Raw genomic sequence first — 879977 nt, 5'->3', positions numbered from 1 at the left:
TCAGCCCCGAAACTGTCGAAACGGCGAGCCGGCTTGCCATGGAGGGTGCCGTTTCGCATGGCGCCAATCACTACAAGATCGAACTTGCGCCGCGCGTCGTCGCCCGCGCCATCCTGAAAGTTGGAGGTCTCGCATGACCATCATGGAACCCCGCAAACACGGCGACGCTTCCGACGGGACTGTCGGCGGTCGCCAAACACGTTTCGAAGGCAATCTGAAGGTCACCGGTGGCGCGACCTATGCGCTGGAATATCCGGTCGAAGGCCTTGTCTACGCCATTCTCGTGCAGAGCACGGTTCCGGCGGGGCGCGTCGTCAAGGTCGACAAGGAAAAGGCGCTGGCCGCCCCGGGCGTGCTGATGGTGCTGACGCCGGATGACGATATGGGCCTCCTGGTTGCCTCCGACTGGGGTGGCAATCGCCCGGAAAACCAGCCGTATTATCCGCTGCCGAAGCAGGTGCAGTACAACGGCCAGTCGGTCGCGGCCGTCGTCGCGGAAAGCCGCGAACAGGCGGTCGAGGCCGCAAAGCTGATCTGCATTACCTATGAGCGGACGACGCATGTGGCCAGCTTCGACGACCCGGCTGCCGGCGAAGGCAAGGTCATGAACAACCTAACCTCCGCGTGGGGTGATGCCGAGGCAGCACTTGCAGCCGCACCCGTCAGGATCGAAGGCGAATACCGTACACCGCGCGAATATCACGTTGCCATGGAGCCGCATGGTCTCACCGTGAAGTGGGATGGCGACCAGGTCACGGTCTGGGAACCCAGCCAGTGGTCTCACGGCATGGCGCGCAGCTATTCCGAGTGGTTCGGCATCCCTTATGAAAATGTCCGTCTGATCTCGCCGTTCATCGGCGGCGGGTTCGGCTCGAAGGGGGCGGCTCTCGCCCATGGCGCGGTGGCCGCTTTCGCGGCAAGAAAGCTCGGCCGGCCGGTCAAGCTTGCGCTCACAAGACCGCAGAATTTCACGAATTATGGCGGCCGCGCCGCGACCCGCCAGACGATTCAGCTCGGCGCGACGGAAGATGGCATCCTGCAGGCGATCGTTCATCGCGGCGCCAGCGAGACGTCCACCTATATGGACTGGCCGGAGCAGACCGGTTCGGCGACGCCGATCCTCTACAAGGTCGAGAACTTCTCGTCGCAGCATCGGGTCGTGCCGGTCAACACCGTCACACCCGGCGCGTTGCGTGGGCCGGGCAAGAACCCCAGCGCCTTCGGCATCGAAAGCGCCATGGAGGAACTGGCCTACAAGCTCGGCATGGACCCGCTCGAACTGCGGCTGAAGAACTATGCCGACCGCGACTACCAGTCGGGAAAGCCCTGGTCGACCCGCCGGCTGCGCGAGGCGCTGACCGAGGGGGCGGAAGCCTTCGGCTGGTCGAAGCGCAGCCATGAGCCGCGCTCCATGCGCGACGGCAAGACACTGATCGGCTGGGGCATCGGCTGCGGCACGTTCCCGGTCATCCAGGCCCCGAGCGAAGCGATGATCCGCATCCTCGGCAACGGCCGTGTCGAGGTGGTCAGCGGGGCGATCGACATGGGGCAGGGGACCTATACGATCCTCGCCCAGACGGCTGCCGAAGTGTTCGGCATTCCCGTCGATCAGGTCGAGGTCCATCTCGGCGATTCCCGCCTGCCGGGTTCGGCGATTGCCGGTGGCTCGATGCTGGCGGGTTCCATCCTCGGTGCCGTGCACAAGGCGGCGACCGCGGCCCGCGACGAACTGATCGGACTGGCGCTCAGCGACGAGAACTCGCCGCTACGCGATACCGGTGCCAATACGCTGACCTTCAGCGGTGGCCGCGTTGCGGTGCCCCGCGATCAAGGCCCGTCACTTACCCTGCCGGAACTGATGGCGGCGCTCGGTCGCGACGAGATCGAGATCCTGAGGAACACGCTGCCGGATGGCGCCACTGTCCAGGAGCAGCATCAGGCCTGGACGAGCATGGCAAGGGTCCAGGGGCCGACCATGGGCGAATATTCCATGCACAGCTGGTGCGCCCATTTCGCCGAGGTCAGGGTGGACGAGGATTTTGGCACCGTCCGGGTGTCCCGCATCGTCTCGGCCTTCGATTGCGGCCGTCTCTACAATCCGCGGCTGGTCGAAAGCCAGTGGCGGGGCGGCATCATCATGGGCATCGGCCAGGCGCTGCTCGAAGAGGGTCTCGTCGATCAGCGCAACGGCCGGACGGTCAACAACAACATGGGCGACTACCTGGTGCCGACCAATGCGGACGTGCCGGATATCCAGGTGATCTCGGTCGGTATTCCCGACTACGGTGCTTCGGCGCTCGGCGGCAAGGGGGTCGGTGAAGTCGGCATTGTCGGTGTCGCGCCGGCCATCGCCAACGCGGTCTTCCATGCCACCGGCAACCGGGTCCGTGACTTGCCGATCACACTCGAAAAGCTGATCTGATCGGTCCGGCGCACCCGGCTTTGGCCGGGCGCGCCTATTTTCTCTTCGGCAAGTTCGACGCGCCCAAGCTGCCGGCAAAACGTTCGGCCAGACGCTCTTTTCGAAAATGCTCGACCACGAAGTCGATGAAGACGCGGGTCTTTGCCGGCAGCAGCGTTTTATTGGCGTAGTAGATCGATATCGGCCCGATATCGGCATACCAGTCCGGCAGCAGCCGGATCAGTTCGCCGCGTTCGAAATAGGACAGGCTATCGGGCATGGCGATCATCGCGACGCCGAGGCCGAGGCCCGCGGCGCGGGCGATTGCCGCCGGGTCGTTCAGCACGATCCTGTCCGTCAGCGCCGCAGGCATCTCGTTGCCGCCCGCATTGCGCATCACCCATTGGCGGATACGGCCGGTATTGGAAGAGCGCATCTGGATGCCGTCCAGGTTTGCAAGCTCCCCCGGGTTGGCGGGGATGGGTCTGTCCTTCATGTAGCCGGGTGAGGCGACCGAAACGATATGCGCTGGGGCGAGCACCCGGGCCACCGTACCGGGGGTGAGTTCGAAGCCGCCGCCGATCGCCGCGTCATAACCTTCGGCGATCAGGTCGACCTGCCGGTTCTCGAACGTCCATTCCGGGCGGATCAGCGGGTAGCGAGCGATAAATTCCGGCAGCAGCGGAAGGATATAGTCTGTTCCGAAATGCGGGCTCATGCTGACCTTCAGCACGCCGGCCGGTTCTGCGCTTTCCGACGAGACCGCGGCAATCGCGGCCTGCAGCGCCTCGACGTGATCGCGGATCTCCGACAGAAAACGTTCGCCCGCTTCCGTCAGCGTCAGCCTTCGCGTGCTGCGCTGGAAGAGGCGGGTGCCGAGGTTTTTCTCGAGCATCGCGACATTGCGGCTGACCGCCGCGGGCGTCAGCGCCAGCCGCCTGGCCGCCGCCGAAAAGCTGCCAAGCTCGGCGCTGCGCATAAAGGATTCGAGATTGGCGAGACTTTCCATGGACGGCTTTATTCTCAAGTATTGCTTGAAGATGATTGGCATTATTACCGGCTAATCAAGCGCCAATCCAGAGACGATATTCCTGTCATCGAAACCACAAGGAGTATCGCAGATGACCATCGGAATTATCGGCGCCGGCAATATCGGCGCAGCTTTTGCCCGAGCGCTTGCCCGCAGCGGCGTGCGCGCCACCATCGCCAACAGCCGGGGCCCGGCCTCGCTCGAAGAACTGACGAGCGAACTGTCGCCGTGGATTTCAGCCGGCACGATCGAGGAAGCCGCCAGCGCCGATATCGTGCTGATTGCGGTTCCGTGGACGAAGTTGCCGGCCGCCCTTGCCGGCCTGCCCGATTGGAACGGCCGGATCGTCATCGATGCGAACAATCCGATCGAAGCGCCGCTCTACAAGCCGGCCGAACTCAATGGCCGTCTTTCCAGCGAGATCGTCGCGGATCTCGTGCCCGGCGCCCGGGTGGTGAAGGCGTTCAATCATCTGTTCGCGAAGCTGGTCGAGGCCGACCCTTCTTCCGAGGGTGGCAAGCGGGTGCAGTTCTATTCGGGCGACGACACGGCGGCAAAGACAGAGGTCGCCGCCCTGATCGAGAAGCTCGGGTTCTTCGGCATTGATCTCGGGCCGCTTGCGGTCGGGGCCAGGCTGGCGCAGTTCCCCGGCGGTCCGCTGCCTGGGCTGAACCTCGTCAATTTCGGTTGATCCTCAGTCGTCCGAATAGCGCTGCTCGGACCAGGGGTCGCCGCGCAGGTGGTAGCCGTTCTTCTCCCAGAAGCCGGCCTGGTCCCGGTCGAGGAACTCGATCCGGTTCAGCCATTTGGCGCTCTTCCAGAAATAGAGGTGCGGCACCACCAGCCGCACCGGCCCGCCATGTTCCTCGCTCAGCGGCTTGCCTTCCCACTCCGTGACGATGATCGCATCCGGCGAGGCGAAATCGGAAAGCAGCAGGTTGGTGGTATAGCCGTCGTAGCTCGTCAGCATGACGGCGACCGCCTCTTCCTGCGGATCGACGAGATCGAGGAAGTCGTGAGTCGAGACGCCTTTCCAGTTGTTGTCGTAGCGCGACCAGGTGGTGACGCAATGGATGTCGGAGCGCATCTCGGTCTGCGGCAGGGCCTGGAAGGCCGCCCAGTCCAGCGTTCGGCGGTTGTTGACGAGGCCGCGCACGTCGAGTTTCCAGCGCTCGGTCGAGACCTGCGGCTGCTGGCCGAGATCGAGCACCGGCCAGTTCTTGACCAGATGCTGGCCGGGCGGCAGGCGGTCGGTTTCCGGCCTTGTGATCCGGCCGGTGAGGAACTTGCCCTGCTCCGCCCATTTCCGTTTGGTGATGGTGAGCTTCGAATCCTCGGGCTCAATCTCGTCGGCCATATCCGGTTCTCCTTGCGTCGCCCGATAATCTGATAAACAAGAAAGGCAATCAATTGCCCCTCTCGGAAAATCCTGTTCTCGGAAAATCATGCCTGCCTTCAATCCTCTTATCGAAAAGCTCAGCCCGCCACCCGTCCCCTCCGTTGCCGCCTGGGGTCGCGCCTATGACGGATCCAGAGGTCCGCTGATCGACCTCTCTCAGGCCGTGCCCGGTTATCCGGCCCATCCGGACATGCTGCGGCTGCTCGGCGAGACCGGTTCCTCGAAAGCGTTTACCGGCTATGGGCCGATCGAGGGCGAGGCGGAACTGCGGACCGCCTATGCGGCGCATGTTTCCGAGGTTTATGGCGCGGGCATCGGCCTCAACAACATCCATATCACGTCGGGCTGCAACCAGGCCTTCGTCTGCGCGGCGATGACGGTGGCCGGGCCCGGCAATACGGTGCTGATGACCGAGCCCTTCTATTTCAACCACGAAACGACGCTGGCGATGATGGGCGTCAAGACGGCTTTCGTCGCCTGCGAGGCGGCGAACGGTTTCCTGCCAGACCTCATGGGGCTCGAAGCGGCGATCACCGGCGACGTGCGGGCGCTGGCGCTGGTCTCGCCCAACAATCCGACCGGGGCGATCTACCCGCCGTCGCTGCTCGAAGCGATCTTCAAGCTCTGCCGGGAAAAGGGCATCTGGCTGATCCTCGACGAGACCTATCGCGACTTTCTGCCTGTGGCGGGTCAGGCGCCGCATGCGCTTTTCGGCCTTGATGGCTGGGAGGACACGCTGATCAGCCTCTACAGTTTTTCGAAATCCTTCTGCATTCCCGGTCACCGGCTGGGCGCGATCACGGCAGGTCCGGTCGCGATCGAGCAGATCGCCAAGATCATGGACAATCTGCAGATCTGCGCGCCTCGCGCCGCCCAGGCGGCCGTCGCAAAGGCGCTGCCGCTTCTCGCCGACTGGCGCGAGGAAAACCGGCAGGAGATCGGCCGCCGTGCCGACGCCCTCAAGGCGGTGATGCGCGCCGTCAACGACTGGAAGCTCGACGCGATCGGCGCCTATTTCGCCTTCGTGCGGCATCCCTTCCCGGGCAGGAGTTCGGCGGAGGTGGCGGAAAAGCTGGCGAGGCAAGCCGGCATCATCTGCATTCCCGGTGCTTATTTCGGGGAACATCAGCAGGACTACCTGCGCTTCGCATTCGCCAATGCGGACGTGGCGACGATCGGGCTGCTGCAGGAACGTTTGCAGAACTTTTCCCTATCGTGACCGTCGGCGCCCGTATATAAGCGGGTGATGGTTCAAAGGGCAGGCAGCGCCGATCTTCCGCTTCACGGCGGCCGGGTTCCCCGGTGGCTTGGCGAGCGCATGACCAAGCTCGGTGCCGTGATCACCGAAGCGATCGTCATCGAATACGGTCGCGACGAGCTCTTGAGGCGGCTGGCGCATCCCTTCTGGTTCCAGTCGTTTGGCTGCGTGATGGGCATGGACTGGCATTCGTCCGGCATCACCACCAGCGTTCTCGGCGCGCTCAAGCGCGGGCTGACGCCGATGGCCGGCGAACTCGGCATCCATGTCTGCGGCGGCCGCGGAAAAAATTCGAGGCAGACGCCGGACGAACTGATCGCGATCGGCAACCGCGTCGGCATAGACGGCAGCGGCCTTGCGACGACCAGCCGGCTGGTCGCCAAGGTGGACAGCGCCGCGGTGCAGGACGGTTTCGACCTCTACCTGCACGGCTTCATCGTCACCGACGACGGCAAATGGGTGGTGGTGCAGCAGGGCATGAACGGCGACAAGCGGCAGGCGCGGCGTTACCACTGGATTTCCGAGGGGCTGAAAAGCTTCGTCGATTCCCCGCATGCGGCGATCGAAGGCAGGCAGCAGGGCGAGATCGTCAACCTTGCCGACCACCGCGCGGAAGCCTCAAGGAAAGGCCAGCTCGACCTGCTCGCGACACTCGGGCCGGACCGGATCGTCCGTGAAGTGATCGCCATAGAGCCGGCGCGCAAGACGAAGGAAACGGCGCAGCCGATGCTACCGCACCTGATTATGCCGGCGCATCACGACGTGCGCGAAGAAGACGTCAACATGAAGCGCCTGCATGGCACGCTGGCGGCCGCCGCCGATCGCGGCCCGGAGGATTTCGAGAACCTGCTGCTGATGCCGGGCGTTGGAGCGCGGACGGTCAAGGCGCTTGCGATGGTCGCCGAAGTGGTGCACGGCGCGCCCTGCCGTTTTTCCGATCCGGCGCGCTTCTCGCTCGCCCATGGCGGCAAGGATCGGCATCCCTTTCCGGTGCCGCTGAAAGTCTATGACGAAACGATCAAGGTGATGAAGTCGGCCGTCGGCAAGGCCCGGCTCGGCCGTACCGAGGAATTCGAGGCCTTGAAGCGGCTCGACGACCAGGCCCGGCAGATGGAACGGTATGTGACCGGGCCGGACTTGAAGGAGATCGTCGCGGGCGAGTTCCGCCAGTCGCACGAATGGGGCGGCCGCAGCGTGTTCGGCTGGGAGCCACCGGCTGAGGAGGAAATCGAGAACCGTCGAGGCGGATCGAAGATCACTTGAAGGGATCGTAACCGGGCATCTTGTAGATGAGGTCCGGCTGGCCCTGAATGTCGGGCACATAGACCTTGTCCGTCCAGTCGTCTTTCGGGACGTCCTGGATCGCGACGGAAATCGAGCTGTCTGCCGAACCGAGAGCGGTGATGAGCGCCTTCGTCACCTCGGCCGTCAACGCCTGCTTCTGCTCCTCGGAGCGTCCCTCGATCATTTTTACGACAACGTGGGGCATGTTGCGCTCCTTCGATGTGCAGCTTTCAAATCGGCCGGGAACGAGCATAGCCTGTCCCGCCGCCGGAGATCAATCGCCAACGCCCGGCAAGTCCGGCATGGTCGGACCATCGCTTGCCGGGAGAAAACGACCGTTAATCCCTTACGCCATCGGGGTCGTCGCGCGGTCCTTGCTGGTAGACGCGATGCGGCTCGCAAGACTGGCGATGCGCTCCATAGCGGTGGCGATCACATCTTCCGGCATGGTCAGGGAAATGCGCAGGAAGCCGGCCGCCTGGTCGCCGAAGGAGGTGCCGGGCATGACGGCGACCTTTTCCTCGCGCAGCAGTTCCCAGGCGAATTCCTCGCCGTTGAGGCCGGTGGCGGTCACGTCGAGCAGGATGAACATGCCGCCTTCCGGCGGCATCGGCTTGACGAGGTTGCTGCCGGCAAAGGCTTTTTCGACGATCTTGGCACGGCGGCGATAGTTCTCCCGCATCACATCGGCGGTGTCGAAATGCTGCGACAGCGCCATGGCGGTCATGTCGGAGATGAAGGGCTGGACGCCGAACAGCATGGTTTCGGACACCGGCAGCAGCTTTTCGCAGAACTCTTCCGGGCCGGCGGCCCAGCCGCTGCGGAAGCCGGGGGCAGCGTGAGATTTCGAGATCGACGACACGACGATGGTGCGTTCGGAAAGCGCGGGGATGTCGAAGGGCGAGGCGAAGGACGTGCCTTCGAAGATCAACTGCTCATAGACTTCGTCCGAGACAATCCAGAGGTCGTGCTTGCGGCAGACCTCGCCGATGGCGGCGATTTCCGCGGCGGTCAGTACCGCGCCGGTCGGGTTGTGCGGCGTGTTGAGGAGGAGCACGCGAGCCTCCGGCGTGATCGCCCGTTCGAGATCCTCGGCCTGCAGGTGGAATTTCTTCTCGGGGCGCAGCGGTACGGGGATCATGTGCGCGCCGGTCGAGGCGATGACGCCTTCATAGGTCGCGTAGAGCGGATCGCCGACCAGAACCCCGTCGCCGGCCTCGACGAGACCGGTCATGACGCCGTAGAGCGCGGTCTGGGTGCCGGGGAAACAGAGGAAATTGCGCTCGGTGACACCTGGCCTGCGCTTCGAATATTTCTCGACCAGTGCCTTCAGCACCGGCGGCTCGCCGCGGCCGTTGGAGTAACGGGTGCGGCCGGCATACATGGCGCGCGCCGCCTCGTCGAGCAGGGCCCTGTCGGGCTTCACATCCGGCTCGCCGATGGTGAGTTCGATGACGTCCTCGCCCGATGCCTGCATGCGGCGGGCGGTCAGGTGGAGCGCCCAGCGGCCGGAACCGAGATGGGCGAGGCGGTCGGTGATCGAGGCGTAACGCATCGGTGTTTCCTTTTATCGTTGCTCGGCCGTAAGCTCGCCGGGTTGCAGGCGCAGCAGCGCCTCCACCGAGATCAGGGCATTTTCTGCGAGTTCGTGTTCCGCAAACGTATCGGCTGCAAGCGTACCCTCCAGCCAGAGGCCGTCGACCAGCGCGTTGACCCCTATCGCATAGGTGCGGCATTGGGCAGGGCTCAGCGCTCGCTTCTCCTCGACGAAGAAGGCGGACAGCAGGGTTTCCAGCGCCTCCAGGAAAGACAGGTAGTTCTCCCGATGGATGGCGGCGAAGCTCGGGTCGATCTGGATATGGCTGATGAAGGCCGCCCAGAGCGACAGTGTGCGCGGATCGGTGACCGGCGGCGTCACATTGGCGACGATGAAGCGGCGCAGGCGCGAGCGGGCCGTCCCGCCCTCGATCGCGGCGGCAACCGCCGTCTCGGTCATGCCGGCCATCACCTTGCGGTAGGCGGCCTGCAGCATCTGGTCCTTGCCGGCGAAATAGTGACGGATCAGCCCGCCGGTGACGCCGGCGCGCGTGGCGATCTGGCGGACCGTCGCGCCCTGGATACCGGATTCGGCGATGCAGTCGAGCGTCGCGGCGATCAGGTCCTCGCGCCGCTCGGCCTCGCTTGCCCTATGGTAGGTGCGGCGGTTCACGGGGTCATCTCCTGCGGAACGGGCAGGCCGTTCTTGTCACTGCGTCAAGGCTTATTATACGCTCGAATAATTCGCGCAAGCGAATTCCTTCGTCTTCGCCTGGTCGCCCGATCAGCGCCTTCCGCCGGCGAGCCCGGTGGCGTCCGGCCGGCCGCGCAGGATCAGCATGGAGGCGGCGCCGAAGATCGGCCCGACCGCCAGGAGCACGAATGTCCAGCGCCAGCCGCCGAGCAGTTCGGCCAGATGCGGCATCAGCCAGATCATGAAAATGGTCAGCGCAAAACCCATGCCCATCTGCAGCGACAGCGCGGTGCCGATGTAGTTGCGGTCGGCAAGCTCGGTGACGGCGGCGGAGAACTGCGCCGAGTCGCCGATGATCGAAATCCCCCAGACGATCACGACAAGCGACAGCAGCCAGAACGGTCCGTCGAAGACGAAGCCGATCGTCAGCGCGCAGAGGCCGGAGACGATCATCATACCGGCGGTGGTGGCGGTGCGGCCGAAACGGTCCGAGAGCACGCCGCCGGCGAAACAGCCGAACACGCCTGAGGCGACCGCGATGAAGGTGAGCAGCGAGGCCTCGCCGCTGATCCCGCTGCCGCCCTTGTGTAGAGCTGCGGTCAGATAGGCGAGCAGCCAGGCCCACATGGCGTAGAGTTCCCACATGTGGCCGAGATAGCCGCCGTTGACGAGCAGCAGGTTGCGGTCTTTCAGCACCCGGCCGATCTGGCGCGGATCGAACAGCGCCTTTCCGAACGGGTACGGGCCCTCACGGGTGAAGAGTAGGAAAACAACGGCGCCGGCCAGCGTCGCACCGCTCGAAAACAGCACGATATAGCGCCAATCGACGGCCGACGACATGCCACGGAAGAGGTGCGGCAGCGACGATCCGGCGGTGATCGCGCCGATGACGCCGGCGAGTGCCAGGCCGCGACCGGAGATGAACCAGGTGGAGACGAGTTTCAGCGCCGGCGGATAGACGCCGGCGAGCGCAAAACCGGTGATCATGCGACAGAGAATGGCGCCGGCCGGGCCGGGTTCCAGGGCCAAGGCGGCATTGGAGAGCGCGGCGAGCAGGGCGGAGGCCGCCATCAGCCGGTTCATGCGGATGAGGTCCGGCAGGTTGAACAGGCTTGCCGCCAGCGCGCCGATCACGAAGCCGATCTGTACACCATTGGTCAGCCATGCGGCGGCGCTTTCCGACAAGGCCCAGGCGCGCTTCAGCTCCGGCGCGATGGCATTGGCCGAGAACCAGCAGGAGAAGGAGAGCACGACGGCAAGGCATAGCAGCGCCAGCATCGACCAGCGGCCTGTAGCTGGGGTCTCCGGGGTTGTCGCCATGATCTCGTCCTGCTCATTAGATGTATTTCGTTTTATGCTTGTACTCTGCGGTACACTCTCTGTCCTGCCGGGCATCTCCCCCTCACGAGGGGAGATCGGCCAGCAGCTCTCATACCCACCGTCATCCTAGGCCCTCCGTCATCCGCCGCCCTCTCGCCGTCATCCTCGGGCTTGACCCGAGGATCCAGGCCTCGGAACTGTACTCGGACCGGATCGACGCTTCCTGCACTAAAAGTGGATCCTCGGGTCAAGCCCGAGGATGACGGGAACTGAGTTTGGGGAGATGCCCGGCAGGGCAGAGGGGGTGCCGCAGAAAGCAACCCTTCCCAAAACTCACCCCGCAGCCCGATACCTCGCTCCAATATGCCGCCCCGGCAGCCGCGGCGTGCCGAACAGCTTTTCGCGGAACGCACCCTCGCGATATCCCGTTTTGTAGAGCCCGCGTTCCTGCAGGATCGGGATCACCAGTTCGATGATATCGTCAAAACACTCCGGCACGACGGTGCGCGACAGGTTGAAGCCATCGACGCCGGCCTCATCCATCCAGGCTACGAGACTGTCGGCGATCTGTTCGGCGGAGCCGATCATCGGCGCCTGGCGGCTGCCGAGCACCATCTGTTCTAGCAGCTTGCGCTTCGTCCATTGCGGCCCCGCCATGCGGGTCATCGCCTCGACATTCGAGACGATCGCCGAACTCTTGCCGGTCTCGATCGGCTCGTCGAGATCGTATTTCGCAAAATCGATGCCGAGCGATCCGGCCGCATGCACGAGCGCGCCTTCGGAACTCGCATAGGCACGATAATCCTCGAATTTTTCGCGCGCCTCCTTTTCGGTGCGGGCGGTGACGATGGTGGCGCCGACGAAGACTTTGACGTCGTCGGCGTCGCGGCCGTATTCGACCGCGCGGGCCCTGATGTCGTCGACAATGCCCTTGACGCCTTCGGTCTTCTGGCCGTTGACGAAGACGCATTCGGCATGGGTGGCGGCGAACTGCCGGCCACGGGTCGAGGAACCCGCCTGGTAGAGGACCGGCGTGCGCTGCGGCGAGGGTTCGCAGAGATGGATGGCCTCGATGCCGTATTGCTTGCCGCGATGACGGACCTTGTGGACCTTGGCCGGGTCGGCATAGACATGGTTCGCCTGGTCGAAGACGACGGCGTCGTCTTCCCAGCTTCCCTCCCACAGCCGGTACATGACCTCCATATATTCGTCGGCGAGGTCGTAGCGGTCGTCATGGGCCGCGACACCCTCCAGCCCAATCGCCTTGGCGGTGCTGTCGAGGTAACCGGTGACGATGTTCCAGCCGATCCGTCCGCCCGTCAGGTGATCGAGTGTGGACATGCGGCGGGCGAAGACGAACGGCGGCTCATGGGTCAAGTTGGCGGTGACGCCGAAGGAGAGGTGTTCGGTGACCGCGGCCATGGCCGGCACCAGCAGCAGCGGATCGTTGACCGGCACCTGCACCGCCCCTCTCAGCGCCGCCGCGTCGCTGCCGCCGAAGACGTCGTTGACGCCGAGCACGTCGGCCAGGAAGATGCCGTCGAACAGGCCCGCCTCCAGCCTCTTCGCATAGTCCGTCCAGTAGCGGAGCTGGGCATAACGGTGCGACTGGTCGCGGGGATGCGCCCACAGTCCCTGCTGGATATGGCCGACGCAGTTCATGTCGAAGGCGTTGAAACGGATTTCGCGCGTCACGATCTTCCCCTGAATTCCTTGTTGCGAACGAGCTATGTCTCTTATAGGATGTTTTTGTCTACTATAGAAGACGATCAACGAAAGGCAAGCCGCTTGCAGCAGACGGAAAACGACCCGGTCCAGGCGATCGCGGTTAGACTGAAGATCGAGCGCGAGGCGCGCGGCTGGTCGCTGGCCGAGCTTGCGGAGCGCTCGGGCGTCTCCAAGGCGATGATCAGCAAGATCGAGCGCAGCGAGGCGAGCCCGACGGCGACCGTGCTCGGCCGGCTCTCGGGCGCCTTCGGCCTGCCGCTCTCGGTGCTGCTGGCGCTTGCGGAGCGGGCGCAGGAACGGGTCGCGCTGCAGGCGGAACAGCCGGTCTGGACCGATCCGGAAACAGGTTATACGCGCCGCGCGGTCTCTCCGCCGAATTCACTCCTGGAGCTTCTGGACGTCTCGCTGCCCCCGGGCGTGCGCGTGCCCTATCCGGCATCCGCCTTCGCCTTCCAGCACCAGCAGATCTGGTTGCTTTCGGGCCGGCTCGACTTCCAGGAGGGGCCGGTGATGCACCATCTCGCCGAAGGCGATTGCCTTCTGCTCGGTCCGCCGGCCGACTGCGTCTTCTTCAATCCGGGCAGGGAAGCGGCGCGCTACGTTGTGGCGCTGACGCGGCGCTAGGCGCCGAGCCAGAATTTGATGATCAGCCCGACGGTGCCGACAGTGGCGACGCCCGCCACCCACAGGCCGACGAACCAGGCGAGCCGCTTGAAGGTTTCGCCGCCCGCCATCAGTGATAGCCTTCATGCGGATCGACCTTGCCGCGGAACACCCAGTAGGCATAGCTCGTATAGGCGAGGATCAGCGGCACCAGGATCAGCGCCCCGACCAGCAGGAAGCCGAGGCTTTCGTCGGGTGCTGCGGCATCCCAGATCGTCACGGATGTGGGCACGATATAGGGGTAGAAGCTGATGCCGATGCCGGCGTAACCGAGCACGAAAAGGCCGAGGGCTGCCAGGAACGGCCGGCTGTCGCGGTTGTTCCTGAGGCCGGTGAGCAGCAGCCAGAAGCAGCCGAGGACCAGCAGGGGCACGATGACGCTGAAGATCGCGGTCGGCCAGGAGAACCAGCGTTTCAGGTAGAGCGGTTCGAGGAATGGCGTCCAGAGGCTGAAGACGGCCATGGCGGCGAGCGTCGCGAGGGCGGCGAGATAGGAGAGGCTGCGGGCCTTGTCGCGCAGGTCGCCGGATGTCTTCATTACCAGCCAGGTAGAGCCGAGCAGCGCGTAACCGATGACGACGGCAAGGCCGGTGGCGATCGAAAACGGCGTCAGCCAGTCCCACCAGCCGCCGGAATAGGCGCGGTTTGCGACCGGGATGCCCTGCACGAGTGCGCCGAGCGCGATGCCTTGCGCCAGCGCCGCCATGAACGAGCCGCCGGCAAAGGCCCAGTTCCAGAGATATTGCGCCCGGCCGGTGCGCCAGCGATATTCGAAGGCGACGCCGCGAAAGATCAGCCCGAGCAGCATGGCGATGATCGGCGCGTAGAGCGCGGGCAGGATGGTGGCATAGGCGAGCGGAAAGACCGCCATCAATCCGCCGCCGCCGAGCACCAGCCAGGTTTCGTTGCCGTCCCAGACCGGTGCGACGCTGTTCATCATCACGTCGCGGTGGCGTTTTTCCGGAAACAGCGGAAAGAGAATCCCGACGCCGAGGTCGAAGCCGTCGAGGATGACATAGGCAAGCACCGCAAAGGCGATAACGGCCGCCCAGATGAAGGGAAGGTCAATGACCATGACGGCCTCCTGCAGGGAGCGTTGCGACATGCGGAGCCGGCGTGATGCCGGCGGTTCGGATCGGGCCTTCGCCGAGTTCGTCGCTGGGGTCGCGCGGCAGGCGGGACATCAGCCGCAGGATATAGAAGGTGCCGGCGCCGAAGACGAGGAAATAGACGATGATGAAGGCGACCAGTGACGAACCCACGGCGGCGGCCGCGATCGGCGAGACGGAGTCGGCGGTCAGCAGGTGGCCGTAGACGGTATAGGGCTGGCGGCCGACCTCGGTCGTGACCCAGCCGGCGAGCACGGCGACGAATCCCGCCGGCCCCATCACCATCGCCGCGCGGTGGAGCCATTCGGTCGTGTAAAGTCTGCCCTGCCATCGACAGTACAGGCTCCAGAGGCCAAGGCCCAGCATGGCGAAGCCGAGGCCGACCATGATGCGGAACGACCAGAACACGACCGGAACCGGCGGCTGCAATTCGCGCGGCACGGTGTCGAGGCCGGAGAGCGGCGCGTCGAGGCTGTGCTTGAGGATCAGGCTCGAAAGCCTGGGGATTTCGATCGCGTAGTCGATCCGCTGTTCCGAGTGATTGGGAATGCCGAACAGGATCAAAGGCGCGCCGTCCGGATGGCTCTGGTAATGGCCTTCCATCGCCATGACCTTGACCGGCTGGTGTTCCAGCGTGTTGAGTCCGTGCTGGTCGCCGGCAAAAATCTGGATCGGGGCGACGATCGTCAGCATCCACATCGCCATCGAGAACATGGTGCCGGCCCGCAAGGGGGCGGTGCGGCGCAGAAGATGCAGGCCGCCGACGGCGCCGACCACGAGCGCGGTGGTCAGGTAGGCGGCAAGCACCATGTGCACGAGGCGGTAGGGAAAGGACGGGTTGAAGATGACGGCCCACCAGTCGGCCGGGATGAACTGACCCTTGTCGTTCATCGCGAAACCCTGCGGCGTCTGCATCCAGGAGTTGGCGGAGAGGATCCAGGTCGCCGAGATCAGCGTGCCGACCGCGACCATCAGGGTCGCGAAGAAATGCAGGCCGGGGCCGACGCGGTTGCGGCCGAACAGCATGATGCCGAGGAAACCCGCCTCCAGGAAGAAGGCCGAAAGCACTTCGTAACCCATCAGCGGACCGATGATCGGGCCGACCTTGTCTGAGAATACGCTCCAGTTGGTGCCGAACTGGTAGGACATGACGATGCCGGAGACGACGCCCATGCCGAAGGCGAGCGCAAAAATCGTCTTCCAGAAGTCGAACAGTTCCAGGTAGACGACCTTTTTCTTCCACAGCCAAAGGCCTTCCAGCACGGCGAGATAACTCGCCAGCCCGATCGAAAACGCGGGGAAAATAATGTGGAACGAAACCGTGAAGGCGAACTGCATGCGCGCCAGAAGCGTTGCGTCGAAGGCCTCGAACATGGCGTTATCCCTTTTCTGGCAGCGGCCAAAAGCCACCCATCTCATCGGATGACAATCGGTGCGGGGCGTCAAGAGATCAATACGCGCGAATGCCGCGCGCCGCGATGCCGCGGGCCTGCGTCGTTCGCGGCTGCAAAGGAAAAAGCGCTTCCCGGTGAGGGGAAGCGCTAGTCGGGGAGGGTATTAATGACAATGCCGGCCGAGTGGAGGTCAAGCGACCGACCCGCCTTGAACCCATGACCGTGAGTTTTGTTCCACCTATCGTCTGCTTTGGCGCGGAACCTTCGGAGGGTTCCCTATTCGACACGCAGATACGGAAAGGGGAGCCGCATCATGAGCAAAGCGGTGGGACACGGAACCGAACCCCTATCCTCACGGTTGTCGGACGTCCGGCTGGTGATATCATGCAGTCGGGCTGGCATAAGAGAACCAAGTGCGGTGGCAGACGCCATCGCACCATCCTGGGAGGATGCTATGTTCGGTCTAAGCCCAACCTTTGTCGATCGCCAGGATGCCGGAAGGCAATTGGCGGAAGCCATGCAGGCGGACATGCCGCCCAATCCGATCCTGATGGCGTTGCCGCGTGGCGGCGTGCCGGTGGCCTTCGAGGTCGCCCAACGGCTCGGCCTCCCCCTCGACCTCCTCATCGTCCGCAAGATCGGCGCGCCCGGTCATCCCGAATATGGCATCGGCGCTGTCGTCGACGGGAGGGAGCCGCATGTGATCGTCGACGAGGATGCCGCCCGCCGCTTCCATGTGCCCCCCGGCTATCTTGCGGCCGAGCGTGACCACCAGCTTGCCGAAATCGAACGTCGCCACCGAATGTATTTCGGCGAGGACGAGCCGAGCGAGCATGATTACACGGGCCGGGATGTCATTCTGGTCGATGATGGTATCGCAAACGGCGTTTCGATCCGCGCAGGCATTCATGCGCTGAAAGATATGGGGGTTGCGTCGATCCGGATCGCGGTGCCGGTCGCGCCGCGTCAATTGCTGGAATCCCTGCAGGAAGAGGTGGACGACATCGTCTGCCTGTCGGCTCCGGAACGCTTGGAAGCGGTCAGCCTGCACTACGGCGACTTCAGGGAGACGACCGACCAGGACGTGGTGCGCCTTTTGAAGGAGGCTCACCGGCTCAGCCGGACGCTGAGCCATTGAGGATCAGAGTTCGACCGTTACCAGAAGCGGCAAGTGGTCGGAGGCTTTGCGGGAAAGCGGGGTCGATACGACCTGCGTCGCGATCGGGGTGACTTCGCTGGAAACGAACACATGGTCGATCCTCAGAAGCGGCAGACGGGACGGAAAGGTGGCTCGGGGCTTCACCCCGCTCAGGAGCGGCGCATCCGCCAGCTGACGCGCGACGGCCTTGTAGGTTGCGGTGAGCGGAATGGCGTTAAAATCGCCGATCAGGATTTTCGGCTTGCCCTGACAATCCGGTGCGCCCATCCATGATCCGCCGAGGATCTCGCCGATCTGGCGCATCCGATCGCCGCCCAGCAGGCCGAGATGGGTGTTGAAGACCTGCAGCCTGTGCTCGCCGACCTCGATTTCCACCCACAGGGCGCCGCGCTGTTCGCCATGCGAGGGCAGGCTCGCACCCTTGACCATTCTTGCCGGCAGGGCCGTTAGGATGGCATCGCCATACTGCTCTTCGGCGACGTTGAGCGCCGCATGGAAATGGAACTCCATCTGCAGAAGAGACGCGATCGCATGCGCCTGGTCTATCCCGCCGGTGCGGCTGCGGCCGACATCCAATTCCTGCAATCCGATGATATCCGGTTCCACGGCGGCGATGACCTCGGCCACCCGGGCGGGGTCGAGCCGGCGATCGGTACCGATGCAGCTATGCACGTTGTAGCTCAGGATTTTCAGGCGGTGCCTTGTCTTCGAGGGCTGGGGCGGGGAGGGTTCGGCCCTGGATGGCGATGTCTGATCAGTCATGGAGCGGGGAACACCTTGGTCCCGGTTTCGTTCCCATTGTTATACAGCCGTTTACGAGAGGGACCATGACCGCCAGACGCCATTTGTTCAAACTTCTGATCGGCGCCGCGATCTGCCTGGCAGTCTTCCTCGTCTATCGCAGTCTCGGTCGCTACACGCTCGACGAGATCGAGGAATCGGTCCGGTCGATCGTTGCCTTCCGGCTGGCGACCGCTTTTTTCTTCGTCATCCTTTCCTACCTCTGCCTCGGCGGCTTCGATGCGCTTGCCGTGCGATATGCCGGCAAGCCGCTTCCCTTGCGCCAGACCTCGCTCGCGTCCTTCACGGCGCTGTCGATCGGCCATAATGTCGGGCTTGCCGCGCTCAGCAGCGGCGCCGTGCGCTACCGTTTCTATACACGCTGGGGCCTGACCGGCGAGGATGTCGCCAAGGTCATCGTCTTCTGCGGAGCAACCGTATGCCTCGGTCTTGGAACGCTGGCCGGGCTGGCGCTGCTGCTCCAGCCGGGCGAGGCGGCGGACCTGCTCGGCCTCGACCGCACGGCACGGCTCGCCCTCGGTCTCGTTTGCCTGACCGGTCCTGCGGCCTATCTGCTGATCTGCGCCTTCGTACGCCGCCCCCTCGTCGTCCGCAGCTGGCGTTTCGAGCCGCCGGCGATACAGCTTGCGTTCGGCCAGATCGTCATCGGCACGCTGAATTTCGCCTGTGTCGCCGCCTCGATCCACCAGCTTCTGGCGAGCTTTACCGATGCCGGATACCTGAATGTGGCCAGCGCCTATGTCACCGCCAACATAGCCGCTCTGATCAGCCATGTGCCGGGCGGTCTCGGCGTGTTAGAGGCGACCATGCTCGGAATCCTGCCGACATCCGCTTCGATCGGAGCACTGATCGCCTTCCGCGTCCTCTATTTTTTCGTGCCGCTCGCGGTCGGCGTGCCGACGTTTCTCGTCACCGAGGCTTATTATCGTTATCGGGGCGGCAAGTACCTAGAGCAGACGGTGATGTGACAGGCGGGTGAAAAGCCGCCTGAGGCCAGCCTTGATTTCCGGGATCGGCCAGAAGGGCTGTTTCGGGTCGATGATACCCGTGCCGACCAGAGACGCCGTTTCGCCTTTCCGCGTATCGACGTCGTAGCTCCGCAGGCCGCGAGGCTTGACGTTCAGCCGATCGACGGCCGCCAGCATGGACCCGGTCTCCGCGATAATCTGCGCAACTTCCGTCGGCTGAGCGTCGAGATGTTCGGCAATCAGCTCGTCCCGGAGGGCAGTGATCGCCTGGCGGCCGGCCGGGTCGGAGGTTTCGATCGCAAGGTCCGCTTCGGTGTCCAGCCCTTCGGAGCGGTTGTTGAGATTGGAAGAGCCGACCCGCACGAACTGGTCGTCGACGATGATCAGCTTGGAATGAACGATGATCTCGTGTTCAACGGCCTTGCCATCCGCGACAACGGCAAAGAAAACCCGCAGCCGCCCATAACGATCTGCACGCTTCAGGCGACGGATCAGCCGGTTGCGGTTGTGGCCCATCATCAGCTTTTCCAGGAAGCCATGGGATTCCCGCGTGACGATCACGAGGATTTCCGGGCCATCGGCTTTTCTCAACCGTTTGGCGAGGGTACGCGCTACCCCGAAGGAGGCGAGATACTGCGTCTCGATATAGAGATGGCGTTTGGCGGCCTTCAGCGCGTCGTGAGTCAGGCGTATCGCCTCGCGGTGGCCGCGATGGCCCTTCCATTTCCACGCCTCGGTGAGCGCGAGGCCGGTGTTGCAGTCGGTCAGTGCCGGTTGCAGATCTGCCGGCCAGGGGTTTTCACCGGGCGTATCGAGCGGCGACAGGACCTCGCGGGTTGCCTTCTTCCATCGACGGCGCGCGACATCGCCGATCAGCTTTGCCGTATCGCCGGTCACGATCGTCTGTATGTCGTGGACGGGGCCGTAGGGAGTTCCGTCCGGAGCCTGGCGCAGCGGGTTGTCGATCGCGTGGCTGCGGTCGTCCCAGCGACGGGCAGTCAGGTCGATGCCGCCGAGGAAGGCGGTGCGGTCGTCGATCGCGACGATTTTCTGATGATGGCTGGCGCGCAACGGATGTTCGAAATCGAAATGCAGGAAGATGCGCGGATGGTCTTTCCAATCCATCTTGCCGAACATCCTGAGGCTCTTGCCGGAATAAACCGGCCCCATGCCCCAGACGAGGATGCGGATTTCAAGCGAGGGCTTTTCCTCGACCATCTTGCGCAGCAGTGCACCGATCGTCTCACGGTCGGGGTCGCGGGGACGAAGGACAACGTCAGGATTGAAATCCCAGCCAATGATGAAGATCGAACGCTCCGCCTGCCTCAATACCTGATCGAGCCGGCGAAAATAATCCTCGCCATCGATCAGGAAGGCCAGCCTTTCGGCCTTTGCACTACGCCAGGCATTGCGGCCGGGCCGGATGATGGGTTCGAATGAGAATCCTTTATCCCGGCTCGGGATCGATTGCGTCGTTACGTCCACCTGGCCACCTCATCATGAAATCGCAGATGAACGCGCGGCTTTTGTCCTTTGTTCCAAGGTCGTATTCTCGATTGGCCGGATGAAGTGGAAGGGACGTTATCCGATAACCGTCTGTTGAGCGGTGTTGGGTGCGATGAATCCGTTGTTGCCGTCTCCGAAGGCTTCCATTGCGACAATGAGCCCGAGGAGAATGAGCGCTGCGGCGCCCAGCAGCTTCCAGAACCCGTCCGTCGTGGGTTTCGGGCTGCTATCACCTTCGACTTGCCGGTGGTCTGCACGTGTGTGGCCATGGATGTTCATGATCGATCTACCGTCGCTTTCGCGCCGGTACCTCTTCAATTGGAGGCCAGGTTGCCGGGCGGCATATAGACTGGCGGATTGGGATTCTCGTCGGGATTGGGCAACGGTGCCTCGTCCGGCAGCCGATCCGGTTCCGGTTCGTTGATCGGCGGTTCCGGGTTCCAGATGGGCGCCGGCATAGGCGGGCGTTCACTTGGGTCGCGAGGATCGGGTATCATGGAAAACTCCCTGTTACTCATCCCACAACCGCCCCGCATGGCGATTGTTCCGCGCAATTTGACCCTAGCGGTTCGTGGAGCCGGTGCTGGTTGGGTCTGTGCCCGGAGCCGGTGCCTGCGCCCTGTCGCTTGCCGCTGGAGGCGCCGGAGCCTGTGCCGTATTATCGGACCTGCCGGTGAAATAGTAGCCGGCAGCCATCACGATGAGCACCACGACAATCCCTCCGATGATGGAATTTGCCCTCATCTCGCGTGACATGATCTTCGCCTCATGGCTCGTTAATTCGCTACTGGACAATTCGCAAACGGCGGCAATGTTCCCTGCATAAGGCAAAGAGGAACTTCGCATGCTTTCAGGGGTTGAATCCGGCTGTCTTGCTGAAACAACTGATTTGGGCAACCAATTTGCGAGGAGAAGCGAATGACCCATGCCCGAGATAATTTCCTCGCGTGGCTTCGCGCCGCGCATGCCATGGAGGAACAGGCGATCACTACGCTTTCCGCCCAATCCCGGCGGATCGAGAGCTATCCCGATCTCAAGACCCGTATCGTACGGCATCTGCGCGAGACGGAGGAACACGCCCAGGCGCTGGCGACGCTCCTCGATCATTTTTCGGCAACCGGCGGAGTGTCGGCGATCAAGGACATGGCCGCCAAACTGGCGGCCAAGGCCCAGGGCGTTGGCGGCATGTTGACCAGCGACGAGGTCGTCAAGGGAGCTATGGCAAGCTATGCCTTCGAGCACATGGAAATCGCCAGCTACCGGGTCCTGATTGCAGCGGCCGACGAACTGGATGAAACGGAAGCGAAGGCCGTCTTCGAACGCATTCTTGGCGAGGAGATCGCCATGGCCAATTGGCTGGAAGCCAATCTCGACGCCATCACCCGCGTATTCCTGATGCGTGACGAACGAGACCTGATGGCCAAGAGGTAAGCGGCGAAGCGCTGAGGAGGAGCCCAGCCGCTGCGATTGCGGCTGGCACGGATGTCAGGCTTCCAGGCGTGAGTCCGGGTCAAGATGGATGTGCAGATCTCGCGGATCGCGCACGCCCTCCTGATAGAGCTGAATGAGCTGTGTTGCGAGATTGTTTGCGGCGAGGCTGCCGCCGGCAAGTCCACGCTCGGCGCAGATCTCGTCGAACAGGCGTTGAAGAAATGCAAGTTCCGTCGGCTCGAATGTGTTGGTCAGGACTGACGCATTCATCTTTTCAGCCTCCCAAATGGTTGTGAAAGCGCTCCCTGTCTTCCAGTCGCCGGCGCCCTCCTGTCTTCAGCCGACGATGGCCAAAGACTACTACTTCTCTTCCACTTTGCAAGGGAGGAAAGCCGGGCGGTGCAGCCCCTGCAATGCTCAGGATCCCTTCTCAAGCAGTCGTGAATGTAAGTGCTTTTTCAGTCGTTAAGATGGTTCGCCTCGCGATCGTGAAACTGCTCGATCTGTATCATTTTGCTCTCCGGTCCGGGTTCCCCCGAATGCTGTGCCTTGTCGCGGTTTGACAGCACTTTGTTCTCGGGAAGGATCGCGCCCATCCGTTTTGAACCGGCTTTGGCCATGATGTCTGCCTCCTGGTTATTGTCTTTCACGCAAAAGCTGGAACCGCGCCGGAGAGTTTCTGATCGGCGAAAAATCGGATAGGAGAAATCTGAATGATCTCACTGCACAGATTTTAAGATTTCAGCCCTAGGGTCCGGGACATGAGGCACGAATTCAGCTCTGCTTTTCCAAAGGTTGCCGATACGCCAATTCCTTCGGGGACGCGGGTTCTCCAACTCGTAACCCATGACAAGATGGGTGGCGTGCGTACTCTCGTGCAGATGGTGGAGGCCGGCTTGCACGCCCGCGGTTTCGAGGTACAGACCCTGCCTCTCGACACCGGTCATGGAATGGTGCCCACGTTTCGCAATCTTGCGCGCCTCGGATGGGCCATCGTTTCCCGGAAATACGACGCGATATTCACCTATCAGGCGGCGGCCTCCGTCTTCGGCGGCTTTCTCGGCTTTCTGGGCCGGGTGCCCGTGCGCGCCGCCCATCACACCGCGGCGCCGGAGGGTATTCGCCGGCATTGGAAGGCGCTTGACTGGCTCTTCGGCTCGACGGGTATCTTCACCCATTTCGTATCGAATTCCGTCTCGACCAGCGCTTCGTTCGGCAAATGGCCCGCGGCCTATCGGCGGCGGTTCATTCTGATCCCGCACGGCGTCGATCCCATTCCGCCGGCTCGCGCAGCGGTCGACTGGCGGCAGCGTCTTTCCATTCCGCGGGATGCTCTCGTGCTGGTCGCGACCGGTCGGCTGGTGGATCAGAAGGATCACGGTGTATTGGTGGATGCGCTCCGCATGTTGCCGGACATGCACCTTATCATCGCCGGCGACGGCCCGAACCGGGAGGCGCTGGAGAACAAGGCGGGCGTTCTGGGTGTGGCGGACCGCGTCCATCTGGTTGGCTCGATCGAACGGGATGCGCTCGGCGACATCCTGACGGCCGGCAACATCTATGTATTCCCCTCGATCTGGGAAACTTTCGGTCTCGCCGGGGTGGAGGCTTCGATGGCCGGGTTGCCGGTGATCGCGTCCGACCTCCCGGTGCTGCGGGAAGTGCTTTGCATTGGCAGCGAGCGGGAGAACGCGGCCATGACGCGGTTTCATCCGGTCTGCGATGCGATCAGTCTTGCCGATGCGGTCAAGAACCTTGCTGCGAATTATCCGGATGCGCAGGTTCGCAACGATTTCGCGCGGCTGCATCGTGAGCACCACAGCCGGGAGCTCATGCTGGAGCGCTATACGAATTTCCTGCATTCCGAGAGCGGCGCCCGCTGATCCCGGTGGGACCTCGCGGCGTCTAACCGCGTCGCGGATAAAGGCGCAGAAGCAGGGAGCGGGCATCGAACAGGTTCCAGCGCAGGGCGATATAGGCGCTGACGATACCGATCAGGACGAAATTGATGGCGCTTGCAGCCGGTTCTCCCGCCAGGAGCTGGATACCCTTGCCGACGGCGGCCAGAGCTATGCCGAGAACCAGCAGCAGGCCACCGCGCGGCAGGTCGAGAGGCATGCGCAGGTTCCCGGAAGCGTAGACAAGGCAGATCAACAGCGCCGCCGCCTGCCCGAGCGTAAAGGCAATGGCGGCGCCCATTGCGGCGTATGAGGGGATCAGCAGATAGCTCAGCGTGCCGGTGACCGCCAGCATCGCGACGGAAGCGACCAGTTCCAGGTTCGTTGTCCCGCTGAAATAGATCACCTGACCGAAATAGTGGGACCGCATGACCAGAAAAGCATTGGCGACGAGCAGGATCGGCATGATCTGCGTGACGACCGGCAGATAGCTCGGAGCCAGCAGGACCGCAAAGATGACGTCGCCGAGCAGGATGAAGGACACCGTGCCGAAAATGACGATATAGGATTGGGTAATGAAGGCGCGCTTGAGGGTATTGCGTGTTTCGGCCCGGTTTCCCTCGGTATGGAGGTTCTTGGCGCTCGAAATATATCCTGCGCTGATCGCCTCAGCCAAGACCAGGAAAGTCTGCTTCATGAGGTCGAGGACGGTCCCGTAAGGCGCAACGGTGCTGGTATTGTAGAGGCCTGCCAAGAGCAGCCGGTCGATATTCATGGCGGCTGCGGAGGCGCCGAAGGCGATGGCAAGCGGCCAGCCGTAGCGCCACATCCGCCTGACGTCGCTGCCCCTGGGCCAGACGAAGCCGGATGCCCATATGGTGCGGCTGAAATGCCGGAAAACCGGCACGGAGCCCAGCGCATAACCGAGCCCCACGCCTGCCAGCAATGCGCCGGGCGTATCGAATTCGAGGACGGCGATGTAACCGAACAAAAGCGAAAAAACGGCGCGGGCGATGGTCGCGATTGCGACGAGCCGGACAAGCAGGTGGGCGCGGCTGATCTCGACGGCGACGAAATACAGGGTAAAGCAAACCACCAGCACGCTGCTGCTGACCGCAACGCCGGCAGGCAGCGTCCCCAACAGGTAGAAGAGGTATATGGCGCCGACCGCCGGCAACATGACGGCCCCCGAGACCAGCAACAGGGCACCGGCGAGCCGATCGGCTTCCTTCGGGTCGTATCGCCCGAAATGCGCGAATACGATCCACTGGACGCCCAGGCTGTAGACCATCATGCATATGGAAAACCCGACGATATACTGGCCGTATACTTCGGCGCTGGTCATGCGGGTGAAAATGGAAACCGACAGGAGATTGATGATGGCCGAGGTCGCGCGCGAGGCCAAATACACCGAGGCATGTCTATCGCTCAATTTCGTCGCCCAATGATATGCATTTGGTCAGAATTAACCGCTAACCCTCTAGGGTAGTCCGGATCGTTGCCGGAGGTGATGTAGGTCATTCCTTATCAGGAAAAAACGCAATAATCATAGGGCATGCGATGATTATGAATAGCTCTCGGATTGTTGATCCGGTCGGAGCGCGTATCTGCTTTCTCGTCCGCGGTTTTGACGGCGGCGGTGCGCAGCGCGACGCCATTCTCCTGGCAAACGAATTGCAGGCCCAGGGTTTTCCAAGCGCCATCGTCACGCTCCAGAGTTCCGGTCCCTTGCGCGGCCTTATCCGCGCCGACGTGCCTGTCGTCGATCTCGGCAATGGCCGCAAGCTGCGCCTTGCCTTTGCCCCCGCCGCATTGAGACGCCTGCTCGTTACCGGACGCCCGAAGGCGCTGGTGTCCTCCGAGGCAGCGGCGAATGTGCTGGTGGTCCTGGCCTCCCGGGGGCTTGCGCGTGAAACGCGCCCGTCGATCGTCCTGCGCGAGGTGGCAAGCCCACTGCAGGCGCGAACCGGCGATCCCTATTGGCAGAACCGGCTGGCCTACAGGCTGATCCGGCTTGCCTATCCCCGCGCCGATCTCGTGCTGACGCTGACGGCCGGCGCGCGGAACGATCTCATCGACCGTTTCGGCGTGCCGGCCGCGAAAGTCGCCAATCTCGGCACCAATGCCGTGCTGACCCCGCAGATGCGGCAGAGGATCGAGCAACTGGGCCGCGCGCCGGAACCGGGCCTCATTGTTTCGGTCGGCAGGCTCTCTCCGGAAAAGGGATACGCGACGCTGATCGAGGCGTTCGCGCAGCTCAGGCAGACGCGTGCCGCGCGGTTGACGATCGTCGGAGAAGGTGACGAGCGCGGCAACCTGGAAGCCTTGATCGAAGCCAAAGGCCTGTCGGCTGATGTCAGCCTGCCCGGACACGATCCCGACCCATTGTCGATCGTGTCGCAGGCTTCGCTTTTCGTGTCGTCATCGTCGCATGAGGGGCTGGGGAATGCGCTGATCGAGGCCATGGCCTGCGGCGTGCCTGTCGTTGCGACCGACGCACCCTACGGCCCTCGCGAAATCCTCGAAGGCGGCAGGCTTGGGCGGCTGGTGGCCGTCGGCGATGCGACTGCGTTGGCCGAGGCGATGGCCGCAACGCTCGACCAGCCGCCGGATAATGCCATCCTTCAGGCCCGCGCGGCGGAGTTCAGCGTGGAGAAATCGGCGGAGCGGTTCATCGAGCTTCTGCAAGTCGCGGGAATAGCGGGGAGTGCGGAACTTCCGGAGCCAAGGGTTGAGACAAGCGTAAGTATTTGACATTATCGTCTCAAGCTCTGGAAGATCGGATCATAGTGGGTGGGGGTAAATGGGAAAGACGAAGCTCTGGGAAATGTCCGGCTCCGAGATACTGGCGGGTGTGTCCCGCAAGATCGGGCGGCATGTCTATTTTCGCCCGCACCTGTTGAAGCTGGACGCGCCTGTCGTTGCTTTCACCTTCGACGATTTTCCTGTCTCGGTTTTCGAGAATGCGGCGCCTGCTCTTGAGGATGCCGGCATGCTCGGCACCTTCTATCTGGCGAGCGGGCTGATGCAGCGCGTCGAAAACGGCCAGTTGATCGTCGACGAGGAAATGGTCGCGGCGCTTTCGGCAAAGGGTCATGAGATCGGCGGCCACACGCATGGCCATATCAATGTCCAGAAAACGCCCCGTCACGATCTGATGGCCGATGTCAGGCGCAATGACGAGGAAATCGCCCGGATCGTCGGTTTCCAGAAGCCGGTTTCATTCGCCTATCCGTTCGGGATGATCTCGGTTCCGTCCAAGCTCGCGCTGATGAACCATTATCCGGGCCTGCGCGGCATCAAGGTCGGCACCAATTCCGGCCTCATCGATCTTGCCCATCTCAAGGCGCAGGAGCTCTACGACTGCAGCAACGACTCTGCCTCGATCGACAGGATGTTGGACGATGTCGAGCGGCGGCGCGGCTGGCTGATCTTCTATACCCATGACGTGCGCAAGGATCCGACGAATATCGGCTGCTCGCCGGCGTTCTTCTCGCACGTGGTCGATAAGGTGCGCCGTCGCGGCATCAAGGTCGAGACGGTGATTGATACGCTGAAGCGGATCGGCGTCGCCTGAAACGTCCTAGCGCCGGTCGGCCCTCAGGTCCTTGTAGACGGCCCAGAGAAAAGCCCAGGACGTGATGAAATAGCGCTTTGCCAGGCGGCGCGGTTCCGTTGCGACGCGCCAAACGAATTCCAGACCTGCCTTGCGCAGGAAGACCGGAGCCCGCGATTTGACGCCGGCGTAGAAATCGAGCCCGGCGCCGAAACCGAAGCCGTAGCAATCGGGAAGGTCCGCCCGGTGCCTGTCCATCCAGATCTCGGACTTCGGGGCGCCGATGCCGAAGAAAATATGGGTTACCCGGTTTTCCCGAAGCCGCGCCACCAATTCGCGTCCAAACGTCTCGTTCTGCTCGAAAGCCGGAGGGGCGGTGACGATGACGTGTTCGGAAAAGCCGAGGGCGCGCAGTTTTTCGTCAAGGATCGCGGCCGTGGTTTCGCTCGAGCATAAGAGCAGCGGCCGGTGAATGCCCGGCTTGAGGCGCCCGATAATCTCGGGAAACAGGTCTGCGCCGGTGATGCGACCGGGGACAGCAAGCCCGCGCAGCCGTGCATAAAGAAGGACGGGGGCTCCGTCGACGGTGGTCAGCCACGCCTTGTCATAGGCGGCCTTGAAGGCGGGGTTCCTGTTCAGCTGGACGATGTGATCGAGATTGGCGGTGACCAGCAGCCGCAGGCCTTCGCCCGCCGGTACCGGTTCGGTGACGATCGCCTCGACTATCCTGTCGGCGCCCCAGGTGGAGAACTCGATGCCGAAGACTGATGTTCGCCGCTGTTTTACGGGTGCTTGCTCGGACATTTCAGGCGTACGCTGGTCCATAGGCGGGCTCTGCCTTCCTGGAGGCTCTGATGCGGTAGCGTGCCTGGTAGCCAAGGCCGAACATGGCGACCATCATCGTGAACCAGATCGGCCCCGACCGGGCGAGGAAGATGCTTTCCAGGCAGGCGAGGAAGATCGAGAAAAGCCAGATCCTCAGAAAAAGCCGGGTGAGCGGGGTGAAATTTCTTGCGGCGTCGATCGCCGCCAGATTTTTAAGGGGAGTAGCCAAGACCCATATCACCATCAATATCAATCCCGGTATGCCGGCGTTCATGGCGGCATCGACATAGGCATTGTGGGCATCCACCGCGCGCACGGCCCAGTTCAAGGTGCGCATGTCGCTGTTGACGAGGCTTTCCGCGCCCCAGAAAGAGCCGAAGCCATAACCGGTGATCGGGCTCTGTGCAATAGCGTCGAGCGCCAGCCGCCAGATGTCGGCGCGTGCCGTATAGGTGGTGTCGATCCCGGTTGCCGCGACGATCTCCCGCAGCGGCGCAATTGTCGAGACGCCGACGGTCGCCAGGTTGAGCAGGCCGACCCCGCCGAACACGACGGGAATGCGGATCCAGCGCCAGCGCTCGAAGAAAATGCTGAGGAGGAAGATGCCGGGCAGCATCGCGGTCGAGGTCTTGGCGCCGGTTTTCAGCAGGAACAGGCAGCTCGCTGCTATGACCAGCAGTCCGATGATCCGGGACCAGGCCGACATCAGATAGATGCCAACGAAGCAGGAGAGCGCCATGACGACGCCGGTCTCGTTCTTCTGGACGTAGATTCCCTTCCAGAGCCCCGCATGCTGAGGCTCGAGAAAGTCGGTCAGCTGATGGACGGCAAGCCTTGGAAGAAAGAGCACGCCGAAATAACAAAGGCCGACGATCAGCATCACGCCGCCGCCGGCAAGCCTTGCAAACTGGCTCTCGCCTTTCGGCAGCATCAGGAATGCACTCGCGCTTATACAGACGGTGAGGGCAATCAACACGCGCCTGACGGAGCCGAGCGGATCGACCGAAAGTGCCGCGGTCACGAACAGCCAGCCGAATACGAGTGTAAGCAGCAGGCGGGGCTGGAAGATGACGCTTCGCACCCTCGGGGTCATGGAATAGACAAGCACGATCAGGAAGAGCACATAGGCGAGCAGCTGGCTCCAGAGAGCAGGCTTTGCCAGGGCAGGGTTGAGGCTGGTATCGACGAAAGGCGTCAGGGTGATCCAATAGAAGCACCCGACGCAGCAAAACAGCAGCTTGGTGCCGAAATTCCCAGAAGACGCAACTTCGTCCGTGTCTCTCGTCATCCGCCCGCCGCCGCGTCCTTCTCGGCGCGAATCGTAACAGAAACCGCCGAATCTCGCCAGCATCCATATCCCGACAGCCGCTTCTGCGAAGCTCGTCGGGAGCGGCAGATCCCGGCCCGTTCATCATAACCTCATAAATTCGGCCGATTTGCTTGACCTTCACGACGTCGGACCAGAACCTGCGCTCCTCCTGCAATCCTTGGCAGGCTTGCGGGCACCAGTGGAGATTTCGAATGCTGGGAATATTTTGTCGGCTTATCGGATATCTCATGCTGATGGCACTGGGGATTGCCGGTGCGCAGGCGCAGGACTTCGTGCTGAAGCCGTTTTCTGAAAGCCGCGCGCCTGACATCGCCGGGTTGACGGCGGCCGAGCAGAGCAAGGCGTTGGGGCGAGGTGTCAATTTCGGCGGAACGCTGGAGGCGCCGAGCGAGGGCGCCTGGGGAGGAAAGCTTTCCACGGAGCTGTTTACGGCGGTCAGGCAAGGTGGGTTCCAGACCATCCGCCTGCCGGTCCGATTCAGCAGTCATGCGGCAGTCTCGGCGCCCTACAAGCTCGATGAGGCTTTCATGAAGCGCGTCGATTTTGCGATCAACAACGCGCTGTCACGCGGGCTCAACATCATCGTCGATTTTCACCACTACCACGAGATGGATGGCGACCCGCTGGAGGCCGAGGAGGTCGGGATCGGCGTCGAGAAGAGCCGCGAGCGTTTCCTGGCAATCTGGGAACAGCTCGCTCAGCGATACCAGAGCCTTCCCAATGACAAAGTGCTGTTCGAGATCTACAACGAACCGCACGGCAAGACGGAAGAAGTCTGGAACGAATTGCTCGCCAAGGCGCTTGCGGTGATCCGCAAGACAAATCCCCACCGTTTCCTGATCGTCGATGCGGCGAACTGGGCCACAGCCTGGGGGCTCGAGAAATTGGCGATCCCGGCCGCCGACCGCCGGCTGATCGTCACCATCCACAATTACGCACCCTTCAAGTTCACGATGCAGGGCGCCAGCTGGATCGAAGGATCGAAACCCTGGCTCGGAACGTCCTGTTGTGACAAGACGCAGATCGAGGAGATCAGGACGCCGCTCGATATGGCCGTCGAATGGGGAGCCAAGAACGACAGGCCGATCTATGTCGGGGAATTCGGCTCCAACTCGCTTGCCTATTACCCCGACCGGGTGGCCTATACCCGGATCATGCGGGAAGAAATCGAGAAACGCGGGATGAGCTGGGCCTATTGGGATTTCGCGTCCCACGAATTCGGTCCCTGGGACCCGACCACCAAGTCATGGCTGCCGGAATTGCATGAGGCGCTGGTTCCGAAAAAATAGGAAGGTTCAGGCGAACTCGCGGCCCGCTTCGCGCATATGGCCGAACAGGCCGAGGGTGAGCGCCATCAGCACGCCGAAGATCGCGCCGGCAAAGGCGCCGCCGATCATCAGCAGTATCGAGCTCGGCGGCCAGCTCTTGGATTGCGGCGGCACCGGCGGCGAGATCACCCGGACATTGCTGGTATCGATCTGCTGGCGTTCGCTGATCTGGTGCGTCCGCGACAGATAGGTTTCGTAAACGGCTGCCTTGGAACGGGCATCCCGCTCCAGTTCGCGCAGGCGCACCTGGGCGTCGTTTTCGGTAAATACGGTCGAGCGCGAGGCATCGGACTTGCGGCGCAGTTCCTGAAGCGCGCTGTTTGCCTGATCGACGTCGGTCTTGGCGGATTGGAGAAGGCGGGCGGCTTCCTCGGAGATCGCCCGGTCGACGGAGGCCAGCTCCGACTGCAGGGCGACCAGCCGCGGATGCCGGTTGCCATAGACCAGCGTCATCGAACTGATCTGCTGCTGCAGGGCGCTATAGCTGGCGCGCAGGGTGACCATGGTGGCGGAATCGAACACGGCCGAATTCGCAACCCGCCTGTCGGCATAGGCCGCCTGAAGCTGCTTGTAGCGGGTATCGGCCTGGATCAGCCGCTGCTGGGCGTCGAGGACCTGGGTGTCGAGCGCACCGGAAATGCGGGTGCTGGTCAACTCGCCGGCAGTCGACTGCAGGTCGTTCTGTCGCTTGAACTGTTCGACCTTTTCCTCGGCTTCGGTCACCGAGCGGCGCAGTTCGTCGAGCCGGCTGTTGAGGCCGATCGCAAGCTGGCCGGCGCTATCCGACGATGACTTGAACAATTCCCCTTCAAAGGCCGAGACGATCGCGTTCGACAGCTTGATCGACTTGTCGACGTCTCCGGTCCACACGGACAGGACGACGACGAACGAGCCGTCGTTGCGCGTTGCGGTTATCTGCTTTTCGAGCTGGCGCAGGACGCTCAACTGCTTGTCTTCTGTTGCCGGAGGCGAGGAGATGAGGCGACGCAGCGCGTCCAGCCTTCCCGGGCGGTTGAATTCAGGGTCCTGCGTCAGGTTGAGATCGTTGATGACCTTGTTCAGCACGTTGCGCGACGTCAGGACCCGCAGCTTGCTCTCGACTTCCAGAAGCTGGGAATCGCGCTGCGGATTGGCGGAGAAGACGTCGTCGGAAACGAGGTTCAGGTTGGACGGATCGATGATGAGCTCGGTGCTGACCGTATAGCGCGGCGAGGCGATGGCGGCATAAAGCAGTGCGAGCACGGCGCCGAGGATCGCGGCGGCGATGATCCGCAGAAAGCCCTTGCGCAGCCAGCGGATGATATCGGTGAAATGGATATCCGTCAGGCTGTGAAGCTGTGCCTCGATCCGTTTTTCAAACGGAATGTCCTCATATCGCATCCGGTCGTCATCTTCCCGTTCATAGGCGGGCGGGCGACGATCATAGTCCGAACGGGGTGGATAGTCAGGTGCCGAAGAGGGATGGGGCCGAGCGCGTGCCGGAGGCCGTTCTTCGGGCTCGTCTTCTTCAAGGGTAGGGTGGTTCAGGAGGGAACCCTGGTAATCGCTGCGAGAGCGCGACGCCCGGGCCGATGCCGACCGCCGAGTATGTGGCTCCTTCGGCTCGTACATGGACTACCTCCGCCCTTCCGCCACAGCGAAAGAACCTACAATTGGACACACTCTGGCGATCATGACGAATTGACGTGAATTTTAGGTTAATTGAAGATTTTCAAAGGCTAATAGAGGTGTTGCGAATGGCAGGTGAATGATCTGCGGCCGACTTGGAAAAACCCTTGAGCCAGAGCTGGGTGGACAATATCCCGACGAAGGCCGCGTTGTCGCGGAAGCCGGAAACGGGGGTCGTGCGGCATTTCTGATGGAGTTTGGCGACGGCCCGGGGGTGGAAGAGGCCGGACGCGGCGATTGCCCGTTCGCCCAGCATCTCGCCCACATAGGCCTGCTCGCTATTGCCGGCGAAGGAACGGCTGTCCGGTGCGCGATAGGGCTGTTTCGGGCGTTTGGCGATGATGTCGGGAAGCACGTCCTTGGCGACCCGACGCAGGATGTGTTTCTCGTCGAGGCCCTTGAGTTTCATGCCGGGCGTCAGGCGGCTGGCGAATTCCACCAACCGGTGGTCGAGGAAGGGGAAACGGCCTTCGATTCCATGCGCCATGGCCATGCGGTCGCCCTGGCTCGACAGGATGTAGCCGGGCAGCAGGAAGCGGCTTTCGAGATATTGCGCCTGGTGCAGCGGATGCCAGCGTCCGAAATTTGCCGGCAGGCGCGAGGCGAGTTCCTCGGCGGCGTCGTAACTGCCGAGCGTGGCGCGCAGATCGTCGGAGTAGAAGATCTTGGCCGCCGCCGTCGAGCGGAAGCGCGGACGATGGGAGAAGAGCGGATCATCGGCCACATCGCTACCGGCGCCGAAGAAGGCGGCGAGATATTCGGCCGACTGCTGCTTCAGCCCCGGCAGATAGGGGTAGAGCTTGCGGAAAAGATGCGGCCGCATCTTCGATCCCGGCTGGCGGGCGCAGAACCGGCGCACGCGGGCCTCGCGAAAGATGTCGTAGCCGGCGAATACCTCGTCGGCGCCTTCACCGGTCAGCACGACCTTCATGCCGGCATCGCGGACAAGGCCGGAGAGCCGGTAGAGCGGGGCAGGGGCGGTGCGCAGGACCGGCCGTTCGGTGAAGCGGATCACATCCGGAAAGCTCGCGGCGATATCGGCCGAACCGCTCGCGACGGCGCGGTGATGGGTGCCAAGCGCTTCCGCCACCTGGCGCTGAAAGGCGCTTTCGTCGTGTTCGGCATCGTCGAAGGTCACCGAGAAGGTGTTGAGGCCGTTCGGCGCCATCGGGGCGGCGATTGCTGATATCAGCGAGGAGTCGAGCCCGCCGGAGAGATAGGCGCCGACCGGCACGTCGGCGCGCATGCGCAGCCGCGTCGCGTCGGTCAGCAGCGCCCGCAATTCTTCTTCCCGGGCGGACTGGTCGGCCTCGGCATGATCGCCAGCATCCGGGAAATCGAGCGCCCAATAGGGCCGGGTTTTGGTCCGGCGGTTCTGGGCGATCATCAGATGGCCTGGTTCGAGCTCGAAAATGCCCTTGAAAGCGGTGCGCGGCGGGATCGGCGCCCAGAGGGTAAAAATCTGGTCGAGCGCGACCGGATCAAGTTCGGCCTCGATGCCTGGCACCTGGAGCAGCGCCTTGATCTCCGAGGCGAAATAGAGCGTGCCTTTATGCTCGGTATAAAACAGCGGCCTGACCCCCATCCGGTCGCGCGCGAGCATCAGCCGGCGCTCGCGGTGATCCCAGATCGCGAAGGCATAGTCGCCATTGAGGCGCGAAAGGCAGGCCTCGCCATAGGTGGCGTAGAGCTGCAGCAGGACTTCCGTATCGCTGCCGGTGCGAAAGGTGATGCCGCGTGCCTTCAGTTCGTCGCGCAGTTCGACATAGTTGAAGATCTCGCCGTTGAAGACGATGGTGAAGCGGTTTTCGGCATCCGTCATCGGCTGCTGGCCGTCGGAAAGCCCGACGATCGACAGCCGCACATGCGCAAGACCTATGCCGGGAGCGGCGAGCACGCCTTGTCCGTCCGGTCCGCGATGGGCGATCGCGTCTGCCATGGACGACAGCAAGGCTTCCGGATTGCCGGAACCGTATGCCTCACCGACGAAGCCTGCAAAACCGCACATCTGTTTCCATCATGAACAGGGACAATTGCCCCCGTTCATAGATGGAAATGCTTGCCGGCCACTTCAGGTGATCGATAAAATTTTAATCGTGTCCCAAATGGGTTTCAGACAGGCTTCATGCCGAGGACGACCGTCGGCCAGAATTCCGAGACAGTCGGATGGATCGGCACCGCCCAGCGCAGCGTGTCGTAGGTGGCGCCGGCATTCATCATGTCGAGCACGCCGTGGATCGATTCATCGCCGCCGGTACCGAGGATGGCGGCGCCGAGGATCTCGTGGGTATCCGCGTCGGCCACGAACTTCATCAGGCCCTGCGTTTCGCCCTTTTCGACCGCGCGGCCGACCCTTGCCATCTCCTGCCGGCCGACCAGAACCTTGCGGCCGGACTTTTTGGCCTCCGCCTCGGTCATGCCGATGCGGCCGAGCGGCGGGTCGATATAAAGCGCGTAGCCCACCTTTCGCTCGGAGACCTTGCGGTTCTCGCCGTCGAAGAGGTTGGCGGCGATGATCTCGAAGTCGTTATAGGCGGTGTGGGTGAAGGCGCCGCGGCCGTTGCAGTCGCCCATCGCCCAGATGCCGGCGACATTGGTCGAGAGGTCGTCGCCGACCTTGATATAGCCACGCGCGTCCAGCTCGACGCCGGCCTTGTCGAGGCCGAGGTCGTCGGTGTTCGGGCGGCGGCCGACCGCCAGCAGCACGTCGGAGCCGATCACTTCCGGCGCGCCATCCGTGCAGTCGACGCCGACGGCGACGCCGTCCTCATGCTTTCGGAAACGGATGCATTCGGCGCCGGTGCGGACATGAATGCCTTCGGCTTCGAGGATTTCGCGGATCGCCTGCGAAATCTCTTCGTCCTCGCGGCCGACGAGCCGCGGGCCTTTTTCGACGACGGTGACCTCAGCGCCGAAGCGGCGGTAGATCTGCGCGAATTCCAGCCCGATATAGCTGCCGCCGACGATGACCAGATGTTTCGGTACCCGGTCCAGCATGACGATGTCGCTATTGGTCATGTAGGGCACGTCACTGATGCCGGGGAAATCCGGGATCGCGGCACGGCCGCCGACATTGAGGAAGATCTGCGGCGCGGTCAGAAGTTCGTCGCCGACGCGGATCGTGTTTTTGTCTTCGAACCGGGCGTGGCCGCGGATCAGCGTGCAGTTCGGCATGCCCTCGAGCCAGCTTTCGTTGCCATGGCGCGAGTCGAGCGTCACCTTGTGGGAACGCCGCAAGACCGTCGGCATATCGATCTTCACCGGGCTGTCGAGCACCACGCCGTAATCACCGCCTCGGCGGGCGAGATGGGCGGCATAGGCGCTGGCGACCAGCGTCTTGGTCGGCTTGCAGCCGGTATTGACGCAGGTGCCGCCGACATGTTTGCGCTCGATGATCGCAACTTTCTTGCCGGCGTCGTTGAAGCGCCCGGCGAGTGAGGGACCGGCCTGGCCGGCCCCGATGATGATCGCGTCGAAGGTTTTCATACGGCGGCCGCGACAGGCAGGGACGCGACGATGAGGTAGGCCGCGACGATGGCGACGGCGTCCTCGATGAAGGCGGCCGGCGGATCCTTGCCGAAGCTGGCGGCCAGCTTGGCGCGAACGGCGGCACCGCCATAGGTGCCGATTGCGGCACCGATGATGCCGGCGATCAGGCCAACGATCCAGCCGCCATAGGGCGTGCCGATCGCCGCACCCGTGAGCGCACCCATGATCAGGCGGGCGCCGAACTGCTGCGGCACCTTGCGGCTCGGCGTCGAGGGAAGCTGATCGGTGACCAGCTCGACGACGGCAAGGATGGTGAAGATACCGACGGCCCAGATCGTGCCCATGAAGGAGAGCCAGGAACCGGAGAGATTGAGCCAGCCGAGATAGGCGGCCCAGGCGATTGCGGCGGGTGCGGTCATGGCGCGAAGGCCGGCGACGACACCGATCAGAAGTGCGAGTATATAGACCATTAAAAACCCCTTGCGCCGCCTTGCGGCTTTCCCCATTAGCGCCTGTGATCGAAGCACGATCGGTCGTGAAGTCAAGCAGTCGGTGGAAATTATTACGGGAATACGAGGAATGCTTGTGCGATCCGATCACGCGCTCTGGCCGCTTCCAACAGCCGTAGCAGCCAGCGACCACCATGCCGGCTGCATGCGGTAAGGATTTTATGGAAATCAGCGGTGCAGCGGTTAGAATACCGTTTTCCCGTCAACCCAGGCAGGAAAAATGAGCGGAGGAACCCGGGCCTGTTGAGATATCGTATTCTTCTGCCTCTGGCCCTGCTTGCGGCGATCGGTCTGGCGCTGATCCTCAAGGGCGGCGATATCCTCGCGCGCGGCTATATCGAGGAGGCCGAAGTCCAGGCGGGCACCACGTTGCGCCTGGCGGTGTCGGCGCTCGACGGCCATCTGAAGCGGTACGAGGCGCTGCCAGCTCTGATCGCCGATCAGCAGAATATCGAGGCGGTGATCCTCGATCCGAAGAACGAGACGCTGCGGGCGACGACGAATGCCTATCTCAAGGAGATCAACGCGCTTCTGAAATCCTCCGACATCTATGTGATGACCATGGATGGCGAGACGATAGCCGCGAGCAATTATGACAGCCCGGTCAGCTTTGTCGGCGAGAATTTCACCTATCGGCCCTATTTCCAGGATGCGGCAGAGGGCCGCCAGTCGCGATTTTATGCACTCGGCACCACGTCTTTGAAGCGCGGCTACTATTTCGGCTCGCCGATCGAGATCGGCGGCGCCATCCGCGGCGTGATCGTCTTCAAGGTGGATATCGACAGCCTCGAAGCCTCCTGGGGTGGCGGCGACGACCGGATCTTCGTATCGGATCCCGAAGGCATCATCTTCATGACCGGCAGCCCGGAATGGCTTTACGCGAGCATACTGCCGCTGACGCCCGACCGGATTGCCCGCACCGAGGCGTCGCGGCGGTATGCGGACGCCAGGCTCCGGGAACTGCCGGTCAAGCGCGGCAGCTTCGCAGGGCGCAATGTCATGACCATCCGGGATGGCGGGATCGAGAAGGAATATCTCGTCGTATCGCAACCGATGCCGGATGCCGGCTGGACGGTCAACGTGCTGATGGATACGAGTTCGGTGCATACCCAGGCGAAGACCGCGGCGGTTGCGGCACTTTTGACGCTCTGCCTTGCAGGCCTGGGGCTCGCCATCGTCCTTCAACGCCGCGCGCGGCTCAACGAACGCCTGATGCTGCAGGCCGAGGCCCGCAACGAGCTCGAGCACCGCGTCGCCGAGCGCACCGCCGATCTCGCCCGTGTCAACAGCCGCATCGAGGAGGAGATCGCCGAACGGCGGCTCACCGAACAGCGGCTGCGCCAGACCCAGGCCGACCTCATCCAGGCCGGCAAGCTTGCCGGGCTCGGCCAGATGTCGGCGGCCCTGTCGCACGAACTCAACCAGCCGCTTGCCGCTGCCAAGACCTATGCGGAAACGACCGGCGTGTTGATCGATCTTGGCCGGACCGAAGACGCGCGGGACAATGTCCGGCGCATTTCGGCACTCATCGACCGCATGGCCTCGATCAGCAGGCACCTGCGCAACTTCGCCCGCAAGCCGAACGAGAAGCTCGGCGCCGTCGCCCTAGATGACGTGGTGCGCGACACGCTGGAAATCGTCGCCGCGCGCCTGAGCACGGCGGATGCGGAACTCGAGATCGAGATCGACCCAGCCATTCCCGCGGTCAAGGCAGGCGCGGTGCGCCTCCAGCAGGTTCTGGTGAATATCATCACCAACGCGGCCGATGCGGTCGAAGGCCTCGACGACCGGCGCATCACCGTCTCCGCCAGCCAGACGGACGGCAAGGTCCTGGTGTCGGTGCGCGACCGCGGGCCGGGCGTCGCGGCGGCCATTCGCGAGCGCATCTTCGATCCGTTCTTCACGACGAAAGGCGTCGGCAAGGGCCTGGGGCTCGGTCTGTCGATCTCCTACAACATCATCAAGGATTTCGGCGGCAGCCTTTCCGTCGCGGATCATCCGGAAGGCGGCGCGGTCTTCCTGATCGAACTCGACGTTGCCGACGGCAATGTTCTGGAGGCAGCCGAGTGAGCGAGCAAAGGGTTCTGCTGGTCGACGACGAGGAGGAGCTGCGCCGCTCGACGGCGCAGGCGCTGGAACTCTTCGGCCTGTCGGTCCAGACCTTTTCGAATGCCGACCATGTGCTGGAACTGACGGGCTTCGGCTTCGACGGCGTCGTCGTCAGCGATATCCGCATGCCGGGCACCGACGGGATGACGCTGCTCCAGAAGATCCGCGAGCTCGATGCGGAAATCCCGGTCATCCTGGTCACCGGCCATGGCGACGTTCAGCTTGCGGTGAAGGCCATGCGGGAAGGTGCCTACGATTTCCTCGAAAAGCCGTTCACACCGCAGCATCTCGCCGGCATTATCCGGCGGGCGCTCGACCGGCGCAGCCTGGTGCTGGAAAACCGTCGCCTCAGGGCGGTTGCCGGCAAGCGTGACGATGTCGAAGCCCGGCTGCCTGGCCGCACCCAGGTCATGGTCGATCTGCGCTACCGGATCCGCGCCATCGGCGCCACGGACGCCGATACGCTGATCATCGGCGAAACGGGCGCTGGCAAGGAAGTGGTGGCGCGGGCCCTTCACGACATCAGTTCTCGCGCCAACCGGCCGTTCATCGCCATTAATTGTGCGGCCCTCCCCGACAATCTGATCGAAAGCGAGCTTTTCGGCCATGAGGCCGGCGCCTTTCCAGGAGCGCTCAGGCCGCGCTACGGCAAGTTTGAACACGGCCGCGGCGGGACGATCCTGCTTGACGAGATCGGTTCGATGCCGGTCGACCTGCAGGCGAAATTCCTGCGCGTGCTTCAGGAACGGGTCATCACCCGGCTCGGCTCCAACGAGACCGTGCCGCTCGACGTGCGTTTCATCGCCACCAGCAAGGTGGATCTCGAAGCGGAGGTGGCGGCCGGGCGGTTCCGCGCCGACCTCTTCTATCGGCTCAACGTCGCGACCATCCATGTGCCGTCGCTGGCGCAGCGGCGGGCGGATATTCCGCTTCTGTTTCTCCAGCTGGTGCGGGAGGCGGCAGCACGTTACGGCCGCGAGGACCTGGATGTGCCGGCCGACGTGATTTCGGCTATTGCCCAGCGTGACTGGCCGGGCAATGTCCGGGAACTCCGCAACGCCGCCGACCGGCTGGTGCTCGGGCTCGATCCGAAGCCCGGCGAAACCGGGGGCGCAAAGGATGGGGCAGGGCGGCTCGCCGACAAGGTGGCAGCCTTCGAGCGCAACCTGATCGCGGGCGAGATCGCCGCGCATGGCGGCGCGTTGAGGCCGGTTTACGAATCCCTCGGCATCTCCCGCAAGACACTGTACGAAAAGATGCAGAAATACGGGCTCGACAAGAAATTGCTCGGTCCGGAGCACATGCTGCAGGATGACAGAGACGGTTGATAAAGCCGGCATGTGTGGATTTCCACCCATGCTTTCTGCGTATTGTTCCCGAATCCACCCATGCTGCGCCGCGGTACTTGCGAAAATGCTGTTTCAAGGCCCCAGCAACAATTGCCTGTGACCTGTAGCTTGCCGCAAATGGTCCTCAGGTTGGCGCGGAGGAAATTTGTGCGCCGGCTGTGCCACATTTCATCCTGGAGGAGCCCCGATGAAAATCCTGAACGCCGTTCTCGGCGCAACCGCTCTTGCGGCGCTTTCCCTTTTCTCCGCTTCCGCCAACGCCGCCGGTTATCCCGAGCGCCAGATCACCATGATCGTGCCGTTTGCGGCCGGCGGCCCGACCGATACGGTCGCGCGTCTCGTCGCCGAATCGATGTCGAAGGATCTTGGCCAGCAGGTCATCGTCGAAAACGTCGGCGGCGCCGGCGGAACGCTCGGTGCGGCTCGTGTCGCGAACGCCGAAGCGGACGGTTACACCGTTCTCCTGCATCATATCGGCATGGCGACCAGCGCCTCGCTGTACCGCAAGCTGCCCTATGACACGCTCAACGCCTTCGACTATGTCGGCCTTGTCACCGAGGTTCCGATGACGCTTCTCGCCCGCAAGGACATGCCGGCGACCGACCTCAAGGGTCTCATCGAATACGCCAAGGCCAACAAGGACAAGGTGACCGTCGCCAATGCCGGCATCGGCGCAGCCTCGCATCTGTGCGGCATGCTGTTCATGAGCGCGATCCAGACCTCGCTCGTCACCGTTCCCTACAAGGGCACCGGCCCGGCGATGACCGATCTGCTCGGCGGCCAGGTCGATATCATGTGCGACCAGACCACCAACACCACGAAGCAGATCCAGGGCGGCACGGTCAAGGCCTACGCGGTCACCTCGCCGGCACGCCTCAACGTCCTGAAGGACATCCCGACCGTCAAGGAAGCGGGCCTGCCGCAGATGGAAGTCGGTATCTGGCACGGTGTCTACACCCCGAAGGGCGCCCCGAAGGACGCGATCGACAAGCTCAACAAGGCGCTCAAGGTTGCCCTTAAGGACAAGAACGTCGCCGCCCGCTTCGCCGAACTCGGCACGGATCCCTCGCCGGACGGCGACGTCACTCCGGCTGCCCTGAAGGCCAAGCTCGAGAGCGAAATCGCCCGCTGGAAGCCGGTCATCCAGGCCGCCGGCCAGTACGCTGACTAAGGGCTCCGCCAGCGGCCGGCCCTTTTCCGGCGGTCGCAACCTTCTCCCTGTTTTGACGGGGAGAAGGGATATGCCGCACCGTTAAAGCCATCCTAGACGATGGATCGGGCACGCTCCCTCTCCCCGCATGGGGGGGAGGGTTAGGGCGGAGGGCAAATCCCTTGCCCGTGCCTCCTCCAGCCCATCGGAGACACCATGAATTCCCTGAAATTCGATACCGTCAACCTGATCTGCGGGCTGCTGCTGATCGCCACAGGCCTGTTCTTCGCCTACCAGTCGTTCGAACTCGAACTCGGTACGGCGCTGCGCATGGGGCCAGGTTATTTCCCGTTCATTCTCGCCTGCGCGCTGATCCTGTTCGGCGCGATCATCCTCGTACAGTCGATGCGGTTGGAAGGGACGCCGGTCGGAGCGCTCGCCTGGCGCGGCATGTTCTTCATCCTGCCGGCGCCGATCTTCTTCGGGCTCACCGTGCGCGGGCTCGGCTTCGTTCCGGCAATCTTCATCACCGCTCTGATCGCCGCTTTCGCCTCCAGCCGGATGAAACCGCTGCCCGCGCTCGTGCTGTCGGCAGTGCTGACGGTCTTCTCGGTCGCGGTCTTCAGCTATGGCCTCGGCCTTCCGTTCCGCCGTTTCGGGCCCTGGCTCGGTTATTGAGGTTTGAGTAATGGATCTTTTCAATAATCTCGCGCTTGGTTTCGCGACGGCGACGTCCATCGAGAACCTGTTTTTCTGCCTGATCGGCGTACTGCTCGGCACCCTGATCGGCGTGCTGCCCGGCATCGGCGCCACGGCGACGATCGCCATGCTTCTGCCGATCACCTTCCAGCTCGAACCGGTCTCGTCGCTGATCATGCTCGCCGGCATCTACTACGGCGCGCAATACGGCGGTTCGACCACGGCGATCCTGATCAACATGCCGGGCGAATCCTCGTCCGCCGTCACCGCCATCGACGGCTACCAGATGGCCCGCAAGGGCAGGGCGGGAGCCGCTCTGGCGATCGCCGCGATCGGCTCGTTCTTTGCCGGCACCGTATCGACCTTCCTCGTCGCAATCTTTGCGCCGCCGCTCACCCAGATCGCGTTGCAGTTCGGCGCGGCCGAATATTTCTCGCTGATGGTGGTCGGCCTCGTCTCCTCGATCGCGCTCGCCCATGGTTCGATCGTCAAGGCGCTGGCGATGGTGGCGCTCGGCCTGCTGCTCGGGCTCGTCGGCACCGATATCTACACCGGCACGCCGCGCTTCACGCTGGGGATCCGCGAATATGCGGACGGGCTGAACTTCGTGGCGGTCGCGGTCGGCGTCTTCGGCATCGCGGAAATCCTGCGCAACCTCGAAAACGAAAAGACCCGCTCGGTGCTGATGGCCAAGGTCAGCGAGCTCATGCCGTCACGGGAGGATTTCAAGGCGATGATCGGACCGGTCCTGCGCGGCACGGCGATCGGCTCGATCCTCGGCATCCTGCCGGGCGGCGGGGCCATCCTTGCGGCGTTTGCCTCCTACACGGTCGAAAAGAAGGTCTCGAAACATCCGGAAGAATTCGGTCACGGGGCGGTCGCAGGCGTCGCAGGTCCGGAATCGGCCAATAATGCCGGTGCGCAGACCTCCTTCATCCCGCTGCTTACCCTCGGCATTCCGGCCAACCCGGTGATGGCGCTGATGATCGGTGCGATGATCATCCAGGGCATCGTTCCTGGCCCGAACGTGGCGACCGAGCAGCCGGCCCTCTTCTGGGGCATCATCGCCTCGATGTGGATCGGCAACCTGATGCTCGTCATCCTCAACCTGCCGCTCATCGGGCTGTGGGTGAAGCTGCTGACCATCCCCTACTACGTGCTGTTCCCGATCATCATGGCCTTCTGCTCGATCGGGGTCTACAGCGTCAATTCGAACGTCTACGATCTCTATGCCGTCGCCTTCTTCGGCCTCATCGGCTACGCGCTGTTGAAGCTTCGCTGCGAACCGGCGCCGCTCTTGCTCGGCTTCGTGCTCGGGCCGCTTCTGGAAGAGAATCTCAGACGGGCGATGATCCTTTCGCGCGGCGATCCGTCCACGTTCGTCCAGCGTCCCATCAGCGCGGCCCTTCTCTTCCTCGCGGCCCTAGTCCTCGTCATCGTCTTCTTGCCGAGCGTCAAGAAGAAGCGTGAGGTCGTCTTTCAGGAAGAGGATTGAGAAGCTGCGGACAGCGCCGCGCGACAGACCGCGCGGCGCTGAAACTTTTGCATGACTTTCTGTCAAATTCTGCGAAGGGCGCTCCGGGCGGTCAAACCGTCTGGAGCGCCTGCAATTCGTGGATGGGGGCGGGGCCGGCGATCCGCTTCAGCAGCAGCTTGCCCATCAACAGGCCTGCTTCCGTGAGGTCTTCGTAGATCGTCTCCACGCGGGGGCGGACCTGGTCGAACAGGCCCGACGTCTGCTTGGCCACCAGCCTTATGTCCGTGCCAAGTTCGAGCCGGTGGTCGTAGGCGGATGCCATGACCGCAAGTGCCGACACCTCGCCGCCGCAGATATATCCGTCCGGGCGCTCCGGTTCGCCCATTCGGTGGAACAGATAGTTGCGGATATCGTCCGACTTGCTGTCGAGCGTGACGCCTCTGGCGATCTCGAAGCCGATGCCCTCCTCGCGCACCGCGGTCATGAACCCGTGCCGGAGGTGATGGGCGAAGGTGAAGCGCTCCGGCGGCAGGATGATCGAGAGCTTTCTCGCACCCGCGGCAATCAGCTTTTTGGCGGCTTGATAAGCAAAGCTGTAATTGTCGTAGTCGACGTAAGGGTGAGCCGTGGCAAGCTCGGTCCGGCCGTGACAGATGAACGGAAAATTGTTCTCCATCAGCAGCTTGACGCGTTCGTCCGCCGGCTCGGTGCGGGTGAAGACAATGCCGTCGGCCATACGGTTGCGCATGATGTGGCGCACCGGATCGATTTGCGGCGTATCGGAAAAATGCGGCGTTATGACCAGATGATAGGCCGTGCCGCGCAGGGCCTCGGTCAGCCCGTTGATCATCGAGGTGGCATAACCGAGGATTTCCTCGTGCGGATCGAGGACCAGGCTGATGACATTGGTGCGACCGGTGCGCAGGCGCTGCGCTGCCCGGTCCGGCAGGTAGCCGATATCGGCTGCCACCTTGCGGACGCGCTGACGTGTTTCGAGCGCGATCTGCGGCGCATCCGCAAGCGCGTGCGACACGGTGGTGACTGCAAGGCCGGTCAGTTCGGCGATGGTTTTCAGGGTCGGCTTCGCATCGGCGCCGGATTTTCCGGTTACTCGCTCCGACTTCGCCCGCCGACCCTTCTCCCCCAGGTCTTCCAGCGACATATTCTCTTCTCCTCCACTCTTGCGCCGAAACCGGAGCAAGCCTCACCTATATCGTTGCAAATTTTGCCGGCGTTGCCAGGAATTTTTCTCGATTCCTGAGTAAAAATTCCTCATGTGCCAATTTTGCTAGTTTTTTCCTCCTGTTAAGCAAGTTTGGCAGTGGCGGAAAAAATCCTCCGGGCGGGTTGACACCGCCTGTAATTATATCGTTATAAATCGCCATATCCGGAGAGGAGCCCGGATGCAAAGGGAGATTCTCAATGAATATTCGAATGATTGCCAAACTCGCCGCCGGTGCGGCGCTTATCGCCATGACCGCCGGTGCCGCCAAGGCCGCGGAACAGGTCGAAGTCCTGCATTGGTGGACTTCGGGTGGTGAAGCCGCAGCGCTCAACGTGCTGAAGGAAAACCTCCAGAAGCAGGGCGTCGCCTGGAAGGACATGCCGGTTGCCGGTGGTGCAGGTTCCGCTGCCATGACCGCGCTGCGTGCCCGCGTCACGGCCGGCGATCCGCCGACCGCCGTCCAGCTTCTCGGTTTCGACCTGAAGGACTGGGCCGAAATGGGCGTTGCCGCAAACCTCGACGACCTCGCCAAGAAGGAAGGCTGGGACAAGGTCATCCCGGCTGCCCTGCAGAACTTCTCGAAATATGACGGCCACTGGATCGCTGCTCCGGTGAACATCCACTCCACCAACTGGCTGTGGATCAACAAGGCGGCACTCGACAAGGCCGGCGGCAAGGTTCCGACCAATATCGCCGAACTCATCACCCTGCTCGATGCCTTCAAGGGCCAGGGCCTCACCGCTCTCGCTCATGGCGGCGTTCCGTGGCAGGACGGCACGCTCTGGGAAGCCGTCGTACTTTCGACCGGCGGCCCTGACTTCTACAAGAAGGCCGTTCTCGACCTCGATCCGGCAGCGCTTTCCGGCGACACGATGAAGAAGGTCTTCGACACGATGTCGAAGCTGCGCACCTATTTCGACCCGAACTTCTCGGGCCGCGAATGGAACCTGTCGACCGCCCTCGTCATCGAAGGCAAGGCCGGCGCCCAGGAAATGGGCGATTGGTCGAAGGGCGAGTGGCTGCGCGCCAACAAGAAGCCGGGCACCGACTTCGTCTGCATCCGCTTCCCCGGCACGCAGGGCTCGGTCCTCTTCAACGCCGACCAGTTCATGATGTTCGACGTTGGCGGCGACGCTGAAAAGGCCCAGCTCAAGATGGCGTCCGCCGTCGAAGATCCGGCCTTCCAGATCGCCTTCAACACCGTCAAGGGTTCCGTTCCCGCCCGTACCGACGTCTCGAACGAAAAGTTCGACGATTGCGGCAAGAAGGGCATGGCCGACCTCACGGAGGCTTCTTCCAAGGGCACGCTGATGGGCTCGCTCGCCCATGGTTACGCCCAGCCGGCTGCCATCAAGGAAGCCATGCTGGACGTCATCACCCAGCATCTCAACGGCCAGCTCACCACCGAAGCAGCGCTGAAGCGCCTGCCGGAAGCGGTGAAGGCTGCAAAGTGATCGCCTGATCGCGCAATTCCGATATGCGAGTGGCCGGGGACAACCCCGGCCACTTTTCAAATTCCGGCTTGCCGGTATCTCTTAGTTCTGGTGTTTGCCGGAGGTCATGATGACGACAATCGAACCGGTTCCCGTGCTTGAGCCGCAAAGACAGGGCCGCTCAGTTGCGGACGGATTGCGCAACGCGCTGCCGAAGATCGTTCTGGCGCCATCGTTCGCGGTGATCCTCGTCTTCGTCTACGGCTTCATCCTCTGGACCGTCTACCTTTCCTTCACGACCTCGCGCATCCTGCCGGTCTACAAATGGGGTGGTTTCGACGCCTATTTTCGCCTCTGGTCACAGCCGAACTGGTATGTGGCGATGCAGAACCTGGCGATCTTCGGCGTGCTCTATATCGGCATCTGCATCATCCTCGGGCTCGGCATCGCCATCCTGATGGACCAGCGGATCCGCGCCGAAGGCGTGCTGCGGCCGATCTTCCTCTATCCGATGGCGCTCTCCTTCGTGGTGACCGGCACCGCCTGGAAATGGTTCCTCAACCCCGGCCTCGGGCTTGAAAACACCATGCACAATCTCGGCTGGACGAGCTTCAAGTTCGACTGGCTGGTGAACCCCAAGATGGCGATCTACACCGTCGTCATCGCCGGCGTCTGGCAGGCGTCCGGCTTCGTGATGGCGATGTTCCTCGCCGGGCTCCGCGGCATCGACGGCGAGATCATCAAGGCCGCTCAGATCGATGGCGCCTCGAATGTCTCGATCTACCGCCGGATCATCATTCCGCTGCTGCGGCCCGTGTTCCTCTCCGCCTTCATCGTGCTCGCCCATATGGCGATCAAGTCCTACGACCTGGTCATCGCGCTGACCGGCGGCGGGCCGGGCAATGCGACCGAACTGCCGTCCACCTTCATGTATTCCTACACGTTCACCCGTAACCAGATGAATGTCGGATCGGCGAGCGCCGTGATGATGCTGATGGGCATTACCGCGATCATCGTGCCCTATCTCTATTCGGAACTGCGGGAGAGAAAGCAATGAGCGCCGCCAACGAAACCGTCAGCGCCGGCGGTGCCCGTACCGCCCGCTATTTCATCTATGCTGCGCTCGTCATCCTGGCGCTGGTCTACCTTCTGCCGCTCTATGTGATGCTAAGCACCTCCCTTAAATCGCTGGACGAAATCCGTGGCGGCGACATGCTGGCACTGCCTCGTGATCCGTCGATCGCCGCCTGGGTACGCGCCTGGGGCGAGGCCTGCATTGGGGTCAGCTGCGTCGGCATCAAGGGCTATTTCTGGAACTCCATCAAGATGGTGGTTCCGGCAGTTCTGGTGTCGACCCTGCTCGGCGCGCTCAACGGTTACGTGCTGACCAAATGGCGTTTCCCGGGCCACAAGCTGGTCTTCGGCATGATGCTGTTTGCCTGCTTCATTCCGTTCCAGGCGGTGCTGATCCCGATGGCGCGGGTGCTCGGCACGTTCGGCCTGTCGAATTCCACCGCCGGCCTTGTCATCGTCCACGTGATCTACGGCCTAGGCTTCACCACGCTGTTCTTCCGCAACTACTACGAAGCCTTTCCGGATGAACTGGTGAAGGCCGCGATGATCGATGGCGCCGGGTTCTTCCGGATCTTCTGGCGCATCCTGCTGCCGAGTTCCGGACCGATCATCGTGGTGACGATCATCTACCAGTTCACCAACATCTGGAACGACTTCCTGTTCGGCGTGTCCTTTTCATCCGGCACGTCCTCGCCGATGACGGTCGCGCTCAACAACCTCGTTGCCTCCTCCACCGGCGTCAAGGAATACAATGTCGATATGGCGGCTGCGGTCTTTGCAGCGCTTCCGACGCTGTTCGTCTATGTCGTCGCCGGACGCTATTTCGTGCGTGGCCTGATGGCCGGCGCAGTCAAGGGATAACCGCACATGAGCTTTCTTGAAATCAAGGATATTCGCAAGAAGATCGGCAATAACGAGATCCTGAAGGGCATCAATATCGAGCTCGAAAAGGGTGGCTTCCTGGTTCTCGTCGGCCCATCCGGCTGCGGCAAGTCCACTCTTCTGAATGCGATCGCCGGCCTGTTGCCGCCGTCGTCGGGTGATATCGTCATCGACGGCCAGGTGATCAACGACCTGCATCCGTCGCAGCGCGACATCGCCATGGTCTTTCAGTCCTACGCGCTCTATCCGAACATGACGGTCGAGCAGAACATCGCGTTCGCGCTCGAAATGCGCGGCGTCGAGAAGGCGCAGCGCGAGGCGGCGGTCAAGCAGGTCGCCAAGACCCTGCAGATCGAGCATCTCCTCAAGCGCCGTCCGAGCCAGCTCTCCGGCGGCCAGCGCCAGCGCGTGGCCATGGGCCGGGCGCTGGTGCGCCAGCCGCGCGTCTTCCTCTTCGACGAGCCGCTCTCCAACCTCGACGCCAAACTGCGCGTCGAGGTGCGTGCCGAAATCAAGGCGTTGCACCAGAACACCCATGCGACGATCGTCTACGTCACCCATGACCAGATCGAGGCGATGACGCTTGCCACCAAGATCGTCGTCCTCAAGGAAGGCATGGTGCAGCAGGTGGGTACGCCTGCGGAAATCTATGGCCGCCCGGCCAATCTCTTCGTCGCCGATTTCATGGGTTCGCCGGCGATGAACATGCTGAAGGGCAAGGTATCGGGCGCCAATGGCCAGCAGAGCATCTCGCTGTTTGGAAACGACGGCGTCAGGGTCGCCATGCCGCCTTCCGTGACCACCAGCCTTCCGGATGGCAAGGACGTCATCCTGGGCTTGCGTCCCGAAACGATCACGGATGCCGGCCTGGTCGATCCGCAGGCGCGCGCCACCGCACAGATCGAGGCGCAAGTGACGATGATCGAGCCGACCGGTTCCGACACCTTCGTCACCGGCAAGCTGGACGGCGCCACCTTCACCGCCCGCACCCGCTCCGACGTGCATGTCGAACTCGGCCAGAAGTTCCCGTTCGCCTTCAATCTCGACAAGGCCGTGGTCTTCGATCCGCAAACGACCAGCCGCATCGAATGAGCGGGCAGGCGGGTTCGGGCGAGGTTTTTTTCCTTATTTTAATGTAGAGATAACAACGGTTTAGGCGAAAGCGGGGAACTTTTCCCCGCGGACTCGTATTTCCTTGGAACAATTGCAGCCAAGGAGATGTCATGTCGCTGACGCGAGATTTTACGCCGTTCGATTCGCGAAACGAAGGTTTTGCACATCCGTCCCGCCGCGCTTTTCCCAAGTCCTGGGGGGCGGAATATCGGGGTGATGGCGAGGTGCTTTTCCGGATCTGGGCGCCGGACCTGGAACGCCTGCGGGTGCAGATCGCCGGCCGCAATCGAGAGATGCTGCCGGCAGGCGAGGGCTGGTTCACGCTGACGACGGACGGCATCGCGCAAGGCACACCCTATCGGTTTGTGATGCCCGACGGCGTCCTGATGCCGGACCCCGCGTCACGCGCCCAGGCCGGCGGCATCGACGGACCTTCGCTGATCGTCGATCCGACGACCTACCACTGGCACATGCCGGAGTGGAGCGGGCATGCCTGGGAAGAGGCGGTCCTCTACGAGATTCATATCGGCACATTCACTCCGGAGGGTACCTTTCGCGCCGCGACCGAGCGGCTGCGTGAGATCGCCTCGCTGGGCGTAACGATGCTTCAGATCATGCCGGTCAATCAGTTTCCCGGGGATCGCGGCTGGGGTTACGATGGCGCGTTGCCCTATGCGCCTCATCACGCCTATGGCGAACCGGACGATATGAAAGCTTTCGTCGATGCGGCGCATCGGCACGGTCTCTCTGTCATGCTCGACGTCGTCTACAATCGTTTGGGCTCGCGGGGCAGTTTGTTCGAGCCCTATGTGCCGTCCTTTTTCGATCCGGATCGGGCAACAGCCTGGGGACCGGCGATAAATTTCAGCCAGCGCCCGGTGCGTCAGTTCTTCATCGAGAATGCCCTTTACTGGCTGGAGGAACACAACCTCGACGGCTTGCGACTGGATGCGGTCGATCAGATCGATGATGACGCGTCGCAGATGCACGTCCTGTGGGAGCTGGCAAAGCGGGTTCAACGCGAAGTGACGGGCCGGCGCCGGCATCTCGTGATGGACGACCAGCGCAACATCACCCACTACGTGGAGCGCAGTCGGGCCGGCAAGGCTTCGCTTTACGATGCCGGCTGGAACCACGACATTCGCCGCGCCGCCCATGTTGTCGCAACCGGAGAGGCGCCGGCCTATGCCGGCCTCGTCGGGGAGAATCCGGTGCGCCAGCTTGCACGGGGGCTCGCGGAAGGTTTCATCGATCAGGGCGCAGCCCGGCCGGATGGCGAAGCCCGCGGCGAGCCGAGCGGTCACCTGCCGCCCGTCGCCTTCGTCAACTTCCTCCAGAACCATGACATGGCCGGCGCCCGCGGTGAGCGACTGGTCACGCTTGCCGATCCGCGAATGCTGCGGGTGCTGACGGCGATACTGATCCTGTCGCCGCAGATACCGGCCCTGTTCATGGGCGAGGACTACTGGGAGACCCAGGAATTTCGGTTCTTCGGCGAATACGAAGGAGAACTTGCCAGAACTCTCCGGGACAACCGTCTCGTCGAAGCAGCGGATTTTGGTGGCATGCCGCAGGGCGTGTCGGGACCGGAGGATATCTCCGACCCGAATGCGGCGGAGACGTTCGATATTTCCAGGCTGCGGTGGGACCGCGCTCGCGCGCCCGAAGGGCAGCTGCACCGCAACCGCCTGCGCATGCTGATCGCCAAGCGGCGCGAACATGTCGTTCCCGGACTTCTCGCCATCCCTCCTCACTCGGGCAGGGTGCTCGATACCGGCGACGGCACCATTGCCATCGACTGGAGGCTGGCGGACCGCCTGCTGCAGCTTCGTGCCAACCTGTCGGCCAACGAGCAGCCGGTGCCGCCCGTTTCCGGTACCATCATCCATGCCGAACCGGCGGAGATCGCTGCCGGCGAAACTCTTCCAGGGCTGTCCATGATCATGGCCGTTTCCGCGGATTGAACCTCCGGCTTTCCTCCCAAGAGGGGAACAATCCCGGGGAGGCGGGGTTGGGTCTGTGTCCCTGCAGAACGGGACCAAACCAGACCGAGGAGACAGACAATGGCTAGTGGAAATCATTCCCAATCGGGCGGGTATCGAAACGACCGGATGCGCGACGAGCGTGATTTCGCCCGCGAGTCCTCCAGCGATTATCGCCCGGGTGATACGGGCTACGTGCGCGGTTTCAGCGACGATCCGCGGAGGGAAGACGGAAATCGAGAGGACGGCGACCGCTCGCGCTTCTCCCGTTATGGCCGTAGCGAACAATGGGCATCCGACGACGGCGGGTTCGAGGCGGGGTATGGTGACTCGGAGCGCTCGCAGGCTTGGGCTCGCGATTCCTATCGCGGCCGCCCTTCATCCTTCAGCTACGAACCGGGCCGCAACCGCGTCAGCCAGGCTTATGGCGACCGCTATGGCTCCGATTACCGTTTCGGCGGCGAAAGCCGTTCCGGTTCGGACAACCGCTTCCGCGGTTCTGACGACTACGGCCGAAAGCGTGGCTTCATGGAGCGCGCCGGGGATGAAGTCGCCTCATGGTTCGGTGACGAAGACGCCGAACGTCGCCGGAAGATGGACGAGCATCGCGGCAAGGGGCCGAAGGGTTATCAACGCTCCGATGCCCGTATCGAGGAGGACGTCAATGATCGCCTCAGCGACGATCCGGTGCTCGACGCATCCAACATAACCGTGACGGTTCAGGGGTCCGAGGTGACCCTCGACGGTTTCGTATCGAGCCGCTGGGACAAGCGCCGCGCCGAGGATTTGGTGGACGACGTTTCCGGCGTCCGGCACGTCCAGAACAACCTGCGGGTCAACAACAGTTCAACCGATACGCTGTCGGGTTCGACCACGGTCTGACCCGGGCGGATCCATGCGTCAGGCCGCGGTCGGTGGCCTGACTTCGTTCAGGAAGGGAGGCCATCATGACCGAAGGCAATGATAGCGCCAAAATCCACAAGGATGCCGAGGGGCAGTACGCCAAGTCGAGAGCGGACGGCAAGTCAAACGGCGTCGCCAGCGCCAAACCGACGGTAATTACCGGCTCCGACGACGCCACGCGACACCGCAATCCCCCTGGCAAGAAGGGCGCGGAGAAGGATTGGGATGTGAACTTCGACGTGGCGGAGCGGCATCGCGATATCTGAGCCGCCCCCTTCCGGAAAACCATATCGCTGGCAATCAATCCTTGGCCCGGCCTCTAAAACCGGTTAGATAAGGTCCGCTAGAATATTAGCAGATGGCGGGACACGGAAATGAATAATGCCGGCAGGCGGCACAGGCACCTGCAGCTTTTCGCTATAGGGTAAAGACGCGGAATGTTTGGAATTTCGCGGTTTTTTCCAACGGCGCCTATCGGCGCCTATCTGGTCGCCCTCGCGGCTGGCGTAGCGTTGCCTTTGCTGATTTTCGTGGGTTATCTGATGACGGAGCTGGAGGCGAACGAGAGGGAGATTCTTGCAGCCGAGACGGCCGAAGACGCCCAGTTGATTGCTCGCTCGATCGACCGCGAGCTGCAGGACATGGCGACGACGCTTCGGCTGCTTGTCACTTCGCCGGAGCTTGAGGCCGGCGATTTGCGGGCTTTCCACAATCGAACCCAGAACAGCCTCCGATCCGACTCTCTCTATATTCTCGTCGTCAGTGCTGATGGGCAGCAGCGGCTGAATACCCGCGTGCCGTTCGACGCGCCGCTTGGCAAGGTTTCCAACATGCCGGCGTTCCAATCGGCTCTGAACAACGGCGTGACCGAAGTCTCCAACGTGTTTTTCGGCGCCACCAGCGGCAAGCATGTCTTCAACGTCACAATGCCCCTGCCCAAGGAGATTTCCCATTCCGGCGCCGCGATGATCATGACGCAGAATGCCGAGGACCTGCAGAAGCTCGTTTCGACGGAAGGGCTTCCCGCCGGCTGGTCGGTCGCGGTCGTCGATGGCGCCGGAAAGGTCGTGACCTCCCTCGGCGCCCATGCGCTCGGTTCCGGCACGGAGTTTCCGTCCGACATGCTGAAGCTGATGACTGGCTTCAAGGGTACGATTGAGGATATCGGCGGCAACCGGCGGCAGATGTACGGCTACGCGCAGATCACCGGCTGGACGTGGAAGGCCGTCGTCTGGGGGCCGATCGATGCGGCGCAGGCGAGCATCCTCACCACGTGGCGGCAGTTGATCGCGGGTGGCGCGATCTTCCTTGCTCTCGGCATGCTGATTGCCTGGCTCGTCGGTCGTCAGCTTCGCATCCCGATCCGGCAGATCGCCGAAATGGCCGAGCGGATCGGCAAGGGCGAGATCGTCTCTCCCGTGGAAACGAAGATCCGCGAGGCCAACCAGGTGGCAGTCGCCCTTTCGAATGCCTCCTTCGACCGCAGCGAGGCGGAAGACCGCATTCACCTCATCCTGCATGAACTGGTTCACCGGACCAAGAACATCCTGACGCTGATCCAGGCGATGATGCGCCAGCTGGCGCGCCAGGACACCACGATGGAGGAGTTCCAGAAGGCGATCAGTACCCGCCTGCAAGGCCTCGGCAAATCGATCGAGGCGCTGGCGAAGGAGCAATGGGCCGGGGTCTCGATCCGCCGCGTCATCGAAATTCACATGAGCACGTTCGCGGACGCGGCCGATCGCGTCGAGCTGCAGGGGACGGATTTTATCCTGAAGGCAGAAGCGGTCCAGAACCTTGGCCTCATCCTTCACGAGCTTGCCACCAACTCGGTGAAATACGGAGCGCTCTCCGTACCGCAGGGCAGAGTGCGCATAACCTGGAAGGATCTGGTCGACGAGAATAACGGCGAAAGCCGGCTGGAACTCGTCTGGGAAGAGAGTGACGGCCCAGCGGTCCACGAGCCTTCCCGCACCGGGTTCGGCACGACGATCATCAGGCGCCATGCGGCGGCGGCTTTCGCCGGCCAGGTCGAAGTCGATTTCCGCAGTGAGGGGCTTCGCTGGTCCTTGAATGCGCCGCGTCTGGCCTTCGAACGAGGCGAGGGCGTCGAAACTCTCAAGGACATCGCGATCTGACGGTTATCTCCGGGAGCGCCGGAACGAAGGCGCGGTCCTGGCCGTTTGGTCGGCCATGGACGCTATGCTAACCACGATCGCCATCGATCAGGATTTCCTCAAGACCATCGGCCTTACCTATGTCAGCGACGCGGAGCCCGGCATCCGCCGGCTCAGGCGCGGCAAGGGCTTTACCTACCGCCTGCCGGACGGCACCCTGCTTTCCGATCCGGAGCATCGCCTGAGGATCGTTTCGCTCGGCCTGCCGCCCGCCTACGAGAATGTCTGGATCTGCCTTGACCCGCGCGGGCACCTTCAGGCGACGGGCTACGATTCGCGCGGCCGCAAGCAGTATCGCTATCATCCCGACTGGCAGAGCTTTCGCAGCGAACGCAAATACGACCAGCTCGTCCGGTTCGGCGAGGCCCTGCCGCGGATCCGCCGCAAGGCAAAACGGGACCTGGTGCTTGGTCTCGACAAGTCGGACGCGGTGATTGCCGCATTGGTGGCCCTGATGGACGCTACCCATCTGCGCGTCGGCAACCGTCTCTACGCCAAGGAGAACAAGACCTATGGCGCGACCACGCTCTTGAAGCGCCACATGACGCTGTCCGGCGAGGCGATCATGCTGCGCTTCGTCGCCAAGGGGGGACGCCGCGTACAGCACACGCTGAAACATCCCCGCCTGCAACGCATCCTGGAAGAGATCGCCGACCTGCCGGGCCGGCAGCTGTTTTCCTGGCCGGACGAGCAGGGCGTGCCGCATCCGATCGACTCGGGCCGGCTCAATGCCTATCTTGCCAATGCGGCAGGGTTCGCCGTGTCGGCCAAGACCTTTCGCACCTGGGGCGGCAGTCTCGCCGCGCTGATGGCGGCCTGGGAAGTGGTCGAAGAGGAGGGGCGGCGTCCGAAGATCAAGGCGATGTGCAAGGCGGCGGCGGAAGCCCTGCACAACACGCCCGCCGTCTGCCGCTCGAGCTACATCCATCCGAGCATCCTGGCGCTTTCGGAGGACGTATCGCCGCTGGAAAAGCTGATGAGGGACAAGGCGGTGCTGAACGGACCCAAGGAGTTGCGTGCCAATGAACGGCGGCTCCTGGCTTTCCTGAAGGACGTCTCGTCAACTTGCGCGACGGCCGCCCGCGAGGAGGTTGCGGGCGGCCGGGACCAGGTTTGCGTTTAGTTACGCTGCCCGGCGATTGTGGCGTCCTTCCTGCACTTCCTCGACGATCTTTGCCACGAATTGCGGCAGATCTTCGGGCGAGCGCGAGGTGATGATGCCGTTATCGACCACCACGGCCTCGTCCTTCCACGACGCGCCGGCGTTGCGGATATCGGTGCGGATCGAATGATAGGACGTCGCCTTGCGTCCGCGAAGCGCATCGGCCTCCACCAACAGCCATGGACCATGGCAGATCGCCACAATCGGCTTGCCGCTTTTCACGAAGTCGCGCACGACCTTCATCGCATCGTCGTTGCCACGCAGGATATCTGGGTTGATCTGGCCGCCCGGCAGCACGAGGGCATCAAAGTCCTCCGCCTTGACGTTCTTGGCTTCCAGATCGACCGGGACGGTATCGCCCCAGTCCTTTTTATCCCAGCTTTTGATCTCGCCGGTCTTGATGGACGCTATCTTGACGTCGGCTCCGCGTTTTTTCAATTCCTCCAGCGGGACGCGCAGTTCCGATCGCTCGTAGCCGTCGGCCGCGAGGATCAGGATGTTGGCGGACTCGATGGTGGTCATGCTGGTCTCCTTTTGTTGGTAGTACCGTTGTTGGCAAAGCCGGCTTCAAAGCCGGCCGGTCGAAAGGTCCCGGCCGTTGATGGAGGCGGGGACGCTGATTTCCTCACGCGGCGACTTGGGCAAGGGAAGGACGACGGCATCAGGTACGACGACCTGCAGTTCTTCCGGATGGGCCACGGCGAAAGTTTTCTTCTGGTGAGTGCCGGTGAGCCTGGTTCTGAGCATTTGTAGAAAGTGTCTCATGATTTTCTCCCGTCGCGAATGCTGGGCGGTCGCCCGTTCACAGGGAGCAAACCCGTCGCCCAAGGATTCGTTCCATCTTTTTCACAGTTGGTTACACAAAGTTATCCGCCGGCTGGAACAAAACTCCCGATGGTGCGTTTGGTGCCGAATTTGCTGGCTTTCTTTCTGCCTCCCACCTTCTCCGCGATGCACTCGGCGTGCTGCTTTCCCTTTCTCCCCATCCGCTCTACGGTAAGGCCGAGACGTGCTGCCCGTGAGCAGCGCGAGCGGGGTTTTGGGAGGAATGGCCGGATGACGATCCGCTGGAAATATCTCGCGATCCTGGTGATCGTGGCGCCGCTTCTCGGGCTCGGGTTCGCCTGGTCCGGACTGATGAGCGTCCAGGCGAGCACCGGCCATTGGGCGGTGACCGACTGGTTCCTGCATTGGGTGATGCGCAACTCGATCCGGACCGCATCTCTTTCCATCGAAGTGCCGCCGCTCGACAACCCCGCGTTGGTGCCGCCTGCCGCCGGGCATTTCGAGACCGGCTGCGCCATCTGTCATGGCTCGCCGGTGCAGGGGCGCTCCGGCGCCGTGCTCGCCATGCTGCCTCCGCCGCCTGATCTGAAAACCGTGGTGCCGACCTGGAGCGACGCGCAGCTTTTTGAGATCGTCAAGCATGGCGTGCGCTTCACCGGCATGCCGGCCTGGCCAGCGCAGGTCCGCGACGACGAAATCTGGGACATGGTGGCATTTCTGCGCAAGCTGCCGGACATGGACGGCAATGCCTACCTGCAGGCGTCCGGCCTGCATGGGATAGGCACCGCGGGCGAAGTTTCGCCGATGCCGATCACCTGCGAAAGCTGTCATGCGGAAAAGCGGCTGGGCGCCAACAGCGTCATCCCGCGGCTCGCGGGGCAGTCGGAAACCTATCTGCTCAATAGCCTGCGTGCCTACGCACATGGTGAACGCGCGAGCGGCATCATGAAGGTCGCGGTCGGGACTTTGGCCGAAGAGGGCCTGCCGGAGCTTGCAAGCTATTACGCCAGGCAGGCGAGGCCGCAAAGGCCTTCGGTGCCGGTCGATGCGCAGCTCGTGGAAAGGGGCCGCGAGATCGCCGAAAGGGGAAGAGCGGCAGACAAAATTCCCGCCTGCCTCAGTTGCCACGAAAAGCCCGGCGGCAATCCCGCCTATCCGCGCATTTCAGGTCAAAACGCCCCTTATCTGGAGCGCCAGCTCCGCCTCTTCCATGCAGGTGTGCGAGGCGGGTCTTCCTTCAGCCACCTCATGCTCGAGGTGGCGAAAAACTTGAATGAAGAAGATTTTGCCGCTCTCGCGGCCTTCTTTGCCAGCCGCGAGAGCAGCGGGCCTTGAGTGCGAGGCCGTGAGTGCGAGGCCTCTCTCCTCCCCAGGAGCCAGGAACTAGACGGGGATGACCATCATGTAGCAGGCGGCGATCACCAGAACAAAACCTGCTGCTTCTACCCATTCTCTGACCATCGTCGCCTCCATCGCTTCGGTCGTGAATGAACGATAAAGTCGCATTGTAGTTCCACGAAATGGCCATAAACGTGGCGTGATCGCCTTAAATGTGAAACCGCACGGTTAACGGGACGTCAATTGTCGTCGGCCGCAGCCCTGGCGCGGGCAGCATCGAGGATCGAACGCACCTCTCGGGCCGCGGAATTTTCAATCGCGAATGCACCCTCCGGCAACAGGCCCGGGTCTTCCTCATTATCCTTGAACGTGGCGTCATCGCGTAACCGTCTGAGGAGCGACGTGATGGTGACTTCGCCCCCGATCATGGCGGACAAGAGCTCGATCAGCAGTTCGCGGTGAGCATTCAGGCGCCCTTCCAGTTCCTGCGGTGTCAGCGTCGACATGGTTTCCTCCTTGTCCCGTGTTTGCCTCTTCAAGGAGATAGCGGAGGTTTCGGCGCAGGGAACAATCACCGTGACCGAAAGTTGGTTCTTCGCCCAGAAACATGGAGGAAGACCATGGCGGAATTCGCCAGATCGAAAGGCAGCGACAGCGAGCGCGATGCGCGCGACCGGCTGATCCTTGCCCTTTACGCCCAGCTGAAAGCCGAACGGCAGACCCGCGAGGCGTTGGAATACGTCATTCGCAACGGTGCCTTGGCGCCCGAGGTACTGGAAGCCATCGCCGGCGACCCGATCCCGGCCGCAAGCGCCGAGGATGTCGCCGCCGTCGAGAAGGTGATCGCGCTGGATGCGCACCGCCGGCAGGCGGCGTTTCGCAAAGCCCGTGAAGAGGACCAGCCATGAAGAGTTTCGTTGTTGCGCTGGGAACCGTGGTGCTTCTGAGCGCCTGTAGCGACGGCGGCGAAAAACAGAGCGATCCGATCAACAACACGCCGCCGGCGCAATCCAACAACACGGCGGCGACGGATCGCAACCCGTCGCCGCAGACGGGAACGGGTGGCCAGAGCCCAGCGACATCGCCATCCGGAGCAACCAACACGACACCGGGCAGCCCGCCGCCGGCGGCCGGATCGGGCAATCCATAGTTTTCCTTTGCGTCCAGGGAACGAAATGTTGTGCCGCACCATTATGACGCCAGTCTTTCAATTGGGTGCGGCATGGATACGAAATCAAACCACTTTGTCATCGAGCCCGGCTCCTGGCTTAAGCTCGGGGCCAACTTTGATGGCGAGGGCGTCAACTTCGCGATTTTCTCGGCTCACGCCGAACGGGTGGAGCTTTGTCTTTATGACCCGACCGGCAAGATAGAGATCGCCAGGCTTGAGCTTCCGGAATACACCCATGAAATCTGGCACGGTTATGTGCCGGGGCTGAAGCCGGGCGCTCTCTATGGCTTCCGGGTCCACGGCCCGTACGATCCGGAAAACGGTCATCGTTTCAACCCGAACAAGCTGCTGATCGACCCCTATGCGCGGGAGTTCGCCGGCAATGTCGACTGGAACGAGGCGCATTTCGCCTATGACCTTCTGCACGAGGACAAGGATCTGACGTTCGACGAGCGCGACAGCGCGCCGTTCATGCCGAAGTGCCGGGTCATCGATCCGAACGAATTCGACTGGCAGGACCAGAACCGGCCGAACATCGCCTGGCCGGCGACGATCGTCTACGAGACCCATGTGAAGGGCTTCACCCAACTGAACCCGGGCATTCCGAAGGACCTGCGCGGCACATTCGAGGGCATGGGGCACAAGGCGTCGGTGGAGTACATCAAGAGCCTAGGGATCACCTCCGTCGAGCTGATGCCGGTTCATTATTTCCCGGACGACCAGCACCTGCTCGACAAGGGCCTGCATAATTTCTGGGGTTACAACACGCTCGGTTTCTTCGCCCCCGCTTCCCGCTATTATGGCCCGAAGGGCATCCAGGGATTTCGCGACATGGTGCGGGCGTACCACGATGCCGGCATCGAGGTCATTCTCGACGTGGTCTACAACCACACTGCGGAGGGCAACGAGCTCGGGCCGACGCTGTCGTTCAAGGGCATCGACAATTACTCCTATTACCGGACCATGCCCGACCAGCATCGCTACTACATCAACGACACCGGCACCGGGAACACCGTCAACACCTCGCATCCGCGGGTGCTGCAGCTGATCATGGATTCGCTGCGCTACTGGACCGAGAGCATGCATGTCGACGGCTTCCGCTTCGATCTCGGCACGATCCTCGGCCGCGAACCGGAGGGTTTCGACCAGCGCGGCGGGTTCTTCGACGCAATCACCCAGGATCCGGTTTTGTCGCAAGTGAAGCTGATCGGCGAGCCGTGGGATATCGGTCCCGGCGGTTATCAGGTCGGCGGTTTCCCGCCCGGCTGGGCGGAATGGAACGACAAGTACCGCGACACCGTGCGCGAATACTGGAAGGGCACCAACGTTTCGACGGACTTCGCCGCCCGCCTGCTCGGTTCCGGTGATCTCTACGACCAGCGCGGTCGTCGCCCGTGGGCGAGCGTCAACTTCATCGCCGCCCATGACGGTTTTACGCTGAACGACCTCGTTTCCTACAACGAGAAGCACAACGAGGCGAACGGCGAGGACAATAACGACGGCCACAACGACAACCGCAGCTACAACTATGGTGCCGAGGGGCCGACCGAGGACGAGGGCATCAATGCCGTGCGTGACCGGCAGAAACGCAATTTCCTCGCCACCCTGTTCTTCTCGCACGGCACCCCGATGCTGCTTGCCGGTGACGAGTTCGGCCGCAGCCAGATGGGCAACAACAACGGCTATTGCCAGGACAGCGAGATTTCCTGGGTTCACTGGGAAAACCTGCCGGAAAGCTGCGAGGAACTGCGCGAGTTCACCCGCCAGATCATCAAGCTGCGCCGGGAGCAGCCCTTGCTGCGTCGCGAGAACTGGCGCGACGGCCTGGACATCAAATGGTTCAACGCCGGCGGCGGCTTCCAGACGCCTGAACAGTGGGACGAAGGCTCGACGCTCGGCCTCTACATCGGCCGGCCCGACCTCAAGGAAGAGGAGGGGATCTGGCACGACGTGCTTCTGCTGTTCAACCCGTTCGAAGGCAATGTGCCGTTCCGCATCCCGCAGTTTGGCGAGGGCGGCTGGGTGCTGGAACTCACCACGTCCGACCTGTCCAAGCACGGCCTGGTCATTACCAAGGAAAAGGATTTCGAGCTCGAAGGCCGCAGCCTGGCGCTGTTCCGGAGGCCGTAGAACGGCTATTTTTTCCTTCCGCAAGATTATCTTCGAGCCGCGGCCTCTCCGTTGCGGCTCTCATCCAAATCCAGATGCGTATTGACAATTACGGAGCGATCCCACTGAACTGGCGCGACTTTTGTGGGGCGGAAATATTCGTTGGTGTCAGTAGATTTTCCCGAACAACTCTATGAGGCGGCGTTCATACCGGAGCTCTGGCCTTCCGTATGCGAAAGCATGGCTCGCCTGGCCGGTGCCCATTCCGCGGCCATCGCGACGCTCGACAATGATCATCAGTATCGATGGGTCTGCAGCCCCCGCATTCACAAGGCCCTGCTCGATTTCAGCACAAGCGAGATCCGCTACGAGAATATCCGGCCGGAGAGACATATTCAGTCGAGGAAATTTGCCTTCCTGCGCGATATCGATCTCATGACGGAAAGGGAAATCGAGGAGGACCCGATCTATAGGGAACGGCTAAGGCCGCTCGGGTTCGGTTGGACAGCCGGTGACGTGCTGCGGGAGCCTTCAGGACACCTCCTGATCGTGGACCTTCTTCGCGAGACTTCTGCCGGCCCGTTCCAGCCGGACGATATGGCCACCATGAATCGCCTGAAGCCGGATATAACGCGGGCCGCGTGGCTCGCATCCCGCCTGGCTTTCAAACAGGCCCGCAATACCGTCGAAACCCTCGAATTGATCGGGATGCCGGCCGCCGTCATCGGTGACAATGGCGGCGTCATGGAGGCAAATCCGCAATTCCAAGGCCTTGGCACGCAAGTCCTTATCGGCGCCGGCAACCGGATCAGGCTTTCCAGTGCGTCCGCCGAATTGCTTCTCGGGACATGCATTACGGCTGTGCGCAAGTCAGAAGTGCCCATCGTCCAAAGCATCCCCCTGCCGGCCAGAACCGAAGAGGAGACGCCGTTGATCATCAACGTCGTTCCGATCAAGAAACGGTCGCGCGACATTTTCAACAGATCGCTGGTAGTCCTGCTCGTCACAAAGGTCGGTATGAGTGAGACGCACGATCCCCATGTCCTGCAGGGCCTTTTCGACCTTACACCCGGTGAAGCACGCATCGCATGGGAGATAGGCTCAGGCGGCACGGTAGACCGCGCGGCCGAAAACCAGGCTATTTCCCGGGAAACCGTGAGAACCTACCTGAAGCGCATCATGATGAAGACCGGCGTGCGGACGCAGGCCCAGCTGGTCCTGCTTCTCAGAGGGCTTCCGTTTCTTCGGTAGCGTCTCGCTTCACTTTGAAGTTTACACTCAGAGCGTTGCCCGACGGATATCCGAGGTTGTCGAGGCAACGTGCCCGGACTTCAGCACCAGGTTGGCATAGACGGCGGCATATTGCTGGGCGCTGCGTTCCCAGGAAAATTTCGCCTTCATGCCTTGGTTCTGCAGCCGTGCCCACATTTTCGGGTCGGCATAGGCGTGCAGCGCGCGGCGAAGCGCCAGGCGCAATCCGTCGGTGGTCACCGGATGGAACTGGAAGCCGGTGGCGACGCGGGCGGACATGGCCGCATCATTGGCATCGATGATCGTTTCCGAAAGCCCGCCGGTGCGGGAGACGACCGGGACGCAGCCGTAGCGGAGCGCGTAGAGCTGGGTCAGCCCGCAGGGTTCGAAGCGGGAGGGCTGGACGATCGCGTCCGACCCGCCGTGGACCAGATGCGCCGTCGGTTCGTCGTAGCCGAAATGCACTGCCATCCGGCCCGGAAAACGCGCGGCGGTATCGGCCAGCGCCCGCTCGATCTCACGGTCGCCCTGGCCGAAGACGATCACCTGGCCGCCGTTGCGGATGATCTCGTCCGCCGTATCGGCGAACATATCAAATCCCTTCTGCCAGGTCAGCCGACTGACGGCGGAAAACACGGGACCTTCCTGGGCCGGGTTCAGCCCGAATTTCTGAAGCAGCGCGGCGCGGTTCTCGCGCTTGCGGCGCAACGTACCGACATCGTAGTTGCGTGGCAGGTGCGGGTCCGTCGAAGGGTCCCATATATCGAGGTCGATGCCGTTGACGATGCCGCGAAGGACGGAGACGCGTGCATTCAGGACGCCGTCCATGCCCATGCCGAAGCGCGGGGTGAGGATCTCGCGCGCATAGGTCGGGCTGACGGTGGTGATCGCGTCGACCGTCAGCAGGCCGCCTTTCAGGAAACTGATATCCCCGAAATATTCCATTCGGTTCATGGAATAGGCTTCCGGCGGCAGGCCGATGCTCATCAGAACGCCGGCAGGATACTGGCCCTGGAAGGCGAGGTTGTGGATGGTCAGCACGACGGGCGTCATGCAGCCGCGTTCGCGCATATAGACCGAGGTCAGCGCCGACTGCCAGTCATGGGTATGAACCAGGTCGGGAATCCAGCCCGGCAGCAATCCATCGGCGATTTCGGCCGCCGCGAGGGAAAGTGCAGCGAACCGTTTCCAGTTGTCGGGATGATCGATGCCCTCTTCATCGACATAGGGACCGCCGGGCCGGTCGTAGAGAGCGGGCGCATCGAGGATGAAAAGGCTGAGGCCTTCGACGCGGGTATGCAGAAGGGCGGCTTTTTCGCCGAGCAGGTTGTCGAAGGTGACCAGCGGCATGGCGCTCTTCAGCTGCTGCATGACCTGGGGATAACCGGGGATCAGAGAGGTCGTCTCTATGCCGAGCGGGGCGAGCGCCTTTGGCAGCGATCCGGTCACGTCTGCTAGGCCACCCGTCTTCACAAGGGGGAAGATTTCGGAGGTGACCGAAAGAATTCTCATGCCGGGAAGCCCCCGCTTTCCATAACCAGTATTGATCCCCTGTTCCGTTGCGCTCCACTCATCTCGACGGGGTTCGCCGATCGGGACGTAAGCGTTCATCATGCGTGCCTCCGCCATCTGCCGGTCTCCCCTGCAGAACGTTTTCGCCCTGGCCAACGTTCCTCCGCCGGGATGAAACCGAGACCACGTTCAGACGCAAAAGCCATTTCAATTTTCCAGGATAAACAAACCCGCGGCCGCGATGATGTCAGTCGCCGCGACCAATAACGATTGTGATGAAGCTGGGTGGCGGGTGGCGTCAGGCGCCAGCCGGAACCTTCTTGGAGCGCTTCTTCGCCGGTTGGACGGCTTCCGGCATGGCAGCGGCCGGTGCCTTGGAAGATGTCTTCGCGGGAGAAGCCTTGGCAGCGGCGGTTTTCGCTGCCGGTTTGGGTGTTGCAGCCTTCGACGCCGCTTTCGGCGGCTTCACGGCGGTGGCGGACTTGCCGCGCGATCCTGCCGCAGGCTTTTTTGAAGCGGTAGGCCCGAGCGTCGCATATTCCAGCTTGGCTCTTTCCCAATGCTCCCTATCCTTACCTGACGGATAGCCTTCCTCTTCCCACAATATGTAGGCCCGTTTTCTGATCCAGACTTCTTCGGATTCCGCCATTCTTGTCTCCATTCGCCCAAGCGCCCAAACGTGCGCGGCGCAGAAAAGTTCCCTGGTAAAAACGAAAAATCGCAACCCGGCCGAGACGTGGCCAACACTCGAAAAAAAACTTCCCCGGAGGCGGAACTTTTGGTTCCCGAATGTACTTGTGACCGCCGGGAAGGAGATACATCCAATGGGAAAGTACTGCGATATCGTCCCACACGCAACCGGTTGGGTCTACGTCATCGACGGCGTCCAGTCTGCGTCTTATTATCACACCTATGAGCTTGCCATGGAGGCCGCCAAGGCCCATGTGGCGCGCGACCGGAGCGGACGGGTCGAGATTTTTCGAAGGCAGGCGCTGAACGGCGAGATGTTGCCGATTCCGCCCGTGCCCGCCAACCCCGATCCTTCGGTCCTGAGGCGATCCTTCCCGGCTTGAGGAGGCCGGAAAGGAGGAAAAACCCGGCGGCAGCCAACCTGGCGGCGGCCGGGTTTTTTGTATGTTGAAGCCACGAAAAAGGCGCGGACGAGACCGCGCCTTCCTTAGATCGTCGGGATTGTCAGGCAGCCTTCTGGGCTGCCGTGTTGACGGCGGTCTTGGCAAGGGTCGTCAGAGCCTCATCGGTCTTGCTTTCCTCGGCAAGGGTCTGATCGAGAAGCGTCACCGCATCCCGGTGACCGAGCTGCTGAGCCCAGGCACGCAGGGTGCCGTAGCGGCTGATCTCGTAATGTTCGACCGCCTGGGCGGCGGCGAGCAGGCCGGCGTCGAGCGCCGGGGTGCCCTTGAACTCGTCGAGGATCTCCTCGCCTTCTTCGATGATGCCGTCGATCGCCGGGCAGGTCTTGCCCTGGGCCCGCTTGCCGATGATCTCGAAGACCTGCTTCAGGCGATCGATCTGGCCTTCGGTTTCTTCCTTGTGCTTTTCGAATGCCGCCTTCAGCTTGGGATCCTGAGCACCCCGCGCCATCTTCGGCAGCGCCTTCACGATCTGGCGCTCGGCGTAGTAGATGTCCTTCAGGGTTTCATGAAAAAGGTCGTCGAGGGTCTTGTTAGCCATGGGTCTCTCTCCTTGTTGGTGATGTTCTTAAGGCAGGGATTGCGAGGCACCTAACGAGCAAGTGCCTCGCAGGTTCCACGGGGATCAATGCCTTTCGGGCGCGATCCGAAGATTGTTGCGGCAGGCCGTGACCCCTTCGATCTCCAGCACGGCTTCTTCCGCCCGGGTCTTGTCGGCAAAGTGCGCGACGTAACCTTCCAGGGTCACTTCGCCATTCTCCACCGAGACCGTCATGTTGCCCGGGTCGAGAAAGGCCTCCTGCGTCAGGCGCTCGTTGACGTCCTGTACGATCAGATCGTCGGGCCGTTCGTAACCGCTCGGTCCCTTGCCGATCTGCTTTTCCCGCTCCGGTCCCTCGGCAAAGATATTGGCTTCGCCCTGAAGATAACCGCTCGGGCGGCTTTCCGCCGGGCCTTCCCACCGAGGCCACTGCGAGGTCTCGCCGGGGCGGCCGGCTTTCGGCTGCTCATTCTTCATCGGCTTTCTCCTTATCAGGGGCATGATCGCCCGCAGCGGAGTAACCCATGGTTGCCGGAAAAGTTCCGCGCGAGTTGATGGAACCGGAACGTCCGAACCGCGTTCTGGCTTCAAACTAGAAAAGTGCCTATGACGGGAGAGAGATATGCAGGACAGACTGAAGATCTATCGGCTGGTGCCGACGGCTGCGCCAGGCGATCCGAACTGGCAGAATTCGCCGGCACATGGCGAAGTGGTAGTCAGGGCAAAGACCGCCGGCGATGCGCGGCTGGTGGCGAGCCAGGCGGAACTGGATTTCATGGAAATCGATGCTTCGCCCTGCGAGGGCAATTCGACGGAAATGGCGAGCGCCTTCCGCAGCGACAAGCTTTATACGGTGATCGAGGATAGCAGCGGCCGGTTCGCGCCGAATGGGCCACGGGGCGTGATCGGTGGCGGCCGCGTGTTCATTGACAACCTGATTTCGACCCAGCTCTGACGGCTTGAGGCGGACGTATCCAAGACGGAAAGTATCAGTCTGTACGCCCGTCGATCTTTTCGTTGAGTGCCCTCTGGAGCGCGCGCGCCAAGTCCAGCAGCCGATCAGGAACCTCTTCCTTCTCGATTTCGGTCAGAAGGACCGAGACCTTGCGGTTAACCCGCCGTCCCATCCTGACGTCCTCATCCGCAACCGGAGTGTCTTGTTTCGTCATCCCGACCTCTGACGTAATCACCGCCGGCTTATCCGTTCCCGAACAATGTCCGCCCGCCATAACCTTACATTAGCTTTCCATACATCATTACGGCTAACTTCGGATATCCCGAAAAAGTCACAGAGGACAAATGAAATGAAGCGACTCCCTATCCGGGAGCCGCTTCATTTGTTCCAGAGTTTTTTTTGAAACTCAGTGCTTGGGCGGCTTCGGCGTGCCCGATGGAATGGACGTCACGGTGCTCGAGACGGGATCGCTTGCCGGAAACGTATCTTCCAGGCCCTCGTTGAGCTGCTCGTCCAGCTCCTTCTTTTCACCGCGGTCGCGAGCCGATTGCTCGACCTTCTTGTTCCGGTCGTTCTGCGCGGAGTTGGGTGTGCTCGTGGTGCTCATCTGATTTCTCCTGGCCTGTTTCATCACGAAAACGGTTTGGATCGAACCTTTGTTCCGGAACCAAGCTACGGCAGCGTGGGTTATCGGGGGGAACGAAGGAGTATCCCGTGGCGCCGCGCGTATTCTGGAAAGGTTATCTGAAGCTTTCGCTGGTCACCTGCCGCGTGACGATGACGCCGGCCGTCTCCGAAGGCGCCAAGGTGCGCTTCCACAATATCAACCGCAGGACCAACAATCGCGTTCTCAGCCAGTATGTCGATGCGCAGACCGGTGAGGCGGTCGAGGACGACGATCAGGTCAAGGGGTATCCGAAGGGCGAAGACGACTATGTTCTTCTCGAGGACGAAGAGATCGAGGATGTCGGGCTCGAAAGCACCCGTACGATCGATATAGAGACTTTCGTGCCTGCCGACTCGATCGACTGGATCTGGTACGATCGGCCGCATTACCTGGCGCCCGACGACGAGGTGAGTGCCGAGGCGTTTGCGGTGATCCGGGAGGCCATGGCAAAGAGCGGTACCGGCGGTATTGCCCGGCTCGTCATGTATCGTCGCGAGCGGGCGGTTCTGCTGCTGCCCAAGGACAAGGGGATCGTCGTGTGGACCTTGCGCTATGGCGACGAAGTCCGCGACGCCGACGAATACGCCGCCCAAGAACCGAAAGAGAAGGCTGATGCCCAGCACCTGTCGATGATGAAGAAGATCATCGACGAGCGCACCGAGGCCTGGAAGCCCTCGATGGCGGACGACCCGGTCCAGGACCGGCTGCTCGAAATCATCGCCGAGCGCAAGAAGAGCCGGAAGGCGAAGAAGAAGGTCGAGGCCAAGGTGCCTGAACGCAGCAGCAACGTGATCGACATCACCGCGGCGCTGAAGAAAAGCCTGGAGGCGGAGCGCAAGTTGCCGCGCAAGTGAGCCTCCCTTCGGCTTCTACCGTTTTTTCTTTTCCTTGAACTCGATTGGTGCTTCCGCCTTGCGGAAATCGCCCCAAGGATCCTTCGCCTGCTGGGCGATGCGGGCCGGGGCGTTGATGACCGTGAAATAGTTGGGGGCGATCGCGCCGCCGAGCTCTTCCCACTCGACAGGCATGGAGACAGGCGCGCCGGGGCGGGCGCGGGTGGAATAGGGCGCCACCGCGGTATTGCCGCGGCCGTTGCGCAGGTAGTCGATGAGGATCTTGCCGCTTCGCTTCGACTTGGTGATCGTCGAGACGTATTTGTCGGGATCGTCGCCGGCCATGCCGTCGGCCAGTGCCTTCATCGCCGCCTTCACCTGCGGCCATTCCGCCTTCGGCTTGACGGGTGCGACGACATGCAGGCCCTTGCCGCCCGAGGTCTTGACGAAGGCGACCAGCCCCATGTCCTCGAAACGCCGCTTCACTTCATGGGCCGCGGCGATGATCTCGGTCCAGGAAACGCCTTCGCCGGGGTCGAGATCGATATTGACCATGTCCGGCTTTTCCCAGTCGTCGAGGTTGGAACCCCAGGGATGGATTTCAAGGGTCGCGCCCTGGACGAGGCCGAGCAGCCCGTCGAGGTCGCGGATGGTGATGTCCTCTTCCGCCGGATCGGCAGGGTCCTTTACGAGCACGGCGTTCCTGGTCATGCCCTTCCAGCCGTGTTTCTGGAAAAACAGCTGGCTGCCGATGCCGTCGGGGCCGCGCAGAAGCGCCAGCGGGCGGTTGACGACGAAGGGGGCCATCAGCCGCCAGACTTCGGTATAATAGTCCGCGAGCCCGGCCTTGGTCACCCCGGCATCCGGCCAGTAGACCCGGTCGGGATGGGTGAGATTGATCGTCCTCGTCGGCGGCTTCGGTTGTTCCGCTGCGTTCACTGGCCCACCCTCCCGGACGATCTCCTTCGGATCCTTGTCTTCCCTCAAGCCCCGGAAGGCGGCATGGCGGATATGCGCATCCGCCGTCCAGCCGCGGAATTCCACCTCCGCCACCAGTTCGGGTTTTACGAAAACGACATCCTTCTTTTCCACCCCGGCAAGCTTTTCGTCAAACGGGCTTTCGCCCATGGAGAGTTCCTCGAGGCGTTTGAAGAGCGACTGGGCCACGGCATTCGAGTAGCCCGTGCCGACGCGGCCCGCATGCCGCAGCTTCCCCTTGTCGTAATACCCCATGACCAGCGATCCGATCGCCGTCCTTGAAACGGAGGAGGGGACAAAACCCGCGATCACGAATTCCTGTCGCGCCGAGCATTTCGACTTCACCCAGTCGCGGCCTCGGCCGGGTCTGTAGGGTGCGTCGGATATCTTTGAGATGATGCCTTCGAGGCTGAGCCGGCAGGCGTGTTTCAGGACCAGGCCGCCCTCGTCGCCGAAATGCTCGCTGTAACGCAGGGCAGGGCCGCTGCCGGTCAGCAGTGTCTCCAGCACCTCCTTGCGCTTCAGAAGCGTCGCGCCGGTGAGGTCGTAGCCGTCCAGGTGAAGAATATCGAAGGCGTAGAAGGTGAAGCGATCGTTTCGGCCCTCGCTGAGGTCCTGCTGAAGCAGCGAGAAATCCGTGGCGCCGGAACCGGCCTCGACGGCCACTTCCCCGTCGATGATCGCATCGGTCGCGGCAAGTTTTGCGAATTCAGCGATGATCTCGTCCCCGAACTTGTGCGTCCAGTCGAGGCCGGTGCGCGTCGACAGCTTTACCTTGCCATTTTCCAGACGGGCCTGCAGGCGATAGCCGTCGAGTTTGATCTCGTGGACCCAGCGTTTGCCGGAAGGGGCGCTCTTCACCAGCGTCGCAAGCTGCGGTTCGACGAAATCCGGGAGTTCGGCTTTCCGCACACCCTTGATCTTCGACGCGGTTATGTCGGATTTTTCCGGGTCAGGATCGGATTTCGCCTTCGCTTTCGGTCTGGCCGAACTCTTTGCCGCCGGTGTCTTGCGGCCCCAGATTTCGTCCAGTGTCTTGCCGGATTTCACCGAAAGCGGCATTTCGTCGAGAATGTCCTTGTCGCCCTCGGCCCGGGCGAATTCGTCGTCGCCCTTGACCAGCAGCCAGTTTTCGCGCTTTTCGCCTTGCTTTTGCGCCATGCGGATCAGGTGCCAGCGGCCTTCCAGCTTCTCGCCCTTAAGCTCGAATTCCATATGGCCTTTCTTGTAGGCCTTGTGGGGGTCGCCGATCGGCTCCCAGGTGCCGCGATCCCAGAGCATGACCGCGCCGGCGCCGTAATTGCCTTTCGGGATCATCCCCTCGAAACCGCCATAGTCGAGCGGGTGGTCTTCCACATGCACCGCAAGTCGCTTTTCGCCGGGTACGAAGCTCGGGCCGCGGGTGACCGCCCAGCTCTTCAGGACGCCGTCCATCTCCAGCCGGAAATCGTAGTGAAGGCGGGTGGCGTCGTGTTTCTGGATCGCAAAACTGTTGCCGGATGCCTTGGCCTTGCGGCGGCCCTGGATCGTTCCCTGAGGTTCGGGAGAGGCCTTGAAGTTCCGCTTCCGATTGTAGGTTTCGAGCGCCATGATCAGCTCGCCTTTCTCTGCGTGGCGGCAGTCTTACGAGATACGGTTTTCCTGGCAGTTTTCCCGGCGGGTTTCTTCGACGCGGCTTTGTTGCCGCCGCCGGCGCTCTGACGCAGCGCATCGAGCAGACTGGAGACCTTCTTCGGCTCGGGCTTCGGCTGCTTCCTGAGCTTGCGGCCTTCGATCTTCGCCTTGATCAGTTCGGCAAGTGCTGCCTCGTAACGGTCGTCGAACCTGCTCGGGTCGAATTCGCCGCGTTTGGTGTCGATGATGTGTTCCGCGAGGTCGAGCATCTCGCCCTCGATCTTGAAGCTCTTGATGTCGGAGAAAATTTCCTTCGCCGGCCGGACCTCGTAGTCGTAGTTCAGCGTGCTGGCGGTCAGGCCATTCTCGGTCGGTCGGATCAGCAGCGTCCGCAGTCGCCGGAAGAGCACGGTGCGGGCGAGCGCGGCGACATTCTTCTCCTTCAGTCCTTTGCGGATCAGCTCGAAGACCTCGGCGGAGGGTTTGTCGGCGGGCGCCAGGTAATAGGGACGATCAAGGAAGATGGTATCGACGCCGTTGCAGGGGATGAAGGTTTCGAGTTCCAGCGTCTTGTCGCTCTCGGGTACCGCGGCCTTCACCTCGTCAGGCTCCAAAAAGACGTACTGGCCGCTTGAAACTTCGTAGCCCTTGACGATGTCCTCGCTTTCGACCTGCCTGCCGGTGTCGGCGTCGACCATCTGGCGGTGGACGCGGTTGCCCGTCTCTCGATTGATGATGTGGAAACTGACGCGGTCGGATGTCGATGCGGCCGTATAAAGCGCCACAGGGCAACTCAGTTCTCCGACTTTCAGATATCCTTTCCAGTTTGCACGCGGTGCCATATCCGAACTCCCGGCAGAACTCCGTGAAAGTCCTATCAACAGGCCTGCCGACCTGTTTGTTCCCTCAGGCGAGGCGCGGTTTCCGTCACGAAGATGAACAGGGCATTCATCTTAGGGGAACCAAATACGCAAGGCATGCGTTTGCCCCCGTCATTCCAGCCATTAAGACTTCGGAGAGGTAGGCAACGGTGTCTGAATCACAGTTGAATGGTGATCCTGCACGTGCAGACATAGTAAGGCTTATTCCGGCTCTCCGCGCATTTGCCCGTACTTTCTGCCGCAATCCCAGCGATGCAGACGACCTGGTGCAGGAGACGCTGATGAAGGCGCTCGCCAATCTCGACAAGTTCGAGCCGGGCACCAAGCTGAAAAGCTGGCTTTTCACCATTATGCGCAACACCTTTTATACGCGGGTCAAGGTGCTTGGCCGCGAGGCGCCGGGGATCGAGGAGAACGTCTCCGGGGATACGCCGGTCGCGGCGAGCCAGGAGATGGCGGCAAGAGCCCGGGAGGTCCAGCGTGCGCTTCAGAAACTGCCGCCGCATTATCGAGAAGTGCTGACGCTCGTTGCGATCCTCGGGGAAAGCTACGAGGCGGCGGCGGAAATCTGCGATTGCGCGGTGGGCACGGTGAAAAGCCGGCTCAACCGGGCGCGGCATCAAATCCTGCACGAATTGGGTGAGGAAACGAACTGAGCTGCCGCATCGCGACAGCTTTGCCTTTGGAGGTCGTCATGAAATTCACATTGATTGCGGCAGCAATCGTCCTCGTGACGATCGCCCCGGTTTTCGCATTTATCTAGCTGATCAGGCCGGATCCCGGTCGAGGTCCGGGTAATGCCGGAATATGCCCGACTCGTTGAAGGCGAGCCGGCGCTTCGACGTGAGATAGGCCTCGATATTCGGGCGCTTGGCGACCGCGTCGCGCAGCTTGGCGACGTTGGGGTAGTCGCTATCGAAGTTTTTCATCGCACGCGGGAAGGCATAAACGAGGCCTTCGGCGAGCTGGAAGAGCGACAGGTCGACATAACTCAGGGCGTCGCCGACCGTATGGCCGCTCTTTGCCGGATTGGCCGTGATGATGCGCTCGAAATAGCCGATGAATTTCGGGACCCGGTGTTTCAGGAAGGCCCGGGAGCGGGCCTTGGCCTCTTCTCTCTGGTCCTCGTAATAATCGGCGGTGCTGATCGGGTGGTGCGTGTCATGCACCTCGGCCACGAAATCGGTGGTCGTCAGCTGCAGTCCATGGGCGAAGACGCGGGATTTTTCGTCCTTCGGCACCAGATCCAGCTTCGGCCCGAGATAGTTGAGGATATTGGCGACATGCGAGACGATCAGGTCGCCGTCCTTCAGGAACGGCGGCGCGAATGGCATGTCGTGTCCATGCTTGCCGCGGATATAGTCCATCATTTTTGCTGTGCCGTGATCGCCGCGGGCCACATCCACATAGTCAGCTCCGGCTTCTTCCAGCGCCAGCCGCACGAATTCGCCGCGACCCTGAAGGCCGTCCCAGTAATAAAGCTCGTAGGTCATCTTCACTCCAGAAATTCTGCAATCCCGACCGGCTTCGAACGCAGTCCGATCCCTGTTCAACCCGGCTGTCGCATGTACTGTTCCTTTAAATTTGCATTGCTGGAACACGAGTTGGAACTTTTGCACAGGGGTTGTGTTGAGGGCTCGGGGTGCCGCAAGGTTTTCGCGCTCAGGATTTTTCAGGTTGGCATAGGGTTTTGACGATGGCTATCAGGATTACCGCGGTCGTTTTTATTTTGATCGGTTTGGCTCTGGCCGTCGGCGGCGGACAACTGCTGCTGCTCGGAGGAAGCGCCTATTACATCATCTGCGGTCTCGGCTTCGTGCTGACCGGCATCCTGCTTTTCCTGAGGAGCGCCATCGCACTCAGGGTCTATGCGGTTATCGTGCTGGCCTCGCTGGCCTGGGCGATCTGGGAGGTCGGGCTCGACTGGTGGCAGCTCGGTCCGCGCGGCGGGATGATCATCCTGCTCGGCCTTTGGCTCCTGACGCCCTGGATCCGCACGCCGCTCGGCTTTTCAAGCCCGACCGGCATGCGTTACGGCGCAAGCGCCCTGCCGCTCGGTATTTCGCTGATGATCGCGATCGTCGTCGCCATAATCTCGATGTTCCTCGATCCGCTGGACCAGAGCGGCGAGCTTCCCGAACAATCCGTCGCAGCCGCTCCGCCGATGGGCGGCAACGTGCCGCCCGGCGAATGGCACCAGTATGGACGGACGCCCTTCGGGCAGCGTTACTCGCCGCTCGACCAGATCAAGGTCGACAACGTCGCCAACCTTACGGAGGTCTGGCGCTACCAGACCGGCGACGTGAAGCGGCCGGACGACGTGGGCGAGACGACCTATCAGGTGACGCCGCTCAAAGTCGGCAACTCGCTCTATCTCTGCACCCCGCACAATCTTGCGATCGCGCTGGACGCGACGACCGGCAAGGAGAAGTGGAAATACGACCCGAATTCCGGCATGAACCCCGATCGCCAGCACCAGACCTGCCGCGGCGTCAGCTACTACAAGGATGCGGCCGCTGCCGCCGGCAGCCCTTGTGCTGAACGGGTCTATCTGCCGACATCGGACGCGCGGCTGATCGCACTCGACGCTGCGAACGGCCAGGTCTGCACCTCCTTCGCCGACAACGGAACACTGCAGCTCACCAGCGGCATGCAGTATAATCCGGCCGGTTACTACTACTCGACCTCGCCACCGGCGATCGCCGGCAACAAGATCATCATCGGCGGGGCGGTCAACGACAACTATTCCACCCAGTCGCAGTCGGGCGTCATCCGCGCCTTCGACGTCAATACGGGGCAACTGATCTGGAACTGGGATTCGGGCAATCCGAGCCAGACGCAGCCCTTGCCCCCCGGCCAGACTTACACGACCAATTCGCCGAACAGCTGGTCCGTATTCAGCGTCGATGAGGAATTGGGCCTCGTCTATATCCCGCTCGGCAACCAGGTGCCCGACCAGCTCGGCATGGGCCGCAACGAGAATGTCGAGAAATATTCCTCGTCGATCGTCGCGCTCGACCTCAATACCGGCGCCGACCGGTGGGTGCGCCAGACGGTGCATCATGATCTATGGGATATGGACGTGCCGGCCCAGCCGGTCCTCCTCAACATCACCAAGACGGACAATACGGTAGTGCCGGCGCTGATCGGTCCGACCAAGCAGGGCGACATCTACGTGCTCGACCGGCGCACCGGCGAGCCGATCATCCCCATCACCGAGGAGCCGGCGCCCGGAGGCGCCATCCCGGAGGACCGTACCGCGCCGACCCAGCCTACCTCGGCCCTGTCGTTCAAGCCAAGGCCGCTCGAGGAACGGGACATGTGGGGCATCACCATGTTCGACCAGATGGTCTGCCGCATCTGGTATCATCAATACAACTATAGTGGTCGCTACACGCCGCCCTCCCTCAAGGGCACGATCGTCTATCCCGGCAATTTCGGTACGTTCAACTGGGGCAGCGTCGCCGTCGATCCGGAACGGCAGGTGATGTTCGGCATGCCGACCTATCTCGCATTCACCTCAAGGCTTGTGCCCCGGTCCGAAATCCCGCCGAAGGGCCAGGGCGAGAAGGGCAGCGAACAGGGCCTCAACCGCAATGAAGGCGCGCCTTACGGCGTCTATATGGGGCCGTTCCTCGGGCCGCTGCAGATCCCCTGCCAGGCGCCGCCATGGGGATATGTGTCGGGCGTGGATCTCAGGACCGGTGAGATCGCCTACAAGCACCGCAACGGCACGGTCTACGACATGACGCCGCTGCCTCTGCCCTTCAAGGTCGGGGTGCCGGGCATCGGCGGGCCGATGATCACCAAGGGCGGCGTGGCGTTTCTCGGCGCTGCCGTCGACAACTATCTGCGCGCCTACAACCTAACCGACGGTCGTGAACTCTGGAAGGCGCGGTTGCCGGCGGGCGGCCAGGCGACGCCGATGACCTATGCCGTGGACGACGGGCGCCAGTTCGTCGTGATGGTGGCGGGCGGGCACGGCTCCGTCGGTACCAAGCCCGGCGACTACGTGATCGCCTACGCGCTGCCGCGATAGGCAGGCTACACAGAAGTCCCGGGCGTCCGGCACCCGGGATTTTTCGTTCGCAATCGGTGTAGGGAGGTTACTTCCGGCGGATGAAACGGAGTTCGTTGCGCACGGCGCTCACTCCGGCAACGCCCAGTGCCACTTCCGCGGCCCGCGCGATCTCGCTTTCCAGTTGGACCGTCCCGCTCAGCATGACCTCGGAGCCTTGGGCGACGACAGCGACATCGCTTGCATCGATGCCGCCGGCAGAAGCCAGCGCATCGGATACAGCCCCTTCGAGTGTAGCGCTCGGCGGAAACTCCGCCTCGACCTCGGGAGGCGTCTCGTGAAAATGCTGATGCTTGAAGACCATTGTCGTACTCCGTTCTGACACGGCACGACAACGCGCGGGGAGGGCGATTGGTTCAGCGCCCGCCGGCAAGAACCGTGGCGATGATCTCCTGAAGCTGGGTCTGCGAGAAAGGTTTCGGCAATCGCGGCAGGCGGTTGTCGCCGCCGGTCGGCAATTCCGCGTAGCCGGTCGCCAGCACCACCGGCAGGCCCGGTCGCTCTTCGCGGATGGCGGCGGCCAGTTCGGAGCCGGTCATGCGGGGCATCGAATGGTCGGTGATGACCAGATCGATGTCATGGGCGCCGCTTCTCAGCTCCTTGAGGGCATCGGTCCCACTATGGGCCTCGATCACCGTATGGCCGAGATCCTCCAGCATCAGCGTCGTGTTCATCAGGACCAGTGCGTCGTCATCGACGGCGAGAATGGTCAGGCGGCCTCTGGGAGTTGCTGCGGGCGATGGCATGGTCTTCTCCGGAGACTGCGGACAGTCGTTTGCATCTGCCGCAGGCAGATAGAGCGAAACCGTGGTGCCCTTGCCCTTTTGGCTTTCGATTTCAAGTTTACCGCCCGACTGTTCGGTCAGGCCTTGCACCATAGACAATCCGAGCCCCGTTCCCTTTCCGACGCCCTTCGTCGTGAAGAAAGGTGTCGTCGCGCGGATAAGGGTCTCTTCGTCCATGCCTTCGCCGCTGTCGGCGACCGAAAGCCGAACATAACAACCGGGCTTCAGCCTGTCGGTATTCTTGTCGGCCAAATATTCCTCGGCGCTGATGACGATCGAGCCGCCGCCGGCCATCGCATCCCGGGCGTTGACGACAAGGTTCAGAAGCGCAGTCTCCAGCTGAACCGGATCGCTGGTAACATGCGGCAGGTTTTCGGCAAAGCGGGTTTCCACGGAGGCGGAGGCGCTGAGCGAGCGCTGAATGAAATCCGCCATGCCGCCCACGAGCACCGGCACGTCGATAGCCTGCATGTTCAGTTCCTGTCGCCGGGAGAACGCCAGCATCCGCTGGGTCAGTGCCGCACCCCGCTCGGCGCCCAGGATGGCATTATCCAGCAGGGGCGTCAGTGCTGGATCGTCGGGCAGGCGTTTCTTCAGAATTTCCAGGCTGCCCAGGACGGCCATCAGCAGATTATTGAAATCGTGGGCAACGCCACCGGTCAACTGGCCGATGGCCTCCATCTTCTGGGATTGGAAAAGTTCCTCGCGGGCCTGGGTGAGAGCCTTCTGTGCCTCGACTTTTTCAGTGATGTCGCGGGTGATCTTGGCGAAGCCGAGAAGCTTGCCTTCCTCGTTGCGGATCGCATCGACGATGACATGCGCCCAGAAGCGCGTGCCGTCCTTGCGCTGCCGCCAGCCTTCTCTCTCGAATCGTCCCTCGCGCCGTGCGGTTTCCAGGCTCCGGGCCGGTTCGCCGCGCTCGCGATCCTCCGGCGTATAGAATTGCGAAAAATGCTGGCCGACGATTTCGTCAGCGGTATAGCCCTTGATGCGCGCGGCACCGGAGTTCCAGTTGCTGACGCGGCCATCCGGGTCGAGCATGTAGAGAGCGTAGTCCGTGACGCCCTGGACGAGGATCTGGAATTTCTCCTCGCTCAGCCGGAGTTCCGCCTCGGCCTTTTTCCGTTCCGTCAGGTCGCGGGTTACCTTGGCGAAGCCGAGAAGCTCGCCGGAACGGCCCCAGATCGGGTCGATGATGACATGGGCCCAGAAGCGGTTGCCGTCCTTGCGGACGCGCCAGCCTTCCTTTTCGAAGCGGCCTTCGGTCACAGCGGTCCGCAAGGCGTGCTCAGGCGCACGCGCCAACCTGTCTTCGGGTGTATAGAAGCGGGAAAAATGCTGTCCGAGGATTTCCCAGGCCTCGTATCCCTTGAAGCGCTGGGCGCCTGCATTCCAGCTGACGATCTTGCCGTCCGCGTCAATCATGTAGATCGCATAGTCGGTAATGGCGTCTACGAGAAGACGATACCGCTCCTCGTCAAGCAACGAAACGTCGTAACTTTGAGGTACGCTCATAAACCGCCCTCGGCCCACAAAATTTGTGGTTTAACGCGCTGTAACAACGAACAGTTGTAACTGTGCAACAGGATCATTACTCTTCCCCGGCCCACGAAACCCGTGGTCTAACGCGATATAATGCCCAAGTCTCATTTTGGTTCCGTGTTTCCAAAATTTTCTATCTTCCGCCAGCGGCGGCAACCAGGCCCGGGTTGACGGATGACGAGTTTTCCTTTACGACTGACGAAAGATGAAAATCGTCACACGTAAAACGAAAGCCATCAGCAGTATGGATACCAACGAAAATACGCTGGATACGTCGCGGCAGGATAATATCGGCCGTATCCTCGATGCGGCGGAGCGGCTGTTCAAGCACTACGGTTATACCAAGACCAATGTCGCCGACATTGCTCGGGATCTCGGCATGTCGCCGGCCAATATCTATCGTTTCTTCTCGTCCAAGGCGGATATCCATCAGGCGCTTGCGAACCGCATGCTGGATTCCGGTTATCAGGTCGCGGTCGCCAACGCGAAACGGCCGGTGAGTGCCGCCGAGCGGTTGCGGGACCACGTCCTGCAACAGCACCGCATCACGCTCGAGACCATGCTCGACGAAAAGAAGGTGCATGAGATGGTGGTGATCGCCATCGAGCAGCAATGGCCGGTCATCGAGCAGCATCTCGAACGGATACGCCTCGTCATTGCCGATCTCATCGAGCAGGGCATCGAAGCCGGCGAGTTCCGTCAGCAGGATCACCACCTTGCAGCTGAGTGTTTCATGTCGGCAATGGTCATCCTCTGCCATCCTCAGCTCGTTGCGGACTGCCTTCTGGAAACCAGGATCGGCAAGCCAGAGGATCTCGTAGAATTCGGCCTCAAGGCCCTCAGATAATTCGCCTGCAATAGTTCTGGGCGCCCAGGGGGCGTCTTAATCGAAAAACCCGCCATCAGGAGTGCGGAGCCATGTCTTTCGTAAAGACCAAACGCCATGTTTCATTTCTGTTCAAAGGGCTTGTTGTTGCCGCGGCGTTCGGCGCGCTGACGGCCTGCTCGGAAGAGAAAAAAGCCGAAGCCCCGGAAGTCGTCCGCCCGGTCAAGGTGACCGAAGTTGCTGCCGCCGAAAACGGCCGCAGGTTTCAATATTCCGGCTCAGTCAAGGCGCGCACCGAGATGAACCTCGGCTTCCGCGTCGCCGGCAAGATCACCGAGCGGCTCGTCGATGTCGGCCAGCGTGTTCGCCCCGGTGACGTGCTCGCAAAGCTCGACGCAGTGGATTACCAGCTCGCGGTGCGCCGCGCCGAGGCGGATCTCTCATCCGCCCAGAAGCAGGTGGAAATCTCGGGCCTCGCCCGCCGCCGGGCCGAGACGCTTGTCGAAAAGAGCATTTCCTCCCAATCGCAGCTCGAGCAGGCGCAGCTGGCCAATGATCAGGCCGTTTCGCAGAAGGAATCGGCCCAGTCGGCGCTCGATCAGGCCCGCAACCAGGTTGCCTATACCGAGTTGAAGTCCGATCAGAACGGTATCGTCACCGCGGTCAGCGCCGATATCGGCCAGGTGGTCGCGTCCGGCACGCCGGTCCTCTCCGTCGCCGTCGAGGGCAGCAAGGAAGTGCAGATCGCCGTTCCGGAAATGGACGTCGCTCACTTCAAGCCCGGCAAAACGGTGAAGGCCCGCTTCTGGTCGGCCACCGATCTGGTGCTTGACGGCAAGGTTCGCGAAGTGGCCGGCAGCGCCGATGCGCAATCGCGCACTTTTGCGGTCCGCGTCAGCCTGCCCGACGACAGCCGCGTCCTGCTCGGCATGACCGCGACGATCGAAGCGGACGAAGACAATGCCGTCGCCACCTACGCCATTCCGCTTGCAGCCCTTTCCAAGAAGGATGACCAGTCCGTCGTCTGGATTGTCGATCGCGGCAAGGGCACCGTCAGTTCGCGCGCCGTCAAGGTCGCCGATTTCTCCGACGACGGCGTTCGCGTCGCCGAAGGCGTTGCCAAGGGCGACCTCGTCGTCTCGGCCGGTACCCAGTTCATGAAGGAAGACATGAAGGTCAGGCTGCCGGAAAACATCGCCTCCCGCTTCGGCAGCGTCAGCAGCCTTACCACCGCTTCGCTCGCGCCCTGATCGCCCGGCTTAAAGGATCCAAGATCATGAGTTCCTCCCATCAGGCCAATCCCCCGGAAAAGGCCCGGTTCAACCTGTCCCGCTGGGCGATCGCCCATCCGAGCATCGCCCGCTTCCTCTTCGGCCTCATCATCGTCATGGGCGCGCTCGGCGTCATGAACATGGGCCAGAAGGAAGATCCGGACTTCACCTTCCGCGTCATGGTCGTGCAGACCGTGTGGCCCGGCGCTTCCATCCAGGAGATGCAGGATCAGGTCGTCAACAAGATCGAGCGCAAGCTGCAGGAAACCCCGCATCTCGACTGGGTCAAGTCCTATACCCGCGCCGGCGTGGCGATCACCACGGTGCAGATCAAGGGCGACACCAATACCGCCGAGGTCAAAGACGCCTTCTACCAGGTCCGCAAGAAGATCGGCGATATCAATCAGGATCTGCCGGCCGGCCTGCTCGGTCCCTATTTCAACGACGAGTTCGGCGATACCTACATCACCCTCAACTCGATCAGCGGCGAAGGCTACAGCTACCCCGAGCTGAAGCAGTTCGCCATCCAGGCCCGCGACATGCTGCTCGCCACGCCCGGTGTCGAAAAGGCCGTCATTCTCGGCGACCAGCCGCAGAAGATATTCATCGACGTCTCGTCTAAGGCGCTCGCCGAACGCGGCCTCACCGTCCTCAACATCCGCGACGCGCTCTCCGGCCAGAACAATATCGACCCTGCCGGCAGCGTTCAGACTGCCGAGCGCTCGGTGCGGATTGCGGTCGAAGGTGGCGTCACGACGCCTGAAGATATCCGCGAGCTGCGCCTTCGCGCCGGCGACCAGGTGATCCGGCTCGGCGATATCGCCACCGTCACCGCCGGCCTCGAAGACCCGTATCAGCGCAAGTTCCGCTTCAATGGCCACGACAGCGTCCAGCTTGGCGTCGTCATGGCGCCCGGGTTCAAGGTGACCGATGTCGGCCACCAGGTCGAAGCGACCTATGAGCGCTTCGAACAGACGCTGCCGGTCGGTGTTTCCGTCGAGCAGGTCTCCAACCAGCCGGAAGTCGTCACCGAAGCGGTCGGCGAGTTCACCCAGGCGCTGCTGGAAGCTCTGGTCATCGTTCTCATCGTCTCGCTGATCTCGATCGGCTGGCGTTCGGGCATCGTCATCGCCATCACCATCCCGCTGGTTCTGTCTGCGACGTTCGCGATCATGTTCTACCTGGGCATCGAGCTGCAGCGCATCTCGCTCGGCGCGCTGATCATCGCGCTCGGCCTATTGGTCGACGATGCCATGATCGTCGTCGAGATGATGGAACGGAAGCTGGAGGAGGGGCTCGCACGCCTCGATGCCGCGAGCTTCGCCTATTCATCCACCGCCTTCCCGATGCTGACGGGGACGCTGATCACCACCGCCGGCTTCATCCCGGTCGGGTTCGCCGACTCCACCGCCGGCGAATACGTGCGCTCGCTGTTTTACGTGGTGGGCATCGCGCTCGTCACGTCGTGGTTCGTAGCTGTCTATTTTACCCCGTGGCTCGGCTACATGATCCTCAAGCAGCGGGCGCACGTTGGCAATCATCACGATGCCTATGACACACGCATGTACCGCGGCGTCCGACATGCGGTCGGCTGGTCCGTGCGTCACAAGGCGATCGTGCTGCTGCTTACGTTCGGCGCCTTCTTCGGCAGCCTGTGGTCCTTCCAGTTCATCCCGCAGAGCTTCTTCCCGCAGTCCTCGCGGCCGGAAATCCTCGTCGATCTGTGGCTGCCGGAAGGCACGGCGATCGAGGAGGTCGAACGCCAGGCGAAAGCGCTTGAAGACAAAATCCTGCCCGACACGGACAAGACCTTCGTCGCTACCTACATCGGCGAAGGCGCGCCCCGCTTCTTCCTGCCGCTCGACCAGCAGCTCCGCAACCCGAACTACGCGCAGCTCCTGATCATGTCCAAGGACGTCGATGCCCGCGAGCGTCTGATCGTCAAGCTCAGGGACATCCTCGCCAAGGACTTCCCGACCGTGCGCGGCAAGGTCGACCGCCTGTTCCTCGGTCCGCCGGTCGGCTGGCCGGTCCAGATGCGCGTCATCGGTCCGGATCCGTCGGAAGTTCGCCGTATCGCCGACCAGGTCAAGGAACGTTTCCAGCAGCAGCCGCTGTTCGGCGCGATCCATGACGACTGGATGGAGCCGGTGACGGGCATGAAGCTGGTGATCGACCAGGACCGCGCCCGGGCTCTCGGCATCACCTCGCAGCGTGTACGCCAGATGCTGCAGGCCGCCACCGCCGGTGCGCCGATCAGCGACTTCCGCGATGGCGAAGAAACCGTCTCGATCGTGGTTCGTGAGCCGGATGCTACCCGCAACCTGCTCTCGGCGGTCCAGTCGGTCTATGTCCCGACGGATTTCGGCGGCTTCGTGCCGGTCTCCCAGGTTGCCAAGGTCGTGCCGGTCCTCGAACAGGGCATCGAATGGCGCCGCGACCGCCTGCCGACGATCACCGTCAAGGCAACGCTGCCGGATGGCGTCGAACCGACCCAGGTGTCGATCAACCTCTACAACAGCATGGCCGACCTGCGCGCCAAGCTGCCGGCCGGCTACCAGGTCGAGATCCAGGGCGGTGCGGAGGATGCGGCGGAAAGCCAGAACTCGATCGCTGCCAAGGCACCGATCATGCTCCTGGTCATCCTCGTGCTGCTGATGGTTCAGCTGCAGCATTTCGGCAAGGCGATGCTGGTGCTGGCGACCGGTCCGCTCGGCATCATCGGCGCCGCCGGGGCGCTGCTTGTGACTGGTGCGCCTTTCGGCTTCGTGGCGATCCTCGGCGTCATCGCACTGCTCGGCATCATCATCCGCAATTCGATCATCCTCGTCGACCAGATCGACCAGGACATCGCAGCGGGGATGGAGCGGATGGAGGCGATCGTCGGTGCTGCCGTGCGTCGCTTCCGGCCGATCATGCTGACGGCGCTCACCGCCGTGCTGGCGCTGTACCCGATCTCACGCGGGGTGTTCTGGGGACCGATGGCCTACGCGATGATGGGCGGCATCCTGGTCGCGACGGTGCTGACCATCCTCGTCCTGCCGGCCGCCTATGCACTGTTCTTCGGCCGCGAGCCCAAGAAGAACAAGGATGACCGGTCGCCCGCCAATCAGGGCGACCTGTTCGAAAGCCGTGACGACCTGCCGATGGCAGCGGAGTAACGGCGAACGCCTTCCTCGGGAGCCTGGTAATTCCTGAGGAAGGCGTCCTGATTTGCCTTGACGGACTGGAAGATATAGTCCCTGACCATCCGCACCCGGGGGATCTGGCTGAGGTCGCGGTGGCACATGAGCCAGTAGCCGCGTCTCAGTTCCACCTCGTCCGGCAGCACGATCTCGAGATCAGTCCGCGTGCGGGTGATGAAGTTGGGCAGCACGCAGAGACCCAAACCGTTCAGCGTCGCGGTCAACTGCGCAAAGATGCTGGAACTCTGGAAGCGCGCCTTGATGCCCGGATGGACGTCGCCGAGATAGTCGAGTCCCGGCGCAAAGATCATGTCCTCGATATAGCCGATGAAAGGATGCGACAGCAGATCCTGCCTGCTGCGGATCGGATCGGCCTTGGACAGGTAGGATTTCGCGCCGTAGACGTTGAGGCTGTAGTCGGTGAGCTTTTCCGTCAGATAAGGCCCGTCCTTCGGCGGGTCGAGCGAGACGGCGATATCCGCTTCCTTGCGTGACAGCGACATGATCTGCTGGATCGTCACCAGTTCCAGCGAGATGTTCGGATGGCTGTCGCAGAAGCTGCGGATCTTGTCGGCGAAGAAGAAATTCGCAAAACCTTCCGGCGTACTCAGGCGCACCACGCCGCGCTGCGCCGTGGTGCCGGAGGCGACATCCGCCTGCAGCCGATCCGCCTCCATCTCGATCCGCTCCGCCGTCTCGATGAAGCGCTGGCCCATGCCGGTCAGGACATAGCCGCGCGGATTGCGCTCGAACAGCTTGACCTTGAGGGCGAATTCCAGCCGGTCTATGCGTCGGGAGACGGTCGCGTGGCTGGTACGCAATTGACGTGCCGCAGTGGACAGCTGGCCGCTGCGGGCCACGGCCAGGAAATATTGCAGATCGTCCCATGTGAAGTTCTGATTGCTGGTCAATTTGTTCCCGTCTGTTCAAAAATGCACAGATGCTGTTTGCAATTAATTACAGTGGCCTGCTTGCGTCAACGGCGGTTTTCCTGAACCATGGAATCTGGAGCAGCCGCTTTGAGGAGAGCGGCTCACCAATTTTGAACAGACCCTTCAAATTTTCCGGGCGAATTCTCTGGGAGGAGAAATTATGCACAAGACAATTCTGACATCACTTGTCACATCCCTGGCCGTAGTCCTCGCAAGCAGCGTGGCATTCGCGCAGAGTGCGTCCGACAACAAGGTCAAGATCGGCATCCTGAACGACCAGTCCGGCGTCTATTCCGAGTTCGGCGGCAAGTCGTCGGTCGAGGCGGCCAAGATGGCGGTCGAGGATTTCGGCGGCAAGGTTCTGGGGCAGCCGATCGAGATCGTCGACGCCGACCATCAGAACAAGCCGGACATCGCCTCCAACATCGCCCGCCAGTGGTACGACACGCAGCAGGTCGATGCGATCATGGAACTGACGACCTCGTCGGTTGCGCTCGCGGTGCAGGCGATCGGCAAGGAAAAGAAGAGGATCGACATCGTCACGGGCGCGGCGACTACGGACCTTACCGGCAAGGCCTGCAGCCCCTACGGCTTCCACTGGGCTTATGATACGCATGCGCTCGCGGTCGGCACCGGCGGCGCGCTGGTCAAGCAGGGCGGCGACAGCTGGTTCTTCCTCACCGCCGACTATGCCTTCGGTTATTCGCTGGAACAGCAGACCGGCGACTTCGTGAAATCCTCCGGCGGCAAGATCGTCGGCGCGGTCCGCCATCCGCTCGCCACCACCGATTTCTCGTCCTTCCTGCTGCAGGCACAGTCTTCCGGTGCCAAGGTCATCGGCCTTGCCAATGCCGGCCTCGACACGGCGAACGCCATCAAGCAGGCGGCGGAGTTCGGCATCACCGCCGGCGGCCAGCGGCTTGCGGCACTTCTCTTCACGCTCGCCGAAGTGCATGGCCTCGGCCTGCAGGCGGCGCAGGGTCTGACCCTGACCGAGGGTTATTACTGGAACCTCGATGACAAGAGCCGCGAGTTTGCGAAAAAGTTCTTCGCCCGCACCAAGAAGATGCCGAACATGGTCCATAGCGGCACCTATTCGGCGGTCACCCAATATCTGAAGGCGATCCAGAAGGCCGGCACCGACGATGCGGACGCCGTTTCCAAGGCGCTCCACGAAATGCCGGTCGACGATTTCTTCGCCCGCAACGGCACGGTCGCCAAGAACGGCCGGATGATCCACGACATGTACCTGCTGCAGGTCAAGAAGCCGGGCGAAAGCAAGGAGCCGTGGGATTATTTCAACGTGCTCGCCACCATCCCGGGCAAGGACGCCTATATGGATCCCGCCAAGAGCGGCTGCGATCTGGTGAAGTAATGGCGGTCACTGCCACAGCAAGACAGGAAGAGCCGCGGGTGGTGTTATCCGCCCGCGGCCTCTCGAAAAGCTTCGGTGCCTTCATGGCGGTCAAGAACGTCGATCTCGACGTCCGCCATGCGCGTGTCCATGCGCTGATCGGCCCGAACGGGGCCGGCAAGACGACCGTCTTCAACCTGCTCACCAAGTTCCTGCAGCCGACGGCGGGCTCGATCACGCTTCTGGGCACGGACATCACAAAAACGCCGCCGGACAGGATCGCCCGCATGGGGCTGGTCCGCTCCTTCCAGATTTCGGCGGTCTTTCCGCATCTGACGGTGCTCGACAACGTGCGCGTCGCATTGCAGCGGCCGAACGGGCTTTCGACGCAGTTCTGGCTGCCCGTCTCCTCGCTCGACCGGCTGAACGCGCGGGCCGACGAGCTGATCGAGTCGGTCGGCCTGAAGCGCGAACGCGATGCGCTCGCCGCCGACCTTTCCTATGGCCGAAAGCGGGTGCTGGAGATCGCCACCACGCTGGCGCTCGATCCCAAGGTGCTGCTGCTGGACGAACCGATGGCCGGCATGGGGCAGGAGGATATCGGCACCGTTTCCAATATCATCCGCGAGGTGGCGAAAACCCGCGCGGTGCTGATGGTCGAGCACAATCTTTCGGTCGTCGCCGACATCTGCCACCACGTGACGGTGCTCCAGCGCGGCGAGATCCTCGCCGAGGGCGACTATGCCGAGGTCAGCCAGGACCCGCGCGTCCGCACGGCCTATATGGGTACGGAGGAGGCTTGATGGCACCGCTCCTGCAGGTTTCCAACCTCAATGCCTGGTACGGCGAAAGCCATGTCCTGCACGGCGTCGACATGACGGTCGGCGAGGGCGAGACGATCACCATTCTGGGCCGCAACGGCGTCGGCAAGACGACGACGCTCAGGACCATCGTCGGCATCATCCGCGAGCGGAAAGGCGAGATACGCTTCGGGGGCAAGGATATGCTCGGCGTGCCGCTGCATCGCACGGCGCATGCCGGCATCGGTTTCGTGCCGGAGGAGCGCGGCATCTTCTCGACCTTGACCGTCGAGGAAAACCTGATGCTGCCGCCGGTCGTGGCCGAAGGCGGCATGTCGCTCGACGAGATCTACGAACTGTTCCCGAACCTTCTGGAGCGTCGCTCCAGCCCCGGCACGAAACTCTCCGGAGGCGAGCAGCAGATGCTGGCGATCGCCCGCATCCTGCGCACCGGCGTCAAGCTCCTGATACTGGACGAGCCGACCGAAGGTCTGGCGCCGGTCATCGTGCAGCGCATCGGCGAAGTGCTGAAGACGCTGAAGGAGCGCGGCATGACGGTGCTGCTGGTCGAGCAGAATTTTCGTTTCGCCAGCCGCGTCGCCGACCGGTTCTACCTGATGGACCACGGCCGGATGGTCGCGGATTTCCCGGTGGGGGAGCTGCCGCAGAAGATGGACATGCTGCATAAAGTGCTGGGGGTGTAGGGATGGACGCGATCTTGAAAAGCCAGACCCCTCCCCAACCCCTCCCCACAAGGGGGAGGGGCTTAGCCTGCCGCACCGCTGGCATTCGATATGGCGGACAGGGTGCTGCAGGTTTTCTCCCACTCTGTGGGGGAGATGGCCGGCAGGCCAGAAGGGGTCTTTCTTACTTACTTGCCCGACCCGGGAGCCTCGCCCCATGACGATGATCTTCGGCATACCGCTTCAGGCCTTTCTCGGCCAGCTCTTGATCGGCCTGATCAACGGGTCCTTCTACGCGCTGCTCAGCCTCGGCCTTGCGGTCATCTTCGGCCTGCTGCGGGTCATCAATTTCGCCCATGGTGCGCAGTACATGCTCGGCGCCTTCGCCGCGATGCTGATGCTGCAGTATTTCGGCATCAATTACTGGTTCGCGCTGATCCTCGGGCCGATCGTCGTCGGCCTGTTCGGGGCAGTCATCGAACGGACGATGCTGTCGCGGCTCTACAATCTCGATCCGCTCTACGGCCTGCTCTTCACGTTCGGCCTGGCGCTGACCATCGAGGGTACGTTCCGCTATCTCTATGGCGCGGCCGGCCAGCCCTATTCGGTGCCGGCGCAGCTTGCCGGCGGCACCAATCTCGGCTTCATGTTCCTGCCGATCTATCGCGGCTGGGTCGTCGTGGTGTCGCTGGTCGCCTGTATCGGCACCTGGCTGCTGATCGAAAAGACCAAGCTTGGGGCCTATCTTCGCGCCGCGACGGAAAATCCGGTGCTGGTGCAGGCCTTCGGGGTCAACGTGCCGGTGCTCCTGACGCTCACCTATGGGCTCGGTGCAGCGCTCGCCGCCTTTGCCGGCGTGCTGGCCGCGCCGATCTACCAGGTCTCGCCGCTGATGGGCTCGAACATCATCATCGTCGTTTTCGCGGTGGTCGTGGTTGGCGGCATGGGCTCGATCATGGGGGCCATCGTCACCGGCTACATGCTCGGTATTGCAGAGGGCCTCACCAAGGTGTTCTATCCGGAAGCGTCCAATATCGTGATCTTCGTGATCATGGCAATCGTGCTTCTACTCCGGCCAGCCGGCCTTTTCGGACGGGATGCGTGAGATGAGCGAGATGACCCAAGCCGCTGCCAAGCCGCGTATCGAGCGCTCGGCCACCGCTTCCAGGACCTATGCGATCTTCCTGATCATCGGCCTGGCGGCTCTGATCCTTGCGCCGATGTTCTTCTACCCCATCTTCCTGATGAAGCTCCTGTGCTTCGCGCTGTTTGCGTGCGCCTTCAACCTGCTGCTCGGTTATACCGGGCTCCTGTCCTTCGGCCATGCGACCTTCTTCGGCGGGGCAGCCTATTTCACCGCGCATGTCGTCAAGGAATGGGGCTTTCCGCCGGAGCTAGGCATCCTGACCGGCGTCGTCGGCGCCGCATTGCTCGGTCTGGTCATGGGGTTCTTCGCGATCCGCCGGCAGGGCATCTATTTCGCGATGATCACGCTCGCTCTGTCGCAGATGTTCTTCTTCTTCTGCCTGCAGGCGAAGTTCACCCAAGGGGAAGACGGCATCCAGTCGGTGCCGCGCGGCCATCTGTTCGGCTTCATCGATCTGAACAGCTCGACCAATATGTATTACTTCGTGCTGGGCGTGTTCCTGGTCGGCATGGTGATCATCTGGCGGTTCATCAACTCGCCCTTCGGCATGATCCTCCGGTCGATCCGCGAGAACGAGCCGCGGGCCATCTCGCTCGGCTATTCCGTGGCGCGCTACAAACTTGGCGCCTTCGTGATGTCGGCGGCGCTGGCGGGGCTTGCGGGCGGGCTGAAGGCGCTGGTCTTCCAGTTCGCGACGCTGACGGATGTCGCCTGGCAGATGTCCGGCGAAGTGATCCTGATGACGCTGCTCGGCGGTATCGGCACGCTGATCGGGCCGATCTTCGGGGCGGGCCTGGTGGTCACGCTGCAGAACTACCTGGCGACGTCGGATTTCCCGGTGACGATCATCACCGGCGTCGTCTTCATGGTCTGCGTCCTCGTTTTCCGGCGGGGCATTATCGGAGAATTCTACGCCTCCCGGCTCGGCCGGAAGCTCGGTTTCGAGCATAGACGATAAGATAGAGGGAGGGCGCAGGGATGCGGCTTGCGGGCGTGGTCCGCGAGGCGCCTTTCCCTGGAGCATGGGCATGGAAAATTACGACTACATTGTCATCGGGGCGGGCAGCGCCGGCTGCGTATTGGCCAACCGGCTGTCGAAGGATCCGGGCAACCGGGTACTGATCCTCGAAGCCGGCGGTAACGACAACTATCACTGGGTGCATATTCCGGTCGGTTACCTCTACTGCATCAACAACCCGCGTACCGACTGGTGTTTCACGACCGAGAAGGAGGACGGGCTGAACGGCCGTTCGCTCTCCTATCCGCGCGGAAAGATCCTCGGCGGCTGCTCATCGATCAACGGCATGATCTACATGCGCGGCCAGGCCTACGACTACGACATGTGGCGGCAGATGGGCTGCACCGGCTGGGGCTGGGACGACGTGCTGCCGATCTTCAAGAAAAGCCAGGATTTCTACAAGGGCGCCGACGACATGCACGGCGCGGGCGGCGAATGGCGCATCGAAAAGCAGCGCCTCCGCTGGGCGGTGCTCGACAGTTTCCAGAAGGCGGCGGAAGAGGCCGGCATTCCGATCGTCGACGACTTCAACCGGGGCAGCAACGAGGGCTCCAGCTATTTCGACGTCAACCAGCGCTCCGGCATCCGCTGGAACACGTCCAAGGCCTTCCTGCGCCCGGCAATGAAGCGGCCGAACCTGACCGTGCTCACCAAGGCGCATGTTCGAAAGCTTATCGTCGAGAACGGCGAGGTGAGGGGCGTCGAGTTCCAGCATGACGGGGTGGCGAAGCGGGCCTATGCGAAACGCGAAACCGTGCTCAGCGCCGGCGCCATCGGCACGCCGCATATCCTCGAACTTTCCGGCATCGGCCGCGGCGACGTGCTTGCCGATGCCGGCGTCGAAGTGGTCAAGGAGGTCAAGGCCGTGGGTGAAAACCTGCAGGACCATCTGCAGCTGCGCCTCGTCTACAAGGTGACCGGGGTTCCGACCCTCAACGAAAAGGCCTCCAGCTTGATCGGAAAGGCCTCGATCGGGCTGGAATATGCGCTGAAGCGCTCCGGGCCGATGTCGATGGCGCCGAGCCAGCTTGGCATCTTCACCAGGTCCGGGCCGGACAAGGAGACGCCGGACCTCGAATACCACGTGCAGCCGGTGTCGCTCGACAAGTTCGGCGAACCGGTCCACTCGTTCCCGGCGATGACGGCGAGTGTGTGCAATCTTCGGCCGGAAAGCCGCGGCTCCGTGCACCTGAAAAGCCCGGATTTCGCCGCAGCGCCGGGCATCCATCCGAATTACCTCTCCACCGCCGCCGACCGCGACGTTGCCGTCAGGTCGATCCGGATCACCCGTGAGATCGTCAGGAAACCGGCATTTGCGCGCTACCACCCGGAGGAATACAAGCCGGGCCCGTCCTACGAGACCGACGCGGACCTCGAAAGAGCGGCCGGCGATATCGGCACGACGATCTTCCATCCGGTCGGCACCGCCCGCATGGGGTCGGATCCGGATAGCGTCGTCGATCCGCGGCTGAAAATGCGTGCAGTCGGAAGGCTGCGTATCGCCGATGCCTCGATCATGCCTAATATAACCTCCGGCAATACCAATTCGCCGACGATCATGATCGCCGAGAAGGCGGCCGAGATGATCCTCGCGGACAATCGCTAGACCGGAGAAACATATGTCCGACACACTTGCCCAGAGCGACGAAGTCCTTACCGACCGTATAGGTTCGGCCGCTGTCATCAGGCTCAACCGGCCGAGGGCGCTCAACAGCCTGAACTTCGCCATGGTGCGGGCGATGAAAACGGCGCTGGAGCAATTCGCGCGGGATCCGGAAATCTCCTGTGTCATCCTGAAAGGCGAGGGGGAGCGCGGTCTTTGCGCCGGAGGGGATATCCGGGTCATCTACGAGAGCGGCAAGTCGGACGATCCTGACGTCACGCGGTTCTGGCGCGAGGAGTTCCCCGTCAACTACATGATCTCCCGCTACGAAAAGCCGTATGTGGCGCTGATGGACGGTATCGTCATGGGCGGCGGCGTCGGCGTCGCCTCGCACGGAAAACACCGGATCGTCACGGAACGTACCCGGCTTGCGATGCCTGAGACCGGCATCGGCTACGTCCCGGATGTCGGCGTCACCTGGCTGCTTCCCCGCGCGCCCGGCGAGACCGGCACATGGGTGGGGCTGACGGGCGAGGTGATCGGCGCGGCCGATGCCATCTACGCCGGTCTTGCCGACGTGAACGTTCCCTCGGAACGGCTTGGGTCTCTTGTCGAGGCGCTGGGGGAACTGAAAGGCGGCGCGTCCGACGAGCAGGTGAGGGCGGTGATCGATCGTTTCGCCGTTCTGCCGGGCGAAAGCCAGCTCGAAGCCCATCGCGCCCTGATCGACAGGGTTTTTCGCTTCGATACGGTCGAGGAGGTTGTGGAAGCCCTGAATAGAGAGGATGATGAATTCTCCATCAGGACGCGCGACATCATCGCCAGGCGCTCGCCGACCAGCCTCAAGCTCGCGCTTCGGCTCATCAGGCGCGGCCGCGAAAGTTCGAGCCTCGTCGAATGCCTGGAGCGGGAATTCACGGCCGGCGCCGAAATCCTGCGCAACCACGATTTCTACGAGGGCGTGCGCGCCGCGATCATCGACAAGGACCGCAATCCGAAATGGTCTCCGGCGACGCTGGAGGAGGTCGGGGATACGGATCTCGACCGCTATTTCGCCGCGCGGCATCCGGTGCTGTTTCCAGATCACAGACTTTAAGACAAGAAGGACGGGAGGAAGACATGACCAGGATCGCTTTCGTGGGGCTCGGCAACATGGGCGGGCCGATGGCCGCCAACCTTGTGAAAGCCGGTCATGAGGTGCGCGGCTTCGACCTGTCGGAAGCGTCGGTGAAGGCAGCCGCCGAGACGGGCGTGAAGGCGTCCGTCGCGCTGGCGGAGGCGGTGCGCGATGCGGAATGCGTCATCACCATGTTGCCGAAGGGTGGGCACGTCATCGCAGTGTGGACCGATCTCACCACGCTCATCCCTGAGGGTACTCTGGTCATCGACTGCTCGACCATCGACGTGGAAAGCGCCCGCAAGGCCCACGAACTGGCGGATGTGATGAACTGCATCTCGCTCGATGCACCCGTCTCCGGCGGCACCGGCGGGGCGGCGGCCGGCACGCTCACGTTCATGGTCGGGGGGGCGGAACAGGCATTCGCCTTGGGCAAGCCTATCCTCGAGGCGATGGGAAAGAAGATCGTCCATTGCGGCGACGCCGGCGCCGGCCAGGCTGCAAAAATCTGCAACAACATGATATTGGGCATCTCGATGATCGGCGTCTGCGAGGCATTCGGCCTGGCGGAAAAACTCGGCCTTTCGCATCAGGCGCTGTTCGACGTCGCCGCCACCTCGTCAGGCCAGTGCTGGTCGCTCACCACCTATTGCCCGGTGCCGGGTCCGGTGCCCACCTCGCCGGCGAACAACGACTACAAGCCGGGCTTTGCTGCAGCGCTGATGCTGAAGGACCTGGCGTTGTCCCAGGAGGCCGCGAAACAGTCCGGTGCGGCCACGCCGCTCGGTGCCCACGCGGCCGAACTTTATGCAGAGTTCGAAAGAACGGGGCACGGCGCGGACGATTTCTCAGCCATCATCCAGATGCTCCGGGAGAAGGCGGGCAGGAACGGTTGAGACGCGCGCGCAGTCGTGGAAGCGGCGTGGATAGACCCTTTGGCGTATGTTTCCTCCCGGCAAAGAGAGTAAAATCCGTGCGTTCCTGGCAGATCCATGCCGGGACTTGGGATGGAGGTCAGCATGGGACGCAAATTTATCGATTGCCGTGAGTTTCCGAGCGAGATGAAATGCACCGTAGCCATCTCGGCCGACAATATGGACGAACTCGTCAACGCCGCGATACTGCACGCCATTACCGTACACGGTCATCAGGATACGCCGGAGTTCCGTTCGGAAATCACCAAGGCCATCCATGAGATGGAACCGGCGCGCAGCGTTGCGTGAGGTATCCGTAATCGAGTTGCCTTAGCTTAGATGGCGCCTCCTCCTTCGATGGGGGCGCCTCTCTGGCGTTTGAGCGAAAAGCTCCGCCAAATATGGCGGAAAAGGGTCAAAATTTCTAAGGCCCTCATAAAGCAGGGTCCGCGGTTCCTCGCGGTTTGCTGGACGTACCGGTAGTTTCACCGGCACGTTCCAACACCGGAGACTTGCATGAACCGCCTCCTGATCCTCGGCACCGCACTTGTTGCGCTTTTTGTTCAGCCCGCGCTGGCCCAGTCGCCGACGAAGCTGCTCAACGCCTCCTACGACGTATCGCGCGAACTGTTCGTCGCCGAGAACGAAGCCTTCATCAAGAGCCATCCGGGCGTCAGCATTGACCAGTCGCATGCCGGCACCTCGAAGCAGGCCCGTTCAATCGCCGAGGGTCTCGAAGCAGACGTGGTGACCTTCAACCAGTCGACGGACATCGATTTCCTCGCCAGACAAGGCTTCGTTGCCAAGGACTGGACAAAGGCATTCCCGAACAACGCCTCGCCCTTCTATTCCTTCCCGTCTTTCCTGGTGCGCGCCGGCAATCCGAAGAACATCAAGGATTGGGGTGATCTCGCTCGTGCGGATGTGCACGCCGTTTTCCCCAACCCGAAGACCTCGGGCAACGCCCGCTACACCTATCTCGCCGCCTACGCCTGGGCCAAGGAAGCCTATAAGGACGACCAGGAGAAGATCGACGCCTATATCACCAAGATCTTCGACAACGTGCCGGTCTTCGATACCGGCGGCCGCGCCTCCACCACCACCTTCGTCGAGCGCGAAACCGGCGACGTGCTGATCACCTTCGAGGCCGAGACCCGCGGCATCGTCAAGCAGTACGGCGCCGACAAGGTCCAGAGCGTCATCCCGTCGGTCAGCCTGCTCGCCGAGTTCCCGGTTGCGGTGGTCGAAAAGGTTGCCAAGAAACACGGCACGGAAGCCCTCGCGAAGTCCTATCTCGACTTCCTCTACACGGAAGAAGGCCAGCGGATCGCTGCCCAGTTCGGCCATCGCGTCCAGAACGAAAAGGTCGCCGCCGAGGTCAAGGACCAGTTCCCGGCGATCCGCCTCGTCAAGGTCGATGACGTCTTCGGCGGCTGGGACAAGATCCAGAAGGAACACTTCGCCTCTGGCGGCACTCTCGACAAGCTGTACGGCAGCCGCTAAGCGCAGCCTGGACTTCAACCAAGCCTTGCCCGGCGAAGGAAAGTTCGCCGGGCTTTGCCGTGCAAAGAGGAAACGACCGCTTGAGACGCAATGTCCTGCCCGGGTTACGCCTGTCGCTGGGGGTGACGCTGTTCTATGTCGGGCTGATCGTGGTCCTGCCGCTGGCAGCTCTGGTCTTCAAGGCCGCAAGCCTCGGCCCCGAGGATTACTGGCGGATCGTCTCGTCGTCCCGGGCTCTCGCGAGCTACCGCGTCACCGTGCTTTCGGCGCTCGGCGCCACGGTCTTCAACCTGTTCTTCGGCCTGGCGCTCGCCTGGGTGCTGACGCGTTATCGGTTCCCGGGCTGGCGGATCGTCGATGCCATGGTCGATCTGCCCTTCGCGCTGCCGACGGCGGTGGCCGGCATCGCCCTGACTGCGCTTTTCACCACCAACGGCTGGTTCGGCTCGATCCTCGCCGATCTCGGTGTCAAGGTTGCCTATACGCCGCTCGGCATCATGATCGCGATGTGCTTCACCTCGTTGCCGTTCATCGTGCGCACCGTGCAGCCGGTGCTGGAAGATCTCGATCCGGCGCTGGAAGAGGCGGCGCAGTCACTCGGCGGCTCGGACTGGCAGATTTTCCGCAAGGTCATCCTGCCGCTTCTGACGCCTGCGCTGCTCGCCGGCGTGTCGCTGTCCTTCGCCCGCTCGCTGGGTGAGTTCGGCGCGATCATCTTCATCGCCGGCAACCAGCCGATGTCGACGGAGATCACCGCACTTCTCGTCTTCATCCGGCTGGAGGAATACGACTACCAGGCCGCCGCCGCCATCGCCTCGGTGCTGCTGATCGCGGCCTTCGTCATGCTCGCGCTCACCAACTGGATGCAGTCGCGGGCGCTTCGCTACACGGTGAGGGGGTGACCATGGGCGCGACCCGTACAGGCAGAAAGCCGCCGCGCGTCGGCGACCAGCCGCTCTTCCGCCGGATGCTGATCGGCATCGTCCTGTTGATCGTCGCCTTGCTGGTCGTTGCGCCGCTGGTGGTCATCGGCGTCGAGGCCTTTTCAAAGGGCTGGGCTGTCTATCGCGATACGATCATTCACCCGGATACACTGCATGCGATCGGGCTCACGGTGTTTGCGGCGATCGTCGCCGTTCCGGTCAACGCCGCCTTCGGTGTCGCAGCCGCCTGGTCGATCACCAAATTCGATTTCCCGGGCAGGCGGTTCCTGCTGGTCGTCATCGAGATCCCGTTCTCGGTCTCGCCGATCGTCGCGGGTGTCGCCTATCTCTTCGTCTACGGCCTGCAGGGCATTTTTGGTCCGATGCTGGATGAATACGGGATCAAGATCCTGTTCGCGATCCCCGGCATCATCCTCGCGTCGATGTTCGTGACCGCGCCTTTCGTCGCCCGCGAGCTGATCCCGCTGATGCAGGCGCAGGGCCGCGATCTCGAGGAAGCCGCCACCTCGCTCGGCGCGTCCGGCTGGCGCACCTTCTTCTCGGTCACGCTGCCGAACGTCAAATGGGCGCTGCTCTATGGCGTCGTCCTCTGCAACGCGCGCGTGATGGGCGAGTTCGGCGCCGTCTCGGTCGTCTCGGGCAATATCCGTGGCCAGACCAATACGCTGCCGTTGCATATCGAGCTGCTCTATCATGACTATCAGGCGACCGGCGCCTTTGCCGCCGCCTCCATCCTGGCGCTCATCGCCGTCTTCACCATCATCGCCAAGGTGACACTGGAGCGCCAGGGGGCGGGCCGGGTTCGTCGCCCAGCCCTGGTCACCAATCCCGCCGAGAAAACCCAATGAAAATCCGCCTCGAAAACGTCGTCAAAACCTTCGAGACCTTTCGCGCCGTGCGGGACGTCTCGCTCACGATCGAAAGCGGCGAACTGGTCGCGCTGCTCGGTCCTTCCGGTTCCGGCAAGACGACCATCCTGCGCATGGTCGCCGGCCTCGAATATGCCGATGGCGGCCACATCTATTTCGGCGACCAGGACGCGACGGACATCCCGGTACGCGACCGCGGCGTCGGGTTCGTCTTCCAGCACTACGCACTGTTTCCGCACATGACGGTTGCCGAGAACATCGCCTTCGGCATGAAGGTCTCCCGGGTGAAGCGCGAGAAGGCGGCCATCGAGGCGCGCGTCGCAGAGCTGCTGCGGCTCGTGCGCCTCGAAGGTCTGGGCGATCGGTTTCCGGCACAGATTTCCGGCGGCCAGCGGCAGCGCGTGGCGCTCGCCCGGGCGCTGTCGGTCGATCCCAAGGTGCTGCTGCTCGACGAGCCGTTCGGCGCCCTCGACGCCAATGTGCGCCATGACCTGCGCCGCTGGTTGCGCGAGATCCACCGCGAGCTCGGCATCACCACGATCTTCGTCACTCACGACCAGGAGGAGGCGCTGGATCTCGCCGATCGCGTCGTCATTCTCAAGGATGGCCACATCATCCAGCAGGGCACGGCGGAAGAAGTCTGCCGCAACCCGCAATCCGCCTTCGTGATGAAGTTCCTCGGCGACGCCAACGTGCTTGCGGCGGAAGTCCGCGACGGCAAGGCTTACGCGAGCGGCGCTACGATCGATGTTTTCGGCATGGCGGACGGCAAGGCGGAGCTCTATGCCCGTCCCGCCGATCTCGACTGGTCCGCGCAGGGCCCGGGCATTCCGGCCAGCATCGCTCGTGTTCTCGACCGCCCGGACGGACGGCGGGTACTGGCGACCACCGAGACCGGCGATCAGCTGGAATTCGACGTCGAGCCGGAGCGGGCGGTGAAGGCGGGCGAGGGTGGTTTTGTGACATTGCGCAGGGCTAAGGTGTTTGCGCTCTAGGCGCTCAGATCAAACGCATTTTCCGCAAGCACCTCGCCGTTGACGATCAGTTCGACCGGGTGCCGGCCCGCATAGTGCACACGGGTGGTGAAGTCGCGGATGGCGCGGCTGATCGAAAGTTCAGCCGTCTCCCCGCCGCCGAGCGTGACCTCTTTCCACTTGAATACCTTCTTCGACGTGCCGCCGCCCTTCTTCACGTAATGAACGGCATAGTCGATGACGAGCTTCTGAGGCGCCGATGCGATCGATACGAGCCTGGCCGATATCTTAACCGCGCCGCCAAGTTTCAGCGACGACGGTGTCACCGTGAAACTGTCGATCTTCACCGCGGCCTTCTCGCCGGCGCCAAAGTGGTGCAGCGCTTTGGCATCGCCTTTCTTGATCAGCGTGCGCAGCGCCTGTTTCATGATCCAGGCCGTGCGCGGGTCGTCCTTCGGCCAGTCGGAGATCCTGTCGAACACCCAGGCCGGGTGGTCCTTGGTGATGTCGTTCAGATGGTTTGCCACCGATTTGCGCACGTAGAGGCTCGGGTCGCTCCTCAGGTTATCGAGGATAGGCGCGACGGGCGAGGGGTCCGATATCAGCTCCCTCAGCTGGAACGACCAGGGCAGGCGCGGCCGGCAGCCTTCGCTCGAAAGCCGGCGAACGTGCTCGTTCTCATCGAGGGACCACGTCTCCATGACCTTCAGCGTGCGGGAGAGGTCCTTCAACAGGAAATGCCGAATGGCGAATTCCGATGAGCCAAAGCGGGTGAAGAACGCAAGGGCATCCATCGACAGGTCGAAATGGTCATGGCCGTGGAGCGCCACGTATTCCGGCAGGACCATGGAAGCGAAACCGTGATTGATGCGCGGGGCGAGCGCCCGGAGGATTTCGAGGTTCGTCGCAAAACCGCCGGGCAGTACCTCGTGATAGACGGCCGCGATCTGCCGCAGCCGCTGCATGATGCTGAGATCGTCAAGGCCGATGGAGGCGAGCGTTAGAAAGCGCTCCTCATCGAAGCCGGGATGGACGGCCCTGGTCTCTGCCGCAAAATGCCGGAGGCGATCGCGGTTGAAGATCTCTTTCAAGAGCGGTGCTGCTTCAGTCTCGGCCATGGTGCGTCATCCGATGTTCACTCTTTGTTTTGGTATTTGACTCGAATGACACGGGCAAGCGCAAAAGGAAACGCCGGCCGATGCGTCAGCACCGACCGGCGTCGAGAACTCGTTTCGAAACTGCCGGATCAGCTCATCTGGCTGACGAAACGGGTTTCGAGATAGGCTTCGGTGGCTTCCGAGCCGCCTTCCGTGCCGTAGCCCGAGTCCTTGATGCCGCCGAACGGTACTTCCGGAAGCGCAAGGCCGTTGTGGTTGATGGTCAGCATGCCGGCTTCCACCTGGCGGCTGAGCGCATGGGCGGTCCTCACCGAGCCGGTGAAGGCGTAGGAGGCGAGGCCGAAGGGCAGGCGGTTGGCCTCCGCGATCGCATCGTCGTAATGCGAGAAGCGGTTGATGATCGCGACCGGGCCGAAGGGCTCTTCGTTCATGATATTGGCCGAGGTCGGGACCTCGGCGAGAACGGTCGGCTCGAAGAAGTGGCCCTTGTTGCCGATCCGGTGGCCGCCGGTCTTCAGCTCGCCGCCATGGGTGAGGGCGTCCTGGATCAGCGCTTCCATCGCCGGGATGCGGCGCTCGTTGGCGAGCGGACCCATGCCGACGCCGTCTTCCAGGCCGTTGCCGACCTTGATCGCCTGTGCCGCCTTGACGAAACCGGCGGTGAATTTGTCGGCGATGCCGTCCTGTACGAGGAAGCGGGTCGGGGCGACGCAGACCTGGCCGGCATTGCGGAATTTCGACATGGCGGTGACTTCGATCGCCTTTTCGAGATCGGCGTCGTCGAAGATCATCACCGGCGCGTGGCCGCCGAGTTCCATCGTGGCGCGCTTCATGTGCTTGCCGGCCAGCGCCGCGAGATGCTTGCCGATCGGGGTGGAGCCGGTGAACGAGATCTTGCGGATGACCGGATGCGGGATCAGATATTCGGAAATCTCGGCCGGAATGCCGTAAACGAGGTTGATGACGCCCGCCGGCACGCCGGCATCGATGAAGGCGCGGATCAGTTCGGCCGGCGAGGCAGGGGTTTCCTCAGGCGCCTTGACGATGATCGAGCAACCGGTCGCAACGGCTGCGGAGAGCTTGCGGACCACCTGGTTGAGCGGGAAATTCCAGGGCGTGAAGGCGGCGACCGGGCCGACCGGCAGCTTGATCGCCATCTGCGAAACGCCGCTCATGCGGGCCGGGATGATCTGGCCGTAGGTGCGGCGGGCTTCTTCGGCGAACCAGTCGATCGTATCGGCGGCGCCCATGACTTCCATCTTCGACTGGGCGAGCGGCTTGCCCTGTTCGCGGGTCATGTAATAGGCGATCTGGTCGACGCGCTGACGCAGCAGGTCGGCAGCCTTGCGCATCAGCTTGGAGCGGTCGAAGGGCGAGGTGTCGCGCCAGATCCTGAAGCCCTTTTCGGCGGCTTCCAGCGCCAGGTCCAGGTCGGCCTTGCGGGCATGGGCGATCTTCCCGATCACTTCTTCCGTCGCGGGATCGGAAACGTCGATGGTTTCGCCGCCGATGGCATCGCGCCATTCGCCGTTGATGAAAAGCTTGACGTCGGGATAGCTGTGCATGGTGTCCACTTTCGTTTCAAGGCTGGAAACGCCGTTTTAAGGCTTGGGAGAAGGAGCGGGATGTGGGTCTGTGACCTAAAATAATTGACAGGAACAATCAACGTTCATATGGCGACATTCATAGGGCGCGGGATGAAATCTGGGCTACGCTCTTCCTAGAGATAGGGTGGCGTGCAGGCACTTACCACCTCGCAGCGCTCTGTTCCGACATTGCGATATCGGTGCGGCTGGCGGCTGTCGAAGAGGAAGGCATCGCCTCTCTTCAGGATGCGCGTCTGGCTGCCGACGGTCAGTTCCAGTTCGCCGGCGACCACCACTCCGCCTTCCTCGGCCTCGTGCTGCAGCATGGTTTCGCCGGTATCGGCGCCAGGCTCGTAGAACTCGTGGAAGATCTGGACGCTGTGGGATTTGGCGTCGCCGACCTGCAGCAGCGTCAAGGCGCCGGTCGAAAGCGGCGTCAGTTCATCGGCGCGGTAGAATACCTGGTCGACCGGCGGCAGCGTCAGCGCGAAGAAATCGGTCAGCGGATAGTTGATTGCTTCGAGGATCTTCTTCAGCGAGGCGACCGAAGGGCTTACCTTGTTCTTCTCGATCAACGAGACGAGGGAATGGGTGACGCCCGCCTTGACCGCCAACGCCCGCTGCGACAGCCCGTGCTGCTTGCGCACCAGACAAAGACGCTCGCCGACATTGAAGCCGCCACCGGCACCTTCCGCCGTATTCTCCATGGCGTGCATTCTTCGAAACGACCTTTTTCCATCCCTGCCCAGCCCCCCGTGAGGGGAACCCGTTTCACTGATACACCGAAGGCGGAAATTTCGCCAATGACGAAAAACGGCGTGGGGTGTGAGGGAATTCGAGATTCTTTCGACCGGATGTCGGATCGCCGAACGCAGGTACGTCATTAAGGAGTGGCCGTGACCGACGGCCTCGTCGTCAGGATTGAAAAGGAGAGCTGCAATGGCAAAGAATACGATCTGCGTATGGTACGACAAGGATGCCGAAGAGGCCGCCCGCTTCTATGCCGGGATTTTTCCGGATAGCGCCGTCGGCGCGATAATCCGCGCGCCCGGCGATTATCCGGACGGCAAGCAGGGAGACGTGCTCGTCGTGGAATTCAGGGTCGCGGGTGTTGCCTGCGTCGGGTTGAACGGCGGCCCGGTCTTCAAGCACAACGAAGCCTTTTCCTTCCAGATCTCGACCGAAGACCAGGAGGAAACCGATCGGTACTGGAATGCCATCGTCGGCAATGGCGGTCAGGAAAGCGAATGCGGCTGGTGCAAGGACAAGTGGGGCATTTCCTGGCAGATCACGCCTCGTGTTCTCCTGGAAGCCCTGGCCGTCGGCGGCGGCGAGGCGAAACGTGCCTTCGATGCGATGATGACCATGAAGAAGATCGACGTCGCGGCGATCGAGGCCGCCCGGCGGGGTTAGGGAGACATCCCCCAAAGCTGGATTGATTGCCGGCTGGCCATCTCAGCCGGCGGAAGACGCGGCCTGGATCGAGGGCCGCAAGATCAGGAAGCCGCGCTTCGACGCTGGACGAAGTCGTCGATGTTTTGAAAGGGAAGGAGAAAATCGATGGGCAGCAGTGTGAGTGACGGTCGAACGGTGGTTGAGCGGAGGTCCGAGCGCGAGTTGATCGTGACGCGCAGCTTCAATGCCCCGGTTCGCTCCGTATTCGATGCGTGGACCAGGCCCGAATTGTTCAAGCAATGGTGGGCGCCGAAATCCAGCGGCGTGCCGCTTCTTGCCTGCGAGATGGATGCTCGCACCGGCGGCGGCTATAGCGTCACGTTCGGACGTGACGCCGATAACTCCATGACCTTCTTCGGTAAATATCTCGAAGTGTCGCCACCCTCGCGCCTCGTCTGGACCAATGACGAAAGCGAAAACGGCTCCGTCACCACGGTCACATTCGAGGAAGAGGATGGCAAGACGCTGCTTGTGCTGAGCGAACTCTATCCTTCCAAGGAGGCGTGCGACGAATCCTGTGCCGGCATGGAAGGCGCGATGCCCGAACAGTTCGGGCAGCTGGATGAAACTCTCGTCACCCTGGGCGCGACCGCCTGACCCCGTGATCGCTGTCTGGCTGAAACGCGGGAATAAGAAGGCCCGGCGCGCTGGAAGCGACCGGGCCGATTTGCCGAAGAGGCCATCCGCTCTTCTCAGAAGAACGCCTGGATGCCCGTCTGGGCGCGGCCCAAAATCAGCGCGTGGACGTCGTGCGTGCCCTCGTAGGTGTTGACCGTTTCGAGGTTCTGCGAATGGCGCATGACGTGATACTCGATCTGGATGCCGTTGCCGCCGTGCATGTCGCGGGCCTGGCGGGCGATGTCGAGCGCCTTCCCGCAATTGTTGCGCTTGACGATCGAGATCATTTCCGGGGCCATCTTGTGCTGGTCCATCAGCTGGCCGACACGGAGCGAAGCCTGCAGGCCGAGGGTGATTTCGGTCTGCATGTCGGCAAGCTTCTTCTGGTAGAGCTGCATGCCGGCGAGCGGCTTGCCGAACTGCTTTCTGTCGAGGCCGTATTGGCGGGCGCGGAACCAGCAGTCTTCGGCGGCACCCATGACACCCCAGGAAATGCCGTAACGGGCGCGGTTGAGGCAGCCGAAGGGACCCTTGAGGCCCGAAACGTTCGGCAGGATCGCATCCTCGCCGACTTCGACGCTGTCCATGACGATCTCGCCGGTGATCGAGGCGCGCAGCGACAGCTTGCCGCCGATCTTAGGCGCCGACAGGCCCTTCATGCCCTTTTCGAGCACGAAGCCGCGGATCTCGTTGTTATGGGCTTCCGACTTCGCCCAGACGACGAAAACATCGGCGATCGGCGCATTGGAAATCCACATTTTCGAGCCGCGCAGGCGATAACCGCCCTCGATTTTTTCGGCGCGGGTCTTCATGCCGCCCGGATCGGAGCCGGCATCCGGCTCGGTCAGGCCGAAACAGCCGATCAGTTCGCCGGAAACGAGGCCGGGGAGATACTTCTTCTTCTGCTCGTCGGAGCCGTAGGCAAAGATCGGATAGATGACCAGCGACGACTGCACGCTCATCATCGAGCGGTAACCCGAGTCGATACGTTCGATCTCGCGGGCGACGAGGCCGTAGGCGACGTAGGAGGCGTTGGCCGCGCCGTATTCTTCCGGCAGGGTCACGCCGAGCAGGCCGGTCTGGCCCATCAGCTTGAAGAGGCCCTTGTCGGTGGTCTCGTCGAGATAGGCTTCGTTGACGCGCGGCGCGAGTTCGGACTTGGCGAAGGCGGCCGCCGCATCGCGGATCATCCGCTCCTCTTCGGTCAGTTGCTCTTCGAGAAGAAAGGGATCGTTCCAGGAAAAAGCCACGGGTCATTCCTCCGGTTTAAAGGCGGCCAATTTGAAGTTTGAAGAATTATCGCCACCCGGCGCCCGAGAGCAAGCACCGTTTACTCATCCGGCCATGATCTATAGTAATAGGCGATGGTCAGCCTTTCGCGAAAACTGCTACCCTCCACCTCCGCGCTCGCGGCCTTCGATTCCGTCGCCAGGCTCGGCAGTTTCTCAGGGGCCGCCGAAGAGCTGTCGCTGACGCAAGGGGCAATCAGCCGACAAGTTTCGGGGCTGGAGGAGCAACTGGGAATCCAGCTTTTCGACCGCACCAGCCGCGGCGTCAGCCTCACAGCCGCGGGGGCGGAATACGCCAAAGTCGTGGCGAACGCGCTGTCGCAGATCCGCTCCGCCTCATTGCAGGTCATGACCAAACGGCATAGCGACCAGTTGAACCTCGCGATCCTGCCAACCTTCGGCACCCGCTGGCTGATGCCGCGCATCCCGCAATTCGTCGCCCGGCACCCGGAGATCACGCTGAATTTCGCAACCCGCATCGGGGTCTTCGATTTCGACCGCGACGGCATCGACATGGCGATCCATATTGGGCCTATGGGTGAAAAGGGGCCGGACTGGCCGGGGGCGGAATGCACCTTCCTGATGGAGGAGATGGTAGCGCCGGTCTCATCCCCGGCATTCCTTGCCAGCCATTCGATCAAAAAGGGCGAAGACCTGTTGCGCCTGCCGCTGCTGCACATGGCCTCCCGGCCGGGGGCCTGGAACCACTGGTTCGAGAGCCTAGGCATCACCGGCACGCCGTCACAGGGCATGCGGTTCGAGCAGTTCGGCAGCGTCGCGCAGGCCTGTATCGCCGGCCTGGGTGTCGCGCTGATGCCGCTGTTCCTGATCGACTCTGAACTGGCGAGCGGCCAGATCGTCGAGGCCTTCCCGCATCAGGTGACGAGCCCCAGCGCCTATTATGCCGTCGCGCCTGTGACCAAGAGGGATTTCCGGCCGGTAGCGGCATTCCGGGCATGGCTGCTGGAGGAGGTCGGGCGGTATCGGGAGAATGTGGACGTCGTCGGGTGGTAGGGCGGAGCTGCAGGTTAAGCCCCTCCCCCTTGTGGGGAGGGGTTGGGGAGGGGATCTTCCTTGGAAAACCCCTCCCGCCTGCCGGCCACCAACCGGGGACGGGTCGCTTGCCCCGTCCCGTCCTCCGGACCCCCACAAGGGGGAGGGTTAGGAATGCCGGGCTGTCTCGCCTAAAGCTTCGGCCCTATATCCAGCCAATCAGTCGCCTCCTCGTAATCCAGCGCGATCTCCAGCACCGCCTTGTCCGCCCTTGGCCGGCCGATGATCTGGATGCCGGCGGGCAGGCCGTTTTCGCCGAAACCGGCGGGCATGGCGGCGACCGGCAGGCCGGCCATCGAGGCGGGGATGACGACTTCCATCCAGCGGTGATAGGTATCCATCGTCCGCCCGCCGATCTCTTTCGGCCAATGGGTTTCAGCATCGAAGGGGAAAACCTGGGCGGCGGGCAGGATCAGGTAGTCGTAACGGTCGAACACCGTCAGCAGATACTGATACCAGGCGCTGCGGCGTTTGGAGGCGAAATGAACCTCGCGGGCGCTCATGTCGAGCCCGCGCTCGATCTCCCAGATGATTTCCGGCTTCATCTGGGCGCGCTTGGCCGGATCGTCGTAATTGTCGCGCATGCCGCTGGCGGTGAGCCAGCTCCTGAGCGTCGTCCAGGAGCGCCAGACATCCGTCATTTCGAAGTCAGGCACGAGATTTTCTATTCTGCAGCCGATTTTTTCGAAGACCGGCAGCGTCGAGCGGCAGAGTTCCAACACGCCGGGTTCGAAGGGCAGGTAACCGCCGAGATCGCCGAGCCAGGCGATGCGGGCGCCGGAAAAATCGCGGCCTTCCTTTGGCGTCAGGTCCTCGGTCGGCAGCGACAGCGGATCGCGCGGATCGTAGCCGGCCTGCGTCGAAAGCAGGGCGGCGACATCGCGCACCGTGCGGCCCATCGGTCCGAGCACGGAAAGCTGGCCAAGGAAGTTCTCGGGCTTCAGGGAGGAGGGGACGCGGCCGAAGCTTGGGCGGAAACCGACGACATTGTTGAAGGCGGCGGGGTTGCGCAGCGAGCCCATCTGGTCACCGCCATCGGCGACCGGCAGGAGATGCGCCGAAAGCGCCGCCGCCGCGCCGCCGCTCGATCCGCCGACGGTCTTTGTGAGGTCGTAGGGGTTTCTGGTGACGCCATGCACCGGGTTGTAGCTTTGTGAGCCGAGCCCCTGTTCCGGCGTATTGGTCTTGCCGATGATGATCGCGCCGGCCGCGCGGATGCGCTCGACCATCACCTCGTCCTTGTCGGGTACGAAGTCGGCGAAGATCGGCGAGCCGTAGGTGCAGCGGATGCCCTTTACCTCGCAGAGATCCTTGATGGCGATCGGCATTCCATGCATCCAGCCGCGCGATTTGCCTGAAGCAAGCTCGGCGTCGCATTCGGCCGCCTCGGCCAGAAGCTCGCGCCGGCTGCGCAGGCTGACGATCGCGTTGATCGCCGGATTGAGCCTGTCGATCCGGTCGAGATAGGCTGTCATCACCTCGGTGCAGGAGGCCCGGCCGTCATGGATCGCCTCCGAAAGGGCCGTCGCCGAAAGCCCGGTGATCTCGTTGTCCCGCATCGCTCTTCCCTCATGATCGCTCAAGGATTTCCACTGGTCGAAGGGAAAGAGTCAAGGCAGGATGTGGGGATATTGGTCGGCCGGTAATTACAAACGACTCGACAAAGCCTTTTGATCAAAGTATGCATGCTTAAACGTTTAATCAGAGACTGCCAATGGCTTCACCCCGTCCCGGCTCCAACATGAGCGCAATCGCCGCCGCCCTTGGCGTGTCGGCTGCGACCGTGTCGAATGCGCTTTCCGGCAAGGGGCGCGTGTCTCCGGAGCTTATCGAGAGGGTGCGGGCCAAGGCGAGCGAACTCGGTTACGTGCCGAGCCTGACCGCCCGGGCGCTGCGCACCGGCCGCACCGGCGTGCTCGGTCTCGTGCTGCCTGATATCGCCAATCCGCTCTTCCCGCAGATCGCCCAGGCGATCGAGAACGCCGCCTCGAACGCAGGATACGGCGTGCTGATCGCCGACTCCCGCGGCGACATCGCGGCGCAGACGGAGGCGATCGGCCGGCTGCTGGAACGCGGCGTCGATGGCATGGTCATCGTTCCCCGGCGCGGCACGCGGATTGCCGATGTCGGCTGTCCGGTGGCCGTCATCGATACGCCCTCCACCCCCGGCAATACGGTTTCGGCCGATCACTGGGAAGGCGGCGCGCAGATGGGCCGGCATCTCGCGGCACTCGGCCATACCAAGGTCCTGCTGATCGGCACCAGCGTATCCTCGAACGTGCAGAACGACCGGGTCGGCGGGCTGAAGGCGGGTCTCGGCCCGGACGCCGAATGCGAGACGATGTGGATCGAGAAGGTCGAAGCGGTTTCGGGCGAAGGCTGCCCGCTCGGTCTCGCGGACAAGGCATCGGCCGGTTTCACGGCTTTTGCGGCGGTCTCCGATCTTTCGGCGCTTCGGGCGCTGACGGAACTGCAGCGCGCCGGCATCGGCGTGCCGGAAATGGTCAGCGTCACCGGTTTCGACGACCTCATCTGGTCGCCGGTGGTTACTCCGGCACTCACCACCGTGCGCATGGACATGGCGACGATCGCTGATCTTGCGATCGCGGCGCTGATGCGTGCCATCGAATCCGAGGGCGAAGAGAACGAGGTTCTTGCGGGCAAGGTGACCTCCGAGACCGATCGGGTCCCGATGCAGCTCGTCGTGCGCCAGTCAACGGGCGCTGCGAATTTACATGCCAAGTCAGACGTCAGAACCCCACACAAGCCGACAGCAGGAGAACTCAAATCATGAACAAGGTCATTCTCGCATCCGGCGCCGCCGTGATGTTTACCATGGGTGCCGCACAAACCCCGGCGCTCGCCCAGCAGAAGACGCTGACGATTTCCGTCTATGCGCTCGCCCAGGACGAATACAAGCAGATCGTCTACGAACCCTTCGAGAAGATCTGCGGCTGCAAGCTGGTCGTCGAGACCGGCAACAGCGTCGAGCGCCTCGCCAAGATGGAAGCCAACAAGGCCAACCCGGTGGTCGACATGGCCGTCGTCTCGATGGCCGATGCGCTGGCCGCCTCGCGTGCCGGCCTGATCGACAAGGTCGATACGTCGAAGCTCACCAATTTCGGCAAGCTCTATGACATTGCCAAGGACCCGAACAAGGACGGCATGAGCGTCGGTTACACGTTCTATGCCACCTCGATCGCCTATCGCTCCGACAAGATGAAAATCGAAAGCTGGGCGGATCTGCTGAAGCCGGAATATGCAAGCCATGTCGCGTGGCCGAACGTCACCACCAACCAGGGCCCGCCGGCGCTCTACATGCTCGGCCTTGCCCTCGCCAAGGACACGGCTGACCTCAAGGCTCCGATCGAGGCGGTCGGCGCCAAGAAGGGCGAGCTCGTCACGTTCTATGAAAAGTCCTCGCAGCTCGTGCAGCTGATGCAGCAGGAGGAAATCTGGGCAGCGCCGATTGGCCGCTTTACCTGGGCTCCCTTCACCAAGCTCGGCTTCCCGATCGCCTGGGCCACGCCGAAGGAAGGCCAGACGGGTGGCATGAACGTCATGATCCTCACCAAGGGCTCCAAGAACAAGGAGCTGGCGCTGCAGTTCATGGACTACTGGCTGTCCACCGAAGTACAGACCAAGCTCGCCGAAAAGCTGATCGACAGCCCGGCCAACAAGGACGTCAAGCTCTCCGACGCGATCGCCAACAACCTCACCTATGGCGAGGAGACCGCAAAGAGCCTGAAGCTGATCCCGTCCGCCGTCGCCCTCGACAACCGCGCCGGCTGGCTCAAGACCTGGAACGAGAAGGTGGGGCAGTAAGCCTTTCCATCTGCGGCCTGCCCCTCATCCGGCTGCCGCCACCTTCTCCCCGCTCGCGGGGAGAAGGGATATGCCGCCCCGTTTCGGCCCGCCCTTTCTTCGTCTGAGGAACGGTGGGCCTGAGCGCCCGCCGCTCGTGTCCTTCTCCCCGTTTTGACGGGGAGAAGGTGCCCGGCAGGGCGGATGAGGGGCATCTCGCCAAGACCAAAGCCGTCCGGACGGACGGCGCAGGAGAAGACCACCAATGTTCCAGAACAGGGCTGAAGCGCTGGCGCTTGCGCTGCCGGCCGCGATCTTCGCGGCGGCGGTGTTTCTCGTGCCTGTCGTGATCCTGCTGTCGGATGGATTTCGCGCGCCGGCCGGCGGCTGGACGATTTCCGCCTATACGGACTTCTTCTCCAACTCGCTGAATCAGGCCGTTTTCCTGCGCACGCTCAGGCTCGGGGCGCTGGTCACAATCACTTCGGCCGTGATCGGTTATGCCGCGGCGTTCGCGATCGTCAGCCTGGAACCCGGCGCCAAGGGCAAGGTGACCGGCCTCGTCGTGCTGCCGCTGATGATCTCGCCGGTCGCCCGCACCTATGCCTGGATCGTCATCCTTGGCCGGACCGGCATCGTCAATCAGGCTTTCCAGGCGCTCGGCATCACCGAAGCGCCGCTGCGCATCCTGTTCTCCGAGACGGCGATCTTCATCGGCCTGTTGCAGCTCTTCCTGCCGCTGATGATCATTTCGCTGATCTCGGCGCTCGAAAACATGCCGAAGGATGCGATACCGGCGGCCCGCGTGCTCGGCGCCAACTGGTTCCAGGTGTTCTGGAAAGTGGTGCTGCCGCTGACCAAGGAGGGCCTCGTGATCGGCGGCACGCTGGTGTTCACCGGATCGCTCACCGCCTATATCACCCCCGCGATCCTCGGCGGCTCCAAGGTGCTGATGCTGGAAACACTGCTCTACCAGCAGGTTTCGGTCTCCAACAATTTCGTCGCCGCAAGCGTCATCGCCTTCATCCTGATCGTCATGAGCTTTGCCGCCAACATTCTCCTGAAACGCGTCGCCACGGCACGCAACAAGCAGAGGAGCCCGCAATGACGGCGCGCAGCCTCTTCATCCCGATCACGCTCTTGCTGGTGATCGCCTTCCTGATCGGGCCGTTCCTGATCATCGTCGCCGCCTCGTTTTCGGCCGGCGAGACGCTCGCCTTCCCGCCGCAGGGCTTTTCGCTGCGCTGGATCGCGAAAGTGTTCACGGTCGAGAGTTTCCGCGCCTCGTTCGGCATGTCGCTGTTCCTCGCGGTCGGCGGCACGGCCGCCGCGCTGGTTCTGGGCATCCCGGCCTCCTATGCGCTGTCTCGCTACAAGCTGCCGGGTGCGGAAATCGTGCGCACCGTCGTTTCCGCGCCGATCATCGTGCCGGGCATCATCGTCGGCCTGGCGCTGCTGCGGTATATCGTCGTGCCCTTCCAGGTCGGCATCACGCTGGCGCTGTTCCTCGCCCATACGGCGCTGGTGCTGCCCTATGCGGTGCGGGTCGTGTCGGCCAGCCTCGACAACCTGCGCTCCGATATCGAGGAGGCGGCGGTTCTGCTCGGCTCGTCGCGAACAGGCGCCTTCTTTCGGGTGGTGATGCCGAATATCCGCGGCGGCATCATGTCGGCCTTCATCCTCGGCTTCGTCACCAGCTTCAATCAGGTACCGGTGTCGTTGTTCCTGTCGGGGCCGGGCGTGCGCACCCTGCCGGTCGATATGATCGCCTATATGGAAATCGTCTTCGATCCCTCCGTCGCAGCGCTTTCCTCGCTGCTCGCCTTCCTTTCCATCGGCATCGTCTTCATCGCCGAACGTTTCCTGGGGTTCTCCCGCTATGTCTGACGCGTCCTATCTCTCTCTCGAAAAGCTGACGCTCGCCTATGGCGATTCCGTCGCCGTCGCGAACCTCGATCTCAACATCAAGAAGGGCGAGCTGATCGCGCTGCTCGGCCCCTCCGGCTGCGGCAAGACGACGACGATGCGCGCCATCGCCGGCCTGCTGGCGGTCAAAAGCGGCCATGTCCGCCTCGACGGCGCCGACATCACCCGCGTGCCCGCCAACAAGCGCGCGGTCGGCCTGATGTTCCAGTCCTATGCGCTCTTCCCGCATCTTTCGGTCTACGAGAATGTCGCCTTCGGGCTGAAGCTCAAGGGCATGCGCGGCACCGAGCTCGATGCCAAGGTCCAGTCCGGCCTGAAATCCGTCGGCCTTTCCAATTTCGCCAACCGCAAGCCGGCCGAGCTTTCCGGCGGCCAGCAGCAGCGCGTCGCACTTGCCCGGTCGATGGTGATGGAGCCGAAAGTTCTGCTGCTCGACGAGCCGCTCTCCAATCTCGATGCCCGGCTGCGGCTGGACATGCGCACCGAACTGCAGCGCGTCCAGAAGGAGACCGGCGTGACGATGATCTTCGTCACCCACGACCAGGCCGAAGCTTTGGCGCTCGCCGACCGCATTGTGGTCATGAAGAGCGGTAAGATAGAGCAGATCGGTTCGCCGGAAGACATCTACAACCGCCCGACATCGTCCTTCGTTGCGGACTTCGTCGGGTTCGAAAACATTTTCCCGCTCGAAAACGGAAAGATGAAGACCAGCGCAGGTCTCGTCGATCTCTCGGGCAAGACCCGTTCAGCGGCGGGTCTTGCCTGGCGGCCGCGTATGGTGACCCTGGGGACAGGTCCTTTCCAGGGCACCGTGCGCGGTACATCCTTTGCCGGCGACAGCAGGGAATATCTGCTGGATACTCCGCTCGGCCCGATCAAGGCCGAGGTTGAGGCGGGCCAGCCGGCGCATGCGCTGGGCGCCGGCCTTTCCTTCGACCTGCCGGCCGAAAAGGCCGCACCGCTGTCGCGGTTCGTGTAAGGAGCGGCTGACATGGGTATCTGGATCGACACCGACATGGGGTTTGACGACATCGCCGCGATCATGGTCGCGGCGCATGCGGGGCTGGGCATCGATGGCGTTTCGCTGATCTATGGAAACGCGCCGATTGAGCATGTCCGCCGCAATGCAGCGAGCGCAGCCGCCGCTTTCGTCTGGCCGTTTCCGGTGCATGTCGGCCGCGCCGCGCCGGTGCTGGCCAGGCTGGAGACTGCGACCGGCATTCTCGGCAAGACGGGTATCCCGACCGCAGGCCTCGCCCTGCCGGAAGCTCCGGATACGTTCCATACCGACGCATTCGAAGCGCTCTGCGCCTGGCTGGAAAAAGGCAGGGGTGATGGCGAGGAAGAAGCGGGCGAGCGCCGCATCATGGCGCTCGGGCCGCTTACCAATATCGCTGCGGTGGCGCTCGCCCGGCCGGATCTTGCGGCAAAAATCACCGATCTCACCTGGATGGGTGGCGGGGTCACCGCGGGCAACCACACGGCATCCGCCGAGTTCAACGCCTTTGCCGATCCGGAAGCGCTGGCGATCGTGCTTGCCCACAAGATCCCGTTGCGGATGGTTGATCTCGATCTCTGTCGCAAGGTGCTCTGCGCGCCTGAAGACGTTGCACCGATCCGGGCCGCCGGCGGACGCAATGCGGAACTGGTCGCCGATCTGCTTGCCGGGTTCGTGGCGATCGCCACCAGCCGCGGCCGTCCGGCCATGGCGCTCTACGATGCGGTGGCGGCCGTCGCCTTCGCCTTTCCCGAACACGTCACCTGGCGCGAAGCACGCCTCGACATCGAACTTTCCGGTACGCTGACGCGGGGCCGCACCGTCATCGAGACACGCGCCGGCCGGGGCGAATTCAATGCGGCCTATGGCGTCGAGATTGACGTCGAGAAGGCGAAGGCGATCATTCTCGAGACATTGCATGCGGAGGCGAGCTGGTGAAGAACATCATCTCAAGCGTACAGGAATTCACCGAACCGGGCTTGCGTGACCGTGCCGTCACCGCCGCGCGCGGCGATGCGCCATTCGACATCCTGATATCGGGCGGCACGCTGGTCGATATGGTAACGGGCGAGCTGCGCCCAGCCGATATAGGAATCGTCGGACCGGTGATTGCCAGTGTCCACGAGGCCGGTTCCCGCTCGGATGCCGCCGAGATCATCGACGCGACGGGCGCGTTCATCTCGCCCGGCCTGATCGACACGCATATGCATATCGAAAGCTCGATGGTGACGCCGGCGACCTATGCCGGCGCCGTGCTGCCGCGCGGAGTGACGACCATCGTCTGGGATCCGCATGAATTCGGCAATGTGCATGGGACCGAAGGTGTCGCCTGGGCGCTGGAGGCGGTAAAACCGCTGCCACTGCGCGCCGTGGTGCTCGCGCCGTCCTGTGTGCCTTCCGCGCCCGGCCTCGAAATGGCCGGGGCCGATTTCGACGCGGCGACGATCGAGGAAATGCTGTTCTGGCCGAAGATCGGTGGGCTTGCGGAAGTCATGAACATGCGCGGCGTCATCGACCGCGATCCGCGCATGAGCGCCATCGTGCAGGCGGCTTTGGTGTCTGAAAAGCTGGTCTGCGGCCATGCCCGCAGTCTTGTCGGCCCGGATCTCGCGGCCTTCATGGCGTCGGGTATCACCTCCGATCATGAACTCGTCTCCGCCGCCGACCTGATGGCGAAGCTGCGGGCGGGCCTGACCATCGAGATGCGCGGTTCGCACGATCACCTGCTGCCGGAATTCGTCGAGGCGCTCAACGCGCTCGGGCGCCTGCCGCAGACGGTGACGCTCTGCACCGACGACGTGTTTCCGGACGATCTCGTCCAGGGCGGCGGTCTCGACGACGTGGTGCGCCGGCTGGTGCGCTACGGGATGAAACCGGAATGGGCGCTGCAGGCGGCGACGCTCAATGCGTCGGTTCGCATCGGCCGTCCCGACCTCGGCCTGATCGCCGCCGGCCGGCGGGCCGATATCGTGCTCTTCGAGGACCTCACAGATTTCCGCGCCCGGCATGTTTTCGCCAGCGGCACGCGGATTGCGCGGGATGGCGTCATGACGGTCGGGCTCCATGCGACCGATCCCTCTCTCCTGCAGGGCTCGGTCAAGCTCAAGCCGCTTCAGGCGGAGGATTTCAAGCTGCCCGCCGAGGGCCGCAAAGTCAGGCTTGCGACGATTGATCGTCCGCGCTTCACGAACTGGGGGCAGACGGATGCGGATGTCGTCGATGGTTACGTGGTACCCCCGGAAGGCACGACGCTGATCGCCGTGACCCACCGCCACGGCCGTGCCGACAGCCGCACCCGTCTTGGGTTCCTCACGGGCTGGGGCACGTGGAGGGGCGCTTTCGCCACCACGCTCGCCCATGACAGCCATAACCTCACCGTCTTCGGGTCCGATCCGGCCGACATGGCTGCGGCCGCCAATGCGGTGATCGAAGCCGGCGGCGGCATGGCGGTTGCAACCGGCGGCAAGCTCGAAGTCCTGTTGCCGCTGCCGCTTTCCGGCCTTGTCTCCGAAGCGCCGATGGCGGAGGTTGCCGAAGGTTTTCGAAACATCCGCGCCGTCATGGACCAGCTTGTCGACTGGCAACCGCCGTATCTGGTGTTCAAGGCCTGTTTCGGGGCGACGCTTGCCTGCAATCCCGGCCCGCACCAGACCGATCGCGGCATTGCCGATGTCGCCACCGGCAGGCTATTGGAATCGCCGATCCTCGAAATTCTCGAATAGGAAACGCGCATGCAGCCGCATGATTTCTGGCAGGACGTCCATCCGGCGGGTTCGTTCGATCGGGCCGGGCCGTTTTCCGGCTTCTTCCCCGCGACACTGGACGACGGCCGCCAGATCCGGCTGCCGATCCGGCCGCTCGCCGACGGAGAGCATGCGCTCGCCTCCCTGATCATCAACCAGGCGAGTTTCGACGTGCAGGATGCGCTTGCCGCAGACCTTGCCCCCAAGCTTGCGGCCTTCCGCCCGGAAGTGATCGTCGGCCTGCCCACTTTGGGCCTGACGCTTGCCGCCGCCGTCGCCCGTGCGCTCGGCTACACGCGCTATGTCCCGCTCGGGACCTCGCGAAAGTTCTGGTACGACGAAAGCCTCTCGGTGCCGCTTTCCTCGATCACCACGCCGGAACAGCAGAAGCGGCTTTATATCGACCCGCGCATGCTGCCGCTTGTCCAGGGTAAGCGCGTCGCGCTGATCGACGACGTGATTTCCAGCGGCACATCGATCGTTTCCGGCCTGACGCTGATGACTTCGCTCGGCATCGAGCCGGTCGTCATCGGCGCCGCCATGCTGCAATCGGAGCGCTGGCACGACAGGCTCGATGCCTTCGGCCCGGAGTGGCGCCCGCGCGTCGCCGGTGTTTTCAGAACCCCGATGCTGAAAAAAGCGGGCGAGGGGAGCTGGACGGCCTGACGCGTTTTCCGGCTTGCGAAAGAGGAGGGGCTGGCTAGGATCGGCGCATTGCTCACCTTGGAACTTTCACAAGACAATCGGGAATGGACTTCATGGAACTGGTGTTCGACGGCCATAACGACGTGCTCCTGCGGCTCTGGCGGAACATGAGGGCGGGCGGCGATCCGATTGCCGAATTCGCAAACGGCACGCCGAACGGCCATATCGACGGGCCGCGCGCCAAGGCCGGCGGTCTCGCCGGCGGTCTCTGCGCCATCTACATCCCGTCGGGCGAACTGGTTCTGAAAGAGCCGGATCACAACGGCCATTACGTCACGCCGCTGTCCGCTCCCCTCGACTACCTTCCGTCCCTGACAATCGCTCTCGAAAAAGCGTCGATCGCGCTGCGCCTCGATCGCGCCGGAGCCTGGAGGCTCTGCCGCTCGACCGCGGACATCCGCAAGGCGATGGAGGACGGCATCTTCGCCGCCGTCATGCATATGGAAGGCTGCGAGGCGATCGATCCCGATCTCGACAATCTCGAGGTCTTCTACGCCGCCGGCCTGCGTTCGCTCGGTCCGGTCTGGAGCCGCCACAACATTTTCGGCCACGGTGTGCCGTTCGCCTATCCGATGTCCCCCGATACCGGCCCCGGCCTCACCGACCACGGCTTCGAACTGATCAGGGCCTGCAACAGGCTCGGCATCCTGATCGATCTCGCCCACATCACCGAGAAGGGCTTCTGGGATGTGGCCAAGACCTCCGACCAGCCGCTGATCGCCAGCCATTCGAACGCGCATGTGCTGACGCCGGTTGCCCGCAACCTTACCGATAAGCAGCTCGATGCCGTCAAGGAAAGCGACGGCCTCGTCGGCCTCAACTATGCCGTGACCATGCTGCGCCCCGACGGCCGCGACAATGTCGCCACCCCGCTTTCGGACATGGTGCGCCATATCGACTACATGGTAGGCCGCATGGGCATCGACCATGTAGCGCTCGGCTCGGACTTCGACGGCGCCTCGATTCCGCAGGAAATACATGACGCTGCGGGCAATCAAAATCTGGTTGCGGCGCTCAGGCGAGCGGGCTACGCTGACGCAGAGCTGAAAAAGCTATGCCAGGAAAACTGGCTAAGAGTTTTGGGGAAGGCCTGGCACGAATAGGGCTTCTTTTCCAAAGGTCGAACGAACAAAAACAGGGGAATATAGAACCATGATCCATTCGCTCAACAAGAGCCTTCGGGTGCTATCCACCAGCGCGGCACTCGGGCTGCTGCTGTCTGCGGCACCCCAGGCCTTTGCCGCGACGCCGGCCGATACGCTCGTCGAAGGCTTTGCGATCGACGACATCATCACGATCGATCCGGGCGAAGCGTTCGAATTGTCGACCGCCGAAATCACGGCCAATTGCTACAGCAAGCTCGTCATGCTGGACCCGGCCGATACATCCAAGGTGATCGGCGACCTCGCCGAGAGCTGGACGACGTCCGGCGACGGCCTCACCTACACGTTCAAGCTGAAATCCGGCCTGAAATTCGCATCCGGCAATCCGATCACCGCCGCCGATGTTGCCTATTCCTTCGAGCGTGCGGTCAAGCTCGACAAATCGCCGGCCTTCCTGCTCACCCAGTTTGGCCTGACGGGCGACAATGTCGCAGACAAGGCCAAGGCCACCGACGACGCGACCTTCGTATTCACTGTCGACAAGCCCTATGCTCCGACCTTCGTGCTGAACGTGCTGACCGCCACGGTCGCTTCCGTCGTCGACAAGAAGGTCGTGATGGAACATGCAAAGAAGGTAACGCCGAATGCAGACTACAAATACGACACGGATTTCGGCAATGAATGGATGAAGACCGGCTATGCCGGCTCCGGGCCCTACAAGACGATGGCCTGGCGCGCAAACGAGGCCGTCATCATGGAGGCCAACCCCAACTACTACGGCGAAAAGCCGAAGCTGAAGCGGGTTATCTACCGCCACATGAAGGAAAGCTCGGGCCAGCGCCTGGCGCTTGAAAACGGCGATATCGACGTTGCCCGCAACCTGGAGCCGGGCGATCTCGATGCGGTGCAGAAGAAGAACGGCATCCAGCTTATTTCGGCACCCAAGGGCACGGTCTATTACTTCAGCCTCAACCAGAAGAACAAGAACCTGGCCAAGCCGGAAGTGGCTGAAGCCTTCAAGTATCTTGTCGACTACGACGCGATCGGTGCGACGCTGATTAAGGGGATCGGCGAGATCCACCAGACTTTCCTTCCCAAGGGCCAGCTCGGCGCGCTGAACGAGAATCCCTACAAGCTGGACGTCGCCAAGGCCAAGGAGTTGCTGGCAAAAGCAGGCCTCAAGGACGGCTTCACCGTGACCATGGATGTGCGCAATAACCAGCCAGTGACCGGTATTGCCGAAAGCGTGCAGCAGACGCTGGCGCAAGCCGGTATCAAGCTCGAGATCATCCCTGGCGATGGCAAGCAGACGCTGACCAAGTTCCGTGCCCGCACGCATGACATCTATATCGGCCAGTGGGGTTCGGATTATTTCGATCCGAACTCGAATGCCGAGACCTTCACGATCAACCCCGACAATTCGGACGGGGGCAAGACCAAGACGCTTGCCTGGCGCAATGCCTGGGATGTTCCGAAGGATCTCTCGGACGCCGCCAAGGGTGCGCTGCTCGAAAAGGATGCCGGCAAGCGTGCGGCCATCTACGAAGACCTGCAGCGGAAGGTTCTGGCGCAGAGCCCCTTCGTGCTGATCTTCCAGCAGACGGAAGCGGCTGGTTATTCGGCCAAGCTCAAGAACTTCAAGCTTGGCCCGAGCTTCGATACGAACTTCGTCTATACGGTGTCGAAGGAATAGCCTGAAAGGCCGCTTCCTTGACCTTGATCGATACGACATCCGCGACACGGCGCAGACGGCGCCGTGCATCGTCTACAACAATGGTATTGCTGCGGTTCATCGTGACCGCGGCCACCACATTTCTTGGCCTCCTGGCCGTCACCTTCTTTATCGGCCGCGTCGTGCCGATCGATCCGGCACTCGCTATCGTCGGCGACCGGGCGCCGGCGCATGTGGTGGAGAGGGTGCGCGAAGAGCTAGGCCTCAACCTGCCGCTCTACCAGCAGTTCTGGGTCTATCTCAAACAGGCCGTGACGGGCGATTTCGGTACCTCGGTGCTGACGACCAATCCTGTGATGGCCGATATCGCGCGGGTGTTTCCGGCAACGATCGAACTTGCCACGATCGGCACGATCATCGGCGCGTTTATCGGTGTGCCGCTCGGGGTGCTGGCGGCGGTCAAGCGAGGAAGCATCGCCGACCAGATCGTTCGCGTGATCGGCCTGATCGGTTATTCCGTGCCGATCTTCTGGCTGGGCCTGCTGTCGCTGGTGCTCTTTTATGCGCGCCTCAACTGGGTCGCCTATCCGGGCCGCATCGATATCGTCTACGAATACACGTTCACGCCGATCACCGGCTTCTACCTTCTGGATGCCATCTGGCAGGGCCAGTGGGATGTTGCCTGGGATCTGTTCCGTCACATCATCCTGCCGGGCTCGCTGCTCGGCTATTTCTCGCTCGCCTATATCAGCCGCATGACCCGCTCCTTCATGCTGAACGAACTGGCGCAGGAATATGTGGTGGCGGGGCGGGCCAAAGGCCTGTCGGAGACGCGGATCATCTGGTTCCACGCGTTGCGCAATGCGGCGGTGCCGCTGGTGACGGTCATCGCGTTGTCCTATGCGGGTCTGCTCGAGGGCTCGGTGCTGACGGAAACGATCTTTTCCTGGCCGGGGCTCGGCCTCTACATCACCAACTCGCTGCAGAATGCCGATATGAATGCGGTGCTCGGCGGTACGATTGCCATCGGCGTGGTTTTCATCAGCATCAATCTCTTCTCCGATCTTCTGTATCGGACGCTTGACCCCAGGACGCGAAACCGATGAGCCGGCCCTCAATAGCCCTGGGAGAGACCCCGAAGCCCTATAGCCGGGAATGGCTGCTGTCCGATCGGCCCGCTTCGCGCCGTCAGGCTCAACTTGGCCGGGCCTATGTGATCTGGCGCCGGTTTGCCGAAAACCGGCTTGCCCTCCTCGGCCTTGTCATCCTCATCCTCCTGCTGTTCGTCGCGGCCTTCGCCGATATGCTGGCACCCCATAATCCGGTGCAGGGAGACTTGCGTAACGCACGCCTGTTGCCCCCCGGCACGGCGGGCTATCTGCTCGGCACCGACGACCAGGGCCGCGACATTCTCTCGCGCCTCATCCATGGCTCGCGGCTGACGCTGCTCGTCGTGGTGCTGGTGGCGATCATCGCCGCGCCGATCGGTCTGATCGTCGGGACGGTCTCCGGTTATGCAGGCGGCTGGATCGATGCGGTGCTGATGCGGATCACCGATATTTTTCTTGCCTTTCCGAAACTGGTGCTGGCGCTGGCGCTGGTGGCCGCCCTCGGCCCCGGCATCGAGAATGCGATCCTGGCGATCGCGGTTACCTCCTGGCCGCCCTATGCGCGTATTGCCCGTGCCGAGACGATGACCTTCCGCAATTCGGAATTCATCTCGGCGGTGAGGCTGATGGGCGCTTCGCCCTTCCGCATCGTGCTGCGCCACGTCATGCCGCTCTGCATGTCGTCGCTGATCGTGCGTGTGACGCTCGACATGGCCGGCATCATCCTCACCGCCGCAGGCCTTGGTTTCCTCGGCCTCGGCGCCCAGCCGCCGCTTCCCGAATGGGGGGCGATGATCGCATCCGGCCGCCGCTTCATCCTCGACCAGTGGTGGGTCGCCGCCATGCCGGGTGTCGCGATCCTGATCGTCAGCCTCGGCTTCAACCTGCTCGGCGATGGGTTGCGCGATGCGCTCGATCCCAAGGAGGCGGGGCAATGACGATGTCAGGGAAACCGCTTCTGACGGTGGAGGATCTGCGCGTCACCTTTCCGACCCGCACCGGCGACGTACAGGCGGTGCGTGGCGTGTCCTTTGCGCTCGGCCGCGAGCGGCTCGGCATCGTCGGTGAATCCGGTTCCGGCAAGTCGCAGACCGGCCGCGCGATCATGGGCCTCACCCCTGGGCACGCGAAGATCACGGCCCGCAAGCTCGCCTTCGGCGACCGGGACCTGCTCACCATGCCGGCCCGCGAGCGGCGGCACCTGCGCGGCAAGCAGGTGGCGATGATCCTGCAGGACCCGAAATATTCGCTGAACCCGGTGATGACCATCGGCCGGCAGATCGTCGAGACGCTGAAGACGCATGAGCGGATCTCGACCTCGGCGGCCAGGGCCCGGGCGCTCGCGATGCTGGAGGCCGTGCAGATCAACGATCCGGAACGCGTCTTCTCGCTTTATCCGCACGAGGTGTCCGGCGGCATGGGCCAGCGGGCGATGATCGCCATGATGCTGGTCTGCGGCCCGGAACTCTTGATTGCCGACGAACCGACCTCGGCGCTCGACGTCACCGTGCAGCTCGAAGTGCTGGATATTCTCGACAAGCTGGTGGCCGACCGCGGCATGGGGCTGATCTTCATCTCCCATGACCTGCGGCTCGTCTCCTCCTTCTGCGACCGCGTCATCGTCATGTATGCCGGCCGGATCGTCGAGGAACTGCCGGCCGCCAATCTGGCCGATGCGCAGCATCCCTACACGCGCGGGCTCTTGAACTGCCTGCCGACCATCGGTTCGGACCGGCATCCGCTGCCCGTGCTCGACCGCAAGCCGGAGTGGGCGCTATGACATCGGCTCTCTCCATCCGCGACATGGTCGTCATATATGATGAGTTTGCAGCACTCGACCATGTCAGCTTCGATATCGGTACCGGCGAATCCTTCGGAATCGTCGGGGAATCCGGCTCCGGTAAATCGACCCTTTTGCGTGCGGTCTCCGGTCTTGTCTCGTTCGATCAGGGCACGCTCAGTGTCAACGGTCGCCCCTATTCCGGCCGCAAGCGCGACAAGGAGTTCTACCGCACCGTCCAGATGGTGTTCCAGGACCCCTATGGCTCGCTGCATCCGCGCCAGACGGTCGATCGGCTGCTGCTGGAACCGCTGGTCATCCACGGCTTCACCGATATCGAGACGCGTATCAACCGTGCGCTCGACGAAGTGGGCCTCGGATCAGGTTTCCGGTTCCGTTATTCGCACCAGCTGTCCGGCGGCCAGCGACAGCGTATCGCGATCGCCCGGGCGCTGATCGTGGAGCCGAAGATCCTGCTTCTCGACGAGCCGACCTCGGCGCTGGACGCCTCGATCCAGGCGGAAATCCTGAACCTGCTCGAACAGGCGCGCCGTGACCGCAACCTCACCTTCGTGATGGTCAGCCACGATCTGGGCGTCATCAGCCATATGTGCGAACGGCTGGCGGTGATGAAAAACGGCAAGGTGGTCGAGACCGTGCCGCGGAAAGCACTGGAAAGCCGCGAGTTTTCCGCCGATTATACCCGCCAACTGCTCGTCGCCAGCGAAGGTTTCCGCCGAGGCTGACGGGTGCCTTGATATTCCGCATGTCGTTATCCCGAAACCGGTCCCCGCTTTCGGGCGACATGCTTCAGCCGGCAGGATCGCATGCAGCTTCGGGCGCTTATGTATTTCGACGAACTGGTCCGCACCAATTCGATGCGGGCGGCAGCCGAGAACCTCAACGTCGCGGCGACCGCAGTCTCCCGGCAGATCGAAAATCTCGAACATTATTTCGGCACGCCGCTCGTCGAGCGCAGCAATCGCGGCATCAAGCTGACCGCTGCCGGCGAGTTGCTGGCGGCGCGGGCAGGGCGGACGCTGCGCGAACTCGAACATGTCCACCAGCTGATCGACGACCTGCAGGGCCTGCAGCGCGGCAAGGTGGTGATCTATGCCAACGGTGCGACGGTCGCCAACCTGATCGCGCCGGTGCTCGCCGAATTCAGCCTTCGTTATCCGAAGCTGCGTTTCGAGGTGGCGATCACCAGCGCCCGCGAGGCTGTGGAGGCGCTCGCCGCCGCCGAGGCCGATCTGGTCGTGACGCTGTTTGCGCCAAAGATATCCGGGGTGAAGGTGCGGCTGCGCTCCGAGATCACCTATGACGTCATCATGGCGGCCGATCATCCGTCCGCCGGCGCAAGTGAACTGGCTTTGCGCGACCTCGTCCGCATGCCGCTCGCGCTGCCGGACAAGAATTTCGGGGCACGGCAGGCCTTCGAGGAGCTGTTCACCAAGGACGGGCTGGAGCTCGATCCGGTTTTCGTCACGGGCTCGCTGGAAATGCTGAAGGAGCTGGTTTTACGTCGCGCGGCGGTGACGCTTTTGCCGGCGCTTGCGGTGCAGCGGGAAATCGATGCCGGCCAACTCGCCGCGGTGCCACTCACCGCCGGCAAGGCGGTGCGCACGCCGATCGATCTCTGCGTCGCGCCGGACCGCCAGCTCTCGTTCGCGGCGGGCAAGCTCGTCGATTTCATCGAGCGCTTCATGCGCGGTGCCGACGCCCGCAAATCCGCGCCCAAAAGAGCGTCGGCTTAAATGTGCTGGTGTAGCGTTTTCGGCTACACAGAGAACACAAAATTCTGCATTGTGTGTGCACCTGCGAAATGACACACTTTTGGCAATCGACGATCCCGCAGGTGCCGATCAGGCGGGTCTCGTTCCAAAAAAGGGGATAACGGATGGGCGGAATGACGCTTTCGGGCTCTGCTACCATATTGAAGAGTGCAGCTTTTGGCCTTGCGATGAGCACGGGCCTGCTTTTGGGCCAGACGGGCGCCGAGGCGGCGGCGAAGACCGCGATCACAGTCGGCATGGCAATCGAGCCGGCCGGGCTCGATCCGACGGTTGCCGCACCGGTTGCAATCGGCCAGGTGACCTGGCAGAACATTTTCGAAGGTCTGACGACGATCGACAAGGACGGCAAGATCAAGCCGCAGCTCGCCGAAAGCTGGCAGATCTCGCCCGACGGCCTGACCTACACGTTCAAGCTCCGCCAGGGCGTCAAGTTCCACAACGGCGTCGCCTTCGACAGTTCGGTTGCCAAGTTCTCGATCGACCGCGCCCGTGGCGCCGACTCGGTCAACCCGCAGAAGCGCTATTTCGCCTCAATCGACACGGTCGAGACGCCGGATGCCTCGACGCTTGTCCTGAAGCTCAAGCAGCCGGCCGGCAGCCTGCTCTACTGGCTCGGCTGGCCGTCCTCGACGATCGTCGAGCCGAAATCGGCCGCCGACAACAAGACGACCCCGATCGGCACCGGCCCTTTCAAGTTCGTCAGCTGGTCGAAGGGTTCCAAGGTCGATCTCGCCAAGAATGCCGACTATTGGAACAAGGCCGTCTCGCTGAAGCTCGATACCGCCGCCTTCCGCTTCATCAGCGACCCGCAGGCCCAGGCAGCGGCGCTGAAGGCCGGCGACGTCGATGCCTTCCCGGAATTTGGGGCGCCTGAACTGATCAAGTCGTTCGAGGGCGACAAGCGGCTGACGACGGTGATCGGCAATACCGAGCTCAAGGTCGTTGCCGGCATGAACAATACCCGCAAGCCGTTCAGCGACAAGAAGGTCCGCCAGGCCCTGATGATGGCCGTCGATCGCGCCACCGTCGTCGAGGGCGCATGGTCCGGTTTCGGCACGCCGATCGGCAGCCACTACACGCCCAACGACCGCGGCTACAAGGACCTGACCGGCGTCTATCCTTACGATGCCGCCAAGGCGAAGGCGCTGCTGGCCGAAGCAGGCTTCCCGAACGGCTTCACCTTCACCATCAAGGCGCCGCAGATGGCCTATGCGCAGCGCACGTCGCAGGTACTGCAGGCGATGTTTGCGGAAATCGGGGTGACGATGAACATCGAGACCACCGAATTCCCCGCAAAGTGGGTGGCCGACGTGCTGAAGGCCGCCGACTACGACATGACCATCGTCGCCCACGCGGAGCCGATGGACATCGACATCTATTCCCGCGATCCCTACTACTTCAATTACAAGAACCCGGCCTTCAACGACGTGCTGAAAAAGGTCGAGATGACCTCCGATGCCGCCGAGCAGGAAAAGCTCTACGCAGAAGCGCAGACCATCCTCGCCAATGACGTGCCGTCGCTGTTCCTGTTCGTCATGCCGAAGCTCGGCGTGTGGGACGGCAAGGTGAAGGGTCTTTGGGAAAACGAACCGATCCCCTCGAACGTGCTCACCGACGTTCATTGGGAAGAGTGAAGTCCAAACGATGAATTGGAGTAGGGTGCGCGCGGCAGCTTTCCCTTCTTTTGAGGAAGAGGGCATTCGCATATCAGAGATGAGACGGCGCGGCACCCTTAACCCTCCCCCTTGTGGGGAGGGTGGCCGGCAGGCGGGAGGGGTTTTCGCGCGCGGTGAAAAACCCCTCCCCAACCCCTCCCCACAAGGGGCAGGGGCTTACCCGCGGCGAGTTCCCTGTATACGGCAATGTTTCCGGCACGCTGCAAGCGCCGGAGAGGAGGTCTCCCGATGATCTCCATCCTCATCCGCCGAACCTTAAGTCTCGCAGTCACGCTGCTCGTCGTCTCGCTGCTGATCTTCACGGTCATGGACCTGCTGCCCGGCGATCCGGCGGCGATCATGCTCGGGACCTCGGCGAGCCCGGAGACGCTCGCGGCGCTGCAGAAACAGTTGGGCCTCGACCAGCCGCTGCCGGTGCGTTACCTCGCCTGGCTCGCCGGCGTGTTCCGGGGCGATCTCGGGCAGTCCTATACCTATGGCGTGCCGGTCGCGGGGCTGATCGGCGAACGGCTCGCCGTGACCCTGCCGCTGGCGCTGATCGCTATCTTTCTCTCGGTGACGATCGCCATTCCCCTCGGTGTCCAGGCGGCGCGCAAGCACAACGACGTCTTCGATTTCGCAGCCGGCCTGTTCTCCTATATCAGCATTGCGGTGCCGGCCTTCTGGGTCGGGCTGCTGCTGATCATCCTGTTCTCGACCATGCTTGGCTGGATGCCGGCCGGCGGATTTCCCGGCTGGGACGCGGGGCTTCTTGCTGGCCTAAAGGCGCTCCTCCTGCCGGCGGTGGCGCTCGCCTTGCCGCAGGCCGGCGTATTGACCCGCGTGGCCCGCGCCGCGGTGCTGGAAGTGATGAATGAGGATTTTGTCCGCACCGCCCGGGCCAAGGGCCTGAGCGAAGGGGTCGCTCTCTGGCGGCACGCGGTGCCGAATGCGCTGGTGCCGGTCTTCACCATGCTCGGCATGCAATTCACCTTCCTGATCGCCGGCGCGGTGCTGGTCGAGAATGTCTTCAACCTGCCCGGTCTTGGCCGGCTCGCCTATCAAGCGCTTTCCCAGCGCGATATCATCGTCATGCAGGATGTCGTGCTGTTCTTCTCCGCCCTGGTGATCCTGATGAATTTCCTGGTCGATCTCGCCTATCTGGTGGTCGATCCGCGCCTCAGGGCAGGCGCCCAATGACCAAAGCTCTACGCCGTCCGGTCTTCCTTATCGGGCTCGTCATCACGCTCGCTTTGTTTGCGGTGGCGCTGCTGTCCCTGGTCTGGACGCCGTTTCCGCCGACCAAGATGAACATCGTCCACAAGCTGAAGGCACCACTCGATTTCGGCCTCCTCGGCACCGACCAGTTCGGCCGCGACGTTGCCTCGATGCTGATGGTCGGCGCCTGGAATTCGCTGTCGACCTCCATCCTCGCCGTGCTTCTCGGCGCAAGCGTCGGCACGGCCATTGGTGTCGTCGTCGCCATGCGGCGAGGTTGGCTGGAACTCATCGTCATGCGCGGCTGCGACATCATCTTCGCGCTTCCGCCGATCCTGTCGGCGATGATGCTCGGCGCCTTCATCGGATCGGGCCGGTTCACGGCGATCATCGCCATCGGCACCTTCATGGTGCCGGTGTTCGCGCGGCTGAGCCTGGGTGCGGCCCTGCAGATCTGGACGCGGGACTATGTCACCGCCGCCGTCAGCATGGGCCGGCCAAGGTTGAAGATCACCCTCGTGCATGTGCTGCCGAACATTTCCAACCAGATCATCGTGCAGGTGACGATCCAGCTCGGCCTCGCGATCCTGACCGAAGCGGGCCTTTCCTTCCTCGGTCTCGGCATGCCGCCGCCGACGCCGACCTGGGGACGGATGCTGGCCGACGCGCAAACCTTCCTCGGCCAGGCGCCGTGGCTCGCGCTGATGCCGGGGCTGGCGATCGCGCTCGCCGTGCTTGGCCTCAACATGCTCGGCGACGGCCTGCGCGACCTCCTCGATCCCCGCGACAATTCCTGATTTCGAAACGAAGATATTGCCATGAATGACCTCTTGAAATTGACGATCCGTGACCTGCTCGATCTCTATTCGGCCAAGAAGCTCTCGCCCTCGGAATACTGGCTGGCGGTAGAGGATCGTATCGCCGCCTTCGAGCCGCATGTGCAGGCGCTCTACCTCTACGATCCGGACAGCGCGCGGGCGCAGGCCGCCGCCTCCACCGACCGATGGACGAGAGGCGCGACGCTTGGGGGCCTCGACGGCATCCCGGTGACGCTGAAGGAGCTGATCGCCACCAAGGGCCAGCCGGTGCCGCTCGGCACGGCGGCGGTCGAACTCACGCCCGCCGCCGAGGATGCGCCGATTGCCGCGCGGATGCGGGAGGACGGCGCGGTGATTTTTGCCAAGACCACCTGCCCGGATTACGGCATGCTCTCCTCCGGCCTGTCGAGCTTCCATCACCTGAGCCGCAACCCTTGGGACCTCACCCAGAACCCCGGCGGATCGAGCGCCGGCGCGTCGGCGGCCGGTGCGGCCGGTTTCGGCCCCCTGCATATCGGCACCGATATCGGCGGCTCCGTACGCCTGCCGGCCGGCTGGACCGGTTTGTTCGGCTTCAAGCCGAGCCAGGGCCGCATCCCGATCGACCCCTATTATGTCGGGCGTTGCGCCGGGCCGATGACGCGTACGGTCGAGGATGCCGCCTATTCCATGGCAACGCTGTCGCGGCCCGACTGGCGTGACGGGACCTCGCTGCCGCCGAACGATTTCGACTGGCTGGATTTCGATATCGACGTCAGGGGGCTGAAGATCGGCCTGATGCTCGACGCCGGTATCGGCCTTGCCGTCGATAAGGAGGTCCGCGATGCGGTCGTGGCCGCCGCCAGACGTTTCGAGGAGGCGGGCGCCATCGTCATTCCGGTCGAACCGGTCATGACCCGCGTCATGCTCGATGGTCTCGACAATTTCTGGCGTTCGCGGTTCTGGGGCGACATCGAGAAGATGCCGGAGGAGCGGCGGGCGCTGATCCTGCCCTATATCTATCAATGGGCGGAAGGCGGCACTTACATTTCCGGCGTCGAGGCTGTGCGCGGCTTCAACCAGACGATCGAGATGCGCAAGGCCTGCGGAAAGCTGTTCACCACCGTCGATGCGGTGATTTCGCCGACCAATCCGATCGTTTCCTATCCGGCGGAATGGGCCTCGCCGACCAACGATCCCGCCAAACCTTTCGAACATATCGGCTTTACGGTGCCGTGGAACATGTCGGAACAGCCGGCCTCGTCGATCAACTGCGGTTTCTCGAAATCCGGTATGCCGATCGGCCTGCAGATCGTCGGCCCGCGCTACGACGATCTGCTCGTGCTGAAACTCTCCAGGGCCTTCGAACAATGGACCGGCGGCATCTCCGCCTGGCCGGAGCCGCCGGGCGCCTGAGTTTCCAAACCTTTCGGGCGATTTCCGCTTCGGTGCGATCGTACCGGGGAACAATCACGCCCTTGCAGCGTTCAACGGCGGCAACGAACCGTGGAACCTGTGCCGCTCGCTCGGGAAACCCGATCCGTTTCACGTTTCCGACGCCGTTTGATTCTGCGCAAAGCCTTCCGCGGCGCGCATCCTCTAAGGTTCGCAAAACAGGAGATCGATATGCCCGCAGCCAACCCCACGACCGACTTCGCCCGCAACGGTACAGGCCAGAATTCCTCCGCCAGCAAGGATGTCGAAGCCCAGATCCAGCAGCTCCGTGACGATATCGCCGCGCTTAGCCGCAGCGTTGCCGCGGTCGGAACCGAGAAGGCCAGCGAATACAAGGGCAAGGCTCGTCGTGTTGCCAACGACGCCGCCGACGCCTCGATGCAGATGGTGGAAGCCGCCCGCGATCAGGCACTGTCGATGGAAAGGGACCTGGAACGTCAGATCCGCGCCAACCCTATCCAGGCCGTCGCCATCGCCGCCGGCGTCGGCTTCCTCTTCGCGCTGCTGACGCGCCGCTGATGATGGCAGGACTTGGTCCCCTGTTGGCTTCGCTCGCCGCGATGGATGTCGCGGCGTTCACGCGCAGGCTCAAACGAAATGCCGTTCTCTACGCTCTCGTGCTGCTTTTCCTGCTGACCGCCTATGGGTTGGTGGTGGCGGCGCTTGCAGTCTATCTCGCCAGCATATGGGGGCCACCAATGGCGTTGCTGGCAGTCGCCGGCGGCGCGCTTGTGCTGGCGTTCGTGGTGTATCTGTGTGCCGTGATCGCCAACGGTGCCGAACAGCGCCGTAAACGGGAAGCCGCAGCCGCCAACAGTTCCAAGGCGCTTATGATGACGGCAGCTCTGACGGCATTGCCGCTGCTCGTCAAATCCCGCCCGCTGCTGCTCGCTGCGGTGGTTGGCGGTCTCGGCTTCCTCGCGACCAAAACCATGGGCGCTTCGAGCCGAGATTATTCCGATCCGGCCGAGTAAAAGCGGGTCTTGTCTTACGGCTACGACAGCGGTCGCCTGCCTTGTGCGGGCGACCGTTCCGCGACCCGCCAGGGCGTCTCCGACTAAATCGGCTCCCGCGAACAATAGTAGGCTGTTTGTGGCCGCGCTGTGTCTTTTGTAAATGACGACAGGGTCACTCGATGATCTAGCCGAATTTCGTTGTCGAAATTTGGGCGGGCCTTGTTGTTGCGAATACTGGTTGTCGATCGGGAATTTCTGGTGGCCATGGAAGTGGAGACCGTGCTTGCCGAGGCGTTCTCCTGCGAAATCAAGATCGCAACGCCGCGCACATATGCAAGGGATCTGGAGGACGGCCGCTTCGACGTCGTGGTCATCGATTCGGCCCTGATCCCTCGGGAGAGCGAGGATGCCGCGCTTCGATTGAGGACCTGCGGGGCGGGACTGGTTTTCACCACGCTCAGTGTCGCGGATATGGATGGTGTGGAGGGCTGGGACGGAGTGACGGTCGTCGCCAAACCGTTCAACGACCACCACCTCGTCGAGGCCGTCAAAAACGCCGCTCGGCTGTGAGCGGCGTTTTGCGAGTTTGGGGTTTGGACTGGATCAGCTGCCGAATGCGCGCGACGTGATCGCCGCGTCGCCTGCGTCCGGGCCGTAATCGCCCTCGCCGGAGACGCCAAGCAGCTCCTGGAGTCGGGTGCGGGCGCGGGAAACACGGCTCTTGATGGTGCCGACGGCGCAGCCGCAGATCGTCGCGGCTTCCTCATAGGCGAAACCGGCAGCACCGACGAGGATGATCGCTTCGCGCTGATCGTCGGGCAGCTTGTCGAGAGCCTTGCGGAAATCCTGAAGGTCAAGCCGACCATATTGTTCCGGATGCACCGAGAACCGCTCGCTGAACAGGCCGTCGCTATCCTGCACCTCGCGTCCGCGCTTGCGCATCTGGCTGTAGAATTCGTTGCGCAGGATGGTGAACAGCCAGGCCCGCATATTGGTGCCGGCGGTGAAGCTGGTCTGGTTTGCCCAGGCTTTCATGATCGTATCCTGCACAAGGTCGTCCGCCTTGTCGTGCCGGCCCGTCAGGGATACGGCGAATGCACGCAGGTTGGGCAGCGACGCAAGAAGGTCGCGCTTGAAGCCGCGATCGTCGATCTCGTCTTCCTTGCTCATTTCGCGTTCACCGGCTTGGCATTCTTCTCCGCCTGCTCCAGGCGCTCGAGAAGATCGAGAAAACGATCCGGAATCCCTTCTTCCTGTACCGCGTCGTAGAAGTCCCGTAACTTACGGGAAATGGATGCATTCGGCGGCACCGCTCCGGGTCGGACTTCGTGGGATTGGATTTCTGTCATCTCTTCTTTTTTTCTGTTGTCGTCACTCATCACGCGGGCAGCCTGTTGCGATATCGTCGGGCAGAAGAATTCCTGGCGGCAAAAAAAGTTCCACTCTTGCGGAACTTTTTTTCAAGGCCCACGTTCATAACAGGTCAATTGCCCGCTGGGCATCGAGGGAGATTTTGTATGTCACTCACCACACGCGTTGCGTCTCACCTTCCATATCTGCGTCGGTATGCTCGCGCCGTCACCGGATCACAGACCTCGGGAGACGCCTATGTCGCTGCGGTCCTGGAAGCTTTGATCGCAGACGTTTCGATATTCCCCGAAACGTCCAAGGACCGTGTCTCGCTTTATAAACTCTTTGTTACAATTTTTGGTTCCACGAACATTGAGATTCGCCCCATCGAATCGCCGTTTGCCTGGGAGCAGCGCGCGGCAGCCAATCTCTCGATGCTGCCCTCCCAGTCCAGGCACGCCTTCTTGCTGGTCTCGGTCGAAGGGTTCAGCATCGAGGAGGCCGCCGAAGTCCTGGATGTCAGCACGGCCGAAGTGAACCGCCTGCTCGACGACGCCACCCGCGAAATCTCGCGCCAGGTGGCAACCGACATCATGATCATCGAGGACGAACCGCTGATCGCGCTCGACATCGAGCAGATGGTGCAGGATCTCGGCCACCGCGTCACGGGCATCGCCCGCACCCACAAGGAAGCGGTTTCGCTTTTCCAGTCCTCGCACCCGAAAATGGTGCTCGCTGACATCCAGCTTGCCGACGGCAGCTCCGGCATCGACGCGGTCAACGAAATACTGAAGTCGTCGAGCGTGCCGGTAATATTCATCACCGCCTTTCCGGAACGGCTTCTGACCGGCGAACGGCCGGAACCGGCCTTCCTCGTCACCAAGCCGTTCAATCCGGACATGGTGAAGGCGTTGATCAGCCAGGCGCTGTTCTTCAACGAAGCCGTCAAGGCCGCCGCTTGATCCCATCGGCGGCGGTCGGGCCGGCAGGCCGGAACAATATACAACAGATGGGCGTTCTGGCGCATCCGAAGAGGGAAACCCATGTTGTATTATGCTCTTGTCTGCCTGCTCGTGGCGATCCTCACCGGTGCGCTCGGCTTCAGCGGCATTGCGGGAACGGCAACCGGTCTCGCGCAACTGCTGTTTTTCCTGTTCCTCGCATTGCTGCTGATATCGGTGGTCGTCGGCTTGTTCAGGCGCGTTTGACGTCCTATAAAAGGCAGATAATCATGCTCATAAATGCGGGTATCTATGCGTTCAGCAGGCGCCCGGTTTTCCCAGCTAGCCCGCGGACGGAGTGAGGAATTTGATGCATCCCCTGACATGGCAGCAGGCTGGTCAGAGTGATGACAAGTTACGCGAATTTTTCATGCCGGCACTTGTGGATCTCGGTGCCAGCATCATGATCCAGGACGCCGGCCTGAATTATCTCTTCGTGACCCATCTTCCGGAGATCTGGGCTGTGGAGCATGTCCGGACCCCCACCGATATCAGCCTGTTCGGCGAGGAGGTCGGGGCAAAGCTCGCGACCCTCAAGGACGGCATGACGGAAGCCGGGCGCAAGGGCCATATCGAGATCACTATCGGCACCGAGCAGATCTACGAGTTCCGCGTCCAGACGGTGGAATTCTCCAATGGCGGCCTGCATTTCGTCACCACGATCATCGACCGTTCCGAGGAGCGTCATCGCGAGCGTCTGCTACGCGCGCTGCTGCGGGAAGTCAGCCACCGTTCCAAGAACCTGCTTGCCATCATCCAGAGCATCGCGCTGCAGACGGCACGGTATTCGGGCTCGCTGGAGCTGTTCCTGCACAAGTTCCGGGGCCGCCTCTATTCTCTTTCGCAGAGCCAGGACCTGATCACCGATTCCAGCTGGCGCGGCGCTTATTTCTTCGAACTGGTGCAGCAGCAGACGGAAAAATACCTGCCCGAAAACAAACATCTGGTGCGCGTCCACGGTGACAATATTCTTCTGACGCCGAACGCCTCGCTGCATATCGGACTGGCGCTGCATGAGCTGATCGTCAACGCGGTCAGCCACGGTTCGCTTTTGCGCAGCGGCCGGGTCATCAACGTCACCTCCACCCGCATGCATCTCAACGGGCATGACTCGCTCGAGATGATCTGGGACGAGGTGCTGGATGCCAGCCGGAGTTCCGAAGATAACGAGGACTCATTGAAGGCCCATTTCGGCAGCACGGTGCTGGAACGTGTCGTACCGGCCTCCGTCAACGGCAAGGCGCAATATGTCATCTCGAACGACCGCATCAGCTATCGGCTGGTATTCCCGCTGGAAAGCGGCGGGGATTGACAGTCAATCGGTAGCAATGCCGCCCATGACGTCTCGCGAACAGAACATCCGCGAAAAGCGCAGTCGATCGCGGCAGTAGCACTTCTGCTCAATATTCCACGCCACAAAACTGAGCTGGCCCGGTTCCGGTTGACGGAGCCGAGCCAGTTCGTCTCTTCGAGGGGGATTGAAGAGTATGTCCGAAGGCTTTGTAGGGCGGGGGACGGGGGGTCGCCTTCGAACACTGTGATAACGAACGCCCCGCAGATAAGTTCCGGGGCGTTCAAAAAAAAATTCAGTGCTTGCGAAGCCAGTCGTCGACCTCCCGGTCGGCGTCTTCCTGGGCCTTGCCGTAGCGCTCCTGGATCTTGCCCGCGAGCTGCTTGCGGTTGCCGGCAATCTTATCCAGATCGTCGCCGGTGAGCTTGCCCCACTGGGTCTGGACCTTGCCTTTGAACTGTTCCCAATTTCCTTCGACCTGATTCCAGTTCATTGCGTGTTCCTCCTGATTGCTGGCGGACGATCCCGCCAGTGGCCTAACCACGCTCCAGCCGTCCTGTTCCTGCCCCCGCCAACAAAAACGGCGGCCGAAGCCGCCGTTCTCAAGGATGTCAGTCGCGGTCAGTGTTTCAGCGCCCTCGGGTCGAGCGCATCGCGGATCGCGTCGCCCATGTAGTTGACGCTGAGGACGGTCAGCGAGATCGCCAGGCCCGGCCAGAGCACGCGCGAGGGCGTCAGCTGGAGGAAGTTGGCGCCGTCGAACAACAGCCGTCCCCAGGTCGGGAAATCCGAGGGAAAGCCGAGGCCGAGGAAACTCAGCGCCGATTCCGTGATGATCGCCGAGGCGATCCCCAATGTCGCGGAAACCATGATCGAGCTCAGCACGTTCGGCAGGATGTGCCTGAGGATGATGCGATATTCCCGCATGCCGCTCGATTTCGCCGCCAGGATGAATTCCTGGCTTTTGACGGCCAGCACGTCGCCGCGCACGATGCGGGCGGTGTGCATCCAGCTGGTGATCCCGATCACGAAGACGATCAGGATGAAGATGCCGGTTTCCGGTCCGAACGCTGCCCGCAACGTATCGCGGAACAGCATCAGGATGACGAGCAGCAGCGGCAGCAGCGGCAAGGCCAGGAACAGGTCGGTGATGCGCATCAAGGGGCCGTCCAGTTTCCGGATATAGCCGGAGACGACGCCCACCAGGGTTCCAAGGAAAAGCGCCAGCAGCATCGCCGTGATGCCGACGGCAAGCGAAATCCGGCCGCCTGCCAGCACCTGGGCCAGCATGTCCTTGCCGAGGTTGTCGGTTCCGAACGGGTGAGCCCAGGACGGCCATTGGTTCTTGTCGCGGATGTTGATGGCGTTCGGCGCGACGCGGTGGATATAGGGGCCGACAAACACCGCCAGCACGATGAACGTGAAGACGATGAGCCCAGCCACCCCGCCCCTATGGGCACGGAACTGGCGCCACATGTCGGCGAAGGCGGATCGGGTGGGGGTTGCCGCCTTGGCGGGTGGCGTGGTTGTGAGCGTCGCATCAGTCATAACGGATCCTCGGGTCAAGAATGCCGTAAAGCACGTCGGCGATGAGGTTGAAGAGCACGATCAACACCGCGAAGATGAAGGTCAGGGTCTGGACGAGCGGGATATCCGCCCCCTGGACCGCGATGATCAGCAACTGGCCGAGCCCGTTCACGCGAAAGATCTGCTCGGTGATGATGGCGCCCGAGAAGATCGTCGGGACGCCCAGCGCGATCACGGTGACGACCGGGATAAGGCTGTTGCGCAGCACGTGGATGAGCAGAACCGATTTTTCCTTGACGCCCTTGGCGCGCGCCGTACGCACGTAGTCCTGATGCAGGTTGTCCAGCATCGAGGCGCGCACGAAGCGGGTGATCTGCGACGCGTTGAAGAGCGACAGGACCGTCACCGGCAGCGCCATCTGCTTGATCTGCTGAAGGAGGCTCGAGAAGTCGTTGACGACGAGATTGGTGTCATAGACCGACGGGAACCACTGCAGATAGGAGGAGAAGATGACGACCAGCAGAACGCCGGTGAAGAAGGTCGGCACCGAGTAACCGACCATCGACAGGAAGGTGCCGATCTGGTCGAAGATCGAATATTGCTTGTAGGCGGAGATGACGCCGATCGGAACGGCGATCAGCACGCCGAACAGATAGGCGAGACCGACGACCCACAGCGTCTGGGGCAAGCGCTGGACAATCAGGTCGACGACCGGGCTTCTGGTCGCCCAGGAAAGCACCCGCATGCGGTTCCCGTCGCCGAACTGCCAACCGGTCAAGCGTTCGATGATGTTGAGCGGTTCGTTGATGAAGAACTGCTGCAGCCAGTACAGGTAGCGGAAGAAGAATGGCTGATCGAGGCCAAGCGACGCGCGGATCTGTTCGCGGACCTCCGGCGGGATCGTCAACGGCAGGTCGCCGGTCGGATCGTTGGGCGCAAGATCGAGCAGCGCGAAAATGACGAAGCTGATAATCAGCAGCGTCGGGATTGCAAAAAGCAATCGCCGCAAGGTGTATGTGAACATCAATAAGTCTCCAGACTAGCACGGAGAAGAAAATGCGGGCGCCGGGCCTGCCACAAGGGCAGGCCCGGCGATCGGCATCACTTCGTGCGCGACCAGTCGGCGACGTTCCACAGCTCGCTGTCCCAGGCGTTCATCTTCACGCCGGCGAGCTTCAGAGAGTGCGAGGAGACGCTGCCGCGGTGGACGAGCGGGATATGCGCGCCTTCCTCGGTCAGCATGTCGTTGAGCTGCTTGGCGAGCGCCGAGCGCTTGTCGAGTTCGGCGGTCTTCGAAAGCTCGCCGACCAGCTTGTCATAGGCCGGGTTGCAGTAGCGCGGGATGTTCTGTCCCTGCCAGCCGTTCGCCGGGCCTGGAACCTTGTCGCACAGCCATTCTGCCAGATACTTTTCCGGATCGGTGCCGTCGAAGTTGTTGGTGTACATTTCGACGTCGGCATAGAATTTCTGGAAAGTATCGGGGCTTGCGGGATCGCCGCCGAAGAAGACCGAGGCGCTGGCGTTACGCAGTTCGGCACCGACGCCGATCTGCGACCACATGTCCTTCACCAGTTCCTGGGTCGCCTGGCGAACCGAGTTGGTGGAGGTTGCGTAGAGGTAGGACAGCTTGACGCCGTTCTTGGCGCGGATGCCATCCGGCCCCTTCTTCCAGCCGGCATCGTCGAGCAGCTTGTTGGCGGCCGGGATGTCCTGCTTCAGGCACCAGCTGTCGTTCTTGGTGGAAGCGACGGCGGCCGGGGCGGGCACGATGTTGCAGGTCGCCTTGCCGGCGGCGCCGTAACCGGCTTCGACGATGATGCTGCGGTCGATGGCGAGCGACAGTGCGCGGCGGACCGCCGGGTCGGAGAGCGACGGATGCGGGCCGGCTTCCTTGGTGGAACGCTTTGCGCCGAGCGACGGATCGGCATTGTAGTGGTTGAGGTTGATACGCTCGACCTGGGTGCCGAAGGACGTCACCAGCTTGCCCTTGCCGGCGGCGACCATCTTGGCGAGGATTTCCGGCTCCACCTGCATGTTCCAGGCATAGTCGTATTCGCCAGTTTCGAGAACGGCCCGCGCGGCAGACGCTGCATCACCGCCGCCCTTCAGGGTGACGGACGCGAATGCGGGCTTGGCCGCATCGCGGTAGTTGGTGTTGGCGGTCAGTGTGATGACGTCGTTCGGCTTGAATTCCTTGACCACGAATGGGCCGGTGCCGATCGGGCCGAAATTGGCCGAGGTGCAGCCCGGAGCCTTGGCGCCGACGCAGTTTTCGAACTGCTTCTTCTGGATGACCGGCGACTGGGCGCCGACAAAGGCGCTGTAGGGATAAGGCTTCGGCTCGTTGAAGGTGATCTTGACCGTCTGCGGATCCGGGGCCTCGACACTCTTGACACCTTCATACTGGGCGGCCTGAGCGCAGCCGCCATCCGGCGCGATGCAGTATTTCCAGGTGAAGATGACGTCGTCGGCGGTGAAAGGCGTGCCGTCCGACCATTTGACGCCCGGCTTGATCTTCCAGGTCATGCTGAGCAGATCCTTGGCGACGCCGCCGTTCTCGATGGTCGGGATCTCGGAGACCAGCGTCGGCACCAGTGCGCCCTTCTCGTCGTAGCGCGCAAGCGGCTCGATGACCATCGAGGAAGCGTAGACTTCCTTGGTGCCGCCGGAAAGGTAGGGGTTCATCGTCGAAACCGCCTGCCAGAAGAGGATCTTCAGGTCCCCGTCCGTGCCCCGTTCGGCATGCGCGGCAGAGCCGGCGAAGGCGAGGGCGGCAACGGTGCCGGCCAGAAGAAGTTTGAGGTTTTTCATGCTGCTATTCCCCTTATCGTTCTCTTATGAGTTGTGGTTGGGCATGCCGGTCAAGCCGGCTTTTTCTGCCTTGGGACTGCGAAGTCGCCTTCCTCAACTTATTGACTTCGCAGCGTATTTCTTGTCTGTTCCTCCTCCGAAACTACCTTAAGAAGAAATTGCATGCTGCCGCTTTTGGCGAGCATGATCAAATTTTGAGCCATCTAAGCATAGGCCTATTTTGCGTTCAAGCCGGAAAATTGAAGCTTGCAAAATCGTGCCTTCGCGTCGCAATATCCGCTCCGACCAGAGTGGGAAACAGCAAAAAAACAATGAGGTCTGCGTAATGCCAGTGATCAATCGAGTTGCCGAAATGCAGGATCAGGTCGCCGAGTGGAGGCGCCATCTGCATGAGAATCCGGAGCTGCTCTACGACGTTCACGAGACCTCGAAATTCGTCGCCGAGAAGCTGAAGGCATTCGGTTGCGACGTCGTCGAGACCGGCATCGGCAGGACCGGCGTCGTCGGCATCATCAAGGGCAGCCAAGGCGACGGGCCGGTCATCGGTTTCCGCGCCGACATGGACGCGCTGCCGATCCTCGAAACCTCCGGCAAGCCATGGGCCTCCAAGACCCCCGGCAAGGCGCATTCCTGCGGCCATGACGGCCACACCGCGATGCTGCTCGGGGCGGCCCAATACCTTGCAGAGACCCGCAATTTCAAGGGTTCGGTCGCGGTCATCTTCCAGCCGGCGGAAGAGGGCGGCGCCGGCGCGCTGGCGATGATCAACGACGGCATGATGGAGAAATTCGGGATCAAGGAAGTCTACGGCATGCACAACGAGCCGCGGCTTCCGGTCGGCAGTTTCGCCACCCGTAAAGGCGGTATCATGGCCGCCGCCGACACGTTCGAGATCACCATCCACGGCCGCGGCAGCCATGCCGCCCAGCCGCACAATTCGATCGACCCGATCCTGGTTTCCTCGCATATCGTGCTGGCGCTGCAGTCTATCGTGTCTCGCGAGACCGACCCCCTGAAGTCGCTCGTCGTCACCGTCGCCTCGATCCATGGCGGCGAGGCGAGCAACGTCATCCCGGCCTATGTGAAGATGACGGGAACGGTGCGTACGCTTTTGCCGGAAACCCGCGATTTCGCCGAGAAGCGCCTGAGCGAAGTGGCGCAATCGACCGCGATCGCCCATGGCGCGACGGCCGATGTCATGTACCGCCGCGGTTATCCGGTCACCTTCAACCACGATAACGAGACAGATTTCGCGGTGGAAATTGCCGCCAAGGTCGCCGGTCCCAAGGCGGTCCAGACCGGCATGGCGCCGCATATGGGCGCGGAAGATTTTTCCTACATGCTGGAGAAGCGCCCCGGCGCCTTCATCTTCATCGGCAATGGCGATACCGCGAGCCTTCACAACGCCGCCTACGATTTCAACGACGAGGCAATTCCCTTTGGCGTCAGCTACTGGGTGACGCTTGCCGAAACCGCGCTCGCCGCCTGATCCGAAGGAGATTTCCATGCTGCTTTCCGGCACTTCCATGGAACAGGGCGGCGGTTCGGTGACCCCCGTCCTGTCAGTCCGCAATCTTTCCACCTCGTTTCGCGTGAACGACGAATGGCGCACGGTTGTGCGCAACATCTCGTTCGACGTGGCGCCGCGCGAGACGGTGGCGATCGTCGGTGAGTCGGGCTCGGGCAAGAGCGTCACCTCGCTGTCGATCATGCGGCTTCTGCCGAAGAACTCGAGCAGGATCGAGGGTCAGGTCTTCCTCAACGGCCGCGAACTGCTGTCGCTGCCGGAAGAGCAGATGCGCCGCGTGCGCGGCAACGACATCTCGATGATCTTCCAGGAGCCGATGACCTCGCTCAACCCGATTTTCCCGATCGGCAAGCAGATCGCCGAGGCGCTGACGGTCCATACCGACATCAGCAAGGCCGATGCGAGGGCGGAAGTGATCCGCCTGCTCGAAAAGGTGCGCATTCCGAACGCCTCGTCGCGGTTCGACGAATATCCGCACCAGTTTTCCGGCGGCATGCGCCAGCGCGTGATGATCGCCATGGCGCTCGCCTCCAAGCCGAAACTGCTGATCGCCGACGAACCGACCACGGCGCTCGACGTGACGATCCAGGGCCAGATCCTCGATCTCATCAAGCTCCTGCAGGAAGAGGAGGGCATGTCGGTCCTCTTCATCACCCACGACATGGGCGTCGTCGCCGAAGTCGCCGACCGCACCATCGTCATGTATCGCGGCGATGCGGTCGAGACCGGCGAGACCGGCGATATCTTTCACCGCGGCAAGCACCCCTATACACGCGCACTGCTTTCCGCCGTCCCGCGGCTTGGTTCGATGGGCGAGCGCAGGCTGCCGCTTCGCTTTCCGATCGTCGATATCAAGACCGGCGAGCAGATGCCGCTTGCCGACGTCACCGATACGGTCGCCAAGGGCAAGACGCCGATATTGGACGTCAAGGACCTGACCACCCGGTTCGACATCCATTCCGGCCTGTTCGGGCGCAAATCCGGCGCGGTGCACGCGGTCGAGAAGGTCTCCTTCGATCTGTTCGCCGGCGAGACGCTGTCGCTCGTTGGCGAATCGGGCTGCGGCAAGTCGACCACCGGCCGCTCCGTGACGCGCCTGATCACGCCGACAAGCGGCGAGGTCACCCTCGACGGCTACGAGGTGATGAAGCTCGACCAGCCGACGCTGCGCCAGATGCGCCGGTCGATCCAGATGGTCTTCCAGGACCCGTTCGCCTCACTGAACCCGCGCATGAGCGTCGGTTCCGCGGTCATGGAACCCTATGTCGAGCACAGCCTCGGCACCAAGCAACAGGCCCGCGACAAGGCCGCCAGCCTGATGGAAAAAGTCGGTCTTTCGGCCGACATGATGAAGCGTTTCCCGCACGAATTTTCCGGCGGCCAGCGCCAGCGCGTCGCCATCGCCCGTGCCCTGATGCTCGACCCCAAGATCATCGTCGCCGACGAAGCGGTCTCGGCGCTCGACGTGTCGATCAAGGCGCAGGTCTGCAATCTTCTCCTCGACCTGCAGCAGAGCCTGAACCTCGCCTTCCTGTTCATCAGCCATGACATGGCGGTGGTGGAACGCGTCAGCCACCGGGTGGCGGTGATGTATCTTGGCGAAATCGTCGAGATCGGCCCACGCGCCGCGGTCTTCGAAAACCCGCAGCATCCCTATACGAGGAAGCTGATGTCGGCCGTGCCGATCCCGGATCCGTCGCGCCGCCGGATCAAGCGCAACATGTCGACCGACGAGATCAAGAGCCCGATCCGCCCGGTCAACTATGTGCCGCCGAAGCGGGAATACCGCGAGGTTTCCGCGGGGCATGTGGTGCAGGTGGCGTAAGGCTTTCCGCCTGTCGATCAATCGCTGAATTTGCTGGTCGCCCGGATTTCTGGTATCTTTGATGTGCCTGCAATCCGGGCGATTTGCCAATCCTGGCATCGAGGAAACGGTCTTTCATGAGCCACAAGGACACGATCCGGCAGCGCACCCTTGAGGCGGCGCATCTTCAGGCGATCGAGGGTAATCCTCTCGATGCGGAACAGTTGGCGATGTTTGAAATGTTCGACCGCGAAGGATGGTCGCCGGAACGCCAGAGGGCTTATATTCTTGAGCGAGCCCGCGCCGCTGCCGCACAGCAAACGGCGGAATGACCGACGATCCTTACGTCTATCCAGGCACTGGCGTTCTGAGAAACAAGCTCGGTTTAACCGAGGCCAACAAGCTTGATTATTATGAGCGCGAAATCGTGACGATGCGGGCGCGCGAAGATATCCCGCAAGGCGCCTTCGACCTTAAACACTTGAAGGCGATCCATCGCCACCTGTTCCAGGATATCTTCGAATGGGCGGGGCAGGTGCGGACCGTCGAGATTTCCAAGGGCGAGAGCCAATTCCAGTTCCGGCAATATATCGAAACCGGAATGGCGGATGTTCACCGCCGCATCGTTAAATCCAACCTTCTGCGAGGTCTGGAGCGACCGGTATTTGCGGCCGAGGCTGCCCGGATCATCGGGGACGTGAACTACGTCCATCCCTTTCGCGAAGGAAACGGCCGCACCCAGCTGCAATATTTGAAGCAGCTTTCGGAACAGGCCGGCCATCCGCTCGACTTGACGAAGATCGACGCGGCCGGGTGGCTGGAGGCCTCGAAGGAGGCACATCGTGCCCGGTACGATGTCATGGAGCAGGTGATAAACGATGCATTGCGTCTGACGTGAAGGGAGTGGCCGTCACGAGGTTCCCTCCGGTTTATATCACAAAGCTCGCATCACTCCTGCCCGCCGTTCCAACCGTTTGACAGGCTATCCGAAACCATGGCAGCAACAGGCGGAGGAGAATTTCTGCCATGGCAAAACGATCTGATACGCAGGGGCGGCTGGACGATGCGGCGCGGGCCGGCTGGCTCTATTACGTCGCCGGGCGCACCCAGGACGAGATCGCCGCGGCCATGAGCATTTCGCGGCAGTCGGCGCAGCGGCTGGTGTCGCTCGCGGTCGCCGAACGGCTGATCAAGGTGCGGCTCGACCATCCGATCGCCGCCTGCCTGGAACTCGCCGAGGGCCTGCGCAAGAAATACGATCTCAAGCATGTCGAAGTGGTGCCGAGCGATCCCGCCGGCGTATCGAGCACCGTCGGGATCGCCGAGGCGGGAGCAGCCGAGATCGAGCGCTGGCTGAAGCGGCCGGACCCGATCGTGATTGCTGTCGGCACGGGCCGGACGCTGAAGGCCGCCGTCGACCAGCTACCGCCGATGGAATGTCCGCAGCACCGTATCGTGTCGCTGACCGGCAATATCGGGCCGGACGGATCGGCCGCCTTCTACAACGTCATCTTCTCGATGGCGGACGCCATCAAGGCGCGGCATTTTCCGATGCCGCTCCCTGTCCTCTGTTCCTCGGCGGAAGAGCGCGAAACGTTGCACGACCAGGCGCTGGTGCGCTCGACCCTCAGGCTCGGCGCGCAGGCGGACGTCACCTTTGTCGGTATCGGCGAGCTTGGGCCCGACGGGCCGCTCTGCGTGGACGGCTTCCTCGGCGAGGAGGAAATGCAAAAACTCGTCCGGGAAGGCGCGGCCGGCGAGATCTGCGGCTGGGTCTATGACAACCAGGGGCGGCTTCTCGCCAATTCCATCAACGACCGTGTCGCCAGTGTACCCATCCCCTCACGGGAGACCTCCGCGGTCATCGGGATCGCTCAGGGGCGGAAGAAACTCCAGGCCATTTCCGCCGCGCTCAAGGGCAGAATCATCAACGGCGTGATCACGGATGAGGCGACTGCAGAGCAATTGCTCTCGCTCTGAGCAAAAATTATCCGTAGCCAAATCAATAGCATGATCTGTCTGCGCTGCATTGCAGCGACGATTGGTGATTGACTTTCAGTGCCAATAAGTGGGTAATTGCTCATGAGCAAAGCGAATGCTCGTTACTCATCTTCTGGGAGGAAGATATGACATTGAAGACGATTTTGCTGGGCGCCTGCTCGGCGCTGGCGCTTGCCGGCCTTTCCACCGCGGCTTCGGCTGAAACTCTCACCATCGCGACGGTCAACAACGGCGACATGGTCCGCATGCAGGGCCTGACCTCCGAGTTCACCAAGGCGAACCCGGATATCCAGATCAACTGGGTGACGCTCGAAGAAAACGTGCTGCGCGAGCGTGTCACCACCGACATCGCCACCAAGGGCGGCCAGTACGACATCCTGACGATCGGCAATTACGAAGTGCCGATCTGGGCCAAGCAGGGCTGGCTGCTCGAGCTCAACAAGCTCGGCGACAAATACGACACCAACGACATCCTGCCGGCGATCAAGGGCGGCCTGACGGTCAACGGCAAGCTCTATGCCGCACCGTTCTACGGCGAGTCGGCGATGATCATGTATCGCAAGGACCTGTTCGAGAAGGCCGGCCTGAAGATGCCGGAAAACCCGACCTGGGAATTCATCGGCGATGCGGCTCGCAAGATCACCGACCGCAAGGCTGACGTCAACGGCATCTGCCTGCGCGGCAAGGCCGGCTGGGGCGAGAACATGGCCTTCATCACCGCGCTCACCAACTCGTTTGGCGGCCGCTGGTTCGACGAGAAGTGGAACCCGCAGTTCGACCAGCCGGAATGGAAGGCCGCCCTGCAGTTCTATGTCGACCTGATGAAGGATGCCGGTCCGGCCGGCGCCTCCTCGAACGGCTTCAACGAAAACCTGACGCTGTTCCAGCAGGGCAAGTGCGGCATGTGGATGGACGCCACGGTTGCTGCGTCCTTCGTCTCCAACCCGAAGGATTCCAAGGTTGCCGACAAGGTGGGTTACGCGCTCTTCCCGGTGAAGGGCGAGATGAAGAACCATGGCAACTGGCTGTGGTCCTGGAACCTGGCTGTTCCGAACTCCTCCAAGAAGGCGGACTCGGCGCAGAAATTCATCTCCTGGGCAACCAGCAAGGAATATACCCAGCTCGTCGCTTCCAAGGAAGGCTGGGCCAACGTTCCTCCGGGCACCCGCACCTCGCTCTATAACAACGAGGAATACAAGAAGGCCGCCGCCTTCGCGGTTCCGACGCTTGCCGCGATGAACGCCGCCGACATCACCAAGCCGACCGTCAAGCCGGTGCCCTACACCGGCGGCCAGTTCGTGGCGATCCCTGAATTCCAGGCGATCGGCACCAATGTCGGCCAGCTGTTCTCGGCGGTCGTCGCCGGCCAGTCCACGGTCGCCGACGCGCTTGCCCAGGCCCAGACCGCGACCTCGCGCGATATGAAGCGCGCCGGTTATCCGAAGTAAGCCTCCCGAGGTTGCGCCGGTAGATGGTGAGTGCCCCTCATCCGCCTGCCGGCACCTTCTCCCCGTTTTGACGGGGAGAAGGGACATGCCGCTCCGGTAACGGTTCCCCTCGCCCCGCTTGCGGGGAGAGGGTGCGCCGAGCAAAGCGGAGGCGGGGTGAGGGGCCTACGGTTCCGCGGTCTCATGGCATATCCAAAAGCGTAAGAGCCGCATCAAGGCGGACAACAGGGAGGGCGTCGATATGGCAACGCAAAACACCAAGACGTTGGCGCGCCTGATGATGGCGCCCTCCGTTCTGCTTCTTCTGGTCTGGATGATCGTGCCACTGGCGATGACGCTGTGGTTCTCGTTCCAGAACTACAATCTGCTCGATCCGTCCAATGTCAGCTTCACGGGTCTGTTCAACTATCAGTTCTTCTATACCGACCCCGCCTTCTTCCAGTCGATCTGGAACACGCTGGTCATCGTCGGCGGGGTGCTGCTGATCACCGTCATCGGCGGCATCGCCATCGCGCTGCTGCTCGACCAGCCGATCTTCGGGCAGGGGATCGTGCGCATCCTGGTCATCTCGCCGTTCTTCGTGATGCCGCCGGTCGCGGCGCTGATCTGGAAGAACATGATCATGCATCCGGGCTACGGGGTGCTGGCGGACATCAACAAGTTTTTCGGGCTGCAGCCGGTCGACTGGTTCGCGCGTTATCCGCTGTTTTCGATCGTCGTCATCGTCGCCTGGCAATGGCTGCCGTTCGCGACGCTCATCCTGCTGACCGCGCTGCAGTCGCTGGACGGCGAGCAGAAGGAAGCGGCGGAGATGGACGGCGCCAATTTCCTCAACCGGTTCGTCTACCTGGTGCTGCCGCATCTGGCGCGTTCGATCACGGTCGTCATCCTCATCCAGACGATCTTCCTGCTCGGCGTCTATGCGGAAATCCTGGTCACCACCAATGGCGGCCCCGGTTACGCTTCCACCAACCTCGCCTTCCTGATCTACCGCACGGCGCTTCTCGGCTACGACGTCGGCGGCGCCTCGGCGGGCGGCATCATCGCAGTCGTGCTCGCCAATATCGTCGCCTTCTTCCTGATGCGCGCCGTCGGCAAGAACCTGGACCGGTAGGAGAAGATCATGGCCCGTTCCGTCACCACAAGACACAAGGTCACCGCCACCGCCGCCGCCTGGATCGTCGCGCTGATCATCTTCTTCCCGATCCTCTATACGCTGATCACCAGCATCAAGACCGAGCCGGAAGCGATTGCGGGGTTCAGCCTCTGGCCGTCCGGCACGTTCGAGAATTACATCACCGTCCAAACGCAGCGCGACTACCTGAAGCCGTTCATGAACTCGGTGATCCTGTCGGTCGGCTCCACCATCCTGGCGCTGATCATCGCCATCCCGTCCGCCTGGGCCATGGCGTTTTCGCCGACCCGGCGGACCAAGGACATCCTGATGTGGATGCTGTCGACCAAGATGATGCCGGCGGTCGCGGTTCTGGTGCCGATCTACCTGCTGTTCCGCGATTTCGGCCTGCTCGACAGCCGCATCGGCCTCACCGTCATGCTGACGCTGATCAACCTGCCGATCGTGGTCTGGATGCTCTACACCTACTTCCGCGAAATCCCGGGCGAGATCCTGGAAGCGTCGCGGATGGACGGGGCAGGCCTGTGGCAGGAGATCGTCTATGTGCTGACGCCGATGGCGGTGCCGGGCATCGCCTCGACTTTGCTCCTTAACATCATCCTCGCCTGGAACGAGTCCTTCTGGACCATCCGGCTGTCGACCACCAATGCGGCGCCGCTGACGGCCTTCATCGCCTCCTTCTCCAGTCCGCAAGGCCTGTTCTGGGCAAAGCTCTCGGCCGCCTCGACCATGGCCATCGCGCCGATCCTCATTCTCGGCTGGTTCTCACAGAAACAACTCGTTCGCGGCCTCACGTTTGGCGCGGTTAAGTAAGGAAAACGGACATGGGCAGCATCACGCTCCAAAAAGTGTCGAAAGTGTTCGGCGAGGCGAAGGTCATTCCTTCGATCGATCTCGAAATCAATGACGGCGAATTCGTCGTCTTCGTCGGCCCGTCCGGCTGCGGCAAGTCCACGCTGCTGCGGCTGATCGCTGGGCTGGAGGACGTGTCCGGCGGCCATATCCTGATCGACGGCAAGGATGTCACGGACGCCGCACCTGCGGCACGCGGGCTTGCCATGGTCTTCCAGTCCTACGCGCTCTATCCGCATATGAGCGTCAGGAAGAACATCGCCTTTCCGCTGAAGATGGCGAAGATGGAGCAGTCGGCGATCGACAAGAAGGTGACGGACGCCGCCCGCGTGCTGAACCTCACCGATTATCTGGAGCGCCGCCCCTCGCAGCTTTCCGGCGGCCAGCGCCAGCGTGTCGCGATCGGCCGCGCCATCGTGCGCGAACCCTCGGCTTTCCTGTTCGACGAGCCGCTCTCCAACCTCGACGCCGCACTGCGCGGCACGATGCGGCTGGAGATCAGCGACCTGCACCATCAGTTGAAGACGACGATGGTCTACGTCACACATGACCAGGTCGAGGCGATGACCATGGCCGACAAGATCGTCGTCCTCAACCGCGGCAACATCGAGCAGGTCGGTTCGCCGCTCGAACTCTACAAGACGCCGCGCAACCTGTTCGTCGCCGGCTTCATCGGCTCACCGCACATGAACTTCGTCACCGGCGCCTATGCGCAATCGAAGAGCGCCAAGACCGCCGGTATCCGGCCGGAGCATCTGATCCTTTCGAAGGACAGCGGCTTGTGGACCGGCACGGTGAAGGTCGCCGAACATCTCGGTGCCGATACGTTCCTGCATCTCGATGTCGATGGCATCGGCCAGGTCACCGCCCGTGCAGGCGGCGAGTTCGGCGCCCAATACGGCGACCGGGTTTACCTCACGCCCGACGAAGCCAAGCTGCATCGGTTCGACGACAAGGGCATCGCCCTTCGCGCCTGAGCGCAAGACTGGAGTAGAGACAATGACTGTGAAGCTTTCGCTGGCGAGCTTGAATGACGCTGCGGCCACCGCCGCCGTGCCGGCCTATGATCCCAAGGGCCTGACCGCCGGCATCCTGCATTTCGGCGTCGGCAATTTCCACCGCGCCCATCAGGCGATCTATCTCGACGACCTGTTCAACACCGGCAGGGCGCATGACTGGGCGATCATCGGCGCCGGGGTGATGCCGTCCGACGGGGCCATGCGCGACAAATTGAAGGCCCAGGATTTTCTGACCACCGTCGTCGAGCAGGACAACAACAGGACCGCCGCCCGCATCACAGCGCCGATGATCGACATCATCGCTCCCGGCGATGTCGCGACCCTGATCGAGACGCTCGCCGACCCGAACATCCGCATCGTCTCGATGACGATCACCGAGGGCGGCTATTTCATCGATGCCTCGGGCGCCTTCAACCCGGCCCATCCGGCAATCGCCGAGGACGGCCGCAATCCGGCGAACCCCAAGACCGTCTTCGGCCTCATCCTCGCCGGCCTCAAGGAGCGCAAGGCGAGGGGGATCACCCCCTTCACCATCATGTCCTGCGATAACATTCCCGGAAACGGCGAAGTCACCGAGAACGCCGTCATCGGGCTCGCCAAGCTTTCCGACCCCGAGTTCGCCCACTGGATCCACCAGAACGTCGCGTTCCCCAACTCGATGGTCGATCGGATCACGCCCGCCACCGGCCAACGCGAGATCGACATCCTCAGACAAGATTTCGGCATCGACGACAACTGGCCGGTGTTCTGCGAGGAATTCAAGCAGTGGGTGATGGAGGACAAGTTCCCCGCCGGCCGTCCGCGGCTGGAAGAGGTCGGCGTCCAGTTCGTGGCCGATGTGGCGCCCTACGAGCTGATGAAGATCCGCATCCTCAACGGCGGCCATGCGGCCATCGCCTATCCGGCCGCGCTTCTCGACATTCATTTTGTGCACGAGGCGATGGAGCACAAGCTGATCCGGGGCTTTCTGGAAAAACTGGAAAAGGACGAGATCATTCCGGTCATCCCGCCGGTGCCGAACACCAATCTCATCGATTATTACAAGCTGATCGAGCGGCGGTTCTCCAACCCGAAGATCGGCGACACGATCCCGCGGCTGGCGCAGGACGGCTCCAACCGCCAGCCGAAATTCATCCTGCCCTCGACTGCCGACCGGCTCGCCAAGGGGCAGGACATTATCGGTCTGTCGCTGGTCTCGGCGCTGTGGTGCCGCTATTTCGCGGGTACGTCCGACAGCGGCAAGGAGATCGTCTTCAACGACGCGAGCGCCGACCGCCTGAACGCCGCGGCGCTGAAAGCCAAGGATAATCCGGATGCTTTCCTTGCGCTTGGCGACATTTTTGGAGACGTTGCGAAATCCGAGCTGTTCCGCACCCGCTTCGCGCATGCGCTGAAGACGCTCTGGGCCGAGGGGACGGCAAGGACGCTCGAGCTTTATCTCGGCGGCAAGCTCGCCAAATAGCAGGTGGCCAACAGAGGGTGAGCATCGTGCAACATTCGGCGGGACCACTGGTGATCTTCGATTGCGACGGGGTCCTCGTCGACAGCGAGCCGGTATCGGTGCGCGTTCTGGTCGATGCGCTACGCCGCAAGGGGGTCGAGATGGATGCGGCGGAAGCCTATAGCCGCTTTCTCGGCCGCAGCCTCGGCACCGTGACCAAGACGATGCGGGAGGAATTCGGCGTCGAGGCGGACAACACCTTTCTCGAAGACATGCGCCGAGATCTCTATGCCCGTTTCCGCGCCGAACTGCAGCCGATGCCGGGCATTGCCGACGCCCTTGATGCCCTTGATTTCCGCCGTTGCGTGGCCTCCTCCAGCCAGCCGGAGCGCATCCGCCTCTCGCTATCGCTGACCGGCCTCATCGACAAACTGGAGCCGAACATCTTTTCCGCCACGATGGTGGAAAAGGGCAAGCCGGCCCCGGATCTCTTCCTGCACGCGGCAAGTGAAATGGGCGCCGATCCCAAAAACTGCATCGTCATCGAGGACAGTCCCGCCGGCATCCAGGCGGGCCACAGCGCCGGCATGGCGGTATTCGCTTTCGTCGGCGGTTCGCATGCCTCCGTTCCCGGCTACCGGGAGCGGATCGATGCGCTTTTACCGGAAGTCGTGTTTGACGCGATGCCGGATTTGATCCACCTTGTCCGGAAACATATAGAGGGTCGCAACGGCCCCGTTCCGCAGGCGGCGCTTTAGGTGCAATCTTCGGAATACGTGAGCGACCACAAGGGACAGGAAACAGAGCCGGATGCGTGATCACCTCGTTGCGGTCGATATCGGCACGGGCAGCGCCCGCGCCGGCGTCTTTGATCGCAACGGGCGCCTGCTCGCCAAGGCCAAGCATCCAATCATGATGTTCCGTCCCAGGCAAAATCACGCCGAACACGATTCCGAGGATATCTGGGCCGCCACCTGCCTTTCCGTGAAGGTGGCGATGACGGAGGCCGGCATCGCTGCAGACCGCATCGCCGCGATTGGTTTCGACGCAACCTGCTCGCTCGTCGCGCGCGACCGCGAGGGCCAGCCGCTCACGGTTTCCACGACCGGCAAGGCCAATCAGGATACGATTGTCTGGCTCGACCACCGGGCGATCAAGCAGGCCGACCAGCTTTCGGCCACCGGCCACAAGGTGCTGGAATTTTCCGGCGGTTCGCTGTCGCCCGAGATGGAGATGCCGAAGCTGATGTGGCTGAAACAGCAGCTGCCGCAGACCTGGGCGAGGGCGGGCTATTTCTTCGATCTCGCCGATTTCCTCACCTGGAAGGCAACCGGCTCGCCCGCCCGCTCGCGCTGCACGCTGACCGCCAAGTGGAACTATCTCGCCCACGAAAACCCCGGCTGGAGCGCCGACTACCTGGCGCTGGCCGGCCTCGGGGACCTGCTCGAAAAGGGCGGTCTGCCGGACGAGACGGTCGGGGTCGGCATGAGCATGGGCAGCCTCGGTCGTCAGGCGGCCGAAGAACTCGGCCTCGACACGCAAGTGCAGGTAGCTCCCGGCATGATCGACGCCTATGCCGGCGCGTTTGGGGTCCTCGGGGGGGTGTCGGGTGGCGCGTCGGGGGGCTCCAAACTCGAAAGCAGCGTGGCGCTGATCGGCGGCACCTCGAGCTGCATCGTCGCCTTCACCAGGGATCCCAAGCCCGGCCGCAGCCTGTGGGGTCCCTATTACGAGGCGATCCTGCCCGGTCACTGGCTGGTCGAAGGCGGACAGTCGGCGGCGGGTGCGCTGCTCGACCATATCGTGCTGATGCACGCGGCCGGCGGCGAACCGACGGCAGAGCTGCACGGCCGCATCATCGCCCGCGTCGGTGAGCTGCGCGACGAGACCGAGGGCGATATTGCCCCCGGCCTCCACGTCCTGCCGGATTTCCACGGCAACCGCTCGCCGCTCGCCGATCCGCACGCGACCGGTGTCATCAGCGGCCTTACCCTCGACACCTCGTTCGACGGTCTCTGCCGCCTCTACTGGCGCACCTGCGTTTCGATCGCGCTCGGGATCAGGCACATTCTCGATGCGCTCTCGGACTACGGGTACCGCTTCGAAACCCTGCACGTCACCGGCGGCCACGTGAACAACCCGCTTCTGATCGAACTTTATGCCGATGTCACCGGCCGCAGGGTGGTGATCCCCGATAACCGCGATGCGGTCCTGCTCGGGACGGCAATGGCGGCCGCGTTTGCCGGCGGGGTGCATGGCTCGCTGTTCGAAGCGGGGCGGGCGATGGATAGCGGCGGAACCGAGCGGCGGCCCGATCCGGCGCGGGCCGAGCAGTACGGGCGGGATTACCGGCGGTTCCTGGCGATGGTCAGGCACCGGGAGGAATTGCGGGGGATGGAGTAGGCGCCTGCGCGGTATCGCAAAGCCGGATGCTTCGACGGCCGCTCCGGCGCATTTCGGCCACCGCCACCGGCGGCGAACAACCTCCCGTCTAATAGTTCTCCAGCAGGTGCGGCGCGTCCGGAGACCCGAAACGGGGCTGCACGCCGAGCAGGGGTGCCGATCGGCCGATAATCTCCTTGATCATCGGGGCGGCAGTGGATGTCGCAGTTCGTCCGCCGTGCTCGCCCGTCTGCGGAGCGTCGATGATCGACAGGACAATGTATTTGGGTTTGTCCATGGGAAAGGCGGCGACGAAGGCGTTGAAATTGATGTCCTTGGCGTAACGTCCGTTGATCACCTTGTCGGCCGTGCCCGTCTTTCCGCCGACGTGAAAACCTTCGACCTGCGCGCCGCGTCCCGAGCCCTTCACGCCGTTCCAGGTGAAAAGGTAGCGCATGTCGGCGCCGGTGCTCGGCTTTATCACCCGGCGGGAAATCAGCGCGGCCTCTTCCCGTGAACGGGGAAGAAAGGTGGGAGGAACCAGGGTTCCGCCGTTGATCAGCGCAGCGGCGGCAACCGCGGTCTGCAGCGGCGTGGTTGCGACCCCGTGGCCGAACGAGATGGTGACCGAGTTGATCTTCTTCCATGTCCTCGGCTGGATCGGCGTTGCCACGCCCGGCATCTCGGTTTCCATCCTGGAGAGAAGCCCGAGCTTGGCGAGGAACTGCTGATGGCCCTCGATCCCAACCCGGTCCGCAACCGCCGCGGTGCCGATATTGGATGAATACTGAAAGACTTCGGGAATGGAGAGCGGCCTGTTCTTGCCGTGAAAATCCTTGATGGTAAACCCGCCCATGCGGATCGGCCGGGACGCGTCGATGACGGAGTTCAGGGTGATCTTGCCTTCGTCCAGCCCCATCGCCAGCGTGAAGCTCTTGAAGGTCGAGCCCATCTCGAACGTGGCGTTGCTCATCCGGTTGAACCAGCCCTTTTCATAGTCCTTGTCGATGCTGCCGTCCGGCAGCGTCCGGGATGGTTCGTTGAGGTCGTAGTCGGGCACCGATGCCATCGCCAGGACCTCGCCGGTATCGACATCGAGAATGACGGCTCCCGCAGCCTCCGCCTTATAGGCCGCCATCGCATTGGCAACGACCTGGCGGACGATGTTCTGGACGCGCAGATCGATGGACAGCCGGACGGGCTCAAGCGGGGCGCCGCCGGTCAGCCCGGCCAGGCGAAGATCGCCAAGGCCCTGCTGGTCCAGGTAACGCTCCATTCCAGCAAGGCCCTGATTGTCGATATTCACATGGCCGACGACGTGGGAGGCGGTCACGCCACCTGGATAGAACCGGCGTTTTTCCGGTCTGAAGCCGATGCCGGGAATGCCGAGGGCCAGGATATCCGCCTCCTGTTTCGGGGTGAGCTGCCGCTTCAGCCATTGGAAGGCGGTCTGCGATTTCAGTTTCTTGTGGGTTTCGCTCCAGTCGAGGTTGGGGATGACGAAGGCAAGCTTCTCGACGACTTCGTCCGCATCGACGATCCTGCGCGGGTCGGCGTAGAGCGAGGTCATGTTGAGGTCGGTGGCCAGCAGCGCGCCGTTGCGATCGACGATGTCCGGCCTCGAGGGGACCGGGTTGCTGCCGATCATTCCCGTCACGGCCGGTTCGGCAAGGCCGTATTGGGCAAGGCGGGCGCCGATGACGACATAGACCGCAAGAAACCCCGCGATCAGGATTGCGAGCCGTTGTCTTGCTTCCTTCCTGCGGCTTGCGCGCGTACCCAGGAAGGTCGCATTTTTCCCGACGACATTGCTCTTGACGACGAAATGTCCACGGCTTCTGAGCCGGACGACAAAAGAGATCATTCCGAACAAATCCAAAAAATATGTCAGCCGAAGGCGAAGCTCGAGCGGTCGGTGGGCCGTTGAGCCGGTGGGCCGCTGGCTGCAACCTGCACGCGGCTGGTCCGGAAGCCAACAGCAGAGGTCGGGGGCGGGGCGACATGTTTAAAGTTGCATTAATATACAATTAAAGTTGTATTCGATGGCTTGATGGAATGTTAACCGACGCTTGTCGGGCGGTGACGTGCCATGGTCATCCATCGGTCTGCGCCGGTTCGACGTATCGTGCGGCGACTGACGTGATCGGCGGGCTGATGCTCGACGCATCCTTCGACGGACTCTCTTGAGCCCGCGTGATTATCACGTCTTTTCAGGCGTTGACTTTGCTGCCCTGATAAGTTGTATTTTGATCCTGAGTGCACGGTCGGGAACTATATCGGGGGATTCATGTTCTTGCGGAACTATGTCAGTAAAGGCATACGGAAACTGTGCCCTATAGCCTCCTCAATCCTCCTGAGTATGACATGTTGCTTGAATGTCTGTCTTGCGCAGGAGGCGGTTCCGGTTGCCGGCAGCCTGCAGTCCAGTTCCACTCTGGAGCGCATCCTGGGGTTCAACGAGCGCTCGAAAACCTTTTCCAGCAAAAGAAACGAACGAAGCCAGATCATCAGGTCGATAGAGATCCTGAAATCGGAAGTTGCGGAAAACAATAACAGAATTGCGAAAATTGACGAGGAGCAGGCTAAGAGCCAAGTCATTTCCGCACGTTCCCAGACATCGGATGATGTCGTTCTCGATCTGAACGAAAAGATACGCAAGGCACAGTACGATCTGGAAAACACACAAGTAGAAATGGAACGCTATAAATCTCAGCTGGAAGCCGAGTTGAATGCTCTGGTCAAAAACGCGGAGACCAGCCTGCTCAGCGCCGACGACTTGACGCAGAAGAGGAAGCTTGAGGTAAGAATTCAATATTTGCCGCAAGAAGCCGAGATGCAGATCAAAAAAGCCCAATTTGAACTGAAAAATCTCGAGGCGCGGAAGCAGGAGTTTTCCGAGTACCAGAAAAAAGAAAAGGAATATTACGATAAATTGATAAGCGACGATATCAAACAGAGGCAGTCGCTGTCCGAAGAAAGAAACACACTCGTTCAAAAAGGTATAAATTTCAAGGATAACATTAGAAAGCTCGAAGACAGGCAGGACGTATTAAATAACGAAATAAACGATCTTATCGATATCGGTGATGCTGAGTCGTCTTTCCGATTGAGTATCAGCACGATGTTCGCGTTCCTGGTGTTCGTCGTCATCATCGGGTTCTTCCTGATCATAAGGAAGAAGGACAATGTTGTTTTCGAGATCTTCTCAAAAGACTCCGGGATACAATTCATAACGCTTTTTTCGATCGTCATCGCCATCATTCTTTTCGGTATAACCGGCGTGCTGGAAGGAAAGGAACTTGCCGCGTTATTGGCCGGATTGTCGGGATATATTCTCGGGCGCGGAGCCAATGTTCCGACCGCGCCGAACGGGGGTGCCCAGCCGGCACCGGCATCCATTCCCGCGCCGACCCCGGCGCCAGCCCCATAGCGTCGGTGCAGCCACTATCACGGTCGGTCGGGTGCAGTTGTACCGCGAGAATTGCGGCATTCCCATTTGCGATTGCTCTGCGTGCCGGTAGGAGGCCTCTCCGCGTCCGCCCATTCGGCGAATTTCCGCCTCAAGCGGACGCGTGGGGACCGGGATGCTTGCTCACCCGCCCCCTCAATCCTACATGTCTCCCGCCAACCTGGAGACGCCGATGATTTTCGACGCCGCGAGACTTTCGCTCGCCAACCTCTTCGCACCGGAGACCCGCTCCGTGTTCTGGAAGACATTGGGCCTCACCGCCCTCGTGCTGATCGGCATCTGGTTCGCGCTTCGGGAAATCTTCATCCTCTACGCCTGGCCATGGTTCGCGGCCTTCTTCCCCGACCTGCCGGATTGGGCTGGCTGGCTTACATTGTTTGCAGCGATTTTCGCGGGCATCGGGCTGGCATTGGCGCTCGCGCTTTTGATCGCGCCGATCACGGCTTTGATCGCCGGCCTCTTCCTCGACAATGTCGCGGAAGTGTTGGAAAAGCGGGACTATCTGAACGATCCTCCGGGCAGGGCGATGCCGCTCGCGCAGGCGATCATCGGCTCGATCCAGTTCCTCGGCGTCGTCATCGTCGGCAATATCATCGCGCTCTTCCTGCTGTTCATCCCCGGCATCAACCTGATCGCCTTCTTCCTGGTGAACGGCTACCTGCTCGGCCGGGAATTCTTCGAGTTCGCCGCGATGCGGTTCAGGACGCCGGCGGAAGCGCGCGCCTTCCGCTCGAAACACTCCTCGACCGTGTTCATGGCGGGCCTGCTGATCGCCTGTTTCCTGGCGATCCCGATCGTCAACCTGCTGACGCCGCTGTTTGCCGCCGGCCTGATGGTGCATCTCCACAAGGCGGTCTCTAAGCGCGATCCCGGCTTCAGGCTTTAGGCAGGCAGGACGCGTCGTACATCGCGGCGAATTCGGCACTCGGCGGGATCGCTGTGATGATGTCGATCAATACGCCGTTCGGGTCGGAGGTGATGAAATGCCGCTGGCCGAAATCCTCGTCACGCAGGTCGCGACGGATCGGCAGGCCGGCCGCCTTCAGGCGCGCGTAGACCGCGTCGACATCCTCCACCTCGAAGTTCAGCAGCAGGCCGGACACTTTTGCACGTCCTGCCTCCGAGATCGTTTCGTGGTCGCCGTCGAGGATCGCGAGCGTCACATGCTCGCTCTCCGTCGATTGCAGATGCACGTACCAGTCGGCGCAAAACAGCGCCTCGAAGCCGAAATGCTCCGTGTAGAAGGCCGCCGTCCCGGCGACGTCGTCGGTCATGATCACGGGGTAGTAGCTCGTCGCCTTCATGGCTTTCGATCCTTCCAGATATTTGATACATTCAGTCTGTATGTTTATATAAATACATTCTGCCTGTATGTAAATGGAGGTATTCCGATGGCACGCACCAATCGCGAACGCACGGATGCGACCCGCACCGCATTGCTGGATGCCGCCCGGGGGCTTTTTGTCGAGAAGGGATATGCGGAGGCCGCAACGCCCGAGATCGTCGCGGCCGCCAAGGTCACCCGCGGTGCGCTCTATCATCATTTCACGGACAAACGAGCCTTGTTCTGGGCGGTGATCGAGCGCGAGGCAAACGAGGTCGCGGCGGATATCGAGGCGCGCTCGGCAGATGCCTCCTCGGCCCGGGATGCCCTGCTGCGGGGCGCGTCCGCCTATTTCGACGCGATGGCAGCGCCGGGGCGAACACGGCTGCTGCTGCACGAGGCGCCGGCCCAGATGGCGATCGATAGCGGGGAGGGCGAGGATCCGGCCGAAGCGGGCCTCAAGGTAGGGCTTTCCCACCTGTTGGCCGGGTCGAAGGCGCTTGCGCTTCTCGATCCTCTGACGGTGCTGATCTCGGCCGCCTTTGAGCGGGCGGCGATCGCCATCGATTGCGGTGGCAGGCGCGAGGACTACGAGGCGGCGATCGCGACCTTACTCGACGGCCTCGCCGATTAGCTGCTGCGGCAGTTCGACAAGCGGCGCCGGCACGTCGACGGTCTTTTCCGGCGAGCGGCAGAGATCGGCGATGACGCAGCGCTCGCATTCCGGTTTTCGCGCCTTGCAGCAATAACGGCCGTGCAGGATCAGCCAGTGGTGGGCGTGGAAGAGATATTGGTCGGGGATCACCTTCAACAGGTTCTCCTCCACCTCGTCGGGTGTCTTGCCCGGCGCCATCAGCAGCCGGTTGGCGATGCGGAAGACATGCGTATCGACCGCCAGCGTCGGCACGCCGAAGGCCATGGACATCACCACATTCGCCGTCTTGCGGCCGACGCCCGGCAGGCGGATCAGCTCTTCGCGGGTCTTCGGCACTTCGGAACCGAACTCGTCGATCAGCATGCGACAGAGGGCGATGACGTTCTTGGCCTTGTTGCGATAGAGCCCGATCGTCTTGATATATTGTGTGACGCCCTCTTCGCCGAGTGCCAGCATCTTTTCCGGCGTGTCGGCGATCCTGAACAGCGCCCTCGTTGCCTTGTTGACGCCGGCATCCGTCGCCTGCGCCGACAACGCCACCGCCACGACCAGCGTGAACGGGTTGACGTGCTCCAGTTCGCCCTTCGGCTCCGGCCGCTGCACCGAGAAACGGCGAAAGATCTCTTCCATTTCCGCTTTGGAATAGGCGGATTTGAACCGCTTGACCTTGGGTGCGGCCTTGGCCGCCCCCTGGCGCTCGGTCGCGTGATTTGACTTTTGCGGAGTGCTGGTTTTGGATTTGATCTTTGGAGTCGCCATATGCCTGTATAGGCATCCCGCAGGAGGGAAATCAACGTGGACGTTTCCGAGGATCAGCCTGTTTTCGCGGCCGAACTGACGCCCTACCGTTCGCTTGGCAAGACGGGTTTTCGCGTCGTTCTGATGCTGTCGGGTGCGATCTGCCTCCTCTATGGCGGCTTTTTCCTGGTCACCGGTGCCTACCCGATTGGCTTCTTCTTCGGGCTGGATTTTCTTGGCCTCTATATCGCGCTGAAGATGAGCTACCGCGCGGGCCGCGCGCGCGAGGAAGTGACTGTCTCGCGCAGCAACCTGTCGATCCGGAAATTCTCCCCGGCGGGACGCATGGTGGAGCATCGCTTCAACCCGTTCTGGGCGCGTTTCAACATCCGCCGCCACGAGGAATTCGGCATCACGTCGATGTCTGTGACGGGCGAGGGGCGCGGCACCGATATCGGCTCCTTCCTCAATCCGGACGACCGCGAGAGTTTCGCCAAGGCCTTCAGGCGTGCGCTCGCAACCGTCAGGCAAAGGATCTGAACCGGCCGAAAAACCTGCAGCGGGCAAGAAACGGGTGGTTTCGGCGCGTCTGAAGATGCATCTAAGCAGCATATCAGTCGCACAGCGATTTTTTGCGCGCCCCCGGTTCCATCGGCATGCGGCGCTCCCAAGGAGACAAGCCATGAACGCTTTCGCTCAGATCGATTCGCCGCCCATCGACGTGACGCCGGATGGCTCCGATTACGAAACCGTCCGTCGCGTCATCGAGATGATCACGCTCGACTATCGCGACCAGCCGTCGCTGGAGGCGATCGCGTCCGAACTCGGGCAGTCGCCGACACAGCTCCAGAAGGTGTTCACCCGCTGGGCCGGCCTTTCCCCCAAGGCCTTCCTCCAGGCCGTTACCCTCGACCATGCCAAGCGCCTGCTCGGCAAGGAGGAACTGCCGCTGCTCGAAGCCTCCTACGAACTCGGGCTTTCCGGTCCCGGCCGCCTTCACGACCTGTTCGTCACCCACGAGGCGATGTCGCCCGGCGAATGGAAGGCGCGCGGCGGCGGACTGACGATCCGCTACGGTTTTCACGCGTCGCCGTTCGGCCAGGCGCTGGTCATGGCGACGGATCGCGGTCTCTCGGGCCTCGCCTTTGCCGATCTCGGCTGCGAGCAGGCGGCGCTCGACGACATGATGCGCCGCTGGCCGAATGCCGAATACGTGGCCGACCAGGAGATGACGGCGCCCTATGTCGGCCGCATCTTCGACCGTGCGAACTGGTCCTGCGACCGGCCGCTCAAGGTGGTGCTGATCGGCACCGACTTCCAGGTGCGCGTCTGGCAGAGCCTGTTGAAGATCCCGTTCGGCAAGGCCGTCACCTATTCCGACGTCGCGAACGACATCGGCCAGCCTACCGCCAGCCGGGCGGTGGGCGCCGCGGTCGGGGCGAACCCGATCTCGTTCGTGGTGCCGTGTCACCGTGCGCTCGGCAAGAGCGGGGCACTGACCGGGTATCACTGGGGGCTGACGCGCAAGCGGGCGATTTTGGGGTGGGAAGCGGGGAATGCTTGATGAAAACTGCCCCGGCTACGGGGCAGTGGAAAATCTGTCCGTCGTCGCTTTCCGGGGCTGATTATCTTGAGCGGCAACGGCCGGTGCGGGTGGTTTCCTTGTCGCCGTCATCGTAGGCGATACCGATCTTGTCGCCGGCGAGCGAGGCGATCTTTCCCGAATACCACTTGCCCTGGCCCTGGAAATTGCATTCGACCTTCATGCCGATCGCCCAGTTGTAAGGCCGAACCTTGGCGAGCGCCACTGTTTCACGGTCTCCGTCGTCGTAGCGGATGGTGATCTTTCCGCCCTCGGCTTTCTCGATCACTCCCGGGAACCAATACCCGGCATTCTTGTAGTTGCCGAGCACCCAGTCGCCAGCCGTTTGCGCATGCGCTGCAGCCGAGCCGGCAACGAGAAAAACGGTTGCTGCAAGCATAGTATACTTGTTCATACTGCCCCTCTGGGAATTGCTCCCGATCGTTTTCCTCATCGTGAGCGTAACGACCGGCGAGATATATCCAGGGATACATGAACGGCCACTAAATATAAGCCCATCCTGCAGCGAAAATCTGCAGGTAAAGTTGGCGATGCTTTATTCGTCAGGCGATTTCGGTGGCGCCCAACCTCAAAAGCTCGCGCGCTGCCGTCTCGTCGGTAATCAGCGTATGGCACCCGATCCTTCGAATGGTCGCCCGGATCGCCACAGCCCGATGCGCACCGCCTGACGACAGCACGATGTGCCTGGCCTGCCTCAGCGTATCGAGATCCACCGACATCACGCGCTCGTTCAGCTTATGATCCACCGAGCGACCGTCCTCGTCCAGAAAATTGAACATCGTGTCGCAGACGCAGCCGGCCGCGATCAGCCGGTCGAGTTCCGCCTTGGAGATGAAGCCTTCCGACAACGAGGTGGAATGCGGGCCGATGTCGCCGCAGCTCACCACCGCCAGATCGAGGTTCTCGGCAAGGTCGTAGATGGCCTTCAGCCCGCATTCCTCGATCAGCGCCCGCTTGGTCTTGACCGAATCGACCAGCAGCGGCGCCAGGAACATGTAACATTCGGCGCCGAGCTGGCCGGCGAAACGCCAGGTGTAGTCGATCGGATTGGTCTGGTGCACCGCGACGATGCCGCCGAGCAGCGACACGACCTTGCAGTTTTCCCGCCTCGGAGGCCGAAAGCTGCCGAGCGAGGCGGTCATGGTGCGGCCCCAGCCGACCCCGATCGTCATGTCGTCCTGCACCACTTCGGAGAGGAACTGCCCGAGTGCCAGGCCGACCGAGCTTGCGAGCGCCGCAGCGCTTCCGTCGCGCGGCGCCGGCACGACAACGGCCTCGTCGAGCCCGTAAGCTTTCTCCAGTCTGATCGCCAGCTCGACGCAGGTGTCGATGCCCTCGCTGATCCAGATCTGCACCTCGGAGCGCTTCATCGCCTCGTCGAGCAGGCGGATCACCGTCGAGCGGCTCAGACCCAGCCGTTCGGCGACATCTTTTTGCGTCAATCCCTGGTTATAATAAAGCCACGCCGCGCGCAGCCGCATGGAGGCGGCTTCGGAATAGGCGGTGTGGGTCTCGCGTCTGAGCCTGGCCAACGGGCCTCCGGGAGGATGGTGGAGAAGCAAACCGATATTTGTTCCAACTGACACATATGTCAATTCCGAAGGACAAATGTCTTGACTTTTTAACCACCCGCGGGGGATAGTCCTGGCAACGCGCCGAAGGAGCCACATCGCGCGACAGGCGTTTAGTTCTCCATATCGAGGAATATACGGATGACGTCTAAACTAGAGCAACTTCGTTCCATGACCACGGTCGTTGCCGATACCGGCGACATCGAGGCGGTCGCCCGCCTGAAGCCCGTGGATTGCACCACCAACCCGACCATCGTTCTGAAGGCGCTCGGGACGCCCGTCTTCGCCGACAAGGTCCAGGAAGCAATCGCCTGGGGCCGCAAGCAGTCGGGCAATCCCGATGCTGTCGTGTCCGCCGTGGCCGACCGCCTGGCGATCACCGTCGGCGCCTCGCTTTCCGAACTGGTGCCCGGCCGCGTGTCGACCGAAGTCGATGCCGACCTTTCCTTCGACACCGAAGCATCGATCGCCAAGGCCCGCCAGATCATCGCCGCCTACAAGGAGCGCGGCATCGAGCGGGACCGTATCCTGATCAAGCTCGCCTCCACCTGGGAAGGCATCCGCGCCGCCGAAGTGCTCCAGAAGGAAGGCATCGACTGCAACCTGACGCTTCTCTTCTCCCAGGCCCAGGCAATCGCCTGCGCCGAAGCGAAAGTGTTCCTGATCTCGCCCTTCGTCGGCCGCATTCTCGATTGGTACAAGAAGTCGACCGGCCAGGACTACACGGCCGAGACCGATCCGGGCGTCGTCTCCGTCCGCGCCATCTACAATTATTACAAGGCGAACGGCATCAAGACGATCGTCATGGGCGCCTCGTTCCGCAATGCGGGTGAAATCGAAGCCCTGGCCGGCTGCGACCGCCTGACGATCAGCCCGGCCCTGCTCGACGAGCTCGACAAGGACAACGGCAAGCTGGAGCGCAAGCTCATGCCGGAAACCTTCAAAGCCGAGCCGCTGCAATCGCTCGACGAGAAGTCCTTCCGCTGGATGATGAACGAAGACGCTATGGCCACCGAAAAGCTCTCGGAAGGCATCCGCGCGTTCGCCAAGGACCTCACTTCGCTGCGCCAGATGGTCAAGAAGGAACTGACGCTGGCTGCCGCCTGATACCAAGTTCCACCGCCTGCATAAACAAAGGCTCGTCTCGCGACGGGCCTTTTGTCTTGGCGGGCGCTAGGTCCGCGGCAGTGTCGGGTCAGGCCGGCTTCCTGCTGATGAACAAGCCAGTTTCCTTTTCCATATCGAGGACGCCGTTGCCGCGCTCGAACGCGGCGGCGATGGCGGCCCGGAATGCCTCCAGCTGAGCTTCACCGGCGCCATCTCCGGGCGGATAGGAGGTCAGCGCCAGGAACACGTCCTCCGGCTCTGTGATCCGCATTCGGGCGGGATGCTGTGTGAAGGCGACATCGCCGAACCTCTCACGCATCAGCGCCTCTGCCTTGTCGTATCCGAACACCGCCGCGCTTGGATCGAACGGCTCGCTGCCGAACACGGTGGTGAGTTCGTAGAGCCCGCGCATGTTGCCGGCGCCGTTGGTGGTGACGGCGAGCGAGCCACCCGGCTTCAGCACCCGAAACATTTCCGCGATGCCGGCTGCCGGATCGGACAGATGGTAGAGCATGTGCATGGCGATGACGGTATCGAAGCTATTGTCCTCGAAGGGCAGGGAGGCGGCTTCCGCCTGAAGGCCCGTTACCGATCCGAAGGGCAAGGGCGTGCAGCGCGAAACGGCCTCTTCCACCATTCCGGAAGACTGATCGGCAAGCGTGAGGTCGAGATTCCCAGGAATATCGTTGATGACGGCGGCCCAGAACCAGGCAGGGCCGCAGCCGACGTCCAGGACGCGGTCACCCTCCCGGAGAGGCAGTTGCCGCGCAACCCAGGGAAACCAGCCGGTTTCAGCGATCGTGTATTCCCTGTTGAGGCGTCCGCGGGCCGCCAGCTTGCGGCTGTCGGCATATTGGATGGCATTGCCCGAGGTGATCGACGACATGGTGCCTCCCGCGGCGAATGCGGCTCGCCCTGCGCATCCGATATCATATCCGGCAAGTTTTGCAGTTTTGCAATCGGCAGGCTGGGCCTCCGGCGGCCGGTGCCGGCCGCCGGAGAGGGGTCGTGTGATCAGGCCGGCTGCGGTACCAGCTTGGCGGTACCCGGCTTGCGCAGGAGCAGGACGGAAACCGCGGCGATCATGCACATCACGCCGGCGATCTGCAGGGCCGGCATATAGGTGTTGAAATCGCTCTTGAGGAACCCGGCACCGAAGGCCGCGGTGGCTGCACCGATCTGATGGCCGGCAAACACCCAGCCGAAGATCAGCCCGGCCCGTTCGCGGCCGAATTCGGCGGCAGCGAGCTTCACGGTCGGCGGTACGGTCGCCACCCAGTCGAGGCCGTAGAAGATCGCGAAGACCGACAGCTCGACGAAGCTGAAGCCGGAAAGGGAGAGGTAGACCAGCGACAGGCCACGCAGGCCGTAGAACCAGAACAGCAGCCAGCGATTGTCATAGCGGTCCGACAGCCAGCCGGCGAAGATGGTGCCGAAGAAATCGAAGATGCCGATTACCGCAAGCGTGCTGGCGGCGGTGACCGCAGCCATGCCGAAGTCGCCGCAGATCGAGATCCAGTGGGTCTGGATAAGCCCGTTTGTCGAGAGGCCGCAGACGAAAAACGTGCCGAACAGGACCCAGAAGGTGCCGCTTTTCGAGGCGTGGTACAGCGCGCCGATCGGCGAATAGAGCGTCGCCAGGAACTTGTGGTCCTGCTTCGGCGCCGCCGTCACCGCGGTTTCGCCATAGGCGGGGAGGCCGACATCGGATGGATAGTCACGCATCAGAAGCAGGACCAGCAGCATCGCGGCAGAAATGACGACGACCGTGAAGGTGAGCGCGGTGCGCCAGCCGTAGGCTTCCGTCATGGCGGCGAGCAGCGGCAGGAAGACGAGCTGGCCCGTGGCGTTGCTGGCGGTCATCAGGCCGACGACGAGGCCGCGGCTCTTGGAAAACCAGCGGGTAGCGACCGTCGCGCCAAGAACCAGCGCCGTCATGCCGGTGCCAACGCCGATCACCACGCCCCAGAGCGCAACGAGCTGCCAGACCTGCGTCATGAACAACGACAGGACAATTCCGCTCATGATCAGCGCCAGGGCAAAGGCGACGACCTGACGGACGCCGAAATGGTTCATGAACGCGGCGGCGAATGGTCCGAGCAGGCCGAAAAGCACCAGGCGCACGGCCATGGCGGAAGAGATGTCGGCGATATCCCAGCCGAACTCCTGATGCAGCGGCTGGATCATCACGCCGGCCGAGCCCATGGCGCCGGCGGTCGCCAGCATGGTGAGGAATGTGGTGACGGCGACCACCCATCCATAGTGCAGGTTCCTGGCCGCCATCCATTGGGCGGCGCGATTGGAGATCATGGTCTGTCCCTTTCCTAGTCGTTGCCGCACCGGCAGCATGATTCTCGGGTATATGCCCGCTTTTGAATAAAAATCAGAGAGCTGCCAGCAGCTCCTGCAATTGTCTGGTTTTATCGGCCCCGAGCCGGGCCTCGATCTCGTCCTGCACGCCGTCCCACAGAGGAGCGCCCTGTTTCAGGATCGCCGCACCCTTCGGCGCAACGGTCAGCATTGCCTCGCGCTGGTCTTCGCCATGGCCGATCGCCACCAGGCCCATGCGTTCCAGCACCTTGGTATTGCGGCCGACCGTCGAACGATCCAGTTCCACTTGGGAAGCGAGATCGGTGAGCGAGATCGGCGCCAGCCGGTTGATGTTGCGCAGCAGGCTGAACTGGCCGATGTTGACGCCAAGCGGCGCCAGCGCCTCGTCATAATAGGACGAGACCTTCCGGGAGGCTTTGCGCAGCAGAATGCAGTGGCAGGTATCGTTCGGCATGGAGCGGGTATATACCCGCGGTTCGATTTGCGCAAGAGGGCTGCATCAAAGGAGGTGCGTTCCGGAATGAAGCACGCCGGCTGCGAGAAACATCTCCGGAGGGCGAAAAGAACCTCCCGGCTTAAAGCTTCCTCAACAAGAATAGGCGACTATCCCGGCACTATTCCATCCTGTTGTTCTGCGTAGAAATGGAGTTGACCATGCCGGAGTTCGGCAAGTGAAGGGTCTGAAGTTCCGGTTTTCCAAGAAGCTCGTCTTCATCCTCATGGGCAGCATCGTCGTGCTCGGCGGTGGCAGTGGCGCGGCAGCGGTGCTCATCGGCACGGACAAGATCCTCGGCCCCTCCTATCTGGAGATCAACGGGCTCGAATGTACCGCGCTCGAAACGGTCAAGATCAAGCGGGACCAGCGTTACTGGATCCGCAAATATGTGGTGAGCAACGAAGCCGGTGACGGACTGGCGCGCATCCGCACCGCGTTGCGCGTCGCCAAGGCGGTCCAGGAAAAGGAAAAGGCCGACCTCGTCCAGGTGGCGATGATCGACAAGGCGGGTCCCCGCGACCGTGCCCAGATGCGCGGCCGCACGATCGGCGCCCAGGTCGTCTATATCCCGGATCCCAAAAAGGCGCCCGAGGGAACCGACGTCCAGCCCTATTCGGCATACTATCTCGAGGGCACCGCCAATGCGAACGGTGAATATTACGGCATGCGCGTCGACCTGCCGCTCGAGGATGTCGAGGCGCTTACAGCCCGGCTGACCGATCATGCCGATTGCATCAGCCCGGTCGTCGCCACGCCGGAAGGCGAGCATGGTGCTTCCAAGAGCCATGGCGAGAAGCCGAAGGCCGGCGGACATGATGCGCCGAGCGGCCATGGCGAACCTGCCGGCCACGGTGCACCCGCCGCCGATGCCCACGGCGCTCCGGCGGACGCCCATGGCGCTCCCGCCGAAGGCCACGGCGACGAGGTGGCCGCCAAGGAAAGCGGCGGTTTCTTCAGTTCCGTCACCGGCATGATCTTCGGCTCCAAGCCGGAAGCGTCGGCTGAGGCAGCCCATACGCCTGAGGGGAACGCCGCCGCCGTTCCGGCCGATGCGCATGCCGCGCCAGATAAGCCAGGCAAGCCGGTGGCCGCACAGAGCAAGGCGCCGGACACGCAGGGCAAGACCGCCGCTGCAAAAGGCCATGGCGATCAGAAGCCTGCTGCCGCCACGCAGGTCGCCTCCGCAGAGCCGAAAAAGGAAGAGGGCGGTTTCCTCTCGTCGATCTTGGGCATGTTCTCCGGTGGCAGCGAAGAGAAGCCCGCCGCGACGCCCGCCAAGGCTGCCGCACAGGAACCGGCGCCCGAGCCCCGCACGTCCGCTGAAGGCGGCAAGCGCTGGTCGAAATCGACCGGTGACGATGCCAAGCGCTCCGAGGAGGTGGCCATCGAAGCGGCTCCGCCAAAGACCGACGGCTCTACCGATGCCGATGCGGCAGGTGCCGCGTGGCTCGCCAAGATGCGCGGCCAGTCGGCTCCGGCTTCGGCTCCGGCGCCCGCCAAGCCCGCCCAGGCGGCTTCGGCCTCCGACGCCAAGAGCCCGGCTGCGAAGGCCACGCACTGAACGGCGTAACGCAGGGCCGGCGATCCGGCCTTGCGCTCCCTGTCAAGCAGGCTAGAATTCCATCCGTCGAAAAGGACCTGAAACGGCAGAGGTAGGCCCGTTTCCTTCCTCATGGGAAGCTCCGTACCGCCATCCGGCGGACCCGCGGCAAGCAACCGGCGCAGAGTGCTGGCGGCTTGGCGCGCCTTTTTGAAGCGTTCCTTCCCGCCATGCATCTGCGCCTTCCCAAACGAAGGAGACCGCAATGCCCATCATCCGCGCCAATACCGGCATCATCACCCAGATCAATGTCTTTACCGTGCCCGAAGGCGGGCAGGAGGCGTTGATCGCCTATCTCGGCGAGGCCGCGAACGTGGCAAGCGACGTGCCGGGCTGGCTTTCCGTCAGCCTGCACAAAAGCCTCGACGGGACAAGGGTGGTCAACTACGCCCAGTGTGAAGACATGGAGGCGATGGGGAGGGTCTTCCAACTGCTCAATACTGCCGGCATGATCGACGGCAACAAGGCCTATGGCGAGGCAAGCCCGGGGCTTTATGAAGTGGTGTTCACGCTGGAGCGGTGATGGGGGTAAGGGGGAGTGGGGCGGGCGAGTGTCCCCTCACTTGCGATTTCTAACACTTAGCTAAAGTTAAGATGTTGAAATCGCTATCTCTCCCGCGAGGGGAGAGATAAAAGCGGCGCTCTCCCCTCGCGGGAGAGGTTAAAAAATCATGATCTTAGTTTCAGCTAAGTCATAGATTTTGTTGGTGAGGAGGAACCAATCCCATCCGCCGTCATCCTCGGGCTCGACCCGAGGATCCAGCATCCGCAGTGCCCAGCCGGTGGATCCTCGGGTCAAGCCCGAGGATGACGCCAGATAGGTAGCGGCGAACCGCCATCAATCCGCCTTCGCCCGCCGTGCCGGGAACAGGATGACGTCGCGGATCGACGGAGAATCCGTCAGCAGCATGACGAGGCGGTCGACGCCGATGCCCAAGCCGCCTGCCGGCGGCATGCCCTGGTCGATGGCGTCCAGGAATTCGTCGTCGAGCTGCTTTTCCTTCTCGCCGCGCGCATGCGCCTGTTCGAGCTGTTCGACCATCCGCTTGCGCTGTTCTTCCGGGTCGTTCAACTCGGAAAACGCATTGCCCAGTTCCCAGGCGTTGCAATAGGTCTCGAAACGTTCGACGAGGCGTGGTTCGCCCGGCACTTCCTTGGCGAAGGGCGAGATGTCCTTCGGGAAATGCGTCACGTGGCTCGGCTGGATCAGCGTGCCCTCGACCTTTTCCTCGAAGATGAAGGCGAGGCATTCGCCCCAGGTCCAGTCCTTCTCGACCGCGAAACCGGCGGCCTTGGCGGCGGTGCGGGCTTCCTCGTCGGTCTTCATGGCGAGGAAGTCGATGCCGGTCGCTTCCTTGACGGCGTCGGGCATCGGCACGCGCTTGAACGGGCCCTTGAAGGACAGTTCCTTGTCTTGGAACTTCACTTCGGTGGTGCCGTGGATGGTCATGGCGAGCGTCGAGAACAGGCGCTCGACAAGGTCCATGATGTCCTCGTAGTCGGCATAGGCCCAGTAGCACTCCATCATCGTGAATTCTGGATTGTGCCTTGTGGAAACGCCTTCGTTGCGGAAGTTGCGGTTGATCTCGAACACCTTGTCGGTCAGGCCCGAAACCAGCGTCCGCTTCAAGAACAGTTCCGGCGCGATACGCAGGTACATGTCGAGCTTCAGGGTGTTGTGATGCGTCTTAAACGGCTCGGCGGTGGCGCCGCCATAGACCGAATGCAGCATCGGCGTCTCGACTTCCATGAAACCGTCGTTTTCCATGAAACGGCGGATGCCGGAGACGATGCGCGAGCGCTGCTGGAAGCGGAGCTTGGACTCCTCGTTGGTCATGATGTCGAGATGGCGCTTGCGGTAGCGCAGTTCGACATCCGACAGGCCGTGCCACTTTTCCGGCATCGGCAGCAGCGACTTGGTCAGCATGGTGATCGACTGCGCGTTGATCGTCAGCTCGCCGCGCTTGGTGCGGCGCACGACGCCGGTGACGCCGATGATGTCGCCGATATCGACCATCGGCAGCAGGTCGCGGGCTTCCTGCGGCGTGGTGTCCTTGTGGGAGAAGATCTGTACCTTGCCCGAGGCGTCATGGATGTCCATGAACATGCCGGAATTGCGCGAGGAATAGACCCGGCCGGCGACGGTGACGATATCCTGCGTCTCGACGTCCGCCTCGAGGTTCTTGTATTTCTCGGCCAGTTCCGCATTGCTCATGGTGCGGTGGAAATGCGCCGGATAGACGTCGCCGATCTTTTCGCGAAGGATGGCGAGCTTCTGGGCGCGCACCTGCGTGGCGTCGGAGGAGAGGGCGGTTTCGGTCGTGTTGTTGTCGGTCATCGTGTTTCGCCTTTAAGGGCAGGTGTTTGGTTTTCCAGTTGCGGCGGCTCGGTCTGGCCTTCCGCAACTCCACATTCGTCATCCTCGGGCTTGACCCGAGGATCCACTCTTTTTGCCGGCCGCTACTTTTCGTCCAAACTTTTCGGGCTTGGCATGGATCCTCGGGTCAAGCCCGAGGATGACGAGCGAGACGGCCACGACACCCAAAAAGGGCGTCGCCATGCCTTTACTTTCCGTCGCCCACCATGGACGCGACCACCGTCGCCGCGATCTTCAGCCGCTGGCGCACGACCGAGCGGCCGAGCAGGGCCATCGAGTCGAACAGCGGCAGCGAGCGCGAGGAGCCGGACATGGCGATGAAGAGCGGCGGGGTGACGACGCGCAGTTTCTTGCCCAGCTTGTCGGCGATGGCACGCAGTTCGCCGTCGATCGATTCGACATTGAACTCGATCATCTTCTCGAAATCGGCCTGAACCGTATTGATGATTTCCAGCGTTTCGGCCGGGCTGGTCTTCAGGCCGGCGAACGAGGCCGGCGTCAGGCCGACATCGGAGGACAGCAGGAAGCCGGCCAGGTTCGGCAGTTCGCCGAGCTTGGAAATGCGGCTCTGCGAATGTTTCAGGCCTTCGGTTAGGCGGCTGTTCTCCATTGCCCATTCGAGCACACGGGAAACGAATTCATCCGGCGACAGCTTTTCGCGCAGCCAGCGGCCGTTCAGCCAGTCGAGCTTCTGGATGTCGAAGATCGCGCCGGCCTTCGAAAGGTTTTCCGGATCGAACTTTTCCGTCAGCTCGTCCATGGTCAGCATCTCTTCGCCTTCGGCGATCTGGATGAAGAACAGGCCGAGGAAATTCATCAGCGCTTCCGGCAGGTAGCCGAGCGCGGAATAATAAGAGATCGAGGTCGGGTTCTTGCGCTTCGACAGTTTTGACTTGTCGGCGTTCCTCATCAGCGAGAGGTGCATGAAGACCGGCTGTTCCCACTCGAAATAACGGTAGAGCAGGATGTGCTTCGGCACCGAGGCCAGCCATTCCTCGCCGCGGGCGACATGGGTGATCTTCATCAGATGGTCGTCGATGACGTTAGCCATATGATAGGTCGGCATGCCGTCGCCCTTGATCAGCACCTGCATGTCGACCGAATCCCACGGAATCGACACATCGCCATAGACGCCGTCGTGGAAATCGCAGGAGCCTTCGGTCGGGATCTTCATGCGGATGACCGAGGCTTCTCCCGATGCCATCCGGTTGGTGACTTCTTCAGCGGTATAGCTCAGGCAGAGACCGTCGTATTTCGGCGGCTTGCCGGCGGCGCGCTGGCCTTCGCGCATCTGCTCCAGCCGCTCGGGCGTGCAGAAGCAGCGGAAGGCATGGCCCTTGTCGAGCAGCTGCTGCGCATAGGGCTGGTACATGTCCTTGCGGTCGGACTGGCGGTAGGGACCATAAGGTCCGCCGACATCCGGGCCTTCCGCCCAGGTCAGGCCCGTCCAGCGCAGCGCGTCAAGAACCTTCTCCTCGAATTCCCGCGTCGAGCGCGTCGCATCGGTATCCTCGATGCGCAGGATGAATTCGCCGCCGTGTTTCTTGGCGAAGAGATAGTTGAACAGCGCGATATAGGCGGTGCCGACATGCGGCTCGCCGGTCGGCGAGGGGGCGATGCGGACGCGGGGCTTCGTGGCGATCATGAAAATGCTCTGTCTCGAGGCGCGCGAATGGGCGCCAAGCCTGTTTTTGAAATGCGGATTGGCGCAGGCTTAGGCCATATTCAGCCGCGAGCGTCAAGGTTTTTGGCCCTGAACCCTTACCTTACCGGCCAGACATAGAGCAGTGCCGGCACGCTGACGAGGATGATCAGGAAGGAAAGCGGCAGGCCGAGCCTCGGATAGTCGGAAAACTTGTAGCCGCCGGGGCCGAAGACCAGCGTGTTGCACTGGTGGCCGACCGGGGTGAGGAAATCGCAGCCGGCGCCGATCGCCACCGCCATCAGAAAAGCTTCCGGCCGGAAGCCGAGATTGGTGGCGAAGCTTGCGGCGATCGGCCCCATGACGAGGACCGTCGCGGCATTGTTGAGAAACGGCGTCACCGCCATGGCGGTGACGAGGATCAGCCCCAAGGCACCCCAGGCGGGAAGCGTCGCCGCCACCTGGCCGAGCCAACCGGCGATCAGTTCGCTGCCGCCGGTGGTCCTGAGCGAATCCGAAACCGGGATCAGGGCGGCCAGCATGACGAGGATCGGCCCATCGACCGATTTGTAGAAGTCGTTGAGCGGGATCGCGCGGAAGACGACCATGCCGAGGGCGGCTGTGAAGAAGGCGACCGGCACCGGTGCGATACCGACTGCCGTCGCGGCCATGGCGAGCGCCAGAATGACCAGCGGAACGAAGGCGCGGCGCTGCGTCCCGAGCAGGATCTCGCGCTGGGCGAGCGGCAGCAGCGAAAAATCCTGGAGCACGGCGGGCAGGTTCTTGCGGCTGCCCTGCAGCACCAGCACGTCGCCCGCCATCAGCGTCAAGTCGCCCAGCCGCTCCTTCAGCCGCTCGCCGTGCCGGCTGATCGCCAGAAGATTGATGCCGCGTGTATAGGATAGCGCCAGCTCCTTGGCGGACAGCCCCTTCAGGGGCGATTCCCCGGTGATGATCGCCTCGACCGAGATTACGTCCGCCTGGGCCTGGCCGGTTCCCTTCAGTGGCTTGCCGGAGAGCTTGAGCTTGCCCGCCGAAACGATCCGATCCAGCGCGGCCGACGGGCCTTCCAGCAGGACGGCATCGCCTTCGCGCAAGACGAGATCCGGGAAGGGGGACATGCGGGTCGCTCCGCGCAGCACGGCGGTGGCCAGCACCTCGCCGTCGCCGTGCTTCAGGAGATCGCCGATCGATTTTTCGACGAGCGTGGAATCGGACGTCACGGAGACTTCCGACGTGTAGTTCTTGATCTCCACCGCCTCTTCGATCGAGTTGTTCTCCCGGGTGCGGCTCGGCACCAGCCAATGGAAGAACAGCAGGAAGGTGATGCCGACGACGGTGAGGGTCGCCCCCATCGGCGTGAAGTCGAACATCGTGAAGGAGGTGCCGGTCAGCTCTTCGCGCAGTCGCGAAACGACGATATTGGGCGAGGTGCCGATCTGGGTCATCAACCCGCCAAGCAGGGCCGCGAACGCCATCGGCATCAGATATTTGGACGGCGAGACGCCGGATTTCCTCGAAAACTGGAAGGCGACCGGCATCATGATCGCCAGCGCCCCGATATTCTTGATGAAGGCGGAAAGCAGCGCAACGACGATCATCAAAAGCGCCAGCTGGGTGTGCAGCGTGTTGAGGTTCGGGAAGAACTTCTTGATGGCGCTATCGACGACGCCCGAGCGCGCCACGCCGGCGCTGACCACCAGGGCGCTGCCGACGATGATGACGATATCGTCGGAAAAGCCGGAAAACGCTTTGCCGACCGGCACGACGCCGAGCGCGACCGCCAGGACAAGCGCACAGCAGGCGACCACGTCGTAACGGAAGCGATCCCAGATAAAGACCGCCATCATGATGGCGATGACGGAAAACGCGAGGATCTGCTGAGTGGTCATGCCGCCCTTGATATCGAGAGGACCGGCGGAAGGATGACCGCCGGCAGACGACTAAGGTGGCGCTGTTGCGCCGCCCGGTCAATGCTGGGATGCGTTCAAAGTTCCGGCGCGCCTTGAGCGATAGGGGACGCCTGTCCACTGGACAACGACGGCCGCTTCGCTAGGGTGTCGCGGCAAAGCGACCGAATTGTTTCGAATGGAGATTTTTCGATGAATGATGTTTTGAACGTGCCGGTGAAGCTGGCCGACGGGCGGGAAACCACGCTTTCGGAATACAAGGGCAAGGTGATGCTGGTCGTCAACGTCGCCTCGAAATGCGGCCTGACCAAGCAGTATGAAGGCCTCGAAAAGCTCTACGAAGACAAGCGCAACGACGGCTTCGTGATCACCGCCTTCCCGGCTAACAATTTCAAGGGCCAGGAGCCAGGCACGGATGCCGAGATCGTCGAATTCTGCCAGCTCACCTATGACGTGAAGTTCCCGATCTTCTCGAAGATCTCCGTCAAGGGCGACGACCAGCACCCGCTCTACCAGGGCTTGACCGGCTCCGGCGTGCCGACGACCGGCGACGGCCCGATGAAGGAAAAGCTGCGCGGCTTCGGCATGGAGATCGAGGACGGCGAGATCGTCTGGAACTTCGAGAAATTCCTGATCGGCCGCGACGGCGAGATCAAGGCCCGCTTTGCGCCTGATGTCGATGCGCAGGACAGCCGGCTGGTCGAGGCGGTCGAGCGGGAACTGGCGAAGGGGTGAGGTGAGCCGACCTCACGCACGGAGGTCTCCCTTGATGGATTATCTCAAATGGGCTATATAGCGTAAATGAGATGGGAAGTTGAAACCCATCAAGCTGTCGACGGCGAAATCGAGGCGTTACCTTCCGGCCTTCAGGCGCGCCTCCTTCGTCTTTTGGAAGCCATCGAGAATGTTGGTCTCGAGAATTTGCGAGAGCCGCATGTCAAGCATCTCGAAGGCAAGCTTTGGGAACTCCGCGCCAAGGCGTCCGAAGGTATTGCCCGCGGCATCTATGTGACGGTGACCGGACGCAAGGTCGTGGTGCTGCATGTCTTCCTGAAGAAATCGCAGAAAACTCCGCCGCGAGCACTCGAAATAGCAAGGCAGCGCATGAAGGAGGTAAAACCATGACGAAGATCGCAGACCTCAAGAAGCAGCTGATGAAAAATCCCGAATTCCGCGAGGAATACGAGAAGGCGGACGCCGAATTCCGGCTTATCGAAGAGTTGGTGCGTGCCCGAACCAAGGCGAACCTGTCTCAGGCAGAGCTTGCCAAACGGATCGGCACCACACAGTCTGCCATTGCCAGGCTGGAGGGTGGCGGAGTTTCGCCTTCGCTGTCGACGCTTCGGCGGTATGCGGAGGCCACGGGATCGAAGCTGGAGATCAATCTGGTCTCTCATTGAAAACGCATGTGACCCGATATGCAAAAGGGCGCCGCGAGGCGCCCTTTCCACATCCGGATCAGTGCAGCGTCTGTCCGCCGGCCTTCTTCCGCTTGCGGGCGTTCCTCGCCACCATGTTGAGCACCTCGACGCCGGCGGAAAAGGCCATGGCGGCGTAGATGTAGCCCTTGGGCACATGCACGCCAAAACCTTCGACGATCAGGGTGCCGCCGATCATCAGCAGGAAGGCGAGCGCCAGCATGACGATGGTCGGGTTCTTTTCGATGAAGTTGGCGAGTGGCGTGGCGGCGAGCAGCATGACGGTGACGGCGGCGAGCACGGCGACTACCATGATCGGCAGATGCGGGGTCATGCCGACGGCGGTGATGATCGAGTCGATCGAGAAGACGAGGTCGAGCAGCAGGATCTGGCCGATCGCCGAGGCGAAGCTCATCTTGACCACATCCTTGCCGGCTCCGACGAGGTCTTCCTTGTGATCGTCGACGTCGACGGAGTGATGGATTTCCTTGGTCGCCTTGTAGACGAGGAAAAGGCCCCCGGCGATCAGGATCAGGTCCTTCCAGGAGAAGCCGTGGCCGAAGGCCTCGAAGATCGGGTTGGTGAGCTGAACGATCCAGGCGACGGTGCCGAGCAGGGCGAGACGCATGACGAGCGCCAAGCCGATGCCGATCTTGCGGGCGCGCTCGCGATTTTCCGGCGGCAGCTTGTTGGTGAGGATCGAGATGAAGATCAGGTTGTCGATGCCGAGCACGACCTCCATGACGACGAGGGTGACGAGCGCCACCCAGGCGGCCGGATCCTGAACCAGCGTGACGATATCCTGCATCAACATTCCTCTCTCTCAATCGCAAGGCGTAATTGCCGCCACGATTTAAGGACTGGAGACGCAAAGACAAGAGGAGGTTGCGCTACAACCTCCTGAAATCAGGCGTGTTCTCTGGTTTTTGTGGTCACGGAAGCGTTATGAACCCCGTATGCCGCCATAAACACCCGCATTGCACCCGTCACGACGCGGTCGATCTCGCTGAACGGCGGGACGTCGTCGAGGTCGCCGAAGAGGCGGAGCTTGAAGAATGTGCCGCTCGCCATGTCGATGAACTGACGGGCCGCAAGATCCGTGTCCTCCACCTTGAGATTGCCAAGCGCGACGTGCCGTTCGATGAAATCCTCGAGCACGGTGCGCACGTTCTGGGATGGCGAATTGAAGAAATGCCGGCAGAGGCTCGGCAGGCGATCGACGACGCCGATCACCGTACGCATTGCCTCGATCACCGGGGACGCGGTGATATGCGTCGCAAACCCCATGCCGAAACGGTAGAGGCCATCTTCGACTTCCTCACTGCCGGCGAGAATGTCGCGCATACGCAGCGTAATCCGTTCGCGCTCACGTGCCACCATCGCGCCGAACAGGTCTTCCTTGTTCTGGAAGTAGACGTAGATCGTCCCCTTCGAAACGCCTGCCTCGCGGGTAATGTCGTTCATGCTCGCCGCGTCGAAACCGAGCTTCATAAACACGCGCTTGGCGCCGTCGATGATCTGTTCCCGTTTCGCCGGATCCTCGCCCGCCGCGAAACGTGCGGCGGGAACCGGATCGGATCTTTCCAGTTTCCTTGTCTGCCTGGCCATTTCGATGCCCTTTTTTAACCTTTTCGAACCGAGCGGTTCGATTGCTCTTGATATGTGTCATCGATGGGTCTATGTCAAGCTCGCTGAACCGATCGGTTCGATGAAATAAGACGCTCCCAAGACGGTAGATAGAAGATGACGTCCTCTCAGAATTCCGGCGCATTGCGCGCCGTGACGGCGGAAAATGCTGGTCCTTCCGAGGCCGAAGCCCGAAAGGGCTCGCCAGCTGCTGAACACCCCGTGGCTGCCGAGGCGATTGCGGCTCCGGCTGCCGTCAAGGTGCCTGAAAAGAAGAAGCGTCGCGGTCTGCTGTTGCCTATCATCGCGCTTGCCCTCCTCGGTGGCGCTGGCTGGTATGGTTACAACTGGTGGATCGACGGTCGGTTCCTGGTTTCCACCGACGATGCCTATGTGGAAGGCAATATCGCCGTCATCTCGCCGAAGGTCTCGGGTTACGTCGCCAGGGTCAACGTGGTCGAGAACCAGTCCGTCAAGGCAGGCGATCCGCTCGTGACACTCGACGACGGCGACTATCAGCTGGCGCTGCGCAAGGCGCAGGCCGCGATCGAATCCGCCAATCTCGCGGTCTCCCGTATCGATGCGCAGATCGTCGGCGGCGAAGCGGCGCTGAAACAGGCCCAAGCCCAGCAGGGTGCCCTCGAGGCCGCCGTTCGCGGCGCCGAGATTACCCAGAAGCGTGCAACCAGCCTGCAGCAAAGCGCAGTCGGCACCGCCGCCTCGCTCGACAGCGCCCAGATCGCACTCGAACAGGCCCGCGCCAATCTCGTCGCCGGCCAGGCTGCGGTCGCCTCGGCGCAGGCCAATATCGGCCTCCTGCATGCGCAGCGCGATGAAGCGGTCAATACGATCCATACCCAGGAACTCGCTCGCGACCAGGCACAGCGCGACCTGAATTTCACGGTCCTGAAGGCGCCCTATGACGGCGTCATCGGCAATCTCTCGGTCCAGACCGGCGATCTGGTCTCGATCGGCAAGCGGCTCGCGTCTCTGGTGCCGCTGACCGAGCTCTATATCGAGGCGAATTTCAAGGAAACCCAGCTCGGCCACCTGCAGCCGGGTTCCAAGGTCCGCGTGCATGTGGACGCCTACGAGGATCACAACATCACGGGCACGGTCGTGTCGATCGCGCCAGCTTCGGGTGCCGTCTTCTCGATGCTGCCGCCGGAAAACGCGACCGGCAACTTCACCAAGGTCGTGCAGCGCGTTCCGGTTCGCATCTCGATCCCCAAGGAAGACCTCGAACGCCAGCACCTTCGCGCCGGCTTGAGCGTCGTCGTCGATGTGGATACCCGCACCGCCCCCGGAATCAGCGCCGTCGCTGCCAAGTAAAGAAACCAAGGAGAGCGGCCATGGCAGGAGCAACGGCCACGGCGGGTTCACCCCCTATGGCGATGCCGGCCGACCAGCCGATGGACAGACGCAAGCTCATCGCCTTCTTCGCGATGGTTTTCGGCATGTTCATGTCGATCCTCGACATCCAGATCGTCTCGGCCTCACTGGCGGAAATTCAGGCCGGCCTGTCCGCCGGCTCGGATGAAATCGCCTGGGTGCAGACCTCCTACCTGATCGCCGAAGTGATCATGATCCCGCTGTCGGGCACGCTTGCCCGCATCGTGTCGACGCGCATCCTGTTCTCCGTGTGCGCGGCGGGCTTCACGCTGGCCAGCATCCTGTGCGCCACTGCCACGAGTATCGACGAGATGATCGTCTATCGTGCCATCCAGGGCTTTATCGGCGGCGGCATGATCCCTTCGGTCTTCGCGGCGGCCTTCACCATCTTCCCGCCTTCGAAACGCAGCATCGTGTCGCCGATCATCGGCCTCGTCGCGACGCTTGCCCCGACGATCGGTCCGACGGTGGGCGGTTATCTTTCCAATTCGTTCTCCTGGCATTGGCTGTTCCTGGTCAACGTCATCCCCGGCATCATCGTCACTGCCGTCACCTTCACGCTGATCGATTTCGACAAGCCGCAGCTGCAATTGATGAAGAAGTTCGACTGGTGGGGGCTCGCCTCCATGGCCGTCTTCCTCGGCGCGCTGGAATACGTGCTCGAAGAGGGCAACAACAAGGACTGGTTCAGCGACGACAAGATCGTCATCGGCAGCGTCTTCATCGTCATCGGCGCCGTGGTGTTCTTCTGGCGCGCCTTCAAGGTCGAGTTCCCGATCGTCGATCTCAGGGCGTTCGGCAACGCCAATTTCGCCTTCGGCTCGCTGTTCTCCTTCATCATGGGCGTTGGGCTCTACGGGCTGACCTATCTCTATCCGCTCTATCTCGGTCGCATCCGCCACTATGATTCACTGATGATCGGGGAGACGATGTTCGTTTCCGGCATCGCCATGTTCGTCTCGGCGCCGCTCGTCGGACGGCTGTCGAACAGTGTCGATCTGCGCATCCTGATGGCGGTCGGTTTCGGCTCGTTTGCGGCAGGTACCTGGCTGATGACCGGCATCACGGCCGATTGGGACTTCTACGAATTGCTGCTGCCGCAGATCCTGCGCGGGTTCGGGATGATGATGTGCATGGTGCCGATCAGCAACATCGCGCTCGGCACGCTCGCGCCGCAACGTATCCAGGGTGCGTCGGGCCTCTTCAACCTGACCCGAAACCTCGGTGGCGCCGTCGGTCTCGCGGTCATCAATACCGCGCTGACCCAGCGTTCGGACGAGCACTACGCCCGGCTTTCCGAACACGTCAACTACGGCAATCCGGCTGCGATGAACTGGCTCGACAGCGTCGGCGCCAACTACAATTCTTTCGGCCTCGACGGCAGTACCGTGGCGCTCCAGAAGCTCTCCGGCATCATCACCCAGCAGGCCACGCTGCTTTCCTTCATGGATGTGTTCTTCGTCCTGACGGGACTGTTCGGCAGCCTGATCTTCTTCGTCTTCCTGATCGCCAAGCCAGGCCGCCCCGCCGGCGCCGGTGGCGGCGGGCACTGATTCCAAAATTCCACCGCCGGGAAGGGGGCCGCCACGCAAGTGACGGCCTTTTTCTTTAGCCTCCAGCCTTGCGTGAAACACGTACCTCAAATTTTGATTTACGTACCTCAGAATTTGCGCTAACACGGTCCGCGGAGGAGTTCATGAAGCCCACAGTCCACGACATCGCGAAGATCGCCGGCGTCAGCCTCGCCACCGTCGACCGGGTCCTCAACGGCCGGCCGGGCGTGCGTTCCGTCACCCGCGGCAAGGTCGAGGATGCGATCACCTCGCTCGGTTACGTGCGCGATCTCGCCGCCGCCAATCTTGCCAAGAGCCGGACCTATTCCTTCGTCTTCATCCTGCCGGCCAACGACAACTCCTTCATGATCGGCCTGCATGAGGAAGTCCGCGGCGCGGTTGTCCGCTCCAGCGCCGAACGCACCGTTATCCGCATCATCGACGTGCCGCCTTTCGATCCGGGCGCGCTGGTTGCCGTGCTTGAAACCTTGCTTGCCGAAAGGCCGGCCGGGGTCGCCTTCGTCGCGATCGACGCGCCGGAAGTCCGCGCCGTCGCCCGCCGTCTCACCGAGGCCGGCATCCCGATCGTAACTCTCGTATCGGACCTGCCGGATTCCTCCCGCGACCATTATGCGGGTATCGACAATATCGCTGCCGGCCGCACGGCGGGCAGCCTGATGGGGCGGTTCCTCAGCGGCCGCGAGTCGACCGTCGCCGTGCTTGCCGGATCGATGCTGGTGCGCGACCATCGCGAGCGGCTCGAAGGTTTTTCGACCGCCATCGCCCAGGCCTATCCGAACGTCCATATCCTGCCCGTCCTCGAAGGACGTGACGATCCGGGGCTTTCCGAGACGATGGTCGCGGAGGCGCTGCGCCGCAATGCCGACATCGCCGGCATCTACAGTCTCGGTGCCGGCAACCGCGGCCTTATCCGCGCGCTGCAGAAGGCGCACGGACCCCGCCGGCCGCTCGTCATCGCTCACGAGCTCACCGCCTCGACCCGCGCAGCGCTTTCGGACGGGGTCATCGACGCGGTTCTGAACCAGGATGCGGGCCACGAAGTCAGAAGCGCCATCCGCGTGCTGAAAGCCAAGGCCGACGGCCTGCCGGTGCTCGCCGCCCAGGAACGCATCCGCATCGACATTTTTCTGAAAGACAACCTGCCCTGAGAGCAGAATAGGGAGTAGCACCATGTATCTCGGTCTCGATCTCGGCACTTCGGGCGTCAAGGCTATGCTGATCGACGGCGATCAGAAGATCGTCGGTTCGGCGAGCGGCTCGCTCGACGTCTCGCGCCCGCATTCCGGCTGGTCGGAGCAGGATCCGGCCCACTGGATCCGTGCCACCGAAGAGGCCGTCGCCGGGCTCAAGGCGAAGTTCCCGAAGGAGCTTTCCGCCGTGAAGGGCATCGGCCTTTCCGGCCAGATGCACGGCGCGACGCTGCTGGATGCCGAAGACAAGGTGCTGCGCCCGTGCATCCTCTGGAACGACACGCGCTCCCATGTGGAAGCCGCAGCCCTCGATGCGAACCCGATCTTCCGCAAGCTCACCGGCAATATCGTCTTCCCGGGCTTCACTGCGCCGAAACTCGTCTGGGTCGCGAAGAACGAGCCCGACATCTTCGCGAAGGTCGCCAAGGTCCTGTTGCCCAAGGATTATCTGCGCCTCTGGCTGACCGGCGAGCACATGTCCGAAATGTCGGATTCGGCCGGCACGTCCTGGCTCGATACCGGCGCCCGCAAATGGTCGTCCGAATTGCTCGCCGCCACCGGTCTTTCCGAGCGTCAGATGCCGTCGCTGGTCGAGGGTACCGAACAGGCCGGCAAGCTGCGCGGCGAACTTTCCCACAAATGGGGGATGGGCGAGGGCGTCGTGATCGCCGGCGGGGCAGGCGACAATGCGGCATCCGCCTGCGGCATGGGCACGGTCGCGGAGGGCAATGCCTTCGTGTCGCTCGGCACGTCCGGCGTGCTGTTTGCCGCCAACGCCTCCTACCTGCCGAAGCCGGAAAGCGCCGTGCATGCCTTCTGCCACGCGCTGCCGAAAACCTGGCACCAGATGGGCGTCATCCTGTCGGCGACCGACGCGCTCAACTGGTATTCGCATATCGCGGCCAAGACCGCCGCCGAACTCACCCAGGAACTCGGCGATACGCTGAAGGCCCCGTCCGGCGTTACCTTCCTGCCTTACCTTTCCGGCGAGCGCACGCCGCACAATGATGCCGCGATCCGCGGCGCCTTCATCGGCCTGGAACACGAAAGCAGCCGCGCGGTGCTGACCCAGTCGGTGCTCGAAGGCGTCACCTTCGCCATCAGGGACAATCTCGAAGCCCTGAAATCCGCCGGCACCTCGATTTCCCGCGTCACCGCGATCGGCGGCGGCTCGCGCTCGCGCTACTGGCTGCAGTCGATCGCCACCTCGCTCGGCGTGCCGGTCGACATCCCGGCCGACGGCGATTTCGGCGCGGCCTTCGGTGCCGCCCGGCTCGGCCTGATCGCTGCGACAGGCGCCGATCCGGTTGCGGTCTGCTCGGCGCCGAGGACGGAGGAGACGATCGAGCCTGTCTCGGCGCTCTCGGGGGCTTACGAGAACGCATATGCCCGTTACCGGGCGCTCTATCCGGCGATCAAGTCGCTGGCGCATTGAACATACGCACGTTCGGGAGATGCGTTGAAAGACCCCTCCCCAACCCCTCCCCACAAGGGGGAGGGGCTTCATTGCCCCGAATTCCGCTTTCCCGATTGGGCAGGGCGGTGCCACCAGCGTTCTCCCCCCTTGTGGGGGAGATGCCGGCAGGCAGAAGGGGATCTTTGGCGCTCTCAAATACTCGATAGGAGAAACACCCCATGAGCACAGGCTTTTTCGGAGACATCCAGAAAATCAAATACGAAGGCCCGGACAGCACCAATCCGCTGGCCTTCCGCCACTACAACCCGGATGAGATCGTCGCGGGCAAGCGCATGGAGGATCATCTCCGCTTTGCCGTCGCCTATTGGCATACCTTCACCTGGCCGGGCGGCGATCCCTTCGGCGGCCAGACCTTCCAGCGCCCGTGGTTCTCGGACACGATGCAGGCTGCGAAGATGAAGGCCGACGTCGCCTTCGAATTCTTCCAGCTGCTCGGCGCACCCTTCTACTGCTTCCACGACGCCGACGTGCGTCCGGAAGGCAATAACTTTGCCGAGAACACCAAGAACCTCAACGAGATCGTCGATTATTTCGAAAAGAAGCAGGCCGAGACCGGCGTCAAGCTGCTTTGGGGCACGGCGAACCTGTTCTCCAACCGCCGCTATATGTCTGGCGCCGCCACCAATCCGGATCCGGACGTCTTTGCGTTCGCAGCAGCAACGGTAAAAACCTGCCTCGACGCAACCAAGCGCCTCGGCGGTACCAATTACGTGCTCTGGGGCGGCCGCGAAGGCTACGAGACGCTGCTCAACACCGACCTGTCCCGCGAGCTGGACCAGATGGGCCGCTTCCTCAACCTGGTGGTCGAATACAAGTACAAGATCGGCTTTGAAGGCACGATCCTGATCGAGCCGAAGCCGCAGGAGCCCACCAAGCACCAGTATGATTACGACGTCTCGACCGTCTACGCCTTCCTGCAGAAGAACGGCCTCGAGAAGGAAGTGAAGGTCAATATCGAGCAGGGCCACGCGATCCTCGCCGGCCATTCGTTCGAACACGAAATCGCCATGGCGAACGCCTTCGGCATTTTCGGTTCGATCGACATGAACCGCAACGACATGCAGTCCGGCTGGGATACCGACCAGTTCCCCAACAACGTGCCGGAAATGGCGCTCGCCTATTACCATGTGCTGGCCGGCGGCGGCTTCCAGAACGGCGGCACCAATTTCGATGCCAAACTGCGCCGCCAGTCGCTCGATCCGGAGGACCTCTTGATCGGCCATATCGGCGGCATGGATTGCTGCGCCCGCGGCATCAAGGCGGCGGCGAAGATGCTCGACGACGGCGCGCTCAAGGCTCCGCTCGATGCCCGCTACGAGAAGTGGGACAGCCCGGAATACCAGAAGATGCTGCGCGGCGAATACAAGCTCGACGACATCGCCTCCTGGGTCGAAAAGCAGAACATCAACCCGGAACCGAAGTCCGGCCGCCAGGAATACCTGGAAAACGTCGTCAATCGCTACGTTTGATAAGGCTCGCGTCCGCCCCTCACCCTAACCCTCTCCCCGCTTGCGGGGAGAGGGGACGTGCCCCGAGCACGGTCAAGAGGGGGGTAAGGCGTTGCGGTATATGTCCTTCTCCCCGTTCCGACGGGGAGAAGGTGGCGGCAGCCGGATGAGGGGCTGACGCTGCCATCGGAGAAGGCAACAACGCGATAACGACAACCGGCAGGAGGTTCGCGCAAAGTGGCCACACGTTCCCGTGCGAGCAGGGGAAATCTGCTTTACGTACCTCAGAATCTGGGCTAGCGTTCTCATCGGGAGGAGCTTGGGTGCAGATTATCATATACAGGCGTGCTGTCGGTAACGCAGCGGTCCGCTGTCGGGCCGTGCGTTGTTCTATGGCCACGGGTGGCGCGCGATGAGTTTTGCGGACACCAGCCCCGCCGTCCCGCTCTTCGAAGCGACCGGCCTTTCAAAGACATTCGGCGTCGTCGAGGTGCTGAAGGACATCAATATCAATGTCCGTGCCGGCGAGGTTCACGCCATCATCGGTGAAAACGGCGCCGGCAAGTCGACGCTGATGAAGATCATTGCCGGCAATCAGCCGCCGACCCGCGGCGAGATGAGAATAGACGGGGAGACCGTCAGTTTTTCCGGCCCGGTCGATGCGGAACATCGCGGCATCGTGCTGGTGCACCAGGAAATCCTGCTGGCTCCGGACCTGACCGTCGCCCAGAACATCTATCTCGGCCGCGAACTGCACAAGGGCGTCTTCATCGACGACCGCGCCATGAACGAGGGCGCCGCAAAAGCGATCCGCGGGCTCGGCAGCGACATCGACCCGAACACGATCGTCAGCCGCCTGTCGATCGCCCAGCGCCAGCTGGTGCAGATCGCCCGCGTTCTGCTGGTGCCGCACCGGATCGTCATCTTCGACGAGCCGACCGCGTCGCTGACGCCGCACGAGACCGAGGCGCTGCTGAAAGTCATCCGGCAGATCCGCGCCAAGGGTGTCGGGGTGCTCTACATTTCCCACCGCCTGCCGGAGGTGAAGGAGATCGCCGACCGGGTGACGGTGCTGCGCGACGGAAAGCTCGTCGCCAGCCATGACGTCAGCGAACTCCAGCCCGCCGACATGGCGAGGCTGATGGTCGGCCGCGACGTCGCGAAACTCTACCCGGATCGCCACGCGGCCGCCGCGCGTGAAACCGTGCTCGAAGTCGAGCATCTCAACGTCCCCGGTTTTGCGCAGGATGCCTCGTTCCAGCTGAGGAAAGGCGAGATCCTCGGTTTTGCCGGTCTCGTCGGAGCCGGCCGCACCGAATTGATGGAGGGCATGGTCGGCCTTCGCCCCAGCCGCGGCACGGTCCGCCATCTCGGCAAGCCGGTCAATTTCCGGGATGCGCATGCGAGCCTCAAGGCCGGCATCGTCTATCTTTCCGAAGACCGCAAGGGCAAGGGCCTGCTGCTCACCAAGGACCTGATCGTCAACCTGACGCTCGCCTCGCTCGGCAAGTTCATCGGCGCCCTGCAGATCGACCGCAAGCGCGAGAGTGCGGCGCTGGACAAGGCGATCCGCGATTTCGACATTCGTACCGGCCGCAAGGACATCCTCGCGGGCCAGCTTTCCGGGGGCAACCAGCAGAAACTGCTGCTCGCCAAGATGATGCTGCTCGATCCGTCGATCGTCATCATCGACGAGCCGACGCGCGGCATCGATATCGGCAACAAGGAACAGATCTACAAATTCATCGCCAATCTGGCAGAGGAGGGGCGTTCGATCATCGTCGTCTCCTCCGAAATGCCGGAACTGATCGGCATCTGCGATCGCATCCTGGTCATGCGCTCCGGCCGGATCGTTGGCGAAGTGACGGGGGACCACATGAACGAAAACGAGATCGTCGTGCTCGCCACGGGCGTCACCAAAGGGGAGGCCGCGTGATGGCGAATGTCGCGACCGAAACGGCCAAGGCGCCGAAGACCTCCAAGGACTGGGACATGGCGGCGGTGGCCCCGTTCATCGCCCTTGCCCTCCTTCTGGTGCTGGGTTATTTCGCCAACCCGAACTTCATGACGACCGCCAACCTTTTGAACGTCGTCACCCGTAGCTCCTTCATTGCAGTCATCGCGCTCGGCGCCACCTATGTGATCACCGCGGGCGGACTCGACCTTTCGGTCGGCGCCATGCTCGCCTTCGTCGCCAGCCTGATGATCCTGTTCCTCAACTCGGGGACGATCGCCGATCCGTCCATGGCGCTTGTCGCCGGCATGGCGCTGGCGATTGCGATTGGCGCGGTCTGCGGGCTCGCCAACGGCCTGATCACCACGATCGGCCGGATCGAGCCGTTCATCGCCACGCTCGGCACGATGGGCATTTATCGCGGCCTCACCACATGGCTCAGCCAGGGCGGCGCCATCACCGTGCGCGACCGCGATATTCTGGCGCTTTACCGGCCGGTCTATTCCGGCTCGTTCGTCGGCGTGCCGATCCCGATCATCGTCATCTTCGTCACCGCAGCCATCGCCGCCTTCGTGCTTTACCGTACCCGCTACGGCCGGCATGTCACGGCGGTCGGCTCCAACGAGGACGTGGCGCGCTATTCCGGTATTTCGATCAACCGGGTGCGCACCGTCACCTACGTCATCCAGGGGCTCTGCGTCGCGGTTGCGGTGCTGCTCTACGTGCCGCGCCTCGGCTCCACATCGGCGACGACCGGCAGCTTCTGGGAATTGCAGGCGATCACCGCCGTGGTCGTCGGCGGCACGGCGCTCCGGGGAGGGGTCGGCCGTATCTGGGGCACGATCTGCGGCGCCTTCATTCTGGAAATCGTCGGCAACATCATGCTGCTGTCCAATTTCGTCAGCGAATACCTGATCGGCGCCATCCAGGGAGCGATCATCATCATCGCCATGCTGGTTCAAAGGTCGCTGATGCGGAAATGAGGAGATTGACCGGGCTGATGGGTCGCGTCCGGTCTTCAAATAAAGGACCCTGATATTGTGGGAGAGAGAAACAATGCGCAGACAAATTTTGGGACTGGCCGTGGCGTCGCTGGCGCTTCTCGCCGGCACGGCATTCGCCCAGGACAAGAAGGTGACGATCGGCGTTTCCATTCCGGCTGCCGACCATGGCTGGACCGCCGGCGTCGTATTCCATGCGGAACGCGTCGCCAAGCTCCTGATGAAGGAACATCCGGGGCTCAACGTCATCGTCAAGACCTCGCCGGATGCGGCAAGCCAGGCCAACGCCGTGCAGGATCTCGCGGTCCAGGGCCTCGACGCGCTGGTCATCCTGCCGTCCGACCCGGATCCGCTTGTCAACGCCATCCAGCAGGTCAAGGACAAGGGCACGTTCGTGGCGCTCGTCGACCGCGCGCCTTCGGTCAACGACAGCACCATCCGTGACCTCTATGTCGCCGGTAACAACCCGGCGCTCGGCCAGGTCGCCGGTGAGTACATCAAGAAGACCACGCCGGAAGCCCAGGTCGTGGTCATCCGCGGTCTGCCGATCCCGATCGACCAGCAGCGCCAGGACGGCTTCGACAAGGGCATTGCCGGCTCCAAGGTGAAGGTCCTCGATCGCCAGTTCGGCAACTGGAGCCGCGACGACGCGTTCAAGGTCATGCAGGACTACCTTACCAAGTACCCGAAGATCGACGTGGTCTGGTGCCAGGACGACGACATGGCCGTCGGCGTTCTCGAAGCCATCGCCCAGGCCAAGCGCACCGACATCAAGTATGTCGTCGGCGGCGCGGGCTCCAAGGACATGGTCAAGAAGGTCATGGACGGCGACAAGATGATCCCGGTCGATGTTCTCTATCCGCCGGCAATGGTGGCGACCGCCATGGAACTCACCGCCGGCAATTTCTACGACAAGGTTCCGGTCAGCGGCACCTACATCCTTGACGCCACGCTGGTGACGAAGGACAACGCCAAGAACTTCTACTTCCCGGATTCGCCGTTCTGATCAGCAATAACGCGGCGCCCGTTTTTCGCGGGCGCCGCCCGCCCCAATCACCCTCACCCCTGTGCTTGTCACAGGGATCCAGCGCACCCAAGTCCTTGGGTGCCAAAGACTCTTTTCACGGCGCGGATGCGCCGTGGCTGGATTCCTGTGACAAACACAGGAATGAGGGGTGAGGGTTGTTCCCGACCAACTGCATGTAGCCGAAGAGGAAACATCATGAAGACGATCAAGGGCCCGGCCATCTTTCTCGGCCAGTTCGCGGGCGATGCGGCGCCGTTCAACACCTGGGACGGGATCACCAAATGGGCGGCCGACAAGGGTTATCTCGGCGTGCAGGTGCCGACCTGGGCCGGCCAGCTCATCGATCTGAAAAAGGCCGCCTCCTCCAAGGATTATTGCGACGAATTTGCCGGCGTGGCGCGGGCGAACGGCGTCGAGGTGACGGAGCTTTCGACCCACCTGCAGGGCCAGCTCGTCGCCGTGCACCCGGCCTATGACGAGGGGTTCGATGGTTTCGCCGCACCCGAAGTGCGCGGCAATCCGAAGGCACGCCAGGCCTGGGCCGTCGAGCAGGTGAAGATGGCGATCACGGCCTCGAAGCATCTCGGCATCAAGGCGCATGCGACCTTTTCCGGCGCGCTTGCCTGGCCCTACATGTATCCGTGGCCGCAGCGCCCGGCCGGCCTCGTCGAGACCGCCTTCGATGAACTCGCCAGGCGCTGGACGCCGATCCTCGACCATGCCGATTCCTGCGGCGTCGACGTCTGTTACGAAATCCATCCGGGCGAGGACCTGCATGACGGCGTCACCTTCGAGATGTTCCTGGAGCGGGTGAAGAACCATCCGCGCGCCAACATGCTCTACGACCCGTCGCACTATGTGCTGCAATGCCTCGACTATCTCGACAACATCGACATCTACAAGGACCGGATCAAGATGTTCCACGTCAAGGACGCGGAATTCAATCCGACCGGCCGGCAGGGCGTCTATGGCGGCTACCAGGGCTGGGTTGGCCGCGCCGGCCGCTTCCGCTCGCCCGGCGACGGCCAGGTCGATTTCGGCTCGATCTTCTCGAAGATGGCCGCCAACGATTTCGACGGCTGGGCCGTGGTCGAATGGGAATGCGCGCTGAAGAATTCCGAGGACGGAGCCCGCGAAGGCGCCGAATTCGTCAAGGCACACATCATCCGCGTTACCGACAAGGCGTTCGACGACTTTGCGTCGGGCGGTACCGACGAGGCGGCGAACCGGCGGATGCTGGGACTCTAGGCCCGGCGTCGGCTGCGCGGATGCCGCCCCTCACCCTCTCCCCGCGGGCGGGGAGAGGGGACTTGCCACGTGCAACGCTGGAGAGGGACGGAAACGTCGCGGCACCCGTCCTTCTCCCCGTCAGAGCGGGGAGAAGGTGCCCGGCAGGGCGGATGAGGGGCATCCCACACGGAGATGAGCTTGAGATACCTAACAAGTTGGGTTATGGATGCATGGTCACCGTCTTGCGGCAGCACGGCCTGCGGTTCGTCATCTATACTGCGGACCATGAGCCCCCTCATGTGCATGTCTATGGCGACGGGGAAGCGCGGATCGATATCGAGACACTGAAGGTCATGACCCAGGGCGGGATGTCCGACCGAGACGTTCGCCGAGCTGCCGAGGTGATCGAGGCCAACCGGCAGTTATTCCGGGAGACGTGGAGAAAATACCATGGTTGAGATCACGGATGCCGAACTCACCCAGGCAAAACGGCGGTGGGATACGGAGCGGGCGCAAAGGCCCGTGCCAGTCTCCGTTCGTTTCGACGCGCCTTCGGGCCGCATCGTTGTTGAGTTCATCAACGGGGCCGCTTTCATGGTCCCCGCCCGTTCGCTGGAAGGCCTAACGGAGGCAGCGGATGAGCAACTGGCCGAAGTCGAGCTGCTCGGGGAAACCGGCCTGCATTGGGAAAGCCTCGATGTGGACTATTCGATTTCAGGTCTCATGAGTGGCGTCTTCGGCAGCCGAACCTTCATGGAAGCACAACGCCGCGGCGGACAATCCAAGTCGCCGGCAAAGATTGCCGCAAGCCGCGCCAACGGCGCCAAGGGCGGCCGGCCGCGCAAAGTCATCAAGGGTTCCTGACTGCCAGGCAGCCCCATCTACATTCAATTTTCTAGGAGAAAATATCATGGCAATTGAAGGCAAGGACGAACAGGCGCGGGAGCCGCGCATCCGGCTCGGCATGGTCGGCGGCGGGGCGGGCGCGTTCATCGGGGCGGTGCATCGCATGGCGGCGAGACTGGACGACCAGTTCGACCTGGTGGCCGGCGCGCTCTCGTCGACGCCGGAAAAGGCGATCGCTTCGGGCCGCGATCTCGGGCTGGATCCTTCTCGCACCTACGGCTCCTACAAGGAGATGGCGATCCGCGAGGCGCGTCTGAAGGACGGCATCGAGGCGGTGTCGATCGTCACGCCGAACCATGTGCATTACGAGGCGGCCAAGGAGTTTCTGAAGCGCGGCATTCACGTCATCTGCGACAAGCCGCTGACTTCCAACCTCGCCGATGCGAAGAAGCTGAAGAAGGCGGCCGACGAGAGCGATGCGCTGTTCATCCTCACCCACAATTACACCGGATACCCGATGGTGCGGCAGGCCCGTGAAATGATCGCCAACGGCGATCTCGGAAAGATCCGCGTCGTACAGGTCGAATATCCGCAGGACTGGCTGACCGAGGCCGTCGAGCAGACCGGTGCCAAGCAGGCCGTCTGGCGCACCGATCCGGCCCAGTCGGGCGCTGGCGGTTCGACCGGCGATATCGGCACGCACGCCTATAACCTCGCCGCCTTCGTCACCGGGCTGACGCTCGAAAGTCTTGCGGCCGATCTCGACAGTTTCGTCGAAGGCCGCCGGCTCGACGACAACGCGCATGTGATGCTGCGCTACGAGGGCGGCGCCAAGGGCATGCTCTGGTGCAGCCAGGTGGCGCCCGGCCATGAGAACGGTCTGAAGATCCGCGTCTACGGCACCAAGGGCGGCATCGAATGGGTGCAGGCGGATCCGAACTATCTGTGGTTCACGCCGTTCGGCGAGCCGAAGCGGCTGATCACCCGCAACGGCGCCGGGTCCGGTGCCGCGGCGGGCCGCGTCAGCCGCATCCCGTCCGGTCATCCGGAAGGTTATCTCGAAGCCTTCGCGACCATCTACACGGAAGCCGCCCGCGCCATCAACGCCGTCAAGAAGGGAGGAGCGATCGACAAGGCGGTGATCTATCCGACGGTGGATGACGGGGTGAAGGGGGTCGCGTTCGTCGAAGCCTGCGTCGCGTCTTCGAAGAAGAACGGGGCGTGGGTGAAGCTTTAGGCGCCTTACGTCTCAGGCCAAAATATCGCCCACCAGCGCGCCGGCCGGGATGTGCCACGCCCGGCTGATCTTCCTGATCTGGTCGAGATTGATCTCGCGCCGGCCGTTCAGCAGGTCGGCGGCGCGGGATTTCGAACCGACGATCTCGATCAGGTCGGCGCGCGTGTAGTTGTTGGCCTCCATGACTGATTTCAGCACCTCGACTGGAGAGGCCTGCGGAATAGGATAATGCTTGGCCTCGTATTCCTCGATCAGCAGTACGAGCGCATCGAAATGGGCGGCTTCGATCGTCCCGGCTTCCGGTTCATTTTCGAAATAGGGCCGCACGGATTTCAACGCGGCCTCGTATTCCGTCTCATCGATCAGGGTCCGTACAGAATCGATATCCATTTCGTCAGGCCTTCAAAAGTTCTGCCACGTCGATGCGATCATATTCGGCGTGGGTTCCGACAAACAGGATGAAGACCCGTTGGGTTCGGAAGCCGATCAGCGCAACCACGCAATACTTGTTGCCACCGACATCAAAAACGATCTTTCCGCCGGAGACATAATCCGCTGAATTGAACGTCGCCTTCACGTCAGCGAAATTACTCCAGGCAGCGTTCGAAACGGTCGTATACCAGTCCGTCATTGCCGCCTCGGCGATTGCCCGTGGTCCCTTCGGCAGCCGCTGGCAGAATTTCACGATGGTCGACTTCGCTATGACACGCATCGCACTTTTGTACATCATGTTCCCAATTTGGAAACAAGGCTGGCGTCAAGTGCGAAGTCGCTCAAGCCTGCTCGAAGGGCAGGCTGCGGCCCTGCAACGTTTCAGAATTCCCACATAAGCCTGTACAACCGCGCGCCGCTTGGTTAAACCGCCGCGAAAGATGGTCCTGCAGGCCACGTGCAACCAGAAGGGCGGCATCCGATGAGCAATTCCCAGACCCGCAATCCCAAAACGCCCGATCCCAAGAAGTTTGCGGCCGGGTTCCCCGGTGATTTCCTGTTCGGCGTTGCGACAGCGTCCTATCAGATCGAAGGTTCGACCAAGGCAGATGGGCGGAAACCCTCCATCTGGGATGCGTTTTCCAACATGCCGGGCCGGGTCTATCAGGCACATAACGGCGACGTCGCCTGCGATCATTACAATCGCTGGGAGCAGGATCTCGATCTCATCCAGGAAATGGGTGTCGAAGCCTATCGTTTCTCGATCGCCTGGCCGCGCATCATTCCGGAAGGCACCGGCCGGATCAACGAGCAAGGGCTGGATTTCTACGACCGGCTGATCGACGGCTGCAAGGCGCGCGGCATCAAGACCTATGCGACGCTCTATCACTGGGACCTGCCGCTTTCGCTGATGGGTGACGGCGGCTGGGCGGCGCGTTCGACGGCCTACGCCTTCCAACGATATGCCAAGGTGGTGATGGCGCGGCTTGGCGACCGGCTCGATGCGGTGGCGACCTTCAACGAACCCTGGTGCATCGTCTGGCTTTCGCATCTCTACGGCATCCATGCGCCGGGCGAGAAGAACATGCAGGCGGCGCTTCATGCCATGCACCACGTCAATCTCGCCCACGGCCTCGGCGTCGAGGCGATCCGGCACGTGACGCCGAATGTGCCGGTCGGTACCGTCATCAACGCCGCGTCGATCATCGCCGGCTCCGACAGCCCGGCCGATCTCGCAGCCGCCGAGCGCGCTCATCAGTTCCACAACGGCGCCTTCTTCGATCCGGTGTTCAAGGGCGAATATCCTCAAGCATTTCTGGAAGCGCTCGGGGATCGGATGCCGGTCGTCGAGGAAGGAGATCTCAAGATCATCAGCCAGAAGCTCGACTGGTGGGGGCTCAACTACTACAAGCCCGACCGCGTCCATGCCGATGCCGAACGTAAAGGCGATTTCCCCTGGACGGTCGAGGCCAAGCCCGCCAGCGACGTCAAGACGGATATCGGCTGGGAAGTCTATGCGCCGGGGCTGAAGCTGCTGGTCGAGGATCTCTACCGCCGCTACGAGCTGCCGGATTGCTACATCACCGAGAACGGCGCCTGCTACAACATGGAGCCCGTGGGCGGCGAGGTGGATGATCAGCCGCGTCTGGACTATTATGTCGAGCACCTCTCCGTGGTCGCCGATCTGATCAAGGACGGCTATCCGATGAAGGGGTATTTCGCCTGGAGCCTGATGGACAATTTCGAGTGGGCGGAGGGCTACCGGATGCGGTTCGGCCTCGTGCACGTCAACTACGAGACCCAGGAACGGACGATCAAGAAAAGCGGCAAGTGGTATCGCGAACTGGCGGCGCAATTCCCGAGGGGCAACCACAAGTCCGGATAAATTCGAAGATCCTTTTTTAAGGGATGCTGTGATACCGATCGCATCTTTCTTGCTGGAGATGATGCGATGGCTGGTTGTGCGGGATGCCGCGATGGGGAAGGTTTCGAAATCCCGTTTTCCATGGCTTTCCAGCCGATCGTCGATCTGCGAACCGGCAAGGTCTTTGCCCAGGAGGCCCTGGTTCGCGGGCTGGGCGGCGAGGGGGCCATGTCGGTCCTGTCGCAGGTAACCGAGCATAACCGCTATGCCTTCGATCAGCAGTGCCGCGTGAAGGCCATCCAGCTCGCGGCGCGACTGGGCGCCGGTTCCCCGGATACCAAGCTTTCCATCAATTTCATGCCGAACGCCGTCTACGAGCCGCGGGCCTGTATCCGGTTGACGCTTGCGACCGCCATGCAGGCGGGTTTTCCGCTGGATCGCATCATCTTCGAGTTTACCGAGGGCGAGCAGGTGGATGTGAAACATCTCCTGAATATTCTGCGCACCTACAAGGACATGGGCTTCAAGACGGCGATCGACGATTTCGGCGCCGGTTATTCCGGGCTCAACCTGCTTTCACAATTCCAGCCGGATATCGTCAAGCTCGACATGGAACTGATCCGGGGTATCGATGCCGATCCCGCCAAGCGCGTGGTCGTCAAGCATACCCTCGCCATGCTGGCCGAATTCGGGGTCGTCGCCGTCTGCGAAGGGGTGGAAACCCAAGATGAACTCAAGGTCCTGCGCGATCTGGGCGTGTCGCTGGTGCAGGGCTACATCTTCAGCCGGCCGGCGTTCGAAAGCTTTGCGAGCCCGGAGATAAAATTCGCGTCGTGACGCGGGTTGCTGCCTGTTTCCGCCCGAATATTTTCCATCCCGGACAAAATCTGGAAATTCCTTTCTCGGCTCCGCCACGCCGCGATGCAATAAGAGCACCGGATGCCGTCGTGTGGCGGCTGCGTGTGGACGAGACATGGGCAGACTATTATATCGGCGTGTGAGCCGTCGAATGTGTGACTGATCAGCGGCATGTCCCCTTGTGTCACCGTTGCGCCGGCCGGCGCCGATAAATGAGTTTCCCGATGTCTGCAAACTTTCAACTCCTGTCCCAGGCGCAGAATGGCGCCGCGTCGATACCGCCCGAACGCCCCCAGTCTTTGCCGGCGCCCATGGTCACGTTCGAAGCGGTGACCAAGCGTTTTGGCGATGCCGGCGACCAGAACCAATTCATCGCTCTTGACGGGGTGGACCTTTCCGTGGCCCGCGGCGCCATCACCGGCATTATCGGCCGCTCCGGGGCCGGCAAGTCGACGCTGATCCGGCTCGTCAACGGGCTGGAAAAGGCCACCTCCGGCCGCGTCGTCGTCGATGGCGTCGAGGTGGGCGGTCTCTCCGAGACCGGACTTCGCGATCTGCGTCGTCAGGTCGGCATGATCTTCCAGCACTTCAATCTTCTCTCCTCGCGCACCGCCTTCGACAACGTCGCTCTGCCGCTGGAGATCGCCGGCCTCGACCGCGCGGCAATCAGGGCCAAGGTCGCGCCGCTTCTCGATCTGGTCGGCCTCGGCGACAAGTCGGACCGTTATCCGGCGGAGCTTTCCGGCGGCCAGAAGCAGCGCATCGGCATTGCCCGGGCGCTCGCCACGTCGCCGAAACTGCTGCTCTCCGACGAGGCGACGTCGGCGCTCGACCCGGAAACGACGCAGTCGATCCTGGCCCTGCTGAAGCGCATCAATGCCGAACTTGGCCTCACCGTGCTTTTGATCACCCACGAGATGGAGGTGGTGAAGACCATTGCCTCGGATGTCGCGGTGATCGATCGCGGCAGGATCGTCGAGGCGGGCCGCACATTCGATGTCTTCACCGGCGCCAAGCACGAGACCACCCGCTCGCTGCTCTCGGCCGCGCTCGGCACCAACCTGCCGGACTGGATCCGTTCGAACCTCAAGGCGCAGCCGTCCGCCGGCGACCGCATGCTGGTGCGGCTGATCTTCTTCGGGGCGACCGCCTTCCAGCCGCTGACCGCCCGACTGGTCACCGAGCTCGGCGCCGACGTCAACATCCTCGCCGGCACGATCGAGGAGATCGCAGGCGAGCCCTACGGTTCCCTGGTGGTCGCCTATCCGGCCGATCCCGCTGTGACGGAGCGCGCCGAACGCTTCTATGCCGCAACCGGTCTTTCCACGGAGGTGCTCGGTTATGTCGCCTGACATGCTCTTCAACCTGCTCCTGAAAGCGCTCGGTCAGACTCTGCAGATGGTCGCGGCCGCCGGCATCATCGGCGCGCTCATCGGCCTGCCGATCGGCGTGTTCCTGGCCACCAGCGGCAAGGGCGAGCTTTTCCCCGCACCGGTCTCGAACCGCATCATCGGCGCGATCGTAAACGCCGCTCGCTCGACGCCGTTCATCATCCTGGTGGTGGCGATCATCCCGTTCACGCGTCTCGTCACCGGCACCTCGATCGGCACCTATGCGGCGATCGTGCCGCTGACGGTCGCGACTATTCCTTTCGTTGCCCGGCTTGCGGAAGCGGCGATCCGGGAGGTGGACAAGGGCCTGATCGAGGCCGCCCGCGCCATGGGTGCGACGCCGATGCAGATCGTCTTCAAGGTCCTGCTCGCCGAAGCCAAGCCCGGCCTGACGCTGGCGCTGACGCTGACCCTCGTCAGTCTCATCGGCTATTCGGCCATGGTCGGTGCGGTCGGCGGCGGCGGGCTTGGCGATCTCGGCATCCGCTACGGCTACCAGCGCTTCATGCCGGACGTGATGCTGGCCGTCGTCGTGGTGCTGATCGTGCTGGTCCAGGCGATCCAGAGCGCCGGCGACGCGCTCGCCCGTCGCTTCGACAAGCGCAACCGCAAGACCTGAAACATCAATTCCCCAAAAACCAGCCTCCCAAGACTGGTGCATATAATCGAACCCAAGGAGACACTCATGAAGAAGCTCATCATCGCGGCGGCGCTCGCCGCCTTCGCCGCCGCCCCGGCGCTTGCCGAGGACATCAAGATCGGCGTCACGCCGGGCCCGCATGCCCAGATCATGGAAAAGGTGAAGGAAGTTGCGGCCACCAAGGGCCTCAACATCCAGATCCTCGAATTCTCCGACTACGTCGTGCCGAACCAGGCGCTGGCGGATGGCGAGCTCAACGCCAATTCGTTCCAGCACCAGCCCTATCTCGACAACCAGGTCAAGGATCGCAAGTTCGACCTCGTCAGCGTCGCTCAGACCGTCAACTTCCCGATGGGCGTCTATTCCAAGAAGGTGAAGAGCCTCGCCGACCTGAAGCCGGGCGCCACCGTCGCCATTCCGAACGATCCGACCAATGGCGGCCGCGCGCTGCTGATCCTTGCCGACCAGGGCCTGATCAAGGTCGATGCCGCCAAGGGCCTGAAGATCGGTCCGGCCGACGTCACCGAGAACCCGAAGAAGATCGAGTTCGCCGAGCTCGACGCCGCCCAGCTGCCGCGCTCGCTCGACGATGTCGACGCCTCGGTCATCAACACCAACTACGCGTTGGAAGCCGGCCTCAATCCGAAGACCGATCCGATCGCTCGCGAAGGCGAAAAGGCCCCTTACATCAACGTGATCGCCGTCAAGGCCAAGGACAAGGATGCGGCCTGGGTGAAGACCCTCGTCGAGGCCTATCACAGCGCCCCGGTGAAGGATTTCGTCAACACCCAGTTCAAGGGCGCCGTCATCGCGGCCTGGTAATATCGAATTTTCGGAAATTCTTTGAGGCCGGCGCTCAACTGTGAGCGCCGGCCTTCTTCTTTTAACGCTATCTGAAGGAATACCCGCGAAAGATGTAGGACTTCATGAGGTCTTCGATGCGGCTTCTTCCGTCTCGCTTTCGCCGCTCTGCAACACTTGGTCGTCGCTCCGCCGTGACGTCGATGCTGCTTGCCTTCGCGGTGGTCGTGGTGCTGGTGACGATCTTCATCCTCACCGCGCTCGACCGCATCACCGACTATGCCAACCGTCTCGACGACGAGCGCTCGCGCGAGACGACCTCGGGCGCGATCCAAACGTTCCAGGAACAGCTGCACGCGACGCTGAACGACTACGCGGCGTGGGACGACGCTGCCCAGTTCGTCTATGCCGGCGATGATGCCTGGGTCGTCAGCAACTACGGCGAGATGACCGCCAACAGCGACCTTTTCGACGTGGCGCTGGTTATGGATACCAACCGCGCCGTGCTGATGGCCTATCAGGATGGCGCTCCCGTCGCCTGGTCGCCGCGGGATTATTTCGACACTTCGTTCTGGACGCTGTTCGACAAGGCAAGCAGCGCCGGCGCTGAAACCGTGCCGGAGGCGGTGGGTTTCGTGGATACCAAAAGCGGCGTCGCGGCCGTCGGCGTGGCGCTCATCCGCCAGAAGTCCGGCGAACTCGATCAGCCTGTCGGGGGGCGGCGGTTCCTGATCTTTGCCCGGCATCTCGACGAGAAGAAGATCCTGAAGCTTTCGGAAACCTATGTCATCGGGGGGCTTCGTTTTGCCGGTGCCGGCGATGCGGTCCCCAACATGGTGGAGATCCGCAATATTCACGGCAAGGCGCTGCAGCGGCTTGTCTGGAATTCGCGCACGCCCGGCAATACCGCATATCTGCAGGTCCGGCCGCTCGTTTATTGCGCGCTCGCCATGGTCGGCCTGTTCTTCCTCCTCCTCTTCGTCAGCGGCAGCAATACGCTCAACCGGCTGACCGCGGACGAGGCGGCGGCGCGGCATCTGGCCATGAGCGACCGGCTGAGTGGGCTGCTCAACCGCGCCGGCTTCTTCGCTGCGCTCGATGCCCTGGTGCAGCAGAGCCGCCGCGACAACAACGACGTGGCGCTGCTCTATCTCGATCTCGACGGTTTCAAGGAGGTCAACGACGCCTATGGCCACGGCACTGGAGACAAGTTGATCCGCGGCGTCGCGGCCGGTCTCAAGACGCTGGTCGGAGAGACGGCGATCCTTGCCCGGGTCGGTGGCGACGAGTTCGCCATCGCACTCGCTACCACGGATATCGGCCGCATGGTGGAGACGCTGAGCGACCGTATTCTCGGCTTCTTCGGCGAACCCTTCGTGATCGGCGAAAGGGTCGCGACCATCGGCACCTGTATCGGCGTCGCCGTCTCGCCGCGGGGCAGGGTGGCCGGCGAGGAACTGGTGCGGCGTTCCGACATGGCCATGTATCACGCCAAGGAAACCGGGCGTGGGCGAACCGAATATTATCGGCCGGAAATGGATGCCGAGCGCGAAGAGCGCAACATGCTGGAAATCGACCTGAGGATCGCCATCGAGCGCCGCGAGGTCGATGTCGTCTACCAGCCGGTCGTCGATGCCAGGACATGGCGCATCATCGGCGTCGAGGCGCTGGCGCGCTGGCACCGCGCCGGTTACGGGCTTGTATCTCCCGACGTCTTCATCCCGATCGCCGAATCGACCGGCCTTATCGACCAGCTCGGCCTGTTCGTGCTGCACCGGGCGTGCGAGACGCTGACCCTGTGGCCCGAGCTCAAGCTCGCGGTCAACATCTCCCCCGGCCAGTTCCGCGATCCGGCGTTCGCGGTGCACGTCGCTTCGGTGTTCCGCAAGACCGGCGCCGATCCTTCCCGCATCACGCTCGAAATGACCGAGGGTTATTTCATCCAGAACCCGGAACGCGCGCGCGCCGCTCTTGCGAAACTGAAGCAGCTCGGCGTCAGGATCGCGCTCGACGATTTCGGCGCCGGCTTTTCGAGCGTCGGTTATCTGCGCCAGTTCGGTTTCGACCGGATGAAGATCGACAAGTCGCTGGTGCACGCGCTGGAAGAGGGCGGCCGCGCCGTCGATCTTTTGCAGGCGACCGTGGCGCTCGCCCGTTCGCTGGAAATTCCGGTCACCGCCGAGGGCGTCGAGACCGAGGCGCAGGCTTTGCAACTGAGGATTACCGGCTGCGACGAGCTGCAGGGCTATCTGTTTGGCAAGCCGATGTCATCGCAGGAGATAGACATCATCTACCGCGGCAATCGCCTGCCGGGCGGGATGAGCGGGGCGGCGTAACTCCATACGCTTCACGCGGGCCACTGCGTTCTGAGGTATGGATCCTCGGGTCAAGCCCGAGGATGACGACCGAAAGGTGGTGCTACGGGGCACCAGAAGAGACCTCACCGAATTACCGCTACACCGCGGCTGGACGATTGTCGCCAGCGGTCCCGCACATTCCGTCATCCTCGGGCTTGACCCGAGGATCCAACTTCCCGGCAGAACAGGGCCGACAGGCTTCATGCCGCGCTCCTGGATTTGCATACGTAGCGTATATTGGCATATGAGCGCATACGAGGCGTATGTCAACGCGCCCGTATGATGAAGCCAAGGCCGGATACCTAAGCCGAAGCCATTCCCATGGCATCACGATACTGCGGAAACCGACCTTTCAAAAAGGAATGTAACAATGAGCCCACGCGAGGCAATCTTCCCCGCCGGTCGGCACGCCCTCTACGAGCAGCACCGGTATTCGGCGGCCATCCGTTCGGGAGACCTTCTGTTCGTTTCCGGCCAGGTCGGCAGCCGGGCGGACGGATCACCGGAGCCTGACTTCGAACGGCAGGTGCAACTGGCGTTCGACAATCTGGCGGCGCTTCTGGAAGCGGCCGGCTGCACGTTTCGGGACGTCATCGACGTCACGAGTTTCCATACGGACCCGCAGTCTCAATTCGAGACCATGATGGCGGTGCGGGAAAAGGTGATCGGCGAGCCGCCCTATCCGACCTGGACGGCGGTCGGGGTCAACTGGCTCGCTGGTTTCGATTTCGAAATCAAGGTGATCGCGCGGATACCGCAGGTGGCTTGAAGCAGCGACGATCCGCTCGCGCCAGCCCGTCTGGCGCGGGCGAGCCTCACCCGCCGATATGCTTCACGCCGCGTTTCCTGGCGAGCGCGATCTGGTGCTGCCGTTCCCGGTAGCGGTCGCGGTCTTCCTCGGTGCGGCTCGGGTAGCAGGTGGAGCAGGAGACGCCTTCCTCGTAATAGGGAGAGGTCACCTCTTCGGCGGTGATCGGGCTGCGGCAGGCGTGGCAGAGCTTGTGGTTGCCTTCCTTCAGGCCATGCTCCACCGAGACACGTTCGTCGAAGACGAAACAGGCGCCCTCCCAGAGGCTTTCCTCCTGCGGCACCTCTTCAAGATATTTGAGGATGCCGCCCTTGAGGTGGAAGACCTCGTCAAAACCCTGTTCCTTCATGAAGGCGGTCGCCTTCTCGCAGCGGATGCCACCGGTGCAGTACATGGCGATCTTCGGCTTGTTGTGCAGGCCGGTATTGTTCTTCACCCAGTCAGGAAACTCGCGGAATGTCTTGGTCTGCGGATCGACCGCGCCCTTGAAGATGCCGATCGCCGTCTCATAGTCGTTGCGGGTGTCGATGACGATCGTTTCCGGATCGGAGATCAGCGCGTTCCAGTCCTTCGGATCGACATAGGTGCCGACGATGCGTTTGGGGTCGATATCCTCGACGCCCATGGTGACGATCTCCTTCTTCGGCCGCACCTTCATGCGCAGGAAGGGCATCTTTGACGCACGGCTTTCCTTGTGCTCGAGGCCAGCGAATTCCGGCTGGGCGCGCAGATAGGCGAGAAGGCCGGCGATTGCCGCGTCGGAGCCGGCAACCGTACCGTTGATACCCTCCCGGGCGATCAGCAGCGTGCCCTTGATGCCGTTTTCGTCGCAGAAGGCCTGCAGCGGCTCGCGAAAGCTCTCAAAGCGGTCGAAACGCGCGAAATGATAGAGCGCGGCGACAAGCCAGGCGCCCGTCGCTTCCGGGCGGGTTTGAAGGATGTTTTCGGTCATGGCGCTGAAATACAGCGTCAGGACACACTGCGCAACGCGGTTTCTTTCTCCTGCGCGTCGTGTGCCCTGTGCAGCTTTGCCGCACGGCGCTCCTTGCGCGGCGTGGTCGCCGCCTTTTCCCACAGCAGCGCGATCAGCCCGCTTTCCGTCTCGGCGCTGTCGGCGAACACCGCATGCGCCGCTTCCAGCGCTTCGTGCCGCAGCGCCTGCTGGCGGGTGATGATGGCGCCGAGCACCCGAGCCAGCGTGTCGCTGTCGCCGAACAGTTCGGGGCTTTCGTTGACCAGCCCGGTCAGCACCGAAAGATCGTGTTCGTGGCCGAGCAGATCGACCAGCGCCTTGGCCTGCAGCTGCTTGGCGAGCATGGCGGAAGGCCAGACGCCGCCGAGCAGCGACAGGTGCATCCAGTAGGTCTGGCCGCATTTGCGCAGCTCGTGATAGGTCTCGGCATCGCCGTGTTCCTCGCAGCCGGCCAGTGCGCCGAGCGCCTTTTCGCGCTGTTTCTTCCAGGCCCTGGCGAGCCGTTTGACGGTCTTGCGCGGATCGTCGTCGAGATCGAGGTCATCGAGGGCCGCGATTGCGGCGCGGCAGGTGTCGGCGGCGGCCGCCATCCTGGCCGGCAGGTCGTGTTCCTCCGAAGCGATCCGGTCTCGCCTCTCGGTCATCGCTTTGGAGGCGGTGGTCAGGGCGGAAAGTTCCTCGGGCGAGCCCGCATGGCCGGCGAGGTAGTCGACCGTCTCGACGAGCGCGGTGGCGTCCCGCACGGCCGACAGCGTCTGCGCCATGTCGCGGATGCGGCTGTTCTCGCGGGCACGGAATTCCTTGGCGTCGGGTTGGATCAGCCGGTAGAGGGCGCGCACCCGCTTGAAGCGTTTTCGCGCGTCGTGCACTGCTTCATGTGGCCCGTCCGGCTGTTCCTCCAGCAGGAGGATGGCCTTGGAAAGCTGGCTTTCCGCGACCGAGCGAAACTCGTCGGTGAAGGATTTAGCGGGCCGCAGACGGTACGCCATGACACAATTCTCCGCTCAAATCTTCCGTCGCCATCACCATGTTGGAATACCGCCAGTCGCCGGTGATCTCCCGGCCGATCCAGTCGGGAATGTCGGGCAGGGCGCCCTCGTCCTCGACTTCGACCTCGGCCACGATCAGCCCCTTATAGGCTCCGTCATAGACATCGACCTCCCAGGTGTAACCTCCGTGCTCGACCTCGTGCCGGGTCTTTTCGAGCACGACGCCGATGGCATTCTGCGCCATCTCTTCGGCATCGGCCAAGGGGATTTCGTATTCGAATTCGTCGCGGGCGATGAGGTGTTCGCCGATCTTGATGGTGAGCTTGGCGCGCTTGCCGTCGATGATCCGCACCCGCACCGAACGGTCGTCGCCGGATGCGACATAGGCCTGCAGGAAATCGGAGGATGACGAGACCTCCGAGCGCCAGCCGTCGCTTTTCACCAGAAATTTCCGTTCGATTTCCTTGGCCATGCTCCCCCGCCGCCTCGGGAATTTCCACAATTGTCACAACCTAGTGCAAACTCCGCATTCCGCAAACCCGTTAGACGAAGGCGCCCTGTTTTTTCTCGACAATGACGGGCTTGAGAGGTATCTCGACGTCAAAGCTTTCAATCGTTTTAGCGGAGACCGCACCATGACGGGCAAGACCGAAAAGCTGCTTTCCATCCTGAAACTGCAGCCGGTGGTGCCGGTGCTGATCGTCGATGACGCCAAGTCGGCGGTGGGTCTGGCGCGGGCGCTGGTCGCCGGCGGCCTGAAGGCGATCGAGATCACCATGCGCACCCCCGCCGCCCTCGATGCGGTGAAGGCTGTGGCCGCCGAAGTCGAAGGCGCCAATGTCGGCGCCGGCACCATCCTCAACGCCCGCGACTACGAGGCGGCCGTCAAGGCGGGTTCGACCTTCATCGTCTCCCCCGGCGTGACGCCCGGCGTGCTTTCGGCTGCCAAGGATTCGCCCGTGCCGCTTCTGCCGGGTGCCGCGACTGCCAGCGAAGTGATGACGCTGCGCGAAGCGGGTTATGGGGTGCTGAAGTTCTTCCCCGCCGAACAGGCCGGCGGCGCCGCCTACCTGAAGGCGCTGTCCTCGCCGCTCGCCGGCACGCTGTTCTGCCCGACCGGCGGCATTTCGCTGAAGAACGCCAACGACTACCTGTCGCTGCCGAACGTCATCTGCGTCGGCGGCTCGTGGGTCGCGCCAAAGGATCTGGTTTCCGCAGGCGACTGGGCCGGCATCACCAAGCTCGCTTCGGAAGCGGCGGCACTGAAGGCCTAAAGTCCGCGACACCAGGCCGCCGCAACCGGCCTTTGCAATTTCATGGTCGAATGCCTATCTCTCCCCGGAAACACAACAGGGAGATGTGCGATGTTCGACGCGAAAAAACTTCTCGACCAATTTCTGGGCTCGCAGATTCCGGGCATGTCGGGAGGAAGCGTGAAAGACCGGGCAGGGCAGGCGACCCAGCTCGCCAAGAACAATCCGCTCGCTACCGGCGCGATCCTCGCCGCCGTCCTCGGCACCAAGACCGGCCGTAACATTGCCGGTAATGTGGCAGCGGTCGGCGGTATCGCTGCGATCGCCGGCCTCGGCTATCTCGCCTACAAGAACTATCAGTCCGGCAAGTCGCCCGAAGCCGTGCCGCAGCCGGCACCTCAGACGGAAAAGCCGCTGCTGACGCCGCCCACGGATTCACCGTTCCACCCGCAGTCTCCCGCTCTCACCAATGATTTCGCGCTGACGCTGGTGCGGGCAATGATCGCCGCCGCCAAGGCCGACGGGCATATCGACGCCGGCGAGCGCGCCAACATCATGGACAAGGTGCATGCGGTCGATCTCGGCGCCGAGGCGGAAGCCTTCATCGAGAACGAACTCGCAAATCCTGTCGATATCGACGATCTCGTCACAGCTGCCCGCACTGAAGAACAGAAGGTCGAGATCTACGCCGCCTCGCGCCTGACCATTGATCCGGACACCCGCGCCGAGCGCGGTTATCTCGACCTGCTGGCGGGCCGTCTCGGCTTGAACGATGCGCTGATCGAGCATATCGACGCGACAGTCTCGGCGGCGAAGGTGAGGGTCTGAGACCTCGGGCGGTTTGGTCACCGCAGCGGGCTCGTCACCTCGCACCGTGCGGGAGGGGGCAACGTACTCCCTGCCACCCGTTGCCTTTCCCCCGCCGCTGGCCTAAGCCTCAGCCACGATAGAAGAGGCTGATATGCGCGATCTGAAAAACTACAAAGTGGCCGCCCCCGCTCCGGTCACGCTCAAGGGCCGGTTCGTGACGCTCGAACCCTATGACCGGGAGACCCATCTCCAGGCATTGTGGGACGGTCTCGGGGGCGCCGAGGGCATCAATCCGCTTCTCAAATATTTCCCGAACGACGATTTCACCGATGTGAACGGCTTCGGCGACTGGCTGGAAAACGCCCGCGTCCATTCCAGCTTCGTGACGCTCGTCTCGCGCGACAATGCGACCGGCAAGGTCGTGGGCATGGCGAGCTACATGCGGCCGGACCCGAAGAACGGCGTCATCGAGGTCGGCTCGGTCGCGCACGGCGCCGACATGAAGCGCTCGCCGCTATCGACCGAAGTGCATTACCTGATGGCCAGGCACGTGTTCGAGGGGCTCGACTACCGCCGCTACGAATGGAAATGCCACAACGAGAACGAGCCGAGCAAGGCGGCCGCCCGCCGCTACGGTTTTACCTTCGAAGGTGTCTTCCGCCAGCACGTCATCTCCAAGGGCGCCAATCGCGACACCGCCTGGTTCTCGATGATCGACGTCGAATGGCCGCTCCTGAAGGCCGCGTTCGAAGCATGGCTTTCGCCCGACAATTTCGAGGCGGACGGCGCGCAGAAGCGACGGCTGGAAGATATCCGCGCCGAGCTCGCCAAAGGAGCGGTGGCATGACGCCCGAAGCAAAGTCGCAGGCGGTCGCCGCCGCGGTCATTCTCCTCGGCGTCGGACTGGTGATCTATTTCCTGCCGACCATCGTCATGTGGTTCGCCCAGTTTTCCCCGGTGCTCGCCGTCGTCGTCGGGTCGCTGCTGCTGCTCGGTTTCTTTGCGATCTTCTGGCTGCGGGCGCGCTATCAGCGCAATCGGGGTCGCTGACCGCTACTCCCGCGCCATCCGGCCGCAGTCCTAAGGCGTAGCCGCCTAGCCGGAAAGCCGGATTGCGCCTTGTCGCCGCCCCTGTAAGTTGCCCTCGGAGCCTAGTTTATAGGTCCTTGGGGCACTGCGATGGCGGCGGGCGAAATCAGGTCGATGACGGGCATTCGCGGAGCGGCGGCCGTGTTCGTGATGATCTACCATTTCGAGCTCGACCGGATTCCGTCGAACGGGGCGCTCTCCACCTTCCTCAATCACGGATACCTGTCCGTCGATCTGTTCTTCATCTTGAGCGGCTTCGTCATGGCGCATGTCTACGGGCCGTTATTCCTGTCCGGTGCGTTCCGGTTCGGGGATTTCCTGTGGCATCGCATCGCCCGGATTTATCCGCTCTACCTCGCCGTGACGCTGGCGTTCATCGCGCTCGCCTTCGTCAAATCCTTCCAGCTGGATATCGGGCCGGAGGTCTTTCTCTCGAATGTCCTGATGCTGCAGGCGCTCGGCAACTGGCCGAGCATCGACCCACCCGCATGGTCGGTCAGCGCCGAAATGATCGCTTACCTGCTGTTTCCCGTGATCGGCCTTTTGTGCCTGAAATCGAGCCGGACGGCGGCGGCGCTTCTCGGGGGCGGAGCGATCCTGTCGATCTTCATCCTGACGCTTGCGGCCTCCCGCCACTATATCGGTTCCAGCATCGCCCAGGGCCTGCTCGACCTGATCGCCGCGCCCTTCACGCTGATCCGCTGTCTTGCGGGCTTCACCCTCGGCCAGCTCGTCTGGCGTGTGCACAACAACACGGCCGCGGCGTCCTTTGCCGCGCGCACGTCGGTGCAGATCTGCGTGGCGGCGCTGGCGATACTGACGCTGACCTTCCACGATTCGGATTTCCCGGCGTATCTGCTGATCATCTCGCTGATCTTCTGTCTCAGCACCGACCGGGGCATGTTCTCGGGTTTCTTCGCCTCCCGCCCCTTGCATTTCCTCGGCGACATTTCCTTTGCCGTCTATCTCACCCATTACCGGGCGCTAGGCGTCTGGGGCATGATCGAGGGCAGGCTCGGCAATACCGATTTCGTCACCCGCAACGTGGTAGCAACCGTAGCGACCAGCATGGTGGTGATAGCCGTGTCCTGGCTGCTGCACGTCGCGATCGAGCGGCCCTGCCGGCAATTGATGCGCAAGGGCAGCGCGGCCTTCGCAAGGAGGCCTGCGGTTTGACTGACCGGCGTCAGGCCTGCAGTGCCGCGCCGAGCAGCGAAAGGCCGACCAGCAGGACGAACAGCGCGCCGCCGATCTCGATCGCATGGGTGATCCGCCGTCCCGTCCTCGAGCCGGGGCCGGCAAAACGGACGGCAAGGTCCTTGGCGGTGACGGCGAGCGTCGCAAGGATGGTGACCGTGATCGCCGTGCCGATCGACATGGCGAGGACCGACAGAACGCCGCCGAGATAGAGGCCGTTCAAAAGCGCAAAACTCATCACCAGGATCGCCCCGGAACAGGGGCGCAGGCCGACCGCAATGATAGCCGACCAGGCTTCGTGCAGGCGGAAATCCTTCGACTTCAGCATCGCCGGATCGGGCATGTGGCTGACGCCGCAGGTCTCGCAATAATCGCCTGTGCCCTGGTAGTCGTGGTCGTCGATCTCGACCGCCTGGAAATTGAGCCCGGTCGGGCCGCGCCCGTTGCCGGCTGGGGCGGCGACCGGCATGCTGACGACGCGCATCCGGAGCGCCCGGATCTTCTTCACCAGCAGCCAGGCGCCGAAGAGGGCGACCATGGCGAAGCTGGCGATCTCCATCGCCTGGGTCGCCGCCGTCATGGTGATGCCCGAGCCGCGCAGCACGAGATAGGCCGCACCCACGAGCAGCACCGCCACCACGCCCTGCAGCAACGCCGATATGAACGAGATGACGACGCCGCGCCGGAGTTCGATCTCGTTGGCGATCATGTAGGAGGAGATCACCGCCTTGCCATGGCCGGGGCCGGCGGCATGGAAGACGCCATAGGCGAACGACAGCCCGATCAGGCCGGACAAGGCCCAGGGGTCCTCGCGCATCGCCTTCAGCGAACCGGTCAGCGCCCGGTAGAAGGACTGCTGGTAAAAATTGATCCAGGCGAAAAACGGACCGAGCGGCCCGCCGACCGAAAAGGAGGGCTCGGCCGAACCGACGCCGAGCGGCGATTGCGCGTGCGCCGGCCCCGCCATCACCATGCCTGCTGCCGCAACGATGAGAAGGGCAGCGACCACGACCGAAGGGGAGAAGGCACGGCGCATCTTCAGCATGTCAGCTCCAGTCGGGTAGCGAAGAGTTTCGACATGTCGGTGCCGGTCGGATCGTTGAAGAAGGCGTCGGTCAGCGACGTGCTGTTCTGCGAGATCACCTCGTCGGGATCGGGCCGCACCACCTTGTGCTGGCAATGCGAAAAACCGTCGCCCTTGACGATCAGGTCGCCATCGGTCGGGAAGTCGATCGAGGTGTACATCGAGGGGTCGTAGACACCGAAGGTCAACCGGCCCTTGAGCGGCACCGGCTTTTCGGGCTTGACCGCAAACAGGACCAGGAGCTGGTTGCCGTCGAGCGAGACGTGGATTACATCCGGCTTCTGCACCCCGACATTGGCGCCGTTCACCGTGATCGTCGTGAAATAGTGGTAGTCGCCGAGCGACTTGCGCATCACCTCGCCGAGCGCCGCGAGTTCCTTGGCGTCGAGCTTCAGGTCGGTGTTCTTGTCGAAATCGAGCAGCACGCTCGAGGAGAAGACCTCGTCGAACCGCCAGACATTGTGCAGTTCCGCGACATTGCCGTCGGTGCCGGCCACCACTTCGAGCCGGGCCTCGGCGAAGATGTGCGGATGGGCGAGTGCGGGCAGGGGAATACAGGCCGCCGCCAGCGCGGCAATGGTCAAGACTCGATATCGCATCCGCCTTATGGCTCCCGGTTCGTCCGCCCCTTGCAGTGCAGCGCAAATGAGACGGAATTTCGACTCGAACGGGGGCCAAGTCTAGTGCCTGGTCAGATTTTCCAGATGCTCCATGCGCTTGCGGAACTGGCTTTCGAAATCCCAGCCCTTGGCGAACAGAAGCGCGTTTTCGCCGCGCTCCAGAATCGACGGACGATCCCTGTCGAGGCCCGCGATCCGCTCGGCCATGGCATTGATATCGCCAAGCGGGGCGACCCAGCCGGCTTTCGATTCGGCCATCAGCGCCGACCACATCCTGTTGTCGTAACCGGTGATCGGAACGCCACAGCCCATCGTCTCGATATAGGTGCAGGAGGGATCCGACTGCCTGTGGCAGCTGAGGAAGATATCGGCACGGTTGCGCGTCAGCGGCACGAGCTCCCGCTCGAAATCCACCGGGTCTCTGAGAAAGACGCAGTCCTGAAGCCAGTGCTTGTGGATGTCCGCGGCGATCTCGCCGGAAAGGCTTCCTTCGCCGTAGATGGTCAGCGTGAAATCCACGCCGCGTTCGTTGAGTAGCCTGGCGATCGGAACGAGGTCCTGCGAGCCCTTCATCGGTTCGAGCCGGCCGGAATGGATGAGCCGCAACGGTTCGCCGCCCAGGAGATGCCGTTTTCGCGCGCTCATTTCCTCCGGTGTCGCGAACATCGCCGGTTTCATCCGGTTGTCGAGATAGAGGATCTGGCTGCCGCCCATGTTGTGGTAGGCGGTGTGGGCGGGATAACCATTGGCCTGGATGCCGCGGGCGGCGCGGAAGGCGCGCTTGCGCTTGTATTCCTGCATCACCGTCCAGGCCATGCCGTATATCTTGCGCGGCAGGCTTCGGGTGTCGTCGAGGGAAATGATCTGCAGCCGGGTCTGGTGGGTGTATTCGATCGAATACACTACGGCGCTCTTCGCCTGCCGGATCACCGCCGGTGGCAACAGGTCCAGATAGGAATCGCCCGACAGCAGCGCGAGGTCGAAATCGGCGAGATGATCCGCCGAGACCCGTTCTTCGGGCTCCAGAAGCCGCACCCGGAAATTCAGGTCGCCGATCTCGTAGCGACCGCCGAAGGGTATGTCGGTCGCGCCGCGCCGGATGAAACAGGTGACCGGTCCCGACCAGTGCTGCACATGCAGCGCCATGCCGGAGACGAATTTCTTGTCGAGCACCAGCGTACCGCTCCCGGCCTCGATCACCGGGGCCGATACGAACATCGCCAGGCTTTTCTGCATGGGTATCGATCCTCCGCGGTGTCGAGGCTTCTGCACGCTCGACCCACTATGCTGATCGACGACAAGCTCGATCAAGCCGGCCAATAGGTCGACTTGTCGCGGAGACATTACCTCGTTCGCGGTAGGGGCGCGGCCCCTCAATGCTGGCGGCGGAACCAGGCGGAGAGGAAATCGACGAAGCTTCTCACTTTCGCCGGCAGGTAGCGACGATGCGGATAGACCGCATATATGCCGCGGTCCTTGGCGATATAGTCATCGAACAGCGTCACCAGCTCGCCCGACTGGATCGAGGCATTGGCGATGAAATCCGGGATGATCGCCACGCCCAAGCCCGCTCGCGCCGCGCGCAATGTCGCCTGCGGGCTGTTGATTTCGACCGGGCCGCTGACGGCGACCGAGATGGTCGAGCCGTCCTTGTCGGTGAAGCGCACATTGTTGTGCCAGCGGGAATTGGTGTCGATGATGAAGGGGACGCGGTTCAGGTCCTGCGGATGTTGCAGCGGGCCGTATCTCGCGACGAAATCGGCGGTCGCCACCGTATAGACGCGGAAATCCGAAAGCTTTCGGGCGATCAGCCCGGAATCCTCGAGCTTGGTGATTCGAATCGCGAGGTCGAAATTTTCCTCGATCAGATCGACGAACCGGTCCTCGGCGACGATTTCCAGCGACACTTCCGTATGGCTCTTGGCGAAATCGATCAGCGACTGGCCGACTTCCGCATCGACGAAGGTGCGGGGCACGGAAACCCGCAGCCGGCCCTTCAGGTCGGCATTGTTCTCGCGCACCAGGTCGGCGAGGTTGTCGATCTCCTTCAGGATGTCGGCGGCGGTCCGGTAATAGGTATGGCCGGCCTCGGTCATCGAGAACTGGCGAGTCGTGCGGTTGAGCAGCAGCGCGCCGAGATCGTCCTCCAGCTCGCGGACGTATTTGGAAAGCAGCGCCTTCGATCGCCCGGTCCGTCGGGCGGCGGCCGAAAAGCCTTCCGCTTCAACCACATCGATGAAGGCCCGCATGCGTGTCAGTGTGTCCAAATGTCGCCCCTTTTGGTCTGGTCGATCCTAGTTGGGATTTTGCACGAAGTTGTGCAATGCGAAATTCGATGATGGGCAAAAAAAACTCTTGATTATGACCGCGAATATTCTTATCTCCCGGTCAGCCCAAAGTCGCACGTGCCCGTGGGTGTCCGCCGACCCTCTATTTGGTGAGGTCATCGGTAAGGTACCTGGAACTAACCCCTCCAGTCGCTATTCCGGCCATCCGGGAAATGCGAGGACATCTGAAGCAACGACGGTGCGGGCCTTTTTGTTCTCTCCCTGCTTTCCATCAGCGGGGGTTACTGAAGAGGCACACCATCATTGCCGGAAGTGCGGTAGGGACCTCCCTCCAATCCATGGCAGACAAAGCCGGATCATTGTTCGTGGCAGAACGTTGATCCACTTATCGCGCGTTTGAGCGTGTCAAGGAACCGGTGTCTCCACCGACCGGTCCTGGCGCATTCTCATCCGTCCTTTGTCCTCCGGTTCACAGCCGGAGCTTTGAGATTTGAAGGGACTGACCATGACCACTGCTCGTATCCGCGACTTCATCAAGACCCAGCGTCCCGAAGGACCGTTTCTTGTCGTCGATCTCGACGTCGTGCGCGATAATTTCAACGCCTTCCGTCATGCACTGCCGGACAGCGCGATCTATTATGCGGTCAAGGCCAACCCGGAACCGGCAATCCTGAAGCTGCTCGCTTCGATGGGTTCCAACTTCGACTGCGCCTCGGTCGCCGAGATCCAGATGGCCCTCGATGCCGGCGCTTCCGCCGACCGCATCTCCTTCGGCAACACGATCAAGAAGGAACGCGACATCGCTCGCGCCTTCGCGCTCGGCGTTGGCCTTTATGCCGTCGACAGCCATGAGGAAGTCGAGAAGATTTCCCGCGCTGCTCCCGGCTCGAAGGTGTTCTGCCGCGTGCTGACCGATGGCGAAGGCGCCGAATGGCCGCTGTCGCGCAAGTTCGGCTGCGTGCCGCAGATGGCCGTCGACGTGCTCGTCTACGCGCACCAGATGGGCCTCGAGTCCTACGGCGTGTCCTTCCATGTCGGTTCGCAGATGACCAAGGTCGATGCCTGGGATGCGGCTCTTGCCGATGCCAAGCGCGTCTTCGGCCAGCTCGCCAAACAGGGCATCGTGTTGCAGATGGTCAACATGGGCGGTGGTTTCCCGACCAAGTACCTGCGCGACGTGCCGTCTGCCGAAGCATACGGCAAGGCGATCTTCGCTTCGCTGCGCAAGCATTTCGGCAACAACCTGCCGAAGACGATCATCGAGCCGGGTCGCGGCATGGTCGGTAATGCGGGCGTCATCAAGGCTGAAGTCGTGCTGGTGTCGAAGAAGTCGGACAATGACAATCACCGATGGGTCTTCCTCGACATCGGCAAGTTCGGCGGTCTCGCTGAAACCATGGACGAGGCCATCCGTTACCCGATCCGCACCGAGCGGGACGGCGACGAGATGGAGCCCTGCGTGCTCGCCGGCCCGACCTGCGACAGCGCCGACGTGATGTACGAGAAGAACATGTATCCGCTGCCCGTGACGCTCACGATCGGCGACGAGGTTCTGATCGAAGGCACCGGCGCGTATACGACGACCTACTCGGCCGTCGCCTTCAACGGTTTCGACCCCCTGAAGGCCTACGTCATCTAAGGGCGGATTTCCGCTCCCGAAGGCGTATCACTGCCGCCGGCCCCGTAACCAGCCGGGGCGGCAAATTCACAATTCCTCTTCATCGCCGCTGATAACGGTATTGGGTACGGGAGGCCAAGATGGCCGCTGTTCTTGATTCTGTACGCGCATTCTTTGCGCCGAATTCCACTTTCACCATCGACGCCGAAACGCCGGCCGACGTGGTCGCCCGCGAAACCCTGCTCGACCGCGCCATGGGCCCGGATCGTAGGCTGAAGTCGTCGGAAAAGATCCGCCGCAACCGAGTACCGGCCGAAGGCCTTGCCATCGTTGCCCGCGACGGCGCCGGCCACGTGATCGGCACCGTACGTCTGTGGAACGTCGAAGCCGGCATCGCGCCCGAAGGTCAGCCGCTCGACGCGCTGCTGCTCGGTCCGCTTGCGGTCGATTCCGCCCAGGAAGGGCGGGGCATCGGCGCCGCCCTGATGCGCGCGGCGATCGCCGAGGCCCACAAGCGCGGCCACGGCGCGATCCTGCTGGTCGGTGACGCGGCCTATTACGAGCGGTTCGGCTTCTTCGCCGACAAGACCCGGCATCTCGTCATGCCCGGCCCCTTCGAGCGCTCTCGTTTCCTGGCGCTCGAACTCAAGGCCGGCTGGCTGGAAGGTGCCGCCGGCATGATCGTCGCCAACGGGCGCAAGCTGGCCTGACAAAGGTCGAGTTTCGACTGAAGGCATTCAGCACTCAAGGCCTCGCGCCCCGACGATCTGCCCAAACCCCGCCTCCCTTTGGAACGCCCAAGGGGAGGCGGGGTTTTTCGTGCGACAAATTCTCCCTTTCGACGCGCAACCGCGTATCCGCCGGCAGCGGTTGATCCTGATCAATCCGACTCCTGACGCCCGCTCCTAAGCCTCTCCCTGCAAGATCAATACGCAATCAAGGAGAGTTCACATGAACACGAGCGGGGCACGGCATCTGAGATGGATCGCAGGCGCGGGGGCGGCTTTTTTCGCATTCGGGGCGGCTGCGGCGGATCTGACGCCGGCACCGGTCGCCCCGGTGGCGCAGGAGGCCGCAACCGGCCAAAGCCCCTGGCAGATCCGCGTGCGCGGCCTGGGCGTCATCACTGAGGATCGCGGTTCGGTCAACGGGGTTGCGGGTTCGGACCTGTCCTATTCCGACTCGGTCATCCCCGAGCTCGATATCAGCTACTTCTTCACCGACAACATCGCCGCCGAACTGGTCCTCGGCACGACCTATGCGAACATCAAGGAAGACGGTGCCGTCGGCGTGCCGGTCGGCCGCGCCTGGCTTCTGCCGCCGACGCTGACGCTGCAGTACCATTTTACCGATTTCGGCGCCTTCAAGCCGTATGTCGGTGCCGGCGTCAATTATTCGCTCTTCTACAATCAGTCGAACAAGCCGGGCTTCCACAATCTCGACGTCGACAACCATGTCGGCGCCGCCCTGCAGGTCGGTTTCGACTACATGATCGACCAGCACTGGGGCGTGAACTTCGACGTCAAGAAGATCTTCCTCGAAACCAAGTGGAAGGCCGATCACGACGTGCTTGGGCCGCTGAGCGGCAAGGCGAAGATCAATCCCTGGCTGATCGGGACAGGCGTTACCTACCGCTTCTAGAAAAATAACAAGGGCGGCAGGGGGCAGGGCCGGCGCCAGCCAGGTGGCGCCGGCCTTTGTTTTTGGTTTTCAACGCATGCGGAGCGGCGGTGCCGCCGTCGATGACGAATACGTCGTCGTTACGCACTCGCCCGGCGGGAGGGCCGGCGAGTGCGTGAGCGCGCGATTTTTCAATCGCTGTCCTTGGCGCGATAGGAATCCGGGATGACGAATATCTCGTCGGCGCGGCCGTAGCCGCCATCCTTGACCTCCTCGATCAGCACCATGGTGTGGGGCCGTGCGGCCTCGCTCATGTATTCGACCAGCATCTCGGTGGTGCGGTGGACGATCTCCTGTTTCTGGGCTCTGCTGAGGGCGGCTTCGGGCGTCTTGATGTTCACGAATGGCATTGTTCTATCCTTTGGTTTTGGTGTCTCAGATCATGCCGCCATTGGCGCGCAGCACCTGGCCGTTGACCCAGCCGCCGTCCGGGCCGGCGAGGAAGGAGACAACGGCGGCGATGTCCTGCGGCTGGCCGAGCCGGCCGAGCGGGATGGTTTTGACGATGTTCGAGACCAGTTCGTCGGTCTTGCCGGTCATGAACAGCTCGGTTTCGACTGGGCCGGGAGCGACCGCGTTGACGGTGATCTTGCGTCGGCCGAGTTCCTTCGAGGCGACGTGGGTCAGCGCTTCGACGGCGGCCTTGGTCGCGGCATAACCGCCATAGGCCGGACCGTAGGCGCCGACGACGCTGGAGGAGAAGTTGACGATGCGGCCGCCGTCGCGCAGCCGCCGGCCTGCTTCGCGAATGCCTCGGAACGTGCCGGTCAGGTTGATGGCAAGCAGTGTTTCGAAGGCTTCGTCATCCATCTCTGCGAGCGGCGCAAGCCGCATCACGCCGGCATTGTTGACGAGGATGTCGGCACCGCCGAAAGCCTGTTCCGCGGCGTCGAACAGGGTTGCGGCGGCTGACGGGCTGCCGACATCCGCCTGGACCGCGACCGCCTTGCCGCCGCCTGCTTGAATTTGTGCAACGACCTCGTCGGCGGCCTGCCGGCTGTTCGCATAGTTCACGACGACGGCGATGCCGTCCTCAGCGAGGCGGAGCGCGATGGCTCTGCCGATACCCTTCGAAGCGCCGGTAACGATCGCGACGCGCTGTGCGTTGGTGGTCATGGGATCTCTCCTTGGTTGGTAGGCAGGAGATACTGCTGACACCGGACAAGAACAATTGCCTGTGAATTGACATAACAATTCGTCTGTGGTGAACAAATCTATGGATCGCCTCGACCGCATGCAGCTCTTTGTCCGGATTGTCGAACGACGCAGCTTTTCCGCTGCCGCCGCCGATCTCGGCCTTGCCCGCTCGACCGTCACCGAGGCCGTCAAGCAGCTCGAGGAGGCGATCGGCACGCGGCTCCTGGAGCGAACGACGCGCTGTGTCACTCCGACGCTCGACGGCCGGGCCTTCTACGAGCGTTGTCTTGCCATCCTGGCGGAGGTCGATGAGGCGGAGAACATCTTTCGGGATGCCCAGCCACGCGGACTGCTCAGGGTCGATGCGCACGGGTTCCTGACCCGTACGTTCCTCTTGCCCCGCCTTCAAGAATTCCTCGACCGCTATCCCCTCCTCGACCTGCAGATCGGCCAGGGCGACCGGCTGGTGGATCTCGTTCGCGAAGGCGTGGATTGCGTCATCCGGGCAGGCGAGATCGACGACAGCGGGCTGATCATGCGCCGGCTCGGGACGATCACGGAGATCACCTGTGCCAGCCGGACCTATGTCGAGAAACATGGCGTGCCGAGATCACCCGATGCGCTGGACGGGCATTTCGCGATCGGCTTCCTCTCGTCGCGCACCGGCCAGATCATGCCGCTCGAATTCACGGTCGGGGGGGAGGTTCGCTACGTCACCCTTCCAAGCCGGCTGACGGTCAACAATTCGGACACGATGGTCGATCTCGCCCGCCGCGGCTTCGGGCTGATGCAGGCGCCGCGCTATCGTCTGCAGCGGGATATCGACGAGGGCGTCCTCGTCGAAGTGCTTGCCGATTTTCCGCCGCCACCGACGCCGCTTTCAGCGCTCTATCCACAGAACCGCCAGCTCTCGCCGCGGGTGCGCGTCTTCCTCGACTGGATCGTCAAGGTGTTCGCCGAAGCGGGGCTTTGAAGCTCGCTGGACCATATTTCGAATGAAGGGAAACTGTCTTACGGCCGATAGATCGCCTGGAGCCTGGCCAGGTCGGCGATCTTCAGCTCGACCGGGTCCATGTCGTCGCGCGAAGGCTTGAACCAGGCGGCCGCCTCCTGGATATGCCGCCCATAGGGTTCCGGATACATGCTCAGCCCCATCACCCACTGGCGGACGATTTCGCGGTCCATGCGGCCCGATGCATAGCGGTCGTGCATGGTCCTGGCAGATGTGGTGAGGTCTTCGACCTTCTTCATCAGTGCACCGCGGGGTTGGGCTCGGGTTCGCCGAAGAAGGAGCGGATGCCGTCGCGCTCGACGGTCGCCAGGAATTCGTCGAACGCTTCGCGGTCGGTCGGAAACGGCTCTTCCCAGGTGGTGACGTCATCCTCTTCGGTGATGACTTCGAGCGTCCAGTCGCCCTGGGTGCCGGCAGGGCGGTAGATATCGACCAGCACGGTAATGCCGTCGTCGGTGAATTCGCCGGCGAGTTCGGAATGTTCAGTCTTGGGTGCCTTGGCCATGTCGTATCCGATCGTATAAACGGCTGTCCGGCGCTGCAGGCCCGGTCCCGCGGCGGGAATCGGGCAGGCAACGATTAAGACGGTCGGGATGGTCCAATACACTGCTTTCTCCTGTCGCTCCACTGGTGGTGATGGTTGGGGCCGCAGGAATGTGGAGGTTGCTTGAAACCGGCTGCGTGGAGCACCTCCTCCTTGTGGGCCCCTTGTGGGATTGCCGCACCCCCATCCATCCTCACACTGCATCATCTCTGCGTGAAACCGGCCTTTCCGCGATGGTCTCGACCGGCTTGGGGTCCTAGCTTCGGTGCATGATCACACGCCGCACGACCCTCCTCTCCCTGCCATTCGTCTTGACCGCGACCCGCAGCCTTGCGCAGGGCGCACCGGTGCCGCAGCCGCCCGTGACGCTTGCCACCGTGCTTGGCGGTGCGGCGGAACTGGAGCCGCTCAAGGTCGTGCTTGTGGCCCGCAATGGCGAAATAATCGCCGAACGGGCGTTCAACGGTCACTCGCTGGACGCTTCGACCAATATCAAGTCGGCCTCGAAATCGATCGTCTCGGCCCTGACAGGCATCGCCATCGACCGCCGGCTGCTCGAAGGTCCCGACCAGACGATCGCGCCGATCCTGAAGGCCGACCTGCCGGCAAATCCGGATCCGCGCATCCACGCGATCACCATCGGCAACCTGCTCTCGATGCAGGCGGGCCTTGGGCGGCTGTCGGGGCCGAACTATGGCCGCTGGGTGGCAAGCCGCAACTGGGTGCGGTTCGCGCTGGCCCAGCCGTTCGACGACGATCCCGGCGGCTCGATGCTCTATTCCACCGCCTCCAGCCACCTGCTTTCGGCGATCCTCACCAAGGTGGGCGGCAAATCGACCCTGGCGCTGGCGCGCGAATGGCTGGCACCGGTCGAGGGTTTCCGGATCGGCTCCTGGGAACGGGACCGCCAGGGCATCTATCTTGGCGGTAACCAGATGGCGATGACCGCCCGCTCGCTTCTGGCTTTCGGCGAACTCTATCGCAATGGCGGCAGGACGAAGGACGGCCGGGAGATCGTCTCGAAGGACTGGATCGACCAGTCCTGGACGCCGCACACCAATTCGCGCTTTTCCGGCGATGGTTACGGATACGGCTGGTTCCTGCGCAATATCGGCGGGGAAGAGGTCAAGTTCGGCTGGGGTTATGGCGGGCAGATGCTTTACATCGTACCGTCGCTCGGCCTCACCGTGGTGATGACGTCTGACGAGAACGGTCCCTCGGCCCGCAACGGCTATCGCGACGACCTGCACAGCCTGCTCGCCGAAATCATCGGAGCCATCCGCGCCGTGTGAAGCCGATTTGCTTAAACTTGAGTGACCGGACACACCGAATCGTAACCGTCTGACACTAGGATCCCCCGCGTCGCCAAGGGGGTTTTCATGCTGGATCTGCGGACGATCTATATCGTCTCTGCCGTGACCTGCTCGGTCCTGGGCGTCGTCCAGATGATCGCCTATTCCAGCGGCCGGTTCGAACGCTGGCTGTTCTGGTGGAGCGCCAGCGGCATCGTCATTGGAGCCGGCCTGCTCAGCATCGGGCTGCGAAACGTGTTGCCGGACGTCGTCTCGATCCTGATCGGCAACAACCTGATTCTTGTCGGCTACCTGTTGCTGATCGTCTCCGTCCGGCTTTTCGGCGGTCGCCCGGCCCGCTGGGGTCGGAGCTGGCTGATCCTTGCCATTCTTTCGACGCCGTTGATCCTCCTGTGGCGGGACGATGCCAGCGCCGCGCAGCGCATCGCCATGTTCTCGCTGGTCTGCGCGCTCGGCGATCTAATGGTGATGCTGGAGGGCGTTCGCCTCGCACGGCAGGAAAGACTGCGTTCGGCATGGCTCGTCGCGGCGATCTATGTGCCAACTGCCGCCATCTTCGCGGCACGCACCGTCCTTGCCGTCACAGGCTGGATCGGCGAAGGCGGCCTGTTTGCCGCCGGCAACGGCGCCGATGCCTGGCTGGGGCTCTGGGCGGCACCTTTCCTGGCGCTGCGAAGCATCGTCATCAATCTGATGGCGGCCGAACGGGCGGGAAACAGACTAAGCTACCTGGCAGACCGCGACGCCCTGACCGGCGTGCTCAATCGCGGCGGGCTGATGCGTTCCTATGCCGGTCTGGAGGCGGGGCCGGTCGCACTAATGCTTGTCGATGTCGATCGCTTCAAGCTGCTCAACGATACGCATGGACACGCGGTCGGCGACGAGGTGCTGCGGAGGTTCACCTCTTCGGCGTCCCAGCACCTGCGCAGCCGCGATCTCTTCGCGCGACAGGGCGGGGACGAATTCGTGATCGTCCTCAAAGGAAGCCCGGTCGAAAAGGCCGTCGAGACTGCCCAGAAGATCCGCGCCGCCTTTGCCGCTTCCCTCGCCGAAATGGAGGGCCTTGTCGTTCAACCGACACTCAGCATCGGCGTGGCGACCGAGATATGCGGCCCCGGCGACCTCGAGGCCCTGCTGCAGCGAGCCGACCAGGCGCTTTATGCCCGCAAGCGCAACGGCCGCGACGGCATCGATACGTTCGAGGAAGACCGCCATGCGGCGTGAAGGCGGGGATGATTTCGCAGCGGAGAAGCGAAATTCCCTTTTGGTTTGAAGCAATTTGCCGTCGAAATGTTTCCGCGCCATCCCCGCCTGCGAAGGCGCGGTTATATTGGTTGCGTCACAGGGCAGGGGCCGGGTCGCGAACCGGGTCGCATCCCACGGAGAGCATCCGGCGTCCGGTGATGGTCGTCACGGTCGGGAAGGCGTCGTCAGGGCGCTGACCGCCGGAAGGGACCGGGTTTCGGAAGCCAGACCCTTCCAGACCAGCCTTCCGGACAATACCGGGGCGATCGGGCAGGCAACACAGCCTGACACCCATACCACTTCATAGAAGCGGCCTGCCCACCCCGCATGGACCAGGCCGCGGCGGAGACTTCTCCGCCGCGGCTATTCGTGCTGCGAGATTTCAGGCTGCGATATCGATGACGCCGCAATCGCCGGCATCGGAAGCGAAGGCAACGAGCTTGCCACTGGCACTCCAGCTCAATCCGGTGATGCCGCCCTTGCCGGGCCGGCGCAACAGGGCCTCCTTTGCGTCGGCGAGCCTTACGCCGAGGATCATGCCGTCGATGAAGCCGATGGCGAGCACTTCCTCGGCAGGGTGGAAAGCCACAGAGGTGACCATGATATTAGCGCGGGTGCCGAGTTCCTGCGGCGCCTTGCCCATCGGGCCGTCCTTGGCCGAAAACGGCCAGACGATTGCCGCCGGCGCGCCCGACGAGGCGAGCCACTTGCCCTTCGGCGACCAGGACAGCGACTTCACCTTGGCCGGATAACCGGTCATCCGCATATGGCGGTTTTCACCCGGCTTGCCGTCCAGCTTCCAGCCGTGCAGCGCATTTTCCTGCATGGTGGTCACCAGAAAACGTCCGTCCGGCGAGAAGGTGACGGCGTTGTGGGCGCCCTTCCATTCGAGATCGACCGGCGGCGCGTTGGTGCCGACCCAGTGCAGCGACACGCCATTGTAGCGAGCCGCCGCGATCCTGAGGCCCTTGCCCGCAAACGCGAGGCCTTCGACACTGCGCTCCTCGGGAAACTCCTTCAGCGTACCGTCGTTCAGCTTCACGAAGCTCGACTTGCCGTAAGCATAGGCGACCGCATTCTGCGGCCCGCCCGCGACGACGCTGATCCACTTGCGCGGCGCTTCGGCGACGAGCGTCGCCTCGCCATCGCTGCCGATGCGCATCACCTTGCCATCCTCGCCGCCGGTCAGCAGCGTGGCACTGAACGGATCGCGGATGCAGGTGAGCAGTCCCTGATGGGCCTCGGTCACTTTCTCTCCGCCATCCAGGCGGTGGATCGTTCCGGCGGCGGTGGCAAAGAACGGGACGTCGCCGAGGAAATGCGCGGCGACGACATGGCCTTCGAGATCAAGCGGTGCGACAGTCGGCATCAGGCAGCAACGGCCTCGCAAGCCCTAAAGCTCTTCTCGATCTTGTCGACATCGAGGTCGCGGCCGATGAAGACGAGGCGCGATTCGCGCTTCTCGCCGTCCTTCCACGGGCGCTGGTGGTCGCCCTCGACGATCATGTGGACGCCCTGCACGACGTAACGTTCCTGGTCGCCCTTGAAGGCGATGATGCCCTTGAGGCGTAGGATGCTCGGGCCGTCCGTCTGGGTGATCTTCTGGATCCAGGGGAAGAACCGTTCCGGGTTCATCTCGCCGCCGCGCAAAGAGATCGACTTCACCGTCACGTCATGGATCGGCGACATCTCGCCGTGGTGATGATGGTGGTGATCGTGGCCGTGATGATCGTGATCATGGTCATGCGCATGATGGTCGTGGTCATGATGATGGTGGTCATGCCCATGGTCATGGTCGCAATCGGGGCCGCAGACATGGTCGTCATGGCCGTGGTCCAGGAAGTGCGGATCGTTTTCGAGGGCGCGTTCCAGGTTGAAGGCGCCCTGGTCGAGCACGCGGGCGAGATCGACGCCGGAGCGGCTGGTCTTGTAGACGCGGGCGGTCGGGTTGATGGCGCGAACCACGTCCTCGATGATCGCCAGTTCTTCCGGCGAAACGAGGTCGGTCTTGTTGATGACGACGACGTCGGCGAAGGCGATCTGGTCTTCAGCCTCGCGGCTGTCCTTGAGGCGCAGCGGCAGGTGCTTGGCGTCGACGAGGGCGACGACGGCGTCGAGCTCGGTCTTGGCGCGCACGTCGTCATCCATGAAGAAGGTCTGGGCGACCGGCACCGGATCGGCAAGGCCAGTGGTCTCGACGATGATGCCGTCGAAGCGGCCCGGGCGGCGCATCAGTCCCTCGACGACGCGGATCAGGTCGCCGCGCACCGTGCAGCAGACGCAGCCGTTGTTCATTTCATAGATTTCTTCGTCCGACTCGACGATCAGGTCGTTGTCGATGCCGATCTCGCCGAACTCGTTGACGATGACCGCGTATTTCTTGCCGTGGCTTTCGGAGAGGATACGGTTGAGGAGCGTCGTCTTGCCGGCACCGAGATAACCGGTGAGCACGGTGACGGGAACGGGCTTGACGGTGGCTGTTTCGGTCATGAAAACCTCGAGGACTTGAGAGCGCACGATCGGCGCGGAAGCTTTGTTCGTCTCATATAAGGGCAAGCCGGGACGAGTTCAAAGGGTTTGTATGTTATAAGATCACATCGGAATTGCGGCTGGCGCCAGGCATGGCTGCTACCCCGGCGGTGGCGGTTGTGGGGGAGCCTGGGCGGCTTGATCCTCACGGCCTCGTTTCGGCGTCCGTCTGGCGCAGAAGCTGGTCGAGCGTCAGAAGCGGCTGCTCCGTCACCTTGGCATAGGCATAGTGAAAGCAGTCAAAATTGCTGAGATATCGGCGCCCAATCCCGTGCCTCTCGGCGACTGCGACTGCATAATTCAGAAGCTGCCGAGGCGATCCGGCCTCGCGAATCTCAATGCCCCGCGCATCCAGCCATTCAACGATAGCGCCTTCCGCTTCCCGATAAAGGCAATCCAGCTGATCCGGGCGCGACAGGACGATGATCGCTTCCCAAGCAGCCAATGGTGAAGTGAAAGGCGACTTTGCCTGTAGAAGCGCCGTTTCGTAGGCTTCCGCAGTCTCCTCGCCAGCCATCATCGCGACGATCGCGCAGGCATCGACGAACATCAGCGGTCATCCCCGATCTGGTGATCGAGATCGTGATAGGCGTCGAGCGGTACAGGCTGCCTGTCCGCCTTGAAGGCAAGGCCGCGTTGCGTGAGAATTCTCGTTGCGGTCTCGCGAGGTGTTTCCTGGCGGATACGTTTGTCGATGGTTTCCTTCAATGCGGAAATCACCGCGTCGGTGATGGTCGTTCCGTCGATACGGGCCAGTTCACGGGCCAATGCATCGGCCTCTTCGTTTCGGATATTCAGCGTCATCCGCGGCTACCTCAAGCGTGTAGCCTAATATCGCACACTGCGTAGCTTCTTCCTACTTCAATGTTCGGAGATCAAACCGTGCCACATCCTCCAGCAGCTCGATAATCCCCTTTACAGCATGCGCGACCAGCAGTTCACCCCGTTCGGCGGCTGCCGCCGCCGCGTTGCCGGCGACGCCCGTGGGGTTGAGGTCGGACATCTTCCAGCCGAAGGCATGCGGGCCGTAGGCACGCAGATGCCTGAAGTCGCGGCAAAAATCCGATTGGCGGGACGGGAAGTTCCCGGCCCTGGCCATATCGACCCTGTCCGGATGGAGCGCCAGCATGACCGAGGTCTCGATGTCTCCGCCGTGGATGTCGATCGCCTTCTCCTCCGGTGCGATCCAGCCGGCGGGCTGCCCGAAACGGGTCCAGCTTGTCGCGACGACCAGCATGCCGAAGCGTATCCGTGCCTCGGTCGCGACGATGGTCATGAGCGGCGAATTGCCGCCATGGGCGTTGAGCAGCACCAGTTTGCCGATGCCCCTGGCATGAAGATCGCCCGCAAGCCCGAGCCAGCGGTAAACGGCCTCGTCGAAGGCAAGCGTCTTCGTACCGGTGACATCCATATGCTCTATCGAATAACCAACGGGCTCGGTGGGCAGGAATGTCACCGGCAGGCTGGCCGGCAGGGCAGGGATGAGGCGCGCGACGAGGCCTTCGGCGATCAGCGTGTCGGTCTCGAAGGGCAGATGCGGGCCGTGCTGTTCGTGGGCGCCGAGCGGCAGGACGGCGATCCAGTCTCGCCTTTCTGTGGACGCAAGTGTCGTATCATTGTCATGATAGCGTGGCGAAGGGTGCGACATCTGGCGGTGGTTTCCCGGTTTCGATATGGGTAGCGCGCTACAGATATAACGGCTACTTCTTTAGGGCAAAACGGGCGGAGCGAATGAGTAAGAAGAAGGGCGACAAAAAAGCCAAGTCCGGCAAGAAGAAGGAAATGGAAGGCCTTTCGGCCACCGACCTTGCTCCGGCGATCACCCAGGCCGCCCGCTCCATGCGCACCGCACTCAGCCGCAGCCTCGGCGAAAGCGGGCTTTATGCAGGCCAGGACGGCGTCATCCTGATCCTTGCAGAAGAGGACGGCATGACCCCCGGCCAGCTGGCGATACGACTCGGTGTCAAGGCCCCGACCATGACCCGCACGATCGGCCGCATGGAAGCCCAGGGGTTTCTGGAACGCCGCGCCGACGGCACGGACGGGCGTCTTACCAAGGTGCACCTGACGGAAACCGGATTGCAGACCGTCGAGCAGATCGGCCGTTCGGTCTCCGAGTGCGGTTCGATCGCCGCAAAAGGCCTCTCCGACAAGGAGATCCGCACCCTCCTCAAGCTCCTGAAAACCATCGAGCAAAATCTCCAGTCCGGGGCCTCGGACGACGGGGACTGATTTCCCTTTGAAATTTTCGCCGTCACAGGATTGTCGCACCGAATTAAATTGTTTATTTAAAGTTTAATTCGAGCGTCGGATAGCGATGCCGGCCATTGCGGGTGGGGGAAATGGCGCAAAAGATCAAGTTGTCGACGATCGGCGAGAGCCTTGGTCTTTCAACTGCGACGATATCGCTCGCGCTGCGCGACAGCCCGCTCGTGGCGGCCGATACCCGGGAAAAGATCAAGGAACAGGCGAGAGCGCTCGGCTATATCTACAATCGCCGCGCTGCCAGCCTCAGAACCTCCCGCTCGGGGATCATTGGCGTCGTGGTGCACGACATCATGAACCCGTTCTACGGTGAAATCCTGAAAGCGATCGAAAGCGAACTCGACCGCAGCCGCCATACCTTCATCCTTTCCAACCACTACGATTCGGTCGAAAAACAGCGCACCTTCATCGAAACGCTGCTGCAGCTCGGCGGTGACGGGGTGATCATGTCGCCGGCGATCGGCACGCCGATCGAGGATATGCGGCTCGCCGAGGAGAACGGCATGCCGGCCATCCTGGTTGCCCGCTCGATGGAAGGCGTCGAACTGCCGACCTATCGCGGCGACGACAGCTACGGCATTTCGCTTGCGACCAACCACCTGATCGGCCTCGGGCATCGGGTGATCGCCATGATCGGCGGCACGGACCAGACATCGACCGGCCGCGACCGCTACCAGGGCTACGTCAACGCCCTGCGCAAGGCGGGTATCGAAGTCGATCCGAACCTGCGCATCCCCGGTCCCCGTTCGAAGCAGGGCGGGTTCGAGGCGGCGGTGCATTTCCTCTCCCTGCCGCAGAAGCCGACAGCCGCGGTGTGCTGGAACGATCTGGTGGCGATCGGCCTGATGAACGGCATCGCCCGCGCCGGGCTGATGCCCGGCCACGATATCTCCGTCACCGGTTACGACGATCTGGAAGAAGCCTCGATCGCGACGCCGGCACTCACCACGGTCTGGAACGGCCAGACCGAAGTCGGCCGGCTTGCGGCGCGCGCCCTGCTCGACCGCCTTGCCGGCAGCCACGAGCCGGACGGCATCCACCTGATCAAGCCGGAAATGCGCATCCGCCAGTCGACCGGCGTGCACCGGCCGCGAGCCTAAGGTTCAAAGCTGCAAGGTTCGGAGCGTCAGGCGCCCCATTGGTCGCATCAAGCGGCGACATTCGTCAGCGCCTTGCGGGCCGCATAGGCGCGTACCGCATCGCCGAAGGCCTGGAAGAGCGCGCGTGACGGCGCATCGGTCTCCGCCCAATATTCCGGATGCCATTGCACGCCGACGGCGAAGTTCTTCGCGTCGATGACCGAAACCGCCTCGACCGTGCCGTCTTCTGCGGTCGCTTCGACCTTCAGCCGCGGGGCGGTTTCGGCGATCGCCTGGCGATGCAGCGAGTTCACCTGGACCTCGCCCGTCAGGCCGAGATAGTTGGCGATGCAGGAGCCTTCCTGGATGAAGACCGGCTGGCGGATCGCATACATGCCGTCGCGCTCCTTCACATCCGGTTTGCGGTGGTCCCAGATGCCCGGCTGGTCCTGAATTTCGCTGGCGAGCGTGCCGCCCAATGCCACGTTCAGTTCCTGGATGCCGCGGCAGATGGCGAGCAGGGGAATGCCGCGGTCGATCGCCCGCCGGATCAGCGGCAGCGAGGTCGCGTCGCGGGCGGGATCGAAGGGCCCGTCGCCGGCCGTCGCCTCCCTGCCGTAGAGCGAGGGGTGGACGTTGGTCGCCGATCCTGAAACCAGCACGCCGTCGACACGGTCGAGGATGGCATCGGTCTCGTTGCCTTCTTCGAAAGCCGGGACGATGAAGGTCATCACATCCGCCACCTTCAGCGCCGCCTGAACGTACTGGTTCGGCGAGGCATGCCAGATCGCTCCGTCCAGTTCGCGGATATCGGCGGGCAGGGCGACGATCGGTTTCGGCATCAGGCTCTCCAACGAAACATGCTGTGCGTCTCCGTTCGTTGTGCCGCCGGAGACCGCCTCAAGTCAAGTTCGAGGCTGCGTTCTCCGTTCTGATGTTGCCCAAAGATTGAGCATTGCCGCTTTGAAATATCTTGTGAATCCCGTTTGAGCAGGGCGATACGAAAGTCTAAGGACAAAAGACGTTCCCGCGTTAAGGAATATTAGCTGCGGCGCTTGCAACCCATAGGCCAAAATGTTTACCTCGCCGAGGATCGGGGGAATGGGAACAAGATAATCCCTACGATTTGTCTTACTGGGAGGTATTTCATGGATCGTCGTTCATTCTTTAAGAAGGCTGCCGTCACCGGCGCCGGCGCAACTGCCGCTACGGTGCTCGCCGCACCGGCCATCGCGCAGTCGAGCCCGAAAATAAACTGGCGTCTGACGTCTTCATTCCCGAAGTCGCTGGACACCATCTATGGCGGCGCGGAAGACATCGCCAAGCATGTCGCCGCCGCAACCGATGGCAATTTCACCATTCAGACCTATGCGGCCGGGGAAGTCGTTCCGGGCCTGCAGGCCGCCGATGCCGTGAGCGCCGGCACCGTGGACATGTGCCACACCTGCTCCTACTACTATGTCGGCAAGGATCCGACCTTCGCCATCGGAACGGCAATCCCGTTCAGCATGAATGCCCGCCTGACGAACTCCTGGTTCTATGAAGGCAACGGCAACAAGCTGCTTAACGAGTTTTACGCCAAGCACAACCTTTACGGCATGATCGCCGGCAATACCGGCGCTCAGATGGGCGGCTGGTTCCGCAAGGAGATCAATACGGTCGATGACTTCAAGGGCGTCAAGATGCGTATTGCCGGTCTCGCCGGCCGCGTCGTCGAGAAACTTGGCGTCGTGCCGCAGCAGATCGCCGGCGGCGACATCTACCCGGCACTGGAAAAGGGCACGATCGACGCAGCGGAATGGGTCGGCCCTTATGACGACCATAAGCTCGGCTTCTACAAGGTCGCAAAATACTACTATTACCCGGCGTTCTGGGAAGGCGGCCCGGTGATCCACGCCTTCGTCAATCTCGACAAGTGGAACAACCTGCCGAAGCACTACCAGGCCACGCTTGCCGACGCCTGCGCCTTCGCCAATACCAGCATGATGGCGAAGTACGACATGAAGAACCCGCTTGCGGTCAAGCAGCTCGTCGGCGAGGGCACGATCCTTCGGCCCTTCAGCCAGGAGATTCTCGAGGCTTGCTACAAGGCGGCACTCGAGGTCTACAAGGACATCTCGTCCACCAACGAATCCTTCAAAAAGATCTACGAGGATCAGGTCGCCTTCAAGAAGGAGGGGTATCTGTGGATGCAGCTCTCCGAATATACCTACGACACCTTCATGATGATCCAGCAGCGCAACGGCAAGCTCTGATCGCCAGCCGGAAAACAGCCTCGAAATGGAAAGACCCGGATCGCAAGATCCGGGTCTTTCTCGTTTCTGGCCTCGCCAACGTTGGCAATGACAAACGAAAGGGCCTCGGTGCCCGGTGAACCGACCCCTGAAAATGGATGTCCATATTTCAGGGGGTCAGTTCAATGCCGGGCTTTCCGTGGGGCGAACGGGTCAGGGATTGATCTTCGGCGGCTGGCTCAGGTCCGGCGCGGCATTGGCCGGCGGGCTGTTTGCCGGGCCTGGCTGAGCGCCGCCCTGCGGCGCCGCGGGTGCGGGGCCTCCGAGATTGAGCGGAGGCAATCCGAATGCGGGTGCCTGGGGGGCGTTGCCGGTGCCCGACGGCTTCGGGCCGCCTCCGAAGTCAAGCGGCGGGAGGCCGAGCGACGGCGCGGACGATCCCGCTCCACCCGTTCCGCCGAGCGGCGGTAACGTCAGCTGCTGAGAGCCGCCCTGTCCGAAACCGGGAATTTCGATCTTGACGTCATTCGGGTTCACCGTCGGGTGATCGCTCTTGTAGACCATGACGAGTCCCGGGAAGGCGATCACAATCAGGATCATCACGAACTGGATGACGATGTAGGGGAAGACGCCCTTATAGATTTCGGTCGTCTTGACGCCTGCCATCGATCGTCCGGTCACCTTGTCGACCCAGGTTCCCGACGGTGCGATCGATCGCAGGAAGAAGAGCGAGAAGCCGAAGGGTGGCGTCAGGAACGAGGTCTGCAGATTGATGCCGAGGATGATGCCGAACCAGATGAGGTCGATGCCGAGCTTGTCGGCCACCGGCGCGAGGAGGGGCACCATGATGAAGGCGATCTCGAAGAAATCGAGGAAGCAGCCGAGGATGAAGATGATGATCGTCACGACGATCAGGAAGCCATACTCTCCCCCCGGCAGCGCCAGCAGCAGTTCCTCGATCCAGACATTGCCGTTGATTCCGTAGAATGTCAGGCCGAAGACGCGTGCTCCGATCAGGATCATCATCACGAAAGCGGAAAGCTTGGTCGTCGAATCGAGCGCGCTCTTCAACGAGCTGAAGGTGAGCCTTCTCTTGGCCAGCGCCAGGATGAGAGCGCCGGTCGCACCCATCGCCCCGCCCTCGGTCGGCGTCGCGATGCCGAGGAAGATGGTGCCGAGCACCAGGAAGATCAGCGCCAGCGGAGGGATGAGAACGATGATGACCTGTTCGGCGAGCCGCGAGATCAGTTTTTTCTCGAGCTTTCCGTTGACGATCGCTACGAGGTAGGCAATCCCGACGGCAAACGCCATCGCGGCGACCAGCCGCCATTCCGGGCTCTGGATTCCCGTAAAGAGGACGTAGAGGCCGAAATAGTACAGACCTACGGAAATGGCGACCATGACGATCAGCGACATGACGCCGTTGCCGAGCGTGCGTGCCTCCATCGGCAAGGTCGGCGCCCATTCCGGCTTGATGATGGTGACCGCGAAGACATAGACGCAATAGGTGGCGATGATCAGCAGGGCCGGATAAAGCGCGCCGACATACATGTCGCCCACCGACCGGCCGAGCTGGTCGGCCATGACGATCAGTACCAGCGAGGGCGGCACGATCTGGGCGAGGGTGCCGGAGGCGGCAATCGTCCCGGCGACGAAGGGCCTGTTATAGCCGTAACGCAGCATGATCGGCATCGAGATCAGGCCCATCGCCATGACGGAGGCTGCAACCACGCCTGTGGTGGCGCCAAGCAGAGCGCCGACGAGGATCACCGCATAGGCCAGTCCGCCGCGAATGGGGCCGAACAATTGGCCGATCGTGTCGAGCAGGTCCTCGGCCATGCGGGAACGCTCCAGAATGATCCCCATGAAGGTGAAGAACGGGATCGACAACAGCGTGTCGTTGTACATGATCCCGTAGATTCGCTCCGGGTGGCTCTGGAGCAGCGGCCAGAAGAGCTGGATCTGCGGCGAAATATGGGAAAGCTCGACGCCGATGACGAAGAAGGCAAGGCCGCCGGCCGCAAGCGTGAAGGCGACCGGATAACCGAGCAGAAGCATCATCATCACGCTCGTGAACATGATGAGCGGCAGGTTGTGGGCAATAAAATCGATCATTTCAGACCTCGGATGCGGCGGGCGGCATGGTGCCGGCGGTGTCTTCGCGCGGATCCTGGATCCGGCCGGTCACTACCGCAAAGCGCTTGATGATTTCCGAAACAGCCTGAAGCAGAAGCAGAGTAAAACCGAGCAGTACCATGAATTTGGCCGGCCAGATGATCAGGCCGCCGGCATTGGACGAAATCTCGCCGGAAAAATAGGAACGCCAGAACCAGGGCCATGCCAGCCAGGCCATCAGGCTGGCGAAGGGCAGCAGGAAGATGACGTGCAGCACGAGATCAATGATGTCCCGGGTCTTTTTGGTCCAGGTGGACGACAGGATATCGATGCGGACATGCTCGTTCTGGAGCAGCGCATAGGCAGCCGCCAGCATGAACACGGTGCCGAAAAGATACCACTGGACCTCCAGCCAGGCGTTTGACGATATGTCGAACGCCTTTCGCGACACGGCATTGCCGGCGCTGATCAGAACCGCTGCCAGCAGCAGCCATGAAACCGATTTGCCAATGACCGTCGTTACGGCATCGACGAGCCGACTTAACGTGAGCAGTGCACCCATTTTCCCCTCCTCCGAAGCCTTATTGATTAGGTTGTTGGCCTCTGGATCGATCTTAGAATAGCATATCGCGAAAAGCCAATATCAGGCTTGCCGCCAGCGCCGCGACGTCTATGTGCTGGCTGAATAAAAAGCAATTGAACGGTTGCTGAAAAGGACGGAAACTATGGGCTTCTGGGTCTTTTTTTGGAGTTGTGTGGGGATTTTGACGACGGATCTTGGACGAAAGTCTTAGCCATGTCGGGCCTGCCCCGGGACCATCCTGCGCCGCGTCGAGTCACCACCAGTCAAAATTTAGCTACCCTGTTGGCAATTTGTTCAGCAAACTCTCAAGAACCCCCCAATGAAAGGGGGGGCTGAGGCCCGCGGACAAGCAATTTTTAAAGGGTTTCCCGCAGTGTCGAACGGAAGACAAGGGATGAACCCGATGAAAGAGACAGAAGCGAAGACGCTCTCGACGGATGTGTATCTGTCGTTCGTCACGTCGCTATTTGGAAATCGCGGCACGTTATGGACCGGCGTGGTCGTTCACGTCCTGTGGTGCCTGCTCGTTTTCCATTACAGCGGTGCGCATTTCTATCTCCTGTTTGCCGGCGGCTTTGCGGCGGTCTTTGCCTATCGCATGTACTGGTTCCAGCGGTTCGACAAGGTCGACAAGGCGTCGCTGACCTATGACGGCATCGCCGCCTGGGAGCAGCAATACGTGATCGGCGCGTTCCTCGCTGCCTTTCTGCTCGGCATCGCCAGCGGCTACGCCCTGCTCGTGCTGGAAAACCCGTTCGTCGGCTTCACCTGCATCGCCATGACACTCGGCTCGATGATGTCGATCGTCGGCCGCAACTACGGCTCGCGCATCGCCGTTGATCTCCAGACGCTCGGCTGCTGCGGTCCGATCCTGATCGCCTGCCTGTTCACCGAGGATCTGCACCTGGCGCTGATGTCGCTGCTGCTCATCCCGTTCGGCCTCACCACAAGGTCGATGGCCAACGGCGTGCGCGAATTCCTTTATGAAAACGTCATCGCGTCGCGGAAGATGGCGATCATCGCCGGCCGCTTCGATATCGCCTTGAAGACGATTTCCCATGGCCTGGTCATGCTCGACGGCGAAGGCAAGATCCAGGTGATCAACCGTCGCGCCCGCGATCTGCTCGGCCTCGACAAGAAGAGCGATCTCAAGGACCGCGATTTCGCCGCCGTTCTCTGCGAGGACGCGGAAAACGCGCCCGAGGCCATCCTGCGGCAGCTTTCCAAGCTCGCCGACGGTTCGCTCGAACGCGCGCTCTTCAAGTTCAAGGACGAGCGCCATCTCGAATTCTCGGTCAGCCCGCGTTCCGATGGCGGTGTGGTGCTGATCTTCGAAGACGTCACAGCCCGTCTCGCGGCCGAGGAAAAGGTGCTGCACATGGTGCGGTTCGACGCCTTGACCGGCCTTCCGAACCGCGGCCACTTCGCGGACCTTGCGACCAGGAAGCTGAAGCGCCGCGGCGAGGCGCTCGCGGCGCTCGCCATGTTCGACGTCGACGGGTTCAAGCATGTCAACGACCTGCGGGGGCATGTGGTCGGCGACCGATTGCTCGCGGCGATCGCGGCAAGGCTTTCCGCGCTGAAGAGCGACGGCCTGCTGGCGGGCCGTCTGGTCGGCGACGAGTTCGTCGTTTTGCTGACCGGCGGCGACGACAGTTGCGAACTGGAGCGCCAGATCCGCCGCATCCACGCCGAGATACAGGGCGACTATTACGTCGACGGGCTCCGCCTTCCGGTTTCGATGAACAGCGGCTGCGTTATCCTGCCGTCGCAGGACTTCGACATGGAAAACTGGCAGATCAAGGCGGACCTTGCCCTCAACCATGCGAAATCGACCGGCAACGGCACGCTGACGGTGTTCCTGTCTGAAATGGACGCCCAGTATATCGACGAGCAGAAGCTCCGCGTCGATCTTCGCCAGGCGATCGAGAACCAGGGTCTGCATGTCGTCTATCAGCCGATGTATCGTCCCGATGGCTCGGGCATCGAATGCAGCGAGGCGCTGGTGCGCTGGCGCCATCCGGAGCGCGGCATGGTGGGGCCGAACGTCTTCATCCCGATGGCCGAGGATATGGGGCTCGTCTCGCATATCACTCATCTGGTACTCGACCAGGCCTGCCGCGACTGCGCGACCTGGCCGGAGCCGATGGCCGTCTCCGTCAACCTGTCGATCCAGGACCTGCGCAACGACGACATCGTCGGTTATGTGGCGGATGTGCTGAAGCGCTATTCGCTCGATCCGTCGCGGCTGCATCTCGAAGTCACCGAAAGCTGCTTCATGGACGAGCCGGTGGCCGTCAGCGCCATTCTCAACCAGTTCCGCGTGACCGGCGTGACGATCGCGATCGACGATTTCGGCACCGGATTCTCGAGCCTCAGCTATCTCGACTCCCTGCCGCTCGACGTGGTCAAGATCGACCGGGCGTTCATCCGCAATATCGCCGAGGACCAGCGCAAGCTGAAGCTCCTGCGCGGCATCGTGCACCTGTCGCGCGAACTCGGCCTCAAGATCGTCGTCGAAGGCGTGGAGACCAAGGAGCAGCTTGCGTTGGTCAACCGCCACCGGTTCTCCGACCTGGTCCAGGGCTACGTGTTTTCCATGCCGGTCGCTTCCGAAAAGATCATCGAACTGGCCGCCGAGGCCACTCCCGCGGCCAAGCTTTCGTCGATCCGGCGTGGTGCCAAAAACGCACAGGCCTCGCCTCTTCGTGCCGCGGCGCGCTAAATCCTGCTTGAAATTGGAACGTGTTAACGGTTTTGGGGCGTTACGAAACGCCCGTTAACCGTTTGTTAACCATAACATTTAGAATTTTATTCAATTCGCGGTCCATTCATTGCGGGCTATGGGTCTTTTAGGGTTAATCCATGGTTAAAGCTCATGGAACAAACCCCAATGCCCCTAGGTCAAACCTTTTCTGACGGAAACTTTTCAGCCAAGCTTCTCTCCACTCTCGACCATGTCGAATACCGGAGGATCGAGAGCAACGAGGATTTCGAGGATATCGCCCGGCTGCGATACAGGGCCTACAAGACCCATAACGTGCTGCCGGTCGCGGCGACCAAGCTCATCGACGAGATCGATTTCGACAAGAATGCGCATGTCTTCGGGGTCTATTACGACGAGGAGCTGGTCAGCACGATCCGCCTCCACCACGTCACGCCGGAACACAGGGTCTGCCAATCCATCAGTATTTTCCCCGAGGCCGTGAATGGCCTCCTGGATGCCGGGATGACGTTGATCGACTCGGCGCGTTTCGCGATCGCCCCGGAATATGCCAGCGAACTCTCGGCCATGCCCTACCTCACGGTGCGGCTGACGCCGGTCGCGGCAATCTATTTCGACGCGGACCGCGTGCTGCAGCCGATCCGCCCGGCGCATGCGGCATTTTATCGCCGGTTCTTCTACGCCCAGCCGGTGGTGCCGCCGCGGCGCATCCCGACATATGATTTCGATCTGATGCTGCTTGCCTCGCAGACGCGCGAACTGCGCTCGAAGATGATGAAGCGTTTCCCGGCCTTCCAGTCGGAGGCCTATGAGCGCCGCATGCTGTTTGCGCGCTCCTCGAATTTCGACACCGCCCCGCTCACCATCCTGCCGACGGCCCGCATCGCCGGCCGGCCGAATTCTCCCGAGATGTCCTATCTGACCTGAACGACCGTTGCCCGGGCGTACCGGAAGCCATTGTGGCGGCATTGCGCTTTCCCATGGCTTTGTGTAAGGCCTGAAGTGACCTCCATCGTGCCGAACGAGGCATGATTCCGGATGTCGCCAAGGGTTTTCCCGCAGGCGCCGACGCTTCGATCGAGCGGGCAGCGTGCGGCTGATGAAGGAGACGGGACTGATGGACAATCACCAGAGCGGGCCGGTGGAAACGGGTGCTTCGATGGATTATGCGGAACACGACAGGACCTACAACGCCTTCATCGCCGCTGCGAAATGGGGCACGATGGTCGTCGTCATCCTGATGATCGCCATGGCTGCCGGTTTCTTCGGCGGAGCAGGCTTCATCGGCAGCCTTCTCGTCTTCATCATTCTCAACATCGCCGGCGTTTTCCTGCTGCGTTGATCCGGGTCGGCCCATCGGGCGACCGGCCTTGAGGCGGGGTGGAGCATTTCGCCCGCCTTGCGATATCGACTGGGAGGAGACAGTCTTTGCCGAAGATCGTATTTGTGTGCCGTGAAGGTTCCGACGAACCGCGTGTCGCCGCGTCGCCCGAGAGCGTCAAGCGGTTGACAGGGCTAGGTCTCACGGTCGTGGTCGAGAGCGGCGCGGGCCTTGCCTCCGGCGTTCCCGACAAGGATTTCGAAGCCACGGGCGCCCGCATCGCCGGTCCCGGAGATCTCGGATCGGCCGATATCATCCTGAGGGTCAACCGGCCGACCGCAGCCGAGATGGCGTCCTACAGGAGCGGCGCTGTGGTTTTCGCCGTCATGGACCCCTATGGCAACGAGGCGGCGCTTGCGGACATGGCGAAAGCCGGGCTCACCACCTTTGCCATGGAACTGATGCCGCGCATCACCCGCGCCCAGTCGATGGACGTGCTGTCCTCGCAGGCGAACCTTGCCGGATACCGCGCCGTCATCGACGCATCCCATGAATACGGCCGCGCCATGCCGATGATGATGACCGCCGCCGGCACCGTTCCTGCCGCGAAAGTATTCGTCATGGGCGCCGGCGTCGCCGGCCTGCAGGCGATCGCCACCGCCCGCCGTCTCGGTGCCGTGGTCTCGGCGACCGACGTTCGCCCCGCCGCCAAGGAACAGGTCGCCTCGCTCGGTGCCAAGTTCATCGCGGTCGAGGACGAGGAATTCAAGGCGGCCGAAACGGCCGCCGGTTATGCCAAGCCGATGTCGGCCGAATATCAGGCCAAGCAGGCGGCTCTGGTCGCCGACCATATCGCCAAACAGGACATCGTCATCACCACGGCCCTCATTCCCGGCCGCCCGGCACCAAAGCTGGTGTCGCGCGCCATGCTGGCCTCGATGAAGCCGGGTTCGGTGGCCGTCGACCTCGCGGTCGAGCGCGGCGGCAATATCGAAGGCTCGGAAAAGGGCAAGGTTACCGATGTCGAGGGCGTCACGGTGATCGGTTACGCCAACGTCGCCGGCCGTATCGCCGCTTCCGCGTCGGCGCTTTATGCCCGCAACCTGTTCGCCTTCATCGAGACCATGGTCGACAAGGGCACCAAGGAATTTGCCGTCAATCCCGACGACGAGCTCGTCAAGGCGACCATGCTGACCAATGGCGGCCAGGTCGTGCATCCCAACTTCGCGGCCACCGCGGCCACGCTTGTCGGCGGAGCGCCGGTTACCACCCCTGTCGCAACGGCCGACCCGGTCGCGACCCCGGCGGAGGAGCCTGCCGGTTCCAAACCGGCTCGTGCCCGCAAGAAACTTGCCGCCGCAGAGGCCGACACGGCCGGAGATGCCACAGTCGAGGAGAAGCTCTGATGGCCAGTGATTCCATGAACAAGGCGCTGGAGCAGCTCGACCAGGCCGTGACCGCCGTGATGAGCGCCGCCGCCCAGGCGCCGGAAGCGGCAAGTGCCGCAACCGGGGGGGCGATCGATCCCTTCGTCTTCCGCCTGGCGATCTTCGTGCTGTCGATCTTCGTCGGCTACTACGTCGTCTGGTCCGTGACGCCGGCGCTGCATACGCCGCTGATGGCGGTTACCAACGCGATCTCCTCGGTCATCGTCGTCGGCGCGCTGCTTGCGGTCGGCGTATCGGCGAGCGGCTTTGCGACCGGCTTCGGTTTCGTGGCGCTGGTGCTCGTCTCCGTGAACATCTTTGGCGGCTTCCTGGTGACCAGCCGGATGCTCGCCATGTACAAGAAAAAAGATCGCTGAGGGTTCTGAAAACATGTCGCAGAGCTTTGCAGCCTTCCTCTATCTCGTGTCCGGCGTGCTGTTCATCATGGCGCTCCGGGGTCTTTCCCACCCGACCACCAGCCGCAAGGGCAATGTCTACGGCATGGTCGGCATGGGTATCGCCATCGTCACCACGCTGCTGCTTGCCACGCCCACATTCGGCGGCTTCATCCTGATCGTGCTGGCGCTCAGCATCGGCGGCGGGGCAGGGGCCTATATCGCCCGCACCATTCCGATGACGGCGATGCCGCAGCTCGTCGCCGGTTTCCATTCGCTGGTCGGTTTTGCCGCGGTGATGGTGGCGGCCGCAGCGCTCTATGCGCCGGATTCCTTCGGCATCGGCGCGATCGGCCATATCCATGGCCAGGCGCTGATCGAACTGGCGCTCGGGGCGGCGATCGGCGCGATCACCTTCACCGGTTCCGTCATCGCCTTCCTGAAGCTCGACGGGCGGATGTCCGGCAAGCCGATCATGCTGCCCTACCGGCACTTCATCAATATCGGCCTCCTGGTTCTCATCGTCGTTTTCATCTTCGGCTTGGTGCAGACCGAAAGCCATTTCGATTTCTGGCTGGTCGTCGTGCTGGCGCTGGCGCTCGGCGTGCTGCTGATCGTGCCGATCGGCGGCGCCGACATGCCGGTCGTCGTGTCGATGCTGAACTCCTATTCCGGCTGGGCCGCCGCCGGCATCGGCTTCACGCTCGGCAACCTGGCGCTGATCATCACGGGCGCGCTGGTCGGATCGTCCGGTGCGATCCTTTCCTACATCATGTGCAAGGGCATGAACCGCTCCTTCATCTCGGTCATTCTGGGCGGCTTCGGCGGCGAGACGGCTGCCGCCGGCGCTGACGACGGCGTTCAGCGGACCGTCAAGCAGGGTTCCGCCGACGACGCGGCGTTCCTGATGCAGAACGCCGAGAAGGTGATCATCGTGCCGGGTTACGGCATGGCCGTCGCACAGGCGCAGCATGCCCTGCGTGAGCTTGCCGATACGCTGAAAAGCCATGGCGTCGAGGTCAAATATGCGATCCATCCGGTCGCCGGCCGCATGCCGGGCCATATGAACGTGCTGCTCGCCGAAGCCAACGTGCCCTATGACGAGGTCTTCGAACTCGAAGACATCAACGCCGAATTCGCGCAGGCCGACGTCGCCTACGTCATCGGCGCCAACGACGTCACCAACCCTGCGGCCCGCGACGACAAGACCTCGCCGATCTACGGCATGCCGATCCTCGACGTCGACAAGGCCAAGACCTGCCTGTTCGTCAAGCGCTCGCTCGGTTCGGGCTATGCCGGCATCGACAACACGCTGTTCTACAAGGACGGCACGATGATGCTGCTCGGCGACGCCAAGAAGATGACCGAGGACATCGTCAAGGCGATGAAGCACTGACTAGTGACTGGAAGCCCGGCAGTGCCGGGCTTTTTTGTGAAGACGGATTGTGCGAGATTGGAAGGGAGCAGGAGGCCAAGATGGCAGACATAACGGTATCTCTTCCAGACGCAGCGAAGGACTGGATCGAAGATCAGGTTCGCAATGGCAGATTTGCGAACGCGGGTGAGTTCGTCAGCGAACTTGTGATGCGTGAACGCATCCATCAAGGCGAGGAGCTTTCACTGGATGAGATGCGCCAGCTCGTGACGGCCTCGCGCGAAAGCGGAACAAGCCCGCGCAGCGTCGAAGAAATCTTCGCGGAGGCGGAGAAAGTGGTGGCTCGTCGGAAGGCTAAGCGTGTCTGAATACACGCTGACGCGTCGGGCGGATAAGGATCTGCTCGATATTTTCGTGTTTGGCCTGGAAACGTTTGGCCGCCTCCAGGCGCTGAAATATACCGATGAATTTCGGCATTGCTTTGGACTTCTCGCTGAAAATCCCGGGATGGGACGTCCTTTTGCTTCGCTTGGCGCGGGAGTTCGCCGGCAATGAGGATCAAAGTCACGTCATCCTCTACGAAATAACCGACTTTGGGATTCGCGTACTTGGGGTCGTTCACAAGCGCAATGCACGTCGATTGACGGCCCACTGATGGCTTTTTGTTAAGCCGGACCGCGTGACATTGGAAGCGAGCAGGAAGCTAGAATGGCGAGGATTTACGATCGGAACTGGGCTTGCGAAGAGCAGTCGCAACGGGAATCGCAACGGCCTGCCTCTCAAGCTGTTCGTGAACAGGCCTTGAGACAATTGGAAAAATTCCGTGGCCGGCTTCCTGACGATTTTGTCTTCGACCGGGATGACGCGAATTGCCGGTAATTTTTCGAGCATGACCATCCCCACCAGGCACCCTTACGATTTCGATCCCACCTACGGCATGGGGCTGAAACAGCTTCAGGCCGTGGTGCCGCCGCAGGCGCCGGATGGGTTCGATACGTTCTGGAAGGATCGCTACCGGCGGGCGATGACCGTGGACCCGGAGCCGGGCCTCAGGAAGAGCGGGATCGACCATCCGAAATGGCATGTCTTCGACATCGCCTACATGTCGACCGGCCGGTTTCCGATCGGCGGCTGGCTGCTTTTACCGCGGCAGGGGGAGATCAGGCGCGGCCTGGTCGTCGGCCATGGATATGGGGGGCGCGACGCGCCGGATCTCGACATTCCGGTCGAGGAGACCGCCGTCCTTTTTCCCTGTTTCCGCGGCATGTCGCGCAGCACCCGTCCGCCGATCTCGCCCGACGCCCATTGGCATGTGCTGCACGACATCGACAAGCCGGACCGCTACATCATCGGCGGTTGCGTCGATGACCTGTGGATCGCGGTCAGCATGCTGGTCGCCCTTTATCCCTGGCTGTCCGGCCATATCGGTTATAGCGGCATCAGCTTCGGCGGCGGGATCGGCGGTCTTGCCGTCCCCTTCGACAACCGCATCGACCGAGGGCATCTGTCGCTGCCGACCTTCGGGCACCAGGAGTTGCGGCTGAAGCTGAAAAGCATCGGCAGCGCGGCTTCCGTCCAGGCCTATCAGGCGAAATACGGCAATGCCTTGAAGACGCTGCGCCTGCATGATTCGGCGGTGGCGGCGAGCCGCATTGCGGTGCCGATGCTGATGAGCGTGGCGCTGTTCGATCCTGCGGTCGCGCCGCCCTGTCAGTTCGCGGTGGCCAACGCACTCCCGAAATCAAAATTTAACGAAAACTTCATCCTCGATGCCGGACATTTCGACTATCCTGAATGTGCGTCGCAAGAAGCGGCCCTTCGCGACAGGGTCGGACAGTTCTTCAAGGTGTCATGAACCGCGAATATCTGCGCTGGTACAGCCAGCGGCTCCATCGAGACATGGAACTCCTGGTGTTCGGCCATGCCGGCGCCAAGGTGCTGATGTTCCCGACCCGGGAAGGACGTTTCTGGGAATATGAAGAGCTTGGCGTCGTCGCGAGCCTTGCCGACAAGATCCGGGCCGGCCAGCTACAGCTCTATTGCGTCGACGGGCTGGCGGCCGAGACCTTCTACGACAGCCGGCAGCATCCCTCGGTGCGGATCCGCCGGCACGCCGCCTTCGAGGATTATATCCTCAACGAGGTCCTGCCGCTGATGGCCAACCGGAACGGACATGACTGCACGATCGTGCAGGGTTGCAGCCTCGGGGCCTTCCAGGCGGCCAGCATCGTTTTTCGTCACCCGCACCTGTTCCGCAAGCTCGTCGCGTTTTCGGGGCGTTACGACCTGACGCTGAAGGTCGAGGCATTCGGCGACCTGCTGGATGGCTACTACGACGATGCCGTCTATTTCCACACTCCGTCGCATTTCCTGCCCGGCATCGGCAGCGGGTGGCAGCTTGAAAGGCTGCGGCAGGTGGAGATCGTGCTGACGATCGGCGACGCCGACCCGTTTCTCGACAACAACCAGCATCTCAGCCGGGTTCTGTCCGAAAAAGGTGTAGGGCACCACATGCATGTCTGGAACGGTCGCGCCCACCGGGCAGGCGCCTGGCGCAAGATGGCGGCGCTTTATATCTGAGGCCGGGCGGAAATCAGCTCGGCCGACAGGCGGGGATATCAGCTGCTGGCGCGGGTGCGGGATGCGCCGTCCTGGGCCGGCTTGTAGTTCGGGTCGAGACGCATGGCGTGCGAATAGGACTTGTAGGCACGCGCCTTGTCGCCGCGGCGCTCATAGACCAGGGCCTGGTTCGCCCAGGATTCGGCGAGCTTGTCGTTGAGCTCGATCGCCCGGTTGAAGTCGGCAAACGCGTTGTCGTCGTCGTTCAGGGCGACGTAGGAAATGCCCCGGCCGTTATAGGGTTCCGGCGAATTCGCCGACAGCGAGATGGCTTTCGAGAAGTCTTCGATCGCCTGGGCGTGCTGGCCGCGCAGCTGATAGATCAGGCCGCGGTTGTGCCAGGCGCGGCCATCGGTGGTCTCGAGCTGGATCGCCTTGTTGAAGTCGTTGAAGGCTTCGTTGGTGCGACCGGCCTGGCGATAGATATTGCCGCGGCCGATATAGGCGACGTCGTAGTTCGGATTGATCTGGAGCGAGCGGTTGTAGTCGTTCGCCGCTTCGACGGGCTTGCCCATGTTGCGGTAGACCAGCGCCCGGTTGGCATAGGCCTGGTAGAACTGCGGATTGAGCTGGATGGCGCGATTGAAGTCTTCCAGGGCCCGCGAAAACTCGCCGGCGCGTCCATAGGCCGTACCACGGACGTTGTAGCCTTCCGGATCCTGCGGGCTGGAACTGATGACGGAAGACAGCGAGGCGATATTTTCCTGCGACCCCTGGGCGCGATCGACGGTGATCATGTCGGTCGAGGTGGTGGTCGAGCAGCCGGCGAGCGCCAGAAGGGCAATCAGCCCGGCTGGCAAAGCTGTTTTGCGACGGACGGAAGAAACATGGTTCAAGAGGCCGGAAATTTCGGTTCCACGAAAGAGAACGGGATTTTTGGCGGCCATCAGGCGCATTTCCTCATGTCGGGGCAAAGGCATTGGAAGTCTCGGACCAAATCAAAAGAGCGGCGGCGCCCATGTCGCCACCGCCCTGAAAGCACATGAAAACGTCCAAAAAACGGCCGATCAACGAGCCGGACGTGCTGGAACCGTGCGAGCCGGAGCTGCAATCAGGCCTTCGCGCTGCATGCGCTTGCGGGCCAGCTTGCGAACGCGACGAACAGCCTCTGCCTTTTCACGGGCACGCTTCTGCGACGGCTTCTCGTAATAATCGCGCATCTTCATTTCACGGAAAATGCCTTCGCGCTGCATCTTCTTCTTGAGAGCGCGGAGCGCCTGGTCGACGTTGTTGTCGCGGACTAGTACCTGCACGTGAATCCCGTTCCTTTGGTTTGTTGCTCGCCTGGATCGGTACGATTCGAGGCGAAAGAATAACGTCCGCTCGGCCTGAAGCCGTGCGATTGATGACGGCAGATAGCAGAAGAGATGGGTGAAGTCCAGACGCATTAAGCTTGATTGCGCCAATTCGGCGGCCTTTTGCGGGAGATGCAGGTGTGAAAGCCCGCCGCGGTGCGTGATCGGAATGCCGGCCGATCCGGAAGCAAGCGATCCGATGGTGATCAGGGCCGGTTTTGCCAGCCCTCGGCCGGGCGCCGGAGCTTCCGACACCGCGGTCGGGTATCGTCTAACTGGCGGACGATCTTGCCCGTGTCGATGGAGAAGGCGAATGCGTCGCAATAGAGCCATTGCGACGCATATTGATTTGCGATGGGTATGGCACTACCCAAATGCCGGCCCCCGCGATCGGGGCTGACGATCCGAGGAGTTCGAGGCGAGATGCGCAAATATTCGGTTTTCGCCGTGGCCCGCGAGGCGATGCGTGCCCACAAGGGCTGGGAAGCGCAATGGTCCTCGCCGGAGCCGCGCAGCGCATACGACGTGATCATCGTCGGAGCCGGCGGGCATGGCCTGGGGGCCGCCTATTACCTTGCCAAGGAGCACGGCATCACCAATGTCGCGGTGATCGAAAAGGGCTGGCTCGGCGGCGGCAATACCGGCCGCAACACGACGATCATCCGCTCCAACTATCTCTACGAAGAGAGCATGGACATCTATGAGCATTCGCTGAAGCTCTGGGAGGGGCTGAGCCAGGATCTCAACTACAATGTCATGTACTCGCCGCGCGGCGTGATGATGCTGTCGCACAACACCCACGACATGCAGAGCTTCAAGCGGCATATCAACGCCAACCGGCTCTACGGCATCGACAACGAATGGCTGACGCCGGAGCAGGCCAAGGCCTATGTGCCGGTTCTCGATATTGCCAAGACGGCGCGTTACCCGATCAACGGCGCGGCGCTGCAGCGGCGCGGCGGCACCGCCCGCCACGATGCGGTCGCCTGGGGTTATGCGCGCGCAGCGTCCGACCGCGGCGTGCACATCATCCAGAACTGCGAAGTGACCGGCATCCGGCGTGGGCCGAACGGCGAGGTCCTGGGCGTCGAGACGAGCAAGGGCTTCATCGGGGCGAAGAAGATCGGCGTTTCGGCCGCCGGGCATTCGTCCGTGGTGATGGAGATGGCGGGCGTGCGCGTGCCGCTGCATTCAACTCCGCTGCAGGCGCTGGTCTCGGAACCGCTCAAGCCGATCTTCCCCTGCGTCGTCATGTCGAACACGGTGCATGCCTATATCTCGCAGTCGGACAAGGGCGAACTCGTCATCGGTGCCGGAACCGACCAGTACAATTCCTATTCCCAGACGGGCGGGCTGCAGATCATCACCCACACGCTCGACGCGATCTGCGAACTTTTCCCGATGTTCCGGCGGGTGAAGATGATGCGCCAGTGGGGCGGCATCACCGACAATACGCCGGACCGCTCGCCGATCCAGGGCGTGACACCGGTGCCGGGCCTGTTCGTCAATTGCGGCTGGGGAACCGGCGGCTTCAAGGCGACACCGGGTTCGGCCAATCTTTTCGCGCATCTGATCGCCAGGGGCGAACCGCACCGGCTGGCTTCGGGGCTGACGCTCGACCGGTTCCGCACCGGGCGGCTGATCGACGAGGCGGCAGCGGCTGCGGTGGCGCATTGAGGGGGCGGGGGATGATTGATACCAATTGTTGCCTTCGTGGGCAGGATTTTCGCAATTGGGACGACGGGCGGCGCGGCATGCCTAACCCTCCCCCTTGTGGGGAGGGTGGCCGGCAGGCGGGAGGGGTTTTGCGTGGAGCGAAGACCCCTCCCCAACCCCTCCCCACAAGGGGGAGGGGCTCCACGCGCCTTCGCTCGCCTTCATCCTTCCAACGCCGGAGCCCCGCATGCTGCTGATCCATTGCCCCTATTGCGAGGAAGATCGCTCCGAGCTCGAGTTCCGCTGGGCCGGCGAGGCGCATATTGCGCGGCCGGAGAATATCGCAGCGATTTCCGACGAGGAATTCGCGGAATATTTCTTTCTGCGCAACAACGAAAAAGGCCTCACCTATGAACGCTGGCGGCATATCCATGGCTGCGGCCGGTTCTTCAACGCGGCGCGCGACACGGTGAGCGACCGATTCCTGACGACCTACAAGGCGGGAATGCCGAAACAGGCGCTGCCGGAAACGGGTGCGTCCGAAAAGACCGTCGAGACCTATGAAGCAACCGAGGGAGACGCACGATGAGCGCATCCTCCAATTCCGGCGCCTTCCGCATCAAGGGTGCGGGCCGGCTGACGCCCGCCCGCACGGCGCGCTTCACTTTCGACGGCAAGAGTTTTACCGCGCTGGAGGGTGATACGGTGGCCTCGGCGCTTCTGGCGCATGGCGTGCATCTCGTTGGCCGCTCGTTCAAATATCATCGGCCGCGCGGCATTCTCTCCGCCGGGGCGGAAGAGCCGAATGCGCTGATCGACGTCTCGCGCGATGCGGCGCGGCGTCAGCCGAACGTGCGGGCGACCGTGCAGGAAGTGTTCGACGGCGCCAAGATCGCCTCGCAGAATCGCTGGCCGTCGCTGAAATTCGATGTCGGGGCGATCAACAATCTGTTCTCGCCGTTCTTTGCAGCCGGTTTCTACTACAAGACCTTCATGTGGCCGCGGGAAGCCTGGGTGAAGATCTACGAACCCTTCATCCGCCGTGCGGCCGGCCTCGGCGTCGCGCCGACGGAAGAAGATCCGGATCACTATGCAAACCGCTATGCCCATTGCGACGTGCTGATCGCCGGCGCCGGCGTTGCCGGCCTGACGGCGGCGCTTTCTGCGGCGGCGACGGGGCAAAGCGTTTTCCTCGTCGATGAACAGCCGGAAGTCGGCGGCGCGCTGCACTACGATGCCGCGACCACGATCGACGGGCAGGACGGTTACGACTGGGCGCAGGCGGCGGCCGCGAAGCTCAAGGCGATGCCGAACGTGACGGTGCTGACCCGCACGACGGTGTTCGGTTATTACAATCACGGTTTCCTCGGCCTCGTGGAACGGGTGACCGACCATGTCGCGAAGCCTGGCAAGGATCTGCCGCGCGAACGGCTGTGGCAGGTGCGGGCGAAAAAGGTGGTGCTGGCGACCGGCTCCATCGAGCGGCACATGGTGTTTGCCAACAATGACCGGCCCGGCATCATGCTGGCGTCTGCGGCACGCACCTTCCTCAACCATCACGGTGTCGCGGTCGGCAGGCATGTCGGCGTCTATACGGCACACGATTCGGCCTATGAGGCGGCCTTCGACCTGAAGCGGGCCGGCGTCTCGATCGCGGCGATCGTCGACAGTCGCGCGGATCCCAGCGAGGCGCTGCTGGCGGAAGCCCGGGCGCTCGGCATCTCGGTGCTGAGCGGCCATGCGGTGACCGATACCGGCGGGCGACTGCGGGTCTCGTCGATGACCGTGGCGCGCAATGGCGGCGGCGATGCCCGCAAGATCGCGGTCGATGCGCTGATCGTTTCGGCCGGCTGGACGCCTTCGGTGCATCTCTTCTCGCAGTCGCGCGGGAAATTGCGGTTCGACGATGTCAACCAGCGTTTCCTGCCGGATATCTATGCGCAGGATTGTGTTTCGGTCGGAGGCTGCAACGGTACCGACGACCTGGCCGAACTGATCGACGAGGCGATTGCGGCAGGCGGCGGTTCTTTGGCGCTTGCGGGTGAAAACCGGTTCGCATGGACGGGCGGCATGATCGGCGCCGCGGAAGGAGCAGGGCCGGATACGACGGTGAAGGCCTTCGTCGATTTCCAGCATGACGTGACCGCCAAGGACATCCGCCTTGCGGTGCGTGAAGGCATGCATTCGATCGAGCATATCAAGCGCTTCACCACCAACGGCATGGCGTCCGACCAGGGCAAGCTTTCCAACATGCACGGGCTCGCCATCGCCGCCGAAATGCTCGACCGGCCGATCCCGAAGGTGGGGCTGACGACGTTCCGCGCGCCCTATACGCCGGTCACCTACGGCACGCTGGTCGGCCATTCGCGCGGGGAACTTTTCGATCCGGCGCGCAAGACGCCGATGCATGCGCTCGAAGCCGCAGAAGGCGCCGAGTTCGAGGATGTCGGCAACTGGAAGCGCGCCTGGTATTATCCGAAGCGCGGCGAGGATATGCTGGCCGCCGTCAATCGCGAGTGCCGCACGGTGCGCGAGGTGGCGGGCGTGTTCAACGGTTCGACGCTCGGCAAGATCGAGGTGGTCGGGCCGGACGCCGCGGAGTTCCTCAACCTCCTCTATACGAATGCGTGGGGCAGCCTGAAGCCCGGCAAGAGCCGCTACGGCATCATGACCCGCGAGGACGGTTTCGTTTATGACGATGGCGTCGTCGGGCGGCTTGCCGAAGACCGCTTCCATGTGACGACCACGACCGGCGGCGCGCCGCGCGTGCTGCATCATATGGAGGACTATCTGCAGACGGAATTCCCGCATCTTCGGGTGTGGCTGACCTCGACCACCGAGCAATGGGCGGTCATCGCCGTGCAGGGGCCGAAGGCGCGCGAGATCATCCAGCCGTTCGTCGAGGGTGTGGATATTTCCAACGAGGCCTTCCCGCATATGAGCGTGGCGGAATGTTCTGTCATGGGCGTGCCGGCGCGGCTGTTCCGTGTCTCGTTCACCGGTGAGCTCGGTTACGAAATCAACGTGCCGGCGGATTACGGCCCGGCTGTCTGGAAGGCGATCTGGGAGCGGGCCGAGCCCATGGGCGGCTGCCTTTATGGCACCGAGACCATGCACGTGCTGCGCGCCGAAAAGGGCTATATCATCGTCGGCCAGGATACCGACGGCACGGTGACGCCGCAAGATGCGGGGCTCGGCTGGGCGGTGTCTTCGAAGAAGCCGGATTTTGTCGGCATTCGCGGGCTGAAGCGTCCGGACCTGGTGCGTGAAAACCGCAAGCAGCTCGTCGGGCTGCTCACCAAGGACCCGGCTGTGGTGCTGGAGGAAGGCGGCCAGATCGTCGCCGATCCGAACCAGGCCAAGCCGATGACCATGCTCGGCCATGTGACGTCGGCCTACTGGTCGGAAAATTGCGGCCGCTCGATCGCGCTGGCGCTGGTTGCCGGCGGAAGGGCGCGGATCGGCGAGACGCTCCATGTGCCGCTGAAGGACAGGACGATCGAGGTGGAAGTGACCGACATGATATTCTTCGACAAGGATGGAGGCCGCATCAATGGTTGATTCCGGTTCAGATATCGCCGCCCGAACGCTTCCGCTTGCCGGATTCCATGGCGGCTCGTGGGCGGTCCGCCTCGAAACGGCCCCCCCCGCCGAGCGTATCTCGCTGCGTGTCCGAGCCGAGGATGTCGCAGCCCTTTCCGGCGCGCTGGGTGTCGATCTGCCCGTGAAGCCGAAGACCTCGGCTTATGCCAATGGCCGCACGGCGCTCTGGCTCGGCCCTGACGAATGGCTGGTGATCGCGGAAGAAAATGGCGGACTGATGCAGGCCGCCAGGAATTCAGGCGCGCTGCATTCGGCAGCCGACGTCTCCCACCGCAACACGGCGATCCTCGTTTCCGGCCCCGGCGCCGCGGCTGCAATCAATGCAGGCTGCCCGCAGGATCTGTCGCTGAAGGCTTTCCCGGTCGGAGCCTGCTCGCGGACCGTTCTCGGCAAGATCGAGATCGTGCTGTTGAGGACGGCGCAAGACGCCTTCCGGGTGGAGGTCTGGCGGTCGTTTTCGGACTACGCCTTCGGACTTCTGGCCGAGGGCGCCCAGGACGCTTCGGTATAAGACAATCGCCTAACTTGACTTGCGCGGCAGGAACCGCACTCTCCCATCAGACGGGGAGGATGTGATGGGACAATTTACACTGATGGCGTTTGTCGTCGCGGCGGCCGTGATCGGCGGGGCGATTGCGGCAAGGCTTGCCGGTATCGAGATCTGGAAGGGTGCGCTGGTCGGGGCCTGTGCATCGATCGCCGGAGTGATCGCCTCTTTTGTGCCGGGGGTCGATCGCAACCTCTCGATCCCTATCGCCGGCCTGATCGCGGCCGGCATTTCCGGCGCGGCTGTCGGCCTGACGCCGACCCGCACCGCCCACATCGCGATCGGCGCGGCTCTGCCGCCGCTCATCGGTTTCGTGCTGATGGAAATGGGGGCTTAGGCAGCGCGGATCACTCGCCGGGCTGGCGTTTCTTGTGCCTGCGGTCCAGATCCCATTCATGCAGGCGCATGGCGATGTAAGCGATCAGGACGATGACCGCCGGCAAAACCACGGAATAATAAAACCAGAAGTCCATCAGGCCAATCTCCTGAGTATTGAAGACTGCAAGGTTATAGACATATCCGTCTGCCCGATCTCGGCCGGGTTCAGTCGCTCAAATCTCCCAGCCCTTCCATTTCACCCAGCGGCCATGCGGATCGACGCGGGCGAGCTCGCGGGTCTCGCCGGTCGGCCAGATCTGGAGGCTGAGCGACGCGCTGTTCGGGTTGTCGTCCATTTCCATCTGCAGGCGGGCAAGCGGGGCTTCGGCGGTGGCGCGCTCGCCGGCTTCGGCGATGATCGATTCGCCCAGCATGCGGGCTGCCGGCGGCAGGTATTGCCACGCGATCGAATGGAAGACGACATGCACGGTGCCGGGCTGCAGCGTCTTCAGGCGTTCGTCGCGCAGCCAGGCCAGCGCATCGCCCTTTTCAACCGGCGCCTTGTGCTGCCTGGCGATATCGAGAGCGGCGCGGGTGCGGACCACGCGGTCGGTCTGGTCGGCCCAGAGATAGGATAGAAGCCGCAGGCTGTCTTGCGGCGAGTGCGGGTCGAGGGGATTGAGATCGCAGCCGGCGCGGTCCCGCACGGTGATTGCAGCCCGAGGCGGTGGCGGACCTTCCCAATCCGGCGTGAGCTCTACGGGAGAGGAGGGGTCGCCCCAGAGAAAGCCGCCGAGATCGTAACGATAGCGGTCCCAGTTGAGGTTGAGGCCCATGCTGGCGCCAAATTCCGAAAGGATCAGGGGCTTGCCCAGCAGTTCGGCCACGGTGAGAAAACCGGCAAGCAGCGCGCTGGAGCGGCGCACCTCGTTGGTCTGCGGCGCGAAATCCAGCCGTTCCAGAATGAAGGTCTCGTGCGTCTCGAGAGCTTGAAGGATCGCCGCCCAAAGCGCATCGTCGGTGACGTTATTCGGCGGATAGGCCGCCTTGAGGTTATCGTCCTTGCCGTCGATGACCAAAGCATGCAAGGCACCGGCGAGGCGGGTCGGCACGATATCGCCGCGGGTGCTCGGATCGCCTTCCCAGCTCAGGATGCGCCGGCCGACCGCGGTGGAGCGGTCGAGACGCGCCAGCATCAGCCTGCCGAGGCGGCTGGTGAACGGTGAGCCCAGAAGTTCGCCGGCGACCACCTGCTCCCTGAACGCCTGCCTGATTTCGTTTTCGGACGCCATGACGGGTCACACTCCTTCCGGTCGGTCCTTCGGATCGAACTGGACGATGGTGATCCAGATGGCCGTGAGCGCCGGTTTCTTCTCGTTCTCGATCTCGATCGAGATGTCGTAGGTGGTCATCAGCATGCCGGCGCCGCGGAAGCGGGTTTCGGCCAGCGTGAAATGTCCGCGGATGCGGCTGCCGCTCCTGACCGGCGACATGAAGCGGATGCGGTCGAAACCGTAATTGATGCCCATCGTCTGTTCGCGAATCCTCGGCACGCAGTCGAAGTTCATGGCGGACAGCAGCGACAGCGTCAGGAAACCGTGGGCGATGGTGCCGCCGAAAGGGCTTTCGGCAAGTGCCCGCTCCGGATCGACATGGATGAACTGGTGGTCGTGGGTGGCCTTGGCGAAGAGGTCGATCATCGGCTGATCCACCGTGAGCCAATCCGATACGCCGACCTCCGTGCCAACCAAACCTTCGACCTCGGTTAGCGAAATTTCACGCATGCGACCTCACTGATTTCTTCCGGAAAGCTGGCGTACTCCCGGGCGGAACCGCCTGGCACTTTCCCGGAACCGTTCTGATGGCTGGCGGACTTTACAGGGTTTGCCTCGGTTGGCGAGCGATTTTTGCAGCGCATCATTCCTCGATGCAGAAACGCACCGAGCGGGCGGGAAGCACCTGATTCCACAGCTCGCGGGAGGCGAAATGTTTCCATCCCCAGCCGGGAAGCGCGAAGCTGGCCTGCTCGTGGCCGCGGTTGAAGAGGATGGCGATGCGGGTGTCCCTGCCGGTCTGTCGGTCGAGCGTTTTCAACACCATGCCGAGCACTGGATTGTCGGGATTTTCCCAGTCGCCGACCTCCATGGGCTTTCCGGAGGCGGACAGCCATTCGACATCGCCGTTGCCGGCGAACAAGGACGTCTCCGAAAAGACCGCGAAGCGCTTTCGAAGCGCGGCGAGCATGGCGGTGTGTTCGATCAGCGCCTTGTCGATGCCGCTCCAGTTGAACCAGGTGATGGCATTGTCCTGGCAATAGGCATTGTTGTTGCCGCGCTGGCTGCGTCCGGCTTCGTCGCCCATCGTCAGCATGACGGTGCCGCGGCTGGCGAACAGGGTGGAGATGAGGGCCGCGACATCGCGGCGGCGGTTCTCCTTGACGGCCGGATCGTCGGTTTCGCCTTCGACGCCATTGTTCCAGGAAAAATTCTCGCCATGGCCGTCGCGGTTTTCTTCGCCGTTCGCTTCGTTGTGCTTGTGCTCGTTGGAGACGAGATCCATCAGCGTGAAGCCGTCATGGGCGGCGAGGAAGTTGACGCTTCGCGTGCGGCCGGATTTCTCGAAGATGTCGGATGAGCCCGCAAGCCGTGTTGCGAGCGCGCCGGTCGTCCACTGGTCGCCGCGCCAGTAGCGGCGCATGTCGTCGCGGGCGCGGTCGTTCCATTCGAGGAAGGGTTCCGGGAAATTGCCGAGCTGATAGCCGCCGGGGCCGATGTCCCAGGGTTCGGCGATCAGGATGCGGTCCTTCAGCGCCTCGTCCGATATCATCGCCTTCAGGGTCTCGCCCTTGGCGTCGAAACCTTCGGCGGTGCGGCCGATGACGGGGGCGAGGTCGAAGCGGAAGCCGTCGATGCCGGCATGCACGACGAAATGCCGGAGCGTGTCGATGATCAGCCGGCGAACGTAAGGGTGATCGCAGGCGACCGTGTTGCCGGTGCCGGTATCGTTGACGAGGTGGCCGGGCTCGCCGGGCACGTGGCGATAGTAGCAGCGGTTGTCGAGGCCGCGCATGGACAGCGTAGCGCCAAACCGGTCGCTTTCGCCGGTGTGGTTGAAGACGAGATCGAGGATGGTGCCGATTCCGGCCTGGTGCAGCGTCGCGACGGTCTCCCGCAGTTCCCTGATGCCGCCGGGGCAGAGGCGCGGATCGAGCGCCATGAAGGCGACCGGATTGTAGCCCCAGCCGTTGGTGAGGCCGAGTGGAGGAAGGTGGCGTTCGTCGATCCAGGCGGTGATCGGCATCAGCTCGATCGCATCGACGCCGATCTTCTTGAGGTGCGCGATGATCGAGGGATGGGCGAGGGCTGACACCGTACCGCGCTGTTTCTCGGGGATCGCCGGGTGCAGCATGGTGAAGGGCTTGACCGCGACCTCGTAGACGAAGCCGCCTGGCGGCAGGATCGGCCGGCCGATCTTGGCGAGCGGGTCTCTGGTGACGACCGTCTTCGGCACGAGATCGGCGGTGTCGACGCCGAACATCGAGAGACGGGCGTCGTGTTTGAAGGGGCGGTCGAGTTCGCGGGCATAGGGGTCGACGAGCAGTTTCGACGAGTCGAACCAGGAGCCGTTGTCTGGATCGTAGGCGCCCCAGGCGCGGTAGCCGTAACGGGTGCCGGGGCCGAGCGCGGGGAGGGAGATGCGATGGATATCGTCGCGGCCGCGCACCAGGCGGTGGCGGGCGGTTTCCCGCTTTCCGTCAGCGTCGAAGAGGCAGAACTCGATACGTTCGGCATGGTGCGACCAGACTGCGAAATCGGCGCCGTCTGTGGTCAGGGTGACGCCGAGCTTCAGGTCAGAAGGTCTGGCCAATGGTGTTACCCCCCGTTTGTCCTGCCGTGCCTCTCCCCCTTGGGGGCGATGCTATCGCATTTGGGAAGTGGGGCGGCGCGGCATCCCGAACCCTCCCCCTTGTGGGGAGGGTGGCCGGCAGGCGGGAGGGGTTTTTATGCTGGATGAAGACCCCTCCCCAACCCCTCCCCACAAGGGGGAGGGGCTCCACGCCGCCTCGCATCTCCATATGCGATCGCTCCCCCCTTGAGGGGGAGATGCCCGGCAGGGCAGAGGGGGGTGAAAACATCCGCGGCGTCCCGAGTCTGGCGTTTAAGCCCTCACGTAATCACAGTCGGCTTGTCGCGGCCTGTCCTCTTGCGCAGGTCGGAGATTTCGTCGGCCACGGCGATCAGGTCGGCCAGCGCCTGCTGCGTGTCGATCCCATGCTTGGCGGGATCCGGCTCGTAGCGCTCGACATAGACGCGGATCGTGGCGCCCGACGTGCCGGTGCCGGAGAGGCGGAAGACGACGCGGGAGCCGCCGTCGAAGAGGATGCGGATGCCCTGGTTCTTCGAGACCGAACCGTCGATCGGGTCGTGATAGGCGAAGTCGTCGGCGGTCGCGACCTTCAGCGCGCCGAAGGACTGGCCGGGCAGCGAGGCAAGCTTGTCACGGAGCGCGGTGATCAGCAGGTTGGCGGCGTCCGAATCGACCTCTTCGTAGTCGTGGCGGGAATAGTAGTTGCGGCCGTATTCGGCCCAGTGCGACTTGACGATCTCCTCGACGCTCTCGTTGCGGGCGGCCATGATGTTCAGCCAGAAGAGCACGGCCCAGAGGCCGTCCTTTTCGCGCACGTGGTCGGAGCCGGTGCCGAAGCTCTCTTCGCCGCAGACGGTCGCCTTGCCGGCGTCGAGCAGGTTGCCGAAGAATTTCCAGCCGGTCGGGGTTTCGTACATGCCGATGCCGAGCTTTTCGGCGACGCGGTCGGCGGCGGCGCTGGTCGGCATGGAACGGGCGATGCCGGCGATGCCGCGGGCGTAACCTGGCGCGACGGTGGCGTTGGCGGCGATGATCGCCAGGCTGTCGGACGGAGTGACGAACATGCCCTTGCCGACGATCATGTTGCGGTCGCCGTCGCCGTCGGAGGCGGCGCCGAAATGCGGGCCGTCCTTGCTCATGACGTCGTCATAGAGTTCCTTGGCGTGGACGAGGTTCGGGTCCGGATGGTGACCACCGAAATCCGGCAGCGGCACCGCGTTGCGCACCGAGCCTTCCGGGGCGCCGAGGCGTTTTTCGAGAATTTCGGTGGCGTAGGGGCCGGTAACGGCGCCCATCGAGTCGATGACCACGTTGACGCCGCTGGCGATCAGCGCGCGGATCGACGGGAAGTCGAAGAGCTGTTCCATCAGCTCGGCATAGTCGGCGACCGGATCGATCACCTCGACCGCCATGCCGGCGACGTCGAAGGAGCCGATCGCGTCGAGATCGAGATCGGCAACCTCGGCGATCTTATAGGTATCGATGACCTTGGAGCGGGCGAAGATCGCGTCGGTGATCTTTTCCGGGGCCGGGCCGCCATTGCCGATATTGTACTTGATGCCGAAATCCTCGGTCGGGCCACCGGGATTGTGGCTGGCCGAGAGGATGATGCCGCCGAAGGCCCTGTACTTGCGGATGATGTTGGAGGCGGCGGGCGTCGAGAGGATGCCGCCCTGGCCGACCATGACCTTGCCGAAGCCGGCGGCCGCGGCCATCTTGATCGCCTTCTGGATGACCTCGCGGTTGTAGTAGCGGCCGTCGCCGCCGATCACCAGCGTCCCGCCCTCGAAGCCTTCGAGGCTGTCGAAGATCGACTGGATGAAGTTTTCCGCGTAGTTCGGTTGCGCGAAGACCGGGACCTTCTTGCGCAGACCGGACGTGCCCGGCTTCTGATCCTGAAAGGGTGTCGTCGAAACGGTGTTGATCATGGTCATGATCCTTTTTTGGCAATGAGGGATTTGTAGAGCTCGGCGTAAAGCCCGGCGCTCTTGTCCCAGGAAACATCGGATTTCATGCCCTGCTTCTGGATCTGCGTCCAGACTTTCGGCTGATGGAAGAGACGGACTGCGCGGCGAAGCGCGCGGCGCAGGTTGTCGGTGGTGACAGGGCCGAAGGAGACGCCGGTGGCGGCCTTGGCGGCGATTGCGGCGTGGCTGGCGTCGATGACGGTATCGTTCAGGCCGCCGGTGCGGGCAACGACCGGGATGCAGCCATAGCGCAGGCCATAGAGCTGGGTGAGGCCGCAGGGCTCGAAACGCGAGGGGATGACGATCGCGTCGCAGCCCGCCTGCATCAGGTGGGAGAGCGGCTCGTCATAGATGGAGAGGACGGCGACCTTGCCGGGATGGCGTCTGGCGGCGGCATGGAAGGCGTTTTCGAGCGCCCGGTCGCCGGAGCCGAGCACGGCGAGCCTTCCGCCCATGGCGACGAGATCGTCGAGCGTTTCGGAGAGAAGGTCCATGCCTTTCTGCCAGGTGAGCCGCGAGATGACACAGAACAGCGGTCCGGGCTCCTGGTCGAGGCCGAAGCGCTCGGCGACCGCCTGCTTGTTGTCGGCGCGGGTCTTCAGTGTCGCCGCATTGTAGTGGGTCTTGACGGCGGGGTCGGTCGCCGGGTCCCAGATGTCGGCGTCGATGCCGTTGACGATGCCGTGCAGATCGCCCTGGCGGATGGTCAGCAGGCCTTCGAGACCCATGCCGAATTCGGGGGTGAGGATTTCCTCGGCATAGGAGGGGCTGACGGTCGAGATCGCCCAGCTCGTCTGCAGGCCGGCCTTGAGATAACCGACGCCGCCGAAATATTCGACGCCCTCGATGCCGAAGGCGTGGGCCGGCAGTTCGAGATAGGGGAAGATGTCGGCGCCGTACTGGCCCTGGAAGGCGATGTTGTGGATGGTGATCAGCGTCGGGACTTCGCGTTCGGCGGAATAGCGCATATAGGCCGGCACCATCGCCGCCTGCCAGTCGTGCACATGGACGATATCCGGCTTCCAGCCCGCGTCGCCATCCGCCATCGCCCCCTGTGCGATCATTGCACCGGCCTTGGAAAGGGCCGCGAATCGTCGCCAGTTGTCGAAGTGATCCTTGCCGGTGGCATCGACGTAGGGTCCGCCGGGGCGGTCGAAGAAGACGGGCGAATCAAGGATGAGCAGATCGAGGCCCTGATGCTCGACTTCGAGCACGTCGGCCCTGGCGCCGAGCAGGTTCTCGAAGCTGATGACGAGCCTTGCGTCCTTGACGGCCCGCATCACAGCCGGATAGCCCGGCATCAGCGTCTTGACCGAAACGCCATGGCCTTTGAGCGCGAGCGGCAGCGCGCCGGCCACATCGGCCAGCCCGCCGGTCTTCACGAGCGGATAGACTTCGGACGCGACCGAAAGCACTTGCATAATGCGTTACAGATCCAGTTTGTCGATCATCGTCTGGGTAATCAGGCAGATGCCGTTTTCGGTGCGGCGGAAACGCTTCGCATCGATTTCGGGATCCTCGCCGACCACCAGGCCTTCGGGAATGGTTACACCGTGATCGATGACGACATTGCGAAGCTGCGCGTGTCTTCCGATCCTGACATTCGGCAGCACGACCGCGCCCTCCAGGCGGGAATAGGAATTGGCGCGCACCCCGGTGAACAGCAGGCTGCGATTGAGTGACGAACCGGAGATGATGCAGTCGCCCGACACGACCGAGGAGGTGGCCGAGCCCCGGCGGTTTTCGTCGTCATGGACGAATTTCGCCGGCGGGGTGATTTCGGCATAGGTCCAGATCGGCCAGGACTTGTCGTAGATATCGAGGCCCGGAACGATTTCCGTCAGGTCGATATTGGCCTGCCAGTAGGCATCCACCGTGCCGGCGTCGCGCCAGTAGGGTTCGCGTTCGAAATCGGAGCGGACGCAGCTGTCGGCGAAACGATGGGCGACGGCTTTGCCGTGCTCGACGATATAGGGAATGATGTCCTTGCCGAAATCGCGGCTGGAGCCGGGCGTTTCGGCGTCGCGCTTCAGGACGTCCATCAGGAACTTGGTGTGGAAGACGTAGATGCCCATCGAGGCGAGCGCGAAATCCGGATTGCCGGGAATGCCGGGCGGATCGGCGGGCTTTTCGACGAAGGCGATGATCTCGTCCCTCTCGTTGACGTGCATGACGCCGAAGCCGGTGGCTTCGATGCGCGGCACTTCGAGGCAGCCGACGGTGACCTGGGCGCCACTGTCCACATGCTGCTGCAGCATGTATTCGTAGTCCATCTTGTAGACGTGGTCGCCGGCGAGGATGACCATGTATTCGGGCGCATAGGCCTCGATGATGTCGATGTTCTGGAAGACGGCGTCGGCGGTGCCTTCATACCATTGCGTCTCGGAGACGCGCTGGGAGGCGGGGAGGATGTCGAAGCTCTCGTTGCGCTCCGGGCGGAAGAAGTTCCAGCCGCGCTGCATGTGGCGGATCAGCGAATGCGCCTTGTACTGCGTCGCCACGCCGATGCGGCGGATGCCGGAATTCAGCGCGTTCGACAGTGCAAAATCGATGATGCGTGCCTTGCCCCCGAAATAGACGGCCGGCTTGGCGCGCCGGTCGGTCAGTTCCTTCAATCGGCTACCGCGCCCCCCGGCCAACACATAGGCCATCGCATCGCGTGACAGGGGTTGGATTCTTTTCTCAATCATTTGTCCCTCCCAATTATAGGCCTATGCTTGTTCCAGCTCGAGCATGATCGTCGCGAGCGGCGGCAGCGTGACTTCGGCCTGAACGGTTCCTCCCGCGTTCACTGCCTGAACGCGACCACCATTGCCTTTGCCGCTGCCGCCGTAGATCTCGGCGTCGGTATTCAGGATTTCCCGCCATCTGCCTTCGGTTGGCAAGGGGATACGGAAATTTTCACGGTATACGGGTGTAAAATTGCTGATCACCGCCACCGGCTTTTCTCCGGGCGACATGCGCAGCCAGGCATAGACCGAATTTTCCGCGTCGTCGGCGATCAGCCAGCGGAAGCCTTCGCCCTCGCAGTCACGGGCATGCAGCGCGGGTTTGGAGCGGTAACAGAAGTTGAGATCCCGCACCAGGCGGCGCATGCCCTCGTGCGGATGATACTGGAGCAAGTTCCAGTCGAGCGAACGGGCCTCGCTCCACTCGCTCCACTGGGCGAATTCCTGGCCCATGAACAGCAGCTTCTTGCCGGGATAACCCCACATGAAACCGTAATAGGCCCGCAGGTTTGCGAATTTCTGCCAGTCGTCGCCGGCCATCTTGGCGATCAGCGAGCCTTTGCCGTGCACCACTTCGTCGTGGGACAGCGGCAGGACGAAATTCTCCGAATAGGCATAGAGCAAGCCGAAGGTGAGCTCGTGGTGGTGATGCTTGCGGTGGATGGGCTCACGCTGCAGGTAGCTCAGCGTGTCGTGCATGAAGCCCATGTTCCACTTGAAGCCGAAACCGAGGCCGCCTTCGTGGACGGGCTGCGAGACCTTCGGCCAGGACGTGCTCTCCTCGGCGATCGTCATCACACCCGGATGCGCGCCGTAGGAAAGCGAGTTCATCTTCTGCAGGAAACGCACCGCTTCGAGGTTCTCGCGCCCGCCATATTCGTTCGGCACCCATTCGCCCTCCTTCCTCGAATAGTCGAGATAGAGCATGGAGGCGACGGCATCGACGCGCAGGCCGTCGAGATGGAATTTTTCCGACCAGTAGAGCGCGTTGTTGACGAGGTAGGAGAGGACTTCGTTGCGGCCGAAATTGTAGATCGCCGTGTTCCAGTCGGGGTGAAAACCCTGGCGCGGATCGGCATGTTCGTAAAGCGCCGTGCCGTCGAAAAAACGCAGGCCATGGGCGTCGGTCGGGAAATGGGCGGGCACCCAGTCGAGGATGACGCCGATGCCGACCTTGTGGCAGCCGTTGACGAAACGGGCGAAACCCTCCGGCTCGCCGAACCTCGCGGTCGGGGCGAAAAGCCCGGTCGTCTGGTAACCCCAGGACGGATCGAAGGGATGTTCGGTGATCGGCAGGAATTCGATATGGGTGAAGCCCATGTCGGTGCAATAGGGGATCAGTTCGGCGGCGAGTTCGTCCCAGGAGAGGAAGGAACCGTCCGGCTTCTTGCGCCAGGAGCCGGCATGCACTTCGTATATGGTGATCGGCTGGCGGCGATGGTCGGCCTTTTCCCAGAATTCCCGATGGGCCGCGTCGTCCCATTTCTGGGAGAGTTCCGGCGCGGTGACCGAGGCGGTGTCGGGGCGCATTTCGGCGCGGCGGGCGTAAGGGTCGGCCTTCAGCGGCAGGAGCTTGCCGTTCTTGCCGACGATCTCGAACTTGTAGGCGGAGCCGGCCCTGACATCGGGCGCGAAGATTTCCCAGATGCCGGTATCGACCCGCAGCCGCATGACGTGCCGACGGCCGTCCCAGCCGTTGAAGTCGCCGACGACGGACACCCGCTTGGCGTTCGGCGCCCAGACGGCGAAATGGAAACCCTCGACGCCCTCGTGTTTCAGGGCGTGGGCACCCATCTTGTCGAACAGGCGCAGATGCGAGCCCTCACGGACGAAATAGTCGTCCATGGGCCCGAGCACCGGGCCGAACGTATAGGGGTCGGTGACCGCCCACTCGTCATCACCGCGGCGGGCACGGTAACGGATCGGTTGCAGCTGGGTAGCGTTGACGAGACCTTCGAAATATCCGGCCTCGTGACGGCGCGTCAGTTCACCGAGTTCGGCGCCGCCGAGCGTCAAAGCGGTGACGGCCTCGGCACCCGGAACGAAGCAACGGACCCTGAAACCGTCCCCGAGCTTGTGAAGCCCGAGGACGGCGAAGGGATTGGTATGCCTGCCTTCCAAAATCGCCTCGATCTCGGATAACGGAATCTCCCCAGGAGCTCTTCCGTCATCGACGCGCGGCGATTTTTTCATCAGGCTCTCCAGATTTCCGACGCATACTGACGAATAGTTCTGTCCGAGGAGAACCATCCCATCCGGGCGGTATTGCGAATTGTCTTCGAATACCAGGATTTAGGGTCGGACCAGATTTGGTCAACGTTACGCTGGGCTTCCGCGTAAGCGTCGAAATCGGCGGCGACCATGAACCAGTCATGATTGTAGATGCCGTCGATCAGGGCGGTGAAGCGCGAGCGGTCGTCCGGAGAAAAGACGCCAGACGCGATCGCATTGAGCGCCTGGGCGAGTTCGCGCGACTTCTCGATGATGGCGCGCGGCTGATGGCCTTCCTCGCGGACCTTGGCGACCTCGTCGGCGGTCATGCCGAAGATGACGATATTCTCCTCGCCGACATGGTCGCGCATCTCGACATTCGCACCGTCGAGCGTGCCGATGGTCAGCGCGCCGTTCAATGCGAACTTCATGTTGCCGGTGCCAGATGCTTCCATGCCGGCGGTCGAAATCTGCTCGGAAAGATCGGCGGCCGGAACGATGATCTCGGCGAGCGAGACGTTGTAGTTCGGCACGAAGACGACCTTGAGCAGGCCGCGGACGGCCGGGTCGTTGTTGATGACGCGCGCCACGTCATTGGCGAGCTTGATGATCAGCTTGGCGTTGTGATAGCTCGGCGCCGCCTTGCCGGCGAACAGTTTTACGCGCGGGACCCAGTCGAGTTCCGGATGCGAGCGGATCTGGTCGTAGAGGGCAACGGCCTCGATGATGTTGAGAAGCTGGCGCTTGTATTCGTGGATGCGCTTGATCTGGATGTCGAACAACGCCGACGGATCGATGCGGATGCCCATGCGGCTGCCGACAAGATTGGCGAGCTGCACCTTGTTGGCCCGCTTGACGGCGGCGAACTTCTCCTGGAAGGCCTTGTCGTCGGCATGGGCGTTGAGGCCCTGCAAGGCGTCCGTATTGTCGAGGAACTCGTCGCCGATCGCTTCCTGGATCAGCGAGGTGAGGCCCTGGTTGCATTGCATCAGCCAGCGGCGCGGGGTGATGCCGTTGGTCTTGTTGTTGATGCGGGCCGGATACATCGTGTGCAGGTCGGCGAAGACCGTGACCTTCATCAGGTCCGTATGCAGGGCCGAGACGCCGTTGACCGAATGGGAGCCGACAAAGGCAAGGTTGCCCATGCGGACGCGACGATCGCCGCTTTCGTCGATCAGCGAGATCGCGCGGATCTGGGTGTCGGAGAAGCTCTTCTGTTTGCGTGCCTCGATCAGGATGAGCGCGTTGATCGCATAGACGATCTGCATGTGGCGCGGCAGAAGGCGCTCGAACAGCGGCACCGGCCAGGTTTCCAGCGCTTCCGGCAAAAGCGTGTGGTTGGTGTAGGAGAAGGTCTGGCGGGTGACCGACCAGGCCTGCTCGAAATCCATGCCGTGGATGTCGGTGAGCAGGCGCATCAGCTCGGCGATCGATACGGCCGGGTGGGTATCGTTGAGCTGGATCGCGACCTTCTCGTGCAGGTTCGTGAAGTCCGGATATTGCTGCAGGTGGCGGCGCAGGATGTCCTGCAGCGAGGCCGACGAGAAGAAGAATTCCTGGCGCAGGCGCAGTTCCTGGCCGGCCGGGTTGGCGTCGGCCGGATAAAGGACGCGGGTCAGGCTTTCCGCCTTGTTGCTTTCGCGCAGCGCGCCAATATGGTCGCCGGCGTTGAAGGCGTCCAATAGAATCGGGTCGATCGGCTGGGCCGACCAGAGGCGCAGCGTGTTGACGCGTTTTCCGCGCCAGCCGACCGCCGGCGTGTCATAGGCCATGGCGATGACGCGTTCGGCCGGCTTCCAGACGTAGCGCGGCGTCTCATCGTAACCGCCGACGGTTTCGACCGTGCCGCCGTAACCGATCTCGTAGGAGCTTTCGCGGCGTTCGAATTCCCACGGGTTGCCGTGGGCGAGCCAGCTCTCCGGAAGCTCGACCTGCCAGCCGTCGGCCATCTGCTGGCGGAACAGGCCGTGGACGTAGCGGATGCCATAACCATAGGCCGGGATATCGACGGTCGCCATGCTCTCCATGAAACAGGCGGCGAGACGGCCGAGGCCGCCGTTGCCGAGCGCGGCGTCCGGCTCCAGAACCGCGATCACGTCGATATCGACGCCGAGCGAAGACAGCGCGTCGCGGATTTCCTGCATCAGGCCCATGTTGCTCACCGCATCGCGCATCAGCCGGCCGATCAGGAATTCGAGCGACAGATAATAGACGCGCTTGCCGCCGGTCCGATAGACCTTGCGGGTCGATTCCATCCAGGTATCGATGATGCGGTCGCGCACCACCAGGATGGTGGCGGTCAGCCAGTCGTGGGGCTTCGCCACCTTCGCATCCTTGCCGATACGGTAGGTCAGGCGCTCGATGATCTCTTCCGCCATGATTTCAGGACGGGAGCTGCGGGGGGCCGGTTGAGGAATTTCGACCGGAGAAGACGTGTTGTTCATATGTCGCCAACTTTCTGGGGGAGCGGGAGGAAGGGCGTCCGATTCAGTCCATCTGGCAAGATGTATAGAGACAGTTTATGCACCGTTATGACACTGCGCAATGACCGATTTATCTTTGCGTGTATCGCTTGGACGAGACCAACGAAAAACGCCCCGCCGGTTGGGGCGGGGCGTCTTGTCGGGCTGTCCGGAGGCAGGTTCAATTGGTCAGGCGGGTTCCGGTCTGGGCGGCCTTGCGGGCGATCTCCCCGAAGCTCTCGACCAGCGTCGTCATGTCGGTCGGCTCGTAATAATATTCGGGGCCGCTGGCGCAGTAGTTCAGCAGCTTCTTGCCCTTGTCCGGCGCCATGAAGGCGATCGTGTAGATCTTGATGCCCGTTGACATTTCCTCTTCCGTGAGCTGCTGTCCGTTCTTCAGCTTCAGCTTTGCAGCCTCCGTGAGGCCGTCGCTTTTCGCGTTCAGGCAGATGTCGCGAACTTTGGTATCGATCGTCGAATTCCAGGTCCCGCTGTTGCCGGTCATCTCGCCGTCGGTCATAAAGACGATGAAGCGATCGAAATTGGAGTTGTCCTTGCCGTCATGGGCGGTCTTTTCGGTGGTGTTGGCTTTCTTCAACGCATTCAGCGCATTGGTCAGCGCGCCGCTGGCGTCGGTGCCGCCCGAGGGTGGCTCCGGCAGCTTATTGACATAGCTATCCACCAGGGAAGTGCCCCACTGGATGCTCTGCTGCGCTTTCGTCTGGTCGTCGTAGGAATCGGCGCCGACGCGGATCAGCACATGGTTCGGATCGGCTTTTTCGAGTTCGGCGAACATGACGCCGGCGGCGGCCTTCAGCGACTCCATTTTTGTCAGATAGTTGGCCACATCCTTGTAGCAGATCTTGTTGTAGTTCTTGCCGCACAAATAGGATTGCTGTTTGGTCGGCTGGGCAGAATTGATCGTCGTCGTATCGTCCGCCATCGAGCCGGATTCGTCGAGCGCCAGGTACATGGAGAGGGCATTGCCTTCGCGGCCGCTCGCAGAGACGCTTTCGACGCTGACGCGCATGGTCTGGAAGCCGAGAAGCGAGGTCAGGCCGCTGAGCGGCACGTCGTAGCTCGACTTCATACGGACCTCGTAGCTGGCAGCCGTGGTGGAATTGCCTGAGGTGGTTGCCAATGTCTGGGTATTCGCTCTGAACTTGGCCTCCTCCGCAGCCAGCGCCTCGGCGGAGAGGCCGGAATTTTTGAGCGCCTCTATGTTCTGGGCGATATACATGTCGGTGCCGAGCTTCTGGGCTTCCGCCGCAGTCATGGTGCCCTTGGCGGCCATTGCGGACGCAGCGGCGAGCGTGGCGCTGTCTGCCAGCGCCTGGAGCTGATTCTTTTGATCCATCGCCTGCGTCAGATCGACCGCGACGCCGCCGACTGCCAGCAGGACGGGAAGCATGGCAGCCGTCATGATACCGAAATTACCGGCGCGGTCCTTCGCCAGCCGCGCAAAGATTGTGTGCTTCATCATTAGCCCCTGGAGTTCAATTCATTTGAACATCCGTGGTGTAATTCCTGGCGGGTATAGGAAGGCCTAAACCATTCGCTGCAATTTTACGGAATGCCAAGAATCAGCGCCAAAACGGAGCGGGATGTCACGATTTCAGCGGAATGACGTCCACCGCCTGCACGGCGTTCTGGTTTCCGTAACCTTTGAGCATGCCGATGACCGGCGCGACGTCGGAATAGTCGCGGCCATAACCGACGACGATATGGTCGCTGCCGGCCGGAATGTTGTTGGTCGGGTCGAGTTCGACATAACCCATGGTCTCGCCGCACCAGACCCGCACCCAGGCATGCATGGCGTCGGCACCCTCGAGACGTTCCTTGCCCGGCGGCGGAATGGTGCGCAGGAAGCCGCTGACATAACCGGCCGGAATGCCAAGGCTGCGGAGCGCCACGATCATGATATGGGCGAAATCCTGGCACACGCCACGCTTCAGCCGGAAGGCCTCCTTCGGCGTCGTATCGACCTCGGTCGCCTTGGCGTCGTAGGTGAAGTCCTTGTGGATACGGGCGCAGATGCCAAGCGCGATCTCCCGCACGGTCTGGCCGGGTTTGACGATCTCGCGGGCATAGGCGGCGATCACCGGCTCTTCCGCGAGCCGCGGGCTTGCGCCCGTCAGGTGATGCGGCGAGGCGGCATCGACCGACCAGAAATCCGCCAGTTCGTCGGTGAGCGTCGCCAGTTCGGGCGACAGGTCCGCCGTCATCGAGGTGGCCTCCACCATGACGCGGGCCTGCATGCGGATGTCGAGCTTTTCGTGCGGCGCGCGCAGCAGCACGGATGTCGCCTGCTGGCCGAAGAAATCGATGAAGGTGGTGCGCTCATCGGCATGCGGGCCGACGGTGATCGAGCCGGCAATCAGCCGCTGCCGGTCGGGCAGGGACAGCGGCAGGAGGCGGATCACGTGGCGGGCGCCCGAGGCCGGCACGTCGTAGGTGTAACCCATGTGGAGGGAGAGATCGTAAAGCATCAGCTGAAATAAGTCTGGCCGAGGATATCGGACAGCTTCTCCATCTCCAGTTCGATTTTCTGGTAGGTATCGTCGTTCATGGCCTCCGGCGTCATGACCGCAAGGCCGGAATGCAGCCGCATCGCCTCGCGGTAGAAGGGCGACATCTGGCCGTTGACGAAGGCGTTCGGCAATTGCTCCACCTCGGTGCGGATTTCGTTCAGCTGGAAGAGGATCGAGCGCGGGTTCAAGGGGTCGAGCGCCAGGAGGTCGGCGACCGTCAGCCTCGCCGTGTTGACGTTGTAGCGGCGGCGGTGGGTCATGACGCTGTCGCCGATCTCAAGCAGCATGTCGAGCGAGCCGTCCGGCGCGTCGGGGCCCGACATGTGACCGAGCAGCCGGGTCATGTGCATGCCGCGCTCCAGGTGGCGGCCGATCGAAAGGAAACGCCAGCCGGTGAAACGGTACATGTTTTCATGCACCAGACCGGCAAAGCCGGCGAGCTTGCGCAGCAGCACGGTCATGGCATGCGAAGCATCGTCGCCCGCATGCACGGTTTCGTGGAAGCGGCGGGCGGTCTTGGCAAGGTCGGTCAGAGCCAGCCAGCCGTCCGGCGAGAAACGGTCCCGGATGTTGCTCGCCGAATAGATGGCGCTGTCGATGTTGCGCAACAGCGATGCCGGCACCGCCTTGGTCATCTCGACGTCGATGCCCTTCAGGTAGCGGGTGACATCGGCAAGAAGCGGTGCGTTCGGATCGGCGGATTCGGCATAGCGCAGATGCCAGGCGCGCAGAATGCGCAGGGCGCCTTCGGCCCGCTCGATATACCGGCCGAGCCAGTAGAGATTGTCGGCGGCGCGGCTCGGCAGGCTGCCGGGCATGTTGCGGGTGAAACTTTCCTCGGGCGGCAGGAGCGTCGCCCTGGCGACCGGCTTGTCGCTGACGATCCAGACGTCGGCGGCGGCCCCGCCCGACTGCATGGCGATCGCCGCCACGTCGTCGCCGGCGCCGATGCGGGCAAAGCCGCCCGGCATGATCTGCCAGCCGTGTTCGGTGCGGGCGGCGAACACGCGCAGCGACATCGGCCGCGGCGTGAGCTTGCCGTTGACGTAGGCGGGCGTGGTCGAAAGGGTCACGACCTCCTGGCCGACCAGTTTGGCGCCTTCGGTCGCCAGCCAGTCGCCGACGGTGTCCCTCGCCGTCTTGCGCAGCGACGAGCCGAGCACCGATTGGCCGTTGTCGTCGAAAAAGGGCAGCCGTGAATAGGCCGGCCCGATGACCATGCGCTCGATGTTCTTGGCGACGTGCTCGCGTTCCTTTTTCTGCCCGCACCACCAGGTGGCGATCGAGGGCATGATCAGGTCCTCGCCGATCAGCCGCCGACAGACGGTCGGCGCGAATGCCAGCAGCGCGCGGGTTTCGAGGATGCCGGAGCCGAGCGCGTTGACGAAGGTGAGCGCGCCCGAACGGAGCGCCTGGACCATGCCGGGGGTGCCGATATGGGAGTGCTGGTTCAGTTCGAGCGGATCGGCGTAGGCCGCGTCGAGGCGGCGCCAGAGCACGCCGACGGGCTTGAGGCCGGCCACGGTGCGGACCATGACGCGGTCGCCCACCACCGTCAGGTCCTCGCCCTCAAGAAGCATGAAACCGAGATAGCGGGCGATATAGGCGTGCTCGAAATAGGTCTCGTTGGCGGGGCCGGGCGAAAGGACCGCGATTCGGTCCTCCGGGTTCTGCTTGTGGGATTGCAGCGCATCGCGGAAGGCGCCGAAGAAGGAGGCGAGGCGGTGAACATGCGATTCGGCGTAGATATCCGAAAAGGCGCGGGTTGTGGCGACGCGGTTTTCCAGCGCAAAACCGGCGCCCGACGGCGCCTGGGTGCGGTCGGCGAGGACCCACCAGTTGCCGTCCGGGCCGCGGCCGATCTCGAACGAACAGAAATGCAGGTAATGGCCGCCGACCGGCCTGACGCCGACCAGCGGGCGGAGGAATTCGGCGTTTCCGGCAATCAGCGCCGGCGGCAGGAAACCCTCCTGCACCAGCTTGTTGTCGCCATATATATCAGCGATCAGCGCTTCCAGAAGATCGGCGCGCTGGGTCAGGCCCTTGCAGACCGTTTCCCATTCCTTGCCGTCGATGAGGACCGGCACGTGGCTGATCGGCCAGTTGCGCTCGCCGCCGCTGCCTTGAGCGCCGTAGGTGCGGTAGAAGACGCCCGCGTCGCGCAGGTAGCGGTCGGCACGGGCGAAACGCTCGCGGCGCTCGTGCTCGGTCATGCGGCCGAGATGGGAGATCAGGTTGCGCCAGACCGGCCGGATTTGCCCCTTCGCGTCGAGCATCTCGTCGGCGACGCCCGGGAGTGCGGCATAACCGAGGAGGGGATCGCCAGCGATCCCCTCTTTTGCCTTGCGTTCGGTTGCCGGTGCCTTGGACATCGACTTCTTCAGACTCCTTGCGGCCGGCGCAGATCGAGCGTCAGCGGAAATTCGGGCGAAGGCGTTTCGGCCAGCAGCGTATAGCCGCCCGCCGTATGCCCCCACGGCTCGAACCGGGCAAGCCGGCGTGCTTCCGCCTCGTTGCCGTTGACCGGGAAGGTGTCATAGCTACGCCCGCCCGGATGGGCAACGTGATAGATGCAGCCGCCGATCGAACGGCCGGACCATGTATCATATATGTCGAACGTGAGCGGCGTATTAACCGGCAGGACCGGGTGCAGGCCGGCGGCCGGCTGCCAGGCCTTGAAGCGGACGCCGGCAACCGCAACGCCCGACGTGCCGGTGCCCTTGAGCGGTACGGCGCGGCCGTTGCAGGCGACGGTATAGCGGGACGGGTTGGTGGTCTCGAGCCGGACCTGGAGGCGCTCGACCGACGAATCGACGTAACGCACGGTGCCGCCGATCGCCCCCTGCTCGCCCATCACGTGCCAGGGTTCGAGTGCCTGGCGGAGTTCGAGCCTGGAGCCTTCGTATTCGACCTCACCGAAGAAGGGGAAGCGGAATTCGAGCTGCGCCTCGAACCATTCGGGGCGAAGGTCGAAGCCGTTTTCGCGCAGGTCCTGCAGCACGTCCATGAAGTCGGCCCAGACGAAATGCGGCAGCATGAAGCGGTCGGCGAGCGCCGTGCCCCAGCGTACGAAGCGGCCCTGCAGCGGGTTCTTCCAGAACCTGGCGATCAGCGCCCGGACCAGCAATTGCTGGGCAAGCGACATGCGGGCGTTCGGCGGCATCTCGAAGCCGCGGAACTCGACGAGGCCGAGGCGGCCGGTCGGGCCGTCCGGCGAAAACAGCTTGTCGATGCAGATTTCCGAGCGGTGGGTATTGCCGGTGACGTCGGTCAGGAGGTTGCGGAACAGGCGATCGACCAGCCACGGCAGCGGGGCCACGCCCTGGCCTGGGGGCGGAACCTGGGAGAGCGCGATCTCCAGTTCGTACATCGAATCGTGACGGGCCTCGTCGATGCGCGGCGCCTGGGAGGTCGGGCCGATGAACAGGCCGGAGAAGAGATAGGAGAGCGAGGGGTGGCGCTGCCAGTGCAGGACCAGACTCTTCAACAGGTCGGGGCGACGCAGGAACGGGCTGTCGTTGGGATTGGCGCCGCCGACCACGACGTGGTTGCCGCCGCCGGTGCCGGTATGGCGGCCGTCGATCATGAACTTGTCGGCGCCGAGACGGCTCTGGCGTGCCTCCTCGTAGATCGCCGTGGTGGTCGCGACCGTCTCCTTCCAGCTGGCGGCCGGATGGATGTTGACCTCGATGACGCCCGGATCGGGCGCGACGCGGATGACGTTGATGCGCTCGTCATGCGGCGGCGCATAACCTTCGATATGGACGGGAAGGCCGATGGCGGCGGCGGCGTTTTCGGCCGCGGCGATCAGTTCGAGATAGTCCTCGATCCTTTCGACCGGCGGCATGAACACGCATAGCCTTCCGTCGCGCGGTTCCACGGAGATCGCGGTACGCACCGCACCGCCGATCTCGCCGATGGTCTGCTCGACGCGGCCGGGATTGGCCGCATCGCCCGCCTTGAAGGAGGATTCCGGCATGGCGCGGCCGGCCGGGACGATCGTCTCTGGCAGCGGCTTTCGCGGGATCGACGGGTCGGCCTCGTGGATATAGGGAAACTGCGACGGCGGAACATAGGGGAGCGTTCCGAGCGGCAGGCGGTAACCGACCGGGCTGTCGCCGGGGACGAGGAAGATGCGGCCGCGGCGGGTGCGCCATTTCTCGCTGACCCAGCGCCTCGCGCCGGAGCTTCCCGTGGCCTGGGCATTCCAGGCCTGGACGGGAAGAATATAACCGCTCGGGCGGGTCAGGCCGCGTTCGAAGACGCGGGCGATGCGGTTGCGCTCCTCGGGATCCTTGAGCTTGGAATTGGAGGGATCGACGTTTTCCGGCAGGCTGCCTTCGCGGATGATCCACTCGGCGGGGTCCTCGTAGGCGGGGACGACCATCTCGGGCGCGATGCCGAGCTCGCCGGCGAGCGCCGTCAGGAGTTTCTCCGCATCATCCTCGCCGACGCCGTAGCTCTGGCCTTCCTCGGCGACGAGGTCCGGATTGCTCCAGATCGGCCGTTCGTCCTTGCGCCAGTAGAGCGAGAAGGTCCAGCGCGGCAGGCTTTCGCCCGGATACCACTTGCCCTGGCCGTAATGCAGGAAACCGCCCGGCGCGAAACGCTCGCGCAGCCTGCGGATCAGGATATCGGCCTTTTCGCGTTTGGTCGGGCCGACGGCATCGGTGTTCCATTCGCCGGATTCGAAATCGTCGATCGACACGAAGGTCGGTTCGCCGCCCATCGTGAGCCGCACGTCCTGTGCCTTGAGGACGCGATCGACCTGGTCGCCGAGCTTGTCGAGCGCATCCCAGGATTCGTCCGAAAAAGGCTTGGTGATGCGGGGATGTTCGGCGACGCGGTTGACCTTCATGTCGAAAGCGAAGGACGTTTGCGCCTCGCCGAAATAACCGCCGGAGATCGGGGCGGCGTTGCGGAAATGCGGGGTGGCGGCAAGCGGGATATGGCTTTCGCCGGTCAGCAGGCCCGACGTAGGGTCGAGGCCGACCCAACCGGCGCCGGGCAGATAGACCTCGCACCAGGCATGCAGGTCAGTGAAATCGACCTCGGTGCCGGAGGGGCCGTCGAGTGCCTTGAGGTCCGGCGTCAGCTGGATGAGGTAACCGGAGACGAAGCGGGCCGCGAGGCCGAGATGGCGCAGGATCTGGACGAGCAGCCAGCTGGTGTCGCGGCAGGAGCCCATGGCCGAGGTCAGCGTCTGCTCCGGCGTCTGCACGCCGGGTTCCATGCGGATGACATAGCCGATCGCCTGCTGCAGGCGGGCGTTGATGCCAACCACCATGTCGACCGTCGGCTGGCCGGGGGACATGTCGAAGCTCTTCAGGTAATCGACCAGTGCCGGTTCCGGGGGCTCCGGCGTCATGTAGATCGACAGGTCCTCGACCAGTTCCGGCGGGTAAGAGAACGGCCAGTTCGTCGCTTCTTCTTCGACGAAGAAGTCGAAGGGATTGTAGACCGTCATGTCGGCGACGAGATCGACCTCGATCTTGAACTCGGTGACCGGGTCGGGAAAGACGAATCGGGCAAGGTAATTGCCGTAGGGGTCCTGCTGCAGGTTCACGAAGTGGTTGGAGGGCGTCACCTTCAGCGAATGGCTGAGCACCTTGGTGCGCGAATGGGCGGCCGGTTTGAGGCGGATGATCTGCGGTCCTAGCCGGACGGGCTTGTCGTACATGTAATGGGTAAGGTGATAGATACTCGCCTTGATCGACATACTGCCCCTTTGGCTACCCCTTGCCGGCCTTTACGCTGGCCGATCGATGATCGTTGCAAGGATTTTGTGCGCTGCACGTAAATAATGCAAGGCGGAATCCGAGCTTGTCGCATGTGGCATCCCCGTTGAAAGACGCAGGTTTTACAGCTTCAATCCAAAGTTCGGCGGAAACGGCGGACCGCGATCAGCATGGCGACGGCCATCAGGCCGGCGAGCGCCAGCGTGTCATAGGCCAGGGTCTCGATGCTGGCGCCCTTCAGCATCACCGCGCGGACGATTCGGATATAGTGGGTGAGCGGCAGCGCCTCGCCGATCCACTGCGCCCAGTCGGGCATGCCGGCGAAGGGGAACATGAAGCCGGAGAGGAGGATGTTCGGCAGGAAGAACATCATCGCCATCTGCATGGCCTGGAGCTGGTTGGCGGCGACCGTCGAGAACGTATAGCCAATCGACAGGTTGGTGACGACGAAGAGCGAGGTCGCGGCGGCGAGCGACAGCGGATCGCCGAGGATCGGCACGCGGAAAACGAGGATGCCGACGCCGATGATGACCAGCGCCTGGATGAGGCCGATCAGCACATAGGGAGCGATCTTGCCGAACATGATTTCCAAGGGCTTGATCGGCATGGAAAGCAGGTTCTCCATCGTGCCGCGCTCGACCTCGCGGGTGACGGAGAGGGCGGTGAAGATCAAGAGCGTCATCGTCAGGATCGTGCCGAGCAGGCCGGGGACGATGTTGAGCGTCGAGGAGCCGGCCGGATTGTAGCGGCGGTGCTGGATGATCTGGAAGGCGGGCTTTACCGGCTCGGCGAAGGCGACCTCCCGGTCGTTTTCGAGCGCGGTCGAGACGACGCCGGAGAGCGCGCCGAGCGCGGAGCTTGCGGCGACCGGGTCGGTGGCGTCGGCGGCGACCAGCAGCGAGGGCGAATCGCCGCGGCGCAGCGATCTTTCGAAACCTTCGGGGATTTCGACGACGAACAGCGCCTCGCCGGATTGCAACAGGGCATCCATGTCCTCGGCACGGGTGACTACGGTCTTCACCTCGAAGAAATCGGTATTTTTCAGCGCCGCGAGGATGGAGCGGCCGACATCGCTGTTTTCGCGCATCAGCACCGCGGTCGGCAGATTGTGCGGCGTGGTGTTGATCGCAAAGCCGAACAGGAAAAGCTGCATGATCGGCAGCATGACCATGGTCGCGAGCGTGATGCGGTCGCGGGTCATCTGGATGAATTCCTTGACCGTCATCGCCCAGAAGCGGCCGAAGGAGCCGCCATTGCCGTTGCCATTGGTATCGCCAGGCGCGGTGGTCATTGGAAATTGTCCTCCGAGCGGCGCATCAGGTCGATGAAGGCGTCTTCGAGCGTCGGTTCGCCCTTTTCCCATTTGAGGCCCGGCCTGTCGCGGTAAGGGGCGATCGCCTTTTCCAGCGTTTCGGCATCGCGGCCGGCGACGTGCAGGCTGGTGCCGAAGGGCGCGATCATGTCGATGCCGGGCCGGTTTTCGAGGTCGGCCTGGAGATGGTGCACGTCCGGGCCGGAGACGGTGAAGGTGACAAGGCCGGTGCCGGCGATCACTTCCTCCACCGTGCCTTCGGCGAGTAGCTTGCCGTAGGCGATATAGGCGATCTCGTGACAGCGCTCGGCCTCGTCCATGTAATGGGTGGAGACCAGAACCGAGAGGCCGTCGGCGGCAAGCGCGTGGATCTCGTTCCAGAAATCGCGCCGCGCCTTCGGATCGACGCCGGCGGTCGGTTCGTCGAGGAGGAGAAGTGCCGGTTCGGGCAGGATGCAGGCGCCGAGCGCGAGGCGCTGTTTCCAGCCGCCGGAAAGCTCGCCGGCCAGCTGCTTCTCGCGGCCCTTGAGGCCGAGGCGTTCGATCGCCGCGCTCGCCTTGCCGCGGGCGTCGGAGAGGCCGTAGACGCGGGCGACGAATTCGAGGTTCTCGCGGATCGACAGGTCCTGGTAGAGCGAGAATTTCTGGGTCATGTAGCCGACCCGGCGGCGGATGCGGTCGCTTTCGGTGAGGATGTCGAAGCCGAGGCAGGTGCCGTCGCCGCTGTCGGGCGTCAGCAGGCCGCAGAGCATGCGGATGGTGGTGGTCTTGCCGGAGCCGTTGGGGCCGAGAAAGCCGTGGATGCGGCCCTTCTTCACCGACATGGAGACGTCATCGACCACCTTGCGGCCGCCAAAGCTCTTGGTGAGGTGGTGGACGTCGATCACCGTTTCGGGTGCATCGAGCTGGTAGGTTTCGCCGGTCATCGCCGTGGTCCGGGCAGGACATCGACCGGCTGGCCGGGCCGGAGCGACTTGGGGTCGGCCGGGACGGCCTCGACGCGGTAGACGAGTTTTGCGCGCTCTTCGAGGCTGTAGATTTCCGGCGGCGTGTATTCCGCGTTTTTGGCGATGAAGCTGATCTTGGCGTCGGACGGCCGGCAGGCGTCGCAGGTGACGCGGAGCGGCTGGCCGGGCGACAATCCGGCGATCTCGGTTTCAGGCACGAAGAAACGGATACGGACGTTTTCGGGCGGCAGAAGCGCCACGATCGGACGGCCTGCGGGGACGACTTCGCCGCTTCTATAGTAGATCGTCTCGACGCTGCCGGCGGCCGGTGCCGAAACCGAGCGGCGGGCCTGCGCTGCCTGCGCCGAAGCGAGATCGGCCTCGGCGGCAGCGACGGATTCTTCTGCCTGGCGCAGCGTCTCGTCGCGAGCGGGGAGTGCGGCAAGCACGATCTGGCTGCGAACATTGTCGAGCGCTGCCCGGTTGGCGGCTTCGGTGGCGGTCGCGGTATCGAGATTGGCGCGGGTCGCAGTGCCGCGCTCGACGAGGACGCGGGTGCGGTCGAGATCCTGTTCGGCAAGCTCCAGCCGGGCGGTGGCCTCCCGTTCGGAGGCGCGCAGTACGTCGATCTCTTCGGGGCGTTTCTGGGAGGCCTGCGCCAGATCCAGTTCGGCCCTCGAGCGCGCAAGCGACGCGCGGGCCGCGGCGACGGCGGCCTCTTCGCTCAAGGAGTCCAGTCTGAACAGCGGCGTTCCGGCTTCGATCGCCTGGCCTTCGGCGACATTGATCCCGGTCAGGCGGCCGGTGGTTTCGGTGCCGATGAACAGCGTGTCGGCCTCGACCCAGCCCTGATAGGGGCGCGGTGCACGGTCGGCGAAAATGAAAGGCAAGGCGGCGAGGGCGGCGCCCGCGAGAACAAGGATGGCAAGGATTCGCTTCATTTCGCGGCTCCCTCCGGCACGAAAAGGGTATCGAGGAAGGTGTCGAAGAGCTTTTGCGTGTCGAGATGTTCGTAGGCTTCGAACAGCGTCGTCCAGATGATCGACAGCAACGCGGGCGACATGACGATCTGCGGCAGCTCGGCCAGCGCCGGATTGCGCAGTTCGCCGCGGTCGGCGGCACGGGCGAGCAGGATGCGCAACACGCCGAGCCCCTTGGAGATGATCTCGCGGTGATAGAATTCGGTGACGCCCGGAAACATCGGGCCCTCGGCGAGGATCAGCCGCAACAGGTGGCGGCGCTCGGTCTCCAGCACCTCGCGCTTGAAGAGCGTGTAGAACATCGAGATGGCGAAGCGCGGCGGGATCGCCTCGTTGGCCGCCAGCCCGTCGATCTGGCCGAGGATCGGCGAGGCGATGCCGGAGACGAGTTCGGTGAACAGCGCCTCCTTGTCCGGGAAGTGCAGGTAGACGGTGCCCTTGGCGATGCCGGCGCGTGCCGCGACATCCTCCATGCGGGTTGCGGCAAAACCGCGCTCCGAAAAGCAGGCGAAGGCGGCTGCCAGGATTTCGGCCCGGCGCTGCTGCGGATCGCGTTTTTCCCTTTTTCTCTCGGCCATCGTGCATTCTCAATTATGACTGACTGGTCGGTCAGTAACATTCTGTTATAAAAATTGCAAGCGGTTTTGGGACGCGTGGAGGCTGGTGGGGGCAGTCCGTAGAATCCCTCCCTCTTGTGGGGGAGGGTTGGGGACGCCACTCCCACTTTACATCCCTGATGCGATTGTCCTGCCGTATCAACGGGGTAGGGAATGCCGCGCACTCCCCGGATCATCCCTGCTGCGGGCTCCGCGGAGACGAGTTGCTCAATTTTGGTGGGGGGAGGGTGAGGAATTGCGATTGCGTCATCATATAGGGGGAGCCGATCCCCTCGAAGCTGCATAAGCCGCAAACGCATGCTAAGTTGGGGGTGACGAGGGTGATTGCAGGAGTCGCAGTAGATGTCGCAGAATACCGAAGGCGTAGCACCGGCCTTCGAACTTCCCCTGGGGGGCCAACTCCGCATGATGGGCAAGGCCTTCTGGAATGCGCCGGTGCGCAATCGCGTCCTGGTCCTGACGGTCGCGCTGCTCGTCGTCATCTTCGCAACGACCTATGCGACATACCGGCTGAACGAGTGGAACGGGCCGTTCTACGACGCGCTGGAACGCCGCGACATGCCTGAATTCCTGAACCAGCTCGTCGTCTTCGGCGTCATCGCCTTGTCGCTGACGCTGCTCAACGTCGTGCAGCAGTGGCTCAATCAGATCACCGCCATGCGGATGCGCGAGGGGCTGGCGCGCGATCTCGCCGATGTCTGGCTCAAACCCGGCCGGGCGCTCAAGCTCGTCGGCGCAGGCTCGATCGCCGCCAACCCCGACCAGCGGCTGCACGAGGACACCCGCATCCTGGCGGAAAACACCACGGCGCTGGCGATCGGGCTCGTCAACTCGACGATCCTGCTCGGGAGCTTCATCGGCGTGCTCTGGGCGATCTCGTCCGATTTCGTCTTTCGTTTCGGCGACCACGCCATTTCTATCCCCGGCTATATGGTGTGGACGACGATCCTCTATGCGCTTCTGGGCTCGGTGCTCAGCAACGTGGTCGGCAACCTGCTGCCCCGCCTCAACGCCGAGCGTTACGCCCGCGAGGCGGACCTGCGCGCGGCCCTGGTCCGCGCCAACGAGAACCTGAAGCCGATCACGCTCGCACGCGGCGAGGCAAGCGAGCGCGACCGGGTGCATTTCGCGATCGACGGCGTGCTGGGCATGCTGCGCAAGCTCGCCTGGGCGCTCGCCAATCTCACCTGGGTGTCGGCGGGGTTCGGCTGGCTGGCGCTGGTGGCGCCGATCATCATCGCGTCGCCGATGTATTTCTCCGGCGATCTTTCCTTCGGCGGACTGATGATGGCGGTCGGCGCCTTCAACCAGGTCAACCAGGCGCTTCGCTGGTATGTCGTCAATTTCAGCGTCATCGCCGACTGGCGGGCGACGCTGAACCGTGTCTCGTCCTTCCGCAATGCGCTGCTCGCCATGGATACGCCGGCCAAGGAGGGCGAGGTGATAGTCTATCGCGAGGCGCGCCAGGGAGAGGGCATCAGCGTTTGCGGCGTCACGGTCTATGGCGCGCCCGAGCAGGGCGAGGCTGGACACGGGGTGCGCGTCGTCGAAGGCGACTGCGCCATCAAGCCGGGCGAGCGGGTGATGATCAATGGCGATCCGGGCGCCGACCGGCATCTGTTCTTCCAGGCACTGGCCGGCATCTGGCCCTGGGGGCGCGGCGAGATCGGCCTGCCGCCGATGAGCAGCATGATCCTGATGCCGCAGGACGGATACCTGCCGACGGCGACGCTGCGCGAGGTGATGACCTATCCGGCCGGGCTGAGCGACATCGACGACAAGGCGTTGGCCGGTGCCCTCGAAAAGGTCGGGCTCGGCCGTCTCGTTCGTCGGCTGGACGAGGTGGAGCGCTGGGACCGGCAGCTCGACAAGGACGAGGAGGCGGCGCTGTCGATCGCCAACGCGGTGCTGCGCAAGCCGGACTGGCTGATCATGGACGACGTGCTGGAAGGACTGGAGCCGGAGACCCAGGAACGGTTGTTGGGGGTGCTCAGCCGTCTCGAGGGCGTGACGCTCATCTATATCGGCCGTTCGGAAGAGTTCCGGAAGAAGTTCTCGCCGCGGCTATTCCACCTGTCGCCGCTCCATGCGAATGCCGAAAAGAAGAAGGAAGAGGCGTGACATGGGCAGGCACATGATGCCGACCAAGACCGGCCAATGCGTCGTCTGCGGCCGTACTTTTCCGCTTTCGAAAATGCACCAGGCCGGGCACCTGCGGCCGAATCTCCTGGCAATGGTCGCCGAAGAGTTCGAGGACTGCACGACCGATAGCTATATCTGCGACGAGGATCTCGGCCGCTACCGTCGCCGCTACGTGGAAAAGCTGCTCGACGAGGAGCGCGGCGAGCTTTCGGATCTCGACAGGCGTGTGCTCGACAGTTTCGAGAAGGGGGCCTCCACGGTGCAGACGAGCGCCACCGACCTGCTCGAGCGCAATCCGACCTTCGGCGAGAGGGTCGCCGACAAGGTCGCCACCTTCGGCGGCTCATGGACGTTCATCCTGAGTTTCCTCGGCGTGCTGGTCGTCTGGATGGGGATCAACGTCGCCGGCCTGTTCGCCCAGCCTTTCGACCCCTATCCGTTCATCCTGCTCAACCTGGTGCTTTCCTGCCTTGCCGCGCTGCAGGCGCCGGTCATCATGATGAGCCAGCGGCGGCAGGAGCAGAAGGACCGGCTGCGCTCCGAGAACGACTACATGATCAACCTGCGCGCCGAGCTCGAAATCCGCCAGCTCCACGAAAAGATCGACCACCAAATGGCGCATCAATGGGAGCGGCTGGCAGAAATGCAGCAGATCCAGATCGAGCTTCTGGAACGGCGCGGCGGCGGGCGGGGTCCGAACTAGGCCCCTCTGGCCCAAGAGGACGTTGTGATCGCAGCGGCAATTTTTGCGGAACTCCCCGGCTTTTTGAATGTCCGCTCCACCCATTCTTAAAGGGCTGCGTGCTAAACGGGTTTTCGCCGCTGGTTGAAGCATCTGCGGTCCCCACTCTCTCAGGATTCACAGATGAAAAAAGCTCTCCTCATTGCCATGCTCGTTATGGCCGCTCCGATGCTGGCCGAGGCAAAAACGCTCAAGTTCCCGAGCGACGCTCCGATCGCCAGCATCAAGATCCCCGACAGCTGGAGCCCGAAGGAAACCGACACCGGCGTCGATGCCACGTCGAGCGACGATGCCGTCTATCTCTCCGCCGATGTCGCGGAGCTGAAGTCGATGGACAAGACCGTTTCGGAGGCCATCGACTTCCTGAAGGAGGTTGGCGTCACCGTCGATCCCAAGACGCTGAAGGAAACTCCGGTCGAGGAGTTCAACGGAATGCAGATGACCACCCTCGACTGGGACGGCAAGGACGAGGACGGTCCGGTAAGCGTCGGGCTGGCACTCATTCAGACGTCGCCGACCAAGGGCCTCGTCGTCACCTATTGGGGAAGCAAGGGCGACGAGGAGAAGCACCAGAAGGAACTGGTCGACATCCTGATGTCGATCAAGCCGATCGTAAACTAATAGCAGTTGCGGCGGCGGTTCTGTCCGCCGCCGCTTCAGGCTCAGGGCTCGACGAGTGCCCGGCAGGTAACTCCCGTCCGTCAGCCGATGAAGTCGCTGATGATGCGGGCGATCTCTTCGGGCATTTCGAGCTGCAGCATGTGGCCGCTCGGGACTTCCGTCGATTGCCAGGACGGATCGGCGCCGACCTTGGCGTAGATGCCGGAAAAGATCGCCGACTGGTCGATGTTCGCCGAAACATAGAGCCTTTTCGTGACCTTCCGATAGTCGCCCGACAGCTTGATCTTCTGGATCATCGTCGCGAACGGCTGCGGCGAGCGGCTGGTCATGTAGTGGCGCAGCTGTTCCGGCACGCGGGTGGCATGACGGGAAGGGGGCGGCACGGCGACGCCGCCATGTTCGCCGGCCATCGCGAGGTTGGCCATCGCCACGTCCGGCCCGAGCAGGTCGAGCGCTGACTGGCCGTCTTCCGGCAGGAAAGCGTCGAGATAGGTCAGCGTGCGGATGCGCGAGGCGAACTTATCGGCGACACCCGTAATCACCATGCCGCCATAGGAATGGCCGACGAGGTCGAATTCCTCCAGGCCTTCCGCTTCGATGAGGCCGCAGACATCGGCGATATGGGTATCGAGGTTGATCGCGCCGGAAAACAGATGGGCGCGTTCGCCGAGCCCGGTGAGGCTCGGAACGAAGACCTGGTGGCCCATGCCGCGCAGAATATCGGCGACCGGCGTCCAGCTCGCGCTCGATCCCCAGGCTCCCTGCACCAATACGATCCTGCGGCCCGCCATATTCTCCCCCCTTGATGCCAGCACCGAGCCGGATGTTTTCATCGCGCGACGGCGCCGTCAATGCGACAGGTGAGGGGACAAAGGATAGGTATCAGCGCCACATGCCGCGCATGCGGGCGGTGACGTCAATGCGGACCTGGTGGCGGGCCTGGCGTTCGGCGTCGGACATCGGCGCGACGACCGGCCAGGCGGCGGTTTCGAAGAATTGCAGCAAGGTCGCCGGGATGAAGCGGGTGCGGGCGGCATAGACGTGGCGGTCGCCCTGCGAGGCCTGTCCGTGGACGAAGAAACGCTGCGGCGTCATCAGGTGCAGGTGGTCCTTCGCCCTCGTCATAGCGACATAGAGGAGGCGGCGTTCCTCTTCGATCTCCGCGGTCGAGCCGACGCCGAGGTCCGACGGGATGCAGCCGTCGACGCAGTTCAAGAGGAAGACCGAGCGCCATTCCTGGCCCTTCGACGAATGGATTGTCGAGAGGATGAGGTAGTCTTCGTCGAGCAGCGGCGTGCCGGATTCGGCGCTGGTCGCATCCGGCGGGTCGAGGGTCAGTTCGGTGAGAAACCGCTCGCGGGACGTATAGCCGGAGGCGATCTGTTCGAGTTGCAGCAGGTCGGCCTTGCGGGTTTCGGCATCCTCGTGGATGCGGGTAAGATGCGGCTCGTACCATTGGCGGGCAAGGCCGATTTCGGAGGGCCAGCCTTCGCCCTTGCGGACGGCGGCGAGCATCTCGACGAAGGCGGGCCAGTCGGCACCGGAGCGCGGCGGGGCAGGGATTTCCTGCAGCGCTGCGAGCGGTTCCGGATCGGCGGCGATCGCGTCGAGGATCTTGCCGGCCGTCTGCGGGCCGATGCCGGGGATGAGCTGCATCAGCCGGAAACCGGCGACGCGGTCGCGCGGGTTCTGGGCGAAACGCAGCGCGGCCAGCATGTCCTTGACATGGGCGCTGTCCAGAAACTTCAGGCCGCCGAATTTCACGAAGGGGATGTTGCGGCGGGTGAGCTCGACTTCGAGCGGGCCGGAATGATGCGAGGAGCGGAACAGCACGGCTTGTTGTTTCAGCGTCATGCCGGTTTCGCGGTTTTCGAGGATCTTTTCGACGATGTAGTTGGCCTGCTCGGTCTCGTCCTTGACGGCGACGAGGCGGGGGCGTTCCTCCGACTGGCGCTCGGTCCAGAGGTTCTTGGTAAAACGCTCGCGGGCGAGATCGATGACGCCGTTGGCGGCCGCGAGGATCGTGCTGGTCGAGCGGTAGTTGCGGTCGAGCGTGACGATGTTCGCCGGCGGATCGAAGGTGTTCGGGAAATCGAGGATGTTGCGGATCGTCGCGGCCCGGAAGGAATAGATCGACTGGGCGTCGTCGCCGACGACGGTCAGCCCAATGCCGCCGGGCTTCATCGCCATCAGGATCGACGATTGCAGGCGGTTGGTATCCTGGTATTCGTCGACCAGCACGTGATCGAAACGGCCGCCGACATCCCCGGCAATCGCCGGTTCGCTCATCATCTGCGCCCAGTAGAGCAGGAGGTCGTCGTAATCCAGCACGTTCTGGGCCTGCTTGGCCTCGACATAGGAGGCGAACAGTTCGCGCAGCTGCGGCTCCCAGGCGGAGCACCACGGAAAATGCTGTTTCAGCACCTCGTCAAGCGGCGTTTCGGAATTCACGGCGCGGGAATAGATCTGCAGGCAGGTGCCCTTGGTCGGGAAGCGGTTCTCGGTCTTCGAGAAGCCGAGTTCGTGGCGCACCAGGTTCATCAGGTCGGCGGAATCTTCCCGGTCGTGGATGGTGAAGTCGTGGTCGAGGCCGATCTGGTCGGCGTAAAGGCGCAGGAGCCGCGCGCCGATGCCGTGGAATGTGCCGGCCCAGGCGAGCGCATCGGTCATGATGCCGGCATTGGCTCCGATGACCTGCGCGCAGATGCGCTCGACGCGGCGTGCCATTTCCGAAGCCGCGCGGCGGGAAAAGGTCATCAGCAGGATACGGCGCGGATCGGCGCCCGAGACGATCAGGTGCGCGACGCGATGGGCGAGCGTGTTGGTCTTGCCGGAACCGGCGCCGGCGATGACCAGCAAAGGCCCGGCCGGACCGCCCTCGGGCACGTCCGAGCCGTGCTCGACCGCACGCCGTTGTGCATCATTCAGCTTTTCCAGATAAGCAACAGCCATGCCCGTTCCCGATGTGTTCGAATTAGCCATAGCTGATTCGTGCGCCTGCGCCTGCCTCCACCGGCCCGGCGTTTTTCCATCGGCATCACGGACTTGGGAACAGGCCTTAACTTGACCAAGTAAATCCTGTTTGTCTAAGAGAACCGGGTCAAATTTTGGAGGCGATCTTGAAAACTTCATTCAGCTTGGCCGCGGGCGTTGCCCTGGCCTTTTCCGTTCTTTCCCTTTCCTCGCCGGCTTCGGCGCAGGTGGCCGACAGCCTCACCATCTACAATGCCCAGCACGAAGGGCTGACCAAGGAATGGGCGAAGGCCTTCACGGAAGAGACCGGCATCGCCGTCACCATCCGCCAGGGCAGCGATCTCGAAATCGCCAACCAGATCGTCCAGGAGGGCGCAAACTCGCCGGCCGACGTGTTCCTCACCGAAAATTCGCCGGCCATGGTGCTGGTAGACGGCAAGGGCCTGTTTGCGCCGATCGACAAGGCGACGCTCGACCAGGTTCTGCCGGGTTTCCATCCGGCCAACGGCAACTGGGTCGGCATCGCCGCCCGCTCGACCGTTTTTACCTATGACAAGACCAAGCTGACCGAAGACAAGCTGCCGAAGTCGATGCTCGACCTTGCCAAGCCGGAATGGAAGGGCCGCTGGACGGCATCTCCGTCGGGCGCCGATTTCCAGGCGATCGTCGGTGCGCTGCTGCAGCTCAAGGGCGAAGAAGCGACCGCCGCCTGGCTGAAGGGCATGAAGGAAAATGCAACCCCGATCCGCGGCAATTCGACGGCCATGAAGGCGGTCAATGCCGGCCAGTTCGAAGGCGCGCTGATCTACCACTACTACTATTTCGGCGACGTGGCGAAGACCGGCGAGAACACCAAGAACATCGGCATGCATTATTTCAAGAACCAGGATCCGGGTGCCTTCGTGTCGATCTCGGGCGGCGGCATCCTCGCCTCGTCGAAGCACAAGGAACAGGCGCAGGCCTTCCTGAAGTGGGTCACCGGCAAGGGCGGGCAGAAGATCCTGCGCGACGGCAACTCCTTTGAATACGCCGTCGGCAAGGGCGAGGCCTCGAACAAGATGCTGACCCCGATCGCCGACTTGGCGGCCCCGAAGGTCGAACCCTCGACACTCAACAACGCCAAGGTCACCGACATGATGACCGCCGCCGGCCTGCTCTGAAAAGCGGCCGATAACAGTTGCAAGGAGACATCGCAGGGCGTACCTGCGATGTCTCGTATTTTCGGACCGGCAATGACTTCCACCACAGAGACCAGGATCACGATCGCGCCGCGACCCCGCCTGCCGGCGGCATCGTCCTGGACGTTGACGATCGCCGTCGTGGTGGCTTTGCTGGCGCTTTTGCCGCTCGGCTTCGTGTTATGGGCAGCGGTCGTGACCGGCTGGGACATGGCTTCGCAGCTGATCTTCCGTTCGCGTGTCGGCGAACTGCTGGCCAATACCATCCTGCTCGTCGTCCTCACCATCCCGATCTGCGCGGTGCTCGGAGTGGCGCTCGCCTGGCTGACGGAGCGCAGCGACCTGCCGGGGGCGCGGTTCTGGTCGTGGCTCTGCGTCACGCCGCTTGCCGTGCCCGCCTTCGTGCATTCCTATGCATGGATCGGGCTATGGCCCGGTTTCAACGGCCTCGCAGCCGGGGTGGCGATCTCGGTCGTCGCCTATTTCCCGTTTCTCTATCTCCCCCTTTCGGCCGCCTTCCGGCTGCTCGATCCGGCGCTGGAAGACCAGGCTGCCTCGCTGGGGCTGGCGCCCTTCGCGGTCTTCCGGCGCGTCGTGCTGCCGCAGCTCAGGCTTGCACTTTGCGGCGGCGCCCTGCTGATCGGCCTGCATCTGCTGGCCGAATACGGGCTGTTTGCGATGATCCGCTTCGACACGTTCACGACCGCGATCATCGACCAGTTCCAATCGACCTATAACGGCGTCGCCGCCTATATGCTGGCGCTGGTGCTGGTGCTCTGCTGTTTCGTGCTGCTCGGCCTCGAAGCCTCGCTGCGTGGCCGCAGCCGGTATGCGCGGCTCGGGTCCGGCGTCGCGCGCCGGCCGAAGATCGCTCGGCTCGGCAAGTGGAAATACGTCGCTCTCCTCCTGCCTGCGGTGACGGCCGCGTTTGCGCTCGGCATTCCGGTGCTGACCCTCGGTCGCTGGCTGATCGCCGGCGGCGCCGACGTCTGGCGCCTCGACGAGGTCGGGCTGGCGCTGTGGCAGACGCTGGTCATCTGCCTGATCGGCGGGCTTGCAACGACGGCAGCCGCCGTGCCGATCGCCTGGCTCTCCGTGCGCCGGCCGACCCCCTCCAGCCGGTTCCTCGAAGGCTGCTATTATCTCGCAAGCTCGATGCCGGGCGTCGTCGTGGCGCTGGCGCTGGTGACGATCACCGTGCGGGTCATGCTGCCGCTCTACCAGAGCGTCGCGACCATCGTGCTTGCCTATGTGGTGATGTTCTTGCCGCGGGCGCTGGTGAGCCTGCGCGCCAGCATCGCGCAGGTGCCGGTCGAGATCGAACAGGCGGCGGCAAGCCTCGGGCGCTCGCCGGGCAATGCGCTGCTCGCGACCACGATCCGGCTCGCGGCGCCGGGAGCGGCTGCGGGCGTGGCGCTTTCGTCGCTCGGCATCATGAACGAATTGACCGCCACCCAGATGCTGGCGCCGAACGGCACGCGCACACTCGCCATGGCCTTCTGGGCGCTGACCGGCGAGATCGACTATGCGGGTGCGGCGCCCTATGCGGTGCTGATGGTCGCCTTCTCGCTGCCGCTCACCTTTCTTCTCCACCACCAATCGAAAAAGATCGCCGGGCGATGACGTTTCTTACCCTGACCTCCCTGCGCAAACAGTATGGCTCCGTCGCTGCCCTCGACGGCATCGATCTTTCGGTGACCGCAGGCAGCCGCACGGCGATCGTCGGGCCTTCCGGCTGCGGCAAGACCACGCTTCTGCGCCTGGTCGCCGGCTTCGATGCGCCGGATGAGGGGCGCATCGTGTTCGCCGGCCTGCAGCTTGCCGACGCCCGCTCCCAGGTGCCGGCGCACAAGCGCGGCATCGGTATCGTGGCGCAGGACGGCTGCCTGTTTCCGCATCTGACGATCCGGCAGAATATCGGTTTCGGGCTGGAGGCGGAGGCCTCGGTGAAGAACGCCCGCATCGCCCAGCTGATGGACATGGTGGGGCTCGATGCGGCCATGCTCGCCCGCAAGCCGGATCAGCTCTCAGGCGGCCAGCAGCAGCGCGTAGCGCTTGCGAGAGCCTTGGCGCGCAAGCCGAGGCTGATGCTGCTGGACGAGCCCTTCTCGGCGCTGGATACCGGCCTCAGGGCCGCGACCCGCAAAGCGGTGACCGACGTGCTGACCGCGGCCGGCATCACCACGCTTTTGGTGACGCACGACCAGGGCGAGGCGCTTGCCTTCGCCGATCAGGTGGCGGTGATGCGGGCGGGAAAATTCGCGCAGGTGGGGAGCCCGCGCGAGGTCTATTCGCGGCCGGTCGATGCGGCGACGGCGGCCTTTCTCGGCGAGGCGATCGTGCTGCCCGCCGATGTCGCGGACGGGCGGGCTCAAAGCCCCCTTGGGGTCCTGCCGGTCGATGACATCGCCTATCGCGGCAAGGCCGAGATCATGCTGCGGCCGGAGCAGATTACCGTTGCGCATGCCCGCCGCGACAGCGGCGACGAGGGCGCTTCGGGAACGATCGCCGAGATGAACTTCTGCGGCCCGACCTCGGATGTGCGGATCACGCTCGGCGGAGGTCAGCAGGGCTTCTCCTTCCGGCTCGACATTCCGAGCCGCGAGGCACTGTCTACCGGTGACCGGGTGGCGATCGGCGTGGCGGGGACGGCGCATCTCTTCCGGTAGACCGATATTCTGACCGCAGGGCTTTCTGACCAAAGGGTCAGGGCTGTCGGGAACCCTGGAACATTTCTTCGCGTTATCGGACCATCAACGTGAAGGAAAAAAAATCCATGCTGAAATGGGCTCTCATCTTCCTGGTCATCTCGCTGATTTCCGGTTTTCTCGGTTTTTCGGGCATTTCCGCAGCGACGGCCTCGATTGCGAAGATTCTCTTCTTCATCTTCCTCGTCATCTTTCTGGTTTTCGTGGTGCTCGCGTTTGCTGCCGGCAATGCGATTCTCTGATTTCCGGGCGTGAAGCGCGAGGAACCGGCCGAATCAGGTCACCCGAAACAAAAAAGCCCCGCCGAAGGTCGGGCGGGGCAAATTGGGGAAAATCCGCATCAATGACGCGGTGGGTCGCATTTGGCATATTCCATGTCGTGTTGCGAGGCGGGTTCCGGCCGATTCGGTACGCTCCCGTGAAAAAAGAAGCCGATCTCGACATAGTGGGGACCGCCGCCGACGCGAACCGTCAGGGGCGCGACGGATGTTTCTGGGCGAAGACCAGCAGCTTCCAGCTTACGGGACCGAGGACCGTATGCTCGTGATGGATATGGGGGATGGCGGCGTCCTTGTGGACGACGATCTCGTCGCCGCAGGTCCGACAGCGGTAGATACCGGCATTCGGCACCTTCTGCCCCGGCATCCACTCCTTCTCGAAAGCCGGCGCGGCGGCCTGGACGAGATGCTCCGAATTCTTGAACTGCGCCATGCTGAACCTCCATGATGTCGTAACATCATAACAAGCGCAGATGACCAAATTGCCAGTGAGGCTGGTGAAGAATTCTGGACGCCGGTGTGCCGTTTCGGGACGGACAGATTAAACGGAGGGCCTGAAACGAAGAAATCCGCCGAAGCGGATTTCTCAACGTTTTGAACTGGATGGTGGGCGTGACAGGGATTGAACCTGTGACCCCTACGATGTCAACGTAGTGCTCTCCCGCTGAGCTACACGCCCATCCGTGGCGGCGCATAGACCATAGACTGGTCGGGCCGTCAACAGGTTTTTGCCATGAAATGCGAAGGTTTTTTGAAGGCCTTGCAGATCAGGGCTTTCGGCGGCTTTAGGCCGCCAGAAGCTTGTTCACTTCGTCCACCAGATCGCGCAGGTGGAAGGGCTTCGACAGGACCTTGGCATCCTTCGGAGCCTTGGAATCGGAATTCAGCGCAACGGCCGCGAAGCCGGTGATGAACATCACCTTGAGGTCCGGGTCGAGTTCGGTCGCCCGGCGGGCGAGCTCGATCCCGTCCATTTCCGGCATGACGATGTCGGTCAGGAGCAGCGAGAAGGGCTCTTCGCGCAGGCGGTCGTAGGCGCTCGCGCCGTTGTCGAAGGACGCGACCTTGTAGCCCGCCTTTTCAAGCGCCTTCACCAGGAAACGACGCATGTCGTTATCGTCTTCGGCGAGAAGGATTTTCTGAATCATCTCCAGGACCGTTATCCAATGCAAATTTTTAGAGTTGTCGGTATCTCTTACACTGCCAACGCGCGGTAAACATCCGTTTAATGGGGGTGCAAGAGGATTTGGTAGGGTATAGATAGTATGGACTTCGCCTCGGGCAACTGGCAACATGAGTTCCTGAACAAGTTCGTGACATGGTAAAGGCAGGATGGATTGCAACGCGGGTGATTTTGAACATTTCGAAGTGAGGGAGCCCGCCACGCAGACTATCCCCTTCGTTTTCAATTCGCCTCACAGCGGCAGCTTCTACCCGCCTGAATTTCTCGCCGAGAGCGGCCTCGATTCACTCTCCATCCGCCGCTCGGCCGACCACTATGTCGACGAGCTTTTTGCCGATGCGCCGGAACTCGGTGCGCCGTTGCTCCTCGCCCATTTCCCGCGCGCCTATCTCGACGTCAACCGCGAGCCCTATGAACTCGATCCGCGGATGTTCGACGGGCCCTTGCCGCCTTTCGTCAACATCGGCTCGATGCGGGTCGCAGGCGGGCTGGGGACGATCCCGCGCATCGTTGCGGAAAACATGGAAATCTATCGCCGCCGGCTGCCGGTCAACGAGGCGATGTCGCGCATCGAGACAATCTACAAGCCCTACCACGCCTGCCTTCGCAAGCTGATCGCCCGCACCCATGCGCGCTTCGGGCTCGCTATCCTGATCGACTGCCACTCGATGCCGGGCAATATCCGGCTTTCCGGTTCGGACGTGCGGCCCGACTTCATCATCGGCGACCGCTACGGCACCAGCGCGTCTGCCGAACTCTCTCGGGCGGCGATGCAGTTCCTCGACGGCATGGGTTTCTCGGCCGTGCGCAACAAGCCCTATGCCGGCGGCTTCATTACCGAGCATTACGGGCGGCCGGTGCGCGGCCTGCATGCCCTGCAGATCGAGATCAACCGGGCGCTCTACGTGGACGAGATGACGCTTGCCAGGCGGCCGGAGTTCCCGGTGGTCGCGGCAGCGCTTTCTACCTTCATGCGGCAGATGGCGGATTTCGTCGTCGACTTTTCCGGCGACAGCGCGCTGGCGGCCGAATAACAGCCCTTGAGTTTTCCACAGGTTTGCACGTTCGCCGGCGGGTTGGCGGGCTCGCCAGCTTGGTCGCGGGCAAAAAAAACCGCGCTTGTGGGCGCGGCTAAGTCTAGGGAGGAAACACCCAAGGAGGGTATTTACAGTCAAAGACTGTGCATTGAAGCTACGAGTGCGCTGCACAAATGTCAAGCATGTTTTTCAGATGCTTAAATATGCGCCATTTGTAGGCAGATTGCCGAGATTTGCGGCAGAGAAAGATCATTTTTTGATTTTCTCGGCATTCCTCGTGAAAGCGGTTCCAAGGTCGCGGCGCGTGTTTTAGAAGAAGTCTTCATTCCAACAGCGGATTTTCCCCATGCTTCCCGATCGCGATTTCTTCCATGCGCTTGCCGACGCCGCCAAGGCCGAGACGCTGCCGCGTTTCCGGACCGGACTTTCCGTGGTCAACAAGGAGCAGGGCGGGTTCGACCCGGTGACCGAGGGTGATCGCGCCGCAGAAACCGCGATCCGGGCGCTGATTACCGAGACGTTTCCGCAGCACGGCATTCTTGGCGAGGAGCACGGCAATGTCGGCCTCGACCGCGAACATGTCTGGGTGATCGATCCGATCGACGGTACGCGCGCCTTCATTTCCGGCCTGCCGGTCTGGGGGACGCTGATCGGCTTCCAGTCGAACGGCCGCGCTTCGATGGGATTGATGGACCAGCCGTTCATCGGCGAGCGGTATTTCGCCGATGGCAGGAACGCCTGGTATCTTGGCCCGGACGGGGAACGGCAGATTTCGGTGCGCGACTGCGGCAGCCTTGCCGACGCAACCCTGTTCACCACCTCGCCGCATATCTTCGGGGGCGACGACCTGGCGAAATACCGCTCGGTCGAGGAAAAGGTGCGGCTGTTCCGCTACGGCTGCGACTGCTACGCCTATGTGCTGCTCGCCTCGGGACATATCGACATCGTCGTCGAGAACAACCTGAAGCCTTATGACGTCGGCGCGCTGATCCCGATCATCGAGCAGGCGGGCGGCATCATCACCACCTGGGACGGCGGGCGGCCGGAGAACGGCGGCAACATCCTTGCGGCCGGCAGCAAGGCCGTGCATGCGCAAGCGATGAAGCTGCTTTCCGGCCAATAGGTCACCGGCTCAAGCCGCGGTTTCGGAGAGGCCGAAGCCGCCATCCTGGCCGGGCATGAAGGCCTCGATCGCCGCCAGCCCCTGGGCGCGGTAGATATCCCTGTCGTGGAAAAGCTCGTGGCGCGCGCCATTGATGGTGATGAGCTGGCCGGCGCGGAAATTGCGCGACAGCTCCTCCTGCGCCGCATAGGGGACGATGGCGTCGAGGACGGGCGCGAGGATCAGGGTCGGGATGGTGATTTTCGTCAGATGCGACTGGGAGGAGACCCGGCGCGCCGCCTTGAACGTCTCGTGCAGCCAGCGCGCGGTCGGCGGGCCGATCGTCAGCTCCGGATGGGCGGCGCCGATCTCCATGTTGCGGACAAAGCGCTTCGGGTCCGAGGTCAGCGGATTGCCTTCGAAGGCGCGGTTGCTGCGGTCGGTCCCCATCGAGGCGCCGCCGAAGCCGGTCCAGCTTGCCAGCCCGGCCAGCGAGCGGATCAGTCCCTCCGGCACGCCCTGGCCCGAAAGCGCGATATAGGGCGCGGCGAGTGCCATCCGGTTGATGCGGTTCGAAAGCCGCGGAGCAGCCGAGAGCGCGATCAGGGCGCCGGTCGAGTGGGCGACCAGGAAGAAGGGCAGGCGGGCATCCGGCAGGACAATATGTTCGAGGAAGATTTCGAGATCCCGCTCGTAGTCGGAAAAGCGTCGGACATGACCCTTGCGCGGATTTTTCTTCAGCCGTTGCGAGCCGCCCTGGCCGCGCAGGTCGAATGTCGCGACCCACAGGCCCATGGCGTTGAAATCGCGGATCGTCTCGAAGTATTTTTCGATGGACTCGTTGCGGCCCTGCAAAAGCACGATGGTGCCGATCGCCGGCGACATCCCGGAGCGAAACAGGCCGTAGCGCAACCGGGTGCCGCGATGCCCGGTGAAATAGCCGGCCGTGTAGTTGGCCGGGGCAGGATTGCCGGGCGTCGGATGGAGAATGTCGTCGATGGATTCTGGCGCTTCGGTCATGCCCGAAAGAGTCGGGCAGCGGCGGCGGGACGTCAAGGGAAAAGCGCAGTGAGTGGCATTCAATAGGGCGTCGGGCAATAGGGCGTCGGGGTGGTTTCGGAGAAATCGGAGGCTTGCACTCCGCCGGTCAAACATGTGTATTCAACCGCATTTACAGATTTCCGGATATTTGTCGGTCGGCCTGAGCGCGAGATGGTGCGTGAGGAGGCGCGATCGACGTCAGCCGAAGGATCATGAGGGAGAGAAGCCGATGTATTACGCAATCCTTGCCTATCACCAGGAGGGAGTGGTCGAATCCTGGACAAAGGAGGAAGACGAGGCCCTGATGGTCGATCTGCTGCAGATCAACGACCGCCTGGTTGCGCAAAAGTCCCTGGGCCCGGCCGCACGGCTCGGCCCGACCGACGGCGCCGTGACCCTGCGCGGCAAGGGCGAGGGCATGGTGATCGATGGTCCGTTTGCCGAGACCAAGGAACAGCTGCTCGGCTTCTACGTGGTGGATTTCCCGACCATCGACGGAGCTATCGCCGCGGCGCGGGAGCTTCGTCGTGCCAATCCGACGGCGGTCTACGAGATCAGGCCGATCCTGCTCTACGTGCCGGGTGCGTCACTGGAGACGCGGGACGAGGGCTGAAGGCTCTTTTTCGGGAAAGGGCCAGCAAAAAGAAGCCGGAATCGCGAGTCTAGGGATACCCATCGATTCCGGCAATTGATGACCGAAGCGAAGGGACGAATGGAGCTTCGGTCGAGAGAGACAGTCTGCCTTCCACGGTCTGTTCTATCAAAACCATCCTGAACCGGCCCGAAACGGGCTGTTCATGTCAGGTTCACGCGTAAAACCGCGCCCTGAACCGGGGTCTTGAAGCCGCGAAAACCAATCCCCATCTGAACTCTGCGGGCGCCACAAAGGGTCCGCAGAACGGGACCGCATCGCCAATGAAGGGATGCGGGAACCCAGATGAAAACCGCAACGTCGCTTCCCAAGGAGGACCTCATGCGTCACGTCGATTTTTCTCCCCTCTATCGTTCCACCGTCGGTTTCGACCGCCTTTTCAACCTGCTCGACAGCCGCGGTCCGGCCGACCAGACCCCGAGCTATCCGCCCTACAATATCGAGCGGACCGGCGATAACACCTACCGCATCACCATGGCTGTTGCCGGTTTCGACGAAAAGGAACTGAGCCTCGAAGCCCATGCGAACGTGCTGACCGTGAAGGGTGAAAAGAGCGAGGACGAAACCGCTGCCGACCAGAGCGAATACCTCTATCGCGGCATCGCCAAGCGCGCCTTCGAGCGCCGCTTCCAGCTCGCCGATCATGTCGAAGTGCAGTCCGCTTCGCTGAAGAACGGCCTGCTCCATATCGACCTGCTCCGGAACATTCCGGAAGCCATGAAACCCCGTCGCATCGCGATTGCCGCCGACGCAGTCGCTCCGAAGACGATCGAGGCTCAGGTCACCCCGCAGCAGGTCAACTAACCCGCTGCCGGGTTACCGGCGATATAGTCGAGCAAGCCCAATGCGGCCCTTCCTCTTGGGGGAAGGGCCGTTTTTCGTTTTGGGGGTTCATTGACCGGCGGGGCTTATGTCCTTATTGTATCGACAATGTTTCTACATGGAAGAGGCTCATGCGCGTCACCGTAAAGAAATGGGGCAACAGCGCCTCCGTGCGCATCCCCGCCGCCGTCATGGAAGCTGCGCAGCTGCAGATCGATACGGTGGTGGACGTGTCGGAGGAAAACGGACGGATCATCATCGAACCGGTGCGGGATGCGGAATTCGATCTTGACCAGCTCATTGCCGGAATGGCTCCCGATAATCTGCATGAGGAAGCTGATTTTGGAGCGCCTGTCGGCAAGGAAGCCCTATGACGGTCGCTTCCTATGTTCCCGACGCCGGTGATGTCGTCTGGCTGGAATTTTCTCCGCAGGCGGGACATGAGCAGGCCGGGCGCCGGCCCGCCGTCGTGTTGAGCCCTCAAAGCTACAATCGCTTCGGCTTGATGCTGTGCTGCCCGATGACCACCAAGCGGAAGGGATATCCTTTCGAGGTGGCGATCGGCGACGACGGAGACAGCACGGTCCTTGCCGATCAGGTGAAGAGCCTCGACTGGAAGGCGCGCAATGCGCGACGGAAGGGCAAGATTTCGGCCGCGGAACTTGCCGAGATAAGGGCAAAGGCAACGGCGCTGATCGGCAAACGCTGACCGGCGCCCGTCTCATTTATGCCGCAGCCGGGGCCGCAACCGTATCCTCCTTCACCTTCAGGCGGTTGGCATATTTCTGGGCAATGACGGCGCAGGCCATCAGCTGGATCTGGTGGAAGAGCATCAGCGGCAGGACGATGGCGCCGATCGAGGCGGACTGGCCGGCGAAGATGGCGTTGGCCATCGGCACGCCGCTTGCCAGCGACTTCTTCGAGCCGGCGAAGGTGATGGTGATCTCGTCCTCCTTGTTGAAGCCGAGCGCCCGGCTCCCGAACATGGCGATGCACAGTACGACCGCCAGAAGCGCCATGTCGACCAGGATGACGACGCCGATATCGAGCGCCGAGAAGGTGTGCCAGAGGCCTTCCATCACCGCTTCCGAAAAGGCGAGGTAGACGACCATCAGGATCGAGCCGCGATCGACCGGGGCGAGGATCTTCTTCTTCGAGCGGATCCAGTTGCCGATCCAGGGCTGCAGGATCTGGCCGACGACGAAGGGTGCGAGAAGCTGCAGCAGGATGCTTTCCAGCGCATCCCAGGAGAAGCCGGCATCGCCGGCAGTCGAGAGCAGGACGCCGGCAAGCAGCGGCGTCAGGAACATGCCGAAGATGTTGGAGCCGGAGGCGGCGCAGATCGCCGCCGGCACGTTGCCGCCGGCGATCGAGGTGAAGGCGATCGAGGACTGCACCGTCGAGGGCAGCACGCAGAGGAAGAGGATGCCGGCATAGAGCGGCGGCGCCAGGATATCCTCGGGAATGAAGCCGATCATCAGCCCGAGGATCGGGAAGATCGCGAATGTCGTCAGCAGGATCGTCAGGTGCAGGCGCCAGTGCAGGATACCCGCCACCACGACATCGCGCGACAGGCGCGCGCCATGCAGGAAGAACAGGAGGCCGATGGCGATGTCGGTCGCGACGTTGAACCAGTCGGCATAGACGCCGTGGATCGGCAGGACCGAGGCGAGGATGACGGTGCAGACGAGAAGGACCGTGAAGCGGTCCGGCAGAAAACGGCTCATGGGCGGATTCCTCGGATTTGAGGATTTACCTCTCCCTTATCATGAAGCAGGATGCAAACACTAACAGTTATCACAATATCGGATAGCCATGCTGAACCTTCATCATCTGAACAGTTTCGTCATGCTGCAGCAGACCGGCAGTTTTACCGAAGCGGCGGCGCGTCTGCGCATCGGCCAGTCCACGGTGACCCAGCATATCCAGCGGCTGGAAAAGTCGCTCGGGCGGCAGCTGGTGTTTCGCGATACGCATCAGGTGAAGCTGACGGCGGAGGGCGAGGCGCTGCTTGGTTATGCGCGCGGCATGCTGGATATGAACGGCAAGGTAGCTTCGCTGTTCGGCGAAAGCCGGTTGCGTGGGCGCCTCAGGCTCGGGGTTTCGGAAGACGTGGTGGCGAGCCGGCTGACTTCGATCCTCGAGGATTTCATCCGGCTCTATCCGCTGGTCGATCTGGAACTGACGGTGGCGCTCTCGGCGGTGCTTTACCAGATGCAGGATATCGGCGATCTCGACCTGGTGCTTGCCAAGCGGCATATCGGCGAGACGCATGGGCGGCTGCTCTATCGCGAGCCGCTGGTCTGGCTGGCGCGGGACCCAGACCATGTGCTGTCACGCGGCGATGCGCTACCGCTGATCGCCTTTCCGCCGCCGAGCATTACCAGGCGGGTGGCGCAGGAGGCGCTCGACCGGGAAAAGGTGGCGTGGCGGATCGTCTGCACCTGCGGCAGCCTCAGCGGGCTGACGGCGGCAGCAAGGGCGGGCATGGGCGTGCTCGTCCAGCCGCGCAGCATGGCGCCGGCCGGCCTGAAGGAGATCCCGGGGGATCGGCTACCAGTGCTGGAAGACGTGGAATTCGTGCTGGTCCCGCGGCGCGGCGCCGATGTTGCGCTCACGGAGGCGCTTTCAAGCCTGATCGTGGCGCAGATCGCGCCGCAGAATTTGGGGTGACGGTTGGAGGGAGAGGCGCTTGGCTCGCGGGGCAGGGCAAGCGAGGCAGCGTGGAGCCCCTCCCCCTTGTGGGGAGGGGTTGGGGAGGGGACTTTGCTCCGCATTAAAACCCCTCCCCACAAGGGGGAGGGTTAGAGATGCCGAACCGCCTCGTCCCCTAGGCGATAGCGCTGCCCCAATTGGGAGATCGAATCGTGGCGCCGTTCAGCCCGCCTTGCAGATCGACAGGAACTGGTCGATATCCTCTTCGGTGGTGGCGAACGAGGTGACGAGGCGGATCAGGGTTTCGTCGTCCCTGACCGGTTCCGGCATGTTGGTCGGTACCGGCCAGCCGTAGAATTTGGCGCCCTTGGCTTCGGCGGCTTCGGCAGAAGCCTTGTTCAGTACGGCGAAGACCTCGTTGGAGGTCGTGTCCCACGCAAGCCTGGTGCTGTTCAGCGAGCCGATGCCGGCGCGCAGCCGGTCGGCCATGCTGTTGGCGTGGCTTGCCATGCTGAGCCACAGGCCGTCCTGCAGATAGGCGTCGAACTGTGCCGAGATGAAGCGGGTCTTCGAAAAGAGCTGGGCGGCGCGCTTGCGGATGAAGGCGAAGTCGCGGGCAAGATCCTTGTTAAAGAAGACGATCGCTTCCGCGCACCAGCAGCCGTTCTTGGTGCCGCCGAACGAGAGGATGTCGATGCCGCGCTTCCAGGTCATTTCGGCCGGCGAGACGTCGAGGGAGACCAGTGCGTTGGCGAAACGGGCGCCGTCCATATGCACCGGCAGGCCGTTCGCCCTGGCGATGCCGGTAAGCGCGTCGATCTCGTCGAGCGTGTAGATGGTGCCTGTTTCGGTCGCCTGGGTGAGGGTGACGGCGGCGGCGCGGCCGTGATGCAGCGAATCCTGCGGGAAGCCGGCGATGCGGGCGCTGAGCTTTTCCGGGTCCATCTTGCCGTCCTCGCCTTCGACGGGGACCATGCGCATGCCGGAAAAGAAATCGGGCGCGCCGCACTCGTCCTCGATGACGTGCGCTTCCGTATGGGAAAAGGCGACGCCGCCGGCCCGCGCGATGCTGGCGAGCGACAGCGAATTGGCAGCCGTGCCGGTGGAAACGAAATAGACGGAAACGTCGCGCTCGAAGATCTCGTTGAACCGGGCCTCGACCGCCTTGTCGAGGTCGCTATTGCCATAGGCGGCGGCAAACCGGGTCGACTCTGTGGAGAGGCGTTCATTGATCGAGGGATGGGCGCCTGCCCAATTGTCGGAAGCGAAAAACATCTTGAAAAATCACCCTGGAAGCTTTGTCTGGAAGGTGAGGGGAGATTAATCGTTTTGGACCGGTAATCAATCGGGAGGGCTGATTGCCGGGCTCAAACGGTTAGGTCAGCAAGCAACACACTTTAAAACTGCTGCTATTGTAATTAAATTTCGACATCTACGGCGTTTGACGTAATCTTCTGTCGCCAAACGTGGGAGATTTTTAACAACCGCTCTTGTCGGCGTGTCACTTTTATGGCATAGATTTTGAGAATTAGGACAGAAATGCTGTCCTAATTTCGGGAAACGAAACGTTAATCCGCTCGTCTTTCCCGCTGACGTTCACGCCGATCCGGGTTATGTTGCGCTGCGAAGCTGCAACTGATGCTGGAGCGGCGCCATCGCATGAAGCATGGGATGAGGCTTGGGCCTGTCATCCCCAAGAGATAATTGAGAGCCACTTTGCCGGCTGCCGAAGGCGGCCAACAGGAGGAATGACGATGACGAAGACCATCTCCGAGATATCAGGCGTTAAAGCTCCGATGTCCGCCGAGGCGAAAGCTCGCATTCCGTTTGTCCCGACCGGCATTCCGGCCGCGCAGGGTCTCTATGACCCGCGCAACGAGCACGATGCCTGCGGCGTCGGCTTCATTGCTCATATGAAGGGTAAGAAGTCGCACCAGATCGTCAAGGACGGCCTGTTCATCCTCGAAAACCTGACGCATCGCGGTGCGGTCGGCGCCGACCCGCTGATGGGCGACGGCGCGGGCATCCTGGTACAGATCCCCGACCGTTTCTTCCGCGAGGAGATGGCGGCGCAGGGCGTCACCCTGCCGAAGGCCGGCGAATATGCCGTCGGCCATATCTTCATGCCGCGCAAGGCCGACGAGATCGAGCATTACAAGAAGGTGATCCAGGATGTCATCGCGGAAGAGGGGCAGCAATTCCTTGGCTTCCGCGACGTGCCGGTCGACAACTCGTCGCTGTCGAAGGCGCCGGACATCGCCGCCACCGAGCCGCATCACGTCCAGGTCTTCATCGGCGCCGGCAAGGATGCCGCGACCAACCACGATTTCGAACGCAAGCTGTTCCTGATCCGCAAGGTGATCTCCAACCGCATCTACGACGCATTCGGCGGCGTCGACATGGGCTTCTATCCCGTCTCGCTGTCGTCCTCGACGATCGTCTACAAGGGCATGTTCCTGGCCTATCAGGTCGGCGCCTATTACAAGGACCTCTCCGACCCGCGGTTCGAGACGGCGGTGGCGCTGGTGCACCAGCGTTTCTCGACCAACACCTTCCCGTCCTGGAAGCTCGCGCACCCTTATCGCATGGTCGCCCATAACGGCGAGATCAACACGCTGCGCGGTAACGTCAACTGGATGGCGGCCCGCCAGGCGTCGGTCTCCTCGCCGCTGTTCGGCGAGGACATTTCCAAGCTCTGGCCGATCTCCTACGAGGGCCAGTCGGACACGGCCTGTTTCGACAACGCGCTCGAATTCCTCGTGCGCGGCGGTTATTCCATGGCGCATGCCGTCATGATGCTGATCCCGGAAGCCTGGGCCGGCAACCAGTCGATGGCGCCGGAACGCAAGGCCTTCTACGAATACCATGCGGCCCTGATGGAGCCGTGGGACGGCCCGGCGGCAGTCGCATTCACGGATGGGCGCCAGATCGGCGCAACGCTCGACCGCAACGGCCTGCGTCCGGCCCGCTACATGGTGACCGACGACGACCGCATCATCATGGCGTCGGAATCCGGCGTTCTGCCGGTGCCGGAAGAGAGCATCATCAAGAAGTGGCGCCTGCAGCCCGGCAAGATGCTGCTGATCGACATGGAAAAGGGTCAGATCATCTCGGATGACGAACTGAAGTCCGAGCTCGCGACCAAGCATCCCTATGGCAAGTGGCTGGACAAGACCCAGCTCATCCTCGAAGACCTGAAGCCGGTGGAACCGCGGGCGCTGCGCCGCGACGTGTCGCTGCTCGACCGCCAGCAGGCCTTCGGCTACACGTCCGAAGACACCAAGATCCTGATGTCGCCGATGGCGACGACGGGCCAGGAAGCCGTCGGCTCGATGGGCACCGACACGCCGATCTCGGCAATGTCCGAAAAGTCGAAGCTGCTCTACACCTATTTCAAGCAGAACTTCGCGCAGGTCACCAACCCGCCGATCGATCCGATCCGCGAGGAACTGGTGATGAGCCTGGTGTCGTTCATCGGCCCGCGTCCGAACATTCTCGACCACGAGGGTGCGGCGAACGCCAAGCGGCTGGAAGTGCGCCAGCCGATCCTGACCAATGGCGATCTCGAAAAGATCCGCTCGATCGGCCACACCGAAGATCGCTTCGACACCAAGACGCTCGATTTCACCTATGACATCGAGCGTGGCGCCGAAGGCATGCCGGAAATGCTCGACCGTCTCTGCGAGCGGGCGGAAGCGGCGGTCAAGGGCGGCTACAACATCATCGTGCTGTCCGACCGCCAGATCGGCCCGGACCGGATCGCCATCCCGGCGCTGCTGGCGACGGCGGCCGTACACCATCACCTGATCCGCAAGGGCCTGCGCACCTCGGTCGGCCTCGTCGTCGAGAGCGGCGAGCCGCGCGAGATCCATCATTTCTGCTGTCTCGCCGGTTACGGCGCCGAGGCGATCAACCCCTATCTCGCCTTCGACACGCTGACCGACATGCATGCGCGCGGCGAATTCCCCAAGGAAGTCGACGCCCAGGAAATCGTCTACCGCTATATCAAGGCGGTCGGTAAGGGCATCCTCAAGGTCATGTCCAAGATGGGCATCTCGACCTACCAGTCCTATTGCGGCGCACAGATTTTTGATGCGATCGGCCTGTCTTCGGCTCTGGTGGAGAAGTATTTCTTCGGCACGGCTTCGAACATCGAGGGCGTCGGCCTGGAAGAGATCGCCCAGGAAACGGTTTCCCGGCACCATGCCGCCTTCGGCAAGGACCCGGTCCTTGCCTCGACGCTCGATATCGGCGGCGAATACGCGTACCGCATGCGCGGCGAAAGCCACGCCTGGACGCCTGATGTGGTGGCGACCCTGCAGCATGCCGTGCGTGGCAACAGCCAGGACCGCTACCGCGAGTTCGCCGAGATGGTGAACGAAAGCGCGGTTCGCATGAACACGATCCGCGGCCTGTTCAAGATCAAGTCCGCCGAGGCGATCGGTCGCAAGCCGGTTTCGATCGACGACGTGGAGCCGGCGGTCGATATCGTCAAGCGGTTCTCGACCGGCGCGATGTCGTTCGGCTCGATTTCCCGCGAGGCGCATACGACGCTCGCCATCGCCATGAACCGGATCGGCGGCAAGTCGAACACCGGCGAGGGCGGCGAGGAGAGTGACCGCTACATGCCGCTTCCGGACGGCAGCCAGAACCCGGAACGCTCGGCGATCAAGCAGGTCGCGTCCGGCCGCTTCGGCGTGACGACCGAATACCTGGTCAATGCCGATATGCTTCAGATCAAGGTGGCGCAGGGTGCAAAGCCCGGCGAAGGCGGCCAGCTGCCCGGCCACAAGGTGGATGCGACGGTCGCCAAGACCCGGCATTCGACCCCGGGCGTCGGCCTCATCTCGCCGCCGCCGCACCATGACATCTATTCGATCGAAGACCTGGCGCAGCTGATCTACGACCTGAAGAACGTCAACCCGACCTCGGACATTTCCGTCAAGCTCGTCTCGGAAGTGGGCGTCGGCACGGTCGCCGCGGGCGTCGCCAAGGCGCGTGCCGACCATATCACGGTCGCGGGCTTCGATGGCGGCACCGGCGCTTCGCCGCTGACCTCGCTGAAGCATGCCGGCAGCCCCTGGGAAATCGGCCTTGCCGAAACCCAGCAGACGCTGGTGCTCAACGGTCTTCGTTCGCGCATCGCCCTGCAGGTCGATGGCGGCCTGAAGACAGGCCGCGACGTCATCATCGGCGCGCTGCTCGGTGCCGACGAATTCGGCTTCGCGACGGCTCCGGTCATCGCCGCCGGCTGCATCATGATGCGCAAGTGCCATCTCAACACCTGTCCGGTCGGCGTCGCCACTCAGGACCCGGTCCTGCGTAAGCGCTTCAAGGGCACGCCCGAGCATGTCATCAACTACTTCTTCTTCGTCGCCGAAGAAGTGCGCGAGATCCTGGCGTCGCTCGGCTTCACCCGCTTCGACGAGATCATCGGCATGGTCGAGCTTCTGGAAAAGGACGAGATGATCGCCCACTGGAAGTCCAAGGGTCTCGATTTCTCGAAGATCTTCCACAAGGTCGAGGCTCCGAAGGAAGCGACATACTGGACGCAGCGCCAGAAGCATCCGATCGACGACATTCTCGACCGCAAGCTGATCGAGAAGTCGCAGGCAGCGCTTGAGAACAAGGAACCAGTGGTCTTCGAAGTACCGATCAGGAACGTCGACCGCTCCGCCGGCGCGATGCTCTCGGGTGCGCTCGCCAAGCGCTGGCGCCACAAGGGGCTCAAGGACGACACGATCCATGTGACGCTGCGCGGCACCGCCGGTCAGTCGTTCGGGGCGTTCCTCGCGCACGGCATCACCTTCGATCTGGTCGGCGACGGCAACGACTATGTCGGCAAGGGTCTTTCGGGCGGCCGCATCATCGTGCGCCCCCCGGAAAACTCCAGGATCGTTGCGGAAAACTCGATCATCGTCGGCAACACGGTTCTCTACGGCGCGATCACCGGCGAGTGCTATTTCCGCGGCGTGGCCGGCGAACGTTTCGCCGTCCGTAACTCGGGTGCCATCGCAGTCGTCGAGGGCGTCGGCGACCACGGCTGCGAATACATGACCGGCGGCATCGTCGTCGTGCTCGGCGAAACGGGACGCAACTTTGCGGCCGGCATGTCCGGCGGCGTCGCCTATGTGCTGGACGAGGAAGGCACGTTCGCCAAGCGCTGCAACATGGCGATGGTCGAACTCGAGCCGGTTCCGGAAGAGGACGACATGCTGGAGAAGCTGCACCATCACGGCGGCGACCTCATGCACAAGGGACGCGTCGACGTCTCCGAGGACATGACGCGCCACGACGAGGAGCGGCTCTACCAGCTGATCTCAAACCACCTTCACTACACCGGCTCGACGCGCGCCAAGGAAATCCTCGACCGCTGGAGCGAATACCGGCCGAAATTCCGCAAGGTCATGCCGGTGGAATATCGCCGTGCACTGGTGGAGATGGAACGGATGCGGATGGGTGTCGCTGCGGAATAAGCTTTCGCGCGGGTCTTAGGTTTTAACCGGCTGCGGGAGCGGCAGGACGGATTGAAGGTGTAAAACATGGGCAAGGTAACAGGTTTCCTGGAAATCGACCGGCAGGTGGGCAAGTATCAGCCGGCCTCCGACCGCATCCGCCATTTCCGCGAATTCACCATTCCGATGTCGGATGCGGAAGTGACCAAGCAGGCGGCGCGCTGCATGGACTGTGGCATTCCCTATTGCCATGGCCCGACCGGCTGTCCGGTTCACAACCAGATCCCGGACTGGAACGACCTCGTCTACAACAACAAGTGGGAGGAGGCGATCCGCAACCTCCATTCCACCAACAACTTCCCGGAATTCACCGGCCGCGTCTGCCCCGCTCCCTGCGAGGAGGCCTGCACGCTGAACCTCGAGGATGCGCCGGTCGCGATCAAGACGGTCGAGCAGGCGATTGCCGACAAGGCCTATGAGCTTGGCTTCATCGCGCCGCAGCCGGCGACCATCCATACAGGCAGACGAGTGGCGATCATCGGTTCCGGCCCCGCCGGCCTGGCCGCCGCCCAGCAGCTTGGCCGCGCCGGCCACGAAGTGCATGTCTATGAACGCGAATCCAAGGCCGGCGGCCTGTTGCGCTACGGCATCCCGGACTTCAAGATGGAGAAGAATTTCATCGACCGCCGGGTGGAGCAGATCACCGGCGAGGGCGTCACCTTCCATTACGGCGCCAATATCGGCGTCGATATCCCGGTCGAGAAGCTTCTCGCCGAACATGACGCCGTGCTCTATTGCGGCGGTTCGGAAACCCCGCGCCCGGCCGGCATCCCCGGCGTCGAGCTGCATGGCGTCTATGACGCGATGCCTTACCTCGTACAGCAGAACCGTCGTCTTGGCCGTGAGAACATCGAGAGTGTTGCCTGGGCGGCCGATCCGATCCTGGCCGGCGCCAAGCATGTGGTCGTCGTCGGCGGTGGCGATACGGCGTCGGACTGCGTCGGCACGGCTTTCCGCCAGGGCGCCGTCAAGGTGACCCAGCTCGACATCCGCCCGCAGCCGCCCGAGAAGGAAGACAAGCTTGCCGTCTGGCCGTTCTGGGCGACCAAGATGCGCACCTCGTCTTCGCAGGCCGAAGGTGCGGTGCGCGAATTCCAGGTGGCGACACTCGAATTCGTGGGCGAAGACGGCCAGCTCACCGGCGTGCGCTGCTGCGAAGTCGACGAAAGCCGCAAGCCGATCGCCGGCACGGATTTCATCATCAAGGCCGACCTCGCCTTCATCGCCATCGGCTTTTCCGGTCCGCTGACGGATGGGGTGCTGAACGAACTCGAAGGCAAGCTGACGCTCAACGTCGACCGCCGCGGCTCGACCAACGTCGTCGCCAACGACAAGGACTACAAGACCTCGATCGACAAGTTCTGGACCGCCGGCGACGTACGCCGCGGCCAGTCGCTGGTCGTCTGGGCGATCCGCGAAGGCCGCCAGGCGGCACGCGCCATCGACGAAGCGCTGATGGGAAGCTCGGTGCTGCCACGGTAAGTGGCGGGAATGTCGCTGGGCAGACGATTGATGTGAGCCGGTGCGGCAAGCTCCTCTAATCTCCCCCACAAGGGGGGAGATTGGATGTGGCGCGGTTTCGCTCCCTCTCCGACATCGTGCGTGACCCGTCCCTCGCTAGTGCGTATCGCTAACGTGTCGCCGCGCTCACGGCTGGGACCCGATAATCGTCGATCCGCCCGGCCGGAGCCGGGGCGAGTTCGCCGCGCTTGACCAGTTTGTCGCGCGGCGTTTCGACGAGGACTGAGGGGAGTGGGCCCGCACCGAGAAGGTCCTTGCCGCCGTCGAGTTCGGGGTCGGAGAGGCTGATCGGGTGGGTCGGCACGGCCTGGCCGGGCGAGGCCGGAAGCGTCGACAGCGCCGGCAGGTTGGAGCCGTCGAGCTTGACCACATCGGGGCTTGCCATTTCGCCGAGATGCCGGCGGGCCAGTTTTTCCACGTAGAAGGCGAGCTTCTGCTTGCCGGCCTTGGTGAAGGTGATGCCGTCGGAACCGCGCAGGCGCACCTGCTGGCCGTTGACGTCCGAACCGGTGATGACGAACTTGCCGTCCTCGTCAACGAACCCTTCCCAGATATCGACGAATTCGCCGCCGGCTTTTTCCGTCTGGCTGCGGTAGATGGCATTGAGCGTCACGGCGTCGGCGGTCGCCACCGGCGACTGGAAGGAGGGCAGGCCGACCCAGAGGAGCGGCAGCTTGCGGGAGGCGACGATGCCGACGAGTTCCGTCACCCGCCGCTCGTATTCCTTGAACCAGGCGTCGCTTCGGAATTTTTCCTTGGTGCTGCCGATCGTCATCTGCTGGCGGTCGTTGGCTCCGAGCATGATCACCACGACGGCGGGTTTGACCTCGTCGAGCATGGCGGGAAGCTCGCCGGCCCAATCGAAATGATCCTCGCGGACGAGACCGGAGGAGCCGTCGCTGCGTTCGGTGATCGCAACGCCGGGGGCGGTTGCAAACGCCGTTTCCAGCTCGCTGCCGATGCCGCCGGCCATGAAGTCGCCGACCACCAGGACCTGTTTGGCATTGTCGAGCTTGGCGACCGGTTCAGGCGCCGGCGGCACGATCGGCTGCACCGGGCGGGGGGCAGCGGCCCGTCCCGTGCTGCGGCGCGGCCGCGGCTTCATCTCTATGATCGAGCCGTCGCGCTCGTAACGGCGGCGGCCATAGGGCGCGGGCCGTTCATAGCGGTCCTCACGCTCGTAACGCGGGCCGCCGAACAGGTAGTCGAAGAGGTTGCGGCGCGGGAGAGGCTCCTGGGCGGCAGCCGGCAGCGACCCGGCCAGCAGCGCGAGCAGTACCGCGAGGAGGAGAAGGCCCAGGCGCACCCATCCCCCGTGGCGCCGGCCCTTATTCCGTCGAGGCCCGTTTCGCCAGGCACCGTTCTCAACGGTCTCGGTTTGCCCGGATGTATGCAAAGCTTTCATGCCTCCGCCTCCCCGCACACCTTGCGGGAAACTCCCTCAGACGATGTGCTTCGACAGGCCTTCTTGTCAACGCAAAGCTTCGAGAAGCGACTTCGAAGGCTCGCCGTTCTGCTGCATGCCGAGGCGCTTCTGGATCGCCGAGATCGCCGCCTTGGAGCCGGAGCCGAAATTGCCGTCGACTTCGCCGTCGTAATACCCGAGTTGCTTCATGCGGTTCTGCAGCTCGAACTTCTGCTTGATGTCGAGCGTGCCTTCGGGGCGCGGCCAGCTCTGCTGGATGCCGCCGAAACCGGCGATTTCGTCTGCAAGCAAGCCGACCGCCAGCGCGTAGCTGTCGGCGGCGTTGTATTTCTTGACCGTGAAGAAATTGCCGAGCATCAGGAAGGCCGGGCCGTTTTCGCCGGCCATCAGCTTCAGGGTCGCCCGGTCGGTGCCGCGCGGAAAACCCTTGCCGTTCGGGCGGGCGAAACCGAGCTTCGCCCATTCGCCGAGGGTTTTCGTCTGGCCCTCGTGGCGGGCGCCGTTGGCCGGCAGCACTGTTTCATATCCCCAGGTCTTGCCGCTCTGCCAGCCGTTCTTGGCAAGCAGGTTGGCGGAGGTGGCGAGCGCGTCCGGGACCGAATGCCAGATATCGCGCTTGCCGTTGCCGTCCGCATCGATGGCATAGAGGAGGTAGCTGGTGGGGATGAACTGGGTATGGCCCATGGCGCCGGCCCAGGAGCCGGTGAGCTGCTTCGGGGTGATGTCGCCCGACTGCAGGATCTTCAGCGCCGCGATCAGCTGGGTGCGGGCGAACCTGGCGCGCTTGGGGTCGCCCCAGGCGAGCGTCGCTAAGGCCTGCGGCACGTGGTGCAGGCGATCGGGATTTTCGAGTGCGGCACCGTAGTTGGATTCCATCGACCAGATGGCGAGCAGGATGTTCTTGTCGACCCCGAAATGACGTTCCAGGGAAGCGAGCGTCGAGCCGTGTCTGGCGGCCATCTCGCGGCCGATCTTGACGGTATAGGGGTTGACGCGGCTGTCGAGGTAATCCCAGATCTTCGACTTGAACTCGGGCTGATAGTTGGCCTTTTCCAGCACATCCTGATCCGGTTCGCTGACGCCTGCGAAAGCTCTCTCATAGGTGGAGCGGGTGATACCGCTTTTGGCTGCGGTGTCGTAGAATTTAGCGATCCACGTCTTGAAACCGGCGTCTGCCTGAGCATCTATCGGCATGGCCGCGGCGGCGAGGCCGGCGACCAGGGAGAAGGCAAACCCACGGAGCAAGTTGGTACGAAACGTCTTCATCGGCAGTCGAGTCCATTCTTCTTTTACCAAGCCTTGCGGCAAGAGTGGCATGCGGCTTAACGATGTAATAACAGAATTGGGTCAACAAATTCTTTACCATAGAAACCCGACCCGCGGCAGTCTTTGCGAAACGGTAGCAATTCGTCATTAGATGCCAAGAATCGAATATTCGCACAATGACGTGCTTTCAGGAGGCATGAGTGGCACAACAACAAAAGATCCGTAAGGCAGTGTTTCCGGTAGCAGGTCTGGGCACGCGCTTCCTGCCCGCCACCAAGGCGGTGCCGAAGGAAATGCTGACCGTGGTCGATAAGCCGGTCATCCAGTATGTGGTGGATGAGGCGGCGGAAGCCGGGATCGAGCATTTCGTCTTCGTGACGGGTCGCGGCAAAGGGGTCATCGAGGACTATTTCGACATCCAGTACGAGCTGGAACAGATGCTGCGCGAGCGCAACAAGAATGCCGAGCTGACGCTGCTCGCCGGCCTTCTGCCGGTTGCCGGCACCGCGAGCTTCACCCGCCAGCAGGTGCCGCTCGGGCTTGGCCACGCGGTCTGGTGCGCCCGCGATATCGTCGGCAACGAGCCGTTCGCGGTCCTGCTTCCCGACATGATCATGGCCGGCGGCAAGGGCTGCCTCAAGGGCATGGTCGATCTTTATGCCGAGAGCGGCGGCAACGTCGTCGCGGTGCAGGAATGCGATCCGGAACAGGCCCATAAATACGGCATCGTCGGCATCGGCGCGCCGGTTGGCGAAGGTTTCAAGATCACCCAGATGGTCGAGAAGCCGGCCAAGGGTACGGCGCCCTCCAACCTCTATATCAACGGCCGCTACATCCTGCAGCCGGAGATCTTCAAGATCCTCGAAACCCAGGAACGCGGCGCCGGCAACGAGATCCAGCTGACCGACGGCATGCTGGCGCTCCTGAAATCGCAGGAATTCGCGGCCTATCCCTTCAAGGGCGAGACGTTCGACTGCGGCGCCAAGGACGGCTTCATCCTGGCCAACCTCGCCTTCGCCCTGCAGCGTGCCGACATCCGCCCGGCAATCGAAGGGCCGATGAAGGCGCTGCTCGCCTCGCTGAAGTAAACCTCTTCGCCCGGCCATTTGCCGGTTCGCACGTCACGCAAACCCCTCATGGTCCTGCTATGAGGGGTTTTGTTTTTCACGGGTGCCGATTGCCATGACCCTCTCTGCAAATCGCGATTTTCTGGAATTTCATGACCTGCCGGCGGATGCGGTGCTGGCAATCCTCGAACGTGCCGGGGAGCTTGGCGAAGCGTGGCGGGAGCGGAGGATGCCGCAAAGCCTCGAAGGGCTGCGGGTCGCCCTGATCGTCGATGATGGCGGCTGGCGCAATACGACGGCCCTCGACCTCGGGATCCAGGCGATGGGCGGCATCTGCGTGCACGCGCCGGTCAGCCTCGGTGGGCGGGAGGCGATCGCCGATCTGGCGGGTTACCTCGACAACTGGTTCGACATGATCGTCATCCGGACGCCTGAACTGGCCTCGCTCCAGGAGCTGGCGGCACATGCCCGAGCGCCTGTCATCAACGCCCGGACGCGATCGAACCATCCTTGCGAGACGCTCGGCGACCTCGCCTATGTCAGAGCCAAGAGGGGCGGCATCGAGGGGCTGAAGATCGTCGGCGTGGCCCCGGATGCCAATATTCTCCGATCGTGGGTGGAGGCGTCGATCTCGATGCCGATCGAGGTGGTGCAGGTCTATCCGGGCGACTGGCACGTCAGCGACCCGGCGCTCCTTAACCCCAGTTTCCGGCTGAGCACGGATATGCGCGAGCTTGAGGATGCGGATGTCATCTTCACGGATAGCTGGCCAAGCGGGGTGCCGGAAGGTGACGTCGCGGGCTATCGCATATCGACCGAGGTTCTTGATCGCTGCCGCCCTGACGCGATCTTCATTCCTTGCCCACCGGTGGCTCGCGGCCAGGAAGTGACCGCGGATGCGATGGCGCATCCTGCCTGCCAGAGTGTGTCGGCGAAGGCCTTCCTGCTGCATGCGCAGAACGCGCTGATGGAATGGATTGTCGCGAAAGCGGAAATCAGCGCTTCAAGGTGAGGCCGACGCCGGCGCGGACGATCTTGTCGTTGGTGCCGCCGCCGCCCGCCTGTTCGTATTCGACGTCGCCGGTCAGGTCGAGATAACGGTTGATCGCCCAGGTGAGGCCGGCGCCGCCGATCCAGACCGTTTCGTCGCTCGGGCCGCCGCTCGGGAAATCGCGCAGCATCGTGCTGCCGGTCAGGCGGGCGATGAGGTTGTCGCGCATTTCATGCGTCAGCGCCGCCGTCGCCTGGTATTCCACCCAGCCGCTCTCTCCGGGCGTGGTCGAATCCTGCACCGTGGTGCGCAGGCCGAGATCGACATTGGTGCCGCGCTGCGGCGACCAGGTGGCGCTGCCATTGAAGGTGACCGCGCCGACCGATTTCAGGCGGTCGTCCTCGTAATCGACGACTTCGTAACCGGTGCCGATTTCGCCGCGCAGTTTTTCGCCGAGATCGAATTCGACACCCGTGCGCGCCGCATAGCTCTGCGACGAACGGGCATAACCGGAATTGTCGCGCCTGAGATCGTAGAACGTGTGGCCGGTCGCGACTTCCACATAAGGGACGAGCGCCGGCGACAGTTCGTAGCCGAGCCGCAGGCGGCCGTCGATGCCAGTCCTGTTGCGGTCTCTCGTGCTGACGATCGTGCCGTCGGACAGCTTTGCATCCGTATAGCTGGCGCGAGACAGATCGAGTGCGGCGGTGCCGCGGACCTTGCCGAAATCGCGCTGCACGGAGGCGCCGCCGGTGAATTCGTGGACGCCCGGCTGGGTCGATGCGCCGCCGAGCGCGTTCGGATCGTAGTCGTCCTCGCGTGAGAACCGGTAACCGCCGGTGATATGGGCGACCGTATCGTTGGAGAGGTCGAGCCGCAGGTCAGCATTGATGTTCGCTTCCGGCTGCTCGCCTTGGCTGCTGCTGCCGAGGTTACGCTCCAGCGTGCCTTCACCGGTGACCGTCAACGAATGGCGCGACCAGTCGGACGTCAACGTGCCGCGGATCGCCGTCGACAGGTAGTCGCGGCGGATCTTGGTGCCGTTCGAGCGGCGGGTCTCGGTGTCGATGCTCTGGTTGATCGACGGGCGGAGCAGGAAGCTGCCCATCCGGATACCGGTCGGATCACCCGGCTCGCGCGGCTGTTCCTGGGTTTCGACAGGTTCCGCGCCGCGGTCGAGCGGCTCTTCGCGCGGCTGGTTCAGGTCGTCCTCGTAGGGAGGCTCCTGATTGGCCGCCTGGTTGCGGGCCGGCGTGGTGCCGGTCGCGAGGTTCGGATCGTCGGTATTCTGATCATCCGCGCCATTGGCGGCGCTGGTCGCCGGCTGGGCCGAGGTGCTGCCTCTCAATGCCGTATTGGATGCCGGCGAAGCGGTGCCAGTGACTGACGGAAGGGTGCCATTCTGCGGCGGAAAAGGGCTGCGGGTCTGGGCCATTGCCGGGGAGAACGGCGCTGCGGATACAAGCGCCGAACAGGCCAGCAGAAGGCCGAGTGCCGTCCGGCGCCTCTGGCGCGTCCCGCCTGTCGTGGTTGTGATCTTCATGAGGCCTGCCCGGGCAATCGCAAATGCTTACCCAAACGTAAAGCCATGTGGTTAACGTTTGGTTGCGACACCATGACGGCGGTGAACTTAGTCGCTACGTGCCAAGCCGATGGACTTGACGGGTGAAAAGGGTTAAGGCTTGCCCATGATCAAGAGAGCTTTGCAACTGGTCGAGAACGACCTCGTCGATTCCGCCTTGAGGACGATTTCCTTCGGAAAACAAGGGCTTAATGCGCTGGAGCTGGCGCTTCAGAACGGCCTTGGCGATGCCTTCCGCAAGGCCGCGGAACTGATCGGCGACATCGATGGCAGGGTCGTCGTGACCGGCATCGGCAAGAGCGGACATATCGGCCGCAAGATCGCCGCCAGCCTCGCTTCGACCGGCACGCCCTCCTTCTTCGTGCATCCCGTCGAAGCCAATCACGGCGATCTCGGCATGATCGGGTCGGGCGACGTGGTGCTGGCTCTGTCCTGGAGCGGCGAGACCGCCGAGCTGCAGGGCATCGTTTCCTTCACCCGCCGCTTCTCCATTCCGCTGATCGCCATGACGTCGGGCGAGATTTCGACGCTGGCCCGCGAGGCCGATGTCGTTCTGCTGCTGCCCAAGGAACAGGAGGCCTGCCCGCACGGGCTGGCGCCGACCACGTCGACGCTGATGCAGCTTGCCATGGGCGATGCGCTTGCCGTTGCGCTGCTCGAAGCACGCGGTTTCTCGGCAACCGATTTCCGTGTCTACCATCCGGGCGGCAAGCTCGGTGCGATGCTCAGCCATGTCGGCGATTTGATGCATACCGGCGACCGCATGCCTCTGGTCAGGAAGGGCGTGCTCATGCTGGAGGCGATCCAGGAACTGTCGCGCAAGCGCTTCGGCTGCGTCGGCGTCATCGATGAGGATGGCAGCCTCTGCGGCTTCATCAGCGATGGCGATATTTCCCGGCATCTTCATCTCGATCTGCGGGAAACGCGGGTCGATGATGTGATGACGCAGAACCCGAAGACCGTCAGCAAGGAAACGCTCGCCACGAAGGCCATGGCGCTGCTCAACAAGCACAGCATCGGTGCGCTGCTCGTCGTCGACGAGGAGCGCAAGCCGATCGGCATCGTCCACTTCCACGACCTGCTGCGCGTCGGGGTGGCCTGACATCCAGCCACGTTCCGAGCTGCTTCGGGCCGGAAGGACTAAGCCGCTTCGACTTTAAGGTCGCGGCCGCTTGCCGCCACCACCTTCACCTGCGTGCCGGCCGGCAGGTCAGGCCCCATCACCGACCACCACGTATCGTCGAGCCGGATACGGCCGCGCCCCTCAGCGATCGGTTCGTGGAGAGTTGCGGTGCGGCCGACCAGGCTTTCGCCACGGCGGTTGAGATTGGGCTCGTCACTCGCCTGGTTGCGGCTGGAATAGAAACGGCGGCCGGCCAGGGCGAAGACGCCGGAAAGCACCGCGAAGAGCAGGAGCTGGACGTGCCAGCTCCAGAAGGCCGCGTCCCAGAGCGCCAGAGACAGTGCGCCGATGACGATCGCGGCAGCGCCGATCCAGATCAGGAAAACGCCCGGTGCGGCAAGTTCTGCCGCCAGGAGCACCACACCCAATATCCACCAGCTCCAGGGACCGAGATTGACCACAGCGTCATGCAGCATGGCTCAGGTCTCTGAGGAATTCGGGTTGAACGGATTGAGGACCGGCGTGGTGCGCGGTCCGGGCTGGGGACGCGGGCCGGCCGGCGGGCGCGGCGGTGCGGCAGGCCCGGAGCCATCGCCGAAAACCTCCTTGGCGATGGCGCCGATGCCGCCGAGCGAACCGATGATCGACGAGGCCTCCAGCGGCATCAGCACGATCTTGGAATTCGGCGCCTTGCCGATCGCCACCAGCGCTTCCGTGTATTTCTGGGCCACGAAGTAGTTGATCGCCTGCACGTCGCCGGCGGCAATCGCCTGCGAGACGGACTGGGTCGCCTTGGCCTCGGCTTCCGCCAGGCGTTCGCGGGCTTCGGCCTCGCGGAATGCGGCTTCGCGCTTGCCCTCGGCTTCGAGGACCGCCGCCTGCTTGGCGCCCTCGGCGCGCAGGATCTGGGCGCTGCGCGAACCTTCGGCCTCGAGGATCTGGGCGCGCTTCTCGCGCTCGGCCTTCATCTGCCGTCCCATCGATTCGACGAGGTCGGCGGGCGGCTGGATGTCCTTGATCTCGACGCGGGTGACCTTGATGCCCCAGGGGCCGACGGCCTCATCGACAACGCGCAGCAGGCGCTCGTTGATGACTTCGCGGTTGGAGAGCAGCTCGTCGAGATCCATCGAGCCCATGACCGAGCGGATGTTGGTCATGGTGAGGTTCTGGATGGCGTTCTGCAGGTTGGAAATCTGGTAGGCTGCCTGGGCCGGATTGAGCACCTGATAGAAGGCGACGGCATCGGCGGAGACGCTGGCATTGTCCTTGGTGATGACTTCCTGGGTCGGGATGTCGAGCACCTGTTCCATGACGTTCATGCGCACGCCGATGCGCTCGATGAACGGCGTCAGGATGTTGAGGCCGGGCTCCAGCGTGCGTGTGTAGCGGCCGAAGCGCTCCACGGTGTAGCGATACCCCTGCGGTACGGTCTTGATCCCGGCGAACAGGACCAGGATGATCAGCACCACGACGCCGATCACGACGATATCGAAGCCACCCAGGCCGCCCAAGTTCATGACATTACTCCCTCTTGGCGCATCCGCGCCTGATCCTCGACGTGATTGAGTTAGCACGTTCTTTACATGGAAGAAATGACAGCTGGCCCTCTGTCTATGCGCGCGGGTTATTCACAAGGACGCGTCGTCGGTCTAGGAAGCGGGTTCCATACCGGTCGCAGCCTACCCGGTCAAAACAAGGATGAAAGCCCATGAAAACCATCGTCGTCTGCTCCGGCGGACTGGACTCCGTCTCGCTCGCCCACAGGATTGCCGCCGAACAGGAACTGATCGGCCTGATTTCCTTCGACTACGGCCAGCGGCACCGCAAGGAACTCGATTTCGCCGCGGCCTGCGCCGCGCGGCTCGGGGTCTTCCACGAGGTCATCGACATGCGCGGGATCGGCAGCAAGCTCACCGGCTCGGCCCTGACCGACGATGTGGACGTACCGGACGGCCACTATGCCGAGGAGACGATGCGGGTAACGGTGGTGCCGAACCGCAACGCGATCATGCTGTCGGTCGCCTTCGGGGTGGCGGCGGCGCGAAATGCCGATGCGGTGGCGATCGCCGTGCATGGCGGCGACCATTTCATCTATCCCGACTGCCGGCCGGGTTTCATCGAAGCGTTCCAGGTCATGCAGGATCAGGCGCTGGACGGCTACGCTTCGGTTCGGCTGCTTTCGCCTTATGTGAACGGCTCGAAGGCGGATATCGTCACGGACGGCGCCCGGCATGAAACGCCGTTCGGCGAGACCTGGTCCTGCTACAAGGGCGGCGACCGCCATTGCGGCCGCTGCGGCACCTGCGTCGAGCGGCGCGAGGCTTTCCACATCGCCGGTATCGAGGATCCGACCGAGTATGGAGACCCGGATTTCTGGAAGGCGGCGACGGCGGGCTTCAAGGCCACCGAAGTGCGGTAGGACCTGCTTTTACGCCCAGCCCTGCAGTTCGCGGCGCACGACCCTTTCCAGCACGGTCATGCCCCCCGGGCTGTCGTTCAGGCAGGGGACATGTGCGAATTTTTCGCCGCCATGATGCAGGAAGATCTCGCCCGCTTCACCGGCGATCTCTTCGAGCGTCTCCAGACAGTCGGAAACGAAGCCGGGGTTCATCACCGCGATGCGTTTCACGCCGTCATGAGCGAGTTTCTCGACCGTCTTGTCGGTATAGGGCTGCAGCCATTCCTCCGGTCCGAAACGGGACTGGAAGGTGATCATGAAATTCTTGTCGGTGAGGCCGAGCGCCTCCTTCAGGAGCCGGGCGGTCTTCTGGCAATGGCAGTAATAGGGGTCGCCCGCCTTGAAGTAGGATTGCGGGATGCCGTGGAAGGAGGCGATCAGCATTTCCGGCTCCCAGTCGAGCGCCGCGTATTTCGCCCTGACGGAGTCAGCCAGCGCCTCGATATAGGCCGGCTCGTCGTGATAGGGCGGCACGGTGCGTATTGCCGGCTGCCAGCGCAGCTTCATCAGGTGCTCGAACGCCTTGTCGTTGACGGTCGCGGTGGTTGAGGCCGCATATTGCGGATAGAGCGGGAAGAGGACGATCTTCTCGCAGCCCTTTTCCTTCAGCGCGTCGATGCGTTCGGCGATCGACGGCTTGCCGTAGCGCATCGCCCAGTCGACCACGACGTTCGGCAGGTCCTTCAGCCGCTCGGCCATCAGCTCGCCTTGGGCGCGGGTGTAGGTGCGCAGATAGCTTTCGTTGCGATCCTTGTTCCAGATCGCCTCATAGGCCTTGCCGACCTTTTGCGGCCGCTTGTTGAGCACGATGCCGTAAAGGATCGGATACCAGTAGAGCCGCGACCACTCGATGACCCGCTTGTCGGACAGAAACTCGGCCAGGTAGCGCCGCATCGGCCAGTAGTCCGTGCCGTCGGGCGTGCCGAGATTGACGAGCAGCACGCCGACCTTGCCGAAAGCGACCTTCGGATGATCGGAGGGCATGTGGGCGGAATGGGAGGTCATGCGGATACTCTCGGTTGAGCGATAGGCGGGCGCTTTATGCGCCGAATTATTTAGAAAGAAAAACCGGCCCGGGAAACCCCGAGCCGGCCTTTGAAGCGGGACAAATTGTCCCTGCGGGCGATGCCCGTGGCTTATTTCGCCGGCAGTTCCAGCTCGGCGCCGACCTGGATGACGTTCGGATGGCGCAGCGAGTTGAGCTTGGCGATCTCGGTCCACTTCTCGCCGTCGCCATAGGTGGCTTCCGCGATCTTCCAGAGCGAGTCACCCTTGGCGACCGTGTATTTGGTCGGACCGGCCGGCTTGGCGGCGGCTGCGGGAGCCGGGGTCGCCGGCGCTGCCGCCATCGTGTTCGGGGCCGGAGCAGCAGGCGCTGCGGGCTTCGGAGCGGCCGGTGCCGCTGCCATTGTGTTCGGTGCAGGGGCTGCGGGTGCTGCCGGAGCCGCTGCCGTGGGGGCGGGAGCGGCAGGTGCCGGGGCTGCAGGAGCCGCAGCGGTCGGCGCCGGCGTCGCTGCCGGGGCGGGAGCAGCAGGAGCGGCAGCCGTCGGAGCCGGTGCCGGAGGAGCGGCCGGCGCAGGCTTTGCCGGCGGCGTATAGCTTGCCGGGGTCAGGTCGGTGATGCGGCCGTCCGTATAGGGCTTGTAGGGGTTATGGGCCGCCAGATAGTCGGCGACGGCGTTTTCGAGATTCGGACCGTAGTCGTAGGCATTCTGGGAATTGGTCGCGAAGATCTTGAAGCCGTCACCGCCGCCGCGAACGTAGTTGTTGGTCACGACGCCGTAGGTCTTGGCCGGATCGATCGGCACGAAGTTTGCGCCTTCCTTGACCTGAACGTCGCTGACACGGCTGCCGACCGGCTTGGCCTTGTCGAAAGAAAATTTCATGCCCGCCACCTGCGGGAAGCGGCCTGCACCGTCGTCGATCTGGCTGACGCCGTTTTCGAGAGCGGCGACGAGATCGGCTCCCTTGATCTGGAAGGTGGCTATCGTGTTCTGGAAGGGCAGCACGGTCAGCACTTCACCCATGGAGACTTCGCCGGCGTCGATCGAGGCGCGCAGGCCCCCACCGTTCTGGATGGAGATGGTGATCCCCTGGTCCTTGACGCGGTCGAGCTGCGCATCGGCGACGAGGTTGCCCATCGAGCATTCCTTGGCGCGGCAGACGCGGCGGTCGCCGTCGATGACGGCGTCAGAGGCGCCGACGATCTTCTTCTTCAGGTCTTCGATCGGCTTCTTCAGCTCCGCGACGCGGGCGAGGAAAGCCGGGTCCGGGGTGATCGACTTGTCCATGAGGATCGGCTCGCCCTCGGCCGACTTCACGACGCCGTTGTCGTCGAAGACGATTTTGATGTCGCCGAGATATTTCGAATACTGGTATGCCTGCACGACCGGCACCTTGTACCCGCCCGGATTGTCCGACCAGGTCGGATACGGGCCTTCGGCGCCCTTGGCCACGTTCGACAGCAGCGTGTGGGTGTGGCCGCCGACGACGACGTCGACATCCGGGATCTTGGCGATCATCGCGAGGTCGCGCGGATAACCGACATGGGTCAGCGCGATGATCTTGTCGACGCCCTGAGCCTTCAGGCCCTGGACGGCTTCGGTGATCTTGGCGACATCGTCGGCAATCGTGATGTTCGGGCCGGGATTGGCGATTTCGGGGGTGTCGTTGGTGACGGCGCCGACGATGCCGATCTTCTGGCCGCCGACGGTCAGCACCAGCGACGGCTTGATGCGGTTGCCGATCTTGGCGGCGGCGCTCGGCACGACGTTGGCGGTGACGACCGGGAACTGGATCTTGTCGAGGAAGGTGGCGAGCACGTCGTCGCTGTCGTCGAATTCATGGTTGCCGACGGTCATGGCGTCGAACTTCATGGCGTTCAGCGCTTCGGCTTCGGCGGCACCCTTATAGGTCGTGTAGAAGAGAGAGCCCTGGAAGTTGTCCCCGCCATTGAGGAGAATGACGTTCTTGTTCTCAGCCTTCAGCGCGTCGCGGGTCTGGTTGATCGCGGTCAGGAGGCGGGCAGCGCCGCCGAAGCAGACGCCCTTGCCTTCATCCTCGGCCGAGCAGGTGGAATCGGTCGCGTTGATGGATTCGAGACGCGAATGGAAGTCGTTGATGTGCAGGATATTGAGCTCGAAATCGGCAAATGCCGCGCCGCTCGAAAGAGCCATGACCGAAGCGGTCAACAGCCCGAGCCCCAATGTCTTCTTCATCTGATCTCTCCTCTTTCTATTTCGGCGGCTATGCCGCCCTTTTATCTGTTCTAGTTTTTGAATGTGACAGCCGTTCCGGCGGGCATGTTTTCATCAACCGATGGTGGGTTCAAGGGAAATGTGACAAATATGACAGTGCGCTACCGGGCCACTTACAGTTTGTCTTCGTTCGGGAATCGCGCCACGGGCGGCTGAGTATTGATTTTCCGGCCGCCCCTGATTATCTTGACCATATATGGTCATTTCAAGCGAGGCCGACGATGTCTACGATCAGTGTGGCCGACGCAAAGGCCGGTTTCGCCAGTCTCGTGGACGACGCGGCGAACGGGGAATTCGTGACGATTACCCGCCACGGAAAACCGGCGGCCGTGCTTGTTTCGGTCGAGGCGGCCGAGGCGGCGAAAAAGGCTCTGGATAGGCCTCGGCCCAATTTCGGAGACTTCCTTTTGACATTTCCCGGCGGTGTCGAGCTTGAGCGGAAACCGTCGAAACTGCGCGATGTCGATCTGTGAGCGGCTATCTGCTCGATACGAATATCATCAGCAAGATTGCGCCGGACCGGACGGTGCCTTCAGATCAGGTGCGGGCGTGGTTCCATGAACAGGGTGAGGCTGGTGCGCTCTTCCTCTCGGCCATTACCATTGCCGAAATCGAAAAGGGGATGCGGTCGCTTCACAGGCGTGGCGGGATCGCGAGAGCGCAGCGTCTTTCGGCTTGGCTGGATTTCATCTCCGACAGTTTCGGCGATCGGATATTGCCGATGGATCCGGTAGTCGCGCGGATTGCGGGGGCGCTGGAAGACGAGGCGGAGAGCAATGGCCGGAGCCCGGACCTCAGCGATATCATCATTGCCGCGACGGCACGGGCCTATGGGCTTACCATCGTCACGGAAAACATCCGGCATTTTGGGCCGCTTGATGTGCTCGTCGATCTCCCTGCCGCCTTTCGGCAAAAAACAAACCCGCAATAGCCGGATCGCGATCATAGGTAGCCTGTAAAATGCGAAAACCCCGCCGGGGCGGGGTCGCGATGATCGGGATGCGGATGTGTCGATTCAGCTGCGGCGGGCGAGCGAGAACTGGGCGCCGCTATCCTGCGTGCAGTTGAGCTGGTTAACGGTGACCAGCGAGCAGTTGACGCGCGACTGGGTCTTGCGCACCAGCGAGGTCATGTTGATCTCGACCAGCGTCGGCGACAGGCTGGTATAGGTGCCGGAGGCGAGCAGCGTGTTGCTGTCGCTGGAGCGGGTGTTGAACGTGCCGGCCTGGAACGAGGAGACGATGCCGTTCGGATCGACCCAGGTGCCTTCGACGCCCTGCGGCTGCACGACCGCCATCTGTTGCGGCGGAGGAGAGGAAACGCAGGCGGTCAGGCCGGCTGCGGCGATGAGCGCAAAGCTCACTTTGAATTTCATGATCTGTCTCCCGCGATTCGGTCCGGCTTCGGTTGGCAAACCTTGCCGCCATCGCCCTATGTAACGCAAGATGTGGCCTTGAAAAGGCAGAAGCTTTCAACATGCAAAAAACCGCCTGCGGCAAGGCAGGCGGTTGAATCCACTTGTATCGGCAGCTTCAAACTCTTCCCTCATTCCTGTGCTTGTCACAGGAATCCAGCCACGGCGCGTCTGCGCCGTGAGAAGAGTCTTTCGCGCGCAAGGACTTGCGCGCGCTGGATCCCTGTCACAAGGACAGGGATGAGGAAGGCAAGGTCAGCGAACCAGGATGTTCTTGAACTGCCACGGATCCTTGGTGTCGATGTCTTCCGGGAAGAGGCCCGGGCGGCCGTCGAGCGGGGTCCAGTCGGTATAGTGGCCTTCGACCGGGCCGAGATAGGGCAGCTGCACTTCGAGGCAGCGCTTGTAGTCGATCTCGTCGGCTTCGACGATGCCGGCGGTCGGGTTTTCGAGCGCCCAGACCATGCCGGAGAGAACCGCCGAGGTGACCTGCAGGCCGGTTGCGTTCTGGTAAGGCGCGATGCGGCGGGTTTCTTCCAGCGACAGGCGCGAACCGAACCAGTAGGCGTTCTTCTCGTGGCCGTAGAGCAGCACGCCGAGTTCGTCGATGCCGTCCTCCAGCTCGTCCTCGTCGAGAACGTGATGGACCGGCTGCGGGGTGCCGCCATTGCCGAACATTTCATGCAGCGACAGAACCGCGTCATTGGCCGGATGGTAGGCGTAGTGGCAGGTCGGGCGGAAGGTCACTTCGCCGTCCTTGTCGCGCACCGTGAAATAGTCGGCGATCGAGATCGATTCGTTGTGGGTGACGAGGAAGCCGTACTGCGGGCCAGGCGTCGGGCACCAGGAGCGGACGCGGGTGTTGGCGCCCGGCTGTTCGAGGTAGATGGCGGCCTTGTTGCCCTTCTTGTGCTTCTTGCCGTTCTTCGGCATCCATTCCTCATGGGTGCCCCAGCCGAGTTCGGCCGGCTGCATGCCTTCGGAAATGAAGCCTTCGACCGACCAGGTGTTCCAGAAGACGTTGAGCGGCTTCGGGTGCTTGGTACGCTGGGTGTCGCGCTCGGCGATGTGGACGCCCTTGACGCCGAGCTTCTTCATCAGCTTGGCCCAGCCTTCGCGGTCGTGCTGATCCGGCTCGTCGAACTTCAGGCCGGTGTCGTTGGCGAGGTTGACCAGCGCCTGCTTGACGAACCAGGAAACCATGCCCGGATTGGCACCACAGGTGGACACGGCGGTGGCGCCGCCCGGGTTCTTGGCCTTTTCCTTGCGAACGGTTTCGCGCAGCGCATAATTGGTGCGGTCGGCGTTCTTCATGTTCTTGTCGAAATAGAAGCCGAGCCAGGGTTCGACGACCGTGTCGATGTAGAGAACGTCCAGCTTGCGGCAGAGCTTCATCAGGTCGAGCGAGCCGGTATCGACCGACAGGTTGACGCAGAAGCCCTGGCCCTTGCCTTCGGTCAGGAGGGGCTTAAGGAGATCCTTGTAGTTCTCCTTGGTCACATATTCCTTGATGTGACGGACGCCGTGCTTCTTCAGGATCTCCATGTCGGAGGGTTCTTCGCGCGGGTCGATGACGACCATCCGGCTCTTGTCGAACTTGAAATGGCGTTCGATCAGCGGCAGCGTGCCGCGGCCGATCGAGCCGAAACCGATCATCACGATCGGACCGGTGATTTCGCCATAAACCGGATGGGTAGTCTCTGACATGTCTTTCTCCTTGATCGCGGCCTTCTCGGGCCGCTGCCCCGCTTGATCGGCAGTGGATGGGAATTAAATGCTGCACTTGGGCAATTCGCGGCGCTCTAGATCATAAAACTTCGTCACAATAAAGAGCCTGTCGATTTTCGGGGGATGAATCGGCGGCGTTATTCGGTTCGGTGAACTCGTCACAGGACGTGTAGGCAAGTTTCACGACAGCGGACTTTATGCTACATACGGGGAAAATCGGAGGCATATGGTTCATGACGTCGCATGTGGTTTCGCTTCGCATCTCGGGCGAAATGAAGGAACGGCTCGACCGGCTGTCCTCCGCTACCAATCGGTCCGCGACGGCGCTCGCCGAGGAGGCGCTCGAAGACTATCTTTCACAGCACGAGTTGGAGCTCGAGGCCCTCGACGTCGCTGCCGAGCGTGCCGACAAGGGCGATTTCGTTTCGCATGAAGCCGTGGCCAGCTGGCTGAAGAGCTGGGGCACGGCGAACGAAGGTGCGGCACCCAAGCCGGACATCGTCAAGACCCGTCGATGAGGCTGATATGGGCCGAGGCGGCGCTCGCCGATCTGGTGCATCTTCGCACCTACATCGCCGAGCATAATCCCCAGGCAGCAAACGAGATGGCGGCGAGATTGCTCGACATCGCGGAACTGCTGATCGTGCATCCTCAAGCGGGCTTGCAGACGGCAAAACTTGGCTTGCGTCGCCTCGTTGTGCCGCAATCAGTCTATTCCCTGATCTATCGCATCGTCGACGAGGATATCGAAATCATCGAAGTGTTCGATGGCCGGCGGTATAAACCCCGCACAAATCTGGCGGATTAGTCACGCCGTCGCCGTGCCCTGGTGGAAAACCATGCGCCATCTCCCGTCGGCGTCCAGCCGCCAGATGGAGCTGCGGTTGGTGAAGAGCTTGCTGCCGTCGTCGTCGATGCGGGTGCCGCGATAGGTGGCGAGGGCGATCGTGTCGCTCAGCATCTCGGCGCTGAAGTCCGAGATCGAAGTGTTGTTCGGGCCGGTCTCGGCGACGAGGCGGGTGACGATGTCGTCGAACGTGTAGGCGAGGCCGGAGCGGCCGAATTCGCGGAATTCGGGGGCCAGCAGTTCGCGCAGCTTTTGCTCGGAGCCTCGGACCTCGCGGCTCTGCAAAGCGAGTTCGAGTGCAAGCAGGTGATCGGCGAGGGGGCTGGCGGCGGACATTTACCGGCCAGCTCTGGCCATTTTTGCAGGGCGGGCGGCAGGGCGAGGGGCTTCCGCCGGCATTTCCGATCGGGCTGCCTGGCTGACGAGTTCGGCGGCGATCAGGCCGCGCAGCGAATTGCCGACGAAGAAGCGGCGGTTTTCGAGGTCGGCGAGGCGGAGGACCTGGCTTTTGGCCTTGCCCTCGCGGATCAGGTCGGCGCGCAGGATGCCAGGCAGGAGGCCGCTCGACAGCGCCGGAGTGAGCAGCGAGCCGTCCTTGGCCTCGACGAAGACGTTGGTGATCGTGCCTTCGCAGACCTCGCCGCGCTCGTTGAGGAGAATCACTTCATCGGCCTCTTCGGGCGTGAATTCGGCGCGCGCGGCCTCGTAGAGTTCACGGCGGGACGTCTTGTGGCGATAGGTCGGGTCGTCGGAAGGAAGCACGGTCTTCGCCACCCGCACCCGCCACACTGTCTCGGCGGCGAGCGGCACGAAGGGCGTCGTGGTGATCTCTATCTTGCCGCGATAGGTCATCACGAGGCGGACGCGCAGCGGTGTCTCGCCGCCGGCGGTCGCCGCCTGAAGCTGTTTCAGCGTATCGGCCGGCGGCTGGCGAAAACCCAGCGCATCCGCCGACCGGCTGAGCCGGCGCAAATGCTGGTCCACCCGGAGCAGGCCGTTGCCCGGTTCCCAGCGCATTGTTTCGATCAGCGAGAAATCCATTGGTCGCCCACCGCAAAGCGTGCCTTCAACAGGCACTCGTCATACTCGGCCTCGGCCTTCGAGTCGAAGACGATGCCGCCGCCGACATTGAAGACGGCTTTTTCGTCATTGAAAAGCGTGATCGTGCGGATGGCCACCGAAAAACGCATCGGGCCGGCCGGATCGCACCAGCCGATGGCGCCGCAATAGACGTCGCGCGGTTCCCTTTCGAGATCGGCAAGGATGCGCATGGCCCACATTTTCGGCGCCCCGGTGATCGAGCCGCAGGGGAAGAGCGCCGCAAGGATGTCCGGAAAGCCGATCCCGGGGAGGAGCCTCGCCCGGACATGGCTCACCATCTGGTGCACCGTCGGATAGGTTTCGATCTCGAACAGTTTCGGAACCGAGAGCGTGCCGACCTCGCTGATGACGGAAATGTCGTTGCGCAGGAGATCGACGATCATGCGGTTTTCGGCCAGCGTCTTTTCGTCGGCAAGCATTTCGGCGATGATCGCCTCATCCTCTTCAACCGTCGCGCCGCGCGGGGCGGTGCCCTTCATCGGATGGGTTTCGATGTAACCATCCTCATCCACCGCGAAAAACAGCTCCGGCGAACGCGACAGGACGAGCGGGCCGCCCAGATCGACGAATGCACCGTAGCGTACCGGCTGGCGGGCGACGAGGGACCAGAAGGCGGAAAGCGGATCGCCATGCCAGCTTGCGGTGACCGGTATGGTCAGGTTCGCCTGGTAGCAGTCGCCATTGCGCAGGTGCTGGTGGAGGCGGCCGAACCGTTCCTCGTAGGTCGCGAAATCCCAGCCGGCCCGTGGGTCGCTGAGGAACGACCCCGCGGAGGAGCCATCCTCGACGACGGCGCCGGTGGGCTCGGCGAGCGGATGTTCATTGCCAGAGGGTTTGTCAAATACGCCCATGGCGATCAGGGGCGTCGGCCGATTGTCGACGATCAGCCGCCGGAGCTTGTCCTCGAAGACGTAGCCGGTTTCGTAGGAAATATAGCCCGCCAGCCAGTGGCCGGCGAGGCGCGCCTCTTCGAGGCGCCGAAGTGCCGGCAGCACTTCGGCGGCAGTCCGCGCCGTGACGATCTCCCTCGGCCGGTCGAAGACGAGGCTCCGGCCGGCGGGGTCGTCCCGAAAGAGCGCGAAGGGGGTGGCGTTTGTCATTTCATTCTGAATTCCAATTGCCCATCGTGGGCGCTGCTTGCCCCTCATCCGCCTGCCGGCACCTTCTCCCCGTAAACGGGGCGAAGGAGATTCGCGGCAAGCTATCCGTCTTTCTCATACGTTGGCCAAGGCACGTCCCCTCTCCCCGTCACAACGGGGAGAGGGTTAGGGTGAGGGGCAGCTTCAGCCGGCAGGGCGGGGGGAGCGTTAGACCTTATCCCCGATCCAGAGCCTCCAGTTCGTCGATCAGGCCTTCGATCATCGACAGGCCCTTCGACCAGAAGGACGGATCGGTGGCGTCGAGGCCGAAGGGCTTCAACAGCTCCGAGTGATGCTTGGTGCCGCCGGCCTTCAGGAGTTCGAAATACTTCTGCTGGAAGCCCGGCGCGGCTTGACTGTAGACCGCGTAGAGCGAGTTCACCAGGCAGTCGCCGAATGCATAGGCATACACATAGAAAGGCGAATGGATGAAGTGGGGGATATAGGTCCACCAGCTTTCATAACCCTCCGAGATCCTGATCGCGGGCCCAAGGCTTTCGCCCTGGACGGAGAGCCACAGCTCGCCGATCTGCTCGGCGGTCAGTTCGCCCTCCTTGCGGGCCGTGTGGACCTTGCGCTCGAACTGGTAGAAGGCGATCTGTCGCACGACCGTGTTGATCATGTCCTCGACCTTCTGGGCGAGCATGGCCTTGCGTTCGCGTTTGTCGGTGGTCTTTTCCAGCAACGCGCGGAAGGTCAGCATCTCGCCGAAGACGGAGGCGGTTTCGGCAAGCGTCAGCGGCGTCTGGCACATCAGCGCGCCCTGGTCGCCGGCCAGAACCTGGTGCACACCGTGGCCGAGTTCATGAGCGAGCGTCATCACGTCGCGCGGCTTGCCCATGTAATTGACGAGCACGTAGGGGTGGGCCGACGGCACGGTCGGATGCGCGAAGGCACCCGGCGCCTTGCCGGGACGGACCGGCGCGTCGATCCATTCCTCGTCGAAGAAGCGGCCGGCGATCTCGGCCATTTCGGGCGCGAAGCCGCGATAGGCGTTGAGCACGGTATCCTTCGCCTGTTCCCATGAGATCAGCGCGTTCGGGGTTTCCGGCAGCGGCGCGTTGCGGTCCCAGAAATTCAGCTGCTCCATGCCGAGCCATTTCGCCTTCATCGCGTAATAGCGGTGCGAGAGGCGCGGATAGGCTTGCCTGACGGCTTCGGCGAGCGCATCGACGACTTCGCGTTCGACGCGGTTGGCGAGATGGCGACTGTCGGCGATGTCCTCGAACCCGCGCCAGCGGTCGGAGATTTCCTTGTCCTTGGCGAGCGTGTTTGTGATCAGGGTGAAGACGCGCAGGTTGTCGCCGAAGGTCTTCGACAGCGCGGCTGCGGCCTTGGCGCGGATCTCGGGCTCAGGCTCCTGCAGCATGTTGAGGGTGACTTCGAGCGGCAGTTGCTCGCCGTCGATCTCGAAGCGGAGTTCGGCCATGGTCTCGTCGAAGAGACGGTTGAAGGCGGCAGCCGACGTCATCGACTTTTCGAGGAAGAGCTGTTCCAGCTTGTCGTCGAGCTGGAAGGGCTTGTCTTTCCTGAGATCGACGAGCCAGGGGCGGTAGTGGCCGGCGGCCGGGTCGCGGTCCATGCACGCGTCGATCACTGCGTCGTCGATGCGGTTGAGTTCCAGCGCGAAGAACAGCAGGTGCGCGGAGAGATCGGTCAGCTTCGCCTGCACGTCGCCGTAGAATTTGCCGTTGGCCGGGCTCGACGTATCGGAGAAATAGGTGAGGCCGGCAAACGAGCCGATCTTGCCGAGCAGGTCGTCGAGCGCCTCGTATTCCTTGAGCGCTTCGCCGATGCCGCCGGCGCCGGTCCTGGTCGCGGCCTCGGCAAGCCTGCCCTTCCACTTTTCCTCGAAGGCGATCGACAGCGTGGCTGCCTTTTCCATGTCGGCCGTGAACGCGGGCGCATCCTTGGCCTCATAGAGATCCGAGAGCTTCCAGACCGGCAGGAGGCCGAGCGCCGGGTTGGAGGCCGCAGCGCCTGCGGCGGGTGCGGCCGGAATTTCGGGGAGGGCGGGTGCGGACATTCTCATCGCTTTTTCCTTCTCAACCTGTTGCGCCTGTTTTCCTTGCCGGCCGTTAAAATGCAAGCTTTTCTCAAAAGGGGATGTTCAAGGCTTTCTGACACAACCAGCGGGATAACAGCCTAAAAGGGCCATGATGACCATTGCTGGGAGCCGAGCATGATTGCGCAAATCCTCGTTGTCGATGACGATCCTATTCAGCGTCGCCTGTTGAAGAATGCGGTTGAACGTTACGGCCATGCCGCCCATCTTGCCGAGAACGGCCTTGCGGCGCTGGAGTTCCTGAAGCGCACCGCGACCGACATCAATGTCATCGTGCTCGACCTGATGATGCCGGAAATGGATGGCCTCAGCTTTCTGGCGGCAATCCGCGAACTCGGCATCGAAACGCCGGTCATCGTCCAGACGGGACAGGGCAGCATCGAATACGTGGTGCAGGCGATGCGCGCCGGCGCCTTCGATTTCGTCGTCAAGCCGGTATCGCCGGAACGGATCGGCACTTCGATCAGCAATGCACTGAAGCTCGACCAGAAGGAATCGAAGTCCCGCGCCGGTCGCCGCCATCGCCCCGGCGCCGTCGGCTTCGGCGATATCATTTCGGCCAGCCCGGACATGCTGCGCGTCATCGATCTTGCCCAGCGTGCCGCCCATTCCAACATTCCGGTGGTGCTCGAAGGTGAATCCGGCGTCGGCAAGGAAATGATCGCCCGCGCCATCCAGTCGAACAGCGACCGGGCCGGCAAGCCGTTCATCACCGTCAATTGCGGCGCAATCCCGCACAATCTGGTCGAGAGCATCCTCTTCGGTCACGAGAAGGGCGCCTTCACCGGCGCCTCGGAGAAACACACCGGCAAGTTCGTGGAGGCCGACGGCGGCACGTTGTTCCTCGACGAGATCGGCGAACTGCCGCTTGACGTGCAGGTGAAGCTCTTGCGCGCCGTGCAGCAGGGCGAGGTAGAGACCGTCGGCGCTTCCAAGGTCCAGAAGGTCAATGTCCGGCTGATCTCGGCCACCAACAAGGACCTGATCGAGGAGGTCCGGGCCGGCCGTTTCCGCGAGGACCTCTATTACCGCCTCAACGTCTTCCCGATCACCATTCCGGCGCTGCGCCGCCGCAAGGAAGACATTCCGCATCTCGCCCGCGTCTTTGCCGAGCGGTTCTCGACCGAGCAGAAGCTCAACAGGACGCTGTCGGTCGGCGCCGGAGCGCTGGCGCTTCTGACGGCCTACGACTGGCCGGGCAATATCCGCCAGCTCGAAAACGCCGTCTTCCGCGCCGTGGTGCTTGCCGAGGGCACCGAGCTTACCGAAGACGATTTTCCGCAGATCGCGGCACAGATTCCGGAATTCAGGCAGGCGGAACTGACGGCGACCGCCGTCATGCCCGCCCCGGGCGTGTTGTCCGACCATGCCATGCGCGAGGCGCTCGCCGATTCGCCGGTATTTGCCAACAGCGACAAGGCGCGGGCCGCCAGGCCGGATGCGAAGGCGATGCTCGCCGCCGCTTATCCCCAGGAAAACGTCATCGTCAGCACCGACGAAACCGGCGAAGTGAGGAAGCTTGCGGATGTCGAGGAAGAGCTGATCCGCTTTGCCCTGAAGTTCTATCGCGGCCAGATGAGCCAGGTCGCCCGTAAACTCGGGATCGGACGCTCGACGCTTTATCGTAAACTCAAGGATTACGGCATCGATCCTGACGATCCGCTGAAGGAAGCCGCGTAATTACTGCCTCGTAATCGCTAATGTATTAGCTTGTGTTAACCTTCGCGCAAGGATGTCCTGTCAACGTCTGTCAATCTCGCATTAGTCAATTGTTGACTATACGTGAGAAGGTTGTACATGTGTGGCACATTTGCCATCGTGTCACCGCAATTGACAGTCATTTGAGGCAACGTGGGACGTTGTCGACAGGACGGGGATCGTTTTGCCGGATCAGTATGCAAAAGAAGCGCCTTCGGGTGAGAAGAGGCGCGGCGGCAGAGCTGGGCTTTTTGTCAGTCTGAGCCGGCGCGTGATCGCCGTGACCCTGCTGGTGTTGATGGCGCTGCCCGTGCTTTCGGTCTCCGCAAGCCGTGCAGCCGCCCAGGAAAAGAGCCTGAAACTCTATTTCGTCCATACCGGCGAGAAGGCCGTCATCACCTTCAAGCGGAACGGCAAGTTCGATCCGAAGGGCCTCGCCCAGATCAACCAGTTCCTGCGCGACTGGCGCCGCAACGAACCGGCCAGGATGGACCCGCGGCTCTTCGATCTCGTCTGGGAAGTCTATCGCCGTTCCGGCGCCTCAGATTACATCCACGTGGTTTCCGCCTATCGTTCTCCGACCACCAACAACATGCTGCGCACCCGCTCGCGCACTACCGGTGTCGCCAAGAACAGCCAGCACATGCTCGGCAAGGCCATGGACTTCTACATTCCCGGTGTGAAGCTTGCGACGCTGCGCGGGCTTGCCATGCAGATGCAGGTCGGCGGCGTCGGCTATTATCCGACCTCCGGTTCGCCTTTCGTGCATCTCGATGTCGGCGGCGTGCGCGCCTGGCCGCGGATGACGCGCCAGGAACTGGTGCAGATCTTCCCGAACGGCAACACGATCCATCTTCCCGCCGATGGCAAGCCGCTCCCCGGTTATGAGACGGCGATGGCCGACTACAAGCGGCGCGTCGGCAGCGATTCGATCCAGATCGCCAGCACCGCCGGTGGCGGCATCCGCGGCGACGGCTCCGAACGCAAGCGGCAGCCTAACCTGCTGGCATTCCTGTTCGGCGGCGGCGGTGCCGACGAGGAGGAGGACAACGAGGAAAGCGCTGCTCCGGCCGTGGCGCGGCGTGCGGCTCCGGCCGCAAAGCCTGCCGCGGACGACGAGGGCGAAGCGCCTGTCGCGGTTGCCTCGGCTTCGCCTTTGACCGGCCAGATGCAGAACCAGGCCCAGGTTCCGGCACAGGCACAGATGGTTTCAGCGCCGGTACCGCTTTCGCGTCCGGCCTTCCGGTCGGACAGCGGCGGGCTTGCCACGGCGCTCTATTCTCCGGCGCGTAACCCGGCCCAGGAGGCACTCGCCCTGCAGGCGTCGGCTCCCGCCCAGCCCGGCGCGGAAACCTTTGCCGATCTTTCCGCCTACAATATCCCGGTTCCGACGCTGCTTGGACCGCGTGGCTTCAAGGGCGACGCAGAAAGCGGCGTGATGACCGCGTCCGTCGGCCCGATGCCGGCGCCGGAGGAAATCGCGTCGGTACCGCTTCCCGGCCAGCGTCCGGGCATGGCCTCTGCCGCTCCGGCCACTGCCACCGCCAAGGCTGAGGAACAGCAGGAACTGACGCCGGCTCTCGTTGCGGCGCTTGCCCAGAGCGTCGAGCCGCGCCCGGCGCCAATACCCTCCATGCCGGTTGCGACGGCCCAGCCGGCGCCTGTCCAGTCTGCTCTGGTCCAGCCTGCCCCGGCCCAACCTGCGCCGGCAATGGCGGCGGCTCCTACGCCCGTCCAGAAGCCGGTCGAAACGGCGTCGGCTTCTCCGAAGGTCATCCACTCCAGCAAGAACGTCCAGTTCGGCGACGGTTTCGACGCGCCGCGCAGCCCGGTATCGGCCTCGGCAAACGCGCTTCCGACTCCCGGCAAGGGCGGTCGTCCGAATGGTTCCGCGCCGCAGACGGCAAACGGCGGCGGGCTGACGGGCGACGTGCTGGCGAAATGGGCTCTCAACAACAATCGTGCCAACGCCGCCGCCTCGATGAAGGCACCGCGCGTCGTCAGCCGGACCCTGAACAACGAATATTCGGCAGGTTATTCCGGCGGCGGTTTCAAGCCGGTCTCCGCGACGGTGGCGATCGACCCGAACCGGTTCAGCGGCCCGAACAACTGATCGCCGGGCTGATCGAAGGTCATAAAAAACCCGCCGGAATGGCGGGTTTTTTCATGGCTCCGGTTTCGGAGAAAGATCAGGCAGCGTCCTGGTCGGCAGGGGCCTCGATCATGCCGAGCGCCTGGAGATAGGTATCGAGGATCAGATCCTCTTCCATGCGCTCCTGGTCGTCCTTCTTGCGCAGGGCGATGACCTTTTTCATGATCTTCGTGTCGTAACCCATGCCCTTGGCTTCGCCGTAGACATCCTTGATGTCGTCGGCGATGGTCTTCTTTTCTTCTTCCAGTCGTTCGATGCGCTCGATAAATGCGCGAAGCTGGTCGCGGGCGACGCCATGAGCATCAGACATCGGGGCCTCCTGATCGTGTGGATTTCATTGAATGGTCGTCAACTGCCGAAAAGCCGCCGCGAGGTCAAGCCCAATCGGCAAATCGATCAGCCATGGGCTGGCTTGTTCACGTCGAATGCGGCTTTTTGTGCATCCGAGGCTTCAGCCTGGTGCAGATTTTTCCAGTCCTCGTAAGGCATGCCGTAGACGATCTCGCGGGATGCCTCCTTGGAGAGATCGACGCCGGCGTCGTTGGCGGCATCGCGATACCAGTTCGACAGGCAGTTGCGGCAGAAGCCGGCGAGGTTCATCAGGTCGATGTTCTGCACGTCGGCGCGCTCGCGCAGGTGCCGGACGAGACGGCGAAAGGCGGCGGCCTCGAATTCGGTCTGCTGTTCCTTCGTAAGGTCGGTCGGGGCGAGTTCGCTCATGGAGCACCTCCTGGTGTCGCGTCAGACCGGATAGGGGCCGGTCCGCGAGGGAAAGATCCGGTATTCGTGCAATGTGGGGTCGGCGTTGAGCGTCTTGAAGACCGGTGCCAGCCTTTGTGCCCAGGCGGCAATGCCAGCCTCGTCGCCGATCAGGTCCTGGCGGACTTCCAGCAGAGCGTGGGCGATGCCTGATATCATGCAATGCCGGTACATGGTGTCGCCTTTCAGCGCACCGTCATAGGGCTCGTTGTCGCCGACGACGATGTCTCCAGGCTCGGCGAGCAGTTTCAGGAAAGGTGTCACCGCGCGGTCGTCGCTGTCCCAGAGCACGGCCGCATGCCAGGGGCGGGCGACGCCCTTCCAGAACGGCGTGAAGGAATGCAGCGACAGGACGAGCGGCGCGCGGCCCGAGGCGCCCGATCTGGCGATGGTGCGCTCGACGGCGCGGTGATAGGGCCGGTGATAGGTATCGAGGCGGAAATCCCACTCATCCTGGGTGATCGGATGGTTGCCGGGAATGATCGCCCCGTCGGAGATCTTCATGATCAGCGTCGGATCGTCCTCGCCGCGGTTCGGGTCGATCAGCAAGCGGGAGAAACAGCCGAGCACGGCCGGCACGTTCAGCATCGCCGCCAGCCGGCGCGTCAGGCCCTCGATGCCGATATCGAAGGCGATATGGCGATGGAAGGCGCTCTCCGGCAGGCCGAGGCTGCCATAGGATTCGGGCAGGCGGTTCATGGCATGGTCGGCGAGCAGCACCATGCCGCTGTCATAATCGCCTTCTATGATCTCGAAAGGAATGAAGTCCTGCATCGCCGTCGGAAATGAGATGGTTTCGAAAGGTCGGTCGGGAGACGGGTGTTGATGGCATGGAGAAAGCCGCGACGCAAGCCGTGCCGGCGCGACGATCAGCCTGGATTGAGCGTATGAGGAAGACTAATCGATTAGAGTTACGTTGACTTTCCGACTCCGCCGCGCGAAGAAAGTGCTTCACGAATAACCATGGAGTCCTGACGGAAACCGTGTCGAAAAAATCCCCCAAAGCCACTCTTCGCTCTCTCGTTTCCGCCCCGGCGCTCGCCGCCATGGTCGCCACCGGTATTCCGCTGTTGGCGGCGACCGCCGCGCATGCGGATTTCCGCGTCTGCAACGCCACGCAGAACCTCGTCGGGGTGGCGATCGGCTATCGCGCCAAGGAGGGCTGGACGACGGAAGGCTGGTGGCAGGTTCCGGCCTCCACCTGCGCGACGCTGATCGAAGGCGAGTTGCAGTCGCGCTATTATTATCTTTACGCCGAGGACGCGGCCCGTGGCGGCCGCTGGACCGGCAATGTGAACATGTGCGTCGCGGAGAACGAGTTCAAAGTCGTCGGCGTCAATGACTGTTTTGCCCGTGGCTTCCAGCGCATGGGCTTCAAGGAATATGATACGGGCCGTCAGGGAAGCTGGATGGTCCAGCTTTCGGATACGCCTGGCACACAAGAAGGCCACAACTGATGAGGCGCAACCGCAAAGTAAAGATCCTCGCTACCCTCGGACCTGCTTCGTCCGAAGAGGCGATGATCCAGAAGCTGCATGAAGCGGGGGCTGATCTCTTCCGCATCAACATGAGCCACGCGAGCCACGACCTGATGCGCACGCTGATCAAGCGCATCCGCGCCGTCGAGGAGCGCAGCGGCCGGCCAATCGGCATTCTGGCCGACCTCCAGGGTCCGAAGCTGCGCGTCGGCAAGTTCGCGGCCGGCAAGGTGACGCTCACTCCAGGACAGACCTTCACGCTCGACAATCGCGACGAACCCGGTGACGAGACCCGCGTGTTCCTGCCGCATCCGGAAATCCTGGAAGCGGTGAAAGTGGGCCACCGCCTGCTGATCGACGATGGCAAGCTGGCGCTGAAGGCCGAGAAGGCCGACGGCAAGAGCATCGTCTGCAAGGTGGTCGCCGGCACCAGCATTTCCGACCGCAAGGGCGTCAGCCTGCCCGATACGCTGCTCGGCGTCGGCGCGTTGACCGAAAAGGACCGCGTCGACCTCGACGCGGTGCTCGCCACCGACGATGTCGACTGGGTGGCGCTGTCCTTCGTGCAGCGTCCCGACGACCTTGCCGAGGTGCGCAAGATCGCCCGCGGCCGCGTCGGCATCATGTCGAAGATCGAGAAGCCCCAGGCGCTGGAGCGCATCGACGAGATCATCGAGCTTTCCGATGCCGTCATGGTGGCCCGCGGCGATCTCGGTGTCGAAATGCCGATCGAGGCCGTTCCGGGCATCCAGAAGCAGCTGACGCGCTTGTGTCGGCGTGCCGGCAAGCCGGTCGTCGTCGCAACCCAGATGCTGGAATCGATGATCACCGCGCCGGTTCCGACCCGCGCCGAAGTGTCGGACGTGTCGATCGCGGTTTTCGAAGGCGCCGACGCGATCATGCTGTCGGCCGAATCGGCCTCCGGCCAATATCCGGTCGAGGCGGTGTCGATGATGGCGTCGATCGCCAGCACGGTCGAACAGGACCCGCTTTATCCAAGCATCATCTACGCCCAGCGCGCGACGCCGGAGGCAACCGGTGCGGACGCAATCTCGCTTGCCGCCCGCCAGATCGCCGAAACCTTGAAGCTGGCGGCGATCGTCACCTATACCTCGTCGGGCACGACGGGCCTGCGCGCATCCCGCGAACGTCCGGAGGTGCCGATCATCGCGCTGTCGCCGATCGTCCAGACGGCCCGTCGCCTTTCGGTCGGTTGGGGCATGCATTGCGTCGTCACCAGTGACGCGACCGACCTCGACGACATGGTCAACCGTGCCTGCCGCATCGTCGTGTCGGAAGGTTTCGGCAAGCCCGGCGACCGGATCATCATCTCGGCCGGCGTGCCGCTTGGCACACCCGGCGCCACCAACATGCTGCGCATCGCCTATATCGGCTCGGACGGCCAGAGCGGCATCTGAGGCAAGGCCAATGGACAAACGAAAACCGCCGGGGATTTCCGGCGGTTTTTTATTGCGCGCAATTGAAGGCGTAGGGCGTCGTCAGACGGTGATGCTGACGGCCGGCATGGCGGAGACCGTGCCGCTCAGCGCGTTGACGGAGGCGTCGAGGGTCTGGGTGCCGGGCACGGTGGCGGTGCTGTTTTCCTCGCGCAGCCTGCGGGCCGCCTCTTCCAGCAGCGCCTTGATCTGGCGGGCGACGGTGCTGAATTCCATCGCGGTCTTGATGTCGCCGAGAGACAGTTTAGGCGCCTCCCGCGGAGCCTCGTCCATCTCGTCGAGATAGGCCTGCTCGGCATGGGAGACCGGCTTGTCGTCAGCCAAGGGCTCATCCGCCGGTTCGTCGTCGGCAGCGTCCGCGGCCGCAGCCTGCTCGCCCGTATCAAGGATCGAATCCGTCGTCTCGGCTGCGGACGGAGCGTTGACCGGGACGAAGGGCATGGCACCGCCAGCACCTCCGGCCAGCGCCTCGGTGAATTCGCGAGCGGCTGCAGCGACGACCGCGCCAAGCTGTGCCGCCTGCCGGGCGACCACTTCCGGATCGAAACCCCAGCGGCGCATGAACTCGAGCTGCTGCTTGGCATCCTCGAGCTTCTGCCTGGCATTGGCCTTGGCCTGTTCTTCGGCTTCGTCCGTCGCCTTGTTCAGCGATGTCAGGCCGTGGACGAGGCGGTCGTAGGCTTTGTCCGCGGGACTGGATGGATCGGACGATGCCCGTGCGGCATCGGTCGAGGTCGATGCGCTATCCTGCCTCGCGGAGCGTGCCGAATAGTCTCTGCCGATGCTGCCGATTTCCATCTCTTCTCTCCGATTCCATTTTCTCGGAGGTTGGGATGGGCAGCTTGCTTCGGGCTGGCGTCGTCCGAGCAAGGCTCAGGTTTTCTCAATCGAAAGATCCATTTCGGGGGGTGTGTCTGCCGCCGCCGGCGCGAGCCGCCCCTCAGCGATACGGGCCGCCGCCTTCAGGTCGCGGGGGAGGCCGGCCAGTTTCTCGATCGCCGCGATCGCGACGTCGGTGGCCACGTAATCCGGCTTGTGGCCGAGATTGCGGATGGAGACGAGTTCGGACCCGGCGATATCGCGGGCGAGGCCGAGCGAATGGATCTCCTCTGCGACGATTGCGTCGCTGTCGCCGGTGATGATCACCGTCGGCGCGGTTATCTCCCGGTATCGCGGCGCGACGCGCGTCACGTAGCCGTTGAGATTGGCGACGTCGATCGCATTGCTGCGGAACGATTGGGGGCGGAGCACGAGGTACGGTGCGCCATCGGCAAGGTAGGTCTCGGGGCAGGGGTTGGGGTGAAAGACCGAACGTGTCGCCGTGTTCATCACCAGGAGGCCCGCCGGCAGGGCGAGGAGATGGCTGAACAGCCGGCCGATCACCGGGCGGGCGGTGAGATTGTAGTACCAGTCGATCCGGCCGGGCCAGGGATGGGTAGCGGGCGCCAGGAACAGCAGGCCGGCGGTCTTTTCCGGATGGTAAAGGCCGAAGCTCGCGGCAATCGCGCCGCCGAAGGAATGGCCGGCGATAATCGCTCTGTCGATGCCGCGCTTTTCCATCAGGCTGGCGATCGCCGCCGCCTGGCCGTCGGGAAAACCGTTCTCGGGACCTCCGCGCTCGGAATAACCGTGGCCCGGCCGATCGACGAAAAGCATTTCGGCACGGCCTTCGAGCGCCTTGCGGAAGGCTGCTTCCTGGTCGCGGAAATTGCCGCTGGCGCCATGGATAAAGACGATCGCCGGCAGGTCGGCGCCCTCAGGCCTGGGCACATGCAGCGAGTTCATCGAAAAACCGCCGACATCGGTCAGCTCGCCGGTATTCGGGAACGCGGCCTCGATCGTCTTCGCCTTCCAGGTGGTGAAGCAGAACGCGGCGGCGACGATGCCGGCAATGGCAAGGGGCAGGATCATCATGAACGGGCTGCCGGAAGGCTCAGGTCCGGTTGCCGGCAAGCTTTTCGGAAAGCTTGGTGACGGCTTCCTGGGCGTCGCGGTCGGCGGGGTAGACGGCGAGATAGTCCTGCCATGCCTTCAGCGCCAGTTCGTCCTTGCCGGCTTCCGACAGGATGCCGGCCATGCCGGCCAGCGCTCCGAAATGGCGCGGCTCGCGCTTCAGCACCTCGGCGATGTCGGCCATGGATTTGCGGGGATTGCCCATCGTGTAATGCAGCGTCGCGCGGCGGTTCCAGCCTTCCGCAAAGGCGGGATCGAGCACGGTCACCTGATCGAGGAAATCGAGTGCCGCGGCATTGCGCTTTTCCTTGATGGCGGTCGCAGACCACTCCATCAGCAGGTCGACGGTGGCGCTGCCCGAATCGTTCAGGTCGGCGATGATCTGGCTGGCGATGCCGCGCGCCTTTTCGGGATTGCGCTCGCGCTTCAAGGCATCGAACAACGCATCCACGGGCTTGCCCGGTTTCTGCGCGACGGCCGGGATGACCGGGGCGGCGGCAGGTGGGGCTGAGGGCGGCTTGGGCGTCGCTGTCTGAGCGAGAGCGGGCGAAGCGGCAAGGCCCGCGGCGAGAATCAGGATACTGAAACGAAAATAGCGCATGCGGACAAAGTAATCCGCCTGCGCCGAAGGTCAAACCCGATTTGTCGTGTTACCGACAATTTGATCGGCTGCGGCCGAGACCGGAACCGAATGCCCGTATCAGCCCTGACGAGCCTTGAAGCGCGGGTTCTGCTTGTTGATGATGTAAACGCGGCCCTTGCGGCGAACCAGACGGTTATCGCGGTGACGAGCCTTCAGCGCCTTAAGCGAGTTCTTGATCTTCATTTTCCTGGTCCAGCAGTCTGTGGGCTTAGAGCCGCATGTCTATCAATCAAAAGCGCGCCGCCAAGATTCTTCGAGGGGCGCGCTCTCAGTTGGGCGTGCAGATAACCCGAGCCAATCTGCATGTCAACCTTGTGACGACGTTTTCAGGCCCTTCAATTCGGTCACATGGCCCATTTTCCGGCCCGGTCGGGATTCCGTCTTGCCGTAGAGATGGACCAGAACCTGATCGCGGGAAAGCCAGGCGGGCACGTCCAGAATGTCGTCGCCGATCAGGTTGGTCATCACGCAGTCGGAATGGCGGAGAGGGTTGCCGAGGGCCAGCCCGGCGACGGCGCGGATATGCTGCTCGAACTGCGAGACGACGCAGGCGGCTTCCGTCCAATGGCCGGAATTGTGGACGCGCGGGGCGATTTCATTGGCGATCAGCGTCCCGTCCGCCATCACGAAGAACTCCATGCCGATGACGCCGACATAATCGAGCGCGGCGAGAAGCTTCTCGGCCGATTCGCGGGCGGTCTTCGCCGTCGTCGCGGAGATCCTGGCGGGCAGGGTGGAGGTGTGGAGAATCCCGTTCCTGTGGACATTCTCGGCCGGATCGTAGCAGGCGACCGTGCCGTCCTTGGCGCGGGCGGCGATGATCGAGACCTCGCGTTCGAAGGGCACGAAGCTTTCGAGAATCAGCGGCACGCCGCCGAGCGCGTCATAGGCGCCGGCGGGCTTGTCCGCGGCGGAGCGGAAGACACGCTGGCCCTTGCCGTCATAACCCATGCGGCGGGTCTTCAGCACGCCTTGGCCGCCGAAATCGGCAAGCGCCGTTTCGAGGTCGGACTGGCTGTCGACGGCATGGAACCTGGCGGTCTCGATGCCGCAGGAATTCAGGAAGCGCTTTTCGGTCAGCCGGTCCTGCGACATGTCGAGGGCCCTGGCCGGCGGATGGACCGGCACGGAGCGCTCGAGCATCTCGGCGGCGGCGACCGGCACGTTCTCGAATTCGTAGGTGACGACGTCGCAGCGGCTGGCGAGCTCGGCAAGCGCTGCCGGATCGTCATAGGCTGCGGTGATCTGGGCGTTGGCGACCTGGGCTGCCGGACAATCGGCCTGCGGTTCGAGCACGATCGTGCGGAAGTTCAGCCGGGCCGCGGCCATGGCCAGCATGCGGCCAAGCTGGCCGCCGCCGATAATGCCGATCGTGTGGACGGTCATGGAGCCTCGTCGATTGGGTATTCGGCAACGGCCGCACTCTGGCGGGCGCGCCATTCGTCGAGCCGGTCGGCGATCTCGTCATCGTTGAGGGCGAGAACGGCGGCCGCAAGCAAGGCGGCGTTGATGGCGCCGGCCCGGCCGATCGCAAGCGTGCCGACCGGAATGCCGGCCGGCATCTGGACGATCGACAGCAGGCTGTCCTGGCCGGACAGCGCCTTCGACTGGACCGGCACGCCGAAGACCGGAAGCGGGGTCATGGCGGCGGTCATGCCGGGCAAGTGGGCCGCACCGCCGGCACCGGCGATGATCACCTGGAAACCTTCGGCACGGGCGCCCTTGGCAAATTGCATCATTCGCTCCGGCGTGCGATGCGCTGAAATGATACGGGCCTCATAGCCGATATCGAGCGCCTCCAGCGTGTCGGCGGCGTTCTTCATGGTCTCCCAGTCGGACTGGCTGCCCATGATGATGGCGACGGCAGGTCTTTCAGACATGGCGGAACCCTTACGCGATGATGTCCGGAACAATCTGATCTTCGAGCTGAGTCATCTTGTCTTTCAGCGACAGTTTCTTCTTTTTCATGCGCTGCACGCGAAGGGCGTCGCAGCCGACCTGGATCATGGCGTTGATGGCGGCGTCGTAATCCTCGTGTTCCTGTCGAAGTTTCGCAAGCACCAGCCGGACATCCGCCTGTTCCTGATCTGCCATATTCCAGTCCCCATTCTCACGCCCGGCATTTCAGCGGTCGCCGGCATTCTCCGCAAGCCTCTACCACCAAACCGCGTTAACGGGAAGTTAGACAAGGTCACGAATTTGCCCACTTCAAACCATGATTTCACCTTCGACAAACCCGGCCGATCGTGTCACACTTCCTTCGTAAACCTGAAGCCTCGGCATTAGGGAATGCCGTGGTAGGTACCAAGGAAGGAACATGCCACATGACCGTCCAGGCTCATATCGCATCGCTTGAAAAGAAGCACGGCGCTTTGGAGGAGGAGCTCCAGGCAATTCTCGCGTCACCCTCCGCCGACGATCGTGAAATAGCCGAACTCAAGCGGCGCAAGCTGCGCATCAAGGACCAAATGCAGCGCCTAAAGGCAACCACGCGTCATTAGTTCCTCAGTAGGAGACCCCGCCGCTCGCCCGGTTTTTCATCAGTCAGAGGCGAATAATAAAAGCGGCAAACCAATAATCCAGAAATAACAATGACAAGGTTCTGGTCGTGGTGAAGGGAGCAACAACTCCCCCGGTTTAAAAGCCGGTCGTCACGACCAGAACTGATCCAGCCACAGGTTCAGCCTGTCGAAGCCCTTGCTGTTGACGGAATAGATGCGCCGCGTGCCTTCCGCCGTCACATTCACCAGGTTACAATCCAGAAGAGCCTTCAAATGCTGCGATACCGCGGGCCGGCTGATCGGCAGGCCCTGCGCAAGTTCGTTTACGGTTTTCGGAGCGCGCCGCAATTCCTCCAGCAGATACCGCCGGTTAGGATCAGCTATGGCTGCAAAGGGGTCAACGGTTGTCATGCGTTGAACTTACGGTAAACGCTCGGTAACGGCAAGATTTATTGTGCATCGCAACAATATACGCCGGCTTATTTTGCGTTGCTTTTTTAGCGAGGCCGGGCTTGCTTTGCCCGGTCAGAACGACAGGCCGTCCCAAAGCAGCTTCAATCCCGCACAAAACGCCAGACCGTAAGTCATCGGATAGAAGGTTTCGGCCTTCAGGTGCTTGACGATGGCCGCGCCGATCATGGTCGCGACCAGGGCCGCCGGCAGAAGGGTTGCGGATATGGTCAGGTTTTCCGCGTTGAGCGCGCCGAGGAAGAAATAGGGGATGACCTTGACCGCATTGACGATCGCGAAGAAGCGGATGCTGGCCCCGGTATAGGATTTCGGGTCGAGCCGCATCGGCAGGACGTAGATCTGGAAGGGTGGTCCGCCGGCATGGGCGACGAAGCTCGCGTAACCGGAAAGGGCACCCCAGAACGTGGCGGCAGCCGGGCGGTGCGGCAGGGGAGCCCCCGGCCGGCCGGAGCGCGGACCGTAGACCTGCCAGAAATAGCGGACGGTAAACAGGATCGTCGCCGCCGCGATGACGAGGCGCAGCGCATTGTCCGAGACATAGGCGGATGTCGCCCAGCCGAGCGCGATGCCGATGACGCCGCCGGGCAGGATCATCAGCAGCGTCTTGCGATCGTTGAAATTCCGCCAGGACCACAATGCGACGATGTCCATGACGATCAGGATCGGCAGGAAGATCGCCGCCGCCTTGACCGGATCGACGGCGAGCGACATCAGCGGCACGCCGAGCAGCCCGATGGCGCCGCCGATGCCCCCCTTCGAGAGGCCGACAAGCAGAACTGCGGGGATGGCGAAGGTGAAGAACGCGAGGCTGAGCGTATCGGGCATGAAGACTCGGGCGGCGATGAGGGAATGGTTGATCCGGCAGGCGGTCCGGTCTATCGAATTTGCGGACAGAAAACGAGTGCGGATTTTCGCAAGCCGATATCCGCCGAACGGGAAGAAACATGACCGGACAGGAAGACCGCTGCCGCCTCGTGCTGATCGTGCCGCATTATGATGATGCCGATCAGCAGGCCAAGGATCTCGAAGCAGCGCTTGCCGGCGGCGACGTCGCTTCGGTGATCGTGCCGCAACACGGCCTTGACGACCAGGCGTTCCAGAAGCGCGCGGAGGCACTGGTCGAACTGATCCAGGCGGCAGGCGCCGCGGCGCTGATTTCCGGCGACAGCCGGGTGGCCGGCCGCATCAAGGCGGATGGCCTGCATCTCGGCGGCAACCTGACCGAGCTGGGGGAAACGATCGAGAAGTTCGTGCCGAAGATGATCGTCGGTACAGGCGGGGCGGCCGACCGGCACCAGGCGCTGGCGATCGGCGAATTCCGCCCCGACTACATCTTCTTCGGCAAGCTCGACGGCGACATCAAGCCCGAAGCACATCCGAAAAACCTGGCGCTCGGCGAATGGTGGGCCTCGATGATCGAGATCCCCTGCATCGTCATGGGCGGCACAGATCCGTCGTCGGCGCTTGCCGTCGCGGAGACCGGGGCGGAGTTCGTGGCGTTCAGGGGAGCGGTCTTTTCCAGCCCTCAGGGCCCCGGTGCCGCGGTCGCCGAAGTCAACGCAATTCTGGACGAAAAAGCGCCACGGTTTGAGGCTTGATGGAGCGCATGCCGTCGAACCGCCTTTCCCGCGTGATTCTGAAAGGGCTGCTGGCGACATTCGTCGCGTCGGCAGCAATGCCTTGCCTTGCGCTGGCGCAGGCGAATTCCAAGGCGGTGACGCGGCCGGTGGAGCCGGATTTTCAGCCGATGAAAAAAGGCCGGGTCGAGATCCAGCCGGTTCCCGGTTCTGCAAAGGGAACCAGGGAGCCCGAGGGCCAGCCGGACGGCATCGTTCCCTCCGGCGGCGTCGAGCTTTACCAGCGAATGGGTGCGGCACTGCCGCCGGCGCCGGCGGAAAAAGCCTATACCGGCACCGTGGACGATGCCTATGGGGCATACCAGCGCGGAATGTATGTCACGGCGCTCGACAAGGCACTGACCCGGGCCGGGGCCGGCGATGCGGCGGCGCAGACGCTGGTCGCGGAAATGATGACCAAGGGGCTCGGCATCAAGCGCGACGCCAAGACCGCGGCATTCTGGTATCAGAAGGCGGCGGAGGGCGGTGATCCGGCCGCCATGTTCCAATACGCGCTCTTGCTGATGACCGGGCGCGACGTCCCCCGCGACAAGCCGAAGGCCGACGATTTCATGCGCAGGGCAGCGGAAGCCGGCAATGCTTCGGCGCAGTTCAACTGGGCGCAGATCGTGGTCTCCGAAAATCCGGGCGACAAGGGCCTGCATCTGGCACTGCCCTTCTACGAAAAATCCGCACGGCAGGGCGTGGCCGACAGCCAATATGCGGTGGCGCAGCTCTATGTGACGCTGAAGGACCTGCCGGCGGACAAGAAGGCGCGGGCCCGCGAATGGCTGGAGCGCGCCGCCGACGCCGGGTTCGACACCGCACAGCTCGACATGGGCCTCTGGCTGGTCAACGGCGTCGCGGGAGACCGGGACTACGAAAAGGGTTTCGAGTGGCTGCGGATCGCCGCCCATCGCGGCAATGTGGTGGCCCAGAACAAGCTCGCCCATCTCTATGTCAACGCGCTCGGCACCCGGCCCAATCCGGTCGAGGCGGCAAAATGGTACGTGCTGTCACGTCGCGCCGGCCTTCAGGACCCGGAACTCGAGGATTTCTATCTCGGGATCAACGAGGATCAGCAGCGCCGGGCGATCGACGCGGCAAACAAGTTCCGGCGGGGGTGAGGCGCGACGGCCTGCCGTCAAAACGCTCCAGTGGAGCGTTTCGAGCGCCGAACGCGCTGAGCCAGGGCGAAGCGCCGGGAGACGGTGCGGCAAACTCCCTCACTTTACCGGCAGGCCGGTCCGTTAGCCCGCCGACAACGCATGCCCGACGATCAACGCGTGACCTCCGGCCAGCACGGCAATCACGAAGAGCCAGAGCGCCGTATAAAGAACCGGTCTATCGGCAGCCTTGCCGCCGAAGCGCTGTGTGAATGCGAAGATCACGGTCGAGACGAGCGCGGCGGCCGGAATAATCGACAGCGCGAAAGGCGCCGGCGCATAACGGTTTGGCGTGCCGTCGAGGCCGAAATGCACGGCGAGCTCGGCGCCCGGCGTTATCATGAACCAGGCCGCGAGCGACGCCGCGGCCATGGTGGCGAGCAGCGCGAGGCTCAAAGTCAGCGGCAGCGTTGCATTCATTCCGCATTCCCCCTTGATCCATCTGGAGCATCGAATACCTATTTTAGAGACGCGGCCGGCGGCTGCAATGCGGGCATTCCGGCGGACGGCTTGAATTTCGCGCTGTTTTATGGTCTTGAAGCCGCCAATCACAAAATCGCTCATAAAACGCCGTCCCGTCCAGACGACAAGTCGGGACAACCCCAAGGATTTCCCGCATGGCCCGCTCCGCCCTTCTCAACGTCATGGTTCAGGCTGCCCTCAAGGCAGGCAAGTCGCTTTCGCGAGATTTCGGCGAGGTGCAGAACCTGCAGGTTTCGGTGAAGGGCCCGAGCGATTTCGTCTCCCAGGCAGATCTGAAGGCGGAAAAGATCGTCCGCGACGAACTGATGAAGGCGCGCCCGACCTATGGTTTCGTCGGTGAGGAAAGCGAGGAGCTGAAGGGCACCGACGGTGCACATCGCTGGATCGTCGATCCGCTCGACGGCACCACCAACTTCCTGCACGGCATTCCGCAGTTCGCAGTCTCCATCGCGCTCGAGCGCAATGGTGAAGTGGTCGCCGGCGTCGTCTTCAACCCGGCGACGGACGAGCTGTTCACCGCCGAAAAGGGCGGTGGCGCCTTCATGAACGACCGCCGCATCCGGGTTGCCGCACGCCGCGTGCTGTCCGACTGTGTGATCGGCTGCGGCATGCCGCATCTCGGCCGCGGCAATCACGGCAAGTTCCTCGTCGAACTGCGGCACGTGATGGGTGAAGTCGCCGGCATGCGGCGGTTTGGCGCGGCCGCGCTCGACCTTGCCTATGTCGCCGCCGGCCGGCTCGACGGCTTCTGGGAAACAGACCTGATGCCCTGGGACATGGCCGCCGGCCTGATCCTCATCCGCGAGGCGGGCGGCTTCGTCAGCGACATGAAGGGCACGACCGACATCTTCGGCAGCGGCAATGTCGTTGCCGGCAACGAGCTCATTCAGAAGGCACTGATCGAAGTCGTCAACCGGCCCATTCCAACCCGTTGACCGACCCGCTGAGGCATTTTTGCGCCACCGCCCGGCTTAGCGCTCAAGTACTGGATAGCTGACTGTTTTCCTAAGCTTCTGCACTTCAATTCGTCGCAATTTTCAACTAGCCTCCGGCGCGGCAGACTACCGGAGGCGAAGCATATTATGGCGAATGCGACAGTGGACGATTTGGACGCGTCTGAAACGGGCCGCGGCGGTTATGCCTACAAACTTTCCAATCCGGCCTCGTTCTTGTGGACGATGCTGATCTTCCTGATCATCGTCGGTTTCGTCGCTTCCATCCTCTATCGCCAGGCTGCGCACGCCTTCCAGACCAATCCGGGCCTGAACGGCCTCATTCTCGGCGTTCTTCTGATCGGCGTGATTCTGGTTTTCAACCAGGTGATCGCCCTGATGCCGGAAGTGCGCTGGTTCAATTCCTTCCGCGCCGCCGGCAGCGCCGACAAGGTCGGCCGCGAACCGCGCCTGCTGGCGCCGATGCGCACCCTGATCGGCAGTCGCCGCAAGATGGCGCTGTCGACCAATGCCTTCCGTTCCATCCTCGATACGATCGGCACGCGCCTCGACGAATCACGCGACACGTCGCGCTATCTCATCGGCCTGCTCGTCTTTCTCGGCCTGCTCGGCACGTTCTGGGGCTTGATCCAGACCATCGGCTCGATCAGCAACGTGATCGGGGCGCTCGACCCGAGTTCCGGCAGTTCCAACGACGTGCTCGCCGCCATCAAGAGCGGCCTTGCCCAGCCGCTCGCCGGCATGGGCACGGCGTTCTCCTCCTCCCTGCTCGGCCTTTCCGGTTCGCTGATCCTTGGCTTCCTCGACCTTCAGGCGGGCCGCGCCCAGAACCGCTTCTATACGGAACTCGAGAACTGGCTGTCTTCGGTGACCGACCTCGGATCGGACATGCCGCCGGCCGTCGCCGAAACCCTCGCGAGCGGTTCCGCGGAGGATTTGAGGGCGCTGACAGAGCAGCTGCGCGCGCTCGCCTCCGCCCAAGGCAAGGCACCGGTCGACGGCCACCAGAACGAGCGGTCGCTATCGGCCATGGCCAATCTCGCCGAAGGCATCCAGGGCCTGGTCAAGAACATGCGCAACGAACAGCAGATGCTGCGCGACTGGATCGAGGCACAGCAGGAAGAATCAAAGGCTCTGCGCCGCACGCTCGACCGGCTCTCCGACAAGATCGGGGGGAAGTAAGCAATGGCGCTCGGCAAGAACCGCCGTCGCGAGCGGGGTGTCGACTATTGGCCGGGTTTCGTGGATGCGCTGTCCACGCTGCTGCTCGCCATCATGTTCCTGCTGACCGTCTTCGTGCTCGCGCAGTTCCTGCTCAGCCGCGAAATCACCGGCCGCGACGAGGTGCTGAACCGGCTGAACAGCCAGATCGCCGAACTGACGGAGCTGCTTGCGCTCGAAAAGGGCAATACGCAGGATGTCGAGGATCAGCTCGCCAATCTTCAATCCTCGCTCGCGACGGCAGAAGCTGACCGCTCGCGCTTGCAGCAACTGCTGAGCCAGGGGAGCGGCAGCAGCAGTGCCGCCAACGCCCGCATCGGCGACCTTACCAACCAGCTCAATCAGGAACAGCAGCTGAGCGCCCGCGCCGCGAGCCAGGTCGAGCTGCTCAACCAGCAGATCTCCGCGCTGCGTGCCCAGATCGCCGCCATCGAAGAGGCGCTGCAGGCCTCGGAAGCCAAGGACGCTTCCTCGCAGGCGCAGATCTCCGATCTCGGCCGGCGCCTCAACGTGGCGCTGGCGCAGCGCGTCCAGGAGCTGAACCGTTACCGCTCCGACTTCTTCGGCCGGCTGCGGGAGATCCTCTCGGACCGCGAGAACATCCGCATCGTCGGCGACCGTTTCGTGTTCCAGTCGGAAGTGCTCTTCCCGGTTGGGGGCAATGAACTCGACCCGGCCGGCCGGGTGGAGATGGACAAGCTTGCGGCGGCGCTGCTCGATCTCGCCAAGGAAATCCCGGCCGAGATCAACTGGGTGCTGCGCGTCGACGGCCACACCGACAATTCGCCGCTTTCCGGCTCCGGCCGTTACCGCGACAACTGGGAGCTTTCCTCGGCCCGCGCGACCTCGGTGGTCAAATACCTGATCTCCAAGGGCGTGCCGGCCAACCGCCTTGTCGCGGCCGGCTTCGGCGAATTCCAGCCGATCGCGCAGGGGGATACGCCGGACGCCCGTTCCCAGAACCGCCGCATCGAGCTGAAGCTCACAGAGCGGTAGGCCAGGCATTGTCCGTATTCATAGAAGGCCGTTGAGCCCAGGCGGCGGGGAAGAACCGAGTGATGGCCGAAGACAAGCCGGATATGAGCGCCATTCTGAAGGCGGTCGCCGAAAGCCCGAAACGCGACAACAGCGTCTACCACAAGGCGATCGCCGAGGCGCGCCAGGCCTTCGAAGACGCCGAGACAGCGCTGGGCGGGCCGGTCGAGGTGCGCACCAAGAGCAAGATGAAGCGCAACGGCGACTACGTGGTGAAGTGGACGTTCAGGCGCTTGGGGTAGGCGTATCGGCCGCGATGGAATGGGCGGTCGATGTGAAGCCCAGCCGGGACAGGCCGCGACGAACCTCGGGCGCGTTCATGAACAGCCGCCACAGCAGGCCGGACCGATAGTTCTCGATCATCGCGATGATCGGGCCCTGGTCGATCGCCAGATATGTGCCGGCCACCCAATCGGTTTTCGGCGCGAAGGCATCGACGAAGCCGAATGCGCCGAGCAGTTTGCCATTGCCATAATGAAGCAAGGCGTGCATGGCGCTTTCCGCCTCGGCGGGCAGGAAGGGGAAGCTCGACAGGGCTGCGGTCGGCGCGATGACACCGCGATCATAGGTCGGCGAATGGGCACCGTAACCCTGCGGTCCATCGGATGCGCTGAGGCCCCAGACCCCGGCGTCGGCATAGTCGGGCACGGTCATGCAATAGTCGTGGTTGATGCGCGTATGCGCCATGGCCTGGTCATGGTAGTTGCCGCAATAGCGGTCGCTCAGGCCCCGTGGATCCAGCGCGCAGAACGAATAATGCGAGATGAAAAGCGGGCCGCCATAGGGCTCGCCCAGCGGAAGCCTGGTTCCGAGATAGGTCTCGCCGTTCAGCATGGCGCCCGACCGCGCCCAGCCTGCATGGTAGCTTTCCGGCCTGATCGGATGGGTGTCGGAACCGGCCGCCAGGACATAGCAGGACAAGGCCTCGTTCCAGCCGCGGATCGGCAGGTTCATGGCCCAGTTGTAGTTCGGGCTCCAGTGCCAATAGAGAGCGTCATCCTTGCCGCGGGTGAACCAGTTCCATTCCACCTCATCGAACAATCGGGTGATGTCCGCCCGCAGTTTCTCTTCCCGGGCGGTCTCTCCGGCGAAATATTCGCGCGCGCAGATCAGTCCCTGCATCAGCAGCGTCGTTTCGACGAGGTCGCCACCGTCGTCGCGTCCGGAGAAGCGGATGACGTCGCTCGTTGCTCCGTCGATGAAATGCGCGAACGCCCCGTGGAAGGTTGGTGAATGCCTCAAGCGGTCGATGATCGTCGATATGCGCGCCAGCGCCTGCGAAGGGGTGATCCACTGGCGTTCGGAGGCGACGATGATGGCAAGGACCCCAAAGCCGACGCCGCTGACCGACACCATATTCGGGGAAGGCGCGCCCGAGACGAAGCATTTGTCGAATGGCAGCCCCGATTCGGGATGGGCTCCATCCCAGAAGAACCGAAAGGTCCGGGACTGTATCTTGTCCAGGCAATCATCGAGGGACAGGCTGGGCGGCAGTTGACTGAAATTCATGGACCTCGGGCTTCTGGCGGCAATGGTATCTGCGATACTAGCAGGTCTGCGGTAGGTAGGCACTCGGCGCGCCCGGTTCACGTCCAGTTTAGACCCGAGCGAAACACGTTGGCGTGAAGGATCACAGTGCGGTCGCGCTCTGCCGTTCGATGTCGTGGAACTGCAGCCGTGCAAGCTTGGCATAGAGGCCGCCGTCAGCGATCAGGCTCTGGTGGGTGCCTTCCTCGACGATCCGCCCGTCTTCCAGCACGAGGATGCGGTCGGCCTTCAGCACGGTTGCCAGCCGATGGGCGATGACCAGCGTGGTGCGGTTCTTCATCAATCCGTCGAGCGCCTTCTGGACCAGCGTCTCGCTTTCCGCATCGAGCGCCGAGGTCGCTTCGTCGAGCAGCAGGACCGGGGCGTCCTTCAGGATGGCGCGGGCAATCGCGATGCGCTGGCGCTGGCCGCCGGAAAGCGTGATGCCGCGCTCGCCAGCCATGGTGTCGTAGCCGTTGTCGAGCTTCGAGATGAACTCGTCGGCCTGGGCGGCGATCGCCGCGGCGCGGACTGCCTCGCGGCTGGCATCGGGAGCGCTGAAGGCGATGTTGTCGTGGATCGTGGCGGCGAAGATGGTCACGTCCTGGGGGACGATCGCCATGCGGGAGCGCAGGTCGGCAAGCCCCGCACGGCGCAGGTCGATGCCGTCGAGTTTCACCGAACCGGCGGAGGGATCGTAGAAGCGCAAGAGCAGCGAGAAGATCGTGCTCTTGCCGGCGCCGGAGGGGCCGACAATCGCCACCGTCTCGCCGGACTTCACCTTGAACGACAGCGAATTCAGCGTGATCGCGCTGACCCGGGCGGGATAGGCGAAGGAGACCGTCTCGAACTCCACCTCGCCACGCGGCGGGGCGGGGAGCGCCACGGGGTTTTCGGCGTCGCGAATGGCCGGGACTTCGTGCAGCAGTTCGGTCAGCCGCTCGGCGGCGCCGCCGGCGGCGGAAAGCTCGCCCCAGACTTCCGAGAGCTGGCCGAGCGAACTCGCCGCAATCACCGAATAAAGCACGAACTGGCCGAGCGTGCCGGCGGTCATAGTGCCGGCCAGCACGCTCTGGGCGCCGTACCACAGCACGCCGACGATGCTGCCGAAAACGAGGAGGATACCGAAACCGGTCAAAAGAGCGCGGGCCTTGATGGCGGCGCGGGCGGCGTCATAGGCGCTTTCCACCGTGCTGCCGTAGCGGCCGTTGGCGGTTTTTTCGCCGCCGAAGGCCTGGACGGTGCGGGTGGCGCCGATCACTTCCGAGGCGAAGGCCGAGGTCTGGGCCAGCGTATCCTGGGCGGCGCGGGAGCGTTTCCTGACCGAGCGGCCGAAACCGACCAGGGGAAAGACGATCAGCGGTATGGCGCCGAGCACCAGCGCGGAGAGCCGCGGGCTGGTATAGATCATCATGCCCATCGCGCCGAGACAGAGGATGGTGTTGCGCAGAGCCTGGGAGGCGGCGGAGCCGAAGGCAGACTTGATCTGGGTCGTGTCGGCGGTCAGCCGCGAGACGATCTCGCCCGACTGGTTGACGTCGAAGAAGGACGGCGACAGCGACGTCACATGCGAGAACACCTCGCGGCGCAGGTCGGCCACGACCCGCTCGCCGATGGTGATGACGTAGTAGTAGCGCATGGCGCTGGCGACGGCGAGCAAGGAGGCCAACGCCAGCAGCATGCCGAAATAATTGTTGATGAAATGGCCATCCGAGGAGGCAAAGCCATGATCGACCATGCGGCGCACGGCAAGCGGCAGAGCAAGCGTGGTCGCGGCGGCGAGGACAAGGAATACGATCGCCGCGGCGACCATCGAACGATAACGGGCAAGATAGGGAAGGAGCCTTGCGAGCGGTCTTAAGGCTTTGCCTCTCGGCTGGGTTTCTCGGGCGTCTGCCACGTCATCTCCATAGGCTCGAAAGGCGCATTTCTCGGCCTTACGGGTACTTGTACTTCCGGCGACCTTCCTGTATAGGCTCCGCATCGAATTGGGAAGCCGTGACCAGACCGGTCTGCGGCTTCATTTATTAAAGAGGCCTCTCGCTCGCAATTGCGACAAATGGACCTCGCAGAGCAGGAATATCGACATGAAGGCTGGCATCCATCCGCAATACCACGTGATCAAGGTGGTCATGACCGACGGCACCGAATACGAAACCCGCTCGACCTGGGGTTCGGAAGGCGCGACCATGAACCTGGAAATCGACCCCAACTCGCATCCGGCCTGGACCGGCGGCAACCAGCAGATGCTGGACCGCGGCGGCCGCGTTTCCAAGTTCAACAAGCGTTTCGGCGGCCTCGGCCTCTAATACGCTTATTGGCACAAGAGTTACGAAGAGCCTGGCGGTAGCCGGGCTTTTTTCGTTTTGCGGTGTTTGACGGGGAGGAGCCGTTGAAAGAGCAATGCGATATTCCGGCCGCATCCCGGCGGATCATGATCATGGGAAACGGCGGGTCCGGCAAGACCTGGCTGGCGCTAAGGCTGGCAGAGGCGCTTGGCCTGCCGCTCGTTCACCTCGACGACGTGCATTGGGAACCGGGCCGCTACGGAATTGCACGCGACAGGGCGGTTGTGCACGGGGATGTCCGGACGATAGCAGCGGGCGAGGCCTGGCTGCTCGAGGGCATCTATGGTCTCTACGTCGATATCGCCCTGCCGAGGACGACGATGTTGGTCTGGCTCGATCTGAGCGAGGAGGAATGCGTGGCGAATACCATGCGCCGCGGCATTCAGGGCGGCGAGAGCCAGGAGTCCTTCGACGGGCTGGTCAAATGGGTGTCGGAATACAGAACCCGAAAGAACAATTGGAATTCGTTCGACGCTCATCTGAAGCTCTATGAAAGCTTCTCGGGCCAGAAGGTCCGGCTGAGGAGCCGGACCGAGATCGGCGCGTATGTGGAAAAGCTTTTTCAGGCATGAAAAGGCCGGCGCAGCGTCTGCACCGGCTGTGATTGAAAAACCTTGACGGCGATCAGTTGCCGAAGGCGGTGCGCAGCAGGTTGAGCTGGGCGCGGACGCTGTTTTCGTTGTCCGGCAGCACGGCAGGGTCGGCCGGGCGGTAGATCTCGCGGTCGAGAATGGCGACCCGGTTCTGGAGGCGCAGCGAACGTTCGACGAGGTCGCGGAAACCTTCCGGCAGATCGAGCCAGCCCGGGGCATTGCGGTCGACATTGAAACCGTCGAGGCGGACCTTGCTCTTTTCAGACATGACCTGTTCGCGGCTCATCTCGCCATTGTTGACGGCGCGCTGCAGAAGCAGCCAGGAGGCCATCTGCATGAGGCGGGTGGTCAGCCGCATGGACTCGGCCGCGTAAAGAACCGATGCCATGCGCGGCAGAACCTTCGAAGCGGCGCGGCCCGTACCGTCGAGGTAGCTCGCGGTCTCCTCGACCAGCGACATACCTTCGGAGTAGAGCGCCTTGAACTGCGAAGACGCAGCGGCACGGCCTGCAAAACTTACGGTATTCAATCCCTGTTCGGACATCGAAATCATCCTGCTCAACGCAATCACATTCAGGCAATGACAACGGCGGATAAAAGTTCCCATGCCGTTCTGACTGACTTGAAGATGATACTTATAATGGAAATCCGCAAGACGTTTCTTAAGGAAAGGTTAATACCCACAAGAAGTGGTAAACAGCGGCTATGTTCCTGAAATGAGACGCATTTGGACCGCCAATACAGCAGGTTTCCTCTGCGGCAAAGCCGGCTGAAATTGCGGCCGTTGCGGTATCCACGGCAGAAAACGGGAATCGGGTCGGAGCGGCCATAAAAAGAAGAGCCGCGGAAAGGCGGCTCTCAAGGTAAAACAGGGAGAAATCAGACCATTCGCCGAATGGTGAAACTGTCTGAGTCCAGGAAACCTGAACGTCCCTATATTCTGCGTTAATGATTAATATAGTCTTAAATATAAGCAGAAATACTTAGGGTTCCCGTCGGACGCCGACGTTCAGGAACGGAACAGACTGTCGGCCGCACGCCGGCCCGCAGCCTTTGTCTCCTTCTCGGCCTCGATCCGGGTGATCTCCTGCCTCAGCAGATCGATTCGCGATTCGAGCTCGTCGATCGAGAGCATGGAGAGGTCGCAGCCGAGTTCGTGGGTCTTCGGTTTCTTCGGCCGTTCGTCATCGAGAAAGCTCATGATGCCTCCTTTCCGGCATTGGTTTCTGGCCTGGCATTATCCGGCGCCGGGGCGTTGCTCCGGGCGCGCGGGTCGAGCGACAGGCTCTCGGGCGTGGCAAGCGGCGAGGTCGAAGCCGCTGCGGTCGTGTAGGCGTCTCGCTCGGCGATGGGAACCGGCGCTCGCTGGCGGCTGCGGATGATAGCATAGGCGGCCACAAGAAGATGGGCGCCGGCGGTCACCGCAAACAGCGCATGCGGGCCGGCCCAGGTCATCACCGGACCGCCGAGCGTCGGGCCGATGATCGTGCCGATGCCGTAGAGCAGAAGCAGCCCGCCGGAGACCTTCACGAAGTCCTCAGGGGCTGCGAAGTCGTTGGCGTGGGCGACGGCGATCGGATAGAGCGCGTTGGCGGCCGCGCCGTAGATCGCCACCAGCACGACGATCTCATAGGTGCCGGACGGCCGGATCGCGAGGATCGCCAGGCCCGCGAGGGCTGCCGCGGCCGAAAGGCCGGCAAGCACATGACGGCGGTCCATCCTGTCAGACAGCCGGCCCGCCGGAAACTGCATGATAGCGCCGGCGAAGAGCGTGATGCTGACCATCGCCGCCACCGCTCCCTGGTCGAGTCCGGCGCGCGTGCCGAAGACCGCGCCGAGCGTGCCATAGGCGCCATTGGCGACGCCGATCAGGAGGATGCCGATGCAGGAGATCGGGGAATTGCGGAAGAGGCCGCGCAGATCCAGGCGCGCCCGCTTCAGAGGCTGCGGCGAAGCGGCCTTGGACAAAGTCGTCGGCAGCGCGGCGAGGCTGTAGAAAATGCCGCAGATCATGAACAGCGTCGGCGTCGCGATATCCGCGAACGGCACCATCAACTGGCCGCCGACGACACCGAAAAGGGTGATCGAGATATAGAAGGAAAAGATCGTGCCGCGGCTCTCGCTCGTGGCGCGCTCGTTCAGCCAGCTTTCGATGATCATCGAGGTGCCGGCGGTGCAGAAGCCGGTGATGGCGCGTAAGACCAGCCAGGTGTTCTGATCGACCATCAGGCCGGTCAAGAGCACGTTCAGGCAGATCAGCGACAGGAAGCCGGAAAAGGCGCGGACATGGCCGATGCGGCGCACCACGTTCGGCGCCACGAAGCAGCCGATGACGAAGCCGGAGGCCCAGGTGGTGCCGAGCAGGCCGAGCACTTCGTTGGAATAACCTTCCTGCGCGCCCCGCACCGGCAGAAGCAGGCTCTGCAGGCCGTTGCCGAGGAAGAGGAGAAGCGTACCGCAAAGGAGGGCGAGGATTGGAAGAAGGTTTCGTCTCATCTTTGCTACAGTCAGCTCTTTGCGCGAATGCGATCAATCACGGCTCCGCCTGCAAGCATTGTTGCATGCGGGTGAACCGGGCGTTAACGAAAGCGAAGCGGATTACCAATTCCCCGAATCCCCTCCACATCTATCTGTGGTGGAGCTCAAAAATGTCCAGCCTGTGGCGGGTAAGATCGGCAACACCAAATGACAAAAACAATCGCGGTTCTTCTGATCCTCGCCATGCTTGTGCAGATCATCAAGCCGTTCAATCTTCCGGGCTTGAGGCGCAGGGGCGATTTCTGGAAGATTGCCGTCGTCGCCTTCGCGATCTGGAGCGTCGCGCTGATCCTGCGCGAACTCACCACTCTCTAGACGTCGATCGAGCCCCGCATGACCGGTACGCAGCGGCCGGTAATTGCGACATCGGTGACGGTGCCGCCCGCCTTGACCACGTCGAGCTCGATTATGCTGCGGCGACCCATCTCGACGCCCTGTTCGATCGTCACATGCGCCTGGGCATTCTCCTCCGGCGCACGGGTCACCAGCAAGGCGGAGAGTGCGGCCGATGCGCTGCCGGTTGCCGGATCCTCCATGACATTGTCGAGCGGCGCGAACATGCGGGCGCGGATGGCGAACGGGTTTTCCGGGCTGCGGACATACAGAAAGACAGGGAAGTCCAGGCCGGCGCCCGCGTGTCTTGCCGCTGCCTCGCGGAAGAGGGTGATGTTCGGCCGGGCGGCGGCGAGTGGTTCGAGACCATCGAGCTCGGCGATCGCAAAGGCGAGGCCGACGGAGGCGAAGACCGGCTTATGGCCGGTGGTGCGGATGTGCTTCGTATCGATCGAAACGCAACCGGCGATCAATCCGGGCTCGATCTCGACGCCGATCTCCAGCGGGCGCGGTGCGCGGATCGTGGCGCCAATCACTTCGGCCGCTTCCCGCAAGAGCTTGATCTCCACGAGGCCGGCGATTTCCTCGAAACGAAGCGTGTCTCCGACCGGCCTGCCGAACAGGTCGGCGCGCTGGCCGAGCACATAGGCGGTGCCGACATTCGGGTGGCCCGCAAAGGGGATTTCCATGGTCGGCGTGAAGATGCGCACCCGGGCACTGTTTTGCGGGTTTTCCGGCGGCAGCACGAAGGTGCTTTCGGCATAGCCGAATTCGATTGCGATCTGCTGCATCTGCCGGTCGGTCAGCCCGCGCGCATCCGGCACGACAGCGAGCGGATTGCCGGCGAAACGCTCGGTCGTGAAGACATCGACGGTGACGAAATCGGCGGTCGGCATGGGCGGCACTCCAGGATTGGAACAGCTGTTTACCGCGCGGCGGCGAAGCCTGCCAACCAATGTTTGTGATGCTGAGCATCAGCAAAACAAAAGGCCGCTCCGTTGCCGGGGCGGCCTTCTTCCTCCTCCTTGAAAAGGCGCTCCTCAAGCGGCCTTTTCGAGATCCTTTTCCAGCTTCCCTTGGCGGCGGGCGTGTTCATCCCGGCGTGGTGCGGAAAGGCGCGCGGCCGGTGGAGACATGCTCCACGACCGATAACGGCATCGCCTCAGGATTTGTTGACGCTCGCGGCGTAGATCTGATCGATCGTTGCGCCCAGGCTCGCGTCGAACTCTGCGTCGCTCATCGTGACGCGCAGGTTTTCCGCGAGAGCGCGCGAGAAACTGGCGATCATGCCATGGTTATGGCTGAGCTTTTCGCAGGCGTCCGCGGTGCTGTAGCCGCCGGAAAGGGCGACGACGCGGATGACCGACTTGTGGGCGACCAGCGGAGCGTAGAAATCGGCGACCGTCGGGATCGTCAGCTTGAGCATGACCGTCTCGCCTGCGGGAAGCTTGTCGAGCTGCTGCGCGATCTCGTCGCGCAGGATCGCTTCGGCCTCTTTCTTCGTCGGGCTCTTGATGGAGACTTCCGGCTCGATGATCGGCATGAGGCCCTGGCCGATGATCTGACGCGCGACCTCGAACTGCTGCTTGACGACGGCAGCGATGCCGGCCTTGTCGGCATGGGCGATCACCGACCGCATCTTGGTCCCGAATATCCCCTTTTCGCGACCGCGGATCAGTAGAGCGTCCAGTTCGGGCATCGACTTCATCGTCTGGACGCCGTTTTCCTCGGCATTCAGGCCCTTGTCGACCTTGAGAAAGGGGACGACGCCGCGTTTGTGCCAGAGATAGGACGGAACGGCCTCGCCTTCGACGTCGCCGTCCATGGTCCGCTCGAACAGGATGGCGCCGATAACCTTGTCGCCCGTAAAGGCGGGTGCGCTCATGATGCGGACGCGCATGGCATGCACGAGGCGGAACATCTCGTCGTCGCCCTGATAGTCGGTCTCGGAGACGCCATAAAGACGCAACGCTCCAGGTGTTGAACCGCCGCTCTGGTCCAGCGCGGCGATAAATCCGGGCGCGGAACTCATCTTGTTCAACATCTTGGCGTCCACCATACTACACTCCTGTTCCTCAGTTGGCGCGAAAACGCGCTCATCTCCCTAAGTCGTCATTCGCCGATAACAGAAGTTATTTTAAAGGGAAATCCACCCTTAAGCTATTGAAACGTTTGAATTCATTTCAATCGTTTAAAACATCTAAAATATTTTAAACCCGTTAACTTCAGAGCGCGCCGCCCTATATGCGCGCGCTCTGATTCCGAAAGATGACAGATCAGGCCGTCTTGATCAGCACCGAGACGCCGGGCAGTTCCTTGCCTTCCATCCATTCCAGGAATGCGCCGCCGGCGGTCGAGACGTAGGAGAAGTCGTCGGCGGCACCGGCATGGTTGAGGGCTGCGACCGTATCGCCACCGCCGGCAACCGAGGTGAGCTTGCCGGCCCTGGTCTGTTCTGCCGCGTGTTTTGCGGCAGCGACGGTCGCCTTGTCGAAGGGTTCGATCTCGAAGGCGCCGAGCGGGCCGTTCCAGACGAGCGTCGAGGCCCTGGAGATCCAATCGTTGACGGCTGCGACCGACTTCGGTCCGACGTCGAGCATCATGGCGTCGGCCGGGATGGCGTTGATATCCACCACCTCGTTGGCGGCACCCGCCTTGAATTCGCGGGCGACGACGCCGTCGACCGGCAGCACGATGGCGCAATTGGACGCTTGCGCTTCCGCCATGATCTTGCGCGCGGTGTCGGCCAGGTCGTGCTCGCAGAGCGACTTGCCGACATTGATGCCTTGAGCGGCGATGAAGGTGTTGGCCATGCCGCCGCCGATCACCAGCGCATCGACCTTTTTGACGAGGTTCTGCAGCAGGTCGATCTTGGTCGATACCTTGGCGCCGCCGACGATGGCGACGACCGGGCGGGCCGGGTTGCCGAGGCCCTTTTCGAGCGCTTCGAGCTCCTCCTGCATGGTGCGGCCGGCATAGGCGGGCAGGTGGTGCGCCAGGCCTTCCGTCGAGGCATGGGCGCGATGGGCGGCGGAGAAGGCGTCGTTGACGAAGATGTCGCCGTTCTTGGCAAGCGCCTCGGTGAAGCCCGGGTCGTTCTTTTCCTCGCCCTTGTGGAAACGGGTGTTTTCGAGAAGCAGGATATCGCCGTTCTTCATGCCCGAGATCGCCTGTTCGGCTTCCGGACCGATGCAGTCGGAGGCGAACAGGATCTTCTGGCCGAGCACCTGGTTGACGGAAGAGACGATCAGCGACAGCGACATGTCGGCGACCGGCTCACCCTTCGGGCGGCCGAAATGGGCGAGCAGGATGACCTTGGCGCCCTTCTTCGCAAGTTCCAGGATGGTCGGCGCGACGCGCTCGATGCGGGTCGCGTCGGTGACCTTGCCGTCGGCGACGGGGACGTTGAGATCGACGCGCACGAGCACGCGCTTGGCTGCGATATCGGTGAGGTCGTCAAGGGTTTTGAAGGCCGGCATGATGCTAATCCAGTTACTCGGGAAATGTGCAGCGGACCATACTATGCCTGACCGGCGACGCAAGACGATTGGTCGCAACCATGTCCATTCCGTAAGCCGCCGACAGGCTGCACCGTCATTCTACTGCGATACCGCCGCGGGTGGAGGAGTTGTCTGGGCTGCTGCCGATCATGCCACGCAAAGGCTGCGGAGAGGATGGCTGCCGTTCCGGCTGCGCCCTATACCGGACCTTCCGGCGGCACGGTGCCCGGTTTTACCGGCACGTGCTTGCCGCGATATTTGCGGACCAGATCGCGGATGCGGTGGGCGATCTCGCGCATGTTGATGAAGATTGGCAGGTTGGTCGCCGGCTCCACCGGTTCCAGCGAAATGCCGATGCTGCGGATATGTTCGTGCTCGTCGAGTTCGCGCACGATCAGGATGATCGAGCCGAAGCGGATGCGGTCGGCATAATCGGCGCGGCCGCCGAGCCTGGAGGTCACCAGGTCGCCGACGGTCATGTTCTGCTCGTTGGCCGAAAGCAGGCCGGGGCCGTAGGCCGCATCGAGTTCCTTGGCCGGGCGCGTCGGCGAAATGGCAAACGCGCCAAAGAATTCCGCATCGTCCTCGTCGACGGGAACCTGGCTTGCGAAGATGCGGTCGAGCAGTTTCGAATAGGCGGGCGAGATGAACAGGTAGACCTGGTCGTTCTCCTTCAGCCGGCCGGCATATTGGTAACGCATGCTGCGGCCGTCGCGGATGACCAGCGAGGGCATCGCCCAGCGGGGGATGCGCTCGCCCTGCAGGATCGGGCTGTCCTTCATGACGCGGTAGGAGATCAGCTCGTGATGGGCGGTCCCGGGCAGGTCGAGCTCGATCTTGTCGACGGCGCCGATGCGCGGCGGAATGATCAGGCCGAGCTTGTGGGCGACGGGCTTGATCGTCCAGCCCTGGACGAGCAGCGAGACCAGCACGATGATGAAGGTGATGTTGAAAAACAGCTGCCCGTTTTCGACGCCGCTCAGGATCGGCATGATCGAAAGCAGGATGGAGACGGCGCCGCGCAGGCCGACCCAGGCGAGGAAGCTGGTCTCCTGCTGGGTGAAATCGTAGGGGAGAAGGCTCAGCCACACCGCGATCGGCCGGGCGACGAAGATCAGGAAGAGCGCGAGCCCGATCGCCGGCAGAAGGATGGCCGGGAATTGCGACGGCGTGGCGAGCAGGCCGAGCACCAGGAACATGATGATCTGTGCAAGCCAGGTCAGCCCCTCGTTGAAGCGGACGATCTGGGACTTGGCGAACATCTTGCGATTGCCGGAATAGATGCCGGCGACATAGACCGCCAGGAAGCCGCTGCCGCCCATGGCGCCGGTGAAGGAAAAGACCAGCAGCGCCAGCGTCAGCACGAAGATCGGCGCCAGGCCGCGATCGGAGGTGAAGCGGTTCAGCACCCAGACGATCATCATGCCGCCGAACAGGCCGCAGATGACGCCGAGCCCCATTTCCTCGACGAACAGGAACAGGAAATGCAGGTCGAGGCCGGAAAACCCCTGGCCGGTCGCCAAGAGTTCGGCGAGCGCGATCGTCAGGAAGATCGCCATCGGGTCGTTGGTGCCGGATTCGACCTCCAGCGTCGAGCGCACCTTGTCGCGGATGTTGATGCCGCTGACGCGCAAAAGGAAGAAGACGGCGGCCGCATCCGTGGAGGCGACGATCGAGCCGAGCAGCAGGCCTTCGAGCCAGTTGAAGCCGAGGAGGATGGACGCCGCCAAGGCGACGATGCCGGCGGTCAAAAGCACTCCGACCGAGGCGAGCGTGACCGCCGGGGCGGCGGCAATGCGAAACGAATGGATGGGAGTCATGAAGCCGGAATCGAAGAGCACGATCGCCAGCGCCAGATATCCCAGCATGAAGGTGAAGGAATAGTTTTCGAAATTTATGCCGAGGCCATCGACCCCGGCGAGCAGGCCGATCGACAGGAAGACCAGCAGGAGGGGCGCGCCGAAGCGGAAGGCGAGGAGGCTCGAAAGCGCAGCCGCCAGCACCAGGACCGTGCCGACCAGCAGGACGATGTAAAAAGCCTCCACCTAAAAGTCCCTTCCTTCACACCTCTCGCCGACACCATCCCCGTTCGCAGCCCCGGAAACCGGAACTGTGCCACGCCGCACCGCGGCCATGCCAGAATGGGGCAGATGCCGGCCGAAGGCCAGCGAATCGACGGATCGATTAGGCGGGAACAATTCCGGCAAGAGAAGGGCAGGGGAGAGCCAAGAGAGGGGCGGGGGATAAAAAAGACCGACTCGTGCCTTGGTGCCGATGGCTTTTCAAAGATCGGAGAGCCCACACGAATGCGGAACCTCAGTTAAGTTTAGTAATGTGGCTCCGCATTCGCGTGGCCTTCGGCGTCTTGTCGGGGCTTCCGGCCCCTACAGGTGATCACCTCGCCTCGCTGCGTGGCTTCGTTCGCGGCTTCCTTTCGGGAAACCTTGCCACTTGCACGGCTCAACCGAACCCGGCCCGGCGGCCAGGGGGAGGCTTGATAGGGTTCGGGTTGCCCCTGGCCCCATGGCTTTCACCTCTTCCACCATCCCCGCACGTTACGGTTAGGGTGGAAGCGCCGGCCCCGCCTGCCCGCGAACGTCTCGCGAAACACTCCGGTGGTGGGAGCGAGGAGATTGTAGGCGTGGGTTGGAGGGGTGTGGATGACGGTGGGTGAAAAAATGTGGTGGCCGGTCGTAGTACAGAATTTTGATTTGTATCCTCGGAAGCGAAGGTCACCCGTGACCCCTCTCGGTTCAAAGCGGACTTTAGATGCATCGAGGGTGGCGGGGAAGCTGCGCCACTAAGCAATCAGCCTTACATGCTGTCAAAGATCAACCGCCGCGCCGTTCAATCGGCATAAGCGTGATCTCGCGTTTGAACAAGTTGTTTATGACGGCAGGTCCCAAGAACAATTGTCTTTGCAAAACCTGTTTGCCATTTAGAATAACAGCGATTTCTGAAAATTCTGCAGCGTCGAGGCGAATGATGAATTCGACAAGTAAAGGCGACAGTCTGGAGGATGCGTTCCATCAATATCTTCTTGATCAGCAAGATCATGGAGAGCTCGTGTTTGGAGCCTATCCGCCAGAAAACTGCAAAATTTTTAGGAAGAAGGAATATTACTGTCGTGAACGCGAGGCGAATGTTGAATTCGATATCGCTTTAGAGCTGTATCGAACAGGAAGAGACACTCCTCACCTTTATGTCATTTTCGAGTGCAAAAACCATGATGCGAGCATCTCAGAAATCTACGTAAACGATTTTTCATCAAAAATTGGTCGCATATTTCCGCATGCGGTCAAGGGCATTATCGTCGTTACTTCAAGGTTGCAGTCTGGAGCCGAGAAGGTTGCCAGAAACGCTCGAATGGGTATCGTCAAGTACGATGAGCATGGCTTGGAGATCATCGCCGATCGTCGAGGGGCGTGCGTTGAGCATGGTTTTGTCCGCTCTCAAATCTTCCGAAGTGATAATCCTACCAAGTCGCTGAAGTTTTCGGCCTATCACGATGGAAATTATTTTGGGACGATCGACGATCTCTTAACAAACCTCGATCCTGAGCTGACCAGCCACGTTCGACACCAAAATGAGAGCGGGAGTCTATCGGTACCTTTTCTTTCGATAGAGCAAATAAAAGACTCTGCTGCGAGAGTGCTCGAACTCGCCAATTACGAGGCCGGGGCGGTGGATCTCTCAAAGATTTGCCGGAGCCTATCCATTGATCTGCAGTTCGCCGATCAAGCTATATTTGACGCGGACGGTGTCTCCATCTTGGGATCGGCAAACTTCGGGCGAAAAACGATACAGATAAATTCGCACACACATGAAACGCGAGAGCGCTTTACGATCGGCCACGAAATTGGCCATTTCTGCTTAGACCATGAACGATATTTGCGTTCCGAGACGATAATCGAGCGCGATCTTTTCATCACGCGCGACCAGGGCAACAGCTTTAATTACGAGCGCCTAGAATATCAGGCAAATGCCTTCTCTGCGGAGCTTATCTTGCCAGATGCTGCTTTCCTGCGGAAGACAGCGCATTTCCGCCGCGATCTAGACATGAGAGATCGAGGGCATGGATACATATTTGTCGATGACCAGCCCTGTAATTACGTCCTCTACGAGGAATTACTGTCGCGCCTGTCGACCTACTTTGAGGTTTCGAAACAGGCTATTGAAGTCAAGTTTAAAAAGGCGAAACTGCTCACCGATAAGAGAAGGCGAAACGAGGCTTCTCCCATGTCTCGGGTGATTTCCGATTTGACATCATCTCGAAGGTCTTGACGTGAATTGTCTGGACTAATTTAGGCCCGACACACCACCACCCCCACAAACAAAAACCCCCTCCCTTGCGGGAGGAGGTCCATATCCTGCCGATGCCACCCGAAGGCGGCCTCTGTAATCCTCAGATCAGCTTCGAGAACGCAACGGCCGTGTCGGCCATGCGGTTCGAGAAACCCCATTCGTTGTCGTACCAGGTGAGGATGCGCACGAAATTGCCTTCGAGCACCTTGGTCTGGTCGATCGCGAAGATCGAGGAATGGCTGTCGTGGTTGAAGTCGCGGGAAACGAGCGGTTCTTCGGTGTAGCCGAGGATGCCCTTCAGCGCGCCGTTGGAGGCGGCCTTGATGGCTTCGTTGACTTCGGCGACCGTGGTCGTCTTCTTGGCGACGAACTTGAAGTCGACGACCGAGACGTTCGGGGTCGGCACGCGGATCGAGGTGCCGTCGAGCTTGCCCTTCAGGTGCGGCAGGACGAGGCCGACGGCCTTGGCGGCGCCGGTCGAGGTCGGGATCATCGACAGGGCTGCGGCGCGGGCGCGGTACAGGTCCTTGTGCATCGTGTCGAGGGTCGGCTGGTCGCCCGTGTAGGAGTGGATCGTGGTCATGAAGCCATGATCGATGCCGATCGCGTCGTCGAGGACCTTGACCACCGGAACCAGGCAGTTGGTGGTGCAAGAGGCGTTGGAGATGACCAGGTGTTCGCGGGTCAGCTTGTCGTGGTTGACGCCGAAGACGACGGTCAAGTCGGCGCCGTCGGCAGGCGCCGAGACGATGACGCGCTTGGCGCCGGCGGTCAGGTGCAGGGCTGCCTTGTCGCGGGCGGTGAAGATGCCGGTGCATTCGAGCGCGATATCGACGCCGAGTTCGCCATGCGGCAGGGTCGCCGGATCCTTGATCGCGGTCACCTTGATCGGCTTGCCGCCGCCGACCGCGATCGTGTCGCCCTCGACCTTCACGTCGGCCGGGAACTTGCCGTGGATGGAATCGTAGCGGAGCAGGTGGGCATTGGTCTCGACCGGGCCGAGGTCGTTGATGGCGACGACTTCGATGTCGGTGCGGCCGGATTCGACGATTGCGCGCAGGACGTTGCGGCCGATGCGGCCAAAGCCGTTGATGGCAACTTTTACAGTCATGTCATTCTCCCGAAAATGTGCGGTCTGTCTTGGCGGGGCGCGCCGGACGCGCCCCTTTCATGGTCGGTCTTGGCTCAGGCGAGCTGTTTTTCAGCTGCGGCAACAACCGCTTCCGCGGTGATGCCGAAGTGCTTGAAGAGGTCCTTGGCCGGGCCCGAGGCGCCGAAGGACTTCATGCCGATGAAGGTGCCCTGCGGGCCGATGAAGTGGTCCCAGCCTTCGCGCACGGCCGCTTCGACGGCGATCTTGACCGGCGAATTGCCGATGACCGCGGTCTGGTAGGATTCCGGCTGGTCGAAGAAGAGTTCGACGCAGGGGACGGAAACGACGCGGGTCGCGATGCCCTTGCCGTCGAGCACGCCTTGCGCCTTCAGCGCCAGTTCGACTTCCGAGCCGGAGGCGAAGATCGTCACCTTGGCGTCGGCCGCCGAGACGAGCTCGTAGGCGCCCTGGGCGCAGAGGTTCTTCTCTTCATAGGTCTTGCGGGCCGGCGTCAGGTTCTGGCGGGTGAGCGCCAGGCCCGACGGGCGGTGCTTTTCCTTGAGCGCCAGCTGCCAGCATTCCGCCGTCTCGGTCTCGTCGGCCGGGCGGAACATCAGCAGGTTCGGAATGGCGCGAAGTGCGGCGATCTGTTCGACCGGCTGATGGGTCGGGCCGTCTTCGCCGACGCCGATCGAATCATGCGTCCAGACGTGCACGACGCGGATGCCCATCAGGGCCGCGAGGCGGACGGACGGACGGCAGTAATCCGAGAAGATCAGGAAGCCGCCGGAATAGGGGATCAGGCCGCCGTGCAGCGCGATGCCGTTCATGGCTGCCGCCATGCCGTGCTCGCGGATGCCCCAGTGCATGTAGCGGCCGGAAAAATCGGTCGGGGTGATCGACTTCATCTGGCTGGTCTTGGTGTTGTTCGACGGCGTCAGGTCGGCCGAGCCGCCGAGCGTCTCGATGACGATGCCGTTGATGACTTCGAGCGCATCCTCGGAGGCCTTGCGGGTGGCGACCGTCGGGTTGTTCTCGGCGATCTTCTTCTTGAAGGCGTCGATGGCGCTGTCGAAATTGCCCGGCAGGTCGCCGGCGAAACGGCGCACGAATTCGGCCTTCTTGGCGGTTTCGGTTGCAGCGAGGCGCTCTTCCCAGTCCTTGCGGGTCTTGGTCGAGCGCAGGCCGGCAAGGCGCCAGGCATCGAGAACGTCGGCCGGAACGGTGAAGGCTTCCGCCTCCCAGTTCAGCGCCTTGCGGGCGGCGGCGATTTCCTCGGCGCCAAGCGGCGAACCATGGACCTTGTGGGTGCCCTGCTTGTTGGGGGCGCCGAAGCCGATGATGGTTTTGGCCGCGATGAAGGTCGGGCGGTCGGATTTCTGGGCGGCTTCGATCGCGGCCGAGATCTGCTCGACGTCGTGGCCGTCGATCTCTATCGTGTTCCAGTGCGCGGACTTGAAGCGCATCACCTGGTCGGTCGAGTCCGACAGCGAGACGGCGCCGTCGATGGTGATCGAGTTGTTGTCCCAGAAGAGCACGAGCTTGTTGAGCTTCAGGTGGCCGGCAAGCGCGATCGCTTCCTGGCTGATGCCTTCCATCAGGCAGCCGTCGCCGCACAGCGCGTAGGTGAAGTGGTTCTGCAGGTCGGAGCCGAATTCCTCTTCCAGCTTGCGTTCGGCGATCGCCATGCCGACGGCATTGGCGATGCCCTGGCCGAGCGGGCCGGTGGTGGTCTCGATGCCCGAGGCATGGCCGTATTCCGGGTGGCCGGCGGTCTTGGAACCGAGCTGGCGGAACTGCTTCAAATCCTCCATCGTCATGTCCTCGTAGCCGGTGAGGAACAGCAGCGAATAAAGAAGCATGGAACCGTGGCCGGCCGACAGCACGAAACGGTCGCGGTCCGGCCAGAGCGGGTTCTTCGGGTCGAACTTCAGATAACGGGTGAACAGCACGGTCGCGATGTCGGCGGCGCCCATCGGCAGGCCGGGATGGCCGGAATTGGCCTTCTCTACAGCATCCATGGCAAGGAATCGGATCGCGTTCGCCATCCGGTTATGTTTGTCGAGAGAGGTCATGGCTAATCCGCTTTTTACGGGTGTCGGTCACGGTCCGCGTGGGACCACTTGAAGGGCGGCCCGGGGACCACCTGAGAGCGGCTGATCCTTAGCAGGTGCAACGCGCAAGTCAACAAAAGCACCGCCCTTACGAGGGGGTGATGACGAACTTTCCTGCAGCCTGCCTGAATTGTAAGCAGCAGGTGGGCAGCCTGTGTCGAGCGGCAGAAACATAGGTGACGATCCACAGTTAGGACACGTCGGAAGGACCTGGATTGATTGACCGGCTTGCGGGCGGTGAATAGTCTTCGGCCCTTGTTGGAGACGCCGGTCGTATCGATTCGGCGCATTTCGCGTATCGACAGGAAGCTTCGCATGCCGTCGGAAAAGACGATCGACATGGTGATTTCGGAACTCAGGGCGGCGATCGGCGGTCTGGAGAGCGCCGTCGATGCGCGCATCGAGCGCCAGCGCGAAACCCAGGACGTGGAAGGCGAGGTCCGCCGCGTGCACGCGGACCGGGCACGGCTGGCGCAGGAACTCGACCAGTCGCAATTTCGCGCCAATCGGCTGGAAGAAGTCAACCGGGAAGTCTCCCGGCGCCTGGTGACGGCGATGGAAACCATCCGCGCCGTGCTCGACCGCTGATGCAGGATCAAAAGGGAACGCCATGGCCCAGGTAACGGTGATGATCGACGGCAAGGCCTATCGCATGGCCTGCGAGGAAGGGCAGGAAGACCACCTGACCGAACTCGCCGACCGGTTCGACCGTTATGTCAGGCATCTCAAAGGCCAGTTCGGCGAGATCGGCGATCTGCGCATCACCGTCATGGCCGGCATCATGATCATGGACGAGCTTGCGGAGATGACCCGCAAGCTCGGCCTGCTCGAGGCGGAGGTCGCGTCGCTCAAGTCCAACCGCGACGGGGCGCTCGAAACCCAGCAGCGCAACGAGCAGCAGGTGGTATCGGCGCTCGGCGAACTCGCCTCCCGGCTCGATGGACTGACCGCTAAGCTCAACGGCCGGATGCCGGCCCAGGTGAACTGATCCAAAGTCGATAATAAAGGTTTTCCGCCACTGGTGCGGGCCGGCAATCGCACATATATTGCCGACGCGGTCTGCGCCTCACGACAGGAACCACAATCCCTGGGGCCATACTCGATCCAAAGGGAGCTGTCCCTGGCCAGGCCCGTGGGCTTGGACACACGGCGCCCACCTACGTTTGTAGGCACCCAGGATCGTAAACATCCATCGGTTGCCGTGGATCGCACCTCATCCTGCTCCGATTTCAGGCGTTTCCCCGACCGACCGGTTTCGCGCGGGCGGGTATATTTAATGAAACTCTAATTTATTTACCATGCCGCGGACTTGGCGCCGTGGGATCGCCGTTTGGGCGAGGCCCTTAATCCTCTTTTCAATCGACGGGCTTATGTTCCCGACATGCGCATCAACGAGATCACCAACTGGGCCTATGGCGTCACGGTCGTCCTGACCGTGCTGTCGGGTACTGCGTTCATGCTGTCGGCAAGGAGCGCCACCCAGGAGCGGATCGCCGTTGAGGAGCATCTTTCCCTCGATGAGCTTTCCGAGGGACTGGCGCTTGGCGCGGAGGTGCGCACGGATGAAGCCCGGCTTTACGTGATGCGTGGCGAGGACCGCCATCTCCAGGCGTTCCGGCGCAGGGAGGCCGAGGAGCAGGGGCTCGAACAGGCGATCAAGGGCATAAAGGCGCTCGGTGCCTCGGATGTCGAGCTGGCCGCGCTGGTCGAGGTCGCGCAGGATGCCGACGCTCTCGACCAGGTCGAGGAGGCGGCGGTCGCCGCCTACCGGAACGGCGACCGGGCCGGGGCGCAGGAGGCATTGTTCGGTCCCGAGCACGACCGCCTTCAGACCGGGCTCATCGAAGCCGTCACCCGCTTCCGCCAGCTGGTAAAGGCGCGCACCGAGGCTGCGGTCGTGCTTGCGCAGTCGCGCAGCGACTGGTGGGGTTTGGCGGCAAAGACGATGCTCGCCGTCACCGCGGCGCTTTTCCTCGGCGTCCTCTATTTCGTGCTCAAGCGCCGCGTCGCCATGCCGCTCACCCGCATGACCGGCATCGTCACGCGGCTCGCCCGGCAGGACTACGCCGTGGAAGTTCCGCTCGACCGTCGGCGGGACGAGATCGGCGAAATGAACCAGGCGATCCACATTTTTCGCGAAAACGGGCTGGAGCGCGATCGTCTCGACGCGGAACGGCGGGCCGACCAGCTGACCAAGGATCTCATTCTGCAGATGATGCACCGCCTGCAGGCCTGCCAGGCGCAGGGCGAGCTGGCGGATGTCGTCTCGCGCTTTGCGCCGCAGATATTCCCAAATCTCGCGGGCCAGCTCCATGTGCTGAACGACAGCCGGACGATGCTTGTCGAGATCGGCTCCTGGCTCGGCCCGAAGCTTTCGGCCGCGACCTTTCCGACCAGCGCTTGCTGGGGGTTGCGCCGCGGGCGGCCGCACCTGAGCAATCACGGCCATGGCGACATCCCTTGCCAGCATCTCGGTGAAAGCGACGTCGCCGGGCTCTGCATCCCTCTGACTGCGCAGGGCGATACGATCGGCCTTCTTTATTTCGAAGAGCGCCCCGACCACGAAATGGCGGCGGAAAGCTCCCGTCTCTATCTCGAACTGATCGCCGAGAATATCGGCCTTGCGGTCGCCAACCTGCAGCTCCGCGACCGGTTGACGAACCTTGCCGTGCGAGATGCGCTGACCGGCCTGTTCAACCGCCGCTGCCTCGACGAGACGCTGGCCCGTTATGCGCGCGACCAGGCCAGCCGGCCGCTCGCCTGCCTGATGATGGATATCGACCGGTTCAAGCGCTTCAACGACGAGTTCGGGCATGATTCGGGCGACATCGTCATGCAGTACGTGGCGCAGATGATGCTCGATGCCGTCGGCGAGGCAGGGACCTGCTATCGCTTCGGCGGCGAAGAGTTCACGATACTCCTGCCGGATGCGACTGAAACAGCGGCCTTCGGGCTCGCCGAACGGGTGAGGCAGAAGATCGCTACCACGCCGCTTTCGCATGGCGGTCGCATCCTCGGCCTCGTCTCCGTTTCGATCGGGGTTGCAGGCTCGCCCGCCGGGGGGGTGATATCGACGCTTGTCACTCGGGCGGACGCCGCCCTGCTGGAGGCCAAGGCCGGCGGTCGGAACCAGACCGTGCTTGCAGGCGCGGCGAAGCTTGCGGATCAGGGCAGCCGCAGCTCGGCTTGAATCCGGATCGGCGATAGAATGCCGCGGCGGCCAATATCCACTTCTGATCGGCCCATTCTTCAGCCTTTGCTTGACAACGGACGCCGCAGCGACAAGTTCTTGCCTCGCGTCCACTCGCCTCCCGTTCTCCTCGGCCGGTAATCCATGCCCTTTTCGAATTCCACCTTTGCCCGATCCTCGCTGCTGATGCTTGTGGTCGGGGCTGCTGTCCTCGTGGCGATCGTGCTGTCGTCATTTTTTCTCGCCCGCACGACGCAGGCCTATTTCCAGGACGTGGTGAAGCTGCGCGAGCTTCGAAGCGCCGCCTCCGATTTGCAGCTTTTCCTGCGCGCGGCCGAATCCGGCCAGCGAGGTTTCGTGCTGACGCAGGATCCTGAATTCCTGAAACCCTATACGAGCGCGAGTGCCGGCATCCCGCGATCGCGTGAGCGGCTGAAGACAGCCGCCGCCAATCTGGGCGAGGAGCAGGTCGCGTTTGCCGAACTCGATCCGCTGATCGACGACAAGCTCGCTGAAATGCAATCGACCGTGGAGATGGTGCAGAAGGGGAATGCGGTCGGAGCGATCGAAGTCATCCGGGGCGCCTATGGCCGGCAGCTGATGGAGGGCATCACCGCTATCCTCGGCAAGCTGATCCGCGACATGGACGGGCGGATCCAGACCGGGATCGGCGACCTCAACGATTCCGCTTCGGCGCTGCAATGGATCACCAATGGCGGCGGCCTGATGATCATCCTCGTCATCGGCGGCGCGATCGTGATCGTCAAGCAGCATGTCCACGAGCTTCAGCGTGCGCGGCTGGAGGTCGAGGAGCTCAATGCCGGGCTCGAGGAGCGCGTCAACGAGCGCTCCGAGGATCTGATCCAGGCCAATCGCGAGATCCAGCGTTACGCCTATATTGTCTCGCATGACCTGCGCGCGCCGCTGGTCAACATCATGGGTTTCACCAGCGAACTCGAAGCGACGCTGAAATCGATCAGCACCTATGTGCTGGCCGACGGGACGCCGCTTTCGGAAGCGGACGTGGCCGACGCCCGTGTCGCCGTCGAGCAGGATCTGCCGGAGGCCATCGCCTTCATCCGTTCATCCACCAAGAAAATGGACGGACTGATCAACGCGATCCTGAAGATTTCCCGCGACGGGCGGCGCGAACTGAAACCGGAGCGGATCGATCTCGGGGAACTGCTGGAAGCGACAGCCGCAAGCGTCTATCACCAGGTCAGCGAGGCGGGCGGCGAGGTGAATATATCGGTCGGCCAGGCCCGCGGCCTTATTACCGACCGATTTTCGATGGAACAGATTTTCGGCAACCTGTTTGACAACGCCGTCAAGTACAAGCATCCGGAGCGGCCTTTGACCCTTTCCGTCAAGGCAATGCCGATCGGCCGCGCTGCGATGCGAATAGAGGTTGCAGACAATGGCCGGGGCATCGCTCCGGAGGATCACGAGAGAGTTTTCGAGCTTTTCCGCCGCTCGGGCGTTCAGGACCAGCAAGGCGAGGGTATCGGCCTTGCGCATGTGCGTTCATTAGTCAGAAATTTAGGCGGGGAGATTACGGTCACGTCCACATTGGGCGGCGGGACGACGTTCGTCATCCGGCTGCCCACGGATTTGTCCCACTATGTCAGGAGTAACGGGTCATGAAGGCTGCCGGTAAAGAAGTCACCATCGTGATGATCGAGGACGATGAAGGCCATGCGCGCCTGATCGAGAAGAACGTCCGGCGCGCCGGCGTCAACAACGAGATCGTTCCGTTCACGAACGGTAATGCGGCTCTCGACTTCATCCTCGGCGCGGATCGGTCCGGAAACTCGAACCAGGATCGTCATCTGCTGATCCTTCTCGATCTCAACCTCCCGGATATGTCGGGTATTGACATCCTGGAGAAGGTGAAGTCCAACCCACATTCGAAGCGTCTGCCGGTGGTCATCCTCACGACCACGGACGATGAGCGGGAGATCCAGCGCTGCTACGATCTCGGTGCCAACGTCTACATTACCAAGCCGGTGGACTATGACAATTTTGCGCATGCCATCCGACAGCTCGGGCTGTTCTTTGCCGTGATGCAGATACCCGGACAATAACGAGACGCGATGCCGCAAACCATACTCTATGTCGATGACGACCTTGCGCTTGCCAGATTGGCGGAACGCCATTTCGGGCGGGCCGGCTATAAGGTTGTCCATGCGGTCAATGCGGCATCGGCAATGGAGGCGGTCGAAAAAGGCGGTATCGATGCTATCGTCCTCGATCACTATCTGAAGACCGAAACCGGGCTCGACATCCTCCACAAGCTCAAGGACCAGGGCTCGGCCATCCCGGTGATCTATGTCACCGGTTCCAGCGACGCGACGATCGCCATCGATGCGCTGAAGAGCGGTGCTTCCGACTACGTCATCAAGACGGTCGGCGAGGAGTTCTGGCCGTTGATGGAAAGCGCGATCGCGCAAGGGATCGCCAATGCCGAACTGCGGCGCGCCAAGGAAAAGGCCGAGCAGGAGATCCGCCTCGGCAAGGAACGCGCCGAGGTACTGCTCGCCGAGGTGAACCACCGGGTCGCCAACAGCCTGGCGCTGGTCGCGGCCCTCATCCGCCTGCAGGCATCGAGCAGCAAGAACGAGGACGTGAAGGCAGCGCTTTCCGAGACGCAGGCCCGCATCAGCGCCATCGCCGGCATGCATCGCAGCCTCTACACGTCGGACGACGTGCGGCATGTGGAGATGGACAAATATCTCGGCACGCTGGTGCGCGAGGTGCAGGGCTCCGTCAACGACGACCAGGGACCGTCGATCCGCCTCGACGCCGAACCGTTGTCGCTGACCTCGGACCGCGCAGTCTCTGTCGGAATGATCGTCACGGAACTGCTCACCAACGCGCTGAAATACGCCTATCCGGCCGGTGCCGAGGGCGAAGTGCGGGTGCTCCTCAAACGCCAGGACGAGGGCAGCGCACTTCTCGCCGTCGAGGACGACGGGATCGGCTGGCGCGAGGGCGATACGCCGAAGGGCACAGGGCTCGGCAGCCGTATCGTCAAGTCGATGGCCGCGACGCTTGGCTCGGCGATCCACTACGTGCCTTCTCCTTCCGGGACCCGCGCCGAACTGACGGTCAGCCTTCAGTAGGCGATGCACCAGGGACCGCGCCGTCTCTGCCACGATCCAAGCCCTTCATTTTGTTCCAACCATTGCAATGCCCGCATGGCGACCCTATGATTTCCGGGTGCGCGTGAAGGTGCATAGTTCCGAGAACCGGTCCCGGTTTTCCGAACTGTGCGCGAAACATTGCGGCAAAGCGCCTTTGGCGCGGCCGCATGGATGCGGGCCGTTCGTTAGGCGCGGCACATTCGTTCCGCGGGCAGGCATATTGTTCCAATCAAAGAGCTTCTCTTGTTAACCGAAATACTCATCGTCATTGCCCTCACCGTCCTGAACGGTGTCCTCGCGATGTCGGAACTTGCCGTCGTCTCCTCGCGTCCGGTGCGGCTGCGGATCATGGCCGAACAAGGCAACCGCGGCGCGGCAACCGCCATCCGGCTTGCGGAAGATCCCGGCCGCTTCCTCTCCTCGGTCCAGATCGGCATCACCCTCGTCGGCGTGCTGTCGGGCGCCTTCTCGGGCGCCACGCTGGGTGCGCGGCTGACCGCCTGGCTCGAAATGCAGGGCATGGCCGAAAATCTTGCCGACTGGCTCGGCGTCGGCACCGTCGTCGTCATCATCACCTACCTGTCGCTGATCGTCGGCGAACTGGTGCCGAAGCAGATCGCGCTGCGCGCGCCGGAGGCAGTTGCCGCCCGTGTCGCTCCGGCGATGAAACTGCTGGCCACGATCGGCGCGCCGATCGTCTGGTTCCTCGATATTTCCGGCCGGCTGGTGCTGACCCTGCTCGGCCAGAGGGGCGAGCAGGGCGATCGGGTCACCGACGAGGAAATCCGTACAGTGCTTGCCGAGGCCCAGAGCGCCGGCGTGATCGAGACGGAAGAATCGGCAATGATCTCCGGCGTCATGCGGCTTGCCGACCGCACCGCGCGCGGCCTGATGACGCCGCGCCGCGATGTCGAGGTCATCGATATCGAAGACAATTCGGACGAGATCCGCGAGCAGCTGCGCGCCACGCAACGCTCCCGCCTGCCGATCCGCAACGGCAGTTCGGACGAGATCATGGGCACGCTGTTCGTCAAGGACGCCTATGACTTCATCGCCGGCGGAAAGACGCTCGATATCCGCGGCATCATGCGCGAGGCGCCCGTCGTCTCGGACCTGACCGGCGCGCTCGACGTCATCCAGGCGCTTCGCCGGGCGCCCGCACACATGGTGCTGGTCTATGACGAATATGGCCATTTCGAAGGCATCATCACTTCGGGCGACATCCTCGAGGCGATTACCGGCGTCTTCCAGGAGGAAGAGGACGAAGAACCTGCGATCGTTGCGCGCGATGACGGTTCGTTCCTGATCGCCGGCTGGATGCCTGTCGACGAATTCGCCGACCAGATGGGCTTTTCGCTCGGGGACGACCCGGGCTACGAGACTGTCGCGGGCTTCGTGCTCGACGAGATGAAGCGCCTGCCGGAACTCGGTGAAAGTTTCACCAAGAACGGCTGGACCTTCGAGGTCATCGATCTCGACGGCCGCCGCATCGACAAGCTTCTGGTCAAGCGGTCGGACAAGGCATGATAAACGTCTCGAAGACCAAAGCGGAGCTTCGCGCCGGGCGGCTTGCCGCGCGGGACGCGATTCCACCGGTCGAGCGTATCGAGAAGAGCCTTGCCATCGCGTCGCATGGGGTAGAGGCAATCGATCTCGACGCCGGCGCGATCGTTTCGGGTTTCCTGCCGATCCGCTCGGAAGTCGATGTGCGGCCGCTTATGGCGCATCTGCGAGATCGCAGCGCGCGGCTCTGCGTGCCGGTCATCCTCGACAAGAAGACGATCATCTTCCGCGAACTGGTGCGCGGCGCCGAACTGGTGGCGGGTGTGTTCGGCACGTTCGGGCCGGGGCCGGAAGCAGCCGAACTCGAGCCGCAGGTGATGCTGGTGCCGCTGTCGGCCTACGATGCGGCGGGGCACCGGATCGGTTATGGCGGCGGGTATTACGACCGGGCGATCCACCGCCTGCAGCAAAAAGGCCTGAACCCGAAGCTGATCGGGATTGCCTTCGACTGCCAGGAAGTGGCATCAGTTCCCGTTGAACCTCATGATATCAGACTAGACGCTGTCCTGACGGAGAGCGGTTACCGGTCCTTCGAAGATATGGGCCGCGCACAGATTGGATAAGTATGCGCCTTTTGTTCCTGGGTGACATGGTGGGCAAGACCGGCCGCGTGGCGGTCTGGGAAAAGCTGCCGGGCCTCGTCGCCGACCTGAAGCTCGATTTCGTCATCGTCAACGGCGAGAATGCCGCCGGCGGCTTCGGCATTACCGAGGACATCTTTCTGGAGACGATCAATGCCGGCGCCGACGTGGTGACGACCGGCAACCATGTCTGGGACCAGAAGGAGGCGGTGGCTTTCGCCGGCCGACACGAGCAGTTCCTGCGGCCCGCCAATTATCCCGCCGGCACGCCGGGCAAGGGATCGGGCATTTACTACGCCCGCAACGGCGCGCGCATCCTGGTCGCCAACATCATGGGCCGGGTGTTCATGCATCCCGAACTCGACGACCCGTTCAAGAGCGCCGAGGCGATCCTTGCCGCTGCACCCTTGAAGGAACAGGCGGACGCGATCATCTTCGACTTCCATGCGGAAGCGACCAGCGAGAAGCAGTGCTTCGGGCATTTCGTCGATGGCCGCGCCAGCCTCGTCGTCGGCACTCACACACATGTCCCAACCGCCGACTGCCAGATCCTCAACGGCGGCACCGGCTACATGTCGGATGCCGGCATGTGCGGCGACTACGACAGTTCGCTCGGCATGGACAAGGAAGAACCGCTCAACCGCTTCATCTCGAAAATGCCGAAGGGCCGTTTCGAGGCGGCGAGCGGACCCGCAACCATCTGCGGCCTCGGCATCGAGATTTCCGATACGACAGGGTTGGCGGAGAAGATCGAGCCGCTGAGGATGGGGCCGCGGCTTGCTGAAACCATACCGTCGTTCTGGCGGTGAGGCTTTAGCATCACCGACGGCGGTTGCTGCGCTTCGTGCCGTCGTAGAAACCAGGTGGCTTCTTCGCGACCCAATTCACGAATTTGGTGATCTCGGAATGGTCGAGAAGCGCCTCGATCGTCGAGTATGACTTTTCGAGCTCCGCCTCCGTGAACAGTGCGTGGATTTGCCTGTGGCAGATACGGTGGAGAAATTGCGTGGCGCGCCCGCCTCGGCTCTTGGGGACAAGATGGTGTTCATCGCGCTGATCCTCGGGGATCAGCCGGCCGCAAAGGGGGCATATTTCAGGCTCGGGCTGCTGATACCACGAGACGACGTCCTGCTTTTGCTTTCTCATCGTCCTTTACTGGCCATCCACTTCTCGAATTCTGCGGTCGTCCTCACGGCATTATCCAATACCGCCTCATAGACAAGCGCGCTCGGGGCCGGCTTGCCGCCCTTTGGCGCGTTGGTGGCAAGTTCGGCCTTGATGACGAGGATCGTTTCCCGAACCTCGTCGGTCAAGCGGGGCAGAAGCGTCTTGAGGTGTCTGAGGTCCGGCTGGCGGTCAGGTTCGTCGATGAACCAGATGTCGAAATTCCAGTCCTCGCCCTTTTCCGTCCCGTAGGTGAGGCCAAGATAGAGGCCGTCGGGGTAGTTCTGCGGTTCGGCGTTCCAGAAGCCGCTGTCGTTGCGATAGCGCAGGGCGCCGGCGCGGCTGTCGAGCATCAGTTCGGCGGCGATCTCGGCGACGGTTTTGCGGGTGGCGGGGTCGAGCCTCTGGCAGATGACGGTGATGTCGATGTCGCGGCGGACCATCAGGCCGAGCGCGGAGCTTCCGACCCGGACCGGATTGCCGGCGGTGCTCAGCAGGGTGTCGAGATCCAGGACGCCGATGATCACATCGGCCTCGGCCTGCAGTTCCGCCTGCTTCTCCAGAATGCCCGACATGGCCCTCTCCGTCCGCTGAGAAGGGTTACGTCCGGCATCGCAGGGCCGGCGTCAAGCTTCGGCAAGACATGCGCTTTGACATTTGCCCTGCAAATAAGTAGGAACGGCGCAAGTTCGGCTGCGAGTGTTGCGGCCACAGCGCCTTGCGCGCGACAATCCGAAAGACAGATTTAGATGACCGACTACAACGGCGCCGTTCCGGCGATCGCCAAGGCATTGGCGAAACGGGGCTATGTTACGCTGACCCCCGTCCAGAAATCCATGCTCGACCCGGCTCTCACCTTTTCCGATGCGCTGGTCTCGGCGCAGACCGGCTCGGGCAAGACCGTCGCCTTCGGCCTTGCGATTGCACCGACCCTGCTCGGCGACGCGGAGAAGTTCGGCCCGGCGCGGCAGCCTCTGGCGCTCGTCATCGCCCCGACCCGCGAATTGGCGATGCAGGTCACCCGCGAGCTGGAATGGCTCTACGAGATGACCGGCGCGGTCATCACCAGCTGCGTCGGCGGCATGGATATCCGCAGCGAACGGCGTGCGCTGGAGCGCGGCGCCCACATCGTCGTCGGCACGCCCGGCCGTCTCTGCGACCATATCCGCCGCAACGCGCTCGACATGTCGGAGCTCAAGGTCGCCGTGCTCGACGAGGCGGACGAGATGCTCGATCTCGGCTTCCGCGAAGACCTGGAATTCATCCTGGAATCGGCGCCGGACGACCGCCGCACCCTTATGTTCTCGGCAACCGTGCCGGCGGCGATCGCCAAGCTCGCCAAGAGCTATCAGCGCGACGCGGTCCGCATCGCGACCTCGGCCGAAGAAAAGCAGCATGTCGATATCGAATATCGCGCGCTCGCCGTCGCTTCCGCCGACCGTGAAAACGCGATCATCAACGTGCTCCGGTATTACGAAGCCACCAATGCGATCGTGTTCTGCTCGACCCGTGCGGCCGTCAACCACCTGACGGCGCGGTTCAACAACCGCAATTTCTCGGTCGTGGCGCTCTCCGGCGAACTGACCCAGAACGAACGCACCCACGCGCTGCAGGCGATGCGCGACGGACGTGCCCGCGTCTGCATCGCCACCGACGTCGCCGCCCGCGGTATCGATCTGCCGGGTCTCGACCTCGTCATCCATGCCGACCTGCCGAGCAATCCGGAAACGCTGCTCCACCGCAGCGGTCGTACCGGCCGCGCCGGCCGCAAGGGCATCAGCGCGCTGATCGTGCCGGTCAATGCCCGTCGCAAGGCCGAGCGACTGCTCGGCGGCGCCGGCATTTCCGCCACCTGGGCCCGTCCGCCGTCTGCCGAAGAGGTGATGCGCCGCGACGACGAGCGTCTGCTGGCCGATCCGATCTTTGCCGAAAAGCCGCGCGAGGAAGAACAGGATCTGATCGCAAAGCTGGTCGAGAGCCATGGCGCGGAAAAGCTGGCTTCCGCCTTCGTCAATCTCTACCGCACCAAATATTCGGCACCCGAGGACCTGATCGAGATTTCGGTGCAGCAGGATGCGCGCAAGCCGCGCGAGCGGGCTGGCGAGCAGGGCGATTTCCCGATGACCCCGCGCCCGTCGCGAGACGAGTTCGGCCCGGCTGTGTGGTTCTCGCTGTCGGTCGGCCGCAAGCAGAATGCCGAGCCGCGCTGGCTGATCCCGATGCTCTGCCGCAACGGCAACGTCACCAAGCGCGAGATCGGTGCGATCAAGATGCAGCAGGAGGAAACGTTCGTCGAGATCGCCGCCGATCACGCCGACGCCTTCATGCAGGCGGTCGGCAAGGAGAAGGCGCTGGAGCGCGGCATCCGCGTCACCCGGCTGAACGGCGCCCCGGACCTCAGCCGTCCCGCACCGGCCAAGCCCTATGCCAAAAAGTCCTACGAAGACCGTCCGAAGGAGCCTCACGGCGACGACTGGGCGAAGGGCAAGCCGAGGAAGAACGCGTCCAACGCGACCGGTCCGGGTGGCCCCAGGGCGGTCGAACCGCGTGGCGAGGGAAAGCCTTTCAACAAGGATTCCAAACCCTTCAACAAGGATGCCAAGCCATTCCGCAAGGAGGGCCAGCCCTTCAAGAAAGACGACAAGCCTTTCAAGAAGAAGGACAAGCCGAAACTGGCCAACAGCAGCAATTTCGAGCGCCGGAAGTAGTCTGGAAGGTGAGCGCGGTATCGGGCGAGCCCAATGCCGCCAAGTCCCGCGTCCCCCTCGACGTCATCCTTGGGCTTGTCCCAGGGATCTGGTGCGCCTCGATAAAGTCTGGCGGCGGATGCTCGGCACAGGGCCGAGCATGGCGAATGGGGTGGGTGACGGGCCCCAGAAGGGCGGCGCGAAGCCGCCCCCCTTTGTCGTTCAGAGAGTTTCTTCGAACAGGGTCAGCAAGCGCTTGAAGTGTCGTTCGGAACCGCTCTTGTCGTAGACATTGTGGTCCGGCACCGTCCAGCCATGCGCCATGCCGACATAGTTCTCGACCGCATGATCGACGCCGCCGACGCGAAAGGCTTCGGCGAAGCGGGCGGACTGTTCAGGCGGAAAACTGTTGTCTATGCCGGCGACGCCAACATAGATGCGTGCCTTGATCCTGTCGGCCAGCCGATGGGGGCTGTCTTCGGCCTCGCTTGCGAGATTGCCGCCGTGGAAGCTCGCCGCCGCCTTGATGCGTTCCGGATAGTGAGCCGCCGCGGTGATTGCGCGTGCGCCGCCCATGCAGTACCCGACCGTTCCGATCGCGCCAGTGATGCCTTCGGCCTCCAGCGCTGCGATGAAAGCAGCGCCGTCCTGCGCCGTCAGTTCCTGGGTGGCTGCCTGCATCATCGCCCTGATCCGGGTCTTGGAGGCTTCCTCGCTGAAGGCTGTCTTCGCGTTGAACGGACCATATTCGCCGGAGCGGTAATAGAGATCGGGAACCAGCACGATGTAACCGGCATCGGCAATCCGCTGGCCCATCCAGTGGAGCGCTTCGCGCGGGCCGAAGGCGTCCATGTAGAGGATGACGCCCTTGGTCGTCGCCGCGCCGTTTTCCGGCTTGACGACGGCAGCCTTGGCCGTTCCGTCCCGGGTCTCGATTGCGATGTCGTGCTTCATGGAAAATCCTTTTGCGCTTCCGATCCGGCTGCTGGCGGGCGCTGCCGATAGTTTTCAATAATCAATTCCCTGACCTCGACCAATGACAGAATTGTGAGACGGGCCACGGCGATTGCGGCTGGACCGGTCTTTCGCGTTGCCGCATGTTTTCGCCGGGAATGAGCATGAACGCAGTTCTTTGGGATCAGCATGATGCTACGGGCTCTCGCACTCGGTCTTTCCGGCCTCCTCCTGTCCGCCTTTGCCGCGTTCGCGCAGGATGGCCTGCCTATCAGCCAGTGCCAGGCGATCGCCCAGAAGCTGCCCGGCGTCACCTTCGCGAGCTTCAACCCCTCGGGCTTGCAGTTCGCCCAGGCGAACAAGTCCTTGACCATGGCCGAGCGGGAGGAAGTGAAGATCACCTTTGTCGGCCATTCGACCTATTTTATCGAGACGCCGGAGGGGATCGGCATCGCCACCGACTATAGCGGCGCCTATCGGCCGTCGCGCCTGCCGGACGTGGCAACGATGAACAAGGCGCATACCACCCATTTTACGCTCAACCCCGATCCCGGCATCAAGCATGTGCTGCACGGCTGGAGCGACGTGCCGGGTGAGAAGGTCCAGCACAGGCTGATGCTGGGGGATGTCTATATCCGCAACGTCATGTCGGACATTCGCAACTGGGGCGGCGGGATCGAGGAAAACGGCAATTCGATCTTCATCTTCGAAGTCGCCGGCCTCTGCATCGGTCATCTCGGCCACCTGCATTTCGAGCTGAACGAGGCGCAATATACCGAGATCGGCCGCCTCGACATCCTGATGGTGCCGGTCGATGGCGGCCTGACGATGGGTGCGGACAGCATGAGCCGGGTGGTGCAGCGGTTGCGCTCATCGCTGATCCTGCCGATGCATCGCTGGGGGCCGCCGCTCGACAATTTCATCGCCATGTTCGACGCGAAGTTCGACATAGCCTATGCCAGGGAGCCGACCATCCGGGTCTCGATGCGCAGCCTGCCGAAAAAGCCGACGATTTTGGTGCCGCAGGGGCTTTGACCCCTGCGGCCTGATGATCCGGGTCTAGTGGAACTGCGGGAAGGCGAGGTGCTGCTTGACGCCGACATCCGGCATCTTCTCGTCCTTCAGGTTGGCCTTGGCGATCTCCCAGCCGAATTTCAGCGTGCTGTCGGTGGAGGCCCAGATTTCCGCGTCCTCGACCCGGAAGGCGAGTAGGGTCAGAAGTGGGTCCTCCTTGCCGTGCTCGAACCAGGCCGAGGTCACGGCGCTCCAGTATTCGTCGATCTTGGCGCGGTCGTTGCGGACTTCCAGCGTGCCGGACAGGCAGGCGTGGTAATCATGGTTCTTGCCGACGACGCAGAAATGGGCACGGCTGCCGGCGCGGATGGCGCGCACCAGATCGGTGTCGGCCTTGGTGAAGAACCAGATCGTGCTCGATTTGGGATCGGCATTCGGCGCCATCGGCTGGAAATGCATGTGCGCCCCCTCGATGCCGAGCATGCCGGCATGGATTTTGCTGATCTCGTCCCAGAGCTGGCGTTCGGGCGCTTCGCGGGCTTCGGTAAGGCTTGCCATGGATTGTCTCCTTTGCGGTTGGTCTGGGTGACAAACGGCAAGGCCCTGGCTTTGTTCCTGGTCTTGTTCGGCGGTGCAGCGTCAGGAAAAGCCCCGCCTTGAACTGGAATGCCCTTGAACGGCTTGGGCTTCGAAATTATAAGGCGCCATTCCAGAACGAGTTCCAGAACAAGCTAAAGTGTCAGGGGTGCCATGGCTGGCCATTCACAGTTCAAAAACATCATGCACCGCAAGGGCAAGCAGGATTCGATCCGGTCGAAGATGTTTTCCAAGCTTGCGCGCGAAATCACCGTCGCTGCCAAGACGGGTCTGCCTGACCCGACCATGAACGCGGCACTGCGGCTGGCGATCCAGAACGCCAAGGCGCAGTCGATGCCAAAGGACAATATCGACCGGGCGATCAAGAAGGCTGCCGGCGCGGACGCGGAAAACTATGATTCCGTCCGTTACGAGGGTTACGGCCCGGGCGGCACCGCCGTCATCGTCGAGGCGCTGACCGACAACCGCAACCGCACGGCCTCCAACGTCCGCTCGATCTTCACCAAGGCGGGCGGCGTACTCGGCGAAACCGGATCGGTTTCCTTCTCCTTCGATCACGTCGGCGAAATCACCTACAAGGCGAGCGTCGGCGATGCGGACAAGGTGATGGAAGCGGCGATCGAGGCCGGCGCCGACGACGTGACCACCGACGAGGAAGGCCACACGATCATCTGCGCCTTCGAAAGCCTCGGCGAAGTGTCGAAGGCGCTCGAAGCAACGCTCGGCCAGGCCGAGACCGTCAAGGTGATCTGGCGGCCGCAGAACACGATCGAGGTGGACGAGGAGAAGGCTCAGTCGCTGCTGAAGCTGATCGACAACCTGGAAGACGACGACGACGTGCAGAGCGTCTATTCGAACTTCGAGGTTTCCGAAGAGGTCATGGCCAAGCTTTCGGCCTGAGATCGATCCTGCCCCTCACCCTAGCCCTCTCCCCGCAAGCGGGGCGAGGGGACGTGCCCCGCGAGACCTCGGATGAGGGGGGAATGGCGCGGCATATGTCCTTCTCCCCGCGAGCGGGGAGAAGGTGCCGGCAGGCGGATGAGGGGCGCCAATCGGCCGCCTTCAGGCCTTCACCTTTTCCATCATCGGCAGCGTCGCGAACAGTTCGACCGAGCGCAGCCGTGCATCGACATCGTGGATCGGCATCGAGACGATCAGTTCGTCGGCGCCGGTTTCCTCCAGGAATTCCCTGAGCTTTGCCTCGACGGTTGCGACGGAGCCGACCGCTGCGTAACGCAGCGTGTGCTCGACGTTCATCTTTTCCATCGGCGTCCAGAAACCTTCCATGCTGTCGACGGGCTTCGGGAAGCGGGTGCGGACGTTCTTGCGAAGGTTGACGAACTGCTGCTGCGACGAGGTGAAATGGCGCTCAGCCTCGGCATCCGTTTCCGCCGCGACGCCCATGACGCCGACCATCATGTACGGTTTGTCGAGCTGGAGGGACGGCTGGAAACGGTCGCGGTAGATCGAGATCGCTTCCATCAGCATGTCAGGCGCGAAATGCGAGGCAAACGCATAGGGCAGGCCGAGGGCGGCCGCGAGATGGGCGCTGTAGACGCTCGATCCGAGCAGCCAGATCGGCACATGCGAATCCATGCCCGGGGTGGCGAGCAGGCCCTGGTCCTTTTCGGGCGTGCCGAGCAGGCGCTGCAGTTCGAGAATGTCGTGCGGAAAACTCTCGGCGCCGGCATCGAGATTGCGGCGCAGCGCGCTTGCGGTGCGCATGTCGGTCCCCGGCGCCCGGCCGAGGCCGAGATCGACGCGGCCTGGCAGCAGCGCTTCCAGCGTGCCGAACTGTTCGGCAATGACGAGCGGCGAATGGTTGGGCAGCATGATGCCGCCTGAGCCGACGCGGATGGTCTTGGTGGCGGCGCCGACATGGCCGATGACGATCGCGGTTGCGGCGCTGGCAATGCCCGGCATGCCGTGGTGCTCGGCGAGCCAGACGCGTTTGTAGCCCTGCTCCTCTGCCTTGATCGCCAGGCGGCGGGACTGGTCGAGCGCATCGCTGACGGAATAACCTTCACCGACGGGTGAAAGGTCAAGAATGGAAAACGGGATCATCGGAACGTCCTGAAGGCGGAATATGACAGGGTGTTCCACTTATCTAGGCAGTCCCGTCCAGAAATACGACCCTGCGGCCAACGGAAAAACAAACGCCGGATAGGTCCGGGCGTGTGGCCCCTCCGGCTTCACGACTTGACAAGGCGCAGGTGCGAGCCGGGTTTCGCGGGTTTGAGGCTTTCCGGGACCGTCACCCCTCCCGCGTTGAGGATCGTGATGGGCGTGAATCGCCCTGCATGATGGTCGATCGCGCCGATATCCCGGTTCATGCGGCCGAGCTTTGCCGTCAGCGCATCCAGGGCGCCGACCTGGTCGCGGCCCGCCTTGGTAAGCGTCATCATCGTGGTCCTGACGGCTGCGACCGTTTCGATCTCCTTGCCGGAGCTTGCCGCAAGTGCCGCGACGTGAGCGTGCAAGGCATCCGCGTAGATCGTCATCGCATCCAGTTCTCCGCCCGCCTTTTCAACAGACCTGCCGCCGAGTTCGGCCGCTTCCGCCGACCTTCGGGACAGGCCGGAGATCTCCTTGGCCGCCTCGGCGGCCCGCTCGGCAAGCCCGCGGATTTCCTCGGCCACGGTCTTGAAGCCGGCCTCGGCGTCACCCGGACGGGCCGCTTCGATGCCGGCGTTGAGCGCCAGCATATTGGCCTGGAAGGCGATCTCGCGGATTGTCGCCGTGGCGGGCTCGATCTCGAGCGATGCCTTGCGGATGGCCTCCATCGCCACCGTTGCGGCTTGCATCATCTCCTTCGGCGGACGCATGTCGAGCCGGGCGTTGTTGGCGATTTCGGCCGCGTGCCGGGCCTGTATCTTTCGCTCCCTCAGCGTTTCGGCCAGCTTCCCGACATCCGCGGCCGCCTTGGCGATGGTTGCCGTCAGCCGGCCCCCGGCCTCTGCGGTTCTGGTGATTTCGTCGCGAGCCTCGGAGCAGTCAGTGTGAAGGCCGTGGGCGCAGCTGCCGATCATTCCGAGCACGTCTTCCAGAATGGTCAGGGCATGGTTGAAATCCGCCCGCAGGCCCTCGTATCTTTCGGGAAACGGCATCTCGATCCGGACGGTGAGATCGCCGACCGCGAGCCGCCGCAGGCCGCCGTCGAGAGCTTCGACCACCGTCCTCAGGCCCTGTGCCTCATCTGCGGCCGCCTCAAGGTCGCCCATGCGGGCGTCCGCCGCGTCCGTCTCCTGCCGCTCAAGCGCTTCTTCGTCCTCGACGAGGCGGGTGAGATGATTGCGGCAAAGCTGCTCCAGCGCCCGGGAGATCGAGCCGATCTCATCGGTGCGCCCCAGATGTTCACGGGGCACACCCGTGTTGCCGGCGGCGATCTCAGAAGCAGTCCCGGCGATGTCTCGCAGCGGATTGATGAGCGTGCCGGCAAGGGAGATCGTGACGAGGGTCAGGATGATCAGCGATGCAGCGATGCCGAACGTCTCGAAGAGCGTCAGCTCGTCGGCAATATAAAGGAAGAGCCCCGCGAAAATCCCGTTCTGTGCCAGAACAAGCCCGATCACCTTCAGGGACAGGGAATGACGTCTGCCTATCATGGGCCGTCTCCTCACATTGCGTCCAAGCCGCGATCTGCAACGCACGAGGGGCAAAGGCGTTGCCAAACGGTACGCTGAAACGAGGCGAACCTTCCCGACATGGTTAGTCAAAGGTTAACGGAGGTTCGGGCTCGTTTTCGGTTTGTTCACATTCTCGTGGCACTGATCAGGGCATCAGGATAGGGTATGGGCATGACAGGCACGATTCGCATCATCGGCATCGATCCGGGGCTTCGGCGCACCGGCTGGGGTATCATCGAGACGCTCGGCAACAGCCTGCGCTTCGTCGCCTCCGGCACCGTGACCTCCGATGGTGACATGGACCTCGCCTCCCGCCTCTGCCAGTTGCATGACGGGCTGGCGGAAGTGGTGCATGCCTACCAGCCGCACGAGGCGGCCGTCGAGCAGACTTTCGTCAACAAGGACGCGGTCGCCACTCTCAAGCTTGGCCAGGCAAGGGGCGTGGTCATGCTGGTGCCGGCGCGGGCCGGGCTGCCGGTTGCTGAATACGCGCCGAACGCCGTCAAGAAATCGGTGATCGGGGTCGGCCACGGCGAAAAGCAGCAGATTCACATGATGCTGAAAATCCTGATGCCGAAGGCGGAGTTCAAGGGCAATGACGCCGCCGACGCGCTGGCGATTGCCATCTGCCACGCCCATAACCGGGGTGGCCATCGCATGCGAGCCGCCTTGGCCGGCTAGTTTGTTCTTGACTTGTTCTGGTTGAGCGGATTAGTAATACCGCAGAGGTATTACCATGCGCGTCACCGAAAAAGGCCAGGTTACGATCCCCAAGGAAATCCGCGACCGATTGAAGATCGGGCCGGGGTCGGAGGTGGATTTCGTGGTTGATGAAGACGGCGTAAGGCTGGTCAGGCTCGATGACGGCAGACAGGACTTCAAGAGCTTCGAGGAATGGGCGGACAGCGTCAAGGGCACCTGGGATCTCGGCGGCATGACGGCCGACGAATATATCGATTGGCTTCGGGGCCCGCGCGATGACCTCGACCGTCGTTGATACCAATGTCCTCATCGACATGCTCGGGCCTGCCTCGCCATCCCGGACATGGTCGCACGCCGCGCTGAAACGATGCGCGGAAGAGGGCGAGCTCATCCTTAATCCAGTCATCTGGTCGGAACTGGCTGCATCGCCGCTCAGCGAGCTCGAGATTACCCTGGCATTCGGCTGGCTCGGCATGAAGCGGGAGCCCCTGTCCTATGGCGCTGCGTTCCAGGCGGGCAAGGCGCATTTCTCATACCGCAGGGCCGGTGGGCTGCGGGAACGAACGCTTCCCGATTTCCTGATCGGCGCCCATGCGCTGGTGCGGTCGCATCGTCTGCTGACCCGCGATGCGGCCCGGTACCGCGCCTATTTTCCTGCGCTCGACATCATCTCCCCCGAAACCCATCCCTGACGGACATCCTTCATGATCGGCAAGCTCAAAGGCACTATCGACGAAATCGGCGACGACTACGTGCTCGTCGATGTGCATGGCGTCTGTTACGAGGTGTTCTGTTCGTCGCGCACGCTGTCGAGGATGGGTTCGGTCGGCGAGGCGGTCGTATTGTTCATCGAGACCTATGTGCGTGAGGACCAGTTCAAGCTTTTCGGCTTCCTGACGGCGCTGGAGCGGGAATGGTTCAACCTGCTGCAAAGCGTGCAGGGCGTCGGCGCCAAGGTGGCGCTCGCCGTGCTCTCCACCCTGACGCCGTCCGAGCTCGCCAATGCGATCGCGCTGCAGGACAAGACGACAGTCTCGCGTGCGCCAGGCGTCGGGCCGAAGGTGGCGGTGCGTATAGTCACCGAACTCAAGAACAAGGCGCCTGCCTTCGCCGGCGAGGCCTCGGTCAATATCGGCCTGAAGCAGGAACTGGGCGAGGGCGTGGCCGCGGCACCGGTCGCCGATGCGGTCTCGGCGCTCACCAATCTGGGTTATTCGCGCGATCAGGCTGCGAACGCGGTCGCGGCGGCGCTCAAGAATGGCGGCGAGGGCGGCGACAGCGCCAAGCTCATCCGGCTGGGGCTGAAGGAACTGGCTCGGTGATTCCTTGCTTTTTCCTTGTTCCTTACTATAGTGAAAAGTAAGGAATGGAGGTGCTCATGGGTTATGGTGCGAAATTGACCTCCAAAGGTCAGACGACGATTCCAATCGAAGTCAGGAAATATCTCAATCTTAATCCGGGCGATCAGATGGATTTCATCATCGAGAATGGTGAAGTCAAATTGAGAGCCAAGACGCGGAGCATCATGGAGTTTGCCGGTATTCTCGGCCATGCGCCCAATGGCGTTCGGTTGACCATCGACGAACTGGATGACGCTGTTGCGCAAGCGGCGGCCGATGATGATCGGAGGATCATGCGTGATTGGAATCGATACGAACGTACTTCTCAGATTCCTGATGACGGACGATCTGAAACAATACGAAAGCGCCGTTGAGTTCTTCCGCTCCAGATCGGCTGAAGATCCAGCCTATATCTCGCTCTTCGTTTTTGCCGAAGCATGCTGGGTCATGCGGAAGAGCTATGGCTACAAGAACCAAGAGATTGCGTCGCTCTTTCGAGGGCTGATGGAAAGTCGAGAGCTTGTCTTCGAAGATTCTGATTTTATAGAAAGCATGTTCGTGGCCGATGGTTTCGGCAAGTTTGATATTGCAGACTATCTGATCGCAGAATTTGCAAAGAGAGTTGGTTGCTCAAGCATGGTAACCTTCGACAAAACCGCTGCCCGATACGTCCCCGGAATGGAACTTCTCGCATGAGTGAACCCGCCCGCCTGATAACGCCGGAAAAGCGGGGCGAAGACCTGGATACGACGCTGCGCCCGCAGTCGCTGGACGAATTCACCGGCCAGGCGGAGGCGCGCGCCAACCTGAAGGTGTTCATCGAGGCGGCGAAGAACCGCGGCGAGGCGCTGGACCACGTTCTGTTCGTCGGCCCGCCCGGCCTCGGCAAGACGACGCTGGCGCAGATCATGGCCAAGGAGCTCGGGGTCAATTTCCGCTCCACTTCAGGCCCGGTGATCGCCAAGGCGGGCGATCTTGCGGCCCTGCTCACCAATCTCGAAGAGCGCGACGTGCTCTTCATCGACGAAATCCACAGGCTCAATCCGGCGGTCGAGGAAATCCTCTATCCGGCGATGGAGGATTTCCAGCTCGACCTGATCATCGGCGAAGGCCCGGCGGCGCGGTCGGTGAAGATCGACCTGTCGAAGTTTACGCTGGTTGCTGCGACGACCCGTCTTGGCCTGCTCACCACGCCGCTGCGCGACCGCTTCGGCATTCCGGTGCGGCTGGCCTTCTATACGGTCGAGGAACTGGAACTGATCGTGCGGCGCGGCGCGCGGTTGATGGGCCTGCCGATGACCGATGACGGCGCCCGCGAGATTGCAAGACGCGCCCGCGGCACGCCGCGCATCGCAGGGCGGCTGTTGCGCCGGGTGCGCGATTTCGCCGAGGTGGCGAGGGCCGAGGCGGTGACGAGGGAGATCGCCGACGAGGCGCTGACCCGGCTTCTGGTCGACAACATGGGTCTCGACCAGCTCGACAAACGCTACCTCAACATGATCGCCGTCAATTTCGGCGGTGGGCCGGTCGGGATCGAGACGATCGCCGCCGGCCTGTCGGAACCGCGCGATGCGATCGAGGACATCATCGAACCCTACATGATCCAGCAGGGGTTCATCCAGCGCACGCCCCGAGGCCGCGTTTTGACCGCAAACGCATGGAAACATCTGGGAATGCAGCCGCCGAAGGATCTCGAGGCAGCGCAGTTCCGGATGTTTACCGAGGATGACTGAGTGCTCACAAGGCGGACTTTGCTCAAGGCCTTTGCCGGAGGAGTTGCGACCTTGTTCGCTCTGGCCGCCTATCCTTTCGTGGAGGTGATGGCACGACCGCGGCTGACGCAATATGCCGTTACGCCCAGGCGATGGACGCCGGGATTGAAGCTGCGTGTTGTCGTCCTGGCGGATATCCACGCCTGCGAGCCCTGGATGAGCCTCGACCGGATCGGGTCGATCTGTTCGGCGGCCAATGCGCTGAACGGGGATGTCGTCCTGCTGCTCGGCGATTACGTATCGGGAATGAACCTGCTGACCGAGCATATCCCGTTGGCGGATTGGTCGCGGGTGTTCTCGGTGCTGAAGGCGCCGCTCGGCGTTCATGCAGTGCTCGGCAATCATGACCATTGGGAGGATCTTCGCTTCCAGAGAGATCCCCTCGCTGAGAACATCGCGGCGGCTGCACTGAGGGCCGTTGGAATACCGACCTACATCAACGAGGCCGTCAGGCTGGAGAAAGACGGCCACCCGTTCTGGCTGGCGGGTCTCGGCGACCAGATGGCTCTGCGCCCCGGCAAAGACTTCAAGCGGATGAGGATGAGGGGCATCGACGATCTTCCGGGAACGCTCGCGCAGATTAACGATGACGCGCCGGTGCTGCTCATGGCACATGAGCCGGACATATTTCCGCAGGTAAGCGAGAGGGTCAGTCTGACACTTTCGGGTCATACCCATGGTGGCCAGATTAATATTCTGGGCTGGCAGCCCGCCGCTGCATCGAAGGGCTCTCGGCGCTATCCGGCGGGACATTATCGTGAGGGGGAGCGTGATCTCATCGTGTCCCGGGGCCTCGGCTGTTCCATCCTGCCGGTGAGAGTGGGCTCGAGGCCGGAAATCGTCGTAATCGAACTGGGGTAAACCGCATGCCAGGCCGCACTCGCATCCGTATCAAGACCAAGAGCAAGCGTATCTTCCAGATGCGGATTGCCGGGCTTGGGTTCCGGGACGGCTACGTGCTGGTGCATCGCGCCGTGGACGAGGCCTTCTGGACCTTTCCAGGCGGGCGGGCGGAGATTGGGGAGACGTCGGAAGAGACGCTCAAACGCGAGATGGTCGAGGAAATCGGCGTCGAGGTGGCGGTCCGTCGGCTGCTCTGGTCGGTCGAGAATTTCTTCCATTACGAAGACCGCGACTGGCATGAACTCGGTTATTACTATCTGATGGACATCCCGGAGACGTTTCCCTTCCATCCGACGGATATCGTCCATCGGATCAAGGACGAACATGACCTGGAATTCAAATGGGTACCGGCGACGACCGAGGCGCTGAGGCTGCTCGATATCCCGCCCTACTTCATCGCCGAGGAGATCGAGAACCTGCCGGCAAGCCCGCGGCACCTCGTCTGGCGCGACGGCGATCTCGACCTGAAAACCTGACTCCATCTCCTTCCGCCTCCGGTCCGGGCCGATAGGCCGCCACGGGCATCCGGCTGCCAACGCACGATGGATCGAGCGTTCCCTCCGCCTGCATTCGGGCGGGAACATCTGCGCGCCGCTTGCCGTTTCTCCCCCGAAAGGAGAACGCCATGCAGAAGATCGAGATCGGAAACGAGGTCGCGTGGACCTGGGGGCGATCCGAGGCCAGGGGCAGGGTCACCCGGAAATTCACCAGCGATGTGGAGCGCAGGATCAAGGGCAAGACGATCAGGCGCAGGGCGGATGCCGACGAGCCTGCGTTCCTCATCCGCCAGCAAGACGGTGACCGCGTTCTCAAAAGCCAGTCCGAGCTGAGGAAGACCCATGGATAGCGAGATCCCCAATCACATTCCGCCCGCCGAAGTGGCGGAGGCGGCAGAGAAAGGTTTGAAGCTCCGCTCCCAGCACCGCCGGGGCGGCACGATGGTCGGCGTGGCCAGAGCCCGGGACCTCAAGAACCGGAAGTCGATTTCGGAAAAGACGGTGCGGCGGATGGTGAGCTATTTCTCGCGCCACAAGGCGGACAAGCGGGCCGAGAATTTTGGCGACGACGACAATCCGTCGACCGGGTATATCGCCTGGCTGCTCTGGGGTGGCGATGCGGGCCAGAAATGGGCCGAGGAGCACAAGAAGGCGATCGAAAAGGCAAAGAACGAGGCAAAGATGCGGCGCTTCACGCAGTCGCATTGAGAGCGGCTGCAAGCTCCGCAATCGTCTGCCGCAGAAGCGGCGCGCCGCCCGGCCGCCAGCCGAGCGCCTTCAACTTGTCCGTCGACATCACGTTGACGGTGCTGCGATCCGCCGGCGGCGGCAGATTGCCACGGGGGCCGGCCAGATAGCCGAGGATTTCGGTCGTGTCGGTCAGGATATCCGATGCATTGAAGACCTGGCCGGCGATCCTGCCGGTCTCCGTTTCCAACATGAGGCGAACGGCGGCGGCGACGTCGCGGCCGTGGATTTCCGTTCCCGCCCGGGAGGCAATCGGCCGGCCGGCCAGGAAGTCGGTGAAGAGAGCGTCCCATTTGCCGGGGCGCAGATTGCCGTAGACGCCGGTGAGCCGGAGAGACGAGGTGGCAAAGCCGGGGGCCGAGAGTTCCGCCAATGCTCCCTCGGCCCAGAGCTTGATCTCGCCGTAGAGGCCGTCCGGCTTCAAGGCCAGATCTTCGTCGAGCACCGTTCCGGCCGGTTGTCCGTCATAGACGGCCCTGCTCGACAGGAAGATCACCCGGCGGGTGCCGGCCTTCTTGGCGGTCTCGAACAGCTTTACAGTGCCATCGAGGTTCAGCCGGCGGAATCGATCGGGATCGTCGCCCTCGCCACCGCGGTATTTTCCCGGCAGGTGGTCGAAGGCGGCATGGACGAAGAAATAGGCGTCGTCGAAGGCCTCGATCTGGTCGAGGGCGGGATCGAGCGAAAGGGGGACGAACTGCACGGGCCGGGTAAAGAAGCCGGGCGCCGGCGGCCTCTGGCCTCCGACAATGACCGGATACCCGGCATCAAGCAGACCTTCGACGATGTAGCGGCCAACCATGCCCGTTCCGCCGGATACCAACACCTTCATGGCGTCTCTCCCGGTTTCGGCAGGGAGGAGAGGGCGGGGATTTCGCGATTCTCGTAAAATGCCTGCCAGAGGTCGATCAACGGCCGCAGCCGGTCCGCCTTCGGATGATCCTTTTCCCACGGTTTTTCGTACTGATAGTGCAGCACGCCGATGCTCTCCCAGTCCCAGAGATCGGGCATGTTGAACCAGACATATTGCAGCATGTTCGTGAATACCGGCAGGCCGTGCCAGTCGGGAAAGAAGGTCTCCAGAAACGTCTGGTCGGTTCGCCGCCAGAAGGCGTTCGGCTGATCGAGCGCCGCAAGCATCCTGTCAAAGGTCCCCGCGGAAGGCTTGGCGACGAAGACACCCGAATTCAGGCGGTGGAAGTCCGAGAGGCTTTCGTAGACGTTGGGGGCGGCGGAGAATTCCGGATAAGAAAACAATTTGTCGATAGGTTTCAGCACCAGCGCATCGGCGTCGATGAAGACGCAGGTTTCGTAGTCGGCGAGTTGCCAGAGGCGGAGCTTGCAGAAATTGTCGAGCGGCGTGTGGAAATCCGGCTTGCGGCCTTTGGTGAAGGGGGCGGCGCCATGCAGGTTTTTTCGGGCATGCCGTTCATTGAAGGCGTCGGAGAGGGGCAGGTGTTCGACCTCGACCAGCCGGCAGCCAAGGGCTTCGAGCGGGCCGAGGGCAGGGGGCTCGACCCCGCCGGTATGGAGGACGACGATATCGGCGCCCGTGCCGGTACGGCGGATGGAACGGGCCAGCGCGGTGGCGCCCATCGCGTAGTCGGCATTGGTGACGAGCGTGACGAAGGCGTTGGTCATAAGGCGGGGCGGCTCCCATACGCTTCCTCATTCCTGTACTTGTCACAGGAATCGAGTGCGCCCAAGTCCTTGGGCGCGAGAGATGCACTTGATGCGGATGAAGAGCCTTTCACGGCGCGGACGCGCCGCGGCTGGATTCCTGTGACAAGCATAGGAATGAGGGAGGATGGGGTGACCCGCGGCATTCCCGTCGCGCTCACGACACAGACTTTAACCTCACGCCCTCCGGGTCATGTTCCACCTTCGCCGCAATGTCCCTGGTCCAGGCGGAGACGGCGGGAACGCGTGATCTATCAACGCGGTAGGCGTATTTCTTCGCGACATCGACGATCTCGCCGAGCAAGCCTTCGCCGAGCGTGGTCGGTTCGAGGCCGAGGTCCAGGAATTTCTCGTTCTTCACCACCAGTTCGTTTTCCGGCGCTTCCTTGCGCGGATTGGGCAGCCAGGCGATCCTCGAACCGGTCATTTCCGAGATCATTTCGGCGAGATCGCGCACCCGATGGGTTTCCGTCATCTGGTTGAAGATCTCGACACGGCTGGCGCGGGCGGGCGGATTGCTCAGTGCGATCTCGATGCAACGCACCGAATCCTGGATGTGGATGAAGGCGCGCGTCTGGCCACCGGTGCCGTGGACGGTGAGCGGATAACCGATGGCCGCCTGGATGAGAAAACGATTCAAGACCGTCCCGTAATCCCCGTCATAGTCGAATCTATTGATCAATTGCGGGTGCCGGCGGGTCTGTTCGGTATGGGTGCCCCAGACGATGCCCTGGTGCAGGTCGGTGATCCGCAATCCGTCGTTCTTCGCGTAGAACTGGAAGAGCTGCTGATCGAGGCATTTTGTCATGTGGTAGATCGAGCCGGGATTGCTCGGATAGAGGATTTCCTGCGAGACGGTGCGGCCGTCGGCCGTTTCGATGCCGACTGGCAGATATCCTTCCGGGATCGCCGCGCCGACCGTCGAATATCCGTAGACGCCCATCGTGCCGAGATGCACGAGATGCGCGTCGAGATCGAGTTCGACCAATGCATTCAAGAGGTTGTGGGTGGCGTTTACATTGTTGCTGACGGTGTAGTTCTTGTGCCGGTCGCTTTTCATCGAATAGGGCGCGGCCCGCTGCTCGGCGAAATGGATGATGGCGTCGGGGCGGTGTTTTGCCAGCCAGCCCTTCAGGAGTTCATAATCCTTGGCGAGGTCGATCAGGTGGAAATGGATGCGGCGGCCGGTTTCGGCATGCCAGATGCGGGTGCGTTCCTGGATACTGTCCATCGGCGTCAGCGACTGGACGCCGAGCTCGGTATCGATCCAGCGGCGGGAGAGGTTGTCGAGGATATGGATCTCGTGGCCGGCGTCGGACAGGTGAAGCGATGTCGGCCACCCGACGAAACCGTCGCCGCCCAGGACTGCAATCTTCATGAGTTGGTCTCCGCTGGTTTTCGACTTATTTCCTGATAGGGAGGATATGTGACAGGACGTCAAAACTGGGGCGGCATTGCGCGCCTATCCAGTGGAGGCTTGAGAATTTCCAGGGCAAGACCATGAAGGAATACAATTTTTTGTTATCGGGCGAGTTGATGGAAGGCGGCCATCGGCTGGCCCAGCGCGTCTATTACGAAGACACGGATTTTTCCGGCCTCGTCTATCACGCCCGCTACCTGCATTTCCTGGAGCGTGGCCGCACCGATTACCTGCGCTGCCTCGGCTGCGAGCAGAGCGCGCTGCTTTCCGCCGACGAGGAGGGCCTGGTCTTCGTCGTCCACCGGATGGAGATCGACTTCAAGCAGCCGGCCCGCATGGACGATATCCTGATCATCCAGACGATCACCGAAAAAGCGGGTGGCGCGAAAATGGTGCTCAACCAGGAAATCCGCCGCGGCGACACGCTGCTGATCGCCGCGAAAGTGGTGATCGCTGTCATCAACAGGCACGGGCGTCCGCGCCGGCTGCCGGAGAGCGTGGCGGAAAAGTTTCTCGGGCGCCCGGCGGAGCAGGTCAACCCGGTTTAAGGCGGGACCTACGGACCCCCGCAGGCATGCTGCGAATCAGCCATCGCCCAGCTCTGGCCGGTGCGGGCATTGGTGACGAAATATTCGCGGCCCCGGTCGTCGCCTGCCGGGCAGCGTTTGGGAATGGAAATCAGGCACATGGTCACCTTGTCGCCGGGCTTGGAGGCGATCAGCGCCTCTTCGCGGGCGTAGGAGACCTGGTAGCCCTCATTGGCATATTCGATGCCGGTCCCGGCATCGTAATCCTCGTCCTTGATCGGATCCTGGCCCACCCGCGGATGGACCGCGGTGACGTTGGTGACGGAGCATTGGCCGATCTTCCCCGGCAATGCGGGGGAGGGCTTGGCCCGCCCGCCGGCGATCGTGCTGGCGGTGATGTCGGCGGGAATGCTCTTAGGCCCGCCGAGCTCTCCAAGGATCGCGATATAGGTGCTCAGAACGCAGGATCGGTCGGAGCCGCAGGTTGACCGGTCGCTTGTGAAATCCCGCAGAGCCTGACGAATCTCGGCCTTTTTCTCCCGTTCAGCCTTTTCCTGGACCCGCGGAAGCAGCGTGTCCAGCGCCGAAAGGAGGGGGTCGTTGCAGACGATCCGTTCATCGGGCGAGGGGACGCCCTTGCAATCGACCGAGGCGGCATAGCCCGGCGCCGCGATCAACATCGTCAAGGCTATCATCACTGCGCGCCACATGGTGTGTCCCCGGGAATCCGATTCTCGCAGTGTCATAACCCGTGAATGAGAAAAAACTAAGTTGGAAGTCGTCGGCTTTCCTTGTTCCAACTTCAAGTGATCTGGGAACTGCCGATTGCAAGGCTCGCCTAAACCTTTCGTTAACGATAATGGTGTCTTACTGAGACATGAGGAATTTGTGCAACGCACGCCTTCCTTTGACCAAAATTGAAAGCGAGAAGCCAAGCTTGAAGCTCAGGGTATCTTGGGGTTAGGGCTAAGCGCATCCGGCGATCAAAGACATACTCGCGAGAGCGCTTTTGAACCGCCCGGTCCTTAAAGCCGGGCGTTTGGATTCGGGGATAGTAGATGGAACAGGTAGGTTTGGCGGCAGCGGCGAGCGAAGTGAGCCTCTGGTCGCTGTTCATGCAGGCCGGTCTGGTCGTCAAGCTGGTGATGGTCGGCCTCATCGGCGCATCGGTCTGGACCTGGGCGATCGTGATCGACAAATATATCAGCTTCGGCAAGGCCAAGCGCCAGTTCGACCAGTTCGAGCAGGTGTTCTGGTCCGGTCAGTCGCTCGAGGAACTTTACCGTACCCTGTCGGAGCGGACCAACACCGGTCTTGCTGCGATCTTCGTCGCGGCCATGCGCGAGTGGAAGAAGAGCTTCGAGCGCGGCGCGCGCTCGCCGATCGGCCTGCAGATGCGTATCGACCGGGCGATGGACGTCACCATGTCGCGCGAGGCGGAGACCTATGAGGCGCGCCTCGGTTCGCTGGCGACGATCGGTTCGGCCGGTCCGTTCATCGGTCTTTTCGGTACCGTCGTCGGCATCATGACCTCGTTCCAGGCGATCGCCGGTTCGAAGTCCACCAATCTCGCGGTCGTCGCACCCGGCATCGCCGAAGCGCTGCTCGCCACCGCGATCGGCCTGGTCGCCGCTATCCCGGCGGTCATTGCCTACAACAAGTTCACCGCCGATGCGGGCAAGCTTTCGGGCCGCATGGAAGGTTTCGCGGACGAGTTTTCCGCCATCCTGTCGCGCCAGATCGACGAGAAGCTGCAGCCGCGCCAGGCGGCGCAGTAACAGCCTATCGGGCTCAAGGAGTAACGTCTCATGGGTATGTCGGCCGGAGGAGCAAAATCGGGTGGCGGTCGTCGCAGGCGCGGCGGACGTCGCGGCGGTGCGATCAGCGAAATCAACGTGACGCCGCTCGTCGACGTCATGCTCGTGCTGCTCATCATCTTCATGGTGGCCGCCCCGATGATGACCGTCGGCGTGCCGATCGACCTGCCGGAAACGCAGGCGAAGGCTATGAACGCCGATACCCAGCCGATCACCGTCTCGGTCAATCCGAAGGGCGAAATCTATCTGCAGGAAACGCCGATCGCCCTCGAGGAGATCGTGCCGAAGCTCCAGGCCATCGCCACCACAGGCTATAACGAGCGTATCTACGTGCGCGGCGATACGACCGCGGCCTACGGTGTCGTCATGAAGGTCATGGCCCGCATCTCTTCTGCCGGGTACAAGAATATCGGCCTCGTGACCCTGCAGGAACAGGAGAAGTGATCGCGGCGCCATGAAGGTCAGTCTCGGCACATCGCTGGTCCTACACTCGCTGGTACTCGGCTTGGCGCTCGTCTCGCTGAGCGCGCCCGCGTCTTTCGACGTGGCCGAGGTAGACGCGCTTCCCGTCGATATCGTCTCCGTGGAATCGATCACCCAGACCCAGCAGGGCGACAAGAAGGCGCCTGCCAGCCAGAAGCCTTCGCCGAAGGAAACCAAGAACCAGAAGATCGTCGAGAACGCCCAGAACGCCGGCGAGAACGACATCGACCTGAAGACACCTCCGACGCCGACCATCAAGCCCACGCCGACCGAAACGACGGCGGCTCCGAAGCCCGTGGAACGGCCGACCCCCACTCCGACGCCGGAACAGAACCAGGTCAAGGACATCGTCAAGGAAGAGACGGCGCCGAAGCCGACGGAGATGGCCGCCCTGCCGCAGCCCAAGCCGGAAATCGTGCCGCCGAAGCCAGAACCCACTCCGCCGAAGCCCGAGCCTACGCCGCCGAAGCCGGAGGCCGCCAAGCCGACGCCGGTGCCGCTGCAGAGCGAGAACACGTCCGAGACGGGCGAATTGCCGCAAGCGGTTCCGACGCCGGTTTCGAAGCCGCAGCCGCCGAAGCCCGAACCGCCGAAGGAACAGGCCAAGCCCGTCGAGAAACCGGCTGAAAAGCCGGCCGAGACGAAGCCGGATACGGCCAAGCCGACCGAGACTGCCAAGACCGACAACAAGGCGACCGCCTCGGTCAAACCGTCCGACAAGAAGGAAGGCAAGCAGCAGGAAACCGCCAAGTCGTCGTCCTCGATGGCGAGCGATTTCAACGCCGACCAGATCGCAGCCCTCTTGAACAAGCAGGAGGCATCCGGTGGCGGTGCCAAGCGTTCCACCCAGGTGGCCGCCCGGGGCGATACCAAGACCATCGGCGTCGGCCTGAGCTCCAGCGAGATCGACAACGTCAAGGGTCAGATCCAGGGCAATTGGGCGCTCGTCGGCGGCTTGACCGGCGTCTCGGAAGTTCGTGTGAAGATCCGGGTGCAGCTTGATCAGTCCGGCAATATCGTCGGCGACCCCGAAGTGACCGCCACCGGCGGTCCGGAAGGAACCCGGCGTGCGGTCGAGGGCAGCACGCGCCGCGCCCTGATGAAATCCGCTCCGCTCAAGAATTTGCCCGTCGCCAAGTATGAGGGCGAAAAAGGTTGGAACGTTTTGGTGCTGAACTTCGATCCGTCGGAGTTCGCATTGTGAGCCGGCAGGTATGGAACCGATGACACGGAACCTGCCCCGAAACTCCCGTGTGAAGCTGAAAGGCTTGTGTAAATGATCAAGAGTTCTTTTTTCCGCGCCGTAATGGTGGCCGCGGGGATGTTGACGGCCTTCATGGCCGCCACCCCGGCCAATGCTGTCGTTGAGATCAACATCAACAAGGGTAATATTCAGCCGCTGCCGATCGCAGTGACGGATTTCCAGTCGAACAACGATCTCGGTGCGCAGATTTCCCAGGTGATCGCCGCCGACCTGCAGCGTTCCGGGCTTTTCGCGCCGATCAACAAACAGGCCTTCATCGAAAAGATCTCCGATCCCAACAAGGCGCCGCGCTTCGAGGACTGGAAGGTCATCAATGCGCAGGCCCTGGTGACGGGCCGCATTACCCGCGAGAACGACGGACGCCTGCGCGCCGAGTTCCGCCTGTGGGATACGTTCGCCGGCAGCCAGATGACCGGCCAGCAGTTCTTCACCCAGCCGGAGAACTGGCGCCGGGTCGCCCATATCATCGCCGATGCGATCTACAAGCAGATCACCGGTGAGAACGGTTATTTCGACACCCGTGTCGTATTCGTCTCCGAAAGCGGTCCGAAGACCGCCCGCCAGCGCCAGCTGGCGATCATGGACCAGGACGGCTTCAACGTCCGCATGCTGACCAATACCAAGGATATCGTGCTGACGCCGCGCTTCTCGCCGAGCCGGCAGGAAGTCACCTACATGTCGTTCGAGGGCAACCAGCCGCGGGTCTACCTGCTGCAGCTCGAGACCGGGCAGCGCGAAGTGGTCGGCAATTTCCCGGGCATGACGTTCTCGCCGCGCTTCTCTCCGGACGGCCAGAAGGTGATCATGAGCCTTCAGCAGGAAGGCAATTCCAACATTTATACGATGGACCTGCGCTCGCGCACCACGACGCGGCTCACCTCCACGGCCGCGATCGACACGTCACCTTCCTATGCGCCGGACGGCGGGCGTATCGCGTTTGAAAGCGACCGCGGCGGCCGCCCGCAGATCTACGTGATGAATGCCGACGGTTCCGGCCAGACCCGCATCTCCTTCGGCGACGGCTCCTATTCGACGCCGGTCTGGTCGCCGCGCGGCGATCTGATCGCCTTCACCAAGCAGTCGGGCGGCAAGTTCTCCATCGGCGTCATGAAGCCGGACGGCTCGGGCGAGCGCATCCTCACGACCGGCTTCCACAACGAGGGTCCGACCTGGGCGCCGAACGGCCGCGTGCTGATGTTCTTCCGTCAGAATGCCGGGGCCGGCGGCCCGCAGCTCTATTCCATCGACCTGACCGGCTATAACGAACTCCAGGTCAAGACGCCGTCCTATGGTTCGGACCCGGCGTGGTCGCCGCTGCTTGAATAGCGATTGGGGCAAAAGAGGCGGTTTTGCGCCTCTTTCCCGCCTTAATCTGCTGAAAATGAACGAAAAGGGACGTCGGGAATATTTTGTTAACCATAAGAATTTGATCATGGTTAACCGAACCCGGTTAGAATCTGGAAACTCTGAAATACTGATCAAGGAGAGACCGGCCATGAGCCGCATCGATACTTCGGCCATGAGCCGCATGCAGATCCTCGCCCGCAATCCTGCCGTCATCGCACTGACGCTGGCACTTGCGCTCGCCGGCTGCGCCAACAAGAAGAACCTGCCGAACAATGCCGGTGAACTCGGCCTCAACGGCGCCGGCGCGGCAACGCCCGGCTCGACCCAGGACTTCACCGTCAATGTCGGCGACCGCATCTTCTTCGATACCGACAGCACCTCGATCCGCGCCGACGCCCAGCAGACGCTCGACCGTCAGGCGCAGTGGCTGGCCCGCTATCCGAACTACGCGATCACCGTCGAAGGCCATGCCGACGAACGTGGCACGCGCGAGTACAATCTGGCGCTCGGCGCGCGTCGTGCCGCCGCCGCCAAGGAATATCTCGCCTCGCGCGGTGTGCCGGCGAATCGTATGAAGACCATCTCCTACGGCAAGGAACGCCCGGTTGCCGTCTGCGACGACATCTCCTGCTGGTCGCAGAACCGTCGCGCGGTTACCGTCCTCGGCGGCGCCGGCATGTGATCCGAGCAACAGCTCGGGAATAAAAGGCGGTCTTCGGGCCGCCTTTTTGTTTTTTCCATAGTTTGGCCCTGTTTTCCGGGATTTTTGACAAGGAGCTCGGTTGCTTTTTGCCGGCAGTTGGAAAAATCTCCTCTCGCGCCAATCCGGCGCAGACTAAAGAGCAGGACGGACAAAGATGAAGAAACTTGTCTTGGCAGCAATGCTGGGGCTGATGGCGACGAGCGCCCCGGCCGGGGCTTTGTCGCTGCCGAAACTCTTCCCGGGCAGCAATCAGCCTGCTGCAGACCAGCCGCGGGAAACCACTCCGCCCCCGGTCATTCTGGCGCAGAGCAACGAGGCCGTCCGTATCCAGCAGCTCCAGGAAGAGGTCCGCCAGTTGAACGGCCGGATCGAGGAAATGAGTTTTCAGCTGCTGCAGATGCAGGAGCAATTGCGCAAGACGCAGGAAGACAACGAATTCCGCTTCCAGGACCTGGAAAAGAAGAAGCGCACCGAAGTGGACGACGCGGCCGGGAAACCGGCCGTGGCGTCCAACCGGGCTCCCGCCGCCCAGCCGCCATTGCCGCAGGCGACCGCTCCAGCCCAGTCCTCCGACGATGTCGCACGGATCATCGAATCCCCGACCGGCCAGGGTGCAGGCGGGGCGACCGCACCGGGCCGCGCGCCGCCTCCGACGACGCTCGGTTCGATGGATCTCGACCAGAACGGCAATCCGCGTGGCGCAAGCCGCAACGACCGGGCCAACAATGCCGCCGGGCTTCCGGGCGTCGAGACCGGCCCGCAGGTTCCGCCCAAGACGCCGCCGGGGCCCACGGGCAGAACCGATCCGCAGCAGACCGCGTCGCTCGGCAGCGAGAACGATGCCTACCAGACCGCCTACAACCATGTCCTGGCCGGCGACTATCCGCTCGCCGAAAAAGAATTCAACGGTTATCTGGCCGCGTTTCCGAAGGGCGCCAAGGTGGCGGATGCGAGCTTCTGGCTCGGCGAATCCCAATATTCTCAGGGAAAATACAACGACGCCGCCAAGACCTTCCTCAATGCGCACCAGACCTACGGCAAATCGCCCAAGGCGCCGGAAATGCTGCTGAAGCTCGGCATGTCGCTTGCCGCACTCGACAATACAGACACGGCCTGCGCAACCCTCAAGGAAGTCACCCGGCGTTATCCGAGCGCGCCCAAGGCCGTGCTTGCCAAGGTCGGCAGCGAACAGAAGCGTCTCGCCTGCTGATCCGCGGCGTCGTTGTCTGGTGACCGCGGGGCCGGAAATCCTGTCGCCTGAACAGGCGGCCGAGCGGCTGATTGCCGATATCGCCAGACCCGCGCGGCTTCTCGTGGCAATTTCCGGGGGCAGCGATTCCTGCGGGCTGCTGATCGCCCTTTCCAAATTTAATCCTGCCGGTTCCGGCCTGTCGCTTTTCGCTGCGACGGTCGATCATGCGCTGAGGCCCGAATCCGCTGACGAGGCGCGTGCTGTCGCAGCCCTTTGCGCCAAACTCGGCATTCCCCATTTCATCCGCCGGTGGGAGGGGGAAAAGCCCCGGACCGGCGTTTCCGCCGCCGCCCGCGAGGCACGCTACCGGCTGCTGATTGACGTCGCCGACGAGATTGACGCAACGGCGATCGTCACCGGCCACACGCTTGACGATCAGGCCGAAACGATTGCGATGCGCGCCGCCCGCGGCGAGGGCGAGGAGAATTCCGGCCTCGCCGGCATGGCGCAGGCGGTGCTTCTCGACCGCCGCCGCTGGCTGCTCAGGCCATTTCTTGCGACGCGGCGATCCGATATCCGCGCTTTCCTGACGAAAGAAGGGCTGGGCTGGATCGATGACCCCAGCAATGTCGATCCGCATTACGAGCGGGTGAGGATCCGCGGGCGGCTGGCGCAGGAAAGCCCGTTCGATGCCGCCGCCCAGGCCGCGGCCGCCACGCGGCGCACCGCGCTTTCCGACGAGGCGGCGCGGCTTCTACGGAAGCATGTGACGATCGCCCAAGGTGTTTTGGCGCATATCGATCCCGTGGGGTTGCAGGGTGATGCGGCAGTGCGGCGTCATGCGCTGTCGTTGCTTGCGGCGGTGCTCGGGGGCAGGGCGCATGCGCTCGGCAGCGACAGCATGGACCGGGTGATGGCCTTTCTCGACGGCGGGCTGCCGGGCCGTATCACCGCCGGCCGGGTGATCTTCGACCGGCGCCGCGAGGGGCTTTATCTCGTCCGCGAAAACCGCGGCATACTGCCGCTGCACATTCCCCCGGGCAATACGGCGATCTGGGACGGTCGCTACCGCATCACGAACGCCGGCCCGGACGACATCATCGTCAGCCCGACCGCTCCGGATCGCGACGAGGCGCTGGCGCTGTTTCCCGGCGTGCCGCCCGCGATCGCCATGCGAGCCGTTGCGGCAATGCCTTTCATCGAAGCCAATGCTCTCCTTTCGACGGAGGATCGCCAAAACAAAGGAATGGCCGAACGAAGTACCGTTCGCCCGCTGCTTGCGCCTTTCGACCGTTTTTTGCCGCAGTTCGAGCTTAGATTTGGCGTCGAGTTAGCGGTTTTGCTCGGATGCGACGTTTTCCCCCGGCTGCCAGTTAAGGATTCCTCACGGAAAAGGTAGGCGGCGGCTCCGGTTCGCCTTGGCAAGGACTTGCCGCAACCCTATGTTATGCGGCAAGCAAGGCGGCCGCCTCAAGAAGCTGGCCGTCGCAGTCCGGGGAGTTCAATGAACCCAAACTTTCGTAATATCGCCCTCTGGGTCATCATAGCCCTCCTGCTGGTCGCGTTGTTCAGCATGTTCCAGACGGCACCGTCACAGACCAGCTCGCGCGAGGTCCCCTATTCGCAGTTCCTGCGGGATGTGGATTCCGGCCGCGTGCGGGATGTGGTCGTCACGGGCAACAGGGTGCTCGGCACCTACACGGAAAACGGCGCGGGATTTCAGACCTATTCGCCCGTCATCGACGACTCGTTGATGGATCGGCTGCAGGCCAAGAACGTCACCATCGTCGCCCGCCCGGAAACGGATGGATCCTCGGGTTTCCTCAGCTATCTCGGCACGCTTTTGCCGATGCTGCTCATCCTCGGCGTCTGGCTGTTCTTCATGCGGCAGATGCAGGGCGGTTCGCGCGGCGCGATGGGCTTCGGCAAGTCCAAGGCCAAGCTTCTCACCGAGGCGCATGGCCGCGTGACGTTTGAAGACGTCGCCGGCGTCGACGAAGCCAAGCAGGATCTGGAAGAAATCGTCGAATTCCTGCGCGACCCGCAGAAGTTCCAGCGTCTCGGCGGCAAGATCCCGCGCGGCGTGCTGCTGGTCGGCCCTCCCGGCACGGGTAAGACCCTTCTGGCGCGTTCCGTCGCCGGCGAAGCCAACGTGCCGTTCTTCACAATTTCCGGTTCCGACTTCGTCGAAATGTTCGTCGGCGTCGGTGCAAGCCGCGTGCGCGACATGTTCGAGCAGGCGAAGAAGAATGCGCCCTGCATCATCTTCATCGACGAAATCGACGCGGTCGGCCGTCATCGTGGCGCCGGTCTCGGCGGCGGTAACGACGAACGCGAACAGACCCTCAACCAGCTCCTTGTCGAGATGGACGGTTTCGAAGCCAATGAGGGCATCATCCTGATCGCCGCGACCAACCGTCCGGACGTCCTCGACCCGGCATTGCTGCGTCCCGGCCGTTTCGACCGCCAGGTGGTCGTGCCGAACCCGGATATCGTCGGCCGCGAGCGCATCCTCAAGGTCCATGCCCGCAACGTGCCCTTGGCGCCGAATGTCGACCTCAAGGTTCTCGCCCGCGGGACTCCCGGTTTCTCCGGTGCCGACCTGATGAACCTCGTCAACGAAGCCGCCCTGATGGCCGCGCGCCGCAACAAGCGCATGGTTACCATGAGCGAGTTCGAGGACGCCAAGGACAAGATCATGATGGGCGCCGAGCGTCGCTCGTCGGCGATGACCGAGGCCGAAAAGAAGCTCACCGCCTATCACGAGGCCGGCCATGCGATCACGGCGCTGAAAGTGCCCGTTGCCGATCCGCTGCACAAGGCGACGATCATTCCGCGCGGCCGCGCGCTCGGGATGGTCATGCAGCTGCCGGAAGGCGACCGCTATTCGATGAGCTACAAGTGGATGGTCTCGCGTCTCGTCATCATGATGGGCGGCCGCATCGCGGAAGAGCTGACCTTCGGCAAGGAGAACATCACGTCCGGTGCCTCTTCGGATATCGAGCAGGCCACCAAGCTTGCCCGCGCCATGGTCACCCAGTGGGGCTTTTCCGACGAGCTCGGCCAGGTCGCCTATGGTGAGAACCAGCAGGAAGTCTTCCTCGGCCACTCCGTCTCGCAGTCGAAGAACGTTTCCGAGGCGACGGCCCAGAAGATCGACAACGAAGTGCGCCGCCTGATCGATGAGGCCTATACCGAGGCCCGCAGGATCCTGACCGAAAACCACGACGAGTTCGTGGCGATCGCCGAGGGCCTGCTCGAATACGAAACGTTGTCGGGCGAGGAGATCAAGGCGCTGATCAAGGGCCAGAAGCCGTCGCGCGATCTCGGCGACGATGCACCTCCGACGCGCGGTTCGGCGGTTCCCTCGGCCGGGTCCAAGAAGGACGAGCCGAAGGGCGGAGAACCGGAAGCCGGTCTGGAGCCGCAGCCGCACTGATCGTTCGTCGATTGAAATTCAAAAGCCGCCGCGGAGCAATCCGCGGCGGCTTTTGCTTTGAAGGTTTTATTATCAGTAACGGGATATAATCGATTTTGACGCTAATTTATGTGCTTGTGCCTTTTAATTATGGCATGAGCCAAGCTTCAGGCCGGTTTTGCCGTCTAACATAGTGCGGGGTTCGATCCCCCGTTTGAGGCCGCGACGTTCAGGCGCGATGACGAAGGAGCTTATATGACACGCCGCTATTTTGGCACCGATGGCATTCGCGGACAGTCCAACATCCATCCGATGACGCCGGATCTGGCGATGCGCGTCGGCATTGCCGTCGGCACGATCTTCCGCAACGGCAATCACCGCCACCGGGTGGTGATCGGCAAGGATACGCGCCTCTCGGGCTACATGCTGGAAAACGCCATGGTGGCGGGCTTTACCGCCGCCGGCCTCGACGTCTTCCTGCTCGGGCCGATCCCGACGCCGGCCGTCGCCATGCTCACCCGGTCGCTGCGCGCCGATGTCGGCGTGATGATCTCCGCCTCGCACAATCCTTACGAGGACAACGGCATCAAGCTGTTCGGCCCGGATGGCTACAAGCTCTCCGACGAGCTGGAGATGCGCATCGAGGACCTGCTCGACAGCGACCTGCATTCGCAGCTCGCCAAGTCCGGCGATATCGGCCGGGCGAAGCGCGTCGAGGGCGACATCTACCGCTACATCGAACACGTGAAGCGTACGTTGCCGCGCGACGTTACCCTGCACGGATTGCGCGTCGCGATCGATTGCGCCAATGGCGCGGCCTACAAGGTGGCTCCGCTGGCGCTGTGGGAACTCGGCGCGGAAGTGGTGATGATCGGCAACGAGCCCAACGGCACCAACATCAATCTCGACTGCGGCTCGACCAGCCCGGAAGCGCTGCAGAAGAAGGTGCATGAAGTGCGTGCCGATATCGGCATCGCGCTCGACGGCGACGCGGACCGCGTCATCATCGTCGACGAACGCGGCGAGATCGTCGATGGCGACCAGCTGATGGCCGTGATCGCCGAGAGCTGGGCCGAGGACCAGAAGCTGAAAGGCGGCGGCATCGTCGCGACCGTGATGTCCAATCTCGGCCTGGAACGTTTCCTCAACGGCAAGGGCCTCGATCTTGCCCGCACCAAGGTTGGCGACCGCTATGTCGTCGAGCACATGCGCAATAACGATTTCAACGTCGGCGGCGAACAGTCCGGCCATATCGTGCTTTCCGATTTCGGCACGACGGGCGACGGCCTCGTCGCCGGCCTGCAGGTCCTGGCGCGGGCAAAGCGGCTCGGGCGGCCGGTCAGCGAGGTCTGCCGCCGTTTCGATCCCGTGCCGCAGCTTCTGAAGAATGTCCGTTTCCAGGGCGGTAAGCCGCTGGAGGACAATGTCGTGCGCCAGGCGATTGCCGATGCGGAAGCCGAGCTTGCCGCCAAGGGCCGCCTGGTCATCCGGCCGTCCGGCACCGAGCCGCTGATCCGGGTGATGGCGGAAGGCGACGACCGGGGACAGATCGAGCGCATCGTCGATGGATTGGTCGGCGTTATCGCCAATGTCCGCAACGCGGCCTGACGGCTTGGGCTGAATGAAAAAGGCCACCCACGGTTTCCGCGGGTGGCCTCTGTTCTTATGGGGAATTCATCCCGTTGCTGCCGACTTAGAACTCTTCCCAATCCTGCTTTGCGGCAGCGGCGCCGCCCTGGAACGACTGCGCGACTTTGGCGACCATTCCGCGGGCCGGCGATGCCGTCGGACGGCTGCTGCCGGATGCGAGGGCGGGCGAGCCTCGGTGTGACGGGGTTCCCGATGCGGCAGTGCCACCGATATGGAATTGCGACAGAAGCTGGAACAGGCCTTCCGCGTCACGGGCAAGACTGTGCGCCGCTGCGGTGGTTTCCTCGACCATGGCCGCGTTCTGCTGCGTTCCCTGGTCCATCGTGTTGACCGAGGTGTTGATCTCCTTGAGGCCGGTCGACTGTTCCTTTGAAGCGTCCACAATGGCCTCGACATTGCCATTGACCTGCTGGACCTGGACGACGATCTCCTGCAGGGCCTTGCCCGTTTCCCCGACCAGCGCGACGCCGCTCTTCACGTGGTCGTTGGAGGTATGGATCAGTTCCTTGATCTCCTTTGCAGCCTTGGCGGAACGCTGAGCGAGTTCCCGCACTTCCTGCGCCACAACCGCAAAGCCTTTGCCGGCCTCGCCGGCGCGGGCGGCCTCGACGCCGGCGTTGAGCGCCAGCAGGTTGGTCTGGAAAGCGATTTCGTCGATGACTCCGATGATGTTGCCGATCTCGACGGCAGACGAATCGATCTTGCCCATCGCCTCGACGGCATCACGGACGACCCGGCCGGAACGCTCGGCGTTTTCCTTGGTCATGCGCACCAGGTTGCCAGCCTCCTGAGCCCGGTGGCTGGAGTCGGAGACCGTCGTGGTGATCTCTTCCAGGGCCGCCGCGGTTTCTTCGACGGAGGCCGCCTGCTGCTCGGTGCGTTTGGCGAGGTCGTCGGACGCCGAGCGGATTTCCTGGGCGCCGGCCGCGATTGCACTCGCATTTGCGGCAACCTTCTGCATCGCTTCGCGTAGTTTCGCCACCGCGGCGTTGTAGTCGGCCCGCAATTGGTCGAGCGAGGGAGTGAAGGGCGTGTTGATCTCCCGGGTCAGATCGCCGTTTGCCAGAGCCTGCAGAGCATCGGCGAGCTGGCGGACCGCCTGGCTCGTCTGTTCGGCCAGTGCGCCACGCTCGGTCGCTTCCTGTTCAAGCCTGTGGCGCTCTCCTACAGCCCGTTTCGCCTCGGCCTCCGCCTCGCGTTCCGCCTTGACGGAGATGGCGTCCCTCAGGGCCGCCACGGCGCGGGCCAGCATGCCGATCTCATCGCCGCGCGCCTCGATCGTCCGGTCGCCTTCGAGATTGCCCGCAGCCATGGCTTTCAGCGATTGCTGCAGCTTGGAGAGCGGTGCGATGATCGAGCGGGCCGTGACGAAGGCGGCAGCGATCGAAAGCAGCGCAGCTATGCCGAGGGCGGCCAGCGCAAGATTTCTAAAGCCGCTCGCCGCGTTGCGGACATCGCCGCCGATCGACTTGTTGAGCGCTTCCTGATGGTCGATGAATTTGTTGATCGCGCCAAGCCAGGAGACGAAGAGCGGACGGGCCTGTTCCAGCAGGATCTTGCGCGCCGCCTCGCCATCGCCCTTTTGCTGCAGCGAAATGATCTGGGCGACCAGCGGATTGGTCTTCGCCTGAATGTCGGCGATCTCGGCCAATATCGTCTTTTCCCGATCCGTTGCACCGGCAGGGGAGCCGACCATTTCCGCCATGCGTTTCTCGTTTTCCGCATAGGAGGCGGCGAGCTTGGCGATGAGCGCTTCCGCTTCCTTGCGCTCGGTCTCGGACGTGACGAGCGTCACATCGCGGATCGCAATCGCCCGGTCGTGCACGCTGCCGCGATAGTTGATGGCATAACGTTGCTTGACGCTGTTGACGTCATTCACGGTTGCGAGGTTGTTGTCGATCGTCTTGACCTCGCTTGTGGAATAGAAGGTCAGGCCGATCATCAGGAGAAGCAAGAAGCCGAAGCCGACAGCCAGTCGGAATGCTATGCCGAATGTTTTGACATTGCTCATGGACAGTTCTTTCTTTTACGGCGCCCTGCGCCGCAGCTATACGCGGTCAATCTTCTCCGGAAGAGCAATATGACAAACCCATCGCAGTATTTCGCCGATCGGGTTGCTTGTTGCGGACAGGATATTGGCGGATTGGCTATATCGGCAATCTAAGCACCGAGTTCAGAATGCGCTCGGTGCTCAAATGTACTCCCCAGTCGTTCGGCCCTATCGATTCCCCAGTGTTTCCGCCCCTCGGAATGTACTAAAAATAGCTATCTATAGTTTATAAAGAATTAATTGTTTATTCGAAGCTTAAATTACCAATTGCCAACTATTTTTCGACTGGAGCAAGCGGGGCAATAGTCGGTGGGACCCCAGGGATATGATTGGTCTCTGCCGGTGGGGGAAAAGAAGGGGGGCGCCAAATACGGGTGCCTTTGCGCAAGGCTCGGGGTATGCCGTTACTTGTAGAATTGCCTGCCGTTTTAGGAAAACGCGCGGTAAACAAGCATGGTTAAGCGAGACTTAACCTTTGTCGGTCATCATCCACAGCGGATCAACCCGTTGGCTGCCCGCTTTGCATGCCATACGCGATACGAGCTTGGAGATGAACCCATGAGAAAGTTGCTGGCCAGCGCGTTTGCGCTGACACTGACGGTGAGCGCCGCCAATTCCGCCGATCTCTACCAGCCGCAGCCGGAGCCCTATCAGGATGCGCCGGAAGTGACCGTTCAGGAGGCGACCGGCTGGTACCTTCGCGGTGACGTCGGTTATTCCTTCAAGAAGTCGCGCGGCACCGATTTTTATCAGGGTACCGGCGCACCCGGCGTGGCGCTGGCGGAATTCGACCGTTCCGATCTGCGTGATGCCTTCACGCTCGGGGGCGGTGTCGGTTACCAGATCAACAGCTACCTGCGCACCGACGTCACGCTCGACTACATGTTCAACAGCAAGTTCCGTGGTTCTACCCATGGGAGCTGCGGCTCTGGTCCAGCTTGCACGTCAACGGACCTGGCCTCCATGCACGCCTATTCGCTGCTGGCCAACGCCTATGTCGATCTCGGCACCTATGGCTACTTCACGCCTTATGTCGGTGGCGGTATCGGCGGCACCTACGTGAAGTGGTCGAACCTGCGCAACACATCCTGCGACGACGCCGGCGGCGGTTGCGACGCGGAAGTGAGCCATGGCGGCGAAAAGAGCTGGCGCTTCACCTACGCGCTGATGGCCGGCGCGTCGATCGACGTCACCTGCAACGTCAAGGCCGATGTCGGCTATCGCTTCCGCCATGTCACGGGCGGCGACATGTTCGGTCTCGCATCGGGCGGCGGCCCGGGCAAGGACAAGGGCTTCTATTCGCATGAAGCGCGCGTCGGTGCCCGCTACATCTTCGGCGGCTGCGACACGCCGCCGGCCTACGAGCCCCCGCCGCAGCCGATCGTCTACAAGTAAGCTTCTGCCATCTCCAAGCGAAAGCCGCCTCCGGGCGGCTTTTTGCGTTGGGCGCGACAAAGATGCGGCAGAAATTTATCCGTCGGCGACATTACCCGCTTGACTGTGAAGGCGCTCAGGCATAACCACAGCGGCGGGACACCTCTCCCCAACGAGAGGCCATCTATCTGGAAGGATAGCCATATGGCAAACGCCGCAAAGCCGGACCTGCGTCCGAACAACACCCATTTTTCTTCTGGCCCTTGCTCGAAGCGCCCCGGTTGGTCGCTCGAAGCGCTTTCCGATGCTCCGCTCGGTCGTTCGCACCGCGCCAAGGTCGGTAAGGCGAAGCTGAAGCAGGCCATCGACCTCACCCGCGAGATTCTGAACGTGCCGGCGGATTACCGCATCGGCATCGTGCCGGCTTCCGATACTGGCGCCGTCGAAATGGCGCTCTGGTCGCTGCTCGGCGAGCGCGGCGTCGACATGCTGTCCTGGGAAAGCTTTGGCGCCGGCTGGGTCACCGACGTCGTCAAGCAGCTGAAGCTCAAGGACGTCCGCAAGATCGAAGCCGGTTACGGCCTGCTTCCGGACCTTTCCACGGTCGATTTCGACCGCGACGTGGTCTTCACCTGGAACGGCACCACTTCGGGCGTTCGCGTTCCGAACGCCGATTTCATCCCGGCAGACCGCAAGGGCCTGACGATCTGCGACGCTACTTCGGCCGCTTTCGCGCAGGACATGGACTTCGCCAAGCTCGACGTCGTTACCTTCTCCTGGCAGAAGGTCCTGGGCGGCGAGGGCGGCCATGGCATGCTGATCCTTTCCCCGCGCGCCGTCGAACGCCTGCAGACCTACGTCCCGGCCTGGCCGCTGCCGAAAATCTTCCGCCTGACGTCGGGCGGCAAGCTGATTGAAGGCATCTTTGTCGGCGAGACGATCAACACGCCGTCGATGCTTTGCGTCGAGGACTATATCGATGCGCTCAACTGGGCGAAGTCGGTCGGCAGCCTCGAAGGCCTGATCGCCCGTGCCGATGCCAATGCAAAGGTCATCCACGATTTCGTGGCCGCCAATGCCTGGATCGACAACCTCGCCGTCGATCCGGCGACGCGCTCCAACACCTCCGTCTGCCTGAAGATCGCCGACGCCGATGTTGCCGCTCTCGCTGCCGACGCACAGGAAGCCTTTGCCAAGGGCATGGTGTCGATCCTCGAAAAGGAAGGCGTCGCGCTCGACATCGGTGCCTATCGCGATGCGCCCTCCGGCCTTCGCATCTGGGCCGGCGCCACGATCGAGGAAGCCGACATGAAGGCTCTGATGCCCTGGCTCACCTACGCTTTCGAAACGCAGAAGGCTGCGCTTTCCAAGGCCGCCGCTTAAAGCAAGTCGCGTATCGGTTCCGCCGACATTGGCGGAGCCCATTCCCTCATTCACGACAGAAACTTTTTCAGGAGGCCCACTGATGGCACCTCGCGTTCTCGTATCCGACGAACTGTCGGAAACCGCCGTCCAGATCTTTCGCGATCGCGGCGTCGAAGTCGATTTCCAGCCGAAGCTCGGCAAGGACAAGGAAAAGCTCGCCGAGATCATCGGCAACTATGACGGCCTCGCGATCCGTTCCGCCACCAAGGCGACCGAAAAGCTGATCGCCGCGGCGACCAATCTCAAGGTCATCGGCCGCGCCGGCATCGGCGTCGACAATGTCGATATCCCGGCCGCCTCGCGCCGCGGCATCATCGTCATGAACACGCCGTTCGGCAACTCGATCACCACGGCCGAACATGCCATCGCCCTGATGTTCGCCGTCGCCCGCCAGCTTCCGGCAGCCGATAGCTCGACCCAGGCCGGCAAGTGGGAAAAGTCGCGCTTCATGGGCGTCGAGATCACCGGCAAGATCCTTGGGGTCATCGGCGCCGGCAATATCGGCGGCATCGTCTGCAAGAAGGCGATCGGCATCGGCATGCATGTTCTCGCCTATGACCCCTTCCTGTCGGCCGAGCGCGCCGAGGAAATGGGCGTCACCAAGGTCGAGCTCGACGAGCTGCTGGCCCAGGCCGATTTCATCACCCTGCATGTACCGATGACCGACAAGACCCGCGGCATCCTCGGCAAGGAGGCGCTCGCCAAGACCAAGCCCGGCGTGCGCATCATCAACTGCGCCCGCGGCGGCCTGGTCGATGAGGCAGCACTTGCCGAAGCCATCAAGTCCGGCCACGTGGCCGGCGCCGGTTTCGACGTGTTCGAAGTCGAACCCGCCACCGAAAGCCCGCTGTTCGGCCTCGAAAACGTCGTCTGCACCCCGCATCTCGGCGCGTCCACCACCGAAGCGCAGGAAAACGTCGCACTTCAGGTGGCCGAGCAGATGTCGGACTACCTGGTCAAGGGCGCGGTTTCGAACGCCATCAACATGCCGTCGATCACCGCCGAGGAAGCGCCGCGCCTGAAGCCGTTCATCCGGCTGGCGGACGTGCTCGGCGCCTTTGTCGGCCAGGTCACCGAGGATGCGATCAAGGAAATCGAAATCCTCTATGACGGCTCGACCGCCGGCATGAACACCAAGGCGCTGACCAGCGCGCTGCTTGCCGGCCTCATCCGCAGCCAGGTCTCCGACGTCAACATGGTTTCGGCGCCGATCATGATCAAGGAAAAGGGCATCATCCTGTCCGAAGCCAAGCGTGACAAGTCGGGCGTCTTCGACGGCTATATCAAGCTGACGGTCACCACCGACACCATGACCCGCTCGGTTGCCGGCACTGTCTTCTCGGACGGCAAGCCGCGCTTCATCCAGATCAAGGGCATCAACCTCGACGCGGATGTCGGGACCAACATGGTCTACATCGCCAATACCGACGTTCCCGGCATGATCGGCTTCATCGGCATGACGCTCGGCAATGCCGGCGTCAACATCGCCAACTTCCATCTCGGCCGCGACAAGGAAGGCGGCGACGCCATCGCTCTCCTTTACGTCGACGGTCCGGTTCCGGCCGACGTGCTGGCGAAACTGACCGCCAACCCGGCAATCCGCCAGGCCAAGCCGCTGGCGTTCAACGTCGAGTGAAGTCACCAAAGCTGCTCATGGCCCTTATGGTCGTAAGGAGTTCCTGAACGACGTGAAGGCCTCCGGTGAAGATCGCCGGAGGCCTTCGTCATTTTATCCGTCCGGCATATCCCGCAGGTCGGAAAGCTCGATGCCATGGGTGTCGAACCACCATTCCGGGCTCATGCCGGGATGTTTATCCCGCAGGCGCAGATATCTCGTCCGAAGGCGGTCCTGACGGGCGACCTCCTCGACGAAGAAGGGATGATCGAGCGCGCCGCCCATCCGGTGCAGCCGGCGGAGCAGCTTGCGCAGCGCATAACCCTGCTCCTTGTTGCCCGGACGATAACCGCTTTCGATGATCGTCATGATCGCATTGCCGAGCGTCTCCATGGCATCCTCCGGCGGTGTGCCGTTGATGAGCATGTCGAGACGATCGGCGCCGAAACCGACGTCGATGCAGGTTCCAAGCGGATTGACGATGTTACCGATCTCCACCCCGTCCTTGTAGAACTCGGTGCCGTATCCGGTGATGCTGCCATCGCTCCATGTGCATTCGGGGTCCGGGACGATCGGAATACGTCCGCGGTAAAGCGGCGTCCATTCGGCCAGGCGGTCCGGATGAATGGTGACGTGGTCCGGCGTCAGCCCCAGCGTCTGCAGGAACTCGAGCCAGAAATCGATGGCATCGCCAACGCTCATCTCCCGGAAGGAGAAGAGGCCAAGCATGGTGAAGTGAAGGAAGTGGGTTCCATCTCCGATTTCATCGAGGTCGCCCAGGCGCAGGCATGCCTGGCTGTTTGCGACGGTTCCCTGATGGGATGGATCGGAGAAGAGGGCTTTGTACTGCTGCATGCCCGCGCTGCAGAAGAGCGTGGTGGCGTCATGCGGCCTTACGGATTGGATGTTCGTGAAGTCGATGCCCTTTGAAAGGCAGAAGTCTCGATAGTGCCGGATCAGGCGTCCCGCGGTGACATAGGCAACCTCCTTTGCGTTTCGTGTGCCTCTCCGGAAGGTAACGGCATTCCGTGCGCGGCGCAATCTGGTCTGCGGAGACATCTTCCGGCGCCGAGAGCCCGCGCCGGGATGTCACAGGCTGATATCACGAATATCCTCTTTTGGTTGTATTTATGGCGCTTGGCTCCCGCTTCAAACTCCATTATCTACTTCGACGGGAAAAAGTGAGGATGGGCCTAAAATCCTAAAGGCCGCCTCTCTATATAGACAGGGAATACCGCGCTTGAGCGGTTTATGAGGAGAAAACGATGTTATCGAACCTTCGGCGTTTCAAGAACCTGTTCGCGATCATGGCGATCGGAATGGCGGTTTCCTTGACCGCCGTGGATATGGCTGAGGCGCGTCGCGCCAGCGGCGGTTTCGGCAGCCGCGGCACGCGCACCTACTCGGCTCCGGCGACTACCAATACCGCGCCCACGGCTCCGACAGGCATCAACCGGTCGATGACGCCCAATACGCAGCAGAACGCCACGACGCCGCAGAACGGTCTTGGCCAGCAGGCGGCGCAGCAGCCCCGCCGCGGTCTCTTCGGTGGCATGTTCGGCGGCCTGCTCGGCGGTCTCGCCCTCGGAGGCCTGATCGGCATGCTGATGGGCACTGGTTTCGGTGGCATGGCGGGCATGCTCGGCATGTTGCTGCAGATCGCGCTGATCGGTGGTCTCGCCATGCTGGCTTTCCGTTGGTTCGCCCGCCGTCAGCAGACGGCCGGCGGTCCGGCAGGGGGCATGAACGCCGGTTTCGGCCAGCCGCGCAACGCCTATGACGCGCCGAGCCAGAATACCTCGTCCTTCCAGATCCCGAAGATCGGGTCGCTGGGCGGCGGTGGTCAGGGTGGTTTTGGCGGCGGCTCCACCAATGCCGCTCCGCGTCAGGCCGGACCCGAGACCGACGAGATCGGCATCACCAACCGGGACCTCGACCAGTTCGAGAAGCTGCTGACCAATGTCCAGTCCGCCTATGGCGACGAGGACTATGCGAAGCTGCGCAGCCTCACCACGCCGGAAGCGATGTCCTATCTCGCCGAGGAACTCGGGGAAAACGCCACCAACGGCGTCAAGAACGAGGTGAAGGACGTCAAGCTGCTGCAGGGCGATCTTTCGGAAGCCTGGCGCGAAAACGGGCAGGACTATGCGACCGTCGCGATGCGCTACTCGAGCGTCGATTACATGAAGGACCGCAATACCGGCGCAGTCGCCGAAGGCGACCCGAACGCGGTGACCGAGACCGTCGAAGTCTGGACCTTCGTGCGCAAGCCCGCCAACGACTGGAAGCTTTCGGCCATCCAGGCGGCGGCCTAACCTCGAAGCAGCGCGATGGTCTTTTCGTCGCGCTCGTCATCAAAGAACTGCGAAAGGGCTTGGCCGAAAGGCGAGCCCTTTTTGCTGACCGCTTCGAACAGCGTCATCGAACTCTTGAATTTCATGTCGTCGGGAGAGCCCAGGATCGCGTGCGCTGAAAGGCCAGAGTGGGAGAGCATCGCCCCGGTGCATTCGATGAGCCGGGGGCCCAGCAGGGGATGTTCCAGATAGGCTGTCGCCTCCGCCTTCGAGCCGATCGCGAAACGCTGGGACATGATCGAAAAACCGAGCCCGGCCACCTGGGGGAAGATGTACCACATCCAGTGGGAACGCTTCTTGCCATCGCGTAGCTCGGCGATGACGCGCTCATAGACAGGCGCCTGCGCATCGACAAAGCGCATGAGGTCGAATTGCATTGTCTCTCCGTCCCGATCGCCCTGTAGCCACAAATCACCCCACGCCCAGAAGGCTCCCAAATCATGAAAATTTTGCGGCTACTCTTTTCGATGCCGGGTCGCAGCTTGGCCAGGGGATCGCGGAACGTTCCGTTCAGCAATTCAGGCGACCGTCGCGGCGCGAAAATTCGTCTTGATGTTTTACAAGGCAAGCCTGAACATGGACAGCTCGGTGTGGAAATTTCGGCCGGATCACTATCTCGATGAACGAAGCAAGCCCGATATGCGCCGTGCTTATCCATGTCGCGGACGTCGCGCAGGCGCTGGACTGGTACCAAGCCGCATTCCCGCACGCCGTTAGGCGAAATCTCGAAGCGTTCGATTTTCAGTTTCTCGATGTCGGCGGGATCTGCCTCGAGATCGTGCCCGCTGACGAGAAGGTTGGGATGGGCGCCAGCGGATCGGTGGTCTATTGGCAGGTCGATGATTTCGACGCGGCGCTCGACCATGTCGTCGCCATCGGCGCGATGCTCTACCGGGGACCGATCCACATCCAGAACGGCCTGCGCATGTGCCAGGTTCGCGATCCATGGGGAAACTGCATCGGTCTGCGGGGCTGAGGCTTTGACCGTTTCTTCATGGGCCCCGCCTAGAATAAGTCGTCGGAGCGCGGAGACCGGGCGATGGTACTGAACTGGGCAATCTTCCTCGGCGGCATCGGATACCTGACCTATGCTGAGCCGATTCGCGCTCCTCCTTGCGCAGAGGCTCAATCCTTTCTATATCCCACAACAATTGTCTCCGACGGCCGATCCCGCCGCAGGCCCTGAATATGCCGCCCTCCCATCATGGACCGGCGGCTTGAGATACCGAGAGAGTTACCCGTGAATACGCTGGATTTTGACAAGAGGCCGGAAGACACACGTGTTGTCGTTGCCATGTCGGGGGGAGTGGATTCCTCCGTCGTCGCAGGCCTGCTCAAACGCCAGGGTTACGACGTGCTCGGCATCACGCTGCAGCTCTACGACCATGGCGCGGCCGTGCACCGCGCCGGCTCGTGCTGCGCCGGGCAGGATATCGACGACGCGCGCCGCGTTTCCGAAACGCTCGGCATTCCTCATTACGTGCTCGACTACGAAAAGCGGTTCCGGGAAACGGTGATCAACCCGTTCGCGGAAGCCTATGCGATGGGCGAAACGCCGGTCCCCTGCGTCGCCTGCAACCAGACGGTCAAGTTCGCCGATCTGCTGGCGACCGCCAGGGACCTTGGCGCGGACGCGCTGGCGACCGGCCACTATATCCGCTCCTCCGCCAATCCATCGCCGGGCAACCCGAACCGCCGCGCGCTGTTCCGCCCGATCGACAGCGATCGCGACCAGAGCTGGTTCCTGTTCGCGACGACCCAGGAGCAGATCGACTACCTGCGCTTCCCGCTCGGCGGCATGTCGAAGGCGCAGGTGCGCGAGCTTGCCGAAGAGATGGGCCTCGTGGTCGCCAAGAAGGCCGACAGCCAGGACATCTGTTTCGTGCCGCAGGGCAAATATGCCGACATCATCGCCAAGGTGAAGCCGAATGCCGCCCTGGCGGGTGATATCGTGCATATGGACGGGCGTGTGCTCGGCCGCCACGAGGGCATCGTCCACTATACGATCGGCCAGCGCCGCGGCATCGGCATCGCCACCGGCGAGCCGCTCTACGTCGTTTACCTCGACGCCCGTTCGCGGCGGGTGATCGTCGGCCCGAAGGAAGCGCTTGATACCCACCGTGTCTATCTGCGCGACGTCAACTGGATCGGCGACGGTCTCCTCAGCGAGGATGCAAAGGGCGGGTTTGCCTGTTTCGCCAAGGTGCGCTCGACGCGCCCGCCGACGCCGGCGACGCTCCATTGCGACAACCAGGGCGTCTACGTGGATCTGGCGATCGGCGAGGCCGGTGTCGCGCCGGGCCAGGCCTGCGTGCTCTATTCGGCCGAAGGTGCGGATGCGCGCGTTTATGGCGGCGGTTTCATCGAGCGTTCCGAGCGGGCGGCCGAGGCCGAAACCGCGCTGAAGGCCCTGCTTTCGGCGCCGGTCGCGGCTTGAACCCGGCACTTGCCGCGGCCCATGAAATTGCCGCCGGTTTTTGCCCAAACCCTGCTTGACACTTTGGTGACGGGGGACTTATAAGCCGCACGACCAAAGCGGAACCGGCCACGCCGGAACTTCCGCAGTCCCTGTGGCGGGGTAGCTCAGTTGGTGAGAGCGCAGGATTCATAACCCTGAGGTCGGCAGTTCAATTCTGCCTCCCGCTACCAATTTTACATCTCCCCATCCCCTCGGTGGTTTCTTAGGCGCGTCTTCTCCGCCTAGGAACGGCTCCAGCCAATTCTCTACTGTAATCGAGAGCACGCCGTTCTCGTCCCTGCCTACCGTGATCGATTTAATGATCTCCCGGATGAGGCGGGGCAGCTCGCCCATGTCGTCTAGCATGTTCAAGGCAAGCTCCAGCTTAGGGCGGTAGCCGATAAGCTTTTCCGCGAAGCGCTTCACCGCTGCCGGATGCACGAGAATGGCTTTTGTCTGGGGGAGGGTGCAAAGCTCCTCGTTCAACCGGTCCCGTTCATCTCCCTGCGCCTTCATCCTTGCGGAAAGCGTATTCGGATCACCGAGGTTTTTCAGGATCAAGTCGAGCAAACGTTCATTGTCTTTCTCGATCTCGCTTAACCGCGCTTCGATTTCTTTCCGGCGACGGCCTTCCTGTAAAGCTTCCTCGTTCCGCTTCTCCAAATAGGCCTTTGCGTAGGTATGGATTTGCGTAGGGGTGGCAAGCTCGCGAGTGAGGCTATCAATCACCAAGGCCTCCACGTCGGTGATGTAAAAGCTCTTGGGGTCGGGACATGCACCACTGTTAGTGTGCGCAGAGCATTTTAAACGAGGTTTCCCCGACTTATCCGCGCCATTGATGGCCATGCCTGAACCGCATGACGCGCACTTCAACAAACCGGACAGGAGGCGCTGAGGGCGGCGCTGCTTGCTGATGTCATCGCGCTTGACCGAACGGGCAGCTAGTTGAGCCTGTACGGCGTCAAATAGTTCATCATGGATGATCCGCAATTCTGGAGCAGCCACCGACAGCCATTCATCGCGGGGATTTGACCGACTTACTCGCCTGCCGGTGAGAGGGTCCTTAATCATCCGGTTCTTGTTCCAGACGATACGGCCAACGTAGATGGGATTGCGTAACAGGCCGGAACCGCGTTCGTCGGCACCGATGATAGCGGATGGCGACCAAAGCTTTCCCCGGGGCGGCTTCACGTGCTGACTGTTAAGTCGTTTGCAGATTGCCCGTGGCGAGGTACCCGCTTCATATGCCGTGAAGATGTAGCGCGCGATCTCCGCTTCTTCCTCCACGATGACGGGTTTTCCACGGTTGCCCGGATCGGGACGGTAGCCGTAAGCTCGCCCGCCTGCGGTCAGGCCTTGTTTGACGAGGCCGGTCATTCCGCGCCGGACCTTATGCACGTTGTCTTCCCGGAATAGTTGGGCGAAGATCGATCTCATACCAACGCTAAGCGTGTTGGCCTCGCCTTCGTGTACTGTTACGATCTTGATGCCAAGGAACTGCATCTGCTTATAGATGCCTGCCATGTCTTCCATGTCACGGGAAAGGCGGTCCAAGGCCTCCACAATGATGACTTCAAATCGGCCCGCCCGAGCATCTTGGAGCATCTTCTGGATGCCATCGCGACCATGAAGCGAGGCACCGGATTTGGCCTTGTCATGGTAGGCTTCGACGATCTTGAAACCTTCGCGTTGGGCAAACGTCTTGCATAGGTCGATTTGATCTTCGCAGGAGCGTTCGTTTTGCAGGTCGGTCGAGAACCGGGAATAGATTGCTGCCTTACTCATGTAATGTCCCTCTGCGCTGGTTAGGCGGCTTGCTTTTGGGCTTCGGCGCGCTGCGCGGCCTTCATCATGGAAAGAATTTCCCCGTTCAGGCTGCGGTCGTTGTTTTCGGCGCGCGAGGCCAGCCACTGCTTGAGTTCTTCCGGGAGGCGGATTTTCAGATCGCAGGTTTTCATAACTTACTCCATGGGTTAAAATATTACCCATGAAGGGGTACTTCTTTTCCATCTTGCCGTCAACCCCGCAGCGGGGTAGTTATTGACCCCATGACGCGAAACCCACCTGATATGAAAATCCGACTTTCCGCCGAATTGCGTAGACAAGTCGAGGCGGCGGCTAAGTCAAATAACCGCACACTCAACTCAGAGATTGTATCTCGGCTGGAGGCCTCGTTTAGGACCGTAGTCGCAGGTGATAAGATGGAAGCTTCCACGACATCGGATGTAGAAATCGGTCAGCTTCTCCAGCGGATCAAATGGCTAGAAGAACGGATGTCGGTCGTGGAAGAGCAACGGTTCTAAAATGTATAGCCGAGCCGCGCTGTTAGTATCCTTGGTAATGGCGAGTGCGTGCGGGTGTCTGGCGCTCGCAGGGTTTTGGTTTCCAAGCTTGCCGCTTTCGCGTTTAACCAACAGTGCCAGTGCGCTATTGGGTTTAGCTTCTATTTTTCAGCTAAAGGAAAGCGGCTGGTTCGACCGCGCAATGGAAATCTACAGTGATGACGAAAAGTTTCCCGGGGGACCGCCATCTTATTTTATGAGGCGCTACTATAAGGTGGACCACCCAGATCAACCTATCCGCAGCGCAATCCGGATAGCACTGTTTCACAATTCACAGACCGGCGGATATTTTGCGGTAGCGAGCCTAGTACTAGCGCTCATCGGAGCTTGGCTTTAGCTCCTCAGATGAACAACGTGTGGAAGAGCTGGAAGCCAAGGTCGCAACCTTGCTCGAAAAGAAGTAAATACGAAACAGTTGCGTTTTTTGAAATCAATTTCACTGAGGCAAGATGAAATACGTATCACCGTCCGTGAAGGAAACGGCTTTCAACTGTCCGCACTGTGGAGCACTCGCAAAGCAGTTTTGGTCAAGCTTGTACGCGAAGCATAATACCGAGAAATCGCCGCTTCCACTGCTTCTTGAGAAAGACGCTCAAAACGATTTTCTTGAAATAGGGGACCCGGAGCAACGAGAGGAAACAGTTAGAATTTTCAAATTGCTGGCTAAGCGCCTCCCTTTCATGGAGCCGTCCGAAGGAACGTTGTACGGTGATAAAGAGATTTACAATTGTTTTGTGTCGCGTTGCTTTAATTGCAACGATATAGCGATTTGGATTGGTGACAGTCTCGTATACCCGGGAACGGGCGAGGCTCCGGAACCCAATGCTGATCTTCCCAGCGAGATCGGTCGGGATTACCGCGAAGCAAGTTCTATACTCCACCTGTCGCCAAGGGGAGCGGCCGCGCTTATGCGGTTAGCGATCCAGAAACTTTGCAAGCATCTTGGGCAACCGGGCCAAAACATTAACGCCGATATCAAGGCCCTCGTATCCGCTGGACTTGATGTCAGGGTCCAAAAGGCGTTGGACGCCGTGCGGGTGATCGGGAACAGCGCCGTTCATCCCGGTAGCATAGACATAAGCGACGACAGACCCACGGCAGAAAGTCTGTTCCGACTAATCAATCTCATCGCGGACAAGATGATCTCAGAGCCAAAGCATGTTGATGAAGTGTACGCTATGCTGCCGCCTGGGGCGTTGAAACAGATCGAAGAACGCGACAAGGGCAAATCGTGATGTCAGATGCATCTACCTTCAACGCGTTGGTAGAGTTAGCTGATAGGTACTGCGGGCCGATTGGTGTCGGCAAAGACCTGATCATTTCTCTTTTTGAAGAGCAATCAGACTGGGCATTCATCATCCAAATCGATGCTCTCAATGAGACGGCATGCCGGGATATTATTTCCCGCCTGCTATCCTTGGGTGGCCTCGAACCCGCCAAAGAGGAGGACATTTCCTCCTTCGTCTCGGGAATGAGTTATCAAGGTCGTACATCAGTCATACGGCTACTGAAGATGACCGGCATTCCGCCTGAACACACCGATTTTGTGGATACGGTGCGGACCGTCCGAAACACCTTTGCGCACGATATCAGATCGGTTTCCCGAAGCCTCATGGACATCATAGGCGAGAGAAACGATAAAAGCCGCGTTCTCAAAATATTGTCGTATATCGAACAGTACGACGAGGAAGCGGTTGCCGAGATGTTCGCAAAAGACCCGGCGCTGCTTCGCTTCGTCATTCTCCAGCAGTGCCTGACCTTTCTATATCTGATCCACATCAATCTTCGTGATCGGGAGGAAGGCGCCGAGATGGCAGGCGTGGACTAGCGGTTCTCCGGTTCGATGCTATCGCTTCCCGTACCCAGATAGCAGCCCGCCCGGGCGCATCTGGCCGATTGTCCAATCCGTCATCTGCTGATCAATCGCCTTGCTGACTTCCTTCGCCATGTTCTTCGCGTGGGCATCATCTTTGGCAGGGTCACCACTGGAACCGCTGGCCTGAACATTGATCTGTGGCGCGAACACATTGGTCAGTGAACCGCCGGATCGGGACTTGGCGTTGCCCACCAACCCCCCATCGACCATGGCCGGGGCATGACCGGAGTTAATGGCCTCCAGCACGGCGCGGTGCTTGTCAGCGGCTCGGGCATTCACCACGAACTCCCCATCCGAAAGCATGGTCGGGATGCTGTCGCTGGTCGAGGTGCCGGGACCACGGATACCGCCACCGCCTGCCATGTGAGGTAGCATGGAGGTGGAGACGAGGCCACCCTTTGCCCTGAACAGGAAGCCCAACAAGCCACCGAATAGGCCGCCGCCAGAACTACCGCCACCGCCGAGCGGACCTTCGCCTAGCAGGGCAGCTTGGAGGGCGACCTTTATTAGCTGCTGTCCCAACTGTGCCAGCGCCTGTTCCGCCGTCGTGGTGCCTGTGAGAATGCCGGTCAGGGCGTCAACGGCGGTGTTTCCCAGCATCTGGCTGAACTGTGCCGCCTCCTCCTGCGTCTGGGCAAAACGGGTGGTCGCCTGTTCGGCCTGCGCCATGCCCTGCGCAAGCTGCTGGATTTCGGCGCGCTGTTGCGGCGTGACGCTGATGCCCTGCCGCTGGGCATCGTTGAGCATCTGTTGCTCATAGCGATAGGCGGCAGCGGCCTGCCCCGTCATGGTCAGGGCCTGCTGTTCGGTCTGCTGAGCTTGGGTGAAGCTTTGGGCATCCGAGATGATGGACTTGTAGGCGTCGGACTGTTGAATGAGGGCATTTGTCTGGGTCTGGATTTCCTGTGCCCGGGCCTGCCCCCGTGCGTCCGCATCCTCGATATGCCAGTTCTCATTCGACAGCGGAAAGGACAGACCATAGGCCCCCGCATTCTGATGAACCCAATTGCGTGCGGCATCGGAACCATACCCCAGGTCGGCGGCATTGCCCTTGTTGTGCTGGCTGTTACCGGGAGGGGCCACCCACTTCCGAGCGGCCTCCGGTGAACCGTATTTCCGCAATGCCTCTAGCCACAGCTCTTGCTGGCGTTCCGGCGACCGATACCCGGAATTGATGGAAACACTGCCCCTGAGGTCGTCCGGCATGCTGGCGAGCATCGTGGCAAGCTTCTGCTGGAAAGCGGACTGCATTCCGGTGACGTGCTGCGCATTCTTTCCCGATGCCAGAACATTGGAGAGATACTTCGTCGGGTCATCCGTCGCGGATTTGATATTCAGCGAGGACAGCGCTTTCCCGCGAAGCTCATTCGCCATGTAGACATCGCTCATCGTGCGGGCGTTGTTGAGAGCGGCCTTATAGGTGTCCTCGATCCGAGCCTTTGCGTCCAGCAGAGCAAGGTTGTCAGCGAGGCCGGGGATTTCCATCTTCAAGGCACGGATTGCATCGGCAAAGGTATTCAAGCCCTTCGCCCCAGAGGCGGCGGAGCTACCGGTGCTGTTCAGCGCGCCGTAGAGGTTTTCGAGCGATGGGGTGGTGGCCTTGGCATCCTCCCCGGTCTGATAGATGAAATTGTCCTTCAAGCCGTTGCGGCGGTCGAGGATGTCGCGAAGCTTCATCGCTTCGTTGGTCAGGTCCTCGATAAGCTGCTTCTGGCGATCAATGTTCAGGTCAACGGCAACATCCCCCGGGAAAGCCGTCTTCTCTAGGCCAAGGTCGTCCAGCCGCGCTTTGGCTTCGTTCAGCCCGTCGTTGCGTAGCGGCAATCTCGGTGAGATTCAGCGTCAATCAGGATGAGACTCGCGCCGGGGTGTGACGGAGTGAGGGCGTAGCCCGATCGTAGTCATACCCCGGCGTGGCGCAGATTTCGGCGTCTCAAGATCGCGGTCGGTTCGGTACATTTGCGGTTTTCTGGATTGGAGAACCAGTTTGTGCCGGGTCGCCATGTAACCGATCATCAGATGAGACTCTTCATGAAGTACCGACAAACACATTCCGTAGAGGTCGCCGCGGCAAAAGCGTCGATCAGCCGGGCTACGGCCTACCGTCTCGACAAGGAGACGCAGCTCCCATCTCAGAGCAAGGCGCCCCGCGGTCGTCGCCGCCCCGATCCTCTGGAGCCGATATTCGAGACAGAAGTCATCCCGCTCCTGAAGACCGCACCCGGCATCCGTGCTGTCGCTGTCTACAACGAGATGCTGCGCCGACATCCAGAGCTTTCTGAAGGTATCCGCCGTACGCTTGAGCGACGCATTCGGTCGTGGCGTGCTGTCCATGGCGAAGCGCAGGAGGTCATCTTCCGCCAGATGCACGAGCCAGGCCGGCTGGGCCTTTCGGATTTTACCGATGCCAGCGGTCTTGGTGTGACGGTCGCCGGCCAGCCACTTGATCACCTGTTCTATCACTTCCGGCTTGTCTGGTCGGGCTTCGAACATGCCCATGTCATTCTCGGCGGGGAGAGCTTTGTCGCTTTAGCCGAAGGGCTTCAAAATGCCCTGTGGTCCGTGGGCGGTACGCCGCTCTATCATCGGAGCGACAGCCTGTCGGCGGCATTCCGCAACCTCGACGCCGATGCCAAGGTCGATCTCACCCACCGATACGATCAGCTTTGCTCCCATTATCGAATGACGCCGACGCGCAACAACAAAGGCGTCGCGCATGAGAATGGCTCGATCGAAAGCTCCCACGGCCATCTCAAGAACGCTGTTCATGATGCCCTGCTGATGCGGGGGACCAAGGAATTCGACGATCTCAGTTCTTACCGCGCCTTTGTCGACGAGATCGTCAGCCGTCGCAACGCTGCCCATGGCAAACGCATTGATGCAGAACGATCCCATCTGCAGGCGCTGCCCGAGCGCAGGACCACGGACTTCGAAGAGATTGTCGTCACGGTGTCTCGGACGGGCGGCTTCACCTTGCGCAAGGTCTTCTACACCGTGCCATCCCGCCTGATCGGCCACAGGCTACGAGTTCGCCTGTTCGACGATCGGCTGGATGTCTTTGTCGGCGGCACGCATCTGATGACGTTGCGCCGCGGACGCGGCCAGCCCGACGGGCGGCACGATCAGGTCGTCAACTACCACCACGTCATCCATTCCCTGCGCAAAAAGCCGATGGCGCTCCGCGGCCTCGTTTATCGCGACAAGCTCTTCCCGCGTCAGGAATACCGCAAGGCCTTCGAAGCCCTCATCGAACATCTTCCCGACAAGCAGGCTTGCAAGATCACCGTTGAGCTTCTGGCATTGGCGCATGACCGCGGTTGCGAGCGTGAGCTTGCCGAAGAATTGGCCAGGACACTCGATGCCGGCGATTTACCGGATCTGGTCGCCATGCGAACGCTCTTCGGCCCGGATCCAGCCAAGCTGCCGACAGTCCATGTGCAACTCGCATCGCTCAACGGTTATGAGGCCTTGATCGGGACGGGAGAAGCCGCATGAAGAACGCCCACATCATCGATGAAGCACGCCTCGGCATCATGCTCAACGAGCTCCGGCTGCCGACGATCAAAACGCTGTGGCCGCAATTTGCCGAGCAGGCGGACCGGGAAGGATGGCCAGCAGCTCGCTTCCTGTCGGCTATTGCTGAGCACGAGCTGGCAGAGCGTGCCAATCGCAGGATTGAACGGCATCTCGCCGAAGCGCACCTGCCGCCCGGAAAGACCTTGGACAGCTTCGCCTTCGACGCTGTACCCATGATCTCGAAGGCGCAGGTCATGGCAATTACCGCCGGCGACAGTTGGCTCGCCAAAGGAGCCAACATCCTCATGTTCGGTCCCCCCGGCGGAGGAAAGAGCCATCTCGCCGCCGCTATCGGCCTGGCCCTGATCGAGAACGGATGGCGGGTCCTGTTCACCCGGACCACCGATCTCGTCCAGAAGCTCCAGGTCGCTCGTCGGGAACTGCAGCTCGAATCCGCCATCGACAAACTCAACAAGTACGACCTGCTCATCCTCGATGATCTCGCCTACGTGACCAAGGATCAGGCGGAAACGAGCGTGCTGTTCGAGCTGATATCGGCACGATACGAGCATAGATCGATCCTGATCACCGCAAACCAGCCATTTGGGGAGTGGAACCGGGTCTTTCCCGATCCTGCCATGACGCTCGCAGCGGTTGATCGGCTCGTACACCATGCGACGATCTTCGAGATGAACGTCGAGAGTTACCGCCGCAGAACCGCACTGGAGGAAAAGCGCCAGCGAGGCCGACCGGCCTCGTTTGCGACAATCAGGACCTCAACGCTGTCTGTCGCGGAGCGGCAATCAGAAAACGACGAAGAACTTGTCAGCGGCAATCAGCATGATAACTTGACCCCGACCGCGACCTAAGAATCTCATCCAGATTGTCGCAAGCGTCTCATCCTGATCGCCGCGCTATACGTCGTAGACGCCGACAAGCCGGTCCTGCACGTTGCGGGTCGATTGCTCATCGATCTTGTTGAACCGGTCAAGCACGTCATCAGCGGCACCGACAAGGCCAAGGATAGCCTGCTTAGTGTAGGTGGATATGGTGGTGCCGATAGCGTTGAACTTCCTGTCCAGCTCGTCAGCCCGGGCAATCACCTCATCGTCCATGACTGCGCCAAGGTCGTGGGCTTCCTGAATGAGCTTGCGCATGCCATCCGCGCCACGGTCGATCAGCTCCACGAACCGTTCGCCCCCGGTCCCGCCGAATAACTCATCTGCGATACGGATTTGCGCGGCTTTGTCCAACTGTTGGAGCTTGGCAACAATTTCGATAAGGAGCGCCGAAGGGTCTTTCAGCTTGCGCTTCAGGTCCTCGGCACCGAAGCCAAGGCGCTGGAACGCTTCCGCTGCCGAACCACCACCCGTGACGATGAATTCATCGGCGCGAAGGGAAAGCTCTTTCATGCCATCGGTGAGAGCGTCCACGGGAATGCGGGATTGCCCCGCAACATAGGATAGCTCTTGGAATGCCCTCGCGGACAAGCCTGCGCGCTTAGCCTCGCTGCCGATATTGGCGATACCCTTCGTGATGTCGCCGACACGGGACAAGATGCCTTCTAGCGCACCGACAGACAAGCCGGTGACGAGACCAGCGATGCCACCCTTAAGGCCAGCCAAGGCGACGTTGACGCCCTGCGAGGCCTTCGACATGGACTGTTCAAGGGCATCGGCAGAACGCTTTGCCTGTCGCTCGATAGCTTGGAAGTTCTGGCTGGACGTTCGGTTTGCCCGTTGGAAGTTGCGCTCGAAATCGCGGATGCGAGCTTCCAAGGAGACGACGAGCTGTTCGGTATCGGTCGGCATGGGTGTCTCCTTAGAAGATCAGCAGGCCTTCGGCCCGTTCGTCGCTGTCATAGATTGATCGGTTATCCTCACCGAGAGAGGCACGGCCCACGGCCATGGCGGCGGCAACGGCACCGTCTATGCGGTCGCGGCTCTTGCCTTTGTGAAAAGCCTTGTTCCCCGCCTTGTCGGTCTCGACTGCAATATTGTCGAAGTTCCACCGGAGGACGGGGTGCCCGCCATGTCGGAAGCGTCCGGCGATGATGGCGCGTTCCAGTTCCTTGATGGCGGGGGCCATGGTAATCCAGCCCTGCCGCATCTCGATTGCCGGATAACCGTCATCGGCAAGGTTGCTCATCATGTTGCGGCCTAGATGCGGGTCGAATGCGATCTCCCGAACGTCAAAGCGCCTGCACAGCTCCCGGATGGCGTCTTCCACGACACGGAAATCCACGACGTTGCCGGACGTGGGTTCGATGAAACCCTCGTCAGCCCATTGCGGATAAGGCACGCCATCACGGTCGGCTTTGCGAAAAAGATTGTCGCGGGGACAGAAGAACCACGGGTGGACGAAATACCCATCGTGTCCGTCACGCCACGCGGCGACGATCACCGTCAGGTCGGAATTGCTGGACAGGTCCACAGCCAGCCAGCAGGGTTCGTGCTCCAGCTCCTCAAGATCGAAGGCAGCGGCACCCTTGTCATAGATCGGCATATCCACGAACGGGTCGGACGAATGCCCCAGCCAGATATTAAGGTGTAGCTGTCGGAACGCTTCGCGGTCGGCGGGTCGTTCGGCGGCTTCCCGGGCAAGCTGGCGAAGGCCGTTCAGGTCGGGGTAACCGTGAACCAAACCGGGATTGCAGGCTTTCCATACTTCCTCATCCTGCCAATCGGCATCGGCTGGCGTTTCGAACAGGATAGGCAGGGTGGCAGGGTCATGGACTTTCCCGGCGGCGACCTTGCGAGCATAGTCGATCACCTCGAAAGCGATGTTTTCCTGTCCCCGTCCTGCCGTGGTGATCACGATGCAAAGCGAGTTCGGCACCTTCACGAGGCCGGTGCGGATGACATCCCAGAGGTCACGCTTCTTCCAAGCGTGGATTTCGTCAACGAGCGCAAAGACCGGGGTTCGACCATGCTGGGTTCCCGCATCGTTAGAGAGGCTTTCGAGAAAGGTGCCACCGGGGAACTGTATCTGATTTTTGTATTCGAGGAGCTTGATGGTCCGTCCCTCTTCGAACCGCCGATTTGCCTGCCCTTTATTCCAGAGGTCGTCCGATCCGGCGCGGATGATGCTTTCTGCTTCCTTGAGCGCAAGCTTGGCCTGTTTCCGGTCAGCGGCGGCGGTCAGCACTTCGCCCCCCGGAACCGCTTCTGGTCCCATGGTGTGGAGGAGCGCAAGAGCTGCACCTAGAGCGGTCTTGCGGTTGCCACGGGGCAGCATGATCGTGACCTGCTTGATTATCCGGTGGCCGTTCTCATCACATGGGCCATACACAGAGCGCACTATGCGCTCCTGCCACGGGTCAAGCTGAAACGCCTGTCCCGGCGCTGAGGATTTCGGATGCTTCAGGCTGCGAAGGAAATCGACAGCTCGCTGGCCATATCCGAACGGATCGGGGATGTCGGCAAACGGATTTGCAATCAATTTCACTTTCTTCTTTTTTAATACGAGCTTGTGGCCCATGGTCAGGCTCCTACCGCCACGCACCGGAGGTCCAAGCCCTCACGGCGGCCAAGCTCTTTGATCTCCTTCACGTCGTAAGCCTGTCCCTGATAGGTGATACGATCCGAAGGAGTGAGGTCGTCGCGGTAACGAACGCGGAAAATGACGGCCATCTCAGACGAGGAGCCGAAGGAACGCATGAACTCCTCGGTGCTTTGCTGCACGAGCTGGGCGCGGACGGTCGCGACATCGTTCCAGCCTTCGGTCTCGGTGCCGTAGTCGTCCACGGTCAAGCCGCTGCGCTGAATGGTGATGGTCTTATCTAGCTTCCCGGCTCTCATGCTGCCTCCACGACGTTGGCGGTCAGGCTGATAACCCCATGCGAATGGGTGCCGTTGGGGTCGCGCAGGAACCGGCTGGAGGTCACATAAAGGTCGGCTACATGGAGGCCGGTGGCTGTCCAGTTCGCATCTTTCAGGGCGTCACGGATGGCACCCGCCACCTGCTTGGAGAATGCGAGGCCGGTTTCCTTCTGCCAGATATGCAGGTCCACGAACACGTCATGGCGAGCGCGAGCAATATCACCGCCCGGGACGGTCTGGCTTTCCCCTATGAGGATGCACGGGAAGACGGCAGGGAGGCCATTTCGGTCCACGATGTTGGCGGCAGGAACGAGGCTGGTCACTGCCGTGGCGGCCACGAGACGGACGCGGATGGCTTTCTGGAGTTCGAGGCTGGGTTCCATCACTTGGCCTCCTTCACGGCTTTGCGGATGGCCCGCTTGATCCGGTTGGCGAGGGTCTTCCGCTTCAATCGGAATGCAGGCCAAAAGAACGGCTGTGCGGCAGCTTCGGCAGTCCCGTGCTCCACGAGATGGGCATAACGAACGTCGGTGTTCCCCGCCGTCACGATCACCTGATTTTCACGCGCCACGGTGCTACCCCCGGGCTGGCTGTATGGCGGGGTGCTCTCCCCGGGCGTGGTGACATGGATGCTGTCTTTCAGCGCCCCCGTATCCTCCGGGGCCAAGAGACGCATGCTCACGGACAGGTCACGGCCTGCGGTGATGAGAGCCGGGGTCACCGACTGCTTGACGTTCCGGGGGATGGCCTCAAGTCGCCGCGAAAGGCGCTGTGTCTGTTTGCTCAAAACACATACTCCCGATGAGCGGCGATGAGCTGCCAGACGCCGAACGGGATTTCCTCGGCAGCGATGCCCACGAGCGAGGCTTCCCGGTTCTCATAGAAATGGCCCGTGAGCTGGAGGATGGCTTCGCGAACATCGTCGGGGACGTTCTCGGAACCTTCGAAGCCCGATGCCAGGGTGAACCCCAACAGCTTTTCGATATGCGCTTCGGCAGCGTCAATTTTGCCCTGAATGAGCGCATCATCCGCCTCTTCCGTGATGTTCAGATGTGCCTTGGCGGTCGCCAGTGAAACGGTGCTCATCGGCTTTTCTCCAAATTCGGTTGCAAATCGTGCACGTGCCACCTGCCGCCGGTATCCTTGGCACTATGGGAAGTTTGGATGTACCCCGGGGTATCCGAATGGAAGGCGGCGCTGATACGCTGGATGAGCTGTCGGTTGCGGATACGACGGAAGCCGTTGATGAGCCTCCTGAGCACTTGCGTGTTCGAGGGGGTGGACATTCTCCCCGCCGCTATCGCAGCCTCCACGCTTCCCAGACGGTAAATCCGTGTCGTGAGAGCAGCCTTGGTGATGCCGAGCTGTTCAGCCCACTGTTCACGGGTGAGGCTAACGCCACCGTATTCGTGCAGCTTGGGCTTAACGCCTCGGGGAAGCCGCTCCCTCTGCTCGTTCCTCTGCTTCCTGCGACGAGGTGCTGGGGTAACTGCTGCACTTGGCCGGTCTAGCCATTGTTCAAGGGCTTCCCGCATCCGTGCCCTACGATCAGTCAAAAGCGCATAGGCGCGTTGCCGAATGGCCAAGCATTCCGCCGCGAACTCCTGCTGATCGATGAGACGAGCCTGTTCTGATGGGGTCATGGCTGGCGCTTCTCCATGGATTGCATGGGGCCATCGTGGCAGGGCTGGCATGCAGGCACCCATTTGGTGCGGTCCCAGAAGATGGCCTTGTTTCCCCGATGCGGGGTGGAGTGATGCACAACAGTGGCAGGCGCACCGCAACGGGCGCATCGTGGGTGCTTGGCTAGGAAACCAGCACGGGCTTCCCGCCACTTGCTATCGTAACCGCGTTGTGGGGCAGTCGGGCGCTTTGCATCATGACGAGCCTTGCGCTCCCGATCCCGCGCAATGGAGTGCTCGCAGCGTTGACCGCTGGGAATGACACAGCCGCATGCTCGAATGGAGGGAGCGCGATAAGGCATTCACCTCCCCTTCACGCCTATGTCGAAAACCTCACTCCGCGCATGGTCACGGGCGCTGTGCGGGTTGGTGACCATGGCTGCCCAATCGCTTTTCATGCTGCCTCCTTGACGGTGCCGAAGGTGGTGAAGACGCTGCGGAACTTCTCCTCCAATGGCCGTTCGTCCGTTGGCTGATCTCTGCCCCCGCCGTAGATGGCCTTGAGCATGTCCAAGCGGCCTTCATAGGCGAGGACGATTTCAGCCGGGGTCGCATCAAGGGCGACTTCCGGGGGCCATCCCAGCCAGCCGGCGGCGATACGGTAGAGGCCAATGAGGTGGTCACGAAAAGGAACGCTTTTCGCCGGCTTGCCCACAGGGAGGGCCTTTGGTGCGTCGTGGGGGTCAACGCCCGCGCATGCCATAACGTATCGCAGTAGGGCCGGCTTAAGGCGGTCGAGATCGTCAAGGATGCGGTTAGGCAGGAAGTCGAGGTCGGTATGATCTTGAATGACTTCCACGGCAGCTGTCAGGCTACCGTCCATGATGTCACGGGTGAGCTGCTGGAACGATCCGGGGCGGCGCTCCAGACGGATGGCGCAGCGAAGAGAAGGCCGCAACGTGACGGCCTCCTTTGCGATGATGACAGTGATTTCGTCAGCCAGCCTCATCGACCTGAACTCCGTTAGGAGGCCGATGCCGGGACTTCGATAATCGCCCCGCTGATGGCGAGCGAGAACGTCGTCTGAACGATGCTGTCAGCGTCGTTGAAGCTGTTCTTGCGGCTGGCGACGATGGCGTTGAAGTAGAAAATCGAGTTCTTCGGGCTGGCCCCGGCGCTCGGCTTGTCGTTCAGTTCCACCTTGAAATTGTAGCCGGCAGTTGCCTGTTCGGCAGCAACAAGGGCCTGATAGCCTTCGTCGCTACTGTCGCGGGCAACCACGAGTTCCATCGTGCCGTTGTCGCGGCTGCCCTTGGCCTTCTTCACATAGTCCTGATCGACCAGTTTGGCCGTGACGATCTCGGCTTCGGACCCGGCTTCGCCAACATCCATGATGTTGGTGATTTCGGTCCAGTCGTCGCCCGAATAGGCGGTGGAGGTGGCGAATGAAGCCGTGGTTCCGATGGATACCTTGGTCTTCGCGGTGGTCGTGATACCCATCTGGGTTTCCTTTCAACGATGATGATGTCAGGGGACGACGGGCGGCGGCATCACCGCCCGCTGGCTGTTCAAGTCCATCCGTAGAAGGTGCCGGTGGTGCCCGTAGCGAGGACGCGGACGACGTAGAACGGCAGTATCTGACCAGTGGCTAAGCCATACGGAAGGTCATTGCCTGTCTCGTCACGGACGACGATGGTGCCGGCGGATTGGCACCAGATGGCACGGGCGGCTGTCGGCAGGTCGTCGGTATCACTCGGCTCGATAAGCCAGTGCTGATACCCGCCATCCACATTTGTCCGGGCCATCCCTTCCGGTGCTTGGCTCATGTCAGGCCACCGGTTCGTGACGGGCATTGCCCTTGATAAGGATGACGGCAATCGGGGTGCCGGTGCCGTGGGTGCCGCTGAAGTCAGCCAGCAGCTTGAGGTAACGGCGGTTGCCGATGTATCCGACCTTCGTAATCGTCGGATCGGCATGAGCGGCCTTAAGGGCATAGACGATGCCGCCCGTGTCCACCGTATCCACGCCCTGCACGTCGGCGCCGGTCACGGCGTCATAGGTCGTGTCATCGTCGCTGTGGGTCAGCTTGAATTCGACCTTGTTCGTGCCGTTGAAGGTGATGCCACCTGTGCCCACGTGGATGGCCAGCATGGCGCTGTCGAAGCCAGCGAGGTCAATCGTTGCGGGCGTATTGTCGGTGGCGAGGATGGCGGGCGTGATGACGTTGACCAGCCCGATATGGGAGATGATGTCGCGCATGAGATTATTCTCCTGTTTCGTTTCGGGTGAGGTCGGCGCTTAGGACGTTGCCATCTTGAGCTTCTTGATGGCAGCGGGCTGCACGACGCCACCGCCAACCCAGCGCGTGCCGTGCATGCGGGTGATGGCGCGGGTGGCCTGTGTGTACGGGTCGGACAGGACGCCGAGTGCCTGACGGTCCACAATGCGATAAGCGGTTGAAATATCGCCAAAGGCCACGGGAAATGCGTTGGCGGCCACGTCGGGCATGTCGATGGCCTCGGCTACCGGACGGCCAAGCAGGGTTTCCGGCTGGCCTGCCTGAAATGCTGGCTGCCAGAGGAAATTGCCCTGCCCATCTTTGAGCTTGCGGATCGTCGCCAGCGACGTGCCGTTCAGCAGCCAGACGCCCCGGTTCCGGTACTGTGCCGGGAGCGAGTACATCAGACCGATGAGCGCATCAGCGGACAGGTTTGTGGCATGGCCGTTGGCGAAATACGGGACGGCAGCGGAGGTGAGGATGCCTTCCGGCTGCTTGAAGCCGTCACCCAGCACGAACGCGGTGCTTTCCTTCTTGCCGAAGTCTTCCGCGAAGGCGAGACGAACTTCCGCTTCGGCGGTGCCGTCGCTGCCCATGAGGAGCGAGTTCGAGATATCGACGTAGGTGGTCAGGCGCTTGGCCACGATTTCCGTCTGACCAAAGGTGACCGTGCTTTCCTCGGCTTCCTCGATCTCGCCTTCCCATTTGGCGTTGGTGATGCCGGTCCGCTTCGGATACTTCACCGATGGTGCTGTGGTCTGGCGAACCGTCGCGTACTGGCGAATAGGCGAGAACTCGGTGATCTCGCGGATCATCTCCGACGACACTTCAGCGGGTGCCAGGTATCCGGCCTGCTGGTCGTTGGCGACGGTCAGCGCCCGGAGTTCGGCTTCGCTGGTCTGGTTGCCCCGGCGCAAGTAATTGAGGAAGGCGCGGCGTTCAGTGGCGGCGGCCTCGTCGGTCTGTTCCTGCTGCTGGGTGCCGGGACGATTGAGGCGCGTTTCCATCGCAGCGAGGCGTTCGGTCAGCGTGCGAACTTCGGTTTGGTGGGCCGTATGCCGTTCTTCGGCGGCAGCCCGCATTTCCTCGACTGCTGCGGTGGCGGCGGCAAGAGGATCGTCTTCCCGTGTTTCGAGGGGTGCCGCGCTGCGGGTCTCGATTTTCATATGCTTCGTCATCTTCAATCCTTTCGAAGCGTTTCGATGGTGCGCGACACCGCGCGGGTGAAGGTGGATAGGTCCGGGGTGCTGGCGCGAACGGATGTGATCCCGCTGCCGGGAACGCTGGGGAAGGCCACGATGCTGATCTCGTGCAAGAGTGCCTGCATGATGCGGCGGATGCCGTTGGACCGGCGTTCGTCCTTGACGGTGCGGAAGCCGATGGACAGGCCCTTGATGTCGCCCGCCTGCAATAGCGAACGCACCTCAAGAGCCTTGGCGACGGCAAGGTTGAGCTTGCCCTTGGCGGTCAGGCCATCGGCGCGAACCTGAAAGGATGACCACGAGCCGATGACATTCGAAGGGTCATGCGCCCAAAGCATCGGGACGGAACGACCCTCCAGTCCATGGAAGGCATCAGGGGCGAACTCGGTGCGGTAGGTGTCCACGGTATTGAACCGAACGGCTACGCCTTCGATCTCGCCAGTATCGCTCGCAGACGTAAATCGAGTTTCGAAGTCGAAAGTGTCACCCGTCCTTGCTTCGCGGGTGTCGAGTGAAATTGATTTCACAAGCTCATGCGTCATCGGTCGTCACCTTTGGGAACATCAGGGCCTCAAGAACGGGGAGAGCGACGGCGTACAGCTCGGTGACCGCCATTCGCGGGACGTATGCCGCCACGAGTGCGTCGGCTTCCTCTGGGTCAATGCCGCCGCCGATCAGGCCAAGGCGGATAACTTCGGTGAGTTCGTTGAACCGGAAGTCCCCAGCGAAGAAGCGGCGGGACAGGCCACCGATCCCGGCACCTGTCTTGCGTTCCAGCTCCAACACGAGGTCGGGCGTCAAAGTGAACGCCTTCTCGCCGTCACCGAAGAATTGGCGATGTTCAGGCATCGGCCTTCGTCTCCTCGGTTTTGGGTGACGCAGACTTGCCGCTGGTCGTGAAAGGATTTTCGAGCCTGTCCCCGTCCGGCATGGCGGGGAGGTTTTCGAGGCGGCGGGCTTCGTTGGCGGTCATGACGCCTGCCGAACGGAAATGGCTGATCGCGGTGGCTCGCTCGCTGGCATTGCCCTGCAAAAGGCCGTCCACGACGAACTCAATGCTGATCTGCGCGGCGCGGTCTTCCTCGGTCAGCAGAACCCGGCGATAGGCAGCTTCCCAACCGCGTATCCATGGCATCAGCGAAAACGTGACAAGCTGGCGGTTGGCCTCGGTAATGTTGGACCATGTGGCCCGGGAGAAGTCGGCCAAGAATGTCGGGGGCACGTTGAAGGCGCGTGCGATCTCGACAATCTGGAAAGCCCGCATCTCTGCGAACTGTGCGTCTACGGACGTGAATGCCAGTGGGGTGAAGGTGCCCCCTTCTTCGAGGACAGCCGTGCCCCCGCTGGCTGCGCCGGATGTTGCGGCCTGCCATGAGGCCTTAATGCGTTTGGCGACTTCGGCACCAAGCTTCTGAGGGAAGGACAGGATGCCGCTAGGGCGGCCACCGGAGGCCATCAGCTTGGCCATGTACTGTTCGGCAGCGATGCAAAGGGCGATGGCTTCGCGGGCAGTCTTGACCGGTGCTTGGCCGGTGATGCCGTTCAGAGAGGCGAGCGGACGAACATGCAGAACGTCACGGAAGCTGTAGAGTTTTTCCGTGGTGTTCTCGCGATAACGATAAACAGGCTCCCCTGTGCGCTCATCGATTTCGACAGTCACGGCTGTGGGGGTCAGGCGGATGAATTCGACCACGCGTTTGTCGGTGCCGCGATTGGCATAGGCAAACCCGCCACCCTGCAATAGCGCATCGATGGTGAGCTGAGACCGAAGCGCCCCGGCGCTCGTCCAGTCGTTGGCATCGCGATGGACAAGGGGATGGACGGGATGGTCGGGAGCTGGTTCCCTGCCGCCGTTATCCGCTGGCTGATACGCCTTGCAGGGAAGCGTGCCGAGTACCCCGGCGATCAACTCGATTGCGGTACGGACGGCAGGGACTGAGAGTGCGGCAAGAGGAGTAACCGCAACTCCAGAGGTGGCCGGTGCTGCCCCGAATAGTTCCAGCAACCATGGTTCAGGGTCAGCGAGCGAACGCTGTTCCTGCACGGATTGAACTGCTGTTTCTTTCCTGAAAGGCCACATCCGACACGACACCGAGAGCAAGTTGCTGTGGTGCCTGCCGATGTTCTACGGCTCGAATTGCGCTAGGCGCGTCCCGCCATGGAGGAGCGGTTATTGAGGCAGGGCGAAATTAGCCTATTGGGGCATGTCGGTCAACGTGGCCGGATTTGGTCCCAGAATGCGTTTCGGTGATCTGATACAACTTTAAGCGTCATATGAACTGCCGATTAAACTCAGCGACGTTAGACTGCCGCTATGAGCAACTTCGCCGTTATCGTCGTCGCGTCATCTGCCGTCGTGTTTCTGGCGACGGGCGGGTATACCCTCGTTCCCCGCGAACTGTGGGACCCCGCCTGTAACATCAAGGGAAATGTCTCGATTGTGTCAAGGGAGCGCATCTACCACGTCCCCGGCCAATGGGATTACGTTTCCACCAACATCCGACGCGACTATGGCGAACGCTGGTTCTGCACAGAAGACGATGCTCGTGAGGCCGGTTGGCGGAAAGCGGGCCGATAGGCGTGGTCACGGGGAGATTTGAGCAGGCTTGCGGTCCCATGGTCGGTAACCGGCTTTCTCGCGCTCGCTGTTAACGTCCTCCAAGCAAAGCCCCATAATGGTGTGCTTCAAAATCGAAGCCGGGGGCACTCTCCAGTCAGCGGTCGTCGTTCGGTAGTGTTCGTTGACGAGTTCTACGAGCATCTTGCCGTCAACCTTTTGCTCACGCACGCACTTGTTGATCCCTGTTCTCTGCGGGGCCATCCAAGGTGGCTCGCCGGGAGTTGAGGTCCGGCTCCACCCGTCCATAACACCGGCGAGATAGGCTGCTTGCTCGATAGGTGGGATTTCTTTCCAAGCCGAATAATTCTGGAGGTAATTAGCATTCGCGGCGGTCGAAACAGACACAGAAAAAATCAGCGTGAACTTCGCAATTGATCGGATCACAGAGAACATCCCATTGAGGTTGTCGAATAATATCGAATGGTCAAAGCAATGCCAGAGGGTCCGCGATGTCGTCGGTGTTCTTGTTTACGATCAGATAGCCATGGCGCATTTTGAACGGCGTTGGCGCTGCGGCACCTAGGGGCTTTGGGGGTGAGGAGGCATCTTCGGGGTGACCCGAAGGGTTACCTACTTTCTTCCCGAAATCTTTCTTGGAATTAACGGGAGAATGGGCAAGGGTCTTTAGGCCCGCGCCTTTATGTTTATTTTTATGTTCATCTTTAGAAAGAGAAGAATTCTCTTTCTTATGGTCCCCCATTTTTGAGGGGGGGTGCCCCTCATTTTTGAGGGGGGGTGCCCCTAAGTTCTGAGGGGCGGTTACCGTCGATTTGAGGCCGTAATTCTTTGGCCGTTCGAACGTTCGCCCCGTGCCTTCTTCAACAAATTTGATGAGCTTATCGGTCGGGCGAACGTGCTGGATTTTGGCACCGTACCGATGGCCATCCTTTATGAAGCGCTCGAACGCAGCGGTTTCAATCCAGCCCTCTTTCCGAAGCAGAGTGACGTACCGCTCGAACGTTTTCAGCTCTGCGCCGATCTCTCGGGTCCATTCCAGCCGGGATTTGTAAATCCAGAACTTCCCCGCCTCCTGCCTCTTGGCGCTAGGCCACCACCTAAGCAGCCTGCTTAGAAATAGGATCGCCTTTGCGGGGCGCACTATCTCAGACAGCACTTCCTCGGTGGACCTAAAGACGGCCTTCTTGCTGGTCTCGGCCTTCATTGTTTCGTTCCCGAAATGAAATTGATTGCATCATTTGGGAGCCGTGCTATCTTCTCACTATTCCTCTGTGAGCTTAGCGGCTCCGACATCGAAAGCCCCGGTTCGTTGCTGGCCGGGGCTTTTCTTTTATGCGGAGCGACGTGATCGTTGTACGATGCAGGCGGCTGCTGCCTGATAGCGCCATATGGGGCTGTACTGTTTGCTACGGTCTCCCGCTACCATTCAATCCCATCCGTATTGCGCAGCTTCGTCTTGTCAGTTGAGCGGGGCGACGGCTGCATCCGGAACGCCATGCCCGGACTTTTCGAGCATCCGCTTTCGCCATGCATTGGGAGCAATTCCGTAAAGACGGCGGAAGCTGTTGGTGAGATGTGCCTGGTCCGTCATGCCGCATTCCAGGGCGATCCGGCAGAGGGGTTCGTCCGTGCGGGTCATCATCCGGCAGGCCATTTCCATGCGCCTGCGGGTGACGTATTTGTGCGGCGTCTCGCCAAGGCTTGCCTTGAAGGCCCGCTGAAAATGGCCGCAGCTCACGTTGCAGAGACCGGCCAGGGCCTCGACGCGGATCGTCGAGCGGAGATACATATCGACATAGGTCTGCACATTGCGCATTTGCCACGGGGCAAGGCCGCCGATGGCGATCTGGCGGAGGTTGAGATCCGGTCCGGATTGGTCGAGACATGGCGGGACCTGCCCGGCGGCAAGTCCTTCGAGGTCGATCTCCGACGTCCGAAATCTTGAAACGTCGGTGCGCTTTGCCAAACGGCTGGCAGACGGTGCCTTCGCGGGCTGTGGGAACTGCATCCTAACTCTCCCCATTCCTGGCGTCGATGATCGAAGTCTAACGCGGAGGCGGCCCGTGGGACTATTGGACATGGGGACTGGTCCCCCTATCCAAAGGTATGACCGATACGTCCAAAAATGGTCTGCCCACCTTCCGAAGCCTGTGTCTGCCTCCCGGCCACATCAAGAAAACTCCGGAAGGATGATTCCGCGGTGCGGACCGCTGACAAACCCATCGATGTCCGGCGGGTTTCGGTTTTGGGAGGGACGGCAAACGGCTGGAGGCGTGACGATGGCTGCGGCCTCCGGGAGTGACATTCTCGGGATGGCGCCCGCCGGCTGCATCCGCGGAAAGGCTAGGCTCTCGAGGATATTGCAACGAGCAAAAGGCAACTGCCGCGATCCCGGTTACGGGGAAACGCTTCCTTCGTTGGCTGCCCAGGGGGGCAACTCTTGCATGCGGCGGGGCCGCGCGCCGTTTGCCGGCCTTGCCGACACGCGGATGTCCGATGGAGACGATCCGGCTGCGCCATTGCTACCCTCGGATGATCTCCTCATACGCCATCGCGGCCTGCAGCAGTGTTTCGTCGCAATTGGCATTGGCCGACAGGAGGAAGCCGACCGGCATGTCGGCGTCGCCGGTGCCGCAGGGAATGGAGACGCCGCACCAGTCGAGGAAGTTACCGAAGCCGGTATTGCGCAACGTCTTGCCGTTGGTGGCAAAAAACAGCTCGTCGTCCTTTTCGAGCGGCGCGATGGGCGGCGCCACATGGGCGACCGATGGCATGGCGACGAAACGGTCGCCGATCAGCGCCTCTGTTGCGGCGATCATCCGGGCGCGGTCCTCGACGATGGCGATATAGTCGGACAGGCTGGTCTTTTCGCCGAGGCGCGTGCGTGCCACTACCCGGTGGTCCATTTCCGCGGCATCCGGTCCCGCCAGTTTCTCCCGATGCAGGGCGAAGGCTTCGGCGGTCACCATCGGACCGTATTTGACCATCAGTTTCGGAAGTTCGTCGAAGGTCGGGAAGGCGAGGCGGGTGATCTTGGCTCCGGCCTTTGCAAGCCGCTCGATCGCCGCTTCGAAGGCGGCCACCACCCCCGGCTCGGCGCCGTCGAGGACGATGTTGGTCGGGATGACGATATCGAGCGGTTGTGTCGGTTGGCGTGCCGTCCGGGGGGCTGCAAGCCCGCGCATCGCGGCGTCCACCCAGACCGCGTCCTGCACCGTGCGGCAGAGCGGTCCGAGCGAGTCGAGGCTCGTCGCCAGCGGATAGACGCCGTTCATCGCGTAGCGGCCGCGGGTCGCCTTGTAACCGACGATGCCGTTGAAACCGGCCGGGATGCGGATCGAGCCGCCCGTATCGGTGCCCATCGCGACCGGCACGAGGCCGGCCGCCACCGCGACGCCGGAACCGGAAGAGGAGCCGCCGGGAATGCGCGGCGCATCCTTGCCATGCGGATTGTGCGGCGTGCCGTAATGCGGGTTGATGCCGATGCCGGAAAAGGCGAATTCGCTCATGTTGGTGCGGCCGACCGCCACCATGCCGGCCTGTTTCAGCAGGTCGACGATCGCTGCGTCCTTCGCAGCGGGGGCTGCCTTCTTCAGTACCTTCGAGCCGGCGGTGGTCGGCAGCCCCTCGATGTCGAAGAGGTCCTTCCAGGCAATCGGAATGCCATCGAGCAGGCCGAGCGAGCGGCCTTCCTTCAAGCGCTTCGAGGATGCCTGGGCTTCCGCCAGGGCGCGATCCTCAAGAAGCGAGACGAACACGGCCTTGTCCGGATAGGCCCTGATGCCCGACAGCACCGATTCAGTAACTTCGACGGGATCGGCCTTGCCGATCTGGATGAGCGCGGAAAGCTCGGCGATCGACATCGCTCCAAAGGATTTCGTCACGGCAATCATTCTCCTCGTTCCGTTACTGGCGGGCGACAGATGTATCGGATATTTTGGCGATGGGTAGAGGATTTATCGGCTCGGCTTGTGGCATGGAACTTCCCGCATATCCGCGAAGTTCAGTGAGTCCACCGCGTCAGCGGGACATCGGGAAGGATCAGCCCATGAGAAACATCATCGCAATCGCCGGTCTCGTGATCGCGCTTGCCGGCTGCAGCACGGACGGCGGCGGGACGACCGGAGCCATCGATATCGGGCCGGGCATCCGGCCGATCCCCGGCAGCATAACCTATCGAGGCCAGCCGCGTACCAAGCTCACCAAGTCGCCGATCGGCAGCGTCGTTCCGCACGAGTTCCGCAACGAACTCGGCCAGCGGGTCGAGGAAAACTACATCATCCAGCCGGACCGCAGCCTCAAGCTGGTCAGCCGGCGGGTCTATCGCGATCCGTTCGGGTTCGACGATTGATGGACTTCAATCCGCGACGGCCGCCCACGCACGCTCGGTGGCGACCGGTTCGTCGGTGGTGATCTGATCCGGCTTCAGCGCCATCAGGGCCGAAAAGCTGTGGGCTTCGGCCTCATCGAAACCGGCGTCCGGGTTCTTGAGGTTGAAGGTCCAGGCATCGACGAGCCTGCCGGCATCGTGGCAGAGGCCGATCAGGTCGAGTCCGTCTCTTGCGGCCTGCAGCACCAGCTGCCAGGCAAGATAGATGGTGTCCGGCTCGGTCGGGCCGGCAATATCGTCGCGCAGTTCCGCTTCGACGGCCTTGAGGCCCTGACCGCGATAGATCTCCACGAGCTTGCCGGTCGGGTCGATGCCGCGCTTGAGGCCCGGCAGCCTCTGCTTGATGGCGACGACAAGATCGAGATCGGCGGCGCTGACGATGATCGAGGAGCCGGCACTGCCGAAATAGTCGGCGAGATGATCCACCCCGCGTGCGCCGATCGCCTTGAGGTTGTCCTTCACGTCGAATTGCAGCAGGGCGTCCGGGTGAGCTGTTCGAAGCATTGTCGCGAGATCTTCGCTGAGGATCGGCGGATGGCCGCCCTGCAAAACCGTCAGCCCGCGGATGGCTTCCGGCAAAGTTTCCCGGATGAGGCCGTGGCCGGTGGTTTCGCCTTCGAGTTCTTCGTCGTGCAGCACGACGAAGCCGCCGTCGGCGCGAACCCGCAGGTCGAGTTCGGTCGATGCTCCAAGACGAAAACCCTCCATCATGACGCCGGCGGAAAACAGCGGATCCTTCAGGCTGCGGCGCAGGCGATGCCACTTCAGCCGGGTGAAACGGCCCTGATGGGCGATGCCGAGGCCTGAAAATACTGAGCTCATGAAATTCCGTCTAAGGTGAAGCGCCGATTCGATCGACGACAGACTATTGTTTCGGAGCTGCCTGCCATAGATCGATGACAGAAGTTTCGTGCCGAGCTTCAAAAACGAATTGCCGCCCGTCAGTGAACCGCTTGTTATAGAGGTCTGCGGACAAGTATCCGAAAACAAATTTTGTCTCCTGTCACGAAAGGCAGATTTCCATGTCCCATGACGCAAACTGGGCGCCTCTTCCTCCCACCAGTACCGGCCTGCGCGGCCGTTGCCCGCGTTGCGGCCAGGGACATCTGTTCAAGGGTTTCCTGTCGATGCGGCCGAGTTGCGAGGTTTGCGGCCTCGATTATTCCTTCGCCGATCCGGGCGATGGGCCCGCGTTCTTTGTCATGTGTTTCGGCTGCATTCCGAGCATTGCGCTTGCCGTGTGGATCGAAACCAGTTTCCAGCCGCCATTCTGGGTGCATCTGCTGATTTCGCTTCCTTTCCTGCTTCTGACGTGTCTCGCGCCGATGCGGCCGCTGAAGGGCTGGCTGGTGGCGAGCCAGTATTTCTACAAGGCCGGGCCTGGCAAGGTCGACAAGGGCGCATCATCGCCCGATGACGGCCAGAACGGAGGCTGACCGGCCAGCAGGGTTTCGAGACTTGCGATAAAACCGGCCCGGATGATGAGGAACAATCTTCTCCGCAAACCATTCGACAGGTGACAATTCAAGGAGCCTGCAATGTCCGATGCCGATGAATTTGAAATGGAAGCGCACCGAAGGGCACTCGCCGTGGAAGGGGCGATGCTCATGCTGATCGACGGCCTCACCGCCCGGGGCACGATTTCCGCAGACGAGGCGGAGGATATGTTGCGGATCCTGTCGAAGAGCTCGGATTTCTCGGCGGCCCGTGCCGCAAGCTCGCTCCGGATCGTCAACCAGCTGAAACGCCTGCGGCGCGGCGACGGTGCAATTACCCCCGGGGCGTGAATCGGCGAAGAATCCGCCAACGGTGCGGGAGGCGTGTTGCGAGACGCCTTCGCTTTTTTGATCGGGAACATCCCCAGTCGGGGTCAGTTGGGGGCGATCATTCACCAGTTCGACAACAAGGAATATCCCATGGCCCAGTATCCCACTCCGCCGTTTCCCGAACAGCAGCAGCCGATGCCGGGCTTTACCGGACGCATGGATCCGGTGCCGGATCACGGCGAGCTCTCCTACCGCGGCTCCGGTCGATTGGCCGGCAAGAAAGCGGTGATCACCGGCGGCGACAGCGGCATCGGCCGGGCTGTGGCGATCGCATATGCGCGCGAGGGCGCCGATCTGTTGATCTCCTATCTGGACGAAGACGAAGATGCGGAGGATACCAAGCGACTCGTCGAGGAGGCCGGGCGCAAGGCGGTGCTGGTGCCGGGCGACATCAAGACCGCGGCGCATTGCCGGGCGATCATCGACCGGGCCGTCCGGGAGTACGGCGGCATCGATATACTCGTCAACAACGCCGCCCATCAGGCCACGTTTTCCGACATTGCAGACATCAGCGACGAGGAATGGGAACTGACCTTCCAGGTCAATATCCATGCGATGTTCTATCTCACCAAGGCAGCGGTTCCTCACATGAAGCCGGGCAGCGCCATCATCAATACCGCCTCGATCAATTCCGACAGTCCGAGCCCGACGCTGCTCGCCTATGCGACCACCAAGGGCGCGATCCAGAATTTCACGGCGGGGCTGGCGCAGCTTCTCGCCGAAAAAGGTATACGCGCGAACACGGTTGCGCCGGGGCCGATCTGGACGCCGCTCATCCCTTCCACCATGCCGGAGGACCGGGTGAAGAACTTCGGCAAGCAGGTCCCCATGAAACGTCCGGGCCAGCCGGTCGAGCTCGCGACCGCCTATGTGATGCTGGCCGATCCGCTCTCCAGCTACGTTTCCGGCGCGACGATCGCCGTCACCGGCGGCAAGCCAATCCTGTAGCTCCGCTCCCTCCCAACGAAAACGGCGGCGGCGTGGCTCACGCCGCCGTCTCTGTCGGGAGAGATGCCTTTGTCTCAGGTGCGGCGGCCGACTTCGCGCGCCAGATCCTCGAAACAGAATTTCGTACCTTGTTCGCTGGCTTCGTTTGCCAGAAGCAGGAGCCGGATCGGAAAGGCGATCGCCTTCTGATGGGACGTGGAGACCGCAAGCGGCTTGTCGTCGGCAAGCACGGTGCGTTCGGCCGCCTGCAGGGCGCCCTGGATTTCCGAGTGGGAAACGACGCCTTTTTCGACCAGGAGCCGGTTGATCGCGGCGACCGCGAGATAGAGGCCTTCGAGCTGGGGATTGGCAGTGTTCATGTCTCGGTCCTTTGCGTGGAAGACGGAACGGAAGTGGCGGCATTTTCGTCGATCAGCCGGGCGCCGCGCTGCTGGGTCAGGTAACGCCAGATCCATTGCACGCTGACGAGCAGGCGCTTTTCGAAATTGACGAGCAGGTAGACATGGACGAGCGCCCAGAGAAACCAAGCGAGGCGGCCCTTCAGCGTCCACTTGCCGAAGTCGAAGATCGCCGCATCGCGGCCGATGACGGCCGTATTGCCGCGGTTCCGGAAGCGGAACGGCTCGGCCGGCTTGCCGTCGAGCAGGTTCGCCCGCAGCGCCTTGCCGAGATATTGGCCCTGCTGCTTGGCGACCTGGGCGAGGGCCGGCAGCGGCTTGCCGTCTTCGGCGAGACCCAGTGCCGTATCCCCGATCGCAAAAATATCGGGAAAGCCGGTGATGGAGAGGTCCGGTTCGACGGGAATGCGGCCGCCTGCCTTGCCTTCGATGCCCAGCCATCTGGCCGAGGGCGCCGCTTTGACGCCTGCACCCCAGATGACGCAGCTGGTGCGGAAACGCTGCGAGCCGGCGATCACCTCGTCCTTGGTGACGGATTCGACGGATAGACCGGTCATCACCTCGACGCCGGCTTTTTCCAGCGCCTTCATGGCGTATTGGGTGAGGTTGTCCGGGAAGGCGGCGAGGATTTTCGGGCCGGCCTCGATGAGGATGACCCGCATGTGATCCGGCTCCAGCTTGCGGAAGTCGCGGGCGATCATGAAATGGCCGAGCTCCGCGATGGCGCCTGCCATTTCGACACCGGTCGGGCCGCCGCCGATGATGATACTGGTGAGGAGGGCCTTCTTCTCTTCCGGATCATGGGAAAGCTCGGCCTTCTCGAACGCCAGCAGCAGGCGCTGGCGGATCAGCCGCGCCTCGTGGATGGTCTTCAGGCCCGGCGCCCAGGCACGCCAGTCGTCATGGCCGAAATAATTGTAATCGGACCCGGTGGCGATGACGAGGCGGTCGTAAGGGACGGACGTGCCGTTGTCGAGGATGACGGTCCTTGCTGCCGCATCCACGCCGGTGACCTCCGCCAGCATGACATTGATGTTCTTGAAGCGTCCGAGCGTCCGGCGGATCGGTTCCGATATGTCGGCGGGAGACAGTGCGGCGGTCGCGACCTGATAAAGGAGCGGCTGGAAAAGATTGTGGTTGCGCCGGTCGATGACGGTCACATCGATGGCGCTGTTGCCGAGCGCGCCGGCCGTCGCGAGCCCGCCAAAACCGGCGCCGACGATGACGACCCGCGGCAGTTTGGTTTCTCCCGTCGTGCCGTTCTGGAAAGTCTTGCCGGTCATATCGCCCCACCCGATTGACGGAGCAAAGCTCCGCTTGACGCCTGTTCAACACACGCCGGACACCTTTGTTCCGAACGTGTTTCACCGGAACCTTTTACGCCTGTCGCCGTTCAATTTCACGACATCAATAGGAGAACGTCATGAACAGCATCGTTTGGTTGGTCGGCGCGGTCGTCATCGTCATCGCCGTTCTGAATCTCGTCGGATTTGCTTAATTTATTGAATGAATCCAATCGGAAGCCTGGCTTTCATCTGCATCGAACTGAAAGGAGACAGTCATGAACAGCATCGTATGGCTCGTTGGAGCCGTCGTCATCGTTCTCGCCGTTCTGTCCTTCATCGGCATAGGCTGATCGGTGAGACGAAAAGCTGGAGGATATCGACAAGGCGCCGTCCCGCAAGGGTCGGCGCCTTGTCTTTGCGTGGTCATTTCGGCGTGGCGGCTGCTTATTCGGCAAGCAGCAGCGCGAAGGGGTGATCGACGAACACCGAGTTGACGGCGATGCGATCCTTGGGGTCGATGGCCTTGCCGGTGCAGACATCGCGATAGCGGCGGTGTCCCAGCCGTTCGGGCAGAGCTATCTCCGTTTCCGCCCAGCGCTCGGACCGGGACGGCGCAAGGCCCGCATGGAGCGCGCTGAACACAAGACGCGGGGCAACGACGATGAAGGCGTCGTCCATGTCGGCGCGGGCGAAGGCGATGACGTTGTCGGCGCGCTTGCCCGAGGCCCTGAGGGGCTGATATTCTCCCCGCCGAAACAGCGTGGGCGCCTCCTGGCGAACGCGCAGCAGGGTGGCGATGACATGCTGTTTCAGCCGGCCGCTCTGCCATTCCTCCTCGGCGCTGGAGGCGAGTTTTTCCTTCTCCATCAGCCGTTGCTGCAGCACGCCGAAATCCGGCTCGCGACGGTTGTCCGGGTCCACGAGGCTAAGGTCGAGGCCTTCACTTCCCTGGTAGATATCGGGGACACCCGGCGCCGTCAGCTTGATGATCGTCTGGGTGACGCTGTTCACCAGGCCGGCGCGGATGAAGGGGTTCAGGGTATCTGTGAAGTCCGCCAGGAAGGCCTGGTTGCCGGGGGAGAGGAGTGCGCTGGCGTAGTCGCGAACCGCCTTCTCGTAGGTTTCATTGCCATCGCTCCAGTTGGTGCGCAGCTTGGCCTCTCGCAGTGCCTTTTCGACATAGCCGAGGAAGCGCGTCTCCAGCGCTTCAAGGCCCTTCGCATCTTCCGGGTGGAGATCGTTCGGCCATGCACCGGCGAGCGCCTGGTAGAGCATCCATTCGACCGCCGGTTCCGGGGCGGGGCCGTCTTCGAGCACCTGAACGGCTTGGCTGTTGATTCCGCGCCAGCGGTCCACGGCTTCGGCCCAGAGTTCCGGCGCCTCGGTGATCGCATAAAGCCGGGCGCGGGCATCCTCGCCGCGCTTGGTGTCGTGGGTGGAGGTGCCCGAAAGCGCATCTGGCTGCCTTTCCAGCCGCGTCTGCATTTCCGCATGAAAGCGATCAAGCGAGAAGGTTCGGGGCAGGGGTTCGGCTCCGACCTCGTTCAGCGCCAGCGCCATGTGATGTCGGAAGAACAGCGTATCCTCCACCGATTTTGCCATCAGCGGACCGGTGAGCTGCTGGAAACGGGTGCGGAAGATCGAAGCCTGAGCTGCCGCCGCCTGCTCGACATCGCCGATCAGGATGCGTTCGAGGAAGGCGAGCGCCGCGTCGTCCGGCGGGTTCGGGCCGTTGCGCACCTTGCCGAGAACCGTCGTAAGCATCTCCCGGCCTTCAGGCGGGAGGCCCTGCCGGGTGCCATAGGTGCGGTAGACCGGGAAGGCGACGAGGAGTTCCCGCAGCGCCGACCTTACCGCCGCCGCCGATAGCGCGGACATGCGGTCCTCCACCAACTGGATCTGCATGGCCAGATCGAGCAGCGTCGAGACCTCACCGGCGAAATTGTTGTCGGCCATCAGCAACTTTGCGGCGCGCAGTTCAGCTTCCATGTCGACCGGGTGGCCGGTGATCTTTTCATAGGCGCTGCGCAGTTCGTCCAGCTTGCCGCCGTCAACAAAGGCATCGCTGACGGCTGCGATAAATTCGTAACCGGTCGTGCCGGAGATCGGCCAGTCCGTCGGGATCTGCTCGCCCTCGCCAACGATCTTCTCGACGGTGATGTAGCAATCCGGTCCGGCCTCGTGCCGCAGGCGTTCGAGATATCCCTTCGGGTCGGCGAGGCCATCGACATGATCGACGCGCAGACCGTCCACCTTGCCGCTATGGACGAGTTCGAGGATCAGCCGGTGGGTGTCGTCGAAGACGATGCCGTCCTCGACACGCATGCCGGCAAGCCCGGTTATCTCGAAGAAACGGCGATAGGAAAGTTCACGCGGCGCATCCCGCCAGGACATCAGGCGGTAGGGTTGCCGGTCATGCAATCCGCCGATCGCGGCGGGTTCGGTGATGTTCAGCACGTCCGCTTCACGGTCGGCATAACTCGCCGGCGTCAGCGGGTAGAAGGTGTCGTAATAGGCCAGGGCCGGCTTGCCGCTCTTCGGATCGGCCTTGATGGAGATCTCTCCGGCTTCCAGCACTTTTTCGAACGTGTCGCCCAGGAAGGGCAAAGTCAGGCGCCTGGTCCAGTCGATATCGAAATGGCGGGCGTATCTGCTCTTCTCGCCGTGCTCGACGACATCGCGCCACCAGGGATTTTCAAGCGACGCGGCCATGTGGTTGGGGACGATGTCGAGGATCAGGCCAAGGCCCCCGGCTTTCAACGCCTTCACCATCCGCTCGAAACCGTCGCGGCCGCCGATCGCGGGGTCGATCTCGTTGGCGTCGGTGACGTCATAGCCGTGGGTGGAGCCGGTCGTGGCGGCGAAGATCGGCGAGGCGTACAGGTGGCTGATGCCGAGCCGCTTCAGATAGGGCACCAGGCCGCCGGCGCGGTCGAAGGTCATGCCGTTGCGGAACTGGATGCGGTAGGTGGCGGTCGGGATCATCATGCGGCATCTCCCGCAGCTTTAAACCGGACGAGTATCGAGTTGGGCGGCAGGTCCCTGGCCGGTTCGGGCCATGCAAAGATCACCTTGCCGGGCATATCCGGAAGCGGCTGAGACGTCCTGCCGATGTTTAGCGCCATCGAAAGTGTGCCTCCCTCAAAAGTCCATGAAACGGCGAGTAAACCCTTGTCCGTCTTCACCACCTTGCCGGAGCGACCGCCCGCTGACCCGAGCAGGGGGACAACGACCTCCCTGCGCAATTTCAGGAGCGCCCTGGTGAATCCCAGCCAATCGTTGCCGTCCGCCGATTCCAGCTTCTTCCAATCGAGCCTGCTCACATCGAACGTTTTTTTCGCATTCGGATCGGGGACGGTCTCGCCCTCGTGGCCTGCATGGCCCTCGAATTCCTTGCGCCGTCCCTCCCGCACTGCTTTCGCGAGATCGCCGTGGAAATCGGTGAAGAACAGGAAGGGATTGGTCTCGCCATACTCCTCGCCCATGAAAAGGAGCGGGATATGCGGCGAGAGAAGAAGCATGGCGAGTAGCGCCTTCACCTTGTCGGGGCCGGCGAGCTCGATCAGTCTTTCCCCTTGCGCCCGATTGCCGACCTGGTCGTGATTCTGGATGAAGTCGACGAAGGCGACCGGCGGCTGGTCGAGGCTGGGCACGCCGCGCTTTTTACCGGTCTGCGCCGAAACCTCGCCCTGATAGGCGAAACCTTCCGCCAGCGCCCGCGCGACGAGCTTTTCGGGCTCCTTGGCGAAGTCCTTGTAATAGGCATGCGTCTCCCCGGTCGCAAACACATGGGCGGCGTTGTGCAGGTCGTCGTTCCACTCGGCGGTGAACAGCGGGGCGTTGCCGTCCTCGTCGCGGGGATGCAGGAAGGTGACGTTGCGGCTGTCCTCGGTCGTCAGATGGATAGCCCGCTCGGGGATCTCGGCGCGGATGCGTTTGGCGATCTCGATCAGCACGTGTTTTTCGGATGGGTCGTCGATCTGGTCGATGGCGTCGAAGCGGAGCCCGTCGAGGTGGAATTCCTCCAGCCAGTAGAGCGCGCATTCGACGATATATTGCCGGACCGGCTCGACGTCGTAGGCTATCGCGGCACCCCAGGGCGTCATCTTCTCCTGGTGAAAGAAGGTGGGCGCCAGCAGCGGCAGATAATTGCCCTCCGGGCCGAAATGATTGAGGACGATATCGAGCACCACCGTCAGCCCATGGCCATGGGCGGCATCGACGAAGGCCTTGAAATCCTCGGGAGAGCCATAGGCGGCATGCGGCGCATAAAGGAGCACGCCGTCATAACCCCAGCCGCGGTTTCCGCCGAAATGCGCGACCGGCATGACCTCGATCATGGTGACGCCGAGTTCGGCGAGATAGGGCAGTTTTTCGATTGCAGCCTTGAACGTGCCTTCATCGGTGAACGTGCCGATATGGAGTTCGTAGACGACGGTCTCTTCCCAGGGCCGGCCCGTCCATTCGGGATGCTGCCACGTATAGCTGGTCGGATCGATCACCAGCGACGGGCCATTGACGCTGTCCTTCTGGCCGCGCGAGGCAGGATCGGGGACGACCATGCCGTCCGCAACGACGTAATTGTATTCGGCGCCGGGGGCGACGCCGGTGGCCAGCAGCTCGAACCAGCCGTCGTCGGAGCGGCTCATCTCGGTGTCTTCGCCGTCCAGTCTCAGTATCACCGTTTCCTGGCCTGGTGCCCAGAGCCGGAACCGCACCTCGCCGGCAGCGACATATTCGGCGCCCCATGTCTTTGGAAACGCACGAAACTCGGTAACGGCATTCAATTCCGACATGCTGGCCAGCCCCTGGTTGAGAGAGACCGGCAAACGGTCGAAGAGGCTTCGAGTTCCATTGTGGGGCATAGGCGCAATAAAATTGCGCGCGGGGGTAACAAATAACAAGTTCAAAGGAGTAGCCGCCGGACGGGTTCGGTCCTAATTTAGCACTCAAGCAGGCGGTTTCGGGGAGGAGATCAGTGCATGCTGACTGAGGAAGAGGAGCTCATCCGCTCGACTGCCGCGGAGTTTTCGCGGGAGGTCTTGAAGCCCGGTGCCGCGGCGCGCGACAAGTCGCACACGATCGAACCGGAGGTGCTGAGACAGCTCGGCGAACTCGGTTTCCTCGGCATGCGGACGGCGGAAGAATGGGGCGGCGTCGGCTGCTCCTATGTCGCCTATGCGAGCGCGCTGATGGAGATCGCCGCCGGCGACGGTGCGGTCTCGACGCTGGTCAGCGTCCATAATTCGCCGGTCTGTTCGCTCCTCGACATGCACGCTTCCGACGACCAGAAGGAACGGTTTCTGAGGCCGCTCGCAGAAGGTCGCCATATCGGCGCATTTGCGCTGACCGAGGCCGATACCGGTTCGGACGCAGCCGCGATCCGCACCCGCGCCACCCGAGACGGCAGCGACTATGTCATCAACGGCTCGAAGATGTTCATCACCTCGGGCAAGATCGCCGGCACGGTGATCATCTTTGCCGTCACGGATCCGGGCGCCGGCAAGCGCGGCATCTCCGCCTTTGTCACCGCCACGGATCTTCCCGGCTTCTCGATCTCCAAGATCGAGGACAAGCTGGGGCAGAAGGCATCGGATACCGCGGCGCTGATGTTCGACAATCTGCGCATTCCCGAAAGCCAGCGGATCGGCGCCGAAGGGGCGGGGCTGAAGATCGCACTGTCCGGGCTGGAAGCGGGCCGCATCGGCATCGCCGCCCAATGCGTCGGCATGGCGCAGGCCGCCTTCGAGGTGGCGCTCACCTACGCCAAGGAGCGCAAGACTTTTGGAAAGCTGCTGCTCGATCACCAGGCTATCGCCTTCCGGCTGGCGGATGCGAAGACCCAGATCGAGGCGGCGCGGCAACTGGTCCTCCATGCGGCACGCCTGAAGGATCGCGGCGAGCCGTGCCTCGACGAGGCCTGCATGGCAAAGCTGTTCGCCTCCGAGATGGCGGAAAAGGTCTGTTCGGCGGCGATCCAGACGCTCGGCGGCTACGGTTACATTTCCGATTTCCCGGTCGAGCGCATCTATCGCGATGTCCGGGTCTGCCAGATCTATGAGGGCACGTCCGACATCCAGAAGATCATTATCGCCCGCGGGCTGGCGAACTGAGGAGGGCGGCATGCGGATCGAAGGCGGAAATTTCCTCGTCACCGGTGTGGCATCGGGCCTCGGGCTTGCTACAGCTAAAATGCTTGTCGAAGCCGGTGGTTGCGTTGCTTTGCTCGACCTTGACGAGACGAGCGGTCAGGCGCGGGCGAGCGAACTCGGCAAGGGCGCGATCTTTGTGAAGACGGATGTGCGCAGCGGCGAGGCGGTCGAGAATGCGGTCGCCAGGGCGGAATCTGCCAATGGCCCTCTGCGTGGCGCGATCTGCTGCGCCGGCATCGCGCCCTCGGAAAAAGTGCTCGGCAAGCAAGGCGTCCATGCGCTCGAAAGTTTCGCCCGCGCGCTGGAGATCAACACGATCGGCACGTTCAACGTGATCCGGCTGGCGGCGCAGGCGATCACCAGGGCGGAGCCGAACGAGGAGGGCGAGCGTGGCGTGCTGGTCGCGACAGCCTCGGTCGCCGCCTATGACGGGCAGATCGGGCAGGCGGCCTATTCCGCGTCGAAGGCGGCGGTGGCTGGCATGACGCTGCCGATCGCCCGCGAGCTTGCCCGCGACGGCATCCGCATGATGACGATCGCGCCCGGCATATTCGAGACGCCGATGATGGCGGGATTTTCCGACGAGGTGCGCGCCTCGTTGGCCAAATCGGTGCCGTTTCCGCCGCGGCTCGGACGGCCGGCGGAGTTCGCGCGGCTGGTTCGCGACATCATCGAAAACCCGATGCTGAACGGCGAAGTGATCCGCCTCGACGGAGCGCTCCGGATGGCGCCGCGTTGAACGACAGATCTTGATCGGTTCTTTGGGAGGAGAAACGAATGACGGACGGACAGAGACTGAGCCTGCATGTGCCTGAGCCGGAAGTGCGGCCGGGCGGCAAGCCGGATTTCTCCAATGTGCCGATCCCGAAGGCCGGCTCGGTGCGGCAGCCGGAGGTGGATGTCGATCCGAAGGAGATCCGCGACCTCGCCTATTCGATCATCCGCGTGCTCGACCGCGAGGGCGAGGCGGTCGGCCCCTGGGCCGGGTCGCTGACCAGCGAAGAGTTGATGGAGGGCCTCAAGCACATGATGCTGTTGCGAGTCTTCGACCAACGTATGCTGATGGCGCAGCGGCAGGGCAAGACCTCGTTCTACATGCAGCATCTCGGCGAGGAGGCAGTCTCCTGCGCCTTCCGCAAGGCGCTCCTCCCGGGCGACATGAACTTTCCGACCTACCGCCAGGCCGGCCTGCTGATCGCCGGCGGCTATCCGATGGTCGAGATGATGAACCAGATCTATTCCAACGATGCCGATCCCCTGAAGGGGCGGCAATTGCCGATCATGTATTCGGCAAGGGACTATGGTTTCTTCACGATCTCGGGCAATCTCGCCACGCAATATGTGCAGGCTGTCGGCTGGGCCATGGCGTCTGCGATCAAGAACGATACGAAGATCGCGGCTGCCTGGATCGGCGACGGATCGACGGCGGAGTCGGACTTTCATTCGGCGCTGGTCTTTGCCTCCACCTACCGGGCGCCAGTCGTCCTCAACGTCGTCAACAACCAGTGGGCAATCTCGACCTTCCAGGGCGTCGCGCGGGGCGGCTCGGGCACCTTTGCCGCCCGCGGCCTCGGTTACGGCCTGCCTTCGCTGCGCGTCGATGGCAACGATTATCTCGCCGTGCATGCGGTCGCCAAATGGGCGGCGGATCGGGCACGGCGCAATATCGGCCCGACGCTGGTCGAATATGTCACCTATCGCGTCGGAGCGCATTCCACCTCCGACGATCCGTCCGCCTATCGCCCCAAGGAAGAATCGGAGGCCTGGCCGCTCGGCGATCCCGTCATCCGGCTGAAGAACCACCTGATCCGCATCGGCAGCTGGAGCGAGGAGCGCCACAAACAGATGGAGGCGGAGATCCGCGACACGGTGGTCGCCGCGCAGAAGGAGGCGGAGCGCCACGGGACGCTGCATTCCGGCGGCCGGCCGTCGATGCGCGACATGTTCGAGGGCGTCTATGCGGAAATGCCGCCGCATCTGAAGCGGCAGCGGCAGCAGGCGGGGGTGTGAGGATGAACATCTTTGTTTTCAAAAGACCCCTCCCCAACCCCTCCCCACAAGGGGGAGGGGCTAACCCGGGCTCGCCATCGCTGGATGTTACGCGGGACAGTGCCGCGAGTCTTCTCCCCCCTTGTGGGGGAGATGGCCGGCAGGCCAGAAGGGGTCTTGCTTTCTCTTATCTCAACGCCAGCCGCTTCATGGAGGCCCGCCCATGCCGCGCATGACGATGATCGAGGCGATCCGAAGCGCCATGGATGTCTCCATGGAACGCGACGGCGATGTGGTCGTGTTCGGCGAGGATGTCGGCTATTTCGGCGGCGTCTTCCGGGGCACCCAGGGGCTGCAGCAGAAATACGGCAAGACGCGCTGTTTCGACGCGCCGATCAACGAATCCGGCATCGTCGGTGCCGCGATCGGCATGGCGGCCTATGGGCTCAAACCCTGCGTCGAGATCCAGTTCGCCGATTACATGTATCCCGCCTATGACCAGCTCACCCAGGAAGCGGCGCGGCTGCGTTATCGCTCCAACGGCGATTTCACCTGCGGGATCACGGTGCGGATGCCGACCGGCGGCGGCATTTTTGGCGGGCAGACGCATAGCCAGAGCCCGGAGGCGCTGTTCACCCATGTCTGCGGGTTGCAGGTGGTGGTGCCGTCCAATCCCTATGACGCGAAGGGCCTGCTGATCGCCTCGATCGAGAACCCGGACCCGGTGATCTTTCTCGAACCGAAGCGGCTCTACAATGGCCCGTTCGACGGCCATCACGACCGGCCGGTGACGTCCTGGGCCGGCCATCCGCTCGGCGAGGTGCCGGCCGAGCACTATGTCGTGCCGCTCGGCAAGGCGGTGGTGCGGCGGCCCGGCGCGGCGGTCACCGTGCTCGCCTATGGCACGATGGTGCATGTGGCCGAAGCGACGGCGCAGGAGACCGGCATCGATGCCGAGGTGATCGACCTGCGCACCCTGATGCCGCTCGATCTCGACACCATCGTCACCTCGGTGAAGAAGACGGGTCGCTGCCTGGTGGTGCACGAGGCGACGCTGACTTCCGGTTTCGGCGCGGAACTGGCGGCGTTGGTGCAGGAGCATTGCTTCTACCATCTCGAAGCGCCGGTCATCCGGGTAGCGGGCTGGGACACACCTTATCCGCATGCGCAGGAATGGGATTATTTTCCGGGGCCGGCCCGTGTCGGACGGGCGCTGCGCGACATGATGGAGGCCTGAGACATGGCGGAAAAACTCATCAAGCTGCCGGACGTCGGCGAAGGCGTCGCGGAAGCCGAACTGGTCGAATGGCACGTGAATGTCGGCGATCTGGTTCGTGAAGACATGGTGCTAGCGGCCGTGATGACCGGCAAGGCGACCGTCGAGATCCCGTCGCCCGTCGAGGGCGAGGTGACCTTCCGGCACGGCGAGATCGGCGATGTGATTGCTACCGGCACCGTCATCCTCAAGATCAGGGTCGCGGGCGAGGGTGCCGACGGCGACGAGGAGCCTGAGGTCGAGGACGGCCACAACGGGGAAGAGCTACCGCTCAAGTCGGTTGTTCCGCCCGTCGCAGCCGCCGAACCGGCATCTGAGAAAGAGGTTGAACCTGTTAAACCAAAAGCTGAGGTTCCCGCGTCACCGCCCGCCGCCAAAGCGCCGCCAAGGGCCGCTGGCGCACCCCGCCCCGAAGGGGAGAAACCGCTGGCGCCGCCGGCCGTCCGCCTTCGGGCCAGGGAAGCGGGGATAGATCTCCGCCAGGTCTCGGGCACGGGGCCGGCTGGCCGCATTACCCACGAGGATCTGGATGCGTTCCTGAACAGCCAGGGCGGCGGAGGGACGACCGCAGCAACCGGGCTGCAGCCGAACAAGGCGGTGCAGGAGGTCAAGGTGGTCGGCCTGCGCCGCCGCATCGCCGAGAAGATGGCGCTGTCGAAATCCCGCATCCCCCACATCACCTATGTGGAGGAAGTCGATATGACCGCGCTCGAAGAGCTGCGGACCCGCATGAACGGCACCCAGAAGCCCGGCCGGCCGAAGCTGACCATCCTGCCCTTCCTGATGCGGGCGATGGTGAAGGCTGTCGGTGAGCAGCCGGGCGTCAACGCGCTTTACGACGATGAGGCCGGCATCATCCGCCAATATGGCGGCGTCCATATCGGCATTGCGGCGCAGACCCCTTCGGGGCTCGTCGTGCCGGTGGTGAGGCATGCCGAGGCGCGCGACATCTTCGACTGCGCCCGGGAAGTGGCGCGCTTAAGCGATGCCGCCAGGAACGGCACGGCCTTGCGCGAGGAACTGTCCGGCTCGACGATCACCATCAGTTCGCTCGGCGCGATGGGCGGCATCGTTTCGACGCCGGTCATCAACCATCCGGAAGTGGCGATCATCGGCGTCAACAAGCTCGCAATCCGGCCGCATTGGGACGGGACGCAGTTCGTGCCGCGCAAGATGATGAACCTTTCCTCCAGCTTCGATCACCGGGTGATCGACGGCTGGGACGCCGCGACATTCGTGCAGCGCCTGAGGGCGCTGATGGAAACACCGGCGCTTATCTTCGTCGAGGAGTGAGGTGAGAGAAGAACAATGAAAGAGATCACCTGCAAGCTTCTCGTCATCGGGGCCGGTCCGGGGGGCTATGTCTGCGCCATTCGGGCCGGCCAGCTGGGGGTGGATACGGTCATCGTCGAAATGGCGAAGCCGGGTGGCACCTGCCTCAATATCGGGTGCATTCCCTCCAAGGCGATCATCCACGCGGCCGACGATTTTACCAAGACCGTCGCGATGGCGGCGGGCAGGAATGCCATGGGCATCAAAGCCGATAACCCGGCCATCGACCTTGCAAAAACGATGGCCTGGAAGGACGGCATTACCGGCCGGCTGACCCTCCGTGTCGCGGGCCTGCTGAAGAAGGCCGGCGTCAAGATCGTCGTCGGGCGGGCGAAATTCCGGGACGGCAAGACGGTCGCCGTGGAGACCGAGACGGGCGAACAGGTCATCCGCGCCGAAAACATCGTCATCGCCACGGGTTCGGCGCCGGTGGAATTGCCGATGCTGCCGTTCGGGGGCAAGGTCGTCTCGTCTACCGGGGCGCTATCTCTGACGGAAGTGCCGGAGAGGCTGGCGGTGGTCGGCGCCGGTTATATCGGCCTTGAACTCGGCATCGCCTTTGCCAAGCTCGGATCGAAGGTGACGATCGTCGAGACGCTCGATCGCATCCTGCCGCTCTACGATACGCAGCTCACCCAGCCGGTCGCCAAGCGGCTGGCGGCCTTGGGTGTCGAGGTTCTGCTCGGCACCAAGGTGAAAGGCCTCTCTTCGAATGGCGAGGCACTATTGGCCGAGACCGGTTCCGGCGAGGAAAGGCGCATCGCCGCCGACAGGATCCTCGTGACCGTAGGCCGCAAGCCGGTCATCGACGGCTGGGGACGCGAGGAGCTGGAACTCGACATGGACGGCCGGTTCTTGCGGATCGACGAGCAATGCCGCACCTCGATGCGCGGCATCCATGCGGTCGGCGACGTGACCGGCGAGCCGATGCTGGCGCACCGGGCGATGGCGCAGGGCGAGATAGTGGCGGAGATCGTCTCCGGCAAGCGGCGCTCCTGGGACAAACGCGCCATTCCCGCCGTCTGCTTCACCGATCCGGAGATCGTGTCGGTCGGCATGTCGCCGGACGAGGCGAAGGCGGCGGGCCGCGAGATCAAGATCGGCCAGTTCCCGTTTTCCGCCAACGGCCGGGCGATGACGTTGTCGGCGGAAGAGGGGTTCGTGCGGGTCGTGGCGCGGGCCGACAATCACCTGGTGCTCGGTATCCAAGGTGTCGGGGCGGGCATATCCGAACTTTCGGCGGCATTTGCTCTCGCGATCGAGATGGGGGCGCGGCTGGAGGATATTGCGGGGACGATCCATGCGCATCCGACGCAGTCGGAGGCGTTTGCAGAGGCGGCCTTGAAGGCGCTGGGGCATGCGCTGCATATGTGAGCTGCTGGTGACCGGTTGAGTGCTTTGTCGAAGCAAGTCACGATCGCCTGTTTTCAGGCCGGCGCAGGATCACGGCTCTGGTTGATCTCACGCCTTCATGAGATACGCTCTGTTCCGGCCTGATGAAACGAAAGAGCAATCGCAATGAAATGCCTACGTATTTATGCAACTCCGGACGGCGAATCTCATTTTGGCGAAGTGGAGTTGCCGACGACCAAAAGGTCGGTACATCCCGATGCCTTGCCGTTCGACGTCACGGCCAGTTATCCGGCGTCCCGCGTTCGCCTCACCCACATTCCGGCAGGCATGAGGGAGGTTGCCTGGCATAGAGTTCCGGAACCGGTTTTGACGGTGAGGCTGGATGGTTCGGTTGAATACGAGACGAGCGACGGCCAGGTTCGCCACGTTCAGGCGGGCAGCTTCGTATTGGTGGAAGACACCCACGGAAAAGGCCATCTATCACGCCATTCCCCCGAGGCGCAAACCGTCATTTGGATCTCATTGCCGAACGGTCTTGATTTGCCAGCTGGATAGTCGGTTATGGCACGCCTCTGGCGACGCCGATTGACAGTCCCTTCATGGTTTGAGGCCACATGATCGCCTCATGTGCTATGGCATTCATTCCCGAAGTCCGGGCTTTTCCAATTTCCACCCTCACAACTCCAGCAGCGCATAGGGTTTCCCCGTCGGCTTCTCGATATGCGACGCGACATTGTAGACCGGCGCACCGCCCGGCGTCCTGCCCTCGTAAGTGCCGCGATGCGCGTGGCCATGGACGACGGCTTTGACCGGAAAGCGGTCGATGGTTTCCGCCAGTCGCGAAGAACCAAGGAACGGGTAGATCTCCTCCGGCTCTCCGGCCACCGTCTCGCGGATCGGCGCGTAGTGGAGCACAACCATGGCCCGCTCCGAGCGCACCTGCCGCAGCGCGTTTTCCAGCCGCATGGTTTCCTCGACGCTTTCGGTCACCATCGCCTTGATCGCCGGTTCGCCGAAGGAGCCGAGCATGTGGCGGCCGAAGCCGCCGGCGAAACCCTTGGCGCCGGCAAAACCGACGCCGTTGATCTCGACCGCCTGGCCTTCCAGCAGATGGATGCCGGCTTCCTTCAGGATATGGGTGACTTCCTCGACGCAGCCGCACTCGTAATCGTGGTTGCCGAGCACGCCGACGATCGGGATAGAGCAGGCGCGCAGGTCGGCAGCCAGGATTTCCGCTTCCTTGACCTTGCCGAGGTCGGTGAGGTCGCCGGTCAGGACGAGGATGTCGGCAGCCTGGGAAATCTCGGTGAACAGCTCCTTGTAGGATGCCGTGCCGTGTTCCTTGACATGCAGGTCGCCCATGGCGGCGATCTTCAGCTTGCCGTTCGCCTTTCCCGGCTCGGCTTTTTTCGGTTCGCTCCTTGCGTCGGTCGCCTTGCTCACGCCAAGCCTCCTTCAGCCATTTCCTCTTCGACGCCGTCGCGAAGGTCGCCTTCACCGCCGACGTCGGCAAACCCCCACTCCTTAACGTCGATCTCGAAATCCACGCGGCTGAACATGCGGCCACGGCAGATCTTCATCTGCGGCAGCGGCAGCTCGCGCTGCGCCTTCAGGCGGTCGAGCAGTTCGTCCAGCAGCCAGTCCGGCACCTTGTCGCGCTCGGTCGGGTAGATCCAGCGGAAATTCAGGAGGTGGATCAGCAGCACTTCCCAGTGCACTTCCATATGGTTCAAGAGCCGCTCCCAGTCGATCTGCTCGTGGGCGCGCAGGATCATGTGGACGATGTCGCCGCCGTCATAGCGGTGGCGCAGCTGCACGAAGCATTTCGACCAGATGAGCTCGGTTGGGGCTATGATGCGCACCTTGTGGCCGTTCATCTCGATCTGGCGGGCGTTTTCGAACCAGGCGTCGCTGATCGGCATGGTGCCGTTCGAGGCGGCAAAGATCACGTCGAAGAAATGCCGGCCCTTCTTCACCTTGCCGAGCCAGCGGTCGTCCTCGACCTCGATCTGATAACCCTTGTCCTTGAAATGGGCGAGGATGCGGGCATAGTCGCCTGCCTTGCAGAAGATATCGAGATCCTTGGTCTGGCGGGTAATGCCCGTGTAGGCACTGATGGCAAACGTACCTGCCAACAAAAACGGTATATGGCATTTCACCAGGTCCTCGACCGCCTCGGCGACAAAGGCTTCCGAATCCGCGTCGGCAAGCGTCGGCGCAGCCTTTACTGTCATCCCCGGCATGGTATCGACCGGATGAGTGGCCTTCTCCCTCGGCAGGTTTTGCGCGCCATTCGCTTCGGCATTCATCGAGGATCTCCAAATCTTCAACTCGCGCAGGGGAACACCCGGGCATGCCCGGAGGTTCCGTTTCGAATTGTTTCCGGGATGTGGAGAGGGTGTCAGCGCTCGGGGTTATCGGCATTGGCCAGGGGGCTGGGACGGCCATCCGGCTGGTCCACATCTTCCCGCTGGTCGAGGTCTTCGAGATCGGTTTCCACCAGGTAGGTATCTCCGGCACCGAGACGGGAGGCTTCCTTGATCGCCTGCTGGCTGGTCATGTCCATCTGCGTGTGAAGCGCATCTTCGGCGCGCTTCCGGCCATCCGTTTCAAATCGTTCGGATTGCTCGTCAGTATCGATCTTGCGTTTGGTGTCCATGGGGATGTTCCTTTCATCAAGTTTCGCGCCGGTCGCGGGCGACGTCCACTCCGTCCAGAACACCCCGGTGGCGGAGAGGTTCCGCCGGCAGGGAACCAAGCGGGACCGTGCCGTGTTGAGTGAAAAGTATGACAGGAGGCAGATATGCCAGCGAAATCCAAGGCACAGCAGAAGGCGGCCGGCGCCGCACTTGCCGCAAAACGCGGCGATATGAAGAAGAGCGAGCTCAAGGGCGCTTCGAAGGGCATGGAGAAGTCCATGAGCGAAAAACAGCTCGAGGATTTCGCCTCGACCAAGCGCAAGGGCAAGCCGGATCACGTCGCCCACTGACGGTACCGGTTGCCGTGGTGCCCCGATCGGGCTGCCGGTCCGAGACCGGAACTTCCCGGAAACACGGGCGTTCTTCCGAGCGCCCGTCTTTTCGTGGAACCCGCCTGTTCGTGGAGGAAGAAGCCATGCCGCCTGAAGAACTCGATGCAACGCTGACCGCCCTGCCGCTGAGGATCGGCGTCTATATTCCCGACGATTTGATGGAGGACTGGTTTGCACCCGGTACGGGCATGAAGCCGGTCAGCGAGGCGGCCTTGAAGGCGGCAGAGGCCTATGGCCGCCGCTTCGAGTGCGAGTTCAAATATTATCCCGAGCGGATGGAGGGCGTCTTCTGGAAATGGGTGCCGGCCCTCTAGGCCGTTTGGCACCCCACGAGGCTCGACAGCCGAGGAAGCGCGCCGCGCCGCTAAGGATCGCTCTCTCCTTCGAGAAGGGAAAGCGACCGGTCCGCCTATGGGCGCGGCGGCGCCTCATTCAATGACAATCACCTTCAGGGCGGCATTTGGCTGAACGACGCAGCCAACCCACTCCGCGAGCCCTGTCATGACGCAGAAAATGCAGCGGAAAACGAAAGGTTCCACCTAGAGGTGATTCGAACGGTTATTTTTCGCCCGAATCACCAAAACTCACAGAAACGCCGATGCTCAGGCGACGTAGCTGTCGCGCAGGGCCTCGAACTTCTGAAGCTGTTCTGCGATCAGTTCGCGTGCGGCATCCCGCTTGACGAAGACCTTGAACATCGCGGAACCCTTGGCGTTCATGAACCATACCGAGCAGGAACGGCGGCCGTGGAAAGCACGATCGACGAAGGTCACCGAGGCGCAATTGTCCTTCTTGATGTGACCACCGATCGGGCTGTCGCCGTGGATGTTGAACCAGCCATGGCCTTCAGACCCCATCGGCAGGCTGCCTTCGGCCTCCAGCACGATGTCTTCGGTATGGACGATGAACAGGACTTCGCCCCAGGTGCTCATCTCGGCCCAGATATCCGCGAACTTCTCCTTGTCGGCGATGACCGCCGCGCCCTTCGGAAGGATTTCGAGGATCTCGGCGGGCGTCACATCGGCGTTGGCGGCGATCGCCTCGACGACGCCGTCGGGCTTTTCCGCAAGGGCGGCGAGAGCCCGTTCGCGACGGTCCGGCTTGATTTCGGAAACGGCGTTCATCCGGGACCTCAGGCGGCAGCGTCGGCGCGCACGCCGTTCTTGTCTTCGTGGATGATCACTTCGAAACCTTCGAAATGCGGGCCGGAGAGATATTCAACCTTGGCGCGGTTGTTGCCGGCGTTGGCATGGGCGGCGCGGAACTGTTCCGACTTCGTCCAGGCCTGGAAGTCCTCGAAGGTTTCCCAGACGGTATGGGATGCGTAGAGGGTGTGATCTTCCGCCTTCGGGCCCTTGAGCATGTGGAATTCGATATAACCCGGCAGCTCGGCGAGGCGACCCTGGCGGCCGCGCCAGATGGCTTCGAACGCTTCTTCGTAGCCCGGCACGACGCGGAAACGGTTCATGGCGATGTACATGGATAGACCCTCACTTAAAGTTTCACTTTCGGCTCAAGATATCTGCGGCCGGTCCCCTTGAAAAGCCTAAAAAACTTGCGTAGTCAACTCAAGTTATCGCCGCCGGCCAGGCGGATTTGGGGCATTTGGGGCCTCGGCTTGGGTACAAGGAGCAGAGTATCATGGGGTCTTCCTTCAGCGCGAGGGGGCTTTTCGCAGCCGTCCTCCTGGGCACCGGTCTCGTCGCGGGCGTCGCTGCGGCATCCGACAAGGGCAACACGGAGGCCAAGCGGATCGTCTCCATCGGCGGCACGATCACCGAGATACTTTACGCTCTCGGAGCCGAGGATAGGATCGTAGCACGGGACTCGACGAGCTTCTATCCGGATGCGGCCAATTCCAAGCCCGATGTCGGTTATATGCGCGCCCTGTCCGCGGAAGGCATTCTCGGCCAGAAGCCCGATCTGATCCTGATGGAGGAGGGTTCGGGTCCGCCGCCGGTCCTCGAAATCCTCAAGGCCAGCGAAGTGCCGATGGTGGTCATTCCCACGCCGCCGAAGGTGGATGCGATCGGCAGGAAGATCCGGGACGTGGGCGCGGCCGTCGGGCTGCCCGACAAGGCCGAGGCGCTCGCAGCAAGGACCGAGGACGGGCTGAAGAAGCTCGCCGCCGACGTTGCCAAGATCCCCGGTCCGAAAAAGAAGGTTCTGTTCGTGCTTTCGCTTGCCAATAACCGCGTCATGGCGGGCGGCGGCGATACGGAAGCGGGCGCGGTGATCGAAATGGCCGGCGGTATCAATGCCGCGCCGACGATCAACGGCTACAAGCCGCTTGCCGACGAAGCCGTCATCGCCGCGAAGCCGGATGTTGTGCTTTCCATGTCTCGCGGCGACCACACGATCACACCGGAACAGGTTTTTGCGATACCGTCGATGCAGACGACGCCGGCTGCGGCCAACAAGGCGCTGGTCAGTATGGACGGCCTGCTGCTGCTCGGTTTCGGGCCGCGCACGCCGGACGCCGCCCGCACGCTCGCCGCGCAGATCTATCCCGGAGCGATCAACTGATGATGAAGGCGCTGGCGATGCCCTTCCGACCGGCGGATGATGGAGACCGGACGCGCCAGGGCGTTCTCGTGCTCCTTCTGCTGGGGGGCATGTTGTTTGCGGCCTGCTTGCTTTCGCTGGGCATCGGCCCGACGGGCGTCGGCCTGCGCGATCTCTGGACCTATGCGACCGGCAACAGCGCCAGCCTTTCGACCCAGGAACGGGTGATCCTCGAGGCGGTCCGCCTGCCGCGCACAGCGCTCGGCCTTCTGGTCGGAGCCGGGCTCGCCGTCTCTGGCGCGATGATGCAGGGCCTGTTCCGCAATCCGCTTGCCGATCCCGGCATCGTCGGCGTCACCTCCGGCGCGGGGCTTGCCGCGGTTGCGGCAATCGTACTCGGCAACGGCATTCTGGCGCCTGTCGCCATGGTGCTCGGCAACCAGTTCCTGCCGTTGATGGCCTTTTTCGGCGGCCTGTTCAACACCTGGGCGCTCTATATCATCGCCACCCGCGACGGGCGGACGTCGACGACGACGCTGATCCTGTCGGGCATCGCGATCGGCGCGCTTTCGGCGGCGCTGATGGGCCTGATGATCGTCATGGCCGACGACCGGCAGCTGCGAGATATCACTTTCTGGAACCTCGGCTCGCTGGGCGGCGCCACGTTCGGCCGCGTGTTGTCCATCCTGCCCTTCGTCGGCGCGGTGATGGTCATCATGCCCTTCGTGGCGCGCGGGCTCGATGCACTGGTGCTCGGTGACGCGGCCGCCTTCCACATGGGCATCCCGGTGCAGCGGCTGAAGAAGATCGTCATCGTCGCGGTCGCCGCTGCCTGCGGCTCGACCGTCGCGGTCGCCGGCTCGATCGGTTTCGTCGGCATCGTCGTGCCGCACCTGCTGCGCCTTGTCATGGGGCCGTCGCACCGCTTCCTGCTGCCGGGCTCGGCGCTCGGCGGCGGCGCGCTGCTGCTGGTTGCCGACAGCGTCGCGCGAACCGTGGCCGCTCCGGCAGAACTGCCGATCGGCGTCATCACGGCACTGTTCGGCGCTCCGGTCTTCCTTTTTCTGCTGCTGGGTAAAAACGGCATCACCATGCGGGACACGCCATGATTTCCGCCGAACACGTCACCGTCACCCGCTCGGGCCGCAAACTGCTCGACGATGTCGGTCTCGACCTCGAACCGGGCAAGTTCACCGTCGTCATCGGCCCGAACGGTGCCGGAAAATCGACGCTGATGAAGGTGATCTCCGGCGAGATGAAACCGGATATGGGTTTCGTTGCCTATCACGGCACCAGCGTCGAACTCTGCCAGCCGGTCGAACTCGCTAGGCGCCGGGCGGTGCTGCCGCAGGCCACGCAGCTCGCTTTCCCCTTCACCGCGCTTGAAATCGTGCGCATGGGGGCGGTGGCGCAAGGAGCGCTCAATCCGACGGAGCAGGCTCGCCAGGCGCTGTCTCGCGTCGGACTTCGCGGGTTCGAAAGCCGGCCCTATCCGTCTTTGTCGGGTGGCGAGCAGCAGCGGGTGCAGTTTGCCCGCGCGCTTGCGCAGGTGCCGCAGCCGGTCGCGGACGGCGTGCCCCGGGCCCTGTTTCTCGACGAGCCGACCGCCAGCCTCGATCTCGGTCACCAGATCTCGGTGCTGGAGATCGCCCGCGACTTCGCCAATGCCGGTGGTATCGTGCTTGCCATCCTGCACGACCTCAATCTTGCGGCTGAATTCGCCGACCATCTCGTGGTGCTGAACCGCGGCCGCGTGGTGGCGGAGGGCGCCTGCACGGAGACGGTCAACGACGAGATCATCGCCAGCGTCTACGGCATTGCCGGCGCCGTCGGCCGGCTGCCGGCGGTCCACATTCCCTACGTCCTGCCGCAATCGCGGCACCGTTGAACGCGGTCAGGTATCGGGCCGGGTAACAATGAAGGTCGCCGATCCGAGCATGACGGCGGCTACCAGCACCGCCCGCCACAGCGGCGGCGAGGTGCCGACCCAGAAGACCGCATAACTCACCGCCATCAGCGAAATGGCGGCGATCTTCGCCTTCCTGGCGATTGCACCCTTTTCCCGCCAGTTGCGCAGCGACGGCCCGAATTTCGGGTGCTCGAGCAGCCATGCCTCCAGCCGCGGCGAGGAGCGCGCGAAACAGGCGACCGCCAGAAGCAGGAACGGCGTGGTGGGCAGGACAGGCAGGAAAGCCCCGACAATGCCGATTGCTACGAACAGCCATCCGAGGGCGAGAAAGAGGAGACGCATGCGACGACCTATGGATATCCTGAGGAGGATAGACAAGTTCGGAAGCGGCGTCTCCACCCAAATTTCTCGTGGTCGAGCGCCCTTCCCATTTAGGCGCCGCCGGTTATAGTGCGGCCGGCTTCAATAACCGCAGGGGAAATGATGTCGCTAAAGAAAGTGCTCGTGGTCGGCGGGGCCGGCTATATCGGTTCCCATACGTGTCTGGTGCTCGCCGAGCGGGGCTATGAACCGATCGTCTTCGACAATCTCTCCAACGGGCATGCGGAGTTCGTCCGCTGGGGCGCCCTGGAGCAGGGCGATATCCGCGACCGCGCCCGGCTCGACGAAGTGTTTGCCAAGCACAAGCCCGATGCCGTGCTGCATTTCGCGGCGCTGATCGAGGTGGGTGAATCGGTCAAGAACCCGGTCGCCTTCTACGACAACAATGTCATCGGCGCGCTGACGCTGCTGTCGGCGGCGATCGATGCGGGTGTGAAGGCTTTCGTATTCTCCTCCACCTGCGCGACTTACGGCCTGCCGGACCGCGTGCCGATGGACGAGACGCACAAACAGGCGCCGATCAACCCCTATGGCCGCACCAAGTTCATCATCGAACAGGCGCTGAAGGACTACGGCACCTACAAGGACCTGAAGTCGGTCATGCTGCGTTATTTCAACGCCGCCGGCGCCGATTTCGAGGGCCGGATCGGCGAATGGCACACGCCGGAAACCCACGCCATTCCGCTCGCCATCGAGGCGGCGCTCGGCCGCCGCCAGGGTTTCAAGGTGTTCGGTGACGATTACGACACCCGCGACGGCACCTGCGTGCGCGATTATATCCACGTGCTCGACCTCGCCGACGCGCATGTGCGGGCGGTCGATTACCTTCTCTCCGGCGGCGAGACGATCGAACTCAATCTCGGCACCGGCACGGGCACGACCGTGAAGGAACTGCTGGGGGCGATTTCGGAGGTTTCCGGAAAACCCTTCCCCGTGGAATATGTCGGGCGGCGCGAGGGCGATTCCACCTCGCTGGTCGCCAACAACGACAAGGCGCGGGCGGTGCTCGGCTGGGAGCCGAAATACAGCCTGAACGATATCATCCGTTCGGCCTGGGATTGGCATTCCCGCTCCAACCATCACGTGATGTGAGGAAGGACATGGCGGAAGGCGAGGTCAAGCTCGAGGAAAGCTGGAGGCACGCGCTCGGGCCGGAATTCTCCAATCCCTATATGGGCGAGCTCAAGCGCTTTCTCGTTGCCGAAAAGGAAGCCGGCAAGCGCATCTTTCCCAAAGGCTCGGAGTATTTTCGCGCGCTCGACCTGACCCCGCTCGACGAGGTGAAGGTGGTGATCCTCGGCCAGGATCCGTATCACGGCTTCGGCCAGGCGCACGGCCTTTGCTTTTCCGTCAAGCCGGGCGTGCGCATCCCGCCGTCGCTGGTCAACATCTACAAGGAGATGGAGACGGATCTCGGTATTCCGCCGGCCAAACATGGCTTCCTGGAACACTGGGCGGAGCAGGGCGTGCTTTTGCTCAACAGCGTGCTGACCGTCGAGGAGAGCCAGGCGGCCTCGCACCAGGGCAAGGGCTGGGAGCGCTTTACCGATGCGGTCATCCGCACCGTCAATGACGAGTGCGATGGCGTCGTCTTCATCCTTTGGGGCTCCTACGCCCAGAAGAAGGCAGCCTTCGTCGATCAACAGCGCCATCTGGTGCTGAAATCGGCGCATCCGTCGCCGCTGTCGGCCCATAACGGCTTTCTTGGCTCGCGGCCATTCTCGAAGGCGAATGCCTACCTGCAGTCGATCGGCAAGGATCCGGTCGATTGGCGCCTGCCAGAACAAGTTTGATTCTGTGAACGATTAACTATTTGTCGTCTACGCAGAGTGAACAATGCGTTCGGATCGTCGCGTCTATCCAATTGGCGGTCGTTCCACCATTTTAACTCCAGAAAGCAGGCCGCACGGGCGGCCTCGGAAAGGGGTTTAAAATGCTCGACCAGATCAAAGGGCTGCACCACGTCACCTCGATGGCTGCCAGCGCCAGCACCAACAACAAGTTCTTCACCGATACGCTCGGCCTTCGCCGGGTCAAGAAGACCGTCAACTTCGACGCTCCGGATGTCTATCATCTCTACTATGGCGACGAAGTCGGTTCTCCCGGCTCGGTGATGACCTACTTCCCGTTTCCGCATATCGCTCGCGGCCGTCAGGGTACCGGCGAAGTGGGGACGACGCTCTTCTCGGTTCCTGAAGGTTCGTTCGGTTTCTGGACCGACCGGCTGACGAAAGCCGGCGCCGAAGGCATCAAGGCCGATACCGCATTCGGTGAAAACCGTCTGCATTTCGCCGGTCCCGATGGCGACGGGTTCGCGCTCGTCGAAGTCAAAGACGACGCCCGCAAGCAGTTCGTCGGCAACGGCATATCCGAAGACCATGCGATCCGCGGCTTCCATTCCGCCTCGCTCCGGCTTCGCGATGAAGGGGCCACCGCAGAACTTCTGAAATATATGGGTTACCAGCAGGTCGATAACCAGGACGGCGTGCTGCGGCTTGCCATGCCCGGCGGCAACGGTGCCGATGTCATCGATATCGAAACCATGCCGAACATCGCCCGCGCCAATCTGGGTGCCGGCTCGGTCCACCACATCGCCTTTGCCGTCGAGAACCGCGCAAAGCAGCTCGAAGTCCGCAAGGCGCTGATGGATACCGGTTACCAGGTCACTCCGGTGATCGACCGCGACTACTTCTGGGCGATCTATTTCCGCACGCCGGGCGGCGTGCTGTTCGAAATCGCCACCAACGAACCCGGCTTCGACCGCGACGAGGATACCGCCCATCTCGGCGAAGCCCTGAAGCTGCCCGCACAGCACGCCCATCTGCGGGCAACGCTCGAACAGCATCTCGAACCGCTGGACGCCTAGTCAAGCACCGCGTCCAAGGAGACTATCATGAGTTACGACAGTTATGTGCACCGGGCGCGCCCCGGTGCATCCGGAGCGCCGATCCTGTTCGTCTTTCACGGCACCGGCGGCGATGAAAACCAGTTCTTCGATTTTGGCGGTCGGCTGTTGCCGGGCGCCACGGTGATTTCGCCGCGCGGCGACATTTCCGAACATGGTGCGGCGCGCTTCTTCAGGCGCAAGGCGGAAGGCGTCTACGATTGCGAGGATCTTGCCCGGGCGACCGAGCGGATGAGCGAATTCGTCGCCGCCAACCGTGAACGCTACGGTTCCTCGACCGTGCTCGGCCTCGGTTTCTCGAACGGCGCGAACATTCTCGCCAATATCATGATCGAGAAGCCCGGCCTGTTCGATGCGGGTGTGCTGATGCATCCGCTGATCCCGTTCACGCCGAAGGACCGCAAGGTCGAAGACAGGGCCCGTGTCCTGATCACGGCCGGTCAGCACGACCCGATCAGTTCCGTCGAGCGGACCAGCGCCCTTGCCGACTATTTCCGGCGGCAGGGCGACGCGGTGACATTGGAGTGGCACGGCGGCGGGCACGAGATCCGTCCCAACGAGATCGAAGCCGCCAAGACGTTCCTGGCGCCCCATGGCGCTTGAACGCGACAATGAAGACGTCCGGCGTCAGGCTTGTGAAGGCTGACGCCGGGCTCACTTTTGGGGACCTCCGCTACCAGCGGGCCGTTGCCTTGCCGAACACGTTTTGGAGAGTGGGCTTTTTCTCGTCGTCGACCGCCTCTTCGCTCTCGTCGGTTTTGCCCTCTTCCTCCTTGAAATACTTGGCGACGGTCTGCATGTGCCACTGCATCAGCTCATAGCAGTATGTCACTTCCCGTTCGCCCGCCGACCAATAGGCATTCGGCTCGCCACATTCGGCGGCCGTCAGCTTGATGCCGTCGTCCAGCTTGTAGAGCCCCGACAGAAGCTCGGCTAGGATATCCAGAACCTTCGCCGTCTTCGTCAGGTCGGCGTAGTCCTCGAGCTCCTTGCTGTTCGGCTTCTTGTAGGTGATCGTAAATTTGTTGTTCTGTCCGTCGGTCCGCAGATGCGGTTTCAGGACGCCGAACCAGCTGTCATGGGCTTTCAGATATTCGCCGACGCACTGCCTGCGGCGTTCCGCCGGAAATTCGAGGTTGTCGGCCGATTCCTTGAACTTCTCCGCATCCTTGCCGACCATCATGCAGACCATGCTGAAGGCGCGCTGGCGGTCGAGCGCGTGGACGTCCCACAGGGCCAGTTCCTCTTCGGCCGCCTCGCTGGCCTCTGCGGAAAATGTCCAGCCATCGACGGAATCGGTGAGCGCCGTATCGAAGACTTCATCGTCGGCCTCCAGTAGGAGCAGCGTGGAGAGCGTGTCCACCGCATCCTCCTCACGGCCAAGAACCGGCAGGTTGAATTCCGAAACCAGCATGTGTCCGGCTTCGTGGAACAGGAAGAACAGGGCATTGCCGAATGCGAACTCGACGCTGTCCTCGACCTGCTGCTTGGAAAGACCCTCGAGGTCGTCGGTGAGGGCCGTCGCCCCTGCGCCGGACATCGGCAGCGCAAGGATCCCGAGAAGGGCGAGAGGGAGAAGGCTGCGTCGCATCAGGCCTGCCTGCTTTCTGAAGTTCGGGTTGATCTGAAGCGTCCATGGCCCAGCGCTGCGGAAATTCCCTGGATCGCCGCGAGGTCGATCTATTCCATAACATCGAGCTTTTAAGTTCGGATGAAGCGGTATTGTTGCTGATATGTTTCGACGGGCCTTGCGAACACTTGCGGCTTGTCGAGATTCCCTGGCCTGCAAGGGCGGACGTCGGCCGCGTGTGGCGATGAAACATGCTTCCGCAGGTCGTCGTTGCGACGCATCCGGCGGGCTTGCGAGGGAGGTGGCTATGGCCGATAGTGTCTGTCATCCCCTCGACCCGCGCGGAGGTTTCCCATGAGCAACCATTTGAAATTCTTCATCGACGGCGCCTGGGTGGAGCCGGCCATTCCGGTCGCGCTCGACGTCATCGATCCATCCACCGAAGAGGCCTATACGCGGATCGCGCTCGGCTCCGTGGCCGATATGGACAAGGCCGTCGCAGCCGCCAAAGGTGCTTTTCCGGCATTCTCGCAATGGTCGAAGGAGGAGCGGCTGGCGCTGCTCCGCCGTATCCTTGTCGAATATGAAAAGCGTTACGAGGATATCGCGCAAGCCGTATCCCAGGAAATGGGTGCGCCGATCGGCTTTGCCCGCGACGCGCAGGCCGCCGCCGGGCAGGGGCATCTCAAGGCGACCATCGAGGCGCTCGAAGCCTACGAATTCACCGAGGCCCGCGGCACGACCATGGTGGTCAAGGAGCCAATCGGCGTCTGCGCTCTGATCACGCCATGGAACTGGCCGCTCAACCAGATCGTCTGCAAGGTGGCGCCGGCGATCGCCGCCGGTTGCACCATGGTGTTGAAACCGTCCGAGATCGCGCCGATCAGCGGCATCGTCTTTGCGGAAGTGATGGAGGCGGCGGGTACGCCGAAGGGCGTCTTCAACCTCGTCAACGGCACCGGGCCGGACGTCGGGCAGGTGATGGCCGGCCACCCGGACGTCGACATGGTGTCCTTCACGGGCTCTACCCGCGCCGGGGTGATCGTCGCCAAGACCGCCGCCGATACGGTGAAGCGCGTGGCACAGGAGCTTGGCGGCAAATCGCCCAACATCATCCTGGCAGACGCCGAATTCGAAAAGGCGGTGGCGGAGGGCGTGACCGCCTGCTTCGCCAATTCCGGCCAGTCCTGCGACGCGCCGACCCGGATGCTGGTGCCGGCCAGGCGTCACGACGAGGCGCTTCAAGTTGCCAGGGCCGCGGCCGAAAAACTGAAGACCGGCGATCCGCGCGCCGATGGTACGGATCTCGGCCCGGTTGTCAGCAAGGTGCAGTTCGACAAGATCCAGCGGCTGATCGAGGCCGGCATCGCCGAAGGCGCGACGCTCGTCACCGGCGGTCCCGGCCGGCCGGAAAGCCTCAATCGCGGCTATTACATCCGCCCGACCGTGTTCGGAAACGTCACCAACGACATGACCATCGCCCGCGAAGAGATCTTCGGGCCGGTCCTGTCGATCCTTTCTTACGAGACGGAAGAGCAGGCGATCGAGATCGCCAACGACACGCCCTATGGGCTTGCGGCCTATGTCCAGTCCGGGGACCTTGCCCATGCCCGCAAGGTTGCGGCGCGGCTGCGGGCCGGCTCGGTGTTCATCAATTATCCCGAATGGGATCTCTTCGCGCCCTTCGGCGGCTTCAAGCAATCCGGCAACGGCCGCGAGTACGCCGACTGGGCCATTCACGACTTCCTCGAAATCAAGGGCATCGTCGGTTATGGCATTTAAGACATTCAATCCAACCTCCGTCCGCAAGCCGTTCGGCGGCTATAATCACGGTTTGCTCGTCCCTCCGGGGGCAAGCCTGCTGGTGACCTCCGGCCAGCTCGGCATCTCGCCGGAAGACAGGATCCCGCCGGATGTGGCGGGCCAGGCCGAACTCTGCTTCAAGGCGATCGGCGCCATCCTCGAAGAGGCGGGCATGACCTATTCGGACGTCATCCGCATTTCCGGCTTCGTCACCAGCCGCGAGGACTTTCCCGCCTACATGGCGGTGCGGGACCGCTATACGCTCGAGCCGAAACCGGTCTCGACGCTGATCGTCGTCGGCGGCTTTACCCGTGCCGAATTCCTGGTCGAAGTGGAAGTCACGGCGGCGAAGGTGTTTTGAAGCAACGCCGAATAAAGATGCCTCTCCCGCGCGACACGTGTCGGGGAGGGGCCGACGGTATTCAGTCTTTATTGATCACGTAGTTGTTTTGTTGCGGCGAGGGCTGTCGAAGTTGTGATTTGCGGAGAATATCGCGCTTCGGTCTAAATATTCCTTGAGCTGACTGGGTTATCGTTTGCTCCAGGGTTTTTATTGGGGGTTTTCATGCATCGTATCGTAATGGGTGCCGTAGCATTTCTGTGTGCGCAGTTTCTCGCGCCCGCTGCCTTTTCCGCAAGCCTTGTTGCCAGCGTCAGCCTGTCGTCGCAGACCATGACCGTCGAGCAGGACGGTGTCGTCGTCTATGAATGGAAGGTCTCGACCGCTCGTCCCGGCTATTCGACGCCGACGGGAAGCTGGGGGGCCAAGTGGCTGTCCCGGGACCACCGTTCGCGCAAATACGATGACGCGCCGATGCCGTTTGCGGTGTTCTACAACGGCGGTTATGCCGTCCATGCGACCTTCGAGACGAAGCGGCTCGGCCGACCTGCCTCGCATGGCTGCATCCGCCTGCATCCTGACAATGCAGCGACGTTCTTCTCGCTCGCCAGCCGGCATGGACTGTCGAACACACGCATCGTCGTCAGCCGCTAAGCGGCCTACATGACGTCCTTGCTGAGCCGCAGCTGGCCTTCGATGAGAAGGCCTATCCGGCCGCGGCCGAGGCGGGCCAGACGGATCGGCAGCCGCTTCTCGTCAAGCCGTCGGCGGAGAAGCAGCAACCGCGTTTCCAGATTGTCCTTGAAGTCAGGCAGTTTCAGCGCCGCGTCGAGCCGGATTTCGCGGTTGGTGAATTCCAGCCGGCCGCTTTCCTTGTGCTGTTCGAGCATCGAGGCGAGCAGCCTGCCTGCGACCCCCTTGATGACGTAGTCGCCATCGACGAAAACGCTGTCATCGAAGCGATGGTGGACAACCTGAACCGTCTTTTCGGACGTCGGCGGCTGGATCCGGACCGGCCGTTGCGGTTCGGTTTCAAGCGACAGCTTCTCGCTCAGGGCCAACGCCATGGCTGCCTGGCTGGCAATCATCGCAAGGGCCGCCTCGTCTTCGCCGGTGAAAGCGATGCGGTCGCGGCTTTCGAGGAAAAGCACGCCGCGCACCACGCCCGCGGCGATCAGCGGCACGGCGATCTGGCTCATCGCATCCGGCATGCCGGGGAGCGGGATCGCCCGCGTCCGGTTTTCGTCCGCGGAGGAATCGCGGACGGCAGCGCCGAAGCGGCGGATGCGGCTCATGTCGCTCAACTTGACGAGACGCCCGCCTGCGGCAGCCGCGCCGATCACGCCTTCGTCGAATGGAATATCCGAGCCGATGCCGGACGGGACATAGCCCATGCTGCCGATGGTGATGAGCTGGTTGCGCTCTTCATAGAGTTGCAGCAACAAGCCGTGCTCGAAGCCGAACTCCGTGCGCAGGCCCTCCAGCATGGCGTCGATGATGCCGTCCGCGTCCGCCTCCGCGGCGATCGCCTCCGCAATCCTGGCGGCTGCGGCCAGGCGGTTCCGTTTCGGTCTTCGGGTTTCGGCGGTCTGAACCTGGGAGGGGATCGCCGCGATACTTGTGACGCGGAAGACGTCGAGATTGCGCAGCTTCATGATACCCGCCATGCCGACCTGGGCGCTGCTTGCGTCGATCTGCATCGCCATCTGCGCAAACAGCGGCCCCGCCTCCAGGGTGTGCGCGAAGACCAGTTCCAGCCGGTATTGTGCCGAATTGCGTGCATCGACCAGAAGCAGCATCGCATGCGGGTTCAGGCGGATGTTGGCTGCGGTCTTGGCGAAGAACTGGTTGGAGAGCGCTACATGCCGATCGTCGATCATGGCGACATGCGAGAGATAGGAAATGTTCGGCAGGCCGTCGGCATCCGCCGTCGAGATGATCGACGGGATCACCCCTTCGAAACAGGCTTCCAGATCGGCCAAGGTCAAGTCACCGGAGATCGGCGTCATGGGGTCGTGCTCCAGATCCGCTCCCCGGCACGCGCGCCGGGCGTCTGAACGAAGACGGAGGCGACGCGCATCGTGATCAGCATCGGGTCGCGGTTCGACAGCACCGGCATGATCAGCTCCGGCAACATGCCGAGTCTCATCTGGGTCGAAACGATCGCGACGATGTATTGGGAAGAGCGGTCCACCTCGTGCGGTTCCGCCGGCCGTATGGTGGCCTGTCCTTTCAGCTGATAGGAGACGTAGTCCGATGGGCGGGCAAAAGTGACGGCAATTCTCCCGTTTTCGCGCAGATTGGCGACGGTTTCGGGCCATTGCCAGGCTGAGGTCACGAGATTGATCGTATCGCTTCCGGTGGACGCCCATGCGCCCATGGCTCGGCCGATCTCCGGCCGGCGGGCGGAGTTCGAACTGCCGATAATCTGCATCACCGGGCTTTCTATGAAGCCTGCGATCTCGTCCCCGAACATCGAGCGTTCCCCCTTGGACAGGTTCATAGCGCAGTTAGGCAGGTTTTAGGATTCCCGCGACCCAACTTAATGAGCTTTTAGGAAACGACATTCTCGGAACTGGCTAAAGCGCTCCCATCGAACAAGGAGCAAGCTGATGTCTACTGAAAATTATCTCGAAATGCCTGAAAATACGGTCGCCGTGATCGGCGCCGGTCCTGCCGGCCTGGTCGCCGCGCGCTTCCTCATCGCCCGCGGGCTGGTCCCGGTCATCTTCGAGGCTTCGTCCCGCCTCGGCGGTCAATGGAATTCCGCTTCGGCCGCCAGCGCCATCTGGCCCGGCATGCGCACCAATACCAGCCGCGTCATGACCGCCTTTTCCGATCTCGACCACGCCACTGAAAGCGCCGTTTATCTGCGGCAAGAGGAGATGCTCGACTACCTGGAACGATATGCCTTCACCTTCGGCCTGCTGCCGCATCTGAGACTGAAGACGCGGGTCGAGCGGCTGGAGCGGGCTGGCAATGGCTGGCTGATCCGTTCGGCCGAAGACGGGGAGGAGCGTTCCGAAGTCTTCCAGCGGGTGGTCGTCGCGACCGGACGGCAGAACGTGCCCGACCTGCCCGCCGTACAGGGTCTCGAGGGTTTTGCCGGAGCTCTCGGCGCCGCCCACACCGCCCAATATAACGGTCCGGAGCGTTATCGCGGGCGCAAGGTGCTTATTGCCGGCTGCTCGATCAGTGCGTTGGAGATCGCCTCCGATCTCGCCCTTGCCGGCTCGGCCCAGGTGATCTCCACCAGCCGTCGGCAACGCTACATCCTGCCCAAGATCATCGCCGGGGTGCCCACCGATCACGCAATGTTCAATCGGGCTGCGGTGCTGATGGAAAGCGTGTTGCCGCCGGACATGCTGGCCGAAGGGCTGACCAGGAAGGTCCTGCAGGTGGCCGGTTCTCCCGACCAGTTCGGCGCGCGGAAGCCGGAAGGCAATGCTTTTGCGGCGGGCATCTCCCAGTCGCAGGGTTTTCTGCCGGCGGTGGCGGAGGGCCGCATCGCGGTGAAGCCCTGGATCGAGCGGGTCGACGGCCACACCGTCTGGTTCCGTGACGGGACGAGCGCCAATGTCGACGCCATCCTGTTCGGTACGGGTTACCGCCTGTGGATGCCCTGGCTTTCGGAGGATATCGTCCGGGCGATCCGGCTCGATGGTTACGGCGCCGATCTTCACGATCATACCTTTCACCCGGACCTGCCGGGGCTCGCCTTCCTCGGCCTGCTCGAACTGGTCGGACCGACCTTCCCGGTTCTCGAATTGCAGGCGCGCTGGGTGGCCCAGTGCTTCGGAAACAAGCAGCCGCTCCCAACGCGGGCGACGATGCTTGCCGGGGTTGACCGCAGCCGCGCCACGCGCTCAGGCCCGCTCAGCCTGCCGATGCATGTGGCGGCGCTCGTCTTCGCCCGCAATGCCGGTGTGGAGCCGGACCTGGCAAGCTGGCCGGACCTCGAACGGGCGCTGCTCTTCGGGGCGCTCTCGCCGATCTCCTTCCGTCTGCAAGGGCCGGATGCCCTGCCGCACGCACCGGCGAAGACAGCGGTTGCGGCGGCTGCCTTCGGGGCGATCACGGCCAACGATTTCACCGCCGAGGAAGAGAGCATCCGCCAACTCCTCAAGCTCCGCCCGGTTCCGACGGCGGCTTGAACACTTCAACCATCGATTCATGTTCTTCAACAAGAAAGGCTATGCTTATGAAATGCCTATATGTTCTCGCGCTCTCGGCGCTGTTGACCACGCCTGCCTTCCCCCAGAGCAAGCCGGCGCCGGCACCTTCCGGCACCTATGTGTCCGACCCTGCCCATTCGAGCGTCATCTGGAAAATCGGTCATTTCGGGCTGTCGAACTATACGGCCCGTTTCACCCAGATGAGCGCGGAGCTCCTCTGGGATGCGAAGAACCCGGCAGCTTCGAAGGTGTCGGCCAGTATCGATCCGACCTCGGTGCGCACCGACTTCCCGTTTCCCGACGTCGAGGATTTTGACAGGAAGATCGGCAGCGACGGGAACTTTCTGGCGGCCCAGCCGATCAGTTTCGTATCGACCGAGGTCAAGGTGACGGACGAGAACAAGGGGCAGGTGACCGGCGACCTCACCTTTCGCGGCCAGACTCGTCGAGCGACGTTCGACGTCACGTTCAACGGCTCGATGGCCGAACACCCGATGGAGAAGGCGCCGAAGCTCGGCTTTTCCGCCATTGCCAGGATCAGACGCAGCGAATGGGGCCTCACCCTTTATGTGCCGGCGGTCAGCGACGAGGTGACGATCCTGATCGAGACGGAACTCGCGCCTGCAAAGAAGGCGACGAATTGATCCGAGAAGACGGCGGCGTCGGCAACCGGCGCCGTCTCGTCAATAACCGCAGCTTCTGAGCTGCGCTTCGTATTTGGCGGCCATTCCGGCGGATTTCTGCGCGGTCTGTTTGACGCCGTTGCCGAACTGGCCGCGCGCGTAGCCGGCCTGGCCCGTGTAGTAGGCGAGGTAGAGGTTGTAGCTGTCGCTCAGCGGTATGCCGTTCTTGAGATGGCTCTGGTTGTGATACCAGCCGACGAAATGGATGGCATCGCCGAAATCGGTGCGGCTGGCGTTCCAGCGGCCGGTATCCTTCTTGTAGGTCAGCCACGTACCGTCGAGCGCCTGGGCGTAACCATAGGCCGTCGAGGGGCGTGTCCACGGGATGAAGCCGAGCAGTTTGGTGCGCGGCGGCCGGGCATAGGGCTGGAAGCCGGATTCCACATAGATGGTCGCCATCAGGATCGGCACCGGCACGCCGAACTCCCGCTCGGCCTTCTTGGCGTCACGCGCCCAGTTGTTGAATAGCCCATCACGCTGCTCGAAGATCGCGCAGGCATTGGTCACCCGGCTCGGCGCAGACGCGCAGGCAGACAGGGACAGCGTCAGGAGGGCGATGAAAAACGCAATACGCATCGCTTAATCTCTCGGTTTCCAGAGATTAATAACCGGTAAAATTTAAGGAAAAGTTTAGCGGCCGGGGTGAGATGTCGGTGACGCTGAATAAGCGCGCCCGGCAAGCAGGTTGCGTACGATGACGCCGAGCGCGGTGGTCGCCGCGATGCCTTCGAGCCCGAGCCCGATTGCCGGCGCGACGAGGCCAAGCAGACCGAATATGAGAAGCGCATACCGGGCGAAGCCGATACAGACGAAACGGTCGCGCACGAACCAGAGGCTTGCGAAATAGATCGCGACCGGGATCGCCACCGCATAATCGCCGACGACAAGCGGGACTTCCGCATGGTGTGTGACGATATCGACAAGCGCGGCAAAGCCCGCCCCGACCGCGGCCCCGGAGGCGAAGATGAAGAAGTGGCCATAACCCCATTGCAGCGCGCGACTGAGTTTATGGCTGCCAAGGTGTTCCTGCCGGGAAAAATAAGCCCACCAGAGCGCAAAAACGATGACCAGCGCCGAAAGGGCGGTATGGACAAGCATGAAGTTGAATTCGCCGGCAAACTGGCGGAGCGCGAGGGAGCCCGCGAGCAAGGTCTCGCCAAGCACGATGATGTTCAGGAGGCCATAACGTTCCATGATGTGGTGCCGGTGCCACGGCGTGTTGCCGCTGAGCGGCTCGGCAATTGCCGGGACGGCGAGTTCAAGCAGGGCGCCGAGAACCCACAGCGCCAGGCCGAGGCCGCTCGATACCGACAGCGCCATCACGTAGACCACCCAGTAGATTTGCACCAGGAAGATACCGACGGCATAAGCGACGTTCGTCCTGCGGCGGGCGGGATCGTGGTATGCGGCGCGCAGCCAGAGCAGCACCATGGCGAGACGCATGACGACATAGCCAAAAACGACCATGGTAAGGTCCGCAGGCGCCTTAAACAGGAACTGGATGCCGGCCGCCATGGTCAGCGATCCGCCCATCAGGATCATCGTCAGGAGCCGGTACACGACGTCGTCATTGTCGTAGGCCGACGAAAACCAGGTGAAGTTCATCCAGGCCCACCAGATGCAAAAGAAAGCAATCAGGAAGGTAACGACACCTTCGCCCGCATGGTTTTCCGCAATCGCATGGTGCAGGCCGGCCGCCGCAGACGCGATCGCGATCACCGACACGAGGTCGAACAGCAGTTCGAGCGGGGTTGCGGCCCGATGATGTTCGTCCGGATCCCGGGGATGCAGGGGCCGCAGGATGCTGGCGAGTGGTGAAACCTGGTTCGTCATCGTCTGCCGTGTTCCTGAACATGAAGATTCGCGATGTGGGGAAATAGCGCAAAAAAGCGGCTTCAAGTAAAGGGTGTGGGCGGTGTAGCGATGATTGGAGCTTTCGGAGGATGCGTGGGGTTCTTGAGACGGAAAGGCTGACCTTACGGGAGATCACCAAGGCCGATCTGCCGATTTTGCATCGCATCCTTGGCGATGCCGAGAGCATGCGCTTCTATCCGCGCGCCAAGAGTTTCGAAGAGACCGAAACGTGGTTCGAAAAGCTTGCCTTCCGGAGTTATGAGCAAAACGGCTTCGGTCTCTGGGGTGTCGTGGAAAAAGTGACCGGCGAGTTGGTTGGCGATTGCGGTATTTCCCTTCAGCCGACGCCGAAGGGCCTGGAGCCGGAGATCGGATATCATCTCCGGCGCGAATGGCTCGGTCGCGGTTATGCCGTTGAAGCGGCCGCCGCGTGCCGTGATCTTGGCCTCGGTCGCCTCGGTTTCACGCGGATCGTCTCGATCGTCAGCCCGGAAAATATTCCGTCGCTCCGGGTTGCGGCGAGAATCCATCAGCGATGGGAAACCTATCGGACGGTGACGGCGGCCGGGAAGGAGGTGGATCGGTTCCTGTTCATATCCGAGCGCGGCGTTGGTGAGCCGACCGGTTCCGTGTCGAACGCCGAGACCCGCGCGGCAATGGTGGAGGCCGACGCCCTGCTATTGACGCGCCGCCGCGAGATGGGGAGCTAGAACCGCTCCATCTCCCGCTTCACCTTGTCCAGAAACGCCGCACGCGTCTGCGGCGTGCAGTTGTTCATGTCGTAATGGGCCAGAAATTTCACCGGCCTTGCCGGGTTGGTCTGCACCCGCAGCACCCGTTTCGACAATTTGCGCGGCGGGTCGCCGGCGAGGAAGGCGCGCCAGCGGGTGGCGCCGTAGGTGGTCACCACCGCCACCTTGTCGATATGCAGTTTTCGCGTCAGCTTGCCGTCCTTCAGCTCGAAGGTGATGCCCGGCAGCCAGACGCGGTCGAAATAACCCTTCAGCATCGCCGGCCAGCCGAAATTCCAGACTGGGGTGACGATCACCAGCCCTTCGGCCGCCTGCAGGCGGTCGACATAGGGTTTCACCAGCGACAGGTTGTTGGGATAGTCGTGATAGGTCATCCGGTCATGGCGGGACATGACCGGATCGAAACCTTCGGCATAGAGGTTGCAGTCATCCACGTCATGGCCGGCCCTGGTCAGGCTTTCGCGCGCCTGCTTGTATAACGCGGCGCCAAAACTCTCCTCGACCGGATGCGAATGGATGAGCAGGACCCGCATCAGCCACCCGCTGCGGCAAGGCCCGGGAAGAGATAGTTCTTGCCGGCCGAAAAATCGAAGTCGGGATTGTCCCAGGCGATCATCTTGCCGGGATTGAGAAGACCCTTCGGATCGGTCTCCTTCTTGAAGGCGAGCTGCACGACGTCCGTCTGCTTCATGCCGCCTTCCTCCAGCGTGTAGCGGTGCGGGTTGAAGATCGGGCAGCCGTTGTCGCGGTGGATCTGCATGATCTCCTCCAGCCGCTCCCTGGTCGTATAACGGACGAGGGGAAGTCCGGAGCATTGCATGCGGCCGTCGAACTTGATGAATTCCAGATGGCCCGGCACTTCGTCGCCGAAGATCTTCGTCATCTTCTCGACCTTGGCCACATGGTCCGGGCCCGGATACTGGACCTGCAGATAGGTGAAGCCGGGATCGACCTTCAGGGCGCGCAGGGTCGTGTGGTTCCACGCCAGCTCGTAGGCATGTGGGATGCCCTTCATGCTTTCGACCTTGTCGGAGCGGAACAGGATCTCGCCCTTCTGGCGCTCGGCAAAGGCGGTGAAGGCATCTATCGAGTGGGGCGCCACCATCAGCACGACGATCGACTGGCTGCGGTCGCGCAAGAACGGCTTGTGGCGGGGGAAATAGTCGTAGGGAATGGGGGCTGCGATCGGGGCGATTTCCTTGATCAGCAGGCCGTTCTTGTGGGCGAGCGCATCGCCGAAGCGCACGGCGTCCATGAAGTCGTCGTAACCGACCAGCACGTCCACCCAGTCATAGGCGGGCGCCAGCGGCATCTCGACCTCGACGATGATGCCGTTTGTGCCGTAGGCATGGGTCACCTTCTGGAGGTCCCAGGCGGTGAGGTCGAGGACGCGCGGTTCGGCCTCCATGGTGACGACGCGCAGGCGCAGGATGTTGCCGAGGTCGCGCAGGCCGCCCCAGTGGATCGAGCCGACGCCGCCGGAGCCGCCGGCGACGAAGCCGCCGATCGTCGCCGTCTGGGCGGTGGAGGGGTGGAAGCGCAGTTCCTGGCCGGAATGGGCTTTTGTCTGGCGGTCCAGTTCGGCGATCACGATGCCCGGTTCGGCGATGACGCGGCCCGGATGGATTTCCTTGACCTTGTTCATGTTGATGAGGTTGAGCACGATGCCGCCGGACAGCGGCATGGCCTGGCCGTAATTGCCGGTGCCGGCGCCGCGCGGGGTGACCGGCACGCCATGCGCATAGGCGACCTTCAGCACCCGGATCACCTCTTCCTCGCTTTTCGGCGAGACGACGAGATCGGCGGTGACGCTTTCGAGCTCTTCCTTGAGGATCGGTGAATACCAGTAGAAATCGCGGCTCTTCTGGCGCACCAGCGCCGGATTGTCCTCGATCGCGAGGCCTTCGAGTTCTTTCTTGATCTGTGCGTAGTCCGGCATGTTCACTTGTCCAAAATCGGGTCCAGGTCACGGTAATCCGGCAGGCGACGGTCGATGCCCATGCCATTCCGCATCACGATGCGGTCGGCCTGCGGACGGGAAAGGAATTCGCTCCAGCGCCGGGCGCTGAACAGTACGAGGTCGGCTGGCCCACCTTCGGCGATGACGCCGATATCCGGCCGGCCGAGGATTTCGGCGGGCGTCGAGGTGACGACGCGGGCGGAGGTATCAAGTGGGTGGTCGAGATGCAGGATGCGGACCGCCTCGCGAAACACTTCGACCGGGTCCATGTCGCCATAGGCGTAGAACGGATCGCGGGTATTGTCGGAGGAGACCGCGGTCTTCACGCCCGCGGCGGCCAGCTCGTGGAACAGCGTGACGCCGCGCCAGCGGGGCGTGCGACCGGCATGGCGGTCCTGCAGGTACATGTTGCACATCGGCAGCGACACGACCGAGATTTCAGCTCTGGCGACCTTGTCGATCACGCGCTTTGCGGTCTCGTCGTCCTGCCGCGCCAGCGAGCAGCAATGGCCGACCGTGACCGAACCTTCGAAACGGTTGCGGATTGTCGCCTCGGCGATCTGTTCCAGCGTGAGAACCTGTTTGTCTTCCGTCTCGTCCACATGCAGGTCGATGTCGAGGCCGTTATCGGCCGCGGCCTTGAAGAGCGTATCGAGGATCCGCTCGAAATCCGGCAGGATGCGGGTGGCGCCGCCGAGCAGCCCGCCATAACGCTTCGTCGTCGCGACGATGCCGCCGAAGATGCTTTCGTCGAGCACGCATTCGAGTGGCAGCAGGGCGACCGCCTGGAGCGCGATCCGGTCCTTCCATTCGGCGCGGAGCTCGTCGAACAGCGGGAAGGAGATATCCGGCTGCGGCGGGATCGAGTCGAGATGGGTGCGAATGAGTTTCGTGCCGTAGGCATAGGCGCTTTTCAGTGAAAATTCGAAGCGGGCGCGGATATCTTCAGCCGACCAGTTGGCGATCCGGTCCTCGCGCACGTTCATCAACGCGCCTTCGAACGTGCCGTCCGGGTTGGGGCGGCGGTCCCAGAAATGTCCCTTGTCGAGATGGGTATGCATGTCGGCAAAGCAGGGCCAGACCATGCCGCCTCGCATGTCGGCGGTGACCAGATCGGCGGGTGCCGAGCCTGCCGGCAGGATCGCTTCGATCTTCCCGTCCGCGATGACCAGATCGGCGGAGACGAGACCGTCTTTGGCGACGGAGGGTAGGTCTTTGACGAGAACCGCCGGCAGCGTGGCATTGGCGAGCGCGAAACGGCGAGCGTCGGGAAGCGTCATGAAGGCAGTCATCAGTTTTCTCTTTTCAGGCTGCTTTCATGCCAGCGATGCAGGAAGAACCAGGAAATGAACGAGGTGATCGCAAAGATCACCACGCCGAGCAGCGACAACAGGACCAGGGCCGCAAACAGGCGCGGAATGTTGAGGCGATATTGGGATTCGAGCAGGCGGAAGGCAAGGCCGGAACCGGCGCCCGCCGAGCCTGCCGCGAATTCCGCGACCACGGCCGCAATCAGCGCAAGGCCGCCGCCGATCCTCAGCCCCGTCATGAAATAGGGCAGCGAGGAGGGGAGCTTCAGGTAAAGCAGCGTCTGCCAGCGCGAGGCGCCGTAGAGGTCGTAGAGGTTGAGCAGGTTGTGATCGACGCTCTTCAGGCCCTGCACCATGTTCGACAGGATCGGGAAAAAGGCGACGAGGAAGGCGCAGATCAGCAGCGCCACCTGCGTCGTCGGGGCGTAGATGAGGATCAGCGGTGCGATCGCCACGATCGGGGTGACCTGCAGGATGACGGTGATCGGGTAGAAGGCGGTCTCGATCCATTTCGACTGGACGAGGAAGATGGCGATGCCGACGCCGCCGATCAGCGCCAGGGCCAGCGCCTGCATGGTGATCTGGGTCGTCACCCACAGGGCGGGGGAGAGCGTGCCCCAGTCGTTATAGAGCGAGTTGGCGACGGCGAGCGGTCCCGGCAGGATGTATTGCGGGATGCTGTTGACGGTGATGATGAACTGCCAGAGGAGGACGAGGCAGATCACAACGCAGATCGGGATCAGGGTACGCAGTAACGTTTCGCGGTTGCGGGCGAAAAAGCCGGATTTCGGCGGGACGACGGCGGGTGCGTTGTCGGTCATCAGTGTTCCTCCCCGCCGATCGCTTCGAGAAGCATGTTCGAGACCTTTTCGCAGGCCTGGCGGTAGTCTTCGGACGTGCGGTAGTGAGCGTCGCGGCTCATGCTCGTTTTCAGCGGGAAATCCGCATGCACCCGGCCGGGACGGGCCTTCATCACAACGATGCGGTTCGAGAGATAGGCGGATTCGAAGACGGAATGGGTGACGAAGATCACCGTGATGCCCGTCTCGCGCCACAGCCTGAGCACGTCGTCGTTGAGTTTCTGGCGGGTGATTTCATCGAGCGCCGCGAACGGCTCGTCCATCAAAAGCAGTTTCGGCTTGGTGACCAGCGCGCGGGCGATCGAGACGCGCATCTTCATGCCGCCGGAGAGTTCGCGCGGATAGGCATCGGCGAAATCCTGCAGACCGACCGTTGCCAGCGTCGTCATGATTTCGTCGCGGGCGGCGGATTTGGAAACGCCGCGCAGTTTCAGCGGCAGGTAGACGTTGCCGAACACCGTCTGCCACGGCATCAGCGTCGGCTCCTGGAAAACGAAGGAAATGTCGCCTTCCGGCAGGCCCTTCGAATTGATGCGGGAGCTTGGCCAGTCGATCGTGCCGGTCGAGACGTCGCCGAGGCCGGCGATGATGCGCAGCGCGGTCGACTTGCCGCAACCGGAAGGGCCGAGCAGGCTGACGAACTCACCGCCCTCGACCGTCAGCGACATGTCGGAGAGCGCCAGCGTGCCGCTCGAGAACATTTTCGAGACGGAGCGCATGACGACCAGCGGTCGTCTGCGGGCGTCGCCGGGCGCAGGCATCAGCGGGGCTTGGGATGTGGTCATTACGGGCCCTGAAATGGAAGTGCCGAGGATCGCCCCTCATCCGGCTGCCGCCACCTTCTCCCCGCTTGCGGGGAGAAGGTATATGCCGCGCCGGCTTCCTTCATGCCGCAGCGGTTGCTTGCGGCACTTCCCCTCTCCCCGCGAGCGGGGAGAGGGTTAGGGTGAGGGGCAAAGGGAGAAGCTCAGATCACATTACTTCTTCAGCGCCATGCCGACGCCCTTGCAGACGAACTTGGTCGAATAGGCCTTCTTGTAGTCGAGGTCGGCCGGCTGAACACCGATCGAGACCATGGACTCGAAGAACTTCTTGTAGCGCTCGTCGGTGATGCAGCCGATGCCCTTGGTCTCGGCGTCGCCCGAAACCACGATGCCGTATTCCTTCATCTTGGCGATGGAATAGGCGATCTGGCCATCCGTCATTTCCGGATTGTCCTTCTTGATCAGATCGTTGGCGGCTTTGTTGTCACCATAGAGGTAAGTGTACCAGCCTTCGAGCGAAGCATCGACGAAACGCTGTACGACATCCGGCTTTTTGTCGATCATCGGCTGCGTGGTGGTGATCATCGTCGAATAGGGGCCGTAGCCGGCATCGGCGATCAGGAACACTTTCGGGGTCCAGCCGGCCTGCTTGCCGATCTCATAGGGTTCGGAGGTCAGGTAGCCCTGCTGGGCCGAGGCCTTGTCGGCGATGAAAGGAGCCGGGTTGAACGTGTAGGGCTTGAACTGTTCGTCCTTGAAGCCTTTGAAGTTCTTCTTCATCCACTCGAAATAGGTGGTGTAGCCTTCCTTGGCCATGAAGATGGTCTTCATCTTGGCGAGGTCCGCGAAGGTCTCGACACCCGCGTCGGGATGAGCGAGCAGGACCTGCGGGTCCTTCTGGAAGATCGATGCGACGCTGACCAGCGGAATGCCCTGCTTGACGGCATCCATGTCGCCGAGCGGACCGCCCATGTAGAAATCCACCTTGCCGGCGATCAGCAGCGCGCGGTTGGCGGCATTCGGCCCGCCCTGGACGATCTTCACCTTCAGGCCATGCTTTTCGTAGGTGCCGTCGGCGACAGCCTGATAGAAGCCGCCATGCTCGGCCTGGGCAAGCCAGTTGGTGCCGTAGGAGACTTCATCGAGGGCTGCTGCAGGCTGGGCGGCAAGTGCCATAGCCGAAAGGCCAACGGCAGCCAGAAAATTCTTCATCATCAATGATTTGGACATGTCGCTTTGTTCCCCTGTTAAACCGTGCGGCATCGTGAGAGCAGCTTGTGATGGACATTTGTACGGTTGCGTTGCTCTTTGAAAAGCATCAAATTTCGTCCGCATTGATGCCTTTAGGGCAGCGGTCGAATTTTAATCTGCTAAATTGTGGTGCATGATCAAAAAAGATGCAACGAGGGTTGGGGTAAAATGCTGCATTCGCGAAAGCTTCAATATATCGACGAGATCGCCCGCTGCGGATCGATCCGCAAGGCGGCTGCGCGGCTGAATGTTGCGTCGTCGGCGATCAACCGGCAGATTCTGGCCCTCGAGGAGGAGTTCGGGGCGCCACTCTTCGAGCGGATGCCGCGCGGGCTGAAGCTGACGGCAGCCGGCGAGCTCTGTATCGAGCATATCCGAGACGTGCTGAAGACCTACGAACGGATGGAGGCACGCATCCGCGGCCTCAAGATGCCTCAGGCCGGCAAGGTGACGCTGGTTTCGACCGTCGGGCTTGCGGCGGGACCGCTGCCGGACATCATCGCCCGTTTCGTGGCACAGCATCCGCGCGTGCGGGTGCATCTGCGCAATGACGGGCCGTCGAACACGATGCAGCCGGTCATCACCGGCGAGGTCGATTTCGGGCTCGGCTTCAACATCCCGGCGACGCCCGGCATCCGCACGCTCGCTAATTTCGACATACCGATCGGGGTGGTGATGCCGCCCGGGCATCGGCTGGCGGCGGAAGAGGGGCCGGTCGATCTTGCGGATGTCGTGCAGGAGCCGCTGGTGCTCGCCCAGTCAGGCACCAGCCTGCGCAACGTCATCAACCTTGCGCTCTCGCCGCTGTCGGTCGCGGTAGAGCCGCTGGTGGAAAGCAATGCCTCGGAAATGCTGAAGAAGCTGGTCAAGGCCGGCACGGGGCTGACGCTGCTCAATCCGCTCGACGTGCTGCCGGAATGCCGACGGGGCGAGCTGATCTTCCGGCCGATCGTCAATCCACATGCGCGCCACCAGCCGATGAAGCTTTTCGCCCGGGCGCGAACGACGCTCGATACGGCGACCAGCCTGTTCGTGGAGTTCCTTTTGGCCGAACTTGCGGCGATGGTCGCAGAACTGCAGGCCAAAGGGCATCTGCCGCCCCAGCCGCATGGCCGGGACGCGCAGCGCGACGAGGGTTAGCGGGAATAGAGTTCCTCAAGCGGGAAGGCTTCGAATTCCCGCAACATCTCGATGAAGCCGGCGACCTGATGGCGGCAGATGGTTGCGCCCTTTTCGGCGGTGCCCTTCGAGGCATCGCCGACGACGCCGTCGGGGTTCAGGTCGTGCGCCAGCCAGGACAGCACATGAGGCGGAGCGGGCTGCATGTATTTCGAGCGGCTTTCCGCCTTGGAGACGAAGTTCCGGGCCTTGTCCATCCGCACCAGTTCAGGGCGGAAATGCAGCATCAGCGAGGTTTCGACTTCGCCGCCATGGATCCCGTATTTCTGCTCGTGCTCGCTGATCAGGCCGGGCGGATGGCCGAAGCGGCCCCACTGGGTGCCGATCACCGCCATCTTGTAACGGACGCGCAGCTCGCGACCGACAATGCTCATGATATCGACATTGCCGCCATGCGAGTTGACGAAGACGAGCTTGCGGATGCCGGCTTCAGCCACCTTGGCACCGATCGCGGTCCAGGCAGGGATGAGGATTTCCGGGCCGAAGGACAGCGAGCCGGGGCCATAGACATGCTCGTTCGCCTTGCCGATCTCCTGTGTGGGGAGCACGAGAAAATCGAGGTCGTCCGGGCGTTGCACCTTCAACTCGGCCAGCATGCCGTTGGCGATCGCCACGTCGGTCGCGATCGGCAGGTGCGGACCGTGCTGTTCGGTCGAGGCGATCGGCAGGATGGCGATGGTCTTGTCAGGGGAAAGGCCGGCGAAATCGAGTGTGTTGAGTTCGTTCCAGTAAAATGGCTTGCCCATGCTGTCCTGCCTTTCTGCGTCCGGTTTTCGAGGGTTAGGAGATCGGGCACGTCTCGAAAAGCATCAATTTCCGCCTGCGCCGCTGCCTTTTTGAGTGCGCACCGGATGCCCCTGCGTGTCAATTCGGGAAAAAAGCTGATTTCGCTAAAATTGCATCCATCGGTTTAAGCGCCCCGAAATGCCGTTCGGATAGGGTGGGCCATCCAAGAAACGGCATCCAAGCCGTCCGAAGAACAGGGTGCAGAGCCATGATCAAGAAGCTCATCATTTCCGCCATCGTCCTGACGGCACTTATCGTCGGCAAGGAATCCCGCGCAGCCGGCGTCGGCGGTTTTGCCCGCGTGCTGTCCGAAAACGCGGCCATGACGACGCGATGATCGACATGCCCCGCGATCAGGTGCGCCGCCGGACCGGCGGGCGTGGTATGATCATTCCGACCAGTCATCTTATCTGATCCCGGAGCGGCTCTCCTCGCTCCCGTCCGTTGCAGCACGACGGACCGGCCCGTCGCCCTCATACGGGGGAGGCGGGCTTTCGCCGTTCGGGGGATGTGATGCTCAAGTTGCGGAAACGATTCCAGAGGCTTGCGGAACGCGTTGTATTTAATCGAATATTTAATGTTTTATACGAGGTTGTATTATCTCTCCCGTCCAAATCGAGAGAGGCTGCCGGGTGGTCAAGCGATTGTTCGAATTGCTGATTGCCCGCAAACCGAGCGGCGAGTGTTTTAACTAAGGAGTGATGCAGGTGCGGATTTCAATCAAGCATACTTTGATACTGGCTTTTGTCGTTTTGAGCCTGGGCATACTGGGTCTGATGGGCAGAATGCTGTCTCAGGAGATCGACCGCTACCAGAATTCCACACGGCTCTCGGAACTGGCGCAACTCGACGAAGCGCTGTTCAATGCGCTGATCGGGCTGCGCGGCGAACGCGGCGGCATATCCTCGGCCATCAAGCTGGAGCCTGCCGAGGTGGGGTCCAGCCGCAAGAACATGGATACCGGCCGGCAGTCGATGGATAAAGCCTTCTCGGAGGTGAAGACCCTGACGGCCGAAGTCGAACCGGCAAGCCTGCGCAATGCAATCTCTCCGGTTCTCACCGCCTACACGCAGTGGGCCGGTTATCGTGCAAGTGTCGACACCGCGCTCACGCAGGCGGTCAAGGACCGCGATCCGGCGCTCGGCAAAGCCGTGCTCGGACTTGCCGATACGATGCTGGCCGATCTCGAAAAGGCCGCAAATCAGGCCGAGGCCACCATCAATGCGCGCGGACCCGGGATGATTATGTTCACCCAGATACGCTCGCTTGCCTGGACGGCGCGCACGCAGCTCGGCACCGCCAATTCCACCTTCGTCAATGCCCTGATCGCCAAACAGCCGCTTGCCGCGGACAAGCTGACGGAAATTGCCGTTCAGGATGCGCGCGTGGCAACCGCATGGGATGTGATTACCCAGCTCTCCAACGCGGAGACGACCCCGGAGAAGATCAAGGCGCTCCACCGGACAGCGCAAACGACCTATTTCGCCGGGCCGTATGCCGAGCAGCGCAATGCTGCCCTCAAGGCATTCCAAGCCGGCAAGCCATTCGACATGGCGGTCGACGACTGGCGCAAGCCCGCCGCGCCGGCACAGTCCTCGGTCGCCGATATGGCCTCCGCCTCGCTCAACGAGATGACGAGGCTGACGGCGGAAGAGGCTGCTTCCGCAAAACAATCCATCATCATCTACAGTGTTGCGACCGTTCTTGCTTTTGTGCTTTCGCTTCTCGGCATCTACACGGTCATCGTGCGGATCGCCAATCCGATTGACCGGTTGACGGGTGTGATGCGCACGCTCGCCGGCGGTGAGCTTTCGGTCGAGATCCCGGGTGCTGCCCGCACTGACGAGATCGGCGACATGGCACGCGCGGTGGAAATCTTCCGCGAGGCTGCGCAGCAGAACCGCCAACTCGAGGCGGATGCCGAACACTCCCGCAAGGCCGCCGAGGCGGAGCGCGCCGAATTCCAGCGCCGGGCAGAGTCCGAAGCCGAAGAGCGGCTGACCCAGGCCACATCGCAACTCGCCCATGGTCTGCAGCGCCTTGCGGCCGGCGATCTGCTGTGTGAGATCGATAAGGAGTTCTCCGAGCAGTTCGAATCCCTGCGCCATGACTTCAACAGCTCGGTCCGTCAGCTGCGGACGGCGCTCGAAGGCGTGAACCGGACCGCCCAAAGCGTTCGCAGCGGCAGCGACGAAATCTCGTCCGCTTCCGACCAGCTTTCGAAGCGGACGGAACAGCAGGCTGCGTCGCTGGAAGAGACGGCGGCAGCGTTGGAAGAGGTCACGACCAATGTGAAGCAGACCTCCGAAAGGGCGAGCGAAGCACGCGAGATCGTTCGCGATGCGAGCTCCCGCGCGCAGAACTCCAGCACCGTCGTTTCCAATGCGGTCAACGCGATGCAGAAGATCGAGATGGCGTCGAACCAGATCAGCCAGATCATCGGCGTCATCGACGAGATCGCGTTCCAGACCAACCTGCTTGCCCTCAACGCAGGCGTGGAAGCCGCCCGCGCAGGCGAGGCCGGCAAGGGATTTGCAGTCGTTGCCCAGGAAGTCCGCGAACTGGCGCAGCGCTCGGCCAAGGCCGCCAAGGAGATCAAGACGCTGATCGGCAATTCCGAAGCCGCCGTCAATCAGGGCGTGGTTCTCGTCAACGATACCGGCGACGGCCTCAGGGAGATCGCCAACCTCGTGGCCGCGGTCAACCAGCATATGGAGGCGATCGCGATCGCCGCGAACGAGCAGGCGGTAGGTCTCTCGGAAATCAACACGTCCGTGAACCACATGGACCAGATGACCCAGCAGAATGCCGCCATGGTCGAGGAAATGAATGCGGCCGGCGCTTCCCTGGCGCAGGAAAGCGGACGCCTTTCGGAACTGCTGGCGCGTTTCGACTTGAGCCGAAACAACGTCCGCGATCAGCGCTCGTTCGCCTCCGGGCGACTGGCGATGGCCAGCTGAGGACGCATCGTACCGGCCGTCCCGCCTCCATGGCAAACAGCGGGATTTCAACGGTCCAGGATTTCAGAACCGCCGGCTCGTTCGCATGGGCCGGCGGTTTCCGTTTCAGGGGGGCCTGTCAGTGTACGCGGGGTTTTCCCCATTCGGCGATGGCGATGCCGCCAAGCGCCAGTGCCAGTGCCGCGACATGGAAGAGCTGCAGGCTTTCACCGATGATGGCGACCGAGAGCAGTGTTCCGAACACCGGCACGAGGTTGATGAAAAGCCCGGCCCGGTTGGCGCCGATCTCCTCGACGCCCTTGATGTAAAGCACCTGAGCGATCAGCGAGGCGAAGATCGCCGTATAGAACACCACGATCCAGCCTTCCGTATCAGGCCAGATCAGGCGATCGGCCGAGTATTCCCAGAATGCCAGGGGCAGCGAGAAGACCATCGCGAAGAATGCGGGGACGGCCATCAGCGTCCGCCAGTCTATAGCCGGGCGCCATCTGAGCGCCACCGTGTAGATCGCATAGGCAACGATGGCGATCATCATGATCGCATCGCCGGAATTGACGGTGAGCGTCACCAGGGCGCTCAGGTCGCCGTGCACGGCGGTGAGGACGCCGCCGAGAAGCGTCAGGGTGAAGCCGAGGATCTGGGCCCAGGACACCTTCATCCGGAACAGGACGAAGTTGATGACGAAGATCAGCATCGGGATGACCGCCTGCTCGACCGTCACGTTGATCGCCGTCGTGTAGTTCACGGCAGTATAGAGCGCGGCGTTGAACACGACATAACCGACGACGCCGAGGAAAAGGAGAATCGGCAGGTTTTTCCTGACGACCGGCCAGTCCTTGACGAGCTGCGGCACGGAGATGGCGAAGATGATGGCGACGGCGAGGAACCAGCGCCAGAAGGTCAGCATCATCGGGCTGACATGGCCGACGGCGAGCTTGCCCGCTACCGCATTGCCGCCCCAGGCCAGGGTTGCAATGACGAGCGAGAGATAGGCCTTTTTATGCAAGATGGTCTCCGGCGCCGGAATATGACGCGATTTCAGGGATAACGGGCGGGAAATAGCGTGCGATCCACGCTTTTGTCACGTAAAAACCAAGGCCGAGTGACAAACAGGTCGCTTTCCATCGGCCGAGGCTTTATAGATGCGGCCGTTTGCAATGCCTCTGAACGGTTTCCATCCGTCGAAGGCAGTGCATGCAAAATCAAATTGGCGCATCGACCGTATATCAATATTGATCTACGGAAGGTGTGCGTGTGGTCGCGTGGGGCTTTGCCCGCAATACAGGAAACGCAGATGACGAATGTAGTCGTGGTTGGTTCGCAATGGGGTGACGAAGGCAAGGGCAAGATTGTCGATTGGCTTTCCGAACGCGCCGATATCGTGGTGCGTTTCCAGGGCGGTCACAATGCCGGCCATACGCTCGTCATCGATGGCATTAGCTACAAGCTTTCGCTGCTGCCCTCGGGCATCGTCCGTCCCGGCAAGATCGCGGTGATCGGCAATGGCGTGGTGCTCGACCCGCATGCGCTCCTGGCGGAAATCGAAAAGCTGGGTGCACAGGGCGTCAAGGTCACGCCGGAGAACCTGCGCGTCGCCGATAACGCCACGTTGATTCTGTCGCTGCACCGCGAGCTCGACGGCATGCGCGAAGACGCCGCCTCCAACAGCGGCACCAAGATCGGCACCACCCGCCGCGGCATCGGCCCGGCCTATGAGGACAAGGTCGGCCGCCGTGCCATCCGCGTCATGGACCTCGCCGATCTGGAAACGTTGCCGGGCAAGGTGGATCGTATCCTCACCCATCACAACGCACTGCGCCGCGGTCTCGGAGAAAAGGAAGTCTCGCACGAGGCGATCATGCAGGAACTGACCTCGATCGCCGACCGCGTATTGCCCTTCCGCGAGACCGTCTGGGAACTGCTCGACAAGCAGCGCCGCAAGGGCGCGCGCATCCTGTTCGAAGGCGCGCAAGGGTCCCTGCTCGATATCGACCACGGCACCTATCCGTTCGTCACCTCGTCCAACACTGTCGCGGGCCAGGCCTCGGCGGGCTCCGGCATGGGCCCGGGCGCGCTCGGTTATATCCTCGGCATCACCAAGGCCTATACGACCCGCGTCGGCGAAGGCCCGTTCCCGACCGAGCTAAAGGACGAGATCGGTCAGTTCCTCGGCGAGAAGGGCCATGAATTCGGCACGGTCACGGGCCGCAAGCGCCGCTGCGGCTGGTTCGACGCGGCGCTCGTGCGCCAGTCGGTCGCCACCAACGGCATTACCGGGATCGCGCTTACCAAGCTCGACGTGCTCGACGGCCTCGACGAGTTGAAGATCTGCGTCGGCTACATGCTAGACGGTCAGCAGATCGACCACCTTCCGGCAAGCCAGGGCGCCCAGGCTCGCGTCGAGCCGATCTATGTCACCCTCGAGGGTTGGAAGGAATCGACGGTCGGGGCGCGTTCCTGGGCGGATCTGCCGGCCCAGGCTATCAAGTATGTCCGCCAGGTGGAGGAATTGATTGGCGCGCCGGTTGCCCTACTTTCCACCAGCCCGGAGCGGGACGACACCATACTTGTGACCGACCCGTTTGAAGATTAAAGTCAAGAATTGATTACCATTCGGCCGGCCTTCGGGCCGGCTTACATGAGAAAGTGCTGATGGCTGATTTTGTAGCGGTGATCCGCCGCGCCGTTGACGGTCTGGCGAACAATACGCCGGAGATGCGCGCGAAGGTTTATGAAAAGGCTCGTGGCGCCGTGCAGCGGCAACTCGAGAACATGAAGCCGCGTCCGCCCGAAGACATGCTGCGGCGGCAGCTCGACAAGCTGGAAGCCGCCATTGTCGATGTCGAGAGCGAGCATGCCGAAGCACTGGAACCCATAGCCGACGGCGCAGACGCCCAGCCGATCGAGGAGGCTCCCCCGGCCGAGCGCGATGTCGCAGAGCAGCCGGCGGAGCAGGTCTCCGCAGACCAGGACGACCAGCAGTCCGCTGCCGAACCGGCTCAGACGCCGGAAGCCCATGAGCCGGCAGAGACGCCGGTGGTATCCGAATCAGCGCCCCTCGTTCGCACAGAACGGCCGGTCTTTTACGAAGACGGTTATGAAGAGCCGGTGCCGGCCGAGCCGGAGCCGGTCGCGCAAGAGCCGGCCGAAGTGGAGCCTGCCGAAGTGGAGCCTGCGGTCTCCGAGCCGGCCGTCCTCCATGAGGAGGAAGAGGTAACGGCGGCCCCCGATCAGCAGGAGCCCGCCGCCCAGCAATATGGTGACTGGCGCGACGACGTGCCGTCGGAAGAGACGCCATTCGAACCGGCACCCTCCGATCATTCCGAACAGGCGCCCGAGCCTCCGCACGCTTTCGACGAGAGTACGATCGAATTCCCGACAGCGGCACCCCTGCCGGCCTCGGAACCGGTCGTGCCGGAGCCGGTCGATGCCGAATCGGTCGAGCCCGTCGAGAGCGAAACGGCCGAGGATGATTTCCCATATCCGACGCGCGGAGAGCAGACCGTCCAGCAGGTCGCTCCCGAATTCGCGCAGGAGTGGCGCGACGAACCGCATCCTTTCGAAGGACAGCATCCCGTCGAGGAGCCGTTCGAGGCCGAACATCCGGTCGAGGCTTATCAGCCGCCGGAGCCCCCCTCTGCGATCGAGCCGTCCAAGCCGGCAGATGAAGAGGATTGGGGCTGGGAGGTGCCGGCGCGGGCCGAGCCTGCGACGCGGAGCCAGGAGGCGGTCGCGGCCGCAGCGTGGAACGATGTGCCGGAACTGGTGACGGCCGGTCCTGTCGTACCGATCGATCATGGGTACGGCGGCACGGCCACTCCGGTCGATGCCCATTTCGATGCGGAGACTCATGTGGCGGTCGATACGGTCCGCATGCCTTCTGCCGCCGATCTCCCGGAACTCGCGCAGCCCGGCGCAGCGGTCGCTGCAGGAGCGGCAGCGGCTGCCGCCGCCGATCCCTTCGCCGAATATCTCGATCAGCCACAGTCCAAAAGCGCCGGTCCCGCGCCGGCGAAACCGGCTGACAGTGATCCGTGGGGTGATCTCGAGGAGCTGATAGGCTTCAACAAGGATGCTCCGTCCTCTTCGGGCGGCGGCGCGCGCAGCACGCTCCATACCGATGCGGATGCGGACGACCTGATGCATGCGCCGGCCAGGCCTTATCGGGTCACGCCGGTGCGCAAGCGCAACTATGCCGGCATCGTGCTGGCGATCGTCGGCCTGGCGCTCGTCGGCGGCGGCGGTTATGCGATCTGGATGAACCGTGACTCGCTGAACGACATGGTCGACGGCCTGATCCAGTCGAGCCTGCCCGGCGGCCAGACGGCGCAGCAGGCACCGGCGCCCGCCGCGCCGCAGCCCAATCGCGCGCCTTCGACGCCTTCCGCTCCGGGGACGCCGCCGCAGAACGGTGCCGGCAACACGCCCGCACCGGCGGCGCCGCGAACGGCGGACGGATCGACGGCCGGGACCAAATTCACACAGCGGCTGATGGCCGACGGCAGCGAGGTCGACGAGGGGCCGGGCCTCACCGCCGGCCTGGCGCAGAATGCAGAGGGTCAGTCGGTATCGCAGCTCAACGCTCCGCCCGCCAATCCTGCGGCGCAGCCGGCGCCCACTCCGAGCGCGCCGGCTGCTGCTCCGCCCGCTCCGAACGGCAGTGCCAATGCGGCACCGGCTCAAACGCCGCCGGCCACGCCGGCTCCGAATGCCGCCACCCCGCCGTCGGCCGCTCCGGCGGTCGCGGGCGAAAAGATGTTCCTTTACGAGGAGCGGATCGGCCAGACCGCGCCGACGGCCATCGACGGCTCGGTCTCCTGGTCGCTGCAGCGCGAGGCCGGCGCCAATGGCCGGCAGGAGCCGGTCGTCCAGGGCCGCATCAACGTGCCGGGCAGGGGCCTGACCGCGCTGATGACCTTCAAGCGCAATACCGACCCATCGCTGCCGGCAAGCCACCTGGTCGAGATCGTCTTCGCCGTGCCGCCCGATTTCGAAGGCGGCGCGATCGAAAGCGTGCAGCGCATCGCCATGAAGTCGAGCGAGCAGGATCGCGGCAACGCGCTGATCGCGGTGCCCGCCAAGATCACCGACGATTTCCACATGATCGCGCTCAACGATTTCCCGGATGCCCGCACGACCAACCTGGAACTGCTGCGGACCCGCAACTGGATCGACATCCCGATCGCCTATCGCAACGGCCGCCGCGCGCTCCTGACCCTTCAGAAAGGCCCGGACGGCGAACGCGCCTTCAACGAGGCGATCCGCGAATGGGGCACGCTCGGGGCGACCGCCAGCGGGCAGTAAGATCGGGCCGTGTCGCGAACCCGGGGTTCGCGACACTCCTGCCTGAGGCCTATAGGGACCTGTCTGCGCGCGCCAGTCCGTGTTCGACCAGGCGGTCGATGATCTCGGAATAGCTGACGCCGCTCACTCCCATAAGCTTGGAGTACATGCTGATGCTGGTGAAACCGGGGATCGTGTTGAGTTCGTTGACGAGGATCTGCATATCCGGCGTGACGAAGAAGTCGGCGCGCGCCATGCCGTCGCAGCCGAGCGCGCGAAACGCCGTCCTGGCAATGGCGCGGATTTCATCCTCGACCTGCTTGGGTAACTCTGCCGGTACTTTCAGCACAGCCCCGTCGCCGTCGATGTACTTGGCGTCATAAGTGTAGAAGCCATGGCTTTCGGCGGGGATGATTTCCCCGGTTCTGGACACGAAGAGCTCGCCCTCGGGATCCTCCAGCACGGCGCACTCGATCTCGCGGCCACGAATGAACTCCTCGGCCAGCAGCTTGCGATCGTGGCGGAAGCCTTCGGAAAGCGCTGCCTGATAGTCCGCCCTGGTCGAGACCTTGCTGACCCCCACCGAGGATCCCTGGCGGGCCGGCTTGATGAAGATGGGGAGACCGAGCGCCTGCTCGAGTTCCTCGAAGCTTGGCGCCGCCCCGTTATGGATCGTGACCGATCGTGCCGCGGGGACGCCCGCTTCGTTGAACAATCGCTTGGCGATATCCTTGTCGAGGGCGTTCGCCGAGCCGGGGATGCCGCAGCCTGCTAGCGGTACGCATGCCACCTCGGCCAGTCCCTGAACCGCTCCGTCTTCGCCATGAAGGCCATGCAGGACGGGAAAGACGATGTCGATCCTCGGCAGTTCATAGGGAGAAGCATCCTTGGGCGACGCAATTACCCGCCCCTTTCCTCCGGGAATGAAGCAGAGCTCTGTGCCGCTCGCAGGTTTTGCGAGCGCACCGTCCTTGAAAGCGCTGAGCAGCCACCGTCCCGCGTGCGTGACGAAAACCGGGACGGCATCGTATTTTTCCGGATCCAGCGCATTCATGACGTTGGTGGCGGAAAGCACCGATACGTCATGTTCCGCCGAACGCCCACCAAACAAAACGCAAATCCGTAATTTGTTCGAAATATCGGCCATGAATATCCTTCCAATGGGACTGTCGCAGACCGCGGGTATCGGCGGGTTCTGCATCGGATATCTGCGAGGCAAAATCGGGATATTTTGCGACGGTTGAAGCGTCCGGAATGTTTCAGGGAGATATTTGGCACTGCAGGAGGCCCACCAAGCGTGGCCCCTGTCGTGACGCCAAAAAAAGGGGCCGCCGAAGCAGCCCCTTTTTGATGTCGGCGCGGAGCCGGATTTATGCGTCGACGACGCGCAGGGCGTTCGCCTGGGCGAGCGCTTCCTTCTGGACCGCTTCCTGCACCTTTTCGAAGGCGCGGACTTCGATCTGGCGGACGCGTTCGCGGCTGATGTCGAACTCGGCCGAAAGCTCTTCCAGCGTTACCGGATCGTCGGCAAGACGACGGGCCTCGAAGATGCGGCGTTCGCGGTCGTTCAGAACGCTCAGCGCCTTGGCGAGCATGCGGCGGCGCGTATCGAGCTCGTCCTGCTCGATGAGCACGGCTTCCTGGCTTTCGTGGTCGTCCACCAGCCAATCCTGCCACTGGCCGGCTTCGCCTTCGGCGGCACGGATCGGCGCGTTCAGCGAAGCGTCGCCCGAAAGGCGGCGGTTCATGGAAACCACTTCCTCCTCGGAGACGTTCAGCTTTGTGGCGATTTCGGCCACCTGGTCGGGCTTCAGATCACCTTCGTCGATCGCCTGGATCTTGCCCTTCAACCGGCGCAGGTTGAAGAACAGGCGTTTCTGGTTGGCGGTGGTGCCCATCTTCACGAGCGACCAGGAGCGCAGGATATATTCCTGGATCGACGCCTTGATCCACCACATGGCATAGGTTGCCAGGCGGAAACCACGCTCCGGATCGAACTTCTTGACGGCCTGCATCAGGCCGACGTTACCCTCGGACACGACTTCGCCGATCGGCAGGCCGTAACCGCGGTAACCCATGGCGATCTTCGCCACGAGACGCAGATGGCTGGTGACCAGCTTGTGGGCCGCATCCCGGTCGGCATGTTCGGCATACCGTTTCGCCAGCATGTATTCCTGCTGCGGTTCCAGCATGGGAAACTTGCGGATCTCGTCGAGATAGCGGTTGAGGCCGGCTTCGCCGGCAGTAATGGAAGGCAGAGTATTGCGGGCCATAAAGCACCCCTTTCCGATCTATGTATCGGCTCCCTTTTTGATCTAGCTGTGCATGCTGAAGGCGAGCCAAGCGGCGCGGATCATTCTCGACCCCGCACCGACCCAAGTGACAGATAAGTACGGCAGAACAGTGATTCAAGCCATCACAGAAGCGTTATATCATTACAATATCGTAATATACGCCGCCGTTGATTTCAGCGATAGGCGCGTTCCGAAAAGGCCCGCATGCCCGAGCGTACCATCAGTTCATACATCATGCGACGGCTGATCGGATTGTGCAACCGTGCCACTTTCGACCCGAGGAATTCGGTTTCCACATGGTCGAAGGCGAAGAGATCCGGAGCCTCGGCGATCACGTTCAGATAGAATTCGTGGAACTCGTTGCGGCAGACATAGGTCTTGTACTTGGTCATGCAGAAGGTCGAGAACATATGCTTGTGCTCCCGCAGGAAGTCCGCGACCCCGACGGTCACTTCCGGCCAGGCCGGGTTGAACGTGTCGTCGAAGGCGATGACGCCGTGGTCGGCGAGTGTCTCCGTCGCAAGCCGGCTGTCCGACGCGATGTGCTGCAGCGTATGGCCGCCGTCGATGCTGAAGAAACGGGTGCGGCCGACCTTACCGGTAATCTCGTCGGCCTGCATCCGGGTACTGTCGCCCTTGATGACCAACTCCTCGTCCACGGCCAAGCCCAACCGCTGGCCATTTGCTATGAACCGGGCATATTGCGTCGATGCGGCGTCCGACGTCTGGCCGAGATCAAAGAGATCGATCGCCAGGATGCTGTCGCCGGCGCTGATCTTTTTCAGAAGAAAATAGGAGCGTCCGTAAAAGACGCCGATCTCGGCGATGCCGCCTTCCAGCCCGCTATTCTTCTGCGCCTGCAATAGAGACAGGAACACCAGCGCATCGGGAGGATCGATATATCCCTCGATCGTCTGCAGGTCACGAAAGATGAACTTCCGGAGCCCTGTGTCCATATCTTGCGCGCCCCTCAGTATCTGTCCGACTTCTGAAATGCACCGCGAGCGATGCATGGGTTATACCGGAGGTTGATCTTGGCGATGCCGCTCCTTCATTTGCATTGCAGCAATAGGTGGAAATAGAGCAAAACTTTGACGATGCTTTGACTTGCTGGCAGCCGAAATAATTCCGATCATGACTCGGAATTATTTCGGCATGTCTTTGGTTTCCTGTTTTCTACACGATTTCAAAGGCATTTGCGTTCCAGTCGATGGGCGTTGCTGCGGCGGTAACGGCTGACATCGCCATAGGCCTGACTGCGCGAGACGCCGATATCCTTCAACTGCTCATCGTTCAGTCCGAGCAGCGCCAGCCGGTTGCGGCGCTGGCGAAGTTTTGCGGCAATGACCGCGAACACGCGGTGCAAGAGCGAAGGCTGGATGGCTGGTGCATCGTCCGTCGCCAGCCGGTGGTGCTCCGCTAGAGGCGGCAGTTCAAAGACAAGGTGGTAGCGTTCCGATGCGCGGTCAAAGACCGCCCGGTTCTCGTTCTTCATGATTTTTCTCCTGAAAGGATGCCGGCCGATCCGCGGCCGTTGTTGAGTGTTCAGGAGGCGGGCGGCTGCCGCCCGCCTCGATGTTGGGCGTTTACTTGCCGGCCGATTGCGCCGTGCGGGTCGCGGTTTCCGCTTCCCGCAGTGCTTCGGCGCATTCCTCGCAGCAGACCTCGACCGTCTTGCCGCCGATCTTCACCGCGATCCGGGTCGCATCGAGTTCGCAGTCGCAGGCGGCGCAGGTATTCTCTTTCATGGTGGCATCTCCCGATGTGTGCGTTACGAGAGAAGAAAAGCATTTTGGCAGGGGCTTCCGCTGTCAGAATCTTTAGCGACTTTGCCCCTGGTGATTTACCGGGGGCTATCTCAAGCCCGCAAATCTCTGGAACTCCGCCGGCGTGCGGCCATAGGCCTGGCGGAAGGCGGAGGAGAAGTGGCTGTGGCTCGAAAAGCCGAGCTCGAGGCCAAGCTCGGTCAGGTCGTCATAGCTGCCGAGCAGGTCGAGTGCCCGGGCCAGCCGCAGGCGAAGCTGGTAGCGGTAGAGCGGCGTGCCCTCCACCTGTTGGAAGACCTGGGTCAGGTAGACCGGCGAAACGCCGGCTTCCCTGGCGATCTCGGCGAGCGTCCAGCGGCGCGCGAGATCGGAGGAGAGGGCGAGCTTGGCGCGGTCCACCAATTTCTGGCGCCCCGTGCTGGCAGTCGCCGCGCGGGCGGTCCTGACGCCCACGGAGCGGCGCACCAGCGTCATCGCGAGCGTCTCCGCCTCCAGCGTCTCGGCGGTGCCGCGGATCAGGCTGTGGCGCAGCAGCGCCACCAGTGCCTGAGCGCGGGCGTCGATCCTGAGGCGCTGCCTGTTGAAGACGAAGCGTGATCCCTTCGGATTGCGGTGCTCGGCCGGGACCAGTTCCTCCAGCATCGCTTCGGGCACGTCCATGCTCAGGCAGGAATCGCCGCCTTCGATCGGGTGGCTGATCTGATAGGCCTCGTCGCAGTTGAAGAACAGCACCTGGTTGGCCTCGGCGACGGTGTCGTCACTGCCGACATGGCGCATGAAGACGCCGCGATACGGGAAGACGAGGGTCGTCGCATGGGAGCATTCCTCGCCGCTGCGGTGCCGGCATTCGCCGCCGCACACGACGTCACGGACCTTGATCAGGTCCGTATCGAGGAGCTTTCTGACGGCGAGCTGGCTCATGGAGAACCTTGGGGTGCCTCTGAAGTATCGTGGAGTTATATACTCCCCGACAATAGCTCAGGCCACCCGTTTCATGCCTTCAGGGCTTCGATCAGCTCCGCCATGTCGTCGGGCATCGGCGCTTCGAATTCCATTACCTCGCCGGTGCGGGGGTGTTCGAAGGCGAGCAAGAAGGCATGCAGCGCCTGGCGCGGAAAGCGGTTGACGACACTTTTGGCAAAGTCCGGCAGCAGGTTCGCCTTGGTCTTGAAGCCGGCGGAATAATCCTGGTCGCCGATCAGCGGGTGGCCGATATGGGCCATGTGGACGCGGATCTGGTGGGTACGGCCGGTTTCCAGCCGGCATTCGATCAGCGCGGCGAGTGCCGTCGCATCCGGCTTTTCGTGGAAACGTTCGATCACCTGGTAATGGGTGATGGCTTCGCGGGCGTCGCTGCTGTCTTCCTTCTGCACGGCGCGCTTGGTGCGGTCGCCGGCGCGGCCGAGCGGCGCGTCGATCGTGCCCTTCAGCCCGCGCGGACGGCCCCAGACGACCGCCTGATAGGCGCGCTCCAGCGGGCCGGAACGGCCATGGTCGGCGAACTGGTCGGCGAGGTGGCGGTGGGCGATATCGTTCTTGGCGGCGACCATGACGCCGCTCGTATCCTTGTCGAGCCGGTGGACGATGCCGGGGCGCTTGACGCCGCCGATGCCGGAAAGGCTGGCGCCGCAATGATAGATCAGCGCGTTCACCAGCGTGCCGGTCCAGTTGCCGGCGCCGGGATGCACGACGAGGCCGGCGGGCTTGGCGATGACGATCAGGTCGTCGTCCTCATAGAGCACTTCGAGCGGGATATCCTCGCCCTTCGGCTCGGGATCCTCCGGTTCGGGAAGGTCGATCTCGACGGTGTCGCCGGCGGCGATCTTCTTCTTCGGCTCGGTGATGACCTTGCCGTTGAGGCTGACGGCGCCCTGTTCGATCAGCGCCTTGATGCGGTTTCGCGAAAACTCGCCGTCCAGTACCGAAGTCAGCCAGGCATCCAGCCGCCCTTCGGCCTCGTCGGAGGCGGTGAGGACTTTCCTTGGGCGCCCGGCTTCTTTAAAGGGATCGTTCATTCAATCATTCCGATAACATTCGGCAGAAACAAGGACGTCCCATGCCCCAACCCGAGATCGAGGAACAGGAAGAGCCGCTTGATCCGGCAATGGAGAGAATCCGCCGGAAAATGGTGCTTCTGATACTCGTTTCGGGCGGGATCTTGTTCGTCTGCTTTATGGCGGTCCTTGGCGCCATTGTCTACAAGGTCTCGCAGCGGCCTGCCACGCCCGCGACTGTCGCCTCGACGGGCGGGTTCTCCGTGCCGGCAGGCCAGCCGCTTGCGGCCACCGCGGAACTGCCCGCCGGCTTCGTCGTGCAGGGCGTATCGCTCTCCGGCAGCCAGATCCTGTTCTACGGCCTGCTGACCGGTGACCAGAAGGTATTGATCTACGATATCGCCGCCGGCCGCATCGTTGCCGATGTGACGGTCGCGATACCGCAATAATGGCACCGATCCGCATCGATGACGCGGACGATCCGCGGATCGCCGAGTTCCGGTCGATCCGCGAGCGGGATTTGACGGGCCGCGAAGGGCGGTTCATCGCGGAAGGAACCGTGGTGCTCAGGATGCTTGCCGCCGCGCATGGTTCGGGCGGCGATTTCCTGACCGAGAAGATCCTGCTGCTTGAAAACCGGGTTGCCGGGCTTGCGGAAATCCTCAGCTGTTTTCCGGCGGATGTTCCCGTCTACGTGGCCTCGGCTGCGGTGCTCGATCAGATCGCCGGCTTCCACCTGCATCGCGGCGTGCTGGCGCTCGGCCGCCGCCGGCAGGAGAGGACTGCCTCCGAACTGGTCGCCACGCTGCCCGAAAAGGCGCTTGTCGTCGCAGCCTTCGGCATTTCCAATCACGACAATATCGGCTCGATCTTCCGAAACGCCGCCGCCTTCGGCGCGGATGCGGTGCTGCTCGACCAGAGTTGCTGCGATCCGCTCTACCGCAAGGCGCTGCGGGTCTCGGTCGGGGCGGTGCTGTCGGTGCCCTATGCGCGGCACGGCACGATGTCCGATATCCTGGCTGTGCTGATGGAGAACGGTTTTGCCGTCTGGGGGCTTTCGCCTACGGGTTCCGTGGAAATTCGCGATGTGCCGCCCTCCGGCCGCATGGTACTGATCACCGGCACGGAAGGCGAGGGACTACCCGCACAGGTCCTTGCCCGCATCCAATCGGCGCGGATCGCCCAGGCACCTGGCCTCGACAGCCTCAACGCGGCGACAGCGACCGGCATTGCGCTCTACGAGATCGCAATGGCCCAAGGGCGCCTCTAGAGATTTCAGTTGTTCGCGTCCTGCGTGGTCGCGAGCGTCTTCTTCGACTTCGCGGCGAGGCTTTCCCGGTTGCTGTTTGCGGACTTGCCGGACAGGATCTTGTGGATCGGCGAGGCCGAACCTTCGGACGCAGCCGTCATCGCCACCATGCTGGCGGCGATCGAGGCGAGCTCCTGGCGGATCGCGTCGTCGCTGCCGCTACCCTCCTGCAGGCGTTCGGAGAGCGCCGTTGCCCTGTTGCGGGCGTCTTCAGCCATCCGGGCCACCGCCGGATCGACGTCCGGCTGTCCGGCAATCCGGGCTTGTCTGGGAGGCGGAGCATGCGGAATTTCGCGCAGGTTGATGTCCTCCGGAGTGATCTTCTTCTTCGGCGTTGCTTTTATCACGGGGCGCAGAGCCGCCGAATCGCGAAGGGCGCGACTGGAATCCCGCGCTTCGGCGCTGGCGCCTTTCAGCTTGTCCCGCAGGCGGGCGATCTCGGCAAGCCGGCGTTCCAGCGCCGTCTCCCTGTCCGCACGGTCGGCGATTTCCTTGGCGAGCTTGTCCTCGAGCCGCTGGACGCGATGCTCTTCCTGGGCAAGCCGTGCCTCGGCGTCCTTGGCGCGGGCCGTCTGCTGCCGGACATCGTTGCGCAGCGTATCGCGTTCGTCGCGCAAGGCGGTGACCCGGAATTTCAGGTTTTCGACCTCGGTGTCGCGGGTGGAAAGATCGATCCGGAAATTGTCGGCCTCGGCGATCATCAGCAGCTGGCGTTGCTGCAGCTTCTCGATCTCCAGATCCTTGGCAGCGACCGTTTCCTCGGCGGTTTCGAGCGCCGCCTTCAACTGCTGGATATAGCTGTCCTCCTGGCGCAGGCGCGAACGGGCGTCGGCCGCCTCGACATCCATCGTGTCGATCTGGGCGCGCAGGTCGGTGATCTCGGAGACAAGCTGCTTGGCCTCCTCGGCAAGGCTGTCGCTCCTGATCTGCAGCGCGACGGCCTTGTCTCTTTCCTGGATGAGTTCCTGCTTGGTGCGGGCATTCTCGGCCGCATAGACGGCGCGTGCCATGTCGCGCTGGGCGCGGACTTCCTGTGGACTGATCGGCAGCGTCGCCTTGATGCGGTTTTCGGTGTAGCGGACGATGCGATTGTGGACCGCCGGGGCAATCAGCATCACCGCAAGTGCTGCGCTCAGGAAACCCAAGCCGAACAGAAGAGCAAATTGGATCACGATGCGGCCGTTTCGCGGTCTGGATGGGAATGCGCAGGCTGTTTAAGCATGGTCACATTCAACCGGCAAGCGCCCTTCTGGCAGAAGGCCGGATTACCGGCCGCTGTGGTGAAAAACATCAAATCCCCTCCGTTTTGTGGAGAGGACAATGGCAAATTTCAGAAAGGGTTCCAGGTCGGCGACTGGGTCAGCTTCAGATAACCGACATTGATGCCGAGGCGAGCACCGAGGCCGGTGCGAATCGGCACGAGAATCATATTGTTGTTGCGCAGCACCGTCATGCCGACGCCGGCGACCACGAAGGCGGAGCCCGACACGCCGCCGAATCGGGCATAAAGGCTGTTCACCGAGGGCAGGTCGTAGACCAGCATCATCGCGCGGGTGCCCTGGCCGCCGTAGTCGATGCCGAGCGAGGGGCCCTGCCAGAAGACCGGATGCTGGCCAGCGTTCTTCGTATAAAGTTCGCCCTCGCCATAGGTCAGGCCGGCGATGAACGCGCCCGAGCCTTCCTGGCCGAGAATATAGCCGTTCGGCAGGCCGTATTGCGAAAAGGCGTTCTCCACGACCTTGGCGAGGCCACCGCTGGTGGAGCCGAAGAAGCCGTGGCCGGCATCGACGATTTCCTGGGCGGAATATTGGTTGGAGCCCTGCTGGGCGGATGCCGGGCCTGCGAAGACCGCCACGGCTGCGATCACGGCAAACACCGTCGCAGCAAAGCGGGCGAGGGCGGAAGGGGTGTGGATGCGCATTGTCAGATCCATGATTGTATCATCCAGGGGCACGCCTTTTGCGTCATGCTTAAGGCTCGGCCATTTTGGGGCCATGATCTTAATAATCGGTTTACCAAATATGGTGTCATTATGACCAGGAACATTGCTCCACCCTCGCGCAACCTTCAGATGGCAAGGCGAATACCGGGGGGGGCATTCCCAAACAGGAGACCTACATGCCGAAGAATCCGAATCTTACCCTCGCCGGGCCAGATCTCGCGGCACTTCTGTGCAGCCGCGTCTGTCATGACGTGATCTCCCCGGTCGGCGCGATCAACAACGGCCTTGAGCTTCTCGACGAAGGTGCCGCCGACAGCGACGCGCTCGACCTCATCCGCACCTCGGCGCTCAATGCATCGGTGCGCCTCAAGTTCGCGCGACTAGCCTTCGGTGCTTCCGGCTCGGTCGGCGCCTCGATCGATACGGGCGAGGCCGAGAAGGCCGCCAAGGATTTCGCCATCGCCGAAAAGAAGACCGAGGTCACCTGGAACGGCCCGCGGGCGATCATCGCCAAGAACCGGGTCAAGCTGCTCCTCAACCTTTTCCTCGTCGCCTATGCCGGCATTCCCCGCGGCGGCTCGGTCGACGTGACGCTGGAAAATCCGGAGTACGACGCGAAATTCATCCTCACCATCAAGGGACGGATGATGCGCGTGCCAGCCAAGTTCGTCGAGATCGCCAGCGGTACGCTCGAAGAGCCGATCGATGCCCATTCGATCCAGCCCTATTACACGGTGCTGCTCGCCGAAGAGTCCGGCATGGAACTGAGCCACGTGGTTTCGGAAGACAAGATCGTCTTCATCGCCGAGACCGTGGCCGCTTGAAACGATCTGTGGTTGTTTGGTGCCCGAGGGTAACCATTCATTAGCGCCATCCCCCTAATGATAGATGCTCGGAACCAGAGCGGGTTCAGCGTCAGGGGGACATGATGCAGCGTTTAATGATTGCCGACGGATCGGACATCGTGCGCACGGTCGGCAAGCGAATCCTGTCGGAACTGGGCTTCCTCGTGGTCGAGGCCGGCACCGCGCGCGAGGCCTCGATGCGCTGCAATGCCGAGCTTCCCAATTTCCTGATCGTCGATGCGGCGCTGGAAGGCGCGCTCGAACTCATAGGCAACATCCGGGCGATGCCGAACGGCAAGAGTGTGCGCATCTTCTATTGCGTCATCGAAGCGGACCTGAAGAAGATGATGGCCGGCAAGCGCGCCGGTGCGGACGATTTCCTGCTGAAGCCCTTTGATCGCAAGATCCTGACTTCGGTCTTCTCGGCTCTGGCGCAGGCGGCCTGATTCTCAAAGCTGCTGCATCCGCTCGACAAGTGGTGGCCCGCCCCGCCGCCGCCTTTCCTTTACCGTGACGTTTCGTTTTGGGTCCGCAGGCCGGTCAAAACAAAACGTCCGCCTGGCTGGCCAGGCGGACGTTTTCGATAAGGGGATTCTCAGGCGGCAGCTCAGGCGGTTTCGGCGTAATCCGCTTCCGGTTCGCGCAACACGTAGCCGCGGCCCCAGACGGTTTCGATATAGTTTGCGCCGCCGGCGGCATTTGCGAGCTTCTTGCGCAGCTTGCAGATGAAGACGTCGATGATCTTCAGTTCAGGTTCGTCCATGCCGCCGTAAAGGTGGTTCAGGAACATTTCCTTGGTGAGCGTGGTACCCTTGCGGAGCGAGAGGAGTTCCAGCATCTGGTATTCCTTGCCCGTCAGGTGAACGCGCTGGCCGCCGACTTCGACGGTCTTGGCGTCGAGATTGACGATCAGTTCGCCGGTAACGATGATCGACTGGGCATGACCCTTGGAACGGCGGACGATCGCGTGGATGCGAGCGACCAGTTCATCCTTGTGGAAGGGCTTGGTCATGTAGTCGTCGGCACCGAAACCGAGACCACGAACCTTGTCTTCGATGCCGGCCATGCCGGACAGGATGAGGATCGGTGTTTTGACCTTCGAAAGCCTCAGGGTGCGAAGCACTTCATAGCCCGACATGTCGGGCAGGTTGAGGTCGAGGAGAATGATATCATAGTCGTAGAGCTTGCCGAGATCGACGCCTTCCTCTCCGAGGTCGGTCGTATAAACGTTGAAGCTCTCCGATTTCAGCATTAGCTCGATGCTCTGGGCAGTCGCGCTGTCATCTTCGATGAGTAGAACCCGCATATTTTTCCCCTTTACCGCCGCGTAAGGTATCTTTGCCCCCTTACTCGATACGGATCCAGACTGAGCCTGATTTGGAAGCTGCCACTAAATGGTTAACAAATTATGATTTAACCTGGCAAGGTTCATCATTTCGTTAAGCAAAATTAGTAGCAACCTGTTTTCCCTTCAAGTTTGGCCATCACCAGGATTGAATCCGCGGATGAGGAAATTCCGCTAAGTGATTCATTCGACTCATACATTGTCGCGGCCAATTTAGGCCCTGGCATTTACCGACCCTTAAACGATCCGGTTTATCATTAATGATGCCCGTAAACGAAAGGTTAACGCGACGCCTAATTTATTAACGCCGCGAGAATTTTTTGATCCGGAGTGTACCAATCCGGATACACGGGCCTGGGTCTCGCTATCCACGGAGTATTGCGTATGAAGTCGCGTGACAGCATGGTTCGCCTGAAAAGCTTTCAGGTTACCGAAAAGCGCCGTCAACTGCAGCAATTGCAGATGATGATGGCCGAATTCGAGAGAATGTCTAAAGAACTCGAGCATCAGATCACTCTGGAAGAGAAGAAATCCGGGATTACCGACCGGAATCACTTCGCTTATCCGACCTTCGCGAAGGCCGCCCGCCAGCGCGCGGACAATCTTCAGGTCTCGATTCGCGAACTGAAGGTCCAGGAGGAGAGCGCGGAACTGGCGCTCGAGGAAGCGGAAGCCGAATTTGCCAAGGCTTCGGCGCTCGAAGAGCGCGATGGCGGAATGCGCGCCCGGGCTTAACAAAGTCGGGCGGCATCAACGACGGAAATGCCATAATCTGGGGCGGTGCCGCGGCGCCAGGCCCATTTGCGTTTTTTGGTTCTCGTTAACGTTCGTGATTCGGGCTTGCCCCTTAACGAAGAATGTCCTGCCAGTCGGGGTGGCGTTCCACCTGGGCCTTGAAGAACGGGCAGAGCGGAATGATCTTCCAGCCGCCCTTGCGGGCTTCTTCGACCGCATGCAATGCCAAGGCCTGGCCGACCCCTTTGCCGCGAAGCTCGTCGGGAACGCCGGTATGATCGACGATGATCAGTTCCGGCGACGCGCGCGAATAGGTCATTTCGGCAAAGTGACCTTCGACTTCGGCCACATAACGACCGCCCGACCGGTTTTCTTCCAGAGTAATGTTCATGATTGTTCCGCTTTCGTCCGTTTGCGGATGGTGTAATACGGAGCAGACCGAAGGGAAATAGCCTGGTCGGTCGCCCAAGGGTGACACATCGTCAACGGAGAAAGCGATGAACTTGCTGCGGCCGCTTCTTCTTGCGCTGGCCGCGATCTTTCTGGCGCTCGGGCTCTTTTTGCCGATCATCCGTTTCGAGCGGCTCTATTTTTTCAGCGAGACGCCGTCCCTGCTGGAGCTCGTCGCGGCGCTTTTCCGGGAGGGGGATGTGGCACTGTCGCTGGTGGTCGGCCTGTTTTCGATCGTCTTTCCGATCGTCAAGCTGGCGGGGCTGACGGTGCAGTTCTCCGGACGGGCGGCGGAGGCGGGATTTTTCCGCCGCGCGATGCCGCATCTTTCGAAGTGGTCGATGATGGACGTGATGCTGGTGGCGATCGTCGTCTTTGCCGCGAAGAGCAGCGGCCTGGCTGTTGCGGTCTCACAGCCGGGCCTCTGGTTCTACGCCGCCTCGGCCATCATCGCCGGGGTGCTGCCGTCGCTGTCCCGGATCGGATCCGGGCAGACTTGAGCCGTATTCAGAAACCGAAAGGTGCCGTTGCGTTCGTGGCAGCGGCACCTTTTGTTTTCTGGTGCGGGGCTGGCCCCCGCGAATTCGGGGTCAGTGACGATATTGCTGGATGCGCGTGGTGCGCAGGCCGGCCAGGCCATGATCGTTGATGGAGGACTGCCAGGAGAGGAATTCCTCGACGGTAAGCGTATAACGCTCGCAGGCTTCTTCCAAGCTCAACAGGCCGCCGCGAACCGCGGCTACCACCTCTGCCTTTCGCCGGATGACCCAGCGGCGCGTATTGGCCGGCGGCAGGTCGGCGATCGTCAAGGGGCTGCCATCGGGGCCGATGACATATTTTACTCGGGGACGTATCAATTCGGTCATTGAACTCTCTACACAACGCAAGACCACGTCGGTGAGCCTAGCCGCCCAGTTTTAATATTTGACTAAACAGGCCGTAGCATTTGTTCCAACTATGGCAACAATCGCGCCGCGCGTCCCCGGACAGGACGAAAAAGGGCTACTTGTACCGTAAAAGGCGGTGTTTCGGCGATTTGTCGGCCGATTGAAAGCTGCTGATCAGAAGCCTTTCCCGCCACGAAACTCCGCGAGCAGGGTGCCGATCATGATACGCAGGTCGAGCAGAATAGAGAAATTGTCGATGTAATGGAGGTCGCACGCGATACGGGCGCGCGCCTTGCCCGGGCGATCCGTCGGTCCGCGAAGACCGCGCATCTGTGCCAGACCGGTCATGCCCGGCCGCATCGAATGGCGGCGATGATAATCCGAAACCAGGCTCTCGTAAGGGATGCCGGCGGCCAGCATGTCGATCGCGTGACAGCGCGGGCCGACCAACGACATGTCGCCCTTCAGGACATTCAGGAGTTGCGGCAGTTCATCGATATTCGCCTTGCGGATAAAGCTGCCGACGCGGGTGATGCGGGCGTCGTTCTGGACGGTCTGCGCAATCCCTCTTGCATCGCCGAGATCGGTGCGCATCGAACGAAACTTGTAGACCCGGAACCTGCGGCTCTCCTTGCCCCAGCGCATCTGGGTGAAGAGGGCCGGCCCGTCGCTGTCGATGCGAATCGCCAGCGCGACGAGCAGCATCAGAGGCAGGAGCAGGATCAGTGCCGCAAGCGATACGCCGATGTCGATCGCCCGCTTTGCGACGAGCTGCGTTCGAAGGCTGTCGCCGGATCTACGGGGTAGATGCGAATGCCGGTCGAGGATTGACGAAGGCTCGATGTACCGCCCGCCGCTCGACCCGTCGGCGGTGTCGTCATGCAGATCGTGAACACTCAAACCGGCCACCCCACCCCATACCCGAAGCCCTGAGGGCGACGGCAGCTCTTAATAGAATACCTCCAGTCGCGAGTCATCACCCAAGTTAACCGTCCGTTAAGAATGAATAGAGTTTTAGAAATCGCTGTTATGACAACATCGCCAAGGACAACTCCGTTTTTCCGGCGCCCAACTCCAGTTGCGCCGTTCCCGAATGCCCGAGGGTCAGGTAATCCCCGGCGGAGAAGGAAAAAATTCCCGTTGCGGACTGTATTTGTGCTCCACCGGCTGCGCCGTTCAACAGAACAAGTGTCTCCGTTGCATTGAGCATCAGGCTGGTCGCATGGCCGGACGAGGAAAGGATCGCGAGATTGAGGGCGACGAGGTACAGGCCGTCGGCCGGCACCACGACCCGGTTGCCGCCGCCGCCGACCGCAACGCCCAGCGAAAGGCCGCCGCGATCGAGGGCAAGCGTGGTGAAGCCGCTCTGCTGGCCGGCGGTTGGGGTGAAACTCGTGCCGGTGCGGTAAGCGCGGCCGGCCGGCTGGTTGGGTTGCGAGACACGGCCGGTGGGCGAGATCGACAGCCCGGTCTTCCAGGTCGTCCCGTCGCTGACCTTGACGGAGAACTCGGTATTCCCGGCGAGGCCCATTTCCGCATAACCGGTCCAGTTCGACTGGAAGAGCAGCGAGGCGGTTTCGGCGGAGGCGGCCTTGTTGACCTTGATCTGGTGGCCGTTGCCGGCGTGGTTGAACAGGCTTGCCGGCGAGGCGAGTGTGAGGCGGTTCGTGCTGTCGGGCGTCGCATTGATGCCGAGTTCTTCGAGGCGGCCCGTGGCGGGCAGGGGAATGTCCTGCCAGAGCGCGCCGGAAAACACCTTGAGCTTTTCGGGGGCGGCGAACCAGGCGCGCCAGCCGATACGCGGGACCAGAAATGCCCAATAGCCGTCCTGCCAGGAAGCGACACGTCCCGTCTTGCCGGCCCAGGCGCCGGTCGGGGCGGCCGCGACCAGATAACAGGCGCCCTCCGCCGGCGCGCCTGGCGGGTTTGCGAGTTCCGCCAGGATGGTGAGATGCACCAGCGCGTCAAGCCGCAGCAGCGCCTCGTTGTGGGTCACGTGTTTCTGCGCCTGCGAAGGCAGGATGAAGGGCATGTCGAGGTTTGCGGTCGTATCGGCCATGGTTGTCTCCGTTCGGTCGATCGCGAGTCTAAGGCCGATGACGCAGGCGGGGAGGCGGAAGCAGCCAAGCCTTTGAAAACCCTGAAACGACCCTCGGGAAACATGCTCGCTTCGACGCTCCGTGCCTTTGGCGCAACGCCTGGGCGTTTCGTCGCATGCAGGCCCTTCGATGTCCTGATTGCGCTTGTCCTTTGTCTCGCATATGCGAATGTGAGCGCGGCGAGAGACAGGGAAAAGCATGCGTTATTCGGCCTATTCGATCTTCAAGGAAGCGCTCTCCGGCAACCGGATGTGGAAGCCCGCCTGGCGCGAACCGCAGCCGAAGCCGCATTACGACGTGATCATCGTCGGCGGCGGCGGGCATGGTCTGGCGACCGCCTATTACCTTGCCAAGGAATTCGGCATCACCAACGTCGCGGTGCTGGAAAAGGGCTATCTCGGCTCGGGCAATGTCGGGCGCAACACGACGATCATCCGCTCCAACTACCTGCTCGAAGGCAACAACCCGTTCTACGAATTTTCGCTGAAGCTCTGGGAAGGGCTGGAGCGGGATTTCAACTACAATGCCATGGTCTCGCAGCGCGGCATGCTCAACCTCTTCCATTCCGACGGCCAGCGCGACGCCTATGCCCGCAAGGGCAACGGCATGCGCATCCATGGCGTCGATGCCGAACTGCTCGACCGCGAACAGGTGCGCCGGAAAGCGCCCTATCTGAATTTCGACCACGCCCGGTTCCCGATCATGGGCGCTCTCTACCAGAAGCGCGCCGGCACGGTGCGGCATGACGCGGTCGCCTGGGGTTACGGCCGAGGTGCCGATGCACGCGGCGTCGACCTGATCCAGCATTGCGAGGTGACCGGCATCCGCCGCGAAAACGGGCTGGTGGTCGGCGTCGAAACGACCAGGGGGTTTATCGGCTGCAACAAGCTGGCGCTCGCGGCTGCCGGCAATACGACCACCGTCGGGCGGATGGCCGATCTCGAATTGCCGATCGAAACGCATGTGCTGCAGGCCTTCGTCTCGGAAGGGCTGAAACCGGTGGTCGACCACGTGATCACCTATGGCGCCGGGCATTTCTACATATCGCAGTCGGACAAGGGCGGGCTGGTGTTCGGCGCCGAGATCGACTTCTATTCATCCTACGCGCAGCGCGGCAACCTGCAGACCGTCGAGCACACGATGGAGGAGGGGGTGTCGCTAATCCCCGGCCTGTCGCGTGCCAAGGTGCTGAGAAGCTGGGGCGGGGTGATGGACATGTCGATGGACGGATCGCCGATCATCGACCGCACGCCGGTCGACAATCTCTATCTCAACTGCGGCTGGTGCTACGGCGGCTTCAAGGCGACGCCGGCCTCCGGTTTCTGTTTTGCCCACCTGATCGCCAAAAACGAGACGCATCACGTCTCCCGCTTCATGCGGCTCGACCGGTTCGAGCGCGGCTACACGATCGACGAAGCGGGCCGCGGCCCCCAGCCGAACCTCCACTGAGATCCCATCATGGCAAGCCTGATCACCTGTCCGCATTGCGGCACCAGACCCAAGGAAGAGTTTTCGATCCGCGGCGCCGCCGCGCCGAAACGCCCTGCGCCGACCGCCAGGGACGAGGCCTGGCATGTTTATGTCTATGTCCGTGACAATCCGAAAGGGCGATACCAGGAGTACTGGCATCATGTTGCCGGCTGCCGCCGCTTTCTGGTGGTCGAGCGCGACAACCTCACGCATGAGGTTTTCGGTGTGACCGACGCTGCGGAATTCGAGCGGGCGGGGGCTGCCGAATGACTTCCTATCGTCTCGGATCCGGCGGCGCGGTCAATCGCGGCCAGTCGCTCAGCTTCACTTTCGATGGCCGCAGCTACAAGGGTTTCGAAGGCGACACGCTCGCCTCGGCGCTGCTGGCCAACGACCAGATGCTGATGGCCCGCAGCTTCAAATATCACCGCCCGCGCGGGGTGGTGACGGCAGGCTCCGCGGAGCCGAATGCGCTGATGACGATCGGCTCAGGCGCGCGGGCCGAGCCGAACGCCCGGGCGACGGTGACCGAACTCTACAACGGTCTTGCCGCCGCAAGCCAGAACCGCTGGCCGTCGCTGAAACATGATTTCGGTGCGGTGAACGACCTGTTTTCACCTTTCCTCGGCGCCGGCTTCTACTACAAGACCTTCATGTGGCCGGGCGTGCTTTGGGAAAAGCTCTACGAGCCGCTGATCCGCCGCGTCGCCGGCCTCGGCAAGGTCACCATGCAGGCGGATACCGACCGTTACGAAAAGTCCTGGGCGCATTGCGACCTGCTGGTGATCGGCGCGGGGCCGACGGGGCTGATGGCGGCGCTTGCTGCCGGGCGGGCGGGGGGCCGGGTCATTCTGGCCGACGAGGGGTTCAGGTTCGGCGGTTCGCTGCTGTCGGAAAGCGTTTCGGTCGGCGGTCAGCCGGCTGCGGAATTCGCGGCCGAGATCGTCGAGGAGCTGGCGTCGCTGCCGAATGTCACCCTGATGCCGCGCACCACCGTGTTCGGCTGGTATGACGACATGGTGTTCGGCGCCGTCGAGAGGGTGCAGAAACACGTCGCCGCTCCATCGCCCGACCTGCCGATGGAGCGGCTGTGGCGCATCGTTGCGAAACGGGCGATCCTCGCCACCGGGGCGGAGGAGCGGCCGCTCGTCTTCGGCGGCAACGACAAGCCGGGCGTGATGACGGCAGGGGCCGTGCGCACCTATCTCAACCGCTACGGCGTCGCGGTCGGCGGCAGGGTCGCGGTCTTCACCAATGGCGGCTCCGGGTACCGCACAGCCGCCGATCTCGCAGCGCAGGGCATCGACGTCACCGCGATCATCGACGCCCGGCCGCAATCGGCCGATCCGGTGCCGGAAAGCATTCGGGTCATCCGCAACGGCGCGGTGATCGCTACGAAGGGCAAGCACCGGATCGAAGGGCTGATCGCCGAACGCTCCGGCTTCGAGGAGGTGATCGGCTGCGATGCGCTGGCGATGTCCGGCGGCTGGTCGCCGATCGTGCACCTGATGTGCCAGCGTGGCGCTAAGCCGGTCTGGTCGGACGAGAAACAGGCGTTCCTGGCGCCCGACGTGGGCGGTGCCTTCACCGCCGCGGGTTCGGCCGCCGGCCATGCGTCGCTTGGCGAATGCCTGAAGGACGGCGCTGCCAAGGCGCATGCGGCGCTCGACGCGCTGGGCCGGTTGGTCGGCTCGCTGGAGGCGCCCGAGGTCGAGGGCGAATACGATCCCTCCTTCGCGCCGCTCTGGTATGTGCCGGGAGCGCGGGACAAGGCTTTCGTCGATTTCCAGAATGATGTGCATGTCGGCGATCTCGGCCTCGCCCAGCGCGAGGGTTTTCGCCATATCGAGCACACCAAGCGTTACACGACCGCCGGCATGGCGACCGACCAGGGCAAGCTTGGCAATGTCAACACTGCCGGCATCGTCGCCGGCATGCGCGGCGTGTCGCCGGCCGAGATCGGCACCACCACCTTCCGGCCGTTCTACACGCCGGTCTCCTTCGGTGCCCTCGCCGGCACGGCGCGGGCCGAACGTGCAGCCCCGGTACGCACCTCGCCGCTGCATGGCTGGGCGAGGAAGAATGGCGCGACCTTCGTCGAATCGGGTCTCTGGTACCGCTCCGCCTGGTTCCCCGGGGAGGGTGAAAAGACCTGGCGGGAGAGTGTCGATCGCGAGGTCCTGAACGTCCGCGCCAATGCCGGGCTCTGTGATATCTCGACGCTCGGCAAGATCGAGATTTTCGGACAGGGCGCGGCGGAATTCCTCGACCGCATCTATTCCAACGGCTTTCTCAAGCTGCCGGTCGGACGGGCGCGCTACGGGCTGATGCTGCGCGAGGACGGCATCGTCTTCGACGACGGCACCGCGAGCCGGCTGTCCGAGAACCACTATGTGATGACTACGACAACGGCCTATGCCGCCGAGGTGCTGGCGCATCTCGAATTCTCGGCCCAGACCTTCTGGCCGGAGCTTGACGTGCGCTTGGTCTCCTCCACGGATCAATGGGCGCAGATGTCGCTCGCCGGGCCGAAGGCGCGGATCATCATGAGCCGGGTCGTGCAGGAGGATATTTCCGATTCCGCCTTCCCGTTTCTCGCCGCCCGGGACGTCACGCTTCGCGGCGGGCTGAAGGCGCGGCTCTTCCGCATCTCGTTTTCGGGCGAGCTCGCCTACGAGCTTGCGGTTCCGGCCGGTTACGCCGAGGCGGTTGCCGACTCCATCATGGATGCGGGTCGCGAGGAGGGTATCTGCGCCTATGGGGTCGAGGCTTTGAACGTGCTGCGCATCGAGAAGGGACATGTCACCCACAACGAGCTCGACGGCCGCACCACCCCGGACGACGTCGGGCTCGGCCGGATGATGGCGATGCAGAAGCCGGATTTCATCGGCAGGCGGCTCTCGACACGATTCGGGCTGACGGCGGCCGACCGGCTGCAACTCGTCGGCCTGAAGCCGATCGAGGCCGACAAGGAGATCAACGCCGGTGCGCATCTGCTCAAAGACGGCGCGAAGCCCTCGATGGCGAACGATCAGGGTTTCGTCTCGTCGGCCTGTTTTTCGCCGACGCTCGGGCATTTCATTGCGCTCGGCATGCTCAAATCCGGCCGCGAGCGGATCGGCGAACGGGTCATGGTCTGGGACGGGTTGCGCGGCTCGGAAGTGCCCGGCGAAGTCTGCCCGCCGGTCTTCGTCGATCCCGAAAACCGCAAACTGCATCTCTGAGGGCTGCCGAATGTCGATCAATCTTCTCCACCGGCATGTTCTCGACGATCATATTTCCGGCTTCAAGGCGGATCCCAACCCGAACCATCTCTCCATCGTTCGCCGGCCGGTGATCTTCTCGATCCTCGCGCATGCCGGGCAGGAGGCAGCCGTCGCCGAGGCCTTGTGGAATGCCGAGGATGTGGCGCCGCGCTTCTGCAGTCCTTCCGAATGGCTCGCCGTATCGCAGACGCTCGGGGCCGAGACGGTCGCCGGCAGGCTGTCCGGGATCGCGGGCGCTTCCTTCGTCGATCAGAGCGACGGTCGCGTGCTCATGGAAATCTCCGGTCCGGCCGTGCGAACGATTCTCGCAAAATGCGTGGCGGTCGACCTGCATGCCGAGGTCTTCGAGGAGGGCCGTTCCGCCGCGATGTCGTGTTGCCATGTGGACGCGAATGTTGCCCGCACCGGGGCCGACACGTTCGAGATCATCGTGCCGCGCTCGCTTGCCGGATCCGTTTTCGAGGAGCTGATGGAAATGGGCCGCGAGCATACACTGACCCGCGGCTTTGCGGACTGAGAGTTGCGCTTGCCCGGAGGTGTCGGATATCGATTTCACGTCAAGCGTGGGTCGATCTTTAATTTCGAAAAGCGGGGCGTTTGGCTAATTTTTCGTCAGAAGTTGCCGGTTTTGTGGAATTTCTGATCTTTGTGTCGCCAGATTGTTGAGAAGTGCCGCGATTTTGTCGATCTCTCGGCTTTTTGTCTTCACATTCCTTACGAAAACGTTATGGAATGCGCCAAAGAACGTAAGAACCCGCAAGGGGCAAATAAACGAGATGTGACCCTTCCGGGATCGCATCCAGGGGAAAATATATGGAGTATTTTATCCAGCAGCTCATCAATGGGCTGACTCTTGGGTCCATCTATGGCCTGGTGGCAATCGGCTATACGATGGTTTACGGCATCATCGGCATGATCAACTTCGCCCATGGCGATATTTTCATGCTCGGCGGTTTTGCCGCTCTCATCGTCTTCCTGATCGCAACCTCCTTCTTCGCCGGTATTCCGGTGGCGTTGCTGCTGCTCCTGATGCTGCTTGTCGGCATGCTGATGACAGGGTTGTGGAACTGGACGATCGAGCGGGTCGCCTATCGGCCATTGCGCGGTTCATTCCGGCTTGCTCCGCTGATCACCGCAATCGGTATGTCGATCGTGCTGTCCAACTTCATCCAGGTGACGCAGGGGCCGCGCAACAAGCCGATCCCGCCGATGGTGACCGACGTCTTCCATCTCGGAGCCATCACCATCTCGCTGAAGCAGGTGCTCATCGTCGTCATCACCGCGGTGCTGCTGTTCGCCTTCTGGTACATCGTCAACAAGACGCCGCTCGGGCGCGCCCAGCGGGCGACCGAACAGGACCGCAAGATGGCGGCGCTGCTCGGCGTAGACGTCGACCGGACGATCTCGATCACCTTCATCATGGGTGCGGCACTCGCGGCCGTCGCCGGCGGCATGTACCTGATGTATTACGGTGTCGCCTCGTTCAACGACGGCTTTATCCCGGGGGTCAAGGCGTTCACGGCCGCGGTTCTCGGCGGTATCGGTTCGCTGCCGGGAGCGGTTCTCGGAGGGCTTCTGATCGGTCTCATCGAGTCGCTGTGGTCGGCCTATTTCTCCATCGCCTACAAGGACGTCGCCACATTTGCCATCCTTGCTTTCGTGCTGATCTTCAAGCCGACCGGCATTCTCGGCCGGCCGGAAGTGGAGAAGGTGTAACATGACAGCTGCAACCGAAACCGGACATCCGAACGTGCTTGCCAAGGCGGTGCGGGAAGGGCTGTTCGCCGGCGTCATCTCCTTCTTCATGTTCCTGCTGTTCGTCGGCATCGAGACCTATCAGGACATCAACAACGCGCTGGTCTGGCGCACCCGCTGGGGTCTGCTGGCGATCTTCGTGGCTGTTGCGGCGGTTGGCCGCTTCCTCACCGTCGGCTTCATCAAGCCGCATCTCGACCAGCGCAAGCTTGCCAAGGCGAAGAGCGGCGTTCTCGAAATTTCCGAGAGCAAGAGCTTCTTCCACCGGCACTTCCTGAAGATCGCGCTGATCTTCCTGCTGGTCTATCCGTTCCTGTCGCTGCTCATCGTCGGCAAGCAGGGATCGCTGAAATATGTCGATAATTTCGGCATCCAGATCCTCATCTACGTGATGCTCGCCTGGGGCCTGAACATCGTCGTCGGCCTCGCCGGCCTGCTCGACCTCGGTTATGTCGCCTTCTATGCGGTCGGCGCCTATTCCTACGCGCTGCTGTCCTCGTATTTCGGCTTCTCCTTCTGGCTGCTCCTGCCGATGTCGGGAATTCTGGCGGCGCTCTGGGGCATTATCCTCGGTTTCCCGGTGCTGCGTCTGAGGGGCGACTATCTCGCCATCGTGACGCTCGCTTTCGGGGAAATCATCCGCCTCGTGCTGATCAACTGGACCGATGTGACCAAGGGAACCTTCGGGATCTCGGGCATCGCCAAGGCGTCGTTCTTCGGCATCTGGTCCTTCGATACCGGCACGGCCAACAACTTCGTCAAGGCATGGGGCCTGTCGGCCTCCTCGGTCTACTACAAGGTCTTCCTGTTCTACGTCATCCTGGCGCTCTGCATGCTGACCGCCTACGTCACCATCCGTCTGCGGCGCATGCCGATCGGCCGGGCCTGGGAAGCGCTGCGCGAGGACGAGATCGCCTGCCGTTCGCTCGGCATCAATACCGTCACCACCAAGCTGACCGCCTTTGCGACCGGCGCGATGTTCGGCGGTTTCGCCGGGGCGTTCTTCGCAACCCGCCAGGGTTTCGTGTCGCCGGAAAGCTTCGTCTTCCTGGAATCGGCCGTGATCCTGGCGATGGTCGTTCTCGGCGGCATGGGATCGCTCACCGGCATCGCGCTTGCCGCGGTGGTGATGGTCGGCGGCACCGAAGTGCTGCGCGAAATGTCCTTCCTCAAGGCCGTGTTCGGACCGGACTTCACGCCTGAACTCTACCGCATGCTGCTGTTCGGCCTGGCGATGATCATCGTCATGCTGTTCAAGCCGCGCGGCTTCGTCGGATCGCGGGAACCGACGGCCTTCCTCAAGGAGCGCAGGGCGGTTTCCGGAAGCTTTACCAAGGAGGGCCACGGCTGATGGCTCTCGGAACGACGACGATGACGAATGGCATGACTGGCGATACGATCCTCAAGGTCGAGCATCTGTCGATGAAGTTCGGTGGCCTGATGGCCATCAACGACCTGTCGCTGGAAGTACGGCGCGGCGAAATCACCGCGCTGATCGGCCCCAACGGCGCCGGCAAGACCACGGTGTTCAACTGCATTACCGGTTTCTACAAGCCGACCATGGGCATGCTGACCCTGCAGCGCAGGGACGGCAAGGAATACCTGCTGGAACGCCTGCGCGACTTCGAGATCCCCAAGGTGGCGGGCGTCGCCCGCACGTTCCAGAACATCCGCCTGTTCTCGGGCCTGACGGTTCTCGAAAACCTGCTGGTCGCACAGCACAACGCGCTGATGAAGGCCTCGGGCTATACCATCCTCGGTCTGCTGGGCCTGCCGGCCTATGGCAGGGCGGTGGATGAGTCCATCGAGAAGGCGAAATACTGGCTCGACAAGGCCGATCTGACCGATCGTGCCGACGATCCCGCCGGCGACCTTCCCTACGGTGCCCAGCGGCGGCTCGAAATCGCCCGCGCGATGTGCACCAATCCGGAACTGCTGTGCCTCGACGAGCCGGCGGCCGGCCTCAACCCGCGCGAATCGGCAGCCCTCAACACGCTGCTGCATCAGATCCGCGACGAAGGCGTGTCGATCCTGCTGATCGAGCACGACATGTCGGTGGTCATGGAGATTTCCGACCATGTCGTGGTGCTGGAATACGGCCAGAAGATATCCGACGGCTCGCCGGACCATGTGAAGAACGACCCACGGGTGATCGCCGCTTATCTCGGCGTCGAGGATGACGAGGTGGAAGAGGTGATTGCGGTAGAACTCGAGGGAGGCAATCACTGATGGCGGCCGAAAACCTTCTGAAAGTCCAGGCTGTCGAGACCTATTACGGCAATATCCGTGCACTCGCGGGCGTCGATGTCGAAGTCAACAGGGGCGAGATCGTCAGCCTGATCGGCGCCAACGGTGCCGGCAAATCGACGCTGATGATGACCATCTGCGGTGCCCCGCAGGCCCGCGCCGGCTCGATCATCTTCGACGGCGAGGATATCACCAAGCTGCCGACGCATCTGATCGCGCGGCGCCGCATCGCCCAGTCTCCCGAAGGCCGGCGCATCTTTCCGCGCATGACCGTTTACGAGAACCTGCAGATGGGCGCCGGCCTCGACAACCTCAAATATTTCAGCGAGGACGTCGAGAAAATCTTCACGCTCTTCCCGCGCCTCAAGGAACGCCAGAGCCAGCGCGGTGGCACGCTTTCGGGCGGCGAACAGCAGATGCTGTCGATCGGACGCGCGCTGATGGCGCGGCCGAAGCTGCTCTTGCTGGACGAGCCTTCGCTGGGCTTGGCGCCGCTGATCGTCAAGGGCATTTTCGAAGCGATCAAGAAGCTGAACCAGGAAGAGGGGCTTACCGTCTTCCTGGTCGAGCAGAACGCGTTTGCGGCATTGAAACTCTCCGACCGCGGCTATGTGATGGTCAACGGCAAGGTGACGATGTCCGGTTCCGGAAAAGAGCTTCTCGCCAATCCGGAAGTGCGCGCCGCCTATCTTGAAGGTGGACGGCATTGATCGCGCTGGTTGTACTTGTGGCGGCTAGAGGAATTTAGGATGCAGGGACTGTTTTTCGAAAGCGACAGCGGCGTGCGGTACCTCTTGCGTTTCCTGGTGCTGATCATCGGTTTCTGGACGGCCTGGCGGTCGGGCAAGGCCGCCGCCGAGGGCTGGAACGGCTATCTCACGGTGGTGGTCTATACTCTGCTGCTCGGCGTGGCGATGCGTTTTCTGCACTATGCGCTGTTCCAGGGGCCGTTCATCAGCCCATTCTACTACATCCTCGACGTGGCCATCCTGCTCGCCTTTTCGAGCGCCGGATTCCGCATTCGCCGGACGCGCCAGATGGTGCAGAATTACTATTGGCTCTACGAGCCGACTTCGGCTTTTTCCTTCAAGAAGAAAGATTGACAGCCGCACTTTTCTGTCCTCAGATTGGCGCGGGTTGAAATCATAAGTAACCTAGAGTGGAACATTTCCGGCGCAGTGATGGTGGGTATTGCGCCCGGTTTCGAAAAATCAGCTCACCTAAAAAATTGGGAGTAACTCGATGAAGAAGTCTCTTCTTTCCGCGGTTGCGCTGACGGCCATGGTCGCCTTCAGCGGTAGCGCATGGGCCGACATCATTATTGGCGTCGGCGGTCCGCTCACGGGTCCGAACGCCGCCTTCGGTGCACAGCTCCAGAAGGGTGCCGAACAGGCTGCAGCCGATATCAACGCCGCCGGCGGCATCAACGGCGAAAAGATCAAGATCGTCCTCGGCGACGACGTGTCGGACCCCAAGCAGGGCATCTCGGTTGCCAACAAGTTTGCGTCCGACGGCGTCAAGTACGTGGTCGGCCACTTCAACTCGGGCGTTTCCATCCCGGCTTCCAAGGAAGTCTATGCCGAGAACGGCATGCTGGAAATCACCCCGGCCGCGACCAACCCGGTCTTCACCGAGCGTGGCCTGTGGAACGTCTTCCGTACCTGCGGTCGTGACGACCAGCAGGGCGGCGTTGCCGGCGCTTACCTCGCCGACAAGTTCAAGACCGCCAAGATCGCCATTATCGACGACAAGACGCCTTACGGCCAGGGCCTTGCCGAAGAGACCAAGAAGGCGATGAATGCCAAGGGCGTCAAGGAAGTCATCCGCGAAGGCGTCAACGTCGGCGACAAGGACTTCTCGGCCCTCATCTCCAAGATGAAGGAAGCCGGCGTCTCGATCATCTACTGGGGCGGCCTCCACACCGAAGCCGGCCTGATCATCCGCCAGGCAAAGGACCAGGGCCTCAAGGCTAAGCTCGTTTCGGGTGACGGCATCGTCTCCAACGAACTGGCCTCGATCGCCGGCGACGCCGTCGAAGGCACGCTCAACACCTTCGGCCCGGACCCGACGCTGAACCCGGCCAACAAGGACCTGGTTGCCAAGTTCAAGGCAGCCGGCTTCAACCCTGAAGCCTACACGCTTTATTCGTACGCGGCCGTTCAGGTCATCGCTGCCGGCATCAAGGCAACCGGCAAGGCCGACGACGCCGAAGCCGTTGCCAAGACGCTGCATGAAAAGGGTCCGTTCAAGACCGTTCTCGGCGACATGGCCTTCGACGCCAAGGGCGACCCGAAGATCCCGGGCTATATCATGTACGAATGGAAGAAGGGTCCGGACGGCAAGTACAGCTACTTCCCGCAGGGCTGAGCCGCACTCGGCCTAGCCGTATTCCAGAAGGGAGCCCGGTCAAAAGCCGGGCTTCTTTGCGTTTGGGGAGTGGAGGAAGGGCGGTGGGGATTGCCGCCGTTTCAACACGAGGAACGGGCGGGAAAGACGTTCCGCTGCGGGGCGGGCTGCCCAGCGCCACGGTATTCGTGGCGCTTCTTACTTGTGAGACGTTTTTTGCGTTTCTTTGATTGATTTCTCGTTAGGATAGAATATTGCTTTCAAAAATCTCAGCTGGGGGTAGATGATGAGAGATATGATTACCGCTGTCGCGCTTGCTGTGGTTGTTATCGGGGCAAGCGGACTGGCAGAGGCTTCCGACAGTTTCAAACGGGAGACCCTATCCAGGACGGTCATGAGCGGTGTTCGTACAAAGCTGGGCCAGCACTGGCATATCAACAACGATTGCAGTTTGGCTGACGTACCGGTTGCCCGTATTGTCGAAGCACCCAAACACGGACGCCTTGAAATCGTCCGCCAACCGGTTTTCCCGACCTCGTCAGGAAAGCTTGAGCGATGCCGGACCGTTAAAGTTATGGGCTTGGTTGCTTATTATACTGCGAAAGCAGGATATGTCGGAGAGGACAGGTTCGTGCTGAGGGCTCCCTATGGCGATGGGAAAATAGCAGATACTACGATGACTGTTACGGTGCTGAAGTAGTAAAGATAACTACAAGCCTCCACGACGTCAGCTTAGGACACTAGAGAACGCCGTCTTACTATCGGCTCACATCTCGTGAAGCACATGCGCGGCCTTGACCGCTGCCGAGGCGCGATTTTCGACGCCGAGCTTCACGTAGATCTGTTCCAGATGCTTGTTCACCGTTCGGGCCGAGAGGCCGAGGATGTCGCCGATGTCGCGGTTCGACTTGCCCTTGGCGATCCACAGCAGCACTTCGGATTCACGGTTGGTCAGCGGAAAGTGCTGGCGCAGCACTTCGTCGTCGGGGCGTTTGTTGGCGGCGGTCAGGCGGAACAGATGCTCGTCGGCGCCGATCGCGCCGAGGAAGGAGAACTGCAGGCTGGCCTGGCCGTTCTGGACGAGTGCGAAGGCGGCGTCGCGGGCAAAACCCGGCTTGTCGCGCTCGGCCATCCAGGCGGAGATGCGGCGGGAGACGATGTCGAGCCCGTCGTCGCTGTTGGTCGCCGCATTGATCAGCCTTGTCGCCTGCGGCGTCGACCAGTGGATCGCGCCGCTTGCCTTGACCGCCAGCAGGTGGCGGCCGGCGGCGTCGAGCGCCACGCGGGCGCTCTGGGCCGAGCGGGCATTGGAGAGATGGACGCGGATGCGGGCGTGCAGTTCGTCGATATTGATCGGCTTGGTGAGGTAATCGACGCCGCCGGAATCGAGCGCGTTGACGACGTGTTCGGTCTCGGTGAGGCCGGTCATGAAGATGACCGGCACCTGGGCGACGGCACCGTTGGTCTTGAGCTTCCGGCAGGTCTCGAAACCGTCCATGCCGGGCATCACCGCGTCGAGCAGGATGAGGTCGGGCGTGATCCGCTCGACGATGTTCAGCGCCGACTGGCCGGTGGTGGCGATCAGCACCGAGAAGCCGGATTTTTCCAGCGCCTCGGTGAGGAAGCCCAGCGCTTCGGGGCTGTCGTCCACGAGCAGGACGATATCGCGCGGCAGAGCAGTTTCAGCCATCACTCGTCCTTTCTGCCTCAAGGCGGCTCAGGAATTTCATATAACCGGCAAGATCGAAGGCCTGCACGTAAGCGCCGAGTTCTTCCGTGAAGGGGCGGTGTTCCTCCTCCCGGGCGAGATCGGCAAGTTTTGCTTCGATACCGCGCACGTAGCCGATTTCGCCGAGCCGCAAAAGGTCCTGGACATGGTTCGTCCCCGGACTTTTGATCGGCTTTTTCGGGCCGACCACGGCCGGCAGCAAGGTTTCGTTCTCATAGACCCAGACGAGTCCGAGATGGGCGGCGAGCTTGTCGGCAAGGCGGCGGATATCGACCGGCTTGGCGATCGCGTCATTATGGCCCTCGTCGCCGGAATGTGCCGCAACCCCGTCGCCGATATTGGCCGAGAGCATGACGATCGGCGCCACTTGGCCGATCTCGCGCAGCTTGCCGACGAGCTGCCAACCGCTCATGCCGGGCATGGAGATGTCGACCAGGAACAGGTCCGGCGTCACGCCCTCGATCAGCGTCAGGCAGTCCGGGCCGCTGTTTGCCGTCAGCACGACGAAATCCATCGGCGAAAGCACTTCGCGCATCAGGTCGCGATGGTCCTCGTTGTCATCGACGACGACGATGGTGCGGCGTGGGCCGGTATAGGAGACGATCTTCTTTTCCGCCGCCGGCGCGGTGTTCGGTCGCTCGATGGCGGACAGCATCAGCCGCACCTTGAAGATCGAACCTTCGCCCTTGGTGCTGGCGACCGCGATCTCGCCGCCGAGCGTATTGGTCAGAAGCTGGGTGATGGTGAGGCCGAGACCGAGACCGGGCATCGGCCTGATGCTTTCCGCCTCGCCGCGCTGGAAGGGTTCGTAGATGCGGCCGAGATCCTTCTCCGCGATGCCGCGGCCGGTATCGGAAATCGTGAAGGTGGCGACCTGGCTGCGATAGGCGACCTCGAAGCGCACCTTGCCCTCGTCGGTGAACTTGATCGCATTCGACAGCAGGTTGACGAGGATCTGGCGCAGACGCTTTTCGTCGGTGCGGACATATTGCGGCAACGCCACGGCGCGCTCGTGCTCGAAGGTCAGGCCCTTGGCCTGCGCCTGCAGGCCGAACATCTCGACGATCTGGCCCAGGAAATCCTGGATGTTGATCTCGTTGGAATAGACCTGCAGCCGGCCCGCCTCGATTTTGGAAATGTCGAGCAGCCCGTCGATCAGCCCGGAAAGATGGTCGGCGGAGCGCTTGATGACCTTGATCGCCGACTGTCGTGGGGCGGGAATGGTTTCGTCGCGCTCGAGGATCTGCGCGTAGCCGAGCACGGCGTTGAGCGGCGTGCGCAGCTCGTGGGAGAGGCCGACGACGTAGCGGCTCTTGGCGCGGTTGGCGGCCTCGGCCGTTTCCTTGGCATCCTGCAATGCCGCGTCGGTCTTCTTGTGGGCAGCGATTTCCTTGAGCAGCAGGGTATTCTGACGGGAGGATTCCTCTTCCGCCACCACCCGGCTGTCATGGGCGAGCACGTAGAACCAGGAGACGATGCCGGCGATGATCGCAAACACGAAAAAGACGATCAGAACCGTGCCGAGGATCACCTCGGAATTGACGGGTGTCGCCTGGCTGACCTGATAGGCGATCATCGCGAGGATCGCGCCGATTGCCGAGATCGACAGCACCGCCGTCGTCGCGTAGCGCCCGAGGCGGGTCGTCAGCCGGGTGATGACGCTGTCCGGCAGGAAGGAGCGGGCGACGGCCCCGACTTGGGTGTTCAGCCGCGCATGCGGCTTGCACATATCGTGGCAGCGGCTGTCGAGCGAGCAGCAGAGCGAGCAGATCGGCGCCGCATAGGCGGGACACCAGGCCATGTCCTCGTGCTCGAAGGGATGTTCGCAGATCGAGCAGGTGATCGAACCGACGCTTTTCCAGCTCTGGCGCGGTTTTCGGGCGAGATAGAATTTACCCCTGGTGGCAAAGGCGAGCGCCGGCGACAGGAGGAAGGCGATCAGCGTTACATAGGTGGCGAGCGAGGCCATCAAGGGACCGAACAGGCCAAAATGAGCTGCCAGCGCCACCGCCGCCGAGCCGAACATCGAGCCCAGGCCTACCGGGTTGATGTCGTAGAGATGGGCGCGCTTGAACTCGATGCCTTCGGGTGACAGGCCGAGCGGCTTGTTGATCATGAGATCGGCCGAGATCGTGCAGAGCCAGGCCATGGCGATGATCGAGAAGATGCCGAGCGTCGCTTCGAGCAGCCGGTAGATGCCGAGCTCCATCAGGAGCAGCGCGATCACCACGTTGAACACCAGCCAGACGACGCGGCCGGGGTGGCTGTGGGTCAGCCGTGAGAAGAAGTTCGACCAGGCGAGCGAACCCGCATAGGCGTTCATCACGTTGATCTTCAGCTGCGAGACCACCACGAAGGCCGCCATCAGCAGCAGGGCTGCGGTGTCGTTCGGGATCATGTAGCCGAAGGCGGCGAAATACATGTGCGCGGGGTCGGCCGCCTCACGGATCGGCACGGCGGTCGAAAGCGTCAGCACCGCCAGGAACGAGCCCGCCAGAAGCTTGGGCACGCCGACCACCACCCATCCGGGGCCGGCGAGAAAAACCGCGAGCCGGTGCCGCCACTTGCGCAGGCCCTCGGGCGGCAGGAAGCGCAGGAAGTCGACCTGCTCGCCGATCTGCGGCATCAGCGCCAGGATCACGGCGGAAGCCGCGCCGAACTCGACGAGATTGAAGGGCGCCGGGCCGCCGACCTCGGCGTTCGAATGGCCGATGCCGGCAAAGGCGCGCCAGAGATCGAACTTCTCCCAATCCATGAAGGCGATGAACACGAAGGGGAGGATATTGAGGACGATCCAGAACGGCTGGGTGATCAGCTGGAAACGGGAGATCAGCTGCACGCCGTAGATGACCAGCGGGATCACCACCACGGCGCTGATGATATAACCGATCCAGGGTGGGATGCCGAAGGCGAGGTCCAGCGCGCCGGTCATGATCGAGGCCTCGATCGCAAACAGCATGAAGGTGAAGCTCGCATAGATCAGCGAGGTGATGGTCGAGCCAATGTAGCCGAAGCTGGCGCCGCGAGTCAGCAGATCGATATCGACGCCGTGGCGGATGGCATAGCGGCTGATCGGCCAGCCGATCACCAGCATGGCGATGGCGGCCGCGACGATTGCGAAAAATGCGTTGGTGGTGCCGTAGGAGAGGGTGATCGTGCCGCCGATCGCCTCGAGCGCCAGGAAGGAGATCGCTCCGATCGCCGTCTGGGAGATGCGGCTCGAGGAAAACCGGCGGGCGCTCTTGGCGGTGAAACGGAGCGCGTAGTCCTCCAGCGTCTGGTTGGCGACCCAACGATTGTATTCACGTCGAACGGGAATGATGCGTTGCCGCGCTGCCATGCCTAATTTCTAGCACCTTTTGAAGGAAGACCGTCAATTGTGCACTTTCGGCTGTGGCGCTACGTTTTGCAAGCATAGTATGATGCGGTGCGGTAAATCCCCACCGCATCATGGAGCCCGATCACATGGTGCGGGTCGGGCGCACGACGATCTCGTTGGTATCCACATCCGCTGGCTGGTCGATGACATGCAGGATAGCGCGGCCGATCGCATCGGGGGTGATCGCGATGCTGCGATAGGTCTTCATCGCGTCCGCCGCGACCGGATCGGTGATCGTGCCGGCAAGCTCGGATTCCACCACGCCCGGATAGACGCAGGTGACGCGGATCCTGTCGTTCTCCTGGCGCAGGCCATCGGAGATTGCCCGCACTGCATATTTCGTGGCGCAATAGACCGCGGCGGTCGGCACGACGCCGAGGCCGCCGATCGAGGAAATGTTGATCACCTGGCCGAATCCCTGGCCGTTCATGATCGGCAGCACGGCGGCAATGCCGTAGAGCACGCCGCGGATGTTGACGTCGATCATCCGGTCCCATTCCTCCACCTTGAGCGACGACATCAAGGACAGCGGCATCAGGCCGGCATTGTTGACGATCACGTCGATGCGGCCGAACTCGGCCAGTGCGAATTCCGCGAACGCCTGGAAATCCTGCCGGTCGGTGACGTCGAGCCGGCGGATACGGACGGTGCCACCGGCCGCGGCGATCTCTTCGGCCAGTACTTCCAGCCGATCGGTGCGGCGTGCGCCGAGCACGATCTTCGCCCCGGCGGCGGCGAGAATGCGCGCCGTGCCTTCGCCGATGCCGCTGCTGGCGCCGCTGATAAGAACCACCTTTTCAGTGATGTGAGTCATGTTGCTGATCCTTTGTGGGAGCAGCGGCGGCATGCCGCTGCTCGCGAGGGATCTATGCGACGGATGCGCGGCCGACCGATATCAAGGTCCTCCGCAGTTCTTGCACGATTGTCCAAGCCTGCACTTCACAGCGGCAACGGGGCCGAGCGCTGCTATTTCAGCAGCGGCCAGAGTGTCGCGACCAGCAACAACGCCATGACGATGTTGAACCATTTGAGCCGCACCGGATCGGACAGGAACCGCCGCAGCGCCACGCCGAAGCCGGCCCAGACGGCGACGCTCGGCAGGTTGACGACGGCGACGACCAACGTGATCAGCACCACCGAGACGAACGGGTTCTCGGCGCTGGCATAGGCGGCCATGGCCGTTAGCGCTGCGACCCAGGCCTTCGGGTTTACCCATTGGAAAGCGGCGGATTCGAGGAAGGTGAGGGGACGGGCGGCGCTCGCATCATCGCTGGAGACGGAGCGGGACATGGCTATCCGCCAGGCAAGAGTGAGCAGGTAGCTGCCGCCGGCGATCTTCAATGCCAGCGCAAGCGGCGGATAGGCGATCAGCAGCGCGCCGAGACCGAAACCGACCGCCAGCAGCACCGATGAAAGGCCGATGGTGATGCCGAGGATCTGCGGCACGGTGCGCCGGAAACCGAAATTGGTGCCCGAGGCGAGCAGCATGAAATTGCTTGGACCCGGCGATACGGAACCGACAAGCGAGAAGAGAACGATGGCAAGGATGGTATCGTAGGTCATGGCAATGCGCTCCCCGCGCGGGGAGGCTGTCACCCGGCGTTGCTTCGGATCAGGTTTGTCGAGTTCGTTCAGAGATGGCGGATGTTGAGCTTGCCGCCCCATTTGCTGTTCAGGTAGTCGCAGACAAGCCGGCGATGGCAATGATGCGGCGTGTCCTCGGAGCAAAGCAGGCAGGAGCCGTCGAAGGCTTCAGGTTTCAGGTGACTTTCCACCTGACGTTCCGCCATCAGACCCATGAAATCGTTCTGGAAAACATTCCAGTCGCCTTTCTGCTTCTTGAAGGCGGTCATGATCTCCTCGGTCGGCGCCAGCAGCGGTTCATGCGCATAACCGGCGCCGCAGATCGTCTTCAGAAAGAAGGCGAGGTCGTCGGATTTGGCAAAACCGGCAAGCTGTGAGGTGTTGTGGAGGCGCACGTCCAGGATCCGCTTGACGCCAGCCGCCTTGATGCGGCCGAAGAAATCCTCGGCCGTCGTCTTGGTGAAGCCGATCGTGGTGACGTCCATGCTCATGCGCCTCTTCTTATCGCAACGGGGTCGGTCAGGCGACGTTTTTCAGGCCGAGCACGTCGATCTTTTCGATAGAAGGCGGTTCTGACAGAAGTTCCGGCGCATTGGCCATCAGGGCCTTTGCGATCGGGCCGGTGAGGTGCGCCTGGCGGCCGGCCTCGTCGTTGAAGGCGTCGAAAATGCCGAACGTCTTCGGCCCCAATTGCAGGGCAAACCAGATCGGCGTGGTGGCCTCGTCCTCAGCCATCGAAAGGCCTGCGGCGAGGAATTCCTTCAGCGCCGCTTCCTTGCCGGGCTTGGCTTGAAGGCGGACGAACAGTGCGACCTTGACCATTGTTTCTCTCCTTTTCCGGAACGACATGGTGGCCTGACAATCTGCCACGCAGGTTCGCTTGCCTATTGTCAATATTGACATTATTGATAGTGTTCTTGCCATGAAATTGCAGCTCCTCGCCCTCGATCCCGTCTTCGATACCGGCCTGTCGACCATGCTCGACGTATTCACCATGGCGAACGAGCTGGCGGTCATGCTGTCACTCGATGTGCCGAGATTCGAGGTGTCGGTGATCGGCGTGCGCAGGCAGGTGAAGACGGCGCACGGGCTTGCCGTGCCGATCTCCGGAAGCTTCGATCCGAAGGCCGGCGGCTGGCTGGTCGTGCCGGCGATCGCCTGCAAGATGCCGGACGTGCTGGTGCCGGCCCTCGACCGTGCAGATATCCGCGATGCGGGGGCGGTGCTGCGCGAGGCGAAGGCTGCGGGCATGAACATCGCCGCTGCCTGCGTCGGCACGTTCGTGCTTGCCGAATCCGGTCTTCTCGACGGGGAGAAATCGACGACGAGCTGGTGGCTCGCGCCGCTTTTCCGCCAGCGTTATCCGTCCGTGCAGCTGGAAGACGGGCGCATGCTGGTAAAATCCGGTTCGCTGGTGACGGCGGGTGCCGCGCTCGGCCACATGGACATGGCACTCTGGCTGGTGCGGCAGGTCAGCCCCGAGCTTGCCGGACTCGTGGCTCGCTATCTGATCGTCGATAACAGGCCGTCCCAGTCGGCTTACGTGATCACCGACCATCTTTCGCATGCAGATCCGCTGGTGCAGCGCTTTGAGCGCTGGGCTCGGGACCGGCTTTCCGAAGGCTTTTCGCTCGATGACGCCGCCGGTGCCGTGGGCGCCAGCAAGCGGACTTTGGCGCGGCGCATGCAGCAGGTGCTCGGCAAGACGCCGCTTTCCTATTTCCAGGATCTGAGGGTGGAGCGCGCCGTGCATCTCCTGAAGACGAGCGACAAGAGCCCGGACGAGATCGCAACGCTGGTCGGTTATGCAGACGGCGTCACGCTTCGGGCCTTGTTGCGGCAGAAGACCGGGCGGGGCGTGCGCGAGGTGAGGGCGGGAGGATAGGTCAGACCTCCTTGCGCTTCAGAAGATAATCCAGGCCGCCGACCCGGTACCAGCGATAGGCATAGGCATCGAGCAGGAGCGTATGCCTGCCATTCGCCTCCGCCTTGCTGTTGCCGCCGTCGGCGATGTCGATCAGCTTCTCGCCATGGTCGCCGAGACCCACGGAGAACTCCACCTCGACCGGCGTCGAATGCAGGTTGTGGACGACCAGCACGGAATTGTCGCGCCAGTCGTAGCGCAGTGCCAGCACACCCGGGTCGCTGGTCTTCAGCGGCACGCATTCGCCCCAGCCGATTTCCGGCGCTTCCTTGCGCATCCGGATCAGCCGTTCCATCCAGTTCAGCATCGAATTGGGATCGCGCCGCTGGTGGGCAACGTTCAGGTGCTCGAAGCCGAACGGCCCGCCGCTGATCACCGGCAGGACCGGCTTGTCGTTCTTGGTGAAGCCGCCATGCGGCTCGGTCGACCATTGCATCGGCGTGCGGGCGCAGTTGCGCTCCGGCAGCGACAGGTCGTCGCCCATGCCGATCTCGTCGCCGTAGCGGATGACCGGCGTGCCGGGCAGCGAGAACATCAGGCTGTAGGCAAGCTCCAGCCGGCGGCGGTCGCCCTGCAGCATTGGTGCCAGCCGCCGGCGGATGCCGCGGTCGTAGAGCTGCATATTCTTGTCCGGCCCGAATTCCGAAAACACCTTCTGGCGCTGTTTCTCGGTCAGGCGACCAAGATCGAGTTCATCGTGATTACGCAGGAACAGGCCCCATTGGGCGGTAGCGGGGCGCTCGTAGGTATCGTTGATCGCTTTTACGAGCGGCCGGCTGTCGGCAGACGCGAGGGCATAGAACAGCGCCTGGTTGACGTGAAAGTTGAACATCATCTGCATCCGGTCGCCGTCCTCGCCGAAATAGGCGAGGTTTTCCTTCGGCACGACATTGGCTTCGGCAAGGATGATGCTGTCGCCGAGCCGCCATTGCAGGAACTCGCGAAAAGTCCGGAGCATGTCGAACTGCTCCTTCGGCTTCGTCACCTCGGCCCCCTTCTCGGCGATCACGAAAGGCACCGCATCCATGCGGAAGCCGGACACGCCGAGCTGGATCCAGAAGCCCATGATCTTGAGGATTTCCGCCTGCACATGCGGATTGGAAGTATTGAGGTCCGGCTGGAACTCGTAGAAGCGGTGGAAATAATACTGCTTGGCCTGCTTGTCATGGGTCCAGGTGGTCTTCTGGACGCCCGGAAACACCATGCCTTCATCGGCGTTGGCCGGTTTCTTGTCGGACCAGACATACCAGTCGCGATAGGGGGATTTCGGATCGCTGCGGGCGTCCTGGAACCAGGGATGTTCGTTGGACGTGTGATTGACGACGAGGTCGATCAGCACCCGGATTCCACGCTGTTTGGCGCCATGGGTGAATTCGACGAAATCGCCGAGCGTGCCGTAACGGGGATCGACATTGTAGTAGTCGGAGACGTCGTAACCGTCGTCGCGACCGGGCGAGGTCTGGAACGGCATCAGCCAGATGGCGCTGACGCCAAGGCCCGAGAGATAATCCAGCCTGCGCTGCAAACCCTGGAAATCCCCGATCCCGTCGCCATTGGCATCCATGAAGGTCTCGACGGAGAGGCAATAGACGACGGCGTTCTTGTACCAGAGGTCATTGATCACGGGCTTGAACTCCTCGGGCGATTGGCGGGTGTGGGGAGGCAAGTGCGCGACGCGGGGAAATGTTCCCTCCGGGGAACGAATTCGAAACGCGGGAACGGTCACAGGCCCCGTCGCAAGGCGCGGGGATGACGCTGTTATTCGATTAGGAGCAGGCCGCGCTTCTTGTCTCCATCGAGCGTGTCCATGGCCGAAAACAACCGTTCCCGCCCGACAAGCCAGGGCTCGTAGTCCTCGTTGACATCAAGGACGAGCACCAGGTCCTCGGCTTCCAGATATCCTCCGATCGGAGAATGGTGACCGGCGCCTGCCCCAAAGATCTTTTCACGCGTGAAATTGACGATGTAGCGGCGGCCCGGGTCGTTCGCGTGCTTCATATGCTCGCGGAATTCGTCGGCGGTCAGGTCGCGGAGAACCGAAACCTTCCGCTCGGTTTTCATTCGGGCGAGCCCGGCAAGTTCATCCAGCGTCAGGCCGATGATGCAGAACCCCGTCCAGCACATCCCGGTCCCGTCCAGAACCTCGGCCTCGGTGGTTTCCTCCTCGCCAACCGAGCGAAACGTATTGGCGATGCTTGCGGGGCCACATCGCGAGCCATTCGATTGCCAGGTGACCTTGCGGCCAAAGGTTGCCGCCACAGGCAGTGTCCAGGCCCGCTCCATCAGTTGGGGAGAGCGGATCACGGACGACTGTATCGCTTCCGGCGGAACTTTTGTCTGGCCGACCACGACAAATGCCGCTCCGGCCATCAGGCTGGCAGCGGCGATCATGCCGAAAAACAGACCGCGCTTCATCGTCCGGTCCTTGAAGCCAAGGATGATCCCGAAGAATGCTCCAAGGGGGCGGGAACATCAATATCGCAGACAAGCCGCAACAGCTCCGTCAAAGGCGAGATTGGGCCGACCGATCGCTGCGGATCGGATGCCAGATCGAAACGTCGCGAGGCCCGGCGAGGAGACCGGCAAGGGCCGCGTGCCATGCCTCGCGATAGGGGCGCTGCAACTGCACGTCCAATACGTCCTGATGATCCTCCCAGGTTTCGTAGAGCATCATGTGGTTCTCGTTGTCGGGATCGGCATGCAGCACCGCATTGTGGAACATCGGTTCGTGCCGCATCGCATCGAGCACGCCGTTCAGAAGAAGCATGAAACGGTCGCGCTGGCCTGGGAGGATATCGAAACGGATGACATAGGTGACGGGCATGGCTGGATCCTTTCGCGCCGTGAAAAGCTGCTTATCGGGATAAATGCCATAGGCCGCCGGGTCGATTACCTCGGAGGTCATATATCGCGTGCAATGCGCCCTTGCCGCCCGGCTGAAGATCCGCTTACTGGAAGAGGGAGAGGATGTTTCGGGCGTCCGAATTGGCGATCGAAAGCGACTGGATCGCCAGTTGCTGCTGGACCTGCAATGCTTTGAGCCTGCTCGACGCCTCGGTCATGTTGGCATCGACGAGGCGTCCTATGCCTTTGTCGAGACTGTCCGTCAGACGGGCTCCAAATGCTTCCTGCATCTCGATCCTCGACTTGAGCGAGCCGAGATAGGCGCCGGCCGATATGACCTTCTGCTGCATCTCGTCCAGAACCAGGGTAATCGTCGGAAAATCGATGTGTTGATCGGTGACGTCGATATCGAGAATATCGATACCCTCAGGCGGCAGCGTCCGGGTGTGGACAGGCTGCTGAATGGTGATCAGCTCTGCGGCGAGCGGAGGGGTGGCCCGAAAGAAGATAATCGGCGTGCCACCCTGGGCCGAAAGCAGGGTGTCGGAGGGGTCCTTGTTGAGAAACGTTGCCTGCAGCAGGACCTTGGTCCAGTCGGCCGTGCTTTCGATATCTCCATCGAAGCCGTATCCCGGTTGGCCTCCGAGTGCCTGATCGACGACACTCTTGGTGATGACGAACGTGTCCTGGAACGTGCCGACCGAAAAGGGGACAGTGATGACGTCGAATTTCGTAATCGTGAAGGGCTGGTCGAATACCGGGCCTGGCACGTCGCCATAACCCGAAGTCGAAAATCCCATCAGCCCGCCGATCGTGCCGAGGCCATAACCCAGATCCGGATCGGGTTCCTTCTGCAGAATTCCGCCGCCGCCATTCTTGAACAGTGCGAGTTTCGACAGATCGACGTCGATGGTCTCGAGGGAGACGGCTCCATCCTCGCCGCGGTTGAACGACGACAGCACAGTCGTCTTTTCGCCGGCTTGGCTGGCCTGGCCCTGCATGTCCGACTGCAACCAGTTCTGACCGGCGAAGGTCGCTGAGCTGGATATCGAGACGATCTGCTGCTTCAACTGCTCCAGTTCTTCCTGGATCTTCTTCCTGTCTATCCCGTCCTGCTGGGCGGCCACGACCTTGGCCATGAACGCCGCCAGGATATCGGCGGTCGCAACCATGCCTTCGTAGGCCGTATCGACTTTTGCGGCTCCGAGGCCAAGGGCGTCCTGCACGACCGAAAGGGCACCGCTGTCCGATCGCATGGTTGTGGCGATCGACCAGTAGGCGGCATTGTCGGAGGCCTGCTCGATACGCAAGCCGGTCGCGGCCTGCCGCTGCGCGCCGGAAACCTCGCTGTCGAGGGACCGGAGTATCTGGAGCGCGGAAGTAGCTCCGGTATTTGTGAGGATGCTACTCATACTATCTTTACACCGGAAACAACTCCTCACGCTACGTAAGCGCCTTCTTATACAAACCAAGTATGGTTAATATATCATGAGGATGCCCGATATGAGCCTCGCCGGTGCTGTTTGGCCCGAAGACGCCGGCTGGGCGCCGGGTCTTCCCCCACGACACCTTCTTCCCCCTTCTCCCCCACGGATACGTCATTCGACGTATACGGTTTTGCGATGCAGCAACCGATAGTCGCTTAAGCAACGGTTAAGTCTTCGTTGCGGACGAACGAGAAGAGGGGTTCGAACCAATGACATTGAGATCCAAACTGGGTGGCGCGCTGCTCGCCGCCGTGATGTCGACGACTGCGCTGCAGGGTGCTTTCGCCGCTGACGACACCATCAAGATCGGTGTTCTGCACTCGCTTTCGGGCACCATGGCCATCTCTGAGACCACCCTCAAGGATGTCATGCTGATGCTTGTCGCCGAGCAGAACAAGAAGGGCGGCGTGCTGGGCAAGAAGCTCGAAGCCGTCGTCGTCGATCCGGCCTCCGACTGGCCGCTGTTCGCCGAGAAGGCCCGCCAGCTGATTTCCCAGGACAAGGTTGCCGCCGTGTTCGGCTGCTGGACCTCGTCTTCGCGCAAGTCGGTCCTGCCGGTCTTCGAAGAGCTGAACTCGATCCTGTTCTATCCGGTGCAGTACGAGGGTGAAGAATCCTCGCGCAACATCTTCTACACGGGTGCTGCCCCGAACCAGCAGGCCATCCCGGCCGTCGACTATCTGGCCAAGGAAGAAGGCGTCAAGCGCTGGGTTCTGGCCGGCACCGACTACGTCTATCCGCAGACGACCAACAAGATCCTCAAGGCCTACCTGATGTCGAAGGGCGTTGCCGAATCCGACATCATGGTCAACTACACGCCGTTCGGTCATTCCGACTGGCAGACGATCGTCTCCGACATCAAGAAGTTCGGCTCTGCCGGCAAGAAGACCGCCGTTGTCTCGACCATCAACGGCGACGCCAACGTTCCGTTCTACAAGGAACTTGGCAACCAGGGCATCAAGGCTGAAGACATTCCGGTCGTCGCCTTCTCGGTCGGCGAAGAAGAGCTTGCCGGTCTCGACACCAAGCCGCTCGTCGGCCACCTGGCTGCCTGGAACTACTTCCAGTCCGTCGATGCCGATGTGAATGCCGAGTTCATCAAGGAATGGAAGGCGTTCACCAAGAACGACAAGCGCGTCACCAACGACCCGATGGAAGCCGCCTATATCGGCTTCAACGCCTGGGTGAAGGCTGTCGAGGCCGCCGGCACCACCAATACCGACGCCGTGCTGGATTCGATCATCGGCGTCTCCGTTCCGAACCTGTCGGGTGGCACGTCCACCGTCATGCCGAACCACCACATCACCAAGCCGGTGCTGATCGGTGAAATCCAGGCTGACGGCCAGTTCGACATCGTTCAGGAAACTGCGCCCGTGGTCGGCGACGAGTGGTCCGATTACCTGCCGGACTCCAAGAACCTGATCTCCGATTGGCGCAAGCCGATGTCCTGCGGCAACTTCAACGTTGCTTCCGGCAAGTGCGGCGGCAAGGGCAGCTGATCCGATTGCCTCTCGATGTTCATCGACATCATCGCGGGCGGCGTCCAGTCGCCCGCGATCTCGCAAGGGGGTTCCAATGACGAGCAAAGTTCCTTTCCGCGTTCTGCAGAGCCTTGGTCTTCTGCTCTGCCTGATGTTTTCCTTCGCCGCGCCGTCCCATGCGCAATCGAGCGCCGGGACTGATCCGAAGCCGCTGTTCGATCAGCTTGCCAAAGCCGATTTCGCCGAAGCCGAGAAGTTGATCGGCCAGCTCGCCGCCACCGGCGATGCCCGGCTCGTGCCGGCGCTGAATGCCTTTTCCGAAGGCGACCTCTATTTCCGTAAGTCCGACAACCTGGTGTTCATCGGCAAGGCGGCCGGCTCCAATTATGAGCTGATCGACCCGGTGACGGGCGCTTCGGCCGGACAGGCCGCCAAGAACGCCGTCACCAAGATCAAGATCAACAACAGCCTGCGCCGCGTCATCCGTTCCGCGATGGGCGGGCTGACGCTGATGAGCCCGGATCGCGGCGTGCGGCTGCAGGCGGCCGATGCCGTGCTGCGCTCCCCAAGCGCCGAAAACCTCGAGCTTCTCGAAACCGCGATCTCCAAGGAAAAGGACGGCGAGGTCAAGGCCCGCATGGAAGAGGCGCGGGCCGTCTCGCTGCTCTCCTCAGACCGTTCCGTCGATGAAAAGCGGGCCGCTATCCAGACGATCAAGAACTATGGCGGCCGCAACGCGATCGGCATCCTGATGGGCGCATCCGCCTCGCTCGATCCGAGCCTCAAGGGCGATGTCAATGCGGCGATCGCCAGCATCGAAAGCGGCCAGCGGCTGTGGGACATGGCCCAGAATGTCTGGTACGGCCTGTCGCTCGGCTCGGTCCTGCTGCTGGCGGCGATCGGGCTTGCGATCACCTTCGGCGTCATGGGCATCATCAACATGGCGCATGGCGAAATGGTCATGCTCGGCGCCTACTCCACCTTCGTGGTGCAGCAGATGATCCGCGACAATGCGCCCGGCCTGTTCGACTGGTCGCTGGCGATTGCCCTTCCGGTCGCCTTCCTCGTCACCGGCGCGGTCGGCCTGGTCATCGAACGCGGCGTCATCCGCTTCCTCTACGGACGGCCGCTCGAAACGCTGCTCGCCACCTGGGGCGTGTCGCTGATCCTGCAGCAGACCATTCGTTCGATCTTCGGGCCGACCAACCAGGAAGTCGGCAATCCCTCCTGGATGTCCGGTTCGTTCCCGGTCGGCGGCATGACGATCACCTGGAACCGCATGTGGATCATCGCCTTTTCGCTGTCGATCTTCGTGGCGCTCCTGGTGGTGATGAAAAAGTCCTCCTTCGGCCTCAACATGCGCGCCGTCACCCAGAACCGCCGCATGGCCTCGTCGATGGGCATCAGGACGCCCTGGGTCGATGCCTTCACCTTCGCGCTCGGCTCCGGCATTGCCGGGATTGCCGGCGTGGCGCTCTCGCAGATCGACAACGTCTCGCCGAACCTCGGCCAGAGCTACATCATCGACAGTTTCATGGTCGTGGTGTTCGGGGGCGTCGGCAATCTGTGGGGCACGCTGGTCGGCGCGCTGTCGCTCGGGGTGCTCAACAAGTTCCTGGAACCTTCGGTCGGCGCCGTGCTCGGCAAGATCCTGGTTCTGGTGCTGATCATCCTCTTCATCCAGAAACGTCCGCGCGGTCTCTTCGCGCTCAAGGGAAGGGCGGTGGAAGCATGATTTCCGGCTTTGTCTTCCGCGCCCTCGAAGGCCGTATCGTCGCAGCTGTCGGCATCCTTCTCGCCATCGGCATCCTGGTGCCGGCGCTCAATCTCCTGACCCCGCCCGACAGCGCGCTTCACATCCCGACCTATGCGATGTCGCTGTTCGGCAAATATCTCTGCTATGCGCTGCTGGCGCTGGCGCTCGATCTCGTCTGGGGCTATTGCGGCATCCTCTCGCTCGGCCACGGCGCCTTCTTCGCGCTCGGCGGTTATGCGATGGGCATGTACCTGATGCGCCAGATCGGCCCCCGCGGCGTCTACGGCAACCCGATCCTGCCGGACTTCATGGTGTTCCTGAACTACAAGGAACTGCCTTGGTTCTGGCACGGCTTCGACTGGTTCATCTTCGCCATGGCGATGGTGATCGTCGTGCCCGGCCTGCTCGCCTTCATCTTCGGCTGGTTCGCCTTCCGCTCCCGCGTCAACGGCGTCTACCTGTCGATCATCACCCAGGCGATGACCTATGCGCTGCTGCTTGCCTTCTTCCGCAACGACATGGGTTTCGGCGGCAATAACGGCCTCACCGACTTCAAGGACATCCTCGGCTTCTCCGTCCAGGCGGACGGCACGCGTGCGGTTCTGTTCTTCATGTCGGCACTGATGCTGTCGCTCTGCCTGGTACTCGCCTCCGCCATCGTCCGCTCGAAGTTCGGCAAGGTGCTGGTCGGGGTGCGCGATGCGGAAAGCCGGGTGCGCTTCCTCGGCTTCCGGGTCGAGAACATCAAGCTCTTCACCTTCGTTGTGTCCGCCATGATGGCGGGGATCGCCGGCGCGCTGTTCGTGCCGCAGGTGGGCATCATCAATCCGGGCGAATTCGCGCCGGCCAACTCGATCGAAGTCGTCGTCTGGACGGCGGTCGGCGGGCGCGGGACGCTGATCGGCCCGATTATCGGCGCGATTCTGGTCAATGGCGGCAAGAGCTTCTTTACCGGCGCCTTCCCGGAAATCTGGCTGTTCGCGCTCGGCGGCCTGTTCATCGCCGTGACGCTGTTCCTGCCGAAGGGCATCGTCGGAACGATCCAGCACGGCTACCGGGCGCGCAAGGCATTGCAGGCCGCCGCCGAAGCCGAAAAGGGCCGGGGCGATAGCGGGACGGTGGCGCAGGCCGCCCAGGCGGCGGAATAGGTGATCGGAGAAACCCATGAACACGATTGCTGAAACAAGAACGAAAAGCCTGCTCTATCTCGAGAACGTCTCCGTCTCCTTCGATGGGTTCAAGGCGATCAATTCGCTGTCCTTCGTGGTGGAGCCGGGCGAGCTTCGGGCGATCATCGGCCCGAACGGTGCCGGCAAGACGACGATGATGGACATCATCACCGGCAAGACCCGGCCAGACAGCGGTACGGTTCTGTTCGAGGATACGATCGACCTTACCAAGAAGGACGAGGCCGATATCGCCCAGCTCGGCATCGGCCGCAAGTTCCAGAAGCCGACGGTGTTCGAAAGCCACACGGTCTGGGACAATCTGGAACTGGCGCTCAACCGCGACCGCGGCGTCTTCGCAACATTGTTCTACCGGCTGACGCCGGAGGACAGGGCGCGCATTCAGGAAATCCTCGACACCATCCGCCTGACCCATCGCAAGGACGAGCTCGCCGCCAACCTTTCCCACGGCCAGAAACAGTGGCTGGAGATCGGCATGCTGCTTGCCCAGGAACCGAAGCTGCTTCTGGTCGACGAGCCGGTCGCCGGCATGACGGATGCGGAAACGGCCGAGACGGCGGTGCTGCTGCGGGAAATCGCCAAGACCCGTTCGGTCGTGGTCGTCGAGCACGACATGGGCTTCATCCGCGACCTCGGCGTCAAGGTGACCTGCCTTGCGGAAGGGTCGGTGCTCGCCGAAGGGTCGATCGACTTTGTTTCGAACGATCCGAAGGTGATCGAGAATTATCTGGGGCGGTGAGCTTGTGGTCTGTCCCTCACCCTAACCTCTCCCCGCTTGCGGGGAGAGGGGACCTGCCCGACCTGAAGCTTGAGGGGAGCGGCGAGGTCGCGACGTGTATCCTTTTCCCCGCAGGCGGGGAGAAGGTGCCGGCAGGCGGATGAGGGGCAGACGCAAGGGCAAGCAACAATGGAAACAAGAGAACTGCCATGCTGACAGTCAACAACGTCAATCTTCACTACGGCGCCGCACAGGCGCTGCGCGGCGTCTCGATAAATGCGGACATGGGCAAGATCACTTGCGTGCTGGGGCGGAACGGCGTGGGGAAGAGTTCTCTTCTCCGCGCCGTCACCGGCCAGCATCCGGTCAGCGCCGGCACGATCAGCTTCCAGGGCGAGGTGCTGAACGGGCTCGCGCCCTATAACCGCGCCAAGCACGGCATCGGCTACGTGCCGCAGGGCCGGGAAATCTTCCCGCTGCTCACCGTCCAGGAAAACCTCGAAAGCGGTTATGCGCCGCTTGCCCGCAAGGACAAGTTCATTCCCGACGAGATCTTCTCGCTGTTTCCGGTGTTGAAATCGATGCTCGGCCGGCGCGGTGGCGACCTGTCAGGCGGCCAGCAGCAGCAATTGGCGATCGGCCGCGCGATGGTCACCCGTCCGAAGATCCTGGTGCTCGACGAACCGACCGAAGGCATCCAGCCGTCTATTATCAAGGATATCGGCCGGGCGATCCGCTACCTGCGCGATTCAACCGGCATGGCCATTCTGCTGGTGGAGCAGTATCTCGATTTCTGCCGGGAACTGGCCGACCAGGTCTATATCATGGATCGTGGCGAGATTGTGCACGAGGGGGCGGCCGAGACCTTGGATACGGCAGAAGCAAGGCGGCATCTGACCGTGTGAGACCAGTATTTTTACCGGTGAATGTTTGTATCGCGTTGCAGCACTTCGTGCGTTTCAATGCCGTCTAATATATGTTAGCAAACCCCGTAGGTTTTCAGGGCATTCCGCAATATTGTTGACAACCCCCGCACCCCATGATGAGGCGCTGATGGTCTTTGTACGCGTTGCCGGTATCTTCTCTCGTTCCGCTCTTACGCGCATGATGGCTGTAGGAGCTGTTTTTTTGGGCGCCACGACCCTCTTGGGGTCGACTGGCAGCGCTCTTGCCGCAGGCTGCGGCCAGCCGATGGAAGCGGGCCGCCACCGGATCGCCATCGACACAGACGGCATCGCCCGTTCGGCTACCTATTTCATTCCCTCGTCCTATACCGGCAAGGACAAGGTTCCGCTGGTTTTCGATTTCCATGGTAGCCACAGCAATCCTGAAGGGCAGCTGAACAGAAGCTCCTGGGACAAGGTGGCAGAGAAAAACGGCTTCATCGTTTTGGCCCTGCAGGGCAGCCTGCCGGGAAGCTCCGCAGGCACCTATGCGTGGAACGTGCCCTTCGTCACCGTGCAGCAGGGCGGTCTCGACGAGATCGCATATATCAAACAGGCCCTGAACACCGCAAAGCAGCAATTCTGCGTCGATCCCACCCGCATCTATGCCTCGGGTTATTCGGGCGGCGGCCGCATGTTGTCGGCCTATCTTTGCTCCGGCCATGACGATTTCGCAGCTGCCGGCTTCGTGCATTCGCTGCGGGCCGGACGTCCGGTCGAGACCGACGGCAAATGGGGTCCGGATGCGCAAGGCTGCAATCCGGCCCGGCCCATCTCGATCATGGCGTTTGCCGGCGTGAAGGATACCGCCAATCCTTACGCGGGCGGTGGCCGCGCCTATTGGCAATACGGCTTCAAGACAGCGATCCAGCGCTGGACGGAACTCGACGGCTGCAAGGGCAATGGTGACACAAAGACGGTCGATGGCGTGACCTTCAGTCTCTACGGAACCTGCAAGAACGGTGCACGCGTCGCATCCTACGTCTTCGCCAACGGCACGCATGACTGGCCGAAGCCCGTCGCCGCTACCGAAGCCGTGATTGCCGCCGCCAAGGATGGTGCCGCGAGCGTCACCAAGGTGGCTGCGGTCACCGTTGCCAAACCGGCATTCGACGCCAATGTTGATCCGGCTTCGCGGATGTGGGAGTTTTTCGGCAAGGCCGACAGCACCGACGTCATCGCCACCGCAGCACCCGGCAAGACCGGTTCCGCGGCCAAGTCTGGCACGGGCGTTGCATCGGGCTGCGGAACCGTAGCCGATCTTCAGGGGACGACGTGCAACAGCAACCAGCCGATCGATATGCGCCGCAGCGGGCAAGGGGTGCAGGACGCCTTGTAACCAAGGCTTTCGGCGGGCGGACACGGCTTTCCGAATTCTACCAGGAGGGCTGCGCAAAAATTCGCCTTCCGGAAACCTTTTCGCCTGAAATGGAGGCGATTTTAATCAATACGTCGGGGGGGCTGACGGGCGGCGACGTGATCGAATGGTCCGTCGCCGCTGCCGCTTCCACCAGACTGTCGGTTACCACCCAGGCGAACGAGAAGATCTACAAGGCCGCCTCGGGCACCGCCTCCGTCTCGACCCATGTCACCGTCGGCGAGGACGCCTCGGTTCACTGGCTTCCCCAGGAAACCATCCTTTTCGACCAGTCCTCGCTAAGCCGCCGGCTCGACGTCGATCTCTCCGAAACCTCCGAATTCCTGGCCGTCGAAGCGGTCCTGCTCGGCCGCAAGGCGATGGGCGAGGCGGTCGCGCACGGTTTCTTCCGTGACCGCTGGCGGGTGCGTCGCTCCGGTCAGCTGATCCATGCGGAAGAGATGAAGTTCGAGGGCGAGATCGAACGGCTTTCCCAGGCTGCCGCCGTACTTTCCGGCCAGGTCGCCTTTGCGACGCTGTTTTACACCGGCCCGCTGGCAGAGGTGCTTTTTCCCAAACTCCGGCAATGTCTTGACGGCACGTCCGGCGGCGCAGGCCTGTGGACCGGCGGAGCCAGCCACTGGAATGGCAAGCTGATCGCGCGGCTGGTGGCACCGACGGGGTACGAGTTGAGAAAAATCCTGACACCGGCAATTTCCGTATTGCGTAACGGCGCGCCAGTGCCGAAAGTCTGGAACATCTGACCTTACTGCGGGAACCCCATGAATCTGACGCCCAGAGAAAAAGACAAACTGCTGATTTCCATGGCGGCGATCGTCGCCCGCCGCCGGCTGGAACGCGGGGTCAAGCTCAACTATCCGGAAGCGATTGCTCTTATCACCGACTACGTGGTGGAAGGCGCGCGCGACGGCCGTTCGGTCGCCGACCTGATGGAGGCCGGCGCGCATGTCGTCACCCGCGACCAGGTGATGGAAGGCATTGCCGAGATGATCCACGATGTGCAGGTGGAGGCGACTTTTCCGGACGGGACCAAGCTCGTCACCGTGCACGAACCGATCCGCTGAGGAGGCGGCCGATGCTGGAACTGCGCCCCAATTGCGAATGCTGCGACAAGGACCTCTTGCCCGATAGCCGCGAAGCGATGATCTGCACTTTCGAGTGCACGTTCTGCGCCGCTTGCGCGACCGAAGTGCTGAAGGGGATCTGCCCGAACTGCGCCGGCGAACTGGTGCGCCGGCCGGTGCGTCCCGCAGCCGCACTTGCCCGCCATCCGGCATCCACCAAACGTGTTCTGAAGGCCGAGGGCTGCGCGCCCAAGGCGGCTTGAAGGAGAATGCCATGATTCCTGGTGAAGTGATTGCCGCAGAAGGCGAAATCGAGCTCAATACCGGTGCTCCGACCGTGACCGTCGAGGTCTCCAATACCGGCGACCGGCCGGTGCAGGTTGGCAGCCATTACCATTTCTTCGAGACCAATAACGGCCTTGCCTTCGACCGCGACAAGGCGCGCGGCATGCGGCTCGATATCCCGGCCGGGACGGCGGTGCGTTTCGAGCCCGGCCAGACCCGTTCGGTGACGCTGATCCCGCTGTCGGGCAAGCGCGAAGTCTACGGGTTCCAGCAGAAGATCATGGGTGCGCTTTGAAGCCCATCCCCGCCTTTTCCGCTGCTTTCCTGGCGCTTGCCGCCTTGCCGGCGGCGGCCCAGGAGCCGAAGGCCAATTGCAAGAACCCGCAAACGCAGATGGAGATGAACATCTGCTCGCAGCGTGACTACGAGGCGGCCGACAAGGCTCTCAACGCCCAGTACCAGACAACCCGAAAGGGAATGAAGGCGTGGGATGCGGATGCTTCGGCGGACCTGAAAGGCGCCGAGGATGCGCTCGTCAAGGCCCAGCGCGCGTGGGTCGCCTATCGCGACGCCCAATGCATCTCCTCCGGCTTCCAGGCGCATGGTGGGTCGATGGAGCCGATGCTGATATCGGGATGCCAGGCGGACCTGACGCGCAAGCGCACCGCCGAGTTGAAGGAGTTGACCGAGGCGATGGGGAACTGATGCGACACATGCCGAGCGAGACGTCCGATGAATAGCGAACACATTGTTTATATCCCTCGTCGCGCCAAGATTATCATAACAGTTCTTGCCGTCTTCATCTTCCTGCTTTCGGTATCTGTCGTCCTGTTTTCGCTGCTAACTGGTGTCGATGCGGGCCTCGTGACGACCGCTTTGACACTTGCACAGACATGTGCGGCAGGGCTCAGCGTCATCGCACTGATCTTCTATACGAAATTCAGTGTCGGCGTGGCGTTTCTCAAGGAGCGTACGGCAAGCTACCTGGTGCAGGAAATCCCCGAGGCGTTGCGGATTGTTGATTGCGACGAGGATGATTTCCGGGAACTGGATGCGTCCTATTCAGCGAAACCTGTGTCATCCAGGACAAGGATCCTCATCAAGTACGATGACGGTAACCATTATTGCCAATATCGCGTCCTTGCCTACGGCCTCGACCAGCGGCTTTACGTTCAGGTGAACGTCCGAAGAATGGTGGTTTCCTATTTTCTCGCCATCGGCTCGATGGATGACGAGGAGATCCACAGGCGCCTGGAATATGTCGTCAAAGCCGCAGAAACAGCAGGCTACACTTACAAATACGAGCAGGTCCATGACAGTGCCGACAGAAGCGTGACTGTCCAATTGCGGCTGTTCCGTTCACTGCCCGATGAATTCCTTATGAATGCCGGAGAGCGTCTGTATATCGCCAACGATTTGGCAAGCATGACGCGCGCGCTCATAAGGGCGCTGCCAGAGAAAGTCGTCGAAATACCCCCGCCGCCGGCGGACGCGATCAAAGTCGCATAAACACAGCAACCGTTGTCCGTATTGGAGTCTATCCCATGCCCCACAAGATGTCCCGCGCCGCCTATGCCAGCATGTTCGGCCCGACCACGGGCGACAGGGTGCGGCTTGCCGATACCGAGCTGTTCATCGAGGTGGAGAAGGATTTCACCACCTATGGCGAAGAGGTGAAGTTCGGCGGCGGCAAGGTCATTCGCGACGGCATGGGGCAGAGCCAGGCGACGCGCGCCGAAGGTGCGGTCGACACGGTGATCACCAATGCGCTGATCGTCGATCATTCCGGCATCTACAAGGCCGATGTGGGCCTGAAGGACGGCCGTATCCACGCGATCGGCAAGGCCGGCAATCCGGACACGCAGCCGGGCGTGACGATCATCGTCGGTCCGTCCACCGAGGCGATTGCCGGTGAGGGCAAGATCCTGACGGCTGGCGGCATGGATGCGCATATCCATTTCATCTGCCCACAGCAGATCGAGGAGGCGCTGATGAGCGGCGTCACGACCATGCTCGGCGGCGGTTCGGGCCCGGCGCATGGCACGCTTGCGACGACCTGCACCGGCGCGTGGCATATCGAGCGGATGATCGAGAGTTTCGACGCCTTCCCGATGAATCTCGCGCTTGCCGGCAAGGGCAACGCCTCACTTCCCGCGCCGCTGGAAGAGATGATCCTCGCCGGCGCCTCGAGCCTGAAGCTGCACGAGGACTGGGGCACGACGCCGGCCGCGATCGACAACTGCCTGACGGTCGCCGACGCCTTCGACGTGCAGGTGATGATCCACACCGATACGCTGAACGAAAGCGGCTTCGTCGAGGATACGGTCGCCGCCATCCGCGGCCGCACCATCCACGCCTTCCACACGGAAGGGGCCGGCGGCGGCCACGCGCCCGATATCATCAAGGTCTGCGGCAATCCGAACGTCATCCCATCCTCGACCAACCCGACCCGGCCCTACACGATCAATACGCTCGCCGAACATCTCGACATGCTGATGGTCTGCCATCACCTGTCGCCGTCGATCCCCGAAGACATCGCCTTTGCCGAAAGCCGCATCCGCAAGGAAACGATCGCGGCCGAAGACATCCTTCACGATCTCGGCGCCTTCTCGATCATTTCTTCCGACAGCCAGGCCATGGGCCGGGTCGGGGAAGTGGCGATCCGCACCTGGCAGACCGCCGACAAGATGAAGCGCCAGCGCGGCAGCCTGAAGGAAGAGACCGGCAATAACGACAATTTCCGCGTCAAGCGCTATATCGCCAAATACACGATCAACCCGGCGATTGCGCACGGCGTTTCCCACGAGATCGGGTCGGTGGAAGTCGGCAAGCGGGCGGACCTCGTGCTCTGGAATCCGGCCTTTTTCGGTGTGAAGCCGGAAATGGTGCTGCTCGGCGGATCGATCGCGGCCGCTCCGATGGGCGATCCGAACGCCTCGATCCCGACGCCGCAGCCGATGCATTACCGGCCGATGTTCGCAGCCTATGGCAAGCTCAGGACCAATTCTTCCGTCACCTTCGTCAGCCAGGCCTCGCTCGATGCCGGCCTGACGCAACGCCTCGGCGTCGCCAAGAAACTGGTGGCGGTCAGGAACACCCGCGGCGGCATTTCGAAAGCCTCGATGATCCACAATTCGCTGACCCCGTATGTGGAGGTCGATCCGGAGACCTATGAGGTGCGGGCCGACGGCGAACTCCTGACCTGCGAGCCGGCGACCGTGCTGCCGATGGCGCAGCGCTATTTCCTGTTCTGAGGCGCTGGCACCTCGGAGCCCCTGGATGAAAACGCTCTTTCGCCGGCTGCTTGTCGCGGTGCTGCTCGTGGTTTTCGCGGTCGCTGCCGGGACGTTCGTCCCGCGGCCGCTGTTTGTGCCGAGCCGGGCAGCGGAGATTGGGCAAAGGCGTATCCTTGTGCTCTCCAACCCGATCCACACGGATATCGCCATTCCACTTTCCGCAGACACCCGCGGCGCCTTCGGCTTCCTGGGGCATTCTGGTGTTCCGGTGTCCGATCCGGGGGCGGAATGGCTGGTGATCGGCTGGGGCGGCCGGGCCTTTTATCTCGAAACGCCGACCTGGGGCGACCTGAAACCGCTGCCGGTTTTCCGGGCACTGACGATCGACAGTTCGGTCATGCATGTGGATCTCGCCGGCGGCATCGACGAAAGCCATCCGACGGTCACCACACTCGACCTGGGGCCTGCGGAATTCCAGCGGCTCACGGATTTCATCCAGACGAGTTTCGTGCACCAGGCGGGCGAGGTGGCGGTGGTGCCGGATGCGGCCTATGGCAATTCTGACCGGTTCTTCGAGGCGCACGGCTATTTCAACGCGTTCGTCGGCTGCAACACCTGGACTGCCGCGGCACTTCGCGCGGCCGGATTGCGCACCGGGCTCTGGAATCCGCTGCCGCAGACGCTTACGCTATCTCTCAAGCTTTTCAATTGACCGGAGTATCCATGCAGCACATCCACTCCTATCACCCCGCCGGCGTGGTGACCGATCCGCCGGTCGATATCGTCACCCTGCCGCATGATCTGCGGCATCTGCGCCGCAAGCTGCTGCACCTCTCGAATGGCGAGATGGTGATGCTCGACCTCAAGGAGGCGGTGCTTTTCCATCATGGCGACCGGCTGGTGCTCGACAACGGCGACACGATCGAGGTGCAGGCCGCTCCCGAAAAGCTGTTCGAGATCAAGGCGCGCGATACGCTGCACCTGATCGAGCTCGCCTGGCATCTCGGCAACCGGCATCTGGCGGCGCAGATCGAGGAGGGGCGTATCCTCATCCTGCGCGACCATGTGATCCGGGCGATGCTGGAGGGGCTTGGCGCTATGGTGACCGAGGTCGAGGAAGGATTCCAGCCGGCCCGCGGCGCCTATCATTCGCATGGCGGCCATTCCCACGGTCACGACCATCACGGACATTGAGCGCCTGTGAGCGAAAACGTCGATACCAAAGCGCTTCTGAGGCTGATGGCCTGGCTCTCGCCGGCCTTCCCGATCGGCGGTTTCGCCTATTCGGGCGGGCTGGAGCGGGCTGTCCACGATGGCCTGGTCAAGGACGCGGCGGGTCTCGGCGCCTGGCTGTCGAGCCTGCTGCGGCATGGTTCCTTGTGGAACGACGCCGTGCTGTTCGGTGAAGCCTGGCGGCGGTTCGGGGACGAGGCTGGTTTGAAGGACATCGCGGAACTGGGGCTGGCGCTTGCCGGCTCCGCTGAGCGTTATACGGAGACCTTGTCGCTCGGCAAGGCATTCGCCGCGGCGGCATCCGCCTGGCCGCATCCGGTCCTTGACCATCTTCCGCCGGCCGTGCCGTTCCCGGTCGCCGTCGGCGCGGTTGCGGCGGCACATGGCGTAGCGGCAGCATCGGCGTTGGCCGCCTATCTGCATGCCGCCGTCTCGCAATCGGTCTCGGCGGGCATAAGGCTCGGGGTCTCGGGCCAGACCGAGGGCGTTGGCATTCTCGCCGATATCGAGGACCTTGTCACCGAAATGGCGGAGAAGGCAAGCCGGGCGAGGCTCGACGATCTCGGTGGGGCGGCGGTGCAGGCGGAAATTGCCTCTCTCCGGCACGAAACGCAGCATTCGCGGCTTTTCCGCTCCTGAAAGCAGGCCTAAGCTGAGACCTGAAATAGTGAAAGGACGACACATGAAATCGGCAAACGGACCCTTGCGCGTCGGCATCGGCGGTCCCGTCGGCTCGGGCAAGACGGCGCTGACCGAAAAGCTCTGCAAGGCGATGCGGCAAGATTATTCCGTCGCGGTCGTCACCAACGACATCTACACCAAGGAAGACGCGGAGGCGCTGGTGCGTTGCCAGGCTCTGTCTTCCGACCGCATCGTCGGCGTCGAGACAGGCGGCTGCCCGCATACCGCCATTCGCGAGGATGCGACCATCAATCTGCAGGCGATCGCGGGGCTGAACGAGCGCTTCCCGGAGCTCGACGTGGTGTTCATCGAATCGGGCGGCGACAATCTCGCGGCGACCTTTTCGCCGGATCTCGCCGACATCACCATCTATGTGATCTCCACCTGCCAGGGTGAGGAAATCCCCCGTAAGGGCGGTCCGGGCATTACCCGCTCCGACCTCCTGATCATCAACAAGAAGGATCTCGCTCCTTACGTCGATGTCGATCTCGACGTGATGGACCGCGATGCATACCGCATGCGCGAAGCCAAGCCGCATCTCTTCACCGACCTGAAGCGCGGTGACGGCGTGGACCATGTGGTCCGGTTCCTGAAGGAGCAGGGTGGTCTCTAAAAAGATTTAAGGCCGGTGGCCCCCGAAGCTACCGGCCTTGTTTGCATGCCGCGGTTCTCGCCGCCCGCGTCGCAGCATGCATCCAAAGAGAGCCCGGGCCCGCCCGCCCGATCCCGCTTTCCCTCGAATGTCAGATTTCGCGCAGGGCCTGCACGTCGCCGATCTGGATCACTCGCCCGCGCACCGTTACCCCGGTTCGCCGGAGAGTGGAGAATGCGCGGGAAAGAGCCTCGGGAGCCAATCCCAGCATGCCTGCAAGCAGGTTCTTCTGGAAAGGCAGGCGAATGGAAGCCGGACCGCCATCCACCGGACACCGCGTCAGGATATAATTCGCCACCCGCTGCGGCGCTGTATGCAACCTGTCGTTGGCGACGCAGTCCATCGTGGTGATCAGATGTTTCGACAGCGAGGTGATCACCGCCTTGGCGATATCCCGCTCCTGTTCCGCCAGATCCCGCACCGCCTGCATGTCGAAGCGTGCAAGTGTCGTAGATTCGGCCGTCTGGGCGTGATGGCGGTACTTGGTGCCCCCATAGAGAAGACATTCGGCGAACGTGTCCCCCGGGCTGCAGATACGGATATCCGCCTCGCGGCCGTCGCGATTGAGCTGGTAGAGGCGCACGTAACCGCTGAGAACACAGTAGAAAGAGTCTGCATCTTCGCCTTCGCGAAAGATCGACTTGCGGTTCGTCAGGCTGATGACACTCATGGTCGACATCATCCGCACGAGCGAATTGCCGGTCAGGCTGGTCAGGAAAGGCGCCTTCATCAGGACGGCCCGGTCCCTGTTGTTGAGCTTGAGATTGCTGTTCATCATATCTGCCGTCTCTTCCATAACCTGAACCGCCGCGCATTCCCGATGTTGCTAAAATAACAGGTTCATGAAATCTGGTTTTGACATCGATCAAATCTGTGAATTTTTTCTGCAATCTGCGCGAGCTGCCCTATTCCAACGAAAAACGCCGGGTCCAGAGGCCCGGCGTTGTCGAAATACAGTTCGGAGACGGGTGTTATTCGGCAGCCAGCGGGGGCAGGCGCAGCACCTTGCTGCTGGCCTGGGCGCCGGGAGAACGATCGTCGTTGGCGCTGGTCTGCCGTTCCATCTGGTTGAGGCGTTCTTCCAGGGATGCGATCGACTGGGCGTTCTTGCGCGCCTCCTGGCTGAGCTCCTCGTTGGAAAGACCGAAGTCTTCCTGCTCCTTCTTGCCGACCATGCGGCCGAAGATCTTGCCGAGCAGGCGCGACAGGTCGTCCATGATCAGGAAGAAGGACGGCACGACGAGAAGCGAGAGCACCGTCGAAACGATGATGCCGCCGATCACCGCGATCGCCATCGGCGCACGGAAGGATCCGCCTTCGCCGACGCCGAGCGCCGAGGGCAGCATGCCCGCCGACATGGCGATCGACGTCATGATGATCGGACGGGCGCGCTTGCGGCCGGCCTCCACCATGGCATGGACCCGTTCCAGACCGTGACGCTTCATTTCGATCGCGAAGTCCACCAGAAGGATGGCGTTTTTCGTGACGATGCCCATCAGCATCAGGATGCCGATCAGGACCGGCATCGACAGCGCGTTCTGGGTGATGATCAGCGCCACCGCCACGCCGCCGATCGCAAGCGGCAGCGAGAACAGGATGGTGAAGGGCTGGATGACGTCCTTGAAAAGCAGGATCAGCACCACGAGCACCAGCATCAGGCCCATCAGCATCGCATTGCCGAAACTCTGCTGCATTTCTGCCTGCACCTTGGCATCGCCGCTCTCGGCCAGACGAACCGTCTTCGGCAGCTCGGTCTCGCCAACGATGCGCTTGAACTCGGCCGATGCGGTATCGAGCGCCGTGCCGAACGGCACGTCGGAGCCGATCGCCACGACACGGTTGCGGTCGTTGCGCTTGATCGAGCTCGGGCCCTCCGAATAATCGATGTCGGCGACGCTGTAGAGCGGCACGCTGGCACCGGCCGCGGTCTTGATCTTCAAGGCGCGGATGGAGGCGAGATCGCGGCGGACGTCGAGCGAGGCCTGGACGCGGATCGGGATCTGGCGGTCGTCGAGCGAGATCTTGGCAAGGTTGGCATCGACATCGCCGATCGTCGCGACGCGCACGGTCTGGGCGATCTGCTGCGGTGTGATGCCGAGGCGCGAAGCCTCCGCCATGCGCGGCCGGATCTGCAGTTCCGGACGGGGCAGGGCGCCTTCCGAAGAGACGTTGAAAAGGATCGGCGAGGCGCGCAGCTTCGATTCCAGCATGCTGACGGCTTCGTTCAGGTCCGCCTCGTTGGTGGAGAGGAAGTTGAACGACAGGTCACGCTCGGCGCGGTCGTTGACCTTGGAGATCCGCACGTCCGGAATGGATTGGACGGCGGCGAAAATGTCCTTTTCGACATCCCATTGCGGCCGCGTGCGGCCATTTTCCTTGATCTTCGGGACGACGTCGCGGATCAGCGGGATCGAACCCAAGCCCTTGTTGACCAGGGTCTTGACCAGTGAATGGTCGATGTTCTGCAGGATGACGCGCACGGTTGCGCGGCGCAGTTCGAGGTCGCCTTTCGGCGAAGCTCCGCCGAGGATGAAGACGCTCTCGACACCATCGATATGGCGAACCGCATCATAGATGACGTCCGTGCTTGCAGCCGTCTCGTCGAGCGTCGCATTTGGCGGCAGCTCCACCGAGAGAACGACGCGCGAAGAATCGTCCGGCGGCAGGAAGCTGCCGGGGACCTGCGAGAGCAGCATCACCGAGCCGATCAGGAAACCGATCGCGGCGAGCATCGTCGTATAGCGCCAGTACCAGCGGCGGGTCGTGCCGGTGACAAGGCGCGTATAGGCTTTCATGATCCAGCCGTCATTGTCGTGATGGTCGTCCATCCCGTCTTCGGGGCTCATCAGATAGGCGGCCATCAGCGGCGTGATCAGTCGCGCCACCGCGAGCGAGAAGAACACCGAGAAGGCGACCGTCAGGCCGAACTGGATGAAGTATTGACCCGGTACGCCCGGCATGAACGAGACCGGCACGAAGACGGCGATGATCGTGAAGCTGGTCGCGATGACGGCGAGACCGATTTCGTCCGCCGCCTCGAGCGCTGCTCGATAGGGCGTCTTGCCCATCTTGATATGCCGCGCGATGTTCTCGATCTCGACGATCGCGTCGTCGACGAGAATACCGGTCGCGAGTGTCAGCGCCAGGAAGCTGACGAGGTTCAGCGAGAACCCCATCAGGTCCATGATCCAGAAGGTCGGGATCGCCGACAGTGGCAGGGCAACCGCTGCGATCAGCGTCGCGCGCCAGTTCCTCAGGAACAGGAACACCACGATGACGGCGAGGATCGAGCCCTCCACCAGGGTATGGAGAGCCGCCTCGTAATTGCCGTAGGTGAAGTAGACCGAGTCATCGACCATTTCGATCGCGACGTTCGGATTGCCCTTGCGCACTTCATCGAGGCTGGCGGCGACGGTTTCGGCGACCGAGACTTCGCTGGCCCCCTTGGCGCGGAACACGGCGAAGGTGACCGACGGCGTGCCGTTGAAGCGCGAGAAGGATTTCGGCTCCTCGTAGGTATCGGTGACGTTGCCGAGTTCCGTCAGCTTGACGAACTGGCCGTTCGGCAGCGTGATCGTCGTGTCGGCAAGCTGGGCGACGCTGCGGGCATCGCCGAGCGTGCGGATCGTCTGTTCGTTGCCGGCCACCTGGCCGCGGCCCGAACCGAGATCGACGTTGGTGCCGCGCAGCTGGGTGCTGACATCGGCCGCGGTAATCCCATAGGCGTCGAGCTTGGCGGGGTTCAGCGACACCCGGACTTCGCGGTCGGAACCGCCGTAACGGTCGATACGGCCGATGCCGGGCTGGCCCTGCAGGGCGCGCTTGACCGTGTCATCGACGAACCAGGAGAGCTCTTCGAGCGTCATGTTTGGCGAGGATACGGCGAATGTCTGGATCGCCTGGCCCTCGACATCGACCTTGGTGACGACCGGTTCTTCGATGCCGGCGGGCAGGTCGCTACGGATCTTGTCGATCGCGTCCTTGGTGTCCTGCACAGCCTCGGCGGTCGGCTTTTCGATGCGGAAGACGACGACCGTCTGTGACTGGCCGTCTGTCACCGTCGACTGGATTTCGTCGATGCCGCTGATCGAGGCGACAGCGTCCTCGATCTCCTTGGTCACCTGCATTTCCAGTTCGGCGGGAGCGGCGCCGCTCTGGGCCACGGTGATCGATACGACGGGGACGTCGATATTCGGGAAACGGGTGATCGGCAGCGCGTAGAACGACTGGATGCCGACGACAAGCAAAAGGGCAAAACCGAGCATCGGCGCTATCGGATTGCGGATCGACCAGGCGGAGAAGTTCATGCGGCTCAACCTCAGTTCGCGATGGCGGCGGGTTCGGCCGGGACCGGGGCGATCTTGTCGCCGTCCCGGACGAAGGCGCCGGCCTTCGCAACGACAATGTCACCGGCGTCAAGACCGCTGACGACCTGCACGAAACCGCCATCCTGAATGCCGGTCTCGATCTTCACCTGCTTGACCACATTGTCCTCGACCTTGCGGGCGGTGGAACCGTTCCGGCCGGTGGTGACGGCCGAGAGCGGCAACGCCAGGGCATTGGTCTCGGTAATAACGATCTCGGCGCTGCCATACATGCCCGCGCGGGCGCCGCTCTCGTCGTCGATGACGATATGCACGGCGCCGAGGCGGGTGACCGCATCGACAGTCGGGGAGACGAGCCGCACCTTGCCCTCGATCTTCACCTTGCCGCCGGCGACCGTGACGAGCGCCTTCTGGCCGGCCTTGATCTTCTGGATATCGGTCTCGGAAAGATCCGCGACGAGCTCGATCGCGCCGTCCTTGATGATCGTGAAGAGCGGGCTGCCGGTGCCGCTGGCGATCGCGCCGACCTTGGCATTGCGCACCGAGATCACGCCGGCCACCGGGGTCTTGACGCCGGTGCGGGCGAGTTTCAGATCGATATCGTCGATCTGCGCATCGACGACCTTGATGTCGGATTCACCGACCGTCACGGCCTGTTTGGCGGCATTCAGCCGCGCCTGAGCGACCTCGACGGCCGCGGATGCCTGTTCGAGCTGCGACACCGTGCCGGTGCCGCTCTGGCTGAGCTTCTGGAGGCGATCGCGCTGGCGGATCGTATCGGCGACATTGGCCTGGGCCTCGATCACCTGCGCCTGATATTGCGCGACGGCAGCCTGGGCCTTCGCCTTGTTGGCCTGGAGCTGGCTCTTCTGGAGAAGCAGCGCGTCTTCGTTCAGCGTGGCGAGCACGCTGTCCGCCTTCACCTCGTCGCCGACATCGGCATTCAGCGCCTTGATCGACAGGGCATCGACGAGCGGCTGGACATAGACTTCCTCGACAGGCCTGATGGTGCCGGTCGCGATGACGCGATCGACCATCGGCTTTTCGACCGCTTCCGTCACAATGATCGAGGGCAGCTTGATTTCCGTCTGTGCCGGGGCCGGCGTGGCCGGTTCTTGCGCAAATGCGGGACCGGCCTGCTGCGTCAGGATTGTGGCATAGGTGGCGCCTGCAATCAATGCGAGCTTAAGAGCCGGGATGCCTGCAGACTTAGTGAACTTGCGAAACATGCGACTACTTTCAAACTGAAGTAAGGGGCAAACATTCCGCTGGGAACCGCTCCGGTCACGTCGCGCCCCCTCAGCGCGCGGTAACCCGGATCAAGGTGGTAACCGCACAAAACGGTTACAAGACCAGCAACGGAAGATTCATCAACGCTGCACTTTTACGTGTTTGCGTTGCACAAATCAATCCGTTGCCGTTATAGGATGAATGAGTTTTAGTTATGATCTACATTAGAAAAATTTCAAAAACGCGCAACTAAAGAGCTGCGCGTTCTCTTTGATCGGGCAACGGGCGATTATTATTTCAATGCCGCGTCGGTAATCTCGCTCGTATAGGCGCCTTCCGGCTTCTTGGTGATGATCTTCTGGTCGAGCAGCGCCTTGACCGTGCGGTCGTAGGTCGCGGTGTCGAGCTTGCCGGTGCCGGTGCCGATCAGCTTGGCGACTTCGCCCATCATCCGTTTCTGGTGGTTCTCGTCCTGGCCGCCATTGTCCATGACGATTTCAGCGGCTTCGCCCGGGTTGGCGATCGCGTATTTCCAGCCCTTCATCGAGGCGCGGACGAACTTCACCATGGTCTCCTTGAACTTCGGGTCCTTGAGCTTGGTATCCATCACGTAGAGGCCGTCCTCGAGCAGGTCGTTGCCCATGGCGGAGAAGTTGAAGACGGTGAGCTGGTCCGGCTTGAAGCCGGCGTCGATCGCCTGCCAGTATTCGTTGTAGGTCATGACCGAGATGCAGTCCGCCTGCTTCTGGATGAGCGGCTGCACGTCAAAACTCTGCTTCAGGACGGTGACGCCGTCCTTGCCGCCGTCGGTCTTGAGGCCGAGCTTGTTCATCCAGGCAAAGAACGGGTATTCGTTGCCGAAGAACCAGACGCCGAGCGTGCGGCCCTTGAAGTCGGCTTCAGTCTTCACCGGGCCGTCCTTGGGGCAGATCATCTGCAGGCCGGATTTCTGGTAGGGCTGGGCGATGTTGATCAGCGGCACGCCCTTTTCGCGGGCGACCAGCGCACCGCCCATCCAGTCGACGATCACGTCGGCGCCGCCGCCGGCGATCACCTGTTCGGGGGCGATATCGGGGCCGCCCGGCTTGATCGTCACGTCGAGGCCTTCTTCCTTGTAGAAGCCCTTGTCCTTGGCGACGAAGTAGCCGCCGAACTGGCCTTGCGCCACCCACTTCAGCTGCAGGGTCACCTTGTCGGCGGCCATCGCCGCCTGGGCGGCTGCGAGCGACATGGCGCCCGCCATCAGCGCAACGAGAATTTTTCTCATGTTTTTTATCCTTCCCTCTGAGGTTTGCCGGCTCCGCCGAAACGGGCCGGATTTCAGCGCCTAACCACCGCGGTTAGACGGATGCCAGAACGTCGTCGCTCTTTCGCCAAGCGCCACGACACCATAAAAAACCGAACCGATGAGCGCTGCAACAGCGATTTCGGCCCAGACCATGTCGACATTCATGCGGCCGATCTCGGTCGAGATGCGGAACCCCATGCCGACGATCGGCGTGCCGAAGAATTCCGCGACGATCGCGCCGATCAGCGCCAGCGTCGAGTTGATCTTCAGCGCATTGAATATGAAGGGCATTGCGGCCGGCAGGCTCAGCTTTATTAGCGTCTGCCAGTAGTCCGACGCATAGGAGCGCATCAGGTCGCGTTCCATGGAGCCCGAGGCACCGAGCCCTGCCACCGTGTTCACCAGCATCGGGAAGAAGGTCATGATGATCACGACAGCCGCTTTGGACTGCCAGTCGAACCCGAACCACATGACCATGATCGGCGCGACCCCGATGATCGGCAGCGCCGACATGAGATTGCCGATCGGCAGCAGCCCGCGGCGGAGGAAGGCGATGCGGTCGGCGAGGATCGCGACGACGAAGCCGGAGGCGCAGCCGACCACATAACCGAACAGCACCGCCTTGAAGATCGTCTGCTGCACGTCGGCCCAGAGGATCGGCACGGAACCGGCGAGCCTTGCGCCGATCGAGGACGGCGGCGGCAGGATGATGAAGGGAATGCCGGCACCGCGCGTCGCCGCCTCCCAGAGGATCAGGATCCAGGCGCCGAAGATCGCGGGAATGAGGAGGCGGAGGAACGTGTCGCCGGACTTGGATTTTGGGCGGATGCCGGAGAGCACCGTGACGCAGCGCCAGGCCAGCAGCCATGAGGCCGCGAGCATCAGGAAAAAGGAAAGCGTCGCCTTGCCCTCGTTGCCTGCGATGCCCGCAAGCAGCAGCCAGACGGCCAGATGGGTCGCCACGAACAGGATCGCTGCGAGAAAGGACGGGGAGAGTGCTGTGAACGAGACCAGCGCCGCGCCGGCAACTATCAGGAAGACCAGGACGACGGTGCCAGTGCTGAAAGGCGAGGGGGCATCCGCAGCCATCAGCGGCAGGGAGGTGAGGGCCGCGAGGCAGAGGATCAGGGCAAGGGTGCCCTGCCAGGAGCGGAGGACGAGGGTCATGCCGGCCTCCCGCCCATGGAGCGATCAACGATGTTGGCGATGATGCCGACAATGGTGACCAGAAGTGCGGCAAGCACCGAGCCGGCGATCAGTGCCGCCCAGATATCGATCGTCTGGCTGTAATAGGCCGCGGCCAGCAGTTTCGAGCCGATGCCGGCGACGGCTCCGGTCGGCAGCTCGCCGACGATCGCGCCGACGAGGCTTGCGGCGATCGCCACCTTCATCGAGGTGAACAGGAAGGGGATCGAGGCCGGGACCCTCAGTTTCCAGAAGGTCTGGGCGCCGCTGGCATAATAGGTGCGCATCAGGTCGAGCTGGATGATTTCCGGCGAGCGCAGGCCCTTTACCATGCCGACGGCGACCGGGAAGAAGGAGAGATAGGTGGAAATCAGCGCCTTGGGGAGGAGGCCGGTGATGTTGACCGCGCCGAGCACGACGATCACCATCGGCGCGACCGCGAGGATCGGAACGGTCTGCGAGGCGATGATCCACGGCATCAGGCTGCGGTCGAGCGCCTTCAGATGCACGATGCCGACCGCGATCAGGATGCCGGTCAGCGTGCCCATGGTGAAGCCGAGGACAGTCGAGGAGAGCGTCACCCAGGCATGGTAGACGAGGCTGCGGTTGGACGTGACGCTGCGCAGGAACGTGTTTTCGAAGACGTTGCTGACGACCTGATGCGGTGCCGGCAAAATCGGCTTCGGCTGCGCCATCGTCTTGCCGATGAATTCCATGGTCGTCGAGGTGACGTCGGCACGCCGGTCGAGATCGCGCTGGAAGGGGGCATTCATGAAATAGGCGGCGACGTACCAGACGGCGACGATGGCGACGAGGATGGTGAGGACGGGGACGATGCGTTGCGCGAGGGTGTCGGGTTTCATGCGAGATCCCTCTTCAGAAAAGGCGTGACGCGGGTCTCGATGGTGGTGAAGACGTAGTCGGGTCCATCAAGAACCTGGTCATTGTCGAACCTCAGGACGGTGAAGCCCTGGTCTTTTAAGAAGGCATCTCTCTTTACATCATGCTGGCGGCCATGATTGGTTTCGTGGCTGTCGCCATCCACTTCCACGACAATACGCGCTGCAAGCCACGCGAAATCGGCAATGTAAGGCCCGATCGGCGTTTCGCGCCGGAAGCGTGCTCCATAAGGCCGGAAATCGCGAAGCAGGTCCCACATCGCGGATTCGGCTTTGGTAAGCTCCCGGCGGAGCGTTCTGGCGCGTGTTCTGGTTTGGGGAGCGATGTTGGAGTGGGGCATTCAGATTGCTCCTCGAACATCAAGAAGAAAGACCCCGCCCCAACCCCTCCCCACAAGGGGGAGGGGCTTAATCTGCGGCGGCCTTCTCATTCTCTTTCCAACGGTGCGGCTTGAAGGAGCGCTGTTGTTGGGTGGGGCGGGGCGGCGCGGTAAGTCCCTCCCCCTTGTGGGGAGGGGTTGGGGAGGGGACTTGCCTCCGCACTCCGGACGATCGGCTCCCCGCCTCCGCAAAACTTCACTCCTCATAACTATGCCCCGCCCTCAACCCCTCGCGCACCCTGTGTGCAATCTCCAGGAACTCCGGCGTCTCGCGGATTTCAAGCGGCCGTTCCTTCGGCAAGGTCGATTCGATGACGTCCGTCACCCGGCCGGGCCGCGGCGACATGACGACGATGCGGGTGGAGAGATAGACCGCCTCCGGGATGGAGTGGGTGACGAAACAGATGGTCTTTTCGGTCCGGGCCCAGAGTTTCAGAAGCTGCTCGTTCAGGTGGTCGCGGACGATCTCGTCGAGCGCGCCGAAGGGTTCGTCCATCAGCAACAGATCGGCGTCGAAGGCGAGCGCGCGGGCGATCGAGGCACGCTGCTGCATGCCGCCGGACAACTGCCAGGGATATCTCTTGCCGAAGCCGGAGAGGTTGACGAGATCGAGGGTGCGCTCGATGCGGGCTTTGCGATCCACTGAGGAATAGCCCATGATCTCGAGCGGCAGGGCGATGTTCTTCTCGATCGTCCGCCACGGATAAAGCGCCGGCGCCTGGAAGACGTAACCGTAGGAACGCGATTTGCGTGCCTCTTCCGGCGTCATGCCGTTGACGGTGATCTCGCCGGCGGTTGCCTTTTCGAGATCGGCGATGACCCGCAGGAAGGTGGTCTTGCCGCAACCGGACGGGCCGATGAAGGAGACGAAATCGCCCTTGTTCACCGTGAGGTCGACGTTCGACAGCGCATGGACCGGCCCGTCGCTGGTTTCGAAGGTAAGGCCGAGCTTTTTGGCTGTAACGACGGAGGATGGAGCATTGTTCATCGGCATTTGGGCATGGGTCCGAGTTTGGTACCGTCCGGGAAGCTGACGGTGTAGCCTTTGGCGGATTTGGTCAACGTGGCGGAGTCTTCCGGTCCGATTTCCCCTTCGGCATCACATTGTGCCTTGATGGTGAAACCGTTCGCCGTCTTTTTGGGCGGGCCCTTGAATTCACAAGCGGAAACGGAGGTCGTCACGCCTTCGTCATTGAGCAGCAGGAAGTCGTCGGCGCCAGACGATTCGCCGGTCCTGGCGTAGATGCAGCCTTCCTTGCTGCCATAGGCGCCGTCGAGGAAGGTCGCGGCCCTGGCGGGAAGGGCAGCCGACATTGCGGCAAGCACCGCAGACGCAAAGCGGATCGTAGTCAGTGACATTTCTCGAAAGGCCCCCATTCAAGTCCGTATGCGAAGCCTACAGTATAGAGATCGCCGTTGCGCAGGATATCGATCATTGCGGTGTTCGGGCGCTCTCGCTTTTCGTCTGCCTCGGCTCCCACTCTCGAAACCTCGTGATATGCTGTCGGCAGATCCCGTTCGACGGAGGAGACTGGGTATGGACAGTGCATCAAAACCTACCTGCCGTGTCGTGAAGCCCGGCGCTGCCTATGCCGGCAAGCAGGGTTTGAGCTATTTCGAGGGGATTGCGGCGGAAACGGTTGGCTCCAAGGGCATCTGCATGCACCTCCTCACCATTCCGCCGGGCGCACGAGCCAAAGCCCATCTGCACGAAACCCATGAGACGGCGATCTACGTGCTCTCCGGCTCCGCCGTCACCTGGTACGGCGACCGGCTGGAGGAATGCGCCGAACTCTCGGCCGGCGAGATGATGTACATCCCCGCCGGCGTGCCGCACCTGCCGGCCAACATTTCGGACGCGCCCTGTTCGGCGGTGATCGCCCGCACCGACCCGAACGAACAGGAAAGCGTCGTGCTTTTGCCGGAACTGGACGGGCTGGTTAAGGGGTAGCGGCAGGCCGGAAATCTCCCCCTCAAGGGGGGAGATCGATATGCCGCACCAGTTTCGCCAATTACCGAACGAATTCGAATTGGTTCCGGCAGGCTCCAGCTTTTGTTGAGAGCGAGGTCTCGCTACTATCCGATCTCCCCCCTTGAGGGGGAGATGCCCGGCAGGGCAGAGGGGGGGATTTTCTGGAGACATCGTTTCCCGTTCAAACCCCACTGGCCGGAATGCCCGTGCGCTCCACCTTGCGCGGCGAGGTCAGTTCCTTCCAGGTCGACAGTGCCTTGTTGACCGCCTGGAACGGTTCGCGCTTGACGAACTGGCCGTGGCCCTCCTGCGTCTTGACCGCTCCGTCCTCGATTGCCACCACGCCGCGGGTCAGGGTGTAGCGCGGCAGGCCGGTCACTTCCTTGCCCTCGAAGACGTTGTAGTCGATCGCCGACTGCTGGCTCTTCGCGGTAATGGTCTTCGAACGCTTCGGGTCCCAGACGACGATATCGGCGTCGGCACCGACCAGGATCGCGCCCTTGCGCGGATAGACGTTGAGGATCTTGGCGATGTTGGTGGAGGTGACGGCCACGAACTCGTTCATGGTGATGCGGCCGGTTGCGACACCGTAGGTCCAGAGCATCGGCAGGCGGTCTTCGAGGCCGCCGGTGCCGTTCGGGATCTTGCGGAAATCGCCGACGCCGGTGCGCTTCTGTTCGGTCGTGAACGCGCAGTGGTCGGTTGCCACCACCTGCAGCGAACCGGAGGCAAGGCCCGCCCACAGACTGTCCTGATGCTGTTTGCTGCGGAAGGGCGGGCTCATCACGCGGCGGGCCGAGTGATCCCAGTCCTTGCTGAAATATTCGCTTTCGTCGAGCGTCAGGTGCTGGATCAGCGGCTCGCCATAAACGCGCATGCCGTTCTGGCGAGCGCGGCGGATCGCTTCGTGTGCCTGTTCGCAGGAGGTGTGCACGACATAGAGCGGCACGCCCGCCATGTCGGCGATGATGATGGCGCGGTTGGTGGCTTCGCCCTCGACGGAGGCAGGCCTCGAATAGGCATGCGCCTCGGGGCCGTTATTGCCCTCGTCCATCAGTTTGGCCTGCATGGCGGCGACGACATCGCCGTTTTCGGCATGCACGAGCGGCAGGGCCCCAAGCTCGGCGCAACGTTGGAAGGAGGCGAACATCTCGTCGTCGTTCACCATCAGCGCGCCCTTGTAGGCCATGAAATGCTTGAAGGTGTTGATGCCGTGATGGGAAACGACCGCCTTCATCTCGTTGAAGACCTGCTCGCCCCACCAGGTGACCGACATGTGGAAGGAATAGTCGCAATTGGCGCGGGTCGCCTTGTTGTCCCAGCGCTTCAGCGCGTCGAGCAGCGACTGGCCGGGCTCGGGAAGGCAGAAATCGACGACCATGGTCGTGCCCCCGGCAAGTGCTGCCCGCGTGCCGCTCTCGAAATCGTCGGCGGAATAGGTGCCCATGAACGGCATTTCGAGATGCACATGCGGATCGATGCCGCCCGGCATGACGTAACAGCCGGCCGCATCCAGCGTGGTGTCGCCGGAAAGGTTCGGGCCGATCTCGATGATCTTGCCGCCATCGATCTTCACGTCCGCCTTGTAGGTCAGGTCGGCGGTGACGATGGTTCCACCCTTGATGACTGTGGTCATTGTTGTTCCCTTTGTTATTTCGCGTCCCGTGCGGGGACAATGGTGTGCGTCAGCCCGGTGACATGGACCAGTGCGACTTCAATCCGGCTCAGGTCGCTATCAGCCAGCCGGCCGATGCGCTGGCCGATGACCTCTTTTCTGACCGGCGTTATCTTCTCGACCATGACCTGAGACAGATGCTGAAGACCATTCTCGGAAGTAGGCGCTATGATCGGGCGAAGAAGTGGTGCTTCAAGCAGATGCGTCGTCTGAGGACATGCCAGAGCCGTGGTGTAGGTCACGAGAAACTCATCAGCCTGAAGAATGACGGCTGGTCGAGGTTTGCCGAGTTCACCGGGAAAAACCGCAAGCACGACATCTCCTCGGCCCAACTTCACGGTTTGTCCCAATCGGTTGGACCAACGGCTTCGATCCAGTCCTCAATGTCTTCCTTGGCGTCGGCTTCGGCGATCCGGCGCATTTCTTCCTCCGCTTGTCTGCGGAAGGCTTCGCTGGTGAGATCCGGCACCCAGATCTCGATCGGCCGATATCCCTGGCGGATCAGTTCGGCCCGTTCTTCGGGTGATATTTCCCTCGGTCGTCCCATTGTCCGTTTCCTGTCTCAAGGTGGCGGTTGCAATGCTACTCCACAATCTCCGCCGTCTCCAGCACGGCATGGAACAGCACGTCGGCTCCCGCCGCCGCCCATTCCCTGGAAATCTCCTCGGCCTCGTTGTGGCTGAGCCCGCCGACGCAGGGACACATGATCATCGTCGCTGGCGCCACCTTGGCGGCCCAGCAGGCGTCGTGGCCGGCGCCGGAGATGATGTTCATGTGGCTGTAGCCGAGCTTTTCGGCCGCTTCGCGGACACGGCCGACTAGGACCGGATCGAAGGTCACCGGGTCGAAATGGCCGACCGCCTCGACAGAACAGCCGACGCCGAGCGGTTCGCAGATTTCGGCGGCCTGTTTCTCGATCGTCGCCCGCATGCGGTCGAGCTTTTCCTGGGAGGGGGTGCGGATATCGACGGTGAAGACCACCTTGCCCGGCAGCACGTTGCGGGAGTTGGGCGAAAAGAACACCTGGCCGACGCCGCCGACGGCGCCCGGCTGTTCGGACATCGCCACCGCCTGCACCATTTCGAGGATGCGGCCGAAGGCAAGGCCGGCATTGACGCGCAGGTTCATCGGCGTCGAACCGGTATGCGCCTCGCGGCCGGTCAGCGTGAATTCCAGCCACCACAGGCCCTGACAGTGGGTGACGACGCCGATCTGCTTGTTCTCGGCCTCGAGGATCGGCCCCTGTTCGATATGATATTCGAAATAGGCATGCATCTTCCGGGCGCCGACCTCTTCGTCGCCGAGCCAGCCGATGCGTTTCAGCTCGTCGCCATAGGTCTTGCCGTCCGGGTCCTTGCGGCCATAGGCGTAGTCGATCGAATGCACGCCGGCGAACACGCCCGACGCCAGCATGGCCGGCGCGAAGCGCGCGCCTTCCTCGTTCGCCCAGTTGGTGACGACGATCGGATGCTTCGTCCTGATCCCGAGGTCGTTCATGGTGCGCACCACTTCCAGCGCACCGAGCACGCCGAGAACACCGTCATATTTGCCGCCGGTTGGCTGGGTGTCGAGATGGCTGCCGACATAGACCGGCAACGCATCGGGATCGGTGCCGGCGCGAGTGGCGAACATCGTGCCCATCCTATCGACGCCCACCGTCATTCCTTCCGCCTCGCACCACCGCTTGAAGAGGTGGCGGCCTTCGCCGTCAGCATCCGTCAGTGTCTGGCGGTTGTTGCCGCCGGCAATGCCGGGGCCGATCTTCGCCATATCCATGAGCATGTCCCAGAGACGGTCGCCGTTGACGCGCAAGTTCTCGCCGGGTGCTGCCACCATTTTTCAGTCCTCGCCTGTTTCACGTCCACCCCTTACGGGCGGCATGTCTTTCGTTCCCGCTGGTCCTTCGCGAGCCGGCTTTGAAAAAGCCATGCCAAGATCGGCATTGCGTTTATTCCGCTTGTCGCCGATAATTTGACCGCTTGGTAAAACATTACAATTTCCTCGGCTCCACTCAAGACGAAAATCACGAAAAATCCAGAGGAATTTCGAAAGCGCCGGATGGACGCGGAAGAGGGCAAGGACAGGCATGGCCATCCCAAGGGCGGCGAAGACGCAGAGACGCACCCGCATCCAGGAGGAGAAGGAGGAGCGCATCCTCGAAGCGGCGCTCGACGTGTTTTCCCAGAACGGTTTCCGCGGCGCCACGATCGACCAGATCGCCGAGGCGGCCGGCATGTCGAAACCCAATCTGCTCTATTATTTCCGCACCAAGGAGGCCATTCACCGCCATCTCATCGACCGGGTCCTGTTCACCTGGCTGGAGCCGCTGCGGGCGTTCAACGCCGAGGGCAATCCTGAATCCGAGATCCGTTCCTATATCCGCCGCAAGCTCGAAATGGCCCGCGATTTCCCGCGCGAGAGCCGGCTGTTCGCCAACGAAGTGCTGCAGGGCGCGCCGCATATCGAGGACGAGCTGAAAGGCCCGCTGAAGGCACTGGTCGATGAAAAGGCGGAGGTGATCCGCGCCTGGGCGCGGTCCGGCAAGATCGCCAAATGCGACCCCTACCACCTGATCTTCTCGATCTGGTCAACGACGCAGCATTATGCCGACTTCGATGTGCAGGTGCGCGCCGTGCTCGGCCAGAATTATGCGGGCGAGGGCCGTTTCGAGGATGCGGCGCGGTTCCTGGAGCAGCTCTTCATCGACGGGCTGCGGGCGCGCAACGCGTGATTATCATCGGATGACCTGAACGAAAAAACGCCGGCGCGGAGGCCGGCGTCTTCTAGTTTACCGATTGCCGAGCCTGGTGTCAGGCAGCGGCGGAAGCCTTGTTGGTCGGGACTTCTGCGATCGTCTTCAGAACCTGGGAAGCGATCTGGTAGGGGTCGCCCTGGGAGTTCGGACGGCGGTCTTCCAGATAGCCCTTGTAGTCGTTCTTGACGAACGAGTGCGGCACGCGGATCGAAGCACCGCGGTCGGCGACGCCGTAGGAGAACTTGTTCCACGGAGCCGTTTCGTGCTTGCCGGTCAGGCGCTTGTCGTTGTCCGGGCCGTAAACGGCGATATGGTCCATCAGGTTCTTGTCGAAGGCAGCCATCAGCGCTTCGAAATAGTCCTTGCCGCCGACTTCGCGCATGTACTTGGTCGAGAAGTTGCAATGCATGCCCGAGCCGTTCCAGTCGGTGTCGCCGAGCGGCTTGCAGTGATATTCGATATCGATGCCGTACTTTTCAGTCAGGCGCTGCAGCAGGTAGCGTGCCATCCAGATCTGGTCGGCGGCCTTCTTGGAGCCCTTGCCGAAAACCTGGAATTCCCACTGGCCCTTGGCCACTTCGGCGTTGATGCCTTCGTGGTTGATACCGGCTGCGAGGCAGAGGTCGAGATGCTCTTCGACGATTTCGCGCGCGACGTCGCCAACGTTCGAGTAGCCGACGCCGGTGTAATACGGGCCCTGCGGAGCCGGGTAACCCTGTTCCGGGAAGCCGAGCGGGCGGCCGTTCTGGTAGAAGAAGTATTCCTGCTCGAAGCCGAACCACGCATCCTCGTCATCGAGAATGGTCGCGCGGGCGTTGGTGGAATGCGGCGTGACGCCATCCGGCATCATGACTTCGCACATGACCAGCGCACCGTTGGTGCGGGCCGGATCGGGATAAAGCGCAACCGGCTTCAGCACGCAATCGGACGAGCGGCCTTCGGCCTGCATGGTCGACGAACCGTCGAAGCCCCACAGCGGCAGCTGGTCGAGCGTCGGGAAGGTGTCGAATTCCTTGATCTGCGTCTTGCCACGCAGGTTCGGTACCGGGGTGTACCCGTCGAGCCAGATGTACTCGAGCTTATACTTGGTCATATTTTATCTCTCAGGCCGTGACGTTCATGGTTGAGCCATCCGAGGAAGCGGTATCGCGACGATGCCGCGCCTCCGGGGTACACGAGAGAACGCATTTCCCGTGCCAGTTTGGAGCCGGGGAACGGTTTTGGGTTAAAAAAGTGTGAATGAAGGCGCGTCGCGAGGGTCCCGACTGGGAGCAAAAGCCCGGTAGATGAGGACACTCTCATGAAATCCGCGGGTTTTGAAGGTTCTGTGATGATTGCCCGGAACCGAGGTCGCTTGGCATACGTTTTCCCCGCAGCGTGTCCCTCTGAGCAAAATAGATCGCCGGAACCTCGTTACCGCTAAATTAGCGCCTAGCGCGAGTCGCGGAAATGATGTAAAATAGTGCAATAAGCACAAAAAATGTGCAGATTTGTGCTCTGTGGGTGTTTGAATGCACTTTTGAAGTTAGGAGACGATCGGATGACAATTCACATCCATCGTGAGTCGGCAACCATATACCAGTTCCCGGTCCGCCCGAGGCGGCGACTGGAGGACGGCCGGACCGTGCCGACCGGAATCCATGAGGTAGCCTTGAGCGTGGTCGATACCAATTGCTGGTATCATGATGAAGCGGTGCGGGATTCCGAGGTGAAGACCGACCAGCCGAAGCCCTGCTGACCCATGGATGACGAAAAGGCCGCGCCATTTCTGACGCGGCCCCTGTTTCTTCGATCTGTTGTTCCTCAGAATGCGAACAGCTTCAGCATCGCGTAGCCGAAAACCGCGATGAACAGCCAGCCGAACGCGCCGAGCGCCAGCGGCCGCCAGCCTTCCGCCTTGAGTTTGCGGATATCGGTCTGGAGGCCCATCGCGGCGAGCGCCATGGAGAGCAGGAATCTCGTCACCGTCACAAGCGTCTGACTGACCCCGGCCGGAATGGCGACCGCGCTGTTGACCAGCATCATCCCGATAAAACCTAGCACGAACCACGGCATGGGTGCCGAAGCCCTCGATGCGCCTTCACCGCCGGAGCGCATGGCGAGCGCCAGCGTCATGATCAGCGGCGCCAGCATGACGACGCGGGCGAGCTTGGAGATGGTGCCGAACTGCCCGGCGACATCGCCGCCCTGGAAGGCGGCGGCAACCACCTGGGCAACTTCATGGATGGTCGAGCCGGTCCATAGCCCGTAACCGCGTGCATCAAGCCCGAGCGGGGCGGCGAGCAGCGGGTAGGCGAGCATCGACAGCGAGCCGAACAGCGTCACGCAGGCGACCGCATAGGCCACATGTTCCTGCTTGCCGCGCACCACCGTATTGGCGGCGATGACGGCGGAAGCGCCGCAGACCGAGGTGCCGGCGGCGATCAGGTCGGTGAGCGAGCTATCGACGCCCATCGCCCGGCCGACCACGCGGATCGCCACGAAGGTCGTCGCGAGCGTCAGCGCCACCATGGCAAGACCGGCGCCGCCGAGCGAGAGGATCTGGCCCGCCGTTACCTGCAGGCCGAGCAGCACGATGCCGAAACGCAGGATGCGCTTCAAGGAAAAGCCGATGCCGGGTTCGACGGCCGCCGGAACGGCCCCCAGATTGCGGATCAGCATGCCGAAAACGATCGACAGGATGAGCGGGCTCAGCGCCATCCATCCGGTCAGGTTGCGGACGGTGAGGGCGGTGGCGGCGATCGCGGCGGTCAGAAGAAGTCCCGGAAGAAGCCGGGCGAGGGGCAGCCACTGGGGCGAGGAGAGGAGGGAGCGCTGTTCCGCAGTTGGCTGGATCGGCTTCATGATTTTTCCGCGAGTCTCTGAATTCGTCGAAAACCATTCTCCCTTTTGCAAAAACACAAATCCAATTGATAAGTTTTCTGATATCGTTCGCTAAAAGCGAATGGTTTTGGATGATGACCCTCGATCAGCTTCGAATTTTTCTGGAGGTGGCTTCCCGCGAACACGTGACGCGCGCGGCGGAAGCGTTGAACCTGACGCAGTCGGCGGTCAGTGCCGCGATCTCGGCGCTGGAGGCGCGCCACGCGGTGATCCTCTTCAACCGGGTCGGGCGGCGGATTGAGTTGACGGAAGCCGGAAAGCTCTTCGTGCCGGAGGCCCGCGCGGTGCTCGAGCGGGCACAGACGGCCGAACATATGCTCGCCGATCTCGGCGGTTCGGCCTCAGGCATCCTGCGCGTCCATGCCAGCCAGACGGTGGCGAGCTACTGGCTGCCGGCCCGGCTGGTCAGCTATCACGAGCGGTTTCCGCGCGTCGATGTCAGGCTGACCGTCGGCAATACCCAGAGCGCTGCCGACGCGGTGCTGACCGGGGCGGCGGAACTCGCAGTCGTCGAGGGCGAGGTATATTTGACCGGCCTCAAGCGCCGCAAGGTCGCGGAGGACCGGCTGGTCCTGGTGGTCGGCAGCCGCCACCCCTGGGCCGACGGGCGAAAGATCCGCTCGAGCGATCTTCTCGAAACCAACTGGATCATGCGCGAACTGGGGTCGGGCACGCGCTCGGCCTTCGAGGCGCAGCTCACCAATCTCGGCATCGAGCCGCAATCGCTGTCCGTCGTGCTTGAGATGCCGTCGAACGAGGCGGCGATGGCGGCGGTCGAGGCGGGCCTGAGCGCTACGGTGATTTCCAGCCGCGCCGCCTCATCCCATTCCTTTTCCGGCCGGCTCCACGTCGCCGATTTCCCGATGCCGCTACGGCAGTTCTCGGCGCTTTTTCACGCCGAGCGTCATGTCACCCGGGCGCTGCGCGCCATGCTCGACCTGTTGAACGAGCCTGCAGACGACGACGGTCGCTGATCGCTTCCCGGGAAAAACCGATAGACGGCCAGTAAACATTTCCTCGCGTTTCTGTGAACGATAAAATTTAAGTCGTTCATTTTTGTTGAACGGTACGTCCGCAACTTGCTGTCTATCGGCGAGGAGGAACTTGCACCATCTTCACCATCAGAAGCGCGGCAACGAGCTTCGAAGGACAAGATCAGACACGAAGAGAGGGGCTTCGAGAAAACTCGGCTCCGACACATGCAAGGAACAAGACAATGACCAGAATTTCTTCCGCTATCGCCGCTGCCCTGATTGCTTCGGCTTCGTTCGGTTCAGCCGCTCTCGCCGAAGGCGACTATTACCAGGGCGTCCAGAAGAACGCTCCGGCTGCCTCTGCCTCTGTCACTGTCGATCACATCAGCACCGGCAGCATCGGCCAGAACGACAAGCTCCAGGCCGACGTCAACAGCGGCGACTATTTCGACGGCGCCCAGCGCCCGAACTAAAAAATCGTTCGAGGCCTGAAACCGAAATCCATCCGGCTCCGTATTCCATGCAGAACGTAACGCAGACCGGACCAAAACCAACAAACTCAAAAGGACGACGACAATGACCAAGATCACTTCCGCAATCGCCGCAGCTTTCATCGCTTCGGTCTCCTTCGCCGGTGCAGCTCTCGCTGACGAAGGCGACTATTTCCAGGGCGCTTCCAAGGCTTCCTCCATGGTCGATCACATGCAGACAGGAAGCATCGCCAAGGACCAGCAGAACGCCCACCAGATCCCGGCTTCGGTCGGTCGCGGCGATTATTATGAAGGCGCAAACCGCCCGAACTAACCGCAGCTCATTCAAGACACCGAACAATCATCCGCAGGCCAGGTCGCAAACTCAAAGCCGCGGAACACTCTGAAGGGACTACAACAATGACCAGGATTTCTTCCGCTATCGCCGCCGCCCTCATCGCTTCGGCTTCCTTTGCATCCGTCGCTCTCGCCGACGGCGACTATTACGAAGGCGCATCCAAGGCTTCCGCCACGATCGACCAGGTCCAGACCGGCAGCATCGGCCAGAAGACCGACGCCCAGACGGCCGGCGTCCAGGCCGACGTCAACAGCGGCGATTATTTCGATGGCGCAAACCGCCCGAACTGATCTCCGCGCAGCGCAGACGAAGAAGGTCCGGTAACACCCGGGCCTCTTTGTTTTTAAGGGGTTCAAGAGCCTGGTTTCGCGGGGAGGGAGGCGCAAAGCCGCATGGCCGAAGTCGCCGGGCCTTTCGGGAAATGTCGCAGCATGTTTTGGAGTGTGCTATAGTTCCTCGACCGAAAGAAGTCTTTGGAGGCAAGAGCCATGGAGAGACTGCTTTTTAGGAATATGCGCCCGCTTTACGGTTGGCTTTTCGTCGTCGGCTGGTTCGCCATTCTCATCCTGATGACCTTTGTTTTCTTCCGCAATGGCGGCGTGGCGGAGGAGCCGTTCAGGGCTCTCATCCTCGCCTTTTTCTGGGGGCTGGGAGGGTGGCTGGCATCCGGATCCTTTGCCCGGCCGATCGTCTCGGTCCGGCAGGATAACGACGGCAGCTTGATCGTCACCCGTCGCTGGCTCTGGACCCATGACGAGGAGCGTATCGATCCCGGCCGCCTGCCGGCTCCGACCATCGAGGTGGAAAGCGACGGCGAGGGCGGCATGCACTATCGCTGCCTCTTGAAGACGCCGGAACATGGATCGGTGGAATTCAGCGAATACCCCAAGCTGGACAAGGCGGCCCTCGCCCGCGACCGCATGGCGTCGCTGATCAGAAGCGCCCGAACGAGAACGCCGAGAAACACTCCGCCTCTTTCCGGCTCGCGCTAGGCCGCCCGGTTCCAAGGCATGCGCTGGAGCAAGAGGGCGAGGCCGCACCAGCCGCTGAAGCCCGCAAAGGCCAGCATGAAGCCAAAGAATCCGGCCAGTGCAAAGGCAGGCGTCAGGCCGAGAAAGCCGAGAGCCACGCACAGCAGCACGAGGCTGCCGACGATCATCTGCACCTGACGGAAGATCGACGGCCCACCCTGGCCCGCTGCTGGTCCGACGACGGGCAGGCCTGCCTGTTTCCATGCGGTGATCCCGCCTTCGAGATTGTAGGTCTCGTGAGCGGGCAGGATATTTTCGAGTTCACGGCAGGCCTGTTCGCCGCGTCCGCCCTTCAGGCAATGCACGACGATCCTGCGGTTTTCCGGAATCGTCAGGACCTGTCGCAGGTCGGCGATGGAACCGAGAGGCAGCGAGGCGGCGGCGGCGATATGCTCTGCCCGGAATTCCTCCGGCTCGCGCACGTCGATCAGGATCGCATCGCCTGCGGCCAGCCATTCGGCCGCCTGCGTCGCGGATACGGTTCTCTTGGTTTCGGTCGTCATTTCATTTGCCTTTGCAGAAATGCTGATAGAGCACGCCCATCAGCTCGCTGACGGCCGGATGGACGATGAAATAGAAAAGCGTTCGGTGTTCCCGCCGGAAGTCGACGATGCCTTCCTCCTTCAGCTTGGCCAGATGCTGCGACATCGATGTCGGGGCAATTCCCGTTGCCGCTATGAGCTCGGAGACGCTGCTTTCCCCTTCTGCCAAAGCGCAGAGAACCAGCAGCCGATGGGTATTGGCCAATCCCTTGAGAAAGTTCGCTACTTCCTCGGCCTTCACGGGCATTTCGTCGGTCAGATCCATGTGGTCCCTTTACAATTCATATTTTTCTTATATCATAAAAATGTGAATTGTAAAGGGACCACAAGAGGCCGGAATGACGAAAGACTATCGCCAGATCACCAGGGACATATCCACATATACCGCCGAAATGCGGAAGCTGACGCCCGACGCGATGCAGGGATTTTACGCTCTGTCGAAGGGGGCAGGCGCCGATGGGGCGCTGGACAGGAAGACGAAGGAACTGATTGCGCTTGCGATCGGCATCACTCAGCGGTGCGATGGCTGTATCGGCTTCCATACAAAGGCGTTGCACGGACTTGACGCCACCCGGCAGGAGATCGCCGAAGTGGCGGCGATGGGCGCCTATATGGGCGGTGGTCCGGCGCTGATGTATGCCGCCGATGCGTTGCGCGCCTGGGATCAGTTTTCAGAAGCAGTGTGAAAGGGGAGGGCGGTCCCGTGCCGCCCTCCTGTCTCGGTGTGATTTATTCCGCGGCCTGTCTCGCCATCGGGTTGTTGGGATGCTGGGTCCAGTTGGCGTAGGTCGGATCGACCACCTTGCCGGTGCGCTTGTCGAGTTCGCCGGCCGGCAGGGTTTCCATGGTGATGCAGTTTTCGACCGGGCAGACGTTGACGCAGAGATTGCAGCCGACGCATTCCTCTTCCATCACCTCGAAATGGCGTACGCCATCGACCATCGAGGTGATCGCCTGGTGGGAGGTATCCTCGCAGGCGATGTGGCAGCGGCCGCACTTGATGCAGGCGTCCTGGTCGATATGCGCCTTGGCGATGTAGTTGAGGTTCAAATACTGCCAGTCGGTGACGTTGGGGACCGCGCGACAGATAACATCATCAAGCGAGCGGTGGCCTTTCTCGTCCATCCAGTCGGAAAGACCGGTGATCATCTCCTCGACGATCTTGAAGCCGTAGGTCATCGCCGCGGTGCAGACCTGTACGTTGCCGGCCCCGAGCGCCAGGAACTCGGCGGCATCGCGCCAGGTGGTGACGCCGCCGATGCCGGAGATCGGCAGGCCGTAGGTTTCCGGATCGCGGGCGATCTCGGCGACCATGTTGAGCGCGATCGGCTTGACCGCCGGGCCGCAATAACCGCCATGGCTGCCCTTGCCGCCGACCGAGGGGTTGGGCGAGAAGCTGTCGAGATCGACCGAGACGATCGACGAGATCGTGTTGATCAGCGACACCGCATCAGTGCCGCCGCGCTTGGCGGCGCGGGCGGGATGGCGGATGTCAGTGATATTGGGCGTCAGCTTGGTGATGACCGGCATGCGGGTGTACTGCTTGCACCAGCGCACCACCATTTCGATATATTCCGGCACCTGGCCGACCGCGGAACCCATGCCGCGCTCGGACATGCCGTGCGGACAGCCGAAATTGAGCTCGATGCCGTCGACTTCGGTTTCTTCGACCAGCGGCAGGATCGCCTTCCAGGCCTGTTCCTCGCATGGGACCATGATCGAGGCGACGATCGCCCGGTCCGGCCAGTTCTTCTTCACTTCCTTCATTTCGCGAAGGTTGGTGTAGAGGTCGCGGTCGGTGATCAGCTCGATATTGTTCAAGCCCAGCAGGCGGCGGTCGGCGCCCCAGATGGCGCCGTAGCGCGGGCCGTTGACGTTGACGACCGGCGGGCCTTCCTCGCCGAGCGTCTTCCAGACCACGCCGCCCCAGCCGGCCTTGAAGGCGCGCTCGACATTGTAGGCCTTGTCGGTCGGCGGCGCGGACGCCAGCCAGAACGGGTTCGGGGATTTGATGCCGACGAAATTGTTGCGGATATCAGCCATTGTCCTGGTCTCCCCTCAAGCCACTGCGGTTGCCGGCTGCGCTGCGGCAGCCAGGGCTTTTGCGATGCTTTCCGCGGCGTCACGCCCCTGCGCGACGGCCGACACGGTCAGGTCCTCGCCTGACCCGATGCAGTCGCCGCCGGCCCAGACGCCCTCGATCGAGGTGCGGCCTTCGGGATCGACCACGATCTTGCCCTTTTCGAACTGCAGCGCGCCGAGGCCCGAGGCGGAGAAGGTCTGGCCGATCGCCTTGAAGATCTGGTCGGCGGCGATGACGCCGGTCTCGCCGGTGCCGATCAGCTTGCCGTCGCGGATCGCGGTATATTCCACCTCGATGCCGGCGACATGAGCGCCATTGGGGCCGTCCTTGCCGATGATCGATTTCGGCGCCAGCCAATGGCGGATGATGACGCCGTTGGCGGTCGCCAGATCCTGCTCGTAGGGCGAGGCGTTCATGTTGTCCTTGCCGCGGCGATAGCAGATCGTCACCTCTTCGGCACCGAGCAGCTTTGACTGGATCGCGGCGTCGATGGCGGTCATGCCGCCGCCGAGGACGACGACGCGCCGGCCGATCGGCAGCACGCTCTTGTCCTTCGCCTGGCGAAGGGCGGCGATGAAATCCACCGCGTCCTCGACGCCCGCCAGGTCCTCGCCTTCGATGCCAAGGCCGTTGACGCCGGCAAGGCCCATGCCGAGGAAAACGGCGTCGTATTTGGCGGAGAGGTCGGACAGCGAGAAGTCGCGGCCGAGTGCCTGGCCGTTGACGATCTCGATGCCGCCGATCGCGGTGACGTAATCCACTTCGCGGGCGGCAAAATCGTCCACCGCCTTGTAGGTGGCGATGCCGTATTCGTTGAGGCCGCCGGCCTTTTCGCGGGCTTCGAGGATGGTGACCGAATGGCCGTGCATGGCAAGCCGATGGGCGGCGGCAAGGCCGGCCGGACCGGCGCCGACCACCGCGACCGTCTTCCCGGTCGGAGCCTTGCGGCTATAGAACTGCCTACCCTGTTCCATGGCGATGTCGGTGGAATAACGCTGCAGCTTGCCGATCTCGACCGGCTTGTCTTCCGCGGTGTTGCGTACGCAGGCCTGTTCGCAGAGCGTCTCGGTGGGACAGACGCGGGCGCACATGCCGCCGAGGATATTCTGGTCGAATATGGTCTTCGCCGAGCCGATCGGATTTCCCGTCGATATCTGCCGGATGAACAGCGGGATATCGATGGAGGTGGGACAGGCCGTCATGCACGGCGCGTCGTAGCAGAAATAACAGCGATCGGCGGCGACCAGCGCCTCGTGCCGGTCGAGACGCGGGTGGAGATCGGCGAAATTCGCCTCATAGTCGGCGGCGGCGAGGCGGCCAGCCTCGATCCCGGCCTTTTGACCGTTTCCCAGTCGTTCCATCCTAAGTTCCCTCTTTTATGGATTTTGGACAACTATTGGGCAAAAGGTACCACAGCGTAAAAATTTATCAAACGGTAAATTTTTGAAAATGGCGAGACCGTATCAGGGTGCCCGATATATCATGATAAAAAGAGTCCACTTTAATCTTTACTCTGAAAATCAACTTTAATATGGTGCCGGCCATCGAGGAACCGAAGCGTGAGCAGAATCGGCGGCGAGGGGCATATGGCCAAGAAGCAGAAACAGAAGAACGGCAATTCCGGCGCGGAGGCGAAGAGCGCCGAAACGCGGGGACCGGCGGTGACCGACGTCCGCAGCTTTCTCTATGTCGGCGGCCGTGACTGTCAGGTGGCGCACCTGAGGGAGATCGCCAGCAATTTCGGCGCCGAACTGATCCACCACGACGGCGGACTTCGCGAGGCGGTCTCCCGCATCGACACGGTGCTGCCGTCGGTCGACTGCGTCTTCTGCCCCATCGACTGTATCAGCCACGATGCGTGCCTGAGGGTGAAGACCGGCTGCAAGAAGTTCGGTGTCGCCTTCGTGCCGCTGCGCAACGGCTCCAAATCCAGTCTGGAGCGGGCGCTCCAGACCATGAAGGAACGCAATGATGAACGAAGAACGTCGTGACACCGGCCTTTTCATCGGCCTGCACAAGCTCGCCGCCCAGAATGGCGACGGGCTGGTGCCGGAACTCTACGCGCTGCTGACGGCCCGCGCCGAGGCGGCTGCGGATATGGCCAATGTGGTGGCGCTGCCGAAGACTGAACGGCAGCGCTCGGCGGATGTTGCCGAAGTAAGCGCAAAGGTCCTGGCTTTTAGGCGATAGGCCAACTCCCTCTGGCCATTTCCCTACAAGGAACAAGACAATTGCGTATGGGACACGAGGCGGTGCGGCATTCGTAACCCTCCCCCTTGTGGGGAGGGTGGCCGGCAGGCGGGAGGGGTTTTGATCCGGAGCGAAGACCCCTCCCCACAAGGGGGAGGGGCTCCACGCACCGCCCCAAATCCCATATAGCCTTCCGTTGTGGAGAAGATAACCGCCACGCCAAAGGGAGGCCTAAACCTCCCGAACCCTGAAAAACGCGCCCGCCGCCACCACCAGCCAGCCCAGCATCATGCCTGTCCCGCCGACCGGTGCGGCCATCGGAAACAGCCGGTCGCCGAGATAATGGCGTGACACCAGATCGCCGGCGAAAATGATCGTGCCGAGACCGAGCACCAAGGCGGCAAGCGTCGCCGTGCGGAAATGCCGGTGGCCGAGATAGAGCCCTAGCAGGACCGGCGCATGCGCCAGGCACATGGTCGAGGCGGAGCCGAGGAAGACCGTGTCGCCCCCGTGGCTTGCCGCCGCTGCCAGAGCGACGCCAGCAGCGCCCATCAGTCCGCTCACAAACAGAATCAACGGCCGCAATTTATGGAGTCTTTCCAAAGGCCTATTCCTTGTTCTGCATATGGAAGGCCAGCCGTTCGATCGGCGGCCAGATGATCTCGCGCAGTTTCGGGTTTTCGATTGTCTCATCCATGGCGCGGCGGAAGCAGAGCATCCATTCGTCACGTTCCAGCGGACCGATCGCCGCGCCGAAATGGCGCGAACGCAGCCGCGGGTGGCCATGTTTTTCCACATAGACAGGCGGGCCGCCGAGGTAACCGGTCAGATAGTCGTAGAGCTTTTCCTCGCTGCCTTCGAGGCTCGGCGGGTGGACGGCGCGGCAGCGGGCTGCTTCCGGCAGGGTATCCATCAGCTCGTAGAAGCGCTTCACCAGCGCCCGCACCGTCGCGTCGCCGCCGATCGCCTCGTAAAGTGTGATGGTTTCGTCCGCCATGCCCGTTCGGCCCGCCTGTCTGATCGTTACAAACGGTGTTACCGATCGATACCCGGGCGGGCAAGCGCTAAGGCGTCGCAGATCAGGAGCCGCCGGCGTCTCAAGCACCCAGCAGGCGTTCGGGATCAATTCGTCGACGGGGCGGTCATTCCGACCCCGCATCCACCTCTTTCGCGTCGGGCTCGGGCAGCGAGCCGGCGCCGGGCGTCTTTTCCCTGTCGATCAGATGTTCCTCGGCATGCGGCCCCGCCGGTGGGTGTTTGGCCGTTTTCACGGGCCTTTGCCTGTGCTCGATAACTTCCTGTGCAGTCCGCTCGTCAGCCATCCTGATCCTCCGACATTGGGGTTTCGGAAACCAACGTCGAGGGAGGAGAGGAGTTCCGATATGCGGGGCCCGAGAGCCCGCCGACTCGCAATGCGGCGCGCTCCATCCTCAAAAAGATAAGGCGGAACCGGGGAGAGCCCCGGTTCCGTTGCCACACCCTTCTTCAGCGGCGGACCAAAAAGGGCGGGCGCAATCGTCCTGGGTTCACACCACCTTCATGGCGCCGGGGCCGGGCGTGGCGCCCGGCGGCACCTTGCCGAGGATGATCATGCCGAGCACTTCGTCCTTGGTGACGTCCTCGGTGCGGGCATGGCCGACCACCTTGCCGTTCTTCATCACGAAGACGCGGTCGGCGAGGTCGAAGACGTCGTGGATGTCGTGGCTGATCAGGAAGATGCCGATGCCTTCGCGCTTCAACTGCTTGATGAGATCGCCCACCTGCGCGGTCTCCTGCGGCCCGAGCGCTGCCGTCGGCTCGTCCATGATCAGGATGCGGGCGTCGAACAGGATGGCGCGGGCGATCGCCACCGATTGCCGCTGGCCGCCGGACAGCGCCTTCACCGGTTCCTTGAAGCGCTTGAAGTTGGGGTTCAGGCGGCCCATCACCTCGCGGGTGCTGGCCTCCATCGCGACGTCGTCGAGCGTGCCCCATTTGGTCTGCAGCTCGCGGCCGAGATAGAGATTTGCGGCGGCATCGACGTTGTCGGCGACCGCAAGTGTCTGGTAGATCGTCTCGATGCCGTATTTCTTGGCGTCGCGCGGGTTGCGGATGTCGGCGGTCTCGCCGTTGATCATGATGTCGCCGTTGTCGCGCTTGTAGGCGCCCGACAGGACCTTGATCAGCGTCGATTTGCCGGCGCCGTTATGGCCGAGCAGTGCCACGACCTCGCCGGGGAAAAGATCGACCGAGGCATTCTCGACAGCGTGGATCCCGCCGAAGGAGATGGAAATGTTCTTCATTTCCACGAGCGGAGTGGTTTGTTCCGTCACGATGAAAACTCCTGTTACTTGGCGCGAGAGCGATAGACGGTGTCGAGCCAGACGGCGGTGACCAGCACCATGCCGACGACGATGCGCTGGAACGGCGAGTCGATGCCGAGCAGCACCATGCCGGACTGAAGCGACTGCATGACGAGCGCGCCGAGCATGGCGCCGGCGATCGACCCCATGCCGCCGGCAAGCGAGGTGCCGCCGATAACGGCTGCGGCGATGGTATAGAGTTCGTCCAGCTCCCCTTGCGCATTGGTGGCGGCGTTGAGGCGGGCGGTGGAAATCGCCGCGGCGATGGCGCAGAGCATGCCCATCAGCGCGAAGATCTTGACCGTCACCCAGCGGGTCTTGATGCCGGCGAGTTCGGCTGCCTCCGGATTGCCGCCGATCGCGAAGACGTAACGGCCGAAGCGCAGGCGGGTGGCGATGAAGGTCATGACGATGCCGACGGCGATCGCCATCAGGACGGGGATGGCGATCCCCTGCGAGATCAGCAACCCGCCTTCCGGCCAGGCGATGTTGTTGGCCTCGGCGTAGCGGCGGGCGATGGCGATCGGCCAGTAATAGTCGTTGGCGATATAAACCGCGCCAAGCACGACGACGCAGCCGAGCGCGACCAGCACGTATTCGGCCCAGATCGGCCGGCGCGGGAAGGAAAAGCGCTTGCGCTGGCGGCGCGCGTTGATGATCGCCCCGATGATGGCGAGACAGGCGACGATGCCGACGATCCAGCTCCAGGTGGCGCCGATCGAGCCTTCCGTGCCGCCGCCCATCAGGCGGAAGTTGACGTCCATCGGCGCGACCGTCTGGCCGCTCGTCACGAACCAGGTGGCGCCGCGCCAGATGAGCAGGCCGCCCAGCGTGACGATGAACGAGGGCACCCCGAGAAAGGCGATGATGACGCCGTGCATTGTGCCGATCAGCGCGCCGACGACCAGTCCGCCGGCCAGCGCTATGATCCAGATGGCCGGGTGGTTGAAGCCGAACAGTTCCGGCAGAAGCCGGGCCTGCAGCACGCCCATGATCATGCCGGTGAAGCCGAGGATCGAGCCGACCGAAAGGTCGATGTTGCGGGTGACGATGACGAGCACCATGCCCGTCGCCATGACGGCGACCGAGGCGGTCTGCACCGAGAGGTTCCAGAGGTTGCGCGGCGTCAGGAAAAGGCCGCCCGTCAGGATGTGGAACCCAACCCAGATGATCAGCAGCGCGCCAATCATGCCGAGCATGCGCGTGTCGATCTCGGTCGCGCGGAAGAAGCGGGCAACGACGCTGCCTTCTGCCTTTCCCGCCGCTGTCGATGTTTTTGAATTCGTTGTGGACTGTATCGTCTCGGCCATGTTCGCCGTTCCCCACTTTAGCGAGACGCAGCGGCCCGAAGATGTCGAGCCGGATCGCGCCTGCGCGACGTTCAGCCGCCGGGTAGCCCGCCGGGGTACCTTTATGCGGCCGCGCCATCTTACGCCGAAAACCGACGCCGCGGCAGAAGTGCTGCGGCGTCGGTGAGTTTATCGTCTGTGCACGGCCATGTGTTACTTGCAGGCAGCCACTGCGCCAGCCTTGACGCCCTGGCAGGCTTCAGCCTTGCTGATCCAGCCCGCCTCGATGACGACGTTGAGGTTGTCCTTGGTGATTGCCTGCGGCTTCAGGAAGACCGACTGCATCTTCACCTTCTTCGGACCGCCTTCGAAGGTCTGGACGCCCTTGATCTCGGTCAGCTTCTTGCCGCCGGCAAGCGCCAGAGCGATTTCAGCGGCGTTCTTGCCGAGTTCTCGGCTGTCCTTCCAGACGGAAACCGTCTGGGTGCCGAGCGCCACGCGGTTCAGGGCCGCCTTGTCGGCGTCCTGGCCGGAGACCGGAACGGAACCGGCAAGACCCTGGGCATCGAGTGCCGCGATCGCGCCGCCGGCAGTGCCGTCGTTGGATGCGACGACAGCATCGACCTTGTTGTTGTTCTTGGTCAGGAACTGTTCCATGTTCTTCTGGGCATTTTCCGGCTTCCAGCCGTCGGTATAGGCTTCGCCGACATTCTTGATCTTGCCGCCGTCGATCGCAGCCTTCAGCACTTCCATCTGGCCGGCGAACAGGAAGTCCGCGTTCGGATCGGAGGACGAGCCCTTGATGAAGACGTAGTTGCCTTCAGGCTTTGCCTTGAAGACGCCCTGCGCCTGCAGGCGGCCGACTTCCTTGTTGTCGAAGGTGATGTAGAAGGCGGCCGGGTTTTCGATCAGGCGGTCGTAACCGACGACCGGGATGCCTTCGGCTGCAGCCTTTTCGACGGCCGGGCCGATGGCGCTCGAATCCTGCGCCAGAACGATCAGGGCATTGGCGCCCTGCGAGATCAGCGACTCGACGTCGGTGAGCTGCTTTGCGGCGGACGACTGGGCATCAGCGGAAATATACTTGGCGCCGGCAGCTTCGAGTGCCTTCTTGATGGCGGCCTCGTCGGTCTTCCAACGCTCTTCCTGGAAGTTCGACCAGGAAACGCCGACGACGAGATTGGCCGCCATGGTGGCGGAATGCATGGAAACGAGGATGGCCGCGCCAGCCATCAGCTTTACGAATGATCTCATAATGTCCTCCCGAGTGACGGCGGATGGGCGCTAGCCTCCGTGCTCTCCCCCCGCCAGATAATCTGCCGGAGAAAGCATTCAGCTTTTTTCTCGACAGTCGAGAAATTAGATGTCAGAGATTCCGAGAGCTGTCAATCGGCACTTGTGGAGGGGAAGGCACTGCCGTATCGACAGACGGAGTGAGGGAGGCGGAGTGAGGGAGGCTGCAGGCGGAATGCTGGCGAAATCGAGCACGGAACTGGTCCGGCAGCAGAACAGCGCGCTCGTGCTGTCTGCGCTGCGTCGCCACGGCCGGCTCGCGCATACGGAGATCTCGGATGCGACCGGGCTGGCGTCGGCCACCATCTCCTCGATCACCGCTGATCTCGAACGCGCCCGCATCATCGAAAAGAGCGAGCAGCAGGCGACCGTCGGTCGCGGCCGGCCGCGCGTTCTGTTCAGCCAGCGGCGCAATTGCGGCTACCTCATCACCGTCATCATCTCGTCGGACCTGATCCAATATTCGCTGGTCGATTACGCCGGCACGCTGCTCGACCGGTTCAGCGAACCGCGCGGCGAGGGCGGTACGGCGGCTTTCCTGGCCGTCATCTCGGCGGGGCTGGAACGGGCCGCCGAACGCTCCCGCATCGACCGCGGCAGCGTTCTGCTCGTATCGGTCAGCAGCAAGGGGCTGGCGCATCCGACAGAACCGGTGCTCGTCTGGTCGCCGGTCTTCGGGTCGCACCCCGTCGATTTCGCCGCGGCCCTGAAAGACGGTTGGCAGGCCAAGGTCATCCTCAACAACGAGACGCTGCTGGTGGCCGGCGCGCTGCTTGAGCGGGAAGTGAAGACGCAAGGGGGAGGCGAGCCGGTTCTGGCCGCGCTCTCGCTCGGCCACAGTATCGGGCTCGGGATCGCGCGCCGCGTCGCCGGCGGTGTTCCGGAAATCTCGGCACCCAATTTCGGACACATGCTGCATATGCCGAACGGCGGCCTTTGTCGCTGCGGCGCGCGTGGCTGCGTCGAGGCCTATGCCGGTTTCTACGCCATCCTGCGCGCCGCCTTCGAGGTGCCGGTGGATACGATCCCGGCCAAATTCGTGCCGGTCGCCGAAATCGACAAGATCGCCGCTCGCGCCCGGCAGGGCAATCGGATGGCGCAGCTTGCGTTCCGCAATGCGGGCGCGGCGTTGGGCTATGGCCTGTCGCGGCTTCTCAGCCTGCATGGCCATATGCCGGTGTTCATCACCGGTCCCGGCACCCGCTATCAGGACCTGCTGCAGGCGGGTATCGAGGAAGGGCTGGCGCAGACGCATGTGGTGCGGCTCGGCGGCATGCCGGGACTGACCGTCGTGCCGGACGAGCCTTCGCTGGTATTCGAGGGCCATCTCAACCTTGCATTTTCGATCGTAGACCAGGATATCATCGGATCACGCCAGAACATGCAGGCCGCCGGCGAATGACGGTTGGCGACGACAGGGCGGGAGTGAGACCATGATCGATCCGAACCATCCCTTCTACGCGCCGCTCTGGCGCCGGGTGCTGATTCCCGCCGTTTGCGCCGTCTGGGCGATATTCGAACTGGTCGCCGGCGAGCCTTTCTGGGCGATCATCGTCGGCGCCTTGGGCGCCTACGCCGCCTACAAGCTGTTCATCGAGAAGAGAAAGCCGCCGGTCGAGAAGCCAGCCGACGAGCAGCCGGACCAGGATTTGTCCTAGCGCCAAAACAGGCCCTTGATCGCGGTATCGATCAGGAAGTTGGCCGTCTTCATGCGGGTATTGGCATTCTCCCGGAATTCCGGCGCGACGCCGTCGGGATGGTTGGCCTTGGCGAAATGCCGGCGCTTTTCGGCAAGCGTCGCCTCCGTGTCGGCAGCGGTGATGGCAAGCTCGGCGGCGATTTCCTCGGTCGTCAGCCGCAGCAGGTGGGCGGGAATGACCGGTGCCGGAGGCAGTTCTTCCGGTTCCGGAGGCGACGGCTGCCGCTCCAGTTCGATCTCGGTCACCTCGGGAAGAAAGGCGAAATAGGCTTCGGTCCCCATGGCTGCTACCGCCGGACCGTCATTCGTCGGCGCAACGAAACCCATGTCGAGCCCCTGGATGCGGAAGCCCGCGCCGGTCTCTTCGGCATCGCCCTCGTCGTGCTCCTGCCTCAGCCGTGTCAGCACCGACTGGAAAACCGATTGCCCAAACAGCATGCGCCACCTCTTTTATCGGCGGGACTAGAGCATGCGGAGATGGCGTCGAGCTTGCGGGCGCGCTCCTCTTCTTCCCGTTGCGGAGAAAGAGAACTCTACTTTGCTATCCTGAGTTTTCGGCAGGTAAAGGGCGTGCCAAATTGGTTGTGCAGGAGATGCCGCATGTCGGAAAAACAGACGATAGAGAAGGGCCTTTTGGGCTTCTTGAGAGGCACGCCCCTCCGCTATGACGATCCGTTTGAACCCGCGATCGATCCGACGGAATGGGAAGCCATCAGGGAGACTGCAGGACTTCCTCTGCGCGAAAGTTATGTTTCGGCAGGAGTACTCTTCACGCTTGGCTCTGCCCCTGTCCCTGCCCATTCTGGCTCTGCGTCTGCCCTGCCGCCACAGTCAGGGAAACCTTGAGGTTTTCGCCGGCCGGGCCGAGGCGCATGCCGGAGACGGGCGCGCAGTCGCGGTAGCAGAGGCCGGAAGCGATCCGCACATAGCTGTCGTTGGGGCAGATGTTATTGGAGGCGTCGAAGCCGACCCAGCCGAGGCCCGGCAGGTGGACTTCCGCCCAGGCGTGGGTCGCGGCCTGTTCGGTCGTACCTTCCATCAGCAGGTAACCGGAAATGTAGCGCGCCGGGATATCGAGCAGGCGGGCAGCCGTGATGAATATATGCGTGTGGTCCTGACAGACGCCGGTCTTTGCCTCCAGCGCCTGCTCGGCAGTCGTCTCGGTGCCGGTCGCACCGGGCACATAGGCGACGGTCTCGTGGATCGTTTCCATCAAGGCATGCATCTTGGCGAGCTCGCTATCGCCCTTGAGGCTCTTGGCGAGTTCGCGGATGAACTTGCCCGGCTTTGTCAGCGCCGTCTCGCGCAGGAACAGCCAGAGCGGGCAGAAACCCTGGTGCGGGCCGAAGACGCCGGCGCGATCGTCGGTCTCCACCTCGCCGGAGGCGGTGATGCGGATCGTATGCTCGGTGCCTTCGATCGAGACGAGTTCGACCCGGTTGCCGTACTGGTCGGCATAGCCGGCCTCGATCTTGGCGCCATCGACGCTGACGGCCCAGTTGAGCACCTTCTGGCCGGGGCCGTCGATCGGCGTCAGCCTGAGGCGCTGCAGCGAATAGGGCACCGGCTCGTCATAGAGATATTCGGTCGTGTGGGAGATCTTCAGCCGCATGTGCGGTAAATCCTGTGCCTGTTGGGCCTATTGGTAAAAGCGGTAGCCTTCGGAGATTTCGGCGCTGAGCTGGTTGTTGCGGCTGACGAAATCCTCCAGGAATTCATGCAGACCCTGGTCCATGATGTCGGAAATCGAGCCGCGCTTCAGCGTCGAATGGATCGCCGCCGCCGTCTCGTGGGCCTTCAACTGCTCCCCATAGGTTTCCCCAAGGTAGCCGAGATTGCTGGTGATCTTCTCGTAACAGTAAGCCAGAGACCGCGGCATCTGCACTTTCAGGATCAGGAAATCGGCGATGTTGGCGGATTGGTATTCCCCGTCATAGACCCAGCCGTAGGAACGGTGGGCCGAGACCGAGCGCAGGATCGATTCCCATTGGTAATTGTCGAGCTTCGACCCGACCTGGCTGATTGCCGGCAACAGCACATAATATTTCACGTCGAGAATGCGGCTGGTATTGTCGGCGCGTTCGATGAAAGTGCCGATGCGCGAGAAATTGTAGAGGTCGTTTCGCAGCATGGAGCCATGGAAGGCGCCGCGGATCAGGCCGCAGCGGTGCTTGATGACATCGATCAGCTCCGGCAGGTCGGTCTGCTTCAGCTTGCGGGCGAGCCGGGCCTTCAGGTCGATCCAGCATTCGTTGGTCGCCTCCCAGGTTTCGCGGGTCAGCGCGGTACGCACCATGCGGGCGTTGTTGCGCCCGAACTCGATGCAGGACATGACACTCGACGGGTTCGACGTGTCGCGCAGCAGATAGTCGATCGCGTCCGCCGCCGTCAGCTCGGCGTGCACCTCCGAGTAGGCTTCGCGCACGCCGGCGCTTTCGAGCACGCCATGCCAGTCCTCGTCGGAGGAGCCGGCGCGGGTGAGCGAGACGCGCAGGCCGGCATCGACGAGACGGGCGATATTCTCCGCCCGCTCGATGTAGCGGAACATCCAGTAGAGGCCGTTTGCAGTTCTTCCGAGCATGTATCTACGACCTCAATCTTCCAGTACCCAGGTATCCTTGGTGCCGCCGCCCTGGCTGGAATTGACCACCAGCGACCCCTGTTTCAGGGCCACGCGGGTCAGGCCGCCAGGGATGATCTTCACCTTGTCGGAAACGAGCACATAGGGGCGCAGGTCGACGTGGCGGGGGGCGATCCCCTTGTTGACGAAGATCGGCACGGTGGACAGCGCCAGCGTCGGCTGGGCGATGTAGTTGTCGGGTCTGGCCGCCAGCTTCTCGGCGAAGTCGGTGCGCTCCTTCTTGCTCGCCGTCGGGCCGACCAGCATGCCGTAGCCGCCCGACCCGTGCACTTCCTTGACGACCAGTTCCTCGATGTGCTCCAGCACGTATTTGAGGCTGTCGGGTTCGGAACAGCGCCAGGTCGGCACGTTTTCGAGCATCGCCTTGCGGCCCGTATAGAACTCGACGATCTCGGGCATGTAGGAATAGATCGCCTTGTCGTCGCAGATGCCGGTGCCGGGCGCATTGGCGATGGTGATGTTGCCGGCCCGGTAGACGTCCATGATCCCGGGAATGCCGAGCGCCGAATCGGCGCGAAAGGTCATCGGATCGAGGAAGTCGTCGTCGACGCGGCGGTACAGCACGTCGATCGCCTCGTAGCCGCGGGTGGTGCGCATCTTGACGCGGCCGTCGATGACGCGCAGGTCGCCGCCTTCGACGAGCTCGACCCCCATCTGGTCGGCGAGGAAAGAGTGTTCGTAATAGGCGGAGTTGAAGATGCCGGGGGTCAGCACCGCGACCCGCGGCTTGCCCTTGCAGCCCGGAGGGGCGAGCGAGGCGAGCGACTGGCGCAGCAGCCTCGGATAGTCCTCGACGCGCTGCACCTTGTTCTGCGCAAACAGTTCCGGGAACATCTGCATCATAGTTTCCCGGTTTTCCAGCATGTAGGAAACACCGGACGGCGTGCGGGCGTTGTCCTCCAGCACGTAGAACTGGTCCTCGCCGGTGCGCACGATGTCGGTGCCGACGATATGGGTGTAGACGCCGCCGGGCGGCTTGAAGCCGATCATCTCGGGAAGGAAGGTGACGTTCCTCTCGATCAGCGCACGGGGAATGCGGCCGGCCTTGATGATCTCCTGCTTGTGGTAGATGTCGTCGAGGAAAGCGTTGAGCGCCAGGACCCGCTGCTCGATGCCTTGCGCAAGCTTGCGCCATTCGCGAGCCGAGATGATGCGGGGAATGATGTCGAAGGGGATGAGCTTTTCGGAACTGTCTGCGTGTCCATAGACCGCGAATGTGATGCCGGTCTTCCTGAATATGTTTTCCGCGTCTTGTGTCTTGCGGATCAGGTGCGCAGCGTCCTGACTGGCATACCATTCGTGGTAGGTCTTGTATGGCGGTCGCGGAAGGTTTTCCGCAGTCAACATTTCATCAAATGCCAAAGGCGCATTCCCCTTTTTTGGCCATAAGAATACAACGGTGCAGGCAATGCAAGAACTGTGCGCAATTCGCGGAAAAGAATTCCGCGCGTAAAAAAACACGGGCTCCATGCTCCACCTACCAGTAAATGCGGTGATTCTGGCACTCGGCAAGCATCCTACTTTAGGACGAGGCGAATAAGCCTCCTGCCTTGAAAAACATCATCTGCCCCAACGGCTGTGCAAGCATTGTTCAAGCGTTGCTCATCGCAATCATCAGTTTTTCTGCTTTGACGATGAAACGGGGTGGGAATAAGCAGGCGGCTTCCATGAAAACGGCCGCTGCCGAATCTCCGCCGGACATCCCCATCATGCTCGACCGCCTGGCTCCGGCCCTCTTCGTCTTCCTCTGGTCCACGGGCTGGATCGTCGCGAAATATGCGGCGGTGCACGCCGATCCCCTGACGTTTCTGGCCGGACGACACGCGCTTGCCGCCGCGGCGTTTTTCATCGTCTGCCTGATCACCCGGGCAAAATGGCCGAAGAGCCGTACCCAGATCGGCCATGCGATGTTCTCGGGCGTTTTCCTGCACGGGCTTTATCTCGCCGGCGTGTGGTATGCGATCGGGCAGGGCGTGCCGGCCGGTCTTTCCGGCATCATCGCCGGCCTGCAGCCGCTCCTGACCGCCATGGTCGCGCCGCTTTTCCTCGGCGAGCGCCTCAAGCCGCTGCAGAAGATCGGCCTGGCGCTCGGTTTTGCCGGCATCCTGATCGCGATCTCGCCGCAGCTTCTCGACGTCTTCGAACGCGGCCTGGCGGGGCTGGCGGTTCCGGTGCTGATCAATCTCGTCTCCATGACGTCGGTCACCTACGGCACGCTCTATCAGAAGCGGCACCTGCAGGAGGGAGACCTCTTCTCGATCGCCACGCTGCAATTCGTCGGCGCCCTGATCGTCACGATCCCGCTGGCGCTCGCCCTTGAAAATCTGCGCTTCGACTGGACGCATGAGGCGATCTTCGCCATGGCCTGGTCTGTCCTCGGCCTGTCCATGGGCGCCGTCGGCCTGCTGCTCTACCTCATCCGCCGCGGCCAGGTGTCTCGCGCCGCCTCGCTGATCTACCTCATGCCGCCCGTCGTGGCGATCGAAGCCGCGATCCTCTTCGGCGAGCCGCTGACCCTGCCGATGATCGTCGGCACCGCGATCGTGGTGGCGGGGGTGTATATGGTGAACCGGAAGGGAAGTGCAGAAAGGGATCTGCGTTAGAGGGGAGCGGGCTTGGCCGTTCAGAGCAGATATATCAAAACCGTTATCATCGACACGAGCGCTATCAGCAGAGCAAGGTTGAGAAGCTCCATACGGAACGCCGCTTTGCGAGAAATGACGGTGTAAATATCCTTCTGCCGCTCCGCGAACTCACGATCGTAGTTTCTGTAGCCGATGCGCCTATTCGGCATCGTGGCTCCGACCAGACCGCAGGCACCCAGAAGCAGGAAGACGATCAGGTATGTCATCGCGAACTCCTCCTGCTGCACATTAGCACCGGGCGCCAATGAAAAAAACGGCGAAGGTGACGTGACACTTCGAGACATTCATCGATCCTGTCCCTCGCATCCTTGCGGCACGGGGAGGGGAAATGTCGTCCTGACCAAAAACCAGACAAAAAAAGAGGCCGCAAAGGCGGCCTCTGGTGATGTTTTCGGATACTCTACAGGGCTTTACGCCGGACGGCGCTTGCGGCCCTGCTGACCGCCGTTGCGGTTGTCGTTGCCAAACTTGACCGGGCCGCGGTTGTCGCCGTTCGCCGGGCGGGCCTGGCCGCCGTTATGCGCCTTGCGCTGGGCGCCCGGTTCATGGGCGCCGTGTGCCGCGTGAGCGGCCGGAGCGCTGTTGCCCTTGCGGTGTTCGGTGCGGGCCGGACGGGCTTCGCCATTTTGGGGGCCGAACTGCTTCTTGGCCGGGCGGAAATCCGACGTGGTCGTCAGGTCGTTGTCGGCTTCGAGGCGCGGAGCGTCCTCGCCGCGGCGCTGGCCGCGGAAATCGTCGTTGCGACGGTTGTCGCGCTGCGGGCGGTCACCCTGGGGGCGGGCCGGACGCTGGGGGCGTTCTGCGCCTTCGGCACCTTCGGCGGCGAAGAACGGCTTGCGGGCCGGACGTTCGCGGCGCTCGGGACGGCCTTCGCCGTTGCCGCGTGCCTGGCCGTTGCCGCCACGGCCGCGGTTTGCGCCCGCGCCGCCACGGTTGTTGCCGCCGCCGCCGCGCGCCTGGCGGCCGCCTTCGGGGCGTTCGCCGGATGCGGTGGTGATCTCGATGTTCATCAGGCGCTCGATGTCGCGCAGCAGGCGCGCTTCGTCGGGAGCACAGAAGGCAATCGCGATGCCGTCACGGCCGGCGCGCGCGGTGCGGCCGATGCGGTGGACGTAGGCGTCCGGCACTTCCGGGAGATCGTAGTTGAAGACGTGGGTGACGCCGGGAATGTCGATGCCGCGGGCAGCGACGTCGGTTGCGACCAGAACGCGGATCTCGTTGTCACGGAAGGCCTTGAGGGCGCGTTCGCGCTGGCCCTGGCTCTTATTGCCGTGGATCGAGGCGACCTTGAAGCCGACATGCTCCAGATGCTTGGAGAGCTTCTCGGCACCATGCTTGGTGCGCAGGAAGACCATGGCGCGGCCGGTCGGGTTTTCCTCGAGCGACTTCTTCAGGAGGTCCGTCTTGTCGTTCTTGCCGACCACGAAATGGACGAACTGTTCGACCTTGTCGGCGGCCTTGCCCGGAGGGGTGACGGAGACCTGGACCGGATCCTTGAGGAAGTCGGAAGCAAGATCGGCGATCGCCTTCGGCATGGTGGCCGAAAAGAGCAGGGTCTGGCGCTTGTTCGGCACCATCTTGGAAATCTTGCGCAGATCGTGGATGAAGCCGAGATCGAGCATCTGGTCGGCTTCGTCGAGAACGAGATAACGCACGGCGGTCAGGCCGATGGCACGGCGGGCGATCAGATCGAGCAGGCGGCCCGGGGTCGCGACGAGAATGTCGGTGCCCTTCTCGAGCTGCAGCTGCTGCTTGTTGATCGAAGCGCCGCCGACGACGGCATTGATCTTCATCGGCGTACCGCGCACGTAGCTCTTCAGGCTGGTGGCGATCTGGTTGACCAGTTCGCGGGTCGGGGCGAGGATGAGCGTGCGGGTGGTGCGGTTGTCAGGACGCTTCGGGTCCTTGGCAAGCATTTCGATGATCGGCAGGCCGAAGGCTGCCGTCTTGCCTGTGCCCGTCTGGGCAAGGCCGATCATGTCACGGCCTTCGAGAAGCTGGGGGATCGCCTGGGCCTGGATCGGGGTCGGCGTTTCGTAACCGAGCGCAAACAGAGTGGCTACGGTCTGCTTGGACAGACCAAGCTCGTGGAAATTCGTCAAGTCGAATACCTTTTCGGGGCGCCAAAAGCGTATCGCCGAACTGGCACCATGCCGTCCGGTCTGCCTTTGGCGTCAAGAACCCCGCGTGAAGTGGGAACTTGCAAGTTGGAAATTGCTCTCCAGCGCTTAAACCCTCCGGAATCGAGGGCGATCTATCTGTGCGCCTTGTTCCTTCTTCGCGGTGTCCTTAATGACGCGGGGCCAACTCACGCGGCGGCCGGAAGGTGAAAGCTGAAGCGCATTTGGTGGTTTTCCGGGCAAAAGTCAAGCAGATGTTTCGCAATCGCGAAATGGCGCGGCCTGCCCGCTGCCGCCATTGCGGCGCTCGCAACGCCTTCGCCAAACAAAAGAGCCTGCTTCCGCCGGCGGCGGAAACAGGCTCTTGGCAGCGCTCAACCTTGCGGATCAGCGCGAGCAGACTTCGACGCGATAGGGTTCGCCGTAGCGGTTGCGACGCCATTCGAGTTCGCAGACCGGCGGGTAGTCGCGGTAGTAGGCGCGGCGGTAATAAACGGGCGGCGGGGGCGGGGGAGCATAGTCGTATTCCGGCTCCACATATTCGGGCTCGGCATAGGCCGGCCGCTGCGATCCGGCAACGATCGCGCCGCCGATGATGCCGCCGGCAAGGCCAGCAGCCACGCCCGGCCAGACGTTCCGATGGTGGCGGTCGCGGGCTTCGGCCGCCGGAGCTGTCACCGTCAGGGCGCCCGCTACGGACAGCGCGACAAGGCCGAGTGATATCGTCTTTTTCAGTGCCGACATGTTTTTTCCTTTCCCTTTTTGTCCTCAAGGGGTGTGAAAATCGTCGCGCGCAAAGGCGGCGGATTGATGAAGATGATTTCGCGATAGTCTGAACGGACGTTCAGCTTGATGCTGCCTTCGGTTGAGTGCCGGCAGGGCTGAGCAATCGCCAATGGGGATCATGGCGAGAACATGGCGCCAAGATGGAGAAGTCTTGGCGCAAGCGAACAGGCCTAATTTAGTATTTTGTTGCCGATTGCGCCGCGACCTCTTCATCCGAGCCGATGGCCAGTGATAGCGGAATTCGATCTGGAGTTGTGTTTTTTGTCGCATCGGAATGCCCCCGATTGACAAATGCCAGAAACGATAAGTCGTACCGTTTCAACAACACCATATTAACACTCGCTATGGTGTTATCAGTCGATCGGGAGACAAACGAATCGAGCCGGATATCGGCCGGCACGAAGGAGCGGGGGAAGGTGGACACGGAAAGCGAACTCTTGAAAACGGCGTGCGAGCGGATCACAGATCTCGCCGAACCCGCCTTCATCAAGGACAGCGCCCTTATCTACGTGGCGGTGAACGCCGCTTATGCGCGCCTTTTCGGCATGCATCCGAGCGAATTTGCCGGCAATACCAGCCGCGGCCTTGCAGGCGCGCCGGAAGATGCCGACCGCAAGGAAAAGGAATGCCGGGCGATCGTATTCGGCACCGACGAGACGGCCCTCTGCTTCGACCGCTCGGGCGTCGTCCGCCATGAGATCCATATCGAGCGTTTCCTGACGGAGGACGACCACACTTATCTTTTTGGCACGTTTGCAGCCGTGCCCGGTATTGGTGCCGTTTTCGAACCGAAGGACGTTGTCCCGCTTGCCGGCGCCTCGATCGCCGGTGCAAAGCCCGTCGCGCCGTTTTCCCCGTTCAACAACGCGCTTCTCGACGATGCCCTCGACATGCTCGAAATGGGCATCGGCATCTACGACAAGCACAACGTCCTGCTCTACTGCAATTCCCAGCTCATCAACCACTTTGCGTCGATCTCGATCGATATCCAGCCGGGGATCACCCTCAACGATATCCTCGGATTTGCCTACGACCGCCGCCAGCGCGTGTCGCCGGCGAGTTTCGGCCCCAATGTGCCGAGCAAGGACGCATGGATCGCCGAGCGGATGAAGCCGTTCGAGCTTCCCTATTCCGAAAGCACCGACCAGCTTTCCGACGGGCGCTGGCTACGGAGCATCAACAAACGCCTCGAAAACGGCCTGCTAATCGCCATCCGCCACGACGTTACCGAATTCAAGGAGCAGGAAATGCTCCTGCGCACCCATGTCTCGGAATCCGACCTGTTTCGCGCCGTCCTCGAAGACCTGCCGGTGCCGGTGTTCGTGCGTAACAGCGACCGCCAGCTGACCTATGCCAATGCCGCCTACGAGGCGATGCTCGGCAAGCCCAGAAGCCATTTTCTCGGCAAGACCGAAATCGAGATGTTCCCCGACGCGGCCGATCGTTTCCGGATCGAGAACGATCGGGTGATGACAGGCGAGGATATCGAGAAATCGGAAGAGATCACCTTTCCCGACGGATCGGTCGTCCCGGTCATCACGCATCTGCGCCGGGTGACCACCGGTGACGGCGCACACAATCTCGTCGGTTCGCGAATGGACGTCTCGCGCATCAAGGAGGCGCAGAACAAGGCCGAGAAGGTCGGCAAGGATCTGCAGACGATCCTCCACACCATGCCGGTCGGCGTGGCGATCCTCGACGAACAGTTCGTGTTCGAATACGCGAACCCGGCCTTCTATTCCTTCTGGGACGCCGGGGAGCAGTTCGATCTGCCCGGGCGTGCCTACAGGGACTTTCTCAAGGTCAATTTCGACCACGGCATCTATAGCGGCTCGACGCGCAGCTTCGAGGAAATCTACCAGGAGCGCATCGCCGCGCTGACCGATGGCCAGGAGCGGCCACCGATCGAGGTGAAGAGCCGCACCGGTCTGGTGATCGTCATTTCCGGCACCCGGCTTTCCGGCGGCAAGATCCTCCTCAGCTACATGGACATCACGGCCGTCCGCAAGCGCGAGCAGGAGATCCAGGAAGCCCGCGCGGCGCTCGAAACCCACGGCGCGCTGATGCGCGACGCGACGAGCGCGATGTCGCAGGGCCTGCTCATCCTGCATGACGGGGAGATCATCTTCTCCAACGACGCGCTGCCGGCCATGCTCGACATGCCGGCCGAGATGGTGCGCGCCGGAGGCCTGTGGCGCGATCTCTTCCGCCATTGCGTCGAGCGCGGCGATCTCGGCACGCCCGAGGAGGCGGCAGCGACCCTCCAGGCTTGGGAAGACAATGTCGCAGCCGGCAAGCCGGTGTTTGCCGCTTTCCGCGTCGAGGGCGCCAAGTGGATCCATGTCGAGGCGAAGCTCACCGGCAGCGACCACTGGCTGGCGGTGTTCACCGACGTCACCGAGATGAAGAGCCGCGAGGAGGAACTGACCCGCCTCCTGCAGCGCGCCGAGGCCGCCGACCGGGCGAAGTCGGAATTCCTCGCCAATATGAGCCATGAGATCCGCACGCCGATGAACGGCGTGCTCGGGATGGCCGAACTGCTCGCCAAGTCCAATCTCGACACCCGCCAGAAGACGTTCATCGACATCATCGTCAAGTCGGGTAATGCGCTCCTGACGATCATCAACGATATCCTCGACTTCTCCAAGATCGACGCCGGCCAGATGAAGCTGCGCAAGGCGCCGTTCGATCCGGTCGAGGCGATCGAGGACGTGGCGACGCTCTTGTCCTCGTCAGCCGCCGAGAAGGATATCGAGCTCATCGTGCGTGGCGACGCCTCGATCCGCGAGACGGTGATGGGGGATGCGGGGCGGTTCCGCCAGATCATCACCAACCTCGTTGGCAATGCGGTGAAATTCACCGAAAAGGGGCATGTCTTCATCGATCTGAGGTCGGAGGCGAAAGGCCCCGGCGAGATGATGCTGTCGATCCGCATCGAGGATACCGGGCTCGGCATTCCGGAAGAGAAGCTGAAATCCGTCTTCGAGAAATTCTCGCAGGTCGATACGTCCTCGACGCGGCGTCACGAAGGCACCGGCCTCGGGCTGGCGATCACCGCGGGCCTCACCGAGCTGTTCGGCGGCTATATCGACGTGGCGAGCGAAGTCGGACGCGGTTCCGTCTTCACCGTCCACCTGCCGTTCCAGGTGGTCAGCGAACGCAATGTGCTGACGGCCTTGCCGATCAACACCAGCGGCGCCCGCATCCTCGTCGTCGACGACAATGCCGTCAACCGCCGGATCCTCACCGAGCAGCTAACCATGTGGGGCTTCGATACGGTCGCAGCCGAAAGCGGCGCCGAGGGTCTGGCGATCCTGGGAGAAGCCGCGCGTATCGGCGTCACGGTCGACGCGATCGTGCTCGACTACCACATGCCGGAGATGAACGGGCTCGATTTCGCAAAATACCTCAGGCGCGACGTGCGCTTCGACGGCACAGGCGTGGTTTTCCTGACATCCATGGACATGGCAGGCGACGACAGCATGTTCGCCGCCCTCAACGTGCAGGCCCATCTGATGAAACCGGCGCGCGCCAATCTGCTGCGCAGCACGATCATCGACGTGGTCCGTTCGATCCGCACCAAGCGCAAGGCGCTCGAGGCTGCCCAGGCGGCAAGCCGGCCACAGCCGCAGCCTGCCGTGCCGGCCGTGGCGCCGGTCGCAGTCGTCGCACAGGCGAGCTCGACCCCGGTGATCGTCCAGCCGCCGGCGGCCCCGGTCTCGACGCCGCCGATGCAGGCCGCGCCGACGCTCGACGTGCTGGTTGCCGAAGACAACGAGGTCAACCAGATCGTCTTCACCCAGATCCTGCAGACCACCGGCTGGCTGTTCCAGATCGTCAAGAACGGTGCGGAAGCGGTCGAGGCGTGGAAGCAGCATGATCCGGCGGTGATCATCATGGACGTCTCGATGCCGGTCATGAACGGGCATCAGGCGACCCAGAAGATCCGCGAGCTCGAACAGGAGACGGGCACCCATACGCCGATCATCGGCGTCACGGCGCATGCGCTCGAGAGCGACCGCGAACTCTGCTTCCAGGTCGGAATGGACGATTACCTCTCCAAGCCGATCAGTCCCGAAGCGCTGGAGGCCAAGGTCCGCAACTGGCTCGGCGGTGCGATCGTGACTTCCGTTTCGAACTGAGCCGGAATTCTCCGGCTCGCTTTGATGGGAGTAGTCGCCTTTCCGGCGGCGCCGAGCTCCGTCGGCGGCAGAACCGCAGTCCCGGCCGATGTGGCGACGAGACGCGGCCAGGCCGGTCAATATCGCCTTTCCCGCCCCGCCACCCGCGCGGTGCCGGCAACCGCGGGTGCAGGCATCGCGTCGGTAATCCTCATCCGCACCCGGCCCGTTGTCGGGTGAAAGTTGATCCAACGGGCCAGATCGTCGCCAAGGCTTGTATCGACGAGCTTGATGCCCTCCTCCAGCAGAAACCGCCTGGCGAATGCGGAATTGAGGGACCCCGGATCGTAGCCGCTCGACTTTCGGGTGCGGCCGCCAAAGAGCTTTGCCCTGAGATTTCGGCGTTCGGCACCGGAAGCATAAAGATCGTCGACCAGCGTGCGCATGGCCAGGTCGCCGTAACGTTCCGGGTGTTCGGCGATCTCCAGCCCGCCGCTCGTCGGCAGGATGAAATGGTTCATTCCCCCGACGTTGGCGACGGGATCGTAGATGCACGCCGAGACGCAGGAGCCGAGAACGGTCATCAGTACCGTATCGGGATCGGCAGAGACCGCATACTGACCGCCAAGGACATGAATATGGTGGGGGTCCGTGAAGTTCATCTAATGCTCCAATCCCGTGCATTCGGCGAATATCCTCGCGCGGAAGTATGAAGACGCTACGCGAACCGGAAGGCCCAACAATGAATGGCGAGAAATACTGGCCGGCACGTATTTCGTAATTCGAGGGGTTGTCCGCGCTTGATCTGGAGCGGCATGGGCGCTTTTCGCCGATGTGGAGGGACGATTGTCCCGCTGTCGATTGGGCAGGATCGAGACCCCGCACGACAGCCGCGGTTTCGGTACAGCCCGCTGGAGACCGTCCCGGTCGATTACGTCACAAGGGCCCTTCTGGCAAAAGAGGTTTTTCCGTTCAGGGACCATTAATCACGGCATGTGCATTGTTCGGGAATATCGAGCCTTTTGCCGCCGCTTGCAGGCGCTGCTCGGTGGAAACGGAGACGCTTGCGATGAAGAAGATAATTGTCTCGGCGCTGATCCTGGCCGCCACCTGCACCAGCTTGGTGATGCCGGCCGGCGAAGCCGCGGCCCAGCAGTGGGACAGACACTATGATCGACACGACCGATATGACCGATACGATCGTCGAAGCCCTCCACCTCCGCCGCGCAGGCATCGTGACAATACCGGTGCGGTGATCGCCGGCGGCCTGGCGGCGGGCGTCATCGGCGGCCTGATCGGCGGCGCTCTCGCCAATGACGGCGGACCGCGCTACATCGACCCGCCACCGCCGCCACGGCCGCGCTGCTGGTACGAGGACCGCCGGGTCCGCAACGCCTATGACGGCGGCTGGCACATGGAAAGCCTGCGCGTCTGCCAGTAGGCGGAACATGAGAGATGATCGAGGTGCAGCCGGTCTTCGGGCCGGCTGTCTTTTGTCCGGACGATCCGATCAGGGCGCCGGCTTGATGCCGCACAGCATTTCGCGCTTGCCCGCAAAACCCGGCCGCCGCTCCACCATGAAGCCGGCCGCCTGGAGGTTTCGCCGCACGAAGCCGGCGGCGGCATAGGTGCCGAACGTGCCGCCGGGCAGGGTCTTGCCGTGGATCGCCTGCATGATCTCAAGCGACCACATGTCGGGATTGCGCGACGGCGCAAAACCGTCGAGGAACCAGGCGTCGAAATCCGCCTCGGCCGCTGCGACCCCTTCGAGCGCCGGGCCGCAGACGACCGTCAGGCTGGTCTGGGGGTCGGCCTCGATGACGATATGTCCGGCGGGTGCGTCCGGCCAGGCTTCGGCCAGCGCCCGCCGCTCCGCGTCGATCTCCGGCCAGCGGGCAAGCGCCCGGTCGATCTCGTCGCGTTGCATCGGGTAAAGTTCGAACGAGGTGAAATGAAGCTTCGCGCCTGCGGGGCGGGCAAGCTTCCACTGCCGCCAGGTCTCGCAGAAGTTCAATCCCGTGCCGAAACCGAGTTCGCCGATCCGGAAAGCCCGGTGCCTTTCCCAGCGCTCCGGCAGGCCGTTGCCGGCCAGGAACGTATGGCCGCATTCCAGCCGGCCGTCGGTGCGGCAATAAAAGTGATCGCCAAACTTTTGCGAATAGGGCATATCGCCGTCATGCCAGTCTAGGGTCTGGCTTTGGGTCGCACGAATTTCAGGATCACGGTCGCTCATGGGACATGCGGATAATCCTGCCGGCTCCGGCGGTCAATCTCATGCCCTCCCATCGTCTGCCGATCTCGTCATCCTTGGTGGCGGCATCATGGGGTTGTGGGCGGCGGTCAAGGCAGAGCGCCTCGGTATCAGAACCCTGCTTGTCGATGCGGGACCGCTGGGACAGGGGGCGAGCGGCGGTCTGCTCGGCGCCCTGATGCCGCATATGCCCGACAAGTGGAACGACAAGAAGCAGTTCCAGTTCGATGCCCTTCTTTCGCTGGAAGACGAGATCGCCGAACTCGAAGCTGAGACCGGCATGGTCTGCGGCTACCGCCGCTCCGGCCGGCTGATCCCGCTGCCGAAGCCGCACTTACGGAAGATCGCGCTCGGACACTCGGCCGACGCGGAAGCCTGCTGGCGGCGCGCCGACCGCCGGTTTCACTGGCATGTGCTCGACCGCCCCCCGCAGAAAGGGTGGCCGGATGCGGCCTTCGCGGCTTCCGGACTGGTACACGACACGTTTGCAGCCCGGGTTTCACCGCGCAGCCTCGTTTCGGCGCTCGTCGCCTTCCTTCGGTCGGCCAGCAATGTGCAGGTCGTCGAGGGCATCGAGGCCGAGGCGATCGACCCGGTATCGAATAGAATTATATTCCTGGGCGGCGAAAGCGTCACCTTCGGCCACTGTATCGTCTCGGCCGGCCACGGGTCCTTCGCGTTGCTTGAAGGCATCTCGCCGCCGCTGAAGCGGCCGATCGGCCAGCCGGTCAAGGGGCAGGCGGCCCTTCTGAAAGCCGATATCGATCCCGCCCTGCCGGTGATCTTCCTGAACGGCCTTTATGTGGTCGCCCATGAGGGCGGTCACGTGGCGGTCGGCAGCACCAGTGAGGATGTGTTCGACGACCCGTCCTCGACCGATTCCCAGCTCGATGACCTCGTCTTGCGCGCCCGGGCGCTGGTGCCGGCCTTGGCCGAGGCGCCGGTCATCGAGCGCTGGGCGGGATTGCGGCCAAAGGCGATCGACCGCGATCCGATGGTCGGCGCGCATCCGGATCATGCCCGGGTGATCGCGCTCACAGGTGGTTTCAAGGTGAGTTTCGGGATCGCCCACAAATTGGCCGATGCGGCCCTCAACGCCGTGAACGGCCGGGAAATGCGGCTTCCATCGTCATTCACGCTCGCCAGTCATCTCGCTGTCGCCTCGCGTTAAACGCGAACTTTCGATTCCTCGCGTCGTTATTCTGTCACGCAAATCACTTAACCCCCTCGGCAGGGATTGTTGAGCAATGCGTAAAACACGGGGTTGCTGAAAAAGGACGTTCAGAAGGTGACGCATGCGCTATGCCATCTATTTCACACCTCCGGCGCATGATCCGCTGACGCTTGCCGCGGCCCAGTGGCTCGGTCGCAACGCCTTTTCAGGCGATGCGATGGAGCCGCCGGCAATCCGCGGCATCGGCATCCACGATATCGCCTTCAACACCGCCCTGCCGCGTCGCCACGGCTTCCATGCGACGCTGAAGGCGCCGTTCCGGCTGGCGCCCGATGTCACCGAATCGATGCTGCTGCGCCACCTGATGCGCTTTGCCGGCACCCACAGCCCGTTCGAACTGCCAAAACTCGAGGTTGTCCGGCTCGGCAATTTCTTCGGCCTTGCGCCGGTCGTTCCGTGTGATGCCGTCCGGTTTCTCGCCGCTTCCGTCGTCCAGGAGTTCGACAATTTCCGCACGCCGCTGACCGAGGCGGAACTCGAGCGCAGCGATCCGGGTGACCTCTCGGCGCCACAATTCGCCAATCTGTATCGCTGGGGCCATCCTTACGTGATGGACGAGTTCCGGTTCCACATGACGCTGACCGGCCCGCTGTCGCCGGTCGAGATGCCGCGCTTCGATCTTGCGCTGCGCGATTATTTCGAGCCCTACCTGAAAAAACCGGTCGAAATCGCCAATCTGGCGCTGTTCATCGAGGAAGAGCCGGGGGCGCCCTTCCAGGTGCATTCGCTGCATCCGATGGGACGGGTGGCGGCCCGGAGGATCGCCTGAAGGGCTCAAGGCCGTCACTTTTGTTCAAGAGGCCGGCGCCGAAACCTGCTATATCGGCGCGATGCAGAATGTCTCCCAGGAACAGGCAGCCGATTACATGCCGCTCGCCCAGGCGGAAACCACCCGCTTCTGGCGCGACAGCCGTTTCGGGGGCATGGAATGCCTGTCCGCGACATTCCTCACCCATGAATTCGCGCCGCATGCGCATGACACGTTCAGCATCGGCGCCATCGAACGCGGCGCCCAGATCGCGACGATCCGTGGCCTGCGCGAAAGTTCGGGGCCGGGCGATCTCTATCTCATCAATCCCGGCGAGACCCACGACGGTGCGCCCGCCGAGGGCGGTTATCGCTACCGGATGATCTATCCCGACATGGCGCTGTTTCGCGAAATCCTCGAAGACGTTACCGGCAAATCCTTCCAGGGCACGCCGGCCTTCGGCAAGCAGATCCTTCACGACCAGGCGCTTGCCGACGCCTTTCACGCGGCGCACCGGACACTGGAGGAGGGTTCGGGCGCGCTCGAAACCAGTCAGGCGATGTTTCTGGTGCTCGACGCGATGTTCCGCCGCCACGGCAGCTCGATCATCGTGCCGGCCGATACCGCGGAGCGCACCGCCGTGCGCCAGGCCCGCGACTACCTGATCGAAAATTTCGCCTCCGATGTGGGGCTGGAAGAGTTGGCAACGGTCGCGGGTCTCAGCCGCGCGCATCTCATCCGCGCCTTCCGCAAGGAATTCCACATCACCCCGCATTCCTTCCTGACCGATATCCGCATCCGCGCGGCGCGGCGGCACTTGAGGGAGGGCGGCCAGCCGGCCGAGATCGCGCTCGAATGCGGTTTTGCCGACCAGGCGCATTTCACCCGCCACTTCAAGGCCCGCACCGGGCTGACGCCGGGGCAGTACCGGGCGCGCTGATCACTTTCGTTCAAGACGGGTATCTGCTTGATCTATAAGACCTCCGCCGCAGTCGGAGGTCTTTTGACGTGAATAGCAAAATAGGATTTCATGAGTTTCTGGGCGGCATGCGGGCGATCTCGCCGCTGATCGCCGCCGTCATCCCGATCGGCCTCGTTTTCGGGGCGGTTGCGGCCACTAAGGGCCTGTCGCCGGCGGAAACGGCCCTGATGAGCGCGCTGGTCTTTGCCGGAGGCTCGCAATTCGTGGCGATGGATATCTGGACCCATCCGGCCTCCTGGACCGGCGTCGGTTTCGCAGCCCTCTTGGTCAACATCCGCCACGTGCTGATGAGCGCCTCGCTCGGCACCAGGATGGGCGGCTTCAGCCAGCCGGCGCGTTATCTCTCGATGCTGTTCCTCGCCGACGAGATCTGGGCGATGGCCGAGTTCCGGGCCAAGGTGGCAAAGCTCACGCCCGCCTGGTTCGCCGGCCTCGTTGCGCCCTTCTACCTCGCCTGGGTGTTTTCGGGACTTGCCGGTGCCGCCCTCGGCGCCTTTCTCGGCGACCCGGTGGTGCTCGGGCTCGATTTCGCTTTTCCGGCGGTCTTCATCGTCCTGGTCATGGGCTTCTGGAAAGGGCCGGAAACCGGGGCCGTGCTGCTGGCGAGCGGTGCCGCCGCCGTCGCCACCCAGCATTTCGTGCCCGGCGTCTGGTATATCGCCGCCGGCGCCGTCGCCGGGCTGGCAGCCGCGATGCTCACCGGCAAGACCCGGGACGTGGAGGTGACGCCATGACCATCGATCTCACGACACTCGTCGCCATCCTCGCCATGGCCGCCGCCACCGTGCTCACCCGGTTGAGCGGCCTCGTCCTCATCCGCCACGTCTCGCTCGAGGGCAGCCGCCGTAAGGCGATCGAATCGATCCCGCCCGCCGTGCTGATGGCCGTCGTCGCACCGACCGCGTTTGCCACCGGGATTGCCGAAACCTTGGCCTGCGCGGTGACTGCTTTTGCGGCACTTCGCCTGCCGATGCTCGTTTCCGTGGCACTCGGGGTCGCCTGCGTCGCGATCCTTCGGGCGCTCGGCCTGTAGCGGACGTTTCCATCTCGACAGGGCCGGAAAGGGTGCGCTACCGTCCGGGCTCATTCGTCGAAGGTGACCCATGCAGGCAAAAGACTATCCGCGCGAACTCGTCGGCTACGGCCGCTTCACTCCCGATCCGAAATGGCCGGGCGGCGCCCATGTCGCCGTGCAGTTCGTGATCAATTACGAGGAGGGCGGCGAAAGCTCGATCATGGACGGGGACCCGGCCTCGGAAAACCTGCTGTCGGAAATCGTCGGCGCCGCACCCTGGCCGGGTCAGCGCAACCTCAACATGGAATCGATCTACGAATACGGCTCGCGCGCCGGCTTCTGGCGGCTGTGGCGGATGTTCACCGACCTCAAGGTGCAGACCACCGTCTATGGCGTGACGCTTGCCATGGCTCGCAACCTGGAAGCCGTCGCCGCCATGAAGGAAGCCGGCTGGGAGATCGCCAGCCACGGCTATCGCTGGCTCGAATACAAGGATTTCCCGGAGGCGAAGGAGCGCGAGCACATTCTCGAAGCCGTGCGCCTGCATACCGAACTGGTCGGCGAGCGGCCCTACGGCATGTACCAGGGCAAGCCTTCCGACAACACGCTGAAACTGGTGATGGAGGAGGGCGGTTTTCTTTATTCCTCCGACAGTTACGCGGACGATCTGCCCTATTGGGTCAAGGGCCTCGACCAGAAACCCTTCCTGATCGTCCCCTATACGCTCGAAACCAACGACATGCGGTTTGCGACGCCGCAGGGGTTCAACACCGGCGATCAGTTCTTCACCTACCTCAAGGATGCCTTCGACGTGCTCTACCAGGAAGGCAGGGAAGGCGCTCCGAAGATGATGTCGGTCGGCCTGCACTGCCGCCTCGTCGGTCGCCCCGGCCGCGCCGCGGCGCTGAAGCGCTTCATCGAATATGTGCTCAGCCACGACAAGGTCTGGATTCCGCAGCGCATCGAGATCGCCAGGCATTGGCACGAACACCACAAGCCGGCGGGCACGCCATGACCGCCCGCGGGGATTTCGTTGCGATGTTCGGCGGTGTGTTCGAGCACTCGCCGTTCATCGCCGAACGCGCCTATGACGCCGGGCTGATGCTGGTGCCGCTGACGGCAAAGAGCGTACATGATGCGCTGACCTCGATCTTCCGCAAGGCAAGCCGCGAGGAACGGCTCGGCGTGCTGCGCGCCCATCCGGATCTTGCGGGCAAGCTGGCGATTGCCGGCGAATTGACCGAGGACAGCAAAAAGGAACAGACCGGTGCCGGCCTCGACCGCCTGAGCGCTGCCGAACATGCACGGTTCACCGAACTCAACACTGCCTATACGGAAAAATTCGGCTTTCCCTTCATCATCGCGGTCAAGGGGATGACCAAGGACGACATTCTCGCCGCCTTCGAGGAGCGTATCGACAACAGCGACGAGGAGGAATTCGCGACCGCCGCCGCGCAGGTGGAACGAATCGCGCTCCTGCGCCTGCAATCGCTGCTGCCGGGACATTGAGCCTTGGACGCTGCTTTCCTCCATCCTCTCCGTCGCTTATATTGACCGCATCAGGAGTGACGCCGCCATGAGACCGTCGGAAGTGCTGGAGAAGAACCGGGAGGCGATCCGTGAAGCGACAAAACGCTTCCACGCGGCGAACCCGCGCGTCTTCGGCTCCGTTGCGCGTGGCGAAGACGGTCCCGACAGCGATATCGACATCGTTGTCGATGCGCTTCCCGGCATCACCCTTTTTGATCTCGGCGGGCTGCAGGACACGCTCGAAACGCTGCTTCAGGTCAAGGTCGATCTCGTCACGTCAGGAGGCATCCGCAATTCGATGCGCGAGCGGATACTGTCGGAAGCAGCGCCCATATGAGTTCGGATCGGCTGAGGGAATATCTCGACCAGATGCATTCCGCCGCGCTGCAGGCCTGCGATTTCGTGGCCGGCATGGAGCAGGAGGCCTTTCTTGCCGATGTCCGCACGCAGATGGCGGTTGGCATGGCCTTGATCCTGATCGGCGAAAGTGCCGCCCGGATCATGACGAGCCATCCCGACTTCCCCGTCGATCATCCGGAGATTCCCTGGTCGAAGATAAAGGGCATGCGCAATTTCGTCGTCCATGACTATTACGAACTGGAGCTTCCCATCGTTCTGCATACGGTGAGAACCTCCCTCCCGGCGCTTGTTGCCGAGCTCGACTCCCTGCGCAACTGGCGTGCCCAAGGCGAATGATTGAAAGCGAATGACGTGACCGAATATCTTGAAATCCTGCCCCTCACCAAACAGGCCTTCGCCCCGTTCGGCGATGTCATCGAAGCCGATCCGGCGACCATGCGGCTGATCAACGGTGGAACGACCGAGCGTTATCATGCGCTCGCCGAGCCGGTGGTGATCGGCGAGCCCGAGCGGCTGATCTTCAGCATTTTCCGCAGCAAGCCGCGGCAGTTTCCTTACGCGATCACCATGATGGAGCGGCATCCCTTCGCCAGCCAGAGCTTTTCGCCGATCTCGGGACAGCCGTTCCTGATCGCGGTTTCGCATGACGAGGACGGCCGGCCGGGCAAGCCGCAGGTCTTCCTCGTGCAGCCGCACCAGGGCGTCAACTATTTCCCCAAGGCCTGGCATCATCCGCTGATGGCGATCGGCGTCGTCAGCGACTTCCTGGTGGTGGACCGGGACAATACATCCGCAAACTACGAGGAGGTGTTCTTCGACACCCCGTACCTGATCTCGGAGCCCCGCCTTTGACCGGTCTCACCACCCACGTGCTCGACACCGCCAGCGGCAAGCCCGCCGAGGGACTGTCGATCGATCTTTACCGGCTGACCGGCGACACGCGCGAAAAGCTCAAGACCGTCGTCACCAATAGCGACGGCCGCGTTGATGGCGGGCCGATCCTGATCGGCGAGACGTTTCTTGCCGGCGAATACGAGCTGGTTTTCCGCGCCGGCGACTACCTGCGCGCCCGCGGCGTCGTACTTACCGAGCCGGCCTTTCTCGATGTGATCCCGATCCGCTTCGGCATTTCCGATACGACGGCGCATTACCATGTGCCGCTGCTGCTCTCGCCCTACGGTTATTCCACCTATCGGGGGAGCTGATGCGCTTTGCCGCGATCGCCGACATCCACGGGAATTGCGCAGCGCTCGAAGCGGTGCTCGCGGATATCCATGTGCAGGGCATTACCGAGATCGTCAATCTTGGCGATTGCCTCAGCGGTCCGCTGGAAGCCGGGCGAACCGCCGACCTGCTGATCCTGCTCGATACGATGGCGACGCTGACGGTGCGGGGCAATCACGACCGCTATCTGATCGAGAACCCGGCGGATGCGATGCCCTCATGGGAGGTGCATGCCTTTTCGCAATTGGCGCCGCGTCATCTGCAATGGCTGCGCAAGCTGCCGTTCAGCGCCGTCTATCGGGACGAGGCCTATCTCTGCCATGCGACGCCGCAATCGGACAATGTCTACTGGCTGGAGAGCGTGTCGAGCGAAGGCCATGTCTTCCTGAAGCCTCTGGAAGAGATCGAGGCGCTAGCGCAAGGCATCGCGCAGCCGCTGATCCTGTGCGGCCACAGCCATGTTCCGCGGGCGGTGCAGCTCTCCGACGGCCGGCTGATCGTCAATCCCGGCAGCGTCGGCTGCCCGGCCTATGACGACGACACGCCCTATTTCCACAAGGTCGAGACCGGCCACACGATGGCGTCCTACGCGATCCTGGAAAAGACCTCCGCCGGCTGGATACCGCAGTTCCGCAACGTGCCCTACGACCATCTGGCGATGTCGCGCCTCACGGCCGAAAACGGCCGTGCCGACTGGGCAGTCGCGCTCGCCACGGGAAGGGCGGGATAGGCAAGAGTTGATTTTCGAAGGCCAAGGCGATCGGCAGACGCTCATCATCCTCCAGTGCCGTTTCCGCCACTGAGCGCGCCTCCTCGAAACCTTTCGGCAATCCTTCCCTCCGATACTTCTTTCCGATTCGACAGGAGAGATCGTCATGGCTCAAACGCGCGGCAAATCCGGTTCCCGGCGCAAGAGTTCGTCCAAGCGGTCGTCGAGCTCCGGTTCCTCGCTCTGGCCCTGGCTGGGGGCGCTGGTGCTGGTGGCCGGCGGCATCGCGCTTTACGAGAATTCCGCAGAGGCCAGGCGTTTCGTCGCCGGCCTGACTTCGGGCAAACCGGTCCAGGCGGCCGCAAGGCCGGTGCCGGCAAGACCCGTCCAGGCAAGCTCCGGGCCGTCGCACCGGCCGGTGACGCCCAGACCCGCGGTCGCTCCCGACCAGAGCCACACCGCCGCGATCATCCCGCCGGCGCCGATCGGCAAGCCCGCCCTCGAGCAGATCCAGAAGGCTGCCGAACCGTCGAAGAGCATCGAGAACCTTGCCGGCGCCTATGAGGCGAAATTCTATCTCTGCGGATCCGCCAAGCAGGACGACTGCGTCACCGCCGCCGACCGTTTCGTGTTTCATGGCCAGAAGATCCGGCTGGTCGGCATCGAAGTGCCCGACATCAAGAAACCGCGTTGCGAGGCGGAACGGATCAAGGCGAGCGATGCGGAACTGCGGGTGCGCGCCTTCCTCGATTCGGGGCCGTTCGAACTGGTCACCTGGCAGGGGAACGAGGACGAGGTCGAAGGCCACAAGTTGCGCGAAGTGACGCGCAACGGCCGCTCGCTCGCAGATGTCCTCGTCAACGAGGGCCTGGCGAAACGGCCGGGTGCGGGCAAGGGCGGCTGGTGCTGATATCGCGGCAACCGCCCTCAGCGTTGAGAGGCGGGCTGTGAAAAGTCAGAGTTTTCTAAAGAATCAGAAAAAACCTAGTGAAGCCGATGATCCTGCTTGGCTCACTCTCGCCTCGATGTCGTCCTTGCCCTTTCATGCGCGGCGTTGCTGACTTCTCAGCCACTGGGTTTTATCCGCCAGCCAAAAATCCAGCGGGAAGGGAAGGTCGTCCACCTTGTCGCTCACCGTTTGACCGACCTGCCCGCCGAGCTTGCGAGCATTGGTCAACCTGACGGTGTCTTTTCACTGCCCCATGGCCGGGGCGAAGAATTCCATCACGGTGGCCTGACGCCAGACCCGGGAGGCATGCTCAAGATCCGGGATTTCTTCAACGTATACGTTTCATGCGGCGCTTACGGCGATGTAATCTAAAATTCGCGATTTAATATAGACAACGTATACGTTTTCTCCTATTCATTCTCTCGGATGTTCGGGAGGACCCCATGACTTTTGAAAATGACAACGCCCAGTCCCAGACCCTGAAGGCGGTCCTTGGCCTGCGTGGTTTGATAGTTGACGGCGAAGTTGTTGCGGGTGAACGGGTTACCGAGCCCTTCATCTCCGAGCGTTTCGGAGTATCGCGTACACCGGCTCGGCTCGCCCTCAACCAAATGGCCGACGAAGGGTTGCTGGAGCGGACGGCGTCGAACCGCTTTACGGTCAAAACGTATACGGAAGCCGATATCTATCAGGCCATCGAAATTCGAGGAACGCTTGAAGGCCTCGCGGCTCGCTTCGCGGCGGAAGGCAACGCAACGCCGGGCGTCATTTCGGAAATGTATTCCTGCGTCATTCAGCTCGATGATGTCGTCGATAACCTCAGCGACAATGTCGATCAGGATGACTACGTCCGGCTGAACGACCGATTTCACGAACTGCTTGTCGAGGCGTCTGGAAGCCAGATGGTCGAGAGGTCTCTGGAAAAGATCAAATCGCTCCCGTTCGCAGCCGCAAACGCCTTCGTGAAATCTCTGAGCCTGGATAAGCCGTCGGTGCAGCGTGTGCTGCTCGTCGCTCAGGAGCAGCATCGGGCCATTGTCGACTGCATCAAGCTCGGCAAGGGCGCGCGAGCCCAGGCGCTGGCGCTCGAACATTCATTCTGCGCTGCCCGGTACCTCCAGATTCTCAGAGCATTCAAGCAGAAGATTCCATGGGCGAGCGACGAGCCGGAAGTCGGCGAAGACTTCCGGCCAACGGGTGCAGTCCATCATCTCAAGGGAGGCAATCCATGAACATGCACGATCTCCGCCGCACTCCGCCCGGCTATTTTACATCGCGCTGGGGTCAGCCCGAGTACACCGACTGGCAGGATGAAAGTCTCTCTTGGAAAGAGACTTGCTACATCGGTGATTGGTCGTTCCTCTGGGAACGCCGCTTCAAGGGACCTGACGTTCTGAAGCTGTTTTCCGACGTTTCCGTCAACAGTTTCGAAAAGTTCGCGATCAACCAGTCGAAGCACGTCATCCATACGACTGAGGCCGGAAAGATCATTGCCGAAGGTGTTGCAACGCGGCTCAGCGACGATGAAGTCATGCTTTTCGGCCGTGGCACCTTCTGGGTGGACTACAAGCTCCGCCATGGAAACTACAAGGTCATCTCAAAGCCAGACGACTGGTTCAATTTCCAGGTTTCCGGCCCGACCGCGATCCATGTGGTGGAGAAGGCGTGCGGCCAGAGCCTCCGTGACGTCAAGTTTATGCACAACGGGCGCATCAAAATCGCTGGCTGCGATGTTCTGGCTCTGCGCCAGGGTATGGCTGGAGAGATTGGCTACGAACTCCAGGGCGATATCGCAAAGAGCCAGGAGGTCTATCAGGCCATCATGGAGGCGGGAGAAGAGTTCGGTATACGCCAACTCGGCGGTCGGACGGCGTTTATCAACCACCTTGAAGCCTGCTTCCCAACCATCGTCACGGACTACCTCCCGGCGATTTTTGGGGAGGATATGAAGGACTACCTGGCGGAGTTCAAATCCGCGATGCCAGCCTTCGCTTCCACGTTCAACGTTGCAGGCAGCTTTGAAGGCAGTGACATTTCAGACTGGTATCGCAATCCCATCGAACTCGGTTGGGGTAAGCGAGTGGTGCTGGATCACGACTTCATTGGCCGTGAAGCTCTGGAGGCAGAACTCGCCGATCCGAAGCGAACCATCCGGACCCTCGTGTGGAATGCCGAAGATGTCGCTGATGTCCATGCCTCTCTTTTCAGGGAAGGGCCGTCCTACGACTTCATGGAAATGCCCCGAGACCAACGTGGCTTCATGTACGCGGACAAGGTGCTGCGGGATGGGCAGCTTGTGGGCGTGACGACTTCTCGCGGCTACAGCTACTCTTTCCGCAAGATGTTGTCACTGTGCGTCATCGATGTCGAACATGCCGAACCGGGAACCGAAGTCACTGTCGTCTGGGGTAATCCCGGTCATCCGCAGAAGCATATCCGCGCAACGATAGCTCCTGCGCCGTACAAACAGGACAACCGCCGGGCAGACGTCAAGGCGGTCTGACAACGCAGCAAACGAATTGGAGACTGGAGCCGACGTCCGCACGGACGTCGGAAGGGAAACCTGTATCCTTGGGAGCCAGGTCAAACGGAGGAGGAATGAACATGAAATCAAGGACATTGATCGGTGCGCTGACTGCTGCCGTCGTCATGGCGGGATCGGCTCTGGCAGCCGACCCGGTGAAGGTCGGCATTATCGGGCCATTTAGCGGTGGCTTCGCCGGATCGTTCGGCGAGCCTTTCCGGCAAGGGGTCGAGACCTATGTTGCCCGGCACGGCGATCCCATGCCGGGCGTCAAGCTCGAACTGATCTGGCGCGACCTGCCTGGCACCGATCCGGCAGCCGCAAAAGCAAAAACGCTGGAACTCGTCACGAAGGATAAGGCCCAGTACATAGGGGGCTTCGTATTTACCCCGAACGCCCTGGCTGCCGCTCCCGTTTCGGAGCAGGGTAAGGTGCCGATTGTCATCTTCAACGCGTCCGCTTCGTCGGTAGTGTCGAAATCCAGATACTTCGTGCGGACATCGAATACCCTTCCGCAGGTGACTGTGCCGACGGCCAAGAACGCTCTGGACAAGGGATATAAGTCTGTCATCACGGTCGTCTCCGACTACAGCCCAGGCATTGACGCCGAAACGGCATTCACGAAGACCTTCACAGAAGGCGGTGGAAAGGTTCTGGAATCCATCCGGATGCCGCTCACTACGACGGATTTCAGCGCCTACCTGCAGAATATCGCGCTCAAGAAGCCGGACGCCTTGTTCGTCTTCCTGCCTTACGGCCCGCCGACCTACGCTTTTGTGCGTGGTTACCGGGACAACGGCCTCGACAAGGCCGGGATCGCGTTCATCGGCACATCGGAAACACAGGAGTCCGATCTCCAGACGCTCGGCGACGCCGCGGTCGGCCTGGAAACCGGATATTTCTACTCCGCTGCGCACGACTCTGCAGAAAACAAGGCTTTCGTCGCAAAGCTGAAGGAGCTTTACCCGAAAGCTGAAGCTAACCCGGCAACCGTCTCGGCCTACGACGGAATGCACGCGATCTATGAAATGATCCGGGCTACAGGCGGTAAGCCTGACGCTGACAAAGCAATTGCGGCTGTTGCCGGAAAGTCCTGGGAAAGCCCGCGTGGGCCGATCTCGATTGACGCGACGACCCGCGACATCGTCCAGAACGTCTACATTCGCAAGGTCGAGAAGGGTGCCGACGGCCGCCTTCTCAACAAGGAAATCAAGACCTTCGAAAAGCAGCCGGACTACGGCGTAGTGAAGTGACGCCATTGCCTGCACCATAACCTCTCGGTGCAGGCATCCCTTGCGTGATTTCGCTGCCCAGTTTGTTGGCTGCCTCGTCATTTTGTTTCCCTGAGGGAATGACATGCAACTCATTTCAAGCATCGCGCTCGATGCGCTCGCCTATGGCATGGTACTGTTCGTGATTTCCATCGGGCTTTCGGTGACGATGGGCCTGATGCGCGTCGTAAACCTGGCGCACGGCGCGTTCGCGATGATCGGCGGTTATCTTGCCTCTTATGCAGCTCGCGATCTGGGCCTTGGCTATGCAGCCGGAATCCTGATCGCAGTCGTCGGCACGATCGTCATAGCGATGCCAATTGAGCGCTTTCTCTACAGGCGCATCTATGGCTCCCCGGAACTCACCCAGGTTTTGATGACCATCGGCATAACATTTTGCATTATCGGGATCGCGAATTTCGTGTTTGGTCCGACACTCAAGACAATTCCACTTCCGGAAGCGTTGCGTGGGTCTGTCGATCTAGGCTTCCGCTCGATAGCCGCGCACCGCGTGTTCGCAATAGTTTGCGGATTGATTGTTGCGGGCGGCCTCTGGTTCCTGATCGAGCGAACGGCCTTTGGCATCAAGATCAGAGCTGCGGTCGACAATGCAGCTATGGCGGCGGCGCTCGGCGTCCGTACCCAGGTAATCTACGCGGTAAGCTTCGCCTTGGCCGTCGGTCTGGCCGCGCTCGGTGGGATCCTTGGAGCAGAGCTGCTTCCCGTCGAGCCCTATTACGCGCTCAGGTATATGGTGACCTTTCTGGTCGTCGTCTCCGTCGGCGGAGCGGGGTCCATATCCGGAGCACTGCTTGCCTGCCTGCTGCTCGGTGCCATCGATACCACAGGCCGATACCTGGCACCGGAATACGGTGAATTCTTCTTCTATCTCGCCGTCATCATCATCGTGACGCTTTTCCCACGCGGCCTGGCCGGAAGGCTGAAATAATGGCGGTTTCCATGATCGAAAATCGAGCTACAGCTCGGCCGGTGCGCAGCGGCATCGACGCCGCAGGGCTTGTCGGCGGGCTGTCCATCGTCGTGGTCGGGGTAGTTGGCTACTATCTTTTCCCGGACAATCTGGCGTTATTGACCCGCATCATTGCGATGGGTCTGCTGGTGCTTTCGCTTGACCTGATCACCGGCTATAGCGGCGTCGCAACGCTCGGCCATTCGGCGTTGTTCGGCGCTGGCGCATATGGCGCAGGTATTGCGGCGGCCCACATGGGGGTCGGTGAGCCACTGACGTTGACGCTGATCGGTGCTGTCGCCGGAGCGATTGCCGGTCTCGCGTCGGGACTGGTAATTCTGCGTGCCCATGGTCTGGCGCAACTCGTACTGTCCATCGCCGTCGTGCATCTGTTTCACGAGGCCGCCAACAAGGCGTCGGCATGGACCGGCGGGAGCGACGGGCTTTCCGGCATCATGCCGCGGGCTGTTCTCGGCATCTTTGAATTCGACCTCTGGGGAACGACCGCCTATTTCTACGGGCTGGTTCTGTTGATCGTCGTGTTCGGCGTCCTGAGGTTCCTGGTCAGGTCACCTTTCGGGATGCTGGCCCGAGGCGTGAAGGAAGACCCCATACGCATCAGTGCCATGGGGGCGTCGGTCAATTCGGTCCTGCTTCGGATGTATGTCATCTCCGGTGCCGTGGCGGGCATAGGCGGTGCTCTTTCGGCTATCTCCACCCAGGTCGTCGGCCTCGACAGCTTCTCATTTACCCTGTCGGCTGAGGCTCTGGTGATGCTGGTTCTGGGTGGCACGGGCTCTCTGTTGGGCGGGCTGGTGGGAACCGTTGTCTTCATGCTGTTCGAAGAAACGGTCTCGGCTCTCAACCCCTTCCATTGGTTGACAATCGTCGGGGTTTTGCTGATCGCGGTTGTGCTATTTGCTCCGAAAGGGTTCTACGGTTCCGCTGTCGTTGCTGCCGCACGGCTGAAGAGGGCACGCCGATGAGCGCCGTATTCCAGGTCAAAGACCTCAAAAAGCACTTCGGCGGCCTCGCGGTTACGAACAACGTGTCGTTGTCACTCGCCCCAGGAGATCGGCTGGCGCTGATCGGCCCGAACGGGGCTGGAAAGACAACGTTCGTCAACCTGGTCACCGGGGTGCTCAAGCCGGACTCAGGCCAGGTTCTCCTGGGTGGTGCTGATGTGACGCCGCTGAAGGCCGCCGACAGAGTCCGCCGGGGCCTGATCCGATCATTTCAGGTGACGAGGCTATTTCCGGACATGACGCCGGAGGAACATGTCGCGTTGGCGATCCTTCAGCGTGATGGACAGTCGGGCAGGATGTTTGGCCACTATTCCAGCAGGTCCCGCGTCATGGATGAAGGGGGCACGATCCTGCGCCAGCTCGGACTTCATGATCTCGCGCATCTCAAGGTCCGCGAGATCGCCTATGGGCAGCAGCGGTTGCTTGAACTGGCGCTGGCTGTCGCGCTGCGTCCGAAAGTCCTGCTTCTCGACGAACCAGCAGCCGGTGTCCCGCAGTCGGAGACAGCGTTGATAGAAGAAGCGCTTGACCGGCTGTCGCCGGACCTCGCGGTGCTGATGATTGAGCATGACATGGACCTGGTCTTCAGGTTCGCAAAGCGGGTGATCGTTCTGGCGGCGGGGACCGTCATCTTCGACGGATCACCAAAGGATGTGACGCAGGACCGCCGCGTTCGGGAAGCCTATCTTGGGAGTTATGCAGATGCCAGCAACGTGGCTTGAGGTCAGCAACCTCTGCGCCGGTTACGGCCCGACGCGCGTGATCGAGGACGTGTCATTCAAGGTCGCGCCAGGTTCTCGCCTGGCGGTTCTGGGCCGCAATGGTATGGGGAAGACAAGTCTCTTTGCGACACTCGCGGGCCAAACGCGGCGCTTCACGGGCGAGATCAATATCGGCGGGCACGACATTTCCTCGAAGTCGTCGTCCGACCGCGCCCACCTGGGATTGGGATACGTGCCTCAAACCCGAGACATTTTCCCGACATTGACAGTCGAAGAAAACCTGTTCGTCGGTCTGAAGCGCAGGCCAAGATCAGCAATTTCCGAAGCATATGACATGTTTCCTCGTTTGAAGGAGCGCCGGAAAAATCTCGGCAACCAGCTGTCTGGCGGCGAGCAACAGATGCTTTCGACCGCCCGCAGCATCCTGGGTGAGCCGACCGTCCTTCTCCTTGATGAACCGCTTGAAGGGCTTGCGCCCGTCATCTGCGAGGAGTTGATGGCGGCATTTCATGGCCTCGCCCAATCGGGACAGATGACGATTCTGCTCGTCGAGCAGCGCATTCAAAGTGCCCTCGACTTCGCTGAAGAGGTGATCGTCCTGGATCGCGGCCGAATAGCCTGGAAAGGCAAGCCGAAAGCTTTGGCCGACGATCAAGCGGCGGTCGAGCGCCTTCTCGGCGTCGGCGGCCTCCACTGACAATTCCACCGCGTAGCATCTGGGTAGAAACCATGAAAAACCTCGTTCTGACCGTCTCCTGCCGTTCGACCAGGGGCATCGTCGCCGCAATCTCCGGATACCTTTCGGAGCACGGCTGCAACATCATCGACTCCTCGCAATTCGACGACCTGGAAACCGGTCGGTTCTTCATGCGCGTCAGTTTCGTGTCGGAGGAGGGGGTCGAGATGCCAGCTCTTTTGACCAGCTTCAAACACGTGGGCGAAAAGTTTGGCATGGAGTGGAGGATCACGAACGGCGAGGAGCGCATGAAAGTTATGCTCATGGTCTCGCGCTTTGGCCATTGCCTGAACGACTTGCTGTATCGGTGGAAGATCGGTGCTCTCCCCATCGACATTGTCGGCGTGATTTCGAACCACTTCGACTATCAAAAGCTTGTGGTCAATCACGACATCCCATTCCACCCTATCCCGGTGACAAAGGCCAACAAGCCCGAAGCCGAAGCCCGGATCATGGCGCTTGTGAGGGAGACCGGCACGGAGCTGATCGTCCTGGCCCGCTACATGCAGATTCTCTCCGACGAGATGTGCCAGCAGATGTCCGGCCGGATTATCAATATCCACCATTCCTTTCTGCCCAGCTTCAGGGGAGCCAATCCCTATAAGCAAGCGTATTCACGCGGTGTGAAGCTGATTGGTGCGACGGCACACTACGTCACTGCCGATCTCGACGAGGGCCCAATCATCGAGCAGGACACTGTTCGTATCACGCACGCCCAGTCGCCGGATGACTACGTTTCGCTTGGCCGGGACGTTGAGGCGCAGGTCTTGGCCCGGGCAATCCACGCGCACATCCATCGTCGAACATTCATCAACGGAAACCGCACGGTGGTCTTCCCGCCGAGCCCGGGAAGCTACGCATCCGAGCGAATGGGCTGATCATGGTGACGATCATCGATGGAAAAGCGACAGCTGTGTCAGTCCTCTCCTCTCATCAGCTTGAGAAGCGGGCGGTGATAGGTCATCGTTTCTAAAAAAGGTCAATTGAATCAATTGATAGAATCAGAACGTCCCCGCGGAGCGGTGCATGTTGCCTTGTTATATTAGGCGCACTTTCCGCCGCTCATCTAGGTTGCAAGCACAAAAAAGCCCCGACAGGCGCCTGCCGGGGCAAATTCTGGAGTCGATTTTCGGATCGCTAAGCGCTCGCTGCTTTAATCACCTCGACAGCCTCTTTTCGATAGAACGTGGCGGCGCGACGCTTACCTAATGCCCAAGCTGCGGTGATGCCTGCCTGATCTAGTTTCCGCCGTAGGTCGCAAGGACGGATCCATCCTTTGGCGAGGTCGGCGAGGCACGCGTGTTTTTCGAAAAAAGCGTCGTAGGATTCCTGTGTGATGATTTCGTAGTTGTGGCGATTGTGGATGCCTTGACGCGCTGAGCCATCGAAAATCTTGCAGGATCTGGATCCTCCTTAGCGCCTCGAGTGCTAAGGACCAACAGTAGCGCGCCCGCTCATCTCTGGGTGACTCGACGACCGTCACGCTACGGCAGCGGACCATCGATTGATCAGTTAACGGTCTGCGGCTGTCAGGCATGACTCTCGTACCCAAATCACAGCGCGCATTCAGTGGCCCTCGACGGCACCGCGGATATGAGATCGGGCTACTCCGATGTCGTGAAGGGTTCGATCATCGAGACCCTCGAGCTCTCGGACTGCGCGTCGTAGCTCTGCATAACTTCTTAGTCTTTCTCGGAGCTTCACTATATCTCTCCATAGTTCACCGATGCCCAAACTATAGGCTCGTCACCGCTCACAATGTATGCATTTGCCTTCAACGCAGGCATGTCGCCAAATCATGGCTACCTCGGCCAAGGTCTCTTGAGCGTGCACTCGCCATAAGGAAACCCTATAGCGGCAGAAAGGAGTTGTGTTGGCCAAACCCGGCCGCATGAACCTACTGTGACATCTGGCTCAGCATGAAGCTGCCCAATAAGAACCGCCAAAGCGGCAAATGCCGGCATAAAGCCGACGAGATCATCCGAAACACGGAGCGGGAACATGACACATCAATTCAATCGCAGAATGCTTTGCATCTCCACGGCGATCCTCGCGATCGCCGGATCAGTTCCTTTCACTGCCACGGTGCAGGCAGCCGACACGATCAAGCTCGGGATCGTCGCGCCGATGAGCGGACCGAATGCCCGCTACGGCGGTTTCTCGCTGCGAGGCGCTGAGCTTGCGGTGAAAGACATCAACGATGTCGGCGGCGTCAACGGCATGAAGATCCAGCTCTTCAACGCGGACAGCCAGGGCACGCCGGTTGAAGGGGTCTCGGCGACCCGCCGCCTGATCGACCAGGAAGGTGTCGACTTCATCATCGGCGACGTTTCGAGCTCGGTAACCCTCGCCATGCAGCCTGTCGCGGAAGACGCTGAGGTGCTCCTCCTGAACGCCGCATCTTCGAACCCAAAGATCACCTACCAGGCAGGTGTCGGCGGCTTCAAATGGACCTACCGCAACTACCCGACGGACGAAAACCGTGCGCTCGTCGTCGCCAAATATGCCGCTGAGCAGCGAGGCTTCACCAAGTTCGCAGTTCTTTCGGTAGACAGCGACTACGGCCGCTCGGCCATTACCTTCACGAAGAAGTACCTTCCGGAATTCAAGGGGCAGATCCTCAGCGAGGATTACTACAAGGAAGGCGAAGTCGATTTCCGCAGCGTTCTCGCCAAGATCCGCGACAACGGTGCGCAGGCGATCATCTACTACGGTCTTGCCGACACGACGCCGATCCTCGCCCGTCAGATGGTCGAACTCGGCATCGCGGGAAAAGTCACCCTCATCGGCAACGGCGAGTTCAATACCGAGAAGACCATCAAATCGGCTCCGACCGCCTTGGAAGGCGCAGTTGAAGCCGCTGCATGGTTGCCGCAGTTCGACTCACCGGCCAGCAAGGCCTTCGTCGAGAAGTTCACGACGACCTACAAGGAAGCTCCGAACAACCATGCCTATGTCCACTGGGACACGGTCAACCTGCTCGCCGCCGCGATCAAGCAGGCCGGCAGCGCCGACAAGACCAAGGTCCGCGACGCCCTTTCGAAGATCAAGTACAAGAGCCCCGTCGGCGACGTCACCTTCGACGATCACAACCAGGCTCGCCTGCCGATGATCCTTCTGCAGATCGAGAAGGGTGTTCCGAGCATCAAGGGTGCATACTCGGCAGACATCCAGTACCCTGCCAAGTAATTCGCTGGGAGGAGTACGTCCATGCTCTCGACCGTTCTCGAACAAGTCGTCAATGGGATCGTGACGGGTTCCGTCTACGCGATCGTCGCCGTCGGAATGACGATGATCTTCGGCGTGCTGCGAGCCATCAACTTCGCTCACGGCGAATATTACATGCTCGGGACGTTCGGCGCCTGGTTCGCCATCGACTATCTCGGCCTTTCCTATGAGGCTTCGATCGTCGTGGGCGTTCTCGCGACGATGGTGGTCGCCTACGTCGTCGGGCAGCTCGTCATGCGTCGGATGGTCGGCGCTCCGGCGGAGTCGGGGGTGCTCGCCACCCTTGGCATCGCCCTCATCCTGCAGAACACTGTGATATTTGTCTTCGGGGGAGGCTACAAGTTCTTCTCCGGAGGCTATATCGAGCCTATCTCGATCTTCGGCTTCAGCCTGGCACAGCAGCGCATTCTCATCCTCGTGGTCTGCCTTGTCGTCTTCGTCGGCCTCGAACTGATGGTCACCTACAGCCGTCTCGGCATGGCCATGCGCGCGGTTTCCCAGAACGTGGAATGCTGCGAAGTGGTTGGCATCGACGTGCCGCAGGTCGTGCTCCGGACATTCATTCTCGGTGCCGCCCTGGCCGCTCTCTCGGGTGTCCTGACCGCGCCCGTCAACGTCAGCGTCTATGGCGGAATGGGCGAGCTGATCACGTTCAAGACACTGCCGATCATCATCATGGGCGGACTTGGCAACGTGCGCGGGACGTTCTTCGCCGCGATGATCCTGGGGATCGCCGAGAGCCTCGTCGCCACCTATGTGGGCCTGCAGTTCCGCGACACCGTCGGCTTCGCGACCCTCATTCTCGTGCTGATGTGGCGTCCGCATGGCCTCTTTTCGACGCAGGCGCGCTTCTAAAGCAGCTCCAGCCGAACCTTCTCGAACGTCTGAGGACTCGACATGTCTCTCACAGAAACCGTCCCGCAGGCCCGGAGACGAGATCTCCGAATCCCGCTCGCCGTCGTCCTGATCGTCGTAGCGCTTGCTGCTCCCTACATCGGAAGCCGCTATGTGACCCACTCCCTGATTATTGCTCTCATATTCATGCTGCCGGCCCATGGGCTCAATCTTCTCGTCGGCTACACGGGCCTCCTGTCGCTCGCACAGGCCGCATTCTTCGGGATCGGCGCCTATACGGCGGGCCTGCTAGCCGTCACCTACGGGACCCCGTTCTACGTCAATCTCATCGCCGCCGCCCTGGTATCCGGTGCCACCGCACTTCCACTCGGAATTCCGGCCCTGCGTCTCCGCTCGACATCATTCGTCATGTGCACGCTGGGGTTTGTCATCATCGGCCAGGCGATCGCGAAGAACTGGGTCTCGGTCACCCGGGGAGACATGGGGCTTTCGAGCATTCCTAAACCGTATTTCGAACTCGGACCGCTTTCCTTCACCGTTTCCGGTACGACCAATTTCTACTATCTCGCCTTGGCGGTCGGCGTGCTGGCCACCCTGGCGGTGTGGGCGATCGTAAGATCTCCTGCGGGGCGGAACATGGTGGCGATCCGCGAAAACGAGACCCTTGCCGAATCCCTCGGTGTTCCCACCTGGCATTATAAGCTGATCGTGTTCATGATCAGCGCGATGTTCGCAGGCGTCGGCGGCTGCCTCTACGCCCACTATCTCACGGTCGTCAGCCCCCTGACCTTCCAGATGTACTACTCCACAACGATGCTGATCATCGTGCTGGGTGGCGGCGCTGGAATGATCTCAGGCACTGTCTTCGGCAGCCTGTTGTTCGTCGGCTTAACAGAGGCGTTGCGTGTCGCTCCAGAGGTCCGGATGATCGCCTACGGCGCCTGCCTTCTCGTTCTGGTCTTCTGGTTCAAACAAGGCTTCGCCCCACTCATCAACCGCTTCTGGAACGCGATCGGAGGTGTGAAATGAATGCTCATCTTCCGCTCCTGGAGATCCGGAACCTCAGCAAGTCCTACGGCGCGGTCAAAGCCGTGAACGATGTCAGTATCCATATCGACAGAGGTGAGATCGCCGGACTGATCGGGCCGAACGGGTCCGGCAAGTCGACGTTCTTCGACTGCAGCACAGGGCTTGCACGTCCGGACACCGGCACCGTCATTCTCGACGGAGAGGACATCACCGGGTGGTCCCTGAACCGGATCGCCCGGGAAGGCCGCATGTTGCGGTCGTTTCAGAAGACCGTGACGTTCAAATCCCTCGACGCCGAAGAGAACCTGGTCATCGCAGGCCAGATGTTCACATTTCCCTCCATCGCCGCGACGTTCGGTCTCGGAAAGCTTTCCAGGAGCCGCATCGAGGGGTTGCGCGAGAGGGCGCGCGAACTGATCAAGATGGCAGGCCTCTGGGATGTCCGGCATCAGCCAGCAGGCAACCTTTCCGGCGGACAGCAAAAGCTGATCCAGTTCGCCTCCATGCTGATGCCCGAGCCGAAGCTCATCCTGCTGGACGAGCCGATGGCGGGTATCAATCCGAAGATCATTGAGCGGGTGGTGGACACGATCCTCTATGCGAACAAGTCGCTGGGCGTCAGCTTCCTGGTGATCGAGCACAATATCGATGTGGTGACCAGCATCTGCCAGCGTGTCGTCGTTCTCGACCAGGGAAGCAAGCTCGTCGAGGGCCTGGCGCATGACATCATTCAGGACCAGCGCGTGAGGGAGGCCTATCTTGGAGGCTAAGACAAACCTTTTGATCCGCGACCTGCGGGCAGGCTATGGCAATCTGGACATCCTCAACGGCGTCGATCTCGACGTGCCCGGGGGTCAGTTCGTGGCTCTCATGGGTCCGAACGGCGCAGGCAAGTCGACACTGCTGAAGACGCTCTATGGCATGACCACCATCAAGGGCGGCAACATCGATTGGCGCGGCAAGAACATCGCCGGACAAAAGTCGAGGGCGATCCTGAGCGAGGGGATCTCGTTCGTACCGCAGGGCCGCTGCAACTTCCCCGTCATGAGCGTCGACGAGAATCTTCAGATGGCGGCCTATACGCTCCGCGATGCGAAAGTCAAAGCCGACCGCGACTACGTCTACGACCTGTTCCCGATCCTGAAGAAACGACGCGCCACGCTGGCTGGCAACATGTCCGGCGGCGAGCAGCAACTGCTTGAGGTCGCCATGGCCGTCCTGCAGCGACCGAAGGTCCTTCTGGTCGACGAGCCGTCGGTCGGACTCTCGCCCGCAGCGATCGGCATCGTGTTCGACGAACTGCTCCGACTCCATGCCAACGGGATGACGATCCTGCTGGTCGAGCAGAATACCAAGAAAGCTATGGAGGTCGCACAGCGCGCGGTCATCCTGAGGCTAGGCAAAGTCATCTGGGACGGGTTGCCGAAGGACATCACCCATGACGAACTCGGCGAGCTCTTCCTGACCGGGAAGATGCGCGGCGAGACCGAAGCGGTCCACTGACGGTCGAATATCACTCCATATAAACGAGGAAGTCCAATGAGCACTTTCGTGCCCGCATCGCGCGTGTCCAGAATCAAGGTTTCTCCGAGCACCGCGGCTTCCGCCCGTGCACGGGAACTGAAAGCGGCAGGCCGCGACATCGTCGATCTTACGGTCGGCGAGCCGGACTTCGACACGCCCGAGAACGTCAAGGCGGCGGCCCACGCTGCGATCGACCGGGGCGAAACGAAGTATACGGCGGTCAACGGCACGCCCGCGCTCCGCAAGGCGATTATCGGCGACTTCCGGCGCCGCCTTGGCCTCACCTATTCCGACAACGAGATCTGCGTCGGCGGCGGCGCGAAGCAGATACTGTTCCTTGCACTGATGGCAAGCGTCGAGAACGACGCAGAAGTCATCATCCCGGCACCCTACTGGGTCTCGTATCCCGATATGGTCATCGCCAATGAAGGCAAGCCTGTCATCGTGCAGTGCCCTCAGGAGACCGGCTTCAAGCTCACGCCGGAAGCCCTGGAGAAGGCGATCACGCCCAAGACGCTGTGGCTCATTCTCAATTCGCCTTCCAATCCAACGGGAGCGGCATACAGCAGGAGCGAGCTCGAGGAGCTTGGTAAGGTGCTGCTGCGTCATCCGCAGGTCTTCGTTCTTTCCGACGACATCTACGACCAGGTCTGGTTCAAGGACGAACCGATGACCACTCTGGCCGCTGTCGTCCCGGAGCTGAAGGATCGCGTACTTCTGACCAATGGCGTGTCGAAGTCCTACGCGATGACCGGATGGCGCATCGGCTACGCTGCCGGTCCCGCACCTCTGATCGCCGCGATCAACAAGCTTCAGTCGCAGATGTCGTCCTGCCCGTCCTCGGTCAGCCAGGCGGCTGCCGCCTTCGCGCTTGCCAATGACCAGACCTTCATCATCGACAGCGTCAAGGTCTACAAGGACCGCCGGGACTACGCCTGCGCCAGGCTGAACGCCGTTCCGGGCCTGTCGTGTCTGGTTCCGGATGGCGCGTTCTATCTCTATCCGAACTGCAGCGGCGTCATTGGCAAGAAGACGCTGGACGGGAAGGTCATCGAGAACGACCTCGACTTCGTTCTCTATCTTCTGGACGGCGTCGGCGTGGCTGCACTCCAGGGAGAAGCATATGGATTGTCTCCCTACTTCCGCCTTTCATTCGCAACGTCCATGGAGGCCATCACGGATGCCTGCGACAGGATCGAAAAGGCGGTGAAGGCGCTGACCTAAAAAGAAGCTTCCGGCGGGAGGGGTTGCTAAGCCGTTCCCGCTGGTCTTAGGTTTCGGCCAAAAGGCACTGGAACCACGGGCATGAGCGTCGATTTCAAGAAACTCAAGAGTTTCGTCAAGATCATCGACACGGGAAGCGTCTCCCGTGCGGCGAGTATTCTTCGCGTCGCCCAGCCAGCGCTCTCGCAGCAGATCGCTTCTCTTGAGCAGCACTTCAAGCACCAGCTCCTCATTCGCAGCAATGTCGGCATAACCCCGACGGAAGCCGGGCTCATCCTGTATCGCCACGCGCAGATCATGCTGAAGCAGATCGACCAGGCATCGGTCGAGATCGACCAGTCCGCGAAATCTGTCGCCGGACGCGTGTCCATCGGACTTGCAACGTATTCCTCCTCCAGCTCGCTCTCCCTGCCACTGCTCAAGGAGATGAGAGCCAGATATCCGCAGATCATCGTTCATATCAACGACAGCTTCGGCCATATCCTGAGCGAGCTGATCATGACGGGCAAGATGGACATGGCGCTGATCTACACGTCGAATCCCATCAAGGGCGTGTCGCTCCAGCCGTTGTTTCGTGAGGAGATGTTTTTGGTTTCACCGGCAGATCTGGTGTTGCCGGGCGAACCCGGTGAACCACTGCCGCTATCGGCTCTGGATGGTGCCCCTCTTCTCCTTCCGAGCAAAACCCATTTCCTCAGACGCCTTATCGATGAGGGCATGAGCCGCGCGAGATCCGAACCTGACGTGGTTGCAGAGATCGAGTCCGTGCCTGCACTCGGCGCTGCCGTGCTCGACGGACTAGGATCCACGATCCTGCCAGGATCGGTCGTGACCGACGCGCCGACCTTTGCGGGAGCCCAGATCCGCCGTCTGACGACACCCGTGATCGACGCCACCGTTTCGCTGTGTGTTTCGGATCATCTGCCTCTCTCCGAGCCTGCACTCGCGGCACGTTCCGTGTTGCTGGACATCGTGGGGAAGCTGATCAGCAGCAGCCAGCCGGGCATCCGCCCTACCTGATTTTGCCATAAGCAAACTCTATGGCGGCAGACCGTAGTTGTGTTGGCCAACACGAACCACCGTCGCCTAACCTCATGACAGATAGAGGGGTCGAACCAGTCGGCCTCGGCCATGGCGCTTAGCCGCCGTGCAAGTCGCATCGAGGGAAATATGACAAAACTGGCTTTCGACACTGGCGGTACGTTCACCGACTTCGCGCTTCTCGACGACAAAGGTGATCTGCATCTCCACAAGGTTCTCAGCACTCCCAGGAATCCGGCCGAAGCTGTTGTCCAGGGCGTGTCCGAACTTCTCGAGAAGTTTGCCGATGTGATCTCGATCGAAAACCTCCAGGTACTCGGTGCGACGACGGTGGTCACCAACGCCGTGTTGGAGCGCAAGGGCGTCGAGACCGGCTTCGTCACCACGGACGGTTTTCAGGACATGCTCCGGATCCGGAACGAGGGACGCTACGACCTCTATGATCTGAACATCAAGTATCCGGATCCGCTCGTCACGCGTTCGAACAGCTACGGTGCCCGGGAGCGCATCGCCGCCGATGGCTCCGTCATGACGGAACTCAAGGAGGAGACCGTCCGCGAGATCGCCGGGCGCCTGAAAGAAAAGGGCATCCGTTCCGTCGCTGTCTGCCTTCTGCATGCATACAAGTATCCCCAGCACGAGCAGCGCGTCGCCGCTCTCATCCGCGAAGAAGATCCGGACATCTTCGTCTCGCTCTCTTCCGAAGTCTGCCCGGAGATGCGCGAGTTCGATCGCGCTTCGACGACTGTGGTCAACGCCTATACCCGCCCACAAATGGCCGGGCACGTTGCTCATCTTCAGCGCGAATTCGCGGCCAGAGGTATCGACCGCCAGGTTCTCTGGATGACATCGTCCGGCGGTCTCGTGCCGAGCCGCCGCGCCGCGGAGCTTCCTGTCCGTCTTATCGAATCCGGCCCGGCCGCTGGCGCCGTCGCCGCGGCCGAGTTCGGACGCACAGCGGGCGAAGACAGCGTCCTGTCGTTCGACATGGGCGGCACGACCGCCAAGCTCTGCCTGATCCCGAACGGCGAGCCGAACGTTGGCACCGATCTCGAGGTCGCCCATTACCAGCGTTTTCGCAAGGGCTCCGGGTTCCCGCTCAAGATCCAGTCGATCCAGATGATCGAGATCGGTGCCGGCGGTGGGTCGATCGCCGCCAAGAACCCGCTGGGCCTTCTCGACGTTGGCCCGCATTCGGCAGGAGCCATGCCGGGTCCGGCCGCGTACCAGCGCGGCGGGACGCAGCCGACCGTGACGGACGCCGACATCCTGCTCGGCTACATGGGCACGGAATCCTTCGTCGGCGGTTCGTTCAAGGTGTCGAAGGACGCGGCCCGCGAGGCGATGACCAAGCTCGCGGACTCGCTCGATGTATCCGTTGAGCGTTGCGCATGGGGAATCCACGACCTCGTCAACGAATCCATGAGCAAGGCAGCCGCGATGCATGCGACTGACCTTGGCGTTGATCCCCGGTCGCTGCCGATGGTGGCCTTCGGTGGTGCGGGCCCGGTTCACGCCTACGGTATTGCCCGCAAGCTCGGGATCTCACGGATCATCTGCCCGACAGGGGCCGGGGTGAGCTCGGCGATCGGCCTGCTCATCGCCCCGGTGGCGGTGGACCTTTCGGCAAGCCACCCGATGGCGGTCGATGCATGGGATGTCGATCCTATGAACCGTCTGCTCGACGACCTGGCGGCGCAGGGCGCGGAAGTCGTGTCGGCCGCCGGCGTGCCGAAGGAAACGATCACCAACCGCTACACCGTCGACATGCGCCATGTTGGTCAGGGTCATGAGATCACGATCGTCCTCCCGGATCGCAGCCTGCCGAAGGAGGAATTCCTCGAGGAGCTGAAGAACGCATTCTTCAAGCTGTACCGCGAGCTGTTCGATCGCACGGTCGCCGCTCCCCTCGAAGTCATCACCTGGAGACTGCGGGCCAGCGGCGAGAAGGACCAGGTCACCCGTCCGCACGAGACCGTCGTCGCCGATGCCAGAAAGGGCAGTCGTCAGGTCTTCTTCCAGGAGATCGGCACCTTCACCGACACCGCCGTCTACGATCATTACATGCTGCCCGTCGGCCATGAGGTCAAGGGACCGGCGATCGTCGAGCAGCGCGAATCGACCGCCGTCGTCGGTCCGAGCGGCGTTTTCCACGTGGATGCCCATGGCAACCTCGTGATCAACCTTCACTAAGGGGTACCCAGATGTCGAAACCCGCCACGGACTTCAACGACCCGATCAACCTGCAGGTCATGTGGAACCGCCTTATCTTCATCGCGGACCAGGCCGACAACGTACTCGGAAAGACGGCCTTTTCGCCGATCGTCCGCGAGAACCACGACTATGTCACTGTTCTCCTCGACGCGAAGGGCAGAGCACTTGCCCAGTGCACCTGGTCAATCCCCGTCTTCATCACTTCCCTTCCGGCTGCGGCACAGGGCTACTTCCTGCCGAAGTTTCCGGCCGATAAGCTTGTGGAGGGCGACGTGCTCGCCACGAATGATCCCGAAATCGGCACGGGCCACCTTCCGGACGTGACGATGATCACGCCGATCTTCAAGAAAGGTAAGGTCGTCGCCTATGCGGGCTCCATCGCCCATCTGCCGGACATCGGCGGCGCGCCGCTTCACTCTGAAGCAAGCGACATCTTCGCCGAAGGCATTCGCTTCCCGATCGTGAAGCTGCTGAAGGCTGGCGTCCCGAACGAGGATGTATTCGACATCATCGCAGCCTCCGTGCGCCTTCCCACCGAAGTGCGGGGCGACCTCGAGTCGATGATCGCCGCCAACAACGTCATGGGCCGGGAGTTGGTGAAGTTCCTCGACGAATACGGCCTCGACGATGTCGAAGGTCTGGCCACGGCCATCCATTCCCGTTCCGAGGCGCAGACGCGCAAGGCGATCAGGGAATGGCCGAACGGCATCTACAGCGCGGAAGTGCTGCTGGACGGCTACGATGTCGATGTCACGCTGAAGGCATCGGTCGTCGTCAGGGATGACTCCATCCATGTCGACTATACCGGCACCTCAGATCAGGTCCTGCATTCGATCAACTGCCGGACGAACTATCGCTACGCCCATTCCGTCTACGCGCTGAAGTGCCTGCTCGATCCGGAAACCCCGAACAACGAAGGCTGCATCGTGCCGATCACGGACGAGGCTCCGCTGGGCTCCATCCTCAATCCGCAGCAGTGGACGGCGGGCAACTCGCGCAATCTCATAGGGCACGTTATTCCGTCGTTGATCTTCAAGGCGCTGGAAAGAGTCGTTCCGGACAAGGTCATGGGCGACAGCGGCGGTGCTCCGATCTGGGCTGCCAACTGCGTCGGTCAGCGCAATGACGGCTCGCAGTACGGCTCCGTTCAGAACTTCCATGGCGGGCAGGGTGCTCGCGCCGAATTCGACGGTCTCGATACGCTCAGCTTCCCGTCGAACTGCAAGGTGACGGCCATCGAGATGTTCGAAGTCGCCGTTCCTGTCCTGACCGAGCGCAAGGAACTGATCGCCGACTCGGGCGGTGCTGGAAAGCATCGCGGCGGTCTCGGGCAGCGGGTCACCCTGCGCAATCTCGGCAAGAACCCGATGAGCATCTACCTTGCATCGGAACGCGTCCGCCACCCGTGCTTCGGCGTCGTCGAGGGCCAGAGCGGCACCGCTGGCAAGGTCATGAAGGAAGGCGAACCGCATTTCCCGAAGGGCAAGGTGACGCTGAAGACTGGCGAGCGCCTCGAGGTCGAGACCCCCGGTGGCGGCGGGTGGGGCCGGGCGGCAGAACGCTCCCGCGAACTCATCGAGCAGGATCTTCAGGAGAGCCTGATTTCGCCGAAGGCGGCCAAGGACGTTTACGGCTATTCTGGCCGGGTCGCAGTGGCCGCGGAATAGGGGGACGACATGGGACTTCTGGATGGAAAGATCGCGCTGGTGACCGGCGCAGGATCGGGGATCGGTCGTGAGACCGCTCTCCTGCTGGCGAAGGACGGCGCAACCGTCGTCCTCACCGGTCGCCGCCTCGAACCGTTGCGCGAGGTCGCGTCGCTGATCGAGAAGGCGAAGGGTAAAGCGTTCGCCCGGGTTCTCGACATCGAATCCCGCGGCTCGATCTTCGAGACCGTGAAATGGGTCAAGGATGGCATCGGTGCGGTCGATATTCTGGTGAACAATGCAGGTAGCGCCAGCAAGGTGCTCAACGCGCGCTTCCTCAGCGAGGAGGAGTGGAACTCCACGATCAACGTCAACCTGACAGCGGTGTTCAATCTCACCCAGGCCGTGCTGCCGGAGATGATCGCCATGGGCGAGGGCACGATCATTACCGTGTCGTCGCTCGCCGTCGTCAATCCGAACCTTCTGGGTGGCGCGGCCTATGGCGCGGCCAAGGCGGGCGTGAAGAACTTCATGACCTTCGTTCACAACACCTACCGCAACCAGGGCATCCGGGCGACGACGATCCTACCGGGCGAGACGAACACGCCGATCATGGACAATCGCGCGCGACCGCCCCTGGACGCCGAGCGGGCCGTCATGATGGATCCTCACGACGTCGCTCGGGCGATCCACCTTTGCGCCAGCCTGAACAGGAGCGCGGTCATTCCCGAGCTCCACATCTGCCCGACGTTCATGCGGGACACCTCGGCGGATATCGAAGTTGCCCGCTGGGTCGGTGCGCCTGCCGACACGCCGGACATTCCAAAGAAATAAAATCGGGAGGACATCATGAACGGAGCGAAGTTGCGCTCGCGGCTTTTAGCCGGCGAGGCGATCACCATGTACAACACACATCATGCGTCCTCCGGTCTGGCGGGACGCCTGATCGAACTTGGCGCGGACTCGGTCTTCGTCGACTGCGAGCACGGCACCTGGAGCTTCGAGGACGTGCGCAGCACCGGACAGATCGTCCGCTCGGTCGGCGGCGCGGAGATCGTCCGACCCCACTCCCACGAGCGGCCGCTGATCATCCGATATCTCAATGCTGGAGCCGACGGCATCATGGTTCCCATGATCGACACGGCCGAACAGGCCCGCGCTGTCGTGGATGCGGTCCGATACGCGCTCCCCTCCGACTACGATAAACGCCTCGTCGTTGCCATGATCGAGACGGTGGATGCGATCGACAATCTCGACGAGATGCTGACAGTCGAAGGCATCGACGTGTTCTTCATCGGTCCTGGCGACCTGTCGCAAAACATGGGCTACCCGCCTGCGCCGCCGTTCGGCGAGCCGCGCCCCGCCGCCGTCATGGAGAAGGTTGCCGTGGCCGTCGACAAGATCCGTGCGGCAGGTAGGATCCCGGGGACTCTCGCCACTGCCGAAGAGCTGCCACACTGGCTGGAGAAGGGCGTCCAGTTCTTCTACATCCACACGGATCCTTTCCTGCGCCGCGGAATCGCGGGCATCAAACAGACGCTGGCGCGGTAGGGGACTCGAATGGCTTATCCACTTTTCGATCTGACAGGATCCAGAGCCCTGGTAACGGGATCGTCACAGGGTATCGGCTTTGCGCTTGCCAGAGGCCTCGCGGAACACGGAGCTTCCATCGTTCTGAACGGCCGTGACAGGGCCAGGCTCGAGATCGCTGCGGGACAGCTCAAGGAAACTGGTGCGACGGTTTCGGTATCTGACTTCGACGTTACGGAAGCCGAAGCGGTGAAGCGCGGGGTCGATGCGATCGAGGCCGAAGTCGGTGCGATCGACATCCTGGTCAACAATGCCGGGATGCAGTTCCGCAGCCCGCTCGAGGATTTCCCCATCGACCGCTGGGAGCAGTTGCTGAAGACCAACGTCTCCAGTGTCTTTTACGTCGGCCAGGCGGTGGCCCGACACATGATCGGCCGCGGCCGCGGCAAGATCATCAACATCGCCTCTGTTCAAAGCGAACTCGCCCGTCCCGGAATCGCTCCCTATACGGCGACGAAAGGCGCGGTGAAGAATCTGACCCGCGGCATGTGCACGGACTGGGCCAAGCACGGCCTGCAGATCAACGCTCTGGCACCCGGCTATTTCAAGACGCCGCTCAATCAGGCGCTGGTCGATAGCGCGGAATTCTCATCCTGGCTGGAAAAACGCACCCCGGCGGCCCGCTGGGGCAATGTCGAGGAACTGGTCGGTGCGGCCGTCTTCCTTTCCGGCAAGGCTTCCTCCTTCGTGAACGGACACACGCTCTATGTCGACGGCGGCATCACGACCTCTCTCTAGCGGAACCGGCCATGCCGGCCCCCTGGTCGTCATGGGTGTTTCCGGCTGCGGCAAGACATCCGTTGGCAAGATGCTCGCCTCCGGCCTCGGATACCGGTTCATCGAGGGCGACAGCCGTCATCCGGCAGCCAATGTCGAGAAGATGCAGAGCGGCATTCCGCTTTGCGACGACGATCGATGGCCGTGGCTGGAGACGCTGGGCACCGAACTGGCGGAAGACGAAAGCACGGTCATTTCCTGTTCGGCGCTGAAGCGTTCCTACCGCGATCTGTTGCGGAAGAAGGCGGGCCAGCCGATGACCTTCGTCTTCCTGCAGGGAGACCGGATGCTGCTGGCTGCACGCATGGCCGCCCGCAAGCACGAATACATGCCGCTGTCGCTTCTCGACAGCCAACTTGCGACGCTCGAGCTACCGACAGCAGAGCCCGACGTCGTGACCGTCGACATCAACCAGTCGCTTGAATCCATCGTCTCGATGGCAATGACGCTGCTGGCGGCCCGCCAGAGGCGCTCGAACTGAAACTTGGAGGAAACATGAGCAAGCCCGACATTCTTCTGATCGGCCCTTATCCCGAGTGGGATCTCGTCGAGCTAGAGGCGCAATACAATGTCCTGAAGCTGTACGACGCGTCCGATCGCAATGCCTTCGTGAGCGAACATGCCGCCGAAATCCGCGCCATCGCCACGCGCGGGGAGCTGGGCGCTTCCGCCGATCTTATCGCTGCATTGCCGAAGCTCGAAGTCATTTCTGTCTACGGCGTCGGTTACGACGCGGTCAATCTGGATGCTGCCCGCGCTCGCGGCATCCGCGTGACCAATACGCCGGACGTGCTGACCAATGACGTGGCCGATCTCGGCGTGGCAATGATGCTCGTCCAGTCCCGCGGCATGATCGGAGCAGAGACATGGGTGAGGGACGGAAGCTGGGGGACAAAGGGTCTTTATCCGCTGAAGCGCCGCGTCTGGGGACGCAAGGCCGGCGTGCTCGGCCTCGGTCGCATCGGCTTCGAAGTGGCCAAACGCCTCAAGGGCTTCGACATGGACATCGCCTATAACGACGTGTCGGAAAAGCCCTATGCAGAAGGCATGACCTTCATCGCCGATCCGGTCGAGCTTGCCCGGCGTTCCGACTTCCTGTTCGTGACGCTGGCCGCGTCCGCGGCAACTCGTCATATCGTCTCGAAAGAAGTGATCGAAGCGCTAGGCCCCGAAGGCATGCTCATCAACATCTCGCGGGCCTCCAACATCGACGAGGATGCGCTGCTGGCCGCGCTCGAAGCAAAGACGATCGGATCGGCCGCGCTCGACGTGTTTGAGGGCGAACCCCAGCTCAACCCGCGCTTCCTGGCCCTGGACAACGTGCTTGTCCAGCCGCATCACGCGTCCGGCACGATCGAAACCCGCAAGGCCATGGGCAAGCTGGTGCGCGACAATCTCGCCGCCCATTTTGCCGGCGCTGCCCTGCCGACACCCGTCATCTGAGGATACGCCCATGAAAGCCGTCGTCATCCATGCCGCCAAGGATCTGCGCATAGAGGAATGGGAGGTCGAGGCGCTCGGCCCCGGACAGGTGGAGGTCGCCATCGAGGCCGGCGGCATCTGCGGTTCCGACCTGCATTATTACAATCACGGCGGCTTCGGCATGGTGCGCATTCGCGAGCCAATGATCCTCGGCCACGAGGTTGCAGGAACGATCAAGGCACTGGGATCTGGTGTTTCCGGGCTGGCAGTGGGCAACCGCGTGGCCGTGTCGCCGAGCCGTCCCTGCAATGCCTGCGACTACTGCTTGAAGGGCCAGCAGAACCATTGCCTGAACATGCGCTTCTACGGCAGCGCCATGCCCATGCCGCACATCCAGGGCGCATTCCGTCAGCGGCTGGTCGCGGAACAATGGCAGTGCCACAGGATCGCGGATGGCGTGTCGATCCATGAAGCAGCGATGGCGGAACCCTTCGCCGTCACGCTGCACGCCATCGTCCGCGCAGGCGGCCTCGCCGACAAGCGCGTTCTCATCACAGGCTGCGGCCCGATCGGTGCACTCGCAATCATCGCGGCGCGGGCACATGGGGCAAAGGAGATCATCGCCACCGACGTGATAAACCCCGTACTCGAGACGGCGCTCCAGGTTGGTGCCGACCGGGTCATCAACGTCGCCCGCAATCCGGAGCTCCTATCCGCCTACGCTGCCAATAAGGGATACTTCGACGTCCAGTTCGAGGCGTCTGGCAATCAGAGCGCCCTGCGCGCGGGTCTTGAGGTCTTGAAGCCACGCGGGGTTCTCGTCCAGCTCGGGCTCGGCGGAGACGTTTCCATTCCGCAGAACATGGTCGTCTCGAAGGAGATCGAGATGAAAGGCACTTTCCGCTTCCATGAGGAGTTCGGCCTCGCCGTCGATCTCATCGGCAAGCGGCGCGTTGATCTGAAGCCCCTGCTCACCGGCTCTTTCCCGATCGAAGAGGCGGTAAATGCGTTCGAGGTGGCGGGCGACAGGACAAGGTCGATGAAGGTCCAACTAACGTTCTGATAGAGCCGCCTTGCTTCTCCAGGTCGGCTAAGGGGCCGATGGGAAGTCTCTCATTGCGCAACGTTTCAGATCGTCTGCCTCGTTCTCGCAGAGCCACACCGATACGGCTGGCTTGAAGTCGCGCAGTGCGGCCGCCAATCGTTGCTCCGCGAGTACGCAATCTTCACTCCCGCAATCGTCGAGGATGAGCCCAGGAGTTAGCTGGACGCCGGCATTGACGCGCTGGAATTCCGCTGCCTGACGTAACGAACGACTCAGCGCACGTTCCCACAGGTAGACCGGTTCAATTGCGAACAGGTGCGTAGCGCTGACGCAGTCGATCGGTTCGGTTCCGAGGCTGATTCCTTTCGCGATGTCTTTACACCGGGTTTCTCGAGCTGAAACACGTCTGTCCTCTGCGCGTCCCAGGCCCATAAGAGGCGATTGTTTCACGTCGTGAGGTGCTTCGAATGGTGGGCGCACTCCGTACTTGTCTGAATACTCAAACTCGCAGCTCTCAGGGGTTCTAGTCTTGGGGTAACCATCGTCTGGGGGACCTGCGTCCAAGAGCGCGATGTTGACGAAGGCGGTTCCTCCGGCGGCGACTTCGATGTCATTCATGATCTTTCTCTGGGTAGAGAGATCGAAGAAGTAGAAGTTGCCTCCTTTTTCTCCGTCTCCCGAACCAGTCGAACATTTGAAACGAGAGCGTACTGTCGCAGGTGACGCGCCGTTGTTGATCAACGCAGCACGATAGAACGGTATGGCGATATCGACTCTCTCGCCTTGGGTCGCTATTGGCACATCGTCGAGACCGACGTTGATGTAGTCCGGCGTCAGCAGTTTGAATTCCAAACTGGCTCCATCTTGCCCTAATAGCCAGAGGATGTTGAGTACGGCCGGTCTAGCTAGCGCGGCGATTGCGGCGATCACTGCCGCGGGAAACCCGACCCAGTCCTTCAGAAATCGGGCGACACTAGCTATGCGTTCCCGCGTCTTCTCGCGTGGCGTCCTGACATGAATGTCACATCGACAAACCGGGCAAACGATGGCCCTCCATGGGATTTCGCTGCAGCATTTAGGACATTTCACGAGGCTGTCTCGATCTAGCGGGTCTGCCGGCATCTGATCCCTCACGAGTTGCGGAAGATAAGCACATCTCAGGGTTGTTTACAATGGGTGGTGCTCGGTTGGCAGTCTGACTTCTATAACAGAAGAGCTTCCGATCAGGAGAAAGTCACCTGGCCGTTTGTGGCGTCAGATCCCTTTCGTATGACACCAATCACGACCTCGTCGGATCTTTTACGATTACTCAGAAGCCGGCTGAGTGCGACGAGAGGGGACGGCGATCTTGCCGATATGGATGCCATCGTCGATCAATTGACAGATGAGGCTCTGCCGCTCCATCTTCTTCCGCGATAACTGGAGATGACGACGTGGATCCCGGGATAATCAAGCGCGTTCAAGAGACCAGCAGCGCAAGTCGGCAGGCGATCGCCGACTGCCTCGTGGAAACGATCATCGATGCCAGCCTCCGGCAAACCAGGTGCGGTTCAAACTGCTGTTGCTACTCCGTGGTTTCTCCAGGCCCCCTTCGCGCGAAGCGCTAGAAAACATGGGTTTTGAACTGAGTGACTCATTTAAGGGGGCAATATGCCCCCCAAAACCTGGGAAAAGTGACTCATCGCCGCAGGCTTCTCATCAGCTCTCAGAACGGCATGTTGGCGAGGATGTTGCGGTCGATATGCTGGATATCGCGCTTGCCGCACAGCGCCATGGTGATGTCGAGTTCCTTGCGGATGATTTCGAGCGTCGCGGTAACGCCTTCCTTGCCCATGGCGCCGAGGCCGTAGAGGAAGGGGCGACCGATATGGGTGCCGCGGGCGCCGAGCGCCACGGCCTTCAGCACGTCCTGGCCTGAGCGGATGCCGCCATCCACATGCACTTCGATCCGGTCGCCCACCGCTTCGACGATCCTCGGCAGCATGCTGATCGAGGAGGGAGCGCCGTCGAGCTGCCGGCCGCCGTGGTTGGAGACGATGATCGCATCCGCGCCGGTATCGGCGGCGGCGCGGGCATCCTCCTCGTCGAGTATGCCCTTGATGATCATCCTGCCGCCCCAGAGATCCTTGATCCAGCGGATGTCATCCCAGGAAAGCCGCGGATCGAACTGTTCCGCCGTCCAGGCGCCGAGCGAGGAGAGGTCGGACACATTGCTCGCATGGCCGACGATATTGCCGAAACCGCGTCGCTTGGTCCCAAGCATTTCCAGGCACCACCTCGGGCGCGTGGCGAGCTGCAGGGCGGCGCTCAGCGTCGGCTTCGGCGGGGCGGCGAGGCCGTTGCGCAGGTCCTTGTGCCGCTGACCGAGGATCTGCAGGTCGGCGGTGACGACCAGCGCCGAACATTTCGCCGCCTTGGCGCGGCCGATCAGCCGCTCGACGAAGCCGCGGTCCTTCATCACGTAGAGCTGGAACCAGAAGGGTTTGGTGGTCACCGAGGCGACGTCCTCGATCGAGCAGATGCTCATGGTCGAGAGCGTGAAGGGCACGCCGAATTCTTCCGCCGCCTTGGCGGCGAGCATCTCGCCGTCGGCATGCTGCATGCCGGTCATACCGGTCGGGGCAAGCGCCACGGGCATGGCCGCCTTTTCGCCGATCATCGTGGTTTCTAGCGTGCGGTTGGTCATGTCGACCAGAACGCGCTGGCGCAGCTTGATCCTGGAAAAGTCCTCCTCGTTCGCCCGGTAGGTGCCCTCGGTCCAGGCGCCGCTATCGGCATAATCGAAGAACATCTTTGGCACCCGACGGCGGGCAAGGTTTTTCAGGTCTGCGATGGTCAGCGGCTTGGACATCGATATTTTTCCTCCGGATGCTAGGCAGACGAGTAGCATATCTTCGCGGCTCCGCCAGAGGAATGTCGAGCGATATCGCGCGCTGTTTCGCCTCAGTTTATCTTCCGGGCGCGTGGTTCTGCGCGATATCGCCTGCCGTCACTCGGGGATAAGCAGCAGGCTGCCGGCTGCGCGGCCGCTTTCCAGGAATTCCTGCGCCCTGGCCGCCTCTTCAAGCGGATATTCCGCCGCGATTGCCGCGGTGATGCCGCTCTCCATCGCGGCAATCGCTGCTTTCGCCGCCTCGCGATAATTGGCCTGGTCGATGGTGAAGGCAAGGATGCTGGGATGCGACAGGGCCTTGCCCGGCCTTAGCTGGTCGACGCTGATCGGCGGGATCGGGCCGGCCGCCTGGCCTATGGTCACAGCGGTGCCGAACGGTCGGACGCTGTCGATCGTCTTGGCAAGCACGGAACCGCCAATTCCGTCATAGGCGACATCGACGCCGCGTCCGTTCGTCCGGGACTTGACCTCCCCCACCAGATCCGCATCCCGTCCGACGATCAAGTGATCGGCGCCGTAGCTGCGGGCCAGTTCCGCCTTTTCCTGCGAGCTTACGGTTCCGATCACCGTCGCTCCGAGTTCCCTGGCCCATTTGACCAGGATCGCGCCGAGACCGCCTGCGGCTGCGTGAACCAGGACGGTGGTGCCGGCGCCGACAGGATAAGTCTTGGAAAGCAGCATATAGGCCGTCATCGCTTTCAGCAGCGAGGAAGCCGCCGTCGCGGCGTCGATCTGCGGCGGAAGAAGGATGGCCCGCTGCGCCGCCAGCGTCCGGCGCGTTGCGTAGGCTCCGATCGGGGCGCCGCAATAGGCAATCCGTTCGCCGACCTTCAGGTCGGCGACGGCGGAGCCGACGGCTTCCACCGTGCCGGCCGCCTCGACACCGATCACGGCGGGATAGGATGGCAGCGCGTAGATCCCCTTGCGGTGATAGATATCGACGAAATTCATGCCGATCGCATCGTGCCGCACGACAATTTCGTCCTCCTTGGGCGTCAGCTGAGGCTGTTCCAGGATCTGCAGGTTTTCCAACCCGCCGGGGGAGGTCAGGCTCACCAGGATATTCGCCATCGTCATTCTCCATGTTTGAGGCGGGGTCAGGATGAGCCTTTGCTTGTTGTTTGAAAATTCCCTATTCGTGGACAATCGATGGGAAAAAATTGACAATGCTCGACTGGGAAAACCTCCGCTACTTTCTGGCGCTCTCGAACAGCGGAACATTGCTCGGCGCCGCCCGGGCACTCAGCGTGGAACACGCGACCGTCAGCCGCCGCGTGGCGCTTCTGGAGCAGCAGTTGCAGGCCAGATTGGTCGATCGCCGCGGCCGGAAGATCACATTGACTGTCGAGGGCGAACGCGTCGCCGAACTAGCGCGGCGGATGGAGGAACAGGCTCTCGCCACCGATCAGGCCAGGCTCAAGCAGGACCGGCTGGCCGGCACGGTGCGCATCAGCGCACCTCCGGCACTTTCGGACTTTCTGTTGCCGGAGCCGATCGCCATGCTTCGCCGGCGTCACCCCGAGATCGAGATCGTCGTTGCCGGCGAAAAGCGCTATGCTTCCCTCAACCGTCGGGAGGCCGACATTGCGGTTCGTCTGGCCCGCCCCGAACAGGGGGATCTTACCGTCATGCGGATCGGCAGCGTTCGGTTCGATTTCTATGCGTCGCCGTCCTATCTTGCCGAGACGCCGCAAGAGGAATGGAGCTTCATTTCTTACGGCGAGGACATGGACACGTCCCCGCAGCATCGGCGGCTTCTCGATATCGCGGGAGGACGGCGTGTCGGCCTGAGGGCCTCGACGCTGGAATTCCAGCGCGCAATGGCCCGGGCGGGCGGCGGGGTCGCCATCCTGCCCGACTTCTTCATCAGCGCCGGCGACGGGCTGGCCCTTGCGCTGGTGGAGGAGGAACCGGTGACGCGCGACATCTGGCTCGTCGTTCACTCGGATATCCGCGACGTTCCGATTGTCCGGGCTGTCATGGACGCGATCAAGGAGGGGGCCCGGCGGCGGGCGGGCGGTTAGGTCCTGACCTGGCTCGCGTCGAGCGCGCCCTTCATCGCCTTGCCCGCCACATAGGTCTCGACCACGGCGCGGTCGTCGCCCATGGTCTGCAGCAGGAACAGTTCTTCCGGCAGTGTCTTCACCGTTTCCATCCGCAACCGCATGGCCGGTGTCGATGCCGCGTTCAGCACCACGAGGTCGGCGGCGGTGCCGGGTTCGAGCGTGCCGATATCGTCCGCCATCGACAGCGCCTCGGCATTGCCTCTGGTCATCAGGTAGAAGCTCTCGAGCGGGTTGAGGCGCTCGCCGAGCAACTGCTGAATCTTGTAGGCCTCGTCCATGGTGCGCAGCATCGAATAGCTGGAGCCGCCGCCGATATCGGTGGCGACCGCCACTCTGACGGGCTTGTCACGCCGCATCAGCGATTTCATCGGGAACAGGCCGGAGCCGAGGAAGAGGTTGGAGGTCGGGCAGTGGACGGCGACGGCACCCGCTTCCGACAGCGCATCCGCCTCGCGCTCCGAGAGATGGATCGCATGGCCGAGCAGCGTCTTTTTTCCGAGCAGTCCGTAGCGGGCGTAGATGTCCGTATAGTCCGTCGCCTCCGGATAGAGCTCCATGGTGTAGCGGATCTCCTCGTGGTTTTCGGAGAGATGCGTCTGGATATGCAGGTCGGGAAACTCCTGCGCCAGCGCCTGGGCCGCCTTCATCTGGCCGGGCGTCGAGGTGATCGCGAAGCGCGGCGTGATGGCGACGTGGTTGCGGCCCTTGCCGTGCCAGTCGGCGATCACGGCGCGCGTCTCGTCATAACCCATTTCGGGCGTATCGAGCAGGCCTTGCGGCGCGTTGCGGTCCATCATCACCTTGCCGCCGACCATGCACATGCCGCGCTTCAGGGCCTCCGCAAAGAAGGCGTCGGCCGAGGTCTTGTGAACGGAGCAATAGGCGGCCGCGGTCGTGGTGCCGTGGCGCAGCAGTTCGTCGTAGAAATGCGTGGCGATGCGGGCGGCGTGGGCGCTTTCGACGAACCGGCATTCCTCCGGGAAGGTATAGGTGTTCAGCCATTCGAGCAGGTTGGCGGCATAGGAGGCGATCACCTGCATCTGCGGGAAATGCAGGTGCATGTCGATGAAGCCGGGCAGGATCAGGTGCGGCCGGTGGTCGACTTCCTCGACGCCCTCGGGCGCGATCGCCTTCACCGTTCCATAGCTGCCGGCAACCGAAATCCGGCCGTCCTCGACCAGGAGCGCGCCGTCGCTCTCATACGCATAGCTCTCCGTGTCGGTCAGGGCGTGCGGAGCGCGCTTGAAGGAGAGCAGCCGTCCGCGGATCAGCGTTTGGGTCATTGGGATATCGCGCTTTCGTACCATGCCGCCAGCAGCTTGCGCTCTTCCGGCGAGATGGCAGTGACATTGCCCGGCGGCATCGCGTGGCTGCGGCCGGCCTGGATATAGATTTCCCGCGCATGCGCGGCAATTTCGGCATCCGTCTCCAGTTTGACGGATTTGGGGGTAAAGTTGACGCCTTCGTAAACGGGTTCAGCCGCATGACACATGGAACAGCGCGCCTGCACGACGTCCTTCGCTGCGCCGAAATGGCTGTTGGCGGCGAATTTCTGGGCGATGGGGGTCATCGAGGTCTCCGTCTCGCCGGTCAGCACCTTCGGCACGGTCGAGAGCCACATGATGACGATGAACAGCAGCACCGTTACCAGCCAGGTCCAGGTCGGACGGCCCTTGCGGGCATGGGTGGTGTTGAACCAGTGCCTGATCGTCACGCCCATCAGGAAGACCAGGGCGGCGATCACCCAGTTGAAATGGGTCGCAAATGCCAGCGGGTAGTGGTTCGACAGCATGAAGAAGATGACGGGCAGCGTCAGGTAGTTGTTGTGCAGCGAACGCTGCTTGGCGACCATGCCGTATTTCGGATCCGGCGTGCGCCCGGCGATCAGGTCCGCCACCACGATCTTCTGGTTGGGAATGATGATGAAGAAGACGTTGGCCGACATGATCGTCGCGGTGAAGGCGCCGAGATGCAGGAATGCCGCCCGGCCGGAAAATACCTGCGTATAACCCCAGGCCATGGCGATCAGCACCAGGAAGAGCAGCGCCATCAGGCCCCAGGTATTGCGTCCAAGCGGCGACTTGCAGAGCAGGTCGTAGATGATCCAGCCGATCGACAGCGACGCAAGCGACAGGCCGATCGCCTGCCACGGGGCGAGATCCATCACCGTCCGGTCGATCAGGAACAGGTCGGCGCCGCCGTAATAGACGACGCAGAGCATCAGGAAGCCGGAAATCCAGGAGAAATAGCTCTCGTATTTGAACCAGGTCAGATGCTGGGGCATTTCGGCCGGCGCCACGAGGTATTTCTGCACGTGGTAAAAGCCGCCGCCATGCACCTGCCATTCCTCGCCGTAGACACCGGCCGGCAGGTTGGGGCGCTTGGTCAGCCCGAGGTCCAGCGCGATGAAATAGAAGGACGAGCCGATCCAGGCGATCCCGGTAATGACATGGAACCAGCGAGCGGCGAAACTCAGCCACTCCCAGGCAACGGCGTATTCGTACATTCGGTCTTCCCCTTTTTGCCCCCCGACTCGTCACTCTGGGGAAAAAAACGGGCCAAGGGAAGAGGGGGGCCTGGAACACTTTTTGTTCCGTAAGGGAACCGGGACCATTCACTTCGAGTTCACTCGCGATCCCCCGGATTGCAAATAGTAGGAGGTGCTTACTTGTGCATCGCAATAAATGGGGGTTAGTCCGCTCATGCGACTCGCGTAGTGTGACAATTGTAAGTCAGCCGGCAAAAGGCCTGGTAATGTGTGCGGTTCGAGCCGGTGGTGGGGGCATTCATCAACGGAGACTAAGCTCATGCGTGGTATTCTGACAGGTGTGATGATTGCATACGCGTCGTTTGTCCAGGTCGGTCCGGCCGGTGCCCACGAGGCGCACAGCGCGACCGGGGTGACCTGGAAATATGACGGTTTCTGCTGCAACGGCGACAACCATACCGGCGACTGCCAGATGATCTCGACCAGGAACGTCAAGATCATCGACGGCGGTTACGAGATCATCTTGGGGCCGGGCGACCACCGGCTGATCACCCGCCCGCACGATTTCAAACTGCCGCAGAGCCAGGCGAGGCGGAGCCAGGACGAGGAATACCATCTTTGCCTCTATCCGACGGAAGATACGCTGCGCTGTTTCTACGCGCCCGACATGAGCTATTAGGCTCGGCAAAGCAGCCAGATGCGGAATGGTGAGGCGGTTTTCCGTCCAGCAAAGCGGCGGATAGAAAACTGACTGCTAGTCCCGGAAAGTCGGCATGGTTTTCCGCATGAAATCGCGGAAGGCCCGGATTTTCTTCGAGTTTCGGCGCGCTTCCGGATAGACGAGCCAATAGTCGCTTCCGTCATAGCCGAGAATGTCGAAAGGCTGGACCAGCCGCCCCAGGGCGACGTCGTCCGTATAAAATTCCGGCTGCAGGATTCCGACCCCCTGGCCGGCAATCGCGGCTGCCGCCTCGAAGGCCTGCGCGCCCATCCGGCTCACCGGGCGGCCGGTGAGGTCGACATCCGGCAGGCCGGCGGCGGCAAACCAGAACGGCCACCACGGATCGCCGGCATCGATGATCCTGAGCTTCAGGATATCGTCCGGCGTCCTCACCCCGCCGATCGTGGCGGCCAGATCCGGGCTCAGCATCGGCGTGAAATGATTGCGCATCAGAAAATGCCGGCGCAGGCCCGGCCATTCGCCTTTGCCGCTGCGGATCGCGATATCGGCCTCTGCGCGCGAAAAATCGATCATTTCCTGCGAAGTCTCCAGCCGCACCGCGATGCCCGGATTTTCGAGCTGGAAAGTGCCGAGATGGCGCGCCAGCCAGCGTGAGGCGAAAGTCGCCGTCGAATGGATGGTCAGCGTCCCCTCCGACGCGTCATGCATGCTGGAGAGCGCGTCACCGATGATCGCGAAAGCCTCGCTGATTTTGGGCGCCAGCCGCTCGCCGGCCTCGGTCAGCGAAACCTGCCGCGGCCGGCGCAGGAAAAGCTGCTCGCCGGTCATGTCCTCCAGCAGCTTGATCTGGTAGCTCACCGCCGTCTGGGTGAGCCCTAGTTCCTTGCCAGCCCTAGTGAAACTCATCAGCCGGGCGGCGCATTCGAACACCCGAAGCGCATTCAGGGGGAACTGTTTCGACATCTTCATGAATAAGTTCTCTTGATCCATACAGACGGGAATTCGATTGGATTACCGCGACTTCGCAGCGCACATTACCTCTACAACGAACCTACGGAAACGGGTTTATCCCGTTGGAGGTCAACAATGTTTTCGATAACCCATATGCATTTCGGCCGGCTTCTGCCGCATGTCTCTCTGGCTGAATTGTTCAATCGCTTGCTCTTGAAGCATCAAAACAGTGTCGATATGGAAGAGATGCCGGAAAGCTGGCAGCGCGATATCGGCATGCTCGACGGACGGGACCGGCGCGGTGCTCCGGAAGAAGGCTCCTTCCGAACGGCCCGGATGATCTATACTCAACGAAGCCTGTAGGCGATGCGAAGAGCGTCAGGCCAACGGCGGGGCGAGCTGGCCCGGCGCCAGTGCCAGTTCACGGGCTACGGCCGCCTGGATCCAGGCGGCGAAGGCCTTGACCTTGGCCGCATTCTTGCGCGCGGGCGGATAACAAAGCCAATAGGTCTTGGTATCGCTGAGGGCGAGATCGAAAGGCTGGACGAGGCGACCCGAGGCAAGTTCGGCCTTGAACAGGAAGGGGCTGAGCATGGCGACGCCATGGCCGGCAATTGCGGCATTCGCTTCCAGGTCCAGCGCCCCATATGCGTCGAGCTGCATCTGCCTGATACCGATCGGATCGAGGCCGGCGGCTTGGAACCAGTCGTTCCACAGCCCCTTGCCGTTCGAAATCCACGGCGGCTTCATCAGGTCGGCGGGCGTCTCGATGCCGCCGACGCTTTCGGCGAGTTGCGGATTGAGCATGGGCGCATAGGTTAGGCGAAATATCGGATGGCAGATCAAGCCGTCCCAAGGCTTTGCCCCAATGCGGATCGCTACATCGGTCGGTTGCGGATATTCCCCGTCGTGGGTACCGCTGCGCACGAGCCGCACGGCAATATGCGGATGTTCGAGCTGAAATTCGCCAATATGCCGTGCCAGCCAATGAGACGCAAAGGTTGGCGGGGAGTGGATTTCCAATGTCTCCTCCGTCGTGCCGCGCGCTTCCTGCACCGCTTCAGACAAAAGGGAAAAAGCCTCGGCCACTTTCGGCAGGAGATTTCGGCCAGTTTCCGTCAATTGCAGCGCCCGCGGCTTGCGGATGAACACCGCGTCACCGAGATAGTCTTCCAGCAGCTTGATCTGGTAGCTGACGGCGGTTTGGGTCATGCCCAGCTCTTCCGCCGCGCGGGTGAAATTTTCGAGGCGGGCGACCACCTCGAAGACCCTGAGCGCATTCAGCGGAAAACGGCGAGACAGTTTCATCGATAAGCTCTCTTTATCGTGGCCTACCGTAATTGAATTGGAAATCGCCTGCAATCCGGCGCATTCATCCTTTCACGCAAGCAATGTTATTTATGGATGTGGAGCAAATCATGCTGTCCGCAAGCGCCGATGCCTTGCCTTTGAAACCCTCCCGTCCGATTCTGGCGTGGCGGCAGCTCCGCCGGTTTCTCCGCAGGCTCCTGCGGCCCGGTAGCCGGCATATTCCGGCGCTGCCGGAGGACCTGCGCAGTGATCTCGCGCTCCCGGAAGCCGGGCCGCGTAGCCGCGAGGCGGCATTCTGGGATGGGAAACGGCGCTCAGGCGGTCGGGACCTGCCGCTTTGAGGGCTGCTCCTGCCTTGCCGCGTACGTTTCCAGCAATTCGGCGGCGACGAGGGCCGCGATCACGGCCGGGCGCTTGTCCCTGACCGCCGTGCCGCCGATCGGCAGCACGAGACGGGACAGCAAGTTATCACCGCCGCCGTCATTGTCCCCCTCGCGCTTCAGCCAGTTGGCGAAGGTGGCGCGTTTGGTCCGTGAGCCGATCATGCCGACATAGGCAAGGTCGCTTCTCGCCAGCGCCCGTTGGGCGATCAGGAAATCCAGCGCATGGTCGTGGGTGAGGATGATCGCCGCGCCGCCTGGCGGAATTTTCTCGACGAAGGCTTCCGGCATCGCGGTCAGGCGTTTTTCCGTTTCGGCCGGCAGGTCTTCCAGTGCCTCGGCGCGGGTCTCGACGACGGTCACCGCGAAGGGCAGGGGAACCAGCGCCCTTGCCAGCGCCTGGCCGACATGACCCGACCCGAACAGCGTCACCGCCGGTCGGTCGTCCTGCTCGTCGCGCAGGCGTTTTTCCAGCGTCTCCGCCAGCGCCGTGGTCAGCGGCCGGAAGGCAAGCCGGGTATGGCCGCCGCAGCACTGGCCGATCTCCGGCCCGAGCGGAATGTTCATCACCGCCTCGCCGCCGCCCGACAGCATCGCCCGGGCATTGTCGATCGCCATATATTCGAACTGCCCGCCGCCGATCGTTCCCCAGATCGCCGTGGTCGCGACCAGCATGAAGGTGCCGGCTTCACGGGGGGTGGAGCCTTTCGCCTCGCGGATTTCGACGAGGACCAGGTGCGGGTGGCTGGTGATAAAAGCAGTCAGGGAGAGGTCGCGCATTGGATACCCCCCTCTGTCCTGCCGGACATCTCCCCCTCAAGGGGGGAGATCGGCAAGAGGCGCTGCATTGCCCAGCTATCAGCCCTATCGGTGCCCCATGCCATTGAGAGGGAGTGGGAGCTGGCCACATCCGATCTCCCCCCTTGAGGGGGAGATGCCCGGCAGGGCAGAGGGGGGTAGCAACATCTACGCAAAGCGCTCGATCCCGATAATCCGCAGAAGGTGCATGCACACATCGTCGATATGGCGGTACACTTCGTCATTGGTGAACCTTACCATCTGCCAGCCAAGCAAGGCCAGTTTGTCATCCCTTGCCGCATCCCGGCGGATATTGGGGTCGAACGAATGGCTCGCACCATCAACCTCGATAATCAACTTGTGCTCCGGGCAGGCAAAATCGACGAGATAACCGGCGATCGGCATCTGCCGCCGGAAGCCGATTCCCATCAGGCGATGAGCGCGGACCGCATTCCAGAATTTCAGCTCCGCTTCGGTCAACGCCCGGCGCATGGTCTGGGCGTTATTCCGATTGGCGTCGCGGACATGGAATTGCGGCATGCGCGCTCCATCACATCGCCTTCAGCCGCTCCACCGCCATCAGCACCCGTTCCGGTGTCGCCGGCGCGTCGAGCTTGGGGCAGGCCGCATAATCGGCGACGCTCGCCACCGCCATCGACAGTGCCTCGAGCACCGAGATCGCCAGCATGAAGGGCGGTTCGCCGACGGCCTTGGAGCGGCCGATGGTCGGTTCGGCATTCTCGGCCCATTCGGCGAGCTTGACGTTAAAAATCTTTGGCCGGTCGGAGGCGAGCGGGATCTTGTAGGTGGAGGGCGCGTGGGTGCGCAGGCGCCCCTTGGCGTCCCACCACAATTCCTCGGTGGTCAGCCAGCCCATCCCTTGCACGAATGCGCCTTCCACCTGGCCGATGTCGATCGCCGGGTTGAGCGACTTGCCGACGTCATGGAGGATGTCGGTGCGGTCGACCAGGTATTCGCCGGTCAGCGTGTCGATCGAGACTTCGGAAACCGCAGCGCCATAGGCGAAATAATAGAACGGCCGGCCGCGGCCCGCCTTGCGGTCCCAGTGGATGCGCGGCGTCTTGTAGAAGCCGGCTGCGGAGAGTTGCACGCGGTCGTAATAGGCGGCGCGGATGAAGGTGTCGAAGGGCACGATCTCGCCGCCGATGCGCAGCCGGTTGGGCAGGAACTCGACCTTGTCGCGGCCGACCTTCCATTGCCGCATGGCAAACTCGATCAGCCGTTCCTTGATCTGGCGGGCGGCGTCATAGGCGGCCATGCCGTTCAGGTCGGTGCCGGAGGAGGCGGCGGTGGCGGATGTGTTCGGCACCTTGCCGGTGGTCGTCGCGGTGATCTTCACCCGGTCGATATCGACCTGGAACGTATCGGCCACCACCTGCGCCACCTTGGTATAGAGGCCCTGGCCCATTTCGGTGCCGCCGTGGTTCAGGTGGATCGAGCCGTCATTGTAGATATGCACCAGGGCACCGGCCTGGTTGTAGGCGGTCATGGTGAAGGAGATGCCGAACTTCACCGGTGTCAGCGCGATGCCCTTGCGGATCACCGGGCTATGCGAGTTGAACTCCAGGATCGCCTGCCGGCGGGCCTGATACTCGGAGGAAGCCTCCAGCTCATCGACGATGCGGGCGATGATATTGTCCTCGACGTCCTGGTGATAGGGCGTCATCGTCCGGTTCGAACCGCGCTGGCCATAAAAATTCAGCTTGCGGATTTCGAGCGGATCCTTGCCGACCGCATAGGCGATCTCCTCGATGATCCGCTCCCCGCCGAGCATGCCCTGCGGCCCGCCGAAACCGCGAAAGGCGGTGTTGGAGACGGTGTGGGTCTTCAGCGGCTGCGAGGTCAGGCGCACATGCGGATAGAAATAGCTGGAATCGGCGTGAAAGAGCGCGCGGTCGGTGACCGGGCCGGAGAGGTCGGCGGAAAAACCGCAGCGTGCCGCATAGGTGGCATCGACCGCATGAATGCGGCCTTGCTCGTCGAAGGCGACGTCGTAGTCGACCCGGAAATCGTGCCGCTTGCCGGTTACGACCATGTCCTCGTCGCGGTCGGGGCGGAATTTCACCGCCCGCTTCAGCTTCCTGGCGGCGACGGCCGCAAGCGCCGCGAACTGGTTCCCTTGCGTTTCCTTGCCGCCGAAACCGCCGCCCATGCGCCGCGTCTGGACGGTTACCGCATTGTTGGCGACGCCCAGCACATGCGCCACCATGTGCTGAATTTCGCTCGGATGCTGGGTGGAGGACCAGACGATGATCTCGTCGTCCTCGCCGGGGATGGCGAGCGCGATATGGCTTTCCAGGTAAAAATGCTCCTGGCCGCCGATATACATGTGGTTCTGGACGCGCAGCGGCGCCTTGTCGATCTCGGTTTCCGGCTCGCCGCGCTTCAGCGTCATCGGCTCGACGACGTAAGGCGCGTCGTTCTCGCGGGCGCTGTCGATATCGGTCCAGTGGGGCAGGTCGCGATATTCGATCTGCGCGAGTTTCGCGGCCCGGCGGGCCTGGTCGCGGGTTTCGGCGATGACGGCGAAGATGATCTGGCCGTGGAACTGCACGTTGGTGGTGGCGAGCAGCGGCTCGTCGTGCTGGCCGGTCGAGGCGACGTCGTTGAAGCCCGGAATGTCTTCCGCCGTGATCACCCAGACGACCCCGGGAGCGCTCTTGACCGCCGAAAGGTCGATCGAGACGATTTCCGCATGCGCCCGGTCGGCAAGCCCCAGGCCGCCGTGCAGCGTACCTGCGGGTTCGGGAATATCGTCGATATATTCGGCGGTTCCGGTGACGTGCTTATGTGCTGAATCATGTTTCAGCGAGGTATGCATCGGGCCGTTGATGATCGGCTTGTTGTCGAACGTGGTCTTGTCCATCAGCGGAGGCCTCCAATCCGGAGGCTGCCCCTCATCCGGCTGCCGCCACCTTCTCCCCGTAGGGACGGGGAGAAGGACGCAAGCCGCATCGGCATCGCCTCAATCGCTGACGGTGAGCAGGGCACGTCCCCTCGCCCCGCAAGCGGGGAGAGGGTTAGGGTGAGGGGCCGGTTCACGGTGTTTACCATTTTCACGCTTCCTCCAGTTCGAACCGGCGGAGTTCCGCGGGCGCTCCGGCGGTTTCCAGGAAGAAGCGGGTGAGCAGGTTCCTGGCCGTCAGGCTGCGGTACTCGGCCGTCGCCCGCCAGTCGGTGAGCGGCTGGTAATCCTCGCCGAACGCGTCGCGCACCGCCGAGACGGTGCCCCAGTTCCACTCCTGCCCGAGAAGCGCATCCTCGACGTGTCTGGCCCGTTTCGGGGTCGCCGCCATGCCGCCGAAGGCGATGCGGATGTTTTCGACCTTGCCGTCGGCATCGAGCGTCAGGTGGAAGGCGCCGCAGAGCGCGGAAATATCCTCGTCGCGGCGCTTGGAGATCTTGTAGACGGCGAAATGGCTGCCTTCGGCCGGGCGCGGCACGAAAACCTTCTCGACGAATTCGGTCGGCAACCGGTCCTGCTTGCCGTAGCTCAGGAAATAATCCTCGAGCGCGATCGTGCGGCGGCCGGAATGGGAGCGCAGCGTCAGTTCGGCGCCGAGCGCGATCAGGGGCGGCGGGGTGTCGCCGATCGGCGAGCCGTTGGCGATATTGCCGCCGATCGTGCCCATGTTGCGCACCTGCTGGCCGCCGATCCGGTCGATCAGCCGGCCGAGCGGCGGAATTTCGTCGGAGAGGACGTCGAAAGCCTGAGTGTAGCTGACGCCCGCGCCGATGGTGATGCCGGTCTCGTCTGATGTAATCGACTGCAGTTCGGTGAGGTGGTTGATGAAGATCACCGGGTTCAGGAGCCGCATCTGCTTGGTCACCCAAAGGCCGACATCGGTCGCGCCGGCGACGATGGTCGCCTCCGGTTCGTCGGCAAGGATATCGGCAAAGGCGGCGACCGAGGCCGGCACGATCGAGCGGGCGCCATCCCTGGTGATGGTGATCGTGTCGTTGCCGGAATGGATGCCCCAGAGTTTTGCCATGATCTGGATGCGGTCGCTCTCCAGCGGATCGAAGAGCGAGCTTGGCCGGTTGATGGAGATGTGCTCGGCCGCCTTGACGATCGGCTCGTAGCCGGTGCAGCGACAGAGATTGCCCTGCAGCGCGCTTTCGATATCGGCGCGCGTCGGCGTGCCGTTCGAGAGCCACAGGCCGTAGAGCGACATCACGAATCCGGGGGTGCAGAAGCCGCATTGCGAGCCGTGGAAATCGACCATCGCCTGCTGCACGGGGTGCAGCGCGCCGTCACGGCCGGCCAGGTGCTCGACGGTCACCACATGGGTGCCGTGCAGAGACCCTAAGAACCGGATGCAGGCGTTGACGCTTTCGTAGCGCAGGCCATGGTCCGTCAACCGCCCGATCAGCACCGTGCAGGCGCCGCAGTCACCTTCCGCACAGCCTTCCTTGGTACCTGTCAGCCGCCGCCTCAGGCGAAGATAGTCGAGAAGGGTTTCCGTCGGACCGAAATCTCCAAGGGTGACCTCATCTCCATTCACGATGAAGCGGATGGCTTCGCTCATGTCTCTCCTTCGTCCGCCGTTGCCGGCTCCATATTACGGGTGCCCCCTGACTGCCTTGCCAGGTTGGCGGAAGTATCTCCATCCTCATTCCTGTGCTTGTCACAGGAATCCAGTGACCCGACGTCTGTCGGGTCGGAGACCCTTTTCAACCCAAGGACTTGGGCTGGCTGGATTCCTGTGACAAGCACCGGAATGAGGAGGGTATTCTATTGCGCGGTCCAGCCGCCGTCTATCGAGATATGCGTCCCGGTAATGCTTCTCGCCGCATCGCTCGCCAGATAGATCGCCGCCTGCGCGACCTCGTCGATCGAGACGAATTCCTTGGTCGCCTGCAATTTCAGCATCACCTCGGTCTTCACCTGGTCCTCGGTAATGCCGCGCTCGCGGGCGGTATCCGGGATCTGCTTTTCGACCAGTGGCGTCAGCACGTAGCCCGGGCATATCGCATTCACGGTAATCCCGAATTCCGCAAGTTCCAAGGCCGCCGTTTTGGTTAGTCCCAAAATACCATGTTTGGCAGCCACATAGGCGGATTTGAACGGCGAGGCGACCAGCGCGTGGGCGGACGCCACGTTGATGATGCGACCCTTGCCCGCGGCTTTCATCAACGGGATCGTATGGCGCATGGTGTGGAAGGCCGACGTCAGCAGGATGGCGATCAGCTGATCCCACTTTTCCGGCGGAAAATCCTCGATCTTCGCCACATGCTGGATGCCGGCATTGTTGACAAGAACATCGACCGTGCCGAAGTTCTTCACCGCGGTGGCGATCAGGTCCTCGATCTCGGCGGGCCTGGTCATGTCGGCATTGTGGTAGAGCACCTTGCCGTCGCCGAGCGCATCGAGTTCCCTGTGGGTCGCCTCGATCGCCTCCGCCGGCCCGAAGCCGTTGATGACGACATTAGCGCCCTCGGCCGCAAACGCCTTTGCAACACCGAGCCCGATGCCGCTGGTGGAGCCGGTGACGACGACGGTTCTGCTCATGCCCAAATCTCCCTGCGATGGGCGGCGTTCTTGTGCGCCGCAACGATCACGGCAGGTTATGCGCAAATTCCGCGGGATGGCAATTATTCTCTTTCTTGTCTTTCAACGGGATTGTGCATATATTTGCACGAAATTGGAGCCGCCGCGTGGAAACCAATACCGCAAAAGTCAGGCGGCGCCTCGAGAAAGACGGCTGGTATCTCGATAGGCACGGCGCCGGCCACGACATTTACCGGCATCCGGAGATTGAAGGCATCGTCACCGTGCCGCGGCATGCCAAGCTGTCGTCGATGGTGGCGCGCTCGATCGCGAAGAAGGCCGGATGGCCGGATTGATGAGAAAGGGAATTCTATGGATCGCTACCCCGCCTTGATCGATGGAGAAGCCGGCGCCTATGGCGTCACGTTTCCGGATATCGATGGCATCGTGGCCATGGGTGCAACCCTGGATCAGGCGATGTTGAATGCGGAAGAGGCGTTGCGTGACTATGCAATCGAGGCCGAAAAAGACCAGGTTGCCGTGGAGGGTCCGAGTGCGCCGGAGGATGTTGAGGTGCCGGAGGGATGTACGCTGGTCAGCGTGCCCCTGATCCGGCTCAGCGGTCGCTCGGTGCGTGCGAATATGATGCTGGACGAGGACGTTCTGGCTTTCATCGACCAGGAGGCGCGTCGCCGGTCGATGACTCGCACTTCCTATGTCGCCTGGATGACCCGCCGTATCGCCCAAATGGGGGGATGACCTTCCATTTCTGTTTGACACTCCTTTGCCGCATCTGCTCAAACCGTCCCGGCGCATTGCATGAACGGGGAGGAGCGGCATGGCGGGCTATGTTCTGGCGATCGATCAGGGGACGACATCGACGCGGGCGATCGTCTTTGACGGCGAAATGAAGATCGCCGGCATCGGCCAGAAGGAATTCACCCAGATTTTTCCGAAATCCGGCTGGGTGGAGCATGATCCGGAGGAGATCTGGGAGACCGTTCTCTGGGCCGTCAAGCAGGCACTCAACGAAGCCAAGCTCAAGGCGTCCGATATCGCCGCGATCGGCATCACCAACCAGCGCGAGACGGTGGTCGTCTGGGAGCGCGACAGCGGCAAACCGATCCACAATGCCATCGTCTGGCAGGACCGCCGCACGGCCAGCTATTGCGAGAAGCTGAAGCGGCAGGATCTCGAAAAGCTGTTCACCCGCCGCACCGGCCTGCTGCTCGACCCTTATTTTTCCGGCACCAAGCTTTCCTGGATGCTCGCCAATGTGAAGGGCGCGCGGGCGAGGGCGGCCAAGGGCGAGCTCTGCTTCGGAACGATCGACACGTTCCTGATCTGGCGCCTGACCGGCGGCAAAAGCTTCGTCACCGATGCGACCAATGCCTCCCGCACGCTGATCTACAATATCGCCGAAAACCGCTGGGACGAAGACCTGCTGGAGATCCTGCGCATCCCCGCCGCGATGCTGCCGGAGGTCAAGGATTGCGCCGACGAGTTCGGCATCACCGACGAGAGCCTGTTCGGCGCGGCGATCCCGATATTGGGTGTGGCCGGCGACCAGCAGGCCGCGACGATCGGCCAGGCCTGTTTCGAACCGGGCATGATGAAATCCACCTACGGCACCGGCTGCTTCGCGGTGCTCAACACCGGCGCCGACATGGTGCGCTCGAAGAACCGGCTGCTCACCACCATCGCCTACCGCTTGAACGGCGAGACGACCTATGCGCTGGAGGGGTCGATCTTCATCGCCGGCGCCGCCGTGCAATGGCTGCGCGACGGGCTCGGCATCATCGAAAGAGCCTCCCAGACCGGGGAGCTGGCGGAAGAAGCCGATCCCCAGCAGGAGGTTTATTTGGTTCCTGCCTTTACCGGGCTCGGCGCGCCCTATTGGGATGCGGAGGCACGCGGCGCGATGTTCGGCCTGACCCGCGCGACCGGTCCTGCGGAAATCTGCCGTGCTGCGCTGGAGGCGGTCTGCTACCAGACCCGCGACCTCTACGACGCGATGCAGAAGGACTGGCGCAATGCGAACGGCAGCACCGTGCTGCGTGTCGACGGCGGCATGGTCGCCTCCGACTGGACGATGCAGCGGCTCGCGGATCTGATCGACGCGCCGGTCGACCGGCCGACCATCCTCGAGACGACGGCGCTCGGGGCGGCCTGGCTTGCCGGCTCCAAGGCAGGGGTGTGGCCGGACCAAAAGGCGTTCGCGAAAAGCTGGGCCAGGCAGCGGCGATTCGAGCCGCAGATGGACGAAAAGACCCGTATTTTCAAGCTTCGCGGCTGGAAGGATGCCGTCAGGAGAACGCTGACAAATGCGTAAGTCCTTATTTTCGATTAACCATTTATCGAAAATTCGAATCAAATGCGAATCGCGTCATTTTCGCACCATGTTCGTTGCCATATCCTCGCCGGCGACTTAGAGAGGGTGGGCATGTTTAGAATTCCGCAAATTTTGGCTTTCCTGTTGGTGCTCGGCGCCTCTCTGGCGATCAGCCGCGTTCCGGCCGAGGCCGGCTACGCGCATTTCATCTATGATGTGAAGAGCGGCAAGGTTCTGGCGTCGGAAAATGCCGACGACATCAACCATCCGGCATCGCTCACCAAGATGATGACGCTCTACATGACCTTCGAGGCGCTGCGCGAAGGCCGCCTCAAGTGGGACCAGGACATTCCCATGACGCCGAATGCGGCGTCCAAGATCCCCTCCAAGCTCGGCGTGCCTGCCGGCCGGACGATCAGCGTGCGCGAGGCCGTCAACGGCATGATCGTGCGCTCGGCCAATGATGCTGCGGCGACGATGGGCGATTATCTCGGCGGTTCGGAAGACCGTTTCGGGGAGATGATGACCAGGAAGGCACGAGCGCTCGGCATGAGCCGCACCGTGTTCCGCAATGCGTCCGGCCTGCCGGACGCCAGTCAGGTCACGACAGCGCGGGACATGGCCCAGCTGGCCCTTGCGCTGATCCGCGACTTTCCCCGGGAATACCAGCTGTTCTCAGCCAGGAACATGGAGTTCCGCGGCAAGCGTCTGCGCGGCCACAACAACCTCATGTACCGCTATCCCGGTATGGACGGCGTCAAGACCGGCTTCACCAACGCTTCCGGCTACAATATCGCCAGCGCCGTCACCGTCGACGGCCGGCGAGTGATCGGCGTGGTCATGGGCGGCAAGACGGCCCGCAAGCGCGACGACCAGATGGCAGCGCTTCTCGACCGGTATGTGGCGGGCAACAATGCGGCGTCCGGCGGCCTCATCGCCTTCGAGGCGCAGAAGCGGCCGGCCGAGGGCACGATGCCGCTCGCCTTTGCGACGCCTTCGCCGCGCAAGGAAATCACGCTCGGCGTTACGCCGAAAGCGGCGCTCGCCAATCTCTATGCAACGCCCCGGGCCGCCGTTCCGAACACCGCGCCAACCCCGACCGCGCCAGCCCGGACCGCGTCGTCTCAGACAGCGGCGCCCCAGCAGCCGGCGGGCTCGGTCTGGCGCATCCAGATTGCCGCAGCGGCCAGCCGCGATCAGGCATCCGCGCTGCTCGAAAAGGCAATGCCGCTGCTGGTTCAAGGATATGGCCCCGTGGCGCCGAGCGTCGAAAGTTATGCCGACGGGGCCAAGGAGGTCTTCCGCGCGCGCTTCGTCGGTTTTGCCGATGGCGACGCTGCCACGCGGGCCTGCTCGGCCCTGCAGGCCAAGTCGATCAACTGCTTCGTGGTGCGCTGAACCCGCCTATTGGACGGTTTCGCCCGGATAGACGCCCCAGAGCGAGGACTGGCTGACATAGCCGCGCAGCCGCTCTTTCTGGAGAACGGTCCGGCACCAGGTGCCGTCGCAGTTGATCAGGTCGAGGCGGACTTCCGGCAGAAGCCTGGCGATGACGCGGGCGCTTTTGGAGGGAGCCGAGCGGAGCGGTATCGGCTGTTGCAGCCAGGGGCCGATGACGGCGGTTCGCTTGCTCGATATCAGTGGCGCGAACATCCATCCGGTCGTGCCGTCGGCGTCCCTGACCCGCCGCCAGTTGCCGTATTCCTGGATTATCTCGAGCGGCAGCCCCTGCGCAGTGTAGACCCATATCGTGGCGAAGTCGGTTGACGGTCCTACCCGCAGATAGGCGGTCCTCGCTTTCAGCGACACGAAGCGCGGGATGGGAAGCTCTGTTTCCCGGCCTTTCTTCCAGTCTTCGTCGAAGGCAGGCTTTGCCTGAAGGGGCTGGCCCATCGCCACGGGCGACAGGAAGACCAGCGCCACGAGGGCCGTTGCAGCAAGAGACCTGATCTTCATTGACCCGCCGAAGTTTACACCCGCCGAACCGGCGTACAACGTAAGGCCGGCCGGGTCCATAGGCCGTGGTGACGGTTGCCGGAAGGTTAATGTCTCCCGGCAATCGGCGCTAAGGTGTTCACGAAGGCTTGAGTTCGGGCCTTATTTGACCGGCGCATTCATCGCCCAGGCGACGCCGAAGGGATCGCGGACCTGGCCGTAGCGGTCGCCCCAGAACATCACCTGCAGCTCCGTCTCGACCGTCATGCCGGCATCGAGCGCGCGTTTCCACCAGAAATCGATATCCTCGACCGGCAGCATCATGGTGAAGGCCTGCGGCTTTTCGAGCGGATGGCCGTAGTCCGGATAGGGGTCGCAGAGCATCACCGAACTGCCGTTGATATAGAGGTGGATGTGCATCGTGCGGCCCTGCTCGTCCACCGGATGAAAGGACTCGATCTCGGCGCCGAGGGCCTTTTTGTAATACTCGGCGGCCTTCATCGCACCATCGACCTGAAGATAGGCGACCACGCCGCCGCGGACAGGCGAAGCCGCCTGCTTGTCGTTTGTCTGGGCATTCGTATTCATGACTTTCCCTCCTGTTCGGATCGTTCTCGTCCATGGCGGACAATGCAAGGACGAAGGAGGGGAGGCGATGCCGACAGGAGGGCTATAAAAAATCAATCCCGTCCCGTAAATCCCTTCACCAGGCCCTCATAGGCTTCCATGGGCGGAAAGTGCTCGTAGGAATGCACGGCCGGCGTCGTCGCCCACGGCAGCTTTTCGGACGTGTAGGTCTCGATGAAGGGCACGAACCATTTGGGGTCGTCGAGCATGGTGGGGCGCAGGTTGACGAACCAGTCCATGCCTTCCGGCCTGGTGAACATCCAGCTCTTGCAATGCGGACAGTGGTAGTGGTGGGCGGCGTCGCCATGCAGGCCGCCGATCATCGGTTCGCCCGCGGTCACCTCGAACCCTTGAGAGGGGATCGCGGCGGAGAGCGAGAAGGCGCTGGCGCTCATCTTCTGGCATCCGGTGCAGTGGCAGGCCATGGTCAGGATCGGCGGCGCGCCGATCTTCAGGCGCACCTGCCCGCAGCGGCATCCGCCTTGCATAGGGAGATCTGGCATGGGGAGAGTAGGCTTGGGCATTTTTACCTCCATCTCCCCATGAACTAGGGCCGCTGCGGTATTTGATCAGGCCGGACGCTTGGGAATATCCAGGCCGCGCTGCACGGCGGGCCTTGCGAGGCCGCGTTCGAGCCATTGCGGCACGCGCTTCAGCTGGTCGTATTCGACCAGTTCGCCGGCGCCGTAGAAGCCGATCAGGTTGCGCACCCAGCCGAGCATCGCGATGTCGGCGATCGAATATTCGTCGCCCATGATCCAGTCGCGGCCTTCGAGCCGGGTTTCGATGACGCGGATGATGCGGTGCGATTCCTTGGCGTAGCGGTCGCGCGGGCGCTTGTCCTCGATGTCCTTGCCGGCGAACTTATGGAAGAAACCGAGCTGGCCGAACATCGGCCCGAGGCCGCCCATCTGGAACATCACCCACTGAATCGTCTCGTAGCGGGTGGCCGGATCGGACGACAGCAGCTTGCCGGTCTTTTCGGCAAGATAGATCAGGATCGCGCCACTCTCGAACAGCGCCAGCGGCTTGTCGCCGGGGCCATGCGGATCGAGGATCGCCGGGATCTTGCCGTTCGGGTTGAGCGACAGGTATTCCGGCCCCCAGGTCTCGTCGGCGCCGATATTGATGAAATGCGGCTCGTAGGGCAGGCCGATTTCTTCGAGCATGATCGACACTTTCACGCCGTTCGGCGTCGGCGTCGAATAGAGTTGCAGCACGTCCGGGTTTTCGGCGGGCCATTTGGACGTGATCGGGAAGGTGGAAAGGTCGGCCATATAGGGGGTCCTTAGGAGGCAGAGTTTTTGTTCCCGCGGAATATAGCCACCGGCGCGCGATGCGCCAGTGGCGATCTCATCGAAGTCAGCGGGCGCTGGCCGGGAAAGCCGGCAGCTTGGCGACGTCGCCGGCGTCATGCTGGATGATCAGTTTTGCGTTGAGCTGTTTTGCGATCCCGTTCATGCGCTCAATCGAGGCGAGGCTTTCGGCCCGGTCGATGTTGAAGGGCGGGACGCCGTTGTTTCCGATCTGCTCCTCGAAATGCACCACGTCGCCGGAGAGCAGCACCGGTCCGCTCTGCGGCAGTTTGACGAGCAGAGCCGTCTCGCCCCTGGTGTGGCCGGGCATGGCCAGCATCATCACCGAACCGTCGCCGAACACGTCGCGGTCGCCCGAGACCGGGTCGATCTTCGCCTTGCCGTCCATCCAGGGCTGGACCAGCGCCGGCACGACGCCGAAGGGCAGGGGATTTTCGTGCAGGCTTTCCCAGTCGCCGGCACCGATCATCAGCGTCGCCTTGGCGAAGGTCGCCGCCTGGCCGAGATGGTCGAAGTGGTTGTGGCTGATGCCGACGAGACCGATCCGGTCCGGCTTGATGCCGATCTTTTCGAGCTGCGTCGGGATATCGACTGTAAGAGACGGGGCGAGCGGCTGGGTCAGGTCCGGCGCCTTGCCGATCAGGGCGGCCGGCAGGCCGGTGTCCCAGAGCAGGTAGTCGGCGCCATGGCGGATCACGTAGCAGCTGTCGGTCAGGGTGCGGCTTTCCCCGGCATAGTTGAACGTGTCGGAAAAGACCGACAGGTCCTTGACCGCGACAGAGCCGCAATCGAGCCGCCAGAGTTCGAGATCGGCTGCGGCCTGGGCAGGGCTCGAAAGCGCGAACAGAGCCGCACCGGCGGCGAGAAGGGAGGTGCCCAGGGCGGAGAGAGTGGAAAGCGTAGCGAAGGTCTTCATCAAAAGTCTCCTCGGTTGAAGCCCGCGCCTTCTGCCCGCTTTCGAAATCCGGGAGGGCCGGATTTTTGCCGACTTGAGCCCGAAACGCTCACCAGGGATATTTTTCGTTTGGTTTCCTGCGCTATAGTGCGGCGATGAACCTGATCGTCACCCGGACCCTTCCTGATCTTTCCCGCCGTCTGCTCGACCGCCTGAGGCCCGTCGCGGCCGGCAAGCTCAAGCCCGGCATGCATGCCTATGCCGAGCAGTTGTTCATTTATTGCTGTTTCGACCGCGAGAAGGTGAAGGCACTGGAGCTGGACTGCCCGATGATCTGCATTGTGCTCCACGGCCAGAAGGAAATCTGGCTTGGCGACCGGGTGCAGGTCTTTCCGTCCGGGTCGGTATTTGTCCTGCCCGGCGGCGTGCCGATGGATGCCGTCAACATACCGGACGAGACGAACGGCCTGTATGTGGCGCTGCGGCTCGATGTGCCCGCCTTGCCGGAGGGGATACCGCCGCTTTCGGCGGCCGAGCGCCTGAAAGGCAGCGAGGCAGGCAGTTTCGGCCTGCCGCTCAGCGAGGATCTGGTGGAGGCGCTCTGCCATGCGGCAACCACGATTGCCGATGGAGCGATTGGCGAGACGATCAAGCGGTTGCGCATGACGGAGGTGCTGGCGCTGCTGCGGCCGCTGCCGGAAGCGCGGGTGCTGTTCCGTCAGAGCCTTTCCGAGGAGATCGCCTGGCTGATCGCCACCGCACCCTCCGAACCCTGGAACGTTGCCGACGTCGCGGCCGAACTCGGCATCGGCGCCTCGACGCTGCGGCGCCGCCTGTCCCTGGAGGGAGGCTCGTTCCGGGCCATCCTGCGCCGGGAAAGGCTGAAGGCGGGGCAGAACGCCATCTCCTCGGGCGCTTCGAGCATCGCGGCGGCGGAGGCGGCCGGTTATGCGTCGCGGTCGCATTTCTCCCGCCGTTTCCGCGAGACGTTCGGCACCAGCCCGACCGGCCGGCGCTGATCCGACAAAAAATTGCTGCGTCCTGTCGGGTGAGCCGCTAATCCTTCGTCTTCATCAGGAGAAGGAGCCACGCATGCTTTACGCCATCCTTTGCTACGCCCATGAGGAAACCGTCTTCGCCTGGTCCAGGCAAGAGGAGGAAGCCGTCATGGCAAAGCTCATCGAGGTACAGACGCCTTATGCTGAGGCCGGCAAGCTCGGCCCGGTCGGCCGGCTGATGCCGACGACCGCCGCCACCACCGTGCGCAAGGGCAAGGACGAACCCTTGGTGCTCGACGGGCCGTTTGCGGAAACCAAGGAAGTGCTGCTCGGTTTCTACACGCTCGAAGTCGAGACGCTGGAAGAGGCGGTCGCCTTCTCGAAGCAGCTTTCGGCGGCCAATCCCGGCTCCAGTTCCTATGAGATCCGGCCTTTCCTCGTCTTCCGTCCCGGCGACATCAAGAATAGCGAGACCAAGACATGACAGACATTGCCTGGATCGAGCTTGCCCTGACGGCGGCCCGGCCGCAGGCGCTCGGTGCGCTCCTCCGTTATTTCCGCGATCTCGACACCGCGGAAGAGGCTTTTCAGGAGGCGTGCCTGCGCGCCATCCGGACCTGGCCGGACAAGGGGCCGCCGCGCGACCCGACCGCCTGGCTGATCTTCGTCGGCCGCAACAGCGGCATCGACGTGGTCCGCAAGCGTTCCAGGAATGATCCGCTGCCGGAGGAGGAGGCCTTCTCCGACCTGTCCGACGCCGAGACGGATATCGCCGACCGGCTCGACAATTCCAACTACCGCGACGACATCCTGCGGCTGATGTTCATCTGCTGCCATCCGGACCTGCCGGCGACCCAGCAGATCGCGCTGGCGCTCCGGATCGTCTCGGGCCTCAGCGTCGCGCAGATCGCCCGGGCCTTCCTGGTCGGCGACAGCGCCATGGAACAGCGCATCACCCGCGCCAAGGCGCGTGTCGCGAAAGCCGGCGTGCCGTTCGAGACGCCGGGGCCAGCGGAACGGGCCGAGCGCCTCGGCATCGTCTCGGCGATGATCTATCTCGTCTTCAACGAAGGCTATTCCGCCGGCATCACCAATCCCGACAGCGCAGCCTTCTGCGACGAGGCGATCCGGCTTGGCCGGCTGCTGCTGCGCATCTTCCCGGCCGAGCCGGAGATCATGGGCCTCACGGCGCTGATGCTGCTGCAGCATTCGCGCGCCGGCACGCGCATCGACAAGGACGGGCAGATCGTGCTGCTCGAGGACCAAGACCGCAGCCGCTGGGACAGCAGGCTGATCAACGAGGCGCTGGCGCTGCTCGACAAGGCGATCCGCCACCGCAAGCCCGGCCCCTATCAGGTCCAGGCGGCGATCTCGGCGCTGCATGCGCGAGCGCCGACGCCAAAGGACACGGACTGGCAGGAAATCACCATGCTCTACGGCCTGCTGGAGCGCATCCAGCCGTCGCCGGTGGTGACGCTCAACAAGGCCGTCGCGGTCTCGAAACTCGAGGGGCCGGAGGCGGCGCTCGCGATGATCGCGCCGCTCGCCGAAAAGCTCGACGGCTATTTCTATTTCCATGGGGTCAAGGGCGGGCTGATGATGCAGGCTGGCCACCGGCACGAAGCCCGCGAGGCCTTCGACCGGGCGATCGCGCTTGCCAACTCGCCGGCCGAATGCGCCCATATCCGCCAGCAGATCGACAAGCTCTGCGCGGTCACGCCGCCGGCTGTGTAGCGGCTAGGTTGCTCGCATATGGGGCTGCCCCTCATCCGGCTGCCGCCACCTTCTCCCCGCTTGCGGGGAGAAGGACGCAAGCCGCGCCGTCTCCATGCCCTAAATGGCCTCGCGAGGCACGTCCCCTCTCCCCGCAAGCGGGGAGAGGGTTAGGGTGAGGGGCAGTCCCGCACGCGAACGCCCCTGCTACCGCCGCGGGGGCCGAAGCGTCATCTCGACGGAAATCACGTCGCCCGCGGTAAGGCCGGTCTTTTTCCGCACGGCGTCCTTCAGCGGCAGGAGATAGGTGTCGTCCTTCGGAAACAGCGAGGTGTAGAACGAAACGCCGCCGATCGTCGCATCGACCGGGATCACGCCCCAGCCATAGGTGAGAAGCTTCGACAGTCGTTTGATCTCCTCGGCGTGGTCCGGGGGAAGCGGCGCGAAGAAGAAGGGCGAGGGCCCGCGCCAGTGGATGATTTCGGCCTCGAAACTGAATTGGGTCACAGATCCTCTCCCGGTGCCTGTCGTTTCGCCCTCGACCTATGTGCCGCAGGCCTTGAAAAATTTCCACGGCGCTTGTCGGATTTCATTCTGGCCACACGTCCTGGGTTCAGCATCGGATGAGATGTTTTTTAAAACCTGGAGGGAGACCGACAATGACCGCCAATACCGCCAAATACGCATTGCAGATCGTTCGCGAAATGGCCGTTCCGGCCGACAAGCTCTACAAGGCCTGGACGACGCCGGAACGGATGGGCGAATGGTTCTGCCCCAAGCCCTGGAAGGTGACCGAAGCACGGCTGGACGTGCGGCCCGGCGGTTCCTGCTTTTTCCTGATGGAAGGACCGGACGGCGAGAAGATCCCCAATTACGGCATCTACCTGGAAGTCGTGCCGAACAGGAAGCTCGTCACGACCGACGCCTATACCAGCGCCTGGGTGCCGTCAGAAAAACCGTTCATGACCGCTGTCGTCGAATTCGAAGACCTCGGCGACGGCCGCACGCGATATACCGCGACTGCCTATCACTGGACCGAGGAGGACATGCAGGCCCACGAACAGATGGGCTTCACGGTGGGCTGGGGCATCGTCGCCGACCAACTCGAAGAGATCGCCAAGACGTTCTAACGCATGAACCGCCGCCCGGGTCAGGCTCGGGCGGCTTCATGTTCGCTTCGAGGCGCTTTCGAAATCGATTCAAAAGCCTGTTGGAAGTCTTTGAATATGGATTCGAATCCCGATTGTTCCGGGGTCCGTGCCGCTGGTTCATTGGGCTTGCGGGATCAGCGCTTCCGGTATCGTCAGGCTCGAATAGACGCGGTTGCGGCCGTTCTTTTTCGCCATGTAGAGAAGCTGGTCGGCGGCGTTGAGCTGGTTGCCGAACGTCTCGCGTTCCTCCATTTCCATGACGCCGATCGAGATCGTCACCGAAATGCTCTTCTCATGCAGCGGAATGTTGGTGGCCTGGATGTTGGCGCGTACCTGTTCGCAGAACGAATGAGCCTGGAAGGCGTTGGTTTCCTTCATGTAGATCGCGAACTCCTCGCCGCCGAGGCGGGCGGCGAGATACCGCCTGTCGGCGGTCATCTCGCTCAGGATGCCGGCAAGCCGCTTCAGTACCTGGTCGCCGGCCTCGTGGCCGTAGGTGTCGTTGACCGACTTGAAATGGTCGATGTCGAGGATCGCGACCGCGTCGTTTGCCGGTGCGGGTTGCAGGAGCGGGTTCTTCTCGAAGAAGAAGCGGCGGTTTGCCAGGCCCGTCAGATGGTCCCGCTCCGCCAGGTAACGCAGCCGCTTCAGCTGGGTCAGCGTCTCGACATTGTTGTCGATGCGGCATTGCAGCTCTTCCGGAACGAAGGGACGGTAGATGAAATCCGACGCGCCGGCCTTCAGGAAGCTTGCGGAAAGGCCGCGGTCGGACGAAGACGAAACCCCGATGATGCGCAGTTCGTCCGAAGGCCGGGTTGCGCGAATGCGTCTCGTCAGCTCGTGCCCGTCCATGTCGGGCATGTTGTAGTCGGTGATGACCAGTTCGATCGACGGGTTGTCGGCGAGCATGTCCAGCGCCTCCTTGCCGGAAAGCGCCTCGAGGACACGGAAGTTCTGCCGCTGCATGATCTCGACCAGACCGGAGCGGGCCCATCTCGCGTCATCGACGACGAGAACGGAAAAGGCGCTGTTGGTCAGGATGCGGTTCACGGTCTTGACCACCGTATCGACCGTCCGGTTGTCGCTCTTGACGATATAGTCGATGATCTTCCGCTCGGTGTAGCGGATGGTGCTCTCCGTCTCGGAGGTCGCCGTGAAGACGATCGTCGGAACCGCGTATTCGGCAAGCAGGGCAAGGATCTCGCCGTTCGGCGCATCAGGCAGGTTGAGGCCCGTCAGGGCCAGGGTGAACTTCTGCCCCGCCAGCAGCGTGCGGGCCTGCTCCAGGCTCGCACAGCAGAAGGTCCTGCCGGCTGTCTCCCGCTCGAGACGTTGCCGCAGCAAGGTCGAAAGGGCAGCGGAATCCTCGATGATAAGGATGTCATTTGATGATTGCAGGTTCGGAACGCCCAGGCCCGGCCGATTTCCGTTGCTGTCATCCATTTGATTTGCCTAAACTATTGTTCCCGTTGGCCGGGAAGATTATTCCGGATGGATTACCATTTTGTTATATTCTAAACCTATATTTGTGCCCGAAATCTCGTAGTCCCGTGTCGGTTGCCAAATCAGGGTGCCGGCGATGGCTGTCGCCCGCACCTATCCATTCCATCGAACGATCCCTTCGAAAGAATAGAGTTTGCGTCGGACACGCCCGATAACTATCTGACGGGCATCAACGAATGGATTTTTCAAAGATGGAACTCGGACTTCACACGTTTGGCGATGTCGATGCCGCAGCACCGGACAAGGGCGCGGAAGGTGCCAGGCGGATCAGGGATCTGCTGGAAGAGATCGCGCTTGCCGATCAGGTGGGGCTCGACGTGTTCGGCCTCGGCGAACATCATCGCCCGGACTATGTGATCTCGTCGCCTTCGACGGTGCTTGCGGCCGCTGCCGCGATCACCCAAAACATCCGGCTGACCAGCGCCGTCTCGGTGCTCTCGTCTGACGATCCGGTGCGGGTTTTCCAGCAGTTTTCCACCGTCGATCTGATTTCGAACGGTAGAGCCGAGATCATGGCGGGCCGCGGCTCGTTCATCGAGTCCTATCCGCTGTTAGGCTACGACCTCGGCGACTACGACGAGCTGTTCACCGAAAAGCTCGACCTGCTGCTCGCCATCCGCGACCAGGAGATCGTCACCTGGCAGGGGGAGAAGCGCGCGCCGATCAACGGCCGTGGCGTCTATCCGCGCCCGCTGCAGAAGGAGCTGCCGATCTGGATCGCCGTCGGCGGCACGCCGCAATCGGTGGCGCGGGCAGGGGCCATGGGCCTGCCGCTCGCGGTCGCCATCATCGGTGGCGAATATCCGCGTTTCGCGCCGTTCTTCAACCTCTACCGCGAGGCCGCCCGCCGCGCCGGCCAGGATCCGGCCAGGCTGAAGACCAGCATCAACGTGCACGGTTTCATCGCCGACACGACGCAGGCCGCGGCCGAGCAGTTCTACGGTCCGCAGGCCGAGGTGATGAACCGCATCGGCCGCGAGCGCGGCTGGGGACCGACCAACCGGGCGCATTTCGACGAGGCGCGCTCGAAGCTCGGCAATCTCTTCCTCGGCGAGCCGGAACTGGTGGCCGAAAAGATCATCGCCGCCCACCAGGTGTTCGGCATGGACCGGTTCCTGCTGCAGATGGCGATCGGCCCGATGCCGCACGACCAGGTGATGCGCGGCATCGAGCTCTACGGCACGAAAGTCGCGCCGATTGTCAGAAAAGAGCTCGGGTCGTCAGAAAAGAATTGACGGGCCCGGCCGATGGCGCGAAACCGGCCGCCTGATCAAGTTGGGACCTAAAGCAGACCATGGTTATCTCCACCGAAGACGAACTGGCCAGGCTGAAGGATATCGGCAGGCTTTGCGCGCAGGCGATGGAGATGATGGCGAAGGCGCTGGAGCCGGGCATCACCACCCGCGAGCTCGACGCGATCGGCCGCAAGTTCCTCGAAGAGAACGGCGCGCAGTCGGCGCCGGAGACCTGCTACCAGTTTCCGGGCGCCACCTGCATCAGCGTCAACGAGGAAGTCGCCCACGGCATTCCGGGCGACCGGGTGATCCAGGCGGGCGACCTCGTCAACATCGACGTGTCGGCGGTCAAGGATGGCTTCTTCGGCGATACCGGCGCGTCCTACGCGGTGCCGCCGGTCAGCAGAGAGATCGAGAAGCTTTGCCGCGACGGCCGCCGGGCGCTTTGGACCGGGCTGCAGCAGGTCAAGGCCGGCAAGCCGCTTTCCGGCATCGGCAATGCGATCGGCACCTTCGCCAAGAAGAACCGCTATACGCTGATCACCAACCTTTCGAGCCACGGCATCGGGCTGACGCTGCATGACGAGCCGAAGGAAATCCCGACCTGGCCGGACAGGCACGAGACGCGCTCGATGGAAGACGGGCTGGTCTTCACCGTCGAGCCGTTCCTGTCGCTCGGCGCCAACTGGGCCGAGGACGGCGGCAACGGCGATCCATGGACGCTTTACAGCGATCCCAAGGCACCCACCGTGCAATACGAGCACACGATCGTCGCGACCCGCAACGGGCCGCTGATCCTGACACTCGCGGATTGAGCGAAGACCTCCGCCGTCACGGCAGACCACCGCATCCCGGCGGATAGGTCAGTTGTGTTTGTTGCCCGGCACGGCATCGACCTGACGATAGAAGGCATCGGTACGCTCGGTCTGCAGGTTTCCAAGCATCTGGCGCGTATGGACGCGTGCCGCGCTCTGCAGCAATTGCGCAAAAGCGGCGTAACCGACGGCGTCGGCCTGGCGAAGCTGGGTGATCAACGGATCGACGAGTACTTCGGAAAGGGTCAGGTCATGTTCCATGCGCATGCCTCCGCGCCCCGATGGCGATGCGTCAGAGATTGGCTTGCTTTCATGTCAGCAGCAAGACGATTTCGGTCATGCGCTGCACCAAATCGTCGCGGCATATGCGCGATCGCTTGTGTACCGGTCCATCATTCCGGTGCATCGCTGCGATGAAAATTCCTCATTTGCCGCGATCGGGCGCGGCTGCGATAACCGTGCCATGCTGCAGATCAATACGAACTACTCGCACCGCCCCCTGCTGATCGGTTTCGCCGGCTCCATAGCGATGGCGGCGGCGATGGGTTTCGGGCGTTTCTTCTACACGCCGATCCTGCCCGGGATGATGACCGGCATTCCGCTTTCGGCGGCCGATGCCGGGTATATCGCGGCCGGCAATTTCGCCGGCTATCTCGCCGGCGCCATCCTGTCGGCTTATGGCTGGGCGGCCGGGCGCGAGCGCAAGGTGGCGCTTTTCGGGCTTCTGGCGACCGCGATCCTGCTCGCCGCCATGGCCGCGACGGATTCGGTCTTCGCCTTCACCATCATCCGCTTTCTCGCCGGCCTTGCGAGCGCGCTTGCGATGATCTTCACCTCGTCGATCGTGCTGCCCTATGCGGTGGGCCGCGACAACGTCAACGCCCTGCATTTCGGCGGCGTCGGGCTCGGCATCGCCCTTTCCTCCGCACTGGTCTTTGCCGTCAATGCGATGGCCGGCGCCAAATGGCTCGGTTGGGCGCCTGGCTGGCGGGTGAACTGGCTCGCCGGTGCGGCGATCGTGTTTCTCGTGCTCGCCGTCGTCGCCTGGATCCTGCCGAAACAGGCGATCGGAACCGGCTCGGCGGTCGAGCCGCCGCTTAAATGGCGCAGGCCACTCGTGCTGCTCACCGCTTCCTACGGCCTGTTCGGCTTCGGCTACGTGATCACGGCGACCTTCCTCGTCACCATCGCGCGGATGGGGAATGCGGGTCCGATCGTCGAATTCCTCGCGTGGTTCCTGACCGGTTCGGCGGCTGCCGTCTCGCTCATCCTCTGGCGGCCGGTGGTCAACAGCTTCGGGCTTGCCAAGGCCTATGCCGCGGCGCTTGCCCTGCAAATGGTCGGCGTGCTCGGTTCGGTCGTGCTGCCGCCGACATCAGGCGCGCTTGTCGGCGGGCTGCTGCTCGGCGTCACTTTCATGGTGATCACCGCCTACGGCCTGCAGATCGGCCGGAAGCTTTCGCCGGAGAGCCCGCGCCGGGCGCTCGCCTGCGCCACCGCCGCCTTCGGTACCGGCCAGATCATCGGCCCGCTCGTGGCCGGCTGGATCGCCGAAGCAAGCGGCGGCAGTTTTGTCGCGCCGACGCTGATTGCGGCGGCGGCGCTCGTCGTCTGCGTCCTGCTCGCGCTGCCGGTTGCGCGCAGCGCCTTCGAATAATCCCACGGTTACAATTATGTAACCAAGGAACGCGGCCATTGCCGCCCTCTTGGAACTGCCTTAGTTTTCGGCTCAATAGTCGTTCCGACATCCCGCCGACTCGAACTCAGGAAAGCCCAAGCTCCGTGTTCCACTCCTTCTTTCCCCGGCCCAAACCGTTCGCGATTTCAGGCGTCGTCTGGGCCATTGTTACCATCCTGGCCTGGTATTTCATCTTCGACGGCCTTGGCGCGTCACTTGGATATGTGATGCCGGAGCGAGAACCCTACGATCTTTCGTACTTCCTGGTGCCGGCCAACCTTTGGTTCTACGCATATTTCGCGGTCTGCCTTGCGCTTTTTGGTGGTGTCTGGACCGTGATCGCCAAGGATCATCCCTGGAAACGCTGGTCGATCTGGGGATCGCTGCTGATCATCGCGGTGACCTATTTCGGAGTGCAGGTCTCGGTGGTGATCAACAACTGGCGGCGGCCGTTCGGCGACCTGCTGCAGAATGCGCTTTCCAAGCAGCCGGGGATTACCGCCTGGAACTTCTACGATCTCCAGATCGTCTTCGCCCAGATCGTCTTCCTCAGCATGGCCGTCTCGATCCTGACGGACTTCTTCACCAGCCACTACATCTTCCGCTGGCGCACGGCGATGAACGACTTCTACATGTCGAAGTGGGAAAAGCTGCGCCATATCGAAGGCGCGTCCCAGCGTGTCCAGGAAGATACGATGCGGTTTTCGGCAACGCTCGAGGGGCTCGGCATCAACCTGATCAATGCGGTGATGACGCTGGTCGTCTTCCTGCCGATCCTGTTTGCACTGTCGGGCTACGTTTCCGAACTGCCGCTGATCGGGGAAGTACCGCATGCGCTATTCTGGCTGGCGATCTTCTGGTCGGCCTTCGGCACGATCCTTCTGGCGACCGTCGGGGTCAAGCTGCCGGGGCTGAATTTCCGCAACCAGCGCGTGGAGGCGGCCTACCGCAAGGAACTGGTGTATGGCGAGGACCATGCCGACCGCGCCCAGCCGGCGACCGTCAAGGAGCTCTACAGCAATGTGCGGAAGAACTATTTCCGCATGTATTTCCACTATCTCTATTTTAACGTGGCGCGTTATTTCTACATCCAGGCCGATGCGGTGTTCCTGCTGCTGATGCTGGTGCCGACGATCGTCGCGGGCAAGATCACCTATGGTATCTACCAGCAGATCGCCACCGCCTTCGGCCAGGTCAGCAACTCGTTCCAGTATCTGGTCAACTCCTGGACGACGATCATCGAACTGCTCTCCATCCACAAGCGCCTCAAGGCCTTCGAAGCGGCCATCGACGATCAGCCGCTGCCGACCATCGACCAGCATTACCTGGAGCGGGAAGCCGAAGCCGGCGAACTTGCGGCCGACAAGCCCTATTGATCTGGATAGCAGGTTCCAGGACAGCACCTTTGGCCGCGCCGGACGTCTTGTCCGGCGCGGTTCTGGTTCAGGGATGGGGCAGGCGGGTATTTCAGTATATCGGGTATTCAGGCTTTCCGCCTGTCCCGGCCGTTCCTGCGGCTTTCCGGGAGTTGTCAGTTCCCGTTCCACCACGTTCGACAGCCATCACCGGAAACCGGGGTCCGAAAACCCTTGGAGGAAGATGCCGGTTCGCGAACCCGGTTTCCCATCCGATGACGGGGTGATTATGTGGCGGGTTCGGGAGGCGGGGATGAGAGGGGACGTGGATCAGGGTAAGGGGTTGATGAGATTGGGGTGTTTTTTGCGGGTGACGAAAATCGTCCCCGCTCGGATACCCATGGACCCCAAGGGATTGCCTCATGTGGAGCTTGTCCCTCATCCGGCTGCCGCCACCTTCTCCCTGTTCTGACGGGGAGAAGGGATATGCCGCGCCCTCTCTGTTTTTCTCTGGAGTCCGGTGGGGCAAGTCCCCTCTCCCCGCAAGCGGGGAGAGGGTTAGGGTGAGGGGCTATCGCCGCATGTGAAAAGCCATCAGGATCAAAGCCCAGACGCCATTCGCGGTTTTTCCCGCTCGCGGATCAGCCTGATCGCCTGCGAATAACTCACGCAGGCAACGTCCTCCTTGGCGCAGACCTCCGTCACCAGCCGCTCCATCGCCCGCCAATAGGCGCCGCCGTTCATTTCGACGAAGTGCAGGCCGATCTGCAGGGGAATGCGGTCGCCGTCGTATTCTCGGTCGAAGGCGGCCTTGAAGGCGGAATAGGCGCGTTCCTCGAATTCGGCGGAGCTGCTCGGATTGTCGATGCCACCGGAATGGCGGATGAAGAGGTTGTAGTCCATGGCGATGATCGGCCGATCGGAGGGACCTTCCGGGATGAGCGGCAGCCCGAAGCGGACGAGGCCGCCCTTTTCCTCCGGCATGGCGGGTCCCTTGGTGACGAGGCTGGCGTCATAGCGGATGCCGGCCCGCCTTTCGGCTTCGACCAGGCCGGGGCTGGTCGAGAAATAGGGAGCGCGGAAGCCGGCGATCCCGGTCGCGACGAACTCCTTCCAGCCGGCCGGCTCCTCCGATCCGGCGCCGGTCGCCTTCCACGCGTTGGTCAGCACATCGCGGAAGGTGTTGAACTCTGCGGTCCAATCGGCTGCCGTCCAGTCCTTGCCGTCGAAATGGCCGCAGGTATGGCTGGAAATGTCGTGGCCTTCGAGATGCGCCTGCCAGACGTGGCCGAGCCTTTCGCGGGCCTCGGCAGCGGTTTGGGCAAAGCCGATATTCGACTTTCCCGGCTTCTCGTTCGGCCCCTGGTAGCTTCTGGAATTGGCGCGTTCGATCACCAGCGTGCAGGAGAGGAAATAGGTGAAATGGGCACCGGAGCGCCTGGCGAGATCGCGGCTGCGCTGCCAGAGATTGTTGGCACCGGCGCCGTCGAAGGAGACCATCACCAGCTGTTTCGGCTTGTCGGCGGCATCTGCCGCGACGGGGGCAGCGAGGAGACAGAGGGCGAGGGGAAGGGCAAGCGGACGCATCGGGCACCTGAATCATGGCGAAGGGCAGCCGGCTTTGTGGCCGCTGAATAAGGCAAAGCTTTGAGCGGATAGGTTTAAGTGTGGATTCCTGCGAAAGCCGCGAACGCGCTTTCTTGGCGCGTGTTTTCGGTCCTGCATTTGTCGCCTTTGCTAAACCGGCGCCCACTTTTGCGCGAGAGGAGTTAAGGGGGGCCTTACATCTCCGGGAAAATAGGCTAGAAGGCGCTTTTCCGCATGATGGGCCGGTTGGGCCGGAGACTTTGATGGCGCAGGACGACGACAGTTTTATTCGCGAAGTGAACGAGGAACTTCGCTCCGATCAGTTCAGGGGTGCATGGCAGCGTTACGGCAGGATCGTGATCGCGGTCGCCGTGCTGATCGTCGTCGGTACGGCCGCCTATCGTGGTTACGAATACTGGGACACGCATAATTCCTCGCAGTCCGGCGACCGTTTCCTGGCGGCGCTGAAGCTTGCCTCGGAAAACAAGAACGACGAGGCGCTGGCAGCCTTCGAAGCGCTCGAAAAGGACGGCACCGGCGCTTATCCCGTGCTCGCCAAGCTGCGCGCCGGTTCGGTGCAGCAGTCGAAGGGCGATGCAGCCGGGGCGATCGCCACGTTCTCGGCGGTCGGCAAGGACAATGCAGCGCCGCAGGCGATGCGCGACCTCGCCAGGATGCGCGCCGCATGGCTGCTGATCGACAACGGCACCTATGAACAGGTGGCCGCCGAAGTGCAGCCGATGGCGGTGCCCGCCAATCCGCTTGCCAATTCCGCCCGCGAGGCGCTTGGTCTTGCCGCCTACAAGGCCGGCAACTTCGCGCAGGCCAAGGAATGGTTCCAGCAGATTGCCAATGACGCCTCCGCGCCGCGCAACGTCGCCAACCGCGCGCAGATCATGCTCGACAACATCGCCTCTTCAGGCAAGGCGCCCTGACGGTTTTCGCCCAGGGCTTTAAGGATACAGAATGAGCTTCACCGTCGCCATCGTCGGACGCCCGAACGTCGGCAAGTCCACGCTTTTCAATCGCCTGGTTGGGAAGAAGCTGGCGCTTGTCGACGACACGCCGGGCGTCACCCGCGACCGCCGTCCGGGCGACGCGAAGCTCATCGACCTGAAATTCACGATCATCGATACCGCCGGTCTCGAAGAGGCGGGACCCGAGACGCTCGAAGGCCGCATGCGCGCCCAGACCGAGGCCGCGGTCGACGATGCCGACCTGACGTTGTTCGTGGTCGATGCCAAATCCGGCCTGACGCCGCTCGACAAGACTTTTGGCGAGTTGCTGCGCCGCAGCGGCAAGCCGGTGGTTCTGGTCGCCAACAAGTCGGAAGCGCGTGGTTCCGACGCCGGTTTCTACGACGCCTATACGCTGGGCCTGGGCGAACCGGTGCCGATCTCGGCCGAGCACGGCCAGGGCATGATCGACCTGCGGGACGCGATCGTCGAGGCGCTCGGCGAGGAGCGGGCGTTTCCGGAAGACGATGACGAGGCGCAGACGAATATCGACGTCCGGGATTCCGATTTCGCCGACGAGGGCGAGGACGAGGCCGAGCCGGAATACGACGAGACCAAGCCGCTGCGCGTCGCCATCATCGGCCGTCCGAATGCCGGCAAGTCGACGCTGATCAACCGCTTCCTCGGCGAGGACCGGCTGTTGACCGGGCCGGAAGCCGGCATTACCCGCGACAGCATTTCCGTCGAGTGGGAATGGCGTGGCCGCACCATCAAGATGTTCGACACCGCCGGCATGCGCAGGAAGGCACGCGTCCAGGAAAAGCTCGAAAAGCTGTCGGTGGCGGATTCGCTCAGGTCGATCCGGTTTGCCGAAACGGTGGTGATCGTTTTCGACGCGACCATTCCGTTCGAAAAGCAGGACCTGCAGCTCGTCGACCTGGTGTTGCGCGAAGGCCGCGCCGCGGTGCTCGCCTTCAACAAGTGGGATCTCGTCGAGGATACGCAGGCGCTGCTGGCCGACCTGCGCGAAAAGACCGAGCGGCTTCTGCCGCAGGCGCGGGGGCTTCGCGCCGTGCCGATTTCCGGCCAGACGGGCTATGGGCTCGACAAGCTGATGCAGAACATCATCGACACGGACAAGGTGTGGAACAAGCGCATCTCGACCGCGCGCCTCAACCGCTGGCTCGACGGCGTTCAGACCCAGCATCCGCCACCGGCCGTCTCCGGCCGCCGCCTGAAGCTCAAGTACATGACCCAGGTGAAAGCCCGCCCGCCGGCCTTCATGGTGTCCTGCACCAGGCCGGACGCGCTGCCGGAAAGTTATGTGCGCTATCTGATCAACGGCTTGCGCGCCGATTTCGATATTCCGGGCGTGCCGATCCGCATGCATTTCAAGGCGGGTGAAAACCCGTTCGAGGGACGCAAGAAGAAGCGGTAGTTTTTCAGGCTGGTCGTTCGGCTGCTTGCCTGGAGCTGCCCCTCATCCGGCTGCCGGCACCTTCTCCCCGCTTGCGGGGCGAAGGGATATGCCGCGCCGTTTTCGTCACTCTCATCGTAGTAAATGGAGGCCTGCTCTCAATTCTCGTTCGGGAACCGGGAGCGTGCGTCTTGCGTCCTTCTCCCCGTCAGAACGGGGAGAAGGTGGCAGCAGCCGGATGAGGGGCAGGCCTGGCTCCGGTACTAAACCGTCGAAGGCCGAATTCCGCCGCGCGGTGCCGGCAGTTTCGGCTGCCCCTGGGCGATCATCACATTGTTCAGGAACTGCTTCGACGCCGCTTCCCAGGTGAACTTGCGGGCAAGCGCCTGGGCGTTTTCGCGTGAGCAGTGGAGTGCGGCAAGGCAGGCCTCGCGAAGATCCTCGTCGAGCGCGCCGGCGCCGGAACCTTCCTCGATGATGTCGATCGGGCCGGTGACCGGATAGGCGGCGACCGGCACGCCGCTCGCGAGCGCCTCCAGGATCGTGTTGCCGAACGTGTCGGTCTTCGACGGAAAGACGAAGACGTCGGCCTGGGCATAGGCGCGGGCGAGGTCGTCGCCGGTCTTCATGCCGGTGAACAGCACGTTGGGGTAGCGCTTCTGCAGGTCTGATCGAGCCGGGCCGTCGCCGACGACGACCTTTGAGCCGGGCAGGTCCAGGTCGAGGAAGGCGGGCAGGTTCTTTTCCACCGCGACGCGGCCGACGGTCATGAAGATCGGGCGCGGCAGGTCGAAGGGCCGCTCGTCGAGATCCATCGGATGGAACATGGTCTGGTCGATGCCGCGGCTCCAGCGCAGCAGGTTCTTGAGGCCGAGCTTCGACAGTTCGCGCTCGAGGCTGGCGGTCGCCACCATGCAGCCATTGCCGGCATTGTGGAACCAGCGCACGAAGCCATGCAGCCAGCGGACCGGGATGGGAAAGCGCGCCGACACGTATTCCGGAAAGCGGGTGTGGTAGCTGGTCGAGAAGGGGATGTCGTTCTTGAGGCACCAGCGGCGTGCGAGCAGTCCGAGCGGGCCTTCGGTGGCGATGTGAACGGCGGTCGGCATCGACGCCCGGATGGCGCTGGCGATCTGCCAGTAGGTGGTGACCGAAAGGCGGATTTCCGGGTAGGTGGGGCAGGGAACGCTGGTGAAATCCTGGGGCGTCACCATCGTCACTTCGACGCCCATCCGGGCGAGTTCCCGATTGGTATTCTCGATCGAACGGACGACGCCGTTCACCTGAGGATACCAGGCATCCGTCACGATGGTGATTCTTGTCATGGAAGGCCGAACCCGGTTGCCGATCCGCCGACGACTCGCGTGCAACGGAGCGTTTTCGGCCTTCTATCGGGAAAGTTTGTTACAGGCTGATGAAGGGGGCATGTCGGGGGCAGTCCAGCGAGAATTGCCGCAGGCTGCGGAAAGTGATATCCAATCTCTTTGAAGGAGATATCTCGAATGCCGCTTTTCGTTCGCGACGAAGAAATCGCCGACATGACGGTGGAGCTGCAGGGGCTTTTGAAGGCCCCGACCAAGACCGAGGCATTGCGCCAGGCCCTGCGTCATGAACTGGAGCGAGTGAGGGCGACGGTGCCGGTCAAGGAACGGCTGGCGAGGGCGCGGGCCCTGGCCGACGCCTTGGGGCCTTCCGATCCGGGTTTCAACCAGAAGGCATTCGCTGACGATCTCTGGGATGATCTTTGATGTTCATCGACGCCTCGGTCATCGTTGCCATCCTGAAACCGGAAGAGGATGCCGACGAGCAAATGCGGCGGCTCGATGATGCAGGAGGACCGTTCTACGTCTCCCCGCTTGTCAGGATGGAGGCCAGTCTGTCGTTGGCTCGGGCCAAGGCGGAGGCTTTAGGTAAGGATAAACGGCCGACAATGGAGATGGTCAAGGGCGCCGGCGATGCTGTCGATGAATTCATAAGCGCACTTGCGGCGGAAGATATCGCGATCTCATCCGAGATCGGCATTGCGGCACGCGAAGTTGCCATCCGGTACGGCAAAATCGTCGGCCACAAGGCCAAGCTCAATCTTGGCGACTGTTTCACCTATGCCTGCGCCGCGAGCAGAGGACAGAGGATCGCTTACAAGGGCGAGGATTTCATTCACACCGATATGGCGTGAGAGTGCAGGACTCTCGACCTTCGAGCTACGCAACGTGCGGGAATCGAGGCGGCTCGGGGGGGGGGGCGGCGGCGTCTCGGCTCCCCTATCCCTTCAGTCTGAACACGTCCGGTGGGGTTTCACCCCGGCAGCAGCGCCGGGCTGATCAGCGCGCCGTGGTGGCCGATGACGACCGACGCGACCGAGGCCCCGTAGGCGGCCGCCTGCGCCGGCGGGGTGCCGCGGACGAGGCGGGAGAGGAAGGCGCCGTTGAAACTGTCGCCGGCGCTCGTCGTATCGACGAGCTGTGCGGCCTTCACGGAGGGGACGTGGACAGGCGCTGCCCCGCCGAAACTCAGTGTCACGCCATCGGCGCCGTTCTTGACCACGACGTTCTCGACGCCGAGCGCATGGTAGCGGGCGATGGTGTCTGCGACGGTTGCGTCACCGAAATGGGTGGTCTCGTCGTCGAAGCTCGGCAGCACGAGGGAGGCGGCACGGGCGCCGGCCTCGATCGTCTTCAGCATATACTCCCTGTTCGGCCAGAGGCGGGGGCGGATGTTCGGGTCGAAGGCGACCGTCTTGCCGGAAGCCTTGGCGCGGCGCAGTTCCGACAGCAGCGTCTCGACCGCTTCGGCGCTAAGGATGCCGAGCGTGATGCCGGAGAAATAGAGGATGTCGGCGGCTTCGATGGCCTGGCGGAGGTGGTCGGCGTCGTCGGCGAGCTTTTTGGCGGCGGCGGTGTCGCGCCAGTAGCTGAAGGTGCGTTCGCCGTTCTTCAGCGTGATCAGGTAGAGGCCGGGCGTCTTGCCTTCGATGCGGCGGATGAAGCTCGTGCCAATGCCGGCATCTTTCATCATCGACAGCATTTCCGTCGACAGCGGATCGTCGCCGACCGCGGTGAAATAATCCACCGACCATTCGGCAGGCAGGCAGGCGCGCGCATACCAGGCGGTGTTGAACGTATCGCCGGCAAAGCCCTTGCGCAGCAGGCCTTCGCCCGCCTGCGACAGCTCCACCATGCACTCGCCGATCGAAAGAAGTTTTCCGCCCAATTGTTATCCCTCCCGTATCTTGAAACTCGCTTAGGCCGAAGTTTCAGCCGTGGCAAGAGAGTGGTTCGCGAACTTCGCGGAGCCTTGCTTATGCGTTGTCTTTTGAACGGGGGGCACTAGGTTGGGTTGGAACATTTGGGAAAGGAGAGTCGGAAGATGGCGACACAGGCGATGAAGGCAGTCGATGCAAACTGGTGGCGCGGCGCGGTGATCTACCAGATCTATCCGCGCTCCTTTCAGGACACGAGCGGCGACGGGATCGGCGACATCAAGGGCATCACCGCGCGCCTGCCGCACGTCGCCTCGCTCGGCGTCGATGCGATCTGGCTTTCGCCCTTCTTCACCTCGCCGATGGCCGACATGGGCTATGACGTTTCCGACTACTGCAATGTCGACCCGATGTTCGGCGCGCTCGCCGATTTCGACGAGATGATGGTGGAGGCCGAGCGCCTGGGGCTGAAGGTGATCATCGACCAAGTGATTTCCCACACCTCCGACCGGCATCCGTGGTTCGTCGAAAGCCGCTCCAGCCGCACCAATCCGAAGGCCGACTGGTATGTCTGGGCCGATCCGAAACCGGACGGCACGGCGCCGACCAACTGGCTGTCGATCTTCGGCGGGCCGGGCTGGGAATGGGACGGCGTGCGCAAGCAATATTACATGCACAACTTCCTGATCGCCCAGCCGGACCTCAACTTCCACAATCCCGACGTCCAGAACGCCATGCTGGATACGGTGCGTTTCTGGCTCGATCGCGGCGTGCACGGTTTCCGGCTCGATACGGTCAACTACTATTTCCACGACAAGCAGCTGCGCAACAATCCGCCGATGGTCTATGACACCGACGGGGCCGGCATGGAGACGGATACCAATCCCTATTCGATGCAGAACCATCTCTACGACAAGACGCAGCCGGAAAATATCGGCTTCCTGAAGCGGCTGAGGGCGCTGCTCGACAGTTACGAGGGGCGTGCGACGGTCGGCGAAGTCGGCGACGGGCCGCGTTCGCTCTCCACGCTGGCGCTCTACACGACCGGCAATGACAAGCTGCACATGTGCTACACCTTCGATTTCCTGGGTCCGGCCTTCGATGCCGCCTATATCCGCAAGGTGATGACGACGGTGGCGGACACCGTCAGCAACGGCTGGGTGTGCTGGGCGTTTTCCAACCATGATGTCGTCCGCCACGTGACCCGTTTCGCCGAGTCCCCGGCGGAGCAGGATCGGGTCGCGAAACTGTCGATCACGCTGCTTTCGGTGCTGCGCGGCTCGATCTGCCTCTATCAGGGCGAGGAACTGGGGCTAACCGAGGCGGAGCTCTCCTTCGAGGATCTGCGCGATCCCTACGGCATCCGCTTCTGGCCGGCCTTCAAGGGCCGCGACGGGTGCCGCACGCCGATGGCCTGGGAAGCGGGCGAGCCGCATGCGGGCTTCACCACCGGTTCGAAAACCTGGCTTCCGGTGCCGGGCGAACATGCAAGCCGGGCCGTGGATGTGCAGGAGGCGCTTCCGGAGTCGGTCTTGAACCATTACCGGGCGGCGCTCGCCTTCCGCAAGGCGCATCCGCCGCTGATCGATGGCGACATGACCTTCCTCGACACCAACCAGGACCTGCTCGCCTTCGTGCGCGAAAAGGGCGGCGAGAAGCTGCTGTTCGTCTTCAACCTGACCCGCGAGCCGCAGGGTTTCACCCTGCCGAAACGGTTCGGCGAAAGCCTGCCGGTCAACCTGCCGGGCTTCATGTCGCGGCTCGAAAAGGGCGTGGTGAAGCTCGACGCCCTCGACGTGTTCTGCGCCCGGGTGTGAAGGCCTTTACGTCGGCGGCATGTTCTCGAATTTCGGCAGGGCCGGATCGAGATGGTCCCAGGCGTGGCCGGCGGCGTGCCAGGTCACGAATTGCGGCTTGTACCGGCTCGGATCGTCGAGGCTGCCGGCGCGGATGACGAAGTAATCCGGGTGGGCGGGGAATGTCATGTAGACGGGCGAACCGCAGGTGGGGCAGAAGGCCCGCCTTTTGACGGTTCCGCCGTCGCCGGTCGCTTCCCAATGGGTCGCCTTGCCCTCGACCTTGACGGCGGTGCTTGCGAAGGTGAGGTGGGAGGCGTGGCCGGTGCCGCTTTCGCGCTGGCACTGGCGGCACTGGCAGTCGAGCATGACCGCCGGTTCGGCGGAGATTTCATAACGAAGTGCGCCGCAGGCGCATCCGCCCGTAAAGGGGGTGCTCATGTCTTGTCTCCATGGGATGGTCCAACCGCGGGCGGAAGGTGTTCGGCTGAAACCTCCGCCCCTGGTCCGGGGCTTGCCTGGATCATGGGGCGAAGGCGGCGACGGGGCTTCAGGCAGGGATGAGACGGTCGTATTCTTCCTTGAGGCGGCTCCAGCCTTCCCAGAACGATTCCGGTTCGGCGCCGGTCGCCCGGGCAACCAGGATGTCGAGGTGGATGTGCCAGCCGGCGCCGACCATGACCATGTTGCGGCGATCGGAGATCCGCCGGTGGGTGACGGTGAGCAGGATTTCGCTGTCGGCCGGCTGAAGCTCGAAGCTGACCTCGCCGCGCGGCGGCCAGGAAAAAACGAGGCGATGCGGAGGCTCGAACGCGATCACCTCGCTCTGCATGCTGTGTTCGGCGGGAAAGCCCTCGGGCCTGCCTTCCGACGAGCCGGACAGTTCGTCGTTGCGCCAGGTGAGTTCGAATGAGGTGCCCGCCTGCGCCGGTATGACACCCGACGCGAGCCACTGGCGGCGCAGATCGCTGTCGGTGAGATAGGCCCAGATCCTTTCGATCGGCCCGGGCAATCGACGCTGGATGGTGAAGGCGAAAGGTTCGGCCACAGCGCCGTATTTGTTCAACGATGTCATGTCGTTCATCGGTCTTCTCCCGTTTCAGGTTCAGTTTCGGATTTCTGCTGGGCAGGGGATTTCAGCGGGTTCTCCCGGAGTTCGTCCCGGGCGCTCTTTTGCGCATCCTCCTCCCTGAGAAGGCGTTCCAGAATATCGAGCCTGCTGGTCCAGAAGCGCTCATAGAAGGTGAGCCACTCATGGGCTGTCGCCAGCGGCCCGGGTTCGAGGCGGCAGAGATGGGTGCGGCCTTGGATCTCACGGCGGATCAGTCCGGCGCCTTCCAGCACCTTGATGTGTTTCGATGCCGCCGCGAGCGACATGTCGTGTGGCTCGGCCAGCTGGCTGACCGTGCGCTCGCCCTGCGCCAGCTCGCGGAGCATGCGGCGGCGCGTGCCGTCGCTGAGGGCGTGGAAAACCGTGTCGATCGGATGTGCTTGTAATTCAACCATGTGGTTGAATATGTGCGCACGGCATTTTATTGTCAACCGATCGGTTGAATAATTTTGCGGAGAGAGGATCTCGCGGATTAGGCTTCGGCGTAGCGGGCGGGTTCGCTTCTGAGCCGGGTGATATCCTGGATGGGCGGAGCGCCGAACAGGCGGCGGTATTCGCGGCTGAACTGCGAGGGGCTGTCGTATCCGACCTGATGGGCGGCGGTCGCGGCGTCCATGGCATTGCCGAGGATGAGGCGCCGGGCTTCCTGCAGGCGCAGTTGCTTCTGGTATTGCAGCGGGCTCATCGCCGTCACCTCGCGAAAGTGCTGGTGCAGCGAGGACGTGCTCATCCGCGCTTCGACCGCGACCTGTTCGATCGAGAAGGGGGCGGAAAAGTTCTGGCGGATCCAGGAAATTGCCCGGTTGACCTGCTGCAGCCGGTTTTCGGGTGCCAGGATCTGGCGGATCATCTCGGCCTGATCGCCGCGCAGCAGGCGGAACATCAGTTCGCGCTCGATCAGCGGCGCGAGATAGGCGATCTCGTCCGGCTTATCGACAAGCTGGGTGAGGCGGAGCGCGGCGTCCAGGAATTCCGGGGTTGTGTGGCTGAGGCCGATGCATTTTTTGCGCATGGTCGGGACACCTGACGCGGCGGGCATGTCTACCAGCATTTCGCTGAGGAGCTTCAGGTCGAGATCAAGGCGCAGGCAGAGATAGGGCTCTTCATGCGTTGCCTCGATGACCTGGCCGGTGACGGGCATGTCGACCGAGACGACCAGATACTGGCCTGGGCTATAACGAAAGATCTCGTCGGCCAGCATGACCTGCTTGGCCCCTTGCGCGATGATGCAGACCGCGGGCTCGTGGAGAACGTGCAGCGGCTCGGTCGGCTTCGACACGCGGATCACCGACAGACGTGGGATCGCGGTTTCGAATACGCCATCACCTTCGGTGTTTTGTGCAATCAGCCGGGCAAGTTGCTCGAGTTTTTCCATCCTGGCCTCGTCTGGCGATGGGAGTGCCTTGAAATGCGGCACTCCTGCGGTTTGATGTAGGCGTCATATGGTGGCGCTGCCGGCCATTTCAATTGAGCTTCGGAGGATTGTGCAATCATGCCGGAGGACTGGTCTACCGCTCGATCCCCGCTTTCCATCATATTCTGCTTGTCCGATCGAACCAGCCCGGACGCAGACGGAGATGGTGATGAGCAACTTGCAGCGCTTACTTGAAAGCCCCTTCCATTGGGCCGCCGATTTTGCCGGCGTCTTTCTCAAACGCTCCCGCGGCACGCAGCGCAGCCGCCGCGAACGGGTGGCGAGGAGGGAATATCTCAATGGCTGACCGATATCTTCGCGCGTCCCTGGCGTTTGCCGCCTTCACCTTCGTCGCGACATTCACCGTGTTCGCGCACGAGATCAATGACCAGGAGAAAACCATGACCGAACATCCCTATGCCGGAATGTGGGTGACCGAGGACAACCACATCCGCCACGAGCTTCTGCCGAACGGCCGCTACGTGGAAGCGCGCGGCACCCGTGAAAAGGCCTATGAAGGCCGTTACTGGGTGACCGGCGACCACATCGACTACAAGGACGACACCGGCTTCACCGCCGACGGCGATTTCCGCGACGGCGTGCTTTACCATGCGGGGATGGTGTTGAGGAGAAGGTGAGGGGAGGTTACCCCCACTCAAAGCGACCTTGTTTTTCCCGCACGAAATTCAGTCAGGGCATCCTCTGCGAGACGGTCGACTTGCTTTCCGCATCGTCTATCTTGATCTGGCGATCCCAGCGTTCAGCCTGAAACCCCTCGAACCAGAGTGAGAAAGCCTCGAACTCTTGTCGGTCCAGATGAGTAACGGCTTTCTCTATCTGCTGCAGTTTTGTCACGAACGATTCCCCTAAGGAGTTAAGCCGCAGGGCGTTTCACCGTCCTGTCGCCGCGTCCTTCCAGAAGGCCGGCGATGGAGATGTCTTCGTCGAGATCGTCCCAGTGAATGCCACCCGGGCTCAGTTCGAATTTTTCGCGATCGGCCGGTTTCGCAAGGAGGAGACGCGGAAACCAGGCAAGCGGCACGCCCAATGTGCGGCCGTCGTTGAGCGAGACCCACATGGTGTCGTCGTCGAATTTCACCTCAGTTGCCGAAATGCTCATGCCATGCCCGCTTGATCAGAGAACGATTGTCGATGACGAGCCGGATAATAGCAGACAGGTCACGGCTGTTGAAGCCGTCGCTTTCGGCCACGCCGATAGTCGGCTCCAACCAGATCTTCGCATTCGCGCCGCCGCCTCGGACATGGATATGAAGAGGCTCACGCGGGTCGCCTTCGTTGGAGTAGAAAAAGAATCTCAGGTTTCTCGAGCGGAAGACAACTGGCATCAACGCCTCCGTTTGTAACTCTATCTTCCCGCTTTAGAGCTCGAATGGTTGTCGCTAACGAATGGCTCTGACACCTCACCCGATCAGCGCAAACTTGTCCACATCCACCATGCCCTTGTCCGAAATCTTCAAATGCGGGATGACCGGCAGCGGCAGGAAGGCGACCTGGAGGAAGGGTTCCTGGAGGGTCGTGCCGAGCGCGTAGGCGGCCTGGCGGAGGTGGTGGAGGGTGTCGCGGACGGTCTCGTAGGGTTCTAGGCTCATCAGGCCGGCGATGGGCAATGCGATTTCGCCGGTGACCTTGCCATCCTCGACCACCACGAAGCCGCCGTGGATTTCGCCGAGCCGATTGGCGGCCATCGCCATGTCGTCCTCGCTGACGCCGACGACGCAGATATTGTGGCTGTCGTGCCCGACGGTCGAGGCGATGGCGCCCTTCTTCAATCCGAAACCCTGGACGAAACCGTTGGCATGGTTGCCGTTCCTCCCATGCCGCTCGATGACCGCGACCTTGATGATGTCGCGGGCAAGATCGAGGCCGGTCTGGTTGCCGGTCGCGGGCAGGAGGTATCGTCGGTGTTCGGTGATGATCTTTCCGGGCATCACGCCGATGACGGGCGTTTCGCCCTCGGTCACCGGCACGCCGAAATGCATCGCCTGGACGGAACGCGCCTTGACGCTGTCGAGACCGACGGGGGCGACGGGTTTGCGGCTGGCGAAGAGTTCGTCCGTGACTTTGCGGCCGGCGGAGAAGACCGTCTCGGCCTTGCAGTTTTCGAGACTGTCGATGACGACGAGATCGGCGCGCCAGCCGGGGGCGACGAGGCCGCGGTCGCGTAGGCCGAACGCTTTTGCAGCGGAAATCGAGGCGGCGCGGTAGACGGCGAGCGGCTCGACGCCGTTGGCGATCGCGGTGCGGATCATATAGTCGAGATGGCCCTGCTCGGCGATGTCGAGCGGGTTGCGGTCGTCGGTGCAAAGGGCGAGATAGGGCGACAGCCGCTCGGTGAGGAGCGGCATCAGCGCGTGCAGGTCCTTCGAGACCGAGCCTTCGCGCACCAGGATATGCATGCCCTTGCGGATCTTTTCGAGCGCCTCTTCGGCGGTGGTGCATTCGTGTTCGGTGCGGATGCCGGCCGCGAGGTAGCCGTTCAGATCATTGCCGCGCAGCAGCGGCGCGTGCCCGTCGATATGGTCGCCGTAGAAGGCGTCGAGCTTGGCGAGGCAGATCGGGTCCTTATAAATGACGCCGGGGAAGTTCATGAATTCGGCAAGGCCGATGACCTTCGGATGGTCCCGGAAAGGCAGCAGCTTTTCGATCGGCAGATCGGCGCCTGCCGTCTCCAGATGGGTGGCCGGCACGCAGGAGGAGAGCTGGACGCGGATGTCCATGATCGTTTCGAGCGAGGAATCCAGGAAAAATTGGATGCCCTCGATGCCGAGCACGTTGGCGATCTCGTGCGGATCGCAGATCGCGGTGGTGACGCCGTAAGGCAGGACGCAGCGGTCGAACTCGTGCGGCGTCACCAGCGAGCTCTCGATGTGCAGATGCGTGTCGATGAAGCCCGGCACGACGATCCTGCCGGAAATGTCGATTTCGGTCTTGCCGGCATAGGTCCCGCAGGTGCCGACGATGCGGTCGCCGCAGATGGCGATGTCGGAGGCGACGAGTTCGCCGGTGACGAGATCGAAGAACTTTCCGCCCTTCAGCACGATATCTGCGGGCTCGCGGCCGGTGCCCTGGTCGATGAGGGTTTCGAGGCGGGTGGTCATGGCGGTCTCCTCGCGCTGAATCGGTCGCCTAACCTAACCGCTCGACGAGGAAACGGGGAGAGGCGATCGATGCGGGCGGGACATCATGCGATATCCGCGCGGACATTGCCGCCGCAGAGGATGGTGGCGACGGTTCGGCCTTTAAGGTTCGCGCCGTTTTCCAGAAGCCCCGCAATGCCGGCGGCCCCGGCCTCCTCGACAACCAGACCGTAATGGACGCGGCAGAAATCCCGCGCCTGGCGGATCGCCGCCTCGCTGGCTTCCCAGATGTCGTCAACGGTCGCTCTCATGCAGTCCAGCGCGTAGGGAACACACTCGCGAACCGCGATGCCATCCGCTGCGGTCGCTGCGGTTTGGGTGGAGACGAGCCGGCCGGTTTCGTGGGATTGCTTCATGGCGGGCGCATTGGCGGCGACCACGCCGATGACCTTGCAGCTCGGTGCGCTGGCACGGATCCAGGCGCCGATCCCGGTCAGAAGCGCGCCATTGCCAAGCGGCACGAGGATGGCGTCGAGTTCGATGGCTTGCCGGGAGAGGCGCTCGGTGATCTCCAGCGCGATCGTGCCGGCGCCTTCGGCGATGGTGCGAAGTGCGCCGTCTTCAACGAAGGGGCAGCCATTCGCTTGCGCATAGGCACGCGCGGCCGCCTTGGCGGCGTCGAAATCGGAGCCTTCCAGCCGCACTTCGGCGCCGAGCCGGCGCATGGCCTCGACCTTGCCGGGATTGGCCGTGGTGGCGGAAAAGATCACCACCTTGCGTCCGCGCGCCCGGCCGGCATAAGCGAGCCCCTGGCCGAAATTGCCGGCGGAGGCGGAGACGACGGGATGATCGCCGGCCGGTTCGTTCTGCATCCACCAGTCGGTGCCGCGTCCCTTGAAGGAGCGGATCGGATTGAGCGTCTCCACTTTCGCCAAAAGGCGGAGGCCGAGAGCCGCATTGGCCGTCTGCTGCTCGATCAGCGGGCTGTTGGTGAAGACGGGATCGATGCTTTTCGAAGCGGCGAGAATACCGTCGGCGGAAGGGTGTGGCTGGTTCTGTGTCATGGCGTTAAGATGCCAACGAAAAACCGGCAGGATTCCCGAAGTTATGCTTCTGAACGGGAATATTCCCCGGAATTTGTTTTGTAGCCGGGAAATCCTCTCATGGCCTTGACGAAAGCGGATCGTGAAATCCTCAAGCTGATGCAGCAGGATGCGACCATCACCCTGAACGAGCTTGCCGAGCGCGTGGGCCTGTCGCCGTCCTCGGCGCAGCGGCGTCTGCAGAAGCTTCGCGAGGACAAGGTGATCCTGCGGGACGTTTCGATCGTCGATCCCAAAAAGGTCGGCACGGCCGTTTCCATGCTGGTCGAGGTGGAGCTGGAGCGCGACCGGCCGGAGCTCATGCCGCCTTTCCTGCGCTGGCTGGCGGATACGCCGGAGGTGCAGGAGGCCTGGGGTACGTCCGGCCGAGGCGATTTCACGCTGGTGATCCTCGTCCAGTCCGTCGAGCATTTCGACGTGCTGGCGGACCGGATGATGGAGATGAACCCGAATATCCGCAAGTTCACGACGAGCGTCGTGCTGAAGACGCTGAAGCGAACGCTGGCTGTGCATGTGGAGTGAGGAGGCGACGTTAAGTCTGCAAACCGATATCGATTGCTTGGCGTTGATCTGTCGGAATAGGGTGGCGCCATGAGAGCCCAAGACCTGTACGGCCCGATCATCGTTTTCGATGCGCAATGCATTCTCTGTTCGGCCAATGCCCAGTTCGTGTTGCGTCACGATCGGGCGCGGCGGTTTCGTCTCGCCTCGATGCAGAACGAAACGGGAGCTGCGCTCTATCGCCGCTTCGGCATCGATCCGGCCAATCCGGAAACGCTGATCGTGGTGCGGGGCGACGAGGCGCTGCGCGACAGTGATGCTGTGCTGGCGATCTATGCCGGGCTTGGCTGGCCCTGGAAGGTGCTTTCCGTTTTGAGGTTGGTGCCGCCTTTCCTGCGTAATCCGCTTTATCTCTGGTTTGCCCGCAACCGCTATCGCATTTTCGGGCGGCGCGAGACCTGCTGGGTTCCGCCGGCGGATTACGCAGATCGCGTGCTGTGAAAACGGTCATCGTTCTCGGCGGATACGGCGGCTTCGGCGCGCGGCTTTCGCTGCGGCTCGCCGCTGATGGTTGGATGGTGATGGTTGCCGGCCGGAACGGCCAGGCTGCCAAGCGATTTGCAGAGGATTTACCGAATGCGATGCCGCTCGTGGCGGATCGGAACCGAGATCTGACGCCGATTCTCGAGGAGTATCGGCCTTTTCTACTCATCGATGCAGCCGGGCCGTTTCAGGCCAGTGGCTATCAGGTGGCGCAGGCGTGTATCGCCTGCGGGCTCCATTACATCGATCTGGCCGATGCACGGGATTTCGTCAGCGGCATTTCGGTGCTGGACGAGACGGCGCGTGCGCGCGGCGTCGTGGCGATGGCCGGCGCTTCCAGCGTGCCTGCCATGTCCGGTGCCGTTATCGATGAACTGGCGCAAGACATGGAGGAGGTGCACTCCGTCGAAATATCGATCAGCGCCTCGAACCGTGCGACGGCAGGCTCGTCTGTCGCGGCGGCGATCCTCAGCTATGTGGGAAAGCCCGTGCGGCTCTGGCAGGGCCGGCGCTGGCGGCAGGAGACCGGTTGGCATCGGTTGAAGCGCATACACTACCGCATCCGCGGCAAGATGCCCATTTCGAGGCTGGTAGCGCTGTCGGACGTGCCGGATCACGATCTTGTACCGGCAAGGGTGCCGGGCCGACCTGCAGCCATCTTCCGTGCCGGGCCGGAGTTTTCGTTTCAATTGTTGACGCTCTGGATTCTCAGTTGGCCGGTGAAATGGGGATGGGTCGCGTCGCTCAGGCCGCTTTCCCGCTGGCTGCTGCCGCTGCAGAAGCTCAGCATGCAATTCGGCACGGATCGTTCGGCAATGGCGATCGAGGTCAAGGGTTCACTTGGCGGTGCGTTTGAGAACCGGCGCTGGACGTTGATCGCCGAAGACGGCTGCGGGCCGGAAATCCCGACGATGGCGGCGCAGTTGATCGCGAATGCGACAGCGGAGGGGACTGTGGCTCCCGGTGCCCGGCCGGCGGTGGGAGAGCTGTCATTGGCAGCGTTCACCCCGCAATTCGAGCGGCTTGCGATCTGCCGGGAGATCGAGAGCAACCCCTATCTGCCGCTCTATCTGCGGATAATGGGCGAGGAGTTTCATAAGCTGCCGGGGCCGGTGCGTGAAATGCATAACGTCTTCGGAGATGCGGGTGCGGCGGGCACCGCCATTGTGGAGCGCGGGCGGTCACTCCCGGCGCGGCTCGTCGCGGCCATCATGCGTTTCCCGCCGGAAGGGGAGCATGCGCTGCATGTCGCCTTCTCGGAAAACCACGGTGTCGAACGCTGGACGCGTGATTTCGGCGGGCATGTTTTCAGCAGCGAACTCAGCCAGCGCGGGCGGTATGTCTGCGAGCGTTTCGGGCCGATGCGATTTTACTTCGCTCTGTCTTCGGACGTTTCCGGGCTGACGATGGTGATGCGTGGATGGTCGATCTTTTCGGTTCCGATGCCGCTGCGTCTTGCGCCGAAAAGCGAGGCGAGGGAATGGGCGGAGGGTGGCGCGTTCTGCTTCGACGTGCCGATCGCGCTGCCGCTGATTGGCAAGGTTGTTCATTATCGGGGCCGGCTTCGACGCATCTAGGCGCGTTCGCCAAAAAACGAACGGGCGCCCGAAGGCGCCCGCGAACCATGCGATTTGAGGGATGTCACTCGGCGGCGACGATCTTGCCGTCTTCCCACTTGAACAGGGAAAAACTCTGCGAGGTGAGGTCGCCGGTCTTGCCATAGGTGAGCTTGCCGATGGCGGTGGCGATCGGTTCGCCGGACTTCAGCGCCGCGGCGACCGCTTCCGTATCCTCGGCGCTCTTTGCCTTTTCGATGCCGGCCTTGATCACTTCGACGGCGGCATAGGCGTTCAGCGTGAAGGCTTCGGCGGGGATCTTGCGGGCGGCGAGCGCTTCGGCGGCGGCCTTGGAGTCGGGGTTCTTGGTCGCGTCCGCGGCGTTGGTGAAGACCGTGCCGGCCGCGGCCTTGGTGCCGATGTTCCAGAACTCGCTGTTCGACAGGCCGTCGCCGCCGATGATCGTCGCCTTGACGCCGAGATCGGCGAGCTGGCGCGCCAGCAGGCCGCCTTCCGGATGGTAACCGCCGAAATAGATGACTTCGACATTCTGCGACTTCAGGCGGGTCGTCAGCGCGCTGAAATCCTTGTCGCCCGGGGTGACGGCGTCGTCGAGCACTTCCTTGACGCCGCCGGCATTCAGCGCCGCCTTGAAGGCGTCGGCGAGGCCTTTGCCATAGGCGCCCTTGTCGTTGATGATCGCGACTTTCCTGTCCTTGAACTTCTTCAGGACGTAGTCGGCGGCGACCACGGCCTGTTGGTCGTCGCGGCCGCAGGTGCGGAACACGTTGGTGAGGCCGCGGGTGGTGAGTGCCGGCGTGGTCGCGGTCGGGGTGACCATCAGCACGCCGTTTTCGGCAAGTGCATCGGAAGCCGGCATGGCGACACCCGATGTCACCGGGCCGACTACGAAGCGGATGCCTTCGCCGACCAGCTGGTTGGCGGCGGAAACGCCCTGCTTGGGCTCTGCGGCATCGTCGGCGGTCTTCAGCACGACCTTCTCACCGAGAATGCCGCCCTTCTTGTTGATCTCGGCAATGGCGGTTTCGGCGCCGTTCTTGACCTGGTCGCCATAGGCCGCAACAGGGCCGGTGAGCGGGGCGATCAGACCGATGACGATATCGGCATGGGCAAGCGGTGCGAAAGTCAGGGAGGCGAGCGCGGTTGCGCCCAGAAGCGTCTTGAGGTTCATCTTGGTCTCCTTGGGTGGGGGCCTGCGGCCCCGCGGTGAACGCCGCACCCCTGCCTTCCGTCTTCGATGTCGCGTCGGGCGCGTTCGTGCCAAGGACGGGAAGGCGATGCGGTCGATACCGTGCCGAGCCATTTTTGGCTTTCGGCGACCGGCAGCCAATTTTCTATGAATTTCACCGGGATTGCGCAAGAAGATAACAAAATGGCTGTCGATTTCGTGATTTTCACCAAGGAATGCGCGAAAAATGCCGGAGGTTGCCCAGATTTCGCGATCCTGGCGAAGCTAGGGCTTGCGCTCCAGGTCGCCGACAAAGGCGCGGACCTTGTGGTTGAAGGCCTGGAATTCCTTCGGCGTCATGCCAGACCGTTCGATCAGCGTGTCGCCGAGGCATTTGCTCTTCGCGATCAGGGCGCGGCCGGCATCGGTCAGCCAGACATGCACCTGGCGCTCGTCGGTCTTGCTGCGGCGGCGCTCCAGAAGGCCTGCCTGCTCGAGCCGTTTCACGGGCGGGGTGATGGTGCTCGATTCCAGGCCCAGCCTGTCGGCGATCATGCCGATCGTCGAGCCGTCCTGTTCGCCGAGCACGCTCAGGACGAGGTATTGCGGATAGGTGATGCCCATGTCGTCGAGCATCGGCTTGTAGGCGCGATTGATGGCGATACTGGCCGTATAGAGCGAAAAGCAGAGCTGCTCGTCGAGCGGCGGCAGGGGGGAGGCGGGCATGGTTGCTCCGGTGCTGTTCCAGGTTCGTGGGCGATGTATAGCATAATTTTGTTATCGCGATAAATATTTTTGTAGACAAGATCGGAAGGTGTCGCTATCGATATGTTTATCGCGATAACAAATATCGAGGTATGTAAATCGCGATGATCCGAAGGGTGTGGTTCAAAGGAACGACACGCAACGGTATTATGAAAGTCTGGCCGGCCCATTTTACCGCCGCGCCGGCCATTCATCCCGCAGTCATTGAAAAATCAGTTTCGAAAGGACAAGAGAACCATGACCAGCAATTTCATCACCACCAAGGACGGCACGCAGATATTTTACAAGGACTGGGGGTCGAAGGATGCCCAGCCGGTCGTCTTCCATCACGGCTGGCCGCTCTCGGCTGACGACTGGGACGCCCAGATGCTGTTTTTCCTGCACCAGGGTTTTCGCGTCATCGCCCATGACCGCCGTGGCCATGGCCGCTCCAGCCAGACCGAAACCGGCAACGAGATGAATACCTATGCCGCCGACGTGGCGGAGCTTGCCGCTCATCTCGACCTGAAGAACGCCATCCATGTCGGCCATTCGACCGGCGGCGGCGAAGTTGCCCGATACGTTGCCCAGTATGGCGGCGGCGGCCGGGTGGCCAAGGCCGTGCTGATGGGCGCGGTGCCGCCGATCATGCTGAAGACGGAAAACAATCCGGGCGGACTGCCGATCGAGGTCTTCGACGGTTTTCGCGCAGCGCTCGCGGCCAACCGGGCGCAGTTCTTCCGCGACGTGCCGGCCGGCCCGTTCTATGGCTTCAACCGGGAAGGCGCGTCCGTCTCGGAAGGCGTCATCGCCAATTGGTGGCGGCAGGGCATGATGGGCGGCACCAAGGCACACTACGACTGCATCAAGGCGTTTTCGGAAACCGACTTCACCGAGGACCTGAAGGCGATCGACGTGCCGGTTCTGGTCATGCATGGCGACGACGACCAGATCGTCCCGATCGCCGACTCGGCGCTGCTTGCGGTCAAGCTGCTCAAGAAGGGTACGCTGAAGGTCTATGAAGGTTTTCCGCACGGCATGGCGACGACCCATGCGGACGTGATCAACGCGGACCTGCTGGCCTTCTTCAAGGGCTGAGGTTTAAGCTTATGAGATCGCCGTCCGCCGGGGTGCCGGCGGGTGGCGGTGCGATAACCTCTCGCTCCTCATCGCTGTGCTTGTCACAGGGATCCAGCAGCATCGCGTCTGCGATGCGGAAGAGTCCGTTCAGCCCAAGGACTTGGGCTGAACGGATTCCTGTGACAAGCACAGGAATGAGGGAAGATAAAAAGGCGGCTCCCGGGCCGCCTTTTCCGTTTGCGCAGTCTCGCCTCAGATATTGCTCGTCAAAATCTCGCGCAATTTCCCGAAGATCTCGTCGATATGGTGCTTTTCGACGATCAGCGGCGGGGACATGGCGATGGTGTCGCCGGTGGTGCGGATCAGCAGGCCGTTTTCATAAGCCTTCAGGAAGGCGGTGAAGGCGCGTTTGGTGGGTTCGCCGGCGATCGGGTCGAGTTCGATCGCGCCGATCAGGCCGAGGTTTCTGATGTCGATGACGTTGGGCAGGTCCTTGAGCGAATGCAGGCCTTCCTCCCAATAGGGGGCGATGTCGCGGGCGCGGTCGAACAGGCCTTCTTCCTTGTAGGTTTCGAGCGTCGCAAGGCCGGCGGCAGAGGCGATCGGGTTGCCGGAATAGGTATAGCCGTGCATGAACTCGATCATGTGTTCCGGGCCGGTCATGAACGCGTCGTGGATCTCGGAGGTGACGAACACCGCGCCCATCGGGATCACGCCGTTGGTCAAGCCCTTGGCTGTGGTGATGATGTCCGGCTTGACGTCGAAATACTGGGCGGCGAACGGAGCGCCGAGGCGACCGAAACCGGTGATGACTTCGTCGAAGATCAGAAGGATGCCGTGCTTGGTGCAGATCTCGCGCAGTTTCTGCAGGTAGCCCTTCGGCGGGATCAGCACGCCGGTGGAACCGGCGACCGGCTCGACGATGACGGCGGCGACCGTCGAGGCGTCATGCAGGGTGACGATGCGCTCAAGTTCGGTGGCAAGGTCGCCGCCATGTTCCGGCTCGCCCTTGGTGAAGGCGTTCTTGCCCGGCAGGTGGGTGTGGGGCAGGTGGTCGACGCCGGTCAGCAGCGTGCCGAACATCTTTCGGTTGGAGACGATGCCGCCGACCGAGATGCCGCCGAAATTGACGCCGTGATAACCGCGCTCGCGGCCGATCAGGCGGAAACGCGAGCCGTTGCCCTTCACGCGGTGGTAGGCGAGCGCCACTTTCAGCGCCGTTTCGACCGATTCCGAGCCGGAATTGGTGTAGAGGACGTGGTTCATGCCTTCAGGCGCGATATCGACCAGGCGGTTGGCGAGTTCGAAAGCCTTGGGGTGGCCAAGCTGGAAGGCGGGCGCATAATCCAGTTCGCCGGCCTGTTCGCGGATCGCCTCGGTGATCTTCGGACGGCAGTGGCCGGCATTGACGCACCAGAGTCCGGCGGTGGCGTCGAGCACCTGTCGGCCGTCATGGGTCGTGTAATGCATATCCTTGGCGGCGACGAAAAGGCGGGGCTCCTGCTTGAACTGGCGGTTTGCGGTAAACGGCATCCAGAACGCCCGCAGGTCGTTGGGCGTGGTATTCAGGCGGTTGGACATGACATTCTCCATGGCCATTCGGTTTCTTCGGGTGGCCATTTCCCGGTCGGCGTCATTGCACCAAGTTTTGACTGCATGGTCAAATTATCAGCGGGATCAGGGGCGTCAACCGCCTTCGGAGCGAAGGCGGCCCCGAATCTAGCGTCCCGGCGAAAACGGTCCGGAGCGGCTTGCCGGTTGAAGCGGTTACGTCCGGACGGGCGGTCCGGTCGTTGGGTTTCCAACAGAGGCTCAGGATTTCAATACGGTTTCCGCCGGTTGTGGAATTTGATTGCGTCTCTCTGGTCTTTTGGAGAAAGCTTCCAATATCGCCTTAAACGTCAATTTCGAGACCCCTCATTGGCCGATCCCGATCTCAACGAAGACATGCATATCGAGCGACTGGAAGCGCTCGATGCCTATAACATCATGGACACCGAGCCGGAGCCGGAGTTCGACGATATCGTGCTTGTCGCTTCCACGCTCTGCGGCACGCCCGTGGCGCTCGTCAGCCTGGTCGAGAGGGAGCGGCAGTGGTTCAAGGCGCGCGTCGGGTTCGAGGCATGCGATACGCCGATCGAGCAGTCGGTCTGCGCCCATGCGCTCGGCAGTTCCGACGTGCTCGTCATTCCCGATCTGCAGCTCGATCCGCGCACAAGCGCCAATACGCTCGTCACCGGCGAGCCGCATATCCGCTTCTATGCCGGCGCGCCGCTGATCACGCCTGACGAAGTGGTCATCGGCACGCTCTGCGTCATCGATGTCGAGCCGCGGCCGCAGGGTCTGGAGGAGGGGCAGAAGGCCGCGCTTCAGGCGCTTGCCCGGCAGGTCATCACGCTTCTCGAAATGCGGCGCATCTCGCAGCGCAAGGACGATCTGTTCCGGCGCCAGAAGTCGATCAGCGCCAATATCCGGTCCAGCGTCAACGCGAGCCTCGCCGCCCAGGAGGCGGGCAGGATCGGCACGTTCGAAATCGACATCGCCACCTCGACGATGCGTGTCTCGCGGGAGTTCTGCCGCATCTTCCACCTGCCCATCGCGGAGACCTATCCCCCCCGAGTGATCGAAGACATGGTGCTGCCGCAGGACCATGGCCTGAAGTCAAGCGATGCGACCAGACGGGAGGGGAGTGCGCCGCTCGACGTCGAATACCGCATTCGCGTGCCGGGATACGGACTGCGCTGGATCGCCCGCAATGCCAGCTTCCGCCATGACGAGGCGGGTCGGCCGGTCAAGATGATCGGTACGGTCAGGGACGTGACCGCTGCCAAGCGGGAAGCCGCGCGGGTGCAGGCCCTGCTCGATGTCGGCGACCGGCTGCGCGACCTCAGCGACATGGAATCGATGGCGATCGCCGCCGGCGACCTGATGGCCAAGGCACTCGATGCGACGCGCGCCGGTTTCGGCATCGTCAACGCGACCGACGAGACGGTGACCGTGCCGCCCGAATGGTGCGCGCCCGGCGTCAAGAGCCTTGCCGGACGGCACCGTTTCCGGGACTACGGCTCGTTCATCGACGACCTGAAGCGCGGCGAAGCCGTTGTCGTCGCCGATGTCGCCACCGATCCGCGCACCAGCGACCACGCGCCGGCGCTTCTGGCGCTTGGCATCCGCGTGCTCGTCAACGTGCCGATCTTCGAGCTCGGGCGTTTCGGGCTCGTCGCCTTCATTCACCACGACCAGCCCTATCCCTGGGTCGAGGAGGAAATTTCCTTCGTCCGCAGCTTCGGCAACCGGATCCAGATCGCGATGTCGCGGGTTCAGGCCGAACTGGAGCAGGAGATGCTCAGCAGGGAGATGAGCCATCGTCTCAAGAACACGCTGTCGATGGTGCAGGCGATCGCGACCCAGACGCTCCGCCCGGTGGCGGAGCGGGACCTTGTGCTGGCGTTCGAAAAACGCCTGCATGCGCTGAGCACCGCCCACGATATCCTGTTCGAGCAGAACTGGACGAGTGCCTCGGTCTATGCGGTCGTGGACCGGACGATGAATGGGATCGGCGTTCGTGACCGGATCGACGCGCAAGGCCCCAACGTGCGATTCGGGCCGAAAGGCTCGCTTTCGCTTTCCCTGCTCCTGCACGAGCTGACGACGAATGCGGTGAAATACGGGGCGCTCTCCAACGATACCGGGCGGGTGGCGATCGACTGGCGCATCGACGGCACGGGCGACGGCGCGATCTTCCATCTGTCCTGGCGGGAGACCGGCGGGCCTCCTCCGCGCGAGCCGGAGCGCCAGGGTTTCGGCTCCAAGCTTATTCGCATGGGTTTGATCGGAACCGGTGGTGTCCTCGTCAGTTATGATCATCCGGGGTTCAGCGCTGAGATGACGGCTGTGCTCCTTCAGCTAGCACAGACGGACTGACCGGATGGGACGATCCACACCGCCAAGAAAACAGGTTGTCCTCGTGGTCGAGGACGAACCCCTTTTGCGCATGATGGCCATGGACCTGGTGGAGGAGGCGGGGTTCCAGGCGGTCGAGGCAGCCGATGCCGACGAGGCGGTCACGATCCTGGAGACACGCACCGATATCCGCATCGTCTTCACCGATATAGACATGCCCGGCAGCATGAACGGCATGAAGCTGGCGGCCGCCGTGCGTGACCGTTGGCCGCCGATCGAGATCATCATCGTGTCGGGGCAGGTCCGTCTGAGTGAGGGCGATCTGCCGGAGCGCAGCGTGTTCTTTTCCAAACCCTACGATTGGCAGAAGGTGACCGCGACGCTGCATCGCATGGCCGGGCACTGACAGTTCGATGCCTGGACCCCGCGCATGCGCGCTGGATACAGGGTCGGCGGCCCGGCGTGGAAATACCCCAGCTCCCGGCCATCATGGCGGGGGCTGGGGCAGGCAGCGAGACGTCATGTCAGCGCTGTCATTCTCAAGCAGCTGCGGACTTCTTCTGCGCCGGAGTGCAGTAGATCTCTTCCAAGGTGTCGAGGACCTTGATGACCGATTCCGACGAGCTGGAGTAATAGATGGTCTGCGCGTCGCGGCGGGTCTTTACCAGCTTCTGGGCCCGCAGCTTGGAAAGGTGTTGGGACAGTGCCGATTGGCTGAGGCCCACTTGCGACGCAAGGGCACCCACGGCGACCTCACCCTTGACCAGGCAGCACAGGATCATCAACCGCTTCGGGTTGGCCATTGCAGACAGCAGGCCTGCGGCTGCGTTGGAATGCTCAGAAAGTGCCATCGTATCCATACGTTTTAAATTCCCCTCGTATTCCAAAGCGGCCCCCCGCTCCAAAATTCGGCCCATCGTCTTATGGGTGAAAATTAACAAGGAGCAAAAGGGATTGTATATCCCTAAATTTCAGGTAACCCCATTATGTATTTTAGCGATCTCAAAAACATAATCAAGAACGGCTTGAGGAGACTCAGCGAGCACCTTGAATTCGTGCCTGAGTTGAAAATCCCCTGCGACAAGGTCGATTCCGGCCCGATCCACGCCTCCGAAGCGCCATTTTTTCCCGTTTTCCGTGCCGAGACGGGCGGCAATTTTTTCGGCCTGCTCCCTCATATTTTTTAACTTTTCTTGCAGGTCCAGCCATTCCGCTGTGATTCCCGGCTCGGGAATCATCAGGTCCGATCCGGCCAGCATGTATGCAAGGCCGAATCCTCCATTCAAGGAGGCTGCCTGCGGAGTGATTCGGAAGAAGCGGAAATCACCGAAATCTGCATACAATTCGGCCTTGGGATGGCGATCCAGAAAACGCCGGCGTATGCGCGCATGTTCGGGCGTGTCGCGGCCGATGCTCTCCGCGAGGCACTGGACGGTGATCCGCGGATGGGCGAGCGGATCGCCCTTGCCGGGTTCGCCGGCCAGAAGCGAGCAGCGCGGATCGGCAACCAGGCCCTTCGTGTGGCCGGAGAGGCCCGAGACCAGGATGACCGGCACGCCATCGACATCGGTGGCGGTGAGCGCGCGGCTGGCGGAGGGGAAGCCGGTCTCCGGATCGAGGACCGCCAGCGCCATGTAACGCGCACCCCGCACCAGCGTGCGGGCAAGCCGGCGGGCCTCGTCATCGGTATCGCGCAGCACCTGCGGCTTGTCCGTCTGCTGTTCGTCGGCCAATTCCGTCGATCTCCCGTTCGTCCGCCGGGCAGGCGGCCGCATTCAGCCGTCGGCATACCATCCCGTGCGGCGAAACGAAAGGTGACTTTATGGCTCCGCTTATTGGGCGTCGCGGCGGCGATGGCGGGTCAGGCCGGCAATCACGTCATCGGACGAAATGCTGCCGACGATCGCGCCGTTGTCGACGACCCCGATGGCGCCCGGCTGACGCGACAGCGCATCGAGGATATCGACGAGCGGCGTCGTCGGCAGCGCGGTGGCGGAGACGGCCGTGGCACCCGCCACAGGGCCTACCCCGGTGCGCATCACATCGCCGGCGGTCAGCATGCTGATCGGGTTGAGGTGCTGCACGAAATCGGCGACGTACTGGTCGGCGGGCGCACGGACGATCTCCTGCGGCGTGCCGCACTGGATGATGTGCCCGCCCTCCATGATGGCGATGCGGTTGCCGATCCGGAAGGCTTCGTCGAGATCGTGGCTGACGAAGAGGATGGTCTTCTTCAGCCGCCGCTGGAACTCGAGAAGCTCGTCCTGTAGCCGGGTGCGGATCAGCGGGTCGAGCGCCGAGAACGGCTCGTCCATGAGCAGGATCGGCGCGCCGGTCGCAAAGGCGCGGGCCAGGCCGACGCGCTGCTGCATGCCGCCGGAGAGTTCGCCGACCTTGCGGCTCGCCCATTTCGCCAGGTTGACCAGTTCGAGCTGTTCGTTGACCAGCCTGGTCCGTTCGGCGTCCGGAACGCCCGCAAGCTCCAGGCCGAAGCCGACATTTTCGGAGACCGTACGCCAGGGGAGAAGGCCGAACTGCTGGAACACCATCGAGACCGTGTGCATGCGCAGATCCCGCAGCACTTTGGGGCTCGATTTGTAGGGATCGACCGGACCCGAGGGGGTTGCGACGCTGACATTGCCGCGCACGACCGGGGCGAGCCCGTTGACGGCGCGCAGCAGCGTCGACTTGCCCGAGCCGGACAGGCCCATCAGCACGAGGATCTCGCCCTCGTGAATGGTGAGCGAGGCGTTGGCGACGCCCATAACGATGCCGGTGGCAGCGCTGATCTCGTCGCGGGTCTTTCCCTGGTCGACCATGGCGAGCGCCCGTTCCGGCTTGTCGCCGAAGACGATGTCGACATTGTCGAAAACTACGCAGTCAGTCATTGGCCGTCTCCCGTCGATGTGCGGAACATGCGGTCGAGGATGATCGCCAGGATGACGATGCACAGGCCCGAATCGAAGCCGCGGGCGACGTTTACGGTATTCAGCGCCCGCAGCACCGGCACGCCGAGGCCGTTGGCGCCGACCAGCGCGGCGATGACCACCATCGACAGCGACAGCATGATCGTCTGGGTAAGGCCGGCCATGATCTGCGGCATGGCATAGGGCAGTTCCACCTTGCGCAGGATCTGCGACGGGGTGGCGCCGAAGGCGACGGCCGCTTCCCGCAGCGAGCTCGGGGTCGAGACGATGCCGAGGCGGGTGAGGCGGATCGGTGCCGGGATCGCGAAGATGACGGTGGCGATCAGGCCCGGAACCATGCCGAGACCGAAAAGGATCAGCGCCGGGATGAGATAGACGAAGCTCGGCAGCGTCTGCATCAGGTCGAGGACCGGCCGCATGGCTTCGTAGAACCATTGGCGGCGGGCGGCGGCGATGCCGAGCGGCACGCCGACCACCATGCTGACGGCGGTGGATGCCAGCACCAGCGCCAGCGTTTCGGTGGTTTCCTTCCAGTAGCCCTGGTTGAAGATCAGGAGCAGGCCGAAGAAGGTGAACGCCGCGAGCACCGGGCACCGGCGCAGCCAAAAGGACAGCCCGGTCATCGCGGCCATGACGATCAGCGGATGCGGCGTCGCCAGACACCACAAAAGGCCGTTGATCACTCCGAGGAGAACGGAAGAAAGCCAGTCGAAGAACCAGTCGGCATTCGCCGTCAACCAGTCAACGACCGCCTTCGCCCAGGAACCTATAGGTATTCGATGATCTGCGATCCAATCCACGAGAAAACTGCCGTCCATAGGGAGAGAAAGGGCGGGCTCCGGGGCAGGCGATCCGCCGCCCCGAAAACATTTTCAGGACTGTTAGAGACCGAGTGCCTTCTTGACGGCGGCGAGGCCGTCCTTGCCGTCATAGGTGGTGACGCCGGCAACCCAAGGCTCGATGACCTTCGGATTGGCCTTCAGCCAGACCTTGGCAGCGTCGTCGGCATCCTCGCCGTCGTTGAGGATCTTGCCCATGATGGTGTTTTCCATGTCGAGCGAGAACTTCACGTTCTTGAGGAGCTTGCCGAGGTTCGGGCACTGGGCGACAAAACCGCCGCGCGCCACGGTGTAGACGGTCGCGCCGCCGTAGTTCGGACCGAAGACGGTGTCGTCGCCGCCGGCGAGATAGGTGATCTCATGGGCGACGTTCATCGGGTGCGGTGCCCAGGCGAGGAAGACGACCGGCTTGCCTTCCTTGTCGGCGCGGGTGACCTGGGTCAGCATGCCCTGCTCGGAGGACTCGACGACCTCGAAGCCCTTGAGGCCGAACGTATTGGCTTCGATCAGCGACACGATCATGCCGTTGCCTTCGTTGCCCGGCTCGATGCCGTAGACCTTGCCGTCGAGTTCCTTCTTGTGGGTGGCGATGTCCTTGAAGTCCTTGATGCCGAGCTTGGCGCCGGCGGCATTGGTGCCGAGCGTGTACTTGGCGCCTTCGAGGTTGACGGCGATGCTCTCGATTGACTTGTCGTCGAGATAGGGCTGGATTGCGCCCTGCTGGGCCGGCATCCAGTTGCCGAGGAAGAGGTCGATATCCTTGTTCTTCATGGAAGAATAGGTGACCGGAACACCGAGGGTCTTGACGTCGGCCTTGTAGCCGAGCGCTTCGAGGACATGGATGAAGGATGCGTTGGTCGAGGCCAGGTCCGTCCAGCCGACGTCCGAAATCCGGACGGTCTTGCAGGCTTCAGGTTCGGCGGCGGATGCGGTGCCGACGATCGCCAGGATCGATGCGGCGGCGGCGAGCGTGGTCTTCAGTGAGGTAGTCATGCGCATGGGCTGCTCCCGTTTTTTTGGTTCCCGCCATTATCAATATATGCTGCGACGAGGCAAGCGCGCGCATTCGCGGCGGAGAATGGGGTGCATTTGCGACATTTGTGACTTTCTCGCGCAGCGTTGCGCAGTCTACAGTTTCCTGTGGTTTTCGGCAAAGACGGCTTTTCCCGAATCCCGATCGCGATCAGAAGGCAGGTATGGCCAAGCTCTATTTCCATTACGCCACCATGAACGCCGGCAAGTCGACGATGCTTCTGCAGGCATCCTATAACTACCGCGAGCGCGGCATGCGCACCGCGATCTTCACCGCATCGCTGGACGACCGCGCCGGCCAGGGCCGGGTCGCCTCGCGGATCGGGCTCTCCTCCGACGCCATTCCCTTCGGGCCGTCCGACGACCTGTTCACGGGCATCGAGGCGATGCACGGGGAGGAGCCGATCGCCTGCGTGTTCGTCGACGAGGCCCAGTTCCTGTCGCCCGAACAGGTCTGGCAGCTTGCGCGGATTTCCGACCGGGTCGGCATCCCGGTGATGACCTACGGCTTGCGGACGGATTTCCAGGGCAAGCTGTTTCCCGGTTCGCTGGAACTGCTCGCGATCGCCGACGAGCTGCGCGAAGTGCGCACCATCTGCCATTGCGGGCGCAAGGCGACCATGGTGGTGAGGCTCGACGACGACGGCAGGCTGGTGCGCGAAGGCGCCCAGGTCGATGTCGGCGGCAACGAGAAATACGTCTCGCTCTGCCGGCGGCATTGGGAAGATCAGATGCGTTGCGAGTGATGTTCGGAATTTAACGCCTCGTTCATCGTGTGGAACGGAAGATGGCGGCGACCCGGCGAAATTGATGCTGGTCAAAGTCTGCGACCTAAAACATATCTAGGGATCACATCCGAAACGCCCCGGTTCGACGGGGCGGTGGTTCCCAGCAGGAGTTCCCCCGCATGCGCAAGACCACGAAAACCTTTACCCTTGCCACCAGCCTCGCGCTGTTCTCGCTGCCGGCCTTCAGCGCCGAGATCGAGGTCAAGATGCTCAACAAGGGCAGCGACGGCGAGGCCATGGTGTTCGAGCCGGCGGCGGTGAAGGTGCTGCCGGGCGATACGGTCAAGTTCGTGCCGGTCGACAAGGGGCATGACGTGGTTTCGATGCCGGGCCTGGTGCCGGAAGGGGTTGCCGAGATCAAGGGCAGGATCAGCCAGGAAGTGTCCTTCACAGCCGAGAAGCCCGGTGCCTACGTCTTCAAGTGCACGCCGCATTTCGGCATGGGCATGGTCGCGGTGATCGTCGTCGGCGACGCGCCGGCCAATCTCGACGCGGTGAAGAGCGCCAAGATGCCGAAGAAGGCGAAGGACCGCCTCGACGCCGAGATCGCCAAGCTCGGTCTCTGACCTTTCCGGGATTTTTCCGCAAATGCCGCCTGCGGCCCGCATGGTCCGGGACGCTGAGGCACATGTGAAATTATACGGCCGGCCAAGCCGTCGGCCGCACAAGCCCAAGTTTCGGTTTCGCCGGGGACTGCGCGGGCAGCCCTGACATCACGGGCAATCCTGAGGCCAGGGCCTGTCTCCGGCACATGTGTGCGGAACCGCATATGTCCAATACGGATCAGACACGCACTTCGAAGATCATGTTGAAGGGCGTTTCGCTCGCCCGACGGAAGTGCGAATAGCCGGCGTCAAGCGCCACCTTGCGAAGCTTCATTTCGCCAGCCTGCGCTCCAAGCCCGAGGCCTACTTCCTGAGCCATGGAAGCCGGAGTGCAGATCATGGCCGAGGCGCCGTAGTAGACGCGTCCGACGGGATTGAGATTGTCCTTCAGGCTGTCATGCGCGAAGGGTTCGACGATCATCCAGGTGCCATCCTTTGCCATCGTCTCGCGGATATGGCGGCCGGCGCCGATCGGATCGCCCATATCGTGCAGGCAGTCGAACATCGCGACGAGATCGTATCCGCCGGCGGGGAACTCCTTCGCCGAAGCCTGGCGGAACGTCACCCGGTCGCCGACACCGGCTTCCTGCGCCGCACGCTTTGCGCGCTCGATGGAAGGCGCGTGATAGTCGAACCCGTGGAAATGCGATTTCGGAAAGGCCTTGGCCATGAGGATCGTCGAGGCGCCATGGCCGCAGCCGACGTCGGCAACTTCCGCCCCGCGTTCCAGCTTTTCCCGCACGCCCTGGAGGGCGGGAATCCACTCATCGACCAGATGACTGTTGTAGCCGGGCCGGAAGAAGCGCTCCGTGCCGCGGAAGAGGCAGTTGCTGTGTTCATGCCACCCGAGCCCGCGGCCCGTGCGAAAGGCCTCTTCCACCTTCGGCTCATCCATCCACATCGACTGCACGATTTCGAAGGCGCCAGCGAAAAAAGCAGGACTGTCCTCGACGGAAAAAACGAGCACCTGCTCGGGCGTCATGCCGAACTTGTTCGTCTTTTCATCGAACGTGACATAGTCGGCGGCCGCCATGGCGGCGAGCCATTCGCGCACGTTGCGTTCGCTGAGGCCCGTCGTTTCCGCAATCTCCATCGACGATCGCGGCCGTCCGTCCATCATCGCGCGAAACAGGCCGAGGTGGTCACCCAGTACGACGAGAACGCCGGATACCCCGGCCCCGAGATCGCCTACGAGGCGACCGACAAGTGCCTCGACCTTCTGCATATCAGCTTTCTGCATAGCTTCCTGCATAGCATCCTCCCTAGATGCGCCAGCCCACCCGATAGATCGACCCGCGGCAGATTCTACGCTGAGGCGGCAGCCGGTCAATGATGCATTCGGGCTAGGCAAGCGATCAGAAGACTTAAGTCCGCCGCGCCGTGCTCCTTGCCGGATTTCGACAATCGCAACCGGACATTTTCCGATTTTTCCTGGCAACTGGGCCGGGACGGCGTGGCATAATTCTGCGACGGCGTTATCTTCTGCCGCGACGGCGGGAGAATGCGCGTGGCGGTACTTAAGAATTTCGACGGCGAGATCGAGCGGATCGGCGGCGTGCTGGCTGCGATGCGAGACGCGCTGGGCCCAGCCTGCATCCTGCTTGCCGAGACGGCGAGAGGTCTTATCCTGCCGGATGAAGAGAGCCTGGCGGCAGAGGCCGCGCGGCTCGCGGCCGAGATGCCGGAACGGCAGGCGATCGAGGCGGTGATCGCCCGGCTGGTCGCCGACCTGGCCGCCGAGATCGACGTTTCTGCTCGGGACTTCGACAATCGCGACCTGCCGACGCGGCTCGAAACGCTGATCGGCTATATATCCGGGGCCGCCAAGCACCGCCGCCAGCAGGCGCGCTGGCGAAGCCCCGCGCCGCTCAACCGGCTGGCTGAACTCCTGCGGCGTGCCGATCTGCTCGCGGGCCTGGTCAGGTCAGAGCGGGACTTCCTGATTGGACGGCGCAGGGAGAGCGAGGGCGATCTGGTCACCCTCATCGACCACCGGCCGGAGATCATCGAAAAGCTGCGCGGCGAGGACGGTACCGCCATGACCGGCCTTGACGTGGTCGGCCGTACCGAACCCGCAATCAAGGTCTTCCAGGATTTCGTTGCCGGCCTCAACGCCCGGGTGGGAACCTGCAACACCCTTCTGCACAAGCTGGTCACCGATACGGAAAACCTCCTCGTCCTCTACCGGATGGTCGCCGATGCCAGCCGGCAGGGCGATGCCGGCCTGAAGCCCGAACTTTTTCCGCATCTGGCCCCCGAGGTCGAGCGCTACTCGACCGACATGCTGACATTGCACGGCCTCGACCATCGTCGATCCCGCGCCGACCAGGCGTTTGCCGAACGATTTCCTGCGGAGGCCTCGGGGGAGGCGGCCGAAGCCGAGAGCGCAACGAGCGGCTTTAGACTGCCGACCATTTTCGGCTTCAAGCTCATCCGTTCCCGATAGGGCGCCGCCGAGGATCGGCTACGCGGCCGCCTCACCGGTTGCGGCGAAACGTTGCGCCCCCGTTGTGCTTGTGGCGCCGAGCACATATGTGTGAGCCAAGCCAAATCGGATGCACCCCGCCTCACAAGGAGACAGCGATGCTCGACCGGATTACCGCCTTCTTTCAAGGGATCGGCCAGGCCGTCGGGCGAGGCATTGGGCTGTTGATCGCCTGGTTCGTCTGGCCGTTCATGGCCGCACATGGGTGGTACCGCCAGCGCCACTGGATGGTAAAGGGGCCTATCCTCGCCTTCCTGGTGCTGATGTTTGGGCTCTACGGCTATTTCTTTTGGCAGACGCAGGTCTGGACCAATTTCAATCCGAATTTCGTCGATAGTTACCGCTGGTCGGAGCGCACCGTGCCGGCCGGCCAGGAACTCCCCGCAACGGCTCCTGCAAGCGCCAATGCGACAGCTCCGGCGACCGGGGCGAGACAGTGCCAGTCGTCGGCGATCGTCGATGCGGCGGCCGATCTCACCGACATGAACGTCAACCAGAATGCCTGGATTTCCTCGATGCTGCTCTACCGGCTGGGGTTCTTCGGCATCGACTGGGATCACACCCCGTTTCTCGACAACAAGGCCTCGTTCCAGCGCGGCGTCAACCAGGCGGTGCGGCGCACCTCGACGGAGCTCGTCGATTCGCTTGGACGCGTGCGCGGAACGTCGAGCATCAACAACAATCTCCAGGATGCCCGCGGCAACCTGCAGTTCGACGAATATTCCTGGTATTTCGGGCTCAGCCCCTTTGGACCCAAGACCCCGACCCCGAGCTATTATCGCGCGGCGATCGGCAAGCTGAAGGCCTTCAATGCCGATCTGACTGCCTGCAACGCGACGTTCGACAGCCGCGCCGACAACCTGATCCAGTTCATCGACCGCATCGCCAACGACCTCGGCGGCACGTCGGCGATCCTGCGCGAGCGTTCCGAGAACTACAATGCCGGTTGGTTCGATACGCGTGCCGACGACCGCTTCTGGTTCGCCTACGGCCAGCTCTACGGCTATTATGCGGTGCTTTCGGCGGCAGGCGCGGATTTCTCCCAGGTGATCCGCGAGCGCAATATCGGGCCGCTCTGGACCGATACGCTGTCGCAGTTCAAGTCGGCCCTGCGCATTCAGCCGGCGATCATCTCCAACGGCCGCGAGGATGGCTGGATCATGCCGAGCCATTTGGCGGTGATGGGCTTCTATATCCTGAGGGTCCGCTCGAACCTCGTGGAAGTGCGCTCGGTGCTCGACCGGTAGGCCGGCGGCACCGGTCAGTCTTTCGGGAGATCCGGATCGTCGAGAAAGAACGTCACGCCGGGACGTTCGGCAAAAAACTCGTAGGTCATGCCGACAACCTCGCCGCCCGTGCCTGGCTTGTCGCGGAATTTGCCGACACTACGGACGTATTTGTAGTGCTCGTCATCGGCTTTGACGCGGTAGATGTTGTGGTAGGTCAGGCGTTCGCCGCTGGCGCGCTCGAAGGTTTCCATCAGTTGCGGCATATCGTCGGGATGGATACGGGCCGTGATGGCGACCATGTTCATGGGACCGTCCGTCGGCTCCAGCCCCAGGATGCGACAGACATCCTTCGTCGCGAAGAAGTGGCCGGTGTCCAGATCGATCCGCCAATAACCGTAGAAACGAAAGGCCGAGGCGAGTTCAACCACCTCGTCTGCAGAGAGTCCCACTTCCCGGTACTGAGTATTGACGCGTTTTTCGGTGTGTTCGACCCAAGACGTCAATCGTCTTCTCCCATAGGCCGGGAGATAATGCCCCAGCCTTACACTATGAGTCTCAATCTCAATGCCTTAGCTACCAACTGAGTGCGGTTGACGCAATCCAGTTTCTTTATTGCATTAGTCATATATGCGTTAACGGTATGGTCCGAGAGGGAAAGAATCCGGCCGATCTCGGAGGATGTCTTGCCCTGGGCCGTCCAGCGGACGACCTCCAGCTCGCGGGTGGTCAGCGGGCCGGCGGTGCCGGTCTTGTCACTGCGGCGGATCTTGTCGAAGACATCGAAGGCATGCAGCACGATCATGCCGATCTCGTTGAGCTCCACCTGGCTCAGCCGGTGCCGGATGCCGTCGAAGCGCAGCATGAAGCGGCCGCCATCGATCGAATGCACCGCCATCGCGACGCTTGTGATGAGGTCGTAGCGGCGCTGCAATTCGTCCATCTCGACCGGAACCGGGAAGCCGCGCACGCTTTCCGGATCGTCGATCGACCAGCAATATGGAAGAGCGGATTTCGAGATGATCGGCGCGATCGGACAAAGCTTCAGAAGGCGGCGGCGGTCGAATTCCTGGGCGTAGCTTGCGGGCAGCGTCGTCTCGACGATCATCCGCGACAAAAGCGTCTCATCCGCTCTGGTGGCGGCGAAAAGCGTGATGTGGCGAAACCCGAACTCGTGGGCAACGCGCTTCAGAGCGGCAAATATTTCCACTCGCGAATCCGCGGCGGAAATTTCGCTGTTCAGAATCGATTGCCGTTCGAGAGTGATCATGCGGGCGAGGCTGACAGATGGTTTATGTGATGGTTAAGAAATATATCAATCGATTTGAATAGCCAGCGAAATTTCGTGCGCTGCAGCAGAAACCGGCCCCATTTCCGATACAGGCTCACTTTATTTCCATGAATTCATGGAGTTACGGGCTCAAGATTTATACGGGGATATATCCGGTACCCTTGATTTCCTCCATGACGGCGTAGGTGTGGGTTTCCCTGACCCCCGGAAGCGGCAGAATCACCTCCGAGAGAAACTGCCGGTAGGCCTCCATTCCGGCGACCCGAGCCTTCACCAGGTAGTCGAAGCCGCCCGCCACCATGTGGCACTCCATCACGTCGTCGCTGCGCTTTACCGCGGCGGCAAATGCATCGAAAACGTCGGGGGTGGTGCGGTCGAGTTTGACCTGCACGAAGACGAGCAGACTGCGCCCGAGCTTTTCCGGCGAGAGCAAAGCGCTATAACCGGTGATGTAACCCTCGCGGGTCAGCCGCTTGACGCGTTCGGCGGTCGCCGTGGGTGAAAGCGAGACGCGATCGGCGAGTTCGAGATTGCTCAGGCGCCCCTCTTTCTGGAGCGCGCGGAGGATTTTTCGGTCGAGACGGTCGATGTCTTTCATGTTTCTCTTAATTTTCCAGAAATGGCAGCTAGATACACTATTAATGTCATAAAAATCCGATGAAATCACCAGGGAATTCCCGCTATGGAGAGAATGAAACGGAGATGCGTATGAGCCAGATTCTGACCGAGACCTTCATTCCCTTCCATGCGCCCTATGCCGGCGACGACGACCGGCTGATCCGGCAGTTCGCAGCCCGCACCAGCTTCACGTCTTCGCAGGATGCGGCGATCGACCAGCGGGCCCGCCGCATGATCAACGCCATCCGCGACGGCTCCGGCAAGGTCGGCGGCGTCGAGGATTTCTTGCGCGAATACGGGCTTTCGACCCGCGAGGGGCTGGCGCTGATGGTGCTTGCCGAGGCGCTGTTGCGGGTGCCGGATGCGCTGACCCAGGACCGGCTGATCGAGGACAAGCTGCGCGAGGGAGGATGGAGCACCCATGAAGCTTCCGGCGAGAGCTGGTTCGTGTCCGCGTCCGCCTGGGCGCTCGCTGTCTCGGCCCGCGTCATCGGCCCCGGCGAGACGCCGGAAGGCATCCTGCGCGGCCTCGTCAAGCGTGTCGGCCTGCCGACCGTGCGCAGCGCCACCAAGCAGGCGATGCGGTTCCTCGGCCACCATTTCGTGCTCGGCGAGACGATGAAGGACGCGCTGGTGCGCGCCGCCAAGAGCGAGGAGAAGGGCTACCGCCATTCCTTCGACATGCTGGGCGAGGGCGCCCGCACGGCGGAAGACGCCAAGCGTTATTTCCGTTCGTATGCCGACGCGATCCAGTCGATCGGCGCGCATATGAAGAAGCACGGCAAGGGCCGCCAGTTGCCCGACCGGATGGGGATTTCGGTCAAGCTCTCGGCGCTGCATCCGCGCTACCTCGCCACCCACCACGACCGGGTGATGGCGGAACTGGTTCCGGACCTGCTTGACCTCGCCCGGATGGCGAGGGAGCATCAGCTCAATTTCACCGTCGATGCGGAAGAGGCAGACCGGCTGGAACTGTCGCTCGACGTGATCGCCGCCGTGTTCTCCGACCCGTCGCTTTCCGGCTGGGACGGGTTCGGTCTGGCGATCCAGGCCTATCAGAAGCGGGCTCCGGCAGTCATCGACTACATCGACCAGCTTTGCGCGACGCATGGCCGGCGGATGATGGTGCGGCTCGTCAAGGGCGCCTATTGGGATACCGAGGTGAAGCGGGCGCAGGAGCGGGGGATCGAGGATTATCCGGTCTGGACCCGCAAGCCGGCGACGGACCTTGCCTATCTCGCCTGTGCGCAGCAGCTTCTGGCCAAGCGGGCGCGGATCTTTCCGCAATTTGCCACCCATAACGCGCTGACCGTCTCGACCATCCTGGAGCTCGCCGGCCCCGACCGCACGGGCTTCGAATTCCAGCGGCTGCACGGCATGGGTGAGGCGCTATACGACGACCTGCTCGACAGCAACGACCGGATCGCCTGCCGCATCTATGCGCCGGTCGGCGGGTATCGCGACCTGCTCGCCTATCTGGTCCGCCGGCTTCTCGAAAACGGCGCCAACTCTTCCTTCGTGGCGGTTGCCGGCGACAAACAGGTGCCGGTCGAAAAGCTGCTCGAACGGCCGTCGGCGCGGCTCGGCCTCGACGACGGGATCAGCGCGCGGCACAAGCAGATCCCGCTGCCTTCCGACATCTACGGCCGTCGCAAGAACAGCGCCGGTTTCGAATTCGGCCACCGGGTCGAGCTCGAACGGCTGATGGCGAGCGTTTCCAAGCCGTGGGGCGAGGTGAAGGCCGGGCCGCTGGTGGCGGGCGTGACTTCCAAGGCGCAGGAGAAGCCTGTGCGGTCTCCTTCCGACCGGACAAGGATCGTCGGTACCGTGCGTGACGCGACGCCCGCCGACGTGGATGCCGCGTTTACCGCCGCCGGCAAGGCATTTCGCGCGTGGTCCCGCCAGCCGGTGGAAATCCGCGCCGCCTGCCTCGAGCGGATGGCCGGACTGATGGAGGAAAACCGCGACCGGCTGCTGGCGCTTCTGGCCGCCGAGGCCGGCAAGACGCTGGACGACGGGATCGCCGAAATCCGCGAGGCGGTGGATTTCTGCCGCTACTACGCCGACAAGGGCCGGGAACTCTTCGCCATGCCGAGCCTGATGCCGGGACCGACCGGCGAGGACAATCGCCATTTTTGGCGCGGCCGCGGCGTGTTCGGCTGCATTTCGCCCTGGAATTTCCCGCTGGCGATCTTCCTCGGGCAGATTTCGGCGGCCCTGGTGACCGGCAATACGGTGGTTGCCAAGCCCGCTCCGCAGACGCCGCTGATCGCCCATGAGGCGATCCGGCTGTTCCACCAGGCCGGCGTACCTGCCGAGGTCCTGGCGCTGGTGCCGGGCGGACCCGATGTCGGTGCGGCGATCACGGCGCATCCAAAACTCGCAGGCATCGCCTTCACGGGCTCCACGAAGACGGCACACGCGATCAACCGGGCGCTGGCCGCCAAGGACGGGCCGATCGTGCCGCTGATCGCCGAGACCGGTGGCATCAACGCGATGATCGTCGATGCGACGGCGCTTTCGGAACAGGTTGCGGACGACGTGGTCGTCTCGGCCTTCCGCTCCGCCGGCCAGCGCTGCTCGGCGCTGCGCCTGCTGTTCCTGCAGGAGGATGTCGCCGACGGCATGCTGAAGATGATCGAGGGGGCTGCGGCCGAGCTCAATCTCGGCGATCCGGCAAAGCAGAATACCGATGTCGGGCCGATCATCGACGAGAACCAGAGACAAATGCTGGCCGACCACGTCGCGGACATGCGGGCGAAAAGGCAGAAGATACGTTACGCCGGGGGTGCGCCGCAGACCGGCAATTTCTTCGCGCCTCACATCATCGAGCTCGACAGCGCAGCCGTGCTGACCAAGGAAGTGTTCGGCCCGGTTCTGCATGTGGTGCGCTTCAAGGCCAAGGAGTTCGACAAGGTACTTTCCGCGATCGACGCCACCGGTTACGGCCTGACGCTCGGCATTCACAGCCGCATCGAGGCGACCATCCGCAAGGTGACAGAGGCGCTCGACACCGGCAATGTCTATGTCAACCGCAACATGATCGGCGCCGTGGTCGGCACCCAGCCCTTCGGCGGCTCCGGCCTTTCCGGCACCGGTTTCAAGGCGGGCGGCCCGGCCTACCTGATGCGGTTCGCCGAGGAGCAGGTGATCTCCGTCAACACCGCGGCCGCCGGCGGCAACGCCAGCTTGATCGCGATCGGGGAGGGGTGAGGAACGGTCCGGCGCAGCCGGAGCAATCGATCCAGTGAATCGATTGCAGTGACGAACGCGCTGAGCCCTAGCGAAGCGCCGGCAGGGCGCGACGGCCTGCCGGCAAAACGCTCTCGCGGGAGCGTTTTGAGCGCCGAACGCGCTGAGCGAGAGCGAAGCGCCGGCGGTGGCGTTTAGGGCCAGACGCAGCAGGGGATTTTCCAGATTTGTCCCGAAGGTGCCGCGACTAAAAGAACCAGCAGGGCTCGGAGCGATCCGGGCCCTGCTGCATTCCGTCCTGTTGTATTTTTGCCATGGAACAGAGCTCGCATAAATATGATCATTCGAGTCATGTTTTAATAATTGACAATAATACTCATGTTTTCTAATGGCATGAATAAGGCATTTTTTGCCTCCCGCCACATTCTTGCCAGAATTGAAAAGGGCCGCCGCCTTTCCGGTGCGTTCGCGCGCGCCGACGGTTTCGTGTGCCCTGTTTGAAAGGATAGTCATGGTCACGCGACGTCTGCGCTCCACCCTCGCCACCTGCACCGCGCTCGCGCTGCTTTCCCTCGCTCATGGGGCCTCGGCCCAGCAGGCGACGCAGCCGCCGGCGGATACGACGCTGAAGCCGATCGTGCTGAAGGGGAAGAGGGTGAAGGCGGGGGACCCAGCTGCCAACACGCCGCTTGCAAGCACGACGACGGCGGAAGACATCCGCAAAAAGGATATCGGCAACTTGCAGAACCTCGGCAACACCACCGAACCGGGGGTGGATTTCGTCGAATCGAAGCCCGGCAAAGTCGGCGGCCTGTTCGTTCGCGGCCTTGGCGGCCCGCGCGTCGTGACCCTGATCGACAATATCCCGGTTCCCTACATGGAGAACTTCGCCCGCTCGGGCAGTTTCTCTGCCACGACGGGGATCAGCGACGGCAGCAACAGCTTCGATTTCTCAGCTCTTTCCGGCGTGGACGTACTGCGTGGCGCCGATTCGAGCCGGGTTGGCTCCGGCACGCTTGGCGGTGCTTTGGTGCTACGCACGCTGGAACCCGAGGATTTGATCCCCGAAGGTCGCAGTTGGGGCGGCGTGGCCAAGCTGACCTACGACAGCGAGGATAACAGCTTTGGCGGTTCCGTTGCGGTCGCCAAGAAGATCGAGAACACCTCCGTGCTGTTCCAAGGCGGTTACAAGAAGGGGCACGAGCGAGAAAACCAGGGCTCAGACGGCAATATCGGCGTCAATCGCACCGAGCCCAACCCGATGGATTTCGACCAGAACAACCTGATGTTCAAGCTTCGGCAGGATATCGAGGGTGGCCACCGCGTCGGCCTCACGGCGGAACGATTCGATCTCCAGAGCGATACGGATCTCAGGACCATCCAAGGCACTGGAGGTACACCGTTCACGCCGGGTGACTATGACGGCAATGACGATACGCGGCGCGAGCGTGTGTCGATCGACTACGACTACGAGGCGCCGCACGCCGACGGCCTGATCGACGCTGCATCCTTGACGCTATATTGGCAGCGACTCACCAAAGGCGCGGGTTCAGAGGGCAGCAACAGTGCCGGATATTATCTGCGTGACAACGGCATGGTGGAGAGTTCCTTTGGGCTTTCTGGCAACGGCTATTCGCAGTTCGAGGCGGGCGGCCTCGATCATCAGGTTAATTTTGGCGGTAGCCTGCAATATTTCAACACCCAGCAGTATATTGCTGGCGCACCAAGCGGTTCGGCGGTCAACAAGTCGGACATGCCCGATATCGAGGGAACGCGCTTCGGCTTCTATCTCGACGACCGGATAGAGTTCGGGGGCAGCGGCTTTGCGGTGACGCCAGGGCTGCGTTTTGACTGGTTCGACTACGACCCCCAGTCCACCCCCCGGTTCACCGGCACGATGCCTGAGGGCAAGGACGGTTTCCGGGTCTCGCCCAAGCTGCTGGCCACCTATCAGGTAACACCGGCAATCGAGCTGTTCGCCCAGTGGTCGATGGCCTACCGGGCGCCGACCATCAACGAACTCTTCCTCAATTTCGGCGGCACCGGCTATAGCGTGCTCGGCAATTCCAACCTGAAGCCCGAGACCGGCCACGGCTTCGAGCTGGGCGCCAACTACCAGAGCGGCGATCTTTCGGGCAAGCTGACCGTGTTCCATAACCGCTATTCGAACTTTATCGAGTTCTATGGTGCGTTCCCGACCTTCAGCTACAGGAATATCAGCAAGGTCCAGATCTCCGGCGTCGAAATCAAGGCGCGCAAGGATTTCGCCAACGGTTTCTATGTGCACGGCTCGCTTGCTTATGCCTATGGCGAGGACAAGGAGACGGGAGAGGTTCTGCGCTCGGTGGCGCCGCTCAAATCGATCCTTGGCGTCGGTTACGAACAGGAGACCTGGGGCGTGGACCTGACGACTATCCTAGCCGCCGCGGCGTTCAAGGACGGGGGCCAGACCCCGGCCACCGGCGGCGCGCCATACCAAACTTTTGACGCGCCCGGTTACGGCATAGTCAACCTGGCCGGCTGGTGGGAGCCGGAGCAGACAAAGGGGCTGCGCATCCAGGCGGGCATCTACAACATCTTCGACAAAACTTACTACAACGCGCTGACGACCCGCGACGTCAGCACGACGTCGACATCGACGAGCAACCAGCCCCCGGCCTTCTATTCCGAACCCGGCAGAACCTTCAAACTCTCGCTCACCCAGCGGTTCTGATCCTAAACATCGGCGGGGGCGCCTGGGGAGGGTGGTGCGGGAAATCGCGCCGCCCTTTTTTTTGCCCGGGAGAAGTTGTGGCTGCCGCTCATACCGCTATTCCCACATTGCTCTTCCCTCGCTAATCATAGTCAAACAGCCATATTGGCCTGACAAAACGGGGAGCGGGGAACGCATGGCAGAGGTCGGATCCGACATCGAAATCGCCCGGGCCGCGAAAAAGAAGCCGATCGTCGAGATCGGCGCCAGGCTCGGGGTTCCCGTCGAAGCGCTTGCTCCTTACGGTCATGATAAAGCGAAGGTCGGGGCGGAGTTCATCGCATCGCTTTCCGAGCGGCCTGACGGCAAGCTGATCCTGGTGACGGCGATCAACCCGACGCCGGCGGGCGAGGGGAAGACGACCACCACGGTGGGCTTGGGCGACGGGTTGAACCGGATCGGCAAGAAGGCGGTGATCTGCGTGCGGGAACCCTCGCTCGGTCCCTGTTTCGGGGTCAAGGGCGGGGCGGCCGGCGGCGGGTATGCGCAGGTCGTGCCGATGGAAGACATCAACCTGCATTTCACCGGCGATTTCCACGCCATCACCTCTGCCCACAACCTTCTGTCGACGATGATCGACAACCATATCTACTGGGGCAATGCCGAGAATATCGATATCCGCCGGATCAGCTGGCGGCGGGTGATGGACATGAACGACCGGGCGCTGCGCCAGACGGTGGTCTCGCTCGGCGGCGTCGCCAACGGTTTTCCGCGCGAGAGCGGTTTCGATATCACCGTCGCCTCGGAAGTGATGGCGATCCTGTGCCTGGCGACCGATCTCAAGGATCTCGAAAGGCGGCTCGGCGATATCGTCATCGGCTACCGGTTCGACCGCTCGCCGGTTTTCGCGCGCGACCTCAAGGCCGACAGGGCGATGACGGTTCTGCTGAAGGACGCCATGCAGCCGAACCTGGTGCAGACGCTCGAAAACAATCCCGCCTTCGTGCATGGCGGGCCGTTCGCCAATATCGCGCATGGCTGCAATTCGGTGATCGCCACCCGCACGGCGCTGAAGCTCGGCGACTACGTGGTGACGGAAGCGGGTTTCGGGGCCGATCTCGGCGCCGAGAAATTCTTCGACATCAAGTGCCGCAAGGCGGGGCTGAAGCCGGATGCGGCGGTCATCGTCGCCACCGTCCGGGCGCTGAAGATGAACGGCGGGGTGAGAAAAGAGGATCTCGGCCGCGAGAATGTCGAGGCTTTGAAGCGCGGCGCAGCCAATCTCGGCCGCCACATCGCCAATGTGCGGAAATTCGGCGTGCCGGTCGTCGTCGCGATCAACCATTTCACCTCTGATACGGAAGACGAGATCGCCGCCGTCAAGGACTATGCGGCGCGCCACGGCGCGGACGGCATCGTCTGCCGGCACTGGGCGGAGGGGGCGGCCGGCATCGAGGAGCTGGCGCTCAAGGTGGTCGAGCTTGCCGAGGGCGGCCAGGCGAAATTCCAGCCGCTCTATCCCGATCACCTGCCGCTTCTCGAAAAGATCGAGATCATCGCCTCGAAAATCTACCACGCCGGCGAAGTCACCACCGACCGGGGCGTGCGCGACCAGCTGAAAGCCTGGGAGGAGCAGGGTTACGGCGACCTGCCTATCTGCATCGCCAAGACGCAATATTCCTTCTCGACCGACCCCGCCCTGCGCGGCGCGCCTGAAGGCCATGTGGTGCATGTGCGCGAAGTGCGCCTTTCCGCGGGCGCCGGCTTCGTGGTCGCCATCACCGGCGAGATCATGACCATGCCCGGCCTGCCGCGCGTGCCTTCGGCGGAGCGGATATTTCTGAACGAGGACGGGTTCGTCGAGGGGCTGTTCTGAGGTTTCCGACTCAGCCCGCTATTTGCGCCGCGCTTTCTATGCCCGCAGCTTGGCAAGCTGGGGGCTGACGATCGCAACGAAGATGGTGGGATCGCCGAGAGCCCGTGCCGAGAGCATCGCCCCGTGAACCGAGGCCATCAGGATCTGCGCTTCTTCTTCCGGCAGGTTGCTGAATTGAAACTTGCCCTGGTCCGCACCCGCTTTCAATACGGATGTCAGCCATCCCGCCAGGTTGCGGAAATGAGCCCGGACGCGCGACGCGACGGCCTCGGGCAGCATCTGCATCTCTCCGGCGAGCATCGCGCAGACGCAGAAGGATTGCGAGGCATCGAGAATGCACTTCTGCCAGTAGTCCAGATAGGCTTCCAGCTGCGCTGCGGGGTCGGGGATCTGCTGGCTGAGAGACTTCAAGCCTCCCTGGGCTTGTTGCGTGTAACGGTCGACCACGACGGCGACCAGTTCGGCCTTGGTGGGAAAGTGGTGGTGTATGCTTGCCTTCCGGATGCCGATCGCATCCGAGATGTCGGCATAACTGAAGCCGTTATAGCCGCCCGCCACAACCAGCGCCTGAGCCTTTTCCAGTATCTTTTCCGAGGTCGTTGATTCCATACCGTGGGCCTACCTCCTGGTAGGAAGGCTGTCAAGCCGGCCGTCGTTACGCTCCATTCCAAACATTTCTGTGCGATCAATTGACTTTCGAAGCTTACCTTCCTACTAGTAGGTAGTCAAACAAGGAGACTATCATGCAAACTCAAACCTCACCCCAGCCGCAGTGGTTGCGATCCTACTATTTCACACGCGCGCTCTTTTCCCTCGCCTGGATCGCCGCAGCCATTCTGTCTGGCGGTCATTCAGCGCTGGTCTCGGCATTGCTCGTGATCTATCCGGCGTGGGACGCGGTTGCCAACCTAGTCGATGCCCGATCGAACGGCGGTCTGAAGGCGAATTCCTCGCAGGCGCTGAACGTCGCCGTCAGCACGGTCACGACCGTGGCCGTGATCCTGGCGGCGATAAATGATATGCACGCGGTCCTGGCCGTCTTCGGTGTCTGGGCAATTCTGTCGGGTCTGTTGCAACTCTTTACCGGCGTGCGGCGGTGGCGGTCGTATGGCGCGCAATGGGTGATGATCCTGAGCGGCGCACAGTCGACCTTGGCTGGCGGGTTCATGATCACGCAGTCCCTTGCAGCCGTTCCGCCGACGATCCTCGACATTGTTCCATATGCGGGCTTTGGCGCATTCTATTTCCTGCTTTCGGCAATCTGGCTGACTGTCGGGATCTCCCGAAAGGCAAACGCGAAAGGTTAGCCGCACCTGCTTCGGGGGCAAGGGATGAGACCCGGCACGCGACAGAACCTGGGGCATCGACTACCGGCAATACCGATAGCCATCCTTCCGCTCCAGCACATCCAGGTGCAGATGGTTCTGGTGGGCGGCGTCGCTGCCCGGTGAGAGGACGGTGGTGAAGTGCAGGCAGGCGCCGGCGGTTGCCGTGCGCTGGAACGCGCCTTCCATGGTGGAATCCTCGGTCCTCGGTTTCATCTCCATCTTCTCGCCGTTGTCGAGCTTGAAGGCGGCGACGTCGAAGGCGTTGCCTCGGGCGTGTTCGGAAATCTTGCCCGTCGAGGCGCTGTTGCGCAGGCGGCAGGCATAGGTGGAGCCGGGCACGAGACCGGTGATCCTCCGGCCCGGCATGGCGATGTTGAGCGCCGGCTGCACCGTATCCTTCAGCCAATGGGCCATCGAGACCGCGGTCTTGCAGCGCATCGTGGCGCCGCCGAGCGAGACGCCGGGCAGGACTTCGGCAACGTCGATCGGGCTCTCGATGCCGCAGCCGCCGCCCTCGTCGATCGGGTCGGTCGGCTCGAATTTCGCGCCGAGCGAAGTAAGGTCGGCAAGGCAGGCCTTCAGCTCCTCGGGGTCTTCCTTGACGAGCGGCGGCGGAGGCGGCGGTGGCGGTGCCTCGGCCTTCTGCTCGTCCGGCTGCTTGCCGTCGGGCTTGGGTTCCGCCTTGTCGGTCTCTTCCGGCTTGGCCGCATCCTGTCCGGGAACCGCCGCCTGGTCGGGTTTGTCTTTCGGCTGCGCATCGGCAGCCGTATTGTCCGGCTTTGGCATCGGCTTGGGAACTTCGGCCGCATGTGCGGGTTCCGACGCGGTGCCGGGCTGCTCGACAACCGCAGGGCTTTGGGGCGGGTTCTGCGGATTTTCGCTCGGCCTGTTCTGCGCCACGGGCGGTGGTGCCTCGGGCCTTGGAGCCTCCTGGGCGACGAGCTTTTCGGCCACGCGGTCTGCCTCCCGAGGTGCCTCAGCCGACTTCTGTGCCTCGCCGGCCGGTTTCGGGATCGGCAGGGGAACAGTTGCCAAGGCGGGTGGTTGGGGCACTGCGCCACGTGCCTGAGATCGCGGGGACGCGCGGCGGCGGGGCGTGCGCTCACGCGATCCGTCCTGCAGAAGCCGGGTGAGGAAATTCACTTCCACGACATCGGGCACGACGCCCGCCGGGACGCCGGAGTGTTGCGCCGGCGGTATCGGTCTTTCGGGCGGCAAGCCGGCTCCGATCACCAAAGGCAGGCCGGCCAGAATTGCGATCCATGAATGCTGCATGCCGTATCCTTCTCGGCTGCGTTTCTTCGATCCTTGAGGGACGATAAACGCCGCTCCCCGGTTTTGGTCGCATCGGAGCGCCAGAATTCTGTTTGCCGGTCGTGGAAATTCGCTTGCACGGTTTAAAAACCCCAGCTAACAATTCGGCCCATGATGAACTCGATGAACATCGCTAACTGGTGGCCGGCTCGCTCAACGCGGCCTTGACCAGTCATGTCCATCGACAAGACCACAAGCCGCCCGGAACCCGAGGCGGCTTTTTTGTTATCCGCCGCAGGGACCCGGGCAGAGACATTGGAGAGGCAGGACAATGGTAACGATCATTCGGGATGACGGTTCGGAAGTCTACGAGACGAGGGGCGGGATTGCAGTGAGCCGGCAGCGGCGCGCGGCACCTTATGCGGATGCGATCTCCTCCTATGTCGACAAGCTCGACGAACGGCGCGGCGCGGTGTTCTCCTCCAATTACGAATATCCCGGCCGTTATACCCGCTGGGACACGGCGATCGCCGATCCGCCGCTTGGGATCTCCTCGAATGGCCGTAAAGTGTGGATCGAGGCCTACAACGGCCGCGGCGAGGTGCTGCTCGGTTTCGTCGCGGACAAGCTGAAGACGGTAGCCGACCTGACGCTCGGGGAGCGCACGGACCGCCGCCTCGATCTTACCGTCAACGAACCGACCCGCGTATTCACCGAGGAAGAGCGCTCGAAAATGCCGACGGTGTTTTCCGTGCTGCGGGCGATCGTCGACCTGTTCCATTCGGAAGCGGATTCGGCAATCGGCCTGTTCGGCGCCTTCGGTTACGACTTGGCCTTCCAGTTCGACGCGATCAAGCTTTCGATGCAGCGGCCGGAGGACCAGCGCGACATGGTTCTGTTCCTGCCCGACGAGATCCTCGTCGTCGATCATCATGCCGCCAAGGCCTGGATCGACCGCTACGATTTTTCCAAGGATGGCGTGACGACGGAAGGCAGGGACCAGGAGATCGCGCCTGATCCGTTCCAGCGCACCGACACCATTCCGCCGAAGGGCGACCACCGGCCGGGCGAATATGCGAACCTCGTCACCAAGGCGAAGGAAAGCTTTCGCCGTGGCGACCTGTTCGAGGTGGTGCCGGGCCAGAAGTTCATGGAGCGCTGCGACAGCAAACCTTCGGAAATCTCCAACCGGCTGAAGGCGATCAACCCGTCGCCCTATTCCTTCTTCATCAATCTCGGCCACCAGGAATATCTGGTCGGCGCCTCGCCGGAGATGTTCGTACGCGTATCGGGCCGGCGCATCGAAACCTGCCCGATCTCGGGCACGATCAAGCGCGGCGAGGACCCGATCGCCGACTCGGAGCAGATCCTCAAGTTGCTGAACTCGAAGAAGGACGAGTCCGAACTCACCATGTGCTCGGATGTCGACCGCAACGACAAAAGCCGCGTCTGCGAGCCGGGCTCGGTGAAGGTGATCGGCCGCCGGCAGATCGAGATGTATTCGCGGCTGATCCACACGGTCGACCATATCGAAGGCCGGCTGCGGCCGGACATGGACGCGTTCGACGGCTTCCTCAGCCACGCCTGGGCCGTCACCGTCACCGGCGCGCCGAAACTGTGGGCGATGCGGTTCATCGAGAACCACGAAAAAAGCCCGCGCGCCTGGTATGGCGGGGCGATCGGCATGGTCGGTTTCAATGGCGACATGAATACCGGCCTGACGCTGCGCACCATCCGCATCAAGGACGGCATTGCCGAAGTGCGCGCCGGCGCGACGCTGCTCAACGACAGCGACCCGAACGAGGAAGAGGCCGAAACCGAATTGAAGGCGTCCGCCATGCTGACAGCAATCCGTGATGCAAGGGCGGGCAATGCCGCCAAGGTCGGCCGCGACGTGGCGCGGGTGGGGCAGGACGTCAAGATACTGCTGGTCGATCACGAGGACAGTTTCGTCCATACGCTTGCCAATTATTTCCGACAGACCGGCGCCACCGTTTCGACCGTGCGCACCCCGGTGCCGGAAGAGGTGTTCGACCGTTTCGATCCGGATCTCGTCGTGCTGTCGCCCGGTCCCGGCAACCCGAAGGATTTCGACTGCAAGGCGACGATCAAGCTGGCGCGGTCAAAGGGCCTGCCGATCTTCGGCGTCTGCCTCGGGCTGCAGGCGCTTGCCGAAGCCTATGGCGGCGAGCTCCGGCATCTGGCGGTGCCGATGCACGGCAAGCCGTCGCGCATCCGGGTGCTGGAGCCGGGCATCGTGTTCTCGGGGCTTGCGAAGGAAGTGACCGTCGGGCGTTATCACTCGATCTTCGCCGACCCGAAGACGCTGCATCCGGATTTCATGATCACGGCCGAAAGCGAGGACGGTACGATCATGGGTATCGAGCATGTCAAGGAGCCGGTGGCGGCGGTGCAGTTCCACCCGGAATCGATCATGACGCTCGGCGGAGATGCCGGCATGCGGATGATCGAGAACGTCGTGGCGCATCTGTCACGGCGGGCAAAGACCCAGGCGGCTTGACGTGTTGCCGGACACCATCCTGATCGAATCCATCCGTGAGGAGCATATCGAGAGCTTTCACAAGGCGCTCGACACGGTTTCGCGGGAACGGAAGTACCTGACCTTCCTGGAGGCGCCGCCGCTGGAAGGCGTGCGGTCCTTCGTGCTCGACATGATCGAGAACGCCCATCCGCAGGTCGTTGCCGTTGTCGATGCGCAGGTGGTCGGCTGGTGCGACATCCGCCGGCATCCGCAGCCGATCCATGCCCATTGTGGCACGCTCGGCATGGGCATCATCCCCGGCTACCGCGACAAGGGGCTGGGGACGAGGTTGATCCGCGCCGCAGTCGGGCAGGCCCGTGAACGCGGCTTCCACCGCGTCGAACTGCATGTGCATGCCGACAACCTGCGCGCCGTCGCCCTTTATGAAAAGGTCGGCTTCGTGCGCGAGGGCGTGGCGCGCGATGCGGTGAAAATAGACGGGCGGTATATCGACAGCATCGGGATGGCGGTGGTTTTCGGGTAGGCCATCAACTGAGCCGCCCGCGAGCGCGATGTCATTCGACGAAGCGGTGTCGTGCCGGTCCGTTTCTGACAACCGGCCCTTTGACAAACCCGCCCATCTGAGCCATATGCAGGCCGTCCGAAACCGCCGGAGCGATCCATGTCGCTCCGGCGGTTTCGCCGTTTTGGACGTCCGGTCCTGCAAATCATTCGCACGCGCAAAAAGGAAGACATGGTGGCGAGGGAAGTCAAAATCGTCGAGCGGCTGGCATTCTGGGGAATGCCGCTGTCGCTCGGCGTCATGTCCTTGAAGATGCTGGCCTGGTGGGTGACGGGATCCGTCGCGCTGCTGTCCGACGGGCTGGAATCCTTTGTCAACGTCGCAGCTGCCTTCATTGCCTATTTCGTGATCCGTTATGCCCAGCGGCCTGCCGATCACGACCACCAGTTCGGCCATCACAAGGCGGAATACATGTCGGCGGTGGTCGAAGGCGGGCTGATCATCGTTGCGGCGTTCCTGATCATCAGCGAGGCCTGGGACGGGCTGTTCGCGCCGAAACTTCCGGATGCGCCGGTGCTCGGCCTTGCGATCAACGCGCTTGCCGCCGTCATCAACGGTCTCTGGGCAACGACGCTGATCCGGGTCGGCAGGGCGCATTATTCGCCGGCGATGACGGCCGACGGCCAGCACATCATGTCCGATGTGGTGACCTCTGCGGGTGTGTTCGTCGGCCTCATCCTCGCCTTTGCGACGGGATACGGGATCCTCGACCCGGTGCTCGCCATCTTGGTCGCGATCAACATCCTCTGGCAGGGCTACAAGATGATCGCGCATTCCATCGGCGGGCTGATGGACCGGGCGCTGGAGCCGGACGAGGAGGCGGCGGTGCGCGAGGCAATCGCCATCCATTCGGTCGGCGCGCTCGGCGTGCACGACCTGAAATCGCGCCGGGCAGGGGCAGCCGCCTTCATCGACTTCCATCTGGTCGTGCCGGCCGGGATGAGCGTCGAAGAGGCGCATTCGATCTGCGACCGCTTGGAAGATGCGATCAAAGAGATTATTGCGGGCGCCACATTGGCGATCCATGTGGAGCCGGAAAGCGAAAACCCACATGGACAGAAGGTCGAATTCGAAGGAACAGGCAAATGACGATGACGGATGTCAGCGGGCTCTCGCAGCTCGGATCTCACGTGGAAGCCCCGCAGAGCCCGGAAACCGCGGTTCTCGAAAAGGTGCCGAACGGCAACCAGGGCACCGATTACGTGGTGCGCTTCACGGCGCCGGAGTTCACCTCGCTCTGCCCGATGACCGGCCAGCCGGATTTCGCACATATCGTCATCGACTATATCCCGGACGGGTTCCTGGTGGAATCGAAGTCGCTGAAGCTGTTCCTGCATTCGTTCAGGAACCACGGTGCGTTTCATGAGGACTGCTCGATCTACATCGCCAAGCGGATTGTCGATCTGCTCCAGCCGAAATGGCTCAGGATCGGCGCCTACTGGTATCCGCGCGGCGGCATTCCGATCGACGTGTTCTGGCAGACGGGCGATGCCCCGGCCGGCGTTTGGCTGCCGGAGCAAGGCGTGGCGACGTATCGCGGGCGTGGGTGAGGAACCGTCCGGCGAAGCCGGGGCAATCGATCCAGCGAATCGATTGCAGTGACGAACGCGCTGAGCCTAAGCGAAGCGCCGGGCTTTGATTCCACCGCTTCCAAGCCCAGTGCGGCGCGATTGACATTGACCTTGGAGTGCGTCCGCCGCCCTCTGGCCTGCCGGCCATCTCCCCCACGGGTGGGGAGATCGGCTGGGGGCTTGCTCACCGATTTTAAATCTAGCGTCTCGTTCTGCGCGCCTTCCAGCCGCACCGACGTTTGTCAGGAAACGATGGTCGCGCCGCTTGTGATCTCCCCCCTTGAGGGGAAGATGCCCGGCAGGGCAGAAGGGGGCCGCAGCCCTCCAAGCTAAGAGATTAGGCCCCCAGACAACGTCCAGCGAGGGAAATGGCTCTACGCTTAAGCCACCCCGCTCACACATCCATCGAATCGTCGCTGCCCAGATCGCTGTTGTCGAAATCCGCCTGGTCGTCGGAAAAATCGTCGTCGGTGTAATCGGCCTGCTGCCAGCCGGCGTTCGAGCCGGAATTGTCGGCCGCGTCATTGGTATTGGCGGCGGTGCTTTTGTCATCCGCGGCCTGGCGGATGGCGTCGTCGCCGAAATAGTTGTTGTTGATGACTGTTTCCTCGGCCGGGGCGTTACCGCCGCCGAACGGGTTCGCACCGGCGAGCGGCGAGCCCCAGCCGAGCGAGTTCATGTGGCTGCCGAAGATGCCGGAGAGCGAATTGGCGAGCAGCATGCCGCCCGCGACGCCGGCTGCGGTCCCCAAAGCGCCGCGCAGGAAGCCGCCGCCGGCTGACGGAACAGAGGACTGGCCGCTCCAGGGGGCGGCGGAGGGTGGGGGCGCGCGGTAACCGTCGTCATAATCACTGCCGGTCCGGTAGCTCTGACGTGGGGCGCTCCCCCACGGGCCCGACTGGGGACCGGTTTGGACAGCGGGGCGGGGAGCCGGCATCGGCTGCTGCGGCTGACCGGTGCCGAAGATCGAGCTCAGGAACCCGCCGCCCTGTTCGGCGCGGTGATGGTCGCTGGTTTCCGCTTCGAGCTGGCGGACGTGCTCTTCCAGTTCCTTGATGTGGTTGGCCGCGGCTTCCAGACCCTTTTCCTGCACGATGACGGCCTGGGCCAGATAGTAGGCGGCGTAGGGCTGCTCGCGGGTCGCCAGGTCGATCAGGGTTTCGGCGTCGCGATCGCGCGGCGTGGCGGCGGCAGTGCGGATGCGATCGAAAAGGGCGGTGAGAAGCTGGCGTTCTTCCGGTGACATGTTTGCCTCCTTGCAGGCGTTTGCCGTGGACAGGAAGGTAGGCAGGGATTCCGGCATTTCAAAGCCGGAATCTCTTACATTTCGGTAATCTTGGCTCGTTACCGGGGGATCAGCCGAAGATCAGCGAGACGCCGAGAAGCGCCGTCGCGCCGCCGAGGATACGGGCGATATAGGGGCTGAAACGGGCGATGCCGAGGCCGAGCGCGATGCCGGCGGCATGCAGGAGGGCGGTGGCGATCATGAAGCCGATGCCGAACTGCAGGGCGCCTGCCGTGCCGAGCTCGCCGCCATGGGCGTGGCCGTGGAACAGCGCAAAAACGCCGACGACGGCGGCAGCCGCCGAAACCGGCAGTTTCACCGCCGTTGCGACCAGCAGGCCCAGCCCGATCACCGAGGCGAGGATCGCCGGCTCGACGAAGGGGAGGCCGATGCCGCCGAGCGCGAGCAGGAAGCCTGCCGCCATCGTGCCGACGAAGGCCGCGGGGACGATCCAGAGCGCATTGCGGTTGCTGCCGGTTGCGATCTGCGCCGCCCAGAGACCGACGGCGACCATGACCAGGATATGGTCGGCGCCGAACAGCGGATGCGAGAAACCGGCCAGCAGCGAGCCATGCTCGTCCGGGTTCAGATGGGCGAAGGCGGGTGCGGCGGCGGCGGCCAGAATGGCGGCGGCGAGCGAAAGGCGTTTCAGCATTTGGGTCCCCTGAAATTATGCAGATGCGGAATGGCATCGGAGGATAGGCAAGCGCCCGATGGCTGTCCATCGGCAATTGCCGCGGCAGGAGGCTGTGTACTACGTCGTTCACCTTAGTCCGTGGAAGGTGCCGTCTTAGACTCTGAGCTCCATTGTTTTACGGCGGCGAACACATTATGTCCGGTATATGAATCTGATGCAGGAGACATTCAGCGTGCTCGACGACGAAGACGACAAGGACGACAAGACCAAGGAACTGCCGCTCGGCAAGGAAACGGAAGCGAATCTTTTCAAGTCGCGTTCGATCTTCATCTATGGAACGATCACCCAGGAACTGGCGCAGAAGGTCAATACGCAGCTTGTGGCGCTTGCCGCCGCCAGCGACGAAGACATCCGCGTCTATGTGAGCTCGCCCGGCGGCCACGTGGAATCGGGCGATTCGATCCATGACATGGTCAAGTTCATCAAGCCGAAGGTTTGGATGATCGGTACGGGCTGGGTCGCATCGGCCGGCGCGCTGATCTACGTGTCCGCTCCCAAGGAACGCCGCATCTGCTTGCCGAACACCCGCTTCCTGCTTCATCAACCGTCCGGCGGCACCCGCGGCATGGCGTCCGATATCGAGATCCAGGCCCGTGAAATCATCAAGATGAACGAGCGGCTCAACCGGATCTTTGCGGAAGCAACCGGCCAGTCGGTCGAGAAGATCGCCAAGGACACCGATCGCGACTACTGGCTATCGGCCGAGGAAGCTAAGGCTTATGGCCTGGTTTCCAAGATCGTGACGTCGCAGAGCGAAATCTGATCGCTCGCCGCCATTGGAAATGAAAAGGCCCCGCCGGCGAATGTTGGCGGGGCTTTTTGCTGCGTGCCGGCTCGCATTGCCGCAGAGAAGCGCCTGCCGGGCGGCTGGCAGCTTTTCCGGCTTGCGGTTCAGGCGACCTGCGGACGCCAGGCGACGACGCCTTCCGTGCGGGCCCGGACGTCGGGCGCGGCAAGGCAGGTTGCGACGGCTTCGTAGCCGGGCGCTCCGGGGATGGGCGCCACGCGGCTCGGCGGGCTGTGGTTGGCCGGGCAAAGGATGATCGCCTCGTCCTGTCCAATGGCGCCGAGATCGAGGATCGCCGAGGATCGGGTCATGATGAAGAGCGGGCGGGCGCCTGGTCCGCGATTGCGCAGATAGGCGGCGAGCGCTTCCTGCGATGCCTGGTCGAGACCCTGTTCGATCATGTCGATGACCGGAATGTCGGTTCCGTCCGTTTCCAGCGCGACGAGGAGGGCGGTGAGGGCAGGCGTTTGCGCCGCTCCTTCGTCGAGAAGCCAGGAAAGCGCCCGGTCGACGCGAGCCTTCAGAGCCGGGTCGGTTTCCATCCTTGCCTTTGCGGCGGCGTCGTCGGTCCGTTCGAGACCCACGAAGACCCCGTCCGGAAGGTGTTCGGCAATGGCCTTTGCGAACCGCGTCTTGCCGCTGCCGAGCGGGCCGATGATGTAGTTGAGCGGCCTGATATCCCTGAGTTCGAAGCGCTCGCCGCCCCAGGGCCAGGGAAGGTCGAACGCCGCGACGACCTCGGCCGCCGGTCGCGTCAGTCGCATCAACTCGTGCATTCCGGGCGGCTCGCCGCCGGCAAGGCCCGCGCGCAGAGCGCGGACTTTTTCGACCGTCCCGGCGATCCGGCGGGCCTCCGTTTCAAGTTTCGCCTGATGGGCGGCAAGCGCGGGGGCAAGCTCCTGCGCCTCGCCTTTCAGCACCCGCGCCACCTGCGCGAGGCTGAGGCCAAGGGCTCGCAATGCGGCGATCTCGCCGGCGCGGGCCATTTCGACCGGGCCGTAGGTCCGCCATCCGGCCGCGGTGCGGACCGGGGCGATCAGGCCGCGCTGTTCGTAGAGGCGCAGCGCCTTGGGGGATATGCCGAGCCGTTCGGCGGCATCGGACGGGTTCAGGTAGCGTGCGGAAGAACTCAAGGAATCACCTCGTTGGTTGTTGACCGCTCCTCCTATCGAGGCAGCCCCAGGGGCCGGGTCAACAGCTGTCTTGCGAGGTTCGGATTTTTTTTCGAGGGGGTGCGCTCAGTCGGCCAGCGCCGCCGACGGGGCGAAGCGCGTATGGTCACCAGCCCGCCAGCCGGTCGCAAAAGTGATGAACTCGTTGGCCGGCATAGGCTTTGCGAAAACGTATCCCTGAAGGGTCTGGCAGCCGAGGTTGCGCAGGATGTCCACATGCGCGGTGGTCTCCACGCCTTCGGCGACGATCTCGATCCCCTGGGAGCGGCCGATCTCGATGATCGAGGCGACCAGACGGCGCTGTGAGCCGGCGGCTTCGAGCGGTGCGATCAGCTTGCGGTCGATCTTCAGCCGCTTGGGCCCGAGTTCGAGAAGGCTGACGATCGACGCGTGGCCGGTGCCGAAGTCGTCGATCTCGATATCGATTCCCATCGCCTTGAGATCGAGGATGGCGGACCTCAGCTCCTTGTCCTGATCTTCGAAGGAGATCGATTCGAGAAGCTCGAACGATAGGGTCCCGGGGATGATCGGCAGTTCGGCCAGCCGCTTGAACAGCCTTTCGTCCTTCAGGCGCTGAGCCGAGATGTTGACGGAAAGATGCGGGATATCGAGCCCGAGCGCACTCCATCTCGCCGACTGGAAGAGCGCCTTTTCGAGAATGATGGCATCGATATCGGCCGCCCGGTGGAGGCTCTCGGCGATTGCCAGGAAATTGTCCGGCGACAGCAGTCCGCGTTGGGGATGCTGCCAGCGCGCCAGCGCCTCGACGCCGACGATGGCGAGCGAATGCGCATCGAACTGAGGCTGGAAAAACGGGATGATCTGGTCGCCTTCGAGCGCGCTCAGGAAGTCGTCGGACATGCGCTTGCGCAGCACGGCTGCGGAGCGAAGCTCCTTGGAGAACACCTCGACGCGGTTGCGGCCGCGTTTCTTGGCCTCATAGAGCGCGATGTCGGCGTTGATCAGCAATTGGCTCAATTCCTCGCCCGTATCGGTCTGGCAGGCGATGCCGGCGCTGCAGCCGATGCGACATTCGTGTCCGCCGATATCGATGGGGCGGGCAAGGGTGTTGACGATCGACTGGGCAAGGTATTCGGCGCGACGCTGCGGTTGCGCTCCCCCGGTCACGACCACGAATTCGTCACCGCCGATGCGCGAGGCGAACTCGTCGTGGTCGATCAGTTCGAGCAGACGGGACGTGGCGGCCTTCAACACGGCATCGCCGGCCGCGTGACCGAGCGTGTCGTTGACTTCCTTGAAGCGGTCGAGATCGATGTGGATGAATGCCAGGCGGTGACCTGCGGCCTGGTTCTCTCCGGCCGTCATGAATTGGTCGAGGAAGCGCCGGTTCGGCAGTCCCGTCAAGGCGTCGTGCAGCGACTGATGTTCGAGCGTGCGCCTTGCGGAACGCAATTCGTCGTTCTGCAGTTCGGCTCTGGCCTGCGCCAGCCGCAGTTCGGAATTCAGCGTAACGTCCCTGGTGACGTCCCAATTGGCGCCGACCACCCGCTTGACGCCACTCGCGGTTCGGTAGGTCGCGCCGTGCGCGCGGATGTGGCGGACCTGGCCACTGCCGGACAAGACGCGGAACTCGGTGCGATAGCCCGTTTCGTTCTTGATCGCGTTGCGGAAATTCGCTTCGGCAGCTTCCGCGTCGTCGGGATGCAACGCATCGCGCCAGTCCGCGAATTCGAGGGCATGCCTGTCCGGCGGCGCGTCGTAGAGCTCACGCATGCGCGGGTCCCAGATCAGCGTGTCGGTCGAAGGTTCATATTCCCAGACCCCGACGCCCGAGGCCTGGAGCGCCAGTTCGAGGCGCTGGGACAGCGTTTCCAGCTGTTCCTCGCGTTGCTGCAGGGTAATGATATTGCCGTGACGCTGTTTCATCAACATCCCTGCCCAGATGAGCGGGGCGGCAATGCAGAAGGCGATCAGAAGGGCGGTGATCCGGAAGCTGAACATGTCCGGCGGCAAGCCTTGCCATCCGTCTTTCGGGACAGCGGCGAGGTACCAGGTGTCGTAACCAAGGTCGATCCTCGATTTGACGGGGTCCTGAGAGAATATCGCCAGGTTGCCGAGGAAGATATCGGCTTCGGCGGGAATGGGCCGTTGCGAAATCGCGATGTCGAGTGTCTGGCGCTGAGTATTGACGTTGCTGTCCGCATAAAGCCGATCGAGATCGATGACAGCCGAAACGACGCCCCAGAACCGGCCGTTTGCAAGCGAGAACACCGGATAGCGGGCGATCAGCCCCTGGCCGCCCTGCACCAGGTTGACCGGCCCGGTGATGACGAGCGTCCGCCGCTCGACGGCTCTCATCACGGCATCCCTCTGCAGTTCGTTGGTGCGGTAGTCGAGGCCGAGGCTCTTCTTGTTCGGCTCCTCCGGATAGACCAGGCTGATCACCAGATCCTTGGCGCCGGCGACATTGCGCATCTGCGAGGGAACGCTGAAAATCCGTTCCGAAAGCGCCGTGAATTGCGGTTGGTTGATGTTCGGGTTAGCGGCAATCGCGGCGACCAGCCCGTAGATCAGGTTGACGTTGCCGTGGATATTGGTCTCGAGGCTCGCCGCCACCCTGGCGAGCTGCTCGGCTGCCTTTACCTGCTCCGCCACATGATACTGCTCGCGTTTTTCGATATCGGCGCGAACCACCCCGACCAGCAGACCGGCGACGGCAAGTATGGCCGGGAAAAAATAACCGAGGCCAAAAAACTGAAGACGAGACGATTTCGATTTCGAGAGTAATAGCAGCGAGGTCATGGAGATTTCCGATGGTGTTCCCCACAGTGGCCGACAAAATTTAAGATTGTCTAATTTACCGGAGTGCCAGTTACGCAATCGCGTGCCAAACAGGCGTAAAATCCCGTTCGTACGGGAATGGGCCGCCGGCATGCCTATGCGGGGCTGATCCGGTTCCTGCCGGCACGCTTGGAAAGGTAGAGGCCGTCGTCGGCGCGTTTCAGAATGTCCTCGGACGACGCATCCGCCGATAGAAATTCGCTCAAGCCGCCGCTGATCGTCGCGTGATGGCCAAGCGTGTCCCGCACCTCGGAAGCGACGCGCTGGCGCAACCGGTTGGCGATCACGATGCCATGTTCCTGCCGGGTGGCGGGCATGACCACGACGAACTCGTCGCCGCCGAGACGGGCGAGAAAGTCGGTCTTACGCAATTCAAGGCGGCAGACGTCGGCGATCGCTTTCAGAACCGCATCGCCCACCGCATGGCCGAAATCGTCGTTGACGGTCTTGAAGTGGTCGATGTCGAACATGAACACCGATGTCGGGATATGCTCGTCGCGAAAAAGCTCGAACTTCAGGGCGAGCACGTCCATCAGCTTCCGGCGGTTGAAGAAGCCGGTCAGCGCATCGGTCTCGCTCTGATGGCGCAACTGGTTCTCGACGGCGTTCTTCTCGGTGATGTTGCTGGCCACCCAGACGATCGCATCCTCGCCATCGACCTCGAAATCAAGAGCCTGCAGGCGCCCCTCGAACCAGATCGGATGGTCGGGGCCGTCATTCTCCAACCCCTTCACGTCGCTGCCGGCGAGACTGTATTCGATAATGTGCAGGGCACGCGAGGCGAGTGCCTTTTCGATTTCCCGCACGAAGCGATGCGCCTTCTCGAAGACCAGGACGTCGTAGACGCTCTTGCCGACGAGATTGCTGCCGTCATGATAATAGCGGGTGTCCTTGCCGCCGAAGAGCGCGGCATAACGGCCGCTGCGCGTGAGGACGAAGCAGGGATCCGGGAGCGCCGACAGAATGAAATAGAGCTGATCGCGGGAAAAGGTGGTCCCCTGTCCGCTCTCGATTTCTGGCGCAAGGTGAGCTGCCGTCATTGCGTTTCCCGGGCGTTGATGCAATCCGGGCTGCATGACCGGACCGACCGGAAGCAACGGGCGCACAGTTCGGAGACTAACGCCAAACTCCTTCCAAATTATCAACAGATGCGAATATTCGCATGCACGAACCAAAGAACGGGGCGGGCGGGCGGCAAAGGCAATGGGCCGGCCGCCGCCGTTGCTTTCCCATTCGGCCGTACCCTTTTGCCGCAAACGCACCTTGCCTTTGCCGGCGGGCCCATGTTCGATTGCGGACTTTGAAATTCACGAGTCCCCGCCCGCATGTTCAAGGATTTTTCCGTTTCGGCCCTGATGATGGGGCTGCTCACCGCGTTTGTCGGGTTCGTCAGCTCGTTTGCAGTGATCATGCAGGGGCTGCAGGCGATGGGCGCGACCGCGCCGGAAATCGCCTCGGCGCTTCTGGCGCAATCGATCTCCATGGGCGTCCTGGCGATCGTGTTCTCGAGCTGGTACCGGATGCCGATCAGCATTGCCTGGTCGACGCCGGGTGCGGCGCTTTTGTCCGGCATCAGCGTGATCGAAGGCGGCTTTCCGGCGGTCGTCGGCGCATTCGTGGTCTGCGGCGTGCTGATCATCCTCTCCGGCCTGTTCCGGCCGCTCAGCCGGGCGATCCGGTTGATCCCGGCGCCGCTTGCCAATGCCATGCTTGCCGGCATCCTCCTGAGCCTCTGCCTCGCGCCGGTGAAGGCCGTCGCGTTCAATGCGGCACTCGGCCTGCCGATCGTGCTGACCTGGATGGTGGTGGTCTCGCGGTGGCGGCTGTGGGCGGTGCCGGCCTCGCTCGGCGCGCTGGTCCTGGTGCTGATCTTCGGAGTCGACCTTGCCCCGGACGCGATGGCGCAGATCGGCGCGGCGATCCATCCGGACCTGACCTTCGTCACGCCGGTCTTCACCCTGCACGGGGCGATCTCGGTGGCGCTGCCGCTGTTCATCGTCACAATGGCATCCCAGAACATTCCCGGCATGGCGATCCTGAAGGTGCATCACTACGAACCGCCGCCGGGCGTGATGTTTGCCGGCACCGGCATCTTTTCGATCCTCGGCGGGCTTGTCGGCGGCGTGCCGGTCAACATGGCGGCGATCACGGCGGCGATGTGCGCCAGCGAGGATGCCCATCCGGATCCCGCCCGGCGATACTGGGCCGCCATCGTCGCCGGCTTCGGCTACATCGTGTTCGGCCTGATCGCCGGCGGCATCATCGCCTTCGTGTCGCTGGCGCCGCCGATCCTGTTGCAGGCGGTCGCGGGCCTCGGCCTGATCGGCGCCTTTGCCAACGCGGCCTTTGCTGCCTATCGCGAGCCGGAGACGCGGGAAGCCGCGGCGATCACCTTCCTGGTGACGGCGTCGGGCCTCGCCTTTGCGGGGATTTCCGGGGCCTTCTGGGGCCTCGTGGCCGGCGGCGTGATGATGGTGCTGCAGCGAGCGGTGAAGCGCCGGGCTTGAACGAGGAGAGCATGCCGATCGTTCACCACGTCCAGAACGGCGAGACCTGCTTTTCGAGAACGGTCTGCCGGCGGCCGGACAGGACGGGCAGGAAATCGAACCCGGTGTCTTCCTCGATCGCATCGATCGTCGTGCGAAACTCGTCCGCCGCATAGGCGGTCTTGCAACGCGCCTCGTTCTTGAAGCGGAAGGCCATGGCCCGCTGCTCCTGCACGGCATAGACGATCTTGAAGAATGCCGTCGGGATCGCCACCGAACCTGTCGGGACAGCGGATGCCTCGGCCGGTTTCACTTCGGCGGCAGACGATGCCGGAGGGGCCGGCTGTCCGGTGGTCGGAGATTGAGAAGGGATGGTTGCGGGTGCGGTCGGCGGAGCCACCTTCGCCACCTTGGCCTGACGTTCGGCCTTGACGTCGTCAACCGTCTTCAACGGGCCGGAGAAGATCGGGCCGGTGAACACGATGAGACGGGGGCGGGTGGGCAGGAGATTGCGGATCGCTGTTTCCAGTTCGCGCCAGATCCCCTGGTTGAAACAGGCGCCGACCTGCGGTCCCATGTTGGAGAGGACGAAGGTCTCGTCCATCAGATCCTGTCTTGCGGAAAAATCTCCCGCCGGCGCCTGATGGCCGCGATCGTAGCCGCTGTGCTTGTAGTGCGACAGCAGCGCGGAATACCCTTCGGGCAGGGTTTTATCCACGAAGAAATCATCGCTGCGCTCCGCGCCGCTGCCGACTTCCTCGGGGACGATATCCTCGGCAACCCAGTCCGGCACCTTGGTGACCCCATTGAACCGCAATGCGAAGCCGCCGAGATGGCAGCGATAGAGGAACGGCGGATTGGGAACCGGTGGCATGCTGCGGTTCTGGAACGTGTATTCGTGCTCATCGGCCCCATCCGTGCCGGACGGCATCCCTACGGGATCGAATATCGAAGCGCAGGCCTGAAGGTCTGCCGGCAGCGCTTCGCCCGCCTGCGCATTGCCCGCCGAGGCGGCAAGCAAGCCTGCCGCGGCGGCAAGCCGGATCGCGGCCGTCAACCCGTTTGAAATCCCAAATACGCTGCGCATCAGGCTCTCCCGTTGCTTCGTCAGCCGGTCGGTCTCGTGGTCCGCGGTTTCTCAGGGCCAGCCGGCGGCTGGGGTTGGGCGGGAGCCGCGGGCGGTGTCGGCTTCTGGCCGCTGATCACCTTTCCAAGCACATAGGTCCCGCTGCTGATGCCGATCAGCGCAAGGGTTCCTTCAGGTATGTCGATGAGTGTCCCGGTTTCGAGCGAAAGCACGAGATAGAGCCCGGCGACGACGAAGGTGAAGACAAGCATCTGGAAGCGGCTGAGGCTCGCCTTCGGCACCTCGTCCGGCGGGGCGCCGGCCTGCGGCGATTCGCTGAGGAGGTGGTTCAGGTTGATGTCATTTTTCCAGATGGCCCGGATGACGGTGAAGGCCAGCGCGAGGACGATGATGCTGACGACGATGGCGACGAGGCGTGAAATGAATTGCGGATCGAATATGGACATGGTCACTTCCCTTGGATCATTTCCTTGGCCGAAAAATCTTGCCGAAAATGTAGAGAAAATTGCTGCCGCCGAGGGCCATCGCCGCTTCCTGGGGGATTGGTGGAAGCCCTCCATCGACGACTCCCGATTTCAACCCATAGGAGAAGTAGGCAAGTGCACCGGTGATGGTCCCGATCAGCATGACGACCCGCTCCGGATCGTTCGGTTGATCCTTGCCATTTGCCAGCATTCCACTCATGTTGATACTGCCGTCCAGCAGTTTCAGGAGCGTGACGAAGGCAAAAGCCGACAGCGCTGCGACCAGGGCAATGGTCGCGACGGACGAAAAGCCAGCCATGGAATATTCCCCCATAGGTTGACTGACCTTAGATCAGGTCGGTGGCCTGTCAAGTGGAATTCTGATCCGAGTTCGCGCATTTCGAGCGGTGAGGGGGGCTTTTTCTTGTCGGCGAGGTGGGCTTGCCGTTGCGAGATCCAGCGGCTATAAGCGCCTCATGACCATGACAGGCGCAATCATGTCCGACCGTTCGTCTACCCGCCGCACCGCGGCCGGGACGACGGTATTTGCGCTTTCCTCGCTTCTTAGCCTCGACCTTACGCGCGGTTGCCGGGTCCGTTGAGGAGCGCCCGGCGGCCGACAAGCCCGCCCGGCATAAGAGCTCCTCTCACGAACATTCAAGACTTGAGCACAAAAGACCGCTAGAGGTCCGCATCGACGACGGCAATTCCCCTGACGGATGCCGAGCGACGCGTGAAGCGAGAAGAGACGACGACAATGGACGCCAAGACCCATTCCCCGAAAGCCGGCCAGAAATCCGGCATGCCCGACGCGGCCGTGAAATACCGCGCTTACCCGAGCATCAACATTCCCGACCGCACCTGGCCCTCGAAAACCATCACCAAGGCGCCGATCTGGTGTTCGGTCGACCTGCGCGACGGCAACCAGTCTCTGGTCAACCCGATGGGCCATGACCGCAAGGCCCGCATGTTCAAGATGCTGCTCGACATGGGCTTCAAGGAAATCGAGATCGGTTTCCCGTCGGCCTCGCAGACCGATTTCGACTTCGCCCGCTGGTGCGTGGAAGAGGGCGGCGTGCCGGAAGACGTTTCGATGCAGGTGCTCGTCCAGTGCCGGCCGGAGCTGATCACCCGCACCTTCGAATCGCTGGAAGGCGCCCACAGGCCGATCATCCATTTCTACAATTCGACCAGCGAGCTGCAGCGCCGCGTGGTGTTCGCCAAGGACGTCGCCGGCATCAAGCAGATTGCCGTGGATGCGGCGAAGATGATCACCGACATGGCGGCGAAGGCCGGCGGTGGTTTTCGCTTCCAGTATTCGCCGGAAAGCTTTACAGGCACCGAGCTGGAAGTGGCGCTGGAAATCTGCAATGCGGTCACCGAGGTGATCAGGCCGACCGCCGAGGACAAGCTGATCCTCAACCTGCCCTCGACGGTCGAGATGGCGACCCCGAACGTCTATGCCGACCAGATCGAATGGATGTGCCGCAATCTCGACAACCGCGAAAACATCATCATCTCGCTGCACCCCCATAACGACCGCGGTACCGGCATCGCCGCGACCGAACTCGGCCTGATGGCGGGTGCGGACCGTGTCGAGGGCACGCTGTTCGGCAATGGCGAGCGCACCGGCAATGTCGATGTGGTGACGCTGGCGCTCAACATGTACACGCAAGGGGTCGATCCGGAACTGGATTGCTCCGATATCGAGCGGATCAAGGCGGTCTACGAATATTCCAACCAGATGGTCATTCCCGAGCGCCATCCTTATGTCGGCGAACTGGTCTACACCGCCTTTTCCGGCTCGCACCAGGATGCGATCAACAAGGGCATGAAGGCGATCAAGGTCGCCAACCATCCGGTCTGGGAAGTGCCCTACCTGCCGATCGACCCGCGCGATGTCGGCCGGTCCTACGAGGCGATCATCCGCATCAACTCGCAGTCGGGCAAGGGCGGCATCGCCTATATCCTGGCCGAGGATTACGGCCTGAACCTGCCGCGCAACCTGCAGGTCGAGTTCCGCGAGGAGATCCAGAAGATCACCGACGAAGAAGGCGTGGAGCTTCCCGCCAAGCGCATCTATGAAAGCTTCATTGAGCGCTACGTGGAGCAACCCGGCGGACGGCTGAAATTCGTCGATCACCACACCTTTCCGGCCGGGGTCGACCACAAGGGCGTCCGCGTCGTCGCAGCGGAGATCACCGACGGCGGTGAGACGAAGCGGATCGAAGGCAAGGGCACGGGGCCGATCGACGGCTTCATCAACGCGCTGTCGACCTATCTCGGCATAGAGCTCTCGGTCGCCGACTATTCCGAACACTCGCTGCAGCATGGTTCGAACGCATCCGCCATCGCCTATGTGGAGATGGAGCACCCGAACGGAAAACTCTTCGGCGCCGGCATCAACAAGAACATCGTTGCGGCCTCGCTCGAAGCGATCGTTTCGGCGGCGAACAGGGTGCTGGCTGCCAAGGGGTGAGACGGGGAGCCTGGATCAGTCGCGGGCCTCGGATGGGCCGCTTGAAATGGCGGCCCCAGCGATCTCTCTGCAACCGCATAGCTTAACCTCGATCCTGACAACAAGGATGTGGGTGCCGCTTGCGTCGCCTGCGTCACAATCCATTCCATGAGCGCGCCTGCCTAAACTTCTACTAAACAGAAGATTGCGAGCATTCTTGCAGGCAGGTTCCTTAAGGACCACTCAGGCGGAGCATGACCATAAAACCCGAAGAGGAATATCGCGAAGTAGTTGAATGGCGCCGCGATCTGCATGCCCATCCGGAACTTCTTTACGAGGTTCATAGGACAGCCTCGTTCGTCTCGGCAAAGCTCAAGGAATTCGGGTGCGATGAGATCGTAACCGAGATCGGCCGGACTGGCGTCGTCGGTCTCATTCACGGCCAGAAACGGACAAGTGGCAAAGTCATTGGCTTGAGGGCCGATATGGATGCTTTGCCAATCGAGGAAATGACGGGCGTGCCCTGGGCTTCGAAAACCCAGGGAAAGATGCATGCCTGTGGTCACGACGGTCACACCGCCATGTTGCTTGGCGCCGCGCAGCAGCTGGCGCGGACGCGTCATTTCGACGGGATTGCCGCCGTCATCTTCCAGCCCGCCGAGGAAGGCGGCGGTGGCGCAAAGGCGATGATCGACGATGGCTTGATATCTCGGTTCCGAATCGCTGAAATCTATGCCTTGCATACCGAGCCTGGCCTCCCAATCGGCCATTTTGCCACGGCCAGCGGGCCAATCGCGGCATCCGCTGACGGGTTTCGCATTCACGTTGAAGGCAAGGGCGCGCATGGTGCGTCACCGCATGTCAGCATCGATCCGCTGGTCGTAGGCTCAAACATCATCCTAGCGTTCCAGACGATCGTGTCCCGGAATGTCCATCCAATGAAATGTGCGGTCGTAACCGTAGGTGCTTTGAATGGCGGCAAGGCCGGTAACATCATCCCACAGTCGGCCGAGCTACGCGGCACGACAAGGACTTTTGACCCGTCCCTGCGTGATCTCATCGAGGCACGCGTGATCACTATCGCCGAGAAGGTCGCAGAAGCATACGGAGCGAAAGCCAGCGTGGCCTACAAGCGAATGTATCCGCCGACCGTGAACCACGTTCGTGAGACACTCTTTGCAGTCAACGTGGCGAAAGCTCTGGTTGGAGAAACGAATGTGAGTGCGGAGCTGGCACCACTCATGGGATCGGAGGACTTCTCGTTCATGCTTGAGGAGCGCCCGGGAAACATCATGCTCATCGGCAATGGCGATACAGCGTCCGTGCACGATCCACGTTACGACTTCAACGATGCCGCGATCCCGTACGGTATAGCGTATTTCAAATCTTTAATAGAAAGCGGAATGCCGTTGTAGGGTCTGGAGAAAACCGGGGCCACGCGGGCCGCCCTAAATCAACCCCGCCGCCTTCGCTGCGATGTCATCCAGATCGGCTGCCGAGGAGGGGCCGATGATCATGTAGGTGGCAAGCGGCGTGACCCAGGAGACGAGGCCGGTGTCGTTGCGGATTTCCTCGATCGAGCGGTTGCCCTCGGGCCGGGTCTTGGTGAACGAGATGGCGATCACGTCGCCGTCTCCTTCGCCGTCGGTGCGGCGGTAGAGAAGCTGGCCGACCGGCCCGCCGCCGGCGGCAAACAGGCGGGCGCCCTGGAAGGTCAGGCCGCTGTCGCTGAGATCGGGGATCCGAAAACCGACGCCGGTATTGGTGGTCAGCCATTCGAGGATATCGGCGGGCCTTTCGGCCGGAATTTCTGCGAGGTGATTGGTCTGGCGCGCATAGAGCCGGTAATGGGCGATGATATCGTCCAGCCAGTCGCGGCTGCTGGCGCCGGGCATGGAAATCATCGAAAACTGCGGCACCGCGGGGTTGCCGCCGATCATATAGCCGATGCCGCCGCCGAGCACGAAAAACAGGGCGCAGGCCGCGACCGCCTGCAGGCCGGACGGCTTGAATGAAAGGTTCGGGCGGGGCCCCTGCGGCAGTCGTATGGCCCGGCGCGGCAGCGGCGCATTCTTGATGGTGCGTACCAGATCGAGCGGCACCGGTTCCTTCAGCATGTCGTCAAACGCGCGCCGGCCGAGATCGGCGCCGCGCTTCAGTGCATCGTGCAGGGACCGGGCCTGCGGGTCGTTGACCAGAAGTTCCTCGACGTCATGCCTGGCATCGTCGCCGGTTTGCCCATCGATATAGGCGGAAAGCCGCAGTTCGAGCGGCGAGGGCTGGGGGATGTTCATCCTCACGCTCTCCGCTCGCTCGTCTCGGCGGCGGCCGCCGCCAGGCTGAGACGTGCGGTGCAAAGGCGGACGGCAAAGAGATCCGGCTGGATGCCGAGGATTGCGGCGGCCTCCGCATGGGCGAAACCTTCGACATCGGCGAGCAGGAAAACGCTCGCCAGCCCGTCCGGCAGGCAAGCAAGAGCGTCCTTCTTGGAAGGGCGGGAACTTCCGGCCGTGGAAGCGTCGGCGACGTTGCCCTCGGTGCGCCGGCGTTTCTTGGCTTCATCGACGAAAGTGCTGCGGATCATGCTGAAAAGCCAGCTTTCCAGCCGGCCTTCGCCCTTCCAGTGATGGCTTTTCTGGATCGCCCTGCCGGCCGCTTCACGCACCAGATCATCGGCCTCGCCAGCAGTTCCGGCCAGCGTCAGCGCGAAACGGCGCAGGCGAGGCAGGAGCGCTACGAGGTCGCGCCGGATGTCGGTCGATGGGCTCGGTTGGGTCATGTATAGCGGCGGCTTACCTGTGATCTGCTGTCGTAAGTGGAACGAACTCATAGCTATGACGGGATTGTGGCGATTCCGCAACAATCACGCCATTGATTCTACAACATTCTCGCGACCTGCGGAATCGACATCGTCGCCGGCTCTTCACCGTAGAGAAGCCGGCTGTTGTCGAGCGTAACGCCGTCGCCCCGTTCGGTGAGGCCATAACGGTCGCAAAGAAGGTTCCAGGCGCCGGGCTCACCGGAAAGCGTGAAGAGATTGTAGGCGGCGCGCGGCTTGTGTCCGCCCGGTCCCTGGGAGGCCGAAGCGATGCCCACCACCGGCACGTTGCCGGTATGGCTTCGCAGCCAGTAGAGCGTGTTGAGATGTGTATGCCCGTGCAGCACCAGTTCCGCGCCGCCGGTGGAGATCGCCGCGGCGAAACGGCGGATGCCGAGCATGCGCTTGTGCGAGGATGCGGCGCCGCGGATCGGTGGATGATGGATCAGCACCACCCGGAAGAGGCCTTCGTCTCCTGCCTTCTTCAGCAGGTTGACCGTCTCGCGGGCCTGCCGCGAGCCGTAATAACCCGATGCCGAAAAGGGCAAAGTGGCATTGGAAGTCGAGCAGCCGATGATGGCGAGCGGGCCACGCCGGCGCATTGTCGGGAAGATATGGTCCTCCTCCGGCCAGTCTGCCGGGTCGTCGTCGCTCTTGATGAAGGGGTACCACTCGTTGACCGACTTGTCGTGCGCTCCGGGCACATAGGCGTCGTGGTTGCCGGGCACGACGGTCGTGTCATAGGGGTCGCCGATGGTGCGCAGCCATTCGCCGGCAAGCCGTGTCTCGATCTTGGTCGCGAGGTTGACGAGATCACCGGTGATGAAGAGCTGGTCCGGTTCGCGTGTCTTCAAATCGCTCAAAAGCAGGTCGAGCGTATTGACGAAAAGGTGCTTGCGCCGATTGCGGTGCCAGTTCACAAACCCGGTGATCCGCTTCGAGAAAAGCTCACGAAGCGAGAGTTTTGGAAGCGGCCCCAGATGGATGTCGGAAATATGCGCGAATTTGAACATGGCGCACACATAACGCATGAGCGAAGAAATCGTTATCGATTTTCTGGACGCTCCCGGAGTTATGAATGAGCGGCGAAGGGGTGCCGGAAATCCGCGGCTTGCGCACCCGGATCGTCGTCTGGCTGCTGCACCGCGTCTTCAAGCTGACGCGCGGCATGACGCTCGGGGTGCGCGCCGCCTGCTTCGACGGCGAGGGCCGCATCTTCCTCGTCCGCCACACCTATGTGCCCGGCTGGTACATGCCGGGTGGCGGCGTGGAGCGCGGGGAGACGGCGCTCGACGCGCTGCGCAAGGAGCTGCGCGAGGAGGGAAACCTCGAGATCCGCGGCGAGATCGAGCTTTTCCACGCCTACTACAACCGCAATGTCAGCAAGCGGGACCACGTGCTGCTCTATCGGGTTACGGTGGAACAGACCGCGCCGCGTTTGCCGGACCGGGAGATTGCCGAGAGCGGGTTCTTTGCGCTCGGTGCGCTGCCGCAGGATACGACCGCGGCGACGTTGCGGCGGCTGCGGGAACTGGGCGGGGAGGCGGAGAGGGCGGATTACTGGTGAGGGCGCGTGTTGAGGCGGCGAGCAAGGGCTGCCCCTCATCCGCCTGCCGGCACCTTCTCCCCGTTCTGACGGGGAGAAGGGCAGATGCCGCCCCGTTTTGCCCCAACCTCAAGCTTTGGTTTGGGGCAGCGAGCTTGCCGCTCGGGTCCTTCGCCCCGCTTGCGGGGAGAAGGTGCCGGCAGGCGGATGAGGGGCGGAGATGCCGCACCATCTCCCGGGGAAAACCTCACGCCGCCCGCTTCATCTTCTCCCGCCCATGCTGCGCATCGAGATCCACCACCGGGCCGACGGGGACGATGCCGGTCGGGTTGATGGTCCTGTGGCTCTCATAATAGTGGTGCTTGATGTGGAACAGGTTGCAGGTCTCGGCGACCCCCGGTTGCTGATAGAGATCAGCGAGATAGCCTGACAGGTTCGGGTAGTCCGCGATGCGGCGGATGTTGCACTTGAAGTGGCCGACATAGACTGGATCGAAGCGCAAGAGCGTGGTGAACAGGCGCCAGTCGGCTTCGGTCGTGGTATCGCCGAAAAGGTAACGGCTGGATGAGAGGCGCTTTTCCAGCATGTCGAGCGTTTCGAACAGCCGGGTGACGGCGCCCTCGTAAGCTTCCTGGGCGGTCGCGAAACCGGCCTTGTAGACGCCGTTGTTGACCGTGTCGTAGATGATGGCGTTGAGGTCGTCGATCTCGCCGCGCAGTGCCTGCGGATAAAAATCCGCCGTCGAGCCGGTCAGGCCGTCGAAGGCGCTGTTCATCATGCGGATGATTTCCGAACTCTCGTTCGAGACGATCGTGTTCTCCAGCTTGTCCCACAGGACGGGCACGGTGACGCGGCCGGAATAGTTCGGGTCCGCCTTCAGATAGATCTGGTACAGATAGTCCGAGCCGAACAGGTCGTCGCCGGTGGCGCCGTCGCGTTTCCTGAATTCCCAGCCGTTTTCCAGCATCAGGTAATCGACGACCGAAACGGAGATCAGGTCTTCGAGCTTCTTCAGCTTGCGGAAGATCAGCGTCCGGTGCGCCCAGGGACAGGCATAGGAAACATAGAGATGGTAGCGCCCGGCCTCAGCCTTGAAGCCTTGCCTGCCCGAGGGGCCGGCGGAACCGTCCGCGGTCACCCAGTTGCGGAACTGCGATTCGGCCCGCTTGAAATGACCCTTGTTTTCCTTGGTGTCGTACCAGACGTCCTGCCATTTTCCCTCGACGAGCCTGCCCATGGTGATCTCCTTCGTGTTCGTTGCCGCAATAGATACGGCAGCCCCACCGGATTGCGAGCCGGGATTTTATGAACGCTGTGTTTTTGCATTGGACGATCAGAAATTTTCCTGCTACTTCGCTTTCCGAAATTTGGAGAACCTTTTTCCATGACCGAAGTACGGGCACTGCGACGACGCTGATCATCGACCAAGACGCTTACACGCGTCATCGAGATCCCTTGTCCTGTCCGCTCTCAATCTACGGCTTCGGTCCTTCATGTCTCAGCACGACCTCTACAAGCACGAACTCGTTTATCTCACGGAAGATGCGTCCCATGATGAGGTCATCGAACTCATCAATGCGGAAGCTTTCGGCCCCGGGCGCCATACCCGCGCCGCCGCCCGCATCCGCGAGCAGGGGCCGCATGACCGGATGCTCTCCTTCATCTGCGCCGACGACGGCGAAACGATCGCCTCGGTCCGGATGACGCCGGTTTATGCCGGTTCGGTGAAGGGCCACCTGCTCGGGCCGCTTGCGGTCCGGCCGTCGCACAAGAACCAGGGCATCGGCCGGGAACTGGTGCGGATCGCCATCGAAGCGGCGAGGCGCCAGGGTTCGGAAGCCGTCATTCTGGTCGGCGATCCGCCCTATTACGGCCCGCTCGGGTTTGAGAAGGTCGCCTATGGCGCGCTGGAATTCCCAGGCCCTGTCGATCCCGGCCGGGTTCTGGTCGTGCCGATCGCGGCCGACGCGCATGCGCGGCTCAAAGGCGTCATCGGCTGGCGCGAATAGGCCATTTCCTTTAAGCAGATGATGGATCGGTCGGCGAAGAGCCGGCCGGGCGATTCGTCGAGGCGAGGGACCGGGCGCATGACAGCAATCACCATGGACGAGGCGCTCGACCGCGCCGGAGCGGGAACCTATCAGCGGCGGCTGATGGGCGTTTTCGGTCTCGTCTGGACGGCCGACGCGATGCAGGTTCTGGCGGTCGGTTTCACTGCCGCCTCGATCGCGGCGACCTTCGGCCTCACCGTGCCGCAGGCGCTGCAGACCGGCACCGCCTTCTTCCTCGGCATGCTGCTCGGCGCGCTCGGTTTCGGCAGGCTCGCCGACCGGATCGGCCGGCGGCGGGTGCTGATCGTTACCGTTGCCTGCGATGCGGTGTTCGGGACGCTCTCCATCTTCGCCCCGGATTTCACCATCCTGCTTCTCCTGCGCTTCCTGACCGGCGCTGCCGTCGGCGGCACGCTGCCGGTCGACTATGCGATGATGGCGGAATTCCTGCCCGCCAGGAACCGCGGCCGCTGGCTGGTCCTGCTCGAAGGCTTCTGGGCGATCGGAACGCTGATCGTGGCGCTTGCCGCCTGGGCCGCAAGCCTCGCCGGTGTCGCGGATGCCTGGCGTTATATCTTCGCGGTCACCGCCATTCCGGCCATCGCCGGCATAGGCCTGCGTTTCCTGGTGCCGGAATCGCCGCTTTATCTGATGCGCTCGGGCCGCAACGAGGAGGCGAGGGCGATCGTCGATCGGATGCTTGTGGTCAACGGTCATCCGCAGCTCGGGGCAGGCACCAGCCTTGTCCCGCCGCCGCCGGTCAAGGCGACCGGCATTTTCTCGGGCGAGTTGCGCCAGCGCAGCATCATGATCCTGGCGATCTGGTTCCTAGTCTCGGTTTCCTATTACGGCGTCTTCACCTGGATGCCGGCCAGGCTGGCTGGCGAGGGCTTCGGTTTCGTACGCGGCTACGGCTTTCTGGTTCTGGTCGCACTTGCCCAGATCCCGGGTTATGCGCTTGCCGCCTATGGCGTGGAGAAATGGGGTCGCAAACCGACGCTGATCGGTTTTTGTCTGCTCTCGGCGCTCGGCTGCCTGAAGTTTGTCGTTGCACCGAGTGCCTTCCTGGTCGGAGCGGCGCTGCTGATCATGAGCTTTGCGCTGCTCGGCACCTGGGGTGCGCTTTACGCCTATACACCGGAACTCTATCCGACCGCGTCGCGCGCGACCGGCATGGGTGCTGCCGGCGCCATGGCGCGCCTCGGCGGCCTGCTCGCGCCATCGCTGGTCGGTTATGTCGTGGTGCAGGGCCTCGGCCTGACGATCGGTATCTTTGCCGGCCTGCTGGTGATCGCGGCGATCGCCGCCACGATGATCAATGCGGAAACGCGCCAGGTCTCCCTGGCTTAAGCTCAGAACCGCTTTTGCAGCCACGTCACCGAATGGCCTCCTTCGAGGCCATTCAACGTGCCGATCTCGGTATAACCCTGCTTGAGATAGAGCTTGAGTGCGGCGGGATTCATCGTGTCGATATAGGCGCCGACCGCGCCCCGGGCTTTGGCTTCGGCCTCGGCAATGTCGAGCATGCGGGCGGCAAGGCCGCGGCCGCGCAGCTCGTCGGGGATGTACAGCATCGACACATAGAGCCAGCCGCGGCCGGTATAGCCGGTCAGTCCGCCGATGAGATTGCCGCCCTCGTCCCGCAGCGGCACTGCCAGTTCCTGCCGGTTACTCGGGCCGAAGGCCATGACGTTGTGGGTCCTCAGCCGTTCGAGGATAAAGTCCTCCTCGTCGGCGCTCATGCCCTCGGTCAGTGTCAGGTCGATATCCATGCGGCGATTCTTCGTCCCCATTTTCGGAGCGAACGGATAAGCTACAGAGCTTTCCTGAGGAAGGTGCGGGTGCGGCCCTTCGGAAAATCGGGAAGTTCGCCAAAGATCTCGTAGCCCTGGCGCATATAGGCGTTGCGGGCGACCGGGCTGAAGGTGTCGATCCAGGCGCCGTGGCAGCCGCGGGCGCGGGCTTCCTCCTCGGCTTGGGCCAGCAACCTGCCGGCCATGCCTTCACCCCGCAACGCGTCGGGGATGAACAGCCACTGGGTGAAGAGCCAGCCCCAGGCCGTATAGCCGGAAAGCCCGCCGATCACCTTGTCCTCGGCGTCGCGGATCAGCACGGCGAGCGGCTTGCGCTCGGAGGGGCCGACATCCGCGTCGTTGAAGGCTGTCAGTCCTTCGCCGATCACGGCCAGTTCTTCGGGCGCGGGCGAGGCGGTTACGTCAAGCTCAAGCTGCGTCATGCCTCAGCGACCCTCGCGCCACCACATCGCCGCGACTGCGAAGAGCAGGGCGGAGAGGCCGGCGAAACCGGCAAACAGCGGCAGCGTGTTGATGCCGCGCAGCACCGTCTCGTCGGTCATGCGGATGACCATGCGGTCGGGATCGTTGACGCGCACTTCGCCGCGCACCGGCAGGATATCCGGCAGCGAGATACCGTCTCCGGATGCGACGCGGGTGACGAGGCCGCGGGTCTTGTCTGCATAGGGTTTCAGCGTCGCTTCGGTCGAGATCATCGCCTTGAATTCCGGGGCATCGACGGTCCCGACATGCACGAGCGTCGAGAACTGGCCGTTGGTGACCTCGAACAGGCCGGTCTCTTCCATGCGGCGTTCCAGCCGGTACTGGCCGGGGCCGGCTGACGTCATCGGCACGGTCTCGGTGCGGCCGGACGGGTATTTTATCGTCGCCGGGCCAGGATCGTCGCCGATCGTCTGGCGGGTCGCTTCCAGCGTGCGGCCGACGGCGCGGGCGGTCAGCGCTTCTTCCTCAAGTTCCGGCTCCTTCATCAGCCAGTGGGCGATGCGGCGATAGAGCGAGACGTGCGGGCCGCCGCCTTCGAAACCGCGGGCCCAGAGCCAGCCCTGGTCGGAGAGCAGCATGGCGACTCGGCCTTCGCCCTGGCGGTTGAGCACGAGCAGCGGCCGGTCGCCGTCGCCTTCCATGACGGTCTGGCCCTGCGGCGTATCGACATCGATGGTGCGGAACCAGCGGCCCCAGGCAGGCGGGTTGGCATTGGAACCGTCGAGGCCGCGGGTCACGGGATGCTTTTCGCCCTCCGGCGAGAGGTGGGGATAGAAGGCGGCGCTGTGGACCTCGCCGGTCGGCGCGGCCGGCAGGACCTGTTCGAGCGGCGTCGAGGCGATCGAATCCTCGCCGGCATGCTCGGGGCCTGCGGCGATCAACAGCGCGCCGCCGTTGTTCACGTACTGGGCGATGTAATCGTAATAGAGGATCGGCAGCACGCCGCGGTGCTTGTAGCGGTCGAAGATGATCAGGTCGAAATCCTTGATCTTCTCGACGAACAGTTCGCGGGTGGGGAAGGCGATCAGCGACAGTTCGTTGATCGGCGTGCCATCCTGCTTTTCCGGTGGGCGCAGGATGGTGAAGTGGACGAGATCGACGGAGGCGTCGGACTTCAAAAGGTTGCGCCAGGCACGCTCGCCGGCATGCGGCTCGCCGGAGACGAGCAGGACGCGCAAATTCTGGCGGATGCCGTCGATGACATGGACGGCGCGATTGTTGGCGGTCGTCACCTCACCGGGAAGCTCGGCGACCGAAAATTCCATGACATTGTTGCCGCCGCGCGGAACCGTGAAGGAGAACGGCGTCTCCTGGCCGGGCGTGGCGCGCAGCGTCGCGGTCTGCTGGCCGTTCATGCGCACGGTGACCTGGGCGGGGCCGCCGCCGGTGCGGCCATCGTCGAAGACCCGAAGCGTCAGTTCCTGCTCCTCGCCGACAATGCCGAAGCGGGGAGCGCGGACGACCTCGACACGGCGGTCGAACTCGCCCGGCTTGCCGGTGATCAGCCCGTGGACGGGGGCGTTGAAGCCGAGGTCCTGGTTGATGCCGGGCAGGTCGTGGATCTGGCCGTCGGTGAGGAAAACCGCGCCGCCGATACGAGCCGGCGGCACATCGGAGATCGCCGAACGCAAGGCGGTGAAAAGTTTGGTGGAGGGCGTATCGGAATCGCCGTCGTCATCGACCTCGACAATGCGTGTCTCGATGCGCGGGTAGCGGGAGAAACGGTCCTGGAGTCTGGCAAGCGCCTCGTCGGTCTGTTCCTTGCGCTCGGCGGTCTCCTGGCTCTGGGAACGATCGACGATGATTGGCACCACGGTCGAAAGCTGGTCGCGATCCTCCTGCAGCAGCGTCGGGTTGGCGAGCGCAAGCAGAAGGGCGGCGAGCGCCAGCGTACGCAAAGCGGCGCCACGGATGCCGCGCCAGAAGCCGAGGCCGGCGAGGATCAGCGCGAAAACACCGAGGGCGGCAAGGATCGGCCAGGAGAAGAACGGTGCGAATTCGATGGTCATGAGGGCTTCCCTTCATGGGCCAGAAGCATTGCGCGAGGTTCGCCCCTCACCCCGCCTCCGCTTCGCTCGGCGCACCCTCTCCCCGCAGGCGGGGCGAGGGGGAACGGCGACGGTGCGGCATATCCCTTCTCCCCGCGTGCGGGGAGAAGGTGGCGGCAGCCGGATGAGGGGCTAAGGACCATGGCGACTATCCCCTCACTGCCCAAGCCGCTCAAGCAGCGCCGGGACATGCACCTGGTCGGCTTTGTAGTTGCCGGTCAGCATGTACATCATGATGTTGACGCCGGAACGGTAGGCGTATTCGCGCTGCATCTCGTCCGGGGGCACGGTCGGCAGAACCGGCCCGCCCTGACTGTCGACTGCCCAGGCGCCGGCGAAGTCGTTGCCGGTGATCAGCAGCGGAGTGACGCCGTCGCCGCTGGAGGAGAGCTGGGCGCCGGTATTCTTGGCTTCCTGCCGTGCCTCGACCCAGAGCGGGCCGCCGGTATAGCGGCCGGGGAAATTGGTGAGCAGGTAGAAGGAGCGGGTCAGCACGTGGTCGGTCGGCGTCGGCTCCAGCGGCGGGATGTCGATATTGGCCAGGATCGCCTGCAGGCGCTCGCCATTCGGCGTGGTGCCGCCGCCGTCGAGCGACGAATACTGGTCGCGAGTATCAAAGAGGACAGTGCCGCCGTTGCGCATATAGGCGTCGATCCGGGAGATTGCCGCCTGGCTGGGCATCGGGGCGGTCGCGGAGATCGGCCAGTAGATGATCGGATAGAAGGAGAGCTCGTCCTTGGTGATGTCGAGGCCGACCGGGGCGCCGGGTTCCAGCGTCGTGCGATAGGTCAGGAATTGACTCAAACCTTCGAGGCCCTGTTCGGAAATCCGATCGACATCCTGTTCGCCGGTCGTGACATAGGCGAGGTGGGTGGTATCGAGCCGTTCCAGGATCTGCTCGTCGCCGGGCTTGGCGCCGGCCCCGGGCGCCATTTCCTGCGCCTGCGATTGGCCCGGCATGAAGACGAAGAGGCCGAAGGCGAGGGCGGCGATCACCGCCGCGGCATTGCCGGCTGTCCGGCGACGGCCAGGAACACGGAAGAAGGCGCCGTTCATGAACAGCACCACGAGGCTGTCGAGGATCAGCATTGCAAAGGCGGCGGCGAAAAGGGCGGGGCGGAGCGACACGGCTTGCCCGCCCGCAAGGCCTTCGCGCACCAGCGGCCGGCCGGCGGTGGTCGGATCGAAGCGGGCGATCACGGTTTTGGGCGCCAGCAGGTTGACGGCGGTAAAACCGTCCTCGGTGCCGTAGAGGCCTGGCGGGTGGTCGAAGCTCGCGACCGGCACCTGGTTGGCGGCAATCGCGATCGGCCGCGCCGTTCCGGTCTCCGTGGTGAGGATCCCGTCGGCGGTGAGCAGCCGGTAGGGAGCCAGCGTCGCAGCGGTAGCGTCAGTCGCCCCTCCGGACGATGCGGCACCGCCGGCGCGGGCGAGCTGCACGAGGCGGCGGAGCATTTCGACGAAATTGCCCGACAGCGGCAGGTTGGACCAGGTCGCCTCGGCGCTCGTATGGAAGAGCACGATGCGGCCGGCCTCGACCTCCTTTTCGGTGACAAGAGGTGTGCCGTCGGCAAGGCTTGCCCAGGTGCGCTCGGCAAGATCCGGCGTCGGTTCGGCGAGAACCTGGCGGGTGACGGTGATGTCGGCGGCGCGCGGCATGCCGGCGAAGGGTCCGAAGCTCGGGAAATCGGCAAGCGACTGCGGCTCCGACCAGGACATGGCGCCGCCGAGCGCGCGTTCGCCCTGGCGCAGGATGACCGGCACCAGCGGATCATCTGCGGGGGCCGCGGCAAGCCGCGGTCCGGCAAAGCGGATCAGCGTGCCGCCCTGGGCGATCCATCGCTGCAGCGGCGCATAGGTTTCGGAGGGCAGGCGGCCGACATCGGCGAGGATGATGGCGGACGGGTTGCCCTGCAGGATCTGCGGAATGGCGACCGCAAGATCGGCGGTGTTCGGCTGGATGACATCCGCATAGGGCAGGAGCGCGCGGCTGATGTAGTAGAGCGGCTGCAGAAGCGGCTGGAAATCGCTGCCGCTTTCACCGGCGAGAAGTGCGACGCGGCGGCGCTTGAAGCCGTCATCGAGGAGATGTGCTGCGCCGGCGGTGGCCAGCCCATCGATGCTCAGCCGCGCGAAATCGTTGCGCAGTTCGAACGGCGAGGTGATCTCGGCGGTGGCGGTCGCTGCACCCGCATCGAAGCGGAGCGCGCCGGAGGCGAGCGCGCGCCCCTGGGCGTCCAGCGCATTGACGTTCAATTGCTGCGCCGAGGCGGTCGAAAGACGCGTTGCCGTCACCGACATGGCGGCGGCGTTGTTCACGGCGTCGGTCAGGGCCACGGCGCTGTGGCCGTCGCCTTCGATCAGACGCATTTCGGCGGGCGAGAGGGCTGCGAACGTCGACATGGCTTCGTTGTCGCCCGCCGCCGTCATGCCGTCGGAAAGGATGGCGAGCGTGCCCGGGCGGGTGCCTCTCATGGCTTCGCTCACGGCCTGGGCGGCGCGGGCGCGATCCGGAACCAGCGGCTTCGGGCTGGCGGCCGTCAGCTTGTCGCGGGCAGCGGCTGGCGTGCCGGGAACGGCCTCATGGCTGGCGTCGGCTGTGAAGGTGATCGAGACCGGCACGTCGGCGCCTTCGGCATCGTCGATCAGGAGGTTGGCGGTCTGGACGCGGCGCTCCCAGTCGGCAGCGGTCGCCCAGCCGTTATCGACGACGACAACCAGCGGGCCGTTGGCATTCAGCGAATTGACGCGCGGATTCATCACCGGGTCGGCGATCGCCAGGATCACGGCAGCGGCGAGAAGCATGCGCAGCAGCGTCAGCCACCAGGGGCTCTTCGACGGGGTTTCCTCGCGCTTCAGGACCGTTGCCAGGATCCGCAGCGGTGGGAAGACTTCCGCCTTCGGGCGCGGCGGTGTGAGCCTGAGCAGCCACCAGATGACCGGCAGCGCGATAAGGCCGAAGAGAATGGCGGGATTTGCGAAAATGAGCGCGCTCATGACCTGCCTCCGCCCGGCTTTTGCGCCGGCAGGCCTGAGAGATAACCATGCACGGCGACCAGCGCCTCGGAGGCCAGGTGATCGGTCCGATGGAAGACAAAACTCCAGCCGAGACGGCGCAGCGATTCGCCCAGCGCATCGCGACGGGCGAAATAGGCGCGCTGGTAATCCTCGCGGATCATCTCGGCGCGGCCGGAGACGAGCTTTTCGCCGGTTTCCGGATCGGTGAATTCGGTGCGGCCGGTATAGGGGAATGTCTCCTCGGCCGGATCGGCGATCTCGACCACATGGCCGCGCAGGCCGCGGCGGCCGAGCGGGGTGATGCGGTCCATCACCCGGTCGGCGTCGTCGAGGAAATCGCCGATCAGCACGATGTCGCTATGGCCGCGGATCATCGCGGTATCCGGCAGGCCGGTGGTCAGCGGCGCGTGCATGATCGAGGCCGCCAGCCGCTCGGCGGCGTTGCGGGCCGATACCGGTTCCATGATGCCCGGGCAGCCGATCCGTTCGCCGGAGCGGGCGAGAATCTCGGCCAGCGCCAGCATCAGCACCAGCGCGCGGCTTTCCTTGGAGGCGATCGCGAGCGTCGACTTGTACATCATCGACGGCGACATGTCGGCCCAGAGCCAGACGGTGTGGGCAGCTTCCCATTCGCGTTCGCGCACATAGGTATGGTCGTCGCGGGCGGAGCGGCGCCAGTCGATGCGCGACAGGCTTTCACCTTCGGCATAGGGCCGGAACTGCCAGAAATTTTCGCCGATGCCGCGCTTGCGGCGTCCATGCCAGCCGGCGATCACGGTGTTGGCGATGCGCTTGGCTTCCACCATGCAGTCCGGCACCAGCGTCGCGCGGGCCTGGGCTCGAGAGAGGAGTTCGCTACTCGGTGTCTGCTCTACGATCTGGCCAATGGTGGATGCCACGCATTATCCTTTCTAGCCGGCGGACTTAGCCGCGGGCCTGCTTCACCAGACCGGCGATGACGTCGCGGACCGACATGCCTTCGGCGCGCGCCGCAAACGTCAGCGCCATGCGGTGTTCGAGCACCGGTTCGGCAAGCGCATAGACGTCGTCGAGCGACGGAGCGAGGCGGCCTTCGTAAAGGGCGCGGGCGCGGGCCGTCAGCATCAGCGACTGGCCGGCGCGCGGGCCGGGACCCCAGGCGACGTGCTTGTCGGTATGGGCATTGCCATGGCCGGGCCGGGCGGAGCGCACCAGCGACAGGATCGCATCGACCACCTTGTCGCTGACCGGCATCTGGCGGATCAGCACCTGGATTTCCTGAAGACGGGCAGCGTCGATGACGCCGCGCGCCTTGGATTCCGAAAGGCCGGTGGTTTCGAGCAGGATCTGCCGCTCGGCGGCCAGTTCCGGATAAAGCACGTCGACCTGCAGCAGGAAGCGGTCGAGCTGCGCTTCGGGCAGCGGATAGGTGCCTTCCTGCTCCAGCGGGTTCTGGGTCGCGAGCACGTGAAAGGGGGCGGGCAGATCGTAACGCTGGCCGGCGACCGTGATGTGATATTCCTGCATGGACTGCAGCAGCGCCGACTGGGTGCGCGGCGAGGCGCGGTTGATTTCGTCGGCCATCAGCAGCTGGGCGAAGACCGGGCCCTTGATGAAGCGGAAGGAGCGGCGGCCGGCATCGTCCGTATCCATGACTTCGGAGCCGAGAATATCCGAAGGCATCAGGTCGGGGGTGAACTGGATGCGGTTGGCGCCGAGGCCGAGCACGGTGCCGAGCGTGGTGACGAGCTTGGTCTTGGCAAGGCCGGGGACGCCGACCAGCAGCGCGTGACCGCCGGAGAGAACCGCCAGCAGCGTGTTTTCGACCACCTTTTCCTGGCCGAAGATCACTTTGGCGATCTCGGTGCGGATGGCGGCGATGTCGGAAAGGGCCATTTCGGCGGCGGCGATGATGGCTTTCTCATCGAGGACGGTATCGGTGGAATTCATCAGGCCCATGTCGCTCTCCATCATCCAGAACCGGCTGGCATCCAGAACCGGCAGGCACTCAGAAACCGGCTGGCTTTCCAAGGCCGGACTTATTCATGTCCCGGCGTCGAATCGCTGCATCGCAGCATCCGGCTTATCCCATCAAACTTATTCCCCGAAACATGGCTGACAAGCACGTATCGAATGACTATCTCGTGAGGAACAAATGCTGTGGTGAATGCTTACGGACGAACCGGGACTGAAAGATGGCAGCGCAAACGATAAATTCGGCACCCGATGCCGCAGGGCTTGCGGCCCTGATTTCACGCGCTTCCGAGCAAACCGGCGACGGAAAGCGCGGTTTGCCGCCTGTCGAGCGATGGAATCCACCCTTTTGCGGCGATATCGATATGGAAATCCGTGCCGACGGTACCTGGTTCTACATGGGCACGCCGATCGGCCGCGCACCGCTGGTGCGGCTGTTTTCGACGGTGCTGCGCAGGGATGAAGACGGCCGGACCTATCTCGTAACACCTGTGGAAAAGGTCGGCATCCGGGTCGTGGACGCACCTTTTCTGGCGGTCGAGATGCAGGTGACGCAGCGTGAAGGCCGACCGGTCCTCACGTTCAGGACAAATGTCGGTGATGTGGTCGAGGCGGGGGCGGAGCACCCCTTGCGCTTCGAGATATCAGGCGAAAACCGCGAGCTGAAACCCTATGTCCTGGTACGCGGCCGGCTGGAGGCGCTGGTCTCGCGGGCTGTCATGTACGATCTCGTGGAACTCGGCGAGGCGATCGTGATAGACGGGGTTTCGATGTTCTCCGTTCGCTCCGGAACGGAGGTCTTTCCCGTGATGCCCGAGGCCGAACTGGACGCCTTATCGCAATGAGTGACTTTCCCCTTTTTTCGGCCGGCGATTTCCGCCGCCGGGCACTGAACCAGAATGGCGGGCCCATCGACCACGCCTGGCGCGATCATGGCGACCACCTGCTCAATCCGACGCTGGTCGATTTCGCCGCGGGGCTGAAGCTGAAGGATGCGGCCGTGCTGGTGCCCGTTGTCGATGACGGCGACGAGGCGAAGGTGATCCTGACGCAGCGGACATCGACGATGCGCCAGCACTCGGGACAGATCGCCTTTCCGGGCGGCGGCATTGACCCGGAGGACCGGTCGCCGGAACAGGCGGCGCTGCGGGAGGCGGAAGAAGAGATCGGCCTCGACCGCGCCTTCGTCGAAACCCTGTCGCGGCTGCCGACCTATTACGCGGCGACCGGGTTCCGCATCACGCCGGTGCTCTCGGTGGTCAGGCGCGGTTTCGAGATCACGCCCAACCCGACCGAGGTGGACGAGGTCTTCGAAGTGCCGCTGTCCTTCCTGATGAATGAGGCGAACCACCAGCGCGGCAGCCGCGAATGGGATGGCACGGAGCGGCATTTCTACGTGATGCCCTACGAGGAACGAAACATCTGGGGCATTACCGCGGGCATTCTGCGCACGCTCTATGAAAGGCTTTATGCATGACCAGTGTAGCCGACGAGGCCTGGTTCAAAGATCCGGCGCTGCAGCGCATCCTGACCTTGCTGAATGCCGATGGCGGCGAGGCGCGCGTGGCGGGCGGCGCGGTGCGCAATGCGCTGATGGGGCTTCCCGTCGCCGATGTCGATGTCGCCACCACGCTACGTCCGGAAAAGGTGGTCGAGCGGGCGGTGACGGCCGGTATCAGGGCCGTGCCGACCGGCATCGAGCACGGCACGGTGACGCTGGTCATCGACGGCCATGGTTTCGAAGTCACGACGTTGCGTCGCGATATGGAGACCGACGGCCGGCGCGCCAAGGTCGCCTTCGGCACTGACTGGCAGGCGGATGCGGAACGGCGGGACCTGACGATCAACGCGCTTTATGCTGACGGTCAAGGCGAAGTGATCGACCTTGTGAACGGACTGCCGGATATCGAGACGCGCACGGTCCGCTTCATCGGCGAGGCGGCGGAGCGGATCGCCGAGGACTACCTGCGCATCCTGCGCTTCTTCCGCTTCTTTGCCCATTACGGGTCCGGCCGGCCGGATGCGGATGGCCTGAGGGCCTGCGCCCGGGCCAAGGATAGGCTTTCGACCCTGTCGGCCGAGCGCATCTGGGCCGAAACCAAGAAATTGCTGTCCGCCCTCGATCCCTCCCGGGCGCTGCTCTGGATGCGGCAGGCGGGGGTGCTCACCGAAGTCCTGCCCGAGACGGAAAAGTGGGGTATCGACGGTATCCACGGCCTCGTAGCGGCTGAAAAGTCGCTCGGCTGGACGCCCGACCCGCTTCTGAGGCTGGCGGCGATCGTGCCGCCGGATGCGGAGCGGCTGGATGGGCTCGCGAAGCGGCTCAGGATGTCGAACGCGGAAGCTGCCAGGCTTGCCGCCTGGGCAAATGCGCCGGTGCCGCCCGACGAGGTGACGGATGTCGGCTTCGACCGGCTGCTTTACCGCCATGGCGCGGAGGGGCTGGTCATGCGGCTGAGGCTGGCTCTGGCCTCTGCGCGAACTGCGGCCGAGGGCGATCCCGCGGCGATGCGCAAGTCCGCGCGGCTGTCGGTGCTGCTGAAGAGGGCTGAGAACTACAAGAAGCCGGTCTTTCCGCTCGGCGGTGGCGATATCGTCGCCGCGGGCGTGCCGGCCGGCAAGCGGGTCGGAGAAATTCTGAAGGAGCTGGAAGACTTCTGGGTGGAGCGCAATTTCGCCCTGGACCGGGCGGCGCTGACCGCCCGGCTGGAGGATATGATCCGCAGCTCGCTTTGACATCAGGCGGCCTGTCGCGGCGACGCCGGGCGCGAGCGCTCTATGCAGGGCGGCCGACCGCCTCGATACTCAGGCCGCGGCCGCGCCGTTTTCGTCGCGAATGCGCGCCTTGATGTTCTCGACCATGGTTTCGCGGATTATCTCTTCCCCGTGCACCATGCGCAGATGGTCCACGGCGCGGCGGACGACCTCGGCGTCCTCGTCGGCACGGGTATGCCACTGGCAACCGGGCACGAGGGTCCCGCATTCGAACAGTCGCATGACATTTCCTCCTGTTGACGTTGGAATGGAGGCGGCGGACATCTCCTCACATCTGCCGGCCCCATTCCGATAACTCGGAAGCTACGACGACCGTTCCCGACGCTTACTCGGAAAGCGCCCAGGCGTGGAAGACGGAAGCCTGTTCATTACCCCGTTCCCGGGCCGGTTCGTCATTGGCGGCCGAGGTGGCGACCGACTTGCCGGCAAACTGGCGCTTCACCTGGTCTACATAAAAGGAATGGGGAAGTTCACCGCCGGTTCTCGCGCGCATTTCCGTCGCGAGCCGGTCGATCATTTCAGCAGTATCAAGGGAACGGGCATCCTTGTCCTCAGACGCTTCCGGCATAGGCATGCTATTCGGTGCCATCATGGCGATCCTCCTCCGCTACAACCGAGGGGACGCTACCACCATCGCATCGATTCCGATATCGCATTTGTTAAGGATGAGATATTGGGGCCTGTTTTTCCCCGAAATCGTTAATTTTATGGTGTTTGATCTAAGGCCACCTTACAACCGGAGGCAGTGACGAGAGGATGGACTCGACGTTGCCGCCGGTCTTCAACCCGAAAATGGTGCCACGGTCGTAGAGCAGGTTGAACTCGACATAACGGCCGCGGCGGATCAGCTGCTCGTCGCGATCATGTTCCGTCCACGGCCTGTTGAAGTTGGCCCGGACGATTTTCGGATAGACGAGATTGAAGGCCCGGCCGACATCCTGGACGAAGGCGAAATCCGCATCCCAGCCGCCCTTTTCTTCGACCGGATGCAGCCAGTCGAAGAAAATACCGCCGATGCCGCGCGCTTCGTTTCGGTGCTTCAGATAAAAATACTCGTCGCACCATGCCTTGTAGCGATCGTAGTCGGCGACCGCCTCGTGGCGCTTGCAGGTGATTTCCATGACCCGGTGGAAGAGGGTGCTGTCGGGATCCGTCTGGGTGCGCCTGCGGTCGAGAACCGGGGTGAGGTCGGCGCCGCCGCCGAACCACTGGCTCGACGTCACCACCATGCGGGTGTTCATGTGCACGGTCGGCACGTTGGGATTGACCGGATGGGCGATCAGCGAGATGCCCGACGCCCAGAAGCGCGGGTCTTCTTCCGCACCCGGCATCTGGCTGCGGAAATCGGCGGAAAACTCGCCATGGACGGTCGAGGTGTGGACGCCGACCTTCTCGAAGACGCGGCCTTCCATCATCGACATCCTGCCGCCGCCGCCGGCCCCGCCGTCGCGCAGCCAGTCCTTAGGCTTGAAGCGGCCGGGCTCCTGATCGGAGAGGGGGCCGGTCAGCTCGTTCTCGAGGCCTTCCAGCGAGGCGCAGATCGTGTCGCGCAGGCTCTCGAACCAGGCGCGCGCCGCGGCCTTCTTGTCTTCGATGTCCTCGGGCAGCCCCTTGGGCAGTACCGGCCGTTCCATGTCGTTATCCTCTCGCCATCCCCTTGGCGTGATTCGCATTTTTCCGATCGGGGATTAGCAGTTCTGGCTTTCGCGAACCATTCCATCGGTTGTCGCAGGTGGAAAATGAGACTCGCAAAGCGTGTCGCCCGGCACTATCTTTACCGCATAAACCGGTGCTGATCAGAGGCTTTCATGGCAAAGTTCACACCCCCGCCGCTCGACGGGCTGAAACGCAGGATCGATCGCCACCGGCAGGAAAAGGCCGGCGAGCGACAGGGCATGTTCGTACGGCAGACCTTCCAGCTCTCGCGGGAAGAAGCGCGCGAGAAAGCGCGCGAATGGTTTCATGAATTTCCCAAGGCCGCGTACTGGACCGAAGTGGAAAGCTGGCGCCAGCTCGAAGGCGACCGGATCGAATTCACCATGCGCAGGCTGCCGACGGCGGACTGATCCGATCCGTCACTTCGGATCCTCATAGGTGTAGAGCGCGCACATCTCGTCGCTGCTCCTTGGCGGATTTCTTCCCGTAAACACGGCGATCGCCGACATGCCGCTTCCGGACGCCCAGTTCGCCACATAGGTCACGTTGCCCGATCCGCAGAGCTGGTTGCCGTTTTCGAGTTCCGGATCGGCCGGTTCCGCGACGCGGTAGACCGAAGCCGGCACCTTCCTGCCATTGACGCGGAAATTGTCGGCGACGAGATCGGAGAACTCGAGGGTTTCCTCGTTCTCGAAGGTGATGCTGAAATCGTCCAGCCATACATCGCCGGTAACGCTCATCGCCGTCTTGCTGACCGCGGTATAGTGTTCGGCCTCCTGGGCGTGAACGGACGAAACCATCAGGACAAGGGTGGCAACAGTCATGGGGCGGCAAAGCAGATTGCGCATCTTGGTCCTTGAGGCTTGGGGCTGGGAAGTACGAAGCTCGATTGCGGAAACTTATGCGATCGCCGATGTTTGGCCCATGGGCTTCGACCGGTCTGGCATGTGTTTTTCAAAAGATGCTAAACGGGCGGGAGACGGGTGATCCGCCTGATGCCGATCCCGCTCAGGCGGCATCCTCCGCCTTGACGAGAACCGGCGTGAGTTCGAGGCCGAGCGCTTTCATCACCTTCAGGACCGTGGCGAATTCCGGGTTTCCTTCACCACTCAGGGCCTTGTACAAGGCCGCGCGGCTCATGCCAACATCGCGGGCGAGTTTGCTCATGTTCTGGGCCCTCGCGACGATGCCGAGGCACTTGGCGATGAAGGCGGGGTCGCCGTCTTCGAATGCGGCGGTCATGAATTCCTGGATATCCTCATCGCTGTTCAGATGTTCCGCGATGTCGAACCGCCGTACTTCCAAAGCCATCGGTTATTCCTTCCATTCCTTGGCGAGGCGTTTCGCCTCGGCGATGTCCTTGGTCTGGCTGCTTTTGTCGCCACCGCAAAGCAGCAGGACAACAATGTCGCCTCTTCGGCTGAAGTAGATGCGATATCCCGGGCCATAATGGATCCGCATCTCGCTTACGCCTTCTCCAACCGGTTTGACGTCACCCAGGTTGCCGTCTTCAGCGCGGGCGATGCGACCGAAAATCCTGGTCACGGCGTGCCTGTCTCGCAGATCATCTACCCAATCATCAAAAACCTTGGTCGAATATATCGTAAACATTGCGAACTGTACTCTATGGAGTGCATTTTTGCAATCAACTTAAGCTAAGCCTATCCGTGCAATCAGTCGCGATTCTCAACTTCTTCAGCTTCCAGCAAGATCGGCCCCGCGCCCTTTTCGCCGAGCATGTCGAGCGGGTTCCTGAGCGGGCAGTCCTGCATAGACAGGCAGCCGCAGCCGATGCAGCCGGTCAGGTGGTCGCGCAGCGCCGTGAGGCTGGCGATGCGGGCGTCGAGCTGGCGTTTCCAGGTTTCCGAAAGGCGCTGCCAGTCCTTTGCCGTCAACGGCCGGTCGTGCGGCAGGACGGAGAGCGCCTCGGCGATATCGGCAAGCGGTATGCCGGTCTTCTGGGCAACCTTGATGACCGCCACCCGGCGCAGCACGACGCGAGGATAACGGCGTTGGTTGCCGCGGTTGCGGCGGCTCTGGATCAAGCCCTTGGTCTCGTAGAAATGCAGGGTGGAGACCGCCACGCCACTGCGTTCGGCGACTTCCCCCACCGTCAGTTCAAGCTCAAGCCGCGCACCCGGGTTTTTCTTCAATGTCACTATTGACCTCAATATTGCTTGAGGTTTTATACCAGAGGCTCCCGGAAAGAAAACCGGAGCCTATTCAATAAGACGAAAATCGTTCTGCCGCAGCGCCTCGCCGGCAATCATCGCTGCCGACATGGCGACGTTGATGGAGCGCTGGCCTTGGACCATCGGTATCAGGATGCGGCCGTCGGCGGCCTCATGCACGTGGTCGGGCACGCCGGCGCTTTCGCGGCCGAAGAGGAGGATATCGTCCGGTTGGAATTCGAAGCGGGTATAGGGCAGGGCGGCCTTGGTGGAAGCAAGCACGACGCGCCGGCCGTTCGCCCTGCGCCACTCGTCGAAGCGCTGCCAGTTGACATGGCGGGCGAGCGTGACGCTGTCCAGATAGTCCATGCCGGAGCGTTTCAGGTTCCGGTCGGAAATGTCGAAGCCGGCGGGCTCGATGATATCGACCGACAGGCCGAGGCAGGCGGCAAGCCGGAGGATCGTGCCGGTATTGCCGGGAATATCCGGCTGGTAGAGGGCGATGCGAAGGTCAGAGGAAATGTCGCTCATATGCCGTCCTTACGGGAAACCGGTCTCCGATCTCAAGCCCTTTCGATACACGGCAGGGCTGTTACGAGCAGGCAACAGAAAAGCCCCGAGTGGTTGCCCGCGCCGATTTGCTCTTTCCAATTTGCGCCCGAAAGGTTAGAAGGCTTGCGTAACTCAACGCCTACTCAAGGAGGCCTACATGGATATGACCGTGCTTTCGCGCCTCCACAGCCGAATTATTATCTTTCTGGCCTAGGCGTTCCGCGGTTTCTCGCAAACTTTTCTTTCCTGATCCGTTACGAGGCCGACTTCCGGCCTCGATATCCTAAGTTTTCGTCGCTCGATTCCGGCCGCCTTGCGTGCGGAGCCGGAGCGGCAGTCCGATTTACGGAGCTTTTCATGTTCTCGTGGTTCGAACGGCGCGTTGATCCCTATCCGGACGAAGCGCCCGCACTACCGCCTTCGGGCCTTGCGGCCTTCCTGTGGCACTATACCAAGCCGGTCTGGCCTTGGGTCGTCATCATGTCGACCTGCACGATGCTGATTGCCGTCGGCGAGGTGGCGCTGTTCCAGTTCCTCGGCGATATCGTCGACTGGCTGACCAATGCCGATCGGACGACCTTCCTCGATCGGGAAGGGCCGAAGCTGTTCTTCATGGCTTTCGTGGTGCTGGTTGGCCTGCCGCTGGTGGCGACGCTCAATTCGCTGATCATGCACCAGATCCTGATGGGCAATTTCCCGATGATCGCCCGCTGGCAGATGCACCGCTTCCTGCTGCGGCACTCGATGACGTTCTTCGCCAACGAGTTCGCCGGGCGCGTCTCGACCAAGGTGATGCAGACTTCGCTCGCGATCCGCGAAACGGTGATGAAGGTGCTCGATGTGTTCGTCTACGTCTTCACCTATTTCATCTCGATGATCGCCGTCGTAGCGGCGGCGGACCTGCGGCTGGCCGTTCCGCTCGTCCTGTGGATCGTCTTCTACTCGATCACGGTCGCCTATTACGTGCCGCGCCTGAGAAAAATCTCGGCGGAACAGGCGGATGCGCGCTCGATGATGACCGGCCGCGTGGTGGACAGCTATACGAACATCGCCACCGTCAAGCTGTTTTCGCATGCGGGCAGGGAAGAGACCTATGCGCGCGACGCCATGGATATCTTCCTGAAGACCGTGCATGCGCAGATGCGCAAGGTGACCGCCTTCCAGGTGCTGGTCTACTTCTACAACTGTGCGGCGCTGTTTGCCGTCGGCGCGCTGTCGATCTGGTTCTGGCTGGACAGCGCCATCTCGATCGGTGCGATCGCGATCGCCATCGGCCTTGCGATGCGCATCAACGGCATGTCGCAATGGGTGATGTGGGAAGTCTCGGCGCTGTTCGAAAACATCGGCACCGTCTATGACGGGATGTCGATGATGACCAAGGCGCATGACGTGGTGGACCGGAAGAGCGCTTCGGCGCTGACCGCGAAGAAGGGCCATATCCGCTACGACAACGTCCACTTTCACTATGGCAAGGGCAAGGGCGTCATCGAAGGCCTGACGCTCGATATCCCGGCCGGTCAGAAGATCGGTCTGGTCGGTCGCTCCGGCGCCGGCAAGACGACGCTGATGAACCTGCTGTTGCGCTTCTACGATCTGGAAGGCGGCCGCATCACCATCGACGGCCAGGACATCGCCGGCGTGACGCAGGACAGCCTGCGTTCGCTGATCGGCGTCGTCACCCAGGATACCTCGCTGCTGCACCGGTCGATCCGCGACAACATCGCGTACGGCAAGCCGGATGCGACCGACGCGGATATCATCGAGGCGGCGAAGCGGGCGAATGCCTGGGACTTCATCGACGGGCTCGCCGACATGCAGGGACGAAAAGGTCTCGACGCGCATGTGGGCGAACGCGGCGTGAAACTGTCGGGCGGCCAGCGTCAGCGCATCGCGATCGCCCGCGTCTTCCTGAAGGACGCGCCGATCCTGGTGCTTGACGAGGCGACCTCGGCGCTCGATTCGGAAGTCGAAGCTGCGATCCAGGAGAACCTGTTCTCGCTGATGCAGGGCAAGACGGTGATCGCAATTGCTCACCGGCTGTCGACGCTGACCGAAATGGACCGGCTGATCGTGCTCGACCGCGGCCGGATCATCGAGGCCGGCACCCATCGCGAACTCGTGGCATCAGGCGGCATCTATGCCGACCTCTGGAACCGCCAGTCCGGCGGCTTCATCGGCCATGACGACGTCATCGAGGAAGAGGCGGCGGAGTAGTCTCCGCCGCCGACTTTGAACCAACCCGAAAGTTGCGCATCAATCTTCGGGCCGGTTGATTGCCTGGGAGTTTGCATCTTGCATGCCATTTTCCCTGCGGGGGAGGGGTCTTAACAATTCCCAATAGATAAGATACTCTTGCGCGGGCGAATGAAGGTCAAGTGCGTCATGGCTACGATTACTATTTCTCTTCCCGATACACTGAAGGACTTCGTCGAAATCCAGATGGCGACGAAAGGCTACGGCAACGTCAGCGAATATTTCCGTACTCTCTTGCGAGACGCGCAACAGAAAGAGAATGACGAACGCCTCAGAGTTTTGTTGCTGGAAGGGCTTAGCTCCGGAGAAGGGCATGCAGCCACGCCTGAGTTCTGGAGCGATCTCAAGGCAGAGGCGGCGATCCTTCTCGACAAGAAAACGAAGAAGTCTTCGTCTTGATAGTCATCATCAAACCGGCGGCTAGATCCGACATCTTGCGGCAGGTCGATTATTATGGGGACATCGGTCTGCAAGATATCGGGAAGAGGTTCGTCTTTTCCGTTCAGTCATCGATCGATGCCCTCACAAGAACACCTCTCGGCGGCTCGCCACGACACTTCACCGACGAGGAACTTCTGGGTCTAAGATCTTGGCCGGTAAAGTCTTTTGAGGCATTCCGCATCTATTACATTCCACAGGACGATCGGTTGATCGTATTGCGTGTTCTTCATGGGCGGCGGGATGTGGAGGGAATATTCGACGAGGGCTCCGAAGCCGATCATTAAGAAAATGTAAGCCGCCGCCCGGCCGCTTTTGCTTTGCCGCCGATCAGAATCCGCCTATATCCGGGGGCATGTTGAAACCGGTCTTCCGCATCTTCGAGAGCTTTATCAAGCCGTTTGCGAGGCGGGACGACCTGAAGCCACCCGCCGGCCTTGTGGGCTTCATCTGGTTCTATGTCCGCCAGGCAAAACTTCCCTTCTTCGCCATGCTGGTGCTCGGCGGGCTTGCGGCCGGCGTTGAGGCGGCAATGTTCTGGTATGTCGGCCGGCTGGTCGATATTCTCGACACGACCAAACCCGCCGACGGCTGGTCGGGACTGCTTGCCAACCACGGTACCGAACTGGTCATCATGGCGCTGGTGGTAGGTATCGGTCGCTTCCTGGTCGGTTTCCTGACGGCGCTCGTCGATCAGCAGATCATCACGCCCGGTTTCTACAATCTGGTGCGCTGGCAGTCCTACATCCACGTGTCGCGCCAGTCGCTCTCCTTCTTCCAGAACGATTTTTCCGGCCGCATCGTCACGAAGGTCTGGTCGGCCGGCCAGGCAACCGGCGACGTGCTGACCTCCTTCATGGAAAGCGTCTGGTTCGTCGGCATCTATTCGGTCTCGACCATCGCGCTGGTCGCGGGGCTCGACTGGCGTCTGGCGGTCGTCGTCGTCGCGTGGCTTTCGATCTTCGCGTTGCTCGCCAGATATTACGTGCCGCGTATTCGCGAACACTCCAAAGCCTCCGCCGAGGCTGGGTCGATGATCAGCGGCCGCATGGTCGATGCCTATTCCAACATCCAGACGCTTCGGCTGTTCGGCCGCGACGAGGCGAACGACCGCTACATGCTCTCCGGTTTCGAGAGTTTTCAGGACACGATCATCGCGTTTACGCGGCTGCTCACCAGCGTGCGGGCCTCGATGGCCTTCCTCTCCGGCACGATGATCGTCACCATGGCGGCGATGAGCGTGCATCTGTGGCTCTCCGGCCTGATCTCGTCCGGCGCGGTTGCCTTCACCATGGCGCTGATGCTGCGGCTGAATTTCCTGCTCGGCCGGCTAATGACGCAGCTGAACGGCATCATGCGCAATATCGGCACGATCCAGAACTCGGCCGAGCTGATCTCGCAGCCGATCGGGCTGGTGGATACACCGAACGCGACGCAGCTGGTGGTGAAGCGCCCGGAAATCCGCTTCGAGAATGTCAGTTTCCACTACGGCAAGACGAAGGGCGTCATCGACAACCTGTCGCTCACGATCCGGCCGGGCGAAAAACTCGGCATCGTCGGGCGTTCGGGCGCCGGCAAGTCGACGCTCGTCAACCTGCTCCTGCGGTTCTACGATCTCGAAGGCGGACGTATCCTGATCGACGGGCAGGACATTGCCAGGGCGACACAGGAATCGCTGCGCGCCCAGATCGGCATGGTGACACAGGATACGTCGCTGCTGCACCGGTCTATCCGCGACAATATCCTTTTCGGCCGGCCGGATGCGACCGAGGCGCAGCTCGTCGAGGCGGCGCGCAAGGCGGAGGCTGACACGTTCATCGCAGCACTTGAGGACCAGCGCGGCCGCAAGGGGTTTGACGCACATGTGGGCGAGCGCGGCGTCAAGCTTTCCGGCGGCCAGCGCCAGCGCGTGGCGATCGCGCGGGTGATGATAAAGGATGCGCCGATCCTGGTGCTCGACGAGGCAACCTCGGCACTCGATTCGGAGGTGGAGGCGGCGATCCAGTCGAACCTGGAGCGGCTGATGCAGGGCAAGACCGTGCTCGCCATCGCCCACCGGCTGTCGACCATCGCAGCCCTCGATCGCCTGATCGTCATGGACAAGGGCCGGATCATCGAGGACGGCACGCACAACGAACTGATTGCGCGGGGAGGGCTCTATTCGGAGCTCTGGGCACGGCAGTCGGGCGGTTTTCTCGCCGCGGACGCTGCCCAATAGCGCTCCGGTTCACTCTCCAGTAATGGCGATCTCGGCGATCAGCCCGTAGTGGTTGGAGCCGTGCGCCTGGGAAATGCGGGTCAGCGACTTTATCTTGAGCGGCGCCCGCGCATAGACATGATCGATCGGCAGGCCGAACGCGCCCGCCCGGATCGGCCAGGTGGCGGGTTCGAAGCCGGCCGTCGCCAGGTCGGTATTGCGGAGGAACCGGCGCATGTTCGGCGCCAGGCTTGAGGCGTTGAAATCGCCGGAGAGCAGCAGCGGGCCGGTTGTCTCGCTGATTGCGAGAGCGGCTCGGTTCAGTTCCACCGAGTGGAAATTGTCGAAATAAGGCTTGGTCGTGTGCATGCCGACGAAGTTGATCGTTCGGCCGCCGACGGTCACCTTGGCAAGGATAAAGCGGTCCGGAAAGATCTCGCTGAGCGATTGGACCGTGGGCGCTTCGATCGGCACCTTGGATAGCATGAGCTGGTCGCAATCCTCGATCAGCAGGCCGCAGCCGACCCGGTAGGGATAGGTTTTCGCCAGCTCGTCCATGTAGACCCGAAGCGGGGCTGCCTCCATGATGTTGACAAGGTCTGCGCCGGAAGAGCGGATCGTTTCGACGATGTCTTCCGCATTGGCGAAATTGTCGTTGAGGATGTTGAAGGACATCAGCCGGAAGGTCTGTGCATTTGCCTCTGCGGGCGTCATCGGCACGGCGAATTCGCGGCTCATCAGCACCGCGTGGCCGACAAAGAGAAGTGAGGCGGCGAAAAGCAGCCAGACCAGGAAGTGCCGCTTGACGACAAGTGCCACGACCATGGCCGCCACGCAGCCGAGTGCCGCATGCAGTTGCAGGCTGTAAAGCGTTCCCAGGATCCAGTGAGGGTGTATGTAACGCGTCCCGATCGCCATCAGCACAAGCGACACGATGACGCAGATGGCAACCGATAGTGTTTGTCTCATTCGGGTATGTCCGGGACGGCCGCCTTCTGTCGTGGGCTTGGCCTAACATGAGGCCTGATTTGTTGCAATGCGGTGCGCGGCAGGGCGGTTAACGGGAAGTGCGCCATCCCCGCCGTTTCCTTTGAAAAACGCCTGGTTTTCTCCGGCCGGAGAGGCCATTGCAGGCCATGTTTTGCAGGCCTGTGCTCTGCCTGTCACGCTCGTCCGGAACCCTCCGGGTTTTCCGGCGACAAACTGGTCGGCACCCCTTGCCAAGGCTGGACATATTTTGCGATCAAGCATAGAACGCGCCGGATTGCTGGGGAATCTATGGTCGAATTGTGTTCAACTGAGATTCGCCGGGACGGGGGCAGAGCGGTTTCCGCGAAATTGCGTGAGAAGGATGATTGAGCCGTGAGCGAGCACGACACACATAGCGAAACACTGGGCGAGCCTACTCGTCGTGATTTCCTTTACCTGACGACCGGTATGGCCGGCGCCGTCGGCGCTGTTTCCGTGGCATGGCCCTTCATCGACCAGATGCGTCCGGACGCTTCGACGCTGGCGCTTGCGTCCATCGAAGTCAACGTTGCGGCTCTCCAGCCGGGCATGTCGCTGACGGTCAAGTGGCGCGGCAAGCCGGTGTTCATCCGCAACCGTACGCCTGAAGAAATCAAGGCCGCCGCCGACGTGCCGATGGCTGAGCTCAAGGACCCGGTGGCGCGCAACGCCAACCTGCCGGCCGATGCGAAGGCAACCGGTGTCGATCGCTCGGGCGGCGCCGGCAAGGAGAACTGGATCGTGATGATCGGCTCCTGCACCCATCTCGGTTGCGTGCCGCTCGGCCAGTCCGGCGAATACAATGGATGGTTCTGTCCGTGCCACGGGTCGGTCTACGATACGGCCGGCCGTATCCGTAAAGGTCCGGCTCCGGAGAACCTCGCCATTCCGACTTTCAGTTTTAAGTCCGATACAGTTATCCAGATCGGGTGAGGGGATACATACTTATGAGCGGTCATTCCACATACCAGCCATCGACCGGCATCGAGAAGTGGATCGATTCGCGGCTTCCGCTGCCGCGCATGATCCATGACAGCTTCATCTCCTACCCCGTTCCCCGCAATCTGAACTATGCCTACACCTTCGGCGCCATGCTGTCGGTGATGCTGATCGTCCAGATCCTCACCGGCGTCGTGCTTGCCATGCACTATGTCGCATCGACCGGTGCTGCCTTCGACAGCGTCGAAAAGATCATGCGCGACGTCAACCATGGCTGGCTGCTGCGCTACATGCATGCCAACGGCGCGTCGTTCTTCTTCGTCGCCGTCTATCTCCACATCGCCCGCGGCCTCTACTACGGCTCCTACAAGGCGCCCCGCGAAATCCTCTGGATCCTCGGCGTGGTGATCTATCTGCTGATGATGGCGACCGGCTTCATGGGCTACGTCCTGCCCTGGGGTCAGATGTCCTTCTGGGGCGCGACCGTCATCACCGGCTTCTTCTCGGCCTTCCCGCTGGTCGGCGAATGGATTCAACAATTCCTGCTCGGTGGCTTTGCCGTCGATCAGCCAACGCTGAACCGCTTCTTCTCGCTGCATTACCTGCTGCCCTTCATGATCGCCGGCGTCGTCATCCTGCACATCTGGGCCCTGCACGTTACCGGCCAGACCAACCCGACCGGCGTCGAAGTGAAGACCAAGACCGACACCGTCGCATTTACGCCCTATGCGACGATGAAGGATGCGCTCGGCGTCTCCGTCTTCCTGATCGTCTATGCCTGGTTTGTCTTCTACATGCCGAACTTCCTCGGCCATCCGGACAACTACATTCCGGCTGACGCCCTGAAGACGCCTGCTCACATCGTTCCGGAATGGTATTACCTGCCGTTCTACGCGATGCTGCGCGCCATCACCTTCAACGTCGGCCCGATCGACTCCAAGCTCGGCGGCGTGCTGGTGATGTTCGGCTCGATCATCATCCTGTTCTTCCTGCCCTGGCTCGACACGTCGAAGGTTCGCTCGGCCGTCTACCGTCCCTGGTACAAGCTGTTCTTCTGGCTGTTCGTCGCCAATGCCATCATGCTTGGCTGGCTCGGTTCCCAGCCTGCCGAAGGCGTGTTCACGCTCATGTCGCAGTTCGGCACCGTCTACTACTTCGGCTTCTTCCTGGTGATCATGCCGCTGCTCGGCCTGTTCGAAACGCCAAGGCGCATTCCGAACTCCATCACGGAAGCGGTTCTTGAAAAAAAGAACGGCAAATCCGCCGAAGCCCGCGCCTGACGCCTGCGACCGAGAGGGATTAGAATTATGAAAAAGCTTGTTACAAGCCTCGTCTCGCTGGCCTTCCTGGCGGGAATGGGCGTTGCCTCGGCCGTGGCGCAGGAAAATCATGCCGCGGCGCCGGCTGCCGAACATTCGGAAACGCCGCATTTTCCGATCAGCCATCCCCATGAAACCGAATGGAGCTTTGCGGGTCCGTTCGGCCACTATGACAAGGGCCAGCTGCAGCGCGGCCTGAAGGTCTACACGGAAGTCTGTTCCGCCTGCCATTCGATGCGTCTCGTCTCCTTCCGCACGCTGGAAGGCCTCGGTTATTCGGAAGCCCAGGTTAAGGCGTTCGCCGCCAACTACAAGGTTCAGGACGGCCCGAACGACGAGGGCGAAATGTTCGAACGCGCCGCCGTGCCGTCCGACTACTTCCCGTCGCCGTTCGCAAATGCCCAGGCTGCCGCTGCAGCCAACAACGGCGCGGCTCCTCCGGACATGTCGCTGCTCGCCAAGGCGCGCGGCGTGACCCGCGGTTTCCCGCAGTTCATCTTCGACATGTTCACTCAGTACCAGTCAGGCGGACCGGATTACATCCATTCGCTACTGACCGGTTACCAGCAGCCGCCGGCTGGCGTCGAGGTTGCTCCGGGCACTCATTACAATCCGTATTTCGCCAGCGCCGCCGCGCTCGCCATGGCTCCGCCGCTGAGCGCCGACCAGGTGACCTATGACGACGGCACGCCGCAGACGGTCGATCAGTATGCCAAGGATATCTCGGCCTTCCTGATGTGGGCTGCCGAGCCTCATCTCGAAGAGCGCAAGCGCACCGGTTTCATGGTGATGATCTTCCTGGTGATCTTCACCGGTCTGATCTACCTGACCAAGAAGTCGGTCTACGCCAGCAAGGAACACTGAGGCTTTACCTCGTGATTGCGAAAAGGCGGCCTCCGGGTCGCCTTTTTTGTTGGGAGGGCGGGCTTCAGTTGATAGGCTCGGTCTTCGTTCCTGCCGCCAATCGTTTGGGTCACATGTCTTTCAAAACCGATCTCTCCGCCGCCATCCGCTCCATCCCGGATTATCCGAAGCCCGGCATCATCTTCCGCGACATCACCACGCTGCTTGGCGACGCCGCGGCCTTCGGGCAGGCGGTGGATGAGCTGGTGCGGCCCTATGCAAGCCTTGGCGTCGACAAGATCGCCGGCATCGAGGCGCGGGGCTTCATCCTCGGCGGAGCGCTGGCGCACCAGTTGAAGGCCGGATTCGTGCCGATCCGCAAGAAGGGCAAGCTTCCGCACCAGACCGTGCGGATGGCCTACAGCCTCGAATATGGCACCGACGAGATGGAGATCCATGTGGATGCGGTGAAGGTTGGCCAGAAGGTGATCCTGACCGACGACCTGATTGCGACAGGCGGCACGGCGGAAGGTGCGGTGAAGCTGCTCAGGCAGCTCGGTGCCGAGATCGTCTCCGCCTGCTTTGTCATCGACCTGCCGGATCTCGGCGGCCGCCGGAAGCTCGAGGAGCTCGGCGTCGAGGTCAGGACGCTGGTGGAGTTTTCAGGTCACTGAGAGGGGCCGCCTCTCTCTCCACCCTCATTCTGTGACAAGCACAGGAATGAGGGTAGTAAGGACACTCCGCCAGCATCCATCCCTCACGCGAATTCCAGCACAGTGCCTTCATAGCGCATCACCACCTCGCCATGCTGGTTCACGCCGTCACAGACGGTCATGTTGATGAACGTGCCGGGACGCGAGGCGAGCGACCGGCTTTCGGTTAGCGTAACCGAATAGGTGACGCTGTCGCCGGCATAGACCGGCTTCAGCCATTGCAGCTTCCGGAAGCCGGCAGAGGGCCCGAGCTTCGGGGCGGTGATGCCCTCGCTTTCGAGACGCGCGACCTCGGCTTTCCAGTAGGCGATATAGGTCTTCATCCAGCCGGCGCAGGTGTGCCAGCCGGAGGCGCAGAGAGCCCCGAATACGTAGTTCTTCGCCGCTTCGGCATCCACGTGAAAGGGCTGCGGATCGAATTTCTTCGCGTAGCGGACGATGTCCTCGGCGGTGAAGAGAAGCGTGCCGGTGATCACCCTGGTGCCCGGCGGGCGGAGTTCGGCCAGCCTCATGCCGCGTTCTCCTCGGCGTTGCGCAGCCGCATCATGATCGGGTTCTCGCCGCGCATGACGATTTCACCGCGCTGGTTTTCCACCTCGTGCAGGAATTTCACGATGCCTATGCCGGGCCGGGAACGCAGCGTGCGGGATTCCAGCACGGTCGAGCGGCCGGACAGCGTGTCGCCGGCCAGAACCGGCTTCTTCCATTCCATGAACTCGATGCCGGGCGAACCCTCCGATGACGAGGCCGAGAGCCAGCCGTCGAACATCATGCGCATGAACATGCTCGCCGTATGCCAGCCGGAGGCAGACAGGCCGCCAAGGATGCTCGCCTTGCCGGCCGCTTCGTCAAGGTGCATGGGCTGCGGATCGAATTCGGCGGCGAATTCGACGATCTCGTCTGCCGTCACCGATTTGGAAGCGAGCGGGAAAACCCGCCCGGTCGAAAAGTCCTCGAAATAATATTCGGCTCGCGTCATGTGGCCTCCCGTCCGCACGATCAGGTATTGAAGCGGAAGTGGATGACGTCGCCATCCTGGACGACATATTCCTTACCTTCGTCGCGGCCCTTGCCAGCTTCCTTAGCGCCGACTTCGCCCTTGTAGGTGATGTAGTCGTCATAGGAGATGGTGAAGGCGCGGATGAAGCCGCGTTCGAAATCGGTATGGATGACGCCGGCGGCAGCCGGTGCCTTGGTGCCGCGCACGATCGTCCAGGCGCGGGTTTCCTTCGGGCCGACGGTGAAATAGGTGATCAGGTCGAGGAGGTGGTAACCGGCGCGGATCAACCGGTCGAGGCCGGCTTCCTCAAGGCCAAGCGCCGACAGGAATTCCTTGGACTCTTCCTCGGGAAGCTGCGCCACTTCGGACTCGATCGCGGCCGAGATGATCACGCATTCGGCGCCCTGTTCCCTGGCCATGGCGGCGACGGCCTCAGTGTGTTCGTTGCCGGTCGAGGCATCGGCTTCCGCGACGTTGCAGACATAAAGGACCGGGTGCGAGGTCAGAAGGTTGAGGCCCTTCAGGATCTCGATCTCTTCGGGCGCCAGCGTCTTCAAAAGCAGGCGCGCCGGCTTGCCGTCGTTGAGGAGCTTGATCACCGCATCCATGACCGGCAGCTGCGCCAGGGAATCCTTGTCCTTGCTGGCGGCGCGCTTGCGGGTCTGCTCGACGCGGCGCTCCAGGCTTTCGAGGTCGGCGAGCATCAGCTCGGTCTCGATCGTGTCGGCATCGCCGACCGGGTTGATGCGGCCCTCGACATGGGTGATGTCGTCGTCCTCGAAACAGCGCAGGACGTGGACGACCGCATCGACTTCGCGGATATTGGCGAGGAACTTGTTGCCGAGACCTTCACCCTTCGAGGCGCCCCGCACCAGGCCGGCGATATCGACGAAGGAGATGCGCGTCGGGATGATTTCCTTGGAACCGGCGATCGCCGCCAGCTTCTGCATGCGCGGATCGGGGACCGCGACTTCGCCGGTGTTCGGCTCGATCGTGCAGAATGGATAGTTGGCCGCCTGCGCCGCCGCCGTCTTGGTGAGCGCATTGAAGAGAGTGGACTTGCCGACATTCGGCAGGCCCACGATACCGCATTTGAAACCCATGGGTCCGGACCCTGTATTGGAAGAAATTTCGTTGCTGTGGCTATGGGGGAAAGTGCCGGGGCGGTCAAGGCTCTGCTGTTAGGCAGTCCTTGTACGTAAGGCATATTTGCCTTACTTTAAGTCGATGGAGAATGGCCATGGTTAGATTGAAAGTCACCGCGAAAGGACAGGTTACCCTGAAAAAGGAAGTTCTTGATCACCTCGGGATCAAGCCGGGGGACGAGATTGATGTCGATCTGATCCCCGAAAAAGGAGCCCGTCTTCGGAGCGTTCCGAGCGGGAATATCGAGGACTTCTTTAACAGCTTTGGAAATCCTCACAATATTCATGCGACATTGGAAGAAATCCAGGACGCCATAGAGGCTGGTTGGGCCGGAGAAGTGCGGTTCGACGATGATCCCTGATACGAATGTCATTGTCCGCGCCTGGGCCGGAGATGACGAAGCGCAAACATTTGAGGCGCGTCGTCATATCAGAGAAGCGGAAGCGCTCTTCATCTCAACCGTCGCATTGTGTGAATTCGTTTGGGTGGCTCGTCGGATTTACCGAAGCAAACGACCAGAGATCGCCCAGGCCATCAGACTTCTGGTTGCCGATAAGCGTGCCGTCGTCGATCGCGCTGTGGTGGCCGCGGGACTTGCCTTCCTGGATGCTGGAGGAGATTTCGCCGATGGCGTGATCGAATTCGAAGGTCGCAAGCTCGGTGGCAATATGTTTGTGACATTCGATAAGCGGGCGGCTTCAATTGTCCGGGCACAAGGTAGACGCGCCACTCTTATCGACGCTAACTGACCCACATTCCACACGATCCGTCGCTTGAAAAAACTCGGTTGCGGTGCGATATAGCAGGCATGTTCTCCCGATAGGATTGCATCGTCAGGAGAGGCCGATGGCCGAAGATACCACCGTAAAACCGAAGACGAAAACCAAGCTGGAGCGGCCGAAGCTCTACAAGGTGCTGCTCGTCAACGACGACTATACGCCTCGTGAATTCGTCACCATGGTGCTCAAAGCCGTGTTCCGGATGAGCGAGGAGACCGGCTACCGGGTGATGCTGACGGCGCACCGGATGGGCCTGGCGGTGGTCGTCGTCTGTACCAGGGACATTGCCGAGACAAAGGCGAAGGAAGCCATCGATCTCGCCAAGGAGGCGGGTTTTCCGCTGATGTTCATCACCGAGCCCGAGGAATAGGATTACTTCCTCTTTTTCCCTGCCTTGACCCCGAGCGCCTCGGCGCTGATCCAGAAGACTGCATCCTGCGATTCCGCCGTTTCCAGCCACAGGAAATCGAGGTCGGGGAATTCCTCTTCGAGGATTTCGCGGCCCGAGCCGATTTCGCAGATCATTCCGCCATCGGCATTGAGATGCGCCGGTGCTTCCGCCAGCAGCCGGCGGACGAGGTCGAGCCCATCGACGCCGCCGTCGAAGGCCATGGCCGGTTCCGAGCGAAACTCTGCCGGAAAACCGTCCATCGCCTCGTGGTCCACATAGGGCGGATTGGTGATGATCAGGTCGTACTTCTTTCCTCCGAGCGGCGCAAAGAGATCGCCGTTGAAAAGCGTGAGCTGGTCTTCAACGGCGTGTTCCGCAACGTTGAGTTTGGCCACTTCCAGTGCGTCAGGGGAGAGGTCCACCGCGTCGATGGCCGCATTCGGGAAGAATTTCGCGGCAAGGATCGCCAGGCAGCCGGAACCGGTGCAGATGTCGACGGCGCTTTCGACGCTCAGCGGATCGGGCAGGAAGGTGGAGCCGTTTTCGCTGAGATATTCGCTGAACAGGATTTCGCCGATATGGGAGCGGGGCACGATAACCCGTTCGTCGACAAGGAAGCGGACGCCCTGGATATAGGCGTGGCCGGTCAGGTAGGACGTCGGCTTGCGGGTCGTCACGCGCGCGTCGATCCGCTCGGCCAGCAGCTTGCGTTCCGAAGGCAGCAGGCGCGCGTCGAGAAACGGATCGAGCACGTCGATCGGCAGGTCGAGGCTATCGAGGATCAGGAAGGCGGCGTCGTCGCCTGCGGTCGTCGTGCCGTGGCCGTAGCTGAGGTTCGCGGCATTGAAGCGGGAAATCGCGTAGCGCCAGTAGTCGCGAAGGGTGACGAGTTCGCCGGTGATGTCATCCATGTTCGAAGTTTTGGTCATTTCGCGCTTCTGGTCCTGATCTTGCATTCTTGAGGGCGGCTGCATCATTCGCCCTTGCCGCCGAACATCTTCTTCAGCATCTCGGCCATCGGGCCTGATGTCGGCAGGTTCGGCTTGCCGCCGCCGCGGGCCTGATGGATATGCGATTGCCCGGCCGGCTTGGCGGTGGGCTTCTTCTCCGGCTTCGGCTTGTCCTCGTCCGGCTTGGCGCCGACGGCGAGCGCCAGCTTGTTCATCAGCTGCGAATCCTCTCCCTTCACCAGCATCTCGGCATTGTCGGCGATGGCGTCGAGGAGAGGGGAGAGCCAGGTCTGGTCGATCTTGGCGAAATCGCCGAGCACATGGTTGTGCACCAGTTCCTTGGCGCCCGGATGGCCGATGCCGAGGCGAAGCCTGCGGTATTCCCGGCCGCAATGGGCGTCGAGCGACTTGACGCCGTTATGGCCACCGTGGCCGCCGCCAGTCTTGATGCGCGCCTTGGCCGCCGGCAGATCGAGTTCGTCATAGATGGCGATGATGTTTTCCGGGCCGAGCTTGTAGAAACGCATGGCCTCACCGACCGCCTCGCCGGAGAGGTTCATGAAGGTCTGCGGCTTGATCAGCAGAACCTTTTCGCCGGCAAGCTCGCCTTCCGAGATCAGCGCCTTGAACTTCTTGGACCACGGCGAAAAGCCGGGACGGCGCTGGATCGCGTCCACTGCCATGAAGCCGATATTGTGGCGGTTGCCCGCATATTGGGAACCGGGATTGCCGAGACCGGCGATGATGAGCATGGAGACATCCATCCTTGACTGCTGGCTTTCACCACCGCGAAACGCCGCCAAAGTCAACCGGTTTCGATGCGTGCGCCACTATTGGGGCTCCTCGATGCCGTAGCGCTTGAGAATTGCCTTCTGGACGCCGTCCCTGATGAGGCGGTCGAGACCTGCCTGCATCCTGGCGATCAGGTCGTCGGGCACATCCGGATTGCAGGCAATGCCGAGATGCTGTTCGGAGAACAGGACGACCTTTTCGATCGGCGTGCCGTCCCCCTTCAGCTTCTGGTAGACGCCTTCCGACATGGGCATCATGTCGATACGGTCCTGCAGCAGCTTTCTGAGCGTCGTGTCGACATCGGCGCTGAGATCGATCTTCGGGAAACCGAAGCTCTTCAGAAGCCCCTCGGTATAGTCGGCGCGATGGGTGCCGACCGTATACTGCTTGGCCTCGTCCAGGGTGGTGGCCGTGATTTTAGCGCCGGCATGGCGGACGAGGATGTTGCGGTCGATGAACAGCGGCACGACCCATTTGAAACGCGGCTCGCGATCCGGCGTGCGGGCGGCGGCGAAGACGCAGTGCATCGATTGCGTCTCTGCCGTGGCGATGGCGCGTGCCCAGGGCATGATCTCCAGCGTATAAGGCGTGCCCGCGTCACGCATGATGATCTCGACCTGGTCGATGCCGACGCCCCGGTAGTTGCCGCCCGGCTCCTGGTAGCTGAAGGGCGGGTAGGACTCCGTCGAAAAGGCGACGGGTTGCTGGGCATGGGCGCCTGCCGCGAGGCTGAGGCTGGCAAGAAGCGGCGCTGCGATTTTCATCTGTCCACCTTCCAAACGCACATGTTGTCATTTCTGACCCGGCATCCGGTCCGGAGGTGAGAACTTGTCAGCTCGCCATGGACTCGATTTCGGCCTGCCGGGCGGAGAGGGCCGAGAGCAAATCGGAAATTTCGCGGGGCTTCGAGAAGAGATAGCCCTGGGCATAGTCGATGCCCATTTGCCGCAGCAACGAGCGCTGTTCTTCCGTCTCGACGCCTTCGGCGACGACCTTGCAATTCATCTTGTGAGAAATAGCACTTATGCCTTCGACAAGCATCCTGTTCTTACTGCCTATGTCGCCGGTCTGTTCGGTCAGCGAACGGATGAAGGACTGGTCGATCTTGACGATATCGACCGGGAACCGGCTCATGTAGCTCAGCGACGAATAACCGGTGCCGAAATCGTCGAGCGCGATGCGGCAGCCGAAGCGATGGATCTCGTTGAGGATGGTGCGGATCTCGGGATTGTCGTGCATCAGCACGGCTTCGGTGATTTCCACCACCAGGCGCGACGGATCGATGCCGTAGCGGCCGAGCAGGCCGGCAAGGCGGGCCGGCAGGCCGGGCTCGAACTGCAGCGGCGAGAAGTTGACCGCGACATAGGTCTCGCCCATGCCGGGCAGGCGGGAGACACGGGCGAGGTTCGCCATCGCGTCTTCCAGGATGAGATTGCCGATCTGGCCGATCGAGCCGGTCTCCTCGGCGACGCAGATGATGCCGGCCGGCGACATCAGCCCCTTGCGGGGATGGCGCATGCGCATGAGGGCCTCGAAGCCCGACGGAATGCCGGTCTCGATATCGACGATCGGCTGGAAATGCGCCTCGAACCAGCTTGCGGCGATGGCGACCTCGATGTCGCTCTCGATCTCGGCCCGTTCCCGCGTCTGGTCGAGAATGGCGGGATCGTAGACCTGCGCGCCGTTCTTGCCGTCGCGTTTGCGGGCGTACATGGCCATGTCCGACTTCTGCAGCAGTTCGGCGGCGCTGGCGGCATGGCTCGGATAGAAGGCAAGACCGATACTGGCGCTCAGGCGCACGCCGGTGCCATGGGCCCGGAACGGGACCTCGAACATATCGACGATCTTCTGGCTGAGTTCGGTCGCGCGTCGTTCGGCACCATCCCCGGTGATCAGGATGGCGAATTCGTCGCCGCCGAGGCGCGAGGCGATATCGCCGTCGCCGAGCATCGGCTTCGTCCGTTCGACGAACTGGCAGAGCACGGCGTCGCCGGCGGCATGGCCGAGATTGTCGTTGATCGCTTTGAAGCGGTCGAGATCGACGAACAGGCAGGCGACCTCGGTGCGCGCCTTGTCGGCCTCGGCGATCTTCTGGTCGAGCGCCGCCTCGAAGCCCTGGCGGTTCAGGAGCCCGGTCAGGTGGTCGGAAATCGCCTGCTGGCGGTTGCGCAGTTCCGATTGCCTGAGTTCCGTGACATCGGTCATGACGCTCAGCGAACCGGGAATGCTGCCGCCCGCCGTGCCAAGCTCGGTCTCGACGATCAGCACGTCCATCAGGCGGCCGTCGGCGCACAGGAACCGGACCGTGACTTCGATCGCCGGGCCTGATTTTGCCTGCTGCTTGCGCCTTGCATAGAGCTGGCGGTCCGCAGGTGCGACAAGTTCGAAAAAGGGATGGCCGATGACGTCGTCACGGCGATATCCGGTCGCGAGCAGCCAATAATCGCTGACGGCGGCGATCTGGTCGCCCGCAGTCAGCGAAAACAGCATGGCCGGCGTCAGGTTGTAGATTTCCGTGGTCTGCTGATGCGCACGCTTCAGTTCGCGCTCTTCGCGCTCCAGCAGCGTCTGCATCTCGTTGAAGCTCTTCGCCAGCCGCCCCATCTCGTCGTTCGAGCGCCAGTCGACATGGTGGCGCGAACCGAGCCTGCGGGTTGCCTCGATGGCAGCGGTCAGGCGCATCAGCGGCTTGATGACCATGACGCGATTGCCAAGGATGGCGGCGCCGAAGACCGTCAGGATGGTGATGATGAAGATGGAGATGAAGGCCATTTCCATCTGGTGCAGGGCGGAGAACCAGCCGAGCTTCGGCACGTAGACGGTAATGCTGCCGACATTGCGGGTGCCCTGCTGCGACTTGTAGAAGACCGGCTCGGAGATCGCCTGCAGGCCGCGGAAATCGGCCGGATTGACATCGACTTCGGAAATATTGAGCTTGCCGGTATTGTCGCTGATCTGCACGCCGTTGATGGCGGGATCGGCTATCAGCATCGAGGCGACCTGATGGATGCTGTCGGCGTCGAGATCCCAGAGCGGCTTGCCGAGCGCCTGGGAATTGGTCACCAGCACGACGTTGACATGTTCGCTGAGGTTCTCGGCGGCCTGCTGGGAGGAGAGCGCCAGAAACAGCGTGAACAGCGGAGCGACGACGACCAGAAGGGCGCCCGAAATAATCGCAATAAAACGACTCTCAACGGAATGAGTCATCCGTCTTCCCCGCATTCATCGTCTGGCTGGCGCCGGACTTTTCCCGTCATGCTGAAGTAGCGTTCATCGTTTCACCTATTCATTAAACTTCACTGAAACGACAGTGCCAAGATTCGAACGAATTACGGAAGCAGGGTTACGAAATTGTATTCAATCGACAATAAAAAACCCGCTTTCGCAAGAAAGCGGGTCCCATTTCAAGAATTTCGGCCGTGGTTACTCGGCAGAAGCCGGTTCTTCCTCGGCAACGCCTGCAGCCGGGGCGACGATCGTCGCGATGGTGAAGTCGCGGTCGGAGATGACCGGACGAACGCCAGCCGGCAGCTTGACGGCGGAGATGTGGAGGCTGTCGCCGATCTTCGCGCCCGTCAGATCGACGGTCAGGAATTCCGGAATGTCGTTGGCCGGGCAAAGCAGCTCGACTTCGTGACGGACGATGTTGAGAACGCCGCCGATCTTGATGCCCGGGGACTTCTCTTCGTTGACGAAGTGAACCGGAACTTCAACGGAAACTTCCGTGTTGCCCGAGACGCGCAGAAAATCCACGTGCATGGTGAAGTCGCGGACCGGATCGAGCTGATAGTCCTTCGGTAGGACCTGGATCTTCTCGCCGTTGACTTCGATCGTGGCAACCGTGGTCATGAAACCGCCGGCATGGATGCGCTTCGTCACTTCGTTGGTCGACAGAGCGATCGCGAGGGGGGACTGCTTGTCACCATAGATGACAGCAGGAATGAAACCGTTGCGGCGAAGTTCACGGGAGGACCCCTTACCTACCCGTTCGCGCGCCTCGGCCTTGAGCTCGTAAGATGCGTGGCTCATGGCATATCCTTTCGAGGTTGTTTGGAGAGTTTTTCGGCGGTGAAGCTCACCACGTCAAACTGAAGGGCACCATCCGATGCGCTTCATCCGCGTTGCCTCCAAGGGTGTCTACGCGGACCGGCGCGCTATAATACAACAAAGCGGAATGTGCAAGCTTTTCGGCCTGAAAACAAAGGGCTTACGCTTGACTTCGGCGGCCCGTCTTCCAATTTGGTGCCCGTTGAACGAGGGAAGGGCTTGATTCATGAAACGGACTTTGATCGCGGCCAGCGTTATGGCTGCGTCCAGCGTATACCCGGTTGCCGCTGCTGAGATCAACGACAAGGGCGCCCGGACCCTCAGGGAAAGCCTCGTCTACTTCCTGCCGGATTCGGTCAAGTCCACCGGGTTCCTGACCGTGAAGCCGGCTGGCGAGCGCTACGAGATCAGCTATGATTTCGACAAGCTCCTCAAGTCCGTCAAGAAGAAGGACTTCACTGTTTACGGCCTGAAGCCGTATTCGGTCTTCGCCGCGCCCCTCGATAACGGCCAGTGGAAGTTCCACGGCGACAGCGACATGAATTTCACCGTCAAGGGCAAGATGCCCGACGGCAAGGCGACGAACCTCAACTATTCCGTCACCGACATGGTGTTCTCCGGCATTTTCGATCCGGCGATCAGTTACTTCCGCTCGGGCGAGGTGACGTCAGGCCCGATCCGCATGGTCTCGAAGAGCGGCAAGGAAGAGGTCGAGGCGAGTTTCGCGAGCACGAACTATTCGCTCTCATCCTCGCCGAGTGCCGCTGCCGGGAGCACGGATTTCACCGGCAAGGGGTCTTTCTCGCGTTTCTACGAACGGATTGCGATGCCGGAAACGCCGCTGGTGCAGATCCGCGCCGAAAGCCTCGATTTCGACGTCAGTGTTCAGGGCGTGGTGGCCGAAAAGCTCCGCAATCTTGTCGCTTTCGTGCTGGAACTCGTCAACGACGAAAAGCCCTCGCAGGCCGAGATCGCAAAACTGAAGGATCTCGTCCGCGGGGCGATGCCGTTCTTCACGGCGCTGTCGGAAAAGATCACCTTCAACCAGTTCACCGTGGCGAGCCCGATCGGCGATTTCGGCGTCCACAAGCTCGACTACATGTTCACTATGAGCGAGCCCGCCGCGGCAACCCGGATCGGCTTCGGTGCCCGCGTCGAGAACATATCGACGCCGGACGGCATCATCCCGCCGCTCTACGCCCAGCTGGTGCCCGACATGGCGGAGATGGAGGTCGGGGTGGCCGACCTCAACTTCCAGCGCTTCGTCGATACCTTGATGGAAATGGACTTTTCAAAGCCGGGTCCGCTGCCCGATGAGGAGGGCGAGCGCCTCGGCAAGGCCTTCCTCGACGACGGCCAGCTGACAGTCGATTTCCCGCGGGTCGCGGCAAAATCCGCGCTCTACGATGTCGAAGCCTCCGGCAACGTCAAGGGTAATCCGGAGGAGAAGGATCGCTATACGCTCGAAACCTCGATCCTTGCCCGCGATATCGACAGGTTGATCCAGTATTTCCAGACGGCCGCCAAGAGCGATCCGGAGTTCAACCAGGTTTCGTTCGCGATGATGATGGCGAAGGGCATGGCGAAGACGGAACCGGACGGCCGCCTGCGCTGGGACATCAAGTTCGAGGACGGCAAGACCTTCAGCGTCAACGGGCAGCCGATTCAATGATCTGACGACGTGTCTACGGCTTCTTGAGGCGGCTTCGCGTTTGCCAGTCAGCCGCCGTTTACCATCCAAAGGAACGTTTCGAACATGTTTCAATGCTAAAACTTCTCAACCAAACCAGTTGAAAAGTAACAGGCTTTCATGTTCCGCGTTTTCTCCTGCATCTTCGTCGAGCACGACCTTCGTTATATCGCCTGCGCAGTCTTGATCTGCATGACAGGATCCTTCCTGACCATCCGGCTTTTTTCCCGTGCTCGCAGAGGGAGCGGGATCGAGAAGGTCATCTGGCTTTTCCTTGCGGGCTTCATGGGGGGATCGACCACCTGGACGACGCACTTTCTGGCCATGCTCGGTTATCTCTCGGGTGGGCAGGCGGGATATGAACCGGCTCAAACGCTTTTGTCGTTCGTGATCGCGGTGGTGGCCGCCACGGTCGGTCTCGGCATTGCGATTTATGGCGGCCGCTCCGTGCTCGTCGAGGCCGGCGGCATGGTCATGGGGCTCGGTATCGCTGCGATGCATTATACCGGCATGGCCGCCTACGAGGTGCCGGGCGTCATCGGCTGGGATCGCTCCTACGTGATCGCCTCGCTGATCCTTGCGGGCCTGTTCGGCGCCCTGACGACCAATCGCGTCCTGCGCCCGGTGACGCGCTTCTGCCAATACGGTTCCGTGCTGGCAATGATCCTGGCGATCGCCACGACCCATTTCACCGCCATGGGCGCGATGGATGTCATTCTCGACCCTCGCGCCATGTTGCAGAACGCGGTCGTTCCGCCGGTCGTCCTCGGCTTCGGCGTGCTGTCGCAGATGCTGATCCTGCTGGCGCTGACGGCGGCCACCTACCTGATCGATGCGCGTACCACCCAGGCCGCCGTCGAGCAGTATCGCCACCTTTCCCTGCACGACGCGCTGACCGGCCTTGCCAATCGCGCCGCCTTCAACGAGCAGCTCGCCGATATCGCGGCGCGCCCGGCGGACCTCGCCGTTCGCATCGCGGTGCTTTCCTTCGATCTCAACCGCTTCAAGGAGGTCAACGACGTCCACGGCCATGCGGCCGGCGACGAGGTGTTGCGGGCGATCGGCGGCCGGCTTGCCGAGGCGGCCGGCGAGGGCGAGTTCATCGCCCGGGTCGGCGGCGACGAGTTCGTCGCGCTGAAGCATATGTACTACAAGCGCTCGGACGCGATGGCGCTTGCCAATCGGCTGCTTGCCGAAATCTGCAAGCCGATCGAATGGAACGGGAATACGCTGACGGTCGGCTCGAGTGTCGGGATTGCGCTCTATCCCGGAGAGGCAAAGACGGTCGATGATCTCGTGGCGCAGGCGGATGTCGCCATGTACCGCGCCAAGCAATCCGGCGACAACGTGATCTGCTTCTACGACTCCTCGATGGACCAGGCGGCCCGCGAACGCAACGCGCTTGCCATGGACATGCGCTCGGGGCTGGTGGCAGGGCAGTTCGAACTCTATTACCAGCTGCAGAACGATACGTTTTCGGGAGAGGTGGTCGGTTTCGAGGTCCTTCTGCGCTGGAACCATCCGGTGCGGGGCCTGGTCTCTCCCGGCGAATTCATCCCGATCGCGGAGCGCACCGGCTTCATCGTCGAACTCGGCGATTGGGTTCTGCGGAGCGCCTGCGCGGAGGCGGCGAGCTGGAAAAAGCCGTTCGGCATCGCCGTCAACGTCGCCGCCCAGCAGCTTGCCGATCCGAAATTTCCGACCAGGGTTCGCGATATCCTCAGCGAGACAGGGCTCAGTGCCGGCCGGCTAGAGCTGGAGATCACCGAATCCGGCATCATCGCCGACCATCAGCGGGCGCTTCAGACCGTTCGCCACCTGAAGAGCCTCGGCGTCAAGATCGCCATGGACGACTATGGCACCGGCTATTCGTCGCTTTCGACGCTGATGTCCTTCCCTTTCGACAAGATCAAGATCGACCGGACTTTCGTCGACGGGCTTTCCCGCAACGAACAGTCGGCGGCGATCGTGCGCTCGACGCTGATCCTTGCCTCGAGCCTCCACATCCCGGTGCTCGCGGAAGGGGTGGAGACCGATGCGCATATCGCTTTCCTGCGCAAGGAAGGCTGCATGCAGGTCCAGGGTTACCTTTTCGGCAAGCCCGGTCCGCGGGCCGGGATCGAGCATATCGTCAATGGCGAGGCCGAGGACGAGATTACTCCACCGGCCGCCAAGGTCGCCTGACCTCGGCGTCAGCGCCGGGGTTCGCCGCCCGGCGCATAGACCGTCTTCTGCTCGAAACGGAACTTGTGGCCGCACTGGCTGCAGCGGATCATGTATTTGCGGGGATCGGTCGAGGCGAATTCTGTCAGGAAGCCCTTCGGCAGCTCATCGATGCGAAAATCGCGATTGCCCTGCCGCCTGTCGTCGGTCTCGGAAACCTCGGCAAAGCCGACATTGCCGCACTGGGAACATTCGAGCTTTCGGGAATAGCGGTCGCGTGCGGCCATGCTTGTCTCCTTCTTCGGGGGCCTTCTAGCCGAAGCGCCGGCACAAAGCAAAACGCCGGAACCATGGTTCCGGCGTTTTCCATCGAGGATTTACCGTTGCTTGAAGCCGGCCGCCTAGCGGCGGCATTCGCCGGACGCAACGACGCCAAAGCCGGCATTGGCCGCCTCGCAGGCATTCGGGAACGTCTGGGTACGCCCACCCTGCTGGCCGCAAACGGGACGGTATTCGCGCGTGCAGAAACGGGGTTCCTCAGGCCTTCCGGGACGGCCGGGGCGATCAGGACGATCAGGACGGCCAGGCTGGTTCCAGTCCGGGCGATCCGGCCGGTCTGGACGATCGGGTCTGCCGGGTTGGTTCCAGTCGGGCCGATCCGGCCTCTGCGGGCGATCCCAGTCTGGACGGTCCGGCCTGCCGGGGCGATCGGGAGTTCCGGGACGATCCCAATCGGGGCGATCAGGCCTCTGGGGACGGTTCCAGTCCGGCCGGGGCCGTTGCGGCGGGTAATAGCCGCCGGGCCCGCTGCCGCTATCGACGCATGCCGACAGCAGCAGCGGTATCAGAAGGAAAATGGCCAGTCTCTTCGACGGGCCGATAAAGGAAAACATTGCGACTCACCCCTTGTTGCATTCGCGGGGGGACTCTAGCCAAATACTTGTGGCAGAAGAAGCTCAGTCGAAGAGGCTGGAGACGGAGGATTCCATCGCGGTGCGATTGATGGCTTCGCCGAGCAGGTTGGCGGTGGAGATGACCCGGATGTTGTGGGCCGACTGAACCGCGGTGGTCGGCTGGATCGAATCGGTGATCACCAGTTCCTTGAGCTTGGAGGCGGCGATCCGGGCGACCGCGCCGCCCGAGAGCACGCCATGGGTGATATAGGCCGTGACGCTGGTGGCGCCGTTCTTCAGAAGCGCCTCGGCTGCATTGCAGAGCGTGCCGCCGGAATCGACGATGTCGTCGATCAGCAGGCAGTCCTTGCCGTCGACCTCGCCGATGACGTTCATCACCTCGGACTCGCCGGCGCGCTCGCGGCGCTTGTCGACGATGGCGAGCTGACAGTCGATGCGCTTGGCAAGCGCACGCGCACGAACCACGCCGCCGACGTCGGGCGAGACGACCATGACGTTGTTGAGGTCGTAATGTTCTTTCACGTCACGGGCGAGAACCGGCACCGCGAAGAGATTGTCGGTGGGGATATCGAAAAATCCCTGGATCTGCCCGGCATGCAGGTCGAGCGTCAGCACGCGGTCGGCGCCGGCCTCGGTGATCAGGTTGGCGACGAGCTTTGCCGAGATCGGCGTGCGCGGACCGGCCTTGCGATCCTGTCGGGCGTACCCGAAATAGGGGAGCACGGCGGTGATGCGCTTGGCCGACGACCGACGGAAGGCGTCGATCATGATCAGCAGTTCCATCAGGTGGTCGTTGGTCGGGAAGGACGTGGACTGGATGATGAAGACATCTTCACCGCGCACGTTTTCCTGAATTTCAACGAAGATTTCCTGGTCTGCAAATCGCCTTACACTGGCTTTTCCGACTGGAACATTAAGATAGCTGCAGATCCCGTCGGCAAGGTGCCGGTTCGAATTGCCTGCGAAAACCTTCATTGCGGTCCGCCTGTTTTGAAGCTGGATGCGGGCCTTTTACCGCCGCGGCCTTCGAATGCAAGTGCGTTTCGCACCCGCTCACTCTTTTTTATGAAGAAACTGTGACCCGTGGCTTTTGAGGTTCAGTAAAGGATCGCTCTTGCGGACCGCTCAGCCTTGGGATTGGCGCCACGCCACGTAGTCCTGGATCGTCCTGGCGGCGATGGTCTCCATGGTCGAGGCCGGTACCGAAGCCCAGGGATCCTGGCCGCTGCCGGGCACGCTTTCCTGGCCCTGCATGCGGTGCAGCCGGGCGCCGGAACCGTCGAGGATATCCCAGACATAGACGATGGTGACCTTGCCGCCGTCGGAAAAGGCGGAGAAGTAACCTTTCAGGATATGCTCGGTGCTGTTGTCGCTCGACGGACGGATCGTCAGCCCGTTGGCGCGGGCCTGGGCGCCGAGCTGGCGGGACAGCGGCGTCACCGCCTGCACCGGGGCGCCGATGATCGGCAGGAAACGGACCGTCGGGCCGGATGCGGGCGGCAGCGAGGCGCTCTGCTGCTGACGGGATTGTTGCTGGGGTGGAGCGGTCGGCTGCATGATCTGCTGCTGGTCCTGGCTCCCCTGTCCCTGCCATTGCGGCGGGGCGCCGGAGGAGGAGGGCGAGACGGCGCTGCCGGATTCCAGCGCCCGCGCCTGGGCTTCGAGCGTGTTCTGGGGGGCGGAGCGATAGCCGCCGCTGTAGGTTTCCGGCTGCGCCGAGCTCGCCATGCGGTCGGTTTCGGCCTGGGTCACCGGTGATGAGGCCCTCGCGCCGCCGCCGCCGACGTTCGCCTGCGGGGTCAGTGCTTCCGTCGTATTGCAGGAGGCAAGCACGACCGCCAGCAGGGCAGCGGACAACAGTGTTCCGGAAAGCCGCATGCCCGTCTCCTGCCTCAGATTCCTCGGCCGGAGCTTAGGGTTGGGCTTCCCAACCTGTCAATCGCCTGATTTTCGCGGCGTTCAGCGCTGAATGAGCTCCAGGGTGTGGCGGGAAAGCGGCTGCGGATCGCCTTCGGTCGTCAGGTAGGTGTGGCCGAGGGTCATGGCGGCGCCGCTGTCGGAATCCATGATGATCATGTGCACGAACAGCGTCATGTCCGGCAGAATCTCCTGCGGATTGCCGAAGTGGAACATCTGGTGCTCCATCCAGGAGGGCGAGAAACGCGCCCCGAGCGAATACCCGCAGGCGTTGAGGCGGTGGCGCGACAGGCCGCGCTCGTCGAGAATGCGGGCATGGGTGTCGAAGACGTCGCCGAAGGTCTGGCCGGGCCGCAGGACCTCCTCGATCGCCGTGATGGTTTCCAGACAGGCCTTGTGAAGCTCGCGGTGGCGAGGCGACGGTTCACCGACGATGACCGTGCGCATCATCGCCGCGTGGTAATGCGCGGCCGTGCCGGCCCATTCGAGCGTCAGCTGGTCGGTCGCGTCGAGCTTGCGGCGGCCGGCCTTGTAGCGGCAGAGCAGCGCGTCGACGCCGGAGCCGATGATGAATTCGTTGGCCGGGTAGTCTCCGCCACCGAGAAAGACGGCACCTTGCATGGCGGCGAGGATTTCCGCCTCGTCGCCGCCTGCCTTGATCAGCGGCAGCGCCGCATCGAGCGCGTCGTCGGCAAGCTCGGCGGCACGGCGGACAAAGGCGATTTCGGCCGGGCTTTTGACGAGGCGCAACGTGCTGACCAGGTAGGAGGCATCGCTGATCTGGCCGAAGGTGGCGAGCTGGTTGTCGATGAGCCGGGCGACGCGGCCGGTCATGCCGTGGGTATCGTATTCGACGCCGATCCTGGCGCCGAGCAGGTCCATGTCGCTCAACAGGTTCTTGAGGTCGAGCGTCGGATCGGCATTCACCCGGTCTACCCAGACGCTGATGTTCTCGACGATCGAGGTGTGGCGGGCCTGGCGCAGGTCGGCGGAGCGGGTGAGCAGCGTCATCGAGCCATCGACCTTGACGATCAGCGTCTGGAAGAAGCAATAGCCGAACGTGTCGTAGCCGGTCAGCCAGTACATGCTTTCCTGCGCGAAGATCAAAAGCGCATCCAGCTTGTCGGCGCGCATCTTCTCCGTCAGCCGCGTCAGCCGGTCGGCGTATTCGCTCCTCTCGAAATGCAGTGCCATATCAATTCTCCCGAAGTGCGATTGCTGAAATCTGACGGCCGTAATCCGGCTCCTTGGCATGGGTGGTGCGGCGGTAGGAATAGAACCGTTCCGCATCCGGATAGGTATCGAGGCCGAGGCTTTCGGCCCGCACCCCTGATGCCCTCAACCGGCTGACGGTCAGCGACGGCAGGTCGAACATGGAATGCCCCGCCTTCGATGACGGTGTGAAGAAAGCTTCGTAGGATGGATCGTGGCTCAGGAACCGTTCGACGAATTCCGGGCCGACCTCGTAACTCGCCGGACCGATCGAGGGGCCGAGCACAGCGGTGATGTTTTCGCGCGTCGCGCCCAGCGAAAGCATCGCCTCGATCGTGTTCTCCAGCACGCCGGTCAGCGCTCCCTTCCAGCCGGCATGGGCGGCGCCGATCACGCCGTTTTCGCCGTCCGCAAACAGGATCGGGCCGCAATCGGCCGCAAGCACGCCGAGCGCCACGCCCGGCGCGCTCGTCACCATCGCATCGACCTTCGGCCGTTCGCCGGCATAGGTCTCGTCGATGACGAAGACGTCGGGGGAATGGACCTGGTGCACGGTCGCGAGTTTTTCGAGCGGCAGGCCGAACCAGGCAGCAACGCGGGCGCGGTTCTCGGTGACCCTCTCGCGGTCGTCGTCCGAGCCGATACCGACGTTGAGGCCGGCATAGAGGCCTTGCGAAACGCCGCCCTTGCGGGTGAAGAAACCATGGCGGATACGGGCGCCGGCCCTGTCGTTCAACAGGGGGCTCTCGATCGGCTCCGGCAAGGGTCTGTCCTGCATCGGGGGTTTCTATCCTGTTGATTTGACGGGGTTTTGTGCGGGCTCTTCGAAATACGCCCGCTGCTTCGATCTAGGGCGAGAGTGGCGCAAGAAAAGGGCGGATGTCAATCGGTTGATGAATTGACGGCCGCTGTTTACTCCACCGACCGGAACGGCATCAGCTTCAATGCCGGGCTCGATACGGCGATGACTTTGAAGAGTTCGCCCATCTTGCCGGCACCTTCTCCGGCAAGCCGGTCGACGGCGGCGGCGATCAGGCGCTGCTCGGTTGGCTCCTTGTCCTTGGCAAGCGCGGTCGCCCGCTCGGCAAGGCCGAGGCCGAACAGGAAGTCGCCCTGGTGCAGGCCGCCGTTCAGGTGAACGCCCGTGGAGACGGCGATGCGCGCGAGGTCCTCGAAATCGACATGGCTGGTCAGATCCGCTTCGCCGGGATGAGCGAGCGGCGGATCATAGTCATGCTGGCGGACCGCCTGCAGCGTATCGCCGAAACCGGTGACCAGATGGCCGTAGTCGATGATCAAAGCCGTGCCGCCGAAGGTCCGCAAGCGTTCGCACAGTGTGAGCATCACCGCCTGTCGGGCCGGCGACAGTTCGAAGATGGTGCCGTCGGGAATGCCGGCGACGGGCGAGGGCAGCTGCTGCGGATCGAGCGTCGCCACGCCGGCGGCAAAGCCGAGTTCGTCCTCGGCGGTCAGGCCGACGAGGCGTTCGCGAAAACCGGTCGGCGTCTTGACGAACTGGCGGATCGGGATCGCGTCGAACAACTCGTTGGCGGCGATCAGCGTAAAACCTTCGGGAATGTCCTCGAAACTGTCGTGCCAGGAGATCTTGGTGGAGAAGGCCTCGAGCGTGATGCGCTGGACGCCGCGCAGGCGTTCGCTGGTCTCGACCAGGTGCACGTGCAAGTCTTCGAAAAACCGCGGCGCGATGCGTTTGATCACCCGCAGCATGTCGGCCATCATCGTGCCGCGGCCAGGACCGATCTCCACCAGCCTGACGCCCGTGGGCGCGCCGTGCTGCTGCCAGGCATGCACCATGAAGACGCCGATCATCTCGCCGAACAACTGGCTGATCTCCGGCGCGGTGATGAAATCACCGTGACGGCCGAAAGGCTCGCGGGTGCGATAATAACCGTAGTCCGGGTCGGCGAGGCACAGCGCGAAATAGTCGGTGACGCTGATCGGGCCGGTGGTCCGGATCAGCGTCTTGATCTTTTCGGTGAGGGGGGTGCTCAACGGGCGCGCCTCCCCTCAGGCCTTCGCCGCGGACGTTACCGCCGCGCGGGCACGGACAATGGCCCAGAGGCCGGCGGCGATCATCGGCAGCGACAGGATCATGCCCATGGTCAGCCAGTTGGTGCCGAGCAGGTAACCCAGTTGCGCATCCGGCTCGCGGAAGAATTCCACGAAGATGCGGCATAGGGCGTAGCCGATGACGAATGCGCCGGCGATGGTCCCCGGGACCTTCAGCGCCTTGAACCGGAAGATCATCAGCGCCAGCACCAGCACGAGCACGATGCCTTCGAGGCCGGCTTCATAGAGCTGGCTCGGGTGGCGCGAGAACGGACCGCCGGTCGGGAAAACGACGGCCCAGGGCGCGTTGCTGAGGCGCCCCCACAGTTCGCCGTTGATGAAATTGGCGATGCGGCCGAAGAACAGGCCGAAGGGCACGACCGCCGCGACCGTATCGAACATGCTCCAGACGGGAATGGCATTGCGGCGGGCGAAGATGATCATCGCGATCGTCGCGCCGATGAAGCCGCCGTGGAAGGACATGCCGCCGTTCCAGATCTCGATCGCGCGGATGGGGTTCGCGACCACTGCCCCCATGTCGTAGAACAGGATATAGCCGATGCGGCCGCCCAGCACGATACCCGCCGCGACCCAGACGAGGAAGTCGTCGAGCTGGGCGGCCGTGATCGGCGACTGGCCGTCTCTCCACAACGAGCCGTTCGCCGCCAGCCGGCGCGCATAAAACCAGCCGAGCATGATGCCGGCGACATAGGCGAGCCCATACCAATGGACGGCCAGCGGGCCGATGGAGAAGGCCACCGGATCGATATTGGGGAACGGCATCAGAGCGAAAAGATGAAGCGCTTCGTACAAATTACAGGGTTCCCACCTATTGGCATTTCGCGGAACATGGCGGTGCGGCCATCCACGGTCAAGGTGAATCTAAGCGAGTGCTCATGCGAACGGTGGATGATGCTTGCAAGCGGGCCGCACAGGCCCTACTTGATCCCTATGGACATTCGCCGGCCCGGATTGCCGGCCAGACGATATGGGAGTTCAGGACCATGGCAACCGGCACAAACCGCATTCTCGACGACTTCGCGCGGCTGATGACCGATGCCGCCGGTGCCGCCCAGGGGGTGCGCAAGGAAGTCGAAACGGCATTTCATGCCCAGGCCGAACGGTTTCTCAACAATATGGACGTGGTCAAGCGCGAGGAATTCGAGGCGGTCCGCGAAATGGCAGCCCGCGCCCGCGACGAGAACGAAGCGCTGAAGGCGCGGATCGAAGCGCTGGAAGCAAAGCTTTCGGGGCAGTGATCCGCGTTTCCCGGGGATGACCTTTGTCTCTCCCGTAGGATATGGCGCTCGGCTTTTTAGCTAAGGTGCTGTTTTCCTTCCTCTCCCCAAGGTGAGAGGAACATTTCTTACCGGAATGTCTTCCCCGCCCTTTTGACCCATGCCTACAATCCCCCCGCTTCCGTCGCCGGAGTGTTTCGCGAGACGTTCGCGGGCAGGCGGGGGCCGGCGCCCTCATTCGATACGTAACGTGCGGGGAAGGTGAGGGAGGTGAAAGCCATGGCGGTGTTGTCTTCAGATGAAGCCGCCTATCAAGCCTCCCCCTGGCCGCCGGGCCGGGTTCGGTTGAGCCGTCCAAGTGGCAAGCCCGTCCCGAAAGGAGGGGCGTGAACGAAGCCACGCAGCGGGGCGAGGTGATCACCTGTAGGGGCCGGAAGCCCCGAAAAGACGCCGAAGGCCACGCGAATGCGGAGCCACTTAATTAAAATCCATTTGAGGTTCCGCATTCGTGTGGGCTCTCCGATCGCACCGTGCCGAGCAGATTTTCGGTGCGGGCGCAGGTGTTGAAACCAAAAAAATGATGCCCTGTGGACACATTCAAAAAAGCCAGTGTCCAGAGTCGCTTATGACTCCGTTCTGATCTCCGTTGCGAACAAGTTTGGAGTTTTGCCCATGTAAAAACCGAGGGAGGGGCTGGCAGCCGGACTCCGTCTAGGTACACTGATTTTAAAGGATGATTCGAAACGGCTTGGTAAGCTCCAGACAGGGTGACTGCGTTATTCTGGAAGCGTCGGACGATCATCGACAGTGTTGTTCCCGGTTAATTGTTCGCGTGTTTTGGCGTTTTACCGCACGAATTCGCATTCATCCCGGTCAAGAAGGTGCCGCATGACGCTTATGGAAATGGAAATCGAACGCCAGTCGAATCCGGTCGATATGATCGAATTCGTCGCTGCCTCGAACGATTGGACGTTCGAACGGTCGGGTGAAGATGAAATCGCCATGACCGTGGAAGGCCGTTGGACGGACTACCATGTTTCCTTCTCCTGGATGGAGGAGTTCGAGGCGCTGCATCTGGCCTGCGCTTTCGACATCAAGATCCCCGACGCCCGGGTCAACGAGGTCATCCGCCTGCTGAGCCACGTCAACGGCCAGGTGCTGATGGGCCATTTCGACGTATGGCGCCAGGAAGACGTGGTCATCTTCCGGCAGTCGCTGCTGTTGGCCGGCGGTGCCGAGCCCAACAACCAGCAGGTCGAAGTGCTGCTTTCGAGCGCGCTCGAAGCCTGCGAATCCTATTATCAGGCGTTCCAGTTTGTCGTATGGTCCGGCATGGAGGCGAAGGCCGCCATGGAAGCCGTTCTGTTCGAAACCGTGGGCGAATGCTGATGGCCTTGGGTCATTTGGGATCCATCATCCTGATCGGCGCCGGCAATATGGGCGGCGCCATGCTGTCGGGCTGGCTGAAGAAGGGCGTGCCCGGCGCGTACGTGACGGTGATCGACCCGTCGCCTTCGGACGCCATGAAGACGATGATCTCGGAAGCCGGCGCGCGTCATTCTCCGTCGGTGCCCGACGGCGCTTCCGCCGACATCCTGTTTCTTGCCGTCAAGCCGCAGCTCATGGATGCGGTTCTGCCGTCTTTGAAGTCTGTCGTCGGGCCCGGCACGGCGGTTGTTTCGGTCGCGGCCGGCAAGACGCTCGCCTATCTCGAAAAGCATCTCGGCCAGGCGGCGATGGTGCGTGCCATGCCGAATACGCCGGCGATGATCGGCCGCGGTGTCACCGGCGCCTATGCCAATCCCAAGGTCACCGATGCCCAGCGCGAAGCGGTGCAATCCCTTCTCAAGGTCAGCGGGCCGGTGGAATGGGTTTCAAGCGAAGCGGATATCGATGCCGTGACCGCCGTTTCGGGCAGCGGGCCGGCCTATGTCTTCTATCTCGTGGAGTGCATGGCGGAAGCTGGCCGCAAAGCCGGCCTGCCGGCGGACCTCGCCATGCGGCTTGCCCGGGAAACTGTCTCGGGGGCTGGTGAGCTCCTCCACCAGTCTCCGGACGACGCTTCCAGGCTTCGCCAGAACGTCACCTCGCCGAACGGCACGACCGCTGCGGCACTCGCCGTGCTGATGGCCGACGACGGCATGCAGCCACTGTTCGACAAGGCGATCGCCGCCGCGCGCGACAGAGCCGAAGAACTTGGTGCCTGAGTGAGTTCGAATGGCTGAAGACATCACCTATGGCGACTTCGAAAAGGTCGATATCCGCGTCGGCACGATCATCGAGGTCGAGGCTTTTCCGGAAGCCCGCAAGCCGGCCTTCAAGCTGAAGATCGATTTCGGACCCGAGATCGGCATCAGGAAATCGTCGGCGCAGATCACCGTGCATTATACGCCGGAAACGCTTGTCGGCCGGCAGGTGCTCGGCGTCGTCAATTTTCCGCCGCGGCAGATCGGGCCGTTCCGCTCGGAAGTCCTGACCCTCGGCTTCGAGGACGCAGACGGCGCGATCGTGCTTGCCGCCGTCGAGCAACCGGTGCCGAACGGCCGGAAGCTGATGTGACCAAGCGCTGAGGCGCGGTGCAGGCCGTCAGTGGATATCGCGGCTTCCGACATCGGTGAGGCTGAACGACCGGAATTCGACTTCGAAGCCTTCGCGTTGCGGCGAGCAGAAGGTGATGCCGACCGAAAGTTCGGCGAGCTCGGGCGGGAAGAAAGCGAGCCGCGCCATGCGCCAGTCCGGCTGCACGTCGGTGCGGTACTGGACGAAGAGGGCGTCGCCCATGCGGGTGACGCGGACGGAGATTTCCTCGAAATCGTCGGTCAGGCGGAAGGCGGACCAGTCCGAATGGCCGTTGGTTATCACCACGCTGAAATGCGGGGCGCCGTCGGTGAATTCGATGCCGCATTTCATCCAGTGTTTTTCGTCGTGACGGACCATCAGGCCGGCCTGGTCGTAGAGTGCCTCGTAGCGGCCGACGAAAGACGTTTCGGCCGTGAAGTCGCCATTTCGCGTCCGATGGAGGAAGTGGCCGCTGTCGCGGTGAAAGCCGTAATAGGTGCCCTGCCAGAAATCGGTCTCCAAGCCGGAGCGGGCGATCAGGCTGCCGTTCTCCTCACGGCTTTCCGGTCGCGGGTTCAGCCAGGTCATGTGGGAAACGTCGATCGGCATCGGATCCTCGAAAGAATGATCAGGCGGGGACGCGCACGACGGCGCGCAGGCCGCCGCGGGGGCTGTCGGCGAGGGTGACGTTGCCGCCATGGGCGCGGGCGATATCGCGGGCGATCGCGAGGCCGAGGCCGGTGCCGGACGCATTGAGGTTGCGCGCCTCGTCTAGCCGGTAGAACGGCTTGAAGACGTCCTCGCGAGATTGCGGCGGAATGCCTGGACCGTCGTCGTCCAGCGTCAGCGTCAGCCACTTGGCGCTATGGCGTGCATCCACATGGAGCGTCCTGGCGTAGCGCTCGCTGTTGGACACAAGGTTGCCGACAAGCCGGGCGAAGGCATTCGGCCGCACCGCGATCTCGTCCTCGCCGTCGATCTCGTAGGTCATGGTCTTGCCGTGCAGCGCAAATTCCGTCCGGAGCTTTCCAAGCAGTTCGCTCAACCGCAGTTCGCCGAAATCTTCTTCCGCTTCGCCCTTGGCGAAGGCGAGATAGCCTTCCAGCATCGACTGCATGTCATCGACGTCCTGGCTCATGCCCGCCAGTTCCGGCTTGTTGCCGGCGAGCGCCAGCTGCAGCTTGAAGCGGGTGAGGATGGTCCTCAAGTCGTGGCTGATGCCGGCGAGCATGGCGGTGCGCTGTTCCATCTGCCGCTCGATGCGCTCGCGCATCTGGATGAAGGCAAGGCCGGCGCGGCGGATTTCATCAGCGCCGCGGGGGGCGAAACCGTCGGTCTTCTGCCCCTTGCCGAAGCTTTCGGCGGCGCGCGCGAGCGTCAGGATCGGCCGGATCTGGCCGCGCAGGAAAAGGATGGAGATGATCACCAGAACGAAGGCCGCCCCGATCATCCAGACGAGGAAGATATGGGTGTTCGAGGCATAGGTGGAGCCGCGCCGGACGAAGACGCGCAGCACCCTGGTATCGAACTTGATGCGGATCTCGACAAGCCGGCTGTCTCCGATCGTGTCGATCCAGAAGGGCATCTGGATCTGGCGGGTGATCTGGTCGGCGAGGATGTCGTCAAGGATCTCGAAGAACGGGCGCGAACGGGGCGGCGGCAGCTGGCCGTTTTCCTCGACCGCGATGGTGAGGTTCAAAGCGTCGCTGGCGATGCGGCTGATGGCATCATAATTGCTGTCCTGCGGATAGGCCTGGATCACCTCGATGATGCCGGCGATGTCGCGCACCGTGCTTTCCGAAAGGCGTTCGGTCACCATGCGCCAGTGTCGTTCCATGAAGACGGAGGCGACGATGCCCTGCAGCAGCAGCATCGGCAGGATGACGATCAGAAGCGAGCGGGTGTAGAGGCCGGTCGGCAGGCGGCGGCGCAGCCAGCGGGTCATCGGGCGCCAGCCCGGCAAAGTCAGCCGGTCTATGTCGCGCTTCAGAGGGTCGAAAAGTGCCATCCTGCCTTCAGCCTGTGCCGGTCTCTCCCGGCTAATCGATACTCAGCCTGTATCCGATGCCGCGCACCGTCTGGAGATAGACGGGGTTGGCCGGATCCTCCTCGATCTTACGCCGCAAACGATTGATCTGCACGTCGATCGTGCGCTCGCCGACCTCCGCATCGTCGCCGATCAGTTCGTGGCGGGGAATGGTGTCGCCGGCGCGCAGCGCAAACAGCAGCATGATCTCCTGTTCGCGGTCGGTCAGCCGGATGGTCTCGGCGGCCTTGCGCAGCTCCTTGCGCGGAATCGAGAAGGTGAATGGGCCGAACATGATCTGCTCGATCTTCGGCGTATCGGGCGAGGTGCTGCGGCGCAGGATGTTGTTGATGCGCAGCACCAGTTCGCGCGGATCGAACGGTTTCGAGAGATAGTCGTCGGCGCCGGCTTCGAGGCCGGCGATGCGCGATTCCGATTCGGCGCGGGCCGTCAGCAGGATCACCGGGACCGTCTTGTTCCGGTAAAGCGACTGGGTGAGCGAAATGCCGGATTCGCCGGGCATCATCACGTCGAGAATGATCAGATCGAAATGCAGTCCTTCGAGCTTGCGGCGGGCTTCGGCGGCGTCGCCCGCGACAGTGATGCGAAAACCCTGTTCCATCAGGTAGCGGTTCAGAAGATCGCGGATACGCGTGTCGTCATCGACCACGAGAAGATGGGGCGCATCGTCGGAAGGGGGCAGTGTCGTCATCTCAAAGGTCCCACTTAGTCCATGTCGCTGTCGATAGGCTCGAGGCTTTCGTCGCGGCCGCGCATGCGGCGCAGGAATTCCTTGACCGAGGCCCGCGTGTCCGGAGTCAGCTCCTCCATGGCGCGAGCGATACGGCGCGATTGCGGCTCGGAAAGGGCGAGCGCCAGTTCACGGCCTGCAAGGGTCGGATAGAGCCTGCGCTGGCGACGATCCTTGGCGCCGGCCATCTGGCGAATATAACCCGATTCGATCAATTGCTTGAGGACGCGCGCGAGGCTCTGCTTGGTGATCTGCAGCGTGTCGAGAAGGTCGGTGACCATCATGCCCGGCTGGCGGGAGACGAAATAGACGACGCGGTGGTGGGCGCGGCCCATGCCGATCTTGGCGAGGATCGCATCCGGATCGGACACGAAATCGCGGTAGGCGAAGAAAAGCAGTTCGATGGTCTCGAAGTCAATCTGGGCTTCGTCGACTGCCGGCATTGCCGGCATGACCTTCTTGACGGCTTTTCCCGTCGATGCGCGCGACACTCGCGTTTCCTTTCCCTTTGCGGCTGCTTGCCCGAGGGTCCGAAGATCTTGGGGCCGAAGCTCTTGTTGCTGATCTCGCACTCTAACCTGACGCACGCCATAAAGCGCGAACAGGCTGAACAATCAACAGCATTTGTTGGGGAAAGCGGGGGGCTGCGAGCCACCGTATAAGGGCGCTGCCGAACAGCGCCCTTATCGATGGAGTTCAATCGTAGATGTGGACGATACGGCGCGTGCCGGGATCGACGAGAACCTGGCGGTCGTTGACCACGACGTAATCGTAGTCGTAGTCCGGCACTTGCTGAATCACGACCCCGGGCGGCAGCGTCGCGCCGATCGCCACTTCATTGCGGACATAGACCGGCTGGACCGGGTGCTCATCGATATAGCTGATGACGGTTTCCGGCGGTTCGATGGCCTCGACCGCACCGACCGGGCCGAGCAGGATATCGCCCGGAGCCGGAACAGGGGCCGGAGGAGCGACGCTCGCCGTGGTCTCATAGGTGACGGACGGCACCTCGTACTGAGTGCGGTATTCCTGTACCGCCACCGCAGAGCCGTTGTGGAGGATGGTGAGGTATTCCGCATAGACCCAGCCGCGCATGCCGTTGACGTCGATGCGGCACCATTTGCTGCCCTGCAGGCAGCCGTCCATCATCGCCGGGCTGCCGCGGGTGGCCATCCCGATCTCCGGATAGTTCTGGCCTGGACCGGAGCGGACGGTGATGTCCGAGGCGGTCGTCGTGGTCATCTGCGCCTCAGCGGGCAGGGCGAGTGCCGAAAGGACGGCGCCGAGGCCCAACCATGTCAGGTTCCGCCACTTCAATTCCGGGCATTTCAACCAAGTCGTCATGGTTTTTCTCCTCATGTTGACTGGCGGGGTAACACCCGCATCCCCCGGTGGTTCCGCCGAATGCGGGTGGATTCTGCAAGCTGTGGCGGGGGTGCCACAGATATAAAAGGGAACGGAACCTTTATGCCGCCAGCACATTCACCCCGCCATAAGCACCGGAGAGATCCTATGACGAGCCCGACCATGACCAGCCAGACCTTTGCCGCACTGCCCCCAATGACGATGGAAACATCGAACCCGGTCAATCCGCTCAAAAGCGTGCTGGTGATGGTTTTTGCGCTGAAGATCGTGGTTGCGGCCTTCCTGATCGCCACCGTCTCGCTCGCGCCGCCGGTTTCTGCCGGCCTGCCTTACACGACCGTTGCCTCGAATTGATCTTTTCGGCTGAAATGCCCGCCGTTTATCGATATACCGCGGCAAGCATCATCGTTCAGGCCGAGGCATCATGGGCAAGTTACAGGCCGGTATCATCCCGGTTACGCCGTTCCAGCAGAACTGCACGATCCTCTTCGACGAGGAAACCAAGCAGGGCGTTGTCGTCGATCCGGGCGGCGACGTGCCGACCATTCTCAAAGTGGTCGAGGAAAACGGCATCGCGCTGAAGGAAATATGGCTGACCCACGGGCATATCGACCACGCCGGCGGTGCCGATGAACTGCGCGAGGCTCTCGGCATCCAGGTGGTGGGGCCGCATGAAGCGGACTTGCCACTGCTGCAGCGCCTGGAGACGCAGGCGGAAAAATTCGGGGTCAAGATGGAGGTGCGCAACGTCTTGCCGGACCGCTGGCTCAACGAAGGAGACACGGTTTCGTTCGGCGAGCATGTCTTCGAGATTTTCCATTGCCCCGGCCACGCGCCGGGCCACGTGATCTACTACAACCGCGCCCAGGGTTTTGCGCATCTCGGCGACGTGCTGTTCAACGGTTCGATCGGGCGCACGGACCTTCCGGGGGGAGATCACGATACGCTGCTCGCTTCGATCCGCGACAAGGTGCTGCCGCTCGGCGACGAGGTCGGGTTCATCTGCGGCCATGGACCAGGAAGCCGGATCGGCGACGAACGACGCACCAACCCGTTCCTCCGCGGTCTCTGAGGTCGAAACCGCGACAGCTTATGATCAAAAAAAACCCGGCATCTCTGCCGGGCTTCAACTCGAAACAGTAAGCCTCGAAAGGCTTAACCGGCGATCTGCAGATTGACGGCCTTGGGGCCTTTGCCGCGACGATCCGGTTCCGTGTCGAAGCTTACTTTCTGGTTTTCAGACAATCCGGACAGGCCGGAAGCCTGTACGGCAGAGATATGGACAAAGATATCGGCGCCACCATTGTCAGGCTTGATAAAGCCGAAGCCTTTGTCGGTATTGAAGAATTTTACAGTGCCAGTTTCGGCCATGCAGCAGGTCCTTTTCTCTCTGTCCGTGTTCAGCGGCGGACAGCATCACAGTGTAGCCCCGAAGGGCGGCGGCAGGCAGCTTTAAGAAAGGGTCCCTGTCTTTACCGCGATGACCGGCAGGAATTGCTTTGAAATCTCCGCCCCCGGCCTACCGCCCGAAGTCTTGGCGCCTTCGGAGCGCGTCATTATAGGTCTTCCCATGCTCGTAAATTGCCCGAACATGCACAGAGTGCTGTGTTTATCGAAAATTGGCAAGAAAAAGTTTTTTGAACTGTTGCCACAATGAGAAATTGTAAATCGTCAGAACGCCTGAAAATGCGGGCTTTGCGGCATTGCCGATGCCTTGTGAACGCAAATCCATCGCCGGCAATGCTTCCTTAACCCTCTTCTGTGCCGATTTGGCGCAAATGCCGCGAAAAGAAAAAAATTCGTCGTATGTGGGTTTCGCAGCGCGTCGGGATGTCTACATCGCGCCCGCCGGGCTGCAGGGCAGGGGGGCGCCCAGCGAAAGATTGCCGTTTTCGCGTATTATTCGCCGCTGGATTGCCGCCGGCCGAAGGTGCGGGCGGGCTTGGCGAATGTCGGCTTGGCGACGACGGGAGGAAGAACCGCTGCGGCTGGCCGGGCGATGCCGAGCGTGATTTCGCTGCCGGGCGCCTGGAGCGGCGCGAGGTCGAGAAGGCTTTCCGGGAAGCTCTCGTTGAATGTCGTCGGCGCGAGTTCGGGCCGAGCCAGGGCGTAACCCTGCATCAGCGGCACGCCGAGTTCTTCGCAGAGATCCACCTGCCACAATTCCTCGAGCCCTTCGAAGATCGGCTCGATATCATCGTCGAGCATCTGCCGGACGATGACGCGCAGCAGCGCGTAACCGGCGGAGTTGTCAAGGAAGTCACGGACCCATGCGGCCTCGAATTTCACATAGTCCGGCTTGATGCGCTTCAGCCGCTCGAGATCGGAATCGCGGGCGCCATAGTCGTCGATGGCGATGCGGAAGCCGATCGCCTGCATATGCTCGGTGAAGGCGACGACGGTATCGTCGGCAGCGCCGGACCTTTCGGAGATTTCGCAGACGATCCGATCCGGGGCGAGGCCGGCCTCGTGGCTGGCGACCTTGATGCGATCCACTTCCTGGCGCATTTCCTGGGGCGTGCGGAAGAGGCCGGGATGGAACTTGACGAAGATCCCGGCGCGGGACCGGTTGAGCCGGCCGGTGTTCAGGATGTGAATGGTGCGCAGGATACTGTCGACATCAGCCATGTCGATCGGTGAAACGAGCGGAAAAAACTCGGCCGGCGAGACCGGTTCGTTATCGCGGGAGGCGCGCAGCAGGCCCTCGAAAGCTTCGATTTCAAGGCCGGTTTCCGGGCCTGAGCGAAAGATCGGCTGCAGCGCGGATTGCAGCAGGAAGGGGCCGTAGACGGTGGAGAACGACCCATTGTCGCTGCGAACCAGATTGGCGAAGATGCTTCTTGGCGTCATGCCCGTGCCCGTCGATTTCCGTTATCCACCCCTCCTGATTGTAGCAGCCAAGGGTTACGCGGCTGTAAACAAGGTTTTGAAGGTTTTAATCAGCTTCTTTCATGGCTCACATTCAAGCTTTGTGCTTGAAACGGCGTCATAGTTTAGACATAGAGCGTACGGGCGGTTTTCGGCGCGCGATGCCGCCGTGTTCAACAGCTCTTCAGGACGAAGATTATGGCCTTTCTTGCCGACGCCCTTTCCCGCGTAAAGCCCTCCGCCACCATCGCCGTTTCCCAGAAAGCCCGCGACCTCAAAGCAAAGGGCCGCGACGTGATCGGGCTTGGCGCCGGCGAGCCGGACTTCGACACGCCGGAAAACATCAAGAAAGCCGCCATCGACGCGATCAATCGCGGCGAAACCAAATATCCGCCGGTTTCCGGCATCCCGCAGCTTCGCGAGGCGATCGCCAAGAAATTCAAGCGCGAGAACAATCTCGACTACACGCCGGCCCAGACGATCGTCGGCACCGGCGGAAAGCAGATTCTTTTCAACGCCTTCATGGCGACCTTGAACCCGGGCGATGAAGTTATCATCACCGCGCCCTACTGGGTTTCCTATCCGGAGATGGTCGCCATCTGCGGCGGTACCTCCGTCATCATCAAGGCCAGCCAGGAAAACAATTTCAAGGTGACCGCGGCCGATCTCGAAAAGGCGATCACGCCGAAGACCAAGTGGTTCCTGTTCAACTCGCCGTCCAACCCGTCGGGCGCTGCCTATACCCATGACGAGCTGAAGGCACTGACCGACGTGCTCGTGAGGCACGAGCATGTCTGGGTTTTGACCGACGACATGTACGAGCACCTGACCTATGGCGACTTCAAGTTCGTCTCGCCGGCCGAAGTGGAGCCGAAACTCTACAACCGCACGCTGACGATGAACGGCGTTTCCAAGGCCTATGCGATGACCGGCTGGCGTATCGGTTATGCGGCCGGCCCGCTCGAACTGATCAAGGCGATGGACATGATCCAGGGCCAGCAGACGTCAGGCGCCTGCACGATCGCCCAGTGGGCCTCGGTCGAGGCGCTCAACGGCCCGCAGGATTTCATCCCGGCCAACAAGAAGATCTTCGAAGCCCGCCGTGACCTTGTGGTCTCGATGCTCAACCAGGCGAAGGGCATCGTTTGCCCGTCTCCGGAAGGCGCCTTCTACGTCTACCCGTCCTGTGCCGGCCTGATCGGCAAGACCGCGCCGTCGGGCAAGGTCATGGAGACGGACGAGGATTTCGTCACCGAGCTTCTCGAGACGGAGGGTGTGGCCGTCGTCCACGGTTCCGCCTTCGGCCTCGGTCCGAACTTCCGCATTTCCTATGCGGCTTCGGAAGAACAGCTCGAAGAGGCCTGCAAGCGCATCCAGCGCTTCTGCGCCAGCTGCAAGTAAGCAGACTGCGATCTTGAAAAGAGAGCCCGCCGGCGACGGCGGGCTCTCCTGCGTTCTGGCGGGCGTTGACCAAGGAGGCGGCCGGACATACATTTCCTCCATGAAAACCGTTTCTCTCCGCGAAGCTCAGGACCGGCTCGACGAACTTGCCCAGGATGTGGAGCAGGGCGAGACCGTCACCGTGACACGGGATGGCAAGCCGGTGTTTGATATCGTGCCGCATGTCGAGGCGCCGAAGCCGGTCGAGAAGAAGGGCGGTATAGATCTGGATGCGATGCAGGCCTATCTGCATGCCCGGGGTATCACCAATCCCGTTCCCTATATTGCGGATGATTTCGATGATCCACTGCCGGAAGATTTCCTGCTGAGGCCCTTGCCTTGACGAAACGGTGTCTTCTCGACACTCACATCATCCTCGCTATATTAAGGGCCGACACGCGCCTACGTTTTCCCAACATAAGCAAGCTGGTCAGTGCCGCGGATTTTTCCGGTTTCGCCAGCGTCGCCAGCCTCTGGGAGATCGCCATCAAGTCCCGCCTCGGCAAGCTTGATCCGGGCGTCCCGCTTGAAGACATGCGGATGGTCCTGGAAGGAGGAGGGCTCACCATCCTACCCATCGAGATCCCGCATGTCGTCACCGCTGCCGAGCCGGAGCCGGAAACGCGCGATCCGTTCGATCGTCTCCTGTTGGCGCAATGCCAAGTCGAGGGGCTGCAACTGGTGACCATCGACCGGGCGCTTGTCGGGCACCGGCTGGCGTTCAAATTCTAGGCGCGGCGGCGGTGCAAAACGCCGCCTTGCCCGAATTGCCCATCAGCTCTTCGTCAGCCGCAGGATCGTCGATTCCCCGCCGCCGCGCTGTTCGGTGACGGCGTAGACGGCGCCGTCGGGGCCGACCTTGACGTCGCGGATGCGGGCGCCGAGTGGTACGCGCTCCTCATAGGCGACCTTGTCGCCATCCATGTGGACGACCACGATGCCCTGGGCGACGAGGCCGCCGATCAGGAAGGAGTTCTTCCATTCGGGGATGGCTGCGCCGTCATAATAGGCCATGCCGGACGGCGCGATGACCGGGTCCCAGAAGTAGACAGGCTGCTCGGTCTCCTTCATGGCGGTGATACCCTTGCCGATCGGACGGCCACTATAGTCGATACCGTAGGTGACTTCCGGCCAGCCGTAATTCTTGCCGCCCTCCGGACGGTTCAACTCGTCGCCGCCGCGCGGGCCGTGTTCGACGGTCCAGAGGCGGCCCTGCCCGTCGAGGGTGGCGGACTGCAGATTGCGGTGGCCGAGCGACCAGATTTCCGGCCGGGCGCCCTGCCGGTCGATGAACGGATTGTCGGGCAGCGCCTTGCCGTTCATGTCGATGCGGAAGATTTTCCCGAGGCCGCTTGAGAGATCCTGGGCCTGGACGCGCGGCTGCGGGTCGGACCGCTCGCCGACGGTCACGTAGAGTTCCCGGTTCGCACCGAAGACGAGGCGCGAGCCGAAATGTTTGTTGCCGTCATAGCTCGGCATCTGGCGGAAGATGATTTCGAGGTTTTCCAGTCTGCCGCCGCCGCGGTCGTCGGGGACGAGTTTGGCCGAGGCGACCGAAGTACCGTTGCCGTCGTCACGCTGTTCGGAGAAGGAAAAGAAGATCGTGCTGGAGGTCGCGAAATCGGGGGCGAGCGCCACGTCGAGCAGACCGCCCTGGCCTCCGGAGAGCACTTTCGGCACGCCCTCGATTTTCGGTCCGGCTTCGCCTTCCTCGGAGATGATATGCATGGCGCCCTGCTTGGCGGTCACCAGCATGCGGCCGTCGGGCAGGAATTCCATCGCCCAGAGATGCGGCAGGCCGTCGGCGACCACTTCGTGGGTGATCTTCGGCATCCGGGCGGGCTGCGGGGCGCGCGTCTGGTTGGCAAAGGCCGGTTTCTGGTCCGGGGCGTTCGGCGCCTTGGTTTCCGCGGGCTGGCCGGCATTTTGCGCAAGAGCGGCGCCGGCAGCCAACGCGATGGAGAGGGCAGAACCGGTCAGGAGAAGACTGAGGCGTTTCATCATGAATTCCCTTTAGATGCGGCGGATGGACCGCCGAGGCCTGAAACGACACTCCCCCACGCGGTGAAAGAGTATCGACAAGGGCCTTCATCTAGGGCGTTCGTCGGCAAAGGACCCGACACGTCTCATTCAAGATTAGTTTATTGCCGCGTCAGGACTAAAAAGCCCGCCAAAAAGGGGCGGGCTTCCGGCATCGGAATGCGTGGCTGATCAGCCGGCACGATGACGCTGATCAGTCGGCGAGATCAGCCGGAACCTTGCCGCCGTTTTCGGCGAGCTTCTTCATCAGCGCCTTGTGGAGCCAGACGTTCATCGTTGCGGAGTCGTTGGTATCGCCCGTGTAATGCAGTTCGGCGGCCAGTTCCTTGCGGGCGGCCAGGCTGGAATCGAGGTCGAGCGCCTTCATCAGGTCGACGATCGACTTGCGCCAATCGAGCTTCTGGCCGCTTTTCTTGACGGCGGCGTCGAGGATCGGGGTGATATCAACCGGGGCGGATGAGGAGGCTGCGGCCGAAGGAGCAGGCGTGGGGCTTGCCATCGGTGCGGCGGAAGCGGAAACCGGGGCCGCCGGTTTTAGTGGTTCGGCGGGCGCCGCTTCGGCGTCGCTGCCCCAAATCGCGCTCTTGATCTTGTCGAAGATACCCATTGTCGTCGTCTCCCTGGGGTTAAATCCGAATAGGAAACTAATCCAAAACAGTAATTCCTCAAGTAGCGGCCGCGGGTTATTCCGCCCGCGGCCGATTTATCTCGGATCAGGCCGTGCCCCAGATGGCTTCGGCCGTCTTGACGACGAGTTCGAGCTTGCGCTTCTGGTCGTCCTCGGTGATCGAGTTGCCTTCCTCGGTCGAGGCGAAACCGCATTGCGGCGCGATGCCGAGCTGGTCGATATCGACGAACTTGGAGGCTTCGTCGAAGTGACGACGCAACGAATCGAGGCTTTCCAGTTCACCGGTCTTGGTGGTGATGAAGCCCGGATAGACGCGCTGCTTCGAACCCTTCTGGAGCAGGGAGAGCGGCTGCAGGCCGCCGGAGCGCTCGGTGTCGTATTCCATGAAGAACATGTCGACGCCGGTCTTGTTGAAGATCGCGTCGGCCGCCGCATCGTAGCCGCCTTCGGCAGCCCAGGTGGAGCGGAAGTTGCCGCGGCACATATGCATGCCGATCAGCATGTCCTTCGGCCGGTCCTTGATCGCTTCATGCATGGTTTCGGCATATTTCTGGATCAGCCAGTCCGGATCGTAGCCTTCCTCGCGCTTCATGGCGCGCTGCTTCTCGTCGCCGAGATAGGCGAAGTAGATGTCGTCCATCTGCAGGTAGCGGCAGCCGGCTTCGTAGAACTTCTGAACGGCCTTGGCATAGGTGCGGGCGAGAGCGGCGAAAAGCGCTTCCTGATCCTGATATTCCGGATAGGTCACGTCGGCGCGGGCGGTGCGGTAATGGGCGACGCTCGGGCCGGGGATGGAGATCTTCGGCGTCACCTTGGTGTTGGCGGCGAGGAACTTGAAGTGTTCCAGATGCGGGTGATCGTCCGGGAAGTCGAGCTTGCCGTTGATGGTCGGGAAGGTCGGCGGCAGCTTGACGCCATGGAAGGTGACGCCTTTGTGGGCCTCGCGGGTGACGAATTCCATGCCGTCGAGCAGGCCGAGGAAGTCGTAATGCCAGAAGTGGCGACGGGCTTCGCCATCGGTGACGACCTTGAGGCCGACGCTTTCCTGCAGCCTGACGAGTTCCCTGATGCCTTCGTCTTCGACTGCCTTCAGCTCTTCGGCGGAAATGCTTTTGTCTTCATAGAACTTCTTGCGGGCGTCCTTGACGGAGGCCGGACGCAGCAGCGAACCGACGTGGTCGGCTCTGTAGGGAGGTGTGGACATTTGAAATCTCCTTCATGCGCAACACGGTGGTCGCGCCCATTGCTGGACGACCGGCTGGCAAGCCGGCCTTCGCTGCGGCGGACACGACCATATTTCAGACATTGATTCAACCTCTTCCCGATCCGATTCCGTTCTCTCGTGCAAGCCTTTGATGCGGAATCTTTTTTGCTTAGAGGCCCAGCGCCGTCAGCATCACGAAGGTGGTGAAAAGGACGAAATGGGTCATGCCCTCGATGGCGTTGGTCTGGCCGTCGTTGAGGTTGATGGCAGCGACGACGAGGGTGATGGCGACCATCACCGTCTGCACCGGCGTCATCGCCATGACGAAGGGCTGGCCGCTGTAGAGCGCGATGCTTTCCATCACCGGCACGGTGAGGATGACGGTCGAGAGCGAGGCGCCCATGGCGATGTTGACGACGGACTGCATGCGGTTGCGGAGTGCCGCGCGCAATGCGGTCAGGATTTCCGGTGCCGCTGAAATCGCCGCGACCACGACCGCCGTCAATGTCACCGGCGCTCCGCTACCCTCAAGGCCGGCATTCATGAAGGCGGACATGAATTCGGCGAGGAAGCCGATGATCAGGACGCCGACAAGAATGACGCCGATGGAGATCGCCGCGGATTCGTGCTCGGCTTCGTGTTGCGGTGTCCGGCCGCCTGTTGCCGCCTGGGTGCGCGGATAGGTGTAGCTGAAGAAATAGCTGTGCGGGCCGACCTGCATCTTCAGGAAGACCGCATAGAGCGCGATCATCGCGCAGATCGTGAAGGCGGAATAATAGTGCCAGCGGTCGCCGGGGATGAATTCCGGGACGATCATGGAAATGCCCATGGCCGTCAGGATCATCACGCTGTAAGTGCGGCTGGAATCGTCGTTATAGGGCTGCTCGCCGTGGCGCAGGCCACCGAGCAGGGCAGCGAGGCCGAGGATGCCGTTGATGTCCAGCATGACCGCCGCGTAGATCGTGTCGCGAACCAGGGTGGGAGAGCTGGTATTGCCCATCATGATGGCGAGGATCAGCACCTCGACCGCCACCGCCGAAAGCGTCAGGATCATCGTGCCATAGGGATCGCCGACCTTGCGGGCGAGCACCTCTGCATGGTGGGCGACACGGGTCGAGGCGAGAATGATGATGCCGATCAGGACGGCGGCCGCGATCAGCGAAGCGGTCTGGCCGGCCTCCAGCACGGAATGTTCGACGGAATAAGCGATGACGCCTGCGGCCAGCGCGATGATGAGAGATCTTTCCTGCTTCAGCAGGGACAACAAACCCACATTACACTCCTGACCTTGGCCGATGACAATCTAACGCGGCAACCTGCGGCATCAAGCAAGGTTCCGTTTTCGCCCCGAGGATTTGCGGTCGGCGGCCTTTGATGCCATAATTTATGATGTGATTTGCGATGTGGCTTGGAACTTCGTGGCACCTTTTCAATTTTTCACCGCGGTGCCGCGACAGGATAAGGATCCGAATGGATCGAGGCAGCCGTGAAAGACAGGAGGGAGTATGACCAAGGTTACCTATAAAGTCGTGCCGCATGACGGCGGCTGGGCCTATCGCCAGGGCGACGTCTATTCGGAAACCTTTCCCAGCCATTCCGACGCCTTGCAGGCGGCGCGCATCGTTGCGGCCGAGCAGCAGGTCGGCGGGGACCCGGAAGAGATCAGCTGGCAGGACGAAAAGGGCATCTGGCACACCGAATACAGCGAGGGTGGAGACCGGCCCGAGGCCGAGGTCATGGATGGCGAGGAGGGGTCGACCACCCACTAGATGCGTGAGCCGCGGACATAGTCCAGCATGCCTTTGACGAGCGCGTCGAAGGTGACACGCCAGCGTGGAGACGATTTCAGGTTTTCATGCATGGCAATCCAGGTATCCAGCGGCAGTCCGAAAACATCGGGCAGCACCCGGACCAGATCCGGATCGCGTCTGGCAATGCCGACCTGGCAGATGCCGATGCCGACAGCGCCGCGGATCGCCGCCAGTTGCGCGAGATTGTTGTCCGCCCGGTAGCTCCATCGGATATTTTCGATATCGGGAAAGGCCGGAGACGTCATCCGGATACGGTCGGCAGCGGCGCGAACGAAGGCGGTGCGACGATCGAAGCCGATCAGCCGGTGGGTCGCCAGGTCATCGGGATCCTGCGGATAACCATGCCGATCCAGATAACGGCGATGGGCGAACAGGCCCAGCGGGATCTCGCCGATGTGGCGGGTGACGAGCGCATCCTGGGCCGGGCTTGTCATGCGCACGGCGATATCCGACTCGCGCCTTAAAAGGTCCTCCAGCGAATCCGAGAGTGACAGTTCCAGTTCCAGCCCGGGATGTTCGTCCTGGAGAGCCGCGAGGATGGCTGGGAGGATCTCGACGCCGATCACCTCGCTGGCGCTGATCCTCACCGTTCCCTTGACCGCGCCGATCTCCCTCGAGGCCAGCCGCTGCATGGCGGCGGTCGTGTTGGCGAGGTTTTCCGCATAGGGTTGCATCGCCAGCGCCGGCTCGGTCGGCAGCAGGCCCTGCTGCGAGCGGGTGAAGAGCTGGTAGCCGACGGCTTGTTCCAGCGCGTCGATATGACGCCCGACGGTCGGCTGGGTCAGGCCGAGTTCGCGCGCGGCGGCAGACAGCGAGCCGAGCCGCAGGACGGCGAGGAAGGTTCGGTAGAAGTCCCAGCTGATGTCATTCATTTTTGTATGGATGCCAAAAGTATTCTGTCAATTCCGTATATGGATGAAAGGCGCGATAGTCCAGCCATCGAAACCAGCCGGAAGGACTATCCGCAATGTCTGAGCACTCCACTTCAAAACCTGTCGCCCTGGTTCTCGGCGCTACCGGCGGGATCGGCGGCCATGTGGCGCGGGGCCTTGCTGCCCGCGGCTGGGCCGTCCGCGCCCTCAACCGGAAGGCGGGGGAGGCGGCGAAACGGGAACCTCGCTTCCACTGGCTCCAGGGCGACGCGATGAATGTCGCCGATGTTCGCCGTGCGGCGCAGGATGCCAGGCTGATCGTCCATGCGGTCAACCCGCCGGGCTACAAGGACTGGGAAAAGCTGGTCCTGCCGATGCTCGACAACACCATCGCGGCGGCCCGCGCGGTCGGCGCCCGTATCCTGCTGCCCGGCACGGTCTATAACTACGGGCCGGACGCCTTTCCCGAGATCACCGAGGAAAGCCCGCAGAACCCTGTGACGCGCAAGGGCGCGATCCGGGTCGAACTGGAGCGGCGGCTCGAGGTTGCGTCGAGCGAGGGCGTGTCGGTGGTGATCGTGCGGGCAGGTGACTATTTTGGCCCGGGTGCGGCCAATAGCTGGTTCGCGCAAGGGCTGGTGAAGCCCGGCAAGCCGATCAGGTCGGTCAGCCGGCCGAATGCCGGGGGGGTCGGCCATCAATGGGCCTATCTGCCGGATGTCGCCGAAACCATGCTGCGGCTGATCGACAGGGAAGCCGAGCTGCCGCGTTTCGCGCGCTTCCAGATGCGCGGTTTCTGGGACCGGGACGGCAGCGAGATGATCGCAGCGATTGGCCGGACCATCGGGAGCCGGGTCAAGGTGAAGGCATTTCCGTGGTGGCTGCTGAAGCTCGGCTCGCCCTTCGTGCCAATCTTCCGGGAGCTCGGCGAGATGCGCTACCTCTGGAAGGTGCCGGTGCGGATGGGCAATGACAAGCTGCTCGCCTTCCTCGGCGAGGAGCCTTCGACGCCGATCGATGACGCAGTTCGCACGACGCTTGTCGATCTCTGCTGTATGGAACCGAAAACAGCCGGGGCCGCAAAGCCGGCGGCGCTTGCGGCCTGAGCCATGTTCTTGAAAGGAAGGGGCCGCTTTCTGGCGACCCCTTCCGAAGTTCGATCAGGCGACTGCTTCGAGCGCCGGGTAGTCGGTATATCCCTTGGCGCCGCCGCCGTAGAAGGTGGACTTGTCGGCCTCGTTGAGGGGCGCATTGTCCCTGAAGCGCTGTACGAGATCCGGGTTGGCGAGGAAGAGCTTGCCGAAGGCGACCGCATCGGCATAACCGCTTTCGACGGCCCTGGAGGCGCTTTCGCGATCGTAGCCGTTGTTGACGAGCCAGCCGCCCTTGCCGCCGGCCTTGCGGTAGATATTCTTGAGTTCCTGGTAGTCGAAGGGCTTGTCGCCCTGGAAGAAGGCGCGGTCGCCGCCGGTCGCGCCTTCGATCACGTGGATGAAGGAGAGGCCGCGTGGGCCGAGCTGCTCGACCACATAGTTGAAGATAGCCTGCGGATCCGGGTCGCTGACGCCATTGGCGGGTGTTACCGGCGACAGGCGGATGCCGACGCGACCGGCACCGATTTCCGTGGTCACCGCATCGACGACTTCGAGCAGGAAGCGGGCGCGGTTTTCGATCGAGCCGCCGTATTCGTCGGTCCGCTGGTTGGCGCCCGACTTTAGGAACTGGTCGATCAGGTAGCCGTTGGCGCCGTGGATTTCGATGCCGTCGAAGCCGGCGTCAATCGCGGCGCGGGCGCCCTTGGCGAAATCAGCGACGATGCCGGCGATTTCTGAGTTTTCGAGCGCGCGGGGATCGGAGGTATCGGCGAAGGCGCCGCTGCCATCCGGATTGATGATGTAGGTCTTGCCGCCGGCAGGAATGGCCGAAGGGGCGACCGGAGCTGCGCCATTCGGCTGCAGGGAGACGTGCGAGACGCGGCCGACATGCCAGATCTGGGTGACGATCTTGCCGCCCCTGCGGTGAACGGCTTCGGTCACCTTCTTCCAGCCTTCGATCGCCTGCGGCAGATAAAGGCCCGGAACATCCGCATAACCCTGGCCCTGCTGGCTGACCGGCGTACCTTCGGTGATGATCAGGCCGGCGGTGGCGCGCTGTTCGTAATAGGTGACGTTGAGGTTGTTGGGGATCGCTTGTGGCGAGCGGTTGCGGGTCAGGGGAGCCATGACGATGCGGTTCGAAAGTTCGATATCGCCGAACCTGGTCGGATCAAAAATGCTGGCCATTGGAAATTCCTTATGCGGTTGGGAGGAGGCGGCCCGGATCTAGAGGGTCGATCGGAGCTCGTTCAGGAAGGCCGCGATGGTGTTCTCGTCGCGGTGGTAGAATGCCCATTGGCCAACGCGGTCGATTTTCACCAGGCCGGCCTTTTCAAGCGTCGAAAGATGCGCCGAGACCGTGGATTGGGAGAGGCCGCAGCGTTTTTCGAACTGGCTGGCGCAGATGCCCATTGCGAGCGGGTGCGCCTGATCGGAGAAATGGCGTTCCGGCTCCTTCATCCATTCCAGGAATTCGACCCGGGCCGGATGCGCCAGCGCTTTGAGAATTTCCGTCTTGTCCATCGTCGGGATCCAATATCGGAGTTTACCGATATATAGATCGTTCAAATCCGATTTAAAGGAGGCGGTTTGCGGAGAAACGAATGATTGTAAAAAAATGGGCCGCCGGATCGCTCCGAGGCCCAATAATTGTGAAGGTCAAAACCTCCAGAGGGGAACAGCCGGCACAGACGACAGAGACGTCGCCGAAGCGCGCCAGCTCAACCCAATATGGGGAGGCGGGTTTCGCTCGACAAGGGCATGGATGGGATATTGAACAGAAGTTTTGACGCGAAGCGTCACGGTGACACCCGGCGGACGGGTCGGGACGGAATTCCGGGCAAAAAAAGAGGGCCACTGGATCGCTCCAGGGCCCTATAAGTGTGAAGGTCAAAAAACCTCCAGAGGGGAACAGCTGCTGCGGCGGAACTGGGAGGAAAAGCCGCCATGTGCATCAGCTGTGTGCGATATGGTGGTTTTTTGTGCAGTGAACAATAGCCTTTTGTGCAGGCCAGCCATGCGCAGGTCGCAATGCTTTAATTTGATGCGCTCGGTGGTTACATATCAGGCGGCCGCAGAACCGCGAAAACCCTGTGATTTCCGGGCTTTTTCGGGTGGCTCCAGCCCAGGGAGCATGCCGTCAGAAGCTCCAGTTGCGGGCCTTGCCGACCACGAAATCGCGAAAGACTTTGAGCTTCGCGGCGTTCTTCATTTCATCCGGATAGCAGAAATAGGTGTCGAACGACGGGATGTCGGCATTGACTGCCAGCTGAATCAGCCCCGGGTCGCGGCCGACGATGTAATCCGGCAGGCAGGCGATGCCTATCCCGAGCAGGCAGGCGCGCTTGATCGAGGTCTGGCTGTTGATCTGCAGATGCGGCGTGCGGGTATTGTCCGACGACCGGCCGGCATATTCCAGCCAGTTGACGTCGAGCAGGTAGTTCGGCGCCGGTTCACCGAAGGTGATGATGCGGTGATTGTCGAGATCCTCGACCGACTGCGGCTCGCCATAGCGGTTGATATAGGAGGGGGCCGCATAGACATGCATGTGCACGGTGAAGAGCTTGCGCTGGATGAGGTCGGACTGCACCGGCTGGCGAAGACGGATGGCGCAGTCCGCATGGCGCATGTTGACGTCCACCTCCTCGTTGTCGAGGATCAGCTGGATCGACATTTCCGGATAGAGCTGCAGGAATTCCTGCACCTTGTCGGTAAGCCAGCCCTGGCCGAGGCCGACGGTCGTCGTCACGCGCAGCTTGCCGGACGGCTTCTCCGTCGTTTCGGTGAGCTGCATCTTCACCGTCTCGAGCTTCAAGAGCACGTCGTGGGCGGTGCGGTAGAGCAGTTCGCCCTGTTCGGTGAGGATCAGGCCGCGCGCGTGGCGATGGAAGAGTTTGACCCCGACATCCTGCTCCAGCGCGCTGACCTGGCGGCTGATCGCCGACTGGGAAAGATGCAGCTTGTCGGCCGCATGGGTGAAGGACCCAGCCTCCGCCGCCGCGTGGAAAATGCGCAGTTTATCCCAGTCGAGCGGCACACCCATCGTTCATCGTCACTCCGCGGCTATGGCAACCGGCTGGATGCCGGAGAGGTAACGTTCGGCTTCGAGCGCTGCCATGCAGCCCATGCCGGCGGCGGTGATCGCCTGGCGGAAAGTGTCGTCCGTCACGTCGCCGGCGGCAAACACGCCGGGCACGTCGGTGGCGGTCGAATCCGGCGCCGTCCAGAGATATCCATTCGGCTTCATCTTCAATTTGCCCTTGAAGAGTTCGGTCGCCGGCGCATGGCCGATCGCCACGAAGACGCCATGGATGGGGAAATCGGTGACCGCACCCGTCTGGGTATTGCGCAGCTTGACACCCTCGACGGAGGGCGGCATCGGCGCCTTGGCGGGCTTGCCGGTGATCTCGGCGATTTCGGTGTTCCACAGCACATTGACATTCGGGCGCTGGAAAAGGCGTTCCTGCAGGATTTTTTCCGAGCGGAACGAATCACGGCGATGCACGACCGTCACCGACTTGGCGATATTCGACAGGTAGAGCGCTTCCTCGACCGCGGAATTGCCGCCGCCGACCACGATCACATCCTTGTTGCGATAGAAGAAGCCGTCGCAGGTGGCGCAGGCGGAGACGCCGAAACCCTGGAAATGCTGCTCGCTCTCGATGCCGAGCCATTTGGCCTTGGCGCCGGTCGAGATGATGATCGTCTCGGCGGTCCAGACGGCTCCCGAATCGGTGCGCACCGTGAAGGGCCGGTGGTTGAGCTCGACTTCGGTAACGAGGTCGTTGACGATTTCGGCGCCCACATGGGTCGCCTGTTTCAGCATCTGCTCCATCAGCCAGGGACCCTGGATCGGATCGCCGAAGCCCGGATAGTTTTCGACATCCGTGGTGATCATCAGCTGGCCGCCCTGTTCCATGCCGGCGATCAGCACCGGTTTCAGCATGGCGCGCGCAGCATAGATGGCGGCCGTATAGCCGGCCGGGCCGGAGCCGATGATCAGGACCTCGGTATGACGGGAGGACATGGATAATTTCCTTTCAAAGACCGGTCGACGTTTCGCTGCCCCTCATATAGGTGGTCGATGTCCGGTCTGCCGCTTTAGAAGCGCCATGTAAGATTGATCCATGCAGCAATGCAAGGGCAGCCTTGCGCTAACAACAGATCAGTTGGCATGGAAACGCCGCCCGCCCGGCGCGACGACATATTCTTGCTTAAAATTCCCCTTGCGATAAAAGCACTGCAGAATGAAGGGGACCTCCGTGCTTCGCGCCGATCTTGATGCCATCGACCTAAAAATCCTCAGGGAATTGCAGCGCGACGGGCGCATGACCAATGTCGAGCTCGCCGAACGCGTCGGCATTTCGGCGCCGCCCTGCCTGCGCCGCGTGCGCAAGCTGGAAGAAGCCGGGATCATCGAGGGCTATCACGCGCTTCTCAACGCCCCGAAGCTCGGCGTCGATCTCGTCGCCTTCTGTATGGTCGGGCTGAAGCGGCAGTCGGATGCCGACCTCAAGGCGTTTGCGGCAAAGGTCCAGCAATGGCCGATGGTGCGCGAGGCCTGGATGGTCAACGGCGACAGCGATTTCCTGCTGCGCTGCGCGGCCCAGAACCTCACCGTCTTCCAGGATTTCGTCATCGAGGTGCTGACCGCCGACCAGCATGTGGACACGGTGCGTACCATGCTGACCATCCGTCAGGTGAAGCAGCTGGGGCTGGTCGAGATCTGAAGCTCGCCGACGTCGGCAGGCCTTTCGTCATTTGCTCCCGGCAGGGCGGAACCGCTTCTTGTGGATGAAGGCGATCAGCTTGTCTTCCATCAGGCGACGCTGCTTGGCGAGCGCGTAGAACCATTTCCGCTTGTTGGTTTTTCTGGCGCGGCCGGAGCTGGCCAGGATTTCGCTTGCCGCATCCGTCGTGGTGACGGGAGAGGGCCAGAAGGAATAACCGTGGCCGGTGCGGGTCAGCCAGTGGCGGAAATAATTGTCGACCGGCGCGAACATTTTTCGGTGTTCCTGAAGGAACAGCCGGGCGCCTTCGCGCGACCAGACGATGGCGCTTGTTGTCATCGGGAAATAGTGGGCGGCGACCAGTTCGCAATCGTGCCCGCCGATCTCGTAGCGGGAAAGCGGGGTGGCGATCTTGAGCTTGTTGTTGCCGATATTGATCAGCCGCCAGTCGGGATCGGCCTTTTCGAGATCGGGAAGGGCTGTCTTGAGCAGTTCGACCGGGTTGCAGAGCGGCAGCGCGTCGTCTTCCAGCACCAGCGCATAACGGGCGCCGGACTTCAAAAAATGTTCGGCGACCTTCAGGTGGCTGCGGTAACAGCCGATTTCGCCGCCGACGAGGGTGCGGCCCATATAGCTTTCGGCGCGCTCGGCGTCGTAGTCCGGAATCGTCGCGAGGTCGAATTTGCGGCCATCGACGGCGGAGATCCGCTCGAACGCGATGCCATAGCTCGAAAGCCGGTCGCTGATGGTCTGCAGGCGGTCATTGCTGCCATCCAGATTGATGACATAGGTCTCAAGCGATTGCATTTTACCCTTTTCCGGCAAGCAGGCGCGGCGGCTTTTTGCCCGCCATGGCCGCTTCCGTCGCCGGTAGACTTGTGATGGTCGAAGCTTTTCGAACGTTGCTATATCGCGGCCGGGCGGGTTTTGGAACAAGCGTCGTTCTGGTCCCGATAACATCGCCCCTGGGCAACTGCCGAAGAGGGAAGGTGCCGTATCCGGGGCAGGTCCCGTGTTTGAGACAGCCGTTTTCGTCTCCTTTGCGCAGGTTTTTCAACCGTAACATGGCGGCGGCGCTTCCTTCGGATGCCGATTTCGGTATACAGCGGCGTAAACAAAACGGCAGGACGACGATTTATGCGGGTTCATCAGTATATTTTCGGCAAGGACGGCGGGGCGGAGAAGTTCTTCGTGCATCTGGTCGGGGCTCTCGATCGCCGCGGCGTCGAGCAGACGGTCGTGATGCGCTGGAACCGCCGCTGGAAGCCGGATGTCGAGGCCCATGCCAAGGTGATCGAGAGCAATTTCCGCAACCTGTCGATCGATCGCATCCTGTTGCCGATGAAGGTGCTCTCCATCGCAAAGCGTGACAAGGCCGACGCGATCATTTCCTGGTCCACCCGTGGCGCCCGCCTGATGCCGGACTACAAGGGCGGTATCAAGCTGTCGCGCCTCGGCGACTATCCGACCCATCTCGGCTATTTCAAGAATTCCGACATTCTCGTCTGCAACACGCCGGGCATTGCCGATCATGTGCGCAACGATCTCGGCTGGACCCGCGGCGTCGAGGTGATTTCGAACTTCACCGATACGTCGGTCGTGGCGCCCGTCTCCCGCTCGGTTGCCAATACGCCGGACGGCGTGCCGCTCGTCATGACGATGGCGCGCTTCGTCAAGCGCAAGCGGATCCATCTGCTGATCGAGGCGATGACGGCCGTGCCGGAAGCCTATCTGTGGATCGCCGGCGAGGGCGAGGAACAGGAGGCACTGGAGGCGGTGGTGCGCGAGCACAAGCTCGAGAACCGGGTGCGGTTCCTCGGCTGGCAGAAGGATGCGCGGCCTTATGTCGCCGCCGCCGACATGTTCATCATGCCGTCCAGCCACGAGCCGCTCGGCAACGTGATTTTCGAAGCCTGGGCACAGAGCAAGCCGGTGATTTCCTCGCGTTCGGAAGGTCCGTCCTGGTTCATGCAGGACGGCGAAAACGGCCTGCTCGTCGATATCGACGACACGGCAGGATTTGCACGCGCCATCAACCAGGTGATCGCCGACCGCCAGTTGGCGGCAAGTCTTGGCGAGGGCGGCAGGGCGACGCTGGTCGGGCAGTTTTCGGAAGAGGCGGTGGCGGGCGCCTATATCGACCTGTTCAAGCGGAAGCCGTGATCCGGTAGATATTGCCGAGCAGCTTTGCTTCGCCCTCGATGCTGAAGTTTTCCAGCGCGTGGGCGCGCGAGCGGATCGAGGCGGCCTTGCGGCGGGCCTCGTCATCCATGAAGGCGGCTGCCGCCTCTGCCATCGCATCGACGTTGTCGCGGGCGATGATCAGGCCGGTTTCCTCTTCGCCCGTCACCAGCAGTTCCGGGAAGGCGCCGACATCGGTGGCGATCACCGGGACGGCGGTCGCCATGGCTTCCAGCGGCGTTAGCCCGAAACCTTCCCAGCGTTGCGGGGCGATGAAAAGGTCGAGCGCGCGATACCATTCGTTGATATCGGTATGTTCGCCGACGAACAGGATGCGGTCGGCAAGCCCGGCAGCGGCAACCTTCTTCTTCAACCCGTCTTCGAATTCTACATGCGGGCCGGTGGCGCGGCCGGCGACGATCGCCGACCAGCCCTTGCGCTCGGCAAGCACCCGGATCATCGTATCGACGAAGAGATCGGTGCCCTTCTGGCGGCGCACGCGGCCGAAGCAGCCGACGATCTTCTGTGCGGGATCGAGGCCCTTGGCGCGCTTGGCTTCCGCCTTGTCGGAAGGCGGCGAGAAGCGGACGGTGTCGATGCCGTGCAGGACGACGGTATTCTTGACGGTGAGATAGTCTGCCGTCTTGCCGCTGGTGGCGATGACGCCGTCCATCTTCGAGACCAGCCATTTCGTCCAGCCGGTATGATGGCGTTGGGAGGCCGAGGTGAAGACGATCTTCAGCGGCATGCGCAGCACGTCGCGCATGAAAATCGCCGGCAGCATCTCGATATTGCGGCGCGCATGCCAGATCCGGAACCGTTTTCCGCGCGGCGGGGTCCACAGGCGGAAGAGGTCGCGATAGCGGATGTGCGGCAGGTCGGCGGGCAGGCCGGGGCCGAGCGCCGCAACCTTCTGGCCAAGCGATCTCTGGACGGGCACGAGCTGGATGATCGTCGACGTGACGCCGGAGAGGCGCCGCTTGAAATTCGGCGCGATCACTTCGACGTCACGGATATCGATGATGGCGGGGTCGCCTTGTTTGCCCACGGGCGTGTCAGCCCCAGGAAATGGCGAGGATTTCGTAGGCCTTGGAACCGCCGGGAGCGACAACTTCGATGGAGTCGCCCTTTTCCTTGCCGATCATCGCACGCGCGATCGGCGAAGAGATGGAGATACGGCCAGCCTTCACATCGGCTTCCTGGTCGCCGACGATCTGATAGACCTTCTCTTCCTCCGTATCCTCGTCGATGAGCTTCACGGTGGCGCCGAACTTGATCTTGGAGCCGGACATCTTGGACAGATCGATGACTTCGGCGCGGGCGGTCAGGTCTTCGAGTTCCGTGATCCGGCCTTCGTTGTGGCTCTGAGCCTCCTTGGCAGCATGGTACTCGGCGTTTTCCGAAAGGTCGCCATGGGCGCGGGCTTCCGCGATTGCCTCGATGATACGGGGACGCTCCTCCTGCTGGCGCCAGCGCAGCTCCTCCTGCAGCTTGGAAAAACCGCTCTGCGTCATCGGTACCTTTTCAACCATTTTCTTGTCCTTCAGGCGCATGCCCGCGGATGCCGCGGACACAAAAAGAAACAGGTTCCGGAGCAAAACTTCGGAACCATCGCAAAATCAGAATGTAGGTCATCATAACAGAATTTCGACAGCGAGTGCTAGGAATTTCGAAACCTTGTCGTGTGCCCCTCCGCCGCCATGTGCTTTCAAGCGCTGCCGCTTGTCAATGACTTGACGGGAATAAAAAGAACATTTAGTGAACATGCTAATGAAGAAGTCGCTGAAAGAACGCCTGGCGATCCTTTCGGATGCCGCCAAATACGATGCTTCCTGTGCCTCCAGCGGAACCGTGAAACGGGACTCGTCCGCGACAGGCGGGCTCGGTTCGACGGAAGGTTCGGGCATCTGCCACGCCTATGCGCCGGATGGACGATGCATATCGCTTTTGAAGATACTGCTCACTAATTTCTGCATCTACGACTGCGCCTATTGCATCAACCGGTCCTCTAGCAATGTGGAGCGGGCTCGCTTCACGCCGGAAGAGGTGGTCTGGCTGACGCTGGAATTCTATCGCCGTAACTATATCGAAGGCCTGTTCCTCTCCTCCGGTATCATTCGCTCTTCCGATCACACGATGGAGGAGATGGTGCGGATCGCCAGGGAACTCCGGACCACGCATAATTTCCGCGGCTATATCCACCTGAAGAGCATCCCGGAGGCATCCGCGCATCTGATCGAGGAGGCGGGGCTTTATGCCGACCGGCTGTCGATCAATATCGAGCTGCCGACGGATACCGGCATCAGCCGGTTCGCGCCGGAAAAGCGGCCGGAAAACATCCGCCGTTCGATGGGAAACCTGCGGCTGAAGATCGAGGAAATGGCCGAACCTACGCTGCAGACGAAACGGAAGAAGACGTTCGCGCCGGCCGGGCAGAGCACGCAGATGATCGTCGGTGCAGATGGCGCCAATGATGCGACCATTCTCGGCACCAGCGCCAGGCTCTACGGCAGCTATGGGCTGAAGCGGGTCTATTATTCGGCTTTCAGCCCGATCCCGGATTCGTCGAAGAACCTGCCGCTGATCAAGCCGCCGCTGATGCGCGAGCACCGTCTCTACCAGGCCGACTGGCTCTATCGGTTCTACGGATTCGAGATCGGCGAGATTACCGCGACGCAGGGAGACGGCATGCTCGACCTCGATCTGGACCCGAAGCTCGCCTGGGCGCTCGGCCATCGCGAGCGGTTTCCGGTGGACGTCAACCGGGCGGAGAGGGAGATGCTGCTCCGGGTGCCGGGTTTCGGCACCAAGACGGTGAAGGGCATCCTGTCGTCGCGGCGTTTCCGGCGGCTGCGGCTCGACGATCTGAAGCGGCTCGGCGTATCGCTGAGGAAGGTGCAGCCGTTCATCACGGCGGAGGGATGGACGCCGCACCGGCTGGTCGACAGGACCGATTTGAGGGCAATGTTCGAGCCGAAACCGGAACAGTTGTCGCTGTTATGAGGTACCGTTTTTCGCTGCGGGGCAGGGGGGATCTGACCGAGTGGCGCGATGCCGCCCGAGCTTTCCTGATGGCCGGAATCGTGCCTGACATCATCGAATGGCGGACGATGGACGATGCCGACGGCCTGTTCGGTTTCGACGAGAACCACCTGCCGCCGCCGCATCCAGACTGCGGTCCGATGACGGTGCAGCCGGCCTTCATCCGGCTGGCGCAGGCGGTGCTCTGTCATTCCGACCCGACGCGGTTTGCGCTGCTTTACCGCATGCTGTTCCGGATGGTGCATGGCGGGGTGATCCACGGCCGGCACCTGCTGCGGATGACGACCGATCCGGACGTGGCCGCGGCGAGCCGCATGGCGAAATCGGTCGGGCGCGACTATCACAAGATGACCGCCTTCGTGCGCTTCAAGGAACTGCCGCTGGCGGAAGGTTTCGCCGGCCGGCGGCGGTTCATTTCGTGGTTCGAGCCGGATCATTTCATCATCGCCCGCGTGGCGCCGTTCTTTCAGCGGCGCTTCACCGACATGGACTGGCTGATCGCCACACCGAAGGGTTCGGCATCCTGGGACGGCGAGACTTTGCGCACGACCGACGAGCCGGCGGAAAAGCCCGACCTGCGCGACGAGACGGATGAGTTGTGGCGTACCTACTACGCTTCCATCTTCAACCCGGCCCGGCTGAAGGTGAAGATGATGACCACGGAAATGCCGAAAAAATACTGGAGGAACCTGCCGGAGGCGGAGCTCATTCCGGGCCTGATCGCCAACGCCGAGGCCAGCGTCCTCGAGATGGCGCGCAAGGCGGCGAGCGAACCCTTGCCCTTCCATCACAGGATCCAGCAAGCGGCCGCGAAGGCGCCGGTGGAGCCCATGGCGGCGGCGGGCACGCTTGCGGCGCTGAAGCAGGAGGCGCGGCATTGTACGCGCTGCGACATCCATTGCCTGGCGACCCAGACGGTGTTCGGCGAAGGACCGCCGGACGCGCGGGTGATGTTCGTCGGCGAGCAGCCGGGCGACCAGGAGGATCTGGCGGGAAAACCTTTCGTCGGGCCGGCGGGAAAACTGTTCAACGACGTGATCGGCGAGATCGGCATCGACCGGAGGTCGCTCTATATCACCAATGCGGTGAAGCATTTCAAATACGAGCCGCGCGGCAAGCGGCGCATCCACCAGAAGCCCAACATGGGCGAGGTGCGGCAATGCCGCTGGTGGCTGACGCGGGAGCTGGAGCTGATCAAGCCGAAACTGGTGGTGGCGATGGGGGCGACGGCGCTGTTTGCACTGACCGACATGCGCCAGAAGCTCGAGGACGTCAGGGGCGAGCCGATCGCTCTGGAAGAGGGACGCACGCTCTTCGTGACAGTCCATCCGTCCTATCTGTTGCGCATTCCCGATGAGGGCAGGAAGGCGGAGGAACTCGCCCGGTTCAGGCAGGACATGAGCCGGATCAAACGCTTGGCGGCGTGAACTGAGAGACTGATTCAGGACGTTACGGGACGAAGGTCGGCGGATTCGGAAGGTTGGGCGGATCGTAGTCGCCGGCGCTCTTGCGGGTCGCCACCGATTCATGCACCAGGGCGTTTTGCGGGATCAGGCGCGGATCGACGCAGGGGATGTAGTAGCCCTTCGCTGCATGGCGTTTTCGCCACGAGGTTTTCGGAACCTTGCGCGGGATGCATTCCAGGACACGCCATGCCCAGTTCATGGAATCATGTAGCGGGGCGTGCCGATCCAGCGGAACGTAGTCGTTCTTTTCCCCTTCACCGAGGACGATCTTGTCGATGACATCGTCCTTGTAGTGGAGACCTGTCGGCCGGGTCTCGCGGATCATCCAGTCCAAAGGAATCTTGATCTGGCCGCTTTCCTTTTCGGGGAAGCCCCCGCCGACGTCGCAGTGGAACCCTGAGAACCACACTTCCTTGGCATTCTGGGGTCCCTTTGGCGCAGCGAACGGGTTGCCGCGATAGACCTGGCCGGGTGTCCACAGTTCGGGCCTGAACATGGTGCGCCTCTCGTCGATCGCGAGAGCGTGGCGTACCCATTCGACGCTGGCATTGGTGTGGGTGAAGGGGTGGGTTTTAAACTGTAGGCGGCCGCGGCCGGTCTCGATCATCGATGCAACCGTATCGAACAGCCCGAGCAGCTTTATCGGCGGCCGGTCGTTGTCGAGCATCCGTTCATAGAGGCGCATGCCGGCAAACGGCGAGGCCTCGCCTTCCCCGGCCGCCGGGGATTGCGGGATGTCCTTGTAGGTTCTGTAGGCGTAGTCGAGGAGATTGAGATAAAGCGGCGAGATCAGCCCGAACGCATGGATGAAGCCCGCCAGCACCCTGGCGGTGTAGGCGCCGCGGCTGAAGCCGAACAGGTATATGCGGTCGCGGTCCGGGTGGCGGCCGTTCTCGACCGGGCCGCAGTCATAGTTTTCGACAAGGAAGCGATAGGCTTCCTTGACGTTGTGGTCGAGGCCCCAGCCTGTCGCAAGGCCCAGCACTTCGCTCGCATTCCGGGCGCTCGAAGACCAATGTTCGTCGGCACCGAATGTGCCGACGCCGGGATCGTAATACACGATCTGCCGATCCGATCGCTCCAGCGTTCCGAACAGGCGAAGGATATTGGTGCGGCTGGCCTTGATTTCGTTGGACGTGCCGTCCAGCAAAATGACGATATTCTTGCTCATGGATCATTCCCCCGAGTGCCCGTGGACACGGTAGCATTCGAGGGATTGAAATTCAACCTATGGTCGATATCGACAACCCGGACCGTCCCCGGTCCGTTTGATCAGAAATAGCTCTGCAACGGGCGGACTTCGAGATTGCCGGCTTTCAGCGCCTTGATCGCCATGGCGGCCGCCTCGGCGCCGGCCATGGTGGTGTAATAAGGCACTTTCTGCATCAGCGTCGCGCGGCGCAGCGATTTGGAGTCCGAGATCGCCTTGTTGCCGTCCGTCGTGTTGATGACGAGCTGGACCTGGCGGTTGCGGATCGCATCCTCGATATGCGGGCGGCCTTCCAGCACCTTGTTGATGCGGGTGGAGGTGATGCCCTGTTCGGCGAGGAAGCGCGCCGTGCCGCCGGTCGCCAGAACCTTGAAGCCGATTTCGGTGAGGATGCGGATCGCCGGCAGTACGCGGGCCTTGTCCTCGTCGCGCACGGAGACAAAAACCGTTCCGTTGCGCGGCAGTTCGACACTGGCGCCGAGCTGCGACTTGGCAAATGCCAGCGCGAAATCCGTATCGAGACCGATGACTTCGCCGGTCGAGCGCATTTCAGGGCCGAGCAATGTATCGACGCCCGGGAATTTCGCGAACGGGAAGACGGCTTCCTTGACGGCGATATGTGTGAGGTTGCGCGGATCGGGCTTGGTGCCGTAGGCGGCGAAGGTCGCGTCAAGCTTCTCACCGGCCATGACGCGAGCGGCGATCTTGGCGATCGGCGCTCCGATGGTCTTGGCGACGAAGGGGACCGTGCGCGAGGCGCGGGGATTGACCTCCAGCACGTAGATCGCGCCGTCCTTGATGGCGAACTGGACGTTCATCAGGCCAACGACGTGGAGGGCCTTGGCCATTGCCTTCGATTGGCGTTCCAGCTCGTCGAGCATTTCCGGCGAGAGCGTGCGCGGCGGCAGCGAGCAGGCGCTGTCGCCCGAATGGATGCCGGCTTCCTCGATATGCTCCATGATGCCGGCGACATAGACGTCGGTGCCGTCGCAGAGGCAATCGACATCAACCTCGATGGCATTGGTCAGGTAGCTGTCGAACAGAAGCGGGTTCTTGCCGAGCAGGGTGTTGATCTGGCCGGTCTTGTCGTTCGGGTAACGCTGCTTGATGTCTTCCGGCACGAGGCCCGGCACGGTGTCGAGCAGGTAGGTCTGCAACATCGATTCCGAATGGATGATCTGCATGGCGCGGCCGCCGAGCACGTAGGACGGGCGAACGACCAGCGGGAAGCCGATTTCCGAGGCAACAAGGCGGGCCTGTTCGACCGAATAGGCGATGCCGTTGTTCGGCTGGTTGAGGTCGAGCTTCATCAGCAGCTTCTGGAAGCGGTCACGGTCTTCGGCAAGGTCGATCATGTCGGGCGCGGTGCCGAGGATCGGGATGCCGTTCTTTTCGAGCGCTTCGGCGAGCTTCAGCGGGGTCTGGCCGCCGAACTGGACGATGACGCCGACCACTTCGCCCTTTTCCTGCTCGGCGCGCAGGATCTCGATGACGTCTTCCGCCGTCAGCGGTTCGAAATAGAGGCGGTCGGACGTGTCGTAGTCGGTCGAGACAGTTTCCGGGTTGCAGTTGATCATGATCGCTTCATAGCCGGCATCCTTCAGCGCGAAGGCGGCGTGGCAGCAGCAATAGTCGAACTCGATGCCCTGGCCGATGCGGTTCGGACCGCCGCCGAGGATGACGACCTTCTTGGCAGCGGAGACTTCCGCTTCCGAGCGCAGCGAACCGACGAACGGCGTCTCGTAGGTCGAGTACATGTAGGCGGTCGGCGACGCGAATTCGGCGGCGCAGGTGTCGATGCGCTTGAAGACCGGGCGGACGTTGAGCGAGTTGCGCAGCTCGGCGACTTCCTTCGGGCGCTTGCCCGTCAGGCTGGCGAGGCGGGCGTCGGAGAAGCCCATGGCCTTCAGCATGCGCAGGTTTTCGGCATCGTTCGGCAGGCCGTGCTCGCGGATGCGGGCCTCCATGTCCGTGATGCCTTTAAGCTGGGCGATGAACCACGGGTCGATCTTGCAGGCCTCGTGGACTTCGGCTTCGGTCAAGCCAAGCCGCAGCGCCTGGGCGACCATGCGCAGCCGGTCGGGCGTCGGGGTGCCGATCGCGGCGCGGATGGCGTTCCTGGAGTTCTCGCCGTCTTCGAGGCCCGGGATCTCGATCTCGTCGAGGCCGGTCAGGCCGGTTTCGAGGCCGCGCAGCGCCTTCTGCAGCGATTCCGCGAAGGTGCGGCCGATCGCCATGACTTCGCCGACGGACTTCATCGCCGTCGTCAGCACCGGCGAGGCGCCCGGGAACTTCTCGAAGGCGAAACGCGGGATCTTGGTGACGACGTAGTCGATCGACGGTTCGAACGATGCCGGCGTCGCACCGCCGGTGATGTCGTTGTCGAGTTCGTCGAGCGTGTAGCCGATCGCGAGCTTGGCCGCGACCTTGGCGATCGGGAAGCCGGTGGCCTTCGATGCGAGCGCCGAGGAGCGCGAGACGCGCGGGTTCATCTCGATGACGACCAGGCGGCCGTCCTTGGGATTGACGGCGAACTGCACGTTCGAACCGCCGGTCTCGACGCCGATCTCGCGCAGCACCGCGATCGAGGCGTTGCGCATCATCTGGTATTCCTTGTCGGTCAGCGTCAGCGCCGGCGCGACGGTGATCGAATCGCCCGTGTGGACGCCCATCGGGTCGATGTTCTCGATCGAGCAGATGATGATGCAGTTGTCCGCCTTGTCGCGGATCACCTCCATCTCGTATTCCTTCCAGCCGAGCACCGACTCCTCGATCAGCACTTCGGTGGTCGGCGAGGCATCGAGGCCGCCGCCGACGATCTCGAAGAATTCCGAGCGGTTGTAGGCGATGCCGCCGCCGGTGCCGCCCATGGTGAAGGAGGGGCGGATGATGGCGGGCAGGCCAACCACGTCGATCGCCTGGGCGGCGATCGCCATGGCGTGGCTGATATAACGCTGCTTGCGGTCGGTCTCGCCGAGGTTCCACTGGTTTTCGAGCGCGTCGAGCGCCTTGTCGAGATCGGCACCCGTCAGGCTCTCCTTGACCCGGTTGCGCTCGATCTCGTGCGTCTTGCGGTCGGCATCCTTGATGTCGGTGGCGTTGGCCAGCATCGACTTCGGGGTTTCGAGCCCGATGCGGGACATCGCCTCGCGGAAGAGGGCGCGGTCCTCGGCCATGTCGATGGCGGCGGGCTTGGCGCCGATCATCTCGACATTGTAGCGGTCGAGCACGCCCATGCGCTTCAGGGAGAGGGCGGTATTGAGCGCCGTCTGGCCGCCCATGGTCGGCAGCAGCGCGTCCGGGCGTTCCTTGGCAATGATCTTGGCGACGACTTCCGGGGTGATCGGCTCGACATAGGTCGCGTCGGCGAGGCCCGGGTCGGTCATGATCGTCGCCGGGTTGGAATTGACCAGGATGACCCGGTACCCTTCTTCCTTCAGAGCCTTGCAGGCCTGGGTGCCGGAATAGTCGAACTCGCATGCCTGGCCGATGACGATCGGACCCGCGCCGATGATAAGGATCGATTTCAAATCTTGGCGCTTGGGCATGGGTATCTTTCCGCTTTTTTCCTGCGCGAAAAACCGGCACGGCGTGGAATACCACCGGTCGGGTCGCGCGCGCATGTCTTTTCAGGCTAGACGCGGCTTATAGGCAAATGTTGTTGGGAACGGAACCCCATAAATCGCCCAATCGACAGGAAATGTCCGGCGCGGCTTGCCAACCAAGCCGCCCTTTCGACCGGTTCAGCGCCGGCGTCCTGGCGGCAATGCTCGTCATGTTGGTCACGGCCTAGCGGAAAAGGCCGTCGAAGCGGGCACGCACGGAATCGGCATGGGTGCGGCTCACCGGGATCTCGGTGCCGTCCTTCATGATCAGCAGAAGCTTGCCGCCTTCCCGCTTCAAGCCCTCGACATGGGCATCCGCGACCCAGTGGGAGCGGTGCACCTGCAGCCCCGGCGTGGCCCCGAGCTCCTTCAGGGCGTCGGCGAAACGCAGCAGGACCAGTTCGCGACCGCGGCTGGTGACGACCTCGGTATAGTGGTCCTCGACGGAAAGCCGCAGGAGCGCGCCGCGGTTCTTGGGATTCAGGCGGGCGAGGATTTGGGGTTCGGATGAGGTGGACGTCGGGGGCGCTGAGGCAAGAGGCAGCGGCGCGGAAACCTCGGCGATCTGCCGGTGCATGGCCATATAGGTCATAAGACAGAAGAGGGCGCAGAGCGGCAGGGCGAGCAGCGCCCGATGGAGGCCGGTCTCCATCTCGGTCCAGCGGCCGAAGAAGGCGTAGTCGATGACGCCGAGTGCGAAACCGATCGGAAGGGCTGCGACCAGCGAGCCGATCATCATGCGGGCGAGCGTGCGGTTGAGGTGGTTGCGCAACAGGATTTCGGCCATGATCGCCAGGGAAATGGCGATGGTCCAGGTGACGGCGTGGACGATCAGCCAGTAGCCGAGCCGGATGCCGGGCGTCATCCGCTCCAGCGTGCCGTAGGGACCGCTGACGACGAAGAGCAGGACGACGAGCGAGAAGGTCGCCCAGAAGCGCCAGGAGCGGGTGAAGAGCTGCAATTCACGAAGCGTGGAGCTCAAAAACGGGTGATTCACGAAGTTTGTCCGTCGTCTGCGCCATTCCGGTTGAGGGTGAGCCAGTCATGGCGGAAACAGGCGCCGAGTTCAATCGTCTCGCCTCCAATCGCGCGATGACTTCGACAGGTGCTTGCCATGAACCCCCAACCGCTTCTCGACGCCCCGCTCGCCGTGCAGATCCATGTCGCGGCGGTCCTGCCAGCCGCCGTGCTCGGCGCCTACATCCTCGTCAACCGCAAGGGCACGCCGGCACACCGGCTGCTCGGCAAGATCTGGATGGTGCTGATGGTGATCACATCGCTCTCCAGTTTCTTCATCCACGAGATCGATCTTTTCCACGGTTTCAGCCCGATCCATCTCCTGTCGATCTCCGTGCTGGTCGGGGCGTGGCGGGCCGTCACCGCCGCGCGTGCCAAAAATATCAGGGCGCACAAGGCGGCCGTCATCGGCATGTATTTCGGCGGCATCGTCATCGCCGGCCTGTTCACGCTGATCCCGGGGCGGATCATGAATGCCGTCGTCTTTTCCGGCGGCCCGAGCTGGATCCTGATCGTGACGCTGCTCGGCATTGCCGGAACGCTGTGTCTGCAACGGCGGCTGGTGACGCGCCAGTCTTGATCATTACATCAAGAATTTCCTCAAAAGCGTACCGTTCGGCGCCTTGCTGTCATGGACAGGCCCGGCTTACGGGGCTAGAGCTGCGCCTAAGAAACTTGCAGCAACGGCCATCCGCGATGACGACCGCTTGCGCGGAGGAAATTCAATGGCCGATGCAACATCCAAACCCGTCGCTGCTGCCGGCGCCGAAGCGACGATCCTGCCGATCATCCTGGCGGTCAGCTTCTGCCACATGATCAACGACATCATGCAGTCGATGATCTCGGCGATCTATCCGATGCTGAAGACGGATTATGCGCTGGACTTCTGGCAGATCGGCATCCTGACGCTCGCCTTCCAGTGCACGGCCTCGCTGCTGCAGCCGGTGATCGGCATCATCACCGACAAGAAACCTTTCCCCTATTCGCTGCCGGTCGGCATGGGCTCGACCTTCATCGGCCTGTTCATGCTGGCGAACGCGCATTCTTATGTGATGCTGGTCATTTCCGCGTCTCTGATCGGCATCGGTTCGGCCGTGTTCCATCCGGAATCGTCGCGTGTCGCCCGGCTGGCATCGGGCGGCCGTTACGGGATGGCGCAGTCGGTCTTCCAGGTCGGCGGTAATTTCGGCCAGTCGATCGGCCCGCTGCTCGCAGCCTTCATCATCGTGCCGAACGGGCAGGGCAGCGTTGCCTGGGTCTCGGTCGGCGCGCTTCTCGGCATCGTCATCCTCACGGGCGTGGCGCGCTGGTACAAGGCACATATGCTGGCCAACCAGGGTCGCAAGCGGGTGCTGAAGGCCCATAACCTTTCAAGGCGCACGGTCATAGCCGCCCTCATCGTGCTGACCATCCTGACATTCTCGAAGAATGCCTACATGGCCTCGATCAGCAGCTATTATACCTTCTTCGTCATCGAACGCTTCCAGGTCACGGTGCAGCAGTCGCAGGTCATGCTGTTCATCTTCCTCGGCGCCGTTGCGCTCGGCACGGTGATCGGCGGACTGGTCGGCGACAGGTTCGGCTCCAAGGTGGTGATCTGGTTCTCGATCCTCGGCGTGCTGCCCTTCACGCTCGCCATGCCCTATGCCAACCTGCCGGTGACGATCGCGCTCTCGGGCATCATCGGTTTCATCATGGCCTCGTCCTTCCCGGCGATCGTGGTGATGGCGCAGGAACTGGTGCCGGGCCGGGTCGGCATGATCGCCGGCATCTTCTTCGGGATCGCCTTCGGCATCGGCGGCATCGCGGCGGCCGTACTCGGCGTCTTCGCAGACAAATACGGCATCACCTTCGTCTACAATGTCTGCGCCTTCCTGCCGGTGCTCGGCCTGCTGACGGTTTTCCTGCCGGGGAAAAGAGCCCTGCGGGTCGCCTGACGACGAATCTTCGGCTAAGTGTTGCGGGACGGATCGCTTTTGCATCCGTGAGCGTTATATCGGCCGAAGGTATGGTCGAACAGGAGGGCACGACATGGAATGGAAAGGGCGGCGGCAATCCGACAATGTCGAGGACCAGCGTGGCGCTTCCATGGGCGGCAGCCCGATGGGCCGGGGCGGTTTCCGCATACCGGTCGGCGGTGGTGGCCGACGCGGCGGCGGGCTCGGCATCGGCGGCATCATTGTCATCCTGATCATCTGCTGGATCACCGGCATCAACCCGCTTTCGCTGCTCTCCGGCGAGCTCGGCATGGACGGTTCTGGCTTCGAGCAGCAGCAGACGACCCGGGGCACGCCCGCCAACGATGAGACGACGGCTTTCGTGCGCACCGTGCTTGCCGAGACGGAAGATACCTGGAACGGCATATTCCAGGCCAACGGCCAGCAATACCAGGAGCCGGTGCTGGTGCTGTTCTCCGGCCAGGTGAACTCCGCCTGCGGATTTGCGTCTTCCGCGACCGGGCCGTTCTATTGTCCCGGCGACCACAAGCTCTATCTCGATACGAACTTCTTCAAGGAGCTCGAGCAGCGCTTCGACGCGGCCGGCGATTTTGCCGAGGCCTACGTGATCGCCCACGAAGTCGGCCATCACGTGCAGAACCTCACCGGCATCCTGCCGAAATTCAACCAGGCCCGCCAGCGGATGAGCGAGGCGGATGCCAACCGGATGTCGGTGCGCGTCGAGCTGCAGGCCGACTGCTTTGCCGGCGTCTGGGGCAAGTTCACCCAGCAGAAGGGCATTCTCGACAGCGGCGATCTCGAAGAGGCGCTGAACGCCGCCCAGCAGATCGGCGACGATACGCTGCAGAAGCGCAGCCAGGGTTACGTCGTGCCGGAAAGCTTCAACCACGGGACTTCGGCGCAACGTGCGCGCTGGTTCAAGCGCGGGTTCGATACCGGCGACATGAAGGCCTGCGATACGTTTTCGGGGAATGTCTGAGGTTTGTGGGTCCTCGGGTTTAACCCGAGGATGACGACGGTGAGGGTGGAGGCAGGATACCCCCTCAGGAGCCAAATTACTTATACATCCCTTCGCGCAGGTTGATGCCGTATTCCACATAGGCCTTCATGGCGCAGAGCATCTGGGACCAGCCCTGGCAGTTGCCGTAGGAGGCTGAAAGGCCGCCGGGCGTTTCCCGCCAGCCTTCTTCGGCGATCGTGACCAGTGTGCGGTTACCGTCGAGGGGCTCGAAGGTCATGGTGACGGTCGTCTTGTAGTTGGCGGGGACGACGTTTTCCGGCCCTTGTTCGGCGGCATTGCCTTCCGTCGCATCCCAGCGCAGCACGATCTTCCTGTTGTTCTCCACCTCGACGACCTCGACCGGAAAGGCGCCCGGAAAGTCGTGAAAGTCCCAGGTGACCGTGGCTCCGGGTTCGAGCCGACCCTTGGCGCCGCCTGTCGTAAAATAGCCGGACAGTTTTTTCGGGTCGGCGACGGCTTCGAACACTTCCTCGACCGGTTTTGAAATTCGGCCGGATACCTTGAATTTCAGTTCCATGATCTTTCTCCCTTGTTTCTCCCTCTATAATGTTATAAAAATATAACATGTCAAGCGGCGAAAAAAACGACCTTATTTTCAAGGCCCTGGCGGCTCCGGTTCGCAGGGAGATTCTGGACGAACTGAAGGATCGGCCGCAGACGACGGGCGATCTCTGCGCCCGCTTTCCGAACCTCGACCGCTGTACGGTCATGCAGCATCTGAAGGTTCTGGAGGGCGCCGACCTCGTGCTGGTGAAGCGTGAGGGCAGGGAGCGTTGGAACCACCTCAATCCGCTGCCGATCAAGGCTATCCACGACCGCTGGATCGGCGCCTATGCGGCGCGGGCGGTCGACATGCTCGACCGGATGAAGCGGGATCTGGAAGATTAGCGGATCATGAGCGCGGTGCCGTAAAGCCCGAGCGCGAAAACGGTGTGGGCGGCGAAGTTGAGGAGACGCACCTTGTTCGGCTTCGGCGTTTTCGAAGCGGCCCAGCCGAGACCGAGGCCCGGCTGCATCAGAAACCAGCCGGCGCCGATGGTGACGATGCCGAAGATCCAGGCAGGAATGAAGGTCGGGGCGGCGAACCAGTTCGGCCCCATGATCAAGGCGAGGATCACCCCGTAGAGAAGGCCGACGGCATAATGGCCGGCCCAGCCGAGCGCCAACTCATGTTCGTAGGGTTCGGCCGCCGCGATGCTGTCGTGAAAGACCTTTGCGCGGCGCAGGTGCCAGAACCAGCGACCGGCGGGCGCCCAGTTGGCCTTGGGCTGGGCGAAGACCTTGTTCAGGACGATCGCCCAGAGATCCATCAGGATGGTTGCGCCGAGGCCGATGAGAATGCCGCGCAGGATAAGTTCGATCATGGGTGAGGTCTGCCGGAGAGAGGGAGGTCACCTGCAATCTCTATGGGCTCCGGTTGGGGCTGTCGAGATCTTCTCGCCTTCCAGCCCCGGGAAACCTCCGGTCGCGGGAGGGTGCCGGACACCGGGATCGCCGAAACGGCTGAACGATCGGCGGCGGCTGTGCCTTTCATCAAAAACTTTGAAATGTTCACGTATTGTTTCGGTTTTCTTTTGCCGTTATGTAAGCACCCGGCGAGCTGATCGTCTTTCCAGAAAACACCATTGCTAGAGAGACATTTCATGCTCGACCCGAAATTTGTGCGCCGCGGCCTTTTCCTGGTCTTCATGATCCTTTTCCTCGATGTCATCGGGATCGCGATCATCATGCCCGTGCTGCCGGCCTTCCTGCGCGAACTGACGGGTGACGACCTGAGTGCGGCGGCGGTCGATGGTGGCTGGCTGCTGCTCATCTATTCCGCCATGCAGTTCCTTTTTGCGCCGCTGCTCGGCAACCTCAGCGACCGTTTCGGCCGTCGGCCGATCCTGCTGGCTTCGGTCCTCACCTTCGCGCTCGACAACCTGATCTGCGCGGCCGCCACCAGTTTCTGGATGCTGTTCGTCGGGCGCGTGCTCGCCGGCATTTCCGGCGGTAGTTTCGCCACCTGCTCGGCCTACATTGCCGACATCAGCAATGACGAGAACCGCGCCAAGAACTTTGGCCTGATCGGCATCGCCTTCGGCGTCGGTTTCACGGTCGGGCCGGTGATCGGCGGGCTGCTCGGGGAACTCGGGCCGCGCGTACCGTTCCTGGGGGCAGGTCTGCTGTCGCTCGCCAATTTCATTGCTTCCTGGTTCCTCTTGCCGGAGACGCTCGACAAGGCGAACCGCCGCAAGTTCGAACTGAAGCGCGCCAACCCGCTCGGGGCGTTGCGTCAGATGCGCCACTATCCGGGCATCGGCTGGGTTATGCTGGTGATGTTCCTCTACTGGCTGGCGCATGCGGTCTATCCGTCGGTCTGGTCCTTCGTGTCGGCCTATCGCTACGGTTGGAGCGAGGGGCAGATCGGCCTTTCGCTCGGACTGTTCGGCATCTGTGCCGCATTTGTGATGGGGTTCATCCTGCCGAAACTGGTGCCGGTGCTCGGCGAATGGAGGACCTCGGTGCTCGGGCTCTGTTTCTCCTGCCTCGGCCTTGCCGGTTATGCCTTCGCGTGGCAGGGGTGGGTCGTCTATGCCGTCATCCTAGTCACGACGATCGAGAACGTCGCCGACCCGGCCCTTCGCAGCATCGCCTCGGCGAAGGTGCCGCCGTCGGCCCAAGGGGAGCTGCAGGGCGCGATGACGAGCCTCACCAGCCTGACGACGATCGTCGGCCCGGCGATCTTCACGCAGCTGTTCAGCGCGTTTACCGGTGGGAATGCAACAATGGAGTTCGCGGGGGCGCCATACATGATGGCGGCGATTTTCATGGCCTGTGCCATTTTGGTGTTTTTAGCCCGGATTTCACGAAGAACGGCTGGGGTTCCGGTCTCAGCCGAGCTTAAACATCAGATTTCTTGAAGAGACGTCCAAAAATTCTGCTGAATCGCCTGTAAGTGTTGCCGCATGCTTGATGCTCCTCTATAGGCTGCACCTGCGCCGCTCACCAGTTTCTGGAAGCGGCTTTTTTCGTCTGAGGAGGAGTGTCATGTCGAGCCTTTCCAACACCATGGCAATGACGACGACGGACAATTCCTGGTCTGCGCATATGCGCGCGACGTTTGCGCTCGGCGTCCCCTTCGTCGGCGCACAGCTCGCCCAGATGGCGATCAACACCACCGACGTCATCATGGTCGGATGGCTCGGCACGACCGAACTTGCGGCCGTGGTTCTCGGAAGCCAGATGTTCTTCATCGTCTTCATCTTCGGCTCGGGATTTGCCGGCGCCGTCGTGCCGATGGTCGCCCAGGCGCTCGGCCGTGGCGACGAGGCCTCGGTGCGCCGCTCCGTGCGCATGGGCATGTGGGTGGTGATCGCCTACGGTATCCTCACCGCTCCGCTTCTATGGTTCTCGCAGCCGATCCTGATCGGACTTGGCCAGGATCCGGAGATCGCCGGAATGGCGCAGGGTTACCTGCGCGTCATCCAATGGGGCATCTTTCCGAACCTGATCCTCATGGCGATGCGGGCGTTCCTGAGCGGTCTCGAGCGCGGCGGCATCATCCTCTATGTGACGCTTGGCATGTTCGTCACCAATGCGGTGATGAACTACGCCTTCATCTTCGGCAATTTCGGTGCCCCCGCCTGGGGGCTCGAAGGGGCCGCGTTCGCTTCGATGTTGTCCGCAACTGTCGGCTGCCTTTTGTCTATCGCCTATATTGAAGCGAAGAGAGAAACGCGTGCCTACGAGCTTTTCGTCCGCTTCTGGCGAGCGGACTGGATTGCGTTCCGGGAGGTCATCGGCCTCGGGTTGCCGATCAGCTTCACCATCCTTGCCGAGACCAGCCTGTTTGCCGCGGCTTCGCTGCTGATGGGGATGATCGGCAAGGTGGAACTCGCTGCGCACGGCATCGCGTTGCAGCTTGCCGCGATCGCCTTCATGATCCCGCTTGGTCTCTCCCAGGTCGCGACCGTGCGCATCGGGCTTGCCTATGGGCGAGGGGACCATCTCGGGGTCCGGCGGGCGGCCATGTCGATCTTGCTGATCAGCATCTGCTTCACTTTGACCGGGAGCGTGCTCTTCGCGCTCTTCCCGCATGAACTCGGTTCGCTCTTCGTGGACATCCGCAAGCCCGATACGCAGATGCTGCTCGGGCTTGCCGCGCCGCTCGTGGTGATCGGCGGGGCGTTCCAGGTGGTCGACGGTCTGCAGGCCGTCGGCGTCGGCCTGTTGCGCGGGCTCAAGGATACGCGGGTGCCGATGGTGCTGGCGCTGATCGCCTACTGGCCGATCGGCTTTTCCTGCGCCTGGATCTTCGCCTTCCCGCTCGGGTTCGGTGGCGAAGGTGTCTGGTTCGGCTTCGTCACCGGCCTTGCGGCCGCCGCGGTTCTGCTTTGCGGCCGGTTCTTCCTGCTGGTGAAACGTCAGGCCAAAACAACCCACTGAGCTTCAATGGGCAGTCTGTGTCGGTCAGGCCGGCAGGAGTTCTTGTAAAACCGCGCTGTGGTAGAAGCCGATATCGGTCTCTACTCCGAGACGCCGGCTCAGTGCCTGCCTGTCGATTCCCGCCTCCTCATCCGATTTCGCGACTGCGGCGATGACCGGCTGAAGGACGTGCTCGCCTTCGAACTGGAGGATGGAGAGGATGTTGAAGAGCGCGGAGCCCGAATGCTGTTCCAGGATCAGGTCGTCGACGAAGCCCGGTTGGGTACGGATCACTTCATGCGTCCTGCGGACCAGCGCCATGAATTCCTGGCGCCCTTCGATCGGCACTGCAAACCTGTTGACGCGAAAGATGCGTCGCTTCTGTATTTCGCTCATATGAAAAACCCCTGCTCGATCTTGAACAGGGGTGTTTATGAGACCTCAACCAAAGTTGAGGTCAATAGCCGGTTGCCAAATTTTTCGAAGCGTCGAAATCAGCGTTCCGCGAGGGCAGGTTCGCCCTTCTTCTCGCGCACCATGTTGATGAAGCGGCGGAAGAGGTAGTGACTGTCCTGTGGGCCGGGCGAGGCTTCCGGGTGGTGCTGCACCGAGAAGACCTGCTTGCCGGTGACGCGAAGACCGCAATTGCTTCCGTCGAAGAGCGAAATGTGAGTCTCCTCAACGCCTTGCGGCAGAGACTTCGAATCGACCGCGAAGCCGTGGTTCATCGAGACGATCTCGACCTTGCCGGTGGTGTGGTCCTTGACCGGATGGTTTGCGCCGTGGTGGCCCTGGTGCATCTTCTCGGTCTTCGCCCCGAGCGCCAGCCCGAGCATCTGATGGCCAAGGCAGATGCCGAAGGTCGGGATGTCGGTCTTGATGACATCCCTGATGACCGGCACGGCGTATTCGCCGGTTGCGGCCGGGTCCCCGGGGCCGTTCGACAGGAAGATGCCGTCCGGCTTCAGCGCCATGATGTCCTCGGAGGAGGTCTGGGCCGGCACCACGGTCACCTTGCAGTCGAGGCCGGCGAACAGGCGCAGGATGTTGCGCTTGACGCCGTAATCGACGCAGACGATGTGATATTTCGCGTCTTCGGGCTGCAGTTCGCCGTAACCTTCGTTCCAGACCCAGGACTTCTGGCTCCACTGCGACGACTGGCCGGAGGTTGCTTCCCTGGCGAGGTCGAGGCCTTCGAGGCCACTCCAGGCGCGGGCTTCGGCCTTCAGCGCCTCGATGTCGAAGACGCCGTTCGGGTCATGGGCGATGACGGCGTTCGGAGCGCCGTTCTGGCGGATCCAGGCGGTCAGCGCGCGGGTGTCGATGCCCGAGAGGCCGATGATGCCGCGAGCCTTCAGCCAGCCGTCGAGATCCTTGGCGGCGCGGTAGTTGGAGGGCTCGGTAATGTCGGCCTTGAAGATCGTGCCGACCGCGCCGCGCCTTGCCGCTGGCGTCAGGTCCTCGACGTCTTCCTCGTTGGTGCCGATATTGCCGATATGCGGGAAGGTGAAGGTGACGATCTGGCCGAGATAGGAGGGGTCGGTCAGGATCTCCTGGTAACCGGTCAGCGCGGTGTTGAACACCACTTCGGCCGGCACCTTGCCGGTCGCGCCGATGCCGGTTCCTTCGATCACGGTGCCGTCGGCCAGAACGAGCAATGCGGTGGGCTTTTTGATTGTCCAGGGGGCGGTCGCGGTCATATCCATCCTTCTGCCTCGCCGGTCCCGTCCCTTGAAGAGACAGGCTGCGAGGGCCATCTATGGTCGTGAGAGACGGGCGCGCGGAAATCCCGGCGCAAGCCCAAACCTCTAAATCTCGTGCAGGTGCCGGAAAATAGACAAAGCGGGCGAGGTGGTCAATCTCGCCGCTCAAGAATTCCACGAGGATTATAGCCCATGGGATTCAACGGTTTGGGTGATTTGATTTGATCGACCCGGACCTGTCGTCTATGACAACGGTGTGAATGCCAAGGAAAAGCCACAATTCACCATGCCTGCGGCCGGCTTTTTCCCAAGGAGAAAAAAAGATGATGCGCGACAAGCTTTCCGATGCGCTCAAGGAATCCATGAAGGCCAAGGACACCCGCCGGCTTTCGACCGTGCGGCTGATCCAGACCGCGATCAAGGATCGCGACATCGCCAATCGTGGTCTCGGCAAGGATCCGGTCAGCGATGACGACATCCTGCAGATCCTTCAGAAGATGGTGAAGCAGCGCGAGGAATCGGCAAAAATCTACCAGGATGCCGGACGCGCCGAACTTGCGACGCAGGAGCGTGATGAAATCGAGGTCATCAAGGGCTTCATGCCGGAGCAGCTTTCCGAAGAGAAAGTCCGCGAATTCTGCCAGGCCGCAATCAGCGAGACCAGCGCGCAGGGTCTGCGGGACATGGGCAAAGTCATGGGCGTGCTGAAGGAAAAGCACCCGGGCCAGATGGATTTCGCCAAGGCTTCGGGCCTGGTGAAAGAGTTGTTGAAGTAAGCTGCCGTTTCGAGACCGGCAAATTAAAGGCGGGAATCCGGTCACGGGACTCCATAATCTCGACTGCCTGTTTCCGCCTTTAAATTTGCCGGATATTCGAAGCAGGAGGCGTCATTTCTTGTGGCTCTTCTGTTCGCGCATGTAGTGCCTAAGCACCGCGTTGATGCGGGTCTGATAACCCTTGCCGGTGGACTTGAAGAAATCGATGACGTCCTCATCCACGCGGAGGGAGATCGACTTCTTGGACTTCGGCACAACGAGCATGGCCTTGGACCAGTCGATATCCTTGAACTCCGCCCAATCGGGATCGTCCGCGATCGCGCGGTCGATTTCCTCGTCGGTCATTGCCTTGACGCGGGCCCAATCGGTCTGGCTTTTTTCGCCCCGTGCACGCTTCAGGCGAAGCTCATCGAGGGTAACGGTCGTCATAGAGTCTTTGCTCATTCTTCCTGGCCGCCCGTGCTGAGATGATCCGGCACTTTTCGCCTCTCATCGTGTAAACCACTGCTATTAGGCGTTTTGTATCGGGACAAATCGCAAGTATGCGGATTTCTCCATTTCGATCCGAGGGAAATTCGAGGCGCGGCTCCTGGAGAGCGAATACCGCATCTTCGAAATCGATCCGATGCTTTTCAAGATTGGTTCTACGCTTGTCTTCATCCCACTCGAAGATGGAGAGCGACTCTTGCTCATGATTCATCGCGGTACCTTAAAGACTTCAGTTGCCTTCAGGCACGTGATGCGCCACCTGTATAGGCAATATGTAGATACAGGGTGCGAATTCGTCAAGCCTGTGAATAGCGGGCAGCGTTTCCCTTAGCGGTGGCGTTCCTACCGGCCAGCGCTTATATGGAGGCTGGCCCCCGAGAGGTAGAGATGCGCTTTTCCAACAGTTTCCTCGACGAGATCCGTGATCGCGTGCCGATATCGGCCGTTGTCGGCCGTCGGGTGACGTGGGATCGCAAGAAGACCAACGTGTCGCGCGGCGACTATTGGGCCTGCTGCCCTTTCCACGGCGAGAAGAGCCCGAGCTTCCATTGCGAAGACCGCAAGGGCCGATACCACTGCTTCGGCTGTGGCGTCACGGGCGACCATTTCCGCTTTCTCACCGAACTCGAGGGACAGAATTTCCCCGAAGCCGTGCAGACGGTCGCGGACATGGCCGGCATCGCCATGCCGCAGCCGGACCCGCAGGCCGAGAAGCGTGAGAAGGAGCGCACGACGCTGCTCGACGTCATGGAACTGGCAACGCAGTTCTTCCAGGACCAGCTCCAGAGCGCCGTCGGTGCCAAGGCGCGCGCCTATCTGCGCGACCGCGGGTTGACGGGCCGCACCATCGAGACCTTTCGCCTGGGCTACGCGCCGGAAAGCCGCAATGCTTTAAAGGAACATCTGGCGGCCAAGGGCGTGCCCAAAGACCAGATCGAGGCCTGCGGCCTCGTCGTGCACGGGGAGGGGATCGCCGTCTCCTACGACCGTTTTCGCGACCGCGTGATGTTCCCGATCCTGTCGTCGCGGGAAAAGGTGATCGCGTTCGGCGGCCGCGCCATGGCGCCGGACGCTCCGGCGAAATATCTGAACTCCAATGAGACCGAGCTCTTCCACAAGGGGCAGGTGCTCTACAATTTCGCCCGCGCCCGGCGCGCCGCGCAAGCCGGTCCCGGGAAGAGCGAAGGCGGGACGATCATCGCCGTCGAAGGTTACATGGATGTCATCGCGCTGCATCAGGCCGGCGTCGAGAATGCCGTGGCGCCGCTCGGCACCGCGCTGACCGAAAACCAGCTCGAGCTTCTCTGGCGGATGACCCCGCAGCCGGTGCTCTGCTTCGATGGCGACGGTGCGGGCCTGAGGGCCGCAAGCCGTGCCGCCGATCTGGCGCTTCCATTCCTGAAACCCGGAAGGTCGGTGCGTTTCGCGCTTTTGCCCGACGGCAAGGATCCGGACGATCTCGTCAAGCACGAAGGCCGCGCGCCGTTCGACAAGGTTCTCAACGATGCAAAGCCGCTGGTCGAGATGATCTGGCAGCGCGAGGCGGCGTCGGCAAGTTTCGATACGCCGGAAAAACGCGCCGAGCTCGAGGCGCGGCTGAAGCAGATCGTTTCCGTCATCGCCGACGAAAACGTGCGTCGCCACTACCAGCAGGCCATCCGCGACCGGCTGAACAGCTTTTTCGCGCCGGCGCCGCGCGGCGGCGGCGACCGGCGCCAGAATTTTCAGCGCGGCGCTGGCGGCGGCAGGCCGGGACAGGGTGGCCCGCCACAGGGACCGCGGGCCGCGGGAAGGGCCGCCGGGGTTTCCGACCGGCTTGCGCGCTCCGGCCTCGTGCGCGGCTACCGCGACCTGCCGGCGCTGCGCGAAGGCGTGCTGGCGCTGACCATCGTCAACCATCCCCAGCTTCTGCTGGAGGAATATGACGAGATCGCCGCGATCGATTTCGAGAACCGCGACCTGCAGCGCTTTTGGTCGGCGATGCTGCCGGCCGCCGCGACAGCGGGGCCTAACCTTTCGCGCGAATACCTGATGCAGCGGCTTGCCGGCGAGGGGTTCGACGTGATGCTGAAATCCCTCGACCAGCAGGTGCGCAACGCGCGGCTCTGGACTGCGACCGAGATCGCCGCGCTGGAAGACGCGCGCGAAGGCTATCGGCAGGCGCTGTCGCTGCACAAGCGCACAAAGGCGCTCAGGCTCCAGAAGATCGAGCTGGAACGGGAGATCGCCGAGACGACGGAAGCAGGCGACGCCGGCGAGATCGAGCCGCTGTTGCGCGCGCTGTCCGAAGTCCAGCTCGAAATCCTGCGGATGGAAAACCAGGAGGCGATCATCGACGGGTTCGGGGTGCTCTCGGGCCGGGTGAAGGGGGCCGCCGTCAGCCACGGCTGAGGGATGCGCAGCTTGAAATTCTCGCCGTTGCCGAACGATGACGGGGCCCCATTGTATCGGCGTTGAGTGGGCTTAAAGGGGGAGCCTGAAGCGAACGCCGCGCCAATTGCGGTGTCTCACCGTTCAGTGCGGCAACGATGCCGAACGGCGCGGAGATGGCGGCGATCAATCCGAGATGCGTGCCGGAAATCGACATTGCCACGCTGATGGTAACCCAGTATGACGGTGCTTCCCGGGAGGGAATATGCCCGACGAAAAGCATAGGCCTTTATGTCTACGCAAACCCTTGTCTTTCAGGGCTTACCGCCTACATATCGGTTAAATCTGGTGAGCGTACCCCTATTAGAGCCCCTCAAAAGGCATATTTTCGACTTTTCCTGGGTATGACCCCTGGAAAGGCTTGACGGGGCGTTAATTTGTGGGAATCACCATTTCAAGGCAAATAGGCGGAGTGGGTCAATAGCACCGAACATGACCGGTGATCCTCTTGTAGGACGGTCCTGAGTGAAAAACGGCCGCCGAATGGTAATCGGGAATTAAAGGTCATTCCGTTACGTGTTGGACAGTGATTCGCGACTAAGGCGGTCAACCCCGTCTTCAGCCGGTGGCCACGAAGCGCGGCGAAAGTAGCGTTCAGGGAAAGCGACTAAATACATGGCAACAAAAGTCAAAGAAAACGAAGAAGCAGAGAACGAACGCGAGGGCTCGCACGACGGTCCGCTTCTCGACCTTTCTGACGACGCCGTCAAGAAGATGATCAAAGCCGCAAAGAAGCGCGGCTATGTCACCATGGACGAGTTGAACTCGGTCCTGCCGTCGGAGGAAGTCACCTCCGAGCAGATCGAAGACACGATGGCGATGCTGTCGGACATGGGCATCAATGTCGTCGAAGACGAAGAGGCGGAAGAAACCGCCGCCAGTGACGACGACGCCGACGGCGACAGCGACGACAATGAGAGCGAAGGCGGCGAAATCGCCACCACCTCCAGCACCGCGCTCGCGACTGCGAAGAAGAAAGAGCCGACCGACCGTACCGACGACCCGGTGCGCATGTATCTGCGCGAAATGGGCTCCGTCGAGCTTCTGTCGCGCGAAGGCGAAATTGCGATCGCCAAGCGCATCGAGGCCGGCCGCGAAACGATGATCGCCGGGCTCTGCGAAAGCCCGCTGACCTTCCAGGCGCTGATCATCTGGCGTGACGAACTGAACGAAGGCACGACCCTGCTTCGCGAGATCATCGATCTCGAAACGACCTATTCCGGTCCTGAAGCCAAGGCTGCGCCGCAGTTCCAGAGCCCGGAAAAGATCGAGGCCGACCGCAAGGCCGCCGAGGAGAAGGAAAAGACCCGCAAGGCCCGCTTCTCCGCTGCCAATGACGACGACATCACGGCTGTCGGCGGCGATGGCATGAACCTCGAGGAGGAGGAAGAGGACGACGACGAGTCGAGCCTTTCTCTCGCCGCGATGGAAGCCGAGCTGCGTCCCCAGGTCATGGAGACGCTCGACACGATCGCCGACACATACAAGAAGCTGCGCAAGCTGCAGGACCAGCAGGTCGAGCAGCGTCTCGCGGCGACCGGTACGCTGTCGTCTGCCCAGGAGCGCCGCTACAAGGAGCTCAAGGACGAGCTGATCACGGCGGTCAAATCGCTGTCGCTCAACCAGAATCGCGTCGATTCCCTGGTCGAGCAGCTCTACGACATTTCCAAGCGCCTGATGCAGAACGAAGGCCGCCTGTTGCGCCTCGCCGAATCCTACGGCGTCAAGCGCGACAGCTTCCTTGAGCAGTACCAGGGTGCCGAGCTCGATCCGAACTGGATGAAGTCGATCGCCAATCTGGCCGCTCGCGGCTGGAAGGAATTCGCGCGCGCCGAGAACACGACGATCCGCGATATCCGCCAGGAGATCCAGAACCTGGCGACGGAAACCGGCATCTCGATCGCCGAATTCCGCCGGATCGTGTCGATGGTGCAGAAGGGCGAACGCGAAGCGCGCATCGCCAAGAAGGAAATGGTCGAAGCGAACCTTCGCCTCGTCATCTCGATCGCCAAGAAGTACACGAACCGCGGCCTGCAGTTCCTCGACCTCATTCAGGAAGGCAATATCGGCCTGATGAAGGCGGTCGACAAGTTCGAATACCGCCGCGGTTACAAGTTCTCGACCTATGCCACATGGTGGATCCGGCAGGCGATCACCCGTTCGATCGCCGACCAGGCCCGCACGATCCGTATTCCGGTGCACATGATCGAGACGATCAACAAGATCGTCCGCACATCGCGCCAGATGCTGCACGAGATCGGCCGCGAGCCGACCCCGGAAGAACTGGCCGAAAAGCTCGCCATGCCGCTCGAAAAGGTCCGCAAGGTCCTGAAGATCGCCAAGGAACCGATCTCGCTCGAAACCCCGGTGGGCGACGAAGAGGATTCGCATCTCGGCGATTTCATCGAGGACAAGAACGCGCTTCTGCCGATCGATGCGGCCATCCAGGCGAACCTGCGCGAGACCACGACCCGCGTTCTCGCCTCGCTGACGCCGCGTGAAGAGCGCGTGCTGCGCATGCGCTTCGGCATCGGCATGAACACCGACCATACGCTCGAAGAAGTCGGCCAGCAGTTCTCGGTCACCCGCGAACGTATCCGCCAGATCGAGGCGAAGGCGCTGCGCAAGCTGAAGCACCCGAGCCGCAGCCGCAAGCTGCGCAGCTTCCTGGACAGCTGAGCGGTTTCAGATATGAAACATGCAAAACCCGGCCCGCGAAAGCAGGCCGGGTTTTCTGTTTTGGTGATCAGGCTGGCCGGATGATGGACTGCACGATCCGCCGCGTCACCGGCAGAGCTCCCAGTAGGGTCGGGTATGCGATGAGCCAGGAGACCAGCCATGCGGACATCCAACTCGGCAGAAATTCGGGAGCAAAGCCGAGGTTCTTGAGTGTCGCGACACCTGATACGACAAAAGTCATCAGGATGGATAGAATGAACGGCATGAGAAGAGCGGCATAACGTGCGGGGAGGCGTGTAAGCTTCATGGTGAAGACTTTCCTGATGAGGATCGTCGATCGATATCGAGCATATGCATCCGATCAAAATCGTCAGTACCGACGATCCGGGGTTGGGATGCGTTGCTTCACGTTAGACGCTTACGGCTGAGTTCAGATCCAGCGACCGCTTCAATAGCGAAAAGCAGGACATCTTGCAATATCGGGCGGTCGCCGAAACTCGGCACTCGTTTTCAATGCCCGACCGAGCTCGAAAACACGTTGACGACCACGACGCCGGAGATGATCAGGCCGAGGCCGATGATGGCGGCGGTGTCGAGCGTCTGGCGGAACAGCACAAGGCCGACGGCCGAGATCAGCACGATGCCGAGGCCGCTCCAGATCGCGTAGGCGATGCCGACCGGCAGCGTGCGCAAGGCGATCGACAGGAGATAGAAGGCGGCCGCATAACACAGCCCCATCAGGATGGTCGGAAACGCCCGGGTGAACTGCTGGCTCTGCTGCAGGAAGGTCGTGCCGATGACTTCCAGCACGATTGCGGCGGCGAGAGAGCCGTAGGTGAGGAGGGCTGGGTTCATTGTCGTTACTCTTGTTTCGTGAGGCTTTGGAGATGGTCGCGGAGTTTGGCGAGTTCCTCCGCCGGCAGACCGTCCGCCTCCATGAGGTTGGCGAGCCAGATGCCGTCCGCTGCGTAACGTGCGAGCTTGAAGGCCGGATGACTGTCGGTTTCAGCGTGGCGTTCGAGCCGTTCGCGCATCCATTCCGACCAGAGCTGCCTCAGCCGCGGATCGGTCATGCAGGAGATCGACAGCGCCGCCCAGGGGCTTTCGGCCCCATCACGGGTCACCTGAAAAAAGGCGTCGATATAGGCGCGCGTGAACCGGCCGCGATCGGCATCGTCCTCGCTCATCAGCCGGTCGATCTCCACGTCGAGCTTGCCGAGCAGGTCTTCGAAGACCGCTTCGATCAGGGCCTGCTTGCTGGGGAAGTGGTGCAGCAGGCCGCCCTTGGTGACCAAGGCCGCATCGGCCACTGCCTGCAGGGTGAGGCTGCCGAGACCTTCGTCCACGGCGCACCGCGCCGCATGATCCAGAAGGGATCGCCGCACCTGTTCGGGCTGTTTTTCGCGTCTGTGAGCTTTTGACATGGATAAACATACCATGTGGTCGGTTTGTTTGCAACGGCGACTACATCCGAATCCCGTGGGAGAGGGGCGGCAGCGCAACTCGCTGCCGGAAAGCTGGATTTTGCTATGTTTTGATCACTCGGGGACTCGATCCGGGCGGCTTTCCATCTTACATCCGCTGCGATGACGGATTTATCTGGAAAGCCGCGCGGCGACATAAGATGGGGCATTCCTGCCTCCATCCTTGTGCATGTCGTGTTCGTGGCGGCGCTGTTCCTCCACCTGCCGGTCGATCAGTCCGAGCCGGAGAAGGAAGAGAGCGTACAGGTCGAGATCGTTCCTCCGCCGGAAGAGCCGGAGAAGAAACCGGAAGAGGCGAAGCCCGAGGAAAACAAGGCCGAAGAAAAGAAACCAGCCGAAGAGGCGAAGCCGGAGGAGAAGAAACCTCCGGAACCTGTAAAACAGGAAGAGGCCAAGAAGGTGGAGCCGTCTCCGCCTCCTCCGCCGCCTGAGCCGCCGAAGCAGGAGGAGGCCAAGGCGCAGGAGCCGCCGCCGGCACCCAAGGAAAAAACCGCCGAGCCGTCGGCCGCCGCCGAACAGGCCAAGGGGCAGCCCTTGCCGGTTCTGCGCCCTGTCTTCGAATTCGGCGAGAAGGACACCGGGCCGAAAAAATCCGAAACCGGCAATGCATCGAAGGAAACGACCAGCCCGCCTGCCGAGAGCAAGGCGGATGCGGAGGCCGTCGAACCGGTGAAACAGGCAAAGGAAGCGCCTGCCGTCGTGGAGGCACCACCGGCCAATCCGGTGCCCGACAATATCCAACTGCCGGAGGTCGGCATTGCGGCAGCCAACGGATTGCGGAACGGTCCGGTCGCCGGGGTTTCGCCGGATGCGGCCAAGACCGAAATCGTGACGGCGCCGCCGGCCGCGTCGCCCAAGAGCGATCCTTCCAAGACACCGACGGCAGGCAAGCCGGTTGAGCTGACGAAGGCAAAGACGCTGTTTTCACAGAGCGAGACGGATGATCCTGTTGCTACGACGGCGATGGGCAGCATTCCACGGGGCGTTCGCGCGGGCCAGCTTTGTGCAACGGAACTCAGCTTTCAGCTGTGGCGCGCGTCTCCGCCCTATCCGGCGGACCGGGTACGTTCCTACCGGCTATCCAGCGGATCGGTTTTGGAAGTCAAGCGCAGTGAGTTTCGGGCGAATGCGCAATGGTATGACCTCAGTTTTCGCTGCGAATTGAACGAGGACGCCACCAAGGTAATCTCCTTCGCCTTTGAGATCGGTGCGCCGGTGCCGCGAAGCGAGTGGCGCAAGCGCGGCTTTCCGGATTTGTGATCGGCCGATCTGCGAATATGACTTAGGTAGGGGATCACCCTTGGTTGACCGGCAGATTGCTGCGACTATGTTTCACCCACTTTCCGATGGGGGCCTGCGATGAAAGCCATGTTCTACGAAGCCTTTGAAAAGGCACCCGAAATCCGCAATCTTCCCGACCCGGAGCCGAGTTTCGGTGGCGTCGTGGTCAAGGTCGGCGCGAGTGGGCTCTGCCGCAGCGACTGGCATGGCTGGATGGGGCACGACCCGGATATCCGCCTGCCGCATGTGCCGGGCCACGAGCTTGCCGGCAAGGTGGTGGCCACCGGCAAGGGCGTCATGCGCTTCAAGATCGGCGACCGGGTGACGGTGCCGTTCGTTTCCGGTTGCGGCCATTGTTCCGAATGCCATTCCGGCAACCAGCAGGTCTGCCCCAACCAGTTCCAGCCGGGTTTCACCCATTGGGGCTCGTTCGCCGAATATGTGGCGATCGACTATGCCGACACCAACCTCGTGCACCTGCCCGAAGAGATCGACGATGCGACGGCGGCGAGCCTCGGCTGCCGGTTCGCGACCTCCTTCCGCGCGGTTGCCGACCAGGCCCGCACCGGCCCGGGCGACTGGGTTGCCGTGCATGGCTGCGGAGGCGTCGGCCTGTCGGCGATCATGATCGCTACCGCGCTTGGAGCCAACGCCATCGGCATCGATCTTTCCGAAGACAAGCTGGCGTTTGCCCGTCAATGCGGTGCGGTCGCAACCATCAATGCGAGCACGGTTGCCGATGTGGTGGAGGCGGTTCGCGAGATCACCAAGGGTGGCGCCCACGTATCGATCGATGCGCTCGGCCACCCGGTCACCTGTTTCAACTCGATCAAGAATCTCCGCCGCCGTGGCCGGCATGTGCAGGTCGGGCTGATGCTCGGCGAACATGCCACGCCCTCGATCCCGATGGCGCAGGTGATCGGCCACGAGCTGGAGATCTACGGCAGCCACGGCATGCAGGCCTGGCGCTACGATGCGATGCTGGCCATGCTGAAGGCCGGCAGGATGAAGCCGCAGCAGCTGATCGCCAAGCGGATCACCCTCGAAGAAGCGGTGCCGGGCCTGATGACGCTCGACAAATCCGAAACGCCGGGAATCAGCGTGATCACAACGTTCTGACCGGTGTCCCCCGGATTGTTCGCCGTCGATGGCCGGAGCATTCCGCTGCGGCCGCTTGGTGGCGGTTCGGGGCGCCCTATATCGAGGGCATGCGTCGAACCCGAAAGGACGAGCCATGAACGTCAGGGCACAGAAAATTCCAGGACCGGATCATCCGATCACCGTTGCGCACAATCCGGCGCGGGTGGTGGTGAAGCTCGGTGGCCAGGTGATCGCTGACAGCGTCAATTCGCTCACCTTGCGCGAGTCCTCCTATCCGCCGGTCCACTATATCCCCCGCAAGGACGTTGATATGTCGCTCCTCGAGCGGACAGACCACCAGAGCTATTGCCCGTATAAGGGAGAGGCCTCCTATTTCAGCATTCCGGCTGGCGGCGACCGTTCGAAAAATGCCGTCTGGTCCTACGAGAACCCCTACGAAGCCGTCTCCGGGATCAAGGAGCATGTCGCCTTCTATCCCGACCGGGTCGATTCCATCGAGGAGTTCGGCGCGCCTGAAGCGGGTCAGTTCTGACAGGCGGATGGGCGACCGAGGCTACGCTTGCCGTCCTTCGGAGCTTTGCGGGTGAAAACCCTGGAGGGCGAAGAAAACCCGGTGCACTTGTCGGCCCCTAACCGAAATGTGGAATTCTATAGTAGATACTGTTGTTGCATCCCATTATGGGATGGGTGTCTCGGGCGGTTTGTCTTGCTGGAGATATTTTCGTCGATGTCGCGGATCGTGATTCTCGGTAATGCAGGTGGTGGAAAATCCACTCTCGCTCGCAAACTTGGCGAGAAGCGAGGTCTTCGGCATGTCGAAATTGACCGCCTTCTTTGGCAAGAGGGTTGGCTTCTAACGCCGCCTGATGTCTATGCACTCAAGCATGAGCAAATCATTTCTGAAGATGCCTGGGTGATCGACGGGCTCGGAAGCCTGGACTCGATCCCGGCGCGCCTTGCGCGAGCAACGGAAATCATCCTCATCGATATGCCGCTATGGATGCATTTCTGGCTCGCAGCAGAACGGCAGATGGCCTGGATGTCTGGGAAATTCGAACATGCCCCAGGCGGTATTTCTGCTATGCCCCCCACGCGCGAGCTTTTTCGCACGATTTGGGATGTCGATCAGGGTTGGATGCCCACTCTTCGAGAGCTTTGCACAGAGGCGAAAGTCCAAGGCAAGCCGCTGGTGCAACTTCGCAGCGTGGAAGAACTGAATGCATTCGGAAATGCTATCTGATCCGGACACACGGCACTTTTCGAGGAATCCTTGAGTTTCGCGACAGATATTTTGCGGCGGAGAGTATTCTACATTTAGGTTAGGGACCGGGGTCCCCTTGTCGGCTTTGCTTTCCCTCCCACGTCCTTGGGGTGTTGACGCAACAAGGAGGGAAATCATGCCCTATGTCGATGGATTTATTCTGGCCGTGCCCAAGGCCAATCTCGAACGCTACAAGGACATGGCGCGCCTTGCCGGTGCGGTGTGGATGGAGAATGGTGCGCTATCCTACGTGGAATGCGTTGCAGACGACGTGCCCTATGGGGAACTGACCTCTTTTCCGCGGGCGGTGCAGGCCAAGGAGGACGAGATCGTCATCTTCTCCTGGATCACCTATGAAAGCCGGGCCCGCCGGGACGAGATCAATGCCAGGGTGATGAAGGACCCGCGGTTTTCCGGAGACGAGTGGACGCAGGTCTTCGACGGCAAACGGATGATCTTCGGCGGCTTCGAGCCCTTCCTGACATTGTAGCCGGCCGATGATAGGAGTGCCGTCTCCCTGCCGGTGCTTCTATCCTTGCCGCCGGCGCTTTTGTCGATGAGGACCCCATGCCCCAGACCGTGATCTCGATTTCCACAAGCGGCCAGGGGCTTTATGAATTCACCGAAGCGGCGCAGGATTTTTTGCGCCGCCTGCAGGTGGGCGAGGGGCTGCTGACGGTGTTCGTGCGTCATACGTCCTGCTCGCTGATCATCCAGGAAAATGCGGATCCGGATGTCCGCCGCGACCTGAAGACCTTCTTCTCCCGTCTGGTGCCGCCCACCACCGATCCTGGCATGGGCTGGGTCACCCACACTACCGAAGGCCCCGACGACATGCCGGCGCATATCAAGGCGGCGCTGACCGCCGTCTCGCTCGGCATTCCCGTCAGGGACGGACGGTTGATGCTCGGCACCTGGCAGGGCATCTACCTCTTCGAACATCGCGATCACCCGCATGTCCGCCAGGTCGTGCTGCATCTTTCGCCATGATCTTCCGGCCGTGAGCGGGACATGAATACCGGCTGAATGGCAAGTTAGGATCTTGTTCAGACCCGCCGGGCTAGGGTCGCGCCAATCGCTCGGAAAGGCGAGAGGAACAACCCTTGGGGCCGCAGGACCTGGCCCGGATTTCGGAGAAATATCCTATGACCAGCATGATCGTTAAAGCCGGTGCGGCCGCCCTCATCGCACTTGCCGGCCTTTCCGCGACCGCCCCGACGGCTGCTGCCGCCGGCCCGGAATTCGCCATCCAGGTACAGTATCGCGACCGTGATGGCGATTGGCGTCCGGATCGCGGCGGTGACCGCGACTGGCGTCCGGATCGCGGCCCGCGCGGTTGCTCGCCCTGGCTGGCTGAAGAAAAGGCAAGCCGGATGGGCCTGCGCCGCGCCCGCGTCGTGGATGCCGGCCGCCGCGTCGTGATCGTTGCCGGCTTCGGCCGCCGCGGCCCCGACCGCATCCTGTTCGCCAACGAGCGCGGCTGCCCGGTCATTCGCCGCTAGGCTTCATCTCAAAGAACCCTTCCGTCTCCATCGCCCGTTGACGGAGGACAAGCGCCCCTGCCAGGTCTCACCGACCTGGCGGGGGTGTTTGTTTTTACGTTACTGCTCAAGAGCAAACGTGACGTTGACGGTCACCGTATAGGTGTTTTCGCCGCCGGCGACGGGAACCGCTTCGGCGGCCATGTCCTTGGCCATCGCCATGCGCATCATCTGCTGCGGCACGGGGCGCATCGAGTTCTCGCTGATTTCCAGGATCCGGCCGAGCTTGACGCCTGCCGCTTCCGTCAGCGTCCTTGCCTTGGCGAGCGCCTCGGCGACCGCCTTCTTGCGCGCCTCGGTCATCACCTCGTCGGGCTTGTCGTTGGTGAAGGCGATCTGGCCGCCCTGGTTGACGCCGAGCTTCACCGAACGATCGATGAGGCCGCCGAGTTTCTGGAGATCGCGGACCTTGAGGGTGAGCGTGTTGGAGACCTCATAACCGATCACCTGCGGCGGCTCGACGACGCCTTCCTTCGGTTCGGGCTGGCGGTATTGCGGATAGATCGAAAAATTGCTGGTCTGAATATCGCGGTCGGCGATGCCGTCGCTCCTTATCGCCGAAAGCACGTCCTTCATGGCGGCGCTGCTGGCTGAAAGCGCCGCTTCCGCCGTCTTGCCGTTGCGAACCACCGAGAGCGTCAGGATGGCCATATCGGGCGCCACGGAGGCCTGGCCCTCGCCGAGCACATTGATGACCGGCTCGCGGGGACGGATATCCTGGGCCAGAACCTGGCCCGAGGAAGAGACGGCGACCGCACCAGCAAATGCGGCTGCAAGGACGATACGTGACGACGAAAGCGCAACGCGCATGGATGTTCTCCGATCTGCCGGAGCGGAGGGAATGCTTTTCCCGGACCCGCCCGTAATGTTCCATCTGCCGCGCGAACGCGCCGAAACGGGAATCGGCTCGGCCTGTTCGCGCCAGACGAGCCTACCTGCCGGTTGATTGTGAAGCTATTGCGGCAACGGCTTGTAGCATCTCGTGAATTGCGTTAGAGCGGACCTCCAGGTGAAGGCGGACCATTGCGCCCCACTTCTGCCGGATCGGCGGGCCTGTAGCTCAATGGTTAGAGCCGGCGGCTCATAACCGCTTGGTTGGGGGTTCGAGTCCCTCCGGGCCCACCAGTTTTTCTTTGTTTTCAATCAGTTACTTAGGTGGTTATCCAAGGTGGTTAGACACCCGGTTAGCCCTTCGGTTTTTTCGTCTGATATCGCTTCGTGACTTTTGTCATAGCGTCACGCGCGAGCCGCTCTTGCTCGGCGGCTCTGCTGTAAAGTTCGGCATGCTCAATATCGTCATGCCCAAGTGTTTCCATAAGCTGGCGCGTGGTCGCTCCAGTTTCGGCGAGCATTTTCCCCAGACTTTTTCTAAGCCCGTGCATCGTGCATCCCTTGGGCAGATCGGCGCTATGGGTCCAGTCGGCCATTCTGCCCGTAAGCGATTTTTCCGAGAACGATTGGCCGTATTGGGTCAGAAGGACCGTTTCCGTGTCACGCGCGAGCGGAGCCAACGCCTCCCGAAGCATGGGAGTTATCGGGAGCACCAGCGTCTTGTCGCCCTTCTTCGTCACCAGTGTGACGGTGCCTTTGCGGAAATCGAACCATTCCCACCTCAGGCGCGCGACGTCCGATCGGCGGTTCCCAAGCCACAGCGCGAGCGCATATGCGGTGCGCGGGGTGGACCCGATTGGCCACCGTGCCTCGAACATCTCCCGCTCCGAATCAGTCCAGGCTCTCCAGCCTTTGTACTCGGGCCGATAGCTGAGCTTCCAGGTGGGGTCGGTTTCGATCCATTCCTCATCCAAGGCAACAAGGATCATCTTCCGGATCGTCACCAGGAGATGCTTCGCCTTGTGAGGCGTGGCGCTGAAATGGGAGAGGATATCTTTGACGTGGCGGCGCTTGAGATCCTTGACGGGAACATCGCCCCATAGCTCGGGATAGCCTTCAACAATCGGGAGTTCGAGGAATTCCTCGGCAAGCCGGACATTTTTCGCCTTGGTGGCAGGGTCGTGGGCGATCCAATCGGGACTGCGCTTCACCTTCGTCCACGCTGCGCGAAATGTCCCCGGCGCGGCAGCCCCCGGCATCTTCACGACTTCCGCGGTTCTCGGCTTCCTTCCCTCGATCGCAGCCTGATACGCCTCTTCGAACTCGGTATCGCCTGGTTCACCTTTGAGGGATATCGTCACTTTCCCACGGCGGTACCGCCAGCGGGTTTTCCCGTGACGGTCCTGAAAGTGTGACAGGTAGGGGCGTTTTTCTTCTTCCATCAGGCATTGTTAGGCATGAAGCCCGCGCCGTGACAAGATCTCGTCGATCATGTTTCCGCCGTCCGACGGCAGATCCGAGAAAGCGGCATCAAGCGCTATGCGGTCCCAGACAACCCGGCCGTCGATCTTGCGCGGCTTCGGCATCCGCTTGTCAGCAACCATCTCGTCGAACTTCGTGGTGCCGACGCCGACATATCTGGCGGCTTCCTCGCGTGACATGCCTCGAGGTGGATATGCGAGTGCGTCAGACAGCTTCGCCATCAATCCCCGCTTTCCCCGTTATCCACAGGCTGGCTGTCCACAGGGGCGTCTCTCGTCTCCCTGCTGTTGGGGGTGGAGGGGGTATCGGCATTCGGTTGGGGCGGGTGCTCATAGAGTGGCGCAAGCTTATGACCGTCCGCCTGCCATCTCTCGGCTTGAGCCTTTATATCGGTGGTCCACCTTAACCCACCGGGGACCTTGGGTATGGTCGCCCATGCCACGGGCTCAACATGTGCAGCCGTGTCTGGATCGTAGACCCGATAGCCGATGACCTGGCGCGTCTCCATGTCCACAAGGATTGCGGCCGGCGACGGTATATCGCGAACGATGTATGGCCCATCCCGGTTGATGAATTCGACAAAGCCGCCTTCATCGTGCCGGTACTGGATTGGCGGTGTCTCCCCGCTCTGTGCTTGGGAGGCGATTGCGGCGTTGATCGCCTCGACGAAAGCTGGACCTGGGCCGAGCTTACCGCCGTGGCGCGAATGCCATGCAGCCCAAGCCGCCGCGATCATTTCTGGTGTGACGGTCATCGGATGATCTCCCCGGTACGCGTGTCGACGACGTCACCGTTCATCTTTTTCTTGAAGGGGCCTTTGGCCAGTGCCGACTTCGGCTTGATGACGCCACTGTGCTTATCTCGCTGCCGGTCGGACTTCCTGATCTGACGGATGTCGCCGCGCGTCTTGAATTTGTTGCAGGTGACGCAGATCGCCCGGCAGTTCTCTAGGCTGTTGTCGCCTCCCAATTGATCCGGGACATCATGGTCAAAGATCACTCCGACGGTGAGGCTGCAGTTGCAGCGCTGGCCTTCATTGAGACCGTACCGCGGGCCGGATGCCTCGCATTTCTGCTCGGATCGTTTCAGGGCGTCGCGCCGGGTCTCGCGGGTGAATTCGGTACGGCTCATCGCTCACTCCATCATCTGACGTTTGCAGGGGCCGTCGCACCAGAACCGGAGATGGTTCTTGCGCCCAGCGAGGCGCGCGTGGAGCATGCCGTCGCACTTTGGGCACTTCACGCGGGCGGAGGTGACGCCCTTCTCGATCATCCGGGCCTTCATCTTCATGCCGTCCGTGATGGTGGACAGGATCGAGGCTTTGTCGAAGGACCCGCTCATCTCGCCCTCCGCTTTTCCTGCCGCTGCCAAGCGATCTCCTTGGCCGCGTAGTCCTCCGCCTTCTGCGTCAGCACCATGAGGGGCTTTGTGGAGTATGCGGCATATCCGTGCTGGATGAGGTAGAATTCGGCGTCCGCGTCGAATGTGGCGATCGGTCGGCCGGTAGCGGCGGCGCGCATGATGAGGGTGTGGGCGCGGGCCAGCATCAGTAGTCCCTCATGTTCGACATGGCCAACTGGATGTCCGCCGCCAGCTGCTGGTCTGCGGCCTCCGCAAACAGCCGGGAGTAGTTCCAAGTGGTGTCCCGAAAAATGCGGCCGTCGATGTCATCATTGAAGCACGACAGGATATCGGTCTGGATGGCCGCATCTTCCGGCGTGGTAACGGTGAAGCGGCCCAATGCGTCCGAGACGCGATAGTAGCCCTCCGACCAGTCGCCGCGCGTCTGGCTCATGGCAACTGCCAGATCGAGGCGCTGGTCCTTCTGGCGAAGTGCGTCGAGGACGTCATCCCATTCGACGGTTTCGGCGAGCCCGTAGCGAAGGATGATCTCAGCAAGCTTCAGATCGTTTCGCCGCCGCTCCAAGGCCGCGGCAGCTTCCCGGTCCTGCTCTGCCTTTCGCTTTGCATCCTCCTGCTCAGCTTCTTCGGCATACTTGTCATAGACGGCCTTGAGGCGGTCGTAGGTCTGGGTCGCGTGTTCAAAGCTGTCACTGGTCCGCACGTTCCGCTGAAGGTCGCCCAGGTACCCGGCATCCTTGCGAATGCTCTTCGGGAACCGGGACCGGCTTTTCAGATCCGGCTCGCTGTAGGTGTCGGGGATGCCGGCTTCCTTCATGACGGCGACAACGCGCTCCCGGATGGCCTTGTTGGCCTCCAGCTTCGGAAGATTGCGTTCGTGGGCCTCTACGTCCTTCTTCCGCGCCGCCTCAAGCTGCGAGAGCGCGTAAGCGGCGATCTGCTTCGTGGTCTGCTTTTGCCAACTGCTCAGGCTGCCGGAATAGCTCTGCGGGTTCGACATGCACTTTCCGACATGGCCGCAGATTTCGATTTCGTCAGCCATCGCTCAATTCCTTCTCTTCCATGCCGGCAATGCCAGCGACGAACTTGCGAAGCGTCTCCCGGTCGATCTCCTGCGTCACGCGCGCCTTGCACTGGCGGTAGATCGAACCGGCTTTGTCTTTCGTTGCCTGCGGCGTGTCGGTGGGGCATAGATCGGCCACTGCGAGCCGCTGGTTGTTGAGGAGCTGCAGATCGGAGTCGGTGTCGCCGGTGACGTGCGCAGCGGCCCAGAGCATGCGGGCGGCCGTTTTCAGCCACTCCGAATCGGAAAGGGTGGAGGAGGTGAGCGGCGGATCGCCCACCTCCTCGGCTGGCGACATGGGGGCGGGGTCACCAGCTTCCGGCGGGGACGGGGAATTCTCGCCGGAATCGGGTTGATCGGGTTCTTTCGGATCCTTGAACACGACGCCATGCTCGGCGCCGAATGCATAGATGAGCTCGATCAGGTTGCTCATCTCCTCGATCGTCAGCGTGGACGTGTGCATGCCGAGCGGGACATAGGTGCCGCGGTCGATGCCCGGCACGACGCGAGCGTGTCGCAGCGAAGCCGTGAACATGTCCTTCCAGTCGTCCGGATCGAGGAATTGGCCATGCCATTCAACCTGCTTCGCGACCTCGCCTAGCATGGCGTGGAGCTTCGCGTTCTGCTCGGTTGAGCGGCTTTTCTTCCGGAAGGTGACGACGGTACCGGGTTCCACGTTGCGCGCCCATGTCGCGATGCGCTGGCGGTCATCGGGTCCATTGATAACGACGGTCTGACGCGTGCTCATGGACTACTCCGCACTCGCGGCAGAAATCTGGGCCAGACGTCGGTCCTTGATCTTCTGTGCGATATCGAGATTGACGTCTTCACCGTCGAACGTGGCGCCAGGATCGAACCCGGTCCAGACTTCCTCGATCGTCGCCTCATCCATCGCGCCGGCGAGCGCTGTTTCCAGTTCTTCGAAATACCCGGCAGCGTCGAATTCGCCTTCTTCCGGCACCTGCTCCGTCGGCTCGTTCTCGATCACCTCTGCTGGCGGTTCAGGCGGGGCGGGTGGCTTCGGCGGCACGGGAGGCTGTCGCGGGGTTATGTCCCGCATCTCCTCCGCGTCGGCGATCTCGCGCGCCTCGTATTCGTCCCGGATGCCGCCGAGCACGTCGCCGAACAATTCGCGAAGGCAGTAACCAGCGGCTCGCCAAGCAAGCATGCGCTGCGGGAAGCGGAACCATGGGCTGTCGTTCGGCTGGTCGTTCTTCCAGATCTTCTGGCCGTTCTCCCAGACCTGTTTTCTGATCAGGGCGTCCGACTGCCACAGGCCGGCGCGCACGGCGTCCGCCTGGCTGAACTCGACACGCTTGTCCTCGCTGGTGTCATTGCGTTTAGCTTCGCACCAGCCGACCATCTCGCCGTCGCGCATCTCGCAGCCGGTACGAAGGTAGGCCACCTTGCCAGACTGGCGCACCACATTGATCAGGCCATCGCCATACAGCGCAGGGCGCCCATTGATCACGGTGAAACTGCGCAGCGCGACCATCGGCTTAAGTCCGAGTTCAGCGCCGGACATGATTGCGACCGCAACGGCGCTGGCTGCCTCGTCGCCGGTCTTCTTGCCGACCAGCGCCGCTGGCGCCAGCCCGGCCGACACTACGGCCCGCGAGATGCGGAACGTCTCTTCGAAGGTCTGCGGCACGATAGCCATGACGTTGCCGCCGCCAGCGAGCGCGGGTGGACGGAATTCTTGTGTGACGGGCGCGTTCATCAGAAATCCCACTCCGATTTTGCTGCGACAGGCGCGGGCTCCGCCGGAGCCGGATCAGCACGGCGCAGGATCAGCTTCGAAGCCATTTCGGATTCGGTCTTGATCTCGACGACCTCGACTTCCGTCTCGCCGCGCTTGGTCTCGACCACGACCTTGTCGCCGGGAGCGAGCTCCAGCCCGTGCGGTATCAGGTAGTCATAGGTCTTCTGGTCGTCGCCCTTTTGCCACTTGAACTTGATGGCGGCGACGGCGAGGGCGGGGGTAAGCAAATCGGTCATGGTCGTCTCCTATCGATCGACGTCGTCGAAAATTGATCGGTTGCCATTGGCATCAAGCATGGTCCCGTCCCACGAGAACATCGGTCGGCCGTTGGGGTGAGAAAGCCCGCGATGCTCCGCCGGGCGCTGATCTACCGGCTTGCCATCGAGGAACGTCAGATCGGACGGAGTGCAGGCCTGAGAGGTGCTGCCGGAGAATCGGACGAAGACGTTCACGCTGTTCGCGCTGGTGACCTCGCCTTGTTCGGGTTCGGCGCCGGGATGACCGGCGCGATACACGACCTGGCGCCCGGCTATGTCGGAACGGTTGACCATCAGCGTACCGCCGCGCGTTCGGTTGTCGTGACACCAGGAATATTGGTCCGGCCGGCATCGAGCGCGCGTTGAGCGAGCTTGCGAAGCAGGTCCTGGCATTCCCCATGGTTGGACATGTAGACAGCGAGGGCCGGCCAGTCGGTGACCTGATCGACGACGACCTTGACGCTCACGGACGCTGCTTTGCCGTAAGTGGCGCGGATCTGGCCCACTGGTTCGGCAGGAGGAGCTACCGGCTGCGTCTCGACCTTCGGGGCGTCGATCACCTCGACCTCGCCTTGCTGCTCACGAGCGGCCTGTTCTGCGGCGAGACGGGCCTGTTCGGCCTTCCGCTCATCCTCGCGCCGGCGGCGCAGCTTTTCCGTCTCCCATGCGTCGAGCGAGGCCTTGACGGAGTTGGCGCCTTCCTTGGCCGACTTGACCAGTGGCATCCAATGCTTGTCGATCGCCTTGCCGGCTTCGAGGTGCGGACGCTTGAGTTCGTCGCGCTTCTTATCGGCGTCGCCGGAAAGCTCGTTCAGGCGATTGCGAAGGGACTGCGCCTTCGAAGCCGTGGCGTCATCGGCGATCGTCTTGTAGGCATCAAGCCCCTTGAGCGCCGCCTCGATCTGGTCCTTGAGCTTCTCGGTCTCATCAACCTCGCCCGAATTGTCGCCAATCGTCGGCTCCGGAGGCTTCACTTGGGCCGCGACGGTCGCGTCATCATCCGGCCAGCCCTTGCCGTCGACAGCGGCTTGATAGGCCTCGTAGGTCACAGGGTGGCGGCAGCAGCTTGTCCAGATGGACTCGGCCTTGGCTTCTCGGCCGGCGCGGTACGCGAGCCAGTTGCCTTCCTCGTCCTTCCAGATCGCGACCGGCTCGAACGGCTTGTCCTTGCCGTACCGGACGCGGAAATACCCCTGCTGCGGGTCACTGTCGTGGACGGGCAGATCCTTGCTGCCGATCTTGGACGGGTCGGCCAACGCCGCGCGCCACCAGGCCCAAACATCTACGATCTTGAGCGCAAGCGCGCCGATGGACTGCTCAGTCATGGCTAAACCTTTCTGGAGATTTCCCGCTGCTCCATCTGGCGCAGCTCTTGAACGGTGAGGATTGTGACGGCGCTGAACGCGAACGCCGCGACGAGAGCAAGCTGGATGCGGATGCACGGGCGGAACGCGAGGACATGATCCGCTGAGGCTTTCGAGGTGTGGCCGAGGTCAGTTTTCACCGGACGCCTCCTTCTCAAGCCCTCTGGCGATGGCGCCGATTTCGACGGCGGCTTTCGCGGCGATCGCCGGAAGGATGGCCCGCAGGCTTTCGAGCCGCGCCGATATCTCGCGAAGCTTTTCGTCTCGCTCGGCGATGCCTCGGGTCTGGAAGCGCGATACCATTTCGGCACGGATCGCCTTTGCGACCTCTACGTCTTCCGGTTTCGCTTCCCGCGCATAACTGCCGTCGCGGGCCGATATGCTGATGGCTTCCACACGACGAGCCCAGGTTCCTGGGATCTGCCGGACCTTCGTCAAAGCGCCATAGTCGCCGTCGTCGGTAAGCGAGGTGATCGCCGAAACGATATTGGCCAGTTCGTTGAGAGCGTCCCGCATTTACGCGCCCTCCCGCTCAGAGGCGTTGAGGGCTTCCCGCGCGATTGCCTCGTAACCTGGCCGGCCGTTATCGTAGAAATTCCGGTCGTAGCCGAGGATATCGGACAGTGCAGACCGAAGCTTCGAGATGACCGCATCCCTGTCGGAGATCAGTGCCTTGTGGGCTTCGAAGGAATTGACTGCGGTCGAGATTGGGCCGTCTGCCTCGGCAGGGGATAAGACGCCAACCGGGTCTCCGCAGTTCTCCCACTTGAAATAATCGCCACTCCATACTTGCCTCTGCCAGCGGCCGGGCTTTCCCATCTGGCGCGCGCCGTCCGGCTTGTACTTGGCCCAGCGGTAAGCAATTCGTTCGATGGATTCGAGGACGAAGGTTGAGCCGTCTTTCGGGTAGGTCTCGGTCACTCGCGTTCCTCCCCGCTCTGGCGGTTGTCGGAGGGGGTGGCTTTGACATGGTAGCCGTGGCCGTTGGCGACGTTCCATTTACGAGCTCGGTTGATAGTCATCTTCCGATCGATCTGCGCTGCCATGTCGGCATCGAACCGATGAACGAGGCGGTAGAGGACGATCACAACGTCCGCGACCTCTTCGATAGCTTCGCGGTCGTTATCGTCGACTGCGAGCTTCATGATCAGTTCGGCCATCTCCTGGTTAGCTCTGGCGGCTACGGAAATGTTGCTGCCGGCTTCACCGAAGGTTTCGGAGATCCATTCGTTGATGGTGGTTTGCGTCTCGACCGCCCCCACACAAACCTCCCCAGCATCAAGACGGGAGAGGGCGGCGCGGAGACGCGCGAGTTCGTTTTGCGCCCACTGAGGCAAGGAACGCTCGGCAAGAACTTCCATCTGCGCCATGTCTTCGTCCGTCGGGTTGACGAGCGAGAAGCCGGCGCCAATTTCAAGATCAGCCTCAGCCTTCGCGCGCCGTTCGAACCACTCCTTGGTGATGCTAAGATTGCCGCGCGTCTTCATCTCCTCAGACATCTACGCCTCCCTGATTGTCGGATACGGGGGTAGTGGTGGCCTTGGGTGCACCGAGCAGCGGAAAATCCATCTCGCCGTTTACAAACCTGCAGTACTGAGGCTGGCGATAGAGGCGAGGGCCGTAGTGCGACAGCCCCTCGGTCAGGAGATAATTGATCTCGCTACCGTTCTGGGTGTTTACCGCATTCCACTGCCACTTCTTGCGGCCCTCAAAGCCTTCTGCCTCAATGGGCTCCGACGTGATGCGAGCCTCAAGGTTCATGCCTCCTTCGCACTCGTAGATGATGTCTCCCACTTGGAGGCTCATGATTTCTTCGTCTCGAATGGAGCTCATCTCTCAAGCCTCCTGTCTTGCGTCTGGCAGAGAAGCGGTGGTCCATTTTGCTTCGTAAGCTGCGATGAATTCAGCATCGAACGATGAGCGCCAACCGCAGCCGCACTGAAACTGCCTGCCGATATAGTGGGTGCGAGGCATATGGAGCCGGCATTCGACATTGCCGCAATAAGGCGTGTATCCCTTGCGGTTCATGAGATTTTCCCGAACGATGCTCATTCTGAGGCTCCATTGCTTGGCACGAGGGAAGCTCCATAGCCGGGAGGGCAGACCGCCGGTTTGTGCCAAGCCTTGTCGAAATCGGCCATGGCCTCGGCGGGCGTCGATCCGGTTCCGACCACGCCAGTCGGCAGATCTCCATAGATCGCCAGCCATGCGTTGCCGTCTTGGATCAACGTCGGCCGCATCAGGACGTGCGGCAGGCATCGCATGATTTCGGTGTTGAACTGCGAGTTCAAAACGCTTTGTTCGGATGCGTAGCTCATTCTGCAGCTCCATGGTTGTGCACGAGAGAAGCGCCCTTAACCGGAGCGATGCGATCGGACGACACTGGCAGATACGACGGGAACCGACGCTTCATGAGCAAGTCGAACCGGCCGTCGAAGGCCTTGTCCTGGCGGTGGCGACGGAGCTTGAAAACGATCTCCGTCATCTTGCCGGCGACGAATTCGTGCCGGGTGCGGTCCATGAGCCGTGTGTAGGCGGAGACCGCGATGTCGATATCGGATGCTGAGCGCATGGTGGTCCTCACTCGGCTGCGATGGAGAAATGGGATGGAGCCGGGAATGGGAAGCGGTCGAACACGCCCTTCCATTCCAGAGCCTTGCGCTGCTCGGCCGTGTAGCCGACGAGCTGATCGCGGTAGGGTGTCGGTGCAAGTTCGTCGAACAGCGGCCCGGTGCAGCCGAGGGATAGCCCAGCCTCGCGAAGCTCATGGCAGCGGCGGATACGATCCGAGTACCGGCGAGCCCAGCCGCTTGCGTCCTTGCCGGCCAGATGCAGACGGCGGACCTTGAATATCGCCTCGTCCAGATCGGAGAGGTTGATGCGCAGCGCGCCGGAGACGAGCGGGGAGGTGTTCATTGGGCACCTGCCGACTGGTTCGAACGAAGGCGGTCGTAGACCGTGCGGGCCATCGCGCTGGCGATCACATCGCCTTTACCTTCACGGGTGCGATGAGTGCGGCCCGTGTGGTCGTTGTAGCCGGGGACGAAATGGTCACTGGAGCGGTCAAAGAGGGCGGTGAACAGCCTGGCGTCGTCTTCCAAAATGGCTGCGGCGCTTTCCTCGACCGACTTGCCGGCGATGAAATGCGGGAGCATCCGCTTCACGAAGACCAGTTCTGCGTCTGTCAGTTCCTGTGTCATGCTCGGATCCCCATCCAAAACTTCGCGGGCACTCGGTACTGAGCCCGCTGGCGCCTCCGGTTTCTTCGTCCCCTGGGGGAGATCATTCCGTCGGCTGATGAGGGGAACATCGCAGACAACACGGATCGTGTCAACATGTTTCGTGTTGCGGCCATGAAAATAAAACATGCGCCATGTTGCGCAACATCGAATCAGGGCGTAGAAAAAGAAAAGCCCGCCGCGAGGTTCGAACTCGGGCGGGCTGTTGGAGACGGTTTGACCCTGGGAAGTTTTCCCGTCGCCAAATAACGATGCAGTTATACCATTACGTGCGCTTCGTTAAAAGCAAAAACCTCCCAACGGGTTCCCGAACCTTCAAAAATCGGAGCTTACGCGAAGGGATGCCGCGATTTTTCGGGCCAAACTTCGTAGGGAAGGCATGAGACAGGACACGCGGCCTTCTAGACGGGCCTACCGCTCCGCAAGGGTGGGATAAACGACGCAAGTGGTGAGGTTACGGCTTTCGGGCCGGGATCAGCCGGGAGTGCAGGCCCCTCAAAGATACCCCCGGGAGCTTCCGGGTCTCTAGCCTGGTCGATAAAGCGCAGTTGGTCTGACAGCTCTGGTTACGAATAAGACGAGAAGGCGAGGTCTAACCTCACCCCCCGTCTATGATGATGCTTTACCTACTCTTTAGGCCGAAGGTGCATCTCGATCAGTTCGCGAGCTGCAATGAACGCCGGGTTCTCTTCATCGCCTTGGCCATACTCCAACGCCATCAACGCTGATTCGTAGATCTCCCGAACTTCCGCATCGCGCAGGACGCCCTTCCTGATCAGGTGTGAAACGAGCTCAGCCAGAATGGCGGAGGTGGAAAGGGCTACAGCGCCGGCCGAAAGGACTTCGGTTTTAAGGCTCATGCGTTTCCAGCCATTGCGATGTAATGGACTGAGTGCACTTGATTGGAAGGGAAGCGCAGTTCCTTTTCAGGGTTGAACTGCGACAGAACGAGTTCGGCGGCATTGTGCCGGATGAATTTCTTCACATAGGCCAGCAGGGGCCCATTCTCCTCAACCCTGATCTGGGCAATGACATAGTCGCCCTTCTTCACCCGGCGAAGAGGATCGACGAAGCAGACTTCACCATCCTCGTAGCGCGGCGACATCGAATCGCCCGAGACCTGAACCGCGTAAGCTCCCGAAACATCCGAAAGGATCGGCGGGGCCATCGTTTCATACAGGACGCTACCATTCATCTCGAACTCGCCATCTACGCCACCAACCGCGCGGCCGTAGACTTTAATCAACCTGCCGCGTCCGACTAATTTAGCGCCGACGATCGCATTCGGCGAATCATTTTGGTTGGCTGCAGGTGGAGCCATGTTCTCCTCGCCCATAAGCCAGAGCGGATCGACGTCGAATTTCCTTGCGTAGAGCTTTGCCTCGTCCAGGTTGAAGTCGTTCTGCCCGTTCTCATGGGCACGGTAAGTCGATGCAGCGAGCCCCAAAGAGGCCGCGGCTTCGGAAGCAAACTTGAACTTTGTTTCGCGCGCCTGGCGCAATCGAGCGTGTTTTTCAGACATGCGGGCAACATAATTGCTGTCGCAACACGATGCATGTTGACAACACGACATGATGCATGTCATGAAGGGGCATGAGCACCGAACCCAACATGGCACCCATCAACGAGATGTCCGACGTGTTCGTCATCTTCAAGAACACTGAACTGGCCGAAGCGCTGAACGTCGGCCCGTCCACCGTATCCGAAATGAAGCGCCGCAAGAATATCCCGCCGGAGTACTGGCCAGATCTTATCCCGGCTGCTCGGGCCAAGGGTCGTTCGGACCTGACCTTCGAGCGCATGTCGGAATTGGCGGCGCTGCGGGCCAAGCGCGGAGTTTCCGCATGAGAAAGCTTCCGCCAGATGAAAAGGTTTTTGATCTCCGTTCTGGCGGCATGACCGTGAAGGAGATCGCCGAGCGGTACGATGTGGTCGTGGACATGGTCTACAACGCGCTCCGCCGCCACAAGGGCAAGCCGACGCACGGCGACCAGTTCAAGACCGTCAACGCCGACAGCCGCTTCACGCGGACCAGCGCGCAAGCGGTCGAGCACCGGGATACCGGCGAGAATGTCGGGTCCACGCGCCCGGTCAGCGTCGGCAGAATTCAACGCACCAGCCTTCGGGAATGTGGCGACCTGCTGCGCGAGTGGGGTGTGGAGAGGGGGATGGCATGAGCAAAACGTTGTTCCCCATTGTCCAGCTCGGCGCGGAAGTGAAGATCGGGAAGATCGGCGGTCACATCGGCCGGTTCGAGATTATCCCGATTTCGAAGCTCCTTGTGGACTCGACCTATCAGCGCGCGATCTCCCAAGGGTCTGTCAAAAACATCCGCAGGATCTGCGAGGGGTTCGATTGGGCGAAATTCCTGCCCGTCATCGTGACCCAGGACGGCGAATCGTTCTCGATCGTCGATGGCCAGCATCGCACGACGGCAGCAGCCACGATCGGCATTGAAGCGGTGCCTTGCTACGTTCTCTCCTGCACCGCGTCCGAGGCTGCGGCTGCGTTCGCTGCGATCAACGGCAACGTCACTCCGGTTCAGCCGATCGACCTGTGGTTCGCCGAGCTGGCGGCCAAGAAGCCGTCGGCCGTCTCCCTCCAGCGTGTCCTTGACGCGTCGGGTGTAAAGGTCACCAGAAAGAAGGAAGGGTTTCTGGCGGGTGAAACCCGGTCGATCACCGTCCTGCAACGCGCTCTTGATTTCTATGGAAGCGCCATTCTGACCACGATCCTCCAGTGCATCGTGGAGACGTCTGACGGCAACCCCGGCATGCTCTTCGGCGCCATGATCAATGGGGTAGGGCGTGCGATCCGGACGAAGCCGGAAGTCTTGGCCGACCCGGCAAAGCTCTTTGACGTCTTCGACGAAATCAATCTGTCGGAACTTCTCTACAGCGCGAAAATCGAAAGCGCTCGGTCTGGCAACCCGGTCCAGTTCATCATCACCCGCCAGATCAACGCAGCGATCAAGAACGGATCGCCACGGGAGGTTGCTCATGCAGCTTGAGTGTGCGTGCCCGGTCTGCGGGCAAGAAATTTCCGATCTTCCGGTCACCATTCTCCCAGAGCGCGGGATGGTTGTCGCCAACGGCAAGTTTGCCGTGTTGACCGGCAGCGAGAGCTTGCTGTTGCAGCGCCTGGCTGAGGTCTTCCCTCGCGTCCTGACGAAGGAAGCCGCGCTGGAGTGGATGTACCAGTTTGCGGCGGAAGGTGAAGAGCCTGAGATCAAGATCATCGACGTGTACATCTGCAAGGCTCGCAAGAAGCTGGAGCCGATCGGCGTCCGCATCGATACCGTCTGGGGGAAAGGGTACGCCCTCGCCCTTGATCGCAAACCCGTGATCGTGAGGGAAGCGGCATGACCTGGAATTTCGATATCGCCAGTGCGCCGCGCGGCAGGGGAGTCACCACCACCGTCACCGTGGACGGCAAGGACCGCACGAAGCGCGAACACCACGTCGATCCGGTCTGGCTGGCGACGGCGTCTGGCAAGGTCCATCGCTCGTATTGGGTACCGCAGACACGGAGCATGCGCGGACACTGGTCTGGCTTTAACCCCGATAGCGTTGAGCCTATCGCCTGGCAGCATTTCGTCGTCCCGGAGCATCCCGGCAACTCGGTGATCGTTCATCGGCATACCGAGATCAACCTTCCGATCATCGAAGACGCTGGAGGTGGCTTGTGACCCCGATCCTCGCACCAAATTCCATAGACGCGGCGGCACAGCGGGCCATCGAGCATCGCACCGGCCACGACCGCAAGCAGGTATCCAGACCTCGGAGGGCAGCATGAGCAGCGGTCTCATCATCGGACTTACAGCCTGGGCACTCATTTCCATTCCCCTCGGTGTCTTGCTCGGCAAGATGATCAAGGACGTCTCCCGCGACGACGACGCCCATAGCGGGCAGGTCGCTTTCATTTCCAAAAAGCAGAGCAAGGCGCGCACGCCGGCAAGCTAGTCGCGCCGCTCTCTCAACATCGGATCTCGGTTTCGGCCGGGGTTCACTTTCACTCCCTTCAAGCCCGTGCGGCCATGGATGCAACTTAGCAAACATGGCGGACTCGAATGGAAAACCTCAGCCCTCAACAGACAATTAGAAAAACCGAAAACAAGGCGAATTCGATGAGTAGCGTAGACGTTTTCAGCCCAGATATTGCCGCGCGGTATGCGCGAAAAATGATTGAACGAGAGACCCGTGGCAACGGGGACCAGATGAACGCGCTCGAACGGGTAGGGCGCCGCTGCGGCATGACCGCCCGCACATTGCGCCGCCTGGTCAACGGCGAGACGAGGGACCCGGGCATTGCCGTCTTCGGCAGGATCCGCGCCGCCTATCTCGACTATTGCGCCCGCCAGATAGCCGAGCTGCAGGCTGAAATCGCAGCAGAAAAAGCAAGGTTCGGTGATGAGCATTTGGGCAATCTGGAAGCTGAAACGGAGCTTCTCGCAAGCAAAATCCGCTCGGCAAGAAAAGGAAGACCGTGATGACAGCAGGCAGCAACACGAAGCTATCGGACGCGGAACGGCAGAAGCTATTCGCCTACCACTTCCGTCGGGAACTGGCGGCGGAAACCAAGCGGCGGGAAGCAGCTGCCGAGAAGACGGCAAACCGTAAGGTCGCCAAGGCTGCCGACCCGACCTTCTCCGGTCAGAAGTTTGACCACTACCTCAAGGCCCACTTCGGCGAAGACGACCAGAAGCCAGTTGATCGCCTGAAGTCGGACCGCGAAAACCTCGAATGGCTCGGTCTCATCCCGTCGACCAGCGGCGGCGATCTGCTGGCCCAGGTCGATCGGGTCGACAAAGAACAACTGATCCAGGCCAAAGGCTACAAAGCCGGCCTGCTGAACCTTGATCGTCGGTCCGGCTACGACGCCGGCAGCGCTGACGACAAGCTGTGGCTGGCCTCATATGACGCCGGCAAGACCGAATACGAGACCGAGATCCCCGACATCATGGCGCGCATCGAGGCGGCGGCGTCGAAGGAGGAACCACCTTCTGATGGTGATGACCCATTCGCCAGCGCCGACGACCCCGCCCACTGAGTTCCTCCAGGCGGCCATCCTCCTCCCGGCCGCCCAACTAGACGCGCGAATGCGTCACTCTCTCTCCCGGTGAAGCAATGAACGTTCAAACGAAAATCCAGAGCTTTACGTGCCCCTGTTGCCGAGGGTTCATCGGCGAAGCCGCTCCGATCGAAATGGTCGTGGACAGCCTTGGCCACCCGATGTTCGTCACGCTCCTGAATGAGCTTTCGAAGAAGGTAGGTCGCAATGTCCGCCGCCAGGTCCTGCTTGATGCTTGCTATGCCGATGATGAGGACGGCGGCCCTGACGATGCTCCTCGCGCCTTCCGAGCCAACCTTTCGAAGCTGCGCAAGGCCATCAAGGATTTCGGGTGGACGGTTGAGTGCGTCGGCGGCCGCGGGCGAGGGAACTACGGCGGCGCGTTCTACCGCCTCATCCCGACGGAGGCGCGCCAATGAAAATCCTATCCTTCGACACGAGCAAGTCAGCCGGCTGGGCCTTCTTCGACACCAGCAAGCACATCTCGTCCATCAAGTGCGACGTGCTGGAATTCCCCGCCAAGGCATCTATCGAATACTGCGCCGATCAGATGGGGCTCAAGGTCGCCAAGCTGATCAAGGAGTTCCGGCCCGACTTCGTCATCATGGAAACCGCGCTCAAGATGAGCCCCGGCGGCACGATGGCGACGGTGGTCTCGTGCATGCTGCACGGTGCGGTGCTTTCCACGGTGGCGAACTTCGGCATCCCGTGGGGCACTATCTCATCCGCAACCTGGCGCTCGATGTTCTACGGCAAGGGCTTCAAGCCGCCGCAGAAGATTACGAAGCTTGCCAAGCCCGATAAAAAAGGCAGGTGGGAGAAGGTCGAGAACCTCTGGAAAGAGGCGATCGTCACCCAATGCGAGCGCGAGGGCATCATTCTCCCGACCAAGAAGACCGTGGCCCACAACGCAGGCGAGGCGGCGGCCATAGCGGTCTGCTGGCGCGGTGCTGAGATACATGCCGGGCGATACCGACCCGCGTTCCAAGGCTTTCTACAGCAGCGCAATGAGCGCCAAGGAGCGGCGGCATGAACGCTTACGATGACTTCCTTGCCAAGAAGCGCCTCTTCGATCTTCCGACCGGGATAACCGGCACAGTGGAGTTGCCGGACTTCTTCAAGCCGCACCAGCGCGACATCACCCATTGGGCCCTTCGCCGTGGCCGCGCCGCAATCTTCGCCGGTACAGGCCTCGGCAAAACGCTGATGGAGTTGGTATGGGCTAAGCAAGTGGCGCGCGAGACGCGCCGTCCCGTGCTTATCCTGGCGCCGCTGGCGGTCAGCCTGCAGCACAGCCGGGAGGCCACCAAATTCGGGATGTCCGCATCGGTGGTCACGCATCAGTCTGGCGATGCGATCGACATTACCAATTACCAGAAGATCGACCATTTCGAGATGGAAGGGTTCGGGGGTATCGCGCTGGATGAGAGCTCGATCCTCAAGAGCACCGAAGGCAAGTACCGGACCAAGCTTATCCAGGATTGCGCCAACGTCCCGTTCCGTCTCGCCGCAACGGCCACGCCGGCGCCGAACGATTTCATGGAACTTGGCAACCACGCAGAGTTCCTGGGCGTGATGTCGTACACCGACATGCTCGCCACGTTCTTCACCCACGACGGCGGCGACACCCAGAAATGGCGGCTTAAAGGCCACGCCGAGACCGAGTTCTGGAAGTGGATGGCATCATGGGCCGTCATGCTGCGCAAGCCGTCGGACCTCGGATATGACAATGCGGGATATGACCTGCCGCCACTCCGCTACACATCGCACCAGGTGCAAGTCGAGTATGCGCCAAGCATGGAAACCGGCCTCTTGTTTCCGATGGAGGCCCGAACGTTGCAAGAACGCATTGCCGCCCGTCGGGACAGCGTCAGCGATCGGGTGAGGCTTGCCGCATCCATCACGCCGACCGATCGACCTTTCGTCTGGTGGTGCAACATGAACGGCGAGGCCGAGGGTTTGGCGAAGGCTATCCATGGCGCCGTGAACCTCACCGGCTCCGATCTCGATGACGTGAAAGAGCGGAAGATGGTGGACTTCTCCGAAGGCCGTATCCGCGTCTTGATCACGAAGCCGTCGATCGCCGGATTCGGTATGAATTGGCAGCACTGCGCCGACACCGGATTTGTCGGGCTCAATGACAGTTTTGAGCAGGTCTATCAGGCCGTCCGCCGGTTCTGGCGCTTCGGACAGGCCAAACCCGTCAACGTCCACTTCATCGCATCCGAGATGGAGGGCGCGGTCGTCTCCAATCTTCGCCGAAAGGAAGCCGACGCCGAGCGCATGGCCGCCGCGATGGTCATGCACATGGCCGACCTATCCAGCCAGCAGGTGCGCGGGATGGTGCGCGATCGGCCCGACTACAATCCTCAAATCGAAATGACGGTACCGGCATGGCTGACGGGAGAAGCGGCATGAACATCAAGGCAGTCGAACAAGTCGTCACTGACCGATATGCAATCTACCAGGGCGATAGCTGCGAGCTCATCCGCGGCATTCCCACCGACACCATTCATTTCGGCATCCACTCGCCACCGTTCGAAGGGCTCTACAAGTTCAGCAACTTCGACAGAGACATATCCAACAACGACACGGACGGGTTCTGGACGCACTACCAGTTCCTAATCCAGGAGCTTCTCCGGGTCACCATGCCCGGCCGCATCCATGCCGTTCATTGCATGCAGCTCCCCACCAGCAAGATCAGGCACGGCCATATCGGCATGCGCGACTTTCGCGGGGAGATCGTCCGGGCCTATGAGGACGCCGGTTGGATCTTCCATTCGGAAGTCTGCATCTGGAAAGACCCGGTCGTCGCACAACAGCGGACCAAATCCATCCGGCTGCTTCATAAGCAGATCACGAAAGACAGCACAATCAGCGGGCAGGGCCTTGCCGATTACATGCTGATGTTCCGCAAGCCTGGCGACAACCCTGAGCCCGTCGACGGCATGTTCGATCGATATGTCGGATACGGAAATGAGCCATCCAGCATCAGTAGCCGGGTCGCCACCGGCAAATCACCGGCCGACGCCGAGAAGTGGTTTTCCATCGAAGTCTGGCAGCGCTACGCCTCGCCGGTCTGGATGGACATCAACCAGACCAGGACGCTGCAATACCGCGCCGGGCGCGATGAGAAGGACGAACAGCATATATCTCCGCTGCAGCTTGACGTGATCGAGCGGTGCATCGAGCTTTGGAGCAATCCCGGCGACGTGGTGCTGACGCCTTTCCTCGGCATAGGTAGCGAGGTTTACGGCGCGGTGGCGGCTGGCCGTAAGGGCGTCGGCTTCGAGCTCAAGCCGTCCTACTTCCGCCAGGCCGTCCGCAACATTGCGGAACTGGATGAGGCGAAGACCGTCAACTTGTTCGCGATGGACGGCGCAGCATGAACGCCAATTACCGCGACCCACTTCCATCCAACATCGAAGCCGAGCAGGCGATCCTTGGCGCGATCCTGATCAACAACGACGCTCTGGCGGCGGTCCCGACCACGTTCGCCATGGAGCACTTCCACGAGCGCCTGCACCAGAACATCTATGACGCGATCCTCCGGGGCCGGGCCGTCGGCAAGGGAATGAACCCGGTCACCGTCCGCTCCTTCATGGCGCCGGAAGCCGCGAACGAGCGGGTAGGGGACATGACGGTCTCGCAATACCTCGCCCGTCTCGTCTCCGAGGCCGTCAGCATTCGGAACGTCGCGGACTTCGCGGACGCGATCACCGGATATTACCATCGGCGCCAGGCCATGAGCATCGGGGACGATGCCCACGACGCCGGCATCAAGGCCGAGGACGAGCTCCAGTTCATCGACCGCATCAAGGAATGCCGGGACAGGCTGACGGCGATCGTCGCCTCGATCGAGAGCCGGAACGATCCGCAGGAGACCTTTGCCGATGCTATCGACGACACGCTCGACCGGACATCTGACGCCCTGCGCGGGATGAGCCCGGTCGGCATAGATCCCGGCATCCCGGAAATCACGACACTGACCGGCCCATGGCAGAAGAAGCAGCTCATCATCATCGGCGGGGGCGTCAAGCAGGGCAAGAGCGCACTCGCCATGCAGTGCATGTTCAACATCGCCGAGAAGTCCCCTGTAGGGCTCAACAGCGGCGAAATGAGCCGGATGCAGATCATCATGAGGGAGAAGGCGCGGCGCACCGGAATATCCTCCACGCGCCAGCAGCGCGGGTCTGTGAGCGATAACGAGGTCGAAGAGCTATTGCGGGCCGGCGAGGAGATGAAGCGCCTCCGGCACGTTGATATCGACTGCCGGCGCCTGACGCTCGACCAGATCGACCAGAAGATCGCCCGGCTCATCGGAGAGCAGGGAATCGAAGCTTTCTTTCTCGACCACATCGGCAAGATCCAGTGGACCGGCAAGATGGAATACGAGGATGAATTCAAGCAAGGCCAACGCGCGACGTCGATCCTGAAGGACTTCGCCCAGAAGCACGACATTCCGATCATCGCGCTCACCCACCTGAAGAAATCGACGTTCCAGGATTATCAGGGTCGCAGCTTCAAGGAACGCCTCAGCGCGGCGATGAACCGGCGCCCGACCTACCGCGACCTCGTCGGGAACATGGACAAGGACGCCGACCAAGTGCTGATCGTGTTCCAGGCCCGCCCGATCGTCGCCGGCATGGAGCCTGCCGAAAACTCCGACGACTATCCGGTCTGGGAAGACGCCATGAACCGGGTCACCGGCAAGGCGGACATCATCCTATCGCTGTCGCGCGAAAGCGAGTTTCCGCGGCGCAAGGAGATCGCCTGGGAGGGGAAGTCCACGTCCTACGGACCCGGATTTAAGCAGGCCATGAATGCAAAGGAACTTTTCTAGATGACGCGCAAGATCAAAGTTGCCGACCTTCTCTGCGGTGCCGGCGGCTCGTCGGCGGGCGCCAAGCGCGCGCTGGAGGAGATGGGTCTCGAAATGGATCTGGTCTGCGTCAACCATTGGCCGACAGCCATTGATACGCACGAGCGGAATTTCCCGGAAGCCCGGCACTACATCCAGGACATCGCTACCGTCCGCCCGCACCTCCTCGTGCCGGAAGGATATCTTGACCTGCTGATGGCGTCTCCGACCTGCACGCATCATTCCGTAGCGCGCGGCGGCAAGCCGACCAGCGACCAGCAGCGGAGCGACCCCTGGCACATCATCACCTGGCTGACAGAGCTGCGGGTGAAGCGGATTATCATCGAAAACGTCTGGGAGTTCTGCGGGTGGGGTCCGGTCAACATGAAGACCGGCCGCCCGATCCCATCCAGGAAAGGCGAATACTTCCACGCCTGGACCGAAACGCTGCGGCGCCTCGGTTTCGAACTGGAGTGGCGCAAGCTAAACGCCGCCGACTATGGGGACGCGACCACCCGCCAGCGGTTCATCCTCATGGGCCGTTCCGACGGCCGCAAGATCCACTGGCCCATGCCGACGCACAAGAAGCGGGACGAGGTGAACGCCGACTTGTTCGCCACCGCCAAGCCATGGCGCCCGGCGCGCGAGATCATTGATTGGCAGATCAAGGGCCGGTCGATCTTCAACCGCAAGAAGCCGCTGGCGCCGAAGACCTTGGCCCGGATCTATGCCGGTGCCCAGAAGTTCGGCTGGCCGGAACCGTATCTTGTCATCCTCCGCAACCACATGTCTGCCCAGGGGATGGATCAGCCGCTCCCGACGATCGCAGCACGCGGGACGCACATTGCGCTTGCTGAGCCGGTGATCGTTAATCTGAAAGGCCAATCCACGGCGTCGAGCCAGAATGAGCCACTACCGACGCAGACGGCCCACGCTGGCCACCTCTACACCGCTGAGCCCATCATCATGAACGGTCGCAAGGGCAACAAGGCCGAAGGCGTTTCGGAAGGTCTTGTCCCCACGCTCGACACTAAGGGTGGCGTCTGGCTGGCCGAGCCTATGGTTCTGTCGCAGCATACCAGCGGCGCGGCCCGGTCTACCGAGGACCCGCTGCCGACCATCACGACCGGGGGTGCGGCGAATGAGGAACGGCCTGGTTGCGCCCGTCCCATGCTGGTGACAGTTGCCCATGGCAACGATGCACGCGAGCGCGATCCTAACTGGCGCCGGTCCCATGACATCGAGAACCCGCTCGGCGCCATCCACGGCGATGGCGGCTCCTATGCGGTGATAGAGCCGTTCGTGCTCTCGCAGGCGTCAGGAGGCTCTCCTCGTGGCGTGAGCGAACCTATCCCGACCCAGACGACTGGTGGCAACGGCGCTGCGCACGCGCTCATCTCTCCATACTACGGCTCTGGTTCTGGCGAGACCTGCAATCATGTCGACGATGCGCTGCCGACGATCACCAGCAAAGGCCGTTTCGGCATGGTGGTTCCGGTCACCAATTCGAACGGCGGCGCGATAGCGCGCAACATCGATGTGGATCCCTTGCCGACGATGACCACGGCCAAGGGCGGCGAGTTTGCCGCCGTGCTGCCGATCACCCACGCTGGCGGCCTGAACCGCGTCAACGGCATGCATGAGCCTCTGCCGACGATCACGGGAGCAAACCGTGGGGAAATGGCCATGATCGAGGCTGGCCCGCACTACGACATCCTCTTCCGCATGCTGGAGCCGCATGAGCTGGCTGCCGCAATGGGCTTCAACACCGACGAGGCGACCTATGAGTTCGCCGGCACCAAGACTGAGAAAATTAAGCAGATCGGCAACGCGGTGTCCGTCGCGAAGATGAAGGCGTGCGTCGGCGCGATCATGGCGGACGCGGCGCCGAAGAAGAAACCAGTTCCAGACATGGATTACCTGGAGGCAGCCGAATGAACCACATCGCCGCATATCCCGTCCCGGTCCCCGGCGGCTTCAAGGCCATGGTCCGCCTATCCCATAAGGCTCAGCCCTGGCCGATCATGGAAGGCGACCGCCCCGCGATCTACCCGACATGGGACGCGGCCAAGATCGCCGCCCAGGAGCATGTGATCGACCACATCAACGGCACCATGCGCCGCGACGGCGAGACCATTGCCGTCAGCAAGGCGGAGGCGGTGTTCAACGGTCTCAAGCCCTTTATCCGTCAGAGGGGAAGCAACAGGCGCACCGAAGTCGATCGGAGGGAGAGGGCATGACGGAACTCTTCAAGCTCGTCGCTCAAGAGGAAAAGAAAGCACCTCGCACTCGGCGCGGCGGTTGGTCGTGGGGGCCCGTCGAGAGCGCTAAGCTCCGCGTGTTGTCCATGGGGGCAGGGGTTCAGTCCACCACGCTTGCCCTTATGGCGGCACATGGTGAAATCGGCCCGATGCCTGATTGTGCAATCTTCGCCGATACCGATGCGGAGCCGGCCGGCGTCTACGAGCAAGTCGAATGGCTTTCCTCCGGGAACGTTCTGCCGTTCCCTATCCACACGGTTGCCGCTGGCAGCCTGAAAAAAGAGATCGAGGAGGCCGCCGCAGGTTTCAACGGCATGTCTGCCCGGCCCCCTTTCTTTGTGAAGTCGGCGAAGGGTAGGCTTGGGCAAGTCAACCGGCAGTGCACCCAGGATTACAAGATTGACCCGATCCGTAAGAAGCAACGGGAGCTTCTGGGGTTCAGACCGCGCCAGCGCATTCCTGATGCCCAGGTAGAAGTCTGGATCGGCATCAGTACCGACGAGGTCGTTCGGGCCGGCGCGTCATGGGAGAACTGGTCAACGAACCGCTATCCGCTGCTCGAACAGCGTATGTCTCGCCGCGATTGCGAGGCTTGGTTGACGAACCACGGCTATCCCGTGCCGATGAAGAGCGCTTGCACCTTCTGCCCATACCGATCGGATTTTGAATGGCGGTTGCTTCGCGATCGTGACCCGCAGGCTTTCGCCGACGCCGTTGCCATCGATGACCTAATCCGCGGCATGCACAAGCACGGCAAGATCCGCGGCGAACTCTTCATTCATCGTTCCGGCCGACCGCTTTCCGAGATCGACCTATCGACCGCTGAAGAGCGAGGGCAGGGCAATATGCTCTCAATGTGCGAAGGAGCTTGCGGAGTATGACAGCCCACATCCAGCCATCCACATACGAATCCCGCGTCATCTCTCGCGCCAAGGCCGCGAGAGCCGCATGCTACGGCAAGCCGAAGGTGGTGAACATCGCCCCGGCTCTCCGCCTGCCGCCCAGCGAGCCACACGAGCTCGACGAGGGCAGAACCTTCCTCACCCCCGTGGACTTCATCCGCTCCCGCTGCGCCTTGCGCTCCATCACCTTCGAGCAGATCACCGTGCATGACCGGACGGCCGCCATCGTGTCGGTCCGGAACCTGATCATCCGCGAGACCAACCGCCGCTATCCCGACATGTCGATCGCGCAGCTGGCGAAATACTTCCGCAGAAACCACGCCACGATCCTGCACGCCCTCGGCCGACTCCCTGAGAAGGCCAAGCGGGTGATGCATTCTGCCGATCGGGACCGCATAGCCCGCGAGCTTTATGACCAGGGCCTCTCGATCGTTGCAATAGCCAAGGAATTGGGCGTGGTGGAAAGCACCGTGAGGGGCATCAGGAAGCGGCACGGGTGGGAGGCGAGGGCCGAATGACACCAGCCGGCGCCCACCGCTGCGATATCTACAAGGTCGCGCGCCAGTGCGGCGTGAAGCTGTTCGACGGCTCCAAGCACAGCCCGACCAGCCGGAAGGCGTTCGAGTGCTACTGCAAGCCCACGGTGCGCGATATCGGCCGGGACCATGGCGAGGATCACCTTCGCCTCGTCTTCATGCTGATGACCGGCACCAGGGCGAATGCGGCGGAGCTGTTCGCCGACATGATCAAGGCAGTGTCGGCGCTCCTGATCGAGAACCCGGATCTGGTGAAGCTGCCGACGCTCACCAAGGACTTCGATGCGATCGACCTCGGCAGCCTGCGCCGCAAGATAAAGGCCATGCGGATGCCGGTCGAGAATTGGAAGGCGCTGTATGTGCTGATCTCGGTGCGCTTCTACAGGCCCATCCAGGGCGATCTTTTGGACATGATAGGAGAAGCGGCATGAACATGGCAGTGTTTCAGGACTGGACCTATGAGCAGGTGCGGGCGCGGATCGTGGAGGCTGCCGAGACGCTTCTCGCCACTCCGGCATCCCTCGGGCCTCGCATGGCCGGCGGCGCTATGGGTGACGTCGTCCGGGAGATCGGAGAGAGCTATGGCTATGGCACCACCACCTACCGCCGCGTCCTCGCCCCTGGCGCTCTATCCCGCATGGAGGAGGTCTGGGTCTGGATAAACACCTACCTCACCGAGACCGATCGAAAGCTGGTCTACGATTACAGCTTCATCAAAACCCGGAAAGGCATGTATCTTGAGCGGTATCTCGAACGAAACGACATGGTGCGCCGAACTTTCGAACGCAAGATTAATCGGTGCTGTCAAACAATTGCATTAGCTCTCAACCGTAAGCATTTGGTTCGGTTTGATAATCCCATAGACGGCGTGTCGCAAATCAGCGTAGAAGACACGTCATCAACGGTATCGTCCAAGAAGTGCGCCACACACTGGATCGCACCGGACGGCAAGCCGCATATCGACCCTGATCTTCCCTCGGAAAGAACACTCGATCACCGGGCGATCCGGGCGCGGCATAGCGATCGAAATCGGAGCCTCGGAGCGAGGTAGAATAACCAGCCGCGGGACCATATTGGCGCGGTCGCAGCGGGAATGCTGCCCTAATCGGGAAGGCGGGCATAGTTCGTGAAGGTTGGGGTGACCCGGCCGTTCCTTCCTGACGAACGGTAGCCTTCGGGCCGGTCAAGCAAGTGGCCGCGCTGGTGCACACAGCGGCCAGACCGTGGCGAGCGATATCGCTGGAGCCGTTCAACCAATCGTTCGGGAGCGCGTTGCGCGTGGGGCTTCGGCCACCCCGGCGTCCACCTCAGAGGGCCAACAGGCTCCCGTAGCTCAGCTGGATAGAGCGCGCAGGCCATGGCTTGCATAGGTCGTCGGTTCAAATCCGGCCGGGAGCCTGCCTCTGGGGCATTTGATCCAAATACGGGAAAATCCCGTGATTGGCCGAATATGCCAGCGATATCAGCTATGTACGATTTGACCGTGTTTTGATCCCGTCGCCACAAGCGGCGGGTTTCCCATGGAGAGAGCGATGAGCAAGGGCGGAGAAAAGCTGATCGAGGCTGCTCAGTCTGGGATTGGCGATGTTCACTTCCAGAACCCGTTCACAGGCAAGATGGAGCGCTATGTCAGCGAGCGCACGTACATGACGTCGATGCTCCGTTCTGCCGCAGAGCGCATCAACGAGCTTCAGGACGAGGTCGACCGCATCAAGGCTCACCTGGTCATCGACTGACCGCCCCCTAACCACCACCATAAAGGCGAGAGCATGACAGCGCTCGAAACCATTTTCCAGATGCAGCGACCCGTCAGCACCGGCTGGTTTAGCCACCTGTGCCGCTTCGAGGCCGTCGTCTGGGTGTGCGTGGTGGCGGCAGCAAAGCTCGGCATGAATTTCAATGATGGGCGCTATCCCACGTTTCGCGTCGCCTAACCAGTTTTCAACCCAGCGAAAGGAAAGAGCATGACCACGAAGGTAACCGTCGAAGCGAACCATGGCTGGCCGGTCGATGTCTCTGCTCATCATCCGAAGACGGGCGACAAGATCGAAAGCCAGGGCGGCCGGGTGCCGGCGAACGAGACGCGGGTCTTCTACATCCATTCGAGCCAGGATCTTCGCATCCACGAGGTGCAGCCCGACGAGATCGAAAAGCCAGAGCCTGATCGAGCGGCGTAGCGCTCCCGCATACCTGAAATGGAGCCGGGCTTTGCGGCCCGGTTCTTTCACCAAATGCAGAAAACAAATTCCCGAAGTGTCGCCTTTAACCGGGTCTATACCGACACATCAGGAATGGTTTTGCTCAATATCTGAGACCCTTGCAGAAAGACATGTAAAATCAATGGCCCTATCTGTTGAGAACAAGCCATGACTTTCGAGCCAGGGAAAAGCGGCAACCCAGGAGGCCGCCCGAAGTCCAAACCGTTCAAGGAAGCTCTCCTCATGGAGGCTCTCGCGGCCGAGCGTGGAGAGAAGTGCTACGCCAAGAAGGGCTCCCTCCGCTGGAACGCACGCCAGCTGCTCAACAAGGGCGAGGTGCCGGCCATCAAGGAAATCGCTGATCGTCTCGACGGCAAGGTCACGCAGGGCATCAGCGGCCCGAACGGAGGACCTATCCAAACCGTTGATCTGACGAACATGACGGAAGACCAGCTGAATGCACTCGAATCCATCTTCGGCCCGCTTGCCACCGCCAGCGGTGATGATGAGGGCGATACGGGAGGAGAGGGCGAGGAGGGCGGCTGAGGCCGAACGGCAGAGAGTAGCCAAGGATGCGGAGCGCATACGGGCGCGCTGCCAGACGCTGGAAGGCTTCATAACCGAGTTCTGGGATGTCCTGGAGCCGAAGAAGAACCTGAAGTTCGGCTGGGCTCTCCGGGCGATGTGCAAGCATCTCGAGGCGGTGACCGAGGGACGCATCCAGTTCCTGATGATGACCGTGCCGCCTGGCATGATGAAATCGCTCGTGCTGGTCTTCTGGACCGCATGGGAGTGGGGGCCATGCGAGCGGCCTGACATTCAGGTGCTTGCCACCTCATACAGCCAGCCGAACGTGCTGCGCGACAACATGAAACTCCGCCGTCTGGTGGAGAGCGAGAAGTTTCAGGCGCTGTGGTCGCTGAAGCTGCGAGACGACCAGAACGCCAAAGGGAAATTCGAGAACACCGGCAGCGGGTTCAGCGAGGCCCGCCCGTTCAGTTCGATGACCGGCGGTCGTGGCGATCGGGTGAAGATCGACGACCCGCATTCGACCGAGACGGCAGAAAGCGACACGGAAAGGCAGACAGCGGTCCGCATCTTCCGTGAGGGCATCTCCGACCGATTGAACGATGTGACGACGTCGGCGATCGTCATCATCATGCAGCGCCTTCATGAGCAGGACGTGGCCGGGGTCGCGCTGGAACTCGACATCGGGTTCGTGCACCTCAATCTGCCGATGGAGTTCGAGCCGGACCGGGCGTGCCGGACCTATGTCGATAATGAGCTGTTCTTCGAGGACCCCCGCACTGAGGAGGGGGAGCTTCTCTTTCCCGAGAGGTTCCCTGATGAAGAGATCGAGCGGCTCAAGAAGGCCAAAGGGTCCTATGCCTATTCGGGGCAGTACCAGCAGCGGCCGGCGCCACGTTCTGGCGGTATGTTCCAGCGTGGTGACTTTGAGGTCGTCGATGCTGTGCCGGCCGGCGCCAAGCGGGTGAGGGCATGGGACTTTGCGGCCACACAACCGAAGCCTGGACGGAAGCCGGACTGGACCGTCGGGCTGAAGATGGCCTACCACGCCGGCACCTTCTACGTGGAGGACGTGCGGCGCGATCAGTGGTCGGCGGCCGATGTCGAGAAGAACCTGAAGAACACCGCATCTCAGGATGGCCTGACGGTCACGGTGCGGATGCCCCAGGATCCAGGCGCGGCCGGCAAGGCTGATGCCGAGACGAAGATCAAGCTGCTGGCTGGCTACAAGGTGAAGACCGTGCAGCCTACCGGCGACAAGGCCACACGCGCCACACCGGCCTCTGCCCAGGCGGAAGCCGGCAATGTGAAGCTCGTCCGCGGGCCTTGGAATGAAGCGTTTCTGGACGAGGTCTCCTCTTTCCCGAACGCCCCACATGATGACCAGGTGGACGCCTTCGCCGATGCTCTGAATGAGCTCGCGCTGGGCTCCTCCTATACCCTCGCAAACGTTGGATGACGCAATGGCCTGCAGCTCGTGTGAACAGCGCCGGAAGATGCTGGCCGAGGCGAGGAAGCAGGCGGGGCTGAAAGGCGTGGTGAAAGCCATCCCCACCGTAATCCGCGACGTCGTGAAGAACCCGCCGAACATCAGAGGCAAGCGCAATGGGTGATGTAATCCCGCTCCGTCAGATGAATGACAGCCTTCGGTCTGTCGTCGCTGGCCTGGGCGATCCCCTGCGCGACAAGATGGCCATGACCACCTATGGCCTGACGTTCATCGACGATCTTCAGCTTGCGGCCATCTACAAGTCCAACTGGCTCGGTCGGAAGATCGTCGATGTGCCAGCCATGGATTCCATCCGCAAGGGCAGGGATTGGCAGGCTGATCAGGATCAGATTGAACTGATCGAGGCGGAAGAGAAGCGCCTTGACTTTTGGCGCAAGCTGCTCGACGTGAAGGTCAAGGCTCGGCTGTGGGGCGGCGCTGCGCTGTTCATCGGCACGGGTGAGCAGAACCTGATGGAGCCGCTCAACGTCGATCGCATGGGCAAGGGAGGCATCAAGTACCTGACGGTGCTCTCGCGCCGGGATGTGACCGCCGGCCCGATCGAACAGGATGTGCTGTCCGAATTCCACGGCAAGCCGTCCTATTACGAGGTCACCGGAGCGTCGGGCGCGGCAATGGTTCGCATCCATCCGTCTCGCATGGCCATCTTCGTCGGCGCCCCGCACGGTGACGCCCTTCTCGACGTCGGTCTCAACCAGGGCTGGGGAGACAGCATGCTCGAGGCCGTCTATTCGGCCATGAAGAACGCGGATGCCACGGCGGCCAACATCGCATCCCTGGTGTTCGAGGCGAACGTCGATGTGTTCCGCATCCCGGATTTCATGGCGAGCCTTTCGGACCCGACATACCAGACGCGGTTGATCGATCGCTTCACGCTGGCCTCCATGGCCAAGGGCATCAACAAGGCGCTGATCCTCGACAAGGATGAGGAGTACGACCGCAAGACGATAGCATTCGCCACCCTGCCGGAGGTCATGCAGAGCTTTCTGCAGATGGCAGCGGGTGCGGCCGACATCCCGGTCACTCGCCTTCTGGGGCAATCCCCGGCCGGCATGAGCGCCACCGGCGAATCCGATATGCTGAACTATTACGACCGGATCAACTCCATCCAGACGCTGGAGATGGGCCCGGCGCTGTATCGGCTGGATGAATGCCTTATCCGCTCGGCGCTCGGCACGCGGCCGAAGGAGATCTATTACAGTTGGTCCCCGCTCAAGCAGATGAGCGAGAAGGAAATCGCAGAGATCGGCAAGATGACGGCCGAAACGGTGCAGATTGTCTCGACTGCCGGCATCTACACGCCGGAGGAGCTTCGCAAGGTCACCACCAACGCCTTTGTCGAGCTTGGGGCGTTCCCGGGCATCGACCAAGCAGTGGCGGATACGGATGCGGCCGGCGGCTTTGATCTGGGCGAGACGGAGACCGAAGAGGAGGAAGACACGTCTCCTGCTCAGCGCCAGCAGACGGCCGATGCAGCGCCGCGAACACTCTACCTGCGCCGGGATGTGCTGAACGTCTCCGAAATCAAGGCATGGGCCAAGGCTCAGGGCTTCGACACGGTGCAGGACGGGCTGCACGTCACCATCATCCACACCCGCAGCCAACTCGACTGGATCAAGGTGGGTGAGGACTATTGGGGTGAGAACGGCAAGATCACGATCGCCGAGGGTGGCCCACGCCTGATGGAGCGGTTCGGAGAGGCCATCGTGCTCCAGTTCGCATCCTCGCGCCTCACCTGGCGCCATGAAGACATCAAGCGGATGGGCGCTGAGACGGACTATCCGGAATACCAGCCTCATATCACCATCACCTGGGCGATGCCGGAGGGCATGGATCTGTCCAAGGTCGATCCCTACCGCGGCAAGATCGAGCTCGGGCCGGAAGTGTTCGAGGAAGTGAACGACGACTGGAAATCGAAGGTCTCTGAAGCCTGATGCTCCGCTATTCGCTGTCCAAGCTTGGCCGGCAGGCGGGGCGCAAGAATGGAACGAAAGCCGAACTGCCGGTAATCGAGGGCAGGCTTGGAACAGAGAAGGCCTATTACGCCGCGCTGCGCTCCATGCTGGCCCAGATGGCCACTGAGACGCGGGAGAGCGTCATCCCGCCATACGAGGCGGAGCTTACGGCCAAGCGCGCACAGCGGGCCTACACGGGCGATGCGGACCAGTCATGGTTCTCTCGCATCAAGGCGCTGACGGTCGCGTTGCAGCGGGTGGCGTCGGATACGGTCAACCGTCTCCTCACACTCGAGGCTCAGCGCCACACCGAACAGTTCATGGCGACGGCAAAGAAGGCCATCGGCATCGATCTCCGGTCTGTCGTACAGCAGGAAGACCTTGCGGAGTATCTGGTCGAGGCGGCGGGGCGGAATACCTCGTTGCTCACCGGCCTGGCCGACGACACGATCAAGCGGATCGAGCAGACGGTCTACAACAACTCGATCGCCGGCAACTCGGTGACGACGCTGCGCAAGGCTCTGCAGGAAGACTTCGGGATATCGGATCGGCGGGCAAAGCTGATCGCGAGGGACCAGACGGCCAAGCTGAACAGCGATCTGAACCGCCGACGGCAGGAACAGGCTGGGGTGACGACATATAGCTGGCTGACCAGCCGCGACGAGAGAGTCCGCGAGCGCCACCGAAAGCTTGAGGGCAAGGTTTACAAGTGGGGTGAGGCGACCGGCGCGGAGGGTGGTCTTCCACCTGGGCAGCCCATCAATTGCCGGTGTGTGGCCAGAGGGATTGTCGAGTTCTAGTCCGGCAAGAACTTCTTGAGGTCTTCCGGGACATCGACCGGCTCGGCCTCAATGTCATCCGGCCCCAGATAAACGATCTCGGTCGTCTCGACGGCTCGCTTGAGCGCTCTGACTTCCATAGCCAGCGCTTTGATCTCGACGCTCTGGTCAAGGATCAACTGGCGCAAGGCTCGGAACTGCTCGTCGGTCATGCCGGCGATGTAACCGCATCAAAGGGACCATGTCCATGCAATTCACTGACAGGTTGACGCTCGACGGGGCTATCCGTCGGACGGCTGACGGCTATGGCGTTGTTTCGGCCAAGGTCGCCCGTGGTGGCAACGTTCAGCTTTATCTCGGCTCAGAGGTAGGCGTGAAGGACAAAGCCACCGTGCGGGTCTACCGGCCGGAAAGCGAGGTGTTCAAGAAGGACGCCATCGCAAGCTATGCCGGCGTCCCGGTAACGATCAACCATCCGAAAAGCGGCGTATCGGCCGACACTTGGAAGGACTTGGCAGTCGGCGAGGTCGGAGACGACGTGCTTCGCGACGGCGAATTCGTCCGCGTCCCGATGATGCTTAGGGACGCCAAGGCCATCAAGGCTGTCGAGGACGGCAAGCGCGAGCTCTCCATGGGCTACAGCGCAGAGATCACCTTTGCCGACGGGGTGACGCCCTCCGGCGAAACCTTCGACGCCATCATGTCGGATTTCAAGATGAACCACGTTGCGATCGTCGATCAGGCGCGCGGCGGGGCAGAGCTTCGCATCGGTGACGGTGCGGATAAGTGGGGCGCCAGTCCCGTCAACTCCCAGACAGCAGATGAAAGGACAAGCCCCATGGCTGATGCTCTGCGTAAGATGCTGGTCGATGGCTTGCAGGTCGAAACGACCGATGCAGGCGCAGCGGCCATCGAAAAACTGCTCGGTGACAAGCGGACCCTTGAAACCAAGATCGCCGACGCGATCAAGGATCATGCCGCTTCCATCGCGGCCAAGGACGAGGAAATCGGCACCCTCAAGGCCGAAAACCAGAAGCTGAAGGATGCCGCTCCGAAGCCGGCCGATCTCGACAAGCTGGTCGCCGACCGCGCCGCCCTGGTTACCACGATTAAGGCGATCGACAGCAAGATCGAAGTGTCAGGCGTCTCCGACAACGATCTGCGCCGCGCCGCGGTCAAGTCCAAGCTCGGCGACGAGATGGCCAAGGACGCCTCCGACGCGGAAATCACCGGCATGTTTAAGGCGATCGCCAAGGACGTGAAGGCGGCCGACCCGTTCGCTGATGCCCTCAAGGGTGGCGTCAAGCCTGCTGATGCCACCAATTCCAACGCCGCTCATTCCGCCATGGTCAGTGACATGTCCACGGCATGGATGAACCAGAACAAGGGAGCCGCATAATGCCTGCTGTTCAGACCACTTACGCTGCCCAGCACACTCGCTGGGTCGAGGGCATGGTCCTCAACATGGAGCCGAACGACATCGTCACCCGCCTTGCGGAAGACGTCGAGGGCATCGGCTTCGGCAAGGTGTGCGTTCAGGGCACCGCCGACAACCAGGTCGTCGACTCCGAAGCGACGGTCAAATTCTGCGGTATCGCCGTGCTAGACACGACCCGGCCCACCGGCAAGTACGAGCAGTATGACAATGTCGCCGTCATGAAGAAGGGCGTCATCGTCGTCTCGGCTTCCGAAGCCGTCGCGGTCGGCGATCCCGTCTACTACACCCCGGCGACCGGCGTCCTTTCCAAGACGTCGACCTCCAACACCCTCATCGCGAACGCGCAGTGGGACACCAGCACCGCAGGTGCCGGACTCGCTGCCCTTCGTCTCGGCTAACAGGAGCGCTCCACAATGAACGCACACATCATGCAGGACGCTCAGCAGGTCGCGATGAGCTTTCTCATCCGGCAGGCCTCGCTGATCGAGCCTACCGTCTACGCGATCCGGTATCAGGACATCCAGTATGCCCAGCTGATTCCGGTCGACACCTCGGCGCCGGAATGGATCCAGTCCGTCACCTACTTCTCCATGGACGGCGTCGGCAAGGCCGAATGGTTCCACGGCGCTGCCCAGGACGTCCCCAAGGTCGAATTGACCCGCGAGAAGTTCGAAACCAGCGTCAGCATGGCGGCGATCGGCTACGGGTACAACATCGAAGAGCTCGGCACCGCCCAGCTGCTCGGGATGAACCTGACCGCCGACAAGGCTTCGCTCGCTCGTCGGATCGCCGAAGAGAAGATCGACAGCGTTGCCTTCGGGGGCGATGCCAGCAAGGGCCTCACCGGCCTGGTCAACGCATCGACGCCGACGGCCACCACCGCGCCGGCAGATGGTACGGGCTCGGCCACGACCTTCGCCAGCAAGACGCCGGATCAGATCCTCCGGGACGTCAACGGCCAGCTGACGGGCATCTTCACCGGCACGCTCGGTGCGGAGATCGCGGATACGATCCTGTTCCCGTATTCGGTACTGCTGGATCTCTCCACCCGCCGGATCGATGCTGTCAACCAGACGACCATTCTCGAATGGATCGAACGGAACAACATCTACACCCGCACCACGGGCCAGCCGCTGACCATCCGCGGCGTGTTCGGCTACCTCGACACGGCCGGCGCCTCCAGCACCAAGCGCATGGTGGCCTACCGCCGTTCGCCCGAGGTGCTGAAAATGCACCTGCCCATGCCTTTCCGGTTCCTGCCGGCATGGCAGACCGGACCGGTTCGGTTCGACGTTCCGGGCCTCTTCCGCATCGGCGGGGTCGATATCCGTCGGCCGAAGTCGGTCCGCTACCTCGATGGCATCTAAGGAGGATCTGTCATGAAGATCACCAACACTCAGCCCGGCCCGCGCGGCGTCAACACCATCAACGGCCCGGTTCTTGTCGATCCGGGCCAGACTGTCGAGGCCGAGGTCTATGAGCGCGAGCAGCAGCACATCGAGGCTGCAGGCTGGTTCAAGGTCTCCGGCGGCTACACGGCCAATCCTCCTGAGAAGAGTGAAGCCTCCGGCAAGACTTCGGGCTCGGACAGTTCGGCTGAACTCGACGAGCTCAAGAAGCAGCTAGCAGCGAAGGACGCCGAACTCGAAAGGCTCAAGGCCGACAAGCAGCCGACCGAGCGTGACGAGCTCAAGAAGCAGGCCGACGAGTTGGGGCTTGACTACCCGGGCAACATCTCGAACGCCAAGCTGAAAGAGCTGATCGACGCCAAGCTCGCAGAGCCGTCGGCCGGTCAGTAACCAACCAGGCTCGGCGGGCGACTGCCGGGTCTTCCCACTCCATGGAGGTCGAGCCTGATGGCCTATACACCGCCGACCGTCGAGAAGTTCAAGATCAGATATCCCGAGTTCGAACCCGTCTCAGATGCTCTGGTCCAGATGGTGCTTGACGAGGCGATCGCCGCAGTCGGTGACACGTGGGTGGATCGCGACAGGGCAAAAGCCCAGATGCTGCTTGCCGCGCACGAACTGGCGATGGCCGGGGAACCGGCGCGCACCACCTCCGGTCAGAATTCAGGAGCCACCACTGGCGCTGTCAAGCGACGGAAGGTCGGCGACGTCGAGGTCGAGTTTGCCGGAACTTCCGGATCGTCTGGTTCAGGCGGCGGCATTGCATCTATGTACGGATCGACAACCTACGGGCAGCAGTACCTTGCGCTGCTTCGCCTCAATTTCGCAGGAGCGATAGCGGTATGACCGTCTTCAAGATCAAGAACCCGAGCCACAGCAAGCATCCCATCCACACCGTGGACGGCGTCCGGCATATCGGCGCGCGGTTGACCCGCGAGTTTGACCTTTCCGGCCCCGGTGAAAAGCTGGTGCGGGCCTCCGAAGTGCTTCAGCTCATCGAGCCCGCGAGCCAGAAGGCTCGGAAATCCACACAGCGGGCCGCAGACGCAGAAACCGATAGCGAGGCCTCCGATGTTCACGGCGAAGGTGATACGGCGTCAGCGGGTGGATCTGAAGAAGGTGGCGGCGGGGCTCAAGGGTCCCTCTAAGGTCAAGGTCGGATTCCCTGCGGGGGAGGCCGACGCCGACAACATCCAGAAAGCTGTCTGGAACGAATTCGGAACGAGGGGCGGGGCGTCCGGAGGTGGCTGGGGCGGTCCCATCCCTGAGCGCCCATTCATGCGGAATGCCATCCGGGATAACCAGGCTAGTTATCGCGACGGGATGAAAAACTCCGCGGCGAAGCTGCTGCGGGGCGAAACCGGCCTCCGAACAGTGCTTTCCAAGCTCGGTATCAAGGCGCAGGGCGACATTCAGGCCGAGATCACCTCCCTGTCGAACCCGCCGAACAGCCCCGTGACGATCGCTCTTAAAGGTTCAAGCAATCCCCTGATCGACAGTGGCGAGATGCGCGGCGCCGTCACATGGAAGGTAGACGAATGATCGACGTGGCCGTGGCAATTGATGGTGAGGCGGTGAACGTCACCCGCACCAGGGCAGCCGCCGGCGCTTACAATGACGATGGCGAGTGGGTTCCTGGCTCGCCAGATGCCGCCACCATTCGCGCCGCTATCCAGCCCGCCAGCGGCAACCAACTCATGGATGTCCCCGAGGGCATGCGGACAGAGGCGCGGTGGCTACTGTGGTCGCGCTCGGAGGTCAAGGTGGACGACATGATCACGTCGGGAGGTGTCTCTTACCGCGTCATGCATCTCTGGCCTCGGGCGGATGGCGGTTTCTATCGCGCTGCAATCGGAAGGCTTGATCCGTGACCAATGATGAAGTCTGGAGTGCCGTCGTCCGCTGGGTAAGGGCCAAGACCGGCAAGACCACCATCAAGTCGCACGAGGGCGGTCCGGCGCCGACCGGGCAGTATGTGGTGGTCAACTTCACTGGCAGCACTGAGTTGCATAACCGACCGATGGACATCGAATACGCCGGCACCACCACGATCACGGCCACACCGGTGATCGAAATGGAGTGGAGGTTCTCGGTTCATGCCTATGGGGCAGACCCGACGGACATCCTACGGCCGGTCGTATCGGCTCACAAGCTTTCGCAGGTGATGGAGCCTCTCTTCCCGGCCCTGACCGTGCATGAAATCTCCCAGATCCGGAACGTGCCGGACTGGATCAACAATGCCTGGCAGCCCCGGGCGCAGATGGACCTGATCGTCCACGGCATCATCCGCGACAGCGTCGGCGAAGTGGACGCCATCGAAGAATACGGCATCGAGATCGTTCGAGCCGAAGACTGAGCCCTTACAACGAAAGGAAATCGCCATGGCGGTGATCCCGTACAACCGGGTCGTCGACGTCTCCCTGACGCGCAACGACGCCTTCCCGAGCCGCCGCGGTTTCGGGACGCAGCTCATCATCACGACCGAATCGGTATCCGGAAAGGTTGACACAACCACCAGGACCAAGCTCTACGCTTCGATCGAAGAGGTTGTCGCCGATTGGGCCACCACGACCAGCGCCTACAAGGCCGCCCTGTCCGCCTTCTCGCAGAACCCTCGACCGACGCAGATCAAGATCGGCCATGTGCTGGACGACAGCACCATGACGACCGCTGAACTGGCCGCCCAGCTTGATCTGCTCGAGGCCTATGACAACGACTGGTATTTCCTGACCATCGCTGCCAATCTTCGCGATGTCGCGGCAACTGCGGCAATCCTGACGTGGACGCAGGCCCGCAACAAGCTTGCTATCGTTGATAGCAATGACGAAGAGACCACCGACCCCGCCGACACGACCTCTTTGGCTGCCGCCAACAAGGGAAATTTCGACCGTGCGGGCGTATTCTTCCACTCCAACACTGCCCTGTACCCAGCGGCATCGCTCGCGGGCTACATGCAGACCCGCGATTTTGATGATGCGGGTACTGCCTACACCGCGGCCTTCAAGAACCTCCCCGGGATCGCGGCCGACAACATCAGCTCAGCGGATCTGACGGCAGTAACCGGCTTTACGCCTGGCGAAGGCCAGTCAGAAAGCGCCGGTCATATGGCGAACGCCTATATCGACATCGGCGGACGGAACTTCACGGTTTACGGCTCGACGCTGACTGCGAACGTCTTCCTGGACGAGATCCACGCCACGGACTGGATCATCGCGCGTACCGAAGAGGAAGCGCTCGGCATCATGCTCAACAATGCCCGCATCCCCTTCGACGATGGCGGCATGCAGATGCTCGCCGGTTCCGTCCGGACGGTCATGCAGGTGGCCGGTCGAGCAGGGCTCATTGCCATGGACATCAACCAGGAAACCGGGGAATACGAGGCCGCCGTGGAAATCACCGTCCCGTCGGTCTTCTCTGTCCCGGAAAGCCAGCGCAAGGCCCGTATCGCCCCGGCGATCCAGTGCCGGTTCCGGTACGCAGGCGCGGTCCACTACACCACCATCCGCTACCAGATGGCGTTCTGAAGGAGATAATCGATGGCTATTTCTTCTGCTTATTCCTTCACCAACGTCTCGGCTACGGTCGATGGACGGCAGGTGCAGGGACCATGGGACGGCGATGACGCGCTCGTCGTCACTCCCGGCGCCGATCGAGGCACAGGGCTTGTCGGGGCCGACGGTTCCGGCATCTTTTCGATCTCGGCTGACAAGTCGGCAACCATCAGCGTCAAGCTGATGCACACCAGCCCGACCCACCGGCTTCTTGTCCAGAAGATGAAGCGCCAGCAGGCACTTGGCGCCGCAGCTTCGTCCTTTCCCTTCCAGTTCATCGACACGGTGTCTGGTGAGGGCGGGTCGGCGGACAAATGCTTCATCATGACCGCGCCAGCCGACAGCAAGGGCAAGAACGCCACCGTCCGCGAATGGGTGCTGTGGGCGGTCGAATATAACCCGGAGGTGCCGAATGGCTGAGGCCAAAATCAAGGGGATGGAGATCAAGGTCGATCGTCCCCTCGCAACTGAGGCTCTGAAGCTTCATGCTCGTCTGATGAAGGCTGCCGGCGGTCTCGCCGAAAAGCTGCCTAGCATCCTCGCCAGTCGCCGGCCGGGCGTGTCGGAAGAGGATAAGGCCAAGGCGGAGGCTGAAGCGCTCACCGCCATCACCGGCATCTTCAATTCGGTCTCTCCGGACGAATATGCCCGGCTCGTCGGCGACATCGTCGGGTTGGCGAAGATCAAAGGGCCTTCCGGCCAATATGATCAGGCGGATCTGGACGGGGACTTCTCCGCCAACCTCGGCGCTATCATCCCCGTGGCGGTCTTCGTTTTGAAAGAGGTCTTCGGGGATTTTTTCTCCGGCGCCCTGGCGAGTGGCAGCCGCGGAACGACGGCAAAGGGCTAAACGATCGCGAGGTCGCCAAGATCGCGCCGAACCTCAATATGTGGCTGTGGCGGCCGGTCCTGGCCGAACCGCCCATCTACACCCAATCTGACCTTCGGCACTGGATCACGTTGCAGGATGTCCTTGACGCTCATGAAGCGCTCGACCTGAAAGGGGCGATGCAGGAGAGGGCGGTCAGGGAGTAAGTCCGCGCTTTTCGGCAAGCCCTGTCAGCAGAGAGCAATGGGCGCGCCGTTCGGTGTCGCTCATGTCCCTGATGATCTGCTGCTGTATGGGGCGGGCGTTCGAGAAGTGCATCAGGGCGGTGGGATCGAGTTTCGCCACGGTCCCCTTCATGAAAGCATCGAGCTTCTTGTCATCGAGCTTGAGCTTGCAGGCGTCTGCACCGCCGACGATCTGGGCCGCCTCATTGGCCGCCATGAAGTCGTTGGCGCTGAACTGTGCATGCGCCGCGGTGGCTCCCGCCATCACACTGAGAAGCACCAGAGTTTTGATCATCCGTCATCCTCGCTATTCGCGTGGAATGTGGCGGTGTTCGGAGAGGATTGCAATCCATGATCGTTGACGAACTGGTTGCCGTCCTCGGCTATGATGTGCGCGGTGAGGGCGAGCTACGCAAGTTCAATGCCGGGCTCGACAACGCCCAGCGTAAGGCCAGCGCGTTCGCCGCGAGCCTCATCCGCATCGGCGCGGTGGCAGGGGCGGCGGCGGCTGCAGGCATCGCGGCCCTGGGGCGGTCCGTCATCTCGACGTCGGCACAGTTCGAAGGCTATGCCGCCACCCTGGAGACTATCGAGGGAAGCAGCGAGAAGGCCCAGAAGTCCCTCGACTGGATCTCGGAATTCGCGAAGAAGACCCCATTCGAGGTGGCCGAGCTCACCGAAGCGTTCGTCCGGCTTCGCGCCTATGGCATGGACCCGACTTCGGGCCTGATGGAATCCCTTGGTGATGCATCGAGCGCCATGGGAAAGTCGCTCATGTCCGCGGTCGAAATGGTCGCCGATGCTTCCACGGGCGAATTCGAGCGGCTGAAGGAATTCGGCATCCGTGCCGAGCAGGCCGGGGATAAGGTCACCTTCAAGTGGAGCCAAAACGGTAAGGACCTGACGAAGACCGTCAAGAAGTCCGGTGCTGAAATCACCAAGTTCATCCAGGAGCAGTTCGGCCAGCGCTTCAATGGAGCGATGATCCGGCAGTCAAAGACCTGGAACGGCATGATGTCGAACCTCGGCGACAGCTGGGTCGATTTCCAGCGCCGCATTGGGGACTCGGGCTTCTTCCAGATCGTCAAGAACAAGCTTGGCGACCTGATCGACTTCATGGGCCGGATGGATGCCGACGGGTATCTCGACCGCTGGGCAACCTCGATCGGCCAGGCCATGGCGAAGACGCTCGACACCGCGATCTACTTCGGTGATCGGATGCGGCGGCATCTCAAGTTCCTGTCGGAGTTCTTCACGATCAACCCGACGGTATTCGCGGCCATCGCAACGGGCCTCGGTCTGATCGCAGCGGTGAAATTCCCCTTCATATCGTCGCTGCTGATCATCGAAGACCTGCTCTCGTGGGCCGAAGGCGGCGAAAGCGTCATCCGGAATTTTGCGAAGGCGCTGTCCGAACTGACCGGCATTGATGCAAAGTCGCTTGAGACGATCCTCGCCACCCTTGCGGGCGCCACGGCACTTGCTGCGGCTGCGGCAAGCCTCGGGCTATTCACGGCCGCCCTTAACCCGCTGACGGGTGCCCTGCTGGCGTTTGCGGCCGCGTTTGCCGGTGCAAAGGCTGGTCTCGACTATCTGGGCGTCGTGAAGGGCGATCTGGACAAGAAGGTTTCCGGCATCGTCGCGGTACCGAACCCGGCCGATCAGCCGGGCTATGTCGAAAGCGGCGGCTACGATGAAAACGGCAAGTTCATCTACATGGACGGGCCTTCCCGCCGCGTCGATCGCCCTGCAGAGAACCCTCAAGCCGGCTTTACCCAGGACGCTCTCGACTACAAGACCCTGCTAGAGAACCTGGAAGGCAACCGCATCCGCATGGAACAGTCGGGTGCGGCCAATGCCGTCGTGAACGACAACAAGCAGGACAATCGGCAGACCACGATCAACACCACCGTCAACCAGACCGTTCAGCAGGCCACGCAAGCGCCTGGTGCAGCGGCCAACGCGACGGCCGGCGCGGTCTCCGGGGCTGCGCAGAGCAATCTGCCACCCACGCGCACCGTCCAATCTGGGGCTTTCTGATGTCGGTTATCCTGTTTTCGACCGCCATCGGCCCGGTACCGATCGATTGCGTCATCTCCGAGCGCCCGACTGCCGAGCTGGAGATCACCGAAATCCCGATCGAGACCGGCGCCAAGATCACCGACCATGCGGTGGTCATGCCCAAGCGGGTGACGCTAGACATCGCCAATGAGGCGGCGGCCGCTTCATACAATGCCCTGGTGGCGTTTCAGGAAAGCCGGGTGCCGTTCACGCTGGTAACTGGCCTGGCGGTCTTCCCGAACATGCTCGTGAAGCGGATCGACGCCGAGCGGGACGCCATGTTCTCGAAGGTGCTCCGGGCGAAGGTTGATCTTCAGGAGATCATTATCGTGGGCACCGCCTACGCGGCTGACCCGGATGGCGACAGCGGCAGTGGAGAGCGAGGCAAGGCCGGCGGCCAGAAGAGCACCCGGGCCGCGCCACCGACGTCAGGGAAGGCCGGAGACGCCGCCACCGCCAACCGGGCAAGCCAGACGGTGCAGCGTGGCGATGCCGCGTTCTCGTCTGCGGGCCCTCGCGATCAATCGGTGTTGAGCTCCATGTTCGGGTCAAGCTCGACGCCTTCACCCGTTACCATGCCGAGCGGACCGCAATGAACGTCTTTCGGATCACCGACCACGCCGACCAGCAGTTCGGCACGATCATCAACGGCCGGCGGGTGACCGTTCGGCTCCGCTATAACCAGTCGAATGACCGCTGGAGCTTCGACCTCTCGATCGATGACCAGCCCGTTCTGCACGGCCGCCGGATCGTCACGGGTATCGACCTGCTGGCGCCCTTCAATCTGGGGCTCGGATTGATCGTTGCCGCCACAGTCACGCCCGGCGCGGCTCCGGATCGGGCCGCTTTGCCCGCTGGAGAGGTGCGGGTCTATCATCTGACCGATGCTGAGGCCGAGGCTCTGGCTGCCTGATGGATCAATATCTACGGAAGGTCAGAGCCACGTTCAACGGTGGGTTCATCGTCAACCCGGGCAGTTCGACCCTGGATCAGATCCGCATCGAGTTTTCAATCAGCAAGGGCATATCGAGTGCGCAGAACACTGCGGACATCACGATATTCAACCTTGAAGAAAGCCACCGGAATTCGATCGGCAAGGAGTTCGACAACATCACGCTCGAGGCGGGCTACATCCCACCGGGCGGCGACGGGAACGTTGGCATCATCTTCAAGGGCGCGGTTCGCGACGTGGAGCACCGGCGGGAAGGCCCGAACATCCTGACGACCATCTCTTGCGGCGATGGCGATCGGGCACTTCGCCGGGCAACGATCTCGAAGAGCTTTCCGGCGGGTACGCCGGTCAAGGACGTCGTCGAGGAAGTTTACAAGCAGATGGAGAAGGAAGGCGTCAGCCGCGGGGAATGGAAATTTCCCGAAGACATGCAGCCGACGTTCAAGCGACCCTATGCGGTATGCGGTTCCTGCACGCGAGAACTCGACACCATCGGGCGCGGCAAGGGCTTCTACTGGTCCAGCCAGAACGAGACGATCGAGATCGTGCCTGGCAACGGGTTCGTGGGCTCCGTTGCACTCATCACACCGGAGACGGGCATGATCGGCACGCCAGCCATCACCGACAACGGGGTGAGGGTGTCCGCGCTTCTGAACCCCGAGATCCGGCCGAACCGCCGGGTGCAGGTGAAAAGCCAAACGCTGGAAATGAACGCCGCCGATGGGATGTATCGGGTTTCCGAGGTGAATTTCTCCGGCAACAACATGGACGGCGAGTTCAAGGTCGATGTGAGCGGCGAGGCGATCCAGTCCGGCAAGGTCGATGAGGGGAAGAAGTAGATGCCAGGATACGTCGGCAAGCGGACCAACGCGGCGCAGGATGCCGTCGGCAAGTTCGCCGAGGACGAGCGCGATGCGATGTGGGGTCCAATCCCCGGCGTGACTGTCTCCGCCTGGAACGGCCGCACGGTCGATGTCAGGCCGCTCTATAAGCCGCGCCATAACGGGGTGCCTGTCGATATGCCGGTCCTGTTTGAGGTCCCGCTTGACCAGCCGATTTCAGGCAATGCCGGGATCACCATCCCCGTGCCTGTCGGGACACCGGTTATGCTGAGCCCCCAGATGCGGGCGCTGGATGAATTCGAAGAGGGAGGCGATGCGGCTCCCTACGACGCCCGGGCCTTTCACCTCTCGACCATGCGGGCCTCGCTCAGCGGCGGTGAAAGCCTTTCGCAGAACATTCCGAACATCGATCTGGAGAACACCCATATCCGGTTCGATGCCCAGGGTAACTTCGGCCTCAAGGGCAGCCCGGACGGCAAGATGAACTTGGTCGGCTCAGAGGGCGATGTCTACGAGCTGATCACGGAAGCGATCGACGCCACGCGGAACGGCTTCGAACTCCTCTCGACCGAGCCGGAACTGATCCACACGCCGGAATACGGTGACATCGCGGATCAGCTACAGGTGATCGTCAACAAGCTACAGGCGATGCAATTATGAGCGTTCGTTTCGGTCTCGCGATCGATCAGGCCAGCAATGACCTGTATCTGGCCGCTGACGGCAATCTCGCGGTGGTGACTGATGCACTGGCCGTCGGGCAGCACGCTCGCCAGCGGCTTCAGACGTTCGCCGGAGAGTGGTTCCTCGACACGACCTGCGGCGTTCCGTGGCTCGATGACATCCTCGGCCGCTCCTATGACCCGGCACTCGCGGAATCAGTGGTGAAGGCCGAGCTGCTGGGAACCGATGGGGTGGAAGAGATCACATCCTTCTCCGTCTCGTTCGATCGCGCCACCCGCGGGCTCGTGATCCGGTCGGTCAACGTCACAACCATGTTTGATGAGGAGGTCCAGATCTGATGACCGACTATGGCGTCCTCCCGACAGGCTTCTCCCGGAAGCCGTTGACAACCATCCTCGCCGAGATCGAGGCGGCGCTGATCACCGAGTTCGGGCCCGGCGTGATCCAGACGCCTCAGTCACCGCTTGGCCAGATCAACGGCCTGATGTCGGAGATCATCGCGAAGGAATGGGAGATGGCAGAGGACATCTATCAGTCCTACGATCCGGACCAGGCCGAAGGCATCCGGCTCGACACCCTGGGCAGTCTCCGCCTGCTTGGGCGGGGCACGGCGACCGATGAGCAGTTCCGTCTGGCAATCACCAACGCCGGACAGGCGCGCATCGACCTTCAGGACATCACCAGGGCCATCAGCGCGCTTCCCGGCGTCACCTACAGCCACGTCTGGGTGAACGACACCGGCGAAGTCGATGAGAATGGCATGCCGCCGGGTTCCATCTGTGTTGCCGTGACGGGCGGTGATGGCGAGGACATCGCTCAGGCAATCCGGCAGTACATCGTCCCGGGTGTTACCGTCTTCGGGACCGAGATCGTCGAGAGCGTGATCGACGGCTTTTGCCGGTCCTTTCGCATCCTTCGCCCGATCGAGGTCCCCGTCGAGCTCACCATCACTGTGCGCACCCGCCGCGATGCCCTCGGCTGCCCGCCGCCGGCAGCTTCCGCCATCAAGGCCGCCTTCCTCTCGGCAATCTTCCTCTTGAACGGGGAGAACGTCTCCTATTACCGCGTCCGCTCGGTGATCGAGAGCATGTTTTCGAATGTCGAGGTTGTCTCGATCGAGGGCGAGCGTGATGGGCTGCCCCAGGCCGAGAACCAGGATGTGGACATCGCCTTCATCGAGCGCGCGTCTCTCGCCTCGGCCGACGTCACCGTGACGGTGGCCTAAATGGCTTGCGTTGATACAGAGGAACTAGTCGAGGCCGGGATAAACCGGGTCCTGACGCAGTATCGAGAAAGCCCGAAGCTTCTCCACATGATCCGCACCTACATGCGGAAGGTGGCCGAGGTCCACGCGGCGATCTGCGACCTACCAAGCTATTTCGATCTGCGGACAGCGGTCGGTGATCAGCTTACGCTTGTGGGCAAGCGGATGGGCTTTCCTCGCTGCCACTGCGTTTGCGATGTGCAGCCGGTCTACGGCTTTGCATGCGAAGGTGTCCCCACCGTCCGCCCGATCATCGGCCCTTGCGAGGTCGGGTCGTGGGATGGGTGCGGCGAAGACGGCATTTCCGAAATCTGCATCGACGATGACGAGATGTACCGGAAGCTGCTGGTTGCCCGGTCCTACCAGATGCAGTCGATGTATAGCCTCGCGGATCTCACCGCGGCGCTGCAAACGATCTATGGGGAGCAGGCCGCTGTTCTGGACTCTGGTCATGGGCGGGTTGTCCTTGCGCCGTTCCGCGCCCTGACGGAGGCGGAAACATCGATCCTGCAGATCGTGCCCCGTGTTCTCCCCATCGCTCCGGGGATCGTCTCCCGCTGGCACTTTGGCACCTTTGTTGTGGCAGGGTTCGGAGAAGGGTGGGGCGGCCCTTGTGAAGATTGGGAGATGGACGGGCTCCCGATCGCGACAGAATCCGGCGACATCTTGGTCACCGAGGACGGCGAGGAAATCTGGACCGGCCCGCTTACCCGGGGCGGGGATTTGATGTGCGAGATTGATCTAAAACCCTATTCCTGCTGACAAGGACATCCTGAAATGGCCGACTTCTCCCCAGCCTGGGCTCACGATGGTGAGCGCCGGGTGCCGACTGCTGACGAAATCGAAACGGGCTTCGGCTGTGGCCCGTTCAGCCTCCCGCTCTGGAACTGGATGTTCTATGCGATCTGGTCCGAAGTAGGCGAGGTCATCACCCATGCCGGGCTGACCCCCGACAATGGCGACATGACGCAGCTGCGCCAAGCCATCCAGGAAATGATCGATGCCGCGACAGGTGGCGGCGATACATCGTCCTACCTGACCCTGCTGCAAGCCTCCTCGCGCCTCCCGATCTTCCCCGAAGTCCAGACCGTCACGGGCCACTTTACAGTCGTGTCACCAGGAACAGGTCAGGTTCGCGTGCCAGCGGGCGTTACGTTCCAGCATCGGGGCATCTCGCCCTATACGACGGTCCAGACCGATTTCGCGACCGACGCCAGCAAGACCTATCATCTGCGCTGGAACAAGACAGATGGCTTGACGCTCAAGGATCTGGCATCTGGGACCTATAACCCCGGCACGCTGCCCGAGACCGACGCCAGCTTCGACAGCACCTATGACAATATGCTCGTGGCCCGGGTGATCACCAATTCGAGCAACGTGCCAACGATTACCAACCTGGCCAACAAGATCGACCTATTCACAATGCAGGAAGACAGCGGCGCCGGCACGATCGTCACCGGGCCGGGGACGTCTGGCAATGACTGCGTTCAGTATGAGAAGTCATTCACACTCAATTGGGCGAGGACGCCTGTCATTCTTCCCTCTGGCTACGCTGGCCAATCTGGGGTTGGCGGTTCGGTTCCTGTCATCTCCGGATGGGCCAACCGGATAATGACGCAATCCGCGAGCCGGTACACCATCGCGGCAACGGTACAGAGCGACTATGCCGCAGCGGTGACACACAATCCCATCGGCGGCGTGAAAATCATGGCGAGGGCTTGATTGCATGGCTACCACGATTGAAGATCTTCCTCCGACAGCCATCCCAAGCCGAGAGCATGTCGTTCCGGCGATGAAAGACGGTATAACGGTCGGCATCACCGTCGCCCAAATGATGGGCCTGATCGATCCAGACGACGTGACGACCGGCATAGCAGCAGCCACGTCGGACAACACGTTCGCGGACACAGACCAGTTCGTGTACCTCGACGGCGGTGTCCTTAAGATCGGCACCTTCAGCGGCCTCATCAGCAGCCTTTTCGCCACCGGCCGGACGATTTCCAATGCACAGTTCGCAGCGGCATCGTTCAAACTCTTTAATGCCGCAGGCACGCCACGCGCGTTGCAGATCGTCACCACCGCGCTTACGGCCGATCGCACGGCTACGATGCCAGACCGCAACGTCAATCTGGGCAATGTGCCGCTGAGTGGAAGGTTCAAGAGTTCGCAACAGACGGTGACGCTGGGCGGGTCACTGACAATTCCGCACGGCCTTGGAGCGACCCCGGACATCAGTTCTATCTACGCCAGCGTAGTGAACACGTCCGGAGGAACGGCGAATGGTTACGCCGCAGGAATAGAGTTGCGCACCAAGACCGACAATGTCGGGACAGTAAGCGGCGCCGGCATCGAAGTGTGGGCGGACGCGACAAACATCTATGCCCGCATAGGTAACGCCGCGTTGGCGACGACTGTTAACGGCGGCACAGGCGCGGGCAACGAAAGCTTCTCGGTCGCCAATTGGAAAGTGTGCTTGGGCTGCCAACTTTAAATGAGGAGACATGTGAATGGCTACGCAACTTGATTTCTCACCTCTGCACCAGAGGTTCTTTGCCGTCCGGGAGGAAAGCCCAGGCATGTGGACATCGACGGTGAGTTATTCTCCGCTGGAGATCCAAGAGGTCTACACCAATGTCATGACCGGGATGTACGCCTATGCCATCCCGGACAATATCGTTGAGACCACGCCCGCCCGCGCGTCGTGGGATCTCTGGGATGTGGCGAACCAGGTCTGGATCGAGCGGGAATACCCGGAGAACTGGAACGGCCTAGTTGCCGGAGACCAATCATCCTAGCCGAGTGTGATCAGCCTCTGGCAAAACCAGGGGCCGTTCCTGCCTCACGGATCATCCTCATCCCGTCGTCCATGGTAATCTTCGGATCCGGAAGGCTTGCGGATGTCTCCGGGAAATACATCGGCCTGAACGATCCCTTCGCCGGGTCGATGATCACGCGGCCGCCCTTGCCGAAAGCCTCGTAGGCGGCGTTCGCGATGTCGCTTACGGTGACCGACTGTGGATTGGTGAAGTTCACGATGCCGGTTAATTCCAGGTCGTTGGCGGCAATCATCGCGGCGGCGGCTTCCTGGACGTGCAGGTAATTGCGGGGTGCGCCGTCCGCAGGAGGCATGGTCGTATCAACGCCGCTGGCAGCGTTCGTTACGATCACGCCGATCCACGGCTGATGGGCTTTGCACATGCCCTCCGTGTCGTAAAGCTGGGCGAGGCGGACACTGCAGAAGCGAAACATGCGTTTCGTCATCGCCCACGTGAAATAAAGTTCCGCAATACCCTTGGTCATTCCGTAGGATGATTGTCCGTCAGGCGTGACGGACGGGTCCGAAAGGACAGAGCCGGCGTAGATCAGGGTAGATGCGCCCAGGGATGTGGTCAGCGTCGTCACGGCCTGCGCGCTATCCCCGTTCGAGGCCATGTTGAGAACTACCCCTTGCTCGGAGTCATCGCCGAACGCGCAGGCGCAGTGATATACAACGTCCGCGGTGAGACCTCGCGTATCCGGCGCGCCTTCGGTCAGATCAAAGCGAATGTCGTCGTCCGAATGGCGGCCGATCGTGATGACGGTAATACCCGCGCTCTTGAGTTGCTTGGATAGCCCTCTACCGAGCATCGACCGTGGGCCAATGATTGCCGCCTTCATAAATCTCTCCAATTTCTTCTCGATCCCACTCAACGCGAGATTGGTGTCCGCACTTTAACCAGCGCCACCGAACAAGGAAGCCCATGTTCTGGAAAATTCTTCGGCTCGCACCGTTATCGGTCGCGATCTTCCTGCCGGCTGCCTTGCTGCTGTGGCTGGCAACGCTGCTCGCATTCATCTTCTCGCCGCTGATCGCCGCGGTCTCGATCGCCACTGGCAAGAACACCATC

At 62.4% G+C, this 879977-nt stretch carries 915 protein-coding genes, 4 tRNA genes, 1 other RNA gene and 3 pseudogenes (2 of these 923 only partly in view); 505 read left to right on the top strand and 418 right to left on the bottom strand.

All coding sequences use genetic code 11. From position 1 onward, the window contains the following. Window positions 1-137, top strand: the end of a protein-coding gene (locus ACSQ8R_RS15800) for an FAD binding domain-containing protein (RefSeq protein ID WP_436254253.1). It extends 847 nt beyond the left edge of the window; the window shows 137 of its 984 coding nt (coding positions 848-984); its start codon lies beyond the left edge, outside the window; the stop codon is at window positions 135-137. After that, window positions 134-2422: a xanthine dehydrogenase family protein molybdopterin-binding subunit gene (locus tag ACSQ8R_RS15795; RefSeq protein ID WP_436254252.1), complete on the top strand. Its 2289-nt coding sequence runs from the start codon at window positions 134-136 to the stop codon at window positions 2420-2422. The genes ACSQ8R_RS15800 and ACSQ8R_RS15795 overlap by 4 nt, the downstream gene beginning before the upstream one ends. A gap of 34 nt (window positions 2423-2456) precedes the next feature. Here the strand turns inward: ACSQ8R_RS15795 and ACSQ8R_RS15790 are convergent, their stop codons facing one another. Then, the gene (locus ACSQ8R_RS15790; RefSeq protein ID WP_436254251.1) at window positions 2457-3410 is read right to left on the bottom strand and encodes a LysR substrate-binding domain-containing protein; all 954 of its coding nucleotides are present in this window, start codon (window positions 3408-3410) and stop codon (window positions 2457-2459) included. Between the two features lie 82 nt (window positions 3411-3492). Here ACSQ8R_RS15790 and ACSQ8R_RS15785 point away from each other — a divergent pair, with 82 nt between their 5' ends. Further along, window positions 3493-4122 carry an NADPH-dependent F420 reductase gene (locus ACSQ8R_RS15785; protein WP_436255491.1) on the top strand — a complete coding sequence of 210 codons (630 nt, stop codon included), beginning with the start codon at window positions 3493-3495 and terminating at the stop codon, window positions 4120-4122. Between the two features lie 3 nt (window positions 4123-4125). Here ACSQ8R_RS15785 and ACSQ8R_RS15780 read toward each other — a convergent pair whose 3' ends face one another. Continuing rightward, window positions 4126-4788 (bottom strand): sulfite oxidase-like oxidoreductase, encoded by a 663-nt coding sequence (locus ACSQ8R_RS15780; RefSeq protein WP_436254250.1) that lies wholly within the window; start codon window positions 4786-4788, stop codon window positions 4126-4128. 88 nt (window positions 4789-4876) lie between these two features. Between ACSQ8R_RS15780 and ACSQ8R_RS15775 the strand changes: the two genes are divergently transcribed. Next, entirely contained in the window at window positions 4877-6049 is a 1173-nt protein-coding gene (locus tag ACSQ8R_RS15775) for an aminotransferase (RefSeq protein WP_436254249.1), read from the top strand. 27 nt (window positions 6050-6076) lie between these two features. After that, complete coding sequence (locus ACSQ8R_RS15770) at window positions 6077-7351, top strand: DUF763 domain-containing protein (RefSeq protein WP_436254248.1); 1275 nt, start codon at window positions 6077-6079, stop codon at window positions 7349-7351. Here ACSQ8R_RS15770 and ACSQ8R_RS15765 read toward each other — a convergent pair. From ACSQ8R_RS15765 to ACSQ8R_RS15745, 5 genes are all read right to left on the bottom strand, one after another. Next, on the bottom strand, window positions 7344-7577 hold the full coding sequence (locus ACSQ8R_RS15765; protein ID WP_436254247.1) for a tautomerase family protein: 234 nt from the start codon (window positions 7575-7577) through the stop codon (window positions 7344-7346). The two genes, ACSQ8R_RS15770 and ACSQ8R_RS15765, sit on opposite strands and share 8 nt — an antisense overlap. A gap of 141 nt (window positions 7578-7718) precedes the next feature. After that, a complete protein-coding gene (locus ACSQ8R_RS15760; protein ID WP_436254246.1) occupies window positions 7719-8927 on the bottom strand; it encodes a pyridoxal phosphate-dependent aminotransferase in 1209 nt (402 codons plus the stop codon). 12 nt (window positions 8928-8939) lie between these two features. Beyond that, entirely contained in the window at window positions 8940-9581 is a 642-nt protein-coding gene (locus ACSQ8R_RS15755; RefSeq protein WP_436254245.1) for a TetR family transcriptional regulator C-terminal domain-containing protein, read from the bottom strand. 111 nt (window positions 9582-9692) lie between these two features. Beyond that, window positions 9693-10922, bottom strand: a complete 1230-nt coding sequence (locus tag ACSQ8R_RS15750; protein WP_436254244.1) for an MFS transporter — start codon at window positions 10920-10922, stop codon at window positions 9693-9695. Window positions 10923-11255: 333 nt separating this feature from the next. Next, entirely contained in the window at window positions 11256-12617 is a 1362-nt protein-coding gene (locus tag ACSQ8R_RS15745) for an LLM class flavin-dependent oxidoreductase (protein WP_436254243.1), read from the bottom strand. Window positions 12618-12710: 93 nt separating this feature from the next. Between ACSQ8R_RS15745 and ACSQ8R_RS15740 the strand changes: the two genes are divergently transcribed. Next, complete coding sequence (locus ACSQ8R_RS15740; protein ID WP_436254242.1) at window positions 12711-13274, top strand: helix-turn-helix domain-containing protein; 564 nt, start codon at window positions 12711-12713, stop codon at window positions 13272-13274. Between the two features lie 109 nt (window positions 13275-13383). Here ACSQ8R_RS15740 and cydB read toward each other — a convergent pair whose 3' ends face one another. Next, window positions 13384-14388: a cytochrome d ubiquinol oxidase subunit II gene (cydB, locus tag ACSQ8R_RS15735; RefSeq protein WP_436254241.1), complete on the bottom strand. Its 1005-nt coding sequence runs from the start codon at window positions 14386-14388 to the stop codon at window positions 13384-13386. Further along, the gene (locus tag ACSQ8R_RS15730; RefSeq protein ID WP_436254240.1) at window positions 14378-15796 is read right to left on the bottom strand and encodes a cytochrome ubiquinol oxidase subunit I; all 1419 of its coding nucleotides are present in this window, start codon (window positions 15794-15796) and stop codon (window positions 14378-14380) included. Before ACSQ8R_RS15730 ends, cydB begins: the two co-directional genes overlap by 11 nt. Window positions 15797-16270: 474 nt before the next feature. Here ACSQ8R_RS15730 and ACSQ8R_RS15725 point away from each other — a divergent pair, with 474 nt between their 5' ends. Continuing rightward, window positions 16271-16954, top strand: coding sequence for a phosphoribosyltransferase (locus tag ACSQ8R_RS15725; RefSeq protein ID WP_436254239.1), 684 nt, complete (start codon window positions 16271-16273; stop codon window positions 16952-16954). Between the two features lie 3 nt (window positions 16955-16957). On the opposite strand, the gene ACSQ8R_RS15720 is transcribed toward ACSQ8R_RS15725, so the two are convergent. Then, window positions 16958-17737 carry an endonuclease/exonuclease/phosphatase family protein gene (locus ACSQ8R_RS15720; protein ID WP_436254238.1) on the bottom strand — a complete coding sequence of 260 codons (780 nt, stop codon included), beginning with the start codon at window positions 17735-17737 and terminating at the stop codon, window positions 16958-16960. Window positions 17738-17802: 65 nt separating this feature from the next. On the opposite strand from ACSQ8R_RS15720, the gene ACSQ8R_RS15715 reads away from it, so the two are divergent. Then, window positions 17803-18744 carry a UPF0104 family protein gene (locus tag ACSQ8R_RS15715; RefSeq protein ID WP_436254237.1) on the top strand — a complete coding sequence of 314 codons (942 nt, stop codon included), beginning with the start codon at window positions 17803-17805 and terminating at the stop codon, window positions 18742-18744. Here the strand turns inward: ACSQ8R_RS15715 and ACSQ8R_RS15710 are convergent. From ACSQ8R_RS15710 to ACSQ8R_RS15695, 4 genes are all read right to left on the bottom strand, one after another. Next, window positions 18724-20229: a phospholipase D-like domain-containing protein gene (locus tag ACSQ8R_RS15710; protein ID WP_436254236.1), complete on the bottom strand. Its 1506-nt coding sequence runs from the start codon at window positions 20227-20229 to the stop codon at window positions 18724-18726. The genes ACSQ8R_RS15715 and ACSQ8R_RS15710 overlap by 21 nt on opposite strands. A gap of 96 nt (window positions 20230-20325) precedes the next feature. Further along, window positions 20326-20529: a hypothetical protein gene (locus ACSQ8R_RS15705; RefSeq protein WP_436254235.1), complete on the bottom strand. Its 204-nt coding sequence runs from the start codon at window positions 20527-20529 to the stop codon at window positions 20326-20328. A 35-nt stretch (window positions 20530-20564) separates the two neighbouring features. Further along, the gene (locus tag ACSQ8R_RS15700; protein ID WP_436254234.1) at window positions 20565-20747 is read right to left on the bottom strand and encodes a hypothetical protein; all 183 of its coding nucleotides are present in this window, start codon (window positions 20745-20747) and stop codon (window positions 20565-20567) included. A gap of 64 nt (window positions 20748-20811) precedes the next feature. Beyond that, window positions 20812-21006, bottom strand: a complete 195-nt coding sequence (locus ACSQ8R_RS15695; RefSeq protein ID WP_436254233.1) for a hypothetical protein — start codon at window positions 21004-21006, stop codon at window positions 20812-20814. A gap of 162 nt (window positions 21007-21168) precedes the next feature. Between ACSQ8R_RS15695 and ACSQ8R_RS15690 the strand changes: the two genes are divergently transcribed. Next, window positions 21169-21681, top strand: coding sequence for a ferritin-like domain-containing protein (locus ACSQ8R_RS15690; RefSeq protein ID WP_436254232.1), 513 nt, complete (start codon window positions 21169-21171; stop codon window positions 21679-21681). 54 nt (window positions 21682-21735) lie between these two features. Here ACSQ8R_RS15690 and ACSQ8R_RS15685 read toward each other — a convergent pair whose 3' ends face one another. Beyond that, complete coding sequence (locus ACSQ8R_RS15685; protein WP_436254231.1) at window positions 21736-21951, bottom strand: hypothetical protein; 216 nt, start codon at window positions 21949-21951, stop codon at window positions 21736-21738. Window positions 21952-22139: 188 nt separating this feature from the next. After that, window positions 22140-22301, bottom strand: coding sequence for a hypothetical protein (locus ACSQ8R_RS15680; protein WP_436254230.1), 162 nt, complete (start codon window positions 22299-22301; stop codon window positions 22140-22142). Between the two features lie 243 nt (window positions 22302-22544). On the opposite strand from ACSQ8R_RS15680, the gene ACSQ8R_RS15675 reads away from it, so the two are divergent. Further along, the gene (locus ACSQ8R_RS15675; RefSeq protein WP_436254229.1) at window positions 22545-23564 is read left to right on the top strand and encodes a glycosyltransferase family 4 protein; all 1020 of its coding nucleotides are present in this window, start codon (window positions 22545-22547) and stop codon (window positions 23562-23564) included. Between the two features lie 22 nt (window positions 23565-23586). Here the strand turns inward: ACSQ8R_RS15675 and ACSQ8R_RS15670 are convergent, their stop codons facing one another. Beyond that, window positions 23587-25011 carry a lipopolysaccharide biosynthesis protein gene (locus ACSQ8R_RS15670; RefSeq protein WP_436254228.1) on the bottom strand — a complete coding sequence of 475 codons (1425 nt, stop codon included), beginning with the start codon at window positions 25009-25011 and terminating at the stop codon, window positions 23587-23589. Window positions 25012-25145: 134 nt separating this feature from the next. On the opposite strand from ACSQ8R_RS15670, the gene ACSQ8R_RS15665 reads away from it, so the two are divergent. After that, window positions 25146-26333, top strand: a complete 1188-nt coding sequence (locus ACSQ8R_RS15665) for a glycosyltransferase (RefSeq protein WP_436254227.1) — start codon at window positions 25146-25148, stop codon at window positions 26331-26333. Between the two features lie 49 nt (window positions 26334-26382). Continuing rightward, window positions 26383-27156 carry a polysaccharide deacetylase family protein gene (locus ACSQ8R_RS15660; RefSeq protein ID WP_436254226.1) on the top strand — a complete coding sequence of 258 codons (774 nt, stop codon included), beginning with the start codon at window positions 26383-26385 and terminating at the stop codon, window positions 27154-27156. 6 nt (window positions 27157-27162) lie between these two features. On the opposite strand, the gene ACSQ8R_RS15655 is transcribed toward ACSQ8R_RS15660, so the two are convergent. Next, on the bottom strand, window positions 27163-27960 hold the full coding sequence (locus ACSQ8R_RS15655; RefSeq protein WP_436254225.1) for a WecB/TagA/CpsF family glycosyltransferase: 798 nt from the start codon (window positions 27958-27960) through the stop codon (window positions 27163-27165). After that, window positions 27941-29248, bottom strand: coding sequence for an O-antigen ligase family protein (locus tag ACSQ8R_RS15650; RefSeq protein WP_436254224.1), 1308 nt, complete (start codon window positions 29246-29248; stop codon window positions 27941-27943). Before ACSQ8R_RS15650 ends, ACSQ8R_RS15655 begins: the two co-directional genes overlap by 20 nt. Window positions 29249-29481: 233 nt before the next feature. On the opposite strand from ACSQ8R_RS15650, the gene ACSQ8R_RS15645 reads away from it, so the two are divergent. Next, a complete protein-coding gene (locus ACSQ8R_RS15645; RefSeq protein WP_436254223.1) occupies window positions 29482-30579 on the top strand; it encodes a glycoside hydrolase family 5 protein in 1098 nt (365 codons plus the stop codon). A gap of 6 nt (window positions 30580-30585) precedes the next feature. On the opposite strand, the gene ACSQ8R_RS15640 is transcribed toward ACSQ8R_RS15645, so the two are convergent. The 4 genes from ACSQ8R_RS15640 to ACSQ8R_RS15625 all read right to left on the bottom strand — a co-directional run bounded on the left by ACSQ8R_RS15640 (window position 30586) and on the right by ACSQ8R_RS15625 (window position 36245). Next, a complete protein-coding gene (locus ACSQ8R_RS15640) occupies window positions 30586-31998 on the bottom strand; it encodes a GumC family protein (RefSeq protein WP_436254222.1) in 1413 nt (470 codons plus the stop codon). Window positions 31999-32329: 331 nt separating this feature from the next. Then, a complete protein-coding gene (gene asnB / locus ACSQ8R_RS15635) occupies window positions 32330-34294 on the bottom strand; it encodes an asparagine synthase (glutamine-hydrolyzing) (RefSeq protein WP_436254221.1) in 1965 nt (654 codons plus the stop codon). A 104-nt stretch (window positions 34295-34398) separates the two neighbouring features. Beyond that, complete coding sequence (locus ACSQ8R_RS15630; RefSeq protein ID WP_436254220.1) at window positions 34399-35772, bottom strand: FAD-containing oxidoreductase; 1374 nt, start codon at window positions 35770-35772, stop codon at window positions 34399-34401. Then, entirely contained in the window at window positions 35769-36245 is a 477-nt protein-coding gene (locus tag ACSQ8R_RS15625) for a DUF4126 family protein (protein WP_436254219.1), read from the bottom strand. Before ACSQ8R_RS15625 ends, ACSQ8R_RS15630 begins: the two co-directional genes overlap by 4 nt. Window positions 36246-36527: 282 nt before the next feature. Here ACSQ8R_RS15625 and ACSQ8R_RS15620 point away from each other — a divergent pair, with 282 nt between their 5' ends. The 5 genes from ACSQ8R_RS15620 to ACSQ8R_RS15600 all read left to right on the top strand — a co-directional run bounded on the left by ACSQ8R_RS15620 (window position 36528) and on the right by ACSQ8R_RS15600 (window position 43086). Continuing rightward, window positions 36528-38354, top strand: coding sequence for a sensor histidine kinase (locus tag ACSQ8R_RS15620; RefSeq protein ID WP_436254218.1), 1827 nt, complete (start codon window positions 36528-36530; stop codon window positions 38352-38354). After that, window positions 38351-39721 carry a sigma-54-dependent transcriptional regulator gene (locus ACSQ8R_RS15615; RefSeq protein WP_436254217.1) on the top strand — a complete coding sequence of 457 codons (1371 nt, stop codon included), beginning with the start codon at window positions 38351-38353 and terminating at the stop codon, window positions 39719-39721. The genes ACSQ8R_RS15620 and ACSQ8R_RS15615 overlap by 4 nt, the downstream gene beginning before the upstream one ends. A gap of 208 nt (window positions 39722-39929) precedes the next feature. Further along, window positions 39930-40913 carry a tripartite tricarboxylate transporter substrate-binding protein gene (locus tag ACSQ8R_RS15610; protein ID WP_436254216.1) on the top strand — a complete coding sequence of 328 codons (984 nt, stop codon included), beginning with the start codon at window positions 39930-39932 and terminating at the stop codon, window positions 40911-40913. Between the two features lie 195 nt (window positions 40914-41108). Beyond that, on the top strand, window positions 41109-41570 hold the full coding sequence (locus ACSQ8R_RS15605; RefSeq protein WP_436254215.1) for a tripartite tricarboxylate transporter TctB family protein: 462 nt from the start codon (window positions 41109-41111) through the stop codon (window positions 41568-41570). Between the two features lie 10 nt (window positions 41571-41580). Further along, window positions 41581-43086 carry a tripartite tricarboxylate transporter permease gene (locus tag ACSQ8R_RS15600; RefSeq protein ID WP_436254214.1) on the top strand — a complete coding sequence of 502 codons (1506 nt, stop codon included), beginning with the start codon at window positions 41581-41583 and terminating at the stop codon, window positions 43084-43086. Between the two features lie 91 nt (window positions 43087-43177). Here the strand turns inward: ACSQ8R_RS15600 and ACSQ8R_RS15595 are convergent, their stop codons facing one another. Further along, complete coding sequence (locus tag ACSQ8R_RS15595) at window positions 43178-44230, bottom strand: LacI family transcriptional regulator (protein WP_436254213.1); 1053 nt, start codon at window positions 44228-44230, stop codon at window positions 43178-43180. Between the two features lie 266 nt (window positions 44231-44496). Here ACSQ8R_RS15595 and ACSQ8R_RS15590 point away from each other — a divergent pair, with 266 nt between their 5' ends. From ACSQ8R_RS15590 to ACSQ8R_RS15550, 9 genes are all read left to right on the top strand, one after another. Continuing rightward, window positions 44497-45747: an ABC transporter substrate-binding protein gene (locus tag ACSQ8R_RS15590; RefSeq protein ID WP_436255490.1), complete on the top strand. Its 1251-nt coding sequence runs from the start codon at window positions 44497-44499 to the stop codon at window positions 45745-45747. A 106-nt stretch (window positions 45748-45853) separates the two neighbouring features. Further along, entirely contained in the window at window positions 45854-46783 is a 930-nt protein-coding gene (locus ACSQ8R_RS15585; RefSeq protein WP_436254212.1) for a carbohydrate ABC transporter permease, read from the top strand. Further along, window positions 46780-47661, top strand: a complete 882-nt coding sequence (locus ACSQ8R_RS15580; protein WP_436254211.1) for a carbohydrate ABC transporter permease — start codon at window positions 46780-46782, stop codon at window positions 47659-47661. The genes ACSQ8R_RS15585 and ACSQ8R_RS15580 overlap by 4 nt, the downstream gene beginning before the upstream one ends. Before the next feature lie 6 nt (window positions 47662-47667). Further along, window positions 47668-48774 (top strand): ABC transporter ATP-binding protein, encoded by a 1107-nt coding sequence (locus ACSQ8R_RS15575; RefSeq protein WP_436254210.1) that lies wholly within the window; start codon window positions 47668-47670, stop codon window positions 48772-48774. 131 nt (window positions 48775-48905) lie between these two features. Continuing rightward, on the top strand, window positions 48906-50759 hold the full coding sequence (gene treZ / locus ACSQ8R_RS15570) for a malto-oligosyltrehalose trehalohydrolase (RefSeq protein WP_436254209.1): 1854 nt from the start codon (window positions 48906-48908) through the stop codon (window positions 50757-50759). Between the two features lie 99 nt (window positions 50760-50858). Beyond that, window positions 50859-51659 carry a BON domain-containing protein gene (locus ACSQ8R_RS15565; protein ID WP_436254208.1) on the top strand — a complete coding sequence of 267 codons (801 nt, stop codon included), beginning with the start codon at window positions 50859-50861 and terminating at the stop codon, window positions 51657-51659. A 65-nt stretch (window positions 51660-51724) separates the two neighbouring features. After that, the gene (locus ACSQ8R_RS15560; RefSeq protein WP_436254207.1) at window positions 51725-51946 is read left to right on the top strand and encodes a hypothetical protein; all 222 of its coding nucleotides are present in this window, start codon (window positions 51725-51727) and stop codon (window positions 51944-51946) included. A gap of 171 nt (window positions 51947-52117) precedes the next feature. After that, window positions 52118-53818 carry an HWE histidine kinase domain-containing protein gene (locus tag ACSQ8R_RS15555; protein ID WP_436254206.1) on the top strand — a complete coding sequence of 567 codons (1701 nt, stop codon included), beginning with the start codon at window positions 52118-52120 and terminating at the stop codon, window positions 53816-53818. A gap of 82 nt (window positions 53819-53900) precedes the next feature. Continuing rightward, a complete protein-coding gene (locus ACSQ8R_RS15550) occupies window positions 53901-54980 on the top strand; it encodes a DNA topoisomerase IB (RefSeq protein ID WP_436255489.1) in 1080 nt (359 codons plus the stop codon). On the opposite strand, the gene ACSQ8R_RS15545 is transcribed toward ACSQ8R_RS15550, so the two are convergent. Both ACSQ8R_RS15545 and ACSQ8R_RS15540 read right to left on the bottom strand, forming a co-directional pair. Further along, window positions 54981-55541 carry a type 1 glutamine amidotransferase domain-containing protein gene (locus ACSQ8R_RS15545; protein ID WP_436254205.1) on the bottom strand — a complete coding sequence of 187 codons (561 nt, stop codon included), beginning with the start codon at window positions 55539-55541 and terminating at the stop codon, window positions 54981-54983. Between the two features lie 45 nt (window positions 55542-55586). Next, window positions 55587-55784, bottom strand: coding sequence for a hypothetical protein (locus ACSQ8R_RS15540; RefSeq protein WP_436254204.1), 198 nt, complete (start codon window positions 55782-55784; stop codon window positions 55587-55589). 291 nt (window positions 55785-56075) lie between these two features. Between ACSQ8R_RS15540 and ACSQ8R_RS15535 the strand changes: the two genes are divergently transcribed. Then, window positions 56076-57140 carry a c-type cytochrome gene (locus tag ACSQ8R_RS15535; protein WP_436254203.1) on the top strand — a complete coding sequence of 355 codons (1065 nt, stop codon included), beginning with the start codon at window positions 56076-56078 and terminating at the stop codon, window positions 57138-57140. A gap of 48 nt (window positions 57141-57188) precedes the next feature. Here ACSQ8R_RS15535 and ACSQ8R_RS15530 read toward each other — a convergent pair whose 3' ends face one another. After that, window positions 57189-57311, bottom strand: a complete 123-nt coding sequence (locus ACSQ8R_RS15530; RefSeq protein ID WP_436254202.1) for a hypothetical protein — start codon at window positions 57309-57311, stop codon at window positions 57189-57191. 71 nt (window positions 57312-57382) lie between these two features. Next, on the bottom strand, window positions 57383-57649 hold the full coding sequence (locus ACSQ8R_RS15525; RefSeq protein WP_436254201.1) for a hypothetical protein: 267 nt from the start codon (window positions 57647-57649) through the stop codon (window positions 57383-57385). 114 nt (window positions 57650-57763) lie between these two features. Here ACSQ8R_RS15525 and ACSQ8R_RS15520 point away from each other — a divergent pair, with 114 nt between their 5' ends. The 4 genes from ACSQ8R_RS15520 to ACSQ8R_RS15505 all read left to right on the top strand — a co-directional run bounded on the left by ACSQ8R_RS15520 (window position 57764) and on the right by ACSQ8R_RS15505 (window position 61674). Continuing rightward, on the top strand, window positions 57764-58051 hold the full coding sequence (locus ACSQ8R_RS15520; protein ID WP_436254200.1) for a hypothetical protein: 288 nt from the start codon (window positions 57764-57766) through the stop codon (window positions 58049-58051). After that, the gene (locus ACSQ8R_RS15515; RefSeq protein WP_436254199.1) at window positions 58048-58293 is read left to right on the top strand and encodes a hypothetical protein; all 246 of its coding nucleotides are present in this window, start codon (window positions 58048-58050) and stop codon (window positions 58291-58293) included. Before ACSQ8R_RS15520 ends, ACSQ8R_RS15515 begins: the two co-directional genes overlap by 4 nt. Window positions 58294-58365: 72 nt before the next feature. After that, window positions 58366-60444 carry a glycogen debranching protein GlgX gene (glgX, locus tag ACSQ8R_RS15510; RefSeq protein WP_436254198.1) on the top strand — a complete coding sequence of 693 codons (2079 nt, stop codon included), beginning with the start codon at window positions 58366-58368 and terminating at the stop codon, window positions 60442-60444. Window positions 60445-60663: 219 nt separating this feature from the next. Next, a complete protein-coding gene (locus ACSQ8R_RS15505) occupies window positions 60664-61674 on the top strand; it encodes a helix-turn-helix transcriptional regulator (RefSeq protein ID WP_436254197.1) in 1011 nt (336 codons plus the stop codon). Window positions 61675-61701: 27 nt separating this feature from the next. On the opposite strand, the gene glgA (ACSQ8R_RS15500) is transcribed toward ACSQ8R_RS15505, so the two are convergent. Both glgA (ACSQ8R_RS15500) and ACSQ8R_RS15495 read right to left on the bottom strand, forming a co-directional pair. Continuing rightward, window positions 61702-63186, bottom strand: coding sequence for a glycogen synthase GlgA (gene glgA, locus ACSQ8R_RS15500; protein ID WP_436255488.1), 1485 nt, complete (start codon window positions 63184-63186; stop codon window positions 61702-61704). Window positions 63187-63484: 298 nt separating this feature from the next. Next, the gene (locus ACSQ8R_RS15495; protein WP_436254196.1) at window positions 63485-63835 is read right to left on the bottom strand and encodes a DUF2934 domain-containing protein; all 351 of its coding nucleotides are present in this window, start codon (window positions 63833-63835) and stop codon (window positions 63485-63487) included. A 175-nt stretch (window positions 63836-64010) separates the two neighbouring features. On the opposite strand from ACSQ8R_RS15495, the gene ACSQ8R_RS15490 reads away from it, so the two are divergent. Further along, on the top strand, window positions 64011-64259 hold the full coding sequence (locus tag ACSQ8R_RS15490) for a hypothetical protein (RefSeq protein ID WP_436254195.1): 249 nt from the start codon (window positions 64011-64013) through the stop codon (window positions 64257-64259). A 121-nt stretch (window positions 64260-64380) separates the two neighbouring features. Here ACSQ8R_RS15490 and ACSQ8R_RS15485 read toward each other — a convergent pair whose 3' ends face one another. Further along, window positions 64381-64878, bottom strand: coding sequence for a ferritin-like domain-containing protein (locus tag ACSQ8R_RS15485; protein ID WP_436254194.1), 498 nt, complete (start codon window positions 64876-64878; stop codon window positions 64381-64383). A gap of 84 nt (window positions 64879-64962) precedes the next feature. Further along, window positions 64963-65355 carry a BON domain-containing protein gene (locus tag ACSQ8R_RS15480; RefSeq protein ID WP_436254193.1) on the bottom strand — a complete coding sequence of 131 codons (393 nt, stop codon included), beginning with the start codon at window positions 65353-65355 and terminating at the stop codon, window positions 64963-64965. 145 nt (window positions 65356-65500) lie between these two features. Between ACSQ8R_RS15480 and ACSQ8R_RS15475 the strand changes: the two genes are divergently transcribed. Next, window positions 65501-65833 (top strand): hypothetical protein, encoded by a 333-nt coding sequence (locus tag ACSQ8R_RS15475; protein ID WP_436254192.1) that lies wholly within the window; start codon window positions 65501-65503, stop codon window positions 65831-65833. A gap of 34 nt (window positions 65834-65867) precedes the next feature. On the opposite strand, the gene ACSQ8R_RS15470 is transcribed toward ACSQ8R_RS15475, so the two are convergent. Continuing rightward, window positions 65868-66047, bottom strand: a complete 180-nt coding sequence (locus tag ACSQ8R_RS15470) for a hypothetical protein (RefSeq protein WP_436254191.1) — start codon at window positions 66045-66047, stop codon at window positions 65868-65870. A gap of 192 nt (window positions 66048-66239) precedes the next feature. Continuing rightward, window positions 66240-66440 carry a hypothetical protein gene (locus tag ACSQ8R_RS15465; protein ID WP_436254190.1) on the bottom strand — a complete coding sequence of 67 codons (201 nt, stop codon included), beginning with the start codon at window positions 66438-66440 and terminating at the stop codon, window positions 66240-66242. 107 nt (window positions 66441-66547) lie between these two features. On the opposite strand from ACSQ8R_RS15465, the gene ACSQ8R_RS15460 reads away from it, so the two are divergent. Beyond that, window positions 66548-67354 (top strand): Ku protein, encoded by an 807-nt coding sequence (locus ACSQ8R_RS15460; RefSeq protein WP_436254189.1) that lies wholly within the window; start codon window positions 66548-66550, stop codon window positions 67352-67354. 15 nt (window positions 67355-67369) lie between these two features. Here ACSQ8R_RS15460 and ligD read toward each other — a convergent pair whose 3' ends face one another. Both ligD and ACSQ8R_RS15450 read right to left on the bottom strand, forming a co-directional pair. After that, complete coding sequence (gene ligD / locus ACSQ8R_RS15455) at window positions 67370-69901, bottom strand: DNA ligase D (RefSeq protein WP_436254188.1); 2532 nt, start codon at window positions 69899-69901, stop codon at window positions 67370-67372. A 2-nt stretch (window positions 69902-69903) separates the two neighbouring features. Beyond that, on the bottom strand, window positions 69904-70767 hold the full coding sequence (locus ACSQ8R_RS15450) for a Ku protein (protein ID WP_436254187.1): 864 nt from the start codon (window positions 70765-70767) through the stop codon (window positions 69904-69906). Between the two features lie 203 nt (window positions 70768-70970). On the opposite strand from ACSQ8R_RS15450, the gene ACSQ8R_RS15445 reads away from it, so the two are divergent. Continuing rightward, complete coding sequence (locus ACSQ8R_RS15445; protein WP_436255487.1) at window positions 70971-71462, top strand: sigma-70 family RNA polymerase sigma factor; 492 nt, start codon at window positions 70971-70973, stop codon at window positions 71460-71462. A gap of 111 nt (window positions 71463-71573) precedes the next feature. On the opposite strand, the gene ACSQ8R_RS15440 is transcribed toward ACSQ8R_RS15445, so the two are convergent. Next, on the bottom strand, window positions 71574-72299 hold the full coding sequence (locus tag ACSQ8R_RS15440; RefSeq protein ID WP_436254186.1) for a glutathione S-transferase: 726 nt from the start codon (window positions 72297-72299) through the stop codon (window positions 71574-71576). A 203-nt stretch (window positions 72300-72502) separates the two neighbouring features. Between ACSQ8R_RS15440 and ACSQ8R_RS15435 the strand changes: the two genes are divergently transcribed. Beyond that, on the top strand, window positions 72503-74845 hold the full coding sequence (locus ACSQ8R_RS15435; protein WP_436254185.1) for a glucose/quinate/shikimate family membrane-bound PQQ-dependent dehydrogenase: 2343 nt from the start codon (window positions 72503-72505) through the stop codon (window positions 74843-74845). Window positions 74846-74912: 67 nt separating this feature from the next. Here ACSQ8R_RS15435 and ACSQ8R_RS15430 read toward each other — a convergent pair whose 3' ends face one another. Continuing rightward, on the bottom strand, window positions 74913-75188 hold the full coding sequence (locus ACSQ8R_RS15430) for a BON domain-containing protein (protein ID WP_436254184.1): 276 nt from the start codon (window positions 75186-75188) through the stop codon (window positions 74913-74915). 52 nt (window positions 75189-75240) lie between these two features. Beyond that, window positions 75241-77184 (bottom strand): PAS domain S-box protein, encoded by a 1944-nt coding sequence (locus ACSQ8R_RS15425; RefSeq protein WP_436254183.1) that lies wholly within the window; start codon window positions 77182-77184, stop codon window positions 75241-75243. 271 nt (window positions 77185-77455) lie between these two features. Between ACSQ8R_RS15425 and ACSQ8R_RS15420 the strand changes: the two genes are divergently transcribed. The 3 genes from ACSQ8R_RS15420 (at window position 77456) to ACSQ8R_RS15410 (ending at window position 82469) form a co-directional block, all read left to right on the top strand. Beyond that, a complete protein-coding gene (locus tag ACSQ8R_RS15420; RefSeq protein ID WP_436254182.1) occupies window positions 77456-78058 on the top strand; it encodes a TetR family transcriptional regulator in 603 nt (200 codons plus the stop codon). A 71-nt stretch (window positions 78059-78129) separates the two neighbouring features. After that, window positions 78130-79287: an efflux RND transporter periplasmic adaptor subunit gene (locus ACSQ8R_RS15415; RefSeq protein WP_436254181.1), complete on the top strand. Its 1158-nt coding sequence runs from the start codon at window positions 78130-78132 to the stop codon at window positions 79285-79287. Between the two features lie 26 nt (window positions 79288-79313). Next, a complete protein-coding gene (locus tag ACSQ8R_RS15410; protein ID WP_436254180.1) occupies window positions 79314-82469 on the top strand; it encodes an efflux RND transporter permease subunit in 3156 nt (1051 codons plus the stop codon). Here ACSQ8R_RS15410 and ACSQ8R_RS15405 read toward each other — a convergent pair. Further along, entirely contained in the window at window positions 82418-83404 is a 987-nt protein-coding gene (locus ACSQ8R_RS15405; RefSeq protein WP_436254179.1) for a LysR family transcriptional regulator, read from the bottom strand. The two genes, ACSQ8R_RS15410 and ACSQ8R_RS15405, sit on opposite strands and share 52 nt — an antisense overlap. Before the next feature lie 181 nt (window positions 83405-83585). Here ACSQ8R_RS15405 and ACSQ8R_RS15400 point away from each other — a divergent pair, with 181 nt between their 5' ends. The 13 genes from ACSQ8R_RS15400 to ACSQ8R_RS15340 all read left to right on the top strand — a co-directional run bounded on the left by ACSQ8R_RS15400 (window position 83586) and on the right by ACSQ8R_RS15340 (window position 96372). Continuing rightward, complete coding sequence (locus ACSQ8R_RS15400; RefSeq protein WP_436254178.1) at window positions 83586-84800, top strand: ABC transporter substrate-binding protein; 1215 nt, start codon at window positions 83586-83588, stop codon at window positions 84798-84800. Next, a complete protein-coding gene (locus ACSQ8R_RS15395) occupies window positions 84800-85582 on the top strand; it encodes an ABC transporter ATP-binding protein (protein ID WP_436254177.1) in 783 nt (260 codons plus the stop codon). Before ACSQ8R_RS15400 ends, ACSQ8R_RS15395 begins: the two co-directional genes overlap by 1 nt. Beyond that, entirely contained in the window at window positions 85582-86283 is a 702-nt protein-coding gene (locus ACSQ8R_RS15390; protein ID WP_436254176.1) for an ABC transporter ATP-binding protein, read from the top strand. Before ACSQ8R_RS15395 ends, ACSQ8R_RS15390 begins: the two co-directional genes overlap by 1 nt. 196 nt (window positions 86284-86479) lie before the next feature. Further along, window positions 86480-87367, top strand: coding sequence for a branched-chain amino acid ABC transporter permease (locus ACSQ8R_RS15385; RefSeq protein WP_436254175.1), 888 nt, complete (start codon window positions 86480-86482; stop codon window positions 87365-87367). A gap of 10 nt (window positions 87368-87377) precedes the next feature. Then, window positions 87378-88367, top strand: coding sequence for a branched-chain amino acid ABC transporter permease (locus ACSQ8R_RS15380; protein WP_436255486.1), 990 nt, complete (start codon window positions 87378-87380; stop codon window positions 88365-88367). Between the two features lie 70 nt (window positions 88368-88437). Next, window positions 88438-90033: a GMC family oxidoreductase gene (locus ACSQ8R_RS15375; protein ID WP_436254174.1), complete on the top strand. Its 1596-nt coding sequence runs from the start codon at window positions 88438-88440 to the stop codon at window positions 90031-90033. 13 nt (window positions 90034-90046) lie between these two features. Beyond that, window positions 90047-91126, top strand: a complete 1080-nt coding sequence (locus ACSQ8R_RS15370; RefSeq protein ID WP_436254173.1) for an enoyl-CoA hydratase/isomerase family protein — start codon at window positions 90047-90049, stop codon at window positions 91124-91126. A gap of 23 nt (window positions 91127-91149) precedes the next feature. Beyond that, window positions 91150-92043, top strand: a complete 894-nt coding sequence (gene mmsB, locus ACSQ8R_RS15365; protein ID WP_436254172.1) for a 3-hydroxyisobutyrate dehydrogenase — start codon at window positions 91150-91152, stop codon at window positions 92041-92043. A 123-nt stretch (window positions 92044-92166) separates the two neighbouring features. Beyond that, complete coding sequence (locus tag ACSQ8R_RS15360; protein ID WP_436254171.1) at window positions 92167-92370, top strand: DUF1059 domain-containing protein; 204 nt, start codon at window positions 92167-92169, stop codon at window positions 92368-92370. Between the two features lie 207 nt (window positions 92371-92577). Continuing rightward, a complete protein-coding gene (gene cysP / locus ACSQ8R_RS15355; RefSeq protein ID WP_436254170.1) occupies window positions 92578-93564 on the top strand; it encodes a thiosulfate ABC transporter substrate-binding protein CysP in 987 nt (328 codons plus the stop codon). An 80-nt stretch (window positions 93565-93644) separates the two neighbouring features. Further along, complete coding sequence (gene cysT, locus ACSQ8R_RS15350) at window positions 93645-94466, top strand: sulfate ABC transporter permease subunit CysT (RefSeq protein WP_436254169.1); 822 nt, start codon at window positions 93645-93647, stop codon at window positions 94464-94466. Window positions 94467-94468: 2 nt separating this feature from the next. Further along, window positions 94469-95356: a sulfate ABC transporter permease subunit CysW gene (gene cysW / locus ACSQ8R_RS15345; RefSeq protein ID WP_436254168.1), complete on the top strand. Its 888-nt coding sequence runs from the start codon at window positions 94469-94471 to the stop codon at window positions 95354-95356. Next, window positions 95353-96372 (top strand): sulfate/molybdate ABC transporter ATP-binding protein, encoded by a 1020-nt coding sequence (locus ACSQ8R_RS15340; protein WP_436254167.1) that lies wholly within the window; start codon window positions 95353-95355, stop codon window positions 96370-96372. Before cysW ends, ACSQ8R_RS15340 begins: the two co-directional genes overlap by 4 nt. Here ACSQ8R_RS15340 and ACSQ8R_RS15335 read toward each other — a convergent pair. The 3 genes from ACSQ8R_RS15335 to ACSQ8R_RS15325 all read right to left on the bottom strand — a co-directional run bounded on the left by ACSQ8R_RS15335 (window position 96369) and on the right by ACSQ8R_RS15325 (window position 99771). Beyond that, window positions 96369-97469: a DNA alkylation repair protein gene (locus ACSQ8R_RS15335; RefSeq protein WP_436254166.1), complete on the bottom strand. Its 1101-nt coding sequence runs from the start codon at window positions 97467-97469 to the stop codon at window positions 96369-96371. The two genes, ACSQ8R_RS15340 and ACSQ8R_RS15335, sit on opposite strands and share 4 nt — an antisense overlap. A gap of 128 nt (window positions 97470-97597) precedes the next feature. Continuing rightward, window positions 97598-99034: an NAD-dependent succinate-semialdehyde dehydrogenase gene (locus tag ACSQ8R_RS15330; RefSeq protein WP_436254165.1), complete on the bottom strand. Its 1437-nt coding sequence runs from the start codon at window positions 99032-99034 to the stop codon at window positions 97598-97600. Between the two features lie 155 nt (window positions 99035-99189). Then, window positions 99190-99771 carry a cupin domain-containing protein gene (locus tag ACSQ8R_RS15325; protein ID WP_436254164.1) on the bottom strand — a complete coding sequence of 194 codons (582 nt, stop codon included), beginning with the start codon at window positions 99769-99771 and terminating at the stop codon, window positions 99190-99192. A gap of 223 nt (window positions 99772-99994) precedes the next feature. On the opposite strand from ACSQ8R_RS15325, the gene ACSQ8R_RS15320 reads away from it, so the two are divergent. Together ACSQ8R_RS15320 and ACSQ8R_RS15315 are read left to right on the top strand one after the other, a co-directional pair. Continuing rightward, window positions 99995-100468, top strand: coding sequence for a VOC family protein (locus ACSQ8R_RS15320; RefSeq protein ID WP_436254163.1), 474 nt, complete (start codon window positions 99995-99997; stop codon window positions 100466-100468). A 147-nt stretch (window positions 100469-100615) separates the two neighbouring features. Then, a complete protein-coding gene (locus ACSQ8R_RS15315) occupies window positions 100616-101107 on the top strand; it encodes an SRPBCC family protein (RefSeq protein ID WP_436254162.1) in 492 nt (163 codons plus the stop codon). A gap of 95 nt (window positions 101108-101202) precedes the next feature. Here ACSQ8R_RS15315 and ACSQ8R_RS15310 read toward each other — a convergent pair whose 3' ends face one another. Then, window positions 101203-102378: an acyl-CoA dehydrogenase gene (locus ACSQ8R_RS15310; protein WP_436254161.1), complete on the bottom strand. Its 1176-nt coding sequence runs from the start codon at window positions 102376-102378 to the stop codon at window positions 101203-101205. A gap of 114 nt (window positions 102379-102492) precedes the next feature. On the opposite strand from ACSQ8R_RS15310, the gene ACSQ8R_RS15305 reads away from it, so the two are divergent. Next, entirely contained in the window at window positions 102493-103431 is a 939-nt protein-coding gene (locus tag ACSQ8R_RS15305) for a LysR family transcriptional regulator (RefSeq protein ID WP_436254160.1), read from the top strand. Window positions 103432-103601: 170 nt separating this feature from the next. Here the strand turns inward: ACSQ8R_RS15305 and ACSQ8R_RS15300 are convergent, their stop codons facing one another. Further along, the gene (locus ACSQ8R_RS15300) at window positions 103602-105029 is read right to left on the bottom strand and encodes an amidase (RefSeq protein WP_436254159.1); all 1428 of its coding nucleotides are present in this window, start codon (window positions 105027-105029) and stop codon (window positions 103602-103604) included. A gap of 155 nt (window positions 105030-105184) precedes the next feature. On the opposite strand from ACSQ8R_RS15300, the gene ACSQ8R_RS15295 reads away from it, so the two are divergent. From ACSQ8R_RS15295 to ACSQ8R_RS15190, 22 genes are all read left to right on the top strand, one after another. Further along, window positions 105185-106264 (top strand): LacI family DNA-binding transcriptional regulator, encoded by a 1080-nt coding sequence (locus tag ACSQ8R_RS15295; protein ID WP_436254158.1) that lies wholly within the window; start codon window positions 105185-105187, stop codon window positions 106262-106264. Then, window positions 106261-107295 carry an ABC transporter substrate-binding protein gene (locus tag ACSQ8R_RS15290; protein ID WP_436254157.1) on the top strand — a complete coding sequence of 345 codons (1035 nt, stop codon included), beginning with the start codon at window positions 106261-106263 and terminating at the stop codon, window positions 107293-107295. The genes ACSQ8R_RS15295 and ACSQ8R_RS15290 overlap by 4 nt, the downstream gene beginning before the upstream one ends. 244 nt (window positions 107296-107539) lie before the next feature. Beyond that, window positions 107540-108382, top strand: coding sequence for an ABC transporter permease (locus tag ACSQ8R_RS15285; RefSeq protein ID WP_436254156.1), 843 nt, complete (start codon window positions 107540-107542; stop codon window positions 108380-108382). Beyond that, on the top strand, window positions 108379-109161 hold the full coding sequence (locus ACSQ8R_RS15280) for an ABC transporter permease (RefSeq protein WP_436254155.1): 783 nt from the start codon (window positions 108379-108381) through the stop codon (window positions 109159-109161). Before ACSQ8R_RS15285 ends, ACSQ8R_RS15280 begins: the two co-directional genes overlap by 4 nt. Further along, a complete protein-coding gene (locus tag ACSQ8R_RS15275) occupies window positions 109154-110179 on the top strand; it encodes an ABC transporter ATP-binding protein (RefSeq protein ID WP_436254154.1) in 1026 nt (341 codons plus the stop codon). Before ACSQ8R_RS15280 ends, ACSQ8R_RS15275 begins: the two co-directional genes overlap by 8 nt. A gap of 12 nt (window positions 110180-110191) precedes the next feature. After that, window positions 110192-111136, top strand: coding sequence for a nucleoside hydrolase (locus ACSQ8R_RS15270; protein ID WP_436254153.1), 945 nt, complete (start codon window positions 110192-110194; stop codon window positions 111134-111136). After that, window positions 111133-112920, top strand: coding sequence for an adenine deaminase (locus tag ACSQ8R_RS15265; RefSeq protein WP_436254152.1), 1788 nt, complete (start codon window positions 111133-111135; stop codon window positions 112918-112920). Before ACSQ8R_RS15270 ends, ACSQ8R_RS15265 begins: the two co-directional genes overlap by 4 nt. Before the next feature lie 9 nt (window positions 112921-112929). Next, the gene (locus ACSQ8R_RS15260; protein WP_436254151.1) at window positions 112930-113607 is read left to right on the top strand and encodes a phosphoribosyltransferase; all 678 of its coding nucleotides are present in this window, start codon (window positions 112930-112932) and stop codon (window positions 113605-113607) included. A 92-nt stretch (window positions 113608-113699) separates the two neighbouring features. Next, entirely contained in the window at window positions 113700-114749 is a 1050-nt protein-coding gene (locus ACSQ8R_RS15255; protein WP_436255485.1) for a dipeptidase, read from the top strand. A gap of 49 nt (window positions 114750-114798) precedes the next feature. Continuing rightward, window positions 114799-116442, top strand: a complete 1644-nt coding sequence (locus ACSQ8R_RS15250) for an ABC transporter substrate-binding protein (protein ID WP_436254150.1) — start codon at window positions 114799-114801, stop codon at window positions 116440-116442. An 80-nt stretch (window positions 116443-116522) separates the two neighbouring features. Next, window positions 116523-117527, top strand: a complete 1005-nt coding sequence (locus tag ACSQ8R_RS15245; RefSeq protein ID WP_436254149.1) for an ABC transporter permease — start codon at window positions 116523-116525, stop codon at window positions 117525-117527. Then, window positions 117524-118468: an ABC transporter permease gene (locus ACSQ8R_RS15240; RefSeq protein WP_436254148.1), complete on the top strand. Its 945-nt coding sequence runs from the start codon at window positions 117524-117526 to the stop codon at window positions 118466-118468. Before ACSQ8R_RS15245 ends, ACSQ8R_RS15240 begins: the two co-directional genes overlap by 4 nt. 2 nt (window positions 118469-118470) lie before the next feature. After that, entirely contained in the window at window positions 118471-119310 is an 840-nt protein-coding gene (locus ACSQ8R_RS15235) for an ABC transporter ATP-binding protein (RefSeq protein WP_436255484.1), read from the top strand. Beyond that, window positions 119307-120056 (top strand): ABC transporter ATP-binding protein, encoded by a 750-nt coding sequence (locus ACSQ8R_RS15230; RefSeq protein WP_436254147.1) that lies wholly within the window; start codon window positions 119307-119309, stop codon window positions 120054-120056. Before ACSQ8R_RS15235 ends, ACSQ8R_RS15230 begins: the two co-directional genes overlap by 4 nt. 81 nt (window positions 120057-120137) lie before the next feature. Beyond that, window positions 120138-121067: a LysR family transcriptional regulator gene (locus tag ACSQ8R_RS15225; protein ID WP_436254146.1), complete on the top strand. Its 930-nt coding sequence runs from the start codon at window positions 120138-120140 to the stop codon at window positions 121065-121067. Window positions 121068-121219: 152 nt separating this feature from the next. Continuing rightward, entirely contained in the window at window positions 121220-122740 is a 1521-nt protein-coding gene (locus ACSQ8R_RS15220) for an ABC transporter substrate-binding protein (RefSeq protein ID WP_436254145.1), read from the top strand. Between the two features lie 270 nt (window positions 122741-123010). Then, window positions 123011-123961: an ABC transporter permease gene (locus ACSQ8R_RS15215; protein ID WP_436254144.1), complete on the top strand. Its 951-nt coding sequence runs from the start codon at window positions 123011-123013 to the stop codon at window positions 123959-123961. After that, window positions 123958-124776, top strand: a complete 819-nt coding sequence (locus ACSQ8R_RS15210; RefSeq protein ID WP_436254143.1) for an ABC transporter permease — start codon at window positions 123958-123960, stop codon at window positions 124774-124776. Before ACSQ8R_RS15215 ends, ACSQ8R_RS15210 begins: the two co-directional genes overlap by 4 nt. A gap of 21 nt (window positions 124777-124797) precedes the next feature. After that, the gene (locus ACSQ8R_RS15205) at window positions 124798-126192 is read left to right on the top strand and encodes an amidase (protein WP_436254142.1); all 1395 of its coding nucleotides are present in this window, start codon (window positions 124798-124800) and stop codon (window positions 126190-126192) included. 210 nt (window positions 126193-126402) lie between these two features. Further along, complete coding sequence (locus ACSQ8R_RS15200; RefSeq protein ID WP_436254141.1) at window positions 126403-126750, top strand: DUF883 family protein; 348 nt, start codon at window positions 126403-126405, stop codon at window positions 126748-126750. Next, entirely contained in the window at window positions 126750-127205 is a 456-nt protein-coding gene (locus ACSQ8R_RS15195; RefSeq protein WP_436254140.1) for a hypothetical protein, read from the top strand. Before ACSQ8R_RS15200 ends, ACSQ8R_RS15195 begins: the two co-directional genes overlap by 1 nt. 240 nt (window positions 127206-127445) lie before the next feature. Beyond that, window positions 127446-127757, top strand: coding sequence for a hypothetical protein (locus tag ACSQ8R_RS15190; protein ID WP_436254139.1), 312 nt, complete (start codon window positions 127446-127448; stop codon window positions 127755-127757). Between the two features lie 33 nt (window positions 127758-127790). Here the strand turns inward: ACSQ8R_RS15190 and ACSQ8R_RS15185 are convergent, their stop codons facing one another. Further along, window positions 127791-128357 carry an RNA polymerase sigma factor gene (locus ACSQ8R_RS15185; protein WP_436254138.1) on the bottom strand — a complete coding sequence of 189 codons (567 nt, stop codon included), beginning with the start codon at window positions 128355-128357 and terminating at the stop codon, window positions 127791-127793. Next, window positions 128354-128536: a NepR family anti-sigma factor gene (locus tag ACSQ8R_RS15180; protein WP_210009995.1), complete on the bottom strand. Its 183-nt coding sequence runs from the start codon at window positions 128534-128536 to the stop codon at window positions 128354-128356. The genes ACSQ8R_RS15185 and ACSQ8R_RS15180 overlap by 4 nt, the downstream gene beginning before the upstream one ends. 168 nt (window positions 128537-128704) lie before the next feature. On the opposite strand from ACSQ8R_RS15180, the gene ACSQ8R_RS15175 reads away from it, so the two are divergent. From ACSQ8R_RS15175 to ACSQ8R_RS15165, 3 genes are all read left to right on the top strand, one after another. Next, window positions 128705-129499 (top strand): response regulator, encoded by a 795-nt coding sequence (locus tag ACSQ8R_RS15175; RefSeq protein WP_436254137.1) that lies wholly within the window; start codon window positions 128705-128707, stop codon window positions 129497-129499. 81 nt (window positions 129500-129580) lie between these two features. Further along, window positions 129581-129745, top strand: a complete 165-nt coding sequence (locus ACSQ8R_RS15170) for a DUF1328 domain-containing protein (RefSeq protein ID WP_436254136.1) — start codon at window positions 129581-129583, stop codon at window positions 129743-129745. A gap of 163 nt (window positions 129746-129908) precedes the next feature. Continuing rightward, complete coding sequence (locus tag ACSQ8R_RS15165; protein ID WP_436254135.1) at window positions 129909-130850, top strand: sensor histidine kinase; 942 nt, start codon at window positions 129909-129911, stop codon at window positions 130848-130850. Window positions 130851-131124: 274 nt separating this feature from the next. On the opposite strand, the gene ACSQ8R_RS15160 is transcribed toward ACSQ8R_RS15165, so the two are convergent. The 4 genes from ACSQ8R_RS15160 to ACSQ8R_RS15145 form a co-directional block, all read right to left on the bottom strand. Then, entirely contained in the window at window positions 131125-131322 is a 198-nt protein-coding gene (locus tag ACSQ8R_RS15160) for a CsbD family protein (RefSeq protein ID WP_436254134.1), read from the bottom strand. Window positions 131323-131450: 128 nt separating this feature from the next. After that, window positions 131451-132377 (bottom strand): ABC transporter permease, encoded by a 927-nt coding sequence (locus tag ACSQ8R_RS15155; RefSeq protein ID WP_436254133.1) that lies wholly within the window; start codon window positions 132375-132377, stop codon window positions 131451-131453. Then, entirely contained in the window at window positions 132370-133380 is a 1011-nt protein-coding gene (locus ACSQ8R_RS15150) for an ABC transporter permease (RefSeq protein WP_436254132.1), read from the bottom strand. Before ACSQ8R_RS15150 ends, ACSQ8R_RS15155 begins: the two co-directional genes overlap by 8 nt. Before the next feature lie 77 nt (window positions 133381-133457). After that, on the bottom strand, window positions 133458-135167 hold the full coding sequence (locus ACSQ8R_RS15145; protein WP_436254131.1) for a peptide ABC transporter substrate-binding protein: 1710 nt from the start codon (window positions 135165-135167) through the stop codon (window positions 133458-133460). Window positions 135168-135492: 325 nt separating this feature from the next. Here ACSQ8R_RS15145 and ACSQ8R_RS15140 point away from each other — a divergent pair, with 325 nt between their 5' ends. The 12 genes from ACSQ8R_RS15140 (at window position 135493) to ACSQ8R_RS15085 (ending at window position 148798) form a co-directional block, all read left to right on the top strand. Further along, complete coding sequence (locus ACSQ8R_RS15140; protein ID WP_436254130.1) at window positions 135493-136656, top strand: M20 aminoacylase family protein; 1164 nt, start codon at window positions 135493-135495, stop codon at window positions 136654-136656. 16 nt (window positions 136657-136672) lie between these two features. After that, a complete protein-coding gene (locus ACSQ8R_RS15135) occupies window positions 136673-138520 on the top strand; it encodes an ABC transporter ATP-binding protein (protein WP_436254129.1) in 1848 nt (615 codons plus the stop codon). 116 nt (window positions 138521-138636) lie between these two features. Continuing rightward, entirely contained in the window at window positions 138637-138831 is a 195-nt protein-coding gene (locus tag ACSQ8R_RS15130; RefSeq protein ID WP_436254128.1) for a hypothetical protein, read from the top strand. Beyond that, complete coding sequence (locus ACSQ8R_RS15125; RefSeq protein ID WP_436254127.1) at window positions 138828-139397, top strand: Fic/DOC family protein; 570 nt, start codon at window positions 138828-138830, stop codon at window positions 139395-139397. The genes ACSQ8R_RS15130 and ACSQ8R_RS15125 overlap by 4 nt, the downstream gene beginning before the upstream one ends. 128 nt (window positions 139398-139525) lie before the next feature. Continuing rightward, window positions 139526-140479, top strand: a complete 954-nt coding sequence (locus ACSQ8R_RS15120; protein ID WP_436254126.1) for a sugar-binding transcriptional regulator — start codon at window positions 139526-139528, stop codon at window positions 140477-140479. A 146-nt stretch (window positions 140480-140625) separates the two neighbouring features. Next, entirely contained in the window at window positions 140626-141948 is a 1323-nt protein-coding gene (locus ACSQ8R_RS15115) for an ABC transporter substrate-binding protein (protein WP_436254125.1), read from the top strand. A gap of 241 nt (window positions 141949-142189) precedes the next feature. Then, on the top strand, window positions 142190-143062 hold the full coding sequence (locus tag ACSQ8R_RS15110) for a carbohydrate ABC transporter permease (RefSeq protein WP_436254124.1): 873 nt from the start codon (window positions 142190-142192) through the stop codon (window positions 143060-143062). A gap of 9 nt (window positions 143063-143071) precedes the next feature. Next, entirely contained in the window at window positions 143072-143896 is an 825-nt protein-coding gene (locus tag ACSQ8R_RS15105; protein WP_436254123.1) for a carbohydrate ABC transporter permease, read from the top strand. An 11-nt stretch (window positions 143897-143907) separates the two neighbouring features. After that, a complete protein-coding gene (locus tag ACSQ8R_RS15100; protein ID WP_436254122.1) occupies window positions 143908-144912 on the top strand; it encodes an ABC transporter ATP-binding protein in 1005 nt (334 codons plus the stop codon). 22 nt (window positions 144913-144934) lie between these two features. Beyond that, window positions 144935-146416: a mannitol dehydrogenase family protein gene (locus ACSQ8R_RS15095; protein WP_436254121.1), complete on the top strand. Its 1482-nt coding sequence runs from the start codon at window positions 144935-144937 to the stop codon at window positions 146414-146416. Between the two features lie 26 nt (window positions 146417-146442). Continuing rightward, window positions 146443-147153 carry an HAD family hydrolase gene (locus tag ACSQ8R_RS15090; RefSeq protein WP_436255483.1) on the top strand — a complete coding sequence of 237 codons (711 nt, stop codon included), beginning with the start codon at window positions 146443-146445 and terminating at the stop codon, window positions 147151-147153. A 52-nt stretch (window positions 147154-147205) separates the two neighbouring features. Beyond that, window positions 147206-148798 carry an FGGY-family carbohydrate kinase gene (locus ACSQ8R_RS15085; RefSeq protein ID WP_436254120.1) on the top strand — a complete coding sequence of 531 codons (1593 nt, stop codon included), beginning with the start codon at window positions 147206-147208 and terminating at the stop codon, window positions 148796-148798. Between the two features lie 88 nt (window positions 148799-148886). On the opposite strand, the gene ACSQ8R_RS15080 is transcribed toward ACSQ8R_RS15085, so the two are convergent. After that, entirely contained in the window at window positions 148887-150641 is a 1755-nt protein-coding gene (locus ACSQ8R_RS15080; protein ID WP_436254119.1) for a peptidoglycan D,D-transpeptidase FtsI family protein, read from the bottom strand. Window positions 150642-151148: 507 nt separating this feature from the next. On the opposite strand from ACSQ8R_RS15080, the gene ACSQ8R_RS15075 reads away from it, so the two are divergent. Together ACSQ8R_RS15075 and ACSQ8R_RS15070 are read left to right on the top strand one after the other, a co-directional pair. Beyond that, window positions 151149-152207, top strand: a complete 1059-nt coding sequence (locus ACSQ8R_RS15075; RefSeq protein WP_436254118.1) for a hypothetical protein — start codon at window positions 151149-151151, stop codon at window positions 152205-152207. Between the two features lie 211 nt (window positions 152208-152418). Further along, window positions 152419-153132: a sulfate transporter family protein gene (locus tag ACSQ8R_RS15070; protein ID WP_436254117.1), complete on the top strand. Its 714-nt coding sequence runs from the start codon at window positions 152419-152421 to the stop codon at window positions 153130-153132. Here ACSQ8R_RS15070 and ACSQ8R_RS15065 read toward each other — a convergent pair. Next, window positions 153122-153550: a VOC family protein gene (locus ACSQ8R_RS15065; RefSeq protein ID WP_436254116.1), complete on the bottom strand. Its 429-nt coding sequence runs from the start codon at window positions 153548-153550 to the stop codon at window positions 153122-153124. The genes ACSQ8R_RS15070 and ACSQ8R_RS15065 overlap by 11 nt on opposite strands. Window positions 153551-153637: 87 nt before the next feature. Here ACSQ8R_RS15065 and ACSQ8R_RS15060 point away from each other — a divergent pair, with 87 nt between their 5' ends. Then, a complete protein-coding gene (locus tag ACSQ8R_RS15060) occupies window positions 153638-154204 on the top strand; it encodes a TetR/AcrR family transcriptional regulator (RefSeq protein WP_436254115.1) in 567 nt (188 codons plus the stop codon). Here ACSQ8R_RS15060 and nth read toward each other — a convergent pair. Next, window positions 154181-154984 (bottom strand): endonuclease III, encoded by an 804-nt coding sequence (gene nth / locus ACSQ8R_RS15055; RefSeq protein ID WP_436254114.1) that lies wholly within the window; start codon window positions 154982-154984, stop codon window positions 154181-154183. The two genes, ACSQ8R_RS15060 and nth, sit on opposite strands and share 24 nt — an antisense overlap. Window positions 154985-155020: 36 nt before the next feature. Here nth and ACSQ8R_RS15050 point away from each other — a divergent pair, with 36 nt between their 5' ends. Together ACSQ8R_RS15050 and ACSQ8R_RS15045 are read left to right on the top strand one after the other, a co-directional pair. Next, on the top strand, window positions 155021-155503 hold the full coding sequence (locus ACSQ8R_RS15050; RefSeq protein WP_436254113.1) for a DUF2244 domain-containing protein: 483 nt from the start codon (window positions 155021-155023) through the stop codon (window positions 155501-155503). A 142-nt stretch (window positions 155504-155645) separates the two neighbouring features. Beyond that, window positions 155646-156527, top strand: coding sequence for a methylated-DNA--[protein]-cysteine S-methyltransferase (locus ACSQ8R_RS15045; protein WP_436254112.1), 882 nt, complete (start codon window positions 155646-155648; stop codon window positions 156525-156527). 61 nt (window positions 156528-156588) lie between these two features. On the opposite strand, the gene ACSQ8R_RS15040 is transcribed toward ACSQ8R_RS15045, so the two are convergent. After that, on the bottom strand, window positions 156589-156960 hold the full coding sequence (locus ACSQ8R_RS15040; protein ID WP_436254111.1) for a tudor domain-containing protein: 372 nt from the start codon (window positions 156958-156960) through the stop codon (window positions 156589-156591). A 148-nt stretch (window positions 156961-157108) separates the two neighbouring features. After that, complete coding sequence (locus ACSQ8R_RS15035) at window positions 157109-158047, bottom strand: sugar-binding transcriptional regulator (protein ID WP_436255482.1); 939 nt, start codon at window positions 158045-158047, stop codon at window positions 157109-157111. A gap of 231 nt (window positions 158048-158278) precedes the next feature. On the opposite strand from ACSQ8R_RS15035, the gene tal reads away from it, so the two are divergent. Next, entirely contained in the window at window positions 158279-159244 is a 966-nt protein-coding gene (gene tal / locus ACSQ8R_RS15030; RefSeq protein ID WP_436254110.1) for a transaldolase, read from the top strand. 88 nt (window positions 159245-159332) lie between these two features. Here the strand turns inward: tal and ACSQ8R_RS15025 are convergent, their stop codons facing one another. The 3 genes from ACSQ8R_RS15025 to ACSQ8R_RS15015 form a co-directional block, all read right to left on the bottom strand. Further along, window positions 159333-160130, bottom strand: coding sequence for a class I SAM-dependent methyltransferase (locus ACSQ8R_RS15025; protein ID WP_436254109.1), 798 nt, complete (start codon window positions 160128-160130; stop codon window positions 159333-159335). Between the two features lie 128 nt (window positions 160131-160258). Beyond that, window positions 160259-161554 carry an MFS transporter gene (locus ACSQ8R_RS15020; protein ID WP_436254108.1) on the bottom strand — a complete coding sequence of 432 codons (1296 nt, stop codon included), beginning with the start codon at window positions 161552-161554 and terminating at the stop codon, window positions 160259-160261. A gap of 73 nt (window positions 161555-161627) precedes the next feature. Further along, window positions 161628-162029 carry a MarR family winged helix-turn-helix transcriptional regulator gene (locus tag ACSQ8R_RS15015; RefSeq protein ID WP_436254107.1) on the bottom strand — a complete coding sequence of 134 codons (402 nt, stop codon included), beginning with the start codon at window positions 162027-162029 and terminating at the stop codon, window positions 161628-161630. A 217-nt stretch (window positions 162030-162246) separates the two neighbouring features. Here ACSQ8R_RS15015 and ACSQ8R_RS15010 point away from each other — a divergent pair, with 217 nt between their 5' ends. Beyond that, a complete protein-coding gene (locus ACSQ8R_RS15010; RefSeq protein WP_436254106.1) occupies window positions 162247-163632 on the top strand; it encodes a hypothetical protein in 1386 nt (461 codons plus the stop codon). Window positions 163633-163876: 244 nt separating this feature from the next. Further along, entirely contained in the window at window positions 163877-164194 is a 318-nt protein-coding gene (locus ACSQ8R_RS15005) for an antibiotic biosynthesis monooxygenase family protein (protein WP_436254105.1), read from the top strand. A gap of 315 nt (window positions 164195-164509) precedes the next feature. On the opposite strand, the gene lysS is transcribed toward ACSQ8R_RS15005, so the two are convergent. The 3 genes from lysS to ACSQ8R_RS14990 all read right to left on the bottom strand — a co-directional run bounded on the left by lysS (window position 164510) and on the right by ACSQ8R_RS14990 (window position 169582). Then, window positions 164510-166009, bottom strand: a complete 1500-nt coding sequence (gene lysS / locus ACSQ8R_RS15000; protein ID WP_436254104.1) for a lysine--tRNA ligase — start codon at window positions 166007-166009, stop codon at window positions 164510-164512. Between the two features lie 226 nt (window positions 166010-166235). After that, the gene (gltX, locus tag ACSQ8R_RS14995) at window positions 166236-167693 is read right to left on the bottom strand and encodes a glutamate--tRNA ligase (RefSeq protein ID WP_436254103.1); all 1458 of its coding nucleotides are present in this window, start codon (window positions 167691-167693) and stop codon (window positions 166236-166238) included. Window positions 167694-167809: 116 nt separating this feature from the next. Beyond that, window positions 167810-169582: an SLC13 family permease gene (locus ACSQ8R_RS14990; protein ID WP_436254102.1), complete on the bottom strand. Its 1773-nt coding sequence runs from the start codon at window positions 169580-169582 to the stop codon at window positions 167810-167812. A 210-nt stretch (window positions 169583-169792) separates the two neighbouring features. Between ACSQ8R_RS14990 and ACSQ8R_RS14985 the strand changes: the two genes are divergently transcribed. From ACSQ8R_RS14985 to ACSQ8R_RS14975, 3 genes are all read left to right on the top strand, one after another. Next, entirely contained in the window at window positions 169793-170335 is a 543-nt protein-coding gene (locus ACSQ8R_RS14985) for a glutathione peroxidase (RefSeq protein WP_436254101.1), read from the top strand. A 66-nt stretch (window positions 170336-170401) separates the two neighbouring features. Next, window positions 170402-170725, top strand: a complete 324-nt coding sequence (locus ACSQ8R_RS14980) for a type II toxin-antitoxin system RelE/ParE family toxin (protein WP_436254100.1) — start codon at window positions 170402-170404, stop codon at window positions 170723-170725. Further along, entirely contained in the window at window positions 170722-171000 is a 279-nt protein-coding gene (locus ACSQ8R_RS14975; RefSeq protein WP_436254099.1) for a helix-turn-helix domain-containing protein, read from the top strand. Before ACSQ8R_RS14980 ends, ACSQ8R_RS14975 begins: the two co-directional genes overlap by 4 nt. A 58-nt stretch (window positions 171001-171058) precedes the next feature. On the opposite strand, the gene ACSQ8R_RS14970 is transcribed toward ACSQ8R_RS14975, so the two are convergent. Together ACSQ8R_RS14970 and ACSQ8R_RS14965 are read right to left on the bottom strand one after the other, a co-directional pair. Beyond that, window positions 171059-171826, bottom strand: a complete 768-nt coding sequence (locus ACSQ8R_RS14970; RefSeq protein WP_436254098.1) for a TerC family protein — start codon at window positions 171824-171826, stop codon at window positions 171059-171061. Between the two features lie 98 nt (window positions 171827-171924). Continuing rightward, the gene (locus ACSQ8R_RS14965) at window positions 171925-172626 is read right to left on the bottom strand and encodes a TetR/AcrR family transcriptional regulator (RefSeq protein ID WP_436254097.1); all 702 of its coding nucleotides are present in this window, start codon (window positions 172624-172626) and stop codon (window positions 171925-171927) included. 135 nt (window positions 172627-172761) lie between these two features. On the opposite strand from ACSQ8R_RS14965, the gene ACSQ8R_RS14960 reads away from it, so the two are divergent. From ACSQ8R_RS14960 to ACSQ8R_RS14905, 12 genes are all read left to right on the top strand, one after another. Next, a complete protein-coding gene (locus ACSQ8R_RS14960; protein ID WP_436254096.1) occupies window positions 172762-173976 on the top strand; it encodes an HlyD family secretion protein in 1215 nt (404 codons plus the stop codon). Between the two features lie 20 nt (window positions 173977-173996). Continuing rightward, window positions 173997-175589 carry a DHA2 family efflux MFS transporter permease subunit gene (locus ACSQ8R_RS14955; protein WP_436254095.1) on the top strand — a complete coding sequence of 531 codons (1593 nt, stop codon included), beginning with the start codon at window positions 173997-173999 and terminating at the stop codon, window positions 175587-175589. 143 nt (window positions 175590-175732) lie between these two features. After that, window positions 175733-176758 (top strand): LacI family DNA-binding transcriptional regulator, encoded by a 1026-nt coding sequence (locus tag ACSQ8R_RS14950; protein WP_436254094.1) that lies wholly within the window; start codon window positions 175733-175735, stop codon window positions 176756-176758. Between the two features lie 22 nt (window positions 176759-176780). Continuing rightward, window positions 176781-178235: a xylulokinase gene (xylB, locus tag ACSQ8R_RS14945; protein WP_436254093.1), complete on the top strand. Its 1455-nt coding sequence runs from the start codon at window positions 176781-176783 to the stop codon at window positions 178233-178235. 200 nt (window positions 178236-178435) lie between these two features. After that, the gene (gene xylA, locus ACSQ8R_RS14940; RefSeq protein WP_436254092.1) at window positions 178436-179746 is read left to right on the top strand and encodes a xylose isomerase; all 1311 of its coding nucleotides are present in this window, start codon (window positions 178436-178438) and stop codon (window positions 179744-179746) included. A gap of 391 nt (window positions 179747-180137) precedes the next feature. Next, window positions 180138-181661 carry a sugar ABC transporter ATP-binding protein gene (locus ACSQ8R_RS14935; RefSeq protein ID WP_436254091.1) on the top strand — a complete coding sequence of 508 codons (1524 nt, stop codon included), beginning with the start codon at window positions 180138-180140 and terminating at the stop codon, window positions 181659-181661. Beyond that, the gene (locus tag ACSQ8R_RS14930) at window positions 181661-182662 is read left to right on the top strand and encodes an ABC transporter permease (protein ID WP_436254090.1); all 1002 of its coding nucleotides are present in this window, start codon (window positions 181661-181663) and stop codon (window positions 182660-182662) included. Before ACSQ8R_RS14935 ends, ACSQ8R_RS14930 begins: the two co-directional genes overlap by 1 nt. Window positions 182663-182735: 73 nt before the next feature. Then, window positions 182736-183686, top strand: a complete 951-nt coding sequence (locus ACSQ8R_RS14925) for a substrate-binding domain-containing protein (protein WP_436254089.1) — start codon at window positions 182736-182738, stop codon at window positions 183684-183686. 216 nt (window positions 183687-183902) lie between these two features. Further along, entirely contained in the window at window positions 183903-184955 is a 1053-nt protein-coding gene (locus ACSQ8R_RS14920) for a sugar phosphate isomerase/epimerase family protein (protein WP_436254088.1), read from the top strand. 212 nt (window positions 184956-185167) lie between these two features. After that, window positions 185168-185395, top strand: coding sequence for a DUF4160 domain-containing protein (locus tag ACSQ8R_RS14915; protein ID WP_436254087.1), 228 nt, complete (start codon window positions 185168-185170; stop codon window positions 185393-185395). Next, window positions 185388-185801 (top strand): DUF2442 domain-containing protein, encoded by a 414-nt coding sequence (locus ACSQ8R_RS14910; protein ID WP_436254086.1) that lies wholly within the window; start codon window positions 185388-185390, stop codon window positions 185799-185801. Before ACSQ8R_RS14915 ends, ACSQ8R_RS14910 begins: the two co-directional genes overlap by 8 nt. Before the next feature lie 46 nt (window positions 185802-185847). Next, on the top strand, window positions 185848-187020 hold the full coding sequence (locus ACSQ8R_RS14905) for a Gfo/Idh/MocA family protein (protein ID WP_436254085.1): 1173 nt from the start codon (window positions 185848-185850) through the stop codon (window positions 187018-187020). Window positions 187021-187032: 12 nt separating this feature from the next. On the opposite strand, the gene ACSQ8R_RS14900 is transcribed toward ACSQ8R_RS14905, so the two are convergent. Both ACSQ8R_RS14900 and ACSQ8R_RS14895 read right to left on the bottom strand, forming a co-directional pair. Next, on the bottom strand, window positions 187033-187410 hold the full coding sequence (locus ACSQ8R_RS14900; protein ID WP_436254084.1) for a helix-turn-helix domain-containing protein: 378 nt from the start codon (window positions 187408-187410) through the stop codon (window positions 187033-187035). A 4-nt stretch (window positions 187411-187414) separates the two neighbouring features. Then, window positions 187415-187732, bottom strand: coding sequence for a type II toxin-antitoxin system HigB family toxin (locus tag ACSQ8R_RS14895; protein WP_436254083.1), 318 nt, complete (start codon window positions 187730-187732; stop codon window positions 187415-187417). Window positions 187733-187933: 201 nt separating this feature from the next. Between ACSQ8R_RS14895 and ACSQ8R_RS14890 the strand changes: the two genes are divergently transcribed. From ACSQ8R_RS14890 to ACSQ8R_RS14860, 7 genes are all read left to right on the top strand, one after another. After that, window positions 187934-189337, top strand: coding sequence for a GH1 family beta-glucosidase (locus ACSQ8R_RS14890; protein ID WP_436254082.1), 1404 nt, complete (start codon window positions 187934-187936; stop codon window positions 189335-189337). A 66-nt stretch (window positions 189338-189403) separates the two neighbouring features. Further along, window positions 189404-190153 (top strand): EAL domain-containing protein, encoded by a 750-nt coding sequence (locus ACSQ8R_RS14885; protein WP_436254081.1) that lies wholly within the window; start codon window positions 189404-189406, stop codon window positions 190151-190153. A gap of 332 nt (window positions 190154-190485) precedes the next feature. Continuing rightward, complete coding sequence (locus ACSQ8R_RS14880) at window positions 190486-191526, top strand: methionine ABC transporter ATP-binding protein (RefSeq protein WP_436255481.1); 1041 nt, start codon at window positions 190486-190488, stop codon at window positions 191524-191526. Next, a complete protein-coding gene (locus tag ACSQ8R_RS14875) occupies window positions 191516-192184 on the top strand; it encodes a methionine ABC transporter permease (protein WP_436254080.1) in 669 nt (222 codons plus the stop codon). Before ACSQ8R_RS14880 ends, ACSQ8R_RS14875 begins: the two co-directional genes overlap by 11 nt. Window positions 192185-192250: 66 nt before the next feature. After that, window positions 192251-193027, top strand: coding sequence for a MetQ/NlpA family ABC transporter substrate-binding protein (locus ACSQ8R_RS14870; RefSeq protein WP_436254079.1), 777 nt, complete (start codon window positions 192251-192253; stop codon window positions 193025-193027). A 116-nt stretch (window positions 193028-193143) separates the two neighbouring features. Then, window positions 193144-195342 carry a bifunctional diguanylate cyclase/phosphodiesterase gene (locus tag ACSQ8R_RS14865; protein ID WP_436254078.1) on the top strand — a complete coding sequence of 733 codons (2199 nt, stop codon included), beginning with the start codon at window positions 193144-193146 and terminating at the stop codon, window positions 195340-195342. Window positions 195343-195733: 391 nt separating this feature from the next. Beyond that, entirely contained in the window at window positions 195734-196132 is a 399-nt protein-coding gene (locus ACSQ8R_RS14860) for a RidA family protein (RefSeq protein WP_436254077.1), read from the top strand. A 46-nt stretch (window positions 196133-196178) separates the two neighbouring features. Here ACSQ8R_RS14860 and trhO read toward each other — a convergent pair whose 3' ends face one another. From trhO to ACSQ8R_RS14845, 3 genes are read right to left on the bottom strand one after another with little or no spacing between them, the layout of a single operon-like run. After that, a complete protein-coding gene (gene trhO / locus ACSQ8R_RS14855; RefSeq protein WP_436254076.1) occupies window positions 196179-197123 on the bottom strand; it encodes an oxygen-dependent tRNA uridine(34) hydroxylase TrhO in 945 nt (314 codons plus the stop codon). Between the two features lie 17 nt (window positions 197124-197140). After that, window positions 197141-198133: a CHAD domain-containing protein gene (locus ACSQ8R_RS14850; protein ID WP_436254075.1), complete on the bottom strand. Its 993-nt coding sequence runs from the start codon at window positions 198131-198133 to the stop codon at window positions 197141-197143. Beyond that, complete coding sequence (locus ACSQ8R_RS14845) at window positions 198108-198605, bottom strand: CYTH domain-containing protein (protein ID WP_436254074.1); 498 nt, start codon at window positions 198603-198605, stop codon at window positions 198108-198110. Before ACSQ8R_RS14845 ends, ACSQ8R_RS14850 begins: the two co-directional genes overlap by 26 nt. 163 nt (window positions 198606-198768) lie before the next feature. On the opposite strand from ACSQ8R_RS14845, the gene ACSQ8R_RS14840 reads away from it, so the two are divergent. The 5 genes from ACSQ8R_RS14840 (at window position 198769) to ACSQ8R_RS14820 (ending at window position 202461) form a co-directional block, all read left to right on the top strand. Beyond that, window positions 198769-199407 carry a 2-dehydro-3-deoxy-phosphogluconate aldolase gene (locus ACSQ8R_RS14840; RefSeq protein WP_436254073.1) on the top strand — a complete coding sequence of 213 codons (639 nt, stop codon included), beginning with the start codon at window positions 198769-198771 and terminating at the stop codon, window positions 199405-199407. 90 nt (window positions 199408-199497) lie between these two features. Next, window positions 199498-200214 carry a tellurite resistance TerB family protein gene (locus ACSQ8R_RS14835; protein ID WP_436254072.1) on the top strand — a complete coding sequence of 239 codons (717 nt, stop codon included), beginning with the start codon at window positions 199498-199500 and terminating at the stop codon, window positions 200212-200214. 133 nt (window positions 200215-200347) lie between these two features. After that, window positions 200348-201043, top strand: a complete 696-nt coding sequence (locus tag ACSQ8R_RS14830; RefSeq protein ID WP_436254071.1) for a GNAT family N-acetyltransferase — start codon at window positions 200348-200350, stop codon at window positions 201041-201043. Then, complete coding sequence (locus ACSQ8R_RS14825; RefSeq protein ID WP_436254070.1) at window positions 201040-201246, top strand: hypothetical protein; 207 nt, start codon at window positions 201040-201042, stop codon at window positions 201244-201246. The genes ACSQ8R_RS14830 and ACSQ8R_RS14825 overlap by 4 nt, the downstream gene beginning before the upstream one ends. 153 nt (window positions 201247-201399) lie before the next feature. Then, the gene (locus tag ACSQ8R_RS14820) at window positions 201400-202461 is read left to right on the top strand and encodes an acyltransferase family protein (protein WP_436254069.1); all 1062 of its coding nucleotides are present in this window, start codon (window positions 201400-201402) and stop codon (window positions 202459-202461) included. Window positions 202462-202471: 10 nt separating this feature from the next. Here ACSQ8R_RS14820 and ACSQ8R_RS14815 read toward each other — a convergent pair whose 3' ends face one another. The 4 genes from ACSQ8R_RS14815 to ACSQ8R_RS14800 all read right to left on the bottom strand — a co-directional run bounded on the left by ACSQ8R_RS14815 (window position 202472) and on the right by ACSQ8R_RS14800 (window position 206453). Continuing rightward, window positions 202472-203518, bottom strand: coding sequence for a nickel/cobalt transporter (locus ACSQ8R_RS14815; protein WP_436255480.1), 1047 nt, complete (start codon window positions 203516-203518; stop codon window positions 202472-202474). A 2-nt stretch (window positions 203519-203520) separates the two neighbouring features. Beyond that, window positions 203521-204165 (bottom strand): DUF1007 family protein, encoded by a 645-nt coding sequence (locus ACSQ8R_RS14810; protein WP_436254068.1) that lies wholly within the window; start codon window positions 204163-204165, stop codon window positions 203521-203523. An 81-nt stretch (window positions 204166-204246) separates the two neighbouring features. Then, complete coding sequence (locus tag ACSQ8R_RS14805; protein ID WP_436254067.1) at window positions 204247-205422, bottom strand: glycosyltransferase; 1176 nt, start codon at window positions 205420-205422, stop codon at window positions 204247-204249. Between the two features lie 137 nt (window positions 205423-205559). After that, on the bottom strand, window positions 205560-206453 hold the full coding sequence (locus ACSQ8R_RS14800; RefSeq protein ID WP_436254066.1) for a LysR family transcriptional regulator: 894 nt from the start codon (window positions 206451-206453) through the stop codon (window positions 205560-205562). A 526-nt stretch (window positions 206454-206979) separates the two neighbouring features. On the opposite strand from ACSQ8R_RS14800, the gene odc2 reads away from it, so the two are divergent. The 3 genes from odc2 (at window position 206980) to ACSQ8R_RS14785 (ending at window position 209733) form a co-directional block, all read left to right on the top strand. After that, entirely contained in the window at window positions 206980-208113 is a 1134-nt protein-coding gene (odc2, locus tag ACSQ8R_RS14795) for an ornithine/lysine decarboxylase (protein ID WP_436254065.1), read from the top strand. 119 nt (window positions 208114-208232) lie between these two features. Next, window positions 208233-208802, top strand: coding sequence for a GNAT family N-acetyltransferase (locus tag ACSQ8R_RS14790; RefSeq protein WP_436254064.1), 570 nt, complete (start codon window positions 208233-208235; stop codon window positions 208800-208802). A 241-nt stretch (window positions 208803-209043) separates the two neighbouring features. Then, window positions 209044-209733, top strand: a complete 690-nt coding sequence (locus ACSQ8R_RS14785; RefSeq protein ID WP_436254063.1) for an OmpW/AlkL family protein — start codon at window positions 209044-209046, stop codon at window positions 209731-209733. 170 nt (window positions 209734-209903) lie between these two features. On the opposite strand, the gene ACSQ8R_RS14780 is transcribed toward ACSQ8R_RS14785, so the two are convergent. Together ACSQ8R_RS14780 and ACSQ8R_RS14775 are read right to left on the bottom strand one after the other, a co-directional pair. Beyond that, window positions 209904-210122: a tautomerase family protein gene (locus ACSQ8R_RS14780; RefSeq protein WP_436254062.1), complete on the bottom strand. Its 219-nt coding sequence runs from the start codon at window positions 210120-210122 to the stop codon at window positions 209904-209906. Window positions 210123-210147: 25 nt separating this feature from the next. Further along, window positions 210148-210888 (bottom strand): SDR family oxidoreductase, encoded by a 741-nt coding sequence (locus tag ACSQ8R_RS14775; RefSeq protein WP_436254061.1) that lies wholly within the window; start codon window positions 210886-210888, stop codon window positions 210148-210150. Window positions 210889-210988: 100 nt separating this feature from the next. Here ACSQ8R_RS14775 and ACSQ8R_RS14770 point away from each other — a divergent pair, with 100 nt between their 5' ends. After that, on the top strand, window positions 210989-211882 hold the full coding sequence (locus ACSQ8R_RS14770; RefSeq protein ID WP_436254060.1) for a LysR family transcriptional regulator: 894 nt from the start codon (window positions 210989-210991) through the stop codon (window positions 211880-211882). A gap of 38 nt (window positions 211883-211920) precedes the next feature. Here the strand turns inward: ACSQ8R_RS14770 and ACSQ8R_RS14765 are convergent, their stop codons facing one another. Beyond that, window positions 211921-212160, bottom strand: a complete 240-nt coding sequence (locus ACSQ8R_RS14765) for a hypothetical protein (protein ID WP_436254059.1) — start codon at window positions 212158-212160, stop codon at window positions 211921-211923. After that, window positions 212160-212426: a hypothetical protein gene (locus ACSQ8R_RS14760; RefSeq protein ID WP_037077316.1), complete on the bottom strand. Its 267-nt coding sequence runs from the start codon at window positions 212424-212426 to the stop codon at window positions 212160-212162. Before ACSQ8R_RS14760 ends, ACSQ8R_RS14765 begins: the two co-directional genes overlap by 1 nt. 308 nt (window positions 212427-212734) lie before the next feature. On the opposite strand from ACSQ8R_RS14760, the gene ACSQ8R_RS14755 reads away from it, so the two are divergent. Both ACSQ8R_RS14755 and ACSQ8R_RS14750 read left to right on the top strand, forming a co-directional pair. Then, window positions 212735-213757, top strand: a complete 1023-nt coding sequence (locus ACSQ8R_RS14755; RefSeq protein ID WP_436254058.1) for a serine hydrolase domain-containing protein — start codon at window positions 212735-212737, stop codon at window positions 213755-213757. 87 nt (window positions 213758-213844) lie between these two features. After that, the gene (locus ACSQ8R_RS14750) at window positions 213845-215002 is read left to right on the top strand and encodes a GGDEF domain-containing protein (RefSeq protein WP_436254057.1); all 1158 of its coding nucleotides are present in this window, start codon (window positions 213845-213847) and stop codon (window positions 215000-215002) included. 403 nt (window positions 215003-215405) lie between these two features. Here ACSQ8R_RS14750 and ACSQ8R_RS14745 read toward each other — a convergent pair whose 3' ends face one another. The 5 genes from ACSQ8R_RS14745 to ACSQ8R_RS14725 all read right to left on the bottom strand — a co-directional run bounded on the left by ACSQ8R_RS14745 (window position 215406) and on the right by ACSQ8R_RS14725 (window position 219200). After that, window positions 215406-216392 (bottom strand): WD40 repeat domain-containing protein, encoded by a 987-nt coding sequence (locus ACSQ8R_RS14745; RefSeq protein WP_436254056.1) that lies wholly within the window; start codon window positions 216390-216392, stop codon window positions 215406-215408. After that, complete coding sequence (locus ACSQ8R_RS14740; RefSeq protein WP_436254055.1) at window positions 216392-217513, bottom strand: CobW family GTP-binding protein; 1122 nt, start codon at window positions 217511-217513, stop codon at window positions 216392-216394. Before ACSQ8R_RS14740 ends, ACSQ8R_RS14745 begins: the two co-directional genes overlap by 1 nt. 184 nt (window positions 217514-217697) lie before the next feature. Then, window positions 217698-218102 (bottom strand): type II toxin-antitoxin system VapC family toxin, encoded by a 405-nt coding sequence (locus ACSQ8R_RS14735; protein WP_436254054.1) that lies wholly within the window; start codon window positions 218100-218102, stop codon window positions 217698-217700. Continuing rightward, window positions 218102-218356 carry a type II toxin-antitoxin system VapB family antitoxin gene (locus ACSQ8R_RS14730; RefSeq protein WP_436254053.1) on the bottom strand — a complete coding sequence of 85 codons (255 nt, stop codon included), beginning with the start codon at window positions 218354-218356 and terminating at the stop codon, window positions 218102-218104. Before ACSQ8R_RS14730 ends, ACSQ8R_RS14735 begins: the two co-directional genes overlap by 1 nt. A 52-nt stretch (window positions 218357-218408) precedes the next feature. Next, a complete protein-coding gene (locus ACSQ8R_RS14725; protein ID WP_436254052.1) occupies window positions 218409-219200 on the bottom strand; it encodes a creatininase family protein in 792 nt (263 codons plus the stop codon). A gap of 83 nt (window positions 219201-219283) precedes the next feature. Between ACSQ8R_RS14725 and ACSQ8R_RS14720 the strand changes: the two genes are divergently transcribed. Further along, the gene (locus ACSQ8R_RS14720) at window positions 219284-219784 is read left to right on the top strand and encodes a MarR family winged helix-turn-helix transcriptional regulator (RefSeq protein ID WP_436254051.1); all 501 of its coding nucleotides are present in this window, start codon (window positions 219284-219286) and stop codon (window positions 219782-219784) included. Between the two features lie 110 nt (window positions 219785-219894). Then, window positions 219895-220917, top strand: coding sequence for a LacI family DNA-binding transcriptional regulator (locus ACSQ8R_RS14715; RefSeq protein WP_007756725.1), 1023 nt, complete (start codon window positions 219895-219897; stop codon window positions 220915-220917). 47 nt (window positions 220918-220964) lie between these two features. Here the strand turns inward: ACSQ8R_RS14715 and ACSQ8R_RS14710 are convergent, their stop codons facing one another. Further along, on the bottom strand, window positions 220965-221738 hold the full coding sequence (locus ACSQ8R_RS14710) for a gamma-glutamyl-gamma-aminobutyrate hydrolase family protein (protein ID WP_436254050.1): 774 nt from the start codon (window positions 221736-221738) through the stop codon (window positions 220965-220967). A 306-nt stretch (window positions 221739-222044) separates the two neighbouring features. Here ACSQ8R_RS14710 and ACSQ8R_RS14705 point away from each other — a divergent pair, with 306 nt between their 5' ends. Then, the gene (locus ACSQ8R_RS14705; protein WP_436254049.1) at window positions 222045-223151 is read left to right on the top strand and encodes a TRAP transporter substrate-binding protein; all 1107 of its coding nucleotides are present in this window, start codon (window positions 222045-222047) and stop codon (window positions 223149-223151) included. A gap of 192 nt (window positions 223152-223343) precedes the next feature. Here ACSQ8R_RS14705 and ACSQ8R_RS14700 read toward each other — a convergent pair whose 3' ends face one another. Together ACSQ8R_RS14700 and ACSQ8R_RS14695 are read right to left on the bottom strand one after the other, a co-directional pair. Further along, window positions 223344-225245, bottom strand: coding sequence for a TRAP transporter large permease subunit (locus ACSQ8R_RS14700; RefSeq protein WP_436254048.1), 1902 nt, complete (start codon window positions 225243-225245; stop codon window positions 223344-223346). A 1-nt stretch (window position 225246) separates the two neighbouring features. Then, a complete protein-coding gene (locus ACSQ8R_RS14695) occupies window positions 225247-225807 on the bottom strand; it encodes a TRAP transporter small permease subunit (RefSeq protein WP_436254047.1) in 561 nt (186 codons plus the stop codon). Window positions 225808-226231: 424 nt separating this feature from the next. Here ACSQ8R_RS14695 and ACSQ8R_RS14690 point away from each other — a divergent pair, with 424 nt between their 5' ends. The 10 genes from ACSQ8R_RS14690 to ACSQ8R_RS14645 all read left to right on the top strand — a co-directional run bounded on the left by ACSQ8R_RS14690 (window position 226232) and on the right by ACSQ8R_RS14645 (window position 235651). Continuing rightward, window positions 226232-228553 carry a putative bifunctional diguanylate cyclase/phosphodiesterase gene (locus tag ACSQ8R_RS14690; RefSeq protein ID WP_436254046.1) on the top strand — a complete coding sequence of 774 codons (2322 nt, stop codon included), beginning with the start codon at window positions 226232-226234 and terminating at the stop codon, window positions 228551-228553. A gap of 168 nt (window positions 228554-228721) precedes the next feature. Further along, on the top strand, window positions 228722-229480 hold the full coding sequence (locus tag ACSQ8R_RS14685) for an N-acyl amino acid synthase FeeM domain-containing protein (protein ID WP_436254045.1): 759 nt from the start codon (window positions 228722-228724) through the stop codon (window positions 229478-229480). Between the two features lie 190 nt (window positions 229481-229670). Beyond that, the gene (locus ACSQ8R_RS14680) at window positions 229671-229895 is read left to right on the top strand and encodes an aa3-type cytochrome c oxidase subunit IV (protein WP_436254044.1); all 225 of its coding nucleotides are present in this window, start codon (window positions 229671-229673) and stop codon (window positions 229893-229895) included. Between the two features lie 86 nt (window positions 229896-229981). After that, entirely contained in the window at window positions 229982-231280 is a 1299-nt protein-coding gene (locus tag ACSQ8R_RS14675; RefSeq protein WP_436254043.1) for a Re/Si-specific NAD(P)(+) transhydrogenase subunit alpha, read from the top strand. Beyond that, window positions 231280-231678 carry a proton-translocating transhydrogenase family protein gene (locus ACSQ8R_RS14670; RefSeq protein ID WP_436254042.1) on the top strand — a complete coding sequence of 133 codons (399 nt, stop codon included), beginning with the start codon at window positions 231280-231282 and terminating at the stop codon, window positions 231676-231678. Before ACSQ8R_RS14675 ends, ACSQ8R_RS14670 begins: the two co-directional genes overlap by 1 nt. 13 nt (window positions 231679-231691) lie before the next feature. Continuing rightward, window positions 231692-233092 carry an NAD(P)(+) transhydrogenase (Re/Si-specific) subunit beta gene (locus tag ACSQ8R_RS14665; RefSeq protein WP_436254041.1) on the top strand — a complete coding sequence of 467 codons (1401 nt, stop codon included), beginning with the start codon at window positions 231692-231694 and terminating at the stop codon, window positions 233090-233092. Window positions 233093-233172: 80 nt separating this feature from the next. Continuing rightward, a complete protein-coding gene (locus ACSQ8R_RS14660; RefSeq protein WP_436254040.1) occupies window positions 233173-233439 on the top strand; it encodes a ribbon-helix-helix domain-containing protein in 267 nt (88 codons plus the stop codon). Next, window positions 233432-233626, top strand: coding sequence for a type II toxin-antitoxin system RelE/ParE family toxin (locus ACSQ8R_RS14655; RefSeq protein ID WP_436254039.1), 195 nt, complete (start codon window positions 233432-233434; stop codon window positions 233624-233626). The genes ACSQ8R_RS14660 and ACSQ8R_RS14655 overlap by 8 nt, the downstream gene beginning before the upstream one ends. A gap of 334 nt (window positions 233627-233960) precedes the next feature. Beyond that, a complete protein-coding gene (locus ACSQ8R_RS14650) occupies window positions 233961-234926 on the top strand; it encodes an acetylxylan esterase (protein WP_436255479.1) in 966 nt (321 codons plus the stop codon). Further along, a complete protein-coding gene (locus tag ACSQ8R_RS14645) occupies window positions 234923-235651 on the top strand; it encodes an esterase family protein (protein WP_436254038.1) in 729 nt (242 codons plus the stop codon). The genes ACSQ8R_RS14650 and ACSQ8R_RS14645 overlap by 4 nt, the downstream gene beginning before the upstream one ends. Window positions 235652-235689: 38 nt before the next feature. Here the strand turns inward: ACSQ8R_RS14645 and ACSQ8R_RS14640 are convergent, their stop codons facing one another. Next, window positions 235690-236577 (bottom strand): tetratricopeptide repeat protein, encoded by an 888-nt coding sequence (locus tag ACSQ8R_RS14640; RefSeq protein WP_436254037.1) that lies wholly within the window; start codon window positions 236575-236577, stop codon window positions 235690-235692. A 120-nt stretch (window positions 236578-236697) separates the two neighbouring features. Continuing rightward, window positions 236698-236943: a 30S ribosomal protein S21 gene (gene rpsU, locus ACSQ8R_RS14635; protein ID WP_037077280.1), complete on the bottom strand. Its 246-nt coding sequence runs from the start codon at window positions 236941-236943 to the stop codon at window positions 236698-236700. A gap of 465 nt (window positions 236944-237408) precedes the next feature. Between rpsU and ACSQ8R_RS14630 the strand changes: the two genes are divergently transcribed. The 5 genes from ACSQ8R_RS14630 to ACSQ8R_RS14610 all read left to right on the top strand — a co-directional run bounded on the left by ACSQ8R_RS14630 (window position 237409) and on the right by ACSQ8R_RS14610 (window position 243128). Beyond that, window positions 237409-238662, top strand: a complete 1254-nt coding sequence (locus ACSQ8R_RS14630; RefSeq protein WP_436254036.1) for a sarcosine oxidase subunit beta family protein — start codon at window positions 237409-237411, stop codon at window positions 238660-238662. Window positions 238663-238888: 226 nt separating this feature from the next. Then, entirely contained in the window at window positions 238889-239230 is a 342-nt protein-coding gene (locus tag ACSQ8R_RS14625) for a sarcosine oxidase subunit delta (RefSeq protein ID WP_436254035.1), read from the top strand. Then, on the top strand, window positions 239227-242202 hold the full coding sequence (locus tag ACSQ8R_RS14620; RefSeq protein WP_436254034.1) for a sarcosine oxidase subunit alpha: 2976 nt from the start codon (window positions 239227-239229) through the stop codon (window positions 242200-242202). The genes ACSQ8R_RS14625 and ACSQ8R_RS14620 overlap by 4 nt, the downstream gene beginning before the upstream one ends. Beyond that, complete coding sequence (locus ACSQ8R_RS14615) at window positions 242195-242755, top strand: sarcosine oxidase subunit gamma (RefSeq protein ID WP_436254033.1); 561 nt, start codon at window positions 242195-242197, stop codon at window positions 242753-242755. The genes ACSQ8R_RS14620 and ACSQ8R_RS14615 overlap by 8 nt, the downstream gene beginning before the upstream one ends. A 64-nt stretch (window positions 242756-242819) precedes the next feature. Beyond that, window positions 242820-243128, top strand: coding sequence for a hypothetical protein (locus tag ACSQ8R_RS14610; RefSeq protein ID WP_436254032.1), 309 nt, complete (start codon window positions 242820-242822; stop codon window positions 243126-243128). Window positions 243129-243138: 10 nt separating this feature from the next. Here the strand turns inward: ACSQ8R_RS14610 and ACSQ8R_RS14605 are convergent, their stop codons facing one another. The 17 genes from ACSQ8R_RS14605 to ACSQ8R_RS14525 form a co-directional block, all read right to left on the bottom strand. Next, window positions 243139-243264 carry a hypothetical protein gene (locus ACSQ8R_RS14605; RefSeq protein WP_436254031.1) on the bottom strand — a complete coding sequence of 42 codons (126 nt, stop codon included), beginning with the start codon at window positions 243262-243264 and terminating at the stop codon, window positions 243139-243141. Between the two features lie 78 nt (window positions 243265-243342). Continuing rightward, window positions 243343-244401 carry a DUF2332 domain-containing protein gene (locus ACSQ8R_RS14600; RefSeq protein WP_436254030.1) on the bottom strand — a complete coding sequence of 353 codons (1059 nt, stop codon included), beginning with the start codon at window positions 244399-244401 and terminating at the stop codon, window positions 243343-243345. A gap of 6 nt (window positions 244402-244407) precedes the next feature. After that, complete coding sequence (locus ACSQ8R_RS14595; RefSeq protein ID WP_436254029.1) at window positions 244408-244893, bottom strand: MaoC family dehydratase; 486 nt, start codon at window positions 244891-244893, stop codon at window positions 244408-244410. Between the two features lie 133 nt (window positions 244894-245026). Next, the gene (gene glgX, locus ACSQ8R_RS14590) at window positions 245027-246976 is read right to left on the bottom strand and encodes a glycogen debranching protein GlgX (RefSeq protein WP_436254028.1); all 1950 of its coding nucleotides are present in this window, start codon (window positions 246974-246976) and stop codon (window positions 245027-245029) included. Between the two features lie 299 nt (window positions 246977-247275). Continuing rightward, the gene (locus ACSQ8R_RS14585) at window positions 247276-248904 is read right to left on the bottom strand and encodes an alpha-D-glucose phosphate-specific phosphoglucomutase (protein ID WP_436255478.1); all 1629 of its coding nucleotides are present in this window, start codon (window positions 248902-248904) and stop codon (window positions 247276-247278) included. Between the two features lie 2 nt (window positions 248905-248906). Further along, complete coding sequence (gene glgA, locus ACSQ8R_RS14580; protein ID WP_436254027.1) at window positions 248907-250364, bottom strand: glycogen synthase GlgA; 1458 nt, start codon at window positions 250362-250364, stop codon at window positions 248907-248909. A 6-nt stretch (window positions 250365-250370) separates the two neighbouring features. Beyond that, window positions 250371-251633, bottom strand: coding sequence for a glucose-1-phosphate adenylyltransferase (gene glgC, locus ACSQ8R_RS14575; protein ID WP_436254026.1), 1263 nt, complete (start codon window positions 251631-251633; stop codon window positions 250371-250373). A 21-nt stretch (window positions 251634-251654) separates the two neighbouring features. Beyond that, window positions 251655-253865 carry a 1,4-alpha-glucan branching protein GlgB gene (glgB, locus tag ACSQ8R_RS14570; RefSeq protein WP_436254025.1) on the bottom strand — a complete coding sequence of 737 codons (2211 nt, stop codon included), beginning with the start codon at window positions 253863-253865 and terminating at the stop codon, window positions 251655-251657. Continuing rightward, on the bottom strand, window positions 253865-256327 hold the full coding sequence (locus ACSQ8R_RS14565; RefSeq protein WP_436254024.1) for a glycogen/starch/alpha-glucan phosphorylase: 2463 nt from the start codon (window positions 256325-256327) through the stop codon (window positions 253865-253867). Before ACSQ8R_RS14565 ends, glgB begins: the two co-directional genes overlap by 1 nt. 199 nt (window positions 256328-256526) lie before the next feature. Next, a complete protein-coding gene (locus ACSQ8R_RS14560; protein WP_436254023.1) occupies window positions 256527-257828 on the bottom strand; it encodes a pilus assembly protein TadG-related protein in 1302 nt (433 codons plus the stop codon). Window positions 257829-257952: 124 nt separating this feature from the next. Next, the gene (locus ACSQ8R_RS14555) at window positions 257953-258834 is read right to left on the bottom strand and encodes a transglutaminase family protein (RefSeq protein ID WP_436254022.1); all 882 of its coding nucleotides are present in this window, start codon (window positions 258832-258834) and stop codon (window positions 257953-257955) included. Then, window positions 258834-261248: a circularly permuted type 2 ATP-grasp protein gene (locus tag ACSQ8R_RS14550; protein WP_436254021.1), complete on the bottom strand. Its 2415-nt coding sequence runs from the start codon at window positions 261246-261248 to the stop codon at window positions 258834-258836. Before ACSQ8R_RS14550 ends, ACSQ8R_RS14555 begins: the two co-directional genes overlap by 1 nt. 8 nt (window positions 261249-261256) lie before the next feature. Further along, window positions 261257-264595 carry a DUF2126 domain-containing protein gene (locus ACSQ8R_RS14545; RefSeq protein WP_436254020.1) on the bottom strand — a complete coding sequence of 1113 codons (3339 nt, stop codon included), beginning with the start codon at window positions 264593-264595 and terminating at the stop codon, window positions 261257-261259. A 149-nt stretch (window positions 264596-264744) separates the two neighbouring features. After that, on the bottom strand, window positions 264745-265905 hold the full coding sequence (locus tag ACSQ8R_RS14540) for an ABC transporter permease (RefSeq protein ID WP_436254019.1): 1161 nt from the start codon (window positions 265903-265905) through the stop codon (window positions 264745-264747). Then, on the bottom strand, window positions 265902-266852 hold the full coding sequence (locus ACSQ8R_RS14535) for an ABC transporter ATP-binding protein (protein WP_436254018.1): 951 nt from the start codon (window positions 266850-266852) through the stop codon (window positions 265902-265904). Before ACSQ8R_RS14535 ends, ACSQ8R_RS14540 begins: the two co-directional genes overlap by 4 nt. Then, complete coding sequence (locus ACSQ8R_RS14530; RefSeq protein ID WP_436254017.1) at window positions 266849-267814, bottom strand: HlyD family secretion protein; 966 nt, start codon at window positions 267812-267814, stop codon at window positions 266849-266851. Before ACSQ8R_RS14530 ends, ACSQ8R_RS14535 begins: the two co-directional genes overlap by 4 nt. Then, window positions 267811-268431, bottom strand: a complete 621-nt coding sequence (locus ACSQ8R_RS14525; RefSeq protein WP_436254016.1) for a TetR/AcrR family transcriptional regulator — start codon at window positions 268429-268431, stop codon at window positions 267811-267813. Before ACSQ8R_RS14525 ends, ACSQ8R_RS14530 begins: the two co-directional genes overlap by 4 nt. A 381-nt stretch (window positions 268432-268812) precedes the next feature. Between ACSQ8R_RS14525 and ACSQ8R_RS14520 the strand changes: the two genes are divergently transcribed. The 3 genes from ACSQ8R_RS14520 (at window position 268813) to ACSQ8R_RS14510 (ending at window position 271975) form a co-directional block, all read left to right on the top strand. Beyond that, a complete protein-coding gene (locus ACSQ8R_RS14520; RefSeq protein ID WP_436254015.1) occupies window positions 268813-270591 on the top strand; it encodes an ABC transporter ATP-binding protein/permease in 1779 nt (592 codons plus the stop codon). A gap of 1 nt (window position 270592) precedes the next feature. Next, window positions 270593-271315 (top strand): DUF1003 domain-containing protein, encoded by a 723-nt coding sequence (locus tag ACSQ8R_RS14515; RefSeq protein WP_436254014.1) that lies wholly within the window; start codon window positions 270593-270595, stop codon window positions 271313-271315. Between the two features lie 162 nt (window positions 271316-271477). Then, the gene (locus tag ACSQ8R_RS14510; RefSeq protein WP_436254013.1) at window positions 271478-271975 is read left to right on the top strand and encodes a histidine kinase; all 498 of its coding nucleotides are present in this window, start codon (window positions 271478-271480) and stop codon (window positions 271973-271975) included. 80 nt (window positions 271976-272055) lie between these two features. On the opposite strand, the gene ACSQ8R_RS14505 is transcribed toward ACSQ8R_RS14510, so the two are convergent. After that, window positions 272056-272766, bottom strand: coding sequence for an alpha/beta fold hydrolase (locus tag ACSQ8R_RS14505; protein ID WP_436254012.1), 711 nt, complete (start codon window positions 272764-272766; stop codon window positions 272056-272058). 91 nt (window positions 272767-272857) lie between these two features. After that, complete coding sequence (locus ACSQ8R_RS14500; protein WP_436254011.1) at window positions 272858-274927, bottom strand: ATP-dependent helicase; 2070 nt, start codon at window positions 274925-274927, stop codon at window positions 272858-272860. 167 nt (window positions 274928-275094) lie between these two features. On the opposite strand from ACSQ8R_RS14500, the gene ACSQ8R_RS14495 reads away from it, so the two are divergent. From ACSQ8R_RS14495 to ACSQ8R_RS14480, 4 genes are all read left to right on the top strand, one after another. Beyond that, entirely contained in the window at window positions 275095-276108 is a 1014-nt protein-coding gene (locus tag ACSQ8R_RS14495) for an iron ABC transporter substrate-binding protein (protein WP_436254010.1), read from the top strand. A gap of 72 nt (window positions 276109-276180) precedes the next feature. Beyond that, window positions 276181-277749 carry an ABC transporter permease gene (locus tag ACSQ8R_RS14490; RefSeq protein ID WP_436254009.1) on the top strand — a complete coding sequence of 523 codons (1569 nt, stop codon included), beginning with the start codon at window positions 276181-276183 and terminating at the stop codon, window positions 277747-277749. After that, complete coding sequence (locus tag ACSQ8R_RS14485) at window positions 277746-278795, top strand: ABC transporter ATP-binding protein (protein ID WP_436254008.1); 1050 nt, start codon at window positions 277746-277748, stop codon at window positions 278793-278795. Before ACSQ8R_RS14490 ends, ACSQ8R_RS14485 begins: the two co-directional genes overlap by 4 nt. A gap of 107 nt (window positions 278796-278902) precedes the next feature. Further along, window positions 278903-279076: a DUF1328 domain-containing protein gene (locus tag ACSQ8R_RS14480; protein ID WP_436254007.1), complete on the top strand. Its 174-nt coding sequence runs from the start codon at window positions 278903-278905 to the stop codon at window positions 279074-279076. Window positions 279077-279305: 229 nt separating this feature from the next. Here the strand turns inward: ACSQ8R_RS14480 and ACSQ8R_RS14475 are convergent, their stop codons facing one another. The 3 genes from ACSQ8R_RS14475 to cpdR1 form a co-directional block, all read right to left on the bottom strand. Further along, window positions 279306-279545 carry a hypothetical protein gene (locus ACSQ8R_RS14475; RefSeq protein ID WP_436254006.1) on the bottom strand — a complete coding sequence of 80 codons (240 nt, stop codon included), beginning with the start codon at window positions 279543-279545 and terminating at the stop codon, window positions 279306-279308. Between the two features lie 171 nt (window positions 279546-279716). Beyond that, window positions 279717-279791, bottom strand: a tRNA-Val gene (locus ACSQ8R_RS14470). A gap of 106 nt (window positions 279792-279897) precedes the next feature. After that, window positions 279898-280260 carry a response regulator CpdR1 gene (cpdR1, locus tag ACSQ8R_RS14465; protein WP_037077221.1) on the bottom strand — a complete coding sequence of 121 codons (363 nt, stop codon included), beginning with the start codon at window positions 280258-280260 and terminating at the stop codon, window positions 279898-279900. Between the two features lie 184 nt (window positions 280261-280444). Here cpdR1 and ACSQ8R_RS14460 point away from each other — a divergent pair, with 184 nt between their 5' ends. Both ACSQ8R_RS14460 and hisN read left to right on the top strand, forming a co-directional pair. Next, window positions 280445-281329 (top strand): N-formylglutamate amidohydrolase, encoded by an 885-nt coding sequence (locus tag ACSQ8R_RS14460; RefSeq protein ID WP_436254005.1) that lies wholly within the window; start codon window positions 280445-280447, stop codon window positions 281327-281329. A gap of 349 nt (window positions 281330-281678) precedes the next feature. Beyond that, window positions 281679-282455, top strand: a complete 777-nt coding sequence (gene hisN / locus ACSQ8R_RS14455; RefSeq protein WP_436254004.1) for a histidinol-phosphatase — start codon at window positions 281679-281681, stop codon at window positions 282453-282455. A gap of 9 nt (window positions 282456-282464) precedes the next feature. On the opposite strand, the gene ACSQ8R_RS14450 is transcribed toward hisN, so the two are convergent. Continuing rightward, a complete protein-coding gene (locus ACSQ8R_RS14450; protein WP_436255477.1) occupies window positions 282465-283433 on the bottom strand; it encodes an alpha/beta fold hydrolase in 969 nt (322 codons plus the stop codon). A gap of 271 nt (window positions 283434-283704) precedes the next feature. Between ACSQ8R_RS14450 and ACSQ8R_RS14445 the strand changes: the two genes are divergently transcribed. From ACSQ8R_RS14445 to mazF, 4 genes are all read left to right on the top strand, one after another. Beyond that, window positions 283705-284088, top strand: a complete 384-nt coding sequence (locus ACSQ8R_RS14445; RefSeq protein ID WP_436254003.1) for a YciI family protein — start codon at window positions 283705-283707, stop codon at window positions 284086-284088. Between the two features lie 360 nt (window positions 284089-284448). Beyond that, window positions 284449-284931, top strand: coding sequence for an Hsp20 family protein (locus ACSQ8R_RS14440; protein WP_436254002.1), 483 nt, complete (start codon window positions 284449-284451; stop codon window positions 284929-284931). A 149-nt stretch (window positions 284932-285080) separates the two neighbouring features. Next, a complete protein-coding gene (locus tag ACSQ8R_RS14435) occupies window positions 285081-285323 on the top strand; it encodes an AbrB/MazE/SpoVT family DNA-binding domain-containing protein (protein WP_436254001.1) in 243 nt (80 codons plus the stop codon). After that, window positions 285320-285658, top strand: coding sequence for an endoribonuclease MazF (gene mazF / locus ACSQ8R_RS14430; RefSeq protein WP_436254000.1), 339 nt, complete (start codon window positions 285320-285322; stop codon window positions 285656-285658). Before ACSQ8R_RS14435 ends, mazF begins: the two co-directional genes overlap by 4 nt. 16 nt (window positions 285659-285674) lie before the next feature. On the opposite strand, the gene ACSQ8R_RS14425 is transcribed toward mazF, so the two are convergent. After that, window positions 285675-286676 carry a bile acid:sodium symporter family protein gene (locus tag ACSQ8R_RS14425; protein ID WP_436253999.1) on the bottom strand — a complete coding sequence of 334 codons (1002 nt, stop codon included), beginning with the start codon at window positions 286674-286676 and terminating at the stop codon, window positions 285675-285677. An 88-nt stretch (window positions 286677-286764) separates the two neighbouring features. Here ACSQ8R_RS14425 and ACSQ8R_RS14420 point away from each other — a divergent pair, with 88 nt between their 5' ends. Continuing rightward, window positions 286765-287622, top strand: a complete 858-nt coding sequence (locus tag ACSQ8R_RS14420) for a LysR family transcriptional regulator (RefSeq protein ID WP_436253998.1) — start codon at window positions 286765-286767, stop codon at window positions 287620-287622. 204 nt (window positions 287623-287826) lie between these two features. Here ACSQ8R_RS14420 and ACSQ8R_RS14415 read toward each other — a convergent pair whose 3' ends face one another. Beyond that, window positions 287827-288879: a threonine aldolase family protein gene (locus ACSQ8R_RS14415; protein ID WP_436253997.1), complete on the bottom strand. Its 1053-nt coding sequence runs from the start codon at window positions 288877-288879 to the stop codon at window positions 287827-287829. Window positions 288880-289400: 521 nt separating this feature from the next. Here ACSQ8R_RS14415 and gltB point away from each other — a divergent pair. Continuing rightward, complete coding sequence (gene gltB / locus ACSQ8R_RS14410; protein ID WP_436255476.1) at window positions 289401-294080, top strand: glutamate synthase large subunit; 4680 nt, start codon at window positions 289401-289403, stop codon at window positions 294078-294080. Window positions 294081-294146: 66 nt separating this feature from the next. Next, the gene (locus ACSQ8R_RS14405; RefSeq protein ID WP_436253996.1) at window positions 294147-295601 is read left to right on the top strand and encodes a glutamate synthase subunit beta; all 1455 of its coding nucleotides are present in this window, start codon (window positions 294147-294149) and stop codon (window positions 295599-295601) included. 148 nt (window positions 295602-295749) lie between these two features. Here ACSQ8R_RS14405 and ACSQ8R_RS14400 read toward each other — a convergent pair whose 3' ends face one another. Then, on the bottom strand, window positions 295750-297045 hold the full coding sequence (locus tag ACSQ8R_RS14400; RefSeq protein WP_436253995.1) for an SGNH/GDSL hydrolase family protein: 1296 nt from the start codon (window positions 297043-297045) through the stop codon (window positions 295750-295752). A gap of 66 nt (window positions 297046-297111) precedes the next feature. After that, complete coding sequence (locus ACSQ8R_RS14395; protein ID WP_436253994.1) at window positions 297112-298332, bottom strand: lytic murein transglycosylase; 1221 nt, start codon at window positions 298330-298332, stop codon at window positions 297112-297114. Window positions 298333-298532: 200 nt separating this feature from the next. On the opposite strand from ACSQ8R_RS14395, the gene galU reads away from it, so the two are divergent. Both galU and ACSQ8R_RS14385 read left to right on the top strand, forming a co-directional pair. Continuing rightward, a complete protein-coding gene (galU, locus tag ACSQ8R_RS14390) occupies window positions 298533-299420 on the top strand; it encodes a UTP--glucose-1-phosphate uridylyltransferase GalU (RefSeq protein ID WP_436253993.1) in 888 nt (295 codons plus the stop codon). Window positions 299421-299514: 94 nt separating this feature from the next. Further along, window positions 299515-300411, top strand: a complete 897-nt coding sequence (locus tag ACSQ8R_RS14385) for an ornithine carbamoyltransferase (protein ID WP_436253992.1) — start codon at window positions 299515-299517, stop codon at window positions 300409-300411. Here ACSQ8R_RS14385 and ACSQ8R_RS14380 read toward each other — a convergent pair. Further along, window positions 300395-301933: an outer membrane beta-barrel protein gene (locus ACSQ8R_RS14380; RefSeq protein WP_436253991.1), complete on the bottom strand. Its 1539-nt coding sequence runs from the start codon at window positions 301931-301933 to the stop codon at window positions 300395-300397. The genes ACSQ8R_RS14385 and ACSQ8R_RS14380 overlap by 17 nt on opposite strands. A 145-nt stretch (window positions 301934-302078) precedes the next feature. Between ACSQ8R_RS14380 and ACSQ8R_RS14375 the strand changes: the two genes are divergently transcribed. Further along, complete coding sequence (locus ACSQ8R_RS14375) at window positions 302079-303074, top strand: KpsF/GutQ family sugar-phosphate isomerase (RefSeq protein ID WP_436253990.1); 996 nt, start codon at window positions 302079-302081, stop codon at window positions 303072-303074. Window positions 303075-303112: 38 nt separating this feature from the next. Here ACSQ8R_RS14375 and ACSQ8R_RS14370 read toward each other — a convergent pair whose 3' ends face one another. Together ACSQ8R_RS14370 and ACSQ8R_RS14365 are read right to left on the bottom strand one after the other, a co-directional pair. After that, the gene (locus ACSQ8R_RS14370; RefSeq protein ID WP_436253989.1) at window positions 303113-303571 is read right to left on the bottom strand and encodes an NfeD family protein; all 459 of its coding nucleotides are present in this window, start codon (window positions 303569-303571) and stop codon (window positions 303113-303115) included. Between the two features lie 3 nt (window positions 303572-303574). Continuing rightward, window positions 303575-304612: an SPFH domain-containing protein gene (locus ACSQ8R_RS14365; RefSeq protein ID WP_436253988.1), complete on the bottom strand. Its 1038-nt coding sequence runs from the start codon at window positions 304610-304612 to the stop codon at window positions 303575-303577. 191 nt (window positions 304613-304803) lie between these two features. On the opposite strand from ACSQ8R_RS14365, the gene queC reads away from it, so the two are divergent. Then, window positions 304804-305514 carry a 7-cyano-7-deazaguanine synthase QueC gene (gene queC / locus ACSQ8R_RS14360; protein WP_436253987.1) on the top strand — a complete coding sequence of 237 codons (711 nt, stop codon included), beginning with the start codon at window positions 304804-304806 and terminating at the stop codon, window positions 305512-305514. A gap of 9 nt (window positions 305515-305523) precedes the next feature. Here queC and hemH read toward each other — a convergent pair whose 3' ends face one another. Beyond that, window positions 305524-306558 carry a ferrochelatase gene (gene hemH, locus ACSQ8R_RS14355; RefSeq protein ID WP_436253986.1) on the bottom strand — a complete coding sequence of 345 codons (1035 nt, stop codon included), beginning with the start codon at window positions 306556-306558 and terminating at the stop codon, window positions 305524-305526. 131 nt (window positions 306559-306689) lie between these two features. Further along, window positions 306690-308771 carry a 5'-nucleotidase C-terminal domain-containing protein gene (locus ACSQ8R_RS14350; protein ID WP_436253985.1) on the bottom strand — a complete coding sequence of 694 codons (2082 nt, stop codon included), beginning with the start codon at window positions 308769-308771 and terminating at the stop codon, window positions 306690-306692. A 260-nt stretch (window positions 308772-309031) separates the two neighbouring features. On the opposite strand from ACSQ8R_RS14350, the gene ACSQ8R_RS14345 reads away from it, so the two are divergent. After that, window positions 309032-309283, top strand: a complete 252-nt coding sequence (locus ACSQ8R_RS14345) for a type II toxin-antitoxin system Phd/YefM family antitoxin (protein WP_436255475.1) — start codon at window positions 309032-309034, stop codon at window positions 309281-309283. Continuing rightward, a complete protein-coding gene (locus ACSQ8R_RS14340; RefSeq protein WP_436253984.1) occupies window positions 309280-309741 on the top strand; it encodes a type II toxin-antitoxin system VapC family toxin in 462 nt (153 codons plus the stop codon). Before ACSQ8R_RS14345 ends, ACSQ8R_RS14340 begins: the two co-directional genes overlap by 4 nt. An 84-nt stretch (window positions 309742-309825) precedes the next feature. Here the strand turns inward: ACSQ8R_RS14340 and omp10 are convergent, their stop codons facing one another. Both omp10 and ACSQ8R_RS14330 read right to left on the bottom strand, forming a co-directional pair. Beyond that, complete coding sequence (gene omp10 / locus ACSQ8R_RS14335; RefSeq protein ID WP_436253983.1) at window positions 309826-310185, bottom strand: outer membrane lipoprotein Omp10; 360 nt, start codon at window positions 310183-310185, stop codon at window positions 309826-309828. A 294-nt stretch (window positions 310186-310479) separates the two neighbouring features. Then, window positions 310480-311931, bottom strand: a complete 1452-nt coding sequence (locus tag ACSQ8R_RS14330) for a homospermidine synthase (RefSeq protein ID WP_436253982.1) — start codon at window positions 311929-311931, stop codon at window positions 310480-310482. Between the two features lie 254 nt (window positions 311932-312185). Here ACSQ8R_RS14330 and ACSQ8R_RS14325 point away from each other — a divergent pair, with 254 nt between their 5' ends. Both ACSQ8R_RS14325 and ACSQ8R_RS14320 read left to right on the top strand, forming a co-directional pair. Then, on the top strand, window positions 312186-312470 hold the full coding sequence (locus ACSQ8R_RS14325; protein ID WP_436253981.1) for a CopG family ribbon-helix-helix protein: 285 nt from the start codon (window positions 312186-312188) through the stop codon (window positions 312468-312470). Continuing rightward, on the top strand, window positions 312467-312760 hold the full coding sequence (locus tag ACSQ8R_RS14320) for a type II toxin-antitoxin system RelE/ParE family toxin (RefSeq protein ID WP_436253980.1): 294 nt from the start codon (window positions 312467-312469) through the stop codon (window positions 312758-312760). The genes ACSQ8R_RS14325 and ACSQ8R_RS14320 overlap by 4 nt, the downstream gene beginning before the upstream one ends. On the opposite strand, the gene ACSQ8R_RS14315 is transcribed toward ACSQ8R_RS14320, so the two are convergent. The 4 genes from ACSQ8R_RS14315 to ACSQ8R_RS14300 all read right to left on the bottom strand — a co-directional run bounded on the left by ACSQ8R_RS14315 (window position 312761) and on the right by ACSQ8R_RS14300 (window position 317071). Further along, window positions 312761-313135, bottom strand: a complete 375-nt coding sequence (locus ACSQ8R_RS14315; protein WP_436253979.1) for a DUF4440 domain-containing protein — start codon at window positions 313133-313135, stop codon at window positions 312761-312763. After that, window positions 313136-313840, bottom strand: a complete 705-nt coding sequence (locus ACSQ8R_RS14310) for an aminotransferase class IV family protein (protein ID WP_436253978.1) — start codon at window positions 313838-313840, stop codon at window positions 313136-313138. Continuing rightward, complete coding sequence (locus ACSQ8R_RS14305; protein ID WP_436253977.1) at window positions 313825-315000, bottom strand: aminodeoxychorismate synthase component I; 1176 nt, start codon at window positions 314998-315000, stop codon at window positions 313825-313827. Before ACSQ8R_RS14305 ends, ACSQ8R_RS14310 begins: the two co-directional genes overlap by 16 nt. 214 nt (window positions 315001-315214) lie before the next feature. Further along, complete coding sequence (locus tag ACSQ8R_RS14300; RefSeq protein WP_436253976.1) at window positions 315215-317071, bottom strand: M3 family oligoendopeptidase; 1857 nt, start codon at window positions 317069-317071, stop codon at window positions 315215-315217. 150 nt (window positions 317072-317221) lie between these two features. Between ACSQ8R_RS14300 and ACSQ8R_RS14295 the strand changes: the two are divergent. From ACSQ8R_RS14295 to ACSQ8R_RS14285, 3 genes and pseudogenes are all read left to right on the top strand, one after another. Further along, a pseudogene (locus ACSQ8R_RS14295) lies at window positions 317222-318410 on the top strand (sigma-54-dependent transcriptional regulator); the annotation flags it as partial. 170 nt (window positions 318411-318580) lie between these two features. Next, window positions 318581-318784, top strand: a pseudogene (locus tag ACSQ8R_RS14290) (helix-turn-helix domain-containing protein); the annotation flags it as partial. 289 nt (window positions 318785-319073) lie between these two features. Continuing rightward, entirely contained in the window at window positions 319074-320915 is a 1842-nt protein-coding gene (locus ACSQ8R_RS14285; protein WP_436253975.1) for a DUF882 domain-containing protein, read from the top strand. A gap of 76 nt (window positions 320916-320991) precedes the next feature. On the opposite strand, the gene ACSQ8R_RS14280 is transcribed toward ACSQ8R_RS14285, so the two are convergent. The 3 genes from ACSQ8R_RS14280 to ACSQ8R_RS14270 form a co-directional block, all read right to left on the bottom strand. After that, window positions 320992-321264: a DUF2312 domain-containing protein gene (locus ACSQ8R_RS14280; protein WP_007752220.1), complete on the bottom strand. Its 273-nt coding sequence runs from the start codon at window positions 321262-321264 to the stop codon at window positions 320992-320994. Window positions 321265-321350: 86 nt separating this feature from the next. Further along, entirely contained in the window at window positions 321351-321674 is a 324-nt protein-coding gene (locus tag ACSQ8R_RS14275; protein ID WP_436253974.1) for a DUF1244 domain-containing protein, read from the bottom strand. 21 nt (window positions 321675-321695) lie between these two features. Further along, window positions 321696-322487 carry an N-formylglutamate amidohydrolase gene (locus ACSQ8R_RS14270; RefSeq protein WP_436253973.1) on the bottom strand — a complete coding sequence of 264 codons (792 nt, stop codon included), beginning with the start codon at window positions 322485-322487 and terminating at the stop codon, window positions 321696-321698. Between the two features lie 299 nt (window positions 322488-322786). On the opposite strand from ACSQ8R_RS14270, the pseudogene ACSQ8R_RS14265 reads away from it, so the two are divergent. Further along, window positions 322787-323170: pseudogene (locus ACSQ8R_RS14265) on the top strand (DUF1036 domain-containing protein); the annotation flags it as partial. Continuing rightward, complete coding sequence (gene pyk, locus ACSQ8R_RS14260) at window positions 323170-324609, top strand: pyruvate kinase (RefSeq protein WP_436253972.1); 1440 nt, start codon at window positions 323170-323172, stop codon at window positions 324607-324609. The pseudogene ACSQ8R_RS14265 and the gene pyk, both read left to right, overlap by 1 nt. Before the next feature lie 81 nt (window positions 324610-324690). Here the strand turns inward: pyk and ACSQ8R_RS14255 are convergent, their stop codons facing one another. The 7 genes from ACSQ8R_RS14255 to ACSQ8R_RS14225 form a co-directional block, all read right to left on the bottom strand. Further along, entirely contained in the window at window positions 324691-325446 is a 756-nt protein-coding gene (locus ACSQ8R_RS14255; protein WP_436253971.1) for a hypothetical protein, read from the bottom strand. 75 nt (window positions 325447-325521) lie between these two features. Then, window positions 325522-326562 carry an alpha/beta fold hydrolase gene (locus ACSQ8R_RS14250; protein WP_436253970.1) on the bottom strand — a complete coding sequence of 347 codons (1041 nt, stop codon included), beginning with the start codon at window positions 326560-326562 and terminating at the stop codon, window positions 325522-325524. A 19-nt stretch (window positions 326563-326581) separates the two neighbouring features. Then, a complete protein-coding gene (locus ACSQ8R_RS14245; RefSeq protein ID WP_436253969.1) occupies window positions 326582-327202 on the bottom strand; it encodes a hypothetical protein in 621 nt (206 codons plus the stop codon). A gap of 99 nt (window positions 327203-327301) precedes the next feature. After that, the gene (ykgO, locus tag ACSQ8R_RS14240) at window positions 327302-327427 is read right to left on the bottom strand and encodes a type B 50S ribosomal protein L36 (protein ID WP_003497670.1); all 126 of its coding nucleotides are present in this window, start codon (window positions 327425-327427) and stop codon (window positions 327302-327304) included. A 123-nt stretch (window positions 327428-327550) separates the two neighbouring features. Then, window positions 327551-328630 carry a 5-(carboxyamino)imidazole ribonucleotide synthase gene (locus tag ACSQ8R_RS14235; RefSeq protein WP_436253968.1) on the bottom strand — a complete coding sequence of 360 codons (1080 nt, stop codon included), beginning with the start codon at window positions 328628-328630 and terminating at the stop codon, window positions 327551-327553. Continuing rightward, the gene (gene purE / locus ACSQ8R_RS14230) at window positions 328627-329124 is read right to left on the bottom strand and encodes a 5-(carboxyamino)imidazole ribonucleotide mutase (protein ID WP_436253967.1); all 498 of its coding nucleotides are present in this window, start codon (window positions 329122-329124) and stop codon (window positions 328627-328629) included. The genes ACSQ8R_RS14235 and purE overlap by 4 nt, the downstream gene beginning before the upstream one ends. Window positions 329125-329134: 10 nt before the next feature. Then, window positions 329135-329338, bottom strand: coding sequence for a YdcH family protein (locus ACSQ8R_RS14225; RefSeq protein WP_037077103.1), 204 nt, complete (start codon window positions 329336-329338; stop codon window positions 329135-329137). A 230-nt stretch (window positions 329339-329568) separates the two neighbouring features. Here ACSQ8R_RS14225 and ACSQ8R_RS14220 point away from each other — a divergent pair, with 230 nt between their 5' ends. Further along, window positions 329569-329745, top strand: coding sequence for a YdcH family protein (locus tag ACSQ8R_RS14220; protein WP_007757839.1), 177 nt, complete (start codon window positions 329569-329571; stop codon window positions 329743-329745). 150 nt (window positions 329746-329895) lie between these two features. On the opposite strand, the gene ACSQ8R_RS14215 is transcribed toward ACSQ8R_RS14220, so the two are convergent. Further along, entirely contained in the window at window positions 329896-330156 is a 261-nt protein-coding gene (locus ACSQ8R_RS14215) for an ArsR/SmtB family transcription factor (RefSeq protein WP_436253966.1), read from the bottom strand. Between the two features lie 114 nt (window positions 330157-330270). Further along, on the bottom strand, window positions 330271-331041 hold the full coding sequence (locus ACSQ8R_RS14210) for a sulfite exporter TauE/SafE family protein (protein ID WP_436253965.1): 771 nt from the start codon (window positions 331039-331041) through the stop codon (window positions 330271-330273). Window positions 331042-331160: 119 nt separating this feature from the next. On the opposite strand from ACSQ8R_RS14210, the gene ACSQ8R_RS14205 reads away from it, so the two are divergent. Both ACSQ8R_RS14205 and ACSQ8R_RS14200 read left to right on the top strand, forming a co-directional pair. Then, window positions 331161-331814 (top strand): thiamine phosphate synthase, encoded by a 654-nt coding sequence (locus tag ACSQ8R_RS14205; RefSeq protein ID WP_436253964.1) that lies wholly within the window; start codon window positions 331161-331163, stop codon window positions 331812-331814. Beyond that, window positions 331814-332959, top strand: coding sequence for a tetratricopeptide repeat protein (locus ACSQ8R_RS14200; protein WP_436253963.1), 1146 nt, complete (start codon window positions 331814-331816; stop codon window positions 332957-332959). Before ACSQ8R_RS14205 ends, ACSQ8R_RS14200 begins: the two co-directional genes overlap by 1 nt. 123 nt (window positions 332960-333082) lie before the next feature. Here ACSQ8R_RS14200 and ACSQ8R_RS14195 read toward each other — a convergent pair whose 3' ends face one another. Continuing rightward, complete coding sequence (locus tag ACSQ8R_RS14195) at window positions 333083-333418, bottom strand: hypothetical protein (protein WP_436253962.1); 336 nt, start codon at window positions 333416-333418, stop codon at window positions 333083-333085. Window positions 333419-333615: 197 nt separating this feature from the next. Here ACSQ8R_RS14195 and ACSQ8R_RS14190 point away from each other — a divergent pair, with 197 nt between their 5' ends. The 4 genes from ACSQ8R_RS14190 to ACSQ8R_RS14175 all read left to right on the top strand — a co-directional run bounded on the left by ACSQ8R_RS14190 (window position 333616) and on the right by ACSQ8R_RS14175 (window position 336932). Continuing rightward, window positions 333616-334416, top strand: coding sequence for an inositol monophosphatase family protein (locus tag ACSQ8R_RS14190; RefSeq protein ID WP_436253961.1), 801 nt, complete (start codon window positions 333616-333618; stop codon window positions 334414-334416). Between the two features lie 147 nt (window positions 334417-334563). Further along, on the top strand, window positions 334564-335616 hold the full coding sequence (locus tag ACSQ8R_RS14185) for a flagellar motor protein MotA (protein WP_436253960.1): 1053 nt from the start codon (window positions 334564-334566) through the stop codon (window positions 335614-335616). Window positions 335617-335619: 3 nt separating this feature from the next. Next, window positions 335620-336651: a peptidoglycan -binding protein gene (locus tag ACSQ8R_RS14180; RefSeq protein ID WP_436253959.1), complete on the top strand. Its 1032-nt coding sequence runs from the start codon at window positions 335620-335622 to the stop codon at window positions 336649-336651. Between the two features lie 62 nt (window positions 336652-336713). Continuing rightward, complete coding sequence (locus ACSQ8R_RS14175; protein WP_436253958.1) at window positions 336714-336932, top strand: hypothetical protein; 219 nt, start codon at window positions 336714-336716, stop codon at window positions 336930-336932. Here ACSQ8R_RS14175 and ACSQ8R_RS14170 read toward each other — a convergent pair. Beyond that, window positions 336916-338199 (bottom strand): glucoamylase family protein, encoded by a 1284-nt coding sequence (locus ACSQ8R_RS14170; protein ID WP_436253957.1) that lies wholly within the window; start codon window positions 338197-338199, stop codon window positions 336916-336918. The genes ACSQ8R_RS14175 and ACSQ8R_RS14170 overlap by 17 nt on opposite strands. A 121-nt stretch (window positions 338200-338320) precedes the next feature. After that, window positions 338321-340117 carry an ABC transporter transmembrane domain-containing protein gene (locus ACSQ8R_RS14165; RefSeq protein WP_436253956.1) on the bottom strand — a complete coding sequence of 599 codons (1797 nt, stop codon included), beginning with the start codon at window positions 340115-340117 and terminating at the stop codon, window positions 338321-338323. 187 nt (window positions 340118-340304) lie between these two features. Here ACSQ8R_RS14165 and rpmE point away from each other — a divergent pair, with 187 nt between their 5' ends. Together rpmE and ACSQ8R_RS14155 are read left to right on the top strand one after the other, a co-directional pair. Beyond that, the gene (gene rpmE, locus ACSQ8R_RS14160) at window positions 340305-340526 is read left to right on the top strand and encodes a 50S ribosomal protein L31 (protein ID WP_038589408.1); all 222 of its coding nucleotides are present in this window, start codon (window positions 340305-340307) and stop codon (window positions 340524-340526) included. Window positions 340527-340651: 125 nt separating this feature from the next. After that, window positions 340652-341137, top strand: coding sequence for an AAA family ATPase (locus tag ACSQ8R_RS14155; protein ID WP_436255474.1), 486 nt, complete (start codon window positions 340652-340654; stop codon window positions 341135-341137). A gap of 52 nt (window positions 341138-341189) precedes the next feature. Here the strand turns inward: ACSQ8R_RS14155 and rcdA are convergent, their stop codons facing one another. The 3 genes from rcdA to ACSQ8R_RS14140 form a co-directional block, all read right to left on the bottom strand. Further along, window positions 341190-341702, bottom strand: a complete 513-nt coding sequence (gene rcdA, locus ACSQ8R_RS14150; protein ID WP_037077074.1) for a protease adaptor protein RcdA — start codon at window positions 341700-341702, stop codon at window positions 341190-341192. A 465-nt stretch (window positions 341703-342167) separates the two neighbouring features. After that, a complete protein-coding gene (locus ACSQ8R_RS14145) occupies window positions 342168-342359 on the bottom strand; it encodes a DUF1192 domain-containing protein (RefSeq protein ID WP_436253955.1) in 192 nt (63 codons plus the stop codon). Further along, the gene (locus ACSQ8R_RS14140) at window positions 342356-343654 is read right to left on the bottom strand and encodes an MFS transporter (protein WP_436253954.1); all 1299 of its coding nucleotides are present in this window, start codon (window positions 343652-343654) and stop codon (window positions 342356-342358) included. Before ACSQ8R_RS14140 ends, ACSQ8R_RS14145 begins: the two co-directional genes overlap by 4 nt. A 189-nt stretch (window positions 343655-343843) precedes the next feature. Between ACSQ8R_RS14140 and ACSQ8R_RS14135 the strand changes: the two genes are divergently transcribed. After that, a complete protein-coding gene (locus ACSQ8R_RS14135; RefSeq protein ID WP_436253953.1) occupies window positions 343844-344011 on the top strand; it encodes a hypothetical protein in 168 nt (55 codons plus the stop codon). Here the strand turns inward: ACSQ8R_RS14135 and ACSQ8R_RS14130 are convergent. From ACSQ8R_RS14130 to ACSQ8R_RS14110, 5 genes are all read right to left on the bottom strand, one after another. Continuing rightward, on the bottom strand, window positions 344008-344925 hold the full coding sequence (locus ACSQ8R_RS14130) for a PhzF family phenazine biosynthesis protein (protein ID WP_436253952.1): 918 nt from the start codon (window positions 344923-344925) through the stop codon (window positions 344008-344010). The two genes, ACSQ8R_RS14135 and ACSQ8R_RS14130, sit on opposite strands and share 4 nt — an antisense overlap. 29 nt (window positions 344926-344954) lie before the next feature. Further along, window positions 344955-345125, bottom strand: coding sequence for a hypothetical protein (locus ACSQ8R_RS14125; protein WP_436253951.1), 171 nt, complete (start codon window positions 345123-345125; stop codon window positions 344955-344957). Window positions 345126-345191: 66 nt separating this feature from the next. Further along, window positions 345192-346088: a fructose bisphosphate aldolase gene (locus ACSQ8R_RS14120; RefSeq protein ID WP_436253950.1), complete on the bottom strand. Its 897-nt coding sequence runs from the start codon at window positions 346086-346088 to the stop codon at window positions 345192-345194. A gap of 217 nt (window positions 346089-346305) precedes the next feature. Continuing rightward, complete coding sequence (locus ACSQ8R_RS14115; RefSeq protein WP_436253949.1) at window positions 346306-347508, bottom strand: phosphoglycerate kinase; 1203 nt, start codon at window positions 347506-347508, stop codon at window positions 346306-346308. Window positions 347509-347726: 218 nt separating this feature from the next. Beyond that, entirely contained in the window at window positions 347727-349574 is a 1848-nt protein-coding gene (locus tag ACSQ8R_RS14110) for a potassium/proton antiporter (RefSeq protein ID WP_436253948.1), read from the bottom strand. Between the two features lie 940 nt (window positions 349575-350514). Between ACSQ8R_RS14110 and ACSQ8R_RS14105 the strand changes: the two genes are divergently transcribed. Next, complete coding sequence (locus ACSQ8R_RS14105) at window positions 350515-351813, top strand: ImmA/IrrE family metallo-endopeptidase (RefSeq protein ID WP_436255473.1); 1299 nt, start codon at window positions 350515-350517, stop codon at window positions 351811-351813. A 121-nt stretch (window positions 351814-351934) separates the two neighbouring features. Here ACSQ8R_RS14105 and gap read toward each other — a convergent pair whose 3' ends face one another. Then, window positions 351935-352945 (bottom strand): type I glyceraldehyde-3-phosphate dehydrogenase, encoded by a 1011-nt coding sequence (gap, locus tag ACSQ8R_RS14100; protein WP_436253947.1) that lies wholly within the window; start codon window positions 352943-352945, stop codon window positions 351935-351937. A 74-nt stretch (window positions 352946-353019) separates the two neighbouring features. Beyond that, entirely contained in the window at window positions 353020-355002 is a 1983-nt protein-coding gene (tkt, locus tag ACSQ8R_RS14095; RefSeq protein WP_436253946.1) for a transketolase, read from the bottom strand. Between the two features lie 354 nt (window positions 355003-355356). On the opposite strand from tkt, the gene ACSQ8R_RS14090 reads away from it, so the two are divergent. The 10 genes from ACSQ8R_RS14090 to ACSQ8R_RS14045 all read left to right on the top strand — a co-directional run bounded on the left by ACSQ8R_RS14090 (window position 355357) and on the right by ACSQ8R_RS14045 (window position 364327). Then, window positions 355357-355629, top strand: a complete 273-nt coding sequence (locus ACSQ8R_RS14090; RefSeq protein ID WP_038589375.1) for a DUF4164 domain-containing protein — start codon at window positions 355357-355359, stop codon at window positions 355627-355629. A gap of 22 nt (window positions 355630-355651) precedes the next feature. Further along, the gene (locus tag ACSQ8R_RS14085; protein ID WP_436253945.1) at window positions 355652-356029 is read left to right on the top strand and encodes a cell division protein ZapA; all 378 of its coding nucleotides are present in this window, start codon (window positions 355652-355654) and stop codon (window positions 356027-356029) included. A gap of 65 nt (window positions 356030-356094) precedes the next feature. Next, window positions 356095-356253: non-coding RNA, 6S RNA (gene ssrS / locus ACSQ8R_RS14080), on the top strand. Between the two features lie 169 nt (window positions 356254-356422). Continuing rightward, window positions 356423-358231 (top strand): diguanylate cyclase, encoded by a 1809-nt coding sequence (locus ACSQ8R_RS14075; protein ID WP_436253944.1) that lies wholly within the window; start codon window positions 356423-356425, stop codon window positions 358229-358231. Window positions 358232-358375: 144 nt separating this feature from the next. Beyond that, window positions 358376-359875 (top strand): sensor histidine kinase, encoded by a 1500-nt coding sequence (locus ACSQ8R_RS14070; RefSeq protein WP_436253943.1) that lies wholly within the window; start codon window positions 358376-358378, stop codon window positions 359873-359875. Further along, window positions 359872-360315 (top strand): response regulator, encoded by a 444-nt coding sequence (locus ACSQ8R_RS14065; protein ID WP_046607842.1) that lies wholly within the window; start codon window positions 359872-359874, stop codon window positions 360313-360315. The genes ACSQ8R_RS14070 and ACSQ8R_RS14065 overlap by 4 nt, the downstream gene beginning before the upstream one ends. Window positions 360316-360324: 9 nt before the next feature. Next, entirely contained in the window at window positions 360325-361353 is a 1029-nt protein-coding gene (locus tag ACSQ8R_RS14060; RefSeq protein WP_436253942.1) for a sensor histidine kinase, read from the top strand. Window positions 361354-361617: 264 nt separating this feature from the next. Beyond that, window positions 361618-362901: a hemolysin family protein gene (locus tag ACSQ8R_RS14055; RefSeq protein WP_436253941.1), complete on the top strand. Its 1284-nt coding sequence runs from the start codon at window positions 361618-361620 to the stop codon at window positions 362899-362901. Beyond that, window positions 362898-363500 (top strand): 5-formyltetrahydrofolate cyclo-ligase, encoded by a 603-nt coding sequence (locus ACSQ8R_RS14050; RefSeq protein WP_436253940.1) that lies wholly within the window; start codon window positions 362898-362900, stop codon window positions 363498-363500. Before ACSQ8R_RS14055 ends, ACSQ8R_RS14050 begins: the two co-directional genes overlap by 4 nt. 2 nt (window positions 363501-363502) lie before the next feature. Next, window positions 363503-364327, top strand: coding sequence for a TIGR00282 family metallophosphoesterase (locus ACSQ8R_RS14045; protein ID WP_436253939.1), 825 nt, complete (start codon window positions 363503-363505; stop codon window positions 364325-364327). 10 nt (window positions 364328-364337) lie between these two features. Here ACSQ8R_RS14045 and ACSQ8R_RS14040 read toward each other — a convergent pair whose 3' ends face one another. After that, complete coding sequence (locus tag ACSQ8R_RS14040; RefSeq protein ID WP_436253938.1) at window positions 364338-364664, bottom strand: HNH endonuclease; 327 nt, start codon at window positions 364662-364664, stop codon at window positions 364338-364340. After that, window positions 364661-365257: a hypothetical protein gene (locus ACSQ8R_RS14035; protein ID WP_436253937.1), complete on the bottom strand. Its 597-nt coding sequence runs from the start codon at window positions 365255-365257 to the stop codon at window positions 364661-364663. Before ACSQ8R_RS14035 ends, ACSQ8R_RS14040 begins: the two co-directional genes overlap by 4 nt. A 174-nt stretch (window positions 365258-365431) precedes the next feature. Here ACSQ8R_RS14035 and ACSQ8R_RS14030 point away from each other — a divergent pair, with 174 nt between their 5' ends. Beyond that, entirely contained in the window at window positions 365432-367390 is a 1959-nt protein-coding gene (locus ACSQ8R_RS14030; protein WP_436253936.1) for a DEAD/DEAH box helicase, read from the top strand. 201 nt (window positions 367391-367591) lie between these two features. Here ACSQ8R_RS14030 and ACSQ8R_RS14025 read toward each other — a convergent pair whose 3' ends face one another. After that, complete coding sequence (locus tag ACSQ8R_RS14025; protein ID WP_436253935.1) at window positions 367592-368323, bottom strand: dienelactone hydrolase family protein; 732 nt, start codon at window positions 368321-368323, stop codon at window positions 367592-367594. Window positions 368324-368512: 189 nt separating this feature from the next. On the opposite strand from ACSQ8R_RS14025, the gene ACSQ8R_RS14020 reads away from it, so the two are divergent. Continuing rightward, the gene (locus ACSQ8R_RS14020; RefSeq protein WP_436253934.1) at window positions 368513-369358 is read left to right on the top strand and encodes an MBL fold metallo-hydrolase; all 846 of its coding nucleotides are present in this window, start codon (window positions 368513-368515) and stop codon (window positions 369356-369358) included. Window positions 369359-369382: 24 nt separating this feature from the next. Here ACSQ8R_RS14020 and ACSQ8R_RS14015 read toward each other — a convergent pair whose 3' ends face one another. Then, window positions 369383-369895, bottom strand: a complete 513-nt coding sequence (locus tag ACSQ8R_RS14015; RefSeq protein WP_436253933.1) for a pyridoxamine 5'-phosphate oxidase family protein — start codon at window positions 369893-369895, stop codon at window positions 369383-369385. Between the two features lie 192 nt (window positions 369896-370087). Here ACSQ8R_RS14015 and ACSQ8R_RS14010 point away from each other — a divergent pair, with 192 nt between their 5' ends. Beyond that, entirely contained in the window at window positions 370088-370834 is a 747-nt protein-coding gene (locus tag ACSQ8R_RS14010) for a YebC/PmpR family DNA-binding transcriptional regulator (protein ID WP_436253932.1), read from the top strand. Window positions 370835-370996: 162 nt separating this feature from the next. Here the strand turns inward: ACSQ8R_RS14010 and ACSQ8R_RS14005 are convergent, their stop codons facing one another. Together ACSQ8R_RS14005 and ACSQ8R_RS14000 are read right to left on the bottom strand one after the other, a co-directional pair. Next, entirely contained in the window at window positions 370997-371998 is a 1002-nt protein-coding gene (locus ACSQ8R_RS14005; RefSeq protein WP_436253931.1) for an LLM class flavin-dependent oxidoreductase, read from the bottom strand. 128 nt (window positions 371999-372126) lie between these two features. Beyond that, the gene (locus ACSQ8R_RS14000; RefSeq protein ID WP_436253930.1) at window positions 372127-373539 is read right to left on the bottom strand and encodes a methyl-accepting chemotaxis protein; all 1413 of its coding nucleotides are present in this window, start codon (window positions 373537-373539) and stop codon (window positions 372127-372129) included. Window positions 373540-373731: 192 nt separating this feature from the next. On the opposite strand from ACSQ8R_RS14000, the gene ruvC reads away from it, so the two are divergent. The 11 genes from ruvC to ACSQ8R_RS13945 all read left to right on the top strand — a co-directional run bounded on the left by ruvC (window position 373732) and on the right by ACSQ8R_RS13945 (window position 379482). Then, window positions 373732-374241: a crossover junction endodeoxyribonuclease RuvC gene (gene ruvC, locus ACSQ8R_RS13995; protein ID WP_436253929.1), complete on the top strand. Its 510-nt coding sequence runs from the start codon at window positions 373732-373734 to the stop codon at window positions 374239-374241. 55 nt (window positions 374242-374296) lie between these two features. Continuing rightward, on the top strand, window positions 374297-374557 hold the full coding sequence (locus tag ACSQ8R_RS13990) for an AbrB/MazE/SpoVT family DNA-binding domain-containing protein (protein ID WP_436253928.1): 261 nt from the start codon (window positions 374297-374299) through the stop codon (window positions 374555-374557). Further along, window positions 374538-374954 (top strand): type II toxin-antitoxin system VapC family toxin, encoded by a 417-nt coding sequence (locus tag ACSQ8R_RS13985; RefSeq protein WP_436253927.1) that lies wholly within the window; start codon window positions 374538-374540, stop codon window positions 374952-374954. Before ACSQ8R_RS13990 ends, ACSQ8R_RS13985 begins: the two co-directional genes overlap by 20 nt. A gap of 12 nt (window positions 374955-374966) precedes the next feature. Continuing rightward, the gene (gene ruvA / locus ACSQ8R_RS13980; RefSeq protein ID WP_436253926.1) at window positions 374967-375584 is read left to right on the top strand and encodes a Holliday junction branch migration protein RuvA; all 618 of its coding nucleotides are present in this window, start codon (window positions 374967-374969) and stop codon (window positions 375582-375584) included. 56 nt (window positions 375585-375640) lie between these two features. Then, on the top strand, window positions 375641-375976 hold the full coding sequence (locus tag ACSQ8R_RS13975) for an AbrB/MazE/SpoVT family DNA-binding domain-containing protein (protein ID WP_436253925.1): 336 nt from the start codon (window positions 375641-375643) through the stop codon (window positions 375974-375976). Next, on the top strand, window positions 375939-376298 hold the full coding sequence (locus ACSQ8R_RS13970) for a PIN domain-containing protein (RefSeq protein WP_436253924.1): 360 nt from the start codon (window positions 375939-375941) through the stop codon (window positions 376296-376298). Before ACSQ8R_RS13975 ends, ACSQ8R_RS13970 begins: the two co-directional genes overlap by 38 nt. Continuing rightward, on the top strand, window positions 376295-377335 hold the full coding sequence (ruvB, locus tag ACSQ8R_RS13965) for a Holliday junction branch migration DNA helicase RuvB (protein ID WP_345924349.1): 1041 nt from the start codon (window positions 376295-376297) through the stop codon (window positions 377333-377335). The genes ACSQ8R_RS13970 and ruvB overlap by 4 nt, the downstream gene beginning before the upstream one ends. Beyond that, complete coding sequence (locus ACSQ8R_RS13960; RefSeq protein ID WP_436253923.1) at window positions 377336-378235, top strand: metallophosphoesterase; 900 nt, start codon at window positions 377336-377338, stop codon at window positions 378233-378235. It begins immediately after the preceding gene. A gap of 5 nt (window positions 378236-378240) precedes the next feature. After that, entirely contained in the window at window positions 378241-378753 is a 513-nt protein-coding gene (locus tag ACSQ8R_RS13955) for an NUDIX hydrolase (RefSeq protein ID WP_436253922.1), read from the top strand. A gap of 149 nt (window positions 378754-378902) precedes the next feature. Then, the gene (locus ACSQ8R_RS13950) at window positions 378903-379124 is read left to right on the top strand and encodes a DUF2945 domain-containing protein (protein ID WP_436253921.1); all 222 of its coding nucleotides are present in this window, start codon (window positions 378903-378905) and stop codon (window positions 379122-379124) included. Next, window positions 379117-379482 carry a hypothetical protein gene (locus ACSQ8R_RS13945; protein WP_436253920.1) on the top strand — a complete coding sequence of 122 codons (366 nt, stop codon included), beginning with the start codon at window positions 379117-379119 and terminating at the stop codon, window positions 379480-379482. The genes ACSQ8R_RS13950 and ACSQ8R_RS13945 overlap by 8 nt, the downstream gene beginning before the upstream one ends. Here ACSQ8R_RS13945 and ACSQ8R_RS13940 read toward each other — a convergent pair. The 3 genes from ACSQ8R_RS13940 to ACSQ8R_RS13930 form a co-directional block, all read right to left on the bottom strand. Further along, entirely contained in the window at window positions 379466-380353 is an 888-nt protein-coding gene (locus tag ACSQ8R_RS13940; protein WP_436253919.1) for an NAD-dependent epimerase/dehydratase family protein, read from the bottom strand. The two genes, ACSQ8R_RS13945 and ACSQ8R_RS13940, sit on opposite strands and share 17 nt — an antisense overlap. Beyond that, window positions 380350-381162 (bottom strand): glycosyltransferase, encoded by an 813-nt coding sequence (locus ACSQ8R_RS13935; protein WP_436253918.1) that lies wholly within the window; start codon window positions 381160-381162, stop codon window positions 380350-380352. Before ACSQ8R_RS13935 ends, ACSQ8R_RS13940 begins: the two co-directional genes overlap by 4 nt. Before the next feature lie 196 nt (window positions 381163-381358). Further along, window positions 381359-382579, bottom strand: a complete 1221-nt coding sequence (locus ACSQ8R_RS13930) for an NAD-dependent epimerase/dehydratase family protein (protein ID WP_436253917.1) — start codon at window positions 382577-382579, stop codon at window positions 381359-381361. A 122-nt stretch (window positions 382580-382701) separates the two neighbouring features. On the opposite strand from ACSQ8R_RS13930, the gene ybgC reads away from it, so the two are divergent. Then, on the top strand, window positions 382702-383169 hold the full coding sequence (gene ybgC, locus ACSQ8R_RS13925; protein ID WP_436253916.1) for a tol-pal system-associated acyl-CoA thioesterase: 468 nt from the start codon (window positions 382702-382704) through the stop codon (window positions 383167-383169). Window positions 383170-383177: 8 nt separating this feature from the next. Here the strand turns inward: ybgC and ACSQ8R_RS13920 are convergent, their stop codons facing one another. Beyond that, a complete protein-coding gene (locus ACSQ8R_RS13920) occupies window positions 383178-383843 on the bottom strand; it encodes a lysozyme inhibitor LprI family protein (protein ID WP_436253915.1) in 666 nt (221 codons plus the stop codon). A 363-nt stretch (window positions 383844-384206) separates the two neighbouring features. Here ACSQ8R_RS13920 and tolQ point away from each other — a divergent pair, with 363 nt between their 5' ends. From tolQ to glmM, 9 genes are all read left to right on the top strand, one after another. After that, on the top strand, window positions 384207-384926 hold the full coding sequence (gene tolQ, locus ACSQ8R_RS13915; protein ID WP_436253914.1) for a protein TolQ: 720 nt from the start codon (window positions 384207-384209) through the stop codon (window positions 384924-384926). A gap of 30 nt (window positions 384927-384956) precedes the next feature. Then, on the top strand, window positions 384957-385409 hold the full coding sequence (gene tolR / locus ACSQ8R_RS13910) for a protein TolR (RefSeq protein WP_436253913.1): 453 nt from the start codon (window positions 384957-384959) through the stop codon (window positions 385407-385409). Window positions 385410-385419: 10 nt separating this feature from the next. Next, window positions 385420-386652 (top strand): hypothetical protein, encoded by a 1233-nt coding sequence (locus ACSQ8R_RS13905; RefSeq protein WP_436253912.1) that lies wholly within the window; start codon window positions 385420-385422, stop codon window positions 386650-386652. A 72-nt stretch (window positions 386653-386724) separates the two neighbouring features. Next, window positions 386725-388038, top strand: coding sequence for a Tol-Pal system beta propeller repeat protein TolB (gene tolB / locus ACSQ8R_RS13900; RefSeq protein WP_436253911.1), 1314 nt, complete (start codon window positions 386725-386727; stop codon window positions 388036-388038). Between the two features lie 169 nt (window positions 388039-388207). Further along, window positions 388208-388741 carry a peptidoglycan-associated lipoprotein Pal gene (pal, locus tag ACSQ8R_RS13895; protein ID WP_046632108.1) on the top strand — a complete coding sequence of 178 codons (534 nt, stop codon included), beginning with the start codon at window positions 388208-388210 and terminating at the stop codon, window positions 388739-388741. 175 nt (window positions 388742-388916) lie between these two features. Continuing rightward, window positions 388917-389972 carry a tol-pal system protein YbgF gene (ybgF, locus tag ACSQ8R_RS13890; RefSeq protein ID WP_436253910.1) on the top strand — a complete coding sequence of 352 codons (1056 nt, stop codon included), beginning with the start codon at window positions 388917-388919 and terminating at the stop codon, window positions 389970-389972. A 19-nt stretch (window positions 389973-389991) separates the two neighbouring features. Then, a complete protein-coding gene (gene tilS, locus ACSQ8R_RS13885) occupies window positions 389992-391353 on the top strand; it encodes a tRNA lysidine(34) synthetase TilS (RefSeq protein ID WP_436253909.1) in 1362 nt (453 codons plus the stop codon). A gap of 105 nt (window positions 391354-391458) precedes the next feature. Continuing rightward, window positions 391459-393393 (top strand): ATP-dependent zinc metalloprotease FtsH, encoded by a 1935-nt coding sequence (gene ftsH / locus ACSQ8R_RS13880; RefSeq protein WP_436253908.1) that lies wholly within the window; start codon window positions 391459-391461, stop codon window positions 393391-393393. A 234-nt stretch (window positions 393394-393627) separates the two neighbouring features. Then, window positions 393628-394980 (top strand): phosphoglucosamine mutase, encoded by a 1353-nt coding sequence (glmM, locus tag ACSQ8R_RS13875; protein ID WP_436253907.1) that lies wholly within the window; start codon window positions 393628-393630, stop codon window positions 394978-394980. Between the two features lie 85 nt (window positions 394981-395065). On the opposite strand, the gene ACSQ8R_RS13870 is transcribed toward glmM, so the two are convergent. Next, complete coding sequence (locus ACSQ8R_RS13870; protein ID WP_436253906.1) at window positions 395066-397033, bottom strand: HAMP domain-containing methyl-accepting chemotaxis protein; 1968 nt, start codon at window positions 397031-397033, stop codon at window positions 395066-395068. Between the two features lie 597 nt (window positions 397034-397630). On the opposite strand from ACSQ8R_RS13870, the gene ACSQ8R_RS13865 reads away from it, so the two are divergent. From ACSQ8R_RS13865 to serA, 3 genes are all read left to right on the top strand, one after another. Continuing rightward, entirely contained in the window at window positions 397631-398467 is an 837-nt protein-coding gene (locus ACSQ8R_RS13865) for an outer membrane protein (RefSeq protein ID WP_436253905.1), read from the top strand. 183 nt (window positions 398468-398650) lie between these two features. Further along, entirely contained in the window at window positions 398651-399829 is a 1179-nt protein-coding gene (locus tag ACSQ8R_RS13860; protein WP_436253904.1) for a phosphoserine transaminase, read from the top strand. Between the two features lie 82 nt (window positions 399830-399911). Next, complete coding sequence (gene serA / locus ACSQ8R_RS13855) at window positions 399912-401507, top strand: phosphoglycerate dehydrogenase (protein ID WP_436253903.1); 1596 nt, start codon at window positions 399912-399914, stop codon at window positions 401505-401507. Window positions 401508-401600: 93 nt separating this feature from the next. On the opposite strand, the gene ACSQ8R_RS13850 is transcribed toward serA, so the two are convergent. Further along, a complete protein-coding gene (locus tag ACSQ8R_RS13850; RefSeq protein ID WP_436253902.1) occupies window positions 401601-402545 on the bottom strand; it encodes an alanine--tRNA ligase-related protein in 945 nt (314 codons plus the stop codon). A 206-nt stretch (window positions 402546-402751) separates the two neighbouring features. On the opposite strand from ACSQ8R_RS13850, the gene ACSQ8R_RS13845 reads away from it, so the two are divergent. Continuing rightward, a complete protein-coding gene (locus ACSQ8R_RS13845) occupies window positions 402752-403801 on the top strand; it encodes a Tim44 domain-containing protein (RefSeq protein ID WP_436253901.1) in 1050 nt (349 codons plus the stop codon). Here the strand turns inward: ACSQ8R_RS13845 and ACSQ8R_RS13840 are convergent. Next, the gene (locus ACSQ8R_RS13840) at window positions 403798-404217 is read right to left on the bottom strand and encodes a DUF1810 domain-containing protein (protein ID WP_436253900.1); all 420 of its coding nucleotides are present in this window, start codon (window positions 404215-404217) and stop codon (window positions 403798-403800) included. The two genes, ACSQ8R_RS13845 and ACSQ8R_RS13840, sit on opposite strands and share 4 nt — an antisense overlap. Before the next feature lie 242 nt (window positions 404218-404459). Between ACSQ8R_RS13840 and ACSQ8R_RS13835 the strand changes: the two genes are divergently transcribed. From ACSQ8R_RS13835 to ACSQ8R_RS13825, 3 genes are all read left to right on the top strand, one after another. Continuing rightward, on the top strand, window positions 404460-404816 hold the full coding sequence (locus ACSQ8R_RS13835; RefSeq protein WP_436253899.1) for a VOC family protein: 357 nt from the start codon (window positions 404460-404462) through the stop codon (window positions 404814-404816). Window positions 404817-405080: 264 nt separating this feature from the next. Beyond that, a complete protein-coding gene (gene mnmA / locus ACSQ8R_RS13830) occupies window positions 405081-406277 on the top strand; it encodes a tRNA 2-thiouridine(34) synthase MnmA (protein WP_436253898.1) in 1197 nt (398 codons plus the stop codon). Window positions 406278-406412: 135 nt separating this feature from the next. Continuing rightward, window positions 406413-406489, top strand: a tRNA-Met gene (locus ACSQ8R_RS13825). Here ACSQ8R_RS13825 and ACSQ8R_RS13820 read toward each other — a convergent pair. Both ACSQ8R_RS13820 and ACSQ8R_RS13815 read right to left on the bottom strand, forming a co-directional pair. After that, entirely contained in the window at window positions 406446-408083 is a 1638-nt protein-coding gene (locus tag ACSQ8R_RS13820) for a recombinase family protein (protein WP_436255472.1), read from the bottom strand. The two genes, ACSQ8R_RS13825 and ACSQ8R_RS13820, sit on opposite strands and share 44 nt — an antisense overlap. A gap of 20 nt (window positions 408084-408103) precedes the next feature. Continuing rightward, complete coding sequence (locus ACSQ8R_RS13815; RefSeq protein ID WP_436253897.1) at window positions 408104-408256, bottom strand: Arc family DNA-binding protein; 153 nt, start codon at window positions 408254-408256, stop codon at window positions 408104-408106. A 90-nt stretch (window positions 408257-408346) separates the two neighbouring features. On the opposite strand from ACSQ8R_RS13815, the gene ACSQ8R_RS13810 reads away from it, so the two are divergent. The 3 genes from ACSQ8R_RS13810 (at window position 408347) to ACSQ8R_RS13800 (ending at window position 410468) form a co-directional block, all read left to right on the top strand. Further along, complete coding sequence (locus ACSQ8R_RS13810) at window positions 408347-408601, top strand: Arc family DNA-binding protein (RefSeq protein WP_436253896.1); 255 nt, start codon at window positions 408347-408349, stop codon at window positions 408599-408601. A 488-nt stretch (window positions 408602-409089) separates the two neighbouring features. Beyond that, window positions 409090-409875, top strand: coding sequence for a DUF4145 domain-containing protein (locus ACSQ8R_RS13805; RefSeq protein ID WP_436253895.1), 786 nt, complete (start codon window positions 409090-409092; stop codon window positions 409873-409875). Then, window positions 409875-410468, top strand: coding sequence for a hypothetical protein (locus ACSQ8R_RS13800; protein ID WP_436253894.1), 594 nt, complete (start codon window positions 409875-409877; stop codon window positions 410466-410468). Before ACSQ8R_RS13805 ends, ACSQ8R_RS13800 begins: the two co-directional genes overlap by 1 nt. Window positions 410469-410486: 18 nt before the next feature. Here the strand turns inward: ACSQ8R_RS13800 and ACSQ8R_RS13795 are convergent, their stop codons facing one another. Then, window positions 410487-412340: a M15 family metallopeptidase gene (locus ACSQ8R_RS13795; protein WP_436253893.1), complete on the bottom strand. Its 1854-nt coding sequence runs from the start codon at window positions 412338-412340 to the stop codon at window positions 410487-410489. A gap of 165 nt (window positions 412341-412505) precedes the next feature. Between ACSQ8R_RS13795 and istA the strand changes: the two genes are divergently transcribed. Both istA and istB read left to right on the top strand, forming a co-directional pair. Next, window positions 412506-414011, top strand: a complete 1506-nt coding sequence (gene istA / locus ACSQ8R_RS13790; RefSeq protein WP_436253892.1) for an IS21 family transposase — start codon at window positions 412506-412508, stop codon at window positions 414009-414011. Further along, window positions 414008-414901, top strand: coding sequence for an IS21-like element ISRel5 family helper ATPase IstB (istB, locus tag ACSQ8R_RS13785; RefSeq protein WP_436253891.1), 894 nt, complete (start codon window positions 414008-414010; stop codon window positions 414899-414901). Before istA ends, istB begins: the two co-directional genes overlap by 4 nt. A gap of 45 nt (window positions 414902-414946) precedes the next feature. Here istB and ACSQ8R_RS13780 read toward each other — a convergent pair whose 3' ends face one another. From ACSQ8R_RS13780 to ACSQ8R_RS13710, 15 genes are all read right to left on the bottom strand, one after another. Then, on the bottom strand, window positions 414947-415843 hold the full coding sequence (locus ACSQ8R_RS13780) for a phage tail tape measure protein (protein WP_436253890.1): 897 nt from the start codon (window positions 415841-415843) through the stop codon (window positions 414947-414949). A gap of 10 nt (window positions 415844-415853) precedes the next feature. Further along, a complete protein-coding gene (locus tag ACSQ8R_RS13775; protein ID WP_436253889.1) occupies window positions 415854-417512 on the bottom strand; it encodes a terminase large subunit in 1659 nt (552 codons plus the stop codon). 2 nt (window positions 417513-417514) lie between these two features. Continuing rightward, window positions 417515-417832 carry a phage head closure protein gene (locus ACSQ8R_RS13770; RefSeq protein ID WP_436253888.1) on the bottom strand — a complete coding sequence of 106 codons (318 nt, stop codon included), beginning with the start codon at window positions 417830-417832 and terminating at the stop codon, window positions 417515-417517. After that, complete coding sequence (locus ACSQ8R_RS13765; RefSeq protein WP_436253887.1) at window positions 417829-418236, bottom strand: DUF3168 domain-containing protein; 408 nt, start codon at window positions 418234-418236, stop codon at window positions 417829-417831. Before ACSQ8R_RS13765 ends, ACSQ8R_RS13770 begins: the two co-directional genes overlap by 4 nt. Further along, a complete protein-coding gene (locus ACSQ8R_RS13760) occupies window positions 418236-418640 on the bottom strand; it encodes an HK97-gp10 family putative phage morphogenesis protein (RefSeq protein WP_436253886.1) in 405 nt (134 codons plus the stop codon). Before ACSQ8R_RS13760 ends, ACSQ8R_RS13765 begins: the two co-directional genes overlap by 1 nt. Further along, entirely contained in the window at window positions 418637-418939 is a 303-nt protein-coding gene (locus ACSQ8R_RS13755; protein ID WP_436253885.1) for a head-tail connector protein, read from the bottom strand. The genes ACSQ8R_RS13760 and ACSQ8R_RS13755 overlap by 4 nt, the downstream gene beginning before the upstream one ends. Further along, entirely contained in the window at window positions 418936-419496 is a 561-nt protein-coding gene (locus ACSQ8R_RS13750) for a hypothetical protein (RefSeq protein WP_436253884.1), read from the bottom strand. The genes ACSQ8R_RS13755 and ACSQ8R_RS13750 overlap by 4 nt, the downstream gene beginning before the upstream one ends. A 433-nt stretch (window positions 419497-419929) precedes the next feature. Beyond that, window positions 419930-420484: a hypothetical protein gene (locus ACSQ8R_RS13745; protein WP_436253883.1), complete on the bottom strand. Its 555-nt coding sequence runs from the start codon at window positions 420482-420484 to the stop codon at window positions 419930-419932. A 14-nt stretch (window positions 420485-420498) separates the two neighbouring features. Then, a complete protein-coding gene (locus ACSQ8R_RS13740) occupies window positions 420499-420975 on the bottom strand; it encodes a phage tail tube protein (protein WP_436253882.1) in 477 nt (158 codons plus the stop codon). Window positions 420976-421043: 68 nt separating this feature from the next. Further along, window positions 421044-421301: a spike base protein, RCAP_Rcc01079 family gene (locus ACSQ8R_RS13735; protein ID WP_436253881.1), complete on the bottom strand. Its 258-nt coding sequence runs from the start codon at window positions 421299-421301 to the stop codon at window positions 421044-421046. Window position 421302: 1 nt separating this feature from the next. Continuing rightward, window positions 421303-421734 (bottom strand): hypothetical protein, encoded by a 432-nt coding sequence (locus ACSQ8R_RS13730; protein ID WP_436253880.1) that lies wholly within the window; start codon window positions 421732-421734, stop codon window positions 421303-421305. Window positions 421735-421773: 39 nt separating this feature from the next. After that, window positions 421774-422931, bottom strand: a complete 1158-nt coding sequence (locus ACSQ8R_RS13725) for a phage major capsid protein (RefSeq protein WP_436253879.1) — start codon at window positions 422929-422931, stop codon at window positions 421774-421776. Between the two features lie 2 nt (window positions 422932-422933). Then, window positions 422934-423497, bottom strand: coding sequence for an HK97 family phage prohead protease (locus ACSQ8R_RS13720; protein ID WP_436253878.1), 564 nt, complete (start codon window positions 423495-423497; stop codon window positions 422934-422936). Continuing rightward, the gene (locus tag ACSQ8R_RS13715; RefSeq protein ID WP_436253877.1) at window positions 423487-423804 is read right to left on the bottom strand and encodes a gene transfer agent family protein; all 318 of its coding nucleotides are present in this window, start codon (window positions 423802-423804) and stop codon (window positions 423487-423489) included. Before ACSQ8R_RS13715 ends, ACSQ8R_RS13720 begins: the two co-directional genes overlap by 11 nt. Beyond that, on the bottom strand, window positions 423797-424960 hold the full coding sequence (locus tag ACSQ8R_RS13710) for a phage portal protein (RefSeq protein WP_436253876.1): 1164 nt from the start codon (window positions 424958-424960) through the stop codon (window positions 423797-423799). Before ACSQ8R_RS13710 ends, ACSQ8R_RS13715 begins: the two co-directional genes overlap by 8 nt. 309 nt (window positions 424961-425269) lie before the next feature. Here ACSQ8R_RS13710 and ACSQ8R_RS13705 point away from each other — a divergent pair, with 309 nt between their 5' ends. Continuing rightward, a complete protein-coding gene (locus tag ACSQ8R_RS13705) occupies window positions 425270-425533 on the top strand; it encodes a sunset domain-containing protein (RefSeq protein ID WP_436253875.1) in 264 nt (87 codons plus the stop codon). A 6-nt stretch (window positions 425534-425539) separates the two neighbouring features. Here the strand turns inward: ACSQ8R_RS13705 and ACSQ8R_RS13700 are convergent, their stop codons facing one another. The 4 genes from ACSQ8R_RS13700 to ACSQ8R_RS13685 all read right to left on the bottom strand — a co-directional run bounded on the left by ACSQ8R_RS13700 (window position 425540) and on the right by ACSQ8R_RS13685 (window position 429417). Further along, on the bottom strand, window positions 425540-425959 hold the full coding sequence (locus ACSQ8R_RS13700; RefSeq protein WP_436253874.1) for a hypothetical protein: 420 nt from the start codon (window positions 425957-425959) through the stop codon (window positions 425540-425542). Window positions 425960-425999: 40 nt separating this feature from the next. Continuing rightward, window positions 426000-426737 carry a hypothetical protein gene (locus ACSQ8R_RS13695; protein ID WP_436253873.1) on the bottom strand — a complete coding sequence of 246 codons (738 nt, stop codon included), beginning with the start codon at window positions 426735-426737 and terminating at the stop codon, window positions 426000-426002. 255 nt (window positions 426738-426992) lie between these two features. Then, window positions 426993-427541, bottom strand: coding sequence for a helix-turn-helix domain-containing protein (locus tag ACSQ8R_RS13690; protein WP_436253872.1), 549 nt, complete (start codon window positions 427539-427541; stop codon window positions 426993-426995). A gap of 514 nt (window positions 427542-428055) precedes the next feature. Then, window positions 428056-429417, bottom strand: a complete 1362-nt coding sequence (locus ACSQ8R_RS13685) for an amidase (protein WP_436253871.1) — start codon at window positions 429415-429417, stop codon at window positions 428056-428058. 164 nt (window positions 429418-429581) lie between these two features. Here ACSQ8R_RS13685 and ACSQ8R_RS13680 point away from each other — a divergent pair, with 164 nt between their 5' ends. Then, complete coding sequence (locus tag ACSQ8R_RS13680; protein WP_436253870.1) at window positions 429582-429884, top strand: hypothetical protein; 303 nt, start codon at window positions 429582-429584, stop codon at window positions 429882-429884. 6 nt (window positions 429885-429890) lie between these two features. Here ACSQ8R_RS13680 and ACSQ8R_RS13675 read toward each other — a convergent pair whose 3' ends face one another. Next, window positions 429891-430745, bottom strand: coding sequence for a glycerophosphodiester phosphodiesterase (locus ACSQ8R_RS13675; protein ID WP_436253869.1), 855 nt, complete (start codon window positions 430743-430745; stop codon window positions 429891-429893). A 200-nt stretch (window positions 430746-430945) separates the two neighbouring features. On the opposite strand from ACSQ8R_RS13675, the gene ACSQ8R_RS13670 reads away from it, so the two are divergent. The 3 genes from ACSQ8R_RS13670 (at window position 430946) to ACSQ8R_RS13660 (ending at window position 432697) form a co-directional block, all read left to right on the top strand. Next, window positions 430946-431359 (top strand): DUF983 domain-containing protein, encoded by a 414-nt coding sequence (locus ACSQ8R_RS13670; RefSeq protein WP_436253868.1) that lies wholly within the window; start codon window positions 430946-430948, stop codon window positions 431357-431359. Window positions 431360-431461: 102 nt separating this feature from the next. Continuing rightward, a complete protein-coding gene (locus tag ACSQ8R_RS13665) occupies window positions 431462-431710 on the top strand; it encodes a hypothetical protein (RefSeq protein ID WP_436253867.1) in 249 nt (82 codons plus the stop codon). 129 nt (window positions 431711-431839) lie between these two features. After that, the gene (locus ACSQ8R_RS13660) at window positions 431840-432697 is read left to right on the top strand and encodes an SDR family oxidoreductase (protein ID WP_436253866.1); all 858 of its coding nucleotides are present in this window, start codon (window positions 431840-431842) and stop codon (window positions 432695-432697) included. Between the two features lie 74 nt (window positions 432698-432771). Here the strand turns inward: ACSQ8R_RS13660 and ACSQ8R_RS13655 are convergent, their stop codons facing one another. The 4 genes from ACSQ8R_RS13655 to treZ (ACSQ8R_RS13640) all read right to left on the bottom strand — a co-directional run bounded on the left by ACSQ8R_RS13655 (window position 432772) and on the right by treZ (ACSQ8R_RS13640) (window position 439177). Then, on the bottom strand, window positions 432772-433056 hold the full coding sequence (locus tag ACSQ8R_RS13655) for a hypothetical protein (protein ID WP_345924447.1): 285 nt from the start codon (window positions 433054-433056) through the stop codon (window positions 432772-432774). Next, window positions 433053-434378, bottom strand: a complete 1326-nt coding sequence (locus tag ACSQ8R_RS13650; RefSeq protein ID WP_436253865.1) for an NAD(P)/FAD-dependent oxidoreductase — start codon at window positions 434376-434378, stop codon at window positions 433053-433055. Before ACSQ8R_RS13650 ends, ACSQ8R_RS13655 begins: the two co-directional genes overlap by 4 nt. Before the next feature lie 447 nt (window positions 434379-434825). Next, on the bottom strand, window positions 434826-437369 hold the full coding sequence (treY, locus tag ACSQ8R_RS13645; protein WP_436253864.1) for a malto-oligosyltrehalose synthase: 2544 nt from the start codon (window positions 437367-437369) through the stop codon (window positions 434826-434828). Beyond that, a complete protein-coding gene (gene treZ / locus ACSQ8R_RS13640; protein WP_436253863.1) occupies window positions 437366-439177 on the bottom strand; it encodes a malto-oligosyltrehalose trehalohydrolase in 1812 nt (603 codons plus the stop codon). Before treZ (ACSQ8R_RS13640) ends, treY begins: the two co-directional genes overlap by 4 nt. A 186-nt stretch (window positions 439178-439363) precedes the next feature. Between treZ (ACSQ8R_RS13640) and ACSQ8R_RS13635 the strand changes: the two genes are divergently transcribed. The 7 genes from ACSQ8R_RS13635 to ACSQ8R_RS13605 all read left to right on the top strand — a co-directional run bounded on the left by ACSQ8R_RS13635 (window position 439364) and on the right by ACSQ8R_RS13605 (window position 447038). Continuing rightward, the gene (locus ACSQ8R_RS13635) at window positions 439364-440494 is read left to right on the top strand and encodes an acyl-CoA dehydrogenase family protein (RefSeq protein WP_436253862.1); all 1131 of its coding nucleotides are present in this window, start codon (window positions 439364-439366) and stop codon (window positions 440492-440494) included. Window positions 440495-440504: 10 nt separating this feature from the next. Next, on the top strand, window positions 440505-441272 hold the full coding sequence (locus ACSQ8R_RS13630; RefSeq protein ID WP_436253861.1) for an SDR family NAD(P)-dependent oxidoreductase: 768 nt from the start codon (window positions 440505-440507) through the stop codon (window positions 441270-441272). Window positions 441273-441310: 38 nt separating this feature from the next. Next, complete coding sequence (locus ACSQ8R_RS13625; RefSeq protein ID WP_436253860.1) at window positions 441311-442543, top strand: 3-methyl-2-oxobutanoate dehydrogenase (2-methylpropanoyl-transferring) subunit alpha; 1233 nt, start codon at window positions 441311-441313, stop codon at window positions 442541-442543. 202 nt (window positions 442544-442745) lie between these two features. Further along, the gene (locus ACSQ8R_RS13620) at window positions 442746-443759 is read left to right on the top strand and encodes an alpha-ketoacid dehydrogenase subunit beta (RefSeq protein ID WP_436253859.1); all 1014 of its coding nucleotides are present in this window, start codon (window positions 442746-442748) and stop codon (window positions 443757-443759) included. 3 nt (window positions 443760-443762) lie between these two features. Continuing rightward, a complete protein-coding gene (locus ACSQ8R_RS13615; protein WP_436253858.1) occupies window positions 443763-445091 on the top strand; it encodes a dihydrolipoamide acetyltransferase family protein in 1329 nt (442 codons plus the stop codon). A gap of 15 nt (window positions 445092-445106) precedes the next feature. Continuing rightward, window positions 445107-446504 carry a dihydrolipoyl dehydrogenase gene (gene lpdA, locus ACSQ8R_RS13610; RefSeq protein ID WP_436253857.1) on the top strand — a complete coding sequence of 466 codons (1398 nt, stop codon included), beginning with the start codon at window positions 445107-445109 and terminating at the stop codon, window positions 446502-446504. A 144-nt stretch (window positions 446505-446648) separates the two neighbouring features. After that, complete coding sequence (locus ACSQ8R_RS13605; protein WP_436253856.1) at window positions 446649-447038, top strand: hypothetical protein; 390 nt, start codon at window positions 446649-446651, stop codon at window positions 447036-447038. A gap of 120 nt (window positions 447039-447158) precedes the next feature. Here the strand turns inward: ACSQ8R_RS13605 and ACSQ8R_RS13600 are convergent, their stop codons facing one another. The 3 genes from ACSQ8R_RS13600 to ACSQ8R_RS13590 all read right to left on the bottom strand — a co-directional run bounded on the left by ACSQ8R_RS13600 (window position 447159) and on the right by ACSQ8R_RS13590 (window position 449142). Beyond that, window positions 447159-447860 (bottom strand): metallophosphoesterase family protein, encoded by a 702-nt coding sequence (locus ACSQ8R_RS13600; RefSeq protein WP_436255471.1) that lies wholly within the window; start codon window positions 447858-447860, stop codon window positions 447159-447161. Window positions 447861-447922: 62 nt separating this feature from the next. Then, on the bottom strand, window positions 447923-448726 hold the full coding sequence (locus ACSQ8R_RS13595) for a nucleotidyltransferase family protein (RefSeq protein WP_436255470.1): 804 nt from the start codon (window positions 448724-448726) through the stop codon (window positions 447923-447925). 158 nt (window positions 448727-448884) lie between these two features. Further along, window positions 448885-449142 (bottom strand): hypothetical protein, encoded by a 258-nt coding sequence (locus tag ACSQ8R_RS13590; protein ID WP_436253855.1) that lies wholly within the window; start codon window positions 449140-449142, stop codon window positions 448885-448887. 144 nt (window positions 449143-449286) lie between these two features. Between ACSQ8R_RS13590 and ACSQ8R_RS13585 the strand changes: the two genes are divergently transcribed. Together ACSQ8R_RS13585 and ACSQ8R_RS13580 are read left to right on the top strand one after the other, a co-directional pair. Continuing rightward, window positions 449287-449472, top strand: a complete 186-nt coding sequence (locus ACSQ8R_RS13585; protein WP_436253854.1) for a DUF3008 family protein — start codon at window positions 449287-449289, stop codon at window positions 449470-449472. A 125-nt stretch (window positions 449473-449597) separates the two neighbouring features. Beyond that, the gene (locus tag ACSQ8R_RS13580; protein ID WP_037076914.1) at window positions 449598-449828 is read left to right on the top strand and encodes a hypothetical protein; all 231 of its coding nucleotides are present in this window, start codon (window positions 449598-449600) and stop codon (window positions 449826-449828) included. Window positions 449829-450116: 288 nt separating this feature from the next. Here the strand turns inward: ACSQ8R_RS13580 and hutX are convergent, their stop codons facing one another. Together hutX and ACSQ8R_RS13570 are read right to left on the bottom strand one after the other, a co-directional pair. Further along, on the bottom strand, window positions 450117-450638 hold the full coding sequence (hutX, locus tag ACSQ8R_RS13575; RefSeq protein ID WP_345924476.1) for a heme utilization cystosolic carrier protein HutX: 522 nt from the start codon (window positions 450636-450638) through the stop codon (window positions 450117-450119). Window positions 450639-450646: 8 nt separating this feature from the next. Continuing rightward, window positions 450647-450994: an antibiotic biosynthesis monooxygenase family protein gene (locus ACSQ8R_RS13570; RefSeq protein ID WP_345924478.1), complete on the bottom strand. Its 348-nt coding sequence runs from the start codon at window positions 450992-450994 to the stop codon at window positions 450647-450649. 161 nt (window positions 450995-451155) lie between these two features. On the opposite strand from ACSQ8R_RS13570, the gene ACSQ8R_RS13565 reads away from it, so the two are divergent. Genes ACSQ8R_RS13565 through ACSQ8R_RS13555 form a run of 3 tightly spaced genes read left to right on the top strand, consistent with a single transcriptional unit; the run spans window position 451156 to window position 453907 of the window. After that, a complete protein-coding gene (locus tag ACSQ8R_RS13565) occupies window positions 451156-452040 on the top strand; it encodes a heme/hemin ABC transporter substrate-binding protein (RefSeq protein WP_436253853.1) in 885 nt (294 codons plus the stop codon). Then, complete coding sequence (locus tag ACSQ8R_RS13560) at window positions 452040-453128, top strand: FecCD family ABC transporter permease (RefSeq protein ID WP_436253852.1); 1089 nt, start codon at window positions 452040-452042, stop codon at window positions 453126-453128. The genes ACSQ8R_RS13565 and ACSQ8R_RS13560 overlap by 1 nt, the downstream gene beginning before the upstream one ends. Beyond that, window positions 453125-453907: a heme ABC transporter ATP-binding protein gene (locus ACSQ8R_RS13555; RefSeq protein ID WP_436253851.1), complete on the top strand. Its 783-nt coding sequence runs from the start codon at window positions 453125-453127 to the stop codon at window positions 453905-453907. The genes ACSQ8R_RS13560 and ACSQ8R_RS13555 overlap by 4 nt, the downstream gene beginning before the upstream one ends. Before the next feature lie 6 nt (window positions 453908-453913). Here ACSQ8R_RS13555 and ACSQ8R_RS13550 read toward each other — a convergent pair whose 3' ends face one another. Further along, window positions 453914-454270, bottom strand: coding sequence for a YbaN family protein (locus ACSQ8R_RS13550; RefSeq protein WP_436253850.1), 357 nt, complete (start codon window positions 454268-454270; stop codon window positions 453914-453916). Window positions 454271-454411: 141 nt separating this feature from the next. On the opposite strand from ACSQ8R_RS13550, the gene galE reads away from it, so the two are divergent. The 4 genes from galE (at window position 454412) to ACSQ8R_RS13530 (ending at window position 457817) form a co-directional block, all read left to right on the top strand. Then, the gene (gene galE / locus ACSQ8R_RS13545; RefSeq protein ID WP_436255469.1) at window positions 454412-455401 is read left to right on the top strand and encodes a UDP-glucose 4-epimerase GalE; all 990 of its coding nucleotides are present in this window, start codon (window positions 454412-454414) and stop codon (window positions 455399-455401) included. A gap of 8 nt (window positions 455402-455409) precedes the next feature. After that, the gene (gene ung, locus ACSQ8R_RS13540) at window positions 455410-456102 is read left to right on the top strand and encodes a uracil-DNA glycosylase (protein ID WP_436253849.1); all 693 of its coding nucleotides are present in this window, start codon (window positions 455410-455412) and stop codon (window positions 456100-456102) included. 140 nt (window positions 456103-456242) lie between these two features. Beyond that, window positions 456243-457175 (top strand): ring-cleaving dioxygenase, encoded by a 933-nt coding sequence (locus ACSQ8R_RS13535; protein ID WP_436253848.1) that lies wholly within the window; start codon window positions 456243-456245, stop codon window positions 457173-457175. A 27-nt stretch (window positions 457176-457202) separates the two neighbouring features. Beyond that, the gene (locus ACSQ8R_RS13530; protein WP_436253847.1) at window positions 457203-457817 is read left to right on the top strand and encodes an alpha/beta hydrolase; all 615 of its coding nucleotides are present in this window, start codon (window positions 457203-457205) and stop codon (window positions 457815-457817) included. Between the two features lie 70 nt (window positions 457818-457887). Here ACSQ8R_RS13530 and ACSQ8R_RS13525 read toward each other — a convergent pair whose 3' ends face one another. Next, window positions 457888-458805, bottom strand: a complete 918-nt coding sequence (locus ACSQ8R_RS13525; RefSeq protein WP_436253846.1) for a DUF4344 domain-containing metallopeptidase — start codon at window positions 458803-458805, stop codon at window positions 457888-457890. A 333-nt stretch (window positions 458806-459138) separates the two neighbouring features. Between ACSQ8R_RS13525 and ACSQ8R_RS13520 the strand changes: the two genes are divergently transcribed. The 3 genes from ACSQ8R_RS13520 (at window position 459139) to ACSQ8R_RS13510 (ending at window position 461581) form a co-directional block, all read left to right on the top strand. Further along, on the top strand, window positions 459139-460566 hold the full coding sequence (locus ACSQ8R_RS13520) for an aldehyde dehydrogenase family protein (protein WP_436253845.1): 1428 nt from the start codon (window positions 459139-459141) through the stop codon (window positions 460564-460566). Continuing rightward, window positions 460556-460948 (top strand): RidA family protein, encoded by a 393-nt coding sequence (locus ACSQ8R_RS13515; protein WP_436253844.1) that lies wholly within the window; start codon window positions 460556-460558, stop codon window positions 460946-460948. Before ACSQ8R_RS13520 ends, ACSQ8R_RS13515 begins: the two co-directional genes overlap by 11 nt. Before the next feature lie 204 nt (window positions 460949-461152). Continuing rightward, window positions 461153-461581, top strand: a complete 429-nt coding sequence (locus ACSQ8R_RS13510) for a L,D-transpeptidase (protein ID WP_436253843.1) — start codon at window positions 461153-461155, stop codon at window positions 461579-461581. Window positions 461582-461586: 5 nt separating this feature from the next. Here ACSQ8R_RS13510 and ACSQ8R_RS13505 read toward each other — a convergent pair whose 3' ends face one another. After that, complete coding sequence (locus tag ACSQ8R_RS13505) at window positions 461587-462936, bottom strand: GAF domain-containing protein (protein WP_436253842.1); 1350 nt, start codon at window positions 462934-462936, stop codon at window positions 461587-461589. After that, the gene (locus ACSQ8R_RS13500; protein WP_436253841.1) at window positions 462933-463403 is read right to left on the bottom strand and encodes a pyridoxamine 5'-phosphate oxidase family protein; all 471 of its coding nucleotides are present in this window, start codon (window positions 463401-463403) and stop codon (window positions 462933-462935) included. The genes ACSQ8R_RS13505 and ACSQ8R_RS13500 overlap by 4 nt, the downstream gene beginning before the upstream one ends. A gap of 136 nt (window positions 463404-463539) precedes the next feature. Here ACSQ8R_RS13500 and ACSQ8R_RS13495 point away from each other — a divergent pair, with 136 nt between their 5' ends. Both ACSQ8R_RS13495 and ACSQ8R_RS13490 read left to right on the top strand, forming a co-directional pair. Beyond that, window positions 463540-465081 (top strand): flavin-containing monooxygenase, encoded by a 1542-nt coding sequence (locus tag ACSQ8R_RS13495; RefSeq protein ID WP_436253840.1) that lies wholly within the window; start codon window positions 463540-463542, stop codon window positions 465079-465081. A gap of 47 nt (window positions 465082-465128) precedes the next feature. Continuing rightward, the gene (locus ACSQ8R_RS13490; RefSeq protein ID WP_436253839.1) at window positions 465129-465746 is read left to right on the top strand and encodes a YceI family protein; all 618 of its coding nucleotides are present in this window, start codon (window positions 465129-465131) and stop codon (window positions 465744-465746) included. A gap of 39 nt (window positions 465747-465785) precedes the next feature. Here the strand turns inward: ACSQ8R_RS13490 and ACSQ8R_RS13485 are convergent, their stop codons facing one another. Next, a complete protein-coding gene (locus ACSQ8R_RS13485) occupies window positions 465786-466361 on the bottom strand; it encodes a transglycosylase SLT domain-containing protein (RefSeq protein WP_436253838.1) in 576 nt (191 codons plus the stop codon). Window positions 466362-466415: 54 nt separating this feature from the next. Further along, entirely contained in the window at window positions 466416-467618 is a 1203-nt protein-coding gene (locus tag ACSQ8R_RS13480) for a low temperature requirement protein A (protein WP_436253837.1), read from the bottom strand. 110 nt (window positions 467619-467728) lie between these two features. On the opposite strand from ACSQ8R_RS13480, the gene ACSQ8R_RS13475 reads away from it, so the two are divergent. Further along, window positions 467729-468349, top strand: coding sequence for a GNAT family N-acetyltransferase (locus ACSQ8R_RS13475; RefSeq protein ID WP_436253836.1), 621 nt, complete (start codon window positions 467729-467731; stop codon window positions 468347-468349). Here ACSQ8R_RS13475 and ACSQ8R_RS13470 read toward each other — a convergent pair. From ACSQ8R_RS13470 to ACSQ8R_RS13445, 6 genes are all read right to left on the bottom strand, one after another. Beyond that, window positions 468346-468924, bottom strand: coding sequence for an NAD(P)H-dependent oxidoreductase (locus tag ACSQ8R_RS13470; protein WP_436253835.1), 579 nt, complete (start codon window positions 468922-468924; stop codon window positions 468346-468348). The two genes, ACSQ8R_RS13475 and ACSQ8R_RS13470, sit on opposite strands and share 4 nt — an antisense overlap. Further along, entirely contained in the window at window positions 468924-470330 is a 1407-nt protein-coding gene (locus ACSQ8R_RS13465; RefSeq protein WP_436253834.1) for an FAD-binding oxidoreductase, read from the bottom strand. The genes ACSQ8R_RS13470 and ACSQ8R_RS13465 overlap by 1 nt, the downstream gene beginning before the upstream one ends. 2 nt (window positions 470331-470332) lie before the next feature. Next, window positions 470333-471643, bottom strand: coding sequence for a cytosine deaminase (locus ACSQ8R_RS13460; protein WP_436253833.1), 1311 nt, complete (start codon window positions 471641-471643; stop codon window positions 470333-470335). Beyond that, window positions 471643-472482 carry an ABC transporter permease gene (locus ACSQ8R_RS13455; RefSeq protein WP_436253832.1) on the bottom strand — a complete coding sequence of 280 codons (840 nt, stop codon included), beginning with the start codon at window positions 472480-472482 and terminating at the stop codon, window positions 471643-471645. The genes ACSQ8R_RS13460 and ACSQ8R_RS13455 overlap by 1 nt, the downstream gene beginning before the upstream one ends. Continuing rightward, window positions 472482-473306 carry an ABC transporter ATP-binding protein gene (locus ACSQ8R_RS13450; protein ID WP_436253831.1) on the bottom strand — a complete coding sequence of 275 codons (825 nt, stop codon included), beginning with the start codon at window positions 473304-473306 and terminating at the stop codon, window positions 472482-472484. Before ACSQ8R_RS13450 ends, ACSQ8R_RS13455 begins: the two co-directional genes overlap by 1 nt. Window positions 473307-473498: 192 nt before the next feature. Then, window positions 473499-474515: an ABC transporter substrate-binding protein gene (locus ACSQ8R_RS13445; RefSeq protein ID WP_436253830.1), complete on the bottom strand. Its 1017-nt coding sequence runs from the start codon at window positions 474513-474515 to the stop codon at window positions 473499-473501. A gap of 189 nt (window positions 474516-474704) precedes the next feature. Here ACSQ8R_RS13445 and ACSQ8R_RS13440 point away from each other — a divergent pair, with 189 nt between their 5' ends. After that, complete coding sequence (locus ACSQ8R_RS13440) at window positions 474705-475676, top strand: LysR family transcriptional regulator (protein WP_436253829.1); 972 nt, start codon at window positions 474705-474707, stop codon at window positions 475674-475676. Here the strand turns inward: ACSQ8R_RS13440 and ACSQ8R_RS13435 are convergent. Beyond that, a complete protein-coding gene (locus tag ACSQ8R_RS13435) occupies window positions 475673-476461 on the bottom strand; it encodes a creatininase family protein (RefSeq protein WP_436253828.1) in 789 nt (262 codons plus the stop codon). The genes ACSQ8R_RS13440 and ACSQ8R_RS13435 overlap by 4 nt on opposite strands. A gap of 248 nt (window positions 476462-476709) precedes the next feature. Here ACSQ8R_RS13435 and ACSQ8R_RS13430 point away from each other — a divergent pair, with 248 nt between their 5' ends. Further along, window positions 476710-476838, top strand: coding sequence for a hypothetical protein (locus ACSQ8R_RS13430; RefSeq protein ID WP_436253827.1), 129 nt, complete (start codon window positions 476710-476712; stop codon window positions 476836-476838). 448 nt (window positions 476839-477286) lie between these two features. Then, window positions 477287-479461: a methyl-accepting chemotaxis protein gene (locus ACSQ8R_RS13425; RefSeq protein WP_436253826.1), complete on the top strand. Its 2175-nt coding sequence runs from the start codon at window positions 477287-477289 to the stop codon at window positions 479459-479461. Between the two features lie 118 nt (window positions 479462-479579). On the opposite strand, the gene ACSQ8R_RS13420 is transcribed toward ACSQ8R_RS13425, so the two are convergent. Then, on the bottom strand, window positions 479580-480467 hold the full coding sequence (locus ACSQ8R_RS13420) for a DMT family transporter (protein ID WP_436253825.1): 888 nt from the start codon (window positions 480465-480467) through the stop codon (window positions 479580-479582). A 288-nt stretch (window positions 480468-480755) separates the two neighbouring features. Between ACSQ8R_RS13420 and ACSQ8R_RS13415 the strand changes: the two genes are divergently transcribed. Together ACSQ8R_RS13415 and ACSQ8R_RS13410 are read left to right on the top strand one after the other, a co-directional pair. Beyond that, window positions 480756-482054, top strand: coding sequence for an adenylosuccinate synthase (locus tag ACSQ8R_RS13415; RefSeq protein WP_436253824.1), 1299 nt, complete (start codon window positions 480756-480758; stop codon window positions 482052-482054). Window positions 482055-482113: 59 nt separating this feature from the next. Further along, the gene (locus tag ACSQ8R_RS13410; RefSeq protein ID WP_436253823.1) at window positions 482114-484765 is read left to right on the top strand and encodes a hypothetical protein; all 2652 of its coding nucleotides are present in this window, start codon (window positions 482114-482116) and stop codon (window positions 484763-484765) included. Between the two features lie 49 nt (window positions 484766-484814). Here the strand turns inward: ACSQ8R_RS13410 and ACSQ8R_RS13405 are convergent, their stop codons facing one another. The 7 genes from ACSQ8R_RS13405 to ACSQ8R_RS13375 all read right to left on the bottom strand — a co-directional run bounded on the left by ACSQ8R_RS13405 (window position 484815) and on the right by ACSQ8R_RS13375 (window position 490819). Continuing rightward, window positions 484815-485891, bottom strand: a complete 1077-nt coding sequence (locus ACSQ8R_RS13405) for a D-alanine--D-alanine ligase family protein (RefSeq protein ID WP_436253822.1) — start codon at window positions 485889-485891, stop codon at window positions 484815-484817. A gap of 223 nt (window positions 485892-486114) precedes the next feature. Continuing rightward, window positions 486115-487017 carry an RNA polymerase sigma factor RpoH gene (rpoH, locus tag ACSQ8R_RS13400; protein WP_436253821.1) on the bottom strand — a complete coding sequence of 301 codons (903 nt, stop codon included), beginning with the start codon at window positions 487015-487017 and terminating at the stop codon, window positions 486115-486117. Window positions 487018-487211: 194 nt separating this feature from the next. Next, on the bottom strand, window positions 487212-487994 hold the full coding sequence (locus ACSQ8R_RS13395) for a class I SAM-dependent methyltransferase (RefSeq protein ID WP_436253820.1): 783 nt from the start codon (window positions 487992-487994) through the stop codon (window positions 487212-487214). 230 nt (window positions 487995-488224) lie between these two features. Then, the gene (locus ACSQ8R_RS13390) at window positions 488225-488533 is read right to left on the bottom strand and encodes a DUF1127 domain-containing protein (protein WP_436253818.1); all 309 of its coding nucleotides are present in this window, start codon (window positions 488531-488533) and stop codon (window positions 488225-488227) included. A 91-nt stretch (window positions 488534-488624) separates the two neighbouring features. Further along, a complete protein-coding gene (locus tag ACSQ8R_RS13385; protein WP_436253817.1) occupies window positions 488625-488786 on the bottom strand; it encodes a hypothetical protein in 162 nt (53 codons plus the stop codon). 105 nt (window positions 488787-488891) lie between these two features. Next, on the bottom strand, window positions 488892-489725 hold the full coding sequence (locus ACSQ8R_RS13380; RefSeq protein WP_436253815.1) for a helix-turn-helix transcriptional regulator: 834 nt from the start codon (window positions 489723-489725) through the stop codon (window positions 488892-488894). Window positions 489726-489796: 71 nt separating this feature from the next. Beyond that, window positions 489797-490819 carry an RluA family pseudouridine synthase gene (locus ACSQ8R_RS13375; protein WP_436253814.1) on the bottom strand — a complete coding sequence of 341 codons (1023 nt, stop codon included), beginning with the start codon at window positions 490817-490819 and terminating at the stop codon, window positions 489797-489799. Window positions 490820-490860: 41 nt separating this feature from the next. Here ACSQ8R_RS13375 and ACSQ8R_RS13370 point away from each other — a divergent pair, with 41 nt between their 5' ends. Together ACSQ8R_RS13370 and ACSQ8R_RS13365 are read left to right on the top strand one after the other, a co-directional pair. Beyond that, a complete protein-coding gene (locus tag ACSQ8R_RS13370) occupies window positions 490861-491247 on the top strand; it encodes a hypothetical protein (protein WP_436253813.1) in 387 nt (128 codons plus the stop codon). Then, window positions 491247-492068, top strand: coding sequence for a TrmH family RNA methyltransferase (locus ACSQ8R_RS13365; protein ID WP_436253812.1), 822 nt, complete (start codon window positions 491247-491249; stop codon window positions 492066-492068). Before ACSQ8R_RS13370 ends, ACSQ8R_RS13365 begins: the two co-directional genes overlap by 1 nt. 5 nt (window positions 492069-492073) lie before the next feature. Here ACSQ8R_RS13365 and ACSQ8R_RS13360 read toward each other — a convergent pair whose 3' ends face one another. Together ACSQ8R_RS13360 and ACSQ8R_RS13355 are read right to left on the bottom strand one after the other, a co-directional pair. Further along, window positions 492074-493279 carry a hypothetical protein gene (locus tag ACSQ8R_RS13360; protein WP_436253810.1) on the bottom strand — a complete coding sequence of 402 codons (1206 nt, stop codon included), beginning with the start codon at window positions 493277-493279 and terminating at the stop codon, window positions 492074-492076. Window positions 493280-493437: 158 nt separating this feature from the next. After that, entirely contained in the window at window positions 493438-494040 is a 603-nt protein-coding gene (locus tag ACSQ8R_RS13355) for a DUF1134 domain-containing protein (protein WP_370649327.1), read from the bottom strand. Between the two features lie 185 nt (window positions 494041-494225). Here ACSQ8R_RS13355 and chpT point away from each other — a divergent pair, with 185 nt between their 5' ends. Both chpT and ACSQ8R_RS13345 read left to right on the top strand, forming a co-directional pair. Next, window positions 494226-494873 (top strand): histidine phosphotransferase ChpT, encoded by a 648-nt coding sequence (chpT, locus tag ACSQ8R_RS13350; protein ID WP_210008658.1) that lies wholly within the window; start codon window positions 494226-494228, stop codon window positions 494871-494873. A gap of 104 nt (window positions 494874-494977) precedes the next feature. Next, complete coding sequence (locus ACSQ8R_RS13345) at window positions 494978-495340, top strand: response regulator (RefSeq protein WP_436255468.1); 363 nt, start codon at window positions 494978-494980, stop codon at window positions 495338-495340. Window positions 495341-495501: 161 nt separating this feature from the next. On the opposite strand, the gene ctrA is transcribed toward ACSQ8R_RS13345, so the two are convergent. Next, window positions 495502-496200 (bottom strand): response regulator transcription factor CtrA, encoded by a 699-nt coding sequence (gene ctrA, locus ACSQ8R_RS13340; RefSeq protein WP_110120843.1) that lies wholly within the window; start codon window positions 496198-496200, stop codon window positions 495502-495504. Window positions 496201-496623: 423 nt separating this feature from the next. Here ctrA and ACSQ8R_RS13335 point away from each other — a divergent pair, with 423 nt between their 5' ends. Then, a complete protein-coding gene (locus ACSQ8R_RS13335; RefSeq protein WP_046603647.1) occupies window positions 496624-496974 on the top strand; it encodes a hypothetical protein in 351 nt (116 codons plus the stop codon). A 112-nt stretch (window positions 496975-497086) separates the two neighbouring features. Here the strand turns inward: ACSQ8R_RS13335 and ACSQ8R_RS13330 are convergent, their stop codons facing one another. Next, window positions 497087-497365 carry a GNAT family N-acetyltransferase gene (locus ACSQ8R_RS13330; RefSeq protein ID WP_436253809.1) on the bottom strand — a complete coding sequence of 93 codons (279 nt, stop codon included), beginning with the start codon at window positions 497363-497365 and terminating at the stop codon, window positions 497087-497089. Between the two features lie 106 nt (window positions 497366-497471). Between ACSQ8R_RS13330 and ACSQ8R_RS13325 the strand changes: the two genes are divergently transcribed. Continuing rightward, on the top strand, window positions 497472-497924 hold the full coding sequence (locus ACSQ8R_RS13325; RefSeq protein WP_436253808.1) for a paraquat-inducible protein A: 453 nt from the start codon (window positions 497472-497474) through the stop codon (window positions 497922-497924). A gap of 90 nt (window positions 497925-498014) precedes the next feature. Here the strand turns inward: ACSQ8R_RS13325 and sciP are convergent, their stop codons facing one another. The 3 genes from sciP to ACSQ8R_RS13310 all read right to left on the bottom strand — a co-directional run bounded on the left by sciP (window position 498015) and on the right by ACSQ8R_RS13310 (window position 500370). After that, entirely contained in the window at window positions 498015-498290 is a 276-nt protein-coding gene (sciP, locus tag ACSQ8R_RS13320; protein WP_007769470.1) for a CtrA inhibitor SciP, read from the bottom strand. A gap of 195 nt (window positions 498291-498485) precedes the next feature. After that, window positions 498486-499154 (bottom strand): sugar transferase, encoded by a 669-nt coding sequence (locus tag ACSQ8R_RS13315; protein WP_436255467.1) that lies wholly within the window; start codon window positions 499152-499154, stop codon window positions 498486-498488. A 184-nt stretch (window positions 499155-499338) separates the two neighbouring features. Beyond that, window positions 499339-500370 carry a DUF2793 domain-containing protein gene (locus ACSQ8R_RS13310; protein ID WP_436253806.1) on the bottom strand — a complete coding sequence of 344 codons (1032 nt, stop codon included), beginning with the start codon at window positions 500368-500370 and terminating at the stop codon, window positions 499339-499341. Window positions 500371-500608: 238 nt separating this feature from the next. On the opposite strand from ACSQ8R_RS13310, the gene ACSQ8R_RS13305 reads away from it, so the two are divergent. From ACSQ8R_RS13305 to ACSQ8R_RS13255, 11 genes are all read left to right on the top strand, one after another. After that, entirely contained in the window at window positions 500609-501859 is a 1251-nt protein-coding gene (locus ACSQ8R_RS13305) for a sarcosine oxidase subunit beta family protein (protein WP_436253805.1), read from the top strand. A gap of 9 nt (window positions 501860-501868) precedes the next feature. Continuing rightward, complete coding sequence (locus tag ACSQ8R_RS13300) at window positions 501869-502150, top strand: sarcosine oxidase subunit delta (protein ID WP_436253804.1); 282 nt, start codon at window positions 501869-501871, stop codon at window positions 502148-502150. Further along, the gene (locus tag ACSQ8R_RS13295; RefSeq protein ID WP_436253803.1) at window positions 502147-505104 is read left to right on the top strand and encodes a sarcosine oxidase subunit alpha family protein; all 2958 of its coding nucleotides are present in this window, start codon (window positions 502147-502149) and stop codon (window positions 505102-505104) included. Before ACSQ8R_RS13300 ends, ACSQ8R_RS13295 begins: the two co-directional genes overlap by 4 nt. A 10-nt stretch (window positions 505105-505114) precedes the next feature. Then, window positions 505115-505663: a sarcosine oxidase subunit gamma gene (locus ACSQ8R_RS13290; protein ID WP_436253802.1), complete on the top strand. Its 549-nt coding sequence runs from the start codon at window positions 505115-505117 to the stop codon at window positions 505661-505663. A 296-nt stretch (window positions 505664-505959) separates the two neighbouring features. Continuing rightward, window positions 505960-506862, top strand: a complete 903-nt coding sequence (locus ACSQ8R_RS13285; RefSeq protein ID WP_436253801.1) for a branched-chain amino acid ABC transporter permease — start codon at window positions 505960-505962, stop codon at window positions 506860-506862. 1 nt (window position 506863) lies between these two features. Beyond that, window positions 506864-508252, top strand: a complete 1389-nt coding sequence (gene livM, locus ACSQ8R_RS13280) for a high-affinity branched-chain amino acid ABC transporter permease LivM (RefSeq protein ID WP_436253800.1) — start codon at window positions 506864-506866, stop codon at window positions 508250-508252. Further along, complete coding sequence (locus tag ACSQ8R_RS13275; protein WP_436253799.1) at window positions 508252-509130, top strand: ABC transporter ATP-binding protein; 879 nt, start codon at window positions 508252-508254, stop codon at window positions 509128-509130. Before livM ends, ACSQ8R_RS13275 begins: the two co-directional genes overlap by 1 nt. After that, on the top strand, window positions 509130-509858 hold the full coding sequence (locus ACSQ8R_RS13270; RefSeq protein WP_436253798.1) for an ABC transporter ATP-binding protein: 729 nt from the start codon (window positions 509130-509132) through the stop codon (window positions 509856-509858). The genes ACSQ8R_RS13275 and ACSQ8R_RS13270 overlap by 1 nt, the downstream gene beginning before the upstream one ends. 39 nt (window positions 509859-509897) lie before the next feature. Then, window positions 509898-510251 (top strand): DUF6867 family protein, encoded by a 354-nt coding sequence (locus ACSQ8R_RS13265; protein WP_436253797.1) that lies wholly within the window; start codon window positions 509898-509900, stop codon window positions 510249-510251. A gap of 139 nt (window positions 510252-510390) precedes the next feature. After that, complete coding sequence (locus ACSQ8R_RS13260; protein ID WP_436253796.1) at window positions 510391-511515, top strand: branched-chain amino acid ABC transporter substrate-binding protein; 1125 nt, start codon at window positions 510391-510393, stop codon at window positions 511513-511515. A 274-nt stretch (window positions 511516-511789) separates the two neighbouring features. Further along, window positions 511790-512194 (top strand): hypothetical protein, encoded by a 405-nt coding sequence (locus tag ACSQ8R_RS13255; protein ID WP_436253795.1) that lies wholly within the window; start codon window positions 511790-511792, stop codon window positions 512192-512194. Between the two features lie 66 nt (window positions 512195-512260). Here the strand turns inward: ACSQ8R_RS13255 and ACSQ8R_RS13250 are convergent, their stop codons facing one another. The 6 genes from ACSQ8R_RS13250 to ACSQ8R_RS13225 form a co-directional block, all read right to left on the bottom strand. Continuing rightward, entirely contained in the window at window positions 512261-513184 is a 924-nt protein-coding gene (locus tag ACSQ8R_RS13250; RefSeq protein WP_436253794.1) for a response regulator, read from the bottom strand. Then, complete coding sequence (locus ACSQ8R_RS13245) at window positions 513177-516563, bottom strand: hybrid sensor histidine kinase/response regulator (RefSeq protein ID WP_436253793.1); 3387 nt, start codon at window positions 516561-516563, stop codon at window positions 513177-513179. The genes ACSQ8R_RS13250 and ACSQ8R_RS13245 overlap by 8 nt, the downstream gene beginning before the upstream one ends. 121 nt (window positions 516564-516684) lie before the next feature. After that, the gene (locus ACSQ8R_RS13240) at window positions 516685-517416 is read right to left on the bottom strand and encodes an SDR family oxidoreductase (RefSeq protein WP_436253792.1); all 732 of its coding nucleotides are present in this window, start codon (window positions 517414-517416) and stop codon (window positions 516685-516687) included. Between the two features lie 152 nt (window positions 517417-517568). Then, window positions 517569-518165, bottom strand: coding sequence for a LysE family translocator (locus ACSQ8R_RS13235; RefSeq protein ID WP_436253791.1), 597 nt, complete (start codon window positions 518163-518165; stop codon window positions 517569-517571). Between the two features lie 68 nt (window positions 518166-518233). Beyond that, window positions 518234-518677: a DUF488 domain-containing protein gene (locus tag ACSQ8R_RS13230; RefSeq protein ID WP_436253790.1), complete on the bottom strand. Its 444-nt coding sequence runs from the start codon at window positions 518675-518677 to the stop codon at window positions 518234-518236. A 28-nt stretch (window positions 518678-518705) separates the two neighbouring features. Further along, window positions 518706-519008, bottom strand: a complete 303-nt coding sequence (locus ACSQ8R_RS13225) for a putative quinol monooxygenase (protein WP_436253789.1) — start codon at window positions 519006-519008, stop codon at window positions 518706-518708. Between the two features lie 100 nt (window positions 519009-519108). Here ACSQ8R_RS13225 and ACSQ8R_RS13220 point away from each other — a divergent pair, with 100 nt between their 5' ends. Further along, window positions 519109-520071, top strand: a complete 963-nt coding sequence (locus ACSQ8R_RS13220; protein ID WP_436253787.1) for a GlxA family transcriptional regulator — start codon at window positions 519109-519111, stop codon at window positions 520069-520071. 1 nt (window position 520072) lies between these two features. Here ACSQ8R_RS13220 and ACSQ8R_RS13215 read toward each other — a convergent pair whose 3' ends face one another. The 4 genes from ACSQ8R_RS13215 to ACSQ8R_RS13200 form a co-directional block, all read right to left on the bottom strand. Beyond that, entirely contained in the window at window positions 520073-521734 is a 1662-nt protein-coding gene (locus tag ACSQ8R_RS13215) for an alpha-amylase family protein (protein ID WP_436253786.1), read from the bottom strand. Window positions 521735-521868: 134 nt separating this feature from the next. Continuing rightward, a complete protein-coding gene (locus ACSQ8R_RS13210) occupies window positions 521869-522525 on the bottom strand; it encodes a phytochelatin synthase family protein (protein WP_436253785.1) in 657 nt (218 codons plus the stop codon). 88 nt (window positions 522526-522613) lie between these two features. Next, entirely contained in the window at window positions 522614-522934 is a 321-nt protein-coding gene (locus ACSQ8R_RS13205) for a putative quinol monooxygenase (RefSeq protein ID WP_436255466.1), read from the bottom strand. Window positions 522935-523058: 124 nt separating this feature from the next. Further along, window positions 523059-524366, bottom strand: a complete 1308-nt coding sequence (locus tag ACSQ8R_RS13200) for a flagellin (protein WP_436253784.1) — start codon at window positions 524364-524366, stop codon at window positions 523059-523061. A gap of 284 nt (window positions 524367-524650) precedes the next feature. On the opposite strand from ACSQ8R_RS13200, the gene urtA reads away from it, so the two are divergent. The 17 genes from urtA (at window position 524651) to ureG (ending at window position 539017) form a co-directional block, all read left to right on the top strand. Next, on the top strand, window positions 524651-525940 hold the full coding sequence (urtA, locus tag ACSQ8R_RS13195) for an urea ABC transporter substrate-binding protein (protein WP_436253783.1): 1290 nt from the start codon (window positions 524651-524653) through the stop codon (window positions 525938-525940). Between the two features lie 133 nt (window positions 525941-526073). After that, complete coding sequence (gene urtB / locus ACSQ8R_RS13190) at window positions 526074-527657, top strand: urea ABC transporter permease subunit UrtB (protein WP_436255465.1); 1584 nt, start codon at window positions 526074-526076, stop codon at window positions 527655-527657. Next, on the top strand, window positions 527654-528826 hold the full coding sequence (gene urtC / locus ACSQ8R_RS13185) for an urea ABC transporter permease subunit UrtC (RefSeq protein WP_436253782.1): 1173 nt from the start codon (window positions 527654-527656) through the stop codon (window positions 528824-528826). Before urtB ends, urtC begins: the two co-directional genes overlap by 4 nt. Before the next feature lie 16 nt (window positions 528827-528842). Then, window positions 528843-529604 carry an urea ABC transporter ATP-binding protein UrtD gene (gene urtD / locus ACSQ8R_RS13180; RefSeq protein WP_436253781.1) on the top strand — a complete coding sequence of 254 codons (762 nt, stop codon included), beginning with the start codon at window positions 528843-528845 and terminating at the stop codon, window positions 529602-529604. Window positions 529605-529792: 188 nt separating this feature from the next. Then, entirely contained in the window at window positions 529793-530488 is a 696-nt protein-coding gene (gene urtE, locus ACSQ8R_RS13175; protein ID WP_436253780.1) for an urea ABC transporter ATP-binding subunit UrtE, read from the top strand. Window positions 530489-530711: 223 nt separating this feature from the next. After that, window positions 530712-531866 (top strand): alpha/beta hydrolase family esterase, encoded by a 1155-nt coding sequence (locus ACSQ8R_RS13170; protein ID WP_436253779.1) that lies wholly within the window; start codon window positions 530712-530714, stop codon window positions 531864-531866. Then, entirely contained in the window at window positions 531803-532648 is an 846-nt protein-coding gene (locus ACSQ8R_RS13165; protein WP_436253778.1) for an urease accessory protein UreD, read from the top strand. The genes ACSQ8R_RS13170 and ACSQ8R_RS13165 overlap by 64 nt, the downstream gene beginning before the upstream one ends. A gap of 18 nt (window positions 532649-532666) precedes the next feature. Then, window positions 532667-532969 carry an urease subunit gamma gene (locus tag ACSQ8R_RS13160; protein ID WP_007773806.1) on the top strand — a complete coding sequence of 101 codons (303 nt, stop codon included), beginning with the start codon at window positions 532667-532669 and terminating at the stop codon, window positions 532967-532969. A gap of 11 nt (window positions 532970-532980) precedes the next feature. Then, window positions 532981-533232 carry a DUF1272 domain-containing protein gene (locus tag ACSQ8R_RS13155; protein WP_436253777.1) on the top strand — a complete coding sequence of 84 codons (252 nt, stop codon included), beginning with the start codon at window positions 532981-532983 and terminating at the stop codon, window positions 533230-533232. An 11-nt stretch (window positions 533233-533243) separates the two neighbouring features. Beyond that, window positions 533244-533549 (top strand): urease subunit beta, encoded by a 306-nt coding sequence (locus ACSQ8R_RS13150; RefSeq protein ID WP_436253776.1) that lies wholly within the window; start codon window positions 533244-533246, stop codon window positions 533547-533549. Then, the gene (locus ACSQ8R_RS13145; RefSeq protein ID WP_436253775.1) at window positions 533546-533959 is read left to right on the top strand and encodes a lysozyme inhibitor LprI family protein; all 414 of its coding nucleotides are present in this window, start codon (window positions 533546-533548) and stop codon (window positions 533957-533959) included. Before ACSQ8R_RS13150 ends, ACSQ8R_RS13145 begins: the two co-directional genes overlap by 4 nt. A 27-nt stretch (window positions 533960-533986) precedes the next feature. After that, window positions 533987-534763: a hypothetical protein gene (locus ACSQ8R_RS13140; RefSeq protein WP_436253774.1), complete on the top strand. Its 777-nt coding sequence runs from the start codon at window positions 533987-533989 to the stop codon at window positions 534761-534763. A 35-nt stretch (window positions 534764-534798) separates the two neighbouring features. After that, window positions 534799-536508, top strand: coding sequence for an urease subunit alpha (gene ureC, locus ACSQ8R_RS13135; protein WP_436253772.1), 1710 nt, complete (start codon window positions 534799-534801; stop codon window positions 536506-536508). 25 nt (window positions 536509-536533) lie between these two features. Further along, window positions 536534-537202: a TIGR02117 family protein gene (locus ACSQ8R_RS13130; protein WP_436253771.1), complete on the top strand. Its 669-nt coding sequence runs from the start codon at window positions 536534-536536 to the stop codon at window positions 537200-537202. Between the two features lie 11 nt (window positions 537203-537213). Continuing rightward, the gene (ureE, locus tag ACSQ8R_RS13125; RefSeq protein ID WP_436253770.1) at window positions 537214-537684 is read left to right on the top strand and encodes an urease accessory protein UreE; all 471 of its coding nucleotides are present in this window, start codon (window positions 537214-537216) and stop codon (window positions 537682-537684) included. A gap of 6 nt (window positions 537685-537690) precedes the next feature. After that, window positions 537691-538362, top strand: coding sequence for an urease accessory protein UreF (locus tag ACSQ8R_RS13120; RefSeq protein WP_436253769.1), 672 nt, complete (start codon window positions 537691-537693; stop codon window positions 538360-538362). 43 nt (window positions 538363-538405) lie between these two features. Next, window positions 538406-539017 (top strand): urease accessory protein UreG, encoded by a 612-nt coding sequence (gene ureG / locus ACSQ8R_RS13115; RefSeq protein ID WP_436253768.1) that lies wholly within the window; start codon window positions 538406-538408, stop codon window positions 539015-539017. A 130-nt stretch (window positions 539018-539147) separates the two neighbouring features. Here ureG and ACSQ8R_RS13110 read toward each other — a convergent pair whose 3' ends face one another. From ACSQ8R_RS13110 to ACSQ8R_RS13070, 9 genes are all read right to left on the bottom strand, one after another. Next, entirely contained in the window at window positions 539148-539831 is a 684-nt protein-coding gene (locus ACSQ8R_RS13110; protein WP_436255464.1) for a Crp/Fnr family transcriptional regulator, read from the bottom strand. A 196-nt stretch (window positions 539832-540027) separates the two neighbouring features. Continuing rightward, a complete protein-coding gene (locus tag ACSQ8R_RS13105) occupies window positions 540028-543363 on the bottom strand; it encodes an efflux RND transporter permease subunit (RefSeq protein WP_436253767.1) in 3336 nt (1111 codons plus the stop codon). A gap of 11 nt (window positions 543364-543374) precedes the next feature. After that, entirely contained in the window at window positions 543375-544610 is a 1236-nt protein-coding gene (locus ACSQ8R_RS13100; protein WP_436253766.1) for an efflux RND transporter periplasmic adaptor subunit, read from the bottom strand. 293 nt (window positions 544611-544903) lie between these two features. Further along, window positions 544904-545878, bottom strand: a complete 975-nt coding sequence (locus tag ACSQ8R_RS13095; protein WP_436253765.1) for an ABC transporter substrate-binding protein — start codon at window positions 545876-545878, stop codon at window positions 544904-544906. A gap of 60 nt (window positions 545879-545938) precedes the next feature. Continuing rightward, entirely contained in the window at window positions 545939-547066 is a 1128-nt protein-coding gene (locus tag ACSQ8R_RS13090; protein ID WP_436253763.1) for an ABC transporter permease, read from the bottom strand. Further along, window positions 547063-547947: an ABC transporter permease gene (locus ACSQ8R_RS13085; protein WP_436253762.1), complete on the bottom strand. Its 885-nt coding sequence runs from the start codon at window positions 547945-547947 to the stop codon at window positions 547063-547065. The genes ACSQ8R_RS13090 and ACSQ8R_RS13085 overlap by 4 nt, the downstream gene beginning before the upstream one ends. After that, window positions 547944-548324 (bottom strand): endonuclease domain-containing protein, encoded by a 381-nt coding sequence (locus ACSQ8R_RS13080; protein WP_436253760.1) that lies wholly within the window; start codon window positions 548322-548324, stop codon window positions 547944-547946. Before ACSQ8R_RS13080 ends, ACSQ8R_RS13085 begins: the two co-directional genes overlap by 4 nt. 235 nt (window positions 548325-548559) lie before the next feature. Continuing rightward, entirely contained in the window at window positions 548560-549351 is a 792-nt protein-coding gene (locus ACSQ8R_RS13075) for an ABC transporter ATP-binding protein (RefSeq protein WP_436255463.1), read from the bottom strand. Next, entirely contained in the window at window positions 549348-549722 is a 375-nt protein-coding gene (locus ACSQ8R_RS13070; RefSeq protein WP_436253759.1) for a hypothetical protein, read from the bottom strand. The genes ACSQ8R_RS13075 and ACSQ8R_RS13070 overlap by 4 nt, the downstream gene beginning before the upstream one ends. Window positions 549723-549900: 178 nt before the next feature. Here ACSQ8R_RS13070 and ACSQ8R_RS13065 point away from each other — a divergent pair, with 178 nt between their 5' ends. After that, window positions 549901-550314, top strand: a complete 414-nt coding sequence (locus ACSQ8R_RS13065; RefSeq protein ID WP_436253758.1) for a cupin domain-containing protein — start codon at window positions 549901-549903, stop codon at window positions 550312-550314. 202 nt (window positions 550315-550516) lie between these two features. Here the strand turns inward: ACSQ8R_RS13065 and hydA are convergent, their stop codons facing one another. The 5 genes from hydA to ACSQ8R_RS13040 are packed head-to-tail and all read right to left on the bottom strand — an operon-like array spanning window position 550517 to window position 554098. Beyond that, the gene (hydA, locus tag ACSQ8R_RS13060; RefSeq protein WP_436253757.1) at window positions 550517-551971 is read right to left on the bottom strand and encodes a dihydropyrimidinase; all 1455 of its coding nucleotides are present in this window, start codon (window positions 551969-551971) and stop codon (window positions 550517-550519) included. A gap of 14 nt (window positions 551972-551985) precedes the next feature. Beyond that, window positions 551986-552324, bottom strand: coding sequence for a type II toxin-antitoxin system PemK/MazF family toxin (locus ACSQ8R_RS13055; RefSeq protein WP_436253756.1), 339 nt, complete (start codon window positions 552322-552324; stop codon window positions 551986-551988). A gap of 20 nt (window positions 552325-552344) precedes the next feature. Beyond that, window positions 552345-552557 (bottom strand): antitoxin MazE-like protein, encoded by a 213-nt coding sequence (locus ACSQ8R_RS13050; RefSeq protein ID WP_436253754.1) that lies wholly within the window; start codon window positions 552555-552557, stop codon window positions 552345-552347. A gap of 35 nt (window positions 552558-552592) precedes the next feature. Further along, on the bottom strand, window positions 552593-553846 hold the full coding sequence (locus tag ACSQ8R_RS13045) for a Zn-dependent hydrolase (protein ID WP_436253753.1): 1254 nt from the start codon (window positions 553844-553846) through the stop codon (window positions 552593-552595). Window positions 553847-553849: 3 nt separating this feature from the next. Then, window positions 553850-554098: a hypothetical protein gene (locus ACSQ8R_RS13040; protein WP_436253752.1), complete on the bottom strand. Its 249-nt coding sequence runs from the start codon at window positions 554096-554098 to the stop codon at window positions 553850-553852. Between ACSQ8R_RS13040 and rutR the strand changes: the two genes are divergently transcribed. Further along, complete coding sequence (gene rutR, locus ACSQ8R_RS13035; protein WP_436253751.1) at window positions 554097-554741, top strand: HTH-type transcriptional regulator RutR; 645 nt, start codon at window positions 554097-554099, stop codon at window positions 554739-554741. The genes ACSQ8R_RS13040 and rutR overlap by 2 nt on opposite strands. A 79-nt stretch (window positions 554742-554820) precedes the next feature. On the opposite strand, the gene ACSQ8R_RS13030 is transcribed toward rutR, so the two are convergent. Beyond that, window positions 554821-555858, bottom strand: coding sequence for a glutamine synthetase beta-grasp domain-containing protein (locus tag ACSQ8R_RS13030; protein ID WP_436253749.1), 1038 nt, complete (start codon window positions 555856-555858; stop codon window positions 554821-554823). A gap of 447 nt (window positions 555859-556305) precedes the next feature. On the opposite strand from ACSQ8R_RS13030, the gene ACSQ8R_RS13025 reads away from it, so the two are divergent. Further along, window positions 556306-556503, top strand: coding sequence for a DUF2735 domain-containing protein (locus ACSQ8R_RS13025; RefSeq protein WP_436253748.1), 198 nt, complete (start codon window positions 556306-556308; stop codon window positions 556501-556503). Window positions 556504-556568: 65 nt separating this feature from the next. On the opposite strand, the gene ACSQ8R_RS13020 is transcribed toward ACSQ8R_RS13025, so the two are convergent. Further along, entirely contained in the window at window positions 556569-557609 is a 1041-nt protein-coding gene (locus ACSQ8R_RS13020; protein WP_436253747.1) for a YeiH family protein, read from the bottom strand. 113 nt (window positions 557610-557722) lie between these two features. Between ACSQ8R_RS13020 and ACSQ8R_RS13015 the strand changes: the two genes are divergently transcribed. The 5 genes from ACSQ8R_RS13015 to ACSQ8R_RS12995 all read left to right on the top strand — a co-directional run bounded on the left by ACSQ8R_RS13015 (window position 557723) and on the right by ACSQ8R_RS12995 (window position 560442). Further along, window positions 557723-558622 (top strand): LysR substrate-binding domain-containing protein, encoded by a 900-nt coding sequence (locus tag ACSQ8R_RS13015; RefSeq protein WP_436255462.1) that lies wholly within the window; start codon window positions 557723-557725, stop codon window positions 558620-558622. Window positions 558623-558864: 242 nt separating this feature from the next. Beyond that, entirely contained in the window at window positions 558865-559095 is a 231-nt protein-coding gene (locus ACSQ8R_RS13010) for a hypothetical protein (protein WP_436253746.1), read from the top strand. A gap of 103 nt (window positions 559096-559198) precedes the next feature. Continuing rightward, window positions 559199-559426, top strand: a complete 228-nt coding sequence (locus tag ACSQ8R_RS13005) for a hypothetical protein (RefSeq protein WP_436253745.1) — start codon at window positions 559199-559201, stop codon at window positions 559424-559426. Window positions 559427-559512: 86 nt separating this feature from the next. Continuing rightward, the gene (locus tag ACSQ8R_RS13000) at window positions 559513-559740 is read left to right on the top strand and encodes a hypothetical protein (protein ID WP_436253744.1); all 228 of its coding nucleotides are present in this window, start codon (window positions 559513-559515) and stop codon (window positions 559738-559740) included. 198 nt (window positions 559741-559938) lie between these two features. Further along, window positions 559939-560442, top strand: a complete 504-nt coding sequence (locus ACSQ8R_RS12995; protein ID WP_436253743.1) for a hypothetical protein — start codon at window positions 559939-559941, stop codon at window positions 560440-560442. Here ACSQ8R_RS12995 and ACSQ8R_RS12990 read toward each other — a convergent pair. Further along, window positions 560439-560984, bottom strand: a complete 546-nt coding sequence (locus ACSQ8R_RS12990) for a rhodanese-like domain-containing protein (RefSeq protein ID WP_436253742.1) — start codon at window positions 560982-560984, stop codon at window positions 560439-560441. The two genes, ACSQ8R_RS12995 and ACSQ8R_RS12990, sit on opposite strands and share 4 nt — an antisense overlap. A gap of 1 nt (window position 560985) precedes the next feature. After that, window positions 560986-561288 (bottom strand): ArsR/SmtB family transcription factor, encoded by a 303-nt coding sequence (locus tag ACSQ8R_RS12985; protein ID WP_436253741.1) that lies wholly within the window; start codon window positions 561286-561288, stop codon window positions 560986-560988. Window positions 561289-561361: 73 nt separating this feature from the next. On the opposite strand from ACSQ8R_RS12985, the gene ACSQ8R_RS12980 reads away from it, so the two are divergent. Then, the gene (locus ACSQ8R_RS12980) at window positions 561362-561709 is read left to right on the top strand and encodes a carboxymuconolactone decarboxylase family protein (RefSeq protein ID WP_436253740.1); all 348 of its coding nucleotides are present in this window, start codon (window positions 561362-561364) and stop codon (window positions 561707-561709) included. Window positions 561710-561752: 43 nt separating this feature from the next. Here ACSQ8R_RS12980 and preA read toward each other — a convergent pair whose 3' ends face one another. Continuing rightward, window positions 561753-563066 carry an NAD-dependent dihydropyrimidine dehydrogenase subunit PreA gene (gene preA, locus ACSQ8R_RS12975; protein ID WP_436253739.1) on the bottom strand — a complete coding sequence of 438 codons (1314 nt, stop codon included), beginning with the start codon at window positions 563064-563066 and terminating at the stop codon, window positions 561753-561755. A 15-nt stretch (window positions 563067-563081) separates the two neighbouring features. Beyond that, the gene (locus ACSQ8R_RS12970; RefSeq protein WP_436253738.1) at window positions 563082-564467 is read right to left on the bottom strand and encodes an NAD(P)-dependent oxidoreductase; all 1386 of its coding nucleotides are present in this window, start codon (window positions 564465-564467) and stop codon (window positions 563082-563084) included. Window positions 564468-564692: 225 nt separating this feature from the next. On the opposite strand from ACSQ8R_RS12970, the gene ACSQ8R_RS12965 reads away from it, so the two are divergent. Both ACSQ8R_RS12965 and ACSQ8R_RS12960 read left to right on the top strand, forming a co-directional pair. Next, window positions 564693-565097 carry a DUF2325 domain-containing protein gene (locus ACSQ8R_RS12965; protein WP_436255461.1) on the top strand — a complete coding sequence of 135 codons (405 nt, stop codon included), beginning with the start codon at window positions 564693-564695 and terminating at the stop codon, window positions 565095-565097. Beyond that, a complete protein-coding gene (locus ACSQ8R_RS12960; RefSeq protein WP_436253737.1) occupies window positions 565075-565296 on the top strand; it encodes a hypothetical protein in 222 nt (73 codons plus the stop codon). Before ACSQ8R_RS12965 ends, ACSQ8R_RS12960 begins: the two co-directional genes overlap by 23 nt. A gap of 231 nt (window positions 565297-565527) precedes the next feature. On the opposite strand, the gene ACSQ8R_RS12955 is transcribed toward ACSQ8R_RS12960, so the two are convergent. The 6 genes from ACSQ8R_RS12955 to xylF all read right to left on the bottom strand — a co-directional run bounded on the left by ACSQ8R_RS12955 (window position 565528) and on the right by xylF (window position 570181). Then, window positions 565528-565848 carry a DUF423 domain-containing protein gene (locus ACSQ8R_RS12955; protein WP_436253736.1) on the bottom strand — a complete coding sequence of 107 codons (321 nt, stop codon included), beginning with the start codon at window positions 565846-565848 and terminating at the stop codon, window positions 565528-565530. Between the two features lie 55 nt (window positions 565849-565903). Continuing rightward, window positions 565904-566293, bottom strand: a complete 390-nt coding sequence (locus tag ACSQ8R_RS12950; RefSeq protein WP_436253735.1) for a group II truncated hemoglobin — start codon at window positions 566291-566293, stop codon at window positions 565904-565906. Window positions 566294-566438: 145 nt separating this feature from the next. Next, window positions 566439-566618: a hypothetical protein gene (locus ACSQ8R_RS12945; protein ID WP_436253734.1), complete on the bottom strand. Its 180-nt coding sequence runs from the start codon at window positions 566616-566618 to the stop codon at window positions 566439-566441. Between the two features lie 204 nt (window positions 566619-566822). Continuing rightward, a complete protein-coding gene (locus ACSQ8R_RS12940; RefSeq protein WP_436253732.1) occupies window positions 566823-567608 on the bottom strand; it encodes an ATP-binding cassette domain-containing protein in 786 nt (261 codons plus the stop codon). A 14-nt stretch (window positions 567609-567622) separates the two neighbouring features. Continuing rightward, window positions 567623-568837, bottom strand: a complete 1215-nt coding sequence (locus ACSQ8R_RS12935; RefSeq protein ID WP_436255460.1) for a sugar ABC transporter permease — start codon at window positions 568835-568837, stop codon at window positions 567623-567625. A 303-nt stretch (window positions 568838-569140) separates the two neighbouring features. Beyond that, a complete protein-coding gene (xylF, locus tag ACSQ8R_RS12930; protein ID WP_436253731.1) occupies window positions 569141-570181 on the bottom strand; it encodes a D-xylose ABC transporter substrate-binding protein in 1041 nt (346 codons plus the stop codon). 214 nt (window positions 570182-570395) lie between these two features. On the opposite strand from xylF, the gene ACSQ8R_RS12925 reads away from it, so the two are divergent. Continuing rightward, entirely contained in the window at window positions 570396-571622 is a 1227-nt protein-coding gene (locus ACSQ8R_RS12925; RefSeq protein ID WP_436255459.1) for an ROK family protein, read from the top strand. Window positions 571623-571653: 31 nt separating this feature from the next. Beyond that, window positions 571654-571878: a DUF3329 domain-containing protein gene (locus ACSQ8R_RS12920; protein ID WP_436253730.1), complete on the top strand. Its 225-nt coding sequence runs from the start codon at window positions 571654-571656 to the stop codon at window positions 571876-571878. On the opposite strand, the gene ACSQ8R_RS12915 is transcribed toward ACSQ8R_RS12920, so the two are convergent. The 4 genes from ACSQ8R_RS12915 to ACSQ8R_RS12900 all read right to left on the bottom strand — a co-directional run bounded on the left by ACSQ8R_RS12915 (window position 571875) and on the right by ACSQ8R_RS12900 (window position 575922). Beyond that, entirely contained in the window at window positions 571875-572357 is a 483-nt protein-coding gene (locus ACSQ8R_RS12915; RefSeq protein WP_436253729.1) for a hypothetical protein, read from the bottom strand. The genes ACSQ8R_RS12920 and ACSQ8R_RS12915 overlap by 4 nt on opposite strands. Window positions 572358-572688: 331 nt before the next feature. Continuing rightward, window positions 572689-573531, bottom strand: coding sequence for a transglutaminase family protein (locus ACSQ8R_RS12910; protein ID WP_436253728.1), 843 nt, complete (start codon window positions 573529-573531; stop codon window positions 572689-572691). 27 nt (window positions 573532-573558) lie between these two features. Further along, complete coding sequence (locus ACSQ8R_RS12905; protein WP_436253727.1) at window positions 573559-574500, bottom strand: alpha-E domain-containing protein; 942 nt, start codon at window positions 574498-574500, stop codon at window positions 573559-573561. Between the two features lie 12 nt (window positions 574501-574512). Then, window positions 574513-575922 (bottom strand): circularly permuted type 2 ATP-grasp protein, encoded by a 1410-nt coding sequence (locus tag ACSQ8R_RS12900; protein WP_436253726.1) that lies wholly within the window; start codon window positions 575920-575922, stop codon window positions 574513-574515. 344 nt (window positions 575923-576266) lie between these two features. On the opposite strand from ACSQ8R_RS12900, the gene ACSQ8R_RS12895 reads away from it, so the two are divergent. Continuing rightward, the gene (locus ACSQ8R_RS12895; protein WP_436255458.1) at window positions 576267-577163 is read left to right on the top strand and encodes a DMT family transporter; all 897 of its coding nucleotides are present in this window, start codon (window positions 576267-576269) and stop codon (window positions 577161-577163) included. 20 nt (window positions 577164-577183) lie between these two features. On the opposite strand, the gene ACSQ8R_RS12890 is transcribed toward ACSQ8R_RS12895, so the two are convergent. The 3 genes from ACSQ8R_RS12890 to ACSQ8R_RS12880 form a co-directional block, all read right to left on the bottom strand. Next, a complete protein-coding gene (locus ACSQ8R_RS12890) occupies window positions 577184-577411 on the bottom strand; it encodes a hypothetical protein (protein ID WP_436253725.1) in 228 nt (75 codons plus the stop codon). A 204-nt stretch (window positions 577412-577615) separates the two neighbouring features. Then, the gene (locus tag ACSQ8R_RS12885) at window positions 577616-579307 is read right to left on the bottom strand and encodes a DEAD/DEAH box helicase (protein ID WP_436253724.1); all 1692 of its coding nucleotides are present in this window, start codon (window positions 579305-579307) and stop codon (window positions 577616-577618) included. 405 nt (window positions 579308-579712) lie between these two features. Next, on the bottom strand, window positions 579713-580069 hold the full coding sequence (locus ACSQ8R_RS12880; RefSeq protein ID WP_436253723.1) for a hypothetical protein: 357 nt from the start codon (window positions 580067-580069) through the stop codon (window positions 579713-579715). 458 nt (window positions 580070-580527) lie between these two features. Between ACSQ8R_RS12880 and ACSQ8R_RS12875 the strand changes: the two genes are divergently transcribed. Continuing rightward, complete coding sequence (locus tag ACSQ8R_RS12875) at window positions 580528-584253, top strand: response regulator (RefSeq protein ID WP_436253722.1); 3726 nt, start codon at window positions 580528-580530, stop codon at window positions 584251-584253. A 116-nt stretch (window positions 584254-584369) separates the two neighbouring features. Here the strand turns inward: ACSQ8R_RS12875 and ACSQ8R_RS12870 are convergent, their stop codons facing one another. Continuing rightward, the gene (locus tag ACSQ8R_RS12870) at window positions 584370-584894 is read right to left on the bottom strand and encodes a chemotaxis protein CheD (protein WP_436253721.1); all 525 of its coding nucleotides are present in this window, start codon (window positions 584892-584894) and stop codon (window positions 584370-584372) included. 407 nt (window positions 584895-585301) lie between these two features. On the opposite strand from ACSQ8R_RS12870, the gene ACSQ8R_RS12865 reads away from it, so the two are divergent. Then, window positions 585302-585673, top strand: a complete 372-nt coding sequence (locus ACSQ8R_RS12865; protein WP_436253720.1) for a hypothetical protein — start codon at window positions 585302-585304, stop codon at window positions 585671-585673. Between the two features lie 69 nt (window positions 585674-585742). On the opposite strand, the gene mnmD is transcribed toward ACSQ8R_RS12865, so the two are convergent. Continuing rightward, the gene (gene mnmD, locus ACSQ8R_RS12860) at window positions 585743-586465 is read right to left on the bottom strand and encodes a tRNA (5-methylaminomethyl-2-thiouridine)(34)-methyltransferase MnmD (protein WP_436253719.1); all 723 of its coding nucleotides are present in this window, start codon (window positions 586463-586465) and stop codon (window positions 585743-585745) included. Between mnmD and ACSQ8R_RS12855 the strand changes: the two genes are divergently transcribed. From ACSQ8R_RS12855 to ACSQ8R_RS12795, 13 genes are all read left to right on the top strand, one after another. After that, entirely contained in the window at window positions 586464-587654 is a 1191-nt protein-coding gene (locus ACSQ8R_RS12855; RefSeq protein ID WP_436253718.1) for an NAD(P)/FAD-dependent oxidoreductase, read from the top strand. The two genes, mnmD and ACSQ8R_RS12855, sit on opposite strands and share 2 nt — an antisense overlap. A 124-nt stretch (window positions 587655-587778) precedes the next feature. Continuing rightward, entirely contained in the window at window positions 587779-588486 is a 708-nt protein-coding gene (locus tag ACSQ8R_RS12850) for a DUF1045 domain-containing protein (RefSeq protein WP_436253717.1), read from the top strand. Window positions 588487-588547: 61 nt separating this feature from the next. After that, window positions 588548-589405, top strand: a complete 858-nt coding sequence (locus ACSQ8R_RS12845; protein WP_436253716.1) for an AraC family ligand binding domain-containing protein — start codon at window positions 588548-588550, stop codon at window positions 589403-589405. 107 nt (window positions 589406-589512) lie between these two features. After that, a complete protein-coding gene (locus ACSQ8R_RS12840; protein WP_436255457.1) occupies window positions 589513-590181 on the top strand; it encodes an AzlC family ABC transporter permease in 669 nt (222 codons plus the stop codon). Continuing rightward, the gene (locus ACSQ8R_RS12835) at window positions 590178-590480 is read left to right on the top strand and encodes an AzlD family protein (protein WP_436253715.1); all 303 of its coding nucleotides are present in this window, start codon (window positions 590178-590180) and stop codon (window positions 590478-590480) included. Before ACSQ8R_RS12840 ends, ACSQ8R_RS12835 begins: the two co-directional genes overlap by 4 nt. A gap of 70 nt (window positions 590481-590550) precedes the next feature. Further along, the gene (gene puuE / locus ACSQ8R_RS12830) at window positions 590551-591477 is read left to right on the top strand and encodes an allantoinase PuuE (protein ID WP_436253714.1); all 927 of its coding nucleotides are present in this window, start codon (window positions 590551-590553) and stop codon (window positions 591475-591477) included. Beyond that, on the top strand, window positions 591474-591971 hold the full coding sequence (gene uraD / locus ACSQ8R_RS12825) for a 2-oxo-4-hydroxy-4-carboxy-5-ureidoimidazoline decarboxylase (protein ID WP_436253713.1): 498 nt from the start codon (window positions 591474-591476) through the stop codon (window positions 591969-591971). The genes puuE and uraD overlap by 4 nt, the downstream gene beginning before the upstream one ends. Window positions 591972-592038: 67 nt before the next feature. Further along, entirely contained in the window at window positions 592039-592329 is a 291-nt protein-coding gene (locus tag ACSQ8R_RS12820) for a nucleotidyltransferase family protein (protein ID WP_436253712.1), read from the top strand. After that, window positions 592326-592688, top strand: a complete 363-nt coding sequence (locus tag ACSQ8R_RS12815; protein WP_436253711.1) for a HepT-like ribonuclease domain-containing protein — start codon at window positions 592326-592328, stop codon at window positions 592686-592688. Before ACSQ8R_RS12820 ends, ACSQ8R_RS12815 begins: the two co-directional genes overlap by 4 nt. Window positions 592689-592703: 15 nt before the next feature. Continuing rightward, on the top strand, window positions 592704-593204 hold the full coding sequence (locus tag ACSQ8R_RS12810) for an ureidoglycolate lyase (RefSeq protein WP_436253710.1): 501 nt from the start codon (window positions 592704-592706) through the stop codon (window positions 593202-593204). After that, window positions 593201-593557 carry a hydroxyisourate hydrolase gene (gene uraH / locus ACSQ8R_RS12805; protein WP_436253709.1) on the top strand — a complete coding sequence of 119 codons (357 nt, stop codon included), beginning with the start codon at window positions 593201-593203 and terminating at the stop codon, window positions 593555-593557. The genes ACSQ8R_RS12810 and uraH overlap by 4 nt, the downstream gene beginning before the upstream one ends. Beyond that, window positions 593557-594306, top strand: coding sequence for a metallophosphoesterase family protein (locus tag ACSQ8R_RS12800; protein ID WP_436253708.1), 750 nt, complete (start codon window positions 593557-593559; stop codon window positions 594304-594306). Before uraH ends, ACSQ8R_RS12800 begins: the two co-directional genes overlap by 1 nt. Window positions 594307-594451: 145 nt before the next feature. Continuing rightward, on the top strand, window positions 594452-595195 hold the full coding sequence (locus ACSQ8R_RS12795) for a hypothetical protein (RefSeq protein ID WP_436253707.1): 744 nt from the start codon (window positions 594452-594454) through the stop codon (window positions 595193-595195). Window positions 595196-595327: 132 nt separating this feature from the next. On the opposite strand, the gene ACSQ8R_RS12790 is transcribed toward ACSQ8R_RS12795, so the two are convergent. After that, window positions 595328-595462: a hypothetical protein gene (locus ACSQ8R_RS12790; RefSeq protein WP_436253706.1), complete on the bottom strand. Its 135-nt coding sequence runs from the start codon at window positions 595460-595462 to the stop codon at window positions 595328-595330. Between the two features lie 215 nt (window positions 595463-595677). Between ACSQ8R_RS12790 and ACSQ8R_RS12785 the strand changes: the two genes are divergently transcribed. The 8 genes from ACSQ8R_RS12785 to purU all read left to right on the top strand — a co-directional run bounded on the left by ACSQ8R_RS12785 (window position 595678) and on the right by purU (window position 603360). Next, window positions 595678-596466: a GntR family transcriptional regulator gene (locus ACSQ8R_RS12785; RefSeq protein ID WP_436253705.1), complete on the top strand. Its 789-nt coding sequence runs from the start codon at window positions 595678-595680 to the stop codon at window positions 596464-596466. Then, window positions 596463-597737, top strand: a complete 1275-nt coding sequence (locus tag ACSQ8R_RS12780; RefSeq protein ID WP_436253704.1) for a glycine cleavage T C-terminal barrel domain-containing protein — start codon at window positions 596463-596465, stop codon at window positions 597735-597737. The genes ACSQ8R_RS12785 and ACSQ8R_RS12780 overlap by 4 nt, the downstream gene beginning before the upstream one ends. 95 nt (window positions 597738-597832) lie before the next feature. After that, window positions 597833-599011, top strand: a complete 1179-nt coding sequence (locus ACSQ8R_RS12775) for an ABC transporter substrate-binding protein (RefSeq protein ID WP_436253703.1) — start codon at window positions 597833-597835, stop codon at window positions 599009-599011. 103 nt (window positions 599012-599114) lie between these two features. After that, complete coding sequence (locus ACSQ8R_RS12770) at window positions 599115-599978, top strand: branched-chain amino acid ABC transporter permease (protein ID WP_436253702.1); 864 nt, start codon at window positions 599115-599117, stop codon at window positions 599976-599978. An 11-nt stretch (window positions 599979-599989) separates the two neighbouring features. Continuing rightward, window positions 599990-600985, top strand: a complete 996-nt coding sequence (locus ACSQ8R_RS12765) for a branched-chain amino acid ABC transporter permease (protein ID WP_436253701.1) — start codon at window positions 599990-599992, stop codon at window positions 600983-600985. Next, window positions 600982-601746, top strand: coding sequence for an ABC transporter ATP-binding protein (locus tag ACSQ8R_RS12760; protein WP_436253700.1), 765 nt, complete (start codon window positions 600982-600984; stop codon window positions 601744-601746). Before ACSQ8R_RS12765 ends, ACSQ8R_RS12760 begins: the two co-directional genes overlap by 4 nt. Continuing rightward, window positions 601727-602443: a branched-chain amino acid ABC transporter ATP-binding protein gene (locus ACSQ8R_RS12755; RefSeq protein ID WP_436255456.1), complete on the top strand. Its 717-nt coding sequence runs from the start codon at window positions 601727-601729 to the stop codon at window positions 602441-602443. The genes ACSQ8R_RS12760 and ACSQ8R_RS12755 overlap by 20 nt, the downstream gene beginning before the upstream one ends. A 32-nt stretch (window positions 602444-602475) precedes the next feature. After that, complete coding sequence (gene purU / locus ACSQ8R_RS12750; protein ID WP_436253699.1) at window positions 602476-603360, top strand: formyltetrahydrofolate deformylase; 885 nt, start codon at window positions 602476-602478, stop codon at window positions 603358-603360. 688 nt (window positions 603361-604048) lie between these two features. On the opposite strand, the gene ACSQ8R_RS12745 is transcribed toward purU, so the two are convergent. Next, window positions 604049-604186, bottom strand: coding sequence for a DUF1127 domain-containing protein (locus ACSQ8R_RS12745; RefSeq protein ID WP_436255455.1), 138 nt, complete (start codon window positions 604184-604186; stop codon window positions 604049-604051). Window positions 604187-604483: 297 nt separating this feature from the next. Between ACSQ8R_RS12745 and ACSQ8R_RS12740 the strand changes: the two genes are divergently transcribed. The 15 genes from ACSQ8R_RS12740 to ACSQ8R_RS12670 all read left to right on the top strand — a co-directional run bounded on the left by ACSQ8R_RS12740 (window position 604484) and on the right by ACSQ8R_RS12670 (window position 620095). Beyond that, window positions 604484-605671, top strand: coding sequence for an ABC transporter substrate-binding protein (locus tag ACSQ8R_RS12740; RefSeq protein ID WP_436253698.1), 1188 nt, complete (start codon window positions 604484-604486; stop codon window positions 605669-605671). A gap of 21 nt (window positions 605672-605692) precedes the next feature. After that, the gene (locus tag ACSQ8R_RS12735) at window positions 605693-606565 is read left to right on the top strand and encodes a branched-chain amino acid ABC transporter permease (RefSeq protein WP_436253697.1); all 873 of its coding nucleotides are present in this window, start codon (window positions 605693-605695) and stop codon (window positions 606563-606565) included. Between the two features lie 42 nt (window positions 606566-606607). Further along, window positions 606608-607594, top strand: a complete 987-nt coding sequence (locus ACSQ8R_RS12730; protein ID WP_436253696.1) for a branched-chain amino acid ABC transporter permease — start codon at window positions 606608-606610, stop codon at window positions 607592-607594. Continuing rightward, window positions 607591-608364 (top strand): ABC transporter ATP-binding protein, encoded by a 774-nt coding sequence (locus ACSQ8R_RS12725; RefSeq protein ID WP_436253695.1) that lies wholly within the window; start codon window positions 607591-607593, stop codon window positions 608362-608364. The genes ACSQ8R_RS12730 and ACSQ8R_RS12725 overlap by 4 nt, the downstream gene beginning before the upstream one ends. Continuing rightward, window positions 608354-609097, top strand: a complete 744-nt coding sequence (locus ACSQ8R_RS12720; protein WP_436253694.1) for a branched-chain amino acid ABC transporter ATP-binding protein — start codon at window positions 608354-608356, stop codon at window positions 609095-609097. The genes ACSQ8R_RS12725 and ACSQ8R_RS12720 overlap by 11 nt, the downstream gene beginning before the upstream one ends. 36 nt (window positions 609098-609133) lie before the next feature. Next, window positions 609134-610342: an aspartate transaminase gene (locus ACSQ8R_RS12715; protein WP_436253693.1), complete on the top strand. Its 1209-nt coding sequence runs from the start codon at window positions 609134-609136 to the stop codon at window positions 610340-610342. A gap of 81 nt (window positions 610343-610423) precedes the next feature. Then, window positions 610424-611362: a nitrogen assimilation transcriptional regulator NAC gene (gene nac / locus ACSQ8R_RS12710; protein WP_436253692.1), complete on the top strand. Its 939-nt coding sequence runs from the start codon at window positions 610424-610426 to the stop codon at window positions 611360-611362. Window positions 611363-611512: 150 nt separating this feature from the next. Continuing rightward, the gene (locus ACSQ8R_RS12705) at window positions 611513-613576 is read left to right on the top strand and encodes a hydantoinase/oxoprolinase family protein (protein ID WP_436253691.1); all 2064 of its coding nucleotides are present in this window, start codon (window positions 611513-611515) and stop codon (window positions 613574-613576) included. Between the two features lie 11 nt (window positions 613577-613587). After that, complete coding sequence (locus ACSQ8R_RS12700) at window positions 613588-615264, top strand: hydantoinase B/oxoprolinase family protein (protein WP_436253690.1); 1677 nt, start codon at window positions 613588-613590, stop codon at window positions 615262-615264. 9 nt (window positions 615265-615273) lie between these two features. After that, on the top strand, window positions 615274-616077 hold the full coding sequence (locus tag ACSQ8R_RS12695) for an SDR family oxidoreductase (protein ID WP_436253689.1): 804 nt from the start codon (window positions 615274-615276) through the stop codon (window positions 616075-616077). Between the two features lie 15 nt (window positions 616078-616092). Beyond that, window positions 616093-616794: an HpcH/HpaI aldolase family protein gene (locus ACSQ8R_RS12690; protein ID WP_436253688.1), complete on the top strand. Its 702-nt coding sequence runs from the start codon at window positions 616093-616095 to the stop codon at window positions 616792-616794. Window positions 616795-616803: 9 nt separating this feature from the next. Next, window positions 616804-617571, top strand: a complete 768-nt coding sequence (locus ACSQ8R_RS12685; protein WP_436253687.1) for an SDR family oxidoreductase — start codon at window positions 616804-616806, stop codon at window positions 617569-617571. Beyond that, window positions 617540-618091 (top strand): gluconokinase, encoded by a 552-nt coding sequence (locus ACSQ8R_RS12680; RefSeq protein WP_436253686.1) that lies wholly within the window; start codon window positions 617540-617542, stop codon window positions 618089-618091. Before ACSQ8R_RS12685 ends, ACSQ8R_RS12680 begins: the two co-directional genes overlap by 32 nt. 14 nt (window positions 618092-618105) lie before the next feature. Next, entirely contained in the window at window positions 618106-619053 is a 948-nt protein-coding gene (locus tag ACSQ8R_RS12675; RefSeq protein ID WP_436253685.1) for a 2-hydroxyacid dehydrogenase, read from the top strand. 10 nt (window positions 619054-619063) lie between these two features. Further along, complete coding sequence (locus tag ACSQ8R_RS12670) at window positions 619064-620095, top strand: L-idonate 5-dehydrogenase (protein ID WP_436253684.1); 1032 nt, start codon at window positions 619064-619066, stop codon at window positions 620093-620095. 27 nt (window positions 620096-620122) lie between these two features. On the opposite strand, the gene ACSQ8R_RS12665 is transcribed toward ACSQ8R_RS12670, so the two are convergent. From ACSQ8R_RS12665 to ACSQ8R_RS12655, 3 genes are all read right to left on the bottom strand, one after another. Then, window positions 620123-620929: a hypothetical protein gene (locus ACSQ8R_RS12665; protein ID WP_436253683.1), complete on the bottom strand. Its 807-nt coding sequence runs from the start codon at window positions 620927-620929 to the stop codon at window positions 620123-620125. A gap of 853 nt (window positions 620930-621782) precedes the next feature. Further along, complete coding sequence (locus tag ACSQ8R_RS12660; RefSeq protein ID WP_436253682.1) at window positions 621783-622928, bottom strand: alpha-hydroxy acid oxidase; 1146 nt, start codon at window positions 622926-622928, stop codon at window positions 621783-621785. Between the two features lie 138 nt (window positions 622929-623066). Continuing rightward, window positions 623067-624041 (bottom strand): quinone oxidoreductase family protein, encoded by a 975-nt coding sequence (locus tag ACSQ8R_RS12655; protein WP_436253681.1) that lies wholly within the window; start codon window positions 624039-624041, stop codon window positions 623067-623069. Between the two features lie 95 nt (window positions 624042-624136). Here ACSQ8R_RS12655 and ACSQ8R_RS12650 point away from each other — a divergent pair, with 95 nt between their 5' ends. Continuing rightward, window positions 624137-624994 carry a LysR family transcriptional regulator gene (locus tag ACSQ8R_RS12650; protein WP_436253680.1) on the top strand — a complete coding sequence of 286 codons (858 nt, stop codon included), beginning with the start codon at window positions 624137-624139 and terminating at the stop codon, window positions 624992-624994. On the opposite strand, the gene guaD is transcribed toward ACSQ8R_RS12650, so the two are convergent. Together guaD and puuD are read right to left on the bottom strand one after the other, a co-directional pair. Next, window positions 624991-626319, bottom strand: a complete 1329-nt coding sequence (gene guaD / locus ACSQ8R_RS12645; RefSeq protein ID WP_436253679.1) for a guanine deaminase — start codon at window positions 626317-626319, stop codon at window positions 624991-624993. The genes ACSQ8R_RS12650 and guaD overlap by 4 nt on opposite strands. Beyond that, window positions 626316-627542 (bottom strand): urate hydroxylase PuuD, encoded by a 1227-nt coding sequence (puuD, locus tag ACSQ8R_RS12640; protein ID WP_436253678.1) that lies wholly within the window; start codon window positions 627540-627542, stop codon window positions 626316-626318. The genes guaD and puuD overlap by 4 nt, the downstream gene beginning before the upstream one ends. A 301-nt stretch (window positions 627543-627843) precedes the next feature. On the opposite strand from puuD, the gene ACSQ8R_RS12635 reads away from it, so the two are divergent. Beyond that, complete coding sequence (locus ACSQ8R_RS12635) at window positions 627844-628203, top strand: hypothetical protein (protein WP_436253677.1); 360 nt, start codon at window positions 627844-627846, stop codon at window positions 628201-628203. A 75-nt stretch (window positions 628204-628278) separates the two neighbouring features. On the opposite strand, the gene ACSQ8R_RS12630 is transcribed toward ACSQ8R_RS12635, so the two are convergent. After that, on the bottom strand, window positions 628279-629175 hold the full coding sequence (locus ACSQ8R_RS12630; protein WP_436253676.1) for a LysR substrate-binding domain-containing protein: 897 nt from the start codon (window positions 629173-629175) through the stop codon (window positions 628279-628281). Window positions 629176-629292: 117 nt separating this feature from the next. Here ACSQ8R_RS12630 and ACSQ8R_RS12625 point away from each other — a divergent pair, with 117 nt between their 5' ends. Beyond that, the gene (locus ACSQ8R_RS12625) at window positions 629293-629520 is read left to right on the top strand and encodes a hypothetical protein (RefSeq protein ID WP_436253675.1); all 228 of its coding nucleotides are present in this window, start codon (window positions 629293-629295) and stop codon (window positions 629518-629520) included. Window positions 629521-629535: 15 nt separating this feature from the next. On the opposite strand, the gene ACSQ8R_RS12620 is transcribed toward ACSQ8R_RS12625, so the two are convergent. From ACSQ8R_RS12620 to ACSQ8R_RS12595, 6 genes are all read right to left on the bottom strand, one after another. Then, a complete protein-coding gene (locus ACSQ8R_RS12620; RefSeq protein ID WP_436253674.1) occupies window positions 629536-630465 on the bottom strand; it encodes a LysR substrate-binding domain-containing protein in 930 nt (309 codons plus the stop codon). Between the two features lie 317 nt (window positions 630466-630782). Further along, the gene (gene xdhC, locus ACSQ8R_RS12615; RefSeq protein ID WP_436253673.1) at window positions 630783-631628 is read right to left on the bottom strand and encodes a xanthine dehydrogenase accessory protein XdhC; all 846 of its coding nucleotides are present in this window, start codon (window positions 631626-631628) and stop codon (window positions 630783-630785) included. A 186-nt stretch (window positions 631629-631814) separates the two neighbouring features. Continuing rightward, window positions 631815-632186, bottom strand: coding sequence for an endonuclease domain-containing protein (locus ACSQ8R_RS12610; RefSeq protein WP_436253672.1), 372 nt, complete (start codon window positions 632184-632186; stop codon window positions 631815-631817). Window positions 632187-632196: 10 nt separating this feature from the next. Beyond that, window positions 632197-634533, bottom strand: coding sequence for a xanthine dehydrogenase molybdopterin binding subunit (gene xdhB / locus ACSQ8R_RS12605; RefSeq protein ID WP_436253671.1), 2337 nt, complete (start codon window positions 634531-634533; stop codon window positions 632197-632199). Between the two features lie 190 nt (window positions 634534-634723). Continuing rightward, window positions 634724-636196 carry a xanthine dehydrogenase small subunit gene (xdhA, locus tag ACSQ8R_RS12600; protein ID WP_436253670.1) on the bottom strand — a complete coding sequence of 491 codons (1473 nt, stop codon included), beginning with the start codon at window positions 636194-636196 and terminating at the stop codon, window positions 634724-634726. 206 nt (window positions 636197-636402) lie between these two features. Further along, window positions 636403-637179 (bottom strand): 3-hydroxybutyrate dehydrogenase, encoded by a 777-nt coding sequence (locus ACSQ8R_RS12595; protein ID WP_436253669.1) that lies wholly within the window; start codon window positions 637177-637179, stop codon window positions 636403-636405. Window positions 637180-637325: 146 nt separating this feature from the next. On the opposite strand from ACSQ8R_RS12595, the gene ACSQ8R_RS12590 reads away from it, so the two are divergent. The 4 genes from ACSQ8R_RS12590 (at window position 637326) to ACSQ8R_RS12575 (ending at window position 640888) form a co-directional block, all read left to right on the top strand. Further along, window positions 637326-637514: a type II toxin-antitoxin system HicA family toxin gene (locus tag ACSQ8R_RS12590; protein ID WP_436253668.1), complete on the top strand. Its 189-nt coding sequence runs from the start codon at window positions 637326-637328 to the stop codon at window positions 637512-637514. A gap of 16 nt (window positions 637515-637530) precedes the next feature. Beyond that, window positions 637531-637917 carry a type II toxin-antitoxin system HicB family antitoxin gene (locus ACSQ8R_RS12585; protein WP_436253667.1) on the top strand — a complete coding sequence of 129 codons (387 nt, stop codon included), beginning with the start codon at window positions 637531-637533 and terminating at the stop codon, window positions 637915-637917. A gap of 79 nt (window positions 637918-637996) precedes the next feature. Continuing rightward, a complete protein-coding gene (glpK, locus tag ACSQ8R_RS12580; RefSeq protein WP_436253666.1) occupies window positions 637997-639490 on the top strand; it encodes a glycerol kinase GlpK in 1494 nt (497 codons plus the stop codon). A 111-nt stretch (window positions 639491-639601) separates the two neighbouring features. Next, complete coding sequence (locus ACSQ8R_RS12575) at window positions 639602-640888, top strand: D-alanyl-D-alanine carboxypeptidase (protein WP_436253665.1); 1287 nt, start codon at window positions 639602-639604, stop codon at window positions 640886-640888. Between the two features lie 6 nt (window positions 640889-640894). Here ACSQ8R_RS12575 and ACSQ8R_RS12570 read toward each other — a convergent pair whose 3' ends face one another. The 5 genes from ACSQ8R_RS12570 to ACSQ8R_RS12550 all read right to left on the bottom strand — a co-directional run bounded on the left by ACSQ8R_RS12570 (window position 640895) and on the right by ACSQ8R_RS12550 (window position 644284). Continuing rightward, window positions 640895-641446 carry an SH3 domain-containing protein gene (locus ACSQ8R_RS12570; protein WP_436253664.1) on the bottom strand — a complete coding sequence of 184 codons (552 nt, stop codon included), beginning with the start codon at window positions 641444-641446 and terminating at the stop codon, window positions 640895-640897. 141 nt (window positions 641447-641587) lie between these two features. Then, window positions 641588-642013 carry a VOC family protein gene (locus ACSQ8R_RS12565; protein WP_436253663.1) on the bottom strand — a complete coding sequence of 142 codons (426 nt, stop codon included), beginning with the start codon at window positions 642011-642013 and terminating at the stop codon, window positions 641588-641590. Window positions 642014-642105: 92 nt separating this feature from the next. Further along, a complete protein-coding gene (locus tag ACSQ8R_RS12560) occupies window positions 642106-642576 on the bottom strand; it encodes a GFA family protein (RefSeq protein WP_436253662.1) in 471 nt (156 codons plus the stop codon). A gap of 45 nt (window positions 642577-642621) precedes the next feature. Continuing rightward, window positions 642622-643329, bottom strand: coding sequence for a glutathione S-transferase family protein (locus tag ACSQ8R_RS12555; protein ID WP_436253661.1), 708 nt, complete (start codon window positions 643327-643329; stop codon window positions 642622-642624). A gap of 85 nt (window positions 643330-643414) precedes the next feature. Further along, the gene (locus ACSQ8R_RS12550; RefSeq protein WP_436253660.1) at window positions 643415-644284 is read right to left on the bottom strand and encodes an N-acyl homoserine lactonase family protein; all 870 of its coding nucleotides are present in this window, start codon (window positions 644282-644284) and stop codon (window positions 643415-643417) included. Between the two features lie 134 nt (window positions 644285-644418). Between ACSQ8R_RS12550 and ACSQ8R_RS12545 the strand changes: the two genes are divergently transcribed. From ACSQ8R_RS12545 to ACSQ8R_RS12535, 3 genes are all read left to right on the top strand, one after another. After that, a complete protein-coding gene (locus ACSQ8R_RS12545) occupies window positions 644419-645282 on the top strand; it encodes an AraC family transcriptional regulator (RefSeq protein ID WP_436253659.1) in 864 nt (287 codons plus the stop codon). A 73-nt stretch (window positions 645283-645355) separates the two neighbouring features. Next, entirely contained in the window at window positions 645356-645745 is a 390-nt protein-coding gene (locus ACSQ8R_RS12540) for a YciI family protein (RefSeq protein WP_436253658.1), read from the top strand. Further along, window positions 645742-646995, top strand: a complete 1254-nt coding sequence (locus ACSQ8R_RS12535; RefSeq protein WP_436253657.1) for an RNA polymerase sigma factor — start codon at window positions 645742-645744, stop codon at window positions 646993-646995. Before ACSQ8R_RS12540 ends, ACSQ8R_RS12535 begins: the two co-directional genes overlap by 4 nt. A gap of 186 nt (window positions 646996-647181) precedes the next feature. Here ACSQ8R_RS12535 and ACSQ8R_RS12530 read toward each other — a convergent pair whose 3' ends face one another. Continuing rightward, window positions 647182-647481 carry a DUF1905 domain-containing protein gene (locus ACSQ8R_RS12530; protein ID WP_436253656.1) on the bottom strand — a complete coding sequence of 100 codons (300 nt, stop codon included), beginning with the start codon at window positions 647479-647481 and terminating at the stop codon, window positions 647182-647184. 152 nt (window positions 647482-647633) lie between these two features. Here ACSQ8R_RS12530 and ACSQ8R_RS12525 point away from each other — a divergent pair, with 152 nt between their 5' ends. Beyond that, window positions 647634-648104, top strand: a complete 471-nt coding sequence (locus tag ACSQ8R_RS12525) for an SRPBCC family protein (RefSeq protein ID WP_436253655.1) — start codon at window positions 647634-647636, stop codon at window positions 648102-648104. 138 nt (window positions 648105-648242) lie between these two features. On the opposite strand, the gene ACSQ8R_RS12520 is transcribed toward ACSQ8R_RS12525, so the two are convergent. Continuing rightward, a complete protein-coding gene (locus ACSQ8R_RS12520) occupies window positions 648243-649568 on the bottom strand; it encodes a GGDEF domain-containing response regulator (RefSeq protein WP_436253654.1) in 1326 nt (441 codons plus the stop codon). 251 nt (window positions 649569-649819) lie between these two features. Here ACSQ8R_RS12520 and ACSQ8R_RS12515 point away from each other — a divergent pair, with 251 nt between their 5' ends. Beyond that, window positions 649820-650863, top strand: coding sequence for an LLM class flavin-dependent oxidoreductase (locus ACSQ8R_RS12515; RefSeq protein WP_436255454.1), 1044 nt, complete (start codon window positions 649820-649822; stop codon window positions 650861-650863). A gap of 59 nt (window positions 650864-650922) precedes the next feature. Next, entirely contained in the window at window positions 650923-651678 is a 756-nt protein-coding gene (gene map / locus ACSQ8R_RS12510) for a type I methionyl aminopeptidase (RefSeq protein WP_436253653.1), read from the top strand. 48 nt (window positions 651679-651726) lie between these two features. On the opposite strand, the gene ACSQ8R_RS12505 is transcribed toward map, so the two are convergent. Then, entirely contained in the window at window positions 651727-651939 is a 213-nt protein-coding gene (locus tag ACSQ8R_RS12505; RefSeq protein WP_436253652.1) for a hypothetical protein, read from the bottom strand. Window positions 651940-652141: 202 nt separating this feature from the next. Here ACSQ8R_RS12505 and ACSQ8R_RS12500 point away from each other — a divergent pair, with 202 nt between their 5' ends. Both ACSQ8R_RS12500 and sbmA read left to right on the top strand, forming a co-directional pair. Beyond that, window positions 652142-653335, top strand: a complete 1194-nt coding sequence (locus ACSQ8R_RS12500; protein ID WP_436253651.1) for a YbfB/YjiJ family MFS transporter — start codon at window positions 652142-652144, stop codon at window positions 653333-653335. 125 nt (window positions 653336-653460) lie between these two features. Next, entirely contained in the window at window positions 653461-654732 is a 1272-nt protein-coding gene (gene sbmA, locus ACSQ8R_RS12495; RefSeq protein ID WP_436253650.1) for a peptide antibiotic transporter SbmA, read from the top strand. 579 nt (window positions 654733-655311) lie between these two features. On the opposite strand, the gene ACSQ8R_RS12490 is transcribed toward sbmA, so the two are convergent. Beyond that, on the bottom strand, window positions 655312-656298 hold the full coding sequence (locus tag ACSQ8R_RS12490; protein ID WP_436253649.1) for a polysaccharide deacetylase: 987 nt from the start codon (window positions 656296-656298) through the stop codon (window positions 655312-655314). Window positions 656299-656561: 263 nt separating this feature from the next. Here ACSQ8R_RS12490 and ACSQ8R_RS12485 point away from each other — a divergent pair, with 263 nt between their 5' ends. After that, window positions 656562-657233 carry a tetratricopeptide repeat protein gene (locus ACSQ8R_RS12485; protein ID WP_046666595.1) on the top strand — a complete coding sequence of 224 codons (672 nt, stop codon included), beginning with the start codon at window positions 656562-656564 and terminating at the stop codon, window positions 657231-657233. Between the two features lie 31 nt (window positions 657234-657264). After that, window positions 657265-658692: a ribosome biogenesis GTPase Der gene (gene der, locus ACSQ8R_RS12480; protein WP_436253648.1), complete on the top strand. Its 1428-nt coding sequence runs from the start codon at window positions 657265-657267 to the stop codon at window positions 658690-658692. A 242-nt stretch (window positions 658693-658934) separates the two neighbouring features. Here the strand turns inward: der and ACSQ8R_RS12475 are convergent, their stop codons facing one another. Further along, window positions 658935-659996: a glycosyltransferase family 4 protein gene (locus ACSQ8R_RS12475; RefSeq protein WP_436253647.1), complete on the bottom strand. Its 1062-nt coding sequence runs from the start codon at window positions 659994-659996 to the stop codon at window positions 658935-658937. Window positions 659997-660173: 177 nt separating this feature from the next. Between ACSQ8R_RS12475 and ACSQ8R_RS12470 the strand changes: the two genes are divergently transcribed. Beyond that, the gene (locus tag ACSQ8R_RS12470; RefSeq protein ID WP_436253646.1) at window positions 660174-660419 is read left to right on the top strand and encodes a type II toxin-antitoxin system VapB family antitoxin; all 246 of its coding nucleotides are present in this window, start codon (window positions 660174-660176) and stop codon (window positions 660417-660419) included. Next, window positions 660416-660847, top strand: a complete 432-nt coding sequence (locus ACSQ8R_RS12465) for a type II toxin-antitoxin system VapC family toxin (RefSeq protein ID WP_436253645.1) — start codon at window positions 660416-660418, stop codon at window positions 660845-660847. Before ACSQ8R_RS12470 ends, ACSQ8R_RS12465 begins: the two co-directional genes overlap by 4 nt. Before the next feature lie 119 nt (window positions 660848-660966). Here ACSQ8R_RS12465 and ACSQ8R_RS12460 read toward each other — a convergent pair whose 3' ends face one another. After that, complete coding sequence (locus ACSQ8R_RS12460) at window positions 660967-661881, bottom strand: sugar kinase (RefSeq protein WP_436253644.1); 915 nt, start codon at window positions 661879-661881, stop codon at window positions 660967-660969. A 156-nt stretch (window positions 661882-662037) separates the two neighbouring features. Here ACSQ8R_RS12460 and bglA point away from each other — a divergent pair, with 156 nt between their 5' ends. Further along, window positions 662038-663687, top strand: coding sequence for a beta-galactosidase BglA (bglA, locus tag ACSQ8R_RS12455; RefSeq protein ID WP_436253643.1), 1650 nt, complete (start codon window positions 662038-662040; stop codon window positions 663685-663687). Between the two features lie 6 nt (window positions 663688-663693). Here the strand turns inward: bglA and ACSQ8R_RS12450 are convergent, their stop codons facing one another. From ACSQ8R_RS12450 to ACSQ8R_RS12435, 4 genes are all read right to left on the bottom strand, one after another. Next, entirely contained in the window at window positions 663694-664107 is a 414-nt protein-coding gene (locus ACSQ8R_RS12450; protein WP_436253642.1) for a GFA family protein, read from the bottom strand. 109 nt (window positions 664108-664216) lie between these two features. Next, complete coding sequence (locus ACSQ8R_RS12445) at window positions 664217-664750, bottom strand: SRPBCC family protein (protein ID WP_436253641.1); 534 nt, start codon at window positions 664748-664750, stop codon at window positions 664217-664219. Further along, window positions 664747-665172, bottom strand: coding sequence for an ArsR/SmtB family transcription factor (locus ACSQ8R_RS12440; RefSeq protein WP_436253640.1), 426 nt, complete (start codon window positions 665170-665172; stop codon window positions 664747-664749). Before ACSQ8R_RS12440 ends, ACSQ8R_RS12445 begins: the two co-directional genes overlap by 4 nt. Window positions 665173-665249: 77 nt before the next feature. Then, window positions 665250-666152 carry an AraC family transcriptional regulator N-terminal domain-containing protein gene (locus ACSQ8R_RS12435; RefSeq protein ID WP_436253639.1) on the bottom strand — a complete coding sequence of 301 codons (903 nt, stop codon included), beginning with the start codon at window positions 666150-666152 and terminating at the stop codon, window positions 665250-665252. Between the two features lie 208 nt (window positions 666153-666360). Between ACSQ8R_RS12435 and ACSQ8R_RS12430 the strand changes: the two genes are divergently transcribed. Together ACSQ8R_RS12430 and ACSQ8R_RS12425 are read left to right on the top strand one after the other, a co-directional pair. Further along, window positions 666361-666498 (top strand): hypothetical protein, encoded by a 138-nt coding sequence (locus ACSQ8R_RS12430; protein ID WP_436253638.1) that lies wholly within the window; start codon window positions 666361-666363, stop codon window positions 666496-666498. Further along, window positions 666491-666829 carry an Atu4866 domain-containing protein gene (locus ACSQ8R_RS12425; protein WP_436253637.1) on the top strand — a complete coding sequence of 113 codons (339 nt, stop codon included), beginning with the start codon at window positions 666491-666493 and terminating at the stop codon, window positions 666827-666829. The genes ACSQ8R_RS12430 and ACSQ8R_RS12425 overlap by 8 nt, the downstream gene beginning before the upstream one ends. Before the next feature lie 52 nt (window positions 666830-666881). On the opposite strand, the gene ACSQ8R_RS12420 is transcribed toward ACSQ8R_RS12425, so the two are convergent. The 5 genes from ACSQ8R_RS12420 to ACSQ8R_RS12400 form a co-directional block, all read right to left on the bottom strand. Beyond that, window positions 666882-667046, bottom strand: a complete 165-nt coding sequence (locus ACSQ8R_RS12420) for a hypothetical protein (RefSeq protein WP_436253636.1) — start codon at window positions 667044-667046, stop codon at window positions 666882-666884. 19 nt (window positions 667047-667065) lie between these two features. Beyond that, window positions 667066-667311: a DUF2442 domain-containing protein gene (locus ACSQ8R_RS12415; protein WP_436253635.1), complete on the bottom strand. Its 246-nt coding sequence runs from the start codon at window positions 667309-667311 to the stop codon at window positions 667066-667068. Further along, a complete protein-coding gene (locus ACSQ8R_RS12410; protein ID WP_436253634.1) occupies window positions 667292-667537 on the bottom strand; it encodes a DUF4160 domain-containing protein in 246 nt (81 codons plus the stop codon). The genes ACSQ8R_RS12415 and ACSQ8R_RS12410 overlap by 20 nt, the downstream gene beginning before the upstream one ends. Window positions 667538-667612: 75 nt before the next feature. Further along, the gene (gene ade, locus ACSQ8R_RS12405) at window positions 667613-669310 is read right to left on the bottom strand and encodes an adenine deaminase (RefSeq protein ID WP_436253633.1); all 1698 of its coding nucleotides are present in this window, start codon (window positions 669308-669310) and stop codon (window positions 667613-667615) included. A gap of 83 nt (window positions 669311-669393) precedes the next feature. Next, window positions 669394-670353 (bottom strand): threonine ammonia-lyase, encoded by a 960-nt coding sequence (locus ACSQ8R_RS12400; RefSeq protein WP_436253632.1) that lies wholly within the window; start codon window positions 670351-670353, stop codon window positions 669394-669396. A 99-nt stretch (window positions 670354-670452) separates the two neighbouring features. Between ACSQ8R_RS12400 and ACSQ8R_RS12395 the strand changes: the two genes are divergently transcribed. The 3 genes from ACSQ8R_RS12395 to ACSQ8R_RS12385 all read left to right on the top strand — a co-directional run bounded on the left by ACSQ8R_RS12395 (window position 670453) and on the right by ACSQ8R_RS12385 (window position 673013). Continuing rightward, on the top strand, window positions 670453-670914 hold the full coding sequence (locus ACSQ8R_RS12395; RefSeq protein WP_046638960.1) for an Lrp/AsnC family transcriptional regulator: 462 nt from the start codon (window positions 670453-670455) through the stop codon (window positions 670912-670914). Window positions 670915-670983: 69 nt separating this feature from the next. Beyond that, complete coding sequence (locus ACSQ8R_RS12390) at window positions 670984-671394, top strand: thiol-disulfide oxidoreductase DCC family protein (protein WP_436253631.1); 411 nt, start codon at window positions 670984-670986, stop codon at window positions 671392-671394. After that, window positions 671391-673013, top strand: a complete 1623-nt coding sequence (locus tag ACSQ8R_RS12385) for a DUF4166 domain-containing protein (protein ID WP_436253630.1) — start codon at window positions 671391-671393, stop codon at window positions 673011-673013. Before ACSQ8R_RS12390 ends, ACSQ8R_RS12385 begins: the two co-directional genes overlap by 4 nt. A gap of 64 nt (window positions 673014-673077) precedes the next feature. Here ACSQ8R_RS12385 and ACSQ8R_RS12380 read toward each other — a convergent pair whose 3' ends face one another. Then, window positions 673078-674184 carry a branched-chain amino acid ABC transporter substrate-binding protein gene (locus ACSQ8R_RS12380; protein ID WP_436253629.1) on the bottom strand — a complete coding sequence of 369 codons (1107 nt, stop codon included), beginning with the start codon at window positions 674182-674184 and terminating at the stop codon, window positions 673078-673080. Window positions 674185-674466: 282 nt separating this feature from the next. Continuing rightward, on the bottom strand, window positions 674467-674907 hold the full coding sequence (locus tag ACSQ8R_RS12375; RefSeq protein ID WP_436253628.1) for a MarR family winged helix-turn-helix transcriptional regulator: 441 nt from the start codon (window positions 674905-674907) through the stop codon (window positions 674467-674469). 276 nt (window positions 674908-675183) lie between these two features. Here ACSQ8R_RS12375 and ACSQ8R_RS12370 point away from each other — a divergent pair, with 276 nt between their 5' ends. Next, window positions 675184-676023 (top strand): alpha/beta fold hydrolase, encoded by an 840-nt coding sequence (locus ACSQ8R_RS12370; RefSeq protein WP_436253627.1) that lies wholly within the window; start codon window positions 675184-675186, stop codon window positions 676021-676023. Between the two features lie 234 nt (window positions 676024-676257). On the opposite strand, the gene ACSQ8R_RS12365 is transcribed toward ACSQ8R_RS12370, so the two are convergent. Further along, window positions 676258-677586 carry an aspartate aminotransferase family protein gene (locus ACSQ8R_RS12365; protein ID WP_037078034.1) on the bottom strand — a complete coding sequence of 443 codons (1329 nt, stop codon included), beginning with the start codon at window positions 677584-677586 and terminating at the stop codon, window positions 676258-676260. Between the two features lie 339 nt (window positions 677587-677925). On the opposite strand from ACSQ8R_RS12365, the gene ACSQ8R_RS12360 reads away from it, so the two are divergent. Together ACSQ8R_RS12360 and ACSQ8R_RS12355 are read left to right on the top strand one after the other, a co-directional pair. Next, window positions 677926-679929, top strand: a complete 2004-nt coding sequence (locus ACSQ8R_RS12360; RefSeq protein ID WP_436253626.1) for a GAF domain-containing protein — start codon at window positions 677926-677928, stop codon at window positions 679927-679929. Window positions 679930-679933: 4 nt separating this feature from the next. Then, window positions 679934-680314, top strand: a complete 381-nt coding sequence (locus ACSQ8R_RS12355; protein WP_436253625.1) for a response regulator — start codon at window positions 679934-679936, stop codon at window positions 680312-680314. Window positions 680315-680447: 133 nt separating this feature from the next. Here ACSQ8R_RS12355 and ACSQ8R_RS12350 read toward each other — a convergent pair whose 3' ends face one another. From ACSQ8R_RS12350 to choX, 5 genes are all read right to left on the bottom strand, one after another. Further along, the gene (locus ACSQ8R_RS12350; protein ID WP_345924850.1) at window positions 680448-680768 is read right to left on the bottom strand and encodes an ArsR/SmtB family transcription factor; all 321 of its coding nucleotides are present in this window, start codon (window positions 680766-680768) and stop codon (window positions 680448-680450) included. A 111-nt stretch (window positions 680769-680879) separates the two neighbouring features. Further along, a complete protein-coding gene (locus ACSQ8R_RS12345) occupies window positions 680880-681641 on the bottom strand; it encodes a HugZ family protein (protein ID WP_436253624.1) in 762 nt (253 codons plus the stop codon). 99 nt (window positions 681642-681740) lie between these two features. Continuing rightward, window positions 681741-682796 (bottom strand): choline ABC transporter ATP-binding protein, encoded by a 1056-nt coding sequence (gene choV / locus ACSQ8R_RS12340; protein WP_436253623.1) that lies wholly within the window; start codon window positions 682794-682796, stop codon window positions 681741-681743. Beyond that, a complete protein-coding gene (gene choW, locus ACSQ8R_RS12335; RefSeq protein WP_436253622.1) occupies window positions 682793-683635 on the bottom strand; it encodes a choline ABC transporter permease subunit in 843 nt (280 codons plus the stop codon). The genes choV and choW overlap by 4 nt, the downstream gene beginning before the upstream one ends. An 81-nt stretch (window positions 683636-683716) precedes the next feature. Next, entirely contained in the window at window positions 683717-684673 is a 957-nt protein-coding gene (gene choX / locus ACSQ8R_RS12330) for a choline ABC transporter substrate-binding protein (protein WP_436253621.1), read from the bottom strand. Window positions 684674-684870: 197 nt separating this feature from the next. On the opposite strand from choX, the gene ACSQ8R_RS12325 reads away from it, so the two are divergent. Further along, window positions 684871-685452 carry a thymidine kinase gene (locus ACSQ8R_RS12325; RefSeq protein WP_436253620.1) on the top strand — a complete coding sequence of 194 codons (582 nt, stop codon included), beginning with the start codon at window positions 684871-684873 and terminating at the stop codon, window positions 685450-685452. A 161-nt stretch (window positions 685453-685613) separates the two neighbouring features. Continuing rightward, entirely contained in the window at window positions 685614-686060 is a 447-nt protein-coding gene (locus tag ACSQ8R_RS12320; protein ID WP_436253619.1) for a pseudoazurin, read from the top strand. A gap of 217 nt (window positions 686061-686277) precedes the next feature. On the opposite strand, the gene ACSQ8R_RS12315 is transcribed toward ACSQ8R_RS12320, so the two are convergent. Next, window positions 686278-687339, bottom strand: a complete 1062-nt coding sequence (locus ACSQ8R_RS12315; RefSeq protein WP_436253618.1) for a methyltransferase domain-containing protein — start codon at window positions 687337-687339, stop codon at window positions 686278-686280. A 267-nt stretch (window positions 687340-687606) separates the two neighbouring features. Here ACSQ8R_RS12315 and ACSQ8R_RS12310 point away from each other — a divergent pair, with 267 nt between their 5' ends. Together ACSQ8R_RS12310 and ACSQ8R_RS12305 are read left to right on the top strand one after the other, a co-directional pair. Further along, window positions 687607-688545 (top strand): hypothetical protein, encoded by a 939-nt coding sequence (locus ACSQ8R_RS12310; protein ID WP_436253617.1) that lies wholly within the window; start codon window positions 687607-687609, stop codon window positions 688543-688545. A gap of 137 nt (window positions 688546-688682) precedes the next feature. Then, complete coding sequence (locus ACSQ8R_RS12305) at window positions 688683-689831, top strand: DUF2333 family protein (RefSeq protein ID WP_436253616.1); 1149 nt, start codon at window positions 688683-688685, stop codon at window positions 689829-689831. 14 nt (window positions 689832-689845) lie between these two features. Here ACSQ8R_RS12305 and ACSQ8R_RS12300 read toward each other — a convergent pair whose 3' ends face one another. The 3 genes from ACSQ8R_RS12300 to ACSQ8R_RS12290 form a co-directional block, all read right to left on the bottom strand. Next, complete coding sequence (locus tag ACSQ8R_RS12300; protein WP_436253615.1) at window positions 689846-690316, bottom strand: PAS domain-containing protein; 471 nt, start codon at window positions 690314-690316, stop codon at window positions 689846-689848. 38 nt (window positions 690317-690354) lie between these two features. Continuing rightward, on the bottom strand, window positions 690355-691020 hold the full coding sequence (locus tag ACSQ8R_RS12295; protein WP_436253614.1) for a LuxR C-terminal-related transcriptional regulator: 666 nt from the start codon (window positions 691018-691020) through the stop codon (window positions 690355-690357). A gap of 217 nt (window positions 691021-691237) precedes the next feature. Then, window positions 691238-691699 (bottom strand): Lrp/AsnC ligand binding domain-containing protein, encoded by a 462-nt coding sequence (locus ACSQ8R_RS12290; protein ID WP_210010033.1) that lies wholly within the window; start codon window positions 691697-691699, stop codon window positions 691238-691240. 110 nt (window positions 691700-691809) lie between these two features. On the opposite strand from ACSQ8R_RS12290, the gene putA reads away from it, so the two are divergent. The 3 genes from putA to ACSQ8R_RS12275 all read left to right on the top strand — a co-directional run bounded on the left by putA (window position 691810) and on the right by ACSQ8R_RS12275 (window position 699479). After that, window positions 691810-694932: a bifunctional proline dehydrogenase/L-glutamate gamma-semialdehyde dehydrogenase PutA gene (putA, locus tag ACSQ8R_RS12285; RefSeq protein WP_436253613.1), complete on the top strand. Its 3123-nt coding sequence runs from the start codon at window positions 691810-691812 to the stop codon at window positions 694930-694932. A 490-nt stretch (window positions 694933-695422) separates the two neighbouring features. Further along, window positions 695423-697624, top strand: coding sequence for a TonB-dependent hemoglobin/transferrin/lactoferrin family receptor (locus ACSQ8R_RS12280; protein WP_436253612.1), 2202 nt, complete (start codon window positions 695423-695425; stop codon window positions 697622-697624). A gap of 175 nt (window positions 697625-697799) precedes the next feature. After that, window positions 697800-699479 (top strand): formate--tetrahydrofolate ligase, encoded by a 1680-nt coding sequence (locus ACSQ8R_RS12275; RefSeq protein WP_436253611.1) that lies wholly within the window; start codon window positions 697800-697802, stop codon window positions 699477-699479. A gap of 36 nt (window positions 699480-699515) precedes the next feature. Here the strand turns inward: ACSQ8R_RS12275 and ACSQ8R_RS12270 are convergent, their stop codons facing one another. After that, complete coding sequence (locus ACSQ8R_RS12270; RefSeq protein ID WP_436253610.1) at window positions 699516-700088, bottom strand: TetR/AcrR family transcriptional regulator; 573 nt, start codon at window positions 700086-700088, stop codon at window positions 699516-699518. Between the two features lie 134 nt (window positions 700089-700222). On the opposite strand from ACSQ8R_RS12270, the gene ACSQ8R_RS12265 reads away from it, so the two are divergent. Continuing rightward, window positions 700223-700786, top strand: a complete 564-nt coding sequence (locus ACSQ8R_RS12265; RefSeq protein ID WP_436253609.1) for a DUF308 domain-containing protein — start codon at window positions 700223-700225, stop codon at window positions 700784-700786. A 60-nt stretch (window positions 700787-700846) separates the two neighbouring features. Here ACSQ8R_RS12265 and ACSQ8R_RS12260 read toward each other — a convergent pair whose 3' ends face one another. Then, window positions 700847-702082 (bottom strand): extensin family protein, encoded by a 1236-nt coding sequence (locus tag ACSQ8R_RS12260; protein ID WP_436253608.1) that lies wholly within the window; start codon window positions 702080-702082, stop codon window positions 700847-700849. 310 nt (window positions 702083-702392) lie between these two features. On the opposite strand from ACSQ8R_RS12260, the gene ACSQ8R_RS12255 reads away from it, so the two are divergent. From ACSQ8R_RS12255 to queF, 4 genes are all read left to right on the top strand, one after another. Further along, the gene (locus ACSQ8R_RS12255) at window positions 702393-704582 is read left to right on the top strand and encodes an anthranilate synthase (RefSeq protein ID WP_436253607.1); all 2190 of its coding nucleotides are present in this window, start codon (window positions 702393-702395) and stop codon (window positions 704580-704582) included. Between the two features lies 1 nt (window position 704583). After that, a complete protein-coding gene (locus tag ACSQ8R_RS12250) occupies window positions 704584-705087 on the top strand; it encodes a GNAT family N-acetyltransferase (RefSeq protein ID WP_436253606.1) in 504 nt (167 codons plus the stop codon). A gap of 210 nt (window positions 705088-705297) precedes the next feature. Continuing rightward, on the top strand, window positions 705298-706215 hold the full coding sequence (locus tag ACSQ8R_RS12245; protein WP_436253605.1) for a cation diffusion facilitator family transporter: 918 nt from the start codon (window positions 705298-705300) through the stop codon (window positions 706213-706215). Continuing rightward, window positions 706212-706676, top strand: a complete 465-nt coding sequence (queF, locus tag ACSQ8R_RS12240) for a preQ(1) synthase (protein ID WP_436253604.1) — start codon at window positions 706212-706214, stop codon at window positions 706674-706676. Before ACSQ8R_RS12245 ends, queF begins: the two co-directional genes overlap by 4 nt. A gap of 415 nt (window positions 706677-707091) precedes the next feature. Here the strand turns inward: queF and ACSQ8R_RS12235 are convergent, their stop codons facing one another. Further along, on the bottom strand, window positions 707092-707943 hold the full coding sequence (locus ACSQ8R_RS12235; RefSeq protein WP_436253603.1) for a DUF2076 domain-containing protein: 852 nt from the start codon (window positions 707941-707943) through the stop codon (window positions 707092-707094). A 109-nt stretch (window positions 707944-708052) separates the two neighbouring features. After that, window positions 708053-708637 carry a HupE/UreJ family protein gene (locus ACSQ8R_RS12230; protein ID WP_436253602.1) on the bottom strand — a complete coding sequence of 195 codons (585 nt, stop codon included), beginning with the start codon at window positions 708635-708637 and terminating at the stop codon, window positions 708053-708055. 214 nt (window positions 708638-708851) lie between these two features. Here ACSQ8R_RS12230 and ACSQ8R_RS12225 point away from each other — a divergent pair, with 214 nt between their 5' ends. Continuing rightward, window positions 708852-709442, top strand: a complete 591-nt coding sequence (locus ACSQ8R_RS12225; RefSeq protein ID WP_436253601.1) for an ATP-dependent Clp protease proteolytic subunit — start codon at window positions 708852-708854, stop codon at window positions 709440-709442. Window positions 709443-709570: 128 nt separating this feature from the next. Here the strand turns inward: ACSQ8R_RS12225 and ACSQ8R_RS12220 are convergent, their stop codons facing one another. The 3 genes from ACSQ8R_RS12220 to ACSQ8R_RS12210 all read right to left on the bottom strand — a co-directional run bounded on the left by ACSQ8R_RS12220 (window position 709571) and on the right by ACSQ8R_RS12210 (window position 714480). Continuing rightward, complete coding sequence (locus tag ACSQ8R_RS12220) at window positions 709571-710599, bottom strand: MerR family transcriptional regulator (RefSeq protein WP_436253600.1); 1029 nt, start codon at window positions 710597-710599, stop codon at window positions 709571-709573. A gap of 105 nt (window positions 710600-710704) precedes the next feature. Next, window positions 710705-713401, bottom strand: a complete 2697-nt coding sequence (locus ACSQ8R_RS12215; RefSeq protein ID WP_436253599.1) for a bifunctional diguanylate cyclase/phosphodiesterase — start codon at window positions 713399-713401, stop codon at window positions 710705-710707. A gap of 134 nt (window positions 713402-713535) precedes the next feature. Continuing rightward, window positions 713536-714480 carry a diguanylate cyclase gene (locus ACSQ8R_RS12210; protein ID WP_436253598.1) on the bottom strand — a complete coding sequence of 315 codons (945 nt, stop codon included), beginning with the start codon at window positions 714478-714480 and terminating at the stop codon, window positions 713536-713538. A 285-nt stretch (window positions 714481-714765) separates the two neighbouring features. Between ACSQ8R_RS12210 and ACSQ8R_RS12205 the strand changes: the two genes are divergently transcribed. Continuing rightward, window positions 714766-715947 (top strand): benzoate/H(+) symporter BenE family transporter, encoded by a 1182-nt coding sequence (locus ACSQ8R_RS12205; protein ID WP_436253597.1) that lies wholly within the window; start codon window positions 714766-714768, stop codon window positions 715945-715947. A 22-nt stretch (window positions 715948-715969) separates the two neighbouring features. On the opposite strand, the gene ACSQ8R_RS12200 is transcribed toward ACSQ8R_RS12205, so the two are convergent. Genes ACSQ8R_RS12200 through ACSQ8R_RS12190 form a run of 3 tightly spaced genes read right to left on the bottom strand, consistent with a single transcriptional unit; the run spans window position 715970 to window position 717796 of the window. After that, window positions 715970-717013, bottom strand: coding sequence for a DNA/RNA non-specific endonuclease (locus tag ACSQ8R_RS12200; RefSeq protein ID WP_436253596.1), 1044 nt, complete (start codon window positions 717011-717013; stop codon window positions 715970-715972). Between the two features lie 20 nt (window positions 717014-717033). Then, on the bottom strand, window positions 717034-717459 hold the full coding sequence (locus ACSQ8R_RS12195; protein ID WP_436253595.1) for a hypothetical protein: 426 nt from the start codon (window positions 717457-717459) through the stop codon (window positions 717034-717036). A gap of 16 nt (window positions 717460-717475) precedes the next feature. Further along, window positions 717476-717796, bottom strand: a complete 321-nt coding sequence (locus tag ACSQ8R_RS12190; RefSeq protein ID WP_436253594.1) for a hypothetical protein — start codon at window positions 717794-717796, stop codon at window positions 717476-717478. 438 nt (window positions 717797-718234) lie between these two features. Between ACSQ8R_RS12190 and leuA the strand changes: the two genes are divergently transcribed. Together leuA and ACSQ8R_RS12180 are read left to right on the top strand one after the other, a co-directional pair. Next, window positions 718235-719956: a 2-isopropylmalate synthase gene (gene leuA, locus ACSQ8R_RS12185; RefSeq protein ID WP_436253593.1), complete on the top strand. Its 1722-nt coding sequence runs from the start codon at window positions 718235-718237 to the stop codon at window positions 719954-719956. A 233-nt stretch (window positions 719957-720189) separates the two neighbouring features. Then, on the top strand, window positions 720190-721350 hold the full coding sequence (locus tag ACSQ8R_RS12180) for a M20 aminoacylase family protein (RefSeq protein ID WP_436253592.1): 1161 nt from the start codon (window positions 720190-720192) through the stop codon (window positions 721348-721350). Between the two features lie 33 nt (window positions 721351-721383). Here ACSQ8R_RS12180 and ACSQ8R_RS12175 read toward each other — a convergent pair whose 3' ends face one another. The 3 genes from ACSQ8R_RS12175 to ACSQ8R_RS12165 all read right to left on the bottom strand — a co-directional run bounded on the left by ACSQ8R_RS12175 (window position 721384) and on the right by ACSQ8R_RS12165 (window position 723766). Next, entirely contained in the window at window positions 721384-722229 is an 846-nt protein-coding gene (locus ACSQ8R_RS12175) for an anti-sigma factor family protein (protein ID WP_436253591.1), read from the bottom strand. A gap of 2 nt (window positions 722230-722231) precedes the next feature. Continuing rightward, complete coding sequence (locus ACSQ8R_RS12170) at window positions 722232-722714, bottom strand: RNA polymerase sigma factor (protein ID WP_436253590.1); 483 nt, start codon at window positions 722712-722714, stop codon at window positions 722232-722234. 98 nt (window positions 722715-722812) lie between these two features. Beyond that, entirely contained in the window at window positions 722813-723766 is a 954-nt protein-coding gene (locus tag ACSQ8R_RS12165) for a metallophosphoesterase family protein (RefSeq protein ID WP_436253589.1), read from the bottom strand. 65 nt (window positions 723767-723831) lie between these two features. Here ACSQ8R_RS12165 and ACSQ8R_RS12160 point away from each other — a divergent pair, with 65 nt between their 5' ends. Then, window positions 723832-724320 (top strand): NUDIX domain-containing protein, encoded by a 489-nt coding sequence (locus tag ACSQ8R_RS12160; protein WP_436253588.1) that lies wholly within the window; start codon window positions 723832-723834, stop codon window positions 724318-724320. A 226-nt stretch (window positions 724321-724546) separates the two neighbouring features. Here the strand turns inward: ACSQ8R_RS12160 and ACSQ8R_RS12155 are convergent, their stop codons facing one another. Further along, entirely contained in the window at window positions 724547-725536 is a 990-nt protein-coding gene (locus ACSQ8R_RS12155) for a glutathione S-transferase family protein (protein ID WP_436253587.1), read from the bottom strand. 256 nt (window positions 725537-725792) lie between these two features. Here ACSQ8R_RS12155 and ACSQ8R_RS12150 point away from each other — a divergent pair, with 256 nt between their 5' ends. Then, window positions 725793-726308 carry a GNAT family N-acetyltransferase gene (locus ACSQ8R_RS12150; protein WP_436253586.1) on the top strand — a complete coding sequence of 172 codons (516 nt, stop codon included), beginning with the start codon at window positions 725793-725795 and terminating at the stop codon, window positions 726306-726308. Window positions 726309-726386: 78 nt separating this feature from the next. After that, window positions 726387-727700, top strand: coding sequence for an MFS transporter (locus ACSQ8R_RS12145; protein ID WP_436253585.1), 1314 nt, complete (start codon window positions 726387-726389; stop codon window positions 727698-727700). Between the two features lie 2 nt (window positions 727701-727702). Here ACSQ8R_RS12145 and ACSQ8R_RS12140 read toward each other — a convergent pair whose 3' ends face one another. The 6 genes from ACSQ8R_RS12140 to ACSQ8R_RS12115 form a co-directional block, all read right to left on the bottom strand. Next, window positions 727703-728122, bottom strand: coding sequence for a GNAT family N-acetyltransferase (locus ACSQ8R_RS12140; RefSeq protein WP_436253584.1), 420 nt, complete (start codon window positions 728120-728122; stop codon window positions 727703-727705). A gap of 41 nt (window positions 728123-728163) precedes the next feature. Beyond that, on the bottom strand, window positions 728164-728586 hold the full coding sequence (locus tag ACSQ8R_RS12135) for a GNAT family N-acetyltransferase (protein WP_436253583.1): 423 nt from the start codon (window positions 728584-728586) through the stop codon (window positions 728164-728166). Between the two features lie 3 nt (window positions 728587-728589). Beyond that, entirely contained in the window at window positions 728590-730656 is a 2067-nt protein-coding gene (locus tag ACSQ8R_RS12130) for a hypothetical protein (protein WP_436253582.1), read from the bottom strand. Between the two features lie 195 nt (window positions 730657-730851). Then, window positions 730852-733692, bottom strand: a complete 2841-nt coding sequence (locus ACSQ8R_RS12125) for a DUF4159 domain-containing protein (protein WP_436253581.1) — start codon at window positions 733690-733692, stop codon at window positions 730852-730854. Continuing rightward, window positions 733689-734612, bottom strand: a complete 924-nt coding sequence (locus ACSQ8R_RS12120; protein ID WP_436253580.1) for a DUF58 domain-containing protein — start codon at window positions 734610-734612, stop codon at window positions 733689-733691. The genes ACSQ8R_RS12125 and ACSQ8R_RS12120 overlap by 4 nt, the downstream gene beginning before the upstream one ends. A 25-nt stretch (window positions 734613-734637) precedes the next feature. Beyond that, window positions 734638-735651 (bottom strand): AAA family ATPase, encoded by a 1014-nt coding sequence (locus tag ACSQ8R_RS12115; RefSeq protein ID WP_436255453.1) that lies wholly within the window; start codon window positions 735649-735651, stop codon window positions 734638-734640. Between the two features lie 236 nt (window positions 735652-735887). Between ACSQ8R_RS12115 and ACSQ8R_RS12110 the strand changes: the two genes are divergently transcribed. The 3 genes from ACSQ8R_RS12110 to ACSQ8R_RS12100 are packed head-to-tail and all read left to right on the top strand — an operon-like array spanning window position 735888 to window position 738402. Continuing rightward, window positions 735888-736511: a DUF1285 domain-containing protein gene (locus tag ACSQ8R_RS12110; RefSeq protein ID WP_436253579.1), complete on the top strand. Its 624-nt coding sequence runs from the start codon at window positions 735888-735890 to the stop codon at window positions 736509-736511. Then, window positions 736508-737143: a CoA pyrophosphatase gene (locus ACSQ8R_RS12105; protein ID WP_436253578.1), complete on the top strand. Its 636-nt coding sequence runs from the start codon at window positions 736508-736510 to the stop codon at window positions 737141-737143. Before ACSQ8R_RS12110 ends, ACSQ8R_RS12105 begins: the two co-directional genes overlap by 4 nt. After that, entirely contained in the window at window positions 737140-738402 is a 1263-nt protein-coding gene (locus tag ACSQ8R_RS12100; protein WP_436253577.1) for a CCA tRNA nucleotidyltransferase, read from the top strand. Before ACSQ8R_RS12105 ends, ACSQ8R_RS12100 begins: the two co-directional genes overlap by 4 nt. Window positions 738403-738471: 69 nt before the next feature. Here ACSQ8R_RS12100 and ACSQ8R_RS12095 read toward each other — a convergent pair whose 3' ends face one another. The 3 genes from ACSQ8R_RS12095 to hemF all read right to left on the bottom strand — a co-directional run bounded on the left by ACSQ8R_RS12095 (window position 738472) and on the right by hemF (window position 740075). Next, the gene (locus ACSQ8R_RS12095) at window positions 738472-738663 is read right to left on the bottom strand and encodes a DUF1059 domain-containing protein (RefSeq protein ID WP_436253576.1); all 192 of its coding nucleotides are present in this window, start codon (window positions 738661-738663) and stop codon (window positions 738472-738474) included. A 103-nt stretch (window positions 738664-738766) separates the two neighbouring features. After that, the gene (locus ACSQ8R_RS12090; protein ID WP_436253575.1) at window positions 738767-739033 is read right to left on the bottom strand and encodes a hypothetical protein; all 267 of its coding nucleotides are present in this window, start codon (window positions 739031-739033) and stop codon (window positions 738767-738769) included. Window positions 739034-739160: 127 nt separating this feature from the next. Continuing rightward, a complete protein-coding gene (gene hemF / locus ACSQ8R_RS12085) occupies window positions 739161-740075 on the bottom strand; it encodes an oxygen-dependent coproporphyrinogen oxidase (protein ID WP_436253574.1) in 915 nt (304 codons plus the stop codon). A 174-nt stretch (window positions 740076-740249) separates the two neighbouring features. Between hemF and ACSQ8R_RS12080 the strand changes: the two genes are divergently transcribed. Then, complete coding sequence (locus tag ACSQ8R_RS12080) at window positions 740250-740507, top strand: hypothetical protein (protein WP_306873207.1); 258 nt, start codon at window positions 740250-740252, stop codon at window positions 740505-740507. Window positions 740508-740516: 9 nt separating this feature from the next. Here ACSQ8R_RS12080 and ACSQ8R_RS12075 read toward each other — a convergent pair whose 3' ends face one another. The 5 genes from ACSQ8R_RS12075 to ACSQ8R_RS12055 all read right to left on the bottom strand — a co-directional run bounded on the left by ACSQ8R_RS12075 (window position 740517) and on the right by ACSQ8R_RS12055 (window position 742799). Continuing rightward, a complete protein-coding gene (locus tag ACSQ8R_RS12075) occupies window positions 740517-740921 on the bottom strand; it encodes a hypothetical protein (RefSeq protein ID WP_436253573.1) in 405 nt (134 codons plus the stop codon). Window positions 740922-741105: 184 nt separating this feature from the next. Next, a complete protein-coding gene (locus ACSQ8R_RS12070; protein WP_436253572.1) occupies window positions 741106-741408 on the bottom strand; it encodes an addiction module antidote protein in 303 nt (100 codons plus the stop codon). Between the two features lie 3 nt (window positions 741409-741411). Continuing rightward, the gene (locus ACSQ8R_RS12065) at window positions 741412-741708 is read right to left on the bottom strand and encodes a type II toxin-antitoxin system RelE/ParE family toxin (protein ID WP_436253571.1); all 297 of its coding nucleotides are present in this window, start codon (window positions 741706-741708) and stop codon (window positions 741412-741414) included. A 62-nt stretch (window positions 741709-741770) separates the two neighbouring features. Continuing rightward, window positions 741771-742250, bottom strand: a complete 480-nt coding sequence (soxR, locus tag ACSQ8R_RS12060; RefSeq protein ID WP_436255452.1) for a redox-sensitive transcriptional activator SoxR — start codon at window positions 742248-742250, stop codon at window positions 741771-741773. Window positions 742251-742316: 66 nt separating this feature from the next. After that, window positions 742317-742799 carry a tRNA (cytidine(34)-2'-O)-methyltransferase gene (locus ACSQ8R_RS12055; protein WP_436253570.1) on the bottom strand — a complete coding sequence of 161 codons (483 nt, stop codon included), beginning with the start codon at window positions 742797-742799 and terminating at the stop codon, window positions 742317-742319. Between the two features lie 378 nt (window positions 742800-743177). On the opposite strand from ACSQ8R_RS12055, the gene ACSQ8R_RS12050 reads away from it, so the two are divergent. From ACSQ8R_RS12050 to ACSQ8R_RS12035, 4 genes are all read left to right on the top strand, one after another. Beyond that, a complete protein-coding gene (locus ACSQ8R_RS12050; RefSeq protein ID WP_436253569.1) occupies window positions 743178-745034 on the top strand; it encodes an ABC transporter ATP-binding protein in 1857 nt (618 codons plus the stop codon). 168 nt (window positions 745035-745202) lie between these two features. Next, window positions 745203-745472, top strand: coding sequence for a ribbon-helix-helix domain-containing protein (locus ACSQ8R_RS12045; RefSeq protein WP_436253568.1), 270 nt, complete (start codon window positions 745203-745205; stop codon window positions 745470-745472). Next, window positions 745469-745798, top strand: a complete 330-nt coding sequence (locus ACSQ8R_RS12040; RefSeq protein ID WP_436253567.1) for a type II toxin-antitoxin system RelE/ParE family toxin — start codon at window positions 745469-745471, stop codon at window positions 745796-745798. Before ACSQ8R_RS12045 ends, ACSQ8R_RS12040 begins: the two co-directional genes overlap by 4 nt. A 68-nt stretch (window positions 745799-745866) precedes the next feature. Continuing rightward, window positions 745867-747729, top strand: coding sequence for an ABC transporter ATP-binding protein (locus tag ACSQ8R_RS12035; protein WP_436253566.1), 1863 nt, complete (start codon window positions 745867-745869; stop codon window positions 747727-747729). A 9-nt stretch (window positions 747730-747738) separates the two neighbouring features. On the opposite strand, the gene ACSQ8R_RS12030 is transcribed toward ACSQ8R_RS12035, so the two are convergent. Further along, on the bottom strand, window positions 747739-748677 hold the full coding sequence (locus tag ACSQ8R_RS12030) for an endonuclease/exonuclease/phosphatase family protein (protein ID WP_436253565.1): 939 nt from the start codon (window positions 748675-748677) through the stop codon (window positions 747739-747741). Between the two features lie 393 nt (window positions 748678-749070). Between ACSQ8R_RS12030 and petA the strand changes: the two genes are divergently transcribed. From petA to ACSQ8R_RS12010, 4 genes are all read left to right on the top strand, one after another. After that, window positions 749071-749649, top strand: coding sequence for a ubiquinol-cytochrome c reductase iron-sulfur subunit (petA, locus tag ACSQ8R_RS12025; RefSeq protein WP_436253564.1), 579 nt, complete (start codon window positions 749071-749073; stop codon window positions 749647-749649). Window positions 749650-749663: 14 nt separating this feature from the next. Further along, a complete protein-coding gene (locus ACSQ8R_RS12020) occupies window positions 749664-750935 on the top strand; it encodes a cytochrome b (RefSeq protein WP_436253563.1) in 1272 nt (423 codons plus the stop codon). A gap of 27 nt (window positions 750936-750962) precedes the next feature. After that, window positions 750963-751838, top strand: coding sequence for a cytochrome c1 (locus ACSQ8R_RS12015; protein ID WP_436253562.1), 876 nt, complete (start codon window positions 750963-750965; stop codon window positions 751836-751838). Window positions 751839-751951: 113 nt separating this feature from the next. After that, a complete protein-coding gene (locus ACSQ8R_RS12010) occupies window positions 751952-752491 on the top strand; it encodes an adenine phosphoribosyltransferase (RefSeq protein ID WP_436253561.1) in 540 nt (179 codons plus the stop codon). An 83-nt stretch (window positions 752492-752574) separates the two neighbouring features. Here ACSQ8R_RS12010 and ACSQ8R_RS12005 read toward each other — a convergent pair whose 3' ends face one another. From ACSQ8R_RS12005 to ychF, 3 genes are read right to left on the bottom strand one after another with little or no spacing between them, the layout of a single operon-like run. Beyond that, complete coding sequence (locus ACSQ8R_RS12005; protein WP_436253559.1) at window positions 752575-753042, bottom strand: MaoC family dehydratase; 468 nt, start codon at window positions 753040-753042, stop codon at window positions 752575-752577. After that, the gene (locus ACSQ8R_RS12000) at window positions 753039-753509 is read right to left on the bottom strand and encodes a MaoC family dehydratase (RefSeq protein WP_436253558.1); all 471 of its coding nucleotides are present in this window, start codon (window positions 753507-753509) and stop codon (window positions 753039-753041) included. Before ACSQ8R_RS12000 ends, ACSQ8R_RS12005 begins: the two co-directional genes overlap by 4 nt. Before the next feature lie 20 nt (window positions 753510-753529). Beyond that, the gene (ychF, locus tag ACSQ8R_RS11995; protein ID WP_436253557.1) at window positions 753530-754633 is read right to left on the bottom strand and encodes a redox-regulated ATPase YchF; all 1104 of its coding nucleotides are present in this window, start codon (window positions 754631-754633) and stop codon (window positions 753530-753532) included. A gap of 137 nt (window positions 754634-754770) precedes the next feature. On the opposite strand from ychF, the gene ACSQ8R_RS11990 reads away from it, so the two are divergent. The 3 genes from ACSQ8R_RS11990 (at window position 754771) to clpS (ending at window position 755825) form a co-directional block, all read left to right on the top strand. After that, window positions 754771-755037 (top strand): AbrB/MazE/SpoVT family DNA-binding domain-containing protein, encoded by a 267-nt coding sequence (locus tag ACSQ8R_RS11990; RefSeq protein ID WP_436253556.1) that lies wholly within the window; start codon window positions 754771-754773, stop codon window positions 755035-755037. Continuing rightward, a complete protein-coding gene (locus tag ACSQ8R_RS11985) occupies window positions 755027-755425 on the top strand; it encodes a type II toxin-antitoxin system VapC family toxin (RefSeq protein ID WP_436253555.1) in 399 nt (132 codons plus the stop codon). Before ACSQ8R_RS11990 ends, ACSQ8R_RS11985 begins: the two co-directional genes overlap by 11 nt. 97 nt (window positions 755426-755522) lie before the next feature. Further along, window positions 755523-755825: an ATP-dependent Clp protease adapter ClpS gene (gene clpS / locus ACSQ8R_RS11980; protein ID WP_436253554.1), complete on the top strand. Its 303-nt coding sequence runs from the start codon at window positions 755523-755525 to the stop codon at window positions 755823-755825. 2 nt (window positions 755826-755827) lie between these two features. Here clpS and prmB read toward each other — a convergent pair whose 3' ends face one another. From prmB to ACSQ8R_RS11955, 5 genes are all read right to left on the bottom strand, one after another. Next, window positions 755828-756775 (bottom strand): 50S ribosomal protein L3 N(5)-glutamine methyltransferase, encoded by a 948-nt coding sequence (gene prmB / locus ACSQ8R_RS11975; RefSeq protein ID WP_436253553.1) that lies wholly within the window; start codon window positions 756773-756775, stop codon window positions 755828-755830. A 44-nt stretch (window positions 756776-756819) separates the two neighbouring features. Next, window positions 756820-757548 (bottom strand): aminoacyl-tRNA hydrolase, encoded by a 729-nt coding sequence (pth, locus tag ACSQ8R_RS11970; protein WP_436253552.1) that lies wholly within the window; start codon window positions 757546-757548, stop codon window positions 756820-756822. A gap of 78 nt (window positions 757549-757626) precedes the next feature. Beyond that, entirely contained in the window at window positions 757627-758352 is a 726-nt protein-coding gene (locus ACSQ8R_RS11965; protein WP_436253551.1) for a substrate-binding periplasmic protein, read from the bottom strand. A gap of 67 nt (window positions 758353-758419) precedes the next feature. Then, window positions 758420-760795: an EAL domain-containing protein gene (locus ACSQ8R_RS11960; protein WP_436253550.1), complete on the bottom strand. Its 2376-nt coding sequence runs from the start codon at window positions 760793-760795 to the stop codon at window positions 758420-758422. Window positions 760796-761011: 216 nt separating this feature from the next. Beyond that, entirely contained in the window at window positions 761012-761617 is a 606-nt protein-coding gene (locus ACSQ8R_RS11955) for a 50S ribosomal protein L25/general stress protein Ctc (RefSeq protein WP_046639011.1), read from the bottom strand. Window positions 761618-761861: 244 nt separating this feature from the next. Here ACSQ8R_RS11955 and ACSQ8R_RS11950 point away from each other — a divergent pair, with 244 nt between their 5' ends. Together ACSQ8R_RS11950 and ACSQ8R_RS11945 are read left to right on the top strand one after the other, a co-directional pair. Further along, entirely contained in the window at window positions 761862-763307 is a 1446-nt protein-coding gene (locus ACSQ8R_RS11950; protein WP_436253549.1) for a hypothetical protein, read from the top strand. Window positions 763308-763445: 138 nt separating this feature from the next. Beyond that, window positions 763446-765509, top strand: a complete 2064-nt coding sequence (locus ACSQ8R_RS11945) for a putative bifunctional diguanylate cyclase/phosphodiesterase (RefSeq protein ID WP_436253548.1) — start codon at window positions 763446-763448, stop codon at window positions 765507-765509. Window positions 765510-765517: 8 nt separating this feature from the next. Here ACSQ8R_RS11945 and ACSQ8R_RS11940 read toward each other — a convergent pair whose 3' ends face one another. The 8 genes from ACSQ8R_RS11940 to lgt form a co-directional block, all read right to left on the bottom strand. Beyond that, window positions 765518-765775, bottom strand: a complete 258-nt coding sequence (locus tag ACSQ8R_RS11940; protein WP_037076303.1) for a hypothetical protein — start codon at window positions 765773-765775, stop codon at window positions 765518-765520. 114 nt (window positions 765776-765889) lie between these two features. Continuing rightward, window positions 765890-766381 (bottom strand): hypothetical protein, encoded by a 492-nt coding sequence (locus ACSQ8R_RS11935; protein ID WP_436253547.1) that lies wholly within the window; start codon window positions 766379-766381, stop codon window positions 765890-765892. Between the two features lie 63 nt (window positions 766382-766444). Beyond that, window positions 766445-767377, bottom strand: coding sequence for a ribose-phosphate pyrophosphokinase (locus ACSQ8R_RS11930; RefSeq protein WP_436253546.1), 933 nt, complete (start codon window positions 767375-767377; stop codon window positions 766445-766447). Window positions 767378-767527: 150 nt separating this feature from the next. Next, entirely contained in the window at window positions 767528-768280 is a 753-nt protein-coding gene (locus ACSQ8R_RS11925; RefSeq protein ID WP_436253545.1) for a hypothetical protein, read from the bottom strand. Between the two features lie 81 nt (window positions 768281-768361). After that, on the bottom strand, window positions 768362-769513 hold the full coding sequence (locus ACSQ8R_RS11920) for a M24 family metallopeptidase (RefSeq protein ID WP_436253544.1): 1152 nt from the start codon (window positions 769511-769513) through the stop codon (window positions 768362-768364). Window position 769514: 1 nt separating this feature from the next. Next, window positions 769515-770309 carry a peptidoglycan editing factor PgeF gene (pgeF, locus tag ACSQ8R_RS11915; protein ID WP_436253543.1) on the bottom strand — a complete coding sequence of 265 codons (795 nt, stop codon included), beginning with the start codon at window positions 770307-770309 and terminating at the stop codon, window positions 769515-769517. Window positions 770310-770443: 134 nt separating this feature from the next. Beyond that, window positions 770444-771544, bottom strand: a complete 1101-nt coding sequence (locus ACSQ8R_RS11910) for a class I SAM-dependent methyltransferase (RefSeq protein WP_436253542.1) — start codon at window positions 771542-771544, stop codon at window positions 770444-770446. 15 nt (window positions 771545-771559) lie between these two features. Then, complete coding sequence (gene lgt, locus ACSQ8R_RS11905) at window positions 771560-772384, bottom strand: prolipoprotein diacylglyceryl transferase (protein WP_436255451.1); 825 nt, start codon at window positions 772382-772384, stop codon at window positions 771560-771562. A 221-nt stretch (window positions 772385-772605) separates the two neighbouring features. On the opposite strand from lgt, the gene ACSQ8R_RS11900 reads away from it, so the two are divergent. From ACSQ8R_RS11900 to ACSQ8R_RS11885, 4 genes are all read left to right on the top strand, one after another. Then, window positions 772606-772860 carry an accessory factor UbiK family protein gene (locus ACSQ8R_RS11900; RefSeq protein ID WP_037076291.1) on the top strand — a complete coding sequence of 85 codons (255 nt, stop codon included), beginning with the start codon at window positions 772606-772608 and terminating at the stop codon, window positions 772858-772860. An 867-nt stretch (window positions 772861-773727) separates the two neighbouring features. Then, on the top strand, window positions 773728-774228 hold the full coding sequence (locus ACSQ8R_RS11895) for a YbjN domain-containing protein (RefSeq protein ID WP_046631097.1): 501 nt from the start codon (window positions 773728-773730) through the stop codon (window positions 774226-774228). Beyond that, complete coding sequence (gene proC / locus ACSQ8R_RS11890; protein WP_436253541.1) at window positions 774228-775046, top strand: pyrroline-5-carboxylate reductase; 819 nt, start codon at window positions 774228-774230, stop codon at window positions 775044-775046. The genes ACSQ8R_RS11895 and proC overlap by 1 nt, the downstream gene beginning before the upstream one ends. A gap of 10 nt (window positions 775047-775056) precedes the next feature. Beyond that, complete coding sequence (locus ACSQ8R_RS11885) at window positions 775057-775398, top strand: tRNA-binding protein (RefSeq protein WP_436253540.1); 342 nt, start codon at window positions 775057-775059, stop codon at window positions 775396-775398. 27 nt (window positions 775399-775425) lie between these two features. On the opposite strand, the gene ACSQ8R_RS11880 is transcribed toward ACSQ8R_RS11885, so the two are convergent. The 5 genes from ACSQ8R_RS11880 to ACSQ8R_RS11860 form a co-directional block, all read right to left on the bottom strand. Next, entirely contained in the window at window positions 775426-776007 is a 582-nt protein-coding gene (locus ACSQ8R_RS11880) for a DUF1349 domain-containing protein (protein WP_436253539.1), read from the bottom strand. A 19-nt stretch (window positions 776008-776026) separates the two neighbouring features. Then, a complete protein-coding gene (locus ACSQ8R_RS11875; protein WP_436253538.1) occupies window positions 776027-777406 on the bottom strand; it encodes an ATP-binding protein in 1380 nt (459 codons plus the stop codon). Between the two features lie 31 nt (window positions 777407-777437). Further along, window positions 777438-778136 carry a response regulator gene (locus tag ACSQ8R_RS11870; protein ID WP_436253537.1) on the bottom strand — a complete coding sequence of 233 codons (699 nt, stop codon included), beginning with the start codon at window positions 778134-778136 and terminating at the stop codon, window positions 777438-777440. A 14-nt stretch (window positions 778137-778150) separates the two neighbouring features. Next, entirely contained in the window at window positions 778151-778627 is a 477-nt protein-coding gene (locus tag ACSQ8R_RS11865; RefSeq protein ID WP_436255450.1) for a MarR family winged helix-turn-helix transcriptional regulator, read from the bottom strand. 244 nt (window positions 778628-778871) lie between these two features. After that, on the bottom strand, window positions 778872-779519 hold the full coding sequence (locus ACSQ8R_RS11860) for a DUF1236 domain-containing protein (protein WP_436253536.1): 648 nt from the start codon (window positions 779517-779519) through the stop codon (window positions 778872-778874). A 168-nt stretch (window positions 779520-779687) separates the two neighbouring features. On the opposite strand from ACSQ8R_RS11860, the gene ACSQ8R_RS11855 reads away from it, so the two are divergent. Together ACSQ8R_RS11855 and ACSQ8R_RS11850 are read left to right on the top strand one after the other, a co-directional pair. Next, window positions 779688-779894 (top strand): hypothetical protein, encoded by a 207-nt coding sequence (locus tag ACSQ8R_RS11855; RefSeq protein ID WP_436253535.1) that lies wholly within the window; start codon window positions 779688-779690, stop codon window positions 779892-779894. Window positions 779895-779964: 70 nt separating this feature from the next. Next, a complete protein-coding gene (locus ACSQ8R_RS11850; RefSeq protein WP_436253534.1) occupies window positions 779965-780612 on the top strand; it encodes an MBL fold metallo-hydrolase in 648 nt (215 codons plus the stop codon). Between the two features lie 83 nt (window positions 780613-780695). On the opposite strand, the gene ACSQ8R_RS11845 is transcribed toward ACSQ8R_RS11850, so the two are convergent. Both ACSQ8R_RS11845 and ACSQ8R_RS11840 read right to left on the bottom strand, forming a co-directional pair. Beyond that, on the bottom strand, window positions 780696-780911 hold the full coding sequence (locus ACSQ8R_RS11845) for a cold-shock protein (RefSeq protein ID WP_003494703.1): 216 nt from the start codon (window positions 780909-780911) through the stop codon (window positions 780696-780698). Window positions 780912-781439: 528 nt separating this feature from the next. Continuing rightward, window positions 781440-782390: an EAL domain-containing protein gene (locus tag ACSQ8R_RS11840; protein WP_436253533.1), complete on the bottom strand. Its 951-nt coding sequence runs from the start codon at window positions 782388-782390 to the stop codon at window positions 781440-781442. 216 nt (window positions 782391-782606) lie between these two features. Here ACSQ8R_RS11840 and ACSQ8R_RS11835 point away from each other — a divergent pair, with 216 nt between their 5' ends. From ACSQ8R_RS11835 to ACSQ8R_RS11825, 3 genes are all read left to right on the top strand, one after another. Beyond that, the gene (locus ACSQ8R_RS11835) at window positions 782607-783809 is read left to right on the top strand and encodes a pyridoxal phosphate-dependent aminotransferase (RefSeq protein WP_436253532.1); all 1203 of its coding nucleotides are present in this window, start codon (window positions 782607-782609) and stop codon (window positions 783807-783809) included. A 100-nt stretch (window positions 783810-783909) separates the two neighbouring features. Continuing rightward, a complete protein-coding gene (locus tag ACSQ8R_RS11830; protein WP_436253531.1) occupies window positions 783910-784191 on the top strand; it encodes a type II toxin-antitoxin system Phd/YefM family antitoxin in 282 nt (93 codons plus the stop codon). Beyond that, window positions 784188-784580, top strand: a complete 393-nt coding sequence (locus tag ACSQ8R_RS11825; protein WP_436253530.1) for a type II toxin-antitoxin system VapC family toxin — start codon at window positions 784188-784190, stop codon at window positions 784578-784580. Before ACSQ8R_RS11830 ends, ACSQ8R_RS11825 begins: the two co-directional genes overlap by 4 nt. Before the next feature lie 42 nt (window positions 784581-784622). On the opposite strand, the gene ACSQ8R_RS11820 is transcribed toward ACSQ8R_RS11825, so the two are convergent. The 4 genes from ACSQ8R_RS11820 to ACSQ8R_RS11805 form a co-directional block, all read right to left on the bottom strand. Next, window positions 784623-785849, bottom strand: a complete 1227-nt coding sequence (locus ACSQ8R_RS11820) for a PQQ-dependent sugar dehydrogenase (RefSeq protein WP_436255449.1) — start codon at window positions 785847-785849, stop codon at window positions 784623-784625. 232 nt (window positions 785850-786081) lie between these two features. Further along, the gene (locus tag ACSQ8R_RS11815) at window positions 786082-786495 is read right to left on the bottom strand and encodes a DUF3597 domain-containing protein (protein ID WP_436253529.1); all 414 of its coding nucleotides are present in this window, start codon (window positions 786493-786495) and stop codon (window positions 786082-786084) included. A gap of 106 nt (window positions 786496-786601) precedes the next feature. Continuing rightward, on the bottom strand, window positions 786602-787720 hold the full coding sequence (locus tag ACSQ8R_RS11810) for a 5-methyltetrahydropteroyltriglutamate--homocysteine S-methyltransferase (protein ID WP_436253528.1): 1119 nt from the start codon (window positions 787718-787720) through the stop codon (window positions 786602-786604). A gap of 169 nt (window positions 787721-787889) precedes the next feature. Then, the gene (locus ACSQ8R_RS11805) at window positions 787890-788993 is read right to left on the bottom strand and encodes a calcium:proton antiporter (RefSeq protein ID WP_436253527.1); all 1104 of its coding nucleotides are present in this window, start codon (window positions 788991-788993) and stop codon (window positions 787890-787892) included. Between the two features lie 232 nt (window positions 788994-789225). On the opposite strand from ACSQ8R_RS11805, the gene ACSQ8R_RS11800 reads away from it, so the two are divergent. Next, a complete protein-coding gene (locus tag ACSQ8R_RS11800; RefSeq protein WP_345925110.1) occupies window positions 789226-789489 on the top strand; it encodes a DUF2188 domain-containing protein in 264 nt (87 codons plus the stop codon). Here ACSQ8R_RS11800 and ACSQ8R_RS11795 read toward each other — a convergent pair. Beyond that, on the bottom strand, window positions 789486-790403 hold the full coding sequence (locus ACSQ8R_RS11795) for a LysR family transcriptional regulator (protein ID WP_436253526.1): 918 nt from the start codon (window positions 790401-790403) through the stop codon (window positions 789486-789488). The two genes, ACSQ8R_RS11800 and ACSQ8R_RS11795, sit on opposite strands and share 4 nt — an antisense overlap. A gap of 95 nt (window positions 790404-790498) precedes the next feature. Between ACSQ8R_RS11795 and ACSQ8R_RS11790 the strand changes: the two genes are divergently transcribed. Next, the gene (locus ACSQ8R_RS11790) at window positions 790499-791509 is read left to right on the top strand and encodes an NAD-dependent epimerase/dehydratase family protein (protein ID WP_436253525.1); all 1011 of its coding nucleotides are present in this window, start codon (window positions 790499-790501) and stop codon (window positions 791507-791509) included. A 54-nt stretch (window positions 791510-791563) separates the two neighbouring features. Here ACSQ8R_RS11790 and ACSQ8R_RS11785 read toward each other — a convergent pair whose 3' ends face one another. The 4 genes from ACSQ8R_RS11785 to trxB all read right to left on the bottom strand — a co-directional run bounded on the left by ACSQ8R_RS11785 (window position 791564) and on the right by trxB (window position 795524). Next, window positions 791564-792685, bottom strand: a complete 1122-nt coding sequence (locus ACSQ8R_RS11785; protein WP_436253524.1) for an alkene reductase — start codon at window positions 792683-792685, stop codon at window positions 791564-791566. Between the two features lie 39 nt (window positions 792686-792724). Continuing rightward, complete coding sequence (locus tag ACSQ8R_RS11780; protein WP_436253523.1) at window positions 792725-793021, bottom strand: ArsR/SmtB family transcription factor; 297 nt, start codon at window positions 793019-793021, stop codon at window positions 792725-792727. Window positions 793022-793637: 616 nt separating this feature from the next. Then, window positions 793638-794534 (bottom strand): LysR family transcriptional regulator VtlR, encoded by an 897-nt coding sequence (locus ACSQ8R_RS11775; RefSeq protein WP_436255448.1) that lies wholly within the window; start codon window positions 794532-794534, stop codon window positions 793638-793640. A gap of 15 nt (window positions 794535-794549) precedes the next feature. After that, window positions 794550-795524 carry a thioredoxin-disulfide reductase gene (trxB, locus tag ACSQ8R_RS11770; RefSeq protein WP_436253522.1) on the bottom strand — a complete coding sequence of 325 codons (975 nt, stop codon included), beginning with the start codon at window positions 795522-795524 and terminating at the stop codon, window positions 794550-794552. A gap of 220 nt (window positions 795525-795744) precedes the next feature. Here trxB and ACSQ8R_RS11765 point away from each other — a divergent pair, with 220 nt between their 5' ends. Beyond that, the gene (locus ACSQ8R_RS11765; protein WP_245363019.1) at window positions 795745-796227 is read left to right on the top strand and encodes an Lrp/AsnC family transcriptional regulator; all 483 of its coding nucleotides are present in this window, start codon (window positions 795745-795747) and stop codon (window positions 796225-796227) included. Between the two features lie 27 nt (window positions 796228-796254). Here ACSQ8R_RS11765 and ACSQ8R_RS11760 read toward each other — a convergent pair whose 3' ends face one another. Next, complete coding sequence (locus ACSQ8R_RS11760; protein WP_436253521.1) at window positions 796255-797034, bottom strand: glycosyltransferase family 25 protein; 780 nt, start codon at window positions 797032-797034, stop codon at window positions 796255-796257. Between the two features lie 330 nt (window positions 797035-797364). Between ACSQ8R_RS11760 and ACSQ8R_RS11755 the strand changes: the two genes are divergently transcribed. Continuing rightward, the gene (locus ACSQ8R_RS11755) at window positions 797365-798390 is read left to right on the top strand and encodes a glycosyltransferase (RefSeq protein ID WP_436253520.1); all 1026 of its coding nucleotides are present in this window, start codon (window positions 797365-797367) and stop codon (window positions 798388-798390) included. Here ACSQ8R_RS11755 and ACSQ8R_RS11750 read toward each other — a convergent pair. Next, window positions 798374-799432, bottom strand: coding sequence for a glycosyltransferase family 4 protein (locus tag ACSQ8R_RS11750; protein WP_436255447.1), 1059 nt, complete (start codon window positions 799430-799432; stop codon window positions 798374-798376). The genes ACSQ8R_RS11755 and ACSQ8R_RS11750 overlap by 17 nt on opposite strands. Window positions 799433-799463: 31 nt before the next feature. After that, entirely contained in the window at window positions 799464-799940 is a 477-nt protein-coding gene (gene greA, locus ACSQ8R_RS11745; protein WP_105400937.1) for a transcription elongation factor GreA, read from the bottom strand. Between the two features lie 238 nt (window positions 799941-800178). Here greA and ACSQ8R_RS11740 point away from each other — a divergent pair, with 238 nt between their 5' ends. Both ACSQ8R_RS11740 and ACSQ8R_RS11735 read left to right on the top strand, forming a co-directional pair. Further along, complete coding sequence (locus tag ACSQ8R_RS11740; RefSeq protein ID WP_436255446.1) at window positions 800179-801411, top strand: putative DNA modification/repair radical SAM protein; 1233 nt, start codon at window positions 800179-800181, stop codon at window positions 801409-801411. Continuing rightward, on the top strand, window positions 801408-802877 hold the full coding sequence (locus tag ACSQ8R_RS11735) for a UdgX family uracil-DNA binding protein (RefSeq protein ID WP_436253519.1): 1470 nt from the start codon (window positions 801408-801410) through the stop codon (window positions 802875-802877). The genes ACSQ8R_RS11740 and ACSQ8R_RS11735 overlap by 4 nt, the downstream gene beginning before the upstream one ends. A gap of 22 nt (window positions 802878-802899) precedes the next feature. On the opposite strand, the gene ACSQ8R_RS11730 is transcribed toward ACSQ8R_RS11735, so the two are convergent. From ACSQ8R_RS11730 to ACSQ8R_RS11720, 3 genes are all read right to left on the bottom strand, one after another. Continuing rightward, the gene (locus ACSQ8R_RS11730) at window positions 802900-804087 is read right to left on the bottom strand and encodes a T6SS phospholipase effector Tle1-like catalytic domain-containing protein (protein ID WP_436253518.1); all 1188 of its coding nucleotides are present in this window, start codon (window positions 804085-804087) and stop codon (window positions 802900-802902) included. 101 nt (window positions 804088-804188) lie between these two features. Beyond that, window positions 804189-807674, bottom strand: a complete 3486-nt coding sequence (carB, locus tag ACSQ8R_RS11725; protein ID WP_436253517.1) for a carbamoyl-phosphate synthase large subunit — start codon at window positions 807672-807674, stop codon at window positions 804189-804191. Window positions 807675-807915: 241 nt separating this feature from the next. Beyond that, window positions 807916-808728, bottom strand: a complete 813-nt coding sequence (locus ACSQ8R_RS11720) for a LytTR family DNA-binding domain-containing protein (RefSeq protein ID WP_436253516.1) — start codon at window positions 808726-808728, stop codon at window positions 807916-807918. A 117-nt stretch (window positions 808729-808845) separates the two neighbouring features. On the opposite strand from ACSQ8R_RS11720, the gene ACSQ8R_RS11715 reads away from it, so the two are divergent. The 3 genes from ACSQ8R_RS11715 to ypfJ all read left to right on the top strand — a co-directional run bounded on the left by ACSQ8R_RS11715 (window position 808846) and on the right by ypfJ (window position 811685). After that, entirely contained in the window at window positions 808846-809328 is a 483-nt protein-coding gene (locus ACSQ8R_RS11715; protein WP_436253515.1) for a DUF2306 domain-containing protein, read from the top strand. Window positions 809329-809473: 145 nt separating this feature from the next. Further along, the gene (locus ACSQ8R_RS11710; RefSeq protein WP_436253514.1) at window positions 809474-810685 is read left to right on the top strand and encodes an MFS transporter; all 1212 of its coding nucleotides are present in this window, start codon (window positions 809474-809476) and stop codon (window positions 810683-810685) included. Window positions 810686-810779: 94 nt separating this feature from the next. Continuing rightward, entirely contained in the window at window positions 810780-811685 is a 906-nt protein-coding gene (gene ypfJ, locus ACSQ8R_RS11705) for a KPN_02809 family neutral zinc metallopeptidase (protein WP_436253513.1), read from the top strand. A gap of 76 nt (window positions 811686-811761) precedes the next feature. On the opposite strand, the gene ACSQ8R_RS11700 is transcribed toward ypfJ, so the two are convergent. Next, window positions 811762-812244 carry an SRPBCC family protein gene (locus tag ACSQ8R_RS11700; RefSeq protein ID WP_436253512.1) on the bottom strand — a complete coding sequence of 161 codons (483 nt, stop codon included), beginning with the start codon at window positions 812242-812244 and terminating at the stop codon, window positions 811762-811764. Window positions 812245-812291: 47 nt separating this feature from the next. Here ACSQ8R_RS11700 and ACSQ8R_RS11695 point away from each other — a divergent pair, with 47 nt between their 5' ends. Then, entirely contained in the window at window positions 812292-812615 is a 324-nt protein-coding gene (locus ACSQ8R_RS11695) for an ArsR/SmtB family transcription factor (RefSeq protein ID WP_436253511.1), read from the top strand. Here ACSQ8R_RS11695 and ACSQ8R_RS11690 read toward each other — a convergent pair. Continuing rightward, entirely contained in the window at window positions 812612-813091 is a 480-nt protein-coding gene (locus ACSQ8R_RS11690) for a DUF2938 domain-containing protein (RefSeq protein ID WP_436253510.1), read from the bottom strand. The genes ACSQ8R_RS11695 and ACSQ8R_RS11690 overlap by 4 nt on opposite strands. A 279-nt stretch (window positions 813092-813370) precedes the next feature. Between ACSQ8R_RS11690 and ACSQ8R_RS11685 the strand changes: the two genes are divergently transcribed. Both ACSQ8R_RS11685 and ACSQ8R_RS11680 read left to right on the top strand, forming a co-directional pair. Further along, the gene (locus tag ACSQ8R_RS11685; RefSeq protein ID WP_436253509.1) at window positions 813371-814630 is read left to right on the top strand and encodes a TCR/Tet family MFS transporter; all 1260 of its coding nucleotides are present in this window, start codon (window positions 813371-813373) and stop codon (window positions 814628-814630) included. Window positions 814631-814757: 127 nt separating this feature from the next. Next, the gene (locus ACSQ8R_RS11680) at window positions 814758-816155 is read left to right on the top strand and encodes an MATE family efflux transporter (protein ID WP_436253508.1); all 1398 of its coding nucleotides are present in this window, start codon (window positions 814758-814760) and stop codon (window positions 816153-816155) included. A 24-nt stretch (window positions 816156-816179) separates the two neighbouring features. On the opposite strand, the gene ACSQ8R_RS11675 is transcribed toward ACSQ8R_RS11680, so the two are convergent. Both ACSQ8R_RS11675 and carA read right to left on the bottom strand, forming a co-directional pair. Then, window positions 816180-816530, bottom strand: a complete 351-nt coding sequence (locus ACSQ8R_RS11675) for an antibiotic biosynthesis monooxygenase (RefSeq protein WP_436253507.1) — start codon at window positions 816528-816530, stop codon at window positions 816180-816182. Between the two features lie 98 nt (window positions 816531-816628). Then, window positions 816629-817834 carry a glutamine-hydrolyzing carbamoyl-phosphate synthase small subunit gene (gene carA, locus ACSQ8R_RS11670; RefSeq protein ID WP_436253506.1) on the bottom strand — a complete coding sequence of 402 codons (1206 nt, stop codon included), beginning with the start codon at window positions 817832-817834 and terminating at the stop codon, window positions 816629-816631. A 326-nt stretch (window positions 817835-818160) separates the two neighbouring features. On the opposite strand from carA, the gene ACSQ8R_RS11665 reads away from it, so the two are divergent. Then, window positions 818161-818613: a GatB/YqeY domain-containing protein gene (locus tag ACSQ8R_RS11665; protein WP_436253505.1), complete on the top strand. Its 453-nt coding sequence runs from the start codon at window positions 818161-818163 to the stop codon at window positions 818611-818613. A gap of 111 nt (window positions 818614-818724) precedes the next feature. Here ACSQ8R_RS11665 and ACSQ8R_RS11660 read toward each other — a convergent pair whose 3' ends face one another. Both ACSQ8R_RS11660 and ACSQ8R_RS11655 read right to left on the bottom strand, forming a co-directional pair. Further along, the gene (locus tag ACSQ8R_RS11660; protein ID WP_436253504.1) at window positions 818725-819057 is read right to left on the bottom strand and encodes a BrnA antitoxin family protein; all 333 of its coding nucleotides are present in this window, start codon (window positions 819055-819057) and stop codon (window positions 818725-818727) included. Further along, complete coding sequence (locus tag ACSQ8R_RS11655; RefSeq protein ID WP_436253503.1) at window positions 819020-819313, bottom strand: BrnT family toxin; 294 nt, start codon at window positions 819311-819313, stop codon at window positions 819020-819022. Before ACSQ8R_RS11655 ends, ACSQ8R_RS11660 begins: the two co-directional genes overlap by 38 nt. A 176-nt stretch (window positions 819314-819489) precedes the next feature. On the opposite strand from ACSQ8R_RS11655, the gene dnaG reads away from it, so the two are divergent. Both dnaG and rpoD read left to right on the top strand, forming a co-directional pair. Then, the gene (gene dnaG, locus ACSQ8R_RS11650; RefSeq protein ID WP_436253502.1) at window positions 819490-821493 is read left to right on the top strand and encodes a DNA primase; all 2004 of its coding nucleotides are present in this window, start codon (window positions 819490-819492) and stop codon (window positions 821491-821493) included. 654 nt (window positions 821494-822147) lie between these two features. Beyond that, window positions 822148-824211, top strand: coding sequence for an RNA polymerase sigma factor RpoD (gene rpoD, locus ACSQ8R_RS11645; protein WP_345925163.1), 2064 nt, complete (start codon window positions 822148-822150; stop codon window positions 824209-824211). Between the two features lie 67 nt (window positions 824212-824278). On the opposite strand, the gene ACSQ8R_RS11640 is transcribed toward rpoD, so the two are convergent. The 3 genes from ACSQ8R_RS11640 to ACSQ8R_RS11630 all read right to left on the bottom strand — a co-directional run bounded on the left by ACSQ8R_RS11640 (window position 824279) and on the right by ACSQ8R_RS11630 (window position 825557). Then, window positions 824279-824518, bottom strand: coding sequence for a DUF2798 domain-containing protein (locus ACSQ8R_RS11640; protein WP_436253501.1), 240 nt, complete (start codon window positions 824516-824518; stop codon window positions 824279-824281). 203 nt (window positions 824519-824721) lie between these two features. Then, on the bottom strand, window positions 824722-825066 hold the full coding sequence (locus tag ACSQ8R_RS11635) for a DMT family transporter (protein ID WP_436253500.1): 345 nt from the start codon (window positions 825064-825066) through the stop codon (window positions 824722-824724). A gap of 5 nt (window positions 825067-825071) precedes the next feature. After that, complete coding sequence (locus ACSQ8R_RS11630) at window positions 825072-825557, bottom strand: TetR/AcrR family transcriptional regulator (RefSeq protein ID WP_436253499.1); 486 nt, start codon at window positions 825555-825557, stop codon at window positions 825072-825074. A 240-nt stretch (window positions 825558-825797) separates the two neighbouring features. On the opposite strand from ACSQ8R_RS11630, the gene ACSQ8R_RS11625 reads away from it, so the two are divergent. The 7 genes from ACSQ8R_RS11625 to ACSQ8R_RS11595 all read left to right on the top strand — a co-directional run bounded on the left by ACSQ8R_RS11625 (window position 825798) and on the right by ACSQ8R_RS11595 (window position 830840). Then, on the top strand, window positions 825798-826955 hold the full coding sequence (locus ACSQ8R_RS11625) for a DUF930 domain-containing protein (RefSeq protein ID WP_436253498.1): 1158 nt from the start codon (window positions 825798-825800) through the stop codon (window positions 826953-826955). A 99-nt stretch (window positions 826956-827054) separates the two neighbouring features. Further along, a complete protein-coding gene (locus ACSQ8R_RS11620; protein WP_436253497.1) occupies window positions 827055-828095 on the top strand; it encodes a zinc-dependent alcohol dehydrogenase family protein in 1041 nt (346 codons plus the stop codon). 115 nt (window positions 828096-828210) lie between these two features. Further along, window positions 828211-828609 (top strand): DUF427 domain-containing protein, encoded by a 399-nt coding sequence (locus tag ACSQ8R_RS11615; protein ID WP_436253496.1) that lies wholly within the window; start codon window positions 828211-828213, stop codon window positions 828607-828609. A gap of 174 nt (window positions 828610-828783) precedes the next feature. Beyond that, window positions 828784-829317: an adenylate kinase gene (locus tag ACSQ8R_RS11610; protein ID WP_436253495.1), complete on the top strand. Its 534-nt coding sequence runs from the start codon at window positions 828784-828786 to the stop codon at window positions 829315-829317. Window positions 829318-829474: 157 nt separating this feature from the next. Continuing rightward, window positions 829475-829828: a DUF1428 domain-containing protein gene (locus tag ACSQ8R_RS11605; RefSeq protein ID WP_436253494.1), complete on the top strand. Its 354-nt coding sequence runs from the start codon at window positions 829475-829477 to the stop codon at window positions 829826-829828. A gap of 77 nt (window positions 829829-829905) precedes the next feature. Further along, the gene (locus ACSQ8R_RS11600) at window positions 829906-830328 is read left to right on the top strand and encodes a secondary thiamine-phosphate synthase enzyme YjbQ (protein ID WP_436253493.1); all 423 of its coding nucleotides are present in this window, start codon (window positions 829906-829908) and stop codon (window positions 830326-830328) included. 155 nt (window positions 830329-830483) lie between these two features. Then, window positions 830484-830840, top strand: coding sequence for a hypothetical protein (locus tag ACSQ8R_RS11595; RefSeq protein ID WP_436253492.1), 357 nt, complete (start codon window positions 830484-830486; stop codon window positions 830838-830840). Between the two features lie 99 nt (window positions 830841-830939). On the opposite strand, the gene ACSQ8R_RS11590 is transcribed toward ACSQ8R_RS11595, so the two are convergent. Then, complete coding sequence (locus tag ACSQ8R_RS11590) at window positions 830940-831689, bottom strand: SIMPL domain-containing protein (protein WP_436253491.1); 750 nt, start codon at window positions 831687-831689, stop codon at window positions 830940-830942. Window positions 831690-831928: 239 nt separating this feature from the next. Here ACSQ8R_RS11590 and ACSQ8R_RS11585 point away from each other — a divergent pair. Then, window positions 831929-832004, top strand: a tRNA-Ile gene (locus ACSQ8R_RS11585). Between the two features lie 59 nt (window positions 832005-832063). On the opposite strand, the gene ACSQ8R_RS11580 is transcribed toward ACSQ8R_RS11585, so the two are convergent. From ACSQ8R_RS11580 to ACSQ8R_RS11465, 24 genes are all read right to left on the bottom strand, one after another. Continuing rightward, window positions 832064-833152: a tyrosine-type recombinase/integrase gene (locus tag ACSQ8R_RS11580; RefSeq protein WP_436253490.1), complete on the bottom strand. Its 1089-nt coding sequence runs from the start codon at window positions 833150-833152 to the stop codon at window positions 832064-832066. 9 nt (window positions 833153-833161) lie between these two features. Beyond that, window positions 833162-833413, bottom strand: a complete 252-nt coding sequence (locus ACSQ8R_RS11575; RefSeq protein ID WP_037076169.1) for a helix-turn-helix transcriptional regulator — start codon at window positions 833411-833413, stop codon at window positions 833162-833164. Continuing rightward, window positions 833413-833946, bottom strand: coding sequence for a hypothetical protein (locus ACSQ8R_RS11570; protein ID WP_436253489.1), 534 nt, complete (start codon window positions 833944-833946; stop codon window positions 833413-833415). Before ACSQ8R_RS11570 ends, ACSQ8R_RS11575 begins: the two co-directional genes overlap by 1 nt. Next, entirely contained in the window at window positions 833943-834323 is a 381-nt protein-coding gene (locus ACSQ8R_RS11565; RefSeq protein ID WP_436253488.1) for an HNH endonuclease, read from the bottom strand. The genes ACSQ8R_RS11570 and ACSQ8R_RS11565 overlap by 4 nt, the downstream gene beginning before the upstream one ends. A gap of 3 nt (window positions 834324-834326) precedes the next feature. Continuing rightward, complete coding sequence (locus ACSQ8R_RS11560) at window positions 834327-834533, bottom strand: hypothetical protein (RefSeq protein ID WP_436253487.1); 207 nt, start codon at window positions 834531-834533, stop codon at window positions 834327-834329. Further along, window positions 834530-834739, bottom strand: coding sequence for a hypothetical protein (locus tag ACSQ8R_RS11555; protein WP_436253486.1), 210 nt, complete (start codon window positions 834737-834739; stop codon window positions 834530-834532). The genes ACSQ8R_RS11560 and ACSQ8R_RS11555 overlap by 4 nt, the downstream gene beginning before the upstream one ends. Then, complete coding sequence (locus tag ACSQ8R_RS11550) at window positions 834739-835596, bottom strand: hypothetical protein (RefSeq protein ID WP_436253485.1); 858 nt, start codon at window positions 835594-835596, stop codon at window positions 834739-834741. Before ACSQ8R_RS11550 ends, ACSQ8R_RS11555 begins: the two co-directional genes overlap by 1 nt. Next, on the bottom strand, window positions 835589-836365 hold the full coding sequence (locus ACSQ8R_RS11545) for a recombination protein NinB (RefSeq protein WP_436253484.1): 777 nt from the start codon (window positions 836363-836365) through the stop codon (window positions 835589-835591). The genes ACSQ8R_RS11550 and ACSQ8R_RS11545 overlap by 8 nt, the downstream gene beginning before the upstream one ends. A gap of 3 nt (window positions 836366-836368) precedes the next feature. Then, entirely contained in the window at window positions 836369-837337 is a 969-nt protein-coding gene (locus ACSQ8R_RS11540) for a recombinase RecT (protein WP_436253483.1), read from the bottom strand. Next, window positions 837337-837615: a hypothetical protein gene (locus ACSQ8R_RS11535; protein WP_436253482.1), complete on the bottom strand. Its 279-nt coding sequence runs from the start codon at window positions 837613-837615 to the stop codon at window positions 837337-837339. Before ACSQ8R_RS11535 ends, ACSQ8R_RS11540 begins: the two co-directional genes overlap by 1 nt. A gap of 9 nt (window positions 837616-837624) precedes the next feature. Beyond that, window positions 837625-837930: a hypothetical protein gene (locus ACSQ8R_RS11530; RefSeq protein ID WP_436253481.1), complete on the bottom strand. Its 306-nt coding sequence runs from the start codon at window positions 837928-837930 to the stop codon at window positions 837625-837627. Beyond that, window positions 837930-838961, bottom strand: coding sequence for a hypothetical protein (locus ACSQ8R_RS11525; RefSeq protein ID WP_436253480.1), 1032 nt, complete (start codon window positions 838959-838961; stop codon window positions 837930-837932). Before ACSQ8R_RS11525 ends, ACSQ8R_RS11530 begins: the two co-directional genes overlap by 1 nt. A gap of 2 nt (window positions 838962-838963) precedes the next feature. Next, complete coding sequence (locus ACSQ8R_RS11520; RefSeq protein ID WP_436253479.1) at window positions 838964-839140, bottom strand: hypothetical protein; 177 nt, start codon at window positions 839138-839140, stop codon at window positions 838964-838966. Further along, complete coding sequence (locus ACSQ8R_RS11515; RefSeq protein WP_436253478.1) at window positions 839130-839516, bottom strand: hypothetical protein; 387 nt, start codon at window positions 839514-839516, stop codon at window positions 839130-839132. The genes ACSQ8R_RS11520 and ACSQ8R_RS11515 overlap by 11 nt, the downstream gene beginning before the upstream one ends. Then, the gene (locus tag ACSQ8R_RS11510; RefSeq protein WP_436253477.1) at window positions 839517-839921 is read right to left on the bottom strand and encodes a hypothetical protein; all 405 of its coding nucleotides are present in this window, start codon (window positions 839919-839921) and stop codon (window positions 839517-839519) included. Further along, window positions 839918-840499, bottom strand: a complete 582-nt coding sequence (locus tag ACSQ8R_RS11505) for a MazG-like family protein (protein WP_436253476.1) — start codon at window positions 840497-840499, stop codon at window positions 839918-839920. The genes ACSQ8R_RS11510 and ACSQ8R_RS11505 overlap by 4 nt, the downstream gene beginning before the upstream one ends. Further along, window positions 840492-840833, bottom strand: a complete 342-nt coding sequence (locus ACSQ8R_RS11500) for a hypothetical protein (RefSeq protein WP_436253475.1) — start codon at window positions 840831-840833, stop codon at window positions 840492-840494. Before ACSQ8R_RS11500 ends, ACSQ8R_RS11505 begins: the two co-directional genes overlap by 8 nt. A gap of 3 nt (window positions 840834-840836) precedes the next feature. Beyond that, a complete protein-coding gene (locus ACSQ8R_RS11495) occupies window positions 840837-841052 on the bottom strand; it encodes a hypothetical protein (protein WP_436253474.1) in 216 nt (71 codons plus the stop codon). Then, window positions 841049-841318 carry a hypothetical protein gene (locus tag ACSQ8R_RS11490; RefSeq protein WP_436253473.1) on the bottom strand — a complete coding sequence of 90 codons (270 nt, stop codon included), beginning with the start codon at window positions 841316-841318 and terminating at the stop codon, window positions 841049-841051. Before ACSQ8R_RS11490 ends, ACSQ8R_RS11495 begins: the two co-directional genes overlap by 4 nt. Beyond that, window positions 841315-841572, bottom strand: coding sequence for a hypothetical protein (locus ACSQ8R_RS11485; protein WP_436253472.1), 258 nt, complete (start codon window positions 841570-841572; stop codon window positions 841315-841317). Before ACSQ8R_RS11485 ends, ACSQ8R_RS11490 begins: the two co-directional genes overlap by 4 nt. Window positions 841573-841580: 8 nt before the next feature. Beyond that, window positions 841581-841916: a hypothetical protein gene (locus ACSQ8R_RS11480; protein WP_436253471.1), complete on the bottom strand. Its 336-nt coding sequence runs from the start codon at window positions 841914-841916 to the stop codon at window positions 841581-841583. Further along, window positions 841913-842200, bottom strand: a complete 288-nt coding sequence (locus ACSQ8R_RS11475) for a hypothetical protein (protein WP_436253470.1) — start codon at window positions 842198-842200, stop codon at window positions 841913-841915. The genes ACSQ8R_RS11480 and ACSQ8R_RS11475 overlap by 4 nt, the downstream gene beginning before the upstream one ends. A 665-nt stretch (window positions 842201-842865) precedes the next feature. Next, window positions 842866-843099 (bottom strand): hypothetical protein, encoded by a 234-nt coding sequence (locus tag ACSQ8R_RS11470; protein WP_436253469.1) that lies wholly within the window; start codon window positions 843097-843099, stop codon window positions 842866-842868. Next, on the bottom strand, window positions 843096-843761 hold the full coding sequence (locus tag ACSQ8R_RS11465) for a S24 family peptidase (RefSeq protein ID WP_436253468.1): 666 nt from the start codon (window positions 843759-843761) through the stop codon (window positions 843096-843098). Before ACSQ8R_RS11465 ends, ACSQ8R_RS11470 begins: the two co-directional genes overlap by 4 nt. Before the next feature lie 71 nt (window positions 843762-843832). On the opposite strand from ACSQ8R_RS11465, the gene ACSQ8R_RS11460 reads away from it, so the two are divergent. The 28 genes from ACSQ8R_RS11460 (at window position 843833) to ACSQ8R_RS11325 (ending at window position 862860) form a co-directional block, all read left to right on the top strand. Beyond that, window positions 843833-844087 carry a carph-isopro domain-containing protein gene (locus tag ACSQ8R_RS11460; protein ID WP_436253467.1) on the top strand — a complete coding sequence of 85 codons (255 nt, stop codon included), beginning with the start codon at window positions 843833-843835 and terminating at the stop codon, window positions 844085-844087. Further along, window positions 844084-844416, top strand: a complete 333-nt coding sequence (locus tag ACSQ8R_RS11455) for a hypothetical protein (RefSeq protein ID WP_436253466.1) — start codon at window positions 844084-844086, stop codon at window positions 844414-844416. Before ACSQ8R_RS11460 ends, ACSQ8R_RS11455 begins: the two co-directional genes overlap by 4 nt. Continuing rightward, window positions 844413-845249 carry a ParB N-terminal domain-containing protein gene (locus ACSQ8R_RS11450; RefSeq protein ID WP_436253465.1) on the top strand — a complete coding sequence of 279 codons (837 nt, stop codon included), beginning with the start codon at window positions 844413-844415 and terminating at the stop codon, window positions 845247-845249. The genes ACSQ8R_RS11455 and ACSQ8R_RS11450 overlap by 4 nt, the downstream gene beginning before the upstream one ends. Further along, complete coding sequence (locus tag ACSQ8R_RS11445) at window positions 845239-845604, top strand: winged helix-turn-helix domain-containing protein (protein ID WP_436253464.1); 366 nt, start codon at window positions 845239-845241, stop codon at window positions 845602-845604. Before ACSQ8R_RS11450 ends, ACSQ8R_RS11445 begins: the two co-directional genes overlap by 11 nt. Further along, the gene (locus ACSQ8R_RS11440; RefSeq protein WP_436253463.1) at window positions 845601-845927 is read left to right on the top strand and encodes a hypothetical protein; all 327 of its coding nucleotides are present in this window, start codon (window positions 845601-845603) and stop codon (window positions 845925-845927) included. The genes ACSQ8R_RS11445 and ACSQ8R_RS11440 overlap by 4 nt, the downstream gene beginning before the upstream one ends. Before the next feature lie 103 nt (window positions 845928-846030). Next, window positions 846031-846201, top strand: coding sequence for a hypothetical protein (locus ACSQ8R_RS11435; protein WP_436253462.1), 171 nt, complete (start codon window positions 846031-846033; stop codon window positions 846199-846201). A 107-nt stretch (window positions 846202-846308) separates the two neighbouring features. Continuing rightward, complete coding sequence (locus ACSQ8R_RS11430; protein WP_436253461.1) at window positions 846309-846728, top strand: hypothetical protein; 420 nt, start codon at window positions 846309-846311, stop codon at window positions 846726-846728. After that, the gene (locus tag ACSQ8R_RS11425; protein WP_436253460.1) at window positions 846728-847288 is read left to right on the top strand and encodes a hypothetical protein; all 561 of its coding nucleotides are present in this window, start codon (window positions 846728-846730) and stop codon (window positions 847286-847288) included. Before ACSQ8R_RS11430 ends, ACSQ8R_RS11425 begins: the two co-directional genes overlap by 1 nt. Window positions 847289-847365: 77 nt before the next feature. Then, on the top strand, window positions 847366-847728 hold the full coding sequence (locus tag ACSQ8R_RS11420) for a helix-turn-helix domain-containing protein (RefSeq protein WP_436253459.1): 363 nt from the start codon (window positions 847366-847368) through the stop codon (window positions 847726-847728). Next, a complete protein-coding gene (locus ACSQ8R_RS11415; protein WP_436253458.1) occupies window positions 847725-848342 on the top strand; it encodes a hypothetical protein in 618 nt (205 codons plus the stop codon). The genes ACSQ8R_RS11420 and ACSQ8R_RS11415 overlap by 4 nt, the downstream gene beginning before the upstream one ends. 65 nt (window positions 848343-848407) lie before the next feature. Next, window positions 848408-849727 carry a helicase gene (locus ACSQ8R_RS11410; RefSeq protein WP_436253457.1) on the top strand — a complete coding sequence of 440 codons (1320 nt, stop codon included), beginning with the start codon at window positions 848408-848410 and terminating at the stop codon, window positions 849725-849727. Continuing rightward, complete coding sequence (locus ACSQ8R_RS11405) at window positions 849724-850698, top strand: DNA-methyltransferase (RefSeq protein WP_436253456.1); 975 nt, start codon at window positions 849724-849726, stop codon at window positions 850696-850698. Before ACSQ8R_RS11410 ends, ACSQ8R_RS11405 begins: the two co-directional genes overlap by 4 nt. Then, the gene (locus ACSQ8R_RS11400) at window positions 850695-852152 is read left to right on the top strand and encodes a DnaB-like helicase C-terminal domain-containing protein (RefSeq protein WP_436253455.1); all 1458 of its coding nucleotides are present in this window, start codon (window positions 850695-850697) and stop codon (window positions 852150-852152) included. The genes ACSQ8R_RS11405 and ACSQ8R_RS11400 overlap by 4 nt, the downstream gene beginning before the upstream one ends. Next, window positions 852153-854108, top strand: coding sequence for a DNA cytosine methyltransferase (locus ACSQ8R_RS11395; RefSeq protein WP_436253454.1), 1956 nt, complete (start codon window positions 852153-852155; stop codon window positions 854106-854108). Then, the gene (locus ACSQ8R_RS11390; protein WP_436253453.1) at window positions 854105-854410 is read left to right on the top strand and encodes a hypothetical protein; all 306 of its coding nucleotides are present in this window, start codon (window positions 854105-854107) and stop codon (window positions 854408-854410) included. The genes ACSQ8R_RS11395 and ACSQ8R_RS11390 overlap by 4 nt, the downstream gene beginning before the upstream one ends. Next, complete coding sequence (locus tag ACSQ8R_RS11385; protein ID WP_436253452.1) at window positions 854407-855312, top strand: hypothetical protein; 906 nt, start codon at window positions 854407-854409, stop codon at window positions 855310-855312. Before ACSQ8R_RS11390 ends, ACSQ8R_RS11385 begins: the two co-directional genes overlap by 4 nt. Next, the gene (locus ACSQ8R_RS11380) at window positions 855309-855851 is read left to right on the top strand and encodes a helix-turn-helix domain-containing protein (RefSeq protein WP_436253451.1); all 543 of its coding nucleotides are present in this window, start codon (window positions 855309-855311) and stop codon (window positions 855849-855851) included. The genes ACSQ8R_RS11385 and ACSQ8R_RS11380 overlap by 4 nt, the downstream gene beginning before the upstream one ends. Beyond that, window positions 855848-856300, top strand: coding sequence for a hypothetical protein (locus tag ACSQ8R_RS11375; protein WP_436253450.1), 453 nt, complete (start codon window positions 855848-855850; stop codon window positions 856298-856300). Before ACSQ8R_RS11380 ends, ACSQ8R_RS11375 begins: the two co-directional genes overlap by 4 nt. Then, window positions 856297-856920, top strand: coding sequence for a hypothetical protein (locus tag ACSQ8R_RS11370; RefSeq protein WP_436253449.1), 624 nt, complete (start codon window positions 856297-856299; stop codon window positions 856918-856920). The genes ACSQ8R_RS11375 and ACSQ8R_RS11370 overlap by 4 nt, the downstream gene beginning before the upstream one ends. A gap of 271 nt (window positions 856921-857191) precedes the next feature. Beyond that, window positions 857192-857267 (top strand) — tRNA-OTHER (locus ACSQ8R_RS11365). Between the two features lie 134 nt (window positions 857268-857401). After that, window positions 857402-857605: a hypothetical protein gene (locus tag ACSQ8R_RS11360; protein ID WP_436253448.1), complete on the top strand. Its 204-nt coding sequence runs from the start codon at window positions 857402-857404 to the stop codon at window positions 857603-857605. Between the two features lie 33 nt (window positions 857606-857638). Next, window positions 857639-857803 carry a hypothetical protein gene (locus ACSQ8R_RS11355; protein ID WP_436253447.1) on the top strand — a complete coding sequence of 55 codons (165 nt, stop codon included), beginning with the start codon at window positions 857639-857641 and terminating at the stop codon, window positions 857801-857803. A 30-nt stretch (window positions 857804-857833) separates the two neighbouring features. Further along, a complete protein-coding gene (locus ACSQ8R_RS11350; RefSeq protein ID WP_436253446.1) occupies window positions 857834-858046 on the top strand; it encodes a hypothetical protein in 213 nt (70 codons plus the stop codon). Window positions 858047-858235: 189 nt separating this feature from the next. Continuing rightward, window positions 858236-858613 (top strand): DUF5681 domain-containing protein, encoded by a 378-nt coding sequence (locus tag ACSQ8R_RS11345; RefSeq protein WP_436253445.1) that lies wholly within the window; start codon window positions 858236-858238, stop codon window positions 858611-858613. Window positions 858614-858749: 136 nt separating this feature from the next. Continuing rightward, a complete protein-coding gene (terL, locus tag ACSQ8R_RS11340; protein WP_436253444.1) occupies window positions 858750-860054 on the top strand; it encodes a phage terminase large subunit in 1305 nt (434 codons plus the stop codon). Between the two features lie 4 nt (window positions 860055-860058). Further along, the gene (locus ACSQ8R_RS11335) at window positions 860059-860208 is read left to right on the top strand and encodes a hypothetical protein (protein ID WP_436253443.1); all 150 of its coding nucleotides are present in this window, start codon (window positions 860059-860061) and stop codon (window positions 860206-860208) included. Continuing rightward, window positions 860201-862039, top strand: coding sequence for an anti-CBASS protein Acb1 family protein (locus ACSQ8R_RS11330; RefSeq protein ID WP_436253442.1), 1839 nt, complete (start codon window positions 860201-860203; stop codon window positions 862037-862039). The genes ACSQ8R_RS11335 and ACSQ8R_RS11330 overlap by 8 nt, the downstream gene beginning before the upstream one ends. Next, the gene (locus tag ACSQ8R_RS11325) at window positions 862039-862860 is read left to right on the top strand and encodes a phage head morphogenesis protein (RefSeq protein ID WP_436253441.1); all 822 of its coding nucleotides are present in this window, start codon (window positions 862039-862041) and stop codon (window positions 862858-862860) included. The genes ACSQ8R_RS11330 and ACSQ8R_RS11325 overlap by 1 nt, the downstream gene beginning before the upstream one ends. Here the strand turns inward: ACSQ8R_RS11325 and ACSQ8R_RS11320 are convergent. Beyond that, window positions 862857-863051, bottom strand: a complete 195-nt coding sequence (locus ACSQ8R_RS11320; protein WP_436253440.1) for a hypothetical protein — start codon at window positions 863049-863051, stop codon at window positions 862857-862859. The two genes, ACSQ8R_RS11325 and ACSQ8R_RS11320, sit on opposite strands and share 4 nt — an antisense overlap. Before the next feature lie 35 nt (window positions 863052-863086). On the opposite strand from ACSQ8R_RS11320, the gene ACSQ8R_RS11315 reads away from it, so the two are divergent. Genes ACSQ8R_RS11315 through ACSQ8R_RS11260 form a run of 12 tightly spaced genes read left to right on the top strand, consistent with a single transcriptional unit; the run spans window position 863087 to window position 870087 of the window. After that, complete coding sequence (locus ACSQ8R_RS11315; protein WP_436253439.1) at window positions 863087-864238, top strand: DUF2213 domain-containing protein; 1152 nt, start codon at window positions 863087-863089, stop codon at window positions 864236-864238. After that, window positions 864238-864675, top strand: a complete 438-nt coding sequence (locus ACSQ8R_RS11310; protein ID WP_436253438.1) for a DUF2190 family protein — start codon at window positions 864238-864240, stop codon at window positions 864673-864675. Before ACSQ8R_RS11315 ends, ACSQ8R_RS11310 begins: the two co-directional genes overlap by 1 nt. Before the next feature lie 15 nt (window positions 864676-864690). Beyond that, window positions 864691-865644, top strand: a complete 954-nt coding sequence (locus ACSQ8R_RS11305) for a DUF2184 domain-containing protein (RefSeq protein WP_436253437.1) — start codon at window positions 864691-864693, stop codon at window positions 865642-865644. A 12-nt stretch (window positions 865645-865656) separates the two neighbouring features. Continuing rightward, window positions 865657-866076: a hypothetical protein gene (locus ACSQ8R_RS11300; RefSeq protein ID WP_436253436.1), complete on the top strand. Its 420-nt coding sequence runs from the start codon at window positions 865657-865659 to the stop codon at window positions 866074-866076. A 57-nt stretch (window positions 866077-866133) separates the two neighbouring features. Continuing rightward, window positions 866134-866532 (top strand): DUF4054 domain-containing protein, encoded by a 399-nt coding sequence (locus ACSQ8R_RS11295; protein ID WP_436253435.1) that lies wholly within the window; start codon window positions 866134-866136, stop codon window positions 866530-866532. Then, complete coding sequence (locus ACSQ8R_RS11290) at window positions 866529-866834, top strand: hypothetical protein (RefSeq protein WP_436253434.1); 306 nt, start codon at window positions 866529-866531, stop codon at window positions 866832-866834. Before ACSQ8R_RS11295 ends, ACSQ8R_RS11290 begins: the two co-directional genes overlap by 4 nt. Then, complete coding sequence (locus tag ACSQ8R_RS11285) at window positions 866791-867228, top strand: hypothetical protein (RefSeq protein WP_436253433.1); 438 nt, start codon at window positions 866791-866793, stop codon at window positions 867226-867228. The genes ACSQ8R_RS11290 and ACSQ8R_RS11285 overlap by 44 nt, the downstream gene beginning before the upstream one ends. Beyond that, window positions 867225-867557 carry a hypothetical protein gene (locus tag ACSQ8R_RS11280; RefSeq protein ID WP_436253432.1) on the top strand — a complete coding sequence of 111 codons (333 nt, stop codon included), beginning with the start codon at window positions 867225-867227 and terminating at the stop codon, window positions 867555-867557. Before ACSQ8R_RS11285 ends, ACSQ8R_RS11280 begins: the two co-directional genes overlap by 4 nt. Then, a complete protein-coding gene (locus ACSQ8R_RS11275) occupies window positions 867554-868042 on the top strand; it encodes a phage neck terminator protein (protein WP_436253431.1) in 489 nt (162 codons plus the stop codon). Before ACSQ8R_RS11280 ends, ACSQ8R_RS11275 begins: the two co-directional genes overlap by 4 nt. A gap of 25 nt (window positions 868043-868067) precedes the next feature. Then, a complete protein-coding gene (locus ACSQ8R_RS11270; protein WP_436253430.1) occupies window positions 868068-869210 on the top strand; it encodes a DUF3383 family protein in 1143 nt (380 codons plus the stop codon). 12 nt (window positions 869211-869222) lie between these two features. Beyond that, on the top strand, window positions 869223-869657 hold the full coding sequence (locus ACSQ8R_RS11265; RefSeq protein WP_436253429.1) for a phage structural protein: 435 nt from the start codon (window positions 869223-869225) through the stop codon (window positions 869655-869657). Then, window positions 869650-870087 (top strand): phage tail assembly chaperone, encoded by a 438-nt coding sequence (locus ACSQ8R_RS11260; protein ID WP_436253428.1) that lies wholly within the window; start codon window positions 869650-869652, stop codon window positions 870085-870087. The genes ACSQ8R_RS11265 and ACSQ8R_RS11260 overlap by 8 nt, the downstream gene beginning before the upstream one ends. Before the next feature lie 174 nt (window positions 870088-870261). Here the strand turns inward: ACSQ8R_RS11260 and ACSQ8R_RS11255 are convergent, their stop codons facing one another. Continuing rightward, complete coding sequence (locus ACSQ8R_RS11255; protein WP_436253427.1) at window positions 870262-870585, bottom strand: hypothetical protein; 324 nt, start codon at window positions 870583-870585, stop codon at window positions 870262-870264. 56 nt (window positions 870586-870641) lie between these two features. Here ACSQ8R_RS11255 and ACSQ8R_RS11250 point away from each other — a divergent pair, with 56 nt between their 5' ends. From ACSQ8R_RS11250 to ACSQ8R_RS11200, 11 genes are read left to right on the top strand one after another with little or no spacing between them, the layout of a single operon-like run. Next, on the top strand, window positions 870642-872330 hold the full coding sequence (locus ACSQ8R_RS11250) for a tape measure protein (protein WP_436253426.1): 1689 nt from the start codon (window positions 870642-870644) through the stop codon (window positions 872328-872330). Beyond that, on the top strand, window positions 872330-872947 hold the full coding sequence (locus tag ACSQ8R_RS11245; protein ID WP_436253425.1) for a phage baseplate protein: 618 nt from the start codon (window positions 872330-872332) through the stop codon (window positions 872945-872947). Before ACSQ8R_RS11250 ends, ACSQ8R_RS11245 begins: the two co-directional genes overlap by 1 nt. Further along, window positions 872944-873264 (top strand): phage baseplate plug family protein, encoded by a 321-nt coding sequence (locus ACSQ8R_RS11240; RefSeq protein WP_436253424.1) that lies wholly within the window; start codon window positions 872944-872946, stop codon window positions 873262-873264. The genes ACSQ8R_RS11245 and ACSQ8R_RS11240 overlap by 4 nt, the downstream gene beginning before the upstream one ends. Next, a complete protein-coding gene (locus tag ACSQ8R_RS11235; protein WP_436253423.1) occupies window positions 873264-874142 on the top strand; it encodes a phage protein in 879 nt (292 codons plus the stop codon). Before ACSQ8R_RS11240 ends, ACSQ8R_RS11235 begins: the two co-directional genes overlap by 1 nt. After that, the gene (locus ACSQ8R_RS11230; RefSeq protein ID WP_436253422.1) at window positions 874143-874805 is read left to right on the top strand and encodes a Gp138 family membrane-puncturing spike protein; all 663 of its coding nucleotides are present in this window, start codon (window positions 874143-874145) and stop codon (window positions 874803-874805) included. It begins immediately after the preceding gene. After that, a complete protein-coding gene (locus ACSQ8R_RS11225) occupies window positions 874802-875164 on the top strand; it encodes a hypothetical protein (protein WP_436253421.1) in 363 nt (120 codons plus the stop codon). The genes ACSQ8R_RS11230 and ACSQ8R_RS11225 overlap by 4 nt, the downstream gene beginning before the upstream one ends. Then, the gene (locus ACSQ8R_RS11220; RefSeq protein WP_436253420.1) at window positions 875164-876051 is read left to right on the top strand and encodes a hypothetical protein; all 888 of its coding nucleotides are present in this window, start codon (window positions 875164-875166) and stop codon (window positions 876049-876051) included. Before ACSQ8R_RS11225 ends, ACSQ8R_RS11220 begins: the two co-directional genes overlap by 1 nt. Continuing rightward, window positions 876052-876852, top strand: a complete 801-nt coding sequence (locus ACSQ8R_RS11215; RefSeq protein ID WP_436253419.1) for a DUF2612 domain-containing protein — start codon at window positions 876052-876054, stop codon at window positions 876850-876852. It begins immediately after the preceding gene. Between the two features lie 15 nt (window positions 876853-876867). Beyond that, window positions 876868-877812, top strand: a complete 945-nt coding sequence (locus tag ACSQ8R_RS11210) for a hypothetical protein (RefSeq protein WP_436253418.1) — start codon at window positions 876868-876870, stop codon at window positions 877810-877812. A gap of 4 nt (window positions 877813-877816) precedes the next feature. Beyond that, a complete protein-coding gene (locus ACSQ8R_RS11205; RefSeq protein WP_436253417.1) occupies window positions 877817-878581 on the top strand; it encodes a hypothetical protein in 765 nt (254 codons plus the stop codon). A gap of 16 nt (window positions 878582-878597) precedes the next feature. After that, a complete protein-coding gene (locus ACSQ8R_RS11200; protein ID WP_436253416.1) occupies window positions 878598-878885 on the top strand; it encodes a hypothetical protein in 288 nt (95 codons plus the stop codon). 10 nt (window positions 878886-878895) lie between these two features. On the opposite strand, the gene ACSQ8R_RS11195 is transcribed toward ACSQ8R_RS11200, so the two are convergent. Next, complete coding sequence (locus tag ACSQ8R_RS11195; protein ID WP_436253415.1) at window positions 878896-879747, bottom strand: NAD-dependent epimerase/dehydratase family protein; 852 nt, start codon at window positions 879745-879747, stop codon at window positions 878896-878898. Between the two features lie 83 nt (window positions 879748-879830). On the opposite strand from ACSQ8R_RS11195, the gene ACSQ8R_RS11190 reads away from it, so the two are divergent. Beyond that, window positions 879831-879977 carry the start of a DUF7338 family protein gene (locus ACSQ8R_RS11190; protein WP_436253414.1) on the top strand. 354 nt of this gene lie beyond the right edge of the window, so 147 of the gene's 501 nt are visible here — the first part of the coding sequence; it begins with the start codon at window positions 879831-879833; its stop codon lies beyond the right edge, outside the window.

It is taken from the genome of Neorhizobium sp. LjRoot104 (assembly GCF_964253725.1).
In the GTDB taxonomy this organism is placed as follows: domain Bacteria; phylum Pseudomonadota; class Alphaproteobacteria; order Rhizobiales; family Rhizobiaceae; genus Neorhizobium.
This window is presented reverse-complemented; position numbering and strand designations above follow the sequence as displayed.

What these genes read in the sequence shown, in the direction of transcription:
- ACSQ8R_RS15795 (WP_436254252.1), top strand. Translation starts at nt 134, where the DNA reads ATGACCATCATGGAACCCCGCAAACACGGCGACGCTTCCGACGGGACT.
- ACSQ8R_RS15790 (WP_436254251.1), bottom strand. Translation starts at nt 3,410, where the DNA reads ATGGAAAGTCTCGCCAATCTCGAATCCTTTATGCGCAGCGCCGAGCTT.
- ACSQ8R_RS15780 (WP_436254250.1), bottom strand. Translation starts at nt 4,788, where the DNA reads ATGGCCGACGAGATTGAGCCCGAGGATTCGAAGCTCACCATCACCAAA.
- ACSQ8R_RS15775 (WP_436254249.1), top strand. Translation starts at nt 4,877, where the DNA reads ATGCCTGCCTTCAATCCTCTTATCGAAAAGCTCAGCCCGCCACCCGTC.
- ACSQ8R_RS15770 (WP_436254248.1), top strand. Translation starts at nt 6,077, where the DNA reads ATGGTTCAAAGGGCAGGCAGCGCCGATCTTCCGCTTCACGGCGGCCGG.
- ACSQ8R_RS15765 (WP_436254247.1), bottom strand. Translation starts at nt 7,577, where the DNA reads ATGCCCCACGTTGTCGTAAAAATGATCGAGGGACGCTCCGAGGAGCAG.
- ACSQ8R_RS15760 (WP_436254246.1), bottom strand. Translation starts at nt 8,927, where the DNA reads ATGCGTTACGCCTCGATCACCGACCGCCTCGCCCATCTCGGTTCCGGC.
- ACSQ8R_RS15750 (WP_436254244.1), bottom strand. Translation starts at nt 10,922, where the DNA reads ATGGCGACAACCCCGGAGACCCCAGCTACAGGCCGCTGGTCGATGCTG.
- cydB (WP_436254241.1), bottom strand. Translation starts at nt 14,388, where the DNA reads ATGGTCATTGACCTTCCCTTCATCTGGGCGGCCGTTATCGCCTTTGCG.
- ACSQ8R_RS15730 (WP_436254240.1), bottom strand. Translation starts at nt 15,796, where the DNA reads ATGTTCGAGGCCTTCGACGCAACGCTTCTGGCGCGCATGCAGTTCGCC.
- ACSQ8R_RS15725 (WP_436254239.1), top strand. Translation starts at nt 16,271, where the DNA reads ATGTTCGGTCTAAGCCCAACCTTTGTCGATCGCCAGGATGCCGGAAGG.
- ACSQ8R_RS15720 (WP_436254238.1), bottom strand. Translation starts at nt 17,737, where the DNA reads ATGACTGATCAGACATCGCCATCCAGGGCCGAACCCTCCCCGCCCCAG.
- ACSQ8R_RS15715 (WP_436254237.1), top strand. Translation starts at nt 17,803, where the DNA reads ATGACCGCCAGACGCCATTTGTTCAAACTTCTGATCGGCGCCGCGATC.
- ACSQ8R_RS15705 (WP_436254235.1), bottom strand. Translation starts at nt 20,529, where the DNA reads ATGAACATCCATGGCCACACACGTGCAGACCACCGGCAAGTCGAAGGT.
- ACSQ8R_RS15700 (WP_436254234.1), bottom strand. Translation starts at nt 20,747, where the DNA reads ATGATACCCGATCCTCGCGACCCAAGTGAACGCCCGCCTATGCCGGCG.
- ACSQ8R_RS15695 (WP_436254233.1), bottom strand. Translation starts at nt 21,006, where the DNA reads ATGTCACGCGAGATGAGGGCAAATTCCATCATCGGAGGGATTGTCGTG.
- ACSQ8R_RS15690 (WP_436254232.1), top strand. Translation starts at nt 21,169, where the DNA reads ATGACCCATGCCCGAGATAATTTCCTCGCGTGGCTTCGCGCCGCGCAT.
- ACSQ8R_RS15685 (WP_436254231.1), bottom strand. Translation starts at nt 21,951, where the DNA reads ATGAATGCGTCAGTCCTGACCAACACATTCGAGCCGACGGAACTTGCA.
- ACSQ8R_RS15680 (WP_436254230.1), bottom strand. Translation starts at nt 22,301, where the DNA reads ATGGCCAAAGCCGGTTCAAAACGGATGGGCGCGATCCTTCCCGAGAAC.
- ACSQ8R_RS15665 (WP_436254227.1), top strand. Translation starts at nt 25,146, where the DNA reads ATGAATAGCTCTCGGATTGTTGATCCGGTCGGAGCGCGTATCTGCTTT.
- ACSQ8R_RS15660 (WP_436254226.1), top strand. Translation starts at nt 26,383, where the DNA reads ATGGGAAAGACGAAGCTCTGGGAAATGTCCGGCTCCGAGATACTGGCG.
- ACSQ8R_RS15655 (WP_436254225.1), bottom strand. Translation starts at nt 27,960, where the DNA reads ATGGACCAGCGTACGCCTGAAATGTCCGAGCAAGCACCCGTAAAACAG.
- ACSQ8R_RS15650 (WP_436254224.1), bottom strand. Translation starts at nt 29,248, where the DNA reads ATGACGAGAGACACGGACGAAGTTGCGTCTTCTGGGAATTTCGGCACC.
- ACSQ8R_RS15645 (WP_436254223.1), top strand. Translation starts at nt 29,482, where the DNA reads ATGCTGGGAATATTTTGTCGGCTTATCGGATATCTCATGCTGATGGCA.
- ACSQ8R_RS15640 (WP_436254222.1), bottom strand. Translation starts at nt 31,998, where the DNA reads ATGCGATATGAGGACATTCCGTTTGAAAAACGGATCGAGGCACAGCTT.
- asnB (WP_436254221.1), bottom strand. Translation starts at nt 34,294, where the DNA reads ATGTGCGGTTTTGCAGGCTTCGTCGGTGAGGCATACGGTTCCGGCAAT.
- ACSQ8R_RS15630 (WP_436254220.1), bottom strand. Translation starts at nt 35,772, where the DNA reads ATGAAAACCTTCGACGCGATCATCATCGGGGCCGGCCAGGCCGGTCCC.
- ACSQ8R_RS15625 (WP_436254219.1), bottom strand. Translation starts at nt 36,245, where the DNA reads ATGGTCTATATACTCGCACTTCTGATCGGTGTCGTCGCCGGCCTTCGC.
- ACSQ8R_RS15610 (WP_436254216.1), top strand. Translation starts at nt 39,930, where the DNA reads ATGAAAATCCTGAACGCCGTTCTCGGCGCAACCGCTCTTGCGGCGCTT.
- ACSQ8R_RS15605 (WP_436254215.1), top strand. Translation starts at nt 41,109, where the DNA reads ATGAATTCCCTGAAATTCGATACCGTCAACCTGATCTGCGGGCTGCTG.
- ACSQ8R_RS15600 (WP_436254214.1), top strand. Translation starts at nt 41,581, where the DNA reads ATGGATCTTTTCAATAATCTCGCGCTTGGTTTCGCGACGGCGACGTCC.
- ACSQ8R_RS15595 (WP_436254213.1), bottom strand. Translation starts at nt 44,230, where the DNA reads ATGTCGCTGGAAGACCTGGGGGAGAAGGGTCGGCGGGCGAAGTCGGAG.
- ACSQ8R_RS15585 (WP_436254212.1), top strand. Translation starts at nt 45,854, where the DNA reads ATGATGACGACAATCGAACCGGTTCCCGTGCTTGAGCCGCAAAGACAG.
- ACSQ8R_RS15580 (WP_436254211.1), top strand. Translation starts at nt 46,780, where the DNA reads ATGAGCGCCGCCAACGAAACCGTCAGCGCCGGCGGTGCCCGTACCGCC.
- ACSQ8R_RS15575 (WP_436254210.1), top strand. Translation starts at nt 47,668, where the DNA reads ATGAGCTTTCTTGAAATCAAGGATATTCGCAAGAAGATCGGCAATAAC.
- treZ (WP_436254209.1), top strand. Translation starts at nt 48,906, where the DNA reads ATGTCGCTGACGCGAGATTTTACGCCGTTCGATTCGCGAAACGAAGGT.
- ACSQ8R_RS15565 (WP_436254208.1), top strand. Translation starts at nt 50,859, where the DNA reads ATGGCTAGTGGAAATCATTCCCAATCGGGCGGGTATCGAAACGACCGG.
- ACSQ8R_RS15560 (WP_436254207.1), top strand. Translation starts at nt 51,725, where the DNA reads ATGACCGAAGGCAATGATAGCGCCAAAATCCACAAGGATGCCGAGGGG.
- ACSQ8R_RS15555 (WP_436254206.1), top strand. Translation starts at nt 52,118, where the DNA reads ATGTTTGGAATTTCGCGGTTTTTTCCAACGGCGCCTATCGGCGCCTAT.
- ACSQ8R_RS15545 (WP_436254205.1), bottom strand. Translation starts at nt 55,541, where the DNA reads ATGACCACCATCGAGTCCGCCAACATCCTGATCCTCGCGGCCGACGGC.
- ACSQ8R_RS15540 (WP_436254204.1), bottom strand. Translation starts at nt 55,784, where the DNA reads ATGAGACACTTTCTACAAATGCTCAGAACCAGGCTCACCGGCACTCAC.
- ACSQ8R_RS15535 (WP_436254203.1), top strand. Translation starts at nt 56,076, where the DNA reads ATGACGATCCGCTGGAAATATCTCGCGATCCTGGTGATCGTGGCGCCG.
- ACSQ8R_RS15530 (WP_436254202.1), bottom strand. Translation starts at nt 57,311, where the DNA reads ATGCGACTTTATCGTTCATTCACGACCGAAGCGATGGAGGCGACGATG.
- ACSQ8R_RS15525 (WP_436254201.1), bottom strand. Translation starts at nt 57,649, where the DNA reads ATGTCGACGCTGACACCGCAGGAACTGGAAGGGCGCCTGAATGCTCAC.
- ACSQ8R_RS15520 (WP_436254200.1), top strand. Translation starts at nt 57,764, where the DNA reads ATGGCGGAATTCGCCAGATCGAAAGGCAGCGACAGCGAGCGCGATGCG.
- ACSQ8R_RS15515 (WP_436254199.1), top strand. Translation starts at nt 58,048, where the DNA reads ATGAAGAGTTTCGTTGTTGCGCTGGGAACCGTGGTGCTTCTGAGCGCC.
- glgX (WP_436254198.1), top strand. Translation starts at nt 58,366, where the DNA reads ATGGATACGAAATCAAACCACTTTGTCATCGAGCCCGGCTCCTGGCTT.
- ACSQ8R_RS15505 (WP_436254197.1), top strand. Translation starts at nt 60,664, where the DNA reads ATGGCTCGCCTGGCCGGTGCCCATTCCGCGGCCATCGCGACGCTCGAC.
- glgA (WP_436255488.1), bottom strand. Translation starts at nt 63,186, where the DNA reads ATGAGAATTCTTTCGGTCACCTCCGAAATCTTCCCCCTTGTGAAGACG.
- ACSQ8R_RS15495 (WP_436254196.1), bottom strand. Translation starts at nt 63,835, where the DNA reads ATGGCGGAATCCGAAGAAGTCTGGATCAGAAAACGGGCCTACATATTG.
- ACSQ8R_RS15490 (WP_436254195.1), top strand. Translation starts at nt 64,011, where the DNA reads ATGGGAAAGTACTGCGATATCGTCCCACACGCAACCGGTTGGGTCTAC.
- ACSQ8R_RS15485 (WP_436254194.1), bottom strand. Translation starts at nt 64,878, where the DNA reads ATGGCTAACAAGACCCTCGACGACCTTTTTCATGAAACCCTGAAGGAC.
- ACSQ8R_RS15480 (WP_436254193.1), bottom strand. Translation starts at nt 65,355, where the DNA reads ATGAAGAATGAGCAGCCGAAAGCCGGCCGCCCCGGCGAGACCTCGCAG.
- ACSQ8R_RS15475 (WP_436254192.1), top strand. Translation starts at nt 65,501, where the DNA reads ATGCAGGACAGACTGAAGATCTATCGGCTGGTGCCGACGGCTGCGCCA.
- ACSQ8R_RS15470 (WP_436254191.1), bottom strand. Translation starts at nt 66,047, where the DNA reads ATGACGAAACAAGACACTCCGGTTGCGGATGAGGACGTCAGGATGGGA.
- ACSQ8R_RS15465 (WP_436254190.1), bottom strand. Translation starts at nt 66,440, where the DNA reads ATGAGCACCACGAGCACACCCAACTCCGCGCAGAACGACCGGAACAAG.
- ligD (WP_436254188.1), bottom strand. Translation starts at nt 69,901, where the DNA reads ATGGCGCTCGAAACCTACAATCGGAAGCGGAACTTCAAGGCCTCTCCC.
- ACSQ8R_RS15450 (WP_436254187.1), bottom strand. Translation starts at nt 70,767, where the DNA reads ATGGCACCGCGTGCAAACTGGAAAGGATATCTGAAAGTCGGAGAACTG.
- ACSQ8R_RS15440 (WP_436254186.1), bottom strand. Translation starts at nt 72,299, where the DNA reads ATGACCTACGAGCTTTATTACTGGGACGGCCTTCAGGGTCGCGGCGAA.
- ACSQ8R_RS15435 (WP_436254185.1), top strand. Translation starts at nt 72,503, where the DNA reads ATGGCTATCAGGATTACCGCGGTCGTTTTTATTTTGATCGGTTTGGCT.
- ACSQ8R_RS15430 (WP_436254184.1), bottom strand. Translation starts at nt 75,188, where the DNA reads ATGGTCTTCAAGCATCAGCATTTTCACGAGACGCCTCCCGAGGTCGAG.
- ACSQ8R_RS15425 (WP_436254183.1), bottom strand. Translation starts at nt 77,184, where the DNA reads ATGAGCGTACCTCAAAGTTACGACGTTTCGTTGCTTGACGAGGAGCGG.
- ACSQ8R_RS15420 (WP_436254182.1), top strand. Translation starts at nt 77,456, where the DNA reads ATGGATACCAACGAAAATACGCTGGATACGTCGCGGCAGGATAATATC.
- ACSQ8R_RS15415 (WP_436254181.1), top strand. Translation starts at nt 78,130, where the DNA reads ATGTCTTTCGTAAAGACCAAACGCCATGTTTCATTTCTGTTCAAAGGG.
- ACSQ8R_RS15410 (WP_436254180.1), top strand. Translation starts at nt 79,314, where the DNA reads ATGAGTTCCTCCCATCAGGCCAATCCCCCGGAAAAGGCCCGGTTCAAC.
- ACSQ8R_RS15400 (WP_436254178.1), top strand. Translation starts at nt 83,586, where the DNA reads ATGCACAAGACAATTCTGACATCACTTGTCACATCCCTGGCCGTAGTC.
- ACSQ8R_RS15395 (WP_436254177.1), top strand. Translation starts at nt 84,800, where the DNA reads ATGGCGGTCACTGCCACAGCAAGACAGGAAGAGCCGCGGGTGGTGTTA.
- ACSQ8R_RS15390 (WP_436254176.1), top strand. Translation starts at nt 85,582, where the DNA reads ATGGCACCGCTCCTGCAGGTTTCCAACCTCAATGCCTGGTACGGCGAA.
- ACSQ8R_RS15385 (WP_436254175.1), top strand. Translation starts at nt 86,480, where the DNA reads ATGACGATGATCTTCGGCATACCGCTTCAGGCCTTTCTCGGCCAGCTC.
- ACSQ8R_RS15380 (WP_436255486.1), top strand. Translation starts at nt 87,378, where the DNA reads ATGACCCAAGCCGCTGCCAAGCCGCGTATCGAGCGCTCGGCCACCGCT.
- ACSQ8R_RS15375 (WP_436254174.1), top strand. Translation starts at nt 88,438, where the DNA reads ATGGAAAATTACGACTACATTGTCATCGGGGCGGGCAGCGCCGGCTGC.
- ACSQ8R_RS15370 (WP_436254173.1), top strand. Translation starts at nt 90,047, where the DNA reads ATGTCCGACACACTTGCCCAGAGCGACGAAGTCCTTACCGACCGTATA.
- mmsB (WP_436254172.1), top strand. Translation starts at nt 91,150, where the DNA reads ATGACCAGGATCGCTTTCGTGGGGCTCGGCAACATGGGCGGGCCGATG.
- ACSQ8R_RS15360 (WP_436254171.1), top strand. Translation starts at nt 92,167, where the DNA reads ATGGGACGCAAATTTATCGATTGCCGTGAGTTTCCGAGCGAGATGAAA.
- cysP (WP_436254170.1), top strand. Translation starts at nt 92,578, where the DNA reads ATGAACCGCCTCCTGATCCTCGGCACCGCACTTGTTGCGCTTTTTGTT.
- cysW (WP_436254168.1), top strand. Translation starts at nt 94,469, where the DNA reads ATGGGCGCGACCCGTACAGGCAGAAAGCCGCCGCGCGTCGGCGACCAG.
- ACSQ8R_RS15340 (WP_436254167.1), top strand. Translation starts at nt 95,353, where the DNA reads ATGAAAATCCGCCTCGAAAACGTCGTCAAAACCTTCGAGACCTTTCGC.
- ACSQ8R_RS15335 (WP_436254166.1), bottom strand. Translation starts at nt 97,469, where the DNA reads ATGGCCGAGACTGAAGCAGCACCGCTCTTGAAAGAGATCTTCAACCGC.
- ACSQ8R_RS15330 (WP_436254165.1), bottom strand. Translation starts at nt 99,034, where the DNA reads ATGCACAGCTATCCCGACGTCAAGCTTTTCATCAACGGCGAATGGCGC.
- ACSQ8R_RS15325 (WP_436254164.1), bottom strand. Translation starts at nt 99,771, where the DNA reads ATGCACGCCATGGAGAATACGGCGGAAGGTGCCGGTGGCGGCTTCAAT.
- ACSQ8R_RS15320 (WP_436254163.1), top strand. Translation starts at nt 99,995, where the DNA reads ATGGCAAAGAATACGATCTGCGTATGGTACGACAAGGATGCCGAAGAG.
- ACSQ8R_RS15315 (WP_436254162.1), top strand. Translation starts at nt 100,616, where the DNA reads ATGGGCAGCAGTGTGAGTGACGGTCGAACGGTGGTTGAGCGGAGGTCC.
- ACSQ8R_RS15305 (WP_436254160.1), top strand. Translation starts at nt 102,493, where the DNA reads ATGGTCAGCCTTTCGCGAAAACTGCTACCCTCCACCTCCGCGCTCGCG.
- ACSQ8R_RS15300 (WP_436254159.1), bottom strand. Translation starts at nt 105,029, where the DNA reads ATGCGGGACAACGAGATCACCGGGCTTTCGGCGACGGCCCTTTCGGAG.
- ACSQ8R_RS15295 (WP_436254158.1), top strand. Translation starts at nt 105,185, where the DNA reads ATGGCTTCACCCCGTCCCGGCTCCAACATGAGCGCAATCGCCGCCGCC.
- ACSQ8R_RS15290 (WP_436254157.1), top strand. Translation starts at nt 106,261, where the DNA reads ATGAACAAGGTCATTCTCGCATCCGGCGCCGCCGTGATGTTTACCATG.
- ACSQ8R_RS15285 (WP_436254156.1), top strand. Translation starts at nt 107,540, where the DNA reads ATGTTCCAGAACAGGGCTGAAGCGCTGGCGCTTGCGCTGCCGGCCGCG.
- ACSQ8R_RS15280 (WP_436254155.1), top strand. Translation starts at nt 108,379, where the DNA reads ATGACGGCGCGCAGCCTCTTCATCCCGATCACGCTCTTGCTGGTGATC.
- ACSQ8R_RS15275 (WP_436254154.1), top strand. Translation starts at nt 109,154, where the DNA reads ATGTCTGACGCGTCCTATCTCTCTCTCGAAAAGCTGACGCTCGCCTAT.
- ACSQ8R_RS15270 (WP_436254153.1), top strand. Translation starts at nt 110,192, where the DNA reads ATGGGTATCTGGATCGACACCGACATGGGGTTTGACGACATCGCCGCG.
- ACSQ8R_RS15260 (WP_436254151.1), top strand. Translation starts at nt 112,930, where the DNA reads ATGCAGCCGCATGATTTCTGGCAGGACGTCCATCCGGCGGGTTCGTTC.
- ACSQ8R_RS15255 (WP_436255485.1), top strand. Translation starts at nt 113,700, where the DNA reads ATGGAACTGGTGTTCGACGGCCATAACGACGTGCTCCTGCGGCTCTGG.
- ACSQ8R_RS15250 (WP_436254150.1), top strand. Translation starts at nt 114,799, where the DNA reads ATGATCCATTCGCTCAACAAGAGCCTTCGGGTGCTATCCACCAGCGCG.
- ACSQ8R_RS15245 (WP_436254149.1), top strand. Translation starts at nt 116,523, where the DNA reads ATGGTATTGCTGCGGTTCATCGTGACCGCGGCCACCACATTTCTTGGC.
- ACSQ8R_RS15240 (WP_436254148.1), top strand. Translation starts at nt 117,524, where the DNA reads ATGAGCCGGCCCTCAATAGCCCTGGGAGAGACCCCGAAGCCCTATAGC.
- ACSQ8R_RS15235 (WP_436255484.1), top strand. Translation starts at nt 118,471, where the DNA reads ATGTCAGGGAAACCGCTTCTGACGGTGGAGGATCTGCGCGTCACCTTT.
- ACSQ8R_RS15230 (WP_436254147.1), top strand. Translation starts at nt 119,307, where the DNA reads ATGACATCGGCTCTCTCCATCCGCGACATGGTCGTCATATATGATGAG.
- ACSQ8R_RS15225 (WP_436254146.1), top strand. Translation starts at nt 120,138, where the DNA reads ATGCAGCTTCGGGCGCTTATGTATTTCGACGAACTGGTCCGCACCAAT.
- ACSQ8R_RS15220 (WP_436254145.1), top strand. Translation starts at nt 121,220, where the DNA reads ATGACGCTTTCGGGCTCTGCTACCATATTGAAGAGTGCAGCTTTTGGC.
- ACSQ8R_RS15215 (WP_436254144.1), top strand. Translation starts at nt 123,011, where the DNA reads ATGATCTCCATCCTCATCCGCCGAACCTTAAGTCTCGCAGTCACGCTG.
- ACSQ8R_RS15210 (WP_436254143.1), top strand. Translation starts at nt 123,958, where the DNA reads ATGACCAAAGCTCTACGCCGTCCGGTCTTCCTTATCGGGCTCGTCATC.
- ACSQ8R_RS15205 (WP_436254142.1), top strand. Translation starts at nt 124,798, where the DNA reads ATGAATGACCTCTTGAAATTGACGATCCGTGACCTGCTCGATCTCTAT.
- ACSQ8R_RS15200 (WP_436254141.1), top strand. Translation starts at nt 126,403, where the DNA reads ATGCCCGCAGCCAACCCCACGACCGACTTCGCCCGCAACGGTACAGGC.
- ACSQ8R_RS15195 (WP_436254140.1), top strand. Translation starts at nt 126,750, where the DNA reads ATGATGGCAGGACTTGGTCCCCTGTTGGCTTCGCTCGCCGCGATGGAT.
- ACSQ8R_RS15185 (WP_436254138.1), bottom strand. Translation starts at nt 128,357, where the DNA reads ATGAGCAAGGAAGACGAGATCGACGATCGCGGCTTCAAGCGCGACCTT.
- ACSQ8R_RS15180 (WP_210009995.1), bottom strand. Translation starts at nt 128,536, where the DNA reads ATGACAGAAATCCAATCCCACGAAGTCCGACCCGGAGCGGTGCCGCCG.
- ACSQ8R_RS15175 (WP_436254137.1), top strand. Translation starts at nt 128,705, where the DNA reads ATGTCACTCACCACACGCGTTGCGTCTCACCTTCCATATCTGCGTCGG.
- ACSQ8R_RS15170 (WP_436254136.1), top strand. Translation starts at nt 129,581, where the DNA reads ATGTTGTATTATGCTCTTGTCTGCCTGCTCGTGGCGATCCTCACCGGT.
- ACSQ8R_RS15165 (WP_436254135.1), top strand. Translation starts at nt 129,909, where the DNA reads ATGCCGGCACTTGTGGATCTCGGTGCCAGCATCATGATCCAGGACGCC.
- ACSQ8R_RS15160 (WP_436254134.1), bottom strand. Translation starts at nt 131,322, where the DNA reads ATGAACTGGAATCAGGTCGAAGGAAATTGGGAACAGTTCAAAGGCAAG.
- ACSQ8R_RS15155 (WP_436254133.1), bottom strand. Translation starts at nt 132,377, where the DNA reads ATGACTGATGCGACGCTCACAACCACGCCACCCGCCAAGGCGGCAACC.
- ACSQ8R_RS15150 (WP_436254132.1), bottom strand. Translation starts at nt 133,380, where the DNA reads ATGTTCACATACACCTTGCGGCGATTGCTTTTTGCAATCCCGACGCTG.
- ACSQ8R_RS15145 (WP_436254131.1), bottom strand. Translation starts at nt 135,167, where the DNA reads ATGAAAAACCTCAAACTTCTTCTGGCCGGCACCGTTGCCGCCCTCGCC.
- ACSQ8R_RS15140 (WP_436254130.1), top strand. Translation starts at nt 135,493, where the DNA reads ATGCCAGTGATCAATCGAGTTGCCGAAATGCAGGATCAGGTCGCCGAG.
- ACSQ8R_RS15135 (WP_436254129.1), top strand. Translation starts at nt 136,673, where the DNA reads ATGCTGCTTTCCGGCACTTCCATGGAACAGGGCGGCGGTTCGGTGACC.
- ACSQ8R_RS15130 (WP_436254128.1), top strand. Translation starts at nt 138,637, where the DNA reads ATGAGCCACAAGGACACGATCCGGCAGCGCACCCTTGAGGCGGCGCAT.
- ACSQ8R_RS15125 (WP_436254127.1), top strand. Translation starts at nt 138,828, where the DNA reads ATGACCGACGATCCTTACGTCTATCCAGGCACTGGCGTTCTGAGAAAC.
- ACSQ8R_RS15120 (WP_436254126.1), top strand. Translation starts at nt 139,526, where the DNA reads ATGGCAAAACGATCTGATACGCAGGGGCGGCTGGACGATGCGGCGCGG.
- ACSQ8R_RS15115 (WP_436254125.1), top strand. Translation starts at nt 140,626, where the DNA reads ATGACATTGAAGACGATTTTGCTGGGCGCCTGCTCGGCGCTGGCGCTT.
- ACSQ8R_RS15110 (WP_436254124.1), top strand. Translation starts at nt 142,190, where the DNA reads ATGGCAACGCAAAACACCAAGACGTTGGCGCGCCTGATGATGGCGCCC.
- ACSQ8R_RS15105 (WP_436254123.1), top strand. Translation starts at nt 143,072, where the DNA reads ATGGCCCGTTCCGTCACCACAAGACACAAGGTCACCGCCACCGCCGCC.
- ACSQ8R_RS15100 (WP_436254122.1), top strand. Translation starts at nt 143,908, where the DNA reads ATGGGCAGCATCACGCTCCAAAAAGTGTCGAAAGTGTTCGGCGAGGCG.
- ACSQ8R_RS15095 (WP_436254121.1), top strand. Translation starts at nt 144,935, where the DNA reads ATGACTGTGAAGCTTTCGCTGGCGAGCTTGAATGACGCTGCGGCCACC.
- ACSQ8R_RS15085 (WP_436254120.1), top strand. Translation starts at nt 147,206, where the DNA reads ATGCGTGATCACCTCGTTGCGGTCGATATCGGCACGGGCAGCGCCCGC.
- ACSQ8R_RS15080 (WP_436254119.1), bottom strand. Translation starts at nt 150,641, where the DNA reads ATGATCTCTTTTGTCGTCCGGCTCAGAAGCCGTGGACATTTCGTCGTC.
- ACSQ8R_RS15070 (WP_436254117.1), top strand. Translation starts at nt 152,419, where the DNA reads ATGATTTTCGACGCCGCGAGACTTTCGCTCGCCAACCTCTTCGCACCG.
- ACSQ8R_RS15065 (WP_436254116.1), bottom strand. Translation starts at nt 153,550, where the DNA reads ATGAAGGCGACGAGCTACTACCCCGTGATCATGACCGACGACGTCGCC.
- ACSQ8R_RS15060 (WP_436254115.1), top strand. Translation starts at nt 153,638, where the DNA reads ATGGCACGCACCAATCGCGAACGCACGGATGCGACCCGCACCGCATTG.
- nth (WP_436254114.1), bottom strand. Translation starts at nt 154,984, where the DNA reads ATGGCGACTCCAAAGATCAAATCCAAAACCAGCACTCCGCAAAAGTCA.
- ACSQ8R_RS15045 (WP_436254112.1), top strand. Translation starts at nt 155,646, where the DNA reads ATGAACGCTTTCGCTCAGATCGATTCGCCGCCCATCGACGTGACGCCG.
- ACSQ8R_RS15040 (WP_436254111.1), bottom strand. Translation starts at nt 156,960, where the DNA reads ATGAACAAGTATACTATGCTTGCAGCAACCGTTTTTCTCGTTGCCGGC.
- ACSQ8R_RS15035 (WP_436255482.1), bottom strand. Translation starts at nt 158,047, where the DNA reads ATGCGGCTGCGCGCGGCGTGGCTTTATTATAACCAGGGATTGACGCAA.
- tal (WP_436254110.1), top strand. Translation starts at nt 158,279, where the DNA reads ATGACGTCTAAACTAGAGCAACTTCGTTCCATGACCACGGTCGTTGCC.
- ACSQ8R_RS15025 (WP_436254109.1), bottom strand. Translation starts at nt 160,130, where the DNA reads ATGTCGTCGATCACCTCGGGCAATGCCATCCAATATGCCGACAGCCGC.
- ACSQ8R_RS15020 (WP_436254108.1), bottom strand. Translation starts at nt 161,554, where the DNA reads ATGATCTCCAATCGCGCCGCCCAATGGATGGCGGCCAGGAACCTGCAC.
- ACSQ8R_RS15015 (WP_436254107.1), bottom strand. Translation starts at nt 162,029, where the DNA reads ATGCCGAACGATACCTGCCACTGCATTCTGCTGCGCAAAGCCTCCCGG.
- ACSQ8R_RS15005 (WP_436254105.1), top strand. Translation starts at nt 163,877, where the DNA reads ATGCCCATCATCCGCGCCAATACCGGCATCATCACCCAGATCAATGTC.
- lysS (WP_436254104.1), bottom strand. Translation starts at nt 166,009, where the DNA reads ATGACCGACAACAACACGACCGAAACCGCCCTCTCCTCCGACGCCACG.
- gltX (WP_436254103.1), bottom strand. Translation starts at nt 167,693, where the DNA reads ATGATCGCCACGAAGCCCCGCGTCCGCATCGCCCCCTCGCCGACCGGC.
- ACSQ8R_RS14990 (WP_436254102.1), bottom strand. Translation starts at nt 169,582, where the DNA reads ATGACCACTCAGCAGATCCTCGCGTTTTCCGTCATCGCCATCATGATG.
- ACSQ8R_RS14985 (WP_436254101.1), top strand. Translation starts at nt 169,793, where the DNA reads ATGAATGATGTTTTGAACGTGCCGGTGAAGCTGGCCGACGGGCGGGAA.
- ACSQ8R_RS14980 (WP_436254100.1), top strand. Translation starts at nt 170,402, where the DNA reads ATGAGATGGGAAGTTGAAACCCATCAAGCTGTCGACGGCGAAATCGAG.
- ACSQ8R_RS14975 (WP_436254099.1), top strand. Translation starts at nt 170,722, where the DNA reads ATGACGAAGATCGCAGACCTCAAGAAGCAGCTGATGAAAAATCCCGAA.
- ACSQ8R_RS14970 (WP_436254098.1), bottom strand. Translation starts at nt 171,826, where the DNA reads ATGCAGGATATCGTCACGCTGGTTCAGGATCCGGCCGCCTGGGTGGCG.
- ACSQ8R_RS14965 (WP_436254097.1), bottom strand. Translation starts at nt 172,626, where the DNA reads ATGGCCAGGCAGACAAGGAAACTGGAAAGATCCGATCCGGTTCCCGCC.
- ACSQ8R_RS14960 (WP_436254096.1), top strand. Translation starts at nt 172,762, where the DNA reads ATGACGTCCTCTCAGAATTCCGGCGCATTGCGCGCCGTGACGGCGGAA.
- ACSQ8R_RS14955 (WP_436254095.1), top strand. Translation starts at nt 173,997, where the DNA reads ATGGCAGGAGCAACGGCCACGGCGGGTTCACCCCCTATGGCGATGCCG.
- ACSQ8R_RS14950 (WP_436254094.1), top strand. Translation starts at nt 175,733, where the DNA reads ATGAAGCCCACAGTCCACGACATCGCGAAGATCGCCGGCGTCAGCCTC.
- xylB (WP_436254093.1), top strand. Translation starts at nt 176,781, where the DNA reads ATGTATCTCGGTCTCGATCTCGGCACTTCGGGCGTCAAGGCTATGCTG.
- xylA (WP_436254092.1), top strand. Translation starts at nt 178,436, where the DNA reads ATGAGCACAGGCTTTTTCGGAGACATCCAGAAAATCAAATACGAAGGC.
- ACSQ8R_RS14935 (WP_436254091.1), top strand. Translation starts at nt 180,138, where the DNA reads ATGAGTTTTGCGGACACCAGCCCCGCCGTCCCGCTCTTCGAAGCGACC.
- ACSQ8R_RS14930 (WP_436254090.1), top strand. Translation starts at nt 181,661, where the DNA reads ATGGCGAATGTCGCGACCGAAACGGCCAAGGCGCCGAAGACCTCCAAG.
- ACSQ8R_RS14925 (WP_436254089.1), top strand. Translation starts at nt 182,736, where the DNA reads ATGCGCAGACAAATTTTGGGACTGGCCGTGGCGTCGCTGGCGCTTCTC.
- ACSQ8R_RS14920 (WP_436254088.1), top strand. Translation starts at nt 183,903, where the DNA reads ATGAAGACGATCAAGGGCCCGGCCATCTTTCTCGGCCAGTTCGCGGGC.
- ACSQ8R_RS14915 (WP_436254087.1), top strand. Translation starts at nt 185,168, where the DNA reads ATGGTCACCGTCTTGCGGCAGCACGGCCTGCGGTTCGTCATCTATACT.
- ACSQ8R_RS14910 (WP_436254086.1), top strand. Translation starts at nt 185,388, where the DNA reads ATGGTTGAGATCACGGATGCCGAACTCACCCAGGCAAAACGGCGGTGG.
- ACSQ8R_RS14905 (WP_436254085.1), top strand. Translation starts at nt 185,848, where the DNA reads ATGGCAATTGAAGGCAAGGACGAACAGGCGCGGGAGCCGCGCATCCGG.
- ACSQ8R_RS14900 (WP_436254084.1), bottom strand. Translation starts at nt 187,410, where the DNA reads ATGGATATCGATTCTGTACGGACCCTGATCGATGAGACGGAATACGAG.
- ACSQ8R_RS14895 (WP_436254083.1), bottom strand. Translation starts at nt 187,732, where the DNA reads ATGCGTGTCATAGCGAAGTCGACCATCGTGAAATTCTGCCAGCGGCTG.
- ACSQ8R_RS14890 (WP_436254082.1), top strand. Translation starts at nt 187,934, where the DNA reads ATGAGCAATTCCCAGACCCGCAATCCCAAAACGCCCGATCCCAAGAAG.
- ACSQ8R_RS14885 (WP_436254081.1), top strand. Translation starts at nt 189,404, where the DNA reads ATGGCTGGTTGTGCGGGATGCCGCGATGGGGAAGGTTTCGAAATCCCG.
- ACSQ8R_RS14880 (WP_436255481.1), top strand. Translation starts at nt 190,486, where the DNA reads ATGGTCACGTTCGAAGCGGTGACCAAGCGTTTTGGCGATGCCGGCGAC.
- ACSQ8R_RS14875 (WP_436254080.1), top strand. Translation starts at nt 191,516, where the DNA reads ATGTCGCCTGACATGCTCTTCAACCTGCTCCTGAAAGCGCTCGGTCAG.
- ACSQ8R_RS14870 (WP_436254079.1), top strand. Translation starts at nt 192,251, where the DNA reads ATGAAGAAGCTCATCATCGCGGCGGCGCTCGCCGCCTTCGCCGCCGCC.
- ACSQ8R_RS14865 (WP_436254078.1), top strand. Translation starts at nt 193,144, where the DNA reads ATGCGGCTTCTTCCGTCTCGCTTTCGCCGCTCTGCAACACTTGGTCGT.
- ACSQ8R_RS14860 (WP_436254077.1), top strand. Translation starts at nt 195,734, where the DNA reads ATGAGCCCACGCGAGGCAATCTTCCCCGCCGGTCGGCACGCCCTCTAC.
- trhO (WP_436254076.1), bottom strand. Translation starts at nt 197,123, where the DNA reads ATGACCGAAAACATCCTTCAAACCCGCCCGGAAGCGACGGGCGCCTGG.
- ACSQ8R_RS14850 (WP_436254075.1), bottom strand. Translation starts at nt 198,133, where the DNA reads ATGGCGTACCGTCTGCGGCCCGCTAAATCCTTCACCGACGAGTTTCGC.
- ACSQ8R_RS14845 (WP_436254074.1), bottom strand. Translation starts at nt 198,605, where the DNA reads ATGGCCAAGGAAATCGAACGGAAATTTCTGGTGAAAAGCGACGGCTGG.
- ACSQ8R_RS14840 (WP_436254073.1), top strand. Translation starts at nt 198,769, where the DNA reads ATGACGGGCAAGACCGAAAAGCTGCTTTCCATCCTGAAACTGCAGCCG.
- ACSQ8R_RS14835 (WP_436254072.1), top strand. Translation starts at nt 199,498, where the DNA reads ATGTTCGACGCGAAAAAACTTCTCGACCAATTTCTGGGCTCGCAGATT.
- ACSQ8R_RS14830 (WP_436254071.1), top strand. Translation starts at nt 200,348, where the DNA reads ATGCGCGATCTGAAAAACTACAAAGTGGCCGCCCCCGCTCCGGTCACG.
- ACSQ8R_RS14825 (WP_436254070.1), top strand. Translation starts at nt 201,040, where the DNA reads ATGACGCCCGAAGCAAAGTCGCAGGCGGTCGCCGCCGCGGTCATTCTC.
- ACSQ8R_RS14820 (WP_436254069.1), top strand. Translation starts at nt 201,400, where the DNA reads ATGACGGGCATTCGCGGAGCGGCGGCCGTGTTCGTGATGATCTACCAT.
- ACSQ8R_RS14815 (WP_436255480.1), bottom strand. Translation starts at nt 203,518, where the DNA reads ATGCGCCGTGCCTTCTCCCCTTCGGTCGTGGTCGCTGCCCTTCTCATC.
- ACSQ8R_RS14810 (WP_436254068.1), bottom strand. Translation starts at nt 204,165, where the DNA reads ATGCGATATCGAGTCTTGACCATTGCCGCGCTGGCGGCGGCCTGTATT.
- ACSQ8R_RS14805 (WP_436254067.1), bottom strand. Translation starts at nt 205,422, where the DNA reads ATGCAGAAAAGCCTGGCGATGTTCGTATCGGCCCCGGTGATCGAGGCC.
- odc2 (WP_436254065.1), top strand. Translation starts at nt 206,980, where the DNA reads ATGACCACTGCTCGTATCCGCGACTTCATCAAGACCCAGCGTCCCGAA.
- ACSQ8R_RS14790 (WP_436254064.1), top strand. Translation starts at nt 208,233, where the DNA reads ATGGCCGCTGTTCTTGATTCTGTACGCGCATTCTTTGCGCCGAATTCC.
- ACSQ8R_RS14785 (WP_436254063.1), top strand. Translation starts at nt 209,044, where the DNA reads ATGAACACGAGCGGGGCACGGCATCTGAGATGGATCGCAGGCGCGGGG.
- ACSQ8R_RS14780 (WP_436254062.1), bottom strand. Translation starts at nt 210,122, where the DNA reads ATGCCATTCGTGAACATCAAGACGCCCGAAGCCGCCCTCAGCAGAGCC.
- ACSQ8R_RS14775 (WP_436254061.1), bottom strand. Translation starts at nt 210,888, where the DNA reads ATGACCACCAACGCACAGCGCGTCGCGATCGTTACCGGCGCTTCGAAG.
- ACSQ8R_RS14770 (WP_436254060.1), top strand. Translation starts at nt 210,989, where the DNA reads ATGGATCGCCTCGACCGCATGCAGCTCTTTGTCCGGATTGTCGAACGA.
- ACSQ8R_RS14765 (WP_436254059.1), bottom strand. Translation starts at nt 212,160, where the DNA reads ATGAAGAAGGTCGAAGACCTCACCACATCTGCCAGGACCATGCACGAC.
- ACSQ8R_RS14760 (WP_037077316.1), bottom strand. Translation starts at nt 212,426, where the DNA reads ATGGCCAAGGCACCCAAGACTGAACATTCCGAACTCGCCGGCGAATTC.
- ACSQ8R_RS14755 (WP_436254058.1), top strand. Translation starts at nt 212,735, where the DNA reads ATGATCACACGCCGCACGACCCTCCTCTCCCTGCCATTCGTCTTGACC.
- ACSQ8R_RS14750 (WP_436254057.1), top strand. Translation starts at nt 213,845, where the DNA reads ATGCTGGATCTGCGGACGATCTATATCGTCTCTGCCGTGACCTGCTCG.
- ACSQ8R_RS14745 (WP_436254056.1), bottom strand. Translation starts at nt 216,392, where the DNA reads ATGCCGACTGTCGCACCGCTTGATCTCGAAGGCCATGTCGTCGCCGCG.
- ACSQ8R_RS14740 (WP_436254055.1), bottom strand. Translation starts at nt 217,513, where the DNA reads ATGACCGAAACAGCCACCGTCAAGCCCGTTCCCGTCACCGTGCTCACC.
- ACSQ8R_RS14735 (WP_436254054.1), bottom strand. Translation starts at nt 218,102, where the DNA reads ATGTTCGTCGATGCCTGCGCGATCGTCGCGATGATGGCTGGCGAGGAG.
- ACSQ8R_RS14730 (WP_436254053.1), bottom strand. Translation starts at nt 218,356, where the DNA reads ATGACGCTGAATATCCGAAACGAAGAGGCCGATGCATTGGCCCGTGAA.
- ACSQ8R_RS14725 (WP_436254052.1), bottom strand. Translation starts at nt 219,200, where the DNA reads ATGTCGCACCCTTCGCCACGCTATCATGACAATGATACGACACTTGCG.
- ACSQ8R_RS14720 (WP_436254051.1), top strand. Translation starts at nt 219,284, where the DNA reads ATGAGTAAGAAGAAGGGCGACAAAAAAGCCAAGTCCGGCAAGAAGAAG.
- ACSQ8R_RS14715 (WP_007756725.1), top strand. Translation starts at nt 219,895, where the DNA reads ATGGCGCAAAAGATCAAGTTGTCGACGATCGGCGAGAGCCTTGGTCTT.
- ACSQ8R_RS14710 (WP_436254050.1), bottom strand. Translation starts at nt 221,738, where the DNA reads ATGCCGAAACCGATCGTCGCCCTGCCCGCCGATATCCGCGAACTGGAC.
- ACSQ8R_RS14705 (WP_436254049.1), top strand. Translation starts at nt 222,045, where the DNA reads ATGGATCGTCGTTCATTCTTTAAGAAGGCTGCCGTCACCGGCGCCGGC.
- ACSQ8R_RS14700 (WP_436254048.1), bottom strand. Translation starts at nt 225,245, where the DNA reads ATGATCGATTTTATTGCCCACAACCTGCCGCTCATCATGTTCACGAGC.
- ACSQ8R_RS14695 (WP_436254047.1), bottom strand. Translation starts at nt 225,807, where the DNA reads ATGGGTGCACTGCTCACGTTAAGTCGGCTCGTCGATGCCGTAACGACG.
- ACSQ8R_RS14690 (WP_436254046.1), top strand. Translation starts at nt 226,232, where the DNA reads ATGAAAGAGACAGAAGCGAAGACGCTCTCGACGGATGTGTATCTGTCG.
- ACSQ8R_RS14685 (WP_436254045.1), top strand. Translation starts at nt 228,722, where the DNA reads ATGCCCCTAGGTCAAACCTTTTCTGACGGAAACTTTTCAGCCAAGCTT.
- ACSQ8R_RS14680 (WP_436254044.1), top strand. Translation starts at nt 229,671, where the DNA reads ATGGACAATCACCAGAGCGGGCCGGTGGAAACGGGTGCTTCGATGGAT.
- ACSQ8R_RS14670 (WP_436254042.1), top strand. Translation starts at nt 231,280, where the DNA reads ATGGCCAGTGATTCCATGAACAAGGCGCTGGAGCAGCTCGACCAGGCC.
- ACSQ8R_RS14665 (WP_436254041.1), top strand. Translation starts at nt 231,692, where the DNA reads ATGTCGCAGAGCTTTGCAGCCTTCCTCTATCTCGTGTCCGGCGTGCTG.
- ACSQ8R_RS14660 (WP_436254040.1), top strand. Translation starts at nt 233,173, where the DNA reads ATGGCAGACATAACGGTATCTCTTCCAGACGCAGCGAAGGACTGGATC.
- ACSQ8R_RS14650 (WP_436255479.1), top strand. Translation starts at nt 233,961, where the DNA reads ATGACCATCCCCACCAGGCACCCTTACGATTTCGATCCCACCTACGGC.
- ACSQ8R_RS14645 (WP_436254038.1), top strand. Translation starts at nt 234,923, where the DNA reads ATGAACCGCGAATATCTGCGCTGGTACAGCCAGCGGCTCCATCGAGAC.
- ACSQ8R_RS14640 (WP_436254037.1), bottom strand. Translation starts at nt 236,577, where the DNA reads ATGGCCGCCAAAAATCCCGTTCTCTTTCGTGGAACCGAAATTTCCGGC.
- ACSQ8R_RS14630 (WP_436254036.1), top strand. Translation starts at nt 237,409, where the DNA reads ATGCGCAAATATTCGGTTTTCGCCGTGGCCCGCGAGGCGATGCGTGCC.
- ACSQ8R_RS14625 (WP_436254035.1), top strand. Translation starts at nt 238,889, where the DNA reads ATGCTGCTGATCCATTGCCCCTATTGCGAGGAAGATCGCTCCGAGCTC.
- ACSQ8R_RS14620 (WP_436254034.1), top strand. Translation starts at nt 239,227, where the DNA reads ATGAGCGCATCCTCCAATTCCGGCGCCTTCCGCATCAAGGGTGCGGGC.
- ACSQ8R_RS14615 (WP_436254033.1), top strand. Translation starts at nt 242,195, where the DNA reads ATGGTTGATTCCGGTTCAGATATCGCCGCCCGAACGCTTCCGCTTGCC.
- ACSQ8R_RS14610 (WP_436254032.1), top strand. Translation starts at nt 242,820, where the DNA reads ATGGGACAATTTACACTGATGGCGTTTGTCGTCGCGGCGGCCGTGATC.
- ACSQ8R_RS14605 (WP_436254031.1), bottom strand. Translation starts at nt 243,264, where the DNA reads ATGGACTTCTGGTTTTATTATTCCGTGGTTTTGCCGGCGGTCATCGTC.
- ACSQ8R_RS14600 (WP_436254030.1), bottom strand. Translation starts at nt 244,401, where the DNA reads ATGGCGTCCGAAAACGAAATCAGGCAGGCGTTCAGGGAGCAGGTGGTC.
- ACSQ8R_RS14595 (WP_436254029.1), bottom strand. Translation starts at nt 244,893, where the DNA reads ATGCGTGAAATTTCGCTAACCGAGGTCGAAGGTTTGGTTGGCACGGAG.
- ACSQ8R_RS14585 (WP_436255478.1), bottom strand. Translation starts at nt 248,904, where the DNA reads ATGATCAACACCGTTTCGACGACACCCTTTCAGGATCAGAAGCCGGGC.
- glgA (WP_436254027.1), bottom strand. Translation starts at nt 250,364, where the DNA reads ATGCAAGTGCTTTCGGTCGCGTCCGAAGTCTATCCGCTCGTGAAGACC.
- glgC (WP_436254026.1), bottom strand. Translation starts at nt 251,633, where the DNA reads ATGATTGAGAAAAGAATCCAACCCCTGTCACGCGATGCGATGGCCTAT.
- glgB (WP_436254025.1), bottom strand. Translation starts at nt 253,865, where the DNA reads ATGAAAAAATCGCCGCGCGTCGATGACGGAAGAGCTCCTGGGGAGATT.
- ACSQ8R_RS14565 (WP_436254024.1), bottom strand. Translation starts at nt 256,327, where the DNA reads ATGAACAACACGTCTTCTCCGGTCGAAATTCCTCAACCGGCCCCCCGC.
- ACSQ8R_RS14560 (WP_436254023.1), bottom strand. Translation starts at nt 257,828, where the DNA reads ATGATGAAGCACACAATCTTTGCGCGGCTGGCGAAGGACCGCGCCGGT.
- ACSQ8R_RS14555 (WP_436254022.1), bottom strand. Translation starts at nt 258,834, where the DNA reads ATGCTTTACGATCTCTCCCTCCACATGGGTTACACCTACGACGTGCCG.
- ACSQ8R_RS14550 (WP_436254021.1), bottom strand. Translation starts at nt 261,248, where the DNA reads ATGTCCAAGGCACCGGCAACCGAACGCAAGGCAAAAGAGGGGATCGCT.
- ACSQ8R_RS14545 (WP_436254020.1), bottom strand. Translation starts at nt 264,595, where the DNA reads ATGTCGATCAAGGCGAGTATCTATCACCTTACCCATTACATGTACGAC.
- ACSQ8R_RS14540 (WP_436254019.1), bottom strand. Translation starts at nt 265,905, where the DNA reads ATGACCACCGCGCCTGGCGATACCAATGGCAACGGCAATGGCGGCTCC.
- ACSQ8R_RS14535 (WP_436254018.1), bottom strand. Translation starts at nt 266,852, where the DNA reads ATGACCGGCGAAACCTACCAGCTCGATGCACCCGAAACGGTGATCGAC.
- ACSQ8R_RS14530 (WP_436254017.1), bottom strand. Translation starts at nt 267,814, where the DNA reads ATGAAGCGAATCCTTGCCATCCTTGTTCTCGCGGGCGCCGCCCTCGCC.
- ACSQ8R_RS14525 (WP_436254016.1), bottom strand. Translation starts at nt 268,431, where the DNA reads ATGGCCGAGAGAAAAAGGGAAAAACGCGATCCGCAGCAGCGCCGGGCC.
- ACSQ8R_RS14520 (WP_436254015.1), top strand. Translation starts at nt 268,813, where the DNA reads ATGTCGCAGAATACCGAAGGCGTAGCACCGGCCTTCGAACTTCCCCTG.
- ACSQ8R_RS14515 (WP_436254014.1), top strand. Translation starts at nt 270,593, where the DNA reads ATGGGCAGGCACATGATGCCGACCAAGACCGGCCAATGCGTCGTCTGC.
- ACSQ8R_RS14510 (WP_436254013.1), top strand. Translation starts at nt 271,478, where the DNA reads ATGAAAAAAGCTCTCCTCATTGCCATGCTCGTTATGGCCGCTCCGATG.
- ACSQ8R_RS14505 (WP_436254012.1), bottom strand. Translation starts at nt 272,766, where the DNA reads ATGGCGGGCCGCAGGATCGTATTGGTGCAGGGAGCCTGGGGATCGAGC.
- ACSQ8R_RS14500 (WP_436254011.1), bottom strand. Translation starts at nt 274,927, where the DNA reads ATGGCTGTTGCTTATCTGGAAAAGCTGAATGATGCACAACGGCGTGCG.
- ACSQ8R_RS14490 (WP_436254009.1), top strand. Translation starts at nt 276,181, where the DNA reads ATGACTTCCACCACAGAGACCAGGATCACGATCGCGCCGCGACCCCGC.
- ACSQ8R_RS14485 (WP_436254008.1), top strand. Translation starts at nt 277,746, where the DNA reads ATGACGTTTCTTACCCTGACCTCCCTGCGCAAACAGTATGGCTCCGTC.
- ACSQ8R_RS14480 (WP_436254007.1), top strand. Translation starts at nt 278,903, where the DNA reads ATGCTGAAATGGGCTCTCATCTTCCTGGTCATCTCGCTGATTTCCGGT.
- ACSQ8R_RS14475 (WP_436254006.1), bottom strand. Translation starts at nt 279,545, where the DNA reads ATGGCGCAGTTCAAGAATTCGGAGCATCTCGTCCAGGCCGCCGCGCCG.
- cpdR1 (WP_037077221.1), bottom strand. Translation starts at nt 280,260, where the DNA reads ATGATTCAGAAAATCCTTCTCGCCGAAGACGATAACGACATGCGTCGT.
- ACSQ8R_RS14460 (WP_436254005.1), top strand. Translation starts at nt 280,445, where the DNA reads ATGGATTGCAACGCGGGTGATTTTGAACATTTCGAAGTGAGGGAGCCC.
- hisN (WP_436254004.1), top strand. Translation starts at nt 281,679, where the DNA reads ATGCTTCCCGATCGCGATTTCTTCCATGCGCTTGCCGACGCCGCCAAG.
- ACSQ8R_RS14445 (WP_436254003.1), top strand. Translation starts at nt 283,705, where the DNA reads ATGTATTACGCAATCCTTGCCTATCACCAGGAGGGAGTGGTCGAATCC.
- ACSQ8R_RS14440 (WP_436254002.1), top strand. Translation starts at nt 284,449, where the DNA reads ATGCGTCACGTCGATTTTTCTCCCCTCTATCGTTCCACCGTCGGTTTC.
- ACSQ8R_RS14435 (WP_436254001.1), top strand. Translation starts at nt 285,081, where the DNA reads ATGCGCGTCACCGTAAAGAAATGGGGCAACAGCGCCTCCGTGCGCATC.
- mazF (WP_436254000.1), top strand. Translation starts at nt 285,320, where the DNA reads ATGACGGTCGCTTCCTATGTTCCCGACGCCGGTGATGTCGTCTGGCTG.
- ACSQ8R_RS14425 (WP_436253999.1), bottom strand. Translation starts at nt 286,676, where the DNA reads ATGAGCCGTTTTCTGCCGGACCGCTTCACGGTCCTTCTCGTCTGCACC.
- ACSQ8R_RS14420 (WP_436253998.1), top strand. Translation starts at nt 286,765, where the DNA reads ATGCTGAACCTTCATCATCTGAACAGTTTCGTCATGCTGCAGCAGACC.
- ACSQ8R_RS14415 (WP_436253997.1), bottom strand. Translation starts at nt 288,879, where the DNA reads ATGTTTTTCGCTTCCGACAATTGGGCAGGCGCCCATCCCTCGATCAAT.
- gltB (WP_436255476.1), top strand. Translation starts at nt 289,401, where the DNA reads ATGTCCGCCGAGGCGAAAGCTCGCATTCCGTTTGTCCCGACCGGCATT.
- ACSQ8R_RS14405 (WP_436253996.1), top strand. Translation starts at nt 294,147, where the DNA reads ATGGGCAAGGTAACAGGTTTCCTGGAAATCGACCGGCAGGTGGGCAAG.
- ACSQ8R_RS14400 (WP_436253995.1), bottom strand. Translation starts at nt 297,045, where the DNA reads ATGAAAGCTTTGCATACATCCGGGCAAACCGAGACCGTTGAGAACGGT.
- ACSQ8R_RS14395 (WP_436253994.1), bottom strand. Translation starts at nt 298,332, where the DNA reads ATGAAGACGTTTCGTACCAACTTGCTCCGTGGGTTTGCCTTCTCCCTG.
- ACSQ8R_RS14385 (WP_436253992.1), top strand. Translation starts at nt 299,515, where the DNA reads ATGACCCTCTCTGCAAATCGCGATTTTCTGGAATTTCATGACCTGCCG.
- ACSQ8R_RS14380 (WP_436253991.1), bottom strand. Translation starts at nt 301,933, where the DNA reads ATGAAGATCACAACCACGACAGGCGGGACGCGCCAGAGGCGCCGGACG.
- ACSQ8R_RS14375 (WP_436253990.1), top strand. Translation starts at nt 302,079, where the DNA reads ATGATCAAGAGAGCTTTGCAACTGGTCGAGAACGACCTCGTCGATTCC.
- ACSQ8R_RS14370 (WP_436253989.1), bottom strand. Translation starts at nt 303,571, where the DNA reads ATGCTGCATGACGCTGTGGTCAATCTCGGTCCCTGGAGCTGGTGGATA.
- ACSQ8R_RS14365 (WP_436253988.1), bottom strand. Translation starts at nt 304,612, where the DNA reads ATGAACTTGGGCGGCCTGGGTGGCTTCGATATCGTCGTGATCGGCGTC.
- queC (WP_436253987.1), top strand. Translation starts at nt 304,804, where the DNA reads ATGAAAACCATCGTCGTCTGCTCCGGCGGACTGGACTCCGTCTCGCTC.
- hemH (WP_436253986.1), bottom strand. Translation starts at nt 306,558, where the DNA reads ATGACCTCCCATTCCGCCCACATGCCCTCCGATCATCCGAAGGTCGCT.
- ACSQ8R_RS14350 (WP_436253985.1), bottom strand. Translation starts at nt 308,771, where the DNA reads ATGAAGAAGACATTGGGGCTCGGGCTGTTGACCGCTTCGGTCATGGCT.
- ACSQ8R_RS14345 (WP_436255475.1), top strand. Translation starts at nt 309,032, where the DNA reads ATGTCTACGATCAGTGTGGCCGACGCAAAGGCCGGTTTCGCCAGTCTC.
- omp10 (WP_436253983.1), bottom strand. Translation starts at nt 310,185, where the DNA reads ATGAAATTCAAAGTGAGCTTTGCGCTCATCGCCGCAGCCGGCCTGACC.
- ACSQ8R_RS14330 (WP_436253982.1), bottom strand. Translation starts at nt 311,931, where the DNA reads ATGTCAGAGACTACCCATCCGGTTTATGGCGAAATCACCGGTCCGATC.
- ACSQ8R_RS14325 (WP_436253981.1), top strand. Translation starts at nt 312,186, where the DNA reads ATGACGTCGCATGTGGTTTCGCTTCGCATCTCGGGCGAAATGAAGGAA.
- ACSQ8R_RS14320 (WP_436253980.1), top strand. Translation starts at nt 312,467, where the DNA reads ATGAGGCTGATATGGGCCGAGGCGGCGCTCGCCGATCTGGTGCATCTT.
- ACSQ8R_RS14315 (WP_436253979.1), bottom strand. Translation starts at nt 313,135, where the DNA reads ATGTCCGCCGCCAGCCCCCTCGCCGATCACCTGCTTGCACTCGAACTC.
- ACSQ8R_RS14310 (WP_436253978.1), bottom strand. Translation starts at nt 313,840, where the DNA reads ATGGATTTCTCGCTGATCGAAACAATGCGCTGGGAACCGGGCAACGGC.
- ACSQ8R_RS14305 (WP_436253977.1), bottom strand. Translation starts at nt 315,000, where the DNA reads ATGACAAACGCCACCCCCTTCGCGCTCTTTCGGGACGACCCCGCCGGC.
- ACSQ8R_RS14300 (WP_436253976.1), bottom strand. Translation starts at nt 317,071, where the DNA reads ATGAGAATGTCCGCACCCGCCCTCCCCGAAATTCCGGCCGCACCCGCC.
- ACSQ8R_RS14280 (WP_007752220.1), bottom strand. Translation starts at nt 321,264, where the DNA reads ATGTCTGATGCTCATGGCGTCGCCCGCGACCAGCTTCGCGCATTTATC.
- ACSQ8R_RS14275 (WP_436253974.1), bottom strand. Translation starts at nt 321,674, where the DNA reads ATGAGCGAACTCGCCCCGACCGACCTTACGAAGGAACAGCAGACCGAA.
- ACSQ8R_RS14270 (WP_436253973.1), bottom strand. Translation starts at nt 322,487, where the DNA reads ATGCAGGACTTCATTCCTTTCGAGATCATAGAAGGCGATTATGACAGC.
- pyk (WP_436253972.1), top strand. Translation starts at nt 323,170, where the DNA reads ATGAGGCGCAACCGCAAAGTAAAGATCCTCGCTACCCTCGGACCTGCT.
- ACSQ8R_RS14255 (WP_436253971.1), bottom strand. Translation starts at nt 325,446, where the DNA reads ATGGAAATCGGCAGCATCGGCAGAGACTATTCGGCACGCTCCGCGAGG.
- ACSQ8R_RS14250 (WP_436253970.1), bottom strand. Translation starts at nt 326,562, where the DNA reads ATGATGATCCTGCCCCTTGCCATTGCCGGCATCGTCGCCGCCGCGTTC.
- ACSQ8R_RS14245 (WP_436253969.1), bottom strand. Translation starts at nt 327,202, where the DNA reads ATGCGCTATTTTCGTTTCAGTATCCTGATTCTCGCCGCGGGCCTTGCC.
- ykgO (WP_003497670.1), bottom strand. Translation starts at nt 327,427, where the DNA reads ATGAAGATCAAGAACTCGCTTAAGGCGCTGAAGGCTCGTCACCGCGAT.
- ACSQ8R_RS14235 (WP_436253968.1), bottom strand. Translation starts at nt 328,630, where the DNA reads ATGACCGTCCACACGATCGGCATTATCGGCGGCGGCCAGCTTGGCCGC.
- purE (WP_436253967.1), bottom strand. Translation starts at nt 329,124, where the DNA reads ATGTCTGAAAGACCTGCCGTCGCCATCATCATGGGCAGCCAGTCCGAC.
- ACSQ8R_RS14225 (WP_037077103.1), bottom strand. Translation starts at nt 329,338, where the DNA reads ATGGCAGATCAGGAACAGGCGGATGTCCGGCTGGTGCTTGCGAAACTT.
- ACSQ8R_RS14220 (WP_007757839.1), top strand. Translation starts at nt 329,569, where the DNA reads ATGACCGTCCAGGCTCATATCGCATCGCTTGAAAAGAAGCACGGCGCT.
- ACSQ8R_RS14215 (WP_436253966.1), bottom strand. Translation starts at nt 330,156, where the DNA reads ATGACAACCGTTGACCCCTTTGCAGCCATAGCTGATCCTAACCGGCGG.
- ACSQ8R_RS14210 (WP_436253965.1), bottom strand. Translation starts at nt 331,041, where the DNA reads ATGCCCGATACGCTCAGCCTCGCGTTCTTCACCTTCGCCATCCCCGCA.
- ACSQ8R_RS14205 (WP_436253964.1), top strand. Translation starts at nt 331,161, where the DNA reads ATGACCGGACAGGAAGACCGCTGCCGCCTCGTGCTGATCGTGCCGCAT.
- ACSQ8R_RS14200 (WP_436253963.1), top strand. Translation starts at nt 331,814, where the DNA reads ATGGAGCGCATGCCGTCGAACCGCCTTTCCCGCGTGATTCTGAAAGGG.
- ACSQ8R_RS14195 (WP_436253962.1), bottom strand. Translation starts at nt 333,418, where the DNA reads ATGAATGCAACGCTGCCGCTGACTTTGAGCCTCGCGCTGCTCGCCACC.
- ACSQ8R_RS14190 (WP_436253961.1), top strand. Translation starts at nt 333,616, where the DNA reads ATGGCCCGCTCCGCCCTTCTCAACGTCATGGTTCAGGCTGCCCTCAAG.
- ACSQ8R_RS14185 (WP_436253960.1), top strand. Translation starts at nt 334,564, where the DNA reads ATGGCGAATGCGACAGTGGACGATTTGGACGCGTCTGAAACGGGCCGC.
- ACSQ8R_RS14180 (WP_436253959.1), top strand. Translation starts at nt 335,620, where the DNA reads ATGGCGCTCGGCAAGAACCGCCGTCGCGAGCGGGGTGTCGACTATTGG.
- ACSQ8R_RS14175 (WP_436253958.1), top strand. Translation starts at nt 336,714, where the DNA reads ATGGCCGAAGACAAGCCGGATATGAGCGCCATTCTGAAGGCGGTCGCC.
- ACSQ8R_RS14170 (WP_436253957.1), bottom strand. Translation starts at nt 338,199, where the DNA reads ATGAATTTCAGTCAACTGCCGCCCAGCCTGTCCCTCGATGATTGCCTG.
- rpmE (WP_038589408.1), top strand. Translation starts at nt 340,305, where the DNA reads ATGAAGGCTGGCATCCATCCGCAATACCACGTGATCAAGGTGGTCATG.
- ACSQ8R_RS14155 (WP_436255474.1), top strand. Translation starts at nt 340,652, where the DNA reads ATGATCATGGGAAACGGCGGGTCCGGCAAGACCTGGCTGGCGCTAAGG.
- rcdA (WP_037077074.1), bottom strand. Translation starts at nt 341,702, where the DNA reads ATGTCCGAACAGGGATTGAATACCGTAAGTTTTGCAGGCCGTGCCGCT.
- ACSQ8R_RS14145 (WP_436253955.1), bottom strand. Translation starts at nt 342,359, where the DNA reads ATGAGCTTTCTCGATGACGAACGGCCGAAGAAACCGAAGACCCACGAA.
- ACSQ8R_RS14140 (WP_436253954.1), bottom strand. Translation starts at nt 343,654, where the DNA reads ATGAGACGAAACCTTCTTCCAATCCTCGCCCTCCTTTGCGGTACGCTT.
- ACSQ8R_RS14135 (WP_436253953.1), top strand. Translation starts at nt 343,844, where the DNA reads ATGACAAAAACAATCGCGGTTCTTCTGATCCTCGCCATGCTTGTGCAG.
- ACSQ8R_RS14130 (WP_436253952.1), bottom strand. Translation starts at nt 344,925, where the DNA reads ATGCCGACCGCCGATTTCGTCACCGTCGATGTCTTCACGACCGAGCGT.
- ACSQ8R_RS14125 (WP_436253951.1), bottom strand. Translation starts at nt 345,125, where the DNA reads ATGAACACGCCCGCCGCCAAGGGAAGCTGGAAAAGGATCTCGAAAAGG.
- ACSQ8R_RS14120 (WP_436253950.1), bottom strand. Translation starts at nt 346,088, where the DNA reads ATGGTGGACGCCAAGATGTTGAACAAGATGAGTTCCGCGCCCGGATTT.
- ACSQ8R_RS14115 (WP_436253949.1), bottom strand. Translation starts at nt 347,508, where the DNA reads ATGCCGGCCTTCAAAACCCTTGACGACCTCACCGATATCGCAGCCAAG.
- ACSQ8R_RS14105 (WP_436255473.1), top strand. Translation starts at nt 350,515, where the DNA reads ATGAATTCGACAAGTAAAGGCGACAGTCTGGAGGATGCGTTCCATCAA.
- gap (WP_436253947.1), bottom strand. Translation starts at nt 352,945, where the DNA reads ATGACTGTAAAAGTTGCCATCAACGGCTTTGGCCGCATCGGCCGCAAC.
- tkt (WP_436253946.1), bottom strand. Translation starts at nt 355,002, where the DNA reads ATGACCTCTCTCGACAAACATAACCGGATGGCGAACGCGATCCGATTC.
- ACSQ8R_RS14090 (WP_038589375.1), top strand. Translation starts at nt 355,357, where the DNA reads ATGCCGTCGGAAAAGACGATCGACATGGTGATTTCGGAACTCAGGGCG.
- ACSQ8R_RS14085 (WP_436253945.1), top strand. Translation starts at nt 355,652, where the DNA reads ATGGCCCAGGTAACGGTGATGATCGACGGCAAGGCCTATCGCATGGCC.
- ACSQ8R_RS14075 (WP_436253944.1), top strand. Translation starts at nt 356,423, where the DNA reads ATGCGCATCAACGAGATCACCAACTGGGCCTATGGCGTCACGGTCGTC.
- ACSQ8R_RS14070 (WP_436253943.1), top strand. Translation starts at nt 358,376, where the DNA reads ATGCCCTTTTCGAATTCCACCTTTGCCCGATCCTCGCTGCTGATGCTT.
- ACSQ8R_RS14065 (WP_046607842.1), top strand. Translation starts at nt 359,872, where the DNA reads ATGAAGGCTGCCGGTAAAGAAGTCACCATCGTGATGATCGAGGACGAT.
- ACSQ8R_RS14060 (WP_436253942.1), top strand. Translation starts at nt 360,325, where the DNA reads ATGCCGCAAACCATACTCTATGTCGATGACGACCTTGCGCTTGCCAGA.
- ACSQ8R_RS14050 (WP_436253940.1), top strand. Translation starts at nt 362,898, where the DNA reads ATGATAAACGTCTCGAAGACCAAAGCGGAGCTTCGCGCCGGGCGGCTT.
- ACSQ8R_RS14045 (WP_436253939.1), top strand. Translation starts at nt 363,503, where the DNA reads ATGCGCCTTTTGTTCCTGGGTGACATGGTGGGCAAGACCGGCCGCGTG.
- ACSQ8R_RS14040 (WP_436253938.1), bottom strand. Translation starts at nt 364,664, where the DNA reads ATGAGAAAGCAAAAGCAGGACGTCGTCTCGTGGTATCAGCAGCCCGAG.
- ACSQ8R_RS14035 (WP_436253937.1), bottom strand. Translation starts at nt 365,257, where the DNA reads ATGTCGGGCATTCTGGAGAAGCAGGCGGAACTGCAGGCCGAGGCCGAT.
- ACSQ8R_RS14030 (WP_436253936.1), top strand. Translation starts at nt 365,432, where the DNA reads ATGACCGACTACAACGGCGCCGTTCCGGCGATCGCCAAGGCATTGGCG.
- ACSQ8R_RS14025 (WP_436253935.1), bottom strand. Translation starts at nt 368,323, where the DNA reads ATGAAGCACGACATCGCAATCGAGACCCGGGACGGAACGGCCAAGGCT.
- ACSQ8R_RS14020 (WP_436253934.1), top strand. Translation starts at nt 368,513, where the DNA reads ATGATGCTACGGGCTCTCGCACTCGGTCTTTCCGGCCTCCTCCTGTCC.
- ACSQ8R_RS14015 (WP_436253933.1), bottom strand. Translation starts at nt 369,895, where the DNA reads ATGGCAAGCCTTACCGAAGCCCGCGAAGCGCCCGAACGCCAGCTCTGG.
- ACSQ8R_RS14010 (WP_436253932.1), top strand. Translation starts at nt 370,088, where the DNA reads ATGGCTGGCCATTCACAGTTCAAAAACATCATGCACCGCAAGGGCAAG.
- ACSQ8R_RS14005 (WP_436253931.1), bottom strand. Translation starts at nt 371,998, where the DNA reads ATGATCCCGTTTTCCATTCTTGACCTTTCACCCGTCGGTGAAGGTTAT.
- ACSQ8R_RS14000 (WP_436253930.1), bottom strand. Translation starts at nt 373,539, where the DNA reads ATGATAGGCAGACGTCATTCCCTGTCCCTGAAGGTGATCGGGCTTGTT.
- ruvC (WP_436253929.1), top strand. Translation starts at nt 373,732, where the DNA reads ATGACAGGCACGATTCGCATCATCGGCATCGATCCGGGGCTTCGGCGC.
- ACSQ8R_RS13990 (WP_436253928.1), top strand. Translation starts at nt 374,297, where the DNA reads ATGCGCGTCACCGAAAAAGGCCAGGTTACGATCCCCAAGGAAATCCGC.
- ACSQ8R_RS13985 (WP_436253927.1), top strand. Translation starts at nt 374,538, where the DNA reads ATGACCTCGACCGTCGTTGATACCAATGTCCTCATCGACATGCTCGGG.
- ruvA (WP_436253926.1), top strand. Translation starts at nt 374,967, where the DNA reads ATGATCGGCAAGCTCAAAGGCACTATCGACGAAATCGGCGACGACTAC.
- ACSQ8R_RS13975 (WP_436253925.1), top strand. Translation starts at nt 375,641, where the DNA reads ATGGGTTATGGTGCGAAATTGACCTCCAAAGGTCAGACGACGATTCCA.
- ACSQ8R_RS13970 (WP_436253924.1), top strand. Translation starts at nt 375,939, where the DNA reads ATGACGGACGATCTGAAACAATACGAAAGCGCCGTTGAGTTCTTCCGC.
- ruvB (WP_345924349.1), top strand. Translation starts at nt 376,295, where the DNA reads ATGAGTGAACCCGCCCGCCTGATAACGCCGGAAAAGCGGGGCGAAGAC.
- ACSQ8R_RS13955 (WP_436253922.1), top strand. Translation starts at nt 378,241, where the DNA reads ATGCCAGGCCGCACTCGCATCCGTATCAAGACCAAGAGCAAGCGTATC.
- ACSQ8R_RS13950 (WP_436253921.1), top strand. Translation starts at nt 378,903, where the DNA reads ATGCAGAAGATCGAGATCGGAAACGAGGTCGCGTGGACCTGGGGGCGA.
- ACSQ8R_RS13945 (WP_436253920.1), top strand. Translation starts at nt 379,117, where the DNA reads ATGGATAGCGAGATCCCCAATCACATTCCGCCCGCCGAAGTGGCGGAG.
- ACSQ8R_RS13940 (WP_436253919.1), bottom strand. Translation starts at nt 380,353, where the DNA reads ATGAAGGTGTTGGTATCCGGCGGAACGGGCATGGTTGGCCGCTACATC.
- ACSQ8R_RS13935 (WP_436253918.1), bottom strand. Translation starts at nt 381,162, where the DNA reads ATGACCAACGCCTTCGTCACGCTCGTCACCAATGCCGACTACGCGATG.
- ACSQ8R_RS13930 (WP_436253917.1), bottom strand. Translation starts at nt 382,579, where the DNA reads ATGAAGATTGCAGTCCTGGGCGGCGACGGTTTCGTCGGGTGGCCGACA.
- ybgC (WP_436253916.1), top strand. Translation starts at nt 382,702, where the DNA reads ATGAAGGAATACAATTTTTTGTTATCGGGCGAGTTGATGGAAGGCGGC.
- ACSQ8R_RS13920 (WP_436253915.1), bottom strand. Translation starts at nt 383,843, where the DNA reads ATGATAGCCTTGACGATGTTGATCGCGGCGCCGGGCTATGCCGCCTCG.
- tolQ (WP_436253914.1), top strand. Translation starts at nt 384,207, where the DNA reads ATGGAACAGGTAGGTTTGGCGGCAGCGGCGAGCGAAGTGAGCCTCTGG.
- tolR (WP_436253913.1), top strand. Translation starts at nt 384,957, where the DNA reads ATGGGTATGTCGGCCGGAGGAGCAAAATCGGGTGGCGGTCGTCGCAGG.
- ACSQ8R_RS13905 (WP_436253912.1), top strand. Translation starts at nt 385,420, where the DNA reads ATGAAGGTCAGTCTCGGCACATCGCTGGTCCTACACTCGCTGGTACTC.
- tolB (WP_436253911.1), top strand. Translation starts at nt 386,725, where the DNA reads ATGATCAAGAGTTCTTTTTTCCGCGCCGTAATGGTGGCCGCGGGGATG.
- pal (WP_046632108.1), top strand. Translation starts at nt 388,208, where the DNA reads ATGAGCCGCATCGATACTTCGGCCATGAGCCGCATGCAGATCCTCGCC.
- ybgF (WP_436253910.1), top strand. Translation starts at nt 388,917, where the DNA reads ATGAAGAAACTTGTCTTGGCAGCAATGCTGGGGCTGATGGCGACGAGC.
- ftsH (WP_436253908.1), top strand. Translation starts at nt 391,459, where the DNA reads ATGAACCCAAACTTTCGTAATATCGCCCTCTGGGTCATCATAGCCCTC.
- glmM (WP_436253907.1), top strand. Translation starts at nt 393,628, where the DNA reads ATGACACGCCGCTATTTTGGCACCGATGGCATTCGCGGACAGTCCAAC.
- ACSQ8R_RS13870 (WP_436253906.1), bottom strand. Translation starts at nt 397,033, where the DNA reads ATGAGCAATGTCAAAACATTCGGCATAGCATTCCGACTGGCTGTCGGC.
- ACSQ8R_RS13865 (WP_436253905.1), top strand. Translation starts at nt 397,631, where the DNA reads ATGAGAAAGTTGCTGGCCAGCGCGTTTGCGCTGACACTGACGGTGAGC.
- ACSQ8R_RS13860 (WP_436253904.1), top strand. Translation starts at nt 398,651, where the DNA reads ATGGCAAACGCCGCAAAGCCGGACCTGCGTCCGAACAACACCCATTTT.
- serA (WP_436253903.1), top strand. Translation starts at nt 399,912, where the DNA reads ATGGCACCTCGCGTTCTCGTATCCGACGAACTGTCGGAAACCGCCGTC.
- ACSQ8R_RS13850 (WP_436253902.1), bottom strand. Translation starts at nt 402,545, where the DNA reads ATGTCTCCGCAGACCAGATTGCGCCGCGCACGGAATGCCGTTACCTTC.
- ACSQ8R_RS13845 (WP_436253901.1), top strand. Translation starts at nt 402,752, where the DNA reads ATGTTATCGAACCTTCGGCGTTTCAAGAACCTGTTCGCGATCATGGCG.
- ACSQ8R_RS13840 (WP_436253900.1), bottom strand. Translation starts at nt 404,217, where the DNA reads ATGCAATTCGACCTCATGCGCTTTGTCGATGCGCAGGCGCCTGTCTAT.
- ACSQ8R_RS13835 (WP_436253899.1), top strand. Translation starts at nt 404,460, where the DNA reads ATGAACGAAGCAAGCCCGATATGCGCCGTGCTTATCCATGTCGCGGAC.
- ACSQ8R_RS13820 (WP_436255472.1), bottom strand. Translation starts at nt 408,083, where the DNA reads ATGAGTAAGGCAGCAATCTATTCCCGGTTCTCGACCGACCTGCAAAAC.
- ACSQ8R_RS13815 (WP_436253897.1), bottom strand. Translation starts at nt 408,256, where the DNA reads ATGAAAACCTGCGATCTGAAAATCCGCCTCCCGGAAGAACTCAAGCAG.
- ACSQ8R_RS13810 (WP_436253896.1), top strand. Translation starts at nt 408,347, where the DNA reads ATGACGCGAAACCCACCTGATATGAAAATCCGACTTTCCGCCGAATTG.
- ACSQ8R_RS13805 (WP_436253895.1), top strand. Translation starts at nt 409,090, where the DNA reads ATGAAATACGTATCACCGTCCGTGAAGGAAACGGCTTTCAACTGTCCG.
- ACSQ8R_RS13800 (WP_436253894.1), top strand. Translation starts at nt 409,875, where the DNA reads ATGTCAGATGCATCTACCTTCAACGCGTTGGTAGAGTTAGCTGATAGG.
- istB (WP_436253891.1), top strand. Translation starts at nt 414,008, where the DNA reads ATGAAGAACGCCCACATCATCGATGAAGCACGCCTCGGCATCATGCTC.
- ACSQ8R_RS13780 (WP_436253890.1), bottom strand. Translation starts at nt 415,843, where the DNA reads ATGCCGACCGATACCGAACAGCTCGTCGTCTCCTTGGAAGCTCGCATC.
- ACSQ8R_RS13775 (WP_436253889.1), bottom strand. Translation starts at nt 417,512, where the DNA reads ATGGGCCACAAGCTCGTATTAAAAAAGAAGAAAGTGAAATTGATTGCA.
- ACSQ8R_RS13770 (WP_436253888.1), bottom strand. Translation starts at nt 417,832, where the DNA reads ATGAGAGCCGGGAAGCTAGATAAGACCATCACCATTCAGCGCAGCGGC.
- ACSQ8R_RS13765 (WP_436253887.1), bottom strand. Translation starts at nt 418,236, where the DNA reads ATGGAACCCAGCCTCGAACTCCAGAAAGCCATCCGCGTCCGTCTCGTG.
- ACSQ8R_RS13755 (WP_436253885.1), bottom strand. Translation starts at nt 418,939, where the DNA reads ATGAGCACCGTTTCACTGGCGACCGCCAAGGCACATCTGAACATCACG.
- ACSQ8R_RS13750 (WP_436253884.1), bottom strand. Translation starts at nt 419,496, where the DNA reads ATGACCCCATCAGAACAGGCTCGTCTCATCGATCAGCAGGAGTTCGCG.
- ACSQ8R_RS13745 (WP_436253883.1), bottom strand. Translation starts at nt 420,484, where the DNA reads ATGAGGCTGGCTGACGAAATCACTGTCATCATCGCAAAGGAGGCCGTC.
- ACSQ8R_RS13740 (WP_436253882.1), bottom strand. Translation starts at nt 420,975, where the DNA reads ATGGGTATCACGACCACCGCGAAGACCAAGGTATCCATCGGAACCACG.
- ACSQ8R_RS13735 (WP_436253881.1), bottom strand. Translation starts at nt 421,301, where the DNA reads ATGAGCCAAGCACCGGAAGGGATGGCCCGGACAAATGTGGATGGCGGG.
- ACSQ8R_RS13730 (WP_436253880.1), bottom strand. Translation starts at nt 421,734, where the DNA reads ATGCGCGACATCATCTCCCATATCGGGCTGGTCAACGTCATCACGCCC.
- ACSQ8R_RS13725 (WP_436253879.1), bottom strand. Translation starts at nt 422,931, where the DNA reads ATGACGAAGCATATGAAAATCGAGACCCGCAGCGCGGCACCCCTCGAA.
- ACSQ8R_RS13720 (WP_436253878.1), bottom strand. Translation starts at nt 423,497, where the DNA reads ATGACGCATGAGCTTGTGAAATCAATTTCACTCGACACCCGCGAAGCA.
- ACSQ8R_RS13715 (WP_436253877.1), bottom strand. Translation starts at nt 423,804, where the DNA reads ATGCCTGAACATCGCCAATTCTTCGGTGACGGCGAGAAGGCGTTCACT.
- ACSQ8R_RS13705 (WP_436253875.1), top strand. Translation starts at nt 425,270, where the DNA reads ATGAGCAACTTCGCCGTTATCGTCGTCGCGTCATCTGCCGTCGTGTTT.
- ACSQ8R_RS13695 (WP_436253873.1), bottom strand. Translation starts at nt 426,737, where the DNA reads ATGAAGGCCGAGACCAGCAAGAAGGCCGTCTTTAGGTCCACCGAGGAA.
- ACSQ8R_RS13690 (WP_436253872.1), bottom strand. Translation starts at nt 427,541, where the DNA reads ATGCAGTTCCCACAGCCCGCGAAGGCACCGTCTGCCAGCCGTTTGGCA.
- ACSQ8R_RS13680 (WP_436253870.1), top strand. Translation starts at nt 429,582, where the DNA reads ATGAGAAACATCATCGCAATCGCCGGTCTCGTGATCGCGCTTGCCGGC.
- ACSQ8R_RS13675 (WP_436253869.1), bottom strand. Translation starts at nt 430,745, where the DNA reads ATGAGCTCAGTATTTTCAGGCCTCGGCATCGCCCATCAGGGCCGTTTC.
- ACSQ8R_RS13670 (WP_436253868.1), top strand. Translation starts at nt 430,946, where the DNA reads ATGTCCCATGACGCAAACTGGGCGCCTCTTCCTCCCACCAGTACCGGC.
- ACSQ8R_RS13665 (WP_436253867.1), top strand. Translation starts at nt 431,462, where the DNA reads ATGTCCGATGCCGATGAATTTGAAATGGAAGCGCACCGAAGGGCACTC.
- ACSQ8R_RS13660 (WP_436253866.1), top strand. Translation starts at nt 431,840, where the DNA reads ATGGCCCAGTATCCCACTCCGCCGTTTCCCGAACAGCAGCAGCCGATG.
- ACSQ8R_RS13655 (WP_345924447.1), bottom strand. Translation starts at nt 433,056, where the DNA reads ATGAACACTGCCAATCCCCAGCTCGAAGGCCTCTATCTCGCGGTCGCC.
- ACSQ8R_RS13650 (WP_436253865.1), bottom strand. Translation starts at nt 434,378, where the DNA reads ATGACCGGCAAGACTTTCCAGAACGGCACGACGGGAGAAACCAAACTG.
- treY (WP_436253864.1), bottom strand. Translation starts at nt 437,369, where the DNA reads ATGATGATCCCGACCGCCACCTACCGCATCCAGTTCCGCAACGGCATG.
- treZ (WP_436253863.1), bottom strand. Translation starts at nt 439,177, where the DNA reads ATGTCGGAATTGAATGCCGTTACCGAGTTTCGTGCGTTTCCAAAGACA.
- ACSQ8R_RS13635 (WP_436253862.1), top strand. Translation starts at nt 439,364, where the DNA reads ATGCTGACTGAGGAAGAGGAGCTCATCCGCTCGACTGCCGCGGAGTTT.
- ACSQ8R_RS13630 (WP_436253861.1), top strand. Translation starts at nt 440,505, where the DNA reads ATGCGGATCGAAGGCGGAAATTTCCTCGTCACCGGTGTGGCATCGGGC.
- ACSQ8R_RS13625 (WP_436253860.1), top strand. Translation starts at nt 441,311, where the DNA reads ATGACGGACGGACAGAGACTGAGCCTGCATGTGCCTGAGCCGGAAGTG.
- ACSQ8R_RS13620 (WP_436253859.1), top strand. Translation starts at nt 442,746, where the DNA reads ATGCCGCGCATGACGATGATCGAGGCGATCCGAAGCGCCATGGATGTC.
- ACSQ8R_RS13615 (WP_436253858.1), top strand. Translation starts at nt 443,763, where the DNA reads ATGGCGGAAAAACTCATCAAGCTGCCGGACGTCGGCGAAGGCGTCGCG.
- lpdA (WP_436253857.1), top strand. Translation starts at nt 445,107, where the DNA reads ATGAAAGAGATCACCTGCAAGCTTCTCGTCATCGGGGCCGGTCCGGGG.
- ACSQ8R_RS13605 (WP_436253856.1), top strand. Translation starts at nt 446,649, where the DNA reads ATGAAATGCCTACGTATTTATGCAACTCCGGACGGCGAATCTCATTTT.
- ACSQ8R_RS13595 (WP_436255470.1), bottom strand. Translation starts at nt 448,726, where the DNA reads ATGCCGGGGATGACAGTAAAGGCTGCGCCGACGCTTGCCGACGCGGAT.
- ACSQ8R_RS13590 (WP_436253855.1), bottom strand. Translation starts at nt 449,142, where the DNA reads ATGGACACCAAACGCAAGATCGATACTGACGAGCAATCCGAACGATTT.
- ACSQ8R_RS13585 (WP_436253854.1), top strand. Translation starts at nt 449,287, where the DNA reads ATGCCAGCGAAATCCAAGGCACAGCAGAAGGCGGCCGGCGCCGCACTT.
- ACSQ8R_RS13580 (WP_037076914.1), top strand. Translation starts at nt 449,598, where the DNA reads ATGCCGCCTGAAGAACTCGATGCAACGCTGACCGCCCTGCCGCTGAGG.
- hutX (WP_345924476.1), bottom strand. Translation starts at nt 450,638, where the DNA reads ATGAACGCCGTTTCCGAAATCAAGCCGGACCGTCGCGAACGGGCTCTC.
- ACSQ8R_RS13570 (WP_345924478.1), bottom strand. Translation starts at nt 450,994, where the DNA reads ATGTACATCGCCATGAACCGTTTCCGCGTCGTGCCGGGCTACGAAGAA.
- ACSQ8R_RS13565 (WP_436253853.1), top strand. Translation starts at nt 451,156, where the DNA reads ATGGGGTCTTCCTTCAGCGCGAGGGGGCTTTTCGCAGCCGTCCTCCTG.
- ACSQ8R_RS13560 (WP_436253852.1), top strand. Translation starts at nt 452,040, where the DNA reads ATGATGAAGGCGCTGGCGATGCCCTTCCGACCGGCGGATGATGGAGAC.
- ACSQ8R_RS13555 (WP_436253851.1), top strand. Translation starts at nt 453,125, where the DNA reads ATGATTTCCGCCGAACACGTCACCGTCACCCGCTCGGGCCGCAAACTG.
- ACSQ8R_RS13550 (WP_436253850.1), bottom strand. Translation starts at nt 454,270, where the DNA reads ATGCGTCTCCTCTTTCTCGCCCTCGGATGGCTGTTCGTAGCAATCGGC.
- galE (WP_436255469.1), top strand. Translation starts at nt 454,412, where the DNA reads ATGTCGCTAAAGAAAGTGCTCGTGGTCGGCGGGGCCGGCTATATCGGT.
- ung (WP_436253849.1), top strand. Translation starts at nt 455,410, where the DNA reads ATGGCGGAAGGCGAGGTCAAGCTCGAGGAAAGCTGGAGGCACGCGCTC.
- ACSQ8R_RS13535 (WP_436253848.1), top strand. Translation starts at nt 456,243, where the DNA reads ATGCTCGACCAGATCAAAGGGCTGCACCACGTCACCTCGATGGCTGCC.
- ACSQ8R_RS13530 (WP_436253847.1), top strand. Translation starts at nt 457,203, where the DNA reads ATGAGTTACGACAGTTATGTGCACCGGGCGCGCCCCGGTGCATCCGGA.
- ACSQ8R_RS13525 (WP_436253846.1), bottom strand. Translation starts at nt 458,805, where the DNA reads ATGCGACGCAGCCTTCTCCCTCTCGCCCTTCTCGGGATCCTTGCGCTG.
- ACSQ8R_RS13520 (WP_436253845.1), top strand. Translation starts at nt 459,139, where the DNA reads ATGAGCAACCATTTGAAATTCTTCATCGACGGCGCCTGGGTGGAGCCG.
- ACSQ8R_RS13515 (WP_436253844.1), top strand. Translation starts at nt 460,556, where the DNA reads ATGGCATTTAAGACATTCAATCCAACCTCCGTCCGCAAGCCGTTCGGC.
- ACSQ8R_RS13510 (WP_436253843.1), top strand. Translation starts at nt 461,153, where the DNA reads ATGCATCGTATCGTAATGGGTGCCGTAGCATTTCTGTGTGCGCAGTTT.
- ACSQ8R_RS13505 (WP_436253842.1), bottom strand. Translation starts at nt 462,936, where the DNA reads ATGACGCCGATCTCCGGTGACTTGACCTTGGCCGATCTGGAAGCCTGT.
- ACSQ8R_RS13500 (WP_436253841.1), bottom strand. Translation starts at nt 463,403, where the DNA reads ATGTTCGGGGACGAGATCGCAGGCTTCATAGAAAGCCCGGTGATGCAG.
- ACSQ8R_RS13495 (WP_436253840.1), top strand. Translation starts at nt 463,540, where the DNA reads ATGTCTACTGAAAATTATCTCGAAATGCCTGAAAATACGGTCGCCGTG.
- ACSQ8R_RS13490 (WP_436253839.1), top strand. Translation starts at nt 465,129, where the DNA reads ATGAAATGCCTATATGTTCTCGCGCTCTCGGCGCTGTTGACCACGCCT.
- ACSQ8R_RS13485 (WP_436253838.1), bottom strand. Translation starts at nt 466,361, where the DNA reads ATGCGTATTGCGTTTTTCATCGCCCTCCTGACGCTGTCCCTGTCTGCC.
- ACSQ8R_RS13480 (WP_436253837.1), bottom strand. Translation starts at nt 467,618, where the DNA reads ATGACGAACCAGGTTTCACCACTCGCCAGCATCCTGCGGCCCCTGCAT.
- ACSQ8R_RS13475 (WP_436253836.1), top strand. Translation starts at nt 467,729, where the DNA reads ATGCGTGGGGTTCTTGAGACGGAAAGGCTGACCTTACGGGAGATCACC.
- ACSQ8R_RS13470 (WP_436253835.1), bottom strand. Translation starts at nt 468,924, where the DNA reads ATGCGGGTCCTGCTCATCCATTCGCATCCGGTCGAGGAGAGTTTTGGC.
- ACSQ8R_RS13465 (WP_436253834.1), bottom strand. Translation starts at nt 470,330, where the DNA reads ATGCCGGACTACGCACAGATCAAGAAAGAACTCGAAGGCCTCGCGATC.
- ACSQ8R_RS13460 (WP_436253833.1), bottom strand. Translation starts at nt 471,643, where the DNA reads ATGACTGCCTTCATGACGCTTCCCGACGCTCGCCGTTTCGCGCTCGCC.
- ACSQ8R_RS13455 (WP_436253832.1), bottom strand. Translation starts at nt 472,482, where the DNA reads ATGACCGACAACGCACCCGCCGTCGTCCCGCCGAAATCCGGCTTTTTC.
- ACSQ8R_RS13450 (WP_436253831.1), bottom strand. Translation starts at nt 473,306, where the DNA reads ATGACCACATCCCAAGCCCCGCTGATGCCTGCGCCCGGCGACGCCCGC.
- ACSQ8R_RS13445 (WP_436253830.1), bottom strand. Translation starts at nt 474,515, where the DNA reads ATGTCCAAATCATTGATGATGAAGAATTTTCTGGCTGCCGTTGGCCTT.
- ACSQ8R_RS13440 (WP_436253829.1), top strand. Translation starts at nt 474,705, where the DNA reads ATGCTGCATTCGCGAAAGCTTCAATATATCGACGAGATCGCCCGCTGC.
- ACSQ8R_RS13435 (WP_436253828.1), bottom strand. Translation starts at nt 476,461, where the DNA reads ATGGGCAAGCCATTTTACTGGAACGAACTCAACACACTCGATTTCGCC.
- ACSQ8R_RS13430 (WP_436253827.1), top strand. Translation starts at nt 476,710, where the DNA reads ATGATCAAGAAGCTCATCATTTCCGCCATCGTCCTGACGGCACTTATC.
- ACSQ8R_RS13425 (WP_436253826.1), top strand. Translation starts at nt 477,287, where the DNA reads ATGCTGTCTCAGGAGATCGACCGCTACCAGAATTCCACACGGCTCTCG.
- ACSQ8R_RS13415 (WP_436253824.1), top strand. Translation starts at nt 480,756, where the DNA reads ATGACGAATGTAGTCGTGGTTGGTTCGCAATGGGGTGACGAAGGCAAG.
- ACSQ8R_RS13410 (WP_436253823.1), top strand. Translation starts at nt 482,114, where the DNA reads ATGGCTGATTTTGTAGCGGTGATCCGCCGCGCCGTTGACGGTCTGGCG.
- ACSQ8R_RS13405 (WP_436253822.1), bottom strand. Translation starts at nt 485,891, where the DNA reads ATGGCCGATATTTCGAACAAATTACGGATTTGCGTTTTGTTTGGTGGG.
- rpoH (WP_436253821.1), bottom strand. Translation starts at nt 487,017, where the DNA reads ATGGCCCGCAATACTCTGCCTTCCATTACTGCCGGCGAAGCCGGCCTC.
- ACSQ8R_RS13395 (WP_436253820.1), bottom strand. Translation starts at nt 487,994, where the DNA reads ATGGACACAGGGCTCCGGAAGTTCATCTTTCGTGACCTGCAGACGATC.
- ACSQ8R_RS13390 (WP_436253818.1), bottom strand. Translation starts at nt 488,533, where the DNA reads ATGAAGAACGAGAACCGGGCGGTCTTTGACCGCGCATCGGAACGCTAC.
- ACSQ8R_RS13385 (WP_436253817.1), bottom strand. Translation starts at nt 488,786, where the DNA reads ATGAAAGAGAATACCTGCGCCGCCTGCGACTGCGAACTCGATGCGACC.
- ACSQ8R_RS13380 (WP_436253815.1), bottom strand. Translation starts at nt 489,725, where the DNA reads ATGAGCCAGCTCGCCGTCAGAAAGCTCCTCGATACGGACCTGATCAAG.
- ACSQ8R_RS13375 (WP_436253814.1), bottom strand. Translation starts at nt 490,819, where the DNA reads ATGAACGATCCCTTTAAAGAAGCCGGGCGCCCAAGGAAAGTCCTCACC.
- ACSQ8R_RS13370 (WP_436253813.1), top strand. Translation starts at nt 490,861, where the DNA reads ATGCCCCAACCCGAGATCGAGGAACAGGAAGAGCCGCTTGATCCGGCA.
- ACSQ8R_RS13365 (WP_436253812.1), top strand. Translation starts at nt 491,247, where the DNA reads ATGGCACCGATCCGCATCGATGACGCGGACGATCCGCGGATCGCCGAG.
- ACSQ8R_RS13355 (WP_370649327.1), bottom strand. Translation starts at nt 494,040, where the DNA reads ATGGATCTGACAATGCGCATCCACACCCCTTCCGCCCTCGCCCGCTTT.
- chpT (WP_210008658.1), top strand. Translation starts at nt 494,226, where the DNA reads ATGCCGAAGAATCCGAATCTTACCCTCGCCGGGCCAGATCTCGCGGCA.
- ACSQ8R_RS13345 (WP_436255468.1), top strand. Translation starts at nt 494,978, where the DNA reads ATGCAGCGTTTAATGATTGCCGACGGATCGGACATCGTGCGCACGGTC.
- ctrA (WP_110120843.1), bottom strand. Translation starts at nt 496,200, where the DNA reads ATGCGGGTTCTACTCATCGAAGATGACAGCGCGACTGCCCAGAGCATC.
- ACSQ8R_RS13335 (WP_046603647.1), top strand. Translation starts at nt 496,624, where the DNA reads ATGAAGTCGCGTGACAGCATGGTTCGCCTGAAAAGCTTTCAGGTTACC.
- ACSQ8R_RS13330 (WP_436253809.1), bottom strand. Translation starts at nt 497,365, where the DNA reads ATGAACATTACTCTGGAAGAAAACCGGTCGGGCGGTCGTTATGTGGCC.
- ACSQ8R_RS13325 (WP_436253808.1), top strand. Translation starts at nt 497,472, where the DNA reads ATGAACTTGCTGCGGCCGCTTCTTCTTGCGCTGGCCGCGATCTTTCTG.
- sciP (WP_007769470.1), bottom strand. Translation starts at nt 498,290, where the DNA reads ATGACCGAATTGATACGTCCCCGAGTAAAATATGTCATCGGCCCCGAT.
- ACSQ8R_RS13310 (WP_436253806.1), bottom strand. Translation starts at nt 500,370, where the DNA reads ATGGCCGATACGACCGCAAACCTCGACATGCCCTTCATCCTGCCTTCG.
- ACSQ8R_RS13305 (WP_436253805.1), top strand. Translation starts at nt 500,609, where the DNA reads ATGCGTTATTCGGCCTATTCGATCTTCAAGGAAGCGCTCTCCGGCAAC.
- ACSQ8R_RS13300 (WP_436253804.1), top strand. Translation starts at nt 501,869, where the DNA reads ATGGCAAGCCTGATCACCTGTCCGCATTGCGGCACCAGACCCAAGGAA.
- ACSQ8R_RS13295 (WP_436253803.1), top strand. Translation starts at nt 502,147, where the DNA reads ATGACTTCCTATCGTCTCGGATCCGGCGGCGCGGTCAATCGCGGCCAG.
- ACSQ8R_RS13290 (WP_436253802.1), top strand. Translation starts at nt 505,115, where the DNA reads ATGTCGATCAATCTTCTCCACCGGCATGTTCTCGACGATCATATTTCC.
- ACSQ8R_RS13285 (WP_436253801.1), top strand. Translation starts at nt 505,960, where the DNA reads ATGGAGTATTTTATCCAGCAGCTCATCAATGGGCTGACTCTTGGGTCC.
- livM (WP_436253800.1), top strand. Translation starts at nt 506,864, where the DNA reads ATGACAGCTGCAACCGAAACCGGACATCCGAACGTGCTTGCCAAGGCG.
- ACSQ8R_RS13275 (WP_436253799.1), top strand. Translation starts at nt 508,252, where the DNA reads ATGGCTCTCGGAACGACGACGATGACGAATGGCATGACTGGCGATACG.
- ACSQ8R_RS13270 (WP_436253798.1), top strand. Translation starts at nt 509,130, where the DNA reads ATGGCGGCCGAAAACCTTCTGAAAGTCCAGGCTGTCGAGACCTATTAC.
- ACSQ8R_RS13265 (WP_436253797.1), top strand. Translation starts at nt 509,898, where the DNA reads ATGCAGGGACTGTTTTTCGAAAGCGACAGCGGCGTGCGGTACCTCTTG.
- ACSQ8R_RS13260 (WP_436253796.1), top strand. Translation starts at nt 510,391, where the DNA reads ATGAAGAAGTCTCTTCTTTCCGCGGTTGCGCTGACGGCCATGGTCGCC.
- ACSQ8R_RS13255 (WP_436253795.1), top strand. Translation starts at nt 511,790, where the DNA reads ATGATTACCGCTGTCGCGCTTGCTGTGGTTGTTATCGGGGCAAGCGGA.
- ACSQ8R_RS13250 (WP_436253794.1), bottom strand. Translation starts at nt 513,184, where the DNA reads ATGGCTGAAACTGCTCTGCCGCGCGATATCGTCCTGCTCGTGGACGAC.
- ACSQ8R_RS13245 (WP_436253793.1), bottom strand. Translation starts at nt 516,563, where the DNA reads ATGGCAGCGCGGCAACGCATCATTCCCGTTCGACGTGAATACAATCGT.
- ACSQ8R_RS13240 (WP_436253792.1), bottom strand. Translation starts at nt 517,416, where the DNA reads ATGACTCACATCACTGAAAAGGTGGTTCTTATCAGCGGCGCCAGCAGC.
- ACSQ8R_RS13235 (WP_436253791.1), bottom strand. Translation starts at nt 518,165, where the DNA reads ATGACCTACGATACCATCCTTGCCATCGTTCTCTTCTCGCTTGTCGGT.
- ACSQ8R_RS13230 (WP_436253790.1), bottom strand. Translation starts at nt 518,677, where the DNA reads ATGAGCATGGACGTCACCACGATCGGCTTCACCAAGACGACGGCCGAG.
- ACSQ8R_RS13225 (WP_436253789.1), bottom strand. Translation starts at nt 519,008, where the DNA reads ATGGTCAAGGTCGCACTGTTCGTCCGCCTTCAAGCCAAGCCCGGCAAG.
- ACSQ8R_RS13220 (WP_436253787.1), top strand. Translation starts at nt 519,109, where the DNA reads ATGAAATTGCAGCTCCTCGCCCTCGATCCCGTCTTCGATACCGGCCTG.
- ACSQ8R_RS13210 (WP_436253785.1), bottom strand. Translation starts at nt 522,525, where the DNA reads ATGAAGCGCGGTCTGTTTTTCGGCATGATCGCCGCTGCCAGCCTGATG.
- ACSQ8R_RS13205 (WP_436255466.1), bottom strand. Translation starts at nt 522,934, where the DNA reads ATGCCCGTCACCTATGTCATCCGTTTCGATATCCTCCCAGGCCAGCGC.
- ACSQ8R_RS13200 (WP_436253784.1), bottom strand. Translation starts at nt 524,366, where the DNA reads ATGAGTAGCATCCTCACAAATACCGGAGCTACTTCCGCGCTCCAGATA.
- urtA (WP_436253783.1), top strand. Translation starts at nt 524,651, where the DNA reads ATGACATTGAGATCCAAACTGGGTGGCGCGCTGCTCGCCGCCGTGATG.
- urtB (WP_436255465.1), top strand. Translation starts at nt 526,074, where the DNA reads ATGTTTTCCTTCGCCGCGCCGTCCCATGCGCAATCGAGCGCCGGGACT.
- urtC (WP_436253782.1), top strand. Translation starts at nt 527,654, where the DNA reads ATGATTTCCGGCTTTGTCTTCCGCGCCCTCGAAGGCCGTATCGTCGCA.
- urtD (WP_436253781.1), top strand. Translation starts at nt 528,843, where the DNA reads ATGAACACGATTGCTGAAACAAGAACGAAAAGCCTGCTCTATCTCGAG.
- urtE (WP_436253780.1), top strand. Translation starts at nt 529,793, where the DNA reads ATGCTGACAGTCAACAACGTCAATCTTCACTACGGCGCCGCACAGGCG.
- ACSQ8R_RS13160 (WP_007773806.1), top strand. Translation starts at nt 532,667, where the DNA reads ATGAATCTGACGCCCAGAGAAAAAGACAAACTGCTGATTTCCATGGCG.
- ACSQ8R_RS13155 (WP_436253777.1), top strand. Translation starts at nt 532,981, where the DNA reads ATGCTGGAACTGCGCCCCAATTGCGAATGCTGCGACAAGGACCTCTTG.
- ACSQ8R_RS13150 (WP_436253776.1), top strand. Translation starts at nt 533,244, where the DNA reads ATGATTCCTGGTGAAGTGATTGCCGCAGAAGGCGAAATCGAGCTCAAT.
- ACSQ8R_RS13140 (WP_436253774.1), top strand. Translation starts at nt 533,987, where the DNA reads ATGAATAGCGAACACATTGTTTATATCCCTCGTCGCGCCAAGATTATC.
- ureC (WP_436253772.1), top strand. Translation starts at nt 534,799, where the DNA reads ATGCCCCACAAGATGTCCCGCGCCGCCTATGCCAGCATGTTCGGCCCG.
- ACSQ8R_RS13130 (WP_436253771.1), top strand. Translation starts at nt 536,534, where the DNA reads ATGAAAACGCTCTTTCGCCGGCTGCTTGTCGCGGTGCTGCTCGTGGTT.
- ureE (WP_436253770.1), top strand. Translation starts at nt 537,214, where the DNA reads ATGCAGCACATCCACTCCTATCACCCCGCCGGCGTGGTGACCGATCCG.
- ureG (WP_436253768.1), top strand. Translation starts at nt 538,406, where the DNA reads ATGAAATCGGCAAACGGACCCTTGCGCGTCGGCATCGGCGGTCCCGTC.
- ACSQ8R_RS13110 (WP_436255464.1), bottom strand. Translation starts at nt 539,831, where the DNA reads ATGAACAGCAATCTCAAGCTCAACAACAGGGACCGGGCCGTCCTGATG.
- ACSQ8R_RS13105 (WP_436253767.1), bottom strand. Translation starts at nt 543,363, where the DNA reads ATGAACTTCTCCGCCTGGTCGATCCGCAATCCGATAGCGCCGATGCTC.
- ACSQ8R_RS13100 (WP_436253766.1), bottom strand. Translation starts at nt 544,610, where the DNA reads ATGTTTCGCAAGTTCACTAAGTCTGCAGGCATCCCGGCTCTTAAGCTC.
- ACSQ8R_RS13095 (WP_436253765.1), bottom strand. Translation starts at nt 545,878, where the DNA reads ATGAGAAAAATTCTCGTTGCGCTGATGGCGGGCGCCATGTCGCTCGCA.
- ACSQ8R_RS13090 (WP_436253763.1), bottom strand. Translation starts at nt 547,066, where the DNA reads ATGACCCTCGTCCTCCGCTCCTGGCAGGGCACCCTTGCCCTGATCCTC.
- ACSQ8R_RS13085 (WP_436253762.1), bottom strand. Translation starts at nt 547,947, where the DNA reads ATGAAACCCGACACCCTCGCGCAACGCATCGTCCCCGTCCTCACCATC.
- ACSQ8R_RS13080 (WP_436253760.1), bottom strand. Translation starts at nt 548,324, where the DNA reads ATGCCCCACTCCAACATCGCTCCCCAAACCAGAACACGCGCCAGAACG.
- ACSQ8R_RS13075 (WP_436255463.1), bottom strand. Translation starts at nt 549,351, where the DNA reads ATGAACAATGCTCCATCCTCCGTCGTTACAGCCAAAAAGCTCGGCCTT.
- ACSQ8R_RS13070 (WP_436253759.1), bottom strand. Translation starts at nt 549,722, where the DNA reads ATGTCACTGACTACGATCCGCTTTGCGTCTGCGGTGCTTGCCGCAATG.
- ACSQ8R_RS13065 (WP_436253758.1), top strand. Translation starts at nt 549,901, where the DNA reads ATGGACAGTGCATCAAAACCTACCTGCCGTGTCGTGAAGCCCGGCGCT.
- hydA (WP_436253757.1), bottom strand. Translation starts at nt 551,971, where the DNA reads ATGACCACAGTCATCAAGGGTGGAACCATCGTCACCGCCGACCTGACC.
- ACSQ8R_RS13050 (WP_436253754.1), bottom strand. Translation starts at nt 552,557, where the DNA reads ATGGGACGACCGAGGGAAATATCACCCGAAGAACGGGCCGAACTGATC.
- ACSQ8R_RS13045 (WP_436253753.1), bottom strand. Translation starts at nt 553,846, where the DNA reads ATGGTGGCAGCACCCGGCGAGAACTTGCGCGTCAACGGCGACCGTCTC.
- rutR (WP_436253751.1), top strand. Translation starts at nt 554,097, where the DNA reads ATGGCCATCCCAAGGGCGGCGAAGACGCAGAGACGCACCCGCATCCAG.
- ACSQ8R_RS13040 (WP_436253752.1), bottom strand. Translation starts at nt 554,098, where the DNA reads ATGCCTGTCCTTGCCCTCTTCCGCGTCCATCCGGCGCTTTCGAAATTC.
- ACSQ8R_RS13030 (WP_436253749.1), bottom strand. Translation starts at nt 555,858, where the DNA reads ATGACCAAGTATAAGCTCGAGTACATCTGGCTCGACGGGTACACCCCG.
- ACSQ8R_RS13025 (WP_436253748.1), top strand. Translation starts at nt 556,306, where the DNA reads ATGACAATTCACATCCATCGTGAGTCGGCAACCATATACCAGTTCCCG.
- ACSQ8R_RS13020 (WP_436253747.1), bottom strand. Translation starts at nt 557,609, where the DNA reads ATGAAGCCGATCCAGCCAACTGCGGAACAGCGCTCCCTCCTCTCCTCG.
- ACSQ8R_RS13015 (WP_436255462.1), top strand. Translation starts at nt 557,723, where the DNA reads ATGACCCTCGATCAGCTTCGAATTTTTCTGGAGGTGGCTTCCCGCGAA.
- ACSQ8R_RS13010 (WP_436253746.1), top strand. Translation starts at nt 558,865, where the DNA reads ATGACCAGAATTTCTTCCGCTATCGCCGCTGCCCTGATTGCTTCGGCT.
- ACSQ8R_RS13005 (WP_436253745.1), top strand. Translation starts at nt 559,199, where the DNA reads ATGACCAAGATCACTTCCGCAATCGCCGCAGCTTTCATCGCTTCGGTC.
- ACSQ8R_RS13000 (WP_436253744.1), top strand. Translation starts at nt 559,513, where the DNA reads ATGACCAGGATTTCTTCCGCTATCGCCGCCGCCCTCATCGCTTCGGCT.
- ACSQ8R_RS12995 (WP_436253743.1), top strand. Translation starts at nt 559,939, where the DNA reads ATGGAGAGACTGCTTTTTAGGAATATGCGCCCGCTTTACGGTTGGCTT.
- ACSQ8R_RS12990 (WP_436253742.1), bottom strand. Translation starts at nt 560,984, where the DNA reads ATGACGACCGAAACCAAGAGAACCGTATCCGCGACGCAGGCGGCCGAA.
- ACSQ8R_RS12985 (WP_436253741.1), bottom strand. Translation starts at nt 561,288, where the DNA reads ATGGATCTGACCGACGAAATGCCCGTGAAGGCCGAGGAAGTAGCGAAC.
- ACSQ8R_RS12980 (WP_436253740.1), top strand. Translation starts at nt 561,362, where the DNA reads ATGACGAAAGACTATCGCCAGATCACCAGGGACATATCCACATATACC.
- preA (WP_436253739.1), bottom strand. Translation starts at nt 563,066, where the DNA reads ATGGCTGATATCCGCAACAATTTCGTCGGCATCAAATCCCCGAACCCG.
- ACSQ8R_RS12970 (WP_436253738.1), bottom strand. Translation starts at nt 564,467, where the DNA reads ATGGAACGACTGGGAAACGGTCAAAAGGCCGGGATCGAGGCTGGCCGC.
- ACSQ8R_RS12965 (WP_436255461.1), top strand. Translation starts at nt 564,693, where the DNA reads ATGGCCAAGAAGCAGAAACAGAAGAACGGCAATTCCGGCGCGGAGGCG.
- ACSQ8R_RS12960 (WP_436253737.1), top strand. Translation starts at nt 565,075, where the DNA reads ATGATGAACGAAGAACGTCGTGACACCGGCCTTTTCATCGGCCTGCAC.
- ACSQ8R_RS12955 (WP_436253736.1), bottom strand. Translation starts at nt 565,848, where the DNA reads ATGGGCGCTGCTGGCGTCGCTCTGGCAGCGGCGGCAAGCCACGGGGGC.
- ACSQ8R_RS12950 (WP_436253735.1), bottom strand. Translation starts at nt 566,293, where the DNA reads ATGGCGGACGAAACCATCACACTTTACGAGGCGATCGGCGGCGACGCG.
- ACSQ8R_RS12945 (WP_436253734.1), bottom strand. Translation starts at nt 566,618, where the DNA reads ATGGCTGACGAGCGGACTGCACAGGAAGTTATCGAGCACAGGCAAAGG.
- ACSQ8R_RS12935 (WP_436255460.1), bottom strand. Translation starts at nt 568,837, where the DNA reads ATGCTCGGCATGATTGGCGCGCTGCTGATCATCTGGGTTGGGTTCCAC.
- xylF (WP_436253731.1), bottom strand. Translation starts at nt 570,181, where the DNA reads ATGAGATCATTCGTAAAGCTGATGGCTGGCGCGGCCATCCTCGTTTCC.
- ACSQ8R_RS12925 (WP_436255459.1), top strand. Translation starts at nt 570,396, where the DNA reads ATGCTGGCGAAATCGAGCACGGAACTGGTCCGGCAGCAGAACAGCGCG.
- ACSQ8R_RS12920 (WP_436253730.1), top strand. Translation starts at nt 571,654, where the DNA reads ATGATCGATCCGAACCATCCCTTCTACGCGCCGCTCTGGCGCCGGGTG.
- ACSQ8R_RS12915 (WP_436253729.1), bottom strand. Translation starts at nt 572,357, where the DNA reads ATGCTGTTTGGGCAATCGGTTTTCCAGTCGGTGCTGACACGGCTGAGG.
- ACSQ8R_RS12910 (WP_436253728.1), bottom strand. Translation starts at nt 573,531, where the DNA reads ATGCGGCTGAAGATCTCCCACACGACCGAATATCTCTATGACGAGCCG.
- ACSQ8R_RS12905 (WP_436253727.1), bottom strand. Translation starts at nt 574,500, where the DNA reads ATGCTCGGAAGAACTGCAAACGGCCTCTACTGGATGTTCCGCTACATC.
- ACSQ8R_RS12890 (WP_436253725.1), bottom strand. Translation starts at nt 577,411, where the DNA reads ATGACATACCTGATCGTCTTCCTGCTTCTGGGTGCCTGCGGTCTGGTC.
- ACSQ8R_RS12880 (WP_436253723.1), bottom strand. Translation starts at nt 580,069, where the DNA reads ATGTCGGCACTGAAAAAGACGATATCACTCGGCCTTGTCGCGCTGTCC.
- ACSQ8R_RS12870 (WP_436253721.1), bottom strand. Translation starts at nt 584,894, where the DNA reads ATGAACTTCACGGACCCCCACCATATTCATGTCCTTGGCGGTCAGTAT.
- ACSQ8R_RS12865 (WP_436253720.1), top strand. Translation starts at nt 585,302, where the DNA reads ATGAAGAAGATAATTGTCTCGGCGCTGATCCTGGCCGCCACCTGCACC.
- ACSQ8R_RS12855 (WP_436253718.1), top strand. Translation starts at nt 586,464, where the DNA reads ATGGGACATGCGGATAATCCTGCCGGCTCCGGCGGTCAATCTCATGCC.
- mnmD (WP_436253719.1), bottom strand. Translation starts at nt 586,465, where the DNA reads ATGAGCGACCGTGATCCTGAAATTCGTGCGACCCAAAGCCAGACCCTA.
- ACSQ8R_RS12850 (WP_436253717.1), top strand. Translation starts at nt 587,779, where the DNA reads ATGCGCTATGCCATCTATTTCACACCTCCGGCGCATGATCCGCTGACG.
- ACSQ8R_RS12845 (WP_436253716.1), top strand. Translation starts at nt 588,548, where the DNA reads ATGCAGAATGTCTCCCAGGAACAGGCAGCCGATTACATGCCGCTCGCC.
- ACSQ8R_RS12840 (WP_436255457.1), top strand. Translation starts at nt 589,513, where the DNA reads ATGCGGGCGATCTCGCCGCTGATCGCCGCCGTCATCCCGATCGGCCTC.
- ACSQ8R_RS12835 (WP_436253715.1), top strand. Translation starts at nt 590,178, where the DNA reads ATGACCATCGATCTCACGACACTCGTCGCCATCCTCGCCATGGCCGCC.
- puuE (WP_436253714.1), top strand. Translation starts at nt 590,551, where the DNA reads ATGCAGGCAAAAGACTATCCGCGCGAACTCGTCGGCTACGGCCGCTTC.
- uraD (WP_436253713.1), top strand. Translation starts at nt 591,474, where the DNA reads ATGACCGCCCGCGGGGATTTCGTTGCGATGTTCGGCGGTGTGTTCGAG.
- ACSQ8R_RS12820 (WP_436253712.1), top strand. Translation starts at nt 592,039, where the DNA reads ATGAGACCGTCGGAAGTGCTGGAGAAGAACCGGGAGGCGATCCGTGAA.
- ACSQ8R_RS12815 (WP_436253711.1), top strand. Translation starts at nt 592,326, where the DNA reads ATGAGTTCGGATCGGCTGAGGGAATATCTCGACCAGATGCATTCCGCC.
- ACSQ8R_RS12800 (WP_436253708.1), top strand. Translation starts at nt 593,557, where the DNA reads ATGCGCTTTGCCGCGATCGCCGACATCCACGGGAATTGCGCAGCGCTC.
- ACSQ8R_RS12795 (WP_436253707.1), top strand. Translation starts at nt 594,452, where the DNA reads ATGGCTCAAACGCGCGGCAAATCCGGTTCCCGGCGCAAGAGTTCGTCC.
- ACSQ8R_RS12785 (WP_436253705.1), top strand. Translation starts at nt 595,678, where the DNA reads ATGACTTTTGAAAATGACAACGCCCAGTCCCAGACCCTGAAGGCGGTC.
- ACSQ8R_RS12780 (WP_436253704.1), top strand. Translation starts at nt 596,463, where the DNA reads ATGAACATGCACGATCTCCGCCGCACTCCGCCCGGCTATTTTACATCG.
- ACSQ8R_RS12775 (WP_436253703.1), top strand. Translation starts at nt 597,833, where the DNA reads ATGAACATGAAATCAAGGACATTGATCGGTGCGCTGACTGCTGCCGTC.
- ACSQ8R_RS12770 (WP_436253702.1), top strand. Translation starts at nt 599,115, where the DNA reads ATGCAACTCATTTCAAGCATCGCGCTCGATGCGCTCGCCTATGGCATG.
- ACSQ8R_RS12765 (WP_436253701.1), top strand. Translation starts at nt 599,990, where the DNA reads ATGATCGAAAATCGAGCTACAGCTCGGCCGGTGCGCAGCGGCATCGAC.
- ACSQ8R_RS12760 (WP_436253700.1), top strand. Translation starts at nt 600,982, where the DNA reads ATGAGCGCCGTATTCCAGGTCAAAGACCTCAAAAAGCACTTCGGCGGC.
- ACSQ8R_RS12755 (WP_436255456.1), top strand. Translation starts at nt 601,727, where the DNA reads ATGCCAGCAACGTGGCTTGAGGTCAGCAACCTCTGCGCCGGTTACGGC.
- purU (WP_436253699.1), top strand. Translation starts at nt 602,476, where the DNA reads ATGAAAAACCTCGTTCTGACCGTCTCCTGCCGTTCGACCAGGGGCATC.
- ACSQ8R_RS12740 (WP_436253698.1), top strand. Translation starts at nt 604,484, where the DNA reads ATGACACATCAATTCAATCGCAGAATGCTTTGCATCTCCACGGCGATC.
- ACSQ8R_RS12735 (WP_436253697.1), top strand. Translation starts at nt 605,693, where the DNA reads ATGCTCTCGACCGTTCTCGAACAAGTCGTCAATGGGATCGTGACGGGT.
- ACSQ8R_RS12730 (WP_436253696.1), top strand. Translation starts at nt 606,608, where the DNA reads ATGTCTCTCACAGAAACCGTCCCGCAGGCCCGGAGACGAGATCTCCGA.
- ACSQ8R_RS12725 (WP_436253695.1), top strand. Translation starts at nt 607,591, where the DNA reads ATGAATGCTCATCTTCCGCTCCTGGAGATCCGGAACCTCAGCAAGTCC.
- ACSQ8R_RS12715 (WP_436253693.1), top strand. Translation starts at nt 609,134, where the DNA reads ATGAGCACTTTCGTGCCCGCATCGCGCGTGTCCAGAATCAAGGTTTCT.
- nac (WP_436253692.1), top strand. Translation starts at nt 610,424, where the DNA reads ATGAGCGTCGATTTCAAGAAACTCAAGAGTTTCGTCAAGATCATCGAC.
- ACSQ8R_RS12705 (WP_436253691.1), top strand. Translation starts at nt 611,513, where the DNA reads ATGACAAAACTGGCTTTCGACACTGGCGGTACGTTCACCGACTTCGCG.
- ACSQ8R_RS12700 (WP_436253690.1), top strand. Translation starts at nt 613,588, where the DNA reads ATGTCGAAACCCGCCACGGACTTCAACGACCCGATCAACCTGCAGGTC.
- ACSQ8R_RS12695 (WP_436253689.1), top strand. Translation starts at nt 615,274, where the DNA reads ATGGGACTTCTGGATGGAAAGATCGCGCTGGTGACCGGCGCAGGATCG.
- ACSQ8R_RS12690 (WP_436253688.1), top strand. Translation starts at nt 616,093, where the DNA reads ATGAACGGAGCGAAGTTGCGCTCGCGGCTTTTAGCCGGCGAGGCGATC.
- ACSQ8R_RS12685 (WP_436253687.1), top strand. Translation starts at nt 616,804, where the DNA reads ATGGCTTATCCACTTTTCGATCTGACAGGATCCAGAGCCCTGGTAACG.
- ACSQ8R_RS12680 (WP_436253686.1), top strand. Translation starts at nt 617,540, where the DNA reads ATGTCGACGGCGGCATCACGACCTCTCTCTAGCGGAACCGGCCATGCC.
- ACSQ8R_RS12675 (WP_436253685.1), top strand. Translation starts at nt 618,106, where the DNA reads ATGAGCAAGCCCGACATTCTTCTGATCGGCCCTTATCCCGAGTGGGAT.
- ACSQ8R_RS12670 (WP_436253684.1), top strand. Translation starts at nt 619,064, where the DNA reads ATGAAAGCCGTCGTCATCCATGCCGCCAAGGATCTGCGCATAGAGGAA.
- ACSQ8R_RS12660 (WP_436253682.1), bottom strand. Translation starts at nt 622,928, where the DNA reads ATGTCCAAGCCGCTGACCATCGCAGACCTGAAAAACCTTGCCCGCCGT.
- ACSQ8R_RS12655 (WP_436253681.1), bottom strand. Translation starts at nt 624,041, where the DNA reads ATGGCGAATATCCTGGTGAGCCTGACCTCCCCCGGCGGGTTGGAAAAC.
- ACSQ8R_RS12650 (WP_436253680.1), top strand. Translation starts at nt 624,137, where the DNA reads ATGCTCGACTGGGAAAACCTCCGCTACTTTCTGGCGCTCTCGAACAGC.
- guaD (WP_436253679.1), bottom strand. Translation starts at nt 626,319, where the DNA reads ATGACCCAAACGCTGATCCGCGGACGGCTGCTCTCCTTCAAGCGCGCT.
- puuD (WP_436253678.1), bottom strand. Translation starts at nt 627,542, where the DNA reads ATGTACGAATACGCCGTTGCCTGGGAGTGGCTGAGTTTCGCCGCTCGC.
- ACSQ8R_RS12635 (WP_436253677.1), top strand. Translation starts at nt 627,844, where the DNA reads ATGCGTGGTATTCTGACAGGTGTGATGATTGCATACGCGTCGTTTGTC.
- ACSQ8R_RS12630 (WP_436253676.1), bottom strand. Translation starts at nt 629,175, where the DNA reads ATGAAGATGTCGAAACAGTTCCCCCTGAATGCGCTTCGGGTGTTCGAA.
- ACSQ8R_RS12625 (WP_436253675.1), top strand. Translation starts at nt 629,293, where the DNA reads ATGTTTTCGATAACCCATATGCATTTCGGCCGGCTTCTGCCGCATGTC.
- ACSQ8R_RS12620 (WP_436253674.1), bottom strand. Translation starts at nt 630,465, where the DNA reads ATGAAACTGTCTCGCCGTTTTCCGCTGAATGCGCTCAGGGTCTTCGAG.
- xdhC (WP_436253673.1), bottom strand. Translation starts at nt 631,628, where the DNA reads ATGCGCGACCTCTCCCTGACTGCTTTTATCACCAGCCACCCGCACCTG.
- ACSQ8R_RS12610 (WP_436253672.1), bottom strand. Translation starts at nt 632,186, where the DNA reads ATGCCGCAATTCCATGTCCGCGACGCCAATCGGAATAACGCCCAGACC.
- xdhB (WP_436253671.1), bottom strand. Translation starts at nt 634,533, where the DNA reads ATGGACAAGACCACGTTCGACAACAAGCCGATCATCAACGGCCCGATG.
- xdhA (WP_436253670.1), bottom strand. Translation starts at nt 636,196, where the DNA reads ATGAGCGAAGCCATCCGCTTCATCGTGAATGGAGATGAGGTCACCCTT.
- ACSQ8R_RS12595 (WP_436253669.1), bottom strand. Translation starts at nt 637,179, where the DNA reads ATGAGCAGAACCGTCGTCGTCACCGGCTCCACCAGCGGCATCGGGCTC.
- ACSQ8R_RS12585 (WP_436253667.1), top strand. Translation starts at nt 637,531, where the DNA reads ATGGATCGCTACCCCGCCTTGATCGATGGAGAAGCCGGCGCCTATGGC.
- glpK (WP_436253666.1), top strand. Translation starts at nt 637,997, where the DNA reads ATGGCGGGCTATGTTCTGGCGATCGATCAGGGGACGACATCGACGCGG.
- ACSQ8R_RS12575 (WP_436253665.1), top strand. Translation starts at nt 639,602, where the DNA reads ATGTTTAGAATTCCGCAAATTTTGGCTTTCCTGTTGGTGCTCGGCGCC.
- ACSQ8R_RS12570 (WP_436253664.1), bottom strand. Translation starts at nt 641,446, where the DNA reads ATGAAGATCAGGTCTCTTGCTGCAACGGCCCTCGTGGCGCTGGTCTTC.
- ACSQ8R_RS12565 (WP_436253663.1), bottom strand. Translation starts at nt 642,013, where the DNA reads ATGAATACGAATGCCCAGACAAACGACAAGCAGGCGGCTTCGCCTGTC.
- ACSQ8R_RS12560 (WP_436253662.1), bottom strand. Translation starts at nt 642,576, where the DNA reads ATGCCCAAGCCTACTCTCCCCATGCCAGATCTCCCTATGCAAGGCGGA.
- ACSQ8R_RS12555 (WP_436253661.1), bottom strand. Translation starts at nt 643,329, where the DNA reads ATGGCCGACCTTTCCACCTTCCCGATCACGTCCAAATGGCCCGCCGAA.
- ACSQ8R_RS12550 (WP_436253660.1), bottom strand. Translation starts at nt 644,284, where the DNA reads ATGAAGACCTTCGCTACGCTTTCCACTCTCTCCGCCCTGGGCACCTCC.
- ACSQ8R_RS12545 (WP_436253659.1), top strand. Translation starts at nt 644,419, where the DNA reads ATGAACCTGATCGTCACCCGGACCCTTCCTGATCTTTCCCGCCGTCTG.
- ACSQ8R_RS12540 (WP_436253658.1), top strand. Translation starts at nt 645,356, where the DNA reads ATGCTTTACGCCATCCTTTGCTACGCCCATGAGGAAACCGTCTTCGCC.
- ACSQ8R_RS12535 (WP_436253657.1), top strand. Translation starts at nt 645,742, where the DNA reads ATGACAGACATTGCCTGGATCGAGCTTGCCCTGACGGCGGCCCGGCCG.
- ACSQ8R_RS12525 (WP_436253655.1), top strand. Translation starts at nt 647,634, where the DNA reads ATGACCGCCAATACCGCCAAATACGCATTGCAGATCGTTCGCGAAATG.
- ACSQ8R_RS12520 (WP_436253654.1), bottom strand. Translation starts at nt 649,568, where the DNA reads ATGGATGACAGCAACGGAAATCGGCCGGGCCTGGGCGTTCCGAACCTG.
- ACSQ8R_RS12515 (WP_436255454.1), top strand. Translation starts at nt 649,820, where the DNA reads ATGGAACTCGGACTTCACACGTTTGGCGATGTCGATGCCGCAGCACCG.
- map (WP_436253653.1), top strand. Translation starts at nt 650,923, where the DNA reads ATGGTTATCTCCACCGAAGACGAACTGGCCAGGCTGAAGGATATCGGC.
- ACSQ8R_RS12505 (WP_436253652.1), bottom strand. Translation starts at nt 651,939, where the DNA reads ATGGAACATGACCTGACCCTTTCCGAAGTACTCGTCGATCCGTTGATC.
- ACSQ8R_RS12500 (WP_436253651.1), top strand. Translation starts at nt 652,142, where the DNA reads ATGCTGCAGATCAATACGAACTACTCGCACCGCCCCCTGCTGATCGGT.
- ACSQ8R_RS12490 (WP_436253649.1), bottom strand. Translation starts at nt 656,298, where the DNA reads ATGCGTCCGCTTGCCCTTCCCCTCGCCCTCTGTCTCCTCGCTGCCCCC.
- ACSQ8R_RS12485 (WP_046666595.1), top strand. Translation starts at nt 656,562, where the DNA reads ATGGCGCAGGACGACGACAGTTTTATTCGCGAAGTGAACGAGGAACTT.
- der (WP_436253648.1), top strand. Translation starts at nt 657,265, where the DNA reads ATGAGCTTCACCGTCGCCATCGTCGGACGCCCGAACGTCGGCAAGTCC.
- ACSQ8R_RS12475 (WP_436253647.1), bottom strand. Translation starts at nt 659,996, where the DNA reads ATGACAAGAATCACCATCGTGACGGATGCCTGGTATCCTCAGGTGAAC.
- ACSQ8R_RS12470 (WP_436253646.1), top strand. Translation starts at nt 660,174, where the DNA reads ATGCCGCTTTTCGTTCGCGACGAAGAAATCGCCGACATGACGGTGGAG.
- bglA (WP_436253643.1), top strand. Translation starts at nt 662,038, where the DNA reads ATGGCGACACAGGCGATGAAGGCAGTCGATGCAAACTGGTGGCGCGGC.
- ACSQ8R_RS12450 (WP_436253642.1), bottom strand. Translation starts at nt 664,107, where the DNA reads ATGAGCACCCCCTTTACGGGCGGATGCGCCTGCGGCGCACTTCGTTAT.
- ACSQ8R_RS12445 (WP_436253641.1), bottom strand. Translation starts at nt 664,750, where the DNA reads ATGAACGACATGACATCGTTGAACAAATACGGCGCTGTGGCCGAACCT.
- ACSQ8R_RS12440 (WP_436253640.1), bottom strand. Translation starts at nt 665,172, where the DNA reads ATGGTTGAATTACAAGCACATCCGATCGACACGGTTTTCCACGCCCTC.
- ACSQ8R_RS12435 (WP_436253639.1), bottom strand. Translation starts at nt 666,152, where the DNA reads ATGGAAAAACTCGAGCAACTTGCCCGGCTGATTGCACAAAACACCGAA.
- ACSQ8R_RS12430 (WP_436253638.1), top strand. Translation starts at nt 666,361, where the DNA reads ATGAGCAACTTGCAGCGCTTACTTGAAAGCCCCTTCCATTGGGCCGCC.
- ACSQ8R_RS12425 (WP_436253637.1), top strand. Translation starts at nt 666,491, where the DNA reads ATGGCTGACCGATATCTTCGCGCGTCCCTGGCGTTTGCCGCCTTCACC.
- ACSQ8R_RS12415 (WP_436253635.1), bottom strand. Translation starts at nt 667,311, where the DNA reads ATGAGCATTTCGGCAACTGAGGTGAAATTCGACGACGACACCATGTGG.
- ACSQ8R_RS12410 (WP_436253634.1), bottom strand. Translation starts at nt 667,537, where the DNA reads ATGCCAGTTGTCTTCCGCTCGAGAAACCTGAGATTCTTTTTCTACTCC.
- ade (WP_436253633.1), bottom strand. Translation starts at nt 669,310, where the DNA reads ATGACCACCCGCCTCGAAACCCTCATCGACCAGGGCACCGGCCGCGAG.
- ACSQ8R_RS12400 (WP_436253632.1), bottom strand. Translation starts at nt 670,353, where the DNA reads ATGACACAGAACCAGCCACACCCTTCCGCCGACGGTATTCTCGCCGCT.
- ACSQ8R_RS12395 (WP_046638960.1), top strand. Translation starts at nt 670,453, where the DNA reads ATGGCCTTGACGAAAGCGGATCGTGAAATCCTCAAGCTGATGCAGCAG.
- ACSQ8R_RS12390 (WP_436253631.1), top strand. Translation starts at nt 670,984, where the DNA reads ATGAGAGCCCAAGACCTGTACGGCCCGATCATCGTTTTCGATGCGCAA.
- ACSQ8R_RS12380 (WP_436253629.1), bottom strand. Translation starts at nt 674,184, where the DNA reads ATGAACCTCAAGACGCTTCTGGGCGCAACCGCGCTCGCCTCCCTGACT.
- ACSQ8R_RS12375 (WP_436253628.1), bottom strand. Translation starts at nt 674,907, where the DNA reads ATGCCCGCCTCCCCCCTGCCGCCGCTCGACGAGCAGCTCTGCTTTTCG.
- ACSQ8R_RS12370 (WP_436253627.1), top strand. Translation starts at nt 675,184, where the DNA reads ATGACCAGCAATTTCATCACCACCAAGGACGGCACGCAGATATTTTAC.
- ACSQ8R_RS12365 (WP_037078034.1), bottom strand. Translation starts at nt 677,586, where the DNA reads ATGTCCAACCGCCTGAATACCACGCCCAACGACCTGCGGGCGTTCTGG.
- ACSQ8R_RS12355 (WP_436253625.1), top strand. Translation starts at nt 679,934, where the DNA reads ATGGGACGATCCACACCGCCAAGAAAACAGGTTGTCCTCGTGGTCGAG.
- ACSQ8R_RS12350 (WP_345924850.1), bottom strand. Translation starts at nt 680,768, where the DNA reads ATGGATACGATGGCACTTTCTGAGCATTCCAACGCAGCCGCAGGCCTG.
- choV (WP_436253623.1), bottom strand. Translation starts at nt 682,796, where the DNA reads ATGACTGACTGCGTAGTTTTCGACAATGTCGACATCGTCTTCGGCGAC.
- choX (WP_436253621.1), bottom strand. Translation starts at nt 684,673, where the DNA reads ATGCGCATGACTACCTCACTGAAGACCACGCTCGCCGCCGCCGCATCG.
- ACSQ8R_RS12325 (WP_436253620.1), top strand. Translation starts at nt 684,871, where the DNA reads ATGGCCAAGCTCTATTTCCATTACGCCACCATGAACGCCGGCAAGTCG.
- ACSQ8R_RS12320 (WP_436253619.1), top strand. Translation starts at nt 685,614, where the DNA reads ATGCGCAAGACCACGAAAACCTTTACCCTTGCCACCAGCCTCGCGCTG.
- ACSQ8R_RS12315 (WP_436253618.1), bottom strand. Translation starts at nt 687,339, where the DNA reads ATGCAGAAAGCTGATATGCAGAAGGTCGAGGCACTTGTCGGTCGCCTC.
- ACSQ8R_RS12305 (WP_436253616.1), top strand. Translation starts at nt 688,683, where the DNA reads ATGCTCGACCGGATTACCGCCTTCTTTCAAGGGATCGGCCAGGCCGTC.
- ACSQ8R_RS12290 (WP_210010033.1), bottom strand. Translation starts at nt 691,699, where the DNA reads ATGAAAGACATCGACCGTCTCGACCGAAAAATCCTCCGCGCGCTCCAG.
- putA (WP_436253613.1), top strand. Translation starts at nt 691,810, where the DNA reads ATGAGCCAGATTCTGACCGAGACCTTCATTCCCTTCCATGCGCCCTAT.
- ACSQ8R_RS12280 (WP_436253612.1), top strand. Translation starts at nt 695,423, where the DNA reads ATGGTCACGCGACGTCTGCGCTCCACCCTCGCCACCTGCACCGCGCTC.
- ACSQ8R_RS12275 (WP_436253611.1), top strand. Translation starts at nt 697,800, where the DNA reads ATGGCAGAGGTCGGATCCGACATCGAAATCGCCCGGGCCGCGAAAAAG.
- ACSQ8R_RS12270 (WP_436253610.1), bottom strand. Translation starts at nt 700,088, where the DNA reads ATGGAATCAACGACCTCGGAAAAGATACTGGAAAAGGCTCAGGCGCTG.
- ACSQ8R_RS12265 (WP_436253609.1), top strand. Translation starts at nt 700,223, where the DNA reads ATGCAAACTCAAACCTCACCCCAGCCGCAGTGGTTGCGATCCTACTAT.
- ACSQ8R_RS12260 (WP_436253608.1), bottom strand. Translation starts at nt 702,082, where the DNA reads ATGCAGCATTCATGGATCGCAATTCTGGCCGGCCTGCCTTTGGTGATC.
- ACSQ8R_RS12255 (WP_436253607.1), top strand. Translation starts at nt 702,393, where the DNA reads ATGGTAACGATCATTCGGGATGACGGTTCGGAAGTCTACGAGACGAGG.
- ACSQ8R_RS12245 (WP_436253605.1), top strand. Translation starts at nt 705,298, where the DNA reads ATGGTGGCGAGGGAAGTCAAAATCGTCGAGCGGCTGGCATTCTGGGGA.
- queF (WP_436253604.1), top strand. Translation starts at nt 706,212, where the DNA reads ATGACGATGACGGATGTCAGCGGGCTCTCGCAGCTCGGATCTCACGTG.
- ACSQ8R_RS12235 (WP_436253603.1), bottom strand. Translation starts at nt 707,943, where the DNA reads ATGTCACCGGAAGAACGCCAGCTTCTCACCGCCCTTTTCGATCGCATC.
- ACSQ8R_RS12230 (WP_436253602.1), bottom strand. Translation starts at nt 708,637, where the DNA reads ATGCTGAAACGCCTTTCGCTCGCCGCCGCCATTCTGGCCGCCGCCGCC.
- ACSQ8R_RS12215 (WP_436253599.1), bottom strand. Translation starts at nt 713,401, where the DNA reads ATGACCTCGCTGCTATTACTCTCGAAATCGAAATCGTCTCGTCTTCAG.
- ACSQ8R_RS12210 (WP_436253598.1), bottom strand. Translation starts at nt 714,480, where the DNA reads ATGACGGCAGCTCACCTTGCGCCAGAAATCGAGAGCGGACAGGGGACC.
- ACSQ8R_RS12205 (WP_436253597.1), top strand. Translation starts at nt 714,766, where the DNA reads ATGTTCAAGGATTTTTCCGTTTCGGCCCTGATGATGGGGCTGCTCACC.
- ACSQ8R_RS12200 (WP_436253596.1), bottom strand. Translation starts at nt 717,013, where the DNA reads ATGCGCAGCGTATTTGGGATTTCAAACGGGTTGACGGCCGCGATCCGG.
- ACSQ8R_RS12195 (WP_436253595.1), bottom strand. Translation starts at nt 717,459, where the DNA reads ATGTCCATATTCGATCCGCAATTCATTTCACGCCTCGTCGCCATCGTC.
- ACSQ8R_RS12190 (WP_436253594.1), bottom strand. Translation starts at nt 717,796, where the DNA reads ATGGCTGGCTTTTCGTCCGTCGCGACCATTGCCCTGGTCGCAGCGCTG.
- leuA (WP_436253593.1), top strand. Translation starts at nt 718,235, where the DNA reads ATGGACGCCAAGACCCATTCCCCGAAAGCCGGCCAGAAATCCGGCATG.
- ACSQ8R_RS12180 (WP_436253592.1), top strand. Translation starts at nt 720,190, where the DNA reads ATGACCATAAAACCCGAAGAGGAATATCGCGAAGTAGTTGAATGGCGC.
- ACSQ8R_RS12175 (WP_436253591.1), bottom strand. Translation starts at nt 722,229, where the DNA reads ATGAACATCCCCCAGCCCTCGCCGCTCGAACTGCGGCTTTCCGCCTAT.
- ACSQ8R_RS12170 (WP_436253590.1), bottom strand. Translation starts at nt 722,714, where the DNA reads ATGACCCAACCGAGCCCATCGACCGACATCCGGCGCGACCTCGTAGCG.
- ACSQ8R_RS12165 (WP_436253589.1), bottom strand. Translation starts at nt 723,766, where the DNA reads ATGTTCAAATTCGCGCATATTTCCGACATCCATCTGGGGCCGCTTCCA.
- ACSQ8R_RS12160 (WP_436253588.1), top strand. Translation starts at nt 723,832, where the DNA reads ATGAGCGGCGAAGGGGTGCCGGAAATCCGCGGCTTGCGCACCCGGATC.
- ACSQ8R_RS12155 (WP_436253587.1), bottom strand. Translation starts at nt 725,536, where the DNA reads ATGGGCAGGCTCGTCGAGGGAAAATGGCAGGACGTCTGGTACGACACC.
- ACSQ8R_RS12150 (WP_436253586.1), top strand. Translation starts at nt 725,793, where the DNA reads ATGTCTCAGCACGACCTCTACAAGCACGAACTCGTTTATCTCACGGAA.
- ACSQ8R_RS12145 (WP_436253585.1), top strand. Translation starts at nt 726,387, where the DNA reads ATGACAGCAATCACCATGGACGAGGCGCTCGACCGCGCCGGAGCGGGA.
- ACSQ8R_RS12140 (WP_436253584.1), bottom strand. Translation starts at nt 728,122, where the DNA reads ATGGATATCGACCTGACACTGACCGAGGGCATGAGCGCCGACGAGGAG.
- ACSQ8R_RS12135 (WP_436253583.1), bottom strand. Translation starts at nt 728,586, where the DNA reads ATGACGCAGCTTGAGCTTGACGTAACCGCCTCGCCCGCGCCCGAAGAA.
- ACSQ8R_RS12130 (WP_436253582.1), bottom strand. Translation starts at nt 730,656, where the DNA reads ATGACCATCGAATTCGCACCGTTCTTCTCCTGGCCGATCCTTGCCGCC.
- ACSQ8R_RS12125 (WP_436253581.1), bottom strand. Translation starts at nt 733,692, where the DNA reads ATGAGCGCGCTCATTTTCGCAAATCCCGCCATTCTCTTCGGCCTTATC.
- ACSQ8R_RS12115 (WP_436255453.1), bottom strand. Translation starts at nt 735,651, where the DNA reads ATGGGCCTGATGAATTCCACCGATACCGTCCTCGATGAGAAAGCCATC.
- ACSQ8R_RS12110 (WP_436253579.1), top strand. Translation starts at nt 735,888, where the DNA reads ATGGCAGCGCAAACGATAAATTCGGCACCCGATGCCGCAGGGCTTGCG.
- ACSQ8R_RS12105 (WP_436253578.1), top strand. Translation starts at nt 736,508, where the DNA reads ATGAGTGACTTTCCCCTTTTTTCGGCCGGCGATTTCCGCCGCCGGGCA.
- ACSQ8R_RS12100 (WP_436253577.1), top strand. Translation starts at nt 737,140, where the DNA reads ATGACCAGTGTAGCCGACGAGGCCTGGTTCAAAGATCCGGCGCTGCAG.
- ACSQ8R_RS12095 (WP_436253576.1), bottom strand. Translation starts at nt 738,663, where the DNA reads ATGCGACTGTTCGAATGCGGGACCCTCGTGCCCGGTTGCCAGTGGCAT.
- ACSQ8R_RS12090 (WP_436253575.1), bottom strand. Translation starts at nt 739,033, where the DNA reads ATGATGGCACCGAATAGCATGCCTATGCCGGAAGCGTCTGAGGACAAG.
- hemF (WP_436253574.1), bottom strand. Translation starts at nt 740,075, where the DNA reads ATGGAACGGCCGGTACTGCCCAAGGGGCTGCCCGAGGACATCGAAGAC.
- ACSQ8R_RS12080 (WP_306873207.1), top strand. Translation starts at nt 740,250, where the DNA reads ATGGCAAAGTTCACACCCCCGCCGCTCGACGGGCTGAAACGCAGGATC.
- ACSQ8R_RS12075 (WP_436253573.1), bottom strand. Translation starts at nt 740,921, where the DNA reads ATGACTGTTGCCACCCTTGTCCTGATGGTTTCGTCCGTTCACGCCCAG.
- ACSQ8R_RS12070 (WP_436253572.1), bottom strand. Translation starts at nt 741,408, where the DNA reads ATGGCTTTGGAAGTACGGCGGTTCGACATCGCGGAACATCTGAACAGC.
- ACSQ8R_RS12065 (WP_436253571.1), bottom strand. Translation starts at nt 741,708, where the DNA reads ATGTTTACGATATATTCGACCAAGGTTTTTGATGATTGGGTAGATGAT.
- ACSQ8R_RS12055 (WP_436253570.1), bottom strand. Translation starts at nt 742,799, where the DNA reads ATGAGCGACATTTCCTCTGACCTTCGCATCGCCCTCTACCAGCCGGAT.
- ACSQ8R_RS12050 (WP_436253569.1), top strand. Translation starts at nt 743,178, where the DNA reads ATGTTCTCGTGGTTCGAACGGCGCGTTGATCCCTATCCGGACGAAGCG.
- ACSQ8R_RS12045 (WP_436253568.1), top strand. Translation starts at nt 745,203, where the DNA reads ATGGCTACGATTACTATTTCTCTTCCCGATACACTGAAGGACTTCGTC.
- ACSQ8R_RS12035 (WP_436253566.1), top strand. Translation starts at nt 745,867, where the DNA reads ATGTTGAAACCGGTCTTCCGCATCTTCGAGAGCTTTATCAAGCCGTTT.
- ACSQ8R_RS12030 (WP_436253565.1), bottom strand. Translation starts at nt 748,677, where the DNA reads ATGAGACAAACACTATCGGTTGCCATCTGCGTCATCGTGTCGCTTGTG.
- ACSQ8R_RS12020 (WP_436253563.1), top strand. Translation starts at nt 749,664, where the DNA reads ATGAGCGGTCATTCCACATACCAGCCATCGACCGGCATCGAGAAGTGG.
- ACSQ8R_RS12015 (WP_436253562.1), top strand. Translation starts at nt 750,963, where the DNA reads ATGAAAAAGCTTGTTACAAGCCTCGTCTCGCTGGCCTTCCTGGCGGGA.
- ACSQ8R_RS12010 (WP_436253561.1), top strand. Translation starts at nt 751,952, where the DNA reads ATGTCTTTCAAAACCGATCTCTCCGCCGCCATCCGCTCCATCCCGGAT.
- ACSQ8R_RS12005 (WP_436253559.1), bottom strand. Translation starts at nt 753,042, where the DNA reads ATGAGGCTGGCCGAACTCCGCCCGCCGGGCACCAGGGTGATCACCGGC.
- ACSQ8R_RS12000 (WP_436253558.1), bottom strand. Translation starts at nt 753,509, where the DNA reads ATGACGCGAGCCGAATATTATTTCGAGGACTTTTCGACCGGGCGGGTT.
- ychF (WP_436253557.1), bottom strand. Translation starts at nt 754,633, where the DNA reads ATGGGTTTCAAATGCGGTATCGTGGGCCTGCCGAATGTCGGCAAGTCC.
- ACSQ8R_RS11990 (WP_436253556.1), top strand. Translation starts at nt 754,771, where the DNA reads ATGGTTAGATTGAAAGTCACCGCGAAAGGACAGGTTACCCTGAAAAAG.
- ACSQ8R_RS11985 (WP_436253555.1), top strand. Translation starts at nt 755,027, where the DNA reads ATGATCCCTGATACGAATGTCATTGTCCGCGCCTGGGCCGGAGATGAC.
- clpS (WP_436253554.1), top strand. Translation starts at nt 755,523, where the DNA reads ATGGCCGAAGATACCACCGTAAAACCGAAGACGAAAACCAAGCTGGAG.
- prmB (WP_436253553.1), bottom strand. Translation starts at nt 756,775, where the DNA reads ATGACCAAAACTTCGAACATGGATGACATCACCGGCGAACTCGTCACC.
- pth (WP_436253552.1), bottom strand. Translation starts at nt 757,548, where the DNA reads ATGCTCATCATCGCCGGTCTCGGCAATCCCGGTTCCCAATATGCGGGC.
- ACSQ8R_RS11965 (WP_436253551.1), bottom strand. Translation starts at nt 758,352, where the DNA reads ATGAAAATCGCAGCGCCGCTTCTTGCCAGCCTCAGCCTCGCGGCAGGC.
- ACSQ8R_RS11960 (WP_436253550.1), bottom strand. Translation starts at nt 760,795, where the DNA reads ATGACTCATTCCGTTGAGAGTCGTTTTATTGCGATTATTTCGGGCGCC.
- ACSQ8R_RS11955 (WP_046639011.1), bottom strand. Translation starts at nt 761,617, where the DNA reads ATGAGCCACGCATCTTACGAGCTCAAGGCCGAGGCGCGCGAACGGGTA.
- ACSQ8R_RS11950 (WP_436253549.1), top strand. Translation starts at nt 761,862, where the DNA reads ATGAAACGGACTTTGATCGCGGCCAGCGTTATGGCTGCGTCCAGCGTA.
- ACSQ8R_RS11945 (WP_436253548.1), top strand. Translation starts at nt 763,446, where the DNA reads ATGTTCCGCGTTTTCTCCTGCATCTTCGTCGAGCACGACCTTCGTTAT.
- ACSQ8R_RS11940 (WP_037076303.1), bottom strand. Translation starts at nt 765,775, where the DNA reads ATGGCCGCACGCGACCGCTATTCCCGAAAGCTCGAATGTTCCCAGTGC.
- ACSQ8R_RS11935 (WP_436253547.1), bottom strand. Translation starts at nt 766,381, where the DNA reads ATGTTTTCCTTTATCGGCCCGTCGAAGAGACTGGCCATTTTCCTTCTG.
- ACSQ8R_RS11930 (WP_436253546.1), bottom strand. Translation starts at nt 767,377, where the DNA reads ATGAAGGTTTTCGCAGGCAATTCGAACCGGCACCTTGCCGACGGGATC.
- ACSQ8R_RS11925 (WP_436253545.1), bottom strand. Translation starts at nt 768,280, where the DNA reads ATGCGGCTTTCCGGAACACTGTTGTCCGCTGCCCTGCTGGCGGTCGTG.
- ACSQ8R_RS11920 (WP_436253544.1), bottom strand. Translation starts at nt 769,513, where the DNA reads ATGGCACTGCATTTCGAGAGGAGCGAATACGCCGACCGGCTGACGCGG.
- pgeF (WP_436253543.1), bottom strand. Translation starts at nt 770,309, where the DNA reads ATGCAGGACAGACCCTTGCCGGAGCCGATCGAGAGCCCCCTGTTGAAC.
- lgt (WP_436255451.1), bottom strand. Translation starts at nt 772,384, where the DNA reads ATGCCGTTCCCCAATATCGATCCGGTGGCCTTCTCCATCGGCCCGCTG.
- ACSQ8R_RS11900 (WP_037076291.1), top strand. Translation starts at nt 772,606, where the DNA reads ATGGCAACCGGCACAAACCGCATTCTCGACGACTTCGCGCGGCTGATG.
- ACSQ8R_RS11895 (WP_046631097.1), top strand. Translation starts at nt 773,728, where the DNA reads ATGACGCTTATGGAAATGGAAATCGAACGCCAGTCGAATCCGGTCGAT.
- proC (WP_436253541.1), top strand. Translation starts at nt 774,228, where the DNA reads ATGGCCTTGGGTCATTTGGGATCCATCATCCTGATCGGCGCCGGCAAT.
- ACSQ8R_RS11885 (WP_436253540.1), top strand. Translation starts at nt 775,057, where the DNA reads ATGGCTGAAGACATCACCTATGGCGACTTCGAAAAGGTCGATATCCGC.
- ACSQ8R_RS11880 (WP_436253539.1), bottom strand. Translation starts at nt 776,007, where the DNA reads ATGCCGATCGACGTTTCCCACATGACCTGGCTGAACCCGCGACCGGAA.
- ACSQ8R_RS11875 (WP_436253538.1), bottom strand. Translation starts at nt 777,406, where the DNA reads ATGGCACTTTTCGACCCTCTGAAGCGCGACATAGACCGGCTGACTTTG.
- ACSQ8R_RS11870 (WP_436253537.1), bottom strand. Translation starts at nt 778,136, where the DNA reads ATGACGACACTGCCCCCTTCCGACGATGCGCCCCATCTTCTCGTGGTC.
- ACSQ8R_RS11865 (WP_436255450.1), bottom strand. Translation starts at nt 778,627, where the DNA reads ATGCCGGCAATGCCGGCAGTCGACGAAGCCCAGATTGACTTCGAGACC.
- ACSQ8R_RS11860 (WP_436253536.1), bottom strand. Translation starts at nt 779,519, where the DNA reads ATGACGACTTGGTTGAAATGCCCGGAATTGAAGTGGCGGAACCTGACA.
- ACSQ8R_RS11855 (WP_436253535.1), top strand. Translation starts at nt 779,688, where the DNA reads ATGACGAGCCCGACCATGACCAGCCAGACCTTTGCCGCACTGCCCCCA.
- ACSQ8R_RS11850 (WP_436253534.1), top strand. Translation starts at nt 779,965, where the DNA reads ATGGGCAAGTTACAGGCCGGTATCATCCCGGTTACGCCGTTCCAGCAG.
- ACSQ8R_RS11845 (WP_003494703.1), bottom strand. Translation starts at nt 780,911, where the DNA reads ATGGCCGAAACTGGCACTGTAAAATTCTTCAATACCGACAAAGGCTTC.
- ACSQ8R_RS11840 (WP_436253533.1), bottom strand. Translation starts at nt 782,390, where the DNA reads ATGACGCCAAGAAGCATCTTCGCCAATCTGGTTCGCAGCGACAATGGG.
- ACSQ8R_RS11835 (WP_436253532.1), top strand. Translation starts at nt 782,607, where the DNA reads ATGGCCTTTCTTGCCGACGCCCTTTCCCGCGTAAAGCCCTCCGCCACC.
- ACSQ8R_RS11830 (WP_436253531.1), top strand. Translation starts at nt 783,910, where the DNA reads ATGAAAACCGTTTCTCTCCGCGAAGCTCAGGACCGGCTCGACGAACTT.
- ACSQ8R_RS11820 (WP_436255449.1), bottom strand. Translation starts at nt 785,849, where the DNA reads ATGAAACGCCTCAGTCTTCTCCTGACCGGTTCTGCCCTCTCCATCGCG.
- ACSQ8R_RS11815 (WP_436253529.1), bottom strand. Translation starts at nt 786,495, where the DNA reads ATGGGTATCTTCGACAAGATCAAGAGCGCGATTTGGGGCAGCGACGCC.
- ACSQ8R_RS11810 (WP_436253528.1), bottom strand. Translation starts at nt 787,720, where the DNA reads ATGTCCACACCTCCCTACAGAGCCGACCACGTCGGTTCGCTGCTGCGT.
- ACSQ8R_RS11800 (WP_345925110.1), top strand. Translation starts at nt 789,226, where the DNA reads ATGACCAAGGTTACCTATAAAGTCGTGCCGCATGACGGCGGCTGGGCC.
- ACSQ8R_RS11795 (WP_436253526.1), bottom strand. Translation starts at nt 790,403, where the DNA reads ATGAATGACATCAGCTGGGACTTCTACCGAACCTTCCTCGCCGTCCTG.
- ACSQ8R_RS11790 (WP_436253525.1), top strand. Translation starts at nt 790,499, where the DNA reads ATGTCTGAGCACTCCACTTCAAAACCTGTCGCCCTGGTTCTCGGCGCT.
- ACSQ8R_RS11785 (WP_436253524.1), bottom strand. Translation starts at nt 792,685, where the DNA reads ATGGCCAGCATTTTTGATCCGACCAGGTTCGGCGATATCGAACTTTCG.
- ACSQ8R_RS11780 (WP_436253523.1), bottom strand. Translation starts at nt 793,021, where the DNA reads ATGGACAAGACGGAAATTCTCAAAGCGCTGGCGCATCCGGCCCGGGTC.
- trxB (WP_436253522.1), bottom strand. Translation starts at nt 795,524, where the DNA reads ATGTCCTCCCGTCATACCGAGGTCCTGATCATCGGCTCCGGCCCGGCC.
- ACSQ8R_RS11765 (WP_245363019.1), top strand. Translation starts at nt 795,745, where the DNA reads ATGAAGGGGACCTCCGTGCTTCGCGCCGATCTTGATGCCATCGACCTA.
- ACSQ8R_RS11760 (WP_436253521.1), bottom strand. Translation starts at nt 797,034, where the DNA reads ATGCAATCGCTTGAGACCTATGTCATCAATCTGGATGGCAGCAATGAC.
- ACSQ8R_RS11755 (WP_436253520.1), top strand. Translation starts at nt 797,365, where the DNA reads ATGCGGGTTCATCAGTATATTTTCGGCAAGGACGGCGGGGCGGAGAAG.
- greA (WP_105400937.1), bottom strand. Translation starts at nt 799,940, where the DNA reads ATGGTTGAAAAGGTACCGATGACGCAGAGCGGTTTTTCCAAGCTGCAG.
- ACSQ8R_RS11740 (WP_436255446.1), top strand. Translation starts at nt 800,179, where the DNA reads ATGAAGAAGTCGCTGAAAGAACGCCTGGCGATCCTTTCGGATGCCGCC.
- ACSQ8R_RS11735 (WP_436253519.1), top strand. Translation starts at nt 801,408, where the DNA reads ATGAGGTACCGTTTTTCGCTGCGGGGCAGGGGGGATCTGACCGAGTGG.
- ACSQ8R_RS11730 (WP_436253518.1), bottom strand. Translation starts at nt 804,087, where the DNA reads ATGAGCAAGAATATCGTCATTTTGCTGGACGGCACGTCCAACGAAATC.
- carB (WP_436253517.1), bottom strand. Translation starts at nt 807,674, where the DNA reads ATGCCCAAGCGCCAAGATTTGAAATCGATCCTTATCATCGGCGCGGGT.
- ACSQ8R_RS11715 (WP_436253515.1), top strand. Translation starts at nt 808,846, where the DNA reads ATGAACCCCCAACCGCTTCTCGACGCCCCGCTCGCCGTGCAGATCCAT.
- ACSQ8R_RS11710 (WP_436253514.1), top strand. Translation starts at nt 809,474, where the DNA reads ATGGCCGATGCAACATCCAAACCCGTCGCTGCTGCCGGCGCCGAAGCG.
- ypfJ (WP_436253513.1), top strand. Translation starts at nt 810,780, where the DNA reads ATGGAATGGAAAGGGCGGCGGCAATCCGACAATGTCGAGGACCAGCGT.
- ACSQ8R_RS11700 (WP_436253512.1), bottom strand. Translation starts at nt 812,244, where the DNA reads ATGGAACTGAAATTCAAGGTATCCGGCCGAATTTCAAAACCGGTCGAG.
- ACSQ8R_RS11695 (WP_436253511.1), top strand. Translation starts at nt 812,292, where the DNA reads ATGTCAAGCGGCGAAAAAAACGACCTTATTTTCAAGGCCCTGGCGGCT.
- ACSQ8R_RS11690 (WP_436253510.1), bottom strand. Translation starts at nt 813,091, where the DNA reads ATGATCGAACTTATCCTGCGCGGCATTCTCATCGGCCTCGGCGCAACC.
- ACSQ8R_RS11685 (WP_436253509.1), top strand. Translation starts at nt 813,371, where the DNA reads ATGCTCGACCCGAAATTTGTGCGCCGCGGCCTTTTCCTGGTCTTCATG.
- ACSQ8R_RS11680 (WP_436253508.1), top strand. Translation starts at nt 814,758, where the DNA reads ATGTCGAGCCTTTCCAACACCATGGCAATGACGACGACGGACAATTCC.
- ACSQ8R_RS11675 (WP_436253507.1), bottom strand. Translation starts at nt 816,530, where the DNA reads ATGAGCGAAATACAGAAGCGACGCATCTTTCGCGTCAACAGGTTTGCA.
- carA (WP_436253506.1), bottom strand. Translation starts at nt 817,834, where the DNA reads ATGACCGCGACCGCCCCCTGGACAATCAAAAAGCCCACCGCATTGCTC.
- ACSQ8R_RS11665 (WP_436253505.1), top strand. Translation starts at nt 818,161, where the DNA reads ATGATGCGCGACAAGCTTTCCGATGCGCTCAAGGAATCCATGAAGGCC.
- ACSQ8R_RS11660 (WP_436253504.1), bottom strand. Translation starts at nt 819,057, where the DNA reads ATGAGCAAAGACTCTATGACGACCGTTACCCTCGATGAGCTTCGCCTG.
- ACSQ8R_RS11655 (WP_436253503.1), bottom strand. Translation starts at nt 819,313, where the DNA reads ATGAATCATGAGCAAGAGTCGCTCTCCATCTTCGAGTGGGATGAAGAC.
- dnaG (WP_436253502.1), top strand. Translation starts at nt 819,490, where the DNA reads ATGCGCTTTTCCAACAGTTTCCTCGACGAGATCCGTGATCGCGTGCCG.
- rpoD (WP_345925163.1), top strand. Translation starts at nt 822,148, where the DNA reads ATGGCAACAAAAGTCAAAGAAAACGAAGAAGCAGAGAACGAACGCGAG.
- ACSQ8R_RS11640 (WP_436253501.1), bottom strand. Translation starts at nt 824,518, where the DNA reads ATGAAGCTTACACGCCTCCCCGCACGTTATGCCGCTCTTCTCATGCCG.
- ACSQ8R_RS11635 (WP_436253500.1), bottom strand. Translation starts at nt 825,066, where the DNA reads ATGAACCCAGCCCTCCTCACCTACGGCTCTCTCGCCGCCGCAATCGTG.
- ACSQ8R_RS11625 (WP_436253498.1), top strand. Translation starts at nt 825,798, where the DNA reads ATGACGGATTTATCTGGAAAGCCGCGCGGCGACATAAGATGGGGCATT.
- ACSQ8R_RS11620 (WP_436253497.1), top strand. Translation starts at nt 827,055, where the DNA reads ATGAAAGCCATGTTCTACGAAGCCTTTGAAAAGGCACCCGAAATCCGC.
- ACSQ8R_RS11615 (WP_436253496.1), top strand. Translation starts at nt 828,211, where the DNA reads ATGAACGTCAGGGCACAGAAAATTCCAGGACCGGATCATCCGATCACC.
- ACSQ8R_RS11605 (WP_436253494.1), top strand. Translation starts at nt 829,475, where the DNA reads ATGCCCTATGTCGATGGATTTATTCTGGCCGTGCCCAAGGCCAATCTC.
- ACSQ8R_RS11600 (WP_436253493.1), top strand. Translation starts at nt 829,906, where the DNA reads ATGCCCCAGACCGTGATCTCGATTTCCACAAGCGGCCAGGGGCTTTAT.
- ACSQ8R_RS11595 (WP_436253492.1), top strand. Translation starts at nt 830,484, where the DNA reads ATGACCAGCATGATCGTTAAAGCCGGTGCGGCCGCCCTCATCGCACTT.
- ACSQ8R_RS11590 (WP_436253491.1), bottom strand. Translation starts at nt 831,689, where the DNA reads ATGCGCGTTGCGCTTTCGTCGTCACGTATCGTCCTTGCAGCCGCATTT.
- ACSQ8R_RS11580 (WP_436253490.1), bottom strand. Translation starts at nt 833,152, where the DNA reads ATGGAAGAAGAAAAACGCCCCTACCTGTCACACTTTCAGGACCGTCAC.
- ACSQ8R_RS11575 (WP_037076169.1), bottom strand. Translation starts at nt 833,413, where the DNA reads ATGGCGAAGCTGTCTGACGCACTCGCATATCCACCTCGAGGCATGTCA.
- ACSQ8R_RS11570 (WP_436253489.1), bottom strand. Translation starts at nt 833,946, where the DNA reads ATGACCGTCACACCAGAAATGATCGCGGCGGCTTGGGCTGCATGGCAT.
- ACSQ8R_RS11565 (WP_436253488.1), bottom strand. Translation starts at nt 834,323, where the DNA reads ATGAGCCGTACCGAATTCACCCGCGAGACCCGGCGCGACGCCCTGAAA.
- ACSQ8R_RS11560 (WP_436253487.1), bottom strand. Translation starts at nt 834,533, where the DNA reads ATGAGCGGGTCCTTCGACAAAGCCTCGATCCTGTCCACCATCACGGAC.
- ACSQ8R_RS11555 (WP_436253486.1), bottom strand. Translation starts at nt 834,739, where the DNA reads ATGCTGGCCCGCGCCCACACCCTCATCATGCGCGCCGCCGCTACCGGC.
- ACSQ8R_RS11550 (WP_436253485.1), bottom strand. Translation starts at nt 835,596, where the DNA reads ATGGCTGACGAAATCGAAATCTGCGGCCATGTCGGAAAGTGCATGTCG.
- ACSQ8R_RS11545 (WP_436253484.1), bottom strand. Translation starts at nt 836,365, where the DNA reads ATGAGCACGCGTCAGACCGTCGTTATCAATGGACCCGATGACCGCCAG.
- ACSQ8R_RS11540 (WP_436253483.1), bottom strand. Translation starts at nt 837,337, where the DNA reads ATGAACGCGCCCGTCACACAAGAATTCCGTCCACCCGCGCTCGCTGGC.
- ACSQ8R_RS11535 (WP_436253482.1), bottom strand. Translation starts at nt 837,615, where the DNA reads ATGACCGATTTGCTTACCCCCGCCCTCGCCGTCGCCGCCATCAAGTTC.
- ACSQ8R_RS11530 (WP_436253481.1), bottom strand. Translation starts at nt 837,930, where the DNA reads ATGGTCAACCGTTCCGACATAGCCGGGCGCCAGGTCGTGTATCGCGCC.
- ACSQ8R_RS11525 (WP_436253480.1), bottom strand. Translation starts at nt 838,961, where the DNA reads ATGACTGAGCAGTCCATCGGCGCGCTTGCGCTCAAGATCGTAGATGTT.
- ACSQ8R_RS11515 (WP_436253478.1), bottom strand. Translation starts at nt 839,516, where the DNA reads ATGCGGGACGCTCTCAACGAACTGGCCAATATCGTTTCGGCGATCACC.
- ACSQ8R_RS11505 (WP_436253476.1), bottom strand. Translation starts at nt 840,499, where the DNA reads ATGTCTGAGGAGATGAAGACGCGCGGCAATCTTAGCATCACCAAGGAG.
- ACSQ8R_RS11500 (WP_436253475.1), bottom strand. Translation starts at nt 840,833, where the DNA reads ATGAGCTCCATTCGAGACGAAGAAATCATGAGCCTCCAAGTGGGAGAC.
- ACSQ8R_RS11495 (WP_436253474.1), bottom strand. Translation starts at nt 841,052, where the DNA reads ATGAGCATCGTTCGGGAAAATCTCATGAACCGCAAGGGATACACGCCT.
- ACSQ8R_RS11490 (WP_436253473.1), bottom strand. Translation starts at nt 841,318, where the DNA reads ATGAGCTACGCATCCGAACAAAGCGTTTTGAACTCGCAGTTCAACACC.
- ACSQ8R_RS11485 (WP_436253472.1), bottom strand. Translation starts at nt 841,572, where the DNA reads ATGCGCTCAGCATCCGATATCGACATCGCGGTCTCCGCCTACACACGG.
- ACSQ8R_RS11480 (WP_436253471.1), bottom strand. Translation starts at nt 841,916, where the DNA reads ATGAACACCTCCCCGCTCGTCTCCGGCGCGCTGCGCATCAACCTCTCC.
- ACSQ8R_RS11475 (WP_436253470.1), bottom strand. Translation starts at nt 842,200, where the DNA reads ATGACACAGGAACTGACAGACGCAGAACTGGTCTTCGTGAAGCGGATG.
- ACSQ8R_RS11470 (WP_436253469.1), bottom strand. Translation starts at nt 843,099, where the DNA reads ATGAGCCTTAAAACCGAAGTCCTTTCGGCCGGCGCTGTAGCCCTTTCC.
- ACSQ8R_RS11465 (WP_436253468.1), bottom strand. Translation starts at nt 843,761, where the DNA reads ATGTCTGAAAAACACGCTCGATTGCGCCAGGCGCGCGAAACAAAGTTC.
- ACSQ8R_RS11460 (WP_436253467.1), top strand. Translation starts at nt 843,833, where the DNA reads ATGAGCACCGAACCCAACATGGCACCCATCAACGAGATGTCCGACGTG.
- ACSQ8R_RS11455 (WP_436253466.1), top strand. Translation starts at nt 844,084, where the DNA reads ATGAGAAAGCTTCCGCCAGATGAAAAGGTTTTTGATCTCCGTTCTGGC.
- ACSQ8R_RS11450 (WP_436253465.1), top strand. Translation starts at nt 844,413, where the DNA reads ATGAGCAAAACGTTGTTCCCCATTGTCCAGCTCGGCGCGGAAGTGAAG.
- ACSQ8R_RS11445 (WP_436253464.1), top strand. Translation starts at nt 845,239, where the DNA reads ATGCAGCTTGAGTGTGCGTGCCCGGTCTGCGGGCAAGAAATTTCCGAT.
- ACSQ8R_RS11440 (WP_436253463.1), top strand. Translation starts at nt 845,601, where the DNA reads ATGACCTGGAATTTCGATATCGCCAGTGCGCCGCGCGGCAGGGGAGTC.
- ACSQ8R_RS11435 (WP_436253462.1), top strand. Translation starts at nt 846,031, where the DNA reads ATGAGCAGCGGTCTCATCATCGGACTTACAGCCTGGGCACTCATTTCC.
- ACSQ8R_RS11430 (WP_436253461.1), top strand. Translation starts at nt 846,309, where the DNA reads ATGGAAAACCTCAGCCCTCAACAGACAATTAGAAAAACCGAAAACAAG.
- ACSQ8R_RS11425 (WP_436253460.1), top strand. Translation starts at nt 846,728, where the DNA reads ATGACAGCAGGCAGCAACACGAAGCTATCGGACGCGGAACGGCAGAAG.
- ACSQ8R_RS11420 (WP_436253459.1), top strand. Translation starts at nt 847,366, where the DNA reads ATGAACGTTCAAACGAAAATCCAGAGCTTTACGTGCCCCTGTTGCCGA.
- ACSQ8R_RS11415 (WP_436253458.1), top strand. Translation starts at nt 847,725, where the DNA reads ATGAAAATCCTATCCTTCGACACGAGCAAGTCAGCCGGCTGGGCCTTC.
- ACSQ8R_RS11405 (WP_436253456.1), top strand. Translation starts at nt 849,724, where the DNA reads ATGAACATCAAGGCAGTCGAACAAGTCGTCACTGACCGATATGCAATC.
- ACSQ8R_RS11400 (WP_436253455.1), top strand. Translation starts at nt 850,695, where the DNA reads ATGAACGCCAATTACCGCGACCCACTTCCATCCAACATCGAAGCCGAG.
- ACSQ8R_RS11395 (WP_436253454.1), top strand. Translation starts at nt 852,153, where the DNA reads ATGACGCGCAAGATCAAAGTTGCCGACCTTCTCTGCGGTGCCGGCGGC.
- ACSQ8R_RS11390 (WP_436253453.1), top strand. Translation starts at nt 854,105, where the DNA reads ATGAACCACATCGCCGCATATCCCGTCCCGGTCCCCGGCGGCTTCAAG.
- ACSQ8R_RS11385 (WP_436253452.1), top strand. Translation starts at nt 854,407, where the DNA reads ATGACGGAACTCTTCAAGCTCGTCGCTCAAGAGGAAAAGAAAGCACCT.
- ACSQ8R_RS11380 (WP_436253451.1), top strand. Translation starts at nt 855,309, where the DNA reads ATGACAGCCCACATCCAGCCATCCACATACGAATCCCGCGTCATCTCT.
- ACSQ8R_RS11375 (WP_436253450.1), top strand. Translation starts at nt 855,848, where the DNA reads ATGACACCAGCCGGCGCCCACCGCTGCGATATCTACAAGGTCGCGCGC.
- ACSQ8R_RS11370 (WP_436253449.1), top strand. Translation starts at nt 856,297, where the DNA reads ATGAACATGGCAGTGTTTCAGGACTGGACCTATGAGCAGGTGCGGGCG.
- ACSQ8R_RS11360 (WP_436253448.1), top strand. Translation starts at nt 857,402, where the DNA reads ATGAGCAAGGGCGGAGAAAAGCTGATCGAGGCTGCTCAGTCTGGGATT.
- ACSQ8R_RS11355 (WP_436253447.1), top strand. Translation starts at nt 857,639, where the DNA reads ATGACAGCGCTCGAAACCATTTTCCAGATGCAGCGACCCGTCAGCACC.
- ACSQ8R_RS11350 (WP_436253446.1), top strand. Translation starts at nt 857,834, where the DNA reads ATGACCACGAAGGTAACCGTCGAAGCGAACCATGGCTGGCCGGTCGAT.
- ACSQ8R_RS11345 (WP_436253445.1), top strand. Translation starts at nt 858,236, where the DNA reads ATGACTTTCGAGCCAGGGAAAAGCGGCAACCCAGGAGGCCGCCCGAAG.
- terL (WP_436253444.1), top strand. Translation starts at nt 858,750, where the DNA reads ATGTGCAAGCATCTCGAGGCGGTGACCGAGGGACGCATCCAGTTCCTG.
- ACSQ8R_RS11335 (WP_436253443.1), top strand. Translation starts at nt 860,059, where the DNA reads ATGGCCTGCAGCTCGTGTGAACAGCGCCGGAAGATGCTGGCCGAGGCG.
- ACSQ8R_RS11330 (WP_436253442.1), top strand. Translation starts at nt 860,201, where the DNA reads ATGGGTGATGTAATCCCGCTCCGTCAGATGAATGACAGCCTTCGGTCT.
- ACSQ8R_RS11325 (WP_436253441.1), top strand. Translation starts at nt 862,039, where the DNA reads ATGCTCCGCTATTCGCTGTCCAAGCTTGGCCGGCAGGCGGGGCGCAAG.
- ACSQ8R_RS11320 (WP_436253440.1), bottom strand. Translation starts at nt 863,051, where the DNA reads ATGACCGACGAGCAGTTCCGAGCCTTGCGCCAGTTGATCCTTGACCAG.
- ACSQ8R_RS11315 (WP_436253439.1), top strand. Translation starts at nt 863,087, where the DNA reads ATGCAATTCACTGACAGGTTGACGCTCGACGGGGCTATCCGTCGGACG.
- ACSQ8R_RS11310 (WP_436253438.1), top strand. Translation starts at nt 864,238, where the DNA reads ATGCCTGCTGTTCAGACCACTTACGCTGCCCAGCACACTCGCTGGGTC.
- ACSQ8R_RS11305 (WP_436253437.1), top strand. Translation starts at nt 864,691, where the DNA reads ATGAACGCACACATCATGCAGGACGCTCAGCAGGTCGCGATGAGCTTT.
- ACSQ8R_RS11300 (WP_436253436.1), top strand. Translation starts at nt 865,657, where the DNA reads ATGAAGATCACCAACACTCAGCCCGGCCCGCGCGGCGTCAACACCATC.
- ACSQ8R_RS11295 (WP_436253435.1), top strand. Translation starts at nt 866,134, where the DNA reads ATGGCCTATACACCGCCGACCGTCGAGAAGTTCAAGATCAGATATCCC.
- ACSQ8R_RS11290 (WP_436253434.1), top strand. Translation starts at nt 866,529, where the DNA reads ATGACCGTCTTCAAGATCAAGAACCCGAGCCACAGCAAGCATCCCATC.
- ACSQ8R_RS11280 (WP_436253432.1), top strand. Translation starts at nt 867,225, where the DNA reads ATGATCGACGTGGCCGTGGCAATTGATGGTGAGGCGGTGAACGTCACC.
- ACSQ8R_RS11270 (WP_436253430.1), top strand. Translation starts at nt 868,068, where the DNA reads ATGGCGGTGATCCCGTACAACCGGGTCGTCGACGTCTCCCTGACGCGC.
- ACSQ8R_RS11265 (WP_436253429.1), top strand. Translation starts at nt 869,223, where the DNA reads ATGGCTATTTCTTCTGCTTATTCCTTCACCAACGTCTCGGCTACGGTC.
- ACSQ8R_RS11260 (WP_436253428.1), top strand. Translation starts at nt 869,650, where the DNA reads ATGGCTGAGGCCAAAATCAAGGGGATGGAGATCAAGGTCGATCGTCCC.
- ACSQ8R_RS11255 (WP_436253427.1), bottom strand. Translation starts at nt 870,585, where the DNA reads ATGATCAAAACTCTGGTGCTTCTCAGTGTGATGGCGGGAGCCACCGCG.
- ACSQ8R_RS11250 (WP_436253426.1), top strand. Translation starts at nt 870,642, where the DNA reads ATGATCGTTGACGAACTGGTTGCCGTCCTCGGCTATGATGTGCGCGGT.
- ACSQ8R_RS11245 (WP_436253425.1), top strand. Translation starts at nt 872,330, where the DNA reads ATGTCGGTTATCCTGTTTTCGACCGCCATCGGCCCGGTACCGATCGAT.
- ACSQ8R_RS11240 (WP_436253424.1), top strand. Translation starts at nt 872,944, where the DNA reads ATGAACGTCTTTCGGATCACCGACCACGCCGACCAGCAGTTCGGCACG.
- ACSQ8R_RS11235 (WP_436253423.1), top strand. Translation starts at nt 873,264, where the DNA reads ATGGATCAATATCTACGGAAGGTCAGAGCCACGTTCAACGGTGGGTTC.
- ACSQ8R_RS11230 (WP_436253422.1), top strand. Translation starts at nt 874,143, where the DNA reads ATGCCAGGATACGTCGGCAAGCGGACCAACGCGGCGCAGGATGCCGTC.
- ACSQ8R_RS11225 (WP_436253421.1), top strand. Translation starts at nt 874,802, where the DNA reads ATGAGCGTTCGTTTCGGTCTCGCGATCGATCAGGCCAGCAATGACCTG.
- ACSQ8R_RS11220 (WP_436253420.1), top strand. Translation starts at nt 875,164, where the DNA reads ATGACCGACTATGGCGTCCTCCCGACAGGCTTCTCCCGGAAGCCGTTG.
- ACSQ8R_RS11215 (WP_436253419.1), top strand. Translation starts at nt 876,052, where the DNA reads ATGGCTTGCGTTGATACAGAGGAACTAGTCGAGGCCGGGATAAACCGG.
- ACSQ8R_RS11210 (WP_436253418.1), top strand. Translation starts at nt 876,868, where the DNA reads ATGGCCGACTTCTCCCCAGCCTGGGCTCACGATGGTGAGCGCCGGGTG.
- ACSQ8R_RS11205 (WP_436253417.1), top strand. Translation starts at nt 877,817, where the DNA reads ATGGCTACCACGATTGAAGATCTTCCTCCGACAGCCATCCCAAGCCGA.
- ACSQ8R_RS11200 (WP_436253416.1), top strand. Translation starts at nt 878,598, where the DNA reads ATGGCTACGCAACTTGATTTCTCACCTCTGCACCAGAGGTTCTTTGCC.
- ACSQ8R_RS11195 (WP_436253415.1), bottom strand. Translation starts at nt 879,747, where the DNA reads ATGAAGGCGGCAATCATTGGCCCACGGTCGATGCTCGGTAGAGGGCTA.